Source organism: Pseudomonas sp. Pseusp49, assembly GCF_059491875.1.
Genome location: NZ_CP168514.1, coordinates 5795325 through 6708972, shown reverse-complemented (window position 1 = coordinate 6708972; position 913648 = coordinate 5795325). Strand labels below are relative to the sequence as shown.

Genomic DNA, 913648 nt, shown 5'->3' with positions numbered 1-913648 from the left:
AGCCATGGGCGCGGGCGGTGCAGACATCGCCCTGGCATCGGCCGACATCGTGCTGATCGGCAGTGACCTGCGTCGCCTGGGCACCTGCGTGCGCCTGAGTCGCCAATGCCGCCAGACATTGCAGGTCAATGTGATCATCGGGCTGGGCTGGACCCTGGCCATTGTGGCCTTCGCTGCGTTCGGCTGGCTCGGCGCTGCCGGGGCGATGATTGCAGCGTTGTTGCATAACCTCAGCACCTTGCTGGTCCTGGGCAATGCCGGTCGATTGCTGCGATTTCAGGAGCCATTGCTCAAACTCAAGGACGAAGTCTGAAGGCGAATGCTCTAGACCGGGTGATTACGCGTCTTCAAATTTTTAGAACTGTCAGCGTGGTGTGTAGTCATTGGAAGTGAGGGCACATCATTTTTTTGCGTTCGCGGCGGCAGGTTCAGGCGTCGCGAATCATTGAAAACGGCTATTAATTCGATAGCCAGCTATTTTTCAAGGATGGTCTACCCTCTGATCAGACGTCTGAAACAAGGGGGATTCTCCATGCTCGCGCAACTTCCACCGGCCTTACAGAATCTGCAGTTACCGCTTCGCCTGAGACTCTGGGACGGCCATGAATTCAATCTGGGGCCGACGCCCAGCGTCACGATTGTGGTCAAGGACCCGCAAATGGTCTCCCAGTTTACCCATCCAAGCCTGGATGCCCTCGGTGCTGCTTTTGTCGAAGGCAAACTGGAACTCGAAGGCTCCATCAGCGACGTGATCCGCGTCTGTGATGAATGGAGCCAGGCGCTGCTGGACGAAGACGATGACAATCAGCCTGTCCGTACGGTCCACGACAAAGAGACGGACGCCAAGGCGATTTCCTACCACTACGACCTTTCCAACGCGTTCTATCAGCTGTGGCTCGACAGCGACATGGCGTATTCCTGCGCTTACTTCGAGACCGGCAGCGAAAGCCTCGAGCAGGCCCAGCAAGCCAAGTTCCGTCATCTGTGCCGCAAGCTGCGCCTGCAGCCCGGCGAGTATCTGCTGGATGTGGGGTGCGGGTGGGGCGGGTTGGCGCGTTACGCGGCGCGGGAGTTTGGCGCGAAAGTGTTCGGTATCACCCTCAGCAAGGAGCAGTTGGCCCTGGCCCGGGAGCGCGTAAAAGCGGAGGGCCTGGAAGACCTGGTCGAACTGCAATTGCTCGACTATCGAGATCTGCCGCAGGATGGCCGATTCGACAAAGTGGTCAGCGTCGGCATGTTCGAACACGTCGGCCACGCCAATCTTGCCGAGTACTGCAATACCTTGTTCGGCGCGGTGAAAGAGGGCGGGTTGGTAATGAACCACGGGATCACCGCCAAGTACACCGATGGCCGTCCGGTGGGACGCGGTGCCGGTGAGTTCATCGAGAAGTACGTGTTCCCCAACGGCGAGCTGCCGCACCTGTCGATGATTTCTGCGGAAATCAGTGAGGCCGGGCTGGAAATCGTCGACGTCGAAAGCTTGCGCCTGCACTACGCCCGTACGCTCGATCACTGGAGCGAACGCCTCGAAGACAATCTCGAAGCGGCCTCCAAACTGGTACCGGAACAAGCCCTGCGTATCTGGCGGCTGTACCTGGCCGGTTGTGCCTACGCGTTCGCCCGCGGCTGGATCAACCTGCACCAGATTCTCGCCGTGAAGGCCCACGCCGATGGCAGTCATGAACTGCCATGGACCCGGGACGATATCTACCTTTAAAGAATCGGTGAAATCAGCCGGGCGACTCGCATGCCGAGCTGTTGAACGCGGCGGGTCTCCCGGCCTTCTTCCTTGGCGATTTCGTGGGCGATGGCAAAGTCATCGTTGAGCATCTGCTCCACCTCAGCAGCAAATGCGCGGTCGACGGTCAACAACATCACTTCGAAATTCAGCCGGAACGAACGGTTGTCCATGTTGGCGCTGCCGATGGCGCTGATTTCGCTGTCGATCAACACCACTTTCTGATGCAGGAACCCGGGTTCGTATCGGAACACCCGCACACCGGCGCGCACGGCTTCGAAGGCGTAGAGGCTGGAGGCAGCGTAGACGATTCGATGGTCCGGCCGCGACGGCAACAACAGACGCACATCCACTCCGCGCAGGACTGCCAGGCGCAATGCCGCGAACACGGCTTCGTCGGGGATGAAATACGGGCTGGTAATCCAGACTCGCTCGGTCGCGGCATGGATGGCCTCGACAAAGAACAACGAACAGGTTTCGTAGGCATCGGCCGGCCCGCTGGCGAGCAACTGGCAGAGCACGCCGTCTTCCGGATAAACCTCGGGCAGGATCAGCGGCGGCAGTGCACGAGCCACCCAGAACCAGTCTTCGGCGAAAGACTCCTGCATGCAGGCCACCACCGGCCCGCGTACTTGCACGTGGGTATCGCGCCAAGGGGCCAGGGGCGGTTTCTCGCCCATGTATTCGTCACCGACGTTATGCCCGCCGACGAAACCGAGTATGCCGTCCACCACCACAATCTTGCGGTGGTTGCGAAAATTCACCTGAAAGCGATTGAGCCAGCCACTGCGGGTGGCGAAGGCTTTGACCTCGACTCCGCCATCACGCAAGGCCTGCACGTAGCTATGGGGCAGGGAGTGGCTGCCGATCCGGTCATACAACAGGTAAATCGCCACGCCCTCGGCGGCTTTCTTCAACAGCAGGGTTTGCAGGCGTTGGCCGAGGCGGTCGTCGTGAACGATGAAAAACTGGATCAAGACGGCTGCTTTCGCCTGGCTGATCGCCTCGAAAATGGCCTCGAATGTCGACTGACCGTTGATCAACAGCCGCGTCTCGTTATTGGCCAGGCACGGCATGTGTCCCAGCTTCGGCATCGCTCTGAGTGAGGCGTACGCCGAGGAAGCGCGGGCGGTGAGGGCTTCTTCTACCCAAGGTCGCCAGTTTAGTTCGGAAACAGCCTTGCGCATTTGCTCGTTGGCCTGCCGCCGGGCCTTGATATAGCCGTCGAAGGTGCTACGGCCAAACACCAGGTACGGGATCAGCGTGAGGTAAGGGATGAAAAATAGCGAAAGGGCCCAGGCGATGGAGCCTTGGGCAGTACGGACGGTCAACACGGCGTGGATGGCCGCGATCATCCCCAGCGAGTGCAACAGGGCGATGGTATAACCGAAAATATGCGGTCCGAAATAATCCATGGGGCTGCCTTGCTCCTGAAGATTCAGTGCTTAACAGACCATGTTCCGTGCAGAATGTCGCTAATTAATTGGCCCATGAACCGAAGCCTGCGGCTGACGTCTAACGGCCACTACTGATCAGGAGTTACTCGATGAACGTTCGTCTGCTGGGTTTGGCCATGGCACTGGGTTTGGCACTTCCTGTGGCGGCTCACGCGCAAATGCTGCAACCGGGATTGTGGGAGCTGACCACGAGCAACATGAAGGTCGATGAGCAGAATATGCCGGACCTGCAATTGATCCTCGGTCAGCTCCAGAGCCAGATGACCCCTGAGCAGCGCGCGCAGCTGGAAAAACAGGGGATCACCATGGGAGGCAAAGGGATCCGGGCGTGCCTGACGCCAGAGCAGGTCAAGACCGATAACATTCCGCTGACCGATCCGCAGTCGGGCTGCAAGCAGGAAATCACCGACCGCTCAGGCAACCAGTGGAAATTCCGCTTCAGCTGCCCGAGAGCCCAAGGTGCCGGCGTGGCGACATTCCTCAGTGACCGCGAGTTCACCACCAAGGTCAATGGGACGTTCAACGCCACCGGCATTCAGCAGAAGGGCAGCCTTGAATCCCGCGCCGTCTGGTTGGGGCAGGATTGCGGTACGGTGAAGCCAAGAGCTTAAAAGCTTCGCGAGCAAGCCCGCTCCCACACTGGATTTGTGAACGACACAGATCCAGTGTGGGAGCGGGCTTGCTCCGGGCGGCGATCCGACGAAGGCGTCCATCCAGCCTCCCTATAACCCCGACTGACTCAACCACTCACACGCCGCCTCGACAGCCATCCGGCCAAAATCCTCCCCCGTTCGGCTGCGCACACTGACAAACCCTCCGGCCTGTTCTTTTTCGCCGACCACCACCAGGTACGGCACGGTCCGGCTGTGCTGGCGAATCTTGAAGTGGACTTTTTCGTTGCGCAGGTCAGCCCTTGCGCGCACCCCCCTTTGGCGCAAGGATTCGGTCACCGCCTGTGCATAAGTCGTCTGGCGGTCATCCATGCTGACGACGACCACATGGGGTGGAAGGCTCCAGTGCTGCAGTTCCTGATGGCTGGACCAGCATGTGCCATAGATCCGTTGTTGCAACGTGCCGCTGATGTGATCGAGGGCAAATGCCTGCAAGACTTTGGTGGTGGGGACGTGCGGTCCATGGCTCTGGTATTCGGTGTCCCCCAGACGGTACATCGACACCTCCTCGCGCGGTGGCCGACGGCGTATCGAGTGATTGGTCGCTGCCAGTGACTGCATGCGCGCTTCGATAAGGGGCAGGTCAGCCGGAGTCAGCGGACGCTCGACGACAAACTCGTAAAAGAAACCATCGCCCAACTCCCTTCCCGCACGCATTTGCGCATGCGGGTAGAGTTGCTTGACCGCCATGGCCAGCATCAAGGCACAGGAGCGGCGCAGGATCTCCAGTCCGTCCGGCTCGCGGGGGGTGACAATACTGACCCTGGCATCCGCCTCGATCATGTATTCGCAGTCCACCAGTACACCATCGACACGGCCCGCTACGGCCGCGCTGGCCAGTTCGGGGCCGATGCTGGCGGCCAACTCGTGCACGGAGAGCGGTTGGTCGTATTCACGCAATGAACCATCGGACAGAGTGATCTGGATCATGGTCGGCGTACTCGGGTGCTGCTAACGAGCGTTATCGGATAAACCTAGTGCTAATTGCTGGCCGTTGTCATTAAGACCTTTGTCTTGCCAGGCAATTTGTATCGGTGTGTTCACCCGTCGGGCATTGGCAATCAGCACGTTGCTCATGGTCAGAACTCGTTTTGCAGGGCTTTATAGCCGCGCACCAGATCGACGTTGGTGCGCGCCACGTCTTCGGAAAACTCCGAAGCACTGACGCTTACCGGCGGGTATTGTGAGAGGTCGGTGGTGGGGCCGATCCGAGTGGTGGAGGGCACGTAGAAGGCTTCAGGCAGGTCACGCCCGTCGACCACCGAGTTGTGCCGTACCACGCAACCGTCACCGACCACACAATTGAACAGCACACTGTTGAAGCCGATGAACACCCGATTACCCACGGTGCAGGGGCCATGCACGATCGAGCGGTGGGCGATGGAACTGAACTCGCCAATGGTCACCGCCGCACCGGATTTGGAGTGGATCACCACGCCATCCTGGATGTTCGAATTGGCGCCTATGGTGATCGGCTGCATGTCGCCCGACTCGTCGACTTCGTCAGCTCGGATCACTGCGTAGGGCCCGACGAACACGTTCTCGCCGATCACCACTTTGCCGCAAATGATTGCCGTCTTGTCGACGTAGGCCGACTCGGCAATCAGCGGTAAATCTCCGGAAGGATTCTTGCGGATCATGGCTTGCTCAACCCGTTGTACAGGGTGTTGAGGTTGTCCCAGTTGAAACGGCTCTCGGCAACGGCGTCGTGGGCGTGCAGGCTTTCGGTGTGGATCACACGAATGTGGAAGGCATTGATGCCTGTGGAGCGTTTCAGGGCCGCGTTCAAACGGCGTGCGGCGTCTTCGCAGAACATCAGGTTCTGACCATTGGCCAGGGCGAAGGCCTGTTCGTCGGCGCGTTTTACGGCTGTTTGAACGGCTGTGCCGAGTGCGGCTTCGGCGTCGTTGATGATGGCGATCAGAGGCAACTCATCCAGGAAGTCAGCCAGCCGTACGCGCAACTGTGCGCTGCTGCGTTGACTGTGCGGGGTGGCGACGATGCCGTTCGTGGAGCCGAGCCACGCTAAAACGTCAGCGTGTTGCAGTGACTTGTTGGCGAAATCATCGACGAATTGCTGCTGTATCAACTGCCGAGAAAGGGCTGCTGAGCACGGACAGGTTGAGGAATAAGGCACGTCGATTTTTAGTTCCACGTGGAACATCGCGTTTTTCAAACGCGCTTCGATACTCAGCGGATAGCTTTTCCAGCCTGCCAATGGACTGATCAGCGCCGGTCTTTTCAGCAGCACTTCGGCGTGAATGGTTAAGTGTGCACTGCTGGACAGACCTTCATGACTCTCAAGAAAACGCTGCAAAACCCGCCGCAATAAAGCCGGTGAAAGGCTTTCATGCTCCAGCAATTCAAGCGCCAGATAGAGCCGTGACATGTGAATGCCGCGCGCATTGCCATCGTCGAGGCTCACGCCCGCATCAGCCTTTGCATTCAAGCGTTGGCCATCAAACAAAACGGGAAGAGCAATACCGCACATGCCCACCCACTCCAGTGGCAGGGCTTGGCGTGAGGCCTGCGTGGCGATATCCGGCAGAGTCAGCGCATTCATGAGCAGGTCCATCGTGGAGGTTGTTTTGAGATGTTATAGTATATCAATCAAATCAACGATGCTTTTTTTCATGGGCAGGTCTTCGTCATACCCAGGCGCCTTGTGCTTAGCCTGTTTTTGGCCGGTGCGGGCCTAACAGCCAGTGATCCGGTTGCAGGTGAACTTCGCGCTGCTACCACCGGAACTCGAAAACCGGTTGATCGTGGTCCATCCGACGCGCTGGTTGTAGCCAACCCAGGCCTCGCCATCGGAAGCGATGCCGGTGAAAAACACCAGCTGACCGTAGCGGCTGTTGGTCTGCACCCAATGGCGCTTTCCAGTCATTTCGAAGCCCCGCAGATAGATTGTGTTTCCGGCGGTGTTGACGCTGTAGGCGTTGCCATCCGCGTCCACGCAGGCCAGCAGGTTGGCGCTGCGGGTGCACCTGGCCAGGCTCGGGACCTGGGCCATCGCGTCGGCAGCCACCAGCAGGGAAAGCATGAACAGTGCAGTTTTCAGGGCGTTGCGCATGGGCTTTCTCACGTCGGAAGCGACGTTCAGCATCCTGTCCTTTACCCGGCCGGGCAAGAGGGGATGGTTTATTTGCATTGTTACAGTATAACATTATGTAAGCCCGGCACAGCGACCGGGCATCCCTGTGAGGAATATGCAGATGTCCAATCGACTCCCCGTGACCGTTCTCTCCGGCTTTCTTGGTGCCGGAAAAAGTACACTTCTTAATTACATACTACGTAATCGCGATGGTTTGCGGGTTGCGGTCATCGTCAATGATATGAGCGAAATCAACGTAGATGGCACCGAAGTCCAGCGTGATGTCAGCCTTAATCGGGCTGAAGAACGGTTGGTGGAAATGAGCAACGGGTGTATTTGCTGTACGTTACGTGAAGACTTGCTCGAGGAGGTGAGCCAACTCGCCAGGGAGGGTCGCTTTGACTATCTGCTGATCGAATCAACCGGCATTTCCGAACCCCTGCCGGTGGCGGAAACCTTCACCTTTCGCGATGAAAACGGCCAGAGCCTCAACGACATCGCACGTCTCGACACCATGGTCACGGTGGTCGACGGCATGAACTTCCTGCTCGATTACCAGGCTGCCGAAAGCCTGGCTTCCCGGGGAGAAACACTTGGCGAAGAAGACGAACGTTCGATTACCGATCTGTTGATCGAGCAGGTCGAGTTTGCCGATGTGATTTTGCTCAGCAAGATCGACTTGATCAGCAGCCACGAACGCGAGGAACTGATCGCCATCCTCGAGCGGCTCAACGCCCGGGCGGACATCATTCCGATGACGATGGGCGAAATCCCCTTGGATAAAATCCTCAACACCGGTCGTTTTGACTTCGAAAAGGCTGCCCAGGCGCCGGGATGGTTGCAGGAGCTGCGCGGGGAGCACGTGCCGGAAACCGAAGAATACGGCATTGCTTCCAGCGCTTACCGGGCACGTCGGCCGTTCCATCCACAGCGTTTCTTCAACTTCATCGACGGCCCCTGGGACAATGGCAAGCTGTTGCGTTCAAAGGGCTTTTTCTGGCTGGCGAGCAAGCATATGGACGCCGGCAGCTGGTCCCAGGCCGGTGGATTGATGCGCTATGGTTTTGCCGGACGCTGGTGGCGTTTCGTACCGAAAAATCAATGGCCGCAGGACGAAGAAAGTACCACCGGGATCATGAAGAACTGGACCGCCGACAGCGGGGATTGTCGTCAGGAACTGGTGTTCATCGGTCAGCACATCGACTTCACGCAGCTCACCGCCGAACTGGACGCCTGCCTGCTGACCGATGAGGAAATGGCGTTAGGTGTAGAGGGCTGGCGTTTGCTGCCTGATCCGTTCGGCCCTTGGTACGAAGAAGCGGCCTGATCCTCTGATGGCGCTTCAAGGCTTGAGCCAGGTGCCCTGGCTCTGGGCCTCGCAGTACGGCTGCAAATATGCCGCGTCGGTGGCAACGCCGTAATAGTGAATATCCTGGCGGTAGGGCATATTGGCGACTTGGGCGTTGCTGCAGATGCCAAATGCGCCGCCGGGGCATTGATCGACATACTGCACATCGACTTTCTGCCCCGCCAGGTTCGGCTGGCAGAAGCCATCGGCGAAGAGTTTTGGCGGGATGTTGCGGTTCTGCTGGCAAACCTGGACATCAAGCCGCTCGGCCTGGCTGTGCACCACACAGGCCTGGGCAAGCGCCTCGCCTGAAACGAGTGCCAGGAGCAACGACAAGCCAATCAACCGCATCCATCACCTCCTCAGAAATCATCGACCATGCTGCAGAATATCCCCACTCATGTCATTGCCGGTCCGTTGGGCGCCGGCAAGACCAGCCTGATCAAGCACCTGTTGGCCCAGCGCCCGGCAGGCGAGCGGTGGGCGGTGTTGATCAACGAGTTTGGCCAGATCGGTCTCGATGCTGCGCTACTGACCCGGGACGCCGATGGTATCGCACTGGGTGAAGTGGCCGGAGGCTGCCTGTGTTGCGTCAACGGTGCACCCTTTCAGATTGGCCTTGGGCGTTTGTTGCGCAAGGCGCAACCGGATCGGCTGTTCATCGAACCCTCGGGCTTGGGGCATCCGGCGCAGTTGCTCAGGCAATTGAGCGAAGCGCCGTGGCAAGGTGTACTGGCTGTCCAGCCTTGTGTGCTGGTGCTGGACGCCCAGGCGCTCGCCGCGGGCAAACCGTTGCCGGATGCACAACAACAGGCGCTGAGCCATGCGGGACTGTTACTGCTGAACAAGTCTGAAGGTCTCGAGGACGACAGTCGCCAGCGAATCGCCGCGCTATTGCCGCCGACCCCTCTGTGCTGGACGCAACAGGCGGTATTACCCTTGAGCGAGTTGCCGGGGCTGAATGCCAAAGCGCGGGAAGGTGTGGATAACTTCGTCGTGCCCAAGGGATTGGCGCAGTTGCCGGCGGTCTGGAGCGATCCCGCGTTGCCCATTTGTTTGAGTCAGGAACAGGACGACGGCTGGAGCATCGGTTGGCGTTGGCACCCAAGCCAGGTATTTGATGCCGCGCTGGTTGGCCGGTGGCTTGAAGGCCTTGACTGGAGGCGGGCGAAGCTGGTTATCCACAGTACCCACGGATGGATCTCGGCGAACGCGGTGGATAACTCGGTGCTGGACTGGCAGCCCAGCGAGTGGCGGCAGGATTCACGCATCGAGCTGATTTTCAGTGAACCCCAGGATGCGCAGCGGTTGCAGCGTGAGCTGGCAACGTGCCGAGGCGAATCGGCTTAACGGCTCACGGCCGCCACTTGGTATGTTCCTGACGCCACTGGCTCAGCTCGATCACTTCTGCGCGAGGCTTTACCACATCGACCACCGGTTCGGTTTCGTCGAATGGGACCGGGTAGGGCGCCAGTTCAATCTGTGCGCTGTGCGCGCCGAACTGGGTGATGGTGCCGTTGTGGCGGGTTTCGCCGGTCACGGTGAATTCGAAGTTATACACACGGGCCAAGCGTCGCCGACCACTGGCATCCCTGATGAACGCGATTCTTTTCAACGCCACGTTGCCGTCCAGCAATTCGATCCCGAGCTTGGTGCAATGCTGCTTGACCCGCTCCAGCGCGCGCTCGCGCAAGCCATGGTTGTGCCATAGCCATGCGCCGGCAGTGGCGAACAGCATCAGCACGAATATATTTCCAAGGGTCAGCATCAACAGGGTGCTCCAACAAGATAGTGTCAGCTTAACTGCGTCGCTGGTCTGTCGTACAGGCTGCGTTTAGTCGCATACTGCGCGGCTAGAATTTCAATCGTTTTACGGAAATCCACCGCATGAAACGTACACCGCATTTGCTCGCTATCCAGTCCCACGTGGTATTCGGTCACGCCGGCAACAGTGCCGCGGTTTTCCCGATGCAACGGGTCGGGGTGAATGTCTGGCCGCTCAACACCGTGCAGTTCTCCAATCACACCCAGTACGGTCAGTGGGCCGGTGAAGTGCTGGCACCGCACCAGATACCTGAGCTGGTCGAAGGTATCGCGGCGATTGGCGAGCTGGGCAACTGCGATGCGGTGCTCTCCGGTTACCTCGGCAGTGCGGCCCAGGGCCGGGCGATCCTGACGGGTGTGGCGCGGATCAAGTCGATGAACCCCAAGGCACTGTACCTGTGTGACCCGGTCATGGGGCATCCGGAGAAAGGCTGCAGTGTTCCGGCGGAAGTCAGTGATTTTCTGCTGGAGGAGGCTGCCGCCGTAGCGGACTTCATGTGCCCGAACCAGCTGGAGCTGGACAGTTTCTCCGGGCGCAAGCCGCAATCGCTGTTCGATTGCCTGGCCATGGCGCGTGCATTGCTGGCGCGCGGCCCGAAAGCGGTGCTGGTCAAGCATCTGGACTACCCAGGCAAGTCGGCAGAGGTCTTCGAGATGCTGCTGGTGACAGCCGAAGGCAGCTGGCATTTGCAGCGCCCGTTGCTGGCGTTCCCGCGTCAGCCGGTGGGCGTGGGCGATCTGACGTCCGGGCTGTTTTTGGCGCGTGTGCTGTTGGGTGACAGCCTGGTGGCCGCGTTCGAGTTCGCGGCGTCGGCGGTGCATGAAGTGCTGCTGGAAACCCAGGCCTGTGCCAGCTACGAGTTGGAACTGGTTCGGGCTCAGGACCGGATTGCCCATCCGCGGGTGCGGTTCGAGGCGACCTCGATCAGCCTCTGATTGAGCGTTGAGCCCATTCGCGAGCAAGCCCGCTCCCACATTGGATCTATGCAACACCAATGATCAAATGTGGGAGCGGGCTTGCTCGCGAAGGCTCTCTACATAACAACATCAACCTGACTGAACAAACTCAGGCGTCGCCCTTGATCTCCTGATAACGCTTTTCCAGTTCCTGGCGAATCTGCCGGCGCTGCTGAGCCTGGATGAAGCGGCGCTTGCTCTCGCTATTGTCCGGTTGCAGCGGCGGTACCTGGGCAGGTTTACGCTGGTCATCCACCGCGACCATGGTGAAGAAGCAGCTGTTGGTGTGACGCACCGAACGCTCGCGAATGTTCTCGGTCACCACTTTGATGCCCACCTCCATGGAGGTGTTGCCGGTGTAGTTGACCGAGGCGAGAAAGGTCACCAGTTCGCCGACATGGATCGGCTCACGGAAAATGACCTGGTCCACCGACAGGGTCACCACATAACGGCCGGCATAACGGCTGGCGCAGGCGTAGGCCACTTCGTCGAGGTATTTGAGCAGGGTGCCGCCGTGAACATTGCCAGAGAAGTTGGCCATGTCAGGGGTCATCAATACCGTCATCGACAGCTGGGCGTTTCCGGGTTCCATAGCATTCTCACGGGTCAAGGCCAGGTTTGAGGGATGCACCTCTGCGGGTGCCTCGGCGGTTTTTTCAAACCAACAGTTATCGGGACGCCGGGCGCAGAGTCGCCGTCACGCCGGATCGATCTGTTTCCATATATTGCACCGCCTTTCTGCCAGAAGTCGCGGTGTTACCCTGCAAAAAGCCCGGACACAGGGACATTTCCTACGCGCAAAGCAGACTTTTTCTCGGCTCAATCAGACCATTCCTGCGTCTGTGAGTCGGGCAACTTCAATCAGGGAGCCGCTCGCCATGCATGCCATCAGTTTCATTCAGGATCTGGCAGTGATCATGTTGATCGCAGGTGTGGTGACAGTGGTTTTTCATCGCCTGAAACAACCGGTAGTGCTGGGCTATATCGTGGCCGGTTTCATCATTGGCCCGCACACCCCGCCATTCGGCCTGATCCATGACGAAGAAACCATCAAGACCCTGGCCGAACTCGGGGTGATATTCCTGATGTTCTGCCTGGGCCTGGAGTTCAGCCTGCGCAAGTTGTTCAAGGTCGGTGCCACGGCCTTCATCGCGGCATTCCTGGAAATCGTGCTGATGATCTGGATCGGCTACGAGATCGGTCGCTGGTTTGACTGGAACACCATGGATTCACTGTTCCTTGGCGCGATCCTGGCGATTTCCTCAACCACCATCATCGTCAAGGCACTCAATGATCTGAAGTTGAAGAACGAGCGGTTTGCGCAGTTGATATTCGGTGTGCTGATCGTCGAAGACATTCTGGGCATCGGCATCATCGCGCTTCTGTCCAGCATCGCTGTCAGTGGTACGGTCAGCTCCGGCGAAGTGTTTTCTACGGTGGGCAAGCTGTCGCTGTTCATGATCGTCGCATTGGTCATCGGCATTCTGATGGTGCCGCGGTTGCTGGCCTACGTGGCCAGGTTCGAGAGCAACGAAATGCTGCTGATTACCGTGCTGGGCTTGTGTTTCGGCTTCTGCCTGCTGGTGGTCAGGCTTGAATACAGCATGGTGCTCGGCGCGTTCCTGATCGGCGCGATCATGGCTGAATCCCGGCAACTGCTGAAAATCGAGCGCTTGATTGAACCGGTTCGAGATCTTTTCAGCGCGATTTTCTTTGTCGCCATCGGGCTGATGCTCGATCCGGCGATCCTGCTTCAGTACGCCTGGCCAATCGCCGTAATCACCGTAGCCGTGGTGCTTGGCAAGATGCTGTCTTGCGGTCTTGGTGCATTTATCGCCGGTAATGACGGACGCACCTCGCTGAGAGTCGGCATGGGTCTTTCACAGATTGGCGAATTCTCTTTCATCATTGCGGCACTGGGCATGACGTTGCAGGTCACCAGTAACTTTCTATACCCGGTGGCTGTGGCAGTGTCGGTGATCACGACCTTGCTGACGCCCTATCTGATTCGCGCGGCTGATCCATTGTCGATCAAGCTCGCGAGCGTCATGCCGGAACGCCTGGGACGGGTATTGGGGATGTACGGCGAATGGCTGCGCAGCATCCAGCCTCAGGGGGAGGGGGCGTTGCTGGCGTCGATGATCAGAAGGATTTTGCTGCAGGTCGGGGTCAACCTGGCTTTGGTAATCGCGATTTTCTTCTCGGGCGCGTACTTCGCCGAACGCATGTCGACTTACGTGCAAGGCTGGATCAACGACCCGAGCTGGCAGAAGGCATTGATCTGGGGTGGGGCGCTATTGTTGTCGCTGCCTTTTTTGATTGCGGCGTACCGCAAGCTCAAAGCCCTGTCGATGTTGCTGGCGGAAATGGGCGTCAAGCCAGAGATGGCCGGGCGCCACACGCAGCGAGTGCGCAGGGTGATTGCCGAAGTGATCCCGATCCTGTCGCTGCTGGTGATCTTTTTGCTGTTGGCAGCCTTGTCGGCCAGTATTCTGCCGACCAACAAGTTGCTGGTACTGATCGCCGTGGTCGCGGCCGCCGTGGCGGCGCTGTTGTGGCGCTGGTTCATTCGTGTGCATACGCGGATGCAGGTGGCGTTGCTGGAAACCCTCGACAATCACAAGGAGTCGTCCGGGCATTGACCACCCAGCGGCGTTGACTGGATCAGCTTTCCAGCCAGACGTCCCGTGCCCAGTGCCACACCGACTCCCAGGTTTCTTCGGCGATCAGCTCTTCTTCGGCCTGCCAAAGCACCACGGTGCCGTCCTCTTCGACGCAGTAGTAGTCGTCACCGTCCTGGCAGATCGGGATCAGGCTGCGATCGACGCCGGCGTCCCAGGCGTTGGCGGCAACGTCGGGCAGGTAGGTGTGGGATTGCGGATCGGTCACGGTGACCGGCTCCAGGCTACCGTAGACCACGTCGCTGACGGTCAGCAGAAACTCTCTGAAGACAAACGGAATGTCGATGAACAGTTGTTCTTCGATTTCGACCAGCAGGTCTTCGTCAGGCAATTCCAAGGGGACCGGTACCGGTTCGTTGGCTTCACGCAGTTGTTCGATGATTTCTTCCACGTCCGGGATCCTCTTGCTTGTATGGCGCGGTTTATATGGGGCGGTTTATACAGTAGCTTGCTATAGATGCAACCGCGAAATAGAAAACCCCGGCCGAGGCCGGGGTTTTCTTTTCAGCAAGTGAAGCGCGGCGCGGGATCAGCCGTTCTGGCGGATACCGGCCACCAGCCAAGGCTGGTTTTCGCCCTGTGCACGTTCCATGTTCCAGCTTTCGCTGAAGACTTCGCCCTGGTCGAAACGCGAGGTTTTCGACACGCCGGTGAAGGTCAGGGTGGCAATGGTCTTGTCGGCGCGATCATCCACACCGTCCAGTTGTACATTGAGGTTATCAATGTAGGTGGACTGGAAACCGTCGCCCAGGTCGGCACGCTCACGCTTGAGGAACTCCAGCATTTGCGGGGTCACGAACTCGGCGATCTTGTCCATTTCGTTGGCGTCCCAGTGCTGTTGCAGGGACTGGAAGTGATTGCGCGCCGCTTCGACGAAGTTTCTTTCGTTGAACCAGGCTGGAGCGTTGATCACTGGACGAGCGGCAACAGGCGCTGGCGAACCACCGAAGATCGAACCGCCGGCAGGCTTTTGTTCAAACGCTTCACGTTGCATCGGCGCGTGGCCGGCCGGCGCGTAATGCTCCTGCTGCTTGCGACGACGGGCGGCGATAAAGCGGAAGACCAGGAATGCAATGACAGCCATGATCAGGATGTCGAAGATCTGCATGCCCTGGAAGCCGTCGCCCATGAACATGGATGCCAGCAGGCCGCCGGCCGCGATACCGGCCAGAGGGCCGAGCCAGCGCGAAGCGCCACCGGCCTTGGCAGCGGCGCCAGCGGCACCGGCAGCACCAGCGGTCGCCGCAGCGCCGCCCATGCCTGGAGAAGAAGGAGCCATCTGGCTGGTCTGGTGCGTCGGCGCAGCGCCTGCGCTTTTGCCACCACCGAAGCGCTTGGCGGCATTGACGTCGAGACTCATCGTCAGGCCGATGCACAACGCCATGGCGATGCTAAGAAAACGTTTCATAAAGGGAATTCCCATTTGTGGAAGGCACGCGCGCCATGTTGCACAGCTGAAGTGTTACTGGCTAGCGGCAGAGTGTTTCGGGCTTTTGCCTGACAGGTTTCATTCAGCTTCAGTCAGTGCAATAGGGCCTTTTGACTTTGATCTGTCAGATGAGTGGATGAGTTCTGTAGGACGTTCGCCTAGCGACGTAATGCCAGCATGACGACTCCGGCCGTGATCAGACCGATTCCGCCCCATTGGCGCAGGTCGAGTTTTTCACCCAGCAGGACCACGCCAAGAACAGCCACCAGCACCACGCTGAGTTTGTCCACCGGGGCAACCAGTGACGCCGGGCCGACCTTGAGTGCGCGGAAATAGCAGATCCACGACGCACCGGTGGCCAGGCCCGACAACAGCAGGAACAGGTAGCTCTTGGCCGAGATCGATCCCAATGACTGATATTGGCCCGTGGCATACAAAATCAAGGCCAGGCTGACCAATACCACGATCGTCCGCAGCAGGGTGGCGAAGTCGGAATTGACGTTTTCGATGCCGACTTTCGCGAAAATGGCGGTCATCGCCGCGAATGCCGCCGATAACAGGGCCCAGAATGTCCAGGAGGAAAAGAAGCCTGAGCCCATATTTGTTCCCTTTCACATAGGCCAATGTCTAACCCAGTGGGAGCGGGCTTGCTCGCGAAGGCAGCACCGCGGTTCATCAGAAACACCGCGTGATCGTCCTTCGCGAGCAAGCCCGCTCCCACATTAGACCTCTGGCGGTCTTTTAAATCGCTTCCAGCTTGGCGTAACCCAGCATCAGCCACTTGCTGCCTTCGCTGAAGTTCACCTGCACCCGAGCTTGAGCACCGGCGCCCTCGAAGTTGAGGATCACGCCGTCACCGAAGATCGAATGGCGGACGGTCTGACCCAGACTGAAGCCGGTTTCCGGAATTTCGCTGCCGCTGAACAGGTTGCTGCCACTCATCGACTGGTTGCCACCGAACGGCCGGCTGACGCTGTTGGACAACCGCACTTCCTGAATCAGGCCTTTCGGCACTTCGCGTACGAAGCGCGACACCTTGTTGTAGGTCTCGCTGCCATAAAGGCGTCGGGTTTCAGCGTAGGTCATCACCAGGTTCTGCATCGCTCGAGTAATGCCGACGTAGGCCAGTCGACGCTCTTCCTCAAGGCGGCCGGGTTCTTCCAGGCTCATCTTGTGCGGAAACAGGCCTTCTTCCATGCCCACCAGGAACACGTAAGGGAATTCCAGGCCCTTGGCGCTGTGCAAGGTCATCAGTTGAATGCTGTCTTCGTGCTCGTCGGCCTGGGTATCGCCGGCCTCCAGCGACGCGTGACCGAGGAACGCGGCCAATGGCGTCAGGTCTTCGTCTTCTTCGCTGTTTTCGAAGTTGCGTGCGGCGCTGACGAGCTCCTCAAGGTTTTCCACCCGGGCCTGGCCTTTCTCGCCTTTTTCCGCTTCGTGATAGGCGATCAGCCCCGATTGCTCGATGACAGTCTGGGTCATCAGGTGCAGCGGCATTTCCATGCACTTGGCGGTGAGGTTCTCGATCAGCTCGATAAACGCGCCAAGGGCGCCGGCCGCACGACCGGTCAGGCCTTTGTTGGCCACCAGTTGGCGCATCGCTTCCCACATCGAAACATCGCTGTGGCGCGCATGGTCGCGGATCGCTTCGACGGTTTTCTCGCCGATGCCCCGGGCCGGCACGTTGATCACCCGTTCCAGCGCGGCGTCGTTGCCCCGCCCTTCGAGCAATCGCAGGTAAGCCATGGCGTTCTTGATTTCCGCGCGCTCGAAGAAGCGCTGGCCGCCATAGATGCGGTACGGAATGCGTTCACGCAGCAGCGCTTCTTCCAGAACCCGCGATTGGGCGTTGGAGCGGTACAGAATCGCGATATCGCTGCGAGACAGGCCGGTTTTCAGCGCGCTTTCTATGGTTTCGACAACGTAACGTGCTTCGTCGTGTTCGTTGAAGGCGGCATACAGATTGATTGCCTCGCCGTCGCCGCCGTCGGTCCACAGCTCTTTGCCCAGGCGCCCGGTGTTGTTGGCGATCAAGGCGTTGGCTGCCTTCAGGATGCCGGCGGTGGAGCGGTAGTTCTGCTCCAGGCGAATGGTTTCGGCGTCAGGGAAGTCTTCGGAATACTGGTAGATGTTCTCGATTTTCGCGCCACGCCAGCCGTAGATCGACTGGTCGTCATCGCCCACCACCATCAGGCTGTCGCCACCCTTGGCCAACAGGCGCAACCAGGCGTACTGCACGGCGTTGGTGTCCTGGAACTCGTCCACGAGGATGTGCCGGAAGCGCTTTTGATAGTGAGCGAGCAGGCCCGGGTGGTCGCGCCACAGATCGAGGGCGCGCAGCAACAGTTCGGAGAAGTCGATGACACCGGCGCGCAGGCACGCGGCCTCGTAGGCCTCATAGATGCCGCGCATGGTCGCCAGGAACAGATCGCCACTGGCTTGAATGTGTTGCGGGCGCAGACCTTCGTCTTTCTGCCCGTTGATGAACCATTGGGCCTGACGGGCCGGCCAGCGTTGCTCGTCCAGGCCGAGTTCGCGGATCACCCGCTTGACCAGCCGTTGCTGGTCATCGCTGTCGAGGATCTGGAAAGTCTGGCTCAAGCCCGCTTCCTGCCAGTGCGCCCGCAGCAAGCGGTGCGCCAGGCCGTGGAAGGTGCCGACCCACATGCCGGCGGGGTTGATACCCATCAGTTGCTCGATGCGCTGGCGCATCTCGGCAGCCGCCTTGTTGGTGAAGGTCACCGACAGGATGGAGTGGGGCGAGGCGTTTTCAACCTGGATCAGCCAGGCGATACGGTGCACCAGCACTCGGGTTTTACCGGAACCAGCACCGGCCAGGACCAACTGACGACCCACGGGGGCCGCTACGGCCTGGCGTTGGGCATCGTTGAGGGAGTTCAGCAGAAGGGAGAGATCATCGCGCATCGGGGCATTCTAGGGGGCCGCGACACACCGGGCAAACTCCGCTTTGCATTAACCGATGAAAGTTATGCGAGGGACGACCGGTCAGTCATCGGCTGCAGGCGTTGGCGGGGCGTGCCTTTAGCGTTTTCAGGGCGGGGCGGCAGCTGAAATATTTGGCGATTTATTGATCAGCAGCAGTTTGGTCCGGGCAATTGCTTGTGTATGCTCCGAGCAGTTTCGGGCCCATGCTCATCATTATAAGAACAAGAACATCGCCTATGACCCTCAGCTTCGACCTGTCGGGCCCCACTGTGGAGCCCCGGGTTATCAGAAAGCAATACGCCATGGAAATGGCGGTCGAACGCACGCGCCTGTTGTATCAGGGATCGCTGCTGCCCACGTTGTTCATGCTGATCAATGGCCTGGTCTGTGCCGGGTTGCTCTGGAGTCCGCAGCGCTATTTCCTGGTCAGTGTCTGGCTGGTGTGGCTGTTGTCGTTAGTGGCATTGCGGGTGATTCAGGTCGCAGCCTTCGATTCGGCCATCCCCAATCGTCAAGCCCAGCCCATTTGGCGACGGATGTTTTTGCTGGGTTCCGGCCTCACAGGTCTGACCCTGGCCGGTGCCGGCATTGCCCTGGTTCCCGCCGATAACTTCATTCAGCAAGCCTGGGTCTTCGGCCTCATCGGCGCCGCAGCGCTCTCGGCCAGCGTGGCTTATGCAGTCAGTTTGCCGGCCTTTCTGTCTTTCACCTTGCCCTGTCTGCTACCGGCCATCGCCTATATGTTTTGGGGCGGTGACGAGCAGCAACAGGGCTGGGGCTGGTTCGGGCTGATTCTGCTTGGTGCATTGAGCGTGGTGGCCTGGCAGGTCAATCGATTGATCGATCGGGGCTTGATGCGACGCTTTCAGAATCAGGCATTGATCGAACATCTACAGCAGGCGCAAAGCAGCAGTGATCAGCTCAATCAAAAGCTGGCCAAGGAGATCGAACAGCGTCGACGCGCCGAGAACGAATTGCGAGAAATCCAGGTCGACCTGGAAAACCGCGTCGCTCAGCGCAGCCTGGAGCTGGACGCCGCCAACCAGGCGCTGAGCAAGAGCGAAGCACGCCTGGCGCTGGCATTGAAGGCCAGCGAGTTGGGGTTGTGGGACTGGAATCTGCAAACCGACGAAGTCCATCACACGCAGATTCAGGAATTGTTCGGCCTGGAGCCGGATCAGGTCACGGCAATCCTGCGTCACCTCAAGCCGCGTCTTCACCCCGAGGACCTTCCAGCGCTGAAGAGGGCGCTGGTCGAGCATCTGAAGGGCCGCACCGAGGACTATCAAATCGAGTATCGCGTGCGCCATGGCGATGGCCACTGGGTCTGGATCGAGGACCGTGGGCGGGCGGTCGAGCGTACCGAGAACGGACGGGTTTTGCGCATGGTCGGCACTCGTCGCGACATCAGCGTCAGCAAAAACCTGGAAGAGCAGCGGCAACTGGCGGCGACCGTATTCGAGGCGGCCAGCGAAGGGATTGTGATTTTCGACCCGAACTACGTCCTTATCGCGATCAATCAAGCCTTCAGTCGGGTGACCGGCTATGCCATCGAAGACATGATCGGACGCAATGTCGTTGAGTTGCCCTGCAGTCGAGATGCGCGTCGGCATTACGCCACGATCCATCAGGCACTGGAGCAGCAAGGCAGCTGGCAGGGCGAATTGGTGGAAACCCGCAAGAACGGCGAGATGTATCCGCAGTGGCTGCAATTGAATGCCGTGCGCGACAGCCGGGGAAATGTCAGCCATATCGTAGGCTTCTTCGCGGATCTTTCTGCCCGCCGGGAATCCGAAGAGCGAATGCGCTACCTGACCCATTACGACGAACTTACCGGTCTGGCCAACCGCGCGATGTTCCGCGAACGCCTCAGCGAGGCTCATCAACGGGTACGACAGGGCGGTTATCGCAGCCTGGCCTTGTTGCACATCAATCTCGACCGCTTCAAGCAACTCAACGACAGCCTGGGGCATGAAGTCGCCGACCAGTTGTTGCAGAAAATAGCCCGGCGACTGGTGAATGCATTGCCTGAAGCAGACACCATCGCGCGTCTGTCCGGCGATGAGTTTGCCGTGCTGTTCAATGCCTACGGCAACCTTTCGAGCTTGGCGCGGGTGGCGACTCGTCTGGCGAGCAAGTTGCGTTTGCCCGTGACCATTGACGGGCATGAACTGGTGGTCAGTGCGTCGATGGGCATCAGTCTGTTGCCGGACAGCGCCCGGGAAATTTCCGCGTTGGTCAGTCAATCGAACATGGCCATGCAGCACGCAAAACATTTGGGCGGCAATAACTTCCAGTTCTATACCGACAGCCTGCAAGCCAGCACGCTGGAGCGTTTGCAGCTGGAAAACCAGTTGCGCAAAGCCATCGAAGAGAAGCAGTTGAAGGTGTTCTACCAACCCAAGCTGTGCCTCGCCACGGGCAAGCTGAATGCTGCCGAGGCGCTGGTGCGTTGGGATCATCCGACCATGGGCCGTGTACCGCCGGGGGATTTCATCGGTCTGGCTGAAGAAACCGGATTGATCGGCCCGATCGGTGAGTTCGTGCTGCGTCAGGCCTGTTGGCAAGCCTGTGAGTGGCAGCGGCAGGGGCTCGATGCGATTCGGGTGTCGGTCAATCTGTCGGTGCATCAATTGCGCCAGGGCAAGCTGGTCAGTCTGGTGCGCCAAGTGCTGGAGGAAACCGGGCTGGAGCCGCACTTCCTGGAGTTGGAGTTGACCGAAAGCCAGTTGCTGGACAGCGTCGAGCACATCATCGCGACCTTCCAGCAGTTGCGCGATCTAGGGGTGAAGCTGGCGATCGATGATTTTGGCACGGGGTATTCGTCTTTGAGTTATCTCAAACGCATTCCGGTGGATTACGTGAAAATCGACCAGGCGTTTATCCGCGGACTGGGCGAAGGCACCGAAGATGCGGCGATTACCCGGGCCATCATCGCCATGGCCCATGGCCTGTCGTTGAAGGTTGTCGCGGAAGGGGTGGAGCACCAGGAGCAGCTTGAGTTTCTCAAGGCTGAGCGCTGCGATGAGGTGCAAGGTTATCTGATCAGTCGGCCGGTCGAGGCGCAGGTCCTGGCCGTTCTGCTGCGAGAGAATGGTGTGGATTGACCGAAATGGCTTCCCGTCAGGCCCTTTGGCGGTCTGACGGGAAGTTTGCAGCGGGTAATTTTTTTAATCGGTGATCAGTACTTTATCAATATGGTGCAGTAACTTTCCTTCGAAAAAAATACTGACACTTGTGACGCTGGAAGGCCCCATTTTTTTATATTCGACGAACTTGTCGGTCAGGACTTGCAATGCAATTTCGTGGGTTGTTTCAAGTTCCAGGTCGAGTCGCAAATCAAAAGACTTGTCCTGAATCTCGCTCAGTACCAGCCTCGGCGTAATGCCAGAGTTTGTAACGGTTACCGTGCCAAAGGCACGGAAGGAAGCCGCGCCGGGCATGCGGTCAATTTGGGCAACCCAATTTTTAGTTGTAATGGTCATTGTGTGTAACTCCTGTAATTAAGATAATTGCGTCCTGCCTGTTTAATATATCCCTCTCTGTTTGATTGGTGGATGGCGATACTTAACTTGTTTGTAAGTTGATGTGGGCTATACGTTGTTGGTGAGAAAACCAGTTTTGATGTTTGCAAGAAAGGCTCATTTTTGCCGCAACGCGAATAGGCGGGCATTGATGAGCAACGGGAAAGCTCGCAATGAGCGCTACATGGAGCACGCGTGCCTGAATGCCGAGGGATGTGGTTACGCATTGAGGAGGCAAAAAGCCGATTCATGTAGTATAACTACAAGCGTGCTACATCCCCGGCACCTGCCAATAACAAAGAGTCCAGCCCTTTGAATCTGCTGCAACACATCGCCCAGTCTCGCCACCTGTTACGCAAGTCGGAGCTCAAGGTCGCCGACCATGTGCTGCTTGATCCTGCGGCCGTGATGCACAGCTCCATGGCCGACCTGGCCCACAGCGTGGGTATCAGTGAACCGACCATCGTGCGTTTTTGCCGTGCCATCGGTTGTTCCGGCTTTCAGGACTTGAAGCTGAAGTTGGCCCAGAGCCTGGCGGCCGGTGCGAGTTTTGGCCAGTTTGCGATCCACGAAGACGATTCGGTCGCGGACTACAGCCTGAAAATTTTCGACACCACCCTGCATACCCTGATGGAGGTTCGCGAGAAACTCGATCCGCTGGAGTTGCAGAGGGCCGTGACGCTGATGTCCCAGGCCCAGCGCGTCGAGTTCTATGGTTTTGGCGCCTCGGGTGCGGTCGCGGCGGATGCGCAGCACAAATTCTTCCGCTTGCTGCTCACCGCAGCGGCGTACTCCGATCCGCACATGCAGGCGATGTCGGCCGTGACATTGAAGCCGACTGACGTGGCCATCTGCATTTCCCAGTCGGGGCGTTCCAAGGACCTGCTGATCACCGCCAACCTGGTGCGCGAAAGCGGTGCTTCGTTGATCACCTTGTGCCCGAGCCAGACGCCATTGGCCGAGTTGTCGACGGTCAACCTGGCGATCGATGTGCACGAAGACACTGAAATCTATACGCCGCTGACTTCGCGCATTGCTCACCTTGTGGTGATCGACGTGTTGGCGATGGGCGTGGCCATGGCCCGTGGCCCGAGCCTGGTCAATCACCTCAAGAGCGTTAAACGCAGTTTGCGCAGTTTGCGGTTGTCGCCCAAGTCGGTGAAAGCGCTGGATGATTGAGCGTCAAAAGATCGCAGCCTTCGGCAGCTCCTACAGGTATTCGCGTTCCTGCGTAGGAGCTGCCGAAGGCTGCGATCTTTGCTTCTGAATGTTCATCTACCTGTAACGCCCGAGCCGCCAAACCGTCATCCCTCGCGCCTATCTTGAAACTCCCGTACTCGCCTTGGGAGACTCGAAATGGCCATGCCCTACGAAGAACGCAACAGCGCTGTCAAAACCCGTCGTCAACAGGAAGACCAGCGCCGTATGGAATTCCGTCGCGCCATCGAAGATCGCTGCGAACGCCGTCAGCTTCTGGCCGAAATTGGCGACTTTCCGGAGTTGGAACTCAACTTCTGGCAGGCATCTCCCTCGACTTCCCGTCGAAACGCTCAACCAGCGCGCTGATCTGGATCCGTTCGCTGCGGATAAACGCCAGGAAGGCGTGAGCCACCGGTGACAGGCGTTTCGCCTTGGCCTGCACCAGGCACCAGCTGCGAAACAGTGGCAGCTCTTCGATGGGTAGCTCGATCAACCCACCGGTTGCCAGCTCAAGGTTCAGGGCGTGGCGCGTCAACAGCGCAACGCCCAGGCCTGCCAGTACGCATTCACGCTGAGCTTCGGCAGACGAGACCTCCTGGGTCTGGTTGAAGTGCACGCGCTTCTCTTTGAAGTATTCTTCGCATGCCAACCGCGTCCCGGAGCCTGGCTCACGCAGCAACAGGGTGTAGGGCTCAAGATCCTGCAGACGCAGCGGCCCCATATGACACAGCGGGTGATCCGGTGGCGCCACGGCGACGATCGGGTTGTTCAGGAACGGCAGGAACTCCAGGCCCATGTCCTGGGGCACCATGGACATGATCACCAGGTCGTCGCGGTTGTCCGACAGACGCCGAATCACCTGGCCGCGATTGACCACCGTCAGTTGCAGGTTTACCTCCGGGTGCTGGCGTTTGAATGCGGCAAACAGATGCGGCACGAAGTATTTGGCGCTGGATTCCACCGCCAGTTTCAGTTGCCCCTGCAACGAGCCCTGCATGTCCGACAGCTGCATGTCGAGGTTTTCCAGGCGTCCGAAAATATCCCGGCTGGCTCGCTGTAACGCTTCAGCCGCTTCGGTCATGTAGAGCTTTTTGCCGACATAATCGAACAAAGGCTGGCCAATCAGCTCTTCGAGCTGCCGAATCTGCAGGCTGACGGCAGGTTGTGTGAGCGACATTTCGTCGGCCGCGCGGCTGTAAGAGCGCAAATCACAGACCTCATTGAAGATCTGCAATTGACGCAAAGTCATACGCATCAATGACTTACGCATTATTCGGTCACTCTCGTCGCTGGCTGGTGAATCAACTATAAGTCTTTACTTATGCACGACCCAATTTTTATTCATTTTTGTTAATCCCTTGTGGGCGCTAGTGTGGACCTGCGACCAAATTGAAACATTTGGTCACGCGTCGACCTGGGTCTAGCAGGTCGTGGGTACCACCGGCCTCAAGGGAAACTCCAAGTGATAACAAAGATCCTGATCGCCAACCGTGGTGAGATTGCCGTACGAATCGTACGTGCCTGTGCCGAAATGGGCATTCGCTCGGTCGCGATCTATTCCGACGCCGACCGCCATGCCCTGCATGTGAAGCGTGCAGACGAGGCCCACAGCATCGGTGCCGAACCGCTGGCCGGTTACCTGAACCCGCGCAAGCTGGTGAACCTGGCTGTGGAAACCGGTTGCGATGCGCTGCACCCCGGTTACGGATTCCTTTCGGAAAACGCCGAACTGGCGGAGATCTGCGCCGAGCGCGGGATCAAGTTCATCGGCCCATCGGCTGAAGTCATTCGCCGCATGGGCGACAAGACCGAAGCGCGCCGCAGCATGATCAAGGCCGGCGTGCCGGTCACCCCGGGCACCGAAGGTAACGTGTCGGGCATCGAAGAAGCCCTGACCGAAGGCGATCGCATTGGCTATCCGGTGATGCTCAAGGCCACATCCGGTGGTGGTGGTCGCGGTATTCGTCGCTGCAACAGCCGTGAAGAACTCGAACAGGCGTTCCCTCGCGTGATTTCCGAAGCCACCAAGGCATTCGGTTCCGCGGAAGTGTTCCTGGAAAAATGCATCGTCAATCCCAAGCACATCGAAGCGCAGATCCTTGGCGACAGCTTCGGCAACGTGGTGCACCTGTTCGAGCGTGACTGCTCGATCCAGCGCCGCAACCAGAAGCTGATCGAGATCGCCCCGAGCCCGCAACTGACCCCGGAACAGCGCGCCTACATCGGCGACCTGTCGGTGCGTGCAGCCAAGGCCGTGGGCTACGAGAACGCCGGCACCGTGGAGTTCCTGCTCGCCGAGGGCGAGGTGTACTTCATGGAGATGAACACCCGGGTGCAGGTGGAACACACCATCACCGAAGAAATCACTGGCATCGACATTGTCCGCGAGCAGATTCGCATTGCCTCCGGCCTGCCGCTGTCGGTGAAACAGGAAGACATCCAGCACCGTGGTTTCGCCCTGCAATTCCGGATCAACGCCGAAGACCCGAAGAACAACTTCCTGCCGAGCTTCGGCAAGATCACCCGTTACTACGCACCCGGCGGCCCCGGCGTGCGTACCGACACGGCGATCTACACCGGCTACACCATTCCGCCGTTCTACGACTCCATGTGTCTGAAACTGGTGGTGTGGGCGCTGACCTGGGAAGAGGCGATGGACCGTGGTCTGCGCGCCCTCGATGACATGCGTCTGCAAGGGGTCAAGACCACTGCCGCGTACTACCAGGAAATCCTGCGTAACCCGGAATTCCGTAGCGGCCAGTTCAATACCAGCTTCGTTGAAAGCCACCCTGAACTGACTAACTACTCGATCAAGCGCAAACCCGAAGAGCTGGCCCTGGCCATCGCCGCCGCCATCGCCGCCCACGCAGGCCTGTGAGGAATAGAACAATGAGCAAACAAATCCACGTTACCGACACGATCCTGCGCGACGCCCACCAATCGCTGCTCGCCACCCGCATGCGCACCGAAGACATGCTGCCGATCTGCGACAAGCTCGACAAAGTCGGCTACTGGTCGCTGGAATGCTGGGGCGGCGCGACCTTCGACGCCTGCGTACGTTTCCTGAAGGAAGACCCGTGGGAGCGTCTGCGCCAACTGCGCGCCGCGCTGCCTAACACCCGCCTGCAAATGCTCCTGCGTGGCCAGAACCTGCTGGGCTACCGCCACTACAGCGACGACGTGGTCAAAGCGTTCGTCGCCAAGGCCGCGGTCAACGGCATCGACGTGTTCCGCATCTTCGACGCCATGAACGACGTGCGTAACCTGCGCGTGGCCATCGAAGCGGTGAAAGCCGCTGGCAAACACGCCCAGGGCACCATCGCCTACACCACCAGCCCGGTGCACACCATCGAGGCCTTCGTGAACCAGGCCAAGCAAATGGAAGCCATGGGTTGCGACTCGGTGGCGATCAAGGACATGGCCGGTTTGCTGACCCCGTACGCCACCGGCGAACTGGTCAAGGCTCTGAAAGCCGAGCAATCGCTGCCCGTGTTCATCCACTCCCACGACACCGCTGGCCTGGCCGCGATGTGCCAGATGAAGGCCATCGAAAACGGCGCCGACCATATCGACACCGCGATCTCCAGCTTTGCCTGGGGCACCAGCCACCCGGGCACCGAGTCGATGGTCGCCGCCCTTAAAGGCAGCGAATTCGACACCGGCCTGAACCTGGAGCTGCTGCAAGAGATCGGCCTGTACTTCTACGCCGTGCGCAAGAAGTACCACCAGTTCGAAAGCGAATTCACCGCCGTCGACACCCGTGTGCAAGTCAACCAGGTACCGGGCGGGATGATTTCCAACCTGGCCAACCAGTTGAAAGAGCAGGGCGCGCTGAATCGCATGAGCGAAGTGCTGGCCGAAATCCCGCGCGTTCGCGAAGACCTCGGCTTCCCGCCGCTGGTGACCCCGACCTCGCAGATCGTCGGCACCCAGGCGTTCTTCAACGTGCTGGCCGGCGAGCGCTACAAGACCATCACCAACGAAGTGAAGCTGTACCTGCAAGGCGGCTACGGCAAGGCGCCGGGCACCGTCAACGAACAGCTGCGTCGCCAGGCCATCGGCAGCGAAGAAGTGATCGACGTGCGTCCAGCCGATCTGCTCAAGCCGGAAATGGCCAAGCTGCGCGCCGATATCGGTGCACTGGCCAAGTCTGAAGAAGACGTGCTGACCTTCGCCATGTTCCCGGACATCGGTCGCAAGTTCCTCGAAGAGCGCGCGGCCGGAACCCTGACACCTGAAGTGCTGTTGCCGATTCCGGAAGCGGGCACAGTGGCTTCGGCGGGCGGTGAAGGCGTGCCGACCGAGTTCGTCATCGACGTTCACGGCGAAACCTACCGCGTCGACATCACCGGTGTCGGCGTCAAGGCTGAAGGCAAGCGTCACTTCTACCTGTCCATCGACGGCATGCCGGAAGAAGTGGTGTTCGAGCCGCTCAACGAATTCGTCGGCGGCGGCAGCAGCAAGCGCAAGCAAGCCACCGCACCGGGCCATGTCAGCACCACCATGCCGGGCAACATCGTCGATGTGCTGGTCAAGGAGGGCGACACCGTCAAGGCGGGCCAGGCCGTGCTGATCACCGAAGCGATGAAGATGGAAACCGAAGTCCAGGCAGCCATCGCCGGCAAAGTCACCGCCATTCACGTGGCCAAGGGCGACCGGGTTAACCCGGGCGAGATCCTGATCGAGATCGAAGGCTGAGATAACAGTCTCGATACAACGCTTTAAACCTCGGGGGGGCATGTGCTCCCCTTTTTTTATCCATGGCAAAGCAAAGAGCTTGTGGGCGTCAACGCGCCTTGGAGGCTTTTGAAGATCAAAGGATCGCAGCCTTCGGCAGCTCCTACAGGAGCTGCCGAAGGCTGCGATCTTTTGCTTTTGATGCTTTTAGCCGCGGCACTCAACGAGGCTTTTCAACTGCCCCGACCCCGTCTGGTTCTCATCACTCAACCAACGCTCGAACCCGGCCCCAATCGCCGGCCATTCCGAATCCAGGATCGAGTACCACGCCGTATCGCGGTTCTGCCCCTTGACCACCATGTGCTGGCGAAACACACCCTCAAAACTGAAACCCAAACGCTCGGCCGCATATTTGGAGCGGGCGTTGGCGTTGTTGCATTTCCATTCCAGGCGACGGTAGCCGAGGGCGAAGGACTCCTTGGCCAGCAGGTAAACCGCCTCGGTGCTTTTCGGTGAGCGCTGCATTGGCGCGCCGAAGGTGACGTGGCCGATTTCGATGCGGCCCTGGGCCGGGACGATGGACATCAGGCTGAGGATGCCCTGGACCTCGCCGCTGGCGCGATCGATCACGCTGAAGAAATACGGGTCGCTATTGGCCGCGTGGTTGTTCAGCCAATCGTTGAAGGCGCTGCGCTCCGGGAAGGGACCGTAAGGCAGATAGTCCCAAAGCTTCGGGTCGGCGCCCGGGCCTTGCAGGGCTTTGAACAGGTCGTCGCCGTGGCGCGCCGGGTCGAGTTTTTCCAGGCGGATGAAGCGTCCTTCGATCAGTTGCGTCGTGGGGGCCGGGACGCCTTTCCAGTTGGCGAGTGAAGTCGACATATTGTTCTCCTTGAACCTTAAATGGCTTTGCGAAACTGGATGAAACCGGGGCGTTCGGCGATGCGCTCGTAGAGCTGGATCGCGGTGGCGTTGGTTTCGTGGGTCAGCCAGTGCACCTTGTTGCAGCCGTCGGCCTTGGCCGTGGCGTAGACGAACTCGATCAGTTGCCGGCCGACGCCGGTGCCTCGGGTTTCCGGGACCACCAGCAAGTCTTGCAGGTAGCAGGCGTTTTCGATGGCCCAGTTCGAACGATGGTAGATGAAATGCACCATGCCCACGGCTTTGTTGTCAGCCCAGGCGAGGGCGGCGTGGGTCGGTTCGTTCGGGTCGAGCATGCGCTGCCAGGTGCTGTGAGTGACAGCCTCCGGCAATTCGGTTTTATAGAAGCGCAGGTAGGCTTGCCACAGCGGCAACCAGGCCGCGTGATCACCGGAGGTGACTTGGCGAATGTCGATTTGACTCATGGTGATTTCCTTAGCGCATCAATTGGGCGAGGGTCTGGTCGTTGACGTCGGGGCTGGCGGCCAGGCCTTCGCGTACGCCGGCGATGTCGGCGGGGCTGCGGTTCTGGCTGAGCTTGCGCTTGCCTTCCAGACGCTCGATGGGAATGGCGAAACCGACGATGGCCTTGAGCATGCCGTCGATGTAATCGGCGGGGGCATCGGCCACGGACCACGGTTGGGCGCGGCCAGCTTCATGACGGTCGGTGAGGGTGCTGACGATGTCGAGCAGCCGCCCGCCATCGCTAAAGGTTTCGGCCCGGCCATAGGCGTGTACGGCGACGTAGTTCCAGGTTGGCACGACTTTGCCGTGTTCGGCCTTGCTCGGGTAGAAGCCAGGGCTGACGTAGGCGTCGGCACCGGCAAAAATCAGCAGGGCTTCGGCACCGTCGCGCAGGTCTTTCCACTGTGGATTGGCTTTGGCCAGATGCCCGTACAACGTGCCGTTCAAGCCTTGTTCGCAATGCAGCAGCACCGGCACATGACTGGCTTGCAGGCCGCTTTCGCCGTGGGTCACCAAGATGGCGAGACGGGTGGCGAGGATCAGTTCATGCAGTTGGGACAACTCGTCGATGGCAAAAGCGCGTGGCGTGTACATGGAGATATTTTCCTTGGCGAATGTCTTCATCCTAGGCAGGCTATTGGTCTGTTGTAAGAGCCATTAATGACCAATTTCATAGGTCCATTGTCATGACGGATGCGCCGCTTTCCCTGTCGTTCAACCCGGCCGGTATCGAACTCGACCGTCGCCAAGGGCTGAGTCGACAGCTCTATCAGGCCTTGCGCCTGCGCGTACTCGACGGACGATTGGCCAGTGGAACGCGTCTGCCGGCCAGTCGTGACCTGGCCGCAGCGCTGGCTATTTCCCGCAACAGCGTGGTGCGTGCCTACGATCAGTTGTACGCCGAAGGTTTCATTGAGGGGCGAGTCGGGGACGGCACTTATGTCGCGCAACTGCCTCAGGCGGCATTGCCGGCAAAAAAACTATCCACAAAAGTATCCACAGGCTTTTCAACAGGGTTATCAACAACCTTATCCACAAATTGGCTCGATTTACCTGTGGATCCATCCAGCAAAGTTATCCACAACGATCCGTTGGCACGGGTAAAAAACAACCATTTACCCAGTCCGCCGAGCGGCCCGCCCCGGGCATTTCGGGTCGGTGTTCCGGCTTTCGATCTGTTTCCATTCGAGGTCTGGGCCAAGCTGAATGCGGCTTTCTGGCGCAAACCGGATTTGCAGCAGCTGTGCTACGGCGACCCGGCTGGCGATGCGCGCTTGCGCGGGATGATTGCTGCGTATTTGCGCAGTTCACGTGGCATGCAGTGCACGGCTGAACAAATTGTGATCACCAGTGGCGCGCAGCAGGGGATCAGCCTTTGTGCACAGCTGCTGGTGGAGCCCGGTGACGGGGTGGCGCTTGAAAATCCCGGGTATCGGGCGGCCGGTCATGCGTTCGCCGTGGCAGGTGCGAAGTTGCATGGGGTGGCGGTGGATGGCGAGGGCATCGACTGCGCTGAACTGGCACAGCTGCGTGATTGCCGTTTGACCTACGTCACCCCGTCCCATCAGTACCCCACCGGGGTGGTGATGAGCCTGGCTCGTCGTCTGGAGTTGCTGGCCTGGGCCGAGCGCACCCAGGGCTGGATCGTCGAGGATGACTACGACGGCGAGTACCGCTACAGCGGTGCGCCACTGGCGCCTCTGGCGGCACTGGATCGGCAAGGCCGAGTGCTTTACGTCGGCACGTTCGGCAAAGTGGCATTTCCGGCGTTGCGCCTGGGTTACCTGGTGCTGCCGACGGGGCTGGTGCAGGCCTTTGCCCAACGCCGTGCCGTGGACGTACGCCATTCCGAGGTCAGTACCCAGGCGGTGATGGCGGAGTTCATGGCGGCCGGGCATTTCCAGCGGCATATCCGCCGCATGCGCCGTGCGGCGTTGAGTCGCCGTAATACATTGCTCAATGGCTGGCCGGCGGAGATTCCCGGCGTCGGACCATTACCCACCGTCGCCGCCGGGCTGCACATGACCGTGCCGGTCGAGAGCGTGGCGCGCGAACGTGAATTGATCGAGTTGGCGCAAAGTGTCGATGTCGAGATCAACGGCTTGAGCAGCTATTGGTTGCCCGACTCCAGGACGCCGATGGATCAGCGAGCGGGGCTGGTGCTGGGCTTCGCCGCCGTGCCCGAAAAAGCGATCGAGTCAGCGCTGGAGCGATTGCGCAGCGTGTGGAAGGTTTACTGACGCGGGAAATGCTGTTTACTTAAGGACGAACACTGTATCTGTGGCGAGGGAGCTTGTCGGATCGCCGCACCGTCCCGCTGGGGCGCGAAGCGGCCCTAAAAAAGGGACTGCTGCGCAGTCCAGCGGGAGCAAGCTCCCTCGCCACAGGTTGCTTATTGTTCGCGCCCGCCAGGCTGTCTCAGGGTTGAGCTTCGAGCTTGAAGAACAGCGTCGGGTCGCTGATGCGCCTCAACACGTAGTCGATCGGTGTCAGGGTGGTGAGTGCCTGACGGCGCTCGGCGCTGAATGTCTGCAAGTAAGGTTCGGTGATTTTAAGGTGTGCAGCGGTGAACTGCTCCAGCGGGGCATTCACTGAATCGTAGTGAAAGTGCGCCAGCCACAACGGCTGATCGTTGTTCGTGATGTCGAGAATCCGGTATTCCTGAAAATAGTCCTGGCGCTTCCTGGTCCTGATCCGTCCCTGGTCGTTTCTTTCGATCCGCACCTGATGGTTGTCCAGCAGCCATTGCAGATAGGCCTGTCGGGGTTGGCGCTCCTTGAGCAGGCTGGCACGGGTAGCGATGCCTTTGGCGCGTAACTGCACAGCGGCGCTGTTAAGTTCTGCGGCCAGGGCGGCTACCGGCGGGGGTGTTTGCCCTGCGGCGCGCAGACGCGCCATGGCCTGTGTGACATTGATGGCAGCCTGTTCCAGGCGTTGAGCCTGCAAATCGAACAAGTCCTGCATGTCTGCCGGTATGCGGTTGGGTTTGAGGGCATCTTTTTGTGTTCGCTTGATGAAGGCCTGAACATTCGCGTTGAGGTCCAGACCTTCGGCGATGATGTCGATATCGCCCAGGGCCGGCTGCGCTGCGGGTGGTGGTCGGACCGGCAGCATTTCCTTGAGGCTGGGCTCCTCGGGTGGCAGGGCCTTGGCCGGCATCGGGTCACGTGGTCGACTCTTGGTAATCTTGACGATTGGCCGCGAGGGCCCTGCAATGGCAGGTTCGGGCAAGGCCGGCGTAAGGCTTTTGCCGCTCTCGGGCAACAGCGTGCTCAGTTGCTCCCGGGCAAGTTGACGAAACTCGCCGATCAAGCCACGTACTCGCTCAAGTTCGCTGGGCTCCACTCGGCCAGGGTATTCACCGGGAAGGTCTTCAAGGCGCTGATCGGCATCGGCGTAGACATCGATCAGCCTGCTCAGATCATCGAGGCGAAGCGCTGCACCGTCAGCGCCTTGCGGGCTCCGGTTCAAGACCGCATGCCGGTGCGTGGCCGTCGCTGCCTCGATAATCAGCTCTCCTACCGCTGTGCGGGCCGCTTCATTGTCCAGGCCGGCGTCGTTGCGCATGCACAACTCATGGGACATGCCGATTTCGTTGGATTTCAAATCCCACTGGTTGAAGGTCGGCATCAGTTGGCGCAAGCGTTGTGCGGCGACCAGGCCGGCACTGCCAATGGCGTCGAGCGACTCCAGGGAACTGGCGGACACTTGCAGGCGGGCGATCATGTCCTGGCTCAGCGCCAGCGCCTGCCGGACGTCCTCGACGTGGGCCTGCAATAACGTGTTTGAATCAATGAGCGTGTTCTGCGCAAGCCTGTCCGTCAGTATTGCGTAGGCGTTGCGCTTGAGGACGAACCACAGGCTGAGGTTCTTTTGCAGGTGGGTGGTCATGCTCAGCAGATCATTGAGATAGCCTTCGCTTGCGCCTATGAGGCGTCTTTGCTGCAGATTTTCCAGGGCCTGGCTGTAATCGCCGATCAACGTTTCCAGCTGGCTGAGGTAGCGCTCGGTCGCCTGCTCATGGGCTGACCCGGTTGTGCCCATCATTTCGGCCTGGGCCTTATTCAGTGCGGCATTGCCGGCGGCTTCCTGACGTTTGAAGTTCTCCAGCGCAACGCTCAGCGCTTGCTTCTGCTGCGCCTTTTCCCTGCGCCGGGCCTTGAGTTGGCTTTGCAAGCTGCTACCACCGGCACCGCCGCGCAGGCGCAACCGCGTATCCACAAACCACTGGCCTTGTCTGTTGTGAATCAATAGCGGGCCGGTTTTCGAGGGCTCGTGCGGATACACGAGTTGTACCTGTTGATCGTCGTTTTCCACCACGCAAAACCAGCGTTCACCGACTGTTGCGTAGGTCTTGCCATCCAGGCGATACAGGGACGCGGAATCCCGCGGGAGTGTTTCCAGAGTCGGGGCCGTGAGATCAGCTGCTGATACGGTCAAAGTGTCCAGATACGTGGCCAATGCCGTGGGCGATCGACGGGGCACCGAGCCGCTGGCCTCCAGTGAGGAGTAATGGATGGAGGGCAGTTCACCGGTCAAACCGGTGGGAATGAGGGTCGCGGTGGGCCGTGCCGGCTCGGTCGTTGACGTCTCGGGCTTGAGCATCCCGCTGTCGATTCGTCGTGGCATCGATCGCGCGCCGGTCTTGCGGCGCACGGCGGCATGGTGAGCGAGAAGGATGCCCAGGCTCAGCAGCAGGTCTGCGACCGTACTCCACTCAGTGAGCTTGTCGCCATGCTGGTGGGCATCCAGCACCTGCTCGATGTCGCTGATGCTTTGCCAGACCCACACCGCAGCCCCTGCCGGACCGCTGAGAAAATTCGCGGCGACGTTGAACAGTGCCCAGCCGCTGTCTCGCAGCAAGGCCCATCGGCGTTGCGCATTGGACAGCGACTGTCGATCAGCGAGTTCGGCCATGGCCTGGGCGTGGGTCTTGAACAGGACGGGGAAAACATCGCCGGTCAGCTCATTGGCCGAGAGCGCGACCGGGCCGGCCCAGTCCACGGAAGTCCAGGGTTCGGAAAGGAGTTGGGCTTCCAGCCATGGGCTGGGAAGGCCGACCGGGAAGGTGTACTGGGCGTATTTGAAGCTGGTGGCCGAGTCGGGTAGCCAGGCCAGAACCGAGTCTCTTAATTCGCCCGGTTGATGCAAGGCGTACAGCAGGTTTTGCGCCGAGGGGAATTGCAATAACGGCTGTTCAAACAACGGGCGATACAGCAGGCACGGCCCGTTTTCCGCTTGGCGTGGAGCGATGATGAACATGTTCGCCACAATGTCTGCGTTGGTGTCCCCGGCATGGAGGAAGGCGAGTGGACGGATGGCGATCGGTTGCGGGTAACCTGGCGTTGGGTTGAGCCATTGGCGAACATAGCTGTAACCCCGTTGATCGATGCCGCCGATGCGACGGATCTTGCACTCCAATGCAATCAGCGGCAGCAAGGCACGCAGTTGACTGATGTAGAAGTGCTGCTGCAAGCCGGCCTGTACGGTGTCCTCTATCAACTTGTCCTTGATCAGTTTGGGGTAGTTCGCGCCGATATCGACGTTGCTCGCCATTTGCGTCAGATAGGCCACAGTCAGCCAATCAGGTACAGGCTGTGGTGGGTTGAATCGAACACTGGCCTGATACGGTGCCGTGTTTTGCAAGGCGTATTCGCCCAGGGTTTCGGTGTGGATGTCATGCGGGTTGGGCAGCGTCAGCCCGCCGGATTCGAAACTGTGGGTGATCGTGATTTCAAGTTTATCCAGGGGTAGCGTTGCCGCAGAGGGCGTGTCGGCAACGATCGCTTCACGCATGCGTTGCTGGGCGAACGTGCTGATGGGCTGAATCCGGAACAGGTTGTTGTCGGCCTGCTTGTACAGTTTGCCCAGCGCATTCACGGATTGGCTGTAGGCATCCAGGTCGGCGGCCGAAGCACCGAACAGCCAGTCGGGAATGGAATCGTCGAGGCCAATGAGGGTGTTTTTCTCCTGAGCGTTGGTGCTATCGGAGGGGAAAGCAGGCTCGGCAGGATCCTTCGTTTCGGCGGTGATTGCGGTGATGGTATCGAACTGGCTGGTGATCAGGGCCCAGGCCATGTGGTCGAAAAAATTTCCATCGGGCTCGAACAGCTGCCACTTCATGTTGCGGCCGGCCAGGCGCGACTCGATGCGCGCCGGTAATGAGTCACCCAGTTGCTTCAGGGAGTCGAACGATTCGTACCCGTCTTCCACGGTGTACATCATCACCAGGTCACGTTGTTCGTAGCGCCCCGTGAGCACGGCGGCGCCGCCCAATAACAGATGCCGGGTGCTGCCATTGGCATCGACAGTGTCGATGTCGATCAGGCAGACCTGGATGGCCGACAGTGCCGGATCACTCGATTGCCGTTGCGTTTTGTCAGGCTCAAGCGAGACGGCCCTGGCCACGCGACACTGGGCATCATCCCAGCCGGTGACGTGCTGCACGTCGAGGGCTTTGCGCAACGCATCGGACAGTTCCTGCCAGTGCGGTGCGTGTTTTCCGGGGCTGTTCCAGTAGGCCAACTGGCGCTCGCCAAATGCCACGAACAGCAGGGGTGCGTAGTCGTTGAGCATCTCGGCGATGGCTTCGATGCTGACGTCCAGATGCACCACGGGCGTGGCCTGCGGGTTCGACGTCAGGAAGTGTTCGCCTTCCAGGTAATTGGCGCTGGTGGAGGTAAAAAACTGTCGCACGAGTGCCTGGGTCAACGACTCGAACCGTGTCGGCAGCGCCACGAGCGCGCCCTCGAGCGTTTGCCATTGCGGCGTACCGATCAGCGTATGGTCGGGATCGAGATCCCGCTCGGGAAACTGCGTTTTCAGGGCCTTGCGCAGCATTTGAGCGGCGACTTCATCGACGGTCGGCCCTTGGCTCGTCTGGTGGATCACCAAGCTCTTGGTCAGCAGGGCCGGGGCCGTATTCTCGGGATGTGGGTTCATCGTCATTGTCCTTTTTGACGTTTCAGTGCTGCGAGAAGAACAGCGTACGCGCCAGTTGCGGGCTGATTTCGCTACGATAGATGGCAATCAGTTGCGGGTTGGTGGCAGCCGAGCGCAGGTCGAGGGCGCCGGCCAGCAGCCGTTGATCACGCAGCTTCAGGTGGGCAGCGGTAAAGGTGTCGAGGGCGGCGTTCTTGACGGGGTAGTGGAAGTGCGCGTACCACAGCACCTGCCTGGACTTGCGCTCGCGGATTTCGTATTCCTGCAGGAAATCCTTGCGCGGACCCTTGAGGCGACGTTGTTCACCGTTGCGCACAATGTCGACTTCACCTTTGCCGACAAGCCATTCGACGCGCGCTGCCGTGGGCGGTTGCTGCTTGATCATCTGGACCCGTAACCGATATCCCTCGGTGTACAACCGGTCGCGTGCTTCGTTGAGTTTCCGGGTCAGGGTTGTCGCGGCAACTTCCGGGATTTCGGTGGTGTTCGATTCGGTCAGGGACCGCTCCAGCGTTCGGGCCGCCTGGTCGAGCAGATCGGCTTTGTGTTGAAACAGCTCCTCGATTTCAACCGGGCTACGCCCCGGTTTTTTAGAGCTTGTTTCGGTTTGCCTGATGAAGGTTTCCACGCCATCGAGCAGCGCCTGCCCCTGGGTGATCTGCACATCGAGTGCGGGAGGTTGCGCAGTTGGCCGGGGTCGTTTTACGGGCACTCGCTCAACCCAGACGCCGGGAGTCTTTTCATGAAAGGTGGCGATGACCTTGCCGGTCACGGGAGCACGCACATCCAGCAACACCGGTTCCCCCGGTGCCGAGCGACGGACTTCACCCACGACCGTGCCCTTGAAGCGTGTCTTGATCACGCGTTTGCCGGGCGTCGGTGCCGGCCTTGAGGGACCGGGCTGAGGTTGCGGCGGCTGTTGCTCGCGCAGTAGCTGCCCGAGGTAACTTTCGGCGTGCTGTTGGAATTCGCTGACCCGCGCGCGCAAATGCTTGAGCGGTTGCTCCACCACGGCGTCCTTGTGGCTGACAGCGAAGTCTTCGAATGACTGGTCGATGGCGACAAACTGTTCAAGCATGCCGTTGAGTGCTTCAGTACGTTCACCGTCATTCCAGACACTGCCCTCGAGCATCAGCTCCTGTGAGGTCTGGATCACCAGGTTGGCGGAGTCGAGTAACCGGGCGAATTCGCTTCGGGCTTCGCTCAGCGCAACGCTGTCACCTTCCTTCAGGCAGGCCTCGCGCGCCAGCGAAACCTGCAGCGCCTTGAGATCGTTGAGGCTGTAGGCCGGCAGTTTGGCTTTGTAGGTGTTGGCGACCTCGGCGGCGCTTCTGCCCAGTCGGCTCAGTTCCTCGAACCGCGATCGGGCAAACTGGATTTTGTCGATCACACCCTCGGTCAGGTCGATCATTTTCTGGTATGTCGCACGATCGCCAGTCCCTCCCGCCGTTTCTTCCGCCTCAAGCAATGCCAGGGTTTCACGCAGGGTCTGGGCGAACACCGCGTTCTGCTGGTCAAGCCAGGTCTGGTTGAAGAACAACTGGGTGCCGAGCATCTCGACCATGGCGGTGCGGTAATTGGGGACCGAGTCCAGCAGGTTCAGTGATTTCAACTGTTCGATGGGGGCGGCATAGTCGTCGGTTCGCCGGTCGAGCTTGTCCAGAAACTGCTGTTTTATCCCGGCGCGTGCATCTTCGCTGGCCGCTTTCAATTGGTTGTAGGTGCCGATCAATTCATCCCGTGCGCGCTCGCGTTCGTTATCGAATTCGGCCAGTTGCCGTTTGAGTTCGGCAATGCGTTGGCGGTTTTGCTGTTTCAACGCTTTGCGCCGGGTCGACAAGCCGCCGCCACGCAAGCGCAGGCGGGTGTCGACAAACCACTGACCGCGCTGATTGCTGATCAGTGCAGGACCATTGGCCGGGGACTCAGGTTTTGAGTCGATGATCGACACTTCACCGGTTTCTTCAACGGCCACTTCGAACCAGCGCTCGCCGATGGGGGCGTAAAAGCGGTTTTCGAGCCGATAGAGGTGTTGATGGATGCCGGGGGTACTGATGGCTGACGTGAGACTTTCCGGTTTGGCGATCTTGAAGCGATCCAGGGTGCGGGTCAGGTTCAGAGCGGCATCGGTCGCGACTGAAATGCGGTGCTGTGTTTCGGTAGGTGCGCCGATGATGTCGGGCAGCTGAACGAAGGCTATGGGTGTGATTGTCGGTTTTTCCGCCGGTTCGACCGTTGGCTCTATCGTGGAATTTTTCTCGGCTCTGCGGGCCGTTGAGCGGCGCGTACTGGCGTGATGGGCCAGGACCATGGCCAGGGTCAGCAACAGGTCGGTGATGGCGGTTTTCTGTTGTTCGTCGTTGCCGGCCTCGTTCGCGTCAAGGGTCTGTTGCAGGTCATCGAGGACCTGGTAGATCCACGCGGCTGTGCCGACGGTCCGACCAAGAAAAGGCAGCGCCCCGTTGAGGATTTTCCAGGCTGCCTGCTTGAGCGTTGCCCAGCGACTCTGCGCGTTGGACACCGACTGCCGTTGTGCCAGCTCAACCAGCGCATTGACGTTGGCCTTGTACAGGTTGGCCAGGTAGTCGGTGGCCAGGACCCGCGAGCCTAACGTCAGCGGGCCGCTCATTTGCAGGGACGTCAGCGGGTCGGCCAGGAGTTGCGAGACACTCCAGACCGAAGGCAGCTCGCCGGTGAACACGTAGTTGGCGTAATTGGCGCGAACCCTGTCCGGCAGCCAGGCGAGCACGGATTGGCGCAGCTTCGGAGCGTGCCGGATGGCATAGATCAGGTTGGCCGGCGTCGGGTACTGGATCAGGGGAGGCTCGAGCAAGGGCCGATAGAGCAGGCATGGTCCCTTGTCCATCTGGCGCGGCCCGATCACGAACATGTTGCTCACTTCGTCCGTGGATGATCCCAGGCGCCAGGCGGGGCTGAACGCCAGCGGGCGAATGACGATCTCCTGGCTGTCGACCCAGCGATTGGCGTCGAGAACCTGAACCACGGCTGCGACGTAGCGGTAACCCCGTTCATCGATCCCGCCCTGGGTCCGGATTTTTTGCTGCAGGGCCAGCAGCGGTAACTCGACGCGCAGTCGGCTGGTGAACAGGTTCTGACGGCGCAGGCTTTCAAGGGGATCGTCGAGCAGTTTGCTTTTGATCAGCGTCGGATAGGTTTGACCGATGTTGACGCTGACGATCAACGCTTCCAGGTAGCTGACCGTCAGCCAGCCCGGCAGCTCCGTGGAGCCGGTACTGCGTACGGATTTGTTTCCCGGTGGCAGGGCGATCAGGTTTTGCAGTGCCAGCTCGACCAGGCTCAGCGTAGTGCGCTCAGGCTCCGCTGGCGGTACAAAGCTGCCCCAGACCACGACGCTGTCGACCACGATCTCGATGTCCGCCAGTTGCAAGCCTGTGGCCTCGGAATGCTCGGCGAGCATGGCATCACGCAGTTGAACGAGGGCGAATTCGCGGATCGGTTTGATACCGTCCTGGAAGGACTTCCCCGCATTCTGGTTCTGTACGGTTACCAGATCCATCAGGTGACGGCTGTACGCGGTGAGATCGCCGGATGACGCGTTGGCCATCCAGTCCGGCAGCGCCTGCTCGATCAGGTTGAAGCGCGAGGGCGCCTGCTTGTCCGATGGGTCTAGTTCGTTGGTGGTGCGGCTGATGTGCGGCGCAAGGTCGGGGTTTTCGTCTGCGGACTCGTTTGCCAGCGCGGCAATCGAGTCCGCTTGCAGGGCGATCAGGGTGCACGCCAAGTGGTCGAAAAAGTTGCCCTCTGGTTCGATCAGACGCCATTGAAAGGTATCACCGGGTACTTGCCCGTTGGTGTAAGTCAGCAGGGACTTGCCCAGCTCCTCTAGCGAATCGTAGGTCTGGAAGCCCTGGGTGATGGTGTGGCTGAGGATCAATGTGCGGTTGCCCAGCGTCCCGATCAATACGGCCATGTCCAGGGTGTTGAGGTGGGTCGAGGCACCCTCATTCCTGTAGTCCAGATCGATCAGGCAGGCGCGGGACCGGTAGGAGTCGTGGCTCATGCGCGTACTTTTGTCCGGATAGGCGAAAAGGTTGCGGGCCATCGCAGACTGGTCGTTCTGCCAGTTCGGCTGGGTCTGGATGTTCCACAGTTCGCGCAGCGAGTGGGACAGGCCTTGCCAGCGCGAGGTCGAGGGGGCGGTGAACTGGTTCCAGTAGTCGACCTGCTGCTCTTGAAACGCGTCGAACAGCAGTGGCGCCAACTCATTGAGCAGGCGCCCGATGGCTTCGATGCTGACAGGCAGTTGTGCCGGTGTCGGCTCCAGCGGTTGCAGGGTGAGGTAGTGCTCGCCATCCAGGTAAACCACCGGTGATTTCGTGACCCCGTGGCGTACAAGGGTGTCGGTCAGTGATTCGAAGTGTCGTGGCCCGGCGATGACGCGCTGCCCGTGCAGCGTCCAGGTCGGCGTCACCACTATCGCCAGTCGAGGGTCGATCGACAGCTGCGGATATAGCGTTTTCAACGCCGGTTGCAGTGCGTGAGTGGCAACCTCCCTGATTGTCGGCCCGGCCACCAATTGGGTGAGCAGGGCATCCTGATCGGCTGGGAGGCCGGGTAGGGTGGGAGGGTTGGAAACGTCGGTCATGGTCACATCCTTTGTGAGGCGGCAGGCACCGTCGAAGGTTCGGTGCGCAATCCGTTGCAAAGTAGTGACGGGCGACGCGCGGTTGGCGGTAAATAAATATCGCGGGCAAAAAAAGACCTGCGCGAGCGCAGGTCCTGGTGAGGGTGCAAACCAGACGGTTGTCAGGTGCCTGACTTGATCTTGGTCCAGGCCCGGGTCCGCGCACGTTCGGCATCGCGCGGCAACGGTTGCAGGGTGTAGAGCGTGCTCATTGCCGTGTCGGTCGGGTACAGGTTCGGGTTGTTGCGGATCGCCGGGTCGACCAGTTCCGTGGCGTCCTTGTTCGGGTTCGGGTAGCCGACGAAGTCACTGACCGGTGCAATCACCTGGGGTTGCAGCAGGTAGTTGATGAAGGTGTAGGCGTCTTCCGGATTCTTCGCGCCCTTGGGTATTGCGAGCATGTCGAACCAGATCGGCGCGCCTTCCTTCGGCAAGCGCATGTCGACGATCACACCGTTCTTGGCTTCCTTGGCGCGGTTGGCGGCTTGCGAGAAGCTGCCGGAATAACCGACCGCGACGCAGATGTCACCGTTGGCGATATCGGCCATGTACTTCGATGAGTGGAAGTAGGTGATGTACGGGCGGATCTTCATCAGCAGCGCTTCAGCCTTGTCGTAGTCCGCCGGCTTTTTGCTGTTGGGATCGAGGCCGAGGTGTTGCAGGGCCAGCGGCAAGATCTCCGAGGGCGAGTCGAGCAGGGCGACGCCGCACTGCTTGAGCTTGCTGATGTTCTCTTCTTTGAAGATCAGGTCCCAGCTGTCCACTGGCGCGTTGTCGCCGAGCACGGCCTTGACCTTGTCCGGGTTGAAGCCGATCAGGATGGTCCCGTACATGTACGGCACGGCGAATTTGTTGCCCGGGTCGTTGGCCTCGATCAGCTTCATCAGCTTGGGATCGAGGTGGTTCCAGTTCGGCAACTTGCTGCGGTCCAGTGGCTGGAACACGCCGGCTTCGATCTGCTTGGCGAGGAACACGTTGGACGGCACCACCACGTCGTAGCCGGAGTTGCCGGTCAGCAGTTTGGCTTCCAGTGCTTCGTTGGTGTCGAAAATGTCGTAGACCAGCTTGGTCTGGCTGTTCTGGGCCTTGAAGTCTTCCAGGGCCTTGGGGGTGATGTAGTCGAACCAGTTGTAGACACGCAACGTTCGTTCTTCAGCATGGGCAACGCCACTGAGCACCAGGGCGCCCAGGGCTGGAACGATCAAACGCTTGAGTCTTGTCATTGTTCTAATCCTCATTGGGCGCTTTCGAAACCTTCGAGAACGTTCACGGCGTTGATGCCGATTTCTTCTACCGCGTAGCCGCCTTCCATCACGAACAGCGTCGGTTTGCCGAGAGCCGCAATGCGCTTGCCCATGGCCAGGTAATCCGGGCTGTCGAGTTTGAATTGCGAGATGGGGTCGTCCTTGAACGTGTCGACCCCCAGGGAGACCACAACGATGTCGGCCCCGTAGCTTTCGATCTCTTTGCAGGCCTGTTCCAGCGCCGCGCTCCAGGTGTCCCAGCCCGAACCTGCGGCCAGAGGATAGTTGAAGTTGAAGCCCTCGCCGGGGCCTTCGCCCAATTCGTCTTCATAGCCGAGGAAGAACGGAAACTCGGCTTCCGGGTGACCATGGATCGAAGTGAACAGCACGTCGCTGCGTTCGTAGAAGATCGACTGGGTGCCGTTGCCATGGTGGTAATCGACGTCGAGGATCGCGACCTTCTTGTGGCCCTGATCGAGGAACGCCTGGGCGGCGATGGCGGCGTTGTTGAGGTAGCAATAACCCCCCATCAAATCGCTGGCGGCGTGGTGTCCCGGTGGACGGCACAGGGCGAAGGCCGAACGGGCGCCGCGCTGGATTTCCGCCTGGGCGGTGAGGGCGACTTGCGCTGCGCTATACGCCGCCTGCCAGGTACCGGCGGTGATCGGGGCGCCGCCATCGAAGCTGTAGTAACCGAGTTCGCCATGCAGGCTGGCGGGTTTGATCCGGCGCAGGGTGCGGGCCGGCCAGGTGTAGGGCAGCAAGTCACCCTCGGTGTTGAACTCGGTCCAGCGTGCCCAGGCGCCTTTGAAGAAGTCGAGGTAGTCGCGGCTGTGGATGCGTTCGATCGGTCCGAGGCCGAAATCCTTCGGCGCTTCGACAGGGCCGAGATTCTGATTTTGCACCCGTGCCAGCACGTGGTCGGCACGTGAAGGCATTTCGAAGCAGGGCTTGAGTTGCCCGTCTATCAATTCACAACGGCCGTGGTGCAGGTGGTGGTCGTTCGAGTAGATCGTCAGCATTTTGTTGTTCTCCGCAGGCTGATTCGGTTGAACACAGTCTTGCGGTGCAGACGGTTTAGGAGAACGGCAGGAAAGGCCAAAAGGGGATCGATATGGCCAAAACATTTGACCGAAATTCGCCCCCCTTTAAAGCGCAAAAGATCGCAGCCTGCGGCAGCTCCTACAGGGGAACGCATTCCTATGTAGGAGCTGCCGAAGGCTGCGATCTTTTGATTTTCAAGGCCGGAACTGGCTCGGCGCCACACCACTCCAGCGCACGAACGCATGGCGAAAACTCGCGGTCTCGCTGAAGCCCAGCGCCTCGGCAATCTGGTAGATCGGCAATTGATCCTCACACAGCATTTGCTTGGCCTGTTCGAAGCGCAGTTCGTCGAGCAATTCCTGATAGCTGCAGCCCATGTCCTTGAGATGCCGACGCAAGGTTCGCGCCGAGCAATTCATCTGTTCGGCCAGGCCCTCCAGCCCCGGCGCCGCATTCAATTGCGCGCTGAGCAATTGGCGGATCCGTCCGAGCCATGCCTGACGCCCGGTGAACTCGATGTTCTGTTTGCGGCAGCGCTCGGCCATGGCTTGATGGGTGATGACATCGGCCAGCGGCAACAGCTGGTCGAGCCAGCGTTTGTCGAAGGCGAAGGCATTGTTGCGCGCGCCGAAATCCAGCGGGCAGTTGAAGTGTTCGGCGTAGCTCGGCTCGTAGTCGGGCGCGGCATGTTCGAAGCGTGCGCCGAGCAAAGGCAGGGGATGGCCAAGCAGGTCGTCGCAGGTGACTTTCAGCGACACGAGGCAGAACTCGGCGTTGAACACCGCCATGGCCGGGCTTTCGCGGTAATCGGCGGCGGCGAACCAGATGCGCTCGCCGTCGTCCTCCAGGCTCAGCTCGAAAAGTGTTCCCAGCAGCGCCGGATAGCGTATCGCCAGGCGTAATGCGTCACCGAAGGTGGCACTGGTGAGCAGGGCGTAACCGAGCATGCCGTAGCAGGAAACGTGCATCCGCCGACCCAGTTCCAGGCCGATGTCGCGCTTGTGGGCAACGGCGTTGGCACAGACCTGCATCTCTTGATTGGTGGTGATGCGCGTGTCGGCACGGTTCAGATCCGCCGCACTGATGCCGCTGCCGGCCAGCAGCGCTTCGCTGGACAGGCCTTGTGCCCTGAAGGCATCGAGTACCAGGGAGACGGCATTGAGGGTGGTGAGGTGGGAGTGGAGCATGAGGACTTCCAGCCTTGGGATGCTGGAATGCGGAGCAAGTTGTGTGCCGACGCCCCCTGTGGGAGCGGGCTTGCTCGCGAATGCGGCGTGTCAGTCAACATTGATGTCATCTGACACACCACCTTCGCGAGCAAGCCCGCTCCCACAGGTTTTGTGTTTTGTCAGCTCAACTCGCCGCAAAGGTCGAGTTCGACAAGCCGACGGACTTCGTCCGTTTCAAGCCCTGCGCCCAGCAGTGCATGCAACTTGCCGAACGCCGCTTCACGGGTCATGCCGCCACCGGACAGCACACCGACACCGCGCAAGCGACTGCCGGCCTCATAGACGTCCAGTTCAACCCCGCCTTCGTGGCATTGCGTGACTGCCACCACCACCACGCCCTTGTCCCGCGCACGGCCGAGGCTGGCGAGGAACTCCCGGTTGTCGCTCGGCCCGGTGCCGCTCCCGTAGCACTCCAGCACCAGACCTTGAATGCCGCTGTCGAACAGGCCATCGAGGACCTCGGCAGTGATGCCAGGGAACAGCGGCAACACGGCAACCTTCGCCAGTTGTCTTGCCTGGTTGTAGTTCAACGCTGCTGGCAGCGAAGAGGCTTTCACACCACCGCCCTGACGCTCCAGGCGCTTGAACGGATGACGGCCAAAACTGCGAACCTTGGCGCAACGGGTCGGGTCCAGCCGTTCGCCGTGGAAGTACAGATGCACACCCGGCGCGAGGCCCTGACCCAGTGCAACCAGCGCGCCGCCGAGGTTCTCCCAGGCGTCGCTGTCGGTGACACCGGCCGGCAGCATGGAGCCGGTAAAACACACACGGGCATGCAGACCGAGCAACTGGAAGCTCATGGCGGCGGCACTGTAGGCCAGCGTGTCGGTGCCATGCAGGATCAGCACGCTGTCGCAGCCCTGAACATCCACCGCATCGACCACCGCTTCACGCAACTGCTGCCAGTACGTCGGGTTCATGTTGGCGCTGTCGATCAGCGGCGACATCTCGCGAAAACGCCACTGCGGCACGACAAGTTCCGGCTGGCTGTGCAGGTATTCGCGCATCCGCGCTTCAAAACCGGACGCCGGCGCCAGGCCGTGGGCGCTGGCCTGCATGCCAATGGTGCCGCCGGTGTAGAGCACCATGACGTGCTGGGCGGCAGGATAGGTCGACGAATTCATGGATGTTCTCCGAAACAATGACTGCCATTGTGGGAGCGGGCTTGCTCGCGAAGGTGGCGGCACATTCAACACAGGTGTTGGCTGAACGTCCGTCTTCGCGAGCAAGCCCGCTCCCACAATGGATTTGCGCACTCTAGCTGACGGGCGCAAGGGATGCGCCCGCTTTTTACCGATCAGCGTTGCGCTACAGGTAGACCTTGCGGCTCAACTTCAGCCTTGCCGACAGCGGCCGGCGGGTTGGCTGGCCATGCCTGGCGATCCAGATCCAGGTCCGGGAACTTCGCGGAGTCGAACACCGGAGTCTTGATGCCGGCGGCGCGCTGGTCATCGTAGTCACGCAGGATGCGCATACCGACCTTGAACAGCAGGAACAGCGCGATCAGGTTGACGAACGCGAGCATGGTCATGGTGATGTCGGCGAAGGCAAATACGGTACCGAGGTTTTCGATGGCGCCCCAGAAGATCAGCACCAGTACCAACGCGCGATAGCCCATCAGCGCCTTGCGGTTTTCACCGATCAGAAAACGCAGGTTGCTCTCGCCCAGGTAGTAGTTGTAGAGGATCGAGGTGAACACGAACAACGCCAGGGCCACGGAGATGAACATCCGGCCCCAGTCACCGACCACGGCGGCCAGGGAGTTCTGGGTCAGGGCAATGCCGTCGCCTTCGAAGCCTGGGGTGTAGAAGCCCGAAAGCAGGATCAGCAGCGCGGTGCAGGTGCAGATCACGAAGGTGTCGAGGAACACGCTGAACGCCTGCACCACACCCTGTGCCACCGGGTGCTCGACCGCCGCCACCGCCGCCACGTTAGGCGCGCTGCCCAGGCCTGCTTCGTTGGCGAACACGCCACGTTTCACGCCCATGACGATGGCGCTGCCGATCAGGCCACCGAAGGCCTGGTCCAGACCGAAGGCGCTCTTGACGATGGTCATCAGCATGCCCGGTACCTGGTCGAATTGCAGCACGATCACGTAGATGGTCACGCCGATATACACCAGGGTTTTCACCGGTACCAACAGGTCGGCAACCTTGGCGATGCGCTTGATCCCGCCGATGAATACCAGACCCAGCAACACGGCCAGACCGATGCCGGTGTAAGTGGTATCGAGGCCGAACGCGTTGTTCAGCGAATGGGTCACGGCGTGGGCTTGCAGGCCGTTGAAGGCGAAGCCGAACGTCACCAGCAACAGGAACGCCATGAGCATGCCCAGCCAGCGTTTCTGCAGACCGTGCTGGATGTAGTAGGACGGGCCGCCACGGAAGGTGCCGTCGGAGTCGGTGCGTTTGTACAGCTGACCGAGAGAGCATTCGAAGAAGCTGCTGGACATGCCGACCAGTGCGGTCACCCACATCCAGAACACCGCGCCAGGCCCACCGAGTGTCACGGCAATGCCGACACCGGCAATGTTGCCCGCACCGACGCGGCCGGCGAGGCTGAGCATCAGGGCCTGGAACGAACTGAGTTGCCCGGCGCTGCTTTTGAGGCTGTCGCGGAACACCGCGAACATGTGGAAGAAGTGACGCAGTTGAACGAAACGCGAGCGGATCGTGAAGTAGCTACCGAGCCCGACAATGAGCACGATCAGTACTTTCCCTGAGAGGAAGTCGTTAATGACTTCGAGCATGGATTATTCCTCGCTGTTTTTTGTGTTGGCAAATGCTTGCCGATCAGACACATCGAGTTACACCGGTGGGCGCACGGCACAACGGGCGGTTCGAAGTTCGTCCCGGTTTCATATCGCGGGTTTGTTATTAGTTCGGGTTTCGCATGGGTTGAGGTCTCGCTACCGACGACCGCTCACGCGAAGAGGGGCGGCACTATACCGATGACAGTGCCGTCCGTCTGCACGGTTGTGGTGCAAGATCAAAAGATCGCAGCCTGCGGCAGCTCCTACAGGGGGCCGCATTTCAAATGTAGGAGCTGCCGAAGGCTGCGATCTTTTCCGCCGGTTAAAAAAAAGGGCCTGGAGAATGATCTCCAAGCCCTCAAAAGGTGAGAGGTGTCTAGTCCCTCGACCTGGTGAGCGGTGCTACAAGTAACGCGTCGGGTTAGGCCTTCAGGGGCACCAGACGCGGAGCAATCATGTTTTCCGGGCGCAGGATGTCGGCGAGCATGGCTTCGTCGAGCAGACCTTCTTCGCGCACCAGTTCCAGCACGCCGCGGCCGCTTTCGAGGGCGATACGGGCGATGCGGGTGGCGTTTTTGTAGCCGATGTACGGGTTCAGTGCGGTAACCAGACCGATCGAGTGTTCGACCAGTTCACGGCAGCGGGCTTCGTTGGCGGTGATGCCGACGATGCAGTGCTCGCGCAGCATGTCCATGGCGCGTTGCAGCAGGCGGATCGAATCGAGGATCTTGAAAGCGATCAGCGGTTCCATCACGTTCAGTTGCAGCTGGCCGCCTTCGGCCGCCATGGTCAGCGCCAGATCGTTACCGATGACCTGGAAGGCCACCTGGTTAACGGCTTCCGGAATAACCGGGTTGACCTTGCCGGGCATGATCGAGCTGCCTGGCTGACGCGCTGGCAGGTTGATTTCGTTGATGCCGGTGCGTGGGCCGCTGGACAGCAGGCGCAGGTCGTTGCAGATCTTCGACAGCTTGACCGCAGTACGCTTGAGCATGCCGGAGAACAGCACGAAGGCGCCCATGTCGGAGGTGGCTTCGATCAGGTCGGCGGCCGGAACCAGCGGCTGACCGCTGATCAGGGCCAGGCGTTGTACTGCCAAGGCCTGATAGCGCGGATCGGCGTTGATACCGGTGCCGATCGCGGTGCCGCCCAGGTTCACTTCAGTCAGCAGTTCCGGGGCCAGCGTCTTCAGACGGGCCAGGTCTTCGCCCATGGTGGTGGCGAATGCACGAAACTCTTGACCCAGGGTCATCGGTACGGCGTCTTGCAGCTGGGTACGACCCATCTTCAGGACGTGGTTGAATTCTTCACCCTTGGCCGCGAACGCCTGAATCAGGCTGTCGAGGCTGGCGAGCAGGGCGTCGTGACCGAGCAACAGACCCAGGCGGATCGCCGTCGGGTAGGCGTCGTTGGTCGACTGCGCCATGTTCACGTCGTCGTTCGGGTGCAGGTACTGGTACTCGCCTTTCTGGTGCCCCATGGCCTCCAGCGCGATGTTGGCGATCACTTCGTTGGCATTCATGTTGGTCGAAGTGCCAGCGCCGCCTTGAATCATGTCCACCACGAACTCTTCGTGGAAGTCGCCGCGGATCAGACGTGCACAGGCTTCGCTGATGGCAGCGTGCTTGGCTTCGCTCAGGTGACCCAGCTCACGGTTGGCGTCAGCAGCGGCCTGTTTGACCATGGCCAGACCGACAACCAGTTTCGGGTAGTGCGAAATCGGAACGCCCGAAAGGCGGAAGTTGTTCACCGCTCGCAGGGTCTGGATACCGTAATACGCTTGAGCCGGTACTTCGAGGGCGCCAAGCAGGTCATTTTCTGTGCGGAATGATGCAGCGGAGGACATGATAGAAATCATCTCAATATGGACCCGGTCTGTGCCGGAACGCTGTGAATGCTAGGCCTGTGCAGAATTTTGGGCCAATGCTGTTAAACACTAGCCTATGCATATTCGGCATAATGCCCGTGTGACGCCGGCTTGACGGCGAGCGTGTGACCTAAATTGGTGCGTGTCCGGGAGGACGTGATGAATCTGGAAAGCAAATGGCTGGAGGACTTTAGTGCCCTGGCTGCCACCCGCAGCTTCTCCCAGGCAGCCGAACGGCGCTTCGTGACGCAACCGGCGTTCAGCCGGCGAATCCGCAGCCTGGAGGCGGCGCTGGGGCTGACCCTGGTCAACCGCTCGCGCACGCCGATCGAACTGACGGCGGCGGGACAACTGTTTTTGGTTACGGCACGCACCGTGGTCGAGCAGCTCGGCGAAGTATTGCGCCATCTGCATCATCTGGAAGGCGGGCAGGGTGAAGTGATGCAGGTAGCGGCCGCACACTCCCTGGCACTCGGTTTCTTTCCGCGGTGGATTGCGCAGTTGCGCAACGAAGGCTTGAACATCGCCACGCGACTGGTGGCGACCAACGTCGGCGACGCGGTGCATGCCTTGCGCGAAGGCGGATGCGATCTGATGCTGGCCTTCTACGATCCGGACGCCGCGATGCAGATGGACCCGGAAATCTTCCCCTCCCTGCACCTTGGTCATACCGAAATGCTGCCGGTTTGCGCGGCGGACGCCGACGGCAAGCCGTTGTTCGATCTGGAAGGCGAAGCCAGCGTACCGCTGCTGGCATATAGCGCCGGGGCATTTCTCGGCCGCTCGGTGAACATGCTGCTGCGCCAACGGGCGCTGCGCTTCACCACGATCTACGAAACCGCCATGGCCGACAGCCTGAAAAGCATGGCCCTGGAAGGCCTGGGCATTGCCTGGGTGCCCCAACTCAGCGTGCGCGCCGAACTGGCGCGCGGTGAACTGGTGGTCTGCGGCGGCCCGCAATGGCACGTGCCGCTGGAGATACGTCTGTATCGCTGCGCGTTGGTGCGCAAGGCCAACGTGCGTTTGCTCTGGCGCAAACTTGAAGGTGGTGCGGCGGGTTCTGCTTCTTGAAGGCAAAAAATGATCAAGGCCGACTGAGTCGGCCTTGATCCGCTGCTTACTGTCAGTCGTACTGATTGAGGTAGTTGCGAATACTCTCCTGGTTCTTACTGCTGAAGCTGAACGCAACGGCTCCCTCTGCAGTTGCATACATGATCGACTTGGCGGGACCCCAGTAAGTTATAACTTCGCCACTGTCTTGATGCTTTGCATTGAACATATGACCGAACTCGTGGGCTGGCGTGCCTTTCGGATCGACCGAGGCAATTCCCAAGTGGCCCGGGGTATAGGCAACGCCTAAAGTTTTTTTGTTGATATGGTCGCGTGTCAAGAGTAGGAACTTGTAAATACTATTGTCGTGGATGGCGGATTTATCGCTACTAATGTATTTCGACAGTCCGGCCTCTAGCGACTCAAACAAGTCGTCCAGATCATCGGTTTTATAGTCTAGGTTGCTCAAGGCCGGTGCATCTGAAGGTTGCACGAAGGTAACTTCGGTTATACGGCCTGAAATTCGTGCAATTGTATCTGCCAGCCAATCGAGGTGGTCTATGTAGAGCTGGTCTTCGTTACTTCCTTTCAAATCATTGTGTATGAATACGATCAGCATAATTGGGCGCTTTGACATAGGTGGTTCCTTTTGAAGTGTGTGGTTTTTAGTCGTGATCTAATTGTGTACGGATATACAAATTTTGCATCGCCGGTCGCTGGGAAAAAACATTACTTTAGTCCGGTAGGCTTTCAACTAGATGGTGTTGAGGGCTTATATATAATTGATATTTGTTTTGAATGCTGTGTAGTGTTTTAGAAGTTGTTGCTGTGCATTTTTCGAGATTGAATTTTTTAGATGGGTTTGGTGTTTGAGTAGCGCCATTGTTGCGGAAATTTTCTTGATCTTTAAGTCAATTAAATTGCCGGTTTGCATCAGATGACAGATGGTCGCCACGGGGGCTGTTTATTGGCTTCTTTGAGGTATACTGCGCGGCCTTCGGCCGGTTGCGACTGGCCATAATTCGTACAATCAAGCCACGCATCCTGCGTGGCTTGTTGTTTTTTGATGCGCCTGCGGGCGCCCAGAGAGAAGAGGCACGACGATGAGTGCACTGGTTGGCGTGATCATGGGCTCCAAGTCCGATTGGTCCACCCTTAGCCACACCGCCGATATGCTGGAAAAGCTCGGCATCCCTTACGAGGTGAAAGTGGTTTCTGCCCACCGCACCCCGGACCTGCTGTTCCAGTACGCCGAAGAGGCCGAAGCACGGGGCATCGAGGTGATCATCGCCGGTGCCGGCGGCGCGGCCCACTTGCCAGGCATGTGTGCAGCCAAGACCCACTTGCCGGTGCTGGGCGTACCCGTTCAGTCCGCAATGCTGTCGGGCGTTGATTCGCTGCTTTCCATTGTGCAGATGCCGGCAGGCATTCCGGTTGCCACCCTGGCCATCGGCAAGGCCGGTGCGATCAACGCAGCGCTGCTGTCGGCGAGTATCCTTGGCGCCAAGCACCCGCAGTTTCATGCGGTGCTGAAAACCTTCCGTGCTGAGCAGACAGACAGCGTCCTGGAAAATCCAGACCCACGCATCGCCTGAGGTTGTTGACGATGAAGATCGGTGTAATCGGTGGCGGCCAGTTGGGTCGCATGTTGGCGTTGGCGGGCACTCCGCTGGGCATGAACTTCGCTTTTCTGGACCCGGCGCCGGATGCTTGCGCAGCCGCATTGGGCGAACACCTGCGAGCCGACTACGGCGATCAGGATCACCTGCGCCAGCTGGCCGATGAAGTCGATCTGGTGACCTTCGAGTTCGAAAGCGTTCCGGCGGAAACCGTCGCGTTCCTCTCGCAATTCGTCCCGGTCTACCCGAGCGCCGAAGCCTTGCGCATCGCCCGCGACCGCTGGTTCGAGAAGAGCATGTTCAAGGACCTTGGGATTCCTACCCCGGCGTTCGCTGACATCCAGTCCCAGGCCGACCTGGACGCCGCTGTGGCCTCCATCGGCCTGCCGGCGGTGCTCAAGACCCGTACCCTGGGTTACGACGGCAAGGGCCAGAAAGTCCTGCGTACCCCTGAAGATGTGGTCGGCACCTTCGCCGAGCTGGGTAGCGTGGCCTGCCTGCTGGAAGGCTTCGTGCCGTTCACCGGTGAAGTCTCGCTGATCGCCGTGCGTGCCCGCGACGGTGAAACCCGCTTCTACCCGTTGGTGCACAACACCCACGAAAGCGGCATCCTCAAGCTGTCCGTGGCCAGCACCGATCACCCGTTGCAAGCCCTGGCCGAAGACTACTCCAGCCGTGTGCTCAAGCAGCTGGATTACGTCGGCGTGATGGCGTTCGAGTTCTTCGAAGTCGACGGTGGTCTCAAGGCCAACGAAATCGCCCCGCGCGTGCACAACTCCGGGCACTGGACCACCGACGGCGCCGAGTGCAGCCAGTTCGAAAACCACCTGCGGGCCGTTGCCGGTCTGCCGTTGGGTTCGACGGCCAAGGTCGGCGAAAGCGCGATGCTCAACTTCATCGGCACAGTGCCAGAGACCGAGAAGGTCCTGAACATCGCCGATTGCCATCTGCATCACTATGGCAAGGCGTTCAAGGTCGGCCGCAAGGTCGGTCACGCCAACCTTCGTTGTGCAGACCGCGAGACGCTGGCGGCCCAGATTCTCAAGGTTCAAGCACTGATCGCCGAATAGTTTTCTCTGGCAATGGCGGAACCTTCGGGTTGCGCCGTTCTCTCATGGCAGGTTGCGAAAGTCTGACTAGGCTTTCGGATAGCTACTTCATTGAGAGGAGAATGCCATGGGAATTATCGGAACCATCTTTATCGGCTTGATCGTCGGTCTGCTGGCTCGGTTCCTGAAACCGGGCGATGACAGCATGGGCTGGATCATGACGATCCTGCTCGGTATCGGCGGTTCGCTGGCGGCTACCTATGGCGGTCAGGCCCTGGGTATCTATCAGGCTGGCCAAGGTGCAGGCTTCATCGGGGCGCTGGTGGGCGCCGTGGTGTTGCTGGTGATCTACGGATTGATCAAAAAGAACTGATCCAGGCGACAAAGCCCTCTCCGCCAAGCCGGTCGGGAGGGCTAGAATGCTCGGCGTTTTCTGTTCTTCCCTTTGCCGAGCACTTTCATGCGCCGTCTTTTGCTGACTCTCGTTTTACTGGGTACGGGCTTTGCCCACGCCGGCGAACTGCCGGAGACCGACTGGCTCGAACTGATGCCCAAGTCGGACCAGAAGGCCCTCGAGGCCATGCCCGAAATCGACCACGACTCCCCTGAGGCCAGTGGCACCTTCACCGACAAGGGCGGGATGAAACAGGCCAAAGGCTTGCCGGCGGTGATGTACTCGACCAAGACCGTTGCGTCGATGAACGACAGAAACATCCGCATTGGCGGTTATCCAGTGCCGCTGGAGTCCGACGCCAAGGGCCGCAGTACGTTGTTCTTCCTCGTGCCGTACCCGGGTGCCTGCATCCACGTGCCGCCACCGCCACCCAATCAACTGGTGCTGGTGCGTTATCCCAAGGGCCTGAAGCTGGATGATATCTACACGCCGCTGTGGGTGACCGGCACGCTGAAGATCGAGAAGGTCAGCAATGACCTGGCGGATGCGGCGTATGCGCTGGATGCGCAGAAGGTGCGGGTGGTGCAGGAGTCGGACTTGTAGAGATGTAAATGTGGGAGCGGGCTTGCTCGCGAAGAGGGAGTGTCAGTCGCCATCAATGCTGACTGATACACCGCTTTCGCGAGCAAGCCCGCTCCCACATTGGTTTCAGGTGTAACTTAGAGCGGCGCGCTACCGAGGCTCACGCCCAGAGTATGGCTTGCCCCTGGTTTCAGGCTCACCACATCGCCCATCACGTTCGCCGTCTCGATGCACAGCATGCGCTGCCAGCCGTCGTCGGCCATGTCGCTGAACGCAGCGGCGCGGTCAGTCCACGGGTTCCAGATCACCGCCGTACGCGATCCGCTGCTGGTCAGTACGATGCGCCGTTCCCAGGCTGGATCGACGATGCTCAACTGTGGCGGGGCGTCGAGGTAGATGCGGTCGGTCTCGCCGGTAAAACGCAGATCCCCGGTCTGTGTGACAGTTTTCCAGTTGTCCAGGGTTTCGATGTAGTTGAGGCCGTCCACACCTTCGACGTGCACTTCGCGCACGTCGCTGACGGCAAAGTAACTGTGCAGCGCCTGGCTGATGCTGACGGTATCGGTGCCCCGGTTGTGGCTGGCCAGCTGGATGTGCAATTGCTCGTCGAGGCGAATGGTCAGGGTCAGATCCACCTGGTGCGGCCAGCCGGGAAAGCCGCCTTCGGGGTAGGGCAGGAGGAATTCGACCTTCAGGCTTTCGCCTTCGGCTTCGATGCCACCCAGTTCCCAATCCATCGCTCGCACGAAGCCGTGAGCCGATGGCGCTTCATTACTGATGCGCATCGCCTGCACGCTTTGCGGGTTGCGCGCAAAGTTGCCGAACCACGGCCAGCACACCGGCACGCCGGCACGGATGCTCTTGCCGGTCTTGAAGACGGCCTCGTCGTTGAGCCAGATCAGCGGCGGCTGGCCGGCCAGCTGATAGCTGAGGATGTGCGCACCTTGCTGGGCCACCAGTAATTCGGCCTGACCGTGGCGGATGCGCCAGCAGTTCAGTTCATCCAGTTTTACGGCTTCAACATTGGGCGTGCTCATGGGACAGCTCTCGATCAGTAACGTGGACGACTATCGACCGCAAAACGGCTTCCAGGTTTAGAAACTCTTTATCGAGCCCTGGGCGGAACCGAGCGGGTACGACCGCTGCCGTCGATGGCAACGAACACAAACACCGCTTCGGTTACTTTACGCCACTCGCTGGACAGTGGATCGTCGCTCCAGACCTCGACCATCATCTTGATCGAGCTGCGGCCGATTTCCAGGGCCTGGGTATAAAAGGAAAGCTGAGCGCCCACCGCCACCGGAACCAGAAATGCCATGCGGTCGATAGCAACGGTGGCAACGCGCCCGCCGGCGACCTTGCTGGCCATCGCAGTGCCCGCCAAATCCATTTGCGCCACCAGCCAGCCGCCGAATATGTCGCCAAAGCCGTTGGTTTCGCGAGGGAGTGCAGTGATTTGCAGGGCCAGGTCGCCTTGCGGGATCGGATCTTCTTGTTCGAGCTCTATCATGCCGGGGGTGCCTCTGACCCGTGACTCTTCGTTGGTATTGCTGGTGGTAGCCGTCTTCGGGAAAAACGATTCAGCACCGAACATACTACGTTCGTCACGTTTTCCATAAGGCGCCTAAAGGGAAACTCTGCGAAATCGCCTATGAACCTGACAGGCGCTTTCGCACAGCAACCCTCAAAAACCGGAGCAAGGCTGCGAGTATATCGGTCGGTAGACTCCGCGACGACCGTCCGGTTCTATTTTGACCGTCAAAAACGCACCTCTATGTGCTTTTTCGAACAATTTGCTATCGTGCCGGACCTGCCCAGGCCTCAACCAGCGTTGTTGAGGTTGCAGATCCGACTATAAGAGAAGCCCTTGCCATGACCACAGCGCCCTCGAGCATCGCGCAGCCAGAACAACCCGCACGTCCGCTGACCCGCAACGACTACAAGACTCTATCGCTGTCTGCCCTGGGCGGTGCGCTGGAGTTCTACGACTTCATCATCTTCGTGTTCTTCGCCACGGTGGTGGGCAAGCTGTTCTTCCCGGCGGACATGCCTGAGTGGCTACGCCTGATGCAGACCTTCGGCATTTTCGCCGCCGGCTATCTGGCACGGCCGCTGGGCGGCATCGTGATGGCGCATTTCGGCGACCTGCTGGGCCGCAAGAAAATGTTCACCCTGAGCATCTTCATGATGGCCGTGCCGACCCTGATCATGGGTTTGTTGCCAACCTATGCGCAGATCGGTATGTGGGCACCGATCCTGTTGCTGCTGATGCGGGTGATCCAGGGCGCGGCCATTGGCGGTGAGGTGCCGGGGGCGTGGGTCTTCGTTTCCGAACACGTGCCGCAGCGTCATATCGGCTACGCCTGTGGCACCCTGACCAGCGGTCTGACGGCGGGCATCCTGCTCGGCTCGCTGGTTGCCACGGCAATCAACAGCATTTATACCCCGGTGGAAGTGTCGGATTACGCCTGGCGGATTCCGTTCCTGCTGGGCGGCGTATTCGGACTGTTCTCGGTGTACCTGCGTCGCTGGCTGCACGAAACCCCGGTGTTCGCCGAGCTGCAACAGCGCAAGGCCCTGGCCGAAGAGGTGCCGCTGCGCGCGGTGCTGCGTGATCATCGCGGTGCCATCGCCATTTCGATGCTGCTGACCTGGCTGCTGTCGGCCGCCATCGTGGTGTTGATCCTGATGACCCCGACTGTGTTGCAGACGGTCTATCACTTCTCACCGACCACGGCTCTGCAATCCAACAGCGTGGCCATCGTCTTTTTGAGCTTTGGCTGCATTATCGCCGGCGCGCTGGCGGATCGCTTCGGTGCAGGGCGAGTCTTCGTCCTGGGCTGCGCCGCGTTGCTGGCCAGCTCCTGGACCTTCTACCACAGCCTGGCCGACCATCCGGACTGGCTGTTTCCGATGTACGCGGTGACTGGTCTGCTGGTCGGCACCATCGGTGCGGTGCCGTACGTGATGGTCAAGGCGTTCCCGCCGGTAGTGCGCTTCAGCGGCCTGTCGTTCTCCTATAACGTGGCCTACGCCATTTTCGGTGGTCTGACGCCGATGATCGTCAGTCTGCTGCTCAAGGAAAGCCCGATGGGGCCGGCCTACTACGTGGCGGTGCTGTGCGGGGTCGGGATTGTGGTGGGGGCGTATCTCTGGAAGAAAGGGCGTTGATCGACCTTTTGTATCGACTGTACTGACGCCTTCGCGAGCAAGCCCGCTCCCACATTGGTTCTGTGTTCGCCGCAGATCCCCCTGTGGGAGCGGGCTTGCTCGCGAAGAACGATAACGCGGTATTACCTGGAAACACTGAATACTGGCCTTTCATCCAATTGTCATATTTCAGCCATAGAGTGTTCACACGGCCTGCTGATACTTGGCCCCGACTTAACACACCCTATCTGCTAGGAGTAAGGCATGAAACTGAAGCGTTTGATGGCGGCAATGACTTTTGTCGCTGCTGGCGTTGCGACTGCCAACGCGGTTGCCGCTGTTGACCCTGCTATCCCGAGCTACACCAAGACCACTGGTGTGTCGGGCAACCTGTCCAGCGTCGGCTCCGATACCCTGGCCAACCTCATGACCCTCTGGGCTGAGAACTACAAGAAAGAATACCCGAACGTAAACATCCAGATTCAGGCCGCTGGTTCCGCCACCGCGCCACCTGCGCTGACTGAAGGCACCTCCAACCTGGGCCCGATGAGCCGCAAGATGAAGGACACCGAACTGGCTGCCTTCGAACAGAAGTACGGCTACAAGCCAACCGCAATCCCGGTTGCCGTGGACGCCCTGGCGGTATTCGTACACAAGGACAACCCGATCCAGCACCTGACCATGGAACAAGTCGACGCGATCTTCTCGTCCACTCGTCTGTGCGGCGCTAAAACCGACGTGAAAACCTGGGGCGACCTGGGCGTGACCGGCGACCTGGCCAACAAGCCGGTTCAGCTGTTCGGTCGTAACTCGGTATCCGGCACCTACGGCTACTTCAAGGAAGAAGCCCTGTGCAAAGGCGACTACAAGCCTAACGTGAACGAGCAGCCAGGTTCGGCTTCGGTCGTGCAGTCGATCAGCTCCTCGCTGAACGGTATCGGTTACTCGGGCATCGGTTACAAGACCGCTAGCGTGAAGACTGTGGCCCTGGCCAAGAAAGGCAGCCAGGACTTCATCGAAGACACCGAAGAAAACGCCCTGAACGGCAAGTACCCGCTGTCCCGCTTCCTCTACGTATACGTCAACAAAGCCCCGAACAAGCCTCTGGCCCCGCTGGAGGCCGAGTTCGTGAAACTGGTTCTGTCGAAACAGGGCCAGGAAGTTGTAGTGAAAGACGGTTACATCCCACTGCCGGCCAAGGTTGCTGCCAAAGCTCTGGCTGACCTGGGTCTCGCGGAAGGCGGCGCTGAAGTCGCAAAAAAGTAAAACCCTGAATCCGGGGTAATCCCGGATTCCTGTGCAGGAGCTGTCGAGCGGAGCGAGGCTGCGATCTTTTGATCTGGCTTTTCTCAACGGCAAGATCAAAAGATCGCAGCCTCGGTTCCCTCGACAGCTCCTACACAACCCCCAAATTCTCTATCCGCTGCCGGTTCCTCCGGGCGGCGGATTTGTTGCGTCACTGCACTGTCATCTTTCTGTCATACAGGATCGCTAGGGTGTGCGAATGAATGATCTGGCCAATTCCACAATGACTACTAATCCCCCCAAGCGAATTGACTTCAATACGCCTGAATTACAACGCAAGCGTCGCATCCGCGCGCTCAAGGATCGCTTCACCCGCTGGTACGTCCTCATCGGCGGTCTGGCGGTGCTGGCAGCCATCACACTGATCTTCTTCTTCCTCGCCTACGTGGTTGCGCCGTTGTTCCAGGGTGCCAGCCTGACTGCGAAAGATGCGATCGTTCCGGCCTGGATGCAGGATTCCGGCAAGCCGCTGATGATCTCCCTGGAAGAGCAGAATCAGGTGGCGATGCGGGTTTCCGACAAGGGCCAGGCATTGTTCTTCGACATCGACAGTGGCGCCGAACTCAAGCGCGTCGATTTGCCGATTCCGGCCGGCACCACCGTGACCTCCATCGGTGAAGACCAGCCAGGCCACCCTCTGGTGGCGGTGGGTCTGTCGAACGGTCAGGCACTGGTGTTCCGTCACACCTATAAAGTCAGCTACCCGGAAGGCAAGAAAACCATCACCCCGGCCGTCGAGTACCCGTATGGCGAAGCGCCAATCGCGGTGAACGAAGCCGGCGGTGCGCTGGAGCACGTCAGCCTCAACGCCAACGATTCGACCCTGATGCTGGTGGGCGCCACCGGTTCGCAACTGAATGTTCTGTCGCTGACCAGCGAAGAGAACATGATGACCGGTGAAGTCACCAACGAGCAGAAGCGTATCGACCTGCCGCAGATGAACGAGCCGGTGAAGAACATCTTCGTCGACCCGCGTCAGCAGTGGCTGTACGTGATCAACGGGCGTGCCCAGGCCGACGTGTTCAGCCTGCGCGACAAGAGCCTCAACGGTCGCTACAAACTGCTTGAAGACGGTGAAGCGCAAGTCACCGCCAGCACCCAGCTGGTAGGCGGCATCTCGCTGATCATCGGCGATTCCAAGGGTGGCCTGGCCCAGTGGTTCATGGCCCGTGACCCGGATGGCGAACAACGCCTGAAGCAGATCCGCACCTTCCAGATGGGCACCACGCCTATCGTTGAAATCACTGCTGAAGAGCGCCGCAAAGGCTTCATTGCCCTTGACGCTTCCGGCAAGCTCGGTGTGTTCCACAGCACTGCCCACCGCACCTTGCTGGTTGAGCCGGTTGCCGAAGGCCAGGGCATTTTCGGTCTGTCGCCTCGCGCCAACCGCGTGATCGTGGAAGCGGGCGGCAAGCTGCACCCGCTGCTGCTCGACAATCCGCACCCGGAAGTCTCGTGGAGCGCACTGTGGAGCAAGGTCTGGTACGAGAACTACGACGAGCCTAAATACGTCTGGCAATCGACCGCCGCCAACACCGACTTCGAACCCAAGCTGAGCCTGTCGCCGCTGACTTTCGGTACCCTGAAAGCCGCGTTCTACGCCATGCTGCTGGCCGCTCCACTGGCCGTTGCCGCTGCGATCTACACCGCGTACTTCATGGCTCCGGGCATGCGCCGCAAGGTCAAGCCGGTGATCGAATTGATGGAAGCGATGCCGACGGTGATCCTCGGCTTCTTCGCCGGTCTGTTCCTCGCGCCGTATGTGGAAGGGCACCTGCCGGGCATCTTCAGCCTGCTGATGCTGCTGCCGATCGGCATCCTGGTCGCTGGTTTCACCTTCAGTCGCCTGCCTGAGTCGATCCGCCTGAAAGTCCCGGACGGTTGGGAAAGTGCGCTGCTGATTCCGGTGATCCTGTTTGTGGGTTGGCTGTCGCTGTACATGAGTCCGTTCATGGAGAACTGGTTCTTCGGCGGCGACATGCGCATGTGGATCTCCCACGACCTGGGCATCACCTACGACCAGCGCAACGCCCTGGTAGTCGGCCTGGCCATGGGCTTCGCGGTCATCCCGAACATCTACTCCATCGCCGAAGACGCCGTGTTCAGCGTGCCGCGTGGCCTGACCCTGGGCTCCCTGGCCCTCGGTGCCACGCCGTGGCAGACCATGACTCGCGTGGTGATCCTTACCGCGAGCCCGGGCATCTTCTCGGCGCTGATGATCGGCATGGGCCGTGCGGTCGGTGAAACCATGATCGTGCTGATGGCCACCGGTAACACCCCGGTCATGGAAATGAACCTGTTCGAAGGCCTGCGCACCCTGGCGGCCAACGTTGCAGTGGAAATGCCCGAGTCGGAAGTCGGCGGCAGCCACTACCGCGTGCTGTTCCTCTCGGCGCTGGTGCTGCTGTTGTTCACCTTCGTCATGAACACCCTCGCAGAACTGATTCGTCAGCGTCTGCGCAAGAAATACTCGTCGCTTTAAGAAAGGTAGAAGTCTGTGAAACAGAACTCCCTGAAAGGATGGTTCAAGAGCGGCGCCCCCGGCGTCTGGATCAGCGGTGGCGCGGTGTCCATCGCGGTCATCATGACCATTGGCCTGCTGGCAGTGATTGCCGTGCGCGGCCTGGGTCACTTCTGGCCGGCGGATCTGATCCACGCCAGCTACGACGTACCGGGCCAGGGCCAGCATCTGGTCATTGGTGAAGTGGTACAGAAGGAAGAAGTACCCCGTGCCCGCTTGAAGAGCGCCGGCCTGCCGGTGCCTGAGCAGGGCCCGGAGTTCATGACCCGCGAGCTGATCAAGGTCGGCAACCGTGACCTGAACGGCAACGACTTCACCTGGGTCGTCGGCGAGTGGCTGACCAACCAGACGACGCCGCCGGAGCTGATGGCGATCGAGCGGCGTGAGTGGGGCAACTTCTACGGTTACCTGGTCAACGTCAAACAGGACGGCAAGATTGTCGCTGAAGGCGAAGCCGCATGGCCTGAGTTGCAAGCCCGTGTCGACCGCGTGAACAAGCTGGCCGCACAGCTCAAGAGCCTGGAAAAAACCGACATCGGCGCGATCAACGCCGGTCTCGAGCGCGTCCGCTTGCACGGTCGCAAGCTGGAGCTGGATGGCAAGCTCGACGCCACCGCACAAGCGGACATGGAATCGGAGCGCGCCGAACTCAATGCCCGCTATCAGGATGTTGAAGCGCGCCTGAACGATCTGCATGCGCAGTTCAACCGCGACAGCCTGACCGCCCGCGATGCGAACGGTAAGGAAATCGAAATCGGCATCGGCAAAGTGGTTCACGCCTACCAGCCGAACGCCATGAGCACGACCACCAAGATCGGTTTCTACTTCAGCAAGGTCTGGGAGTTCCTGAGCGACGACCCGCGTGAAGCGAACACCGAGGGCGGTATCTTCCCGGCCATTTTCGGCACCGTGATGATGACCCTGATCATGGCGATGATCGTGACCCCGTTCGGCGTGCTGGCGGCGGTGTACCTGCGTGAATACGCCAAGCAGAACGCGCTGACCCGGGTGATCCGCATCGCGGTGAACAACCTGGCAGGTGTTCCGGCCATCGTTTACGGGGTGTTCGGCCTGGGCTTCTTTGTCTATGTGCTGGGTGGCTCGCTCGACCGTCTGTTCTTCCCGGAAGCCTTGCCGGCGCCGACCTTCGGCACGCCGGGTCTGCTCTGGGCTTCGCTGACCCTGGCGCTGCTGGCAGTGCCGGTGGTGATCGTGGCCACTGAAGAAGGCCTGGCACGGATTCCTCGCACCGTGCGTGAAGGCTCGTTGGCCCTCGGCGCGACCAAGGCTGAAACCTTGTGGAAGATCGTATTGCCGATGGCCAGCCCGGCGATGATGACCGGCATGATCCTCGCCGTGGCTCGTGCCGCGGGGGAAGTGGCGCCGCTGATGCTGGTGGGTGTGGTGAAACTGGCGCCGTCGTTGCCGGTGGACGGTAACTACCCGTACCTGCACTTGGACCAGAAGATCATGCACCTGGGCTTCCACATTTATGACGTCGGCTTCCAGAGCCCGAACGTCGAAGCCGCACGACCGCTGGTGTACGCCACGGCGCTGCTGCTGGTGCTGGTGATCGCGACGCTGAACCTGTCGGCGGTGTACATCCGTAACCACCTGCGCGAGAAGTACAAAGCTTTGGACAGCTGATCTCCAATGTGGGAGCGGGCTTGCTCGCGAAAGCGGTGGGTCAGGCAACATTGATGTTGAATGTGCCGGCCTCTTCGCGAGCAAGCCCGCTTCCACACTGGACCGCGTCCACCAGAATATTGATGGGAACTGCAACAAGCAGCGTTCCGAACCGAATTTGTTAGCACAGGGAGCCTCCCATGCAGCACGAAGCACATACCCACGGCATCAACATGTCGGCACTGGGTCGCGACAAACAGAGCCTGAACCTCGAGCAGGAAACCGTAGCCATCGAAGTACCTGGCCTGAGCCTGTTCTACGGCGAAAAACAAGCGCTGTACGACGTCAGCATGAACATCCCGAAGCAGCGCGTGACCGCCTTCATCGGCCCGTCCGGCTGTGGCAAGTCAACACTGCTGCGAACTTTCAACCGCATGAACGACCTCGTGGATGGCTGCCGCGTCGAAGGCGAGATCAACCTGTACGGCAATAACATCTACCGCAAGGGCGAAGACGTGGCCGAACTGCGTCGTCGCGTCGGCATGGTGTTTCAGAAGCCCAACCCGTTTCCGAAAACCATCTACGAAAACGTGGTTTACGGCCTGCGCATCCAGGGCATCAACAAGAAGCGCGTGCTCGACGAAGCTGTCGAGTGGGCACTCAAGGGCGCGGCACTGTGGGATGAGGTCAAGGACCGCCTGCACGAGTCGGCACTGGGCCTGTCCGGTGGTCAGCAGCAGCGTCTGGTGATCGCCCGCACCATCGCCGTTGAACCGGAAGTGTTGCTGCTCGACGAACCCTGCTCGGCACTCGACCCAATCTCCACGCTGAAAGTCGAAGAGCTGATCTACGAACTGAAATCCAAGTTCACCATCGTCATCGTGACCCACAACATGCAGCAGGCGGCGCGGGTTTCCGACTACACCGCGTTTATGTACATGGGCAAACTGGTGGAATTTGGCGATACCGACACCCTGTTCACCAATCCGGCGAAGAAGCAGACCGAAGACTACATCACGGGCCGGTATGGCTAGGAACAGCTGCAAGCCGCAAGCTTCAAGCGGCAAGTAAGAGCGGTCCGAGTACGACACAACACAGCTTGCAGCTTGTAGCTTGCAGCTCACAGCTATCGCGGAGCAAAAGATGATTTCGAAGGAAGGCTTAACCCACCACATCTCTGCCCAGTTCAACGCCGAACTGGAGGAAGTGCGCAGCCACCTCCTGGCCATGGGCGGGCTGGTCGAGAAGCAGGTCAACGACGCGGTCACCGCGCTGATCGAGGCCGACTCCGGCCTGGCCCAGCAGGTGCGCGAGATCGACGACCAGATCAACCAGATGGAACGCAACATCGACGAAGAATGCCTGCGCATTCTCGCCCGTCGCCAGCCGGCAGCGTCCGACCTGCGACTGATCATTAGCATTTCCAAATCGGTGATCGACCTGGAGCGCATCGGTGACGAAGCGACCAAGATCGCCCGTCGCGCCATTCAGCTGTGCGAAGAAGGCGAGGCGCCGCGCGGTTACGTCGAAGTGCGCCACATCGGTGACCAGGTGCGCAACATGGTCCGTGATGCACTGGACGCCTTTGCTCGTTTCGATGCCGAGCTGGCCTTGTCGGTGGCGCAGTACGACAAGATCATCGACCGCGAATACAAGACCGCCCTGCGTGAGCTGGCGACCTACATGATGGAAGATCCGCGTTCTATCTCGCGGGTTCTGAGCATTATCTGGGTACTGCGTTCGCTGGAGCGTATCGGCGACCACGCGCGCAATATCTCGGAGCTGGTGATCTACCTGGTACGCGGCACCGACGTGCGGCACATGGGTCTCAAGCGCATGAAGGAAGAAGTCGAAGGAACAACCGGCGAAACCGCTAATGTTCCGGGCAAAACTGACGATAAGTAAGGTTGCCCAAGTAAAGCGCCCGGCCTGTTGGCCGGGCGTTTTTGTTTGTGGCCTACGCATTCGAAAAGCAGCACCCGTGAACGAAAAGTCCGGCGTGACTGAAGGTTTTTTGGCAATGTGCCATCAGCAAGGCGGTATGCTGGCCGGGATTTTTAAAAGGGGTGATGGATGAGTAAGGTCAGTGTGTTGGTCGTGGACGACGCGTCGTTCATTCGTGACTTGGTGAAAAAGTGCCTGCGCAATTATTTCCCGGGCATGCGGATCGAAGACGCGATCAACGGCAGAAAGGCCCAGGCCATGCTGGCCAAGGAAGCATTCGACCTGGTCCTGTGCGACTGGGAAATGCCGGAAATGTCCGGCCTGGAACTGCTGACCTGGTGCCGTGAGCAAGACAACCTCAAAGCCATGCCCTTCGTGATGGTGACCAGCCGTGGTGACAAGGAGAACGTCGTCCAGGCGATCCAGGCCGGGGTATCCGGTTATGTCAGCAAGCCGTTCACCAACGAACAGCTGATCACCAAGGTCAAGCAGGCGCTGCACAAGGTCGGCAAGCTCGATGCCTTGATCAACGTAGCCGCGACCAAAACCAGCCCTGCATTCGCCAACGACTCCCTCTCAGCCCTGACCGCTGGCAAGGCGCCTGTCACCACGCCAACGGCCCCGCCTGCACCGTCCAAAGGCTTGCTCAACAGCCCGCCGGTCAAGGCGCCTGCGGCCTCTTCAGCACCCGCCAGCGGCCGTGGCCAGGGTCAACTGCGTTTGCCGAACGGCATCCAGCAGTGCGTGATCAAGGCCCTGAGCCTCAAGGAAGCCCTGTTGGTGGTCAAGCGCACCGAGACCCTGCCGCAGATCCTCGACAGCGCCGTGCTGGACCTGGAGCAGGGCGACAATGCCGAAATCGCCCGCCTCAACGGCTATCTGCATGCCGTCGTGGCCCACGAACCGAAGCCTGATAGCGACTGGCTGCAACTGACCTTCCGCTTTGTCGATCAGGATGCGCAGAAGCTCGATTACATCTCGCGCCTGATTGCGCGGGGGACGGCGCAGAAGCACTTCATTCCTGGCGCCTGATCTTCGTCGCCTGTGAAAGACCGCAGCCTTCGGCAGCTCCTACAGGCTGGCGAAGGCTGCGATCTTTTGATTTTGTCTCTTGAAACATCTGCCGACTACCCGGGTCCATAGCAGCTGCTAGGCTCCATCTCAGTTCCCATTCGACAGAATCCTTGCCCATGTTCACGCGCCTGCTGTTTTTCTGTGGCCTGTTCATGGTCGCCACCTCGGCCGTGGCCATGACCATCTACAAGTCCAAAGACGCCAATGGCGTGGTTTCCTACAGCGACCGCCCCAGCAAAGGCGCCCATGTGTTCGTTTTCCGCGATGGCATGGTCGAGCACCTTGAGCGTCAGGTGCGCCTGATCATCATGAAGAAAAACGGCGTGCACAGCGTCTATGTGCGCAATGACCTGTATGCACCGGTAGAGGTCGAATTGAGTTTTGCCGGGGTGAAGAACGCCAGCGGTGTGCCGGGCAAGACGATTCGGCGCGTGATACCGATGCGCAGCAGCGTTCGCCTGGCGCAGCTCACGGCAGCCAAAGGTGGAATGCCTTTGGCGTACGTCCCGAAGTTCAAGTATTCCCTGGGCGACCCCTCGGGCCCCACGGTGGGCTATCGGTACCCGTTGCCCTGGCGTGGCGGTCCGTTCCGGATCAGTCAGGGTGCCAATGGGCCCTACAGCCACTTTGGCCCCAAGAGCCGTTACGCCATGGACATTGCGATGCCCGAGGGCACGCCGATCATTGCCGCGCGAGGCGGGGTGGTGGTGAAGACCGAGAACGGACAAAGCGGGCGCGGCACCGATGCCTCCGGCAATTTCGTGCGGGTGCTGCACGATGACGGGACCATGGGTGTCTACCTGCACCTGAAGAAAGGTTCGGTCTGCGTTCGGGAAGGTCAGCGGGTAACGGTAGGCAGTGCTTTGGCGTTATCCGGCAACACTGGCAACAGCACCGGGCCGCATTTGCACTTCGTGGTGCAGCGCAATACCGGGCTGGGGCTGGTGTCGATTCCGTATCAGTTCAACCAGCCGGTGGGTGCCTTGCCCAACTTTGCGTTGGGCAAGCAATAAAAAATCGCGGTGTTCACATAGCCCTGTAGGAGCTGCCGAAGGCTGCGATCTTTCAGGTCAATCGAGCATCAACACCTTGGCCAGGACGATCTTCGGCCCCTTCATCTTCTTGATGATGATCCGCAGGCCTTCGACTTCCAGCACTTCTTCCTCTTCCGGAACGCGCTTGAGGCTCTCATAAACCAGCCCGGCAAGGGTTTCAGCTTCGACGTGGTCGAGGTCGATGCCCAGCAGCCGTTCAACCTTGAACAGTGGCGTATCGCCCCGCACCAGCAACTTGCCCGGCTGGTACGCGAGGATCCCGCGCTCGGCCTTGCGGTGTTCGTCCTGGATGTCGCCTACCAGCACTTCCAGCACGTCTTCCATGGTCAGGTAGCCGATGATGTTGCCGTCGGCCTCTTCGACTACGGCGAAGTGCGAACCGCCCTTGCGGAACTGCTCCAGCAACTGCGACAGCGGCATGTGCCGCGACACGCGCTCCAGCGGACGGGTCAGTTCGGCGAGGTTGAACGACTCGGGAATGTGGTCCAGCGCCGCCAGTTCCAGCAGCAGATCCTTGATGTGCAGCAGGCCGACGAACTCCTGGCGTTCGCTGTCGTACACCGGATAGCGGCTGAACTTGTGGCGACGGAACATCGCCAGGATCTGCTTGAGCGGTGCGTTGAACTCCAGGGTCACCAGGTCTTCGCGGGAGTTGGCCCAGTCGACCACTTCCAGTTCGCCCATTTCCACCGCCGAGGCCAGCACGCGCATGCCTTGGTCGCTCGGGTCCTGGCCACGGCTGGAGTGCAGGATCAGTTTCAGTTCTTCACGGCTGTAGTGATGCTCGTGATGCGGGCCGGGTTCACCTTGCCCTGCAATGCGCAGGATGGTGTTGGCGCTGGCGTTGAGCAGGTAGATGGCCGGGTACATGGCCCAATAGAACAGGTACAGCGGCACGGCGGTCCACAGCGACAGCAATTCGGGTTTGCGGATCGCCCAGGATTTGGGGGCGAGCTCACCGACCACGATGTGCAGGTACGAAATGATGAAGAACGCGGTGAAGAACGAGATGCCTTTGACCACTTCGGCCGATTCAACGCCGACAGCGCTCAACACCGGCTCAAGAATGTGGGCAAACGCGGGCTCACCGACCCAACCCAGCCCGAGGGAGGCGAGGGTGATACCCAATTGGCAGGCCGACAGGTACGCATCGAGCTGACTGTGCACGGTGCGCAGGATGTGCCCGCGCCAGCCGTTTTTATCAGCGATGGCCTCGACCCGGGTCGAGCGCAGCTTGACCATGGCAAACTCCGCCGCAACGAAAAAGCCGTTGAGCAAAACCAGGATCAGAGCAAAAAGAATCATGCCGAAGTCGGCGAAAATTGTAGCGAGGGTCAAGCCAGGGGAAGGGTCCATGATGGAGTTTTGCGGGTTCCGTGTATTCGAAAGGGAAGTAAGAATCGCGCCTGAAAGGCAGACGCAAGTCAGCCAATGTAGCGGCTGACTGGGCGGTTGCCTAGTGGCGCGTGCTGGCCGGTATCAGTCGGCGGTGCTGATAACCCGTGATTGGGTGACCTGAGCCGGCGCAAAGTGGCAGGTAAAGGTACTGCCGTGGCCCGGTACGCTGCTGATTTCCATCCGTGCCCGATGACGTAACAAAACGTGTTTGACGATCGCCAGCCCCAGGCCGGTGCCTCCGGTGTTGGAGTTGCGGCTGGAGTCGACGCGATAGAAGCGTTCGGTCAGGCGCGGCAGGTGCTTGGCATCGATGCCGATCCCGGAATCCTGCACACTCAGGTGCGCCCCCTGGTCATCGCCCCACCAGCGAATGCGGATGTTGCCTTCGGCCGGGGTGTATTTCACGGCGTTGAACACCAGGTTGGAAAACGCGCTACGCAACTCCGCTTCGCTGCCCTTGAGCAGAATCGTCGGGTCGGCTTCCAGGGTGATTTTCTGGTTTTTCTGGCCGGACAACTGCTGCGCATCGCTCTTGATCGATTGCAGCAAGCTGTCGATCGGCACCGGCTGGTTGTCCGAGGGATAATCGGTGGCTTCCAGCTTGGCCAGCAACAACAGGTCGTTGAGCAGGGTCTGCATGCGACCGCCTTGTTGCTGCATCTGCTGCAAGGCACGGCCCCAGCGCGGGTTCACCTCGTCGACGTTATCGAGCAGGGTTTCCAGGTAGCCGCAGATCACCGTCAACGGCGTGCGCAGTTCATGGGAAACGTTGGCAATGAAGTCTTTGCGCATTTGCTCGAGCTGATGGATGCGCGTCACGTCACGCACCAGCATCAAGTGTTCGTTATTGCCGTAACGGGTGATGTACAGCTGAATGCGCACGCGGTCGTTGGTCGGCGAAGGAATTTCCAGCGGTTCGGCGTAGCTGTCTTGCTCGAAGTATTCCTTGAAGCGCGGATGGCGCACCAGGTTGGTCACCGGTTGGCCGCTGTCCTGTGGGGTCTTGAGGCCCAGCAGGGTTTCGGCGGCGCGGTTCCACCATTCCAGGTTGCCGTCGGTGTCGAGCATGATCACCGCGTCTTTCAGCGCGGCGGTGGATTCCTGAACCCGGTCGATCACCGCTTGCAGGCGCCCGCGTACCCTTTGGTCGCGGCGCTGCAGGTGGTAGATGCTGTCGAACACCTCGCCCCACAGGCCGTAGCCGTCGGGCGGCGCTTCATCAGGCTTGTGCAGGCGCAGCCACTCGTGCAGACGCAGCAATTGCTTGAGGGTCCAGGCCAGGTAAAGACCCAGGCCTGCGGCGAGGCTCCAGCCGTAATAGCCGGTGATCAGGCCGATCACCAGGCAGGCGGTGACCAGTAGCAGCATGTGGCGAATCAGGGTGCCATGCCAGTTTTGGTTCACGGAGCGTCCTTAACTCAGCTTCAAGTTTCAAGCCGCATGCTTCAAGCCACAGCGGCCTTAACTTGCCGCTTGTAGCTTAAAGCTTGCAGCTGCTGTTATCAGGCTTTGGTGGAAAAGCGGTAACCGGTGCCGCGCACGGTTTGTACCAGATTTTCGTAAGCATCGCCGAGGGCTTTGCGCAGGCGCCGAATGTGCACGTCGACGGTACGCTCTTCGACATAGACGTTGCCGCCCCAGACCTGATCCAGCAACTGGCCACGGGTGTAGGCGCGTTCCTGGTGGGTCATGAAGAACTGCAGCAGGCGGTATTCGGTCGGGCCCATCTCGGCGGGACGACCGTCGATGGTCACGCGGTGGCTGATCGGGTCCAGCAGCAGGCCGCCGACTTCGATGGGCGCCTCGCCATCGGTCGGGCCGGCACGGCGCAGTACGGCTTTCAGGCGCGCCACCAGCTCACGGGGGGAAAACGGTTTGGTGATGTAGTCGTCGGCGCCGACTTCCAGGCCCTGGATCTTGTTGTCCTCTTCACCCTTGGCGGTGAGCATGATGATCGGGATGTCCCCGGTCAGCTCATCACGCTTGAGGCGACGGGCCAGCTCGATGCCGGACGTGCCGGGCAGCATCCAGTCGAGCAGGATCAGGTCCGGTTTGCGGTCGACGATAATGGCGTGGGCCTGCTGGGAGTTTTCAGCCTCCAGGCAGTCATAGCCGGCCATTTCCAATGCAACGGCGATCATTTCGCGAATAGGCGCTTCGTCGTCGACGATCAGAATGCTCCTGCCAACCATGCCCTTAATCCTCTTGTCATTTAACTGTCTTGCGCCGCATTAGATAACGGAATTATTGCAGTCGTGTGACAGTATTTTAGTCGTCCAGCGATTGGCTGGATCCTGGGCTAAGCTCTAAGTCCGGATCCTGACAACCACAAGAGGAAGGTTTCCATGAACTACATTGCTCAATCCTGGAAGGTTTTGCTGGTCACTGCTGCGTTAACGCTGCCGACACTGGCCTTTGCCGCCGACCCGGCGATGATGAAAGACGGCATGATGGTCGATCACAAAGGCATGACGGTCTACACGTTCGACAAGGACGCGGGTGGCAAGTCGATGTGCAACGGCGACTGCGCCAAATACTGGCCGCCAATGATGGCGCCGGCGGGTGCCAAGGCCGAAGGTAAATGGACAGTCATCAAGCGTGACGATGGCAAGATGCAATGGGCCTATGACGGCAAGCCGCTGTACTACTACGAGGACGACAAAAAACCCGGAGATATGACGGGTGACAAGAAAAAAGATGTCTGGCACGTCGTTCGCGAGCATATGTAACACCGTCAAAAGATCGCAGCCTTCGGGTAGGAACTGCCGAAGGCTGCGATCCTTTCAACGGTCAACGCAGTGCGTAATCCAGCACAATCCCGACGAAAATCGCCAAGCCCGCCCAGTGATTGTGCAAAAACGCCTTGAAGCAACGCATCCGGTCCTTGTCGCGGGTGTACCAGAACTCCCACGCAAAGCAGCCCGCCGCCACCAGTAATCCGAGGTGGAACCAGCCACCCAGGTCGAACTTCGAACCCGCCAGCAACAGGCAACCGAGCGCCAGCCCTTGCAGGGTCAGGATGATCACCCGGTCTGCATCACCGAATAGGATTGCCGTGGACTTCACGCCGATCTTGAGGTCGTCATCGCGGTCGGTCATCGCGTAATACGTGTCGTAGCCCACGGTCCACATCAGGTTGGCGATCCACAGCAGCCATGCCGCAGCCGGCAATTCACCGGTTTCTGCGGTGAACGCCATCGGCATCCCCCACGAAAATGCGGCACCCAGCACCACTTGCGGGTAATAGGTGTAGCGTTTCATGAAGGGGTAACTGAACGCCAGCGCCAGACCGCCCAGCGACAGCCACACGGTCGCGGCGTTGGTGCACAGCACCAGCAGGAAACTGATGCCCATCAGCAATGCGAAGAACACCAGCGCCTCTTTCGAGCTGATCTTGCCGCTCACCAGTGGGCGCTGCTCGGTGCGTTTCACATGGCCATCGACCTTGCGGTCCGCCCAGTCGTTGATCACGCAGCCACCGGCGCGGGTCAGCACTACGCCCAGGACGAAAATCACAATGTTGGCCACGGACGGCGAACCCTTACCGGCAATCCACAGCGCCCACAGCGTTGGCCAGAGCAGCAGGTAAATGCCGATCGGCTTGTCCATCCGCGTCAGCTGAATGAAGTCCCAGGCCCGAGGGTTCAAGCGGTTCAAGGACTTGAGCAGGCTTTGGTACATCAGAGGTTCTCCGATTGGGCGCGTGCGGCATCCCACAGGGAAGGCAGGAAAATTTCGGCGACCAGGACACTCAACGCGCCGCGGTCAAAGCGTGAACGGCGACCCCATAGTTCCGGCGCCCGTACCTCGCTTGGCAACCATTCCTGAGGATAATGACAAACCTCGATGGCCCGACGCTGAAAGGCCTGATCGCAGAACAGCAACTCACCCAGGGAGCGGCTGCCCAATTCGTCCATGTGCAAACCGTCGCCTTGCAATGCACTGCGTGCGGCGACGCTGCGGGCGAACACCCAGGCTTCACCATGACCGCGCAGATACACCTCGCGCACCCAGCCTTCACTGCCGTCGGCCAGGTCCAGCGCTGCGCATTCGTCGGCGCGCAGGGTTTGCCAGCCTTCGAACATCGGCGAGACGCTGAAGGCATCATTCGACAGATGAATCAGGCGTCGAGTAAGTGAGCCTTCGTCGAACAGCCAGTCCAGGATGGAGGCATCGGGGAGGGGCGCCAGTTCGCTGCGCGAGAGCCAGAGGGGAGCTGGAGAGGGGGATTCTGTGTGTTGCACAATGAGTCATTATTGGCAGCAAATGAGGCGGCGAGCTTAACATGTCAGCCACCGATATCGATTGAATTGGCCTGCCGTTGCGCCGAACAGGCTTGCATCCGGCGGCATCGATCAGTACAAAACGCGCTGAGCTGGACGGCAGTGCTACAACCATCGACCGTCCGGCCGGCAAAACGCCTGAACCCTGAGGAAGTACCTGATGAAAAAGTGGCAATGTATCGTCTGCGGCCTGATCTACAACGAAGCCGACGGTTGGCCGGATGACGGCATTGCGCCGGGCACCCGTTGGGAAGACGTGCCGGAAGACTGGCTGTGCCCGGACTGCGGTGTGGGCAAAATGGATTTTGAAATGATCGAAATCGCTGCCTGAATAATTGAGGAGTAAGGAATGAACGCACCTGTCGTCATCATTGGCACCGGTCTGGCTGGCTACAACGTCGCCCGCGAGTTTCGCAAGCTCGACAGCGAAACCCCGCTGCTTTTGATTACCGCCGATGACGGGCGCTCCTACTCCAAGCCGATGCTCTCCACCGGCTTCGGCAAAAACAAGGACGCCGATGGCCTGAGCATGGCCGAACCCGGCGCCATGGCCGAACAACTCAAGGCCGAAATACGCACCCACACGCGCATCAGCGGCATTGACCCGGGCCACAAGCGCCTGTGGATCGGTGAAGAAGCGGTGATGTACCGCGACCTGATCCTGGCCTGGGGCGCCGAAACCGTGCGCGTGCCCATTGAAGGCGATGCGGCGGATTGCGTATTCCCGATCAACGACCTGGAAGATTACGCACGCTTCCGTGCGGCAGCCGCTGGCAAGCGCCGCGTGCTGCTGCTCGGCGCCGGCCTGATCGGCTGCGAGTTCGCCAACGACCTGACCCTGGGCGGCTACGAGGTGCAACTGGTTGCACCGTGCGAACAAGTCATGCCGACCCTGTTACACCCGGCGGCCGCGGCAGCGGTGCAGGCTGGCCTGGAAAGCCTCGGCGCACGTTTCCACCTCGGGCCGGTGCTCAATCGCCTGCAACGCGTGGCGGACGGTCTGGAAGCGCACCTGTCCGATGGCCAGGTGATCCCGTGCGACGTGGTGGTCTCGGCCATTGGCCTGCGCCCGCGCGTCGACCTCGCGGCTGCGGCCGGTTTGCAGATCAACCGCGGCATCATGGTCGACCGGCACCTGAAGACCTCCCACGCCAACATCTACGCCCTGGGCGATTGTGCCGAGGTCGATGGGTTGAACCTGCTGTACGTCATGCCCCTGATGAGCTGTGCACGAGCGCTGGCGCAAACCCTCTCCGGAAGCCCGACCGCCGTCACCTATGGCCCGATGCCGATCACCGTCAAAACACCGGTGTGCCCGCTGGTGGTGTCCCCGCCGCCACGGGGCGCGGAAGGCATCTGGACCGTCGAAGGGCAGGGCGCCGACATCAAGGTTCTATGCCGCGATGCCGCAGGCAAACTGCTCGGTTATGCCCTCACAGGCGCCGCCGTGATGGAAAAACTGGCCCTGAACAAAGAGCTTCCAGCCCTGTTGGCATAAATACCGGTCGTTCTGTCGGAATCACCCCCCTTTTGCCCTAACAATGGCCGCGCCGATACTGGCGCGGGGCCTCACTGCGTGCCATCCTCACTCCCGTCTGCCGCAGAGTAGAGCACCTGCGGCGCTTTTGGCGCTGCTCCGCAGAGAGCAGCACGGACATAACAACAACAAACCGTCAAAGGGGCTTCACTCACATGCGTAAACCAGACCTCGCTGCAGCCATTGCTGAAAAAGCAGACCTCACCAAAGAACAAGCCAACCGCGTTCTCAACGCCGTTCTTGAAGAAATCACCGGTGCCCTGCACCGCAAAGACAGCGTGACGCTGGTGGGCTTTGGCACCTTCCTGCAACGCCATCGCGGGGCCCGCACCGGCAAAAACCCGCAAACCGGTGAGCCCGTCAAAATCAAGGCCAGCAACACCGTTGCGTTCAAGCCAGGCAAGTCGTTGAAAGACAGCGTCAATCCGTAAGCCGTTTTCGCCTCTCGCGTAGCGGGGGGTGGAATAAAAAATGGGCACGCCAACCAGGGTTGGGTGCCCATTTTTTGTACCTGAAATACCGCACCCTGCAGGAGCCGACTTGCTGGCAATGGCGTCAGTGAGGGCGCTATCGCGAGCAAACATCGTCGGAGAGATGGCCAGGGTTGAGATCAAAAGATCGCAGCCTTCGGCAGCTCCTACAGATTGTGTTTCGTTTGAAGGTGGTGTGGATAATTGTGACTTGGTAGTCATCGTGAGGGTAATGGTTCTGATCTTCTTCTAACGCAAGTAGATAGTGGTGTTATCGCCTGAAGCCGTTAAACTGCCTAAGCCGTTCATTTACCTTCTGAGGCTGTGCGCATGAAATTTCGTTTTCTGCTGTGGATGCTGGGTTTTTTGATGGGTAAGGCCAGCCGGACCAATCCGGCGTTTCAGCAACAGTTGGGTGACAAGGACCTGGTGTTTCAGCTGCAGACCCTAGACGGGAAAGTGGCGCGGCAATTCCGCGTGAAGGACCAGCGCATCACCAGCCAATCGGGTGTGCATGCCGAGCCTGCGTTTGCGATTGCCTTCAAAGACGCCGCGTATGGCTTTGCCACGATGCAGGCGAAGAACAAGCAACTGGCGTTCATGACCGGGATTCAGGACAAGTCGATTCAGATAAAGGGCAACCCGGCGCTGGTGATCTGGTTTCAGGGGCTGACCAAGTATTTGAAGCCGAAAAAGGCATAGGAGCGAGCTTGCTCCGGGCGGCGTTCCGACGAGAAACTCAAGTACTCCGCGTTTATCCAGGATGCACGCGTCATCGTTGACGACCTTCGCGGACAAGCCCGCTCCTACAGGATTCAGGTGATCCAGGTGGGAGCGTGGCTTGCTCCGGGCGGCGCTCCGGCGACATCGTTGGTTTTTTCGCGGGTCAGCCAGGTACTGATATTGCTCGCTACTTATGAATACCCACCCAGCTTGGCCTGGTATGTCGTTGAATAGGCTTGCAAAGACACGTTTGGCTGTCATTTCTGACAGCTGCTATTTAGTTCTCTGAGGCGGTTAATTGGGGCGGAATGTTTTGCGGACATCCTCTCAAGCACTCAGGGAGCAAGTTGATGAATCAGCTACCAGAAACAAAAGCAACAGCGCGAGGCGCTCTTGATCCTTCCTTTGGCTTTGGCGGCTTGGTGCTGCTACCGAAGAACGTATTCGCTTGTGCCAGTCTGCCCAGCAATAAACTGCTTACGGCTTCGAAAGAAGACCACGGCCTGCCAATGAAGCTCACTCGATTGACCGAGTTCGGAAGACTTGATGATTCATTCGGGATTGGCGGCGTGGCTGAAATCCCTCATGGCACAGGCAATTTCTTTCCGCGACAATTACATGCGTTGAAAAAGGGTGGATACTTGGCCCTTGGCCCTTTCTCGGGACCGGCCGCTAGTGACTTGTATGTCATGCGGTTATTAGAGGGGGGGCAAGTGGATCTCTCTTTCGGGGCGGGAGGGAAAGTCAAACTTGAGGCCGCAAAATTATTCGGTGCTGATTTCGTTTTTTTTGGCAGTAGTAAACTTGCGGTTTCCGAGCTGGACGCAAAAATATATGTAAGCAGCAACATTTATTCCGACACCGCCCAGACAACAGTTGTGATTCGTCTTAATGAAGACGGCTCGCTGGACACAAGCTTTAATGGTGGTCATGTAACACTTGAGCAACCAATTGGTAATCGACGAGTACGCAATGAGTGTTTGGCTGTACACGGAGAAGGCGTGTTGATTGGTGGCGCATACCTCTCCGGTGTCGACTCCTATGGCGATGCATTTATCATCCGCTATGACCGCGATGGCAAAATCGATCGTTTGTTCGGCGATAGAGGAACAGTGATCATCGCTAACGGTACCGATGGGCGACAATCCTTGCTTACTTCAATAACAGTAAGAGCAAATGAGGGGATCGTGGCATCTGGACGATCGTTTAGGGGTAGCAACTTTGAAGGGGTGTTAATCGTTCTTAACGCCAGCGGCACTATAAATCCCGTCTTCAATAGCGGTAAGCCGCTGTATCCCGCTTTTTTGCAGAATTTGTTATTCAGTGAGTGTGCATTGCTGCATCAAGACAGAATCATCGTTATGGGGGTTGGTGAGTTTAATTTTCTGATGGTTGCCTGCTACAACTTCGATGGCTCTCTGGATCGAACATTTGGTGGAGGCTATGGTTGGGCCGTGCTTCGTGATGCGCAAACATCAGGATTCCGGGATAGCCTGTTAACGACAGATAACAAAATCGTTTCTCTTGGAACCAATGCTACGTTTGATTTTGCGGTGCGTTATCTCGGTTGACACTTAACTTGGGCCAAGTCTGGGTATGAGGAGAATCGGATGTTTGCTTTTTCTTGCGGCCCATCGCTTCTGGAAGAAGCGATGGGATTTTGATTTTTTATACCTGAGTGAATTGCGACGCCAGTTCACGCAGCAGCACTTCAGCTTCCAGCACTTTGCTGACCACGTCTTCGGCCTTGGCGCGGCTCAGGCCGAGGCGTTCCAATAGTGCGTCCGGGATGCCTTCGTCGGGACCGGAACCGATGCCTCGGCTGCGCAGCAGGCGCACCGACAGGCAGACAAGGTTCGGGTATTCGGCGTAGGTGCCGTCGTAGGCCGGGTCGTGCTGGAAGCGCAGGGCGGTGGACAGCTCTTCGGGCATGTCCCAGTAGCGCATAAGCCACGAGCCGATCTGCTCACGGCTGATGCCCAGCAGGTGTTGTTCCACGAAACTGTGGCACAGATGCGGGTTGACCTCCAGGTGGCGGCAGATCAGCGAGAAGTGTGGCGGGAACACGTGGGCCAGCAGCAGATAGCCGAAGTTGTGCAGCAGGCCGGCCAGGTAGGTCAGGCCGGCTTCCGGGCGCTGGGTGCGCGGCATGGCGCGGGTCAGGCCTTCGATGACGGCGGCGGTGTAGATGGATTGCTGCCAGTACGGCGTGGTTTGTTGCGGGTGGTCCTTGGGCAGGCTCAGGGTTTTACCCAGGGCCAGGCCCAGCGCCAGGTTGATCACCAGGTCGAAGCCCAGCACGCGCACGATGGCGTCTTCCACCGAACGGATCTTGCCCGGCGAGGCGTAGTACGGTGACGCCGCCCAGCTCACGACTTGCGCGGCCAGCGCCGGGTCGGTTTCGACCACGCCGGTGATGTCGTCGATGGTGGCGTTGGGGTCGACTCGCAGCTTGATGATCTTTTGCGCGGTTTCGGCCAGCGGCGGAATCTCGATGGTCTCTTCCAGGCGCTGCTGGATGCGCCGCGCGGTAAACGCCTGGACGGCCTGGGTGATTTCCTTGCGGTCGTCATCGGGGCGGTCGAGGTTCGGACGGATGCTGGTCAGGTTTTCGCCGAAGTTGGCGGCGCTGGCTTTGGTCAGCATGGTCTTGAAGTCTTCGCTGGAGACCTCCAGCAGCACGCCCGGCTCACCAGAGTTGACCAGCAACTTCGGCTCACGCAGCAGGCTTTCGTCGTACAGGCAGGGTGAACTGGTCAGCGCCGGCAGGCCCGGCAGCAAGCTGAGGTTGTGCTTGCCGAGCATTTTTTTCAGGCGCTCGGTGGATACGGCGGTGAGGCGGCGACCGGTGAGTTCGGTCAGGCGATTGAGGTCCAGCAACTGGCTCTGCGGGAACAGCACCATCAACGCGCCGACGCTGTCATCGAGCAGAACAGCCTGCACTTTGCGCGCGGCATTGAGGCCGTGATGGTCCAGCACTTCTTCGTAGGCAATGCCCAACTTGCCCAGCATCAGCCGAATAACCGACGGAGCGTGCGGGGTATCGGGTGCGAAGGCAACTTCGGTCATGGTCTGTATCCGTGATTAAACAATTGCAGAAGTATAACCAGCTTGCCTAACGCCACGCCTCAGAAACTGTGACGGTTGTCACACTTGGCCGTATTGTTGGCCATGACGCAGCCAACGGTCGAGTAGCGGGCTGACATGGGTCGGCCAGCGTTCGAGCAATGCCTGGGCCGCATCCCGCACGGCGGGCAGCAAATCGGCATCGCGCATCAGATCGGCGACCTTGAATTGAAGCAGCCCGGTTTGGCGGGTGCCGAGCATTTCGCCGGGGCCGCGCAATTCCAGGTCCTTTTCGGCGATGACAAAACCATCGTTGGTTTCGCGCATGATGCCCAGGCGCTGGCGGCCGATCTGCGACAGCGGCGGATGGTAGAGCAGCACGCAATGGCTGACGGCGCTGCCGCGGCCGACGCGGCCGCGCAACTGGTGCAGTTGCGCCAGGCCCAGGCGCTCGGGGTTTTCGATGATCATCAGGCTGGCGTTGGGTACGTCAACGCCCACTTCGATCACCGTGGTCGCGACCAGCAGTTGCAGGTTGCCGGCCTTGAACTCGGCCATCACTGCGGCTTTTTCCGCAGGTTTCATGCGGCCGTGAATCAGGCCGACCTTCAGCTCGCCGAGGGCGGCGGTCAGGTCTTCGTATGTGGTTTCGGCGGCCTGGCAGGTCAGCTCTTCCGACTCTTCGATCAGTGTGCATACCCAATAGGCTTGTCGCCCTTCGGCGCAAGCGCTGCGTACCCGCTCGATGACTTCGACCCGCCGGGTGTCGGTGATCAGCACGGTGTTGACCGGGGTTCGGCCTGGGGGCAGTTCGTCGAGGATCGAAGTGTCGAGATCGGCGTAGGCGCTCATGGCCAGCGTGCGCGGAATCGGCGTGGCGGTCATGATCAACTGATGCGGACACATGCGTCCGCCGACGCCTTTCTGGCGCAGGGCCAGACGCTGCTGCACGCCGAATCGGTGCTGTTCGTCGATGATCACCAGCGCCAGGTTCTTGAATTGCACTTCGTCCTGGAACAGCGCGTGAGTGCCGACCACCATGGGCGTGCCGCTGGCGATCTGCTCCAGCGCGGCGATGCGGTTCTTGCCCTTGAGCTTGCCGGCGAGCCACGCGACTTCGATGCCCAGCGGTTCGAGCCAGCGCTTGAAGGTGATGAAGTGCTGCTCGGCGAGAATCTCGGTGGGCGCCATCAGTGCGACCTGATAACCAGCCTCCAGCGCTTGCAGCGCGGCAAGGGCGGCGACCACGGTTTTGCCGGCGCCGACGTCGCCCTGGATCAGCCGTAGCATGGGCTCGTGCTGGCTGAGGTCGTAGGCGATTTCGTTACCGACCCGTTGCTGGGCGCCGGTCGGGCTGAAGCCGAGGTTGGCCAGGTATTTGGCCGGCAGTCGCGTGGCTTTGGGCATCGCGGGCGCACGCAGGGCGCGCATGCTTTCGCGCAGGCGCTGTTGCGACAGTTGATGGGTCAGCAGTTCTTCGAAAGCCAGGCGGTGCTGCGCCCAGTGATGGCCGAGGGCGAGTTCATCGACGTCGGCATCGGCGGGCGGGTTGTGCAGGTAGCGGATTGCATCGGCCAGCGGTGCCAGTTGGTAGTCGCGGGCCAGTTCGTTCGGCAGCCAGTCGGGCAGGCTGCTGGGGCCGAGCAGGGTGAGGGTCTGCATGCACAACTGGCGCAGGCGCTGTTGGGTCAGACCTTCGGTGAGGGGGTAGACCGGAGTCAGGGTTTCATCCACCGGCGGTGGTTCGTCGCCAGTGATGGCGCGATATTCCGGGTGGTAGATTTCCAGCCCCGAAGCACCGGGCCGAGCCTCGCCGTAGCAGCGAATCCGCGTGCCGCGTTTGAGGCCTTCCTTCTGCGCATTGCTGAAATGGTAGAAGCGCAGGCTGAGTCCGCCGGTGCCGTCCTGCAAGCGCACCACGAGGCTGCGCCGACGGCCCATGACCACATCGGCGCCGCTGACCGTGCCTTCGATAACTGCATCCTGCCCAGGTCGCAGCGCGCCGATCGGGACCACACGGGTGCGATCCTGATAGCGCAGGGGCAAGTGAAACAACACGTCCTGGAGGTTTTCCAGGCCGACCTTGGCCAGTTTCTCGGCCATGGCTTCACCGACACCCTTGAGCGCCGTCACCGACACTTGCGACAACTCGCTCATGACCGTCGCTTAGCCCGCAGCGACCTGCGCCGCTGGCTTGGCCACCGAGCACAGGCGAATGGAGTCGGCGAGGATTTCAATCGCCTTCGGACGCGGGAAACTGGCGCGCCAGGCAATGGCCACGGTGCGGAACGGCACGGGTGCCGACAACGGACGCACCTCGATCACGCCGGGGGCGTAGTGATGGCTGTCGACTGCCGACAACGGCAGGATCGAAATCCCCAGGCCGGATGCGACCATGTGGCGAATGGTTTCCAGGGAACTGGATTCCACCGTGGTGTGCTTGGCGCCGTCGTTGCCTTTGGTCAGGGTCGGGCAGGCTTCCAGTACCTGATCGCGGAAGCAGTGGCCTTCGCCGAGCAGCAGCAGGCTCTTGTCGTTGAGCAGGCTGGCGTCGATGGACTCTTTTTGCGTCCACGGGTGCTGGGCCGGCATCAGCACGTAGAACGGCTCGTCGTAGAGCTGCAGGGTCAGCACATCGGCTTCGCTGAACGGCAGGGCGATGATGATCGCGTCGAGTTCACCGTTGCGCAGTTTGTCGCGCAACACGTGGGTGAAGTTTTCTTCGATGTACAACGGCATCTGCGGGGCGACCCGGTGCAGTTGTGGAATCAGGTGCGGGAACAGGTACGGCCCGACGGTGTAGATCGCGCCGACTTTAAGCGGTGCGGTCAACTGGTTCTTGCCGGCCTGGGCCAGTTCGCGGATGCCCTGGGCCTGTTCCAGCACCTTTTGCGCCTGGGCCACTATGCCTTCGCCGACCGGCGTCAGGCGCACGGCGCTTTTGCTGCGCTCGAAAATCAGCACACCGAGTTCGTCTTCAAGCTTTTTCACGCCCACCGAAAGGGTCGGCTGGCTGACGTGGCAACGCTCGGCCGCGTGGCCGAAGTGCTGCTCTTGGGCGAGGGTAACGATGTAGCGTAATTCTGTGAGGGTCATAGCAAGCGTCCATGAATTTGCGTGCCAAGCATACCGGCTGCAATCGATAGACGCACGTTATCAGACTGAACGTGTCGGGTGACACCGGGCAATGCGAAAGGCAAAAAAGATCGCAGCCTGCGGCAGCTCCTACACAGGTCAATGTGATCCCTGTAGGAGCTGCCGCAGGCTGCGATCTTTTGATTGTTACCGGCGGCGTTTTTCCAGCGAGTACACAAAAGGTGCAACGATTTCGATGGAGCCATTGGTCAGCATGTCGGCCGGCGGCTTGGGCAGCGGTTGAGCGCGGCGGATCATTTCCAGGGTGGCCCGGTCCAGATCGGCGGTGCCCGAGGCACCTACCAGCTCAAACGACAACACATTGCCTTCGGCATCCACGACGAAACGCAGGCGGTTCATGCCTTCCTTGCCCCGTGCCTGTGCACTGGCCGGGTACTTTTTGTACTTCTGCAGGTGCGCCAGCAGCGTGCCTTGCCAACTGGCCTTGGCCGCCAGTTGAGCTGGCGAGGGACCCGGCGCAGGCTGAGCGGATTTCTCCGTGGGAGCCTGAGTCTGCTGCGGTTCGGCAGGTTTCTCTTCGGCCGGTTTTTCCTTCGGCGGTTCGGGTTTCTTCTCTACCGGCTTGGGCGGCTGTGGCTTCGGCTTTGGCTTGACGGGCTTGGGCACGGCAATTTCGGCTTTCGGCGCTTCGGCGAGCTTGGGGATCGGCAGTTCTTCAACCGGAGCCGGTGGCTGCGGTGGGGTGACGACCTTCGGCGGAGCAGGCGGTGGCGGGGCGGGAACCGGTGCCAGTTCGACCATCATTGCCTGGGGCGGCAATTCGATGGGCGGGCGGGCGGACCAGTTCAGCGCCAGCGCGATGGCCAGCGCGTGAACGCCCAGCACCACAGCCAGGCTACCGCTGTAACGCGTCAGCTTATGGCGCGTCGTGATCATTTCTTGGCTGCCGTCTCGAGTCCGACCAGACCGACCTTCAGGTAACCGGCCGATCGCAGGTTGTCCATCACGCTCATCAGGTCGCCGTAATCCACGCCTTTGTCGGCCTGGAAGAAGATCGTCGTGTCTTTTTTGCCCTGGGTCCTGGCGTCGAGGGTGGCGCCGAGTGCTTCGGCCTTCACTTCGTCTTCACCGAGGAACAGGCGCTGGTCAGCCTTGACGCTGAGGAACACCGGTTTCTCTGGCCGCGGCGCCGGTTTGGCGGTGGAAGCGGGCAGGTCGACCTTGATGTCCACGGTGGCCAGCGGGGCCGCCACCATGAAGATGATCAACAGCACCAGCATCACGTCGATGAACGGCGTGACGTTGATTTCGTGGTTTTCGGACAGATCGTCGTCTGCCCCTTCTTTCAAATGCAGGCCCATGGCCGATTACCCCACTTTCACCATGTGCGGTTGCGAGCTGCGCTCAGGCTGGTGGTCGAGGTCGCGGCTGACCAGCAGCAGGACCTGTGCCGACGCGTCGGACACCTGAGCTTTGTAACCGGCGATGGAGCGGGCGAAGACGTTGTAGATCACGACCGCAGGGATCGCTGCAACCAGGCCCAGTGCGGTGGCCAGCAGGGCTTCGGCGATGCCGGGAGCGACGACGGCGAGGTTGGTGGTCTGGGTTTTGGCGATGCCGATGAAGCTGTTCATGATGCCCCACACGGTACCGAACAGGCCGACGAAGGGCGCGGTGGAACCGATGGTTGCCAGCACGCCGGTGCCGCTGCTCATGTTGCGACCGCAGGCCGCGACCAGGCGCTCAAGGCGGAAGCTGACGCGTTCCTTGATGCCTTCTTTCTCACGGCTGTTGACCGACAGGCGCATCTCTTCGAGCGCATCGTGCACCAGCAGGTTGGCGAGTGTGCCTTCCTTCGCCGCCGTGGCGCTGGCTTCCTTGAGGGAGGCGGATTTTTTCAGTTGGGCGATTTCACCGCGCAGGCGACGCTTGGCGCCCATCAGCTCAAGACCCTTGGCGATCCAGATGGTCCAGGTGATGATCGAGGCGATGGCCAGGCCGATCATCACGATTTTCACGATGATGTCGGCATTCTTGTACATGCCCCACGGCGACAGGTCATGGGCCATGCCCAGAGTGTTGTCGGCTTCAAGGACTTCAGGAACGTCTTCACCCAGATTTTCTGTCGGCGCTGCCTGGGCAGGATCGGTCGCGACGGGAGCAACGGCCGGGGCGGCGTGATCAGCCGGTGCAGGGGCTGCGGCGGCGGCCGGAGTTGCTGGCGGCTGGACATCGGCGAAAGCCGCGACTGGCGCGAGCATCAGGCTGAGGAACAGGGCGGCCACCGCGCTCCAGGCGCGAGGTCGTTTGGTTGGCGAAGCGGAGAGTTGATTACGTGTCATGCTGGCCGGACCTGAGAGAAAAAACGGGTGATGTTCTTCCAGGCCTCGAAGGGCCGAGAACAAAAGTGGGGCGTATTATTGCAATTAATTCTTGTTAACAGAAGTAATAGCGTCTCTTTTTTTCCTGCGTTGCTAGCCGCCCGTCTGTTGCCGGCGCTAGTCTGTGGCTTTGCGATGGGAGTTTTCTGATGTCTGTGCCTACTGTTTTGATCGCCGGTTGCGGTGATGTTGGCAGCCGCCTGGCCACACAACTGCTGGCGGCGGGGTGGGAGGTTCATGGTTTGCGGCGGGATGTTTCACGCCTGCCCGCGGGCGTCATTGGCGTTGCCGGTGATTTGTTCAACAAGGACTGCCCGGCCACTTGGCCGATCGGTGCCGTGGATTACCTGGTGTATTGCGCGGCAGCCACCGATCATGACGAAGCCGGCTACCGTGCTGCCTATGTCCAGGGGCTGGAGCATGTGCTGGAGTGGCTGAACGACTACGGTCAGGTGCCCAATCGCCTGTTGTTTGTGTCCAGCAGCAGTGTTTACGGGCAGCAGGATGGCGAGTGGGTCGATGAGCGTTCGTCTACGGTGGCGTCCGGTTATTCTGGACGTGTGATGCTTGAGGCCGAGCAGATCGCGCTCAAGAGCGGTATCCCGGCCAGTGTCGTGCGACTGACCGGCATCTACGGCCCGGGGCGTGAGTGGTTGCTGACCCAGGTCCGCCGGGGTTATCGCGTGGCGGTTGAACCACCGTTGTATGCCAACCGGATCCATGCGGACGATGCCGCAGGATTGATGGCGTGCCTGCTTGAGGCAGACCGGCGTGGCGTGGCGCTGGAGGATGTCTACATCGGCGTCGATGACGAGCCGGCAGCGCTGGCCGATGTGGTGGGCTGGCTTCGCGAGTATCTGGGCGTGACCGAATGGGACGAGGATTCAAGCGTGCGGCGCACCGGTAGCAAGCGCTGCAGTAATGCGCGGGCCAAGGCTTTGGGCTGGACGCCGAAGTATCCGAGCTTCCGTGAGGGGTATGCGGCGATTCTTGAAGGGCGCTGAACAACAAAAAAGATCGCAGCCTTCGGCAGCTCCTACAGGTGTTTGCATGACCCTGTAGGAGCTGCCGAAGGCTGCGATCTTTTCAGATGGTTACTGTTTTTCCAGCAGCCACTTCCGATCTCCGGGCGTGTACTGAGGCATCTCGTCCGCCTGCGCCGTGTTCACGGTCTGGAAAATCTCCAGTTCCTTGCCCTTGCGCGCAAAGATCCAGGCGTTTCCTTGCCCATTGAGTTGCAGCCACATGTTGTCGTTGCCGCCACTCATCGAGGCGCAGTCGCCGGCCAGGCACAGCGCATAACGGTCAGTACCCGGCAGGCCGGTCACCTGGCCGTCGGCCTGGAATTGCACGGTGTCACCTTCGCCGGGGCCGCTGACGACTTTCCAGCTACCGCCCATGTAGGCCGAATACAGCGCGCGTTCGAAGCTGGCGCCCAGCGGTGCGCCATCCGGAACCGGGATCAATGCCCGGTCGAAGACCTGGGCCGATTCGTTTTCGGTCGCGGTCTGGCTCAATTGTTTGCCGTCGCGCTTCAGCTCACTACCGGAACTGCCATAAAAATCGACTTTCCAGAGGCCGGATTCTTCACCCTGCAGCTTGCCTTCGACGTTTTCAAAGCCGTTGGTGTAGCGGGCCTGGCCGGCCTTGGTGTTGATGTCCCATTCCAGGTTCGGGCCATAGGCCTGGAGCGCTTCACGCAGGGGGACGCCTTTGGCGGCGGCATCGATCGCCACCTGATTGATCCAGGTGCCGCTGATATCACGATCGGCAGGGTTGCTGGCACATCCGCCCAGGAGCAGGGCGAGCAGCGAGAGAACAAGCGCATTGCGCATGGTGGAATCCTTTCAAGCTTTCTTTACAGCAGAGCAGTCGGCGCAGCCCCAGGCTGCGCCGTGCACATTACTCGATGACCAGGATGGCATCCATTTCAACCTGCGAACCCTTTGGCAGGGCTGCAACGCCGATGGCGGCGCGGGCAGGGTAAGGCTGGTCGAAGTACTTGCCCATGATCTCGTTGACCTTGGCGAAGTGGCTCAGGTCGGTGAGGAAGATGTTCAGCTTGACGATGTCCTTGAACGAACCGCCGGCTGCTTCGGCTACAGCCTTGAGGTTCTCGAACACCTGGACGGTCTGGGCTTCGAAGCCTTCGACCAGTTCCATGGTTTTCGGGTCCAGGGGAATCTGACCCGACATGTAAACGGTGTTGCCAGCCTTGATCGCCTGGGAGTAAGTACCGATGGCGGCCGGGGCCTTGTCGCTGGTGATAACAGTCTTGGTCATGAATGACTCCTTGTAAGTGGGCTTAAGCGCGCATGCGGGTGATGCGGATCACCCCGGTCAAGGCGCGCAGTTTCTTGATCACGCGGGCCAGGTGCACGCGGTCGTGCACGCTGACCACCAACTGGACCACGCTGATGCGACCATCGCGTTCGTCCATGCTGATTTTCTCGATGTTGCCGTCGGCGGCGTTGACACTACTGGCCAGCAGGGCAATCAGGCCGCGCTGGTGTTCCAGTTCGACGCGCAGTTCGACGTTGAATTCGCCGGTGACATCCTTGGCCCACGAGAGCTGGATGCATTTTTCCGGGTTGTGGCGGATTTCGCTGATGTTGCGGCAGTTGTCCAGGTGCACGACCATGCCTTTGCCCGCGGACAGGTGGCCGACAATCGGGTCGCCCGGGATCGGCGTGCAGCACTTGGCGTAGCTGAGTACCAGGCCTTCGGTGCCGCGAATCGCCAGCGGGCCTTCCGGGCTTGGCAGCTGTTCGCCTTCGCCGAGCAGTCGGCGAGCCACCACATAGGCCATGCGATTGCCCAGGCCGATGTCTTCGAGCAAATCCTCGATCAGTTCGAGGCGGTACTCGGCGAGCATCGCCTTGACGCGTTCGGCCGGGATTTTCTCCAGCGCGCTGTCGAATCCGTTGAGGACCTTGTTCAGCAGGCGTTCGCCGAGGCTGATGGATTCGGAGCGGCGTTGCAGCTTCAGGGCATGGCGGATGTGCGTGCGCGCCTTGCCGGTGACCACGAAGTTGAGCCACGCCGGGTTCGGCCGTGCGCCAGGAGCGCTGACGATCTCGACCGTGGAGCCGCTTTGCAGCGGTTCGGACAGCGGTGCGAGGCGACGGTTGATCCGGCAGGCAATGCAGCTGTTGCCCACGTCGGTATGCACGGCGTAAGCGAAGTCGACCGCCGTGGAACCCTTGGGCAGCTCCATGATCCGGCCTTTGGGCGTGAACACGTAGACCTCGTCCGGGAACAGGTCGATCTTCACGCTTTCGATGAATTCCAGCGAGTTGCCGGCGCGTTGCTGCATTTCCAGCACGCCTTTGACCCACTGGCGGGCGCGGGCGTGAGTGCCTTTTGGCTGCTCGTCGCCGCTGGATTTGTACAGCCAATGGGCGGCGATGCCGTTGTTGGCCATCTCTTCCATTTCACGGGTACGGATCTGGATCTCGATCGGAACACCGTGCATGCCGAACAGCGTGGTGTGCAGCGACTGGTAGCCGTTGGCCTTGGGGATCGCAATGTAATCCTTGAAGCGCCCCGGCAGTGGTTTATATAAGTTATGTACAGCACCCAGCACGCGGTAGCAGGTATCGACCTTGTCGACGATGATCCGGAACGCGTAGACGTCCATGATCTCGTTGAAGGCCCGACGCTTGCCGCGCATTTTCTTGTAGATGCCGTAGAGGTGTTTCTGGCGACCGCTGACCTCGCCCTGGATGCCGTCGATGGCCAGGCAGTGGCTTAAGGATTCTTCGATCTTGTTGACGATTTCCTTGCGGTTGCCCCGGGCGCGCTTGACGGCCTGGTAGATCCGCGCGGAACGCATCGGGTGCATGGCCTTGAAGCCGAGGTCTTCGAATTCTATGCGGATGGCGTGCATGCCCAGCCGGTTGGCGATGGGTGCATAGATTTCCAGGGTTTCCTTGGCGATGCGCCGGCGTTTTTCACCGGACAGCACTTCCAGGGTGCGCATGTTGTGCAGGCGGTCGGCCAGCTTGACCAGGATCACGCGAATGTCGCGGGCCATGGCCATGGCCATCTTCTGGAAGTTTTCGGCTTGGGCCTCGGCCTTGGTCTCGAAGTTCATCTGGGTCAGTTTGCTGACCCCGTCGACCAGTTCGGCCACGGTTTCGCCGAACTGCGCTTGCAGCGCTTCCTTGGCAATACCGGTGTCTTCGATCACGTCATGCAGCATCGCGGCCATCAGGCTCTGATGGTCCATGTGCATGTCGGCAAGAATATTCGCCACCGCGAGTGGGTGCGTGACGTACGCCTCGCCGCTACGGCGGCGTTGGCCGTCGTGGGCTTGTTCGGCGTAGAAATACGCTCGGCGGACCAGGTTGACCTGGTCCTTGCCGAGGTAGGTCGATAAGCGATCGGCGAGGGCGTCTATGCTCGGCATGATGTCTCCTGCCGTAAGCTGTGATCCCGCGCCGTGCTACGTCGACCAGGCATAGGCTTAGACGGCCTCGTTGGACTCGTCCTCGAATGCAGCAAAAAGCGGTTCATCTTCAACGATTTCGGCTTCGGCGATAGCTGCGTAGTCGATCAGGCCTTCAGCGATTTCGCGCAGGGCGACAACGGTAGGCTTGTCGTTTTCCCATGCTACTTTCGGCTCTTTGCCGCCGGTGGCCAGTTGACGGGCACGCTTGGTAGAGAGCATGACCAGCTCAAAGCGGTTATCCACGTGTTCTAGGCAGTCTTCAACGGTTACGCGGGCCATGGTCTTCCTCGTAGCAAATGCAATATGCGCGCTGCCCGGATGGGCGAGCGGACTCAACAGTTTAAAAAATCACCAGCGATTAGGGAAGCGCTGATTTTTTGACCAAGCCCTTCAACGCGCTGCAAGTGCCAATGTAAAGCCCTTGCAGCGGTTTTGGGAAGAGCTGATTAACCGAGCAATTCAGCCAGCAATTTGCCGTGACGCTGCTGCTGACGCTTCTGAATCAGCTGATTGGCGCGGAAAATCGCCTTCAGGTCGTGCAGAGCGTGGGCGAAATCGTCGTTGATGATCAGGTAATCGTAGTCGACGTAATGGCTCATTTCGCTGACGGCTTCGCGCATCCGGCCGTCAATGATCTCGTCGCTGTCCTGGCCACGGTTGGTCAGGCGCTGGTGCAAGGCCTGCAGTGACGGCGGCAGGATGAAGATCGAGCGAGCCTGCGGCATCAGCTTGCGCACTTGCTCGGCACCTTGCCAGTCGATTTCCAGGATCAGGTCGTGGCCTTCGTCCAGGGTCTGCTGCAGGTGGCTTTGCGAGGTGCCATAGAGATTGCCGAACACTTCGGCGCGCTCGAGGAAGTCCCCGTGTTCGATCATCTTCACGAACTCTTCGCGCGAGACGAAGTTGTAGTTCACGCCGTCCACTTCGCCCGGGCGCATGGCACGGGTGGTGTGGGAGACCGACACGCGGATCTCCGGATTGGCGTCGGTCAAAGCCTTGACCAGGCTGCTCTTGCCCGCGCCCGAAGGGGCGGAAATGATGTAAAGGGTGCCAGTGCTGTGGGTCATGTCGGGGTAGCCTTACTCAATATTCTGCACTTGTTCGCGCATCTGCTCGATCAACACCTTGAGGTTGACCGCCGCCTGGGTGCTGCGCGGGTCGAAGGCTTTGGAGCCCAGTGTGTTGGCTTCGCGGTTGAGTTCCTGCATCAGGAAGTCCAGGCGCCGACCGGCAGCGCCGCCGGATTTGAGTACCCGGCGAACTTCGATGATGTGAGTGCTCAGGCGATCCAGTTCTTCGGCGACGTCGCTTTTTTGCGCGAGCATGACCATTTCCTGCTCCAGGCGCTGCGGGTCCATCTCGGCCTTCATGTCGGCGAAACGGTCGAGGACTTTCTGGCGCTGGGTGGCGAGCATCTGCGGGACCAGTTCGCGCAGGGTCACCACGTCTTCTTCGATGGAGGTCAGGCGCTCGTTGATCAACCGTGCCAGCTCCGCACCTTCGCGCTCGCGGCCGGCCTTGAGTTCCTTGAGGCCCTGGTTGAACAGTGCCAGCGCTTCGGCGTTCAAGGCTTGCGGGTCGGTGGCGTCGCCCACCAGTACGCCGGGCCAGGCCAGGACTTCCAGCGGGTTCAGCGCGGCCGGGTTCTTGATCAGGCCGGCGATGGTCTCGGCGGCGGCGACCAGTTGCGCGGCGCGCTCCTGATCGATCTGCAGCGCTTTGCCGGTGTTTTCTTCGGTGAAGCGCAGGGTGCATTCGAGCTTGCCCCGCGATACGCCTTGGCGCAGGGCTTCACGTACCGCGCCTTCGAGGTCGCGAAAGGACTCCGGCAGGCGCAGGTGGGGTTCCAGGTAGCGGCTGTTGACCGACCGCAGTTCCCAGCTCAGGGTGCCCTGGACGCCGGCTTTTTCGACGCGGGCGAAGGCGGTCATGCTGTGCACCATGGCGGTACCTCGCAAGGCAGATCGGCGCAGAACCTTGGTTCCGGGAATCCGATATCAATGAATTAAAGCCGACTGGCAGCAAAGGCGCAGGATTGTAGCGCAGTGGCGCGGATGCGCCCAAACACAGGGTGTGACAAAGAGCGGCAGGCCTGCGCCGGCGTGCAGTGCAGAGCCTTCGGTCGTCGGCGGATTTTTTTAGAAGTGCCCAGGGGCGGCCGTCGGCTCTATAATGCTCCGCAGTTTTCCGTCCCCAGTACAGGTATTCCCTATGATACGTCCAAGTGGTCGCGCTGCCGATCAGCTCCGCTCGATCCGCATCACCCGCAACTACACCAAACACGCCGAGGGTTCTGTGCTGGTCGAGTTCGGTGATACCAAGGTCATCTGCACCGTCAGCGTTGAACCGGGCGTACCGCGTTTCCTGAAAGGCCAGGGCCAGGGCTGGCTGACCGCCGAGTACGGCATGCTGCCACGCGCCACCGGTGAGCGTAACCAGCGTGAAGCCAGCCGTGGCAAGCAAGGCGGCCGTACCCTGGAAATCCAGCGTCTGATCGGCCGCTCGCTGCGCGCTGCGCTGGACATGACGAAGCTGGGCGACGTCACCCTGTACGTCGACTGCGACGTGATCCAGGCAGACGGTGGCACCCGTACGGCATCGATCACCGGCTCCATGGTCGCGCTGATCGATGCCTTGAAAGTGATCAAGAAGCGTGGCGGCCTGAAAGGCGGCGACCCGGTCAAGCAGATGATCGCTGCTGTTTCCGTGGGCATGTACAAGGGTGAGCCGGTGCTCGACCTCGACTACCTGGAAGACTCGGCGGCCGAAACCGACCTGAACGTGGTAATGACCAGTGCCGGCGGTTTCATCGAAGTCCAGGGTACTGCCGAAGGCGCGCCGTTCCAGCCTGAAGAGTTGAACGCCATGCTGGAGCTGGCGAAGAAAGGCATGAACGAGATCTTCGAACTGCAAAAGGCCGCATTGGCCGATTGACCGGACGCTCCAGGCAAGGAGGACACCATGAGTGACGAACAACTGCCGCTGCCCACGCCGAGCCAGGAGGTGCGCCAGTGGGCGATGTTCTGTCACCTGTCCGCCTTGCTGGGGATCTGGATTCCGTTCGGCACGCTGATCGGTCCGCTGATTCTCTGGCAAATGAAGCGCGAGATGGACCCGTTCATTGACGCTCAGGGCAAGGAGGCTTTGAACTTCCAGATCACCGTCGCCATTGCCTCGGCCATCTGCTTCCTGCTGATGGTGGTGATCATCGGGTTCTTCCTGTTCGGACTGGTGGCGATAGGTGCGCTGGTGCTGACGATTATTGCCGGGGTGAAAGCCAATGAAGGGTTTCCTTACCGGTACCCGTTTACCTGGCGACTGATCAAATAACGATCAATCTTCACGTGTAGGAGCGAGCCTGCTCGCACCCACAGAAGCAAGGCAGAAGCAGCATCAGCCAAGGTAATAAGCAAATGCCCCGATAAGTCGGGGCATTTTCGTTTGTCACATCAAATAAATGTTTCAAGTTGTAATTTATATTTACTAGCTGTAACAACTATTGTGGCAAGTACTGCTGAGTTAATACATTTTTAGTCACAACTGTAAAGTGTCGATATTGCCCTTATGCTTGGCAATAAGTCAGGGTGATTGATAAAGTTGCCCCCACGAAATATTTCAAGAAATATTTTGATATATTCAGACCATTGAAGGTCCTTGAATTCACCATCAATCAGTGTTGAGAAATTCAACCTGTTCAAGAGGCGTGTCCAGGTAAAAAGTTCGCCCCTGAATATATATCCAAGAATAAGTGCAAAATGATTCAGCTCGATTTTTATGGAACATTAGTCGCCGCCTCCCTGGTGCTGTTATTGGGTCGCGGGCTTGTCACACGTGTCGGTTTTTTACGCGCCTACAATATCCCCGAACCTGTAGCGGGTGGCCTGGTGGTTGCCCTGGTTCTCCTGGCCTTGCGCAGCTTCGATGTTCAAGTCCGGTTCGACACTTCGTTGCAGACCCCCTTGATGCTCGCGTTTTTCGCCACCATTGGCTTGAGCGCCGACTTCGCCAGCCTGAAGAGGGGCGGGCGAGTCGTGGGGATTTTCATTCTTGCGGTCACCGGGCTTCTGCTGGTCCAGAATGCCATGGGCATCGGTCTTGCCAGCCTGCTGGGGCTTGATCCTCTGATGGGTCTGCTGACAGGCTCGGTGACCCTGGCGGGCGGTCACGGCACAGGCGCTGCCTGGAGCGCGACATTCAGTGAGAAATACGGCCTGGCTTCGGCTTCCGAGCTTGCGATGGCCTCTGCGACCTTCGGCCTGGTGCTGGGCGGTCTGATTGGTGGGCCGGTCGCCCGCTTGCTGATCAAGCGAGTAGAGGTACCCGGTTGCGTTGAGCAAGCGAAGCCGCGCGCGCCAAAGGGCTTTGAGCAACCGAACAAGGAGCGCTCGATCACGCCTTTCTCGTTTATCGAGACACTCGCGCTGATCGCCGTCAGCTTGCTGGCAGGTAATCTTCTCAATGGGCTGTTGCTCGGCAGTGCATTCGAGTTGCCGACTTTCGTTTGTGTGTTGTTCGTCGGTGTTGTTCTGCGCAACGGGCTTTCGGCGCTTGGCTTGTATCAGGTGTTTGAGCGCGAAGTCTCGGTGCTGGGGAATGTAAGCTTGTCGCTGTTCCTGGCAATTGCCCTGATGTCCCTCAAGCTATGGGACCTGGCATCGCTGGCATTGCCGATCTTTATCATTCTGGCTGTGCAAACAATCGTCATGGCGCTGTTTGCGATATTCGTGACGTTCAGAATAATGGGGAGTAACTACGATGCGGCAGTACTGTCCGCAGGACATTGCGGTTTCGGGCTGGGTGCCACGCCAACAGCCATCGCTAATATGCAGGCCGTGACACAACGCTACGGACCTTCGCAGATTGCGTTTCTAGTGGTGCCAATGGTGGGCGCATTCTTCATCGATATCATTAACGTCATCGTGATCAAGTTGTTCCTGGCGCTGCCATTTTTCGTCGCTGTCTGAAGTTCAGTCGGCTTGCCCCATAAAAAATGCCCGTATCTTGCGATACGGGCATTTTTTTTGACCGGCCTGGGCGTCTGCGAAACGACGCCTCAGATGGTCAGCGTCCAGTCGTAGTCCACGATCAGCGGCGCGTGTTGCGAGAACCGCGGCTGGCGTGGCAGGCGTGCACTGCGTACGAAGCGGCGCAGGCCCGGGGTCAGCAGTTGATAGTCGAAGCGCCAACCGAGGTTGAGCATCTCCGCCTGTTCGTTATCCGGCCACCAGCTGTACTGGTCGCCTTCGCGGCTGACTTCGCGCAGGGCGTCGACATAGCCCATGTTGCCGACAATCTCGTCCATCCAGGCACGTTCAGGCGCCAGGAAACCCGGAGATTGCTGGCTGTCGCGCCAGTTCTTGATATCCAGCTTCTGTTGCGCCACGTACAGCGAGCCACAATAGATGTACTCGCGACGTTTGCGCCGCTGTTTATCAAGATAACGGGCGAAGTCGTCCATTAGCTTGAACTTCTGGTTCAAGTCTTCATCGCCGTTCTGCCCCGAAGGGAGCAGCAAGGTCGCGATGCTGACCTTGTCGAAATCGGCTTGCAGGTAGCGCCCGTAGCGGTCGGCCGTCTCGAAACCGAGACCGCTGATGACAGCCTTCGGTTGCAGCCGCGAATACAAAGCCACGCCACCTTGGGCGGGGACTTCGGCATCGCAGGCATAAAGGAAGTATCCATCCAGTTGGAAGGCTGGATCGTCCAGTTCAAAGGCGGAGGCGCGGGTGTCCTGCAGGCAGATGACGTCGGCATTCTGTGCCTGCAGCCAACTGAGCAAACCACGCTCGACTGCAGCCTGAATACCATTGACGTTCACACTGATGATCCGCATAAATGGCCCCAAAAATCGCGTGCGTGTATGATACACGGCGTCAAGCTAATTAGCTAAATCCGTGGTATTTGGGGTTTTTTCATGCAAGCGTATCAGCGCGATTTCATCCGTTTTGCCATCGATCGCGGCGTTTTGCGCTTCGGTGAGTTCACCCTGAAGTCCGGGCGCACCAGTCCCTACTTCTTCAATGCCGGGCTATTCAACTCGGGTTCGGCCCTGGCGCAGCTGGGTCGTTTCTACGCCGCTGCCATTGCCGAGAGCGGCATTCCGTTCGACGTGCTGTTTGGCCCTGCCTACAAGGGCATCCCGTTGGCGGCGACGACCGCCGTGGCCCTGGCCGAACATCACAATCGTGACCTGCCATGGTGCTTCAACCGCAAGGAAGCCAAGGCCCACGGCGAAGGTGGCAGCCTGGTTGGCGCACCCTTGACCGGCGAAGTGCTGATCATCGACGACGTGATCACCGCCGGTACAGCCATCCGTGAAGTGATGCAGATCATCGCCTCCCAGGACGGCGCCAAGGCCGCCGGCGTGCTGATCGCCCTCAACCGTCAGGAGCGCGGCAATGGCGAGTTGTCGGCGATCCAGGAGGTCGAGCGTGACTTCGGCATCCCGGTCATCAGCATCGTTTCGCTGAACCAGGTGCTGGAATTCCTGGCGGATGATCCGCAGCTCAAGCAGCACCTGCCAGCCGTCGAAGCCTACCGCGCCCAGTTCGGCGTGTAACGGCAAACCCCTGTAGGAGCTGCCGCAGGCTGCGATCTTTTGATCTTGTTTTTAAAAGCAAAATCAAAAGATCGCAGCCTGCGGCAGCTCCTACAGGGGGTGGATCGCAGGGATTGCAGGCAAAAAAAGACCCCGCTCAGCCAGGCCGAGCGGGGTCTTTTTGTTTGCGTTATCGCTTAAGGACGCTTGCGATTGCTGATCAGGGTGCCCACGCCGGTATCGGTGAAGATTTCCAGCAGGATCGCGTTCGGCACACGACCGTCGATGATCAGCGAGCTGCCCACGCCGCCCTGGACCGCTTCCAGTGCGCAGCGGATCTTCGGCAGCATGCCGCCGTAGATGGTGCCGTCGGCGATCAGTTCGTCGACCTGTTGAGTCGTCAGACCGGTCAGGACCTTGCCCGACTTGTCCATCAGGCCGGCGATGTTGGTCAGCAGCATCAGCTTCTCGGCCTTCAACGCCTCGGCGACTTTACCGGCCACCAGGTCAGCGTTGATGTTGTACGACTCACCGTTGGCGCCGACGCCGATTGGCGCGATCACCGGAATGAAATCGCCCTTGACCAGCAGGTTCAGCAGATCGGTATTGATCCCGACCACTTCGCCCACATGGCCGATGTCGATGATTTCCGGGGTGGTCATCTCCGGTGTCTGGCGGGTGACGGTGAGCTTCTTCGCACGAATCAGCTCGGCGTCTTTACCGGTCAGGCCGATGGCGCTGCCACCGTGGCGGTTGATCAGGTTGACGATGTCCTTGTTGACCTGGCCGCCGAGGACCATTTCCACCACGTCCATGGTCGCGGCATCGGTGACGCGCATGCCGTCGACGAAATGACTCTCGATCGACAGGCGCTTGAGCAGGTCACCGATTTGCGGGCCGCCGCCGTGAACCACCACCGGGTTGATGCCCACGGCCTTCATCAGCACGATGTCGCGGGCGAAGCCGGTTTTCAGCTCCTCGCTTTCCATCGCGTTGCCGCCGTATTTGATCACCAGTGTCTTGCCGACGTATCGGCGGATATAAGGCAACGCTTCGGACAGGACCTTGGCGGTGTTGGCGGCGGCTTCGCGTTCGAGGGTCATTCAGGGCTCCGGGTGAATCAGAACGGTAGTTGGAGATCAGGTGCAACGCGCTTCAACTGGACTTTGAAAACGTCCTTGATGCGCTGCAATTCAGCCTCGTCATCGGCCTCGAAACGCAGCACCAGCACCGGTGTGGTGTTGGATGCGCGTACCAGGCCCCAGCCTTTGGCGTAGTCGACTCGCACGCCGTCAATGGTGGTCAGGTCGGCGCCTGCGCCCCACTGTGCGTCGTGCAGTGCATCAATGATGCTGAATTTGCTCTCTTCGGTCACATGGATATTGATTTCCGGCGTAGAAATATCGTTCGGGAAGGTTGCGAACAGCTCTTGCGCCGAGGATTTTTCCTTGCTGAGGATCTCCAGCAACCGCGCGGCGCTGTAGATGCCGTCGTCGAAACCGAACCAGCGTTCCTTGAAGAAGATGTGCCCGCTCATTTCGCCGGCCAGCAAGGCGCCGGATTGTTTCATTTTCTTCTTGATCAACGAGTGACCGGTCTTCCACATTAACGACCGACCGCCGTACTCCTTGATCAGCGGGATCAGGCGCCGGGTGCATTTGACGTCGAAGATGATTTCGGCGCCCGGGTTGCGCGCCACGACGTCGCGGGCGAACAGCATCAGCAGGCGGTCCGGATAGACGATGCTGCCGGTGTTGGTCACCACGCCGACGCGGTCGCCGTCGCCGTCGAAGGCCAGGCCGATGTCGGCGTTGGTTTCCTTGACCTTGGCGATCAGGTCGACGAGGTTTTCAGGCTTGCCCGGGTCCGGGTGGTGGTTCGGGAAGTTGCCGTCGACTTCGCAGAACAGCGGGATGACTTCGCAGTTCAGCGCTTCGATCAGCTGCGGGGCAATCACGCCGGCCGCGCCGTTGCCGCAGTCGACAACCACTTTCAGGCGACGGGCCAGCTTGATGTCCTGGACGATTTCGGTGGTGTAGCGCTCGAGGATTTCGACCCGGGTGATGGTGCCCTGGCCGCTGCTCAGGTCATTGGTCTTGAGGCGGTCGTGCAGGGCCTGGATCTGTTCGTTGGCCAAGGTGTCGCCGGCAATGACGATCTTGAAGCCGTTGTAGTTCGACGGGTTGTGGCTGCCGGTGAGCATCACACCGGATTTGCCGGCCAGCACGTTGGCGGCGTAGTACAGCGCCGGCGTCGGGACCAGGCCGACATCGCTGACGTGGCAGCCGCTGTCGGCGATGCCTTTGATCAATTGCGCGACCAGATCCGGACCGGACAAGCGACCGTCGCGACCGACGGACACATTTGGCTCGCCCTGGGCCAGGCTTTGGGAGCCGACGGCGCGGCCAATCCAGTAAGCGGTCTCGGCGTTCAGAAATTCCGGGACGGTGCCGCGGATATCGTAGGCGCGGAAGATGCTGTCAGGGAACTTGGGTGCAATTTTGGCCGGGGTGTTCATCTGTGGAAATGCTCCATCTCGAAAGTGGCTGGACAGGCCGCCGAGTCATTCGGCGACAGGTTCAAACTGAAGGGTATGACGGCGTTTTCCACAGAGAGTTCGTGGTGTGAAAGGGCCATGACGCCCCTGATGGCAGGGGTTTGGCCGGGCAATGCCTTGATTTTCGGTGCTAAACGTTGCAGATGACAATTTGAATTTTGTGGCGAGGGAGCAAGCCCACCTCGCCACGATGAATGTCTATCAACGGGTACCGGTATGGCCGAAACCGCCAGTGCCGCGCTCGGTTTCAACAAACTCTTCAACCATCTCGAAGTGAGCCTGCACTACCGGCACCAGCACCAGTTGCGCCAGGCGCTCACCGACCGGCATGGTGAATTCGGTCTGGCCACGGTTCCAGCAGGAGACCATCAGCGGGCCCTGGTAGTCGGAGTCGATCAGGCCGACCAGGTTACCCAGCACGATGCCGTGCTTATGGCCCATCCCCGAGCGCGGCAGAATCAGCGCCGCCAGGTTCGGGTCACCGATGTAGACCGACAGGCCGGTAGGGATCAGCACGGTTTCACCCGGCTTGATCACGGTGTCCTGCTCCAGCATGGCGCGCAGGTCGAGGCCGGCGGAGCCCGGTGTGGCGTATTGCGGCAGCGGGAATTCGGTACCGATGCGGGGGTCAAGGATCTTGGCTTGCAAAGCGTGCATGTAAATTAAACCTGGTTCAGACGTTCGGCGATAAAAGTGATCAGCTGGCGAGCAATCTTGCTCTTGCTGGTCTGGGCGAAAAGTGTGGCGTGAAGCTCACGATCGATGACGCTGCAGGCGTTTTCTTCGCTGTTGAAGCCAATGCTCGGGTTGGCGACGTCGTTGGCGACGATCAAATCGAGGTTCTTGTCTTTCAACTTGCGCGCAGCGTAATCGAGCAGGTGTTCGGTCTCGGCGGCGAAGCCGACACTGAACGGGCGGTCGGGGCGGGTGGCGATGGTGGCCAGGATGTCCGGGTTACGCACCATCTGTAGCAACAAGCCGTCGCCGTTCGTAGGATCTTTCTTGAGTTTCTGTGGGGCGACGACTTCCGGCCGGTAGTCTGCGACAGCTGCCGAGGCGATGAACAGGTCGCAAGGGATGGCTGCTTCGCAGGCGGCGAGCATGTCGCGGGCACTGACCACGTCGATGCGGGTGACGCGATCCGGGGTCGGCAAGTGCACGGGGCCGGTGATCAGGGTCACGCGGGCACCGGCTTCCACGGCGGCTTCGGCCAGGGCAAAGCCCATTTTCCCGGAGCTGTGGTTGGTGATGTAGCGCACCGGGTCGATGTTTTCCTGGGTCGGGCCGGCGGTGATCAGTACGTGCTTGCCGGTCAGGGCCTGGCGCTGGAAGCAGTCAGCGGCGCACTGAGCCAGTTCAAGGGCTTCGAGCATGCGCCCCAGGCCGACGTCGCCGCAGGCCTGGCTGCCGGAGGCCGGGCCGAACACCTTGATGTCGCGGCTCTCGAGGGTTTGCAGGTTGGCCTGGGTCGCCGGATCGCGCCACATGGCCTGGTTCATGGCCGGGGCAACGGCGACCACCGCGTCGGTGGCCAGCACCAGCGTGGTCAGCAGGTCATCGGCAATGCCTTGGGCCAGGCGGGCAATCAGATCCGCCGTGGCGGGGGCGATCAGCACCAGGTCGGCCCATTTCGCCAGTTCGATGTGGCCCATGGCCGCTTCGGCCGCAGGGTCCAGCAGGTCCAGATGGACCGGGTGCCCGGACAGGGCCTGCATGGTCAACGGGGTGATGAACTCTGCGCCGCCACGGGTCATGACCACGCGCACTTCGGCGCCCTGGTCGATCAGGCGGCGAACCAGGTCGGCGCTCTTGTAGGCAGCGATACCGCCGCCGACGCCCAGAACAATGCGTTTCCGATACAGCCGCTGCATAGGCCTGCCTTTCAATTCGTTGGTGACATACGTGGCGAAACCCCCTCCCCAGGGTGAATTCGCCCGCAAAAAAGATGGGCTACGATATCACAGCGACCGCTACGGAACAGCGGCGCCCACAGACAGGGAGGTGTTATGAGTATTCGCGATTGGCCGGCGGCGGAACGGCCGCGGGAGAGGTTGCTTGAACAGGGCTCGGGAAGCCTTTCGGACGCCGAATTGCTGGCGATATTTTTACGGACAGGCGTGGTCGGTAAAAGCGCCGTGGATTTGGCACGACATCTGTTGAATCAGTTTGGCAGCCTGCGTTTGCTGCTTGAGGCCGATCAGGAAGCGTTCAGCAAGCAGTTGGGGCTGGGGCCGGCGAAATTCGCACAGTTGCAGGCTGCGCAAGAAATGAGCAGGCGCCACCTGGCCGAGCGGGCGCGTCAGAAACCGGCACTTGAGAGCCCGCAGGCGGTTCGCGACTACCTGAAATCAATGCTGCGCCACGAGCCACACGAGGTGTTTGGTTGCCTGTTTCTTGATTCCAGGCATCAGGTACTGGCGTTTGAGACGCTGTTTCGCGGCTCCATTGACAACACCAGCGTTCATCCGCGAGAGGTGGTCAGGCGCGCCTTGGCCAACAACGCAGCGGCATTGATCCTGTGTCATAACCATCCTTCGGGCAACAGTACCCCCAGTCAGTCCGACCGGGTGCTGACCAAGCGTCTGCAGGAGGCGCTGGAGTTGATTGATGTGCGGGTGCTCGACCATTTCATCATTGGCGATGGCGATCCGCTGTCGATGGCTGAGTATGGGTGGATGTAGGGACTGTGGAAGCGAAACCCATGTGGGAGCGGGCTTGCTCGCGAAAGCGGTGTATCAGTCAGTATTGATGGCGACTGACACTCCCTCTTCGCGAGCAAGCCCGCTCCCACAGGGTTTTGTAGTGGGGCGAATTACTTGAGATTGACCTTGGAGTAATCCTGGCGGCCGAACGGGCTGACCGAATACCCCTCGACATCCTTGCGCGCCAGCGCGAAGGCCGTCGGGTGGGCCAGGGGCAGCCACAGCGCCTGTTGCTGGATCTGCGTCTGCGCCTGTTCGTAAAGCTTGGTGCGCACGCCTTGCTCGCCGGTGGTCTTGCCGGCGCTGATCAGCTTGTCCAGGTCCGCATTGCAATAGCGGGCGAAGTTGGTGCCGGACTTGACCGCGGCGCAGGAAAACTGCGGCGTGAGGAAGTTGTCCGGGTCGCCGTTGTCACCGGCCCAGCCCATGAACAGCAAGTCGTGTTCACCGGCCTTGGCGCGGCGAATCAGTTCGCCCCATTCGATCACGCGGATTTCGGCCTGAATGCCGATTTCCGCCAGGTCGGACTGCAGCAGTTGAGCGCCGAGGCTCGGGTTGGGGTTGAGGAGGCTGCCGGATGGACGGGTCCAGATGGTGGTCTGGAAGCCTTCCTTGAGCCCGGCCTTGGCCATCAGCGCCTTGGCCTTCTCGACGTCATGCGGATACCCCGGAAGGCTTTTCGCATAGCTCCAGGTGTTCGGCGGATACGGACCATTGGCCGCTTCGGCGGTGTCTTCGAACACGGCTTTGATGTAATTGGCCTTGTCGAAGGCAAGGTTGATGGCCTGACGCACTTCTGGCTTGTCCAGTGGTGGATGCTGGCTGTTGATGCCGACGAATGCGGTCATGAACGCGTCAGTCTTTTCGACTTTCAGGGTCGGCTCTTTCAGCGCTTCCTGTACGTCCAGGGGCTTGGGCGACAGGGCGATCTGGCATTCATTGCGACGCAATTTCTGCAGGCGGACGTTGGCATCCGGGGTGATCGCGAAGATCAGCGGGTCCACCGAAGGCTTGCCGCGGAAGTAGTCCGGGTTGGCCTTGTAGCGAATCGAAGCGTCTTTCTGAAAGCGCGTGAACACGAACGGCCCGGTGCCGATGGGCTGGCTGTTGAGCTTCTCCGCGGCGCCGGCCTTCATCAGCTTGTCGGCGTACTCGGCGGAATAGATCGAGGCGAAGCCCATGCTCAGGGTGGCCAGGAATGTCGAGTCCGGGTGGTCGAGGGTGAAACGCACGGTCAGCGGGTCCAGCGCGTCGATCTTCTTGATCAGCGCCGGCAATTGCATAGATTGCGCGTGCGGGAAGCCGCTCTGGGCGACTTTGTGCCACGGATTGGCTGGGTCGAGCATGCGCTCAAAGCTGAAGATTACGTCTTCAGCTGTCAGTTCGCGCGTCGGGCTGAAGTATTCAGTATTGTGGAATTTTACGTCCGGACGCAGTTTGAACACGTACGTCAGGCCGTCGGGCGTAACTTCCCAGCTGTCCGCCAGGCTGGCGACCACTTTGCCGCTGGCCGTGTCGAAATCCACCAGGCGGTTCATCAGCACGTCGGCCGAGGCGTTGGTGGTGGTCAGCGAGTTGTATTGCACCACGTCGAACCCTTCGGGGCTGGCCTCGGTGCAGACGCTGAGCGCCGCGGCATGGGCCAGTGGGCTCAGCAAGAGAGGGGCGAGCAATAACGGTAGGGCAGCGAGGCGCATGGTCGGATTCCTTTACAGATCGAAGGCCCATCTGCAAGTGCAGTCTGGAAAAGCCTTACCCTAGTGGGCTCTTTTGCAAATGACTATCCCCTTTTTCATTTTGAGAGGACTATAGGCGACTGTTTTGCTGTGCAGCGGTTGAGAAACCCCCTTGATTGGCCCAATGCCCGATTCTCTGCGACGAGCGGTCGCCATCGGCGATAGCCTTTGTCCAAAGCGCTCGGAGCTCGGAAAACGGGGATTTTGTGAATTCAACGCACACTGAATGTTGTTGCTCTCCAGTCTTTCTGGTATAAAGCAGCGCTCTTTTCTAGGGGCCCGGTTCCTTCACTGTAGGTGTAGCCGGTAAGACCTCTAAAGAAACGCGGCGCCTGGCGCCAAATGACTGAGAGATTAAGCGGCCAACCCATGCCGGGTTGGGCATGTGGTTTTAGAGGGCTGAGGCATGTCTAGAGTATGTCAAGTTACCGGTAAGGGTCCGGTAACCGGGAATAACATTTCCCACGCAAACAACAAAACCCGTCGTCGTTTCCTGCCGAACCTGCAGCATCACCGCTTCTGGGTTGAAGAAGAGAAACGTTTTGTGCGTCTGCGCGTATCTGCCAAAGGCATGCGTATCATCGACAAGCGTGGCATCACTGTCGTGCTGGCCGAACTTCGCCGCGATGGCAAGGTTTAAGGGAGCTAATCATGCGTGAATTGATTCGTTTGATTTCGAGCGCCGGTACTGGTCACTTCTACACTACCGACAAGAACAAGCGTACTACCCCGGACAAAATCGAGATCAAGAAATATGATCCGGTTGTTCGCAAGCACGTGATCTACAAAGAAGGCAAAATCAAGTAATTGATTTTTCTCTCTTACGAAAAAGGCCCGTATCGCGAGATACGGGCCTTTTTTGTTGCGCGGGAATCGGGTGACTTGTCAGCGCCGAAATGGATCAGCCACAGTTGATGCTGACGATGATCCTGTCGGCATTGGTGTGCAGGTTGATGCGTTGCGGGCGCAGGTCCCAGCTCGAAGGGTACTTCGGTCCGGTGGCTCGCACTGGTGCGCCATTGGCCAGGGCGCGAACTTCTTCAAGCAGTTCCGGGGTGCATTTCTGGCCGATGGTGTATTGGGCGATGGCGAGATCGCATTGATCGGGTAAGACTGGCATGTTGCCTCCTTGCGTGACTGTTGGTTGGGTGCCCACGTCGTCGGAAGCTGCACGTCCTGTGCGTTACCGGCCCGACAAAATGAAATGCGGGACACCTGTCAGCAAGTCTTACCCGGTGCCGCTGCCCAGGGCCAGCGGCAGAATGTCAGCGACTGTTTCGAGGTGGGCTCAAGCCTTCTGTTCAAACGCTACGTAGATCTTGCGGCACGGCTCCAGCACTTCCCAGGTGCCGCGAAAACCTGCCGGGATCACAAAGCGATCGCCTGCGCGCAGGGTCTTGGCATTGCCGTCGCTGTCACGCAGCACCGAAACTCCCTGTTGGATCTCGCAGTACTCGTGCTCGGTGAAATTCACCGTCCACTGTCCGACTTCACCTTCCCACACGCCAGCATTCAACTGACCGCAAGGGCTGTTGTAGTGGTTGTACACCGCTTGTTCCGGGTCGCCCTTGAGCACTTTGGCCGGATCCGGGCGGTAGCGCTCGGCGGCGGTGGTGGCCTGGCTGAAGTCGACGACGTTCTGGATGTTCATTGTTGTTATCTCCCCGTGATTGCGGCGCGTTTGGTTGATGAGCCCAAAGTCTATGTTTATTAAAATGAACATCGCAAGGCCGTTTGCCGGCGTTATGTCAAATATATTGAAACTTCATGTGCGGCTGGTTTAGGGTGGTGGATGCCTTCGGCCGAAAAGCAGGCTGGCCGGGCAGAATTCCTGACAGCGCCCGCGAAGAACGCGGGTGTCGTATCAATAAGAGGAGGACACTCGCATGACCACCCTGACCCGTGCCGACTGGGAACAACGTGCCCGCGATCTGAAAATCGAAGGCCGCGCCTATATCAATGGCGAATACACCGATGCCGTTTCCGCCGAGACCTTCGAATGCATCAGCCCGGTCGATGGCCGTCTGCTGGGCAGGATTGCCAGCTGTGACGCCGCCGATGCCCAGCGCGCCGTGGAAAACGCCCGCGCCACCTTCAACTCCGGTGCCTGGTCGCGCCTGGCGCCGACCAAGCGCAAAGCCACCATGATCCGTTTCGCCGGCCTGCTCAAGCAGCACGCCGAAGAGCTGGCGCTGCTTGAAACCCTGGACATGGGCAAGCCGATCAGCGACTCCCTGTACATCGACGTCCCTGGCGCGGCGCAAGCCCTGAGCTGGAGCGGCGAAGCCATCGACAAGATCTACGACGAAGTCGCCGCCACCCCGCACGATCAGTTGGGTCTGGTGACCCGTGAGCCGGTCGGCGTGGTCGGGGCCATCGTGCCGTGGAACTTCCCGCTGATGATGGCGTGCTGGAAACTGGGTCCGGCGCTGTCCACCGGTAACTCGGTGGTCCTCAAGCCGTCGGAAAAATCGCCACTGACTGCCATCCGCATCGCTGCCCTGGCCGTCGAAGCCGGCATTCCGAAAGGCGTACTGAACGTGCTGCCAGGTTACGGCCACACCGTCGGCAAGGCTCTGGCCCTGCACAACGACGTCGACACCCTGGTGTTCACCGGTTCTACCAAAATCGCCAAGCAACTGCTGATCTACTCCGGCGAGTCGAACATGAAACGCGTCTGGCTTGAAGCCGGCGGCAAGAGCCCGAACATTGTCTTCGCCGATGCGCCGAACCTGCAGGAAGCTGCCGAAGCCGCTGCTGGCGCCATCGCCTTCAACCAGGGCGAAGTCTGCACCGCCGGTTCGCGTCTGCTGGTGGAGCGTTCGATCAAGGATAAATTCCTGCCGCTGGTGATCGAGGCGCTGAAAACCTGGAAGCCGGGTAACCCGCTGGATCCAGAGACCAATGTTGGCGCGCTGGTCGATACCCAGCAGATGAACACCGTGTTGTCCTACATCGAGTCCGGCCATGCCGACGGCGCCAAGCTGGTGGCCGGTGGCAAACGTACCCTCCAGGAAACTGGCGGCACTTACGTTGAGCCGACGATTTTCGACGGCGTGAGCAATGCGATGAAAATCGCTCAGGAAGAAATCTTCGGCCCGGTACTGTCGGTCATCGCATTCGACAGCGCCGAAGAGGCCATCGCGATCGCCAACGACACGCCGTACGGCCTGGCTGCTGCGGTCTGGACTGCCGACATTTCCAAGGCTCACCTCACCGCCCGTGCACTGCGTGCCGGTAGCGTGTGGGTCAACCAGTACGATGGCGGCGACATGACCGCTCCGTTCGGTGGCTTCAAGCAGTCCGGCAACGGTCGCGACAAGTCCCTGCACGCGTTCGACAAGTACACCGAGCTGAAGGCAACCTGGATCAAGCTGTAAGCTCGTGAGGGAGGCCTGCCGGATAGCAGGCCTCCCGAACGACGCAGATCCCTTGTGGGAGCGGGCTTGCTCGCGAAGGCGGTGTATCAGCCAACCTTGATGTTGGATGTGATGGCCTCTTCGCGAGCAAGCCCGCTCCCACATTTGTTTTGTGTGTCCTGAAGAAAAAATCAATCCACAGGAGCGTGGAACATGCGTTGGGCGACTTATTTCGCCGTATTGGCATCTGTCCTGAGTGTCGGCCTGGCCCTGGGCGTCAGCATGCCGCTGGTGTCGTTTCGCCTGGAGAGCTGGGGCTACGGCTCGTTTGCCATTGGTGTGATGGCCGCGATGCCGGCCATCGGCGTCCTGTTGGGGGCGAAAATCTCCAGCCATCTGGCGGCGCGATTCGGCACGGCCAATCTGATGCGCCTGTGCCTGTGGGCCGGGGCGGTTTCGATCGGATTGCTGGCGCTGTTGCCGAGTTATCCGGTCTGGTTGGTGCTGCGGTTGATGATCGGGGTGATCCTGACCCTCGTCTTCATCATCGGTGAAAGCTGGATCAATCAATTGGTGGTCGAGGAGTGGCGCGGGCGGCTGGTGGCGCTGTATGGCAGCAGCTATGCGCTGAGTCAGCTGGCAGGCCCGGTGTTGCTGGGCTTTATCGGTACCGAACACGATTATGGCTTTTGGGTGGGTGTTGGTTTGCTGATGGCGGCTCCGTTCCTGTTGCTGGGCCGCAGTGGTGCACCGAGCAGCGAAGCCAGCAGCGTGACCTTGCGTGATTTGCTCGCTTTCTGTCGTGGCCTGCCGGCGATTGCCTGGGCGGTGTCGCTGTTCGCCGCGTTCGAGGCGATGATTCTGACCCTGTTGCCGGTTTATTGCCTGCGCCAGGGCTTCACCACGGAGATTGCCCTGGCGATGGTCAGTACGGTGGTGGTCGGCGATGCGGTGCTGCAATTGCCGATTGGTGCGCTGGCTGATCGCTTGTCGCGCCGGGCGTTGTTTACCGGCTGCGCCGTCGTCTTGCTGGTGTCGAGCCTGGCGATTCCGATGCTGATCGATACGCTGCTGATCTGGCCGCTGTGGGTCTTGTTTGGCGCCAGTGCCGGGGGTTTGTTCACCTTGTCACTGATCCTGATCGGCGAGCGTTATCGCGACGATGCGCTGGTGCGGGCCAACGCGCACATCGCCCAGCTGTGGGGCATCGGTTGCCTGGTCGGGCCGCTGCTGGCGGGCGCCGGCAGCCAGTGGATCAGCGGGCATGCGTTGCCGTTGCTGATGGCGGTCGGGGCCTTGGGCGTGTTGATCGTGGTGTCGCGGCAGGGGGCGTTTGGTGTAGTGCAACCGGCATAGCTCAAAAGATCAAAAGATCGCAGCCTTCGGCAGCTCCTACAGGGTTGCGACCTTTTGAGGGGGCTATAACATCCGCTCCAGCCCAACCGTGTTGCTCAGCCACGCATTGAAACGACGCCACCAGCTCCCTGGCTCCTTGGTCAGGGTGTGCACTTTTCCGTCGTCTTCCGTGCTCCAGACAATCTGACCGTTTTCCAGCTCCACTTGATAGCTCAAGGCTGGCGCCATGCCCTGCAGTGCCAGTTCGCGGACCCGTGCAGCCAATTCCGGACTGTCCACCAGCACGCCGACTTCGGTGTTCCACAGCACTGAGCGCGGATCGAAATTGAACGAGCCGATAAAGGATTTTTGCTGGTCGAAGATCATCGCCTTGCTGTGCAGGCTGGAATCAGAGCCGCGATAAGAGCTGCCGGAAAACAGGTGCGGCCCGCTACCGCTGCCGCCTCCCTCGCCGGGTTGACGACGCAATTCGTACAGCTTCACGCCGTGTTCCAGCAATGCCCTGCGATAGGGCGCATAACCACCGTGAACCGCGGGAACGTCCGTGGCTTCCAGTGAATTGGTCAGCAAACTTACCGAAACGCCGGCATCGGCGCGCCCGGTCAGGTACACCAGCCCCGGTTGGCCAGGCACGAAGTAAGCCGAAATCATGATCAGCTCTTTGCGGACGCCGTCGAGTTCAGGTGCCAATTGCGTGGTCAGCAGCAACTGCGGATCGGGCTCGCCCTTGGCCAGTACCTTGCTCGGCGCATCCCACAATGCCTGGTTCCAGGCCCAGATCAGTTCGCGGCGCCAGATGTCCAGGCGCGGATGGGTGGTGAAGGTCATCAAGTGTTTGTAGAGCGCATGATTCTGTTTGCGCGTTTCCGCCAGGGACTCTTCCAGTCGGGTGCGGGTGTTTTCCAGGTCTCGGGGGGTGGGTTTGCTCGACAGGAATTCGTCGATCGGCTTGCTCAGGGCGCTGTTCCAGTATTGGTCGAAACTGTGCCCGAGTTGCTCGGCAACCGGACCGACACCGAGCAGGTCGATGTCAGTGAAATTCATGTTGGGCTCGGCATCGTAATACTCATCCCCCAGGTTTCGCCCGCCGACGATGGCCATGCTGTTGTCCGCCAGCCACAACTTGTTATGCATGCGTCGGTGCTGTTGCGACAGGTTGAGCAGTCGGCCTACGGTACGTGTCACCCCCGTACTGCGGCCCAGGTTCAGCGGATTGAACACGCGGATCTGAATCTGCGGGTGCGCGGCGAGGGTGGCAATGACGCGGTCCAGGCCGTCGCTGGTCGTGTCATCAAGCAGTACCCGCACCCGCACGCCCCGGTCGGCGGCCTTGAGCAATTCCTCGATCAACATGCGCGTGCTGATGCCGTCGTGCACGATGTAATACTGCAAGTCGAGGCTGCTTTGGGCGTTGCGGATCAGTTCGGCACGGGCGGTGAAGGCCTCGGTGCTGTCCGATAGCAGGCGAAAGCCCGACTGGCCCTTGTAAGGCGCGGCCTGCGCCTGGACCGAGCGGCCGAAGGCGGAGTCTGAAGCCGGCAGCGCCTGGCTCGGTACACGCTGTACATCGAGGCTGGCGCAACCGCCCAGGAACGCGGCGAGGAGCACAAGAGCAAGCAGGGGCTGTCTGACTCTCACGTAGGGTCGTTCCGTTTGGCGGCATAGTCAGGCATATGGACGCTGAATCCAGAATAAAAGTCAGTCGCTGAGCTGATCGGTTTCCGCCAGCAGTTTGATCGCTGTCGCACCGACCTTGCGCACCGCCTCTTCGATCTGCGGTGTTGGCTTGGCAGCGTAGTTCATGCGCAGGCAATTGCGGTATTTGCCGGAGGCGGAAAAAATACTGCCCACGGCAATCTGTACGCCCTGGTCGTGCAAGGCGCGATTCAGTTTCAGGGTGTCGAAGCCTTCCGGCAGTTCGACCCACAGCATGAAGCTGCCTTGTGGGCGACTGGCGCGGGTGCCGGCCGGGAAGTAGCGGGTTACCCAGTCGATCATCATGTCGCGATTGCGCTGGTATTGCGTGCGCATCCGCCGCAAATGCGGTTCGAAGTGGCCGCCCTTGAGAAATTCGGCGATGGCGATCTGCGGTTGTGGCGCGGTAGAGCCGGTGCTGATGTATTTCATATGCAGCACCCGCTCCAGATAGCGGCCGGGCGCGACCCAGCCGATGCGCAGACCCGGCGCCAGGGTCTTGGAAAACGAACTGCACATCAGGACGCGACCGTCCTCGTCGAAGGACTTGATCGTGCGCGGGCGCGGATAGGTGTAAGCCAGTTCGCCATACACATCGTCCTCGATGATCGCCACGTCAAACCGCTGCGCAAGCGTCAACAACGCGCGTTTGCGCGACTCGGGCATGATGTAGCCCAGCGGGTTGTTGCAGTTGGGGGTCAGCTGTATGACCTTGATCGGCCACTGTTCCAGGGCCAGTTCCAGCGCTTCGAGGCTGATGCCGGTCAGTGGATCGGTGGGGATTTCCAGTGCCTTCATGCCCAGGCCCTTGAGGGTCTGCATCGCACCGTGAAAGCTCGGCGAGTCCACCGCCACAATGTCTCCCGGTTCGCAGATCGCCCGAATGCTGGTGGACAGGGCTTCGTGGCAACCAGTGGTCACTACCAGGTCGCTGGCGCCCAATTGGCAGCCGGAATCGAGCATCAGGCGGGCGATCTGTTCGCGCAGTTCGAGGTTGCCGTGGATGTTGTCGTAATACAGACCGGGCATGTCCTGCCGCCGGCTGATCCGTGCCAGGTCGCGCAACAGTGGCTTCATGGTTGGACTGGTGATGTCCGGCATGCCGCGGCCCAGTTGCACCACGTCTTTGCGCGGCACGGCGCGAATCAACTCCAGCACCTGATCCCATTGGGAGATGTCCACCGGCCGTTGGGCCGGGCGGCCGACTGCCGGCAGATCCGGCAGTTCGCGGCTGGCCGGGACGAAGTACCCGGACTTGGGACGCGGCGTGGCCAGCCCGCTGTCTTCCAGCACCCGATAGGCCTGCTGCACCGTGCTCAGGCTGACGCCGTGCTCGACGCTCAGCGCCCGTACCGAGGGCAGCCGGTCACCGGGGCGATAAAAGCCCTGTTCGATACGCGTGCCGAGCAGTTCGGCCAGGTTGACGTAAAGGGTCATGGTGCAGCCTCGATAGGGGTGGTTCGGTCAACCAGTACAGATCAGACGAAAAATCGGGATTCAGTGGCGGAATCGGTAAAACTGTATGGAGTTAATACAGTTGCTTTGAATCTGTAATGCTTTTGTGCGCCCACGCATCATGGAACCTCTGGCTACCCAAGTAAACAGGAGCATCCAAGATGAACGGTTTGAGCGATGTGCGGCTGACATTACACAGTCAGGAACTGGCGACAGGGCAGAACAACGGCGCGCGGGAGGCGGGCATGCACAATGCGTCGTCCGGTCAGAGTCGTTGGGATCAGTTCTGGCGCCGGCTGCACACGCGCAAGGCGTTGCTGTCGCTGACCCCCGACCAGCTCAAGGATATCGGACTGACACGGGAGCAGGCGCGGGAGGAGGGACTAAAACCCTTCTGGAGACAGTAACCATCCCCTGTAGGAGCTGCCGCAGGCTGCGATCTTTTGATCTTGTTCTTTAAAAAGGCAAAGTCAAAAGATCGCAGCCTGCGGCAGCTCCTGCACAGTGCGATTAGACCAATTCTTTAAGCCGATGCCACAACATCCCCAGCGCCAGCAACGGCGAGCGCAAATGCTTGCCGCCGGGGAAGGTGATGTGCGGCACCCGGGCGAACAGATCGAAGCCGCCGCTGTGCTGGCCGCTGATGGCTTCGGCCAGCAGCTTGCCGGCCAGGTGCGTGGCATTCACGCCATGACCGGAATAGGCCTGGGCGTAATACACATTCGGCTGATCCTTGAGCCGCCCGATCTGCGGCAGGCGGTTGGCGCCGATGCCGATCATGCCGCCCCATTGGTACTCGATCTTCACTGCGCTCAACTGCGGGAAAACTTCGAGCATTTTCGGACGCATGTACGCGGCGATGTCTTTCGGGTCGCGGCCGGAGTAATGGCAGGCGCCGCCAAACAGCAGGCGCCGGTCCGCCGAAAGCCGGTAGTAGTCCAGCGCCACCCGTTGGTCACAGACCGCCATGTTCTGCGGCAGCAGGGCGTGGGCCTGCTCCTCGCTCAGTGGTTCGGTGGCGATGATGTAGCTTCCGGCGGGCAGGACCTTACCGCTGAGTTCCGGGTTGAGGTTGTTGAGGTAGGCGTTGCAGCCCAGCACCAGGGTCTTGGCGCGCACCGAGCCCTCGGCGGTATGGACCTTGACCTCGGGGCCATAGTCGATGCGGGTCACGGCCGACCGTTCGAACAGTCGGACCCCCAGTCGTTGCGCCGCCGCCGCTTCACCCAGGACCAGATTCAGTGGGTGCAGGTGCCCCGAGCCCATATCGATCAGGCCGCCGACGTACCGTGTGGAGCCGACCACGGTGTGCATCTCATTGGCTTGCAACAAACGGGTTTCGTAGCGATATCCGAGGCTGCGCAGTTCTTCGGCATCCTCGGCGAACCCTTCAAGGTCGCGTGGCTTGTTGGCGAGGTCGCAGTAACCCCAGGTCAGGTCGCAGGGGATCTGGAAGCGCTCGACCCGTTGCCGGACGATTTCCACGGCCTCCAGGCCCATGAGTTTAATTTGCCGCACGCCTTCGGCACCGATGACGTTGGTGAACTGATCAAGGCCGTGGCCGACGCCGCGAATCAGCTGCCCGCCATTGCGTCCACTGGCGCCCCAACCCATTCTGTGGGCCTCAAGCAACACCACGCTGAACCCGCGTTCGGCCAGCTCAAGAGCCGTGTTCAACCCCGAAAAACCGCCGCCCACTACACAGACATCGGCCAGCACTTCGCCTTTGAGCACCGGAAGTTCGGGCTGCGGCAGGCTGGTGGCAGCGTAGTAGGACGCGGTGTGGTTCAGAGCAGGCTGTTGAGCACGGGGGGCATGTGCGTGTTCCTGATTCTTGCGTTTAGAAAATTTGACGGAGCATAAGCCGGACCTTCCCGGACGGGCAACATTGGTCGGGTGGTGCTGTCTGGATCGCGGCTTTTGCGTCAGAATCGCGCTCTATTCCGCTTTGGGTCACCGCTGCAATGAGCTGCAACAGCCAGACAATCCGCACATTGCGCCAACAGATTCCCTCATTCGAGTGTGTGCCCGGCTGCCATGACTGCTGCGGGCCGGTGACCACCTCGCCGGAAGAAATGTCGCGCCTGCCGCGCAAGACGCGCGCCGAGCAGGATGCCGCGATGGAAGAGCTCAACTGTGTGCATCTGGGGCCGAATGGTTGCACGGTGTATGACGAGCGGCCGCTGATCTGCCGGTTGTTCGGTACCACCAAGACCTTGCCGTGCCCCAATGGGCGCGGGCCGGTGGAGTTGATTCATCCGCGGGTGGAGAAGCAGGTGTTCGAGTATATGGCCAGTACACGGCAGGTGTTGGTCTAGATAGATCGAGTCGCTGCCTTCGCGAGCAAGCCCGCTCCCACATTGGATCTTCAGTGAACACAAAGTTTATGTTCGACACGGATTAACTGTGGGAGCGGGCTTGCTCGCGAAAGCGGCTGAACAGACACCGCCAATCTCAATCGGGAATCGGCAACGTCAGGCTCTCTTTCACCTCTTCCATCACGATGTAACTCTTGGACTCGCGCACATGGGGCAGCTTGAGCAGGATGTCGCCCAGCAACTTGCGGTACGAGGCCATCTCGGAAATCCGCGCCTTCACCAGGTAGTCGAAATCCCCTGACACCAGATGACATTCCAGTACATGGGGCAATTTCAGCACCGCACGTCGGAACTCTTCGAACGTATCGCCGGATTTGTAATCCAGGCTGATCTCGACGAACACCAGCAGACTCCCCTTCAGGTGTTGCGGATTCAGCCTGGCGTTGTAGCCCATGATGATCCCCTCGCGCTCCAGACGCCGGACCCGCTCAGTACAGGGCGTGGTCGAGAGCCCGACCTTTTCCCCAAGCTCGGTAAAGGAAATCCGCCCGTCCGCTTGCAGGATCCGCAGGATGTTGCGGTCGATCTTGTCCAGCTCACGTTTGGTCTGAGTGTTGGTACGCATAGGGGATGCGCCTCCGTGAAAAGGGTTTTTGCCGAGAATTGTCGCCAAATATAGGCGCTTATATAGTGAAATGCACTGGCAAATCTTTTTTACACTGCGCGCATCTAAAGCTCTGAACAACAAACGTCAGCGGTTAGCCGCGATGAGGGATATGAAAATGCGCGTCATGGTCTTGGGCAGCGGCGTCATCGGTACCACCAGTGCTTATTATCTGGCCCGTGCCGGGTTTGAAGTGGTGGTCGTCGACCGGCAGCCGGCTGCTGCCATGGAGACCAGTTTCGCCAACGCCGGGCAGGTCTCGCCGGGTTATGCCTCGCCGTGGGCCGCACCGGGTGTGCCACTCAAGGCCATCAAGTGGCTGTTGCAGCGCCACGCGCCCCTGGCAATCAAGGCCACTGCCGACATCGACCAGTACCTGTGGATGGCACAGATGCTGCGCAACTGCACCGCCAGCCGTTATGCGGTGAACAAGGAGCGCATGGTCCGTCTGTCCGAGTACAGCCGTGACTGCCTCGATGAACTGCGTGCCGAAACCGGCATCGCCTACGAAGGCCGCAGCCTCGGCACCACCCAACTGTTCCGCACCCAGGCTCAACTGGACGGCGCCGCGAAAGACATCGCCGTGCTGAAAGAGTCCGGCGTGCCGTTCGAACTGCTCGACCGTGAAGGCATAGCTCGCGTCGAGCCAGCGCTGGCCAGCGTGACCGACATCCTCGCCGGTGCCCTGCGCCTGCCGAACGATCAGACTGGCGACTGCCAGATGTTCACCACCAAGCTCGCAGAAATGGCTGCGAACCTCGGTGTGCAATTCCGTTTCGGCCAGGACATTCAGCGCCTAGACTTCGCCGGTGACCGCATCAACGGCGTATGGATCGACGGCAAGCTGGAAACCGCCGACCGCTACGTGCTGGCCCTGGGCAGCTATTCGCCGCAACTGCTCAAGCCGCTGGGGATCAAGGCGCCGGTGTACCCGCTCAAGGGCTACTCCCTGACCGTGCCGATCACCAACTCGGCAATGGCCCCGACCTCGACCATTCTCGACGAGACCTACAAGGTCGCGATCACCCGTTTCGACAACCGCATCCGCGTCGGCGGCATGGCTGAAATCGCCGGTTTTGACCTGTCGCTGAACCCGCGTCGCCGGGAAACCCTGGAGATGATCGTCAACGATCTTTATCCTCAGGGCGGTGATCTGGCCCAGGCCAGCTTCTGGACCGGTCTACGTCCGACCACCCCGGACGGCACGCCGATTGTTGGTGCCACGCCGTTCAAGAACCTGTTCCTGAACACCGGTCACGGCACGCTCGGCTGGACCATGGCTTGCGGCTCCGGCCGTTTGCTGGCCGACCTGATGGCGAAGAAAAAGCCGCAGATCAGCGCCGAAGGCCTCGATATTTCCCGTTACGGCAACAAAACCCAGGAGTCTGCAAAGCATGTCAGTCCAGCGCCAGCTCACCAATGAGCGCATGAGTCAGATCGTCACCCATAACGGCACGGTTTACCTGGCCGGACAGGTAGGCGACGACATGAACGCCGGGATTGAACAGCAGACCCGTGAAGCCCTCGCCAACATCGAGCGTTTGCTCGATCTGGCCGGCACCGACAAGCACAACCTGCTGTCGGTGACGATTTACCTGAAAGACATCGATGCGCATTTCGAAGGCATGAACGCGGTGTGGGACAACTGGCTGCCAAAAGGCGTCGCCCCGGCCCGTGCCACCGTTGAAGCGAAATTGTGCGAACCGGAAATCCTGGTCGAGCTGTCGGTTGTAGCCGCTCTGCCATAAGCCTGTCAGAAAAGATCCCTCTCCCGGCGCTGTTGGTGGTTCACGCTGTCAGCCAGCGCCGGTTTTTCTTCCCGATAACCCGACCAGAAGTCTGCCGCCATGCGTCCTGCCCGTGCCCTGATCGATCTTCAAGCCCTGCGCAACAACTACCGAATCGCCCGTGAGCTCACGGGGGCCAAAGCCCTCGCGGTGATCAAGGCCGATGCCTATGGCCATGGCGCGGTGCGTTGCGCCCAGGCGCTGGAAACCGAGGCGGACGGGTTTGCCGTGGCCTGTATCGAAGAGGCGCTGGAACTGCGGGCGGCGGGCATTCGTGCACCGGTCCTGCTGCTGGAAGGTTTTTTCGAAGCCGATGAACTGGCGCTGATCGTCGAACATGATTTCTGGTGCGTGGTGCATTCGCTGTGGCAACTCGAAGCCATCGAAAAAGCGGCGTTGAGCAAGCCGATCACCGTGTGGCTGAAGCTCGATTCGGGCATGCACCGCGTGGGGCTGCATCCGGCGGATTATCAGGCGGCCTATCAACGGCTGCTGGCCAGCGGCAAGGTCGCGAAGGTCGTGCTGATGAGCCACTTTGCGCGTGCCGATGAACTGCACGAACAAGCCAGTGCCGATCAGGTGGCGGTATTTGAAGCAGCGCGCAAGGGCTTGACCGCCGAGGTCAGCCTGCGCAACTCGCCGGCGGTGCTCGGTTGGCCGCAGATTCCGAGCGATTGGGTACGTCCCGGCATCATGCTCTATGGCGCCACGCCGTTCGAAGAGGCCAATGAAGTTGCCTCACGCCTGCAACCCGTGATGACCCTTGAGTCGAAAGTCATCAGTGTCCGCGAACTGCCGGCTGGCGAGCCAGTCGGTTACGGCGCCAGATTCATCACGCCCAAACCGATGCGCATTGGTGTGGTGGCCTTGGGTTACGCCGACGGCTACCCGCGCCTGGCACCGACCGGCACCCCCGTGCTGGTTGCCGGGCAGCGCAGCCAGTTGATCGGCCGGGTGTCGATGGACATGCTCTGCATCGACCTGACCGACGTGCCGCAGGCCGGTCTCGGTTCGACCGTCGAGTTGTGGGGCAAAAACATCCTTGCCAGCGATGTAGCCATGGCAGCCGGGACGATTCCTTACCAGATTTTCTGCAACCTGCGCCGAGTGCCACTGCTCTATTCCGGGGCTTAGTGCGCAAGGCTCCAGACCGGAAGTCGCCTCGCTGAGCAGGATTCAGGTCAAGGTGTTGTAAATACTGAACGCTGTCGCCATGATAACGTCCACTATTCCAATAATCTTGAATCCTGGAGGCGCAAGCTTTGGACGTCGGTGAACGACTGCAATCCATCCGTAGGCTCAAAGGCCTTTCCCAGCGTGAGCTCGCCAAACGGGCGGGCGTCACCAACAGCACCATTTCGATGATCGAAAAGAACAGCGTGAGCCCTTCGATCAGTTCGTTGCGCAAGGTGTTGGGCGGGATTCCCATGTCCATGGTCGAGTTCTTTTCCGAAGAAATCCTGCAGGAAAAGCCGACCCAGATCGTCTACAAGGCCAACGAGCTGATCGATATTTCCGATGGCGCCGTGACCATGAAACTGGTCGGCCGGGCGCACCCGAGCCGGGCTATCGCATTCCTCAATGAAATCTATCCGCCAGGCGCCGACACCGGTGACGAGATGCTCACCCATGAGGGTGAGGAAACCGGCATCCTGGTCGAAGGAAAACTGGAACTGGTGGTCGGTCTCGAAACTTTTGTACTCGAAGCCGGTGATAGCTACTACTTTGAAAGTACCAAGCCACACCGTTTCCGGAATCCGTTCGATGCGCCTGCGCGACTAATCAGCGCAGCCACGCCGGCGAATTTCTAAGAAAAGAGGCGTCCTGCCAGCATCGCAGAGGCGCCCGGGCCGTTTTTCCGCCGCAGCCTAAGACCCTTGCGACTTTGGGGTTGTTTCAGTGCGACGGGCTTACCGCTATACTTGCGCCCGCCTGCGAACCGTGGCCGTAGGCGTGACTAGCCACCATTGAGGGTGAACGCGTGAACCTAATTATGAAAATGCTGGCTGCACCAGCAACCGTATTGGCCCTATGGGCTGTCAGTGTCAGCGCTCAGGCTGCGACCAACGACGATATCGCCAAACGCCTTGAGCCAGTCGGCCAGGTTTGTGTTCAGGGTAAAGAGTGCAAGGGCATGGAAGTGGCCGCTGCCTCCGGCGGCGGTGGCGGTGCAAAAACCCCGGATGAAGTAATTGCAAAACATTGCAACGCTTGCCACGGTACAGGCCTGATGGGCTCGCCGAAAATTGGTGATGCCGCCGCCTGGAAAGAACGTGCCGATCACCAGGGCGGCCTCGACGGCATCCTGGCCAAGGCCATTACCGGTATCAATTCGATGCCGCCTAAAGGCACCTGCGCCGACTGCTCCGATGCCGAACTCAAAGGCGCCATCCAGAAGATGTCCGGCCTGAAATAAGCCTTCATCTTGCTGCCGAAAAGCCGCTTTCGAGCGGCTTTTTTGTGCCTGTCGGTTCCCTGTAGGAGCTGCCGCAGGCTGCGATCTTTTTTATGATCAACATCTAAAGATCGCAGCCTGCGGCAGCTCCTACAGAGGTATTTGTGTCGGGCGGTTGGCCGGTACAGGCTGTTCATTGCAGCAAAGACCCGGCAATCTCGGTCCAAACCCAAGTCATGGAACGTGAGGGAGGATCCGATGGTTCAGCTGTGCTCTATCGAACAGGCAGTCGATGACGTCCTGGCAAGGTTGCCGACGCATATCCACATGGGCCTGCCTCTGGGGTTGGGCAAACCCAATCACTTCGTCAATGCGCTGTATCGACGAATCGCACAGTTGCCTGAGCGGCGGCTGACGATCTACACCGCGTTGTGCCTGGGCCGCCCGCCCTTGGGCGACGGATTGCAAAAGCGCTTCCTCGAACCCTTTGTCGAGCGGGTGTTCGGCGATTATCCGGAGCTGGATTTCCTCGCCGACCTGCGTCGCGATCAACTCCCGGGCAACATCCACATCCAGCAATTTTTCATGCAGCCCGGCAGCCTGCTCAATAGTGCCACGGCGCAGCAGGATTACGTCAGCAGCAACTACAGCCATGCGGCGCGGGACATCAACGCCGCCGGGTTGAACCTGGTGGCGCAACTGGTGGCCAGCCATGCCGAGCATCCCGACCGCTTGAGCCTGAGCTGCAACCCCGACATCACCCTCGACCTGTTGCCGATGATCGCCAAGCGTCGCGCCGCCGGAGCAACCATCCTGATGGTCGGCCAGGTGCACAACGATCTGCCTTACATGCCCGGCGATGCGGAACTCGGCATCGACACCTTCGACCTGCTGATCGATGAGAAAGACCACACCACACTGTTTTCCACGCCGAACATGCCGGTGGGGTGCCAGGACCATTTCATCGGCTTGCATGCCAGCACCCTGGTGCGTGACGGTGGCACCTTGCAGATCGGCATCGGTTCCATGGGCGATGCGCTGACGGCGGCGCTGCTGACGCGGCAAGCGGATAACGATGCTTACAAGGCGTTGCTGGCCGACGTAAACCTCAGCTACTGGGCGCAACTGATCGAACGCGAGGGCGGTATCGAACCGTTCGCCAAAGGCCTGTATGGCTGTAGCGAAATGTTCGTCAACGGCTTGTTGGTACTGGCCGATGCCGGAATCGTGCGGCGCAAGGTTTATCCGGACGTGGCGACCCAGCAGCAGGCGAATGCCGGCACCCTCGACGAGCCTGCGCAAACCGATGGCATCTCGGTGCACGGCGGTTTTTTCCTCGGTCCGCGCAGCTACTACGAACGCTTGCGTGAATTGCCACAAAACAAGCGGCACGAATTCAACATGACCCGCATCAGCTACATCAACGAGCTCTACGGCCAGGAAGAACTCAAGCGCTTGCAGCGCCTGGATGCGCGGTTCATCAACACTGCGTTCACCGTGACCTTGCTCGGTGCCGCGGTGGCGGATCAGCTCGAAGACGGACGTGTGCTCAGCGGCGTAGGCGGGCAGTACAACTTCGTGGTTCAGGGGCATGCGCTGCAGGGTGCGCGCTCGGTGCTGCTGCTGCGCAGCTGGCGTGAGTCCGGCGGCGACGTCAGCTCGAACATCGTCTGGGAGTATGGCCACTGCACGATTCCCCGGCATTTGCGGGACATGGTGGTGACCGAATATGGCATCGCCGATCTTCGTGGCAAAACCGATGCGGCGGTGATCGAAGCCTTGCTCAATATCAGCGACTCGCGTTTTCAGTCGGGGTTGATTGAACAGGCGCAGAAGGTCGGCAAATTGCCCAAGGACTTCTGTCTCGATCCACGCTTTGCCGATAACACTCCGCAGCGTTTGCAGGAGATCCAGGCGCGGCATTCGCGGCTTTTTCCGGAGTATCCGCTGGGCTGTGATTTCACCGAGGTCGAGCGAGATGTGTTGCGGGCGCTGAACTGGCTCAAGAGCAAGTTCAAGCTGAGCGAGGTGCTGGAGCTGGGCAAGGCAGCGCTGGATGCGCCGGAGGCAGCAGCGTTCCCGGAGCATCTGGAACGCATGCAGCTGGCCAACCCGGAGGGGCTGAAGGAGGAGTTGTATCAGCGGTTGCTGCTCACCGGCCTCAAGGCCACCGCGCAATTACAGCCAACATAAATCAAATGTGGGAGCGGGCTTGCTCGCGAAGGCGGTGTGTCAGTCGACTGATTTTTGACTGACACACCGCCTTCGCGAGCAAGCCCGCTCCCACAGAGGGAATTGCGGTGTGGCGGCTTACTCGATAAAGGTCACGACACCATCGGCCAGCGACTTCACGCGAGCCAACGACTCCACGCGATAACCCTGCGAATCCAGCTCCGCACGGCCGCCCTGGAACGACTTCTCGATCACGATGCCCAGGCCCGCCACGGTCGCGCCGGCCTGCTTGATGATCGAAATCAGCGCCTGGGACGCCTTACCGTTGGCCAAAAAGTCATCGATGATCAGCACGCGGTCGCTGCTGGTCAGGTGGCGCGGGGAGATGGCCACGGTGCTTTCGGTCTGCTTGGTGAACGAGTAAACGGTCGCCGACAGCAGGTTTTCGGTGAGGGTCAGGGACTGGTGCTTGCGGGCGAAGATCACCGGCACGCCGAGGTTCAGGCCGGTCATGATCGCCGGGGCGATGCCCGAGGCTTCGATGGTGACGATCTTGGTGATGCCCGAGTCCTTGAACAGCGTGGCGAATTCGTCGCCGATCAGCTTCATCAGGGCCGGGTCGATCTGGTGGTTCAGAAAGGCGTCGACCTTCAGGACCTGGTCGGAAAGCACAATGCCTTGTTCGCGAATTTTCTGGTGCAGGGCTTCCATGAAGCTGTCCTCTTTTGGCGCCTGTGCGCCGAAGGTCATATAAAAGTGGTCAATTCTAGCGCTTTAACATCGCGCGTATATCCGCCAATGCGTTGTTGCCCCGCACGGCTTTGACTTCGGTCGGTGTGTCGTCGTTGCCTTCCCAGGCCAGATCGTCCGGTGGCAACTCATCGAGGAAGCGGCTCGGCGCGCAATCGATGATCTCGCCGTACTGCTTGCGCTTGGCCGCGAAGGTGAAGGCCAGGGTCTGGCGCGCGCGGGTGATGCCCACGTAGGCCAGGCGACGCTCTTCTTCGATGGTGTCGGCTTCGATGCTGGAACGGTGCGGGAGGATTTCCTCCTCCATGCCCATGATGAACACGTAGGGGAATTCCAGGCCCTTGGACGCATGCAAGGTCATCATCTGCACGCCTTCGGCACCGTCTTCCTCTTCCTGCTGACGCTCGAGCATGTCACGCAGGACGAGTTTGCCGATGGCGTCCTCGACGGTCATTTCGCCTTCTTCGTCTTTTTCCAGGGTGTTCTTCAGCGCCTCGATCAGGAACCACACGTTACCCATGCGGTAGTCGGCGGCCTTGTCGCTGGAGCTGTTGGTGCGCAGCCAGTTCTCGTAGTCGATGTCCATGACCATGCTGCGCAGGGCGGAGATCGGGTCTTCGCCGGCGCACTGCTCGCGAACCCTGTCCATGAAGCGCTTGAAGCGCGACAGGCGATCGGTGAAGCGGCTGTCCAGATGCTCGCCCAGGCCGATTTCGTCGGTGGCGGCGTACATCGAGATCTTGCGCTCGGTGGCGTAGTTGCCGAGCTTCTCCAGCGTGGTCGAGCCGATCTCGCGGCGCGGCACGTTGATCACCCGCAGGAAGGCGTTGTCGTCATCCGGGTTCACGATCAGGCGGAAGTAGGCCATCAGGTCTTTCACTTCCTGACGGCCGAAAAAGCTGTTGCCGCCGGACAGGCGATACGGCACCTGGTGGTGCTGCAATTTCAGCTCGATCAGCTTGGCCTGGTAGTTGCCGCGATAGAGGATCGCGAAATCGCTGTACGGGCGGTCGGTGCGCAAGTGCAGGCTGAGGATTTCCATGGCCACACGCTCGGCCTCGGCGTCCTCGTTGCGGCAGCGGATCACGCGGATCTCGTCGCCGTGGCCCATTTCACTCCACAGCTGCTTTTCGAATTCGTGGGGGTTGTTCGAGATCAGCACGTTGGCGCAGCGCAGGATGCGGCTGGTGGAGCGGTAGTTCTGCTCCAGCATCACCACTTTCAAGGACGGGTAGTCTTCCTTGAGCAGCATCAGGTTTTCCGGTCGTGCGCCGCGCCAGGCGTAGATCGACTGGTCATCGTCGCCCACCACGGTGAACTGGTTGCGCTTGCCGATGAGCATTTTCACCAGCAAATACTGGCTGGCGTTGGTGTCCTGGTATTCGTCCACCAGCAGGTAACGCACCTTGTTCTGCCACTTTTCCAGGATGTCGGCGTGTTCTTCGAACAGCTTCACCGGCAGCAGGATCAGGTCGTCGAAGTCCACTGCGTTGAACGCCTTGAGCGTGCGCTGGTAGTGGGTGTAGACGATGGCGGCGGTCTGCTCCTTGGGATTGCGCGCGTTTTCCAGGGCCTGGGCCGGCAGGATCAGGTCGTTTTTCCAGGCGCCGATCATGTTCTTGATCTCGTCGACACCGTCGTCGCCCGAGTATTCCTTCTGCATGATGTCGGTCATCAGGGCTTTGACGTCGGTCTCGTCGAAGATCGAGAAGCCCGGTTTGTAGCCCAGCCGCACGTGTTCCTTGCGGATGATGTTCAGGCCCAGGTTGTGGAAGGTGCAGACCGTCAGCCCGCGACCTTCACCGGCACGCAGCAGGGTGCCGACCCGTTCCTTCATCTCGCGGGCGGCCTTGTTGGTAAAGGTCATGGCGACGATGTACTGGGCGCGGATGCCGCAGTTCTGGATCAGGTGCGCGATTTTGCGCGTGATCACACTGGTCTTGCCGGAGCCTGCACCGGCGAGCACCAAAAGAGGGCCGCCGACGTAGCTCACGGCTTCTTGCTGCCGGGGATTGAGTCGGGACATAGGTAAATTCAGGAGTCAGTCACGAAATGGGCCGGCATTTTAACAGGCTCAGCGAATTGTGCTGCTCTGTCCGACTTGTGACGTACCGCGCTATCTGTAATTGCCGGTTTTGTTACTTTCACGCAGGATGCGCAACGAATTTGCGGCTAATGTTCGTAATTCCGGATACAAAGGGCTCGTTTTGATAACTGATGTCATTGTCATTGGTCATCGGGACGGCATAATGCCCGTCGCCTACATCTTTGCAGAGTCTAGGGAGCTAGCTTGTCTACGCCTGTCGAACCCTTGCGTTTGCTGCTACTGGCCGAAGAGCCAGCGTGGGCAGCGTTGTTGCGCGAGTGTCTGGCTCCGATGGGGAGCTCGGCCGTGCTCATCAGCGCGCCGAGTTGGGAGTCGGTCAGCAGCCTGTTCGATGACAACCGCAGCGCGGTGTTATTGACCATCCCGCAACTTCAACCGGCGCCGGGCCGTTGCAGCCTGCCGACGGTGTTGCTGCTCGACCATGAGCCGCTGACCCCGCCCGACGGTGTAAGTGACTGGCTGGTGCGCGATCATCTCGATCCGGGCATGTTGCGCCGTTGCCTGCGCCATGTGCGCGAACGTGGCGTGCTGGAAAACACCCTGCAACGCCTGGCCGAGCAAGATCCGCTCACCGGCATCGCCAATCGCCAGGGCTTTCAGACCCTGTTGACGGCGCGGCTGGCGGAAAACGACGGTCGCGGCCTGGCCCTCGGTCATCTCGACCTCGACAACTTTCGTTATGCCAATGACGCCCTCGGCCATCAGGCCGGTGACCGCCTGATCCTGCAAGTGGTGGCGCGGCTCAAGAGCCAGCTTGAAGCCGGCGATCAACTGGCACGCCTGGGCAGCGATGAATTCGCGCTGTTGATCGACACCCGTCGCGCTCCCCAGCGTGCCGAGTGGATGGCCGAGCGCATCAGCGAAGCACTGGCCGAGCCCTATTGGATCGACGGCGAAAGCTTGTTGATCGGCTCCAGCCTGGGCATTGCCCACGCCCGGGCCCAGGCCGGCGCGGACCCGCTGATGTGGCACGCGCACATCGCCATGCAGCAGGCCAAAAGCACGCAAGGTTGCACCTTTCACATTTTCAACGAGCGCATCAATCGCAATGCCCGCAGCATCGCCGACCTCGAAACCGAACTGCGCCGGGCACTGCGCCGCGATGAGCTGGAATTGCACTACCAGCCACGCCTGAACCTTGAAGACGGACAGATCGTCGGCCTCGAAGCGTTGGTGCGCTGGCGCCATGCCGAGCGCGGCTTGCTGCCACCGAGCGAATTCGTGCCGCTGGCCGAGCAAAGCGGCCTGATCGTGCCGCTGGGCTACTGGGTGATTTCCCGGGCCCTGCGCGACATGCAGGCGCTGCTTGAGCTGGGTTTGCCGCCGTTGCACATGGCGATCAACCTGTCGTTCCGGCAGTTCCAGGACAGTCAGTTGCTCTCGACCCTGAGTCGCCTGATTGCCGAGCGCGGTGTCGAGGCGCAGTGGCTGGAGTTCGAACTGACCGAAACGGCGGTCATGCGCCGCAGCGACCTGGTCAAGCAGACCATGGACGCCCTCGGGCGCCTCGGTGTGCGCTTCTCTCTCGACGACTTTGGCACCGGGTTCTCGTCGTTCGTGCACCTCAACAGCCTGCCGATCACTTTGCTGAAGATCGACAAGAGCTTTGTCGGTGGTATGGAGCAGCGCGAGGAAAACCGCAAACTGGTTCACGCGATGATCAACCTGGCGCACAACCTCAACCTTGAGGTGGTCGCCGAAGGTGTGGAAACACCGGAGCAACTGGATCTGCTGCGTGGGTTCGAGTGCGATCAGGTGCAGGGGTATTTGATCAGCAAGCCATTGCCGCTGGCCGAGTTGGTGGAATATCTGATGTTTGGCTCTGACCAACAGAGCATCGTCGAGGCCATTTAAAAGATCGCAGCCCTGTAGGAGCTGCCGAAGGCTGCGATCTTTTGACCCTAATCCGATTGAATCACCTGAAAACTGCCTTGTACCGAAGGCTCGCGCTTGATCATCCGCTTCATCTTCCACTCAAACCCCAGCGTCAGGCTCACCGCCGCACACGCCAGGCCCAGCGCCAGGCCCCACCAGACACCCGTTGGCCCCCAGTCCAAATGGAACGCCATCCACCACGCCGCCGGAGCGCCAATCAGCCAATAGCAGCCCAGGCCCACCAGGAACGTGGTCTTGGCATCCTTGAGCCCGCGGATGCAGCCCATGGCAATGGTTTGCGTGCCGTCGAACAGCTCGAACCATGCCGCCACCGCCAGCAGGCTTACGGCGAGGTTGATGACATCGCGGAACGCCGGGTCGTTATGATCGAGGAACAGACCGACCAACTGATTCGGCAACAGCCAGAAGACCATGGCGAAACCCAGCATCGCCGCCGCCCCGAACGCAATGCCGACCCGCCCGGCCAGCCGCGCATCCAGCAGGTGCCCGGCGCCGTAGTGCTGACCGATGCGCATGGTGATCGCGTAGGAAATCCCCGCCGGCACCATGAACGCCACCGAGACGATTTGCAGGGCGATCTGGTGGGCACCCAGTTGCGTGCTGCCCATGGTGCCCATGCACAGCGCGGCGAAGGCAAACAGCCCGACTTCCACTGCGTAGGTGCCGCCAATCGGCAGGCCCAGACGCCACAACTCCTTCAGGTACTGGCGGTTCAGGCGTGACAGGCCCTGACGCAGCGGATAGGCCTCATAAGCCGGATGCCGACGAATGTGCCACGCCAGCGCCAGGGCCATCAGGTTGGCGACAATCGCCGTGACCAGCCCGATGCCCATCAGCCCCAGCTTCGGCAGGCCGAACATGCCGGTAATCAGCGCATAGTTGAGCAGGAAGTTGGCCACGGTCCCGCCCAGGCTGATGACCATCACCGGTGTCGCACGGCCAATGGCGCTGGTGAACCCGCGCAGGGCCATGAAGCTCAGGTAGCCGGGCAGGGCGAACGGCAGGAAGATCAAGAACTGCCCGGCCATCTGGACATTGCTTTCGGTCTGGCCGAACAGCAGCAACACCGGTTTGAGGTTCCACAGCAGCAAACCGGCGACCAGCGCCATCAGCCATGCCAGCCACAACCCGGCCTGGGTCAGCCGGGTCGCCCCGAGAATGTCACCGGCTCCCTGACGGATCGCCACCAGAGTGCCGACGGCAGCAATCACGCCGATGCAGAAGATCGACACGAACGAATAGGTCGCCGCGCCGAGCCCGCCACCGGCCAGCGCCTCGGGGCTCAGGCGCGCCATCATCAGGGTGTCGGTGAGGACCATCAGCATGTGCGCCAACTGCGAGGCAATCAGCGGCCCCGCCAGCCGCAGGATGGCCCAGAGTTCAGTACGTGCTGGATGCTGCATGGTCATCACGCTCGATTCTGGAAGTGGACAGGAAAGCGTCGATTCTCGGCGCTCTGCGGCGTTTGCACAAAGGGATAAAAAGGATGGGTAGCATGATTCAAACTCATGCAGGATAGTTTCTGCTAGGGTATCCAAAAACCGCTGTAGGAGCTTTCCTGATGTCGCGTCGTCTTCCTCCCTTATATGCCTTGCGCGCATTTGAAGCGGCGGCGCGACACACGTCGTTTACCCGGGCCGCGGAAGAACTGTCGATTACCCAAAGTGCGGTCAGCCGACATATTCGTACGCTCGAAGAGCATTTTGCCTGCCGCCTGTTTCACCGCAGTGGTCGCAACCTGCAACTGACCGAGTCGGCCCGCTTGCTGTTGCCGGGTATTCGCGAGGGTTTCACCGCCCTGGAGCGCGCCTGCAATACCTTGCGCGCCGAAGACGACATCCTGCGCATGAAAGCCCCGTCGACCCTGACCATGCGCTGGTTGCTGGCGCGCCTCAGTCGCTTCCGCCATCTGCAACCGGGCAACGAAGTGCAGCTGACCAGTGCGTGGATGGACGTCGATTCCGTGGATTTCAACGACGAGCCGTTCGACTGTGCGGTGCTGTTAAGCAACGGACATTTCCCTCCGGACTGGGAAGCGAGTTACCTGTTCCCCGAGGAGTTGATCCCGGTCGGCGCGCCCAACCTGCGGGGCGACCAGCCCTGGGATGTCGAGCGCCTGAGCAACACCGAGTTGCTGCACCCGACGCCGGACCGCCGCGACTGGCGCAACTGGCTGGAGCGCATGGGCCTGGCCGAACAGGTATCGCTCAAGGGTGGGCAGGTGTTCGACACCCTGGAACTGGGCATGATCGCCGCTGCGCGAGGCTATGGCGTGTCCATGGGCGATCTGCTGATGGTCGCGGAGGACGTGGCCCAGGGACGCTTGAGCCTGCCGTGGCCGACAGCGGTGGCCAGCGGCTTGTGTTACTACCTCGTGTGGCCGAAAACCCGTCCCGGCGGAGAACGCATGCGCCGGCTCAGCGACTTTCTGCAAAACGAAGTCCGGTCCATGGAGTTGCCGGATGTCGTGCACTTGAGCTGAAATGGTGAAGCCGCAGGAGAGGCTGGCGGCGGTTTTGCGCTCTGGGGTTGACCGCTTTCGTTGAGGTGCGGCTGAATTAGTCTTCGCGAGCAAGCCCGCTCCCACAGGAAACGACGCCGAACCTGTGGGAGCGGGCTTGCCCGCGAATGGAGCGACTCGGTTTCGATACTTACTGCGTGGCCAGCCGATACTGCAACGCCTCCGCCAGATGCTCACGACTGATCTCATCAACCTGTTCCAGATCCGCCAGCGTCCGAGCCACCTTGAGCAATCGGTGCGCCGAGCGCAGCGACAGCGTCAGCCGCTCACAGGCGGACTCCAGCCAACTCTCATCGGCTGTGGATAACTCGCAGTGCCGGCGCAGCCCCGGCAGATCGAGAAACGCATTGGCACAACCCTGGCGCTTCTGCTGGCGCTCACGAGCCTCGGCGACAAGCACCGCAGCACTGGCGCTGTTCTCGCCTGGCTTCACTTTGGGATTCAACGCCGTGGCTTCCCGGGCGACAGTCAGATGCAGGTCGATGCGATCGAGCAGCGGCCCCGACAGCTTGTTGCGATAACGCTGCACCATGTCCGGCGTGCAGGAGCAGCGCCCGCTTGGCTCGCCAAGATATCCACAGGGACACGGATTCATTGCCGCCACCAATTGAAAGCGTGCCGGAAAGCGCACGCGATCTTTCGCCCGCGAGATGACGATATGCCCGGATTCCATTGGCTCCCTCAAGACTTCCAATACTCTGCGCTCAAACTCGGGAAGCTCATCAAGAAACAGGACGCCGTGGTGGGCGAGGGTAATTTCACCCGGTTGCGGTTTCGAGCCACCACCCACTAAAGCGGGGCCGGAGGCGGAGTGATGGGGCTGGCGAAAGGGGCGCTGTGGCCAGTGACGCAAGGGCGCACAACTGGTGACCGATTGAATCGCCGCGACTTCCAGCGCCTCGCTTTCGGTCAGCGGCGGGAGCAGCCCAGGCAAGCGACTCGCCAGCAAGGTTTTTCCGGTCCCCGGGGGGCCACTGAGTAGCAGGTTGTGAGCGCCTGCCGCCGCAATCAGCAGTGCACGTTTGGCCGCCAGCTGCCCTTGCACTTCATTCAGGTCGGGATAAGGTTTGCTGGCGCAGAGCAGCCCATCGGAAGCATAAGGCTCGATCGGTGTATGCCCATTGAAGTGCGCGACGGCCTCCAGCAAATGGTCAACAGCAATCACTTTCAGTCCCGATGCCAGGCACGCTTCCTCAGCGTTCGCCCGTGGCACCATCAGCCAGCGCCCGGCCTTGCGCGCCGCCAACGCCGCCGGCAACACCCCTCGAACTGCCCGTACCGCACCGGACAGGGCCAACTCTCCCAAACATTCCACGTCATCCAGTGTCAGCGTCGGCACCTGCACGCTGGCCGAAAGAATCCCCAGGGCAATCGCCAGATCGAAGCGCCCGCCATCCTTGGGCAAATCCGCCGGCGCCAGATTCAGCGTGATCCGCCGCGCCGGAAATTGCAGCCCTGAATTGATGATCGCACTGCGCACCCGGTCCTTGCTTTCCTTCACCGCCGCCTCGGGCAGGCCGACCATGGTCAGGGATGGCAGGCCGTTGGCCAGATGAACTTCTACGGTGACGGCGGGTGCCTCCACGCCGACCTGGGCGCGGCTGTGGACGATGGAGAGGGACATGGGCGTTCCTTGAGCTGACGTTGGACCGCTTCCTGCGGTTGTGTGAAGGGTAGTCGGGCAGCGAAGTATTGGCGGTGCAGAGTGAGTAAGGAATGTTCGCAGGATGTTGCGAGAGTGCGACGGGCAAAGTATTTGCCTCTATGGCGAGGGGGGGTAAGCTCCCTCGCCGCAGCTATTGCAATGCTCGAGTGGATTGAAAAGTTGTTGATTAGTTTGAGCGGTTTATTTGGAATGTTTCGTGTTGACAAATAAACTGCTGCTGACCGTCAGCACTTTACTTACGAAATTTTCGATATCCAGCTTGTTTTTGCCTTCTGCAGTATGCGTGAAATAGTTGAAGTCCAAATCAATCCACTCCTGCAGTTTTGTTTCATAGTTGTCGGGATACTGTGCTTGCTCCACCAAGGGGAGCTCCTTGTAATGATCAAGGACGCTTTGGAAGAATTTGGTGAGTTTTCCGGTGCTGTTATATTCATATTCTGCTTCGGCCACCACTTTCTGTCGCCATACAAATTCTTGTTTGGCTGATTCTTCCAATGCTGCCCGTCTTTCATTGACAGTAAAGGTGCCGCTGTCATCGTAAGTAATTAAAGCAAGTTGATCCCTGGGCATGCCCGAAAATGGATTTTTGCCGAGCCCGTTTGTATACTTTGTCGCACTTTTGGCGCGCGCTAATAATTCGGTATTATCTGTGTTGGGAACTTCTGAGTCGTGATTTGCTTTGTTGGCAGTATAATGAGTGCCCTCCAATTCGTTGAATGTATTGTTAGCCATCGAACTCAGTTCCGTTCTGGTCAGGCGTGCATCCCGCGCCTGTGCTCGTACTGAGGCTTCGCTCAATTGGCTCGCTAGCGTGGAAACGGTACTGCTATCTCGTGCGTTGCCAAGTGGGCCTTGGGATGTGCTTTGGTACACACCTGGGTTTTTGCCGGGAGTCGCTGTCAATTTTTTTGTTCCAGCCGGTGCTTGGCTGCTGCTAGTTGCAAAGTTGTTTAGCGAATTAACCATTTTTTGCCACTCCCTGTTCGAGGACTAAAATATGATAGGCTGCCTAACGGCTGTTGATGCTTTAGCAAAATCTTACAAGCCAATTAAGGCTCGCTAAATGCTTTACTTCATTGTGATTACTACTGACCAGGCATAGGTGGACGGATTTGTTTTAGTTACCTTTATGGTGCAGGTCGCCCCGCCACTGGGCGTGGCCGTATTTCTCCACTTTGGAATTTTACTTGCGCCAAAGCCAGGAGTAGTCACAAATGTCGCTAAATAAACACATTCCTTATTGCCGATTTGATATCGTAAATTAGCATGGTTGTAATTAGGTGATATCTGGCTTTGTATGTCGTACGTATCCGAGCCATTTGCAGTCACGGACGTTTGTGGGGCAGGTGATGCGTTTGCTTTTGTTATAGCTTCGTTGTTAGTTATAGGGGTATAGGTAGCAATCTGTGTTCCAAGATTCTTGAATGTAACTGTTACAGGTGGCCCAGCTACAGCTGAACTTATGTGGGATATAGTCATCGCGAAAGCCGCAATTAAAGACCTGGAAATTTTCATGGGTGTTGCTCCTTGTGGTGTTGTAATAGCATTCCATTTAAGAAGTTGTGCTCATCACAAACTATGATCTAAGCCATGTAACATGGACTTAAATTTTTTCAAGCGGATTGGCGAACCGGAGCCTGCGGAAACACTGGCAGGTCCGAAGGTCTTCCATGCACGTCCATAATTCGAAAAAGGAATAAATCACTGGTTCGAACGTGGTCACGGTGCGTCGGGTGCTGTTCGAGTACCCAAACCCGATGCTGTCTAATCAGCTGGGAGTGAGCTTAGGAATCGGAGCTTTGCCGCGCAATCGGACGGCGAATGAGATCTTCGTAGGAAGTTGCCGGGATTCTTGCGGGCTTGAATACCGCAGCCTGCGGCAATTCCTACAGGTCAATCTGAAGGTCGTTTCGACTTTATCGCGAGCAGTCTCGCCCCCACGTAGATCTTCGAACTCCACCGGGTATTTGCCTGGAGGTGTTGAATGTGTCGACACCTACGGTGAACGACATCGTGCTCCAGCGTCGGGGTGTCAGTGCTGATATGGCTCAAAAGTTATCAATCTGTCTGGACACTACTCCGGAATTTTGGCTGACCCCCACGCCAAAGCGTGGGGTTTTACTCAAACTGCGTGAAGCATCTTCGCGGCTCTTTTCCACCAAGGCGCACTGATAGCAGGCTTTGAAGTCCCCTGATCAGGCAGCACCTGCGGCACATCTTGCAGTCGAATCCACGGCTGGTTATTCCAGTGCAGCAGGCTCAACGACATTTCCGGCCAATTGAGCAGGCTCAGTTGTGGGCGTTCGGTTGTGGCGGGGTGTTGGGTGTCTCGCAGGGCGGGGACGACTTCGTGGGTGAGCCATTCACGCAAGGCTCGGTATTCGGGGCAGTAGTGGTAGACGAGCATGGCGTAGACACCGGATTCGCTGATCAGCAGGGTGTTTTCGATGTGACCGTGGATGAGGGTTTTGGTGGTTTGGTATTGGTCGGGATCGAGTTTTCGGAGTTGGCGGTCGTTGAGGTGGATGCGTAGTAGTCGGCCTAGGTCGCGGGCGCTGAACCAGGGTTGGTTTTGCAGGAGGAGGGCGTGGAGGTGGTGTTTATGGCGGGTGAAGATGTGAGGGGTTAGGTAGTTTTCTTCCATCGTGCAGTTCTCGGGGTCGAGTGAAGAGAAACTGCCTCTGATCGTCGCCAAACGAAAAGGGTGGCAGCCATGCGCGGGTTGGCGAACCGGTGACGCCCGAAAAACCGGCAGACCTTAAGGTCTCCCACGCACAGCTGCCATAACTCAAGATGGGGAGAAACTCCCTATTTCGAATGTGGTCGTAGTGCGTCGGGGTTTTTCCAGGTCGCCAAACCCAGTGCTGAACATTCAGCGGGGATGAGCTTAGAGACCGGATACCTGGCGACGCAATCGGACGGCGGTGTGATGTTTGTAGGACGTTGCCGGGATTTTTGCGGGGCTTGGGATCAAAAGATCGCAGCCTTCGGCAGCTCCTACAGGGGGCTGTGTTTCAAAGCGGGATTGATGGGTTACTCGGTTGGCGGATTGAGCTTCGCTTCCATCTCCGCGACCTTCGTTTCAAGAGCCTCCAGCCGCGCCCGCGTGCGTGCCAGTACAACCATCTGGCTATCGAACTCTTCCCGGCTCACCAGATCCAGCTTGCTGAAGCCGCTCTGCAGCAACATTTTGAACTGGCTTTCGATTTCGGCTTTCGGCAGGGGGGTGTCACCGCTGAAGAGGCGGGAGGCGGTGCCGGTCAGGGCGTCGAGGAGGTCTTTTGGCGCGAGCATGGGCAATGTCCTGGAAACAATGACGGGCAGTGTATCACGCAGTGTCTATAGTCATTTGCGCGGGCAAGGGGTGCACGGTTTTCGCGCATCGGGACGGACGGCGTCGCACCGTTGTTGTGCGTAACGTGCCGGGTGTTGTCGCGAAGTATCCGCCATCCGCCGGTAAAGGCTTGAAAACAGTCAGTTTTGTGGAGATGGCAAGCTTTCTGCTTAGATGCTGGTGACCCATGCACTGATGCAGTCGCTGTGACGAATGCAGTGCGCCAGGCGAATCACGGGGAGTGCTTCGCAAGGAGCGGTTAGCTGGCGTCGGACGGGCAGGTAAGGCCGACGATGCGTTACAAAGCCAGGCACTGCGCTTAGACTTGAGTCGGGTTTGTTTTCCTGGGGCAAGTCCACCAATTCGGGAGAGAGTTTTCATGAAGCTAGTCACTGCCATCATCAAGCCGTTCAAGCTGGACGACGTACGCGAGTCGCTGTCCGAGATCGGCGTGCAGGGCATTACCGTCACTGAAGTCAAAGGCTTTGGCCGGCAGAAGGGGCACACCGAGCTGTATCGCGGCGCGGAATACGTGGTCGATTTCCTGCCCAAAGTGAAGATCGATGTCGCCATCGACGACAAGGATCTGGACCGGGTAATCGAGGCCATCACCAAGGCGGCCAACACCGGCAAGATCGGTGACGGCAAGATCTTCGTGGTCAATCTGGAACAGGCGATTCGCATCCGTACCGGCGAAACCGATACCGACGCTATCTAAGCCGCCACAAACCCAACGCCCCAGGAGAAAACAATATGACTCTGCGTAAATTCGCAGGGCTAGGAGCCCTGTTGTCCATCGTAATGCCCAGCCTTGCTTTGGCGGCAGACGAAGTGGCGGCCCCGGTCCTCAACTCCGGCGACACCGCCTGGATGTTGACCTCTACAGCCTTGGTGCTGTTCATGACCATTCCCGGCCTCGCGCTGTTCTACGGCGGCATGGTCCGGTCGAAAAACATTCTTTCCGTGATGATGCAGTGCTTCGCCATTACTGGTCTGATCAGCGTCCTGTGGGTCATTTATGGCTACAGCATCGCGTTCGACACCACCGGCATGGAGCAGGGCGTCGTCAACTTCAACTCGTTCTTCGGCGGCATGGGCAAGGCATTCCTTGCCGGTGTCACGCCAGCCAGCCTGACCGGTCCTGCGGCGCTGTTCCCTGAAGCGGTGTTCATTACCTTCCAGATGACCTTCGCCATCATCACGCCGGCGCTGATCGTCGGTGCCTTCGCCGAGCGGATGAAGTTCTCCGCGATGCTGGTCTTCATGGGCATCTGGTTCACCCTGGTTTACGCGCCGATTGCGCACATGGTCTGGTCCGGCAACGGCGGCCTGATGTGGGACTGGGGCGTTCTGGACTTCGCCGGCGGCACCGTGGTGCACATCAACGCCGGTGTGGCCGGTCTGATTGCCTGCCTGGTGCTGGGCAAGCGCAAAGGCTTCCCGACCACGCCGATGGCACCGCACAACCTCGGTTATACCCTGATGGGTGCGGCCATGCTGTGGGTCGGCTGGTTCGGTTTCAACGCCGGTTCTGCCGCTGCGGCCAACGGTACCGCCGGTATGGCGATGCTGGTCACTCAAATCGCGACTGCCGCTGCTGCGCTGGGCTGGATGTTTGCCGAGTGGGTCACCCATGGCAAACCTAGCGCACTGGGTATCGCTTCGGGCGTGGTTGCCGGCCTGGTGGCAATCACCCCGGCTGCCGGCACCGTTGGCCCGATGGGTGCGCTGGTCATCGGTCTGGCGGCTGGCGTGGTGTGCTTCTTCTGCGCCACCACCCTGAAGCGCAAGCTCGGCTATGACGACTCCCTGGACGCCTTCGGCGTACACGGTATCGGCGGTATCCTCGGTGCAATCCTGACCGGTGTGTTCGCAGCTCCCTCTCTGGGTGGCTTCGGCACCGTGACCGACATCGCCGCACAAGTGTGGATTCAGTGCAAAGGCGTAGGTTTCACGGTGATCTACACCGCGATCGCCACGTACATCATCCTCAAGGTGCTGGATGCGGTCATGGGTCTGCGCATCAATGAAGAAGAAGAGGCGGTCGGCATCGATCTGGCGCTTCACAACGAACGCGGCTACAACTTGTAAGCACGCGCATAAAAAACTTGCCCGGCTTGCCGGGCATTTTTTTGTCTGAAATTTGTCATTGAAGGGTGCGCTGAAAGGTTTTTTCCTACAGGTTTTAAGATGTTTACGTCGGGTGTTTTTGTGCGGTCGAAGGCTTACATGATTGAAGGAATATTAGGGCCTTTGTTTTTTCCCAGAGCGCGCTAGAATGCGCCCCGAACGTGCGGAGAACTGTATGTGGCAACAGACTCTGATTACCTTGCGGGCGAGGCCCCGGGGCTTTCACCTGGTAACGGACGAGTTACTCGCCGGCCTGCCTGAACTCAAGGCGTGTCGGGTCGGTCTGTTGCATTTGTGGCTGCAGCATACCTCGGCGTCGTTGACCATCAACGAGAACGCCGATCCGGCGGTACGTCGCGACTTCGAACGGTTTTTCAATCGTCTGATCCCACAAGGAGCAGACGGCTATGAGCATAACGACGAAGGCCAGGACGACCTCCCGGCGCACTTCAAGGCCAGCGTGCTTGGCTGTCAGCTCTGTTTGCCGATTTCGGCAGGCCGGCTGGCGTTGGGAACCTGGCAAGGCGTTTATCTGGGCGAGCACCGCGATCATGGCGGTGCCCGTAAAGTCCTCGCCACCGTGCACGGTGAAGAGGCATAACCGCTGGTCAGCAGCGGCTGTTGATTTTTTTCCGGCAGCCTTCGACAGAGGGCAAAGCTGGGCTATAACTAATCTGCTTTTCGCAAGTCATGAGGTAGAACATGAGCGACGATGATCTGGAAAACGACGACCTCGAAGTAGGCGACGACGACGAAACCGAAGAAGGTCTGGAAGCAGCGGCGGAAGACGTCGCTGAAGACGACGGCGGTGATGCGCCGGTTCCGACCGCCAAAGGCAAGGCCAAGGCAGCGGTATCGGTCGATGAGCTGCCGAGTGTCGAAGCCAAGAACAAGGAACGCGATGCCCTGGCCAAGGCCATGGAAGAGTTCCTTGCGCGTGGTGGCAAGGTGCAGGAAGTGGAGGCCAATGTGGTCGCCGATCCTCCCAAGAAGCCGGATAACAAGTACGGCAGCCGGCCTATCTGAGCCTGCTACCCGCTTGCTGAAAAAGCCCGCCGTCGCTGCGGGCTTTTTCATGGGTGATGGAAAAGCAAAAGATCGCAGCCTGCGGCAGCTCCTACAAGGTTATGTGTACCCCTGTAGGAGCTGCCGCAGGCTGCGATCTTTTCAACATCACCTCAAACTAAACGGTATTCCACCGCGCCAACAACCCCGGCAATTCGGTCAGGCTGCAAATTTCGGCATCCGGCAACCGATCCGCTTCCCAGGTCTTGCCCGCCGGGTTGAACCAGATCGCTCGCATCCCCGCTTGTTGCGCACCGGCAATGTCATCGCCCGGATGATCGCCAATATGCACCGCCGTATCAGCCGTCGCGCCGCCGCGTTGCAGGGCTTCATGGAACAGCCGCGCATCGGGTTTGGCGATGCCGATGTCTTCGGCGCACAACGCAAACTTGAAGTAGTCCGCCAGGCCCAGTCGACGCACATCGGCGTTGCCATTGGTGACCACGCCGAGGGCGTAATGGTTGGCCAGCAACTCCAGGGTCGGTTGCACCTCTGGAAATATTTCCAGCTGATGCCGGGCATGCAGGAACACTTCGAAACTCTGATCGGCCAGGTCCGACGCTTCGGCGTGGGGATATCCGGCTTCTTCCAGGGCCTGGAACAACACGCGCCGGCGCAAGGCGCTGATGCGGTGCTTGAGGTTCGGCTCGATGCTCAGGATGCGTTCGCGTATGGCCCACAAATGTTCCACCGGCACCGCCCCCAGGTTGGGCGCATGTTCGGTCAGCCATGCACGCAATATGGCTTCGGCGCTGACGATGACGGGTGCGGTGTCCCACAGGGTGTCGTCGAGGTCGAAGGTGATCAACTGAATGCTCATGAATCGTCGCCCTTAATGCGTTTGGCCCTTGGGTGGGCGCTGTCGTAGACCGTGGCCAGGTGCTGGAAGTCCAGGTGGGTGTAGATCTGCGTGGTCTTGATGTCCGAGTGCCCGAGCAGTTCCTGCACCGCGCGCAGGTCCTGGGAGGATTCCAGCAGATGGCTGGCGAAGGAGTGCCGCAGCATGTGCGGATGCAGGTTCTGCCCCAGTTCGCGCTCGCCGGCAGCCTTGACCCGCACCTGGATCGCTCGGGGGCCGAGACGTCGCCCCTGTTGGCTGACGAACACCGCATCGTCCGCCGGGTTGGCCATGGCCCGAAGTGGCAGCCACTGCTCCAGCGCTTCGCGGGCTTTTTTCCCCACAGGCAGCATGCGGGTCTTGCTACCTTTGCCGAGCACCTGGACCATGCCGTCGGCGAGGTCGAGTTGATCGAGATTGAGCCCTGTCAGCTCCGACAGCCGCAGCCCGGAAGAGTAGAACAACTCCAGAATCGCCTGGTCCCGACGTGCCAGAAAGTCATCCTCCACACCACCTTCCAGCAGTTGCAGGGCGCGGTCGGTGTCGAGGGTTTTCGGCAGGCGGCGTTCACCTTTCGGCGGCGCCAGGCCATTGGCCGGATCGTGGTCGCACAGGCCTTCGCGATTGAGGTAGTGATAGAGCCCGCGAACGGCCGACAGCAATCGCGCCAGGCTGCGGGATGATTGCCCTTGGGCGTGCAGGCGGGCAATCAGGCTGCGCAGGCGCTGGATGTCCAGCGCCGCCCAACTGCCGATGTTCTGTTTGACGCACCAGCCCAGCACTTTATCGAGATCGCGGCGGTAGGCCGACAGCGTGTGCGGCGACACCTGCCGCTCACTGCGCAGGTGTTCGCAGTAAGCGTCCAGTTGTCGTTCCATGTTCAGCGTACCGAGCGCAGGGAATTGTTGACCCGTGGCAGCACGCGACCCATGACTTCAGCGATGTAGCTCAGGAACAAGGTGCCCACCGAGCTTTTGTAGTGCTGCGGATCACGGCTGGCGATGGCCAGGATGCCGTGGATGCCCTGGTAGCTGATGGCGACGACCGCGGTGGAGCCGATCTGCTTGCGCTGTTCTTCGCCGAACAGGAAGTCCAGTTCATGCTCGCGCAGGCTGCCGCTGACGCTTTTGTCTTCCGAGAGCAAGCCGCCGATGGCCACTTGCGCTTCAGCGTGAGTGGCCCAGCGGCCCACCGGCATGGCGTTGTCGCCGAGCAGGATGAGGCTGACGAAGGGCACCTGGAATTCCTGGCGCAGGCTGTCTTCGACGCACATCACCACGTCTTCCAGGCTGGCGGCGTCCATCAGCGCGAGGATCAGGCGACGGGTCTTTTCGAACAGCCGGTCGTTGTCCCGGGCCACGTCCATCAAATGCGACAGGCGATGACGCAGTTCAATGTTGCGGTCGCGCAGAATGGTCATCTGACGCTCCACCAGCGACACCGTATCGCCGCGTCGATGGGGAATACGCAATGACGGGAGCAGTTCTTCGTGCTCGACGAAGAAGTCCGGATGAGCCTCCAGGTACGCGGCAACAGCCGCCGCCTCCAGGCTTTCGGACGGTGATTCGTCAGCTTGTCGTGCGGGTACCTGAGGCTTGTCTGTCATAGGTTTCGCTCACTCAAAGACGCACTTGTCCTTCGTATACGCGCACTGCCGGTCCGGTCATCATCACCGGCTGGCCAGGGCCTGCCCATTCGATGGACAAGCGCCCGCCAGGCAGGTCGATCAATAGCGGCGAATCCATCCACCCCTGGCTGATTGCGGCCACTGCGGCGGCACAGGCGCCGGTTCCGCAAGCCTGGGTTTCCCCGGCTCCACGTTCCCAGACGCGCAACTGCGCGCGGCTCCGGTCGATGACCTGGAGAAAACCGACATTGACCCGTGCCGGGAAGCGCGGGTGATGTTCGATTTTCGGCCCCAGCTCATGCACCGGCGCGTTGTTGATATCGCTGACCCGCAGCACGGCATGGGGGTTGCCCATGGACACGGCGGCCAGATCGACCGGGGTGCCGTCGACGTCGACCTGATAACTCTGGGCCTGCTCCGGTGCCTGGAACGGAATATCCGCCGGCACCAGGCGCGGGGCGCCCATGTTCACGCTGATCTGGCCGTCGTTACGCACGTCCAGTTCGATGATGCCGCTTTTGGTCTCGACGCGAATCAGCCGTTTTGCGGTCAGGCGCTTGTCGAGCACGAAACGGGCGAAGCAGCGCGCACCGTTGCCGCACTGTTCCACTTCGGAACCGTCGGCGTTGAAGATCCGGTAGCGGAAATCCACGTCCGGATTGCTCGGTGCCTCGACGATCAGCAACTGGTCGAAACCGATACCGGTGTGCCGGTCGCCCCATTGCTTGGCATGCTTGGGCAGGATGTGCGCGTGCTGGCTGACCAGGTCGAGGACCATGAAGTCATTGCCCAGGCCGTGCATCTTGGTAAAACGCAGCAGCATGGTTTTACTCCGGCAGCAGGCTTTCGCCAGCAAACAACTCGGCTACCGTTTCACGGCGACGCACTTCAAATGCCTGATCACCGTCCACCAACACTTCAGCGGTACGGCCGCGGGTGTTGTAGTTGGAACTCATGACAAACCCGTAGGCACCGGCCGAATGCACGGCCAGCAGGTCGCCTTCTTCCAGGGCCAGCTGACGATCCTTGGCCAGGAAGTCGCCGGTCTCGCAGATCGGGCCGACGATGTCGTAGGCGCGGGCCGACGATTGACGCGGGCGCACGGCCGTGACGTCCATCCAGGCCTGGTACAGCGCCGGGCGGATCAGGTCGTTCATGGCGGCGTCGACGATGGCGAAGTCTTTGTGCTCGGTGTGCTTGAGGTATTCGACCTGGGTCAGCAATACACCGGCGTTGGCGACGATGAAGCGGCCCGGCTCGAACACCAGCGCCAGGTCGCGACCGTCGAGGCGTTCACGCACGGCCTTGATGTAGTCGGCAGCCAGTGGCGGCTCCTCGTCCTTGTAGCGCACGCCCAGGCCACCACCGAGATCGATGTGGCGCAGGTAGATGCCGCAATCGCCGAGGCGGTCGACCAAGCCCAGCAGGCGGTCGAGAGCGTCGATGAACGGCGGCAGGGTGGTCAGTTGCGAACCGATGTGGCAATCGACGCCGACCACTTCCAGGTTCGGCAACTGCGCGGCGCGCACGTACACGTCTTCGGCGTCGGCGATGGCGATGCCGAACTTGTTCTCTTTCAGACCGGTGGAAATGTACGGGTGGGTGCCGGCATCGACGTCCGGGTTGACGCGCAACGAAATCGGCGCGCGAACGCCCAGTTCGGCAGCGACCACTTGCAGGCGTTCGAGCTCGTCGGTGGATTCGACGTTGAAGCAGTGCACGCCGACTTCCAGGGCGCGACGCATGTCGTCACGGGTCTTGCCGACGCCGGAGAACACGATCTTGTCGGCGCTGCCGCCAGCGGCCAGTACACGCTCCAGTTCACCACGGGAGACGATGTCGAAACCGGCGCCCAGACGCGCCAGGACATTCAGGACGCCCAGGTTGGAGTTGGCCTTGACTGCGAAGCACACCAGGTGCGGCGTGCCAGCCAGCGCATCGGCATAAGCCAGGTACTGGGCTTCGATGTGTGCGCGCGAGTAAACGTAGGTCGGTGTGCCAAAGCGCTCGGCGATGGCAGACAGGGCAACACCTTCCGCGAACAGTTCACCGTCACGGTAGTTAAAAGCGTCCATGAGGTTCCCTTATTATTGGTAGACGTCGTGCTTGTGTGCTTTGGAGGCAGGCTGCTGCTGCGACGACTTGGCTTGCTCGACAGGGTCCTGGTCTTCATCGGGCAGGTACAGCGGGCCTTTTTGACCGCAGGCCGACACAAGGCAGGCAACCGCGAGGAGCGCAGCAAGGGAAGAGATCAGGCGCTTCATGGCGAAATCCTTGAAAATGCATTAATTGCGCCGGAGTATACCGGCCACCCGGCAGCTTGCCTATGCAACGGGCCGCCCGTCCGGCGGGGGTTGGGCCGATACCGGTTGGTATCACGCAATCCCTGTGGGAGCGGGCTTGCCCGCGAAGGGGCCAGCACATTCAACCTCTTTGTTGACTGAACCACCGCTTTCGCGAGCAAGCCCGCTCCCACAGACGGCCGCTTGGTCATTATCCTTTGCAATCGACGGGGCTCGGTCGTATCTTGCGGCGCTTGAGCCTGATCAGACACTTTTTGAGGTTGCCGTAATGAGTTTGTCCGAAGCGCGTTTCCACGACCTGGTCGATGCCACCCAGCAAACCCTGGAGGACATCTTTGACGACAGCGACCTGGATATCGACCTCGAAAGCTCGGCCGGTGTGCTGACCGTCAAGTTCGAGAACGGCAGCCAGTTGATCTTCAGTCGCCAGGAGCCGCTGCGTCAGCTGTGGCTGGCGGCGGTGTCCGGTGGTTTCCACTTCGACTACGACGAAGAAAGCGAGCGCTGGATGTGCGACAAGAGTGAAGAGCAATTGGGTGAAATGCTCGAGCGTATCGTCCAGCAGCAGGCCGGTGTCGAGCTCGATTTCGAAGGCCTGTGAGATCGTGACCCAGCCTGCGTCTGTCCGTCCACCGAAGCCGCTCTACAGCAATGTCAGCCCGGCGGTGCCGTCGCCGTGCAGCGGTGTGTGCCGGCTGGACGAGCAGAAAGTCTGCCTGGGCTGCTTCCGCCATGTCGAAGACATCCGCGAATGGCGCTCGGCGGACGATGATCGTCGCCGTGTCATTTGCGCCCAGGCCTCTGAGCGCAAAGCCACCTCCCTGTAGGAGCTGTCGAGCGAAGCGAGGCTGCGATCTTTTGATCTTCAGCGTCTTCAGAGCCGCCAAAAATCCAGATCAAAAGATCGCAGCCTTCGGCAGCTCCTACAGGGGGCGGTGCTGGCATCCGGCCCCGGCTTGTATATTTTTTGAGCTGTGATAGTGTCCGGATACGCCTCAACCCATCGAGGCTTGTGAAAACCCCGCCTTTTTCTGGCGGGGTTTTGCTTTTTTCGTGCAGAAGAAAGGAGTCTGCCCAGATCATGACCGCACCTTCCATCACCCTTACCCGTCTGGACGTCCAGCGTCTGGAGCGTCTGATCGACAGCCTGGACGACACGCTGCCGGGCGTTATTGCGTTGCAAACCGAACTGGATCGCGCCGATACCGTGGTCGGCCACGATGAAGTGCCGGCAGATGTCGTGACCATGAATTCCCGTGTGCATTGCCGGGAAGAAGGCAGTGGCAAGGACTACCACCTGACCCTGGTGTACCCCAAGGATGCGAATGCCGACGAAGGCAAGGTCTCGATCCTGGCACCGGTGGGCAGCGCGCTGCTCGGCCTGAAGGTTGGCCAGCATATCGATTGGCCGGCTCCGGGTGGCAAGACCCTGAAGCTGACGTTGCTGGAAGTCGAATCGCAGCCGGCCAATGGCGGCGCGTTCCCGGAGTGACATCCCCTTCAGACCTGATCGAGCGCCTCGTTCAATGCCTGCTCCAGGTCTGCTTTGTAACGCAGGTACAAATGGGTGGAACTCTGCCCTTCGCCGAGCAGGCCTGACAGGTCGAGGTCGGTGATGTAGCAGCGGTAGCGTTCGGTTTCCCGGCGTTGCCCGACGATTTCCCGGGCGACCACGCTGAACAGCTGGTCGCCATGCTCCAGCTCGGAAAACTCCCGTTGATTGCAATACAACGTCACCTGCACCTGACCCGGTGCGGCTTTGCCAACGATCGCCTGCACGTCGTAAAACGGTTTGTTCACTGGCGTCTGCGGCGCCGGTCGGGCTTCAATGCGGCGCGCCCGGCCAGGGCCTGACGGCAACAACTGGCAATACCGGGTGTCGAGGTTCAAGGGGGGGACAGCGTCCATTGGCAACAGGGCATCGCGACGGTACTGGATCGATTGCAGGAAACGCTGCAGCGGCACCAGCAGGCTTTGCTCGTCGTGCCAGGGCAGGCGTTGTTGCCACAGGGCATTGAACTCATCGAGCACGTACAGATCGGCCTGACCTTCGTTGACCCGGTAGAACACCTGGATGCAGTCCGGCTGGCCCGTTGGCAGGAACAGCGCAAGGTCGTGCTCCTCCAGTGCGTTTGGGTCCAGGTGAAGCGGGCTGTAGCTCGCCATTTCTTCACCCAGGTAATCGATCAACGCCGGCAGGGTGTCCAGTGCGATGTGCTGGACCTGTCCCGGCACCAGCTCCAGCACGTGGTAGTGCTGCTGGACCTGGATCAGGTAGCGGTGATTGAGCCGGCTCAGCAGCAGGTTCTGCGCAGTGTCGAGGATGTCTTCCACCCGTTGGGCGATGAACTGCGCGCGGTTATGGCAGAAACAGCGCACCTTCAGCTTCGGCTGTTGCGGCCCGGCTGGCAGGTTGTTGAGGTAATCGCGAATGCAGTCGAGCAGGGCGTGGGGGCCGTCGTAGCGAGCCACCAGCACTTCGTTCCAGCTATTGAGCGTGACCTGGTCCAGCGTCAGCACCAGGTTTTCCCGAACCCCGGCGTAGCTCAGGGAATCGGTGCGCTCGGTGGTCATCAGGATGTTCAGGTCACGATGGTGCTTGAGCGGATCGATGCCGACATTCACCAGAATCAGCACTTCACTCGGCACGCTGGCGCGCAGCAGAGGCTCTTCGGCGACGGTGGGCAAGGGCAGGGCGATAGTCTGTTGCAGGCTGCCGAGCAGGTTGAACAGCTCGAACTCGCTCAAGTCGCTTGTGCCAGGGTGCAGGGCCAGGCGGGTGCTGCTGTCGATTACGCCATTGCGGTGGCACCAGGTCAGCAGCTCGAGCAAGTGACGGCTGCGTTTGATCGGCGCGAAATGTTCCCACTCCAGCGCCGTCAGGCTGCCGTTGTACAAACCCCATTGGCTTTGCCCCGGTTCTTTCCTGTTCGGCGCGTGTACCAGCGTCAGGGTGTCTTCGGCCAGGTCCGGGGCGATACCGGGGTTGATGAACTCGACTTTGCCGGCCTTGCGCTCGAACGCGGCGTATAGCCGACGCCCGAGCACGCTCAGGTCGCGCTTGTTGATGCGGCTGACCGTTTGCTCCTGTCGGGCAAACTGGGTGAGGAAGCGGTAGCTGTAGTTCAGTTCATTGACCAGCGCCCGCCGCTCGGAGCCGACCTGGCGGACTTTCCACTGGCTGCGGCTATCGAGCAGGGCCAGTTGGCGCTGGTCCCAGCGCCATTCATGGGCCAGGCGCTCGAGCAAAGAGCGTTGCCAGCTCTGGGTGCGGCTATTGCCGGTGAGTTTGCGATTGACCTTCAGGTACAACGCGCGGCGCACCAGTTCCAGCCGTTCCGGTTCGTTGCGGGCGATCAGGTATTCCTCGATGCGCCGGTACACCACGACGTACGGGTCCAGTTCGTCGAGGTCGAGCCGGTTGGCGAACACCGCTTGCTTGAAGCGCAGGCTCAGGCAATGGACCCAGGGGTGTTCGCTGGCATAGACCTCGGTCAGCAGCAGCTTGAGTACCGACTTGTAGGGCGACTCGATGCCCTTGAACAGCTGCCAGAGCCCGGCGCCGATAAATTCGCCGGGCGGGATAAAGGCCAGGTTGCCGAGGTCGAGGGTTTCATCGGCGCGGATAAAGCGTTTGGAGATCAAGGTATGGGTGTAGCGGTCGTAGTTCGATTCTTCGTAGACCGGCACCAGCCACCAGATCGGCGTACGCCCGGCCAGCCAGATCGCGGTGCGGTAAAACTCGTCCAGCAGCAGGTAGTGCTGGGTGGTGCCGCAATCCTCCGAACTCAGCTGGGTATCGCGCTCGCCACGGACGAAACGGGTCGGTTCGATCAGGAAAAAGTGCGCTTCGGCGCCTTGGCTGGCGGCCCAGGCTTCCAGCAGTTGGCATTTTTTGCGCAGTTCGGCGAGTTCGTTCTCGGTCAGGTCCGGCCCATGGCAGACCCACACATCCATGTCGCTCTGGTCGGCCTGGGCCAGGGTGCCGAGGCTGCCCATCAGGAACAGTCCGTGAATCGGCCTCGGCGGGTTGCTGCCGTGGCGAGGCTTGTAGGAAAACGAGCGGGTCAGGCGCTGGGCTTCTGCGAGGACATTGGCGTCCGGTTCGAAATTCGACAGCCCCGCCGGCGTACTGCCGGAAACGTAGCCGGGCAATAGCGGATGATTAACGTGGAAAAACAGCGGCAGCAAGGTCAGGACCCCTTGCTGGCGGGTCGACAAGCCTTCCATGGCGCGCGCCATGCGCCCTTCGTTGAGTTTCAGAAAGCGTGCGCGCAGCTGGCTGAGAACCTTGCGGTCGATTCCCTCGTCCAGATCGGGGCGGATTTCATGGGTGCGGGTCATGTCAGCTCAAACCGGCTCGCAGGGCACGGACGTGGGGGTCTCAGGTGGTGGCAGTTTAGCGCCTTGAGGCGAGGACTTTTAAGCTGAATTATTTTTCTGGCGTCAGATTTCTATCGGCGGGGACAGGAATCAGGGAGGGATGTGCCCGCGGAAATCCCTGGATCGGGGTCTCCGTGGGCGATGCGGCAGAATTCAGGCTGTTACTTCGGCGTTAAGAATAGTCAGCACGCTTTGCACATTTTGCGCGGCATCACGACCCAGGCTGGTCAGGTAGCCACCATCAGGCTGATCGGTCAGTTCTTTTTCAAAGAGGCGTTTGGCGGCGGCTATGTGTTTCGGGGCAGCGGTCTGATGAATTTTCAGACCTTCCTGGGAACTGTCCAGGTTGAAGAGTGCGAGGACTTCCAGTTCGGCAACCAGCTCAGGGGTAAGCGACATAAGGACTCCAGACTTTCTAGGAATTGGACGACAGCGCTCCTAAGGTGAACCCGCTTGTCCGGCATGTCCAGTGCTGGCGACAGAGATTTTTTGACCCGTATGAAAAAGATCGCAGCCTGCGGCAGCTCCTGCATGGATCGCATTCCAGGTAGGAGCTGCCGCAGGCTGCGATCTTTTGATCTTACTGCTTTTGCGGCGGCAACTCGGGCAATGCGCGCAGCGCGGCTTCGTACCATTCGGTATTGAACGCGCGGTCTTCTTCGAGGATCGCGTCGATTTCTACCGCCAAAACGTGAGCCATCAGGTTGAGAATCTCTTCCCGCTCGTAGCCCACCAGGGTCAACTTGTTGAAGGTCGCCTTGGCCGCTGGCGGGTTGTCGCTTTCGATCTGATTTTCGATAGCTTCGATCAAGGTATTTTCGGCGAATTCTTCTTCGTCGTCTTCGATGTCGATTGGCTCGCTCATGGCAGGCTCCTCAGGGAAAGGCGGCCAGTTTACCCGTATTCATTGGCGTGATGCTGCTGGCAAGAAACCCTCGAGCGTTCTATAAACAGGCACTGCCCACCCCGCACGGCCTGGAGGCTTTGTGATGATCAAGCTTTATGGATTCTCCGTCAGTAACTACTACAACATGGTCAAACTGGCGCTGCTGGAAAAAGGACTGCCTTTCGAAGAAGTGCCGTTTTACGGTGGAACCACCCCCGAAGCACTGGCCATCAGCCCGCGAGGAAAGGTCCCGGTGCTGCACGTAGAGCAGGGGTTCATCAATGAAACCAGCATAATCCTCGAGTACCTCGAGCAAAATCAAAACGGTACGCCGCTGCTGCCGAGCGACCCGTTCGAGCGCGCGCAGGTGCTGGCACTGGCCAGGGAAATCGAACTGTATATCGAGCTGCCGGCGCGCGCCTGCTACGCCGAAGCGTTTTTCGGCATGACCCTGCCGGATGCGATCAAGGAAAAAACCAAGGCCGAACTGTTGCTGGGGGTGGCTGCGTTGGGCCGGCACGGCAAATTCAGCCCTTACGTGGCTGGCGACAGCTTGAGCGTGGCGGATCTGTACTTTCTGTACAGCGTGCCGCTGGCGTGTGGCGTGGCGCACAAGTTGTTCGGCATTGATTTGTTGGCTGAAATGCCGAAGGCCAAGGCGTTGCTGGAGCGTCTGGAACAGAATCCGAATGTGAAGCGGATCGCGGCGGACAAGGAGGCGGCGATGCCGGCGTTCATGGCGATGATTGCTGCCAAGAGGTAGGTTTTGTAGCGTTCTGAAGTCAGTCATCGCGGGCAAGCCCGCTCCCACAGGATTCGTGTCGTGCCGCAGACTCGCGAACGACACACAACCCTGTGGGAGCGGGCTTGCCCGCGAAGCTTTTATCTAACGGCTGGCCAGCAGCGCCTGACCGCGAGCGACAGCAGCCTTCACCTGCGCCGGCGCGGTGCCGCCGATGTGGTTACGGGCATTGACCGAGCCTTCGAGGGTCAGCACGGCGAACACGTCCTGATCGATCTGGTCGCTGAACTTGCGCAGTTCTTCCAGGCTCATTTCCGCCAGGTCCTTGCCGCTGTCCACGCCGTACTTGACGGCATGGCCGACGATTTCGTGGCAATCACGGAATGGCAGGCCGCGACGCACCAGGTAGTCGGCCAGGTCGGTGGCGGTGGAGAAGCCGCGCAGGGCTGCTTCGCGCATCATCGCGTGCTTGGGCTTGATCGCCGGCACCATGTCGGCAAAGGCCCGCAGCGAGTCGCGCAGGGTATCGGCGGCGTCGAACAGCGGTTCCTTGTCTTCCTGGTTATCCTTGTTGTAGGCCAGGGGCTGGCCTTTCATCAGGGTCAGCAGGCCCATCAGCGCGCCGAATACGCGACCGGTCTTGCCGCGCACCAGCTCCGGCACGTCAGGGTTTTTCTTTTGCGGCATGATCGAGCTGCCGGTGCAGAAACGGTCGGGCAGGTCGATGAACTGGAATTGCGCGCTGGTCCACAGCACCAGCTCTTCGGAGAAGCGCGAAAGGTGCATCATCGCGATGCTGGCGGCCGAGCAGAATTCGATCGCGAAATCGCGATCGGAGACGTTATCCAGCGAATTGCCGCCAACCGCGTCGAAACCCAGCAGTTGGGCGGTGTATTCACGATCGATCGGGTAGGTGGTGCCGGCCAGTGCCGCGCTGCCCAGCGGCATGCGGTTGGTACGCTTGCGGCAGTCGACCAGGCGCTCGTAGTCGCGGCTGAGCATCTCGAACCAGGCCAGCATGTGGTGCCCGAAGGTCACTGGCTGGGCGGTCTGCAGGTGGGTGAACCCTGGCATGATGCTGGCGGCTTCGCGCTCGGCCTGCTCCAGCAAGCCTTTTTGCAGGCGAGTGATTTCGGCCAGGATCAGGTCGATTTCGTCACGCAACCACAGGCGGATATCGGTGGCGACCTGATCGTTACGGCTGCGGCCGGTGTGCAGTTTTTTACCGGTCACGCCGATGCGGTCGGTCAGCCGCGCCTCGATGTTCATGTGGACGTCTTCAAGGTCGATGCGCCAGTCGAACTGGCCGGCCTCGATTTCACCCTGGATGGTCTTCAGGCCATCGATGATGCTGTCGCGCTCGGCATCGGTCAGCACGCCGACCTTGGCCAGCATGGTGGCGTGGGCGATCGAACCCATGATGTCGTGGCGATACAGGCGCTGGTCGAAAGTGACGGAGGCGGTGAAGCGGGCGACGAAGGCGTCGACGGGTTCACTGAAGCGGCCGCCCCAGGACTGATTGGTCTTGTCAGTGCTCATGAATTCGCTCGTATCGGCTTGAAGAAAGAAGGCGTGGAACGCTGGCGCGGATAATAACAGGGTTGCCAACCCTGTCGCTGACACTGGTCGATACGTTTTTTGGTGTAGGAGCGAGCTTGCTCGCGATGGGCGTTAACGATAGCGCGTACTTCCTGGATAAACGCGTCGACGCCAGGTTCATCGCGAGCAAGCTCGCTCCCGCATTAGCGCAACGATATTTTTCAATTGAGCAATAACGTCCCGGCAACCGTCTACAGTTGGACAGTAGGATCAGCGCACTTCTCGGTGCAGCCGCTGACCCATAAGAAGAGGGGGGTGTTCATATTGCATATCAGCAAACCCTGTGGCGATGTGTCGCCAATGCGGGCCTGGGCCGCCAATCGCCCGGCAGATGAAAATTTAGCCGCCGGACCAGCGGCACTTTTTGACGCTCGGGCTAGTCTTAGCGTGGATCGCGGTGACGGACGTCACTTCACCTGTCTACGCTATCCTTGTGCGAGACTCACGCAGGAATCCAGCGCAATATGAATGTCCTGATCGTTGATGACGAACCCTTGGCCCGCGAGCGCCTGTGCCGAATGGTTGGCGAACTCGAGGGATACAGTGTCCTGGAGCCTAGTGCCACGAATGGCGAAGAGGCGTTGGCACTGATCGACAGCCACAAGCCGGATATCGTGCTGCTTGATATCCGCATGCCCGGCCTCGATGGCCTGCAAGTGGCTGCACGGTTATGCGAACGCGAAACTCCGCCCGCCGTGGTGTTCTGCGCCGGGCCCGATGAATTTGCCGTGGAAGCCTTACAGGCCAGCGCCGTAGGCTATCTGGTGAAACCTGTGAGAACTGAACAGTTACATGACGCATTAAAGAGAGCCGAGCGCCCAAATCGTGCCCAGCTCGCCGCCCTGACCCGTCCTGCTGCCGAAAGCGGCAGCGGACCGCGCAGCCATATCAGTGCCCGAACCCGTAAAGGGATCGAGCTGATCCCGCTGGATCAGGTGGTGTACTTCATTGCCGACCACAAATACGTAACCTTGCGTCACGAAAACGGTGAAGTACTGCTCGATGAGCCACTCAAGGCCCTCGAGGACGAATTCGGTGACCGTTTCGTGCGTATCCATCGCAACGCACTGGTCGCCCGTGAGCGTATCGAGCGACTGCAACGCACACCCCTGGGGCATTTCCAACTGTTCCTCAAAGGCCTCAATGGTGATGCGCTGATCGTCAGCCGGCGCCATGTGGCTGGCGTGCGCAAGATGATGCAACAGCTCTAAACAGCTGTGCGCAGGCGAATTTCACACCCGATTGCCGGACATCCGGGGCCAGGGAGGCCGAGTAGTATCTGATACAAGTCAAAGTGGATTTGGCTGAGCTGTTATTATCCGCCGTATCTATTCAGTACGGATTGATCCATGTCCTCTCGCGAAATCCGCATCGCCACCCGCAAAAGCGCACTCGCCCTGTGGCAGGCCGAATACGTCAAAGCCCGCCTTGAAGCGGCTCACCCGGGGCTGCTGGTGACTCTCGTCCCCATGGTCAGCCGTGGTGACAAGCTGCTTGACTCACCGCTGTCGAAAATCGGCGGCAAAGGCCTGTTCGTCAAGGAACTCGAAACCGCGCTGTTGGACAATGAAGCCGACATCGCCGTGCACTCCATGAAGGACGTGCCGATGGACTTCCCAGAAGGTCTCGGCCTGTACTGCATTTGCGAACGGGAAGACCCGCGCGACGCCTTCGTTTCCAACACCTTCACCAGCCTGGACGAGTTGCCTCAGGGCAGCATCGTCGGCACCTCCAGCCTGCGCCGGCAGGCGCAATTGCTGACCCGTCGCCCCGATCTGGAAATCCGCTTCCTGCGCGGCAACGTCAACACGCGCCTGGCCAAGCTCGATGCCGGTGAATACGACGCCATCATCCTTGCCGCTGCCGGCCTGATCCGGTTGGGCTTTGAAGATCGCATCACTTCGGCCATCAGTGTCGACGACAGCCTTCCGGCCGGTGGCCAGGGTGCGGTGGGTATCGAATGCCGCAGCGCCGACAGTGAAATCCATGCGCTGCTGGCGCCCCTGCATCACCAGGACACCGCCACCCGCGTGACCGCCGAACGTGCCCTCAACAAGCACCTCAATGGCGGTTGCCAGGTACCGATTGCCTGCTACGCCGTGCTGGAGGGTGAGCAGCTCTGGTTGCGCGGTCTGGTGGGCGATCCAGCGGGTGGCCTGCTGCTCAGCGCACAAGCCCGTGCCCCTCGCGGCGATGCCGAGGCACTGGGTGTGCGTGTCGCTGAAGACCTTCTGAGCCAGGGTGCCGACGCCATTCTCAAAGCGGTCTATGGCGAGGCAGGTCACGAGTGACCGGCTGGCGCTTGCTGCTGACGCGTCCCGCCGATGAGGCGGCGGCGCTGGGCAGTTTTTTGGCCGAACAGGGGATTTTCAGTAGCAGTCTGCCGCTTTTGGACATCGTGCCGATTGCGGCGACTGACACAATGCGCCAGGTGATTCAGACGCTGGAAAAGTTCTGCGCAATCATCGTGGTCAGCAAGCCGGCCGCCCGGATCGGCGTCGAACTGCTCGAGCGGTTTCGGCCAGCGCCGCCCGCTGTGAAGTGGTTCAGCGTCGGCGCGGCGACAGCGCAGATCCTCCAGTCTCACGGATTGGACGTGAGCTTCCCGGCAGAGGGTGATGACAGTGAGGCCTTGCTCGAACTTTCCCGCCTGCGCGAGGCTATCGCACCCCCCGATGCGCGAGTGCTGATTCTGCGCGGGGAGGGCGGGCGCGAGTTGCTGGCTGAGCGTTTGCGTGAGCTTGGTGCTAGTGTCGAGTATCTGGAGCTGTACCGCCGGGCAATGCCGGTTTACCCGCCGCAAGTGCTGCCGCAACGGATCCAGGCGGAACGCCTGAACGGGCTGGTGGTCAGCAGTGGACAAGGTTTTGAGCACCTGCATCAATTGGCCGGCGATGCCTGGCCGCAGTTGGCGCGGTTGCCGTTGTTTGTACCAAGCCCCAGGGTTGCCGAGCTGGCGCGTGCCGCCGGGGCCAAAACAGTTGTGGATTGTCGCGGCGCGAGTGCCGCGGCCTTGCTGACGGCGTTACGGGAGCAACCCGTACCCGTTTTCTGATGCAAAGGATGGATACGTGAGCGAAACAGCCTTGCCTAAAGATGACTCGCGACCGGTGCTTGATGCACCTGTTGATGCTCCTCTAGAAGAAATGCCGCCGCCGTCACCAGCTGCCGAGCAGCGTAGAGGCAATGGTCTGGCAATCCTCGCACTGTTGCTGGGCGCGGCTGGTGTCGCGGTGGGCGGCTGGGGTGTCTGGCAGGTGCGTCACCTGCAGGCCAACAATCAGCAGCAACTGAGTCAGGTGCAGGCGCTGAATGACCAGGCGCAGAACCTCAAGCTCAATGAGGAGCGTCTGAGCGCGCGCCTGGCACAATTGCCGCCTGCCGATGAGCTGGAAGCACGCAGTCGCCTGGTGATCCAGCTGCAAGGTGATCAGCAGCGTTTGAACCAGCGTCTGGAAACCGTACTCGGCGCCAGTCGCAAGGACTGGCGTCTGGCCGAGGCCGAGCACTTGCTGCGTCTGGCCAGTCTGCGACTGTCGGCCTTGCAGGACATCAGCAGCGCCCAGGCACTGGTCCAGGGTGCCGACGAGATACTGCGCGAGCAGAACGATCCGGGCTCCTTTGCCGCGCGCGAGCAGGTGGCCAAGACCCTGATTGCCTTGCGCAGTACCGAACAACCGGATCGCACCGGGCTGTTTCTGCGTCTGGGCGCGCTGCGCGATCAAGTGGCCAGCCTCACCGAGTTGGCACCGGAGTACAAGGATCGTGGCGATTCACTGCTGGGCCTGACCGCCGATGGCGACGGTGCCAGTCGCTGGGCGCAATGGTGGGATCAGATTTCGCGCTACATCCGTATCGATTTCAATGCCGATAAAAACGTTCGCCCATTGCTGGCCGGCCAGAGCCTGAGTCAGGTACGCCTGGCCCTGAGCCTGGCGCTGGAGCAGGCACAGTGGGCTGCACTCAATGGTCAGGCTGCGGTGTACTCCCAAGTGCTGGACGAAGCGCGGGACATCCTCAAGGGCAACTTCAACCCGGACAACTCGCAAAGCAAAGTCATGCTTGAGCAGGTCGCCGAGCTGAGCAGGCAACCTGTCACCGTAGTCACTCCAGACATGACCGGCACCCTTAGCGCGGTGCAGGGGTACCTGGAACGGCGCAACGTCAACGCCGAAGAGTCGGTCAAGCCAATGGCCAGGCCTGCCGCGAACAACGCGCTGGAGGCCACGCCATGAAGCGCCTCTATGTGATCGTGTTCCTCGCGATTGCCGCTACCGCTGCACTGGGGCTGGCGATTGCCGAACATTCCGGTTACGTGCTGATTGCCTACAAGACCTTCCGCTATGAGTCGAGCCTGTGGGCTACTTTGGCACTGGTGGCTGTGCTGTGGTTGGTGATCTGGGGTATCAAGGCGCTGGTCGAGCTGGTGATGGCTTCCAGCGGGGTGGTCAACCCGTGGTCCCGGCGTAACCGCAGCCGTCGGGTGCAGGTGGCGATCGAGCACGGTCAACTGGACCTGGCCGAGGGGCGCTGGGCCAGCGCGCAACGTCACTTGCATCGTGCTGCCGAGGCCGAGCGCCAACCGTTGCTTTACTACCTCGGTGCGGCCCGTGCCGCAAACGAACAAGGCAATTACGAAGAAAGCGACAACTTGCTGGAGCGCGCCCTGGAGCGTCAGCCTCAGGCCGAGTTGGCGATCGCCTTGAACCACGCCCAGTTGCAGACTGATCGCGGTGATACCGACGGCGCCCTCGCCACCCTGCAAGCCATGCGTGAGCGCCATCCTCATAACGCACAGACCTTGCGTCAGTTGCAGCGCCTGCTCCAACAACGTGGTGACTGGTCGGCCGTGATTCGCCTGCTGCCGGAGCTGCGCAAGGACAAAGTCCTGCCGGCGGCCGAACTCGCAGAACTGGAGCGTCGGGCCTGGGGGGCGAACCTGTCCCTGGCGGCGCAACGGGAAGAAAACGGAGCGGTGGGGCAACAAGCGCTCGAACGTGCCTGGCAGCAACTGACCTCGGCGCAACGCCAGGAGCCGCAACTGGTGCTCGCCTATGCCGAGCAACTGCGGCAACTGGGGGCTCAGGTCGAAGCAGAGGAAGTCCTGCGCACCGCGCTCAAACGCAGCTACGACAGTCATCTGGCTCGTCTCTACGGGCTGGTGCGCGGCAATGATCCGGCCCGCCAGTTGCAGGCTGCTGAAGGCTGGCTCAAGGACCATCCGGCCGATCCTGGCCTGCTGCTGACACTGGGTCGTCTGTGCCTGCAAAACAGTTTGTGGGGCAAGGCGCGGGACTATCTGGAAAGCAGCCTGCGTGTACAACGCAATCCGGAAGCCTGTGCGGAGCTGGCGCGGCTGCTGGCGCAAATGGGCGATACCGAGCGCAGCAACCAGCTGTTTCAGGAAGGCCTGGGATTGCTGGATGAGCGCTTGCTCGCGGCCCCTCTGCCAGTGGCAGTCCGCGCTTGACCCATTCGCTGGCGCCAGTCTCCGGCGCCTGTGTAATGGACTGCGGCGAGGCAGCAATCGCCCTCGTCGCAGTGAGATGATTCGCTGAAATACGGTTACGCATTCTCGTCGCAGGCAAAGTCCTACAGAGGACTACTTTTTATCCTCTCGTCTGCGTCGGGATTTCCCTACACTTCTGCTGAAGTCTCCGTGGGCGCCTGCCTTGAAAGGCCGCCGGGCTTTCCTCTACCGTAACGGCCTGTCACTACTTTTACGGATAAGCCATGTCTTTGGCCTGCTCACGCTCCTTGTTTTTCATGGCTTTCATTGCGGGTGCCCTGGCGTTGGGCGTTTCCTACTACCTGGAATATGCAGTTGGCCTGCGGCCTTGCGGCTTGTGTCTGGTGCAGCGGTTTTGTCTGGCGCTCCTGACCGGTGTCTGCCTGATGGCTTCGGTCCATGGTCCAGGTCGCATCGGAACCGTTCTGTATTGGCTGCTCAGTCTTGGTTGCAGCCTGGCCGGCACTGTCACGGCGTGGCGACAGGTTCTGCTGCAAAGCCTTCCGATGGAACAGGCAGCAGCGTGCTCGACCCATCTGGCGGATCTGTTCGCCGGTTCTGCGCTGCTCTCCGTCCTGCAGCAAGTGTTCAAGGGCGCTGTCGATTGTGTGGAAATTTCCTGGACGCTGTTCGACCTGAGTCTCACGGAGTGGAGCCTGCTGTTCTTCGTCGCGATGATGATTCTGGCCGTTTACCAGTCGTTGCGACTGGTCTGGATCAGCTATCAGCGACCGCTCAGCGACGAGTCGTCGCACCGGGCCTTTGCCGGCGATTAAACACTTGTATGAACTTTATCGCCTGCGTACCTTGAAGCCAGTGTCGTGCGGGCATAATCTGGCCCGCACGTGTCATTGGAATTATGTTGCTCGATGACGCTCTGCCTGACCGCCCACCGATGTTACAAGAGGCGAGCGGGCATAGAGCAGCTGACCCACAAGGGAAGAGAGATCACCATGCTCGAAAGTTGTCAGAATGCTCAGGAACGCTGGGGTGGAGTGCACCTGCTGATCGATCGCTGGTTGCAGGAACGACACGAACTGATCGGGGCCTATGACGCTCTTGGCGCAAAGCCTGAGGCGTTGGGTGAAAACCGCAAGCCTTTGCAGGAATTCTGCGGCGTGCTGGTCGATTATGTATCGGCCGGGCACTTCGAGATCTACGAGCAACTGACGGGGGAGGCCAAGGCCTTCAACGACAAGCGTGGCCTGGAGCTCGCCGAGACGATCTACCCGCGCATCGACGTCATCACCGAAAAGCTGCTCGCGTTCAATGACCTGTGTGATGCAGGAAAGTGTGTCGCCGAAGAGTTCAAAACACTCGGCGGACTGTTGCATGAACGCTTCGAGCTGGAAGACTGCCTGATCGAAGTGCTGCACACGGCTCACAAGGAAGCCGATTCGGTTCAGGCCTGAAGCGCTTTCTGCAAGATCCCGAAACGGCGTGCCAAGGCACGCCGTTTTTCGTTTGTGTCGTCAGCCATTGGCGCCGCGCAATTCGATTTCAAACACCAGTGGTGTGAACGGTGCGATCACGTCACCGGCACCCTCGGCGCCATAGGCCTGGGCCGAGGGAATCACCAGTCGCCATTTCGCCCCGACCGGCATGTTTTGCAAGGCGCTGCGCCATCCGGCGATCACGCTGTCGAGACTGAACCATTGAGGCTGACTGTTCTGATCGAACACCGTGCCGTCGGGCAAGCGACCGATGTACAGCACCTGCACCTTGCCGTTGGGTCCTGCCTTGGCGCCAGCGCCCGGCGTCAACTCGGTCAGCAGCACGCCGTCAGCCAGTTCGCGCACGCCGGGTCTGGCTTTCTCGGCGGCGAGAAAACGCTGTTCCTTTTCCAGTGCCAATTCGCTTTGCGGCTCGGCTGACTGCATGGCAATCCGCGCTTCATGCTCGGTCAATATCTGCTGGATCTGCTCATCTTTCAGCGCCAGCGGCTTGCCCTGAAAAGCTTGTTGCAATCCCTCGACCAGTGCCTGGAGTTGCAGGTCGGGAGCCTCCTGGCGCAAGCGTTCGCCAAGGCTCGCACCCAGGCTGTAAGCGAGATCGTGGGCTTCATTTTCCGGTGTTTTTTCGGCGGCATGAGCCACCGAAAAAAACACGCACAGCGATAAAAAAAGGCAGCGCGACATGGGCACTCTCCGACCTGAATTGCGGGCGATTATGCCAGCGAGAATGCGCGCAACGGTGAACTGCTTTCGCGTCGACGCAGAAGTTTTTCAGTCCTTTGCAACACAACGCTTTCGATAGTGTCAACATGCCCTAGCGGCGGTTGCTGCAGAGGTCTAGTATGAGCCGCACTCACTTCAGCCAGGAGGTAAACCATGTCGGCCACCAAGAAGCCAGTAAGCACTCCATTGCACCTGCTCCAACAACTCTCGGGCAGCCTGCTCGAGCATCTGGAAACCGCTTGTTCCGAAGCCTTGGCTGATGCTGAAAAACTGCTCGCCAAACTGGAAAAGCAGCGCGGAAAAGCGCAAGAAAAACTGCACAAGTCCCGCACCAAATTGCAGGACGCTGCGGCGGCCGGAAAAGCCAAGGCGCAAGCCAAGGCCAAGGGCGCAGTGACCGATCTTGAGGAGCTGCTCGATGCCCTCAAGGATCGTCAATCGGAAACCCGCGGCTACATTCTGCAACTCAAGCGCGATGCCCAGGAAAGCCTGAAACTGGCCCAGGGTGTCGGTCGTGTACAAGAGGCTGTCGGCAAGGTGTTGTCCCTGCGCGCGGCCAAGCCTGCTGCGGCACCTGCGAAGAAAGCCGCTGCCAAACCGGCTGCTGCAAAAGCACCGGCCAAGCCTGCTGCTGCAAAACCGGCCGCTGCCAAACCAGTAGCTAAAACCGCCGCAGCCAAATCTGCTGCAAAACCTGCAGCGAGAAAACCGGCCGCTGCCAGCGCCGCAAAACCGGCTGCTAAAACCACGGCTGCCAAACCTGCCGCTGCACGTCCTGCCGCTGCAAAAACCGCTGCTGCCAAACCAGCCGTGGCTAAAACCGCCGCTGCAAAACCAGCTGCAAAACCGGCCGCTAAACCAGCTGCCCGCACCGCTGCTGCGAAACCTGCTGCCAAGCCGGCTGCAAAACCTGTCGCTGCAAAACCGGCCGCTAAACCAGCAGCCAAGCCAGCGGCAAAACCTGCTGTAAAAGCGGCTGCCAAACCTGCTGCTAAACCAGCCGCAAAACCAGCTGCAGCAAAACCAGTCGTTGCCGCCAAGCCAGCAGCGGCCAAACCAGCAGCTAAACCAGCTGCGGCTAAACCAGCTGCGGCTAAACCAGCTGCCAAACCGGCTGCTGCAAAACCTGCTGCAAAACCCGCAGCCAAACCTGCAGTGAAGAAGCCGGTTGCCGCCAAGCCGGCCACCGCACCGGTTGCCAAGCCAGCCGCCGCACCAGTTGCCAAGCCAGCCAACCCGGCTCCGGTAGCAACGTCTACTTTGGCAGCAGCCACCTCGACAGCCACGCCAGCGCCAACGCCGGCCGCCGCATCGATCGCAGCAACCACCCCAACCAGCGCTTCCTAAGTGCCGGTTACCGCGACGCGCAGCTGATGCAGCGCGTCGCGGTGCAGGTGGGCGGCCTCGGCCGCCGCACCTTCCAGCCAGGCCGCCAGATCGGTCTCGGCATTTTGCGGCCAACTCTGCGCCGCTCTCTCCAGCCGCAACAACAGATGCCGTTCGGCTTCCAGCTCGAGTGCCTTCACTTGTTCGCGCAGGGTATGCAACCCGGCGTCTTGCGTGGCCGCGGCTTTCCATTGCGTGCGCAAGGCGCGTAACGGCTGCACGACATCGATGTCCCACGAGGTGGCCACACTGCGCAGTAGCTGCAAACGCTGCTCATCGCAGGCCACGCCTCGTTGTCCCAACCACGCACTACACAGCAGCAGACACACATTGACCCCCGCCGACTGCAATTGCAGGCATGCCTGCTCAACACCGGGACGGGCGTAAGTGGTCAGGGAAAAGCTCCACAGGTCAGAGGACATAGTGCTACTCGCGCCAGTTGCGAGCGAAGCTGGTAGACTCCGCCGCCATTATGATTCGACTTCAGAACCTGACTTTACAGCGTGGCCCGCAACGTCTGCTAGAAGACGCCGAGCTGACCCTGCACGCCGGCCAGAAAGCCGGCCTCATCGGTGCCAACGGCGCCGGCAAATCGAGCCTGTTCGCCTTGCTTCGGGGCGAACTGCACCCGGACTCGGGTGATTGCTTCCTGCCGGCCGACTGGCGTATCGCCCACATGCGCCAGGAGGTCGACACCCTCGAACGCCTGGCCGTCGACTACGTGCTCGATGGCGACCTGCGCCTGCGCCAGGTGCAACGCGACCTGGCGGCAGCTGAAGCGGCCCATGACGGTGCCGCACAGGCCCGCCTGCATTCGGAACTCGACAGCGCCGACGGTTACACCGCCGACGCCCGGGCACGCAAGCTGCTGGCCGGTCTGGGGTTCACCAACGAGCAGATGGATCGTCAGGTCGGGGATTTCTCCGGTGGCTGGCGGATGCGTCTGAACCTGGCGCAGGCCTTGATGTGCCCGTCGGACCTGCTGCTGCTCGACGAACCGACCAACCACCTGGACCTCGACGCCATCATCTGGCTTGAGGAATGGCTCAAGAGTTATCCGGGCACCCTGATGCTGATCTCCCACGATCGGGACTTCCTCGATGCCGTGGTCGACCACGTGGCCCACGTCGATCAGCGCAAGATCACCCTGTACCGCGGTGGCTACAGCGCCTTCGAGCGCGCCCGTGCCGAACGCCTGGCCCAGCAACAGCAAGCCTACGAGAAGCAGCAGGCGCAACGTGCGCACATGGAAAGCTACATCGCCCGCTTCAAGGCCCAGGCCACCAAGGCCCGTCAGGCCCAGAGCCGGATCAAGGCCCTGGAGCGGATGGAAGAGCTGACCGCTGCCCACGTCGATTCGCCGTTCGACTTCGTCTTCCGCGAATCGCAGAAAATTTCCAGCCCGCTGATCGACTTGTCCGATGCCCGCCTGGGTTACGGCGACAAAACCGTGCTGGAGAAGGTCAAGCTGCAACTGACCCCGGGTGCGCGCATCGGTCTGCTCGGCCCTAACGGTGCCGGTAAATCGACCCTGATCAAGAACCTCGCCGGTGAACTCTCGCCATTGGCCGGTCGCCTGACCCGTGGCGAGAACACCGTGGTCGGTTACTTCGCCCAGCATCAGCTCGACTCTCTGGACTCTAAAGCCAGCCCGTTGCTGCACTTGCAGCGCCTGGCACCGACCGAGCGCGAACAGACCCTGCGCGACTTCCTCGGCGGTTTCGACTTCCGTGGCGCGCGGATCGACGAGCCGGTGCTGAATTTTTCCGGTGGTGAAAAGGCGCGCCTGGCCCTGGCCTTGATTGCCTGGGACCGGCCGAACCTGTTGTTGCTCGACGAACCGACCAACCACCTGGACCTGGAAATGCGCCTGGCGCTGACCATGGCCCTGCAGGAGTTCAGTGGTGCGGTACTGGTGGTCTCTCACGATCGTCATTTGCTCAAAAGCACCACCGACAATTTTTATCTGGTGGCGGATGGCAAGGTCGAAGAGTTCGACGGCGACCTGGAGGACTACACCCGCTGGCTGGTGGAGTATCGCCAGCGCAATGCCCCGGTCAGCAGCACCCCGGTCAATCCGGACAAGACCGACAAGAAAGCTCAGCGTCAGGCCGCAGCGGCGTTGCGTCAGCAACTGGCCCCACACAAGCGTGAGGCTGACAAGCTCGAAGCCGAACTGGGCAAGCTCCACGAAAAACTGGCGAAGGTCGATACCAGCCTCGGCGACAGCGACATCTACGAGCCGGCGCGCAAGAACGAATTGCGTGACCTGCTGGCCGAGCAGGCCAGGCTGAAAGTGCGTGAAGCGGAGCTGGAAGAAGCGTGGATGGAAGCCCTGGAATTGCTGGAAAGCATGCAGGCGGAGCTGGAGGCGCTGTCCTGATGGACGCCTTCAAGCTGCCGTTGCCGGCGGTGTGGGTCGAGCCGATCTGGCTCGGCGTGCAAATCCTGCTGATCCTGCTCGCCGGCTACTTCACCCAGCGCTTCGTCGCCAAAGGCCTGACCCGCCTCGGTGAGCGTTACCCGTTTCCGCCGCAATTGATGATGCCGCTGCGGGGCGGCTTGCGTTGGCTGATCATGGGCAGCGCGCTGATTTTCGTCCTCGAGCGACTCGGTGTATCGGCCACGGTACTCTGGACCGCGTTGTCCGGGTTCGTCGCGGTCGCGGCGGTGGCGTTTTTTGCCATGTGGAGCGTGCTCTCGAACCTGTTGTGCGCGATCCTGATCTTTACCGTCGGCCCGTTCCGCATAGGTGACGTGGTCGAGTTGGTGGACACCACCGACAAGCCCGGCGTCAAAGGTCGGGTGGTGGCGATCAATCTTCTTTACACCACCTTGATAGAGGCTGAAGAAGCCGGCACCGGCAGCGCCATGGTGCAAGTGCCCAACAGCCTGTTCTTCCAGCGTTCGGTACGGCGTTGGCGCGGGACTGATATGTTCCCTTCGAGCGGGTTCGAAAAGTAAGCAGGCTTGCGAAAAAGATCGCAGCCTTCGACAGCTCCTACAGGGAAATGCATTCCAATGTAGGAGCTGCCGAAGGCTGCGATCTTTTGCTTTTGGCCGTCCTGCAAAAAATCGGTAGTCACCAACCCAAAGCCGCATTAGCTTAGACATCTGTCACGAGTCCGAGTCGAGGTGTGCAATGGAGCTTCAAACATGGCTGGCGTTTTTTGCCGCCTGCTGGGTGATCAGCCTTTCCCCCGGTGCCGGCGCCATTGCGTCGATGTCCAGTGGCCTGCAATACGGCTTCTGGCGCGGCTACTGGAATGCCCTGGGCCTGCAACTGGGCCTGGCTTTGCAGATCGCCATCGTCGGTGCCGGTGTCGGCGCCATTCTCACCGCGTCGGCCACGGCTTTCTACGCCATCAAATGGTTTGGCGTGGCATACCTGGTCTACCTCGCGATCAAGCAATGGCGTGCGCTGCCCAGCGACATGAGCGATGACGCGGCGGTGCGCCAGATCGGCAAGCCGATGGCCCTGGTGTTCCGCGGTTTTCTGGTGAACATCAGCAACCCCAAGGCGCTGGTGTTCATGCTGGCGGTGCTGCCGCAGTTCATCGACCCCCATGCTCCGCTCCTGATCCAGTACCTGGTGATCGGCGTGACCATGGTCTGCGTCGACCTGATCGTCATGGCCGGCTACACCGGTCTGGCGTCCAAAGTGCTGCGCCTGTTGCGCACACCGAAACAGCAAAAACGCATGAACCGGACCTTTGCCGGGCTGTTCATCGGGGCGGCGGCGTTTATGGCGACGTTGCGCAGGGCCGCCGTGTAAAACGGCGACTGACAAAAAAAGGCGACCTTGGTCGCCTTTTTCGTTTGGGGAGCCTTTCCCGACACCGATGCAATTACGAAGAAGTATCAACAAAGCTTGAGCGAAACCCGTTGGGCGATAACAATATGTAACTTCGTTTTTCAAATTGAGATTCATTCATGATTGCCCCCTCCCGTTTCCTGGCCTGGCTGTTGCTGCCGCTGTTGGCTGCGTGCAGCTTTCAACTGCTGGCCGCCTCCGCCGAAGGTACGCCGCAGGCGCTGCACTTGCTCGACTACATCGGCGCGGATTACCCAGGCACGGTGCAGGCGGGCAGCATCACGGACCCGTCCGGATTTCGCGCGCAGCAAGAGTCGGTCAGGACCCTGGGCAGTCTGATTGCAGCCATGCCGGCCAAGCCGGAAAAAGCCGCGCTGGAGCAAAGCCTGGCCGCACTGGGAAATTCCATCGACGCCCATCAGGACGGTGCCGACGTCGCGCGCCAGGCCCGGCAATTGGGGGCGAAGCTGGCCGTGGCCTATGAAGTCAGCCAGGCCCCGGTCATTACGCCGGACCCGGTACGGGGCGCGCCGTTGTTCGCTCAGCATTGCTCGGTTTGCCATGGCGATACAGGGGCCGGCGACGGCCCGGCGGGCGTCGGCATGACCCCAGCGCCGACCGATCTGCGTGATGCCTCACGGCTGGACCGTCTGAGCCTCTACGCGATCTACAGTACCCTTGGTCAAGGCATTGAAGGCACCGACATGCCGGCCTTCGCCGACCAGCTGGATGATCGTCAGCGTTGGGACCTGGCCACCTATATCGCCAGCTTCAGTGTTGACCCGGCGACGGCCAAGGCTGAAAAGACCTACAACATCGCCGACCTCGCCCGTCAGACCCCGGCCGAAGTACAGGCCGTCGAAGGCCCACAAGCCGCCGCGACGTTCCGTGCCCAGCGGGCGCAACCGCCCCAGGTCAAGCGTGGCCCGGCGCAACTGCTTGACTACACGGCGGCCACCCTGGACAAGAGCATCGTGGCGTATCGTGCCGGTGAGCATGATCAGGCTTATGACTTATCGGTAGCGGCGTATCTGGAAGGCTTCGAGCTGGTCGAGAGCTCGCTGGATAACATTGACGCCAACGTGCGTAAAGACACGGAAAAATCCCTGATGGCCTACCGTCAGTCGTTGCAGGACGGCTTGCCGGTGAGCGAGGTCGAGCAACGCCTGGACGTGGCCAAGGACAAGTTGAAGGCATCGGCCGGCTTGTTGGGCAGCGACGGTTTGAGCTGGTCGCTGAGTTACATTTCCGGCTTGCTGATTCTGCTGCGCGAAGGTCTGGAAGCGATCCTGGTGCTGGCGGCGATCCTGGCCTTCCTGCGTAACACGGGCCAACAGGCGGCGGTGCGCAGCGTCAACGTCGGTTGGGGCCTGGCATTTCTGGCCGGCTTGGGCACCTGGGCGCTGGCAGCTTATGTGATTGATGTCAGCGGTTCGCAGCGCGAGTTGCTGGAAGGCGCGACGGCGTTGTTTGCCAGTGTCATGGTGCTGTGGCTGGGCGTGTGGATGCATGACCGTCGTCACGCCGCGGCCTGGCAGGATTACATCAAGTCCAGCCTGGTGGGTGGCGGTGGGCGTTTCGGCTTTGCGACCCTGGCGTTTTTCTCGGTGTATCGCGAACTGTTCGAAGTGATTCTGTTCTACGAAACCCTGTGGCTGCAGGCAGGTCCCGCAGGGCACAACGCCGTGTTGGCCGGTGGGGCCACGGCGGTGGTGCTGCTGGTCGGCCTGGCCTGGGTGATTTTGCGCGGTTCGGCGAAGTTGCCGCTGGCGCTGTTCTTCAGCATCAACGCGGGTCTGCTGTGCGCCTTGTCGGTGGTGTTTGCCGGGCATGGCGTGAAAGCGCTGCAGGAAGCCGGGATTTTCGGCACGCGGCCGGTGCCGTTCTTTGACTTTGACTGGCTGGGGATCCACGCCGATGCCTACTCGCTGAGTGCTCAGGCCGTGGCGATCATTGCGATTGTCGTGTTGAATGGTCGTAGCCGGGTGGTTGAGAAGCAGCGGGTGCAGGCTTCTTAAACAACAGCATTCGCTGCGCTCACATTCGCGGGCAAGCCCGCTCCCACAGGTTTAGCGCTAACCTGTGGGAGCGGGCTTGCCCGCGATGCTTTTCAACAGAGGAATATACAATGCGTGTGTGGATCGACGCCGATGCCTGCCCACGGGCAGCCAAGGATCTGGTGGTGAAGTTCGCCCTCAAGCGCCAGTTCGAAGTGGTGCTGGTGGCCGGGCAGCCGCAGACCAAGCCGGGGCTGGCGCTGGTCAAGCTGATCGTGGTGCCGAGCGGCCCGGATGCGGCGGATGACTACCTGGTGGAACACGCGGTGCCTGGTGAACTGGTGATCTGCAGCGATGTGCCGCTGGCCGATCGTCTGGTGAAGAAGGGCGTGGCCGCGCTCGACCCACGGGGTAAGGAATTTGATGCACAGAACATGGGCGAGCGGCTGGCGGTGCGCAACCTGTTCACCGATTTGCGCGAACAGGGGCAGATGGGGGGTGGGCCAGCGCCGTTTGGCGAGCGTGAGAAGCAGGCGTTTGCCAATGCGCTGGACCGGATCTTGACCAGGTTATCCCGCAAGGCCTGAAAAGATCGCAGCCTGCGGCAGCTCCTACAGCTGCACACCGCCCCTTGTAGGAGCTGCCGCAGGCTGCGATCTTTTGATCTTGTTTTTACGCGTCGTTTTCGTGGGTCAGTTCCAGTACGCGGTCTACCAGCTTGTTGATCCCCGACGCCACTTCACTGATCGACTGCGCCAGCATATAGGCCGGGGTGCTCACCAGTTTGCGTGCCTTGTCCTCGACTATGTCACTGACCGCGCAATCGGTATGGGTCGCGCCCATCTTGTTCATCGCGGCAGCGGTGTCGGTGTCATTGCCAATGGTGCAGGTGACGCCGGGACCGTAGATCTTGGCCGCCAGGGCAGGGGAAATGCACATCAACCCCACCGGCTTGCCGGCTTCGGCAAAGGCTTCGGTCAGGGCCAGGACATCCGGTTGAACGGTGCAGCCGGCGCCTTCGATGGCGAAGTTGGACAGGTTCTTGGCTGAGCCGAAGCCGCCGGGCACGATCAATGCGTCGAAGTCATCGACGTTCGCGTCACGGATGTCCTGGACGTTGCCCCGGGCAATCCGCGCCGACTCGACCAGCACGTTGCGCGATTCGGGCATTTCTTCGCCGGTCAGGTGATTGATTACATGCAACTGCGCGATGTTCGGTGCGAAGCACTGCACCTGCGCCCCCCGTTGATCCAGGCGCAGCAGGGTGATGACGCTTTCGTGGAGTTCGGCGCCGTCGTACACGCCACAACCGGAAAGGATCACTGCAACTTTTTTGCTCATGGGCTTTTCTCCAGATTCATGGCGTTAAATGTCCACTAATTTGTCACTCGTTGCCATAGGGTTAATTCGCAGTTACACATAGCATTTGTCCTCAGGATTCCGACCAGGGCCCGTCATGGACTTCATTCTGTACGCGGTGCCGTTCTTCTTTGTGCTGATCGCCCTCGAACTGCTGGCCGACCGTCGGCGCGGGGTGAGCAACTATCGGGTGGCTGACGCGATCAACAGCATCAGCACCGGCGTGCTGTCGACCACCACGGGACTGTTGACCAAAGGCATTGGACTGGTGACCTACGCGTTCGCCTTCAAGCATCTGGCGCTGTTCGAGTTGTCGGCCGACAGCGTCTGGACCTGGGTGTTTGCCTTCGTCCTCTACGATTTCTGCTACTACTGGCTGCATCGCCTGGGCCACGAGCGCAACATTCTCTGGGCCGCGCATTCGGTGCATCACCAGAGCGAGGACTACAACCTGTCCACGGCGTTGCGCCAGACCAGTACCGGATTCCTCCTGGGCTGGATCTTCTATCTGCCGATGGCGGTGTTTGGTGTGCCGCTGCTGGTGTTCGTCAGTGTCGCGGCGCTGAACCTGCTGTATCAGTTCTGGGTGCATACGCGGCACATTCCCAAGCTTGGCTGGTTCGAATGGTTTTTTGTCACGCCATCCAATCATCGGGCTCACCATGCACAGAACGCTCTCTACATGGATCGCAACTACGGCGGCGTGTTCATTATTTGGGATCGTCTGTTCGGTTCGTTCCAGGAAGAAGACGACAACGAGCCGGTGGTCTTCGGCGTGACCACGCCGCTGGCGAGCTGGAATCCCGTGTGGGCGAACGTGCAGTTCTACGCGCAGTTGTGGGCCGATGCGCGGCGTGCCGAAAGCACCTGGGACAAGCTGCGGATCTGGTTCATGCGCACGGGCTGGCGCCCGGCGGACGTGGCGGCCAGATACCCGATGAACAAGCCGGACCTGAACCAGTTCCGCAAATTCGAGGTGCCGCTGGACGGACGACAGCAGCTCTACGTCGTGGTGCAGTTCTGCGTCTATATCGCACTGGGCAGCTACTTGATGAATCTCGAACCGAAGCTGTCAGTCGCCGCCCTGGTGCTGGGCTGGGGAGCGGTGGCGTTCGGTCTGTTTGTGCTGGGCGTGGCCCTGGAGAATCGCCCGTGGGCGTTGAAGCTGGAGCTGGTGCGGCTGGCGTCGAATCTGCCATTGGCATGGCTGGCCCCGATGGTGGGGCTGTGGCCGGCCAGCGCCATGGGCTGGGTCGGCCTGCTCAGTTACAGCCTGTTGAGCGGCATCGGTCTCTACTGTTGCAGAAACCGCATCACTCGGTTGGCGTCGTAGGGTCTTCGGTATTGGTCCGCGCAGCTTTCAGGGCCTGCTCGTCGGCATAGACCTGCTTGGCCAGGCGGGCATTCTTGAAGCGCCGGCGCAGCCACAGCACGAGGCCCAGGACCAGCAGGGCGCCGAGCACCCAAAGTTCGTACTTCTTCACACTGCCGAGCATGCCTTCGAGCACTGCGCCGAAATGGTACGCGGCCGCCGCCAGGGCTGCGGCCCAGATCGCCGCGCCAATGCCATTGAGCAGCAGGTAACGCCCCGGCGGATAGCCCGACAGCCCGATGGCCACCGGCATGACCGTACGCAAGCCGTAAACGAAGCGGAAGCTCAGTACCCAGATGTCCGGATGCTTGCGAATGTGTTCCAGCGCCCGGTCACCCATCATCTGCCAGCGCGGTTTGCGCGCCAGCAGTTTTCGACCGTGCTTGCGTCCCAGGAAATACCACAGTTGGTCGCCGGCATAGCTGCCGAAGAAGGCCACGACCACCACCAGGTTGATGTCCATGTATCCACGGAACGCGAGGAAGCCCGCGAGTACCAGGATGGTTTCGCCTTCGAAGAACGTGCCTAGAAAAAGGGCAAAGTAGCCGAAGTCATGCAGAAATTGTTGGAGCATTGTCTGGGTGCTGGCGAAATGAACGCGCAGCCTAACCCTTCGGACACATTCAGGAAAGTGTCCAAATGTGTCTCGACGTGAACATTTCCTACAACGACAATGGAATGCGGCTACACGTCGCAGGGTGCACATAACTGTCATACGTTCGTCATAATGGGCACTTATAACTGTCACGCTCGCCCGTCTGCGCGGGCTCAGGAGTCTGCCGTGAGCTTTACCCCCGCCAACCGTCTGTTCCCCGCAACCCGCCTGCGCCGCAACCGTCGTGACGACTTCTCGCGTCGATTGGTCCGCGAAAACGTCCTGACCGTCGATGACCTGATCCTGCCGGTATTCGTTCTGGACGGTGAAAACCGTCGCGAAGCGGTGGCTTCGATGCCGGGCGTCGAACGCCTGACCATCGACTTGTTGCTGGAGGAAGCGGCCAAGTGGGTCGAACTGGGGATTCCGGCGCTGGCGCTGTTCCCGGTGACGCCTTCGGAACTCAAGTCTCTGGATGCTGAGGAGGCCTGGAACCCGGAGGGCATCGCCCAGCGCGCCACCCGTGCGCTGCGTGCGCAATTCCCAGAGCTGGGCGTGATCACCGACGTGGCCCTGGATCCGTTCACCACCCACGGCCAGGACGGCATTCTTGATGAAGAAGGCTACGTGCAGAACGACATCACCGTCGACGCACTGGTCAGGCAAGCCCTGTCCCACGCCGAAGCCGGCGCTCAGGTCGTGGCGCCATCGGACATGATGGACGGTCGCATCCAGGCGATTCGCGAAGCCCTTGAAGTGGCCGGTCACGTCAACGTGCGGATCATGGCCTACTCGGCCAAGTACGCCAGTGCCTATTACGGCCCGTTCCGTGATGCAGTCGGTTCGGCGCTGAACCTGGGCAAGGCCAACAAGGCCTCCTATCAGATGGACCCGGCCAACAGCAACGAAGCCCTGCACGAAGTCGCGGCCGACTTGTCAGAAGGTGCGGACATGGTCATGGTCAAGCCAGGCATGCCGTACCTCGACATCCTGTGCCGGGTCAAAGAAGAATTCAAAGTGCCGACGTTTGTCTATCAAGTCAGCGGCGAATACGCCATGCACATGGCGGCGATCCAGAATGGCTGGTTGAGCGAAGGGGTTATCCTCGAGTCGCTGACCGCTTTCAAACGTGCAGGCGCCGATGGCATCCTGACGTACTTTGCCGTTCGTGCCGCTCAATTGTTACGAGAGCAGAAATAGCCCTCCCAGGAACATTCGATGAATACCGAAGTACTCACTGAAGTTGCCGTAAAAGACGCTCAACCTGTGGTGGAGCAAGTCGACGAGACCCCGCCGGAGCTGGAGCCAGCTCCGCCCGCGGCGGTCGTCGAACCCGCTGCGACAGCGCCGGCGGTGGCCATTCCCGGTCTGGATGACAGCAGCCTGTACATCCACCGCGAACTGTCGCAACTGCAGTTCAACATCCGCGTGCTGGAGCAGGCGCTGGACGAGTCCTACCCATTGCTGGAGCGGCTGAAGTTTCTGCTGATCTTCTCCAGCAACCTGGACGAGTTCTTCGAAATTCGCGTCGCCGGCCTGAAGAAGCAGATCACCTTCGCCCGTGAACAGGCGGGCGCCGATGGCCTGCAACCGCATCAGGCGCTGGCGCGCATCAGCGAACTGGTACACGGTCACGTCGACCGTCAGTACGCGATCCTCAACGACATTCTGTTGCCGGAACTGGAGAAACATCAGGTCCGTTTCATCCGTCGCCGCAATTGGACGACCAAGCTCAAGACCTGGGTGCGCCGCTATTTCCGCGACGAGATCGCACCGATCATCACCCCCATCGGCCTCGACCCTACGCACCCGTTCCCCTTGCTGGTGAACAAGAGCCTGAACTTCATCGTCGAGCTTGAAGGTATCGACGCCTTCGGTCGCGACTCCGGTCTGGCGATCATCCCGGCGCCACGTTTGCTGCCGCGCATCATCAAGGTGCCGGAAGAAGTCGGCGGCGCCGGCGACAACTATGTATTCCTGTCGTCGATGATCCACGCTCACGCCGATGACCTGTTCCAGGGCATGAAGGTCAAGGGTTGCTACCAGTTCCGCCTGACCCGCAACGCCGACCTCGCGCTGGACTCCGAAGACGTCGAAGACCTGGCCCGCGCCTTGCGCGGCGAGCTGTTCTCCCGTCGCTACGGTGACGCAGTACGCCTGGAAGTGGCCGACACTTGCCCGAAACACCTGTCCGACTACCTGCTCAAGCAGTTCAACCTGAGCGAGACCGAGTTGTACCAGGTCAACGGTCCGGTGAACCTGACGCGGCTGTTCAGCATCACCGGCCTGGACAGCCAGCGCGAGCTGCAATACCTGCCGTTCACCCCGCAGATCCCGAAACTGCTGCAGAACAGCGAGAACATTTTCAGTGTGATCAGCAAGCAGGACATCCTGCTGCTGCACCCGTTCGAGTCGTTCACCCCGGTGGTCGACCTGCTGCGCCAGGCCGCCAAGGATCCACACGTGCTGGCGGTGCGCCAGACCCTGTACCGCTCCGGCGCCAACTCGGAAATCGTCGATGCGCTGGTGGATGCAGCGCGTAACGGCAAGGAAGTCACGGCGGTGATCGAATTGCGTGCGCGGTTCGACGAAGAATCCAACCTGCAACTGGCCAGCCGACTGCAAGCGGCCGGTGCGGTGGTGATCTACGGCGTGGTCGGCTTCAAGACCCACGCCAAGATGATGCTGATCCTGCGTCGCGAAGCAGGCGAAATCGTGCGTTATGCGCACCTCGGCACGGGCAACTACCACGCCGGCAACGCCCGCTTGTACACCGACTACAGCCTGCTGACCTCCGACGACGCCTTGTGCGAAGACGTCGGCAAACTGTTCAGCCAGTTGATCGGCATGGGTAAGACGCTGCGCATGAAGAAGTTGTTGCACGCGCCGTTCACCCTGAAAAAGGGCATGCTGGACATGATTGCCCGGGAAACCCAGTTCGCCCTCGACGGCAAACCGGCGCACATCATCGCCAAGTTCAACTCGCTGACCGATCCGAAGATCATCCGCGCGCTGTACAAGGCCAGCCAGTCAGGCGTGCGCATCGATCTGGTGGTGCGTGGCATGTGCTGCCTGCGGCCGGGCATCGCCGGGGTTTCCCACAACATCCATGTGCGTTCGATCATTGGCCGTTTCCTGGAGCACACCCGGGTCTTCTACTTCCTCAACGGCGGTGATGAGCAGATGTTCCTCTCCAGTGCCGACTGGATGGAGCGCAACCTCGACAAGCGCGTCGAGACTTGCTTCCCGGTGGAAGGCAAGAAGCTGATCATGCGGGTCAAGAAAGAGCTGGAGCTGTATCTGACCGATAACACCCACAGCTGGAGCCTGCAGCCGGACGGTCGTTACATTCGCAACACACCGACCGGCAATCAGAACCCGCGCAGCGCCCAGGCGACATTGCTGGAGCGTTTGGGCAGTCCGATCCTCACGGTCCGCTGAGACAAAAAAATGGCGATCCCCAGGGATCGCCATTTTCATTTGCACCAGACCCATCCCCTGTAGGAGCTGCCGAAGGCTGCGATCTTTTGATTTTGCTTTTAAAAGATCAAGATCAAAAGATCGCAGCCTGCGGCAGCTCCTACAGGGGGGGGTGGTTTAGCGGGCGGTCAATACGATGTCGACCCGTGTCAGCCATTGCGCTTCAATTTCAAAGTCGGCCTGGGTCAGCTGGTTTTCGTCCAGCCAGTTCTCCGGGAACACCACTTCCAGGTGGTTGCCATGGGCGTTCAGTTCCACCTGGGGCATTTGCTGAGTGCCTCGGATGTGGTGGAACAGGATCGCAAAGCGCAGTAGCACGCACAGGCGGATCAGCTTGATACCGTCGTCGCCGAACTCGGCGAACTTGTCCTTGGGAATGTTGCGCCGGTGGCCGCGTACCAGCAGCGCGAGCATCAACTGGTCTTCGCGGGAGAACCCGGCGAGGTCCGAGTGCTCGATCAGGTAGGCGCCGTGCTTGTGGTACTGGTAGTGAGCAATGTCCAGGCCCACTTCATGGACCTTGGCCGCCCAGCCGAGCAGTTCGCGCCAGACGCCGTCTTCCAGGTCCCAGTCTTCGGCCACCTGGTCAAACGCGTGCAACGCCTTGCGCTCGACCCGTGCCGCCTGTTCCTGATCGACGTGGTAGCGCTCCATCAGCGAGGTGAGGGTACGTTCGCGCACGTCCTCGTGATGATGGCGGCCGAGCAAGTCATAGAGCACGCCTTCGCGCAGGGCGCCTTCGCAGTGATCCATGCGCTGCAGTTCGAGGGAGTCGAAGATCGCCTCGAGAATCGCCAGGCCCGCCGGGAAGATCGCCCGGCGATCGGGCTTGATACCTTCGAAGTCGATTTTTTCGACGTCGCCCAGCTTCATCAGTTTGCGCTTGAGCCAGGCCAGGCCTTCGGCGTTGACCTCGCCGGTGCCGTGGCCGCCAGCCTTCAGCGCCAGACCGATGGCGCGGATGGTGCCCGAGGAGCCGATGGCTTCATCCCAGGTCAGGCGGTGCAGGGCGTGCTCGATGCTCATGATCTCCAGCCGCGCCGCCGTGTACGCCTGGGCGTAACGGGCCGGGGTGATCTTGCCGTCCTTGAAATAGCGCTGGGTGTAGCTGACGCAACCCATCTGCAGGCTTTCGCGCAGCAGGGGTTCGAAGCGCTGGCCAATGATGAATTCGGTGCTGCCGCCGCCGATGTCGGCCACCAGACGCTTGCCCGGGGTGTCGGCGAGGGTGTGGGACACGCCGAGATAGATAAGGCGCGCCTCTTCTCGACCGGAAATGACTTCCACCGGGTGGCCGAGAATTTCTTCGGCGCGACGGATGAATTCGGCGCGGTTGCGCGCTTCACGCAAGGCGTTGGTGCCGACGATGCGCACGGCACCCGTGGGCATACCGTTGATCAGTTGGGCAAAGCGCTTGAGGCAATCGAGCCCGCGTTGCATGGATTCTTCGTTGAGATGGCGCTCTTCGTCGATGCCGGCGGCCAGCTGAACCTTCTCCCCGAGACGCTCGAGAATACGGATTTCGCCGTTCTGGGCCTTGGCCACGACCATGTGAAAGCTGTTGGAGCCCAGGTCGATTGCGGCGATCAGGGACAGATTCTTGGCTTGGGATTGCGGCATGGTCGGGGGTCTCGGTCGATAACCTCGACATCGTGCCACGATCAAAGGCTGCCGCCAACGCGCACGATCCAATGCATTGATCCGACTCACTGCTCGAGCTTGTGTAGGAGCTGCCGAAGGCTGCGATCTTTTGATCTTGATCTTTTAAAAGCAAGATCAAAAGATCGCAGCCTTCGGCAGCTCCTACAAGGGTTCAGGTGGTTGCTTCCACGGTCCCGATGAAATTCGCCAGCTCCGCCGTCTGCGGATTGGCGAACAATGCTTTCGGATCCCCCACCTCATGCACCTTGCCCTGGTGCATGAACACCAACTTGTCCCCAACCTCCCGGGCGAAGCGCATTTCGTGGGTGACCATGATCAGTGTCATGCCTTCCCTGGCCAGTTGCCGGACCACGCTCAGCACTTCGTTGACCAGCTCCGGGTCCAGGGCCGAGGTGATTTCATCGCACAGCAACACTTTCGGAGACATCGCCAGGGCACGGGCAATCGCCACCCGCTGTTGCTGGCCGCCGGACAGTCGATCCGGAAAGGCATCGAACTTTTCCCCCAGCCCGACCCGTTCCAGCATCTGTCGCGCCAGTTCGGCGGCCTTGGTCTTTGGCACCTTCTGCACCACTTGCGGCGCCAGCATGACGTTCTCACCCACGGTCAGGTGCGGAAACAGGTTGAACTGCTGGAACACCATGCCGACTTTCTGTCGCAGGCTGCGCAGGTCGGCGCGGGCGGCGTCGAGGTATTCGCCGTCGACTTCGATCACGCCGTCATTGATCGACTCCAGGCCGTTGAGGGTGCGCAGCAAGGTGGATTTTCCCGAGCCACTGCGGCCGATGATCGCCACCACCTGGCCTTCCTCGATGCTCAGGTCGATGCCTTTGAGCACATGATGGTCGCCGTAGTATTTATGCAGGGCGGAAATTCTAAGCAGAGGCATGCAGTCTCCTTTCCAGGTAGCGCGCACTGAGCGACAGGGGGTAGCAGAGCAGGAAATAGCCGAGGGCGACGAGGCCATAGACCATGAAGGGTTCGAAAGTCGCGTTGGCGAGCATGCCGCCGGTCTTGGTCAGCTCGGTGAAGCCGATGATCGAGGTGACGGCGGTGCCTTTGACCACTTGCACCGAGAAGCCCACGGTCGGCGCCACGGCGATGCGCAGCGCCTGGGGCAGGATCACATGGCGCAATTGTTCCAGCGGGTTCAGCGCCAGGCTCGCCGAGGCTTCCCACTGGCCGTTGGGGATCGACTCGACGCAGCCGCGCCAGATCTCCGCCAGGTAAGCGCTGGTGAACAGCGTCAGGGCAATCGCCGCCGCCATCCACGGCGAAATTTCCAGTCCGGCCAGGGCCACGCCGAAAAACACCAGGAACAGCTGCATCAGCAGCGGCGTACCCTGGAACAGTTCGATGTAGGTGCGGGCAAAGCTGCGCGGCAGGGATTTGCCCGAGATGCGCATGACCATGATCAGCAAGCCGATCAGCCCGCCGCCAACGAACGCCACCAGCGACAGCGCCAGCGTCCATTGCAGGCCGGTGAGCAGGTTGCGCACGATGTCCCAGAAAGTGAAATCGCTCATCGGCTGCTCCTTGCGATGAAGCGGTGGCCGATCCAGTTCAGCAACTGGCGGATCAGCAGCGCCATGCACAGATAGAGCAAGGTCGTCAGGGCGTAGGTTTCAAAGGCGCGGAAGTTGCGCGATTGAATGAAGTTGGCAGCGAAGCTCAACTCTTCGGTAGCGATCTGCGAACACACCGCCGAGCCGAGCATGACGATGATGATCTGGCTGCTCAGGGCCGGCCAGACTTTGCCCAGTGCCGGCAGCAGCACCACATGGCGGAACGCTTCGAAGCGCGTCATCGCCAACGCCGCCGCGGCCTCCAGTTGACCCCGGGGGATCGCCTGGATGCCGGCGCGGATGATCTCGGTCGAATAGGCGCCTAGGTTGATCACCATCGCCAGCACCGCCGCCTGCCATTCGGAAATCTGCGCGCCCAGGGACGGCAAGCCGAAGAAGATGAAAAACAGCTGCACCAGGAAGGGCGTGTTGCGGATCAACTCGACGTAGACCGCGAAAATCCCCGCGAAAGGCCGGATGTTCCACGCCCGCACCAGCGCCCCGACGATGCCCAGCCCCACGCCGAGCACCGCGCCGATGGCCGTCAGCTCAAGGGTGAACAACGCACCGCGCAGCAACAGATCGGTGTTGTTCACCACCGGCAAGAAGTCGAACTGATAAGCCATAACGTCTCTCCTGCGCGCGAGATCAGAGGTCGGCCGGCAGTGGTTCTTTCAGCCAGGTGAGGGCGTTTTTCTCCAGTGCGCCGTCGCTCTTGGCGGTCACGAGGATCTGGTTGACCTTGTCCAACAGCGCCGGCTCGTTCTTGTTCACACCGACGTAGACCGGCGAATCCTTGAGTTTCACTTTCAGCGCCGGTACGCGTTTCGGGCTTTTCTCGCTGATCGCGACCATCACCACGTTGCCGCTGGCGATCAGGTCGACCTGTCCTGCCAGGTACGCGGCGATGGTCGAGTTGTTGTCTTCGAAGCGCTTGATGGTCACGCCTTCGGGGGCGACCTTGGTCAGCTCGATGTCTTCGATGGCGCCGCGGGTGACGCTGATGGTCTTGCCCTTGAGGTCATCCAGGGTCTTGATGTCGGCGTCTGGCGGACCGAACACGGCGAGGTAGAACGGCGCATAGGCGCGGGAGAAGTCGATGACTTTTTCCCGCTCGGGGTTTTTGCCGAGGCTGGAGATCACCAGGTCGACCTTGCCGGTGGTCAGGAACGGGATGCGGTTGGTGCTGTTGACCGGGGTCAGTTCGAGTTTGACCTTGAGCTGGTCGGCCAGCAGTTTCGCGGTGTCGATATCGAGGCCACGGGGTTTCATGTCCGGACCGATCGAGCCGAAGGGCGGGAAGTCCTGGGGCACGGCGACCTTGAGGACGCCGCGCTTGACCACATCCTCCAGACCGTCGGCGTGGGCGGGTGCCTGGGTCAGCATCAGGCTGGCAAACAGGGCTGCGAGGAGGGCGCTGAAACGCTGGGTCATGGCAAATCTCCAAATCGGCAAGAAGTGATTTCTGCCGATCGACAGAGCATGGGCCATGCCAACATGGGGTCTCGGGGGCGCCAGAGCGCGGTTTTGCTGGCGTCGAACGGTCTTACTGGTCTGAACAGTCAGGTTGTGTTTCGCACCCCGATGGCGCAATCGTGAAAATCACCGAACCCCCATGGGGCACGACTTGCCGGGCGTCGCGAATAGCTTTACAACTGAGCGCACATTGGCCTGGTTCGTCTGGAAAACCATGAACTCGATCTCCCGCGCCGTACCCGAAGTGGCGCTGCAAGCCATCCGCAAACTGATTACCGAGCAGGGCTTCGGGCCGGGGGATGCCTTGCCCTCGCAACGGGACCTGGCGGTCCAGCTGGGCGTAAGCCGGGCTTCTTTGCGCGAGGCGTTGTCGTCCCTGAGTGCGCTGGGCGTCATAAGTATCCAGCCGGGCAAAGGCGTGTTCGTGCAGGCGCCGGTGGAGCTGCCGCGAGGCGAGGCCGCAGCGGGCTGGCCGTTTGCGGCGCAGGCTTCGCCGCTGGATATCTTCCAGTTGCGCTACGCGCTGGAGGGGTTTGCCGCGGGGCTGGCGGCCGTGACCTTGAGCACCGAGGAGCTCGATGCGCTGGAAGACAATGTCGCCGCCATGCGCAACGAACTCAAGGCCGCTGATTTCGAAGCGGCGGCGCGCCTGGACTTCGAATTCCACCGGCGCATCCTGCTGGCCAGCGGCAATCAGGCAATGTTGAGTATCCTCACCGCCAGCGCCGATATCTTCCTGGAAAGCCAGAAACTACCGTTCATCCGGGCCGAGCGGGCCATGGAAACCTGGCAGGAGCACCGCAAGATCCTTCGCGCGCTGGCTCGCCGAGCCTCTGGCGCCGCGCAAAAAGCCATGCACGAGCACGTGCGCAACGCGGCGTTGCGCACCGGAATTGCCTTCGTCGCTCCCGCCACGGTGTGACCCGGGCTATACCCAAACTCATGGAACACCATAGCGAGACTCAATCAACTGCACCTTCCTGAACGAGGGAAGGGCAGCTATGATGGGCCACGTTTTTTTGCTTACAACCCTGGAGAATTCCATGAGCAGCGATCTTATCAAACACGTTAGCGACGCTAGCTTCGAGGCCGACGTACTCAAGGCTGAAGGCGCTGTACTGGTCGATTACTGGGCTGAGTGGTGCGGCCCTTGCAAAATGATCGCTCCTGTTCTGGACGAAATTGCCGAGACCTACAAAGGCAAGCTGACCGTCGCCAAACTGAACATCGACGAAAACCAGGAAACCCCGGCCAAGCATGGCGTGCGTGGTATCCCGACCCTGATGCTGTTCAAGAACGGCAACGTTGAAGCGACCAAGGTCGGCGCACTGTCGAAGTCGCAACTGGCTGCTTTCCTCGACGCCAACATCTAAGCGTCGTTGCAAAGTGTCCTGAAAAAGCCCCGCAAATAGCGGGGCTTTTTGCGTATTCAGGGCTAGACGCTCCTAAACTCAGGTGGTACATTCGGCCCCGCACTGGTTTCTCCATTGCCCCCTGCTAGCCGTCGCCGACGCACTCCTTTTCGAATAAGTACGCGATCCTGTCGCCTTCTCTGCGGCGCGGCCTCATTAAGCCAAAAGCTTAATTTCCCCCCTCCATAAATGATTACGTCATTCCTATATGAATCTGACTGAACTCAAGCAAAAGCCGATTACCGAACTGCTCGAATTGGCCGAACAGATGGGCATAGAAAATATGGCCCGTTCGCGCAAGCAGGACGTGATTTTCTCCCTGCTCAAGAAGCACGCGAAAAGCGGTGAGGAAATCTCCGGTGATGGCGTGCTGGAGATTCTCCAGGACGGCTTCGGCTTCCTGCGCTCCGCTGACGCTTCCTATCTCGCCGGTCCAGACGATATCTACGTCTCGCCGAGCCAGATCCGTCGTTTCAACTTGCGCACCGGTGACACCATCGTTGGCAAGATCCGCCCTCCAAAGGAAGGCGAGCGTTATTTCGCGCTGCTCAAGGTCGACACGATCAACTTCGACCGTCCGGAAAACGCGAAAAACAAGATTCTCTTCGAGAACCTGACCCCGCTGTTCCCGACCGTGCGCATGAAGATGGAAGCCGGTAACGGTTCCACCGAAGACCTGACCGGTCGTGTCATCGACCTGTGCGCCCCGATCGGTAAAGGCCAGCGCGGTCTGATCGTTGCTCCGCCGAAAGCGGGCAAGACGATCATGCTGCAGAACATTGCCGCGAACATCGCGCGTAACAACCCTGAAGTTCATCTGATCGTGCTGCTGATCGACGAACGTCCGGAAGAAGTAACCGAAATGCAGCGCACCGTGCGCGGCGAAGTGGTTGCCTCGACATTCGACGAGCCGCCAACCCGCCACGTGCAGGTTGCCGAAATGGTGATCGAGAAGGCCAAGCGCCTGGTCGAACACAAGAAAGACGTGGTGATCCTGCTCGACTCCATCACCCGTCTGGCCCGTGCCTACAACACCGTGATCCCGAGCTCCGGCAAGGTACTGACCGGTGGTGTCGATGCTCACGCCCTGGAGAAACCGAAACGTTTCTTCGGCGCCGCGCGGAACATCGAAGAAGGCGGCTCGCTGACCATCATCGCCACCGCGCTGGTTGAGACCGGCTCGAAGATGGACGAAGTGATCTACGAGGAATTCAAAGGCACCGGCAACATGGAACTGCCTCTGGATCGCCGCATCGCTGAAAAGCGCGTATTCCCGGCCATCAACATCAACCGTTCCGGCACCCGCCGCGAAGAGTTGCTGACCGCCGACGACGAGCTGCAGCGCATGTGGATCCTGCGCAAGCTGCTGCATCCGATGGATGAAGTGGCTGCCATCGAGTTCCTGGTCGACAAGCTGAAAACGACCAAGACCAACGATGAGTTCTTCCTGTCGATGAAACGCAAGTAAGTCGAGCAGGCACAAAAAGCCGGGGAAACCCGGCTTTTTGCTATCCGATTTTTGATCAGGTGGCAGTTCGTGGTTCTGAACCGAAGGGTTCGGCGCTAAACTGCCTGCCCCGAACGCCACGGCCAAACACGAGGCTTACGCATGCAGTATCGCGACTTGCGCGACTTTATCAGCGGGCTGGAACAGCGCGGCGAACTCAAGCGCATTCAGGTTCCGGTGTCCCCAGTACTGGAAATGACCGAGGTCTGCGACCGCACCTTGCGCGCCAAAGGCCCGGCCCTGCTTTTCGAAAAGCCCACGGGTTTTGACATTCCGGTGCTCGGCAACCTGTTCGGTACGCCTGAGCGAGTAGCACTGGGCATGGGCGCCGAAGCGGTCAGCGAACTGCGCGAGATCGGCAAGCTGCTGGCGTTCCTCAAGGAGCCAGAGCCGCCGAAAGGCCTGAAGGACGCCTGGTCCAAGCTGCCGATCTTCCGCAAGATCATCTCGATGGCGCCCAAGGTGGTCAAAGACGCGATCTGCCAGGAAGTGGTCATCGAAGGCGACGATGTTGACCTCGCGAAGTTGCCGGTGCAGACCTGCTGGCCAGGCGACGTCGCGCCGCTGATCACCTGGGGCCTGACCGTCACCAAGGGGCCGAACAAGGACCGACAGAACCTCGGTATCTATCGTCAGCAGGTGATTGGCCGCAATAAAGTCATCATGCGCTGGCTGAGCCACCGTGGCGGTGCGCTGGATTATCGCGAGTGGTGCGAAAAGCATCCGGGCCAGCCCTTTCCTGTTGCCGTTGCATTGGGCGCAGACCCGGCAACCATCCTCGGCGCCGTGACCCCGGTGCCCGACAGCCTTTCCGAATACGCCTTCGCCGGCCTGTTGCGGGGTAACCGCACCGAGTTGGTGAAATGCCGCGGCAATGACCTGCAAGTGCCAGCCACCGCCGAAATCATCCTTGAAGGCGTGATCCATCCGGGCGAGATGGCCGATGAAGGCCCGTACGGCGACCACACCGGTTACTACAACGAAGTCGACAGCTTCCCGGTGTTCACCGTCGAGCGCATTACCCACCGGATCAAGCCGATCTACCACAGCACCTACACCGGCCGTCCGCCGGATGAGCCGGCGATTCTCGGCGTCGCGCTGAACGAAGTGTTCGTGCCGATCCTGCAGAAGCAGTTCCCGGAGATCACCGATTTCTACCTGCCACCCGAAGGTTGCTCGTACCGCATGGCCGTCGTGACCATGAAAAAGTCGTACCCGGGCCATGCCAAGCGGGTAATGCTGGGTGTCTGGTCGTTTTTGCGACAGTTCATGTACACCAAGTTCGTTATCGTCACCGACGACGATATCAACGCCCGGGACTGGAACGACGTGATCTGGGCCATCACCACGCGCATGGACCCCAAGCGCGATACGGTGATGATCGAGAACACGCCGATCGACTACCTGGACTTCGCTTCACCGGTGTCCGGCCTGGGGTCGAAAATGGGCCTTGATGCCACGCATAAATGGCCGGGCGAAACCACCCGTGAGTGGGGCCGTGTCATCGTCAAGGACGATGCGGTGACCCAGCGGATCGATGCCATCTGGAATCAGTTAGGAATAGATTGATGCGTGTAACCTTGCAGCCCTCCGGAGCAGTGCTTGAGATATTGCCCGGCGAGCGGATTCTCGATGGCGCGCGACGACTGGGCTACGAATGCCCGCAAAGTTGCCGCAACGGCAATTGCCACGTGTGCGCGGCGCTGCTGGTGGAAGGTCGGGTCGAGCAGGCCGGCAATGTGCGTGATCATGGCGAGTTCTACACTTGCATAGCGGAGCCGCTGGAAGACTGCATCGTGCTGTGGGATGGCGTGCTCGCCTTGGGAGAACTGCCAGTGCGCAGCGTGTCGTGTCAGGTCATTGAGTGCAAGGACGTGGGCGGCGACACCTGGCGCGTGCGTCTGCGGGCTCCGGCCGGCAAACCGCCGCGTTATCACGCCGGGCAGTACCTGATGATCGAACGCGAGAATGGCGAAAAATCCGCCTTCTCCCTCGCCTCGGCACCGCATGCGGGGCGCGACCTGGAAATCCACGTACTGGCGCGCGAATCCAGTGCGCTGAGCCTGATCGAGCAGCTCCAGCGCAACAGCATGGTGCGGGTCGAGTTGCCGTTTGGCGATACCCACCTGGAGGAGTTGCCGGACGGCCCTCTCGTGCTGATCGCCGCCGGCACCGGCATGGGCCAGATCCACGGCCTGATCGAACATTGCCGGGCCACGGGTTTCAAGCATCCGGTGCATTTGTATTGGGGCGTGCGTCGTCCAGAGGACTTTTATCAAGTCGAGCATTGGAACGAATGGCTGAAATTGCCCAACCTGTTCCTGCACAAGGTCGTCAGCGATCAATGCGGTTGGGAAGGGCGCTGCGGCATGTTGCATGAAGCGGTCTGTGAAGACTTTCCCGATCTCAAGGCCCTGCATGTCTACGCCAGTGGCTCGCCGGCCATGGTCTACGGCACGCTGGATGCGCTGGTGGAAGCGGGAATGGACGCTCACCAGATGCGCGCCGACGTATTTGCCTACGCCCCGCGCTCTTGAGCCTCGCTCCTGATCCTGCCCTTGTAGGAGCTGCCGCAGGCTGCGATCTTTTGACTTTGTCTTGAAAATCAAAAGATCGCAGCCTGCGGCAGCTCCTACGCTTTGTATCCTTATTCCTGCCTATATAGCCTATTGGTATTTATAAATTTATATAAATGCCGGTAGGTTATATTCCATTCAGGCACTTAATTAAGAACTGTGCCATGGCATTCAAATTGCCTTAAAACTTATGTGCCTTATTGTTACAGCCGTGCGTTCTATTAAGTAATTCTTCACCCGCGGGGAGCTGAACGCTATTCGCCATGAGCGCCATCGAATCTGCTTTTTTGAATCTGGCTTACCCTCCGCGGCTCGATCTGGGGCCGCAGCTCACCCACGAACAATTACTCAGCTCGATGCAGTCGACCATGGCCCGTCACAAGGGTGGGCCGGTGTGGCTGTTTGCCTACGGCTCGTTGATCTGGCGGCCTGAATGCACGGCGGTTGAGCGGGTTCGCGGCCGGGTGCATGGCTACCATCGCGGGTTGTACCTGTGGTCCCACGAACATCGCGGCACTCCGGAAATGCCCGGCCTGGTGTTTGGCCTGGATCGCGGTGGCTCTTGCAGCGGTTTCGCCTATCGCTTGCCCGAAGAGCAACTCGAAGCGTCGCTGTACGCACTTTGGCAGCGAGAGATGCCATTTCCTTCCTACCGCCCGCACTGGCTCAACTGCCGACTCGAAGATGGCAGCCAGGTTCAGGCCTTGGGGTTTGTGCTGGAGCGACATCTGCCCAGCTATGCCGGCAACCTGCCGGACCATGTGCTGAGCCATGTGTTCGAAAACGCTTGCGGGCGTTACGGCACTACTCGCGATTATGTCGAGCAGACCGCACACGCCCTGCGTAGCCACGCCATGCCAGACCGGAATCTGGAGGCGCGGCTCAAGCGCTGCAAATCAAAGGCCGATCAAGCGAGTGCTTCGCGGCCCTGACTGGCGACTTGTTTGTGGCGTAGCGTCGGGGCCAGGAAGGCCATCGCCAGCAGGCAGGCGCCCACCAGCAGCACGAAACCGCCGTCCCAACCGAAATGGTCCACGGTGTAGCCCATTGCTGCACTGGCTGCGACCGAACCGCCCAGGTAACCGAACAGGCCGGTGAAGCCCGCCGCCGTACCGGCCGCCTTCTTCGGGGCCAGCTCCAGCGCCTGAAGGCCGATCAGCATGACCGGGCCATAGATCAGGAAGCCGATGGAAAGCAGCGCGATCATGTCGATCATCGGGTTGCCGGCCGGGTTGAGCCAGTAAACCAGCGTCGCGACCGTCACCAGCGCCATGAACACCATGCCGGTCAGGCCGCGGTTGCCACGGAAGATCTTGTCCGACATCCAGCCGCACAGCAGCGTGCCCGGTATACCTGCCCACTCGTAGAAGAAATACGCCCACGAGGTTTTATCCACGGTGAAGCCCTTGGCTTCCTTGAGGTAGGTCGGTGCCCAGTCCAGCACGCCGTAGCGCAGCAGATAGACAAAGACGTTGGCCATGGCGATGTACCAGAGCATTTTGTTGCGCAGCACGTATTTGACGAAGATTTCCTTGGCGCTGAATTCCTCTTCGTGGCTGGCATCGTAGCCCTCTGGATAGTCGTTCTTGTACTGCTCGATCGGCGGCAGGCCAACCGATTGCGGGGTGTCGCGCATGGTCACAAAGGCAAACACCGCTACCGCCAGTGCCACCGCTGCCGGCACGTAGAACGCCGCATGCCAGTCATTGAACAGGCCCATGCCGATCAGGAACAGTGGGCCGATCAGGCCGCCGCCGACGTTGTGCGCCACGTTCCACACCGACACCACGCCGCCACGTTCCTTCTGCGACCACCAATGCACCATGGTCCGGCCACTCGGCGGCCAACCCATGCCCTGCGCCCAGCCGTTGAGGAACAGCAGAATGAACATCATGGTCACGCTGGATGTCGCCCAGGGCGCGAAACCGAAAATGAACATCACCCCGGCCGACACCAACAGTCCGAACGGCAGGAAGAAACGCGGGTTGGAACGGTCGGACACCAGGCCCATGAGGAACTTCGACAGGCCATAGGCAATCGCGATGGCGGACATCGCCAGCCCCAGTTGACCGCGGGAGTAACCCTCGTCGATCAGGTAGGGCATGGCCAGGGAGAAGTTCTTGCGCAGCAGGTAGTAACCGGCATAGCCAATGAAGATGCCGGCGAAGATCTGCCAGCGCAGGCGTCGATAGGTGCTGTCTATTTTTTCTTCAGGCAATGGAGCCTGATGTGCGGCAGGACGAAAGAAAGCAAACATTCAAGAGCTCCAAATTTCTTGTTTTGACTGCGGATGCGAATGTTACAGTTTCGTTACCGAAAATAGCACCGGTTCTCATCGGCAAAAAAGCGGAAATGTTGGATATCGCGTGTTCCTTTATGAACATGTCGCTCAGGTGTAAGTGAAGGGCGTTGTAGGAAGCGTTACTCACCCATGCTTTACGCGACTGATCCGTCCCGGGTAGGGCAATTCTTTGGGAAATGTCCTGCTCTGTTACCGGAAGCCGTGACCTTCAGTGCCGCACCCTTGAGCTTTAACCTTGGCCGTACAGCCAGTTATGGCGTTTCAGGTGCGGGGGAGAGGAGGATGCGGTGGCTTGTATTCGTGGTGCTGTTGTTTGTTGTGTCTGTTGAAAGCAGCGCAGGAGAGGTGTTCCTGATACCGGAAAACACCCCCAAGCCGATTTACCCACCGGCGCTGCACCGGGCTGGAATCACCGGTAATGTCCGGGTCAGGTTCGTGGCACATGCCAATGGCTCGGTCAGCAAGGTGAGCATTTTGCAAAGCGATCACCCCGATTTCGCCGAGGCGGCCCGGGTCGCCATAGCGAAGTGGCGCTTCAAGCCATGGACCGTTGAGGGTGGCAAGCCTGAGGAGCAGGAAGTCATTGCGCCGATGATATTTGGGTTCGATGTGTATCTACCGTTGCATCTCAACCAGCGGCTCAAGGCATTGAGATGTCGCGATCTCAATGCGGCGCTGGCGCGTGCCCCGGAGTACGAGTGGATCGATTCCGCCGCGTTCCATTACGTCCGGGCTTATCTGTCGAACGCGTTTTCCACGGCAACACTGCCGACCGAGCGGCGTCTGTCATTGATCGCTGATATGAACAGGCAGGTGCCGATCATTATCAGGCAATGTTCGAACAACCCGGGTTCCAGGTATGTAAGGTTTTTGCCGGAGGATATCCGCCAGTTACTGTAGGAAAAGAGCCTGGACCCAGAGGTCCGGGCCCTTTGCCGGGTTCAGCGAACCTGCACCACCACTTTCCCGACAGCTTTACGCTGGCCAAGGTCATTGATCGCCTGCGCCGCATTACCCAGCGGATACACCTGCGACACCAGCGGCTTCAGCTTGCCTTCGGCAAACCAGCCAAACAGCTGCTGGAAGTTCGCCGCGTTGTCCTGCGGCTGGCGTTGGGCGAAGGAACCCCAGAATACGCCGAGCACCGCCGCGCCTTTGAGCAGCGCCAGGTTGACCGGTAGTTCGGGGATGCGCCCGCTGGCGAAGCCGACCACCAGCAGGCGGCCGTTCCAGGCAATTGCGCGGATAGCCTGGTCGAACAGGTCGCCGCCCACCGGGTCGTAGATCACGTCGGCGCCTTGGCCGTCGGTCAGGCGCTTGATTTCGTCCTTGAGGCTGGTTTCGCTGTAGTTGATCAGTTCATCGGCGCCGGCGGCCTTGGCTACGGCGAGCTTTTCCGCGCTGCTGGCTGCGGCAATCACCCGGGCACCCATGGCTTTGCCGATTTCCACCGCCGCCAGGCCGACACCGCCGGAAGCCCCCAGCACCAGCAGGGTTTCGCCCGGTTGCAGGTTGCCGCGCTGCTTGAGGGCGTGCATCGAGGTGCCGTAGGTCATGCTGAAGGCGGCAGCGGTGTTGAAGTCCATGGAGGGCGGAATCGGCAACACGTTGTAGCCCGGAACGGCGACCTGTTCGGCAAAGCTGCCCCAGCCGGTCAGGGCCATGACCCGGTCACCGACTTTCAGGTGGCTGACCTTCTCGCCGACTTCGCGGACCACGCCGGCCGCTTCCCCACCCGGGGAAAACGGGAAGGGCGGCTTGAACTGGTACTTGCCCTCGATGATCAGCGTGTCGGGGAAATTGACCCCGGCGGCGTGCACGTCCAGCAGGATTTCATTCTTCTTCGCGACAGGACTGGCGACGTCTTCCAGCACCAGCGATTCGGCAGGGCCGAAGGCTTTGCACAGCACGGCTTTCATCAGGGCTATTCCTTTGGGAGTGATGGCCGATAAGTGTAGGTGTGTGGGTCGAAGGGTCAACGAGCATGCCCGGCCCTGATAGTCAGCCATAAGCTTGTGCTTGCATGGCGGGTCGTTATGCTAGGCCGCAAACCGGATAAGGAGTGAATTGTGAAAGCGTGGATCATGTTGTTGCTGGCCCTGTCCCTGCCTGTGGCAGCGATGGCCGAAGAAGCCAAAGAAGATACAGCTCCGAAGGTCAGTTACATCACACTGAGTCCACCGTTCGTGGGTAACTACGGCCTGGACGGCACGCCGAAACTGAAAGTCTACAAGGCCGATGTGGCGTTGCGGGTGACCGGTGACGAGGCTGCCAAGGCGGTGAAGGCCAATGAACCCCTGATCCGCAATCAATTGGTCGCGCTGTTCGCCCAGCAGACCACCGAGACGATGAACAATGTCGAGGCCAAGGAAAAGCTGCGTCAGGAAGCCCTGAAACAGACTCAGCAAGTGATGAACGACGAAACCGGCAAGCCGGTGGTTGAGGATCTTTTGTTCAACAACCTCATTATCCAGTAAAAACTCTGTTGCCTGGGCCGGCCCTATCGCGGGCAAGCCCGCTCCCACAAGGATTAGCGGTGAACACAAATTTTGTGAGCACCAGAAGCCACTGTGGGAGCGGGCTTGCTCGCGAAGAGGCCAGTCCAGGCGATGAACGACTCAAGGCTTTAAGGCAATCACCGCCGCCCACTGCTCCGGCGTCACCGGCATCACCGACAGCCGCGAACCTTTCTGCACCAGCGGCAATTCGGCCAGCGCCGTCTGCTGCTTCAGGTAATCCAGCTTCAGCACCCGGGCAAACGTCTCGACATGGGCGACATCGATCGCGCTCCAGGCGTTTTTCTCCGCCGTTGCCTTTGGGTCGTAGTAATGACTTTCAGGTTCCAGCGCCGTCGGGTCCGGATACGCGGATTCGACAATCTTGCCGATGCCGGCGATGCCCGGCTCCGGGCAGCTGGAATGATAGAAAAAAAACTCATCCCCCACGGCCATGGCCCGCAGGAAGTTGCGTGCCTGGTAGTTTCGAACCCCGTCCCAGCGCGCTTTGCCGAGCTTTTCCAACCCCTTGATCGAGAGTTCGTCGGGCTCGGATTTCATCAGCCAATAGGCCATGTCTTTTGCTCCTTGCGGGGTGATTGAGCCGCTTTTCGGCAATTTTATGACAAACCGACAGTCGGTTGACGTCAGCATTTGCGCAGCGGTTCACGTTGTCGCAAAATGCCGGCCTTTAAAGCTTGACGCTGCTGCACGGCCTACAAACGGAAACCGCTGCTGTCATCGTGTAGATCTGCCTTTGGGGGGCAATCGATGAAACGCAAACCGGATTTACTATGGATTTTGGTCATTTTGTTTGGCCTTGGCGTCGTGACCACCGGCTATGCCCAAAGCCTGTGGGCCAGCAAGACCGATGCGCCGGTCGAACTCGCCCAATTGCAGCAACAGTCGACAGCCTTCAAGCGCTGACCCGTTGTCCCGGCGTCGCTGATCGAAGTGACGCCTAGCCTGCGTAATACCAGGCCTTGTCCGTCACCGTTCCCTGCAGCGGCACATCCCAGCTCGCCTGAGCCAATCGCTCCACCTTTTGACACTCATGGGCCAGCCCCAACAGCGTCGGCTTGCGCCAGTCATTGCGGCGCGCCAGGTAAGCCAGGCTTCGATCATAGAAGCCGCCGCCCATCCCCAGGCGTCCGCCAACATCGTCAAACCCCACCAATGGCAACAACACCAGGTCCAGCGCCCAGATCCTGCGCTGCCGGGCGAGGTTGGCCCGTGGTTCGAGAATGCGGAAGCGGTTGGGTTTGAGTTTCTCCCCTGGCCGGATGCGCTGGAACACCATTTTGGTTCGCGGCCAGGCACTCAGCACCGGCAGATAGGTGGCCTTGCCCCGGCGCTGTGCGGCACGCAGCAACAGGCGCGGATCAATTTCACCGTCGGTGGGCAGATAGAGCGAGATGTGTCTGGCACGGCGGAACAGCGGTTGCTGGGCCAATTGCTTGTACAGCCCGCGAGCGGCCTGGCGCTGCTGACTGGGTGTCAGTGCGCGACGGGCCTTGCGCAGCATGCGTCGAAGTTGCGGGCGGGGAAGCAGCGCAGGTTCGGTCATGGATTTGGACTTCGGCAGGACGGATACACAAAGCGTACCCGCAAAAACGCCAATGCCGGTATTTAAACCGGCATTGGACTGGAATCAGGCTCCCCGAATGTGTCGCTGTCGACTTAGCCCTTGAACCCGAAAGTTCAAGGTGGAAGATGCAGTAGGCTTTAAGGCTTTCCGTCTAGCGGACATGCACACCAGCCCAACGTGCAACCTCCAGGGTATAGCAAATCGGCTCAGGGACATCGCCAACTGGCAAACACCCCAGGGAGTGATGGCAGTATACCGCAAGCGGCGACGCGAATCAGCCTTTGGTGACGTCCGGATCGGTCGCGAGGACCAGATCGACGCGATCGAGCAGGTCGCGAACCTGCTCACGGGTCGAGCCGCTGACCTGAACATCCGGGCGATCTTCCTTGTGCAGCAGGTCGTGGGTGATGTTCAGCGCAGCCATCACGGCGATACGGTCGGCGCCGATGACTTTGCCGCTGCTGCGGATCTCGCGCATCTTGCCGTCCAGATAACGGGCGGCGCTGACCAGGTTGCTGCGCTCTTCCTGAGGGCAGATGATCGAATACTCTTTGTCGAGAATCTGCACGGTGACGCTATTGCTTGAACTCATGAGTCTTGCTCCAGGGCCTTGAGGCGCGAAATCATCGACTCGACCTTACGCCGGGCGATTTCGTTTTTTTCAATGAGATGCGCGCGTTCCTCGCGCCAGGTCTTTTCCTGAGCTAGTAAGAGTCCGTTTTGACTCTTAAGTTGCTCGACTCGGGTAATCAGCAGTTCGAGTCTGGCCATCAGCGCTTGCAGGTCGGTGTCTTCCATTGTCTTCACTGTCTGATGGGTGATGGACTGTAGGAGCGAGCTTGCTCGCGATGGTCGCCAACGATAACACTGGGTCCCTGACAATCCACGGCGTTCTCGGGTTCATCGCGAGCAAGCTCGCTCCTACAGGGGTAGTCGATGTAGGATACAAGGCCTTCATTCTAGACATAGCGCCGTCTGGCGCCTAGCTGCCCATGACCATTCAGAATTCCCCGTACCAAGGCTTCGCCACCCTGCTGACTTCCAGCGGCCACAACGTCTCGCCTGCCGAACTGCACGGCCTGCTGCTCGGCCGCAGCTGCGCCGGTGCCGGTTTCGACGCCGAAGGCTGGCTGATCGATGCCGCCGAACTGCTCGAAAACGAGCCTCAGGATAACGTTCGCAGCGCCTTGATCGGCCTGCAGGAAATGGTCAAGGGCGAGCTCACCGGCGATGACGTGACCGTCGTTCTGCTGCTGCCGTCCGACGACGCTCCGCTCACCGAACGTGCCGCCGCACTGGGCCAATGGTGCCAGGGTTTCCTCAGCGGTTTCGGCCTGAACTGCCGTGACAGCAGTGCCCTGAGCACCGAGGCCACCGAAGTGCTGCAGGATCTGGCGGCCATTTCCCAGGTGCAAGACGCCCTGGAAGAGTCCGACGACGGCGAAAACGACTATATGGAAGTCATGGAGTACCTGCGCGTCGCGCCGCTGTTGCTGTTCTCCGAGACCAAGAAAGACGTGCCGGCCGCCGCCAAACCGTCGCTGCACTAATCGTTTGCCAGGGAACGCCATCTGCCCATGATCCACATCCCGAAATCGGAATACAGCCGTCGCCGCAAGGCCCTGATGGCGCAGATGGAACCCAACAGCATCGCCATCCTGCCCGCCGCCGCGGTGGCCATTCGTAACCGCGACGTCGAGCACGTCTACCGCCAGGACAGCGACTTCCAGTACCTCAGCGGTTTTCCCGAGCCCCAGGCCGTACTGGTGCTGATGCCGGGGCGCGTGCATGGCGAATACATCCTGTTCTGCCGCGAGCGCAACGCCGAGCGCGAATTGTGGGATGGCCTGCGTGCCGGGCAGGAAGGCGCGATTCGCGACTTCGGCGCCGACGACGCCTTCCCCATCACCGATATCGACGACATCCTGCCGGGCCTGATCGAAGGCCGTGACCGGGTGTACTCGGCCATGGGCAGCAACCCCGAATTCGATCGCCACCTGATGGAATGGATCAACGTGATCCGCTCCAAGGCCAACCTCGGTGCCCAGCCGCCGAACGAATTCGTTGCCCTGGATCATCTGCTGCACGACATGCGCCTGTATAAATCGGCGGCAGAAGTGAAAGTGATGCGCGAGGCGGCGCGGATTTCCGCCCAGGCGCACGTACGGGCGATGCAGGCCTGTCGCGCCGGGTTGCACGAATTCAGCCTGGAAGCCGAGCTCGATTACGAATTCCGCAAGGGCGGGGCGAAGATGCCGGCCTACGGGTCGATCGTCGCGGCGGGGCGCAACAGCTGCATCCTGCATTACCAGCAGAATGACGCGTTGCTCAAGGACGGGGACCTGGTGCTGATCGACGCCGGGTGCGAAATCGACTGCTACGCCAGCGACATCACCCGGACCTTTCCGGTCAGCGGCAAGTATTCAGCGGAACAGAAAGCGATTTACGAATTGGTGCTGGCCTCCCAGGAAGCCGCCTTTGCCGAAATCGCCCCGAACAAACACTGGAACCAGGCGCACGAGGCCACGGTCCGGGTCATCACGACCGGGCTGGTCAAGCTGGGGTTGCTCCAGGGTGAGGTTGACGAACTGATCGCCAGCGAAGCCTACAAGGCGTTCTACATGCACCGCGCCGGCCATTGGCTGGGCATGGATGTGCACGATGTCGGCGAATACAAGGTCGGCGGCGAGTGGCGCGTACTGGAGGTCGGCATGGCGTTGACCGTGGAGCCGGGGATCTACATTGCTCCGGACAACCAGAGCGTGGCGAAGAAATGGCGTGGCATTGGCGTGCGCATCGAGGACGACGTAGTGGTCACCAGAACCGGCTGTGAAATATTGACGGGCGGCGTGCCGAAAACCGTCAGCGAAATCGAGGCCCTGATGGCGCAAGCACGGACACAAGCGGCATGAGTCGAGTCAACCTGGCAATCATCGGTGGCGGGCTGGTCGGTGCGAGTCTGGCGCTGGCCTTGCAGGCCGGCGCCAAGGCCCGAGGCTGGAAGATCGTGCTGATCGAGCCGTTCGCCCCGGGGGATACGTATCAACCGAGTTACGATGCCCGTTCTTCGGCGCTGTCCTTTGGCTCGCGGCAGATTTATCAACGCCTGGGCGTCTGGCAGGAAGTTTCGCGCCGCGCCGAACCGATCAAGCAGATTCATGTTTCCGACCGTGGTCGATTCTCGACGGCGCGGTTGTCGGCGATGGAAGAGGGGGTTCCAGCGCTGGGTTATGTCGTTGAAAACGCCTGGCTCGGCCAATGCCTGTGGCAAGGCCTGGACAAGGACGTGATCAGCTGGCGCTGCCCGGCGGAAGTCACCCGCATGGAGCCGTTGACTGACGGCTATCGCCTGACCCTCAACGATGAAACCACCCTTGAGTGCGACCTCGCGGTGCTCGCCGATGGCGGCCGTTCCGGCCTGCGCGAGCAGTTGGGGATCGGCATCCGCAAGCGTCCTTACAACCAGAGTGCGCTGATCGCCAACATCACCCCGAGCGAGGCCCACAACGGCATGGCCTTCGAGCGTTTCACCGACGAAGGCCCGATGGCGTTGCTGCCGCTGCCGGAAAACCGTTGTGCACTGGTCTGGACTCGCCTGGGCATGGACGCACAGCGCCTGGCGGCCCTTGATGAGCGCAGTTTCCTCAGTGAATTGCAGGACGTCTTCGGTTATCGCCTCGGTACATTGAAACAGGTCGGTGCACGACACCTGTATCCGCTGACACTGGTCGAGGCCGAGGAACAGGTGCGCCCGCATCTGGCGATTCTCGGTAACGCGGCGCACAGCCTGCATCCGATTGCCGGCCAGGGGTTCAACCTGTCCCTGCGCGATGCCCAGGCCCTGGCCGATGCCTTGCTCGCCAGCGAAAAACCCTTGGGCGACTTTGCCACCTTGCAGGCCTATCGCGAACGTCAGCGTCTCGACCAGGACCTCACCGTGGGCTTCTCCGATCAGGTCACGCGCCTGTTCGGCAGTACCCAGCCGCTGGTGTCCCTGGGTCGCAACATCGGCTTGCTCGGCCTCGACCTGCTGCCACCGGCCAAACGCTGGTTTGCCCGACAGGCAATGGGGCTGGGGACACGACCGGATGCGTAGCAGGCTGATGCGCCGGTTTGACAAGGCACGATTGATAAAAACCCTTTACGTGCGGCTCAAGCCGCAAGAGAGACAGGCTTAAAGCATGGAAATGCGCGCAGATCTGCTGATTGTCGGGGCCGGAATGGTCGGCAGCGCCCTGGCGCTGGCGTTGCAGAACAGCGGGCTGGAAGTCCTGCTGCTGGACGGCAGCCCCATGAGTGTCAAACCCTTCAACGCTCAGGCCGCATTTGAGCCGCGCGTGAGCGCCTTGTCGGCTGCCAGCCAGCGGATTCTCGAACGCCTTGGCGTCTGGGACGGCATCGCCGGGCGGCGCAGCAGCCCCTACACCGACATGCAGGTCTGGGATGGCAGCGGCACCGGGCAAATCCACTTCTCGGCGACCAGCGTGCATGCCGAGGTGCTGGGGCACATCGTCGAAAACCGAGTGGTCCAGGATGCCTTGCTCGAGCGTCTGCACGACTGTGACCTGGGCTTGCTGGCCAATGCGCGACTGGAACAGATGCGCCGCTCCGGCGATGACTGGCTGCTGACCCTGGCCGATGGCCGCACCCTGCGCGCGCCGCTGGTGATCGCAGCGGATGGCGCCAACTCGGCCGTGCGGCGCCTGGCCGGGGTCGCGACCCGTGAATGGGATTATCTGCACCATGCCATCGTCACCAGCGTGCGTTGCGCCAAGCCGCACCAGATGACGGCCTGGCAGCGCTTCACCGACAACGGTCCGTTGGCGTTTCTGCCGCTGGAGCGCGACGGCGAACAGGATTGGTGCTCGATCGTCTGGTCGACCACACCCGGCGAAGCCGAACGCTTGATGGCGATGGATGAACAAGGCTTCTGCAAGGAGCTGGAACGGGCCTTCGAAGGTCGGCTCGGCGAAGTGCTGAGCGCCGACCCGCGCCTGTGTGTGCCCCTGCGCCAGCGGCATGCCAAGCGATATGTGGCTGAAGGCCTGGCATTGATCGGCGACGCCGCCCACACCATTCACCCGTTGGCCGGGCAGGGTGTGAACCTCGGATTCCTCGATGCCGCCGTGCTGGCCGAAGTGTTGCTGCAAGCGGCAACACGAGGCGAACGCCTGGCGGATGTGAAAGTCCTCAGCCGCTACGAGCGTCGGCGCATGCCGCACAACCTGGCACTGATGGCGGCGATGGAAGGCTTCGAGCGCTTGTTCCAGGCGGATCCGTTGCCGGTGCGCTGGTTGCGTAATACCGGGTTGAAAATGGTTGAGAAGATGCCGGAAGCCAAAGCCTTGTTCGTGCGTGAAGCGCTGGGGTTGACCGGGGATCTGCCGGCGCTGGCCAGGCCCTGAGTTCTGCATGGAGGCTACTGGCCTCTTCGCGGGCAAGCCCGCTCCCACAGGTATCGCTTTGGGCACAGGATTTGTGAACGACACCGGCCACTGTGGGGGCGGGCTTGCCCGCGAAGGCGTCAGCACAAGCACCAAAAATTCCAGGCGGCGCAACATCTGGTAACTCCTCCGCGAACGGGTTCGATTGAGAAGCTAAATGTGAGTCCTTATCATTTGGCCTCATTTTTCAATCGAGAGACCGCTCCCATGTTGGCACCGAAGCGTCTACTGACTGCACTGGCCCTGACCCTGATTGGCAGTACCGCCGCCCAGGCCGCTGACGAGGTGGTGGTCTACTCCTCGCGTATCGACGAGCTGATCAAGCCAGTATTCGATGCCTACACCGCCAAGACCGGCGTGAAAGTGAAGTTCATCACCGACAAGGAAGCGCCGCTGATGCAGCGGCTCAAGGCCGAGGGCGCGAATACGCCGGCCGACCTGCTGCTGACCGTCGATGCCGGCAACCTCTGGCAAGCCGAGCAGATGGGCATCCTCCAGCCGTTCACCTCGAAAACCATCGACGCCAACATTCCGCTGCAGTACCGGGCCGCCTCCCACGCCTGGACCGGCTTGAGCCTGCGGGCGCGGACCATTGCCTACTCCACTGATCGCGTGAAGCCGGGCGAACTGACCACCTACGAAGCACTGGCCGACAAGCAATGGGAAGGCCGCCTGTGCCTGCGTACGGCGAAGAAGGTCTACAACCAGTCCCTGACCGCGACCATGATCGAAGTGCACGGCGCCGACAAGACCGAGGAAATCCTCAAGGGCTGGGTCAAGAACCTGTCCACTGACGTGTTCTCCGACGACACCGCCGTGCTCGAAGCGATCAATGCCGGCCAGTGCGATGTCGGCATCGTCAACACCTACTACTACGGCCGCCTGCACAAGCAGAAGCCGGATCTGCCGGTGAAGCTGTTCTGGCCGAACCAGGCCGACCGTGGCGTACACATCAACCTGTCGGGTATCGGCCTGACCCAACACGCGCCACACCCGGAAGCGGCCAAGGCCCTGGTGGAGTGGATGACCACCCCTGAAGCGCAGAAGATCTTTGCCGACGTGAACCAGGAGTTCCCGGCCAACCCGGCCGTGCAGCCATCGGCTGAAGTCGCCGCATGGGGCAAGTTCATCGCTGATACCTTGCCTGTGGAAATTGCCGGCAAGCGCCAGGCTGAGGCGATTCGCCTGATGGACAAGGCTGGCTGGAACTGACACCTGCTGGTTTAAAGAGCAAAAGATCGCAGCCTTCGGCAGCTCCTACAGGGTGATCACCAACCTGTAGGAGCTGCCGAAGGCTGCGATCTTTTCGCGTTTCACGTACATTTCGTTGAATTATCCAGAGAGCTTTTCCTTGGCCCACCCCGCCCAACGCCGCTGGTATCCCGTCGTCTTCGCCATCGATGCGCTGGTCCTGTTGCCCCTGAGCGTCCTGCTGCTTTCCTGGCAAACCATCGACGTTCAAATCTGGTCCCACCTGTGGGACACGCAGATGCCGCGCTTGCTGGGCAATACCCTGACCCTGGTGCTCGGCGTTGGTGTGGGTGTCACCCTGCTGGGTGTCAGCCTTGCCTGGCTGACCTGCCTTTGCGAATTCCCCGGGCGGCGATGGCTGGACTGGGCGCTGATGCTGCCCTTCGCGATTCCGGCCTATGTGCTGGCCTTCGTCTTCGTCGGCCTGCTGGATTTTGCCGGGCCCGTGCAAACCCTGCTGCGCGAATGGTTCGGCAGCGGTCTGCGGCTGCCGCGCGTGCGCTCCACGGGCGGGGTGATTGTGGTGCTGGTGCTGGTTTTCTATCCCTATGTGTATCTGCTGGCCCGCACGGCCTTCCTCGCCCAGGGCAAAGGCCTGATGGAGGCGGCGCGGGTCCTGGGTCAATCGCCCTGGCAAGCGTTCTGGCGCGTGGCATTGCCCATGGCGCGACCGGCCATCGGTGCGGGCGTGGCGTTGGCGCTGATGGAAACCCTGGCGGATTTCGGCGCCGTGTCGGTGTTCAACTTCGATACCTTCACCACGGCCATCTACAAGACCTGGTACGGTTTTTTCAGCCTGTCTTCCGCCGCGCAACTGGCCAGCTTGTTGCTGTTGGTGGTGATGCTGGTGCTGTACGGCGAGCGACGTGCTCGCGGGGCCAACCGGGCGGGCAACGAGCGGCCACGGGTCAAGGCGCTGTATCACCTGCGGGGCTTCAAGGCACTGGCGGCCACGACGTGGTGCGGTCTGGTGTTTGCCTGCGCTTTTGTTATCCCGATGCTGCAATTGGCGGTGTGGTTCTGGCAGCGCGGGCGCTTCGATCTCGACGAGCGCTACACCGGGTTGATCGTCCATACCTTGTACCTGGGGGCGATGGCGGCGTTGATCACCGTTAGCGTCGCCTTGTTGCTGGCGTTTGCCCGACGCCTGGCGCCCACCCGGGTCATTCGTTCCGGGGTCAGTCTGGCTAACCTGGGTTACGCCTTGCCGGGTTCGGTGCTGGCGGTGTCGATCATGCTGGCGTTCAGTTACCTGGATCGCGAGCTGGTGATCCCGCTCTCGAGCTGGCTCGGTGGCACGGGCAAGCCGCTGCTGCTGGGCAGTCTGTCAGCGTTGTTGCTGGCCTATCTGGTGCGCTTCATTGCAGTGGCCTACGGACCACTGGAAAGCAGCCTGGCGCGTATACGGCCATCTTTGCCCGAAGCGGCACGTAGCCTTGGCGTCAGTGGGCCACGACTGTTTTTCAAAGTGTATCTACCGTTGTTGTTGCCCGGCACCTTGAGCGCGGCGCTGCTGGTGTTCGTCGACGTGCTCAAGGAAATGCCCGCGACCCTGCTGATGCGCCCGTTTGGCTGGGATACGCTGGCGGTGCGGATCTTTGAAATGACCAGCGAAGGAGAGTGGGCGAGGGCATCTTTGCCAGCGTTGACCCTGGTGCTGGTCGGGCTGCTGCCGGTCATCGGATTGATCCGACGCTCAGCGCATCGAAACAGCTAGGTGTCAGTCCTACACCTTGCGGCTACAATGCGCGGCATTCGGTGCGGTCCGTCTGACAGACCAGGTAGCTGAAATCGGCTAAAGGCCCTTTGTTTCAAGGCATTCAGTCCGTGCAGCACTTGCCCGCACCTTCGCCACGCCCGGAAGGAGAAACCCATGGGACAGCGTACGCCTCTGTATGACCTTCATCTCGCGCTCGGCGCAAAGATGGTCGATTTTGGCGGTTGGGACATGCCTCTGCATTATGGATCGCAGGTCGAGGAACACCATCAGGTGCGCCGCGATTGCGGTGTCTTCGATGTATCCCACATGACCGTTATCGACGTCGACGGCTCCCAGGCCAAAGCCTGGCTTCAGCATTTGCTGGCCAACGATGTCGAACGCCTGCACAGCCCCGGCCGTGCGTTGTACAGCACCATGCTCAACGAGCAGGGCGGTATCGTCGACGACATGATCGTCTACCGTCTCGACGAGGGCTATCGCCTGGTGGTCAACGCCTCCACCCGCGATCAGGACATGGCCTGGATGCAAGCGCATCTCGACGGTTTCGACGTGCAGCTTCGCGAGCGTTCCGAGTTGGCGATGCTGGCCATCCAGGGTCCTCACGCCCGACAAAAAATTGCCGAGCTGGTCAACCAGTCCCGCGGCAACCTGATCCAGCTCCTCAAGCCCTTCGAAGGCCTGCCCGATGGCGACTGGTTCATCGCGCGCACCGGGTATACCGGCGAAGATGGCCTGGAAATCATTCTGCCGGCGGATCAGGCGCCCGGGTTCTTCAACGATCTGGTCGGCGCCGGGATTTCCCCCATCGGTCTTGGCGCGCGGGATACCTTGCGGGTCGAAGCCGGCATGAACCTTTACGGCCAGGATATCCAGCAGGATGTTTCACCCTTGGCCTCCAATATGGCCTGGACCATCGCCTGGGAACCTGCCACCCGGCAGTTCATCGGGCGCAAGGCCCTGGAAGCCGAGCAAGCCGCTGGTGTACAGCACAAACTGGTCGGTCTGGTCCTTGAGGAACGCGGTGTTTTACGCGCTCATCAGGTGGTCCGCATCGCCGATGTTGGCGAAGGGGAGATCACCAGTGGTAGTTTCTCTCCTACGCTTAGCAAGTCGATAGCACTGGCGCGTGTGCCGATGGCAACTGCCGACCGCGCTGAAGTGGAAATTCGTGGCAAGTGGTACCCGGTCCGGGTGGTCAAACCGACCTTCGTACGCCACGGCAAAACCTTGATCTAATCTTTTCCAGCGGTTAACGACCGCTGACAATTTCCTGAGGACACAGAACATGAGCAATATCCCTGCCGACCTGCGTTTTGCCGAAAGTCACGAATGGGCACGTCTGGAAGCCGATGGCACCGTCACCGTGGGCATCAGCGATCACGCGCAGGAAGCGCTGGGTGATGTGGTGTTCGTCGAACTGACCGAAGTCGGCAACGTGTTTGCTGCCGGTGATCAGTCGGGTGTCGTTGAATCGGTTAAAGCCGCTTCCGATATCTACTCCCCGATTGCCGGTGAAGTGATCGCGGTCAACGAAGCGCTGAGTGCTGAGCCTGAGCTGCTCAACTCCGATCCGTACGGCGCTTGGATCTTCAAGCTCAAGCCAAGCAACCCGGCCGAGTTGGAAAAACTGCTGGATGCCGCCGGCTACAAGGCTGCCATCGGCGAGTAATGCTCGCCCCTGTAGGAGCTGCCGCAGGCTGCGATCTTTTGATGTTGTTTTTAAAAAATCAAAGTCAAAAGATCGCAGCCTGCGGCAGCTCCTACAAAGGCCGAGTCAAGACCGCAAGACTGCTTTCACCGCCGCCACCGAACGCTCGACATCGGCTTTGCTCATCGCGGTGAACATCGGCAGCGAGACAATCAGCCGACCGACCCGCTCGGCAACCGGGAACATGCCCTCCTTGAATCCGCGCTCGCGGTAAAGGCTCAACAGGTGAATCGGCGGGTAGTGATAGCCAATCCCGACACCCAAAGCCTGCATCTGCTCCATGAAAGTCGCCCGTGGCGGTTTGCCATCCGTACGTTCCGGCAATACCAGCTGGAACAAATGCCAGTTGCTGTGGGTGAAATCTGCCGGAGGCAGTTGCGCACCGTATTGCGCTTCGAAATCTTGGCCAAGGCAGGCAAAATAATGCCGGGCCAGCTCACGGCGATGAGCGGTGATGGCTTCGATATGAGCAAATTGCCCCAGGCCAATGGCCGCGGCGACGTCGGTCATGTTGAATTTGCCACCCAGCACGTCGACGTCCAGGCCGTCGAAGCCGTTGCGGGTAACGCCCTGCAGCCGGTATTTCTCTGCCAGTCGCACTTCTTCGGGCGTACTCAGCACCAGGCAACCGCCTTCTGAGGAGGTGACATTCTTGTTCGCCTGGAAACTGAAGGACACGAAATCACCGGTCGAGCCAATGCGCTGGCCGTTCCAGCTGGAGCCCAATGCCTGGGCCGCATCCTCGACGATCCGCAGGCTGTGCTTCTTCGCCAGTGCGTACAGGCGCGTCATGTCCACGGGCAGTCCGGCGAGGTACACCGGGATGATGGCCTTGGTGCGTGGAGTGATCGCCGCTTCCAGTTGATCCAGATCGATATTGCGCGTCACCGGGTCGATGTCGGCAAACACCGGGGTGGCGCCGACCTCCAGGATGACGTTGGCGGTGGCCACCCAGGAAATCGGCGTGGTGATCACTTCATCGCCCGGCCCGATCCCGGCAATACGCAAGGCGATTTCCATGGTGCAGGTGCCGGAATTGAAGGTGCGCACCGGGCGCCCGCCCAAATACTCCGAAAGTTGCGCTTCGAAGGCCTGGACCTTGGGGCCGCTGGTAATCCAGCCCGAGCGTAAAACGTCACCGACAGCGGCGATCGTGGCTTCATCGATGGTGGGTTTGGAAAACGGCAGGAACGGCAGTTGGCTCATGGATACGGTCACCCGATCAGCGGACATTAAAGAGGCGCCGGACATGATGAGCCGGATTGGCCGACGACGCCACGCCATCCACGCGGAGATCGACTGCTATGCTGGTTTGACCGTGTTGCATCGACGCTGAGCGCCAGTCAAGAGAGAGCCCGTCATGTCCCAGTTGCCGTCCCTGAGCCAGTTACACGACCCCAATGCCTTTCTGCGCCGCCACCTGGGACCCGATGCCGCCGAGCAACAGGCGATGCTCGACAGCCTCGGTCTGGGTAGCCGGGTCGAATTGATCGAGCAAACGGTGCCGCCGGGCATCCGCCTCAACCGGGCGCTGGACCTGCCCCCGGCGCTCGATGAAGAGGCTGCGCTGGCCAAGCTGCGTGGTTATGCCGAGCAGAACCAGGTCTGGACCAGCCTGATCGGCATGGGCTACCACGGAACCCTCACGCCAGCGGTCATTCTGCGTAACGTGCTGGAAAATCCCGGCTGGTACACCGCGTACACACCCTATCAACCGGAGATCGCCCAAGGGCGGCTCGAAGCGCTGTTGAACTTCCAGCAATTGACCATCGACCTGACCGGCCTGGAATTGGCCAACGCCTCGCTGCTCGATGAGGCCACCGCCGCGGCGGAAGCGATGGCCCTGGCCAAGCGGGTCGCCAAGTCGAAAAGCAATCTGTTCTTTGTCGACGAAAACTGCCACCCGCAAACCATTTCCGTGGTGCAGACCCGTGCCGAAGGTTTCGGCTTCGAGCTGATCGTCGATGCTGTGGATAACTTGAAGCAGCACCAGGTGTTCGGTGCGCTGCTGCAATACCCTGACACCCACGGCGAGATCCACGACCTGCGGCCACTGATCGATCACTTGCATGCCCAACAGGCCCTGGCCTGTGTCGCCACGGATTTGCTGAGCCTGTTGTTGCTGACCCCGCCGGGTGAGCTGGGCGCCGATGTGGTGTTCGGCTCGTCCCAGCGATTTGGCGTGCCCATGGGCTACGGCGGGCCGCATGCGGCATTTTTTGCCAGCCGTGATGAATACAAACGGGCGATTCCCGGGCGGATCATCGGTGTTTCCAAAGATGCGCGGGGCAACACCGCCCTGCGCATGGCCCTGCAAACCCGCGAGCAACACATCCGCCGGGAGAAGGCCAACTCCAACATCTGCACGGCACAGGTGCTGCTGGCCAATATCGCCAGCTTCTATGCGGTCTACCACGGCCCGGAAGGGCTCAAGCGGATCGCCCAGCGGGTTCACCGGCTGACCTGCATCCTGGCCGCCGGGCTTGAGCGCAAGGGCATCACCCGGGTCAACCGGCACTTCTTCGATACCCTGACGCTGGAAGTCGGCGGAACCCAGACCGCGATCATCGAAAGTGCCCGGGCCGCGCAGATCAACCTGCGCATTCTCGGGCGCGGCCAACTGGGCTTGAGCCTCGACGAGGCATGCGACGAAACCACCGTGGCGAAGCTGTTCGACGTGTTTCTGGGGGCCGATCACGGGCTCGGTATCGAGGACCTGGATGCCGAAGTCCTGCCTGGCGGAATTCCCCAAGGGTTGCTGCGAACTTCACCTTATCTGCGTCATCCGGTGTTCAGCGCCCATCACAGCGAAACCGAGATGCTGCGCTACCTCAAGCAACTGGAAAACAAGGACCTGGCGCTCAATCAATCGATGATCCCGCTGGGCTCCTGCACCATGAAGCTCAACGCCACCAGCGAGATGATCCCGATCACCTGGCCGCAGTTCGCCAACCTGCACCCGTTCGTGCCGAAAGAGCAGGCCGCCGGGTACGGGCTGATGATCGAGGAGCTGGAGCGCTGGCTGTGCGCGATCACCGGTTTCGATGCCATCTGCATGCAGCCCAACTCCGGTGCCCAAGGCGAGTACGCCGGGCTTCTGGCGATCCGCAAATACCATGAGAGCCGGCAACAGGGCGGCCGCGATATCTGCCTGATTCCTTCGTCGGCGCACGGCACCAATCCCGCGTCGGCGCAAATGGCCGGGATGCGCGTGGTGATCGTCGAGTGTGACGAGGCGGGCAACGTCGACCTGGATGACCTCAAGGAAAAAGCCGCACAGGCCGCCGACAAGCTCGCCTGCCTGATGGCGACCTATCCTTCGACCCATGGCGTGTATGAGGAAGGCATCAGCGAAATCTGTGAAGTGATCCACCATCACGGCGGTCAGGTGTACATGGATGGCGCCAACCTCAACGCCCAGGTCGGGCTGGCGCGGCCGGCGGATATTGGCGCCGATGTCTCGCACATGAACCTGCACAAGACCTTCTGCATTCCCCATGGCGGCGGCGGTCCGGGCATGGGGCCGATTGGTGTTCGGGCACATCTGGCGCCGTTCGTGGCCAACCATCCGGTGGTGCCGATCGACGGGCCGCAGCCGCAAAATGGCGCCGTCAGCGCGGCGCCCTGGGGCAGCGCAAGCATTCTGCCGATCAGTTGGATGTACATTGCCATGATGGGGCCGCAACTGGCGGACGCCAGCGAAGTGGCGATCCTGGCTGCGAATTACCTGGCGCGACATTTGTCCGGTGCCTTTCCGGTGCTGTACACCGGGCGCAACGAACGGGTGGCTCACGAATGCATCCTCGACCTGCGACCGCTCAAGGCATTGACCGGCATCACCGAAGAGGACGTCGCCAAGCGCCTGATGGACTACGGCTTCCATGCCCCGACCATGTCGTTCCCGGTGCCGGGGACGCTGATGGTCGAACCGACCGAAAGTGAATCGAAGGCGGAGCTGGACAGGTTTATTGGCGCAATGCTGAGCATCCGCGCGGAAATCAACGAGGTGCAGAACGGTAATTGGCCGGCAGAGGAAAACCCGTTGAAAGGTGCGCCGCATACGCTGGCCGATATCACCGGCGTGTGGGCGCGGCCGTACAGCATCGAGCAAGCCGTCACGCCGGACGCGCATACCAAGGCGCACAAATACTGGCCGGTGGTGAACCGGGTGGACAATGTGTATGGGGATCGGAACCTGTTTTGTGCGTGTGTGCCGGTCGACGACTACCGCTGACCTCCCAGGCAATACATAACCCCTGTGGGAGCGAGCAAGCCCGCTCCCACAGGGAGGCTCGGTGAACATGGGAAATGTGTTCGCCGGGCAAAAAAAATGCCGCTCATGTGAGCGGCATTTTTTCATTCGCAACGCTTATTCAGACGCCACGGCATTCTTCGCCAGGATCGCATTCGCCAACTCCATGTCCGTGGCTTGCAGGCCCGGGTTGTCGGCGCGGACTTTCTGCATGGCTGCTTCCAGGTACGGACCGCGGATGCTGCCGTCGCTGGCGACGAAGCTGCTGGCGTCGTCCTGGGCCGCGACGACCAGCTTGTGATCCTTGGATGTCAGATAGCTCGAACCGGTGGTTGCACCGGACGTAAGAACGTTACGCCAAAAAGTATCGGCCATCGCCGAACCGACAGGCAGGGACAACAGCGCGACGGTAGCGACAGCAAGTTTGAAACGCATGACAGGGTGACTCCACTGGGTTGACTACGCGGTTGGATTGCCAACCCCCAGTCGAGTTCCGTGGCCGCCTATTCCGTCGTTTCGACCAGCAGGATCGCGCCTTGCTGGCCGACCACCCGCACGCGGCTGCCAATGGCAGCGTCCGGCCCGCGGGCCATCCACACGCCGTCGGCCACCTTGATTTTGCCGCGACCGTCGACAATCGCTTCATGCACCACGAAGGTCTTGCCGATCAGTTCCTGACCACGCAGGTTCAGGTGCGGCTGATCGCTCAGGCGAGTCGCCGTGCGCTGACGCCGCCACCAGTACAACGCGGTGGCGATCGACAGCAGGCCGAACAACAGGAACTGCCATTCCCACGACAGGCCCGGCAGGAGGAAGGTCAGAACGCCCACGGCAGCCGCTGCCATACCGATCCACAGCAGGTAGCCGCCGGCGCCGAACACTTCAAGAATCAACAGCACCGTGCCCAGCGCCAACCAGTCCCAGAACGAAAGATGCTGCAGAAATGCCCACATGGCGGGCCTCAGGCTTTCTTGTTATCGAAAGTGGCTTTGACGATTTCGCCAATGCCGCCCACCGCGCCGATCATCGAACTGGCCTCCAGCGGCATCAGGATCACTTTGCTGTTGTTGGCCGAAGCCAACTTGCCCAGCGCATCGATGTACTTTTGCGCCACGAAGTAATTGACCGCTTGTACGTTGCCACTGGCGATGGCTTCGGACACCACTTTGGTCGCCTGGGCTTCCGCCTCGGCTTGCCGCTCCCGGGCTTCGGACTCCAGGAAGGCGGCCTGTCGGCTGCCTTCGGCTTCGAGGATCTGCGCCTGCTTCTTGCCTTCGGCGGTCAGGATCGCTGCGGCACGCAGGCCTTCGGCCTCGAGGATCTGTGCACGCTTGATCCGTTCGGCTTTCATCTGCCCACTCATCGCCGCCATCAGGTCGGCGGGTGGGCTGATGTCCTTGATCTCGATCCGGGTGATCTTGATGCCCCACGGCGCGGTCGCTTCATCGACGGTGCGCAGCAGTTTTTCGTTGATGCCGTCGCGCTGGCTGAGCATGGCGTCGAGCTCCATCGAGCCGAGCACCGTGCGGATGTTGGTTTGCAACAGGTTACGGATGGCGTGCTCGAGGTTGTTGACCTCGTAGGCGGCCTGGGCCGTGTTGACCACCTGGAAGAAGCACACGGCGTCAATTTGCACCGTGGCGTTGTCGGCGGTGATGACTTCCTGCGGCGGAATATCCAGTACGCTTTCCATCACATTCATCTTGCGCCCGATGCGGTCCATCACCGGAACGATGACGTTCAGTCCCGGCTTGAGCGTGTTGGTGTAGCGCCCGAAACGCTCGACGGTCCATTCAAAACCCTGGGGCACGACCTTGAAGCCCATGAACAGAATGGCGACCACCAGGCCGACAAAAAGCAAAAGCACACTACCGATCTGCATAACGATTCCTTGTTGATGTGTGGATCTGTGGAGTTGCAATCGCTGGAGTGTAGCGGTGACGATGGCGGATAAGAACAGCAGGGCTCAGTTCTGCTCGCTCTGGGGCGTCACGCGCAGAACCTCCTCGATGGTCGTCAGCCCGGCGGCGACCTTTTGCGCCCCCGACAGCCGCAGGCTGCGCATGCCCTCCTTGAATGCCTGGCGTCGCACGGCCAGCAGATCGGTATCGGGACTGATCAACGCCTTGATGCCATCGCTGAGTTGCATGATTTCGTAGACCCCGGCACGGCCGCGATAACCGGTGTCGCGACATTCCACGCAACCGACGGCACGCTGGGCATTGCCTGGCAGCGGGGCCTGCCAGGGGCGGGTCAGGGTTTGCCAGTCATCTTCGCCCAGCGTCAGCGGTGCCTTGCAGTGTGGGCACAGGGTTCGCACCAGTCGCTGGGCCATGACGCCAAGCACCGTGGCCTTGATCAGGTAATGCGGCACGCCGAGTTCCAGCAGGCGGCTGATGGCGCCGGGCGCATCGTTGGTGTGCAGGGTCGACAGCACCAGGTGCCCGGTGAGCGCCGCCTGGATCGCCATCTCCGCGGTTTCGAGGTCGCGGATCTCGCCGATCATGATGATGTCCGGGTCTTGTCGCATCAGCGCACGCACGCCAGCGGCGAAGGTCAGGTCGATGTTGTGCTGGACCTGCATCTGGTTGAAGGCCGGCTCGACCATTTCAATCGGGTCTTCGATGGTGCAGAGGTTGACCTCCGGCGTCGCCAGTTTTTTCAGGGTGGTGTAGAGGGTGGTGGTCTTGCCCGACCCCGTCGGCCCGGTGACGAGGATGATGCCGTGGGGCTGGCGGGTCATGTCCTGCCAGCGGCGCAGGTCGTCGCTGGAGAAACCGAGTTGGTCGAAGTCCTTGAGCAGGACGTCCGGGTCGAAGATCCGCATGACCATTTTTTCGCCGAAGGCGGTGGGCAGTGTCGACAAGCGCAGTTCAACTTCGCCGCCGTCCGGGGTCTTGGTTTTCACCCGGCCGTCCTGGGGTTTGCGTTTCTCCGCGACGTTCATGCGCCCCAGGGTTTTCAGGCGACTGACGATGGCCATGGTGACCTGGGGCGGGAATTGATAGACGTTGTGCAGCACGCCGTCGATGCGAAAGCGCACCGTGCCTTGCTCGCGACGGGGCTCGATGTGGATGTCGCTGGCGCGTTGCTGGAACGCGTACTGGAACAGCCAGTCGACGATGTTGACGATGTGTGCGTCGTTGGCGTCCGGCTCCTGGTCGCTGGCGCCGAGGTTGAGCAACTGTTCGAAATTGCCGAGGGTACTGACGTGCGGGTCGGCACTGTTGGCCCCGGTGACCGATTTGGCCAGGCGGAAAAATTCGACGCTGAAGCGCTGGATGTCCACCGGGTTGGCCACCACGCGCTTGATTGGCAATTTGAGCACGTGGGTCAGGTCAGCCTCCCAGCCGCTGACATAAGGCTGGGCGCTGGCCACGGTCACCGCATCACGGTCGATCGCTACCGCGAGAATCTTGTGACGCTGGGCGAAGGCGTAGGACATCAGCGGGGTCACGGCCGCGACGTTGATTTTCAACGGATCGATACGCAGATAAGGCTGTCCGGCCTGCCGGGACAGCCACAGGGTCAGGCTTTCCAGGTCCAGCAGTTTGCCGGGGCGGCTGAGGTCGCCCAACTGTTGGCTGGCGATGAACTCCAGCGGATGCATTTGGCCATGGGTGGCGTTGCGGCGGCGGGCATTGAGCGCGTGTTCGGCCGAATCCTGGCTGATAAAGCCCTGCGCGACCAGTTCGCGCAGCACATCATTGAGATCCAGCCAGCGGTCCTGAAAGGCGAGTTGTACGGACATGCGGGCTCCTTTTGAACGACAGTGCGCAAAGGATAGCCGTGGCCCGGCTGACCGCTGGGCCACTACCCGACGAAGCCGTTTCGGCGTTTTTCAGCCCGCCGCCTGTACCGTTTCGGCCCAGGCAGAGTCAGCTGCTTGCAGCTCTACCGAGCAGACGCAGATCAGGTTACGAAGTTTTTCCGCTATCACTTGCGCGCGGTGCCAGCTCAAACCGTCGATGACGATCTCGATGGTCAGCCAGTCTTCCTGGCGCTGCACGTTGACCTGTTCCGGTGTGAGCAATTGCAAGGCGAACAGATTGAGGGCGCGGCACAGCAGGTCCGGTTCGGCCTCGGCCAGCATTTGATAGTGAACACGGCAATGGGCATTGCTGACGTTCCAGACATCGGCGCGGGCAGGAGGGGTGTTCACGGCTTCGAGATACGGCATGGTCAGGCTCCAGAATTGCTGGAGAAATATTTACATCCTGTGCCGGGTATTTCTTCTCTATGATTGGCCAAATGGCAGGAAAGCAGACTTAATTAATTCACATATTTAGAGATCAAAGGTTTTTTTATGCAGAGCGAACTGGACAGCTACGACCGCAAGATCCTCGCCTTGCTGCAAGAGGACGCTTCGCTCTCCAGCGCGCAGATCGCCGAGCAGGTGGGGCTCTCGCAATCGCCTTGCTGGCGGCGGATTCAGCGCATGAAAGAGGAGGGCATCATTCGCGGCCAGGTGACCTTGCTCGACCGCAAGAAAATCGGCCTGAACACGCAGATCTTCGCGGAGGTGAAACTCAATGCCCACGGGCGTTCGAACTTCACCGAATTCACCGAGGCGATTCGCGGCTTTCCGGAGGTGCTGGAGTGTTACGTGCTGATGGGGGCGGTGGATTTTCTGCTGCGGATTGTCACGGCGGACATCGAGGCGTACGAGCGCTTCTTCTTCGAGAAGCTGTCGATGGTGCCGGGGATTCAGGAGGTCAACTCGATCGTGGCGTTGTCGGAGATCAAGTCGACGACGAGTTTGCCGGTAGTGCGTTAAAGCAAAAGATCGCAGCCTGCGGCAGCTCCTACAGGAACTGGCACAACCTGCGATCTTTTTGGCGGTATTACAGACGCAGCAACATTTTCCAGGCACGGTTCTGATACACCGCAATCGCCTGTTGCTTGCGCGCATCCAGGACTTCGTCGGTGATCGATTCGTTGGCCAGTTGCGCCAGTTTGTTCAGCTCGCCGTACAGGCGATCCATTTCCGGGATCTCCAGCACGTTACGCGCATGGTGCAGCCAGACCTGGATGCGTTCGATGCGCGGCAGTTGTTCGGCCAGGTCTTCCGGCTGTTGCTGGTAACGCTGCAGTTGCAACGAAGTGGCTTCTTCGCCCAGCAGGCGCGGCAACCAGCTGCCCAGTTGCGCAGCGCCCTGGCGATTGCCACGGGTGTTGCGGTCGGCAGCCCAGGTGCGGGCCAGCAGCCAGCGCGAGGTGGTCAGGGAGAACAGGCCCCAGCGCGGGTCTTCGAGCTCTTCAAGGAACTGCTCGGGCGCGGCTTTGCGCACGTCTTCATCGTCCAGGCCGGCCTGGACCAGCGGGCGCCAGTCTTCCAGCAAGGCATCAAGGGCGATGCGCAGATCGTGAGTGGATTGACGGGGTGCGGCTTGACCCAGGCTGCTGATCAGCGCGCGCATTTCGGCCAGGCACTCGACCCAGTCCTGCAGCAGGCGCCAGTGACCGTTGAAGCGATATTGCTCGGCCAGGCGCTGGCTGCTGCCGAGCAAGTGCCAGCTCAGCGCGGCGAACGCGTCGTCCAGCGGCGTTTCGGCCGTGATCTGCGGCGCCGGCAGGCTCAATGAGTAGCTGTGGGCGTCGTACAGGCGATAACCGCGCTCGGCCTTGCTGATATCGCAGGGCATCAGCGCCAGTTTCTCGGCCAGCTCGGCGGCCAGCTCCAGCAATGCGGCCGGCTCGCCTTCACGCAACTCCAGCTCCAGCTCGCAGATTTCTTCTTTCTGCTTGCCGACCACGACGTGGCCAAGGTCCAGGGCGGCTTCGATGACCACTTTGGTCTTGCCGCGGCCCCAGGCGATTTCCGCGCGCTCGCGGACGAAGTCGGTGGTGAAGATCGGCTTCAGGGTTTTCTTGTCCAGTTCGGCCAGTTCCTCGGGCCAGCATTCGCCGTCGAGTTTCTTCAGGTCGAGCTTGGCTTTGGGCAGGTTCCAGTCGTATTCGTTACGCACCGACAGGCCGGCGACGCTCTGGCCGCGGGTCTTGAGGGTCTGGATCACTTCTTCGCCATCCTTGCGCAGGCGCAGGGCGACTTTGGCCTGGGCCAGGTCGCGCTCTGGGGTGTCGAAGTATTGATTCATCAACTCACGGCGTTCCCAGCCACTTTTGTTGCGTTTTTTCAGTAAGGGGTGCTCGCGCAGGGCGGCGAGGGTTTCGCGGCTGACGCGGAGTTTGATTTCGGTTTCTTTCTGCATGGCCGGAAAATCCAGGATCGGGAGCGCAGCCGGGGGAATGTGTGGCTGCCAAGGTCGTGCAGTGTACAGGACTCAAGGTTAGTACGCGCCGAGACGGTTTATTCCTGTCATCGGTTGGTTCTATGATGAACCTCAATTCGGGTGCCGGGAGTCAGCGATGCCATTGCCGTCGATGAAAGAACAGTTCGCTGCGCTGATCGCCGCGCCGTCCGTCAGTTGCACCCAACCCAGACTCGATCAAAGCAACCGCCCGGTCATCGATCTGCTGGCGACGTGGCTCGGAGAGCTGGGTTTTACCTGCGAGATCCAGCAGGTCAACCCCGGCAAGTTCAACCTGCTGGCCAGTTTCGGTTCCGGCCCCGGCGGCCTGGTGCTGGCTGGGCACAGTGACACCGTGCCGTTCGATGGTGCGTTGTGGCAAACCGACCCGCTGAAACTGACGGAAGTCGACGGTCGTTGGGTCGGCCTGGGCAGTTGCGACATGAAGGGCTTTTTCGCCCTGGCGATCGAGGCGGTCATACCGCTGCTCGATCAGCCGTTCAAACAGCCGTTGCTGATTCTCGCCACCTGCGATGAAGAAAGCTCGATGTCCGGTGCCCGCGCGCTGGCCGAAGCGGGGCGGCCGCTGGGGCGGGCGGCGGTGATCGGCGAGCCGACCGGGCTCAAGCCGATCCGCATGCACAAAGGCATCATGATGGAGCGCATCGACATCCTCGGGCAGAGCGGTCACTCTTCCGACCCGCGCCTGGGCCACAGCGCCCTGGAGGCCATGCACGATGCCATCGGCGAACTGCGTGGCCTGCGCTTGTTATGGCAGCGTGAATTCCGCAATCCACAGTTTGGCGTGCCGACCCCAACGATGAACTTCGGCTGCATCCATGGCGGCGACAATCCCAATCGTATCTGCGGCCAGTGTTCGCTGGAATTCGATTTGCGACCGCTGCCCGGCATGGACCCCAAGGTCCTGCGTGCCGAGATCCTGCAGAAGCTCAAGCCGGTTGCCGAGCGGCATCAGGTCAAGATCGATTACGCGCCGTTGTTCCCCGACGTGCCGTCATTCGAGCAGGCCGAGGACGCCGAGCTGGTGCGCATTGCCGAAAAGCTTACCGGTCATAGCGCCGAAGCAGTGGCGTTCGGCACCGAAGCACCTTATCTTCAGCGCCTTGGCTGTGAAACGCTGGTGCTTGGCCCGGGTGATATCGCTTGTGCCCATCAGCCGGGGGAATACCTCGAAATGTCACGTTTGCAGCCTACGGTGCATCTATTAAGGCAGCTGATCGAACACTATTGCCTGACACCGGCCAAAACTGCGGTGCCAACCACTTGAACGCAACACTTGTAGGAGCTGCCGAAGGCTGCGATCTTTTGATCTTGATTCTAAAACCAAAGATCAAAAGATCGCCCGAGCGCGGACCGAGCCTTCGGCAGCTCCTACAGGGGGGCGCGATTAAATTGCCAGTTTCCAAACCCGTATTCATGAGGAGAGCGCGCGTGTCGCCAAGCCTGTTCCGACGATAACCATCAGCCCGCTGTGCGTTTTCAGTTTCGCCCTTTTTTCGGCTGCTATTTATTACAGGCCCAGGTTCATGCCCGAATACGTCAATTGGCTTCGTCACGCTTCGCCTTACATCAACGCTCACCGCGATTGCACCTTTGTCGTCATGCTGCCCGGCGACGGCGTTGAACACCCGAACTTCGGCAATATCGTCCACGACCTGGTGCTGTTGCACAGCCTGGGCGTGCGCCTGGTGCTGGTTCACGGTTCCCGACCGCAAATCGAGGCGCGCCTCGCGGCCCGTGGCCTGACCCCGCATTACCATCACGGCATGCGTATCACTGATGCCGCGACCCTGGAGTGCGTGATCGACGCGGTCGGCCAGTTGCGCATTGCCATTGAGGCTCGCCTGTCGATGGACATGGCTTCGTCGCCCATGCAGGGCTCGCGCCTGCGGGTGGCCAGCGGCAACCTGGTGACGGCACGGCCGATCGGCGTGCTTGAAGGCGTCGACTATCACCACACCGGCGAAGTGCGCCGGGTCGACCGCAAGGGCATCAACCGTTTGCTGGATGAGCGCTCCATCGTGCTGTTGTCGCCGCTGGGCTATTCACCGACCGGTGAAATTTTCAACCTGGCCTGCGAAGACGTCGCCACCCGCGCGGCCATCGACCTGGGCGCGGACAAGTTGCTGCTGTTTGGCGCCGACCTGGGCCTGATCGACGAACACGGGCGCCTGGTGCGCGAACTGCGTCCGCAGCAAGTGCCGGCGCATCTGCAACGGTTGGGCAGCAACTATCAGGCAGAATTGTTGGATGCCGCTGCCGAAGCTTGCCGTGGCGGCGTGGCCCGCAGCCATATCGTCAGTTACGCCGAAGACGGTGCTTTGCTGACCGAGCTGTTCACTCGCGACGGTGGCGGCACCCTTGTGGCCCAGGAACAGTTCGAAGTGGTACGCGAAGCGGCCATTGAAGACGTCGGTGGTTTGCTGGATTTGATCAGTCCGCTGGAAGAGCAGGGAATTCTGGTGCGCCGTTCCCGCGAGGTGCTGGAGCGCGAAATCGAGCAGTTCAGTGTGGTTGAGCGCGAAGGCATGATCATCGCCTGTGCTGCGCTGTATCAGATCGCCGATTCGGACGCGGGCGAACTCGCGTGTCTGGCGGTGAACCCGGAGTACCGCCATGGCGGTCGCGGTGATGAGCTGCTGGAGCGTATTGAAACCCGCGCGCGGGCTCAGGGATTGAAAACCTTGTTCGTCCTCACCACCCGCACCGCGCACTGGTTCCGCGAGCGTGGTTTCGAACCCAGCAGCGTCGACCGGCTGCCGTCGGCGCGGGCGTCGCTGTACAACTATCAGCGTAATTCGAAGATCTTCGAAAAGGCCCTTTGAGGTTGTAGGCGCTGCCGCAGGCTGCGATCTTTTGATCTTGAAAAGCAAAATCAAAAGATCGCAGCCTGCGGCAGCTCCTACAGGAACCTTGTTTACTCCTGGACAAACTTCGCGCTGACATACGGCGAATAGTCCGGTAGCACCGTCTCCACCTTCCCTTGCTCCTTCAGGAATTTCGCCGTCTCGCCAATGGCCTTGGCCGTGCCGCCATCCAGCAGCGCGCTGCCCTGTTGCGCCTTGGTATCCGGGAATGCGGAACCGGCCAGTAACTCCGGCACGTCGGCGGCGTTGGCACCGGTCAGTTTGGCGATTTTCTGGACGGGCGCCGAATCAACGGTCCATTGGTCCTTATGGGCGGCATAGTCGGCGAACGAATCCAGGGTGACCTTGGCGAATTTGGCTACCACCTCCGGGTGCTTCTCTGCGTAATCCTTGCGCGCTACCCAGACCTCAAAGGTTGGCGCGCCCCATTGGCCGACCTGCGCAGCGTCGGTCAGGGTCTTGCCGGTCTTGCGGATTTCCCCCAGGGCGGGCGACCAGACAAACGCGCCGTCAATATCGCCGCGCTTCCAGGCAGCGGCAATTTCTGCTGGCTGCAGGTTCACCACTTTGACTTTCGAGCCGTCCAGGCCCCAGTGCTTCAGCGCACCGAGCAGGCTGTAGTGGGAGGTTGAAACGAAAGGCGTGGCGATGGTCTTTCCGATCAGATCTTGCGGTTTTTCGATGCCGCTGCCGTTGCGCACCACCAGCGCTTCGGCGGCATTGATCTGGGCCGAGACGATGAACGCGACGATCGGCAGGTTGCGCGAAGCCGCAGCGGCCAGCGGACTGGAGCCGAGATTGCCGATTTGCACATCGCCCGACGCAATCGCCGTGACCACTTCCGGGCCGCTGTTGAAGCGCCGCCAGTCGATGGGCTGGCCGATGGTTTTTTCATAAAGACCATCAGCCTGGGGGACTTTGCTGGGGTCGATTCCGGTTTGATAACCGACGGTGAGGTTCGCCGCCTGAGCGGTGAAGGAAAATGCGAGCGATACACAAACTGTAACAATTGATCCGGATAGTGCGCGTTTGATCGTCATGGGGCCGCCTTTCGGTAAAGGATTTGTTTCCGAATTGCGTCAAAAACTAAACGATCTAAAAAAGTAAAAATAAATACCGATTAGGAATTAGCTTATGGTCCAAACCCTCTATTCTGGGGTAATTGGCGAGCGGGGGAGCTAAATTCCTAAACGGTATTAGAAAAGAATCGAGTAATTCTTTTCAGGTTCATGACGAATTCATGACCCTGCAGGGACCAAAAAACCGGGGGTTAGACTATGGTCGTAGACACATATGGTTACGATTGACTTATGGGTCACGGTCTGGCGCTAATCGCGCATCTTAGGATTTCGGGCGACGACTCGAGACCAGGAATACAAGAATTAGAATCGAGAGGAGCTTCACAATGAACAAGTCCACCTTGGCTTTGGCCGTGGCCGTAGGGGTAGTTGCGCAGCAGGCAGGCGCCGCAGGTTTCCTGGAAGACAGCAAGGCTTCCATCAGCTCTCGCACCATGTATTACGACGCCGATATGCGTGAAGGTCCGAGTACCGCTGCCAACCGTCAGCGCGAAACCGCCGAGGGTCTCAAGTTCGATTACCTGTCCGGTTTCACCCAGGGTACGGTAGGTTTTGGTATCGACGCCCAGGCTCTGGTGGGTATCCACCTGGATGGCGGCAAGGGGCATCACCCGACCGGTAACGCCAACTCGTTCTTCCCGAGCGATGGCGATAAGTCGGCCGACGAATGGAGCCGTCTGGATGGCAACGTCAAGGCTCGCTTCTCGAAGACTGAAGCCCACCTGGGTGGCGCTCTGGCACCTAACCTGCCAATCCTGATCGCGAACGACAGCCGTCTGCTGCCGCAGACCTTTGAAGGTGGCACCATCTCCTCCAAAGAAATCGACAACGTGACCTTCAACTTTGGTCAGCTGGAGCACGCGTCGGGTCGCGCCTCCTCGAACTCCACTGGCCTGTCTGTGGCTGGCGCTACTCAGGACAGCAACAAGTTCCTCTACGGCGGTGCTGACTGGAAGGTCACCAAAGACCTCACGCTGCAGTACTACTATGCGAACCTGGAAGACTTCTACAAGCAGAACTTCCTCGGCCTGGTGCACGTCTACCCGATCGCGGCCAATCAGTCGTTCAAGACCGATATCCGTTATTTCGACAGCAGCTCCGATGGCAAGAACGGCGACGCCGGCTATCAATTCAACAACAACAATGGCTTTGCCAAAGAAAAGGGCGTGGTCGATAACAAGACCTGGAGCGCCATGTTCACCTATACCCTGGGTGGCCACGCGTTCCTGCTCGGGCATCAGCGTGTCAACGATGACGGCGGCTTTGTGTTCTTGAACCAGGGCAGCCTTATCGATGATAAGGGTCGTCAGGAAGGTGCCGGCGGCGCCAGCTTCTACTCGTTTACCGATGCCACGGTTGGCAGCTTTATCCGTGCCGGTGAAAACACCACCTTCGGTCAGTACTCCTATGACTTCGCCTCCCTGGGTGTACCAGGGTTGAAAGCTTCGATTGGTTACTTGAATGGCCAGGACATCAAGGCTACCAACGGTGTTGGTAAAGACCTGAGCGAGCACGAGACTGACGCGCGTGTGGACTACGTGATTCAAACCGGTGCACTGAAAGGGTTTAGTACGACGCTGCGTCACGGTACCTACCGTGGCAACACCAGCACCCTTGATCAAGACCAGACCCGTCTGATCTTCAACTACACCTACAGCTTCATGTAAGGGCTGCAAGAAAAAGCCCCGTCTGTTGGCGGGGCTTTTTTTCGTGTCGAGCTTTATATTCCAAAAACAAAGATGCTATTTCTTTTTTATTCTTTTTAGTTTTTTAACGCGCACACTAAAGTGCGCCTGTCCGCCACTCATCCCTGAGATCGGATTTGGCAGTTTCGTCCCTCGACAATTGATCAGGTTCAGGAATCGGCCTTGCCGCCGATACCTCGGTTCTGCCGTGGAATTCCATATTCCACAATGCTATTAAAAAAGTTTAAAAAATTCTTTTTGGCTTTAAGGCCATGTATCCTGCGGCCCGCCAAACGACCGACCTAGACGGTTTGCCGCGAATTTATGCATTCAGGATCCCGGGCAATCGATTCGGGACCAGGAACATCAGAACTAGAAACGAGAGGAGCGAAACATGAACAAGTCCACCTTGGCCATGGCTGTGGCCGTCGGGGTATTGGCCCAGCAGGCAAACGCCGCGGGTTTCATCGAAGACAGCAAGGCAACGTTGGGGCTGCGTAACTTCTATATCAACACCGACTACCGCGACGGTACCGGTCCGAACAAAAACGAAGAGTGGGGCCAAGGCTTCGATCTGCGTTTCATCTCCGGTTACACCCAAGGCACCGTCGGTTTCGGTATCGATGCGATCGGCCTGTTGGGCGTCAAGCTGGATTCGGGCGGCGGCACCAACGGCGCCACGGCGACCTCTTACGGTGGCACGGTTTTCCCGAGCAAATCCAATGGCGAGGCGGTAGATGATTTCTCCAGCCTGGGCCTCACCGCCAAAGCCAAGGTTTCCCAGACTGAATTGAAGCTGGGCACCCTGCAGCCGAAAAACCCGGTAATCGTGACCAACGATGGTCGCCTGCTGCCGCAGACCTGGCAGGGTGGCCAGATCACTTCCGCCGAGATCAAGGACCTGTCGCTGGTCGGTGGTCAGATCGAAGCCGTTAAAGGCCGTAACTCCAGCAACAACGATCAAATGTCGATTTCCGGTGCGAACACTCGCGGTACCAAGTTCCGCGACAGCAACAAGTTCATCTATGCCGGCGGCGACTACAAGATCACCAAGGACCTGACGGCCCAGTACTACTACGGCAAGCTGGAAGAGTTCTACAAGCAGCACTTCCTGGGTCTGGTTCACAACTGGGCAATCGGCCCGGGCGTGTTGAAGTCGGATTTCCGTTATTTCAACAGCTCTGATGATGGTGCCAACGGTCACGACCCGCTGTACTACACCACTGGCAATTACAACGCGCCAAACGGTAAAGGCAAGGTCGACAACAACCTGTACAGCGGCCTGTTCCTGTATTCGGTTGCCGGTCATACCTTCGGTGGCGGTTACCAGGTCAGCAACGGCAGCAGCGACTTCCCTTGGCTGAACCAGGGTGACGGTTCGTCGAACTACACCATCACCGATTCGCAAATCCAGAAGTTCGGCCGTGCCGGCGAGAAAACCTGGCAAGTACGTTACTCGTTCGACTTCGCCAAGGTCGGCGTACCTGGCCTGACCGCGGGTCTGGTGTACCTGCACGGCGACAGCATCGATACCGTCAACGCCAAGGGTGGCCAGGCGGCCAACGGTGCTTCCGAGTGGGAGCGTGACCTGAGTGTTGCCTACGTGGTGCAGGAAGGTCCGTTGAAGAACCTGGGCCTGGCGTGGAAAAACGCTACCTGGCGCACCGACCTGCCGAACACCCGTTCGCAGGACGAAAACCGCTTGATCGTCAGCTACTCGATCCCGCTGTTGTAATAGCGCTCGCGTAACCGATGCAAAAAAGCCCCGCCCGGTATTGCACCGGGCGGGGCTTTTACATGTTCAGGACGGGTTCACCCCCGTAATCCCGTCCTGAAGTTCCCTCTTTGCAGCAACTCAAGGCCTTCTCGAACCTCGGGTCCGATGTTCGGCGGGTTGCGCGTGCACGTCCAGTGAACAGATCTTTAATATTTCTTAATGATCTAAATAAATCGATATTTATTCTTTTTAATAGATAAAAAACACAGGCACAGTTGAACCCATCAAGCACTCACAAGGAGCAGCACCATGGGTCTCAGACTTGGCGATATCGCCCCCGATTTCGAACAGAACTCCAGCGCCGGCATCATCCGTTTCCACCAGTGGCTGGGTGATAGCTGGGGCGTGCTGTTTTCCCATCCGGCGGATTTCACGCCGGTATGCACCACCGAACTGGGTTTTACCGCCAGGCTCAAGGATGAGTTCGCGGCACGCGGTGTCAAGGCTATCGCACTGTCCGTAGACCCTGTGGAGTCGCATCACAGATGGATCGAGGACATCAACGAGACGCAGAGTACCGTGGTCAACTTTCCGATCCTGGATGACGCCGACCGCAAGGTCTCGGACCTCTACGACCTGATCCATCCCAACGCCAACGACACCCTGACCGTGCGTTCGCTGTTCGTGATCGATCCGAACAAAAAGGTTCGGTTGACGATTACCTACCCGGCGAGCACCGGGCGCAATTTCAATGAAATCCTGCGGGTGATCGACTCGCTGCAACTTACCGACAACTACAAGGTGGCCACGCCGGCCAACTGGCAGGACGGTGATGAAGTGGTGATCGTGCCGTCGCTCAAGGATGAAGAGGAAATCAAACAGCGTTTTCCCAAAGGCTATCGGGCAGTCAAGCCTTACCTGCGCCTGACGCCACAGCCGAACCGTTGAAGATCAAAAGATCGCCGCCAATCCCTGTAGGAGCTGCCGCAGGCTGCGATCTTTCCAGGGCACCCACAGAGCAGGGGATTTCAGGCCGTTTCGACGGCCTTTTTTTTTGCCCGAATGAAGTCGATTTGTATATCTCTATAATGCATAACCAAATGAATAAATATGATTTATGGATATATGAATCAGCTGTTAAGGTCACTCCATCGAAGCGAGATCGCAAACCGCGAATCGCCAACACCGCTCAAGGAATCGTCTGAATGTTGGTCGTCTCACTCGGAGGCAGTCCCAGTCAGCGCTCCCGTTCCGGGGTGCTGCTGGACCGCTCCAGGAGTTGGTTGCAAGAACAGGGCGTGGAGGTGGTGAGTTATCAGGTACGGGACTTCCCGGCCGAAGACTTGCTGCATGCACGTTTCGACAGCCCGAAGGTCATTGACCTGCTGCAACAGATTGAAAACGCCGATGGCCTGCTGATCGCTACGCCGGTGTACAAGGCTTCGTTCTCCGGCGCATTGAAAACCGTGCTGGATCTGCTGCCCGAACGCGCCCTGAGCCACAAGGTGGTGTTGCCGATGGCAACCGGCGGCAGCATCGCCCACATGCTGGCGGTGGACTACGCGCTCAAGCCTGTGCTGTCGGCGTTGAAAGCCCAGGAAATGCTCCACGGGATTTTCGCCGTCGACAGCCAGATCGCTTACGGCGAAGGCAGCGCCCTGGCGCAGTTGGCGCCGGAGCTGGAGCAACGGCTGAATGAATCGCTGGAGCTGTTTCTCAGCGCCATGGCACGACGGCCCAAGCCGCTCGATCCGAACCTGTTGAATGAACGTTTGTTGAGTGCTCGCTGGAGCATATGAGCTCCACTGAACATTAGCCCCACCCGAAAATTGAAGTACTGGCCTTACTCGCCCGCCAACGGGCAAGCAGGTGCAGCCAAAACCCAACTGCAAAAAGGAGAGCGCCATGCGCCCTGTCATTTTGCGTCGTGGTCTGGTCGCTCTGTTTGCTGCGGCTGTCACCTTCGGCGCCATTACTCAAGCCCAGGCCGAGACGCTACGGATCGGTTATCAGAAATACGGCACCCTGGTGCTGCTCAAAGCCAAGGGCACCCTGGAAAAGCGCCTCGCCACCCAAGGCGTTGACGTGCAATGGACTGAATTCCCCGGTGGCCCGCAGCTGCTTGAAGGCTTGAACGTCGGCTCCATCGACTTCGGCGTTACCGGCGAAACCCCTCCCGTGTTCGCTCAAGCGGCCGGCGCCGATCTGCTTTACGTCGCCTACGAACCGCCAGCGCCGCACAGTGAGGCGATCCTGGTGCCGAAGGACTCGCCGATCAAGTCGGTGGCAGAGCTCAAGGGCAAGAAGGTCGTGCTCAACAAGGGCTCCAACGTGCACTACCTGCTGGTGCGTGCACTGGAAGACGCCGGCCTCAAATACACCGACATCCAGACCGTCTTCCTGCCGCCCGCCGATGCGCGCGCTGCGTTCGAGCGTGGCAGTGTCGACGCCTGGGTCATCTGGGACCCGTACCAGGCCGCCGCCGAACAACAGTTGCAAGCGCGCACCCTGCGCGATGGCCAGGGCATCGTCGACAACCATCAGTTCTACCTGGCGACCAAACCCTACGCGCAAAAAAATCCCGAGGTGATCAAGACTCTGGTGGAAGAAGTGCGCGCGGTCGGCGAGTGGTCCAGGGCCAATCCTGAAGACGTGACCCAGCAAGTCTCGCCACTGCTCGGCCTGTCGGCAGACATCACCCGCACTTCGGTGAAACGCCAGGGCTACGGCGCGTTGTTCCTGACCCCGGAAGTGGTCGCGGCGCAGCAGAAAATCGCCGACACCTTCTACCAGCTCAAGCTGATTCCAAAGCAATTGAGCATCAAGGACGTGATCTGGACGCCGCCGGCCGCCGTTGCGAAAGCCCAATAATTCGATCCCCCAAGGAGACCACTCCATGAGCCTCAATATCTTCTGGTTCCTGCCTACCCACGGCGACGGCCATTACCTTGGCACCGCCGAAGGCGCACGCGCCGTTGACCACGGCTACCTGCAACAAGTCGCGCAAGCGGCGGACCGACTGGGTTTCGGCGGCGTGCTGATTCCCACCGGCCGCTCCTGCGAAGATTCGTGGTTGGTGGCGGCGTCGCTGATTCCAGTGACCCAGCGCTTGAAGTTTCTGGTTGCCCTGCGCCCCGGGATCATTTCCCCGACGGTGGCGGCGCGTCAGGCCGCGACCCTGGATCGGCTGTCCGGCGGTCGTGCGCTGTTCAACCTGGTGACGGGCGGTGATCCGGAGGAGTTGGCCGGCGATGGTCTGTTCCTCAGCCACGAAGAACGCTACCAGGCTTCCGTGGAGTTCACCCGTATCTGGCGCCGCGTGCTGGAAGGCGAAACCGTTGATTACGACGGCCAGCACATCAGCGTGAAGGGCGCGAAACTGCTCTATCCACCGATCCAGCAGCCGCGCCCGCCGCTGTACTTCGGCGGCTCTTCGGATGCCGCGCAAGACCTGGCTGCCGAACAGGTGGAAATGGTTCTGACCTGGGGTGAGCCGCCGGCCGCCGTGGCGGAAAAAATCGAACAGGTCCGCGCCAAGGCCGCGAAGCTCGGGCGCACCGTGCGCTTCGGTATTCGCCTGCACGTGATTGTGCGTGAAACCAACGAAGAGGCCTGGAAAGCCGCGGATCGGCTGATCTCCCATCTCGACGACGACACCATCGCTCGGGCCCAGGCATCGCTGGCGCGCTTCGATTCGGTCGGTCAGCAGCGCATGGCCGCATTGCATGGCGGCAACCGCGACAACCTGGAAGTCAGCCCGAACCTGTGGGCCGGTGTCGGCCTGGTGCGTGGCGGTGCCGGTACGGCGCTGGTGGGCGATGGCCCGACTGTGGCCGCCCGCGTGAAGGAGTACGCGGACCTCGGCATCGACACTTTTATTTTCTCCGGCTATCCCCACCTGGAAGAGTCGTACCGAGTCGCCGAACTGCTGTTCCCGCACCTCGATGTCGAGCGGCCTGAACTGCCGAAAAGTGCGGGCTACGTGAGTCCGTTCGGCGAGATGGTCGCCAACGACATTCTGCCCAAAGCCGCGTCCCAGAGCTGAGGCGCGGTCATGAAGAAAATCATCCACAGTCTCGCGCCCTGGGCGTTGCCGGTGTTGTTGCTGGCGGTGTGGCAGTTGAGTGTGTCGGCGGGCTGGTTGTCGACACGGATTCTGCCGGCGCCGGTTGCAGTGATCGAAGCTGGCGTGAGCCTGGTGCGCAGCGGCGAAATCTGGACGCACCTGGCGATCAGTGGCTGGCGTGCCGCGCTGGGCTTCACCATCGGTGGCGGCATCGGTTTGACCTTGGGTTTCATTACTGGCCTGTCGAAGTGGGGTGAGCGACTGCTCGACAGTTCGGTGCAGATGATCCGCAACGTGCCACACCTGGCGCTGATTCCGCTGGTGATCCTGTGGTTCGGCATCGACGAGTCGGCAAAAATTTTCCTGGTGGCGCTGGGCACGCTGTTCCCGATTTACCTCAACACCTATCACGGCATCCGCAACGTCGACCCGGCGCTGGTGGAGATGGCGCGCAGCTATGGCCTGACCGGCTTCAGCCTGTTCTGGCAGGTGATCCTGCCGGGGGCACTGCCTTCGATTCTGGTTGGCGTGCGCTTCGCCCTGGGCTTCATGTGGCTGACGTTGATCGTCGCGGAAACCATCTCCGCCAGTTCCGGTATCGGTTATCTGGCGATGAATGCCCGGGAGTTCTTGCAGACCGACGTGGTGGTGCTGGCGATTCTGCTGTACGCGGTGCTCGGCAAACTGGCCGACTTCGCGGCCCGTGGACTTGAGCGTGTGTGGCTGCGCTGGCACCCGGCGTATCAGGTAGCCAAGGGAGGTGCGACATGATCGCGGAACAACCTCCACGCCTGCTGCGCGGCATTCCGCTGGCGGTGCGCAAGCTGCAAAAAACCTTTGGCGCGCGGCAGGTGCTGCGCGAGATCGACCTGCACATTCCGGCGGGCCAGTTTGTCGCCGTGGTGGGGCGTAGCGGTTGCGGCAAAAGCACCTTGCTGCGATTGCTCGCCGGCCTCGATCAGCCGACTGGCGGTGAATTGCTCGCTGGTGCCGCGCCATTGAGTGACGCGCGGGAAGACACGCGGCTGATGTTCCAGGAAGCGCGTTTGTTGCCGTGGAAAAAGATCATCGACAACGTCGGTCTGGGCCTCAAGGGTAACTGGCGGCCCCAAGCGCTTGAAGCCTTGGACGCGGTGGGCCTGGCCGACCGCGCCAACGAGTGGCCGGCAGCGTTGTCCGGTGGACAGAAGCAACGCGTGGCGTTGGCCCGTGCGTTGATTCATCAGCCGCGCCTGCTGTTGCTCGACGAACCCCTGGGTGCGCTGGATGCCCTGACCCGAATTGAAATGCAGCAACTGATCGAACGGCTCTGGCAGCAGCACGGCTTCACGGTGTTGTTGGTGACCCATGACGTCAGTGAAGCGGTGGCGATTGCCGATCGGGTGATCCTGATCGAAGACGGCGAAGTCGGCCTCGACCTGCACGTGGAACTGCCGCGCCCTCGAGTGCGCGGCTCCCATCGGCTGGCGGCGCTGGAAACCGAAGTCCTCAATCGCGTGCTGGCGCTGCCCGGCCAGCCACCGGAGCCGGAACCTGTTTCACCCTTGCCTACGCAATTGCGCTGGGCTCAATAACTCAAGTCTTACCCAACGACAGGAATCAACATCATGACTATCAAGGCCATCAACGTTCGCAACCAGTTCAAAGGCTCCATCAAGGAAATCGTCCTCGGCGACGTGCTGTCGGAAATCGACGTGCAGACCGCTTCCGGCATCGTCACCTCGGTGATCACCACGCGCTCGGTGAAAGAGCTGGAGCTGGCGGTGGGCAGTGAAGTGATCGCGTTTGTGAAATCCACCGAGGTGTCGATCGCCAAGTTGTGATCGCGTGCGGTACAAGCAACCCCGGAGGGTTTGAGCCCTTCGGGGTTTTTGTGCGTGTGTATCAGCGGTATTCGCGGCGCGGCTTTCGCGAGCAAGCCCGCTCCCACATCTGGAATGCATTCCCCTGTGGGAGCGGGCTTGCTCGCGAAGAGGTCGGCGTGACCAATAAAAATCTCAGGCTGGAACGCCGCGCTTGGGCAGATAGGGCGGCAGGTACAACCCCACATAAGCATCAAACACCCGCATCCCTTCCTCGGCCATGCGTGGCGTAATCTGCCCGTGCTGCTGCACCGAGCGCGCATACACCCGGTCGCCAAGCTCCATGGCCAGGGCGAACACGTCGACATCACTCGGCAGCGTCGGCAGTTCGAAGTGGTGATCGAACAACTTGTGCATCAACTCGCCCAGTTCGAGGTCGTGCTGGCGGTCGGCCTGGGTGACTTCGGTCAGGCCGTGCTGGGCCAGAATGAGTTGGCGGGCGGCGGCGTCCTCTGCGTAGATGTCGAGCATGCGTTGTTCCACCAGGCGCGACAGATCGCGCCAGCTGCCGAGGGCGTGATGATCGATGGGTGCTTGCAGGCACGCGCGGAAGGCCGCATGGACGTCGGCGGTCAAGGCTTCGAGCAACGCCGGCACGCTGGCGAAAAAATGGTAGACCGAGGAGGGCGGAATCTCCGCGCGCTCGGCGACACTGTAGATCGACAGACTGGCCACGCCCTCGGCGGCCAACAGCGTGCGGGCTGCATCGAGTATCGAATCGATCCGGGCCTGGCTGCGTGCGCGGGGTTTGCGGGGGGTGGCTACGCGTGTCATTGGAGTCTCCTGCGGGGCAGGGGGCATTGTACGAGTCGGGTTGTGTGTTGTCTGCCCGGACGCCATCGCGGGCAAGCCCGCTCCCACAGGGATTGGTTTCGTACACCCGATTTGTGGTCGACAAAGAACCCTGTGGGAGCTGGCTTGCCAGCGATCCGCCGCAGGCGGCCATAAAAAAACGCCGCAGGCTGTGAAGCCGGCGGCGTTTTTTCTCTACCGCAACTGCTTACACGGTATGCAGGTACCAGTTGTACTCGAGGTCGGAGATGGAGTGTTCGAACTCCTCCAGCTCGCTCTCTTTACAGGCCACGAAGATATCGATGTATTTCGGATCGATGTACTTGGCCATGACTTCGCTGTCGTCCAGCTCGCGCAGGGCATCACGCAGGTTGTTCGGCAGGCTTTGCTCGTTCTGCTCGTAGCTGTTGCCTTCGACCGGAGCGCCAGGCTCGATCTTGTTGACCAGACCGTGGTGCACGCCTGCCAGGACCGAAGCCATCAGCAGGTACGGGTTGGCATCGGCGCCGGCCACACGGTGTTCGATGCGCACGGCATCGGCGGAACCGGTCGGCACGCGAATCGCTACGGTACGGTTGTCCAGGCCCCAGCACGGCGAGTTCGGCACGTAGAACTGTGCGCCGAAACGACGGTAGGAGTTGACGTTCGGGCAGAGGAAAGCCATCTGCGCCGGTAGGGTCTCGAGCACACCGCCGATCGCGTGACGCAGTGCGGCGTTCTGCTCGGGATCCTCACTGGCAAAAATGTTCTTGCCGTCTTTGTCGAGAATCGAGATGTGGACGTGCAGACCATTACCCGCCTGGCCTGGGTAAGGCTTGGCCATGAAGGTGGTGTCCATTTCATGGTCGTAGGCGATGTTCTTGATCAGGCGCTTGAGCAGGACCGCGTAGTCGCAGGCCTTGATCGGGTCAGCCACGTGATGCAGGTTGACTTCGAACTGTGCCGGGGCACTTTCCTTGACGATGGCGTCAGCCGGAATGCCTTGCTCTTTGGCACCTTCCAGAATGTCCTGGAGGCAATCGACGTATTCGTCGAGGTCGTCGATCAGGTAGACCTGGGTCGAGTGCGGACGTTTGCCGGAAACCGGCGAGCGAGGTGGTTGCGGACGACCGTTCACGTTCTCCTGGTCGATCAGGTAGAACTCCAGTTCGAACGCGGCGCAGATGGTCAGGCCCATTTCGTCGAACTTGCGCACCACATTGGCCAGCACTTCACGCGGGTCGGCGAAGAAGGGCTCGCCTTCGAGTTCGTGCATGGTCATCAACAGTTGCGCGGTCGGGCGCTTCTGCCATGGCTCGTTGCACAGGGTATCGGGGATTGGATAGCAGATTCGGTCAGCATCACCGATGTCCAGGCCCAGGCCGGTGCTTTCCACCGTCGAGCCGTTGATATCCAGAGCAAATAGAGAGGCCGGCAGGTTGATGCCTTTCTCGTAAACCTTGTGGAGGCTGGTGCGTTCGATGCGCTTGCCGCGCACCACACCATTCATATCCGCAATCAGAAGGTCAACGTACAGAACCTCAGGATGTTCCTTAAGGAACGCGTTCGCTTCGTTAAGCTGAACGGCACGCGGGGGTACCGACATGATGCAACACCTTTGTTGTTAAAAATATCAATCATTGATCTTTTCTGGTTTCAGTCAACCCGAACGGCATGCCGAAGTCAAGCGAGGCCTTTTTTGCCCTAAAAAAGCACCCGTGTGGCTTTTTTGAGGCACTTTGGGGCGTTTTTATGCCCTTGGCCTCTATGGCGCCCGCAGGCTTGAGCGGGCCGTGTTGTATTTTTTACGGGGGTGTTGTGTAAAAAAATGAACAAGGCTAAGCTCGAATCAAACCCATAACAGCAATAATACCGGGGTGCTTCATGTCTCGCCTGCCGATAATCGGCGTCACCGACTGCTCAAGACAGGTCGGTCGACATGTTTATCACATCAGTGATGACACGTCCGTCCGTTCCGTGGTCCCGGCGCTTGCGGTGATCCTCCCATCCGCGACGGTTCAACCGTCCCCGTCCGATATTCTGGACGGTCGCGATGGCACCCCCATTACGGTTACTCCATTCAATATAGAACCGATTCACAATAGCGGCCTGACCATCGTTCGGGGCAACGCTCGTAATTCTGCACGCCCGGCCTCTGCGGCAGTGCTGGCAAACACGATAATCTGCCGCGCAAACGCTCTACAACGCGACGCCGATGCGTCAAACAACGCCTGACCTTAAAAGGGTCAGACAACTCAAGCCTAGAGGCATTTATGAGTAACAACCTCGACCAGCTCACCGATTGGTTGAAAAACCACAAGATCACAGAAGTCGAATGCATGATCGCCGACTTGACCGGGATTACCCGGGGCAAGATTTCGCCGACCAACAAATTCATCGCCGAAAAAGGCATGCGCCTGCCAGAAAGCGTTCTGCTGCAGACCGTGACCGGCGATTACGTCGAAGACGACATCTATTACGAACTGCTCGACCCGGCCGACATCGACATGATCTGCCGTCCCGACCAGAGTGCGGTGTACCTGGTGCCGTGGGCCATCGAGCCGACCGCCATCGTTATCCACGATACCTACGACAAGCAAGGCAACCCGATCGAGCTGTCACCGCGCAACGTGCTCAAGAAAGTCCTGAAACTCTATTCCGACAAAGGCTGGCAGCCCATCGTGGCGCCGGAAATGGAGTTTTACCTGACCAAGCGCAGTGACGACCCGGACTACCCGCTGCAGCCGCCGATCGGCCGCTCCGGTCGCCCGGAAATCGGTCGACAGTCGTTCTCCATTGAAGCTGCGAACGAATTCGATCCGCTGTTCGAAGACGTCTACGACTGGTGCGAACTGCAGGACCTGGACCTCGACACGCTGATCCACGAGGACGGCACGGCGCAGATGGAAATCAACTTCCGTCACGGCGATGCCCTGTCCCTGGCCGACCAGATCCTGGTGTTCAAGCGCACCATGCGCGAAGCCGCGCTCAAGCACGACGTGGCCGCGACCTTCATGGCCAAGCCGATGACCGGCGAGCCGGGCAGTGCCATGCACTTGCACCAGAGCATCATCGACATCGAGACCGGCAGGAACATTTTCTCCAATGAAGACGGGACCATGAGCCAGTTGTTCCTGCACCACATCGGTGGCTTGCAGAAACTCATTCCCGAGCTGTTGCCGCTGTTCGCCCCCAACGTCAACTCGTTCCGCCGCTTCCTGCCCGATACCTCGGCGCCGGTGAACGTGGAGTGGGGCGAAGAGAACCGCACCGTGGGCCTGCGGGTCCCGGATGCCGGGCCAAATAACCGTCGGGTGGAAAACCGCCTGCCGGGCGCCGATGCCAACCCGTACCTGGCGATTGCCGCGAGCCTGCTCTGCGGGTACATCGGCATGGTTGAAGGCCTGAATCCGAGTGCGCCGGTGGTAGGACGTGGCTATGAACGCCGCAACCTGCGCCTGCCGCTGACCATCGAAGACGCGCTGGAACGCATGGAAAACAGCGCGACCATCGAGCGCTACCTTGGCAAAAATTTCATCACTGGCTACGTCGCGGTCAAGCGGGCCGAGCATGAAAACTTCAAGCGCGTGATCAGTTCGTGGGAAAGGGAATTCCTGCTCTTTGCCGTCTGACACGCCGGGCGCCGCCGCTGTCTGGCGGCGCCTTCACCTGATTTTTTTAGGAGATTCACATGACCAGCAACAACCCGCAAACCCGTGAATGGCAAACCCTGAGCAACGATCACCACCTGGCCCCGTTCAGCGACTTCAAGCAGCTGAAAGAGAAAGGCCCGCGGATCATCACCAATGCCAAGGGCGTTTACCTCTGGGACAGCGAAGGCAACAAGATCCTCGACGGCATGGCCGGCCTGTGGTGTGTCGCGATTGGTTATGGTCGCGATGAACTGGCCGATGCCGCCAGCAAACAGATGCGCGAGCTGCCTTACTACAACCTGTTCTTCCAGACAGCGCACCCGCCGGTACTGGAACTGGCCAAGGCCATCGCCGACATCGCGCCGCAAGGCATGAACCATGTGTTCTTCACCGGTTCCGGCTCTGAAGGCAACGACACCATGCTGCGCATGGTTCGTCACTATTGGTCAATCAAGGGCCAGCCGAACAAGAAAGTCATCATCAGCCGCAAGAACGGCTATCACGGTTCCACCGTGGCCGGCGCGAGCCTGGGTGGCATGACGTACATGCATGAACAGGGCGACTTGCCGATCCCGGGCATCGTCCACATTGCCCAGCCGTACTGGTTCACCGAAGGCGGCGACATGACCCCGGAAGAATTCGGTGTGTGGGCGGCCAATCAGCTGGAAGAAAAGATTCTGGAAGTCGGTGTCGACAACGTCGGTGCCTTCATTGCCGAGCCGATCCAGGGCGCCGGTGGCGTGATCATTCCGCCAGACACCTACTGGCCGCGCATCAAGGAAATCCTCGCCAAGTACGACATCCTGTTCGTGGCTGACGAAGTGATTTGTGGTTTCGGTCGTACCGGCGAGTGGTTCGGCAGCGATTTCTACGGCCTCAAGCCGGACATGATGACCATCGCCAAGGGCCTGACCTCGGGCTACATCCCGATGGGCGGCCTGATCGTACGTGACGAAGTGGTGGAAGTCCTGAACGAAGGCGGTGATTTCAACCACGGCTTCACTTACTCCGGTCACCCGGTGGCGGCTGCGGTGGCGCTGGAAAACATCCGCATCATGCGCGACGAGAAAATTATCGAGCGCGTCCATGCAGAAACGGCACCGTATTTGCAAAAGCGTCTGCGGGAACTGAACGATCACCCGCTGGTGGGTGAAGTTCGCGGGGTCGGTTTGTTGGGGGCCATCGAACTGGTCCAGGACAAGGCCACGCGCAAGCGTTACGAGGGCAAGGGCGTCGGCATGATCTGCCGCCAGTTCTGCTTCGACAACGGCCTGATCATGCGCGCCGTCGGCGACACCATGATCATCGCTCCGCCACTGGTGATTACACCGGCGGAAATCGATGAGCTGGTGACCAAGGCTCGCAAGTGTCTTGACCTGACCCTGAGTGCATTGCAGGGCTAAGTGCTAGGCTCTGAGCGGAAGTCCGAAGTTCTGCATATGAAGTAGGAACTTTCGCTCAGAACAGTCAGAAAGCGTGGCCGTTTCCTTGAAAGACTGATGTGGATCTTGCCAGACTAGCCGCGGTTCCAGTTGCCCGGGTTCGGTCGCTGAACAAGTGGTTCAAAAAAGAAAAATTTGGAGCATTACGCATGAAGGCACTAGGTAAAAAGCTCGCTGGCAAGACTCTGCTTGCCATGTCCGTGATGGGGTTGATGGCGGGCGCGGTTCAGGCCGATGACAAAGTACTGCACGTGTACAACTGGTCCGACTACATCGCACCGGACACCGTCAAGAAGTTTGAAGACGAGTCGGGCATCAAGGTTGTCTATGACGTCTTCGACAGCAACGAAACCCTGGAAGCCAAGTTGCTGGCAGGCAAGTCCGGCTACGACATCGTCGTACCATCGAACAACTTCCTGGCCAAGCAGATCAAGGCTGGGGTCTACCAGAAGCTGGACAAGTCCAAGCTGCCTAACTGGAAGAACCTGAACACCGACCTGCTCAAGGCCGTTTCCGTGAGCGACCCGGGCAACGAGCACGCCTTCCCGTACATGTGGGGTTCGATCGGTATCGGCTTCAACGCCGAGAAGGTCAAGGCAGCACTGGGTGCCGACGCACCGGTCGATTCCTGGGACCTGATCTTCAAGCCTGAAAACGCCGCCAAGCTGAAAGCGTGCGGTATCAGCCTGCTGGACTCGCCAACCGAGATGATTCCGGTGGCGCTGCACTACCTGGGCCTGCCAACCGACAGCCAGAAGAAAGAAGACATCGACAAGGCTGAAGCGCTGATCATGAAGGTCCGTCCTTCGATCGCCTACTTCCACTCGTCCAAGTACATCTCGGACCTCGCCAACGGCAACATCTGCGTGGCCGTGGGTTACTCGGGTGACATTTACCAGGCCAAATCCCGCGCTGCCGAAGCCGGTGACAAGGTGAAAGTCAGCTACAACATTCCGAAAGAAGGTGCCGGCAGCTTCTACGACATGGTCGCCATCCCTAAAGATGCCGAAAACGTCGAAGGCGCCTACAAGTTCATGACCTTCCTGCAGAAGCCGGAAATCATGGCTGAAATCACCAACGCCGTGCGTTTCCCGAACGGTAACGCGGCTGCAACTCCGTTGGTCGACAAAGACATCACCAGCGACCCGGGCGTTTACCCGCCGGCGGACGTGCTGGCCAAGCTGTACGCGATTGCCGACTTGCCGGCCGCGACCCAGCGGATCATGACCCGCAGCTGGACCAAGATCAAATCGGGTAAATAAGTAAAACCCCTGTAGGAGCGAGCCCGCTCGCGATGGTCGTTAACGATAACGCTGGGTGCCTGGCACCCCGCGGTGCTCTCAGGTTCATCGCGAGCGGGCTCGCTCCTACAGGTATCTGTATAAAAGTTTTGCTGGAACGGTTTTTCGAGGGTAAGTTGCGCGCCGGTTTTGTTGCTGGGCAATCACGGTTGTCATGTAACGCGGGGCAACTTGGGCCCAACTAATTTCAGAGGACCTCCACGTGCCTATTTTTTCTTTGTTGCGCAATGCCATGCTGGTGGGCGCCGGGCTGACGATTGCCGTCAGTGTCCAGGCCGCCGGCACCGTGCATATTTATAACTGGTCGGATTATATCGGCGAGAGCACCCTGGCGGACTTCCAGAAAGAGACCGGGATCAAACCGGTCTACGACGTTTTTGATTCCAACGAAACCCTGGAAGGCAAGTTGCTGGCCGGGCATACGGGGTATGACGTGGTCGTGCCGTCCAATCACTTCCTCGGCAAGCAGATCAAGGCCGGCGCTTTCCAGAAGCTCGACAAGTCGCAGCTGCCGAACTATTCGAACCTCGACCCGGTGCTGCTCAAGCGCCTGGAGCAGAACGATCCGGGCAACCTGTACGCCGTGCCGTACCTGTGGGGTACCAACGGCATCGGTTACAACGTCGACAAGGTCAAGGCCGTGCTGGGTGTCGACAAGATTGACTCCTGGAGCGTGCTGTTCGAGCCAGAGAACATCAAGAAGCTGCACAAATGTGGCGTGGCGTTCCTCGATTCCGCTGATGAAATGATGCCGACGGTCCTTAACTACATGGGCCTGAACGCCAACAGCACCAACGAGGAAGACTACAAGAAGGCGACCGCCAAGTTGCTGGCCGTGCGGCCCTACGTCACCTACTTCAACTCGTCCAAGTACATCACCGACCTGGCCAACGGCGATATCTGCGTGGCGGTCGGGTTCTCCGGCGACATCTTCCAGGCCCGCAACCGTGCCCAGGAAGCCAAGAAAGGCATCAACATCGCCTACGCCATTCCGAAAGAAGGCGGCGCTCTCTGGTTCGACATGCTGGCGATTCCGAAGGATTCGGCCAACCCCAAGGAGGCCCACGCGTTCATCAATTACTTGCTGAAACCCGAGGTTATCGCCCAGGTCAGTGATTACGTCGGCTATGCCAACCCTAATCCGGGGTCGGACAAACTGATGGAACAGTCCATTCGCACCGACGAAGCGGTTTATCCACCGCAAGAGGTGCTCGACAAGACCTACGTGTCCGTCGAGTTGCCACCGAAGATTCAACGCTTGATGACCCGCAGCTGGACCATGGTCAAGTCGGGTAAATAGTTTCAAGGCTCAAATATCCAAGGTTGGCTCACCTTGAGCGAACTGCACTCTTTTTTTCTGGGAGTTTCGTAAATGGCAGTTGCCTCCGGCGCCTATAAGAAAGCCCTCGAGGGCGACCAGCAACCTAAACAGGTGCTGGTCAAAATCGACCGGGTCACGAAGAAGTTCGACGAGACGATTGCCGTGGACGACGTGTCCCTGGAAATCAAGAAAGGCGAGATCTTCGCCCTGCTCGGCGGCTCGGGATCGGGCAAGTCCACATTGCTGCGCATGCTCGCAGGTTTCGAACGGCCCACGGAGGGGCGCATTTTCCTCGATGGCGTAGACATCACCGACATGCCGCCCTACGAGCGGCCGATCAACATGATGTTCCAGTCCTACGCCCTGTTCCCGCACATGACCGTGGCCCAGAACATCGCCTTCGGCCTCAAGCAGGACAAGCTGCCGGCCGCCGAAGTCGATGCGCGGGTGGCCGACATGCTCAAGCTGGTGCAGATGAGCCAGTACGCCAAGCGCAAGCCGCACCAGTTGTCCGGTGGCCAGCGTCAGCGTGTGGCCCTGGCTCGTTCCCTGGCCAAGCGACCGAAGCTGCTGCTGCTCGACGAACCGATGGGCGCCCTGGACAAGAAGCTGCGCTCGCAGATGCAGCTGGAGCTGGTGGAGATCATCGAGCGCGTCGGCGTAACCTGCGTCATGGTGACCCACGATCAGGAAGAGGCCATGACCATGGCCGAGCGCATCGCGATCATGCACCTGGGCTGGATCGCCCAGATCGGCAGCCCGATCGACATCTACGAAACCCCGACCAGCCGCCTGGTCTGTGAATTCATCGGTAACGTCAACATCTTCGACGGTGAAGTGATTGACGACGCCGAGGGCCACGCGATCATCACCTGCAAGGACCTCGACCGGAAGATCTATGTGGGCCACGGCATCAGCACCTCGGTGCAAGACAAATCCGTGACCTACGCGATCCGTCCGGAAAAACTGCTCGTGACCCCGACCATGCCGACCTGCGAATACAACTGGTCCAGCGGCAAGGTGCACGACATCGCCTACCTCGGCGGCCACTCGGTGTTCTACGTCGAATTGCCGAGCGGCAAAATCGTCCAGTCTTTCGTCGCCAACGCCGAGCGCCGTGGCCAGCGGCCGACCTGGGGTGATCAGGTCTACGTGTATTGGGAAGACGATAGCGGCGTGGTGCTTCGCTCATGAACATGCGCAAATTCAAACGCCGACTCAATCGAATAATTCCCGGTGGCCGTCAGATGGTCATCGGGGTTCCCTTCATCTGGCTGTTCCTGTTCTTCATGCTGCCGTTCTTCATCGTACTGAAGATCAGCTTCGCCGAAGCGGACGTGGCCATTCCTCCCTACACCGAAATCTACAGCTACGCCGAGCAGAAGCTGCAGTTGCTGCTTAACCTGGGCAACTACGCGATGCTGGCCGGTGACGAGTTGTACATCGCCGCTTACCTCGGCTCGTTGAAGATGGCGTTTTTCAGCACCATCCTCTGCCTGCTGATCGGCTACCCGATGGCCTACGGCATCTCCGTTGCCCGCAAGGAAGTGCAGACGGTGCTGGTGCTGCTGATCATGATGCCGACCTGGACCGCGATCCTGATCCGCGTGTATGCGTGGATGGGCATCCTCAGCAACAACGGCCTGCTCAACGGTTTCCTGATGAGCATGGGCTGGATCAACGAGCCGCTGCAGATCCTGAACACCAACCTGGCGGTCTACATCGGTGTGGTTTATTCCTACCTGCCGTTCATGATCCTGCCGCTGTACGCCAACCTGGTGAAGCATGACCAGAGCCTGCTGGAAGCCGCGTCGGACCTGGGTTCGAGCACCTTCAACAGCTTCTGGAAAATCACCGTGCCGTTGTCGAAAAACGGCATCATCGCCGGCTGCATGCTGGTGTTCATCCCGGTGGTGGGTGAGTTCGTGATCCCGGAACTGCTCGGCGGCCCGGAAACCCTGATGATCGGTAAAGTGCTCTGGCAAGAGTTCTTCAACAACCGTGACTGGCCGGTGGCGTCTGCCCTGGCGGTGGTGATGCTGGCGATCCTGATTGTGCCGATCATCCTGTTCAACCGCAGTCAGGCCAAGGAAATGGAGGGTAAAGAATGAAGCGCTTCCGTTTCTCGAGCCTGATGCTGGTAGTGGGTCTGTTGTTCATCTACCTGCCGATGCTGATCCTGGTGATCTACTCGTTCAACGCCTCGAAACTGGTGACGGTGTGGGGCGGCTGGTCGATCAAGTGGTACGTCGGCCTGCTCGACAACTCGCAACTGATGGGTTCGGTGGTGCGCTCGCTGGAAATCGCCTGCTACACGGCGGTGGCGGCGGTGGCGCTGGGTACCCTGGCGGCGTTCGTCCTGACGCGTATTACGCGCTTCAAGGGCCGTACCCTGTTCGGTGGCCTGGTGACCGCGCCGCTGGTGATGCCTGAGGTGATCACCGGTCTGTCGCTGTTGCTGCTGTTCGTGGCCATGGCGCAGATGATCGGCTGGCCGCAGGAACGCGGCATCATCACCATCTGGATCGCCCACACCACGTTCTGTGCGGCCTATGTGGCGGTGGTGGTCTCGGCACGCTTGCGCGAGCTGGACCTGTCCATCGAAGAAGCGGCCATGGACCTGGGCGCGAAACCGTGGAAGGTGTTCTTCCTGATCACCATCCCGATGATCGCACCGTCGCTGGCAGCGGGCGGCATGATGTCGTTCGCCCTGTCGCTGGATGACCTGGTGCTGGCGAGCTTCGTGTCGGGCCCGGGGTCCACGACCCTGCCGATGGAAGTGTTCTCGGCGGTACGTCTTGGCGTGAAACCCGAGATCAACGCCGTGGCCAGCCTGATCCTGCTGGCGGTGTCGATCGTGACTTTCCTGGTCTGGTTCTTCAGCCGTCGCGCCGAAGAAGGTCGTCGTCGTGCCATCCAGCAAGCGATCGAAGAAGCGGCCGCCGACTCGTGGAAGCAACCGGACGTGCGTCGCGCGCAGGCACCGGAAGCGGCTTGACAGCAAAAGATCGCAGCCTGCGGTGGCGCTGTAGGAGCTGCCGCAGGCTGCGATCTTTTGATTTTTGGTCAGGTCGCCCAAGGAGATTGGCGAATGACCTCGACGAAATTCATCGGCTTGAATCCCGGCTCCCGATCCACCAGCACATCCGTCTTCACATTCCCGAACGTAGTCTGCGGACGATGACGCAAGCCATCGGCAAACGCGCAGATGATGCACTCCTTGAACCCCTCACCCCGTGGATGCGCATGCACCACCGCTTCACGCTGCACGCTGGAGAACGCCGCGTAGTCCATGCCCAGCACGTCCATCTCGACACCCGCCGTTACCAGTGCCACGGTGGGCCGCAAGTGTTGAGGAACGCCCGGTGTGGTGTGCAGGGCAATCGATAGCCAGACCTGTTCGATATCGTCGTCGCTCAGCCCGTAAGGCTTGAGGAATGCGGCTGCCGCATTGGCGCCATCGACTTCAAAACGCTCGTTGTCGCTGCGGTGCCCCTCCACCAGGCCCAGGTCATGGAACATCGCGCCGACATACAGCAACTCCGGGTTGTAGGCCAAGTGCTTGCGCTCACCGCTCAAGGCGCCGAACAGAAAGACCCGACGCGAGTGGTGGTAGAGCAGATCCGATTCGATGTCACGGATGTATTCGGTGGTGGCCTTGGCCAGCGCACTGTCGGGGATCCTGATGCCGGCGATGGTGGTGCTCATGGAGTTTTCCTTGTCGTGAACGCCTGGGTGGCGCTGAGGGTTTCAGTCTGTTCCGGCCCCTGAGTCCGGACAATCGCGCCATGGCTGCGATCCCGGCCAATGAGCATTCATATCGCGCCAACCTCGCTTGTTGCGCACGGATTGGCTAGGGTTGCTCGCACTAAGCCCGCTTTTGTGGCGAGGGGGCTTGCTGTGGCGAGGGGGCTTGCCCCCGTTGGGTCGCGAAGCGGCCCCAATGCTCATTCAGGTAAACCGCGTTCAAGCGGTTTACGACTGCTGCGCAGCCGAACGGGGGCAAGCCCCCTCGCCACAGGTACGCGTCAATCCTGATTCATTGAAGGCGTTTCGAACCATGAGTAAAACCATCGCCATCGTGGTCTTCGCAGGCGTCCAGTCGCTGGATGTCACTGGCCCCATGGATGTGTTTTCCGAGGCCAATCGATTCCTTGCCCCGCAGGATCACTATCGGCTGGAGGTGATCGGCGTCGAGCACGGGATGATGGCGTGCTCCAACGGCTTGTCACTCAATGCCCATCGGCATTTCAGCGAAGCGCTCGAGGCGTACGACTTGTTGTTGGTGGCTGGCGGGCCGCAATTGCCGTTCATGAGTTTCGGCCTGGCGTTCGACACCTGGCTGCGCGGGGCCTGCGGGCGGGCGCAGCGGTTCGGCTCGATCTGCAACGGTGCCTTCATGCTCGCCCGCGCCGGGTTGCTGGAGGGGCGCACGGTCACCACGCATTGGCAGGACGCATCGGATCTGGCGGCGCTGTGCCCCTCGTCCCGCGTGGAAGCGGATCGACTGTACGTTGAGGACGGAGACCTGTTCACCTCGGCCGGGGTTACAGCGGGGATCGATCTGTCGTTGTATCTATTGGGCCGGGATCACGGACCGGAAGTGGCGCTGAATGTCGCCAAGCGGCTGGTGGTGTTCACCCAGCGTTCAGGCGGGCAGTCGCAGTTCAGCCCGTTCCTCACGCCCCACGCCGAACCGGACTCGGCGGTGGCGATGGTCCAGCATTACGTGCTGGCCAACCTGACGGGCGATTTGGCCATCGCCGACCTGGCCAATGCGGCCAACATGAGCGCGCGCAATTTTTCCCGGGTGTTTGCCAGGGAAGCGAAAATCACCCCGGCCGAGTTCGTCGAACGCGCGCGGGTCGATGCGGCGCGGGTGATGCTCGAAAGCACTCGTGCGCCGCTCAAGACTGTGGCCTATCAATGTGGATTTCGCGATGCCCAGCACATGCGCAGTGTGTTCAATCGCAGGCTGGGGGTGACGCCGCAGCAGTTTCGGCTGAATTTTGCGGCGATGGTTTGAGCTGAAATCTTTGTTGCCTGTGAGGGCCTCTTCGCGAGAAAGCCCGCTCCCACAGGGGGAACGCATTTCAACTGTGGGAGCGGGCTTGCTCGCGAAGGGGCCGGTCCAGTCAGCAAAAGTTTATGGTGCGGCCCGCGCCGGCAACAGCTTCAACGTACTGCGCGTATTGGCCGTGACTTCTTCATCATTGAGATGCGCCTGGAAGTACATCCCCTCGATGTAGGCCTCGGCCTGATCATCATAGTGACTGTCGAACACTACGCCGCTCTGGCCAACCGGGTTGACGGTCAGGCTGTGGGCCGGGTCGGCGAAGTCGATCAGGCGCCGGGTCGAAGGGCCGTAGGTGACGGGCCAGGGTGCCGGGCCAATTTTCGCCGAGAGGTTGTTCGGCACTTCATGGCTGCCGGGTGCGGCGAAGGGGCCGACATTGAAGACCAGGTCCAGCGGCTTTTGCTGCCCCAGCGGATGACCATGGGTCAAGGTGTGCGCGCTACCCCACTGCCATTGCGAGGCGTCTGCGCCGAGGGTGCTCTTGAGGTGGGCGAGGCTGGCTTGCCAGGCGGCCTTCACCGTGTCGGCGCGGGTTTCCTTGCCGAGGGTGCTGCGGTTGTCCCACCACGGTGAATCGGCGCTGGCAGCCAGGCGGGGGAGCGCGGCGTCGATCACCCGGGTCGAGAGCAGTGTTTCGAAGAAGTCGTTACCCAGTTCGTCGTGCATCGTCGCGTCAGCCAGGTTGAACAGGAACTGGTTGAACAGCGTGGCGCTGGTGGAATCGAGCGGGTAGTCGCCTTTCCACTGGGCCAGTTGCTCCACCAGTTTGAGTTCGGCGGGGTCGCTCACCACTTCGCGCAACACCGGCAGCAGCGGCGCCAACAAGCGCGGGCCGTAGGCGGTGGTGGTGCCCAGCTGCAGTTTCTGGCTGTTTTCCAGGTCCCATTTGATGGCTTTGTCGCTGAGCTGGCGATTGAGCTGCTGGCCACGATCGGCAAGGTTGTAATAGCCGGGAATCTCCATGCCGGTCGGCGACACTGGCTGGAAGTTGGCCGAGACGATGTAACCCCGCGCCGGGTTTTCTTCCTGAGGGTTGGCGCTGAACGGGTAGAAGCCATCCTTGTCGGCCTCGGCGGTGCTGCCGTCGAGGATGAACCATGGGCGTACACCCGCCGGGCGTTTCGGCAGTTGCGCCGCCGCCCACCAGCCGATGTCACCCTTGGCATTGGCCCATACGACGTTCAGGCCCGGTGCCTGGATTTTTGCTGTGGCACCTCGGGCCTTGACCAGGGTGTCGGCGCGGTTGAGTTGGTAAAACCCGTCCAGAATCGGGTTCTGGCTTTCGAGAAACGCCCACCACATCGCAATCGGTGTCTTGCCGGCGCCGCTGCCCAAGGCATCGTTGACGATTGGGCCGTGGGGCGACTGGCGCAGCACCAGCGTCACCGGGTCCTGGCCCTTGACCGCAATCTTCTGTTCGCTGGTGACCATGTCCACCCACTTGCCGCGATACCAGACCTGATTGGGATTGTCCGGGTTGACCTTCTCGGCGATCAGGTCGAGGTCGTCGTTCTGGAACATGGTGATGCTCCAGCCGAAGTCGTTGTTCATGCCCAGGGAGGCGAACGGCATCAAGGCCTGGTAATGCCCGTAGAGTTCAAAGCCCGGCGCGGAGAGTTGTGCTTCGTACCACACCGATGGCGCGGAAAAACGGATATGCGGATCGCCCGCCAGCAGTGGCTTGCCGCTTTGGGTCCGGCTGCCCGCGACGACCCAGGCGTTACTGCCCTCGAACTGGGGCAGGCCGTTGTCAGCCAAGGCCTGTTCGCTCAGGCGGGCGAGGGCGTTGAGGTCTTTCCAGTCGGCCCTGGCCAGGGAAGGTGCGGTCCCGTCGAGCACACCTTTGGGCTGCCAGTCGAGATCGAAAACACTCAGGTAGTCGGGGCCCAGTTGATCGCGCACGAATGTCAGCAAGGGTTCGGTACGAAATGCCGCCGCAAAACTGTAGGCCATGTAACCGGCGATGCTGATGGTGTCCTGGGCGGTGAACGGGCGTTTTGGAATGCCCAGCACATCGAACTCCACGGGTTTGGCGTGGCTGTCCTGATACTGGTTGATGCCGTCCAGATAAGCCTGCATGGCGATGAAAGAGGGTGACTGTTTGTCGAGATTGGCGAAGTAGGTTTCAGCGCGTTCGCGAATGCGCAGGCTGCGCATCAGTTTGTCGGTGTCGAGCAGCTTCGGTCCGAGCACCTCGGCAAGTTCGCCACGGGCCAGACGACGCAGGACTTCCATCTGGAACAAGCGGTCCTGGGCATGCACGTAGCCGAGCGCGCGGTACAGGTCGGGTTCGTTGTCGGCGCGGATATGCGGAACGCCGCGCTCGTCGTAGCGCACGGTGACTGAGCCTTGCAGGTGTTGCAGTTCGACCATGCCCTGGCGTGACGGCTGCTTACTGTAGAGGTACCAGCTGGCTCCGGCGGCCAGCACGACGATCAACAGCGCGAGAGCGGTCAGGCTGCGTTTCATGGGGATTCCTTGTTGTTATTGTGATTCCAGGTGCCACTGTTTAACACGGCGCGCCGGCTTGGCGCATCGCCCGTAGGAGGGATTCGTATGGGCGTGTCTTTGCCTACTTCGCCGGATCGACAGGCCACGGGCAGTAACACCCCACCGCCAGTGTGTGCGTGGCACTCACCGCTCGGCCTTCATCGAGCGCTTGCAGGATGGGTTCGATAAAGCTGTTGCTGGAATTGCAGGTCAGGCCCTCGCTGTAGGGGCCGAAGTACGCCAGTTTGCCGCTGCGATCCCAGATTGCCACGACCGGGCTGGCGGGGATCTGTTCGGAACCGGGCAAGACGTCGATGGTTTTCAGGCGGCTCAAGGTGCCTGGTAACTGGCCATGGCTACCGGGTTTTTGCACGGTATAGAATTCCACGCCGTGGGGGACATAGCGCTCGACCAGTTCGGTCAGGTGTTGTTGATTGCCGACGTTGCATGGGCAGGCCGGGTCCCAGAAATGCACCAGGCGGATGGCGCCAGGGCCTGCGAGGTCATCGGGAAGGCGCAGCGGATCACCCGAAAACATTGCCGTGTGCTCGCTGAACGCCCGCAGGTAACGCCCCTGGAACCATTCGTAGGCCGCCCACAATACGCCGGCACACACCACGGCGAGCAGGCTGGCAAACAGGGTGGCGCGAAAGGGCGGGCGCATCGGTTCAATCCTCGAAGGTCGGCTAGCTTGCCATGCTTGCCGCGACAGAAGAATATCGCAGGCCTATAAAGTCCGTTTCACGCTCTGGAACTCGTCCATGCCGGCCACTTTCGACCCTGATCTTCTACGTGCAAGTCTGCTGCCACTGGCGGCCGGGCAGCCGTTGTCGGCGCAGGCGAAGGCCTACCAGCAGTTCTACGGACTGGATTTTTCATCGCGTCAGGTGCGCAGCGGTCTTGGGCGCTTCGAGGTCGATGGATATCAGCTGGTCAGCCAGTTCTGGTGGCCCGAGCGGGCGAAGGCGACGCTGTTTGTCATCCACGGTTTCTACGACCACACCGGGCTCTACCGGCATGTGATCGAATGGGCACTGGACCAAGGCTTTGCGGTGATTGCCTGCGACCTGCCGGGGCATGGCTTGTCCAGCGGCGAGCGGGCGAGCATCAAGGATTTCGCCGAGTACCAGGACACGTTGCAAGGGTTGTTCAGCGAGGCGCAATCCCTCGATTTACCGCAACCGTGGCACCTGTGCGGGCAAAGTACCGGTGGGGCGATCGTGATCGATCATGTGTTGAATGCGGGGGCGAGCAGCCCGGCCCAGGGGCAGGTGATCCTGTTGGCACCCTTGGTGCGGCCGCGCGCGTGGGGTTGGTCGCATCTGAGCTATTACGTGCTCAGGCCGTTCGTCAAAGCCATCGCCCGGCGCTTCAGCGAGAACTCCAACGACCCGGCCTTTCTGCCGTTCCTGCAAGCCGATCCGTTGCAGCCGCTACGTCTGCCGACGGCCTGGGTGGGCGCGCTGGCACGCTGGATCAAACGCGTTGAAGCGGCGCCTGTCAGCACCAGGCGGCCGCTGATCGTGCAGGGGCAGGCGGACATGACCGTGGATTGGGAGCATAACCTTGAAGTGTTGCGGGGCAAGTTTGATAGGCCGCAGGTCTTGATGTTGCCCGAGGCGCGGCATCATCTGGCGAATGAAACACTGGCGATGCGCACGGAGTATTTCGGGTTTTTGAGCAGGCGGATGAGTCGTCAGAATCGGTAAGCAAGATCAAAAGATCGCAGCCTTCGGCAGCTCCTACAGAGCGATCTTTTCACTGGGTCAGGTTCGAATTGCTCTGCCCCACCGCCAACCCCGCGCGAATCGCCGCCAGTGCCGCCTGATAGTAAGCCTGGCCTTGCGTCGATTCGGCAAAGGTCGCGAACTCTTCCAGCTCGTCGTCCGACAGGTCGCGATAGACATACAGCAGCGTGTTGTTCAGGTCGCTGCCAATCTGGTCCATCAGGCGCTGGCGCTGGCCGTTGAGCATGCCCTGGGCCTGACCGGCACCGAGCAATCCCGGGATCATCGAACTCAGGCTGTCGGCGGCCACACCGGCAATCGCCAGGCTGACTTCCGCGCCAGCCTCGCGAGCAGGCAGCGCTTGTGCCAGATGGCCGATGATCAAAAGGCGGCTGTCACTGGCCTGCATCTTTGGCAAGCCCTTGGCATTTTTCGCCAGTTGGTCGCGACGGGTCGCCAGCAACTCGGCAGCGACGATCTTCTTGCCCAGAGGCGACTGGAAAAACGTCAGTGCAGGTTTTGGATCGGCGAGGTTCTTGCGCAATTGCGCTTCGGCGCGCTGGTCCACGGCCTGGGCGGAAAATCGCTGATTGCTGTTATTGACCAGAGCCTGATACACCGCCGGAGGCAGGCTGCCCTGATAGCGTTGCTGGGCTGCCGAGAGGGCGTCGTTGAAATGCGCGCGTTGTTCCGGCCAGCCGGCGACCTTGTACAACTGGTCGTGGCCGTCTGCCCAGGCGGGCAAAACGCAGAACATCAGCAGTGATAAAAGCAAACGGCGCATAGGGACTCCTGTCAGCAGGCGACTATTCTCCGTGTGGTATCCGTACTTGTCGAGAATTCGTATCAACCCGCTGCGCGGCTCTGTCGGATTTTCGGGCACAGGAATACTATGCGCGGCATGCAAATATCCTCTGATCACCCGCTGCTGTTACGAATCGTCGACGACCTGGCCGAGCACGGCTGGTCGCAGCAGAATATTTTCCTGCCTCAGGACCTGACCCGAGCGCTGGCGGCCGAGTGTCGCAAGCGGGCTGCCGAGGGTGAACTGGCTCCGGCCGCCGTGGGGCGTGGGCCGTCGTCGGAGATTCGCGAAGGGATTCGTGGCGACCATATCCAATGGATCGACCCCGGCCAGGCCGAGGCTTGCGACAGCTATCTGAGTTTGATGGACAGCCTGCGCGAGGCGATCAACCGCGGTCTGTTTCTTGGCCTGGAGGATTTCGAAAGCCATTTTGCGATGTACCCTCCCGGGGCGTTCTACCTCAAGCATGTCGATCGCTTTCGCGATGACGACCGGCGCATGGTTTCGGCGGTGGTTTACCTCAATGACGGCTGGCTTCCCGAGCACGGCGGCTCGTTGCGCATGTACCTCGACAACGATCGCGTCCACGACGTGCAGCCTACCGGCGGCTGCCTGGTGGTGTTTCTCTCCGGAGAGGTTCCCCACGAAGTCCTGCCCGCGACCCGCGATCGCCTGTCGCTGACGGGCTGGTTCCGGCGGCGCGGCAACGAGCCGTTCTGATCATGCAGAAAATTCTCGTCAGCCGCTGCCTGTTGGGTCACCGCGTTCGTTACGACGGCGGGGCCAGCGGGCCGTTCGATCAGCTTCAGCAATGGCTCGACGAAGGTCGGATCGTGCCGTTGTGCCCGGAGGTCGCCGGTGGCTTGCCAACGCCTCGGGCGGCAGCGGAAATTCCAGGCGGGCAGGGCGCGCAAGTCCTCGATGGCCAGGCCTCGGTGATCACGACCGAGGGCGAGGACGTCAGTGCGCAGTTTTTGTCGGGGGCGTATCAGGCGCTGGAACTGGTGCAAAAACACGGCATCCGCGTTGCCGTCCTCAAGGCCAACAGCCCGTCCTGCGGCAATCTGCTGACCTATGACGGGACGTTCAGTGGTGTGAAGGTCAGTGGCGAGGGCGTGACGGCGGCGCTGCTCAAGCGTTATGGCGTGCAGGTGTTCAGTGAGCTGGAGTTGCCGCAAGCGGCGCAGGCCTTGGCAACACTGAGCTAACCACCTGCACACAACCTTGTAGGAGCTGGCTTGCCAGCGATGACGGTGTAACAGGCAACATAGTCGTTGAATGTCATGGCCTCATCGCTGGCAAGCCAGCTCCTACAGGTTATTGTTTCGGTACCACATCCGCCCCCGCCCCCAACCACTTCTGCTCCAGCGCGTGCAGTCGCCCATCATCCTTGATTCGCTGCAAGGCGTTTTCCAGGCTGGCATGGAACGCCGGATTCCCCTTCTGAAACGGAATCGCCAGGCTCACGGCCGGGTTGGTTTTGGGTTTCTCTTCAGTCAACGACTGCACCAGCAGAATGGAGCGCGGCTCTTCTTTCTGCGCGATCAATTGCGCATGGGCTTGGACGTAGGGTTCGCTGAAATCGAAACGATCACTGAGATCCGGGGTCACTGCTATGTGGTTGATAGCGATGTCGTATTTGCCGCTTTCGACGCCGGTCAGCAGATCGCTGCCGTCGGTGACGACAAAGTCGGCCCGGACATCGAGTTCACTTGCCAGCAGTTGGCCCAGTTCGACTTCGAAGCCGGTGAGCTTGTCGCCATCCTTGTAGTTGAAGGGGGGAGTGTTGGCTTCAACGGCTATGCGCAACTCGCCCCGGTCGTTGACGTCATCAATCAGTTCGGCATGAGCCAAAGGGCTCAGAAGGGGTAGCAGGCAGATCAGGCCAGGCAGAAAGCGCATGGTCACTCCTTTGAATTTATTATCGCGACCCTCTGATTCAGGCTCGCTTTGCTATGGTTGTCGAGTGCCTTCGACAACGAATGGCCATGAAGTTGTCATGGTCACGCGGATTTTACGAAAAAACTGGAGAAGAGAATGAAAACCTTTATGTCACGTGCTGCTTTGGCTGGCCTGTTGATGGGTGTTTCGGTGCTGGCCAGTGCTGCAACGCCGGCTCCGAAAGGCGCCGAAGTGTCCATCGTGTCTCCCAAGGACGGCGCGAATGTTCCACAGACTGTGGTCGTCAAGTTCGCTGTTGAGAATATTGCCTTGGCACCGGCGGGCGATACCACCAAGAACACCGGTCATCACCATTTGCTGATCGATGTCGATGAGTTGCCGGCCGCCGGAGCGCCGATCCCCAAAGATGCCAATCACCAGCATTTCGGCGCCGCGCAGACCCAGGCTGAAGTAACGCTCACGCCGGGCAAACACACCCTGCAGCTTGAACTGGGCGATAGCAACCACATGCCGTTCGATCCGCCGATCGTTTCCGAGAAGATCACCGTCAATGTGAAATAAAAAAGGGAGCCCGCTTCGCTGGGGCTCCCTTTTTTATAGTTGCAAGCTGCAAGCTATAAGCTTCAAGTCAAAGCGAAAACGAACTCAACTTGCCGCTTGAAGCTTGCCGCTTGTAGCTGCTTTTAGAACAACACCCGGCTACGGATGGTGCCTTTGACGTGTTGCAGCTTCTCTTGCGCCAGGTCCGAGTACTCGGCGTCGACGTCGATGACCACGTAGCCAACCTTCTCGTTGGTCTGCAGGAACTGACCGGAGATGTTGATACCGTTTTCGGCGAAGACTTTGTTGATCTCGCTGAGTACGCCCGGAATGTTTTCGTGGATGTGCAGCAGGCGGTGCTTGCCAGGGTGAGCCGGCAGGGCCACTTCCGGGAAGTTCACGGACGATACCGAGGTACCGTTGTCGCTGTACTTGACCAGTTTTTCCGCGACTTCCAGACCGATGTTGGCCTGGGCTTCAGCGGTAGAACCACCGATGTGCGGGGTCAGGATCACGTTGTCCAGGCCACGCAGCGGGCTTTCGAATTCTTCGTCGTTGGAGCGTGGCTCCACCGGGAATACGTCGATGGCCGCGCCGATCAGGTGCTTGTCCTTGATGGCGGCAGCCAGGTGGTCCAGTTCGACCACGGTGCCGCGGGCGGCGTTGATCAGGATGCCGCCTTTCTTGATGGCACGGATTTCTTTCTCGCCCATCATCCACTGGGTGGCGGCGGTTTCCGGTACGTGCAGCGAAACGATGTCGGACATCGCCAGCAGCTCGTGCAGGTTGCCTACCTGGGTGGCGTTACCCAATGGCAGCTTGGTGATGGTGTCGTAGAAGTACACCTGCATGCCCAGGCCTTCCGCCAGGACCGACAGTTGAGTACCGATCGAGCCGTAACCGACGATGCCCAGCTTCTTGCCACGGATCTCGAAGGAGTTGGCCGCGCTCTTGATCCAGCCGCCACGGTGGCAGGAAGCGTTCTTCTCAGGGATGCCGCGCAGCAGCAGGATCGCTTCGGCCAGCACCAGCTCCGCTACGGAACGGGTGTTGGAGTAGGGCGCGTTGAACACCGCGATACCGCGTTCGCGGGCAGCGTCCAGGTCGACCTGGTTGGTGCCGATGCAGAAACAGCCGACCGCAACCAGCTTCTTCGCGTGATCGAAGATCTCTTCGGTCAGTTGAGTGCGCGAGCGAATGCCGATGAAGTGAGCGTCAGCGATCTTTTCCTTGAGCTGGGCTTCCGGCAGAGAACCCGTGAGGTACTCGATGCTGGTGTAGCCCGCCGCCTTGAGGACGTCGACAGCCGATTGGTGGACGCCTTCGAGAAGAAGGAACTTGATCTTGCTCTTATCGAGAGAAGTCTTGCTCATCTGCGTAAACCTGTATCCCGGAGAAAATTGGCAGGGAAGGGAGCAGCCCAGAGCTGACCCGGACGGCAAGAAAGCCGTGCCGCAGAATAGCCGTTGGGCACTATGCTGCGGGGTCGGTATGCTAGCATATGCGCCCCGCTAAACACTCATTCCTGCGACGTGAAGCGTTCTCAGGATGACCATGAATTGTTCGAGAGTTCTGTCGATGACCAATCCTGCCTTGATTGAAGAGCTGAAGACCCTGGTTGAGCCTGGCAAGATGCTGACCGATGCCGACTCCCTGAATGCTTACGGTAAGGATTGGACCAAGCATTTCGCTCCGGCCCCGACCGCCATCGTGTTCCCCAAGACCACCGAACAGGTCCAGGCCATTGTCCTGTGGGCCAACAAGCACAAAGTGGCGCTGGTGCCGTCCGGCGGCCGTACGGGGCTGTCCGCTGCTGCCGTGGCGGCCAATGGCGAAGTAGTCGTGTCGTTCGACTACATGAACCAGATCCTCGACGTGAACCTCACTGACCGCACCGCCGTTTGTCAGCCGGGTGTGGTCACCGAGCACCTGCAGAACGTGGCCGAAGAAAACGGCCTGTACTACCCGGTGGACTTCGCTTCGGCAGGATCGAGCCAGATTGGCGGCAATATCGGCACCAATGCCGGCGGGATCAAGGTGATTCGCTACGGCATGACCCGTAACTGGGTCGCCGGCATGAAAGTCGTCACCGGCAAGGGCGACGTGCTGGAGCTGAACCGCGACCTGATCAAGAACGCCACCGGCTACGACATGCGCCAGCTGTTCATCGGGGCTGAAGGCACACTCGGGTTCGTGGTCGAAGCGACCATGCGCCTCGATCGCGCGCCGAAAAACCTGACGGCGATGGTCCTCGGCACCGCCGATTTCGACTCGATCATGCCGGTGCTGCACGCCTTCCAGAGCAAACTCGACCTGACCGCCTTCGAATTCTTCTCCGACAAGGCCCTGGCCAAGGTCATGGCCCGTGGTGACGTGCCGGCGCCGTTCGAGTCCGACTGCCCGTTCTACGCGCTGCTGGAATTCGAAGCGACCACCGAAGAAGTGGCTAACCACGCCCTGGAAACCTTCGAGCACTGCGTCGAGCAGGGCTGGGTGCTGGACGGCGTGATGAGCCAGAGCGAAACCCAGTTGCAAAACCTGTGGAAGCTGCGCGAATACATCTCCGAAACCATCTCCCACTGGACGCCGTACAAGAACGACATTTCGGTCACCGTATCGAAAGTCCCGGCGTTCCTGAAGGAAATCGACGCGATCGTCGGCGAACACTACCCGGATTTCGAAATCGTCTGGTTTGGCCACATCGGCGACGGCAACCTGCACTTGAACATCCTCAAGCCGGATAACCTGAGCAAGGACGAGTTCTTCGCCAAGTGCGCCACCGTCAACAAGTGGGTGTTCGAAACCGTCGAGAAGTACAACGGTTCGATTTCCGCCGAGCACGGCGTGGGCATGACCAAGCGGGATTACCTGACCTACAGCCGTTCGCCGGTCGAGATCGAGTACATGAAAGCGGTCAAGGCAGTGTTCGACCCGAACGGCATCATGAACCCAGGCAAGATCTTCGCGGTTTGAGCTGCAAACCTTACGCACCCTTGAAGGCAGGAGACGGTAAATGAGCTATCAGCACCAGTATGTCGACGGTACGCGTATTCATTTCCCGTTGGGGAAAGTGGTGTGCATCGGCCGCAACTACGCCGAACACGCCAAGGAACTGGATAACCCGGTGCCGACCGAGCCGCTGCTGTTCATCAAACCGGGCAGTTGCGTTGTGCCGCTGGAAGGTGGTTTCAGCATTCCCACCGAGCGCGGCTCGGTGCACTACGAAGCGGAGATCGCGGTGTTGATCGGCAAGCCGTTGTCGACCAGGCCGAGCCGTGAAGAAGTGCTCGACGCCATCTCCGGTTTCGCCCCGGCCCTGGACTTGACCCTGCGCGACAAGCAGGCCGAGCTGAAGTCCAAGGGTCTGCCGTGGGAAATCGCCAAGTCATTCGACGGTGCGGCGGTGATTGCTCCGTTCGTGTCAGGCAGCACCTTTGCCGACCTGACCGACATCGGCATCCGCCTGACCATCAACGGCGAAGTGCGCCAGGACGGCAACAGCAGCGCAATGCTCAACCCGATCGTGCCGATGATCCAGCACATGGCCGGTTGCTTCTCGTTGCAGGCCGGGGATGTGATCCTCACCGGCACGCCAGTGGGCGTCGGTCCGCTGAATGTCGGTGACGAGATCGTCCTGGAACTCCCGGGCGCCAGCCGCTTCACCAGCAGCGTTCGCTGATCTACCCCTGCTCCTGTGGGAGCTGGCTTGCCAGCGAAGAGGCCTGGACATTCAGCATCCATGTTGACTGTTACACCGCTTTCGCTGGCAAGCCAGCTCCTACAGCTATTACCCCTAGCCTGAATTTCTGGAACGCATTCCCCAATGGCCACTCCTCCGCTATCCACGCTTAAACCTGCACGTCGCTCTCGCTTCAGCCTGCGTTGGCACACCTGGCTGCTACTGGTGGCCGTTGTCGCCTACGGCGTTGCATTTGCCATGCACTGGGATGCGCGGGGCGTGCTCTGGGTGAAAGAGCAATTCAAAAGCCCGGCCGAGCGTCAGGCCAGTGTCTGGCTGCCGGACTATCGGGCGGTGATCGATGCCAAGCCGTTGCCGGGCATGGAGAAGGACGAAGCATCGGACGTGGCCTATGACCCTCAGACCAAGACCCTGTTTTCGGTCATGGGCAAGAACCCCTTCCTGGTCGAGTTGAACCTGCAGGGTGATGTGCTGCGCAAAATGCCATTGGTCGGCTGGAGCAACCCTGAGGGCGTCACCGTGCTGGGCGACGGCCGACTGGCCATTGTCGATGAGCGCGAGCATCTGATCGCTATCGTCAAGGTCGATGCCGACACCCGCGAACTGAACATCTCCGACTTCCCGAAATACGACCTCGGCCCTTCCAAAGATCAGAACAAAGCCTTTGAGGCTGTCACCTGGGATCCGGGCAATCAGCAACTGGTGTTGGGTGAAGAGCGTCCGCCGGCATTGTTTGCCTGGAAGGGTGACGGCAAGGTCCTGACCGGCGACAAGCTGAAACTGGCCAGTCATGCGCTGGACATGCGCAACCTGTCGGCGCTGGCCATCGACCCGCGGACCGGCCACATGCTGGCGCTGTCCGCCGACTCGCACCTGTTGCTGGAGCTGGACAAGAATGGCGAGCAGGTCAGTTTCATCACCCTGTTGGGCGGCTTCAACGGCCTGAAAAACACCATTCCGCGCGCCGAAGGCGTGACCATGGATGAAGCGGGTACGCTGTACATGGTGAGTGAGCCGAACCTGTTTTATCGCTTCGAAAAACAGAGGTAATGCCTCTGTAGGAGCTGCCGCAGGCTGCGATCTTTTGATCTTTAGCGATCTGGTGGACGCCAAAGTCAAAAGATCGCAGCCTGCGGCAGCTCCTACGTTGATTGCGTATGCGTAAAAGGCCCGCGGCCATTAAGCTTCAGTTCAGACGGGCGTGATATTTCATCCGCCTGTTTTGACCCTGAGCCCAGCCGAATGCGTCGATTTGCCCGCCCCAAATCCCTGATTCTGATCCTGTCGGTGATCTCGCTGATCGCCCTGGTTGCGCTCGGCCAATACCTGCGTCTGTTCGAGCGTGCCTGGTTCAATCTGCATACGCTGTGGCAGCCGGTGAGTTCCCAGGGCATGGGCCTTGATCAATACCGGGTCGTGACCGAGGCGCAGGTGATCGATGGCCTGGCGGACAATGTTTCAGCGTTGACCTACGATCCGGTGCGCAAAAGCCTGTTCACCGTCACCAACAAGCACAGCGAGCTGATCGAGTTGTCCCTCGATGGCAGGATTTTGCGCCGTGTGGCGCTGGTCGGTTTCGGCGATCCGGAGGCGGTGGAGTTCATCAGTGAGGATGTCTATGTGGTCACTGATGAAAGCCAGCAGCGGCTGATCAAGATTCGTCTGGAGCAGGACACCACTTTCGTCGATGCGGCAGACGCCGAGCAGATGACCATTGGCGTCCACATGGGCGGCAACAAGGGTTTCGAGGGCCTGGCTTACGATTCTGTGGGCAAGCGCCTGTTCGTCGCCAAGGAGCGCAACCCGATGCTGATCTACGAGGTGCACGGTTTCCCGCGCTTCAATCCTGAAGAATCCTACTCGATACATGTGATCAACGACCCCAAGCGTGATGCCGGGATGTTTGTGCGGGATCTTTCGAGCCTGCAATACGACGAGCGCAGCGGGCATTTGCTGGCGCTGTCGGATGAGTCGCGGTTGATCCTGGAGCTGGATGTGAGCGGGCGTCCGCTGAGCACAATGTCGTTGGGCAAGGGGCGTCAGGGCCTGCAAAACACCGTGCCGCAAGCGGAGGGGATCGCCGTGGACGACGACGGTACGCTGTACCTTGTCAGCGAGCCGAACCTGTTCTACGTCTTCAAGAAACCCACGCAACTCTAACCGACACCACAAAACAAATGTGGGAGCGGGCTTGCTCGCGAAGGGGCCGTGTCAGTTGACATCTCAATCGACTGACACGGCCCCTTCGCGAGCAAGCCCGCTCCCACAGGTATTTCATCTGTCCACAAATATGTGGAAGGCCTGACTCACTCGGCGCGCAGGGTCTTCACACCTTCGCTGGTACCCAGCAGCAACAGATCCGCCGGACGCGCCGCGAACAAACCATTGGTGACCACGCCGACGATCGCGTTGATCTGTGTCTCCAGCTCCACCGGGTTGGTGATCTGCATGTTGAACACATCGAGGATGATGTTGCCGTTGTCGGTCAGCACGCCTTCGCGGTAGACCGGGTCGCCACCGAGCTTCACCAGTTCGCGGGCCACATGGCTGCGGGCCATCGGGATGACTTCCACCGGCAGCGGGAAAGTACCGAGGACCGGCACCAGTTTGCTGGCATCGGCGATGCAGATGAAGGTCTTGGCCACGGCTGCGACGATCTTCTCGCGGGTCAGGGCGGCGCCGCCACCCTTGATCAGGTTCAGGTGCTCGTCGCTTTCATCGGCGCCGTCGACATAGAACTCCAGGTCGCTGACGGTGTTCAGTTCGTAAACCGGAATCCCGTGGCCCTTGAGGCGCGCGGCAGTGGCTTCGGAACTGGCGACGGCGCCATCGAATGCGCCCTTGTGCTGGGCCAGGGCATCGATGAAGCAGTTGGCGGTGGAGCCGGTGCCGACCCCGACGATGCTCTTGTCGTCGAGTTTCGGAAGGATGAAGTCGACGGCGGCCTGGGCCACTGCCTGTTTGAGTTGATCCTGGTTCATGCGGGCTCCGGAGTGCCGAGGAGGGAACGAAAGGCCGGCATTATAGGCTTCGGGGCAGGGAAGGTCATTGCCCGATTGGCAGGTCAAAACACTGAACCTGTAGGAGCTGCCGAAGGCTGCGATCTTTTCACTGGCTTAAAACCACCTGTTTAGTGTGGTCGCCCGCCCAAAATGCGGGTTAGACTCCTTGGTCCCGCCCAACCCGCTCAGTGATGCTTTCCGATGCTTGAACAGTACGTCAAAAAGATCCTCACCTCGCGCGTTTATGACGTTGCCGTAGAAACCCCGCTGCAGTCTGCCCGCCAGCTTTCCGAGCGGCTGGGCAACAGCATTTGGCTCAAGCGCGAAGACTTGCAGCCGGTGTTCTCCTTCAAGATTCGCGGCGCCTACAACAAGTTGACCCAGTTGAGCGACGAAGAGCGCGCCCGCGGCGTAGTGACGGCTTCGGCGGGCAACCATGCGCAAGGCCTGGCCCTGGCGGCGAAGGTGCTGGGTGTGAAGGCGACCATCGTCATGCCCAAGACCACCCCGGAGATCAAGGTCGAAGGCGTGCGCTCGCGCGGCGGTAAAGTGGTGCTGCACGGCGATTCGTTCCCGGAAGCCCTGGCCTACTCGCTGAAACTGGTCGATGAAAAAGGCTACGTCTACATTCACCCGTACGACGATCCTCACACCATTGCCGGGCAGGGCACCGTGGCGATGGAGATTCTGCGCCAGCACCCGCAGCCACTGGATGCGATTTTCGTCCCGGTGGGCGGTGGCGGCCTGATTGCCGGCATTGCGGCGTACGTGAAATACCTGCGCCCGGACATCAAGATCATCGGCGTCGAGCCGGATGACTCCAATTGCCTGCAAGCCGCCATGGCGGCGGGCGAGCGTGTGGTGTTGCCGACCGTGGGCATCTTCGCCGACGGTGTTGCGGTGGCTCAGATCGGTCAGCACACCTTTGACATCTGCAAGGATCATGTCGATGAAGTGATCACCGTCAGCACCGATGAAATCTGTGCTGCCATCAAGGATATCTACGACGATACCCGCTCGATCACCGAACCTGCCGGCGCCTTGGGCGTGGCCGGGATCAAGAAATATGTCGAGCAGCGTGGCGTCAGCGGTCAGACCTTCGTGGCCATCGACTCCGGGGCCAACGTCAACTTCGACCGCCTGCGCCATGTCGCCGAGCGTGCGGAGCTGGGCGAGGGCCGTGAAGCGATCATCGCCGTAACCATTCCCGAGAAGCCGGGCAGCTTCAAGGCGTTCTGCGAAGCCATCGGCAAGCGCCAGATCACCGAATTCAACTACCGCTACAACACCGGCAGCGAAGCGCACATCTTTGTCGGCGTGCAGACCCACCCGGAAAACGACCCGCGCAGCGCCCTGATCGCCAGTCTGAGCGAGCAGGGTTTCCCGGTACTGGACCTGACCGACAATGAACTGGCCAAGTTGCACATCCGCCACATGGTCGGCGGGCGTGCGGCGCATGTGGTCGACGAAGTGATCCTGCGTTTCGAATTCCCGGAGCGTCCGGGGGCGTTGTTCAACTTCCTCAACAAGCTCGGCGGGCGCTGGAACATCTCGATGTTCCATTACCGCAACCATGGCGCGGCGGATGGCCGTGTCGTCGCGGGCCTGCAAGTGCCCCACGACGAGCGCCACCTGGTGCCGGCGGCACTGGAAGAAATCGGTTACCCGTACTGGGACGAAAGCGACAACCCGGCCTATCAGCTGTTTCTTGGCTGAGGGGCTACGCTGTTGGGCAGGTCATAAGGAAATCGAACAATGGAAACGTTAACTGCCCTGAAAGCGGCGCACATGGTGGCAACCGTTGTACTGCTGGCGTGTGCGCTGGGTCTGGGCGTCTGGGTTTTGCTGGCGCGGCGCAAGGGTGATGCGACGGCGGGAAGCCGCACCCTGCAACGGCCGCGTGTATTTGTCTGGCTGTTGATGGGGCTGGCGCTGCTGAGCATGCCGTTTACCGGCTGGTGGATGGTGCACCTGGTGGGCTGGCCGCTGGGTCAGACCTGGTTGCTGGCCTCCAGTGTGCTCTACACCGTGGCGGCACTGGCGTGGTTCTGGCTGCTGGTGCGGCTGAACAAGCTGCGTAAAGCGCCGGGTGGCGTGGGGAAGTTCACCTTTGCCCTGGCGTTGTTCAGTTTTGTCTGTTTTGTTGCCATTGCGGGGTTGATGGGAGCGAAGCCGGTTTAGCCCGAAAAGATCGCAGCCTTCGGCAGCTCCTACAGGGGAAACCTGTAGGAGCCGCCGAAGGCTGCGATCTTCTGATCTTCAGTCGCGCAACGAAATTACCGGCCAGCCACGCTTCTCAGCCTCGGCCCGCAGATTCGGGTCGGGATCAACCGCCACCGGATTCGTCACCTGCTCCAGCAGCGGCAAATCATTCATCGAGTCGCTATAGAAGTAGCTGTCTTCCAGTGTAAACCCGGTTTCTTCCAGCCAGCGATTCAACCGCGTCACCTTGCCTTCGCGGAAGCACGGCACGTCGGTGCTGCGTCCGGTGTAGCGGCCTTCGAGCATTTCGCATTCGGTGGCGATCAGGGTTTCGACGCCCAGGCGCTCGGCAATCGGCCCGGTGACGAAGCGGTTGGTGGCGGTAATGATCACCAGTTTGTCGCCGGCGTCGCGGTGCTTGGCCAGCAGTTCAATGGCCTTGGGCAGCACGATCGGTTCAATGCAGTCGCGCATGTAGTCGCTGTGCCACTGATCCAGCGTAGCCATTTCGGTGCGCCCGAGGACTTCCAGGCAGAAGTTCAGGTAAGCAGCGTTATCCAGTTTGCCGGCCAGGTAATCCTGGTAGAACTCATCGTTGCGTGCCTTGTAGGCGACGGCGTCGAGAAAGCCGCGCTCGCACAGGTAATCGCCCCAGGCGTGATCGCTGTCACCGCCCAGAAGGGTGTTGTCCAAATCGAATAAAGCCAGGCGCATTGCAGTTACCCGCTGAAAAGTCAGTAAAAAGGCGACAAGAATACGGTCTTTTCACAAGAGTGCACATAAGGTAGGAACCTTCGTTGCCGCCTTAACAACCTTTGTGGAACAATGCGGCGACATGCGTTTGCGAGGTTGTTGCCGTGATCGACCCCGATGGTTTTCGCCCCAATGTCGGGATCATTCTGACGAATGACGCCGGCCAGGTGCTATGGGCTCGCCGAATCAATCAAGATGCCTGGCAGTTTCCACAGGGAGGAATCAACCCCGAAGAGACGCCGGAAGACGCCTTGTACCGCGAGCTGAACGAAGAAGTAGGCCTGGAGCGCGAAGATGTTGAAATTCTCGCCTGCACCCGGGGCTGGTTGCGCTATCGTTTGCCGCAACGTCTGGTACGTACCCACAGCCAACCGCTGTGCATCGGCCAGAAACAGAAATGGTTTCTCCTGCGCCTGATCTCCAACGAGCAGCGGGTGCGGATGGATTTGACCGGTAAACCGGAGTTCGATGGCTGGCGCTGGGTCAGCTATTGGTATCCGTTGGGCCAGGTGGTGACATTCAAGCGCGAGGTGTATCGACGCGCTCTCAAAGAGCTTGCCCCGCGCCTTTTAGCGCGCGACTGACGACGGAGTTCGACCCCGAGCCATGCTCAATACGCTGCGCAAGATCGTCCAGGAAGTTAACTCCGCCAAGGATCTCAAGGCGGCGTTGGGGATTATTGTGTTGCGCGTCAAAGAGGCCATGGGCAGCCAGGTCTGCTCGGTCTACCTGCTTGACCCCGAGACCAACCGCTTCGTGCTGATGGCCACCGAGGGCTTGAACAAGCGCTCGATCGGCAAAGTCAGCATGGCACCCAACGAAGGTCTGGTTGGCCTGGTCGGTACGCGCGAAGAACCCCTGAACCTCGAAAACGCTGCGGACCACCCGCGCTACCGCTACTTCGCTGAGACCGGTGAAGAGCGCTTCGCCTCATTCCTCGGGGCGCCGATCATTCACCACCGCCGCGTTGTCGGCGTGTTGGTCATTCAGCAAAAAGAACGGCGCCAGTTCGATGAAGGTGAGGAAGCCTTCCTCGTGACCATGAGCGCGCAACTCGCCGGCGTTATCGCCCACGCTGAAGCCACCGGCTCGATCCGTGGCCTCGGTCGTCAGGGCAAAGGCATCCAGGAAGCCAAGTTCGTCGGCGTGCCGGGTTCGCCGGGTGCGGCAGTGGGCACGGCGGTGGTCATGCTGCCGCCGGCCGACCTGGACGTGGTGCCGGACAAGACCATCACCGACATCGACGCCGAACTCGGGCTGTTCAAGACCGCCATCGAAGGTGTGCGCGCCGACATGCGCGCGTTGTCGGCCAAGCTTGCCACGCAGTTGCGCCCGGAAGAGCGCGCCTTGTTCGACGTCTATTTGATGATGCTCGACGATGCCGCGCTGGGCAGCGAAGTCACCACGGTGATCAAGACCGGTCAGTGGGCCCAGGGCGCGTTGCGCCAGGTGGTCACCGATCACGTCAACCGTTTCGAATTGATGGACGACGCCTACCTGCGTGAGCGCGCCTCGGACGTCAAGGACCTCGGCCGGCGCTTGCTGGCCTATTTGCAGGAAGAGCGCCAGCAAACCCTGGTCTACCCCGACAACACCATCCTGGTCAGCGAAGAACTGACGCCGGCGATGCTCGGCGAGGTGCCGGAAGGCAAGCTGGCCGGCCTGGTGTCGGTGCTCGGTTCCGGTAACTCCCACGTCGCCATCCTCGCCCGCGCCATGGGCATCCCGACCGTGATGGGCCTGGTCGACCTGCCGTACTCCAAGGTCGACGGCATCCAGATGATCGTCGACGGCTACCACGGCGAGGTCTACACCAACCCGAGTGACGTGCTGCGCAAGCAGTTCGCCGAAGTGGTCGAGGAAGAGAAGCAACTGGCCCTCGGGCTGGATGCGCTGCGCGATCTGCCGTGCATCACGGTCGACGGCCACCGCATGCCGCTGTGGGTCAACACCGGCCTGCTGGCGGACGTGGCGCGGGCGCAGAAGCGCGGTGCCGAAGGCGTGGGCCTGTACCGCACCGAAGTACCGTTCATGATCAACCAGCGTTTCCCGAGCGAAAAGGAACAACTGGCGATCTACCGCGAACAACTGGCCGCGTTCCACCCGCAACCGGTGACCATGCGCACCCTGGACATCGGTGGCGACAAGTCACTGTCGTACTTCCCGATCAAGGAAGACAACCCGTTCCTCGGCTGGCGCGGCATTCGCGTCACCCTCGACCACCCGGAAATCTTCCTGGTGCAGACCCGTGCCATGCTCAAGGCCAGCGAAGGCTTGAACAACCTGCGCATTCTGCTGCCGATGATCTCCGGTATTCATGAATTGGAAGAAGCGCTGCACCTGATCCACCGCGCCTGGGGCGAAGTGCGCGACGAAGGCAGTGACGTGCCGATGCCGCCGATTGGCGTGATGATCGAGATCCCCGCGGCGGTGTACCAGACCAAGGAACTGGCGCGGCAGGTGGACTTCCTGTCGGTCGGTTCCAACGACCTGACCCAATACCTGTTGGCCGTGGACCGCAACAACCCGCGGGTCGCCGATCTTTACGACTACCTGCACCCGGCGGTGCTTCAGGCCTTGCAGAACGTCGTGCGTGACGCCCATGCCGAAGGCAAGCCGGTGAGCATCTGCGGTGAAATGGCCGGTGACCCGGCGGCGGCGGTGCTGTTGATGGCGATGGGTTTCGACAGCCTGTCGATGAACGCCACCAACTTGCCGAAGGTGAAGTGGATGCTGCGCCAGATCAACCTGAGCAAGGCCAGGGAATTGCTGGCCGAGCTGATGACCATCGACAACCCGCAGGTTATCCACAGCTCGCTGCAACTGGCGCTGAAGAATCTCGGGTTGGCGCGGATGATCAATCCGGCGGCGATCAAGGCGCCGCTCTGAAAAGATCGCAGCCTGCGGCAGCTCCTACAGTGTGCATCAAACCCTGTAGGAGCTGCCGAAGGCTGCGATCTTTCAGATTTTGATCTCCACTTCCCCAAGATGCCCGCCATACGGCCCGAAACTGCGTTCGACGATATGCCGCGTGCCATCCGCCTGCACAACCAACGCCGTGCTCGCCCGCGTCCCATAACTCTGGCTGGCAATGAACACACTCGACAGCAACGTCTCGGTCGCCAGCCCCACGCCGGTATCCGGCAACTCGGCAAACGGCGCGGTCTGCGCATCGCTCAATAACGCCAGCAGTGCCTGAGGCTGCGGGTCATCCAGCACCTCGCTCAACGCCGCCCTGGCCTTGAGCAGCTTTGGCCAGGGCGTATCCAGCCCGGCATTGGATAACCCGTAGACCCCTGGGGCCAGCATGACGGCTTCCGACTCCCGTTGATTGAAGTGCCAGAGCTCATGGGGATTGCCGACCAGCAGGTTAAAGCCACCATACTCCAGCGAACGGTCGACAACGTCGGCTAAATAGTCGTCAATTGTCAGCTCCCCGGTGAGAAAGCGCGCGACCAGCTCCCCACGAGACTTGCGCCCTGGCGGTCGGTGGGGGTCGCGGATGTTGGTCAGCGCCGCAAAACGTCCGTTGGCACCGACACCGAGCCAGGTGCCGCCGGCCTCGAGGTCACGCCCCGCGTGCACGTGCGGCGCTTCGGGCCATGGCGCCAGAGGGAGGCTAGGGCGGGCGTAGAATTCATCGCGATTGGCCGCCACGACCAGCGGCTGGGCATGGCCCGGTCGCCAGGCAAAAACAATCAGGCACATAAGGCTGTCCTTGTGTGTTTTTTGCCCACTCTACGCAGACATCGCTCATCGATCCATCGCCTTGCACAGTGGAGCTTGAGGCCATGCATCCGTTACCATGCCGCTCCGGTTTTGGGGATGCGGGCGGGACAACCATGGAATTTCTGCTCTATCTGGCGCTCGGCGCCTGTGCAGGTGTGCTTGCCGGGCTGTTTGGCGTGGGTGGCGGGATCATCATCGTCCCGGTGCTGGTGTTCAGCTTCAAGGCCCAAGGGTTCGATCCGTCGATCCTCACGCACCTGGCGGTGGGGACGTCCCTGGCGACGATCATCTTTACCTCGGTCAACGCGGTACGCGAACATCACCGCCGTGGCGCCGTGCGTTGGCCGATCTTCATGTGGATGACCGTCGGCATTCTGATCGGTGCCGGGTTCGGCGCCTTGACGGCGGAAGCGATTTCCGGCCCCAACCTGCAGAAACTCATTGGTGTATTCGCCCTGGTGATCGCCGCTCAACTGGCACTGGACGTCAAGCCCAAGGCCAGCCGAACCGTGCCGGGCAAACTCGGTCTGACCGTGGCCGGCAGCGTAATTGGCTGGGCCTCGGCGATTTTCGGCATTGGCGGCGGTTCGTTGACCGTGCCATTCCTGACCTGGCGCAGCGTACCGATGCAGCAAGCCGTGGCCACTTCATCGGCCTGCGGTCTGCCGATTGCCCTGGCCAGTGCATTAAGTTTCATGATTCTGGGCTGGCACGATCCGTTGCTTCCGGCCCATAGTCTCGGTTTTGTTTATTTGCCTGCGCTGCTGGGCATTGCCCTGACCAGCATGGTGTTCGCCCGTTTGGGCGCGCGACTGGCCCACAGGTTGTCGCCGAAGTTGCTGAAAAGGCTGTTTGCCGCTTTGCTGTTCTGCGTCGGCCTGAACTTTCTAGTCTGAAGCATCTGCTCTGACGCACAGCGCAATCCTGGCTTAATCCTGAGGTGGCAGCGTCGCCCGGGAATTTTTAAGATTTGAACTCTAACGAGGAGTCGCAATGCTGCCTTACCCGCAGATCGACCCGGTGGCCCTGGCCATCGGTCCGCTGAAAATCCACTGGTACGGCCTGATGTACCTGATCGGCATCGGCGGCGCCTGGCTGCTGGCCTCCCGCCGGTTGAACCGCTTCGACCCGACCTGGACCAAGGAGAAGCTCTCCGACATGGTGTTCTGGATGTCGATGGGGGTGATCGTCGGCGGACGCCTGGGTTATGTGCTGTTCTACGACCTGAGCGCCTATCTCGCCAACCCGACGCTGATTTTCGAAGTGTGGAAGGGCGGCATGTCGTTTCACGGCGGTTTCATCGGCGTGATGCTGGCGGCGTTGTGGTTCGGTAAGAAGAACAACAAGTCGTTCTTCCAACTGATGGATTTCGTTGCGCCGATGGTGCCGATTGGCCTGGGGGCCGGGCGTATCGGCAACTTCATCAATGCCGAGCTGTGGGGCAAGCCGACCGACGTGCCGTGGGCGATGATCTTCCCGCCGTTCAGCGACCCGGCGCAGTTGCCGCGTCACCCCTCGCAGCTGTACCAGTTCGCCCTCGAAGGTGTGGCGCTGTTCCTGATCCTCTGGCTGTTCTCGCGCAAGCCGCGGCCGACCATGGCGGTATCGGGGATGTTCGCGCTGTTCTATGGCATCTTCCGTTTCATCGTCGAATTCGTCCGCGTACCGGACGCGCAGCTGGGCTATCTGGCCTGGAACTGGCTGACCATGGGCCAGGTGCTGTGCCTGCCGATGATCGTCGGCGGTCTGGTGCTGATCTGGCTGGCGTATCACCGCGCCCCGGCAACGCCAGCGGCAGCCGTATAAAATTCGAACCCCGCAGCGAAGGCTGCGGGTTCAAGGACACAGGTAACTCATGAAGCAATATCTCGAACTGGTCGCCCACGTCATCAAGAACGGCACCAAGCAGGCCAACCGTACCGGCGTGAACACCATCAGCTTTCCCGGTGCGATGCTGCGTTATGACCTGCAGGAAGGTTTCCCGGCGATCACCACGCGCAAGATGGCCTTCAAATCGGCCATCGGCGAAATGTGCGGATTCCTGCGTGGCGTGAACAACGCTGCCGAATTCCGTGCCCTGGGCTGCAAGGTCTGGGACCAGAACGCCAACGAAAACGCCCAGTGGCTGGCCAACCCGTTCCGCCAGGGCGAAGACGACCTTGGCGAAATCTACGGCGTGCAATGGCGCAAATGGCCGGCGTACAAGCAGATTCCGCTCAGCAACCCGGCCGCCATCGAGCAGACCCTGAAGCAAGGCTACCGCCAGATTGCCGAAGGCGAGGAAGACGGGCAGGCCTATGTGGTGCTGTACAAGGCCATCGACCAGGTGCGCCAGTGCGTCGACACCATCATCAAGGACCCGGGCAGCCGTCGCATCCTGTTCCACGGCTGGAACTGCGCCCAGCTTGATGAAATGGCCTTGCCGCCGTGCCACCTGCTGTACCAGTTCCATCCGAATGTCGAGACCAAAGAGATCTCCTTGACCCTCTACATCCGCTCCAACGACCTGGGCCTGGGCACGCCGTTCAACCTCACCGAAGGCGCCGCGCTGCTGAGCCTGATCGGTCGCCTGACCGGCTATACGCCACGCTGGTTCACCTATTTCATCGGTGATGCGCACGTCTACGAGAACCACCTGGACATGCTCAACGAGCAGCTCAAGCGCGAGCCGTTCCCGATGCCGAAACTGGTGATTTCCGACCGTGTGCCGGAGTTTGCCAAGACGGGTGTGTATCAGCCGGAATGGCTGGAACTGGTCGAGCCGGGCGACTTCTCGCTGGAAGGCTACGAGCACCACGCGCCAATGACCGCACCGATGGCGGTCTAACGCTTACGCATCCCCCTGTAGGAGCTGCCGCAGGCTGCGATCTTTTGATCTTTTACAATCAAGATCAAAAGATCGCAGCCTGCGGCAGCTCCTACAGGGGATCGTGTTAGTGGCCGTGGCTACGGCCGACATGGGAATGTTCAGCCTCTGTCGCCACAACCCCGCCGCTCACTTCCAACTGCTGCAAAATCCCGCATTGATCGATACCCGGCCCCTCGCCGCAGCGTTGGCGCAGGTCGAGCAGTTGTGCCTGCAAGGCCAGCAGGCCGTCGATCCGCGATTTGACGTGGTGGATGTGTTCGTCGATCAGTGCATTGACGCTTTCGCACTGGTCCTGTGGACTGTCGCGAAATGCCAGCAGGCTGCGGATTTCCTCGAGGGTCATGTCGAGGGTGCGACAGTTGCGGATGAAGGTCAGGCGCTCGGCGTGGGCCTGGGTGTAGACGCGATAGTTGCCGTCACTGCGGGCCGGTTCCGGCAGAAGGTTCTCGCGCTCGTAGTAACGGATCGTCTCTACGGCGCAGTCCGTGAGTTTCGCCAATTCTCCAATCTTCATGACGACAATCTCCAAAACTCCAAAATGGGTGCTTGACCCTGTAGTGGCTACAGGGTCTTTACTGGGCAACAGGCACTCTTATGGACGCAACCAATGAGCGATTCTCAGCATACCCACAAACCTGCGGCCGAACATGAAATCGGCGTTAAGCTCCGGCCCTTGCCCAAGCATGACCATGGCGGTCACGGCGACACTTGCTGTTCATCAAGAACGGCAGCGCCTGCGCGGGTCACGCTGAGCGAATCGCCGACGGCGGGTGCCCGTCTGAGCAGCTTTCGCATCGAGGCGATGGACTGCCCGACCGAGCAGACGCTGATCCAGAACAAGCTAAGCAAGCTGACAGGCGTGCAGCAGCTGGAGTTCAATCTGATCAACCGGGTGCTCGGCGTGACCCACGATTTGCCAGGCACCGAGCCAATCATCGAGGCGATCAAGTCCCTGGGCATGCACGCCGAACCGCTGGAGCAGGGGGGGACTGAAACACCGGCAGCAAAACCCGACAGGAAGCACTGGTGGCCGTTGGCGTTGTCCGGTGTGGGCGCATTGCTGGCGGAAGTCATCCACTTCACCGCGACCGCGCCTGATTGGGTGGTCGCGGTCATTGCGCTGGTGTCCATCCTCAGCGGCGGTCTCGGCACCTATAAAAAGGGCTGGATCGCGCTCAAGAACCTCAATCTGAACATCAACGCACTGATGAGCATTGCCGTCACCGGCGCCGTCCTGATCGGTCAATGGCCGGAAGCGGCGATGGTGATGTTCCTGTTCACCGTGGCCGAGCTGATCGAGGCTCGCTCTCTGGATCGTGCGCGCAATGCCATCGGTGGGCTGATGCAGATGGCGCCGGAGCAGGCGACGGTGTTGCAGGCCGACGGCAGTTGGGTCGAGCAGGATGTCAAAATCATCGAAATCGGCGCTCGGGTGCGTGTGCGTCCCGGCGAACGCATTGGTCTGGACGGCGAAGTGCTGTCCGGGCGTTCGACCATCGATCAGGCGCCCATTACCGGGGAAAGCCTGCCGGTAGAGAAAACCGTCGGCGACAAAGTGTTCGCCGGCACCATCAATCAGGCCGGTTCCCTTGAGTACGCGGTCACTGCCGCCGCGGATAATTCGACCCTGGCACGCATCATCCACGCCGTTGAACAGGCCCAGGGCGCGCGAGCGCCGACCCAGCGATTCGTCGATCAGTTTTCGAAAATCTACACCCCGGCAGTATTTGTCCTTGCGCTGGCCGTGGCGGTCATCCCACCGCTGTTCATGGGCGCGTTGTGGTTCGACTGGATTTACCGGGCGCTGGTGCTGCTGGTGGTGGCGTGCCCGTGCGCGCTGGTGATTTCCACGCCGGTGACCATCGTCAGCGGCCTCGCGGCGGCGGCGCGCAAAGGGATCCTGGTCAAGGGCGGCGTCTATCTGGAGGGCGGTTACAAGCTCGACTACCTGGCCCTGGACAAGACCGGCACCATCACCCACGGCAAGCCGGTGCAGACCGATTACCTGTCGCTGGACCCGACCGCCGATGCATCGGCGCCAGCCATTGCCGCCGCGCTGGCCGGGCGCTCGGATCACCCGGTTTCCCTGGCCATCGCCAAAGCGGCTGTGGATAACCAAAGCACGACGCTGATTGTGGATAACTTCGAAGCCCTGGGCGGGCGCGGTGTGCGCGGCGAGATCAACGGCCAGCTCTACCACTTGGGCAACCATCGTCTGGTGGAGGACCTGGGGCTGTGTTCGCCAGCACTGGAAGAGAAACTGTTTGCCCTGGAAAAGCAGGGCAAGTCGGTGGTGCTGCTGCTTGATTCGTCAGGTCCTTTGGCACTGTTCGCTGTCGCCGATACGGTAAAGGCGTCCAGTCGCGAAGCCATCGAGCAACTGCATGACCTGGGCATCAAAACCCTGATGCTCACCGGCGACAACGTTCACACCGCGCAGGCCATTGCCGCGCAGGTCGGCATCGACGAAGCCAGGGGCGACCTGTTGCCGGGGGACAAATTGCAGTCTATCGAGGCCCTTTATGCCCAGGGGCACCGGGTCGGCATGGTCGGCGACGGCATCAACGACGCGCCTGCACTGGCGCGTTCCGAGATCGGTTTCGCCATGGCCGCCGCAGGCACCGATACCGCGATAGAAACCGCCGATGTCGCCCTGATGGACGATGATCTGCGCAAAATCCCGGCATTCATTCGCCTGTCGCGGCAGACGTCGAGCATTCTCAAACAGAACATCGCCCTGGCGTTGGTCATCAAGGCGATCTTTCTTGGGGTAACCTTCGCCGGGGTCGCTACCATGTGGATGGCAGTGTTCGCCGACATGGGCGTGAGTTTGCTGGTGGTGTTCAACGGTTTGCGCCTGCTGCGCAAATAAAGGATGAGGGACGGTTGTGCTGAGTGCCGAGCTGAAGGCGTTTTACATGGTGGCCCGCCTGGGCAGCATTACCCAGGCTGCCAAAAAGCTTGGCCTGAGCCAGCCGACGGTGACGACGCAGATCCGCAACCTGGAGAGTCAGTATGCGGTCGAGCTGTTCTACCGTGGCGGTCGGCGTCTGAGCGTCAGCGAGGAGGGCGCGCGGCTGCTGCCGATGGTCAAGGTGCTGATGCAGCAGGAAGCCGACATCGAGTTTTTCCTGCGTAACTGCGGCCAGGTCCAGGGCACATTGCGCATTGCCGCCACGGCGCCGTATTACATCCTCGACCTGGTGAAAACCTTTCGCGAACGCTTGCCGCAGGTGGAGGTGTCGGTGGAAATCGGCAATTCCCAGCAAGTGCTCGAAGCGCTGGAAGAGTACCGGGTCGATGTTGCGGCGTCGTCGCAGTTGCTCGATGACACGCGGCTGATTCGCCGGGTGCTCGGTAGCGATCCGCTGGTGCTGGCGGTGCATCGCAATCATCCACTGGCGGTTCATGATCACGTACCACTTGGCGCCCTGGCCGGGCATACCCTGCTGATGCGCGAACCGGGCTCGACCACCCGACGCTTGACCGAAGAGTTGCTGGCCAGCGCCGGAGTGAGTTTCGGGCCGCTGCTGGAAATCGGCAGCCGCGAATCGATCCGCGAGGCGGTGCTGCGCAACATCGGCATCAGCATCATCGCCCGCCAGGAAGTACCCCATGACCCGCAACTGCGGGTGCTGACCATCGAGAATGCGCCGCAGATTCCCGAATACCTGTACTGCCTCAAGGAACGCAAGGGCGCGCGGTTGCCGGCGGCGTTTCTCGGGTTGGCACAGGAAATGGCGCCGGTCTAGATCAAGAGATCGCAGCCTTCGGCAGCTCCTACACAAAATACGTTCCCATGTAGGAGCTGCCGAAGGCTGCGATCTTTTGATTCCAACCAAAATCCTTGAATACCACTATCGGCAGTTTTTGCCTTACTGCCACATGACGGACTCATTACAACCCTAGGATGGCCTTCATCTGCTAGATGAGGTCCGTCCATGAACAACTCGATCGCTACTGCCCTGACCAACCCTGGCGCCCCGATGAAGGTGCGCGGCGTACAGAAACGTTTCGGCGCTTTCACCGCGCTGGATAACGTTTCACTCGACGTGGCGGCCGGTGAGCTGGTGTGTCTGCTGGGGCCGTCGGGCTGTGGCAAGACCACCTTGCTGCGCTGCATCGCCGGCCTGGAAAAGCAGGACAGCGGCGAGTTGTACCTGGGTGATCGCGACGTTTCCCACCTGGCTCCCCAGGCGCGGGACTACGGCATTCTGTTCCAGTCCTACGCGTTGTTCCCCAATCTCACCGTCGAAGCGAACATTGCCTACGGCCTCGCCGGCAATGGTCGCGACCCGATTCGCCAGCGTGTCGGTCAGATGCTGGAACTGGTAGGCCTGAGCGGCAGCGAGAAAAAATATCCCGGTCAGTTGTCCGGTGGCCAGCAGCAGCGGGTTGCACTGGCTCGCGCTCTGGCCCCGGCACCTTCGCTGTTGCTGCTCGACGAGCCGATGTCGGCTCTCGATGCCCGGGTGCGCGAGCATCTGTGCACCGAACTGCGCCAGCTGCAACGCAACCTCGGCATCACCACCCTGATGGTGACCCACAATCAGGACGAGGCCATGCTGATGGCCGACCGTATCGCCGTGATGAACAACGGCAAGGTCGAGCAGTACGCCACGCCCCAGGAAATCTATAACCGCCCGGCCACGCCGTTCGTGGCGGAGTTCGTCGGCCAGGGCAACTGGTTGCCGTTCCAGCGCAGCAGCGATAGCCACGCCCAGGTCGGCGGGATGAGCATGCGTCTGGCCGATGGCGGCGCCAAGACCGCGTCGGGCCGTTTGTTCTGCCGTCCGGAAGCGATCAACGTCAATCCGCTGGTGCACGAGGAAAACCTGTTCCCGGCCAAGGTTCGCGAGATCACCTTCCTCGGCAACCGCTGCCGCATGAGCTTCGAGCTCGATCATTTGCCGGGCCATGCGCTGTTGGCGGAGCTGGCACCGGAAGCCATGCCGCGCCTTGGCGCCCGGCAGATCATGGTCGCCTTGCCGCCGCGCAGCCTGCAGGTGTTTGCCTGATGAGCGCGAACATCGCGCTGCCGCTGCCACACAAGCAGGTTCGGCAGACTTCCCGTGCCGAGATCGGTGACCGGCTGTTCGTGGTCGGCGGCAAAGTGCTTCTGCTGGTGCTATTGGGCGTTGCCGTATTGATGCCGTTGCTGGCGATCTTCTGGCGTGGATTCAGCGCTGAAGCCGGGCAGGGTGGTGGTTGGGTTGCAGCGAAAGAACTGGTGACCAGCGAGAACTTCCACTGGTTGCTCGGCAACAGTCTGAAGGTTTCCCTCAGCGTCGCGGCGATTGTCGTACCCCTGGCTTACCTGTTTGCCTACGCGCTGCAACGCACCCTGATTGCGGGTAAAGGCATCTGGCGTGGCATTTCCCTGCTGCCATTGATGGCGCCGTCGATGCTGCCCGGGATTGCGCTGGTTTACCTGTTCGGCAACCAGGGCATGCTGCGTGGCCTGCTCTCGGACAACATCTACGGCTTCTGGGGCATTGTTCTGGGTGAGGTGATCTACACCTTCCCGCACGCCTTGATGATTCTTCTGTCGGCCTTGTCCCTGGCAGATGCGCGATTGTTCGATGCGGCTTCAAGCATGGGCGCCAGTCCGGCGAAAGCGTTCCGCAGCATCACCTGGCCGGCGACCCGTCAGGCGGTTTTCGCTGCGTTCTGCCTGGTGTTCACCCTGACCATCACTGATTTCGGGGTTCCGGTGGTGGTCGGCGGCGACTATCAAGTGCTGGCGCTGGAAGCCTATAAAGCTGTGGTCGGCCAACAGCAATTCGGCCGCGGTGCCCTGATCGGCATGGTGTTGTTGCTGCCGGCGCTGTTCAGCTTTGGCGTCGACGCCTGGTTGCGTCGCCGTCACGGCGACTCCATGAGCGGTCGTGCCCAGGTGTTCAAGCCTGCGCCATCGAAGCTGCGCGACGCTTGCTACCTGGCCATCGTCCTGTTGATCAGCGCGGCGTTGCTGCTGGTGTTCGGCATGGCGGTGTTCTCGTCCCTGGTGAAATTCTGGCCGTACAACCTGTCGCTGTCGCTCAATCACTACCAGTTCAATGAAACCGCCGGTGGTGGCTGGCTGGCCTATGGCAACAGCTTGAAGATGGCCTTGGGCACGGCGTTGATCGGCAGCCTGCTGATTTTCACCGGCGCCTACCTGATGGAAAAAACCAGGGGGCAGCGCGGCCTGAACCTGACCTTGCGCATGCTCAGTTTCGTACCGATGGCGGTACCGGGCCTGGTGTTGGGGTTGGGTTATGTCTTCTTCTTCAACCTCATCGGCAACCCGCTGCATGTGCTGTACGGGACCATGACCCTGCTGATCGTCTGCACCATTGCGCACTATTTGACCACGGCGCAAATGACCGCCACCACCGCATTGCGTCAACTCGATGCCGAGTTCGAAGCCGCCGCGCTGTCGCTCAAGGCGCCGCTGTACCGCCACTACTTGCGCGTCACCGTGCCGATCTGTCTGCCGGCTTTGCTGGACATCGTGCGCTACCTGTTCGTCTCGGCCATGACCACCGTCTCGGCGGCGATCTTCCTCTACAGCCCCGACACCATCCTCGCGGCGGTGGCGGTGCTGAACATGGACGACGCCGGCAACGTCGGCGGCGCGGCGGCGATGTCGACCCTGATTCTGTTCACCTCGGCGGGCGTGTCCCTGCTGCTGGCCTGGGCCTCGCGCGGATTGCTGCGCCGCTCCCAGGCCTGGCGGCAGACCGCGCCCGGTCACTGATTCACACCCTCAACTCAAATACAGGAAAAGATCATGTTCAAGCCTATGGCCCTGGCCGCCGCTGTCCTCACCGCTTTCAGCCTGAACGCCTTCGCTGCGAAAACCGAGTTGACGGTGTACACCGCCCTCGAAGCCGAACAGCTGAAAACCTATAAAGAAGCCTTCGAAAAGGCAAACCCGGACGTCGAAATCAAATGGGTACGTGATTCCACCGGCATCATCACCGCCAAACTGCTGGCCGAAAAAGAACGTCCGCAGGCGGACGCCGTGTGGGGCCTGGCGGCTTCCAGCCTGGCGATCCTCGACCAGCAGGGCATGCTGCAAAGCTATGCACCCAAGGACCTGGGCAAGATCGGCGCTAACTACCGTGACGCCGCCAACCCGCCAGCCTGGGTCGGCATGGATGTCTGGGCCGCGACCATTTGCTTCAACACCGTCGAAGCCGAAAAGCAGGGCCTGAGCAAACCCGTGAGCTGGCAGGACCTGACCAAGCCTGAGTACAAAGGCAAGATCGTCATGCCGAACCCGGCATCGTCCGGCACCGGCTTCCTCGACGTCAGCGCCTGGCTGCAAATCTTCGGCGAGAAGCAGGGCTGGGCCTACATGGACGGCCTGCACCAGAACATCGGCCAGTACGTTCACTCCGGTTCCAAGCCTTGCAAACTGGCGGCTGCGGGTGAGTTCCCGATCGGTATTTCCTTCGAGTACCCGGCCGTTCAACTGAAACGCCAGGGCGCACCGCTGGACATCATCCTGCCGAAGGAAGGCCTGGGCTGGGAAATCGAAGCGACTGCCGTGATCAAGGGCACGGCCCACGAAGAAGCCGCGAAGAAACTGGCTGACTTCTCCGCCAGCCCTGAGGCGATGGAGTTGTACAAAGAAAACTTCGCCGTGCTCGCCCAGCCTGGCATCGCCAAGCCGCAGACCGAACTGCCAGCTGACTACGAACAGCGCCTGATCAAGAACGACTTCGCCTGGGCCTCGAAGAACCGCGACGAGATCCTGACCGAATGGCGCAAGCGTTATGACGGCAAGTCCGAGAAAGTGGCGGCCAAGTAAGATCTTCATCGGCTGAAAGGGCCTCTTCGCGGGCAAGCCCGCTCCCACAGGGAAATGCGTTCCAATGTGGGAGCAGGCTTGCTCGCGAAATCGGTCTACCATTGACCACAAATCTCACTGATCGGGAGACTTCTGATGCACAGCCATGAACAAACCGTCGCCAAGGTCTTCGCCCTCTACGAACGCTTTGGCGACAGCGATTACATCGGCGAGCCGGTGTCGCAGATCGAGCACATGTCCCAGGCCGCCCAATGTGCGATGGCCGAAGGCTTCGACGACGAAGTCGTGCTGGCGGCGTTCTTCCACGATATCGGGCACATCTGCGCCGAGGGTGCGGAGAACATGGGCGGCTACGGCGTGGTCAGCCACGAACGGCTGGGAGCCGACTACCTGCGTCGCGCCGGCTTTAGCGAGCGTATGGCGCGGCTGGTCGAATACCACGTTCAGGCCAAGCGTTATCTGACACTCAGGGAACCTGGGTACTACGAACGCCTGAGCGAAGCCAGTCGCCGGACTCTGGAATATCAGGGTGGCGTGATGACCGAAGCCGAAGCCGATGCCTTCGAGCAGGACCCGTTGTGCAAAGTCAGTTTGCGCATGCGCCAGTGGGATGAACAGGCCAAGGAAATGCATGTGCCGGTGATTGATCTTGAGTTGTTAAAGCGCAAGGCGGCGTCACTGTTGACCGGCGACCCGATTCCTGCGGCTGGAACTGTTTAGGCTGAAGGTAGTTTGCGAAAAAGCCTACAGACTGTGGCGTCGGGTGCTATAGAGCCGGCGGCAACGCATCGCTAGTGTTCAAGGCCAACTTATGTGCCAAGGAATGCTAATGCGCTATTTAAAGATCATTGCCCAGGATCTAAGCCAGAACGAATCTGCCGACACTGTTCATTTTCATTTTTGTGAGGTCATGCCAGGAGCGAAGCCTGACAAGGTGCTGCTCCAGGCTTCGGTATTCGATATGAATGGCGACGGCCGTATTGATCATATGTGCAACGAAGACGTCAATGGGGACGGCAAGCCCAATGTGCGCGATGAACAGTTGCTCAACCGATTCGCCCAAATGTACTTGAAGCTGAATTGGTTTAATCCGGCAGACAGTTCGCGCCGATACCTGCAAATTTTCTCCGAGGACTTTACCACTGACGAAACGCCCGAGGCTGTACGACTGCATTTTCACGAAGGCACGGGAAGTCCGGTAGGTGCGTCGATCGCGTACAAGGCGACAGCCTATGACGTCGATAACAACGGCAGCCTGGAGTGGATATTGGCGTCGGACGTTGATAACGACGGTCATGCCAATAAAAAGGACGAACATTACGTCAAGTCGCTGGCAACCGAATTTCTCAAGTTCAACTGGAAGTAATGCCGATCAACTGATCCCGGTTTGTATTCGTTCCTGCATCATGCGGGAACGAATACTCTCAGAGTTGCTTGGCCAACACCTCAACCTGCTCCTGCCGCTCCGCCTGATTCAACTTCGGATGCGGATTAAGCGACGACCACTGCGGATGCGCCCGCGCCTTGTTCAAAGCCTCAGGCAGTTTGCCTTCGCGCCAACTCTTTTCCTGAGGCGTGGCCACCTGGATGCTGTCCATCGCCGCATGCCCACGGGCGTTCAGCGCTCGCAGCAATTGCCGCTGGCGCAGCGCCAACAGGCGCAGCACGTTGTCATCCACCGTCAGTTCGCGCTGGCCCTTGATCTTGCCCAGCAAGCGGCTGCCATAACTGCGCGCGGTTTGCAGGGCGCCACCGGCGATGGCGCCGGCCAGTGCAGCGGCGCCGAGGGTAATCCCGCCCACCAGTAAATCGACCCCGGCCCCGGCAGCGGCACCTGCGGCAATTCCACCACCGACGCGCACACCCAGTTGCTTGAGGGTTTCCGGGTTGAACAGGTCATCACCCCAACGGCCATCGAGCAGCGGTAAATCACTGGCGGCGGCATCCTGTGGGCGGAAGGCGTAGAGCTTGAGCAGGGCCTCGACGCAACGCTGCTCGCGCTGGCGTACGGACTTACGCAATTCGCTGATCGCCTGTTGTTCCTGCTCGGCTTCACTGACCACGCTGCGCCGGCAAGCCGCGCAATCGATCAGCAATTCGGCAATCAGTCGCTCCGCGCTTTGCTGGCGAGCCAGGCGCTGGGCCTGCTGATCGGCGATCAGGCGCTCGAGTTGCGGCCGGGCCGTTTCCAGCAGCAGGGCGAGACTTTCATAGAGTCGACGCTCGCCATCTTCCGGCGGCGCGACACTGTCGAAACGCACCAGGGCATGCAAGCCCAGCCGCGCCAGCGCTTCACGCCAGGCCGGTTCGCGGTGGTTGGCGCTGCTGACGAAATTCAGCACCGGCAGCAAGGGTTTGCCGCAACTGGCCAACACTTCCAGCTCGTCGCGATACTTGGCCAGCACCGGCTCACGGGCGTCGATCACATAAAGACCGGCATCCGACGCCAGCAACTGGCGCAGCACCTTGGCTTCCTGTTCGAAGCGTTGCCGGGCTTCGCTGCCCTCAAGGAAACGCGACAGGCGTGCCGGACCGTCGAGGCGTTCACCCGGGCGCTCCAGGCGTTCGAGGTAATCGAGCAGGGCGATGGCGTCTTCCAGGCCAGGGGTGTCGTAGAGGTCGAGCAGTGGCTCGCCGTCCACCGAAAGACGGGCGCCTTCGACGTGTCGCGTGGTACTGGGACGATGGGACACTTCACCGAAACCGACATCGCGGGTCAGGGTGCGCAACAACGAGGTTTTACCGACGTTGGTGTGACCGACCACGGCGAGTTTCAAAGGCTGCTTCCTGGTGTCAGTCATGACCCGTCTCCAGCCAGTTCATCGGTGCACAATCGGCAAACGGCAACTCAAGCTGTTGCAGCGCCACGTGCCAGTCGCCCAGGCGCTCGGCGTCCAGCGCTTCACCGGGCGGCGCCTGCAGCAACCACACGCGGGTGGCGCTGGCGCTGCGGGCCAGTTCGGCAATCAAGGCCAGGCTGCCGCGATCCGGCGAACGCCGTGGATCACAGGCGATGGCCAGGCGTGCCGGGGGAAAGCGGCTCAGTTGTTCGAGGAGTTTGTGCCGCGATTCGCGACTGTCGAGGATACCCGCGTTACTGACGTTTTTCGGCAACTGCGGTGGCCACGGGCGTTGGTCGTCCAGTTCGATGGCGACCAACAGCGCCCCGTCGCTTTGCTGCTCGGTGACACCGCTTTCCACGCGATGCAGTTGCGCCGGTGCCGCATCGCTGACGCCGAGGCGTTCGCTGGTGGGCATCAAGCGTTCGCGCAGTTGCGCGTAGCCGGGCAGGTTCAAATCCAGGCGCAGCGCCGTTTGCCCTGTCTTCCAGCGCCACAGGCAAAACAGCGCGAGCAGCAGACGCGGCAAAACGCCGTAGACCAGCAGTACGCCCACCAGCCAGGCGGCCCAGGCCTGGCGAGCGCTTTCGATGTTCAGTGCGGCATCGCCACTGGCGCGGATCATCTCCACGGTCGGCACACTGAAGCCAAGCAGGGCCGGCAACGCACCCAGCACCTGAGTGACGGCGATAAAGGTGTCGGCACTGAGGATCGTGGTTTCCCAGACGAAGCCGTAGCGCCGGGTCGCCATCAACATCAGCAGGATCACCAACGCGCTGAGCATCGCCAGCAGCCACAGGCTGTTGACCAGTACGCCGATGGCCCAGCGATTGAGTTTCTGCCGTTGCAGTAACAGGAGCAGGGCGGGGGCCAACTGCGCGGCCTTGGCGTCACGAGCGAGTTTTTCACTGAGCCATAGCCACAGGCGTCCGAGGCTGGCGCCGTGTTCGCCGGCAAATACCAGCCCCAGGGCCCAGCTCAGCAGCAGGACCAGATTGAGCCCGAGCAGGCTGCCCAAGGCCCAGAACACATTCACCGGGTGCAGGCCGTCGCCCATAGCCGCGAAGGCAAGGCCGGCGCCGCTGATCACGGCCAGTACCGCCAACACCAGCAGCGCCAGCCGCGAGCCTTGCAGCCAGTGATTGAGGGCTGTCGTCAGGCCATCGCGTTCAGCCAGCCACAGGGCGCGGCGTTGAATGCGCGCCGGCAAATCGCCGCCGGCGCTGCGGGCCAGTCGGTTGGCTTCCAGGTCTTCCAGTGGACCTGCGTGTTCTTCGCGCAGGCGGATGGTTTCTGTCAGCCAGAGGGTATTGAGTTCAGTCACGCGGCATCCCGTCGCTTAAATGAGCTGTGAGCATAACCGCTGTGGCGCTTATCGGCGAAAGCGAGGCTCTGGTATCCTCGCCGGCATGACTAAATCACTCCCCCTCAGCCTGATCGCAGCCCTCGGTGAAAACCGTGTGATCGGCGTCGATAACAGCATGCCCTGGCACTTGCCGGGGGACTTCAAATATTTCAAGGCCACCACCCTCGGCAAGCCGATCATCATGGGGCGCAAGACCTGGGATTCCCTCGGTCGTCCGCTGCCGGGCCGCCTGAACATCGTGGTCAGTCGTCAGGCGGATCTGCAGCTCGAAGGCGCGGAGGTTTATCCGTCGCTGGAAGCCGCCGTCGTTCGCGCCGAAGCATGGGCGAAGGAACAGGGCGTCGATGAGTTGATGCTGATTGGCGGCGCGCAGTTGTATGCGCAAGGGCTGGCGCAGGCTGACCGGTTGTACCTGACCCGCGTGGCGCTGAACCCGGAAGGGGATGCGTGGTTTCCGGAGTTTGATTTGAAGGAATGGAAACTGGTTTCCAACGTTGAAAACCCGGCATTAGACGGTAAGCCGGCGTACAGCTTCGAAGTGTGGGAAAAGGCTTAAAGATCGCAGCCTGCGGCAGCTCCTACAGGGTGAACGCAATTCCCCTGCAGGAGCTGGCGAAGCCTGCGATCTTTTGATCCTGGCTAAACAGTCAAGCGTGCGCCAACGCCGAATGCTCATCCGCATCCAGCAGTGCCTTGTCCGTCTGCTGCATCACCTGACTGGTGATCGCCCCGGCCGTCATCGAACCACTCACGTTCAGCGCCGTACGCCCCATATCAATCAGTGGCTCGACCGAAATCAGCAACGCCACCAGTGACACCGGCAAGCCCATCGCCGGCAGCACGATCAACGCGGCAAAGGTCGCGCCGCCACCGACACCGGCCACACCGGCCGAGCTCAGCGTCACAATCGCCACCAGCGTCGCAATCCACAGCGGATCCAGCGGGTTGATGCCCACGGTCGGCGCCACCATCACCGCCAACATCGCCGGGTACAGACCGGCACAGCCGTTCTGGCCAATGGTCGCGCCGAACGAGGCGGCGAAACTGGCGATGGATTGCGGGATGCCCAGGCGGCTGGTCTGCGCTTCGATGCTCAACGGAATCGTCGCTGCGCTGGAGCGGCTGGTGAAGGCAAACGTCAGTACCGGCCAAATCTTGCGGAAGAACCGCAGCGGGTTGATCCCGGCGGCCGACACCAGCACGCCATGCACCACGAACATCAAGCCCAGGCCGATGTAGGACACCACCACGAAACTGCCGAGCTTGATGATGTCTTGCAGGTTGGAACCGGCGACCACTTTGGTCATCAGCGCCAGCACACCGTACGGGGTCAGCTTCATCACCAGGCGCACCAGACGCATCACCCAGGCTTGCAGGGTGTCGATGGCGTTGATCACTTTCTGACCTTTCTCGGCATCATCCTTGAGCAGTTGCAGCGCCGCGACACCCAGGAACGCAGCGAAAATCACCACGCTGATGATCGACGTCGGCTTGGCCCGCGCCAGATCGGCGAAGGGGTTTTGCGGGATGAACGACAGCAGCAGCTGCGGCACATTCAGGTCGGCGACCTTGCCGGCGTAGTCGGTCTGGATGGTTTGCAGGCGCGCCATTTCCTGAGTGCCGGCCACCAGGCCTTCGGCGGTCAGGCCGAACAGGTTGGTCAGGCCGATGCCGATCAGCGCGGCGATGGCCGTGGTGAACAGCAGCGTGCCGATGGTCAGGATGCTGATCTTGCCCAACGACGAGGCGTTGTGCAGACGGGCCACGGCGCTGAGGATCGAGGCGAACACCAGCGGGATCACGATCATTTGCAGCAATTGCACATAGCCGTTGCCCACCAGATCGAACCAACCGATCGAGGCTTTCAGTACCGGGTTGCCGGCACCGTAGACCGTGTGCAACGCCACACCGAACGCCACGCCCAGCCCCAGCGCGAGCAGGACTTTTTTCGCCAGGCTCCATGTCGTGTGGCGGGTTTGCGCCAGGCCGAAGAGCAAAGCGAGGAACACCAGCAGGTTGAGGAACAGCGGCAGATTCATGAAGACTCCGATAAGACTTGTGCTGGTTGCACCCTTGGGCAACCGCGAACCGGAAAGCCTAACAGCTTGAAAACTAATGAATTAATATCAAAAACGTATGATATCCGTCGTTTTTGGAATAAGCGGGTGTCGCTGTCAGAAATGCAGCTGGCGCGAAAGGGACGCGGGCGGTCGCTGACAGACGAGGACTGTCACACTTATTTGTTAGCGTCGATCTCTTTCACATTCAGGGAGAAACGCCAATGAAGTTCGCACCGAAATTACTGGCTGCAGCACTTTGCCTGGGCCTTGCCGGCCAGGTTTTCGCAACGGATCTGAAACACTGGCCAGCCGATCAGGCCAAGGCGCTGGACGCGATGATCGCCGCCAACGCCAACAAGGGTAACTACGCGGTGTTCGACATGGACAACACCAGTTACCGCTACGACCTCGAAGAGTCGTTGCTGCCGTTCATGGAGAACAAGGGCCTGATCACCCGCGACAAGCTCGATCCCTCCCTGAAGCTGATGCCGTTCAAGGACACCGCCGACCACAAGGAAAGCCTGTTCAGCTACTACTACCGCCTCTGCGAAGTCGACGACATGGTTTGCTATCCATGGGTCGCTCAGGTCTTCTCCGGCTTTACCCTCAAGGAGCTCAAGGGCTATGTCGACGAGATGATGGCGTCCGGCAAGCCGGTGCCGGCGACTTATTACGAAGGCGACGTGGTCAAGAAACTCGACGTCAACCCGCCGAAAATCTTCACCGGCCAGCAGGAGCTGTACAACAAACTGATGGAGAACGGCATCGAGGTCTACGTGATGACCGCCGCCTCCGAAGAACTGGTGCGCATGGTCGCGGCCGATCCGAAGTACGGCTACAACGTCAAACCGCAAAACGTGATCGGCGTGTCGCTGCTGCTCAAGGACCCGAAGACGGGCGAACTGACCACCGCGCGCAAGCAGATCACTGACGGCAAATATGACGAGAAGGCCAACCTCGGCCTCGAACTGACCCCGTACCTGTGGACCCCGGCGACCTGGATGGCCGGCAAGCAGGCGGCGATCCTGACCTACATCGATCAGTGGAAAAAACCGGTGCTGGTGGGCGGCGATACCCCGAGCAGCGACGGCTACATGCTGTTCCACAGCGTTGACGTGGCCAAGGGCGGCATCCACCTGTGGGTCAACCGCAAGGACAAATACATGACCCAGATCCAGGGCATGATGGCCAAGAACGCCGCGGCCCAGGCGAAGGAAGGCTTGACGGTGACTGCCGACAAGAACTGGGTCATCGTCAAACCCGAAGAAATCCAATAACCCCGGTTTGAAAATCCCCTGTAGGAGCTGTGGAAACAAAATACCCCGCACTTGGCGGGGTATTTTTTGTTCAGCGATCAAGCATCAAAGCCCGTCAAGCATCGCCTTGTTACGCACAGCACCCTTGTCGGCACTGGTGGCCAGCAGGGCGTAGGCTTTCAGTGCGGTGGTCACTTTACGTGGACGCACCTCAACCGGTTTCCAGCCTTTCTTGTCCTGCTCGACCCGGCGAGTGGCCAGTTCTTCGTCGCTGACCAACAGGTTGATCGAGCGGTTCGGAATATCGATCAGCACCTTGTCGCCGTCCTGCACCAGGCCGATTGCGCCGCCGGCAGCCGCTTCAGGCGAAGCGTGGCCGATGGACAGGCCCGAGGTGCCGCCGGAGAAGCGGCCGTCGGTGAGCAGGGCGCAGGCTTTGCCCAGGCCTTTGGATTTCAGGTACGAGGTCGGGTAGAGCATTTCCTGCATGCCCGGGCCGCCTTTCGGACCTTCGTAGCGAATGATGACGATGTCACCTTCCTTCACTTCGTCGGCGAGGATGCCGCGCACGGCGCTGTCCTGGCTTTCGAAGATCTTCGCGTTGCCTTCGAAGACATGGATCGACTCGTCGACGCCAGCGGTTTTCACCACGCAGCCGTCCAGGGCGATGTTGCCGTAGAGCACGGCCAGGCCGCCCTCTTTCGAGTAAGCGTGCTCGACACTGCGGATGCAGCCGTTTTCACGGTCGTCGTCCAAGGTTTCCCAACGGGTCGACTGGCTGAACGCGGTTTGCGTCGGGATGCCCGCCGGACCGGCCTTGAAGAAGTGATGCACGGCTTCGTCGTTGGTCTGGGTGATGTCCCACTTGGCGATGGCTTCTTCCATGCTGCGGCTGTGCACGGTCGGCAGCTGGGTGTGCAGCAGGCCGCCACGGGCCAGCGAACCGAGGATGCTGAAGATGCCACCAGCGCGGTGCACGTCTTCCATGTGGTACTTCTGGATGTTCGGCGCGACCTTGCACAGTTGCGGTACGTGACGGGACAGACGGTCGATGTCGCGCAGGTCGAAATCGATCTCGGCTTCCTGGGCAGCGGCCAGCAAGTGCAGGATGGTGTTGGTGGAACCGCCCATGGCGATGTCCAGGGTCATGGCGTTTTCAAAGGCCTGGAAGTTGGCGATGTTGCGCGGCAACACCGACTCGTCGTTCTCGCCGTAGTAACGCTTGCACAGCTCGACGATGGTGCGGCCAGCCTGCAGGAACAGCTGCTCGCGGTCGCTGTGGGTGGCCAGGGTCGAACCGTTGCCCGGCAAGGCCAGGCCCAGCGCTTCAACCAGGCAGTTCATCGAGTTGGCGGTGAACATGCCGGAGCACGAACCGCAGGTCGGGCAGGCACTGCGCTCGTACTCAGCGACTTTCTCGTCAGAAGCGCTGGAGTCGGCGGCGATCACCATGGCGTCGACCAGGTCGAGGCCGTGGGAGGCGAGTTTGGTCTTGCCGGCTTCCATCGGGCCGCCGGAGACGAAGATCACCGGGATGTTCAGGCGCAGGGACGCCATCAGCATGCCAGGGGTGATCTTGTCGCAGTTGGAAATGCACACGATGGCGTCGGCGCAGTGGGCGTTGACCATGTACTCGACGGAGTCGGCGATGATCTCGCGGCTCGGCAGCGAATACAGCATGCCGTCGTGGCCCATGGCGATGCCGTCATCGACAGCGATGGTGTTGAACTCCTTGGCCACGCCGCCAGCGCGTTCGATCTCGCGGGCGACCAGTTGCCCCAGGTCCTTGAGGTGCACGTGGCCCGGTACGAACTGGGTGAACGAGTTGGCAATGGCGATGATCGGCTTCTTGAAGTCGTCATCTTTCATCCCCGTGGCGCGCCACAGTGCGCGGGCGCCGGCCATGTTGCGGCCGTGGGTGGATGTTTTCGAGCGGTAATCAGGCATGAAGCACTCCGGGCGGCTAATCAGGTATCAAAAGGGAAGTGAGCTTCTATTGACGTCTGGAACACTCAGAAATGGCCGCGTGTCCGGAAGTTGCCGATAACTTTGCGGGATCGCCGCGCGCTTCAGCTTGAGCTCATAAACCCGCCGGGGATGACTGGCGATGAATGTTCGCGATTCTACACGGCTGGCGGCTGGAGGGAATGCCTGCAAACCTGGAGGTAGCATTCACAAGACGTGCGGGCACTCCATTTCCTGTAGGAGCGAGCCTGCTCGCGATAAACCTGAGAGCGCCGCGGGGTACCGGGTTTCCCGCGTTATCGTTGACGACCATCGCGAGCAGGCTCGCTCCTACAGTGATTTGTGCGTCAGAGCCAGATGGCGTCCCAGAGTGGGTAGCCGCCGATATGGTCGACGAGGCCTGCGCGTAGGGGGTTGGCGATGATGTATCGGGCGATGGCTTTCAGATCTTCCTCGCGACGCAGGGCTCGGTCGAAGTAGCCCTTTTGCCATACAGGAGCATGTAGATCCCGTTGCTGATTGATGAGGCGTGTGCAGCGAGATTTGGTGGCTTGCACCAGTTTCGGTAAATCGCCGTTGTGCAATTCAATCAGCCAGTGGAAGTGATCCGGCATGACTACCCAGGCTATTGACGTGGCATGGCCGGCTTCCTGAGCCCTTCTGAACTCGTGCACCAAAAAGCGGCCAGTGCGCCAATCCTGGAAGAATGGTTGTCGTTCATGGGTGACAGCGGTCAGGTGATAGATGCGACCGGATTGCGAGTGCCGACCTGTGCGTAATAGATGGGCTTTTGGCGTATTGGACATTCCGTTGTCCTCTTCGGTGATGGGAAGAGAAAACGGTAGGCGTGGGGTGGGAGATTGTCGCTTCGGTAGTGGATCAGGATGTGTCCTGCACCTGTAGGAGCGAGCCTGCTCGCGATGAATTCAAAGACGCCGCGGGGTATCAGGTTCCCCGCGTTATCGTTGACGACCATCGCGAGCAAGCTCGCTCCTACAGGAAGGGCGGCGATTGATCAGGGTATTAAGGCCGAGCGCCACCGCGCTGAGCAGCAGGAACGCCAGTGCCAGGGTCGTTTGCAGATCTATACCACTTAGATTGATCAATGCGCTGGTCAAGCCGCCAAAAATGAAAACCAGTGTGTTCCCGGCCGACGCCGAAGTGCCGGCGTTGTCCTCAAACACGTCCATCGCTTTGGATGTGGCAATGGGGCGGGCAATGGTCGTGCCGGCGGTGCAGATGATCATCGGCACCAATACCGTCAGGATCGAAAGTCCAAGCCTGCTTGCGAGTAAAAGCATCACCACTCCCGAGAAGAAAATCAGGCCCAAGCCGACGATGATTTGAGTATTGGGTGTTATCCGGCTGGAAAGCATCCGGGCGGCGATGCCTCCAATGATATAAGCCGCGCCATAGAGCAGAAGGGTCAGGGAGAATGCATAGGGCGACATGCGTAGCTGATCCATGAAGATCAACGGCGAAACGACGATAAAGGAAAAATGGCAGGTAAAAGCGATGGCCGCGATCAACCAATAGCCCAAGAAGCTCGCATTGCCACACACCCGACGATAGGCGTGGAAAATGTTCTGGCGTGAGGTCACGGCAGGTCGCTGGTCTTCCAGCATGAAACACGCCTTCAGAAACACGACGACGGCCAAGGCTATAAACAGGAAAAAGCTACCGGGCCAATCAAGTGCTTGCTGCAAGACACTGCCCAACAACGGCGAGACGGAAATGAATACCCCGCTGGCAGTGACCATCAGAATCCGCAGCCGATCCCGCTCCTTGCCTTCAAACAGATCCTGGACCAGCGCCTGCGACAGCACGAAGCAACCGCAGCCGATGGCCTGCAGCATCCGAAAAAACAGAAACCAGACGTATTCGGAGGTCAGGATGCACCCAGTTGCACCGACAATCGATACCGCCATACCCGCCAGTAATAGCCCTTTTCGGCCGATAACATCGGATAGGGGGCCGATCAGTAGCTGAGACAGAGAGATGCCGACAGCGAAGAGGCTGATGGACAGGGAAATATCCGCAGTCGTGGTCCGAAAGTGTTTGGCCAGAGCGGGAAAGGAAGGGAGCAAAACATCAAGGGGAAAGACGCTCAGCAGCGTCATGGTCAGCAGCAGTAGAATGGCTGATGATTTTTTTGCAGTGTCTTCTGAGTGTGTCATCAGCCCATTTACTCGAACTTTGCGAGGAGTCGAGGATTGGTTTGATGGCGGGCGAAGTCAATCTGCTGGGCAGTGGGATCGTTCCTGATCAGCTGTAGGAATGTTCTTGTCTGTGTTGGGCGGGGCATCGCTCCCGCACTGGTTCAGCCCAGTACGGGAGCGCCAGCGTTTTAGCTGTTTGGCAGCAAGCGGCAAGTAATGCTCTTGATGTAACGGGTTTCCGCAATCGCCGGATGCACCGGATGATCCGGCCCCTGGCCGCCACGTTCCAGCATCTGGATATTGCGGTCCAGGTGGCGGGCGCTGGTCAACAGGATGTTCTGCAGGTCGTCTTCCGGCAGGTGCATCGAGCAGGATGCGCTGACCAGGATGCCGTCCTTGGTGAGCAGGCGCATGGCTTGCTCGTTCAGGCGGCGGTAGGCGCCTTCGCCGTTTTTCATGTCTTTCTTGCGTTTGATGAACGCCGGCGGGTCGGCCACGATCACGTCGAAGCGTTCTTCGCTGGCTTTCAGTTCTTTGAGGGCTTCGAACACGTCACCTTCGATGCAGGTCATTTTCTCGGCGAAGCCGTTCAGCGCGGCGTTGCGCTCGACGCCGTCAAGGGCGAAGGCCGAGGCGTCGACGCAGAACACTTCGCTGGCGCCGAACGCGGCAGCCTGTACGCCCCAGCCGCCGATGTAGCTGTACAGGTCCAGCACGCGTTTGCCTTTGGCGTACGGCGCCAGGCGTGCGCGGTTCATGCGGTGGTCGTAGAACCAGCCGGTTTTCTGACCCTGGATGACTGGCGCTTCGAATTTCACGCCGTTTTCTTCCAGCGCGACCCACTCCGGCACCAGGCCGAACACGGTTTCGACGTAGCGGGTGAGGCCTTCGGCGTCACGGGCGGCGGAGTCGTTCTTGAACAGGATGCCGCTTGGCTTGAGCACTTGGGTCAGTGCTGCAATCACGTCGTCTTTGTGGGCTTCCATGGTCGCCGAGGCGATCTGCACCACCAGGATGTCGCCGAAACGGTCGACCACCAGGCCTGGCAGCAGGTCGGAGTCGCCGTAGACCAGGCGATAGAACGGCTTGTCGAACAGGCGCTCGCGCAGGGACAGGGCCACGTTCAGGCGGTGCACCAGCAGCGATTTGTCTAGCGGCAGCTTGATGTCGCGCGACAGCACTCGGGCGCAGATCAGGTTGTTCGGGCTCATGGCAACGATGCCCAGCGGCTTGCCGCCGGCGGCTTCGAGGATCGCCTGGTCACCGGCCTTGAAACCGTGCAAAGGCGTAGCGGCTACATCGATTTCGTTGCTGTAGACCCACAAGTGACCGTTGCGCAGACGACGGTCGGCGTTGGCTTTGAGGCGCAGGCTAGGCAGGGACATGTCGTCGCTCCGGAAAAAAGAGCGGGAGTATAGCGTGTTGGGACCCCGGATTGGCCTGCAAGTGGACATGTGGCGAGGGGGCTTGCCCCCGTTGGGTCGCGAAGCGGCCCTGAAATCTGCAACTACGGTATATCAGACACATCCCATTCGCCTGCTTGGCGGCTGCTGCGCAACCGAACGGGGGCAAGCCCCCTCGCCACAGAGTGCGATTTGGTATGTCGGATCCAACTTCATAAAGGTTAGAATCGCCGTCTGACCCAGAGTGTGTACCTATGTCCCAAGAGCTGACTTCCGAACAGATCCAACAAGCCCTGCAGGGCATCAGCGTACCGGCCCAGCCGCAGATCATGGTGGATTTGCAGATGGAGCAGTACATGCCCGACCCGGATCTGGAAGTCATTGCCAAGCTGATATCCCAGGATCCGGGCCTTTCCGGTTCTCTGCTGAAGATCGTCAATTCGCCGTATTACGGGTTGAGCAACAAGATTGCCTCGATCCAGCGCGCGGTCAATCTGCTGGGTAGCCGCTCGGTCATCAACCTGATCAATGCACAGTCGATCAAGGGCGAGATGAATGACGACACCATTGTCACCCTGAACCGTTTCTGGGACACCGCTCAGGACGTGGCCATGACTTGCCTGACCCTGGCCAAGCGCATCGGCGTTGAAAGTGGCGACGAGGCCTATGCCCTGGGCCTGTTCCACGACTGTGGCGTGCCCTTGATGCTCCAGCGTTTCCCCGACTACATGGGGGTTCTGGAGCAGGCCTATGCCAACGCCAGTGCCGAATGCCGGGTGGTGGACACGGAGAATCAGGTGTTCAATACCAATCACTCGGTGGTCGGCTATTACACGGCCAAGTCCTGGCGTCTGCCGGAACATGTGAGCGCGGCGATCGCCAATCATCACAATGCGTTGGCGGTATTCAGCGATGAGACTTCGCGCAACAGTTCGTTGAAGAACCTGTTGGCGATCCTGAAAATGGCCGAGCACATTTGCGCGTCGCATCGGGTGCTGGGCAATCAGGCCGAAGATCACGAGTGGAACAGCATCGCGCCGCTGGTGCTCGATTATGTCGGCCTCTCGGATTACGACTTCGAGACGCTCAAGCAGACGATCCGCGACCTCGGCACTCATCGCTGAGTGTCGGACCTTTCCAGGCCATGCGCCTGATCCGAGAGCACCATGCCTGAATTGCCAGAAGTCGAAACCACCCGTCGCGGCATCGCGCCGTACCTGGAAGGCCAGCGCGTCAGCCGGGTGATCGTGCGAGATCGCCGTCTGCGCTGGCCGATCCCCGAGGACCTCGATGTGCGCCTGTCCGGCCAGCGCATCGTATTGGTGGAGCGGCGCGCCAAGTACCTGCTGATCAACGCCGAAGTCGGCACCTTGATCAGCCATTTGGGCATGTCAGGCAACTTGCGCCTGGTGGAGGCCGGGTTGCCGGCGGCCAAGCATGAGCATGTGGACATCGAGCTGGAGTCGGGCCTGGCCCTGCGTTACACCGATCCGCGGCGCTTTGGCGCCATGCTCTGGAGCCTCGACCCGCTCAATCACGAATTGCTGATTCGCCTGGGGCCGGAACCGCTGACCGACCTGTTCGACGGCGAGCGCCTGTTCCAGCAGTCCCGTGGCCGTTCGATGGCGGTCAAGCCGTTCATCATGGATAACGCGGTGGTGGTGGGCGTCGGCAATATCTACGCGACCGAAGCGTTGTTCGCCGCTGGAATCGACCCGCGTCGTGAAGCCAAGAGCATTTCCCGTGCGCGGTATTTGAAACTGTCCATCGAGATCAAGCGCATCCTGGCGGCTGCCATCGAGCGCGGCGGTACCACGCTGCGGGACTTTATCGGTGGTGACGGTCAGCCTGGTTATTTCCAGCAGGAACTGTTCGTGTACGGCCGTGGTGGCGAACACTGCAAGGTCTGTGGCACGGGGCTGCGGGAAGTGAAGCTGGGGCAGCGTGCCAGCGTTTTTTGCCCGCGTTGTCAGAGCTGAAAGTCAAAAGATCGCAGCCTTCGGCAGCTCCTACAGGGGAATTGTGTTTTCTGTAGGAGCTGCCGCAGGCTGCGATCTTTTGGTGCGTCAAGCCTTGCCGGTAATCTTGCGGTACTTCTCCATCAACTGTTCTTCAGTCTCCGGATGGGCTTCGTCCAGTGGAATGCAATCCACCGGGCAGACCTGCTGGCACTGCGGTTCGTCGTAGTGGCCGACACACTGGGTGCACAGGTTCGGGTCGATCACGTAGATCTCTTCGCCCTGGGAAATGGCGGCGTTCGGGCACTCGGGTTCGCAGACGTCGCAGTTGATGCAATCGTCGGTGATGATCAGGGACATGCTAACTCCAGCCGGGGCGGCAGGCCCGGGCGCAATAAACCAATGCGTACAATTGTGCCGCATTGGCGCCTGTGTTGCACGCAGGGGCGACGCACTGTAGGAGCCAGCTTGCTGGCGATGAAGCCGAGAACGCCGCGGGGTGTCAGGTTTCCCGCGTTATCGTTGACGTCCATCGCGAGCAGGCTCGCTCCTACAGTATTGCGGGGTTATTTCTTGAATCGCTCGGTCAGTGCGTCCGCCACCGCAGGGTGTACGAACTTGGTGATATCGCCACCCAGGGCCGCAATTTCACGGACCAGCGTCGAGGAAATGAACGAGTAACGCTCGGACGGGGTCAGGAACAGGCTTTCCACATCCGGCGCCAGTTGGCGGTTCATGTTGGCCAGCTGGAATTCGTATTCGAAGTCCGACACCGCACGCAAACCACGCAGGAACACGTTGGCATTCTGCTCTTTGGCGAAATGCGCCAGCAGCGTCGAGAAACCGACGACTTCAACGTTCGGCAGATGTTTAGTGACCTCGCGCGCCAGTTCCACCCGTTGTTCCAGAGGAAACAGCGGGTTTTTCTTCGGGCTGGCCGCGACGGCGATGATCACGTGATCGAACAGGCGCGAGGCGCGTTCGACCAGATCGCCATGGCCCTTGGTAATAGGGTCGAAGGTACCTGGGTACAACACTCGGTTCATCGCGTCGTCCTGGCGGGAATCCGTTGGGGAGTCGGATGGTATCGCAGCCTTCCCGGTCGGCCAAGTCGCCTGTTGGGTAAGAAAGCACTATAGACGATGGGAATAATCGTCATTTTCATGAGTTTTTTAAACGCTCGGCCAGGGAAGTCGCCAGTTGTGCCGTCAGTCCGTAGACCGACAATTGCGGATTGGCGCCAATGCTGGTGGGGAACAGCGAGCCGTCGTGGATCGACAGATTGCCCAACTGATGGTGTCGGCCGAGGCTGTCGGTCACTGCGTTTGTCGGGTCTTCACCCATGGCGCAGCCGCCCATCACATGGGCACTGCCCAGGCGTGTGCGGTACAACTCCAGGCTCAGGCCATCGATCAGCGTACGGGCTTCGGCGAGGGTCTTCACGTAACGGGCGTCGGCGTGCATCGGCATCACGGCCCTGGCGCCACCGGCAAACTGGATCTCGGCCATGGTATGAAAGGCCCGGCGCAAGCCGTCCCAAGCGTAAGGTGAGAGCTGGTAATCCAGCACCGGTGTGTCGTCGCTGCGCAATTCGACGCTGCCACCGGGGCTGTCCGGGTGAAAGCCGTCCCGTAGCAACGCCAGCATGGCGTGGGTGTGGGGCAGGTTAGCCATGTGTTGCGAATTCTCCTGGCCGAAACCGCCGAGCAAGGTGGCGGCCAGCGCCGGATGCAATGGCGGGACCTCCAGTTTGAAGGACATTTTGCCGGTTGTGCCGTCCTGCCACTGGAAATGGTCGGAATAGATCGACTGCGGCGCGCCGTAGAACGGGTTGACGACTTCGTCGAACAACGCGGCGGACATGTTCACCGGATGCAGGAACGTACGTTTGCCCAGGCGCTTGTGCGGGTCGGGTGCCCCGGAGCGCATCAGCAAGGCCGGGCTGTTGATGCCGCCACCGGCCAGCACGAAATGCCGCGCCTTGACCGTGATGGTGCGCCCGGTCGGTGCGACGCAGCGTTCATCCATCGCCGAACAGTGCAGGCCGGTGATCTTGTCGCCGCTGATCGTGAGTTTTTCGGCGCGGGCCAGGTAAAGCAGTTCGCCGCCTTTTTCCAGGGTCGCCGGAATGGTGGTGACCATCATCGATTGCTTGGCGTTGGTCGGGCAGCCCATGCCGCAGTAACCGAGGTTCCAGCAGCCGCGAACGTTGCGCGGGATGACGTGCCAGCTGTAACCCAGTTCCTGGCAGCCCTTGCGGATCACATCATTGTTGGCGTTGGGCGGCACCATCCAAGGCGCGACGCCCAGGCGCTGCTCCATTTTCTCGAACCACGGCGCCATGTCCGCCGGGCTGTGACCCTTGACGTTGTGCTCTTTGGCCCAGTGTTCCAGGGTCGGTTCCGGGGTGCGGAAACTGGAGGTCCAGTTGATCAGCGTGGTGCCGCCCACCGCCCGGCCCTGGAGGATGGTGATTGCGCCATCCTTGCTCATGCGGCCGATGCCTTCCTGATAGAGGCTGCTGTAGGCCTGGTCTTCGAGCAGCTTGAAGTCGCTGCTGGTCTTGAGCGGGCCTTCCTCGATCAGCAGCACTTTGTAACCGGCCGCGCTGAGGATTTCGGCGGTGGTGCCGCCGCCAGCACCGCTGCCGATGATCGCCACGTCTGCTTCGAGTGTCAGGTCCTGGGTCAGTTGTGAGCCGTTGTAGGTTTTCCAGCCTCGGGCCATGCCTTCGCGAAACGGATCGGGTACGGGCATCTTCGGGTTCTCTTTTTATTATGGTTCAGGTGCTGTGGTGATAAGACTGACGCCTTCGCGAGCAAGCCCGCTCCCACAGGGGCACGCGGTCAATGTGGGAGCGGGCTTGCCCGCGAAGGGGGCGACTCGATTTCAGACAGTAGGCGGCCCGGGATACCCGCAATGCGCCCACGATTCCTTGCGACCGTACCAGGCCATCATCACCAGTTGCAGCAAAGAGCTGTGGCCCATGCGCAACAGGCTCAACGAGCTGTTTTCCCAACGATCGAGGAATTGCCGGATATCGTCGGCGCTGGCGTTTGCCCAGCTGCCCCAGATCCCGGTCAACGGTCCGCGGGTGACGGCCATGCCCAGCACATCGAACAGTTGGCGGGTCAGTTTGAGCATTTCCGGCGACAGACGCGCGAGGTTGTAATCCAGGCTTTTGAGTGTGCCTTCGACAGCCTCGGGCATCCGTTCGGAGGTCACGGCGCCGTCGAGCATGACCGGAATCAACGCTCGCAAGAACAGCAGGTCGCCGCTGCGCAGTGTGACGAAGCCACTGGCCGGGGCGCTCGCCGAACAGCCGCTGAGGCTGGCGCCCAACCCGGCAGTGGCGAGAAAGGCGCTGGCGCCGAGGCTGAATTTAAGCAACCCGCGCCGTGACAGCGCGGGTGTATCGGACAGACTGGGATTCATTCTTGTTATTTCCCGGCGGTGATGATCGTTAGCGGATGAACAGCTTCTGGATCAGCTTCTGGATCGATTTGCCATACGGCGGGTAAATCAGTTTCGCCGCGTTGAACCGCTGCTTGATCAAGACACCCTTGGCCTTGCTGAAGGTCAGGAAGCCTTCATGGCCATGGTAGTGACCCATGCCCGAGGCACCGATGCCGCCGAACGGCATGTCGTCCTGGGCGACGTGCAGCAGCGTGTCGTTCAGGCACACGCCGCCGGAGTGGGTTTCGTGCAGCACGCGCTGTTGTTCGCGCTTGTCGTAGCCGAAGTAGTACAGCGCCAGTGGGCGCGGGCGTTGATTGATGTAGGCAAAGGCCTGGTCCAGATCCTTGTACGGCACGATCGGCAACAGCGGCCCGAAGATTTCGTCCTGCATCACCGTCATCTCGTCAGTGACATTGAGCAGCAGGCTATGGCTCATGCGGCGACCCTGGCCCTGGTCGAACAGCGGCATCAGCAGCGCACCCTTGCTGGTGGCGTCGCTGATATAGCCGTTGAGGCGCGCCAGTTGTCGCTCATTGATGATCGCGGTGTAGTCCGGATTGTCGGCCAGCGTCGGATAAAACCCGCGGACGGCAGAGCGGTAGGCTTCGACGAAACCGCCCACGCGATCCTCCGGCACCAGCACATAGTCCGGGGCCACGCAGGTCTGGCCGGCGTTCAGGGTTTTACCGAAGGCGATGCGCTCGGCGGCGTCCTTGAGCGGTACATCGCGGGAAACGATGGCCGGGGACTTGCCGCCCAGCTCAAGGGTCACCGGGGTCAGGTTTTCCGCAGCGGCGCGCATCACGTGTTTGCCGATGCTGGTGGCGCCGGTGAACAGCAGGTGATCGAACGGCAGACGTGAAAACGCCACGCCAATGTCTGCCTCGCCAAGGACCACGCACACCAGGTCTTCGGGGAAGATGCGCGCCAGCAGTTGCTTCATCAGCAGGCCGGTCGCGGGGGTCGACTCACTGAGCTTGAGCATCACCCGGTTGCCCGCCGACAGCGCGCCGACCAACGGACCGATGGCCAGGTACAGCGGGTAGTTCCACGGCACGATGACCCCGACCACGCCCAGCGGTTGGTAAACGACTTTGGCAGAGGCGGGCTGGAAAGCGACACCGACCTTGCGCCGCGAAGCTCGCATCCAGCCCTTGAGGCGTTTGCTGGCGTAATGGATACCGTGCAGGCTGGGCATCAGTTCGGCAACCAGGGTTTCATCGGCGCTGCGATGGCTGAAGTCCTGGCTGATCGCGTCGATCAAGGCCTGGCGTTCGCTGTTCAATAAATCCTTCAGGGCCTTGAGCCATTGCTGACGCTGCGCGGCGGGTGGCATCGGGTTGGCGGCGTAGGCAGCACGCTGGGCGTCAAACAGGGCCTGAAGCTCTTCCAGCGGCTGCTGTAGGTTTTGCAGGTAGGAAATGTCAGCAGTCATGGTCGGCTCCGGATTTATTGTAATGAAGTACTTTTTAGAGTCTATGCTCTAAAAAGTCAAATGACATCCTGGAACAGCTTTGTTTTATCCGCTCGCGGATAGATCTAAGATGCCCGTCAACGCACTCTGAATTTAAGCTCAAGCCATGGCCCCACGGATCAAAACCAGCGAGCGCATCGTGCAGAACAGCCTGGAGCTGTTCAACCAGCAGGGCGAGCGCAGCATCAGTACCAACCACATTGCTGCCCATATGGAAATTTCCCCGGGCAACCTGTACTACCACTTCCCTAACAAGCAGGCGATCATCGCCGTGCTGTTCAGCGAGTACGAAAGCCTGGTGGACAGCTTCCTGCGCCCGCCCCAAGGGCGCGCCGCCACGGTGGAAGACAAACGCTTCTACCTCAAGGAGCTGCTGTCGGCGATGTGGCGCTACCGCTTTCTGCATCGCGATCTCGAACATTTGCTCGACAGTGATCCGGACCTGGCCGACCGCTATCGACGTTTCTCCCAGCGTTGCCTGATCCAGGGGGCGGCGATCTACGAAGGTTTTGTCGCCGCCGGTATCCTGGAGATGGACAAAGTGCAGATCGAATCCCTGACGCTCAATGCCTGGATCATCCTCACGTCCTGGGTGCGCTTCCTGTGCACCACGCGGGAAAACTCCAGCCACTTGAGCGAACAGGCCATTAAACGCGGGGTTTATCAGGTGCTGGTGCTGGAAGCCGGGTTCGTCACGGATCAGTCCCGCGATGCGGTCAAGGCCTTGTTCGAAGAGTTTTACGTGCCCCTGGCCCAGGCGCTCGAGGAAGTGTCGTAGGATCGACGTCTGATAAAAATCACAGGAGCCCGTTATGCCCATTGCGCAACTGATCAGCCCGCAAGCACTGGACCTGAAAAAGGACCAGGCGGGGCTGGTGATTCTGGATTGTCGTTTTGCCCTTGAAGACCCGGATTACGGTCAGCGCAGCTATGCCGAGGGGCACATCGCCGGTGCGAGCTACGCCGACCTCGAGCGTGATCTGAGTGGCGTGGTGGTCAAGGGCGTGACCGGGCGCCATCCGCTGCCCGAGCCTGCGCAACTGATCGAGCGCCTGCAGGCCTGGGGCATCAACGCCGATAGCGAAGTGGTTCTGTACGACGACGGTCCGGGGGCCTATGCGGCGCGGGCCTGGTGGTTGCTGGCCTGGTTGGGCAAACGCGACGGTGTATTTATCCTCGATGGCGGTCTCAAAGCCTGGCACGCGGCCGGTTTGCCGCTGAGCCTGGATGCGCCGGCGATTACTCGTGGATCCTTCACCGGCAGTCCTGACACGGCATTGCTGATCAGTGCCGAACGGCTGCAAAAGCGCCTCTCCCGGCCGGAACTGACCCTGCTCGATGCCCGCGCACTGCCGCGTTTCAAGGGGGAAGTGGAACCGATCGATCCGATTGCCGGGCACATTCCTGGCGCTCAATGTGCGGCGTTTACCGACAATCTGGGCAGTGACGGGCGTTTTCTGCCGGCCGATCAGCTCAAGCAGCGCTTTGCCGCAAAACTGGGCGATCGTTCGCCGAAGGATCTGGTGGCGTACTGCGGTTCCGGCGTGACGGCGTGCCACAACCTTTTTGCGTTGTGTCTGGCCGGTTATCCGTTGGGTTCGTTGTATGCCGGGTCGTGGAGTGAGTGGATCAACGAGCCTGCGCGGGGCATAGCCACAGGCGAATGAGGCAAAAGCAGGATCAAAAGATCGCAGCCTTCGGCAGCTCCTACAGATGTACTCATACCATGTAGGAGCTGCCGAAGGCTGCGATCTTTTAGTTTTTTAAAGCCGAGCTGTGCGATACGCCCCCGGTCCAACCCCATACACCTGCTTGAACTGTCGACTCAGGTGGCTCTGGTCGGCAAACCCCAGCTGCATGGCGACGTCCAGCGGCAGACAGCCACTCTGCAGTAACGCCCGCGCCCGGGCGATGCGCTGTTGCATCAGCCAGGTGTGCGGCGGCATGCCGGTGGCCCGGCGGAACACCCGGGCGAAATGGAAGGGCGATAGGTTGACCGCCGCCGCCAGCGTCTCCAGTGAGGGCGGTGCTGCCAGTTGCGCGTGTAGCAATTCCTTGGCCAGGCTCACGGCCCGGTGTTCCTTGCCGGGTTTAGCGGCATCGGGTACCGCCGCATGACGCTGCAACAGCGACAGCACCAGTTCGCGCCAGACCGTTTGTTGCTGCAAGGCGGTGGCGGGGCTTTCCAGCAAGCGATGGAGTTGGCAGAAGCCGTTCACCAGATCCTGGTCGCGATACAGCGTGGCACCGAAAGCCGGCAGGTGGTGGGTCGGCAGTTCGAGTTCGGCCAACAGCGAGGTTATCTGCCCGCTGTCCGGATAAAACGCCCGGTAAAGCCAGCCATCCTCGGTGCCTTTGTGGCCGGTATGCAATTCGTCGGGGTTGATCAGCACCAGCGTGCCGCTGCCAGCCAGGTGTTCGGCACCGCGATAGCGATAACGCTGGGCACCGGCCATGATCATGCCGATCACATAGCCGTCATGCACATGCGGGGCAAAACGATGATCGATGTAGCGGGCGGACAACAACTCGACCCCGGCCAGGGGCGGGGTTTGCCAGAAGTGGATTGACTCGCCCTGGTCAGCGTCCATGACTCAGGCGCGCCCTGTGGCGGCCAGCCACTCGGGGATGCGCCGTTCAAGGTAGTAACCCGGTTGCCTGAGCGTGCCGTCGACGAAGCCGACATGCCCGCCCCTGGCTTGCAGCTCGAATTGCGTGGATGCGGACAACTCATCGGCGTGCGGCAGGCTGTGGGGAAACACGAAGGGATCGTCGGCGGCCTGAATCATCAAGGTCGGCGTACGAATCTCGCCGAGGAAGTAGCGGCTCGAGGCGCGGCGATAATAGTCCTCGGCATCGACAAAACCGTTCAGCGGTGCGGTAACCCGGCCATCGAAATCCCAGAACGTACGCATGTTTTCCAGCGAGCCGAGCGCAGCCAATGCGGCCAGTCCATCCTCGCGTCCGTCGTGCTGGAACTGTCGCTGTTTGTTCTTGATGTAGGCGACCATCTCGCGCATGAAATGTGCCTGGTAAACCTTGGAGAAACCCTGGCCGATGCGGTCGGCGCACTGGTCCAGGCGGAACGGCACCGATACCGCAACGGCGGCCGTCACGCCGCTGTCGCTGCCGGTTTCGCCCAGATGCTTGAGCAGAACATTACCCCCGAGGGAGTAACCCACCGCAAAGAGTGGTGCGAGAGGTCGTTTGGCCCGCAAGTGTTTGATCGCTTCGGCCAGGTCTTCACTGGCACCGGAATGGTAGCTGCGTGGCAGCAGATTGGGTTCGCCCGAGCAACCGCGCCAGTTCAGCGCGACGCTGGCCCAGCCCCGGTCACCCAGGGCTTTTTGCAGGCCGGCGACATAAGGTGAATTCGAGGACCCGGTGAGCCCATGCAGCACCAGCACCAAAGGCGCGTCGGCGCTGTGCGGACCGTGCCAGTCCAGATCGAGAAAGTCGCCATCTTCAAGCCACAGGCGTTCGCGTTCGCGGCCGATGTGCACGGTTTTACGCCACAGCGGCCCCCACAAGGTTTGCAAGTGCGGATTGCCGAGGCCGAAGGCTGGGGTGAACGGTGACTGGGCCATTGCGGGGTGCGGGTGCACAGCGATTCTCGGAGAAAGTGCTCATGGGTCTGCCCGAAGACGCGGCGGGACAGCGCCGCGACCGCGTCGTCGGGGGGTAACTAACTTGCCACAATCTCGTCAGGTGCGCGACACATGGCGTTGGTTGCGCTTTCGATTGGAGCGGGTAGCGGTTGTTGATCTGCCTTCGGCCCCAGGATGACAACGCGCCATTGGTCGGCGTGGTAATGCCGGTTGAGCGCGGTTTTGATGGATGCGAGGTTCAGCGTCAAGGCGGCTTGCGTGGAGAAGTCGAGGTCCAGCGGCAGATTGTGGGCACTGATGGCGTACAACAGGTCCAGAATCTGCGCATTGGTAGCGCTGTTCAACGGTGCGTTACCGGCCAGTTGCTGCTGGCTGTCGTCAAGTTCCTCTTGGGTCGGCCCTTGGGCCAGGAAGTCGCTGAACATCGTCTTGATATGGGCCAGCACGGCATCGACCTGCTCGGGTGGGGTCTGTAATTTAATGGTCAGCAACCCTTGTGCCTGAAGGGCTGAGAGGCCGGCTTCAACGTGGTAGGTCAGGCCACGGCGTTCACGGAGTTCATTGCTCAGTCGGTTGGTGAAAACCCGCATGGCCATCTGCAGCGCGTCGTAGTCCGGACTGCTGCGCAGGACACTTGGCTGGGCAAGGCGCAGGTAAGCCTGGGCCGATGGTCGCTCAACCCGCAACAGACTCGGGGCCGTTGGACTTGTCACTGACTGGATCGCGGCAGTGGCCTGCCCCAGGGGCAAGGCTGCGGATATCTGTGCACCGATGCGCTGGGCTTCTTCCTCGGTGAGGTCGCCGACCAGTGTGATCTGAGCATTGGCTGCGGCATAAGCCTCGCGATGAAAGTCTTGCGCCTGAGTGCGGGTGATGGAGGCAAGCCCGGCCCGGGTGCCGTAGAGGGACTGAGCATAACCGTGGTCGGGAAACAGTTGGCCGAGGTTCACTTGTCGGGCTTGAGTGGCAGGGGACTGATCCTCGAGGTCCAGAAAGTACTGCAGTTGGGATTTCACCGCAGGCAGGGATGCCTGCGGCAACAGCGGTTTGCCGAGTACCTGGGCAAACAGTTCCAAAGCTGGAGTACGCCGTGTTTCGTCACTCAGGCTGCGCAGGGAAAACCAGGCCTGGTCCTTGCCGATACCCATGTCCATCCTTGCACCCAGATTATCGAACGTCGCCTGTATGGCATTGACGTCCTTGCCTGCCACGCCCTCATTCAAAAGGCTGAGGGTCACCGCTGCCAGGCCGGGTTGATGGGGGGTATGGGCGCTGCCGGCGGCAAAGCTCACCAAGGCATCAAACATCGGCAGGCCCGGGGTGCGGATGAACAGGATCTTGGTCCCGCTGTGAGTTTTGTAGCCCTTGATCGACAGCGTGCGGTGGATAGCCGGAGTCTGTGGTTCATTGAGTGATTGCAGCCCTGGCTTCCGGTGTGCCGTGGTTGCAGCGGCATGGACCTGAGTACTCAACAGCATGCCCGCCATGATCAATCCATTGATGAGGCCTTTGAACTTATCCATTGTTTTTCTCCGGCAAGATTTTCGCGGTAGTCAGGCGCTCACGCGTCAGGTAAGTGATTGCGGCGTGTTGAATGTCCTTGGGGGTGACCTGGTTCAGCTCATCCGTATCCTGATCGGCCAACCGCCAGTCGAGGCCGATACTTTCCAGCAAGCCAAGGGCACTGGCCTGCGCTTCCAGATCGTCCTGTGCATAAACCGTGTTGGCGATCAGGATGTTTTTCGCGCGCTCCAGTTCTGCGGGTTCCGGTGCCTTGCTTTTCAGTGAATCGATCACTTGCCAGACACGGGCGAGGACTTCGTCAGGGTCGTTGAGCTTGTCCGGGTTGAGCTGTGTGCTGATAGTGAGCAACGAATCGCCACGATTGAAGGCGTCGTACTCTGCCTGGACTTCGGTAAATATCGCCTCGCTCAGTTGCAGTTGCTGTTTGATCCGCGCGCTGTTGGACCCGGCCAGTAACGTATTGAGCAGGCGCAAGGCATGAGCGCTCCGGCGATTTTCAGCCGTGGCCAGGCTGGGTGTGTTGAAACTCATGATCAGGCGCGGGGACGATATCGGTGCATGCAGGGTCAATGACCGCTCGCCGGCATCAGCCAACTCAATGGGGACGGGAGTCATGGGTGTTGCACGCCGCTGCAGGTGGCCGAAGTACTGCTGTGCCAGCGCCTTGATCCGCTCAGGTGAAACATCGCCAACGACCACCAGCGTCGCATTGTCCGGCGAGTACCAGGCCTGATACCACTGCTGCAATTGCACGGCGTTCATTCGTCGCAGGTCGTGCATCCAGCCAATTGTCGAGGTGCGGTAGCCGCTGGTCGGGTAGGCAATGCTGTTCAGTCGTTCGTGAGCCGAAGTGGTGATTTCATCATCAACACGCATCCGACGCTCTTCCTGAATGACCTTGAGTTCCGGCGTAAAGTCCTGTGCATCCAGCTCGGCCGTGCTCATCAGGTCGGCGAGTATTTCGAAAGCGACGCCGGCGCGTCCGGAAGACAGTGTCTGGTGAAAGACCGTGAAGTCGGTGCCGGTAAAGGCGTTTTGGCTGGCCCCCAGTTTGTCCAGTATCGCCGCGAACTCTCCGGCGCAGGCTTTGCTGCTGCCCTTGTACACCATGTGTTCGAGGGCGTGGGACAGGCCCGACTGACCGGGCAGTTCGTAGCTTGAGCCGACCTTGATCCAGAGTTGGGCGGTGACGATGGGGGACCGGTGGTCCTCGCGCACGACGACCTTGAGACCGTTATCCAGCAAGAAGTCTTGTGTTGCAGGGGGGGAAGCCGCGGCAGCCATGAGCGGCAACCAGGCAATAAAGGACAGCACCAGCGTGTTGCGGGAGATGTTCATCCGTGTACATCCTCAGTGGTTTGCAGGTATTTGCGCAAACCACTGTGGATCATCCGGAAAGGTGTCAGGCGGTAACTATGTAGTGCACTCCCCAAGCGGCTGCGGTTCGGCAGCCCCTTGGTTTTCTGTTCGTCTTTCAACAGCAGGATTTAAAAAATGAGCAACAGAATTATTCCGGTGAGCCCGCCATTGGAAAAATGTGGGCTGTTGTCATTCGCTGTTCCGTGAAGTATGTGTTGGCGAAATTCTGAATGTCCATGGGCGTGATATTCAGCAGCGCTTGGTATCGTTGCGCCCTACTATCCAGAGGCAGTTTTGCATAGTGATAGGTGGTGAGGAGGTAGGGCAAAGCCGAAGGGTTGTGCTCCCATCCGGCCCATCGCGTAAGTATGTTTTCACGAGCGTGCTCCAAACTTTTTACTTCGATTGGATTTCGCTTCAGCTTATTGAGATAAGTGCGCAGTCCGCTTTCCAATTGACATGGAGTTTGATCTGCCGATAGGGCCTTGACGCTTAAGAAAAAAATGCCCGCATTTTGGTTGAGATTTTTCCGCGCAGCGCCAGATCCGTCTGGCATAAGCCGGAAGTAGTTGTTCAGAAGCTCCTCGATGATATCCAGGGCGCCAAGAGCGTTAGGATCATTTTTGAAAAAATCGAAGTCAGGCAGGTTGAACGCCATGATCGCTAGAGGCTCATTAGTGTCTTTGCGCACTTCGATATGTCGCTTGCCCGGTTCGGCTGCTTCTTTGTCGTACTTGAAGACCTCAAGAGGTTTGTGTGGGATCGCGGAGAAATGCTGTTCCGCCAATGAGAGAATATTGTCGGTGTTTACATTTCCAACAACGACCAGTGTTGCATTGTTGGGCATGTACCAACGTTGATGCCATTGCTGTAACTGGTCGAGATCAAGGCGTGACAGGCTGGTTGGGGTGCCTTGTGGATTGTTGGAGTAGCCGCTGAAAGGGTAAAGTAGTTCGGTGACTTCCTGGGGTGTGAGGTAGTTGGATATAAAAATATCCCGCGCGGCCCGATGGCTATTGCTCTCTTGAATGACTGCCTGTAAAGAGGCTTCGGTCATTTTGGGTGCGGACATCATGGTTGCGAGTTGGCTGAAGGCTACGTCTAAATCGGCAAGGCGTACACGCTGTCTATAGATCGTGAAGTCTTCAAAGTGAAATGAAAGGTGCTCGTTTTCGTCAGAGCCTGATGTATGTTCGTTGTCAGAAAGTAATACGCTGGCAAGAGTGATGTTGATGCCTGCGTTTTCTGGTAATTCGTTACAGCTGCTGACTTTGTAAGCGAAATCGATGTAAGCATCGCTAGCTTGACTGATTTCAGCGGTAATGATTTTCAAGCCATTGTCGAGGGTGAGTTCTTTTATTGGCGTGGTGGGGTAATTTAGCTGCATGGGTTTGCAAGTCCATTTGCGGTTGTGCGAGTTATTTCGCCCACCTAAGATGGCTCGCAAGTCATAAATCTATCTAGCGTAAATATATGTCTAATTACGACGTTTGCGGAGTAATCGGGTGAGTGGATGCTCACCCGAAGTTGACTATGCGGACAGGACAGCGTTGCGCTGCCAAAGCGAGTAATAAACCCGCCCGGATTTTTGCTCGCGGTGCAGACGCCAATTGTCCGGCAGGCCCAGGGTCGACGGTGCGGATTCGCTTTCGGTGTACACCCAGGCATCTTCGGCCAGTCATTGACGCTCTTCGAGCAACTTGCAAACGGCGGGCAGCAGGTTCTGGTTGAACGGCGGGTCGAGGAACACCAGGTCATAGGCCGTTGCGGTCTGGGTTGCAAGATAGCGCAGGGCGTCGGCGGTCTGGACCTGGCCGTTGGTGCACCTCAGGGTGCCCAGGTGCTCCTTCAGGCTGGACACCGCGATGCTGCTGGCGTTCAGCGCCTGGCTCATGGCCGCGCCACGGGACAGGGCTTCGAGGAACAGCGCGCCGCTGCCGGTGAAGGGGTCGAGCACCTTGGCGCCCGGCACGTAAGGCGCGAGCCAGTTGAACAGGGTTTCACGTACGCGGTCCGGCGTCGGGCGCAGGCCCGGGGCGTCGGGGAAGCTCAGTTTGCGGCTGCGCCATTCGCCACCGATGATGCGCAACTGGTTCACACCGTTATGGACGTTTTTGGCGGGTTTCTTGGGACTGGCCATTAATGCTCCGGAACCCCGAGCGGCTGCTCGGAAGGTTTATCAGTAGGGGCCGGTAACGGCTTTTGCGGCACGGTCGGGCCAGCGCGGGGCTGCGGTTCGGCAGCCCCTTGGTTTGCTGTTCGCCTCTCAACAGCAGGATTTAAAAATGAGCAACAGAATTATTCCGGTGAACCGGCCATTGGAAAAATGTGGGCTGTTGTCATTCGCTGTTCCGTGAAGTATGTGTTGGCGAAATTTTGAATGTCCATGGGCGTGATGTTCAGCAACGCTTGGTATCTTTGCGCCCTACTATTCAGAGGCAGTTTTGCATAGTGATAGGTGGTGAGGAGGATAGGCAAAACCGATGGGTTGTGCTCCCATCCAGCCCATCGTGTAAGTATGTTTTCACGAGAGTGCTCCAAGCTTTGTGCTTCGATTGGATTTCGCTTCAGCTCATTGAGATAAGTGCGCAATCCGCTTTCCAATTGACTTGGAGTCTGATCTGCCGATTGAGCCTTGACGCTTAAGAAAAAAATACCCGAATTTTGGTTGAGGATTTTCCGCGCAGCGCCAGATCCGCCGGGCATAAGCCGGAAGTAGTTGTTCAGAAGCTCCACGATGATATCCAGGGCGCCGAGAGCGTTAGGATTATCTTTTAAAAAATCGAAGTCAGGCAGATTGAACGCCATGATCGCTAGAGGCTCTTTAGTGTCTTTGCGCAGTTCGATGTGTCGCTTGCCCGGCTCGGCAGCTTCTTTGTCGTACTTGAAGTCTTCAAGAGGTTTGTGTGGGATCGCGGAGAAATGTTGTTCTGCCAAAGAGAAAATATTGTCGGCGCTTACATTCCCAACAACGATCAGCGTTGCATTGTTGGGTATATACCATCGTTGATGCCATTGCTGTAACTGATCGAGATCAAGGCGTGACAGGCTGGTTGGAGTGCCGTCTGGATTGTTGGAGTAGCCGCTGAAAGGGTAAAGTAGTTCGGTGACTTCCTGGGGTGTGAGGTAGTTGGATATAAAAATATCCCGCGCGGCCCGATGGCTATTTTTCCGTTGAATGACTTTCTGTAAAGTTGCTTCGGTCATTTTTGGTGCGGACATCATGGTTGCGAGTTGGCTGAAGGCTACGTCTAAATCGGCAAGGCGTACACGCTGCCTGTAGCTTGTGAAGTCATCAAGGTGAAATGAAGTAGGCTCCTTTCCGTCGGGGCTTGGTATATATTCGTTGTCATTAAGTAATAAGCTGGCAAGAATGATGTTTATACCTGCGTTTTCCGGTAATTCGTTACAACGGCTGACTTTGTAAACGAGATCGATGTAAGCATCGGCAGCTTGACTGATTTCGCCGGTAATGATTTTCAACCCATTGTCGAGAGTGAGTTCTTTTGTTGGTGTGGTGGGGTATTTTAGTTGCATAGGTTTGCAAGTCCATTTGCGGTTGTGCGAGTTATTTCGCCCGCCTAAGATGGCTCGCAAGTAATAAATCTATCTAGCGTAAATATATTTCTAATTACAATGTTTGCGGAGTAATCGGGTGAGTGGATGCCCACCCGAAGTTGGCTATGCGGACAGGACAGCGTTGCGCTGCCAAAGCGAGTAATAAACCCGCCCGGATTTCTGCTCGCGGTGCAGGCGCCAGTTCTCCGGCAGGCCCAGGGTCGACGGTGCGGTTTCGCTTTCGGTGTACACCCAGGCATCTTCGGCCAGCCATTGACGCTCTTCGAGCAACTTGCAAACGGCGGGCAGCAGGTTCTGGTTGAACGGCGGGTCGAGGAACACCAGGTCATAGGCCGTTGCGGTCTGGGTTTCAAGATAGCGCAGGGCGTCGGCGGTCTGGACCTGGCCGTTGGTGCACCGCAGGGTGCCCAAGTGCTCCTTCAGGCTGGACACCGCGATGCTGCTGGCGTCCAGCGCCTGGCCCATGGCCGCGCCACGGGACAGGGCTTCGAGGAATAGCGCGCCGCTGCCGGTGAAGGGGTCGAGCACCTTGGCGCCCGGCACGTAAGGCGCGAGCCAGTTGAACAGGGTTTCACGTACGCGGTCCGGCGTCGGGCGCAGGCCCGGGGCGTCGGGGAAGCTCAGTTTGCGGCTGCGCCATTCGCCACCGATGATGCGCAGCTGGTTCACGCCGTTATGGACGTTTTTGGCGGGTTTCTTGGGACTGGCCATTAATGCTCCGGAACCCCGAGCGGCTGCTCGGAAGGTTTATCAGTAGGGGCCGGTAACGGCTTTTGCGGCACGGTCGGGCCAGCGCTGACGATGACCATTTTGTCCGTGCCCAGGTGTTTGTTCATGGCGGCTTTGACCTGTTCGACGGTCAAGGCCTGGGACTGCTGCATGAATTCTTCCAGGTGGCTCAACGGCAGGTTGTAGAAACCGATGGCGCCCAGTTGGCCGACGATATCGGCGTTGCTGGCGGTGGACAGCGGGAAACTGCCGGCCAGTTCGCGCTTGGCGTCGTCGAGTTCCTTTTCGGTCGGGCCGGTTTCAAGGTAGTCGGCCAGGACGTCCTGCACCAGTTTCAGGGTGCCTTCGCTCATCTCGGCGCGGGTCTGCAGGTTGATCATGAACGGGCCGCGCACCTGCATCGGGGTGAAGCCCGAATACACGCCGTAGGTCAGGCCACGCTTCTCGCGCACTTCGCTCATCAACCGGGTGCCGAAACCGCCACCACCGAGAATCTGGTTGCCCATGGACAACGCCGCGTAGTCCGGATCGTCGCGATCGATGCCCAATTGCGCGAGCAACAGGTTGGTCTGCTTGGACGGGAACTCTATGTGGCCGATGCTCGCCTTCGGCTCAGTCGGTTGCGCGATTTTTGGCAGCGCCGGACCTTTGGGCAAGGCAGCGGAAACCTGTGCGGCAATCGTTTCGGCTTCCACGCGGGACAGGTCGCCGACCAGCGCGATCACCACGTTGCCCGCTGCGTAGGCTTTCTCGTGGAAAGCACGCAGTTGTGCCTGAGTGATCGCCGGTACGCTTTTCGCGGTGCCGTCGCTGGAATGCGCGTATGGGTGATCACCGTACAAGCGGTTCATCAGTTCCAGGCTCGCCAGCTTGCCGGGGTTCTGTTTCTGGTATTCGAAACCGGCGAGCATCTGGTTCTTGATGCGCAGCAGTGAGTCAGCCGGGAAGGTCGGTTTGCCGATGACTTCGGCGAACAGCTTCAGGGCCGGCTCGCGCTTGTCCTTGGCACTCAGGCTGCGCAGTGAAGCGATTGCCATGTCTTTGTAAGCACCGTTGCCGAAATCGGCGCCCAGGCCTTCGAAGCCCTGGGCAATGGCGCCGACGTCCTTGCCGGCCACGCCTTCGTTGAGCATGGCATTGGTCAGCAGCGCCAGGCCCGGTGCATCGCCGTCCTGGCTGCTGCCGGCGGCGAAGATCAGGCGCATGTCGAACATCGGCAGCTCATGGGCTTCGACGAACAGCACCTTGGTGCCTTCGGCAGTGTTCCAGGTCTGCACGTCCAGCTTGCGGTGGTCCGGCGCCTTGCCGTTGAGCTCGGTCAGCGATTGCAGTTTCTGGCTGGCCTTGGCTTTGTCCAGGGCTTCACTGGCACTGGTTTCGCCGGAGCGCGACAGATAGAACGCGGCAGAGCCGATAACGGCGGCAGCGATCAGCCCGATCAGGGCCAGGCGGGAGGGTTTACGCTCACTCATGAGTCGTCTCCAGAGGCAGTACATGGGCGACGCTGAGACGTTCGCGGGTGAAATACAGCTTGGCGGCTTTCTGGATATCTTCCGGGGTCACGCTTTCCAGGTCGGCCAGTTCGGTGTCCATCAGCTGCCATGACAGGCCGACGGTTTCCAGTTGGCCGATGGCGGTGGCCTGGCTGGTGATCGAGTCGCGCTCGTAGACCAGGCCGGCGATGACTTGCGCGCGAACCCGTTCTAGCTCTTCGGCCGTCGGCGCAGTGGTTTTCAACTGATCGAGCAGCTTCCACAATCCGGCTTCGGCCTGGGCGATGGTCTTGTGTTTCTGTGTGTTTGGCGATGCAGACAGGGTGAACAGGCTGTCGCCACGGGTGTAGGCGTCGTAACTCGACGAGCCGCCGGACACCAATTCTTCTCCGCGCTCCAGTTGCGTCGGGATGCGTCCGCTGTAGCCGCCATCGAGCAGCGCCGAGATCAGGCGCAGGGCATTGACCAGGCGTTTGTCTTCGGCGGTGGCAATGCTTGGCACGTTGAAGGCGAGCATCAGGCTGGGCAGTTGAGTTTGCACATGCAGGGTGATCTGGCGCTCGCCCGGTTCGGCCAGTTCCAGCGGTTTCTTCGCGGCCGGCACATCACGCTTGGCGATCGGGCCGAAATAGCGTTGGGCCAGAGCCTTGACTTCGTCCGGCGTCACGTCGCCGACCACCACCAGCGTGGCGTTGTTCGGCACGTACCAGGTCTGGTACCAGTGGCGCAGTTCCTCGACCTTCATCCGCTCAAGATCGGCCATCCAGCCGATGGTCGGCGTGTGATAGCCGCTAGCCGGGTAAGCCATGGCCTTGAAGCGCTCATAGGCCTTGGACATAGGCTTGTCGTCGGTGCGCAGGCGACGTTCTTCCTTGATGACCTCGATTTCCTTGGCGAACTCGTCGGCCGGCAGGCGCAGGCTGGCCATGCGGTCGGCTTCCAGTTCGAAGGCTACGCCCAGGCGATCCCGGGCCAGCACCTGGTAGTACGCGGTGAAGTCGTCGCTGGTGAAAGCGTTCTCTTCGGCGCCGAGGTCGCGCAGGATCAGCGAGGCTTCACCGGGGCCGACCTTCTCGCTGCCCTTGAACATCATGTGTTCCAGAGCGTGGGACAGGCCGGTATTGCCCGGCGTCTCGTAGCTGGAGCCGACCTTGTACCAGACCTGGGAAACCACAACAGGTGCACGATGGTCTTCGCGCACGACCACCTTCAAGCCGTTGTCGAGAGTGAATTCGTGGGTGGGTTGCGGGTCGGCAGCCAGGGCCGAAAGGGGCAGGCAAACTGTGCTGAGCAGCAGGCCTGCGGCGCGGCGGGCAAGAGCATTCATTCGTTTTCAAACCTTTGGGGCTGCCCGCTTGTTCTTAGCGTCAGCGGGCGAGAGGGTGCTAGGATACTGATCCGTTTTAGCGGCGGCCACGCCTATCAGGCCTTTATGCTTGATCAGGTTGAATGGGTTTGCGACGGAAGGTGGATATTTATCAACTGAATTCCGCGTTTTCGCCGATTTTGCTGCTTTAGTCCAATGAGAATTCGATTCCGTGAGGCGCCATCGGGCACCTCGACAAAATGTTGCGCGTGAACAAGCTGGGTGAAACACAGTCTGTTCTGCATCGATTATTTATTTGCCGGGGCGCCATTGGCGCGTCGCTACCGTGAGATAGCCGTCCTCCATGTTTGGTTCCAACGACGACAAGAAGACCCCAGCTGCGGCTGGCGAGAAAAAAAGCCTGTTCGGATGGCTGCGCAAAAAGCCGCAGGAACCCGTCGTCGAACAGCCACAAGCCATTCCTGAGCCCGCGCAGACGCCGGTCCCGGTAATAGAAGAAGCGCCCGCGCCGGTTGTTCTGCCGGTTGCCGAGCCGTTGCTGCAACCCAAGGTTGAAGCCGCTCCCGAACCCGTCAGCGAAATCGTCGCCGAACAGCCGCTGGCCCCGACGGCCGAACCGTGGTTGACCCTGCCGGTGGCCGAAGAGCCCGTGGCGTTGGTCGAAAATGACCTGGCCCCCCATGTGACCCCGCCGATTCCGGCCCCGGCAGCGTTTGCGCCTGCACCGGTTCATGCGCCTGTGGTCGAAGCGATGGTTGAACCCGTCGTCGTGGCCGAGCCTGTTCCCGTTGTCAGTCAGCCAGAGGTTCCGGTATTCGTTGCTCCGGTTGCTCCGGTTGCTCCGGTTGCTCCGGTTGCTCAAGCACCGGCACCCGCTCCGACTCCTGCGCCGATCGCGACACCCGTCGAAACCCCGGTAGAACCCGTACGCACCGAAGAAACCAAGGCCGGTTTCTTCGCCCGCCTCAAGCAGGGCTTGTCCAAGACCAGCGCCAGTATCGGCGAAGGCATGGTCAGCCTGTTCCTGGGCAAAAAGGCTATTGACGACGAACTGCTCGAGGACCTCGAAACCCGTTTGCTGACTGCCGACGTCGGTGTCGAAGCCACCTCGGTGATCATTCAACGTCTGACGCAGAAGGTTGCGCGCAAGGAACTGGCCGACACCGACGCGCTATACAAATCCCTGCAAGCCGAGCTGGCCGCCATGCTCAAGCCCGTCGAGCAGCCGCTGAAAATCACCTCGCAGAACAAGCCGTTCGTGATTCTGGTCGTCGGCGTCAACGGTGCCGGCAAGACCACCACCATCGGCAAGTTGGCGAAGAAACTGCAGCTGGAAGGCAAGAAAGTCATGCTCGCCGCCGGCGACACCTTCCGCGCGGCGGCGGTAGAGCAGTTGCAGGTCTGGGGCGAGCGCAACAAGATCCCGGTGATCGCCCAGCATACCGGCGCCGACTCGGCTTCGGTGATCTTCGACGCCGTGCAGGCCGCCAAGGCTCGCGGCATCGATGTGCTGATCGCTGACACCGCCGGCCGCCTGCACACCAAAGACAACCTGATGGAAGAGCTGAAAAAGGTTCGCCGCGTAATCGGCAAGCTCGACGCCGACGCACCTCACGAAGTGCTCCTGGTGCTTGACGCCGGCACCGGCCAGAACGCCATCAACCAGGCCAAGCAATTCAACCAGACCGTCGAACTGACCGGCCTGGCGCTGACCAAGCTCGACGGCACCGCCAAAGGCGGGGTGATTTTCGCCCTGGCCAAGCAATTCGGCCTGCCGATCCGCTACATTGGCGTCGGCGAAGGCATCGACGATTTGCGTACCTTTGAAGCAGAACCCTTTGTCCAGGCATTGTTTGCCGAGCGGGAGCGTTCATGATTCGTTTCGAACAGGTCGGTAAGCGCTACCCGAACGGTCACGTCGGCTTGCATGAGCTGAGCTTTCGAGTCCGTCGTGGCGAGTTCTTGTTTGTTACCGGCCATTCCGGCGCCGGTAAATCCACGCTGTTGCGCCTGTTGCTGGCCATGGAGCGACCGACCAGCGGCAAGCTGCTGCTCGCCGGGCAAGACCTGAGCACCATCAGCAACGCGCAGATTCCTTTCTTGCGCCGGCAGATCGGCGTGGTGTTCCAGAATCACCAGTTACTGTTCGATCGCACGGTGTTCAATAACGTCGCGTTGCCTTTGCAGATCCTCGGGCTGTCCAAGGCCGAGATCGCCAAGCGTGTGGACTCGGCACTGGAGCGTGTGGCGCTGTCGGATAAAACCGATCTGTACCCGGGCGACCTGTCCACCGGTCAGCAGCAGCGCGTCGGCATCGCCCGCGCCATCGTCCATCGCCCGGCCTTGCTGCTGGCGGACGAACCGACCGGTAACCTCGACCCGCGTCTGGCCGCCGAGATCATGGGTGTGTTCGAAGATATCAATCGCCTGGGTACCAGCGTGCTGATCGCCAGTCACGACCTGGCCCTGATCGCCCGCATGCGCCACCGCATGCTGACGCTGCAACGCGGTCGATTGATCGGTGACGGGGAGGCCGCGGTATGAGTGCGACACGCAGCCCCAAGGTTTCCGAGCGCGTGGCCCCGAAAGCCGCCGATCCGCAGCCGCAAAAGAAAAAACACGACGATGACGACGGGCCGGACTTCGCCACGTTGTTCCGTGCCTGGATCGAAAGCCATCGCGCCAGCATGGTCGACAGCCTGCGTCGCCTGGGCAAGCAGCCGATCGGCAGTTTTTTCACCTGCATGGTGATGGCGGTGGCCCTGAGTTTGCCCATGGGGCTGTCACTTTTGCTAAGTAACGTCGAGCGTCTGGGTGGTTCCTGGCAACGCGCGGCGCAGATTTCCCTGTATCTGGACCTTGAGGCCAAGCCGGCCGAAGGCGAATCGCTGCGCGATCAGATCAAGGGCATGCCGGGCGTCGCCGACGCCGAATACGTTGGCCGGGATCAGGCGCTGGAGGAGTTCCAGCAACAGTCCGGTCTGGGCGAGGCGCTCAAGGAATTGCCGGAGAACCCGCTGCCGGGCGTGGTCCTGGTGACGCCGAACGAGGTCGACAAGCCGGCCCTTGAAGCATTAAGACAAAAACTATCCGAGCTGCCGAAGGTACAACAGGCGCAACTTGATTTAGTCTGGGTCGAGCGTCTGGCAGCCATCCTCAAGCTGGGTGACCGCTTTGTCTTCGGTCTGACGGTGCTTCTGGTTTCTGCATTACTTTTGGTGATAGGCAATACCATTCGTCTTCATATTGAAAACCGCCGCACAGAGATAGAAGTGATTAAACTGGTCGGCGGCACTGACAGCTATGTCCGCAGGCCCTTCCTGTACATGGGGGCGCTGTATGGCTTCGGTGCGGGGATTCTGTCCTGGGGCGTGCTTGCGTTCGGCCTTGATTGGCTGAACGACGCAGTGGTAGGGCTGGCCGGTTTGTACGGCAGTGATTTTGCGCTGGCTGGAGTGCCAGTTGCCGACGGTCTGTCTCTCTTGCTTGGCGCGGTGCTGTTGGGGTATATCGGTGCATGGATTGCAGTCGCACGCCACCTGAGGGAGCTTGCGCCTAAGTAGTATCATTTTGCTCGTATTGACCTTTCAGCGTTTATGGGTTTTAGGGAACTTGTCTTTCGGTTTCCGGTCAATTTTCGCAGTGCTGAACTGCACGAGTTTGTAAGTCGGAGGTTTTTTCGTATGACCAATTCTTTGCAACCTGCATATGCTCTGGTCCCGGGTGCGAACCTGGAGGCCTATGTGCACACCGTCAACAGCATTCCATTGCTGTCGCCGGAGCAGGAGCGTGAACTGGCCGAGAGTCTCTATTATGAGCAGGATTTGGGGGCGGCTCGGCAGATGGTGCTCGCCCACCTGCGTTTTGTCGTACATATCGCCCGTAGCTATTCCGGCTACGGCCTGGCCCAGGCTGACCTGATCCAGGAAGGCAACGTCGGCCTGATGAAGGCCGTGAAGCGCTTCAACCCGGAAATGGGCGTGCGCCTGGTGTCCTTTGCCGTGCACTGGATCAAGGCGGAAATCCACGAGTTCATCCTGCGCAACTGGCGCATCGTGAAAGTCGCGACCACCAAGGCCCAGCGCAAGCTGTTCTTCAACCTGCGCAGCCAGAAGAAACGTTTGGCCTGGTTGAATAACGAGGAAGTTCATCGCGTCGCTGAAAGCCTGGGCGTAGAGCCTCGGGAAGTGCGCGAGATGGAAAGCCGCCTGACCGGCCATGACATGGCCTTCGACCCGGCTGCCGAAGCGGACGACGACAGTGCATTCCAGTCGCCGGCCAACTACCTGGAAGACCACCGGTACGACCCGGCGCGTCAACTGGAAGACGCCGACTGGAGCGACAACTCCAACCACAACCTGCACGAAGCGCTGGAAGTGCTGGACGACCGTAGCCGTGACATTCTCTACCAGCGCTGGCTGGCGGAGGAAAAAGCCACGCTGCACGACCTGGCGCAGAAGTACAACGTGTCGGCCGAGCGTATTCGTCAGCTCGAGAAGAGCGCGATGAACAAGCTCAAGTTGTCGATCGCTGCGTAACTGGCGCCACCGGCAATAAAAAAACGCCCCGATCTTGGTCGGGGCGTTTTTATTTGAAGGTCAAAAGATCGCAGCCTTCGGCAGCTCCTACAGGGTTACGCGATCCCCTGTAGGAGCTGCCGAAGGCTGCGATCTTTTGATCTTGGGAATCACTGGGACCAAGGCGCCCGACGCGAATCGTTCAGCCCGACCAGATAGCTGTCGCCACCCAGTTGGCTCATCTGGCGCCGAATCCAGCCTGCACGTCGCGCCACGTAAGCGGTCGGGTGGCTCGCACTCCACACACGAGGGTTGGGCAGTACCGCAGCCAACAAGCTCGATTGCTGACGGCTGAGGTTCCTGGCGCTCACACCAAAATGATGCCGCGCCGCAGCCTCCGCGCCAAACACCCCGTCATCCCACTCAACGCTATTCAGGTACACCTCAAGAATCCGCTGCTTGGGCCAGAACACTTCGATCAGTCCGGTGAACCAGGCTTCCAGGCCTTTGCGCAGCCAGCTGCGGCCAGACCACAGGAACAGGTTTTTCGAGACTTGCTGGCTGAGGGTGCTGGCGCCACGGATCGAACCGCCGCGCTCGTTATGAGCAAACGCCGCCTGAATAGCGCCGATATCGAAGCCCCAGTGCTCCGGGAATTTCTGGTCTTCGCCGGCAATCACCGCGACTTTCAGGTCGTCGGAGATCTCGTCCCAGGGTTTCCAGCTCCGTTGCAGGTCGATGGGTTCGCCGTCAAACCAGGATTCGATCTTGCGCTCGACCATCAGTGCCGTCCCCGGAGGCGGCACCACGCGAAAGATCAGCACCAGCAATACGCTGCCGCCCATGAACCAGAGCACGGCCTTGGAGAAATGACGGAAATAGATACGCAGCATAGAGATGGCTTGGCCGAACCCGTTGAGCGGGCCATTATACAGACCCTTTGGATCGAAACTGACTGGAGTTCTGAATGCTGCGTGGCTTTCTGATGCTGGCCGCTTTTTTCGGTTTCACCGGTGTCGGTCTTGGCGCCTTTGCCGCCCATGGGCTGAAGAACCGCCTGAGCGCCGAGTACCTGGCGATCTTCCACACCGGCGTCACCTATCAACTGGTGCACGCCCTGGCGTTGCTCGGTATCGCGGCGCTGGCCACGCAGATTCCCGGTCGACTCGCCACCTGGGCCGGTGCGTCGTTTGCCATCGGGATCCTGCTGTTCTCCGGCAGTCTTTACATGCTGACGCTGACGGGCATCAGCAAGCTCGGCATCATCACGCCTTTCGGCGGTCTGGCATTCCTGGTTGGCTGGTTCTGCCTGGGCCTCGCCGCCTGGCGCCTGACCTGATCCGGAATATGACCTCATGTAGGAGCTGCCGCAGGCTGCGATCTTTTGCCTTTTGTTTTTCAAGATCAAAAGATCGCAGCCTGCGGCAGCTCCTACATGAATTACATGAATCGGATTTCAAGACGAATGGCTTGGGTCGGCCTGACTGATCGGGCTAGAATGCCTGCCCCAAAAAATGATGGCGGCATCCGGCATGCGCATTCAGTTGAACGGCGAATCCTTTGAACTGCCCGACGGTGAGACCGTTGCGGCCCTGCTGACCCGTCTGGACCTGACCGGACGCCGGGTGGCGGTCGAGCTCAATCTGGATATCGTCCCGCGCAGCCAGCATGCAGACACGACCTTGAACGACGGCGACAACGTCGAAGTGGTGCACGCCATCGGCGGCGGCTAGTAGTCTCGGCCGAGTGGCCACAGAATTCTGCAAGTACCTCACCCCTACAGAGGATTTCCCATGAGCATCGTTCGCAGCGACAAGCCTTTCGTCCTGGCCGGTCGTACTTACCAGTCGCGTTTGCTGGTCGGTACCGGCAAGTACCGTGACATGGAAGAAACCCGCCTGGCCATCGAAGCCTCGGGTGCCGAGATCGTCACCTTCGCCGTGCGCCGCACCAACCTCGGTCAGATCGAGGGCGAGCCGAACCTGCTCGAAGTGCTGTCGCCGGATCGCTACACCTTCCTGCCGAACACCGCCGGTTGCTACGACGCCATCGAAGCTGTGCGCACCTGTCGCCTGGCCCGTGAGCTGCTCGACGGCCACAACCTGGTGAAGCTGGAAGTGCTGGCCGATCAGAAAACCCTGTTCCCCAACGTGATCGAAACCCTCAAGGCCGCCGAAACGCTGGTCAAGGAAGGCTTCGACGTGATGGTCTACACCAGTGATGACCCGATCATCGCCCGGCAACTGGCGGAAATCGGTTGTATCGCGGTGATGCCACTGGCCGGTCTGATCGGTTCGGGTCTGGGGATCTGCAATCCGTACAACCTGCAGATCATTCTTGAAGAAGCCAAAATTCCGGTACTGGTGGATGCCGGCGTCGGTACCGCTTCCGACGCCACCATCGCCATGGAGCTGGGTTGTGATGCGGTGCTGATGAACTCGGCCATCGCCCACGCCCAGCAGCCGGTCATGATGGCTGAAGCCATGAAACATGCGATCGTCGCAGGCCGCCTGGCTTACCTCGCCGGCCGTATGCCGAAAAAACTCTATGCCAGCGCCTCTTCGCCGCTGGATGGTCTGATCAAGTAAGAGCCATTGATGACTGAATCGAACGACACGCCAATCCAGACGGAAGAAGGCGACGAGCGCCAACACCGCCGCATCAAGAGTTTCGTGATGCGCGCCGGGCGCATGACCGAAGGCCAGCAACGCGGCCTGGAGCAGGGCGCGCCGCTGTTCGTGCTGCCGCTGGCCGACGCGCCGGTTGATTTCGACCAGGTGTTCGGTCGCTCGGCACCGCGCTCGCTGGAAATCGGTTTTGGCATGGGCCATTCGTTGCTGGAAATGGCAGCGGCTGCGCCGGACCAGGACTTCATCGGTGTAGAAGTGCACCGTCCGGGTGTCGGGGCGCTGCTCAATGGCGTGCTGACCCAGGGCCTTACCAACCTGCGGGTCTATGATTGCGATGCGATCGAAGTGCTCAACCGCTGCGTGGCCGATAACAGCCTTGATCGCCTGATGCTGTTTTTCCCGGATCCGTGGCACAAGAGCCGTCACCACAAGCGCCGTATCGTCCAGGCGTCCTTCGCCGAGCTGGTACGCAGCAAGTTGAAGGTCGGCGGGATTCTGCACATGGCCACCGACTGGGAACCGTACGCCGAATACATGCTGGAAGTGATGAATGTCGCCCCGGGTTATCGCAACCTGGCCGAAGACGGCAAGTGCGTACCGCGCCCGGCCGAGCGCCCGATCACCAAGTTCGAACGCCGTGGCGAACGTCTTGGGCATGGCGTGTGGGATTTGAAGTTCGAGAAGCTGTCTTAAGCTGCAATACAAGGCAATGTGGGAGCGGGCTTGCTCGCGAAGGCGTCGTGTCAGTCGACATTAATGTTGTCTGATACACCGCTTTCGCGAGCAAGCCCGCTCCCACAGTCGTTTTGTGTGTGCTGCAGGATTAGCGGCGATCCGCGACCACGCCAATCAACACCAGCACCACCAACAACACCGGCGCCAGGCTGTAGTTGTTGAACTGGCTCAAGCCGCGTACGACCCACGGCGTGGCGTAGATCAGCGCCGCACCGCTGCCGATCATGCACAGCAGGGCCATCAGTGGCACGCGCAAGGCGCCGGCGATGCTGCCCAGGCGCTGCTCGACCCAGCCTTTGAAATCCGCACCAAACAGCACCAGCAGGCAGCCCACCAGGGCCAGGGCGATTTCCGAGAGGTTGCTGCGGCTCCAGCGGGACACGGTGGCAAGCAGGTCGAGTACCAAATCCATTCGATTTCCTTATGTCAGAAATTTCTGCAGCAAGTCGTTGAGGAAGAGTTGTCCGCGTTCGGTGGCTACCAGGCGTGACGGTTCGACCTGCAACAGGCCGCTTTGTTCGGCTTCACGGCGACCTTCAGCAAGGCTTTCCAGGAGCATGCCGGTACGTTCAGGGTACAGTCGCGATTCGACGCCTTCAGTCAGGCGCAGCGCGTTCATCAGGAACTCGAATGGCATTTCATCGTTGCCCAGCGCTTTCTCGCCGGCCCGGAAGCTTTTCGCCGGATTCAGGTAATCCTTCGGCAGGCGGGTTTTCCAGGTGCGGACAATGCGCCCGTCCGGGTGACTGAGCTTGCCGTGGGCACCGGCACCGATGCCGATGAAGTCGCCAAAACTCCAGTAATTGAGGTTGTGTCGCGCCGGGCGACCGGGCAGGGCATAGGCCGAGACTTCGTACTGGGCGTAACCGTGTTCGGCCAGCAGCGCTTGCCCGGCTTCCTGAATGTCCCACAACGTGTCGTCTTCCGGCAGCGTCGGCGGCTGGTTCCAGAACACCGTGTTCGGTTCCAGGGTCAGTTGATACCACGACAGGTGTGTCGGTTTCAGGGCGATGGCTGTGCGCAGGTCGGCCAAGGCATCTTCCAGGGACTGATTCGGCAAGCCATGCATCAAGTCCAGGTTGAAGTTATCGAAGCCGGCCTGCCGCGCCATGCCGGCGGCACGTACGGCTTCGTCGCCGTTGTGAATCCGGCCCAGGGCCTGGAGTTTTTCCTGCTGGAAGCTCTGGATGCCGATCGACAGGCGATTGATCCCGAGTTTCCGGTACGCCACGAACTTGTCTTGCTCGAACGTCCCCGGATTGGCCTCCAGCGTGATTTCGATGTCGCTGGCAAAGGGGATGCGTTGTTCGACGCCTTTGAGCAGGCGACCCAGGGAATCGGCACTGAACAGGCTCGGCGTGCCGCCACCAAAGAAGATCGAGCTCAGTTCACGGCCATAGACGGCGTGCAGGTCCTGGTCGAGATCGGCCAGCAACGCGTCGACATACTCTTCCTCCGGCAGCACAGGGCTGGCGGTGTGGGAGTTGAAGTCGCAATAAGGGCATTTGCGCACACACCACGGGATGTGGATGTACAGCGCCAGGGGCGGCAACACAGGCAGTGCCGCCCGGGGCGATGAAGCATCGCCGCCGAAGATCAGCGGCGATGCGGATGATTCACGGGTCATTTCAAGCCCAGACGCTGGCGCAGCAGATCCATTGCACGGGCGCGGTGGCTGATCTGGTTCTTGTCGGCAGGGCTCAGTTCGGCGCTGGAGCAGTCGCGCTCTGGCACCCAGAACAGCGGGTCGTAGCCAAAACCGTGTTCGCCGCTGGCCTGGGTCAGGATTCGCCCGTGCCACAAACCTTCGCAGAGGATTGGCAACGGATCGTCGGCGTGACGTACCAGTGCCAGCACGCAGACGAACTGCGCACCACGCTCGGCTTCAGGCACGTCTTTCAACACGTCGAGGAGCTTGGCGTTGTTCGCCGCATCGCCCTTGCCGTCGGCATAACGCGCCGAATAAATACCTGGCGCACCACCGAGGAAGTCCACCGCCAGCCCGGAATCGTCGGCCAGCGCCGGCAAACCGGAAATGCGTGCGGCATTACGGGCCTTGAGGATGGCGTTCTCGACGAACGACAGACCGGTTTCTTCAGGCTCGACGCTGCTGAACTCGCCGATCGAGCGCAGATGCACCGACTCGCCGAGCATGGCCTGGAGTTCCTTGAGTTTGCCGGCGTTATGGCTGGCCAATACGAGTTGCGTGAAGTTGATCATTGGCCAGGGAAAAGCTCTTGGTTGAAATTGATGGTGTTGATTTTGTCACCGGTCTGCACCTTGATGTCGAAGGTGCGGACTTCCTGCTGATCCACCGGATATTGCGCGATGTAGTAGATCGCGCCTTGTTCGGTGATCTGTTTGAACTGCAGTGGCACCGTCTGGCTGGTCAGGTCTTTGACCGAACCGCTCACCTGGGCCATCAGTGGCTTGCCTTCCTTGAGCACCGAGATGTTGATCACGCCCTGGTTCTTGCTGCGGATCAGTTCGGCGGACTTGGCAATGTCCGGGGTCAGGTAGGTGGAGTTGAAGGTGTTGTAGTGCACCGTCACGTCGCCGAAGGTTTCCTGGCGCTCGCCCTTTATGGCTTCGGCGCCCATGGCGGTGACGCTCAGGCAGGCAGTGAGTAGAAACAAAGCAAGACGACCCATGATCGTTCTCCTTGAAATAGGGTGGATCAGACCGCGACCTTGTGGTCGGAAAGTCCCGGACTGCTGACGCGGTAGATTCCGATCTCACCTAACAGATTAGGCCATAGCTTACTGGCCCACCCGTGCCGATGCTGTTGATCCACGGCAAGCCGATCAATGACCTTCGCTTCACGTTCGCGACACAAGGCTTCAAAGTCCGCGAAGGTGCAGAAGTGGATGTTCGGCGTGTTGTACCAGGTGTACGGCAGGAACTCGGATACCGGCATCCGACCCTTGCTCGCCAGGTACCAGCGGCAGCGCCAGTGACCGAAATTGGGGAAGGTGATGATGCACTGACGGCCCACGCGCAGCATTTCTTCGAGGATCTTGTCCGGGTAGTGCACTGCTTGCAGCGCCTGGGTCATGACCACGATGTCGAAACTGTTGCTGGCGAAGTTGCCCAGGCCCTTGTCCAGGTCCTGTTCGATGACGTTGATGCCCTTGGCCACGCACTCGGCGATGTTGTCGGCGTCGTTTTCCAGGCCATAACCGGTGACTTGCTTGTTGTCGCGCAGCCAGGTCAGCAGTTCGCCATCGCCGCACCCGAGGTCGAGCACGCGGCTGCCGGCGGGGATCCATTCCTGGATGATTTCCAGATCAGCTCTCATGGCTTTCTCACAGCGTAATGCGGTTCATGTAATTGCCGAATGCCTGCAGGTAGCGCGGGATCGGAATCAGGAAGGCGTCGTGGCCTTGCGGTGCGTCGATCTCCAGGTAGCAGACGTCCTTGCGCGCGGCCATCAGCGCGTCCACCAGCTCTCGCGAGCGGGCAGGGGAGAAGCGCCAGTCGGTGGTGAACGACATCACACAGAACTTGGCTTTGGCGCCTTCGAAGGTTTTCGCCAGGTTATCGTCGAAGTTCGCCGCCGGATCGAAGTAATCGAGTGCCTTGGTCATCAACAGGTACGTGTTGGCGTCGAAACGCCCGGAGAACTCTTCGCCCTGATAGCGCAGGTAGCTTTCGACCTGGAACTCGACACTGTGGAAGTCGTAGTTGAGCTTTTCGCTCTTCAGGCCACGGCCGAATTTCTCGCCCATGGAGTCGTCCGACAGGTAGGTGATGTGCCCGACCATCCGCGCCAGCATCAGGCCGCGCTTGGGGATCACGCCCTGTTCCTGGAACGAACCGCCGTGGAATTCAGGGTCGGTGAGGATCGCCTGGCGCGCCACTTCGTTGAACGCGATGTTCTGTGCCGACAGCTTGGGGGCCGAGGCGATGGCCAGGCAGTGACGGATGCGGTCGGGGTAGGTGATGCTCCATTGCATCGCCTGCATGCCGCCAAGGCTGCCGCCGATCACGGCCGCGAACTGGGCGATGCCGAGGCGATCGGCCAGGCGCGCCTGACTGTGCACCCAATCCTCGACGGTCAATACCGGGAAATCGGCGCCGAACGGCTTGCCGGTGTCCGGGTTGATGCTGCTCGGGCCAGTGGAGCCGTTGCAGCCGCCGAGGTTGTTCAGGCTGACCACGAAGAATTTGTTGGTGTCGATTGGCTTGCCGGGGCCGATGCAGCTGTCCCACCAACCGGGTTTGCGGTCGTCGGCGCTGTGATAGCCGGCAGCGTGGTGGTGCCCGGACAAGGCGTGGCAGATCAGCACGGCATTGCTCGCCGTGGCGTTGAGCGTGCCGTAGGTTTCGTAGATCAGGTCATAGGCCGGGAGCGAACGACCACAGGCCAAGGCCAGCGGCTCGCTGAAGTGCGCCACTTGCGGCGTCACCAGACCAACAGAATCGGGGGGAAAGGCAGCTGGCATCGACCCTGCTCTCATTGAAATGAGGCGTAAGTCTAAAGACCGCCGACCCTAGCAGCAAGCTAACCCTTGCCCTCTGTAGGAGCCGGCTTGCCGGCGAGGCGGCGGGCCTGACACACCGCGTTGCCTGGATCGCTGGCAAGCCAGCTCCTACAGTGGGTTCAGCGTTTCAGGTCGGGAAGGTCCGGCAACTTCTTCGGCGAACAGATCCGCACCCGCTTCTGCCGGTTCAACTCGCCACTGATCAAACTGACCTGGCTCTTGGACACGCCAAAGGCCTTGGCCAGAAACGCCATCAGATAAGCGTTGGCCTTGCCCTCGACCGGCGGCGCGGTCAGGCGGATCTTCAGGCGATCACCGTGCAGCCCGGCGAAGTCATCGCTACGGGCTGCCGGTTGCAGGTGACACTCCAGAATCAGGTCGTCACCGTCCCAGCGAAACCAGCTCACCGGGTCAGATCAACACGCGGAGGATTTGCGGCATCATGGTCAAGGCGGCGAGGTTGTTGATCACCAGCATGTCGATCAGTTTGATCGCCAGGAACGCAAAGATCGGCGACAGATCAAGCCCGCCCAGGTTCGGCAGGAACTTGCGGAACGGCGCCAGGGCCGGCTCGCAGACGTCGTTCACCAGTTCGGCGCCCGGGTTATGGCTGCCCGGTGCGACCCAGGACAGGATCACACTGATGATCAGGGCAAAGAAGAAGATGTTCAGGAACAGCGCGGTCACACCGATGATCGACCAGATCAGCAGTTGCAGTGGATTGCCGGTGGTGCCGTAGGTCAGCAAAAGGGTCAGGGCCATCAGGGCCAGTTGCACCAGGATCGCCAGCACCAGCGAGGACATGTCCAGGCCGAACACGCTCGGGATGATCCGGCGCAGTGGCTTGAGCAGAGGCTGGGTGGCCTTGACGATGAACTGGCAGATCGGGTTGTAGAAGTTCGCCCGCACCAGTTGCAGCACGAAGCGCATCAGCACGATCAGCAGGTACAGGCTGCCGAGGGTTTGCAGCACGTAGACCGCTGCGGTGTTCAATCCAATCATGAAAAGCTCCTTATTGACCCAGTTGTTCGGCCATCTCGGCCGAGCGATGCGCGGCAGCGCCGAGTGCTTTTTCGACCAGGGCTTCAAAACCATTGGCCTGGAACGACTTGATTGCTGCTTCCGTGGTGCCCGCAGGGGAGGTGACACGGCGGCGCAGCTCGGCCGCGTCGACGTCGCTGGAGACCGCCATGTGCGCGGCGCCCAGTGCGGTTTGCAGGGTCAATTGCGCGGCGATGTCCGCCGGCAGCCCAAGTTTCACGCCGGCGGCGGTCATGGCCTCGATCAGCAGGAAGAAATACGCCGGGCCCGAGCCGGAAACGGCGGTGACGGCATCCAGTTGCTGCTCTTCATTGAGCCATAAGGCGATGCCGACCGCAGACAGCAGCTCCTGGGCTTGCTGGCGCTGTTCGGCGGTCACTTGGGCTGTTGCGAACAAGCCGCTCACGCCCTGACGCAGAAGCGCCGCGGTGTTGGGCATGCAGCGCACGATCGGCTGGGCGCCAAGCCAGTTGTTCATGCTGGCGCAGGTGATGCCTGCTGCAATCGACACCACCAGTTGATGGGGCTTGAGGCTTGGGCGAATCGCTTCGCACACGGCTTTCATCGCCTGCGGCTTGACCGCAAGGACGACGACGTCGGCGCCTTCGATGGCCTGGGCGTTGTCGGCGAAGGTTTCGATGCCGTGTTCAGCACTCACGCGGGCGCGGGTTTCTTCGCCCGGATCGCTGGCGCGGATCTGCGCGGCTTCCAGACCCTTGGCCCGCAGGCCGCCGATCAGGCTGGCGGCCATGTTGCCGGCACCGATAAAGGCAATACGCGTCTTGCTCATGTCAGGTCCTTATAAAGAAGAGAGTCGGTCATGGGTTATGGCCGATCGTAATCACGGGCGCCAAACAGGGCCGTACCGATACGGACCCAAGTGGCGCCCTGGGCAATGGCCGACTCAAGGTCGTGGCTCATGCCCATGGAAAGTGTGTCGAGTGGCAGGTTCAGGCTGGCTTGCAGACTTTGCACGGCCGCAAACGCGGCGTCCTGGGCGGCGCGATCTTCGGTCGGCTCAGGGATGGCCATCAGCCCGCGCAACGTCAGGCGCGGCAGGGCGCTGATGGCACTGGCCAGGGTCGGCAGGTCGGCCGGGGTGCAGCCGGATTTGCTGGCTTCACCGCTGACGTTGACCTGAATGCAGATATTCAGGGGCGGCAAATCGGCAGGACGTTGTTCGGACAGGCGTTGCGCGATTTTCAGACGATCCACGGAATGCACCCAGTCGAAGTGCTCGGCGATAGCACGAGTCTTGTTCGATTGAATGGGGCCGATGAAGTGCCAGATCAAGGGCAGGTCGGCCAGTTCAAGCTGTTTGCCCAGCGCTTCCTGCAGGTAGTTCTCGCCAAAGTCGCGCAGGCCGGCGGCGTAGGCTTCACGCAGGTCCTGTGCGGGTTTGGTCTTGCTCACCGCCAGCAGATGGACGCTGTTTTCGGCGCGATTGGCGGCAAGTGTTGCGGCATGGATGCGCGAACTAACTTCGAGAATGTTGTCTGCTATGGTGGACATCAAGAGGCGCCAGCGGTCTGAAGGTTCGCGGCATTCTACTGGAATTGAGAGGCGCTATGGATATCACTGAGCTGCTGGCGTTCAGCGCCAAACAGGGGGCATCGGACCTGCATTTGTCTGCTGGCCTGCCACCGATGATTCGGGTGGATGGCGATGTGCGGCGCATCAACCTGCCGGCCCTGGACCACCAACAGGTGCAGGCGCTGATCGATGCCATCATGAACGACACCCAGCGGGCGGACTTTGAGAAGCATCTGGAAATCGACTTTTCCTTTGAAGTGCCCGGTGTGGCGCGTTTTCGGGCCAATGCGTTCAATCAGAGCCGTGGCGCGGGTGCGGTGTTTCGCACCATACCGGCGAAAGTGCAGAGCATGGACGAACTGGGCATGGGAGAGGTGTTTCGCAAAATGACCGACGCTCCCCGTGGCCTGGTGCTGGTGACCGGCCCGACCGGTTCCGGAAAATCCACCACGCTGGCGGCGATGATCGACTACCTCAATAACCATCGCCATCACCACATCCTCACCATTGAAGACCCTATCGAGTTTGTCCACGAGCCGCGCAAGTGCCTGATCAACCAGCGTGAGGTCCACCGCGATACCCGCAGCTTCGCCACGGCCCTGCGCTCGGCGTTGCGGGAGGACCCGGACGTGATTCTGGTGGGGGAGATGCGCGATCTGGAAACCATACGCCTGGCGTTGACCGCCGCCGAAACCGGCCATCTGGTGTTCGGCACGCTGCACACCACGTCGGCGGCGAAGACCATTGACCGGGTAGTGGACGTGTTTCCGGGGGACGAGAAGTCAATGGTGCGCTCGATGCTCTCCGAGTCGCTGCTGGCGGTGGTGTCCCAGACGCTGGTGAAGAAGGTCGGCGGTGGACGCATCGCGGCCCACGAGATCATGCTGGGGACGTCGGCGATCCGCAACCTGATCCGCGAGGACAAGGTCGCGCAGATGTACTCGGCGATTCAGTCGGGAGGGGCGTTGGGCATGCAGACGCTGGATATGAGCTTGAAGGACCTGGTGAACAGGGGGTTGATCAGTCGTGATCATGCGCGGGAGAAGGCGCGGTCGCCGGAGGGGTTTTGATAGCCCTGAAAAGCAAAAGATCGCAGCCTTCGGCAGCTCCTACACAGCTGCCGAAGGCTGCGATCCTTTGACCTTGCTTCAATCAGCGCTGAACAACCCGCATCTGATTCGGCTCTTTCGGCAGAACCCGCTTGGCAACCACGTAGTGGTTTTCCCAGTACGGTTTCTTCAAGGTGTCGATGCTCACCGACTTGCCGCGACGTGGCGCGTGGATGAAACGGTCGTTGCCCAGGTAAATGGCGACGTGATTGACCCGGCGGCTCTTGATGTTGAAGAAAATCAGGTCGCCCGGCTTCAGGTCGTTGCGATCGACTTTCTCCCCATGACCGCTGGCCATGGCGTTGGAGGTGCGTGGCAGGTCGAACGTGGCGTCGTTGAACGCGTATTTCACCAGGCCGCTGCAATCGAAGCCTTTGCTTGGGCTGCTGCCGCCCCAACGATAGGGAGTGCCAAGGACGTTCACGGCGCGGCTCAGCACGTCGCTGCTTTCCTTGGTGCCCATCGGTGGAACCAGGCCGCTTTTGCTGCTGGCCAGGCTTGGAGCATATTTGGCGGATTTCTTGTCTTTGCTCGAAGGAGCAGAGACATGGGATTTTGGGGTGTAACCATTAACGTTAGGAAGACGTTGCTCACGATTGGTGGCGTGGGCGGCCAGTGGCATCAAAAGGCAAATGGTTAGCCATGTCTTGAAAAATGAACGCATTAGGCAAGGCTCTTAATAAGTTAGCGCGCAACTTTATAACAGCTTTTTTGCCGCTTCCGAGGCCGTTGGTCGATTCAACCTGGGGGACAATGGTGGCAAAAAAGCGGCAAAATGGCGCAATTGTCGGACAGAAGTCCGGTGTTACAAGGCTTTGACGGGAGTGAAGGTAGCATTTGCCATACGTCGGGTGCCTGTAAAAAAGTCACAAAGAATTAAAGAATATTTATCTATCGCGTGAATCGAGGTCATTCATGAACCCCTATCAACAGACTTTTCCGCAGCAAGACACCCACAGCAAAGTGATCGGTTATTTGCTGTGGATTTTCGGATTTACCGGCGCTCACCGCTTCTATTACGGCAAGCCGGTGACCGGGACGATCTGGTTCTTCACCTTTGGTTTGCTGGGCATCGGTTGGCTGATCGATCTGTTCCTGATCCCGGCGATGGATCGCGAGGCTGACCTGCGGTTTACCGCCGGCCCCATCGAATACAACGTGGCGTGGATTCTGCTGACGTTTCTCGGGGTGTTCGGCGTGCACCGGATGTATCAGGGGAAATGGATCAGCGGGCTGCTGTACCTGCTGACGGGTGGGCTGTTCTTTATTGGCGTGCTGTATGACTTCTGGACGTTGAATGACCAGGTTTCCGTGCGTAACGCGCAGAGACGATAAGCGAAGAGCAAAAGATCGCAGCCTGCGGCAGCTCCTACACAGGAATATGCATTTCTCTGTAGGAGCTGCCGCAGGCTGCGATCTTTTGTTTTCAAGCCTGGTGGCTGATCCGCCCATCCACCAGGGTGTAACGCACCACACCCGGCAGGCTGTGGCCAATGAACGGGCAGTTCTCGCCCTTCGACAACCAGGTTTCGCCCGCGACGGTCGAGGCCGCCGGGTCGAACAGCACGATGTCCGCCGCGCCACCCACCGCCAGTTTGCCTGCCGGCAGGCGCAAGGCCTCGGCAGGGCCGGCGCTCAGGCGTTTCAGCAACGTCGGCAGGTCCAGCAGGCCGTCTTCGACCAGGGTCATCGCCAGTGGCAGCAGCAGTTCAACGCTGCTGATGCCCGGCTCGGTCGCGCCGAACGGTGCCAGCTTGGCGTCACGCTCATGGGGTTGGTGATGACTGGAGATGGCCGAGATCACGCCGGATTTCACTGCTGCGCGCAGGCCATCGCGGTCGGCGCGGGTGCGTAGCGGCGGCTGGACGTGATACAGGCTGCTGAAGTCGATCAGGGCTTCGTCGGTCAGGATCAGCTGATACAGGGCGACATCCGCGGTCACCTTCAGGCCTCGGGCCTGGGCCTGGGCGATCAGTTCCACACCGCGGGCACTGGTGAGCTGGCTGAAGTGCGCACGCACGCCGGTCTGTTCAACCAGCAGCAGGTCCCGGGCCAGGGCGACGGTCTCGGCGCTTTCCGGGATGCCTGGCAAACCAAGGAAGCTGGCGGTCGGGCCTTCGTGAGCCAGGCCACCTTCGGCCAGGTCGTAATCCTGGGAGTTGAAAATCACCGTCAGGTCGAACGTTGCCGCGTAGTCCAGTGCCCGGCACAGGGTGCGGGTGTTGCGGAAGCTCTCCAGACCGTTGCCGAAGGCCACGCAACCGGCGTCGCGCAAGGCAACCAGCTCGGCCAGCTGTTCACCGTCCAGGCCTTTGCTCAGGGCGCCAATCGGGAAGACTTTGGTGTTGCCGGCCTCACGGGCGCGGTCGAGGATCAGTTCGGCCACCGCCGAGGTGTCCAGCACCGGTTTGGTCTTCGGCGGGCAACACAGGCTGGTCACGCCGCCAGCCGCCGCCGCGCGGGTTTCGCTGACAATCGAGCCTTTGCGGCTGTAACCCGGCTCGCGCAGGGCAACGTTGAGGTCGACCAGGCCGGGAGCGGCCACCATGCCTTTGGCGTCGATCGTGTCGACGGCGACAAAACCGGCGGGCGCCGCGCCAAGGGCGACGACTTTGCAGGCTTCAATGTGGATATCGGTCACTTGATCCAGGCCGCTGGCCGGATCGATCACGCGGGCGCCGAGAATGCTGAGCTTCACTGTGCGTTCTCCTGTTCGAATTGGCCCTGCTCGAATTGACGCTGCGCAGTCTGCCCGCTCATGGCCATGGACAGCACGGCCATACGAATGGCGATCCCGTAGGTCACCTGGTTGAGGATCACCGAGTGCGGGCCGTCGGCCACAGCCGACTCGATTTCCACGCCGCGGTTGATCGGCCCCGGGTGCATCACGATGGCATCGGGTTTGGCGCCGGCCAGGCGCGCGGTGGTCAGGCCGAACAGGCGGTAGAACTCGCCCTCGCTCGGCAGCAGGCCGCCGGTCATGCGTTCACGCTGCAGACGCAACATGATCACCACGTCGACGTCTTTCAGGCCTTCGGTCATGTCGGTGTAGACCTTCACGCCGTATTGCTCGATGCCGATCGGCAGCAGGGTCTTCGGTGCGATCACGCGAATGTCCGGGCAGCCGAGGGTTTTCAGGGCCAGCATGTTCGAGCGCGCGACCCGCGAGTGCAGGATGTCGCCGACGATGGCCACCGAAAGGTTTTCGAAACCGCCCTTGTGCCGGCGAATGGTCAGCATGTCGAGCATGCCCTGGGTCGGGTGCGCGTGCCGGCCGTCACCACCGTTGATGATCGCCACTTGCGGGCAGACATGTTCGGCGATGAAGTGCGCGGCGCCGGAGTCGCCGTGGCGCACGACGAACATGTCGGCGGCCATGGCTTCCAGATTGCGCAGGGTGTCGAGCAGGGTCTCGCCCTTGCTCGCCGACGACGTGGACACGTTGAGGGTGATCACGTCCGCCGAGAGCCGCTGGGCCGCCAGTTCGAAGGTGGTGCGCGTGCGGGTCGAGTTCTCGAAGAACACGTTGCACACGGTCTTGCCGCGCAGCAACGGGACTTTCTTCACGGCCCGGGCGCCGACTTCGAGGAAGGAGTCGGCGGTGTCGAGGATTTCCGTCAACAGCTCACGGCGCAAACCGTCGAGCGAGAGGAAGTGGCGCAGCTGGCCCTGATCATTGAGCTGCAGCGGGCGCTTGGTGTCTAGAGGCGTCATCGCAAGGGGGACTCTCAATAGGGCGAATTAAAGGGCGAGGTCTTGCAGTTCGAGCGCGAGTTCCGGGCCGGACAGCTTCACCCGTTCGTGGGCGGCCAGCGACAGGGTCGCGCCCACCACGTTCGGGCGGATCGGCAGTTCGCCGGCGTCCAGGTCCAGCAGGCACACCAGCGTCACACTGGCCGGGCGGCCGTAGTCGAACAGTTCGTTCATGGCGGCTCGGATGGTCCGGCCGCTCATCAGCACGTCGTCGATCAGCACCAGGTGCTGGCCTTCGATCTCGAACGGCAGCGCCGAAGGGCGAACCTGCGGGTGCAGGCCGTTCTGGCTGAAGTCGTCGCGGTAGAAGGACACGTCGAGGGTGCCGAGGGGCTCATTACTGCCCAATTCCTTGAGCAGGGCCTGGGCCACCCAGACGCCGCCGGTACGAATGCCGATGAAGCGCGGGTCGCTGATGCCACGGTGTTCCAGGTGGGCCTTCAGGCGCGTGGCCATCTGGCTGATCAGTTCGGCGGGATTGGGCAGGCTCATGGTTGCTCCTTCTTGGGCCCGAGCCGGGTTTCACGCGAGGTGGCTCGGGTTGTAGCTAAGAGAGACGCATCGCGGCTCTTCAGGATTCGAACAGTGCGCCATTTTCGTCGAGCCAGCCTTGCAGCAGCAGGGCGGCGGCGATGGCGTCGACCGGGTTGTCGCGGTAACTGCCTTTCTGGCCGCCACGAGCCAGGCGTTCGCCCTTGGCCTCGAAGGTGGTCAGGCGTTCATCGTGGGTATAGAAGGGCAGGTTGAAGCGGCCGTTCAGGCGCCGGGCGAACTTTTCCGCGCGGGCGCACATGTCGCTGGGCGTGCCGTCCATATTCAGCGGCAGGCCGACCACCACGGCATCGGGTTTCCACTCTTTGATGAGGGCTTCGACCTGGTTCCAGTCAGGAATGCCGTTCTGCGCTTTTAGGGTGCACAGCTCACGGGCCTGGCCGGTAATCACCTGGCCGACCGCAACGCCGATCTGTTTGGTGCCGTAGTCAAAACCCAGAATCAGCTTCAGGGCCATCAGGCGTGCCCCGCCTGGCTGGTCAGCAGGCTGAGGTTGACACCCAGGTGTCTGGCGGCCGCTTCCAGGCGAAGTTCGCTGCTGGTGTTGAACAGGATGTCGGCGTCAAACGGGCAGTTCAGCCAGGCGTTCTGCGCCAGTTCGGCCTCCAGTTGCCCGGCTTCCCAGCCGGCATAACCGAGGGCGATCAGGCTTTTTGCCGGGCCGACGCCGTCAGCGATGGCGAACAGGACGTCCTGGGACGTCGACAGGGACAACTCATCTTCCAGATCAACGGTCGCCTGGAAACTCTGCCCCTTGGGGTGAAGGACGAAGCCGCGATCGGTTTGCACCGGGCCGCCGATGAAGATCGGCACATGCTGGCAGAGCGCTGGCGGTTCGATTTCCGGGCGTAATTGCTCAAGGATATCGGCCAGGTTCAGCTCTTGCGGACGGTTGACCACCAGCCCCATGGCACCATTGGCCGTGTGCTCGACGATGTAGGTCAAGGTGTGCGCAAAGTTCGGGTCGGCCATGTGCGGCATGGCGATCAGGAATTGATGCTTGAGGTAGCTGGGGCTGACGTTTTTCATGTGCGCTAGTGTGGCGTTCGAGGGGCGAACTGACAAGCTTGAGAGCGCCAAAAGATCGCAGCCTTCGGCAGCTCCTACAGGGTGAATGTGTACATCTGTAGGAGCTGCCGAAGGCTGCGATTTTTTAATTGCTGGAAAGTCGATCGCCGCGGGCAAACTTCCAGGTCCGGATGATCTCCAGTCGGTCAACATCCGACAGATCCCCGGTAAAGGGTGCGAACGGCGCCGCCAGCCGGACGATCCGTTGCGCCGCCTGGTCCAGCAGCGGCTGGCCTGAGGATTCCAGCACCAGCACCTCATACAGCGAACCGTCACGGTTGATCGACACCATCAGGCGCAAATTGCCGTAGATCTGTTTGCGCCGTGCTTCGTCGGGGTAATTGAGGTTGCCGATGCGCTCGACTTTCTTGCGCCATTCGTCCTTGTACCAGGCGCCCTTGTCGCGCATGGTCGAGGCCGCGCTCAAGCGGTGGATGCGCGGGCGCTTGGCGTACAGTTGTTGTTCGGCGGCCAGTTCCGCTTCGAGATTGGCGATGTCGCTGGACAGCCGCTCACTGTCGAACGTCGGCGCCTGGACCTGGGGTTTGACCTCGGTCTTGGGCTCCTCGGTCTTGGCGGGAGCTTTTTTCGGCTTCGGCGCCACTGTGGTCACGGCAGCTTTCGGCGGGGCTTCCTGCACTTCAGGCTTGGCGGCCGGCGGAGGCGTGACTTTCTGTACCTTGTTGTCCTGGAAGGGCGCGACCTCGGTGGTCTTGGGAATCGCCTTTTTATCCAGGGTGCCGCTGCCTTGCTGGTTCTCTTGCGCCAGGAAATCGGCCTTTTCAGGCTTCTTTTCGCTTTTGAAGGTGGCGAGAGTGATTTCCAGGGTTTTGCTGATCTGCTTGGGCTCGACCACGGCAAACCCGACACCCAGCAGCAAGGCCAGGTGGATCAGCGCCGCCAGGAACAGGGTAAAACCGAGGCGATCGGCCGGGCGCACGCCACGGTGGGCGAGTTCGGCAGGCAGATCGGACGGGAGGGTCATGGCAAAAAAACCAACATCGCGTTTTTACGGGCCCGGCATGATAACGCAATGTTGGTTTTTAGCTTCAAGCTTCAAGCTTCAAGCTGCAAGCGACAAGCTGTAAGAGGATCAGCTTCAAGCTTCAAGCTTCAAGCTTCAAGCTTCAAGCTTCAAGCGAAAAGCAAGTGCGCGTGCTTCAAGCTTGCCGCTTGAGGCTTGCCGCTTGTAGCTGCTTTTCTATGGCCTCCATCAGCAGGCCGCCGATATCGGTGCCAAAGGCATTGTCGATTTCGCGGATGCAGGTCGGGCTGGTGACGTTGATCTCGGTCAGGTGCTCGCCGATCACGTCCAGGCCAACGAACAACAGGCCTTTTTCACGCAGGGTCGGGCCGACTTGTGCGGCGATCCAGCGATCCTTGTCGGTCAGGGGACGGGCTTCGCCACGGCCGCCGGCGGCGAGGTTGCCACGGGTTTCACCCTGGGCCGGAATCCGGGCCAAGCAATAATCCACAGGCTCGCCGTCGATCATCAGGATGCGCTTGTCGCCGTCCTTGATGGCCGGCAGGTAGGCCTGGCCCATGATCTGCTGGGCGCCGAGGGCCGTGAGGGTTTCGAGGATCACCGACAGGTTCGGGTCGCCCGCGCGATGACGGAAGATCGACGTGCCGCCCATGCCGTCCAGCGGCTTGAGGATCACATCGCCGTGTTTGGCGGCGAATTCACGCAACACGTCGGCGCGGCGGCTGACCACGGTCGGCGGCGTGCATTGCGGGAACAGCGTGGCGAACAGCTTTTCGTTGCAGTCGCGCAGGCTCTGCGGCTTGTTGACCACCAGCACGCCGGCGCGCTCGGCCTGTTCCAGCAAGTAGGTGGAGTAGACGAACTCCATGTCGAACGGCGGATCCTTGCGCATCAGGATCACGTCCAGATCGCTCAGCAGTGCGTCGCTTTCGGCTCCCAGTTCGAACCATTTTTCCGGGTTGGCGAACACCTGCAGCGGACGCATCCGCGCCCGGGCCTCACCTTCGCCCTGATACAGGTCGCGCTGTTCCATATAGAACAGCTCCCAGCCACGCTTCTGCGCGGCCAGCAGCATGGCCAGCGAGCTATCCTTTTTATAGGAAATGCTGGCGATAGGGTCCATGACAATCCCGACGCGAACGCTCATTGGGTTTTCCTCGAAATTTGGGGGCTATGTTGATCTCTGTAGGAGCGAGCTTGCTCGCGATAAACCTGAGAACCCCACGGGGTGTCAGGCTTTGCGCGTCATCGTTGACGATCATCGCGAGCAAGCTCGCTCCTACAAATGACCCGTATAAAAGTGGCGTCAGAGTGGCGCTGAGTGTGTTTGCGGTCAAGGAAAAACCATCGCCCCGGTCGGCCGATAGATTGGTTCTGGAGACTGTGCTAAAAAGGCTGCCATGCCGTGCTGGCCCTTGAGTATCAAGGGTTTCGAGCCGCCAATTACCCGCAAACGGACAATTTGATTCGTAAAGGCGACGCAGAGCATCTTATGGAACAGCACCCCAGCGCCTTGAAGGTCATGGTGATCGACGATTCGAAGACGATCCGTCGTACCGCCGAAACGCTGCTCAAGAACGTGGGTTGTGAGGTCATCACGGCCATCGACGGCTTCGATGCCCTGGCCAAGATTGCCGATAACCACCCCGGCATCATCTTTGTCGACATCATGATGCCGCGCCTGGATGGCTATCAGACCTGCGCCCTGATCAAAAACAACAGTGCGTTCAAGTCCACCCCGGTGATTATGCTGTCATCCAAGGATGGCCTGTTCGATAAGGCCAAGGGGCGCATCGTCGGTTCCGACCAGTTTTTGACCAAGCCTTTCAGCAAGGAAGAATTGCTCGATGCGATCCAGGCCCATGTACCTGGTTTCGCCGCCGTTTTGCCGCAGTAGGACACGCACAGTGACGCTCGGCCACCGGGCCCTGCGTCGACAAGAATGGGGAAGACCATGGCACGTATTCTGATCGTCGATGATTCGCCGACCGAAATGTACAAACTGACCGGCATGCTGGAAAAGCACGGTCATGAAGTGTTGAAAGCCGAAAACGGCGCCGATGGCGTGGCCCTGGCCCGCCAGGAAAAGCCCGACGCCGTCCTGATGGACATCGTCATGCCCGGCCTCAATGGCTTCCAGGCAACACGCCAGTTGACCAAGGACCCGGAAACCGGACACATCCCGGTGATCATCATCACCACCAAGGACCAGGACACCGACAAGGTCTGGGGGACGCGCCAGGGCGCCAAGGACTACCTGACCAAGCCGGTCGATGAAGAGACCCTGATCAAGACCCTGAACAACGTGCTGGCCGGTTGATCGTCAGGCCATGAACGAGTCGCTGACGGCTTTCGAACTGCTGCTGCAGATCGACCAGCGCTGTCGTTTGCTGGCGGCGGACTTGCCGTCCCAGCCGACCCGTCGGGACAGCTGGAGCGGTATCGGTTTTCGCCTGGGCGAGCACTGGTATGTCGCGCCCATGAGTGAAGTCAGCGAAGTCTTGCATGAGCCGCGACTCACTCAGCTGCCGGGGGTCAAATCCTGGGTCAAGGGTGTCGCCAACCTGCGCGGGCGATTGCTGCCGGTCATGGATCTGAGCGGTTTCTTCGGGCACGAACTTTCGGCGGTGCGCCGCCAGCGCCGGGTGTTGGTGGTGGACCACGATGAGGTGTTTGCCGGGTTGCTGGTCGATGAAGTCTTCGGCCTCCAGCACTTTGCCCGGGACAGCCTGGAGCCGGTCCCAGCAGACGCGTTGAAGGGGCCGGTGGCGGCATTCGTCAAAGGCCGGTTTCAGCGCGGGCAGTGCTGGCAGGTGTTCAGCCCGTTTGCGTTGACGAGGTCTCAGGGGTTCATGAACGTCGCGGTGTAGCCGGTACAACGGAAACCCTGTGGGAGCGGGCTTGCTCCGGGCGGCGTTCCGACGAAGGCGGCAGTCCATTCAACATTGATTTTGGCTGATCTACCGCTTTCGCGAGCAAGCCCGCTCCCACAGTTTCTTCGGCGGGCATTACAGGGTGTTGGTTAACAGGCGAGGACCGATGACAAAAACAAAAGCAGGCAAGCCAATGGAAGGGTCGCGCAGCCGATCGCAGATCATCGTGCTGTTCATCGCGCTGATCGTCTTCATCATGCTGCTGTTCGCCAACTTCGCGTACCTCAACACCCAGGCTACCTACGACAAACAGTACATCGGCCACGCCGGCGAACTGCGCGTGTTGTCCCAGCGTATCGCCAAGAACGCCACCGAAGCGGCCGCCGGCAAGGCTGCCGCGTTCAAGTTGCTCAGCGATGCGCGCAACGATTTTGCCCGGCGCTGGGGCTATCTGAAGAAAGGCGACCCGGCCACCAGCCTGCCACCGGCCCCCGCCACCGTGCGTCCAGAGATGCGTGCGGTGCAACAGGACTGGGAACGCCTGCTGAAAAACACCGACGCGATTCTCTCCAGCGAGCAAACCGTACTGTCTCTGCATCAGGTCGCGGCGACGCTGGCCGAAACCGTGCCGCAATTGCAGGTCGAGTACGAAAAGGTCGTCGAGATCCTCCTGCAACGGGGCGCCCCGGCAGCCCAGGTGGCCATGGCCCAGCGCCAATCGCTGCTGGCCGAGCGGATCCTCGGTGCGGTCAATACGGTATTGGCCGGCGACGAAAACTCACAGCAAGCCGCCGATGCGTTCGGGCGTGACGCGACGCAGTTCGGCAAGGTGCTCAACGGCATGCTCCAGGGCGACCCGGCGCTCAAGGTCAGCCAGGTCGAAGACCACGACGCCCGTGCGCGACTGGCGGAAATCGCCGAGCTGTTCGAGTTCGTCTCGGGCTCGGTGGACGAGATCCTCGAAACCTCGCCTGAGCTGTTCAAGGTCCGTGAATCGGCCTCGAACATTTTCAGTCTGTCGCAAACCCTGCTCGACGAAGCCTCACACCTGGCCAGCGGTTTTGAAAACATGGTCGGCGGGCGCACCACCGACACCATAGGCGGTTATGTGCTGGGCTTGCTGGCGCTGGCTTCGATCATCCTGATCGGCCTGGTGATGGTGCGCGAAACCAATCGCCAGTTGCGCGAAACCGCCGAGAAAAACGAGCGTAACCAGAACGCGATCATGCGTTTGCTCGACGAGATCGAAGACCTGGCCGACGGCGACCTCACGGTGACGGCCTCGGTGACGGAAGACTTTACCGGCACCATTGCCGACTCGATCAATTACTCCGTCGACCAGTTGCGCGATCTGGTCGCGACCATCAACCTCACCGCCGGCCAGGTCGCCGCCGCCGTGCAGGAAACCCAGGCCACCGCCATGCACCTGGCCCAGGCCTCGGAACATCAGGCCCAGCAGATTTCCGAGGCCTCGATGGCGATCAACGACATGGCCGAGTCCATCGACCAGGTGTCGGCCAACGCCGCTGAATCTTCGGCGGTTGCCGAGCGCTCGGTGGAAATCGCCAACAAGGGCAACGAGGTGGTGCACAACACCATCCACGGCATGGACAACATTCGCGAGCAGATTCAGGACACCGCCAAACGGATCAAGCGCCTTGGCGAGTCGTCCCAGGAAATCGGCGACATTGTCAGCCTGATCGATGACATTGCCGACCAGACCAACATCCTCGCCCTCAACGCGGCTATCCAGGCGTCCATGGCCGGCGACGCCGGTCGCGGTTTCGCCGTGGTGGCCGATGAAGTGCAGCGGCTGGCCGAGCGCTCGTCCGCCGCCACCCGGCAGATCGAGACCCTGGTGCGGGCGATCCAGACCGACACCAACGAAGCGGTCATCTCCATGGAGCAGACGACGACTGAAGTGGTGCGCGGCGCCCGTCTGGCGCAGGATGCCGGTGTGGCCCTGGAAGAAATCGAGGGTGTGTCGAAGACGCTTGCGGCGCTGATCCAGAGCATCTCCAACGCCGCGCAGCAGCAGACGTCGTCGGCCGGCCAGATTTCCCTGACGATGAACGTGATCCAGCAGATCACCTCGCAGACGTCGTCGGGTTCCACCGCCACGGCCGACAGCATCGGCAACCTGGCTAAAATGGCCAGTCAGTTGCGTCGTTCGGTGTCCGGTTTCACCTTGCCGGAAGCCAAGGCGCAGGTTGTGGACAAAGCTTGAACCGCCCATGGGTATCTGAATTGTGATTGGAGTGGTTATGGGTGATCGGCACGACTATGTGGCCCTCGAGTGGGTCAAGGGCGAGATTGCCGAAACGCTGAAACAGGCTCATCACGCGATTGAAAACCTGCTCGATGACCCGCAGGCGACGCACGCGCTGGATGAATGCCTTGCGTGCATCCATCAGGTCCACGGCAGTTTGCAGATGGTCGAATTCTACGGTGCGGCATTGCTCGCCGAAGAAATGGAACAGCTGGCCATGGCCTTGCAGGGCAACCGTGTCAGTCATCGCGACGAGGCGTTGCACCTGTTGATGCAGGCCCTCGGGCAGTTGCCGATCTACCTGGACCGGGTGCAAGGTGCGCGCCGCGACTTGCCACTGGTGGTGTTGCCACTGATCAACGACCTGCGCAGCGCCCGTGGCGAAAGCCTGCTGTCGGAAACCAGCCTGTTCAGCCCGCAATTGCCCGAGTTGCCTGCGCTGGACGCAGAAACGCTGGCGCAGCTTGAGCCGGCCGAATTGCCCAATGTGCTGCGCAAGCTGCGGCAGATGCTGCAAATGGCGTTGGTCGGGTTCCTGCGTGAGCAGGACAACGAAACCAACCTCGATTACCTGGCCAAGGTCTTCGCCCGCCTCGAAGCACTGTGCGCCAATGCCCCCCTGAGCCCGCTATGGCAGGTGGCCTCGGCGCTGGTCGAAGGCATGCAGAGCGGTGCGATTGCCAACAGCCCGGCCTTGCGCAGCCTGTTCAAGGATGCCGACAAGGAGCTCAAGCGCCTGCTCGAAGAAGGCATGCGCGGCATCAACCAACCGGCGCCACCGGAGCTGCTCAAGAGTTTGCTGTTCTACATTGCCAAAGCCGAACATCCCACCGGGCAGATGCTGACCATGAAAGAACGCTACTCACTGGACGACGCACTGCCCGACAGCGCGATGGTCGATGAAGAACGCGCGCGGCTGGCCGGTCCCGACCGTGACGCCATGCGCTCGGTGCTGGCAGCGCTCTGCGAAGAGCTGGTGCGGGTCAAGGAGCGCCTGGATCTGTTCGTGCGCAGTGACCGCCAGCACACCGCCGACCTCGACAGCCTGCTGGCACCACTGCGGCAAATTGCCGATACCCTGGCGGTCCTGGGCTTCGGCCAGCCGCGCAAGGTGATCATCGATCAATTGGCAGTGGTGCTCAGCCTGGCCCAGGGCCAGCGCGAACCCAACGATGCGATCCTCATGGACGTTGCCGGGGCCCTGTTGTACGTCGAAGCGACGCTGGCCGGCATGGTCGGCACCGTGGAGCCGGAGAGTCAGGACGACAACCGCCTGCCGACCACCGACCTGACGCAGATCCATCAGATCGTGATCAAGGAGGCCCGCATCTGTTTGCAGCAGGCCAAGGACATGATCGTCGACTACATCGACGCCGATTGGGACCGCCAGCATTTGCAGGCGCTGCCGGCCTTGCTGACCCAGGTGCGCGGCGCGTTGGCGATGATTCCGTTGAGCCGGGCGGCGAGCCTGGTCGAAACCTGCAATCACTTCATTCGCGAGCACCTGTTGCTCGAGCCGGGTCAGCCGGGCTGGCAGGAGCTGGACAGCCTGGCCGACGTGATCACCAGCATCGAGTACTACCTCGAGCGCCTCGGCGATGACCCGCAGGCGCAGGGTGAAAACCTGCTCGATGTCGCGGAAAAGAGCCTGGCGAACCTCGGGTTTTTCCCCAGTGAGCAGCATGTGCCCGTGCTGGACGAAGTGCTCAACCCGAGCGAAGCGCAGGTCATGCAGATGATGCAGGAGCTGGATGACCCGCAGATCGTCCAGACCCTGGCCGATGTGCTCGCCAGCCCGGTTTCGAGCCTGAACCCGCCTGCCCTGGACACCCCGGGCAGCCTGCTGCCGCCACCCACGGGCGAAGAGCCGGTGGACGAGGAACTGCGCGAGGTGTTCCTTGAAGAGACCGACGAAGTCCTGGAAATCCTGCGCGAGTATTTGCCGCGCTGGTCGGTCAACCCTGACAACCGCTCGGCCTTGAGCGAACTGCGCCGCGCCTTTCATACCCTCAAGGGCAGTGGCCGCATGGTGCGCGCCCTGGTGCTGGGCGAGCTGGCCTGGGCCGTGGAAAACCTGCTCAACCGCGTACTGGAAAACAGCGTGGAGCCGGGCGCTACGGTGCAGCAACTGATCGGCGATGTGCTGCAACTGCTGCCGGAGCTGGTGGCTGAATACGCCGCCAATGCCCAGCGCCAGCGCAACGATGTCGACCAGTTGGCCGCCCGCGCCCATGCCTTGGCCAAGGGCGACGAACCGGTGTCCGATGAGGATACGCAGGATGTCGCGGCCCTCGATCCGCTGTTGCTGGAGATCTTCCGCAAAGAAGCGCAAACCCACTTGGGCAGCCTCAATCGCTTCCTTGATCAGGCTGCCGAGCACGTGCCGTTGCAGGCCAGCGACGAATTGCAGCGGGCCTTGCACACCCTCAAGGGCAGTGCCTCCATGGCCGGTGTCTTGCCGATTGCCGAGCTGGCCGCGCCACTGGATCAACTGGCCCGGGAATACAAGGCGCACCTGATCGCGCTGGACCTGGACGAAGTGGAATTGCTGCTGGAGGCAGAAGGGCTGTTCCGCCTCGGTTTGCGCCAGCTCAAGAGCGAGCCGCTGGCGGAAATTCCTGGCGCCCGGGATTTGACCGAGCGTGCCAAAGCGCTGCTGGCCGAGCGCCTGGAAAACCTGCTGAGCACACCGAACACCGGGTTGCGGGTCAAGCGCGATCCGCAACTGATCAACAACTTCCTCGCCCAGGGCATGGACATCCTGCTGGACGCCGAGAGCCTGCTGCAGCGTTGGCAACAACACCCCGGCGAACGCCAGGAGCTCAGCGCGCTGCTGGATGAATTGACCACCCTCGGCGAAGGCGCCCACCTGGCCGACCTGCACCCGGTGGATGAGCTGTGCGAGGCGTTGCTCGACCTCTACGGTGCCGTGGAAGAAAGCAGCCTGGCGGTCAGCGAGCGGTTTTTCCATGAGGCTCAGGGCGCCCACGAAGCGCTGATCAATATGCTCGACGAACTGGCCGCCGGTCAGGAAGTCAGCCCGCAGCCGCAACGGATCAGGGCCTTGCGCGAGTTGCTCGACGAGAGCCTTGACCCGTCGGCCATGGGCTTGATCCGCAGTGATGGCAGCCGCACCCTGAGCATCCGCGAACTGGGAGCGGCCACCGCCGATCTAGAGCACACGCTACCCCCTGCCCCTGTAGGAGCGAGCTCGCTCGCGATGGACGTTAACGATGACGCGTTATCATTGGATAAACGCGGCGCCGGTGAGACCATCGCGAGCGAGCTCGCTCCTACAGGAGAGGGGCGCGAACTGGACGATGAAATCGTCGCGATCTTCCTTGAAGAAGCGGTGGATATCCTCGAAAGCGCCGGTCAGGCCTTGCAGCGCTGGTTGCGCGACTCGGACAACGCCGCGCCGCTTTCGTCCCTGCAACGGGATTTGCACACCCTCAAAGGCGGCGCGCGCATGGCCGAGGTCGGGCCGGTCGGTGATCTGGCCCATGAACTGGAAAGCCTTTACGAAGGCCTGGTGGATCGTCGCTACGCCTACAGCGACTCATTGGCGGTGCTGTTGCAGCAGAGCCATGACCGCTTGGCGCAGTACCTTGACCAGTTACAGCACAACCAGCCCCTGGGCGATTGCGCTGAGCTGATCGAGGCCATTCGCGCCTACCGACAGGGCCACTCGGGCGCCGCCGAAGTCAGTGAACTGGCGGCCACTAATGACTCGGCCGCCCATGATCCGGAGTTGCTGGAGATCTTCCTCGAGGAAGGCTTCGACATCATCGAAAGCTCCGGTGCGGCGCTGGAGCGCTGGCAGGCCCAGCCTTCAAGTCGCCAGGAAGTGGAAACCCTGCTGCGCGACCTGCACACCCTCAAGGGCGGCGCGCGCATGGTGGAAATCGCCGCGATTGGCGACCTGGCCCATGAGCTGGAATTCCTCTACGAAGGCTTGTCCACCGGCGTGCTGCAACCGACGGCGCCATTGTTCGCGCTGTTGCAACGCAGCCATGACCGCCTGGCGCAGATGCTCGACGCGGCCCGCGCCGGTGAGCCGATGCCGCCCGCCGACCGCTTGATCGATGCGATCAAGAACTTCAGCCACCCGGCCGTGCCCGAAGCGCCCGCGCCGGTTGCGTCGCCGGCCACGCCCAAGGCCGAACCACTGACGCCGCCCTCCGATGCCGGCGCCGACATGGTCAAGGTCTCGGCGGAGCTGCTCGACGATCTGGTCAACCTGGCCGGTGAAACATCGATCTTTCGTGGCCGGATCGAACAGCAGGTCAACGATGCGCACATCGCCCTGAGCGAAATGGAGACCACCATCGAGCGCATGCGCGACCAGTTGCGCCGCCTCGATACCGAAACCCAGGGGCGGATCCTCAGCCGCCAGCAAGTCGACGCCGAACGCCTGGGCTATGAAGAGTTCGATCCGCTGGAAATGGACCGCCACTCGCAATTGCAGCAACTGTCCCGCGCGCTGTTCGAATCGGCCTCTGACTTGCTCGACCTCAAGGAAACCCTCGAACGACGCAATCACGACACGGAAAACCTCCTGCAACAGCAGGGCCGCATCAACACCGAGTTGCAGGAAGGCCTTATGCGCACGCGCATGGTGCCGTTCGAACGCATGCTCCCGCGGTTACAGCGCATTGTCCGCCAGGTGTCCAGCGAACTGGGCAAGGACGTGGATTTCATCGTCGAAAACGCCGAAGGCGAGATGGATCGCAACGTGCTTGAACGCATGGCCGCGCCGCTGGAACACATGCTGCGCAACGCCGTCGACCACGGCCTGGAGTCCGTCGAAGCGCGGCTGGCGGCGGGGAAACCGGCCAAGGGCAAGATCACCCTCGATCTGCTGCGTGAAGGCGGCGACATCATTTTCGACATCCGCGACGACGGCGCCGGTGTGCCGCTGGACGCGGTGCGGCGCAAGGCGATCAAGCGCGGCATGCTCGCCCCGGACAGCGTCATCAGTGATCACGACGTGTTGCAGTTCATCCTGCAACCGGGGTTTTCCACCGCCGAGAAAATCACCCAGATCTCCGGTCGCGGCGTCGGCATGGACGTGGTGCATGAAGAGGTGCGGCAACTGGGCGGCACCATGAGCATCGACTCGGTGCCCGGGCAGGGCGTGCATTTCCGCATTCGCCTGCCGTTTACCGTATCGGTCAACCGGGCGTTGATGGTGCAGTGCGGTGAGGACCAATACGCGATCCCGCTCAATACCATCGACGGCATCGTTCGTGTCCTGCCCAATGAGCTTGAAGGCTATTTCCGTTTCGATTCGCCCACCTACGAATACGCCGGGCAACGTTACGAGCTGTGCTACCTGGGTGAGCTGCTGAAAACCATCCCGCGCCCGAAACTGCTGGGCCAGAGCCTGCCATTGCCGGTGCTGCTGGTGCAATGCAACGAACGTCACATCGCGGTGCTGGTAGACGCCATGGCCGGCACTCGCGAGATCGTGGTCAAGAGCCTGGGGCCGCAATTTGCGGCACTGCAAGGGGTGACCGGGGCGACGATTCTCGGCGATGGCCGGGTGGTGCTGATTCTGGATCTGCTGGCGCCGATTCGCGCCATGCAGGCCCGCGTACCCCAACATCCCGCGGGGCAGGAGGTCGAGGTCGAACCGCATCGGCCGTTGCTGGTGATGGTAGTCGACGACTCGGTCACCGTGCGCAAGGTCACCAGCCGCTTGCTCGAACGCCACGGCATGAACGTACTGACCGCCAAGGACGGGGTCGATGCCATGCTGCTGCTGGAAGAGCACATGCCCGACCTGATGCTGCTGGACATCGAGATGCCGCGCATGGACGGCTTCGAGGTCGCGACCCAGGTGCGCAACGACGAACGCCTGCAGCACCTGCCGATCATCATGATCACCTCCCGCACCGGGCAGAAACACCGCGACCGCGCCATGGCCATCGGCGTCAACGACTACCTGGGCAAGCCGTACCAGGAATCGGTGCTGCTCGAAAGCATCGCCTTTTGGAGCAAGACCCATGCTTGAACATCGCACCAGCAACCTCACCGGCCTGCTGCTGCCGTTGGCCGACCGCAACCTGATCCTGCCCAACGTCGCCGTGGCCGAGCTGATCGATTACCAGCAACCGGGGACCTTCGATCTCGACACACCGCCGTGGTACCTGGGGCTGGTGACATGGCGCGAACGGCAGATACCGCTGCTGAGTTTCGAGTCGGCCTGCGGGCAGAAAGTCGTCATCGGTGAACGCGCGCGGATTGTCATTCTCAACGCCCTTGGCGGGCGCCCCGAGCTGAAGTTCATCGCGCTGTTGGTGCAGGGGATTCCGCGCTCGTGCAAGCTCGACAACCAGTTGAGTTATGTGGATGTGCCGTTGTGTGCGCTGGAGCAGGCGGCGGTGCAGGTGGGGGAACAGGTGGCGAAGGTGCCGGATTTGTTAGCGCTGGAGGCGTTGTTGGTGGATGCCGGGTTGGTCGACTGATTGCGGTTTTTGTATAGATTTTGCTGGCCTCTTCGCGAGCAAGCCCGCTCCCACACTGGATTTGTGTTCGCCGCCGACCCAGTGTGGGAGCGGGCTTGCTCGCGAAGGCGTCAGTCCAGACAACCATTACTCCAAGCGTAACGATCCGCCACTCTGCTTGATTGATGCCCCCACCCAACACTCCTAATGTGACCCCCACGACAGCGAACCCGTGGAGTGGTCATGACAACAACAATATCCCCCGACTCGCGATGGACGCGGCGGCGCAGCGAAAAGCAGCGGCGTCTCGAGCTAGTGCGAGGTCTTGCCGACGGTGTGGTGCTGCCCACCGAAAACATCGTCGCGGCGCTGGAGGCGTTGATCCTGCCGGGCGACCGCGTGGTGCTCGAAGGCAACAACCAGAAGCAGGCGGATTTCCTTTCACGTTCCCTGGCCAAGGCCGACCCCGCGAAGCTGCATGACCTGCACATGATCATGCCCAGTGTCGGGCGCGCCGAGCATCTGGACCTGTTCGAACGCGGCATCGCGCGCAAGCTCGACTTCTCTTTCGCCGGCACCCAAAGCCTGCGTATCAGCCAGTTGCTCGAAGACGGCCTGCTGGAAATCGGCGCGATCCACACCTACATCGAACTCTACGCGCGGCTGGTGGTGGACCTGATTCCCAACGTCGTGCTCTCGGCCGGCTTCATGGCCGACCGCGCCGGCAACATCTACACCGGGCCGAGCACCGAAGACACCCCGGCGCTGATCGAACCGGCGGCCTTCAGCGACGGCATCGTCATCGTCCAGGTCAACCAGTTGGTGGACGATGTCAGCGACCTGCCGCGCGTCGACATTCCCGCCTCCTGGGTCGACTTTGTGGTGGTGGCCGACAAACCGTTCTACATCGAACCGCTGTTCACCCGCGACCCACGGCACATTAAGCCCGTGCACGTGCTGATGGCGATGATGGCGATCCGCGGCATCTACGAAAAACACAACGTGCAGTCGCTCAACCACGGCATCGGTTTCAACACCGCGGCCATCGAGCTGATCCTGCCGACCTACGGCGAATCCCTCGGCCTCAAAGGCAAGATCTGCCGCAACTGGACGCTCAACCCGCACCCGACCCTGATTCCGGCGATTGAAAGCGGCTGGGTCGAAAGCGTGCATTGCTTCGGCACTGAACTGGGGATGGAGAACTACATTGCGGCGCGGCCGGATGTGTTCTTTACCGGGCGCGACGGCTCCCTGCGTTCCAACCGGATGTTCAGCCAACTGGCCGGGCAATACGCGGTGGACCTGTTCATCGGCGCGACTTTGCAGGTCGATGGCGACGGCCATTCCTCCACCGTGACTCGCGGGCGCCTGGCCGGCTTCGGCGGCGCGCCGAACATGGGCCACGACCCGCGCGGTCGTCGCCACGGCACACCCGCCTGGCTCGACATGCGCAACACCGACGTGGCCGAGCCGATGCTCGAGCGCGGCAAGAAACTCGTGGTGCAGATGGTCGAGACCTTCCAGGAGGGCGGCAAACCGACCTTCGTCGAAACCCTTGATGCCGTTGATGTGGCGAAGAAAAGCGGCATGCCGCTGGCGCCGATCATGGTCTACGGCGACGACGTCACCCATTTGTTGACCGAAGAAGGCATCGCCTACCTGTACAAGGCGCGCTCGCTGGAAGAACGCCAAGCGATGATCGCCGCCGTCGCCGGGGTGACCGCCATCGGCCTGCGTCACAACCCCAAAGACACCGCGCGCATGCGCCGCGAAGGCCTGATCGCCTTGCCCGAAGACCTCGGCATCCGTCGCACCGACGCCACCCGCGAACTGCTCGCGGCGAAGAGCGTGGCCGATCTGGTGGAGTGGTCCGGTGGCCTCTACAACCCGCCCGCCAAGTTCAGGAGCTGGTAATGCACGCACTCAACCTGCAACCCAAAACCCTGAGCCTGGCCGAGCGGCTGGCGGACCTGGCGGTGGACGCGCTGATCGACGAGGCTGATCTGTCGCCGAAACCGGCACTGGTCGACCGTCGCGGCAATGGCGCCCACACCGATTTGCACCTGGGGCTGATGCACGCTTCGGCGCTGTCCCTGTGGCCGGCCTTCAAGGCGATGGCCGATGCCGCGATTGAGTTCGGTGAGATCGGCATGCCCCTGCGTGAAGCCGTCGGCCGCATCGGTCGCGAAGGCGAGCAAGCGATGCTAGACACCACGGGCGGCGTGAATACTCATCGCGGGGCGATCTGGGCCTTGGGCCTGTTGGTCACTGCCGCTGCGCTGGACCCTGAATCCACGGCTGCAAGCAGCGTATCGATTCGTGCGGCGCGCCTGGCGCTGCTCGACGACCGTTACGCGCCGCGCCCACTCAGCCACGGTGCTCAAGTCGCTCAACGCTACGGCGCTCGCGGAGCCCGTGAGGAAGCGCAACTGGGCTTCCCGGCGGTGTTGCAACGCGCGTTGCCGCAACTCAAATGCAGCCGCGCCGCCGGCCATGGCGAACAGAACGCCCGGCTCGATGCGCTGCTGGCGATCATGACGAATCTGGACGACACCTGCGTGCTTTATCGCGCTGGAGAACAAGGTCTGCACACCATGCAACTCGGCGCCCAGGCCGTGCTCGATGCCGGGGGTAGCGCCAGCCTCGCCGGACGTCGCCGCCTGCATGAGCTGGACCAACAACTCATCGCGTTGAATGCCTCGCCCGGTGGTGCTGCGGACCTGCTCGCAGCCTGCCTGTTCATCGACCGTATCGAGTCGGGCGACAGCCTCAAACAGGGAGCTTTCTGATGGAAACCTTATCTTTTGAATTCCCCGCCGGGCAGCCGCCACGCGGTCGTACCCTGGTGGGCTGTGTCGGTTCGGGCGATCTGGAAGTGCTGATCGAACCGGGTCAGGCCGGCAAGCTGACGATCAACGTGCAGACCTCGGTCAATGGCAGCGAACAACGCTGGCAGCATCTGTTCGCACGGATGTTCGACGGCCAGACGCCGCCAGCGATGGACATCGACATCCACGATTTCGGCGCGACCCCCGGCGTGGTGCGCCTACGTCTGGAACAAGGTTTCGAGGAGATCGGCCATGACTGACAGCGCATCCCTGCTGAGCAAGCACAGCTTCGTCGAGCTCGGTGCGCGGCAACGGGCCAAGGCCCTGCTCGATGCCGGTACCTTCCGCGAACTGCTCGACCCTTTTCAACGGATCATGTCGCCGTGGCTGTCGCGCCAGGGCGTGGTGCCGCAAGCCGACGACGGCGTGGTGATCGCCAAGGGCAACCTCGAGGGTTTGCCGGTGGTGATCGCCGCCATTGAAGGCGCGTTCCAGGGCGGTAGCCTGGGCGAAGTCGGCGGGGCAAAAATTGCCGGTGCACTGGAACTGGCCGCCGAAGACAACCGCAACGGCATCCCGACCCGCGCCGTGCTGCTGCTGGAAACCGGCGGCGTGCGCTTGCAGGAAGCCAACCTCGGTCTGGCGGCGATTGCCGACATCCACGCGGCGATTGTCGATTTGCAGCAGTACCAGCCCGTGGTCGGCATCGTGGCGGGCAGCGTCGGTTGCTTTGGCGGCATGTCGATTGCTGCCGGGTTGTGCAGCTACCTGTTGGTGACCCAGGAAGCGCGACTCGGCCTGAACGGCCCACAGGTGATCGAGCAGGAAGCGGGGCTTGAAGAGTACGACTCCCGCGACCGCCCCTTCATCTGGAGCCTGACCGGTGGCGAGCAGCGCTTCGCCAGTGGCCTGGTGGATCGCTATGTGGCCGACGACCTGGCGCAGATTCGCCAGCAGGTGGGTGAGTTGCTCCAGCAGGGTTTGCCGGCGCAATCACGCAGTCGCCAGGCCGAACTCTTCCTGCAACGCCTGGCGCATCTGGATGCCGAACCGCAAATCGAGCCGTCCGTGGTTCGCGATCTGTACCAAGGAGAACGCCCATGAGCTCGTATTCCCTGCGTGGTTTGAACTGGTTCAACGCCTTGAGTGCCGGGGCGAAAGCGGTCGAGGGTTTGCCGGCTTCGCTGAAGGTCGCGGACGGTGCGCTGGGCGATCAGCCTGTGCGTTTCATCGCGGTGGTGGCCGACCCGGAAAACCGCTTCGTCCGTGCACGCAATGGCGAGGTGGGGTTGCTCGAAGGCTGGGGCCTGGCCAAGGCCGTGGATGAAGTCATCGCCGCCGATCAGAACAAGGCCCGCAAACGCGTCCTGATCGCCATCGTCGACGTGCCGAGCCAGGCCTACGGTCGCCGCGAAGAAGCGCTCGGCATTCATCAGGCGCTGGCCGCAGCGGCGGGCAGTTACGCCCGTGCCCGTCTGGCCGGCCATGCGGTGATCGGTTTGCTGGTGGGCAAGGCGATGTCCGGGGCGTTCCTGGCCCACGGCTATCAGGCCAATCGCTTGATCGCCCTGCGTGATCCGGGGGTGATGGTGCATGCCATGGGCAAGGCGTCGGCGGCGCGGGTGACCTTGCGCAGCGTCGAAGAACTCGAAGCCCTGGCGGCAAGCGTGCCGCCGATGGCCTATGACATCGACAGCTATGCCAGCCTCGGGCTGCTGTGGGAAACCTTGTCGGTGGAGCAGATCGAGCAGCCGACTGCGGCGGATCTGGCGCGGGTGACCGAGTGCCTGGGTCAGGCGATGGGCGATATCGCCGAGAAGGGTGCAGATCTCAGCGGTCGTCTCGGTGCGGCCAATCGTGCGGCGTCGAGCAAGGTTCGCCAATTGCTGAGAGCACAGTGGTGAGTGCGCTTCTGGCTCACGACCTGCTGTGGGGCATGACCCCGCGACAGTTGCCTGTGGATGCCCCGGCGTGGGTGATCGACTCGATCAGTGCCGGCCAGCCGGTGGTGGTCCGTCGCGCCTTGAGCGCGGCGGGGCAGGTGGCGGTGGGCGTGCGCGGGCCGTTGCGCGAGCAGCGGTTTGCTGCAGAGATGGAAGTTGCCGCCATCACGCGACGGGTGCGGCCGGAAGAACTTTGCCGTGTTCAAGGCCTGCGTGATTTCCCGGCGCTGCGTGCCTTGGCGCAACTGCGTTCGCACCTCGATGAGAGTGGCTGGGTCTGGGGTGTCAGCGGCAGCGCCGGGTTCGAATTGGCCAGCGGGTTTGCCGCATTGCACGAGGGCAGCGACCTCGACCTGATCCTGCGTACACCGCGGCCGTTGAGTCGTGCCGATGCGCAGGCGCTGGTGGCCGTTCTCGACACCGCCGTGTGCCGCGTGGACCTGCAACTGCAGACACCCTTGGGTGCCGTTGCCTTGCGCGAGTGGGCCGGCACTGCGTCGCGGGTCCTGCTGAAAAATGCCACTCAGGCCCGTCTGGTCACTGACCCGTGGCATCCACAGGAGCAGGCAGCGTGAGCAGCTTGCTGGTGTTCCCCGGCCAGGGTGCGCAGCAACCCGGCATGCTGGCGCGTTTGCCTCGGGAAACGTTGAACGAGGCGAGCGATTGGCTCGGTGAAGACGTGACGCAGCTGGATTCTGCCGAAGCACTGCGGTCGACGAGGGCAGTTCAGCTTTGCCTGCTGATCGCTGGCGTCGCCGCTTCACGCCAGTTGGCCATGGCCCCGGACTTCGTGGCCGGCTTGTCGATCGGCGCTTATCCGGCGGCAGTGGTGGCGGGTGCCTTGGGTTTCAGCGATGCACTGCATCTGGTCAGCCTGCGCGGTGAGCTGATGCAGCAAGCGTATCCACGGGGCTACGGCATGACCGCGATCATCGGTCTGGAGCTGGCCCTGGTGGAAGATTTGTTGGCGCAGGTTCACAGCGCCGATGCGCCGGTCTATCTGGCCAATATCAACGCCGATAACCAGGTGGTGATTGCCGGTAGCGATGCGGCGATGAAAGCGGTGGCCGAGTTGGCGAAAGGTCGCGGAGCTGGCCTGGCCAAGCGTCTGGTAGTGAGCGTGCCGTCCCACTGCCCATTGCTTGAAGCACCCGCGCAACGGTTGGCCGAAGCCTTCGCCAAAGTGCCGCTGCAAACCCCGAAGGTGGGCTACCTGAGCGGCAGCCGTGCGCGTCCGCTGATCAAGCCTGAAGCCTTGCGTGACGACCTGGCTTTCAACATGTGCCGCATCGTCGATTGGCGCGGCACGGTACAAAGCGCCTACGAGCGCGGCGTACGTCTACAGATCGAACTGCCGCCCGGGGCGGTGTTGACCGGGCTGGCGCGCCGGGTGTTCGAGCAGGGCAGCGTGATTGCCTTCGACGGTGCTCGGCTCGATACCCTGCAGGCGCTGATGCGTGAGGAGGGAAGCCGCCACTCCTAAAACTCAGGCTTCGAACAACAAAAACAACATTCGAAATGCACTTTGAGGACTACGACAATGATTATTTACGGTGTGGCGCTGTTGGCGATCTGTACGCTGGCAGGGGTGATCATGGGTGACATGCTCGGGGTGTTGCTGGGTGTGAAATCAAACGTCGGCGGCGTCGGGATCGCGATGATCCTGCTGATTTGCGCACGGTTGTGGATGCACAGGCGTGGCGGCATGACCCGGGAGTGCGAGATGGGCGTCGGCTTCTGGGGCGCGATGTACATCCCGGTGGTGGTGGCGATGGCGGCGCAACAAAACGTGGTCACGGCGCTGCACGGTGGTCCGGTGGCGGTGCTGGCGGCGATCGGTTCGGTGGTGGTTTGCGGTTGCACCATTGCCCTGATCAGCCGGACCCACAAAGGAGAACCCTTGCCCGATGAACCGGCGGATGTAACGCAGGTTGGCGCACCGGCAGGAGGTCGCTGATATGTGGGATCTGATCAAGAGCGGTCTGGAACACAACGGCCTGGTCACCGCATTCGCCTTCGTCGGCGTGATCATGTGGGTGTCAGTGGTGATCTCCAAACGCCTGACCTTCGGACGCATCCACGGTTCGGCGATTGCCATCGTCATCGGCCTGGTGCTGGCCTGGGTTGGCGGAACGATGACCGGCGGGCAAAAGGGCCTGGCGGATTTGACGCTGTTTTCCGGTATCGGGTTGATGGGCGGCGCCATGCTGCGGGACTTCGCCATCGTCGCCACGGCATTCGAGGTGCAGGCCACCGAAGCGAAAAAGGCCGGTTTGATCGGCGTGATCGCGCTGCTGTTGGGCACTGTGCTGCCGTTCATTGTCGGTGCGTGCATGGCCTGGGCATTCGGTTACCGCGATGCGGTGAGCATGACCACCATCGGCGCCGGTGCGGTGACCTACATCGTCGGCCCAGTGACCGGGGCTGCGATTGGCGCCAGTTCCGATGTGGTGGCGCTGTCGATTGCCACCGGCCTGATCAAGGCGATCCTGGTGATGGTGGGCACGCCGATGGCGGCGCGCTGGATGGGCCTGGACAACCCGCGTTCGGCGATGGTGTTCGGTGGGCTGGCCGGGACGGTCAGTGGCGTGACTGCCGGCTTGGCGGCGACGGACCGGCGCCTGGTGCCTTATGGCGCGTTGACCGCGACCTTCCACACCGGGCTTGGCTGCTTGCTGGGGCCTTCGCTGTTGTTCTTCATTGTTCGCGGGATTGTGGGCTAGGTTCAGGGGCTGAGTTGTCGGGTCTGACGCTTTCGCGAGCAAGCCCGCTCCCACATTTGGAATGCGGTCGAATGTGGGAGCGGGCTTGCTCGCGAAGGGTGCGACTCGGTTTCAGGCTTGGCGATTGGCATACATCCGACACTCCGCCAGCAACGCCAGCAGGTTCGGATCACGCTCCTTGGCCTTCAGGAACACCACGCCAATGTGTTGCTGCAAGCGGTACTTTTCCTGCAACGGGATCAGCTTCACCCGGTTCTCGTACACCGCCGCAATCCGCCCCGGCAGCAACGCATAACCCACGCCCGAACTGACCATGCTCAGCAGGGTGAAGATGTCGTTGACCTGCATCGCCACCTTCGGCTCGAACCCTGCCTGCTCGAATACCCGCTTGCCGTCCTGATGGGTGGCGAAGCCCTGGGTCAGGGTGATGAAGGTTTCGTCGCGGACTTCGGCCAGGTCGACTTCAGTCCGTTGGGCAAACTTCGAGTCGGCGGGGGTGGCGAGGAAGATGTCGTCGGAAAACAGCGGGATCTGTTCGCAATCCGGATCGTTGACACTCTCGTCCAGCGACACCAGGGCCGCATCGACTTCCATGTTCTTGAGCTTGTAGAGCAGGTCGATATTGGAGCCCAGAATCAGGTCTATGTTGAGCTCGCTGCGGCGGATTTTCAGGCCCATGATCAGTTGCGGCACGGTCTTCACCGTCAGCGAATACAGCGAGCCCAACTTGAAGCGCTCGGCCGAGAACCCGGCGGCCTCGCGGGTCAGGCGCACGCTTTCGACGACATCCTGAATCAGCTTCTGCGCCCGCTCCTCCAGCACGTAAGCGCTTTCCAGCGGTGTGAGATTGCGGCCTTCGTGCTTGAACAACGGGCAGCGCAGGGCACTTTCCAGGGAATGGATCGCCCGATGCACGCTGACATTGCTGGTCTGCAATTCGGCGGCGGCGCGTGCCAGGTTGCCGGTGCGCATGAAGGCCAGGAACACCTCGAGTTTTTTCAGGGTCAACTCTTCATCGATCAGCATGGGGCGGACTCTTTTTGGTATCGGTCAATTGTGCCCGTTAAACACGGAGCGTTGTAGGAGCTGCCGAAGGCTGCGATCTTTTGATCTTGATTTTCGCTGCCCTTGAAGCTGCTGAAGATCAAAAGATCGCAGCCTTCGGCAGCTCCTACAGGGATCGTGACGTACGGAAACATTGCGCTTTTAACCTTGAGGCCTGAGCCTTGCGCGTTGCGCTGATGAAATTTGAGGTGAGCACCACATGTATCACGGAGAAAGACTGAACGCCTGGACGCATCTGGCCGGGGCGGTGGCGGCGTTTATCGGCGGGGTGTGGCTGATTGTGCTGGCCAGTCTCGACGGCAGCCCGTGGAAGATTGTCAGCATGGCGATCTACGCCTTTACCTTGCTGGTGCTTTACAGCGCATCGACCGTGTACCACAGCGTGCGCGGGCGCAAGAAAGCGATCATGCAGAAGGTCGATCACTTCTCGATCTACCTGTTGATCGCCGGCAGCTACACACCGTTCTGCCTGGTGACCCTGCGCGGGCCGTGGGGCTGGACCTTGTTCGGGATTGTCTGGGGGCTGGCGCTGATCGGCATCCTGCAAGAGATCAAGCCGCGTTCGGAGGCGCGGATTCTGTCGATCGTGATTTATGCGGTGATGGGCTGGATCGTGCTGGTGGCGGTCAAGCCGCTGCTCGCGGCGCTGGGCGGCGCCGGCTTTGCGTGGTTGGCCTCGGGCGGGGTGTTGTATACCGTGGGGATTATCTTTTTTGCCCTTGATCATCGCCTGCGCCATGCCCACGGGATCTGGCACCTGTTCGTGATCGCCGGGAGCTTGCTGCACTTTGTGGCGATTTTCTTTTATGTCCTTTAAGGCTGTACCGGGGCCAGCCGATCCAGCTGCTCCCGGGCTCGGCGGCTGAATACCTGCAACAGGTCGTTCAAGGTATGGGGCGGCGGTTCGGCGGCGCGGGTCACTGCATACAGGGTGATGGGTAACGGCGGTGCCAGGGGGCGGATCATTGTGGTGGCGGGAGAGGCGCCAAGGGCGGTGAACGGATCGATCACCGCCAGACCCGCGCCGGATTCCACCATCGCCCGTGCCAGTGAGTAGGTTTGCACAGCGATGCGTACCCGGGGTGGCGGTTCGACCGCTTCCAGGTAACTGTCGAGCCGCGCGGCCAGTGGGTCGGCGCTGGACAAGCCGATCAGCGGCGCATCCGCCAGCGCCATCAGCGGCAAGGGTTTACCCACCTCTTCCTGAGGCCAGTAACCACTCGGCGCCAGCGCCACCAGCACGCCGGATGCCAGCGCCTGGGCCTTGAGCCCCGGGTGATCCGGGCATTGCAGGGTCAGGGCGACATCCACTTCGCGCATCAACAGGTTCTGCACCAGTTCGCGACTGTGGGCACTGGAGAGTTCGCAAGCGATGTCCGGGTAACGCCCGGTCCATTCGTGAATGGCCGGCGGCAGCAATGACAGGGCCAGCGCCGGGGTGGCACCGATGCGCAGGCTGTGGCCCGGTTCGCGGCGCAGGCTCTGCGCCAGGCGTCGCACGCCTTGCAGGCTTTCACTGACCTTGTCCACTTCACGCTCCAGCTCCAGCGCTTCCGGCGTCGCCTGCAACTTGCCGCGTACCCGCAGGAACAGCGGGAAACCCAATTGTTGCTCGGCGTGCTGCAACACCTTGCTCACCGCCGGCTGCGAGACGTGCAGCAATTGCGCGGCAGCGCTGATCGAACCGGTCTGACGGATGGCCTGGAAAATCTCGATATGGCGAAGGCGCATGGCAAGTCCATAACCTTTGTTTATGGGTTTGCCATCTTTATGCATTGTTCAACGTCTGTCACCTGGCTCTAACCTTGGACTCGTCTTCACAACGGTTTTAAGGACGGACATGGCTCAGCGTGTGTGCATCATCGGTGGCGGTGTGATTGGCCTGGCAACTGCCTATGCGCTGGTGCGCGACGGCTTCGAGGTGACAGTGGTCGAGGCACGGGGTTCGCTGGGCAGCGAAACCAGCTTCGCCAACGGCGGCCAGTTGTCCTATCGCTATGTCGCACCCCTGGCCGACGCCGGTGTGCCTTTGCAAGCCATTGGCTGGATGCTGCGCGGCGACTCACCATTGAAGCTGCGCCCACGCTTTGACCCGGCCCAGTGGCGCTGGATGGCATCGTTCCTCGGCGCCTGCCGCCGCTCGGTCAACCGCGAGAACGCCGCTCACTTGCTGCGCCTGGCGATGTTCAGCCAGGACACATTGAAGTCCTGGCGCGAGGGCGATGGGCTGACGGGATTCCAATGGCGGCGCAATGGCAAACTGGTGACTTTCCGCCAGAACGGCAGCTTCGAGCGTGCGCGCCAGAACCTGGCCGACCCGCAGCAACAGCAGGTGTTGTCGCCGGCCGAATGCGCGCAACTGGAACCGGCGCTGATCGATGCGCCCTTTGTCGGGGCGATCTACACCCCGGACGAAGAGGTGGGTGACTGCCACGGTTTTTGCCAGCAACTGGCCGCCCGGCTGCAAGCGTCCGGCCGTTGCGAGTTTCGTCTCGGGCAAGCGGTAACCGGCATCCGCCACAGCAACGGCAGCGTCAACGCCATCGAACTGGGCGAGCAAGTACTGCCGGTCAATCAACTGGTGATCGCCGCCGGTCACCGCAGTCCGCTGTTGGCGCTTCCCGGGCTGCAACTGCCGCTTTATCCACTCAAGGGCTACAGCCTGACCGTGCCGATCGGCGCCAGCCACCGGGCGCCGGACGTGAGCATCACCGACTACGACCGCAAGATCGTCTATGCGCGCATCGGTAAACAATTGCGAGTGGCGGCAATGGTCGACATTGTCGGCTTCGACCCTGCTTTGGACCCCAAACGCCTGGCACTGATCAAGCGTCAGGCCCATGACACCTTTCCAGATGCCGGCGCCTATGACGAGGCCGTCGAGTGGGCTGGCATGCGCCCGGCCACCCCTAGCGGCGTGCCGTTGCTGGGCGCGACGGCGTATCGCAACCTGTGGCTCAACCTCGGCCACGGCGCGCTGGGTTTCACCCTGGCATGCGGCAGCGGGCGCTTGCTCAGTGAGCTGATCGGCGAGCGCCAGCCGTCCATTGACCTTCAGGGTTTCAGCCACCAGGCCGCCTGAATACTGATTTCTGAAGAGGACACTGCAATGACCATTACCCGACTGCACAGCAACCCGCGCCTGTCTGGCGCCGTGACCTTTGGCGACCTGGTGTTTCTCTCCGGGCAGGTGCCGGGCGATGCCCGGGATGCCAGCGGCCAGACCCGCGAAGTGCTGGCGAAAATCGATACCTTGCTGGCCGAGGCGGGCAGCGACAAGGATCATCTGCTCAGTGCAACCATTTACCTGAAGAACATCACCGAGGATTTCGCCGCGATGAACGAGGCCTGGTCGGCCTGGCTATCGCCGGGGCAGGCACCGAGCCGCACCACCGTGCAGGCCGAACTGGCCCGCCCGCAGGTGCTGGTGGAAATCACCGTCATCGCTGCACGCGTCTGATCAACCAACACCCACAACGGAGAATAACAATGCAAAAAATCACGTTGCTCGCTTGTACGCTTGGCCTGTTGCTCGGCAGTCAGGTTCAGGCCAATGAAGCGCCCTTGACCGGCACCCTGAGCAAGATCGCCAGCGCCAACAGCATCACTCTGGGCTATCGCGATGCTTCGGTGCCGTTCTCGTACGTGGGTGATCACAGCGGCAAGCCGATGGGTTATTCGGTGGATCTGGCGGGCAAGATCGTCGAGCGCATCCAGCAGCAACTGGCGCTGCCGGACTTGAAGGTGAAGTACAACCTGGTGACCTCGCAGACCCGTATTCCACTGGTGCAAAACGGCACCGTGGACCTGGAGTGCGGCTCCACCGGTGTGACCGCCGAACGACAGAAACAGGTGGCGTTCTCTTATGGTTTCATCTACGTCAAAGGCCAGTTGCTGACCGCGAAGGACAGCGGGATCAAGAGCTTTGCTGACCTGCGCGGCAAGAACGTGGTGACCACCGCCGGCACCACCAACGAGCGCTTTCTGAAAAGCTACAACGTCGATCACAAGATCGACATGTTCGTGATCAGCGCCAAGGACCACGGCGAAGCCTTCCAGATGCTGCAGTCGGGCCGGGCGGTGGCGTTCTACATGGACGACGCGCTGCTCTATGGCGAGCGCGCAAAAGCTAACGACCCGCACAAATGGGTAGTGGTCGGGGAGGAGCAATCGAAGGAGATCTACAGCTGCATGGTGCGCAAGGACGATCCGCAGTTCCTGGCGCTGGTCAACGGTGCGTTGGCTGATCTGTACAGCTCGGGCGAGATCAATGGCATCTACAAACGCTGGTTCGAGCAGCCGATCCCGCCGAAGGGTTTGAACTTGGAGTTCCCGATGACCAGCGAACTCAAGGCGATCATTGCCAAACCGGTGAGTGATCCGGTGCAGTAAATGCAAAAGATCGCAGCCTGCGTACATCCTGTAGGAGCTGCCGCAGGCTGCGATCTTTTCAGAAGTCCCCCCAAAGTTGCTGGGCCACCGCCAACGCCACCACCGGCGCGGTTTCGGTACGCAACACCCGCGGACCCAGCCGTGCTGCATGGAATCCAGTCGACTTGGCCTGATCGACTTCGGCATCGGACAAACCACCCTCCGGACCGATCAGGAATGCCAGACTTGAAGGCTTGGCATGGCTCACCAGCGGCTCGGCCACCGGGTGCAGCACCAGCTTCAACTCGGCTTGCGTCTGCTTCAACCAGTCAGCCAGCAACAGTGGCGGATGAATCAGCGGTACCCGTGAACGGCCGCATTGCTCGCAAGCGCTGATCGCCACCTGACGCCAGTGCAGCAGGCGTTTGTCGGCGCGCTCGTCCTTGAGTCGGACTTCGCAGCGTTCGGTGAAGATCGGGGTAATTTCGCTGACGCCCAGTTCCGTGGCTTTCTGAATTGCCCAGTCCATGCGCTCGCCCCGGGACAGGCCCTGGCCGAGATGGATTTGCAGCGGCGATTCAATCTGCCCGGTGAAGCTTTCATCAATCTGCACCACCACGCGTTTTTTGCCGACTTCGACCAACCTGGCGCGAAACTCCTGGCCCGAGCCGTCGAACAATTGCAACGCATCGCCCTCGGCCATGCGCAGCACGCGGCTGATGTAATGGGCCTGGGCTTCGGGCAACTCGTGCTCGCCGGTGCTCAGGGGGGCGTCGATGAAGAAGCGGGACAGTCTCATGCGGGGTCTCTACTGAATCTAATGTTCGGCATCGTAAGTGTGTCGGAGTAGCTTTTTGTGGCGAGGGGGCTTGCCCCCGTTCGGCTGCGAAGCAGTCGCAAATCCTGCTGATGCGATTTATCTGGGGAAACCAGGTTGCCGAATCTGGGGTCGCTATGCGACCCAACGGGGGCAAGCCCCCTCGCCACAGGGTAATCAGTGACTGTCAGCCCGGATCACGGAACCCCGGATGGAAGTCCTTCGGCACCGCCACGCTGACGCTGTCACGGGTGGCAATGTCGATCCCTTCGCTGGCCACTTCGGCCAGGAAGTCGATCTGCTCCGGGGTGATCACGTACGGCGGCAGGAAATACACCACGCTGCCCAATGGACGCAGTAAAGCACCACGCTCCAGGGCGTGCTGGAACACCTTCAGGCCACGGCGCTCCTGCCACGGGTAAGCCTCTTTGCTGGCCTTGTCCTTGACCATCTCGATGGCCAGTACCATGCCAGTCTGGCGCACTTCGGACACATTCGGGTGATCCACCAGATGCGCCGTCGACGAAGCCATGCGCTGCGCCAGGGCCTTGTTGTTCTCGATGACGTTGTCTTCTTCGAAGATGTCCAGCGTCGCCAGGGCCGCCGCGCACGCCAGCGGGTTGCCGGTGTAGCTGTGGGAGTGCAGGAAGGCGCGCAGGGTCGGGTAGTCGTCGTAGAAGGCGCTGTAGACTTCGTCTGTGGTCATGCACGCCGCCAGTGGCAGATAGCCGCCGGTCAGGGCCTTGGACAGGCACAGGAAGTCCGGGCGGATGCCGGCCTGTTCGCAGGCGAACATCGTCCCGGTGCGGCCGAAACCGACGGCGATTTCGTCGTGGATCAGGTGCACGCCGTAGCGATCGCAGGCTTCGCGCAGCAGCTTGAGGTACACCGGGTGGTACATGCGCATGCCGCCGGCGCCCTGGATCAGCGGCTCGACAATGACTGCAGCCACGCTGTCATGGTTCTCGGCCAGGGTCTGTTCCATCGCGGCGAACATGTTGCGCGAGTGTTCTTCCCAGCTCATGCCCTCGGGACGCTGGTAGCAGTCCGGGCTCGGCACTTTGATGGTGTCCATCAACAGCGCCTTGTAGGTCTCGGTGAACAGCGGCACGTCGCCCACCGACATCGCCGCCATGGTTTCGCCGTGGTAGCTGTTGGTCAGGGTGACGAAGCGCTTCTTGTTCGGCTGACCGCGATTGAGCCAGTAGTGAAAGCTCATTTTCAACGCGACTTCGATGCAGGACGAACCGTTATCGGCGTAGAAGCACCGGGTCAGGCCTTCCGGCGTCATCTTCACCAGTCGTTCGGATAGTTCGATCACCGGTTGATGGCTGAAGCCGGCAAGGATCACATGTTCGAGCTGATCGACCTGGTCCTTGATGCGCTGATTGATCCGCGGGTTGGCGTGCCCGAACACATTGACCCACCAGGAGCTGACCGCATCGAGGTAGCGTTTGCCTTCGAAGTCTTCCAGCCACACGCCTTCCCCGCGTCTGATCGGGATCAGCGGCAGTTGTTCGTGATCTTTCATCTGGGTGCAGGGGTGCCACAACACGGCGAGATCGCGTTGCATCCACTGATTATTCAGGCCCATTTTCACTCTCCTGGAGGCGGTCCGTGACCTGCGCGGACAAACAATCGGGCAAGCCTATGCAATGCGTGCCACGGGGACAACCCATTGTGTCGAAAGAGCTACTTTGTCCTGACCGATAGACGTTGCTGGCAGGTGCCTGATAGCTGACGTATCCTTCGCGCTTCTTGAGCCGTCTGGCTCGCAAAAACTGCTGTTTTCCTCGTGTGATTCCGGAGTTCGCTGAATGTCTGTCGGTTGGCTGCGCGCCTGTGCGCTGGTGATGTTGGGGCTGTTCAGCGTGTCTGCGCTGGCCAAGGATAAAACCGCGATCGTGATCGGCGGCGGCCTGTCGGGCCTGACTGCCGCGTACGAGCTGCAGAGCAAGGGCTGGCAGGTCACGCTGCTGGAAGCCAGGTCGAGCCTGGGCGGCCGTTCCGGCATGGCCACCAGCGAGTGGATCGGCAACGACAAGACCCAGCCGGTGCTGAACAAGTACGTATCGAACTTCAAGCTGAGCACCACGCCGGCCCCTGAATTCGTGCGGACCCCAGGCTACCTGATCGATGGCGAGTATTTCTCTGCCGCCGATCTGGCGACCAAACAACCGGCCACCGCCGAGGCGCTCAAGCGCTTCGACAAGACCGTGGATGATCTGGCGCGCTCGATCGACGACCCGCTGAACCCGGCCGCCAACAACACGCTGCACGCGCTGGATCAGATCAACGTGTCCAGCTGGCTCGACAAGCAGAACCTGCCGGCCACCGCCCGCCAGTTGATCAACCAGCAGATCCGTACCCGCTACGACGAACCTTCGCGCTTGTCGCTGCTGTACTTCGCGCAGCAGAGCCGCGTCTACCGTGGTGTCTCCGATCGTGACCTGCGCGCTTCGCGCCTGGTCGGTGGCAGCCCGGTGCTGGCCCAGGCCCTGGTCAAGCAGCTGAAAACCATCAAGACCAATTCCCCGGTCTCGGCGATCATTCAGGACAAGGACGGCGTGACCGTCAAGGTCGACAACGTCGGCTACCAGGCTGACTACGTGGTGTTGGCCGTGCCATTGCGCGCCCTGAACAAGATCCAGATGACTCCGGCGCTGGACGCCCAGCACCTGGCAGCGATCAAGGGCACCAACTACGGCTGGCGCGACCAGATCATGCTGAAGTTCAAGACGCCGGTGTGGGAAAGCAAGGCGCGCATGTCCGGCGAGATCTACAGCAACACCGGCCTGGGCATGTTGTGGATCGAGCCTGCCCTGAAGGGCGGCGCCAACGTGGTGATCAACCTGTCCGGCGACAATGCGCGGGTGATGCAGGCGTTCGGCGACAAGCAGATGGTCGATCAGGTGTTGATCCGCCTGCACGCGTTCTATCCACAGGCTCGCGGCTCGTTCACCGGTTATGAAATCCGTCGCTACAGCACCGACCCGTCGACTGGCGGTGCCTACCTGGCCTTCGGTCCGGGCCAGATCAGCAAGTTCTGGCGCCTGTGGGAACGCCCGATTCAGCGCGTAACCTTCGCTGGCGAACACACCGATACCCTGTATCCGGGCACCCTGGAAGGCGCGCTGCGCACCGGTCAACGTGCGGCCAGCCAGGTTGAAGACCTGGCGGCGGGCAAGTCGTTCGAACCGGCGAAAGTGGTTCCGGCCGCCGCTGCGGCGGGCGCTGGTGCGGTGGCGGCGAAGAAGGGCAACTTCTTCAGCAACCTGTTCGGCGGCTCGGATGACGAGAAGAAGCCGGAACCGGTCAAGGCACCTGAGCCTGTTGCACCGCCAGCACCTGCTCCGGCGCCAGCACCGGCCGCCGCGCCAGCACCGGTGGAAGCACCGAAGCCTGCGGCACCGGTAAAAGCCGAGCCAGCCAAGAAGGCTCCGGCCAAAACACCAGCCAAGCCGGCCGCCAAGACCGAAGCGAAAAAAGCCCCGGTCAAGGCACCCGTCAAGAAAGCCGAGCCGGCCAAGAAGCCAGCGGCCAAACCGGCTGCGACGCCGGCAACGGATGCCAAGGCGCAGTAACGTTCAGGCGTAAAAAAGCGCGGCTCAAGGGCCGCGCTTTTTTTTTGCCTGGAAAAAGCCGGGACCAGAATCGAATAAATCTTTTGATACAGGTGTTAGCTGGTTTGTATTCACTTTTTCTCACAATTTCGACTTTAATCTTTCCTTAACTCGCAGGCTTCAGACTGTTGATCGTATTTTTCGATATTTCAAAGCAAATTTTTCCGCTTTAATTCGATAGATAACTCGATACTCTTGGGCCAGCACTTACAGGGATCCAGGCAATGCAGCTACGAAACTCTTCCTCCCGCTACGGCTGGGTCAGCATCTTCATGCACTGGGGCGTGGCGCTGGCCGTGTTCGGTTTGTTCGCCCTTGGCCTGTGGATGGTTGGGCTTGGCTATTACGACCCATGGCGCAAGGCAGGGCCGGATCTGCACAAGAGCATTGGATTGATCCTGCTGGGCGTCATGGTGCTGCGGGTGTTGTGGCGATTCGTCAGCCCGCCACCACCGACCTTGAGCAGCTACAGCCGCATGACGCGTCTGGGCGCGAAATTCGGCCATGGCTTTCTGTATCTCTGCCTGTTCGCTGTGATGATTGCCGGTTACCTGATTTCCACCGCAGAAGGTGTCGGGATTCCGGTGTTTGACTGGTTTGAAGTGCCTGCCCTGATCTCCGGACTGCCGGACCAGGCAGATAACGCCGGTGCCATTCACCTCTACCTGGCGTGGGTGCTGGTAATTTTTTCCGGCCTCCATGCGTTGGCAGCATTGAAGCATCACTTTATCGATCGTGATGTGACCCTCAAGCGCATGCTGGGTCGCAAAGCCTGAAGTTCAACCTCGACTCCCAAGGAAAACAAAGCATGTTGAAAAAGACTCTCGCCGCTCTGGCAATCGGTTCCGCGCTGCTGTCCGCCAACGTGATGGCGGCTGACTACACCGTCGACAAGCAAGGCCAGCACGCCTTCGTCGACTTCAAGATCAGCCACCTGGGCTACAGCTACATCACCGGTACCTTCAAGGACATCGATGGCACGTTCAGCTTCGACGCTGCCAAGCCTGAAGACAGCAAGATCGAGTTCAACGTGAACACCGCCAGCGTTTTCACCAACAACGCCGAGCGTGACAAGCACATCTCCAGCAAAGACTTCCTGAAGGTGGCTGATTTCCCCAAGGCTACTTTCAAGTCCACCAGCGTTAAGTCCACTGGCAAAAACGCCGCCGGCAAAGATACTGCCGACGTGACCGGCGACCTGACCATTGCTGGCGTAACCAAGCCAGTCGTGGTCAAGGCGACTTTCCTGGGCGAAGGCAAGGATCCATGGGGCGGCTACCGTGCTGGCTTCGAGGGCACTACCAGCATCAAGCGTTCCGATTTCGGCAAGATGATGGACCTGGGTCCACAGTCCGACGCCGTGGATCTGTACGTTACGTTTGAAGGTGTCAAAGCGAAGTAAATTTTCGCCCCTGACAAAAAAACGCCCGCTGCTCCCCTGAGCGCGGGCGTTTTTTATTGCCGTACACAATCCCTGTAGGAGCTGCCGCAGGCTGCGATCTTTTGATCCTGTTTATTTAAAAGCAAAATCAAAAGATCGCAGCCTGCGGCAGCTCCTACACAAAGCAGGTCAAAAAAAATGCCCCGGACCTTTCGGCGCGGGGCATTTTTTATTGCGGCGATAACTCAGCGATTGCGGGTCAGCAGCGCTGGTTTCTCACCACGAGGACGGCTTGGCAGTTGATCCAGCTGCTCAGGTGTCGGGAAGCGGTCGGCTTTCGATTCCTTGTGCATGATCTTCGGTGCCGGGCCACGCGGGTTCTGCACAGCCGGTTCCGAACGAGGCTGGTCGTCACGGGCCGGGCGGCGATTGCGTGAGTCTTCGCGGCGGGCCTGGCCATCGCGTGGTGCGCCACTGCGAGGACCGTTACGCTTGGCCGGCGGGGTGCCGGTGCTGGCGCCATCGCTGTTGCGCGGACCGTTCTGGCGACCTTGTGGCTTGCCGGAACGTGGAGTGCCTGCGGCGGTGCCCTGTGCCGGAGCACCCGGACGGCGACCACGGCCTTGCGCGGGTTTCTGCTGCGGCACGTAGTCGACGCGGTTACCGAAGTTATCGATATCGTCGTCCAGGAACTCGTCCGGGGCACGGTCAGCGGCGGCACGAGGAGGCTGCGACGGACGCTGTTCGCGAGCCGGAGTGCCTTCACGTGGCTTTTGCTGACGGGCAGGGCGCTCGCCGCGTTCGCCGGCCGGTTTTTCCTTGCCCTTGTCCTTGCCCTTGTCCTTGCGACCACCGCCGCCACCGCTGCCGTTCGGGCCGTCGCCACGCGGGCCACGCGGATTGCGCGGGTTACGCATGTCCGGACGCTCGCGCACTTCAGGCTTTTCCGCCTCGATGGTGCTTGCATCGAAGCCCATCAAGTCGCCGTCGGCGATTTTCTGCTTGGTCATGCGTTCGATGCTTTTCAGCAGTTTTTCTTCGTCCGGGGCGACCAGCGAAATCGCCTCGCCCGAACGACCGGCACGACCGGTGCGGCCGATACGGTGCACGTAGTCTTCATCGACATTCGGCAGTTCGAAGTTGACCACGTGTGGCAACTGGTCGATGTCCAGGCCGCGGGCGGCGATGTCGGTGGCCACCAGGATGCGCACGGTGCCGGCCTTGAAGTCGGCCAGGGCTTTGGTGCGGGCGTTCTGGCTCTTGTTGCCGTGGATCGCGACGGCGCTCAGGCCGTGCTTGTCCAGGTACTCGGCCAGGCGGTTGGCGCCGTGCTTGGTGCGGGTGAACACCAGCACCTGTTCCCAGGCGCCAGCGGTGATCAGGTGCGCCAGCAAGGCACGCTTGTGGCTGGCCGGCAGGCGGAATACGCGCTGTTCGATACGCTCGACCGTGGTGTTCGGCGGCGTGACTTCGATGCGCTCCGGGTTGTGCAGCAGCTTGCCGGCGAGGTCGGTGATGTCCTTGGAGAAGGTCGCCGAGAACAGCAGGTTCTGGCGTTTGGCCGGCAGGCGGGCCAGGACCTTTTTCACGTCATGGACAAAGCCCATGTCGAGCATGCGGTCGGCCTCGTCCAGCACGAGGATTTCCACGTGGGACAGATCGACGCTGCCTTGGCCGGCCAGGTCGAGCAGGCGGCCAGGGCAGGCCACCAGCACGTCTACGCCACGGGACATGGCCTGAACCTGCGGGTTCATGCCGACACCACCGAAGATGCAGGCGCTGACGAACTTCAGGTCACGGGCATAGACCTTGAAGCTTTCATGCACTTGCGCGGCGAGTTCGCGAGTCGGGGTCAGGACCAGCACGCGCGGCTGGCGCGGGCCGTGACGCTGGGATTTGTCCGGGTGACCGTTAGGGAACAACCGCTCCAGGATCGGAAGGGCGAAACCGCCGGTTTTACCAGTACCTGTCTGTGCCGCGACCATCAGGTCGCGACCTTGCAACACGGCGGGAATGGCCCGCTGTTGCACCGGAGTAGGCTCGGTATAGCCCGCTGCCTCGATGGCGCGGACTAAAGCCTCGGAGAGACCGAGGGAAGCAAAGGACATGAGTAATCCTGTTTTAGTTAGGGCTTGGCCCAATGGGAGTCTTGCCTGGCGCGAATGGCGTTTAAGAGGACGCAATCCCGTCCGGTCCTGCTGGGTCTCGAAGGCTCGTCTGCAAGCGCTCGCGCGGGCTGAAAGCTGCGCAGTAGCGGGGTTGAGATGCCTTTAACGATTCCGGGCGTCCGGGCGTGAGCCTGGCGGGAAGGCCGGAGTATAACAGAGCAATCACTGCGCGCCGCTTTCCTGCTGCTCAACGGTTTTTTCCGTGGCGGCCGTGGTCTTTTCAGTCTTCATGGTGACGGCCGGTTCCGCGCCATAGCGGGCACTCAGTTCGGCGTAGGCGGGCTCGCGCTTGAAGCGCTTGAGTTCGGCACCGAAACGTTGCACCAGCAGATCCATGCCCGCATTGCGCCGCACCGCGAGAAACTGGCTTTGCTGGCTGATGATCGTCGGGTTTTCGGTGATCTTGTCGCGGATGCCTAGTTCATCGAGCAAATGCTGGCCGACCCGGCGGTCGGTAATCAACAGGTCAATCCGCCCTCGCAGCAGTTTGCCGAAGTTGGCTTCGTGGGTGGGCGCCGGTTCGCGAGTGAACAGCGTGGAGTCGCTGAAGTCCTTGCTGTACAGGTAACCCGGCGAGGTGCCGATGGTCAGGCCGCGCAAGTCATCAAGGGTGCGAAACGGATGGGGCCGGTCATTGGCGTAGAACAACACGAATTGCACTTCAGACAGTGGTTCGCTGGGGTAGAGAAGGGTCGCATCACGCTCGTCGCTGTGAAAGATGTCCAGCGCGCCGTCGGCCTGGCCGGATTCAAGCATCGACAGGCAGCGTTTCCATGGCAGGAACTGCCACTCCACTTCGATGCCCAGGCGCTTGAAGACAATGGCGGTGGTTTCGTAGTCAAGGCCCAGTGATTTGCCGTTGTCATCGTACACATAAGGCGCCCACGGCTCCGTGACAATGCGCAACTTCTCGCCCCGGGCGGCGAAGCTCAGGCAAGTGAAGGCAAGTACGGCGATTAACTGCGTGATCAAAGGCATGGGCTTGAGATTACGACGAGAAACCGGAAAGAGCCAGAAACTCACCGCAGATGCTCTAACTCCGTGGGTTGCCGCACATTAATAGTGCGTTGAAAGCAAAAGATCGCAGCCTGCGGCAGCTCCTACAAGAGCTGCCGCAGGCTGCGATCTTTTGATCCTGCTTTGCTTAACGCGGCAACTTCAGGTTGTTCCACACTGCCAGGCTCGCTTCAGCCTGGTTCAGCGTGTAGAAGTGCAGCCCTGGAGCACCACCTTGCAGTAGTTGTTCGCACATCTCGGTGATGACCTGTTCGCCAAAGCGCTGAATGCTCTGGGTGTCGTCGCCGTAAGCTTCCAGTTGCTTGCGGATCCAGCGCGGGATTTCCGCACCGCAGGCATCGGAGAAGCGCGCCAGCTTGCTGTAGTTGGTGATCGGCATGATGCCCGGCACGATCGGGATGTCCACGCCCAACGCCCGCACACGTTCCACGAAGTAGAAGTAGCAGTCGGCGTTGAAGAAGTACTGGGTGATCGCGCTGTCGGCGCCGGCGTTGGCCTTTCGCACGAAGTTGGCGACATCGTCTTCGAAGTTGCGCGCTTGCGGATGCATTTCCGGGTAGGCGGCAACTTCGATGTGGAAATGGTCGCCGGTTTCTTCACGAATGAATTCAACCAGGTCATTGGCGTGGCGCATTTCGCCACTGGCCATGCCCATTCCCGAAGGCAGGTCACCGCGCAGGGCGACGATGCGCTTGATGCCGGCGGCCTTGTACTGGGCCAGCAGACCGCGCAGGTCGTCTTTGCTGTCGCCCACGCAGGACAGGTGTGGAGCGGCAGGGATTTTGACTTCGCTTTCCAGTTGCAACACGGTGTTCAGCGTGCGATCACGGGTCGAACCGCCGGCGCCATAGGTGCAGGAAAAGAAATCGGGGTTGTAGAGGGCCAGCTGACGAGCAGTGGCGAGCAGCTTTTCATGCCCAGCATCGGTCTTCGTAGGGAAGAACTCGAAGCTGTAGCGACGATCTTGGGACATGGTCATATCCTTGGAAACACGTAAGCCGGACGCAGGCTCTTGTAGGAGCTACCGCAGGCTGCGATCTTTTGATCCTGACAATCAAGGTCAAAAGATCGCAGCCTGCGGCAGCTCCTACAGAGAGCGATCAGTCAGATCCGATCAGTAGCGGTAAGCGTGCGGCTTGAACGGACCTTCGACGGTCACGCCGATGTAGTCGGCCTGGGTCTTGGTCAGTTGAGTCACAACGCCGCCGAAGCCACGGACCATTTCCAGGGCCACTTCTTCGTCGAGTTTCTTCGGCAGTACTTCAACGGTCAGGCGCTCGGCTTTCTGGGCTGGCGACAGGTCGGCGTACTTCTGGCCGAACAGGAAGATCTGCGCCAGAACCTGGTTGGCGAACGAACCGTCCATGATGCGGCTCGGGTGGCCGGTGGCGTTACCCAGGTTAACCAGGCGGCCTTCGGCCAGCAGGATCAGGTAGTCATCGTTCTGCGGGTCGAAATCGCCAGCGCCGGTACGGTGGATCTTGTGAACCTGTGGCTTCACTTCTTCCCATGCCCAGTTCTTGCGCATGAAAGCGGTGTCGATTTCGTTGTCGAAGTGGCCGATGTTGCAGACAACAGCGCGCTTCTTCAGGGCCTTGAGCATGTTCGCATCGCAAACATTGACGTTGCCGGTGGTGGTCACGATCAGGTCGATCTTGCCCAGCAGCGCCTTGTCGATGCTTGCTTCGGTACCGGTGTTGATACCGTCGATGAACGGCGATACCAGTTCGAAACCGTCCATGCAGGCTTGCATGGCGCAGATCGGGTCGACTTCGGAAACCTTGACGATCATGCCTTCCTGACGCAGGGACTGAGCGGAACCCTTGCCCACGTCACCGTAGCCGATCACCAGCGCTTGCTTGCCGGACAGCAGGTGGTCGGTGCCGCGCTTGATGGCATCGTTCAGGCTGTGACGGCAGCCGTACTTGTTGTCGTTCTTGCTCTTGGTCACCGAGTCGTTGACGTTGATGGCCGGGATTTTCAGCTCGCCCTTGGCCAGCATGTCCAGCAGGCGGTGAACGCCGGTGGTGGTCTCTTCGGTCACGCCGTGGACGCGATCCAGAACCTGTGGGTACTTCTTGTGCAGCAGCTCGGTCAGGTCGCCGCCGTCGTCGAGGATCATGTTGGCGTCCCATGGCTGGCCATCCTTGAGGATGGTCTGCTCCAGGCACCACTCGTACTCTTGTTCGGTTTCACCTTTCCAGGCGAAAACCGGGATACCGGCAGCGGCGATGGACGCGGCGGCCTGATCCTGAGTCGAGAAAATGTTGCAGGACGACCAGCGCACTTCGGCACCCAGGGCAACCAGGGTTTCGATCAGCACGGCCGTCTGAATGGTCATGTGGATGCAGCCGAGGATCTTCGCGCCCTTGAGCGGTTGCTCTTCGGAGTACTTGCGGCGCAGACCCATCAGGGCTGGCATTTCGGATTCGGCGATGATGGTTTCGCGACGGCCCCAGGCAGCCAGGGACATGTCGGCGACTTTGTAATCGGTAAAATCTGCAGGCGTGATAACAGCGCTCATGAAGAGCCTCCATTCGTAATGTATGCGAATGGGCGCCGTTGTGCGTTTAGTGTCTGGCTTATGGCCAGGCAACGCCCCATCCGAGCCTGACAGGTCGAACCTGCTGCAGCGCCCCTCGGACAGGTGGCGGGAAAACGGTACCAAGTGATGATGACCGTTTTGAAACGGTGGCGATTATAGCTTTCTTTGAGCGGCAAGTTGCAAGCTGCAAGCGACAAGCGAGAGCAGGACGGTTTTTACTTGCAGCTTGTGGCTTGAGACTTGAAGCTGGGGGCATCCACCACCATCGTTCAAACGCCTCGGAGCCCCCCATGAATTTCCACACCCGCAAATGGGTAAAACCCGAAGACCTCAATCCTAACGGCACGTTGTTCGGTGGCAGCCTGCTGCGCTGGATCGACGAAGAGGCGGCGATCTACGCCATCGTCCAGTTGGGCAACCAGCGTGTGGTGACCAAGTACATTTCCGAAATCAACTTCGTCAGCGCCTCGCGCCAGGGCGACATCATCGAACTGGGCATCACCGCCACCGAGTTCGGCCGTACCTCGATCACCCTGACCTGCGAAGTGCGCAACAAGATCACCCGCAAGAGCATCCTCACGGTCGAGAAAATGGTCTTCGTCAACCTCGGTGAAGACGGCTTGCCGACACCCCACGGCCGGACCGAGATCAAGTACGTCAAAGACCAGTTCCAGGACGATGACGCCGGCTCGTAATGCCAGCCCGTAGGAGCTGCCGCAGGCTGCGATCTTTTGATCCTGATTTTAAAAGATCAAAAGATCGCAGCCTGCGGCAGCTCCTACAGAACGGAATAGAACGCCCGCGTGTCGTAGCTAAATAGCCCGCCACTGGTTGCGCACATCATGAACTCGGCACAAGACGGCAAGACCCCGAACCTTTCGGCGCAAGAAGAGCACGAAGTCGAAAAGAGCCAGCCGCCCCGTGCCGCGGTGTTGCACGAGATCATCCGCACCCAGGGCGATCAGGAACTGGAGCGCAGCATTGCCGCTTTGTGGTGGTCGGCGCTGGCGGCGGGGTTGACCATGGGCCTGTCGCTGATGGGCATGGGTCTGCTCAATTCGCGCCTGCCGGACGGCGAGGGATTCAAGGTGATCGCCAGTTTCGGTTATTGCGCCGGTTTCCTCGCGGTGATCCTCGCTCGTCAGCAACTGTTCACCGAAAACACCCTGACTGCCGTGCTGCCGGTGATGACCAAGCCGACCCTGGCCAACTTCGGCCGTCTGCTGCGGCTGTGGACGGTGGTGCTGATCGGTAACCTCTGCGGCACCTTGCTGGTGGCGTACGTGATGCTGGAGCTGCCGATTTTCGACAGCAAGACCGACGTCGCCTTCCTCGATATCGGCCGCAAGGTCATGGAAAACCACGCCAGTCAGATGTTCGCCAAGGGCATCGTTTCCGGCTGGATGATCGCGACCATGGTCTGGATGATTCCGTCCATGGAGAGCGCGAAGATGTGGATCATCATCCTCATCACCTACCTCATGGCGCTGGGAGACTTCACCCACATCGTCGTCGGCTCGCTGGAGGTTTCGTATCTGGTGTTTGCCGGCGAGTTGCCGTGGAGGGACTTCTGGCTGGTGTTCGCCGGGCCGACGCTGGCGGGGAACATCATTGGTGGCAGCTTTATTTTCGCGCTGATCAGTCATGCTCAGATCCGCAGCGAAAGCGGACCACCGAAAGCGTCTGCGGATCAGAGCGAAGCTGCTGATCCGCAGACGATCAAAAAACCATCAAGGTGATGCTCAGCCCACTACATTCAGCGCAGCCGCACCGCGACGCTGGCGATAGATGAAGAACAGCGCGGTCAGCACGGTCAAGCCGCTGACCAGTGCGCCGGTCCACGGCAAGTCCGCCAGATTCGCGCCGCTGGCCACTACCAGGCCGCCAATCCATGCGCCAGCGGCGTTGCCGAGGTTGAAGGCACTCTGGTTCAACGTTGAACCGAGGTTCGGTGCTTCATGGGCCTGATCGATGATCAGCAGTTGCAGGATTGGGCATAGCGCGAAGGCGAACGTCCCCCACAGCACCAGTGTGATTGCCGCCGGGATCACCGATTGGCTGGTTTGTGTGAATGCCGCCAGTACCACCAGCACCGCCAATGCCATGCCCACCAGCGATGGCAGCAAGCGGCTGTCCGCCAGGCGACCGCCGAGCATGCTGCCGGCGGTCAGGCCAACGCCGAACAACAGCAGCATGATGGTGACGCCGTGGGGGCTGACGCCAGTGATGTCCTGCAGGATCGGCGCGATGTAAGTGAACACACTGAACAGGCTGGTCGAGGCCAGCACGCTCATGCCCAGGGCCAGCAGCACATTGGCCTTGCCCAGCACCTTGAACTCGCTGGCCAGGTTGGCTTTATCCATCGCGATGTTTTTCGGCAGCCAGACCCATTGCGCAATCGCGGCCAGCACGCCGATCACCGACACCGCCCAGAACGTCGAGCGCCAACCCGCGTATTGCCCGAGCGCGGTACCCAATGGCACGCCGAGCACGTTGGCCAGGGTCAGGCCGGTGAACATCATGGCAATCGCCTGGGCCCGTTTGTTGGGGGCAACCAGCCCTGCAGCCACCACCGAACCGATGCCGAAAAAGGCGCCGTGGCAGAGTGCCGTGATCACCCGCGCGGCCATCAGCGTGGCGTAGTTCGGTGCCAGCGCGCAGAGCATGTTGCCGAGGATGAACATCAGCGTCATGCCTAGCAGGGTGGCTTTGCGTGGCATGTTGGCGGTGCCGACGGCGAGGATCGGCGCGCCGAACACCACGCCCAGGGCGTAACCGGTGATCAGCAATCCGGCATCGGGAATGCTGACGCCGAGATCGCGGGCGACGTCGGGCAACAGGCCCATGATCACGAATTCGGTGGTGCCGATGCCGAAGGCGGCAACAGCGAGGGCAAGCAAAGCGAGTGGCATGCGCAAGGTCTCTGTCGGTAGTCTTGACGCTGTGATCAGGCATACGCAGGCCGACGACCGTTCTCGACGAGAGCGGGCGGGGCAGGATTTTTATTGGAATTGGTCTGTGCGCAACTGAGTGCGGCGTGGTCGTTTGCAGTATAAACAGCTGCTGACATATGGCGAATCAATTCTCTACCCGGCTTCCTGTAGGAGCTGCCGCAGGCTGCGATCTTTTGATGTTTTTTTTCAGGATCAAAAGATCGCAGCCTGCGGCAGCTCCTACAGGGACTTGGCGAAAACAAAAAAGGAGTGGGCCGTGCTTGCGACGGCGTTGGTGTTGGTGGCGGCGCTGTTGCACGCGGCGTGGAATACCCTGATCAAATTCAGTGCGGAGCGGCTGCTGGTGGTGGCCTGCATGGACAGCGTGGCGCTGCTCTTTGTCGCGCTGATGGTGCCGTTCCTGAACATGCCGCCGCTGGAGATCTGGCCGTGGATCCTGGCCTCGGCGGCGTTCGAACTGCTCTACCGCTACTTACTGATCCAGGCCTATCGGGTCGGCGACCTCGGGCTGGTTTATCCGCTGATGCGCGGTCTGTCACCGTTGGTGGTGCTGGCGCTGACGCTGATCTTTGCCGGGGAGGTGCTGACCCATCAGCAGATTTTCGGAATCCTGCTGATCCCGTTCGGCATGCTGTGCCTGCTCTGGCAGGGTGGCGGCGGTGCGCGTTTGCCGTGGTCGATGCTGCCGGTGGTGGCATTGATCGGCCTGTGCATCGGTTGTTACACCTACATCGACGGTCAGGCCTTGCGGCGCTGGTCCCATCCTCTGGATTACCTCGTCTGGGTCACCTTGCTCAGTGCCTGGCCGTTTCCATTGTTGGCATTGGTAAGCAAGCGCCCCGCGTTCATGCTGTTCTGGCGCGAGCAATGGCGCCTGGGTCTGGCGGTCGGGTTTTGCGTGTTGTTCAGCTACGCTCTGGTGCTGTGGGCGATGCAATTGGGTTCGATTGCAGAAGCGGCAGCGTTGCGCGAGATCAGCGTCATTCTGGTGGTGCTGTTTGGCATGCGTTACCTCAAAGAACCTTTTGGCGGGCCACGTCTCTTAGCTTGTGGGCTGGTGCTGATCGGCATACTGGTGATGAAGTTTTGATCGCCATTGATGGATTCGATTTTCTACAACATGAAGAAGGGACTGCGTAATGACGGTTGCTCTGTGGTGCATTTTGATAGCGATTTTCCTGCCGTATCTATGCACGGGTGTCGCAAAGATCAGTGGCGGGTTCCGACTGAAAGACAATCATGATCCACGAGGGTTTCTCGATTCCCTGGAGGGTTTGGGCAAGCGGGCAAATGCGGCGCAGCTGAACAGTTTTGAAGTGACGCCGGCGTTTGCAGCCGCGGTGATCGTGGCGCACCTGGCGGGCAACGCCGAATTGGTCACCATCAATGTGTTGTCGGTGTTGTTCATCACCAGCCGTCTGCTTTTCATCATTTTCTATCTGGCGGACCTGGCGGCGCTGCGGTCGTTGATGTGGTTCGTGGGGATGGCGTTGATCGTGAGTTTCTTTGTGGTGTCCGTCTGAGTCTCAGGCGCTAATAAAGGCCTCTTCGCGAGCAAGCCCGCTCCCACATTTGATCCTCAGTGGACACAGATTCTGTGTTCGACAGTGATCCGGTGTGGGAGCGGGCTTGCTCGCGAAAGCTATCTGTCAGGCGATGCGAGACTCAAGGATTGGTTTTAACCGCATCCGCCACCTGCGGCACTTGCGGCAACGCCGCACCTTTGGGCCAGAGCATCCAGATCTGCCCCTGCTGTTTCATGTCCCCGGCCAGTTGCCCGGCAGCATCGCCGGTGCCCCAGAACAGATCCGCCCGGACTTCGCCGGCAATTGCACCACCGGTGTCTTGAGCTGCCACAGGTCGAACCAGCGCGGTGCCGTCCGGTCTGGTGGTGGACAGCCACAGCAGGCTGCCCAGCGGAATCACTTTGCGATCAACGGCTGCGCTGTAACCGGCGGTCAAGGGTACGTTCAACGAGCCGCGCGGACCTTCGTTGCTGTCCGGATTACGGGTGAAGAACACATAGCTGGGGTTGCTGCCGAGCAGTTCGGGAATCCGCGACGGATTGGCCTTGGCCCAGGTGCTGATGGCGCCCATGGTCACGTCTTCTTTTTTCAGCTCGCCCTGTTCCACCAGCCAGCGGCCGATCGGTCGATAGGGATGGCCGTTCTGGTCGGCATAGGCGATGCGCAACTGGCGGCCATTGTCGAGCTGGATACGACCCGAACCCTGGATTTGCAGGAACTGCAGGTTCATCGGATCGGTCAGCCAGGCCACGACCGGTGCCTTGACCCCTTTGCTCTCGATGGTTGCCGCATCGTCGTACGGCTTGAGCACGCGACCTTCAAGTCGACCGCGCAGGCGTTTGCCCTTGAGTTCCGGGTAAATGCTGTCGAGGGCGACGATGATCATGTCTTCGGGGACGCCATAGACCGGGACATTGGCCACGCCGGTCTGGGTCAGGCTGCCCGGATAGACCGGCTCGTAGTAGCCGGTGATCAAGCCGTTGGGGTTGTCGTTGGCGGCGCGCAGGCCATACACATCGAGGTTCTGCTTGAGAAAGCCGCGAATGTCGCTGGCGGTTTGCGGCACGTTGGCCGCCGCCGCGCAGGTGCCACCCCAGACCGGGTCGGCCTTGAGTCGGGTGCAGGCGCTGCGCCAGGAGCCGAAACCGGCGACCAGATCGGCGTCGGACACCGCCGGCAGCGCTTCCCATGTAGCGCTGGAGTAAGTGGCCAGGGCATGGGTTTTCGGTTGTTGCTTGTCGCCACCGGTGCAGCCTGCGAGCAGGGCCATCATCGGCAGGGTCCAGGCCAGGCTGTGACGCCATGCCTTGAAACGGCTGTTCATGGAGTGATTCCTTTGCCGGTTGCCTGATCGCTCCATGCGCTCAAGCAACCCTTATTGATAATAGGGCTATTGGTCTTTGCCGATGACACGAGGATACTGGCCGCCGTTTCCCGTGACCTGAAGCCACCATGACTCTTAAAAGACTTTCTGTTGTATTGCTGGCCTGCCTGACATTGTCCGCTTGTGGCGGTGTTGACCCCAACTCGCCGCTTGGTCAGCGCAAGGCCATTTTCAAGCAGATGCTCAAGACCGGCGAAGACCTGGGCGGCATGTTGCGCGGGCGTATCCCGTTCGATGGCCCGAAATTCGCCGAGGGCGCGGTGAAGCTCGATGGGTTGTCCCGAGAGCCGTGGCAGCATTTTCCGCAGGTGCGCGAGGAGGATCACACCAGCGCCAAGAGCGATGTCTGGGAGCAGCAGGCACGCTTTCAGGGCATGGCTCGCGATCTTGAATCCGCCACCGGTGAGTTGGTGATCGCCAGCCAGATTCAACCCTACAAGGCCAGCAACCTGGGGCCGGCGGTGCAGAAAGTCGAAGATGCTTGCAGTGCGTGTCATAAGGCGTTTCGGGATCATTGATTGGCGTTGTTCGGTCTGACGCCTTCGCGAGCAAGCCCGCTCCCACATTTGATTTTCAGTGGACACAAAATCTGTGCTCGACGGTGATCCAGTGTGGGAGCGGGCTTGCTCGCGAAGGCTGCTTTAGTCGCACCAAAGATCCATGTTCGCTGCCAGTGCTTACTTATCCAGCTCATCCAAAGCGTCCTGCAATTCCTTGCGGGCGTCGGCGAGTTTGTCTTTGCGCTTGTTGATCTTCTCGGGGTCGCCTTTGCTCATGGCCTTGTCGAGGTCGGCCTGACGCTTGCTGACTTCGTGCCTGGCGTCGAGCACCTTGTTTTCCCGCTCCTTCTTCAGCGAGGCGTCGGTGCAGTTGGCTTCGACTTCGCTCAGGGCTTTTTCCAGGCCGGCCTGCTGGTCGGCGTTGCCGTGGACCTTGGCCAATTCGATCTGGTTGACGATACCTTGCTTCTTGGCGGCGCAACCGGACAGCCCCGGCGCTTCCTCGTCCGCCATCAATGGGGTGGCCAGCATGCTGCACAGGGCCAGGAGGGCGAGCGGTGAAAGAAATTTCATAAAAGCTCCATGTAGGAAGGCCAGCGGGCCGGTGTGGCAATGGCTTGTTGGAGCCCAGCGATCCCCAGGGGTTCCCGGTGGGCACGGGGCTGGCAGCTAAAAGCCGTCAATCCCCGTTTCACGTAACGTTTCACTCAAGGCCAGAACCTGCGGATCGCGGAAAAAAGCGTTCAGTTGCGCCGCGCGTCCCGGCCCGATACCGGCCTCGGCCCGCCATTGTTCGATGTCTCGCTGCGCCAGCGTCTGCCATGAGTTGCCGAGAGGCATCGGACCTGTCGGTGGCAATCCCAGGGCTTTCAGCCAGTGCGCGAACGGGCGTTGCCGGGCCTGGTTGAAGCTGGCTGCAAGGCGAGTCGCGCTGCGCTCGCCGAAACCGTCAATGGTAGCAAGCTCTTGGGCATCAAGGGTCAACCAATCCAGCAGACCGTTCAGGCGACCTGTTGCAAGAAGTTTTTCCCAAGTGCCCGGACCGACATTGGGCAGCGCCAGCCCCTGTTTGCCGCTGAGCCAGGCCAGGCGTGCGAGAAATTGGCCCTCACAACCCGGTGTCGGTTGCCAGCAACTCAATGAATGAAAGTCCGCTGCCTTCGGCACGCTTAATTCGACACGCTCGCTGCTGCGCAACACGACGTCATCGAGCCTGGGAATGGTCAGCCCGGCCAGGCTGATGGCGACCTGATCACCCGGACGTATGTCCATTGCCCGCCAGCGTTGCAGCGAGCTGACGCTGACGCGTTTGATCTGCCGGTCATCGAGCGTCACCGGGGTCAGTTCCAGTACCGGAGTGATTCGCCCGGTCCGGCCGATTTTGAAGTGAACCTGGCGGACTTCGGCCAGTGCCTGGGCGAACGGATATTTCCAGGCGATGGCCCAGTAGGGTGGCCGGGCTTGCCAGCGTTCGGGCGGCCGGGCGCTGGTTCTGGCGCAGGACGATGCCGTCGCTGGCAAAGGGCAGGGAGGCGCGATACCAGTGTTCGCGCCAGCGTTCGGCATCGCTGACGGAGGCGATTGGCTGGCTGTATGCCGTGGTACTGGGGAAGCCCAGCGCCTTCAGTGCTGCGGCCTGGGCGGGTGTGCTTGCCGACCCCTGGGGCCAGTCCCAGACAAACAGGTCAATGCCGGCGGCTTGTTCGGTGCTCAAGACCTTGCGTGCCATCAGGCCCGCCACCGTGGCGCGGGCGTTGAGGCTGCCGGCGCGGGCCTGCACATGATCGGTCAGGCGCCAAAACAGTTCACCTTGCACGAGCAGATCCCGAGGCTGGGATAGCTGCTTCGGGATGGCCGGAATCTGTCGTGCCGGAGTGGTCCAGTCCTGGCCGCTCTCGCCGTCGCCGCGGCTGATGGCCTGGGTCAGCAGACCATTACGGTAAACCAGGGTCACCGCCACCCCGTCGATTTTGGGCTGAGCCCAAACGTCCACCCGGTCACGCAGCCATTTTTCGACGGAAGGCCGATCATGCAGTTTGCCCAGGCCTGTGTGGGCGATGGGGTGGGGCACCGCGCCGCGCGCAGTGCGCAAGGGGTCTGCGGGCGGGTTCAGGTTGAAGCAGTGGCGCCAGTGGGTGAGTCGCGCGCGGGACTGATCGTAGAGTTCATCGGCGACCAGTGAATGTCCCTGACGGTGATAGCTGTCGTCCCATAAGTCGATTTGTTGTTGCAGTGTGCCGACTTCGTTCAGGGCGCGGTCGGGTGGCCAGTCCGGGCACTCGGTGGCGCTGGCATTCAGGCAGGCAAGGGTCAGCAGGGCGGCGAAAAACAGGCGCAGGTCGGGAAGCATCTTGAGCGTCCTTGCTCGGTGAGGTGCGTGAAGGCTAGGTCAGTATCTGTTGGTGCAGCGGTTGGGGTTTTTACCGAGTGTTTCTGGTGACTGGGCGGGCCTCTTCGCGGGCAAGCCCGCTCCCACAGGGATTTGCGTTTGCCCACAGATCTCGGGCACACCAAAGATCAACTGTGGGAGCGGGCTTGCTCGCGAAGGCTGCGACGCGGTGTAAAGCGAATCCCCAATAAAAAGCCCCGCAAGGCGCGAGCCGTGCGGGGCTTCGGGTGTTGCGGGGAAGTCTTACAGGCCGGCAGCAGAACGCAGGGCGTCGGCGCGGTCGGTTTTTTCCCAGGTGAACGTGGTGAAGGTGTCGTCACCAACGGTCTTGGTCGCCGGGGTGCGACCGAAGTGGCCGTACGCAGCGGTTTCCTGGTACATCGGGTGCAGCAGGTCGAGCATGGTGGTGATCGCGTATGGACGCAGGTCGAACACTTCGCGAACCAGTTTGACGATCTTGTCGTCGCTGATCTTGCCGGTGCCGAAGGTGTTCAACGAAATCGAAGTCGGTTGGGCAACGCCGATCGCGTAGGAAACCTGGATCTCGCAACGCTCGGCCAGGCCGGCGGCAACGATGTTCTTGGCCACGTAACGACCGGCGTAGGCCGCCGAACGGTCAACCTTCGATGGATCTTTGCCGGAGAACGCGCCACCGCCGTGACGGGCCATGCCGCCATAGCTGTCGACGATGATCTTGCGACCGGTCAGGCCGCAGTCACCCACCGGGCCGCCAATGATGAACTGGCCGGTCGGGTTGATGTGGAACTGGGTGTCCTTGCTCAGCAATTCGGCAGGCAGCACGTGCTTGACGATCAACTCCATCACGCCTTCGCGCAGGTCGTTGTACGACACTTCCGGGTTGTGCTGGGTCGACAGGACGACCGCGTCGATACCGACAACCTTGCCGTTTTCGTAGCGGCAGGTCACTTGCGACTTGGCATCCGGGCGCAGCCAAGGCAGCAGGCCGGATTTGCGGGCTTCGGCCTGGCGCTGCACCAGCTGGTGCGAGAAGGTGATCGGTGCTGGCATCAGCACGTCGGTTTCGTTGCTGGCGTAGCCGAACATCAGGCCCTGGTCGCCGGCACCCTGATCTTCAGGCTTGGCACGGTCGACACCCTGGTTGATGTCAGGGGACTGCTTGCCGATGATGTTCATCACGCCGCAGGTGGCGCCGTCGAAGCCGACGTCGGAGCTGGTGTAGCCGATGTCGGTGATCACGTCACGAACGATCTGCTCCAGGTCAACCCAGGCCGAAGTGGTGACTTCGCCGGCGATGATGGCCACGCCCGTTTTCACCAGAGTCTCGCACGCCACACGGGCGAACTTGTCTTCAGCAATGATGGCGTCCAGCACCGCATCAGAAATCTGGTCGGCGATTTTGTCCGGATGCCCTTCAGACACGGACTCGGAGGTGAAAAGGGAGTATTCGCTCATCTCGATGTTTTCCTGAAATTACCGATGGTGAGTGTCGCCAGCCGGTCGCTGAAAGTGGCGAACCTGGATCTGGAAACCATTACGTAAGCCTACATAGAGGCTTTCCCCGGGAACGAGTCCCGCAGCGGTGGCCCAACGGGCCAGATCGTCCTGTTCAAACCCCAGCCAGAGATCACCGCAGGCCTCCTTGGCCCAACTCTGGTTGTGGCTACATAACTCTGTCACCAACAGGCTACCGCCTGGTTGCAGCAAGTGGGCCATGTGCTTGAGCGCATCGGCCGGCGCGGCAAAATGATGCAGCACCATGTTCAGTACCACGCAATCGGCCTTGAGGCTGACGCCGTTCAATGCATCGGCCAGTTGCAGGCTGACGTTAGTCAGCTTGTCGCGTTCGCAGACCTGGCGCGCCAGTTCGAGCATCGCGGTGCTGTTGTCCAGCGCCGTGACCTGCGAGAAGCGGCGCGCCAGTTCCGGCAGGAATGCGCCATCGCCGGGGCCGACTTCAATGGCCGTGGCGTCTTTGCCAAGGCTCAACTTGTCGAGCAGCGCCACCACGCTGTCGCGGTACTGCGGCAGGCCGGCGATCAAGTCTTGCTGGGCGCGAAACTTCTCCGCTACCCGTGAGAAAAAGTCCTGGCTGGCGGCTGCTCGTTGCCCGTGGACCTGAGCGATGCGCGCCTGCACATCGGCCGGCAGCGTCAGGTTGTCCACTTCTTCGAGCAGGGCTGCGTGCAATTTGCCGCCCAACAGTTCGGTGTGGGGCAGGGCGCGCCGGTAAAAAATCGCATTGCCTTCGCGGCGCGTTGCCACCAGGCCGGCCTGGGCCAGCACCTTGAGGTGGTGGCTCATGCCTGACTGGCCGATGCCGAAGATCTGCGCCAGTTCCAGCACGCCAAACGAATCGTTGGCCAGTGCGCGCAAAACATTCAACCGCAGGGGATCGCCGCCAGCCTTGCACAAGGCTGCCAGCTCATCGCAATCGTCATGCTGAATGGAGGGCACGCGTAAATTCATAAGGCCGGCAGTCTAGTCACGGGTCGAAGGCATCGCAAGAGCAATATCAAAAAGTTTTGATATTGCTCGATAGATGGCACTTCTTGACGTTAGCTTCAGTCAACAAACGAACAGCGGAAAGGTTTCATCAGGCGAATACGTCGTTATCCATTGGAAAAACGCCTTCAGATGACTATCTGTCATTGCCCCGAGGCGGCCGGGTGAGGGAAAATGCTCGCCTTTTTTCCGTTTCGTTTTATTCAAGTCCCCCAGGAGAACAGCGATGCCTAGCCGTCGTGAGCGTGCCAACGCCATTCGTGCCCTCAGCATGGATGCCGTGCAAAAAGCCAACAGCGGCCATCCCGGTGCCCCAATGGGTATGGCGGATATCGCCGAGGTACTTTGGCGCGACTACCTCAAGCACAACCCGAGCAATCCATCGTTCGCCGACCGTGACCGCTTCGTGCTGTCCAACGGCCATGGCTCGATGCTGATCTACTCGCTGCTGCACCTGACCGGCTACGACCTGTCGATCGATGACCTCAAGCAGTTCCGTCAACTGCACAGCCGCACCCCGGGCCACCCGGAACTCGGCTACACCCCGGGCGTGGAAACCACCACCGGTCCACTGGGCCAGGGCCTGGCCAACGCAGTGGGTTTTGCCCTGGCTGAAAAAGTCATGGCGGCGCAGTTCAACCGTCCTGGCCACAACATCGTCGACCACCACACCTATGTGTTCCTGGGTGATGGCTGCATGATGGAAGGCATTTCCCACGAAGTCGCTTCCCTGGCCGGTACCCTGGGCCTGGGCAAGCTGATCGCCTTCTACGATGACAACGGCATCTCCATCGACGGTGAAGTCGAAGGCTGGTTCACCGACGACACGCCGAAGCGTTTCGAATCCTACAACTGGCAAGTGATCCGCAACGTTGACGGTCACGATCCGGAAGAGATCAAGACCGCGATCGACACTGCTCGCAAAAGCGCGCAGCCAACCCTGATCTGCTGCAAGACCACCATCGGCTTCGGTTCGCCGAACAAGCAAGGCAAGGAAGACTGCCACGGCGCCCCGCTGGGTGACGCGGAAATCGCCCTGACCCGTGCGGCGCTGAAGTGGAACCACGGTCCGTTCGAAATTCCGGCCGATATCTACGCCGAGTGGGACGCCAAGGAAGCAGGCAAGGCTGTCGAAGCCGAGTGGGACCAGCGTTTCGCTGCCTACTCCGCCGCCTTCCCGACTGAAGCCAACGAACTGGTGCGTCGCTTGAGCGGTGACCTGCCAGCTGACTTCAGCGAAAAAGCTGCGGCCTACATCGCCGAAGTGGCCGCCAAGGGCGAAACCATCGCCAGCCGTAAGGCCAGCCAGAATGCCCTGAACGCATTTGGCCCGCTGTTGCCCGAGTTCCTCGGCGGTTCGGCTGACCTGGCCGGTTCCAACCTGACCCTGTGGAAAGGTTGCAAAGGCGTTACCGCCGAAGATGCCAGCGGCAACTACATGTACTACGGCGTGCGCGAGTTCGGCATGACCGCGATCATGAACGGCGTTGCCCTGCACGGCGGCCTGGTGCCTTACGGCGCGACCTTCCTGATGTTCATGGAATACGCCCGTAACGCAGTACGCATGTCGGCCCTGATGAAGCAGCGTGTGATCCACGTCTACACCCACGACTCCATCGGTCTGGGCGAAGACGGCCCGACTCACCAGCCAATCGAGCAACTGGCCAGCCTGCGCTGCACGCCGAACCTCGACACCTGGCGTCCAGCCGACGCCGTTGAATCGGCGGTGTGCTGGAAGTACGCGCTGGAGCGCAAGGACGGTCCTTCGGCCCTGATTTTCTCCCGTCAGAACCTGCAGCACCAAACCCGTGATGCCGGCCAGATCGCCGACATCAGCCGTGGTGGTTATGTGCTCAAGGACTGCGCAGGCGAGCCTGAGCTGATCCTGATTGCTACCGGTTCGGAAGTCGGCCTGGCTGTTCAAGCCTTCGACAAACTGACCGAGCAGGGCCGCAAGGTGCGCGTGGTTTCCATGCCGTGCACCAGCGTGTTCGATGCCCAGGACGCCGGCTACAAGCAATCGGTCCTGCCGTTGCAGGTCAGCGCCCGTATCGCCATCGAGGCCGCTCACGCGGACTACTGGTACAAGTACGTCGGCCTGGAAGGCCGCGTGATCGGCATGACCACCTACGGCGAGTCGGCACCTGCGTCGGCCCTGTTCGAAGAGTTCGGCTTCACCCTGGAAAACATCCTGGGTCAGGCTGAAGAACTGCTGGAAGACTAAAACACGCCGCGGTGGCCCAGGCCACCGCGATCCCCTGTAGGAGCTGCCGCAGGCTGCGATCTTTTGATCTTGATCTTGATCTTGAAAGGATCAAAAGATCGCAGCCTGCGGCAGCTCCTACAGAGGGTGTGTTGTTAGCGAAAATTCGTCTGACTGCGTCTATCGAGAACCCCATGCCTCAACCGCGTCCCTACAAAGTTGCACTCAACGGCTACGGCCGGATTGGTCGTTGCGTCTTGCGTGCGTTGTTCGAGCGAGGCGACAAGGCCGGGTTTGAAATCGTCGCGATCAACGATCTGGCGGACATGGCCAGCATCGAATACCTGACACGCTTCGACTCCACCCATGGCCGGTTCCCCGGCGAAGTGAAGGTCGATGGCGATTGTCTGCATATTAATGGCGACTGCGTGAAGGTCCTGCGCAGTGCCACCCCCGAAGGCATCGATTGGGCATCTTTGGGCATCGATCTGGTGCTGGAGTGCTCCGGCGCTTATCACACTCGCGAAGACGGCCAGCGTTTCCTCGACGCCGGCGCCCCGCGTGTGCTGTTTTCCCAGCCGATGGCCAGCGAGACCGATGTCGACGCCACCATCGTCTACGGCGTGAACCAGGATTGCCTGACCGGCGATGAACTGCTGGTGTCCAACGCATCCTGCACCACCAACTGCGGCGTGCCGCTGTTGCGCTTGCTGAATCAGGCCATTGGCCTGGATTACGTATCGATCACCACCATTCACTCGGCGATGAACGATCAGCCGGTCATCGATGCCTATCACCACGAAGACCTGCGCCGCACCCGTTCGGCGTTCCAGTCGGTGATTCCGGTGTCCACCGGTCTGGCGCGTGGTATCGAACGCCTGTTGCCGGAACTTGCCGGACGAATTCAGGCCAAAGCCGTGCGGGTGCCGACGGTCAACGTGTCCTGCCTCGATATCACGATGCAGACCGCCACTACGACCGATGCCACCGAGGTCAACCGGATCCTGCGCGAAGCCGCCACCAGCGGCCCGCTCAAAGGCCTGCTGGCTTACACCGAGTTACCCCACGCAAGCTGTGATTTCAACCACGACCCACATTCGGCGATCGTCGATGCCAGTCAGACTCGCGTTTCCGGCCCACGGCTGGTGAACATCCTGGCCTGGTTCGACAACGAATGGGGTTTTGCCAACCGAATGCTGGACGTTGCAGAACACTATCTGCAAACAGCAACTTCAAAAAAACCGTAGGAAGTGCGACCCATGACCGTGTTGAAGATGTCCGACCTCGATCTGCAAGGTAAGCGCGTATTGATCCGCGAAGACCTCAACGTCCCAGTCAAGGACGGTGTTGTCACCAGCGATGCGCGTATCCTGGCCTCGCTGCCGACCATCAAGCTGGCCCTGGAAAAAGGCGCGGCCGTGATGGTCTGCTCGCACCTTGGCCGTCCGACCGAAGGCGAGTTCTCGGCCGAGAACAGCCTCAAGCCGGTTGCCGACTACCTGAGCCGTGCCCTGGGCCGTGAAGTGCCGCTGGTGGCCGATTACCTGGGCGGTATTGACGTCAAGGCCGGCGACATCGTGCTGTTCGAAAACGTGCGTTTCAACAAAGGCGAGAAAAAGAACGCCGACGAACTGGCCCAGCAATACGCCGCTCTGTGCGACGTGTTCGTGATGGACGCCTTCGGCACCGCTCACCGTGCCGAGGGCTCGACCCACGGCGTGGCCAAGTTCGCCAAAGTCGCCGCTGCCGGCCCGTTGCTGGCCGCTGAACTGGACGCACTGGGCAAGGCCCTGGGCGCCCCGGCCCAGCCGATGGCTGCCATCGTTGCCGGTTCCAAGGTGTCGACCAAACTCGACGTACTGAACAGCCTGAGCCAGATCTGCGACCAGTTGATCGTCGGCGGCGGCATTGCCAACACCTTCCTGGCCGCTGCCGGTCACCCGGTCGGCAAGTCGCTGTACGAGCCGGACCTGCTCGACACCGCTCGCGCCATCGCCGCCAAAGTCAGCGTGCCGCTGCCAGTGGACGTAGTGGTTGCCAAGGAATTCGCTGAAAGCGCCGCTGCGACCGTCAAGCTGATCGCTGACGTCGCTGCCGACGACATGATCCTGGACATCGGCCCGCAGACCGCGGCGAACTTCGCCGAACTGCTGAAATCGTCCAAGACTATCCTGTGGAATGGTCCGGTCGGCGTGTTCGAATTCGACCAGTTCGGCAATGGCACCAAAGTGCTGGCCCAGGCTATCGCTGACAGCGCGGCGTTTTCCATTGCTGGCGGTGGCGACACCCTGGCGGCCATCGACAAATATGGCGTGGCCGAGCAGATCTCCTACATTTCTACCGGTGGCGGCGCGTTCCTCGAATTCGTCGAAGGCAAGGTGCTGCCAGCCGTTGAAGTCCTGGAAAGCCGGGCCAAGGCCTGAGGGTCGCCCGTTTGACCAGGCAAGGGAGTGTTGACATGGTCAAGACGTTAGCGCTGTTGATCGTTGCAGGTTCGCTGGTGGCGTGCGGGAGTAACCCGAAGGCCACTGCGGAACCGGCGCCGTCCGAGTCGGACAAGGGCTGCTACCAGGCTGACTGGCAGGCGGAAACCAACCCGGTGCTCAACAAGCGTTCCGGGCCCGAAGGCCTGGACAAATACGAGACCCGGACGCCCGCCAAGGAACATGGTTGCCCTTGACGGGTCTGACTCATTACTCAGGGCTGGCAGCGTGCGCCGCCAGTCGAGGGACACGGATGAAAGGTTTTATCGCCGTTACGGCGCTGGCGCTGTTGGCCGGTTGTGCTCAGCTGAATCAGTTGAACCCGTTCCAGTCGTCCCCACCTGTGGATAACTGGACCACCTGGACCTGCGACAGCCAGGCCAAAGTGCTGTGGCGCTACACCGGCGACAGCCGCAAGGAAGTCGACGTGCGCCTTGGCGGTGCCGATCAGGTCTACCGCTTGAAGCAGGAACCGGGTGCATCGGGTTCGCTGTACAGCAATGACATGCTGGCGTTTCACATAAAAGGTGAGGAAGGCCTGGTTTACTGGGTCGCCACCAATGATTTGATCGGCCGTGGCTGTAAGGCTGGGTAACACGCTTGATTTGACGTACAGAGATCCAAATGTGGGAGCGGGCTTGCTCGCGAAAGCGGTGGATCAGCTTGCATAGATGTTGAATGTTGAGCCGAATTCGCGAGCAAGCCCGCTCCCACAAAGGTTCTGTGCAGTTGTTGAGATATTGGCAACACCCGAATTCGCAGTCCGGGCTCAACCCCCGATCTGCAATAACTTGAATAGCCGCCGCCGCTACGGCAGGCTGGCACGATTAACGACCCTCAACCGGGAGAGACACACACAATGGCACTTATCAGCATGCGCCAGATGTTGGACCACGCAGCCGAGTTCGGCTACGGCGTTCCAGCCTTCAACGTCAACAACCTTGAGCAGATGCGCGCCATCATGGAAGCCGCTGACAAGACTGACTCCCCGGTGATCGTCCAGGCTTCGGCCGGTGCTCGCAAATACGCCGGTGCACCGTTCCTGCGTCACCTGATCCTGGCGGCAATCGAAGAATTCCCGCACATTCCGGTGTGCATGCACCAGGACCACGGCACCAGCCCTGACGTCTGCCAGCGCTCCATCCAGTTGGGCTTCAGCTCGGTGATGATGGACGGTTCCCTGGGCGAAGACGGCAAGACCCCGACCGACTACGACTACAACGTGCGCGTTACCCAACAGACCGTGGCCATGGCTCACGCCTGCGGCGTTTCGGTAGAAGGCGAGCTGGGTTGCCTGGGTTCGCTGGAAACCGGCATGGCCGGTGAAGAAGACGGCATCGGCGCCGAAGGCGTTCTGGATCACAGCCAGATGCTGACCGACCCGGAAGAAGCCGCTGACTTCGTAAAACGCACTCAGGTTGATGCCCTGGCCATTGCCATCGGTACCAGCCACGGCGCCTACAAGTTCACCAAGCCGCCTACCGGCGACGTGCTGGCGATCGACCGCATCAAGGAAATCCACAAGCGCATTCCGAACACCCACCTGGTGATGCACGGTTCGTCTTCGGTTCCGCAAGAGTGGCTGGCGATCATCAACCAGTACGGCGGCGACATCAAGGAAACCTACGGCGTACCGGTTGAAGAAATCGTCGAAGGCATCAAGCACGGCGTGCGCAAGGTCAACATCGACACCGACCTGCGCCTGGCATCCACAGGCGCCATGCGTCGCCTTATGGCCACCAACCCGAGCGAATTCGACCCGCGTAAATTCTTCGGCGCCACCGTCACCGCCATGCGCGACGTGTGCATCGCTCGCTACGAAGCCTTCGGTACCGCGGGCAACGCTTCGAAGATCAAGCCGATCTCCCTGGAAGGCATGTATCAGCGTTACCTGAAAGGTGAGTTGAACGCCAAGGTCAACTAAGACTTCAGTGCGTTGATGTTGAGTTAAAAAACCCGCAGTGATGCGGGTTTTTTATTGTCTGTAATATTCATTGTTGTGAGAAATAAGACGTCTGAGAGTTCTTTATGGCTCGAACCCCTGTAGGGAAAATAGAGCGCGTGTGAAGTGTTGTTCTTTATTTTAGTGTCGTTGTTGACTGCTGTGCAGCTTTGCTATTTAAATTAATTCGTACGCAAATCGTGCATAAGATTTCATGGATGAAAGGAAATGCTGATGCCATTCAGAAAAATATCAAAGTGCTTCTGTTGTGTTGTTTTGCTGATTTTGCCGGGCCTGGGCTCCGCGGCATCGGAGGATGAAGTTTTTACTGCTTCGATCGACTCCCGGGGGAAGGTGCTGGCAAAATCATCAGAATGGATTTCTGCTGTAAAGGTAAATACTCGTTCAGGATATTACTCTACTTATACAATTGCTTTCAAAGCAGAGGTTTTTAAAAAAGATCCGGCTTTTTGTGCTGTGTCTGTAACAGATGTTGATACGTTTGATGACATTTTTTATGCTCATGCAAAATTGGCCGGCACGCCAACTTCCAGTAATGTTCAAGTTATTACTCATTTGGTTGGAAGTCTGGAGAAGGATTACGATTCTTCGAAGAGTTTTATGTTGATGTGTATCCAGTAGATTTGCGCGTTGCTAGAGGGGCAGGTTGACTCGGAAAACCGTCGCAGGACGGTTTTCCTTTTTGGAGGTCAAATGGAGCGGAGACGGTTCAGGACCTACTGGTTGTGATCGATATCCAGCTTGCTGAAGGTCACTTTCCCGCCTTCGGTGGTGTACCCGGTGTTGTCCTGCACATAGACCCCGGCCTTGAAGTACAGCGGCTTGTCGCGCCAGGTTGTGCTGATTTGCGTATCCCATTGATAGCCTGCCGCGCTGATGCCTAGGGCGCCACCGGGGCTGAGGTGAATGAGGTAGTTGAACTCCTGGTCGAGTTTCACCCCTGTCGCAACGATGATCACCCGGCCTGTATCGTCATCGGGATGCATCCGGACCTTGGCGACGATATTGCCGGTGGCCGTACTGGTTTTGTATTGGTACTCGACCTTCACCAGCGGTTTCTGGCTTTGATAGGCATGGATCTGGCCGATGACGACTTTCCCGGAACTCGGCACCTGGTTCACTGCCAGCGTGGCATACAACAAATTGTCGGCATCCGGGTAATACCAGTTTTTCAATGTGCCGTTGCTGTAGGTTTCACGTAATTCGGTGCGCGGATAAATCGCGTTTTCGGTACGGGAGCCGGTCACGGGCGACCAGAAAAACAACGTGCCGGTGTCGGAGTGGAAGTATTGATCCTTGAAACCATCCACCAGCTTGGAGGTTTCGACAGTGTACGGCGGGCTGCCGACGGGGACGCTGAGGTTCCAGGTTGCGAGGTCTATCATGTCGGTTCTTCCGCTTGATTCATGCTGCACGGGCGTGCCATAAGCTCTAGACCGCGCCTTTGGGGCGGCCTTTATAAGCGTAGCGAGATATTTTGTTAACGCTTGCCTGACGGGTGGTTGACGTCAACATCCTGTCGAAATGCCATCTTTCCCGGTTTTATGGGGCTGAACCATCGACCGTTAGTCGGCAAAAAGTCACAATGGTGAATGCTGGCTCACTGACACCTTCTGCTTTTGCAGAACCGGGTCTAGAGTGAAGGCACAGTATTTGTCCGGTTTTCACGAGAAACCGGCCTGACGCCCCGCAATTAGAGAAGCAGCATGGAATGCGCGCAACCCACGCCAGTAGACGGCGGCTCAACCCTTTTAGTCGTAGACGATTACCCTGAAAACCTGATCAGCATGCGTGCGTTGTTACAGCGCCAGGGCTGGCGGGTCATTACTGCCACCTCGGGATTCGAGGCCCTCGGCTTGTTGCTGGAACACGATATCGACCTGGTGCTGCTGGACGTGCAGATGCCGGGCATGGACGGTTATGAAGTGGCGCGCCTGATGCGCGGTAGCCAGCGGACCCGCCTCACGCCGATCATTTTCCTGACCGCCAATGAACAGTCCCAGGACGCGGTCATCAAGGGCTATGCCAGTGGTGCGGTGGATTACCTGTTCAAGCCGTTCGACCCGCAGATTTTCACGCCCAAGGTCCAGGCGTTGCTCGAACACCAGCGCAACCGCCGGGCCTTGCAGCGCTTGAGTCATGATCTGGAATCCGCCCGGGCCTTTAATGCATCGGTGCTGGATAACGCGGCCGAAGGCATTTTGGTGTTGGGGGAGGACGGCCTGATTCGTTTTGCCAATCCGGCGATGTCGCGGCTGCTCAATGCCCCGGTGCAGGAACTGCAAGGCAAGGAGTTTCTGGACTATCTGCAAAAGCCCCATATCCCGGTCTGGGCCGATTCCGAGTTTTTCACGGGCTACAAACGTGGCGAAACCTTGCGCCTGCACGATGCTTTGCTGCGTACGACGCGCGGCCAGCAGGTGCCGGTGGCCTTGTCCTGTGCGCCATTGCCTGCCGAGCAACATGCAATGGTAGTGACCGTGCTGGACATGTCGGTGGTGCGCCATCTGCATCAGCAGCTGGAGTTTCAGGCGGTCACCGATCCGCTGACCGGATTGCTCAACCGCCGCGGTTTCTACCAGACCGTAGAGAACCTGCTGTTGCGCGGTGAGCGTACCGACAGTTCCTGGGTCTTGATGTATCTGGACCTCGACGGCTTCAAGCGCGTCAATGATTCGCTCGGCCACGATGCCGGCGATCGGGTGCTGCGCTGGGTCTCCGAACAGTTGAAGGCGTGCTTGCGGCCTTTCGACATCCTGGCGCGGATGGGCGGCGATGAATTCACCGCGCTGCTGGATCTGGAGGTCCCCGAGCAAGCGGCGAAGATTGCCGAGAAACTCATCGAGCGCGTGTCGATCTGTCAGCAGGTCGACGGCCTCGATATCGCCCTGGGTGCCAGCATCGGCATTGCTACGTTCCCCGATTGTGGTGCCAATCTCGACGGGATGCTGCGGGCGGCCGACATCGCCATGTACGAAGCCAAGCGTGCCGGTCGTCAGCAATACCGCTTCTACGATCACGAAATGAACGGTCGGGCGCGCTCGCGGCTGATGCTCGAGGAAAGTGTGCGCACGGCCATCGAGAACCGGGATTTCAACCTGGTGTATCAGCCTCAGGTTGCGATTGCGGACGGGCGGATTCGTGGCTTCGAGGCCTTGCTGCGCTGGCAGCATCCGAGCGTTGGCGACGTGCCGCCGGGGCTGTTTTTGCCATTGCTGGAAGAGGCGCGGCTGATCAGTCGGCTGGGCAGCTGGATCTACCACCGCAGCGCCGGGCAGCGCAAAGCCTGGGAAACCCTGTTCACCGAGGACTTGGTGCTCGGCGTCAGCTTGAGCAGTACGCAGTTCGGCATGCCCAATCTGGTCACTGAACTGCGCCAGGTGCTGGAGCGCCATGGCTTGCAGCCGCGTCATCTGGAGGTCGAGGTCACGGAAGAGGCCTTGATGCATCACCCCGAGGAAACCCGCAAGCAGTTACGCCTGTTGCACAATCTGGGCGTACGAGTGGCGTTGGATGACTTCGGGGCCGGCCCGTGCTCCCTGTCGCACCTGCGCGACCTGGAGCTGGACACCCTCAAGCTCGACCGGCATTTGATAGCCCGGTTGCCGGACTCGGTACGGGATGCGGCGCTGGTGCGCAGTGTGATCGACTTGTGCAAACAGTTCGGGGTGCTGGTGATTGCCGAAGGGGTGGAAACCGTCGCGCAGTATGAATGGTTGCGGGCCAACGGCTGCGAATATGTGCAAGGCTTCCTAGTGGCCCGGCCGATGATGGCCGAGGACGCCGGGGTCTTTGTCCAGCCGTTTGACTGGAGCGCGCTGCCCCGCTGAATTCGCTACACTGGCGACCTTTCAGTGACCTGTATTGCCGCCCCGATGACCGTGTTGAAATATCTCCAGGCCTATCCCGCCACTTTGCAGGATCAGGTGCGCCAGCTGATCGCCGACGGTCGGCTGGGCGATTACCTGAGCCAGCGTTACCCGCAAAAGCACGCTGTGCAGAGCGACAAGGCGCTGTACACCTATGCCCTGGACCTCAAGCAGGAATACCTGCGCAATGCTCCGTCCATCGACAAGGTGCTGTTCGACAACCGCCTGGACCTCACTCACCGTGCCCTTGGCCTGCACACCACGATCTCCCGGGTGCAAGGCGGCAAGCTCAAGGCCAAGAAGGAAATCCGCATCGCTTCGCTGTTCAAGGAAGCGCCTTGCGAGTTCCTGAAAATGATCGTGGTGCATGAGCTGGCGCACTTCAGGGAATCGGATCACAACAAGGCGTTCTACAAGCTGTGCGAGCACATGCTGCCGGGGTATCACCAGGTGGAGTTCGATGTGCGGGTGTACCTGACTTGGCGGGATATGCAATAGAAGATCAAGATCAAGAGATCGCAGCCTGCGGCAGCTCCTACAGGTATTGGAGTAGGAGCTGCCGCAGGCTGCGATCTTTTAAGGAGCAATGGATGGACGTGAGCAAGACCAAGAGCAGCTTCTATCGCCGGTTGTACGTGGCGTACCTGATCGACAGCGGACTGGCCAGCAGCGTCCCGGCGCTCACCGAAGTGACCGGCATGCCCCGGCGCACGGCGCAGGACACCATCGCGGCGTTGGCGGATCTGGATATCGTCTGTGAATTCGAGCAGGAAGAAGGCGCGCGCAACCATGCGGGGCGCTATCGGATTCGCGAGTGGGGGGCGATTGATCGGGGGTGGATCGAGCGTAATCTGCGGCAGATCAAGGCGGTGCTGGAGTATCCCTGAGATTTGCGGTACCTGAGCTGACGCCATCGCTGGCAAGCCAGCTCCTACAGGTCTGCACCGTCCTTGTAGGAGCTGGCTTGCCAGCGATAGGGTCTTTAAGGGCGACGCATGCCAATGTGTGGAATGCCATCTTCCACATACTCCTCACCCGCCACGACAAACCCATAGCGCCCGTAATACCCCTGCAAATGCGCCTGGGCCGAAAGGTAGACCGGCAGGCCGGGCCAGTACTTCTCGATCTGTTTCAACGCCTGGTCCATCAGTTCATGCCCCAGGCCCATGCCGCGTGCCTGCGGGGCAATGATCACTCGCCCGATCACCACGTCGCCGCCCTGCGATTGCGGGTCAAGCAACCGCAGGTAGGCCACCAGCTGGTTACCGTCCCAGGCCATCACGTGGCAGGTGTCGCCATCCAGGTCCTGGCCATCGATATCCTGGTAAACGCATTTCTGCTCGACGACGAACACTTGCGCGCGCAGTTGCAAAATGGCGTACAGCTGCTCTTTGCCCAGGTCGCTGTGATGTTTGCAGATCCAATCGACTGTCATGTTTTGATTCCCTGAAAACGTCGTTCCGATACTAAGCGCACTCACGCCAGAAGTCTTTATGGCGGGAGAATCTGTGACAAAGGCCAAAATGCCATCATTCATTTCTCGCGTGGATGTCTTCTTTGTGTAATCTGGATCGAAGCGCTGTGCTGTGGCTTCGATGAGCTAATGTTGAGTACCCGGGTATCGCCGGATCAGGGGCCTTGGGGTTTTGGCTGAAAACACGTCGGGCAATCGCCCGCTAAGGATTTTCTAGCATGCCGCGATTGCATCGAGCTTTTGCTTTGATTGGATTGCTGTTGCTGGTTCAGGGAGCGGCGGCAGAAAAACTGCGGTTGGTTGCCGATGCCTGGCCACCCTTTACCGATGCCACGCTGGTCAACGGTGGTCTGGCCACGGACATTGTCAGTACCGCGCTCGCCAGGGCCGGCTATGCCAGTGAGTTTGAACAAGTGCCCTGGGCGCGGGCCTTGATGGGGGTGGGCGAGGGCCGATACGACGTGCTGGTCAACGCCTGGTACACCGAGGAGCGTACAAGAGTCGGCCAGTTTTCCGGCGAATACCTGCTCAACCGCGTACGTTTTCTCAAGCGTAAGGACGCGCCCATCGAATTCAATAACCTGCAGCAATTGCACACATATCCGATAGCCATCGTGCGTGGTTACGCCTATTCGCCCGGGTTCGACAACGATGACTCGTTGCAGAAAGTCCCCGTGCACAGCTTCGCCATGGCTGTGCGTATGGTCGCTGCCGACCGGGTCAAGCTGACGCTGGAAGATGAGTACGTCGCCCGCTATTACCTGGCCCGCGAGTCACCCAAGGTACGAAACGCCGTGGAATTCCTGCCCAAGGCCTTGAGCGAGAACAGCCTGCATATTCTGGTCAGCCTGAAGAACCCGCAGCATGAGCAGATCGTTGCCGGCTTCGACCGGGAGATCGCGGCGATGAAGGCGGACGGGAGTTATGAAAAGTTGATGAAGCAGCATGGGATGTGAGTGCATTGATCCGGATTCTGTACTGTTGCTGATGGCCTCTTCGCGGGCAAGCCCGCTCCCACAGTGGGCGAGGGTGAACACAAATCTTGTGACCATCAGATAACCCTGTGGGAGCGGGCTTGCCCGCGAAGAGGCCGGTACAGCCAGCCGGAATCTCAATCCTCACTGGTGTCCTTGATCAAATGCGCCGCCAACGTCCGCAACGGCCCGAGCTGCCGGCAGATCAATGCCAACTGCGTCTGCACCAGCCGCTGGCCTTCATCGATTTCATCCGGCATTTGTTCCAGCTCATTGGCCAGTGCTTCTTCTTCATCGCTCTGGATCGCAATCGAAGCCTTGCTCGCCAGCCCCTGGGCGATCTCGTCGATGCTGGCAGCCAGTTTCACCCCGGCCCCCTCGATCAACTGTTCACGCACGTCTGCCGGCAGTTGGGTTTCCCGGTGCGCACCTAGGCCCGACAGGTAACTGAGCAGCGTGTGTGACAGCACCAGGAAGCGGAAGCCCACGTCCGCCTCCTTTCGGAAATGCCCCGGCTCCATCAGCATATTGGCCAGCGTGGTCGACAGCGCCGCGTCGGCATTGTGTGCGTTGCGGCGGGCCAGGCGGTAGGCCAGGTCGTCGCTTTTGCCCGCCGCGTACTGCTGCATGATCTGGCGCAGGTAAATGCTGTTGCAGGCCAGGGTGTTGGCCAGCACTTTGTTCAGGCGCCGGCCCTGCCAGTCCGGCAGGAACAGGAACACCGCCAGCCCGGCGATCAGGCTGCCGAGCAAGGTATCCAACAGCCGCGGCAGGAACAGTCCGTAACCGTCGCCCACCTGGTTGAAGCAGAACAGCACCATCAGGGTGATTGCCGCCGTCGCCAGGGTGTAGCGGGTGGTGCGGTTGGTAAAGAACACCACCCCGGCAGCAATGGCGAAACACGACTGGATCAGCGGGTTCGGGAACAGGTCGAACAGCGCCCAGGCCAACGTCAGGCCGATGGCGGTGCCAATGATCCGTTGACCGAGTTTGCGACGGGTGGCGCCGTAGTTCGGTTGGCAGACGAACAGCGTCGTGAGGATGATCCAGTAGCCCTGGGACGGGTGAATCAAATGCACCATGGCGTAGCCGATACTCAACGCCAGGGGCAATCGCAGGGCATGACGGAACAGCAACGAGGTCGGCGTCAGCTGCGTGCGCAGGCGAACCCACACGTCCTTGAGGTTGCGTGGCGAACGGTCGAGCAAGCTGCTGTCGGTGGCGTCGGCCAGGGCGTCGGGGTTGCTGGCGTCGCTGAGCAAGCGGTCGAGGGTGCCGAGGTTGGCCGCCAGTGCCCGCAGCGAACGCAGCAGGCCGCGCCAGGCCGGGTTGCTCTGGATGCGCAGGTGTTCGAGAGAGGCATCCAGATCGCTGAGGGCCTCGGTGAAGCTGGCGTCATAGGTGAACGGTTGACGCATCTGGATCGATTCGGCCAGGGCGCGGCAGGCTTTGCCTTGCTGACGCAACAGGCGCTGGCAGCGGAACATGACGTCACTGTGGAAAAACGCTTCTGCGAGTGCGTTGTACGGATAGTGCGAAGAGCTGGCGCGTTCGTGGATGTCCTGGGCGAGGAAGTACAGTTTCAGGTAGCGGCTGACCTTCGACCCCGGGCGCCCGTTGCCGACCCGGTGCAGGATGATTTCCTTGGCGGCATTCAGTGCCGCCACCACTCGGCCGTTCTGCTGGGCCAGTTCCAGGCGCCGCGCTTCGACGTCCATCTGCCGGATTGGCTCGAACAGTGAAGATTTCAGCTTCAGGTAATAGCCCAGCTCGCGGAACAATCGCGCAAGGCTCTGTTGCACCGGCTGATTGGAAAACAGTGCCTGCCACAACACCGACAGCAAGCCATACCAGGCGGCGCCGGCCACCAGCAGCACAGGCTCGTGCCAGACGTCGGTCACCGCGCCGCCACGCTGGTCCACGCCGATCATGGTGTAGACCGACAGGATCAAGGTCGCCGAAGCAATCGCGCCATAGCGCTCGCCGAGGGCGCCGAGCATGGTCAGGCAGAACGCGGCCAGGGCGAAAGCGATGATAAACAGCGAGGGGTAGGGGAAGAGCAGTTCGACGGACAGGGCGGCTACCGCGAAACACACCAGTGTCACCGCCAGCGCGTTGAGACGGCCCTGCCAGCTGTCGTCGGTCTCGGCCAGGGCGCTGGCGATAATCCCCAGGAACAACGGGATCAGCAGGCCCATTTCGTCCTGATACCAACACAGCGCCATGGTGCCGGTCAGGGCAATGAATACCCGCACGCTGTAGCTGAATTTATCCAGCGCCCAAAGGCGCCGCAGAGACTGGCGGAACGAAGTCGATGACATGAAGTGCGAAGGCCTTCCGAGGCAATGACGCTAAATTGAGCCACTAATGACGCCGACGCAATGGCGCCGATCACATCAGACAGCAAAATCTGTTCCTTCCCTGACTGCAACACGATCCCCGTAGGAGCTGCCGTAGGCTGCGATCTTTTGACTTTGCTTTTCAAAAACAGGATCAAAAGATCGCAGCCTGCGGCAGCTCCTACAGATCATCTTCTGTGGATCAGACGTACTGCGCCGCCGCGTAGCCCGAAGCCCACGCCCACTGAAAGTTGAATCCGCCCAGATGCCCGGTGACATCCAGTACTTCGCCGATGAAATACAGGCCCGGGCTTTTCAGCGATTCCATGGTCTTGGACGACACTTCATTGGTGTTGACGCCGCCCAGGGTCACCTCGGCGGTGCGATAACCTTCGGTACCCGCCGGCACGACTTTCCAGCTCGCCAGTTTCTCGGCGATGTCAGCCAGTTCCGCGTGGGTGTACTGCTTCATCGGTTTGGAGACGAACCAGTTGTCCGCCAGCAGGTTGGCCATCTTCTTGGTGAAGATTTCACCGAGCAGGGTTTTCAGCTCGCTGTTGGGGCGTTCGGCCTGTTGCTGTTGCAGCCAGCCCGGCACGTCGTGATCCGGCATCAGGTTGATCTCGACGGTATCGCCGGACTCCCAGAACGACGAGATCTGCAAGATCGCCGGGCCGCTGAGGCCGCGGTGGGTAAACAGGATGTTCTCGCGGAAGCTCTGGTCGTTGCAGCTCACCAGGCAATCCACCGAGGTACCGGACAACTCGGTGCACAACACCTTGAGCTGATCGGTGATGGTGAACGGCACCAGGCCGGCGCGGGTCGGCAGCAGCTCGTGGCCGAACTGCCTGGCCACCTGGTAACCGAAGCCGGTGGCGCCCAGCGTCGGGATCGACAGGCCGCCAGTGGCGATCACCAGGGATTCGCAGGTGATCTGGTCGAGGGTTGTGTCCAGCAAATAGCCCTTCTCAAGCTTTTCGATGGTCTGGATAGAGGTGTCCAGGTGCAGGTTGACGCCGACCTGGTCGCACTCGTTCAGCAGCATTTCGAGGATGTCGCTGGATTTGTTATCGCAGAACAACTGGCCGAGTTTTTTCTCGTGATACGGCACGCCGTGCTTGGCCACCATGCCGATGAAATCCCACTGGGTGTAACGGGCCAGGGCGGATTTGCAGAAATGCGCGTTCTGCGAGAGAAAATTGCCTGGTTCCGTGTACATGTTGGTGAAATTGCAGCGACCGCCGCCGGACATCAGGATTTTCTTGCCAGCCTTGTTGGCATGGTCGAGCAGCAGCACCTTGCGCCCGCGCCCGGCGGCGGTCAGCGCACACATCAACCCTGCGGCGCCAGCGCCTATGATCACGACTTCGGTAGAGCGCAAAACGGTGTCCTCAAAAGAAACCTGTAGAAGCTGTGTAGGAGCTGCCGCAGGCTGCGATCTTTTGACTTTGCTTTTCAAAAACAAGATCAAAAGATCGCAGCCTGCGGCAGCTCCTACAGGGTAGGCGGTGTTTTTTACAGGATACGCACGCGCAACGAACGGCCCTTGATCTTGCCGTCGTTCAAACGCTGCAAGGCCTGCTTGGCGACGCCGCGTTCCACGGCCACATAGGCCTGGAAGTCGAAAATCGCGATCTTGCCGACCTGGGCGCCGGGGATGCCGGCGTCACCGGTCAGTGCGCCAAGAATGTCACCCGGACGGACCTTGTCCTTGCGGCCGCCAGCGATGCACAGGGTGCTCATCTGCGGCAACAGCGGACCACCGCCCTTGGAGGTGAGGTTGTCCACCTGATCCCAGGTCAGCGGTGTTTTCTGCAATTGCTCGATGGCTTGTGCACGCTGCGCTTCGGACGGCGCCACCAGGCTGATCGCCAGGCCTTTCTCACCGGCGCGGCCGGTGCGACCGACGCGGTGGATGTGGATTTCCGAATCGCGGGCCAGTTCGACGTTGATCACCATGTCCAGGGAATCGATGTCCAGGCCACGGGCAGCGACGTCGGTGGCGACCAGTACCGAAGTACTGCGGTTGGCGAACATCGCCAGCACCTGGTCGCGGTCACGCTGTTCCAGATCACCGTGCAGGCCAACGGCGGAGATGCCTTTGGCGGTCAGGTGATCGACGGTTTCCTGAACCTGCTGCTTGGTGAAGCAGAAGGCTACGCAGGACGCCGGGCGGAAGTGGCCAAGTACCTTGGTCACCGCACTCATGCGGTCATCCGGGGAGATCTCGTAGAAGCGCTGCTCGATCTGCGTGTCGTCGTGGAACGCTTCGGCCTTCACTTGCTGCGGGTTGCGCATGAACTTCGAGGCCAGCTGCTTGATGCCTACCGGGTAGGTCGCGGAGAACAGCAGGGTCTGGCGACGCTCCGGGGCCTGCATGATGATTTCTTCGATGGAGTCGTAGAAACCCATGTCGAGCATGCGGTCGGCTTCGTCGAGGATCAGGGTGTTGAGGCCGTGAAGGACCAGCGAGCCCTTGCGCAGGTGCTGCTGGATGCGCCCCGGAGTGCCGACGATGATGTGCGCGCCATGCTCCAGCGAAGCGATCTGCGGGCCGAGGGACACGCCGCCGCACAGGGTCAGGACCTTGATGTTGTCTTCGGCACGGGCCAGGCGACGGATTTCCTTGGCGACCTGGTCGGCCAGCTCGCGGGTCGGGCACAGGATCAGTGCCTGGCAACCGAAGTAACGCGGATTGATCGGGTTCAGCAGGCCGATACCGAAGGCCGCGGTCTTGCCGCTGCCGGTCTTGGCCTGGGCGATCAGGTCCATCCCTTTGAGGATCACCGGCAAGCTTTGCGCCTGGATCGGCGTCATCTGGGCATAACCGAGGGATTCGAGGTTAGCCAGCATGGCGGCAGACAGCGGCAAAGTATTAAATTCGGTGGCGATGGTGGTCACGGGACTGGCCTGCAAAACAAAATGTCGCGCAGTGTACCAGTCCGATGGCCATTCGCCCGTAGTTTCCGGACGAGAAGTAGCCGAGCGATGACCAGGCAAGGCGAAAACAGGCGAGAAAGCGGAGTTGGCTTTAGCCAATGAGCATTTCGAGGCTGTTTTCAACGCAGCATGGTCGAGCGCAGGCACTTCTCGTTCGGAAACTAAGGCTCTATGTGTTCTTCCGGACGCTTGACGCGCCGTCCGTCATTCTTTGACAGTTGCGAGAAGATTGTCGCGGCCAGCATCGCCATGATCCCGACAGTCACAAACGTCAGCTGGAATGCGCCCAGCACCGTCTCCACGCCATCATTGCCGATCTCCGCCGTGAAGCCGCCGAGCAACGCACCGGCGCAGGCAACGCCCAGGCTCAGGGACAATTGCGCGACCACCGACAGCAGGCTGTTGCCGCTGCTGGCGCTGGCGTCGTCGAGGTCGATCAGGGTCACGGTGTTCATCGCGGTGAACTGCAGGGAGTTGATCGCACCAAGGATCGCCAGCAGGCACAGCAGTAGCCAATACGGCGTCTGCTCGCTGACCAGGCCCATGCTCGCCAGCATGATGCCCAGTGCCAGGGTGTTGCCGGTCAGCACGATGCGGTAACCCAGACGCTCGATCAGCGGCCGTGCCACCCACTTGGCGATCATTGCCGCAGCGGCCAGCGGCAGCATGCTCATCCCGGCCTGGGACGGCGAGTAGCCCAGCGCCACTTGCAGCAGCAACGGCACCAGAAAGGGCAGGGCGCCGCTGCCGAGACGGGCGAACAGGTTTCCGAGAATGCCCACGGCAAAGGTCCGGGTCTTGAACAGCGACGGCGCGAACAACGGGTTCTCGATATGCCCGGCGCGCAGCCAGTACGCCGCCAGGCACGCCATGCCACCGAACAGCAGCAACATCACCCGCAGGTGCGGCAGGTGCAGTTCGCCCAGGCCTTCCATGGCGATGGTGATCAGAATCATTGCTGCGCCGAACAGCACGAAGCCCAGGCTGTCGAAACGGGTGCGTTCCGAGCCGCGCAGGTCCGGGATGAATTTCCACACGGCGTAGCAGCCCACCAGCCCCACCGGCAGGTTGATCAGGAAGATCCAGTGCCAGGTCAGGTATTGCACCATCCAGCCGCCCATGGTCGGGCCGATCAAGGGGCCTAGCAGCCCGGGAATGGTGATGAAGCCCATGATCCGCACCAGTTCCGAACGCGGGTAGGCACGCAGTACCACCAGCCGCCCGACCGGCAGCATCAACGCTCCGCCCAGGCCCTGGATCACCCGGGCGCCGATCAGCAGGCTCAGGCTGCTCGACAATGCGCAGAGCAACGAGCCGAGACTGAACAGCAGGATTGCGCTGAAGAAGATCTTTCTGGTGCCAAAACGGTCGGCGATCCAGCCCGAGGCCGGGATCAGCAAGGCGACCGTGAGCATGTAGGCGATGATCACCCCTTGCATGCGCAATGGGTCCTCGGCCAGGTCGCGGGCCATGGCCGGCAGGGCGGTGTTGAGGATCGTCCCGTCGAGGGACTGCATGAAGAAGGCAATGGCGACGACCCAGGGTATCCAGCGGGCGGTGACAGCGTCGAGAGGCGGGCGGTTGGGCATGGGACCTCTTGTGGGATGAGTCAGTTGTTTTTTGTGTGCCCTGAAAAGATCGCAGCCTCCGGCAGCTCCTACAGGAGGAGCGGCGCCCTCCGGAACATGTATTGAAATACGGTCCTGTAGGAGCTGCCGCAGGCTGCGATCTTTTGCGGTATTACAAGGTCAAGGTCAACCGGCTGACCAACGCTCCCGGCAACAACGCCGAAGCCGTCGCCCGCTGGCTGTACGTACTCGCCGACAGCAATAACTCCCGCTCCGCGGTCAACGCTTCGAGCCGCGAACCGAGCAGGCTGAAGGCGCTGTCATCAAAGCGCATGGTGTTGACCGGTGCTTGAATCTCGCCGTTCTCGACCCAGAACGTAGCAAAGCGGGTCATGCCGGTCAGGCGTGCGGCCGGTTGATCCGAAAAGTTCAGGTACCACAGGTTGCTGATGTACAGCCCCGTACCCAACTGCTTGAGAATGTCCGCGTCAGGCAATGCCCCGGCTTTCATGTTCAGCGCGCTCGGGGATTCACCGCCGCTGGCACCGTTGGCAGTCAAACCGTACTCCGCGGCGCTGCGCGAACTGACCAGTTGTGCCCCGGCCCTACCGTTGACGATCAACCCCAGGTCACTGCGCGGATAACCTTCATCGGAAAACGCCGGGCTCAGTGAACCACTGACCTTTTCATCCAGCGAGACCAGCGGGCTGAACGCGCTGTCGCCACCGTAGAGCCTTTGCAGCGGACTGCTTTTGCTGGCAATCGACTGTGCCGAGAAACCACCCCAGCACAGCATGCCCATGATCTCTTCCAGCGCCGCCGGCGCCAAGTAAGCGCGGTACTGGCCGGGCGCCAAAGTGCGTAGCGGCCGTCCCAGAAACTCAAGCTGCTCGCGGGCTTGCTCGAAGCGTTTGGCAAAGCCCTCGCTGTTCCAGTCCTGCCCGGCATAGCTGGCCTTTACCGCCTGGCCGTTCTCGTGGAACAGGCTGAAGTCGAAATTGAAACTGTTGGCCTGATGCCAGCCGAAGGCGCCCGAAGAACTGGCAAAACCACGACTGATCGGTCCGGCAGCGTAGAAACCGACAAGATCCAGGCCTTCGGCGGCCTGGGTGATTTGCGCGACCACCTGTTCGGTGTCCGGCAGCGGTTGGGCCTGCACGTTGTTGCTCTGCCAGCCATTGTGGTTGAGCAGCAGATACGGGTCCGGAGGTAGCAGCGGCAAGGTGTCGCGCAGCTGTTGCAGGCCTTCGTTCAAACGTTGCAGATCAACCTGGGGATCGCCGGCCAACGTGATTTGCAGGTCGGCATGGCGGCCTTCGTTGATCAGTTTCAGGCCGATGCTCGCCTGCTGCACCTGACCGGCCTGACGCACCTTGGCGTGGTTGAAACGTATGAAGGCCGAAGACTCGGCGGCGTAGCTGAGGGTGAACTGTTCGGGCTCGTGAAGCGCTGCACGCAGGCTGTTGACCAGCGCCTTGAACGATGCGGACTGGCTGATTGACGGATGCATCAGGCGTCTCCTCCGAATACATCAACGTTACTGAACACGCAGGCCGGTGACGCGTGGCCGACGCGGATCACCTGGTTCGGCTCGCCCTTGCCGCAATTCGGTGTGCCGAGGACCTTGAAAGTACTGGCATCGCCGACGGCGCTGAGGCTTTTCCAGAACTGCGCGGAGATGCCCCTGTAATTGGGATTCTTTACCACTCCCTTGAGTTCGCCGTTTTCGATCAGTTGGCCCCATTCGCAGCCGAACTGGAATTTATTGCGGGCATCGTCGATCGACCAGGAACGGTTGGTCGACATCAGCACGCCGTGTTCGATACCGCCGATCAACTGTTCGATGGACTGATCGCCCGGCTCGATGTTGAGGTTGGCCATGCGATCGATCGGCGGACGATTCCAGCCGCAGGCGCGGCTGTTGGCGACGCCGTCCATGCCGGCCCGGAATTGCGACAACGCACCGCCCAGCGGGCGCAGCAACAGGCCTTCGCGGATCAGGAACTGCTTGCTGGCGGGCGTGCCGTCGTCGTCATGGCCATAGCTGGCGAGTTCTTCGGGGATGTCCGGGTTGAAGGTCACGTTGAGCAGGCCGGAGCCGTATTGCAGTCGGCCGAAATCTTCGGTTTTGACGAAACTGGTGCCGGCGTAATTGCGCTCGTCACCCAGAATGCGGTCCAGCTCCAGCGGGTGGCCGATGGATTCGTGGATTTGCAGCATCATCTGGTCGGGCATCAGCAGCAGGTCGCGCTTGCCTTGCGGTGTGTTTGGCGCCAGCAGCAGTTGCAGCGCCTGATCAGCCACCTGGGCACCGGCACCGATCAGGCCGCAGCGGCTGATAACGTCCGCCGCGCCTTGCTGGCCGAAGTTCTCGCGACCCAGGCTGCGGGTCTGGCTGTCGTTGCCGTCGTAGGCCGTGACGTCCAGGCCTGGGTACACAAAGCGTTGTGCCTGGCGCAGTTCGGCACCGGCGCTGTTGAGGTAAATCTGTTCGACGTGAGTGATGCCGAGGCTGACCTGCCAGTTCACCAGACGCTCGTCCCTGGGCACGGCGGCCGACTCGGCACCGAGCAGTTGGTAGCAGTCGCTCAGGGACGGGAAAGGCTGGTCGAGGTTCGGCGAAAAATAATCGGCACGGTCGCTGGAAACAGCCTGTTCACGCAAGTCCAGCAAGGCGTGGGGCTTGAGTCGACGGGCCTGGTGTTCGGCGCGCTCGAGGGCGGCCTGCAGGCCTTGTTGCGACAGATCGTTGGTCGCCGCATAGGCCTCGACGCCATTGACCCGCACGGTCAGCATCGCCCCTTCGTCACGGCTCAGGCTCGGCGGTTCGGCGACATTCTTGCGCACCGACAGGTACTGCCCGGACTCGCGCACATAACGTAGGGAAAAGAATTCAGCACCCGTGCGCAAGGCAGCGAAGCGCTGCTTGAGCTGGGGGTAGAAGTCGAACATTCGTGAACCTCCTGGGTATGGAGTGGCGATGGCGCGGTGCTGCGAGGGGAAGGGGTGAAACGATTGCGTGGCGCTAGATTAGGCCTGCGAGGGGGGGAGGATCAAGTTTGTATCGGGCTTGCTAGTGATTGCCGGGAGAGAGGTGTTGCCTGGCCGGGCCTCTTCGCGAGCAAGCCCGCTCCCACAGTAGTCCTGGTTGGATCACAAATCTGCAATCCAACCCGAAACCTGTGGGAGCGGGCTTGCTCGCGAATAGCCGTGACGCGGTGTAACGCCTTACGCCGTCTGGCTCACTTCCCGCACCGGCTTGCCCTTCACCGGCGCTTCACCCGCCACATAGTAAGTGGCTGTGCTGCGCGGCAATGGCTTGCGGCCACGGATCTTGTCGGCGATTTTCTCGGCCATCATGATCGTGGGTGCGTTCAGGTTGCCGGTGGTGATGATCGGCATGATCGAGGCATCGACGACACGCAGGCCTTGCATGCCATGCACACGACCTTCGCCATCGACCACGGCCATGTCGTCGGTGCCCATCTTGCACGAGCAGGACGGGTGGAAAGCGGTTTCGGCATGTTCGCGGATGAACTTGTCCAGTTGCTCGTCGGTTTGCACCTCGATGCCCGGGCTGATCTCGCGACCACGGAAAGCGTCCAGCGCCGGCTGTTGCATGATTTCACGGGTCAGGCGGATGCCGTCGCGGAATTCCTGCCAATCCTGCTCGGTGGCCATGTAGTTGAACAGGATGCTCGGGTGCTGGCGTGGGTCCTTGGACTTGGCCTGGATGCGCCCACGGCTCGGCGAACGCATGGAGCCCATGTGCGCCTGGAAGCCGTGCTCTTTCACACCGTTGCTGCCGTTGTAGTTAATCGCTACCGGCAGGAAGTGGTACTGGATGTTCGGCCATTCGAATTCCGGACGCGTGCGGATGAAACCGCCGGCTTCGAACTGGTTGCTGGCGCCGATGCCGGTGCCATTGAACAGCCACTCGGCACCGATGGCCGGCTGGTTGTGCAACAGCAGCGACGGGTACAGCGAGACTGGCTGGGTGCAAGCGTATTGCAGATACAGTTCAAGGTGATCCTGCAGGTTTTCACCGACGCCCGGCAGGTCGTGGACCACCGGAATGTCGAGCTTGTTCAGCAGCTCGGCCGGGCCGACGCCGGAGCGTTGCAGGATCTGCGGCGAAGCGATGGCGCCGGAGCACAGCAGCACTTCCTTGCGCGCTTTGACCTCGACACGTTCTTCCGCCGCGCCCACCAGGTAACGCACGCCGACCGCACGCTTGCCTTCGAACAGGATCTTGTCGGTCAGGGCGTGGGTGACGATGGTCAGGGTCGAACGCTTCTTGGCGACGTCCAGGTAACCACGGGCGGTGGAGGCACGACGACCTTTCGGTGTCACGGTGCGATCCATCGGGCCGAAGCCTTCCTGCTGGTAGCCGTTGAGGTCTTCGGTGCGCGGGTAACCGGCCTGCACGCCGGCTTCAACCATGGCGTGGAACAGCGGGTTGTTGCCGGCTTTCGGCGTGGTCACGCTGACCGGGCCGTCGCCACCGTGGTAGTCGTTCGGGCCGATGTCGCGGGTTTCCGCTTTACGGAAATATGGCAGGCAGTCCAGGTACGACCAGTCTTCCAGGCCTGGCAGTTTCGCCCAGCCGTCGTAGTCCATGGCGTTGCCACGGATGTAGCACATGCCGTTGATCAGCGAGGAGCCGCCCAGGCCCTTGCCGCGACCGCACTCCATGCGACGACCGTCCATGTGTGGCTCAGGATCGGTTTCGTAGGCCCAGTTGTAGCGACGGCCTTGCAGCGGGAACGCCAGGGCGGCCGGCATTTGCGTGCGGAAGTCGAAACGGTAGTCCGGACCGCCGGCTTCCAGCAGCAGGACGGTGACGCCGGCGTCTTCGGTCAGACGGGTCGCCAGGGTGTTACCGGCCGAGCCGGCACCGATGATGATGTAGTCGAATTCTTGGGACATTGAATGCACCCTCTTTGATGGTGGTCAGGTCGGGCCTCGGCGAGTGCTGCGCACTCGATTCGCTGGCAAGCCAGCTCCCACAGGGATTGGGAGCTGCCACAGATTTGATGGACGACTCAAAACCTGTGGGAGCGGGCTTGCCCGCGAAGAGGCCCTCGCAGGCAATACAAGACTCGGGTCTTAGAACACCGAGACGTAATCGCCCAGCTCGACCTGTACCGATTTGATGCGGGTGAAGTTGTTCAGCGAGCTGATGCCGTTCTCACGGCCGACACCCGACTGCTTGTAGCCGCCAACCGGCATCTTCGCGTCGGACTCGCCCCAGGCGTTGATCCAGCAGATACCGGCTTCCAGTTGGTGAATCACGCGGTGCGCGCGGTTCAGGTCGCGGGTGACGATACCGGCGGCCAGGCCGAATTCGGTGTCGTTGGCTCGGCGGATCACTTCTTCTTCGGTTTCGTAGGTGAGGATCGCCATCACCGGGCCAAAGATTTCTTCACGGACGATGGTCATGTCGTCGGTGCAGTCGGTGAACACGGTCGGGGCCACGAAGGCGCCTTTGGCGAATTCGCCGTCGGTCAGGCGCTCGCCGCCGCACAGTACGCGGGCACCTTCTTCCTTGCCCTTGGCGATGTAGCCCAGCACGCTTTCCATGTGGGCGAAGCTGACCAATGGGCCGAAGTTGGTGTTTTCGTCTTCAGGGTTGCCGACGCGGATGCGCGCAACGCGCTCAACGATCTTGGCTTCGAAAGCGGCTTTCAGGTGGGCCGGTACGAACACGCGGGTGCCGTTGGTGCACACCTGGCCGGAGCTGTAGAAGTTGGCCATCATCGCGGTGTCAGCAGCACGATCGAGGTCGGCGTCGTCACAGATGATCAGCGGCGACTTGCCGCCCAGTTCCATGGTCACTTCCTTGAGCGAAGAGCTCGAAGCGCTGGCCATGACTTTCTTGCCGGTGTCGGTGCCGCCGGTGAACGAGACTTTCTCGATGCGCGGGTGCTCGGTCAGCCAGGTGCCGACTTCACGGCCGCTGCCGGTCAGGACGTTGAACACGCCGTTTGGCACGCCGGCTTCGGTGTAGATCTCGGCCAGTTTCAGGGTGGTCAGCGAGGTGACTTCGCTTGGCTTGAAGATCATCGCGTTACCGGCCGCCAGGGCTGGCGCGGATTTCCACAGGGCGATCTGGATCGGGTAGTTCCACGCGCCGATACCGGCCACGACGCCCAGCGGCTCGCGACGGGTGTAGACGAACGAGGTGGTGCGCAGCGGAATCTGCTCGCCTTCGATGGCCGGAACCAGGCCTGCGTAGTACTCCAGCACATCGGCGCCGGTGACGATGTCGACGTAGCGGGTTTCGGAGTACGACTTGCCGGTGTCCAGGGTTTCCAGGGCGGCCAGTTCGTCGTTGCGCTCACGCAGGATTTCCACGGCGCGACGCAGGATGCGCGAACGCTCCATGGCGGTCATGGCGGCCCAGATTTTCTGGCCCTTTTCGGCGCTGACTACGGCGCGCTCTACGTCTTCCTTGGTTGCGCGTTGTACTTTTGCGAGGACTTCACCGTTAGCCGGGTTGATGGCTTCGAAAGTGGCGTCGCTGCTGGCGTCAGAGTAAGCGCCATCGATGTAGAGTTTTTGCAATTCGAAACGGGCCATAAAGTCCTCGCAAGAGCATTAAGTGGCTGGCGCGGTTCGGTGGTTGAGCGTTTATGTGTGCTCTAACTCACCCGCTTGGCCAGTTGGGTATCCATGTATTCGTAAGCGATCTGTTGCGCCTGCTCGGTGTCGAAAGCATCTCCCGACAGCGCACCGCGCAACCATAAACCGTCGATCAACGCTGCCAAGCCCCGGGCGGCGCTGCGCGCATCATTGAGCGGCAGCACGCGACGGAACTGGCAGCACAGGTTGGAATACAGACGGTGATCGTTGATCCGCTGCAACCTGTGCAAAGACGGCTGGTGCATGCTGGTGGCCCAGAAGGCCAGCCAGGTTTTCATTGCCGGGCCATTGACCTGGCTGGCGTCGAAGTTGCCTTCGATGATCACCTGCAGATGCGCCCGCGGGCTGTCATCTTTCAGCGCCTGACGGCGCGCGGTGACGTTCTCGCTCAGGACTGTCATCAGGTACCCCATGGTGGCGGCGATCAGGCCGTTCTTGTCCTGAAAGTAATGACTGATGATGCCGTTCGAGACACCGGCCAAACGGGCGATCAGCGCAATGCTGGCGTCCCCCATTCCGACCTGGTCGACCGCCAGCAATGTGGCTTCGATCAACTGTTGGCGGCGGATGGGTTGCATACCGACCTTGGGCATCTTGCACATCTCCTTAGGCCTTCCGGCAGACGCAGAACGTCCATCGGCTTGAGGGCCAGTCTATTTTGTTTTGATTGAACGTTCAATCAACAAAGAATAAGATCTGCGACAAATCGTCGCTGCTTACAGATTTTTCCTACGTGTAAATGGCGGCAAACCGACATCCGAAACAGCTCGAAGCCTATACGCCACGGCGTCTCAAGGGCTTCGGGCTTTTTTCGGGCTGTCTTTATATCACCCGCCGGTCGGCTGCCCACTAACCGATTGGTCGGGTAACTCGTTTGTCTTGCGTTCTTCTCTCGCACTGCCCGGAGCATCTGTGCCATGAGTTCTGCCTCGCTAATAAAGACCCCACCCGAGAAGGTGACGGTCAACGGTTGGGTGTTCTACACCTCTACCGCGTTGATTCTGTTGTTGACCGCCATTCTGATCATCGCCCCGCAAGAGGCCGGCAGAATGCTGGGTATGGCGCAAGCCTGGTTGTCCCGCAGCTTCGGCTGGTACTACATGGTGGTGATTGCCGCCTACCTGATTTTCGTTGTCGGCCTGGCGTTTTCGTCCTACGGCAAACTGAAACTGGGTAGCAAGGACGACACCCCGGACTTCAGTTACGGCGCCTGGGCGGGGATGCTGTTCTCCTCGGGTATCGGCATCTCGTTGTTGTATTTCGGCGCGTCCGAACCGCTGGACCACTACTTCAACCCGCCGGAAGGCGTGGCCGGCAGCAACCTCGCGGCACGTCAGGCGGTACAACTGACGTTCCTGCATTGGGGCCTGCACGGCTGGGCGATTTACGCGCTGGTCGGTTTGGCGGTGGCGTACTTTGCCTACCGTCATAACCAGCCGCTGGCGTTGCGTTCGGCGCTGTATCCGCTGGTGGGTGAGCGCTGGGTCAAGGGTGCGGCCGGTCATGCGGTGGACGGCTTCGGCATGTTCGTGACCCTGCTGGGTCTGGTAACCAACCTGGGGATCGGTTCGCTGCAAGTGTCGTCGGGCCTTGAAAACCTGTTCGGCATGGAGCATAGCAACACCAACCTGCTGATCGTGATCATCGTGATGAGCACCGTGGCGACCATCGCTGCCGTGTCGGGCGTGGAAAACGGCATCCGTCGTCTGTCCAACCTGAACATCGTGCTGTTCAGCGGCCTGCTGATTTTCGTCCTGCTGTTCGGCCCGACCCTGCACCTGCTCAACGGCTTCGTGCAGAACGTCGGCGACTACCTGAACGGCGTGGTGCTGAAGACCTTTGACCTTTACGTGTATGAAGGCGACGCCGAGAAGTCCGACCGCTGGTTGGGCCTGTGGACCCTGTTCTACTGGGCCTGGTGGATTTCCTGGGCACCATTCGTGGGCATGTTCATCGCACGTATTTCCCGTGGTCGCACGGTGCGTGAACTGGTGGCCGGCGTACTGCTGATTCCGCTGGGCTTCACCCTGGCGTGGCTGTCGATCTTCGGTAACTCGGCCCTGGACCTGGTGATGAACCATGGGGCGGTGGAGCTTGGAAAAACGGCGCTGGAACAGCCGTCCATGGCGATCTACCAGTTGCTTGAGCATTACCCGGCGTCGAAGGTGGTGATCGGCGTGTCGATCTTTGTCGGTTTCGTGCTGTTCCTGACCCCGGCGGATTCCGGCGCGGTGATGATGGCCAACCTGTCGTGCAAGGGCGGTACCGTCGATGAAGACGCGCCGCACTGGCTGCGGATCTTCTGGTCGGTGGTGATCACCCTGGTGACCATCGGCCTGCTGTTCGCCGGTAACTTCGAAGCCATGCAGACCATGGTGGTACTGGCCGGTCTGCCGTTCTCGGTGGTGCTGGTGTTCTTCATGTTCGGCTTGCACAAGGCCATGCGCCAGGACGTGCAGATCGAACAGGAGCAAGCGGAACTGGCGGCACGCGGTCGTCGTGGTTTCAGCGAGCGTTTGACCCAGCTGGACCTGCAGCCGAGCCAGTCGGTGGTGCAGCGCTTCATGGACAAGCAAGTGAGCCCGGCGCTGGAAGATGCGACGGCGCAAATGCGTGCTCAGGGCCTGAAGGTTCAGACGCTGCTGGGCAAGTCCAAGCGTTGCATGGGCGTGCGCGTCGAGATGGAGGAGGGCAACCCCTTTGTCTACGAAGTCAGCCTGGACGGTTACCTGGCCACGCCGACTGAATCGGCACAGTCCGATGAGGCGCGTCAGCGTTTCTATCGCGCCGAGGTTTACCTGCATAACGGTAGCCAGGACTACGACTTGATGGGTTTCACCCAGGATCAGATCACCCGTGACGTGCTCGATCAGTTTGAAAGCCATCGGCAGCTGCTTGGCCGGGTTTACAGCTGAGTTGTGAGGGGCGCGGTGTTTCAGTGATACCGCGTCCAGCTTCAAAAGATCGCAGCCTTCGGCAGCGCCTACAGGGGGAGCGCATTCCAATGTAGGAGCTGCCGAAGGCTGCGATCTTTTGCTCTTCAAACAAAAACACCGCGATCCTCTCGCGGCGTTTTTGCATCTGGGTTTCACCCAGGATCAGATCACCCGTGACGTGCTCGATCAGTTTGAAAGCCATCGGCAGCTGCTTGGCCGGGTTTACAGCTGAGTTGTGAGGGGCGCGGTGTTTCAGTGATACCGCGTCCAGCTTCAAAAGATCGCAGCCTTCGGCAGCTCCTACAGGGGGAGCGCATTCCAATGTAGGAGCTGCCGAAGGCTGCGATCTTTTGATCTTCAAACAAAAACGCCGCGATTCTCTCGCGGCGTTTTTTGTCTGTTGCCTTACCCCAGGTTCTTGCCGAGCAGTGCGTGATACAGCTCGCTGTCGCCCAGAATCCCCACCACCTTGTTGTTGTCATGCAGCACCAGCTTGTTGCCGGTCTGATAACGAATCTGCAGCGCATCGCGCATGCCGATGTTCGAGTCCACCAGGGTTGGTCGACGACCCAGGCCTTCAACGGCCTGACCCGGTATCCAGTTCTGCAAGTCCAGCGCAGACCCGTTCTGGCGAGCGCCCTTGATGGTGTTGCCTTCGGCCAGGTCCAGCCACGAATCACCGCCTGGATCCAGGCACACCGAACCGTTGATGCGCTTGCAGTTGTCCAGGGTGCGCATCAGGCTGCGGCCGCACAGTACGTTCAGCGGGTTGGTGTGGGCCACGAAGGTCCGCACGTAATCGTCCGCCGGGTTGAGGACGATTTCTTCCGGCTTGCTGTACTGGATGATCCGGCCGTCTTTCATGATCGCGATGCGGCTGCCCAGTTTCAGGGCTTCGTCGAGGTCGTGGCTTACGAACACGATGGTCTTGCTCAGCTTGCGTTGCAGTTCCAGCAGTTCGTCCTGCAGACCCTGGCGGATCAGCGGGTCGAGTGCCGAGAACGGTTCGTCCATCAGCAGGATGTCGGCGTCCATCGCCAGGGCGCGGGCCAGGCCCACACGTTGCTGCATACCACCGGACAGCTCGTTGGGTTTCTTGTTGCGCCACTGGGTCAGGCCCACCAGCTCAAGCTTGTCGTCCACCAGTTTGCGTCGTTCTTTCTCGGGCCGACCCTGCATTTCCAGGCCAAAGCTGATGTTCTCGCGAACGGTCAGCCAAGGCATCAGGGCGAACTTCTGGAACACCATCGCGATGCGTTTGGTACGCATCATTTTCAGCTCGGCCGGGCTGCAGGAGGCGATGTCGATCTGCTTGCCTTCGTGCTCGACGAACAACTTGCCACGGCTGACAGTGTTCAGGCCGTTGATGCAGCGCAACAGGCTGGACTTACCGGAGCCGGACAGGCCCATCAGTACGCAGATTTCACCTTTTTCGATATCCAGGCTGGCTTTTTCAACACCGACGATCTGCCCGGTCTTTTTCAGGATCTCGTTGCGGGTCATGCCCTGATCCAGCAGCTTGAGCGCCTCGCGTGGATCTTTGGAGAAGATAACGTCAACGTTATCGAAGCGAATAATGCTCATGCGTCACCCCCTACCTTGGCGTCGGGTTGTTTGCAGATACGGTCGAGCATGATCGCCAGCAGTACGATCGCCAGGCCTGCTTCGAAGCCCAGGGCGATATCAGCAGTGTTCAGTGCGTTGACCACCGGTTTGCCCAAACCATCGGCGCCCACCAGTGCCGCGATCACCACCATCGAAAGAGACAGCATGATGCACTGGGTGATGCCTGCCGCGATGCTTGGCATGGCGTGGGGCAGTTCGATTCGCGAGAGCAGTTGACGCCGAGAGCAGCCAAAGGCCTTGCCGGCGTCCATCAATTCTTCCGGAACATCGCGGATACCCAGGTAGGTCAGGCGAATGGGCGCGGCAATCGCGAACACCACCGTCGAAATCAGGCCCGGGACCACACCCAGACCAAAGAGAGTCAGGGTAGGAATGAGGTACACGAAGGTCGGTACGGTCTGCATCAGATCGAGTACCGGACGCATTAGAGTATAGAACATCGGCTTGTGCGCGGCGACGATGCCCAGGGGCACGCCGATGACCACGCAGACCAGGGTGGCGAACATCACCTGGGCGAGGGTTTCCATGGTTTCCTGCCAGTACCCCAGATTGAGGATCAGCAGAAAGGAGGCAACGACAAACGCGGTCAGGCCCCATTTGCGTTGAATGAAGTGTGCCAGTAGCGCGATCAGGCCGATCAGTACCAGCGGGTTGAACCAGGTCAGCGCAAACGTCACGCCGTGGATCATCGTTTCCAGTGTCACGGCGATTGCGTCGAAGGTGCTGGCGCCGTGTTGCGTCAGCCATTCAACGAAGCCCGCGATGTACTGGCCTAAAGGGATTTTCTGATCAATCAGCATGGTAGTGAACGTCCGCATGCAAGGAAATAAACAGCCCGGACGGCTTGCGCCGTCCGGCATAAGCGATGCTCTCTAATTCAAGGCTGGTTGAGCTTGGCTTTCACGGCTTCCAGGCCAGGTTTACCGTCAGTGGTGGTCACGCCAGCGAGCCAGGTATCGAGCACCTGTGGATTCTTTTTCAGCCAGGCCTTGGCGGCCGCGTCAGGCTTCATCTTGTCGTCCAGGATGTTGCCCATCAGTTCGCTTTCCATGTCGACCGTGAACTCCAGGTTTTTCAGCAACTGACCGACGTTGCTGCATTCCTCGGCGTAGCCCTTGCGGGTGTTGGTCGCCACAGTGGCGGCGCCAAAGTCGGGGCCGAAGAAATCGTCGCCGCCGGTCAGGTATTGAATCTTGAAGCGCTTGTTCATCGGGTGCGGCGCCCAGCCCAGGAACACCACGGCGGTGTCGCGTTTCTGCGCACGGTCGACCTGCGACAGCATGCCGGCTTCGCTGGACTCGACGACCTTGAAGCCCGCGTCCTTGAGGCCGAAGGCGTTCTTGTCGATCATCGACTGGATCAGGCGGTTACCGTCGTTGCCAGGCTCGATGCCGTAGATCTTGCCATCGAGTTCTTTCTTGAATTTGGCGATGTCGGCGAAGTCATGCAGCCCCTTGTCGTACAGGGCTTGAGGGACGGCGAGGGTGTACTTGGCGCCCTTGAGGTTGGTACGCACGGTTTCCACGGTGCCGGCATCGCGGTAGGCCTTGATGTCGTTTTCCATGGTCGGCATCCAGTTCCCCAGGAACACGTCCATGTTCTTGCCGTCGGCCAGCGACTTGTAGGTCACGGGCACGGAAATCATGGTGGTCTTGGTCTTGTAGCCGAGGGCGTTGAGCACGACGCTGGTGGTCGCGGTGGTCGCGGTGATGTCGGTCCAGCCGACATCGGAGAAGTTTACGGTATTGCACTGCGCCGGTTCTGCGGCTTGCGCCAGAACCGGCAGACTAAGCATGGCGGCCAACAACAACGACGGGGAACCTTTCATGGATGGACTCCTTGGTGTTTTTTTTGGCAGTGTTCCGACTGGACCACCGCACTTATAGGTTGCGGTTGGATGGCGTTCTGGAGACAGCTCTACCACGGCGCCTTGCAATCGAGTCGATATGATCATGTACCAGTGAAAATCTGACGCCTACAGGGCGCGTCGTATCCAGTACAGGGATGGTCGCATCCAGTGTCGGTGACGTCGTTTACAGATTTTTTCAGCCCTTTTTTCCCCTCTGAACCGCAAAAAAACGGCGAAAACACGGCGTAAAAGACACGCGGCGTTGGTGGGCATGAGTGCGTCGGTTAGAGACGTCGAACAACAGGATAAAAGCTTGATGATGCGCTCATCTCGGCGGATTGCAGCTTCAGCGTAGCAGCTCCGTCACCGTGCGCTTTGGCGTGCGCAGTGGGCCCATTCAGGAGTTCGTCAGTCATGGCTATCAGTGTTTTCGACCTGTTCAAAATCGGCATCGGCCCTTCCAGTTCGCACACCGTGGGGCCCATGCGGGCAGCGGCGTTGTTTGTGCAGGGTTTGCGCGAGCGGGGTTTGCTGGAACAGGTGCGGCGTGTCGAAGTCCAGCTGTTTGGCTCGTTGTCGGCCACCGGCATCGGCCACGGCAGCGACAACGCGGTGATCATGGGCCTGATGGGCGAGTGGCCGGATGCGATCGATCCGTCGCAAATCGGCATCCGCATCCAGGCCCTGCGCGAAACCCATACGCTGTTGCTCGACGGTCGCCTGTCGGTGCCGTTCGTCTGGGCTCGGGACATGCGCCTGATCGACGAAAACCTGCCGTTCCACCCCAACGCCATGACCCTGGTTGTCGAAGGCGATGACGGCGAACTGCATCGCGACACCTACTATTCGGTCGGCGGCGGTTTTGTCGTCGATGAGGCGCAAGCCTCCAGCGGTGTCGTGGATCTGGATCGCACCGTACTTCCTTATGACTTTTCCAGCGCCGCCGAGCTGTTGCAGCTGTGCAAGAAGCACAACCTGCGCGTGGCGGAATTAATGATGGCCAACGAGAAAGTCTGGCGCAGCGAAGAGGAAATCCGCAGCGGCCTGATGAAGCTCTGGCGCGCCATGCAGGATTGCGTCGAGCAGGGCCTGAAACACGAAGGCATCCTGCCCGGCGGGCTGAACGTGCGCCGCCGCGCGGCCAAGCTGCATCGCAGCCTTCAGGAACTGAACAAACCCAACGTGATTGGCTCGACCTTGAGCGCCATGGAATGGGTCAACCTGTTCGCCTTGGCGGTCAACGAAGAAAACGCCGCCGGCGGGCGCATGGTCACGGCACCGACCAACGGCGCGGCGGGGATCATTCCGGCGGTGCTGCACTACTTCATGAAGTTCAGCGAGGCCGTGACCGACGCCAATGTCGTCGACTACTTCCTCGGTGCGGCGGCGGTGGGCATCCTGTGCAAGAAGAACGCCTCGATCTCCGGTGCCGAAGTCGGTTGCCAGGGCGAAGTCGGTTCGGCCTGCGCCATGGCGGCGGCGGGACTGGCGGAAATCCTTGGCGCCACGCCAGAGCAACTGTGCAACGCGGCGGAAATCGGTCTGGAACACAACCTCGGCCTGACCTGCGACCCGGTGGGTGGGCTGGTCCAGGTGCCGTGCATCGAGCGCAACGCGATTGCTGCGGTGAAGGCGATCAACGCCGCGCAGATGGCGTTGCGGGGCGATGGCCAGCACTTTATTTCGCTGGATCGGGTGATCCGCACCATGCGCGATACCGGTGCCGACATGCATGACAAATACAAGGAGACATCGCGGGGTGGGTTGGCGGTGAGTGCTGTTGAATGCTGAAACCGAGTTGACCCTGTGGCGAGGGGGCTTGCCCCCGTTGGGTCGCGAAGCGGCCCTAAAACTTTTACGACTGCTTCGCAGCCGAACGGGGGCAAGCCCCCTCGCCACAGCAGACCAGTCAAAATTGCGCGTTAAGTGAGCACCCGGATTAAAGCGCGCCACCTTTTAGCGCGTCGCTCACAGATAAATTGTCTTGCCACTTATCGAGGGCCAACCAGCCCTCGACCGCTCGTCACCTGTGCCTGCGGTGACACTCCTTTCCAGTGCGGCGCAACGCCGTTCCCACAAGTGCTACCGAATTGCTCACCGCTCGTGAGCCGGCGCGCTTGCCAGTCCTGATGGCCATTTAAATCCCCACGCCTTGCAAGACATATATAGACACATTCCGACGTCGTTTTTAGGAGTTATTGAACGCACATTCAAAAATAGGCATGGCAATTGCTCTGTCATTACAAAGCCCGTCTCCCACGCGAGAACGATGGCAATAAAAAGAGCCTCCGCCTGAGGCCATCACCCGCTTTGTGTGAGGAGATACCGCGATGACGACGTTCAACTCCGGGGCCCAACCCCAGAACCGTGCGCCTCAATCCATCGGCTTTCTGCTGCTGGACAATTTCACGCTGATTTCTCTGGCCTCCGCAGTGGAACCCCTGCGCATGGCCAACCAGTTGTCCGGTCGCGAACTGTATCGGTGGACTACTCTCACCGTCGATGGCGGCCAGGTCTGGGCCAGTGACGGCCTGCAGATCACCCCCGACGCCTCCATGCACAAAGCCCCGCCAATGGACACTGTCATCGTCTGCGGCGGTATCGGCATCCAGCGCACTGTGACCCGTGAACACGTGTCATGGCTGCAAAGCCAGGCTCGCCAGTCCCGCCGCCTCGGCGCGGTGTGCACCGGCAGCTGGGCCCTGGCCTGTGCCGGCCTGCTCGACGGCTTCGATTGCAGCGTGCACTGGGAATGCCTGGCAGCCATGCAGGAAGCTTTCCCGCGGGTGGCCATGAGTACCCGCCTGTTCACCCTCGACCGTAACCGTTTCACCAGCTCCGGCGGCACCGCGCCGCTGGACATGATGCTGCACCTGATCAGCCGCGATCACGGCCGTGAACTGTCGGCGGCCATTTCGGAAATGTTCGTCTACGAGCGCATCCGCAACGAGCAGGATCACCAGCGTGTGCCGCTCAAGCACATGCTCGGCACGAATCAGCCAAAACTGCAGGAAATCGTTGCGCTGATGGAAGCCAACCTAGAAGAGCCAATCGATCTCGACGAACTGGCAGTCTATGTCGCGGTATCCCGTCGTCAGCTCGAGCGCCTGTTCCAGAAATACCTGCACTGCTCGCCGTCGCGTTACTACCTCAAGCTGCGCCTGATCCGCGCCCGGCAACTGCTCAAGCAAACGCCGATGTCGATCATCGAAGTGGCGTCGGTGTGCGGTTTTGTGTCCACGCCGCACTTCTCCAAGTGCTACCGCGAATACTTCGGCATTCCGCCGCGTGACGAGCGTGTAGGCTCCAACACTACCCAGCAAGTGGCGATGATGCCGTTGCCGCAAGCCTTGGTGCTGTCGCCGTTGTCAGGGCCGTTGTCGGCGCTGAGCCAGGCGCGTAATGAGTCGACGTTTGCCAGCGTAAGGCTTTAAACCGAGGCGCCTTTAAAAGATCGCAGCCTTCGGCAGCTCCTACAGGGGAACGCATTGAACCTGTAGGAGCTGCCGAAGGCTGCGATCTTTTGCTTTCAGGTGCGATGGCTTTGCTGATACTCCGCCAACGCTGGCAACAACTGCTTGTCGATCGCCTGACGCACCGCCGGCAGGATCGTCGCGCTGCTGGTGTACATCTGCTTGACCATGGTGCGCAGCACTATCGCCCGTTCATTGTTCAAACCTCGTACCGCGCACTCGCAAGCCTGCTCGGCCGTGGCGCCGTTCGGCACTTGAAACCCCAATGACTTGAGCTGGCCCAACAGGTCTTCCTGGTCTATCAAATCGGCGTGCATCATGACGCAATCCTTCTTCAGGGAACGGTGTCGTGGCTCGATTCTGGTAGGGCCACGCAGTAGCAGCAAGGGCGAATTGTCGCAATGGCCGCAATGGCTATGAACAGGTCGTTTTCGACTAACTTGCCGTGGGCAGGAGTGGGCACACTGGGCTCAGCTCGCTTCACGAAGGTTTGGTCACCCTCGCACGGCGGCTCCTCAACAGTACCCTCTGCCTCGATCCTGTCACGGCTTGATCGGGGCTTTTTTTGGTTGGTTGAAAAGCAAAAGATCGCAGCCTTCGGCAGCTCCTACATGGATCGTGTTTCACCTGTAGGAGCTGCCGAAGGCTGCGATCTTTTAGAGGCTTAACGCTGCAACACCAGAATCCGCGACAACAACTCATCCCGGTCGACATAGCAACCCTGGAAGTGCCGCGCCCCGGTAGCGGGGTCGAAGGCGTTGCGGGCGTGCAGGGTGCGGCGGTTGTCGAAGCACCACAGCTCACCGGGATTGAGCCGCTGCATCAGGCGGAACCGGGGCTCGCGCGTCATCGCGATAAAGCGCCGGTAGGCGTGATAGAGCTTGGGCATCTGTTCCACCGAAGTGTCGAACGGCCCGCGCAGAAAGTTCGCCATGCGGATTTCCGATACCTGTCCCAGCGTATCCAGGGCGATGATCGGCGCGAGGCAGCGGTAGTCGCTGTGGCGGTCCTTGTTGCGAAACTCCACGGGGATTTCGCAAAGGCTTTTGAATGACTCCGGGTCTTCGCGACGCAGCGCATCGGCGATGGCAAAACCGTCGACAAAAATACTTTCGCCGCCCTCTGCGTCATTGACCAGGCAATGCAGGAATTGCAGCCCCGGTTGCAACTCTCGGGTCGGCAAATCGCTGTGCAGCGGCAGGTTGAAGGCGGTGTAGGCGTTGCTGTCGGCATCGGCCTTCGATTGCACGTTGAACAGCACGCCGAAATTGCTCTCGCGGATGAAGGAAATCCGTTGCGCGATCAGCTTTAGAGAGCCGGGCTCGGTGGGCACGCCACGAACCTGGGTCAGGCCGACATCGCGAACCGCCAGCAGCCATTGCAGCAACGCCTGCGGGTCGTTCATCAGGGCTTGATATTCGAACACCGGCAACTGCAAATCACTGTGCCAGAGCCTGGCTTTGGGCTTGCGCGCCAGGCGTTCGGCGCGGGATTCATCGTCATAGGCGTGGGCGCGCAGCCAGCCGGGATCGAAGCGGCTGGCGTGGCCATCCTGCCAATCCACCGACAGGCAACCTTCGGTGTCGATGTGTACGGCGTCAGGCATCAGGTCTTGAGCCACATCGACGATTTCCAGCACTTGCTCGCGGGTCACGGTGTAGACGCATTGTGGGCACGGACAGTTATCCCGCAGCCATTGATGATGGAAAGGGCTGACGCGATCGTCGGCCCACTTCACCAGAACCCGGTCCGCCAGTGTTTGCACGCCAGTCAGCGCGCTGATCAACGGATAGGTACGAAAGTCGGCAAATGCAGCGGCGGTGTTCATGGCGATCTCCTTGTTATTTTTTTGGGGGTAACGCGATCACTCGGCCAATGTACCCGGGCGTTGGCAGGTCCGCCTGTTCGGCGACGATGGCTTGCAGCCGATTCAAGGATTGTTCGCTGAACGGGGCCGAGCGCGGTCCGGCGAGATCCACGTGCAGCAGCATCTGCTCGTTGCCTGCAAGTTCCTGGGCATCACCGACCCGATGCAGGCTGTGATAGAGGTGCAGGCGTTTGCTGTCGTGGGCAATGATTTGGGTGTGCACTTCGACCTGGGCATCGAGTTTCACTTCGTGCAGGTAGTTGAGGTGCAACTCGAGAGTGAACAGCGAGTTGCCGCTGGCTTCCCGGCTGTTGCTGTCCAGGCCCAGGCGATCCATCAGGGCATCGGTGGCGTAGCTGAAAATCAGCAGGTAGAAGGCGTCGCGCAGGTGGCCGTTGTAGTCGACCCAGTCGGGGGTGATGGTGGTTTGGTAGGTGGTGAGGGTGGGCATGGTTCAGGTTCCGATAATAGTGGTGACTGGGCTACCGCTTTCGCGAGCAAGCCCGCTCCCACATTGGAATGCGTCCCCTGTGGGAGCGGGCTTGCTCGCGAAGGGGCCAGACCTGCTGGCCCATCAACTGACGGTCTACTCGCTGAAGGCCATCCCATGCTTCTCTTTGGTGGTCTTCACCGCCTCCAGCACTGCCAGCAGGCAGTCATCACGATAACGCTCCAGTGCCGAAATGCTGTGTTTACCCAGTTGATCGCTGGTGCCGTCGACCACGTCGTCGATCAGCTTGTCGGTCAGTTCCGGTGCCGGCAGGTAAGTCCACGGCAACTGCAACGCCGGGCCGAACTGCGCCATGAAGTGACGCATACCGGCATCACCACCGGCCAGGGTGTAGGTCAGGAAGGTGCCCATGAACGACCAGCGCAAGCCTGCGCCGAAACGGATCGCATCGTCGATTTCACCGGTAGTCGCCACGCCGTCGTTGACCAGGTGCAGCGCCTCACGCCACAGCGCTTCGAGCAGGCGATCAGCGATGAACCCCGGCACTTCCTTGCGCACGTGCAACGGGCGCATGCCTAGAGACTCATAGACTTTCATCGCCGCTTGCACGGCTTCGGGCGCGGTGTTTTTGCCGCCAACCACTTCGACCAGCGGCAGCAGGTAAACCGGGTTGAACGGGTGACCGACCACGCAGCGTTCCGGGTGCGTGGCGCTCTCGTAGAACTCGCTCGGCAGCAGGCCGGAGGTGCTGGAGCCGATCAATGCATTGGGCTTGGCCGCGGCGCTGATTTTACTGTGCAGTTCCAGTTTCAGCTCAAGGCGTTCCGGGGCGCTTTCCTGGATGAAGTCAGCGTCGCGAACGCATTCTTCGATGGTCGCGACAAAACGCAGGCGATCCTGCGATGCACCCGGCGCCAGTCCTTGTTTCTCCAGCGCGCCCCAGGCGTTGGCGACGCGTTTGCGCAGGGCTGCTTCAGCGCCTGGTGCCGGGTCCCAGGCCACGACGTCCAGACCATGGGCGAGGGCGCGGGACACCCAGCCGCTGCCGATGACACCGCTGCCCAGGGCGGCGAAGGTTTTGATTTCGGTAATAAAGCTCATGGCAATTTCCTGAAAGATTCGGTGACCCCTGTAGGAGCTGCCGAAGGCTGCGATCTTTTGATCTTGTTTTTGCGAGCAACATCAAAAGATCGCAGCCTTCGGCAGCTCCAACAGGGGGGGGTGTATGGAGTTAGCCGCGCTGGGTCAGGCCCATCTTTTTGCGGCCTTCAGCGGGGGTGAGCACGCGGGCACCGAGGCGGCTGAGGATTTCCGTGGCGCGTTCGACCAGTTGGCCGTTGGTCGCCAGCACGCCCTTGTCCAGCCACAGGTTGTCTTCCAGCCCGACCCGCACGTTGCCGCCGAGCAATACCGCTTGTGCCGCCATCGGCATCTGCATGCGACCGATACCGAAGCCGGCCCAGACTGCGTCGGCGGGCAGGTTGTCGACCATGGCTTTCATGGTGGTGGTGTCCGCCGGCGCGCCCCATGGGATGCCCAGGCACAGCTGGAACAATGGGTTGTCGAGCAGGCCTTCCTTGATCATCTGCTTGGCGAACCACAGGTGGCCGGTATCGAAGATTTCCAGCTCGGCCTTCACGCCCAGCTCTTGAATGCGTTTGGCGCCAGCGCGCAGCTGGGCCGGGGTGGAGACGTAGATGGTGTCGCCGTCACCGAAGTTCAGGGTGCCGCAATCGAGGGTGCAGATTTCCGGCAGCAGTTCTTCGACGTGGGCCAGGCGGGTCAGCGGGCCGACCAGATCGGTGTTCGGGCCGAATTCCATCGGATTTTCGCCGGCACCGATTTCCAGGTCGCCGCCCATGCCGGCAGTGAGGTTGACGATGATGTCCACGTCCGCCTCGCGGATACGCTCCATCACCTCGCGGTACAGCGCCACATCACGGCTGAACTTGCCGGTTTGCGGGTCGCGCACATGGCAGTGAACCACGGTGGCACCGGCCTTGGCGGCCTCCACGGCGGCAGCCGCGATCTGTTTTGGGGTGACCGGCACGTGTGGGCTCTTGCTGGTCGTGTCGCCAGCACCGGTGAGTGCGCAGGTGATGATGACGTCGTGGTTCATTTGGCGGTTCCTTACAGGCGAGTTTTTGGTTTTGGCCAGGCGTGCTGGTCCCGTTCGCAGCCCCTTGGGGCTGCGAGACGGTGGTGGGTTCGGGTTTATTTACTGGTCAGTTGCAGGTTTTCAGCGGCCGGCTTGCCATCGAAGGTGGTGACGCCTTCAAGCCAGCGTTTTTTGTCCTGCGGGTGATCCTTGAGCCATTGTTTGGCCGACTCGAAAGCGTCCTTGTGATCCAGCAGTGGCTGCATCATCCGGCTCTCGTCTTCGGCGGTGAACGTCAGGTTGCTCAGCAGGCGACCGATGTTCGGGCACTGCTGGGCGTAGGTCGGCGCGGTGACGGTCCACACGGTGGCCTTGCCTTCGTTCGGGCCGAGGGCGTCGTCGCTGCCGGTGAGATAGGTCATTTTCACGTTGACGTTCATCGGGTGCGGCGCCCAGCCGAAGAACACCACGGCTTCGTTGCGACGCACGGCGCGGTCCACCGCGGCGAGCATGCCGGCTTCGCTGGATTCGACCAGCTGGAACTTGCCGAGGCCGAACTGGTTCTTGGAGATCATCGCCTTGATCTGGGTGTTGGCGCCCGAGCCCGGCTCGATGCCGTAGATCTTGCCGCCCAGTTCTTTTTCGAACTTGGCGATGTCAGCGAAGGTTTTCAGGCCCTTGTCGGCGAGGTAGGTCGGCACGGCGAGGGTCGCGCGGGCGTCTTGCAGGCTTGGCGCTTCAAGCACCTTGACCTGCTTGGCATCGACGAAGGGGGTGATGGTCTGGGTCATCAGCGGGTTCCAGTAGCCGAGGAACAGGTCCAGACGCTGGTCGCGGATCCCGGCGAAGATGATTTGCTGGGAGGCGCTGGTTTGTTTGGTGCTGTAGCCGAGGCCATCGAGCAATACCTGGGTCATGGCACTGGTGGCGATCACATCGGTCCAGTTCACTACACCCATGCGCACGTTCTGGCATGCGGCGGGTTCGGCGGCCATGACACTGGCGCTCAGTAACGCGGTACCACTGAGTGCAAGAACACAGCTGCTGATCAGTCGTTTCATTCTCAGGTTCCTCGGCAGTTCGTTTATTGTGAGTTCCGGTGTCTGATGCGCCGGTGATGCCAAGTTACGCAGCAAAGCACCGATGAAAGCGCACTGCGGCGACCAGCTCTTGCACTGCAGCGACCTGCGCTCTTGAAAGCCGCTTGCAACTGGCGTATCAACATCCTCACGCTACCCGCCCTCTCGTTACCCGGCCTCTTGTTACCTGCTAAGCGAGTGCGCTCCATGTCCCAGGATTTCTACTTCTTGTTGATGCCGGGTTTCTCGGCCATCGGATTTATCTCGGCCATCGAGCCGTTGCGGGTCGCCAATCGCTTTCGTGGCGAACTCTATCGCTGGCATGTGTTGAGCGCGGACGGTGGGGCAGTGCTGGCCAGTAACGGTATGTCGGTCAACGCCGATGCGGCGCTGGAGCCGCTGAAGAAAGGCGCGACCTTGTTGGTGGTCGCCGGCTTCGAACCGCTGAAATTCGCCACCCCGGCGCTGGAACACTGGTTGCGCCGGCTGGACAACGAAGGCGTGCCCCTTGGCGCCATCGACACCGGGAGTTTCATCCTCGCCGAGGCGGGTTTGCTCGACGGCCATCGCCTTACCCTGCACTGGGAAGCCATCGACGCCTTCAAGGAGTCTTATCCACAGCTCAGCGTCACCCAGGAATTGTTCGAGATCGACCGCCGGCGCATCACCTCCGCGGGTGGCACCGCTTCCATTGATTTGATGCTGGATTTGATCGCCCAGGCCCATGGCCCGGAACTGGCGATCCAGGTCAGCGAACAATTCGTGCTCGGCCGCATCCGCCCGCGCAAAGACCACCAACGCATGGAAGTCGCCACGCGCTACGGCATCAGCAACAAGAAGCTGGTGCAGGTGATCGGTGAGATGGAACAGCACAGCGAACCGCCGCTGAGTACGCTGGAACTGGCGGAATCGATCAAGGTGACGCGGCGGCAACTGGAGCGCCTGTTTCGCCTGCACCTGAACGACACGCCGAGCAATTTCTATCTGCGGCTACGGTTGGAAAAAGCGCGGCAGTTGCTGCGGCAGACCGACATGAGCGTGCTGGAGGTGAGCATTGCCTGCGGGTTTGAATCGCCGTCGTACTTCACCCGCAGTTATCGGGCGAAATATGAGCGGTGCCCGCGGGAGGATCGGCGGGGTCTTGAGGGGCGACCAGATGTTGCAGAGAGTCCTTAGCGGCGATGCCCCTGCTGTCAATTCGTAGGCCGATGCCTGAATTGAAGGATCAGTGCGGACAAGCTATCCGCGTTGTTAGCGGTGGTTGCTATTTGGGCATTCCACTCCTGGTTTTGTGGCGAGGGGTCTGATTCATATGCCTCGACGAGGAGTTTCTGTAGCGCCCCCCGATTTTTTCCTTTGACTTTCGTTACATCGGGACCTTTTTTTGCAATCGATAAAGATTTCGCGAGTGCTTTATTGATGCTGGCGTCAATCGCCTCTTCTGTATCAGTGGGTGAAGTGTTGGAAAACAAGTACCAGAAATCGCGTGTTTCAGCATGAACATGGCTCAGCTCATGAAAGAGTGTCGCGGCGTTACGTGGGGGAGATTGTTGGCGACTCTTGAGAGTCAAATAGACGATGGTCCGGCCTTGAGACTTGGAATGCTTAGTAGATGCCCGTCGTTTCGGCTTGAGTGGATTGTTCTCGGTAAAGACAAAACGATCGCCACTCATGTAATCCGCCAACGCACCAGAAAGGACTTTTTCAAGTTTTGCCTTGGCTGCCTTCGCGGCGTTTTCCAGGTATTGAGCATTGTTTTTTTCACCGAAGATATTTCTTAGTTTTTCCTGTGTTTCTTTCGAAAGTGTGGGTTCGTTAAGAGACGAGATGGCATTTTTTGTAAAGTCGATCATGGCTGAGAAATCGCGTTCGAACTCCTGCAGCTGATCTTCAGGTAAATCATTAGCTCGTCGATAAAGTATCGCGCTCCCAGCGGCGACCATGTTTTTCTCGTACTCATCAAGGGGCTCAACCGGTGCAAGCCCCTGGCTGTCCTTGAAGCGCAACGGATTGTTCTGAACCATCCGGAAGCGGTTCAAACCATCAATGTCACCCGCCGGATCCGGGTTGATCCAGCGCTGTAGCCAGGGAGCGTAGTAACGAAGCCCGTAGTAGTAAAGCCCGGTGGCATCCCGCTCCTTTCCGGAGTATCGGAGTGTCTTGTAGCTGGCCTCGGTTTCACTTCGGGCGAGCCACCAGGCGGTGCCGCCAAAGGCGTAATAACCCTCCTGGCTTATCAACGCGGCATCTTCGTCCAGTTCCAGCGTGCAGGATCCAAGATGATCGCCCAGGCCGTAACGAATCTGGTCGTTGGCAATGCCTTCGGGCGGGTCTTCGTGCCAATGCAAAACCCGCGCGTTGCAACCGTCGGCATCAGCACTCACGACATACCGTACTTCTTCGCGGCCGTTGTAATGGATCTCCAACCCGGGCAGATAGCGTACTTCGCTGGTCAAGGTTGCAGATTTTGTCTTGCGGTGGAGTACCTTGCGCAGTCGCTGGCCGTGGCCGTCATATCGATAGAGTTCATCATCATTCGGTTCATCGTGTCGGGTGACCTGAATGACTTCGCTGAGTTGATTGCGACTGTCCCAGTGCATGACTTGTGCGCCAGGGGACAGGATCAACAAGTTGCCGTTGCTGTCGAAACTCTTGATGAAGTCTGGCTCGCCTGTCTGCGGTTTAGGCAGGCTTCGGTTACTTGAAGACTCGCTCACCATCTCACGGGTGTAACCTCGAAGGCCTTCATGGATGAGGGTTTGCAGGTTTCCTGCGGGATCATATGAGAATGTCTGTTTGTAGCTGCTAGTCACTGTCGATTGTGACAGGCGCGTTAAGCGGCCCTGGCTCGCGGCAACGGATTCTCGCCCGCTTGCCTCTATCAGTTGATAAAGCGTGTCATATCGATACTGGTTGGTGGGGTCAGTACGCTGGTTCCTGAAGTAGCGTGTCGCTGCGACCGAGTCCCGGATCCGAGTGACATTACCGACAGGATCGTAGGTGTAGGCAAGGTCCTGAAGAGCATGGCCTGAACGGCTTGAGGTGAGTTGCAACAGGCGATCGCTTTGAATGTCATAACGGCGGGTTGTCGTAACACCATTGCCGGCAGTTTCGTGCTCGATCTGACCACTGACGTTATAGCACCTGTTGCTCAGTAGCGTTTTGTCCGGCAAATGCCTGCGTTTGAGGGCTACCTGTATGAGCTGGCCTGCGATGTCGTAGCCCAATAGCCTTTGGTTGTCCCGAGCATCGGTTTGGCTCACCAGATTACCCAGGGCATTGAAACGCCATTGGGTGGTTTCACCTTCGGTTTCGAGCTTGCTGTCGCGGTCAGTCAAGCGTTCTGGCCAATTGACAGTGGACAGCTCGTTCATGAACTGTCGGGATTCGCTTAACCGAGTGCCCGCGAGGTTGTATTCCTCGAGATGCAGGCAGCCAGCCGTGTCGTCGTGGCGAATAAGGCGTCCGCACTGATTATGTGGACTGTACTCGGCGCCGCTGTCGGCATAGAACATCCGCTCAGTTGTGGCAGAAGCAGCGTTGACAGCTTGCTCTGAGATGGCGATCGGGCGTAACAGGTAGTCGTACTCGATCTGACGTTGATTGTTCCGACCATCCCACTCGAATCGAAGCTCGCCGCTGGCCCCCGGCAGTCTTGCTTTCCAGCCGGCGTCAACGCTGCTGTTCAGTAATGGTTCGCGGGAGAGCCCGTACACCATGCTCAGATTAGGCTGGCCTTGCGTTGCCCACAGACGTGGGTCCCACCCAGAGCTCAGGTGTCCGTTCGGGTTGTAAGCCTGGCGATTGATTCGCGGTTCAGGTGATTGTTCCAGGTGGGCACGGTAGTAGGTTACGGTACGAATCGAGTGGCGGCGCGGGTCCTGTGCCATCAGGGTTGGGGTGGCGTCGTGAATGTTGTTCGGCAGAAAGTTGGCCATGTGATAGTCGCGCGCTTATGGAAAGTTCCAATGTATGCGCCTGGCCTTGAGCTTTTTAACTATCAGAAATGACACGTTTATGTCTGTTTGTGAGCACCAGTGGGTGAGGGTGCAAAGCGGCGCCTGTGGGGGTTGGCGCCGGTTGGGTCTTTTGGAATCAGCTTACTTCTTAACCAACGCCGAACACGCTGCCTTATAGGCCTCGTGCTGATATTTGTTCAGCGTATCCGGCAGATCGACATTGAATTTCTTGCACTGCGCCGTGATGGTCTGCGGCGACAGCAGCGTCACTTCGCAATTCTCCAGTAACTGGAAAACCCCTTCGATCTTGAACGTAGTCGGACCACCGGCAAACTCACCTTTCTTGCTGCGCTTCTTGATCGCGATACGGTCGATGGAGTTCTCGCGCACAAACGAAGCGACCTGGGCTGCGAACACTTTGACGTTGGCGGCTTCGTCGTCATCGTCCAGGGCAATTTTCTTGGTGGCGAGCGCGACATGGCTCAGCGCCTGGCCGTCCAGCGTGGCCACGGCGATGATCGCTTCGCTGCCTTTGATTTCGATGCCGCAGACTTTCATGTTGAATCCCTTTACTGGCTGAAGCGTGCAGCTTACAGCTCAAGTTGAGTGGCGGTGATACCAAACGCCGCGGCGATTTTTTCGCGGGTGGCCTTGCGAGGCTTGGCGACCGTTTCCTGTTGGGCAAATGCCGGCTGGGATATGCCCATTCGTTTGGCCACTTCATCCTGGGTAAGGTTCAAGTGTTCGCGCCAGGCGCGGATTGGGGTAGCGCCATCGACAATGCGGCTCACCACCTCGTGGGGGATCAAGTCGGGCTCGATTTTCTGTGCCACGTATTGCGCATAGGGAATGACAACAAAGGCTGGATTGCCTTCGGCGTCGTTGATGATTTGGATGTCAGTAGGTGCGTTCATCGCGTTTTTTAACCTCTTGAATACTGACCACTTTGATCGCGCCATCCCAGTCGAACATAACCCGGTAATTACCGACACGTAGCCGATAAGCGTAGTCATGACCGACCAGTGCTTTGACATTGCCTACATCGGGCATGTCTGCCAGCGCCGTGATGGCATCACGAACCTGAATCTGGTGAGCGGAATGCAATCTCAAGAGTTGCTTAACGGCCTTTCGAGTCCAGTGGATGCTGTTCATTGAAGAATATAAGTCTTTTATAAGATTTGCGAATATTTACTTATATTTTTCAGGTGCACAATCAACAACGATTGTCAGCATGTTGCGTGAAAAGCCCACAGATTGGGGCTTCCAGGCAATACGTGTAGGCAGGGTCAGAACGTGTTGCAGGAAGAAGGGAAAGTGCTGTTGAAAGCTGGACGCAGTTCCAGCTTTCACCGGAATATTCAGGACTATTCCTGCCCAATCGACTCCAAAAACTCCGACCGCTCATCACTCATCCGCGCAATGCAGTCGTTCTGGGCAATGGTGAACGCCTTGCTGCCCCCGGTGGCCGGGAAGGCTTCGACGGCGCAGTCGGCATCCCGGGTCTTCAGCCACTGCTGTTGGGCAGCCTTGAGCTTGGCGGTGATGTCGGCCAGTTGCGACGGGTTTTTGCCGTATTGCGACTGCATGCGATCGCTAAGGCCCTGGAGGTTTTCCTTGAGCAGGTCTTCGGCGGTGGTTTTGCTGAAGGCCGAGCACTCGAGGGTCTGGACGTCGTTTTCGACTTTATCGCACGGGTTGTCGTCGGACTCCTGCGCTGCGTGTACGCCGGTCGCAATCAGTGCCAAAGCCAGAAGGATGGATTTCATTCAGGTCGCCGCTCTATTCCAGTGATGCAGCGAATTCTGGCCCAAGCCGAGGGCCTTGAACAGGTCGCTGATTGTGCCTGGCGACGACCCTTTGTCGCGGATTGACGCTTTCGGCAAACCCTCTGTCGTTTTTGCACCCGGTCGCCGAGGCACCGAGGCATATGCTGGCCCCAAAGCGCCGGCAGACGATTCGGCGCATGAATCGCTAATAAGGGGACAGCCTGATGAGCCCAGCCGAATTGCACGCCGACAGCATCGTTATCGACGGGCTGATTATTGCCAAGTGGAACCGTGAACTGTTCGAAGACATGCGCAAGGGCGGTTTGACCGCAGCCAACTGCACCGTGTCGGTGTGGGAGGGCTTTCAGGCCACCGTCAACAACATCGCCGCGAGCCAGAAGCTGATCCGCGAGAACAGCGACCTGGTGATGCCGGTGCGTACCACCGCCGACATCCGCAAGGCCAAGGAGCAGGGCAAGACCGGTATCCTCTTCGGCTTCCAGAACGCCCATGCCTATGAAGACCAGATCGGCTATGTCGAGGTGTTCAAGCAGCTCGGCGTGGGCATCGTGCAGATGTGCTACAACACCCAGAACCTGGTGGGCACCGGTTGCTACGAGCGTGATGGCGGCCTGTCGGGCTTCGGTCGCGAAATCGTCGCCGAGATGAACCGCGTTGGCGTGATGTGCGACCTGTCCCACGTTGGCTCCAAGACTTCCGAAGAAGTCATCCTCGAGTCGAAAAAGCCGGTTTGCTACTCCCACTGCCTGCCGTCGGGGCTCAAGGAGCACCCGCGCAACAAGTCCGATGAAGAACTCAAGTTCATCGCCGACCACGGCGGCTTTGTCGGCGTCACCATGTTCGCGCCATTCCTCGCCAAGGGTATCGACTCGACCATCGACGACTACGCCGAAGCCATCGAGTACGTGATGAACATCGTCGGCGAAGACGCCATCGGCATCGGCACCGACTTCACCCAGGGCCATGGCCAGGATTTCTTCGAATACCTGACCCACGACAAGGGCTACGCCCGCCGCCTGACCAGCTTCGGCAAGATCATCAACCCGCTGGGTATCCGCACCGTGGGCGAGTTCCCGAACCTGACCGAGACCCTGCTCAAGCGCGGCCACTCCGAGCGAGTGGTGCGCAAGATCATGGGCGAAAACTGGGTGAACGTCCTCAAGGACGTTTGGGGCGAATAAGCCACTGCACCTCTGAATCCTTTCCCCCGGCCGCCCGCGCCGGGGGCAACACCAAAATTTTTCTGGAGTTAAGTTTCCATGGCCAAGATCGCCCCGCAATTGCCAATCGAAGTCGACAGCGAGACCGGTGTCTGGACGTCCGACGCCCTGCCGATGCTGTACGTGCCACGGCATTTCTTCGTTAACAACCACATGGGCATCGAGGAAGTGCTGGGCGCTGAAGCTTATGCCGAAATCCTCTACAAGGCCGGCTACAAGTCCGCCTGGCACTGGTGTGAAAAGGAAGCCGAATGCCATGGCCTGGAAGGCGTCGCGGTGTTCGAGCACTACATGAAGCGCCTGTCGCAGCGCGGCTGGGGCCTGTTCAAGATCCAGGACATCGACCTCGATAAAGGCACCGCCAGTGTCAAGCTCGAGCACTCGGCGTTCGTCTATGTGTACGGCAAGGTCGGGCGCAAGGTCGACTACATGTTCACTGGCTGGTTTGCCGGCGCGATGGACCAGATCCTCGCCGCTCGCGGCAGCAAGATCCGCACCGTGGCCGAGCAAGTCTACGGTGGCTCCGAAGAGGGCCACGAAGACGGCTTGTTCATCGTCAAGCCGTTGTAAGTCGAGGAACCCGCCATGGCTTTCGAAGCAATGTTCCAGCCGATCCAGATCGGCAAACTGACCATCCGTAACCGCGTGCTCAGCACCGCGCACGCCGAGGTTTATGCCACCGACGGCGGCATGACCACCGATCGGTACGTCAAGTACTACGAAGAGAAAGCCAAGGGCGGGATCGGCCTGGCGATTTGTGGCGGTTCGTCCGTCGTGGCCATCGACAGCCCGCAGGAATGGTGGAGTTCGGTGAACCTGTCCACCGACCGCATCATTCCGCACTTCCAGAATCTGGCCGATGCCATGCATAAGCACGGCGCCAAGATCATGATCCAGATTACCCACATGGGTCGTCGCTCGCGTTGGGACGGCTTCAACTGGCCGACGCTGATGTCGCCGTCGGGTGTGCGCGAGCCAGTTCACCGTGCCACTTGTAAAACCATCGAGCCGGAAGAAATCTGGCGGGTAATCGGTAACTACGCTCAAGCGGCTCGCCGTGCCAAGGCCGGTGGCCTGGACGGTGTTGAACTGTCGGCGGTGCACCAGCACATGATCGACCAGTTCTGGAGCCCGCGGGTCAACAAGCGTACCGACGAATGGGGCGGCACCTTCGAAGGCCGGATGAAGTTCGGTCTGGAAGTCTTGAAAGCCGTACGCGCCGAGGTCGGTGACGATTTCTGCGTGGGCATGCGCATCTGTGGTGACGAGTTTCACCCGGACGGCCTGTCCCACGAAGACATGAAGCAGATCGCCAAGTATTACGACGATACCGGCATGCTCGACTTCATCGGCGTCGTGGGTTCGGGTTGCGACACCCACAACACCCTGGCCAACGTGATTCCGAACATGAGTTATCCGCCGGAGCCGTTCCTGCATCTGGCTGCCGGCATCAAGGAAGTGGTCAAGGTTCCAGTGCTGCACGCGCAGAACATCAAGGACCCGAACCAGGCCACGCGTATCCTGGAAGGCGGTTACGTCGACATGGTCGGCATGACCCGCGCGCACATCGCCGACCCGCACCTGATCGCCAAGATCAAGATGGGCCAGATCGACCAGATCAAACAATGCGTCGGTGCCAACTACTGTATCGACCGTCAGTACCAGGGTCTGGATGTGCTGTGCATTCAGAACGCCGCGACTTCTCGTGAATACATGGGCCTGCCGCACATCATCGAAAAAACCACTGGCGTGAAACGCAAGGTGGTGGTGGTCGGCGCCGGTCCTGCCGGGATGGAGGCCGCCCGCGTGGCTGCCGAGCGTGGCCACGACGTGACCCTGTTCGAGAAAAAGGAATTCATTGGCGGGCAGATCACCACCGCATCGAAAGCCCCGCAACGGGACCAGATCGCCGGTATCACCCGCTGGTATCAACTGGAACTGGCGCGGTTGAAAGTCGACCTGCGCCTGGGTACCGCGGCTGACGCGCCAACCATCATGGATCTGCGTCCGGACGTGGTGGTGCTGGCCGTCGGCGGTCATCCGTTCATCGAGCAGAACGAACACTGGGGCGCGGCTGAAGGCCTGGTGGTCAGCAGCTGGGACATCCTCGACGGCAAGGTTGCACCGGGCAAGAACGTGCTGGTCTACGACACCATTTGCGAATTCACCGGCATGTCGACCGCTGACTTCATCGCCGACAAGGGCAGCCAGGTCGAGATCGTCACCGACGACATCAAGCCGGGCGTGGCCATCGGGGGCACATCGTTCCCGACGTACTACCGCAGCATGTACCCGAAAGAAGTGATCATGACCGGCGATATGATGCTGGAGAAGGTCTACCGCGAAGGCGACAAGCTCGTAGCGGTACTGGAAAACGAATACACCGGTGCCAAAGAGGAGCGGGTGGTTGACCAGGTGGTCGTGGAAAACGGCGTGCGTCCGGACGAAGAAATCTACTACGCGCTGAAGGAAGGTTCGCGCAACAAAGGCCAGATCGACGTTGAAGCCTTGTTCGCGATCAAGCCGCAACCTTGCCTGGAACAGAGCAGCGACGGTTACCTGCTGTTCCGCATCGGCGACTGCGTGGCCCAGCGTAACGTGCACGCGGCGATCTATGATGCGCTGCGGTTGTGCAAGGATTTCTAAGCTTTTGACACCCCCTGTGTAGGAGCTGCCGCAGGCTGCGATCTTTTGATTTTGTTTTCAAGATCAAGATCAACAGATCGCAACCTGCGGCAGCTCCTACACACCGACCGCGTTTCTCCAAGATGTTCTGGTGGGAGCTTCACCATGTTGAACACCCTTCTTCCAATCCTGTTGTTCGCAGCCCTGGGCCTTGGTGTCCTGGGCGCGTTGCGGCGGGTGGCCATGTGGCGCCGAGGCCGGGCTTCGAAAGTCGACCTGATCGGCGGCCTGTTCGCCATGCCCAAGCGCTACATGGTCGACTTGCACCATGTGGTGGCGCGGGACAAATACATTGCCAACACCCACGTCGCCACGGCCGGCGGTGCGGTGGCGTCCATCGTGCTGGCGATTCTGGTGCATGGTTTCGGCCTGCATAACCGCTTCCTCGGCTATGCGCTGCTGCTGATGTCGGCGGTGATGTTCGTCGGCGCGATCTTCGTTTACCTGCGTCGGCGCAACCCGCCGGCGCGCCTGTCGAAAGGCCCGTGGATGCGCCTGCCGAAAAGCCTGCTGGCATTCTCGGTCTCGTTCTTCCTGGTGACCCTGCCGGTGGCGGGCATTCTGCCGGAGAATTTCGGCGGCTGGCTGTTGGCAGCGATTCTCGGGGTTGGCGTGTTGTGGGGCGTGTCGGAGCTGTTCCTCGGCATGACCTGGGGCGGACCGATGAAGCACGCCTTTGCCGGCGCCTTGCACCTGGCCTGGCACCGTCGCGCCGAGCGCTTCGGTGGCGGCCGTTCCACTGGTTTGAAGCCGCTGGATCTTAGCGACCTGACTGCGCCACTGGGTGTGGAAAAACCCAAGGATTTCACCTGGAACCAGTTGCTCGGTTTCGATGCCTGCGTGCAGTGCGGTAAATGCGAAGCCGCGTGCCCGGCGTTCGCCGCCGGCCAGCCGCTGAACCCGAAAAAACTGATTCAGGACATGGTCGTCGGCCTGGCTGGCGGTACCGATGCGAAGTTCGCCGGCAGTCCGTATCCGGGCAAGGCCATCGGTGAGCACGCCGGTAATCCGCATCAACCGATCGTCAACGGTCTGGTGGACGCTGAAACCCTGTGGTCGTGCACCACCTGCCGCGCCTGCGTCGAGGAGTGCCCGATGATGATCGAGCACGTCGATGCCATCGTCGACATGCGCCGTCACCTGACCCTGGAAAAGGGCGCCACCCCGAACAAGGGCGCCGAAGTCCTGGAAAACCTGATCGCCACCGACAACCCGGGCGGCTTTGCGCCGGGCGGGCGGATGAACTGGGCGGCGGACTTGAACCTCAACCTGCTCAGCGAAAAGAAATCCACCGACGTGCTGTTCTGGGTCGGCGACGGGGCCTTCGACATGCGCAACCAGCGCACCCTGCGCGCCTTCGTCAAAGTGCTCAAGGCGGCGAAAATCGACTTCGCCGTGCTCGGCCTGGAAGAACGCGATAGCGGTGACGTGGCCCGGCGCCTGGGCGATGAAGCAACGTTCCAGTTGCTGGCCAAGCGCAACATCCAGACCCTGGCCAAGTACAGCTTCAACCGCATCGTCACCTGCGATCCGCACAGCTTCCACGTGCTGAAAAACGAGTACGGCGCCTTCGACGGTAACTACCTGGTGCAGCACCACAGCACTTACATGGCGGAAATCATCGATGCTGGCGCGCTCAATCTTGGCCAGCACAAAGGCGACAGCGTGACCTACCACGACCCGTGCTACCTCGGCCGCTACAACGGCGAATACGAGGCGCCGCGCCAGGTGTTGCGTGCCCTCGGGATCGAAGTGAAAGAGATGCAACGCTCCGGTTTCCGCTCCCGCTGCTGCGGCGGTGGCGGCGGTGCGCCGATCACCGACATTCCGGGCAAGCAACGCATTCCTGACATGCGCATGGAAGACATCCGCGAAACCGGTGCCGAACTGGTGGCCGTGGGTTGTCCACAGTGCACCGCGATGCTCGAAGGCGTGGTCGAACCCCGGCCGCTGATCAAGGACATCGCCGAACTGGTGGCCGACGCGTTGCTCGACGACGCTGCGCCCGCCAAGACACCCGTCAAGCGCGAACCTGCGGAGGCCCACTGATGAGCGACATTATCCGCCGCGACCCGCGGGCCGAATGGATCGCCCGCAACCGTCTGCATCCACTGCACGCGGCCATGCAACCGGCGCAACACAGCTGGATGGGGCCTAACGGTGTCATCCGCAAGAATCCCCATGGCATTGGCTTTATCGGCCCCAATGGCATCAAGCGCATCGACCGCAGTGGCGCCCAGCAGGGCGGGACGACTAAGCGTTCAGTCGCGGTTGAAGTGCAATTGCCATTGCATCAGGTGGCCGCACCGGCGTTTTACATCAGCGTGGTGCCGGATATGGTCGGTGGCCGCTTGAGCAGTCACGACCGCGACCTGCTGGGCCTGGCCCATCAACTGGCCGGCAAGGACGGCGCGGTGCTGGCCGTGGTGTTCGGTGAGCACAAGGAAAGCGCTTTTGCCACGGCGGGCGTGGACCGCCTGCTGGTGTTGGAAGGCGAAGCATTCAACGGTTATGCACCGGAGCAACGGGTCCAGGGTCTGCGGGCTGTGGATAACCAGTTCAGCCCGCGTCATTGGTTGTTGCCGGACAGTCGCACCGGTGGCGGGGAACTGGGTCGGCGCTTTGCCGCCGCCCTGGGCGAACGCCCGGCCACACGGGTCTGGCAGGTCAAGGATCAGGAGTGCATCGGCCGCGCCGGTGCCGGTCTGCAAGACCTTGCCCGTCCGTTGGCGCGCTTGATTCTGGCGGCTGCCGAGTGCGCCGAACCGGTCAGTGAAACCCGTCATGAAGCATTGCCGGTGGAGTTATCCACAACCGTGGCGCGCAGCCTGTCGCGGATCGAAGATCTGGGCGCGGTGGCGGTGGACCCGGCGGCGATTCCGATGGCCGAGGCCGAGTTCATTTTCTCCGGCGGCAACGGGGTCAAGGACTGGGGACTTTTCCACAGGACCGCCGAAGCCCTCGGCGCGACCGAGGGCGCATCGCGGGTGGCGGTGGACGACGGCTTCATGGCCCGCGATCGTCAGGTCGGGGCGTCCGGTACCTGGGTGACTGCACGGGTCTATGTGGCCGTGGGGATTTCCGGGGCGATCCAGCACCTGCAGGGCATCGGTGCCTGCGACAAGGTGGTGGCGATCAACCTCGACCCTGGCTGCGACATGATCAAGCGTGCCGACCTCTCGGTGATCGGCGAGAGCGCGGAGATTCTTCAAGCCTTGATCGACGCCGTAGAGGCTTACCGCAACGACGCCAAGCGCGATGCGGCTTAAGGGAAGGAAAGGGTTATGAGCACGAAAATCATCAGCCTGGTGTCCATCGGCGCCCACCCGACGTCCGGTCGGCCGCGTCGTGCGGAACAGGATGCGCGGGCGGTGGAACTGGGCCTGCAACTGGCTGGGGATAACTTGCAGGTGCTGCATGCTGGCGATGTCGCCGAGCCTGCGCTGCGCGCTTACCTGGGCATGGGCCTGGAACAGTTGCATGTGCTTGAGCAGCCCGAGGGTGCCGATGCGCTGCCGGCATTGACCGAGTATCTGCGCGATGCCGGTGCTCAGGTGGTATTGACCGGCAGCCAGGCGGAAACCGGTGAAGGCTCGGGCATGCTGCCCTTCCTGCTGGCCGAAAGCCTGGGTTGGCCGCTGGTGGTGGGGCTGGCACAGGTCGAGTCCATCGATGGCGGTTCGGCGCTGGTGCTGCAAGCCTTGCCGCGCGGTCAACGTCGTCGGCTGAAGGTGCGCCTGCCGTTTCTGGCAACGGTGGACAACGCCGCGCCCAAGCCTCGCCAGAGCGCGTATGGCCCGGCCCGACGCGGCGTGCTGCAAGCGCAGGACGTTGAAGTCATCGATGATGAACTGCTTGCGGTTGCCAGCCTGCAACCGGCCAAGCCACGGCCCAAGCGCCTGAAAGTGATCAAGGCCAAGAGCGGCGCCGACCGCATGAAAGCCGCGACGGCCAAGGCCAGTGGTGGAGGCGGGCAGGTGCTCAAAGGCGTGACGGCCCAGGCCGGCGCCGAGGCGATTCTCAAGCTTCTGATTGAAGAAGGTGTAGTCCGCTAGGGCTTGTTGTAGGAGCTGCCGCAGGCTGCGATCTGTTGATCTTGTTTTTAAAAATGAAGGTCAAAAGATCGCAGCCTGCGGCAGCTCCTACATGTGAATCGTATAAATCTGACAGAGAAAACAATGGCAGTTGAATTTCGTTCGGCAGTGCGTGCAGACGCGCGTGAGATTGCGCGTCTGTTCCAGATTTCATCGGAAGGCGCTTCGGATTATATCTGGAGCCAACTGGCCGAACCTGGCCAGACATTGCTGGACGTCGGTGCCATTCGATATGCCCGGGACGACGTCGATTTCTCCTACCAGAACTGCCTGATTGCCGAGGCCGATGGTCAGGTCATTGGCATGATGCACAGTTACGCGATGCGCCACGATCCACTGGCGGTGCCGACGACCGACCCGGTGCTGGCGCCTTATGCCGACATGGAAGTGCCCGACACCCTGTATATCTCCAGCCTGGCCCTGCATGAAGGCTGGCGTAACCGGGGGCTGGGCCTGCAGTTTCTCGCCCATGCCCAAGAACGGGCCGACCGGCTGGGGCTCAATGGCCTGAGCCTGATCGACTATGCCGCCAACACTGGGGCCCGGCGTTTTTACGAGCGACACGGCTTCGGAATCATCAAGACCTGCCAAGTTACCCCTCACCCCATGATCCGCGTCACGGGTGATGCCTATCTTATGCACAGACCCTGAGCTGGATAGGGGGTTGTTCGAACCGCGACAGTTATCCACAGCGCCCCCCATCTTTTTTCTGGCTCCACGCTGACAAGGGCGGTGAGCTACAGTTTTCTATGCGCTGATCAAGGGTGTGGCACGCTTTCGGGAGTTTTCAGACATTCAGCGCTGACTCATAAAACCCGGTTTTATGACTGGCTTGAATATGAAGACTTTCGCTCTTTTGGCGCTCTTTTTTACAGCCATGTGGGTATCCACAGGGGTGGTGTCTGCTGTCGAGACAAAAGCACCCGTGGCCGATCAGGACTTTTATCAGTGGGTCGAGAGCGAACAGGGGCGCAACGCGTCCCTGGCTCAGTTGCGGCAACAGTGCGGCAAGGTGCCGGATGCCGATAAGCACCTCGACTGTTCGGTGACGGTCCTGGCCAGAATGCTCGAAGCCAAGGTCGCCAACCAACTCCCCGAATACTATCTGGCGATCAAGGGCGGGCATGCCCGGGCGATAGAGGCCAGCGCCGATCTGAAACCCCTGTTCTCCATGTTCGGCGACAAATCACTGGCCATCCTGGCGACGACGGGGAATTTCTCGGTCAGCGGTTCGGCGCGACATGAGGTACTGCCGCTGCATCCGTATGCCAACGACTTTTACATTGCGCAGGAAGTGCTGCCGTTTATCGATGTCGGTGCGGCCAACGGTGTCTCGGCGCGTTTTGTACTGGACACGGGGGCACCGCAAACCCGGGTCAACATCGATACTGCGAAGCAGATGGGCATCAGGTTGTTGCCCGATGCTCAGTATCGCTACAGCACGTTTTATGGCGAAAAGGGCCTGGCCGCCAGGCTGGGCATTCTCCGGTCACTCAAAGTCGGCACACGCGAGTTCAGGAATGTCCTGGTGTTTGTCAGCGACCGGGATAATTTGTTGGGGCTGGACCTGATCAGCAAACTGGGGCGCTTGAAAATCACCAGAAGCGCCCTGGAACTCAATCCTGCGCCTGTCAGTCGCTGTGATGCGTTCATTGCCTTTAGCCGCCAGGATCTCAACCAGCGGCTGGTGGTGGCCGCTCAGCTGGATCGCAGGACAACGCAGGCCATCATCGATACGGGAAATGTCGACTACCTGACGGCCGCGTCACCTGGCAGGCAGGTCAATGCCGTGCAGGCACTGACACCAGGAAGCTCGAACGGTTATACCGGCGACAACCGGCACTTTCAGCGCTTTGACGGCATATTGGTCTTGCAAGGCAACATCATGGCGGTCAGTTACAAGTACTACCCGGGCTTTACCATCCCGCCGTCGCTGTTGGGCGGGCAATACGTGCCGTCGATATTGCTCGGTTGGCGCGCCTTCAAGGACTTTGAATTGAACCTGGACCTGGACTCAGGTCGCTCATGCTTCAATAAAGTCTGAAGCGTTGGTGTTTACCCACAATCCCTGTTGGTGGTTCTGTGGATAACATGTTCGCCCCTCGCTACGCCCCATGTAAATCAAGCTCCGCAAGGCGTCGTTCAAAAAACAACCAGCCTGGTTCGTGGTTTTTCCAAGCTTTTTCAAGGGGATAAGTGCTGCTGTTAAGGCAGACTTGCCCCCAATCTCTGTTGGCGCTTCTGTGGATAAGATGTTTGCTATCGGCTGCAGGCCTTGTAAATAGCGGTGCGCAGGCGTCTGATCATAAAGTGATCAAAAGGTGGTTTTGCATTGGCGGCTTTCACTCAAACGCTGAATTTTTCAAGGTTTCTGCGGTTTTCCACAGAACCTTTCAAGTTAACCCCAAAGTCTGTTGGCGCTTCTGTGGATAAGGTGTTTGCCATCCTCTAAACGCCTTTAAGGACGTGGCTTTCAGGCTTTAGATCAAAAAACGACCAGTCCATCCGTAGAAGCAGGCTTCTGGATAAGTCGCGGTTTTTCTTTGGTTTTCGTGAAGAAAATTTCCAGCATATCCACAGTTGTCCCCAATAGCTGTGGGTGGAGATGTGGATAACTTGTTTGCGGAAGGCTGGGAGGTGCGGCGGGCATAGGCCTGAACGAGATAGGTCATATTTCGTACAGTTCCAGATGATTAGGGGAAAGTGAGGGGGCTTTCGCGAGCAAGCCCGCTCCCACATTGGTCCGTGTCGTTCACAAAAGTGTGTACGCCACCGATCCACTGTGGGAGCGGGCTTGCTCGCGAAGCTTTTGATCTTGATCAGCCGCTGACCGGAACGCCCTTGAGGTACGGCGCAGGCTCGGCCCCCAGGTTGCTCAGCAGACGCTCGCTGTACCAGTCCACGAAGTTCACCACACCGAACTCATAAGTCTTGGAGTACGGGCCAGGCTGGTACGCGGTGGAGTTGATGCCGCGCTGGTTCTCTTCGGCCAGACGACGGTCCTGGTCGTTGGTGGCGTCCCAGACCTGGCGCATGCGCTCCACGTCGTAGTCCACGCCTTCGACCGCGTCCTTGTGCACGATCCACTTGGTGGTGACCATGGTTTCCTGGGCGCTGATCGGCCACACGGTGAACACGATGATGTGGTCGCCCATGCAGTGGTTCCAGGAGTGCGGCAGGTGCAGGATGCGCATCGAGCCCAGGTCCGGGTTCTTGATGCGGCCCATCAGCTTGGCGCAGCCCTGTTTGCCGTCCATGGTCATCGACACGGTGCCCTTGAGCAGCGGCATGCGCACGATGCGGTTGCGAAGGCCGAAGCTGGCGTGGGCGTACGGGATCTTCTCGGCTTCCCAGGCAGCGGCGGAGGCGGCCACGTGGTCCTTGAACGCCTGGTCGGCGCGCGGGTCGGTGACGTCGTCCCATTCCAGCAGGGTTTTCAGCAGTTCAGGGTGCGATGCGTTGCAGTGGTAGCACTCGCGGTTGTTCTCTAGCACCAGCTTCCAGTTGGCCTTTTCCATCAAGGTGGTTTGCACCGCCACCTTGGTGTTTTCCATGTCGTACGGTTCCATGTAGTGGTTGAGCGTCGACAGGAAGTCATCGATGGCTGGCGGGTTCTCCGACAGACTGATGAAGATGTAGCCGCCGGCAGTCTTCACGTTCACCGGTTTGAGGCCGTACTGATTCATGTCGAAGTCGGCGCCCATCTCGGTGCCGGCGAACAGCAGGCGGCCGTCGAGTTCGTAGGTCCATTGGTGGTAGTGGCAAACCAGCTTGGCGACCTTGCCCTTGTCGCTGGTGCACAGGCGTGAGCCACGATGGCGGCAGACGTTATGGAACGCGTGCACCACGCCTTCGGCGCCACGGATCACGATGATCGGGTTCTTGCCGACCTGCAGGGTCAGGTAGTTGCCCTTGGTGGGGATCTCGCAGGTCATGCCGGCGATCAGCCACTCTTTCTGAAAGATTTCCTGCATGTCGATATCAAACAGGCGCTCGTCGGAGTAAAACGGCTGCGGCAGCGAGAACGTGCGCTCGCGCTCCTGCAGCATCTGCGCGGTGGCCTTGCGTGCGGGTTCCAGCGGATCGCCCAGGCTCAGGGTAGTAGTGACGTCCATCGTTTAATCCTCAAGGCCATCTGCGTGGCCGGCGAAAGTGGCTAATCAGGGGTTGCTACGCAAGGTGTAAAGAATGTGTCTTGGTATGGGGCGAGTGTGGGGCCGGCGCAGGCCAGAACCTTATCCATGGGCGACATGGTGCAATCTGTTCCCGACGCGCAAGCCCCGGTCGTTGGGGGCTGGTCGCGATAAGCATGTCAATGTCGCAGATAGGTAAATGGGTGATCCGCGCTATACGCAGAATCGCCAACATGAAGGCCGGCAGTCGGCCGTGGAGATCAGCATGTCCAACAGCTTCCTGAATCCGGTAACCACCCAGACCTGGGCCAATGGTCGGCACATCGTCCGTTGCGTCAAAGTCATCCAGGAAACCTGGGATGTGCGCACCTTTTGCTTCATGGCCGACCAGCCGATCCTGTTCTTCTTCAAGCCGGGGCAGTTTGTCACCCTGGAGCTGGAAATCGAAGGCCAGCCGATCATGCGTTCGTACACCATTTCCAGCTCGCCGTCGGTACCCTACAGCTTTTCGGTGACCATCAAGCGCGTGCCGGGCGGCAAGGTCTCGAACTGGCTGCACGACACCCTGCACGAAGGCCAGGAGCTGGCGGTGCACGGCCCGGTCGGGCTGTTCAATGCCATGGACTTCACCGCGCCGAAGGTGCTCTACCTCAGCGGCGGCGTGGGTATCACGCCGGTGATGTCCATGGCGCGCTGGTTCTACGACACCAACGGCAATGTAGACATGGTGTTTATCCACAGCGCCCGTTCGCCGAAGGACATCATTTACCACCGCGAGCTGGAGCACATGGCGTCGCGGATTGAGAACTTCAGCCTGCACCTGATCTGCGAGAAGCACGGCATGGGTGAGCCCTGGGCCGGTTATCGCGGTTACCTGAACCACAGAATGCTTGAATTGATGGCGCCTGACTTCCTCGAGCGCGAAGTATTCTGCTGCGGCCCGACACCCTATATGAATGCGGTCAAGCGCTTGCTCGAAGGCGCAGGTTTCGACATGTCGCGTTACCACGAAGAATCCTTCGGTGCGACCCCGCCAGAGGCGCGCGCCGATGCGGTAGAACATGCAGTACAAGCGGCCGAGGCACCGGAAGTCGATGCGGCGGACTTGCATCAGGTGGAGTTCACCGCCTCCGGAAAGAGCATCCGCGTGGCTCCGGGCGAGACCGTGCATGCGGCGGCGGCCAAGGTTGGCCTGATGATTCCGAAAGCGTGCGGCATGGGCATCTGCGGCACCTGCAAGGTGTTGAAGCTGGGTGGCGAAGTGGAGATGGAGCACAACGGCGGGATCACCGAGGAAGACGAAGCCGAAGGGTTCATCCTGTCGTGCTGCAGCGTGCCGAAGGGGGATGTGCGGATCGAGTTTTGAGGGGGATGGATAAAAGTAGCAGGTGTTAAATGAAGGACGACTTTCGTCGTCCTTCTCATGGATTGTGTTTGTGGCTGTTAGTTAATAGACGCGTGAGGGCTAGTTATTCACTCATCGGCGGGGCGATATCTGGTGCAGGTTGTGAGGGTTCAGTCCGTCCAGGTTGAGGGGATTTTAGGTTGTCTGCGTCTGCTTTGTTTATAACTTCGTAAGTGACATAAATATATTGCAAGGCGTGGATGACGATCGGCACGCTGCTGTCATAGGGGAGTATGCGATCGGTCGCCAATATTTGATGCCTTTCCACATACCGTGAGTTTTCGGGGCAACCCATTCTTGTCGAAGCAAAGCTAGGTCGATCTATAAGGTAATAGCCCGACGAGGTTTTTAAGAGTTTGCTTATTGGGGCAGTGTGCCAGTTGCAGTCGAAAATGACATTGTCATGAGCGCTGATAACCACTAGCAGATCATCCTCGTCACTGCGTTTTTCCAATCGGAATACATATTTGGAGTAGGCTCTTTCAACAGGAGCATTTTCCGGGAGTATGGTGTTTTTAGCATCCGTCAGTGCAGTTGGTGCGCTAGTGACGGCGTCGACGCTTGAAAGATTTTCCATATTTAGCCTTTATAGTGATTGACGCGTGATTGAGTGGCTATTGTTGTGAGTGTATTCATGAATGGTGCGATATATATGTATTGCATTTTTATTGTCTGTGACAAAGTGTTGAATAATAAGTTGGTGTGCGAGCAGAGTTTATAAGTGTCCGGCACAGCTGGACGCTGTGCGGTGTAAGTGCTCGCATCAAGAATAACTATCCAGGAGGGCGTTGTTTGTATTTGAGATGGGTTGAGGTCTGGCAGTCACTGCTCAGGCTAATGCTTGGAATATCTACGTCAGTTCCCTCACCGCTCTTTATAGAGACTTGGTGAGGGGCTGATTACACGGGTGTTCTGAATAACTTAGTCGACAAACAAGTCGGGCATCAGCGTGTCTGAGGTGTTTGGTGCAAACCGGTAGTGTTCGAATTCGGTAATGCCCTGTTCACGCAAGATCTCCTCATCGATCAACAACCGCCCGGTCAGGCTGCGGTTTGTGCTGCTCAGAATCACATGCGCCGCATCCGCCATGATTGCAGGCGTTCGCGCATGCTTGAACGATTCCTTCGACCCCAACTGAAACTCGATGGCCGCAGTGGCAATCATCGTTTGTGGCCACAGCGAGTTGACGCTGATGCCGTAATTCCTGAATTCCTCACTCATGCCCAGGGTCAGCATGCTCATGCCGTACTTGGTGACGGTATAGGGGCTGTATTGGGCGAACCACTTGGTGGCCAGGTTCAGCGGCGGAGACAGGTTGAGGATGTGGCCACCGGACTTCTTCAGGTACGGCAACGCAGCCTGGCTGCACAGCAATACGGCACGGGTGTTGATCTGGTGCATCAGGTCGAAGCGTTTCAGTTCAAGGTGCTGGACCCCGGTCAGCTTGATCGCCCCGGCGTTGTTGATCAGTGCGTCGATACCGCCGAAATGTTCGTTGGCCTGGGCCAGGGCCGCACGTACGGCATCCTCTTCCCGCACATCCACCTGCAAGGCCAGCGCCTGGCCGCCTGCGGCTTCCACTTCCCGGGCCACGCTGAAAATCGTGCCCGGCAGCTTGGCATGGGGTTCGGCGCTTTTGGCGGCAATCACAATGTTGGCCCCATCGCGTGCGGCTCGCAGGGCTATCTCGCGGCCGATGCCGCGGCTGGCGCCGGTGATGAACAGGGTTTTGCCTTGCAAGGACATGTTGACGCTCCTGATTGTTGTTATGTGAGCGGATCGGCTCGACAAACAATGTAGACGAAGTCGTTCAGGCGCTGCGGCAAGAGATGTGACTGAATGTGGGCAGGGAAGAGGTGAGCGAACCTGTGGCGAGGGGGCTCGCCCCCCCGTTGGCCTGCGTAGCAGGCCCATAGCCTGAGCACGCGACCTGGCAGGCAGATCGCATAAGTCGGTTTTACGACGGCTGCGCCGCCGAACGGGGGCAAGCCCCCTCGCCAAACGGGATCGCGGTTATGCCATGACTTCTCGGATGTCCTTCGCCAGCTCGCGCACGCGCGCTTCTTCGGTATCCCACGAGCACATGAAGCGTGCGCCGCCGTTGCCGATGAAGGTGTAGAAACGCCAGCCCCTGGTGGTCAGGGCAGCGATGGCCGGTTCCGAGAGTTGCAGGAATACGCCATTGGCCTGCACCGGGAACATCAGTTCCACGCCAGGAATGTCGCTGACCAGTTCGGCCAGCAATTGGGCGCAGCGGTTGGCGTGGTTGGCGTATTTGAGCCAGGCGTCGTTTTCCAGGATGCCGACCCAGGGTGCCGACAGGAAGCGCATCTTTGAAGCAAGCTGCCCGGCCTGTTTGCAGCGGTAATCGAAGTCTTCGGCGAGTTTGTGGTTGAAGAACAGAATCGCCTCGCCCACTGCCATGCCGTTCTTGGTGCCGCCGAAGCACAGCACGTCGACGCCGGCCTTCCAGGTCAGGTCGGCCGGGGAGCAGCCGAGGAATGCGCAAGCGTTGGAGAAGCGTGCGCCGTCCATGTGCAGGTTCAGGCCCAGCTCCTTGCAGGTGGCGCTGATGGCGCGGATTTCGTCCGGGGTGTAGACGCTGCCGACTTCGGTGGCCTGGGTCAGGGTCACCACGCGAGGTTTCGGGTAGTGGATATCCTGGCGCTTGAGCGCGACCTCGCGGATCGATTCCGGGGTCAACTTGCCGTTTTCAGTGCGGGCGATCAGCAGCTTGGAGCCGTTGGAGAAAAATTCCGGGGCGCCGCATTCGTCGGTTTCGACGTGAGCGGTTTCCGAGCAGATCACGCTGTGGTAACTCTGGCACAGCGAGGACAGCGCGAGCGAGTTGGCGGCGGTGCCGTTGAAGGCGAAAAACACTTCGCAGTCGGTTTCGAACAGTTTACGGAAATCGTCGGACGCGCGGGCGGTCCACTCGTCGTCGCCGTAGGCGCGCTGGTGGCCGTGGTTGGCCTGTTCCATGGCCGCCCAGGCTTCAGGGCAGATGCCGGAATAGTTGTCGCTGGCGAATTGTTGGCTCTTGTCGGTCATGGCCTGCTTCCGTGGTCGAGATGCCTATGGTGAAGCGTCCCGTGGTCAATGAGGGTGCGCACTGTACCCAAGATCGTCAGGTGGAGCGCACAGGATGTCGCTGTTTGGAAAATACAGTGTCGAAGGGCAATTATGCACGTGACAACGCAGGAGATCATGCACAAGACCATGCAGTTAAAGCAGCGCGACGGGGCACTGGATCTGCTCAAGTGGCTGGCGCTTTTGAGCATGCTGCTCGATCACCTGCGATATGTCGGTTATTCCGCCGATTGGTTGTATGTGCCGGGGCGCCTGGCGTTTCCGTGGTTCTGCCTGGCGATGGCGGCCAATCTGGCGCGCGAGCGGATTACGCCGACCGGTGGCCAGTGGCGCTATCTGGGGTGGTTGTTGCTGTTTAGCGCGGTGAGTGAAGTTCCCTACCGGATGTTCATTCCCCATCCCGACACCTTGAACGTGCTGCCCACCCTTGCCCTGGGCTTGCTGGTGGTTCGTGGCTGGCAGCAGCCGGCGCTTGTATCGCGACTGCTGGCAGCTGGCGCGGTCTTGCTGGCGGCGTTTTTCTCCCAGCGATTGATGTTCGGGTTCTTTGGTGTGTTGTTGCCGTGGGTGATGCTGCTGGTGTTCCGACGACCCTGGTATTTCGCTCTGGTGGCGGGGCTGGTCTGTCTGGCAGCCAATCAATGGCAGGTGCTGTATCACGCGGCACGGCTGGGCAATCACGCGGCCATTCCGGCTATCGCCGCTTGTCTGATTGGGCCATGGCTCGGACTGTTCTTGTTGCGACATGCCAAGGGCGTAAATCCACCACCGATGCGGCGTTGGGCGTATGCGCTCTATCCGGCGCATTTCCTCATTCTTCTGGCCCTGCGCGAATCTCTCGCATAACCCTGTAGGAGCTGCCGAAGGCTGCGATCTTTTGATCTTTTAGAACGGCAAGGTCAAAAGATCGCAGCCTTCGGCAGCTCCTACAGAGGCATACGTATCCCCGCTTGGCAGTCCATGTCGTAAACGCACCTTTGCGTGGCGCCCGTAGGCATTTGACGACTCCAAGCCAGTCATACCATCGCTACCAAAGGGCACTGCCGAAAAGCCAGTGCCTCACCGAGACGAATGGCGCACCGCCGCCGCTGGGAGAGACGCGATGTTCAGCAAGCAAGACCAGATCCAGGGTTACGACGATGCACTGCTGGCGGCGATGAATGCCGAGGAGCAACGTCAGGAAGATCACATCGAGCTGATCGCGTCGGAGAACTACACCAGCAAGCGCGTGATGCAGGCCCAGGGCAGCGGCCTGACCAACAAATACGCCGAAGGTTACCCGGGCAAGCGCTATTACGGCGGTTGCGAACACGTGGACAAGGTCGAGGCCCTGGCCATCGAGCGCGCCAAGCAACTATTCGGCGCCGATTACGCCAACGTCCAGCCGCACTCCGGTTCCTCGGCCAACAGCGCCGTGTACCTGGCCCTGCTGCAAGCCGGCGACACCATCCTCGGCATGAGCCTGGCCCACGGCGGTCACCTGACCCACGGCGCCAAAGTGTCGTCCTCGGGCAAGTTGTACAACGCGGTGCAGTACGGCATCGACACCAAGACCGGTCTGATCGACTACGACGAAGTCGAGCGCCTGGCCGTCGAGTGCAAGCCGAAGATGATCGTTGCCGGCTTCTCGGCCTACTCCAAGACCCTCGACTTCCCGCGCTTCCGCCAGATCGCCGACAAGGTCGGTGCGCTGCTGTTCGTCGACATGGCCCACGTTGCCGGTCTGGTCGCCGCCGGTCTGTACCCGAACCCGCTGCCTTATGCCGACGTGGTCACCACCACGACCCACAAGACCCTGCGCGGTCCGCGTGGCGGCCTGATCCTGTGCAAGGCCAACGAAGAAATCGAGAAGAAGCTCAACGCAGCAGTTTTCCCGGGTGCCCAGGGCGGCCCGCTGATGCACGTGATCGCCGGTAAGGCGGTGTGCTTCAAGGAAGCGCTGGAGCCTGGCTTCAAGGCTTACCAGCAACAAGTGATCGACAACGCCCAGGCCATGGCCGGCGTGTTTATCAAACGCGGCTACGATGTAGTGTCCGGCGGTACCGACAACCACCTGTTCCTGGTCAGCCTGATCCGTCAGGGCCTGACCGGCAAGGACGCGGATGCCGCCCTCGGTCGCGCCCATATCACTGTCAACAAGAACGCTGTGCCGAACGATCCGCAGTCGCCGTTCGTGACCTCCGGCCTGCGCATCGGCACCCCGGCGGTGACCACGCGCGGCTTCAAGGTGGCCCAGTGCGTCACGCTGGCCGGCTGGATCTGCGACATCCTCGACAACCTCGGCGATGCCGATGTCGAGGCCAATGTCGCCGAGCAAGTGGCAGCCTTGTGCGCGGACTTCCCGGTTTATCGCTGAGTGCGGTTTTGGAGTAAATGACTATGCAACGCTACTCGGGCTTCGGCCTCTTCAAACACTCTCTCAGCCACCATGAAAACTGGCAGCGCATGTGGCGCACGCCGACCCCGAAAAAGGTCTACGACGTGGTCATTGTCGGCGGTGGCGGGCATGGCCTGGCCACGGCTTACTACCTGGCCAAGGAGCACGGCATCACCAACGTGGCCGTGGTCGAGAAAGGCTGGCTGGGCGGCGGTAACACCGCGCGCAACACCACCATCGTGCGCTCCAACTACCTGTGGGACGAATCGGCCCACCTGTACGAACACGCGATGAAACTGTGGGAAGGCCTGTCCCAGGACCTGAACTACAACGTGATGTTCTCCCAGCGCGGCGTCTACAACCTGTGCCACACCCTGCAGGACATCCGTGATTCCGAGCGTCGGGTCAGCGCCAACCGCCTCAATGGCGTGGACGGCGAACTGCTGGATGCCAAACAGGTTGCCGACGAGATTCCGTACCTCGACTGCTCCAAGAACACCCGCTATCCGGTGATGGGCGCAACCGTCCAGCGTCGCGGCGGCGTGGCCCGTCACGATGCCGTGGCCTGGGGCTTTGCCCGGGCCGCCGACGCCCTCGGCGTGGACCTGATCCAGCAGACCGAAGTGATCGGCTTCCGCAAGGAAAACGGCGTGTGCATCGGCGTGGAAACCAACAAGGGTTTCATCGGCGCCAAGCGCGTCGGCGTGGTGACTGCCGGTAACTCCGGGCACATGGCCAAGCTCGCCGGTTTCCGCCTGCCGATCGAATCCCACCCGCTGCAAGCGCTGGTGTCCGAGCCGATCAAGCCGATTATCGACAGCGTGATCATGTCCAACGCCGTGCACGGCTACATCAGCCAGTCCGACAAGGGCGACCTGGTGATCGGCGCCGGTATCGACGGCTACAACGGCTACGGCCAGCGTGGTTCGTACCCGGTGATCGAACACACCATCCAGGCCATCGTCGAGATGTTCCCGGTACTGTCCCGCGTGCGCATGAACCGTCAGTGGGGCGGCATCGTCGACACCACCCCGGATGCCTGCCCGATCATTTCGAAAACCCCGGTACCGAACATGTTCTTCAACTGCGGTTGGGGCACCGGCGGCTTCAAGGCCACACCTGGCTCGGGCAACGTGTTTGCCGCAAGCCTGGCCAAGGGTGAAATGCACCCGTTGGCCGCACCTTTCTCCATCGACCGTTTCCACAACGGTGCGTTGATCGATGAACACGGCGCTGCTGCGGTTGCCCACTAACAGGAGAAATCCCCATGTTGCATATCTTCTGTCCTCACTGCGGCGAACTGCGCTCCGAAGAGGAATTCCATGCATCCGGCCAGGCGCACATCCCGCGCCCACTGGATCCGAACAGCTGCACCGACGAGGAGTGGGGCGACTACATGTTCTTCCGCGACAACCCGCGCGGTCTGCACCACGAGCTATGGGATCACGTCGCCGGTTGCCGTCAGTACTTCAACGTCACCCGCGACACCGTGACCTACGAGATTCTCGAAACCTACAAGATCGGCACCAAGCCACAATTCACCGACAAGACCGATAGCCCGAAAGCGGCCAGCACGGCTCTGGGAGAGAAGGTATGAGCCAGATCAATCGCCTGTCCAATGGCGGACGGATCGACCGCAACAAAGTCCTGAGCTTCACCTTCAACGGCCAGAACTACAAAGGCTTCGAAGGCGATTCCCTGGCCGCTGCACTGCTGGCCAACGGCGTCGACATCATCGGTCGCAGCTTCAAGTATTCCCGTCCGCGCGGCATCTTCGCCGCCGGTGCCGAAGAGCCGAACGCGGTGCTGCAGATCGGCGCCACCGAAGCCACGCAGATCCCGAACGTGCGTGCTACGCAACAGGCGCTGTATCAAGGCCTGGTCGCCACCAGCACCAACGGCTGGCCGAGCGTGAACAACGACATGATGGGGATTCTCGGCAAGGTCGGCGGCAAGCTGATGCCGCCGGGTTTCTACTACAAAACCTTCATGTACCCGCAATCGTTCTGGATGACTTACGAGAAGTACATCCGCAAGGCTGCCGGCCTGGGCCGCTCGCCGACCGAGAATGATCCGGACACCTACGACTACATGAACCAGCACTGCGACGTGCTGATCGTCGGTGCTGGCCCTGCCGGCCTGGCGGCTGCACTGGCGGCTGCGCGCAGCGGTGCCCGTGTGATTCTGGCTGACGAACAGGAAGAGTTCGGCGGCAGCCTGCTCGATTCCCGCGAAAGCCTCGACGGCAAGCCTGCGACCGAGTGGGTCGCCAGCGTCATCGACGAACTGAAGAACACCCCGGACGTGCTGCTGTTGCCGCGCGCCACCGTCAATGGCTACCACGACCACAACTTCCTGACTATCCACGAGCGCCTGACCGATCACCTCGGCGACCGCGCACCGATTGGCCAGGTGCGTCAGCGCATTCACCGGGTTCGTGCCAAGCGTGTGGTGCTGGCGACCGGCGCTCACGAGCGTCCACTGGTCTACGGCAACAACGATGTGCCGGGCAACATGCTCGCCGGCGCCATCTCGACCTACGTGCGTCGTTACGGTGTGGCACCGGGCAAGAAGCTTGTTCTGTCGACCAACAACGACCACGCCTACCGCGTTGCCCTGGATTGGCTCGATGCCAGCCTGCAAGTGGTGGCCATCGCCGACGCCCGCAGCAACCCGCGAGGTGCGCTGGTGGAAGAGGCGCGTGCCAAAGGCATCCGCATCCTCACCGGCAGCGCCGTGATCGAGGCTCGTGGCAGCAAGCGCGTGACCGCTGCCCGTGTGGCCGCCATCGACGTCAAGGCCCACGCCGTGACCAGTCCTGGCGAATGGCTTGAATGCGACGTGGTGGCCAGTTCCGGTGGTTACAGCCCGGTGGTTCACCTGGCTTCGCACCTGGGTGGCAAGCCGATCTGGCGTGAAGACATCCTCGGTTTCGTACCGGGTGAAGCACCGCAGAAGCGTGTATGCGTCGGTGGCATCAACGGTGTCTACGGCCTTGGCGATTCTCTGGCTGACGGTTTTGAAGGTGGCGCCCGCGCCGCTGCCGAAGCCGGGTTCCAGACGATTGAAGGTGTGTTGCCAAAAGCCCTGAGCCGTCTCGAAGAGCCGACCCTGGCGCTGTTCCAGGTACCCCATGAAAAGAACACCGCACGTGCGCCGAAGCAATTCGTCGACTTGCAAAACGACGTCACCGCCGCCGCCATCGAACTGGCGACCCGCGAAGGCTTCGAGTCGGTCGAGCACGTCAAGCGCTACACCGCACTGGGCTTCGGCACCGATCAGGGCAAGCTCGGCAACGTCAACGGCCTGGCCATCGCTGCCCGCTCGCTGAACGTGACCATCCCGCAGATGGGCACCACCATGTTCCGTCCGAACTACACTCCGGTGACTTTCGGCGCCGTGGCCGGTCGTCACTGTGGGCACATCTTCGAGCCGGTACGCTACACCGCGCTGCATCAATGGCACCTGAAAAACGGCGCCGAGTTCGAAGACGTCGGCCAGTGGAAACGTCCGTGGTACTTCCCGAAATCCGGTGAAGACCTGCATGCCGCGGTCAAGCGCGAATGCAAGGCCGTGCGCGACAGCGTCGGCCTGCTGGATGCTTCGACCCTGGGCAAGATCGATATCCAGGGCCCGGATGCGCGCGAGTTCCTCAACCGCGTCTACACCAACGCCTGGACCAAGCTCGACGTGGGCAAGGCGCGTTACGGCCTGATGTGCAAAGAAGACGGCATGGTGTTCGACGACGGTGTGACGGCCTGCCTGGCCGACAACCATTTCGTCATGACCACCACCACCGGCGGCGCGGCACGCGTGCTGCAGTGGCTGGAGCTGTACCACCAGACCGAATGGCCGGACATGAAGGTGTACTTCACCTCCGTCACCGACCACTGGGCAACCATGACCCTGTCCGGGCCGAACAGCCGCAAGCTGCTCAGCGAAGTCACCGACGTCGACTTGAGCAGCGAAGCCTTCCCGTTCATGACCTGGAAAGAAGGTTTGGTCGGCGGAGTGCCGGCGCGAGTGTTCCGGATTTCGTTTACCGGTGAACTGTCGTACGAAGTCAACGTGCAAGCCGACTACGCAATGGGCGTGCTGGAAAAAATCGTCGACGCCGGCAAGAAGTACAACCTGACGCCGTACGGCACTGAAACCATGCACGTACTGCGGGCCGAGAAGGGCTTCATCATCGTCGGTCAGGACACTGACAGCTCGATGACCCCGGACGACCTGAACATGGGCTGGTGTGTCGGTCGCACGAAACCGTTCTCGTGGATCGGCTGGCGCGGCATGAACCGTGAAGACTGCGTGCGTGATCAGCGCAAACAGCTGGTTGGCCTGAAGCCTATCGATCCGACCAAATGGCTGCCGGAAGGTGCGCAACTGGTGTTCAACACCAAGCAAGCCATCCCGATGACCATGGTGGGTCACGTGACTTCCAGTTACCTGCACAACTCCCTGGGCTATTCGTTTGCCATGGGCGTGGTCAAGGGCGGGTTGCAGCGGATGGGCGAGCGAGTGTTCGCACCGCTGGCCGACGGCAGCGTGATCGAGGCGGAAATCGTTTCTTCGGTGTTCTTCGATCCGAAAGGCGAACGCCAGAACATTTGATGGCTTCAAGACTTGTGAGTGGGCAATGACACCCAGTCGGCCCATTCGCGAGCAAGCCCGCTCCCACAGGGGAATGCGGTCGAATGTGGGAGCGAGCCTGCTCGCGAAGGCGGCGCAACAGCCACCACAAGGGCCGGAACCAACAGAATTCAGAACAGGTGCTTTATGACCGCAGCCAATGTTTACCAACAACGCCCAACCTCCGGGGCCAAGGCCGAGTCGTCGTTGCATCATGCCGACCTCGCCAGCCTGGTGGGCAAGGGTCGCAAGAACGCCGGCGTGACCGTGCGTGAGAAAAAACTCCTCGGCCACCTGACCATTCGTGGCGACGGCCACGATGCCGCGTTCGCCGCCGGTGTGCACAAGGCCCTGGGCATCGAATTGCCGGGCGCACTGAGCGTCATCGTCAAAGGCGAAACCAGCCTGCAGTGGATGGGGCCGGATGAATGGCTGCTGATCGTGCCGACCGGTGAAGAACTGGCCGCCGAGCAGAAACTGCGCGAAGCACTGGGCGATCTGCACATTGCAATCGTCAACGTCAGCGGCGGCCAGCAACTCCTCGAACTGAGCGGTCCGAACGTGCGCCAGGTGCTGATGAAGTCCACCAGCTACGACGTGCACCCGAACAACTTCCCGGTGGGTAAAGCGGTCGGCACGGTGTTCGCCAAGTCGCAACTGATGATCCGTCACACCGCCGAAGACACCTGGGAACTGCTGATTCGTCGCAGCTTCTCTGATTACTGGTGGCTGTGGTTGCAGGATGCTTCTGCCGAGTACGGGCTGAGCGTGCAGGCTTAAAACGACCTATGGCTGTGGCTGTTTTTTGTGGCGAGGGGGCTTGCCCCCGTTCGGCTGCAAAGCAGTCGTAAAACCAGTGAATGCGGTGTACCTGTTAGATCGCACACTCAGGACTTGGGGCTGCTGCGCAGCCCAACGGGGGCAAGCCCCCCTCGCCACAGGCAAGCTCAACACAGGATTCTCTGTGATCACCGATGTTGAAACAGGAGTCACCGCACCATGAGCCGCGCCCCAGACACATGGATTCTGACCGCCGACTGCCCCAGCGTCCTCGGCACCGTGGACGCGGTGACCCGCTTTCTGTTCGAGCAGGGCTGCTACGTCACCGAGCACCACTCTTTCGATGATCGGCTCTCGGGCCGTTTCTTCATTCGTGTGGAATTCCGTCAACCCGACGGTTTCGACGAGCAATCATTCCGCGCGGGGCTCGCTTCACGCGGTGAAGCCTTCGGCATGACCTTCGAACTGACTGAACCGAACTATCGGCCGAAAGTGGTGATCATGGTCTCCAAGGCCGATCACTGCCTCAACGATTTGCTTTATCGCCAGCGCATCGGCCAGTTGTCGATGGATGTGGCCGCAGTGGTCTCCAACCACCCGGACCTCAAGCCGCTGGCTGACTGGCACCAGATTCCGTACTACCACTTCCCGCTGGACCCGAACGACAAGCCGTCGCAAGAGCGTCAGGTGTGGCAGGTGATCGAAGAGTCCGGTGCCGAGCTGGTGATCCTTGCGCGCTACATGCAAGTGCTGTCGCCGGAGTTGTGCCGCAAGCTCGACGGCAAGGCGATCAACATCCACCACTCCCTGCTGCCGGGTTTCAAGGGCGCCAAGCCCTATCACCAGGCCTACAACAAGGGGGTGAAACTGGTGGGCGCCACGGCGCATTACATCAACAACGACCTTGATGAAGGCCCGATCATTGCCCAGGGCGTCGAGGCAGTGGACCACAGCCATTACCCGGAAGACTTGATCGCCAAGGGGCGGGATATCGAAGGGCTGACGCTGGCGCGGGCGGTGGGTTATCACATTGAGCGTCGCGTGTTTTTGAATGCGAACAGGACGGTGGTCCTGTAGCGATTTCGATATCGCCAAGATCGCAGCCTTCGGCAGCTCCTACAGGGGGATGCGGTCATTGTAGGAGCTGCCGAAGGCTGCGATCTTTTGATTTACCGAGCATTTAACGCGCTGCCTGCCTGGGCGACGCGGTTCCATAAAAACAACAGCGAGGTGAAAGCATGTCTGGCAATCGTGGTGTGGTGTATCTCGGCGCTGGCAAGGTCGAAGTACAGAAGATTGACTATCCGAAAATGCAGGACCCGCGCGGTCGCAAGATCGAGCACGGGGTCATTCTCAAAGTGGTTTCCACCAACATCTGTGGTTCCGACCAGCACATGGTGCGCGGGCGTACCACGGCGCAAACCGGCCTTGTTTTGGGCCATGAAATCACTGGCGAAGTGATCGAGAAGGGCAGCGACGTCGAGAACCTGAAAATCGGCGACCTGGTGTCTGTACCGTTCAACGTGGCTTGCGGGCGCTGCCGTTCCTGCAAGGAAATGCACACCGGCGTGTGCCTGAGCGTCAACCCGGCCCGCCCGGGCGGTGCTTACGGTTATGTCGACATGGGTGACTGGACCGGTGGCCAGGCGGAATACGCCATGGTGCCGTACGCCGACTTCAACCTGCTGAAACTGCCGGATCGCGACCGGGCCATGGAAAAAATCCGCGACCTGACCTGCCTCTCCGACATCCTGCCGACCGGCTATCACGGTGCCGTGACTGCCGGCGTTGGCCCAGGCAGCACTGTGTACATCGCCGGTGCCGGTCCGGTCGGTCTGGCGGCGGCCGCATCCGCTCGCCTGCTGGGCGCTGCGGTGGTGATCATCGGTGACGTCAACACCGTTCGACTGGCCCATGCCAAAGCCCAGGGCTTCGAGATTGCCGACCTGTCCCTGGACACGCCGCTGCACGAACAGATCGCCGCACTGTTGGGCGAACCGGAAGTGGATTGCGCCATCGACGCCGTCGGCTTCGAAGCCCGTGGCCATGGCCATGACGGCGTGAAACACGAAGCCCCGGCCACCGTGCTCAACTCGCTGATGGGCGTTGTGCGTGTGGCCGGCAAGATCGGCATTCCCGGCCTCTACGTGACCGAAGACCCGGGTGCTGTCGACGCTGCCGCGAAAATGGGCAGCCTGAGCATCCGCTTCGGCCTGGGCTGGGCCAAGTCCCACAGCTTCCACACCGGCCAGACCCCGGTCATGAAGTACAACCGCGCGCTCATGCAAGCGATCATGTGGGACCGTATCAACATCGCCGAAGTGGTGGGTGTTCAGGTGATCAGCCTGGATCAGGCTCCGCAGGGTTATGGCGAGTTTGATGCGGGCGTGCCGAAGAAGTTTGTGATCGATCCGCACAAGATGTTCAGCGCGGCGTAAGTCTTCAGGCAAAACAAAACGGCGACCTTCGGGTCGCCGTTTTTTTAGGGGCAAAAGATCGCAGCCTGCGGCAGCTCCTACAGGGGAACGTATTGACACTGTAGGAGCTGCCGCAGGCTGCGATCTTTTGATCTTCTGCTTTCACAGTGCCGCCAACGCCCCTTGGTACAGCACCGGCCCTGTCGGTTGCCCGGTCGGCGAGCCGCCCTTCGGTTCAAGGCTGACCGCCAGCGCAATCGGCTTGCCGATCAGCGCTTTCTGCGCCTCGCTCAATTCGACCTTGCCTTTGCCGTTCGGCGGAATCACTCCGAGGGAAATCGGTTTGCCGTCCGCCGGTATCGCCCACAATTCCAGGCTGCGATCCGGCCCGATTGCGGCCAACGCCAGTGGCTCGACCTGCAGGTAATCCTCGTGGGCCTGCACGCGCAACGCCGGCTGCGCGTCGGCGCTCACCAGCGTGGCGCTGTAGCGGGCGTCGTCGGGGAGGTAGAGCACACCGAGCGTCACTGCGATCAGTAGCGAGCAAACCGCCGCCGTCACTCGTAGCCAATTCCAGAACGGACGCTTCTCTGGCACGTGCAGCACTTGTGGTTCGATTCGCGCGGTAATGCCTTGCCAGACGCGATCCGGCACCGGCTGCTCCGGCAGGGCATCGGTCAGGCTGACCAGGCTTTCCTGCCACTGTGCCAGTTCTGCTCGCAAGGCCGCATCCTCCAATAGCAGCTGTTCGAAACGCCGGCGCGCGGTGGCAGGCATCAGGCCAATGGCATAGTCGGCGGCGAGGGCGCGGCGCAGGGTCGGGGTTCGATAGTTCATGATTCAAGGCACCTGCGCAGGCGTTCCATGCCGCGGCGGATCCAGGACTTCACCGAGCCCAGCGGCGCGGCCAGGTGTTCGGCCAGTTCGGAGCACGACAGTCCCTGGAAATAGGCGACGGTTATCGACTGGCGCTGCATGCCTTCGAGGCTGTCCAGGCAACGGTTCAAGGCGCTGGCTTCGCGAGCGCTGTCCAGTTGCTCGTGGGCCGATGGGCTTTCATCCACGAGACTCTGTTCTTCGAGATCGCTCAATGGCCGATCGCGGTGTTTGCGCAACTGGTCGATGGCCTGGTGACGGGTGATGTTGATCATCCAGGTCAGCGGCGCCGACAGATGCGCTTCGTAGCGCGATGCATTGTTCCAGATGCGCACGAAACTCTCTTGCAGCACCTCTTCGGCCAGGTCCGGACGACCCATGAAACGCAGTGCTACCCCGTGCAGGCGCGGGCCGACGCTGCGGTACAGCGTCTCGAAGGCGCGGCGGTCGCCCAGTGAACACTGGGCCAGCAATTGCCTGAGCTGATCGGCATCGGCGATGGGAATGGCGGTTCTCCCGGAAAGCGGGGCAGGTGGCCGGTTGCAGGCAGAGGTTAGTTCACGGCGTGCAGTTGTTCCATTCACGGCGAACACCTCGGGCGAACCGCCGCCCCCGATGTGCGGGAGCGGCGGCACGGCTCAGCTTTTCGGCATCAGCACTTTGTCGATGACCTGAATCACCCCGTTGGACTGGTACACGTCGTAGGTGGTGATGTCGGCGACGTCGCCTTTTTCATCCTTGATGGTGATGTTGTGCGGACCGTTCATCATGGCCCACAGTTTGCCGCCGGCCACCGTGGTCAGCTCGGCCTTGCCGCCACCTGCCCTGATTTTCTCGGACAGGGTCATCATGTCGAGTTTCCCGGCGACCACGTGGTAGGTGAGGATGTGGGCCAGTGTGGCCTTGTTGGCCGGTTTGAGCAGGGTGTCGACGGTGCCCGCGGGCAGGGCGGTGAAGGCCGAATTGACCGGGGCGAACACGGTGAACGGGCCTTTGCCCTTGAGGGTGTCAACCAGGCCGGCGGCTTTTACTGCGGCGACCAGGGTGGTGTGATCGGCGGAGTTCACTGCGTTATCGACGATGTCCTTGCTCGGCAGCATGCTCTGGCCGCCGACCGTGACGGTGCCGTGGCCCATGTCCGCCGCTTGCACGGTGTTCAGGAGGAGTCCGCCACCAAGGGCCAGGGTCAGCAGGCTGGCAATCAATGGCGTTTTGATCGAAGTGCGTTTCATGGTGATGATCCTTGTGATGAGAATCGGCCAGGAGTGTCTGTCCGTGCTTGATATACGCAGACAGGGTGGGATTGGATGCAGTGGATTGCTATTTGCCACGACACCGACCCTGTAGGAGCTGCCGGAGGCTGCGATCTTTTGATCCTGGCGATATTGAATTTGCCGAAGATCAAGATCAAAAGATCGCAGCCTCCGGCAGCTCCTACAGGGCCGGGAACAATCCTTGAGGGCGTCAGTCCAATGGGCAGTTTTTCGCCGCCCATTGCCGGGCGGTGTTCATCGAGGATGTCTGAATGAAGATTTCACGCGGTTTTGCACTGGCATCACTCCTGACCCTGGCTGCCAGCCCGGCCTTTGCACAGTTCAACTTGAGCGATGCAGCCAATGTCATTGCCGGCATGAAGGGCGATGACGCGACCGCGACCGCCGCACCGACGCCGCAGACCGCCGATTTGCTGAGCACCCTCAGTGAATTGGACATCACCCCGGAGCAAGCCATCGGCGGCGCCGGGGCGATGCTGGGCCTGGCGAAGAACCAGTTGAGTTCGACCGACTACGCGCAATTGGCCAAAAGCGTGCCGGGCATCGACATGCTCTCGGGCGGCGGTGAGTTGGGCGCGCTGGCGGGGCTGCTCGGCTCCAGCGGCAAGGCGGCAGGCCTGGATAACGCCTTGGGCAACGTCAAGGACACCAACGACCTGAACAACGCCTTCAGTGCCCTGGGTATGGACAGCGGCATGATCGGCCTGTTTACCCCGGTGCTCTTGCAGTACCTCGGTCAGCAGGGCGTCGGCGGTACATTGCTGAGCAGCCTGGGCAACATCTGGGGCGCCGGCGCCGGAAGCTGATTCAGTAGCGATCGGTGCGCAAGGCGTCGATGCGCAGGTCCTTCTCGATCCAGAGCTGGTTGACCCAGTTCTGGATCTTCTCGCGAAATACCGGATCGTTTTCGTAATCGCCCTGCCACAGCGCGGGATCGAGCTCGCGGGTCGTGATGTCGATGATGACCCTTGGCACATTGCCGCTGATCAGGTCCCAGAACCCCGGAATCTTCTGCTGCGGATAAACCACCGTCACATCGAGAACGGCGTCCAGCTGCTCGCCCATTGCCGCCAGCACGAATGCCACGCCGCCAGCCTTGGGCTTGAGCAGGTGAGTGAATGGCGACTGTTGTTGAGCGCTTTTCGCTGCGGTGAAACGCGTACCTTCCAGATAGTTGACCACCGTCACCGGCTGGCGCTTGAACAGCTCGCAGGCCTTTTTGGTGATCTCCAGATCCTTGCCCGCCAGCTCCGGGTGTTTGGCCAGGAACGCCTTGCTGTAGCGCTTCATGAACGGGTAATCCAGCGCCCACCACGCCAGGCCCAGGAAGGGCACCCAGATCAGCTCTTTCTTGAGGAAGAATTTGAAGAACGGCGTGCGCCGGTTCAGCGTCTGGATCAGCGCCGGGATGTCGACCCAGGATTGATGGTTGCTGATCACCAGATACGAGGTATCGCGGCGCAGATCTTCACCGCCACGAATGTCCCATTGGGTGGGGATGCAGACGCGGAAAATCAGCTTGTCGATTTCCGACCAGGTTTCGGCGATCCACATCACGGCCCAGGAAGCGAAATCGCGCAAGCGGCCGGGCAGGATCAGCTTGAGCAGGGCAAACACCAGCAATGGCCCGATCAGGACCAGGGTATTGAGCAGAAGCAGCAGGGTCACGAAACAGCCGGTGAGCAGGCGGCGCATAAGTCACTCGTGGAAGCGGTTGGGCGCGCCATGATAAGCAGCTTCGGGCGACAGGCCAAATCGCTATGACGAATGCTTCACCTGAGCGGCGGTAGGCTGGATACCCTCGTCCCTGTAGGAGCTGCCGAAGGCTGCGATCTTTTGACTTTGTCTTGATGATCAAAAGATCGCAGCCTTCGGCAGCTCCTACAGGGCTTTGATCTTCAAATATCTGCGAACGAATTCAACGGCCACGGTCTAAAATTCCGCCGCCCATCCTTCAAGGAAGCCCTACGTGAAATCGCTCCTCGCACTGCTTTCCCTCCTGGCCCTGCCGGTCTTGGCCGCCGAGCCGACCCTGTACGGCCGTTACGAATACATCGCCCTGCCGGAAATCGGCGGGCAGGTCCTCAAGGCGAAAATGGACACCGGCGCCCTGACCGCGTCGCTGTCGGCCAAGGACATCGAAACCTTCAAGCGTGACGGCGAAGACTGGGTGCGTTTCCGCCTGGGCACCAAGGATGCGGGCAACCAGGTCTATGAACACAAGATCGCGCGCATCAGCAAGATCAAGACCCGCTCCGAAGAGGACGAGGAGGACAGCGAAGTCGTCGCGCCGACCAAGCGTCCGGTGGTCGATCTGGAGCTGTGCCTGGGTCACATCAAGCGCACGGTCGAGGTCAACCTGACAGACCGCAGCAGCTTCAACTACCCGTTGCTGATCGGCGCCAAGGCGTTGCGCGAGTTCGGTGCGGCGGTGAATCCGGCTCGGCGATTTACGGCCGACAAGCCGGACTGCTGATTTTTCGAAGGCTTAAAGCCTGGGCATCGTCGCAATCATCGAAGGCCGCTGGCTCACCTCGAAGTACCACGCCGCCAGCTGTGGATTGGCTTCGCGCCAATCCAGATCCGGGTGGCGCAAGTCCAGGTAACCCAGTGCACAGGCCACGCTGATTGCGGCCACGTCGAAGTGGCTGGTCAGCTCCGCAATCGCGTCTTTTTCCAGCAGGGCCAGGGCGCGGCGGATCTTGTCGCGCTGGCCGTCGAGCCATTCGTCCCAGTGCTTCTCCGGGGCACGCAGGGCGACTTCGTAGCGCACCAGCACGGCCGCGTCCATGATCCCGTCGGCAAGGGAGGCGAGGGTCAGGCGCCGCCAGCGGGCCGAGCCTTCGCGGGGGATCAGCGGGTTGCCGACGTGCTGCTGATCGAGGTAGTCGAGGATGACCCGGCTGTCATGGATGACATTGCCGTCGGCCAGGCGCAATGCCGGGATTTTGCTCAGGGGGTTGTCGTCGATCAGGGCCGGGTCCGGGGTCACCGGGGTGAGGACGCTGGTCTGCAGCGCCACGCGGTCCTGTTGACCGGTTTCGTGCAGCAGCACCATGACTTTGCGAACGAAGGGAGAGAGCGGGTTGTGGTACAGGGTCATGCTCGGGGCGGACATGGCAGCGGCTCGATCGGTGGCAGTGTCGGGCAGCATAGCGTGTTGGGGCGATAGCTCAAGATGGCAAACACCCCTGTAGGAGCGAGCTTGCTCGCGATGGGCGTTAACGATAACGCGGAAAACCTGACACCCAGCGGCGTTCTCAAGTCCATCGCGAGCAAGCTCGCTCCTACAGGAGTCAGCGGCGTTGCAGGAGGCCGCGCAGGGCCAGCACAGCCGGAATGCCCAGCCCCACCCAGCTCAGTGAATCCCACACACCATCCCCGAGCAACGCGGCAAACAGCCCTGCCGCGCTGAGCACCGCGATGACGGTGGGAATGGCAAAGACCTTCCAGAAATTCGACTGCCGGGGCTTCATGCCACGTTCTCCGCTTTTTCCAGCACAGGCCTGGCAGCCTTGCGCCGCACCACCCACAGATAGACTCCGCTGCCGAGCACAATGATGGTCAGCACATCTAGGGTCGCCCAGAGGATTTGCATTGGCATGCCGCCGTAGTCGCCGAAGTGCAGCGGTTGCGACATGCCCATGGCATCCATGTACCAGGGCCGCTCGGCCACGGCGGTGACTTGCAGGGTGCTGGCGTCGATCAGCACCGGTGTCAGCAGGTGCGAGGTCAGGTGCGTGCTGCCTTTCATGAACACCGCGTAATGGTGCTCGCTGGAAAACCGCGTGCCGGGGAAGGCGATGAAGTCCGGCTGCATGCCCGGTGCGACGTCCTTGGCGATGTCGAGCAAACGGGTGGCCGGCGCCAGTTGCGTCAGCGGTGGCGCATCGCGGTACGGCGCGACCATCGCGCTCAGGCTGTCGTTGCGCCAGGCGGCAATGATCAGGTCGGCGCAGGCACTGATCACGCCGGTCACGCCGACCACCAGGGCCCAGGTCAAGGTCACGACGCCGATCAGGTTATGCAGGTCGAGCCAGCGTAGGCGGGTGGATTTGTCCTGGCGCACGGTGGCGAACTTCAGGCGGCGCATGAATGGCAGGTACAAGACGGTGCCGGAGACGATCGCCACCACGAACAGAATGCCCATGAACGCCAACAGCAGCTTGCCCGGTAAGCCGGCAAACATGTCCACGTGCAGGCGCAGCATGACCATCATGAAACCACCGTTTGCCGACGGCATCTCCAGGGCCTCGCCGGTACGGGCGTCGAGCATGAAGGTGTGGGACGAATTGGGCTCGGTGCCGGCGGTGGGGGCCATGATCGCAATCGCCGCATTGGGCTCGTCGTCCTCGAAGCCGAAATACTGCATGACTTCGCCAGGGCGATGCTTTTCAGCCGCCGCTACCAGCTGCTGCAGATCAAGGCGCGGGGTGTCTGCCGGCATCTGCTTCAGCTCGGCGGCATCACCGAGGAGATGGTCGATCTCGTGATGGAAGATCAGTGGCAGACCGGTCAGTGCCAGCAGCAACAGGAATACCGTGCAAATCAGGCTGGTCCAGGTATGAACAGCGGACCAGCGGCGAATTGTTTTACTTTTCATTTCATAGCCTTCAGAAAAACCAAAGCCGTCCTTCGGGGACGGCTTGGTCATAGGGCGTGTCGGGTCAAACTGTTACCACTTGTACGTTGCACTGGCGACGACACTGCGCTGGTCGCCGTAGTAGCAGTAGAAGCTGTCGCAAGTCGAGATGTAGTCCTTGTCGAACAGGTTGGTGGCGTTAACGGCCAGCGAAGCGCCCTTAAGGCTGTTGTCCAGGCGGCCGAGGTCGTAGTGTACCGCGGCGTCGAACACCGTGTAGGCACCGGCCTTGCCCAGCCAGGTGTTGGCCTCGTCGCCGTAAGTGTTGCCGGTGTAACGCGCGCCGGCGCCGATGCCGAAGCCGTCGAGCACGCCGTTGTGCCAGGTGTAGTCGCCCCACACCGATGCTTGCTGGTTAGGCATCAGTTGCAGGCGATTGCCCTTGAACGCGCCGTCTTGCACTTCGGACCTGGCCAGGGTGTAGGCGGCGGTGACCTTGAGATTTTCGGTCACGTCGGAAACGGCTTCCAGCTCCAGGCCTTTGACTCTCACTTCGCCGGTCTGGCTGGTGACCGTCACGTTGCCCACATTGTTGGTGACGGCAACGTTTTTCTGGGTCAGGTCATACACAGCGGCTGTCAGCAATGTGTTGCTGCCCGGTGGCTGGTACTTGATACCCAGTTCCCACTGCTTGCCTTCGGTTGGCTTGAACGAATCGGTCGGCGAGGCGACGGCATTGCTGGCCGGCTGGAACGATTCGGCGTAGGACAAGTAAGGCACGAAGCCCGAGTCGAACACATAGCTGATCGCCGCGTTGCCGCTGAAGTTCTTGTCACGCTGAGTGTTGGTGGCATCACCCTTGTTGAAGAATTTGGTGCCGGTATGGACCCAGTCTTCACGACCGCCGAGGGTCAGGCGCCATTGGTCGAGGGCCATTTGATCCTGGACGTACAGACCGGTCTGGTAGGTCTTCTGGTCATAGTCATAAAACGCCGAGGAGTGTGGTGGACGGGTGATCGGCAAGCCATAGACCGGATTGTTGACGTTGATGGCCGGTGCGGTGCCAAAGATCGAGGTGTAGTTGGTGTTGCTGCGCTGGTGGTCCAGGCCGATCAACAGCGTGTGATTAATGTCGCCGGTGGCGAAGTCGGCCTGGAGGTTGTTGTCCACGGCGAACTGGCTGATGTCTTCGTCGACATTGGTCGTGCCGCGCCCGGTGTTGCCTTCATCGTCCACGACAAATCCGATGGAGGGAAAGTAGCTGTTGACGGTGACCGTCTGGAACGACAGGTCCGACTTGGTGTAGCGCAGGTTCTGGCGGAACTGCCATACATCGTTCAAGCGATGCTCGAAGGCATAACCCAGTGCGTAATAGGTGCGGTCGTAGAAATCGTAGTCCGGATCACCCAGGTTCTTGTGGTGCGAGATCTTGCCGAACGGCATGTCGATCTTGGTGCCCTGAATCGGATAGAACTGGCTGGTAACGCCGGTATCGTCACGGGTGAACTGCGTCAGCAGGGTGAAACGGGTGTCTTCGTCGATGTTCCAGGTCAGGCTTGGCGCAATGTTGTAGCGCTTGTCGTCGATATGGTCGATCTGGGTGCCGCCGTCACGCACCACGCCGCTCACGCCATAGAGAAACCGGCCTTCGTCGTCGATCTTGCCGGTGCTGGCGAAGTTGATCTGGCGATGGTTGTCGCTGCCGTACTGCAGCTGGATTTCGCTGCTGGCTTCAGCGCTCGGGCGACGGCTGACCATGTCCAGCAGGCCGCCTGGCGGGGTCTGGCCGTACACGGACGAGGCCGGGCCGCGCAGCAAGGCCAGGCGGTCGAGGTTCCAGGTTTCCTGTTTCGGGTTGGCGTATACGCCTTTTGGCAGGGGCAGGCCGTCGAGGAATTGAGTCGGCTCGAAACCACGCACGCGCAGCCAGTCAGCGCGGGTGTCGCTGCCGTAGCTGCTGGCGGTGATGCCCGGCAGGTAGCGCACGGCGGCGTCAAGGGTATGCGCGTTGCGGTCGTCCATCTGCTCGCGAGTAACGACCGAAATCGAGCGCGGTACCTCGACCAGCGCGGTATCGGTCTTGGTGCCGGCGGCGGTGCGCTTGGCCACGTAGCCTTGCACGGGGCCCCAGGCGCTTTCAGCGTCTTCCACGCCAATCACGCTGGTTGCCGGCAGAGCCATCACGCCCTCGGGCACGGCCACCAGGCTGTAGGTGCCGGCACTGCTTTGCTCCAGTTGCAGCCCGGTGCCACGCAGGGCCTCGCGCAGGGCGCCGGCGGCGTCGAACTGGCCGTTGACGGGCGCCGAGGTTTTGCCTGCCGCCAGGGATGGGTTCAACGACAAGGCCAGGCCGGCCTGGCTAGCGATCTGGTTCAGGGTGCTGGCCAATGGTGCGGCTGGCAGGTTGTAGGCGCGAACGCTTGACGCCTGCTCAGCGGCGACCAGTTGGCTGCTCGCCAAAGGTGTGCAAAGGGCAACGGCGACCGCCAGCAAACTGGGGCGCAACAGGGTGTTCAGCGAACGGGACATACAGCGGCTCCTGAATGGAAACATTTCTCAATTGCCTGTGTGCCGAACGAGAATCAGAAAGTGATAGGGCTGGATGAAAATAATTTGTATTCAGTATTTGGCTTTTGTAGGAGCTGGCTTGCCAGCGATGCACTCAAAAGCACCGCGTTTATCCAGTGAGCGCGCGTTATCGTTAACGTCCATCGCTGGCAAGCCAGCTCCTACAATGGATGCCTTGATCAGGGCTTGGCGTCGGCTTTCGCTTTCACCGTCACCCACCATTGCGTGTGCTGTTCGATCTGCACCGGCAGGGTCGGCAGCAGGGCATTGAGCGCCAGGTCGGTGTCACGCAGCGGGAAGCTGCCGGTGATGCGCAGATCGGCCACTTCCGGCGCAACGCCTGTGTAACCGGTTCGATAGCGACCGATTTCATGCACCAGATCTTCCAGCCGCGTGTTGTCCACCACCAGCATGCCGCGGGTCCAGGCATCCGCGCCGAAGTTGACGGCCAGAACCGGGCCCAGGCCGTTATTGCGGATCAACACCTGCTGGCCTTCGCGCAGAATCTGTTCATCCGGGCTGGACTCTGGGTGAACCGCCACCGCCGACTGCAACACACTCAGGCGTGTGCCTTCTTCTTCACGCTTGACCAGAAACCGCGTACCCAGCGCGCGCATGCTGCCTTCACGGGTTTCGACGATGAACGGCCGGGGATCGCCGTGACCGGTTTCAACCAGAATCTCGCCTTCCTGAAGCACGATGCGCCGCTGCTGCTCATCGAAGCGCACATCCAGGGCGCTGTGGGTGTTGAGATTGACCAGCGTGCCATCCGCCAGGCGCAGGGTGCGCTGCTCGCCCACGGCGGTGCGCTGGTCGGCCAGCCAGTAATCGATCGGCAGGTAACGTGGCCCGGCAAACAGCGCCAGGCCGATCACGAGCACCACGCTCGCCACGCCTTTGCCGAGCTTGCGCACCCGTCGGCGGATACCTTCGCGCGATTGCAGCAGGGCAGTGCGGGCCGGGCCACTGGCTGCGCTGAAGCGTTGGTCGAGCATGCCCAACTGGCGCCAGGCGCGGGCGTGCTCTTCGTGGGCCGCGTGCCACTTGGCGAATTCTTCGCGCTCTACCGGGTTGGCGCCCTCCATGGACAACTGCCAGGCAATCGCCGCGTCCAGCACGTTGGCCGATACCGGTTTGGAATTGACCGGGTTCATGTCGGCTCACCATACAGTGCGATGTAGCATTGGCGAATGCCTTGGGCCAGGTACTGGCGCACCCGCGGCACCGATACCCCCAGGCGCTCGGCGATTTCTGCGTGGCCAAGACCGTCGAGACGGTTGTAGAGGAACGCCGCCCGGGCCTTGGTGGAAAGCTTGCCGAGCAAACGGTCAATGTTTTTCAGGTCTTCGAGGATCATCTGCTGCTCTTCCGCCGACGGTTGTTCGGCTTCGGGAATCAGCATCAGTTCGGTGAGGTAAGCCTGCTCCAGCGCGGCGCGACGGAAGTAATCGAACAGCAGGCCCTTGGCGATGGCCACCAGGAATGCCCGGGGTTCGCGTGGTTCCTTCAGTTCCTCGCGGCCCAGCAAGCGCACAAAAGTGTCCTGGCTCAGGTCTTCGGCCCGCTGTGGGCAGGCGACATTGCGTCGAAGCCAGGCCAATAGCCAACCGCGATGGTCGCGATATAACGCACCGACGAGCTCACTTTGAGGGCTTGGGACTGACGACACGCCGCATCACCGCTTGGGAAGTATTAACTAACGAGAATTGTTCGCGATTGTGGCAGAGGTGCGGGTGGTCCGCAATCGGCATTGGTCGGGTGGGGGGAGATGGGATGGCGCTCCAAACCTGTGGCGAGGGGGCTTGCCCCCGTTCGGCTGCGAAGCAGCCGTCAAACCAGCGGTCGCGATCTAGCGGGAGAAGTGTAGAGGGCCGCTTCGCGACCCAACGGGGCGGTGCGGCGATCCGACAAGCCCCCTCGCCACAGGATTACATACAGCTCTAGAAGGACGGCGCTTGTTGCCGACGCTTCCACTGACTCAAGCGCTGTTGCAAATTCAACGGGCTATGAATCTGCTGCTGCCGTGCGCGACTGAACAGGATCAGCGCCAGTTCAGCGGTGGCCAGGGCGTCGGCGCTGGCGTGGTGGCGTTCGAAGACTTCGAGCTTGAACCAGTCGATCCAATCGTCCAGCCCGGCCTCGCGAAAGTGCGCCTGGGGGCATAGCAGCGGTGCAATGTCCGCCACGTCCAGAAACGGATGCTGCAACTTGAAACCCAAGTGATCTTTCAGCGCACGGCCGAGCATGTGCTGGTCAAACGGCGCGTGGAAGGCCAGTACCGGGCTGTCACCGAGGTATTCCATCAGGTCCACCAGCGCTTCTGCGGGATCGCTGCCCGCCGCAATGGCGCTGGGACCAATGCCGTGGATCAGCACGCTGGGACCGAGTTTGACTTGCGGATATTGCAAGGTGCGTTCGAACTGCTGGCGAAAGTCGATGGCCCCGTCCTCGATCGCCACCGCACCAATCGACAACACATGGTCCTTGTTCAGGTTCAGCCCGGTGGTTTCCAGATCGAGCACGACCCAGCGCTGCTCACGCAGGCTGCATTCGCCCAGGGCTGCAGCGGCCGGCAAGCGTTCCAGGCGATGTTGCAGGTCGGCGGGCAGGGTGGGACTCGGCGGGCGCAGCCAGGAAAACAGGCTCATAACTGATACCGCAAGGTCAGGCTGCTCTGCAGGCGTTGGGCCTGACGCAGGGACTCACGCAGGATGCGTCGGTCCAGATGATTGAGGCTGTCGGGATCGACCCGATTCGAGTAGGGAAAATTTTCCCGGGTCTGTAATTGATGTTGCTGCATGCGGGTTTGCTGAATGAAGTGATAGGCCTCTTCGTACGCGGCGCCGTCCAGGGGTTCGATGACCTCTTTGGCGACCAATTGGCGAAAACGCTCCAGCGTGTTATTGGCCTCGATGCCATGGGCCAGGGCCAGCAGCCGGGCGCCGTCGACAAATGGGGTCAGCCCCTGAACTTTCAAATCCAGGGTGGCTTTCTCGCCATTCTTGCGCGTCAGCACGAACTCGCGCAAACGCCCTACGGGCGGGCGATTGCGCAACGCATTCTCGGCCATCATGCGCTGGAACAAACGGTTGTCACCGACCTGATCGAGAATGCCCCGACGCAACTGCTCGCAGCCTTGCTCGCTGCCCCAGACCACGCGCAAATCGAAATAGATGCTCGAACCCAGCAGGTTCTCCGGGGTGGCCTCGCGGATGAACGCCGCAAAGCGCCGCGCCCATTCGGCCCGGGACAGGCACAGCTCGGGGTTGCCGGCCATGATATTGCCCTTGCACAAGGTGAAGCCGCACAGCGCCAGGCTCTGATTGATCTGCTGGGCGATGGGCAACAACTTGCCGCGAATCTCGGCGGCATGGGCTGCGTCCCTGGCTTCGAACAGAATGCCGTTGTCCTGATCGGTGTGCAGGGTCTGCTCGCGACGGCCTTCACTGCCGAAGCACAGCCAACTGAATGGCACGCCGGGATCACCTTTTTCGGCGAGGGTCAGTTCGATCACCCGGCACACGGTGTGATCGTTGAGCAGGGTAATGATGTGGGTGATCTGCGTGGAAGACGCGCCATGGGCCAGCATGCGCTCGACCAGTTGGCCGATTTCGCCCCGCAGCGCCACCAGGTTTTCCACCTTCTGCGCGTTGCGGATGGTGCGCGCCAGGTGCACCAGGTCGACCCGTTGCAGGGAAAACAGATCGCGCTCGGAAACCACGCCGCACAAGCGTTGGTCCTTGACCAGGCAGACATGGGCGATGTGACGCTCGGTCATGGCAATTGCCGCGTCGAATGCACTGTGATCCGGCGACAGGAAAAACGGTGCCCGGGTCATGTGCCCTTCGATGGCTTCGTTGAAATCGCTGCTGCCGTTGGCCACGGTCTGACGCAGGTCGCGCAGGGTGAAAATCCCCAGGGGCGCCTTGAGTTCATCGACCACCACGATGCTGCCGACCTGCTGTTCGTGCATCAACGTCACGGCTTCGCGCAAGGGGGTCTGCGGGGCGCATGACACCGGATGGCGCATGGCCAATTCACCCAGTCGGGTATTGAGCGAATATTGGGTACCGAGGGTTTCCACGGCTTTTTGCTGCACTTGCTGGTTGACCTGATCCAGCAGGCTGCTGACGCAGCGCAGGGCGAAGTTGCGGAAGGTGTCCGATAGCGAAAACAGGCGGATGAACGCCGGCTTGTTCAGCTGCAGGCAAAAGGTGTCTTCGCCGGCGAGGTGCTCGGTACGGGTCGCCCGTTCACCCAGCAACGCCGCGAGGGGGAAACACTCGCCGGTGGTGATCTCGAAGACTGTTTCGGTGCCACCTTTTGCCGTATCCGGACGCTCGCCCACGACCCGGCCTTGCTTGACGATATAGAAGTGCTCGACCGGGCCGTCGACGGGTTTGATGATGCTCTCGCCGGGGGCGTAGAAACGCAGCTGACATTGCTCGACCAGATACGCCAGGTGCGCGTGTTCCATCTGATTGAAAGGCGGGAAGCGCTGAAGGAATTGCAACGTACCCTGGATGTTCTGCAACACCGCGGTTTTCCCTGCCTGTGTGAAGGCGTCCGCTTTACTCATAACCATTACCGCAGTCTTTTTTGAATTGTTGTAGTCGGATGACCCGGACATGGTCGACCCCTGTGGCCGGGGTGCCCATTGGACGTAAGTCTAGGTAGGCTTTTAGCATCCTGAAATGTCGGAAGAATCCTACGCAAGCGTACGAAAAACCTCTCTTGTGCCCTCTTGGAAAATTTTCCGACGAGGTGCACATTGATGGCCTGCTTAGCGATGTCTCACCACTGTGCTAGGGAATTGTATTGAATATGTAGAGAAAGCCATGTCCGACCACGATATTTTGAGCGACGCCGAGCGCGAAGCGCTGAGTGCAGTCATGCTGGAACCTGACCTGCCACCGCAACGGGTGCTGATCGTCGACGACGATAAAGACGCCCGGGAGCTGCTGTCAGAGATCCTGGCACTGGACGGTATTCGTTGCCTGACCGCGGCCAGTGGCGAAGCGGCACTCAAGATGCTGGAAGAGAAACCTTCGATCGGACTGGTGATTACCGACCTGCGCATGGGGCATGTCGACGGTCTGGACCTGATCCGACAGGTGCGCGAGTCGGTACGGGCGGCGTTGCCGGTCATCATCGTCTCGGGCGATGCCGACGTAAAAGATGCGATCGCCGCGATGCATTTGAATGTGGTGGACTTTCTGCTCAAGCCGATCGATGCCGGCAAGCTGCTGGAGTTGGTCAGGCATGAGCTTGGGATTGAGCCTTAGTCCAAGCCCGCGCCCACAAAGAGAAATAAATCATGCAAACAAAAAAGCCCTGATCTTTCGATCAGGGCTTTTTCATCTCCGGCGCAGACGCTCAGTTACAGGCCATTGGCGGCCTTGAACTCGCGACGACGACGGTGCAGGACCGGCTCGGTGTAGCCGTTCGGCTGTTTGGTACCTTCGACCACCAGTTCGACCGCTGCCTGGAAGGCGATGTTGCTGTCGAAGTTCGGGGCCAGCGGACGGTACAGCGCGTCGCCGGCGTTCTGACGGTCAACCACCGGCGCCATGCGCTTGAGGCTTTCCATGACCTGCTCTTCGGTGACGACGCCATGGCGCAGCCAGTTGGCGATGTGCTGGCTGGAAATACGCAGCGTGGCACGGTCTTCCATCAGGCCGACATCATTGATGTCCGGCACTTTCGAACAACCGACGCCCTGGTCGATCCAGCGCACCACGTAACCGAGAATGCCCTGGCTATTGTTGTCCAGTTCGTTCTTGATCTGTTCGGCGGTCCACTGCGGGTTCACCGCCAGCGGGATGGTCAGGATGTCGTCTACCGATGCATGGGCACGTTTGGCCAGTTCGGCCTGACGGGCGAACACGTCGACCTTGTGGTAGTGCAGCGCGTGCAGTGCAGCGGCGGTCGGCGAAGGTACCCAGGCGGTGTTGGCACCGGCCAGCGGGTGAGCGATTTTCTGTTCGAGCATCGCTGCCATCAGGTCCGGCATGGCCCACATGCCTTTACCGATCTGTGCGCGACCTTGCAGGCCGGTGCTCAGACCGATATCGACGTTGGAGTTCTCGTAGGCGCCGATCCACTTTTCCGCCTTCATGTCCGCCTTGCGCACCATCGGGCCGGCTTCCATGGAGGTGTGGATTTCATCGCCAGTGCGGTCGAGGAAACCGGTGTTGATGAACACCACACGCTCGCTCGCCGCCTTGATACAGGCCTTGAGGTTGATCGTGGTACGACGCTCCTCGTCCATGATCCCGACTTTCAAGGTGTTGCGTGGCAGGCCCAGCACGTCTTCGATACGACCGAACAGCTCGTTGGTGAACGCGGCTTCTTCAGGGCCGTGCATCTTCGGCTTCACGATATAGACCGAGCCGGTGCGGCTGTTCTTGCGCGAGCTGTTGCCGTTGAGGTTGTGGATCGCCGACAGGCAGGTCACCAGGCCATCGAGAATGCCTTCCGGCACTTCGTTGCCCTCTTTGTCGAGGATCGCGTCGATGGTCATCAGGTGGCCAACGTTGCGCACGAACAGCAACGAACGACCGTGCAGGCTCAGTTCACTGCCATCGACCGCGGTGTAGGTGCGGTCGGCGTTCATGGTGCGGGTAAAGGTCTGACCGCCCTTGGCGACGCTTTCCGACAGATCGCCCTTCATCAGGCCGAGCCAGTTGCGGTAGATCACCACTTTGTCATCGGCGTCGACGGCGGCAACCGAGTCTTCGCAGTCCATGATGGTGGTCAGTGCGGCTTCCATCAGGATGTCTTTGACGCCGGCCGCGTCGGTCTGGCCGACCGGGGTGCTGGCGTCGACCTGGATTTCGAAATGCAGGCCGTTGTTTTTCAGCAGGATCGCGGTCGGTGCAGCGGCATCGCCCTGGAAGCCGATCAACTGAGCGTCGTTGCGCAGGCCGGTGTTGCTGCCGCCTTTAAGGGCGACCACCAGTTTGCCGTCGACGATCTTGTAGCCGGTGGAATCGACGTGGGAGCCGGCCGCCAATGGCGCCGCTTCGTCGAGGAAGGCACGGGCGAAGGCGATGACCTTGTCACCGCGAACCTTGTTGTAGCCTTTGCCTTTTTCCGCACCGTTGGCTTCGCTGATGGCGTCGGTGCCGTAGAGCGCGTCGTACAGCGAGCCCCAGCGGGCGTTCGAGGCGTTGAGGGCAAAGCGGGCGTTCATCACCGGCACCACGAGCTGCGGGCCGGCCATGCGGGCGATTTCGTCATCGACGTTTTGCGTCGTTGCCTGGAAATCGGCCGCTTCTGGCAGCAGATAACCGATGTCTTGCAGGAAGGCTTTATAGGCCACGGCGTCGTGCGCCTGACCGGCGCGTTCCTGGTGCCAGGAATCAATACGAGCCTGGAAATCATCGCGTTTGGCGAGTAGGGCTTTGTTCTTCGGCGCCAGGTCATGGATGACCTTGTCGGCACCGGCCCAGAACTTATCGGCGGTGAGGCCGGTACCGGGAATGGCTTCGTTGTTCACGAAGTCGAACAGGACTTTGGCGACCTGCAGGCCACCGACTTGAACGTGTTCAGTCATTGCTTGCCTCACTCTGCTCAGCTATTTCGCTTTTCAGCTCTTCAAATTAACAATGAAGCCATTGGCCATTTAAACCACAAACCCCTCTGCCAGTACATGCCCATGACGGGCGGCTGGGTTGGGACCAATCAACGGCTTGGGGCCTTGCTGACAGGGCTTTCAGGGTTGCGAACGGGCCGGCGGCAGACATCGATCCAACGTTATGTAGTGCGCGCTGCGGCATACTACATGATGAATTGCGGATGTGAAAATTAGACTAATCACGTCGTTCTGCGACCCCATGACGCATTGCAGTCACGGCGCGGAACAGGATGTTCTCAAAAAACCAGTAGATTGTTCCAGTTAAATATCAAAAGTTGTACACTATTTGTTTGGTCGGTCAGATCGGCGGTGCATCCCTTCGCGAGCAAGCCCGCTCCCACAAGGACAGTGCATGACCCTGTGGGAGCGGGCTTGCCCGCGAAGGGGGCAGTCGATACACCTTTGATTCCGGATCTGCCCAGGCACCTTTCAACCCTTGCCTATACTTGGTTCTCTGTCACAAAAATCATGACCAGAGGGCTGCGCCATGGACCACCTCGTACTCACCGTTTTTGCACCGGACAAGCCCGGGCAAGTCGAGCGCATTGCCCAATGCATTGCCGAGCACGGCGGCAACTGGCTGGAAAGCCGCATGTCGCGCATGGCCGGACAATTCGCCGGCATTCTGCGGGTGGGGGTGCCGGCCGAGGCCTATGACGAATTGGTCGATGCCCTGCAAGGCTTGTCCACCCAGGGTATCCGCGTATTGATCGCCGAAAGCAGCATCGAACAATCCTGCACCTGGAAGCCGATCGCGATGGAACTGGTGGGCAATGATCGCCCGGGGATCGTGCGTGACATCACACGCTTGTTGAACGAGCAGGGGGTGAGTCTGGAACGGTTGGTTACCGAAGTGCGTCCGGCACCGATGAGCAGCGAGCCGTTGTTCCATGCCGAAGCGATTCTTGCCGTTCCGCTGACGCTGTCGCTGGACGTCCTGCAATCGCGCCTTGAAACCCTGGCCGACGATCTGATGGTCGAATTGGTGCTGCGCAGTGAGCCCTGATCAGGTTATCCAAGTTAAACGTGCACCGGCCTGTGGATAACCTGTAGAGACACCCCGCCAGGCCACGCCGACCGGGGTTCTTCAGGATCTGATCAAAAAACCAGCACTTTCAGCCACTTGCGCACAATCGGCGGGGATCACGCTGTGGATAACCTTGGGAAAGAATGATGCAGGCCACGGAACCCGTGGCCTGTAGAGGTTTGTATGTTTTTTGATCAGCTGCGGCGACGCAAACTGAGCCACGCATCCACGCTGTAAACCGCCAGACCGGCCCAGATGAACATGAACGCTACCAGGGTGCTTGACGACAGGTGCTCGCCAAACAGCAGGACCGCTTGCAGTAGTACCAATGTCGGCGCCAGGTACTGGAGAAAGCCCAGTGTCGTGTAGGGCAAATGCCGTGCAGCCGCGTTGAAGCAGACCAGCGGCACCAGTGTGACCGGCCCGGCGGCCACCAGCCACCAGGCTTCTGACGTGGTCCAGAACTCGGCCTGAGCGCTGTGGGCGGTCGGGTTGAACAGCAACCAGGCAATGGCGATCGGCACCAGCATCCAGGTTTCCACCACCAGCCCGGGCAGTGCCTTGACCGGTGCCTGCTTGCGAATCAGCCCGTAGAAACCGAAGGTCAGTGCCAGCACCAGCGACACCCACGGCAGGCTGCCGACTTGCCAGACCTGTTGTGCCACACCCACAGCCGCCAGACCGACGGCAATCCACTGCATGCGCCGTAGTCGTTCGCCAAGGATCAGCATGCCCAGCAACACGTTCACCAAGGGGTTGATGTAGTAACCGAGGCTGGCCTCCAGCATGCGGCCGTTGTTCACCGACCAGACGTAGGTCAGCCAGTTGGCCGCGATCAGCGCACCGCTCAGGGCCAGGATCGCCAGGCGTCGCGGGTTCTCCCGCAGCTCGCGCCACCAGCCGGGATGCTTCCATACCATCAGCAACAAGGCGCCGAACAATGCCGACCACAACACTCGGTGGATGATGATTTCCACGGCGGGCACGCTGGCGATGGCTTTGAAGTAAAGGGGGAAAAGTCCCCAAATGATGTAGGCACTCAGGCCCAGAATGTACCCGCGACGCGGGTTGGCGGCTTGCATGCAGAATCCTTGCTTAGGCAGCTAACAAAGAAGGGATTGTAAGGAGATTTGTCTGCGAATGTCCTGACTGAATAGGTAGGTCATTTGTGAACACAGTACCTGTGGGAGCGGGTTTGCTCGCGAAGGCGGCGTGTCATTCAACATTGATGTCGACTGACACGCCGCCTTCGCGAGCAAGCCCGCTCCCACATGGGGTCTGTGTTTGTCAGAAGAGTTTCAGTGGCTCTTCATTGAGCGCGGCCAACTGCTCACGCAATGCCAACACCTGATCACCCCAGTAACGCTCGGTGCCGAACCACGGAAAGCTGCGGGGGAACGCCGGATCGTCCCAGCGACGGGCGAGCCACGCGCTGTAGTGCAACAGACGCAGGGCGCGCAAGGGCTCGATCAGCGCCAGTTCACGCGGGTCGAAGTCGTGGAATTCGTTGTAGCCATCCATCAGTTCCGACAACTGGCTCAGGCAATCCTGGCGATCGCCGGCGAGCATCATCCAGATGTCCTGTACCGCCGGGCCCATGCGGCAGTCGTCGAGGTCGACGATATGGAACATCTCGTCGCGGCACATCATGTTGCCGGGGTGGCAGTCACCATGCATGCGGATGTTCTGGTGCGGCGTGTTGATGTAGGCATCTTCCACACGCTTTAGCAGGTCGCGGGCCACCGACTCGTAGGCCGGCAGCAGACTGCGGGGGATGAAGTTGCCGTCGAGCAACGTGGCCAGCGAGTCATGGCCGAAGTTTTTCACCGCCAGCGCTTCACGGTGTTCGAACGGCCGGGTCGAGCCGACCGCGTGCAGGCGTCCGAGCAACTGACCCAGGCGATACAGTTGATCGAGGTTGCCCGGCTCCGGTGCGCGGCCGCCGCGGCGGGGGAACAGGGTAAAACGGAAACCGCTGTGTTCGTGCAGGGTTTCACCGTTGTGAATCAACGGCGCCACGACCGGCACCTCGCAATCGGCGAGTTCGGCGGTGAATTGGTGTTCTTCCAGAATCGCTTCGTTGGACCAGCGTTGCGGCCGGTAGAACTTGGCGATCAGCGGCTCGGCGTCTTCGATACCGACCTGATAGACGCGGTTCTCGTAGCTGTTGAGCGCCAGGATGCGCGCGTCGCTGAGAAAGCCGATGCTTTCGACGGCATCGAGCACGAGGTCTGGCGTAAGGGTTTCAAACGGGTGGGCCATGCTGACTCCTGCGCGCAGCAGGCTGCTGCGTCCGGCCAGGCATGGTAGCGCAGACGGCAGGGCTTTAGGGGGTGGGCTTGAGATGTGTGGTGTCTGGGCTGACGCCTTCGTCGGAACGCCGCCCGGGGCAAGCCCGCTCCCACAAGGACCACATGAATCCCTGTGGGAGCGGGCTTGCCCGCGAAGAGGCCGGATCAGGCGCCGACGATCCCGCCATCTTCCCGCGAAATCGCCATCACCGATGAGCGCGGCTTGCCATTGGGCAAATGCTCGGGGAAGGTCGAGCCACCGTTTTCACCCGGGTGCTGGATCCCGACAAACAGTGTTTTCTGGTCCGGCGAGAAGCTGATCCCGGTCACCTCGCAGCCCACCGGCCCGACCATGAAGCGGCGAATCTCGCCGGTCGCCGGATCAGCGCAGAGCATCTGGTTATTGCCCATGCCGGCAAAGTCACCGGTGTTGCTCACATCACCGTCGGTCAGGATCCACAAGCGTCCGGCCTTGTCGAAGCCCAAGCCGTCCGGGCTGTTGAACATGTTCTGCGGCGTGATGTTCGACGAGCCGGCCTTGGGCGTCCCGGCATGTGCGGCCGGGTTGCCGGCCACCACAAACAGGTCCCAGGCAAAGGTGTGTGAAGCGTGATCGTCACGCTCGGTGCGCCAGCGCAGGATCTGGCCGTAGACGTTCTTCTCCCGCGGGTTCGGTCCGCCCACCGGTTGTCCGTCTTCGCCGCGCTTGGCGTTGTTGGTCAATGTGCAGTAGACCTGGCCATCCTTGGGGCTGACCACGATCCATTCCGGGCGATCCATGCGCGTGGCTTTCACCACACTGGCGGCGAGACGGGCGTGGATCAGCACTTCTGCCTGATCGGCAAAGCCGCTGCTGGCGTCGATGCCGTTTTTGCCGTGGGTCAACTCGATCCATTCACCCTGGCCTTTCGGGTGATCGGCGTTGCCGTCCCCGGCATCGAAACGCGCCACATAGAGGGTGCCGTGATCGAGAATGTCGCGGTTGGCCTTGGGGTTCTTGTGGTCGATCTTGTCGCGGCTGACGAATTTGTAGATGAACTCGCCGCGCTCGTCGTCGCCCATGTACACCACGGCATGGCCATCGCCGGTTTCGGCCAGGGCGGCGTTTTCGTGTTTGAAGCGGCCCAGGGCGGTGCGTTTGACCGGCGTCGACTGCGGATCGAACGGATCGATTTCCACCACCCAGCCATGACGGTTGAGCTCGTTGGGGTTCTTGGCCAGGTCGAAGCGCTCGTCGTGCTGGTGCCAGTTGATCTCTTTGCTGGTCACCACCGCGCCGTAGCGTTTTTGCGCCGGGTCGAACTTCTGCTCGGCGTTGCTGCTGCCGAAGCAGTCGGTGAAGTTTTCTTCACAGGTCAGATAGGTGCCCCACGGCGTCTTGCCGTTGGCGCAGTTCTGGAAGGTGCCGAGAACGTTCTTGCCCTGGGGATCTGCGCTGGTCTTCAGCAGGGCATGGCCGGCGGCCGGGCCGCTCAGGGTGATCGGCGCATTGCCGTGAATGCGGCGGTTGTAGCGCGAGCCCTGGACGAATTGCCATTGGCCGTTCTTGCGCTGCACTTCAATCACCGACACACCTTCACAGGCCAGCGCCTTGCGCACGTCTTGCGCCGATTGCGGCATGCCGCCGTGGGCGTAGAGGTAGCGGTAGTTGGTGTATTCGTTGTTGATCGCCATCAGCGCACGGTCTTTTTCGCCCGGAAACTCGAACAGGCTCATGCCGTCGTTGTTGTCGCCGAACTGGGCTTCCTGATGCTCGGCGCTGCCGTTGCCGCTCGGGTCGAACGCCGGGCCGTCCTTGTGCAGGGGCTGGCCCCAGCTGATCAGCACCGAGGACTTGTAGCCCGGGGGCAGGGTGATGGCGTCGCTGGTGGCGGCGGCAATGCTGTCAAAACCCAGCAACTGGCTGTTACCGGCGCTGACGCTGGCGGCCATCACGCTGCGGCTCAGCAGGTTGCCGCCGAGGAACATCGCCGCGCCGCACAGGGCACCTGCGCTGATGAAGCGGCGACGACTGAGGCCGACCATGGTTTCGAGGTCGGTGGACTGGTTTTCTTCTAATAGGCTCATTTCAGGCTCCCTGCGGTTTTGCAGACACCTTAATGATGAGTAATGAACCTTTTGTTGCAGTTTGCTTAAAGCGGTGTACCCAGCAGAACCCTGGAGGGCGAAAACTCCACGCGCACCGGTTTGCCGCAGGTCAGCCCCAATGCCCGCAGGTGCGTTGGTTCGTCCAGCGCGCACAGGGTCAGGCCGTTAGGCAGGGTGATGCGCACCTCGCTGGGGCCGTCGTCGGCGTCGAGAATTTTCTCGATGGTGCCTTTCAGGCAATTGTTTCCCGGCGTTTCGGCTGAATCGATCTCCAGCACATCGAGCCAGCCGGCCTTGATCAAGGCCACGACTTCGGTGCCGATCTGCAGTTCCAGGCGCTCGGTGCTGTCGTGGGTGATTTGCGCATCGACGATCAAGCCCTCGGCGACTTCGAGACGAATCAGGTCGTTGCGTCCCTGGGACTCGATCGCCATCACCTTGCCGTGCAACTGATTGCGCGCGCTGGTGCGCAGCATCAAGCGCCCGAGCAGGTCGAGGTCGCTGGCATCTTCAGCGGCTTCCAGCACCTGGGCCTGCAAGGCTTGCAGCTTCTGGTACAGCCGCAGCACCCGCTCGCCTTCTTTGGAGAGGCGGGCACCGCCACCGCCCTTGCCGCCGACAATCCGCTCCACCAACGGCTTCTGCGCCAGGTTATTCAACTCATCAATGGCATCCCAGGCAGCCTTGTAGCTCAGGCCCGCGCTTTTTGCCGCACGGGTGATCGAGCCTTGCTCGGCGATGTGCTGCAGCAGGGCGATGCGCTGCGGACGGCGGACAATGTGCTGGGACAACAAGGTGGGCAAAGACATGGCAAGTCGCTTTGGGTGGTGGCGATGGGGAGGACGTTGGCGGCTTGGGACGCGCGAGTCAAGTCAGGGTGTCTCGCCGGGTTTGGGCGTACGGGCCAGGCAATAGACGTCGACCCGCGCTGCACCGGCGTCGATCAACAGCCAGGCCAGGGCCTGGGCCGTGGCACCGGTGGTAAGGACGTCGTCGATCAGGGCCAGGTGCCGGCCTTTGACGGCGGCACCGGGTATCAGGGTGAAAGCGTTGCGCAAGTTCTTGCGGCGTGCTTGGGCATTCAAGGCCTGTTGGGCGTCGGTGTCCTGGGTTCGCAGCAGCAACCGTTCGTCGCATGGAATGTCCAGAGCGTCACTCAACCAGCGGGCCAGCATCGCCGCCTGGTTGAACCCGCGCTGGCGCAGGCGCCGGTTGGCCAGTGGTACCGGAATCAGCGCATGGGGTCGCTGCAGATCGTCTTCGAAGCGATGTTGCAGGTATTGAGCGAGAAGTTCGGCGAGCAAGCGGCCAAACGGCCACTTTGCATTGTGCTTGAAACGGGTAATCAGGCTGTCAACCGGAAAGCTGTAGGTCCATGGGGCAATCACCTGTTCGAAGGCCGGTGGCTGCTTCAGGCAATGGCCGCAGGTCAGGCCCGCGGCCGGGAGCGGCAGGGCGCAGGTTCGGCAGTGATCGCCCAGCCAGGGCAACTCGGTTTCGCAGGCCGTGCAGACAGGGGCGATGCCGTCGGCGGGTTCATCGCACAAAAGACACGGTTGTTTGTTTTTTGACCAGATGTAAACCAGTCCTTTGCTCAGTGGTTGACAGCGCATCGCTCTTCCTTAAATATGCCGAAACATCTGTGAGGCGGCTGTGACATTCCATGACCCTGCCGCATGCCAAAGCATAATTCAAAGGAAACACCCATGAGCGCCAGCACCACTGCAACCCTGCGTCATGACTGGTCTTTGGCCGAAGTCAAAGCACTCTTCGTTCAGCCATTCAATGACCTGTTATTCCAGGCGCAGACGGTGCACCGCGCACATTTCGACGCCAACCGCGTTCAGGTGTCGACCCTGTTGTCGATCAAGACCGGCGCCTGCCCGGAAGATTGCAAATATTGTCCGCAGTCCGGTCACTACAACACCGGCCTGGAAAAAGAAAAACTGATGGAAGTGCAGAAGGTCCTCGAAGAGGCTGCTCGCGCCAAGGCCATCGGGTCGACCCGCTTCTGCATGGGGGCGGCGTGGAAGCACCCGTCGGCCAAGGACATGCCATATGTTCTGAAGATGGTGGAAGGTGTGAAAGCCCTGGGTCTGGAAACCTGCATGACCCTCGGCCGCCTGGATCAGGAGCAGACCGAGGCGCTGGCCAAGGCCGGTCTCGACTACTACAACCACAACCTCGATACATCGCCGGAGTTCTACGGCAGCATCATCACCACCCGCACCTACAGCGAGCGCCTGCAAACCCTGGCCTATGTGCGTGAGTCGGGGATGAAGATCTGCTCCGGCGGCATCCTCGGCATGGGCGAGTCGCTGGACGACCGCGCCAACCTGCTGATCCAGCTGGCCAACCTGCCGGAGCATCCGGAGTCGGTGCCGATCAACATGCTGGTGAAAGTCGCCGGTACGCCGCTGGAAAATGCCGACGACGTCGACCCGTTCGATTTCATCCGCATGCTCGCGGTCGCGCGCATCCTGCTGCCGCAATCCCACGTGCGCCTTTCTGCGGGCCGCGAAGCCATGAACGAGCAGATGCAGGCTCTGGCGTTCTTCGCCGGTGCCAACTCGATTTTCTACGGCGAGAAACTGCTGACCACCGCCAACCCGCAGGCCGACAAGGACATGCAACTGTTCGGGCGCCTGGGGATCCTGCCGGAAGCCCGCGAAGAGCACGCCGATGAAGTGCATCAGGCGGCGATCGAGCAGGCGCTGGTGGAGCAGAAGAGCAGCGAGCAGTTCTATAACGCCGCCGTCTGATCGCTCTCTGTAGGAGCTGCCGCAGGCTGCGATCTTTTGATCTTAAAAAATCAAGATCAAAAGATCGCAGCCTGCGGCAGCTCCTACAGGAATTGATGTTTCTTTCTTTTTCGCGAGGCCTGCATGTCTTTCGATCTCGCCGCACGCCTTGCTGCCCGTCGTGCCGAAAATCTCTACCGCCAGCGTCCGCTGCTCGAAAGCCCGCAAGGGCCGCAAGTGGTGGTTGATGGCAAGCCGTTGCTGGCGTTCTGTAATAACGACTACCTGGGGCTGGCCAATCATCCACAAGTGATCGAAGCCTGGCGTGCCGGCGCTTCTAAGTGGGGGGTGGGTGGCGGCGCCTCACATCTGGTCATCGGCCATAGCGCCCCGCACCATGCCCTGGAAGAAGCCTTGGCCGACCTGACCGGTCGCCCGCGGGTGCTGCTGTTCACCACCGGTTATATGGCCAACCTCGGTGCGGTTACGGCGCTGGTGGGGCAGGGTGATACGGTGCTCGAAGACCGGCTCAATCATGCGTCGCTGCTCGACGCAGGGCTGCTGTCCGGCGCGCGGTTCAATCGCTACTTGCACAACGACCCGGTGAGCCTGGCCAAGCGCCTGGAAAAAGCCACCGGCAATACTCTGGTGGTCACCGACGGCGTGTTCAGCATGGACGGCGATATCGCCGACTTGCCGGCACTGGCCCGAGAGGCCAAGGCCAAAGGCGCCTGGTTGATGGTCGACGATGCCCATGGTTTCGGACCGCTGGGTGCCAACGGTGGCGGCGTCGTCGAGCATTTCGGTTTGAGCCAGGAAGAGGTTCCGGTGCTGGTCGGCACCCTCGGCAAAGCCTTCGGTACGGCGGGCGCCTTTGTGGCCGGCAGCGAAGAGCTGATTGAAAGTCTGATCCAGTTTGCCCGTCCCTACATCTACACCACCAGCCAGCCACCGGCGCTGGCCTGCGCCACGTTGAAAAGCCTGGAACTGCTGCGCAGCGAACACTGGCGCCGCGAGCATTTGCAGACGCTGATCCGCCAGTTCCGCCAGGGTGCCGAACAGATCGGCCTGGAACTCATGGACAGCTTCACACCGATTCAACCGATCATGGTCGGTGATGCCGGGCGCGCTGTGCGTCTTTCGCAAATGCTGCGCGAGCGCGGGTTGATGGTGACCGCGATTCGCCCGCCGACCGTACCCGCTGGCAGCGCCCGACTGCGGGTCACGCTGACGGCAGCCCACAGCGAGGCCCAGGTGCAGCTATTGTTAAACGGACTGGCCGATTGTTTTCAACAACTGCAGCCGGAGCCAAGCCATGCGTGATCGTTTGATTCTGCTGCCCGGCTGGGGCCTCGGCGTTTCACCGCTGGAGCCTTTGGCTGCGGCTTTACGCGGCCTGGACGAGCACCTGCGTGTCGAGATCGAGCCGTTGCCCGACCTGGAGTCGAGCGATCTTCAAGAGTGGCTCGATGAGCTTGATGCGACATTGCCGCAAGACGCCTGGCTGGGCGGCTGGTCATTGGGTGGCATGCTTGCCTGCGAACTGGCGGCCCGGCGTGGCGATCGCTGCTGCGGCGTGTTCACGCTGGCCAGCAACGCGTCTTTTGTCGCGCATGAACATTGGTCAGCCGCCATGCCTGGGGAAACCTTCGATGCGTTTCTGGCGGGATGTGCAGCCGATCCGCGCGCGACCTTGAAACGCTTTTCACTGCTCTGCGCCCAAGGCGCCGAAGACCCGCGCGGATTGTCGCGGCTTTTGCTCGCTGGCGCACCGAACACCGCCGCGCCAGTGCTGCTGAGCGGTCTGCAAGTACTTGCGCAACTGGATACACGGCAGGCAATGCAATCGTTCCGGGGTCCGCAACTGCATCTGTTCGCCGGCCTCGACGGGCTGGTACCGGCGGAGGCGGCGGGCGATTTACTGGCGTTGCTGCCGGATATAGAAGTCGGTCTGATTGAGCAGGCCGGCCACGCGTTTCTTCTGGAAGATCCCCACGGTGTGGCGGGGGCGATCCAGGCCTTTTTGCATGAGTCCGGCGATGACTGATTTATCCCTTCCCAACCTGCCCGGCGGCTTGCCCGACAAACGCCAGGTCGCTGCATCTTTCTCCCGTGCGGCGCAAAGCTACGACAGCGTGGCCGAGTTGCAGCGTGATGTCGGCAGCCAATTGCTCCGGCGTTTGCCGCAGGATTTTGTACCGCAGCGTTGGTTGGACCTGGGCTGCGGCACCGGGCATTTCAGTCGTGCCTTGGGTGAGCAATTTCCGAGCAGTCACGGTGTGGCGCTGGATATCGCCGAGGGCATGCTCAACCACGCCCGGCCGTTGGGCGGTGCCACGCATTTCGTGGCGGGCGATGCCGAGCGTTTGCCACTCCAGGACTCGACCTGCGACCTGATCTTCTCGAGCCTGGCGGTGCAATGGTGTGCGGACTTCGACTCGGTGCTTCGTGAAGCTTATCGAGTGCTGAAACCGGGTGGCATTTTTGCGTTTGCTAGTCTTTGTACAGGGACGTTGTTTGAACTGCGCGACAGCTGGCGACAGGTCGATGGCATGGTGCACGTCAACCGCTTTCGGGAATTTGGTGTTTATCAGCAGTTGTGTGCGGCCAGCGGCTTGAGGATGGTCAGTCTGCAAAACCTTGCGCATGTGCTGCATTACCCGGATGTGCGCAGCCTGACCCATGAGCTCAAGGCGCTGGGTGCGCACAATCTCAATCCCGGTCGACCGGGTGGCTTGACTGGCCGGGCGCGGATTCTGGGTTTGATCGAGGCTTATGAGCAGTTTCGTCAGGCCCGAGGCCTGCCGGCGACTTATCAAGTGGTGTACGCCGTTTTGGAGAAACCCTTATGAGCGCAGCCTATTTCATCACCGGTACGGATACGGATGTCGGTAAAACCACAGTCGCTGCGGGGCTGCTGCATGCGGCGCGTTCGGCGGGGCTGAGCACGGCGGCGGGCAAGCCGGTCGCGTCCGGGTGCGATGTGACGCCCAAAGGCTTGCGCAACGCCGATGCACTGGCCTTGCTGGCGGAGTGTTCGCTGCCGCTGACCTACGTACAGGTCAATCCGGTGGCCTTCGAACCGGCCATTGCTCCGCATCTGGCGGCACGGGAGGCGGGCGTGGCGTTGACGGTGCAGTCGTTGCTGGCGCCGATGCGGCAGATTCTCGGGCTGCAGGCGGACTTCACCCTGATCGAAGGCGCTGGCGGCTGGCGCGTACCCTTGGCGGATCAGGACAATCTGTCGGACCTGGCCATTGCATTGAAGCTGCCGGTGATCCTGGTGGTCGGCGTGCGCCTGGGGTGTATCAGCCATGCCTTGTTGACCGCCGAAGCGATCGCCCGGGACGGTTTGCAACTGGCGGGATGGGTGGCCAACATCATCGACCCGAAGACCTCGCGGCTGGAAGAAAACCTCGCCACCCTGGCCGAGCGCCTCCCGGCGCCGTGCCTGGGGCGTGTGCCCAAACTCAAGACCGTGACGGCAGAAGCCGTGGCCGAGCACTTGCAACTGGACCTGTTGGACTGAGGTTTGGGAATGCGGGCTTTGCCTATTGCAAGGCACTGTGCCATTAGTGTTTTTGACGGGTGTTTTGCCTGCCACTCTGCTTCAATGGCCGTTGTTGATCCTTTGAAAGGACGAGTTCTCCCATGGAAATCTCAGGAAACACCGCTTTTTATGCCGGTCTGAGCACTCTTCAGACAGGGCAGAACCGAGTCGATCAAGCCGCCGGGCAGATTGCCAACACCACCATCGAACGTTCGGTCACCAGCCAGTCTTCCGAGGCGCAGGTCGATCGTCTGCGATCGGTTGATCGTAGCCAGCAATCGGATCTGGCCAGCAACGTGGTCGAAATGGCCCAAGGCAAGATTCAGGCGGAGCTGGGCGTAAAAATCGCCAAGGCCTCCGATGAAGTGCTCGGAACGTTGATCGATACCTACGCTTGATTCTTCACTGATACCGCACCCTCGACGCCGCGCCTGTTCGCGGCGTTTTTCTGCGTAAGTCTTTCTTGCTCAACTAATCTTTTCAGTGTGGCGGGCTGCTTTGAAAGCGCGGCTGCGTTGCCGTGTGCCTGTGTGTCCAAAGCTGCGATGACGAATGGCAAAAGATCGACGCTTGACAAGATTTCGGCGTAAACGTATGTTTCAAACAACTGTTTGATCGCAACAACAAATCCATGCGGTCGTTCATTCCCGGTTACATCAGCAGAGGTTTATCGCTATGCCTGACTACAAGGCCCCCTTGCGTGATATTCGCTTCGTTCGTGACGAACTGCTCGGCTACGAAGCGCACTATCAGAGCCTTCCGGCTTGTGCCGACGCAACGCCGGACATGGTTGACGCCATTCTCGAGGAAGGCGCCAAGTTTTGTGAGCAGGTACTGGCTCCGCTGAACCGTGTGGGCGACCTCGAAGGCTGCACCTGGAGCGAGTCTGGCGTTAAGACGCCGACTGGCTTCAAGGAAGCCTACAAGCAATTCGTTGAAGGCGGCTGGCCGAGCCTGGCTCATGACGTCGAGCACGGCGGCCAAGGCTTGCCGGAATCCCTGGGCCTGGCCATCAGTGAAATGGTCGGCGAGTCCAACTGGTCGTGGGGCATGTACCCGGGGCTGTCGCACGGTGCGATGAACACCATCTCCGAGCACGGCACCCCTGAGCAGCAAGAGGCCTACCTGACCAAGCTGGTTTCCGGCGAATGGACCGGCACCATGTGCCTGACCGAGCCGCACTGCGGCACCGACCTGGGCATGCTGCGCACCAAGGCCGAGCCTCAGGCCGACGGTTCCTACAAAGTCTCCGGCACCAAGATCTTCATCTCGGCCGGTGAACACGACATGGCCGACAACATCGTCCACATCGTACTGGCCCGCCTGCCGGATGCACCGGCTGGCACCAAAGGCATCTCCCTGTTCATCGTGCCGAAGTTCCTGCCCAACGCCGATGGCTCGGTTGGCACGCGTAACGCTGTGTCTTGCGGTTCCCTGGAACACAAGATGGGCATCCACGGCAACGCCACCTGCGTGATGAACTTCGACGGCGCCACCGGTTTCCTGATCGGCCCGGCGAACAAAGGCCTGAACTGCATGTTCACCTTCATGAACACCGCTCGTCTGGGTACCGCGCTGCAAGGCCTGGCCCACGCTGAAGTCGGTTTCCAGGGCGGCCTGAAATACGCTCGCGACCGTCTGCAAATGCGCTCGCTGACTGGCCCGAAAGCGCCGGACAAAGCCGCTGACCCGATCATCGTGCACCCTGACGTACGTCGTATGCTGTTGACCATGAAGGCGTTCGCCGAAGGCAACCGCGCGATGGTTTACTTCACCGCCAAGCAAGTCGACATCGTCAAGTACGGCGTGGACGAAGAAGAGAAGAAGAAAGCCGACGCACTGCTGGCCTTCATGACGCCAATCGCCAAGGCCTTCATGACCGAAGTCGGTTTTGAAGCGGCCAACCACGGCGTGCAGATCTATGGCGGCCACGGCTTCATCGCCGAGTGGGGCATGGAGCAGAACGTTCGCGACAGCCGCATTTCGATGCTGTACGAAGGCACCACCGGTATCCAGGCACTCGACCTGCTGGGCCGTAAAGTGCTTATGACCCAGGGCGAGGCTCTCAAAGGCTTCACCAAGATCGTCCACAAGTTCTGCCAGACCAACGAAGGCAACGAAGCGGTTCAAGAGTTCGTCGCGCCGCTGGCTGCACTGAACAAGGAATGGGGCGAGCTGACTATGAAGGTCGGTATGGCCGCCATGAAGGATCGCGAAGAAGTCGGCGCGGCCTCCGTGGACTACCTGATGTACTCCGGTTACGCCTGCCTGGCCTACTTCTGGGCTGACATGGCGCGTCTGGCTGCCGAGAAACTGGCTGCCGGCACTTCCGAAGAGGCGTTCTACACCGCCAAGCTGCAGACTGCGCGCTTCTACTTCCAGCGCATTCTGCCGCGTACCCGCACTCACGTCGCAACCATGCTGTCGGGCGCCAACAACCTGATGGACATGAAAGAAGAGAACTTCGACCTGGGCTACTAAGCCTTAGGGGATGTTCAAAAGAACCGCCGCTTCCTCCCGGGAGCGGCGGTTTTTTTTTGCACTAGGGTCAGGCCTTGATCACCATGGCGTCGGATCCAGAGGGCCGACGCCAGTCGGGGAGGTCGCGCCTTCGCCGTTACGTATGAACGGCAGGTGCCAGAAGTCGTTAGGCACCACCGGATCGCCAGGCTTGACGCCTTCCGGAAAGATGAACTCGAACACCGGCGCCACATACTGTCCGGCAACCAGTCCATTGGCGACGGTCAGCCGGGCCGCATTCTGGATGCAACTGTCCACACCGGCCTGGGATAAGGCTTGCTGCGGAACGCAAAGTGACCGTGCAACGACGCGCAAGGTACGCGTCGGCTGGCTAAGCAGCCCAGCGGGCGCTTTGGTCGCACGCAATCTGGCGCGTTGTGGCTGAGGACCGGTGTTCTGTGTGGTAATACCGCCCGAGGCTCCCAGGCAACTGGTCGCAAGGCCCAGCGCAGGGTTGCATTCACCCGTCATCTCATAGGGTGTCACCCAGCGATTGGTTTGTACGCCCGTCGATGGATTGACATCTATCAGGTAAATGTCGACCGGGGTCTTGATGTCGGTGGTCGAGGCTTCAAGGAAAATCCGGTCCTGCGTCTCTTGGGCTACTCCGTTGATGGCCGTTGCGGCCGGATCGGCCGTACCGATGCCAAATTCCCCGATAGCCAGGTAGCTGGGCTGCGAACCCGGTTGAGTGTAGATCCCGACATTCGCCTCGATCGTGTGTGCAGAGACGAAGTCCGGGAGGCCCGTTGTTGCTGACTTGAACAGAGTGCCGGACCAACTGATGAAGTCGCCGACTTCGAAGGGTGCCTGTTGGGTCGGGTCGGGGTCCGTCGCCGTACGTGTCGCATCGCTGAATCTCTTCATGACGTACTGGCTGCAATAGGTTTGCCCCACCGCTGGACCCGAGAGCTCTCCGCTGGCCGGAGGCGTGACGCCAGCCTGGCTGAAGTTGCGGCAGTTGTTGGTCGTGGTCGGAGTGACCACTTTTGGCCGGTTTTTCTGCGGGCAGAGCGCATCGTCCCCGGAAATCGTGCGCGGCACGCACATCGGGTAGCCGGTGGCGGCATGGATGGTCGGGTTGGCATCATCGACGGAGAAGCGTGGGTCGGGGCTTTGGGCGCGGCCAAAACGTCCGTTCGGGTCGTTGATCTGAATAATCGTGGGTTGCGTCGGGTTCCCGCTGTCGACTTCGAGGTTGCCGTTGGTGTAGTCGATCCGGGTGATGACACCGCTCCCGGCGTTGACTGATTGCTGGGAGACAAAGACCAGCCCGGCAATCTGCTTGTTGGAGACGGTATTGCCTACTACATGGATCTCGAACGAGGGATAGACCGCCGGAGATTTTCCGAGCGCCAGGGTTCCACCCCTGACGAATTCAGCCCAGGTCAGGGTATTGGCCGGCATCTGCATAACGGTGTTGCAAGGGACAACAATCGTGACGCCGTTCAGCTGGACGGTCCCCCCGAAGCGACCCGGGTCGCTGGTTGTAGGGCAATTCGTATTGGTGGTGTCCAGGGTCATGTTTTGGATAAAACCGGTCACATCAAACCCATGAATCGCCGTCGGGTTTGTGAAAATCGGATCGGGCAGTGTGGGCGTCGTGAACGGCGAGGGCACTCCCGGGGGCTTGGCAGTCCCGCCTCCGCCCCCACCGCCACCGCCACCGCCAGCTCCGTTTTTGGCAAATGCATCTCCACCACCACCAATGACCAGTGCGATGGCAACAGCACTGGCGAGCAGAGCATGGCGACTGAAGATGCCGTTGAGTCGTTTGTGAGGCAGCAGCGGTATCGCGAGCGTTTTTTCGAATAAAGATAAGCTCATGGCTCACTCCAGAATCTTGCAGGACCAATTGCCGGCCAATCGGGATCACAGATCTGCTGATGCGCTTGATCCTGCGCAAGAGAAACGCAAAGCCGTGAATGTCGAATGGGGGCTCGATCCAGCGGATTCAGTGCCGGTGTAAGGTCGGCACTTGCCGTTCGGATGCTTTCACCTGCGTGCGTCGGCCGGTTACGGACGCAAACGCGAGAGACATTTCCTTGAGCCTGAGGGGCACATAGCAGTAGTCGTGCCTGATTGGCACAATTGCTTGTTAGCCAGCAAACATGCGGGCTGCGCTGAAGTTGGTGATATACACATAATTGTATGTTGTGTGGTTTACACCAAAGTAGGTGGGGATATACACCCAAGTTTGGAGATCTGTGAAAACTGTAGGTAAGTGTATCGACGGTAGTGGCAGATGAGAAGTGTTGCCTATTAAATACTACTAAGGTCTTAGGTGTGCAAGAGGGATGTTTAAGAAAGGGTGAGAAAGTAGTCTTGTGTGGGAGGTTTAAATAAAAAATAGCTAGCGCAGTGCAACTTGCGCGCGAATGGTTTGTTGTATGTCTGGTGGGTGTTTTTATTGGCTGGCGATGCGGAGTTGCGGGGTTTTTTAAAGTGCCGTTTACATCGCGGTGCTTGAAGGGGCAAATACTCTGCCAATTTCAAAAAAATGCGTCTGGTGTCGCTTTGCCCTTTAAAATATGGCTTTTTAGGTCGTTGTTGGCCGGCTGTTACTGGCTGTCCGGGGAATGTCACCCACTAATGGGTAAAGTTTAACCAGAACTGAGGGATAGTGCGCAGTTGCTGTAGTTAGTAGGGTTTCTTGATTCGATTAAATAAAAAAAATATTGAAATTTTCCTGATGAAATGTTTTGTTACGTCTAGAGTTTCGTGAAGCGCTACCCAGTGCTGCGAAATATCACTGTTTAAGAATGCCTGAGTCACGAGAGTGCTTTGCCAGTCAGGTCTCGCAATACCCATGTAACTTAAAGTTGGCGTGGTTGTTCGAGCGAACAGCAAGATTCATGGCGATGAGCTCATCTTGTAACAGGGTAACCGCGGAGGCTGACTACTCCGTACTGAATCGGGAACGTCGTCATGTTTAAGTATTTGAGCATCTTGCGAACCACCTGTTTGGCCAGGGCGATGGCGATGACTCTCTTCGTCACCGGCCTGCCTGTCATGAACGTTTGGGCCGCTGACCCGGTAGTGGTCGATCCGCCCGTGCCGGACGTGCCCACTCTGCAATCGCTGCGTGGGCTGCTCCCGCCCGACCCATCGGGAACCGAAGGCGGGCGCAAAGTCGACCTGATGACCGACTACGTGCTCAATCGCTCGGCGGCAGTGCTTCTGGGCAAGGCATTGTTCTGGGACATGGAGATCGGCAGTGACGGTTCCACGGCTTGCGCGTCATGTCACTTCCACGCGGGCGCCGATCACCGCACTACCAACCAGATCAACCCGGGTCAGGCGAACACTAACGCGAACGTCTCGTCGATCTTCAACAAACCGTTCACCGCCTCGGACATTCCGGGGGACGTGCCAAGCTACACCACCAAATCAGGAGGCAAGGGCGGTCCGAACTACCTGCTGAAGAAAGGCGACTTCCCGACCCATGTGCTGGCAGATCCCCTGGATCGCAATTCGGCGATTGTCTATTCGACTGACGATGTGATCGGTTCGCAAGGCGTGTTCGACGCCAACTTCGTCAAGCCTCGTCAGTCGCGTTTCGACAGGTGCATCCAGCAACCGGACGGCATCTTCCAGGTGGGCGGGATCAATGTTCGCCGCAGCACCGGACGCAACGCACCCACGGTGATCAACGCCGCGTTCAACGTGCGCAACTTCTGGGATGGCCGGGCCAATAACGTCTTCAACGGCTTCTCGCCGTTCGGCAATCGCGACCCTGACGCCGGGATTTTCGTGACTAGCGATCGCAGTGGCGTGGCGACCAAAGTCAGGCTGGCGCTCAAGGATGCTTCCGCCGCCTCGCAAGCGGTAGGTCCACCCGGCAGCCCGGTGGAAATGTCCTGCGGCGGGCGTACCTTCGCCGACATTGGCCGGCGCATGCTCGACACCTTGATGCTCAAGCAGCAGCGGATTTCATCCACTGATTCGGTGCTCGGGCCGGTATCCGGTGCCCGTCGGCCGACGTACCGTGAGCTGATCAAGAACGCGTTCCAGCCGCGCTTGTGGAATGCCACGCAGCAGGTCTCGCTGGGCGGCGCGCCATACACCCAGATGGAGGCGAACTTCCCGCTGTTCTTCGGACTGGCGATTCAGATGTATGAGTCCACGCTGATCTCGGACCAGGCACCGCTGGATGCCTATTTGCAAGGCGATCACACCGCCATGAACAGCCAGCAGGTCCAGGGCATGAACCTGTTCCTGGGCAAGGGCAAGTGCATCAGTTGCCACGGCGGCGCGGAATTGACCAACGCCGGCAGCCGCTTGCTGTTCCATCCTCGGGAACGTATCGAACGGATGATCATGGCCGACAACCTGACCACGCTCTATGACAACGGCTTCTACAACACCGGGGTGCGCCCGACCTCGGAAGACCTGGCACTCGGTGGCTCGGATGCGTGGGGTAATCCGTTGTCTTTCACCCGTCAGTACAACACCGTACTGAAGGGCGGCACGATCCCTGATCCACTGGACGTCGATGTGTGCACCTTCGAAGCGCGTTTGAGCCCGGCTATCCCCTGTGATGCGACGCTCAAGCCCAATGTCGATTTCCGCGACGCGGTCGATGGCGCCTTCAAGACGCCAACCCTGCGCAATATCGCGTTGACCGGCCCGTACTTCCACAACGGCAGTCGCGCAACGCTGCAGCAGGTCATGGAGTTCTACAACCGTGGTGGCGATCGGCGTGGCGAGGATGCCAGCAATACCAGTGGTTTCGAGCACCCGGCGGTCAATCAGCACAACGGTTCGAACCTCGACCCGGACATGACCCGGCTGAACCTCACCCCGGATGAAGTGGATGCGCTGGTCAAGTTCATGGAGGTCGGGTTGACCGATCCTCGGGTGGCGTGGGAACGGGCGCCGTTTGACCATCCTTCGCTGGTACTGCCGCAGGGCGAAAAGGGAGATGAAAACTCCGTCGGGCAAAAACCGGCCAGTCCGAAGATCACAACGAGGCAGGCGCAGGACGCCGACATCCAGCTCAGACCGGTCGGTGCCGAAGGTCGCACACGTCTGGAAGGTCCGCTGCAACCGTTCAACAACGACCTGTAACCGTATTTCCCCTCGCGCCACTGGCATCTGATGGATGCCAGTGGCGCCCTTTTACAATTACCTCAGTATTTCACTCAGCAATTCGGGGTTTCTGCCGTTACAGTAGTGGGCACATTGCCATCTATTGATCTGACGGGTCGGAGCTTTACCCTTGCCGCGCTCATCCGCTGTACGTTTCAGTCATTTCCTGCCGTCATTACTGCTGTTGCTGGCGGGGCTTGCGGCTGCTTACATCAAGGATCTGAACGTCTTTTTCACCTCGCTGTTCAACGTGCTGCCCACCCTGGTGTTGTTACTCGGCGGCGCCTATTGCGCGGTGTACCGACGCCAGCGTGAACTGTTTCTGATGGTCACGGTGTACATCGCCTACTTCCTGCTCGACACCCAGACCGACTATTACCGCGACAACGGCAAGGTGCGTGACGATGCCGCCGTGGTCTTTCACCTGTGTTGCCTGCTGCTGCCATTGTTGTTCGGGGTGTTCGCGGCGTGGCAGGAACGCACTCATCTGTTCCAGGACATGGTGGCGCGTTTCGCCGTATTGCTGGCGGTCGGCAGCGTGGCGCTGGGACTTGAGCAAAGTTATCCACACGCGCTGCTGATCTGGTTGTCGGAGATTCGCTGGCCCGCCTTGCATGGCGCCTGGATGAGTCTGATCCAGTTGTCCTATCCGGTGTTCATTGCGGTGTTTGTGCTGCTGACCTGGCAATACTGGCGCAACCCGCGACCGCTGCATGCCGCGCAACTGGTGGGATTGCTCGGGTTGTTCTGGATGCTGCCGAAGACCTTCATCCTGCCGTTCACGCTGAACATCATGTGCAGCCAGGTGATGCTGATGATCGCCGCCGCCGTTGCCCACGAAGCCTATCAAATGGCCTTCCGCGACGAACTGACCGGGCTGCCGGGCCGCCGTGCGCTGAATGAACGCATGCAACGGCTGGGGCGCAACTACGTGTTGGCCATGAGCGACGTCGACCACTTCAAGAAATTCAACGACACCCACGGCCACGATGTCGGTGACCAGGTACTGCGGCTGGTGGCCAGCAAACTGTCGAAAATCGGCGGTGGCGGTAAGGCGTATCGCTATGGCGGTGAGGAATTTGCCCTGGTGTTTGCAGGCAAGACCCTCGAAGAGTGCATGCCGCACCTGGAAGTCATCCGCGAGTCCATCGCCACTTACAACATTCAGCTGCGTAATCAGGAAAACCGCCCGCAGGACGACAATCAGGGGCGCCAGCGGCGAGCCGGTTCCGGCGCATCGAGTGTGTCGGTGACGGTCAGTATCGGCGTTGCCGAACGTATCGATCAACGCACCCCGGAAGAGGTGCTCAAGTCTGCTGACCAGGCGCTCTACAGTGCCAAGGGCGCCGGGCGCAACTGCGTGATGGCGTTCGGGCAGAACCGCCGTGGCGCCGTACGCATGGACGCCGCTACGGTTGAGTGATGATCGCGCATTCAGCGACTGGACATTGATTGTGGCGTAGTGTCGGCGGCAGTAGGTTGGAAAAAACTGCCGACGGAGAATGACCATGCCCGAGTACAAAGCTCCCTTGCGCGACATGCGCTTTCTGATCGACCACGTCTTCGACTTTCACAGTAGCTACGCCGAGCTGGGGGCCATCGATGCCAGCCCGGACATGGTCAATGCGATCCTCGAAGAAGGCGCGAAGTTCTGCGAAAACGTGCTGTCGCCGCTCAACCGCAGCGGTGATGAAGAAGGCTGCCATTTCGACAACGGCGTGGTCACTACGCCTGCGGGCTTCAAGCAGGCCTTCGCCCAATATGTCGAGGGCGGCTGGCATGGCCTGGCGGCGGACCCGGTCTACGGCGGCCAAGGGTTGCCGATCTCTCTGGGCCTGGTCATCAGCGAGATGGTGGGTTCCAGCAACACCTCGTGGGGCATGTACCCCGGCCTGACCCACGGTGCGATGTCGGCGATCCACGCCCATGGCACCGAGGAGCAGAAGCAGACCTATTTGAAGAAACTCACCGCTGGCCAATGGACCGGCACCATGTGCCTGACGGAAGCCCATTGCGGCACCGACCTGGGCATCATCAAGACCCGTGCCGTGCCAGCGGCCGATGGCAGCTATGCGATCTCCGGCAGCAAGATCTTCATTTCTGCGGGCGAGCACGACATGAGCGCCAACATCATTCACCTGGTGCTCGCCAAATTGCCGGACGCACCGGCCGGGACCAAGGGCATTTCGCTGTTTATCGTGCCCAAGTTCCTGCCCGACGCGATGGGCGAAGCGGGTGAGCGCAATGGCGTGTCCTGCGGCTCGATCGAACACAAGATGGGCATCAAGGCCTCCGCCACCTGCGTGCTGAACTTCGACGAGGCCAAGGGCTTTTTGATCGGCGAGCCGAACAAGGGCCTCAACTGCATGTTCACCATGATGAACCACGCGCGGTTGGGCACGGGCATGCAAGGTCTGTGTCTGGGCGAGGCGAGCTTCCAGGGCGCGATCAAATACGCCAACGACCGATTGCAGATGCGCTCGCTGACTGGCCCGAAAGCCCCGGAAAAAGCCGCCGACCCGATCATCGTGCACCCTGATGTGCGGCGGATGTTGCTGACCATGAAAGCCTTCAACGAAGGCAACCGCGCGCTGACTTACTTCACCGCGCAGTTACTCGATGTTGCACATCTGAGTCCGGATGAAACGGCGCGCCAGGATGCCGAAGACCTGCTGGCGTTCCTCACGCCGATCTGCAAAGCCTTCATGACCGACACCGGCCTGGAAGTGACCAACCATGGCATGCAGGTGTTTGGCGGCCACGGGTTCATTCGTGAGTGGGGAATGGAGCAACTGGTACGCGACTGCCGCATTGCGCCGATCTACGAAGGCACCAACGGCATTCAGGCACTGGACTTGCTCGGGCGCAAGGTACTCGGCAGCCAGGGCAAGCTGCTGCGCGGGTTCACCAAAATCGTCCACAAGTTCTGCGCGGCGAACGCCGGACATCCACAATTGGCCGGGTATGTGGCGCAGCTCAATCAACTGAATCAGCAGTGGGGTGAGCTGACCACCAGGGTCGGCATGGCGGCGATGAAAAACCCGGACGAAGTCGGTGCCGCGTCGGTGGATTACCTGATGTACAGCGGTTACATCATCCTTGGCTACCTGTGGTTGCGCATGGCGCTGGTGGCTCAGGCGCAGCTCGATGCTGGCAGCGGTGATACCGGCTTCTGCCGGGGTAAACTGGCGACCAGCGAGTTTTACTTCAAGCGTCTGTTGCCACGCACCACCGCTCATCGGGCGGCCATCGAAGCGGGGAGCGACTGTCTGATGCAACTGCCGGCCGAGATGTTTGCGCTCTGACACCTACCCTGTAGGAGCGAGCTTGCTCGCGATGGTCGTGAACGATAACGCGTAAACCAGATGTCCAGTGGCGCCTTGGGGTTTTTCGCGAGCGGGCTCGCTCCTACAGTTCTTATGTTTCGCCTCTCCATATCGCAATGACTAAAAATAACAAAATAGTCATGAGCTGACCCTATGTGTCACAAAAGTTGTTGAGGTACACTCCGACCCAACGAAACCACTCTTCCTGTGAATCACCTGTATAGATCTTGCGAGGTTTGCCATGGCTGACTACAAAGCGCCCCTGCGCGATATGCGCTTCGTCCTCAATGAAGTTTTCGAGGTCGCCAAACTCTGGGCCGAACTGCCTGCGCTGGCCGAGACCGTCGATGCGGAAACGGTCGAAGCCATCCTGGAAGAAGCCGGCAAAGTCACCAGCAAAAGCATTGCACCGCTGAGCCGTGCCGCGGACGAGGAAGGTTGCCACTGGGCAGACGGTGCCGTCACCACGCCGGCGGGCTTCCCGCAGGCCTATCAGACCTATGCCGAAGGCGGCTGGGTCGGTGTCGGTGGCGATCCGACCTACGGCGGCATGGGCATGCCCAAAGCCGTTTCGGCCCAGGTCGAAGAGATGGTCAACTCCGCCAGCCTGTCGTTCGGTCTGTATCCGATGCTGACTGCCGGTGCCTGCCTGTCGATCAACGCCCACGCCAGCGAAGAGCTGAAAGCCGCGTACCTGCCGAACATGTACGCCGGCATCTGGTCCGGTTCCATGTGTCTGACCGAGCCACACGCCGGTACTGACCTGGGGATCATTCGCACCAAAGCCGAGCCTCAGGCCGACGGTTCCTACAAGGTCAGCGGCACCAAGATCTTCATCACTGGTGGCGAACACGACCTCACCGAAAACATCATCCACCTGGTGCTGGCCAAGTTGCCGGATGCACCGGCGGGGCCGAAAGGCATTTCGCTGTTCCTGGTACCGAAGTTCATGGTCAATGCCGATGGCAGCCTGGGCGCGCGCAACCCGGCGAACTGCGGGTCGATCGAACACAAGATGGGCATCCAGGCGTCCGCGACCTGCGTGATGAACTTCGATGAGGCCGTGGGGTACCTGGTCGGCGAGCCGAACAAAGGCCTGGCGGCGATGTTCACCATGATGAACTACGAGCGTCTGGGTGTCGGAATCCAGGGCCTGGCCACGGGCGAGCGCTCGTACCAGAACGCCGTGGAATACGCCCGTGACCGTCTGCAAAGCCGTGCGCCGACGGGCGCGCAGAACAAGGACAAAGTGGCTGACCCGATCATCGTCCACCCGGACGTGCGGCGCATGCTGCTGACCATGAAAGCCTCGAACGAGGGTGGCCGTGCATTCTCCACCTACGTGGCCATGCAACTGGACACCGCCAAGTTCAGCGAAGATGCCGCCACCCGCAAGCGTGCGGAAGACCTGGTAGCCTTGCTGACCCCGGTGGCGAAGGCGTTCCTGACCGATCTCGGTCTGGAAACCACCGTTCACGGCCAGCAGGTGTTCGGCGGCCACGGTTACATCCGCGAGTGGGGCCAGGAGCAACTGGTGCGTGACGTGCGCATCACCCAGATCTACGAAGGCACCAACGGCATTCAGGCGCTGGACCTGGTCGGGCGCAAGATCGTCGGCAGCGGCGGGGCGTTCTACAACCTGTTCGCCGACGAGATTCGTCACTTCACCGCAACGGCCAGCGCTGATCTGGCGGAGTTCACCAAGCCGCTCAACGATGCCGTCACCACCCTCGACGAACTGACCGCGTGGTTGCTGGACCGGGCGAAGAGCAATCCGAACGAAATCGGCGCGGCATCGGTCGAGTATCTGCAGGTCTTCGGTTACGTGGCGTATGCCTACATGTGGGCCCTGATGGCCAAGGCCGCTTTGGGCAAGGAAGCGCAAGACGATTTCTACGCCAGCAAACTGGGCACCGCACGGTTCTATTTCGCCCGTCTGTTGCCGCGGATTCACTCGTTGAGCGCGTCGGTCAAGGCCGGTAGCGAATCGTTGTTCCTGCTGGATGCAGGACAATTCTGATGACGTAATGGTTTGTAAGCATTCTCTTACATAACGTGCTGCTGTTCTCCCATAGATGCAAATTGGATCCACAGCTAATCTACTTCTCATGGACGTAGCGCAGGAAGCGCAAAGCAACAACAGGGACACGTAGGATTCTGCCAGGATGGCGGAGTGAAATGGATGTCAGGGAAACAGTCTGCAAAGCCCCGCTTCGGCGGGGTTTTCTTTTGCCCGAAGAAAAGTTTCCTAGCTCAGCCCGTCCAGAGCCTGCGCGCTGTTCAAGCGTTCAGCGGGGCCATTGATTACTTCTTCCAGCAATGTCCGCAGCAAGGCCAGCGAGGCCTGCTGCCGTTGCACATCCCGACACACCAATCCGACTTTCAGTGGTACTCGTGGTTCGCTCAGGGGTTTCCACAGCAGTTCGTGGTTGCCATGGGTCTTTTGCGAGCGTCCGGGCAGCACCGTCGCCAGGCGTGTGTGCGGCAGGCTGTCGAGGATGCCGGCCATGTTGTTCAGTTCGGCTTGCACCTGCGGGCGACGTCCGAGGTTCGCCAGTTGGGTTTGCCAGATCTGCCGGATTTGAAACTCCTCGCCCAGCAGCAACATCGGCAGCTCGGCGGCCTGGCTCATGGACACTTTCTTGAATTCACGCAGCGGGTGCTCTGCCGGGATGACCAGGGTCAGTTCATCTTCGTACAGCATCACGCCATGCAGGCCAGGTTGGCGGGGCGGCAGGTAGCTGATGCCGATATCCAGAGAACCGTTGAGCAGTCGCCGCTCGATTTCCAGTCCGGTCAGTTCGTAGATCTGCACGACAAGATGCGGCTGCGCCTTGCGCACGCGTTCGAGCATCTGTGGAACGAGGCTGGTATGCACGGTCTGCAATACACCGATGGCCAGGGTGCGCAGCGCCTGCCCCTTGAAGTTGCCGAGCGCCTCCCGTGCCCGTTGCAAGCCATCGAGCAAAGGCAGGGCGTGGTTGTACAGCGTGTGGGCCGCGAGGGTCGGCAACAGGCGTTTGCTGTTGCGTTCGAACAGGCTCACATCGAGGTTTTGCTCGAGGTGACGGATTTGCTGGGACAGCGCCGGCTGGGAAATCGACAGGCGTTCGGCGGCCCGGCCCACATGGCCTTCTTCATAGACCGCGACGAAATAACGCAGTTGCTTGAAATCCATAAGTATTACTTATCGAAAATGCTGGGAAATCGAAATGGCTGTATGCCTTGCCTGAGCCTAGTCTAACCGCATTCACAGGGCTTACAGGGCCACAGAGCGCGATGAATACCCTTAGCTTCGATGGTGTTTACATAGGTAAGGCAAAAAACCTCAAAAGAGGTTGTATCAGATGAATCTGTTCAGTCTGCGCCGGAGTCCTCCCAGTCTTGATGATCTGGTCATGGACGCCTCCCTGCCTTCCAAAGACAACAGTCTTTCCAGCGAGTACTTGATGCCCGGTATCGAGCGGCCGAAACAGGTGTTTGTGCGCGGCCAGGGTTCATGGCTGTGGGACAGCGATGACCGTGCGTACCTGGATTTCTCCCAGGGCGGTGGGGCCAACAGCCTTGGTCATAGCCCTTCGGTACTGGTCAACGCCATCACTGCCCAGGCTCAATCGCTGATCAATCCGGGTTTCGGTCTGCATAACCGCGGCATGCTCAAACTTGCCGAACGCCTGTGTGCCAGCACCGGCAGTGATCAGGCCTACCTGCTCAATACCGGCAGCGAAGCCTGTGAGGCGGCGATAAAACTGGCGCGCAAATGGGGTCAACAGCATCGCGGTGGTGCGTCGCGAATCATTGTGGCCAACAACGGTAACCATGGCCGTAGCCTGGCGACGATGTCGGCGTCGGACAGTTCGACATTGGCCAACCGATTCGAGCCGCAACTGCCGGGCTTCAGCCATGTCCCGTTCAATGACCTTCCGGCTTTGCATGCGGCCGTGGATGAACGGACCGTCGCGATCATGCTCGAACCGATCCAGAGCGAAGCCGGCGTGATCCCGGCCACTGCGCATTACCTCAAGGGCGTCGAACGCCTGTGCCGTGAACTCGGCATTTTGCTGATCTTCGACGAAGTGCAAACCGGCATCGGCCGTTGTGGCACCTTGCTCGCGGAACAGTCCTGCGGGGTCACGGCGGATATCGTCGTGCTCGGCAAAGGCCTGGGCGGCGGCGTGCCATTGGCCGCGCTGCTGGCACGGGGCAAGGCCTGCTGCTTCGAACCCGGCGAGATGACCGGTACCCATCACGGCAATGCACTGATGACCGCAGCGGGACTTTCGGTGCTCGATACGATGCAGGACAAGGCTTTCCTCAAGCACGTCGCAGAAGCCGGTCAGCACCTGCGTGAAGGCTTGGGGCGTTTGGCTCATCGTTACGGTCACGGCGAGTTGCGCGGACAAGGGCTGCTGTGGGGGCTGACGCTGTCGGACGATTCCGCCGGCGCGGTCGTCAAGGCCGCGCTCTACGAAGGTTTATTGCTCAACGCCCCGCAACCCGACTGCCTGCGCTTTACCCCTGCGCTGAATGTCAGCAACGCCAACATCGATGAAATGCTCCTGCGCCTGGCGCGCGCCTTCTCCCGAGTACGCACCGCGCAATTGCAGTGCCGCAAAGGGATTGCCGTCTGATCCGACGCGCCCTGCACACATTCCCGAACCGTCTCGCGGTAATACGCACGCCTCACGCCTGACATTTTTGGTGTGGGGCGTTTTTTTGTGGCTGGTTTTTGCCAAAGGCAATTTCGGCTTGAGCGGTTAACCCATCAATGGCTTTCTAGCGTGCATCGGCAGGGAGTGCCGGTGCCAGCGATTGAACCTTGTTTCGTCGTTGGCTTTGAATTCCATACCACTGGGTGGTATGTTTTTGCGGAAGGGATACCTATGTCGCCGAGGCTGTTCAAGACAAAACGTTTTGCGATGCAGGCCGCCAAGGCCTGGATCGGTGATGACGAACTCCAGGAGGCATTCACCGAAATGCTCAATGGCCAGGCTGACAATCTGGGTGGCGGGGTCTGGAAGAAGCGTTTGAACGCCAATCGCCATCGCTCGATTATCCTGGCCAAGGGAGGTGCTTATTGGATCTATCAGTTCCTGTATGCGAAGAAAGATCAGAGCAATATCAGTCCCAGGCATTTGCTCGACTTGCGAGAGTTGGCCAAGACATATGGTGGGCTGACCGAAATGGAAATTCAGCGCCTGCTGGATGCAAAGGAGTTTGTGGAGATACCAAATGAGTAAAAAATTCAAAAGTGAGCTATCGGAATCGATCCACGAATCGGCCAGTGCCCTGTACGCCATCGGTGCAATCAGCAAGGCGACCATGCGTGAATTCGATGAGTCTTGTCTTGCAACGGTGCCGAATGCGATTCCCGCTGAGGAGATCAAGGCATTGCGCGAGCGCAACAATGTCAGCCAACCGGTGTTTGCGCGCTACCTGAACACCAGTGCTTCCACGGTCAAACAATGGGAAGCAGGGGATAAGCACCCCAGTGGCATGGCGTTGAAGTTGCTGAGTATCGTGCAGAAACACGGTCTGGAAATACTGGCCTGAGGAGTCGGGCTGAACCCTGACAAACGGCACAGGTCGATTAGCTGTAGGGCTCGAACGAGTCCACCCCAATCAGGAGCTGCCCCTATGGACTTTATTCGCATCATCATCGCCATCCTGTTGCCGCCGCTGGGTGTGTTTTTGCAAGTAGGATTCGGCGGAGCGTTCTGGCTGAATATTCTGCTGACGTTGTGCGGTTACATTCCGGGGATCGTGCATGCTGTTTACATCATCGCCAAGCGCTGAATTTTGCGGCGACAGGTCGGCCGCCTTCGCGAGCAAGCCCGCTCCCACAGGATTTGTGCAAACCACAGAACCTGTGGGAGCGGCTTCAGTCCACTGAATCCATCACCCGCCGATAAAACAACCACTCCTGCTCCAGCGCATGGGCCTGATTGCCGGCCTTGCGAAAGCCATGGCGTTCTTCCGCGTAGTAATGCGCTTCGACCGCAATGCCGTTGTCCCGCAGCGCCGCGACCATGTCGCGGGTCTGTTGCGGGACGACCACGGCATCCAGTTCTCCCTGAAAGAAGATCATCGGCACGCGGATGTTGCTGGCATGCAGCAGCGGAGTGCGGGCGGCGTAGCGTTCGGCGTCCAGCAGAGGATCGCCGATCAACCAGTCCAGATAGTCGCTTTCGAATTTGTGGGTCGCGCGCCCCAGCGCTACCGGGTCACTGACCCCATACAGACTGGCTCCGGCACAGAACACGTTGTGAAACGCCAGGGCGCAAAGCGTTGTGTAGCCGCCGGCGCTGCCGCCGCGAATGAAGGCCTTGTCGCCGTCGATCAGGCCCCGTTCGTTGAGGTAACTGACCACGGCGCAAGCGTCTTCGACATCCACATCCCCCCAGCTCAAATGAAGCGCCTGACGATAGGCTCGGCCATAACCGCTGCTGCCGCGATAGTTGAGGTCGGCCACGGCGAAGCCCCGCTGTGTCCAGAACTGGATGCGTGGATCGAGCATCGGGTAGCACGCCGACGTCGGGCCGCCATGGATGAACACCACCAGTGGCGGTTTCGCCTCACCGGTCATTGCCGGGTAGAAGAAGCCGTGTGCTTCGCCTGAGCCACTGGGGTAACGCAAGGTCTGCGGGCGGCTGATCCGCTCGGGAGGAAGCGGTGCGATGCCGCCTGCCAGCACCTTCACTTGCCGGTTTTGACGATCGATGGCGATGACGGCGGTCGAACTGACGGGCGACGCTGCAATGCAATAAATGAACTGCCCATCCATCGCGAGATGGCGGAAGCGGCTGTAGTCGCCGGTGAAGTCGGCGCAGGAGTTGCCGCCTATGCCTAAACGGCCAAACCCGCCTTCGGTCCAACTGGCCAGATAACTGTCGTCGCCCAGCGGCAACCAGGTACTGCCGCCGAGTTGCCAGGGTGCCGGGCCATGGTCGGCGTTGGCACTTGGCAATGGGCTCAGGTCTTTCCCGGATTCCACCCATGGTTGCCAGTAACCGCCGCGATCCGTCAGGCAATACAAGAGACCATCGGCATCAAACCGTGGCTGTTGCACAGACTCTTGAGCACCGTCGCCCGCCACACAACGCGCCTCGGCAAACCCGCCATGGGCGAGGCGTTCGGCAACCATCAAGCGGGTCGCTGTCCATGGCTGATCCGGGCGACTCCATTCGATCCAGGCCAGGCGTCGGGCATCAGGGCTCAGCGTCGGTGCCGCGTAAAAATCAGCACCTTCGGCCAGCAGATGGCGTGCGCCACCCAGCAGATCAATCGCCACCAGTCGGTGTTGGTCGCGATGCTCCTCGACCGCCAGCACTTGCCCGTTGGCGAACTGCAGATCGCCATAACGGCACGCACCGGACGTGAGCCTCGCGGGCGCATCGCCTTGCAGTGTTTGCCGATACAACTGCTGGTCGGCCTCGTTGACGAAAACGATGCCGTCGTCCGTCAGACAAAACGCGCCACCGCCATATTCGTACACCCGACTGCGCACGCTGAACCCCGGCGGCGTCAGGCATTTCGCTGTGCCTTCACGCCAATGCCAGATCCGGCACGCCGCGTCTTCGGGTCGGTACTCGTTCCAGAACAGGCCGTTTGGACCGACCTGCAGTTCGGCAAAATCGATACCGGCAGCCACGGCTTTGGCAGCGCTGAACGGTTCAGCTTTTGGCGATGAGGCGTGAGTTTCGTTCATTGCGAAAGGCCAGTTGGTCGATGGTCTGGGTCGCGTGTTCGGCTTCTTCGCGAGCCTTGAGGATCACGCCGTGTTGTGGCGACTTGCTGCACACCGGGTCGGCGTTGCTGGCATCACCGGTGAGCATGAACGCCTGGCAGCGGCAGCCGCCGAAGTCTTTTTCTTTCTCGTCACAGGAGCGGCACGGCTCGGGCATCCAGTCGTAACCGCGAAAGCGATTGAAGCCGAACGAGTCGTACCAGATGTGCTGCATGCTGTGGTCGCGTACGTTGGGAAACTGCACCGGCAGCTGTCGGGCGCCGTGACAGGGCAGGGCGGTTCCGTCCGGCGTGACTGTCAGAAAAATACTGCCCCAGCCGTTCATGCAGGCTTTCGGGCGTTCTTCGTAATAGTCCGGGGTGACGAAAATCAGCTTGCACGGATGCCCTTGGGCTTCCAGTTTGGCGCGGTATTCATTGGTGATGCGCTCGGCGCGCAGCAGTTGCTCCCGGGTCGGCAATAGCCCGACGCGATTGAGTTGCGCCCAACCGTAGAACTGGCAAGTGGCGAGCTCGACGAAGTCGGCTTCCAGCGCGATGCACAGCTCGATGATGCGGTCGATCTGGTCGATGTTGTGCCGATGGGTGACGAAGTTAAGCACCATCGGATAACCATGGGCCTTCACCGCCCGGGCCATTTCCAGTTTCTGCGCAAAGGCCTTTTTCGAGCCGGCCAGCAGATTGTTCACCTGCTCGTCGCTGGCCTGGAAACTGATCTGGATGTGATCGAGGCCGGCCTTCTTGAAGTCGCTGATTTTCTGCTCGGTGAGGCCGATGCCGGAGGTGATCAGGTTGGTGTAGAAACCCAGTTTGCGGGCTTCGGTAATCAGCTCGGCGAGGTCCTGGCGCACCAGCGGTTCACCGCCGGAAAAGCCTAGTTGCGCCGCGCCCATTTCCCGCGCTTCACGGAATACCTTGATCCACTGTTCGGTGCTCAGCTCTTTGCCCTGTTCGGCGAAATCCAGCGGATTGGAGCAGTAAGGGCATTGCAGCGGGCAGCGATAGGTCAGCTCAGCGAGCAGCCACAGCGGCAGGCCGACGTCCGGTTTGGGCGGCACTTGCACTGATGATTCAGGCAAGTTCGATCCAGTGCTGCGCACGGGCCACCTCCATGAATTGCTCGATGTCGTCACCGAGCTCGGGTACGCCGGGGAACTGTTGCTCGAGTTCGGCGATGATCGCCGCGACATCCCGTTCACCGTCAATCAAGCCGCCGATCAGTGCGGCACTTTCATTGAGCTTGATCATGCCTTCCGGGTACAGCAGCACGTGGCCTTTCTGCGCCGGTTCGTACTGGAAACGGTAGCCGGGACGCCAGGTCGGGGTCTTGCTGCGATCGAAACTCATAAGGTGATTCCTTTGTGCCAGACCCGTTCTCCGGTCACGCTGTGATACGGCGGGCGTTTCAGTTCGTAGGCCATGCTCATGGCATCGAGCATGCTCCAAAGAATGTCCAGTTTGAACTGGAGAATTTCCAGCATGCGCTCCTGGCCTTCACGGGTGGTGTAGTGCTGCAGCGTGATTGCCAGACCGTGCTCGACATCACGCCGTGCCTGACCCAGGCGCGTGCGGAAATACGCGTAGCCGGCCGGGTCGATCCATGGGTAATGCTGCGGCCAACTGTCCAGGCGCGATTGGTGGATTTGCGGGGCGAACAGTTCGGTCAGCGAGCTGCTGGCGGCCTCCTGCCAGCTGGCGCGGCGGGCGAAGTTGACGTAGGCGTCCACGGCGAAACGCACGCCGGGCAGCACCAGTTCCTGAGAGCGCAACTGATCCGGGTCGAGGCCGACGGCCTGGCCCAGACGCAGCCAGGCTTCGATGCCGCCGTCCTCACCGGGCGCGCCGTCGTGGTCGAGCAGGCGCTGAATCCACTCGCGGCGGATCTCGCGGTCGGGGCAATTTGCCAGAATGGCCGCGTCCTTCAGGGGGATGTTCACCTGATAGTAGAAACGGTTGGCGACCCAGCCCTGGATCTGCTCGCGGGTCGCCCGGCCTTCGTACATCGTCACGTGGTAGGGGTGATGGATGTGGTAGTAGGCGCCCTTGGCGCGCAGGGCCGCTTCGAATTCGGCGGGGGACATTGGGGTGTCGGTCATTGCGGTTCTCCGGTGCACAACCGTTGAAATCTTTGGTGTCTGGTCGGACGCCTTCGCGGGCAAGCCCGCTCCCACAGGGATTGTGTACACCACACATCCAATGTGGGAGCGGGCTTGCCCGCGAAGGGGCCCTCAGCTACAGCACAATACTCATGCCGTCATACGCCACTTCAACCTGGCGCCGATCCAGCTCCGCGCGCTCGGGCGAATCTTCATCGAGAATCGGATTGGTGTTGTTGATGTGGATAAGCACCTTGCGCTGCGTGGGCAGTTGCTCCAGCACTTCGAGCATGCCGCCGGGGCCGTTTTGCGCCAGGTGGCCCATCTCCCGACCGGTGCGGGTGCCTACGCCACGACGTTGCATTTCATCGTCATCCCACAGCGTGCCGTCGACCAGCAGGCAATCGCTGCCGGCCATGATCTCCAGCAGCGCTGCATCCACCTTGCCCAGACCCGGTGCGTAGAACAGTTTGCCACCCGTGTTGAGGTCCTCGACGATCAGACCGATGTTGTCGCCCGGATGCGGGTCGAAGCGGTGCGGCGAGTAGGGCGGTGCGGCACTGCGCAAAGGCAGCGGGGTGAAGCGCAGGTTCGGGCAGGCGGGAATGGTGAAGCTTTGATCGAGCTCGATGCGGTTCCAGTTCAGCCCACCGTTCCAGTGGGTCAGCATGGTGAACAACGGAAAACCGGTGCTCAGGTCTTCGTGGACCATGTCCGTACACCAGACCTGATGCGGGCAACCCTCGCGCAGCATGAGCAGGCCGGTGGTGTGGTCGATCTGGCTGTCCATCAGGATGATCGCGCCGATCCCGGTATCGCGCAGGGCCCGACCCGGCTGCATCGGGGCGAAGCCCTGGAGTTGGGCGCGGATGTCCGGGGAGGTGTTGCACAGCACCCAGTTCACGCCGTCATCGGAAATCGCGATGGACGACTGCGTCCGCGCCTTGGCCCGCAGGCTGCCGTCGCGAAAGCCTGCGCAGTTCGCGCAGTTGCAGTTCCACTGGGGGAAGCCGCCGCCGGCGGCGGAACCTAGAATCTGGACAAACATGGACGCTCCATCATTTCAACGCTGAAAATAAAACGCCTCGGATAACCGAGGCGTTGTGCTGCACATCTGCCAAAGCAGAGATTAGCGGCTTGCGAAGTACATAGTGACTTCAAAGCCGATACGCAGGTCGGTGTAGGCAGGTTTGGTCCAGGCCATCAATTGAACTCCTTCAGGTAGGTGGGACAGCGCTATCTATAGGTTTAGTCCACCTCAGGTCAGAGATGTTCCAAATAGTTAGGTTGCTATGTTACTCAAAATTTCAAAGAAATTGCCCGTGAAACTTTGAGAAAGCTCCTTACTGCCCCGGTAATGATCATTTTGCCGCTTGCCATGGCGCGCCTGGAGCTGAGCTGCTCGCTAGACAAAGCCAACCGCTCTCGGCCCGATTCAATCGCTGTGCTGCGACCAGCAGTTCGGAGCGCTCGATCAGCAGGATTGCCTCAGGCAATTGCGTCAGATAATCCGACGAGCGGCCGCCCAGCTTGCCCTGCCAAAGCAATTCCGCAGCCTGGGCAGTGGGCAAGGCAGCCTGGGAAAATTGCTCGGCCAAGGTCTGGCGCCCGGCGATGAATACGTTGTCGTCGAGGGCATTGATCAGTATTGGCAAACCGCTGAGGAACTGCTCGATGTGTTGCAGCAGATCTGCCGGCGCTACGTTCGGTGATTGCACACCGAACAGTAATCCGGTTGTCCCGTGAATCTGGCGCAGGGCGCTGAACACCGCATAGCCCAGTTGCAACTCTACTCGCAGGCGCTGATAGAACGGCGTCTGACAGAAGTGCGCAAGCAGACGCCACGCGGCTTCGTTGGCCAACTCCCCGGTTGCGGCAGGGCAAAACAGCAGCAGTGCGTGCTCGCTGGAATCGCTGTCGACGGCGTTCCACAGACGTTGTGACGGGAAGGTTGGCGCCGGGGTCAATTGATTGTCCGGCGTGCCGGGTATACGGCTCAAGGCCAAGCCCATGGCCGCTTGAGTCTGGGCGGACAGGCCAATCGCCAGACCATCCCAGCGTGCACTCGACCAGAGTTGCTGCGCATCGTCCGTGTTCGCGGTGTGCGCAAGGCAGTGATCGGGCAATGCCTTGAGCAATTGTCGAATGGGCATCAGTGCGACGCTTTCCGGCGCGGCTTGTGAGATTGCAGCGTCAGGTTGTGTCAGCTCTTTCAGCGCATGCTCCAGAACGCTGGGCATCGGCTCCTGCAGTCCGGTCATTTTCAGCAGCCATTCGTTGCCCGACGCGCCGAAGGAAACATCCACACCAGCCTGGCGCGCGTCTTCGCACAGCGCTTGCAGGTTATTTTCCAGGCGTGATTGAAGGGCGCTGGCGGGACTCGAGTCCAGGCGCCAGCGCAGATAAATCGCACCTTCCCCGCTGTTGTCCGGCAAGGCCTGGCTGAATTGCATCGGCGAACGTTCACGACGGCTGCGCGAGCGATCCTGGGCAAAGGTACGCAGGCCACGGTGGGCGCTGGTCTGGCCACGAATCAGTCCAGCGTTGGACGCGGGTGTTTCGGTGCGCAGGAACGGGTTGGGTGCGGGTAACTGCCATGGGCCGCTGAAGTTATCCACAGCGCCGATTTGATTGAGGATTTGCTTGAGCGCTGTAACGCCTTGGCCAGATAACCCGACTTCGCGTTGTTCGCTGTCCAGCCGGGCCAATTGCAAGGCACTGCTGACCTGTTGCTGGCGCTGGCTCAGGGTTGCGTATTCTTCGCGCAACGGGGTCCAGTCCTGCTGGGCAAAAAAGCTCAGCCAGTCCATAAGGCGTTCGTGAATCCCTGTTGCCGAGTCGGCGGCGGGCAGGGTGAATTCGATATGTAGCAAGGCTTGACCGGCGAACTGGTACAGCAACTGGGCTTTCAGGTGATCGGCCAGTCCGCGCTCTCGCAGGTCCGCCAACAAGCCACCGGGTTTTGCCGAATTCAGCCAGTGGCACAAGAATGCCAGCGCCTCGGCGCAAGACTCGGGCAGCGATTCGAGGGCGAACAGCCAATCCAGTCGCCGCGCTTCAGCCTGTTGATAACTTCTTTCTGAGCTTGACATCAGTGGTACAGGAGGGTGTTGCTCAATGCTTTCTCCCTTGGCGATGACGTTGCCAAACGCTTCAGCCAGCGTCCTTAGCTCTTCGAGGCTTTGCGGTCCGGCCAAGCTCAATGTCATCTGCCCGGTCTGGTAAAACCGCTGATAAAAATCCTGCAGGGCCTGCTGAAACTTGGGCTGCTCGACAGGCAGGGTGGCGCGATTGCCGGCATGAAAACCGCGAAGCGGATGTGCTTCTGCCAGTCCGTCGAACAGTGCAAATTGCTGTTGCGCCGCCGCATCCTGCGACCAGGCGACAAACTCCGCCTGCAACACTTCCCGTTCCCGCTGCTGATCGTCCGGATTCATACGCGGATGGGCGAGCATGTCTGACAGACGCTCCAGCCCACCGGCAAATGCCTGGGGTGGCAGTTCGAAAAAGTAGTCCGTGGTGCGCTCGCTGGTGCGCGCGTTCATCTGGCCGCCATGACTCTGGACGTAGGCCATCAACCCTTGCCCGGCAGGAAAACGCTCAGTCCCCAGAAACAGCAGATGCTCAAGAAAGTGCGCCAGGCCGGGCCACTCCAGCGGCACATCATGGCTGCCCGCGGCGACCCGCAACGCTGCTGCGCAACGCTTCAGATTCGGGGTATGACGCAGCGTCACCCGCAAGCCGTTGGCCAGGGTTTCAGTGTGGGGGCGAGGGTGATTCAGCGCGGGCATGGGCACTTCCAGAACAGTGAAGTGCCAATGCTAGCGGATTAGGACTTGTTCAGCTCGCCGTAAAGCTCGGGACGACGATCGATCAGGTAGCGATTGGCGGCACGGGAATCGACCATCAACTGTCGATCCAGCTCACCGACAATCAGCGATTCATCCAGTCCCGCCTGAGCGATACGGCTGCCATCCGGCGCAGCAATGCTGCTCTGGCCGCAATAGTGGATGTCGCCTTCATGGCCACAGTAGTTGGCGTAAGCCACATAGCATTGGTTTTCGAAGGCGCGGGAACGCACGGTGACATCGGCGACGAAATCGAACGGAATCATGTTCGCGGTCGGCACCAGAATCAGCTCGGCGCCGCCCAATGCCAGGCGTCGGGCGTTTTCCGGAAATTCCAGGTCGTAGCAGATCAGGAAACCGAGTTTCCAGCCGTTGAGCTCGACGATGGGAAACTCGTCGGAACCTGCACTGAACATCGAGTGATCGAGGTCGCCGAACAAGTGGGTCTTGCGGTAGTTGCACAGGCGCTCGCCATTGGCGTCGATCAACTGCACGGCGTTGTAGATCTGCCCGTCCTCGGTGCGCTCGGGATAGCCATACAAGATGGCAATCCCGGTTGCCTTGGCAATGCGTGCGATCTGCTGCGCCGACTCACCGTTGTACACCTCCGCCAACACGCTGACGGCATCGACGCCGATGTTGTAGCCGGTCAGGAACATCTCCGGCAGCACCAGCAGGTCCGCGCCTTTTGCCTCCAGCGCCAGTTGTTGCAGGCGTTGCAGGTTGCCGGCGACATCCAGCGGCAACGGTGGACATTGGTAAAGGGCTACGCGCATTTCGGATTCCTCTTACTCGGGCAGGGCGATCGGTCCGATCTCGTTGAATACATCTCCTGGACCCGGATTCTCGGCGTGAGTTGCACCGCCGAAGTGTTTCATGATGCCCCACACCGCGTTGAGCGAGGTCTGTACTGCGCCTTCAACCCAGGCTGGCGTCCACGACACGTCGTCACCGGCAATGAAGATCCCGCGCTGTTCTGCCGGCATGTCGTCCTGCATGAAGTGCGCATACATGCGCTGGTTGTAGCGGTAGTGACCGGGCAATGCGCCTTTGAACGCGCCGAGGAAATGCGGGTCGGCTTCCCAGGACACTGTGATCGGATCGCCAATGATCCGTGCGGCGATGTCGACTTTCGGGTAGATCTTCTTCAGTGCATCCAGCGCCAGTTTCACGCGTTTTTCCACCGGGTGCGGGAGCATTTTCAGCGCGTCGCTCATCCACGAGTACGACAGGCAAATCACCCCTGGCTTGTCGTCGCCGTTGTCGAACAGGTAGGTGCCACGGGTCAGGCGATCGGTGAGGGTCATGCTCATCAGGTCGCGGCCGGTTTCCGGATCCTTGTCCTTCCAGAACGGGCGGTCGACCATCACGAAGGTTTTCGACGATTGCATGTAGCGGGTGCGGTCCAGGGCCATCCACATCTTTTGCGAGAACAGGGTTTCGTCGCATTCGATCTGGGTGGTCAGCAGCCAGCTCTGGCAGGTGGTCAACACGGCGGCGTATTCGCGGGTGTCGCCCCAGTTGTCGGTGACGGCGAAACGGCCGCCCGGTGCGTGGGCAATCTTCTTCACGCCGGTGCGTGGTGCGCCGCTGTGCAGGGAGCTGAGGCTGGTGCCGGCCGGCCAGTGCGCGCAACGCTCCGGCACATGGCGCCAGATGCCTTGTGGCACCTGTTCCACGCCACCGACCACCAGGTGCTGGTGATCGTCGCAGTTGGTCATCACCACGCGGAAGATTTCCAGCATTGAGTTCGGGAAGTCCGAATCCCAGCCGCCGGTACCGAAACCGACCTGGCCGAACACTTCGCGGTGATGGAACGACAGCTTGGCGAACGCCTTGGAGGTGGCGACGAAGTCATAGAAGGTGCGGTCGTCCCACAGTGGCACCAGGGTGTTCCACAGTTCCTTGAGGCGCGGCACGTCGCGGTCGCGAATGGCTTGCTGGATATCCGAGAACTGGGAACCGGCTTCCAGGGCGTCGGCCCAGGCGTCAGCCACTTCCTGGAACAGCGCAGGAAGGTCCGACAGCTTCTGTGCGTAATGGGTCTGGCCTTCGAGGTCGATGACCGTGCTGCCCGACGCGGGCGTCAGCGGGTTGGGGAACGGTTTGGTTTCCAGGCCGAGCTTGTCGACGTAGTGATAGAACGCGGTGGACGACACCGGGAAGCGCATGCCACCCAGCTCGGCCACGATGCCTTCGGCACCGTTGAAGGCCTGGGAGCGCAGACGGCCACCCATTTTCGAGGCTTCGTAGACGACCGGTTTCAGCCCCAGTTTCATCAACTCATACGCGGCCACCAGACCGGCAATCCCGCCGCCGACAATCGCCACTTCGGCACCGTGATTGTGCTCGGGAATGCTGCCCAATCCGGCCGGGTGTTCGATCCAGTCGTCGAAGGCGAAGGGAAAGTCCGGGCCGAAAATGGTGATTGGTTTTTTACCGTCTGCAGGATGGCGATTGTTCTTGTTCATGGCTGACCTTGCTGGCGACCCGACGCGGAATGCGCATCTGAGTATAGGAAAAGATGCCAGCCATTCTAGAGAGCACAGAACACGTTAATAAGACGCAAAGTGTCGTCGTTTTGCCATTTTATTGGTCAATATGACGATATCGATGTACACACTGACCACTGTGGGAGCGGGCTTGCCCGCGAAGAGGCCCGCCTGGACACCTTAGAACTATGGGTGGAACCTCAAACCGGCTGCCCCCGATCAATCTTGCTGCTCAAGATGATCGACGTCGTGGTCTTCTCCACCCCATCCACACTGCCAATCTGATCCAGCAACTGATCCAGCTGTTCCGGCGAATCAGTGCGCAACCACGCCACATAATCAAATTCGCCACTCACCGCACACAACTGCTGTACCTGCGCCATCGCGCTCAGGCGGCGCAACACCTCCTTGCCGGAACGCGGTTGCACCGTGATCCCGACATACGCCTGCAACCCGCCATCCACTACCCGCTGTCCGAGGCGCACGCCGTAGCCGGTGATCACTTTGGCCTTTTCCAGCCGCGCCAGGCGCGAGGTGACGGTGGTGCGGGCGATGCCCAGTTGCCGGGCGAGCATGGCCACGCTCTCACGGGCGTTGATCTGCAGGGCTGCAATCAACTGGCGGTCGATTTCGTCGAGAACGGGCGGGCGAGTGTCAGGCAAAGGGTTTTCTCCAGCGGCATGGATCAGTGCGCAAGCATGTTACAGGCAGATTCTGTACGACGCTCGCGACGGATCCCTGATCTGGCCTCCGTACCGTTCATGACATTTCTGCCTGCGACAAATTGCCATAAGTAACCAGTTAGTACATTATTCCGCCCTTGTCACAAATGGGGAAAATGTCCGACATGAACAATTCTGGGGCTGCCGCCGGCAGCAAATGGTTGCTGGCGGGGCTGGGTGTGCTGATTGCACTGATCGGGCTCGGCCTGGCGGGTGGCGGCGGCTATCTGATTGCGCTGGGTGGCAGCTGGTATTTCCTGCTGATGGGCCTGGCGATGCTGGTGTCCGGCCTGTTGATTACCCGTCGCAAGCCGCTGGGCGCGTGGCTGTATGGTGTGGCGCTGGTCCTCACCGCGATCTGGGCCCTGTGGGATGCGGGCCTCGAATACTGGCCGTTGGTCTCGCGGGTGCTGACCTTCGCCGTGATCGGTCTGGTGGTGGCGCTGATCTATCCGACCCTGGTCCGCGCTTCGGGCGCGACCGGTGGGCGTGGCGCCTACGGTCTGGCCAGCATTCTGGGTGTGGGCGTTGTGGCGACGATGGCCTACATGTTCGTGCCGACCCACGTGGTCAAGGCCTCCGTTGAACCTGCGGTAACGCCGGTCCTGCCGGGCACCGAGCAGAAAGACTGGGCGCACTGGGGCAACACCACCGCCGGCAATCGCTTTGCGGCGCTGGACCAGATCAACAAGGGCAACATCGACAAGTTGCAGGTTGCCTGGACCTTCCGCACCGGCGATATCCCGCAAAGCACCGGTGCCGGCGCCGAAGACCAGAACACCCCGCTGCAAATCGGTGACACGGTCTACACCTGCACCGCCTATGGCAAAGTCTTCGCCCTGGATGCCGACACCGGCGCCCAGCGCTGGAAGTTCGACCCGCAAGGCACCGCGCCCAACTGGCAGCGCTGCCGTGGCCTGGGTTATTCCGAAACCCCGGCGTCTTCGGACAATCAGCCAGCCGCCTGTACGAAACGTCTGTTTCTGCCGACCGGCGATGCCCGCCTGATCGCCATCAACGCCGACACCGGCAAGCCCTGCGAAGAGTTCGGCAACCAGGGCACCGTCGACCTGACCACCGACATGGGCGAAGTGAAGCCCGGTTACTACCAGCAAACCTCGACCCCATTGGTCGCAGGGGACGTGGTGATCGTCGGTGGCCGCGTGGCCGACAATTACTCCACCGGCGAACCGCCGGGCGTGGTGCGTGCCTACGACGTACGCAGCGGTGAACTGGTGTGGGCGTGGGATCCGGGCAATCCGAACACCACTAAACGTCCGCCGGCCGGTGAGACTTACACCCGTGGCACGCCGAACGTGTGGTCGGCCATGTCCTACGACGCCAAGCTCGGTCTGGTCTACCTGCCGACCGGCAACGCGACACCAGACTTCTTCGGCGGGCAACGCACCGAGTTCGACGACAAGTGGAACTCGTCCATCGTCGCCATCGATGTGAAGACCGGTCAGGTGCGCTGGCACTTCCAGACCACTCACCACGACCTGTGGGACTTTGACCTGCCGGCGCAACCGCTGCTGTACGACGTGCCGGACGACAAGGGCGGCACCCAGCCAGCCCTGGCGCAAGTCACCAAGCAGGGCGAGATCTTCCTGCTCAACCGCGAAACCGGCGTGCCGATTGCCCGCGTCGAAGAGCACCCGGTGCCGCAAGGCAAGGTTCCCGGCGAGCGCTACTCGCCAACCCAGCCGTTCTCGGTCGACATGCCGTCAATCGGCAACAAGACCCTGACCGAGTCCGACATGTGGGGCGCCACGCCGTTTGACCAGTTGATGTGCCGCATCCAGTTCAAAGGCATGCGTCACGAAGGCGTCTACACCCCGCCGGGCATGGACCGCGCCCTGCAATTCCCGGGTTCGCTGGGCGGCATGAACTGGGGCAGTGTCTCGGTTGATCCGAACACCAACTACATGTTCGTCAACGACATGCGCCTGGGCCTGGCCAACTACATGATCCCGCGCGACAAGATCAAAGCCGGGGCCAGTGGCATCGAAATGGGCGTGGTGCCGCAGGAAGGCACACCGTTCGGCGCCATGCGCGAGCGCTTCCTCTCGGCGGTTGGCATTCCGTGCCAGAAACCACCGTTCGGCACCATGTCCGCCATCGACCTCAAGACCCACAAACTGATGTGGCAAGTCCCGGTCGGCACCGTACAGGACACCGGCCCGCTGGGCATCCGCATGCACCTGCCGATCCCGATCGGCATGCCCACCCTCGGCGCATCGCTCGCCACCCAGTCGGGCCTGCTGTTCTTCGCCGGCACCCAGGACTTCTACCTGCGCGCCTTCGACACCGGCAACGGCAATGAAATCTGGAAGTCGCGCTTGCCGGTGGGCAGCCAGTCCGGGCCGATGACCTACGTTTCACCGAAAACCGGCAGGCAGTACATCCTGCTGACGGTGGGCGGTGCGCGTCAGTCGACGGATCGTGGGGATTATGTGATTGCCTACGCTTTGCCCAAATAAGGTGGTGTAGGAGCGAGCTTGCTCGCGATGGACGTTAACGATAACGCGTACTGTCTGAATGGCCGCGGCGCGATCAAGTCCATCGCGAGCAAGCTCGCTCCTACATGATTGTGCGGGGCGACAGGATGGACAGCGACCGTCACTCGTAGTCGAATGCGAGTACGAAGGATCCGAGGCAATGGACATGACGACGAACCTGCCTGCCGCTGTACGCGACCGCGCATTGCAGATCGCCCATCACGAAATGGGGCACTACGTGGTGGCCCGGGCCTTGGGCTTTGAAACGGGCGGCGTGACCCTGACCGTGACCAAGGATTTACGACACCAGGGCGGGGCCTCCATTACCCTGGTGCGGCCAATTTCGTCGATAGATGCCATGAAGGAACATCTGGAAGCCCGGATGATGGTGCTCCTGGCTGGCGCCATGGCGCAGACACTCCCTTCAAAACCTTCAGCTGCCAAACGCGTCGATAAGCCCAAAGCCGCCGCCATCCTCAAAGGCGAGCAGGGGGCGGAACAGGACTACGCAAAAATCAGGGAGCTTCAGCATCTGCTGCGCAACATCGTCTACCCCGATACCGATCCGACGTCGGGTGAGCGAATAACGGCGGAGCTTAAGGCGATGACTGATCGGGTGTGGGTTCGGACGCAAAAAATCATCGAGGATCAGGCCGAGACGATTGCTGAGTTGGCAGGGGCGCTGGTGGACGGAATGGTTCTTGTGGAGCAATGGGGGCGGGCGGCGGATACGTATGAGGTGGTGTTCACCGGGCCGATGCTGGAGCGGCTGCGGGCCGTGCAGACCATACCTTCGTGATGTGTCTGGACTGAAGAACCGAAAAATCTGGCCCTATCAGTCCCAAAAAGGGAGCGCTCGGTCCCTTATTGGGAATTTTCAGGCTCTGTTTATTCTATTGATCTGCTTGTGCTCTCGTTTGAGCAGGTCTGCGCGTCAGCACCTTCACCACATCATCAATCACCGCTTTGCTCATCGACGTCAGGTAGTGCGCGGCCCAGGCGTGGCGGTCGGAGTCTCGGGCGTAGGCGGCGTCGACGGTCAGGGACTTGGCGAGGTAGAGCAGGTCGGAGGCTTGGTCCAGGGCGTCGGCGATGGGAACGTTGCGGCAGACGTGGAACAGTGGTTGGTCCGAGAGATACATGAAGGGGGTGAAGTCGATGGTTTTCAGTTCTGAATGATCAGATGGATTTGCTTTTGTCATGATTTAACTCCTTGGCTTAAATAGCTGCCTCGTTCGTTTCCAAGCGAATGGGTGGCAGCTGTGCGCAGGTTGGAAACCGGGAGCCAAGGAAACCGGCACGTCCGAAGACGTCCCACGCACAGCTGCCATAACTCTGAATCGCAGCCGTAAAAACGTCTGGAGTCGTGATGGGGCTGTTGCGCTTGACTTGACTAGACGGGTTTCCAAGCCCGATCGCTGAATGGTTAGCGACGTCCGGAGACTATCCCGTCGAAGAAAAGCACAACAAGGCGGCAAAGTGCCCAACAGAAAGATTCGGAGTTTGCCTACAAGGTCCTAAGGCGTCATCCGATATTTCGACACCCTCAGTAAACGAAGACTGGCGCGACGAGCGACTTTCCAGGCCGGTGCATCCTTTGAGTCGTCGAGCCAAACGCCTGGTGCCCGCGTTGTCATGAGGGCACTGAATCAATTGGCGAAACGGCAACCCCCCGCCAGTAACCGTCGTTAACAATTGACAGGGGAATCGGGGTGGTTGGGCACCGCTGAAGCTCATACATTTATTCCTTTGAGATTATATTCCTTTGGTGGCATATTTGTATGAAATGGGACGTCGAATACACGGATGAATTTGAGGCCTGGTGGGATCGCCTGAACGAGGCCGAACAGGACTCGGTTCAGGCCACGGTGATGTTGCTGGGCGAGGATGGTCCACACTTGGGTTTTCCACATACCAGCGATATCAAGGGTTCACGGCATGGCAACCTGCGTGAGTTAAGGGTACAGCATGCTGGCAGGCCGTACCGTGTGCTGTACGCGTTTGATCCACGGCGCAGCGCGATCCTGCTGATTGGCGGTGATAAAACCGGCCAGGAGCGTTGGTATGCGGAACACGTGCCACTGGCCGAGCGTCTCTACGACGAGCACTTGGAAACATTGATGAACGAGGGCTATGACAATGGCTAAAAAATTTGCTGATTTGGTGGCGCGTCGCTCTCCAGAGTCTCAAGCGCGTGTCGAGGCCTTGCATCAGAAGCTACGAGCTCAAATGCCGCTGCACGAGTTGCGCCAGGCGCAAGCGTTGAGTCAGGACACACTGGCCAGGACACTGCATGTCAACCAGGCGGCGATCTCCAAGATGGAGCGGCGAACGGACATGTACATCAGTACGTTGCGCAACTACATCCGCGCCATGGGGGGCGAGCTGGAAATCATCGCCACTTTCCCCGAGGGCCAGGTAAAGATCGAGAACTTTGCCAACTGAACGATTAAAAAATGGCTCTACTGTTTTGGTCTATCCAGACACGCAAAAGCCGCGCAATGCGCGGCTTTCTTGTTTGGTGGGCCCACACGGACTTGAACCGTGGACCAAAGGATTATGAGTCCTCTGCTCTAACCAACTGAGCTATAGGCCCTCAGTAGGTCGCGGATTATAGCGACGGTTTCGCGGCTGTGCTATCCGAAAAAGCCATTACGGTTGTACGAAGAAACCTCGCGGCGAATTCGTCGGGGGGCAAAGGCAGGCTGACGATGTAGCCCTGGATCTGTTCGCAGCCCTCGGCGGCGAGGAATTGCTGTTGCGCCTGGGTCTCGACGCCTTCGGCAATCACGGTGAATTGCATGCTGCGCCCGAGGGCGATGATGGCGCGTACGATCGCCGCATCGTGGGGGTCGTCCGGCAGGCCGCGGACGAAGGACTGGTCGATCTTGAGGATGTCCAGCGGCAGGCGCTTGAGGTAGCTCAGGGACGAGTAGCCGGTGCCGAAGTCATCGATGGCCAGTTGCACGCCCAGATGTTTGAGTTGATGCAGCACCGCCAGCGCTTCTTCGGCCTGGCTCATGATGAAGTTTTCGGTGATTTCCAGTTGCAGGAATCCGGGGTTGAGGCCGTTGTCCTTGAGTAACTGTTCAATGCGGCCCAGCAGGTTGGGCTGGCGCAATTGGGCGCCGGCAAGGTTGACCGACAGCGGGCCGGGGCTTTCGTACAGGCGGTGCCATTCGGCCATCTGCCGGCAGGCGGTTTCCAGGACCCAGTCACCGATTTGCAGGATCATGCCGTTTTCTTCAGCCAGCGGGATGAAGTGTTCTCGCGGCACGTCGCCAAAGGTCGGGTGGCGCCAGCGGATCAGGGCTTCGGCGCCGACCAGGCTGTAGTCGTCGAGGCTGATTTTCGGTTGGTAGCACAGGTGCAATTCGTTGCGCTCGATGGCGCGACGCAGTTCGTGCTCCAGCGCCACGCGCTCGCTGGCCTGGGCGGTGAGGTCGCGGGTGTAGCTTTCGACGCGGTTGCGGCCCTTGGCCTTGGAGCGGTACATCGCCGCGTCGGCGTTTTTGATCAGCGTGGCAACGTCACAGCCATCCTTGGGATAGAGGCTGGTGCCGATGCTGGAGCTGATGAAAAACTCGTGTTCGCCGGCCTGGAACGGCGCGGCGAAACAATTGAGCAATTTGGTGGCGATGTTGTCGGCATCACTGGATTGTTGCAGGCCCGGCAGCAGGATAATGAACTCGTCACCACCCAGGCGTGCCACGGTATCGATGTCCCGCAACTGCTCCTTGAGACGTACGGCAATGCCCTTGAGCAGCAGGTCGCCCACCGGGTGGCCGAGGCTGTCGTTGATGTGCTTGAAGCGGTCAAGGTCAAGGAACAGCACGGCGCCCTGGCCGCCGTTCTCCTGCTGGTTGTTGAGTGCCATCAGCAAGCGGTTTTCGAACAGCGTGCGGTTCGGCAGGCCGGTCAGCGGGTCGTGGTGCGCCTGGTAGTCGAGCTTGGCCTGGGCATGCTTGAGGCTGGAGATGTCGGCGAATACCGCGACAAAGTGGGTGATGAACTTGTCACGGTTGCGCACGGCGCTGATGGTCAGCCAGCTCGGGTACAGCTCGCCATTTTTGCGCCGATTGGAAATCTCGCCCTGCCAATGACCTTCGGCAGTCAATTGATGCCACATGGCCGCGTAGAACGCGCTGTCATGCAAGCCCGAAGCAAGCAGCCGTGGCGTGTGGCCCAGCGCTTCGCTTTCGCTGTAACCGGTGATTTCGGTGAAAGCACGGTTGACCGCACTGATGTGCTGTTGGGTATCGGTGATCAACACGCCTTCGGCGGTGCTTTCGAACACGGTCGCGGCCTGTTGCAGTTTTTCCTGCATCAGGTGCCGCTCGGTGATGTCCCGGGCGATGGTCAGCATGCAGTCGTCATCGCCGATCGGCAGCGGACGGCTGGACACTTCACAGAGGCGGATCTGCCCGTCGCTGCGGCGGATATGGCAACTGAAGTCGCGGACAAAACCGTCCCGATGCAGCAGGTCGAGCATTTGTTTGCGTTCATTGAGATTGACCCAGATCCCCAGGTCCAGCACCGAGCGATCCACCGACATGGCGCTGTTGAATCCGGTGATGCGACTGAAACCCTCGTTGACCTCGATCAGCAAGCCGTCACTTTGCCGCGACAGCAGCAGGCCGTCGGGGGACGCATGGAAAGCCTTGGCGAACTTCTCTTCGGACGTTTGCAGTTGTTGCTGGGTTTCCTTGAGCTGGGTGATGTCCCGCACCACGACCACCAGCGCCGGTGTCATGTCGAGGTCGAACGGTTCGGCGGAGATCAGCCCGGTGAACACCTGGCCGTTGCTGCGACGAAAGGGCATTTCCAGGTTGCGGATGCTGCCGGCCTGCAAGCGTTGCAACAGACCCGGACCAACGCCGGGAATCCCCCAGATGTTCAGGTCGGTGGCGGTCAGTCCAATGACGTCCTCGGCCTTGAGGCCGATCTGTTCTTCGAACGCTTCGTTGACCTCCAGCAGGCAACCGTCGCTCAGGCGGGCGATCACCAGAATGTCAGGGCATTGCTGGAACACGGAAGCGAATTTCTGTTCCGACAGGCGCAGCGCTTCTTCGGTGCGCTTGGCGTCGGTGATGTCGATCATCAACCCGCGCATCACTGGCTCATGCCCATGCTCGATCAGGCTGACGATGTCGCGCACCCACAGGCAGCGCCCGTCGGCGGTAATCACCCGGTAATCGAGGCGGTGATCGCGTCCGGCCAGCACTTCGTGATCGCAGAAAGTCTGGGCACGAATCAGGTCGGCGGGGTGAATGATGTTGCGCCAGAAGCCCGGAATCAGCCAATGGGAGAGGGGATAGCCAAGAAGATCTTCGGCGTGGGGCGATACATAGCTGTAGGTGTAGTCGGTGACCCTTGCCTCCCAGGCGATGGCCGACAGGCTCTCTACCAGGCCGCGATAGTGGTACTCGCTGCTGCGCAGTTCCTGTTCAAGATCGACCCGGCGGGCGATTTCCGAACTCAAGCGGCGGTTGATGCGAATAACCGCCGCCAGCACCAGGGTCAGCAGCAGCAACCCGGGCAGGCCATACACCAGCAGGTCATTCCAGAAAGTTCGATGATCAATGACGTTGCCGACCCAATGCTCCTGAATGGCGCTGATTTCGGCGGGGCTCATATCCGCCAGGACTTTGTCGAGAATGCCGACGAGGATTGCGTTGTCGCGGGGTACGGCCATGGCCAGTTGATAGCGATAGGGGGTTTCACCGCTGACATACAGCCCGTCGAGCTTGAGCTGACGCAAGCTCCAGACGCTGGACGCCAGATCGCCCACCACCGCATCCACTGCACCGGTGGCCAGCGCCTGTAACGTCGAACTGACATTGGGCATCGCCACCAGGTTCAGGTCGGGATTGTGGGTGCGCAGCAGTTCGTGGGGGGCGTAGTTTTCCACCACGGCGATTTTCAGGCCATACAGGTCTTGCAGGTTGTGTGGCTGGGCGCCCCTGACATGGGCCAGGATGACGATCGGAAAATCCAGATAGGGGCGGGTGAACGACAGGTATTTCTGGCGTTCAGGGGTCGACATGATGCCCGGCAGCAGGTCGATTTTGCTCTTTTTGGCTTGTTCCAGGACGGCGGTCCAGCTCACCGGCTCGATAGGCGTGAGCCGGGTTTTCAGCCTTTGGCGAATAACCTCGATGTAATCCGCGGCAAGGCCCTGGTAGCGGCCCTCATCGTCGCGAAACTCGAAGGGCGGCCACGATGCATCGACACCCAGGCGCAAGTCCGGGTGAGCCGCCAGCCAGCTACGTTCATCCTCAGTTAGAGTCAGCGCGCCAGCCGTTGCGGTCCAGGTCATGAGCGACAGCAAAAAAAGCACGGTCGGCAGTCTGGGCATAACGGTCTCGTTATGGCTCTGGGGAATGTTTCGAGTGTAGACGGGCTATAGGGCGGAGGGGAGGTGTGGAGATATTAATCTGCCATAAAACAAAACCCCCGGCCTGGGCCGGGGGTTTTGTGATTACTCGTCGAGGAAGGAGCGTAGATGCTCGCTTCTCGTCGGGTGGCGCAGCTTGCGCAACGCCTTGGCTTCGATCTGACGAATCCGCTCACGGGTCACGTCAAACTGCTTACCAACCTCTTCGAGGGTGTGGTCGGTATTCATGTCGATACCGAAACGCATGCGCAGTACCTTGGCTTCACGGGCAGTGAGGCCGGACAGCACTTCGCGAGTCGCTTCTTTCAGGCTCTCAACGGTTGCAACATCGATTGGCGACTGCATGGTCGAGTCTTCGATGAAGTCACCCAGATGGGAGTCTTCGTCATCACCGATCGGCGTTTCCATGGAGATCGGCTCTTTAGCGATCTTCAATACCTTGCGGATCTTGTCCTCAGGCATTTCCATGCGTTCGCCCAGCTCTTCCGGGGTCGGTTCGCGACCCATTTCCTGCAACATCTGCCGGGAAATGCGGTTGAGCTTGTTGATCGTCTCGATCATGTGCACCGGAATACGGATGGTGCGGGCCTGGTCGGCGATCGAGCGAGTGATCGCCTGACGGATCCACCAGGTGGCATAAGTCGAGAATTTGTAGCCGCGACGGTATTCGAACTTGTCTACCGCTTTCATCAAGCCGATGTTGCCTTCCTGGATCAGATCGAGGAATTGCAGGCCACGGTTGGTGTACTTCTTGGCGATCGAGATCACCAGACGCAAGTTGGCTTCAACCATCTCTTTCTTCGCGCGGCGGGCCTTGGCCTCACCGATCGACATGCGACGGTTGATGTCCTTGATCTCGGCGATGGTCAAACCGGTTTCGGTTTCCAGCGCGGTCAGCTTCTGCTGGCAACGGACAATGTCCGGCTGCAGACGACCAATGGCTTCAGCGTATTTGCTTTTGCCTTTGGCCAGGGCGTCACTCCAGCTTTCGTCGACTTCGTTGCCCGGGAACTGGCGCAGGAAGTCGGCACGCGGCATGCGCGCATCACGAACGCAGAGCTGCATGATTGCACGCTCTTGCTGACGCAGGCGATCCAGGGCACTGCGAACACGCTCGACCAGGGCTTCGAATTGCTTCGGTACCAGTTTGATCGGCATGAACAGGTCGGCCAGGGCCAGCAACTCGGCAATCGCTGCCTTGTTGTGACGACCGTGCTTTTTCAGCGCCTTGCGGGTGATTTCCATCTGATCGGCCACAGCGCCAAAACGCTGGGCGGCGATGATCGGATCCGGACCGCTTTCGGCTTCTTCCTCGTCATCCGAGGCTTCACCGTCTTCGTCGTCGGTGTCGTCATCCGCCTTGACGGCTTTCGCGTCAATCGGTGGCGGCACTTCTGCCGCAGGCGGCGCGATGCCGTCGTCCGGGTCGATATAACCGCTCAGGACGTCGGACAGGCGGCCACCTTCGGTGGTGACGCGGGTGTACTCGGAGAGAATATGATCAACCGTGCCAGGGAAGTGCGCGATGGCGCTCATCACCTCACGGATGCCCTCTTCAATACGCTTGGCGATTTCAATTTCGCCTTCACGCGTGAGGAGCTCCACCGTACCCATTTCGCGCATGTACATGCGCACCGGGTCGGTAGTGCGACCAATGTCGGTCTCGACCGCAGCCAACGCTGCAGCGGCCTCTTCGGCTGCGGCTTCGTCGGTATCGGCGTCGGCCAGCATAAGGGAATCCTTATCTGGCGCAACCTCGAATACGTTGATCCCCATGTCATTGATCATGCGGATGATGTCTTCCACCTGTTCCGGATCTGAAATATCCTCCGGCAGGTGGTCGTTGACCTCCGCGTAAGTCAGGTAGCCCTGCTCACGACCAAGTGTGATCAACTCTTTGATACGAGACTGCTGTTGCGCTTTTCCGGACATAACACCCTATCCACTGAAGGTCTTGGCGGGCAAAAAACAAGCCGAGGATTATACCTGAGCTATGACCTCACGCGCCAGTTGAGGTCGGGTTTGATGCGGAAACATTGCGACTTAAAAGGTCGCGCAGTTGGTTTTTCTCTTCGGTGCTCAATTCACTTTGACGTGCTTTTCGAAGAAGTTGTTCCAGGTTTCGCTCGCGTTGGCGGGCTGACAAGCTAGTAATGGTGTCGAAAAACTGTTGTTCAAGGTTGTCTCCATCAATCAGCCATTCCTTTTCCGCCAAGGCCTTGAGCAAGCGGCCCTGCTCTGTGCCGTGCCAGCGGGCAATCAACTGAATTGAGTTTAGCTTGGGATTCTTCTGCACGGCTTCGAGCAGCGCCACCAGCAATTGTGTGTTGGTGTGATCCTCGGCGGCGAAGTGCCCGGCATCCTCGACTTTCTCGGCCAGTTGCGGGTGATGCAGCAGCGTGCGCAAGGCGGCGAGGGTCGGCGGTTCTACGGCGGCGGGCACTCGTGGCGCGCGGGGTTGATCGCGATCACCGCCTCGTTTGCCATTCTTGTCCCACGGTTTCTTGTCCCATTTCTTGCCTCCTGCACCGGGTTTCTTTGGCGTCCATTCCTGCTGCGGCACATACATGTCCTGTGCCTGCGGCTGATGATAGTCGCTGTAGTCGGGCATCGCGTCGTAATCGATGCCGGGGTCATAGGCCGGCGGTGCTTCCTGCGGGGCGCTTTGTGCCAGCTGGCTCACCGCTTCGCCGCTCAGACCGGTGATTTCGCTCAGGCGCTGACGCATCAGGGTGCGCAGGTTGGCGCCCGGGACTTTGTCGATCAGCGGTGCGGCGAGGGTGGCCATGTGGGCCTTGCCCTCGAGCGAGCGCGGGTCGGCTTCTTCCGTCAATTGCTGGAAGAAGTAGTCGGCCAGAGGTTGTGCATGCTGGTTGATCCGTGCGCGGAAGGCGTCGGTGCCTTCGGAGCGGACCAGGGTGTCCGGGTCCTCGCCCTCGGGCAGGAACAGAAAACGTGCACGACGACCGTCCTGCAAGCTCGAAAGTGTCGCCTCCAGTGCCCGCCAGGCCGCATTGCGACCGGCCTGATCGCCGTCGAAGCAGAACAGCACGCTGGGCACGACGCGAAACAGCCGCTTGAGGTGCTCTTCGCTGGTGGCGGTACCCAGGGTCGCGACGGCATTGCGCAGGCCTTGCTGGGCCAGGGCGATGACGTCCATGTAGCCCTCGACGACGATGATCTCGTCGAGGTTGCGGTTGGTCTTGCGCGCTTCGTACAGGCCGTAGAGTTCCTGGCCCTTATGGAACACCGGGGTTTCCGGGGAGTTGAGGTACTTCGGCTTGTCGTCGCCCAATACCCGGCCGCCAAAGGCAATGACACGCCCGCGGCTGTCGCGGATCGGGAACATCACGCGGTCGCGGAAGCGGTCGTAACGTTTGCCGCTTTCGGCGTTTTCGATCAGCAGGCCGGCATCGATCATGGCTTTTTGTTGCAGGTTATCGCTGCTCAAGTGCTTGAACAGGTTGTCCCAGCCAGGCGGTGCAAAGCCCAGGCCGAAGTCCCGGGCGATTTCGCCGGTCAGCCCGCGACCTTTCAAGTAGTCCACGGCGGCCTTGCGCGATGGATGGCTTTTCAAGGCCTGACGATAAAAGTCCGCGGCGGCGCTGAGCAGCGGATACAGTGGCGAATCGGTCGGCTGCCGCGGCTTGTGCGGGCGGCCGCTTTCTTCGCGGGGGATTTCCATGCCGGCGGCTTTGGCCAGTTCTTCGACTGCCTGGACGAAATCCAGGTTGTCGTGGTCCATGATGAAGCCGAGGGCGTTGCCGCCAGCGCCGCAGCCGAAGCAGTAATAGAACTGCTTGTCGGGACTGACGCTGAACGAGGGGGTCTTTTCCTTGTGGAACGGGCAGCAGGCAGTGTGGTTCTTGCCGGCCTTTTTCAATTGCAGGCGCGAGCTGACCACGTCGACGATGTCGGTGCGGTTCAGAAGGTCGTCAATGAAGCTCTGGGGAATTAGCCCGGCCATGGCGTTCTCGTCATCTGCGCTGAAAGGAGCCCGAAACGTACGGCGACCGAACGCGGGCATTGATTGAAGCGCGCAAAGTGTGCGGCTCGACCAGTGTCGTCTGCGTAATCGCTGTCGGGAAGTGTATCTGCCGAAAATCCACTGACGTTAATGCCAATCAGTATTCGACTGTTTGAATGTGTTGCGCTGAATCCGCTGCGGCCATTCACGGGCCTCGGATAGCTCATCATTCGGCACGCAAGCAGGTGCCTTGGGCTGATCGTCGTGAGAGGAATCAGTGGGTGTGCTCGTCAGTAGCCTTGAAAGGCTCGTCAGAAAAGACGTGCACCGCTGGCAAAAGAGCCAGGTCTGACGCGGTGAAGCAGATTTGTCTCGGTCGCGTCTGCGGCTTCGACAGTGAAGCATCAAGCGTTTTACGCAAATGCCATAAGCCCGGCTGAAGGCCGGGCTTGGCAGAAGCTTGCTACGGTCGTCTGTGTATTAGTACAGACGAACGGCGCGGCGCTGTTCGCGCTGAACTTTCTTGGCGTGACGCTTAACAGCAGCAGCTGCTTTGCGCTTACGCTCAGAAGTTGGCTTCTCGTAAAATTCGCGGCTACGAACTTCAGCCAGTACACCGGCTTTTTCGCAGGAGCGCTTGAAACGACGCAGAGCTACGTCGAAGGGTTCGTTCTCTTTTACTTTGACGGCTGGCATCCAGAGCTACCTTCATTCATTACCGGGGTCAACATCCTCGCGGCAAAAGAGCACTTGAAGACGTCGGTTTTTAAGGGTTGCGGATGTTAACCCCTCATCGCTCGGAATGCAAAGCCTCTGATCGAAAACCGCTGGTCGGGGCATCCCGCGACGACTATTATGCGCGCCTTCGAATTCAGCCTAAACAAGGCGCAAACCCATGCTAGTACTGGGATTAGAAACCTCCTGCGACGAAACCGGCGTCGCATTATATGACAGTGAACGCGGGCTGTTGGCCGATGCGCTTTTCAGTCAGATCGACCTGCACCGCGCCTATGGTGGCGTGGTGCCGGAGCTGGCCTCGCGCGATCACGTCAAGCGCATGCTGCCCTTGATTCGTCAGGTGTTGGCCGAGGCCGACTGCGTGCCGACCGAGATCGACGCCATCGCCTATACCGCGGGTCCTGGCCTGGTCGGTGCCTTGCTGGTGGGGGCTTCCTGCGCCCAGGCGCTGGCCTTTGCCTGGGGCATTCCGGCCCTCGGCGTACACCACATGGAAGGCCACTTGCTGGCACCGATGCTGGAGTCGCAACCGCCGGAATTCCCGTTCGTCGCTTTGTTGGTCTCCGGTGGTCATACGCAGCTGGTTCAGGTCGACGGAATTGGTCAGTACACGCTCTTGGGCGAGACCCTGGATGATGCGGCCGGCGAAGCTTTCGACAAGACGGCCAAGATGATGGGCCTCAATTATCCGGGAGGACCGGAGATCGCTCGCCTAGCAGAGCAGGGTGTTGCAGGGCGTTTTGTCTTCCCGCGTCCGATGTGCGACCGCCCGGGTCTGGATTTCAGCTTCAGTGGCCTGAAAACCTTTGCGTTGAATACCTGGCAGCAGTGCGTCAGTGCCGGGGACGACGGCGAGCAAGCCCAATGCGACATCGCACTGGCGTTCCAGCAGGCCGTGGTGGAGACTTTGACCATCAAGTGCAAGCGTGCCCTTAAAGCCGCCGGCATGAAGCGCCTGGTGATCGCCGGGGGCGTCAGTGCCAACAAGGCGTTGCGCGTTTCTCTGGAGAAAATGCTCGGCGATATGAAGGGCGATGTGTTTTATGCCCGTCCGCAGTTCTGTACCGATAACGGTGCGATGATCGCCTTTGCCGGTTGCCAGCGCTTGCAGGCCGGTCAGCAGGAAAGCCTGGCGATCAGCGTGCAGGCACGCTGGCCGATGGAGCAGTTGTCGGCGTTGTGATGAGCGGCGTTCATGTCCGGCCGCTAGAAATGCCGTTCGCGCCCGGCAAACAGGTCGCGTAGATTGCCGCGGTGGCGCCAGACGATCAGCCCGGTGAGCGTGCTCATGGGCAGCAGGGCCGCCGGTTCTTGCCAGGCCAGCAAAGGCAGGGTCAGCGGCGTGGCGATCAGGGCGGCCAGGGAGCTGGTGCGGGTCAGGTAGAACGTCAGGAGCCAGGCGCAGACCGCCAGAAGGGCGGCGGGCGGGTACAGCCCCAGCAACATGCCGGCAGCGGTGGCGACACCCTTGCCGCCGCGAAAGCGGAAGTACAGCGGAAACAGGTGGCCGATGACGGCATAGACGCCGATCCAGGCTTGCTCCTGCTGCGAAAGGCCCGCAAGGCGCGCTATCAGTACCGGCAGCAGGCCTTTGCAAAGGTCGCCGAGCAGGGTCAGGATGGCGAGTTTCTTGCCGGCCAGGCGCAACATGTTGGTGGCGCCGGCATTGCCCGAGCCACTCATTCGCGGATCGGGGTTACCGGTCAGGCGGCTGAGCAAAATGGCAAAGGACAGAGAGCCGAGCAGGTAGGCGAGGATCGCCAATAACCAAAACATGCTAACTATTCCGGGCGAGGAAGCCCTGATTCTAACGGCGCATTGCGCCCTTGTCGTGTAGCGGAGAGAAGTGCTTGGACAGAGTGTTTATCGAGGGCCTGGAAGTCGACACGGTGATTGGTGCCTACGACTGGGAGCGAGGCATCCGACAGTGCTTGCGTCTTGACCTGAGCTTCGCCTGGGACAATCGCCCGGCCGCAGCCGGTGATGACCTGACCCTGGCGCTCGACTACGCCAGTGTTTCTTCGCGCATCCAGGCGTTTGCCGAGCAGGCGCAATACCAACTGGTCGAGACCTTTGCCGAGCGTCTGGTTGAAGTGCTGATGAGCGAATTCAAGATCACCTGGGTGCGTCTGAAGTTGACCAAGCCCGGCGCGGTCCCGGCTGCCACCGGTGGTGTGGGCGTGGAGATCGAGCGCGGATGTCGCTGACTCAGGTGTACCTCGGGCTCGGTAGCAATATCGAGCGTGAAACCCATTTGCGGGCGGGGCTCGATGCATTGGCGGCGTTCCTTGTCGATATCCGCTGTTCGGCAGTGTTCGAAAGCCAGCCGGTGGGTATCAAGAGCGGTCCGTTCTTCAATTTCGTGGTATCGGCGTATACCGATCTGCCGCTGATGGAGCTTGATCGTCGCCTGAAGTTCATCGAGGCGGATAACGGTCGTTACGCACCGGATCGCCGAGGTTTGCCGCTGGATATCGACGTGTTGTTGTTCGGCGACCTAGTGGGCAACTTCGATGGCCTGATCTTGCCGCGGGCAGAAATCCTGAAAAATGCGTTCGTTCTGTGGCCGTTGTCGCTGATCGCGCCAGACAGAGTGCATCCAGGTGTAGGCAAAAGTTTTGCGACTTTGTGGGGGGAGGCTCAGATCGATCAGGTCTTGGCGCCGGTGGCATTCGAGTGGCGCGGCGAACAGCTGACCCCTTCGAATTTGTTGTAAGGCAAAAGATCGCAGCCTTCGGCAGCTCCTACAGAGGATTGATGTGCACCCTGTAGGAGCTGCCGAAGGCTGCGATCTTTTGCTCTTCAGGCATTGTCTTTGTAGGCCTTCAGCGCCTTGAGCCGCTCACGCTTGATCGCCTCGCCCAACTCTGGTCCCTTGAAACCCTTCTCCAGCAGCGGCTGCACCGCAATACTGCGTGCCGCAGTCGCCGCCCCACGCAGATAATCCGCCTGTGGATAACTTCTCTGCTCCAGCCCTTCGCGTCCGCGCGCATCCATCTCGCATGCCGCGATGAACTCCTCGAACCGCTGTGGCCGACGGTAAACGTCGAAGCTTTGCAACAGTTCCAGCAATGTCGATGGCTTCAGCTCAAGGGCGCGATGCCCGTGGGTGTGGTACTCGCCCACCAGCATTGCCAGTTCCTGGCAGTCTCTCGGCGCCTTGACGCGTTCGTTGACCGCTTTGATCAGCTTCAGGCCTTTGAACTCGTGGGCAATGTGTCGCGGCCACTCCTCCTCTGGCGTCAGGCCCTTGCCCAGGTCGTGCAGCAGGCAGGCCCAGCGCACGGTCAGCGGCTGTTTGTGCAGTGCTGCTTGCTGCAACACGCTCAGGATATGTGCGCCGGTATCGATTTCCGGGTGATGGGCCGGGGGCTGCGGGACGCCGAACAGTGCGTCGACTTCCGGCATCAGCACCTTGAGTGCGCCGCATGCGCGCAACACTTCGATAAACACCTGTGGCTGATCTTCCATCAGGGCGCGGGAGATTTCCTTCCAGCTGCGCTCGGGCGTCAGCGCCTCAAGCTCACCTGACTCGCTGAGTTGACGCATCAGTTCCAGGGTTTGCGGGGCGACGGTAAAGCCCAGCGCGGCATATCGCGCGGCAAAGCGGGCAACGCGCAGGACCCTGAGTGGATCCTCGGCAAACGCCGGGGAAACGTGGCGCAGCAGGCGCGCTTCGAGATCGCGCTGGCCGTGGTAGGGGTCGGTCAGGTTCTGTTGATCGTCTTCGGCCATGGCGTTGATGGTCAGGTCGCGACGGATCAGGTCTTCTTCGAGGGTGACTTCAGGGCTGGCGTGAAACGTGAATCCGCCGTAACCGCGCCCGCTTTTGCGCTCGGTGCGGGCGAGGGCGTATTCCTCGCCGCTTTTTGGATGAAGGAACACCGGGAAATCCGCACCCACCGGGCGAAAGCCCTTGGCGAGCATTTCTTCGGTGGTGGCGCCGACCACGACCCAGTCGATATCGGTGACCGGTATACCCAGCAGGCGATCACGTACCGCGCCGCCGACTTTATAAATACGCATAAAAAACCTCCGTTAGCTCGACAGGATAACCCTTGCATCGAGCTTTCGGAGGCACAAAGCGGATCAAAGATGGATGACAGCCAGGTCCAGTCGACCGTAATCACCTTCACTGTGCTCGTTTCGGGGCGGCACATGGTGGGTTTTCATCACGGTGTCCCCTTGCAGGGTTTCCAGATGAATGTCGAAACCCCAGAGACGGTGCAGGTGTTTGAGCACTTCTTCGGTCGAGTCGCCCAGCGGTTTGCGGTCGTGTTGCTGGTGACGCAGGGTCAGGGAACGGTCGCCACGCCGGTCGATGCTGTAGATCTGCACGTTGGGCTCGCGATTGCCCAGGTTGTACTGTGCGGCCAAGGTTTCGCGGATGATGCGGTAGCCACCTTCGTCGTGAATGGCGGGCACCAGCAGGTCGTCCTTCTGGTCGTCATCGAGAATGCTGAACAGCTTCAGGTCGCGAATCACCTTGGGCGACAGGTACTGCAGGATGAAGCTCTCATCCTTGAAGCTGCTCATGGCGAACTTGATGGCTGCCAGCCAGTCGGTACCGGCGATGTCAGGGAACCAGCGGCGATCTTCTTCCGTGGGTTCTTCGCACATGCGACGGATGTCACGGTACATGGCAAACCCCAGGGCGTAAGGGTTGATGCCGCTGTAGTAGGGGCTGTCGAAGCCAGGCTGGAACACCACGCTGGTGTGGGACGTCAGGAACTCCATCATGAAGCCGTCGGTGACCAGGCCCTCGTCGTACAGATCGTTCATCAGGGTGTAGTGCCAGAAGGTGGCCCAACCTTCGTTCATCACCTGGGTCTGACGCTGTGGATAAAAATACTGGGCGATCTTGCGCACGATGCGCACGATTTCCCGCTGCCATGGCTCCAGCAGTGGCGCGTGTTTTTCGATGAAGTACAGGATGTTTTCCTGAGGTTCGGCGGGGAAGCGCGCGTTGTCCTTGTCGCTGTACTTGTCCGCGCCTTTGGGAATGGTGCGCCACAGATCGTTGATCTGTTTCTGCAAATGCTCCTCCCGGTCCTTTTGCCGGCGGCGCTCTTCTTCCGCGGAAATCGGATAGGGGCGTTTGTAGCGGTCGACGCCATAGTTCATCAGCGCATGGCAGGAGTCGAGCAGGTCCTCGACTGCGTCGATGCCGTGGCGCTCCTCGCATTGCATGATGTACTGCTTGGCAAACACCAGGTAATCGATGATCGAGCTGGCATCAGTCCAGGTGCGGAACAGGTAATTGCCTTTGAAAAAGCTGTTGTGCCCGTAGCAGGCATGGGCCACCACCAGCGCCTGCATGCAGATGGTGTTTTCTTCCATCAGGTAGGCGATGCACGGGTCTGAGTTGATCACGATCTCGTACGCCAGACCCATCTGGCCGCGAGTGTAGGATTTTTCAGTGCTGAGGAAGTGCTTGCCGTAGGACCAGTGGTGATAACCCAGAGGCATGCCGACGGAGGCGTAGGCATCCATCATCTGCTCGGCGGTGATTACTTCGATCTGGTTCGGGTACGTATCGAGGGCGTAACCCGCCGCAATGCGGCTGATTTCGCGGTCGTAGGCCTGGATCAGCTCGAACGTCCATTCGGAGCCGGTGGAAATGGGTTGGCGCTTCTGCTCTTTGGCGGTCATGTCACTAACCTGCGCTGGAAGAGTTCACGGAAGACCGGATAGATATCCCCGGCCGAGACCAGTTGTTGCTGGGCAAACGTGTCGGAAAAGGCTTCGGCGATGCGCTCGTATTCGAACCAAAGGGCCTGGTGTTCGCGCGGGGTGATCTCAACGTAAGTGTAGTACTGCACGAATGGCATGATCTGGTTGATCAGGATGTCGCGGCAGATCGGGGAGTCGTCGTTCCAGTTGTCGCCATCGGAGGCCTGGGCGGCGTAGATGTTCCACTCGTTGCTCGGGTAGCGCTCGGCCATGATCTCCTGCATCAGTTTCAGGGCGCTGGAGACGATGGTGCCGCCGGTTTCCCGGGAGTAGAAAAACTCTTCTTCGTCCACTTCGCGGGCACTGGTGTGGTGGCGAATGAACACGACGTCGATCTTGTCGTAGTTACGTTTGAGAAACAGGTACAGCAGGATAAAGAAGCGTTTGGCGATGTCCTTGGTCGCCTGGGTCATCGAGCCGGACACGTCCATCAGGCAGAACATCACGGCCTTGGAGCTGGGGTTGGGTTGCTTTATGAGCAGGTTGTACTTGAGGTCGAACGTGTCGAGAAACGGCACGCGGTGAATGCGCGCGCTGAGTTTTTCGATTTCAGCTTCGATTTCCTGAATATCACCGAAGTTGTCCGGTTCTTCCTGCTTGAGTCGCAGAAGTTCTTCCTTGGCTTCGCGCAGTTTTGCCCGGCTGCTGCCGGACAGGGCGATGCGTCGGGCGTGGGCTGAGCGCAGGGTGCGGATGATGTTGATCCGCGACGGGTTGCCCTCGTTGCTGATCCCGGCCCGCACGGTCTTGAAGGTGTCGGTGCCGGTCAGGTTGCGTTTGACCAGGTTGGGCAGTTCCAGATCCTCGAACATGAATTCGAGGAACTCTTCCTGGGTGATCTGGAAGACGAATTCGTCCATCCCTTCACCGGAATTGCCAGCCTTGCCGGGGCCTCGGCCACCACCGCCTCCCGGTGGGCGGGCGATATGTTCGCCACTGGTGAACTCCTTGTTGCCCGGGTGCACGACCGTCTGCTTGCCACCGCGACCGTGGTGAAGCACCGGCTCGTCGATGTCGCGGCCGGGAATGCTGATTTGTTCGCCGTGTTCCATATCGGTAATGGAGCGCCGGCTGACCGCCTCTTCGACAGCCTTTTTAATGTGATCACGGTAGCGCCGCAGAAACCGCTGGCGGTTCACCGTGCTCTTGTTCTTGCCATTGAGACGTCGGTCGATCACATAGCTCATAGGGAGCCCTCCGGGCAGCTACAAGTTACAAGCTTCAAGCTACAAGCTCGAAGCTTTCAAAGCAAACAGGAGCCACCAACAGCCTCAAGCGCTCGTACGGTGTGCTTGAGGCTTGTAGCTTGCCGCTTGCAGCTGCCTTACTGTGATTTTCTGACCCGCAGGTACCACTCGGACAGCAGTCGTACCTGTTTGTCGGTGTAGCCCCGCTCGACCATCCGTGTGACGAAGTCGTTGTGTTTTTGCTGGTCCTCCTTGCTGGCCTTGGCGTTGAAGCTGATGACCGGTAGCAGGTCCTCGGTGTTGGAGAACATTTTCTTCTCGATGACCACCCGCAGTTTTTCGTAGCTGAGCCAGGTCGGGTTCTTGCCGTTGTTGTTGGCCCGGGCACGCAGGACGAAGTTGACGATTTCGTTGCGGAAATCCTTCGGATTGCTGATGCCGGCCGGTTTTTCGATTTTCTCCAGTTCTTCGTTCAGGGCTACGCGGTTGAGGATTTCGCCGGTTTCCGGGTCGCGGTATTCCTGGTCCTGGATCCAGAAGTCGGCGTACAGCACGTAGCGATCGAAAATGTTCTGGCCGTACTCGCTGTAGGATTCGAGGTAGGCAGTCTGGATCTCCTTGCCGATGAATTCGATGTAGCGCGGTGCCAGGTACTCCTTGAGGAAGCGCAGATAGCGTTCGCGGGTCTCGGCCTGGAACTGTTCCTGTTCGATCTGTTGTTCCAGCACATAGAGCAGATGTACCGGGTTGGCGGCAATTTCGTGCGGATCGAAGTTGAACACCTTCGACAGGATCTTGAACGCGAAGCGGGTCGACAGACCGTTCATGCCTTCGTCGACACCGGCGTTGTCACGGTACTCCTGGATCGACTTGGCTTTCGGATCGGTGTCCTTGAGGTTCTCGCCGTCGTACACGCGCATCTTCGAATAGATGTTGGAGTTTTCCGGCTCTTTGAGGCGTGAGAGCACGGTGAACTGGGCCAGCATCTTCAGGGTGTCCGGCGCGCAATGCGCCTTGGCCAGCGAACTGTTGAACAGCAACTTGTCGTAGATCTTCACTTCGTCACTGACCCGCAGGCAGTACGGCACTTTGACGATGTAGATCCGGTCGATGAAGGCTTCGTTGTTCTTGTTGTTGCGGAAGGTGTGCCACTCCGATTCGTTGGAGTGCGCCAGCAGGATCCCGGTGAACGGAATCGCACCAAGGCCTTCGGTACTGTTGTAGTTGCCTTCCTGGGTGGCGGTCAGCAACGGGTGCAGCACCTTGATCGGTGCCTTGAACATTTCGACGAATTCCATCAGGCCCTGGTTGGCCCGGCAGAGGGCGCCCGAATAGCTGTAGGCGTCGGCGTCGTTTTGTGGGAACTCCTCCAGTTTGCGGATATCGACCTTGCCCACCAGTGCCGAAATGTCCTGGTTGTTTTCGTCACCAGGCTCGGTCTTGGCCACGGCGATCTGGTTGAGGATCGACGGGTAGAGTTTCACCACGCGGAACTGGCTGATGTCGCCACCGAATTCGGCCAGGCGCTTGGTCGCCCATGGCGACATGATGGTGTTGAGGTAGCGCCGTGGAATGCCGAAGTCTTCCTCGAGGATCGCTCCATCTTCAGTGGAGTTGAACAGACCCAGGGGCGACTCGAAAACCGGCGAGCCCTTGATTGCGTAGAAGGGCACTTTTTCCATCAGTTGCTTGAGCTTCTCGGCCAGGGACGATTTACCGCCACCGACAGGGCCGAGCAGGTACAGGATCTGTTTCTTCTCTTCCAGGCCCTGAGCGGCGTGGCGGAAATACGACACGATCTGGTCGATGCATTCTTCCATCCCGTGGAAGTCTTCAAAGGCCGGATAGCGGCGGATGACCTTGTTGGAGAAGATGCGCGAAAGCCTCGAGTTGGTCGAGGTGTCGAGCAGTTCCGGTTCACCGATGGCCAGCAGTAGACGCTCGGCGGCGGAAACGTAGGCGCTGCGGTCTTTTTTGCACAGCTCAAGATACTCTTGCAGTGAGAGTTCTTCCTGGCGTGTGGACTCGAAGCGTTGTTGGAAGTGGCTAAAGATACTCATGACGTCACCTCGCTCGATACGTGGAGCCGACGCCGGATCACTCAGTCGATGCTGGCAGCAACCGAACAGGCGATTGCTGTTTACCCCCCAGAACTCTCCCGGAGCTGACGACTCCGAAAGCTACTCCCGATGACCCGTGCGCCGGTGTACCGGCTCTCCCCTGTTTTGGATGGCCTGGGCTTAAGGATAGTTGGGAATTCGAGAGGTAAAGGCGAGATACGTAATTAGTTGTGGCAGACCGTTCGTCTGCCACCGCGCTAGCCCGCGGGAGCCGGGGCCTGCAAGGTTACAAAAAAATTATTCGGCAGTGCCTTGCGCCGTTTCCGTCGGATAGGTCGTACGCCACAACTCGAATCCGCCATCCATGCTGTAGACGTCGGAGAAGCCCTGGCTGATCAGGTAGGCGGCCGCACCCTGGCTGGAATTGCCGTGATAACAGACCACCACGGTCGGCGCGTCGAGGTCGGCGCCCTGGATGAAAGCGTGCAGGGAATGATTGTCCAGATGCTTCGAGCCTGCGATATGCAGGGCGGCAAAAGTGGCCGGGTCGCGGACATCGACCACCACCGCGCCTTGCTCGCGCAGGGCCTGGGCCTGTTCCGGGGGGATACGTTTGAATTCGCTCATGGCGGGCTCCTGTGGCTCGGCAGAATGGGCAGTCTAGCGCGGTGCGCTGGCTGGCGATGTTTGGGGAATGGATGAGGCGACTGGCGGTACGGCATGGCCGTGTTCGTCGCATTTGCAGGACAGGCGCTCAAAGCTGTCGACGTTCATCAGGGTCAGGGCGCCGCCCCAGACGCAACCGGTGTCGAGGGCCGAGATGCCAGGCTCATTGATATTGCCTTCCAGTGCTGCCCAGTGACCGAAGATGATCTTCAGGCCCCTGGTCTTGCGCTCCTTGTGTTGGAACCAGGGTTTGTAGCCGGGTGGTGCGGTATCGAGGCCTTCCTTGCTCTTGAGGTCGAGTTTGCCTTCGGCGGTGCAAAAACGCATGCGGGTGAAATAGTTTGTGATCACCCGCAGGCGCGTCACGCCCTTGAGGTCATTGTCCCATTTCGCCGGATCGTTGCCGTACATGCCATCGAGGTAGGGTGGCAGCAGGTTGTCGTCACGCAAGGCGGTCTCGACTTCGGCGGCACACTTCAAGGCTTTGCGCAGCGACCACTGGGGTGGAATGCCGGCATGGACCAGTGCCATGTTGCGCTGTTCGTCGTAGTGCATGAGCTTTTGCTGGCGCAGCCATTCGAGCAGTTCCGCGCTATCCGGCGCTTCAATGATCTCGTGCAGGGTATCGGCCTTCTTCAGGCGTTCGATGTTGCGCCCGGCCGCCAGCAGGTGCAGGTCGTGGTTGCCGAGCACGCACACCAGCGATTCGCGGATGCTATAGAGGAAGCGCAGGGTTTCCAGCGACTGTGGGCCGCGGTTGACCAGGTCGCCCACCAGCCACAGGCGATCGCGTTGAGGGTCGAAAGCCACTTGTTTGAGCAGGCATTGCAAGGCCTGAAGGCAGCCTTGCAGGTCGCCGACAGCGTAGGTTGCCATCAGTGCAGGGCTCCCGGCACCGCCAGGCGGAAGGGTGCGATGATGGCATCGAAATGTTTGCCGTCGTCGGAAAGCATCTGATAGGTACCTTGCATGGTGCCGACCTTGGTGGTCATCACCGTGCCACTGCTGTAGGTGTGGCTCTTGCCGGGGTCGATCAGCGGTTGCTGGCCGACCACGCCTGCGCCGCGGACTTCTTCGACATGCCCGTCACCATCGGTGATGACCCAGTGCCGTGAAAGCAGTTTGGCGGGCATTTCGCCATTGTTTTGCACGGTAATGGTGTACGCGAAGGCAAAGCGGTCGTGCTCGGGTTGCGATTGTTCTGCCAGATAGCGGGTGACGACGCTGACGTCGACCTGATAACGAGGATCGGACATGCAAGGGGCCTTAAAAACGAAGCGGGACGCGGGGCGTAGCTGATGGGTTTCAGTCTAGGCCAAGTATCGGGTAGTAGACCAGAGTGGCGTCCTACCCGATAGCGCTCATCGCCTGTCAGTTCGCGGCAGGCTTTTGTGGCGCTTGCTCGCTGAGCTTGTCAGCCAGGCGCACGAAGGCGGCCAGGTCGAGCTGCTCGGGACGCAGGCTGCCATCGACGCCGGCGGCTTCGATTTCGGCATTGCTCAGCAGCAGCTTGAGGGTGTTGCGCAGGGTCTTGCGGCGCTGGTTGAACGCTTCGCGCACGACGCGCTCCAGCAGGCGGTGATCCTTGGCCGGGTGCGGCAGTACCGCGTGGGGCACCAGGCGCACGATGGCTGAATCGACTTTCGGTGGCGGGTTGAACGCGCCCGGGCCGACGTTGAACAGGTGCTCGACCCGGCAATGGTACTGAACCATGATCGACAGACGGCCCCAGTCACCACCACCCGGACCGGCAGCCAGGCGCTCGACCACTTCCTTTTGCAGCATGAAGTGCATGTCGCGGATCAGGTGCGAGTTGTGCAGCAGGTGAAAAATCAGCGGCGTGGAGATGTTGTACGGCAGGTTGCCGACCACTCGCAGGCTGCCTGGCGCGGCATTCAGGCTGTTGAAGTCGAACTTCAGCGCATCACCCTGATGCAGGTTGAAGTTGTTCTTGCCGGCAAACTGCTGGTTGAGGATCGGGATCAGGTCCTTGTCCAGTTCCACCACGTCGAGTTGCGCGCCGCTGCTGAGCAAACCTTGGGTCAGTGCGCCCTGGCCCGGGCCGATCTCCAGCAGGCGGTCTTCTGCCTTGGCATGGATGGAGCGCAGGATGCGGTCGATAACGCCGGCATCGTGCAGGAAGTTCTGGCCAAAGCGTTTGCGCGCCTTGTGTTGGTATTGCTCGGTCATAAACGGGTCTCGGCCATCTGGTAGGCGGTTTCCAGGGCGACTTGCAGGCTGCCGGTGTCGATCTTGCCGCTGCCGGCCAGATCCAGGGCGGTGCCGTGGTCGACCGAGGTACGGATGATCGGCAAGCCGAGGGTCACGTTGACTGCCGCGCCGAAGCCTTTGTACTTCAGCACCGGCAGGCCCTGGTCGTGGTACATCGCCAGCACCGCATCGCAGTGCTCCAGATATTTGGGGGTAAACAGAGTGTCGGCGGGCAGGGGGCCGCGAAGGTCCATGCCCTCACCACGCAGGCGCTCTAATGTGGGTTCGATGATATCGATTTCTTCATGGCCCAAGTGCCCGCCTTCACCGGCATGCGGGTTGAGCCCGCAGACCAGGATGCGCGGCCGGGCGATGCCGAATTTGTTTTGCAGGTCGGCGTGCAGGATTCGCGTGACGCGCTCCAGCCGCTCCGGCGTGATGGCATCGGCAATCTCGCGAAGGGGCAGGTGAGTGGTCACCAGGGCTACGCGTAAGCCACGAGTGGCCAGCATCATCACCACTTGCGCGGTGTGGGTCAGGTCGGCAAGGAATTCCGTGTGCCCGGAAAAGGCGATGCCGGATTCGTTGATGACGCCTTTGTGCACCGGCGCGGTAATCATCCCGGCAAAATCCCCGCTCAGGCAGCCTTGGCCGGCGCGGGTCAGGGTTTCCAGGACGAACGCAGCGTTGGCCTTGTCCAGTTGTCCGGCGGTGACCTTGGCGCTGAGCGGTGTGTCCCAGACATACAGGCTGTTGGCTGGCGCGGGTACATCCGGCCAGTTGTCCGGGGTGACCGGCAGCAAGTCGACCGCCACGCCCAGTTGCGCGGCCCGCTCGATGAGCAGGTCGCGGCTGGTAATGGCAATCAGGGGATGGGGCTGGGCTTGCGAGGCGAGCAGCAGGCACAGGTCGGGACCTATGCCGGCTGGTTCACCGGGTGTCAGCGCGAAACGTTGGAGTTTCACTGCGCTGCCTGGTCGGCGCCAGGGAGTTTGATTTCCACGTACGCTTCGTCACGGATCTGACGCAGCCAGGTTTGCAGCTCTTCGTCGTATTTGCGGTTACGCAAAACGGTCATGGCTTGCTGCTCGCGAGCCTGGCTGGTGCTGTCGGTGGCGCGACGGCCCAGAACTTCCAGCACATGCCAGCCGTATTGAGTCTGGAATGGCTTGGACAGCTGACCTTGCGGGGTCTTGGCCATCACTTCGCGGAACTCGGGCACCAGCGCGTTCGGGTCGATCCAGTTCAGGTCGCCGCCGTTGAGGGCGGAACCCGGGTCTTCCGAGTAGTTTTTCGCCAGCTCACCGAAGTCTTCGCCAGCCTCGATACGACTGTAGAGCGATTCGGCCAGGGCCTTGGTTTTCGCTGCGTCGCGGATCGGGCTCGGCTTGACCAGGATGTGACGTACATGCACTTCGTCGCGCATCTGCGTCTCGCCGCCACGCTTGTCGAGGATCTTCAGGATGATGAAGCCGCCCGGGGTACGCATTGGCTGGGTGACATCACCCACCGGCATGGTGCTCAGCAGGCGATCGAACGGCGGAGGCAATTGAGCGGCTTTACGCCAGCCCATGTCACCACCTTCCAGAGCGGTTTCGCTGGCGGATTTGGCGATTGCCAACTGACTGAAGTCAGCGCCTTGCTTGAGCTGCTGGTAAATCGCATCGGCCTGTTTGGCGGCACTCTGAATCGCTTCGGAGTTGGCGCTTTCCGGCGTAGGAATCAGGATGTTGGCAAGGTGGAACTCTTCGGACAGCTGCATTTTGCCCAGGTCGGACGCCAGGAAATTCTTCACTTCCTGCTCGGAGACCTGAATGCGTTCGGCGACCCGACGCTGGCGCACGCGGCTGATGACCATTTCGCGACGGATCTGCTCACGTGCGTCGTCGTAGGACAGACCGTCGCGAGTCAGGGCGGCGCGGAACTGCTCGATCGACATGTTGTTGCGCTGGGCAATGGTGCCGACGGCCTGGTTCAATTCTTCATCGGTAATGCGGATGCCGGAACGCTCGCCGATCTGCAATTGCAGGTTTTCGACGATCAGGCGCTCAAGTACCTGCTGCTCCAGCACGCTGGACGGCGGTACGGCAGAACCACGCTTGGCAATGGTTTGCTGAACTTCATGGACGCGTCGGTCCAGTTGGCTCTGCATGACCACGTCGTTGTCGACGATGGCCACCACTTTATCGATGGACTGCACGGCGGCACTGGCCGCAGTACTCAGGAACAGCGCGCCCAGCATCAGCGGGCGCAGACAATCAGAAAGCTTGGTCTTCACGTTCACGATAACCTTGAATGCCTTTGTCGAGGAAGCTCTCTGCCTTGGCGCCGGTGAGGCCGCCGAGTCCCTTCAGAACAATTTGGAGGAAGACGCCATGGTCGCCTTTTTCGTTTTCCGGTGCCTGCTGGCTGAACTCGTCGTAATCAACGAAGTAACGGTTGATCAGGCGCAGTTTCCAGCAGCAGCTGTCGTACTCGAAGCCACCGAAGGCTTCCAGGGTACGGTTGCGGTTGTAGTCATACTGCCAGCGGCTGATAGCGCTCCATTGCGGCACGATCGGCCAGATCACCGAGAAGTCGTGCTGTTCGATCTTGTAGTAGTCCTTCACGAAGCCTGGTTGGCCAGGGGTGCCGTAGTCGCCGCCGAACTGCCATTGACCGGTGTTCTGGTTGTAGATCACCTGGTCGTTACGATAGCGATAGCCAAGGTTGACGATCTTGTTCGGGTTGTCTTCAGGCTGGTAGTGGAACATCGCGCTACCCGAGCGAGGGCTGCGGCTGTCCGGGTCCCAGTTGTAGTCGGCCGTGGTGCGCCAGTCGCGGTTCCAGCGATATTCGTATTCCAGCGCATAAGGCGAAACATTCGAATGTGCATCGGCGCGGGTTTTTGGATTGATACCTGGCAACTGAACTTCGCGGTCCTTGAAGTACAGGGCCTGGCCAACACTGATGCGTTGGCGCTCGAAACCGCTGTCTTCGATCCAGCGGCTGGTCAGGCCCAGGGACAGTTTGTTCTCGTCGCCGACACGGTCGGAGCCGGAGAAACGGTTGTCACGGAACAGCGACGCAAAGTTGAAGGTGTATTCGCTGGTGTCGAACACCGGAATGTCTTCCTGGTCGACCTCAGGCACGTACAGGTAGAACAGGCGCGGCTCCAGGGTCTGGCGGTAGTTCTTGCCGAAATACTGGGTATTGCGATCGAAGTACAGGCCGCTGTCGATGCTGGCAATCGGCACGCCGCGGTTCTGGTTGCTGTCGAAATTGCCGTTGAAATTTTTAGTCCCGGCGGCAGCTGCGGCCTGATTTTGCTGCGCGATCTGACTTTTGCCGGTACCGTCCAGATCCAGTTGGTACTGGGTGTACTGGTACTTGAGCTTCGGTGTCAGGAAGCCGTACGTCGTGTTCATCGGCAGGCTCATGGCGGGCGCAAGATTCAGACGGTCGCCATTGGCGCGAGCCAGACCTTGAATGTTGTTATCGATACGGGGAGAGCCGACGCCATCTTCGTCAAAGTAGGTCCCGCTCTGCAGATCCCGGTCAAACCGCACGAGCTCGGTGTTGTACGTGAAATCCAGGCCTTCCGGATGGTAAGGCAGCATACCGTCGAGGGTGAGCTGCGGCAGGCGGTCGTACGGGGTAATGTTCGATACGCTCGCCAGTTCGTATGCCTGGGCGTTCGCGCGAGCGGTATAGCCCTCGCCGCGATAGGTCACGGAACCCTGCTGGTTCACGTAGTCGTTGCTTTTTATGCCAATCTGGTCGGTCTGCAGATCCTGGAAGTAATACGGATCGCTGATCTTGGTGTAGTCGACTTGCGTGAGTACTCGCGAGTCGAGGCCACCCTTGTGCTGCCAGTTGTACATGTAGCGGGTTTTTTCGGAGTCGGACTGTTTGTCGCGCTCGTTGCTTTCGTCGTTGAGGTACGCCGCACCGAACTGGCCTTCGCTGGACTTGGTCAGGTAGCGGAACTCGCCTTCCATCAACAAACCGTGCTTTTCCATGTAGCGCGGGTACAACGTGGCATCGTAGTTCGGCGCCAGGTTGAAGTAGTACGGGGTGACCAGCATGAAGCCGGTATCGCTGCCGGTGCCGATGGTCGGCGGCAGGAAGCCGGACTGGCGACGGTCATCGATCGGGAAATAGATGTACGGCGTGTACAGGACCGGAATGTCCTTGACCCGCAGCGTCACGTTGGTCGCCGTACCGAAACCGGTGGCCGGGTTCAGGGTGATGTTGTTGCCCTTGAGCTGCCAGGCGTTGCTGTTCGGTTCGCACGTGGTGTACGTACCATCCTTGAGGCGGATGATCGCGTTCTCGGCGCGTTTGGCGTACAGCGCATTACCGCGGATGCGTGATTTGTGCATCACGTATTCGGCGTTGTCGACCTTGGCTTCACCGGTGTCGAGTTGCACGTCGGCGTGGTCGCCCACGATCAGCGCGCCATTGTCGCGAATGCGCACGTTGCCATTCAGGTCGCCACGGCTCTCGGCCTGGTACAGGTTGGCTTCGTCGGCTTCGACCTGCATGCTGCCCTGGCGCATGACGACGTCGCCGGCCAGGGTCGCGACTTGCTCATCCTGCTTATAGCGGGAGGCTTTTGCGCCGATAAAGGTAGGCGCGTCACTTTTATCCGTCTTGTCATTCATGCCAGGACGAATCGGTTCGATATAGGAACCAGAGCAATAAGGACCGGTTTCAGCCAATTGTGCGGCGGTGAGCTGCTCGCGGGGAACCCAGTCGAGGTGACTGTAGTCTTCGCTACGCGACTTCAGGCCACGGCCTTTGGATTCGGTGACCAGCACCGGCTTGGCGCCAGTGTCTTCACTGGAGCCGTTCTCGGCCGGGGCTTCGCCGGTGGCGGAAACTGCGCTGCCGTCATGGACGGGACGCGGTGGCAATGCAGCCGCCGGCGTCTTTGGCGCGCAGTCCCAGGAGCCCGAAGCAGAGACTGAGCAGTCAAACTGTTCCGCGGCGACCACGTAGGAAGTGGCAAGGGGTTGCAGCGCCAGCAAACTGCCGGTAACCAACAACGGAAATTTTTTACGAAACGCGGGGGATTTCAATGCCATCTTATTAGTCCGGGCTTCCTGCGTGCCATCTGCCCGCGGTGTGGGCCGCACGCCTCTCGATGGTCTGAAAAAGATGCTGGATAATAAAGCATGACCCGCTTGACGGCTAGCGCCGTCGGAGACCCTTGCAATGCCTGATCAAGATGTACGCTTGCAACACCTGAAAGTTTGGCTCGATGAACAATTGGCGACCCTTTTTGCCGAGCAGGGTTGGGGCGTCGTACCCCCGGCCACGTTGACCGCGGCCAGCAGCGACGCGAGTTTCCGGCGGTATTTCCGCTGGGAAGGCGATGGCAGAAGTTTCATCGTGATGGACGCGCCACCGCCCCAGGAGAACTGCAAACCCTTCGTGGATATCGCCTTTTTGCTGGCGAAATCCGGAATAAACGTGCCGAAAATTTATGCCGAAGACCTGGAGCGCGGTTTTCTTTTGCTCAATGACCTGGGCAACAAGACCTATCTGGACGTCATCGACAGCGAAAACGCCGACGATTTGTTCAAGGATGCCTTGCAGGCGTTGCTGGCTTTCCAGCAGTTGCCGATGGTTGCGCCGCTGCCGAGCTATGACGTGGCATTACTGCGTCGCGAACTGGAACTGTTCCCCGAGTGGTACGTGAAGCGCGAATTGGGCATCGAATTCGACGCGGCGCAGCAAGTGCTCTGGCAGCAGGTCAGCGATCTGTTGATCGACAGCGCCCTGGCGCAGCCAAAAGTCCTGGTGCATCGCGACTACATGCCGCGCAACCTGATGCTCAGCGAGCCCAATCCCGGCGTGCTGGATTTCCAGGATGCGGTATATGGCCCGGTGACCTACGACGTGACCTGCCTGTTCAAGGACGCCTTCCTCAGTTGGCCCGAGGAGCGTGTACACGGCTGGCTGGAAAGCTACTGGCAACAGGCGGGCGCCCTCGGTATTCCGGTTCAGCCCGAGTTCGAGGACTTTCTGCGTGCCAGCGACTTGATGGGGGTGCAACGTCACCTGAAAGTCATCGGTATTTTCGCGCGCATCTGCCATCGCGACGGCAAACCGCGTTATCTGGGCGATGTGCCGCGTTTCTTTGCCTATATAGAGGCCGTGATCGCTCGCCGCCCCGAACTGGCCGAACTGGATGTGCTGCTGGCCAGTCTGCGTGCCGGAGTGAAAGCATGAAGGCAATGATTCTGGCCGCGGGCAAAGGCGAGCGCATGCGCCCGCTGACCCTGACCACGCCAAAACCGCTGGTGCGTGCCGGCGGCGTGCCGCTGATCGAGTATCACCTGCGGGCGCTGGCTGCGGCGGGGTTCACCGACATCGTGATCAATCACGCCTGGCTCGGTCAGCAGATCGAAGACTATCTGGGCGATGGTTCGCGTTATGGCGTGAGCATCCGTTACTCGGCGGAGGGTGAACCCCTGGAAACCGGCGGCGGGATTTTCCGTGCCTTGCCGTTGTTGGGAGATGAAGCCTTTGTGGTAGTCAACGGCGATATCTGGACCGATTACGACTTCAGTGTGCTGCACCAACCCATCAATGGCCTGGCGCACCTGGTGCTGGCCAGCAACCCGCCGCATCATCCGACCGGGGACTTCAGCCTGGTCGGGAATCAGGTGCACGACGGTCAACCGCAGGCTCCCACCCTGACCTACAGCGGCATCGCCGTGTTGCACCCGCAGTTGTTCGACGGTTGCACCGCCGGGGCCTTCAAGCTCGCGCCGCTGCTGCGCAAAGCCATGGCTGACGGGCAGGTGACCGGCGAGCAGTTGCGGGGGCACTGGGTCGATGTCGGTACTCACGAGCGTCTGGCCGAAGTTGAAACATTAATAGAAGCGAGCCGCTGACATGCTGTGGCCAGGGACTCTGATAGGAGCCGGAGCGGGCTTTGCCATAGCCAGCATTCCGGGGGCCATGCTCGGCGCATTGTTGGGGCAGGCGCTGGATCGGCGCTTGCAACTGCAGAGCTGGGGGCATTTGCGGGAGAAACTGGGCGGCCGCCCGGTGCTGCGCAACGATGAATTGCTGTTTGTCCTGCTGGGACGCCTGGCCAAGTGCGACGGCCAGGTGATGGCCGGGCATATCGAACAGGCCCGTGCGGAAATGCGCTCGCTGGATATGTCCGGGCCAGCTCAGCGCCGTGCAATTGCCGCGTTCAACCGTGGCAAGTCGGGTCGCGATCGGCTACGCGGTCATCTGCGTCGCCTGAGTACCCAGCCCCATGCGGCGGAAGGCGTGTTACGCGCCTGCTGGCGAATGGTCTGGGCCGATGGTCGTGCCGGCAGCAGTGAACGTGAGTTGATCCGCCAGTGGGGTCAGTGGCTGGGCTGGACGCCGCATCAGGTACAGGCGTTGGCCCACGATTATGAGCCGCAGAAGCGGCCATTGGGCAACAGCGTGCCAAGCTATCAGGACGCCTTGAAGCTGTTGGGGGTGTCGGCCACCACTGAACCGGCGCAGATCAAGCGTGCTTACCGGCGCCTGCTCAGTCGCCATCATCCGGACAAGATTGCCGGCAGTGGCGCGACGGCGATGCAGGTGCGTGAGGCCACCGAGCGAACGCGTGAACTGCATAGTGCCTATACGCTGATTCGGGAGCGGCGGGATTTTCGCTAGCTGAACCGCTTTGTGTTGCCTGTAATGGCCCCTTCGCGAGCAAGCCCGCTCCCACAGGTTTGATGTCGTCCGCCATTTCGTGACCGGCATAAAACCTGTGGGAGCGGGCTTGCTCGCGAATGAAGCGCCTCGGTCTGTCAGTCCGCCGGGTTCTGCGGATTCAACCAACCCCGCACCCGCCGGAACAATTGCTCCTGTTCGGCCTTGTTATCGGGCAAGGCCTTGAGTGCGACCTGGCTGAATGTCGAGGACTTCAAGCGTTTGCTGGCCTGCAGGCGTTCCAGCGCGGCGTTGCGGTCCAGCGCTTTGTCTTTGTAGTAGATATCGGCGGTCGGCAGTTTCAGGGTCGGGGTCAGTTCCGCCAGCTCGGGCTTCGCTGCCACCGGTGTGCGAGTGGCGACCATGACCAGTTTCTCGACTTGCGATGGCTGCTTCTCGCTCAGGTAGCGCGCCGCCCAATAGGCACCCGTGCCATGCCCCAGCACTACGATGCTGCGGGCGCTTTGTTGTTCGGCAAACGCAATCGCGGCATCGATCCGGGCGAAGATGCGCTCGGCATCTGCCCTGGATTGTTCTTCGGTGGTGTCAGCGACGGCCTTGTCGGCCACATCGGCCTCGCCACCGGCCACCTGTTCGATCGGGGCCGCGGTGGTCGAGTCCTTGCTGCCGGCTTCGGGGGGCTTGGGTGCCGGCGTTGCCTCCACGATTCGTGGCGCAATGGCATCGCTTTGCAGGTCCGGCAAGGTGATACTCAGGCTGCTCCACTCGGCGTCCGGCAATTTGCGCCGCAAAGGACCGACCGCTTGCGGCCAGTCAACAGTTTCGCCGGCGCCCGGGATGATAATCACCGCGCCTTTGGGTTCGGCGGTATTGGCCGGTTTCCACAAGGCCAGAAAAGTGTCGGTGCCCGCTTGCAGTTGTTGCTGTTCCTGAGCCGGGATTTTTCGCTCAAGTGCAGTCGCTTCTTCCTGACTGCGCTCAGGCAGCGGCTGACGTTCGAGTGGTTTTTCTTCGGCGGGCTTTTCTGTTGCGGCAGGCGCCGGTTCGGCCGCCTCCACGGAAAAAACGCAAGGCAGGATCAGCGACATGCACAATGCTGGCAGTGCCAGGCGGTAGACAGGGGGCATTGGATATTCCAGGCCAGAAGATGTTCCGGCAGCCTAATGGGTTGGTCAGTATTTGTCAGTGTGTGAGAGTTCAATGATGCGTTTTCGCTGCCTGTGGGTTATCGGCTGTTTGTGGTTTCCCTTGATGGGTTGGGCGGCAGTCGTGCCCCCGGCGCACGTTGCCCAACTGACCCCGAAACAACAGCACTGGCTGACGCAGCAGGGCGAGTTACGGGTCGGACTGGTGTTGCAGGCACCCTATGCGCAATACGATCGCCGCTTGCAGCGCCTGTCCGGGGTGAATGTCGACTTGATGAAGCGGTTGGCAAAGACCCTCGACGTCGAGTTGAGCTGGCGCAATTTTCCCGACCTTGAACAACTGGAAGCTGCCGCACGCGAAGGCGAAATCGACATCGCCCCGGGACTGACCCAGACACCCGGCGGGCTGCGCCTCTGGCAATTCTCCGACCCCTACATGCGGGTGCCGCAACTGGTGGTCAGCGACCAGAAAAGCGCCGGGGCGATCGAACTGGAAAAACTCGACAGCCAGACCCGCGTCGCCGTGCGCATGCCCAGCGCCATCGCCGATTACCTGCACGGCAACTATCCACACCTGAATCTGCAGGGCGTCCCGATGGAGCGCCAGGCATTGCAGTTAGTGACGGGCCAGCAGGCGGCTTATGCGGTGGTCGATGAAGCGCAATTGGGGCGCCTCTCCGTCGAGCCGGAGTTTGCCGGGTTGGTGGTGGTCGGGGATGTCGGCCTGCCGCAGCTGTTGCGGGTAGCCACGCGTCGCGACAAGCCGGAACTGGCGGGTATTGTCGAAAGCGCATTGCGGGCGATCCCGGCCAAGGATCTGGAGCAACTGCACAATCAATGGCTGCAGCCCAAGTATCCACGCCTCACCGAGTCGCGGGGGTTCTGGCAAAACCTCTGCCTGTTGCTGGCCGTGCTGGCGTCGAGTTGCATGGCCATCGTGTTCTGGCAGCGTCGCCAGCAGCACAGCCTGGAACAACGCCTGATGGCTGCGCAGGAAGACATTGCCTTGCGTGCCGCCAGCGAAGAGGCGTTGCGGCTGACCCAGTTTTCCATCGATCAAAGCACCGTCGGCATCCTCTGGGTCAACTGGGACAGTCACGTGCGCTACGCCAATCGTGCGGCGGAAAGCATGCTCGGCTATCCATCCGGCGCGATCATCGATCGGCCGCTGATCGATTTCGAACCCGGCCTGCACATGGATCGTTGGCTCAATCTGTGGAAGCGCGCCCGGGCCAGTGAAGAGGGCCCGCAAAGCTTCGAAACCAACTGCGTGCGCGCCGACGGCAGCATACTGCCGGCCGATGTTTCATTGAGTTTTCTGCGTTTTCGCGATGGCGAATACCTGGTGGTTTACCTCAACGACGTCACCGAGCGGCGCCGCGCCCTGGCGGCCTTGCAGGAAAGCGAGGCGCGGCTGCAGGGCATCGCCGCCAACGTTCCGGGGCTGGTTTTCCGCCTGGAGCGGGCACCGGTGACTGGCCAGATCGACTTTGCCTATATCAGCGAAGGCAGCGAAAGCCTGGTGGGTTATTCACCGGCCACCCTGGCGCATCGTGACAAAGGCCTGCGCAGCCTGGTACACCCGGATGACAAGGCCAGCTATCACCAGACCCAGGACCATGCGCTGGATACTGACAGCGACTGGTCGTGGCAAGGGCGAATCCTCACGCGTCAGGGCGAGCAGCGCTGGGCGGAAATCAAGGCCATCACCCGCCGGCTGGAGGACGGCGCCTATGTCTGGGACGGCATCGTCTGGGACATCAGCGAGAGCAAGCGCATCGAGCTTGAACTGGCCAGCTCCCGGGAACAACTGCGTGAGTTGTCCGCGCACCTGGAGAGTGTGCGCGAAGAAGAAAAAGCGCGCATTGCCCGGGAAGTTCACGATGAACTGGGGCAGATGCTGACCGTGCTCAAGCTGGAAACCTCCATGTGCGAACTGGCTTACGCGCAACTTGATCCGGGCCTTAACGAGCGCCTGGGCAGCATGAAACGCCTGATCGCTCAGCTCTTTCAGTTGGTTCGCGACGTGGCGACTGCCTTGCGCCCGCCGATTCTCGATGCCGGCATTGCCTCGGCCATCGAATGGCAGGCCCGACGATTCGAGGCGCGTACGCAGATTCCGTGTCTGGTGCAGGTACCGGACAATCTGCCGGTGCTCAGCGATGCCAAGGCCATCGGCCTGTTCCGGATCCTTCAGGAAGCACTGACCAATGTCATGCGCCATGCCCAGGCGCATACTGTTGAACTGACACTGGCGCTGGAAGGCGATGTGTTGTGTCTGACGGTCGCCGATGATGGCGTAGGATTTGTTGCTGCGCCTGGCAGGCCAACGTCCTTCGGGATCGTCGGAATGCGTGAGCGGGTGTTGATCATGGGAGGGGAGTTGTCCCTTGAGAGTGAGCCGGGTGAGGGTACGACGCTGAGTGTGCGCGTTCCACTGGATGCAGCCTGATTGTTTAATGTTGTCTGTACTGACGCCTTCGCGGGCAAGCCCGCTCCCACAGGGGATCTAGGGTGGTCACAAAATCCCTTGTGGGAGCGGGCTTGCTCGCGAATGATCTTGAATCTGGAGAAGAACGTGATCCGTGTACTGGTAGCCGAAGACCACACCATTGTCCGCGAAGGCATCAAGCAGCTGATTGGCCTGGCCAAGGACTTGCTGGTGGTGGGGGAGGCAAGCAATGGCGAGCAGTTGCTCGACACCTTGCGTCATGTGCCCTGCGAAGTGGTGCTGCTGGACATCTCCATGCCGGGCGTCAATGGCCTGGAGGCCATTCCGCGGATTCGCGCCCTGAGCAATCCGCCGGCGATCCTGGTGTTGTCGATGCACGACGAAGCACAAATGGCCGCCCGGGCGCTGAAGGTCGGGGCCGCCGGTTATGCAACCAAGGACAGCGACCCGGCACTGTTGCTGACCGCCATTCGCAAAGTGGCGTCAGGCGGGCGCTATATCGACCCGGAACTGGCCGACCGCATGGTCTTCGAGGTCGGCCTGACCGACTCGCGTCCATTGCATTCGTTGCTCTCCGAGCGCGAGTTTTCCGTGTTCGAACGCCTGGCTCAGGGCGCGAACGTCAACGACATTGCCCAGCAACTGGCACTGAGCAGCAAGACCATCAGCACCCACAAGGCGCGGCTGATGCAGAAGCTCAACATCACCTCGCTGGCGGAACTGGTGAAGTACGCGATGGAGCACAAGCTGCTCTGACTCTGCACGCGATCTCCCGTAGGAGCTGCCGCAGGCTGCGATCTTTTAGCGGCCCCGAGATCGCCGAAGATCAAAAGATCGCAGCCTGCGGCAGCTCCTACAGGGGGCGTATCCATTTGCGACACTGCCCGACAGCGCTTTTGCCTTTGCTGGCGGCTTGCAGCTGACCGCTGGTCACTGCGTTTGCCAAAACGCGCCATCCTTGTAGGGCAATCCCTACCCCCAGCCTTCCATCCGGCTGAGGCGAATCTCTCTTGCCCCCCGATTTGCGTGGTCCCCAGCGTCCACTAGGCTTAACCCCACAGCAGTCATCAATAACAAAGGTGTGGGTATGAGCCAGGTCGATTCAAGCGCAGGGGCCAATGATGTTCTGGTCAGCTTTCGTGGAGTGCAGAAGAGCTACGACGGCGAGAACCTGATCGTCAAAGACCTCAACCTGGACATTCGCAAAGGCGAATTCCTCACGTTGCTCGGGCCGTCCGGCTCCGGCAAGACCACCAGCCTGATGATGCTCGCCGGCTTCGAAACGCCGACCGCAGGCGAAATCCTGTTGGCCGGGCGCGCCATCAACAACGTGCCACCGCACAAGCGCGACATCGGCATGGTGTTTCAGAACTACGCCTTGTTCCCGCACATGACGGTGGCGGAGAACCTGGCGTTCCCGCTGACCGTGCGCGGGATGAACAAGAGCGACGTCAGTGCCCGGGTCAAGCGCGTGCTGAGCATGGTCCAGCTCGACAGCTTCGCCCAACGCTACCCCGCGCAGCTTTCCGGCGGTCAGCAACAGCGTGTGGCCTTGGCCCGGGCGCTGGTGTTCGAGCCGCAACTGGTGCTGATGGACGAACCTCTCGGCGCACTCGACAAACAACTGCGTGAACACATGCAGATGGAAATCAAGCACCTGCACCAGCGCCTGGGCGTCACCGTGGTCTACGTGACCCACGATCAGGGCGAAGCCCTGACCATGTCCGACCGTGTAGCGGTGTTCCATCAGGGCGAAATCCAGCAGATCGCACCGCCGCGCACCCTCTACGAAGAGCCGAAAAACACCTTCGTCGCCAACTTCATCGGCGAGAACAACCGCCTCAATGGCCGCCTGCACAGCCAAACCGGCGACCGTTGCATTGTGGAGCTCGGGCGCGGTGAGAAGGTGGAAGCCCTGGCGGTCAACGTTGGCCAGACCGGCGAGCCGGTGACCCTGTCCATTCGTCCGGAGCGAGTGAGCCTCAACGGCTCCAGCGACCAATGCGTCAACCGCTTCTCCGGGCGGGTCGAGGAATTCATCTATCTGGGCGACCACGTCCGGGTGCGCATGGAAGTCTGCGGCAAGAGCGACTTCTTCGTGAAACAACCGATTGCCGAGCTTGATCCCTCGCTCGCCGTCGGCGACGTGGTACCGCTTGGCTGGCAGGTCGAGCACGTGCGCGCGCTTGATCCCCTTCTAGAGGCGAACTGATCGCCCCGGCAATACCAACACCAACCCTGCACGTGGAGAGAACAATAAATGTTGAGATCCCTGAAATTCACCGCTTTGGCACTGGGCATGATGGGCGCGGCACACGCAATGGCGGCCGGCCCTGACCTGACCGTGGTGTCCTTTGGCGGGGCGAACAAGGCGGCTCAGGTCAAAGCCTTCTACGCACCGTGGGAAGCGGCAGGCAACGGCAAGATCGTGGCCGGCGAGTACAACGGCGAAATGGCCAAGGTCAAGGCCATGGTCGACACCAAGAGCGTGTCCTGGGATCTGGTAGAGGTTGAGTCGCCGGAACTGTCCCGTGGTTGCGACGAAGACATGTTCGAACAGCTTGATCCGAAGTTGTTCGGCAAGACCGAAGACTACGTCAAGGGCGCCATCCAGCCGTGCGGCGTGGGTTTCTTCGTGTGGTCGACCGTGCTGGCCTACAACGCCGACAAGCTGAAAACCGCACCGACCAGTTGGGTGGACTTCTGGGATACCAAGCAGTTCCCGGGCAAGCGCGGCCTGCGTAAAGGCGCCAAGTACACCCTGGAATTCGCACTGATGGCCGACGGCGTAGCGCCGAAAGACGTCTACAAAGTGCTGGCCGGCAAAGACGGTCAGGACCGCGCGTTCAAGAAGCTCGATGAACTCAAGCCGAACATCCAGTGGTGGGAAGCCGGTGCACAACCACCGCAATACCTTGCTTCCGGTGACGTGGTCATGAGTTCGGCCTACAACGGCCGGATCGCTGCCGTGCAGAAAGAAAGCAACCTGAAAGTCGTGTGGAACGGTGGCATCTACGACTTCGACGCATGGGCCATTCCAAAAGGTCTGGACGCCAAGCGTGCTGAAGCAGCGAAGAAGTTCATCGCCTTCTCGGTGATGCCACAGCAGCAGAAGACCTACTCGGAAAACATTGCCTACGGCCCGGCCAACACTCAAGCCGTACCCTTGCTGGCCAAGGATGTCCTGAAGGACATGCCGACCACCCCGGAAAACATCGCCAACCAGGTGCAGATCGACGTCAGCTTCTGGGCTGACAACGGCGAGCAACTGGAACAGCGCTTCAACGCCTGGGCGGCGAAGTAATCCTTCGCCCGTAGGAGCTGCCGAAGGCTGCGATCTTTTGATCTTCAGCGGTCTCAAGGACGCCAAAAGATCGCAGGCTGCGCCAGCTCCTACAGGAGCGGCGTAATTGATGAATGTTGATGTAATGCGGCATCACCATGGGTGATGCCGCCCATCCAAAGATTTCCGGAGTACGTCATGGCTATCGCCGTTCCCCTGAACGAGGGCACCAGCCCCACCTTGAAGCAGCGGCTCAAGCACGCCGAGCGGGTCAACCGCTGGAAGGCCCAGGCGTTGATCGCGCCGCTGGTGCTGTTTCTGTTGCTGGTGTTCCTGGTGCCGATCGTGGCGCTGCTCTACAAAAGTGTTGGCAACCCGGAAGTGGTCGGCGGCATGCCGCGCACCGTGACCGCCATCGCCAGCTGGGACGGCCGTGGCCTGCCCGCTGAACCGGTTTACAAAGCGGCGGCCGAAGACCTCGCCGAGGCCCGCAAGAACCAGACCCTGGGCGATCTGTCCAAGCGCCTGAACATGGAGCTGGCCGGCTATCGCAGCCTGCTGACCAAAACCGCCCGCGCCTTGCCGCTCGCCACCGAGCCGGCCTCTTATAAAGAAGCGCTGGAAGGCCTCGATGAGCGCTGGGGCGACCCGGCCTACTGGCAAGCGGTGCGCCGCAACACCAGCAGCATCACCCCGTATTACCTGCTGGCGGCTGTCGATCATCGCATCGACGACCTCGGCGAAATCGCCCCGGCCACCCCGGACCAGGCGATCTACCTCGACATCTTTGCCCGCACTTTCTGGATGGGCCTGATCATCACCGTGATCTGCCTGGTGCTGGCGTATCCACTGGCTTACCTGCTGGCCAATCTGCCGTCGCGCCAGAGCAACCTGCTGATGATTCTGGTGCTGTTGCCGTTCTGGACCTCGATCCTGGTACGGGTCGCGGCGTGGATCGTATTGCTGCAGTCGGGCGGCCTGATCAACAGCGGCCTGATGGCCATGGGCATCATCGACAAGCCGATCGAACTGGTGTTCAACCGCGTCGGTGTCTACATCTCCATGGTGCACATCCTGCTGCCGTTCATGATCCTGCCGATCTACAGCGTGATGAAAGGCATCTCGCCGACTTACATGCGCGCCGCGATTTCCCTCGGCTGCCATCCGTTCGCCAGTTTCTGGCGGGTGTACTTCCCGCAGACCTATGCCGGTGTCGGCGCCGGTTGCCTGTTGGTGTTCATCCTCGCCATCGGCTACTACATCACCCCGGCATTGCTGGGCAGCCCGAACGATCAGATGGTCAGCTACTTTGTCGCCTTCTACACCAACACCAGCATCAACTGGGGCATGGCGACCGCACTCGGTGGGCTGCTGTTGCTCGCAACGGTCGTGCTTTATCTGATTTACAGCTGGCTGGTGGGCGCGAGCCGCCTGCGCCTGAGCTAAGGGGAGAACGAAATGCTGAGTCCTTACATGTCGCCCATCGAACGGGTGTGGTTCTACAGCTTGCGGATTCTCTGCGGCTTGATTCTGTTGTTCCTGATCCTGCCGGTGCTGGTGATCATTCCGCTGTCGTTCAACTCCGGCAGTTTCCTGGTGTACCCGCTGCAAGGTTTCTCACTGCAGTGGTACCACGATTTCTTCGCCTCGGCGGAGTGGATGCGCGCCCTGAAGAACAGCATCATCGTCGCCCCGGCGGCCACGGTGCTGGCCATGGTCTTCGGTACATTGGCGGCGATCGGCCTGACCCGCGGCGACTTCCCCGGCAAGGCGCTGGTGATGGCGCTGGTGATTTCGCCGATGGTGGTGCCGGTGGTGATCATCGGTGTGGCCAGTTACCTGTTCTTCGCTCCGCTGGGGCTGGGTAACAGTTTCTTCTCGCTGATCGTGGTGCATGCGGTGTTGGGTGTGCCGTTTGTGATCATTACCGTGTCGGCGACCTTGCAGGGGTTCAACCACAATCTGGTGCGGGCAGCTGCGAGCCTGGGTGCTTCGCCGCTGACCACGTTCCGCCGGGTGACCTTGCCGCTGATCGCGCCGGGCGTGATCTCCGGGGCGCTGTTCGCCTTCGCGACGTCGTTCGATGAGGTGGTGGTGACGCTGTTCCTCGCCGGCCCTGAACAAGCGACCCTGCCACGGCAGATGTTCAGCGGCATTCGCGAAAACCTCAGCCCGACCATCGCCGCCGCGGCGACGCTGCTGATTGCCTTCTCGGTGATCCTGTTGCTGACCCTGGAATGGCTGCGTGGGCGTAGCGAGAAACTGCGTACTGCGCAGGTCTGACCCGATCCCTGTAGGAGCTGCCGAAGGCTGCGATCTCTTGATCTTGAAAAGCAAAGTCAAAAGATCGCAGCCTGCGGCAGCTCCTACAAAGGGCGATCTTCATTCATGGCTTGAATGGCAGACAAACCCCAATCCCCAGCTACTATTGTGCCCAGCTCCCCTACCTATAAGAGGCTGCGCACATGAGTCTTTCCTCTTTCAAGATCGCTCACAAACTGATCACCGGCGCAGGTGCCATCGAGCAGCTGTCCGCCGAGCTGGCGCGTCTGGACATTGATAATCCGCTGATCGTCACCGATGCCGCCCTGGTCAAGTCCGGCACTGTAGAGCTGGCGCTGGCGCAGTTGGGCGAACGCAGCTACGAAATTTTCGACCGGGTACTGCCGGACCCGGAAATCGCCATCGTCGAAGATTGCATGCAGGTGTATCGCGAGGGCGGGCATGACGGCCTGATCGGCCTGGGCGGCGGCAGTGCCATCGACATTGCCAAGAGCGTAGCGGCCTATGCCGGATACCACGGTGCGCTGGAGGATCTGTTCGGTATCGATCAGGTCCCGCGCAAAGGCCCGCCGCTGATCGCCATCCCGACCACGGCCGGCACCGGTTCGGAAGTGACCAACGTCGCCATCCTTTCCGACAAGGTCGCGCAACTGAAAAAGGGCATCGTCAGCGACTACCTGTTGCCGGACGTGGCGCTGGTCAGTCCGCAAATGACCCTGACCTGTCCGCGCAGCGTCACGGCGGCCAGCGGCGTCGATGCGCTGGTGCATGCCATCGAATCCTATCTGTCGGTCAATGCATCGCCGATTACCGATGCCCTGGCCATCGGCGCCATCAAGTTGATCGCCAAGGCCTTGCCCAAGGCCTACGCCAACCCGTCGAACCTGCAAGCCCGGGAAGACATGGCCACCGCCAGCCTGATGGCCGGCATGGCGTTCGGCAACGCCGGGGTCGGCGCGGTGCATGCGCTGGCGTATCCGCTAGGCGGACGTTTCAACATTGCCCATGGCGTGAGCAATGCCTTGTTACTCCCCTATGTCATGACCTGGAACAAGATGGCCTGCATCGAACGGATGCAGGATATCGCCGAGGCCATGGGCGTGAAGACCGCTCATCTGAGTGTCAACGAAGCGGCTGACAAAGCCGTACAAGCCATGACCGAGCTGTGTGCCGCCGTGGAAATTCCCCAGGGCCTGCGCAGTTTCGGTGTACCCGAGGACGCCATCGCGTCCATGGCCGTGGAAGCGGCGGGGATCGAGCGCCTGATGCGCAATAACCCGCGCAAGTTGAGTGCCGTCGATATCGAAAAGATCTATCGCGCGGCGTACTAGAGGCTTTGCCGTTGATGGATGATGGCAAGGTCCAATCATCGCGCTCACGGTGCGCGCGTCAAAGCATGAGGTATACAATGCGCGCCATCGTGATTCTGCTCAGAAAAGGTGCGTCATGCAGCCCTTCGTAATTGCTCCGTCGATTCTCTCCGCCGACTTCGCCCGCCTGGGTGAAGAAGTGGACAACGTCCTGGCCGCCGGCGCCGACTTCGTGCACTTCGATGTCATGGACAATCACTACGTACCGAACCTGACCATCGGCCCGATGGTCTGCTCGGCACTGCGCAAGTACGGCGTGACCGCGCCGATCGACGCGCACCTGATGGTCAGCCCGGTGGACCGCATCGTCGGCGACTTCATCGAAGCCGGTGCGACCTACATCACCTTCCACCCGGAAGCCACCCAGCACGTCGACCGCTCCCTGCAACTGATCCGTGAAGGCGGCTGCAAGTCGGGCCTGGTGTTCAACCCGGCGACCCCGCTGGACGTACTCAAGTACGTGATGGACAAGGTCGACATGATCCTGCTGATGAGCGTCAACCCGGGCTTCGGCGGGCAGAAGTTCATCCCCGGCACCCTCGACAAACTGCGTGAAGCGCGGGCCTTGATCGATGCTTCGGGCCGTGACATTCGCCTGGAAATCGACGGCGGCGTGAACGTGAGCAACATTCGCGAAATCGCTGCTGCCGGTGCTGACACCTTCGTCGCCGGTTCGGCCATCTTCAATGCGCCGAACTATCAGGAAGTCATCGACAAGATGCGCTCCGAACTGGCGCTGGCTCGCCCATGAGTGGCTTTGAGCAGCTGTTCCCGGGGCAATTGCCACGGCTGGTGATGTTCGATCTGGACGGCACGTTGATCGATTCGGTCCCGGACCTGGCAGTGGCTGTGGACAAGATGCTGCTCAATCTCGGTCGCCAACCCGCCGGCCTGGAAGCGGTACGCGAATGGGTCGGTAATGGCGCGCCGGTACTGGTGCGTCGCGCGCTGGCCGGCGGCATCGATCATTCGGCGGTCGATAACGCCGAGGCCGAACGGGCGCTGGAGTATTTCATGCAGGCCTATGGCGAGAGCCATGAGCTGACGGTGGTTTACCCCGGCGTGCGCGATACCCTCAAATGGCTGCAAAAGCAGGGTGTCGAGATGGCGCTGATCACCAACAAGCCGGAGCGATTCGTCGCGCCGCTGCTGGACCAGATGAAGATCGGCCGTTATTTCCGCTGGATCATCGGCGGCGACACCCTGCCACAGAAAAAGCCCGATCCGGCCGCGCTGTTTTTTGTGATGAAAATGGCCAACATTCCGGCTTCGCAGTCGTTGTTCGTCGGCGATTCACGCAGCGATGTGCTGGCGGCGAAAGCGGCGGGGGTCAAGTGTGTGGCCCTGAGCTACGGCTATAACCATGGGCGGCCGATCGCCGAAGAATCGCCGGCGCTGGTGATCGACGACCTGCGCAAACTAATTCCCGGTTGCCTGGATCCGGCCGCTGAGATAACGTTGGCCGACGCTGTCAAACCCCCTTCTGGAAACGCCATCGTGGTGGTCACTCGCAAACTCTGGATGAAAGTCATCAAGGCCCTGGCCCGCTGGCGTTGGCGCGCCTGACTTGATCCTGGCCGGTTTCCGGCGCGTTTGCATACCTGACCGTTCGACCCTCAATCCACGAGGCACCTCATGATCCGCGAAGAATTCCTGCGTTTGGCCGCTGCCGGCTACAACCGCATTCCGCTTGCCTGCGAAACCCTGGCCGACTTCGACACGCCGCTGTCGATCTACCTGAAGCTGGCCGACGAGCCCAATTCCTACTTGCTGGAGTCCGTGCAGGGCGGCGAGAAGTGGGGCCGTTACTCGATCATCGGCCTGCCGTGCCGCACCGTGCTGCGGGTTCACGACCATCACGTCAGCGTGACCGTCGACGGCGTCGAGACCGAAAGCCACGACGTGGAAGACCCGCTGGCCTTCGTCGAAACCTTCAAGGCCCGCTACAACGTGCCGACCATTGCCGGCCTGCCGCGTTTCAACGGCGGCCTGGTGGGCTACTTCGGTTATGACTGCGTGCGTTATGTGGAGAAGCGTCTGGGCAAGTGCCCGAACCCGGATCCGCTGGGCGTGCCGGACATTCTGCTGATGGTCTCCGACGCCGTCGTGGTGTTCGACAACCTTGCTGGCAAGATGCACGCCATCGTGCTGGCCGACCCGGCGCAGGAAGATGCCTTCGAGCAAGGCCGCGCGCGCCTGGAAGAGCTGCTGGAAAAGCTGCGCCAGCCGATCACCCCGCGCCGTGGCCTGGACTTCAGCCAGCAACAATCGGCTGACCCGGTATTCCGCTCCAGCTTCACCCAGGACGATTACGAAAAAGCGGTCGATACCATCAAGGAATACATCCTGGCCGGTGACTGCATGCAGGTCGTGCCGTCCCAGCGCATGTCGATCGACTTCAAGGCCGCGCCGATCGATCTGTACCGCGCGCTGCGCTGCTTCAACCCGACGCCTTACATGTACTTCTTCAACTTTGGCGACTTCCACGTCGTCGGCAGTTCGCCGGAAGTGCTGGTGCGGGTCGAAGACAACCTGATTACCGTGCGCCCGATCGCCGGCACCCGTCCACGCGGGGCCAATGAAGAAGCTGATCTGGCGCTGGAAAAAGACCTGCTGTCGGACGACAAGGAAATCGCCGAACACTTGATGCTGATCGACCTCGGTCGCAACGACACCGGTCGCGTCTCGGAAATCGGCTCGGTGAAGCTCACCGAGAAAATGGTCATCGAGCGTTACTCCAACGTGATGCACATCGTGTCCAACGTGACCGGGCAACTAAAGGCCGGGTTGACGGCAATGGACGCACTGCGGGCGATTCTGCCGGCGGGCACCTTGTCTGGCGCACCGAAGATTCGCGCGATGGAAATCATCGACGAACTGGAGCCGGTCAAGCGTGGCGTCTACGGCGGTGCGGTCGGTTACTTCGCCTGGAACGGCAACATGGACACCGCGATTGCGATCCGCACGGCGGTGATCAAGAACGGCGAGCTGCACGTGCAGGCCGGTGGCGGCATCGTCGCCGACTCGGTGCCGGCATTGGAATGGGAAGAAACCCTGAACAAGCGCCGCGCAATGTTCCGCGCCGTGGCCCTGGCCGAACAAACCCCGAACACCTGAGTTCACCGCTAGCCCTGTGGCGAGGGAGCTTTTGTGGCGAGGGGGCTTGCCCCCGTTGGGTCGCAAAGCGGCCCCTGCATTCGTTCGGGCGACAGCGTTTACGACTGCTTCGCAGCCGAACGGGGGCAAGCCCCCTCACCACAATAAGTGTTCCACATAAAAAAACGCGGCGCCTGTAAGGGCGCCGCGTTTTTTATTGCCGGCACATCAGAAGTCCAGCGCAACACCTACGTTGATGCCTTGTTGGGTGAAGTCGTCGTCCCTGCGAATGTTGTAGCTGGCGCGCAATGCCAGGTCGCGGGTGAGGTTGTGGCTCACCCCCAGGTTCACGCGCTGCAAGTGGCTTTGCGGGGTGTAGCCTTCCAGCGTGAACTGGTTGTTCGGCAGGCTGTTGAGGTTGATGCCCACGTCCTGGGTATCGTCGTTGTACTCACGCTCGATTGCCGCCTCGCCGAACACCTGGGTTTGCGGGGTGATCTGGTATTTGCCCTGCAGGCCAGCACCCAGGCGTCGGGAAATCACTTCCTGATCGGCAAAGGTCAGCGCCGTGGAATCGTTGCCGTCCTCCGAGTAGCCGTCGACTTTCGCCTTGGAGAAATCAGCGCTGATAAACGGCGACACGTGCCAGGGGCTGCTGGCTTGCTGTGCAATGTCGTAACCCAGGCGAGCGCTGAAGGCTTCGATGTAGCCGCTGGTATCGCCTTTTTCACTGCGTTCGTTGGCTCCCAACTGGAACTTGCGCTTGAGGCTGTCGTAATCCAGGTGGCCGGCCGTCAACGCCACGTCAGCCCAGACACGGTTTTGCTGGTATTGGGCGAAGGCCGTGCCCAGGTAAGAGTTGAGCTTGTAGTCGGAGTCGTTGCTGCCGCCTTCGAGTTTCTGGTTATAGAAACCCGCCGCCAGGCCAACGCGCCAGGCATCGTCGATGCGGTAGCTGCCCCCGATGTTCAGGTTGGCTCCATTACCGTCGGCACTGACCGCGCTGTCCTGGCTGTCAAAGTCCTGATGCTGTCCGCCGCCAGAAACAATGGCTCGCCATTGGCCGACGCCCTGCCAGTTTTGCCAATCGGCCAGCCACTGGTTGCGCAATTCATCCTGATGCGCACGCAGGGTGCCTTGGGCCATTTCCGGCAGCAATGTCAGCTCCCACGGTGCTGCCAACAGGGAGTACGCGTAGTCGGCAATCAGGCGCTGCCCGGCTTCTGTGGGGTGCACGGAGTCGTTGTAGATCAGTTTGGTCGGGTCAGGCGTGGCGCTGTTGATGCCGTAACGGGCGTTCTCGGTACAACCGTTGCCGCTGAAGCAGGTGGCGATGAGGTTCTGGTCGGTGGCCAGACCAAATTGCGCCGGATTGGCGAACGTCTCTTTGAGCAGTACCGGAATGTTGAGCGGGATGACTTCGGCATTGATGTTCTGCAGTCGGCTTACCAGTTCATTATTGAACTGGGCGCTGAGTTGGGACGTGAACGCTTGCAGCGGGGTACCGTTGAACGCCGGGGTGAAGCCGATATCGGGCAGCAACCAGACCATGACGTATTTGGCGCCGGCGGTTTGCAGTGTCTGCACGCTGTCGGCCAGTCGATCGGCTGCAGCGCTGGCCTGGGGCAAGCTGGTGACGCGACCTTGCAGGAAGTCGTTACCACCACCCGACAGGTAATACAGTGCGTTCGGGTCGGCACGGAAGTTGTTCGACGGCAGGTAGCCGGCGCGGGTGCGTTCGCCGGTGGCGGAAACGCTGGTGATCGAATCCAGGATCTGATCCGTGCGGTAGCCGCCGACGGCCCAGTTGTTGCCGTCGGGCTGGCCGTTGCTGGCGCGCACGGCCGAATTGGATGACGCAGTCTGGTCCGCCGAGAACCCGAGTTTTCCACCCAGTATCTGCGTGGAGTTGAGCGAGCGGACTTCGCCGCTGCCATCCAGATACACCGGCCCCGTCCGGTTGGTAAAGCGCTGCGTCGCCCCGGCAGGTCCGCCGGTGTCGGCAAAGGTCCCGGCGTCGTTGAGGCTGTCCCCGAAGACCACGAAATTTGTATAAGGATTGGGTGCGGCGTTCGCCTGGGCGCATGCCATCGCGAGCAAGCATCCTGCGAGCGGTACAGACAACGACTGTTTGATCATGAGCAAGTCCGTTTATTTATTGTTGTAGTGAACGAAACGACAGTACCAAAAACTTTCGGCCTTTTGCCATCTGTCGCGAAGCCTTTGATAGTTTCGCGGGCAGTACCCCCGGCGATATTGCACGCTCTGCCCAGCTAAGTTACTGTGCCGGGACGTACGAATGAGACCTTCCCCGTGTTGATCATCAGCAAACTCCTGGATCAAGTCATCAAGGCACACGCCCGCTGGCGTTGGCGCGCCTGAATTCTTTTGCCGGCCTCGCCGGACCTGTACCGCTTTGCCTTCTTTACCTGTTTGAAATGCCGCTTTGCTGGCGCTACTCCAGCACCTGACAAAGCGCAGCGCTCTGCGGGTCAATCATTCGAAGGCCATCTTTAAAGTCAGTGAATTCAAGAGGTTCTTAACGCCATGTTGCTGATGATCGATAACTACGACTCCTTTACCTACAACGTTGTGCAGTACCTGGGCGAGCTCGGCTCCCAGGTCAAAGTCGTGCGCAACGATGAACTGACCATCGCTGAAATCGAAGCCCTCAATCCTGAGCGCATCGTTGTGTCCCCCGGTCCTTGCACCCCGACCGAAGCCGGCATTTCGATTGAAGCGATCAAGCATTTCGCCGGCAAACTGCCGATTCTTGGCGTCTGCCTGGGTCACCAATCCATCGGCCAGGCCTTTGGCGGCGATGTGGTGCGCGCCCGCCAAGTGATGCACGGTAAGACTAGCCCGGTATTTCACGAGGACAAGGGTGTATTCGCAGGCCTGAACCGTCCGCTGACGGTGACCCGCTATCATTCATTGATCGTCAAGCGCGAAACCCTGCCCGATTGCCTGGAGCTGACGGCCTGGACCCAGCTTGAAGACGGCTCGGTCGACGAGATCATGGGCCTGCGTCACAAGACCCTGAACATCGAGGGCGTGCAGTTCCACCCTGAGTCGATTCTCACCGAGCAGGGCCACGAACTGTTCGCCAACTTCCTCAAACAAACCGGCGGCACGCGCTAAGGACTCATCATGAATATCAAGACAGCCCTGAGCCGTGTCGTCGATCACCTCGACCTCAGCACCGATGAAATGCGCGATGTGATGCGCGAAATCATGACCGGGCAATGCACGGACGCACAGATCGGTGCGTTCATGATGGCCATGCGCATGAAGAGCGAAAGCATCGACGAAATCGTCGGCGCGGTGTCGGTGATGCGCGAACTGGCGGACAAGGTCGAACTCAAGACCCTCGACGGTGTAGTCGATGTGGTGGGCACCGGCGGCGACGGCGCCAATATCTTCAACGTGTCGACCGCTTCCGCTTTTGTGGTTGCCGCTGCTGGTTGCACCGTGGCCAAGCATGGCAACCGTGCGGTGTCGGGCAAGAGTGGTAGCGCCGATCTGCTGGAGGCGGCCGGCATCTACCTGAACCTGACGCCGGTGCAAGTGGCGCGCTGCATTGACAACGTTGGTATTGGTTTCATGTTTGCCCAGACTCATCACTCTGCGATGAAATACGCCGCCAGCCCGCGTCGTGATCTTGGCTTGCGCACATTGTTCAACATGCTCGGCCCGCTTACGAATCCGGCCGGTGTGAAGCATCAGGTGGTGGGCGTATTCACCCAGGCCTTGTGCCGGCCGCTGGCGGAAGTGTTGCAGCGCTTGGGCAGCAAGCATGTGCTAGTGGTGCATTCGAAGGATGGCCTGGACGAATTCAGCCTGGCCGCACCGACGTTTGTCGCTGAGCTGAAGGATGATCAGATCACCGAGTATTGGGTCGAGCCGGAAGACCTGGGCATGAAGAGCCAGAGCCTGCATGGTCTGGCCGTGGAAAGCCCGGCGGCGTCCTTGGAGCTGATTCGCGATGCCCTGGGCAAGCGCAAGACCGAGAACGGTCAGAAAGCGGCCGAGATGATCATGCTCAATGCCGGTGCCGCCCTGTATGCGGCCGACCATGCCAGCAGTTTGAAAGAGGGAGTTGCACTTGCGCACGATGCGCTGCACACCGGCCTCGCTCGAGAAAAGCTAGAGGAATTGGGTGCATTTACCGCGGTATTCAAAGTGGAGAATGAAGGATGAGTGTACCGACGGTTCTGGAAAAGATTCTGGCGCGCAAAGTTGAGGAAGTGGCCGAGCGCAGCGCTCGCGTCAGCCTCGCCGAGCTGGAAAACCTGGCCAGGATGGCCGATGCACCTCGTGGTTTTGCCAAGGCATTGCTGGCTCAGGCCAAGCTGAAGCAACCGGCAGTCATTGCTGAAATCAAGAAGGCTTCGCCGAGCAAAGGCGTGATCCGCGAGAACTTCGTTCCCGCCGATATCGCCAGAAGCTACGAGAAGGGCGGCGCGACCTGCCTGTCGGTACTCACCGACATCGACTACTTCCAGGGCGCCGATGCGTATCTGCAGCAGGCCCGCGCGGCGTGCCAGCTGCCGGTGATCCGCAAGGACTTCATGATCGATCCCTACCAGATCGTCGAAGCCCGTGCCTTGGGTGCCGATTGCGTGCTGTTGATCGTGTCGGCGCTGGATGACGTGAAAATGGCCGAGCTGGCGGCCGTGGCCAAAAGCGTCAACCTTGATGTGCTGGTGGAAGTCCACGACGGCGATGAGTTGGAACGGGCCTTGAAAACCCTCGATACTCCGCTGGTTGGCGTGAACAACCGCAACCTGCACACCTTCGATGTCAGCCTGGAAACCACCCTCGACCTGTTGCCGCGTATTCCGCGCGATCGACTGGTCATCACCGAGAGCGGCATTCTCAACCGCGCCGATGTCGAACTGATGGAAATCAGCGACGTCTACGCGTTCCTGGTCGGCGAAGCGTTCATGCGCGCCGAAAGCCCGGGTACCGAATTGCAGCGACTGTTCTTCCCCGAGCGCGGCATTCCAGTCAGCGGTTCTACACTCGACTGATTACTCACAGACCGAGTCGCCCCTTTCGCGAGCAAGCCCGCTCCCACATTCGACCGCGATCAAATGTGGGAGCGGCGGTGCGACGATTCGACTTGCTCGCGAAGGGGCATTCGAATTCCCCGAAGATTTCAGCGTTGCGGAGCAGCTTATGACCCAACCGACCCATCTGACCATCGAAGCCGGCCTGCAAGCCGAACAAGATCTGTTGGCCTCGGTTTGCGCCGGCGACGCGGAGTTCGGCCTGCTGTTCTGGCAACCGAGTGATCAGGCATTGGTCATGCCGCGCCGCTTGAATCGCTTGCCGGGTTTCGAGGCTGCCTGTGAAGTATCGGCGGCGGCCGGTTGGCCGGTGCTGCTGCGCGATACCGGCGGCGAACCGGTTCCACAATCCGCCACCACGATCAATATCGCCTTGGTTTACGCGCCACCGCGCAGCGAAGGTGATTTGAACCGCATCGAAACCGGTTACCGGCGCCTCTGCGACCCCATCTGCCAGTTGCTGGATGAATTGGGTGGCTCGTCGTCCCTTGGCGAAATCGACGGTGCGTTCTGCGATGGCCGCTTCAATGTCAATCTCGACGGGCGCAAAATGGTTGGCACCGCCCAGCGCTGGCGCCAGAGTCAGGGTGGTCAGCGTCCGGTGGGCCTGGTGCACGGTGCGATGCTGATGGATAACGACCGGGCGTCAATGGTCGCCGCGGTCAATCGTTTCAACGAGGCCTGTGGTCTGGAACAGCGAGTACGCGCCGAAAGCCACATTGCATTGCATGAGAAGTTCGCGGCGCCCGATGCACTGGCGCGCCTCGACGAACTCTATCGGTTGATGCTGGCACAGATGTTCAGCGGCTAGGTTTTCGAGCTTAGCGCGTGCCGAAGACCACCATGGTCTTGCCTTTGACATCGACCAGGTTGCGTTCTTCCAGATCCTTGAGCACGCGACCGACCATCTCCCGGGAACAACCGACAATCCGCCCGATTTCCTGACGGGTCACCTTGATTTGCATGCCGTCGGGGTGGGTCATGGCGTCTGGCTGTTTGCACAGCTCCAGCAGGCAGCGGGCAACGCGGCCGGTCACGTCAAAAAATGCCAGGTCACCGACCTTGCGCGTGGTGTTGCGCAGGCGTTGTGCGATTTGTCCGCTGAGGACGTAAAGAATGTCCGGGTCCTGCTGGGACAACTCGCGGAATTTTGCGTAGCTGATTTCCGCAACTTCGCATTCGACCTTGGCCCGCACCCAGGCACTGCGCTCCTGCTCCAGGCCGGCTTGCTCAAACAGGCCCAACTCACCGAAAAAGTCCCCGGCGTTCAGGTAGGAAATGATCATTTCCCGCCCGTCGTCATCCTCGATCAGGATGGTAACTGAGCCTTTGATGATGAAGAACAGCGTTTCCGAGCGGTCACCGGCACAAATGATGTTGCTCTTGGCCTGATAGCGGCGGCGCTGGCAATGCATCAACAGCTTGTCGAGGTTCTTGATCTTGGGGTTGGGGGCAATAGCAACCATGGTTGTATCCCGAAAAGACTGCACGGTATGGTTTTTATAAATAGCGAACGCTGGAGTGAGGCTGGCCATGCGCCATTGAATTGGCGTCAGCTTACCAGACACCTCCTGAAATATTCGAGCATTTACCTACAAGGCAGTGGGATATGTCCTAGGACGGCGGGCGCTGTCAATCTCGGGGGCTGTGCTAAGCTGGCGACCCTTTTTTATACAGTGGAGTCTTGGCGATGAAGGCACGCATCCAATGGGCTGGCGAAGCCATGTTCCTCGGCGAATCCGGTAGCGGTCATGTCGTGGTCATGGACGGTCCGCCCGAGGCCGGCGGACGTAACCTGGGTGTCCGGCCGATGGAAATGCTGCTGCTGGGTGTCGGCGGTTGCAGCAATTTCGACGTGGTCAGCATCCTCAAGAAGTCCCGCCAGGCCGTCGAGAGCTGCGAAGCCTTCCTCGAAGCCGAGCGCGCGACCGAAGATCCAAAGGTTTTCACCAAGATCCACATGCACTTCGTGGTCAAGGGCCGCGGGCTGAAAGAGGCCCAGGTCAAACGCGCCATTGAATTGTCTGCCGAGAAGTATTGCTCGGCCTCGATCATGCTCGGCGCGGCTGGCGTGGCAATTACTCACGACTACGAGATCATCGAGCTCGGTTGAATCGACATTCAACTATCATAAAAGCAGTGCAGACTCTGGCGAACACAAGCTGACGTCTGCATAATGCGCCACTTTTTTCAGGGTAGTGGCCCGTCAGCCGACAGGCCTCGCACCCGAACAGACAACCAAAATCGCCATCGCGAAGAGGTGTTAACCGTCCTACGCAGGTGCGTTGTTCGCATCTGACGGGCATGCTTGATCACGCGGCCGGGCCGCAAACACATAGAGAGTTTTTAACGGTGAAAAGCAAACTCAAGCTCCACGGGTTCAATAACCTGACAAAGACCTTGAGCTTCAACATCTATGACATCTGCTACGCGGAAACCCCGCAAGACCAGCAGGCTTACGTCGAGTACATCAATAAAGAGTACAACGCGAAACGCCTGACGCAGATCCTCACGGAAGTTGTCGATATCATTGGTGCCAACATCCTGAACATTGCCAGTCAGGACTATGAGCCGCAGGGCGCCAGCGTCACGATCCTGATCTCCGAAGAGCCGGTAACCCCGACCGACAGTCAGATCGAAGAGTCCCCGGGCCCGCTGCCCGAAATCATTCTGGCCCACCTCGACAAGAGCCACATCACGGTGCACACCTACCCGGAAATTCATCCGGTCAGCGGTATTGCAACCTTCCGTGTGGACATCGACGTGTCGACTTGCGGGGTCATTTCACCGCTTAAAGCGCTCAACTTCCTGATTCACCAGTTCGATTCGGACATCGTGACCGTGGACTACCGTGTGCGCGGCTTCACCCGTGACGTTGAAGGCAAAAAGCACTTCATCGACCACGAGATCAACTCGATCCAGAACTACCTCTCCGATGACACTCGCGACGCGTACCAGATGACCGACGTGAACGTGTACCAGGAAAACCTGTTCCACACCAAAATGCTGCTGAAGAACTTCGAACTGGATAACTACCTGTTCGGTGACGCCACCAGCAACCTGTCCTCTGAGCAACGCGCCCAGGTGACCGAGCGGGTGAAACACGAAATGCTCGAAATCTTCTACGCGCGCAACATGGCGTAAGATTCTCGAACACAAAAAAGGCGACTCCCTCACGGCAGTCGCCTTTTTTATTGCCGAAACGCGGCCCCTGTGGGAGCGGGCTTACCCGCGAAGAGGCCCTCACAGGCAACCGGGATATCAGATCCGATAAGTACTCTTGGTCATCACCTTGGCCATCAGACTCATCCCGAACTTCACCGGCGCCGGAAAGCGGAACCCGCCAGCCTCCAGCGCGCTTTCGGCGTGCTGTTCTTCGTCGATACGCATCTGCTCAAGAATCGCCCGGGATTTCTCATCCTCGGCCGGCAATTGCTCCAGGTGTTCGTTCAGGTGCTTGCACACCTGGTCTTCCGTTGCCGCCACGAAGCCCAGGCTGACTTTGTCGCTGATCAGGCCGGCCACGGCGCCAATTCCGAACGACATGCCATAAAACAGCGGATTGAGGATGCTGGTGTGGCTGCCCAGTTGATGGAGGCGTTGTTCGCACCAGACCAGATGATCGATTTCTTCTTCGGCGGCATGTTCCATGGCGGCACGCACCTGCGGCAGTCTGGCGGTCAGCGCCTGCCCCTGATACAGCGCCTGGGCGCAGACTTCGCCGGTATGGTTGATGCGCATCAGGCCGGCAACGTGGCGCGTGTCTTCGTCGCTCATTTTTGCATCGGGCTGCACGATGGCCGGCGACGGACGGTACGGCTGGCCGCTGAAGGGCAGCAGGGTGCGCATCGCGGCATCGGCTTGCAGCAGAAGGCGGTCAATGGGCGAGTAGTGACGTTGGGTAGTCATGCTGACCTCCGGGGGAATTTCGGCGGCCAGTTTAACCCAATCGGCCGGGGATGGTTTGCGCTGGGTCATTGTGATGCAGAGGCTGTGACAGTGTTGTGATGCCCTTGTGGGAGCGGGCTTGCTCGCGAAGTCGGAGTGTCAGTCAACAAGGATGTTGAAAGTGAGGCCCTCTTCGCGAGCAAGCCCGCTCCCACAGGGGGGGAGGCAGCAATCAGCCCGGCGGCCAGTGCATCTGGCGCTGACCCAGCACGTGCATATGAATGTGGTAGACGGTTTGCCCACCTTCTTCATTGCAGTTCATGACGACGCGGAAGCCTTTTTCGCAACCCAGTTCCAGGGCCAGGCGCTGGGCGGTGAACAGAATGTGTCCGGCCAGTGCCTTGTCGTCTTCCGTCAGGTCGTTGAGGGTGCGAACCGGCTTCTTCGGGATCACCAGGAAATGTACCGGTGCCTGTGGGGAAATGTCGTGGAAGGCCAGTACCTGGTCGTCCTCGTAAATGATCTTCGCCGGGATTTCCCGGTTGATGATCTTGGTGAACAGAGTATCCACAGCTGTTTTCTCCGTTGTTTGGGCTGGCCTGAGTGTACTCATGGCGTATGCCAGCGCCCAGCCTTTTACCTTGAGTTGGATCAGCGCGGGCAGTAAGCCTTGTTGACCATGCCGGCGATTGTGCGCGTCAGCCAGCGTGAGCCGAGCCTTGGCAGGAAGGCGAACCAGCGGTTGCGCCGCCCCGGAATAATGATCGCTTGGTTCTTTTCCAGTGCGCGCACGGTGTAGAGCGCCACTTCCTCGGGGCTCATCAACAGTTTGCTGTTGGTCAGTTTGTCGCTGTCGAGTTGCGCGGTACGGAAGAACGCTGTGCGGGTCGGCCCGGGGCAGAGCACCGAAACCTTGATCGCGCACTTTTTCAGCTCGACACGCAATCCCTCGGAAAAGTGCAGCACATAGGCCTTGCTGGCGTAATAGGTGCTCATCCACGGTCCCGGTTGAAACGCGGCCACCGAGGCCACATTCAGAATCTGCCCGCCACCTTGCAGCGCCATGCTGTTGCCGATGGCATGGCACAGGCGGGTGAGGGCGAGGATGTTCACTTCGATCAGGTCTTGCTCGGTCATCCAGTCCTGGGCCAGAAACGGGCCGCATGTACCGATGCCGGCGCAATTGACCAACAGATCGATCTGCCGGTCGCCTTCTTCCAGCTCCAGCAGGAATCCGGACAGACGCAACGGTTCGCCCAGGTCGCAGGCACGGAACAGCACTTCCACGCCGAACCTTTGGGTCAATTCAATCGCAATGCTTTCCAGCTGATCACGTTGTCGGGCCACCAGAATCAGGCTTCGGCCACGCCGGGCCAGCGCTTCGGCCATTGCCAGGCCGATGCCGCTGGAGGCGCCAGTGATCAGAGCGTAACGGGTCATGCAGTTCTCCATCGCAACAGCTCCGCGCCGCGACGCAGGTGTCACGGGCCAGGAGCGCTGTTCATTCTTTCGCAGAGTCTACAGGGGGCTGGGCCTCTTCGGCTGCATCGTCGGCGGAATTTGGCACCGGTTCGACCTCGATGTCGATTTCATCGGTGGTGACCGAACTGCTGTCGTAGCTGCTCTGGGCGGCGTTTTCGTATTCTTCCTGTATCGCCGAGAGTCCACCGGCCAGGGAGCCGACCAGGATCAGTGCGATGACGACCAGCCACAGCGAAGACAATACTTTGACCGCGGTAGTGTTCGGCGGAGGCGGTGGACCGTAGCGGTTGGCCAGTTCGTTGCCCGGTACAACCATGGTCACGAACGGAAAGAAAGTACCCACAAACGGCACCAGGTTCAGCAACCACAGCCAGCCGGACCAGCCGACATCGTGCAATCGTTGAACGGTGATCTGGATGCTGGCGAAGGCAAATCCGACAAACAGGATCAGGGCCAGCAAGCCGCCCAGGATCAGGCCGGCGGTTGAGTCCGCACCGATGAGGGCCAGAGCGACCAATGCAAACACCCCGCAAACAGCCATCAGCACCAGTGTCAGCACCAGCGTCCAGGCGAGGTAACGCAAGCGACCGATACGGCCATCGAAACTGAATGGCTTGAGCGTGGCGAATTGCGCCACGGCTTCGCCGACGGGTGCGCGAGGCGGAGCGTAGGGAGACTGCGGTTCTGCCAATGCCGCCTGGCTGCTGGCCGGGGTATGGTCATGCACGTCGGCGAGGTTCAACTCGATCGGTGTTTCGGCTTCGATGCGCGCGTCGATACCGGTCTTGCTCAGCGCTTGGAGATAAGTTTGGGCATCGGCCTGCGACAGGTTGCGTTTGAGCGCTACCGGGCGCCCGGTGAACAAACGCTCGATGGCCGTGACATCGCTTTTGAACAATTCGGCGAGATTGAGCTTTGCCGTGGTGATGTCGACACCAGGCAGCAAGGCGCCTTCGAAGATGATCTTGAAACGATTTTCGCCCATGTGCGAGGCATCCTTGTCGCGAGAGGTTGAAAGAAGAAGGTTATGCCAGGGTGAGTGTAAGGCCAGCCGGGCGGGGCTGGCCAAGATTTACTGTCAGCGCGGCCAGCGTTTTGGCAGCTGGGCGGCATGCTCCAGGGCCTGGCGGTACTCGGCGTCGAGGCGTGCAATCAACTGCTCGACACTCGGCAAGTCCTCGATTTCTCCCACGCCCTGGCCTGCAGACCAAACGGTTTTCCAGGCTTTGGCCTCATCGCTGACGGGTTTGAGCTTGGAACCGAAGTTGATCTCGCCCTTGCCCTGCAACGCGGCCATGTCGAAACCGGCGGCTTCCAGGCTCTGGCGCATGAAACTCGCGGGGACACCTGACACGGCTGGCGTATGGATGATGTCTGCGGCTTTGGATGTCAGCAGCATTTCTTTGTAGGCTTCGGGTGCGTGACTTTCGGTCGTGCCGATAAACCGAGTGCCAAAGTAGGCCAGATCCGCGCCGAGCAATTGCGCGGCAAGAATTTCATGCCCGTGATTCAGGCAGCCGGCCAGCAACAGGGTCTTGTCGAAGAACTGGCGGATTTCGGCAATCAGCGAGAACGGGCTCCAGGTCCCGGCGTGTCCGCCGGCCCCGGCCGCCACGGCGATCAATCCATCCACGCCGGCTTCGGCCGCTTTCTCGGCATGGCGACGTGTCGTCACATCATGGAACACCAGGCCGCCGTAGCTGTGCACCGCATCGACCAGTTCTTTCACGGCGCCGAGGCTGGTGATCACGATCGGCACTTTGTGCTCTACACAGATCTCCAGGTCCGCCTGCAAGCGTGGATTGCTGTTATGCACGATCAGGTTCACGGCATAAGGCGCGGGGTTTTCCATTGCCGCCAGTCCGGCTTCGATCTCTTCCAGCCAGGCCTTGAAGCCGCTGCTTTCGCGCTGGTTCAGCGCCGGGAAGCTGCCGACCACGCCCTGACGACAACAGGCGAGTACCAATTGCGGATTGGAAATCAGGAACATCGGCGCAGCCACCACAGGCAGGCGCAAACGTTGTTCGAGCAGAGCGGGCAGCGACATTGGAAGTACCCCGGTGAGTTGTGTCTATTGGGTTTAGAACGGCCGAACGACGACCAGAATTACGATTGCCAGCAATATCAGAACCGGAACCTCATTGAACCAGCGATAAAAGACATGGCTGCGGGTGTTTTCGCCACGGGCAAAACGTTTTACCTGGGCGCCGCACATGTGGTGATAGCCGATCAGCAACACGACCAGGGTCAGTTTGGCGTGTATCCAGCCACCCTGGCTGAAGATGCCTGGATTGAGGTAGATGAGCCAGCCGCCAAAGATCAGCGTGGCGATCATCGCCGGGCCCATGATGCCCCGGTACAGCTTGCGCTCCATGACGCTGAAGCGTTCCTTGCTGATCGTGTCTTCGCTTTGTGCGTGATAAACGAACAGTCTTGGCAGGTAGAACAGGCCAGCAAACCAGCACACGACGCTGACGATGTGAAACGCTTTGAGCCACAGATAGAGCATTTTTAGTTATTCCAGGTTCACGGTAGTCTGAATAGTAGAGGCTTGAGCGTCCGCACGTCACCTTGACGGTTGTCGCAGGGGCGCGCGGCCCCTATTATCGACGGCTTTCCAGTGGGTTCGTTGAGGGCAGGTTTATGGTCAAGGTCGGTATCGTCGGCGGCACGGGTTACACCGGTGTCGAACTGCTGCGTCTGTTGGCGCAACATCCGCAAGCTGAGGTGGTTGTCATCACCTCCCGATCCGAGGCTGGCCTGGCCGTAGCCGACATGTACCCGAACCTGCGAGGCCATTACGACGGCCTGGCGTTCAGCGTTCCGGACATCAAGACCCTGGGTGCCTGCGATGTGGTGTTCTTCGCCACGCCGCACGGTGTTGCCCATGCCCTGGCGGGCGAACTGCTGACGGCCGGGACCAAGGTCATCGACCTGTCGGCCGACTTCCGTCTGCAAGACGCCGATGAATGGGCCAAGTGGTACGGCCAGCCGCACGGTGCACCGGAGTTGTTGGACGAAGCGGTCTACGGCTTGCCGGAAGTCAATCGCGAGCAGATCAAGAAAGCACGCCTGATTGCCGTCCCGGGCTGCTACCCAACTGCCACGCAATTGGGTTTCCTGCCATTGCTCGAAGCCGGCCTGGCCGATGCTGCGCATCTGATTGCTGACTGCAAATCCGGTGTCAGCGGTGCCGGTCGTGGCGCTTCCGTAGGTTCGCTGTACTCCGAGACGTCGGAAAGCATGAAGGCCTATGCCGTCAAAGGTCACCGTCATTTGCCGGAAATCCGCCAGGGATTGCGTCGTGCAGCGGGCAAGGACGTCGGCCTGACCTTCGTTCCGCACCTGACGCCGATGATTCGCGGCATTCACTCGACGCTCTACGCCACTGTTGTCGATCGCTCGGTGGATCTGCAGGCGTTGTTTGAAAAGCGTTATGCCAACGAACCGTTCGTCGATGTCATGCCGGCCGGCAGCCATCCGGAGACGCGTAGCGTGCGGGGTGCCAATGTCTGCCGTATTGCCGTGCATCGCCCTCAGGACGGTGATCTGGTGGTGGTGCTGTCGGTGATCGACAACCTGGTCAAGGGGGCGTCGGGTCAGGCCGTGCAGAACATGAACATTCTGTTCGGGCTGGATGAGCGTCTGGGTCTCTCCCACGCCGGCATGCTGCCTTGAGAGCAGCGACAAGCTTCAAGTTGTAAGCCGCAAGCTTGAAGCTCACAGCTTGAAGCTTGTCGCTGCTCCTAGAATAGTTGACCGCTTTTCTAGGAGAAGCGGATAATGCGCGTCATCACGCAATATGACGGCGTAACGCCGGGAGATAGTCAGCATGAGCGTCGAATCCTTCACCCCCACGGCTTTGCAATTCACCCACGGTGCCGCGCACAAGGTGAAGAGCCTGGTCGATGAAGAGGGGAATGATCGCTTGAAGCTGCGCGTATTCGTTACGGGCGGCGGTTGTTCAGGTTTTCAGTACGGTTTCACTTTCGATGAGGAAGTGGCCGATGACGACACCATCGTCGAACGCGAAGGCGTGAGCCTGGTGGTCGATCCGATGAGCTTCCAGTATCTGGCCGGTGCCGAGGTGGACTACCAGGAAGGTCTGGAAGGTTCGCGTTTCGTCATCAAGAACCCGAATGCGACCACCACCTGTGGCTGCGGGTCTTCGTTCTCGATCTGATCAGCGCGCCTGTTTCACAGAACGCCGCACGGCCTCAGGGTCTTGCGGCGTTTTGCTGTGTGGAGGATTTATGCGGGGTAGATGGCGCCGAGTACGCGCAATCCACGGGCACCGGTAACGCTCGGACGGTTGGCCGCGATGCCTTCGAGGCAACAATGAGCCAGCCACGCGAAGGCCATGGCTTCGACCCAGTCGGGGTCTACACCGTATGTCGCGGTGCTGCTGACACTGGCGTTTGGCAGCAGGCTGGCCAGGCGGTTCATCAAGGCCGTGTTGTGGGCGCCGCCGCCGCAGACCAGCAGTTCCTGCGTGTTTGCCTGGGCGCTTTGCAGTGATTCGATGATGGTCAGTGCAGTCAGTTCAAGCAGCGTCGCCTGAACATCCTCGGCGCGGAAGGTTGGCAGCTGGGCCAGATGTCGCGTCAGCCATGGCAGGTTGAACACTTCCCGCCCGGTACTCTTCGGGCCTTTGGTCACAAAGAACGGGTCACTCAGTAGCGCATTCAACAGCACCGGTTGAATGTTGCCGCTGGCAGCCCATTGGCCGTCACGGTCAAAGTGGTCGCCGCGTTGCTGGTGAATCCAGGCGTCCAGCAGCACATTGCCCGGGCCGCAGTCGAAACCGGCGACCGGCTTGCCGGGCTCGATCAGGCTGAGATTGCTGAAGCCGCCTACGTTCAGGACTGCACGATTCCCGCCCTGCTCTTCAAACAGGGCTTCGTGAAAGGCGGGAACCAGCGGTGCACCTTGTCCCCCGGCAGCGACATCGCGGCTGCGGAAGTCGCTGACCACGGTGATGCCGGTCAGCTCCGTCAGCAGGGCCGGGTTGCCGATCTGCACGGTGAAGCCGCGTGCCGGTTCATGGCGGATGGTCTGGCCATGGCTGCCAATGGCGCGAATGTCGTCAGGCTTCAGTTGCTGTTGAGCGAGGAGGGTGTGAATTCCTTGCGCTGCCAGTTTCACCCAGTTCTGCTGGGCGATGGCGGAGCGGGCGATCTCGTCCGGGCCGCTGGCGCACAAGCCGAGCAGCTCGGCGCGCAGGGAGTCGGGCATCGGGATGTAGTGGGAGGCGATCAGCCTGATCGCCGGGGCTTGCTCGATCAGCGCGATATCCAGGCCATCAAGGCTGGTCCCGGACATCACGCCTATATAGAGCGCCATGACTTAACGCTTGCTCGAAGCCAGCATCGTGGCTTTTTCCTGATCCATGCGCGCCATCAGAGGCTGGCTTTGGGCGAGGAAGCGTGCGCGTTCGGCCTTGGCAATCGGATCGGCCATCGGCAGCTTCTGGCCCAACGGGTCGACGTGCACACCATTGACCTGGAACTCGTAGTGCAGGTGCGGGCCGGTGGAGAGGCCAGTGGTGCCGATATAGCCAATCACCTGGCCCTGCTTCACCGTGCCGCCAGTTTTCACGCCTTTGGCGAAGCCTTGCATGTGGCCGTAGAGCGTGGTGTAGGTATTGCCGTGCTGGAGAACGACGGTATTGCCGTAGCCACCACGACGACCGGCCAGCAAGACCTTGCCATCACCGGCTGCCTTGATCGGCGTACCGCGCGGTGCTGCGTAGTCGACGCCTTTGTGGGCGCGGATCTTGTTCAGGATCGGGTGTTTGCGGCCCATGGAAAATTTCGAGCTGATGCGGGCGAAGTCCACTGGCGTGCGGATGAACGCCTTGCGCATGCTGTTGCCGTCAGCGGTGTAGTAGCTGCTGTTGCCTTGTTTGTTGGTGTAGCGAACGGCGGTGTAGGTCTTGCCGCGGTTGGTAAAGCGTGCCGACAGGATCGGGCCATTGCCGACGGCCTTGCCGTTGACCACTTTTTGCTCGTAGATCACGTCGAATTCGTCGCCCTGGCGAATGTCCTGGGCGAAGTCCACGTCGTAGCCGAACACACTGGCCATGTCCATGGTCAGGCTGTGGGACAGGCCTGCTCGGGCCGCGGACTGCGACAGCGAGCTGTTGATCACGCCGTGAACATAGGCGGAGCGCACGGTCGGTTTCGCTGTGATGCGATTGAACGTGTAGCCCTTGTCGTTCCTGGTCAGGCTGATGCTTTCGACGTCGTTGAGCTTGCTGTGCAAGTTGGTCAACTGGCCGTCAGGGCTCAGTTCGAATTCAAGTTTTTGGCCACGCTTGAGCTGGCTGAACTGCTTGGCCTGCTTGTCGCTGGCCAGTATTTCATGCACCGAAGTGGCTGGAAGCCCGACTTTCTCGAACAGCGTGGAGAGGGTATCGCCTTTGGCGACGATCACTTCCCTGTGGCTTGCCGGCTTCTTTTCTTCAACTTCAACGACCGGCGCCGGTTCGGCTTGAGCGGCTTCCTGGGTGTCCTCGGCGCTGTTGTCGATCTGCGCGAAGGGGGATGTTGCGGGTTCATTTGTGGCTTGAACGACTTCTGCAGCGTCTTGATCTTGTGTCAGTTGTTCAGCAGGACTTTCCAGTTCAAGACTCAGGGTCGTTTTTTTGGCTTCAACATCGCTGGAAGGGAATACCAGGAGCGCCAGGCTGAGAAGGGCGGCGATTCCACTTGCGGCGAGCAGGTGGGTCTTCGGGTAAAGCGGCGGCGCTTTAGACGATTCGTTGGTCATAAGTGATTTTGACTTTGAAAAAGATGAATTGGAAAAGATGAATGACATGATGAAGATGAAATAACTGTATAAAATATAACCAAATCATCTCTGAAGCAAGTCCGTAGGTGCCCTGCCTGCGGATTGGCGTCCGTGCGCCGGGCAAACCTTGTATTTGACGCGCGATCTTGTATGGTTGGTTCCCTTTGAATCTGAGCCTTGCGGGTCTGTTATGAAGTCGGTTGAAGAGCAGCTAGCGCTGATCAAACGTGGTGCGGAAGAACTGTTGGTCGAGTCCGAGCTGATTGAAAAGCTCAAGCGTGGCCAGCCGCTGCGTATTAAGGCAGGCTTCGATCCAACGGCTCCGGACCTGCACCTGGGTCACACCGTGCTTATTAATAAGCTGCGTCAGTTCCAGGAACTGGGGCATCAGGTGATCTTCCTGATTGGTGACTTCACCGGGATGATCGGTGATCCGAGCGGCAAGAGTGCTACACGTCCGCCGCTCACTCGCGAGCAGGTCCTCGAGAACGCCGAGACCTACAAGACTCAGGTCTTCAAGATTCTGGACCCGGCAAAAACCGAAGTGGCCTTCAACTCCACCTGGATGGATCAGATGGGGCCGGCCGACTTCATTCGCCTGACTTCGCAGTACACCGTGGCTCGCATGCTCGAGCGCGATGACTTCGACAAGCGCTACACGACCAATCAGCCAATCGCCATTCACGAGTTCCTGTATCCGCTGGTTCAGGGTTACGACTCGGTAGCTTTGCGCGCAGACGTCGAGCTCGGAGGCACCGATCAGAAGTTCAACCTGCTGATGGGGCGTGAGCTGCAGCGTGGTTATGGTCAGGAAGCTCAGTGCATCTTGACCATGCCGCTGCTTGAGGGGCTGGATGGCGTGAAGAAAATGTCCAAGTCCTTGGGCAACTACGTCGGCATCCAGGAAGCGCCGGGTGTGATGTACAGCAAGCTGGTTTCCATTCCGGATGCGCTGATGTGGCGCTACTTCGAATTGCTCAGCTTCCGCTCCATGGATGAGATCAATGCGTTCCGCGTTGATGTGGAGGCGGGTGCCAACCCGCGCGACATCAAGATCAAGCTGGCTGAAGAGATCGTTGCGCGTTTCCATGGTGAAGAGGCTGCTGCCAACGCTCATCGTGCTGCCGGTAACCGAATGAAGGATGGCGAGCTGCCGGACGATCTGCCAGAGATCGAGTTGACTGCTGCCGAGGATATGCCGATTGCTGCGGTCCTTAATAAGGCGGGCCTGGTGAAGAACTCGGCAATGGCGCGCGATCTTCTCGGTTCGGGTGGCGTGCGTATAGATGGTGAGGTGGTTGATCGCACCTTTATATACGCAGTGGGTGCGACCCATGTTTGCCAGGCCGGCAAGAAGGCATTTGCGCGTATTACGCTCAAAGCTGAATAAGGTTGAAATTAAGTGTTGACGGCGAATTCTAGAAGCCTATAATTCGCCCCACTTCCGGCGCAGTCGAAACGGAAAACTCCTTGGTAAACAAAGAGTTACGCAGTTTTCGACAGCAGGTTGCTTCAGGTCATCGAAGCGCCAAGGAAGTTGAAAAAGAGGTGTTGACAGCAGCGTGTAACGCTGTAGAATTCGCCTCCCGCTGACGAGAGATCGAAGGCGCAAGTGGTTGAAGTTGTTAAGGATTCCTTGAAAGCTTCTGAAAAAAATCACTTGACAGTAAATGAGGCTGCTGTAGAATGCGCGCCTCTGTTGAGATGAAAGATCTTAACCAACCGCTCTTTAACAACTGAATCAAGCAATTCGTGTGGGTGCTTGTGGAGTCAGACTGCTAGTCAACAGATTATCAGCATCACAAGTTACTCCGCGAGAAATCAAAGATGTAACCAACGATTGCTGAGCCAAGTTTAGGGTTTTCTCAAAACCCAAAGATGTTTGAACTGAAGAGTTTGATCATGGCTCAGATTGAACGCTGGCGGCAGGCCTAACACATGCAAGTCGAGCGGATGAAGAGAGCTTGCTCTCTGATTCAGCGGCGGACGGGTGAGTAATGCCTAGGAATCTGCCTGGTAGTGGGGGACAACGTTTCGAAAGGAACGCTAATACCGCATACGTCCTACGGGAGAAAGCAGGGGACCTTCGGGCCTTGCGCTATCAGATGAGCCTAGGTCGGATTAGCTAGTTGGTGAGGTAATGGCTCACCAAGGCGACGATCCGTAACTGGTCTGAGAGGATGATCAGTCACACTGGAACTGAGACACGGTCCAGACTCCTACGGGAGGCAGCAGTGGGGAATATTGGACAATGGGCGAAAGCCTGATCCAGCCATGCCGCGTGTGTGAAGAAGGTCTTCGGATTGTAAAGCACTTTAAGTTGGGAGGAAGGGCATGTAGACCTAATACGTTAGTGTTTTGACGTTACCGACAGAATAAGCACCGGCTAACTCTGTGCCAGCAGCCGCGGTAATACAGAGGGTGCAAGCGTTAATCGGAATTACTGGGCGTAAAGCGCGCGTAGGTGGTTCGTTAAGTTGGATGTGAAAGCCCCGGGCTCAACCTGGGAACTGCATTCAAAACTGACGAGCTAGAGTATGGTAGAGGGTGGTGGAATTTCCTGTGTAGCGGTGAAATGCGTAGATATAGGAAGGAACACCAGTGGCGAAGGCGACCACCTGGACTGATACTGACACTGAGGTGCGAAAGCGTGGGGAGCAAACAGGATTAGATACCCTGGTAGTCCACGCCGTAAACGATGTCAACTAGCCGTTGGGAGCCTTGAGCTCTTAGTGGCGCAGCTAACGCATTAAGTTGACCGCCTGGGGAGTACGGCCGCAAGGTTAAAACTCAAATGAATTGACGGGGGCCCGCACAAGCGGTGGAGCATGTGGTTTAATTCGAAGCAACGCGAAGAACCTTACCAGGCCTTGACATCCAATGAACTTTCCAGAGATGGATTGGTGCCTTCGGGAGCATTGAGACAGGTGCTGCATGGCTGTCGTCAGCTCGTGTCGTGAGATGTTGGGTTAAGTCCCGTAACGAGCGCAACCCTTGTCCTTAGTTACCAGCACGTTATGGTGGGCACTCTAAGGAGACTGCCGGTGACAAACCGGAGGAAGGTGGGGATGACGTCAAGTCATCATGGCCCTTACGGCCTGGGCTACACACGTGCTACAATGGTCGGTACAGAGGGTTGCCAAGCCGCGAGGTGGAGCTAATCCCACAAAACCGATCGTAGTCCGGATCGCAGTCTGCAACTCGACTGCGTGAAGTCGGAATCGCTAGTAATCGCGAATCAGAATGTCGCGGTGAATACGTTCCCGGGCCTTGTACACACCGCCCGTCACACCATGGGAGTGGGTTGCACCAGAAGTAGCTAGTCTAACCTTCGGGAGGACGGTTACCACGGTGTGATTCATGACTGGGGTGAAGTCGTAACAAGGTAGCCGTAGGGGAACCTGCGGCTGGATCACCTCCTTAATCGACGACTCAGCTGCTCCATAAGTTCCCACACGAATTGCTTGATTCATTGAAGAAGACGATAGAAGCAGCTTTAAGCTCCAAGCTGATAGCTCAACGCTAACAGTTACGCGCTCGAAATTGGGTCTGTAGCTCAGTTGGTTAGAGCGCACCCCTGATAAGGGTGAGGTCGGCAGTTCGAATCTGCCCAGACCCACCAATTTTGTATGGGGCCATAGCTCAGCTGGGAGAGCGCCTGCCTTGCACGCAGGAGGTCAACGGTTCGATCCCGTTTGGCTCCACCATTAACTGCTTCGAAAGTTTGAGAGTTTAGAAATGAATATTCTGCAATGAATATTGATTTCTAGTCTTTTGATTAGATCGTTCTTTAAAAATTTGGGTATGTGATAGAAAGATAGACTGAACGTTACTTTCACTGGTAACGGATCAGGCTAAGGTAAAATTTGTGAGTTGCTCTTTATGAGCAAGAATCGAATTTTCGGCGAATGTCGTCTTCACAGTATAACCAGATTGCTTGGGGTTATATGGTCAAGTGAAGAAGCGCATACGGTGGATGCCTTGGCAGTCAGAGGCGATGAAAGACGTGGTAGCCTGCGAAAAGCTTCGGGGAGTCGGCAAACAGACTTTGATCCGGAGATGTCTGAATGGGGGAACCCAGCCATCATAAGATGGTTATCTTGTACTGAATACATAGGTGCAAGAGGCGAACCAGGGGAACTGAAACATCTAAGTACCCTGAGGAAAAGAAATCAACCGAGATTCCCTTAGTAGTGGCGAGCGAACGGGGACTAGCCCTTAAGTGGCTTTGAGATTAGCGGAACGCTCTGGAAAGTGCGGCCATAGTGGGTGATAGCCCTGTACGCGAAAATCTCTTGGTCATGAAATCGAGTAGGACGGAGCACGAGAAACTTTGTCTGAATATGGGGGGACCATCCTCCAAGGCTAAATACTACTGACTGACCGATAGTGAACTAGTACCGTGAGGGAAAGGCGAAAAGAACCCCGGAGAGGGGAGTGAAATAGATCCTGAAACCGTATGCGTACAAGCAGTGGGAGCCCACTTTGTTGGGTGACTGCGTACCTTTTGTATAATGGGTCAGCGACTTATTTTCAGTGGCGAGCTTAACCGAATAGGGAGGCGTAGCGAAAGCGAGTCTTAATAGGGCGTCTAGTCGCTGGGAATAGACCCGAAACCGGGCGATCTATCCATGGGCAGGTTGAAGGTTAGGTAACACTGACTGGAGGACCGAACCGACTACCGTTGAAAAGTTAGCGGATGACCTGTGGATCGGAGTGAAAGGCTAATCAAGCTCGGAGATAGCTGGTTCTCCTCGAAAGCTATTTAGGTAGCGCCTCATGTATCACTGTAGGGGGTAGAGCACTGTTTCGGCTAGGGGTCATCCCGACTTACCAAACCGATGCAAACTCCGAATACCTACAAGTGCCGAGCATGGGAGACACACGGCGGGTGCTAACGTCCGTCGTGAAAAGGGAAACAACCCAGACCGTCAGCTAAGGTCCCAAAGTTATGGTTAAGTGGGAAACGATGTGGGAAGGCTTAGACAGCTAGGAGGTTGGCTTAGAAGCAGCCACCCTTTAAAGAAAGCGTAATAGCTCACTAGTCGAGTCGGCCTGCGCGGAAGATGTAACGGGGCTCAAACCATACACCGAAGCTACGGGTATCATCTTCGGATGATGCGGTAGAGGAGCGTTCTGTAAGCCTGTGAAGGTGAGTTGAGAAGCTTGCTGGAGGTATCAGAAGTGCGAATGCTGACATGAGTAACGACAATGGGTGTGAAAAACACCCACGCCGAAAGACCAAGGTTTCCTGCGCAACGTTAATCGACGCAGGGTTAGTCGGTCCCTAAGGCGAGGCTGAAAAGCGTAGTCGATGGAAAACAGGTTAATATTCCTGTACTTCTGGTTATTGCGATGGAGGGACGGAGAAGGCTAGGCCAGCTTGGCGTTGGTTGTCCAAGTTTAAGGTGGTAGGCTGAGATCTTAGGTAAATCCGGGATCTTAAGGCCGAGAGCTGATGACGAGTTACCCTTTGGGTGACGAAGTGGTTGATGCCATGCTTCCAAGAAAAGCTTCTAAGCTTCAGATAACCAGGAACCGTACCCCAAACCGACACAGGTGGTTGGGTAGAGAATACCAAGGCGCTTGAGAGAACTCGGGTGAAGGAACTAGGCAAAATGGCACCGTAACTTCGGGAGAAGGTGCGCCGGTGAGGGTGAAGGACTTGCTCCGTAAGCCCACGCCGGTCGAAGATACCAGGCCGCTGCGACTGTTTATTAAAAACACAGCACTCTGCAAACACGAAAGTGGACGTATAGGGTGTGACGCCTGCCCGGTGCCGGAAGGTTAATTGATGGGGTTAGCTAACGCGAAGCTCTTGATCGAAGCCCCGGTAAACGGCGGCCGTAACTATAACGGTCCTAAGGTAGCGAAATTCCTTGTCGGGTAAGTTCCGACCTGCACGAATGGCGTAACGATGGCGGCGCTGTCTCCACCCGAGACTCAGTGAAATTGAAATCGCTGTGAAGATGCAGTGTATCCGCGGCTAGACGGAAAGACCCCGTGAACCTTTACTATAGCTTTGCACTGGACTTTGAATTTGCTTGTGTAGGATAGGTGGGAGGCTTTGAAGCGTGGACGCCAGTTCGCGTGGAGCCATCCTTGAAATACCACCCTGGCAACTTTGAGGTTCTAACTCAGGTCCGTTATCCGGATCGAGGACAGTGTATGGTGGGTAGTTTGACTGGGGCGGTCTCCTCCTAAAGAGTAACGGAGGAGTACGAAGGTGCGCTCAGACCGGTCGGAAATCGGTCGTAGAGTATAAAGGCAAAAGCGCGCTTGACTGCGAGACAGACACGTCGAGCAGGTACGAAAGTAGGTCTTAGTGATCCGGTGGTTCTGTATGGAAGGGCCATCGCTCAACGGATAAAAGGTACTCCGGGGATAACAGGCTGATACCGCCCAAGAGTTCATATCGACGGCGGTGTTTGGCACCTCGATGTCGGCTCATCACATCCTGGGGCTGAAGCCGGTCCCAAGGGTATGGCTGTTCGCCATTTAAAGTGGTACGCGAGCTGGGTTTAGAACGTCGTGAGACAGTTCGGTCCCTATCTGCCGTGGACGTTTGAGATTTGAGAGGGGCTGCTCCTAGTACGAGAGGACCGGAGTGGACGAACCTCTGGTGTTCCGGTTGTCACGCCAGTGGCATTGCCGGGTAGCTATGTTCGGAAAAGATAACCGCTGAAAGCATCTAAGCGGGAAACTTGCCTCAAGATGAGATCTCACTGGAACCTTGAGTTCCCTGAAGGGCCGTCGAAGACTACGACGTTGATAGGTTGGGTGTGTAAGCGCTGTGAGGCGTTGAGCTAACCAATACTAATTGCCCGTGAGGCTTGACCATATAACACCCAAGCAATTTGCGAACTCGAGAGAGGCCAGATTGCGGTGTGTGAAGACGAAACGAACCGAAAGTTCGAGAGACTCGCAAAACACCAGCTGTCACATACCCAATTTGCTGAAGCGAGGCCAACTGGTCACGACTCAGTACCCGAATTTCTTGACGACCATAGAGCGTTGGAACCACCTGATCCCATCCCGAACTCAGAAGTGAAACGATGCATCGCCGATGGTAGTGTGGGGTTTCCCCATGTGAGAGTAGGTCATCGTCAAGATTAAATTCCGAAACCCCAATTGCGAAAGCAGTTGGGGTTTTGTTTTTGCCCGCAGAAAAGTCACGGCTACTGGATTTCTATGCAATAGCTCGGCGCGTGGCTATCATGCGGGCCTCATTGTGAGGCGAGACCTGCATGCTGACGTTGTTAAAGCTTCTTAAAGATGGCCGATTCCATTCGGGTGAAGCATTGGGTGCTGCCCTGGGCGTCAGTCGTAGTGCCGTGTGGAAGCAGCTTCAGCATTTGGAAGCTGAGCTGGGACTGTCCATTCATAAAGTTCGTGGGCGCGGCTATCAATTGTCCGCGCCATTGGCGCTGCTCGATCCTTCCGAGATCAGCGCCCGGACGATTTCCTGCGACTGGCCCGTCCAGGTTTACGACTCAATCGACTCTACGAACGCCGAGGCGCTGCGAGCCATAGAACGGGGGCAGGCTGCGCCCTTTGTTGTGCTCTCGGAGCGGCAGACGGCCGGGCGCGGGCGACGGGGTCGCAAATGGGTCAGTCCCTTCGCTGAAAACGTCTATTACAGCCTGGTACTGCGCATTGATGGTGGCATGCGCCAGTTGGAGGGCTTGAGTCTCGTCGTCGGGCTCGCTGTTTTGCAGACGTTACGTGAGCTGGGTATTGCAGCCGCTGGATTGAAGTGGCCCAACGATGTTTTGGTGGGTCAGAAAAAGATCGCTGGAATATTGCTCGAGCTGGTCGGTGACCCTGCTGATGTGTGTCACGTGGTTCTGGGGGTGGGAATCAATGTGAACATGCAGTCCGCTGACGAGGTGGACCAGCAATGGACATCCATGCGGCTCGAATCAGGCAAGTTGTTTGATCGCAACCAATTGGTCGCCATGTTGGGGGAGATGCTGCAGCGATACCTGGCTCGTCACCAGGCGGGTGGTTTTTTGGCCATACAGTCGGAGTGGGAGCAAAATCACCTGTGGCAAGGGCGAAGCGTGTCGTTGATTGCCGGTGTCAATCAAATTGATGGTGAGGTGCTTGGTATCGATGGCCAGGGTGCCCTGCGCCTGAAGGTGGATGGTGTGGAGAAAGTCTTCAGTGGTGGTGAATTGAGCCTGAGGTTGCGCGATGATTCTTGAGCTCGATTGTGGGAATAGTTTCATCAAGTGGCGCGTGCTTGAGGCGAATGCCGGGCAGGTGCTTGGTGAGGGGGTGGTCGATTCCAATCTCGCATTGCTTGAGGGGTTGGGGGGGCTCAAAGGGCTTGCCCTCACGTTTTGTCGGCTAGTGAGCGTCAGGACGGCGGAAGAGACCGGTGCGCTGACGTCATTGCTGAAGGATACCTTTGATGTGCCGATAGTTTGCGCGGCGCCTGCTCGCGAAATGTCAGGCGTGCGCAACGGTTATGAAGAGTTTGAGCGGCTGGGTCTGGATCGCTGGCTTGCAATGCTTGGAGGCTTTCATCTGGCTTCAGGTGCGTGCCTGGTGCTCGACTTCGGTACGGCCGTGACTGCGGACTTTATCGCTTCTGATGGAGAGCACCTGGGTGGTTTCATCTGTCCGGGCATGCCGTTGATGCGCAACCAGTTGCGTACCCATACGCGCAAAATTCGTTACGGAGATCTGGCGGCGGAGCAGGCTCTGGAGAGTCTTGTCCCGGGTCGTGCGACTGTCGAGGCTGTCGAGCGTGGTTGTTTGCTGATGTTGCGCGGCTTCGTAATGACTCAGCTCGAGTTGGCGCGCAGCTACTGGGGTGAGAACTTTGTCGTATTCCTCACTGGGGGGGATGCGAGCCTGGTTTCTGAGGTCGTGCCTCGGGCCAGGGTGGTTCCGGACTTGGTGTTTGTCGGATTGGCCATGGCCTGTCCCTTGTCCTGAGGTTTTTATGCGTTGGTTGTTTCTGCTGCTGCTTGTCCTCAATGGCTTTTACTACATCTGGCATCAACAAGAGGCTCCACTGCGCGCGAAGGATGTCACGCCTTTGAGTCTGTATCGCGGGTCTCAGCAGGATATACGCCTGTTGAGCGAGGCGGGTGACGCCTCCAAAGACAAGGCTAAAGCTGTCTCGCCAGACAATGGCTGCCTTTATCTGGGGGGATATACGCGCCAGGACGCCGCGCAGGCGGTTGAGCGGCGGTTGAGCGGGATGGAGGTCAAATACCAATCCCTGCCCAGAGGCTCGGAAAGCGCAGGGTATTGGGTGCGTATTGCGCCGGAAAGCCGGCGTTGGCTGGACGATCTGCAGCTGCAAAACCTTTCTAAAGAATTCAATGAGTTAAAACATAAAATAATGCCGTGCGAGGGGGTTGCGCCCACTGAGTAGTTTGCATAGAATGGCGCCCGCTCCACAGCGAACACCGGAAACGGTTAGCGATGTGAAGCGAGGTCAACGCAGCTAACCTCAAGATTTAATTGAGAAAATGCTTGACAGAAGGCTGGCATGATGTAGAATGCCGGCTCGCTTAGGAGGGGTTCCCGAGCGGCCAAAGGGATCAGACTGTAAATCTGACGTCTACGACTTCGAAGGTTCGAATCCTTCCCCCTCCACCATTTTTAGCGAGAGCTGTAAGCCTCGCGGGTATAGTTTAGTGGTAGAACCTCAGCCTTCCAAGCTGATGATGCGGGTTCGATTCCCGCTACCCGCTCCAAGTTTACGGGTTTTGCACAGTGTTACGCTCTTGTAGCTCAGTTGGTAGAGCACACCCTTGGTAAGGGTGAGGTCAGCGGTTCAAATCCGCTCAAGAGCTCCATATAACAAGGCAGATATGAAAATATCTGCCTTTGTTTTAGGTGGTTGTGGTTGCGCCTCGTTGTGTTTTCGGGGTTGCCGGTGTCGCAGATACTGGTGTTGCAGTCGGGATTGCCTGGTAAGTGTTGTAAAGTCTTTTTCGGGTCGGCATAATGGTCGGCCTGATTTTGTTTTAGGTCAGTAGCTCAATTGGCAGAGCGACGGTCTCCAAAACCGTAGGTTGGGGGTTCGATTCCCTCCTGACCTGCCAGATTCACCTGGTGTGTCTGGCTTTCTTTTCACAGGATCTTCATAGATGACTCCTAAAGCTGAAGCTCAAGGCTCTCGTTTCGACCTCCTCAAGTGGCTTGTAGTAGTCGCTCTGGTGGTTGTTGGCGTTGTTGGCAATCAGTACTTTTCTGCTTCGCCGATCCTGTACCGTGTGCTCGCATTGCTTGCCATTGCTGCTGTAGCTGCCTTTGTAGGCCTGCAGACGGCCAAGGGCAAGTCTTTCTTTGTACTGGTTAAGGAAGCACGCACCGAGATTCGTAAAGTCGTTTGGCCAACTCGCCAAGAAACCACGCAGACCACCCTGATTGTGGTGGCTGTTGTTCTGGTTATGGCGTTGCTGTTGTGGGGTCTTGATTCCCTGCTCGGCTGGCTTGTTTCCTTGATTGTCGGCTAAGGGTGTCCCGTGGCTAAGCGTTGGTATGTTGTGCATGCTTACTCCGGTTACGAGAAGCATGTAATGCGCTCGCTGATCGAGCGCGTAAAGCTGGCCGGTATGGAAGACGGCTTCGGCGAAATTCTGGTTCCCACTGAAGAAGTGGTTGAAATGCGTAATGGCCAGAAACGCAAAAGCGAACGCAAATTCTTCCCTGGCTACGTGCTGGTGCAGATGGATATGAACGAGGGTACTTGGCACTTGGTCAAGGATACTCCTCGGGTGATGGGTTTCATCGGCGGTACCGCCGACAAGCCTGCACCGATCACCGATAAGGAAGCAGAAGCGATTCTGCGCCGCGTTGCTGACGGTAGCGACAAGCCGAAACCGAAGACGTTGTTCGAGCCGGGCGAGTCGGTACGTGTCAATGACGGTCCATTCGCGGACTTTACCGGTGTTGTTGAAGAAGTTAACTACGAAAAGAGCCGGATTCAGGTCGCAGTGCTCATTTTCGGTCGCTCTACTCCGGTGGAGCTCGAGTTCAGCCAGGTCGAAAAGGTCTAGCTGAGCAACAATCCCAACCCCGCAGCCGTAGGCTGTGGGGTTTTGTCGTCACTGGGATAAACGCGCAAGTAACCGGGGAGCCTCTCGAGGCGTTCGAACCCGTAATTGGAGTGCCTCATGGCCAAGAAGATTACCGCTTACATCAAGCTGCAAGTGAAGGCCGCTCAGGCTAACCCAAGCCCGCCTGTTGGTCCTGCTCTGGGTCAGCACGGCGTGAACATCATGGAATTCTGCAAGGCTTTCAACGCCCGTACCCAGGGTCTTGAACCAGGTCTGCCGACTCCAGTGATCATCACTGTCTACAGCGACCGTAGCTTCACTTTCGAAACCAAATCCACCCCTGCTTCGGTTCTGCTGAAGAAGGCGGCCGGTCTGACCAGCGGTTCCGCTCGTCCGAACACCGTTAAGGTTGGCACCGTAACTCGTGCTCAGCTGGAAGAAATCGCGAAAACCAAAAACGCGGATCTGACTGCAGCTGATATGGAAGCAGCCGTGCGTACCATCGCCGGTTCTGCTCGTAGCATGGGCCTTAACGTGGAGGGTGTGTAATGGCTAAGCTGACCAAGCGTCAAAAGGCTATCGCCGGCAAAATCGAAGCAGGCAAGGCCTACAACTTTGTAGACGCTGCTGCCCTGCTGGCCGAGCTGTCGACTGTCAAGTTCAGCGAGTCGTTCGACGTAGCTGTAAACCTGGGTGTTGACCCGCGTAAATCCGACCAGGTCGTTCGTAGCGCTACCGTGCTGCCACACGGCACTGGCAAGACCGTTCGCGTTGCTGTGTTCACCCAGGGTCCAGCTGCTGAAGCCGCTCTGGCTGCCGGCGCTGACCGTGTAGGCATGGACGACCTGGCTGCCGAAATGAAAGGCGGCGACCTGAACTATGACGTAGTGATCGCATCCCCGGATGCAATGCGCGTTGTAGGTCAGTTGGGTCAGATCCTCGGTCCACGTGGCCTGATGCCTAACCCTAAAGTCGGCACCGTAACTCCAGACGTAGCTACCGCGGTTAAAAACGCCAAGGCTGGTCAGGTTCGTTATCGCACCGACAAAAACGGCATCATCCACACTTCCGTTGGCAAGATCGGCTTCGACGCCGTGAAGCTGAAGGAAAACGTTGAAGCCCTGATCGCTGATCTGAAGCGTATCAAGCCAGCTTCCTCGAAAGGCATCTACGTCAAGCGCGTTACCCTGAGCACCACTATGGGCCCAGGTCTGGTCATCGACCAGAGCTCGCTCGACGCGTAAGACACAGATTGGCGCAAGCGATTGCGCCAATTGAAAAATTGGGGTCCCTGCCTGGCGGGGGCTATCCAAGACCGTAGGCGACGCAAGTCTTAAACCACAAGCCTACGCAGATGGTGCTCCCGGTTCCTTACCGAATCAGACACCAAAACGACATCCGGTTTCGACCAGATGAAACGGTAACAAGCAGGAGTTAAACCCGTGGCAATTAAACTCGAAGACAAGAAGGCCATCGTCGCTGAAGTCAACGAGGCTGCCAAAGTCGCTCTGTCCGCTGTCGTGGCTGATGCCCGTGGCGTAACAGTAGGCGCGATGACCGGACTCCGTAAAGAGGCTCGTGAAGCTGGCGTTTACGTACGTGTTGTACGTAACACCCTGCTCAAGCGCGCTGTTGCTGACACTGAATTCAGTGTCCTCAACGACGTGTTCACCGGCCCTACCCTGATTGCATTCTCCAAGGAACATCCAGGCGCTGCTGCCCGGATCTTCAAGGAATTCGCAAAGGGTCAGGACAAGTTCGAGATCAAGGCAGCTGCGTTCGAGGGCAAGTTCCTCGCAGCTAACCAAATCGACGTACTGGCAACTCTGCCGACCCGTGACGAAGCAATTTCTCAGCTGATGAGCGTGATTCAAGGCGCTACCAGCAAGTTGGCTCGTACTCTGGCGGCAATTCGCGACCAGAAAGAAGCTGCTGCAGCCTAAGGCTCGTCAACTTCTCGCGTTTTTTGTTTTTTTCGATGGTCGCGTAGGCCGTCCCCAATATCAGGAATTAGATTCATGTCTATCTCTCAGAACGATATCCTTGAAGCAGTTGGCAACATGTCCGTAATGGAAGTTGTTGAGCTGATCAAAGCTTTCGAAGAAAAATTCGGTGTTACCGCTGCTGCTGCATCGGCTGGTCCAGCTGTTGCTGCTGCCGTTGCTGAAGAGCAAACCGAATTCAACGTCATGCTGACCGAAGCTGGCGAGAAGAAAGTTAACGTGATCAAGGCTGTACGTGAACTGACCGGTCTGGGCTTGAAAGAAGCCAAGGCTGTAGTTGACGGCGCACCTGCCATGGTTCTGGAAGCTGTTGCCAAAGACGCAGCTGACAAAGCCAAAGCAGCTCTGGAAGAAGCAGGCGCTAAAGTCGAGCTGAAGTAAGCATCGACTTTGCTCCTCCAGCCCGAGCGTTAAGCGACAGGCTGATGGCTGGTGGCTCTTGCCACCGGCCTTTTTCCGTTATTGGCAGCCGACTGGGTCGGTGCCGATAACGTGCTGTAACCACCCGATGCGGTGGCGCAAACCATGGGGTTTGCACGATTTTCTGGCTGCTCCCGTCGGGAGGGGCCAAACAAGCAGGTGACCAAGCTGGGGAACGCTGATGGCTTACTCATATACTGAGAAAAAACGTATCCGCAAGGACTTTAGCAAGTTGCCGGACGTCATGGATGTGCCGTACCTCCTGGCCATCCAGCTGGATTCGTATCGTGAATTCTTGCAAGCGGGAGCGACTAAAGATCAGTTCCGCGACGTGGGCCTGCATGCGGCCTTCAAATCCGTTTTCCCGATCATCAGCTACTCCGGCAATGCTGCGCTGGAGTACGTCGGATATCGTCTGGGCGAACCGGCATTTGATGTCAAAGAATGCGTATTGCGCGGTGTAACTTACGCCGTACCTTTGCGGGTAAAAGTGCGCCTGATCATTTTCGACAAAGAATCGTCGAACAAAGCGATCAAGGACATCAAAGAGCAAGAAGTCTACATGGGTGAAATCCCCCTGATGACTGAAAACGGTACCTTCGTAATCAACGGTACCGAGCGTGTAATCGTTTCCCAGCTGCACCGTTCCCCGGGCGTGTTCTTCGACCACGACCGTGGCAAGACGCACAGCTCCGGTAAACTGCTGTACTCCGCGCGCATCATTCCTTACCGCGGTTCGTGGCTGGACTTCGAGTTCGACCCGAAAGACTGCGTATTCGTGCGTATCGACCGTCGTCGCAAGCTGCCTGCATCGGTACTGCTGCGCGCGCTCGGCTATACCACCGAAGAAGTGCTGGACGCGTTCTACACCACCAACGTATTCCACGTGAAGGGCGAGACCCTGAGCCTGGAGCTGGTGCCTCAGCGCCTGCGCGGTGAAATCGCTGTCCTCGATATTCAGGATGACAAAGGCAAGGTTATTGTCGAGCAGGGTCGTCGTATCACCGCTCGCCACATCAACCAGCTGGAAAAAGCCGGTATCAAAGAGCTGGATGTGCCTCTGGACTACGTCCTGGGTCGCACAACCGCCAAGGTCATCGTGCATCCGGCAACCGGCGAAATCCTGGCAGAGTGCAACACCGAGCTGAACACCGAGATCCTGGCAAAAATCGCCAAGGCCGGCGTTGTTCGCATCGAAACTCTGTACACCAACGATATCGACTGCGGTCCGTTCGTCTCCGACACCTTGAAGATCGACTCCACCAGCAACCAACTGGAAGCCCTGGTCGAGATCTATCGCATGATGCGTCCTGGCGAGCCGCCAACCAAGGACGCTGCCGAGACCCTGTTCAACAACCTGTTCTTCAGTCCTGAGCGCTATGACCTGTCTGCGGTCGGCCGGATGAAGTTCAACCGTCGTATCGGTCGAACCGAAATCGAAGGTTCGGGCGTGCTGTGCAAGGAAGACATCGTCGCGGTACTGAAGACCCTGGTCGACATCCGTAACGGTAAAGGCATCGTCGATGACATCGACCACCTGGGTAACCGTCGTGTTCGCTGCGTAGGCGAAATGGCCGAGAACCAGTTCCGCGTTGGCCTGGTACGTGTTGAGCGTGCGGTCAAAGAGCGTCTGTCGATGGCTGAAAGCGAAGGCCTGATGCCGCAAGACCTGATCAACGCCAAGCCAGTGGCTGCGGCGGTGAAAGAGTTCTTCGGTTCCAGCCAGCTGTCCCAGTTCATGGACCAGAACAACCCGCTGTCCGAGATCACCCACAAGCGCCGTGTTTCTGCACTCGGCCCTGGCGGTCTGACTCGTGAGCGTGCCGGCTTTGAAGTGCGTGACGTACACCCGACTCACTACGGTCGTGTATGCCCGATTGAAACGCCGGAAGGTCCGAACATCGGTCTGATCAACTCCCTGGCCGCTTATGCGCGCACCAACCAGTACGGCTTCCTCGAGAGCCCGTACCGCGTGGTGAAAGACGCTCTGGTCACCGACGAGATCGTATTCCTGTCCGCCATCGAAGAAGCTGATCACGTGATCGCTCAGGCTTCGGCCACGATGAACGACAAGAAAGTCCTGATCGACGAGCTGGTAGCTGTTCGTCACTTGAACGAATTCACCGTCAAGGCGCCGGAAGACGTCACCTTGATGGACGTATCGCCGAAGCAGGTAGTTTCGGTTGCTGCGTCGCTGATTCCGTTCCTCGAGCACGACGACGCCAACCGTGCGTTGATGGGTTCGAACATGCAGCGTCAAGCTGTACCGACCCTGCGCGCTGACAAGCCGCTGGTAGGTACCGGCATGGAGCGTAACGTAGCCCGTGACTCCGGCGTTTGCGTCGTGGCTCGTCGTGGCGGCGTGATCGACTCCGTCGACGCCAGCCGTATCGTGGTTCGTGTTGCCGATGACGAAGTTGAAACCGGTGAAGCCGGTGTCGACATCTACAACCTGACCAAGTACACCCGCTCCAACCAGAACACCTGCATCAACCAGCGTCCGCTGGTGCGTAAAGGTGATCGGGTTCAGCGTAGCGACATCATGGCCGACGGTCCGTCCACCGACATGGGTGAACTGGCTCTGGGTCAGAACATGCGCATCGCGTTCATGGCATGGAACGGCTTCAACTTCGAAGACTCCATCTGCCTGTCCGAGCGTGTTGTTCAGGAAGACCGCTTCACCACGATCCACATCCAGGAACTGACCTGTGTGGCCCGTGACACCAAGCTTGGCCCAGAGGAAATCACTGCCGACATCCCGAACGTGGGTGAAGCGGCTCTGAACAAACTGGACGAAGCCGGTATCGTTTACGTAGGTGCTGAAGTTGGCGCAGGCGACATCCTGGTGGGTAAGGTCACTCCGAAAGGCGAGACCCAGCTGACTCCGGAAGAAAAACTGCTGCGTGCGATCTTCGGTGAAAAAGCCAGCGACGTTAAAGACACTTCCCTGCGTGTACCTACCGGTACCAAAGGTACTGTCATCGACGTACAGGTCTTCACTCGCGACGGCGTTGAGCGTGATGCTCGTGCCCTGTCGATCGAGAAGTCCCAGCTGGACGAGATCCGCAAGGACCTGAACGAAGAGTTCCGTATCGTTGAAGGTGCTACTTTCGAACGTCTGCGTTCCGCTCTGGTCGGCCACAAAGCCGAAGGCGGCGCCGGTCTGAAGAAAGGCCAGGACATCACCGATGAAGTTCTCGACGGTCTTGAGCACGGCCAGTGGTTCAAACTGCGCATGGCTGAAGATGCTCTGAACGAGCAACTCGAGAAGGCTCAGGCCTACATCGTTGATCGTCGCCGTCTGCTGGACGACAAGTTCGAAGACAAGAAGCGCAAACTGCAGCAAGGCGATGACCTGGCTCCGGGCGTGCTGAAAATCGTCAAGGTCTACCTGGCAATCCGTCGTCGCATCCAGCCGGGCGACAAGATGGCCGGTCGTCACGGTAACAAGGGTGTGGTCTCCGTGATCATGCCGGTTGAAGACATGCCGCACGATGCCAATGGCACCCCGGTCGACGTCGTCCTCAACCCGTTGGGCGTACCTTCGCGTATGAACGTTGGTCAGATCCTTGAAACCCACCTGGGCCTCGCGGCCAAAGGTCTGGGCGAGAAGATCAACCGCATGATCGAAGAGCAGCGCAAGGTTGCCGAGCTGCGTAAGTTCCTGCACGAGATCTACAACGAGATCGGCGGTCGTCAGGAAAGCCTCGATGACTTCTCGGATCAGGAAATCCTGGACCTGGCTCAAAACCTGCGTGGCGGCGTTCCAATGGCCACTCCAGTGTTCGACGGTGCCAAGGAAAGCGAAATCAAGGCCATGCTGAAACTGGCGGACCTGCCAGAAAGCGGCCAGATGCAGCTGACCGACGGCCGTACCGGCAACAAGTTCGAGCGCCCGGTTACCGTTGGCTACATGTACATGCTGAAGCTGAACCACTTGGTAGACGACAAGATGCACGCGCGTTCTACCGGTTCGTACAGCCTGGTTACCCAGCAGCCGCTGGGTGGTAAGGCGCAGTTCGGTGGTCAGCGTTTCGGGGAGATGGAGGTCTGGGCACTGGAAGCATACGGTGCCGCTTACACTCTGCAAGAAATGCTCACAGTGAAGTCGGACGATGTGAACGGCCGTACCAAGATGTACAAAAACATCGTGGATGGCGATCACCGTATGGAGCCGGGCATGCCCGAGTCCTTCAACGTGTTGATCAAGGAAATTCGTTCCCTCGGCATCGATATCGATCTGGAAACCGAATAACACGTGACGCGAATCGAGAGCGGGGCAGGATTGCCCGCTCTCTGCTCCGCCAGGAGGAAAGGCCTTGAAAGACCTACTGAATTTGCTGAAAAACCAGGGTCAAGTCGAAGAGTTCGACGCCATCCGTATCGGATTGGCATCGCCTGAGATGATCCGTTCGTGGTCGTTCGGTGAAGTTAAAAAGCCGGAAACCATCAACTACCGTACGTTCAAACCTGAGCGTGACGGCCTGTTCTGCGCCAAGATCTTTGGCCCGGTAAAGGATTACGAGTGCCTGTGCGGTAAGTACAAGCGCTTGAAGCACCGCGGTGTGATCTGCGAGAAGTGCGGCGTTGAAGTCGCGCTGGCAAAAGTTCGTCGTGAGCGCATGGCGCACATCGAACTGGCCTCGCCGGTTGCCCACATCTGGTTCCTGAAATCGCTGCCGTCCCGTATCGGCTTGCTGATGGACATGACCCTGCGTGATATCGAACGCGTTCTCTACTTCGAGAGCTACGTCGTTATCGATCCAGGCATGACCACCCTTGAAAAGGGTCAGCTGCTGAACGACGAGCAGTACTTCGAAGCGCTGGAAGAGTTCGGCGATGATTTCGATGCCCGCATGGGTGCCGAAGCTGTCCGCGAACTGCTGCACGCTATCGACCTGGAACACGAGATTGGCCGTCTGCGCGAAGAAATTCCGCAAACCAACTCGGAAACCAAGATCAAGAAGCTGTCCAAGCGTCTGAAGTTGATGGAAGCCTTCCAGGGTTCCGGCAACCTGCCAGAGTGGATGGTGCTGACCGTTCTGCCGGTTCTGCCGCCAGACCTGCGTCCACTGGTCCCGCTGGATGGCGGTCGTTTCGCGACTTCCGACCTCAACGATCTGTATCGTCGAGTGATCAACCGTAACAACCGTTTGAAGCGCCTGCTGGATCTGTCCGCTCCGGACATCATCGTGCGCAACGAAAAGCGTATGTTGCAGGAAGCCGTCGACGCACTGCTCGACAACGGTCGTCGTGGCCGCGCTATCACAGGTTCCAACAAGCGTCCTCTGAAATCCCTGGCTGACATGATCAAGGGTAAGCAGGGTCGTTTCCGTCAGAACTTGCTCGGTAAGCGTGTTGACTACTCCGGCCGTTCGGTAATTACCGTAGGTCCGACCCTGCGTCTGCACCAGTGCGGTCTGCCGAAGAAGATGGCTCTCGAGCTGTTCAAGCCGTTCATTTTCGGCAAGCTGGAAATGCGTGGTCTCGCGACCACCATCAAGGCTGCCAAGAAGATGGTCGAGCGCGAGCTGCCGGAAGTTTGGGACGTTCTTGCTGAAGTGATTCGCGAACACCCGGTTCTTCTCAACCGTGCACCGACCCTTCACCGTCTGGGCATCCAGGCGTTTGAACCGGTACTGATCGAAGGTAAGGCTATCCAGCTGCACCCTCTGGTCTGCGCCGCGTACAACGCCGACTTCGACGGCGACCAAATGGCCGTGCACGTACCGCTGACGCTGGAAGCCCAGCTGGAAGCGCGTGCGTTGATGATGTCGACCAACAACATTCTGTCGCCAGCCAACGGTGAGCCAATCATCGTTCCGTCGCAGGACGTTGTATTGGGTCTGTACTACATGACGCGTGAAGCGATCAACGCCAAGGGCGAAGGTCGTGTATTCGCGGATCTGCAGGAAGTTGACCGTGTGTTCCGTGCCGGCGAAGCCGCACTGCACGCCAAGGTTAAAGTGCGGATCAACGAAACCGTCAACGACCGTGACGGCGGCAGCGTGACCAACACCCGTATCGTCGACACCACTGTCGGCCGTGCGCTGTTGTTCCAGGTTGTGCCAAAAGGTCTGTCGTACGACGTCGTCAACCTGCCGATGAAGAAAAAGGCGATCTCCAAGCTGATCAACCAGTGCTACCGCGTGGTTGGTCTGAAAGAGACCGTTATCTTCGCTGACCAGCTGATGTACACCGGTTTTGCCTATTCGACCATCTCCGGCGTTTCCATCGGTGTTAACGACTTCGTTATCCCGGATGAAAAGGCCCGCATCATCGGTGCTGCCACCGACGAAGTGAAAGAGATCGAGAGCCAGTACGCCTCCGGCCTGGTAACCCAGGGCGAGAAGTACAACAAAGTGATCGACCTTTGGTCCAAGGCGAACGACGAAGTTTCCAAGGCGATGATGGCCAACCTCTCGAAAGAGAAAGTCATCGACCGTCATGGCGTCGAAGTCGATCAGGAATCGTTCAACTCGATGTACATGATGGCCGACTCGGGTGCGCGGGGTTCCGCAGCACAGATTCGTCAGCTGGCCGGTATGCGTGGCCTGATGGCCAAGCCGGACGGCTCCATCATTGAAACGCCGATTACTGCGAACTTCCGTGAAGGTTTGAGCGTACTTCAGTACTTCATCTCCACTCACGGTGCTCGTAAAGGTCTGGCGGATACCGCGTTGAAAACGGCGAACTCGGGTTACCTGACTCGTCGTCTGGTAGACGTGGCGCAGGATCTGGTTGTAACCGAGATCGATTGCGGCACCGAACACGGTCTGCTGATGACTCCGCACATTGAAGGCGGTGACGTTGTAGAGCCGTTGGGTGAGCGCGTATTGGGTCGTGTTATTGCCCGCGACGTATTCAAGCCGGGTACCGAGGACGTCATCGTTCCTGCTGGCACCCTGGTAGACGAGAAGTGGGTCGAGTTCATCGAGCTGAACAGCATCGACGAAGTGATCGTGCGTTCGCCGATCAGCTGCGAAACCCGCTATGGCATTTGCGCCAAGTGCTACGGCCGTGACCTGGCTCGTGGTCACCAGGTGAACATCGGTGAAGCGGTCGGCGTTATCGCTGCCCAGTCCATCGGTGAGCCGGGTACCCAGCTGACGATGCGTACGTTCCACATCGGTGGTGCGGCAAGCCGGACCTCCGCAGCCGACAGCGTTCAGGTGAAGAATGGCGGTACCGTCCGTCTGCATAACCTGAAGCACGTTGAGCGAGTGGATGGTCACCTGGTAGCTGTGTCCCGTTCCGGTGAGCTGGCTATCGCTGATGACTTCGGTCGTGAGCGTGAGCGTTACAAGCTGCCGTACGGTGCCGTGATTTCGGTTAAAGAAGGTGACAAGGTCGACGCTGGCGCCATCGTGGCCAAGTGGGATCCGCACACTCACCCGATCGTTACCGAAATGAAAGGTACCGTGACCTACGTGGGCATGGAAGAAGGCATCACGATCAAGCGTCAGACTGACGAATTGACCGGTATGACCAACATTGAAGTACTCGACGCCAAAGACCGTCCAGCTGCCGGTAAGGACATCCGTCCAGCCGTCAAGATGGTCGACGACAACGGCAAGGATCTGTTGCTGCCAGGCACTGACGTTATCGCTCAGTACTTCCTGCCAGCCAACGCCCTGGTCGGTGTGGCGGACGGTGCGAAGATTGCGATCGGTGATGTTATCGCTCGTATTCCGCAAGAAACTTCGAAGACCCGTGACATCACCGGTGGTCTGCCGCGTGTTGCCGACCTGTTCGAAGCCCGTCGTCCGAAAGAAGCGTCGATTCTGGCTGAAGTCAGCGGCACCATCGCGTTCGGTAAAGAGACCAAGGGCAAGCGCCGTCTGGTCATTACCCCGAACGACGGTAGCGATCCGTACGAAGAGCTGATTCCGAAGTGGCGTCACCTGAACGTGTTCGAAGGCGAACAGGTAAACCGCGGCGAAGTTATCTCCGACGGTCCGAGCGATCCACACGACATCCTGCGTCTGCTGGGTGTGAGTGCGCTGGCCAAGTACATCGTCAACGAGATCCAGGACGTTTACCGTCTGCAAGGCGTGAAGATCAACGACAAGCACATCGAGACCATCCTGCGTCAGATGCTGCGTAAAGTTGAGATCGCTGAATCCGGCGATTCCAGTTTCATCAAGGGCGACCAGATGGAACTGACTCACGTACTGGTAGAGAACGAGCGCCTGGCGACTGAAGACAAGTTTGTCTCCAAGTTCACTCGTGTGCTGCTGGGTATCACCAAGGCGTCGTTGTCCACCGAATCGTTCATCTCGGCGGCTTCCTTCCAGGAAACCACTCGCGTACTGACCGAAGCGGCGGTAACCGGCAAGCGCGATTACCTGCGCGGCCTGAAAGAAAACGTGGTCGTGGGTCGTCTGATCCCGGCCGGTACCGGTCTGGCTTATCACAGCGAGCGTAAGCGTCGCCGTGATGCAGACAAACCGTTGCGCGTAAGCGCCAGTGAAGTGGAAGCTGCACTGACCGAAGCGCTGAACTCGAGCGGTAACTGAGTTCTGCGGTAAATGAGTGTGAGGCCCTGGTCACTCCGTTCATCGAATCGAGACAAATTGTCGAGATTGGATGAGCGGGGAGGGCGGGGCCTTGCCTTGACTGGGGACAAGATCCTCTTTAGACTCTTGTACCCCTAAATTTGGCGGGAACTCGTTCCTGCCATTTTGCTTTTCTTGCAAGACAATAGCGTCGCAAGACAACAGTGGAGCTAGTAGATGGCAACTATCAACCAGCTGGTACGTCAGCCGCGTAAGCGTATCGTCGAGAAATCCGACGTGCCTGCGCTGCAGAACTGCCCGCAACGCCGTGGCGTGTGCACCCGTGTGTACACCACCACGCCGAAAAAACCTAACTCGGCACTGCGTAAAGTATGCCGTGTGCGTCTGACCAACGGTTTCGAGGTTTCCTCGTATATCGGTGGTGAAGGCCACAACCTGCAAGAGCACAGCGTGGTACTGATCCGCGGCGGTCGTGTAAAAGACTTGCCAGGTGTTCGTTACCACACCGTTCGCGGTTCGTTGGATACTTCCGGTGTTAAAGGTCGTAACCAGGGTCGTTCGAAGTACGGTACCAAGCGTCCGAAGTAATCGGTCGTTTTGCAGTTATTCATTTTATTGAGTCGATAAGAGTAAGGTCGGGCACGTATCCACTGGATCTGTCCCGGGCTAACCTGAAGACCGTTTGAGGGCTTATCAATGCCAAGACGTCGCGTAGCAGCCAAGCGTGAGATTCTGGACGATCCGAAATACGGAAGCCAAATCCTCGCCAAATTCATGAACCACGTAATGGAAAGCGGCAAGAAAGCCGTTGCCGAGCGTATCGTTTATGGTGCCCTGGATACCGTGAAGGCTCGTAAGGCCGGCACCGATCCCCTGGAACTCTTCGAAAAAGCACTCGACGCCATCGCTCCGCTGGTCGAAGTGAAGTCGCGCCGCGTTGGTGGTGCTACTTACCAGGTTCCGGTCGAGGTTCGTCCTTCCCGTCGTAACGCTCTGGCAATGCGCTGGTTGGTAGACTTCGCCCGCAAGCGCGGCGAGAAGTCTATGGCTCTGCGTTTGGCTGGCGAACTGTTGGACGCCGCCGAAGGTAAAGGTGCTGCAGTTAAGAAGCGTGAAGACGTGCACCGTATGGCTGAAGCCAACAAGGCTTTCTCGCACTACCGCTTCTAATTCTAGCGTCACTCATTTTGCGAGGGCTTTATGGCTCGTACTACACCGATTAATCGCTACCGTAACATCGGTATCGTTGCTCACGTGGATGCTGGTAAAACCACCACCACCGAGCGCGTCCTTTTTTACACCGGCAAAAGCCACAAGATGGGCGAAGTGCATGACGGCGCTGCGACCACTGACTGGATGGTTCAGGAGCAGGAGCGTGGTATTACCATTACTTCTGCTGCCATTACCGCCTTCTGGCAGGGTTCGGCCAAGCAGCACAAAGACCAATACCGCTTCAACGTCATCGATACCCCGGGCCACGTAGACTTCACTATTGAAGTTGAGCGTTCCCTGCGTGTACTCGACGGCGCGGTCGTTGTGTTCTGCGGCACCTCCGGCGTTGAGCCTCAGTCCGAAACCGTATGGCGTCAAGCCAACAAGTACGGCGTTCCACGTATTGTTTACGTGAACAAGATGGACCGTGCCGGTGCAAACTTCCTGCGCGTGATCGCTCAGATCAAGCAGCGTCTGGGTCACACTCCGGTGCCGATCCAGTTGGCTATCGGTTCCGAAGACAATTTCCAGGGTCAGATCGATCTGATGACCATGGAAGCGGTTTACTGGAACGATGCCGACAAGGGCATGACTCCACGTCGCGAAGCTATCCCTGCTGAACTGCAGGAGCTGGCTGAAGAGTGGCGCAACAACATGGTTGAGGCTGCGGCCGAAGCCAGCGAAGAGCTGATGAACAAGTACCTCGAAGGGGAAGAGCTCTCCATCGAGGAAATCAAGGGCGCTCTGCGTCAGCGTACTATCGCTGGTGAGATCGTTCTGGCTGTTTGCGGTTCTTCCTTCAAGAACAAGGGTGTTCCCCTGGTTCTCGACGCCGTTATCGACTACCTGCCGGCTCCGACCGACATTCCTGCCATCAAGGGTACCGACCCGGATGACGAGGAAGTTCAAATGGAGCGTCATGCAGACGACAACGAGCCGTTCTCGGCTCTGGCGTTCAAGATCGCTACCGACCCATTCGTGGGTACCTTGACCTTCGTCCGCGTTTACTCGGGCGTGTTGGCCTCCGGCGACGGCGTGATCAACTCGGTCAAAGGCAAGAAAGAGCGTGTGGGTCGTATGGTGCAGATGCACGCAAACGCCCGTGAAGAGATCAAGGAAGTACGCGCTGGCGACATCGCGGCCTTGATCGGCATGAAGGACGTCACCACTGGTGAAACCTTGTGCAACGCTGACAAGCCAATCATCCTGGTTCGCATGGACTTCCCGGAGCCGGTTATTTCGGTTGCCGTTGAGCCTAAGACCAAGGATGACCAGGAAAAAATGGGTATCGCTCTGGGCAAACTTGCTCAGGAAGACCCGTCTTTCCGCGTCAAGACTGATGAAGAGACTGGTCAAACGATCATCTCTGGCATGGGCGAGCTGCACCTGGACATCCTGGTTGACCGGATGCGCCGTGAGTTCAACGTCGAAGCCAACATCGGTAAGCCTCAGGTTTCCTATCGTGAGCGCATCACGAAGAACTGCGAAATCGAAGGCAAGTTCGTTCGTCAATCCGGTGGTCGTGGCCAGTTCGGTCATTGCTGGATCCGTTTTGCTCCTGCTGACGAAGGTCAGGAAGGTCTGCAATTCTTGAACGAAGTAGTGGGTGGTGTGGTTCCTAAGGAATACATCCCGGCTATCCAGAAGGGCATCGAAGAGCAGATGAAGAACGGCGTAGTTGCCGGCTATCCGCTGATCGGCCTGAAGGCTACCGTGTTTGATGGTTCTTACCACGACGTCGACTCCAACGAGATGGCGTTTAAGGTGGCTGCTTCCATGGCGACCAAGCAACTGGCCCAGAAGGGCGGTGGTGAGTTGCTCGAGCCGATCATGGCGGTAGAGGTTGTTACGCCTGAAGACTATATGGGTGACGTGATGGGCGACCTCAATCGTCGTCGCGGCATGATTCTGGGTATGGAAGACACGGTTTCCGGTAAGGTGATCCGTGCTGAAGTTCCGTTGGGCGAGATGTTCGGTTATGCGACCGACGTTCGTTCGATGTCCCAGGGTCGCGCAAGCTACTCTATGGAATTCAAAAAATACAATACGGCTCCGTCGCACATCGTCGAAACCGTTACCAAAAAACAAGGCTGATTCAGTCCTTTAGGCAAGGAGTTAATTGTCGTGGCTAAAGAAAAATTTGATCGTTCCCTACCGCACGTCAACGTTGGCACCATCGGTCACGTTGACCACGGTAAAACCACTCTGACCGCAGCTCTGACTCGCGTTTGCTCCGAAGTTTTCGGTTCCGCAATCGTTGAATTCGACAAGATCGACAGCGCGCCAGAAGAAAAAGCTCGTGGTATCACCATCAACACCGCGCACGTCGAGTACAACTCGAACATTCGTCACTACGCTCACGTTGACTGCCCAGGTCACGCTGACTACGTGAAGAACATGATCACCGGTGCTGCCCAGATGGACGGCGCGATCCTGGTTTGCTCGGCCGCTGATGGTCCGATGCCACAAACCCGTGAGCACATCCTGCTGTCCCGTCAGGTAGGTGTTCCGTACATCGTGGTTTTCCTGAACAAGGCTGACCTGGTAGACGACGCTGAGCTGCTGGAACTGGTAGAGATGGAAGTGCGCGATCTGCTGAGCACTTACGACTTCCCAGGCGACGACACTCCAATCATCATTGGTTCGGCCCGTATGGCGCTGGAAGGCAAAGATGACAACGAGATGGGCACCACTGCCGTCAAGAAGCTGGTAGAAACTCTGGACACCTACATCCCAGAGCCAGAGCGTGCTATCGACAAGCCGTTCCTGATGCCAATCGAAGACGTATTCTCGATCTCCGGTCGCGGTACTGTTGTGACTGGTCGTATCGAGCGCGGTATCGTTCGCGTGCAGGATCCACTGGAAATCGTTGGTCTGCGTGACACCACCGTCACCACCTGCACCGGTGTTGAAATGTTCCGTAAGCTGCTCGACGAAGGTCGTGCTGGCGAGAACTGCGGCGTTCTGCTGCGTGGCACCAAGCGTGACGACGTTGAGCGTGGTCAGGTTCTGGTTAAGCCGGGTTCGGTTAAGCCGCACACCAAGTTCACCGCAGAAGTTTACGTTCTGAGCAAGGAAGAAGGCGGTCGTCACACTCCGTTCTTCAAAGGCTACCGTCCACAGTTCTACTTCCGTACTACTGACGTGACTGGTAACTGCGAGCTGCCAGAAGGCGTTGAAATGGTAATGCCAGGTGACAACATTCAGATGACTGTTACCCTGATCAAAACCATCGCGATGGAAGACGGTCTGCGTTTCGCTATCCGTGAAGGCGGTCGTACCGTCGGCGCTGGCGTCGTAGCCAAAATCATCGAGTAAGCATCTCTTTTGAGATAGCTTCGATGCTTTGAAAAGCCCCCGCTCAGCGGGGGCTTTTTTATTGGGTTGACACCTATCTGGGGCGTCTATAGAATTGCGCCTCCTTTTAACGGGCGTATTGCGCCCGGTGGGAATAGCAGCCGGAGTCTGAAATCCAATGCAAAATCAGCAAATCCGTATCAGGTTGAAGGCTTTCGACCATCGCCTGATCGACCAATCAACCCAGGAAATCGTGGAAACCGCGAAACGTACTGGTGCTCAAGTGCGTGGTCCAATTCCACTGCCTACCCGTAAAGAGCGGTTCACCGTTCTGGTCTCCCCGCACGTCAACAAAGACGCGCGTGACCAGTACGAGATCCGTACTCATAAGCGCGTTCTGGACATCGTCCAGCCAACGGATAAAACCGTTGATGCTCTTATGAAGCTTGATCTTGCGGCCGGTGTGGAAGTGCAGATCAGCCTCGGCTAAGACTCGGTCTTAGTCGTGTAACGCTCTGAAATGGGCGGCCATAGCGGGTGAAAGCCCCGTACACTCATGAGGTTTACAACATGACTATTGGTGTAGTCGGTCGTAAATGCGGTATGACCCGTATTTTCACCGAAGAAGGTGTCTCCATTCCGGTCACGGTCATTGAGATCGAGCCGAATCGCGTCACCCAGTTCAAAACTGAAGAGACCGATGGCTATCGTGCAGTGCAAGTCACTGTCGGCGAGCGTCGTGCTTCGCGTGTAACAGCAGCTCAGGCTGGCCACTTCGCTAAGGCGAACGTTGCCGCTGGTCGTACCGTAATGGAATTCCGCCTTGAAGAAGGCGAGTACCAGGCTGGCGATCTGATCAACGCTGAAATCTTCGCCGCTGGTCAACTGGTTGATGTAACCGGCCAGTCCAAGGGTAAAGGCTTCCAGGGTACGATCAAGCGTTGGAATTTCCGCGGGCAAGATAACACCCACGGTAACTCCGTATCCCACCGCGTTCCAGGCTCTATCGGCCAGTGCCAGACTCCTGGTCGTGTATTCAAGGGCAAAAAAATGTCCGGTCATATGGGCGCTGAGCGCGTGACCGTGCAGTCCCTCGAAGTAGTGCGCGTGGACGCTGAACGCAATCTGTTGTTGGTCAAGGGCGCTGTTCCTGGCGCTACTGGCGGCAACTTGGTTGTACGTCCAGCAGCCAAGGCTCGCGGTTAAGGGGAAGCTGACATGCAATTAAATGTAAATGACGCTCAAGCGATCGAAGTTTCCGAACTGACATTTGGCGGCGAATTCAACGAGACGCTGGTTCACCAAGCAGTCGTGGCCTACATGGCCGGCGGCCGTCAGGGTTCCAAGCAGCAAAAGACCCGTTCCGACGTTCGTGGTGGCGGCAAGCGCCCATGGCGTCAGAAAGGTACTGGCCGTGCTCGTGCCGGTACTATCCGTAGCCCAATCTGGCGTGGCGGCGGTACCACTTTCGCAGCTCGTCCTCAGGATCACTCCCAGAAGCTGAACAAGAAGATGTACCGCGCAGCAATGCGCTCCATCCTTGCTGAGCTGGTGCGTACTGATCGTCTGGTCGTGGTTCAGGATTTCGCCGTTGAAACGCCGAAAACCAAAGACCTGCTGGGCAAGCTGAACAACATGAGCCTGACCGACGTTCTGATCGTGTCGGACGCTGTTGATCAGAACCTGTACCTGGCTGCTCGTAACCTGCCACACGTAGATGTACGTGACGTGCAAGGTTCCGATCCAGTTAGTCTGATCGCATACGACAAGGTGTTGATCACCGTGTCGGCCGTGAAGAAATTCGAGGAGCTGCTGGGATGAACCAGGAACGCGTATTTAAAGTTCTGCTTGGCCCGCACGTTTCCGAGAAGGCTACGGTTCTGGCAGACAAGAAAGGCCAGTTCGTTTTCAAGGTTGCTACTGACGCAACCAAGCTGGAAATCAAGAAGGCCGTCGAAAGCCTGTTCAGCGTGAAAGTAGAGCGTGTAACTACCCTGAATGTTCTGGGTAAGAGCAAGCGCACTGCTCGCGGTCTGGGCAAGCGTAATGACTGGAAGAAGGCAGTTATCTCCCTTCAGCCAGGCCAAGATCTCGATTTCAGCAGCAGTGCTGAGTAAGGAAGGGGTGCATCATGGCAATCGTTAAATGCAAACCGACTTCCCCTGGCCGCCGTTTTGTGGTCAAGGTGGTCAACCAGGAGCTGCATAAAGGCGCTCCTCACGCACCGCTGCTCGAGAAGAAATCGAAGACTGGTGGTCGTAACAACAATGGCCGTATTACCACTCGTCACATCGGTGGTGGTCATAAGCAGCATTACCGTATGGTCGATTTCCGTCGCAACGACAAAGATGGCATCGTCGCCACTGTCGAGCGTATCGAATACGATCCAAACCGTACTGCTCACATCGCACTGCTCTGCTACGCAGACGGCGAGCGCCGCTACATCATCGCCCCTAAAGGCGTGAGTGCTGGCGACCAGCTGATCGCAGGCGCTCTGGCTCCAATCAAGCCAGGCAACGCTCTGCAACTGCGCAACATTCCAGTCGGTTCTACCGTACACGGCATCGAACTGAAGCCAGGTAAAGGCGCACAGATCGCTCGTTCCGCTGGTGCTTCGGCTCAGCTGATCGCTCGTGAAGGCGTGTACGTTACCCTGCGTCTGCGTTCCGGTGAAATGCGTAAAGTCCTGGCTGAATGCCGTGCGACCCTGGGCGAAGTCTCGAACTCCGAGCACAGCCTGCGTTCGCTGGGTAAAGCCGGTGCCAAACGCTGGCGTGGCGTTCGCCCAACCGTTCGTGGTGTTGCCATGAACCCGGTTGACCACCCACATGGTGGTGGTGAAGGTCGTACCTCTGGTGGTCGTCATCCGGTATCGCCATGGGGCTTCCCGACTAAGGGCGCGAAGACTCGTGGTAATAAGCGTACCGACAAAATGATCGTCCGTCGTCGCAAGTAAATAGAGGGATACGACAGTGCCACGTTCTCTGAAAAAAGGTCCTTTTATCGATCTTCACCTACTGAAGAAGATCGAAGTGGCGGCGGAAAAGAACGATCGCAAACCGGTGAAAACCTGGTCGCGTCGTTCGATGATCCTGCCACAAATGGTCGGTCTGACCATCGCAGTACACAACGGTCGTCAGCACGTCCCAGTTCTCGTGAACGAAGACATGGTCGGCCACAAACTGGGCGAGTTCGCCGGTACCCGCACTTATCGCGGGCACGTGGCAGACAAGAAAGCCAAGCGTTAAGGGGTTAGGAAATGGAAGTAGCCGCTAAGTTGTCGGGCGCTCGAATCTCCGCCCAGAAAGCCCGCTTGGTCGCCGACCAGATCCGCGGGAAGAAGGTGGGCGAAGCGCTCAACCTGTTGGCTTTCAGCAGTAAGAAAGCCGCCGAGATCATGAAGAAAGTGCTGGAGTCGGCCGTAGCCAACGCCGAGCATAACGAAGGCGCAGACGTTGATGACCTGAAGGTCAGCACCGTTTTCGTCAACGAAGGGCGTTCGCTGAAGCGCATCATGCCACGTGCCAAAGGCCGTGCTGATCGCATCGTCAAGCGGTCTTGCCATATCACTGTCAAGGTTGCTGACAAGTAACGGAGTCGAAGAGATGGGTCAGAAAGTACATCCCATTGGCATTCGCCTGGGAATCGTCAAGGAGCACACCTCCGTCTGGTACGCAGACGGTCGGACTTATGCGGACTATTTGCTCGCAGATCTGAATGTGCGTGAGTACCTCCAAGACAAACTAAAAAGCGCGTCCGTAAGCCGTATCGATATCCATCGTCCGGCCCAAACTGCACGCATCACCATCCACACCGCTCGTCCAGGTATCGTTATCGGGAAGAAAGGTGAAGATGTTGAGAAACTGCGTCAGGACCTGACCAAGCAAATGGGTGTGCCTGTGCACATCAATATCGAAGAGATCCGCAAGCCGGAGCTCGACGGTATGCTGGTTGCGCAGAGCGTAGCTCAGCAGCTGGAGCGTCGCGTAATGTTCCGTCGTGCTATGAAGCGCGCCGTACAGAACGCCATGCGCATTGGTGCCAAAGGCATCAAAATCCAAGTGAGCGGTCGTCTCGGCGGTGCTGAAATCGCACGTACTGAATGGTATCGCGAAGGTCGTGTGCCATTGCACACCCTGCGTGCCGACATCGACTATGCCAACTACGAAGCTCACACCACTTACGGTGTGATCGGTGTAAAGGTTTGGATCTTCAAAGGCGAAGTAATTGGTGGTCGCCAAGAAGAACTGAAACCACAAGCACCAGCGCCTCGTAAAAAAGCTGCTAAGTAAGGGGTACGCCAAATGTTGCAACCAAAGCGTACGAAGTTCCGCAAGCAAATGACTGGTCACAACCGTGGCCTGGCATTGCGCGGTAGCAAAGTCAGCTTCGGCGAGTTCGCGCTGAAGTCTGTTGCTCGTGGTCGTCTCACCGCTCGTCAGATCGAGTCAGCGCGTCGTGCTCTGACCCGTCACGTAAAACGTGGCGGCAAGATCTGGATCCGTGTATTCCCGGACAAGCCGATCTCCAAGAAGCCTCTCGAGGTTCGTATGGGTAAAGGTAAGGGTAACGTGGAATACTGGGTTGCCCAGATTCAGCCAGGCAAAGTCCTGTATGAAATCGAGGGTGTTTCTGAAGAGCTGGCGCGTGAGGCTTTCGCCCTGGCTGCTGCAAAGCTGCCGCTCGCCACCTCCTTTGTTAAACGGACGGTGATGTGATGAAAGCGAATGAACTTCGTGAAAAATCCGCACAGCAGCTGAACGAGCAACTGCTCGGCCTGCTGCGCGACCAGTTCAATCTGCGTATGCAGAAAGCAACTGGCCAGTTGGGGCAGTCTCATCTGCTCTCGCAAGTTAAGCGTGACATCGCTCGCGTGAAGACTGTGCTCAACCAGCAGGCAGGTAAGTAATCATGGCTGAAGCCGAAAAAACTGTCCGTACGCTGACTGGCCGTGTTGTCAGCGACAAGATGGACAAAACCATCACCGTTCTGATCGAGCGTCGCGTTAAGCACCCGATCTACGGTAAATACGTTAAGCGTTCGACTAAGCTGCACGCGCACGACGAAACCAATCAGTGCCACATCGGCGACAAAGTCACTATTCGTGAAACTCGTCCTTTGGCCAAGACCAAGTCTTGGGCGCTGGTTGATGTTCTCGAACGCGCTGTGGAAGTCTAAGGACTAGGGGTCGGAGAAATTATATGATTCAGACTCAATCCATGCTCGATGTGGCCGATAACAGCGGCGCTCGCCGCGTTATGTGCATCAAGGTGCTGGGTGGCTCCCATCGTCGTTACGCTGGTATCGGTGACATCATCAAAGTTACCGTGAAGGAAGCAATTCCTCGCGGTAAAGTGAAAAAAGGCCAAGTGATGACTGCTGTTGTAGTCCGCACTCGTCACGGCGTACGTCGTGCTGATGGCTCCATTATCCGCTTTGATGGCAACGCTGCTGTTCTGTTGAACAACAAGCAAGAGCCGATCGGCACCCGTATCTTTGGGCCAGTGACCCGTGAACTTCGTACTGAGAAGTTCATGAAGATCGTCTCGCTCGCCCCAGAAGTGCTGTAAGGAGATCCGACATGCAAAAGATTCGTCGTGACGACGAGATCATCGTGATCGCCGGCAAAGACAAAGGTAAGCGCGGTAAGGTGCTGAAGGTTCTTGCTGACAACCGTCTGGTTGTTGGTGGTCTGAACCTGGTCAAGCGTCATACCAAGCCTAACCCGATGTCGGGCGTACAGGGCGGTATCGTCGAGAAAGAAGCGCCACTGCACGCTTCCAACGTCGCCATCTTCAACGGCGAAACCAACAAGGCTGACCGCGTTGGTTTCAAAGTAGAAGACGGTAAGAAAATTCGTGTCTTCAAGTCGACCCAAAAAGCGGTTGATGCTTGAACACTGCTAGGTAGAAGACCATGGCACGACTAAAAGAGATTTACCGGAAGGAAATCGCTCCGAAACTTAAGGAAGAACTTAAGCTTTCGAACGTGATGGAAGTTCCGCGCGTTACCAAAATCACCCTGAACATGGGTCTGGGCGAAGCGATCGGCGACAAAAAAGTCATCGAGCACGCTGTTGCTGACCTGGAAAAGATCACCGGCCAGAAAGTCGTTGTGACCTACGCTCGCAAATCCATCGCAGGCTTTAAAGTCCGTGAAGGTTGGCCGATCGGCGTCAAAGTGACCCTGCGCCGTGAGCGTATGTACGAGTTCCTGGATCGTCTGCTGTCGATCTCCCTGCCTCGGGTTCGCGACTTCCGCGGCCTGAATGCCAAGTCCTTCGATGGTCGTGGTAACTACAGCATGGGCGTGAAAGAGCAGATCATCTTCCCGGAAATCGACTACGACAAGATCGATGCTCTCCGCGGTCTGGACATCACCCTGACCACCACTGCCAAGAACGATGATGAAGGCCGCGCTCTGCTGCGTGCGTTCAAATTCCCGTTCCGCAACTGATTGGAGTAGGACCATGGCCAAGATGAGCATGAAAAACCGCGAGCTGAAGCGTCAGCTCACGGTTGCCAAGTACGCCAAGAAGCGTGCAGCACTGAAAGCTATCATCGTTGATCTGAACGCAAGTCCAGAAGCGCGTTGGGAAGCTACAGTAGCCCTGCAGAAGCAGCCACGTGACGCAAGCGCTTCGCGCATGCGTAACCGCTGCCGCCTGACCGGTCGTCCACACGGCGTTTACCGCAAGTTCGGCCTCGGCCGTAACAAGCTGCGTGAAGCTGCCATGCGTGGTGACGTACCGGGTCTGGTTAAAGCCAGCTGGTAAGTACTGTCAAAGTCTCGGTGTCCAGGATCGCAAGATCCTGACCACCGGTGGCCTTGAATCTGGATCAAGCCCCTTTTGGGGCTTGATTCATTTCTGGGGTGTGTCTAGAATACCCGGCTCGCCTGAGCCCGTGTTTTTCATGCCCGGAGATTCTCGGCGACACGTAATAGCCGCAAGGCTAATTTTTTTGTATTAGGAGCGTCTAGCCCATGAGTATGCAGGACCCGTTAGCGGACATGCTAACTCGTATCCGTAATGCCCAGATGGCTGAAAAGTCCGTCGTAAGCATGCCATCTTCCACGTTGAAGGTAGCTGTTGCCAAAGTCCTGAAGGACGAAGGTTACATTGCGGGTTATCAGATCAGCAGCGAAATCAAACCACTGCTGTCCATCGAGCTGAAGTACTTCGAAGGCCGTCCGGTTATCGAAGAAGTGAAGCGCGTTAGCCGTCCAGGCCTGCGTCAGTACAAGTCCGTCGATGATCTGCCAAAAGTTCGTGGCGGTCTCGGTGTGTCTATCGTCTCCACCAACAAGGGTGTGATGACTGATCGTGCTGCGCGCGCTGCCGGTGTCGGCGGCGAAGTTCTTTGCACTGTGTTCTAAGGGGGGATAAGCATGTCTCGCGTCGCTAAGAACCCCGTTAAGCTGCCAGCCGGTGTCGAAGTAAAATTCGCAGGCCAACAGCTTTCGGTGAAGGGTGCCAAGGGCACTCTCGAACTGAACATCCATTCGTCCGTTGAGATCGTTGAAGAAGCTGGTGAGCTGCGTTTCGCTGCTCGCAATGGCGATCAACAGACTCGCGCAATGGCTGGTACCACTCGTGCGTTGGTAAACAACATGGTCCAAGGCGTAAGCCAAGGCTTCGAGCGCAAGCTCCAGCTGGTCGGTGTTGGTTACAAAGCGCAAGCAAAAGGCACAGTGCTGAACCTGGCTCTTGGCTTCTCGCACCCAGTGGATTACGAACTGCCGGAAGGCATCACCGCTGAGACTCCTAGCCAGACCGATATCCTGATCAAGGGCATCGACAAGCAGCTGGTAGGTCAAGTGGCCGCCGAGATCCGCGACTTCCGTCCACCAGAGCCGTACAAAGGCAAAGGTGTGCGCTACGCGGACGAAGTCGTCCGTCGTAAAGAAGCCAAGAAGAAGTAGGGCATAGCAAATGACCGACAAAAAAGTTACTCGACTGCGTCGCGCTCGCAAAGCACGCCTGAAAATGCACGAACTCGAAGTCGTGCGTCTCTGCGTGTTCCGCTCTTCGCAGCACATCTACGCCCAGGTCATTTCGGCCGACGGCAACAAAGTCCTGGCAAGCGCCTCGACTTTGGATAAAGAACTGCGTGATGGTGCCACCGGCAACATCGACGCGGCCACTAAGGTTGGCCAGCTGGTCGCTACGCGTGCTAAGGCCGCTGGCGTCTCGCAGGTGGCTTTCGACCGCTCTGGCTTCAAGTACCACGGCCGCGTTAAAGCGCTGGCTGATGCTGCTCGTGAAGCTGGGCTGGAGTTCTAAGTTATGTCAAATAACGACCAAAAGCGCGACGAAGGCTACATCGAGAAGCTGGTTCAAGTTAACCGCGTAGCCAAAACCGTTAAAGGCGGCCGTATCTTCACTTTCACCGCGTTGACCGTGGTTGGTGATGGTAAGGGCCGTGTTGGCTTCGGCCGTGGCAAGTCGCGTGAAGTGCCTGCTGCGATCCAGAAGGCAATGGAAGCTGCTCGCCGCAACATGATCCAGGTTGATCTGAACGGCACCACCCTGCAGTACGCCATGAAGTCCGCTCACGGCGCTTCGAAGGTGTACATGCAGCCTGCTTCTGAAGGTACCGGTATCATCGCTGGCGGCGCTATGCGTGCTGTCCTCGAAGTTGCTGGCGTTCAGAACGTTCTGGCCAAGTGCTACGGCTCGACTAACCCGGTAAACGTGGTTCACGCCACTTTCAAGGGTTTGAAAGCAATGCAGTCTCCTGAATCCATTGCCGCCAAGCGTGGCAAAAGCGTCAAGGAGATCTTCTGATCATGGCTACCGTTAAAGTTACGCTGATCAAAAGCATGACCGGCCGCATCCCTAACCACAAACTGTGCGTTAAGGGTCTGGGTCTGCGTCGCATCGGTCACACTGTAGAAGTCCAGGATACTCCCGAGAATCGCGGGATGATCAACAAGGCTTACTACATGCTGCGTGTCGAGGGTTAATCGATGAAACTCAATGATCTGAGTCCAGCGCCGGGTTCCCGTCGCGAAAAGCATCGTCCGGGCCGTGGTATCGGTAGCGGTTTGGGTAAGACTGGTGGCCGTGGTCACAAAGGTCAGACCTCTCGCTCCGGTGGCACCATTGCTCCAGGCTTTGAAGGCGGTCAACAGCCGCTGCATCGTCGCCTGCCGAAGTTCGGTTTCGTTTCCCTGAAAGCCATGGACCGCGCAGAAGTGCGTCTGTCCGAGCTGGCCAAAGTGGAAGGCGACATCGTCACCGTGCAGTCCCTGAAAGATGCCAACGTGATCAACGTCAACGTACAGCGTGTGAAAATCATGCTGTCCGGTGAAGTGACTCGCGCTGTCACTATCGGCAAGGGAATCGGCGCCACCAAAGGTGCGCGTGCGGCTATCGAAGCAGCTGGCGGCAAGTTCGAGGAATAAATGGCTAAGCAAGGTGCTCTCTCTGCGCTCGGCAAAGGCGGTATGTCTGAACTCTGGGCTCGTCTGCGTTTTCTGTTCCTGGCGATTATCGTCTACCGAATAGGCGCACACATCCCGGTTCCAGGTATCAACCCGGACCGACTCGCGGACCTGTTTCGACAGAATGAGGGGACCATTCTTAGCTTGTTCAACATGTTTTCCGGCGGCGCGCTGGAGCGGATGAGTATCTTTGCACTGGGGATCATGCCGTACATCTCGGCATCGATCATCATGCAACTGATGACCGCCGTCAGCCCGCAGCTGGAGCAGTTGAAGAAGGAAGGTGAAGCTGGCCGTCGCAAGATCAGCCAGTACACCCGCTACGGCACTGTCGTCCTCGCTCTCGTCCAGGCCATTGGCATGTCCATTGGTCTGGCGGGGCAGGGCGTTGCGTTCACTGGTGACTTTGGCTTCCATTTCGTCGCGGTATCCACGTTTGTGGCTGGTGCGATGTTCATGATGTGGCTGGGTGAGCAGATTACTGAGCGTGGTGTTGGCAACGGTATCTCGATGTTGATTTTTTCGGGTATCGTCGCCGGTCTTCCGAGAGCGATCGGGCAGTCTTTCGAGTCTGCACGTCAGGGTGATATCAACATCTTCGCCCTGGTTGCCATCGGTTTGCTGGCAGTAGCGATTATCGGTTTCGTGGTGTTCATTGAGCGTGGTCAGCGTCGTATTGCTGTTCACTACGCCAAGCGTCAGCAGGGCCGCAAGGTCTTCGCTGCGCAGACCAGCCACTTGCCGCTGAAGGTGAACATGGCCGGTGTTATTCCGGCTATTTTCGCGAGCAGCATTTTGCTGTTCCCGGCTTCGTTGGGTGCCTGGTTCGGTCAGTCTGAAGGTATGGGCTGGTTGCAGGACATCTCGCAGTCGATCGCTCCTGGTCAGCCGTTGAATATTCTGCTGTTTAGTGCAGGGATTATTTTCTTCTGCTTCTTCTATACGGCGTTGATGTTCAATCCGAAAGACGTAGCGGAAAACCTGAAGAAGTCCGGTGCCTTTATTCCGGGCATCCGTCCAGGTGAGCAGTCTGCGCGCTACATTGATGGCGTTCTGACTCGCTTGACCATGTTCGGTGCTCTTTACATGACGGCCGTCTGCCTGTTGCCCCAGTTCCTGGTGGTTGCAGCCAACGTACCGTTCTACCTTGGCGGGACCTCGTTGCTGATCGTCGTCGTGGTTGTGATGGACTTCATGTCCCAAGTACAATCGCACCTCGTTTCGCACCAGTACGAATCCCTGATGAAGAAAGCCAACCTGAAGGGTTACGGCAGCGGCATGCTGCGCTGACCCATAAGGTTCGAGGAGTTGGTGATGAAAGTTCGTGCATCGGTGAAAAAGCTGTGCCGTAACTGCAAGATTATTCGCCGCGAAGGTGTTGTTCGAGTAATTTGCAGCGCGGAACCGCGTCACAAACAGCGCCAAGGCTGAGTGTGATTGTGCTTCAAGCCCGGCAGCTAGTGCGCTGCCGGGTTGATTATTTGTTATTACAGCGATATTATCTCGCGCCCTATTTCTTGGCTTCCGGGGCGTAGGTAGCTGTCAATTGGAGTCCCACTGAATGGCCCGTATTGCAGGCGTTAACATTCCAGATAACAAGCATACTGTTATCTCGCTGACCTACATCTATGGTGTTGGTCGCACTACTGCACAGAAAATTTGTGCAGAGACTGGGGTAAACCCAGCAGCAAAGATCAAAGATCTGAGCGACGAGCAGATTGAACAGCTGCGTGGCGAAGTGGCGAAGTTCACCACTGAAGGTGACCTGCGTCGCGAAATCAACATGAAAATCAAGCGCTTGATGGACCTCGGTTGCTATCGCGGTCTGCGTCATCGTCGCGGTCTTCCAGTGCGCGGTCAGCGTACCAAGACCAACGCGCGTACCCGTAAAGGTCCGCGTAAGCCGATCCGCAAGTAATCGCCCCAGCGAATCGACAGGAATTTAATCATGGCAAAACCTGCTGCTCGTCCTCGTAAAAAAGTTAAAAAGACAGTGGTTGATGGCATCGCCCACATCCATGCATCTTTTAACAACACCATCGTGACCATCACCGACCGTCAAGGTAACGCTCTTTCCTGGGCTACCTCCGGTGGTTCGGGTTTCCGCGGTTCCCGCAAGTCCACCCCGTTTGCTGCTCAAGTAGCTGCTGAACGTGCTGGTCAAGCTGCGCTGGAATACGGCCTGAAAAACCTCGACGTCAACGTCAAAGGTCCAGGTCCAGGTCGTGAATCCGCAGTCCGCGCTTTGAACGGCTGTGGCTACAAGATCGCCAGCATCACCGACGTGACGCCAATCCCGCACAACGGGTGCCGTCCGCCGAAGAAGCGCCGCGTGTAATCCAGGAGATTGTAAAGAATGGCTCGTTACATTGGTCCAAAATGCAAACTCGCTCGTCGCGAAGGCACCGATCTCTTCCTGAAGAGCGGCGTGCGCGCGATCGAATCGAAGTGCAACATTGAAGCAGCACCTGGTATCCACGGCCAACGCCGCGGTCGCCAGTCCGACTACGGCACCCAACTGCGTGAAAAGCAGAAGGTCCGTCGTATCTACGGCGTTCTCGAGCGTCAATTCAGCGGCTACTACAAAGAAGCTGCTGGCAAGAAAGGTGCAACCGGTGAGAACCTGCTGCAACTGCTCGAATGCCGTCTGGACAACGTTGTATACCGTATGGGCTTTGGTTCGACTCGTGCCGAATCCCGTCAGCTGGTATCGCACAAGTCGATCAGCGTAAACGGTCAGACCGTTAACGTTCCGTCCTACCAGGTTCGTGCTGGTGACGTGGTCGCTGTTCGCGAGAAAGCAAAAAATCAACTTCGCATTGTCCAAGCTCTCGATCTGTGTGCCCAACGTGGCCGCGTAGAATGGGTAGAAGTAGACACTGAGAAGAAGTCGGGCGTTTTCAAGAACGTTCCAGCTCGCAGTGATCTGTCCGCCGACATCAACGAAAGCCTGATTGTCGAGCTCTACTCCAAGTAAGGGCTAGAAAATAGGTGCATCCATGCAGATTTCGGTAAATGAGTTCCTGACACCCCGCCACATTGATGTGCAGGTTGTCAGTCCAACCCGCGCCAAGATCACTCTCGAGCCTCTCGAGCGTGGTTTCGGCCATACCCTGGGCAACGCGCTGCGCCGCATCCTGTTGTCCTCAATGCCCGGCTGTGCAGTAGTCGAGGCCGAGATTGACGGTGTGCTCCACGAGTACAGCGCCATCGAAGGTGTACAGGAAGACGTAATTGAAATCCTGTTGAACCTTAAAGGTCTGGCTATCAAGCTGCACGGTCGTGACGAAGTTACGCTGACCTTGTCGAAGAAGGGTTCGGGGGTGGTTACCGCTGCCGATATTCAGCTGGATCATGATGTCGAGATCGTTAATCCCGATCACGTAATCGCTAACCTGGCGTCTAACGGCGCCCTGAACATGAAGCTCGTAGTAGCTCGTGGTCGTGGTTATGAACCGGCAGACTCGCGTCAGAGCGATGAAGACGAAAGCCGCAGCATCGGTCGCTTGCAGCTTGACTCTTCGTTCAGCCCGGTTCGCCGTATCGCATACGTGGTGGAAAACGCCCGTGTCGAGCAGCGTACTAACCTGGACAAGCTGGTTATTGATCTGGAAACCAACGGTACTCTGGATCCTGAAGAGGCTATTCGCCGCGCTGCAACCATCCTGCAACAGCAGTTGGCTGCGTTCGTCGACCTCAAGGGTGACAGTGAGCCAGTGGTTGTCGAGCAGGAAGACGAGATCGATCCGATCCTGCTTCGCCCGGTTGACGATCTGGAACTGACTGTACGTTCGGCTAACTGCCTTAAGGCGGAAAACATTTACTACATCGGTGACCTGATTCAGCGTACCGAAGTGGAACTGTTGAAGACTCCGAACCTGGGCAAGAAATCCTTGACTGAAATCAAGGACGTTCTGGCCTCCCGCGGTCTGTCCCTCGGCATGCGCCTCGACAACTGGCCGCCTGCAAGTCTTAAGAAGGACGACAAGGCGACTGCCTGATCGTCGTAATCACCGAACGTAGTGTTTGGTAAGGAATGAACCATGCGTCATCGTAAAAGTGGTCGTCACCTGAGCCGCACCAGCTCGCACCGCAAGGCCATGTTCCAAAACATGGCGGTGTCGCTGTTCGAGCACGAGCTGATCAAAACGACTCTGCCAAAAGCCAAAGAACTGCGCCGCGTTGCCGAGCCGCTGATCACTCTGGCCAAGACAGACAGCGTTGCTAACCGTCGTCTGGCTTTCGACCGTACTCGTTCGAAAGCTATCGTTGGTAAGCTCTTCAACGACCTGGGCAAGCGTTACGCTACCCGTGAGGGTGGCTACCTGCGCATCCTCAAGTGCGGTTTCCGCGCTGGCGACAACGCGCCTATGGCGTACGTCGAGTTGGTTGATCGTGCTACTGCTGGCGAAGCTGTATCCGCCGAGTAAGACGTCAGTCTGAAACAAAGAACCGGGCCTAGTGCCCGGTTTTTTGTGCCTGTAAGAAATGTACCTTCGTATAATCCTTGAATCCTTCCCCTTGTCATATTATCGGTTTGGGGGCTGATCATTAGTTTTTATCTATCGATGTCTGCAAGTTAATGAATTTGTAGGTGTAACATTGATGATCAATACTCCTTCTCAGCCGATAGCCGGCAGTTCAAGACCGACAGAGGAAGGAAGATCGCATGAGCCAAAACAAAACGCTTACCACCGCCAGTGGCGCTCCTGTTGCCGATAACCAGAATTCCCGTTCCGCCGGCCCTCGTGGCCCGCTGCTGCTCGACGATTTTCATCTGATCGAGAAGCTTGCCCACTTCAACCGTGAAAATATCCCTGAGCGCCGTGTGCACGCCAAAGGCTCGGGTGCCTACGGTACGTTCACCGTGACGCGCGATATCACTCAATACACCAGCGCGAAGCTGTTTGAGTCAGTCGGCAAGCAAACCCCGACTTTCCTGCGGTTTTCCACCGTGGGCGGTGAGCGTGGGTCGGCCGATACCGAGCGTGATCCGCGTGGCTTTGCCTTGAAGTTTTACACCGAGGAAGGCAACTGGGACATCGTCGGCAACAACACGCCTGTGTTCTTCATTCGCGATCCACTGAAGTTTCCGGACTTTATCCACACCCAGAAGCGTTTGCCACAAAGCAACCTGAAGAGTGCCCAGGCGATGTGGGACTTCTGGTCGCATTCGCCCGAGGCGTTGCACCAGGTCACCATCCTGTTCTCCGACCGGGGTATCCCTGACGGATACCGTCACATGCACGGCTTCGGCAGCCACACGTACAGCCTCATCAACGCTCAAGGCGAGCGCCACTGGGTGAAGTGGCACTACAAGACCCAACAGGGGATCAAGAACCTTGCTCCTGCCGAGGCTGCGCGCCTGGCGGGTACTGATCCGGATTACGCCCAGCGCGACTTGTTCAATGCCATTGAGCAGGGTGATTTCCCGAAATGGCGCGTGTGCATTCAGATCATGAGCGAGGCTCAGGCGGCGGCGCATTACGAGAATCCGTTTGATGTGACCAAAACCTGGTCGCAAAAAGAGTTTCCACTGATTGAAGTCGGAGAGCTGGAGCTCAATCGCAATCCGCAGAACTACTTCGCGGAAGTCGAACAGGCGGCGTTCGGTCCCAGCAATATGGTGCCAGGTGTTGGTCTGTCGCCGGATCGCATGCTGCAAGGTCGGGTCTTCGCCTACGCGGATGCTCACCGCTACCGTGTCGGCACCAACCACCAACAGTTGCCGGTGAACGCTCCGCGCAGTCCGGTCAACACCTATCAGCGCGATGGTTCGATGGCCTTTGGCAGCAATGGCGGTGCGGCGCCGAACTACGAGCCAAACAGCTACGTAGAATCGCCGAAGCAGGCACCTCGTTACGCAGAGCCCGCATTGGCCCTGAATGGTGCCGCCGATCGTTACGACCACCGCGAAGACACTGATTACTACAGTCACGCCGGCGCGTTGTTCCGCTTGATGTCTGAACAGCAGAAATCGCTGCTGGTCAGCAACATCGCCGGTGCGATGGCGGGGGTGTCGAGTGATGTGGTTGATCGCCAGCTGCAACATTTCTACAAGGCTGACCCGGCGTATGGAGAAGCAATCGCAAAGCTGCTCAACGTACAGCTTAACGAAGTCTAAATGAGAAGCAGAACCGCCCTTGTTTGGGCGGTTTTTGCGTTATTTCAGCTGGTTTTCTCAGAATATCTTCGCTTTTATTGCGTCTTGCGAGTGACGATACGGGCATGTTGGTTCAAACTACAACTTTCAAGCAGGGAGATGTAGGGCAATGCAAGGCCACCCAGATGTGATCGATTACCTCAACACGTTGCTGACCGGCGAACTGGCCGCGCGTGATCAATATTTCGTCCACTCGCGGATGTATGAGGACTGGGGTTTCACCAAGCTCTACGAACGAATCAACCACGAGATGGAAGAAGAAGCAGGGCACGCTGACGCCTTGATGCGCCGGATTCTGATGCTCGAGGGCACCCCGCGCATGCGTCCGGACGATCTCGATGTCGGCACCACGGTGACCGAGATGCTCGAAGCGGATTTGCGCCTGGAATACAAGGTGCGGGCTGCGCTGTGCAAGGGCATCAAGCTCTGTGAGCAGCACAAGGACTACGTCAGCCGCGAAATGCTGCGGGTTCAACTGCATGACACCGAAGAAGATCATACCTACTGGCTTGAGAAGCAGCTGGGTCTGATCAAGTTGATCGGGCTTGAGAACTACCTGCAATCCCACGCCTGATTCAGCGAATACAAAAAAGCCCCTGTCACCGATGAAGTGACAGGGGCTTTTTCATGGCGCCCGGTTAAGCCCGGTCACGCTCCAGCAGCGGTTTGAGGTAGTAGCCGGTGTGAGACTGCTTCATCTCGGCCACTTCCTCCGGTGTACCGACGGCGATAATCTGCCCGCCCTTGGAACCACCCTCCGGACCGAGGTCCACCAGCCAGTCGGCGGTCTTGATCACGTCCAGGTTGTGCTCGATGACCACCACGGTGTTGCCGTGGTCACGCAGGCGATGCAGCACGTCCAGCAGTTGCTGGATATCCGCGAAGTGCAGCCCGGTGGTCGGTTCATCAAGGATGTACAGGGTCTTGCCGGTATCACGCTTGGACAATTCGCGGGACAGTTTCACCCGCTGCGCTTCACCTCCGGAGAGCGTGGTCGCCGATTGCCCCAGCTTGATGTACGACAAGCCGACGTCCATCAACGTTTGCAGCTTGCGCGCCAGGGCCGGCACGGCATCGAAGAACTCCCGCGCTTCCTCGATGGTCATCTCGAGGGTTTCGTGGATGCTCTTGCCCTTGTACTTGATCTCCAGGGTTTCACGGTTGTAGCGCTTGCTCTTGCACACGTCGCACGGCACGTAGATGTCCGGCAGGAAGTGCATCTCGACCTTGATCAGGCCGTCGCCCTGGCAGGCTTCGCAACGCCCGCCCTTGACGTTGAAGGAGAAGCGCCCCGGGCCATAGCCCCGGGAGCGGGACTCCGGCACGCCGGCGAACAACTCGCGGATCGGCGTGAACAGTCCGGTATAGGTCGCCGGGTTGGAGCGTGGTGTACGGCCGATCGGGCTCTGGTCGATGTCGACGACCTTGTCCAGGTGCTCCAGGCCCTTGATGCTGTCGTGGGCGGCCGCCTCAAGCGTCGTTGCGCCGTTCAGCGCGGTGGCGCTCAACGGGAACAGCGTGTTGTTGATCAGCGTCGATTTACCCGAGCCGGACACGCCGGTGACACAGGTCAGCAGGCCGATCGGAATCTCCAGGTCGACATTGCGCAGGTTGTTGCCACGCGCGCCCTTGAGCGCCAGCGTCAGCTTCTTGTTGCGCGGCGTACGTTTGGCCGGGACTTCGATTTTCACCCGGCCCGACAGGTATTTGCCCGTCAGCGAGTCCGGGTGCGCCATGACCTCGGCCGGTGTGCCTTCGGCGACGATATGCCCGCCGTGCACGCCGGCGCCCGGGCCGATGTCCACCACGTAGTCGGCCAGGCGAATGGCGTCTTCGTCGTGCTCGACCACGATCACCGTGTTACCGATGTCGCGCAGGTGCTTTAGGGTGCCCAGCAGCCGGTCGTTATCGCGCTGATGCAGGCCGATGGAGGGTTCGTCGAGGATGTACAGGACGCCCACCAGGCCGGCACCAATCTGGCTGGCCAGACGAATGCGCTGGGCCTCGCCGCCGGACAAGGTGTCGGCACTGCGGTCCAGCGACAGATAGTCGAGGCCGACGTTGACCAGGAACTGCAGGCGTTCGCGGATTTCCTTGAGGATCTTGTCGGCAATTTCGCCACGCCGACCGGTGAGCTTGAGCCCGCCAAAATAATCGGACGCATCGCCGATCGGCAGGTTGGTCACCGCCGGCAGGGTTTTCTCGCCGACCCATACGTGCCGCGCCTCACGGCGCAGGCGGGTGCCGCGGCAGTCCGGGCATGACTGGGTACTGAGGAACTTGGCCAGCTCCTCGCGCACCGATGCCGATTCGGTTTCGCGGTAACGGCGCTCCAGGTTCGGCACGATGCCTTCGAACGGGTGCGAGCGTTTGACGATGTCGCCACGGTCGTTCAGGTATTTGAAGTCGACGTTTTGCGAACCGCTGCCGTGCAGGATGAATTTCTGTTGGTCGGCGGGCAGTTCGTTGAACGGTACTTCCAGACTGAACTTGTAGTGCGAGGCCAGCGAACCGAGCATCTGGAAGTAATAGACGTTACGCCGGTCCCAGCCACGAATCGCCCCTTCGGCCAGGGTCAGTTCGCCATTGACCAGGCGCTTGATGTCGAAGAACTGCTTTACCCCCAAACCATCACAGGTCGGGCAGGCGCCGGCCGGGTTGTTGAAGGAGAACAGCTTGGGTTCCAGCTCACTGATCGCGTGGCCGCAGATCGGGCAGGCGAAGCGTGCGGAGAAGATCATCTCCTCACCCGGCTCGTCGTCCATCGGCGCTACCAGGGCGATGCCGTCCGCCAGTTTCAGCGCGGTTTCGAAGGATTCGGCCAGGCGTTGTTGCAGGTCGGCGCGAACCTTGAAGCGGTCGACCACGACATCAATGGTGTGTTTTTTCTGCTTGTCGAGCTTGGGTGCTTCGTCCAGCTCGTAAAGCTTGCCGTTGATTCGGGCGCGGACAAAACCCTGTGCGCGCAGTTCTTCGAAAACCGACAGGTGCTCGCCCTTGCGCTCGCGGATGACCGGGGCCAACAGCATCAGTTTGCTGCCCTCCGGTTCGGCGAGGACCAGGTCGACCATCTGGCTGACGGTCTGCGCTTCCAGCGGAATGTCGTGGTCCGGGCAACGGGGAATGCCCACGCGAGCATACAGCAGGCGCAGGTAGTCGTAGATTTCGGTAATGGTGCCGACCGTCGAACGCGGGTTGTGCGAGGTGGATTTCTGTTCGATGGAGATCGCCGGCGACAGGCCTTCGATGGTGTCGACGTCGGGTTTTTCCATCATCGACAGGAACTGCCGGGCATAAGCCGACAGCGATTCGACGTAGCGGCGCTGGCCTTCGGCGTACAAGGTGTCGAAAGCCAGCGACGACTTGCCGGAGCCGGACAGGCCGGTGATGACGATCAGCTTGTCCCGTGGCAGGGTCAGGTCGATGTTCTTCAGGTTGTGGGTTCGAGCCCCACGAATCAGGATCTTGTCCAAGGTGGCCTCGCTCGGCGGGCGTCGAAAACGTAGGAGTATACGGCCAAATACTGGATGGATGCACACTATCAAACGAGAGGGTTACTGTCTTACATGAAGAGTGTGTCAGCAATGCGCGTCAAAGCGTCGCGATATACCCCGCCAATCGATGGGACTGGTAGAATCGCCGCCGGTTCACATGAGGTTTTTCCATGCACGATCCCCACAGCGAGCGCATGAGTGGTAGCGAGACCCGCGCGGCAAGCGGTCTGGCCCTGGTGTTCGCCTTCCGTATGCTTGGCATGTTCATGGTGTTGCCGGTACTGGCGACCTATGGGATGGATCTGGCCGGCGCCACACCGGCCCTGATCGGCCTGGCGATTGGCGCTTATGGCCTGACCCAGGCGGTCTTCCAGATTCCGTTCGGTTTCATTTCCGACCGCATCGGCCGTCGCCCGGTGATTTACCTGGGTTTGATCGTCTTTGCCCTCGGCAGCCTGCTGGCCGCCAATGCCGATTCGATCTGGGGCGTGATCGCCGGGCGAATCCTGCAGGGTGCCGGGGCGATTTCCGCTGCGGTCATGGCCTTGCTGTCCGACCTGACCCGCGAGCAGCACAGGACCAAGGCCATGGCCATGATCGGCATGACCATCGGCCTGTCGTTTGCGGTGGCCATGGTCGTCGGCCCGCTGCTGACCCGCGCGTTCGGGTTGTCCGGGTTGTTCCTGGCCACCGGCGGCATGGCGCTGTTCGGCATCGTGATCGTAATGTTCATGGTGCCGCGCTCCACCGGCCCGTTGCAGCACCGTGAGTCCGGAGTCGCGCGCCAGGCATTGATGCCGACCCTCAAGCATCCCGACCTGTTGCGCCTGGACCTGGGCATTTTTGTCTTGCACGCAATGTTGATGTCCAGCTTCGTCGCCTTGCCCCTGGCGCTGGTCGAGAAAGCCGGGCTGCCCAAAGAGCAGCACTGGTGGGTGTACCTGACCGCGCTGCTGATTTCTTTCTTCGCCATGATCCCGTTCATTATCTACGGCGAGAAGAAACGCAAAATGAAACGAGTTTTACTCGGTGCCGTCGTGACGCTGATGCTCACTGAGCTATTCTTCTGGCAGTTCGGCGACAGCTTGCGGTCTCTGGTGATCGGTACGGTGGTGTTCTTCACCGCGTTCAATCTTCTGGAGGCTTCACTGCCGTCGCTGATCAGCAAGGTTTCACCGGCAGGCGGCAAGGGCACGGCGATGGGGGTTTATTCCACCAGTCAGTTCCTCGGCTCGGCACTGGGGGGAATCCTCGGTGGCTGGCTGTTCCAGCATGGCGGTCTGTCGGTTGTGTTCCTCGGATGCGCCGCTCTGGCTGCCCTCTGGCTGGCCTTTGCTGTTACCATGCGCGAACCTCCCTACGTCACAAGCCTGCGCTTGCCGTTGTCGCCCGAGGCGATCCGCGAAGCGGGTCTGGTCGAGCGCCTGAAGGCGGTCGTAGGGGTAACAGATGCAGTCATCGTCGCGGAAGAGGCGGCGATTTACATCAAACTGGACACCGAACTATTGGATCGCACCACCCTTGAGCGCCTGGTGAACAACCCGGCCGGGGCAGCGTGCGTAGCCTAGGAGAACGTTATGGCCCGTGGGGTTAACAAAGTCATATTGGTCGGCACTTGCGGCCAGGATCCCGAAGTTCGCTACTTGCCTAACGGTAACGCCGTGACCAACCTGAGTCTGGCGACCAGCGAACAGTGGACCGACAAGCAAACCGGTCAGAAAGTCGAAAAGACCGAATGGCACCGTGTATCGATGTTCGGCAAGGTTGCAGAAATCGCCGGCGAGTACCTGCGTAAAGGTTCGCAGGTGTACATCGAAGGCAAGCTGCAGACCCGCGAGTGGGAAAAAGACGGTATCAAGCGTTACACCACCGAAATCGTGGTCGACATGCAAGGCACCATGCAACTGCTGGGTGGCCGTCCACAGGGCGACCAGCAGGGCCAGGGCGGCGGTAACAACTACCAGCAATCCGCTCCGCGTCAGCAGGCTCCACGTCCTGCTCCGCAACAGCAGCCACAGCGTCCGGCCCCTCAACAGGCCGCACCGCAACCGGCTCCGGATTTCGACAGCTTTGATGACGATATTCCGTTCTAAAGCAGCTGCAAGCCTCAAGCTACAAGCAGCAAGCTGACAAAACAAAACCCGCACTTCGGTCTGAAGTGCGGGTTTTTTTATGGGCGGTGAAAGTTAACTGCAGACTCAGGCCGCGAGGAACTCGTCGGCCGACACCACACTGGCATAGGCAAATGCCAAGGCCGCCATGAACGCCGCATGAACCTGCGCCGCCGGGACCGACACGCCATTGAATTCCAGGTCACGGGTGGCGCAGGCGTCGTGGATCACGGTCACCGTGTAGCCGAAGTCCGCCGCCGCACGGGTGATGCCGTCGACGCACATGTGGCTCATGCTGCCCACGATCACCAGTTCCTTGATGCCTTGCTCGTCGAGGATCGATTTCAGCTCGGTTTCGCGGAACGAGTTGACGAAGTGCTTGAGCACCACCGGTTCGTCAGCGCGGTTGATCACTTTGGGGTGCAGCTTCGCGCCTTCGGAGTTCGGGGTGAAGAACGGCGCCTCTGCGGAGGTGAATTCGTGGCGGATGTGCACCACCGGATCACCGGCGTCACGGAAGGCCTTGATCAGGCGGACGGCATTGTCGGCGGCGGCATCGGCGCCGACCAGTGGCCACTTGCCTTGGGGGAAGTAGTCGTTCTGGATATCGACTACGATGAGCGCTTGCTTGGCCATGACTGTTTCCTCGATGTGTGTTTGGTGTGGAATGAAGTATTGGCGCTGGCAGGCGGTCCCGGGATTGGCCGCACCGACAATAAGAGGGGGAAAACTGACAATGGACGCAGAAAGGGCAATTGCCGAACTTGGTGTGCTGATCTATCCCGGCGCGCAGATGGCGGCGGTGCATGGCTTGACGGACTTGTTCGGGGTGGCGAACCGGATCGCTGCTGAACATCAGTCTGCACAGTTGCCGCTGCTGCGGGTCAGCCATTGGCAGGTCGAGGGTGATCAGCCGCCGGTCCGGGTCTTCGACAGCCTTCCCGGCCCGCAGCGTGCCCTGGTGGCCGTGTTGATCCCGCCGTCGATTGCCGGTTTTTCCGAGGGCCAGGCGCCACAGGGCTTGATCCGCTGGTTGCGCGAGCAACATGCCAGCGGCGCGACACTGGGCGGGGTTTGCGTGGGCTCGATCCTGTTGGCTGAAAGCGGTCTGCTCGACGGTCGCAGCGCCACCACCCACTGGACCTCGGCCAAGAGTTTTGCCGAACGTTATCCGGCGATACGACTCAAGGCCGATACACCGATTGTCGATGACGGCGACCTGATCACCACCGCCGGACTGATGGCGTGGTCGGAACTGGGTTTGCGCCTGGTCAACCGGTTGCTGGGACCGAGCATTGCCACCGGTACCGCGCGTTTTCTGGTGGTGGAACACAGCGACAGCGCCAGCGAGTGCGGCAGCAATTTTGCGCCGATCCTCAGTCATGGCGATGCGGCGATCCTCAAGGTGCAACACTGGCTGCAAAGCACCGGGGCGACCGATGTATCGCTGACGGCGATGGCCGAAAAGGCAGGGCTGGAAGAGCGCACCTTCCTGCGACGTTTCCGTTCGGCCACCGGCCTCAAACCCACCGAATACTGTCAGCATCTGCGAGTCGGCAAGGCCCGGGAAATGCTCGAGTTCACCAACGGCACCATTGACCATATTGCCTGGACCGTGGGTTATCAGGACCCCGGCGCGTTTCGCGCGACATTCAAGAAAATCACCGGGCTGGCGCCGAGTGATTATCGGATGCGGTTTGGGGTGACGCCTGGGGCAGTAGCGCGGTAGGCCTATCACCACAAATCCCCATGTGGGAGCGGGCTTGCTCGCGAATGCGGACTTTCAGTCAACATTTGCGGTGAATGACACTCTGCCTTCACGAGCAAGCCCGCTCCCACATGGGTTCTGTGCCAGTATTGAGTCGTGCAAAATGCCGGCATATCAAAGAGCATCGTGCAGAATAAAACAGGCCTCATGCCATCACTTGCGCCACAACCGGCTGATTTGAAAACCGTTTCGCTGCACTGCGCCTTGGCCTGATCCCTGCACCCCTTCAACTACATTCATCAAGCGTCGATTGAAGGGGGATGCATGACCCCAACAAACCGCAAGAAACTGGTGGTTGCCCATTCGGTACGAGCCGACGCGCCGCTGCACGAAGTCGAGACCAACCGCGCGCTGGCGCGCTGGCTGGCGCAGATAATGGGACTCAAGTACGGCGGCAGCTACGATCCGCAATTGCACGACGGTCGCGACCTCTACCTGTTGCCGACCCAGACGCTGGTGGGCGCTGAGGCTGCCCGGCAACTGGGGGTCAAGGGACCGGAGGATTTGTGGGGGGGATATGTCGACCATGATTTCATCTGCACCAAAGCCATCAGTCATGGGCTGCTCAACCACCATGCCCATGCGCCGCCAGGCTGGGCTCCCTTGTTTTCCCAGCGGGTACGCAGCGTTGTACTCGACGGTCTCAGCGTGTTCTGCCTGAAGGATGCTCGCCCGGCGGCGGAGCATCTGCTGTACACCGGGCCGATCCGCCTGAAGCCTATACACGCTTGCGCCGGACGTGGTCAGGAAGTGATCCAGAGCCTCGACGAGTTCGATGAAATTCTGGCCAGGCCCGAGGCTGACGCGACCTTCACCGAAGGCGTGGTGCTGGAACAGGACCTTGATCAGGTGATTACCCACAGCGTCGGCCAGAGTTTCATCGGCGACAAGGTGCTGAGTTACTGCGGCGATCAATACTTGACCACGGACGCCGAGGGCGAGGAAGTATATGGCGGCTCGAACCTGTTAGTGGTGCAGGGCAGCTATGACGATTTACTGAAGCTGGACCTGGCCGATGACGTGCGCATGGCTATCCAGCAGGCGCAGGTGTTCGACAGCGCCGCGGATGAAGCCTATCCGCGTTTCTATGCGTCACGGCGCAACTACGACATCGCTCAGGGCATTGATAGCGGCGGCAAACAGCGCAGCGGCGTGCTCGAACAATCCTGGCGCATGGGCGGTGCGAGCAGTGCCGAGGTGGCGGCTTTGCAGAGTTTCGTCAACCATCCGGGGATGCGCGCGATTCGTGTGTCTTCGGTGGAAACCTACATCGATCAGCCGCTGCCGGCAGATGCCATCGAGGTGTATCGCGGGCCGGCGCAAAGCAGTGACTTTCTTCTCAAGTACGTAACGGTTAAATCCTATGACGGCTAGAAGCGAATCCATTCAGATCGACATCGATAACGAACAGATGAGCGGGACTTTTCTGAGCCCCAAATCGAAAGTGCCCGGCGTACTTTTTGTGCACGGTTGGGGCGGCAGTCAGGAGCGGGACCTGGAACGCGCCAAAGGCATCGCCGGCTTGGGTTGTGTATGCCTGACCTTCGACCTGCGTGGACACACCGGCGGCACCGGCATTCCCTTGTCCCGGGTGACCCGGGAGGACAATCTGCGCGACCTGCTGGCAGCCTATGACCGCTTGCTCGCGCACCCGGCCCTCGATACATCGGCTATTGCGGTGGTCGGCACCAGTTATGGAGGTTATCTGGCCTCGATTCTGACTTCGCTGCGGCCGGTGCGCTGGCTGGCGCTGCGGGTGCCGGCGCTGTACCGCGACGAACAATGGCACACGCCGAAACGCGACCTGGACAAGCTGGATCTGCGTGATTACCGAGGCACCCTGGTGCGGGCCGACAGCAACCGGGCTTTGCACGCCTGCTCGCAATTTCGCGGAGATGTCCTGCTGGTGCAGTCCGAGACCGACGACTACGTGCCCCACGCGACGATCATGAGCTACCGGGCGGCCTGCCAGCAGACGCACTCAATGACCCACCGCATCATCGACGGCGCCGACCACGCCTTGAGCGACCCGGTTTCCCAGCAGGCCTACACCTCGATCCTTGTCGACTGGATTACCGAGATGGTGGTCGGGGAGCGGTTGAGCATTATTCAATCCCAGTGATTTGCGGTGTGCATGCGGACGCCTTCGCGGGCAAGCCCGCTCCCACAGGAATCGAGGGTGTACATAGAATCTGCATCCACCAGCAGACCCTGTGGGAGCGGGCTTGCCCGCGATGGCGGACTAGCAGACACCACAGATCACTTGGGTTTCCTTGAGATCCGCAACGACTTGGCCTTGGCCTCCACCAACAGGTACATCACCAGGGCAATCAACAATGGCAGGATGAAATAAATCGCCCGATAGGCCAGCAGCCCTGCCACCAGGCTGCCCCGCGACACTTCATGCTGCAGCAGCGCCACGAACACCGCCTCGAGCACGCCGAGCCCGGCCGGGATGTGGGTGATGACCCCGGCGATGGCGCTGATCAACAGCACGCCCAGCACCAGTGGATAGTCCAGTTTGCTCGGCAGCAAGGTGAAGATCACCGCCGCCATCAGCGACCAGTTCAGCGCCCCGAGGGCCAGTTGCAGCACTGCCATGCGCAGGGACGGGAGGTCGATTTCGATGCCGCGAATCGCCCACTCCCGACGTTTGGCAAACTGGCACGCCGCCAGGTAGCCGGCGCTCAATAGCAACAACAAGACCCCCACGCCTTGCAGCGCACTGCTGCTGAGCTTCCAGCCCGGCGGCATGCGCACCAGCCCGCTGCTGAACACGGCGCCGGCAATGACCATGTAGCCGAACCAATTGGTCGCCAGGCTCAGGCCAAGGATCTTCGCGATGTTGCTCTTGCTGACCCCGAGCCGCGAATACAACCGGTAGCGCATGGCGATGCCGCCGACCCAGGCGCTCAGGTTCAGGTTGAAGGCATAGCTGATGATCCCCACGGGCAGTATCTGCTTCCACGTCAGGTTCTGGCGGATGTAGGTGCGGCCGATCAGGTCGAAGCAGGCGTATACCAGAAAGCTCACCAGGGTCAGCCCCGACGCAATGATCAGTGTGCGCACCTTGAAATCGGCCAGGTTATCGAACACCTCGTTCCACTCGAGGCGCTGGGCGAGCATCGTGAACAACACGATCAGCATCAGGAAAAACAGCATCGTCAGCGGTCGTTTCCAGCGGCTCCAGTGCGACTTGCCCAGGCTTTTGGCGTCAGTTGCCATGTGAGGCTCAGCGCGGTTCATGGTCAGCGCTCCCGGTCGGAGGGGGGATGGGTTTCAGGCGAGGTTTGTGCGCCGGCAACCAACCGGCCCAAGCCGGGAAATGCCGCAGGAAGTGAAACACCAGAAAACCTATGGTCATGTGCCAGACACGCCCGCGCGGCGCGATGTCGTGAGACATGGCCTTGCAATGGTTGTCGCTGAGGTCTTCCAGGCGATCGAACAGAACTCGATTGAAGCCACGGTCGCGGATCAGCACGTTGGCTTCCAGATTCATCGACAGGCTCAACGGGTCGAGGTTGCTGGAGCCGACGGTGCTCCAGTCTTCATCCACCAATGCGACCTTGCCATGCAGCGGGCGGTCGCAATATTCGTAGATCTTCACTCCGGACCTGAGCAGGTAATCGTAGGTCATGCGTGCGGCGAGTTTGGCCACCAGCATGTCCGGTTGCCCTTGCAGGATCAGCCGCACATCCACACCCCGGCGGGCCGCATTGCGGATATCGCGCAGCAGGCGGAAGCCGGGAAAGAAGTAGGCATTGGCGATCACCACCCGACGCTTGGCCTGGCGCAACACCTGGCGGTAAACCTCTTCAATGTCGCTCGGGTGTTCGCCGTTGTCGCGGTACACCAGACGTACCTGGCCATCGTGATCGCTGAAGGCTAGCTCCGAACGCCGCTGCCGACGGCGTTGCCACCAGTATTTGGCGTGCGCCGGGCGACCGCATTGCAGCAGAGCGAAGTGATGGATGTCAGCCACTGCCGGGCCTTGCACCTCCACGGAATAGTCCTGCTTGGCCTCGGGGCCGAAGTCGGCAAGGTGATCGGCAGAAAAGTTGATCCCGCCGATGAAGGCAATGCTGCCGTCCACTACCACTATCTTGCGGTGCAGGCGCCGGAACCAGTTGGTACGGATGCCCAGGCGTTTCGGCGCAGGATCGAACATTTGCAGGTGCACGCCGGCGGCGGTCAGTGCGGTGAGGAACCCGGTACTCAGTTCGCCACAGCCAAAGCCGTCGAGGCTGACGGTGGTGCGCACGCCGCGTTGAGCGGCTTCGATCAGGATCTGTTGCAGTTCATTGCCAACCTTGTCCTCGAACAGAATGAAGGTTTCCAGCAGGATTTCACGTTGAGCCTGGCGCAGGGCGTCAAATACCCGGGGAAAATACGCCTCGCCGTTTTCCAGCAACTCGACGCGATTGCTACCTTGCCAGCCGTATTCGACGTCGACCGCTGTCGGCTCGCGGATCGGTGGAGCGGGGATGTGATCCAGCGTGGTTTTTTCCATCGACTGGCTGCTCATAACTCGATCTCCACCGACAGCGGGACGTGGTCGGACAGGTGCGACCAGGGGCGACTGGTCAGCACTTGCGGATGGCTGGCCTTGAGGTTGCGCAGGTAGATGCGGTCCAGGCGCAGTGCCGGCAGGCGCGCGGGGAAACTGCGCGCAGGTTTGCCGTGGTGCGCAGCGAAGGCTTCGCGCAGGCCGCAGGGTTTGAGCAACGCATCGGCGCGCTGACGCCAGTCGTTGAAGTCCCCGGCGACGATCACCGGGGCATCGGCGGGCAGGGCGTCCAGGCGCTGGGCGAGCAGCTTCAGTTGCGCCGTGCGGTGACTTTCGCGCAGCCCCAGGTGCACGCAAATGGCATGCACTTCCTGGCCGTCGCCGGGCAGGCGCAACACACAATGCAGGATCCCGCGGTTTTCGTGACCGCTGATGGACACGTCGAGATTGTCGTGGCGGATGATCTGGAATTTCGACAACAGCGCGTTGCCGTGATCACCTGCCGGATACACCGCATTGCGGCCATAGGCGAACTGCGGCCACAGGGTGTCGGCGAGGAACTCGTATTGAGGCATCGCCGGCCAGTTGGTGTAGCGCTTGGGGTGGTGCTCGTGGGTGCCGTGGACTTCCTGCAAAAACACCACATCGGCAGACACGCTGCGCACCGCTTCACGCAGTTCCGGCAGGATGAAGCGCCGGTTGAGCGCGGTGAAACCTTTATGGGTGTTGACCGTCAGCACCGTGAAACGGCTAACGGTCGTATTGATGGGTGTCTGTTCGTCGGTGACACCGACCGGCTCGGGAATGCTCATGGCAACACACCCTCGGCGGCAGGCTCGCCGGGGACGGTGGCGAGGTTTTTATCCAGATGCAGACGCTCCAGCAAATGGCGTGCGTCGAAGGGGGCACGGACTTTGATGTCGTTATCGAAATAACAGAACACTTCCCGGGATGTGCGCGCCTTTGGCTTCTGCCGGGGCGCGATCAATTGTGGATCAGCCGGTTGTTGGCCGTGATGCCAGGCTTCGATTCGTTCGCCCCAGCGTTTCAGTGCCTGTGGGGTGTAGCCGCTGGCGTAGAGCGCCTCGGCACCATGCAGGCGCAGGTAGACGAAGTCGCTGGTGATGTCTTCGCGGTACGGCCATTTACCTGCGGTGTCGGCGATGACCAGGGCCGTGTTGTAGCGCTTGAGCAAGCGCACGAACAGCGGATCGACAAAGCTTTCATGGCGGATTTCCACGGCATGACGCAAGGGCTGCTTTTTGTAGGCCTTGAGGCTGGCGTGGCCGTTGACGTGAGCATCGTGCTGGCGGGCGAGGGCGGCAGCCTGTTGGGTATCGTGGGGCAGTTGGTCGAGAAAGGATTCGAACAACTCGGCATCGAACTTGAAACTGGGCGGGAATTGCCAGAGGATCGGGCCGAGCTTTTCCTTCAGCTCCAGAACCCCGGAAGCAAAAAAGTTCGCCAGCGGCTTGTGGATATCCCGCAGACGCTTGATATGGGTGATGAAGCGTGGGGCCTTGACGCTGAAAACGAAGTCGAACGGGGTTTCGCCGTACCATTGAGCGTAACGTTCGGGCCGCTGCAGGGCATAGAACGATCCATTGATTTCGATGCTGTTGACCGCCCGCGAGGCGAACTGCAGTTCGCGTTTCTGGGTCAGCCCCGGGGGGTAGAAATCTCCCCGCCAGGGCGTGTAGCGCCAGCCTGAAATACCGATATGAATCGCCGCCATGTCGCCTCCGGTCTGCCTGCCCTGTCTTAGGGGGACTGCGCGGTGGCGGTGAAAGTTTCGGCGTCGCTACGGACGGTAGAGGTCTTGAGCACACCTCTACCCAGGGTTTATCAGTGGCCAGCGATAACTCGCGCGGATCCCTCAGCCGGCTCGGCGTACACCGGGCCAAGGCGATCAAGACGTCCGCTCCACGCCGTCAATGCCAGCGCCACCAGCACCACCAGGCCACCGATCCACGCGGTGTGGATCAACCCCATGTGGGCGACGATCAGGCCACCGCCCCAGGCGCCACCGGCAATGCCGAGGTTGAACGCGGCGATGTTCAGGCCGGATGCCACGTCCACGGCATGAGGCGTGTGATGTTCGGCCTGGCGCACCACGTACACCTGTAATCCCGGTACGTTGCCGAATGCCACGGCACCCCAGACCAGAACGGTGGCCAGCGCCAGCCAGGGATTGCCGGCCGTGAAGGTCAGCGCGAACAACACGGCGGCGAGCAGGGCAAAAATGATTTTCAGGGCGCTGATCGGACCGCGTTTGTCCGCCAGTTTGCCGCCCCAGATGTTGCCGACGGCCACGGAGATGCCGTAGACCAGCAACACCAGGCTGACGGCGCTGGCGCTGAAGCCGGAGAGATCCTGAAGTATTGGCGCGAGGAAAGTAAAGGCGGTGAACGTGCCGCCGTAGCCGATGGCCGTCATCGCATACACCAGCAACAGGCGGGGTTGCTTGAGCACCTGCAATTGCTGCAAGAACGACGCGGGCTTGCTGTGGGGGATATTTTTCGGCACGTAGATCAGGCTGCCGATGAAGGCGATGACGCCCAGGGTCGAAACGGCGAGGAAGGTTTCACGCCAGCCGAAATGCTGGCCGATGAAGGTTCCCAGCGGCACGCCAGTCACCAGTGCTACGGTCAGGCCGGTGAACATGATGGCAATCGCGCTGGCGGCTTTTTCCTTCGGCACTAGACTGGTGGCGATGGTCGAACCGATCGAGAAAAACACCCCGTGGGCCAGGCCGGTGACGATCCGTGCGAGGATCAGCGACTCGTAGCTCGGCGCTTGCCATGCCAGCAGGTTGCCGAGGGTGAACAGCACCATCAACGACAACAGCAGTAACTTGCGCGGAACCTTGCCGGTGAGGGCGGTCAGTACCGGGGCGCCGACGGCAACGCCAAGGGCATACAGGCTGACCAGCAGGCCGGCGGATGGCAGACTGACACCGAGGTCGGCGCCAATGGTGGGTAACAGGCCAACGATGACGAACTCGGTCGTCCCGATGGCAAAGGCGCTGAGGGTCAGCGCGAGCAAGGCAATGGGCATGGCTGCAACTCCGGAAGATGATTCGATGGAGCGCAGTGTCGGGATTTTGCTCGTGAGGAAAAATATAGGGATGGACATTTGATATTTGCCTTGGGCGCAAAGATCATAAGTGCGGGTGTTAGTCTGTGGCGAGGGAGCTCGCCCCCGCTCGGCTGCGCAGCAGTCGTAAATCCCTGGAATGCGGTGTGTCAGATGAATCCGAACGGTAGGTTTTGGGGGCGCTTCGCACCCCAACGGGGGCGAGCCCCCTCGCCACAAATGGCGTCGCTGTCCTGCTATCCACTAGCAATGCCCGAACTTGCCCGGCATTTTTCGATCAGTTCCTTACCGACACAGCCAAAGGAGCGGGTGTTTTGATCAGGCTCAAGACCGCGATACTGCTGGGGGCGTTGCTGTTTGTGGGCAGCGAGCAACTGGAAGCCGCCGCGATACCGGGGCTGCCGGCCGCCGCGACCGCTGCGACGCCGCCGGCGCACCCCGAACCGCTCGTGCAAGGCGGATTACTGGGGGCCATCAGTTCAAGCATCGACGAGGTCCAGGCCAAGCTTGACCTCAACGAAAACCTGCTCGACGCCTGGCGCCTGCGTGCCGACCGCGCGGCCGATGAAGTGGATCAGCTGGTCAATCAGCCTTCGGCCCGCTCGCCCTGGAGCGTCGCTGGCGATTTCCTGATACTGACCTGCGTGTGGGCCGCCGTGTTTGCCTGTCTTTGGCTGCTTGGGCGACTGTTGGCCAAACGCCTGTGCAAACATCGCCTGCTGCTCAGCCGCGAACGCGGCCAGGCCCTGCTCGGTTATGTCTTGCCCTATACCCTTCCGGCGGTAGCCAGCCTGCCCCTGACGATTTATGCCAGCCAGTTTTTGCCGATATCCGCCGGTCGAGCGCTTGCGTTGTGCCTGGCTTATGCCACAAGCGCGGGGATATTTTCCGCGTCCTTGGTGCTGTCGCTGGTGGTGGTGTTCAATGCCGGCCACAAGCGCCGGGCGGTGCAGATTCTCCGCGAGAAGAGTGCCCGGCCATTGTTCGGCATCGGTTTTCTGGTGGCCTTGAGCGATGCCCTGACCAGTCCGCAAATCGCCCATCAACTGGGCAGCAATCTCACCAGCAGCATCGCCGTTTTCACTGGCTTGGCGGCATCGATTTCCTTCGGCTTGCTGGTGATCCGCACGCGCCGCCCGGTCGCTCAGGTGATCCGCATCCTGCCGCTGGCCCAGCGCCAAAGTCAGCCGGCATTGCGTGAGACCCTGCGGATATTTTCCGGGCTCTGGTATTGGCCGATCCTGTTGATGGTGCTGGTCTCGATCATCAACCTGATCGGCGTTGGCGCGGACAACCAGAGGGTGCTGCGCAGCGCCTTGTTCACCACGGTATTGCTGATCGCCACGGTGTTTCTCAGCACTACGCTGCACCATCTGTTCAAGGCGCGCAGCGAAGCGGACCTGCGCCGCAGCAGCGCCTACAAGGAGCGTTTTCTCAACTTGTCCCACGCCTTGCTGCGCATCGGCATGGCCATCGTGTTCATCGATATCCTCGGGCGGATCTGGGGCGTGTCACTGTTCGAGTTCGCGGTGAGCAATGCCGTGGGCCGGGCGATCAGTGATTCACTGAGCCACATCGGTTTGATCCTGCTGGTGACCTGGATGGTCTGGGTGGTGCTCGACACGGCGATTCAGGAGGCCCTGAAACCGCCGACCAACAAGCGCTCGGCACGCCAGCCGAGTACGCGGGTGAAAACCATCCTGCCGCTGCTGCGCAACGCGATCAAAATCATCCTGGTGGTGATCTGCGCGATCACCACCATGGCCAACCTGGGGATCAACGTCGCGCCATTCCTGGCCGGTGCCGGGGTCATCGGCCTGGCAATCGGTTTCGGCTCCCAGCAACTGGTGCAGGATGTGATCACCGGGCTGTTCATCATCATCGAGGACACCCTGTCCATCGGTGATTGGGTGGTGCTTGATTCCGGGCATGCCGGCACGGTCGAAGGCCTGACCATCCGCACCTTGCGCCTGCGCGACGGCAAGGGTTTCGTGCACTCGGTACCGTTCGGGCAGATCAAGGCCGTGACCAACCAGTCGCGGCAATTCGCCTATGCGTTTTTTTCGGTGCAATTCACCTACGACACCGACGTCGACAAGGCCATCGAACTGATCCGCGAGGCTGGGCACTCCATCAGCAACGACCCGTTCCTGCGCTACAACCTGCAAGGGCCGCTGGATGTGTTTGGCGTCGACAGGATGGACCTCAACGGGGTGGTGCTGACGGCGCAATTTCGCACGGTGTCCGGTGGCCAATATGCGGTGAGCCGGGCCTTTAACCAGCGGTTGAAAAAGCTTGTGGATAACTGCCCGTGGGTGAACTTCGCGCAGACTTATCCACAGCAGGCGCTGGTGCCGCGGCATCCGGTCGAAGCGCCACCAGAGGCTGAGCCGGAGCATGCGGCGGTGTTGATGCCGGATCGGCCGCGGTCTCAGTAGAAGGTTTTGTCCTGAGGTTCTTTGTTGGCTGTGATGGCCCCTTCGCGAGCAAGCCCGCTCCCACAGTTGAACTGTGTCGTTCACAAATCCCCCTGTGGGAGCGGGCTTGCCCGCGAAGGGGCCGGTAGAGACAACCTCAATGCCGGATCAGCTTGCTGCGCACCTCGGCACTCGCCTGCTGATCCAGCTCCATCCAGAAAAGCGGTTTGCCGGCAATCTCGGCAGCAACCGGCAAACCGTCGCGATACACCAGCCGATTGCTCGCCAGCGCCGGGACTTTCGCACCAGGTAATAGTGTGCCGGCGAGGTTCAGCGGATCGACCCCACACACCGCGACCAAACTCCCGTCATGGGGCCGACGTCGCATCTCCCGCAGCAATGGAATCGCCTCGGGCAGGGCGAATTGCTCGCCCGCCAGGCCGCTGACAAACCGGCCCCCACGAATCTCGCCGCGTGCCTCCAGGCGATGGAAGGTGCGCAGCAGTTCGCGCCAGCTCGGCAGCCAGTCCGCCTCACGTTCCAGCAAGCGCCAGAACACCACGCCGTAACGACGCAGCAAGGTCATGGCGATGTGTTCCAGGGTATCGGCCGGCGTCGGCATAGGACGCTGGTTTTCCACCACAGGGGCCGTTGGCGCGCGTCGCAACAAGGCCCAGCGCCCGGCATCGTCCATGCCACCGATGAATGCGCCGCGTCCACGCCGACTGTTGCGCGGCTGGCGCTTGCTGGCCGGGGTGATCAGCGCGCGCAAACCGGCAAAGCTGTCGGCATTCACCAACCCCGCGCCCACCAGTTCCTGCAGGGCAATTTCCAGTTCCGAACGCAGCAGGTGCGCCTCATGGATCAGCTCGTCGAAAAACAGCGCGCCGTGCTGGCTGAGGGCGGCGTGGACCTTTTGCGTTTTCGGCGACAGCTCGCTCACCGGTGTCTGTTCGGTCAAGCCGCTCCAGAGACCGACCCGGTTGCGCGGCAGCAAGACAATCGGTGTGCTGCGCAATGCGGTGCCGGTGTTTTTGTTGTGCGCAGTCAGGCGCGTCCACACCAGCCTGCCGCTGCGGCACAACTCATCCAGCCAGGTCGCCGAGTAGTCCTTGATCCGTGCGGGCAGGATGTCGCTGTCCCAGGCGGAAGCGGCGGCGGGGTAACCCTCGAATTGCCCGACGATGGCTGGCAACACCGCCGCGCCCAGGCCCTGGCTGGCAGTCGACACATGCTGCCAATCGAACAGGAATCGCATGAAATCCTGTAACGCCACCGGTTCGATTTCCCGGCGCAGGCGCTTGACCGTATAGCGGTGAATCCGCGCCAGCAAATGCCGCTCGCACCATTCTTCTTCAGCGATGCCCGGGGTGAAACGGCCGCGCAGCACGTAGCCCTCGCGTTCCAGTTGCGCCAGGGCCTGGGTCACTTGTGCTGCGGGCAAGCCGAGTGGTTCGGCAATGCGCTCGAGGGCAAGTGGGCCGAAGGCGCTGAGCCGTGCGCGGATCAGTTCGAGGACGGCTTCGTCGGGTGCCCAGGTTTCATCGAAGTCCGGCAGCGCTTGCAGCGGTGGCGTCAATTCGGCCTGTGGATAAATGGCCCGCAGGCAGGTCAGGCGCTCTAGCGCCAGCCACAACGATTGGCCGGCATTTATCTGTAAACGACTCGCGCGTCCGCTGTCGGCCAGGGTCTTGAGCCAGCCGAGCCATTGCGGATTGGCGCCGGCCTCGGCATTGGTGATGCACGCCAGGCTCATCAAGGCCTCGTGCATTTCATCGATACTGGAGGGCGCCGGCCAGGCTTCGTCGCGCACGGCGGCAATCGCCTCGGCGTCCAGTGCACCGAGGTCGTCGGTGGATTGCGGATCACTCCAGCGTCGATTGAGTACCGCTTGGGTGCGGCGCTCTTCCAGCGGTGCATCGTCGAGAAAGGTGTAGGGGCGGGCGCTGAGAATCTCTGCCGCCAGCGGCGAGGGCGCCGGCAAGTCGCGGCTGATCAGGCGAATGTCACCGCGCTCCATGCGCCGCAACAAGGCCAGCCAGCCTTCAGTGTCGATGGCTTCGTGCAGGCAATCGTCGAGGGTCTGTTCCACCAGCGGATGGTCGGGAATCTCCCGTTCGCCGGCGAGGTTTTCCACGCAGGCAATCTGATCGGGAAACACGCTGGCGATCAGGTCTTCGCTTTTCATCCGCTGGATCTGCGGCGGGACTTTGCGCCCGCCGCTGTAGCGCGGCAGCGCCAGTGCCACGCCAGCATTCCAGCGCCAGCGCACGCCGAACAGCGGCGCGTCGAGCACGGCCTGGATCAGAATGTGTTCGGCGCTGTTGCTGTGCAGGTAGCGCCAGACATCGTCCAGTTCAAAACTGTGGCTGGTGGACAGCGACAGCACGATGGCGTCTTCGCTGGCGGCGGCTTGCAGTTCGAAGTTGAAGGTGCGACAGAAACGCTTGCGCAGGGCCAGGCCCCAGGCGCGGTTGATGCGGCTGCCGAACGGCGTATGAATGACCAGTTGGGTGCCGCCGGACTCGTCGAAAAAACGCTCCATCAGCAGCGTGTCTTGGGATGGCAGGGCACCGAGCGCCTGTCGTGCGCGGGCCAGGTAGTCCACCAGTTGTTCGGCGCTGGCGAGGTTCAGGCCCAGGGTTTCGGTCAGCCAGTCGAGCGCTGGTTGCAAGTTGCCTGGTTCGGTACCCAACAGGTCGTCGAGTTTTGCCTGCAAGCGTGCCACCGCCGAGGACAATTCGGCACTGCGCCCCGGCGCTTCACCGAGCCAGAACGGAATGGTCGGCGGTTGACCCTGGGCATCCTCGACCCGCACCTTGCCGGTTTCCACGCGCAGGATTCGATAGGAGGTATTGCCCAACTGGAAGATATCCCCGGCGATGCTTTCCACCGCGAAGTCTTCGTTGATGGTGCCGATGTTCAGCCCTTGAGGCTCCAGCAGCACGGCGTAGTCGGCGTTGTCCGGAATGGTCCCGCCACTGGTCACTGCGGTCAGTTTTGCGCCACGACGACCACGCAGGGTGCGGCTCACGGCGTCGCGGTGCAGGTAGGCGCTACGCAGGCCCTGACGCCCGTTGTAACCCTCGGCGAGCATGTGCAGCAGCGCCTGATAGTGTTTGTCGTCGAGTCCGGCGTAGGGCGAGGCGCGGCGCAGCATCTCCAGCAGCGCTTGCTCCGGCCACTCCTGGCAACTGACTTCGGCGATGATCTGCTGCGCCAGCACGTCCAGCGGCGCTTGCGGGATCAGCAAGGTGTCGAGTTCACCCCGGCGCACGCAGTCGAGCAGCGCGGCGCATTCGATCAGGTCGTCGCGGGTGGTGGCGAACAAGCGGCCCTTGGGCGTGCCGCCGACCTGGTGCCCGGAGCGGCCGACCCGTTGCAGAAACCCGGCAATCGAACGCGGCGAGGCGATCTGGCACACCAGGTCGACGTCGCCGATGTCGATCCCCAGTTCCAGTGACGCCGTGGCGATCAGCACTTGCAGGTCGCCGCGCTTGAGCCGCTGCTCGGCGTCCAGGCGAAACTCCTTGGCCAGGCTGCCGTGGTGGGCCGCTACAGAGTCCTTGCCCAGGCGTTCGCTCAGATGGCGGCTCAGGCGTTCGGCCAAGCGCCGGGTGTTGACGAAAATCAGCGTGGTCCGGTGTTCCCGGGCGAGGGCGGCGAGGCGGTCGTAGACCAGTTCCCAGACATCGTTGGCCATCACGGCCGACAGCGGCACGGGCGGCACTTCGATGTCCAGGTCGCGGGGGCGGGCGTGGCCGATGTCGACGATCTCGCACGGGCGGTCGCGACCGACCAGGAAACGCGACACGGCCTCGATGGGTTTTTGCGTGGCCGACAGACCGATGCGCAGCAGCGGCTCGGGGCAGAGTGCCTGCAGGCGTTCAAGGCTCAGGGCCAGATGGCTGCCGCGCTTGCTGGCGGCCATGGCATGGATTTCGTCGATGATCACCGTTCGTGTGGTGCCGAGCATCTGCCGACCGGAGTCGGAACCGAGCAGCACGTACAGGGATTCCGGTGTGGTCACCAGAATGTGCGGCGCTGTCTTGCGCATCGCCGAGCGGTCTTTCTGCGGTGTATCGCCGGTGCGCACGGCGGTGCTGATCTGCAATTCGGGCAGGCCCATCACACGCAATTGTTCGGTAATGCCGGCCAACGGGGTTTGCAGGTTGATCCGGATGTCGTTGGACAGCGCCTTGAGCGGCGAAACGTAGACCACCAGCGTTGCGTCGGGCAAGCCTTCGGGGCTTTCCAGGCCGCGGTGCACCAGGTCGTCGATGACCGCGAGAAACGCGGTGAGGGTCTTGCCGGAGCCGGTGGGCGCGGCGACCAGGGTCGAGCGGTGCTGGCGGATCAACGGCCACGCCCGGGCTTGGGCGGCGGTGACCGCTGCGAACGTGTGGCTGAACCAGGCACTGACGGCGGGGTGGAAGCCGCTCAGGGCGCTGTCTGCGGGGATGGGCAGGTTCATGCAGCAAGTTATGCGGGTGGGGGGCGCAAGATGCAAGTCTCGCTGGCTGGCCGGTAAACCTGTGGCGAGGGGGCTTGCCCCCGTTGGGTCGCGAAACGGCCCAAAAATCCGCAAACGCGGTGTCACAGGCAAACCGCCTTCAACAATTTTGCGACTGCTACGCAGCCGTACGGGGGCAAGCCCCCTCGCCACAGGGGCCAGTAGCAGCACCGCAAAAGTCGGACATCTACACTTTACGGATGACGGTTGCGCACTAAACCCGCAAAATGCAACGATTCCGGCAATTACCAACGACATCGCCTGGGGGCGATGTCGATATAGCCATCGTTCCAATCAGACTGGGCCTGCTGACTCTATGCGAATGCGCCTTATGTTACTGGGCGGCGGAAATGCCCTTGGGCAGGCGCTGATTCGCCTCGGTGCGGAGGAAGACATCGGTTTCCTCGCCCCCCGCCCGCCGCAAGACGGCTGGGATGCCGCGAGCCTGACGCAACTGCTCGACGACACCCGTCCCGATGCATTGATCAACCTTGCCTACTACTTCGACTGGTTTCAGGCCGAAGCGGTCAGCGAACAGCGTCTGGCCGGCCAGGAGCGCGCGATCGAGCGTCTGGCGGAACTGTGCCAGCACCACAACATCGTTTTGCTGCAACCTTCCAGCTATCGCGTGTTCGACGGTTCCCGCGCAACGGCCTACAGCGAAAAAGACGAACCCGTGCCCTTGGGCTTGCGGGGGCAGGCGTTGTGGCGGATCGAGCAAAGCGTTCGCGCCACTTGCCCGCAACACGTGCTCCTGCGTTTCGGCTGGCTGCTGGACGACAGCCCGGATGGCGCCCTTGGCCGCTTCCTCGCTCGTGCCGAACAACCCGAAGAACTGCTGATGGCCGACGACCGGCGCGGCAATCCGACGCCGGTCGACGATGCCGCCCGCGTGATCATTTCAGTGCTCAAGCAACTCGATTGCGCAGCGCCGCTGTGGGGCACCTACCACTACGCCGGGCATGAGGCGACCACGCCGCTGGCGCTGGGGCAGGCGATTCTGACCGAAGCCCGCAGCCTGCATCCGCTGGCCATCGAAGCCCCGACCGCCCAGGCCCACGCCGCGCGCCCGGATGCTGCGGAAGAGCCGCAACATGCGGTATTGGCCTGCAAGAAAATTCTGCACACCTTCGGGATCAAGCCACGCGCCTGGCGTGCGGCGCTTCCCGGTCTACTGGACAGGTTCTATCGCCATGGCTGACGGTCCCGTTTTGATCACCGGTGGTGCCGGTTTCATTGGTTCGCACTTGACTGACGCCCTGCTCGCCAAGGGCCATGCGGTGCGGATCCTCGATGACCTGTCCACCGGCAAGCGCAGCAATCTGCCGCTGGATAATCCCAAGGTCGAACTGATCGTCGGCGACGTGGCCGATGCGGCTTTGGTCGCCCAGGCAATGGCCGGTTGCAGCGCCGTGGCGCACCTGGCCGCCGTGGCGTCGGTGCAGGCCTCGGTGGACGATCCGGTGCGCACGCACCAGAGCAACTTCATCGGCACGCTGAACGTCTGCGAAGCCATGCGCCAGGCCGGGGTCAAGCGCGTGCTGTTCGCCTCCAGCGCGGCGGTGTATGGCAACAATGGCGAGGGCGAGTCGATCGACGAAGACACCCCAAAGGCGCCGCTGACGCCGTATGCGGTGGACAAACTGGCCAGCGAGCAGTACTTCGATTTCTACCGTCGCCAGCATGGGCTGGAGCCGGTGATTTTCCGCTTCTTCAACATCTTCGGACCGCGCCAGGATCCGTCCTCGCCGTACTCCGGGGTGATCAGCATTTTCAGCGAGCGCGCACTGAAGGGCTTGCCGATCACCGTGTTCGGCGATGGTGAGCAGACCCGGGATTTTGTCTACGTCGAAGACCTGGTCGACTTGCTGGTGCAGGCCATCGAGAAGCCCCGGGCCGAAGTCGGTGCGGTCAACGTTGGCTGGAACCAGGCGACGACCCTCAAGCAAATGCTCGAAGCGCTTGAAGCCGTGGTCGGCCAGCTGCCGCCGGTAAGCTACGGGCCGGCGCGTTCCGGTGACATCCGTCATTCCCGGGCGAATAACCGGCGTCTGCTGGAGCGCTTCACTACCACGGAGCAGACACCGATGCGTGTGGGGCTGGCGCGGTTGCTGGGGCGATAGATCGCTTTCCTCGCAGACGTGAAAAAGGCGCCTTTTGACAGGCGCCTTTTTCACGGCCGGAATTTACTTACAGCGTGTGCAAGTTCTATGGCGAGGGAGCTTGCTCCAGATCGACTCCGTCACGGTCGTCATCAGTATTGAGTTTGCTCGCCACGGCCTCATCCACCACCACGTGAACGTTACTTAGAACTTGTAGCCCAGACCGATCATGTAGACGAACGGATCCACATCCACATCGACCTTGGCCCGGGTGCCCGGTGCAATGGCGTTGTTTTCCACAGTGGCGGTGGTATCGATGTCGATGTAGCGCACCTGGGCGTTAATCATCACGTTGTCGGTCAGCATGTAGTCGGCACCGACCTGCCAGGCCAGACCCCATGAGTTATCCGCCTTGAAATTGCTGAAACCGGCGGACTGGGCTCGGCTGCCGACATGTTCGTCGTAGATATAGGTGTAGTTGATGCCACCGCCGATGTACGGCTGGAACGCCGACTTGGGATCCAGCGGGTAATACACCAGGCTCAAGGTTGGCGGCAGCTGTTTGATGCTACCGAGCTTGCCATTGGCAGGGGCCAGCGCGGTGCCCTTGATTTTCACATCATGTTCGAAGGGGGTTGCCGCGAGCAGCTCGATACCGAGGTGGTTTGTGAGCATGTAGGCGAAGTTCAGACCAAGCTGTGTGTCGCTGCTCAGAGTCGCTTTGCCACCCAGGTCGGCACCCGCCAGCGGGCCTTGATCAACCTTGACGCTGGAGCTGTCGGCTTCCGGGTCGACGGTGATGGCGCCGGCACGGAGGATAATGTCACCGGCTTCGAAAGCATTGGCGAGCGGGGCTGCGAGCGCAAGGGCAACCAGCGAAGCGCTGAGCAAGGACTTGTTCATGGGGGCTCCAGAGGACGTTAAAAATGTTCGATGTCCAATGGTAAGGCGCCTAACGATTCGGTCTTTTGATGCAGCTCAATGAAAGTGGGAAGGATTGGATTTCGTAGCGATTTCGATGGCCCCTTCGCGAGCAAGCCCGCTCCCACATTGGAATGCGTTCCCCCTGTGGGAGCGGGCTTGCTCGCGAAGACGGCACTTCTAACAACACAAAACGACCGGCTTCACTCCGGCAATTCATACAGATAAATCTTGTCCGCCTCCATCTGATACCCGGCATCCGCCAGTTCGCTGGTGGACGCCTTGACCTGCAATGCGCCCTCGATCCAGTACGGCTGATACAACTCGTCGAGCTTTACGCCGACTTCGCTTTTGACGTGCACGATCTGGTTCGACGGCGGTGGCGGTACGTGGATGCAGGCGCCGAAATAGGGCACCAGCAGAAACTCCGTGGTGCGTCCTTCTTCGCTCACTTCCAGCGGCACGATGTAGCCCGGCAGGCGAATGTTCTGGCCATCGAGGGTCTTGACCACCGGTGCGTTGGGCAAGTCTTGTTTGGCGGCGGGCGCCGACTCGGCCGTCAGCGCATTGCTCATCTGCGACAGGTCATGCAGCGGCGTCATGTTCGGCACTTCTTTCGGCGCGTCCGGTGGAATCATCTCCGACCAGGTCAAATCTCGCGGCTGGGCTGCCCACAGCGGCAGGGCGACCAGCATCAACAGCGCAAGTACTGCGCGGGGCATGTTCAACGTCCTCATAAACGGATCGACAGGCCATCGGCCAGGGATTGGCGATAGGCGCGCCAGGCTGGCACGCTGCCCATCAGCAACGCGGCGATCAGGATGCCACCGAGCAGCGTCCATTCATACTCGCTCGGCCAGGACAGCGGCAGATACAGGCCATAGTTGGCCTGCACATAACCCTGGGCCGCAGCGATGCACACGTACAGCAACGCCACGCCGGTGATCACGCCCGACAGCGCCAGGGCAAAGGCTTCGAGCACCAGCAGCGTCGCGATGTGCCAGGGTCGCGCACCTACCGAACGCAGGATCGCCATTTCCCGGCGGCGTTCGTTGAGGCTGGTGAGAATCGCCGTGAGCATGCCGATCAACCCGGTCAGCACCACAAACAGCGAGACCACGAACAAGGCTTTTTCCGCGGTGCCCATCAGGCTCCACAGCTCCTGCAGCGCCACGCCCGGCAGGATCGCCAGCATCGGCTCACCACGAAATTCATTGATTTCCCGTTGCAGGGCAAAGGTCGAAATCTTGTTGTTCAGGCCAAGCATGAACGCGGTGATCGCTTGCGGCGTGAGGTCCATGTTGCGCGCCTGATCGGCGGTGATACGACCCTCGCCCCGGGCCGGCACGCCGTTATGCCAGTCGATGTGAATCGCTTCCATACCGCCAAGGCTGATGTGCAGCGTGCGGTCCACCGGCGTGCCGGTGCGTTTGAGAATGCCGACCACGGTGAACGGCTTGTCGTCGTGCTTGACCAGGCTGATCGCCGCCACGCCGTGGGCCAGCACCAGTTTGTCACCGAGTTTGTAGTGCAGTGCCTCGGCCACTTCGGCACCGAGCACCACTTCGAACGGGTCGGTCGCAAACGCCCGGCCATCGGCCAGCTCCAGGTGTTGCTGGCGACCGTACTGGTAATGCTCGAAGTAGGCTTCGGTGGTGCCCATCACCCGATAGCCGCGATGGGAATCGCCGAGGGACATCGGGATCGCCCATTTCACTTTCGGGTTGTTGGCGAAGTGCTCGAAGCTGTCCCAGCGGATGTTGTTGGTGGCGTTGCCGATGCGGAACACCGAGTACAGCAACAGGTTCACCGAGCCGGAGCGGGCGCCGACGATCAGGTCGGTACCGCTGATGGTGCTGGCGAAACTGGCCTTGGCTTCGGTGCGCACGCGCTCCACGGCCAGCAGCAGGCACACCGACAAGGCGATGGCGAACGCCGTGAGGATTGCGGTGAAGCGGCGGTTAGCCAGGCTGGCCATGGCTAGACGAAACAGATACATCTCAGACCTCGGACGGGGTGGCGGCGCGATTGAGTTCGGCCAGCGACAGGTTGTGGTCGAACAGCGGCGCCAGGCTCTGGTCGTGGCTGACGAACAACAGGCTCGAGCCGGCCTCGCGGCACTCGGCGAACAGCAGGCGAATGAAGTTCTCACGGGCATCGTAATCGAGGGCCGAGGTCGGCTCGTCGGCGATCACCAATTCCGGTTGCCCGATCAGTGCACGGGCGGCGGCGACCCGTTGCTGCTGGCCGATGGATAACGAATCGGCGCGGCGACCGAGGATGTTTGCATCCTTCAGACCCAAGTGAGCGAGCAGCGTCGCGGTCGCTTTGTCGACGCTGCCGTGACGCTGTTTCGCCCGTTCGGCACGCAGCTTCGAGAAGTGGCAGGGCAGTTCGACGTTTTCACGCACCGACAGAAACGGCAGCAGGTTGAACTGCTGGAAGATGTAGCCGGTGTGATCGACGCGGAAGTGGTCACGGGCGCCGGCCGACAGCTGCGTCAGCTCCTGGCCGAGCAGGCGAATGCTGCCGCGATCGGGCTTTTGCACGCCGCCGAGCAGGCCGAGCAGGGTGGTCTTGCCACTGCCGCTGGGGCCTTTGAGAAAGAGGGTTTCACCGCGCTCCAGGCGAAACGCCGGGATGTCCAGCAGTGGCGGGTGACCGGGCCAGCTGAAGCCCAGGTCGGACAGTTCGATGAGTGCTTGGGTCATTTAGCCGACTTCATGAATGTTGATGACCTGTGTAGGAGCTGCCGCAGGAAATCTATGGTGAATTCAGAATTTGAGGGCGGCAGCCTTGGCCGTCACATCAACGCCTTGCTGCCCGCTCGGGCCGATCAGTTGTACCTGAATCGTCCGAGTGGCCGGGAACGAATTGAAAATGTTCGTCAGGTCCAGGGTCTTCAATGCGTCCGGTGTGGCACAGGTGAACTGATAGTGAGCGTGGATTTCGCTGTGGTCGTGATGATGTTCGTCCTTGGCGTCCTCATCATCGTCGGCATCTAGCGTGTCCCCGAACAACGGGCTTTCCAGTTCCTGGTTTTCCACCACGCAACCGGCAGCTTTCGGCAGGTTGAACAGGGCCAGCGGTTGCTCAAGCTGAGCCCGGGCCGCGGCGACTTTGGCTTTGTCGGCATCGCTGGTGGCGACGTGTTCGAAACCCACCAGGTTCATGGCCGGGCTTTGCAGTTCCAGCGCCAGGGTCTTGCCGTCCAGCGCCACGTTCAGGCGTCCAACGCCATGTTCGTGGGCTCCCAGGCTGCCATGCTCATGATCGTGTTCGTCGGCGGCATGGGCGACAGCCAGCGGCAGCATGGCAAACGGCAGAGCGAGAAGCAGACGACGCATGGCGAGTCTCCGAAAAGTAAAATGAAGAAAATGTTATGTAATCTTATAACATCAGTGCGGAGAGTTTGACTGCCTGCTTGGCGTTGCACAAGTCCCATGGGAGCATGCAGGGAAGAAAATTGCGGGAGCAGACTGATGTTGCGAATTCGCGGAAGCATCGGCGACTGGCCGGTGGATTTGACCCTGGAGATGGACGATGCGGACTGGGCGCGACTAGGGGCGCAGTTGCAGGTAGAAAAATCCCCGGTCAGCGCCCCGGTGGCGAAGCCGCTGAATCAGGATGATGCGCTGTGGCAGATCGCCCGGGATTTGCTGCGTAAGGCCGGACAGTTGAGTGGACCGGACTTGCTCGATCAATTGGAGGGCCTGACCGGCAGTGCGGCGGCGGGCAAGCGCCTGCTGGTGCGTTTGCGCCATAGCTCGGATGTGAAAGTAGTGAGCGGCGGGGATACGCCGCTCTACAGCTGGATCGAGTAGGCCGTAAAAAGATCGCAGCCTGCGGCAGCTCCTACAGGTTGAATACAAGTCCTCTGTAGGAGCTGCCGCAGGCTGCGATCTTTTGATTTTTAGTAAAGCGCAGCAAACAGTTTACGACGGTACGTGCTCACCAGCGGGTGATCGTTACCCAGCAACTCGAACACCTGCAGCAAGGTTTTGTGCGGCAAGCCTTCGCTGTAGCTGCGGTTGCGGATGAACAACTTCAGCAGACCATCCAGTGCGGCGTCGTACTGCTGACGGGCCAATTGCTGGATCGCCAGTTGATAAACCGCTTCATCGTCCAGCGGGTCTTTCGCCAGCCGTGCCTTCAGGTCGGCGGCATCCGGCAAGTCCTTGGCCAAGCCGAGAAACTTGATCTGCGCCTTGGCGCCGGCCAGCGCGGCCTTGTGCTCGTCGCTCTTGACCGCATCCAGCACGGCTTGCGCCTCGCCCAGTTCACCGCGCTCGGTCAGGCAGCGGGCGTACAGGATCAGCGCCTTGGCGTTGGTATTGTCTTCACCCAGGATCACTTTGAGCAGCGCTTCGGCATCAGCAAAGCGGCTGTCGTCGAACAACGCCTGGGCCTGCTCGAACGGATCCGCGGCGGCCGGTGGCGGCATCTGCACATGAGGTTCGAGCAGGGCGCGCACGGCGGATTCCGGCTGGGCACCGGCAAAACCGTCGACAGGCTGGCCATCCTTGAACAGCACCACGGTCGGCAGGCTGCGGATGCCGAAGCGGGCGACGATGTCTTGCTCGAGGTCACAGTTGACCTTGGCCAGCAGCAATTCACCCTGGTAGCTCTCGGCAATGCTCTGCAACATCGGCATCAGCACTTTGCAGGGCGCGCACCATTCGGCCCAGAAATCCACCAGCACCGGCTTGTGGAAAGAGTTCTCGATCACCGACTGGTCGAAATCGGCAGTCGTGGCGTCGAAGATGTACGGCGTTTCCTGACTCATGGGCAATCTCTTGGAAGCGTGAATTTGCACACTATAAGGGCTGGCGCGAAAGATCGCAGCCTGCGGCAGCTCCTACATGGGAATGCGTAACCAATGTAGGAGCTGCCGCAGGCTGCGATCTTTTAACGGCGTCAATCACGCTGCGCGTGGTACAGGCTCACATGCCGAAACTCGTGGGGCTCGGCCAGATCCGGCAGCGTCATGGCTTCAAGCATTTCGATGCGCCGGTACAACGGATGGCGAAAATCCCGTACCCGGGAATCCGCCACCAGCGCTTCTCGGCCGCGACTGAGGAACTGGTCGAGCAGCGGCAGGTTCGCCCGGTCGTACAGTACATCCGCCACAAGGATCAGATCGAAGCGATCAGCCTCGGCGAAAAAATCCGTCGAGTAATTGAGCTGCACGTCATTGAGCTCGGCATTCGCCCGACACGCGGCAATCGCCAGTGGATCGAGGTCGCAGGCCAGCACTTCCAGTGCGCCGGCCCTGGCGGCGGCAATCCCCGCCACCCCGGAACCGGCGCCGAAATCCAGCACCCGCTTGCCTTCGACCCAGTGCGGGTTTGCGGCCAGATAGCGGGCCACGGCCAGGCCGCTGGCCCAGCAGAAACTCCAGTACGGTGGCTCATGCAGGATGCGCCGGGTTTCTTCGGGGCTGAAGGCGCGGTCCATGTTGTCGCCGTCGATCAGCCACAGCTTCAAATCGGTTGCCGGCAACGGGCAGGCCACCAGTTGTGCATCACCGAGCAATTCAGCCAGGGCCTGTTGCAGGTCGAGCGGTGCACTCATGGGGCTTTGACGAATTGCAATTGGCCCAGGGCCTGGGTGGTCGGCTGAGTAATGAGTTGCGACGGCAAGTGCAGGATCAACTGGCCGGACTGACTGGCACGGCCTCGCAGTTCAACGCGGGCGCCGGACGGGAAGGACTCCGGATTGAAGCGCAAGTGAAACGGCAGCACCTGGTTATTGCCGATCAGGCTGGAACTGGCGATCAATTGTTGCGGGCGGTCTTTTTCGTCGATCACCAGCAATGCCAGTTCGACTTCGGCGCCTGCCGGCACGCCTTGCAGGGTGCCGCTCAGCTCACGCTGATAGGCAGGCAGGGGGCCGAGGTCGGCGGCCTCCCTGGCTTTCTTCTGCGCTTGCTGCGGCGCCGGGCCAGGTGTTGGCGGCTGAGGCTTGGGTGCATCGCTGCCGCAAGCCACCAGCAGGCTGAAAACACTGAGCAAAATGAGCGGACGTAACGACATTGGTGGCTCCATAAAGCTGAATTCCATGGATCAAGTGATCATCCCGTCTGTATACCGCAAACCCTATGGCTTGTCTTGCCACCGGGATGCGCTACCATGGCCCTCCCTTTTTTTGTTGCCTGCCACCATGCACTGTCCCTTCTGCGGTGCCAACGACACCAAGGTCATCGACTCGCGTCTGGTCGCCGAGGGCGAACAGGTGCGCCGCCGGCGTGAATGCCTGGCCTGCGGCGAGCGTTTCACGACGTTCGAGACGGCTGAACTGGTGTTGCCGCGCCTGATCAAAACCGACGGCAGCCGCCAGCCGTTCGACGAAGAAAAACTCCGCGCCGGCATGCAGCGTGCGCTGGAGAAGCGCCCGGTGAGTGTCGAGCGCCTCGAATCGTCGCTGGTGCACATCAAACACAAACTGCGTGCCACCGGCGAGCGCGAGGTCAAATCCCTCGTGGTCGGCGAACTGGTGATGGCCGAGCTGCAGAAGCTCGACGAAGTCGCCTACATCCGCTTTGCCTCGGTGTATCGCCGCTTCCAGGACCTCAACGAGTTCCGCGAAGAGATCGATCGCCTGGCCCGTGAACCGGTGAAAGAATGACCACGCCCGCAGAACTTGCCATCCTCGATGCCCATTTCATGGCCCGTGCCCTGGAACTGGCGCGCAAGGGGCATTACACAACGCACCCCAACCCGCGTGTAGGTTGCGTGATCGTGCAGGGTGGACAGATTGTCGGCGAAGGCTGGCACGAGCGCGCCGGCGAGCCTCACGCCGAGGTCCATGCTTTGCGCGCGGCCGGTGAGCAGGCGCGTGGCGCAACCGCTTATGTGACGCTTGAGCCTTGCAGCCACCACGGCCGCACGCCGCCCTGTGCCGATGCGCTGGTGAATGCCGGCGTGGCCCGCGTGGTCGCGGCGATGCAGGACCCGAACCCGGAAGTCGCCGGTCGCGGTTTGCAACGCCTGGCTCAGGCCGGTATCGCCACCGAAAGTGGTGTGCTGGAGGGCGAAGCGCGAAAGCTCAACCAAGGCTTCCTCAAGCGCATGGAGCACGGCTTGCCGTTCGTGCGGGTCAAGCTGGCCATGAGTCTGGACGGTCGCACGGCGATGGAAAGCGGCGAAAGTCAGTGGATTACCGGTCCGGCTGCACGCTCGGCGGTGCAACGCCTGCGCGCCCAGGCCAGCGTGGTGCTGACTGGCGCCGACACGGTGCTGGCGGACAACGCGCGGTTGACCGTGCGTGCCGATGAGCTCGGACTGGACGCCGAGCAAACAGCACTGGCCATGAGCCGGCCGCCGCTGCGTGTGCTGGTCGATGGCCGCCTGCGCGTTCCGCTGGATGCGCCGTTCTTCAAGGCCGGCCCGGCGCTGGTCGCCACCTGTGTGGCGGTGGAAGAACAGTACGCCAACGGCCCGGAATGCCTGATCGTGCCCGGCTACGACGGCCAGGTCGACTTGCGTCAGCTGCTGGTCGAGCTCGCCAACCGTGGCGTCAACGAGGTGTTGGTCGAGGCCGGTCCACGGCTGGCGGGTGCTTTCGCTCAGCTTGGGCTGGTGGACGAATTCCAGATATTCATCGCCGGCAAGTTCATGGGTTCTTCGGCGCGGCCGCTGCTGGACTGGCCGCTCGCGCAAATGAAGGATGCGCCGGCACTCAAAATCACCGAAATTCGTGCAGTTGGCGATGACTGGCGAGTCATCGCCATCCCTGTGCCAGCGGCGAGCGTATAATTTCCGGCCATCGCTATAGCGCTGGCTTTGTTCTCGAGGAGAACCTCATGTTTACCGGCATCATCGAATCCATCGGCAGTATTCGTGCATTGACCCCAAAGGGCGGTGATGTGCGGGTACACGTCGAAACCGGCAAGCTCGACCTGAGCGATGTCAAACTGGGCGACAGCATCGCGGTCAACGGCGTGTGCCTGACTGCCGTTGAATTACCGGGCAATGGTTTTGCGGCGGACGTCAGTCGCGAAACCCTCGACTGCACTGCCATGAACGACCTGAAAAGCGGCAGCCCGGTCAATCTGGAAAAAGCCCTGACCCCGACCACTCGCCTTGGCGGGCATCTGGTCAGCGGTCACGTCGATGGCGTGGGTGAAGTGGTTGCCCGTACCGAAAACGCGCGCGCCGTGGAATTCCGCATTCGCGCGCCCAAGGACCTGGCCAAGTACATCGCCCATAAGGGCTCGATCACCGTCGACGGCACCAGCCTGACCGTGAACGCAGTCGATGGCGCCGAGTTCCTGCTGACCATCATTCCGCACACCCTGAGCGAAACCATCATGGCATCGTACCAGCCAGGGCGCCGGGTGAACCTGGAAGTGGACTTGCTGGCCCGTTACCTGGAGCGCCTGCTGTTAGGCGACAAGGCCGCAGAGCCGACTGCCGGCAGCACCATTACCGAAAGCTTTCTGGCCGCCAACGGCTACCTCAAATCCTGACTCAAGGGGGTGCCTTGTGGCGCTCAATAGCATCGAAGAACTGGTTGAAGACATCCGCCAAGGCAAGATGGTCATCCTCATGGATGACGAAGACCGCGAGAACGAAGGCGACCTGATCATGGCCGCCGAGTGCTGCAAGCCCGAGCACATCAACTTCATGGCCAAACACGCCCGTGGCCTGATCTGCATGCCGATGAGCCGCGAGCGCTGCGAACTGCTCAAGCTGCCGCTGATGGCGCCGCGCAACGGTTCCGGTTTCGGCACCAAGTTCACCGTCTCCATCGAAGCGGCCACCGGCGTGACCACCGGCATCTCCGCCGCCGACCGCGCGCGTACCGTGCAAGCGGCTGCCGCCCGTGATGCCAAGGCTGAAGACATCGTCAGCCCGGGCCACATCTTCCCGCTGATGGCCCAGGCCGGCGGCACCCTGGCCCGTGCCGGCCACACTGAAGCTGCCTGCGACCTGGCGCGCATGGCCGGTTTCGAGCCGAGTGGCGTGATCTGCGAAGTGATGAACGACGACGGCACCATGTCCCGTCGCGCCGAACTGGAAGCTTTTGCTGCCGAACACGACATCAAGATCGGCACCATCGCCGACCTGATTCACTACCGGATGATCCACGAACGTACCGTTCAGCGGATTGCCGAGCAGCCGCTGGACAGCGAACTGGGCCAATTCAACCTGGTGACCTATCGTGATTCGGTGGAAGGCGACGTGCACATGGCACTGACCCTGGGCAACGTGTGTGCCGAAGAACCGACCCTGGTTCGCGTGCACAACATGGACCCGCTGCGCGACCTGCTGATGGTCAAGCAACCAGGTCGCTGGAGCCTGCGCGCCGCCATGTCAGCGGTTGCCGAGGCCGGCAGCGGCGTGGTGCTGTTGCTCGGTCACCCGCTTGATGGCGATGTATTGCTGGCGCATATTCGTGAAACCGCCGATCACGCCGCGGTGAAAAAACCGACCACCTACAGCACTGTCGGTGCCGGCTCGCAGATCCTGCGCGACCTGGGCGTACGCAAAATGCGCCTGATGTCGGCGCCAATGAAATTTAATGCGATATCCGGTTTCGATCTGGAAGTTGTAGAATACGTGCCCTCCGAATAATGACCGGTTGTTCCCGGCCTTGAATTCGCAGTTCAAATATCACCGAGGGACGCGTACGAGACGCGTCCCGGCTCTTTAAGAGATCTAACGAATGACCCTGAAGACCATCGAAGGTACCTTCATCGCCCCTAAAGGCCGCTACGCTCTGGTAGTGGGCCGTTTCAACAGCTTCGTCGTTGAAAGCCTGGTCAGCGGTGCCGTTGATGCCCTGGTTCGCCACGGCGTGAGCGAAAGCGACATCACCATCATCCGCGCTCCTGGCGCCTTCGAAATTCCGCTGGTTGCACAGAAAGTCGCTCAAAAGGGCGAGTTCGCGGCAATCATCGCCCTGGGCGCAGTCATTCGTGGCGGCACTCCGCATTTCGAATACGTGGCTGGCGAATGCACCAAGGGCCTGGCCCAGGTGTCCATGGAGTTCGGCGTACCGGTTGCATTCGGCGTGCTGACCGTTGACTCCATCGAGCAAGCCATCGAGCGTTCCGGCACCAAGGCCGGCAACAAAGGTGCTGAAGCTGCCCTGTCCGCTCTGGAAATGGTCAGCCTGCTGGCGCAGTTGGAGGCCAAGTGATTAGCGACGATAGCGATCGTTTCAACCCGCGCGATCCAAAGCCTGCGGATGCCGGCAAGCCATCGAAAAGCGCCAAGCGCCGCGAAGCCCGTCAGCTCGCGACTCAGGCGCTGTACCAATGGCACATGGCCAAGCAGTCGCTGAACGAGATCGAAGCGCAGTTCCGGGTCGACAACGATTTCAGCGATGTCGACGGCGCGTACTTCCGCGAAATCCTGCACGGGGTTCCGCAGTTCAAGACCGAAATCGACACCGCACTCAAGCCTTGCCTCGATCTGACCATCGAAGAGCTGGACCCGGTTGAGCTGGCGGTTCTGCGCCTGTCCACCTGGGAACTGCTCAAGCGCGTCGACGTGCCGTACCGCGTTGTGATCAACGAAGGTATCGAACTGGCCAAGGTCTTCGGTTCCACCGACGGCCACAAGTTCGTCAACGGTGTGCTCGACAAGCTGGCCCCGCGTCTGCGTGAAGCTGAAGTGAAGGCGTTCAAGCGCTGATTGGCGCTTGGAATGTCGACACGAAGCCATGGGCGAGTTTGAGCTGATCCGCAATTTCTTCGCCGCCGCGCCTTGTGCGCAGGGCGGCGAAGGCGTTGCCCTCGGGATCGGCGATGACTGCGCCTTGCTGGCTGTTCCTCCCGGGGAGCAGTTGGCGATTTCTACCGATACGCTGGTGGCCGGTGTGCATTTCGCCGATCCCTGCGATCCCTTTCTGCTCGGTCAGCGCTCGCTGGCCGTGGCCGTCAGCGACCTGGCCGCCATGGGCGCCACTCCAATCGCCTTTACCCTTGCCCTGACCTTGCCGACGGTGACCGCCGATTGGCTGCAAGCCTATGCCCGTGGTTTGAACCAGATGGCGCAAAGCTGCGGCGTGGCGCTGGTAGGCGGTGACACGACGCGTGGGCCGCTCAGCCTGACCATGACCGTGTTCGGGCGCGTGCCGGTTGGCCAGGCGCTGACCCGCAGCGGTGCGCAACCGGGCGATCTGCTGTGTGTCGGTGGCGACCTGGGCAATGCCGCCGGTGCCTTGCCATTGGTGCTCGGCCAGCGCACGGCCGACGCGAGCATTGCCGAGCCGTTGTTGGCCCACTACTGGTCGCCGCAACCGCAGCTTGGCCTGGGGCAGGCGCTGCGGGGCAAGGCCACTTCGGCGATGGACATCTCCGACGGTTTGCTCGCTGATTGCGGGCATATCGCGCTGGCCTCGAAGGTCGGTATCGAAGTCGAGCGGGAGCGTTTACCGCTGTCGCAGAACCTGGTCGACTTTCTTGGCCGATCGGACGCCCAGGTGGCGGCCCTGAGTGGTGGCGACGATTACGTGCTGGCGTTCACCCTACCGTCCGTCGAGTTGCCGCTATTGCTGGCCGACGGCTGGCCGATCCATGTGATTGGGCAAGTGGTGACGGGACAGGGCGTAACGTTGCTGGACGCCGATGGCCAGGACATCACCCCGCAAACCCGGGGTTATCAACATTTTCGGGAGTCACCGTGACAGATCATCCCAAACAGGTCCCGGCGGAATTCGTACCGCCGTCGGTCTGGCGTAATCCATGGCATTTCCTGGCGTTTGGTTTCGGCTCGGGCACCTTGCCAAAGGCGCCCGGCACTTGGGGATCGTTAGTTGCGCTGCCCTTTATTCCGTTGTGGCAGATGTTGCCCGACTGGGGTTACTGGCTGATGCTTGGCATCACCATGCTGTTCGGCTTCTGGCTGTGCGGCAAAGTGGCCGATGATTTGCGGGTTCACGACCATGAAGGCATCGTCTGGGACGAAATGGTCGGGATGTGGATTACCCTGTGGCTGGTGCCGGAAGGTTGGCAATGGTTGCTCGCGGGCTTCTTGATGTTCCGCTTTTTCGACATCCTCAAGCCATGGCCGATTCGCTGGATAGACCGGCACGTGCATGGCGGCGTTGGTATCATGCTTGATGATGTGCTGGCCGGGGTGTTCGCCTGGTTGGCGATGCAGGGACTGGTGTGGTTTTTCGCCTGATCAAGGGTGACCAGGCGTTAATCGGGGGAGCAGGGATGGTTCTACGTGGATTGATGGTGTTGGTGCTCGCGATATTTTGCTCTTTCGCCCAAGCAGGAGGAGGGGGAGCTACACCGCCGTCGGTGATTCATCTGGCCAGCGAAGACTGGGAAGACTACACCGCCGCTGACGGTCATGGCCTGGGCTGGGACGTGCTGCGACAAGTGTTCGAGCCGGCAGGTGTCAAAGTGGACATCCGCACCGAGCCCTACGTGCGTTCGCTGGGCCTGGCGGAGCGGGGTGAAGTCGATGCCTGCGTCGGTTCCTATCGCGACGAATCCGAGGCTGTGCTCTATCCCCACTGGAGCTTCGACACCGATCACATCTATGCCCTGGGCCTGGCGAGCAGTCCGGTGCCAACCCCCGAAACCCTGGGCAATTATCGACTGGCCTGGGTCCGTGGCTACGATTACCAGGATTACCTGCCCAACGTGCAGCACTTTGCTGAAGTGCAGCGACGCGACGGCATTGTGTCGATGCTGACCCACAACCGTGCCGACTATTACATCGATGCGCAGACCGAAGTCGATTACGTGCGCAATCGTGCCAAAGACCCCTCCCAGTTGCGCAGTACCCATATCGCCGAGTTGCCGCTGTACCTGTGCTTTGCCAAGACCGCAAAGGCGCGTAGCCTGATGGCGCTGTTCGATCAGCGCATGGAGCAGTTGGTCAAAAGCGGTGAGCTGAAACCTATCTTCGAGCGCTGGAAACAGCCATACCCATTCGAAGACAATTGAACGGGCCCAATGTAGGCGCTGCCGAAGGCTGCGATCTTTTGATTTTGAAGATCAAAAGATCGCAGCCTTCGGCAGCTCCTACAGAGATTGATCGGCCCGCATATCAAACTTTTTGATAGTTATCGCCGATAATTCAGCCTAAGCGTCGCTCGGAACCTGCTGTTACAATGCCGGCTCTGCGAATCTTCAGAACTTTTAGATCAGGAGCACACCGGTGCCTGTCGTTTTTGTCGCCGCTTCCAAGCTGCCAACGCCTTTTGCGCAATTCACCATGCATGGCTTTCTCGATGAAGGCACTGGCCGCGAGCACGTTGTGCTGAGCCTGGGTGAGTTCGACGACGGTGCCCCGGTACTCGGCCGGTTGCACTCCGAATGCCTGACTGGCGATGCCCTGTTCAGCCAGCGTTGCGACTGCGGCTCGCAACTGGAGGCCGCTTTGCAGGCCATCGCCCGTGAAGGTCGTGGCGTGTTGCTGTACTTGCGCCAGGAAGGGCGTGGCATTGGCTTGCTGAACAAGATCCGCGCCTATGAGCTGCAGGACGGTGGCGCCGATACCGTGGAAGCCAACGAGCGTCTGGGCTTTGCCGCCGACCAGCGTGACTACGCCATGTGCCTGCCGATGCTGGAGCACCTGGGTGTGAAGTCATTGCGCCTGATGACCAACAACCCGCGCAAGGTCAAAGCCTTGACCGACATGGGGATCGCGGTCGCCGAGCGCGTGCCGTTGCACACTGGCCACAACCCGCATAACCGACTCTACCTGGCGACCAAGGCCAGCAAGCTCGACCACATGATGGGCAATGAACATCAGGGCGAGGTAGACCGGGCGTGACCCGGGGTCAGGTTCGGCGGCGACTGTCCGTCAACTGGTGGCAATACCTGGCATTGGCCCTGTTGCCGCTGTTCGTGATCAACGCGGTGTTCGGCCAGAGCGAAGCCATTCTGCCGGTGCTGGCGATGCCGTTGTTCATCGCCGGTGTCGCTTCGATGTTTGTCAGCCTGAAGTTTTTCGGCGCCTACAAGCACGCGCTGATCGCCACCCAGAAAGCCCTCGATACCCCTGAAGAACCTGGCGCGTGGATCAACCTGGCGGCGAAGCGCCGTACAGCGTTCCTTGCCGCCGGCCTGCCAGCGTGGATCGGTGCCCTGGCGGTGTTCGTCGGGCTCGAAGCGGTGCCGTTGATGTTGCTGGCGCTGTCGACTGCCGTGCTGTTCTACCTCTACCGTATTCCGCGTCAGCTCGGTTGATGCGCGCGCTCTGGCTGGCGGTTTTGCTGCTGGCCGCCAGCCGCTCGGCCATCGCGGTCGAGCGGGTCGTCAGCCTTGCACCGTCACTCTCTGAAATCGTCGTGGAACTGGGTTCTGCCGACCTCCTGGTCGGAGTGCTGGACGCCGGTGAGCGACCGGCTGAACTCAAGAACCTGCCCTCCGTTGGCCGCTATGGCCAGTTGGACATGGAGCGGCTGCTCAGCCTGCAGCCCGATCTGTTGCTGCTATGGCCCGGTAGCGTCGGCCCGGCCCAGCGGGTCCAGCTCAAGCGCCTGAGCATTCCCACCTACGTCGCCGAACCCCACAGCCTGGAGCAGCTTGCCGCGCAGATCGAGGCCATTGCCGCTCAGCTCGGTCGGCCTGACCGCGGCGTTTCATTGGCCGGCGACTTGCGCCAGCGGTTGGATGCACTGCGTCAACGCTATCGACGGGATCAGCCGTTGCGGGTGTTCTATCAGATATGGGATCGGCCGTTGTACACCGTCGGCGGCGAGCAGATCATCAGCGATGCGCTGGAGGTCTGTGGAGCCCAAAACGTGTTTGCTGACCTGAAACTGCCGGCACCGCAAGTCAGCGTGGAAGCCGTGTTGCAGCGTAATCCCGAGGTAATTCTGGCCAGCGATCAGGCGCAGCTCGATGCGTGGAAAGCCTGGCCCGTGGCGCAAGGACAGTTGCGATTGGTCACGGACAAGGGCCTGGAGCGACCGAGTGGGCAGATGATCGAGGCAACTGCCAAGCTGTGCCGGTTGATCGCACCCGACCGCTGAAATGTACTGCTACTGACACTCTAGCCACGCCTTTGTAGGAGCTGCCGAAGGCTGCGATCTTTTGATCTTGTCTTTAAAAAGAAAAATCAAAAGATCGCAGCCTTCGGCAGCTCCTACAGGTGATCTCAGTGGATGTCGGGGGTCCAGGTCACGCCAAACATCCACGCCCGACCTTCCTCGCGATACCCGTACTGGCTGCCTTGGTAGCTGTACAACGCCCGGCTGTAACCCTTGTCCAGCAGGTTGTCGACCTTCAGCTCCAGCCGGACTTCACGATTGAGCTCCCAACTGCTGCGCAGCCCCAGCAAGGCATAGCCGCCAAGAGGCTGTTGATTGTTCAGGTCGTCATAGCTGCTGCTGACCGCTTGCCAACTGGCGCCGAGGCCCAGGCGATCGAACTGTCGGTCCAGATCCCAGCTCAAAGTGCGGCGCGCGCGGCGGGCCAGGGTATGGCCCGTGTCACGGTCGCGCGGGTCGATGATCGCCACGCCGAGATTGCTTTGCCAGTCGAACAATTCCTGTTTCAGCGCTGCTTCGAAGCCGTTGATCCGCGCCGAGGCGACGTTCTCGGGGCGTGAGTTGCTGCCGAAGATGATCGCGTCTTCAAGGTCGGTGCGATACAGCGACGTTTCCAGACGACTGCTCTCGGTCAATTGGCTGCGCCATTGCAGCTCATAGCTTTTCGAGGTTTCAGGCTTGAGGTCCGGGTTGCTGAAGTCGGGGTAGTACAGGTCGTTGAACGTCGGTGCGCGGAAGCCTTCGCTGTAGGTGAACAGCACTTCGTTGTCCGGGTTCAGTGGCAGTGTGAAGGTACCGCTCCAGGTGTTCTGGCTGCCAAATTGCTGGTTGTCGTCGTGACGCAGACCCAGCTCCGTGGAGAAACGGTCAGCCCGATAGCGGTGCTGGATGTACGCCGCACGGTTCCAGCGACTGTCTTCATCGAACGGGGTGCTGCTGTTGATCCGGTCTTCATACCAGTCACCTCCGAGCAGCAGACTGTTGCGCTCGTCGAGCGTCATGTCGTTCTGCCAGTTCACCGAATCCCGGTAGGTGTTGAACACGCTGCGTTCGTCACTGAGTTTATCGAGGGTCTTCTCGCGGTTTTCGCTGTGGCCGAACTCGATGCGGGTTTGCCACAGATCATTGATGCGCGCGTCGATGTAGCTGCTGACACTGCTCACATCAAATTCGTTGTCGGGCTGCTGTTGGACCGACTCGAACGTATTCATGTCGAAGCGCCCGAACGGGTTGTCGAATTCGCTTTTGCCGCGATTATCGAGCGCGTTGGCGCCGATCTCGATGTCATCGCTGAGTGTGTGGCTAACGCTCAGGCTGAACGACTGGTTTCGGTACTCATCATGGTCGCCGTCGCTGGGGTAAGACTCGTGGGTGCGATTGATCCCGGCGCTTTCGTCGAGGCTGGCGCCGAGGTTGAAGCGGGTTCGCTCATCGCCGCCGGACAAGCCAAGGCTGCGCTCCCAGGTCTGGTTGCTGCCAAATGCCGTGTGCAGGCGCGGTTGCAGGCCCTGTTCGCCGCCACGGCGGGTGAAGATCTGGACCACCCCGCCAATCGCATCGCTGCCATAAATCACCGAGCGGGAGCCGCGCAGCACTTCCACGCGCTCGACCTGTTCGATGTTGAGGTGCTGCAGGTTGCTGTCACCGGAGGTCGAGCTGCCGATGCGCTGGCCGTCCACCAGCACCAGGCTCTGGGCTGACTGGGTGCCGCGGATGTACACCCCCGGCAGACTGCCGCGCCCGCCGGTCTGCACGATTTGCACGCCCGGTACACGGCGCAGCAGGTCGGTGACGCTATCGGGTTGCAGGCGATCGATGTCGTCGCGGGTGAACACGGTGTTGGCGGCGCTGCTGTCGTTGCGCGCTTCGACCTGGCGGTTGGCGCTGATCAGCACGTCGGGCAGCTTCAGCGCTTGATCGCGCTCGAAGGTGTCGGCCAGCAGTTGACCAGCCGGCAGCAGGGTCAGCGTCAGGGCGAGGGGAGAGAGTTTCATCGGAATCCGGGCTTTCACAAACAACACATGCTCCCCGTAGGAGCTGCCGAAGGCTGCGATCTTTTGATCTTGATCTTTTAAAAGCAAGATCAAAAGATCGCAGCCTTCGGCAGCTCCTGCACAGGGATGTTTACAGGTCGAGCAGTTGCAGGCGCTCGCGGATCGAAGCCTCGATCCCGGCTTCATCCAGCCCGCACTCGGCCAGCATTTGCGCAGGCTTGGCGTGCTCGACGTAGATGTCCGGCAAGCCCAGGTGCAGCATCGACTTGAGGATGTTTTCCCGGGCGAGGAATTCGCTGACCGCGCCACCGGCGCCGCCCATGATCGCGTTTTCTTCGACAGTGACCAGCAGCTCGTGACTGCCGGCGATTTCGCGCACCAGCGCTTCATCCAGCGGCTTGACGAAACGCATGTCGACCACGGTCGCATCCAGCGTCTCGGCGACTTTCAGGGCTTCGGCCAGTTGCACGCCGAACACCAGCAGGGCGACTTTGCTGCCCTGGCGGCGGACGACGCCCTTGCCGATCTCGATCGGCTCGAGGTCTTTCTCGATGGTCGCGTTCGGGCCATTACCGCGTGGATAACGCACAGCCGCCGGGCCTTCGTACAGGTGACCGGTGGTGAGCATCTTGCGCAGCTCGTTTTCATCGCTCGGGGTCATTACCAGCATGCCGGGGATGCAGCGCAGGAACGACAAATCGAAGCTGCCGGCGTGGGTCGGACCGTCTTCGCCCACCAGACCTGCACGGTCGATGGCGAACAGTACGTCGAGATTCTGCACGGCGACGTCATGCACCAGCTGGTCGTAGCCACGCTGCAGGAAGGTCGAATAGATGGCCACTACGGGTTTGGCGCCTTCGCAGGCCATGCCGGCCGCGAGGGTCACGGCGTGTTGCTCGGCAATGGCCACGTCGAAGTAGCGCAGCGGGAAACGTTCGCTGAACGCGACCAGGTCCGAGCCTTCCTTCATCGCCGGGGTAATCCCGACCAGGCGCGGATCGGCAGCCGCCATGTCGCACAGCCATTCACCAAACACACCGGAATATTTCGGCCCGCTGGCCTTTTTCGGCGCGGCGGCCGGGGCGTCCAGCGGTTCGAGTTTGGTGATGGCGTGGTAACCGATCGGGTCGACTTCCGCCGGGGCGAAACCTTTACCTTTCTTGGTGACGACGTGCAGGAACTGCGGACCTTTCAGGTCGCGCATGTTGCGCAGGGTGGCGATCAGGGTCGGCAGGTCGTGGCCATCGATCGGGCCGATGTAGTTCCAGCCCAGCTCTTCGAACAGCGTGCCGGGAACCAGCATGCCCTTGGCATATTCTTCGGTCCGGCGAGCGATTTCCCAGGCGCCGGGCAGGCGCGACAGCACTTTCTTGCTGCCTTCGCGCATGCTCGCGTAGGTGCGGCTGGAAAGGATCTTCGCCAGATAGTTCGACAAGCCACCGACGTTGCGCGAGATCGACATGTCGTTGTCGTTGAGGATCACCAGCATGTTGGCGTCCACTTCCGGCGCATGGTTCAGCGCCTCGAACGCCATGCCCGCGGTCAACGCGCCATCGCCGATCACCGCGATCGCCTTGCGCTCGCTGTTCTGCAGGCGGGCGGCAATCGCCATGCCCAGTGCGGCACTGATCGAGGTGCTGGAGTGGCCGACACCAAAGGTGTCGTACTCGCTCTCGGAGCGGCGCGGGAAGGCAGCGACGCCGTCCTTCTGGCGCAGGGTGCCCATGCGCTCGCGACGACCGGTGAGGATTTTGTGCGGGTAAGCCTGATGACCCACGTCCCACACCAGCCGGTCGTCCGGGGTGTCGAAGACGTAATGCAGCGCGATGGTCAGCTCGATCACGCCCAGGCCTGCACCGAAATGCCCACCGGTCTGGCCGACCGTGTAGAGCAATTCCAGGCGCAACTCATCGGCCAGGGTTTCCAGCTCGGCTTCGCCTAACCGGCGCAGGCCGTCCGGCGTGTTCGCGCGGTCGAGCAGGGGCGTGGTCGGGCGCTTGCGGGGAATCTCATGAAACGTCGTGGGCATCAGGCGAATCGTTATAGGTATAAAAGATGCGGCAGTTTACCTGATGCATCGTCCCCTGCCCACGCGTTGGTCTTTTTTGGCGGATTCGCCTTCAACTGCGGCGATCGACGATATACCGGGCCAGATCCCGCAACGGCTCGGCCGCCGCGTCAAACGGTCGCAGGGCGTGCAGGGCCTGGTCGCGTAGCTCCAGGGCATAGGCCTTGGCGGCTTCGAGGCCGAGCAGGGCCGGGTAGGTCGGCTTGTCCCGGGCAATGTCGGCGCCCTGGCGTTTGCCGAGGGTGGCGGTATCGCTTTCGACGTCGAGAATGTCGTCCTGGACCTGGAATGCCAGGCCGATGGCCTGTGCATAAGTCTGCAGGGACTTGAGTTCGTCTTTCTCGGCACGGCCGCTGGCCAGGGCGCCGAGTTTGACGCTGACTTCGATCAGCGCACCGGTCTTGTGCCGGTGCATGTATTCCAGGGCTTTCTGGTCGAGCTTCAGGCCGACCGAACCGAGGTCGATGGCCTGACCGCCGACCATGCCCGCAGGGCCTGCCGCCAGTGCCAGGGCGCTGACCATCTGCAGGCGGATGTCGGCATCCGACGTGCTCAGGCGCGGGTCAAGCAGGGCGCTGAAGGCCAGGCTCTGCAAGCCGTCGCCGGCGAGGATCGCGCAGGCTTCATCGAATTTCTTGTGGGTGGTGGGCTGACCGCGACGCAGATCGTCATCGTCCATCGCCGGCAAATCGTCATGCACCAGTGAATAGGCGTGGATCAGCTCCACCGCACAAGCGGCACCGTTGGCTTGCTCAGGCTTGCCGCCCAATGCTTCACAGGCGGCGTAGGCCAGCAGTGGACGCACGCGTTTGCCGCCATTCATCACGCTGTAGCGCATGGCTTCGTACAGCCGTGCCAACTCGGGGCCTGGTGCCGTGAACAGGGTTTCCAGCGCCGCATTGACGCGGGCCTGGCTGGTGGCCGAGTAGGCTGCAATCATTCTGGCTGATCCGCGTCGAAGGGTTCCTCGGCCAACTCGCCATCACGCTCGAGCAGTACCTGAACCTTTTGCTCGGCCTGGGCCAGCGCCGCCTGGCAATCGCGGGTCAGACCGATGCCTTGCTCGAAAGCGGCCAGCGAGTCCTCCAGCGACAATTCGCCATTCTCCAGACGCTCCACCAGCGTTTGCAGGTCGGCGAGGGACTGTTCGAAATCCAGTGCAGCTTTTTTGCGGGCCATGGCGGCGATTTCCGGTTGACGTTAAACCGGCGCGACACTAGCAGATAGGGGGTTTATGGGCAAACTCACAGACGACGGACACCCGTGTAGGAGCTGCCGAAGGCTGCGATCTTTTGACTTTGTTTTTTGGAAGCAGGATCAAAAGATCGCAGCCTCCGGCAGCTCCTACAGTACCGGGTTATCAGGATAGTGGATTCGGTAGCGGGTGCTGCGCCCGCCACCGGGCAGGCGTTGCAGACAGCCCTTATCCAGCAGTTCGGCCAGATGACGGGTTGCGGTCGCTTTGGATACTTTGGCGACGGCCTGGTATTGAGCCGCTCTAAGTGGGGTGAGTCGATTGGATCGGTTATTCGGCTCACATAATGAGCCGAATATGGCGCGTATTCGGCTCACCGTCCACCCGTTATCGTGATTCCCGCCGCAATTTCGGAGCCATCCGATTGTTAAAAAACACCCGAATGGCTAACCTTCGAGCCCTATACGACCTGGCAGTCACGGGTCTTTCAGACGAAGCGCAGTATTCCCATCTGTAACGCGCCCAGGATCAGGCGCAAGGTTTCGTCATGCATGGCAGGAGGCGTCGCATGCGCTCATTTCTTTTGCTGCTGATCGGGCTGGCTATCGCGCCCTCGATTCTGGCCGCGCCGAATGCCGGGTTGTCGGAACCGGTGGGCGGCTGGCGCTACAACGGTTTGCTGGATCGCACGGAAAACCCGCAAGTCGCTTATCCCACGCCGCCCATCGACCGGGGCGTGCAGCGCAATCGCACGATGATCGAAGGCCAACTCAAGGCCCTCGGCACTCAGCGTGGGCCGCACACGCTGGCGGTCAACGGCAATCCCCTGAATCTGTACACCGACGACCAGGGCCGTTTCGCCCGGCCCTATGCGTTCGGCGCCGGTTCCAACAGCGTCGAAGTGCGTAGCGTTGAAGGCCAGTCGCTCAAGCGCGTTCAATTCTATGAAGCCAACAATCTGCGCACCCCGGCGCGGATTCGTGTGGTGCTGGGCTGGGACGACCCGAAGGCCGAACTCGATCTGCACATCATTACCCCCGACGGCCAGCACGCTTTCTGGGCGCACTCGGCGCTGACCAATGGCGGCGGCCTCGACCCGGATGGCGTCGATGGGCCCGGCCCGGAAATGTTCACCATGACCGCTCCGCTGCACGGCACCTATCTGGTTTACGTGAACTATTGGGGCAACTTCGGCAGTGAAGGCTATAACTTCGATGAGACCGGCAACCAGAACGAGGTGATCACCTCGCAGATCAACCTGGTACTCAACGAAAACACCGTCGATGAAAAACGCGAGACCTTTATCGTGCCCCTGCGCGCAATCGGCGACCTGCTGCTGGTCAAGACTTTCAACTATTAAGCATCCCGTTCCACGGATGAACATCGGGTTTTGTGAACATGAGTGATAGCACTGTTACTCCGGCCGCTGGCGCACCCGCGGCCAAACCTTCCCTGCATTGGCCGACGCTGCTGATCGGCATATGCCTGGTCGCTGGCGTGGCCGGTGGGTTGGGGTGGCTCATGCACAAACCCAAGGCGCCGGCGCCTGCGTTGGCCAGTGACAAACTGGGTATGGGCCGGCCGGATGGTTTGCTGGAAACCTACTCCTTGAGCCAATTGCCCAAGGACCTGCTCGCGGTGCCCTTCCTCAAGGAAACCCTGACCGAAGATTTCGTCTTCTACTACGAAACCCACGCTGATCGTCTCGGCTTGATCGGCAGTCTGCGGCGGATCATCTACGAACATGACCTGAAGTTGCAGGACACCCTGATCGAGCAACTGTTCGATCAGCCTGCCGACGTGGCGCTGTGGCGCGGGGCGGACGGGCGGCTCAAGGATTTCCTGCTGGTGATGGATCGCGGCGGCCTGGCCAAGGTGCTGGAACCGCTGGCCAAAGTCGCGCTGGACGACTCACAGTTGAGCAAGGTCGCTGACGTGAAGGTCGGCAGCGAAGACGTGCCGCTCTATCAGCTCAACTACAACGCCAGCAAGGCGCTGTTGTTCGCGTCCCATGGCGACAAACTGGTGGTGCTGTCCAATCCGGCGAAACTCTACGATCCGCAAAACGGTGCAACGGAGGAACCGGGCAGCGTATCGACCACGGCCGTTGCCGCGCTGCTCAATGGCGAAAAACTGTTTCCCGAAGCCTTCGGCCTGCCGCCTCGTGCGCCGCAGGTGAAACAACGCCTGTCGGTGAATGCCAGCGTGCTAGCCATGGGTTACCAGCGTTTCATTCCGAACTTCGCCGGCCTGCGTTTCGACATGGACGACAAGGGCTGGCACAGCTTCCTGGCCATGGATGAACTGGAAAATCAGCCGGACTTTGATTTCAAACCGATCTGGCAAGCCATGCCCATGGGCGCAAGCGCTTGCGTGGCGTTGCCCCTGGCTGCCGAACAACAGAAGCCGCTGCTGGTGAAACTCGGTGCCGAGGAGAAGGTGGCCCAGGCACTGACCGAGCACATGGCCGGCGCGGCGGGGCTTTGCTGGTATGCCGATTCGCGGTTGTACACGCCTCTGCTGGTGGCCAGCCTCAACGCTGACGACGGCGGCAAGCTCGATGGGGATCTGGGCAAACTGTTCGGCTCGATGGTCGGTGCGCACGAGAGCAATGTCGAGGACGGTGCCTTCCCGGTGGTGGAAAAGCAGGAAGGCCAGAGCCATCAGTGGCAACGTCAGGTCAGCTCCAGTTTCGGTCCCTATTCGGCCAAGGAAGCTCAAGATCCCGATGCCATCACCGGCAAGGCGTTCATGAAAGTCAGCCTGGCGCGGCATGGCTCGACGTTGCTGTTTTCCCTCGACGACAAGCTGGTGGACAAGGCCCTCGGCACCCTCGACAAACGTTTCCCGCCGATGGCCGACGTGGTGCCCAAGGACTTGCTGATGCCCGTCTATTTCGGCCCCGATTCCATGGCGCAACTGATGCAGCAGGAAACTCTCGACAGCCTGCCGCAGGACATGGAGCCGGTGTTCTACAACGCCGCGCAAACCTTCCTGATGCCGAAGCTGCGTACGCTAGGTGGCTACGGCAAATACGCCCTGACCTTGCCCGAAGGCAGCGAGCCAGACGGCCATTGGCAATGGCTGCCGCTGGAGTGGAAAGCGCTGTGACGGCATTGATCCGAAGTCTCGGCCTGCTGGCGTTGTTGCTGAGCGCAGGTGCCCACGCCGTCGAGACGCCGTCACTCGACCCACAGCAATCCCAGGTGTTCCGCGCCTGGTTCGTGCGCATCGCCCAAGAGCAACTGAGCCAGGGTCCGAGCCCGCGCTGGTTCCAGCAGGATTGCGCCGGGCTGGTGCGCTTTGCCGCCAATGAAGCGCTGAAAGTCCATGACGACAAATGGCTGCGCAGCAATGGCCTGTCCAATCGTTACCTGCCGCCGGAGCTGCCATTGAGCGATGCCCAGCGCGGTCTCGCCCAACAGTGGCAGCAGGGCGGCGGCAAGGTCGGGCCGTACGTCAACGCGATCAAATTGATCCAGTTCAACAGCCATCTGGTCAGCCGCGATGTGTCACAGGCACGCCCCGGCGACCTGATGTTTTTCGATCAGGGCGACGACCAGCACCTGATGATCTGGATGGGCCGCTACATCGCCTATCACACCGGTACCACCACCCCCACCGACAACGGCATGCGTTCGGCAAGCCTGCAGCAACTCATGACATGGAAGGACACCCGATGGATACCCGACGCAGCCAACCCCAACTTCATCGGCGTCTATCGACTGAATTTTCTCTCCCAATGACCGGTGCCCGCATGCTGCGTTTTCTGTCTCTGATGTTGGTGTGGATGCTGCCACTCTCGGTGGTTAACGCCGATGACTCGGTCCCGGCCAGCGGCTATGCGCCGGTGGCCGGCGAGAGCTTCTTCCTGCTGGCGGACAGCAGTTTCGCCAGCGATGAACCAGCGATGGTGCGCCTCGAAGCGCCGGGCCGCGACTATCGCCGGTTTCGCATGGAACCTTATGGCGGCGCGGACATTCGGGTGTATCGCATCGACAAGCCGCTGGACTTCCTCAAGCGCCAGAAGAATCTGCATCGGGTGGTCAGCGATGGCCAGTTCAAGGGTGAAGGCCTGTCCAACACCCTCGCGTACCTGTGGGACAACTGGTATCGCAAATCCCGTCGGGTGATGCAGCGGGCGTTTTCCTACGAGTCGCGTAAACAAGTCACCGAGGAAGTGCCGGAACTGAAGATGGGCAATGCGATGGCCGCGCCGACGCCCTACGATGCGCAGCCGCAATTCGCGTTGATACCGGGTTTGCCGGTGGTCAGCCAGTTCCGTTACCCGTTGTGGCAGGCCAAGCCGATCCAGCCACCGGCGGGGGTGAACCTGGCCGGGTCTTCCAGCGAATTTGTCAGTGTCGCGCCGGGCAATGTGTACATCCCGCTGGGCAATCTCAAACCGGGTCTTTATCTGGTGGAAGCGCTGATCGGCAAGTACCGCGCGACCACCATGGTGTTCGTCTCCAACACCGTGGCGGTGAGCAAGATTGCCGGTGATGAATTGCTGGTGTGGGCTGCGCGCAAACACGAAGGCAGCTCGGTGCCGAAGGTCAATGTGCTGTGGACCGACGGTCTGGGTGTGATGAGCAGCGGCGCCACGGATGACGACGGCTTGCTGCGCCTGAAGCACGTCAGCCCCGAGCGTTCCTTCTTGATCGGCGAGGACGAAGAGGGTGGGGTGTTCGTCTCAGAGAATTTCTACTACGACAGCGAAATCTACGACACCAAACTCTATGCCTTCACCGACCGGCCGCTGTATCGACCGGGGGATTGGGTGTCGCTGAAAATCGTCGGACGTGAATTCAAGAACGCGCGGGACTCGGTGCAGCCAAGCGCTGCCGACGTCAATGTGAGCGTGCTCGATGCCACCGGCACGGCGCTGCAATCCCTTGATCTGAAGCTCGATTCCAGGGCCGGCACCCAGGGCCGCTTCCAGTTGCCGGACAATGCCGTGGCCGGTGGTTATGAACTGCGTTTCACCTACAAGGACCAGACCTACAGCAGCGCCTTCCGCGTCGCTGAATACATCAAGCCGCACTTCGAGATTTCGCTCAATCTGGCCAAGCAGGATTACCGCACCGGCGAGCCGGTCAAGGGCAACCTGGTGCTGCTGTATCCGGACGGCAAACCGGTGGCCAATGCGAAATTGAGCCTGAGCCTGCGCGCCCAACAGCTGTCGATGGTCGACAACGAGCTGCAATACCTCGGGCAATTTCCGGTGGAGCTGACCAGTACCGAACTGACCACCGACGCCAAGGGCAACGCAACGCTCGACCTGCCCGCCGCCGACAAGCCGAGTCGCTACATGTTGACCGTGTTTGCCAGCGACGGCGCGGCGTATCGGGTCAAGACCACCAAGGAAATCCTCATCGACCGTGGCGCGGCGACCTTCCGCTTGAGCGCGCCCCGACGCTTCAGCGCGGTGGGCGACAAGGTTGCGTTCAGCTACGCCCGCGAAGGCGAGCAGGCGCAGGCCGTTACACCGGGCAGCTACGGCTGGGTACGTCTGGAAGACCAGAGCACCGGCGAAGGTAAACTCGCGGCAACCGACAAAGGTTTCACCCTGGCCTTTGACCGACCGGGCACCTACAACCTGACGCTCAAGGATGACCACGGTCGCGTGGTCGGCGCCACCGGGCATTCGGTAACCGGTGAAGGTGTCAAAGCCGTGCCCGGCACCGTGGAAATCGTCCTCGACAAGCCCGAGTACATCACGGGCGATGAAGCGCTGGCGCTGATCACTTTCCCGGAACCGGTCAACGATGCCTTGCTGTCGCTGGAGCGGGACAAGGTCGAGGCGACCGCGCTGCTGTCCAGAGGCGGTGACTGGCTGAAGACGGAAAAGCTCAGCGATACCCAATACCGTGCGCGCATCCCGGTGAAGGACGGCTTCGCGCCGAACCTGACCTTCTCGGTGCTGTACACCAAGGGCGGCCAGTACAGTTTCCAGAACGCCGGCATCAAGGTGGTAACGCCACAAATCGAGGTGGCCATCGCCACCGATAAAGACACCTACCAGCCGGGCGAAACCGTCTCGGTGGACCTGACGACTCAATTTGCCGGTAAGCCGATCCCGGCACACCTGACGGTCAGCGTGGTCGATGAAATGGTCTACGCGCTGCAACCGGAAGTGGCGCCGAGCATCGACCAGTTCTTCTATCACCCTCGACGCAACAACGTGCGCACCAGCGCCAGTTTGTCGTTCATCAGTTATGACGTCGCCTTGCCGGGCAGCCCCGGTGCACCAGGCAAAGCCAATCGCAGTGAGCGCGGCGTGAAGGTGCTGGAACGGCCGCGTCGCGAGGACGTCGACACGGCAGCGTGGCAGCCAGAATTGCTGACCGATGCCAACGGAAAGACCCGTTTCACCTTCAAGATGCCCGACTCCCTGACCCGCTGGCGTATTACCGCCAGGGCCATCGCCGATGACGGTCAGGTCGGGCAGAAGAAGCAATTCGTACGCTCGGAAAAACCGCTGTACCTGAAGTGGAGCGGGCCGATTCGATTCCGTACCGGCGACAAACCGGACCTCGGTGTGTTCGCCTTCAGTCAAGCCGAGAAACCGGTCAAGGCCGAACTGGTGACCCGTTACGCCAGCAACGAACAGCGCGTGCCTGTGACCCTGAACAGCGGCATCAACTACATCCCGTTGCCGGCATTTGAACTGGCCAATGGCGAGTGGAGCGCCGAGTTGGTGCAGGACGGCAAATCTGCTGACGCGTTGACGGTGAACCTGAGCGCGACCGGTGAAGGCTGGCGGGTGACGCAATCCCAGAGTCTCGATGTGAGCAGCGGCGATACACCGCTGACTCTGCCGGCAGACGCGACCGATATTCGCCTGCGCCTGGATGACAGTCCGCAAGCGTTGTTCCGTTCGGCCCTCGACGATCTGTTGAGCTACCCCTATGGTGGTGTCGAGCAGACCGCCAGTCGCCTGTTGCCGTTGAGCATTGCCTACCCGACGCTGGCGGCGAATCCGCAGATCCGCGATCGCTTGCGCCTGATCATGCAAAACAGTCGCCTGCGCCTGGTACAAATGGCCGGTCCTTCGGCGAGCTTCACCTGGTGGGGCATGGACGGCGAGCCGGACGCGTTCCTCACCGCCTACGCCTATTACGCTGACTGGCACGCCAGCCGGGTGCTGGACCTGAGCCTGCCGTCGGAGCACTGGCAGCGGGTGCTGGAGGTCTACGCCAAACAGGCGAACAACACGCCGCTGCTGCAGCGGGCGCTGATCCTGTCGTTCGCCAAACAGATGCAGTTGCCTGTCAACACCTTGCTCAGTGGCCTGATGGATGATCTGGCGAAAGCGGGCGAGGGCAGTGCTGCGAATCTGATGGAAGGCGGTGAAGACAGCCTCGTCATGAGCGATCCTGACTCAGCCCTGGGACTGGCTGCCGCGCGAGTGCTGACGGCCTCGCTGGCCAGGCAGGCGAAGGTCGCCTTGCCGGATGCGTTCAATCGGCAACTGGCCGACGCGCAGCAACGTCTGGCGATCAGTTCCCAGCCGTTTGCCGAAGCGCTGAACCTGTCGCTGCAACCCTTCGATCAGGTTCGCGCTCAGGCATTACTGCAACGCCTGTTGCCACAACAATCGACCCTGGAACGGGCATTGTCGCTCACCTGGCTGCAACGCAGCATCGAGCAGGCATCGCCCACCATTGCATTGGCCCCGGGTGAAGGCTGGAAGAAACAGTACGGGGTTTCTGGTGAGATGTTTTGGACGTGGCAGGGGCCTGCGCCAGTGCCGGCGGTATTGACGCTGAGCGGGGTGCAGGAGCGTCCGCTGCGCGCTGCATTGAGCTATCGCAGCCAGCAGCCGGCGGTGGATCTGATGGCCGTGACCATCACCCGTCGCCTGTCGCGGCTGGTGCCGGGGGATGAGGCTTTCACTTTCAAACTCGAAGCGGTCGGCAACGCGCCGCTGTCCAGCGACAACCTCTATCTCGATGAAGTGATCATCACCAGCAAAGCCGCCAAACCGCTGCGCTACGGCCTGCTGGAAGTGCCGCTGCCACCGGGCGCCGATGTCGAGCGCACGACCTGGGGCATCAAGCTCATGGGCAAGGCTGGCACCGAACCGACATCGCTGGAGAAGGCGCGTTTCGAGCCGGGGCAAATGGCCTATGCCGTTCCGGTCGATGCCTTGAGTGGCGAATTACGCCTGCGGCATCTGGTGCGTTTCTCGCAGAAGGGGCAGTTCAACTTGCCGCCGGTGCGATTCACTCAGGTGTATGCGCCGCAGCATCAGGCGATGGAACAAAAGGCAGCCCTTGGCCAGGTCACGGTTCACTGACGTGCACAGGCTGCTGATGGGTGGGTTGCTGTGTTTGATCACTGCGCTGGCGACGGCGCAGGACGAACCGCTGCGCCTGGCCTTCAAGGGCGATTTATTGTCGTTGGGCCGAACTCAGGTGGTCGCCCACGAGCCACTGCCGCAGACCTTGCAGACGCCACTGGGCAGTGTGTGGAAGTTGTTCGTCTACGCCTGGCTGGTGGACACCGGTGCGCGTGAGCCGGCTTATGAATGTCGCGGCCAGTCGAAGGAAGAAGTCTATTGCTGCACGGCGGGTGGCAGGATCGAACGCGATCAGGCGCTGGTGAAGTCATGCGGTCTGTATTTCGAACCTGCGCGACTAGGCATCCGCGAGGCCGACTGGCGAGCCTATTGGCAGGCACGGCAGGCGCCGCCATGGTTGCTGGATTTGCCTTCGTTGCAACCGGCTACCCGGGTTTCGGTGGCGCAGCTGTTGAAGGTGTTGGCCGTGCTGCCGGCGCAGGATCAGGCCCGACGTGTGTTGCTCGATGTGGTGCTCAATGCCGCCGATGGCCATGTCGTCGGCGAACTCGGAAGCCGCCTGCGGGTGAAGACCTGGAGCTGGTTGGCGGATCAGGATGGCACGTCACGCCAGGGCGGATTTGCCGGTTGGACGGCGGATGGTGCGCCGGTCTGGGCCGGGGGGCGGGGCACCAGTCAGCGGGTACTGCGTGATTACGCGCAGGCATTGTCCGCGGTGATTCCTGTTGCCTGGCCTGCGGATGCAGGGAAGTGTGTAGAGGTCGACCTGTTCTCCCGCTATCCACTTCGGCGCGTGCTGTCACAGGGCAGTGTGGTGTCTTCCGGGGCGTTACAGGGTGACTACCGCGTCGAGTTCGCCAACGGCAATGCGCTGGATATCCACAGTGACGGCGAACTTTTTCTGCTGGACGACAAGCTCGTCGCCCGGCTGGATCGCGAAGAGTACGTCGCCCGTGTGCTCCAGCGCGAAGCCACTGCCGAGCCGGTCGAGGCCGCCAAAGCCCTCGCGGTGGCCATCCGCACGTACCTGCTGCAAAACGCCACGCGCAGCGGCGATTGCCTGAGCATCGACGACAGCAGCAGCCGTCAGCGGGTCGCGCCGCGTCCGGCATCCTCCGAGTCCCGCGGCATCGCTGCGTGGACCAGCGACCTGGTCCTGGCCGGCAGTACCGTCACCTATCATTCCGATCAACCCGGCCCGGACAAGTTGTCCTGGCAGCAAGCCGTCGAACAGGCCCGTGCCGGCCAGCGCTACGACGCCATCCTGCTGCACGCCTACCCACGCGCCAGTCTCAGTCGCTGGGACAACCCGGTCGCGTCCTGCGAAGCATTGCCTGCCGCGCAAGACTGGCTGCAGAAACAACGACGCGGCTGGCGTGCGCAGCTTGAAAGCGAAACCGGCTACAACGAAGTCGGCACCTTCGCCGTATGCCGCCTGGCCTTCGGACGCCCCTATGTCGACCGCGAACGTCAGCGTATCTACGTGCGTGGCGTGCTGACGCTGCAAGACCGCCTCGACCTGACCCACGAATACCTGCACCTGGCCTTCGAGGCACACCCCAACGGCCAGGATGAAACCTACATCGAAGGGCTCGCCCGCCACCTCTTGCTGGAATAGACCATGAAACTCCGTTATCCACAGGTCTTGCTGTGTCTCTGCTCGCTGCTGGCGTTGCCATCAGTGATGGCGGCGGACAGCGTCAAACTCGACACCCCCGCAGGCGGCTGGCGCACCGGCGCGCCCGAGGGCGAGGGGGAAGGCTTCCGGCAGGTTGTCAACTACCCGGCCTCATCGGTCAACACACCGGCAGGGCAGGCCAGCACCGCACGCATCAGCGGCCAGATCAAAGCCACAGCGAAATCCACAGAGCCCGGCCGGCTGATCGTCAACGGGGTAAGCATGCCGCTGAAAATCGACCCGGCCGGCCGCTTCGATCGCCCGTTCTCATTCCCCAACGGCAGCAACAGCGTCGAAGTTCGCAACCCCGATGGCCAGCAACGCCACCGCACGCAATTCCTCAACAGCAGCGGCGGTGCGACTCCGGCCAAGTTACGTGTACTACTGGCATGGGACAGCGACAACACCGACCTCGACCTGCACCTCATCACCCCCGACGGCGCGCACATCTGGTACGGCGACCGCATCGCCCCCAACGGCGCAGCGCTCGACGTCGACGTCACTACCGGCTACGGCCCGGAAATCTTCGCCATGCCTGCACCGATCAAGGGCCAGTACCTGGTGTATGTGAACTACTTCGGTGGCGGCTACAGCAGTGATGAGGAGGGGCAGGAAGACGCGGTACAAGCGCTGACCACCGCGCAGGTGACGGTGATTACCGAGGAAGGCACGCCGAGCGAGAAGATGGAGACCTTCCTGGTGCCGATGCGGGCGGTCGGGGAATTGACGTTGGTGAAATCGTTCAGCTATCCGTGAGGTTGAGGTACAACTTGCGCAGGGTTTGCACACGATTGCGCCCGTGATCCTTGGCGCCATACAGGGCTTCATCGTTGAGCTTGAAAGCGAAGTCCGACCGGCTGAGCCTCTTCCGGGCTAAGGGTAGCGGTCTATGGACTGGGTGGATTTAGCATCGGCCATTTTGGCTTGGCAAGTGTTCTCTGGGCGGGATGAATGCTTGTTAGCGTTGTTTCATGCAGAAATACATTGTGAATGTTCCTGCGTCGGTTTCAGGAGTAATTGAGAAAGCCCTCCAGCTGACATGGAAATGCCCTGACGTGAATGATCTTCCTGGCAATACCCCTCTCGATTCTGCTTTCAGTGAAATTACCCAACTGATTGTGACTGCTCGACAACGCGCCATGCAGGCGGTCAACACCGAGCTGATAGAGCTGCACTGGCAGGTTGGGGCCTACATCAGCCGCAAGATTGAAGCGGCGGAGTGGGGTGATGGAGTGGTGGCACAACTGGCCGCTCATCTCGCTCGTACCCAGCCGGGATTGCGAGGTTTTACCCGGCCTAACCTGTTTCGTATGCGTCAATTTTTCGAAGCGTACAGGCATGACGTAAAAGTCTCAGCACTGCTGAGACAATTACCATGGACTCAAAATCTGATCATCCTCAACCAGAGCAAACACCCGGAGGAGCGCGAGTTTTACCTGCGCATGGCAATCCAGGAAAAGTGGTCGAGCCGCGAACTGGAACGGCAGTTCAAGGCCGCTCTGTTTGAACGTTCAGTGGTCAGCCCGGCAAAAGTCTCAGCACCGCTGCGACAAATTCATCCCCAGGCCCTGGACGTGTTCAAGGATGCCTATGTGGTCGAGTTTCTGGCTCTGGAGCGTGGTCATGCAGAGACGGACTTGCATGGAGGTCTGCTGCACAAGCTCAGGGATTTTCTGATCGAACTGGGCAGGGACTTCTGCTTTGTGGGTTCGCAATATCCGTTGCAGGTAGGCGGGCGGGACTTTGCGCTGGATCTATTGTTTTTCCACCGCGGGCTGAACTGCCTGGTGGCGATCGAACTCAAGGTCGGGCGCTTTGAGCCGGAATACTTGGGGAAAATGGATTTTTATCTTGAAGCGTTGGACCGCAATGTCCGCAAACCACACGAAAACCCGGCGCTCGGCGTATTGCTGTGCGCGAGCAAAGAGGACGAAATCGTCGAGTACGCCTTGAACCGCTCACTGTCGCCAGCCTTGATTGCGGAGTACCGCACTCAATTGCCAGACAAGAAACTGTTGCAAGCCAAACTGCAGGAGTTTTATGCGCAGAATACTGAAGGGGCTGAGTGATTTTTGTTGTGAATCGCCTTCTTTCAGGCATTAAAAAGCCGGCTTGTGGCCGGCTTCTCGGGGACTGGCTTGGATCATTTTTGGTAAACCGCGCCAGCCTTCAAAACGTACACCCGGATCTTGCGTCCGGCTGTGGGACCTGGTGAGAAAATCATCTGTCAGGTCAGCGCATCTGAGCCGCAGGGCGGGTCGATGCGTAAATGTGGGGCGCAGCATACGCAGGTTTGACGGAAATTCCCAGCGGGAAGTGCCGTGCAGAGCTGTTCGGCCACCTGGCTGGATGGCCGATGGGCGTTGTGGAGCGTTTAAAGAAACGGCACCGCAGGCCGCCGTTTGTTCAGGGTCGACCACCAGAACACCCAGCCCAGTACCCGGATGTTCTGTTCCTCGATTTGTGCCGCCCGGAAGATTTCATCCGGGTACTCGGCGCGGTTGTGGCTGCGCAATCGCAGGGAGTTGCCCGGTAGTCGGTGCAGGTACTTGATGCGCAGCATGCCGTCATGTTCGATGGCGTAGATCTCGCCATCGATAATCTGGGTCAGGCCACGATCAATCGCCAGGGTCGAACCGTCTTCAATTTTCTCCCCCATGCTGTTGCCGCTCATGAAGGCGCAGATAGCATCGGCGTGGTTGATTTCCAGTGAGTCGAGATGGCTGCGGGGCAGGCGGATGGACGTCTCGGGATCTTCTATGACGTGGGTTTTGTTGGATCCCGGGGCGATGACAGCTTCTTTATAGAAAGGCAGTTCGACGTCGACAGGCTCGATGACCGTGTAGATACCGCGGATGGTTTGGGCGTCGAAGATGTTGCCGGACTCCTCGATCAGGCGCAGATGCCGGGCGTCTTTCGAGCCTTCGCCGGTTTTCAGCCAGTCACTGTTGACGGAGAGTTTTCTGGCGACTTCTTCCATGCAATGGGCAGGCACGCCGCGGGTGTACCAGTTATGGACATTTTGCGGAGCCGTATCCAGAAAGTCGGCAAATCCGGTGGTTGTGATGTTCGCTGCTTCGAGGAGCGCTTTAAAGCGTGGGCCGCTAGTGTTCTTTTTCATGAACGCGAGTCTACTGACGGCGGGTAAGGGTTTGAATAAACGCCTCGTTCAAATTTCGTGGGTAATTTACGACCGGATGTAAGACGTTCTTGAGGAATTTTAAACAGATAAAAACCAAGATCGAACAAGGTTAAACATCATGTTTAACGCGCTTATCAAGCGCCCACAAAAAACCCCGGATAAACCGGGGTTTTCTCGCAGCCTGTCGCTGGAAGCTCGCGGCTTCTCTTAACCTTTATAGGCTGCAACCGACTTGGTGATCGCGTCGCGGGCGGCGTCTGCACCGGCCCAGCCTTCGATCTTCACCCATTTGCCTTTTTCGAGATCTTTGTAGTTCGCGAAGAAGTGCTCGATCTGCTGGATCAGCAGTGCTGGCAGGTCGGTGTATTCCTTGACGTCGACGTATAGCTGGGACAGCTTGTCGTGCGGAACTGCGATGACTTTGGCATCGCCGCCGCCGTCGTCGGTCATGTTCAGGATGCCGACCGGGCGAGCGCGGATCACCGAACCAGGAGCAACCGGGTAAGGGGTCACGACCAGCACGTCGAGGGGATCACCGTCGTCAGCCAGGGTGTTCGGGATGTAACCGTAGTTGGCCGGGTAGAACATTGGGGTGGCCATGAAACGGTCAACGAACAGGCAATCGCTGTCTTTGTCGATTTCGTATTTGATCGGCGCGTGGTTGGCCGGAATCTCGATCGCGACGTAGATGTCGTTCGGCAGGTCTTTGCCAGCCGGAATCTTGCTGTAGCTCATTGGGCGTTGCCCCCGTTAGTTGACCAGAAACACTTGGCCGGATTGACCAAAAAGTGGCGGCGATTATAGGCATATTCCTGTGTCGACGCCATGTACCAGAAGTCGTATGGCGCTCACTGGTGTGCCTGATAGACAGGGTCATGCGCCTGAAGTTGCTTCAACCTTGCCAGCGGGTCCTGGCGATAGAACAGCTTCAGCTGTTGGTACACCTGTGGATAAGCCTCGTGTAGCAAATCCGGAGCGCTGAAGAAGTATTCGCTGGTGACGGCGAAGAACTCGGCAGGGTTTTCGGCGGCGTACGGGTCGATGGCGGTTTCAGCGTCGGGATTGCGTTCCAGTTGCCGGTCGAGGTCGTCGTAGGCCTCTTGCATGACCTTGGCCCAGTCGCTGACCCGCATGTCGGGATGCAGTGGCGGCAGGCCGTTGGCGTCACCGTTGAGCATGTCGAGTTTGTGCGCCAGTTCGTGGATCACCAGGTTGTAGCCTTCCCAGCCTCCGCTGGCCATGACGCCGGGCCAGGCGAGGATGATCGGGCCTTGCTGCCAGGCTTCACCGCTGTGCTCACCATCCCATTCGTGCTCGACGCCGCTGGCGTCGCGATGGCGCTGGGGGCTGAGGAAGTCATCGGGGTAGAGAATGATTTCGTGGAAGCCCTGATACCAGTTCAGGTCGCCGAGGTGAAGCAGCGGCAGTTGCGCCTGGGCAGCGAGCAGCAGGCGTTGCTCCTGATGCAGTTCGACGCCGGGCAGGGCGCTCAGGTGCTTGTCTTCGAGGAACAGCACGCAGGCTTCGCGCAGCCATTGGTCTTCGACGGCGCTGATGCCATCGAGAAAGCTCAGGTGATGGCGCACCCGTTGCCACATGTCATCGGCAATCGGGTGCCTGGCCAGGGTGCGCCGGCGACGCCAGGCGCTCAGGGACCACATCGTGTCAGCGCGATTCGGCTTTTGAACTCGAACCGGCAAGGCGGCTACGCACCATGCCGATGATCATCGGCACCAGCGACAACAGGATGATGCCCACAATCAGCAGCGACAGGTTTTTCTTGATGAACGGTACGTTGCCGAAGAAATAACCGAGGGTCACCAGGCCACCGACCCACAGTATGGTGCCCAGCACGCTGAAGGCGAAGAAGCGCGGATAGGGCATTTTCCCCACGCCGGCGACGAAAGGTGCAAAGGTCCGGATGATGGGCAGGAAGCGCGCCAGGGTCACGGTTTTGCCGCCATGCTTGTCGTAGAAGTCGTGAGTTTGTTGCAGATAGTCGCGGCGGAAGATCTTCGAGTTCGGATTGCTGAACAGTTTTTCACCTGCCGTTCGTCCGATGATGTAGTTGGTGCTGTCGCCCAGGATCGCTGCCAGCATCAGCAGGCCGCCGAGCAGTACCGGGTCCATGCCGCCACCGGCCGCCACGGCGCCGGCGATGAACAGCAGGGAGTCGCCCGGCAGGAAGGGCATGACCACCAGGCCGGTTTCACAAAAGATCACCATGAACAGAATGGCGTAGATCCATGCCCCGTAGTTGGCTACAAGCATGTCGAGGTAGACGTCGAGATGCAGGACAATGTCGATCGGGTTGAAATCCATGGATAGCACCTGTGGTATTGGCCCGACTCTGCAGGCCTGTGCGGATGACTTCGCGTAAGACTACGGATAGGGGTAGTTTTTCTTACAAGCCGGGAATATCGGGATTATACGAGGCGATTGGTGAAAATCGCGTCGAGATTGTAGCGGGGAATGTCATGACAGGGCTGATGTTTGATAACGAACAGGTCGAAGCGAGCCTGCTCGCGATGCCATCGCGAGCAGGGTGCGGTTGGTTTAGAGTTCGTCGCTGATCGGCAGCACATAGTTCTTGAATTCGGTGTCTACCTTGAATCCGATGGACTCGTAGGTTTTCTGCGCGATTTCGTTGTTGCTGCTGGTGGAAACGCGCATGCGTACGGCATTGGTTTCCTTGGCCATTTTTTTCGCGGTACGGATCAGGTTGTCGGCCACCAACTGGCGGCGGGCGTCCTCGGCGACATAGATGTCGTTGAGGATCCACACGCGTTTGAGTGACAGCGAGGAGAAGCTCGGATACAGCTGACAGAAGCCCATCAGCTTGTGGCTGTCGTCATCGGACAGCGCCAGGTAGATCACCGACTCCTTGCGACGCAGGCGTTTTTCGAGGAACGCCCGGGACGAGTCCGGATACGGCAGGGAGCCATAAAACTCGCGATATTTGACGAACAACGGGGTCAGCAGGTCCAGGTGTTCGAGGGTCGCTTGAATAATCCGCATGGTAGGTCTCGTCTTCAAGTGGCTGTCTTACGTCTCTGACGGCGATGGGAAACCCTTGGCGGCCGTGCAACGATCCTGCCTTAAACTGGTACGAATGTGCAATGCGGAAGCGGTTCAGGCATTCGGCGGCCCAAGCAGGAAATTATCTTTCATGTCGGCTCCCGCGTCCGATTCCAGTGTCTGAACCTGTGCTTCATCCTTCAGATTGACCCCTGACAGCTGCCGTCGGCAGGCTTCGCGCATCAAGTACAGCAAACGGTGTGCCGCCATGCCGTAACTCAGGCCCTCGAGCCGCACGTTGGAGATGCAATTGCGGTAGGCATCGGTAAGGCCGACTTTGGGATTGTAGGTGAAATATAACCCCAGGCTGTCCGGGGAGCTGAGGCCAGGGCGTTCACCGATGAGGATGACGGTCATTTTCGCACCCAGCAGCTCACCGATTTCGTCAGCGACCGCCACGCGCCCCTGTTCCACCAATATCACCGGCGCAACAGTCCAGCCTTCGGCTGCAATCTGTTCTTCGAGGCGTGCCAGAAAGGGCAGGGTATGGCGATGAACGGCCAGTGCCGACAGGCCGTCGGCAATCACAATCACCAGATCGACTCCGCCAGGATGCGCCGCAGCGTAGTCACGCAGGGTCTTTGCCGACGCGTCACTCAGCTTTCGTCCCAGGTCCGGGCGTTGCAGGTAACTGTTGCGGTCGATTGCGGCGCTGTGCAGCAAAAGGCTTTGGTGTCCGCGTTCGGCCAGTTGTGAGTTGAGTGCCGCGTGATCGAACGGCAAGTGCACCGCATCCCGTGCCTGGGCGTGGGCGTACTGGAAGTCCAATTGCGCGCGGGTGGGAATACTGGTGCCGGTTCGGCCCAGGGCTATTCGCGCCGGTGTCAGGCGTCGCAGTTCCAGCCATGGGTTGTGGGGGTCGAAGGGTAGTTTATCCATATCATTGCTCATCCCAATTGCGCCAAGGCCTGCCGAAAGGCCGGCGGAAGGCTGTCACCGAAGAGAATCCTGCCGTCCGATTGAGTGAAGATGCCCATTTTCGCCAGCCATTGCTCGAACTCCGGCGCGGGCTTCAACCCCAGGGTCTGCCTTGCGTAGAGCGCATCGTGGAACGAGGTGGTCTGGTAGTTGAGCATGATGTCGTCGGAACCCGGGATACCCATGATGAAGTTGATCCCGGCGACACCCAGCAGGGTCAGCAGGGTGTCCATGTCGTCCTGGTCGGCTTCGGCATGGTTGGTGTAGCAGATGTCGCAACCCATGGGCACACCGAGCAATTTGCCGCAGAAGTGGTCCTCCAGGCCGGCGCGGATGATTTGTTTGCCGTTGTACAGGTATTCCGGGCCGATAAAGCCGACAACGGTGTTGACCAGAAACGGGTTGAAGTGACGCGCGACGGCATAGGCGCGGGTTTCGCAGGTTTGTTGATCGACGCCATGGTGAGCGTTGGCCGACAGAGCGCTGCCCTGGCCGGTTTCGAAGTACATCAGGTTCTGGCCCAGGGTGCCGCGATTCAGACTCAATCCGGCGTCATAGCCTTCCTTCAACACGCTCAGGTTGATGCCGAAACTGGCATTGGCCGCTTCGGTGCCGGCGATCGACTGGAACACCAGATCCAACGGGACGCCGCGATTGACCGCCTCGATCGATGTGGTGACATGGGTCAGCACACACGCCTGGGTCGGGATTTCGTAGCGCTGGATGATTGCGTCGAGCATCTCCAGCATCGCGCAAATCGAGGCAATGCTGTCGGTGGCCGGGTTGATCCCGATCATCGCGTCGCCATTGCCGTGCAGCAGGCCGTCGAGAATGCTCGCGGCGATGCCGGCCGGTTCGTCGGTGGGGTGGTTCGGTTGCAGTCGCGTGGACAGGCGTCCGCGAAGACCCAGGGTGCCGCGAAACTGCGTGACCACGCGGATTTTTTGCGCCACCAGCACCAGATCCTGCACACGCATGATCTTTGATACGGCGGCGGCCATTTCCGGCGTCAGACCGGGTGCCAGGGCGCGCAGGACCTGTTCATCGGCGGCATCACTGAGCAGCCAGTCGCGGAAACCGCCGACGGTGAGGTGGCTGACGACCGCGAAGGCATTTTTGTCGTGGGTGTCGATGATCAGACGCGTCACTTCATCGGATTCGTAGGGGATCAATGCTTCCTGCAGAAAGTGACTTAGCGGCGTGTCGGCCAAAGCCATCTGTGCGGCCACTCGCTCGCCATCGTTGAGCGCGGCGACGCCGGCCAGAAAATCTCCGGAGCGGGCCGGGCTGGCCTTGGCCATCACTTCCTTGAGGCTGTCAAAGCGGTAAGTCTGGGCGCCGACGGTATGGGCGAATGTGGCCATGGGGCGGTGTCCTCCAATAATTACTGCAATCTGCTCTTCCTGTGGGAGCGGGCTTGCTCGCGAATGCGGTGTGGCTTTCAAAATAGATGCCGACTGACACGACGCCTTCGCGAGCAAGCCCGCTCCCACAGGGGAACTGCGTGCACTTCAATCATGCAGGCGCCGGGCAGCGGGCCCGGCACCGGTGCATTTAGATACCTTCGAGCATAGCGTCCGCCGGTGCTTCGGAGCGCTGCCGGGCGGTCAACTGGAAGTACAGGTAACCGGCGATCATGAACCCGAGGAAGATCAGGCCGATCAAGGTGTTGAACCACGCCATCGCCACCAGGCACACCACCGCCAGGAACAGCGCGATCCCCGGTACGATCGGATAGCCCGGTGCGCGGAAGGTGCGTTCCAGATTCGGTTCGGTTTTACGCAGTTTGAACAGGCTCAGCATACTGATGATGTACATCACGATGGCGCCGAATACCGACATGGTGATCATCGCCGCCGTCAGCGTCATGCCTTGCAGGTTCACCAGGCCATCGCTGTAGATGGCCGCAATGCCGATCACGCCACCGGCCAGAATAGCCCGGTGCGGCGTCTGGAAGCGCGAGAGTTTGGCCAGGCCTTTGGGCAAGTAGCCGGCGCGAGCCAGGGCGAAGAATTGGCGAGAATAGCCAAGAATGATCCCGTGGAAACTCGCCACCAGGCCGAACAGACCGATCCATACCAGCATGTGCATCCAGGTCGAATTATTGCCGACCACGGCTTTCATCGCCTGGGGCAGCGGATCGTTGATGTTCGACAGTTGGCGCCAGTCGCCGACGCCGCCGGCCATCACCATCACGCCGATGGCCAGGAATACCAGGGTCAGAATGCCGCTGACGTAGGCCTTGGGGATGGTGCGTTTCGGGTCCTTGGCTTCCTCGGCGGCCATGGCTGCGCCTTCAATGGCGAGAAAGAACCAGATCGCGAAGGGAATGGCGGCGAAAATGCCAGGAATCGAGCCCATCGTGAACTCATTGGCACCCGACCAGCCGTTCAGTACGAAGTTGCTGAAACTGAAGCCCGGGGCGACCACGCCCATGAACACCAGCAGTTCAGCGACGGCCAGCACGGTGACCACAAGTTCAAAGGTGGCCGCGATGCTGACGCCGAGGATATTCAGGCCCATGAACACGAAATAGGCGCCAACGGCGGCGATCTTCGGGTCCAGTTCCGGGTATTGCACGTTGAGGTAGGCGCCGATGGCCATGGCAATGGCCGGTGGGGCGAAGACGAATTCGATCAGGGTGGCGATGCCGGCGATCAACCCGCCTTTCTCACCAAAGGCCCGACGACTATAGGCAAATGGCCCGCCGGCGTGGGGAATCGCCGTCGTCAGTTCGGTGAAGCTGAAAATGAAGCAGGTGTACATCGTCGCCACCATCAAGGCGGTGACGAGAAAACCCAGGGTGCCTGCGGTGCCCCAGCCGTAACTCCAGCCGAAGTACTCGCCGGAGATCACCAGGCCGACGGCAATGCCCCATAGATGCAGGGTGCCGAGTGTGGGTTTGAGCTGTGTGGAAGAAGTAGTCATAAGTCCTCTCTATTTTTTATTGTTCGATCTTTTGGACTTTCGGGTGTGACGGGTTGGGTGAAACGCTGAATGACGGGTACGCAAGGCCCGTGCCAGAGCGGCCAGGCCTTGGGTGTTGTGTCATTTAGGGCGCCTTCGCGAGCAAGCCCGCTCCCACATTGGACTTGTGTTCACACCCCCCCCCCTGTGGGAGCGGGCTTGCTCGCGAAGGCGGAAGAAAGGGCGACACGGAGATCAGTGTCGCCCTCGGTTTTAGAAGAAGCCCAACGGATTGATGTCGTAGCTCACCAGCAGGTTTTTGGTCTGCTGATAGTGGTCGAGCATCATCTTGTGGGTTTCACGGCCGACGCCGGACTTCTTGTAGCCGCCGAACGCGGCGTGCGCCGGGTACAGGTGGTAGCAGTTGGTCCATACACGACCGGCCTTGATCGCCCGGCCCATGCGGTAGGCGCGGTTGATGTCGCGGGTCCAGAGGCCGGCGCCGAGGCCGAACTCGGTGTCGTTGGCGATGGCCAGGGCTTCGGCTTCGTCCTTGAAGGTGGTGATGCTCACCACCGGGCCAAAAATTTCTTCCTGGAACACGCGCATCTTGTTGGTGCCCTTGAGCAGCGTTGGCTGGATGTAATACCCGCTCGCCAGGTTGCCCTCGAGTTTTTCCACCTTGCCGCCGGTCAGCAACTCGGCACCTTCGCCCTTGGCGATTTCCAGGTACGAAAGGATCTTGTCGAACTGCTGCTCGGACGCCTGGGCGCCGACCATGGTGTCGGTGTCCAGCGGGTCGCCGCGTTTGATTTGCAGGACTTTCTTCATCACGACGGCCATGAATTCGTCGTAGATCGACTCCTGCACCAGCGCACGGGACGGGCAGGTGCAGACTTCGCCCTGGTTGAAGAACGCCAGCACCAGGCCTTCGGCGGCTTTCTCGATGAAGGACGGTTCGGCCTTCATGATGTCTTCGAAGAAGATGTTCGGTGATTTGCCACCCAGCTCCACGGTGGACGGAATGATGTTTTCGGCGGCGCATTTCATGATGTGCGAGCCGACCGGGGTCGAGCCGGTGAAGGCGATCTTGGCGATGCGTTTGCTGGTGGCCAGCGCTTCGCCGGCTTCTTTGCCGAAGCCTTGCACGATGTTCAGCACGCCCGGTGGCAGCAGGTCGCCGATCAGTTCGACCAGCACGGTGATGCCCAGCGGGGTTTGCTCGGCGGGTTTGAGCACCACGCAGTTGCCGGCAGCCAGGGCCGGGGCGAGTTTCCAGGCGGCCATCAGGATCGGGAAGTTCCACGGAATGATCTGGCCGACCACGCCGAGGGGTTCATGGATGTGATAGGCCACGGTGTTGCCGTCGATTTCGGCAGCGCTGCCTTCCTGCGCACGGATGCAGCCGGCGAAGTAGCGGAAATGGTCGGCGGCCAGCGGGATGTCGGCGTTGAGGGTTTCGCGCACGGCCTTGCCGTTGTCCCAGGATTCAGTGATTGCCAGCAGTTCCAGGTTCTGTTCGATGCGGTCGGCGATTTTCAGCAGCACCAGCGAGCGCGCCTGGGCGGACGTGGCGCCCCAGGCATCGGCAGCGGCGTGGGCAGCGTCCAGGGCCTTGTCGATGTCTTCGGCCGTGGAGCGGGGGAATTCGGCAATCGGTTGGCCATTCACTGGCGAGGTATTGGTGAAGTACTGACCTTTGACAGGCGCGACGAACTCGCCGCCGATGTAGTTACCGTATTTGGCTTTGAACGAAACGATAGCGCCTTCAGTACCGGGGTGAGCGTAACGCATGGTGGTCTCTCCTTGCTTTTGTGCTTATAGGGAGTCGCGCATGTGCGCTTGCTATAAGCGTAGAGCAAGGGGCGGGCCAGTGCGTTGCAGCTCAGGCAAATCAAGGCCTTGCGCGTTTTTTGTCGGACGGATGGAGTGCGCCTGTGACGCTTTCGGTACAGCTGGCGTGACACTTTGTACCGTTTCTGGCGCAGCGTGTGACCGAGCGGTCTTGCCAGCATTGCAATACAGGCCCGGCTGGAGGATGCTCGGGCAATCACAAGGACTGACGCTGCATCACCCCTGTAGGAGCTGCCGCAGGCTGCGATCTTTTGACTTTGATTTTTTCAAGATCAAAAGATCGCAGCCTGCGGCAGCTCCTACAGGGAGCGTGTAAACCTTTCGGGGGGAGAACAATAAGAAATGCACGACAACCATTTGAGTCGCCATGCCCAGCAGGTTCTGACCGTCACTCAGGGCAAGTCCCACCTGCAAGGCCCAGGCAGTGATCCGTCCATCGCCCGCTCCTGGCTGCGCTGCCTTGAGGACTATCACCTCGACCCGGCCCTGAGCATCGCACCGACGGTGCTGGAACACGGTCGTGTCCTCGAAAGCCGCGAACGCTTGCAGCAAGTGCTGCACATCGCTGGCAATGAAATGACCAGCCTGCACCAGCAACTCTCCGGTGCCGGCCATGCAGTGCTGCTGACCGACGCCCGCGGCGTGATCCTCAATTGCGTCACCGCACCTGCCGAACGACAGATTTTCGAGCGTGCCGGGCTCTGGCTCGGTGCCGACTGGAGCGAGGCCTGTGAAGGCACAAACGGTATCGGCACCTGCCTGGTGGAGCGTCAGTCGCTGACCATCCATCAGGACGAACACTTTCGCGGCCGCCACACCGGCCTGACCTGCTCGGCGAGCCCGGTCTTCGATCCTCATGGCGAATTGCTGGCGGTGCTCGACGTGTCGTCGGCGCGGCGCGATGTGTCGCGGCAAAGCCAGTTCCACACCATGGCGCTGGTCAATCTGTCGGCGAAGATGATCGAGAGCTGCTATTTCTTGCGCTGCTTCGACAATCAATGGTTGCTGCGTTTTCACTTGCAGGCCGAGTCCGTTGGTTTGTTCAGCGAAGGGCTGCTGGCGTTCGACGGAGAAGGACGCATCTGCGCGGTCAATCAGAGTGCGCTGAACCTGCTGGGGCATATTCGCGGCGGCTTGCTGGGTAAACCGGTAGAGGCGTTTTTCGATTGCTCGCTCGATGAGTTGCTGGGACGGGCGAGTATCAATGCCGCAGCCAGTTGGCCATTGCGTACCCGTGATGGTCGCAAGCTGTTCGCGGTGTTGCGCGGCGAGGCGCGGCGGTCACTGCCGACTCCGATGGAGCCTGCTCCCAAGGCTGCACCGGCACCGCGCCTGTCGGGTATTTGCCTGGATGATGTGACCTTGCAGGCGGACTTTCGCAAAGCCTTGCGTGTGTACGAGCGCGACGTGCCGCTGCTGATCAACGGCGAAACCGGGTCTGGCAAGGAGGCCTTCGCCAAAGCGGTGCACCACGCCAGCCAGCGGGCGGAAAAAGCCTTCGTCGCCCTCAATTGCGCGGCCATTCCCGAGAGCCTGATCGAAAGCGAGCTGTTCGGTTACCGTGGCGGCAGCTTCACCGGCGCACGCAAGGAAGGCATGCGTGGCAAGTTGCAACAGGCCGACGGCGGCACCTTGTTCCTTGATGAAATCGGTGACATGCCACTGGCCCTGCAGACGCGATTGCTGAGGGTGCTTGAGGACCGGCAGGTGGTGCCGATCGGTGGCGAGCCGGAAGCGGTTAACGTGCGGATCATCAGTGCCACCCACCGTAATTTACTGGATCGCGTGCAGGACGGCAGCTTCCGCGAGGATTTGTATTACCGCCTCAACGGGCTGGAAGTCGCGCTGCCGGCTTTGCGTGATCGCAGTGACAAATCGCAGTTGCTCGATTTTTTACTGGCCGAAGAGGCGCACGGAGAAGCGGTGTTGATTGACGGGCCGGCACGCGCGGCCTTGTTGGGATTTGCCTGGCCAGGCAACGTGCGCCAGCTGCGAAATGTGCTGCGTACGCTGGCAGCCCTGTGTGAGGACGGACGGATCGGTCTGGAAGATTTGCCGGCCATGATTCGTTCGGCCAGGCCGGCGATGGCGCCGGCTGTCGAGGAGCCATCGGAGCATCCGCTGGAGGATGCTGAGCGGTTGGCGTTGCTCAGTGCGCTGGAGCAGACGCGCTGGCATATGACGCATACGGCGGAGCAGCTTGGGGTCAGTCGCAATACCCTGTATCGCAAGCTGCGTAAACACGGTATTGCCCGGTAAACCGTGTCGCGGCCATTCGCGAGCAAGCCCGCTCCCACCTTGGTTCTATAGTGAACACAACTGTGTGAACACCTCCGAGCAAAATGTGGGAGCGGGCTTGCTCGCGAAGGCGTCTTCGGATCTGAAACATCAGGTGCGATTTTCACCTCCCTAAGCTAACCTGCGACCAAGTTTTACGAGGTCGACTAATGCACATTCATATTCTGGGTATCTGCGGGACTTTCATGGGCTCGATGGCGGTTCTGGCCAAAGAGCTGGGCCATCACGTGACCGGCTCCGATGCCAACGTCTATCCGCCGATGAGTACTCAACTGCAAGCCCAGGGCATCGAGCTGACCCAAGGCTACGACCCGGCGCAACTTGATCCGGCCCCCGATCTGGTGGTGATCGGCAACGCCATGTCGCGGGGCAACCCAGCCGTGGAGTATGTGCTGAACAAAGGCCTGCCTTATGTGTCCGGCCCGCAATGGCTGGCCGATCACGTGCTGCAAGGTCGTTGGGTGCTGGCCGTTGCCGGTACGCACGGCAAGACCACCACCAGCAGCATGCTGGCCTGGGTGCTGGAGCATGCAGGCATGGCCCCGGGCTTCCTGATCGGCGGCGTACCGCAAAACTTCTCGGTGTCCGCGCGCCTGGGTGATACCCCCTTCTTCGTCATCGAAGCCGACGAGTACGACAGTGCGTTCTTCGACAAGCGCTCCAAGTTCGTACATTACCGCCCGCGCACCGCAATCCTGAACAACCTTGAGTTCGATCACGCGGACATCTTCCCGGACCTGCCGGCCATCGAGCGGCAGTTCCATCACCTGGTGCGGACCATCCCGAGCGAAGGGCTGGTGATTCATCCGACCACTGAGCCAGCCTTGCAGCGAGTCATTGAAATGGGTTGCTGGACCCCGGTGCAAACTACCGGTGCCGGCGGTCAGTGGCAGGTCAAACTGCTCAGTGAAGATGGTTCGAGGTTCGAAGTGATGTTCGAAGGCGTCACCCAGGGTGTGGTCGAATGGGACATGACTGGTCAGCACAACGTCGCCAATGCATTGGCCACTTTGGCCGCTGCACGCCACGTCGGTGTGGTGCCATCCATGGGCATCGCCGCGTTGAGCGCCTTCAAGAGCGTGAAACGCCGGATGGAGAAAGTCGCGGAAGTCCGTGGCATCACCATCTATGACGACTTCGCTCACCACCCAACCGCCATCGCCACCACGCTGGACGGCCTGCGCAAGCGCATCGCCGATGCACCGTTGATCGCGATCATCGAGCCACGCTCCAACTCCATGAAGCTTGGCGCGCACCGTGACGGATTGCCGGAAAGCGTGGTCGATGCCGATCAGGTGATCTGGTACGCACCCGCCAACCTCGGCTGGGACCTGGCGGGCACAGCGGCACTGTGCACTGTACCGTCGATTGTCAGCGATTCCCTTGAGGGCATCATCGATCGTGTGAAGAGCCAGGCCCAACCCGGCACTCACGTGGTCATCATGAGCAACGGCGGCTTCGGCGGCCTTCACGGCAAGTTGGCCGAGGCACTCAAATGAACAACGGCCCGGACCGCATCACCCTGGCGATGACCGGCGCTTCAGGCGCCCAATACGGTTTACGCCTGCTCGACTGCCTGGTGCGGGAAGATCGTGAAGTGCACTTCCTGATTTCCAGGGCCGCGCAGTTGGTGATGGCGACCGAAACTGACGTCACGCTGCCCTCCAAACCGCAGATGATGCAGGCGTTTCTCACTGAATACACTGGGGCCGTCGCCGGGCAGATTCGTGTGTACGGCAGGGAAGACTGGATGTCGCCGGTGGCCTCGGGTTCCGGCGCGCCAGCGGCGATGGTGGTGGTGCCGTGCTCCACTGGCACCTTGTCGGCCATCGCTAGCGGCGCCTGCAACAACCTGATCGAGCGTGCCGCCGATGTGACGCTCAAAGAGCGTCGCCAGCTGATTATCGTGCCTCGCGAGGCGCCGTATTCGAGCATTCACCTGGAGCACATGCTCAAGTTGTCGAACATGGGCGTGACAATCCTGCCGGCATCACCGGGCTTTTATCATCAGCCCCAAACCATCGACGACCTGATCGATTTCGTCGTGGCACGGATCCTTAACCTGCTGAATATTCCTCAGGACATGCTGCCGCGTTGGGGCGAGCATCATCTGACCAGCGATGAATAAGCTGCTGGTGATGGTGCTGGCGCTGCAATTGGCCGGATGCGCCACGGTGCGCACCCTCGATGCGGCCAAGCCGGGGGCGCCGGTGGTGTACGCCGGGACGCGGTTGGATTTGTATGCGATGAATGGCGGTTGTTGCGCGATGGACCGCTTCGGCGCGCAAGCGCCGAGCTATCCGGGCGTTGATCTGCCGGCCAGTGCGTTGCTCGACACACTGCTGTTGCCGTTGTCGGTGTTGACGGTGATCGGGGTGAGTTTTCAGGCAACGGGTGGGTTGTAAGGGCGTGGCGAGGGGGCTTGCCCCCGTTGGGCTGCGGAGCAGCCCCAAAACCGGCCATCTCCATTTTTCTGATTCACCGCAAGTACCCTTTTTACGACTGCTACTCAGTCGAACGGGGGGCAAGCCCCCTCGCCACAGGTCCGCGGATTATTTGCCGAGTTTGCGCAACTCATCCGACTCGACAATCCGCACGCCATTCTGCTCTTCGAGCGCAAGACGCCACATGGCGCGGGCCAGTTGGCAGGCTTCGATGCCGTGGTATTTACCGGGGATCAGGCGTGACAAGGGGCCGGCGACTTTCTCGGCCAGGCGCGGCTCAATGCGATCACCCAGCAACAGCGAAGGGCGGCAAATAGTCAGCTGCGGCCAGTCTTGCGCGCGCAACGCGTACTCCATCTCGCCTTTGACCCGGTTGTAGAAAATCGAGGATCGGCGATCGGCTCCCAGGGCACTGATCACGATCAGGTGCCGTGCGCCCATCTCCCGTGCGCGTTTGGCGAATGCCACCACCATGTCCAGGTCCACTGCGCGAAACGCCTGCTCCGAGCCGGCTTGCTTGATCGTGGTGCCCAGGCAGCAATAGGCGATATCGACCCGCCCGTTCAGTTGTGGCAGGAACGCCGTCGGGTCGCCGACCGGGTTTTCCAGGTGCGGGTGTTTGGCCAGTGGCCGGCGCGAGGGGGCCAATACCCGAGTAATCGTTGGCTCGCTGAGCAAGCGATCGAGCAGGTGTTCACCCGTCAAACCGGTGGCTCCGGCGAGCAGCACATGCTGAGGCGTCAAGTACATAGTGTTTCTCCCTTGATACTGTTCAGCTTAGTTGCTGTTTGCATCCTTGCTTTGCATGGATGCACTTTGCAACGCTTTTCGTGCCTGTTGTTTGCGCAATAGTTGCCAGTGCGAGAGGACGGTTTTCGGTGCCCAGATCTGTGGTTCGGATGCTTCGAAGCCGTCTGCCAGCTCACGCTCGGCGACGGTGGCCTTGGCCCGTTTGAAGGCCTGTTCCAGATCATCGGTCTGGTTCAGGGCCTGGACGAACAGGGCATCGCCGAAGTAGGTGAAGTTGGCTTCCTCCGAGCAGCCGAAGGAGACGCGGTCAGCCCGCGAGGCCGTCATGATCAGGGTCCGTTCATCCTTGAGTGCGGGAATGAAACCGCCGGAGTAGCAGGACGAAATCACGATGACCTTGTCGCGGTTTTTCAGCGGGGCGAGAACGGCGGCCAATTCGTCGGCTGGCAGATCGGCCAGTTCCATGCGCGGCTGGTCCAGTACCAGCTCGTGTTCGCTGGTGCCGTGGCTGGTCAGGTAAATGAAAATGAGGTCTTCCGGACCACTGCGTTCAGCCAGCGTCAGGGCCGCGCGGCGCAGGTTCTCCCGGGTGGCCATCGGGCGGTCGGCGAGGTGGTCACGATGGTTCACCAGGCGGATCTGGCCGAAGGCGCCGAAGCGGGTGGAGAGCATATTGGCGACGTAGTCGGATTCGCGCAGAAACACGCTTTGCTTGCCATCGCCGCCCAGGGTCAACGAATACAGCTCCACTGCCGGGGTGGAGGGCGGAATGTTGGCCAGCGCAGCGTCTAGCAAGTGCCCCTGTGCCAGCAGGCCGAGCTCGAGTGTGTCAGGCAACAGTTTGCCCTCGGCGTCGCGCACGCGCTGGCCATTGATCCAGGTGCCGCTGAGCACGGTGCCGTCGGTCAGCACCAGCGTGCCACGCCCTTGGTAACTGTCGTTGTCGAACTGGCCGGTATAAAAGCTGCCGTCGGCGAGATTCAGCCGGCCCTGGCCGGAAAAGCGCCAGTCGTTGAAGTGGCCGATGTAGTGGCTGCCGTCAGTGCCGATCAACTCGCCCTTGCCGTTCAGCGAACCTTCCTTGAACTGGCCCAGCCACACATCGCCGTCGGCATTTTCGTAGCGGCCTTTGCCGTGCAGTTGATTGTTCTTGAAGCTGCCGACATAGATGTCGCCATCGGCGCTGTTGAACGTGCCGTTGCCTTCCAGCTGGCCGTCGACAAAGTGCCCGGTGAACTGATTGCCGTTGCCGTCACCGCGCTGGCCCTCGCCGTTGGGTTTGCCGTGGGCGAATTGGCCCTGATAGGAGCTGCCGTCTTCGAGTTCGAGGCGACCCAGCCCAGCGTATTGATCGGCCTTGAATTCACCGCGGTAACTCATGCCGTTTTCTTTGAGCGTGCCTTCGCCGTCGCGGCGGCCAGCCTTGAAGCCGCCACTGTAGCTGTTGGCGTTGGTGGTCAGTGCTCCCTGGCCGTCGAACAGTCCCTGATTGAACTGCCCGCGATAGACTTCGCCATTGCTGCCGTGCCATTCACCCTGGCCCTGCCACTGGCCTTTGTCGAATTCGCCGGCGTACCAGCTGCCGTTCGGGTAGTCGATGCGACCCTTGCCTTGCAGCAAGCCATTGACCAGGTCACCGCGATAGCGTCCGCCGTCCGGCAGGCGTGCGTCGGGGGGCAAAGGAGATTCGCCGTCGCCGCAAGCGGTGAGCATCAGGGTCAAGGCAAGGAGTGCAAGTGGGCGCATAGCGGATTCCAGGCAATTAGGCGAAGGAGTATGCCGCAGCCATGTGTCCTTATATAGGGCGAGGTACCGCAAGAGGGCGCGAAACAGCAGGAGCTGCTTCGCATCCCGGAAGGTTTACACGAAGCACAGGGACAGGGGTTCGGCGATATACGCCGGTTTGTCCGAACCTTCGATTTCCAGGGTGGTAGTGGCCTTGAGCAGCCATTGGCCGGGTTTCTTCTCGATGACTTCAGTCAGGTCGACCTTCAGCCGTACCCGTGAATTGACCTTGACCGGCTGGATGAAGCGCACGCTGTCGAGGCCGTAGTTGACCACCATCTTCAAGCCTTCGGGCATGACGAGGATGTCTTCCATCAACTTCGGAATCAGCGACAACGACAGAAAGCCGTGAGCGATAGTGCTGCCAAATGGCGTTTGCGCGGCCTTGACCGGGTCGACGTGGATGAACTGAAAATCCCCTGTGGCTTCGGCGAACAGGTTGATACGGTCCTGATCGATGGTGAGCCATTCGGAACGTCCAAGTTCCTTGCCGACATAATCTTTGAGCTCTGCAACTGGAACATAGGGCATTGAGACTCTCCTTGGGTTCATCGGTTTTATAGTTTTGAGTTGGGGGGATTTGACCTCCCGGCTTACCACTTTAGATCAACATGGCTGAACGTCGCGGTCAACTGGCCATGCTTTTGGCGAATGCCGGTCTATAGCGTGGGCATGCTTATAATGCCAAGCCAATGCGGGTGACGGATTTTGCGGGAGATCTTTGATGTTGTTACGGGGCCTGACGTGGCTGGTGCTGTTCCAATTGCTCGGCACGGCGATCAATCATTTGTTTCTGCCTGTGCTGCCGGGGCCGATTGTGGGGTTGCTGCTGTTGCTGGTGTACCTCATCTGCCGCGGACAGGTCGGCGAGCCACTGAACCTGGCGGCCGGCAGCCTGTTGCGCTACCTGCCGCTGTTGCTGGTGCCACCGGCCGTGGGCGTGATGGTGTATGCCGCTGACATCGCGGCGGACTTCTGGGCCATCGTCGGTGCGCTGGTGTTGTCGCTGTTGTTTTCGATGGCCTTCGCCGGGGTGCTGATGCAGCGCATGGTCAAGCGTCACGCGCACTCCGAGGACAACCCATGATCTTCGACTGGCACGGCGCCTGGGCCTCGGTGATTCACCATCCATTATTCGGCATCGGTATCACCCTCGGCGCCTATCAACTCGTCCTTGCGGCATTCGAGAAAACCCGTTGGATCTTTTTGCAGCCGGTGCTGGTCTCCATGTTGCTGGTGATCGGTGTGCTGGTGGGTTGTGGCCTGACTTACGCCGAGTACCGCAAGAGCACCGAGATCCTGAGCATCCTGCTCGGTCCGGCCACTGTTGCGCTGGCGGTGCCGCTTTATCTGAACCTGCGACGGATTCGGCAGTTGTTCTGGCCGATATTTACTACGCTGGTGATAGGCGGGGTGGTGGCCACGGGTATGGGCGTGTTGTTGGGCTGGTGGTTCGGTGCCGAGCACATGATCCTGATGACCATGGCACCGAAGTCGGTGACGTCGCCGATTGCGATGCTGGTGGCCGAACAGATCGGTGGGGTCGCGGCGCTGGCAGCGGTGTTCGTCCTGATTACCGGGGTGATCGGGGCGATTTTCGGCCCGGCCCTGTTGACTCGCCTCGGTGTGCACAGCCCGGAAGCCAGGGGTATGGCACTGGGCATGACGGCCCACGCGGTCGGTACGTCGGTGGCACTGCAGGAAAGTGAAGAGTGCGGCGCCTTCGCGGCGCTGGCGATGAGCCTGATGGGTGTGGCCACGGCGGTTTTCCTGCCGCTGGCGGTGTCGATGGTCGTGTAAGGAAATGTTTATGAGTCTGCCGCTTTTTCCGTTGAACACAGTGCTGTTCCCAGGTTGCATCCTCGACTTGCAGATCTTCGAAGCGCGCTATCTGGACATGATCGGCCGCTGCATGAAGCAGGGTGGCGGGTTCGGCGTGGTTTGCATCCTCGACGGTGAGGAAGTCGGAATTGCCCCGGCCGGCTACGCGTTGGTGGGCTGTGAAGCGCTGATCACCGATTTCAAACAGCAGGACAACGGCCTGCTGGGGATTCGGGTCCAGGGCGGTCGGCGCTTTCACGTTTTGCGTACCGAAGTGCAGCGGGATCAGTTGACCGTCGCCGAGGTCGAGTGGCTGGAGGACGAGCCGGAGCAACCGCTGCAGGATGAGGACGCCGACCTGGTGGCGTTGCTCAAGGCCCTGGCGGAGCACCCGATGGTCGAAGCCTTGAACATGGGCACGGAAGCGACCGGGCAACAGTCACTGGCCAATCAGTTGGCGTACCTGTTGCCTTTCGCCGAACTGGACAAGATTGACCTGTTGCAACTTGATGATCCGCAACAACGATTGGATGCGATTCAGGCATTGTTGGACGAATTGCAGGGTGAGTTGTTTGCCTGATTAATCATGGAAAGTCGGCGGTTGTTCGGTTTGGTGCTGTTATTTGGTTTGTTCTTAAATTTGTTAGTCGGTTGTTTTTGCGGTGGTCGGTTTGTTTTTTGGGTCTTTGTATTGATTTATAATAAGTTATGGGTGGGGTTTGTGTTGATTGATAAAGTTGAGGTGGTTATATTTGCTTCGCCTGCATGAGGCAGGTATTGCATATATAAGGGAATATTTGATGAAAGATTTAACTGACGATGAGCGTGCGTTGTGGGGTTTTTGCTTCACTCGGTCCATGTTGCGGTATATTAACGGAAGCACACCGGGTGGCGAAGTTGAGTTTGCGGCGGATTCGGCGGTGAGTGTGGCGACTGCGCTGATCCTGGCGCGACGTTCGCCTTCGAATGTTGCACGCGATAGTTTTGAGCAGCGGCTCTGGGATGATTATGCCGGGGAGGCAATGGTCAAGTTTACTGAGATTCGTTGGAAGCTTGAAAACAATATTGCCCTTGCTGGCAAAATTGCAAAGCAAATCGAAGTGGGTCTAATGACGTATCGTGCTGTTGATGGCGAGAACTTGCCAAGTTTCCCGATCGGCGGCTAAGACTCAATGTAATCTGTCAGGTTGGGCTGTTACTTGATGTCGGTGCGCTTCCTGATATCACTGCTGTGATAGGGTTGTCCGCCCAGAAGTTGTTTGCCTGGCATTATTGAAAAGATCGCAGCCTTTGGTCGCTTCTACAGAGTGAATGCTCATACAGGTGCGACTGAGGGCTGGGATCTTTTGCTTTATCTAGTACGCATATCGCAACATCGTATGCGGCAAATGCCGCAGCACGAAGAACCCGAACAATGCTACCAAGGCTGGGAGCACCAGCCACCAGACCTTGGGCGGCAAGGCGTTGAGCGGTTCCTTGCGCTGGATCAGCCACAGGCTGGCCGCACAGACACACGCCGCCAGCATTGCGCCAGCCAATACATCTGTCGGCCAATGCGCACCGAGGTATACCCGCGACAGCGCAATAGCCGTCGCTGGCAGGCATCCCACTAATAACCAGGTCAGGCGCATCCGGGGCGGTTGCCCGCGGCCGGCCAGAACGGCGAGGGTGAGGAACAGCGCGAAAGACCCTGACGCGTGGCCGCTGGGCATGCTGTAGCTGGTGAGCGGGTCGCTCAACACTTCGGGGCGCAAGCGGGCGAAAAAGTACTTGGTCGCGGTATTGGCCAGTGCCGTGAAGAGCAGTGTGCTGCCCGCGAAAATAGCGTGCCGCCATTGACGCGTCAGCAACAGCAAACCGGTCAGCAGCGCACTGAACAACAACATGTTGCGGAATTCGCCGATCAGCGTGAAGACCACCGCCACTTCATCCAGCAACGGTTTACGATGCTCCTGCACCAGCGTCATCACGCCTTGATCGAGTGCGGACAGGTGCGAATATCCGATAAACAACCCCGCCAGAATCAAAAGACTCATCCCGGTAATGAACAGCGTCGCGCGACGATGCCGGCGCAGGCTGCTGGTCGCGCTCAAGCCGATCATCAGAGCAATGCTGCCGACAACAACCCCGGCCTGGAACCAGAAGCCTTCGGGCAATGGCAAGCGGATTGCTGCGCCCGTGGCCCAGCCGGGCATCAGATAAGCCACCGACCACCCCGCACCGGCCAACAGGCTGACGGCGATGAAGCGTGGGAAGGGCATGTCACACATGCCAGCAACCATGGGTAACATCGGCCGTAATGGCCCGATAAAACGCCCGACCAGCAGGCTGGCGATGCCATAGCGCTGGAAATAGGCCTCTGCCCCGGCAATCCACTCCGGGTGATGGCGCAAACCGGGCAGGCGCCGGATATTCTGATGAAAGTGCCGTCCAAGGAAGTACGAAACGACATCGCCTAACACGCCGGCGAGAAAGCCCAGCAGCAAGGTTTCACTCAGTGGCAACGCTCCGCTGCCGGCCAGTACGGCGACGGTGAACAGTAAAACCGTGCCGGGGACGATCAGGCCGGCAATTGCCAGGCATTCCACAAAGGCCACCAGAAATATTGCTGCCGCCAGCCATTGCGGGTTGACCGTCAACCAACCGGTCACGCTATCGAGCCATTGGCCCATATAAACCACTCCATTGAATTCAATTGGCCCTTGGTGGGCAAACGCAAATTTTCGTAACGGCGCCGAACCCTGTGGGAGCGGGCTTGCCCGCGAATAGGCCCATTCAGTCGATATTGATGTCGCCTGACACTCCGCCTTCGCGGGCAAGCCCGCTCCCACAGAAACTCACTTTTACTTCAAGTTCGGGTAAGTCAGGACAGCACAAAATAATCGCGACCTTCGACTTGCCCCCGACGCAGCGGGTTGCGCGTGCAGTAAGCCGCGTAGGCTCCGTCGACGAAACGGTACATCAGGTGTTCATCGCGTCCGTGGGGGATGCCCAGGCGCGTGGTCTGGATGATGTGGGCGGGCGTCTGGCCGACGTGCTCTACCAGCAGTACTTCATGGTCGAAGCGTTTGGCGTCCCACACCGGCACTTTCAGGCCCAGCGCCTTGCAGAGCAGGGTTTGCCCGGCGCAGAGCTTTTGCGATGGGCGAGCGTGGCCCTGGGCATCGGGATTGTTCAACAGCATCTGTGCCAGGCTGGCCGGCCCGCTCAGTTCATCGACCCACGGATAGGCGGACTTGATCAGCACGGCGTTGCCGGGCCCTTGGGCGCTGAAATTGAGTGAATCGCCACCCCGGGCGTAATACATATAGATGTGGCCGCCATCCAGAAACAAAGCCTTACGCTTTTCTGTGTAGCCGAGGGACGCGTGGCTGCCTTTTTCCGCGCAGTAATAGGCTTCGGTCTCGATGATCCGGGCGCTGAGCCACAGGTCGCCCACTCGATGGCGAATGACTTTGCCCAGTAGGTCCCGGGCCAGAATTTGCGCGTCACGGTCGAAAAACGCGTCCGGGAGGCCCGCGGGCAGGCTCATGGCGGACGCTCGAACAGTCAGATTGGACATGATGGCCGGCATTTGTCAGGGCTGAATGAGTCGTGATGATAACAATTTGCAGCTTAATCCCGGCTGAACGTCGGCAAATACCCCTCCATTTCGACCATCCGCCCGTCACCGCTGTTAGTCCCGGGACGCGACAGCTATAATCTGCCGCTTTACTCTTTACCAAGACCTTATCAAAGACCACGCCAGACCATGACTGAGTCCGTTCTTGACTACATGACCCGCTTGGGTCGCGCTGCCCGCGAAGCTTCCCGCGTGATCGGTCGTGCCAGCACCGCGCAGAAAAACCGCGCCCTGCAGGCCGCCGCCAATGCGCTGGACGCTGCCCGCGCCGAGCTGACGGCGGCCAATGAGCTGGATCTGGCCGCCGGTCGCGCCAATGGTCTGGAGGCGGCCCTCCTTGAGCGTCTGGCACTGACCCCGGCGCGTATCGACGGCATGATCGTCGGCCTGCGCCAGGTGGCGGCCCTGCCGGACCCGGTCGGCGCGATCCGCGACATGAGTTTCCGTCCGTCCGGTATTCAGGTCGGCAAGATGCGCGTGCCACTGGGCGTGATCGGAATCATCTACGAGTCGCGGCCGAACGTGACCATCGATGCCGCCAGCCTGTGCCTGAAGTCCGGCAACGCGACCATCCTGCGTGGCGGTTCCGAGGCCATTCATTCCAATCGTGCCATCGCCGCCTGCATCCAGCGCGGCCTGGCCGAGGCCGATCTGCCGGCCGCGGTGGTGCAAGTGGTCGAAACCACGGATCGCGCGGCCGTCGGCGCGCTGATCACCATGCCTGAATACGTCGATGTCATCGTGCCCCGTGGCGGCCGTGGCCTGATCGAGCGCGTCAGCCGTGACGCCCGCGTACCGGTGATCAAGCATCTGGACGGTATCTGCCACGTTTACGTGAGTGAGCACGCCGACCTGGTCAAGGCCCAGCGCATCGCGTTCAACGCCAAGACTTACCGTTATGGCATCTGCGGTGCCATGGAAACGCTGCTGGTGGATCAAACCGTCGCCAAGGATTTCCTGCCGGCGATGGCCGTCCAGTTCCGCGAAAAAGGCGTCGAGCTGCGCGGTTGCGAGCGCACCCGGGCGATCATCGATGCTGTGCCGGCCACCGAGGAAGACTGGAGCACCGAGTACCTGGCGCCGATTCTGTCGATCCGCGTGGTCGACGGCCTGGAGCAGGCCATCGAGCACATCAACCGTTACGGCTCTCACCATACCGATTCGATTGTCAGCGAACACCAGGGCGACACCCGGCGTTTCGTGGCTGAAGTCGACTCGTCGTCGGTGATGATCAACACCCCGACATGCTTCGCCGATGGCTTCGAATACGGATTGGGTGCCGAGATCGGCATTTCTACTGATAAGCTGCACGCCCGTGGCCCGGTGGGCCTCGAAGGGCTGACCTGCGAGAAGTACATCGTGGTCGGCGACGGGCAGCTGCGCGGACAGGAGCCGGTCTGACTTGGGCGACTTCGACCCGTCAGCCCCGGTCACCGTCAGCGAGCCAGTGCCTCGCCGCATTGGCGTGCTGGGCGGAACGTTCGACCCGGTGCACATCGGCCATTTGCGCGGTGCACTGGAGGTCGCCGAAACCCTGGCACTCGATGAGCTGCGCCTGACACCCAGTGCCAGGCCGCCCCATCGGGACACGCCGCAGGTGTCGGCAAAAGACCGTCTGGCGATGGTCGAGTGCGCGGTGGCCGGTGTGGCGCCGTTGGTGGTGGACGCCCGCGAATTGCAGCGGGACAAACCGTCCTACACCATTGATACCCTGGAACTGATGCGCGCCGAACTGGCCGTGTCCGACCAGGTTTTTCTGCTTTTGGGCTGGGACGCTTTTTGCGGCCTGCCCACTTGGCACCGCTGGGAAGAGTTGCTCCAGCATTGCCATATCCTGGTGTTGCAACGCCCGGATGCCGACAGCGAACCGCCGGATGCCTTGCGCAACCTGCTGGCAGCGCGCTCGGTGAGCGACCCGCTGGCCCTCAAAGGGCCGAGCGGACAGATTGCATTCGTCTGGCAGACACCGCTCGCGGTATCCGCCACCCAGATCCGTCAACTGCTGGCCAGCGGTAAGTCGGTACGTTACCTGGTGCCCGACGCGGTCCTGGCCTACATCGATGCGCACGGACTCTACCGTGCGTCGAACTGAATAGGAGTGCCTCAAGGCACGTGGCAACAACGTGTATTGAAGCGCCCGAACAAACGAGCAAAACGAGTTTTATATGACGAGCAACAACGAAAGCAAAGTAAAACGCAAAGGCACATTCAAGAGCGCCCCGCTGCCGGAAAAGGTCCTCGCCGCCGAGCCGCCTAAAGGCGACGAGCTGGTCAAGATCGCCGTAGCCGCCCTGGAAGACGTCAAGGCCCAGGACGTGCTGGTGATTGATGTTCGCGACAAGCAGAGCATCACTGACTACATGATCATCGCCACCGGTACCTCCAACCGCCAGATCGGCGCGATGCTGGATAAGGTTCGCGAGGCCGTCAAAGCCCTGGGCATCAAGCCGCTGGGTGAAGAAGGCAAGGGCGACAGCGACTGGGTGCTGCTGGACATGGACGACGTGATCGTTCACATGATGACCTCCAACGCCCGTCAGTTCTACGACCTGGAACGCCTGTGGAAAGGTGCCGAGCAGAGCCGTGCGGCCGATGGCAAGCACCACAGCCCTGAAGTTGGTCACGAGCACTTCAACAAGCTCAATAAAGACCAGGAATAAGGGACCGCTGTGCGACTGCGACTGATCGCCGTCGGTTCACGCATGCCCAAGTGGGTGGAAGAAGGCTGGCATGAATATGCCAAGCGTCTTCCGTCCGAGCTGGCGCTGGAACTGGTGGAAATACCGCTCAATACCCGTGGCAAGAACGCCGACGTGGCCCGTTTCATCCGTCAGGAAGGCGAAGCCATGCTGGCCAAGGTCGGGCCGAACGAGCGCGTTGTCACCCTCGAAGTCCACGGCAAGCCCTGGAGCACCGAGCAACTGGCGGTCGAGCTCGATCGCTGGCGGCTGGACTCGCGCACCGTCAACTTCATGGTCGGCGGCCCCGAAGGGCTGGCGCCGGAAGTCTGTGCCCGGGCGGACCAGCGCTGGTCGTTGTCGCCGCTGACCTTGCCGCACCCGCTGGTGCGGATTCTGATCGGCGAACAGTTGTACCGTGCCTGGACCGTGCTGTCCGGTCACCCTTACCACAAGTAGTTCTGCGCCCTCATGACCCAGCCGATCCGCATCAAGGACCACGAAAAAGACGCCCGTCTGGTGCGTGGCCGCGTCGTGTTCGGGGCCATTGCAGTGGTGGCGCTGATCGGCGTGCTGATTGCGCGCCTGTATTTCCTGCAGGTGATCCAGTACGAGTATCACTCGACCCTGTCGGAAAACAACCGCGTCCATGTGCAGCCGATTCCGCCGACCCGTGGCTTGATTTTCGACCGCAATGGCGTGGTGATCGCCGATAACCGGCCCAGCTTCAGCCTGAGCATGACCCGCGAGCGGTCCGGCGACTGGCAGCAAGTGCTCGACGTGATCGTCGAAGTGCTGGAACTGACGCCCGAGGACCGGGTGGTCTTCGAGAAACGCATGCGCCAGGGACGTCGGCCGTTCGAGCCGGTGCCGATCCTGTTCGAGCTGACTGAAGAGCAGATCGCGCGGATCGCCGTGAACCAGTTCCGCCTGCCCGGGGTAGAAGTGGTCGCGCAATTGGTTCGCCACTATCCCCAGGGCGCGCACTTTGCGCACTCCGTGGGTTACATGGGGCGGATCAACGAGAAAGAGCTCAAGACGCTGGACCCGGTCAGCTACAGCGGCACCCATCAGATCGGCAAAACCGGCATCGAGCGTTTCTACGAGCCGGAACTGCACGGTCAGGTGGGTTACGAGGAAGTCGAGACCAATGCCCGGGGCCGCGTATTGCGGGTGCTCAAGCGTACCGAACCGGTTTCCGGCAAGGACATCGTCCTGAGCCTGGACATCAAATTGCAGGAAGCCGCCGAAGCCGCGCTCGGCGGTCGTCGTGGTGCGGTGGTGGCCCTGAACCCGAAAACCGGCGAGGTGCTGGCAATGGTCAGCCAGCCGAGTTTCGATCCGAACCTGTTCGTCACCGGCATCAGCTCCAAGGCCTATTCCGAGCTGCGCGATTCCATCGACCGGCCGCTGTTCAACCGCGTACTGCGTGGTCTGTATCCGCCGGGTTCGACCATCAAGCCAGCGGTGGCGATTGCCGGACTGGATTCCGGCGTGGTGACGGCGTCGACCCGTGTGTTCGACCCGGGTTACTACATGTTGCCCAACTACGACCACAAGTACCGTAACTGGAACCGTACGGGCGACGGCTTTGTCGATCTCGACACGGCGATCATGCGTTCCAACGACACCTACTTCTACGACCTGGCCCACAAGCTGGGAATCGATCGGTTGTCGTCGTACCTGAGCAAATTCGGCATCGGCCAGAAGGTCTCTCTGGACATGTTCGAGGAATCGCCAGGCCTGATGCCGACCCGCGAATGGAAGCGTGCGACCCGCCGCCAGGCGTGGTTCCCGGGGGAAACGCTGATCCTCGGGATCGGCCAGGGCTACATGCAGTCGACCCCGCTGCAATTGGCCCAGGCCACGGCGCTGGTCGCCAACAAAGGCATCTGGAACCGTCCGCACCTGGCCAAGACCATCGAAGGCGAGAAGCCGGTGGATGAGAACCCGATGCCGGACATCATCCTGCGCGATCCTTCCGACTGGACCAAGGTCAACCACGGCATGCAGCAGGTCATGCACGGCGCCCGCGGTACGGCGCGCAAGGCTTCGATCGGTGCGCAATACCGGATTGCCGGCAAGAGTGGTACGGCCCAGGTGGTCGCGATCAAACAGGGCGAGAAATACGACCGCTCCAAGGTTCAGGAACGCCATCGAGACCACGCCTTGTTCGTTGGCTTCGCGCCGGCGGACGACCCGCAAATCGTGGTGTCGGTGATGGTCGAGAACGGTGAGTCCGGCTCCGGCGTCGCAGCTCCCGTGGTGCGTCAGGTGATGGACGCCTGGCTGCTGGACCAGGACGGTCGCCTCAAAGCCGAATACGCCAGCCCTACCAGCGCGGAGGCTACGGCCCGTGATGAATAATTTTGATCGCATGCTCTCCAGTGAGGATGTGATGCGTCGTCGCGCGACGCTGCTGCAACGCATGCACATCGATGGCGTGTTGCTGATTTTGCTGCTGACCCTGGCTGCCGGCAGTCTGTTCGTGCTGTATTCGGCCAGTGGCAAGAGCTGGGACCTGCTGGCCAAACAGGCCACTTCGTTCGGTATCGGCCTGGTGTCGATGATCGTCATCGCTCAGTTCGAGCCGCGCTTCATGGCCCGCTGGGTGCCGGTCGGCTATGTGATCGGCGTGCTCTTGCTGGTCGTGGTGGATGTCATGGGGCACAACGCCATGGGCGCCACGCGCTGGATCAATATTCCCGGCGTGATTCGCTTCCAGCCTTCGGAGTTCATGAAGATCCTGATGCCGGCAACCATCGCCTGGTACCTGTCCAAGCGCACCTTGCCGCCGCAGCTCAAGCATGTCGGCATCAGTCTGATGCTGATCGGCATCCCGTTCATTCTCATCGTGCGGCAACCGGACCTCGGCACTTCGCTGCTGATCCTGGCCGGCGGCGCTTTCGTGCTGTTCATGGGGGGCTTGCGCTGGCGCTGGATCCTCAGCGTGCTGGCCGCCGCCGTGCCCGTGGCGGTTGCCATGTGGTTCTTCATCATGCACGACTACCAGAAGCAGCGAATCCTGACATTCCTCGACCCGGAGAGCGATCCGCTCGGTACGGGCTGGAACATCATCCAGTCCAAAGCCGCCATCGGCTCCGGTGGTGTGTTCGGCAAGGGTTGGTTGCTGGGCACCCAGTCGCACCTGGACTTCCTGCCGGAAAGCCATACCGACTTCATCATTGCCGTACTGGGTGAAGAGTTCGGCCTGGTAGGGATCTGTGCGCTGCTGCTGATCTACCTGCTGTTGATCGGGCGTGGCCTGGTGATTACCGCCCAGGCGCAGACATTGTTCGGCAAGTTGCTCGCGGGCAGCCTGACCATGACGTTTTTTGTTTATGTTTTCGTCAACATCGGTATGGTCAGTGGCCTGTTGCCGGTGGTGGGGGTGCCGTTGCCGTTCATTAGCTACGGAGGAACTTCGCTGGTGACGCTGCTGTCAGCGTTTGGGGTTTTGATGTCGATCCATACCCATCGCAAGTGGATCGCACAGGTTTGAATAAGGTGAAATTTTCAATGCAAGTAATGCGTGGCTGGGCGACTCGATTTGCGCCATGGGTCGGCCTGGTAAGCATCCTTGGCAGCGTGCAGGAAGCGTTGGCCGGCGACTACGAAGGCTCACCCCAGGTGGCCGAATTCGTCGGTGAAATGACCCGTGACTACGGTTTCGCCGGCGAACAATTGATGGGCGTGTTCCGCGAAGCCGAGCGCAAGCAGTCGATTCTGGACGCCATCTCGAAACCCGCCGAACGGGTCAAGCAGTGGAGCGAGTATCGCCCGATGTTCATCACCGACGCGCGCATAGCCCGTGGGGTGGACTTCTGGCGTCAGCACGAAGCGGTGCTGGCCCGTGCCGAGCAGGAATACGGCGTGCCGGCCCAGGTGATTGTCTCGATCATCGGCGTTGAAACCTTTTTCGGCCGAAATACCGGAAATTTCCGGGTGATCGATGCCTTGTCGACGCTGGGTTTCGACTATCCTCCCCGTGCCGAGTTTTTCCGCAAGGAATTGCGTGAGTTCCTGCTGCTGGCCCGCGAAGAGCAGGTCGATCCGTTGACGCTCAAAGGCTCCTACGCTGGCGCAATGGGCTTGCCGCAATTCATGCCGAGCAGTTTCCGCGCCTACGCGGTGGATTTCGACGGTGATGGGCATATCAACATCTGGACCAACCCGGACGATGCCATTGGCAGTGTCGCCAGTTACTTCAAGCGTCATGGCTGGGTCGCCGGCGAACCGGTGGTGAGTCGCGCCGATGTCCGTGGCGATCAGGTTGACGAAGGTTTGACCGCAGGCATCGAACCGACGAAAACCGTCGGGGAGTTGCGAGCCCTGGGGTGGTCAAGTCATGATGCGCTGCGCGATGATATGCCGGTTACTGCTTTCCGCCTCGAAGGCGACAATGGCCCCGAGTACTGGATGGGCCTGAAGAATTTTTACGCAATCACGCGATATAACCGCAGCGTGATGTACGCCATGGCCGTACATCAACTGTCTGAACAGCTGGTCCAAGCACGGGGCGTCAAGTAATGCGGGCATTGCCTATCAATAAACCCCTGAAGCTGATGGCATTCGCCGCGCTGGCAGTGCTGGTCGCCAGTTGTTCGACCAGCCGCGCGCCGGCCCAGAAGTCCACCACTGCCGTACGCGCGACGCCGGGGCTGGACATCAACCGTGCCCACAAGGATGGCGCACCATGGTGGGACGTCGATGTGTCGCGCATCCCGGACGCCACGCCGACCCTGCACACCGGCCCCTACAAGGCCAACCCATACACCGTGCTGGGGAAGACTTACTTCCCGTTGCAGGAATCCAAGACCTACGTGCAGTCGGGTACGGCGTCCTGGTACGGCACCAAGTTCCACGGTCAGAACACCGCCAACGGCGAAGTGTATGACCTGTACGGCATGAGTGCCGCGCACAAGACATTGCCACTGCCGAGTTACGTCCGGGTGACCAACCTGGACAACAACAAGAGCGTGATCCTGCGAGTCAACGACCGCGGTCCGTTCTACTCGGACCGGATCATCGACTTGTCCTACGCTGCCGCGAAGAAACTCGGTTACGCCGAAACCGGCACGGCGCGGGTCAAGGTCGAAGGCATCGATCCACAGGCGTATTGGGCGGCCAAAGGCCGTCCGGCACCATTAATGCTCAACGAACCGAAAGTCGCGCAGAATAGCGCCCCGGTGATCACGGCCTCGGCCGGCACTGTCGAGCAATGGACACCACCGCCGCAGCAACACGCCGCTGCGGTCGTGCCGGTTCAGATCGATGCAAAAAAAAACGCTTCTGTACCAGCCTCTGGCCAGTATCTGCAGGTGGGCGCGTTCGCCAACCCGGACGCTGCAGAACTCCTGAGATCGAAGCTCAGCGGGATGGTGAGCGCTCCGGTGTTCATCAGCTCGATCGTGCGCAATCAGCAGACCCTGCACCGGGTTCGCCTGGGCCCGATCGGATCGCCGGGTGAAATCCAGCAGGTGCAGAACAGTGTGCGCCTGGCCAACCTTGGTTCGCCAAGTGTGGTCACGGAGTAAGCAATACGTAGAACTTGATTGACGATTCACCAGCGATTGGGGGGTGAATCAGGTTGTTGGCTCGTTGAAGAACAAAAGCCCGGCAAGGGTTACAGAGTGAGCAACTGAACACGCGATGACTCGTTAGAAAGTCATCTGATTAGTTTTGCCCTTGGGCAGTTTCCATTAGCGATTTCGAGAGACGGATGAACATCACCACCTTTGCCAAACGCCTGTTCCTGTTAGTCCCGCTGCTCCTCTCACCTGCCGCTTTCGCGGCTGAGATGATGCCGTCGCCACCACAATTGGCCGCCAAGGCCTACGTGCTCATGGATGCCAGCAGCGGCAACGTGCTGGTCGAGAACAACGGTGACCAGCGTCTGCCACCGGCCAGCCTGACCAAGCTGATGACCGCGTACATTGCGACCCTGGAAATCCGTCGTGGCCAGATCGGTGAAAACGACCCGGTGACCGTCAGCGAGAACGCCTGGCGCACCGGTGGTTCGCGGATGTTCATCAAGGTGGGTTCGCAAGTCACTGTCAGCGACCTGCTGCACGGCATCATCATCCAGTCGGGCAACGACGCCAGCGTCGCGCTCTCCGAGCACATCGCCGGCAGCGAAGACGCCTTCGCCGACCTGATGAACAAGACCGTCGCCGATCTGGGCATGACCAATACTCATTTCATGAACCCGACCGGCCTGCCGAACCCTGAGCACTATTCGTCGGCTCACGACATGGCTGTGCTGGCCCGTGCGATCATCCACGAAGACCCGGCTCACTACGCGATCTACTCGCAGAAAGAGTTCTTCTGGAACGGCATCAAGCAACCCAACCGTAACCTGCTGCTGTGGCGCGACAAGACTGTCGATGGCCTGAAGACCGGCCACACCGACGAAGCCGGCTACTGCATGGTGTCTTCGGCAGTACGTGATGGCATGCGCCTGATCGCCGTGGTGTTCGGCACCAACAGCGAAGTGGCCCGTGCCGCCGAAACCCAGAAGCTGCTGACCTACGGTTTCCGTTTCTTCGAAACCCAGACTTTCTACCAGAAGGGTACCGAGCTGGCTCAGGCTCCGGTCTGGAAAGGCGCCACCAACCAGGTCAAGGCCGGTCTGGCTGAAGACCTGACCATGACCCTGCCAAAAGGCCAGCTGAAAAAGCTTGCCGCCAGCATGACCATGAACCCGCAACTGGTTGCGCCAATTGCCAAGGGTGACGTGATTGGTAAAGTCGAAGTCAAACTGGAAGACAAGGTGGTGCACAGCGCCGACCTGATCGCTCTGGATGGCGTCGAAGAGGGTGGTATCTTCCGTCGCATGTGGGATAGCATCCGTCTATTCTTCTACGGCTTGTTCAACTGATAGTGTGCTCCTGCAAGGCCCCGTGCTGATCCGGCGCGGGGCTTTGCCGTCGCCACGGCTTACGCTTACGAGGCCGTTACGCCATGACCGATACCGAAGTAAAGGCGCCAAAGATCGAATTCCCTGCCACTGATTATCCAGTCAAGGTGATCAGCGACACGGGTGTGGGCAACAAGGACAGAATCATCGACATCGTCAGCAAGCACGCCAAGATCAACGACGAGCGTATTGACGAGCGCCAGAGCAGCAACGGCAAATACACCACCATTCAGTTGCACATCGTCGCGACCGACCAGGACCAGCTGTACAACATCAACAGCGAACTGCGGGCCACCGGTTTCGTGCACATGGTGTTGTGATGTCCGGCACGCTGGGCTTTCGCGAGCTCGGCCAGATGGCTTACGAGCCGGTCTGGCATGCCATGCAACGCTTTACCAACGAACGCGGCACCGATGTCGCCGACGAGGTCTGGCTGGTGGAACACCCTGCGGTGTTCACCCAGGGCCAGGCCGGCAAGGCCGAGCACTTGCTGCTTCCCGGTGATATTCCGGTGGTGCAGGTCGACCGTGGGGGGCAGGTGACCTACCACGGCCCGGGCCAGTTGGTGGCTTATCTGCTGCTGGACGTGCGCAGGTTGGGGTTTGGCGTGCGCGATCTGGTCAGCCGGATGGAGCAATGCCTGATCGAGCTGCTGGCCAGTTACGGTGTCACCGCCGCGGCCAAGCCCGATGCACCGGGTGTCTACGTCGACGGGGCGAAAATCGCCTCCCTGGGTCTGCGGATCCGCCACGGCTGTTCCTTTCATGGCCTGGCCTTGAACGTGGACATGAACCTGGAACCGTTTCGACGGATTAATCCCTGCGGCTACGCCGGGCTGGCGATGACCCAGCTGAGCGATCACGCAGGATCGATTGAATTTGCCGAGGTAAGTGCCCGGCTGCGCGCGCAGCTCGTCAAACACCTCGACTATGCTGAGCAGACGACCCTTACGGGCGGAATCGACTGATATGACTACTGATGCAGTGCAAACCATGATCCCGACGCTCGATGTCACCGAGCGCCCGGCCCCGCGTCCCAAGGTTGAAGCCGGCGTCAAGCTGCGCGGCGCCGAGAAGGTTGCACGCATCCCGGTGAAGATCATTCCGACCACCGAACTGCCGAAGAAGCCGGACTGGATTCGCGTGCGCATCCCGGTTTCGCCGGAAGTCGACCGCATCAAGGCCCTGCTGCGCAAGCACAAGCTGCACAGCGTGTGCGAAGAAGCGTCCTGCCCGAACCTGGGCGAGTGCTTCTCCGGCGGCACCGCGACCTTCATGATCATGGGTGACATCTGCACCCGTCGTTGCCCGTTCTGCGACGTCGGCCACGGCCGTCCGAAGCCACTGGACGTCAACGAACCGGAAAGCCTGGCCATCGCCATTGCCGATCTGCGCCTGAAGTACGTGGTGATCACTTCGGTGGACCGCGACGACCTGCGCGACGGCGGTGCCCAGCACTTTGCCGATTGCATCCGCGAAATCCGCAAACTGTCGCCGAACGTGCAGCTCGAAACCCTGGTTCCGGACTACCGTGGCCGCATGGACATCGCCCTGGAAATCACTGCCGCCGAGCCGCCGGATGTGTTCAACCACAACCTGGAAACCGTGCCGCGCCTGTACAAGGCTGCGCGTCCGGGTTCGGACTACCAGTGGTCGCTGACCCTGCTGCAACGCTTCAAGCAAATGATGCCGCACATTCCGACCAAGTCCGGGCTGATGCTGGGCCTGGGCGAGACCGACGAAGAAGTCATCGAAGTCATGAAGCGCATGCGCGAGCACGACATCGACATGCTGACCCTCGGCCAGTACCTGCAACCGTCCCGCAGCCACCTGCCGGTGCAACGCTTCGTGCACCCGGACACCTTTGCCTGGTTCGCCGAGGAAGGCTACAAGATGGGCTTCAAGAACGTTGCCTCGGGTCCGTTGGTGCGTTCCTCGTATCACGCCGACGAGCAGGCCAAGCTGGTCAAGGCCGAGCTGATGTCGTCCTGATCTGCGCACGGAAATGAAAAACGCCCGCACGGTATTAGCCTTGCGGGCGTTTTTTTGCCTGGCCTACGGCGCTGGCCGCTTTTTCCTGCAACCTGCGGGGAGACTGACCCTCTTCAGTTTGTCCCCGTTCCTGACTACTGTGTGCTGACGTGTTTACGCAGGGAGATTCACGAATGACCGCTCGACCGACCCACACCCTTTGCCCCCATGCTCCCGTCCCGGCACTGCCGTCGGAAGGCATGATCGGCGTTATCGCACCCGCCGGTCCCGCGACACTGGACACCGACAAGGCGCTGCAATGGATGTGTGCGCGAGGTTACTCACTGAAAGTGTTTCCCGGGGTCTACGAGAAAGACGGCTACCTGGCCGGCAGCGACGACGTGCGGCTCAATGACCTGCACGCTGCATTCGCGGATCGTGAGGTCGATGCCATCATCTGCCTGCGCGGAGGTTACGGCACGCCCCGGCTGCTTGATCGCATCGATTTCCAATTGCTACGGGACAACGCCAAGCCGTTCATCGGCTACAGCGACATCACTGCCCTGCATTTGGCGATCAGTCGCTATGCCGGCTTTGTGACATTTCATGGTCCATTGCTCAATGCCGACCTGTTGGGTGGCAAGCAAATACCAACGGAGTCTTCCTTTTTCAACATGCTGCGCGGGCAGGTGAGGGCGGGCTCGGTGCTGGCGCATCCGGTGGCCTACCCGCTGACCACGATCGAGCCGGGCGTCGCTCATGGGCGTTTGCTCGGAGGCAATCTGGCCATGATCGCAGCGACCATGGGCACGCCCTACGAGATCGATGCCGAGGGTGTCATTCTGCTGATCGAGGACATCAACGAGCCGCTGTATCGCATCGACCGGTTGCTGACCCATCTGCGGCTGGCGGGTACGTTGCACAAGCTGCGCGGCGTATTGGTCGGGGATGTGGCGGGGGTGGAGGTGGCCGCGCTGGACAGGTTGCTCAAGCAGACCTTCGCGCCATTGAAGATTCCGGTGTTGTCCGGATGGCGCAGCGGGCATTGCGACCCGAATCTGACGCTGCCCATGGGGGCGTTGGTCAGGCTGGATGCGGGGAATCAGGAGTTGATGTTGGAGCAGGATGTGGTAATCCGGTAAGCGGTGAAAATATCGCAGCCTTCGGCACCTGTAGGAGCTGCCGAAGGCTGCGATCTTTTGCTTTTAGCGGTTACGCAACCCTTCCAGCAACTTGTGCGTCGGATACCCATCCGCTGGCCAGCCAAACGACTGCTGGGCGCTGCGGATCGCCTTGCGAGTGTTGGCGCCGATGATCCCGTCGGCGGTGCCGGCGTCGTAGTTTTGTGCGCTCAGCAGGTTTTGCAGCTCGATCCGCTCGGTGCGGCTCAGTGGCAGGTCATCCTTTGGCCACGTGCCACTGATCAAGCCCGCACCATTGAAGCGTTCCGACAACAGGCTCACACCCAGGGCGTAGGACGACGAGTTGTTGTACTTGAGGATCGCCCGGAAGTTATCGAGCACCAGGAACGCCGGGCCACGGTAACCGGCCGGCAGTAGCAGTGCCGCGGACAATTGCTCGGAGCCGGCCGGGACCTGGCCACCGTTGGGCAGGGTAATGCCCAATTGCCGCCATTCAGCGACGCTCTTGCGAATCGTGCCGTCGGCCAGCAGGTAGTTGAACCCGCTCGGCAGCTGGACTTCAAAGCCCCATGGCTGGCCTCTCTGCCAGCCAGAACTCTGCAGGTAGTGCGCGGTAGACGCCAGGGCATCGGCCGAGCTGCTCCAGATATCGCGACGCCCGTCACCATCGAAGTCCACGGCATGGGTGTTGTAGGTGGTCGGGATGAACTGGGTCTGGCCCATGGCGCCGGCCCAGGATCCCAGCATCTTCTCGGGCTCGATATCGCCTTGTTGCAGGATTTGCAGGGCGGCAATCAATTGCGCGTGGGCGAAACCGGGGCGACGGCCTTCGTAGGCCAGGGTCGCCAGCGAGTTGATTACCGACTTGTTGCCCTGGAACTGGCCAAAGTTGCTTTCCATGCCCCACACGGCCACCAGTGCCTGACGATCAACGCCGTAACGCTGCTCGATGCTTTGCAGGGTGTCCGCGTACTGGTTGATCAACGACTGGCCTTTACGTACCCGCAGCGGTGACAAGGCGCCATCAAGGTATTCCCACACCGGCTTTGCGAATTCCGGTTGGCTGCGGTCGGCACTAATCACACTGGGGTCGAAGCTGACATTGGCGAAAGCGCGATCAAACAGATCGGCGCGGATACCCGCGGCCAGGGCATCCTTGCGGAAACCCGCCTGCCATTCGGCGAAGGTCTGGGTTGGCTGGATGTCGAGGTTCTCACCCGTAGGAACCACAGGCGGAACAACCGCCGGGGCGGTGGCGACAGGAAGCGTCTGAAGCGGCTGAGCGTCGGCTGCGGTCGGTTTTTCCGCACAGGCGACAAGCAAAACAAGGCTGGAGGCAGCGATCAATTGGCGTAGGTGCCAACGACGGGGAAGACAAAAGGGCATGCACGGGTCCAGGGAGTACGAATCAGGTACAGACCTTAACATGTTGAAGGGGTGTTCTGCTTTACGCAGCCAGAAAGTAAGAAGCCTCCCAGTTGTCAGACTGGAAGGCTTCGCGGCGGTAACTACCCTTGCCCTTGGCTGGACGTTCCTGGCGACTGCGGAACAATGGCTGGGCGATGATGGATTTGGCCTTGTTGGGGCCATGCTTCGATGGCTTTTTGCTCATGATCGGGTCTCACGGATGGGTGGGTGTTGCGGGGGAAATAATCTGCCGAAGTCGGGGTTATGTCTATAGGGCAGATGGAAGCGGGGTTTGTAGGACGGAAGATCAAAAGATCGCAGCCTGCGGCAGCTCCTACATGAGAATGCGATCCCTTGTAGGAGCTGCCGCAGGCTGCGATCTTTTGATTTATTCGGCGGGCAACGACAATCTCTGACCGGCCATCAACAACGTCAACCGGCTCAAGCTCATCCACGGCGAACCCGCCGCCTGGCCCTTGATCTGCGCGTCGATGCGTTGCGCTTCCAGCAGCAGTTGCGCCCAGCGTTGTGCCGAGTAACGTTGCAGGGCTTTGCTCATCAACGGTTTACGTTTGTCCCAGACCGGAGGTTTGGCCTGGCTGAAGGCCTTGTCCAGCGGCGTCCCCTGGCTGTATTGCAGGGAAATATTGGCCAGCAGGCGCAGCTCCCGGGCCAGGGCCCAGAGAATCACCGGTGGCTCGACACCTTCGCCGCGCAAGCCTTCGAGCATGCGCAACGCATGGGCCGCTTCACCATTGAGCACCGCATCGGTCAGGCCGAAGACGTCGAAGCGCGCACTGTCGGCCACTGCCGCCTGCACGGTTTCGACGGTGATCTGACCCCCTTCGGCCATCAGTTTGAGCTTTTCGATTTCCTGGGCGGCGGCCAGCAGGTTGCCCTCGACCCGTGCTGCAATCAGCTCAACAGCGTCCTGGCTGGCGGATAGCCCGGCCTGGGACAGGCGTTGGCGGATCCAGCTGGGCAACTGGGCGACATCGACTGGCCAGATCTGCACGAACTGGGTCTGCTGTCCTTCGACCAGCGCTTTGCCCCACTTGGTTTTCTGTGCACTGCCATCGAGTTTCGGCAAGCTGATCAGCAGCACGGTGTCGTCGGCCGGGCGCGAGCAATACTCGATAAGTGCGGCGGCGCCTTTGTCGCCAGGCTTGCCGGAAGGCAGGCGCAGCTCCAGCAGGCGCTTTTCGGCGAACAACGACATGCTGGCACCGGCTTGCAGCAAGGTCCCCCAGTCGAAATTGGCGTCGGCGGCAAACACCTGGCGTTCATCGAATCCCTGCTGACGGGCAGCAGTACGGATGGCGTCGGCCGCTTCCTGACACAGCAGCGGATCATCGCCGCTGATGATGTAGACGGGCGCAAGGGCGCCTTGCAGGTGTTTGGCGAGTTGGGCGGGGGCGAGCTTCATAAGAGAGGGCGAACGGGGCGCCTGAGCGCCCCGTAAGTCTTACTGCTGCGGCAGTTCGACAGGCGACTGACGCGGGGTTTCCGCTTCAGCCTTTTTTGCCGCTTCCAGTGCCGCGGCGTCAGCCTTGGCCTTGGCTTCGGCAGTTTGCTGCAATTTGTCCAGTTGGTCCGGGCTCAGTTGTTCCAGACGCAGCATCATGCGTTGAACCAGTTCCCGGCGGCCTTCTGCACGGGCTGTTTGGGCTTCCTGGTCGGACCCCACCAGGTTGCTGCCGTCGTGCATAAAGACTTTCTGCACTTCAAGCTTGTCGCTCAACAATGGCAGATCACCGCGACCACGGATGTCGTAGCTCAGCACGGTGGTGATCTGGTACTCGCCGGTACTGCTGGCGCCTGCGTAGCTGAGGATGCGCTGGCTTTCCTGCTCATTGGTCAGCACCAGTTTGTACGGTGCGCCGGTATAGACTTTGACGCCGCTGCCTTCCAGTACCCGACGCAACTGGGTCACGGTTTCGCCATAAGCGTTACGGGCGCTCAGGTCGAGCTCCTTGATCGCCAGTTGGTTGGTGCCGGTGCCGCGCAGCTGGAAACCGCAGGCGCTCAGCAGAACCGCGAGGCCCATCACCAGCAGATTGCGTTTGATCATCTTGTTGCTCCCCTTGAAACCATGTGGGCCGATCAAGCGGCCCGAAAGGTTTTACTCGGCGCCAGGCTCACCTGGCGCCTGATCCAATTAGCTGGCGACGATATTGACCAGTTTCCCGGGCACTACGATCACTTTACGAATGGTCAGACCGTCGACGAAGCGCAGGACGTTCTCGTTGGCACGGGCGGCGGCTTCGACTTCTTCACGGCTGGCACTGGCCGGCATGTCGATGTGACCACGCAGCTTGCCATTGACCTGAATCACCAGTTGCAGGCTGTCCTGTACCAAAGCGCTGTCATCCACCACCGGCCAACCGGCGTCGATCACAGGATCAGCGTGGCCCAGTCGATGCCACAGCTCGTGGCTGATGTGCGGCGTGATCGGGGCGAGCAGCAGGGTCACGGTTTCCAGGCCTTCCTGAACCAGCGCGCGATCCTGTTCGGTGCCTTGTGCGGCTTTCTCCAGCACGTTCATCAGCGTCATCACCTGGGCGATGGCGGTGTTGAATTTGTGGTTCTGGCCGACGTCCTGGCTGGCCTGCTTGATGGCCAGGTGGATCGAGCGACGAACGGCTTTCTGCTCGTCATTCAGGCTGGCGACGTCCAGTTTGCCCGGCAGGCCCTGAGTGACGTGCGCTTGAGCCAGGCGCCAGACGCGCTTGAGGAAACGGTGCGAGCCCTCTACGCCGGAGTCGGACCATTCCGCGCTCATGTCAGGTGGCGAGGCGAACATCATGAACAGGCGGCAGGTGTCTGCACCGAACTGGTCAATCATCGACTGTGGGTCGACGCCGTTGTTCTTCGACTTGGCCATCTTCTCGGTGCCGCCGATTTCCACCGGCAGTCCGTCAGCTTTCAATTTGGCGCTGATAACCTTGGCCTTGCTGTCGCGCTCGAGCTCGACGTCCGCCGGGTTGAACCAGGTGTAGGCGCCATTGGCTTCGCGGCGATAGTAAGTCTCGGCGATCACCATGCCCTGGGTCAGCAGGTTCTTGAACGGCTCGTTGGAGCTCACCAGGCCTTCGTCGCGCATCAGCTTGTGGAAGAAGCGCGCGTACAGCAGGTGAAGAATCGCGTGTTCGATACCGCCGATGTACTGGTCAACCGGCAGCCAGTGGTCGGCCGCCGATTTTTCCACCAGGCCGCCTTCAAAGTGTGGCGAGGCGTAGCGGGCGTAGTACCACGAGGACTCGACGAAGGTGTCCATGGTGTCGGTTTCGCGCTTGGCCGGCGCGCCGCATTTAGGGCAGGTGCACTCGTAGAACTCGGGCATGCGCGCCAGTGGCGAACCGGCGCCATCCGGCACCACGTCTTCGGGCAGCACGACCGGCAGTTGATCTTCCGGTACCGGCACGTCACCGCAGGTGGTGCAGTGGATGATCGGGATCGGGCAGCCCCAGTAGCGCTGACGGCTGATGCCCCAGTCGCGCAGGCGGAACTGGGTACGCGAGGCGCCCAGTTCTTTCTTGATCAGCGCGACTTCGATGGCGTCGAAGGCGCCCGCGAAGTCGAGGCCGTCGAACTCGCCGGAATTGATCAGGGTGCCGTGCTCGCCGTAGGCATCTTGCCATGGCGCGGGGTTGGTCTCACCGGAACTGGTGCGCACGACCGATTTGACCGGCAGGTTGTATTTGTGGGCGAATTCGAAATCGCGCTCGTCGTGGGCCGGAACCGCCATCACCGCGCCATCGCCGTAATGCATCAGCACATAGTTGGCGACCCAGACCGGCAGCTTTTCGCCGGTCAGCGGGTGTTCGACGAACAGACCGGTCGGCAGGCCTTTTTTCTCCTGAGTGGCGACGTCGGCTTCAGCCACGCTGCCGCCCTTGCATTCAGCGATGAACGCTTGCAGCTCGGGATTGTTCCGGGCGGCCAGGGTGGCCAGGTGGTGCTCGGCGGCCACGGCGACGTAAGTCGCGCCCATCAGGGTGTCCGGACGGGTGGTGAAGACTTTCAGTGCACCGGTTTCGCCGATGGAGTCGACGTTGTACGGGAACTGCACTTCCATGCCGCGAGATTTGCCGATCCAGTTGCGCTGCATGGTCTTGACCTGTTCAGGCCAGCCAGTCAGTTCGTCGAGGCTCTCCAGCAGTTCATCCGCGTAGGCGGTGATCTTGAAGTAGTACATCGGGATTTCGCGCTTCTCGATCAGCGCGCCCGAACGCCAGCCGCGACCGTCGATCACCTGTTCGTTGGCCAGGACGGTCTGGTCGACCGGGTCCCAGTTCACGGTGCCGCTTTTCTTGTAGATCACACCTTTTTCGAACAGGCGAGTGAACAGCCATTGTTCCCAGCGGTAGTAATCGGGCTTGCAGGTGGTCACTTCGCGCGACCAGTCCACCGCCAGGCCCAGGCTGCGCAGCTGGCTTTTCATGTAGGCGATGTTTTCGTAGGTCCATTTGGCGGGCGCTACGTTGTTCTTCATCGCGGCGTTTTCCGCCGGCATGCCGAAGGCGTCCCAACCCATCGGTTGCAGAACGTTCTTGCCCTGCATGCGCTGGTAGCGGGAGATCACGTCGCCGATGGTGTAGTTGCGCACGTGCCCCATGTGTAGCTTGCCGCTGGGGTAAGGGAACATCGACAGGCAGTAGTAAGTCTCCTTGCCTGGCTGTTCACTGACTTCAAAGGACTTTTGCTCGTCCCAGAACGACTGGGCGGCGGCTTCGATTTCACGGGGCTGATATTGTTCGTGCATGGCTACTTTTGAACTGAATAGGGGTGGCCTAATCCTCTTCAATGCAACGCTGGACGTTGAAGTCGCCTCATTGGCGTTTTCGGTGTCCAGCCGAGCTGGAAGTGGAGTTACAGGAAGCGCCGTAGCATACATGACCGCGCTCTACCGAGGGAAACCCTGATTGCTGCCACACGTCCTGCGAAAACCGCTGCGAGGGCCGTTGGTCGCGGCGTTCAGCCGGTTTGTTCATGGAAGCTAAGCTCTAACTGGGGAGTAGGTCATATCTTCCAATGAGGTGAGGGATGGTTGAGTCACAGCAAAAAGCTACAAAACCGGAGCTGTACGAAAGGCTGATCGATCGGTTGGCCTTGGCCCTGGAAGCGGCAAGGACCGCTGGCCGGTTGCGCGACGAACGCCCTCTGGAGCTGGAACTGCGTGGCCTGAGCCCCGCAGAGTTTGCACTGGTCAAGGCGTATCTGGATCGCAGTGAACGTGAGACGCACGGATGCTTGTCAGAAGCGGTAAAGCAACTCGACGCACCACGTTCAGCCAAGATCATCTGGCTCAAGGACAAGGTTCCCGGCAGAGACGCGGTAAAGGTCCGGTCTTTGCAGTTCAAATAGGGCACGGTGCCATGCTCCTTGAATTTTTGAAGCATAGTCCTTCCATATTGATTGTCGCATTGCGCCAACCCACTTAGGCTTCGGGCATCTCCAGGAGATGCTCGATGCCGTTCCGTTATTTCGTAAAACAACTTCTTTTGCCGCCCGGCATTCTATTGCTGCTGCTTTTGCTTGCCTGGTGGTTGCGCCGCTCAAGGCCGAGGCTTGCCGGTGCGTGCTTTGCTCTGGGCCTGGGTGGTTTCTGGCTGATGAGCCTGCCGGTGGTTGTGCAATGGAGTGCCAGTCTGCTCGAGCGGGAGCCGCCGCTTGCCCGCAGTGAGTGGGCAGTCCTGGGGCAGCGTGCGGACGCGATCGTGGTCCTCGGTTCGGGGCGCGAGCGCGGTGACGTGGCCTGGGGCGCCGACCAGCCCACGGGTGTCGGTCTGGAACGTCAGCGCTTTGCCGCGCGGTTGGCCAAGGCTTCCGGGTTGCCGGTACTGACCAGCGGCGGCTTGCATTACGGCACGCCGCCCAGCGAGGCGCAGATGATGGCTGACGCCTTGCGTGACGATTTTGGCTTGAGCGTGCGCTGGCAGGAAGGGCGCAGCCGCACGACCTGGGAAAATGCGCAGTTCAGCGCCGAGGTGCTGCTTCCGCAGGGCATCAAGCGTGTGGTGCTCGTGACTCAGGCCTGGCATATGCCACGGGCGGTCTGGAGTTTCCGCAAGGCCGGTTTTGAGGTGGTGCCGGCGCCGGTAGGGTTTCTGGGCGGCGACAACGCGCGGCCGCTGGGTGGCTGGATGCCGGAGTTCAAGGCGATCTGGCAGAACGGGCAGTTGATGAACGAGGCGGTGGGGCAGGTCGGTTATTCGTTGTTTTATCGATGAAGTTCAAAAGATCGCAGCCTGCGGCAGCTCCTACAGGCATTCCAAATGTAGGAGCTGCCGCAGGCTGCGATCTTTTCTAGACGGTCTTGGCCATCCGGCTGGCAATCAGCGCCCAGCCAAACAACAACACGCAGACTATGAGCAATGGCCATGAGCGCCATTCCAGGTACGGCGTCAGGTTGTGCATCGGCACCACTTCGCCATACAGGATGCCGCGTTCGAACTGCGGGATCTGATCGGTAATCTGGCCGAATGGGTTGATCAGGCCGGACACGCCGTTGTTGGTGGCGCGGATCATCCAGCGGCCGGCTTCCAGCGCGCGCATCTGTGCCATCTGCAGGTGTTGCAGTGGGCCAATGGAGGTGCCGAACCAGGTGTCGTTGCTGATGGTCAGCAACAGGTCGCTGCGGGCGGCAAGGCTGGCGGCGAACTCCGGATAAACCACCTCATAGCAGATGAACGGCGCGATCTGATAACCCTTGGCTTGCAGCAGCGGCTGGTCAGCCGGGCCGCGAGCGAAGTCCGACATTGGCAGGTCGAAGAAGGCGATCAGCCCGCGCAGGATATCCTGCAAGGGAACATATTCACCAAAGGGCACCAGTTTTTGCTTCAGATAAGTGCCGTCGCCTTCACCGGTCACGGTGATGCCATTGAAGAAACGCTTCTCGTGGCGTACTTCCATGCGGACCGGGACACCGGTGATCAACGCCGATTTACGTTCAGCCGCGAAGTTGCCCATCATGTTCAGGTAGCCCTCGGCGGACTCCTTGAGCACCGGGATCGCCGTTTCCGGCCAGATGAGCAAGTCGACGCGTTTGGAGCTGAAGCTCATGTCGCGGTACAGCGCCAACTGCGCGTTGAGCTGCGCCGGATCCCACTTCATGCTTTGTTCGATGTTGCCCTGAATGGCGGCGACGCTCAGTGGCGGGCCCGAAGGGCTGGTCCAGGCGTGGTGCTTGAGCGCCATGCCGACCAGCCATGGGCCGACCAGCAGCAATACACCGGCAGCGATGAAGCCCTTGCGTCCCGTGCGAACCAGGCGCAAGCCGTTGTAGATCAACGCCGCTGTCAGTGCCAGGGTAAAGGAAATCAGCCACATCCCGCCGAGGGGTGCGAGCCCGGCCAGCGGGCCGTCGAGCTGGCTGTAACCGGAATACAGCCACGGAAAACCGGTCAGGAACCAGCCGCGGAAGGCTTCCTGGGCGACCCACAGCGCAGCGAAGGCCAGGGCGTCGGCCAGCGGCGCCTCATTGCGGCGCAGCCAGCGCGCCCAAATCCAGGCGGGCAGGGCAAAGAACCAGGCAATCGCCGCCGTGAACAGCAGCATCAGGAAACCGGCGAGCAACACCGAGGCGCCGCCGAAATGGTGAATGCTGTAGTAGATCCAGCTGGTGCCGGCACCGAACAGGCCGAAACCGAAACACCAGCCGCGCCCCAAGGCTTGACGTGGGCTCAGTTCGCGCAGGCCGGCATAGAACAGGCCGACGGCGAGCAATGCCAGTGGCCAGATATCGAACGGCGCCAGGGCCAGGGTGGTGATTGCACCGGCCGCCACGGCCAGCAGGTTACCGGGCCAGCCGGGGCGGGTTGTCCAGCGCATTTCAATCCTTAGCGAGCAATGGGCGTCAGGCGAAGCAAGTGAATCCGACGGCTGTCGGCGTTCAGGATGCGGAAGCGGTATGGGCCGATTTCAGTGATTTCGTTACGTTTTGGCAGATGCCCGAACGCACTCATCACCAGACCGCCAACGGTGTCGAATTCATCGTCGGAGAACTCGCTGTCGAAAAACTCGTTGAAGTTCTCGATCGGCGTCAGGGCCTTGATCAGGAAATCACCGCTCGGCAGCGGCTTGATGTAGCTGTCTTCTTCGACATCGTGTTCGTCTTCGATGTCGCCGACGATTTGTTCCAGCACGTCTTCGATGGTAACCAGGCCTGCCACACCACCATACTCGTCGATGACGATGGCCATGTGGTTGTGGTTGGCGCGAAATTCGCGCAGCAGCACGTTAAGACGCTTGGATTCCGGCACGAAGGTGGCCGGACGCAGCAGATCCTTGATGTTGAAGCTGTCGCCGTTCTCCTTGAGGATCAACGGCAGCAGGTCCTTGGCCAGCAACACGCCCATCACGTCATCGTGGCTTTCGCCGATGACCGGGTAGCGCGAGTGGGCCGAGTCGACCACGGCAGGCAGGAACTCGCGGGGTGTCTGGTTCGCCTTGATGCTGACCATTTGCGAGCGCGGGACCATGATGTCCCGCACCTGCAAGTCAGCCACCTGGATGGCGCCTTCGACAATGGCCAGCGCTTCGCTGTCCAACAGTTTGTTCTGGTGTGCATCGCGCAGCAGCTCCAAAAGCTCCTGGCGATTTTTCGGCTCGTGGGCAAAAGCCTGGGTGAGCTTACCCAGCCATGACTTCTGCCCGTTGCTCGATCGATCTTCGCTCATAGCGATTACTCTGAATCCTTTGTTGTTTCTGTGGGGGATAAATCGGTCTCGTCGTCCGCGTACGGATCGGGAAAGCCCAGTTCTGCAAGCAACGTTCGTTCCAGTGCTTCCATCTCTTCGGCTTCGTCGTCATCAATATGGTCGTAACCGAGCAGATGCAAGCAGCCGTGAATCACCAGGTGTGCCCAATGGGCCTTGAGTTCCTTGCCTTGATCCAGGGCCTCACGCTCGACCACCGCCACGCAGATCACCAGATCGCCCAGCAGTGGGATGTCGAGGAATTCATCCGGCACATCGGCCGGGAATGACAAGACGTTAGTTGCGTAATCCTTTTGCCGCCAGGTGTGGTTCAGCTCGCGTCCTTCGGCTTCGTCGACCAGGCGAATGGTCATCTCCGAGTCGGCGCTGCGCTGGCGCAAAGCCAGTTCGCACCACTGGCGGAATTCGGCTTCGCTGGGGGCGGGGGCTTGGGTAGCGATTTGCAGGTCAAGCTCAAGCATCGCGGCGGCTATCCTTGGCGGCTGCATCATCGGCCGCACGGGTTTCGAAGCGCTCGTAGGCCTCAACGATGCGCTGTACCAGCGGATGGCGCACGACGTCCTTGGGCTGGAAATGGGTGAAGCTGATCCCCGGCACTTCCTTGAGCACTTCAATCACATGGTGCAGGCCGGACTTGGTGCCGCGTGGCAGGTCGACCTGGGTGATGTCCCCGGTGATGACGGCCGTGGAGCCGAAGCCGATCCGGGTCAGGAACATCTTCATTTGCTCGACCGTGGTGTTCTGGCTTTCGTCAAGAATGATGAAGCTGTTGTTCAGCGTACGGCCGCGCATGTAAGCCAGCGGCGCGACTTCGATCACCTGGCGCTCGATCAGCTTGGCGACGTATTCGAAACCGAGCATTTCGTAGAGCGCGTCGTAGAGCGGGCGCAGATACGGGTCAATTTTTTGCGACAGGTCGCCAGGCAGGAAGCCGAGTTTTTCACCCGCTTCGACCGCCGGGCGCACCAACAGGATGCGGCGAATCTGCTCGCGCTCCAGTGCATCCACCGCGCAGGCGACGGCCAGGTAGGTTTTGCCGGTACCGGCCGGGCCGATGCCGAAGTTGATGTCGTTACCGAGGATCTCCTTCACATAGCGCAGCTGATTCAAGCCGCGGGGGCGAATCATGCCTTTCTTGGTGCGCAGCGCCACGGACGGTTCGGCGGGGGAGTGGTTGTCCAGCTGTTCCACGGCAGATTCCTGCAGGAACAGGTGCACCATGTCCGGCGACAGCTCGGTACCCTTGGTTTCCCGGTACAGGCGGCGCAGGAGGTTTTCCGCGGAGGTGGTGTGTTTGGGCTCGCCGATCAGCTCGAACTGGTTGCCGCGATTGCGGATCTCGATGGTCAGGCGTTGTTCGATCAAGCGCAAATGCTCGTCGAATTGCCCGCACAGATTGGCGAAGCGGCGAGCTTCAAAAGGCTCGAGGATGAAACGATGTGGTTCTATGGGTGCGTTCAAGGTCGTATTTAGCCGCCCTGGGGCAATTGAGATGAAATCAAGGATAACGCCAGTGGGCTGGGTGCGAAAGCTCTTAAATGAGGCAACCCGATTCCCGCCTCTGGCGCTGTACCTGTGGGAGCGGGCTTGCTCGCGAAGGCGGAGTGTCAGTCGACATTATTGGTGCTGACAGACCGCCTTCGCGAGCAAGCCCGCTCCCACAGGGATATTCGGTGTTATTGGATCAGCGAACCCCGCAGCGAATGCGGCTGCGCGGCATCAATGTGCACGTCCGCGAACTGGCCGATCAGGGTCGGATTGTCGCAGCGGAAGTTGACGATACGGTTATTCTCGGTCCGGCCTTGCAGCTCGCCCGGGTCTTTTTTCGAGTAATCGGTCACCAGGATCCGCTGGATCGAACCGACCATTTGTCGGCTGATCTCGAAACCTTGCTGGTTCAAGCGATGCTGCAGGGCATTCAGACGCTCTTTTTTCAGCTCTTCCGGCGTGTCGTCGGCCAGGTCGGCGGCCGGAGTGCCCGGGCGTTGGCTATAGACGAACGAGTAGGAAAAGTCGAAGCCGACGTCGGCAATCAACTTCATGGTTTGCTCGAAGTCTTTCTCGGTCTCGCCCGGGAAACCGACGATGAAGTCCGAGCTGATGCAGATCCCCGGCACGGCGGCGCGCAGCTTGCGCAGTTTGGATTTGTATTCCAGCGCGGTGTGGTTGCGCTTCATCGCGGCGAGGATGCGGTCCGAGCCGGACTGCACTGGCAAGTGCAGGTGCTTGACCAGTTCCGGCACATCGGCGTGGGCCTGGATCAGGCTGTCGGAGAACTCCAGCGGATGCGACGTGGTGTAGCGGATGCGGTCGATGCCATCGACGGCGGCAACCACGCGGATCAGCTCGGCCAGATCCGCCAGGCGCCCGTCATGGGTGAGGCCGCGATAACCGTTGACGTTCTGCCCCAGCAGTGTCACTTCGCGCACGCCGTTTTCGGCAAGGTGAATGATCTCGGCAATCACGTCGTCGAACGGCCGGCTGACTTCTTCGCCGCGGGTGTAGGGCACCACGCAGAACGTGCAGTACTTGCTGCAGCCTTCCATCACCGACACGTAAGCGCTCGGGCCGTCGATGCGCGGCTCGGGCAAATGGTCGAACTTTTCGATTTCCGGGAACGAGACGTCGACTTGCGGCAGTCTGGTGATGCGCGCGGCGTCGATCATTTCCGGCAGGCGGTGCAGGGTTTGCGGGCCGAACACCACGTCGACGTACGGCGCGCGATCGCGGATGGCCGCGCCTTCCTGGCTGGCCACGCAACCGCCGACGGCGATCACCATCTCCGGGTTGGCCAGCTTCAGTTCGCGCCAGCGCCCGAGCTGGGAGTAGACGCGGTCCTGCGCGCGTTCGCGGATCGAGCAGGTGTTGAGCAGGATGACGTCGGCGTCTTCAGCGCGCGCGGTGACTTCCAGGGCCTGGTGTTCGCCCAGCAGATCGACCATGCGCGAGCTGTCGTACTCGTTCATCTGGCAACCGTGGGTTTCGATGTAAAGCTTCTTGGCCATGGATAGAGTCATCACGTGATTCAAAGAACCGCGCATTATAGGGAACATGAACCCAGGTTCCTACCGCTGCGCGTCCGGCGGCTATGCTATAGTTTGCGCCCTCTTTTTTATCCCTCGATGTGTTACCCGCCCACCATGACCAAACGTGAAGCTCCAATCTACAAGGTGATTTTCCTCAATCAGGGCCAGGTGTTCGAAATGTACGCCAAGCAGATCTATCAAAGTGATCTGTGGGGCTTTCTGGAAGTGGAAGAGTTCGTCTTTGGCGAGCGCACGCAAGTGGTCGTCGATCCGAGCGAAGAAAAGCTCAAGGCTCAGTTCGAAGGCGTGGTGCGCAGTTTTGTGCCGATGCATTCGATCGTGCGTATCGACGAAGTCGAGCGTCTGGGGACACCGAAAATCAGCGAAGCCCGCGGCGCGGTCGGCAATGTCATGCCGTTTCCGATGCCGATGCCTGAGAAGTAAGGCACGAAACCGGGTTGCTTCATTCGCGAGCAAGCCCGCTCCCACAGGGTACTGCATTCCAATGTGGGAGCGGGCTTGCTCGCGAAGAGGCCGGAAAAAGCGCCGCAGAATTTAAGGTAGAGGCGCGAAAGGCGTACGCCCGTCAGCGCTCTGCAGTTCCATCAAATATTTACGGAAAATTTGCCCGAGCACCTGGGTGGCAAGCTCCAGTTCTTCGCGGGGCATTTTTTCGGTGACTTCGTCAGCGGTGTCCAGTGCATCTTCGGCACCGTTGACCGCCGCCATCTTCAGCAGGATATACGCCTGAACGTTATTGGCCGGTACGCCTTCGCCGTGGAAGAACATGGTGCCGAGCTTGAATTGCGCCTGGGCGTGGCCTTGCAGCGAGGCCTTTTCGAAATAGCTCAGGGCTTGATTGAGATCGCGCGGTGCGTTTTTGCCTTCGTAGTAGAACTCACCCAACTCGTATTGCGCTTGCGCATCCCCTTCATCCGACGCTTTCTGGCAGGCGGCGATCGCCTGTTCCAGGTCTTGCGGCTGGGTATTGAGGGTGCAGCGACCCATCGCTGGGATCAACAACGAGTTGCCGCCTGCTTGTGCGTGCGCGAGCAGGGGCTGAAGAAGCAACAGGCAGCCCAGTGCAAGGGTGCGGCCGGTGCGGTTCATGGGAATCGACTTACCTCTGAAGGGCGCGCGGACCCATCGAGGGATCCAATAAGCGCGCATTATGAAATAAGCAGGGCCAACCTTACAAAGTCTTTACTCGTTTTTCTGCTGCGCGGGAAATATATCTCCCGTTTTGCGGAGGATTTTTGCTGAAAGTGTAGGAATGAAGGTGGGCGTGTAGGTGAAAGCTGACGCTGGCAATGGCCAACGTCAGCGCTACAGCGTTATTTCAAGGCTGCGAAGGCACGCTCGGCGGCGTCCAGGGTCAGTTTCAGTTCGGCTTCGCCGTGGGCGATCGAAGTAAAACCGGCTTCGAAGGCACTCGGTGCCAGGTACACGCCACCTTCGAGCATCAGGTGGAAGAAGCGGCCGAACAGGGCGGCGTCACTGGCCATCACGTCATCAAAAGTCACGATGTCGTCGGCGCCGCTGAAGTACAGGCCGAACATGCCGCCGGCTTGTGTGGTCACGAACGGAATGCCCGCCGCATCGGCGCGCTGTTGCAGGCCGTCGAGCAGGCGAGTGGTGTAGTCGGTCAGCTCGGCGTGGAAGCCCGGACGGCTGATCAGGCGCAGGGTGGTCAGGCCGGCGGCCATCGCCAGCGGGTTGCCGGACAGCGTGCCGGCCTGGTAGACCGGGCCCAGCGGGGCGATGCGCTGCATGATTTCACGCTTGCCGCCGAAGCAGCCGACCGGCATGCCGCCACCGATGATCTTGCCGAAGGTGGTCAGGTCCGGCGTCACGCCGTAGTACGCCTGGGCACCGCCGAGGGCGACACGGAAACCGGTCATCACTTCGTCGAAAATCAGCACCACGCCGTGCTTGTCGCACAGGGTCCGCAGGCCTTCGAGGAAACCCGGTGCCGGCGGCACGCAGTTCATGTTGCCGGCCACTGGCTCGACGATGATGCAGGCCACGTCCTGGCCGACTTCGGCGAGCATGGTTTCAACGGCGTCGATGTCGTTGAACGGCAGGGTCAGGGTGTGTTTGGCGAACGCTGCCGGTACGCCGGCCGAACTCGGTACGCCCTGGGTCAGTGCGCCCGAGCCGGCCTTGACCAGCAGGCTGTCGGAGTGACCGTGGTAGCAGCCTTCGAACTTGATGATGCTGTCGCGGCCAGTGAAGCCTCGGGCCAGGCGAATGGCGCTCATGGTCGCTTCGGTGCCGGAGCTGACCATGCGCACCATTTCCATCGACGGCACGAGAGAGCAGACCAGGTCGGCCATCTGCGTTTCCATCTCGGTCGGCGCGCCGTAGGACAGGCCGTGCTCCAGCTGCTTGCGCACCGCCTCCAGCACATCCGGGTGGCTGTGGCCGAGGATCATCGGGCCCCAGGAACCGACGTAATCCACATAGCGCTTGTTGTCTTCGTCGGTGACGTAGGCGCCTTCGGCGTGCTTGAAGAACAACGGCGTGCCGCCGACGCTCTTGAACGCGCGAACCGGAGAGTTCACGCCACCGGGAATGTGTTTCTGGGCATTGGCAAACAGCGTTTCGGAACGAGACATGATCGGGTTCTCAGATTTTAAGTAATTCGTTAAAGGCGCGGGCGCGGCGGGTGACTTCAGCCGTGCTCTCGGCGCCGAACAGGCCATGCACCACGGCCAGCAGATCGACCCCATGGGCCACCAGCGGGGCGGCGTTGTCCAGGGTGATGCCGCCGATCGCGCAGATCGGCAGGTGCAGTTGCTTGCGCGCCTGGTCGAGCAGTTCGAGGCTGCAAGTCGGTGCGCCGGGCTTGGTGTTGGAATTGAAGAAGCGGCCGAAGGCGACATAGCTGGCACCTTCTTTGGCCGCCTGTTCGGCGAGTTCGAGCTGCGCGTGGCAGGTTGAACCGATGATCGCCTGACGCCCGAGCAGTGCACGAGCCGGAGTCAGCGGGCCATCGGTCTGGCCCAGGTGCACGCCCACATTGAGGCGCGCGGCCAGTTCGGCATCATCGTTGATTATCAGCTGGGTCTTGTAGCGTTCGCACAGCTCGCGCAAGGCTTCGGCCTCACGCAGGCGACGGGCCTCGTCGCTGCTTTTGTCGCGGTACTGCAGCAAGGTGACGCCGCCTTCCAGCGCCGCCTCCACGTACTTGAGCAACTTACCGTCCAGCAAATGGCTGTCGGTAATGGCGTACAGGCCACGTAGTTTCATCGGTCAAGCCTCACCGCATTACAAATGGAAGTTACGAACAGAAATCCAGCGGCAGGCGGCGCGGCACAAACTGGCCTTTGCCCAGCTGCTCGGCGTCACGCAGGGTGCGCCATGTGTAGTTAAGCGCGGTCTGCACGGCGCTGGCGAGGTTTTCACCCTGGGCCAGACGACCGGCCAGCGCGCTCGCCAGGGTGCAGCCGGAACCGTGATAACTGCCGGGCAGGCGCTGGCAGGTAAAGGTTTCGCGCAGGCCGTCGCGGCTATACAGGCGATTGTGGATTTCGGTTTCGTCGCCATGGCCGCCGGTGATCAGCAGGTGTTTGACGAACGGCAAGAGTTTTTCAGCGCACTCGTCCGCGGTGCCTTCGGGCAGTTCGGCGAGGATCCGGGCTTCGGGAAGGTTGGGGGTGGCAATGATCGACAAGGGCAGCAGGCGTTCGCGCATGGCGTAGCCGACTTCGTCCTTGCCCAGGCGTCCGCCGCCGCCGGCGCGCAGCACCGGGTCGCAGACCACTGGCAAATGCGGGTGCGCTGAAAGCAGTTCGACCACGGTGTCGACCATTTCCAGGGAACCGAGCATGCCCAGTTTGACCGCCGCGACTTCGGAATCGTTGAGCACGGCATTGGCCTGGGCCAGTACCCACTCACGGTCGAGGACGCGGAAGTCAGTGACATTGACGGTGTCTTGCACGGTCAGGGCGGTGACGGCCGGAGCCGCATGGCAACCCTGAGCGAGCAGGGCTTCGATATCTGCCTGCAAGCCGGCGCCACCACTTGGGTCGTGGCCGGAGAGACAGAGGACAACGGGGCGAGAGCTGTAGATATTCATGGTGCGCGAGCTTACCACCAAACAACGTTTTTCGGGTGTGCGTGCACTTCGGTGTGAGGCGCAGAAAAAGGCAAAAGATCGCAGCCTTCGGCAGCTCCTGCAAGAAGGGCGGATCGACGCAAACCTGTAGGAGCTGCCGAAGGCTGCGATCTTTTGATTTTTTGCCCAAAACAAACAGCTCTATCTCAAAAAAGCCTTCGCCGGAACGCCCGTCCTAGAGCCTTTTCATGAAAGATTTCAATGGTGTTTAATGGCCATCAACGGCTATGCTAGAGTGGATCCAAACCAATAACAGGTGATACCGGTTTTACGTCTGCTCAAAAGGAATGGGGGGCTTCCTGACAGAACCGGACAGGCCACGCTGGGGCTTCAATGCGCTATTTGCTGATGTTGCTGTTGTGTTTGCCCCTCCTGGCAGGCGCCGTCGAGTTCGATGAGTTTACTCAAAGCCTCCCCTTGGGCCGAACCCTGCAGGTCTATGAGGACGCGGGTGGTCAGGCGACCATCGCGGATATCCGCGCGCAAGCGGCGGCCGGCAACTTCAAGGCGCACAACAAAGACACGCTCAACGCCGGGTACTCGCGCTCGGTGTTCTGGCTGAAAATCGACCTGCATTACCGACCGACCGATCCGGCGGCGCAACGGACCTGGCTGCTGGAACTGGCCTATCCACCCCTCGATCATCTCGATCTCTATTTGCCCGATGCGGCCGGCAACTATCAGTTGGTCAGGCAGACCGGCGATGCCTTGCCCTTCGCCAGCCGCGAGATTCGTCAGAACAACTATCTGTTTGACCTGACGTTCAAAGCCGACCAGGCCGAAACACTATTCCTGCGCTTGCAAAGCGAAGGCTCGATCCAGGCACCGGTAACCTTGTGGTCGAGCACCGCCTACCTCGAAGAGCAGCCCGTGCGCCTCTACGTACTGGGGCTGATCTACGGCGTGTTGCTGGGGATGCTGGTCTATAACCTGTTCATCTACCTCAGCGTGCGCGATACCAGCTACCTCTACTACATCTTCTATATCGCCTCGTTCGGCTTGTACCAGCTGTCGGTCAACGGCGCGGCAGTGCAGTATTTCTGGCCGGACAACCCTTGGTGGGCCAACGCCGCGACGCCGTTTTTCATCGGCTGCGCGGGGTTGTTCGGCAGTCAGTTCGCCCGCAGTTTCCTGCAAATGGCTACCCACAGTCGCTGGCTCGACCGCTTGCTGCTGGCGTTGGTTGCCTTCGGTGCGCTGGTGGTCGGCCTGTCTTTGATGACCAGCTACGCCCTGGCGTTGCGCCTGGCCACGGCCCTGGCGCTGACGTTCACGGTGGTGATTTTTGCCGCCGGGATCTTTGCCTGGCTGCGGGGGCTGCGCGTCGCGCGGTATTTCATCATTGCCTGGTCGGCGTTTTTGCTCGGCGGTATCGTCAATACGTTGATGGTGCTGGGATACCTGCCGAATGTGTTCCTGACCATGTACTCCAGCCAGATCGGCTCGGCCATCGAAGTGGCGTTGTTGTCCCTGGCACTGGCCGACCGCATTAACGACATGCGCGAGCAGCAGGCGCAGACGCTATTCGACGCCGGCCAGAAGCTTGAAATCCTCAACCAGCAACTGGCTCGCAGTAACAAGCTCAAGGACGAATTCCTGGCCACCCTGACCCACGAACTGCGCACGCCCATGAACGGTGTGATCGGATCACTGGAATTGATGCAGACGGTCGAAATGGACCCGGAGCTTGAGCAGTATCAGCAGACGGCTTCGGGGTCGGCGCGGGACATGATGCGCATGGTCAACGGTATCCTGACCCTCACCGAACTGCAGGCCGGCAAACTCCAGACCTCGGCCGACAGTTTCAGCTTGCGCCGCATGGTCGAGGCACTGCGCACGCAGTTCGAGGGCAACGCTTCGAGCAAGTCGCTGGACTTCAAGGTCGACGTCGCATCCGGCGTGCCGGATCGCTTGCACGGCGACAACACCAAGATCGCGCAATGCCTGGAGTGTCTGCTGGACAACGCCATCAAGTTCACCCGGGTCGGCGGCCTGGCCTTGCGGGTGACCGGCAAGGCCGTTGAGCCCGACCGGTTGGCGTTGACCTTCGCGGTGATCGATACGGGCATTGGCTTCACCGATCTGGGAGAGGCCACGATGTATCAACGGTTCTTCCAGCTCGACGGCTCGATGACCCGTGAATACGGTGGCCTGGGTGTTGGCCTGGCGATTTGCCGGCAGTTGGTCGAATTGCTCGGTGGACGCCTGACGCATCGCTCCGAGCCAGGACGCGGCAGCCGGTTTCAGCTGGATGTGGAAGTCGGGCTGTCGGTGGCCGAACGCCCCCTGGCACCCTTGATGCCCCGGGATTTTCCGCGTCTACGCCTGCCGCAGGATTGTGCGGTGCTGTTGGTGGATGACAACAGCATCAGCCAGTTGGTGATGCGCGGCATGTTGCTCAAGCTGGGTTTTCGCGTGCGTACGGCCGACGGAGCCGATGTCGCGCTCGATCTCCTGCAACGCGAAGTGTTTGACGCGGTGCTGGTCGATTGTCAGTTGCCGCGTCAGGACGGTGAGTCGCTGTGCTGCCAGATCCGCGCGTTGCCGGGCTATGCCGAGCTGCCGTTGTTCATGATCGCCCTGGGGGGGGACCGTCAACGCTGCCCGACCGGCGCATTGATCGATTACTTGAGCAAACCGGTAAAATTCGAAGACTTGCAGGCCGCGCTCTACCGTCGGGTGCTCTGCTCGCAACAGGGCGAAAGCGCCGACAGTTAGGCGGATATGACACTTTGTTCGACTGAGGGGCGGTGCTTAACTGAAGTCCCTTGGCCGACCAAAGGAGCCCAGTCATGAACCTGCATCAGTTTGCCGAAACCCACGAAGTTACCAACCAGCCACCGTCACTGGACGGCGCCAACCTCTACCGCATCGACTTGCCGTTACAGGAATGGTCGCGGCGGTTCGGGGCCGGTTGGGCCGAATCGCGGATCGACGCTTACGGCGCGCTGGCCGGTGGTCCGTTGATGGAAGCCGGGTTCCTCGCCAATCAGAACAAGCCGGTGTTCAACAGTCATGACCGCTTTGGTCATCGCATCGATCTGGTGGAATTTCATCCGGCCTATCACCAACTGATGCGCACGGCAGTCGAGCACGGCTTGACCTCGCTGCCTTGGGCGCACCCGCAGGACGGCGCTCATGTGGCCCGCGCCAGCATGTCGTATCTGCACAGCCAGGCCGAAGCCGGCAGTGGCTGCCCGTTGACCATGACCTTCGCCAGCGTTCCGGCCATGCGTCTGCAACCGGACCTGGCGCAAAAGTGGTTGCCGAAAATCCTCGCTACCGAATACGACCCGCGCAACGTCGGCATGGCCCACAAGGCCGGGGTCACCATCGGCATGGCCATGACCGAGAAACAGGGTGGCACCGATGTGCGGGCCAATACCACCAAGGCGTATCCGGTTGGAGCCAGCGGTCCGGGCCAGGCCTATGAGTTGGTGGGGCACAAATGGTTTTGCTCGGCGCCGATGTGCGACGCCTTCCTGACACTGGCGCAGACCGACAAGGGCCTGACCTGTTTCCTGCTGCCGCGCCATCGCCCGGACGACACACGCAATCAGTTCTACATCCAGCGCCTGAAGAACAAGCTCGGCAATTGCTCCAACGCTTCGAGCGAAGTGGAGTTTCGCGGCGCACTGGCGTGGATGATCGGTGAAGAGGGGCGTGGCGTTCCGACGATCATCGAGATGGTCGCCATGACCCGCTTCGATTGCATGGTCGGTTCCAGTTCGCTGATGCGTCAGGCGTTGACCCAGACCAGCCACCATTGTGCTCATCGTTCGGTCGGCGGCAAATTGCTCCGCGAGCAACCGTTGATGCAGAACGTGCTGGCGGACCTGGCGCTGGAAAGCGAGGCCGCCCTGGCCTTGAGCCTGCGCATGGGCCGGGCGCTGGATCATCTGGACGACTCGCAGGAAGCCAGGTTCGCCCGGCTGGTAACGGCGGTGGGCAAGTACTGGATCTGCAAGCGGGCACCGGCGATGATCAATGAAGCCGCCGAATGCATGGGCGGCGCGGGTTATGTCGAAGACAGCATTCTGCCGCGGCTTTACCGCGAGGCGCCGGTGAACTCGACGTGGGAAGGTTCCGGCAACGTGCAGTGCCTGGACGTGCTGCGTGCCCTGTCAAAAGAACCGGGCGTGCTCGATGCGCTGTTCAGCGAGTTGGGCGATGGTCATGGCGACAAGCGCCTTGCCGCGCACATCCAGCAATTGCAGGCAGCCTTCAAGGACACCAGCGACATTCAGTACCGCGCCCGGCAACTGACTGAAGACATCGCCTTGGGATTGCAGGCCAAGTTGCTGCTGGAAGCCGGGAATTCGGTGGTCAGTGATGCCTTCATCGCCAGTCGCCTGGGCGGTGGCGGCCGAGTGTACGGCGCGTTGCCACGCGGCCTGGACGTGGAAGCGATTGTCGCCCGATCGACCCCGCAGGGTTTCTGATCCCAGGTGCAAGGACGCCACTGGACCAATGTGGGAGCGGGCTTGCTCGCGAATGCGGTTTCACATTCAACGTTGATGTGACTGACAGACCGCTTTCGCGAGCAAGCCCGCTCCCACATTTGATCCGCGGTGCGCCCCGGGGTTTGTGTAGCAATCACTGTTCCCGTGAAGCGACGATGCAGGCAAGATGAAGGTCTGCAAGTCAGAACACAGGATGCTGATCGTGACCGAAGCTTTTATTGTCGTTCAAACCGCCGAGCAAGCCGTGGATCGGCTCGCACTCTTGCACAACCGTGCAACTACCGCGCTGAGTCAGGCGCTCAAGCGTTACCTCAAGGACCGCGTCGAGCCTGATGCCGAGCAGCGGGCGTTGTTCCGTTATCCCGAGCTGCGCCTGACCTACCACTGTCAGGGCGAAGTCCCGCAGACCACCCGTGCCTATGCCAAGGTCCAACTGCCGGGCACCTACAGTGTCACCGTCACCCATCCGTCGGCTTTCCGTAAGTACCTGCTGGAACAACTGGTTCCGTTGATGCACGACTTCACCGTGACGGTGGAAGTCGGTGTCAGCCAGCAGAACATCCCATATCCGTATGTGGTCGAGCAGGGCGATGAACTGGGAGGCTCCGGCGTCACCGCCGCCGTGCTGGCGCGGGTATTCCCGAGTACCGACCTGTCGGCCGCGACCGACGGCATTGCCGACGGTTTGTACGATTGGGAAAACACCGATCCGCTGCCGCTGGCCCTCTTCGATGCCGCACGGGTGGATTTCTCCCTGCGCCGACTGGTGCATTACACCGGCAGCGACTGGCGCCATGTGCAGCCGTGGATTCTGCTGACCAACTACCACCGCTATGTCGACCAGTTCATCGTCCACGGCCTGGAACAATTGCGCCAGGACCCGCGCTTCGTGCGCATGGTGCTGCCGGGTAACGTGATCATCGAAAAGAGCATGGATCACGGCGAAGCGTCGGCGATTGCCGCCGGCGTGGTCTGGCACCGTTACCAGATGCCGGCCTATCACCTGATCGCCAGTGACGGCCATGGCGTGACCCTGGTCAACATCGGTGTCGGTCCCTCCAACGCCAAGAACATCACCGACCACCTCGCCGTTCTGCGCCCGCATTGCTGGCTGATGATCGGCCACTGCGGCGGCCTGCGTCAGTCGCAGACAATTGGCGACTACGTGCTGGCCCACGCCTACATGCGCCGCGACGGCATTCTCGACCGGGTCGTGCCGCCGAACATTCCGATTCCGGCCCTGGCCGAAGTGCAACTCGCGCTTCAGCAGGCGGCGGCCAACATCACCGGTGAGAAGGGCGACGAACTGAAAAAACGCCTGCGTACCGGCACCGTGCTGACTTACGACGACCGTAACTGGGAGCTGCGCTGGGCGCAGGAACGGCCGCTGATCAACCTGTCCCGCGCCGTGGCGGTGGACATGGAAAGTGGCACCATCGCCGCCCAGGGTTATCGTTTGCGGGTGCCGTACGGCACGTTGCTTTGCGTCTCGGACAAACCGCTGCACAGCGAAATCAAGTTGCCGGGCTCGGCCAACGCCTTCTATGAGCGCGCGGTCAGCCAGCACTTGAAGATCGGTATCGAGGCGGTGGATCTGTTGCGCACCGAACTCAACTCACTGCACTCGCGCAAACTGCGCAGCTTCGACGAGCCGCCGTTCCGCTAACGGTTGTCATGGTCATTTGACGGTTGGGGCACTAGCATTGGCAGCCCTGACCGTTAGATGTTTCCTTTCTCATGTCTCGTCCTCCTCAACGTCCCGTTTCCCGCCGCCCTGGCACGAAACCCTCGCCTGCAGCCCCGCGCCGTGTCGCCAAGGCTCCGCCGGCCGAGCCGAAGCTGATCCTGTTCAACAAACCTTTCGATGTGCTGACGCAATTCAGTGACGGCGAAGGGCGCGCGACGCTCAAGGACTACATCGATGTACCGGGGATCTATCCGGCCGGACGGCTGGATCGCGACAGCGAAGGCTTGTTGCTGCTGACCAACGACGGCCAGCTTCAGGCGCGAATCGCCGATCCGAAGCACAAACTGGCCAAGACCTATTGGGTGCAGGTCGAAGGCGAGCCGAGCGCCGAGCAATTGCAGCGCCTGCGTGACGGCGTCGAATTGAATGACGGCATGACCTTGCCCGCCGAGGCGCGGCAACTGGACGAGCCGGAGCTATGGCCGCGCAATCCGCCGGTGCGCTTTCGCAAAAGCGTGCCGACCAGTTGGCTGGAGTTGGTGATTCGCGAAGGGCGCAACCGGCAGGTGCGGCGCATGACCGCTGCGGTCGGTTTGCCGACCTTGCGCCTGGTGCGCGTCAGAATCGGTGACTGGACGATCGAAGGGCTCGATCAGGGCCAGTGGAAAGAAGTACCGGCGCGCTTATAAGGCGCCGGATTCGATCAGGCCGATCACCACGCTCTTGATGATGAACGCGGCCACGCCCAGGCCCAGCACGAAGAACAGGATGAACGAGCCAAAGCGCCCGGCCTTGGACTTCTTCGCCAGATCCCAGACGATGAAACCCATGAAAATGATCAGGATCGTGACCAGACCGGTCATCATCCACTCTTCAAAGACTGCAGGATCCATCGAACATCTCCAGCGCGGGCGAGGCTAAAAGGGCGCGAAGATTATACGCCTCGCTGGCTGTGTGCAGTATTGACCTGCGTCGGTGTGTCGCAGTCATCCGTCGCCCGGTTCGCCCTGTAGGAGCTGCCGCAGGCTGCGATCTTTTGATCTTAAAAAAATCAAGATCAAAAGATCGCAGCCTGCGGCAGCTCCTACAGGGTGGGGGGGTCTTAACTGCGCAGGTGAGTCAAAGGCAGTTCGGTGCTGTTGAGCACCTGATTCAACACAAAACTCGAACGCACGCTGGTCACGCCTTCAATCCGGGTCAGATGCCCGAGCAGCAGTTTCTGGTAGTGATCCATGTCCGGCACCACGACCTTGAGTTGATAGTCGGCATCCATCCCGGTCACCAGGCTGCATTCGAGCACTTGGGGCAAGGTGCGAATGGCCGCTTCGAAGTTCTCGAAACGTTCCGGCGTATGACGGTCCATACCGATCAGCACGTAGGCCGTCAGGCTCAGGCCGAGCATTTTTCGGTCGAGCAGGGCGACCTGACGGGAAATGTAGCCGTCGTCTTCCAGTTGTTTGACCCGCCGCGAGCACGGCGAAGGCGACAGACCGATGCGCTCGGCCAACTCCTGGTTGGAGATGCGTGCGTCGCGCTGCAATTCCGCCAAAATACTCAGGTCGTAACGATCGAGCTTGCTCATCAATCAGTCCTTTGTCGTAACTATTGCGGCAGATTATGTATCCGGGGTTAAAAATTGCGCAAGTGATGTTTAATTGAGCAATCTTCGCAATCCTCTGTCGGCGCTCTCGGCCTATTCTTATCACCAGAATCACTGCTCGGACAAACAGTCCAGTGCGGCTCGCCCAATCAGGCCCGCCGCGGTCGCCACCCCCACCGGGGATGTGCCGGCCCCCGAGCTACACACTGTCCAGAAGACGGCGTGAGGTGAGCCGGCGCCACAAGCGTTGAGCCAGGACGAAGTTCTCCAAGGGGAGGCCGACGGGTCTCCCCTTTTTCTTGCGTGGAATTTGACCCTTCTGGCCTCAATAAATAAGTTGCGTGACTGATAACCTGTCGCAGAACCGGCCACTGCTTTCCCAGTCTTACGTACAGGCCCTAATCCGCAATGAGGATAAGCATGAAATCGCGCATCTGGCGTTTGGCCGGTGTTGGTTTGTTGTGTTTCAGTGTCACTGCGCAATCGCTGGCCGATGAGCAGCAAAACCGTGGCCATGATGGCGGGCAGCATGGTCAGGGTGGTAACCAGGGGGGTGGTCAGGGCCATGGCAACAACCAGCCACGCCCGCAGAACGGCCCGCCACAGAACCCGCCGCGTGCGCAGAGCAACGACAGCCGCCAGTACGAGCACAACGGCCAGAATCAACATCAGAACAATAGCCAGAGGCAGCCCCCTCCAGCGCCGGATTTCAACAGCCCGGTTCGCTCACCGCCGCCACCACCGCAGGCACCGGCCACTGACATGCCGATTCAGCCGCGCCCCGACACCGTGCGCCAGACCCAGCCGCCGCGGCGCGGTGACTATCAGGATCAACCGCATCGCAACGATTACAATCAGCGCTGGAAGGGCTATATCGGTGCGCCGACCAATGACAATCACTGGGACGGACGCCCGAGCGGACACGGTAACGGCTGGGGCCCAGGTCCCAGGTATCGCCCCGGCCAGGTGATCGACCGCTTCCCCGAACGTAACTTCCGCGTGCCTTACCGTGGCATGGATTACTACTATTCCGGTGGCTACTGGTATCGCCCGCTGGGTCCGCGTTATGAGGTGGTAGAGCCACCACGCGGGATTCGCGTCAGCTACCTTCCAGATTATGCCGAGCAGGTGTGGATCGGCGGGGCGCTGCTGTTCCTCGCGGCCGGTTCGTATTACGCCTATGAGGAGAGCACCCGGGATTATGTCGTGGTCGAGCCGCCGGTTGGCCAGCCGCAGTCGCCACCCCCGGCCGCCAGCAATGGATATGACGTGGAGGCGTACCCGGCCAACGGCCAGTCGCCGGAGCAGGTCAGTCGCGATGGTTACGAGTGTTATCAATACGCGGTGCAGCAGAGTGGTTTCGATCCACGCACTGCCACCTACCAGCCAGACCCGTCGGTGGTGCAAGCCTACCGACAGGCCCAGGGCAGTTGCCTGAGCAGTCGTGGTTATCAGGTGAACTACTGAGCCCGAGCGGTTTTCACCACTTCCTGCGGGTCTGCGTGCACCAGCACTTCAGCTCTCGGGTAGGCGGTGTGAATGGCGGCGGCCGCCTGATCGCTGATGCCGTGGGCGACTGACAGCGTCAGTTCCCCCGGCAGCTCCAGATGCAACTGTACAAACCACTGGTTGCCGGAGATTCGCGTGCGCAGGTCATGGGCACCCAGCACGCCGGGCACGCTGCACGCCAATTCCAGCATGTGCTGGCTGACCTCCGGCGGCAGTTCTTCATCCATCAATACCGCAAAGCTCTCCCGGGCGATCTGCACTGCGCTCCACAGAATGTAGGCGGCGATTCCCAGACCGAACCAGGGGTCGACCTGATGCAGGCCAAACCCGGCCAACACCAGCGCGATCAGAATGCTGCCGTTGAGCAGCAGGTCCGAGCGATAGTGCAGGGAGTCGGCGCGCACCGCGTTGGAGCCGGTGGCCTTGACCACCCGATGTTGAAACATCAACAACGCCAGGGTCAGTACGAGGGACAACACAATCACACCGATACTGATCCACGGCGCGCCGACCGGTTCGGGATGTTTGAGCCGATCATAGGCCTGCAGCGCAATCAGTATTGCACTGCCGCCAATGAACAACGCCTGGGCCATGCCCGCCAATGATTCGGCCTTGCCGTGCCCGTAGCGATGATCATTGTCGGCTGGGCGCAGGGCGTAATGCACCGCCAGCAGGTTGAGCAATGACGTGACGCCGTCGAGTGTCGAGTCGGTGAGCCCGGCGAGCATGCTCACCGAGCCGCTCAGCCACCAGGCGATGGCTTTGGCGACAATCAATGTGCACGCCACCGCCACCGAGGCACGGGTCGCCAGCCGCAGCAGGCGGGCGTGTTCGGAGCTGGAGGTCATAGTGGCCATCGTTCCTTGAAGAGTCCTTTCGCGTGTAGGGGTTACGCAGCCGGTTGCAGGCCGAACATCGCCAGTTGCTGGGCGCTGCCTTTGCTCTGGATCAGGCGTGGATCGTCCAGCGGGAAGCTGCGGCCCAGCTCGCTTTCCAGAATAGTCTGCAACTTGCGGTTATCGACCTGGCCGTCGGGGCCGATGGCGTCCTTGAGTTTTTGCGGATCGACCTGGGCGGTCTTGCCCGGTTCGAAATAAATCGCGCCGGTGGCGAAGTCCACGGCAAACGCGATCAGGCCGGGGATGATGTAGAACAGCAGGCCCACGGCATCGAGCGCGGCGATGGCCGGGTCGATTTTGCCTTCGATCTGGCCACGGCGATCGGGGTAGAAAATCGACCCGCAGGCGGTCACTTGGGTCAGCAAGGTTGCGACCAGAACACCGCCAATCAGGCGAAAGGGAGCACGCATATGAAATCTCCTGGGTAATCTCGAAACGAAACGTCGTCGGTATGAATTAGGACCGTGATTAACGCCACGCAGTTCGCCGTTATACTCGCCGCTCTGTTTGGGAGCCAGCATGATTTCTTTGCCAATCGATGAAGTTTTACCCGCCCTGCGTGAAGCCCTCGCTACACGCCACGAAGCCGTGCTCGAAGCACCGCCCGGCGCCGGTAAAACCACCCGCGTACCTTTGGCCCTGCTCAACGAGCCGTGGCTCGCCGGGCAGACCATCCTGATGCTCGAACCCCGCCGCTTGGCCGCACGCGCAGCTGCGGAGCGGCTGGCCAGTGAGCTGGGGGAAAAGGTCGGTGAAACCGTGGGCTATCGCATTCGCCTCGACAGCAAGGTCGGCCCCAATACCCGCATCGAAGTGGTCACCGAAGGCATCCTTACCCGGCGTCTGCAGGATGACCCGGCGCTGGAAGGTGTGGGCCTGCTGATCTTCGACGAATTTCACGAGCGCAGCCTCGACGCTGAACTGGCCTTGGCCCTGAGCCTAAATGGCCGCGAACTGTTCCGTGACGATCAGCCGCTGAAAATCCTCTTGATGTCCGCCACGCTTGAAGGCGAACGTTTGGCCGGGTTACTCGACGACGCACCGATCCTGCGCAGCGAAGGGCGCATGTACCCGGTGACGATGCGCTGGGGCCGGCCGTTCCAGGCCGGTGAATTCATCGAGCCGCGCCTGGTGCAGACCCTCCTCGAAGCCTTGAACGACGAGACCGGCAGCGTGCTGGTGTTCCTGCCGGGGCAAGCAGAGATCCGCCGCGTGCATCAGCAATTGGCCGATGCCTTGGGTGACAACCCACAGGTTCTGTTGTGTCCGTTGCACGGTGAACTGGACCTGACAGCACAACGGGCGGCGATCGATCCGGCGCCGCCGGGCAAGCGCAAAGTGGTGCTGGCCACCAACATCGCCGAAACCAGTTTGACCATCGACGGCGTGCGCGTGGTGATCGATGCCGGGCTGGCGCGAGTACCGCGTTTCGACCCGGGCAGCGGCATGACCCGTCTCGACACCCAGCGCATTTCCAAGGCCAGTGCGACCCAGCGCGCGGGCCGGGCCGGGCGTCTGGAGCCCGGTGTTTGTTATCGCCTGTGGTCCCAGGACCAGCACGAGCAACTGGCGGCTTATGGCAGTGCGGAAATCCTTTCGGCGGACCTTGCCGGGCTGGCCCTGCAATTGGGGCGCTGGGGCGTTACGCCCGGGCAACTGGTGTGGCTTGACGTGCCACCGGCCGCCGCTTATGCACAGGCTCAGGATCTGCTCGAACGCCTGGGCGCACTGGACGGTGAAGCACTGACCCGTCACGGCCAGGCCATGGCCGAACTGCCGGCCCATCCGCGTATCGCGCATTTGCTGTTGCGCGGACAGGCGCTGGGGCTGGCGGAAATGGCTTGCGACGTCGCCGCACTGCTCGGTGAACGCGATATCCTGCGTGGCGCCGGGGCGGACTTGCACAGCCGACTGGTATTGCTGTCTGGCGAAGAACGCGCGGCACGTGGCGCGCAGGGGGGCGTGCAACGCGCACGGCAACTGGCGCGGCAATACCGTGGCTACTTGCGCGGCAAAGCCTCGGAGCCGGTCAGCGATCCTGATCATCCGCGCTGGCTCGGTGCGTTGCTGGCGCTGGCCTATCCCGACCGCGTCGCCCAACAACGGCGCGCCGGTGGCGCGGAATATCGCTTGGCCAACGGACGTGCGGCGCTGTTCGCCGAGGCCGACAGCCTGATGAAGCAACCGTGGCTGGTGATCGCCGATCTGGGCAGTCGCCAGGGGCAACGCGAAGAGCGGATTTATCTGGCGACGGATTTCGATCCGGCGCTGTTCGATTCAGTGCTGGCCGAGCAGGTGCGTTGCGTCGATCAACTGGATTGGGATGAACGCGAAGGTGTGCTGCGGGCCGAGCGTCAGCGCAAGGTTGGCGAATTGATCCTCAGCCGTGAACCGCTCACCGGTCTCGACGAAAGCGCCCGCAGCCAGGCGCTGGTGAATCTGGTGCGGCGCAAAGGCCTGGAGCTGTTGCCATGGACCCCGGAGCTGCGTCAGTGGCAGGCACGAGTGGCGTTGTTGCGGCAACTGGACCTCGCCGGCAAAGGCGAGAGCGAATGGCCGGACGTCAGCGATGCAGCGTTGCTCAAAGGTCTGGAACACTGGCTGATGCCATATCTGGGCAAGGTTTCGCGGCTCAGTCACTTCGCCAATCTGGACCTGTTGAGCATCGTCCACAACCTGCTGCCGTGGCCGCTGCCGCAGCGGCTGGACGAGTTGGCGCCGCATCATTTGAGCGTGCCGTCGGGCTCGTCGATTCGCCTGGACTACAGCGAGCAGCCGCCGATTCTGGCGGTGCGTCTGCAGGAGTTGTTCGGCCTGGCCGAAACCCCGCGCATTGCCGGCGGGCGGCAAGTGGTCAAGCTGCACCTGCTGTCCCCGGCTCGGCGGCCGGTGCAGGTGACGCAGGACCTGGCGAACTTCTGGCGCAGCACCTACGCCGAAGTGAAGAAGGATTTGAAGGGACGTTATCCGAAGCATTACTGGCCAGATGATCCGCTGGTGGCCGAAGCGACTGCGCGGATCAAGCCGAGGAAATAATCGCATCGCGATTACGTAGGAGCTGCCGCAGGCTGCGATCTTTTGCTCTTGAAAAAATCAAAAGATCGCAGCCTGCGGCAGCTCCTACAGAGGGCGGTGTGATTGTTCGGATTTCGCAGTCAGTTGTTCGCGGCAATAGTCGGCGAACAACTGCGCCGGTTTGGTCAGTTGCCCGCGCTTGAGCCAGGCCGCCACCAGCCCGGAGCCGGTGACGTCTTCGGCGATGTCCACGCACACCACTTTCTGCCCGTCGTAGGTGCACTCCGAATGTGGTTTGGTCACCAGGATCGAGAAACCAAAGCCTTGTCCGACCATGCCGCGCACCATCTCGATCGATGGCGAGCTGAAGGCAATGCGCGGGGTCAGGTCCAGCTCTTCGAACAGGCTGACGAAATAGGTCCGGCTCGGCTGCACGTCCAAAAGAATCATCGGCTCCAGGCACAGGTCCCGCAGCGAGACTTGTGCCTGCTGGGCAAAACGGTGATCGGCCGGCAGCAGCGCGTAAGGCCGTTGCGCCGGCATCAAGGGTTCGGTTGCGATGGTGCCGTCGAGATCGTGCTCATAGAGGATCGCCAGATCGAAGGCGCCGGAGGTCAGGCCCTGCACCAGTTCTTGCTGCTCGCCGTCGCGGATGCGGATTTCCACCCCCGGGTACAACGCCGAAAACCCGGCAATCAATTGCGGCAGGTACAGCGGTGCGACGGTTTCGAAGCAGCCGATATCGATCTGCCCGGACACCACATCGTTGTCGGCCAGGGCGTTCTGCTCGAACTCCTTGGCCATGCGCAGCAGTTCCTGGGCCTTGCGGTAGAAGCGTGCACCGCTGGGCGTCAATGACACGCCCTGGGCGTGATGGCGAATCAGCAGTTGCACACCGAAGCTGTCTTCCAGCCCTTTGATGGCCGTGGAGATCGACGGCTGGGCGATGTACAGCTTGCGCGAGGCCTCGGCGACGCTGCCGCACTCGACGGTGGTGATGAAGTATTTCAGTTGACGCAGATTGTAGGCAGCCACAGCAAACCTCGGGGGAGAACGAATCAGGCATCCAGGCAATTTGCGCGCCACCCCTATCCGCTCGGGTAGCGATTTGTTGTGGTTGAACAATAACCACATGCTGCGCCAGAAGGGAGATTGGCTACGTAGTTTTTTCTTGGCCTGCGAAGACATTTTTACTGGTTTTCCACCGCTCGGGCCTGAGCGACTATCCAATACACAAGAATGTCCTCTGGAGCATCCGAACGTGTTCGAGCTTGAGTATTGGCAACGCAAAGCCGCTTCCCTGCGGTTTCCCGACCGGGCCGTGATCGATGGCCAGCGCCGAGCTGCGCAATCGGGGCAGACTTTCGCCGCGATCAACCCCGCCACCGGGCAATGCCTGGCCAATGTCGCGGCCTGTGGCGAGGACGATGTGAACGCGGCGGTACGCAATGCGCGGCAAGTGTTTGAAGCCGGCACCTGGTCGGCACGTTCGCCGACCGAACGTAAACAAGTGCTGCTGCGTCTGGCCGACCTGATCATCGAAAACCGTGAAGAACTGGCGCTGCTCGATTCGCTGAACATGGGCAAGCCCGTCACGGACGCCTACAACATCGATGTGCCGGGTGCCGCCGGGGTGTTCCGCTGGTACGCCGAGAGCCTCGACAAACTCTACGATCAGGTCGCACCGAGTGCGCAGAACGTGCTGGCGACCATCACCCGCGAAGCCCTCGGCGTGGTCGCTGCCGTGGTGCCGTGGAATTTTCCGCTGGACATGGCCGCGTGGAAACTCGCCCCGGCCCTGGCCGCGGGTAACTCGGTGATTCTCAAGCCGGCCGAGCAGTCGCCGTTTTCGGCCTTGCGTCTGGCGGAGCTGGCGCTTGAGGCTGGTGTGCCTGCGGGTGTGTTGAACGTACTGCCGGGCCTGGGCGAGCAAACCGGCAAGGCCCTCGGCCTGCACCCGGACGTCGATTGCCTGGTGTTCACCGGCTCCACTGAGGTCGGCAAATATTTCATGCAGTACTCAGCCCAGTCGAACCTGAAACAGGTGTGGCTGGAGTGCGGCGGCAAGAGCGCGAACCTGGTGTTCGCCGATTGTCAGGACCTGGATCTGGCTGCCGAAAAAGCCGCGTTCGGCATCTTTTTCAATCAGGGTGAAGTCTGCTCGGCCAATTCGCGATTGCTGGTACAGCGCTCGATACATGACGCGTTCGTCGAACGCCTCAAGGCCCAGGCTGAACGCTGGTTGCCGGGCGATCCGCTGGACCCGTCGAGCGCCGCCGGTGCCATTGTCGACAGCCGTCAGACCGCGCACATCATGAAGTTCATCCAACAGGCCGAGCAGCAAGGTGCGACCAAGGTTTGTGGTGGTCGGCAGTCGATCTTCAATGGCTCCGACAACTTCATCCAGCCGACGATCTTTACCGGCGTGACGCCGGACATGCCGCTGTTTCGCGACGAAGTATTCGGCCCGGTTCTGGCTGTCACGGCGTTCGACGACGAAGCCCATGCATTGCAATTGGCCAACGACAGCGTCTACGGTCTGGCGGCTTCGCTGTGGACCGACGATCTTAACCGCGCCCACCGCGTGGCGCGACAATTGCGAGCGGGCACGGTGTCGGTCAACAGCGTCGATGCACTGGACGTGACCGTACCTTTTGGCGGCGGCAAGCAGTCCGGTTTCGGCCGCGACCTGTCCCTGCATTCATTCGATAAATACACCCAGTTGAAGACCACCTGGTTTCAATTGCGCTGATAACAAAACGGAGAACAGGCGATGACCACACCACGTGAAACCCGCGACTACCAGGCCGCCGACGCTGCGCACCACATCCATGCGTTCGTCGATCAGAAAGCCCTCAATGACGAGGGACCACGGGTGATGGTCCGTGGCGAGCGCCTGCACCTGTGGGACAACGATGGCCGCCGTTACCTCGACGGCATGTCCGGGCTGTGGTGCACCAACCTCGGTTACGGGCGCAAGGACCTGGCGGCTGCGGCGAGCCAGCAACTGGAGCAGCTGCCGTACTACAACATGTTTTTCCACACCACCCACCCGCAGGTGATCGAGCTGTCCGAGCTGCTGTTCAGCCTGCTGCCGGGTCACTACAGCCACGCGATCTACACCAACTCCGGCTCCGAGGCTAACGAGGTGTTGATCCGTACGGTGCGGCGTTACTGGCAGGTGCTCGGCAAACCCGAGAAGAAGATCATGATCGGCCGCTGGAATGGCTACCACGGTTCGACCCTGGCCGCGACGGCGCTGGGTGGCATGAAATTCATGCACGAAATGGGCGGCATGATTCCGGACATCGAGCACATCGACGAGCCGTACTTCTTCGCTCACGAAGGCAACCTGACGCCGGCCGAATTCGGTCTGCGCGCGGCCCAGCAACTGGAAGCGAAGATTCTCGAACTGGGTGCGGACAAGGTCGCAGGCTTCATCGCCGAACCCTTCCAGGGCGCTGGCGGGATGATCTTTCCGCCGGAAAGCTACTGGCCGGAAATCCAGCGCATCTGCCGCAAGTACGATGTGCTGCTGTGCGCCGATGAAGTGATCGGCGGCTTTGGTCGTACCGGCGAATGGTTCGCCCACGAGTACTTCGGTTTCGAGCCGGACACCCTGTCCATCGCCAAGGGCCTGACCTCGGGCTACATCCCCATGGGCGGCTTGATCCTGTCGAAGAAAATGGCCTCGGTGCTGGTGGAGCAGGGCGGCGTGTTTGCCCACGGCCTGACCTATTCCGGGCACCCGGTGGCGGCGGCGGTGGCGATTGCCAACCTCAAGGCCCTGCGCGATGAAGGCGTGGTGACGCGGGTCAAGGACGACATCGGCCCGTACCTGCAACAGTGCCTGCGCGAAGTGTTCGGCAAGCACCCGTTGGTGGGCGATATCCAGGGCACCGGCATGGTCGCGGCGCTGCAACTGGCCGAAGACAAATCCACGCGCAAGCGCTTCGCCAATGAGAACGACATCGCCTGGCGCTGCCGGACGATTGGCTTTGAAGAAGGGGTGATCATTCGTTCGACATTGGGCCGGATGATCATGGCGCCGGCGTTGATTGCCAGCCGTGAAGAGATTGACGAGTTGATTGCCAAGACCTTGAAGGCGGTAGATCGAACCGCGCAGGAATACGGCCGGCTCTGACATTCTCGCAAGGGCAATAAGCATAAAAGATCGCAGCCTTCGGCAGCTCCTACAGGGGATCGCATTCCAATGTAGGAGCTGCCGAAGGCTGCGATCTTTTTGCTGTTCTCAAGCTTTGCACCGACCTCGGGCATCCCCGCCCACAGCGCCCTTTCGCGGTGCGCGTTAACGAGTTTTTTCATCGTTCGCATCCACATATTTCCTCATTTTCCTAATCCCGCCCTTGGGCCAACATCGATCTCGCCAGCCCGCCGAATGCTGCCCGCCGAAGGGTCCCTCAGAGACCACAGGTTGCAGCCGATTCAGGGCTCGCCGTACTGCCCATGACAAAACTAAATCAACAGCTTTGGGAGTGCTCCATGATCAAGTCCTTGCTTACCCGCGTTGTCCATCCACTGGCGGTCACCGCCATCGCCGCGACGGTCGCCACCAGCGCCCAGGCCGGCACCCTGTCCATCGGCCATACCACCTGGGTCGGCTACGGCACCCTGTATCTGGCCCAGGACCTGGGCTACTTCAAGGAAAACGGTTTGACCGTCGAATTGCCGGTGGTCGAAGAAGCGGCGATGTACATGGCCGCACAAGCGTCCGGCGAGTTGTCCGGCTCGGCGTCGACCATCGACGAGGTGCTCAAGTACCGTCCGCAATTCTGTTTCAAGGCCGTGGCCGCACTGGACGACAGCCATGGTGGCGACGGCGTGCTGGTGGGCAAGGACGTCAAGAGCCTGCAGGAGCTCAAAGGCAAGGCCGTGGCGGTCAACGAAGGGTCGACCTCGCAGTTCTGGTTGTCGTATCTGCTGAAAAAGAACGGCATGAAAATGAGCGACATCACCGTGCAGAACATGACGGCCGACGATGCCGCCACCGCGTTCATCGCCGGTCGCGTACCCGCCGCCGTGACCTGGGAACCGCACCTGTCGATGGTGCGCGACAAGCAGCAGGGCAAGGTGCTGATCGACAGCAGCAGTACACCGGGGGTGATCGTCGACGTGGTGGCGCTGAACTGCACCGTCATCGAGAAACAGCCGGAGGACGTCAAGGCGCTGGTGGCCGGTTTGTACAAAGCCGTGCAGTACACCAAGGATCATCCGCAGGAAGCCTACAAGATCATGGCCAAGGGTGTCGGCGGGTATCTGGCCGATCCGAAGGAGCTCGAAGCGGCCGCCCAGGGCGTGCGTTTCTACGATCAGGCCATGAGCGAAAAACTGTTGGGCGCTCCGGGCAAGCCGGGTGACAGCGCACCACTGATCAAACTGGCCAACGAGACCGCCAGCGAGCTGCAAGGCAAGCCCTACAACGTCAGCAATGACGACCTGATCGACAACCGTTTCGTCACCCCGCTCTAGGAGGCTGCATGTTCAAGCGCAATTCGTGGCTGAGCCGCTGCATCACGCCCAAGACCGGGTTGCCGGTCTCGGTGATCTGGAGCGCGAGCGGCCTGGCCTGGGTGCTGTTGGTCGGCCTGTGGGCCGGGTTGTCCTACGGCGGTGTGGTGCCGGGCATGTTCCTGCCGACGCCGGGCGCGGTGGTCGAGGCCGCTGTGCGCCTCGGTCGCGACGGCACCCTCGGCCAGCACGTGTGGGCCAGTGTCGAAGTGGTGATGGTCGGTTTCATCGTGTCGTCCCTGGTGGCTGTGCCGCTGGGACTGTTGATGGGCAGTTTCCGTATCGTCCAGGCGTTCCTGGAACCGATGGTCAACTTCATTCGCTACCTGCCGGTGACTTCGTTCGTACCGCTGTTCATCCTGTGGATCGGCATCGGCCTGGAGCAGCGGGTCTCGGTGATCATTTTCGGGGTGTTCTTCCAGCAACTGGTGATGATCGCGGACGTGTCCAAAGGCATCTCCAAGGACCTGATCAACGCCTCCTACACCCTCGGCTCGAACCGTCGTGACGCGGTGCTGCATGTGATCGCCCCGGCTTCGCTGCCAGGCGTGCTCGACACCCTGCGGGTGACCATGGGCTGGGCCTGGACTTACCTGGTGGTGGCTGAACTGGTCGCCGCCTCCAGTGGCCTGGGCTACCTGAGCCTCAAGGCCATGCGCGGCTTCCAGGTGGATGTGATTTTCCTCGCCATCGCGATCATCGGCCTGCTGGGCCTGGTCACCGATCAACTGTTCCGTTTCCTACGTCTGAGGATTACCGCATGGGCTCAGTAACCGCCGCCACTCATCGTTTTGTCGCCCCTCAGGCTGCCCCGGTGAACGCGCCTCGGCTGCAGGTGGACAAGGTCAGCCTGCGTTACAAGAAGCCGGATGGCGGGACCTTTACCGCGTTGGAAGAAGTGTCGTTCGAGGTGCCGGACCAGCAATTTGCCGTACTGGTGGGACCCTCGGGTTGCGGTAAATCGAGCCTGCTGTACCTCACCGCCGGCCTGGCGGAACCGACGTCGGGGGAGATCTACGTCGGCGGCCAACAGGTGGAAGGCCCCGGCGCGGATCGCGGCATGGTGTTCCAGAGCTACACGCTGTTCCCGTGGCTGACCGTGCGGCAGAACGTCGAGTTCGGCCTCAAGCGGCGTGGCATGCCGGCGGCGCAGCGCAAGGATATTGTCGACTACTACGTCAATGAAGTGGGCCTGAGCGGCTTTGCCGACAACTACGCCAAGCAGTTGTCCGGCGGGATGATGCAGCGCGTCGCCATCGCCCGCGCCTTGGCCAACGACCCGCAGATCCTGCTGATGGACGAACCCTTCGGCGCCCTCGACAGCCAGACGCGTCTGCAAATGCAGCAGTTGTTGCTGCGGGTGTGGGGCAACAGCAAGAAGACCGTGTTGTTCGTGACCCACGACATCGACGAGGCGATTCTGCTCGGCGACCGGGTCTACGTCATGGGGGCCAGGCCGGGGCGGATCAAGCAGATCCTCGATGTGCCGATCGAACGTCCGCGCAACCTGGACATGGTCATGGAGCGCTCCTTCATCGAGATGAAGCGCGAGATCTTCGGGCTGCTGCATGATGATCTGGAGGAGGTGCACTAAGTCAGGTTTGCACAGACCCTGTGGGAGCGGGCTTTTGTGGCGAGGGGGCTTGCCCCCGTTCGGCTGCGCAGCAGTCGTAAATACTGTGTTCGAAAATCTTGGGGTCGCTACGCGACCCAACGGGGGCAAGCCCCCTCGCCACACAAGCCCAGCGCCTACAGATTTATGTATCAGGGCGCAACCGGCAACAGGAACCGCGCAATCACCGGCAAGTGATCGGAGATACGCAACGTATCGTCCTGCCGCACCATGGCCTCCACCCGTTTGATCCGCGGACTGTAGAACAGGTAGTCGACGGTCCGGTCCGGGCCGTTCAGCCCGGGGTCGTTCGGGTAGTGGGTCAGCCAGCGCTCGCGGTCGATCCCGCTGGCTTCGTTGTTGGTCGGGATCATCGGGTACTTGTCCCACAGCAGGTGCAATGGGCTGTCGGCGGAGTAGGGTGCGCGTTGCGCATCGGACAGGCGTCGATACTGACCCAGGGGCAACAGGTTGAAATCCCCACCGATCAACCACGGCGGGCCACGGCTTTCGAGTTTATCGAGGGTCCTGGCCACGGCGTTCACCTGGTTTTGCAAGGTGTTGTCGACTTGGGTCGCACGCTCCAGGTGGGTATTGAGCACCGCCATCTGCCCACCGTCACTCAACGGCAAGTAACTCACCAGCAAGGCGTTTCTGGGTTTGAACTGGCGGCTGAGCGGATTGCCCGAGACAACGGGCAGTTGCAGGCGCTGGGCATGTTCGATCCGGTAACGGCTCAGGGTTGCCAGTTGCCGGCCGACGCTGCCGAAGATATGCGGGTCTGGTACGAAGTCGGCCTTCCAGTCGAAAGCGCTGACGTTGCAGGGGTACAAATCGGCGAGCCGTTCCTGCAGCAGTTTGAGCTGGTGCTGGTAATCGCTGGCCTTGGCGCCGTCGTCCAGCTCCTGCAACAGCACGATGTCCGGTTGTTCGTCGCGAATCACCCGCGCCACTTCGTCGAGGCTGAAGGCCATGTCTTCCGCTGTGGGGCGTTCGTCGGTACCGGCGGCCAGGTCATTCCAGAACACGTAACGCTTGCCGGCCAGGAACTGGACGTTCCAGGTCATCACTTTCAGTGCCTGCCCGGGAACCAGGGTGGGTGCCTGGGGACTGCAACTGACGGGCAACTCTTCTTTGGCGTCGGGGCGCCAGGTCAGGCTGTAGATCATCACCGCAATCAGGCCGATCACGATCAGCAGGCCCAGCAGGGTGTGGCGCAGTAGACGGGTCATGGCTCGGCTTATTGGCGTTGCAAAATTGTTCCCGAGCATACCCGAGAGCGATGGGCGCGCCTAACGTCAGAGCGAGTTGTCATTGCTCTCAGGCAACGGGTTGATCAGCATGAACAAACGGAACAGCACCACGCTGGTAAACAGCTGCAGGAAACTGTGGGCGCTGTCGATCAGCAACGAGATCACCGGGTTCTGCGGTTCAGGGTACACCGCCAGTGTCGCCCCCTTGAGCAGCCACAGCGGGCCCATCACACACAGAATGCACAGCAGGATGCGCAGGAAGTGACCTTGGGTCATGCGCAGGCTTTCCTTCATGGCCGCCAGCGGCGCCATGCCGCGCAACACCAGCAGATATTCGCCAAACGCCAGGGTCACCATCAGATAGATACCCGGCAGGAAATACAGCGACAGGCCCAGCAGAATCAGTACGGTATTAAGCGCCGTCAGCAGGGCGAAACGCGGCCACAGGCTCGCCGCCATCGCCAGCAGGTCGCGGTTGCGCGGCGATTCGCCCCGGCTGCGGGCGTCGAGAAACAGAATCAGCGCGGCGGTGTACAGCGGGTACACCAGCAAGCCGACAATTACGCTGATGCCGGGGAAACTGTCCGGCTCCGTGGAGTGGTCGACCACTTGTTGCAGCAGCGCCTCAAAAATGACCAGCGGCAGGCACAGCTGCACGATCTGGCCCAGATTGCGCTTGAAGAAATACAGGGAGTCACGCAGCACATCTAACGGATTCATCGGTTGGTATCGCAGGTTGAAAGCAGTGGTCCACTTTAACCGATCAAGTGCCGGGAGACGCAAACGTAAACGTTCAGTAAAGGTCATTGAAACAGTTTGTTTCAGCCTCCATTAAGGTCGGGCACCTTATCCTCATTGGATAAAGGCAACGATTTTCCCGGCAATCTACGAGGTCGCCATGAACAACGAAGAACAAACCCTGATCGATGGACTGTTTTCCCGGCTGCAACAGGCCGAAACGGACTCAGCCCCGCGCGACGCCCAGGCCGAGGCGCGGATCAAGGAACACCTGACGCGCCAGCCTGCGGCAGGATATTTCATGACCCAGGCGATTCTGGTGCAAGAGGCAGCGATCAAGAGCCTCGATGAGCAGAACCAGCAACTGACCCGGCAAGTCCAGCAATTGCAGGCCGAACTGCAACAGGCCAAGGCCCAGGCGACCCCGGCTGCAGCGTCGAGCAGCGGTGGCTTTTTGTCGAGTATCTTTGGCGGTGCTTCCCGTGATCCACAACCGGCACCGACCCAGAGCTCGGCGCCATCGAGCGGTGGCTGGCGTGAACCGGGACGCTCGTCGTTCGGTTCGCAAGCGCCACAGCAGAACTTCGGTGCTGCGCAACAGGCATTTCCACAACAGGGCTATGCCCCGCAGCAGCAAGCACCGGCAGCGGCCGGCAGCAGTTTCCTCGGTGGTGCGCTGAAAACCGCCGCTGGCGTGGCGGGTGGCGTGATGCTGGCACAAGGCATCAGCAGCCTGTTCCATCACAATCAACAACCGGAAGTCGTCGAAGTCATCAAGGAAGAGCCGGCCCAGGTCAACGATCAGGGCAACAATGGCTGGGGCGATGACCAGCGCATGGCCGGCAATGATTCCTGGAGCAATGATCAGGGCGGCTTCAGCGACGCTGACTACAGCGATGACTCGTTGTTCGGCGGCGACGACGATTCCTTCGTCTGACACCCAGTGGTGAGGGAGCAAGCTCCCTCGCCACATAGCCGATTATTCGCGGAACCATCCACTGGGCTGGCATACTGGGCGACCTTTCGGGCCTGGTGCCTGATTCAGCCTTGAGGAAAGCCGGTGAAAAAAATCGCAGTGTTCGCCGATGTCCAGAACCTCTACTACACCGTGCGTCAGGCTTATGGTTGCCACTTCAACTATGCCGCGCTGTGGGCTGACATCAGCCAGCAGGGCGAGATCGTCGAAGCCTATGCCTACGCCATCGACCGTGGCGACAGCAAACAGCAGCAGTTCCAGCAGATCCTGCGTAACCTCGGTTTCACCGTGAAACTCAAGCCGTTCATCCAGCGCAGCGATGGTTCGGCCAAGGGTGACTGGGACGTGGGCATCACGCTCGACATCATGGATGCCGCCGACCATGTCGATGAAATTGTCCTGGCCTCTGGCGATGGCGACTTCGACATGCTGCTCGAACGCATCATCAGCAAGCATGGCGTGCAAGCCGTGGCCTATGGCGTGCCGGGCTTGACGGCCAATTCGCTGATCCGCGCCGCCAGCCGCTACGTGCCGATCGAAGGCGCGTTGTTGCTCAAGAATTGATTTTTACGGAGTTGAACCAGGTTTGGAACGCATCGCAGTCATCGACTTTGAAACCACCGGGATCTCCCCGAGCAGCAGCTGCCGGGCCACGGAAATTGCCGTGGTGATCCTTGAACAGGGGCGCATCGTCGAGCGTTACCAAAGCCTGATGAACGCCGGCGTGCGCGTCCCGGCTTTCATCGAGCAGCTCACCGGTATCAGCAACGCCATGCTGCGCACCGCACCGTCGGCGGAGCAGGTGATGAACGAAGTGAATGAGTTCGTCGGCACCACACCCTTGCTCGCGCATAACGCGGCGTTCGACCAGAAATTCTGGGACTTCGAACTCGGGCGAATCAAGCGCACCCGCTTGCAGAACTTTGCCTGTTCGCTGCTGTTGGCCCGCCGCCTGATGCCCGCCGCGCCGAACCACAAACTCGGCACCCTCACCACGTTTGCCAACCTGCCGCACACCGGCAAGGCCCACCGGGCCATGGCCGATGCCGAGATGGCGGCCAACCTGACGGCGCACCTGGAGGAAGAGTTGCTCCAGAAGCATGGCCTGCGCGAGCTGTCCCATGAATTGTTGTGCAAGTTGCAGAAGGTCCCGGCGGCGAAGGTGGGTGAGCATCTCAAGCGCTATCGCTGATCCCGAATTCACCACAAACCCCCTGTAGGAGCGAGCCTGCTCGCGATGGTCGCCAACGATAACGCGGGAAACCTGACACCCCGCACTGTTCTCGGGTTCATCGCGAGCAGGCTCGCTCCTACAGGTTCCGCGTTCGATCAAAGCTTGCCATTACCCTCGATATGCCCCAACGGCACTCGCTTCTCTATCGCACTGGACAACACGATCGACGTCTTGCTGAACCCGAACGTGGCGATCCGGTTGATCAGTTCTTCCAGCTCCGGCATCGAGCCCACCGCGGCTTGCATGATCACGCACGGATCGCCAGTCACCCGATGGCATTCGGTCAATTGCGGGATTTTGATCAGGTCGTCGTAGGCCTTCTGGTTGCCGTGCTGGTTCAGGCGCAGTTCGATCACGCACTGGATCGGCAGGCCGAGCTTGGCCATGTCGACCTTCGCTTGATAGCCGGTGATCACGCCGCTGGCTTCGAGCTTGGCCACGCGCTCGGCCACCGCCGGGGCGGACAGGTTGACCTTGCGCGCCAGGTCGGCGTAGGACGCGCGACCGTTTTCCAGCAGGGCGCTGAGCAGCATGCGGTCGTATTTGTCCATGGTGCGACTCCTGAAAGTGGTCGACTTTCGAAAACATGGTTTATAGCGCTGAACTCCGTGTTTTGAAAAGTGTACTGGCGCTTTAAACAGGTTTTGTAACTTATTTTCCGTCACCAGCCTTTCTAGAATAGCCGTTCACTTGTCCTTGCCTGTGAGCTGCCCCCATGTCCGGCCTTCGTCGCTTTCCCTTACCTTTGATCGCTGCCTTTTTCGCCTTGTACGTGATTTGGGGCTCGACTTACCTGGTGATCCGTATCGGCGTGGAGTATTGGCCACCGCTGCTGCTCGCCGGCATCCGCTTCGTCATTGCCGGGACCTTGATGTACGCCTTCCTGCGCTGGCGCGGGGCGCCGGCACCGACCTGGGCACAGTGGAAAGCCGCCGGGGTCATCGGGATTTTGCTGCTGGCGTGTGGCAACGGCGCGGTCAGTGTGGCCGAGCACACGGGCGTGGCCTCCGGGGTGGCGGCTTTGGCGGTGGCGACGGTGCCGCTGTTTACCTTGCTGTGCGGATATTTCTGGGGCGCACGTAATACCCGTCTCGAATGGGCCGGGATTGTGCTCGGGCTGATCGGCATTGCCATGCTCAACCTGGGCTCGAACCTGCAATCGAGCCCGTTGGGCGCGGCGTTGCTGATCTTTGCGGCGGCGACCTGGGCGTTTGGCTCTGTTTGGAGCAAACACCTGCCGTTGCCTCAGGGCGCGATGGCCAGCGCTGTGGAAATGCTGGTGGGTGGCGTAGTGCTGCTGATCGCCAGTGCGGTCAGCGGTGAACACCTGGAAAAGGTGCCGCCCATCGAAGGTTGGGCAGCCCTGGCGTACTTGACCGTGTTCGGCTCGATCATCGCCTTCAACGCCTACATGTACCTGTTGAAACACGTGCGTCCGGCGGCGGCTACCAGTTATGCCTACGTCAATCCTGCGGTGGCGGTGTTGCTGGGGATCGTGTTTGTTGGCGAGACCATCGGCATCGAAGAAGCACTGGCGATGGCTGTGATCATCAGCGCCGTGGTGCTGATCGGATTGCCGCAGTGGCGTCGGACGCCGGTTAAGCCTGTGGTGACGGTGGTACCGACAGAATCCCGAGTGAATTAGGGTAAACTGCGCGGCATTGCATCTTGTTTTGCACACTTGTTTTGAACAACCCGCGCTGAATTTTCCTACGGTATTCCCATGACTTTCGCCACCCTTGGCCTGATCGAACCCTTGCTGCGCTCCCTCGAGACGCTCGGCTACCAGACTCCGACGCCGGTTCAGGCGCAAGCCATTCCGGCGGTGCTGGCCGGTCGCGACCTGATGGCCGCCGCCCAGACCGGCACCGGCAAGACGGCCGGTTTCGCCCTGCCGCTGTTGCAACTGCTGGCCATGGAAGGGCCGAAAGTCACCGCCAACTCGGTCCGCGCGTTGATCCTGGTACCGACCCGCGAGCTGGCCGAGCAGGTTCACGAGGCCGTGCGCCAGTACGCCGAAAACCTGCCGTTGCGCACTTACGCGGTGTACGGCGGCGTCAGCATCAACCCGCAAATGATGAAGCTGCGCAGCGGTGTCGACCTGCTGGTGGCAACCCCGGGCCGCTTGCTCGACCTGTTCCGCCAGAACGCGCTGAAGTTCAACCAGCTGCAAACCCTGGTGCTGGACGAAGCCGACCGCATGCTCGACCTGGGTTTTTCCGAGGAGCTGGCGAACATTTACCGCGCGCTGCCGAAGAAGCGTCAGACGCTGCTGTTCTCCGCGACCTTCTCCGATGACATCCGCCTGCTGGCCGGGCAGATGCTCAATGACCCGCTGAGCATCGAAGTCAGCCCGCGCAACGTGGCGGCCAATACGGTCAAGCAATGGATCGTGACGGTGGACAAGAAGCGCAAGCCGGAACTGTTCGTGCACCTGATGCGCAAGGGCAAGTGGAAGCAGGTGCTGGTGTTCGCCAAGACCCGCAACGGCGTGGATGCGCTGGTGGAAAAACTCCAGGGCCTGGGCATCAACGCCGACGGCATCCACGGCGACAAACCCCAGGCGACCCGCCAACGCGCGCTCGACCGCTTCAAGGCGAGTGAAGTGCAGATCCTGGTCGCCACCGACGTGGCCGCCCGTGGCCTGGACATCGAAGACTTGCCGCTGGTGGTCAACTTCGACCTGCCAATCGTGGCCGAAGACTACATCCACCGCATCGGTCGTACCGGCCGCGCAGGCTCGACCGGCGAGGCGATTTCCCTGGTGTGCGCCGATGAAGTGAATCTGCTGTCGGCGATCGAGATGCTGACCCGCCAGACACTGAAGCGGCAGAACGAGCCGGACTTTGAGCCGGAGCACCGCGTACCGGACACCGATGCCAGTGGCCAGGTCGTCAAGAAGCCGAAGAAACCGAAGAAGCCCAAGGCTTCCGGCGGTGGCGGTGGTAAGCGCAATCTTGGCAAGTGGGTGGATAGCGGAGAGGTGGCACCGGCGGAGCCTTCGATCAAGCCAGTGCGCAAGGTGCCGGTGTTCAATACCGGGCCGCGTAAGCGCAAGCCTTAAGATACGCAGCGTTAATTAAGCCGCCTTCGCGAGCAAGCCCGCTCCCACAGGGGATTTGTGTATGACACAGATCCCCTGTGGGAGCGGGCTTGCTCGCGAAGGGCGCGCCTCGGTCTTCAGCCCTTGCGCCGCAACCACTCCACCATCCCCAACCCCGCCGCTCGCCCACTGGCAAAACACGCGGTCAGCAGATAACCGCCCGTCGGCGCTTCCCAGTCAAGCATTTCCCCGGCGCAAAACACGCCCGGCATTTGCTTGAGCATCAAGCGCTCATCCATCGCCTCGAACAACACACCGCCCGCGCTGCTGATGGCCTCGTCCAACGGACGGGTTTTCACCAGTGTCAGTGGCAATGCCTTGATCGCCTTGGCCAGCAAGGCCATATCGGCAAAGCAATCGGCGCTGGCCAGTTCACGCAACAGCGCCGCTTTTACCCCATCGATGCCCAACTGACTGTGCAGATGCTTGGCCATCGAGCGTGAACCTCGTGGTTTGCTCAACGCCGCCAGAACTTTATCCACAGGCCGGCCCGGCAGCAGGTCCAGATGAATCGTTGCCGAACCTTGCTGGTTGATTGCCTCGCGGATCGGTGCCGACAGGGCGTAGATCAAACTGCCCTCGATCCCGGTGGCAGTGATCACACATTCGCCGAGCCGGGGCACATCATCATTGAGACCGATGGCGATATTTTTCAGCGGCGCGCCGGCGAATTTGCTGACCATCAATTCGCTCCAGGCCTGCACCTCGAAGCCGCAATTGCTCGGTTGCAACGGCGCCAGTCCTACGCCGTGCTGCTCCAGTGGCAGCATCCATGCACCGTCCGAGCCCAGGCGCGACCAACTGCCGCCACCGAGGGCGAGCAGGGTGGTATCGGCCTGAACGGTTTTTTCGCCGTCCGGGCTGTCGATGCGCAAACCGCCATGCTCGTCCCAGCCGAGCCAGCGGTGGCGGGTGTGGATAACTACGCCGCTGTCGCGCAGGCGCTTGAGCCAGGCGCGCAGAAGCGGAGCGGCTTTCATGTCGGTGGGGAACACCCGGCCGGAGCTGCCGATAAAGGTTTCGATGCCCAGGTTGTGAATCCACTGGCACAGCGCTTCGGCGCCGAAGCTGCGCAACAGTGGGGCGATGTGCGGGGCGCGTTCGGCGTAACGCGAGAGAAACGCCGGGTAGGCTTCGGAGTGAGTGATGTTCATGCCGCCGACGCCGGCCAGGAGGAATTTTCGTCCAACCGAAGGCATGCCGTCGTACAGGTCGACCTTGATCCCGGCCTGGCTCAGCACTTCAGCGGCCATCAAACCGGCAGGACCGCCGCCGATGATGGCGACGTGAGGGAGGAGGGCTGGTGAAGGTTGAGTCATGGGATGCACTGCGGTCTGGCGGGATAAGCCGGGCATTCTACCAGCCAGAATCCCTGTGGGAGCGGGCTTGCTCGCGAAAGCGGAGTGTCAGTCGAAATCCATGAATCTGATGCACCGCCTTCGCGGGCAAGCCCGCTCCCACAGGGTTCGGTGGTGTTTGCCAGTGCTGGTTAAAAAACAACCACCGCTCTGTAGCCTTTACACCGTGTGGGCTGCAGGCCCTTTCACTCAGGTTATCCACAGGCAGCTCCACAGGCATTGTGGGTAAAGCATCCACAACTCAGTGACAGCCTGATGACTGCCAGACGCGCTGCGCGCTGTGATGGAGGATGCCGTGGCGGCGGGCCAGGGCCTGGCGGTCCTTGCTGTAGCCGCCGCCGATCACCCCGACCACAGGGATGTCGCGGCCCAGGCAATGGCGCATCACGCTTTCATCGCGGGCGGCGACGCCTTCGTCTGTCAGCTTCAGATAACCCAGGGCGTCGTCCTTGTGCACATCGACCCCGGCGTCATACAGCACCAGGTCCGGTTGGTAGAGCGGCAGCAGGTAGTTGAGCGCATCGTCCACCACCTTCAGGTAGTCGGCATCGCCCATGCCGTTGGGCAGCGGAATGTCCCAGTCACTTTCGGCTTTGCGTGCAGGAAAGTTCTTTTCGCAGTGCAGGGAAACAGTTACCGCTTCTGGAGTGTGGTGCAGGATTCGTGCGGTCCCGTCGCCTTGATGCACATCGCAATCGAAGATCAGCACCCGGTTCACCCGACCACTTTCCAGCAGGTAGTGGCTGATCACCGCCAGGTCATTGAAGATGCAGAACCCGGCCGGGTAATCGTAGTGCGCATGATGGGTGCCGCCCGCCAGGTGACAGGCCAGGCCATGCTCCAGCGCCTGCTCGGCGGCGAGCAGCGAGCCGCCGACTGCGCGCACTGTGCGCCGGGCCAGAGCTTCGCTCCAGGGCAGACCAAGGCGGCGCTGGTCTTCGCGGGACAATTCGCCACTCATATAGCGTTGGATATACGAAGGGTCATGGGCGAGGGCGAGAATGTCTGCCGGACACAGATCCGGGCGCAGCAAGTCGACGTCACGGGTCAGGCCGCTGTCCACCAGGTGATCGCGCAGCAGGCGAAACTTGTCCATGGGGAAGCGGTGATCCGCCGGAAACTCGGGACTGTAGTCTTCGTGATAAATCAGCGGCAGTGGCATGGTCATTTCATGTAGGAATGAGAGAAGGATCCTACCAGCGTTGTAGACTGGCGACATTGAAATGGAGGGGCGGGGCACGATGGAGCCAATACTGGAGATTGAAAGCGCTCGGCTGCTGTTGCGCCAGTGGCGCGATGAAGATCTGGCGGACTTTGCGGCGATGTGTGCCGATCCGCAGGTGATGCGCTATTTTCCAGGCACCCTGAGCCGACTGGAAAGCGCATCATTGATCGGGCGAATCCGTGGTCATTTCGCCGAGCATGGTTATGGACTCTGGGCCCTGCAGCGAAAGGACTCTGGCCAGTTCATCGGGTTTACCGGGCTCAATGTGGTCGGATTCGACGCGCCATTCACCCCCGCTACGGAAATCGGCTGGCGCCTGGCCCGCGAGCACTGGGGCCTCGGTTACGCCAGTGAAGCGGCGTGGACCGCTCTGCGCTGCGGGTTCGACCGCCTGCCGCTGAAAGAGGTGGTGGCCTTCACGACGCAAACCAACTTGCCGTCGGAGAAAGTCATGCAGGCCATCGGCATGCACCATGACCCGGCGGATGACTTCGATCATCCGCGACTCGAGGCCGATCATCCGTTGCGTCGGCATGTTCTGTATCGCATCAGCCGCGAACAATGGCTGCAAACCTTGCATGGATAAGCTGGCACGGACGTTTACAATGGCCCCATGCTGGCCCGGGCCGGAAACTGAATCGACCGCTGCAGCCAAGACTGCGCGGCAATGTTTTGCGTGAGGAGAGTCTGAATGAGCCAAGTGTTGGAAGATCTGGTCGACTTGCTGACCCTGGAACCGATCGAAGAAAACCTGTTCCGCGGCCGTAGCCAGGACCTGGGTTTTCGTCAGCTGTTCGGTGGCCAGGTACTCGGCCAGTCGCTGTCGGCGGCGAGTCAGACGGTAGAAGAGGCGCGCCATGTGCATTCGATGCACGGCTATTTCCTGCGTCCGGGTGATGCCGGGTTGCCGGTGGTGTATCAGGTTGACCGGGTGCGTGACGGCGGCAGTTTCAGCACGCGCCGGGTGACGGCGATCCAGAAGGGCCACCCGATCTTCACGTGCAGTGCGTCATTCCAGTACGACGAGGAAGGCTTTGAGCACCAGAGCAAAATGCCGGTTGTGGTTGGCCCGGAAAACCTGCCCTCGGAGCTGGAACTGACCCAGCAGCGCGCGCACTTGATTCCCGAGAAAATGCGCGAAAAGCTGTTGTGCCCCAAGCCGATCGAATTCCGCCCGGTGACTGAAAAAGATCCCTACAACCCGCTGCCGTCCGATCCGGTCAAGTACGTCTGGTTCCGCGCCGACGGGGCCTTGGCCGATTCGCCGGCGCTGCATAAATACCTGCTGGCCTATGCATCGGATTTCGGTCTGCTGGTCACTTCGATGCAGCCCCACGGCAAATCGGTCTGGCACAAGGACATGCAAGTCGCCAGCCTCGATCACGCACTGTGGTTCCACCAGAATCTGCGTGCCGATGACTGGCTGCTCTACGCGATGGACAGCCCGTGGGCCGGTAACTCGCGCGGATTCTCCCGAGGCAGCGTGTTCAATCGCGCCGGGCAACTGGTGGCCTCGGTCACCCAGGAAGGCTTGATCCGTCACCGCAAGGATTGGGCGTGAGCCTGGCCGACGTGCGTCACTGGGTGTTCGACATGGACGGCACCCTGACCGTGGCCGTGCACGACTTTGCGGCGATTCGCGTAGCCTTGGCGATTCCTGCCGAAGCCGACATCCTGACCCACCTCGCCGCACTGCCGGCCGATGAAGCCGCAGCCAAGCATGCGTGGCTGCTGGAGCACGAACGGGACCTGGCCCTCGGTTCGAAACCGGCGCCCGGCGCGGTGGAGTTGGTGCGTGAGCTGGCCGGGCGCGGGTATCGCCTGGGCATTCTCACGCGCAATGCCCGGGAGCTGGCGCATGTCACGCTGGAGGCCATTGGCCTGGCCGACTGCTTTGCGGTCGAGGACGTGCTGGGGCGTGATGAAGCACCGCCGAAGCCGCATCCGGGCGGGCTGCTGAAACTGGCCGAAGCGTGGAAGGTGCCGGCAAGCGAGATGGTGATGGTCGGTGATTACCGCTTTGATCTGGATTGCGGACGGGCGGCGGGGGCGCGCACGGTGCTGGTGAACCTGCCGGATAACCCGTGGCCGGAATTGACCGATTGGCATGCGGCGGATTGTGTCGAGTTGCGGCAGATGCTGTCGGCTTGAGGAAATGGTTGGCTGATCTGACGCCTTCGTCGGAACGCCGCCCGGAGCAAGCCCGCTCCCACAAGGGATTAGTGAACGACACAGATCCAGTGTGGGAGCGGGCTTGCTCGCGAAGAGGCAGGCCCAGGCACTACAAGAGTCACTCCCCAAACAATGCCTTCTGCCCCTCCGGCGAGGTAAACATCCCGTCCCCGTTATGCCCGACTCCGGGCACTTCTATCAGTTGCTGCTTCAACCCTTGCGGTTGCAGCCGCTTCAGATAATCAAAGTAAAAACGCCCCCGCGCCAACCGATACGGTCCTTGCGCCCTGGCCTCACAGCTCTTGTCCAGTGCCGGATGATTCGGGTCGGTGTCCTGCTGGCCCAGTAGGTAAACGATGTCACGCTTAAGGTACTTTTCCTGCAGTTGTGTGGGCGTTTGTCCTTCGGCGTAGGCGGGCAAATCCGCTAGTCCATACTTCCAGCGATTGAATTGCGGGCAACCGGCGTGGCTGAACGCCACGGGCCGGCGCTCATCGAAATAGGCGTAGGACGACGGGTTGGCAATCACGTATCGAACCTGTACGCCGGCCGCCTCGAGGGCCGGCTGATCATGACCGAGCACTGCATAGCGCTGAACCACCTGCGCGCCACCGGAGTGACCGGCGATGACGATTTGCTTCACATCCGGAAACTGCTGGCGGTCACCCAAGCGGGCGATGATTTCGTCAAGCGCCGCATAGGAACTCAGCCGAAACGGCGCCGTGGATTCGCCGCCGGACATCCATTCATTGCCTTGCCAGCGCAAAACGGTGTCGGCCACCGGATGAGCCGCAACATCGGTTTCATTGAGGAATTGCGGGGCGATCACCAGGGTCGTTGCGCTTTGCCCGGCCAGTTCGGCCGAGTGCTCACCGCTCTGCAGATAGGTTTGCGCGTTGCGCAAGCGACCGTGGAGGATGATCAGCACCCGTTCGATTTTTGCCGGGGCGGGGCTGATGCCCACCGCGATTTCACCTGATTTCAACAGCAGGCGTCCGGGACTGAGCTCCTTGACTTCATGCTCGGCGGCCTGGGACGTTGCGCAAGTAAACAGAACAACCAACAACCACTTCTTCATTTACAGATTTTTCGTCGCAAAGGTATCGCACTGGCTTACCTGGCCTTGGGCGAAACCGGTTTTGAACCAGCGCACCCGTTGCGCCGACGTACCGTGGGTGAACGAGTCCGGGACCACGCGGCCCTGACCCTGTTGCTGCAAACGATCGTCACCGATGGCGTTCGCTGCGTTCAGTGCTTCTTCGATGTCACCCGGCTCCAGCCAGTTCAGGCGCTTCTGCGCATTGTTGGCCCAGACACCGGCCAGGCAATCGGCCTGCAGTTCCTGACGAACCAGTAAACCGCCGTCGCCTTCCATCTGCCGGCCTTGTTGGCGGGCTGCCTGGATTTTTGCGGACACTCCAAGCAGGGTCTGCACATGGTGTCCGACTTCGTGAGCGATGACGTAGGCCTGGGCGAAGTCGCCCGCGGCGGAAAAACGTTGGGACATTTCCTGGAAGAACGCCATGTCCAGATAGACCTTCTGGTCCGCCGGGCAATAGAACGGCCCGGTGGCGGAGGTGGCCAGACCGCAGGCCGAATTCACGCGATTGCTGAACAACACCAGGGTCGGTTCTTTGTACTGACGGCCGGCCTGCTGGAATATCGCGCCCCAGGTGTCTTCGGTGTCGCCGAGGATCGAGCGCACGAACTCCGCGCCTTCGTCATTGGCCGGTGGTGCCTTGCGGCTCTGGTTGGTGGCGGGTGCCGATTGCTGGCCCATCTGCCCGGTCAGTTGTCCGAGGATTTGCAGCGGATCCTGGCCGGTGATCCAGCCGATGCCGACGATCAGCAGGATCGCCGTCAGGCTCAGGCCCTTGCCACCGCCGAAGCGCATTCCGCCGCCGCCACTGCCGACATCATCACCACGGGCATCGACCACGTTGTCGCTGCGTCGGCCTTTTTTCCATAGCATGTGGGAATCCTCTTCTGTTCCGGGTCACGAGCCGTGCGATGAGTGTTGCTGCCAAGTGGGAGCCGCGCCAGTCCGGTCGTCAGACTGCCGGTTGCGCGACTGGTTCCACATTTTGCTTCGTGGGGCTTCTCTTCTAGAATCAGCCAAATTTTGTTTGGGACATACCATGGCTGGCAGTCAGATCGAACGTGTCTTCAGCGTGCTGGAAAGCCTGACCGGTGAACCGCAGGGTTTGCCGATGCAGACGTTGGCCGAGCAACTGGAAATCCCTAAAAGCGCGACTCATCGTTTGCTCGCTGAACTGATTCGCCTGGGGTACGTGCGGCAGAATCCGGACAACCTGCGCTATCACCTGTCGACCAAGCTGGTGGCCATGGGCTTTCGATACTTGTCCGGCAGCGGTGCGGATATCATCCAGCCGGTGCTCGATCGTCTGGCCGGGGAAACCGGTGAGCTGGTGCGTCTGGGGGTGATCCAGGGGGAGCGCCAGGTGTGGATCGCCAAGTCCCAGGGGGCCCGTTCCGGTCTGCGCTACGACCCGGACATGGGGCGCGATGCGCCTTTGTTCTACACGGCTTCCGGGCACGCGTGGCTGGCGTGCATGAGCGATGCCGAGGCGCTGTTGCTGGTCGAGCGGCAAGGGACCGAGTTGCCTCAAGACGTCGGGCCTAATGCACCGCGTTCGAATATTGAACTGCTGGAGCGCTTGCGTCTGGCGCGGGAGCAGGGTTATGCCTGGGTCGAGGAAAGTTCGGCGGTGGGCACCTCGGCGATTGCCTCCGTGGTGCGTCATCCACTGGATGGCCGGGTCATCGGCGTGCTCAGTATTGCCGGGCCAAGTGCGCGAATGCCCGGCGCGCGATTGCATGAATTGGCGCCGACCTTGTTGGAATATGCCGATGAGCTTTCACTGGCGAGCCAGGCATCAGAGTTGTTCAGTTGAACCTGAAGTCTGCTTGAATAAACAGTGTGCGGTATTCGCCCACTTTCTTGAGTCGTAGATTTCATAAAATGGAACCAGGTTCTAAATTATTCATGTCTCGCCTCAACCCATAAAAGGACTTTGTCTTGACGTCGCCCAGCAGTACCCCGCTTTCCGGCGTCAATCAGCCCTTCAAAGGGATCCTGCTGATCGTTGTCGCGACTTTCCTGTTTTCCAGCCACGACGCCTTTTCCAAATACCTCTCCGGTTTCTATCCCATTGTCATGGTGGTCTGGGCGCGTTACGTGGTTCACACCTTGTTGATGGCCGGGATTTTCCTGCCGCAGTCCGGGCTGCGAGTGCTGCGTACCAAGCGGCCATTTCTGCAATTGATCCGGGCATTGTGCCTGCTGGGCACCAGTCTGTTTTTCACCACGGGGCTGATGTACATCCCGTTGGCGGAGGCCACGTCGGTCAACTTCCTGGCGCCGGTGTTGGTGACCGCGCTGTCGGTGCCGCTGCTTGGCGAGCGGGTGACGCGTGGGCAATGGTTGGCGGTGATTTTCGGTTTCAGCGGGGTACTGATCATTGTTCACCCCGGTGGTGATCTGTTTACCCCGGCGGTGTTGCTGCCGTTCTGCTCGGCGTTGTTTTTCTGCTTCTATCAACTGCTGACGCGCAAGCTCAGCGAGATCGACAGCCCGACCACCAGCAACTTCTTCGCAGGCTTGTGCAACACGCTGGTGATGAGTGCGCTGGTGCCGTTCTTCTGGCAGACGCCGAACCTGGTGCATGGCGCGATGATGCTGGCGCTGGGGGCCTGCGGGATGACGGCGCACCTGTTCCTGACCCAGGCGTTCCGACTCGCGGCACCGGCACTGCTGGCGCCGTTCAGCTATTGCCAGATCATCTTCGCCGGCCTGCTGGGCTGGCTGCTGTTTTCCCATACGCCGACACTGACCACCGTGCTCGGCATTGCCGTGATCTGCTGCAGCGGGTTGGCAGCGGCCTGGCAGCAAAGCCGCCGCTAAGCTGCGGTAAAACGCAGGCAAAAAAAAGCGCAGACCCGAGATCGGGCCTGCGCCGAGGGAACATCAGTCTTCTACTTTCGGAATCTTGCGCGGTGCCATGAAGTACATCCAGGTCAGCGCAATGAAGTACATCGCCGGAATCAGTGTGAACAGCACGGTGTAGTTGTTGTTGGTGACGGTCAGGATATGGCCGACCAACTGGGTCATGAACATCCCGCCAATCGCCGCACACATGCCGCCGAAACCGAACACCGTACTCATCATGTGCTTGGGCGTGTAGTCCATCACCAGGCTCCAGATGTTTGCGGTCCAGGCCTGGTGCGCGCCGATGGCCAAGGAGATGGCAGCTACGGCGACCCACAGATTGCTGGAGCCGGCAGCCATGATGACGCCGATGATGCAGCAGGCGAACAGGAACATGGACATCAGCCGCGCCTTGATCGGATTGACGCCGCGACCGATCAGGAACGAGGAGAGGATACCGCCGCCGACGCTGCCGAAGTCGGCAGTGAGGTAGATGATGATCAGCGGGATACCCATCTGGGTGACGTTGATGCCCAGGTTGTATTGCTGATTGAGGAACGGCGGCAGCCAGTACAGGTAGAACCAGAACACCGGCGCGGTCATCGAGTAGGCGAGGGCGAAGGCCCAGGTGCCGCGCATGCGCAGGATCTTCGAGAACGGCACACGGGTTTGTTCCGGCTCGACTTCGTTCTGGATGTAGTCCAGTTCCGATTGTTTGACGCTCGGATGCTCTTCCGGGTTGAAGTACTTCAAGGCCCAGCACACCAGCCAGATCCCGCCCAGTGCCGACATGCACAGGAACGCGGCCTGCCAGCCCCATGCGTGGAGGATCAGTGGCAGCAACATCGGGGTGAACATCGCACCGACGTTGGTCCCGGCATTGAATATCCCGGTGGCCACGGCGCGCTCGCCGGCCGGGAACCACAGGCGGGTGGTTTTCACGCAGGCCGGGTAGTTGGCGGCTTCGGTCAGGCCGAGGATGAAACGGCAGACCATGAAGCCGGCCGCCGAAGTGGCCAGGCCATGGGCGCCGGTCGCCAGGCTCCAGAGCAACACGGCGCAGAAAAACACGCGCTTGACGCCGACCCGGTCGATCAGCCGGCCCTGCAGCACGAAACCAATGGCATAGCCGACCTGGAACCAGAAGTTGATGTTGGCGTAATCCATCGCCGTCCAGCTCATTTCCTTGGCCAGGATGGGCTGCATCACACCCAGTGCGGCGCGGTCGATGTAGTTCAGGGTAGTGGCGAAAAACACCAGCGCCAGCATGCCCCAACGGGTTTTACCGACCGCCATGGCGCCGCGGATCTTGTCGCCGATACCACCGGCAGTGACGCTCATGGCCGGAGCCATGCGTGAGCTTTGGGAAGGAAGCATATGTACCACCCGTTTTTTGAATTTGTTATTTGGTGTTTTGGACATCGCGGCCGGTGCTGCGAGTCCGGACTCAATGTGGGGTCGATGTTGGGCAGTGGACAAAAAATCGTCAATTCGCCAACCACCATTTTGTTCGATAATCGAACACAAAACTAACCGGATAGTACGCTTTGAATTGCTGTGCGGGATCGCCAGGCCAATAATTTACCCAGGACAAACGCTACCCCTGTAGGAGCTGCCGGAGGCTGCGATCTTTTGATTTTGCTTTTCAAGATCAAAAGATCGCAGCCTCCGGCAGCTCCTACAGGATCCGTGCGTGCGATGCCCCCTAACAAGATGGTCCCCATTACCGGGAGTCGAAATATGCAGCGTTCCATTGCCACCGTATCCTTGAGCGGTACCCTGCCGGAAAAACTCGAAGCCATTGCCGCCGCCGGGTTCGACGGTGTGGAAATCTTCGAGAACGACCTTCTCTACTACGACGGCAGCCCACGGGAAATCAAACAGATGTGCGCCGATCTCGGGATCGCCATCACCCTGTTTCAACCTTTTCGTGATTTCGAAGGCTGCCGGCGTGATCGGCTGTCGCGCAACCTGGAACGCGCCGAGCGTAAATTCGACCTGATGCAGGAACTGGGCACCGACCTGGTGCTGGTGTGCAGCAACGCCTCGGTCGACTCCATCGGTGATGAACAGATTCTGGTCGACGATTTGCGCCTGCTGGCTGAACATGCCGGGGCCCGTGGTCTACGCATCGGTTACGAAGCGCTGGCTTGGGGCAGGCACGTGAACACGTATCAACAGGTGTGGAACATCGTGCGTCAGGCCGATCATCCAAGCCTCGGCGTGTTGCTGGACAGCTTTCACACCCTGTCGCTCAAAGGCGATCCGAGCGCTATCGCCGAGATTCCCGGCGACAAGATCTTCTTCGTGCAAATGGCCGACGCGCCAATCCTGGCCATGGACGTGCTGGAGTGGAGCCGGCATTTTCGATGCTTCCCGGGGCAGGGGGAGTTCGACTTGCCGGGGTTCCTCGCGCCGATCATCCAGAGCGGCTACACCGGGCCATTGTCGCTGGAGATCTTCAACGACGGCTTCCGCGCCGCGCCGCCACGGGCCAATGCCGCCGACGGCTTGCGCTCGTTGTTGTACCTGGAAGAGAAAACCCGCGAGCGTCTGGCTCAGGAAGCCAAGCCAATGGCCAGCCCTGAGATACTGTTCGAAACACCCAAGGCCAGCGAGTACAACGGCATCGAGTTTCTCGAATTCGCCGTGGATGAAAGCCTCGGCGCCAAGCTCTCCCATTGGCTGGAGCGACTGGGTTTCGTCAAGGCCGGGCAACATCGCTCCAAGAGCGTCAGCCTGCTGCGCCAGGGCGATATCAACCTGATCCTGAACTCGGAGCCTTACTCATTCGGCCACAGCTTTTTCGAAGCCCACGGCCCTTCGCTGTGCGCTACGGCGGTGCGTGTCAAGGACAGCACCAGTGCACTGGCTCGTGCCGTGGCCTACAAGGGCCAGCCCTATCGCGGACTGGTCGGTCCCAACGAACTGGAGTTGGCGGCGGTGCGTGCGCCGGATGGCAGCCTGATCTACCTGGTGGATCAACACGCCGATGTATATGGCACGGACTTCAATCTGTACCCGCAAGCGCCGGTCAGCGGCGGCCTCAAGCGCATTGACCACATGGCCATGGCGCTGCCGGCCGACAGCCTCGACAGTTGGGTGCTGTTCTACAAGAGCCTGCTGGATTTCGAGGCGGACGATGAAGTGGTGCTGCCGGATCCTTATGGTCTGGTGAAGAGCCGTGCCTTGCGTAGCCGCGACAGTTCGATCCGCCTGCCGCTGAACATTTCCGAGAACCGCAACACCGCGATCTCACACGCGCTGTCGAGTTATCGCGGCTCCGGAGTGCATCACATCGCCTTTGATTGTGATGACATCTTTGCCCAGGTCAGCCGTGCAAAAGAGGCGGGCGTGCCGCTGCTGGATATCCCCCTCAACTACTACGATGATCTGGCGGCGCGCTTCGATTTCGACGATGAGTTCCTCAGCGAACTGGCCTACTACAACGTGTTGTACGACCGCGACGCCCAGGGCGGGGAGCTGTTTCACGTGTATACCGAGCCGTTCGAGGGGCGGTTCTTCTTTGAAATCATCCAGCGTAAAAACGGATATGCCGGCTACGGCGCGGCCAACGTGGCGGTGCGGCTGGCGGCCATGGCCAAATCCCGAAGCGGATCCACCCGTCAGGCCAAGTTGTAGGAAATTCGTAAACGCGGGATTAAACGTGGGCCGCGCGACTTCCTTCACCGTGCCGCGCAGCCCATAATCGCCAGCCTGTGCAGTGATGGCCGTGAGCCCGCAATGACAATGACTTCAGAACTCCCCGCAGTCTCCGTAGAACCCGGTACCGAGCCGCGCAAGAGTCGCAAGAACAACCCGGAAAAGACCCGCGAAAACATCCTGCAGGAGGCGATTGTCGAATTCGTCCAGCAGGGGCTTTCCGGGGCCCGCGTCGATGCCATCGCCGAGCGCATCCACACCTCCAAGCGCATGATCTACTACTACTTCGGCAGTAAGGAGCAGCTCTACGTCGAGGTCCTGGAAAAACTCTACGGCGATATCCGCAGCACTGAAAGCCGTTTACACCTGACCGAACTGGCACCGGTGGAAGCGATTCGGCGGATGGTTGAGTTCACATTCGATCACCACGATCGCAACGTCGATTTCGTGCGCATCGTCAGCATCGAGAACATTCACAACGCCGAGTACGTGAAGCGCTCCGATGCGATCAGGGCGATGAACAACACCGTTCTTGATTCCCTCGATGTGATCCTGCGTCGGGGCGTTGAAGAGGGCGTATTCCGCGCGGGCCTGGTGCCGCTGGATGTGCATCTGCTGATCAGTTCGTTCTGCTTTTATCGCGTCTCGAACCGCCATACCGTGGGTGAGATTTTCCAGATCGACTTGCCGGATGAGCGCATCAAGCAGCGTCATCGGGAGATGATTTGCGAGTCGGTGCTGCGCTATTTGCAGGCTTGAAAAGATCGCAGCCTTCGGCAACTCCTACGTCATCGCATTGATCTGTAGGCGCTGCCGAAGGCTGCGATCTGTTGATCTTCAGTCCTTCATGCCCTGGAAATGCTCAAGCATTCTCTGAGCATCCGGCACCACGCCGCTGAACAACTCGAATGCCTTCACCGCCTGAAACACGGCCATGTTGCCGCCGTCCAGCGTCCGGCAACCGAGGGCGCGGGCGTTGCGCAGCAGTTCGGTTTCCAGTGGGAAGTAGACGATCTCCGCCACCCACAACTCGGCTCGAAGCAACTCGACCGGCACCGGCATGCCCGGCAGTTTTTTCATGCCCATCGGCGTGGTGTTCACCAGGCCGTCAGCCTGGGCCAAGGCGCTTGGCAGGTCATACCCGGCCACCGCCAGAGCGACACCGAAATGCTGGTTGAGGTTGTCGGCCAGATCCTGGGCGCGGCGGATGTCCACGTCAAAAATGCTCAGTTGCTGTACGCCTTCGCTCAACAGGGCGTGGGCCACCGCCGCCCCTGCGCCGCCGGCGCCCATCTGGACGACACGTTCAACGGCAACGCCTTTCAGACCCCGTCGGAAGCCTTCGGCAAAGCCCAGGCAATCGGTGTTGTGGCCGATGCGTTTGCCATCCTTGAGCACCACCGTGTTGACCGCACCGATACCGCGGGCCTCCGGTGAGAGTTCGTCCAGCAGCGGGATGATTGCCTGCTTGCAGGGAAAGGTGATGTTCAAGCCGGTGAAGTTCATGCGCTCGGCAGCCATCAGCAGGTCGGGCAGGGCGTTGCTGTCGAGTTTCAACTGATCAAGGTCAATCAGACGATAGAGGTAGCGCAGCCCTTGGGCATCGCCTTCATGTTCGTGCAAGGCCGGTGTGCGGGAAGCCTGGATGCCGGCGCCGATCAGCCCGGCCAGTACCACGTTGTTCTGAGTCACGGCGATCACCCCTTCAAACGATGACTGAAGTGTTCCAGCGCCAGGCGATAGCCGTGACTGCCGAAGCCGGCCATCACCGCCGTTGCAATAGCGGATACGAACGAGTGGTGGCGGAAGGGCTCACGGGCGTGCACGTTGGACAGGTGGACTTCGATGACTGGCAGTTCGCTGGCGACCAGGGCGTCGCGGATGGCGACCGAGGTGTGAGTCCATGCGGCGGGATTGATGATGATCCCGGCGCAGCGACCGCGGGCCGCGTGAATCCAGTCGAGCAATTCGCCTTCATGGTTGGTCTGGCGAAACTCCACCGCCAGGCCGAACTCATCGGCGGCGCGTCCGCACAGGGCCGAAATGTCTGCCAGGGTTTCGTGGCCGTAAGTCGCCGGTTCACGGGTGCCGAGCAGGTTCAGGTTCGGGCCGTTGAGCACCAGAACGATAGGGGACATCGGAATCTCTCCACTTATTATTGTTGGAATCGGCCAAGTTTCAGCCTGTGGAGATAAATTGTACTAACTAGTTAATTCGGTCAATTGAAGAGAGGGCACACTGGCAGTTTGTGGGCGATGATCGGACACTTTCTGTGTTCAGCGCGGCAAATGCTCCACCAGAAAATCAATGAACGCCCTCAAGCGCAGCGGCACATGCCGACTTTGCGGGTACAGCAGGGTGAAGGGGCGCGAGCGCCCGCCATAGGGCTTGAGCACTTCCACCAGTGAACCGTCGGCCAGCTCCTTTTCCACGATAAAACGATAGGTCTGAAACAACCCCGCCCCGTGTTTGGCTAGCGTCACCCCGCCCAGTACATCATCGGAACAACTGAGGTTGCCCTCGGCCAGAATCTCACGGGGCACGCCTTCATCGTTGAACAACCAGGCAATGCGCCGGCCGCTGCTGGGCAATTCATACTGAATGCATTCGTGGTGTTCGAGGTCGTCGAGGGTTTGCGGAATGCCGGCCTGTTTCAGGTAATCAGGGCTGGCGATCAGCACAAGGGCGGCATCCTCCAACTGTCGGGCGATCAGACCGGAATCCGGGATGGCTCGCACGCGAATCGCCATGTCGTAGCCTTCGCCGACGAAATCGATGTTGCGATTGCTGATATGCGATTCGACTTTCACCGCGGGATAGCGCGCCCGAAATTCAGGCAGCAGCGGCAGGATTCGATGATGCGCGTAGGTGGTCGGAATACTGATGCGCAAAGTACCGGACGGCACTTGCTGCTGGCCCATGACCTCACGCTGGGCCTCGACCAGTTGCGCAAGGGCCTGGCGACATTCTTCGTAATAACGGCGACCACTGTCAGTGAGCTTCACGCTACGCGTGGTGCGCGCGAACAGGCGCACGCCCAGGCGTTCCTCCATGCGCGACACCGATCGGCTCACGGCAGCGGGCGTGACACCTGCCACCAGCGCCGCGGCAGTAAAACTGCCAGCCTCGGCGGCCAGGCAAAAAAGCTCGATGCTGCCCAACTGAAGATCGTCGAATTGTCGCTGCATGATTGATTACACCAAGGATCAGATGAAGAAGCTGAATCAGTATTTATCAGGTGACAGCGCTGTAAAGAAAGGATTTCTTACCAATTCGCGTGGTGTTCCGCAGGTCCGGGAATTGCCGGGACGCTAGCCTGAGGAAAGAAGAAATGATTCGGCTGCCAAGGCCAGCGGTCGGATTTTCCAGGGAATGTCGGATTCTCGGATTTAAAAACCTAACGGATGGGTTAGTATGAAGGTATGCAGTTTCAAAGGACTGTCGGTAGTGATCATGTTGCGAGACGAGCATTGTCCGCCTCATGCGCATGTGGAAGCGGGTACGTGGAGTGCAAGATTCAGGTTCAGCTTTTGGCACAACGGTGTCGAACTCTGGGATGTCGTTCCGCTATCGCGTCGGCCACCATTGGCGATGCTTGAGGGTTTGCGCCAATCGCTCAAGCAACCTGCCCATCTGCGACGCGCCCGCGGCATCTGGTGGCGAAAACTACAAACGGCCTGTCTTGATAATCAACTCTGGGACTGGCAAAGCAACGAAGTCGTTGTGGTGAAAAGGGTTGTCAGCACGACCAATATGATTGGATCGGCTTGCTACGTACCTGAATCGAACAAGACATTGCTGTCCCTGATCGGTGCACAGGAAGGTGTGGAGATCGAGTTATGAAAACGATAAAAGCCAAGGTTCAGGCCGATAATCCCGTAACGGAAAGTAGCCTGGACAAGGCCATCGAACTTGGTGAGTTACGTAGGAAAAATAGCCTGCAAGCGACAGCGGTTGCCTACCTGGCTCCCTGTCTGGCAGTGCTCTTCGAAGATGGCAGCGGCGTACTGTTGCCCGTGGCCAACTATCCGGAGTTCGATGATTTTGAGCTGGAGGACTACGCCAGCCTGACTGTCGGCTATGCGGGGACTGCACTGTGCCACGAAGGCAAGGACCTGCATGTGTCCATCGCCGGGATGATTTCTGCGAGCAAGCCGCTGATGGCCATGGCGACCTCGGTCGTCGCTTCGCGCAATGGTCGCCAGAGCAGCGCCGCAAAGTCTGAAGCCGCGCGGGCCAACGGCAGGAAAGGCGGGCGCCCGCGCAAGGTCGATGTTGTCGTGTAAGTGCCCACAAAAAAGCCGTCGTGAAGACGGCTTTTTTTTATGCCTGGCAGATGCCATCAACGCCGGGTCAGCATCACCCCGGATTCCATGTGATGGGTCCACGGGAACTGGTCGAACATCGCGCACCGGCTGATGCGGTGGGTGTCGTGCAGTTGGGCGATGTTGGCTGCCAGGGTCTCCGGATTGCAGGAGATGTACAGGATGTTGTCGAAGCGCCGGGTCAACTCGCAGGTGTCCGGGTCCATGCCGGCGCGGGGCGGGTCGACGAACACGCTGCCGAACTCGTAGCTCTTGAGGTCGATGCCGTGCAGGCGGCGGAACGGACGCACTTCGTTCAGGGCTTCGGTCAGCTCTTCGGCGGACAAGCGCACCAGGGTGACATTATCCACCGCGTTTTCGCTGAGATTGCTCAGCGCCGCGTTGACCGAGGTCTTGCTGATTTCGGTGGCCAGCACTTTGCGCACGCGGGTGGCGAGCGGCAGGGTGAAGTTGCCGTTGCCGCAATACAGCTCCAGCAAATCATCGGAGCGATCCCCGAGCGCATCGTATGCCCAGTTGAGCATCTTCTGGTTCACCGTACCGTTGGGCTGGGTGAACGCGCCTTCCGGTTGGCGGTAACTGAAGGTGCGACCGCCGACGTCCAGTCGCTCGACCACGTAATCGTGACCGATGACTTCGCGCTTGCCCTTGGAGCGCCCGATGATGCTGACGTTCAGGTCCGTCGCCAGTTTCGAAGCCGCCGCATGCCAGTGCTCGTCCAGCGGGCGGTGATAGCAGAGGGTGATCATTGCGTCGCCGGCCAGCGTGGTCAGGAATTCCACCTGGAACAGCTTGTGGCTCAGAGGCGCACTGGCTTGCCACGCTGCCTTGAGCTGCGGCATCAACTGGTTGATGCGCAGGCTGGCGATCGGGAACTCTTCGATCAGGATCGGCGTGCGTTTGTCTTCCTGGGAAAACATCGCGTAATGCCGCTCGCCGGCCTCGCGCCACAGGCGGAACTCGGCGCGCAGGCGGAAGTTTTTCAGCGGCGAATCGAAAACGGCCGGCTCGGGTGCATCGAACGGGGCCAGCAGGTCACGCAAGCGCGTGACCTTTTCTTCGAGTTGAACGGCATAGGCCTGGAAATCAAAAGTCATGCGTTGAACCAACCCAGCTTGATCACGAACAGAATCGACAGGATCACCAGCGCCGGGTTCAGCTCACGGCCACGACCGGACATCAGCTTGATGGCGGTCCAGGAAATGAAACCGAAGGCGATGCCATTGGCGATGGAATAGGTGAACGGCATCGCCAGCGCGGTGATCACCACAGGCGCGGCAACGGTGATGTCGTCCCAGTCTATTTCGGCCAGGCCGGATGTCATCAGCACGGCGACGAACAGCAGGGCCGGCGCGGTGGCAAAGGCTGGAACACTGGCGGCCAGTGGCGAGAAGAACAGCGCCAGCAGGAACAGGATCGCGACCACGACGGCGGTCAGGCCGGTGCGGCCACCGGCACTCACGCCAGCGGCGGATTCGATGTAGCTGGTGGTGGTCGAGGTGCCCAGCAGGGAACCGGCCATGGCAGCGGTGCTGTCGGCGATCAGCGCCCGGCCCATTTTCGGCATGTGGCCGTCCTTGCCCATCAGACCGGCGCGCTTGGCAACGCCGATGAGGGTGCCGGAGTTGTCGAACAGGTCGACGAACAGGAACGCAAAAATCACGCTGACCAGACCGATGTCCAGTGCGCCCTTGATGTCCAGTTGCAGGAAGGTCGGGGCCAGGGACGGCGGCATCGACATCACGCCGCCGAACGGGGTGAAGCCCATCACGATCGAAACGATGGTCACCACCAGAATGCCGATCAGCACCGCGCCGCGCACGGCGAGGGCTTCAAGCGCGACAATCAGGGCAAAACCGAGGGTGGCGAGGATCGGAGCCGGTTGTTTCAGGTCACCGAGGCCGACCATGGTCGCCGGGTTGCTGACCACGATACCGGCGTTGTGCAGGGCGATCAGCGCCAGGAACAGGCCGATACCGGCAGCAATGGCCGAACGCAGTGGCAACGGGATGCTGTTGATGATCCATTCACGGATGCGGAAGATCGACAGCAGGAAGAAACACACTGCCGAGATGAACACCGCGCCGAGCGCCACTTGCCAGGTATGGCCCATGTGCAGGACCACGGTGTAGGTAAAGAAGGCGTTCAGGCCCATGCCCGGTGCGAGGGCGATCGGGTAGTTGGCGATCAGGCCCATGACGGTCGAGCCGATGGCAGCGGCCAGGCAGGTGGCGACAAACACCGCGCCCTTGTCCATGCCGGTCTCGCCGAGGATGCTCGGGTTGACGAACAGAATGTAGGCCATGGCCAAAAAGGTCGTGACGCCCGCCAGAATCTCGGTCCGCACGTTGGTGTTGTGTGCCTTGAGTTGAAACAGCCTTTCCAGCATGTCTGCTCCCCGTGGCGCGCCGGGCGCCGTGAATGTATCGACCTCAACAGCAAAGCACAGGCAGCAGAACGCGCCTGAAAATTACTGTGGGCCGGAAAAAGCCGCGCATCATACCAGTAGCTTGGGCATATGGCTGCTTATGGCGGTGATCGTCGTCGATGTTTTGCGACAAAGCCAAGTGCGCCATACTGCGCGCTGGTTTTTCGGGGTGGAAAGTACTGCATGAAAAGGCGTCTGGTTAGCGTGTTCGGCGTATTGATGGCGTTGCTTCTCGGGGCCCAAACGGCCACGGCGGCATCGGCCCCGCCATTGACTCAATTGAAAGTGCTCAAAGTCGCGTCGCCGTCCTGTGGCGTTGAAAATATCGACGAAGGGCAAACCCGGACGCGCTGCGATCACAATGGCCCGAACATCACGGTGTACGTGCTGGAAGTGGGTTATGGACGCGAGGCCCATGTCGCCATCGACGGTTTTGAGGTGAACGGCACGCGTACGCCGGTCTGCGCGTTCAAGAACGGCAACCTGACCAGTTGCACCCCCGGGGAAAAAACCGTCGGCTATTTGTATGCACTCGACCTGGCGGGTAAGCAAGAAGGCACATTGACCTTCAGCAATACCTCCATCAATGCGCCCGGCAATACGATGTCGACGCAGCTTTACATCCAGTAGCCACATGTCTCGAACAAGGCGCGGGAAAGCTGACTACGCTTAAAAGATCATTCCGTGGACAGTACCCGATGACCTTTAGAGCCTTGATTGCCCTCGCCGAGGGTACCGATGACCTGCAAACCGTGACCCTGATCGACGTACTGCGCCGCGCCAAGGTAGAAGTGGTGGTGGCCAGTATCGAAGGGCGGCGCATGCTCACTTGCGCCCGCGGCACTCGGCTGACGTCCGATGCCATGCTGGTGGACTTGCTGGCGCAGCCTTTCGACCTGATTGCCTTGCCGGGTGGCGCGGTGGGGGCGCAGCACTTGGCAGCCCACCAACCCCTGCAACAATTGATCAAGGATCAGGCGGCAGCCGGTCGCCTGTTCGCCGGCATCGCCGAAGCGCCCGCCGTGGCGCTGCAAGCCTTTGGCGTTTTGCGTCAAAGGCGCATGACCTGCCTGCCATCGGCCAGCCATCAACTGTTGGGCTGTAACTTCGTCGATCAACCGGTAGTGGTCGATGGCAACTGCATCACCGCACAGGGCTCGTCTGGCGCATTGGCATTTGCCCTGGCGCTGGTGGAGCAACTCTGCGGTAAAGCCACACGTGCGGCGGTGGCGGGGGAGTTGTTGGTTTAGCCTGCTTGGACTTTTGCCTCTTCCTTCTCTTCATCTTTAGCCACGTGCATGCGATCGCGGCTGGCCAGGGTCGGGAACAGTTTGACCCATACCCCGGTCACCACCAGCGTGCCGATCCCGCCCATGACCACGGCTGGCACGGTGCCGAACCAGTGGGCCGTCAGGCCCGATTCGAATTCGCCCAACTGGTTCGAGGCCCCGATGAACAGACCGTTCACGGCGCTGACCCGGCCGCGCATCTCGTCCGGGGTTTCCAGTTGTACGAACGAGGCGCGGATCACCATGCTGATCATGTCTGCCGCGCCCAGCACCACCAACACTGCCAGGGAAAACCAGAACGAGGTCGACAGGCCGAAGGCGATGGTCGCCACGCCGAAGATGCCCACGGCGGTGAACATCACCCGCCCGACATTGCGCTCCACGGCAAACCGCGCCAGGAACAGCGACATCAGCAGCGCACCCACTGCCGGTGCCGAGCGCAACAGGCCCAGCCCCCACGGGCCGGTCAGCAAAATGTCCTTGGCGAACACCGGCAGAAGTGCCGTCGCTCCACCCAATAGCACCGCGAACAGATCGAGGGAGATCGCCCCGAGAATGTCCGGACGACTACGGATGAAGCGGATGCCCGCGAGCAGTGAATCCAGCGTGGCCTTGCCCTTGTTGAGCGGCGTCTGCCGGGCCGGCAGGTTGAGCATCAGCGAACAGGCGATGACATACAGCAGCACCGTCGGGCCATACACCCAGACGCTGCCGAAGGCGTAGAGCAAACCGCCGAGGGCCGGGGCGACGATGGTGGCTGATTGCTGGGCCGATTGTGCGGCGGCCACCGCCCGGGGAAACAGTGAGCTGGGCACGATGCTTGGCAGCAGGGCCTGGGTGGTCGGCATTTCAAAGGAGCGCGCGGCGCCGAGCAGGAAGGCCAGGATAAAGATCATTTCCCGAGTGACATGGTCGGTTGCGCTGCCGATGGCCAGCGACAGGGCAATCAATGCCTGCAGGGACTGGCAGATCGCCGCGACCTTGCGCCGGTCATAGCGGTCGGCAACGTGCCCTGTATGCAGCATGAACAGCACGCGCGGGGCGAATTCGACCAGGCCGACCAGACCCAGGTCGAGCACGTTGCCGGTCAATTGATACAGGTTCCAGCCGATGGCCACGGTGAGCATCTGGAAGCCGCTGGCGGTAAAAATCCGGGCCAGCCAGAACGCGAGAAAAGGGCGATGGTGACGTAACAGCAAGGGCTCTTGGCTGGGCATCTGCGGGGAAATCTGGGGAGAGGGGAACAGCGAGATTATCACCTACCTGTAACAAGAAGTTGCCATGACAAAAAATTTAGTTAGCCAGACATCGATTTCTGCAGCGCGATAAATCCTGTGGGAGCGGGCTTGCTCGCGAAGAGGGTGGCACATCCGGTATTGACGTCGACTGACACTCCGCCTTCGCGAGCAAGTCGAATCGTCGCACCGCCGCTCCCACAGGAAATGTATTTCAGCTCGTGACCAAGGCCATGAGGCAACTTGTCACGCGGCAATAGACCACGCGGTTCATCCCCGAAATTGGGACTACTCTTTCAACGTTGATTGATCCAGATCAAAACCCGCAAAAGGAATTGATCCGGCCGGCCGCAAGGCCAGACTCCCTGCGTTGTGATGCGTGCAAAAAAAAGAACAAACAGAGATTCGCCACACTCCATATCCGTGGGGGCCGTGGGTGCAGGCTTCCAGCCAGCAGCCGTACTACCTGACAGAGGAAGACTTATGTTCGGTTTAGAGGCACTTGATCTCGCCCGAATCCAGTTCGCGTTCACCATCTCGTTCCACATTCTGTTTCCGGCCATCACCATCGGCCTGGCGAGTTACCTGGCGGTACTCGAAGGCCTGTGGTTGAAAACCCATAACGACACCTACCGTGACCTCTACCATTTCTGGTCGAAGATCTTTGCCGTCAACTTCGGCATGGGCGTGGTTTCCGGCCTGGTCATGGCCTATCAGTTCGGTACCAACTGGAGCCGCTTCTCGGACTTCGCCGGATCGGTTACCGGGCCGTTGCTGACCTATGAAGTACTCACGGCGTTCTTCCTCGAGGCCGGGTTCCTGGGGGTCATGCTGTTTGGCTGGAACAAGGTCGGGCGTGGCCTGCACTTCTTCGCCACCGTGATGGTCGCCATCGGTACGTTGATCTCGACCTTCTGGATTCTCGCCTCCAACAGCTGGATGCAGACTCCGCAGGGCTTCGAGATCGTCAACGGGCAGGTCATCCCCACCGACTGGCTGGCAGTTATCTTCAACCCGTCGTTCCCGTATCGCCTGATGCACATGGCCACGGCGGCGTTCGTAGCCACGGCCTTCTTCGTGGGGGCCTCCGCGGCCTGGCATTTGCTGCGCGGCAAGGACAACCCGGCGATCCGCAAAATGCTCTCGATGGCCATGTGGATGGCGTTGATCGTCGCGCCGATCCAGGCGGTCATCGGCGACTTCCACGGCCTCAATACACTGGAGCATCAGCCAGCGAAAATCGCTGCGATCGAGGGGCACTGGGAAAACAAGGGTAACGAGGCGACTCCGCTGATCCTGTTCGGCTGGCCGGACATGAAAGAGGAGAAAACCAAATTCGCCGTCGAGATTCCGTACTTGGGCAGCCTGATCCTGACCCACTCGCTGGACAAGCAAGTCCCGGCGCTCAAGGAGTTCCCGCCTGAAGACCGGCCAAATTCGACCATTGTGTTCTGGTCGTTCCGGATCATGGTGGGCCTGGGCATGCTGATGATCTTCACCGGGTTGTGGAGCCTGTGGCTGCGCAAGCGCGACACCCTCTACACCTCGCGGCCGTTCCTGTACCTGGCGCTGTGGATGGGGCCGTCCGGCCTGATTGCGATCCTCGCCGGCTGGTTCACCACCGAAATCGGCCGTCAGCCGTGGGTGGTCTACGGCCTGATGCGCACGGCGGATGCGTCGTCCAACCATAGTGTCATGCAGATGAGCATCACCCTGATCCTGTTCGTCGTGGTGTATTTCGCCCTGTTTGGCGCCGGTCTTGGCTACATGATGCGCCTGGTGCGCAAGGGGCCGAAGATCGACGAAGGCAAGGAAACCAACGACGGAGGCCCCGGGCAGAAACGCACACCGGCCCGTCCGCTGTCCGCCGCCGACGACGATCACGCCGATGCCGGCCACGGCCTGACCAAGGAGATTTGAATCATGGGTATTGATCTTCCGCTGATCTGGGCCGTGATCATCATCTTCGGCATCATGATGTACGTGGTCATGGACGGCTTCGACCTGGGCATCGGCATTCTCTTCCCGTTCATTCCGGGCAAGACCGATCGCGATGTGATGATGAACACCGTCGCCCCGGTCTGGGACGGCAACGAGACCTGGCTGGTGTTGGGGGGCGCGGCGTTGTTCGGCGCGTTTCCGCTGGCCTATTCGGTGGTGCTTTCCGCGTTATACCTGCCGCTGATCCTGATGTTGATCGGGCTGATCTTTCGCGGCGTAGCCTTCGAGTTCCGCTTCAAGGCCAGGGATGACAAGCGCCACCTGTGGGACAAGGCGTTCATCGGTGGCTCGCTTACTGCGACCTTCTTCCAGGGCGTTGCGCTCGGTGCGTTCATCGATGGCTTGCCGGTGGTCAACCGGCAATTCGCCGGTGGTTCACTGGACTGGCTGACACCGTTCACGATGTTCTGTGGCGCGGCGCTGGTGGTGGCCTATGCGTTGCTCGGTTGCACCTGGCTGATCATGAAGACCGAAGGCAAGTTGCAGGAGCAGATGCATGACCTGGCACGGCCATTGGCCTTCGTACTGCTGGCGGTGATCGGCATCGTCAGCATCTGGACTCCGTTGGCCCACGCGGAAATTGCCGCACGCTGGTTCACCATGCCGAATCTGTTCTGGTTCATGCCGGTGCCGATTCTGGTGCTGGTGACGATGTACGGATTGATCCGTGCCGTGGCCCGCAATGCGCACTACACGCCGTTCCTGTTGACCCTGGTGCTGATCTTCCTCGGTTACAGCGGCTTGGGCATCAGCCTGTGGCCGAACATCATCCCGCCGTCGATCTCGATCTGGGATGCCGCCGCACCGCCGCAAAGCCAGGGCTTCATGCTGGTGGGCACGCTGTTCATCATCCCGTTCATCCTGGGCTACACCTTCTGGAGCTACTACGTGTTCCGCGGCAAGGTCACCCATGAAGACGGTTACCACTAGCCCTGTGAACCACGAACCTGTGGGAGCGAGCTTGCTCGCGATGGCGTCATGACGGACGCCACCCACCTTCATGGGAGGATTAAGCAATGAGCGGAAAACACACCCTGCACGACATTGAAGAAGCCGAAAAAAAACCGCTGTGGCAGCGGCTAGGCTGGTTGGCCCTGATCTGGGTCGGCAGCGTGGGCGCCTTGTTCTTCGTCGCCAGCCTGATGCGTCTGTTCATGAACGCGGCCGGACTGACGACGCACTGACATCTCCCCCGCAGCCTCAAGGCGCGGATTTACAACCCTCCGACCGGAGGGTTTTTTTTGCCTGTTACTTACGCGCCTTGAGGATCACGAATTTCGGATTGGCTGCCACTTGCTCGACGCCACGGAACAATCGCGCCAGCTTGCTGTGGTAACCCAGGTGACGATTGCCGACGATGTACAGCGCGCCGCCCACAACCAGCGCTTCGCGTGCTTGCTGGAACATCCGCCAGGCCAGGAAGTCGCCCACGACCTGTTGCTGGTGAAATGGCGGATTGCACAGCACCACGTCAAGCGATTGCGGTTCCTGGCCGGCCAGGCCATCGCCGGCACGCACGATCACTTCCCGTTCACCCAACGCTGCGTGCCAGTTTTCGGCGGCCGATTGCACGGCCATGAACGATTCGTCCACCAGCGTGTAGTGGGCCTCGGGGTTTTGCAGGGCGCTGGCGATGGCCAGGACACCGTTGCCGCAACCGAGATCGGCGACCCGCGCCGAGCCAAGGTTTTTCGGCAGGTGTGGCAAAAACGCCCGGGTACCGATGTCCAGGCCTTCGCGGCAAAACACATTGGCGTGGTTGAGCAGTTCGATAGCCGGCTCGTCGAGTCTGTACCGCGTCGGGTAAGGCGACACAATCGGGGTTTTGTCTTCTGCCGTGGCAATCAATAACCGCGCCTTCTTCACCGCCAGCGAGGCTTGTACGGGGCCGATGTAGCGCTCCAGCAAGTCGCCCGCCGCCCGGGGCAGGTGCTTGATCATGGCCGCGGCGATCACTTGGGCGCCAGGTGCCAGTTGCCCTTGCAGACGGATCAGTTGCTCTTCCAGCAATGCCAGGGTTTTCGGTACGCGGATCAGTACGCAGTCGAATGGCCCGACAGGGGCCTCGCTGGCGGGGACGCTCGGTACCGCATCAAACGCCAGGCCGTTGCGCACCAGGTTCTTTTCCAGGCCCTGCAAGGCCAGGAACGAATCACCGCTGCTGACCACCCGCACCTTGCCCGCCAGGCTGGCCGCTAACGCGCCGAAACTGTCGTTGAGCACCAATACCCGCATCTCGGCCGTTGGCTGCTGCTCGGCAAGATAATTGAGCAGGTATTCATCAGCCGCATCGAAAGCTTGCAACGGTTCATTCTGCTGTTCTGGCTGGCGGATCAGGTCGAGGCTGGCGAAGGGTGTTTCGAGCAAAGGCATGGGGCGGGGCTCTGGGTAATCAACGGATGTCCCGCTGCCCTAAGGCGTTGGTGCGGGCGGAGCCGTCCGAGTGTACTGCGTCGTGAAGGTCTACACGCCATCACTCAGGAGGGACCGCAAATGGTACGTTTTTTTTGATCGGATTACCCGCAGGTTTTCCCGCTGTCGGGCGCTTTCAGATGGCTCCGGAGCGGTTCGCGGCCATGACTGCCGCCATCTTGTTGTTGACGCCGAGCTTTTCGATAGCCCTGTGCACATGAAAGTTGATCGTGCGTTCACTCAAGTTGAGGATCCTGGCAATTTCATAAGCCGTCTTGCCATCGGCCGACAGTTTCAATACTTCGATTTCCCGCCGTGACAAGGAGGGGGCGTTAGTATGAACCGGTTTTTTTGGTTGCATCCCGATCGCCAGGGCGTGCAGGTGGCGACTGATGAACACCGAGAATCCAAGATTTTCGTACAGCTCATAGGCTGAAATCGGGCAATGGCTTCGGGCCAGGCTGAGAATGCTGCGCAGGCCGCTTTCTTCATCGTGGATTGCTTGCGACCAGCCATGCGCCAAGCCTTGCTGTTGCAGCAGTTGCCATAACCACGGGGTTGCGCAGAAGAGCTCTTTGCTCCAGAGCACGGGTAGCATGGAGTGATTGCAATAGGCCGCTACGGGGTCAATCTCGCTGGCGTTGCTTTGTTCATACTGTGTATTCCAGTCGCGTGGATAGTTGTTCAGGTTGACGGGGCAGCAATCAGTGCGACTGTTCGCTGAAATGGTTGAAAAGGCACAAAATTTATATCCAAGGTTCCTGACAAAATTCAGTGATATTCGATAGGCCGTATTAATGTCCTGTGTTTGAGAAAGCAGTTGAAGCTGTGACTCCTTCCAGATTTCCATATACGGGGTCTCCAACAGTATGTTTCCGGAGGGTGCTTGTTTTGGATCCGAGATCCGGCACGTGACGGAGTGTAGGACATATCCGACAATTGTAGTTCGACGATTTTGCTCTTTTAACGGCTGAAAAAGTGTGTGCCAGGTTCTTAAGCCGTGTGTTAAATATTAAATGCCATTTGTCATTTTATATTGTCTGGTGTTTCTCGCATCGAATAATCAATAAGTTGCACACTCAATAACACTACAAAATGTCTGTGTTTATGCTGCCGTCTTTGCGGGACACTGAGGTATCTATTGATTGGAGCCTTCCATGTCCGTCAGCGAAGAAAAATTTACCCGTCAGACCTTGCTCGAGGTTCATCCGTTGACCCCGAACCTGTTTACCCTGCGTGCCACGCGGGATGCGGGGTTTCGTTTTCGGGCGGGGCAGTTTGCCCGGTTGGGCGTCACCAGGGCTGATGGCAGCACGGTATGGCGCGCCTACTCGATGGTGTCCTCACCCTTTGACGAGTTCCTCGAGTTCTTTTCCATTGTCGTGCCGGGTGGTGAGTTCACCAGCGAGCTCAGCCGGCTGGTCGTTGGCGACAAATTGCTGGTCGACCGCCAGGCCTTTGGTTACCTGACGCTGGACCGTTTTGTCGATGGGCGCGATCTCTGGCTGTTATCCACCGGAACCGGCGTGGCGCCGTTCCTGTCGATACTGCAGGACTTTGAAGTCTGGGAGCGATTCGAGCGGATCATCCTGGTGTATAGCGTTCGTGAAGCCCGGGAACTGGCTTATCAGGAACTGATCGCGAGGCTGACGCAACGTGACTATCTGGCCGAGTACGCACACAAACTGCAATTCATCACCACGGTCACTCGTGAACAGCATCCGGGCTCATTGAACGGGCGGATCACCACATTGATTGAAAGCGGCGAACTGGAGCGCGCCGCAGGTGTTGCGCTGACGCCTGAACACTCACGGGTCATGCTGTGCGGCAATCCGCAGATGATCGATGACACGCGCAAGCTGCTTAAACAGCGGGACATGCACTTGAGCCTCAGCCGGCGACCCGGTCAGGTGGCGGTGGAAAACTTCTGGTAAAAAAAACGGCGCCTCGAAGGCGCCGTTTGATGCGGGGGCGGTCAAGGCCGGTTGTTCTGGGCCTTGAGCAAGTCGCGGATCTCTCCCAGCAACTCTTCTTCCTTGGTTGGAACCGGCGGCAGGCTCGGAGCCACGGCCTCTTCGCGCTTCAGGCGGTTGATGGCCTTGACGCCGACGAAGATCGCGAGGGCGACGATGATGAAGTCGATGATGGTCTGGATGAATTTGCCATAAGCCAGCACCACCGCCGGAGTCGCACCCTCTGCTGCCTTGAGCGTTATGGCCAGGTCACTGAAGTCCACACCACCGATCAGCATCCCGATTGGCGGCATGACCAGGTCACCGACAAACGATGTGACGATCTTGCCGAAGGCTGCGCCGATGATGATGCCGACGGCCATGTCGACCACGTTGCCTTTGACCGCGAAGGCCTTGAACTCGTTTAGCACGCCCATAGGTTATTTCCTTGTTACAGATGAGGTTGATGAACGCAGTGTAAATCAGCCAATCGCATTCTGCTCGAATCAACGGTCTGCCGAGCTTGCCAGCAATCGATCCGGGTGGTCATGGAGAACTCGTCGATTGATCTCATTTGTGGGCCGGCCAGCCCTTCTGCGGCGGTTCGCTTACGGCTTTTTTCAGCGATATGACTTCGCTGTGTGAGCGAACCAGGTTGAAGTACCCTCCTTGAGTTGGGATGTTGAAATTGTTCGGGTAATTGTTAAACAAAAAAGTCGGTGTTGAAAATTAATTGCAGTTGCAATGCTGTTAACTGTTTCGTTAGTTTGGGGTTCTCTTTATGTGAGCGTTTTTGAAGTTGTGCATCAGGTGTATAAATGAATAAAGCTTGTATAGGTTTTTAAAGGGGTAGTAAGGCATGTCTCAAGTGTTTGTTGAGTATGTTGGGTAAAAACTTATACAAGGATTTATCGCGGTCTTATTTCAAAAAAGTACGAATAGATTATGGCTATTTGAAATCATCCAGAAGATTGCAAATATCTGGCCGCACTCGCGTGCCTCAGCTGAGCTATCATCGCGTTTTTTTCCGGGAGTTCCGATGGCCAAGGCCAAGCGCATGTACGGCTGCACCGAGTGCGGCTCAACCTTCCCCAAATGGGCCGGGCAGTGCGGTGAATGCGGGGCCTGGAACACGCTCACCGAAACCATGGTGGAAAGCGGCGGGGCAGCCGCCCCCAGCGGTCGTACCGGCTGGGCCGGCCAGCAGGCGCAGATCAAGACGCTGGCTGAAGTCAGTGTCGAAGAAGTTCCGCGCTTCTCCACTGCTTCCAGCGAGCTCGACAGGGTTCTGGGTGGTGGTCTGGTGGATGGCTCGGTGGTGCTGATCGGTGGCGATCCGGGCATCGGCAAGTCGACCATTCTGCTGCAAACGTTGTGCAACCTCGCCAAGAGCATGCCGGCTTTGTACGTCACCGGTGAAGAGTCCCAGCAGCAAGTGGCCATGCGTGCGCGACGCCTGGGGTTGCCTCAGGATCAACTGCGGGTCATGACCGAAACCTGCATCGAAGCCATCATTGCCACGGCCCGCCAGGAAAAGCCCAGGGTGATGGTGATCGACTCGATCCAGACTATCTTTACCGAGCAACTGCAATCGGCACCGGGTGGTGTATCCCAGGTGCGTGAAAGCGCGGCGTTGCTGGTGCGTTATGCCAAGCAGAGCGGTACGGCGATTTTCCTGGTGGGCCACGTCACCAAGGAAGGCGCGCTGGCGGGGCCTCGGGTTCTGGAGCACATGGTCGACACTGTGCTGTATTTCGAAGGTGAGTCCGACGGGCGCCTGCGTTTGCTGCGGGCGGTGAAGAACCGTTTCGGTGCCGTCAATGAACTGGGCGTGTTCGGCATGACCGACAAGGGCCTGAAAGAAGTCTCCAACCCTTCGGCGATTTTTCTGACCCGTGCCCAGGAGGAAGTCCCGGGCAGTGTGGTCATGGCGACGTGGGAAGGCACGCGGCCGATGTTGGTGGAGGTACAGGCGCTGGTGGACGATAGCCATTTGGCCAACCCGCGGCGGGTCACGCTGGGGCTGGATCAAAACCGGCTGGCGATGTTGCTGGCGGTGCTGCACCGTCATGGTGGCATTCCGACCCACGATCAGGACGTGTTTCTCAACGTGGTCGGCGGGGTCAAGGTGCTCGAAACGGCGTCCGACCTGGCATTGATGGCAGCGGTGATGTCCAGTTTACGCAACCGGCCGCTGCCTCACGATCTGCTGGTGTTCGGCGAAGTGGGGCTTTCCGGTGAGGTGCGACCTGTGCCGAGCGGTCAGGAGCGTTTGAAAGAGGCTGCCAAGCACGGCTTCAAGCGGGCCATCGTGCCCAAGGGCAATGCGCCGAAGGAGGCGCCACCGGGGTTGCAGATTATTGCCGTAACCCGTCTGGAACAGGCCCTCGACGCACTCTTCGAATAACGCCTGTCTCCCTGTGTAGGAGCTGCCGAAGGCTGCGATCTTTTGATCTTGCATTTTCAAGATCAAAAGATCGCAGCCTTCGGCAGCTCCTACAGGGGGGTAGGTTCAGATTTCGATCAGTGCACCCAACTCTCGCTCGAGTTCGACCTCGTCGGCCAGGTTGAGCTCGATCAGTCGGCGCAGCCGTTCTATGGATTCCAGGCCGATGTGCAGGCAGACAAAGCCGAGTTGGCCATGGTCATCGTGGGCCAGTTGCGCATCCATGATGATGTCGACGTCTTCGCTCAGATGAATGTCGACCAGAAAATCCTGCTCCGGATTGCCCAACCACGGATCGGGTCGCTCGATCAGCACCCCCTTTAGCGATAGATCAATCAACTTCACCGGCCAGGTGAACTCACCCTGACTCAAGTCAGTTCGGGCATCGAACGCAATACGTTTGAAGCGGCGACGGTCGGCAGGGTGCTCGCTCATGGCACGATCCTCGTAGATGTACGCTGACTATAGACCGGCATTCTTCAAGGCTGCCAGCGCTGGCCGGTGTCCAGACCTATGTCGGGGTATGGTCTTTGCCGTCAGGAGCGCTAAACTCGGGGTGGCTGTCTTTCTTGTCCACTCTGGCTGGAATAATAAAATGAAAAATAATAATAGCCCGCTACGCCATCTGCCCTGGCTGGTGCTGGCAATCGTAGGTGCGTGCGCCCTGGGTGTCGTGGCATTGCGCCGAGGCGAGGCAATCAATGCCTTGTGGATCGTGGTCGCTGCCGTCGCCATCTATCTGGTCGCCTACCGCTACTACAGTCTGTTCATCGCCAACAGCGTCATGCAACTCGATGCGCGACGGGCCACTCCCGCCGTGATCAACAATGACGGTCTGGATTACGTTCCGACCAATAAACACATTCTCTTCGGTCACCACTTCGCCGCCATTGCCGGTGCGGGGCCGTTGGTCGGCCCGGTGCTGGCCGCGCAGATGGGCTACCTGCCCGGCACGCTGTGGCTGATCGCCGGCGTGGTGCTGGCCGGTTCGGTGCAGGACTTCATGGTCCTGTTCATGTCCACCCGCCGCAACGGCCGCTCCCTGGGCGACATGGTCCGTGAAGAAATGGGCCGCATCCCCGGCACCATCGCGCTGTTCGGTTGCTTCCTGATCATGATCATCATCCTCGCGGTGCTGGCGCTGATCGTGGTGAAAGCCTTGGCCGAGAGCCCTTGGGGTATTTTCACGGTGATGGCGACCATCCCGATCGCGATGTTCATGGGCATCTACATGCGCTACATCCGCCCGGGCCGCATCGGCGAGATCTCGGTGATCGGCGTGCTGTTGCTGCTCGGCTCGATCTGGCTCGGTGGGCAGATTGCCGCGGATCCGGTGTGGGCCAAGGCCTTTACCTTTACCGGTATCCAGATCACCTGGATGCTGATCGGCTACGGTTTTGTCGCGGCGGTGTTGCCGGTGTGGCTGATCCTGGCACCCCGTGACTACCTGTCGACCTTCCTGAAAATCGGCACCATCGTCGCCCTGGCCATCGGCATCCTGGTGACCATGCCCGAGCTGAAAATGCCGGCCCTGACCCAGTTCATCGACGGCACCGGCCCGGTCTGGAAGGGCGGTCTGTTCCCGTTCCTGTTCATTACCATCGCCTGTGGCGCGGTCTCGGGTTTCCATGCGCTGATTTCTTCCGGGACCACACCGAAACTGCTGGATAACGAAACCAATGCCCGCTACATCGGTTACGGCGGCATGCTGATGGAATCGTTCGTGGCCATCATGGCAATAGTCGCCGCGTCGGTGATCGAGCCGGGTGTGTACTTCGCCATGAACAGCCCGGCGGCCATGGTCGGCGGTGATGTGGTGGCCGTTGCGACTGCCGTCAGTAACTGGGGCTTCGCCATTACCCCGGAAGCCCTGCAGGCGGTGGCCCATGACATTGGTGAAACCACCATCCTGGCCCGTGCCGGTGGTGCGCCGACCCTGGCGGTGGGGATCGCACAGATCCTGCACAGTGTTCTGCCGGGCGAGAACACCATGGCGTTCTGGTACCACTTCGCGATCCTGTTCGAAGCGCTGTTCATCCTGACCGCAGTCGACGCCGGTACCCGTGCCGGGCGCTTCATGCTTCAGGATTTGCTCGGTTCGTTCGTGCCGGCCCTGCGCCGCACCGAGTCCTGGACCGCCAACCTGATCGCCACTGCCGGTTGCGTGGCCATGTGGGGTTATCTGCTGTACCAGGGCGTGATCGATCCGCTGGGCGGCATCAACACCTTGTGGCCTCTGTTCGGTATCTCCAACCAGATGCTGGCCGGTATTGCGCTGATGCTCGGCACCGTGGTGCTGATCAAGATGAAGCGCCAGCGCTACATTTGGGTGACCCTGGTGCCAGCCATGTGGTTGCTGATTTGCACCACCACCGCCGGCTTCATCAAGCTGTTCGACGCCAATCCGGCGATCGGCTTCCTGTCCCTGGCAAAAAAATACAGCGACGCATTGGCGAGCGGCCAGATCCTCGCCCCGGCCAAGGACATTACGCAGATGCAGCACGTAATCTTCAATGCCTACACCAACGCCACGCTGACCGCGCTGTTCCTGTGCGTGGTGTTCAGCATCCTGTTCTTCGCGCTCAAGGTCGGTATTTCCGCCTGGGGCAGCAAAGAGCGTACGGATAAAGAAGCGCCATTCCAGGCGCTGCCGGAAGCGTGATCGAGGATTTGCATCATGTTCAATGACCTGAGTCGCCTGGGCAAATACCTCGGTCAGGCCGCGCGACTGATGGTCGGCATGCCCGACTACGACAACTATGTCGAGCACATGCAGACCAAGCACCCGGACAAACCGGTAATGAGCTACGAGATGTTCTTTCGCGAGCGTCAGGAAGCCCGTTACGGTGGCAAGGGTGGGCCGAAGTGCTGTTGATCCGGCTTTCGGATTAACGGCAATCCCTGTGGGAGCGGGCTTGCTCGCGAAAGCGGTGTGTCATTCAACATTCATGTCGACTGACACGACCCCTTCGCGAGCAAGCCCGCTCCCACATTTGTTCTGTGTTGTGTTTTCATCTTGTGAAAAAGGAGATCCAGTTTGTCCTCCCCCATCCCGGTCACGATCCTCAGCGGCTTCCTCGGCGCCGGCAAGACCACCCTGTTGCGTCACCTGCTCAAGGCCGAGCACGGCCTGAAAATCGCCGTGATCGAGAATGAATTCAGCGACGCCGGAATCGATACCCAGTTGTTGGGCGATGAGCCGGTACAAGTAATGACGCTCTCCAACGGCTGCGTCTGCTGCACCATCCATACCGACCTGACCAAAGCGCTTTATCTGTTGCTCGAACGTCTGGATCAGGGCGACATTGCCTTCGACCGCCTGGTGATCGAATGCACCGGCCTGGCCGACCCGGCACCCGTGGCGCAAACCTTCTTCATCGATGAAGAACTGCGCGAACGCTACATCCTCGACGGCATCATCACGCTGGTCGACGCGGCACATGCCGACTCGCACCTGACCCAGACCATCGCCCAGGCACAGATCGGTTTCGCCGACCGCTTGCTGGTGAGCAAGCGCGATCTGGTAGACGAGCCGACCTTCAGCGCGTTGAGCGAGCGCCTGACCCGCATCAACCGTCGCGCCCCGATCCGCGTGGTCGACCACGGCAAGATCGACCTGGCTGAATTGCTGGATGTGCGCGGTTTCAATCTCAATGCCGACCTCGGTGGCGGTGTGAGTTTGCGACCGGTCAGCCAGGCACCGTCCATCGATCGTATTTCCAGTCTGGTCCTGCGCACTGAAAAGCCGCTGGATATCGACAAGCTCAGCGAGTTCATGAACGAACTCCTGGAAGAGCATGGCAAGCAGTTGCTGCGCTACAAAGGCGTATTGAACATCCTTGGCGAACCACGGCGCATGGTGTTTCAGGGGGTACTGAAGCTTTATGGGTTCGACTGGGATACCGAGTGGGCTGAAGACGAAGTGCGCGAGAGCGTGATCGTGTTCATTGCTGACGATTTGCCGGAAGAGAAAATTCGTGAGGGGTTTGCACGGGTGGCGGCGGACTGAGGTTTTTGAGGACGCCATCGCGGGCTTGCCCGCGATGCAATCTAGCCGGCAACACAATGTTCACGGGTTGTATTGAGCAGTGTCTGTTCCAGATGATCCAGATGCCGGTTAATCAGCATGGTCGCTGCCGCAGTATTTCCACATTCAACAGCATCAACAATCGCCAAATGATCCTGCCAGGCACAACAACTGTGCATCTGCTCCTCACACTGCGCAATCGCCAACGAAGTCAGTGGGACAAGGCTCTCAAGAAAATGCGCTAGCGGTGCATTTCCCGCCATTTGTGCCAACTGCAAATGAAACTCTCCCGACAAACGAATCGCCCGGCCACGCTCGGCGCATTGACGCTCGTTTTCCACCAGTGTCCGCAGGCGCTTCAAGTCTTGCGCGCACGCTCGCTGAGCGGCCAGCCGCAACAGCATGATCTCGGCCAGTCGACGGGCATGCAGTGTCTGCCGGGTCTGCTCGACATCAGGCTCGGTGACGCGGGGGCGATGGTTGGCGCGAAGGAGGATGATGTGCTGATGGGACAGTCGCGTCAGCACCTCACGCATGTCGCTGCGCCTTGCACCGAACATCTGCGCAAGGCTTTCTTCCGTAAAGCGACTGGCCGAATGGATGCGCTGTTCGAAAATGGCTTCGAGGACCCGGGAATACAGATCATCCACTGAAGGGCGGACGGGCAGGGTGGCGAGTGTTTGTGGCGAGGCAAAGCTGTTCATGGCCGATCTCCAGTTCGAAGAGGTTTCAACTGCCGAGGTTGTCTTCCGGGATGTTCAGTTCGATACCCATGCGTTGGCCTTCGCGCAGAATGTGCCGGCGCATCTCGGCGCTGGCCTGGGCGCTGTTCTTGCTGCGGATGGCCCGCACCACGGCTTCGTTTTCTTCAAGTCGCTCGGCCAGATGCTCCGGGGAGTTGCGCAGCACTTCGGCGCTTTGCTTGAGGGCATTGCTGGTTTGCTGCACCACACTCTGGAAGATCGGGTTCGATGTCAGCGTGAACAATTCTTCGTGGAACGCGATGTAGGCGTTTACGCCGGCTTCACTGTCATGGGCCTCCAGGGCTTCGCGCATGTCCATCAGGGTCAGGCGCAGTTGCCCGACTTCCTTGCTGCTGATGGATTGCGCGACGAGGCCGACGATGAATGGCTCAAGGGTGTAGCGCAGTTGCAGCACGTCTTCCAGGCTCGCTGCGACCACCGCGTTGTCATGGGCCTGGCTGTCGGCGAGATTGGCTTCGAGCACCACCACGCCTTTGCCCGGCATCGAGCGCACCAGCCCGAGGGTTTCCAGAACGATGACGGCTTCACGCAGGCTCGGACGGCTGATACCCAGTTGTTCGGCCAGTTCACGTTGCCCCGGCAGCATTTCGCCGGAGCGCCACTGACCTCGGGCCAAAGCGGCCCGAAGTTTTTCTACCACTGAGTTGACGACGGTTGATGAGGTAATCACGTGTTCGCTCCATGAGCCGTGCCTGCAGTCGGCAGGCACGGCGATCATTCAGAATTCTTTGGCTGCCGCTTGAGCAACCGGTTTTCTCGGCTGAAAGGTGTAACCGGCCTGGCCCGAAAGTACCTTGTTCGCCCGCTGCACATCGATGTCCTTTTCCCAGCGCGCGATGGCCACGGTCGCCACACAGTTACCAATCAGGTTGGTCAGCGCCCGGCCGATGCCCATGAACCAGTCCACGGCCAGCACCAATACCAGACCCACCACCGGAATTGCCGGAATGGCTGTCAGGGTGGCCGCCAGAATCACCAGCGCCGAGCCGGGAATACCGTGGGCGCCTTTGGACGTGATCAGTGATACCAGCAGTATGGTCAGCAGGTCAGTCATGGCCAGCGGCGTGCCGGTGGCGTTGGCGATGAACACGATGGCCAGGGTCAGGTAGATCGAGAAACCGTCGAGGTTGAACGAGTAACCCGTTGGAATCACCAACCCGACCGTCGAACTGCCGATGCCCAGGTGCTCAAGCTTGCGCATGATTTGTGGCAGCACCGCGTCGGACGAAGCGGTGCCCATGACGATCAGCAGTTCTTCACGCAGGTACTTGAGCAACGGCCACATCTTCAAGCCGGAAAGTCGCATCACCAGGCCGAGAATCAGGGCCACGAAGGCAACACAGGTCAGGTAGAAGAGACCGACCAGGCTGCCCAGGTGCTGCAGCGAATCCAGGCCATATTTGCTGGTGGTGAAGGCGATCGCACCGAATACACCGATCGGTGCCAGTCGCACGATCATGCCCATGATGCGGAAGATTACGTGGCTGAGTTCATTGATCAGCCGCGAAATCCCCGATGCCGCCTCGCCCACCAGGTTCAGGGCACTGCCGAACAACACTGAAAAAAGCAGGACCTGCAGGATGTTGTTATCGGCAAAGGCACCGATCACCGACGTCGGAATCAGGTCCATCAAGAACTGCGTAGTGGTGTGCATGTGCTGACTGCGCTGGGCAATATCGCCCATGTCGGCTGCAGAAAGCTGCTCCAGGTGAATGTTCGCGCCGCTGCCGATACCAGTGCTGAAGGCGAACACCAGGCCAATCACCAGGGCGATGGTGGTCAGCACTTCGAAGTAGATCACCGATTTCAGACCGATGCGCCCGACCTTTTTCAGGTCGCCGGCACCGCTGATGCCGCTGACCACCACGCAGAACACGATCAAGCCGATGAGCATCTTGATCAGCTTGATGAAGCCGTCGCCGAGGGGTTTGAGTTGGGCGGAGTATTCGGGAAGGGTCAGCCCGCAGACGATGCCGAGCACCAGTCCGAGAACCACTTGGAGGAAGATTGAACGCGAGCACCATCTGAGCATGGGAGGAATCCTGGTCGGTGTCCTGGCTGCCGACGCTGTAGCGCATCAGATTCAGGACTTAATTATTGTGGTCTTACCGGTATGTCCAGTGCAGGCGCAGTCTAGGCGCTGTTTTGTGGGATTCGCAAGGGGAAATTGCACAATTGGCATGACCGGTCTTACCAGTTGTGTGGAAAGCCCCGACCTTGAGCCTTTTCATATGAAAAAATGCCAGTCGGCTGGGCTGACTGGCATCGGGTGTCACTGCTGGACCCTTGAGCGATGGTTCACAGCGGGAGGTTTATTGCCCTGATTTATTGCCGTTTGCTCAACCTACACCGGGGACGTTGCGCTCAATAATCTGCAGTCTGAAAGCTACAAGACTGCCGCCGCGGTTTTGGTCATCAGTGAAAACTGGAAAGGTGGGTGGTCCGCCATAGGTGTGAACCATTCGGCGTTGCGGCCCGGTTGCAAGATAGATGTCACTGACGTCGTTTGGTATTTCATCCAGTTTCACAACAACGCTGTCACTGTTAAGGATGCGGAAGTAAGTTGGGTCATCTCCAGTGAACATGCTCAAGTTGCGAGGCGATCCTTCCATGCTGGCAGTTTTAGTGAACTGTCCGACTCCGTCTCTCTCTTTAATCCTGATGGTGTACACGTCGTCGTGATAGGTGAACAAGAAGATTTCGGGGGTGACACCTTCCCCGTAGCTCAATTCTTGGGGGTTGTCGTTAAGTATGAGTTGATGAAATTCGCGCCATTCATTTGCAAGTTCGGGATCTTCGAGCAGCTTGGATATGACCTTGCGGGCTTCTGCCACTGGTTTGTCACCGACAAAAAGTTTGGCAGTGAATGATTGACTGTCTGTATTTTGCATGATGTATACCTCTTCCGTGAGATCGGGTGTTTGTTTTTTGGTTGTTTTAAATTGCTGTGTGTTCAGCGTGTTGATGAAACATGGCGTTGGAGGATTTTCAGTTCAAGGAACAAAGTTCGACCGCGATTCTTCAGGTCGGTTAGCACCGGGAAACTAGGTTGATCGCCATAGGTTAGAACCTCCCTGTGTTGCGGTCCGGATCGTAAACGAATTCTATTGAGTTCGTTTGGCATATCATCCAGCTTCGCATATTCGCCCTGATGAATGATCCGAAAATAAGTAGGATCATCGCCATCGAAGACGGTTAAGTTACGGAGTTCGCCCTCCATGCTGGCAGTATTTATGAACTGACCGTTTTCGTCTGCAATCTTGATGGTATAGACATCGTCGTGATAAGCGAAAAGGAAGGTTTCGGGGACTACTTCTTCGCCGTAACTCAGGAGGTTGCTGGAATAGATGAGTTGTTTTCGGAAGACTCCAGCCCAATACTCTGAGACTTCAGGGGCTGCGAGCTTCTTTTCAAGTATCTTGCGGGATATGGCTAAGGGTGTGTTATTGACAAAAAGTTGCGCGGTGAACGATTGATTTACATCCATGTCTTGCATGATATATTTCTCTTTCGTGACGTGTGAATAACACTCGTTGTCGTGTTGTAAGTAACTCGGATTGTGCGTTGTTTGTAGTGACTTTGATGGAGGTTATCATGGGGTTTTAAAGTTGGGATCCTGGTTGTGTTTCAAGATGATAGATGTTGGTCGGTAATGTTAAGGGCTGCTGTTTAGAGTAAGTGTGTAATTGGTGGTGCAGTTTTTTTGAAGCTATCAGTATCGATTCGCAAGGGGATTGATATAGGTAGTTAGAAATCCCAGGCGTAAAAAAACCGGCACAAGTGCCGGTTTTTTAACTGCGATTGAACGGGGCTGATTAAGCGCCGTACACCGGCAGCTTCTTGCAGATGGCCTTGACCTTCTCACGAACGGCGTCGATCACCGCTTCGTTGTTCAGGTCAGCCAGGATGTCGCAGATCCAGCCAGCCAGTTCCTTGCACTCTGCTTCCTTGAAGCCACGAGTGGTCACAGCCGGAGTGCCGAAGCGCAGGCCGGAGGTCACGAACGGGGAGCGTGGATCGTTTGGCACGGAGTTCTTGTTCACGGTGATGAACGCTTTGCCCAGAGCGGCGTCGGCGTCTTTACCGGAGATTTCCTGCTTGATCAGCGACAGCAGGAAAAGGTGGTTCTGAGTACCGCCGGAAACCACGTCGAAACCGCGCTCGATGAATACGCTGGCCATGGCCTGGGCGTTTTTCACCACTTGTTGCTGGTAAGCCTTGAACTCAGGCTGCAGCGCTTCCTTGAAGCAGATCGCCTTGGCTGCGATCACGTGCTCCAGTGGGCCGCCCTGGGCGCCCGGGAATACTGCGGAGTTCAGCTTCTTCTCGATGTCGGCGTTGGCGCGAGCCAGGATCAGGCCACCACGTGGACCGCGCAGGGTCTTGTGGGTGGTGGTGGTCACGACGTCAGCGAATGGAACCGGGTTCGGGTAGACGCCAGCGGCGACCAGACCGGCCACGTGGGCCATGTCGACGAACAGGTACGCGCCAACCTTGTCGGCGATTGCACGGAAACGCGGGAAGTCGAGGATCTGCGAGTAGGCAGAGAAACCGGCCACGATCATTTTCGGCTTGTGCTCAACGGCCAGGCGCTCGACTTCGTCGTAGTCGATCAGGCCATTGGCGTCGATGCCGTACTGGATGGCGTTGTACAGCTTGCCCGAGGACGAAACGCTGGCACCGTGGGTCAGGTGACCGCCGTGGGCCAGGCTCATGCCCAGGATGGTGTCGCCAGCCGACAGCAGGGCCAGGTAAACGGCGCTGTTGGCTTGCGAGCCGGCGTGCGGCTGAACGTTGGCGTAGTCGGCACCGAACAGCTCTTTGGCTCGATCAATAGCAAGCTGCTCGACGATGTCGACGTACTCGCAACCACCGTAGTAGCGCTTGCCCGGGTAGCCTTCGGCATACTTGTTGGTCAGTACCGAGCCTTGAGCTTCCATCACCGCAGGGCTGGTGTAGTTTTCCGAAGCGATCAGCTCAATGTGCTCTTCCTGGCGCTGAGCTTCTTGCTCCATGGCGGCAAAGAGATCGGCGTCGTACTTGGCAATAGTCAAATCACGGCTGAACATGGCGGTCCTCAGGGATCGGGGGCGGAAAAGGGGGGCATTCTAACCCAATGGGTTTTAGATGGCATATGAAACGGCATCATGTCGCAGACGAATGGGATTCAGCTTCAAGCTGCAAGCCACAAGCTGCAAGTCAAAAGCGGAGTGGCCTTCGCTTGTAGCTTGCCGCTTGAAGCTGCTCTTTATGTTCGATTGATTGGAACTGTCAGCTCCAATCAATCGAACATGAAGAGGGCATCATTGCTGAACTGCCCTTCGAACCGCCCCGCCGGCATCGGCCGCCCGAACAGATAACCCTGCACCTCGTCGCAACCGTGTTCCCTCAGAAAATCAAGCTGCTCGTGGGTCTCGACACCCTCGGCGATCACCGCCAGGTTAAGGCTGTGAGCCATGGCGATGATCGCCCGGGCGATCTGCGCATCCTGTTCGCCCGACGGCAATCCGTCGACGAAGGTGCGGTCGATTTTCAGCACGTCGATCGGGAACTGCTTGAGGTAGTTGAGCGATGAGTAACCGGTACCGAAATCGTCGACTGCGATGCTCAGGCCGAGGTTCTTCAGGCCGTCGAGGATCTGCATCGCCTCGCTGACTTCGCGCATCAGGATACTTTCGGTGAGTTCCAGTTCCAGGCACGCCGGCGGCAGGCCTGTTTCCTTGAGGATGGTGGCGATTCGCGTACCGAGCTGGCCGTCGGAGAACTGCCGCGCCGAGATGTTCACCGACACCTTCGGCACCCGTACCCTGGCCTGATGCCAGGCCTTGAGTTGACGGCAGGCTTTGCTGATCACCCAGTCGCCGACATCCACCACCAGCCCGAGCTCTTCGAGCACCGGAATGAAATCCCCCGGCGGCACCAGCCCGCGGCGGGGATGGCGCCAGCGCAGCAGCGCCTCGGCACCTGTCAGGCGCTTGCCGTCGCCGCTGAACTGCGGCTGGTAATACAGCACGAATTCGTTCTGTTCCAGGGCATGGCGCAAATCGCTTTCCAGTTCCAGTCGCTCCAGGGCGCTGGCGTTCATGTCCGCCTGATAGAACTGGAAGTTGTTCTTGCCGCGCTCCTTGGCGTGGTACATCGCCGTGTCGGCGTTCTTCATCAACTGGCTGAGTTCGTTGCCGTCCTGCGGACTCAAGGCGATGCCGATACTGGCCGTGACGAAAAACTCGCGGCCCTCGAGCACGAAGGGTTTCACCAGGCTGGCGAGAATCTGTTCGGCCACGTGGATGGCCCGGTTCAGGGCGATCTCCCGGTTGGCTCGCGGTTGCAGGAGCAAGGTGAACTCGTCACCGCCCATGCGCGCCACCGTGTCGTCATCGTCTACGCAACCGAGCAGGCGCGTGGCCATCTCCTTGAGCATGCGGTCGCCGGCGGCGTGGCCCAGGGAATCGTTGATCGGCTTGAAGCGATCGAGATCGAGGAACATCAGCACCACCCACGACTTCTGCCGTTCGGCCGATTGCAGTGCCGTGTGCAGGCGATCCTGGAACAGCGTGCGGTTGGGCAAGTGGGTCAGGGCGTCGTAGTAGGCGAGGCGATGAATCCGCTGCTCGCTGGCCTTGCGCTCGCTGATGTCACTGAAGAAACAGACATAACTGGCCAGGTCGCCTTCGTCGTCGAGTACGGCGGTAATCCCGACCCAGGCCGGGTAATGCTCGCCGTTGCGGCGCTTGAGCCAGACTTCGCCTTCCCAGGTACTGTGCTGGCCCAATTGCTTGAGCACATAACGCAGGTGGGCTTCCTGCTGATCGTCGACGGTCAGCATGTTCGGCAACTGATCGAGCACCTGCTCCACGGCATAGCCGCTGACACGGCTGAAAGCTTCGTTGGCCTGGACGATGTAGCCGGCCGGGTCGGTGATCAGGATCGCCGAGGTCGAGTGCTCGAATACCGTGGCGGCCATGCGCAAATCTTTTTCGGCCCGGCGTTGCTGGCTGATGTCGCGGCCGACGCCTAGTACGCCTTCGAACGTCCCGTGTTCGTCCCAGACCAGCACCAGGCGCAGTTCGATGGGGATCTTGCGCCCGTCGGCCCGCAGGCAATCGAACAGGAACAGTTGGGTTTGTACCTGGCTGCGTAACACCGCCAGTTGGTCCGGCTGGTCCAGCGCCTTGCTGACCCGGTCCATCAGGTGGTAGATGCCGGTCAGTTGTTGCGGGTTGGCGATGGTCGACTGCCAGCCGTTCTGGAAAATCCACTCGGCGTCATAGCCCAGCACGGCTTGCACCGAAGGGCTGACGTAATTGAGGTTAAGGCGGCTGTCAGTGGAGAAAATCACGTCGCTGATGCTTTCGGCGAGCATGCGATAGCGCTGCTCGCTGTCGCGCAGGGATTCGCTGGCTTCGATCTGGTCGGTGATGTCCTTGGCCACGCCGATGATCCGTGTGACCTGATCCTCGTTGTCCCGCGCCAGTGCCTGCTCGCGAATCTCGAAGCGTCGCCACAGGCCGTCCCGATGGCGGAAACGCAACTGACACTGCATCAACTGGCGATAACCGGCCTGGCGCTGGACCTGGCGGGAGCGGTGGTAATAGTCGGCGTCTTCGGGGTGCAGGAGGATTTCCCAGAAGTATTCGCCCATCTGGTGCAGTTCGGTGCGGTTGTAACCCAGCGTCTGGCCCAGATGGTGGTTGCTGTAGATCATGCGCTGGCTGATCACATCCTGCACATAAAGATGATCCGGTACGGTGCGCACCACGTCCGACCAAAACCCTTCGCGCTCTTGCAACGACAACTCGATGAGCTTGCGGCTGGTGATGTCGGTGATGCTCAAAATCACCGATTTATAATCGTCCTGGGTTTGCGGCAGGCGCAGTACCAGCCACAGGTGTTGGTCGCGACCGCCGGCATCCTGCAATTTGATTTCCAGCTCAAGCTGTTGCTGCTGATTGAGCACTGCATCGAGCACCTGGTTGCCGATGGCGGTGCCGTCCAGCGGATGGCCGTCGATTAGCAGCTTCCAGGCTTTATTGGCGTTATCGACATTGAGCAACTGCAGTGCGACCTGGTTGACCTCGGTGATCCGCAGTTCCTGCACCAGTTGTCGGCGTTTTTCCGGGATCGCCAGCCACGCTTGCAGTTGTTCGCTGTCCTGCAGGTGTGCCTTGTCGAAAAAGCTCTTCAGCCCGGACATGTCGAGGACACACAAGGCCACACCGGTGCCTTCGAAAATGTCCTGATAACGCCGGCGGCCTTCATTCAATTGGCGTTGACGCCGGCGCATGTTCAGCAAAGCGATGAACGGCAGCATGGAAAACGCCAGGCCCAGCAGGCATTTGCCGATGAACGCCGGCAGCAGTTCTTCCAGTACGCGCTGACGGTCAAACAAGCCGCGCAATTGCCAATCGCTGCTGCTCAGCGGAACCGTCAGCACACTGTTGGCGACATCGTCCTCGGTCAGCGTGCCCGGATTGACCGAGGGCAGCCCTTCGTCACGGCTGATGATCTGATGATTGATGCGGTTTTCCACCAGCCACAACGGACGGCTGCCGGTCTCGCTTTGCTTGGTCAAGGACGCAAAGAAGGTTGGTGTCAGGCGCAAGGCCCAGTAGCCCCGGGAACTGCCGCTGGCCTGATGCAGCAATAAATGCACCACAGAACCATCGGTGGCGTTGCTGAAGTAGTGCGCCTGGGCGTGGCTGCGGCGTACCAGTTCACCCAGGTAGTCGCTGTCTTCGCTGTCGGGAGCGCTGTCACTGATGACTTTCCCCGAGGGGCTGAGCAGGGCCAGGCTGCGCAGTTCCGGCAGCGACTGTTGCAGCTTGCGCAGCAGGGCCTGCAGTTCATCGGCATCCTGCGGTTGCTCGACGATGGGCAACAGGTTGAGGGCGATCTGCGCGTTGAGTGCCATGTTCAGGCTGACCTGAGCGGCCAGATCGGCGGTGTAGTCGATGGTGTATTGACGCTGGTTTTTCTGGGTTTCGCGCAACTGATCGAACAACTGCCAGAACAGCAATGCCAGCAACAACAACGCAAGTGTCGCCAAGGTGCCCTTCAAGGTCCCGCGCAGGGGGGAGCCGGGCGCTGTGGTCGGCGCACTGGAAGTCAGGGGCGGAGGGACATTGGACAAGCTGTAATCCTGCGGTTTGGCTGGACTGGCGCGACGTGCACTATAAGCCGGACGCCCGAAGGGCGGCTAGCATGCCTTGAGTTGTGGCGAAGTGCCAGCCCCAGCCCGTCGGCTGGACTGCCATCGGTCATTAAGGTAGCTTTGCCGGTTACGCGGGAGCGTTCCAGCTCCGGGGGGGCGTTCTCAATTAGTTTCCGCACCGCGCCGGGTCTGCTGTTGTGCAGGGCAAGGCGCGAGAAGCGTGGTTTGGTCATTCCAAATAAGCTTCGAGCAACGCAGCCCTGCACAACAGCAGACCCGGCCCTTCGGGTTGTGCCTTAAAGCGGGCCAGGCTGCGTTGCAGGCCTTGGAAAGGGAGCGACCATTTCCAGCGGCCTGCGCCTTGCCTGGCCCGCTTTAAGGCGACAACGCGGCGTGGAAACTAATTGAGAACGCCCCCATAATCAGGCTTTTTCAGCGCGCCTATATTGAATGCTCTCAATCGGGCGACGCGCACAGCCTGGCCAGGCTTCGCCTGTGCCCTAATCATTCATCAGTCACTGACCCTAGGTTCTCCATGGCTCAATACGTATTCACCATGCATCGGCTGGGCAAAGTTGTTCCGCCGAAGCGGGAAATCCTGAAAAACATTTCTCTGTCGTTCTTCCCCGGCGCCAAGATCGGTGTACTCGGCCTCAACGGTTCGGGTAAGTCCACGCTGCTGAAAATCATGGCTGGCGTTGACACCGAGTTCGAGGGCGAAGCCCGTCCGATGCCGGAGCTGAACATCGGCTACCTGCCGCAGGAACCACAGCTGGATCCGACCAAGACCGTGCGTGAAGTGGTCGAGGAAGCGGTCAGCGTGATCAAGGACGCCCAGGCACGTCTGGACGAGGTCTACGCGGCCTACGCCGATCCGGATGCCGATTTCGACAAACTGGCCGCCGAACAGGCCAAGCTCGAAGCCATCCTGCAAGCCAGCGACGGCCACAATCTGGAACGCCAGCTGGAAGTCGCCGCCGATGCGTTGCGTCTGCCGGCCTGGGATGCCAAGGTCGAACACCTGTCCGGTGGTGAAAAGCGTCGTGTGGCCCTGTGCCGTCTGCTGCTGTCCGCACCGGACATGCTGCTGCTCGACGAACCGACCAACCACCTGGACGCCGACTCCGTTGCGTGGCTCGAGCATTTCCTGCACGACTTCCCGGGCACTGTGGTCGCGATCACGCACGACCGTTACTTCCTGGACAACGTCGCCGGCTGGATTCTGGAACTCGACCGCGGCGCAGGCATTCCGTACGAGGGCAACTATTCGGGTTGGCTGGAAGCCAAGTCCGATCGTCTGGCTGCCGAATCCAAGCAGCAGTCGGCTCATGAAAAGGCCATGAAGGAAGAACTGGAGTGGGTGCGCAAAGGCGCCAAGGCCCGCCAGTCGAAATCCAAGGCTCGTCTGCAACGCTTCGAAGAAATGCAATCGCAGGAATTCCAGAAGCGCAGCGAAACCAACGAGATCTACATCCCGGCCGGTCCGCGCCTGGGCGACAAGGTCATCGAATTCAAGAACGTCACCAAGGGCTACGGCGACCGCGTGCTGATCGACAACCTGTCGTTCTCCATGCCTAAAGGCGCCATCGTCGGCGTGATCGGCGGTAACGGTGCCGGTAAGTCGACCCTGTTCCGCATGCTGATGGGCAAGGAAACGCCGGATTCTGGCAGCATCGAAGTCGGCGAAACCGTGCAACTGGCTTGCGTGGACCAGAGCCGCGAAGACCTCGACGGCAGCAAGACCGTGTTCCAGCAGATTTCCGACGGTTCCGACCAGATCCGCATCGGCAACTACGAGATCCCGTCGCGCACCTACGTCGGTCGCTTCAACTTCAAGGGGGGCGATCAGCAGAAGTTCGTCAAGGACCTGTCCGGTGGTGAGCGTGGTCGCTTGCACCTGGCCCTGACCCTGAAAGAGGGCGGCAACGTCCTGCTGCTCGACGAACCGTCCAACGACCTCGACGTTGAAACCCTGCGTTCCCTGGAAGAAGCTCTGCTGGACTTCCCGGGCGCCGCCATTGTGATCTCCCACGACCGGTGGTTCCTTGACCGCGTCGCGACGCACATCCTGGCGTACGAAGACGACTCGCAAGCAGTGTTCTTCGAAGGCAACTACACCGAGTACGAAGCCGACCGTAAAAAGCGCCTCGGTGAAGCGGCTGCCCAGCCGCATCGTGTACGGCACAAGAAACTGGCCTGATATCGGGTTGGTTGCATAAAAAACGGAGCCTTCGGGCTCCGTTTTTTTTTTGCGTTTTTTTCAGTGAGACCGAGTAGCGGCCTTCGCGAGCAAGCCCGCTCCCACAAGGTTTTGTGAAAGGCACGGTTCTCGATTCAACATCAATTCCCTGTGGGAGCGGGCTTGCTCGCGAAGGCGGTATTCCTGATGGTGCAGGAATTGAATGGTGAATCCCCATTCGGGTGCAATATCAGGCCGAAAAGCACTCTGTTTTATATCCTGTGCACCATTTAATTTCATTAATGCGACATCTTGCTCTGTTCTTGTGCGCGAATCGTTTGTTACAGTCCGGCTCAATCTCCTCCAACGACAATAAATTTGCCGAGACTTTTCCATGATCGAATCTGTCGAATCCTTCCTTGCGCGCCTGAAAAAACGCGATCCGGATCAACCCGAATTTCACCAGGCTGTCGAAGAAGTCCTGCGTACCCTGTGGCCCTTTCTGGAAGCCAATCCGCATTACCTGACCTCCGGCATCCTGGAGCGCATCTGCGAGCCGGAGCGGGCGGTGGTGTTTCGCGTGTCATGGGTCGACGACCAGGGCAAGGTCCAGGTCAATCGCGGGTTCCGCATCCAGATGAACAGCGCGATCGGCCCGTACAAGGGTGGCCTGCGTTTTCATCCGTCGGTGAACATGGGCGTCCTGAAATTCCTCGCCTTCGAACAGACCTTCAAAAACTCCCTGACTTCATTGCCCATGGGCGGTGGCAAGGGTGGTTCCGACTTCGATCCCAAAGGCAAAAGCGACGCGGAAGTCATGCGCTTCTGCCAGGCTTTCATGAGCGAACTGTACCGCCACATTGGCGCGGACGTTGACGTGCCGGCCGGGGACATCGGTGTCGGCGCGCGGGAAATCGGCTTCCTATTCGGACAGTACAAGCGCCTGAGCAATCAGTTCACCAGCGTGCTGACCGGCAAAGGTCCAAGCTACGGCGGCAGCCTGATTCGTCCGGAAGCCACCGGTTTCGGTTGCGTGTACTTCGCCGAGGAAATGCTCAAGCGCCGTGGCCTGGCCGTGGAAGGTAAACGCGTAGCGATCTCCGGCTCCGGCAACGTCGCGCAATACGCGGCGCGCAAGGTCATGGACCTGGGCGGCAAAGTGATTTCGCTGTCCGACTCCGAAGGCACGTTGTATTGCGAAAGCGGTTTGACCGAGGAGCAATGGCTGGCGGTGCTGGAACTGAAAAACGTACAGCGCGGACGCATCCGTGAACTGGCCGGCCGTTTTGGCCTGGAGTTCCGCGCCGGTGAGCTTCCGTGGAACCTGAGCTGCGATATCGCGCTGCCGTGCGCGACGCAAAACGAACTGGATGCCGAAGCCGCTCGAACCTTGCTGCGCAATGGCTGCATCTGTGTGGCCGAGGGCGCGAACATGCCGACCACCCTGGAGGCGGTAGACCTGTTTATCGAGGCCGACATTCTGTTCGCGCCGGGCAAGGCGTCCAATGCCGGTGGCGTGGCGGTGAGCGGGTTGGAGATGTCGCAGAACGCCATGCGCCTGGCGTGGACCGGAGGTGAAGTGGACAGCAAGCTGCACGCGATCATGCAGTCGATCCACCACGCCTGCGTGCATTACGGCGAAGAGAATGGTCGGGTCAACTACGTCAAGGGCGCGAACATCGCCGGCTTCGTCAAAGTTGCCGATGCCATGCTGGCCCAGGGCGTGGTCTAAGTCGGCTCGATACGGATCACTTCAATCAGTTGATCCCCGGCAGGCCGCTGCCACAGCACTTCATCGTTGAGTCGTGCACCGAGCAGTGCCCGGCCCAGCGGTGAACCCCAATTGATCAGGCCATGGGCGGCATCGGCCTGATCTTCGCCCACCAGTTGTACCCGGCGTTCGGTGGCGTGTTCATCGGCGTAGGTCACCCAACTGCCGATCTGCACTTTCTCGGTCGACGTCGCGGCGGGTACCACCTGAGCGCTGCCCAGACGCTGCTTGAAGTAACGCAGATCGCGTTCGAGATCCGCCAGGCGCTGCTTGTCGGCCTGCTCGCCTTTTGCCGATTGTTCGGCGTGCAGGCTTTGCAGTTCGGCGACTTTACCCTGCAACAGGCTCAGGCCTTGCGGCGTGACGTAATTGGGCTGCGCGCTAACCTGCCGTTCGACTGGCTGATCGGCTTGCGCGGCGGCGTTATCTTCATTGACGAAGGCACGACTCATGAAAATCTCCCGATATAGGATTTGGGCCATGGTCGCAGGCATTTGGTTTCACTGGATGTCTGAAAGCGACTTACGGCGAGTGATAGGCCCGGGCAGCGTCCTGGTCTTTCTGCTGCTGCCAGGCTTTGTCGCGCTCTTGCAGATGACTGTTGCGCCCATCCCCGCTGTCCTGGTTATCCCGCATGGCCTGGCACTGGCGAAAACCATCACTCCAGCCTTCGGCGTACAACGGATCCTTGAGGTAGCGCGGGACATTCTTGCGGAACTCGCCGGTGATCGCCCCGGCGGCCTGCCGGCCACTGCTGCAACCGTCATCGAAGCCATCGGCGAAGGCGGGCGGGTAACCTTTGGCGAGCAGGTCATCGTGGGTTGACTGGCAACCTGCGATCAGCAACAACACAGCCAACCATCCTGCACACCGCCACATTTCACTCTCCCAGGCCGATACGTGACCCATAGAGAAAGTCTAGAGGTGGATTCGTCGGGTGTATGTGAAAGCTGTGTACGCTTTTTGTCGAACGCCACATAACCCCCTGTGGGAGCGGGCTTGCTCGCGAATGCGATTTGTCATTCAAAATTAATGCTGACTGACACACCGCTTTCGCGAGCAAGCCCGTTCCCACAAGGGTACGTGGCGTTGGGGTCAGTAGTGGTACCACTTCAGCTCAAGCATCACTTCGTTCTCGGCCGACGCCAGATGGCTGAACTCTCGCTGGGCGCTCAAGCGCAGTCCGAGGTTGCGGGAGATTTCCCATTGCTGATTCAGGCTCAGGCTGCGGCGCACTTCACCATTGGTGAAGTAATCGCCCTTGGCTTCGAGGCTTAGATTGCCCAGCGGGTTTTTCCACAGCACCCCACTGTTGAAACCGGCGGCCGGCGCGATGAATTCGGCGAAGTCGTTGTTGTGCTCGACACGCACAGTGCCCAGGACAAATCCGAGCATGTCCTCGCTCAGTTGCCAGGTTCCACCACCACCGCCGTTGACATGGCTGACCAGGGTTTGGTCATCGTGCTTGCCCGGCACTCGTTCCAGGCCCCCGGTGACTTGCCATGACAGCGGTTGAAGCAATTCGTTACGCGGAGTCAGGGAGCGAATGGTTGCCAGGTCCAGTTGCTGCACCTGCCAGTCGTTGCCTTCGTACTGGCGAAGTTTCAATTGCAGGATTTCGATCTGCGCGCCAAGGGGAAAGCTTTCGCTGTTGTCGTTGAGGTCGTGATAAGCCATGCGCAAGCCGTACTCGCCAAAGGCCTTGTCTCCACGGGTGCCGAGACCGAGCTGCCAGGTGCGCGACTCGTGACCGTCTTCAGGCAAGCCGGGTTGCGGGATATTCAGCTCCGGCGCCGGATTCTGGTTGATCGCCCGCAGCAGTTCGAAGCTGCGCTGGGCGCGCGCCGGATCGCGCTCCTGGCCGTTGGCGCGATAGCGCTCCAGGCGGTAGGCGGCATCGATGATCAGCGCCTGGCGGTCGCGGGGCTGAGCCTTGAATGTCGGATCCTGCAATTGATTCTGGTCGGCGCTGACTTTCAGCACCCATTGCTGTTCTTCAGGGTTCAACGGCTCGGCGCGACTGAGCAACTCGCGCTCTCGGGACGGGCGATACTGGATCGATTCCACCAGCCCGGCCGCTTTCACGGCCTTGACGGTGTCGGTGGGGATGGCCGTGAGCGGGAATTGCTCGGTCAGGCGCAGGCCCGGGCGAGCCACTTGCAGCAGTTCCAGCAAGCGGTATGAGCAGTTTTCGTCGAAGAAGAAATAGTCGAATTTGATCTGTTTCAGCTCCCAGACGTGCTCGACCATGCGCGCGGTTTCCTGTGGGGTCAGGTTAAGGCGGTACTCCCACAGGTCGCGGTTTTCCAGGCTGCGGTATTCCGAGAGTTTTTCCTGATAGGGCACCATCGCGAACAGGCCGGGATAACCGCCCATCAGGCCTTTCCAGGCATAGATGATGCTGTTGTCCGAGCCCTCGATGTAGGCGCCGAAGTTGATCGCGTAACTGAGCAGCGAAGTCTTGTCGCTCTTCACTTCGGCCTGGTCGATGCGCAGCAGGGTATGGCCGAACATCGAGGAAGGGCTGTTCAGGTAAGCCGCCGGGAAGATCATCACCGCGCTGTCGGGCGAGACGTCCTTGAACCATTGTTTGAACGCTGCGCAGTCCGGCGTTGGCAGACCGCTCAGGTCGAGTTGTTCCTTGAGCCAGCGGGTGCGGGCCGGGTAGACGCATTGCGCGTGTTGTTCACCGGCACTGGCCGGGGCGTACAGGGCTTGTACAGTCGCCGCCAGTTCATGGTCCGGATGTTCATTGCCATCGGCGGCGAGGAAGAACTTCCGGTCGCTGACATAGCTGCGCCAGCCGCCGAGCTTGGCGGTTTCGTAATGGCCCAGGGATATCCAGAAAGGGTCGTTGGCCAGTTGCTGCAAGCGTTGTGGGTCGATGTGAGGCGCGGCGGACAGTGGGGCGCAGACACACAGCGCCAGCCAGGCAAGGCGTTTGAACATAGATGGCAACTTAAACAGGAAAAAACCAGGACCAGCGCAATTGATGTCCTTCACCTGTAGGAGCTGTCGAGTGAAACGAGGCTGCGATCTTTGTTTTTAAAAGATCAAAAGATCGCAGCCTCGTTTCACTCGACAGCTCCTACAGAGGGTTGGCATTACCCGAAAAGGGGGCAGGTCCAAAAAATAAAAACCCGCTCCCCCAATGAGAAGCGGGCGGGTCGAGCTTAAGCTTGAGTTGCGTACTTGGCCAGACGAGGGTCGGCCTTGAGCACGGCCAGGGTGTTGGTATGCACATCTTCGGCCGTCACGTCAGCCTTGCTGAAGATCTGCTGGAAGTGCTCGTGAGTGACGGCGGCGAAGTGCGCACGGTCTTCCGGCGCTACGCCCAGTACCACGGCATAGGTGGTCAGCGCTTCGCCCTGACCCTTGGCCATGTCTTCGGACAGCTCGTTCATCATGCCGTTCATGGCAAACCAGGATTTGCCGCCGTAGGTCAGCGACGCATTGGTTGCGCAACCGTTGGTGCCGGATGTCATGCCGAAGGTTGCGTTGCCGGAAGTGCCGTTGGTGGTGGATGCCAGGAAGTGAGCCGGAGTACCACGCTGGCCTTCGAACAGCATGTTGCCCCAACCGCAATCCGGGCCGCCTGGCGCCTGAGCCATGGCGTTGATGGATACAGCGGTGAAGAGAGTACCAAGAAGAATCCGTTTCATAGCTTTGTTCTCTTTATGTGCATACCAATTTGACAGGGGGTTCTGGCCCGTCTGGTGCCAGTGGGCCGGTCATTAGTCCAGCCGCGCAGTTTGGAGTTTAGGCACGATCGCGGGGTTCCGTGATTTTTTGCAAAAACAATCGTCGCAAACAGTGATTTGGCGCGGCTCTACGTCGGGGTTTCGGCTTGTCTATGCTTTGGCCTGCGGCGCTCCTTGCCAGTCGGGCATGGGCAGCGCCAGAATGCTGCCATCTGCCCCGCCTGATTGTTAAGGAAGCCCGATGCCTGATCCTGTTGCTGCCAGCTTGCGTCTAGCGCCCGAAGCGCTGACCCGTCCGTTTTCCGCTGAACAGTTCAGCTTCTCTACCACCAATGATCTGGAGCCCTTTCGCGGTGTGCTTGGCCAGGAACGTGCGGTCGAAGCCTTGCAGTTCGGCGTGGCCATGCCACGCCCCGGTTACAACGTATTTGTCATGGGCGAACCCGGGACTGGCCGGTTCTCGTTCGTCAAACGCTACCTCAAGGCCGAAGGCAAGCGCCTGCAGACTCCGGCGGACTGGGTCTACGTCAACAATTTCGATGAGCCGCGCGAGCCGCGCGCACTGGAACTGCCGTCGGGCACCGCCGGTGCATTCATCGGTGACATCAACGGCTTGATCGACAACCTGCTGGCGACGTTTCCGGCTGTCTTCGAGCATCCGTCCTACCAACAGAAAAAAAGTGGCATCGACCGCGCCTTCAACCAGCGCTACGACAAGGCCCTGGACGTCATCGAGCGTCTGGCGCTGGAGAAAGACGTCGCGCTCTACCGCGACGCCAGCAATATCGCCTTCACCCCGATGGGCGATGGCAAGGCGTTGGACGAAGCTGAATTCGCCCAGTTGCCGGAAGCCGAACGCGAGCGCTTTCACGAGGATATTTCGGCACTGGAAGAGCGCCTCAACGAAGAGCTCGCCAGCCTGCCGCAATGGAAGCGTGAGTCGAGCAACCAGTTGCGTCATCTGAACGAAGAAACCATCACTCTGGCCTTGCAACCCTTGTTGTCGCCATTGTCGGAGAAGTACGCCGAGAACGCGGCGGTTTGCGGTTATCTGCAAGCCATGCAGGTGTATTTGCTCAAGACCGTGGTCGAGCAACTGGTGGACGACAGCAAGACCGACGCTGTCGCCCGCAAGTTGCTGGAAGAACAATACGCGCCGAGCCTGGTGGTCGGTCACTCGGCCAGCGGCGGTGCGCCGGTGGTGTTCGAGCCGCACCCGACTTACGAAAATCTCTTCGGTCGTATCGAATACAGCACCGACCAGGGCGCGCTGTACACCACCTACCGCCAACTGCGGCCGGGGGCCTTGCACCGGGCCAACGGTGGTTTCCTGATCCTTGAAGCGGACAAGATGCTCAGCGAGCCATTCGTGTGGGACGCGCTGAAACGCGCCCTGCAATCGCGCAAGCTGAAAATGGAATCACCGCTGGGCGAGCTGGGCCGTCTGGCCACTGTGACCCTGACACCGCAACACATTCCGCTGCAGGTCAAAGTCGTCATCATCGGTGCCCGTCAGCTGTATTACACGCTGCAAGACCTCGACCCGGACTTCCAGGAGATGTTCCGCGTCCTGGTGGATTTCGACGAGGACATCCCGATGGTCGACGAGAGCCTGGAGCAGTTCGCCCAGTTGCTCAAAACCCGTACTTCCGAAGAAGGCATGGCACCGCTGACCGCCGATGCGGTGGCGCGTCTGGCGACTTACAGCGCCCGCCTGGCCGAGCACCAGGGGCGCTTGTCGGCGCGTATCGGTGACTTGTTCCAGCTGGTCAGCGAGGCCGATTTCATCCGCCACCTGGCCGGTGATGAAATGACCGACGCCGGGCACATCGAACGGGCACTCAAGGCCAAGGCCACGCGAACCGGGCGGGTTTCGGCGCGGATTCTCGACGACATGCTGGCCGGGATCATACTGATCGACACCGATGGCGCAGCAGTCGGCAAGTGCAACGGCTTGACCGTGCTAGAGGTCGGCGACTCGGCTTTCGGTGTGCCGGCGCGGATTTCCGCCACGGTGTACCCGGGTGGCAGCGGTATTGTCGACATCGAGCGCGAGGTCAACCTCGGCCAGCCGATCCACTCCAAGGGCGTAATGATCCTCACGGGGTATCTGGGCAGCCGCTACGCCCAGGAATTCCCGCTGGCGATTTCCGCAAGCATCGCCCTGGAGCAATCCTACGGTTATGTCGATGGCGACAGCGCGTCCCTGGGCGAGGCCTGCACCCTGATCTCGGCCTTGTCGAAAACTCCACTCAAACAGTGCTTTGCCATCACCGGTTCGATCAACCAGTTCGGCGAAGTGCAGGCGGTGGGCGGGGTCAACGAGAAGATCGAGGGCTTCTTCCGTCTGTGCGAAGCCCGCGGGTTGACTGGCGAGCAGGGGGCAATCATTCCTCACGCCAACGTTGCCACGCTGATGCTCGACGAGAAGGTGCTGGCGGCGGTGCGTGCGGGGCAGTTCCATGTCTATGCGGTCCGTCAGGCCGACGAAGCCTTGAGTTTGCTGGTCGGCGAGCCGGCCGGTGAGCCGGACGAAAATGGCGAGTTCCCTGAAGGCAGCGTGAATGCGCGGGTCGTGGAACGCTTGCGGGTTATCGCGGAAATGATCAGCGAGGATGATCTGAAGGAAGCCGAGAAGGAGTTGGCGCAGGAGGCACTGGCGGAAACCAAGCCTGCGTGATGCAGTAACCCATGTGGGAGCGGGCTTGCTCGCGAAAGCGGCCTATCAGCCAACATAAATGTTGAATGAAAAGACGCCTTCGCGAGCAAGCCCGCTCCCACATTTGTTTGTGTGAACATCGGAGAGCGTCGTCGAAATGACGTCAATATTCACACTATGACCATTCGGCGCCTTTCGGTCTTGCCTCGGCCTGCAAGCCAGACTTTTCTTCTATTCTCTGCTCAGGGATATCGACAGTAATCACAGGATCGAAACAGCCTTCACATGGGGGCTGAATACCGGATCTACCGAGGGTCGCCGCCATGTCGCGCAACCTCTGCCTCACCCGTCAATGCCTGGGCCTTGTGACCCGTATCGAGTGTGCCATCCGTCCGCTGGCAGGAGACACGGGCATGTGGACTCTGTTGTTCGCCGCCGGAATGGCCGGTGAACAACCTTCGGCCATCAAGGCCCAAGGCCCGTTCCATGGCCCGATCGCCGCTGAATCAATCCTCGACACCATCGTTGAAAGCCTGACCTTGCACGGCTACGAGTTGGCCGACGATCCGCAAATCTGGTGCCTGCACCTGCAAGCCCAATTGCGGGAAATCAACGGTGGTCGCTGCCGTAACCTGGGCGGCTTCGAGTTTCACCCTGAGCACTGAGTCGCACTATTGATCAAGGCGTGTCATGTCGGCCTTGTCGAGTTTGACCTCGAAACCATATTGCACGGTGGCGAGGTCAGTGCGCTGATAGGTTTCCAGGCGCGTAGGCTGCCCGTAGAAGTAATGCACGGCAAATTGCGCCCGGCCTTGTGCGCTCGCGCCATGGCTGACCGATAGAATTTCCTTCAAGTAATTGCCGCTGTCGTCCTTGGCGAAAAAGCGCCAGTCCTGGGCGGGAAATGCCTTCAGATTCACCACCAGCGCATTGTCCTTGAGTTCAAGGCCTTTGGGCAGTTGACGGGCATCGACGGTTTTTTGCTCGATCGTGGCCAGGAACAGTGGCATCGAGCCTACTGCATAGGCTGGCGTTTCCGGAAACAGATTCAGATCGTAGGTGATGGTGCCGCGCAGTGGATCGATCTGGTAGGCCTCGGGTGGCAGCTCGATCGGTTCGTCGCGTTTGCCACGCGTGTCTTCGGTAAAGAAACTCACCGGGCTTTCACCGGGGTTGAGCGATGTGCCCAGCAGTTCATCGTTGAAGCTGCGCAAATGGGTGAATTCGATTCGAGCAGCGCTGGGGTCGTCGACCGACTGACTGATGCTGACGTTCTTTTTCAGTTGATCCTCGCTCAGCGTTGCCCCTTTCAGCCAGGTGGCCGCCTGGTCGTCATAGACCACCACGGGCAGGTTCAAGGGCTGAATGCCCTTGTCCGGGGTCTCGGCATCGAAGCGCCGGACTGGCAGATCGAGGTCCTTGCGGGTGACCGTGGCGGCGGAAAAATCCAGCATGCTGACTTCGAGGGTTTCGATCGTCCCGTTGAAATACACCTTCGAATAGCGTCGGGTCTGCCGTTTCTCAAAGGCGCGTTGTTCTTCGTCGAGTTGCTTTTCCAGCGTCTCGCTCCAGCTCTTTTGTTGCTGCATCTTGGCCAGTTGCTGCCGATAGAAGGCAATTTGTGCCGCGGTTTCGTTGATCGAGCCTGCGCGCGTGATGTATTGCCCGGTGCTGTCCCTGGCCTGGACGATCAACGGGTTCAGTGGTGTTTCACTGACTTCAGGCGCCAGCGGCGCACTGTTGTTGTATTCGATTTCCGCGTAGTTGTTCGTCAGTGTGAGCAAGGTGACGCTCAGGTTGTCATTGGTGCGGGTCTGGCCGATGTCCTTTTTTGTCAGGTCGAAACTGTAGAGCCGGCGGGGCGCGATGACTTCGACCTTACCCTGCAGGCTCACCGGCTGCGGCTGCTTTTTTTTGTCGATGTCGAGGCCTTCGATGAAGGGGTAGGCCACGGTCAGGTCATCGGGGTTGGTCAGGTTGGAACTCGATGGACTGAGTTGAATGCCGGGGTCGGTTTCCGACCATTCCGGCTGGAAGGCAATGACCCGTTTATTGCTCAGGGTGACGGACTGCCATTCCAGGCCGTGGGGAAACAAAAACGCGGCAGGAACGCTGAACGTGAAGGGAAACACCGGTTGCAGATCGGTCAGGTAGTCGGAACTCGAATCCTTTTGCAGCACAAACAACCCGTTGATGTAGGTGTCGACCAGGGCTTGCGGGGTCGGGTAGTGCTTGAGCATGGCAAGGGCGTCTTCGCCGTATTCGGTTTCCACCGGTTTGCTGTCGAGCTTGAGTTGCGCGCGCTCGAGCAGCAGCAGTGAACCGCCCAGCTCCGAAACGGCGTCCTTGAGCTTCGGATCCTGGATGGCGTCCAGCGACTTTTCGAACTGCGCGGTTTTTTCTTCGAGGCTGACCTGGCGTTTTTCATCGCTGGGTGAGCAGCCACTTAGCAGCAGTGCCAGGCAAATTCCGGCACTGGTCAAAGGCAATCGCACATCCATTTCCAGTCTTCCTGTCCAATATCACTGAGCGTTCAATGATTTGGACACTAGCAGAAAAACCTTGATACACAGGCGCAGGTGGCGGATTTTTCGACGTTTTCTGGCAGCTTCTGGATAGGGGCAGGCGACTGATATACTCGCCGCCATTTCCAGTCCACATGTGAGTTTCAATGGAACGCTTTATCGAAAATGCAATGTACGCCTCGCGCTGGCTGCTGGCGCCGATCTATTTCGGCCTGTCCCTCGGGCTGTTGGCGCTGGCACTGAAATTCTTCCAGGAAGTCTTCCACGTCATCCCGAACGTGTTCTCGATGGCCGAATCGGACTTGATCCTGGTGCTGCTGTCGTTGATCGACATGGCGCTGGTGGGCGGTTTGCTGGTGATGGTGATGATTTCCGGCTACGAGAACTTCGTCTCGCAACTGGACATCGACGACAGCAAGGAAAAGCTCAACTGGCTCGGCACCATGGACTCTTCGTCGCTGAAGATGAAGGTGGCCGCGTCGATCGTGGCAATCTCGTCCATTCACCTGCTGCGCATCTTCATGGACGCCAAGAACGTCGACCCCGAGCATCTGCAGTGGTATGTGATCATCCACATGACTTTCGTGGTCTCGGCATTCGCCATGGGTTACCTGGATAAAGTCACCAAGCACTGATTTCAACTTCCATTGTGGGAGCGTGGCTTGCCCGCGATGGCATCACCTCGGTCTAACGACGAACCGCAGTGATGCCATCGCGGGCAAGCCACGCTCCCACAGGGTTGCAAAACAGACGGGCGGCGCCGTTTGTGGCTTGTGCTTTGATGCACCGAAGCCTATCCCTGTAAGTATGTTGGCTCGCCATTGCGTGAGGTGCGTACATGAACCTGCAAGAGTTGAATGCCTATGCCGTCGCCGGGAAGGTCGATGAGCTGAACCTGATCTCCATGGAAGGTGGCATCTACCTGCTGGAAGCACGGATGCATGGCGCGGCGTATCCCTTGAACGATATGCACGGGCACACGATGAGCCTGCGTTCGGTGGAGCATGCCCGTGATGTGCTGCGCTCCTTTCCCAAGTTGCACTTCAACCTTGTGCACACTGTCGTGCATGACGAAATGTGCGGGCTGGTTGCCGATGTGCAGGATACCCTGAAGGTGCCGATCGCCTGACGTCCCTCATCAATGGCATGTCATCTGTGCTAGTCTGCTGGCCCTTTTGGTTCCGGGCGCTCCGGGACGCGCTGTGCACGCACGGCAAGTTCCAGGCCGTCCGCACAGCGGAGCAGTGTCATGTCCGAAGTAAATCTGTCCACCGACGAAACCCGCGTCAGCTACGGTATTGGCCGTCAGCTGGGCGACCAACTGCGTGACAACCCGCCACCGGGCGTCAGCCTGGACGCGATCCTGGCAGGTCTGACCGATGCATTCGCCGGCAAGCCAAGCCGTGTGGGTCAGGAAGAAATGTCCGCCAGCTTCAAGGTCATCCGTGAAATCATGCAGGCCGAAGCTGCAGCCAAGGCTGAAGCGGCCGCTGGCGAGGGCCTGGCTTTCCTGGCTGAAAACGCCAAGCGTGAAGGCATCACCACTCTGGCTTCCGGCCTGCAGTTCGAAGTTCTGACCGCTGGCGAAGGCGCCAAGCCATCCCGTGAAGACACCGTGCGTACTCATTACCACGGCACCCTGATCGACGGCACTGTGTTCGACAGCTCCTACGAGCGCGGCCAGCCTGCAGAATTCCCGGTTGGTGGCGTGATCGCCGGCTGGACCGAAGCCCTGCAACTGATGAACGCCGGCAGCAAATGGCGCCTGTACGTGCCGAGCGAACTGGCTTACGGCGCTCAAGGCGTTGGCGGCATCCCGCCGCACAGCGTACTGGTGTTCGACGTCGAGCTGCTTGACGTACTGTAAGACCTGGCCCGATATGGCGTCGGGCTAATGTGGGAGCGAGCTTGCTCGCGATGGCGGTGTGTCAGTCAATGTATCTGTGATGGAACATCCGCTATCGCGAGCAAGCTCGCTCCCACAGTTTTTTACGGTGATTCATAGTTCGATCTTGTGGTGCAGTTCACTGTGCGGGCGCAACGCCCGGGCATAGCAGAACAGAAACAGATTGCGCACCAGTTCCTTGAGCACCACCGGCTCGCTTGAGCTCAGGCCGCTGACGTCCAGGTCACCCTGGTCCTGCAGCTCGTTCAAGGCTTCTTCTTCCAGTACGGCACAGACTTCCCCGGTTTCCCGATGCAGGATCCTGAGGTAAGGGTGCGGGCGGTCCAGCCAGGCATCGATCAAATAAGTCATATTCTCATCTCCATTAAGGGTTTTATGAGAATAATTCCTATTCAATAAATAGCAAGGTCCTATTGGCGGTTTGCGCTTTTTCCTGGGTAAAGATTGCTTCAGGTCAAAAGGACTGGCGTCTGGCTATTGCGAGGATTTACCGGGTGAAGCGGGGGAGGGAGTTCCATCCCGTGCCGGGCGCGGGATGGATAACAGCAGGATCAGACTTTTCTGACGAATTCGGACTTGAGTTTCATCGGGCCGATGCCGTCGATTTTGCAATCGATGTCGTGATCGCCATCGCACAGGCGGATGTTCTTGACCTTGGTGCCGACCTTGACCACCAGGGACGTACCCTTGACCTTGAGGTCCTTGATCACGGTGATGGTATCGCCGTCCTGCAGGACATTGCCGACCGAATCCTTTTTCACTGTGTCATCGGACGCCGCTTCGGCTTCACCGCTGGCGGACCATTCGTGGGCGCACTCGGGGCAGATCAGTTGGGTGCCGTCTTCGTAGGTGTATTCGGAATTGCATTTGGGGCAGGGTGGCAGCGTGCTCACTAAGGCTCCTTGGATTCAGGATCGCTAAAAAGCGCACATTATATAGGGTTTTTCAGGCGGGGGGAGTTGAAAGCAAAAGATCGCAGCCTTCGGCAGCTCCTACAGGGATGGTGCAGGAGCTGCCGAAGGCTGCGATCTTTTGATCTTAATGCGTACGGGCGACCGCGAACTCACTCAGTTCAACCAGCGCATCGCGGTATTCGCTGGCGGGCAGCGCTTCGAGGCACTTGATCGCGCGGGCCACATAATCGCGGGCCAGTTGCGCGGTGTACTCCAGCGACCCCGAGGCTTCCACGGCTTCACGGATGCTTTCCAGATCTTCGATTCCGCCTTTCTGGATCGCCTTGCGCACCAGGGCGGCCTGTTCCGGCGTACCTTCGCGCATGGTGTAGATCAGCGGCAGGGTCGGCTTGCCTTCGGCCAGATCGTCACCGACGTTCTTGCCCAGGGTCTCGGCGTCGCCTTTGTAGTCAAGCAGGTCGTCGACCAGCTGGAAGGCCACCCCCAGGTGATCGCCGAATGTACGCAGGGCTTCGGCCTGTTCCGGCGTGGCTTCGCAGAGGGCGGCGGCACTGTGGGTCGAGGCTTCGAAGAGCATCGCGGTCTTGCCGCGGATGACTTCCATGTAGGTTTCTTCGGTGGTGCTGGCGTCACGCACCTTCGACAGCTGCAACACTTCGCCTTCGGCGATGATGCGCGTGGCTTGCGAAAGGATCTTCATCACTGGCATGGAACCCAGTTCGACCATCATTTCGAAGGAGCGCGAATACAGGAAGTCGCCGACCAGCACGCTTGGCGCGTTGCCCCACATGGCGTTGGCGGTCGAGCGGCCACGACGCATGCCGGACATGTCGACCACATCGTCATGCAGCAGGGTGGCGGTGTGCAGGAACTCGATGGTGGCGGCCAACAGGCGCAGTTCGTCGCCTTCACGGCCCAAGGCCTTGCCGCACAGCAGCACTAATAAAGGACGCAGGCGTTTGCCGCCGGCCGAGGTGATGTAATCGCCGATTTTCGATACAAGCGGCACGCGCGAAGTCAGCTGCTTCTTGATGATGCCGTCGACGGCGCTAAAATCGTCCGCCACCGCGCGGTAGAAAGCTTGGGGTTGCATCAGCGACAGTCGCTCCAGAAGGGTTGCGCGGCATGCTAGGACCCACGCCAGCAGGTGTCAAGGCGCGATGGACGGCCCCTTGCAAGGCTGGCGTGGCTTGCGTACAATCGCGCACCCTGAACTTCCTGGGCAGCACCTGCCTTACGCAATTGCAAGCGGGCCTTCCAGCCCCATGCAGCCATGCCAGCCAATACCTCTTCTTATAAAGAGCTGGGTGAGCAGGATTATCGGAGAAATACCATGTCTTATGCAGTAATCGTTACTGGCGGCAAGCAGTACAAAGTCGCCCCAGGTGAATACCTGAAGATCGAAAAACTGGAAATCGCTACCGGCGAATCCGTTACCTTTGATCGCGTTCTGTTGGTTGCCAACGGTGACGACGTGAATATCGGCGCTCCAGTTGTTGCTGGCGCTACCGTTGTGGCTGAAGTGATCTCCCAAGGTCGTCACGATAAAGTCCGCATCATCAAGTTCCGTCGCCGTAAGCACCACATGAAGCGTATGGGCCACCGCCAGTGGTACACCGAGATCAAAATCACCGGTATTCAGGCTTAATTTCAGCCTAATTCCTCACTAGGAGAATTGAACTCATGGCACACAAAAAAGCTGGTGGTAGTACCCGTAACGGTCGCGACTCAGAAGCCAAACGCCTTGGCGTGAAGATGTATGGCGGCCAGGCTATCAAAGCAGGCAACATCATCGTGCGTCAGCGCGGTACCCAATTCCACGCTGGCTACGGCGTTGGCATGGGTAAGGATCACACCCTCTTCGCTAAAGTCGAAGGCGTGATCAAGTTCGAAGTAAAAGGCGCCTTCGGTCGTCGTTACGTGAGCGTAGTCGCAGCTTAATTGCGCGATCGCTGGAAAAGCCCTGTCTCGCGACGGGGCTTTTTCGTTTGTGGGGTGAGTCTCTTGCAAAGCTGTTTGTATGGGCTGTCGGCGTACGATGTAGGTGTCGTGGTTTGGGGTCGCTGCGCTCATTTTTGCAAGAGTCTTATGTCTTGATTGTTTTTCGGCTCGTCCGTATGGCGAGAGGCGTTTGTTATGAAGTTTGTTGATGAAGTATCGATTCGAGTAAAGGCCGGTGACGGCGGCAATGGCTGCATGAGTTTCCGTCGCGAAAAATTCATCGAAAACGGTGGTCCGAACGGTGGTGATGGTGGTGATGGCGGTTCCATCTACATGATGGCCGACGAAAACCTCAACACCCTGGTGGACTACCGTTACACCCGGCACTTCGATGCCGAGCGTGGTTCCAACGGCGGCAGCACCGACTGCACCGGCAAGAAGGGCGAAGATCTGATCCTGCGTGTACCGGTGGGTACCACGGTGATTGACTCTGCCACTCAGGAAGTGATCGGCGACCTGACCAAGGCCGGCCAGAAACTGCTGGTTGCACACGGCGGCTGGCACGGCCTGGGCAACACCCGTTTCAAATCCAGTACCAATCGTGCGCCACGCCAGACTACGCCAGGCAAGCCGGGCGAGCAGCGTGACCTGAAGCTGGAAATGAAAGTGCTGGCGGACGTGGGGCTGCTGGGCTTGCCGAATGCCGGTAAAAGTACCTTTATCCGTTCGGTATCGGCCGCCAAGCCGAAAGTGGCCGACTACCCGTTCACCACGCTGGTGCCGAACCTGGGTGTGGTCAGCGTCGATCGCTGGAAAAGCTTCGTGGTCGCGGACATTCCGGGTCTGATCGAAGGTGCTTCCGATGGCGCGGGCCTGGGGATTCGCTTCCTCAAGCACTTGTCGCGTACTCGCTTGCTGTTGCACCTCGTCGACATGGCGCCGCTGGATGAAACCAGTGCTCCGGACGCCGCCGAAGTCATTGTCAGCGAGCTGACCAAGTTCAGTCCGTCTCTGGCCGAGCGTGATCGCTGGTTGATCCTGAACAAGTGCGATCAGATTCTTGATGAGGAGCACGATGCTCGCGTCAAGGAGATCGTCGATCGCCTGGAGTGGACCGGTCCGGTCTACGTGATCTCGGCAATTGCCAAGCAGAACACCGAGCGCCTGTGTCATGACATCATGCGTTACCTGGAGGATCGTGCCGATCGCCTGGCCAACGATCCTGCCTACAAGGAAGAGCTGGCCGAGCTCGATCAGCGCATCGAAGATGAAGCCCGTGCCCAGTTGCAGGCGCTGGACGATCAGCGTGCACTGCGTCGCAGCGGCGTGAAGTCGGTCCACGACATCGGCGACGATGATTGGGACGAAGAAGATGTGGATGACGAAGACGGTCCGGAAATCATTTACGTGCGTGACTGATTCGTTGCGATAAACTTAAGCGCCGCTCAATCGAGCGGCGTTTTAGTATCTGTAAATCGTTGGTCGCAAATAGCCACGAATAACGTCACGGGCAGCGCTGGGTCGCGCTGTCCTCAAGCTAAGGTTGAAGATGATGCGGAGCAAGGTGACAGGTGCGCAGCGTTGGGTCGTGAAGATCGGCAGCGCTTTGCTGACGGCGGACGGCAAAGGCCTGGATCGCGCGGCAATGGGTGTCTGGGTTGAGCAGATGGTGGCCTTGCATGAGGCGGGTGTCGAGCTGGTGCTGGTGTCCTCCGGGGCGGTGGCGGCCGGTATGAGCCGCCTGGGCTGGACTTCGCGACCCAGTGCGATGCACGAGCTTCAGGCCGCTGCTGCAATCGGCCAGATGGGGCTGGTGCAGGCCTGGGAGTCGAGCTTTGCCGAGCATGGTCGGCATACCGCGCAGATTCTCCTGACCCACGACGACCTGTCCGACCGCAAGCGCTACCTGAACGCCCGCAGTACCTTGCGCGCATTGGTCGAGCTCAAGGTCATTCCGGTCATCAACGAGAATGACACCGTGGTCACCGACGAAATCCGTTTCGGCGACAACGACACCCTGGCGGCGCTGGTGGCGAACCTGGTCGAGGCTGACTTGCTGGTGATCCTGACGGATCGCGATGGCATGTTCGACGCCGATCCGCGCAACAATCCAGATGCCCAGCTGATTTACGAAGCGCGTGCCGATGATCCGGCGCTCGATGCGGTGGCGGGCGGTACGGGCGGGGCGCTGGGGCGTGGCGGCATGCAGACCAAGCTGCGCGCGGCGCGCCTGGCGGCCCGTTCCGGTGCTCACACCATCATCGTCGGTGGGCGGCTTGAGCGTGTGCTGGATCGCCTCAAGGCGGGCGAGCGCATCGGCACCTTGCTCTCGCCGGAGCGCGGCATGCTGGCGGCACGCAAGCAGTGGCTGGCCGGTCATCTGCAAACCCGTGGCACCCTGGTGCTGGATGCCGGTGCGGTGACCGCGTTGTCCCAGGGCAACAAGAGCTTGCTGCCGGTCGGGGTCAAATTGGTGCAGGGCAGCTTCCGTCGCGGCGAGATGGTGGTTTGCGTGGCGCCGGACGGTCGTGAGATTGCCCGCGGCCTGGCCAACTACAGTGCGCTGGAAGCGCAAAAAATCATCGGTCAGTCGTCCGAGGCGATTGTCGGTCTGCTGGGTTACATGGCGGAGCCGGAGTTGGTTCACCGCGATAACCTGATTCTGGTCTGAAGGAATACCTGAATGCGCGTGGCAAAAGGATTGTTGGGATTGCTGTTGGCGATGCCGCTGCTGGCTTCGGCCGAGGAAATCGGTCAGGTGTCGACGGTGTTCAAGTTCGTCGGGCCAAATGACCGGATCGTGGTCGAGGCTTTTGATGATCCCAAGGTCGAGGGTGTGACCTGCTACCTGTCGCGCGCCAAGACGGGCGGGGTCAAGGGTGGTCTTGGATTGGCCGAAGACCGTGCCGAGGCGTCCATCGCCTGCCGGCAGGTCGGGCCGATCAGCTTCAAGGGTGAGCTCAAGGATGGCGACGAGGTATTCAAGGAGCGCACGTCCCTGGTGTTCAAGACCATGCAGGTGGTGCGCTTCCTCGACAAGAAGCGCAATACGCTGGTGTACCTGGTGTACAGCGATCGCTTGATCGAGGGCAGTCCGCAGAATGCGGTGACGGCGATTCCGATTCTGCCGTGGGCGCACGCCCAATAATCTGACGCAAAACAAGCTGTGGGAGCGGGCTTGCTCGCGAATGCGGACTGTCAGTCAACGATGATGTTGAATGTGATGGCCCCTTCGCGAGCAAGCCCGCTCCCACATTTTTTTGTGTGCTTCACCAAATCACAGGCAATAAAAAACCGACCCTGAGGTCGGTTTTTTAATGAGCGTGTCGCTTAGGCAGCAGCGGCAACGTTCAGGGCCTTGACGTGGCCATTCAGGCGGCTCTTATGACGAGCGGCCTTGTTCTTGTGGATGATGCCTTTATCGGCCATACGGTCGATAACTGGCACAGCCAGAACGTAAGCGGCTTGAGCTTTGGCAGCGTCTTTTGCGTCGATGGCCTTAACTACATTCTTGATGTAGGTACGAACCATGGAACGCAGGCTGGCGTTGTGGCTGCGACGCTTCTCAGCCTGTTTTGCACGTTTTTTGGCGGAAGGTGAGTTGGCCACCGTCGAGCTCCTCGAAAGACTTTTTAGGAAATAGCAAACAAAATAGGCCGCGAATCATGCCGATGAGTTGAAGTCTTGTCAAGGGCGCTTGAAACGTTCCGCTAAGTGGTAGGCGTGGTGCGACGGGATATTTCTTTCCGGCGTGTGACCTGTAAACTCGCGAGCTTTGGCTCTGTGCTGTTGCGGCGCGGAGTATCGCACAAGTAGGCGCGTAGTTCGCCTGCTGTTTATCGACAGGCACAAACTCTTTCCATGAATCTGCTCAAATCGTTGGCCGCCGTCAGCTCTATCACGATGCTTTCCCGGATTCTGGGATTTGTCCGAGACACCCTCATCGCCCGCACATTTGGCGCAGGAATGGCGACTGACGCCTTCTTTATCGCCTTCAAATTGCCCAATCTGCTGCGACGGATCTTTGCCGAAGGAGCGTTTTCCCAGGCGTTCGTGCCGATTCTTGCCGAATATAAAAGCCAGAAGGGCGAAGAGGCGACGCGTACCTTCATCGCCTACGTCTCGGGCCTGCTGACACTGGTGCTCGCGCTGGTCACAGCGTTGGGCATGATCGCCGCACCGTGGGTCATCTGGGTCACGGCGCCGGGGTTCACCGATACGCCGGAAAAATTCGAACTGACCTCCAGTCTGTTGCGGGTGACCTTTCCCTACATCCTGCTGATTTCCCTGTCGTCGTTGACCGGTGCGATCCTCAATACCTGGAACCGCTTTTCGGTGCCGGCCTTCGTGCCGACCCTGTTGAACGTCAGCATGATCATCTTTTCGGTGTTTTTGACGCCGTACTTCGATCCGCCCGTCATGGCGCTCGGCTGGGCGGTACTGGTCGGCGGCCTGGCGCAGTTGCTCTATCAGCTACCGCACCTGAAAAAGATCGGCATGCTCGTACTGCCGCGCCTGAACTTGCGTGACAGCGGTGTGTGGCGCGTCATGAAGCAAATGTTGCCGGCCATTCTCGGTGTCTCGGTGAGCCAGATTTCGCTGATCATCAACACGATCTTCGCGTCTTTCCTGGTTGCCGGTTCCGTGTCGTGGATGTATTACGCCGACCGTTTGATGGAGCTGCCGTCCGGGGTGTTGGGCGTGGCGCTGGGGACGATTCTGCTGCCGACCCTGGCCAAGACCTACGCCAGCAAGGATCGCCACGAATACTCGCGCATCCTCGATTGGGGCCTGCGTCTATGCTTCGTGCTGGTATTGCCTTGCGCCCTGGCGCTGGGGATTCTGGCCGAGCCGCTGACGGTTTCCCTGTTCCAGTATGGTCAGTTCGATGCCCATGATGCGGCCATGACCCAGCGTGCGTTGATCGCCTATTCCGTCGGATTGCTCGGGATTATCGTGATCAAAGTGCTGGCGCCTGGCTTTTATGCGCAACAAAACATCCGCACGCCGGTGAAAATCGCAATTTTCACGCTGGTCGTCACTCAGTTGTTTAACCTGTTGCTGATTGGTCCTCTGGCTCACGCCGGTCTGGCGCTCGCCATCAGCGCCGGCGCCTGCCTCAATGCGGGGTTGCTCTTCTATCAGTTGCGTAAACAGCAGATGTACCAGCCGCAACCGGGCTGGGCAAAGTTCGGCTTCAAGCTGGTGATTGCGGTGGCGGTGATGTCTGGCGTGTTGCTGGCAGGGATGCATTTCATGCCGGCCTGGGGTGAGGGGCAGATGCTTGAGCGTTTCCTGCGTCTGGGTGCTTTGGTAGTTGCCGGTGTGGTGGCTTATTTCGGCATGTTAGTGTTGATGGGCTTCCGTTTGCGCGACTTCAATCGCAAGACGCTGGGCTGAGGTTCCGGCCTCGATAAACACGGGCGGGCCGGCGGTTTTGTCGGTTCGATCACTTTGGGTTACGGTGTTGCCTGTCGTCGGCCGCCGGGTGTGGTTATAATCGACCACTTTATGAGCAAGAAGCGCGTTATGCAGCTGGTTCGAGGCCTCCACAATCTGCGCCCCCAGCATCGGGGCTGTGTCGCCACTATTGGCAACTTTGACGGTGTACACCGTGGCCACCAGGCTATCCTGGCGCGGCTGCGCGAGCGTGCGCTCGAGTTGGGCGTGCCCAGTTGCGTGGTGATTTTCGAGCCGCAACCGCGCGAGTTCTTCGCTCCGGAGACCGCACCGGCCCGTCTGGCCCGTCTGCGGGACAAGCTGCAATTGTTGGCCGCCGAAGGCGTCGACCGCGTTCTGTGCCTGGCTTTCAACCAGCGCCTGAGCAAACTCAGCGCCAGCGAGTTCGTCGATACCATTCTGGTCGATGGCCTGGGTGTCCAGCACCTGGAGGTCGGTGATGACTTCCGTTTCGGTTGTGACCGCGCGGGAGATTTCGATTTCCTGCTACAAGCCGGCATCCTTCAGGGATTTACCGTCGAAGCGGCGCAAACCGTCGAGCTGGATGGCATCCGTGTCAGCAGCACGCAGGTTCGCAATGCCCTGGCCGCCGCGGATTTCGCCTTGGCCGAACGCCTCCTCGGGCGGCCGTACCGGATCGCCGGTCGCGTATTGCATGGCCAGAAGCTTGCTCGGCAATTGGGTACGCCCACGGCCAACATACAACTCAAGCGCCGTCGCGTACCGTTCACCGGGGTTTACCTGGTGGACGTCGAGATCGATGGCAAGACCTGGCCCGGCGTCGCCAATATCGGCGTGCGGCCCACGGTTCAAGGTGATGGCAAAGCCCACCTGGAAGTGCATCTTTTAGATTTTGCCGGCGATCTGTATGACCGGCGTTTAACGGTGGTTTTCCACCACAAGCTGCGTGAAGAGCAGCGTTTCGCCTCTCTGGAGGCACTGAAAACGGCGATCAGCGCGGATGTCGCCGCCGCCCGTGCACTAGCCGCACCTAGCGCCCATCGCTAATGAAGAGCCTTAAATGACCGACTATAAAGCCACGCTAAACCTTCCGGACACCGCCTTCCCAATGAAGGCCGGCCTGCCACAGCGCGAACCGCAGATCCTGCAGCGCTGGGACAGTATTGGCCTGTACGGAAAGTTGCGCGAAATTGGCAAGGATCGTCCGAAGTTCGTATTGCACGACGGCCCTCCGTACGCCAACGGCACGATTCACATCGGTCATGCGCTGAACAAGATTCTCAAGGACATGATCATCCGCTCGAAGACCCTGTCGGGCTTCGACGCGCCTTATGTCCCGGGCTGGGACTGCCACGGCCTGCCGATCGAGCACAAGGTCGAAGTGACCCACGGCAAGAACCTGGGCGCGGACAAGACCCGCGAACTGTGCCGCGCCTATGCCACCGAGCAGATCGAAGGGCAGAAATCCGAGTTCATCCGTCTGGGCGTGCTGGGCGACTTCGCCAACCCGTACAAGACCATGGACTTCAAGAACGAGGCCGGGGAAATCCGTGCCCTGGCTGAAATCGTCAAGGGCGGTTTCGTGTTCAAGGGCTTGAAGCCCGTTAACTGGTGCTTCGACTGCGGTTCGGCCCTGGCTGAAGCGGAAGTCGAGTACGAGAACAAAAAGTCCTCGACCATCGACGTGGCTTTCCCGATTGCCGACGAAGCCAAGCTGGCTGCCGCCTTCGGTCTGCCTGCCCTGGGCAAGCCGGCCTCGATCGTGATCTGGACCACCACCCCGTGGACCATCCCGGCCAACCAGGCGTTGAACGTCCACCCGGAATTCAACTACGCCCTGGTCGACGTCGGCGACAAGCTGCTGGTGCTGGCTGAAGAGCTGGTCGAGTCGTGCCTGGCGCGCTACTCGCTGGAAGGTTCGGTAATCGCTACCGCCGCTGGTTCGGCGCTGGAACTGATCAACTTCCGTCACCCGTTCTACGACCGCCTGTCGCCGGTATACCTGGCCGACTACGTCGAACTGGGCGCCGGTACTGGCGTGGTTCACTCCGCACCGGCTTACGGCGTGGATGACTTCGTGACCTGCAAGAAGTACGGCATGGTCAACGATGACATCCTCAACCCGGTACAAAGCAACGGCGTATATGTGCCTTCGCTGGAATTCTTCGGCGGCCAGTTCATCTGGAAGGCCAACCCGGCCATCGTCGACAAATTGACCGAAGTCGGTGCGTTGCTGCACACCACCGTCATCGAACACAGCTACATGCACTGCTGGCGCCACAAGACCCCGCTGATCTACCGCGCCACCGCGCAGTGGTTCATCGGCATGGACAAGCAGCCGACCACTGGCGACACCCTGCGCCAGCGCTCGCTCAAGGCCATTGAAGATACTCAGTTCGTCCCGGCCTGGGGCCAGGCGCGCCTGCACTCGATGATCGCGAACCGTCCGGACTGGTGCATCTCCCGTCAGCGCAACTGGGGTGTGCCGATCCCGTTCTTCCTGAACAAGGAAAGCGGCGAGCTGCACCCACGTACCGTCGAACTGATGGAAGAAGTTGCCAAGCGCGTCGAAGTCGAAGGCATCGAAGCCTGGTTCAAGCTGGACGCCGCCGAGCTGCTGGGCGCCGAAGCGCCGCAGTACGACAAGATCAGCGATACCCTGGACGTCTGGTTCGATTCGGGCACCACGCACTGGCACGTCCTGCGCGGTTCGCACCCGATGGGCCACGAAACCGGCCCGCGCGCCGACCTGTACCTGGAAGGCTCGGACCAACACCGCGGCTGGTTCCACTCGTCGCTGCTGACCGGTTGTGCCATCGACAACCACGCGCCGTACCGCGAACTGCTGACCCACGGCTTCACCGTCGACGAGTCCGGCCGCAAGATGTCCAAGTCCCTGGGCAACGTGATCGCGCCGCAGAAAGTCAACGACACCCTGGGCGCCGACATCATGCGTCTGTGGGTTGCCTCGACCGATTACTCGGGTGAAATGGCCGTTTCCGAGCAGATCCTGCAACGCAGTGCGGACGCCTACCGGCGTATCCGTAACACCGCGCGCTTCCTGCTGTCGAACCTGACCGGTTTCAACCCGGCCACCGACCTGCTGCCGGCCGAAGAAATGCTGGCACTGGACCGTTGGGCCGTGGATCGCACCCTGCTGCTGCAGCGTGAGCTGCAAGAGCACTACAGCGAATACCGCTTCTGGAACGTGTACTCGAAGATCCACAACTTCTGCGTGCAGGAGCTGGGTGGCTTCTATCTCGACATCATCAAGGACCGCCAGTACACCACCGGCGCCGACAGCAAGGCCCGCCGTTCGTGCCAGACCGCGCTGTTCCACATCTCCGAGGCGCTGGTGCGCTGGATCGCGCCGATCCTGGCGTTCACCGCCGACGAACTGTGGCAGTACCTGCCGGGCGAGCGTAACGAGTCCGTCATGCTCAACACCTGGTACGAAGGCCTGAGCGAACTGCCGGAAGGCTTCGAGCTGGGTCGCGCCTACTGGGACCGCATCATGGAAGTGAAGGTCGCGGTCAACAAAGAGATGGAAATCCAGCGTGCAGCCAAGGCTGTCGGTGGCAACCTGCAAGCCGAAGTGACCCTGTTCGCCGAAGACGCGCTGACTGCCGACCTGGCCAAGCTGAGCAACGAACTGCGTTTCGTGCTGATCACCTCGACTGCCAGCGTTGCACCGTTTGTGAAGGCACCAGAGGACGCGGTCGTCACTGAAGTCAGCGGCCTGAAGCTGAAGATCGTCAAGTCGGCCCACGCCAAATGCGCCCGTTGCTGGCACTGCCGCGAAGACGTCGGCGTGAACCCGGAGCATCCGGAAATCTGCGGTCGTTGCGTGGACAACATCAGCGGCGCTGGCGAGGTCCGTCACTATGCCTAATGCCGTTGGCCGTTTCGGACGGCTGAGCTGGCTCTGGTTGAGTTTGCTGGTCCTGGTCATCGACCAGGCCAGCAAGTTCTACTTCGAAGGCAAGCTCCAGATGTACCAGCAGATCGTGATCATCCCCGATTACTTCAGCTGGACCCTGGCCTACAACACTGGTGCGGCGTTCAGCTTCCTGGCTGACAGCTCCGGCTGGCAGCGCTGGCTGTTTGCCTTGATCGCAGTCGTGGTCAGTGCGGTGCTGGTGGTGTGGCTCAAGCGTCTGGGGCGCAACGAGACCTGGCTGGCGGTTGCGCTGGCGCTGGTGCTCGGTGGCGCGCTGGGCAATCTGTATGACCGCATTGCCCTGGGCCATGTGATCGATTTCATTCTGGTGCATTGGCAGAACCGCTGGTATTTCCCGGCGTTCAACTTTGCCGACAGTGCAATCACGGTAGGTGCAGTCATGCTGGCACTGGATATGTTCAAAAGTAAAAAGACCGGAGAAACCGTTCATGACTGAACAGGTATTGGCTGAGCAACGCATCGGCCAGAACACGGAAGTCACCTTGCATTTCGCATTGCGCCTGGAGAATGGCGACACGGTGGACAGCACCTTCGACAAAGCCCCGGCGACCTTCAAGGTCGGTGACGGCAACCTGTTGCCAGGTTTCGAAGCAGCCCTGTTCGGTTTCAAGGCCGGTGACAAGCGTACACTGAGCATCGAGCCGGAAAACGCGTTCGGCCAGCCGAACCCGCAAAACGTGCAGATCATTCCGCGCTCGCAGTTTGCAGACATGGAGCTGTCGCCGGGTTTGCTGGTGATCTTCAACGATGCGGCCAATACTGAATTGCCGGGCGTGGTGAAAGAGTTCGATGACGCGCAAGTGACCATCGACTTCAATCACCCGCTGGCGGGCAAGACGCTGACCTTTGACGTCGAGATCATCAGCGTCAAAGCACTGTAAAAGTGTGGGAGCGGGCTTGCTCGCGAAAGCGGTGTGTCAGACGACATAAATGTTGAATGCCAGTCAGCATTCGCGAGCAAGCCCGCTCCCACACTGAACCCTCGCTGTTCTTGAACACGGTGTTCGACGAACGGCAGGGTATTACCATTTTTCGAGCGCAAGACACGAGGCACAGCATGCAAATCAAACTCGCCAACCCCCGTGGCTTCTGCGCCGGTGTGGACCGGGCGATCGAAATCGTCAACCGCGCCCTGGAAGTCTTCGGGCCGCCGATCTATGTGCGCCACGAAGTGGTCCACAACAAATTTGTCGTCGAAGACCTGCGCTCCCGTGGTGCGATTTTCGTCGAAGAGCTGGATCAGGTGCCGGACGACGTCATTGTGATCTTCAGTGCACACGGCGTTTCCCAGGCCGTGCGCAGCGAAGCGGCTGGCCGCGGGCTGAAAGTGTTCGATGCCACGTGCCCGCTGGTGACCAAAGTCCACATCGAAGTGGCGCGCTACAGCCGTGACGGCCGAGAGTGCATTCTCATCGGCCACGCCGGTCACCCGGAAGTCGAAGGCACCATGGGCCAGTACGATGCCAGCAATGGTGGCGCGATCTACCTGGTCGAAGACGAGAAAGATGTCGCGGCGTTGCAGGTGAACAACCCTGAAAAGCTCGCCTTCGTGACTCAGACCACCTTGTCGATGGACGATACCAGTCGCGTTATCGACGCTCTGCGTTCGCGCTTCCCGGCCATCGGTGGACCGCGCAAGGATGACATTTGCTACGCCACGCAAAACCGTCAGGATGCGGTCAAACAACTGGCCGACGAGTGCGACGTGGTGCTGGTGGTTGGCAGCCCGAACAGTTCCAACTCCAATCGCTTGCGCGAACTGGCAGAGCGCATGTCCACTCCGGCTTACCTGATCGATGGTGCCGAAGACCTGCAAAAGAACTGGTTCGACGGCGTCGAACGTATTGGCATCACCGCTGGCGCATCCGCCCCGGAAGTCCTGGTGCGCGGCGTGATCCAGCAGTTGCAGGCCTGGGGTGCCACCGGTGCCGATGAGCTGGCCGGTCGCGAGGAGAACATCACGTTCTCGATGCCTAAAGAACTGCGCGTTCGCTCGTTGCTCTGAATTCAGTCCTTTTTTCGCATAACGGCTGCTCAGCCTTGTCGTTGCGCAGGCTGACGCGACCGGTCCGTGCCAACACCACTTGATGTTGGCTTACCGGTTCGCGAACGGCGCAAATGTGTAACGTTCCTCCAATCAGTGCTTCGCCCTGACCTCTGAATCGTATTGAGCTTTCGACCGATCCGTTCCCTACAATCGACATGCGTGCGCCGCTCTGGCGTTCGGCCAACAGTGGATTGTCGCTGTCCATCTCCCCCTTGCCGCTGATATCCAGGATCATCCGCCAGCCTTGGCTCCAATCGCCGTTGATGCCGTGAATCACCACGGCCTGGTTGCGGACGATGGCTTCGCTCCGGGCGGTGCGAATACCACTGAAAAGAGCCTGCGCCGCTTGCTGTCTTTGGTTCGACTCGATCAGCGTTGCGAACGCCGGAGTCACCAGAAGCAGAACAATTCCTGTAATTGCCAGTCCCATGAGCAGTTCGATCAGGCTGAAGCCGTATTGCCGCATGACATATCCCTCCGTGGCGTGCTGTGGCTCGCGCAATCCGTGCGCGAGAAATGGCAACGCACAGCATCATTCGAGCGTTGTGCTGCGCAACAGCAGGTATAGCTGAAGGAAACAGAAGGGCCCGATGGAGCATCGTACAAAAGGTTTCACGCTGATCGAGTTGCTGATCGCGCTCGCGATTCTTCTGATCCTGCTGACTATGGCCGTCCCGGCGTTTACCCGCTCGACGCAAACAACCAGGGCAGATACCGAAGTCGCGGACCTGCAGCGAGCATTGAATGTTGCCCGGCTCGAAGCCATCGAGAGGGGCAATACCACGCGGGTGCGGCCGATAGCTGGCGGGAATGCCTGGAGTGGAGAGCTGGCGATTTACGACGGTGCTGGCGCTTTGGCCAATGTATTGCGGGTTGTTCCGGCAATGAGCAGCGGCGCAACTCTGGCGCTAACCTCTGGCGTCACTGCCATCGATTTCAACAGTCTGGGCGGATTGTCATCACCGTCCTCGGAGGTGGTGATCAACTATGGGCGGGGAGCACAAAGCAGGACGCTGACAGTGTGTTTGAACGGACGAATTCTATTGGGGGGACGTTGCGGATGAAGGCAGGGATGCAAGGCTCGCAGGAGGGCATGACGCTGGTCGAAGTCCTGGTGGCGTTAGTCATTCTGGGGGTGGGGTTGCTGGGCGCAGCGGCGTTTCAGCTCAATGCGCTGAAGTACACGGACAGCGCGCGCATGACCAGTCAGGCCAGTTTTATCGCCTACGACATGCTGGACCGCATTCGCGCCAATGCCGCTGCGGACTACACCATTGCGCCTCCGGCTTCGGGCAATCCGGACGTTGCCCGGGATCAGGACCTGTTTGACTTCAACGCCAACATTGTCAGCTCACTCGGCGCCACCGCGACCGGCAGGGTCACCGTCAACCAGCAGCTGTACACCATCACGATCAACTGGGACGACTCACGGGCCGCGAATACTGCCGACTCGCGGCGCAGCTTCGTCCTGACCAGCCGCACAGCCGTCGATCCGGGGGCGACCCCATGACTCGTTGCAGCAAAGGCTTCGGCCTGGTCGAGTTGCTGATCGCCCTGGCATTGAGCCTGATCGTGGTGCTCGGCGTGGTGCAGGTTTTCATTGCGGCCAAGAACACCTATCTCAGTCAGAATGCGGCCGCGAATATGCAGGAGGATGCACGTTTTGTGTTGAGCAAAATGATTAAGGAAATCCGCATGGTCGGGATGTTCGGTTGTCTGGAAACGATCACTGATTCAAGTGAGAAAGGTGATTTCCATGCCAGTCGTACAACGCCGATTCGTTGGGAAAACGGCGGCCGCCAGTTGACGCTGGTGATGTCGGATGTCGGCAGCAGTGGCGACAAGCCGGACTGGACCGTGCTTTCCGATTGTAAAACCCATTCGACGGCCTACAGTGAAGGCCGGACGCCAGCGGCAGGGCAGCAGGCATTTCCGATCCGGCGGCTGAGTTACAGGTTCAGCAACAACCAATTGCTCATGAAGGGCGGGGCCGCAGCAGACCAGGTACTGGTGGATAACGTCAGCGCTTTCGACGTGAGCTTCGGCTTGGCCAGCACGGCCACTGATCTGGCTGCATCCCGCTACAGCAGCAACCCGCCGGACCCCGCGCTGATTCGTAGCGTACGCCTGAGCCTGACCCTCACCGACCCGAGCCGCCGGGTGAGCGATCAAACCTTCAACGTGGTTGCCGCTCTGCGCAACCGCTTGCCATGAGGGAATGCCATTGAATCGTTCTCCCGTGACATATCACACCCAGCGCGGCATGGCGCTGCTGGTCAGTCTGGTCTTCTTGCTCTTGCTGACGCTGATTGGTCTCTCCTCGATGCAGAGCGCGACCCTGCAGGAAAAAATGGCCGGTAGCGTCGCCTTGCACAACCAGTCGTTTCAGAGTGCCGAGGCAGCATTGCGGGTGGGCGAGAGTGGAGTGCAACGGGACAGTTATGCGCTACCTGTTTGCAGCGGCATCGTTCAATGTGCACCACCGTCCGAGTCCTCGACTATTACCGCCGCCGGCTTCAACGCCACTTCCGGAGTGACCTGGATTGCATCGGGCAAGGGTTTTTATGGCGTGCAAAACATCGGTGTCAGCAAGAATGCGGTGAATGTGCCAATCAATACCCAGGCGACCTTGTATCGGGTAACGGCAGTCGGCATCGCGGGGCATTCGCGCAGTGTGGTGGAGAGTATCTATGCGAAGTACTGAGCGATCTGTCAGGTTATGGTCACACTTGCTCGGCGTCGTTGTCGCGCTTGACCTGTCGATGTCGGCGCATGCAGCCACGCCAGCGGATTCGCCAGCGCTGAACCGGCCAACCTGTCTGGCGAATGGCAACTGGTACGGTTTCTATCATGGCAATCAGGGCTTGAAAGCCGTCTGCCTGAAGCTGCCCGAAGCGATCAGCGTTAAGATGCTCGACAGCAACGCCGATGGCGTGGTCGACAACCTCGACACGCTGTCCGAGGGTGTGATCTTCGTCGGAGAACATTCGCCCCAGGATACCGGCGACAATGGCGGGGTCGTAAACGATTCCACTGGCGACGACACGTCGGGGATGGAAAAATCCGGCGGCAGCCGTCGCATCATGTGGCGACAAATACAGTAAGTGAGAGTTGAGGCATGCGTAGTTCCAACCGCGGTTTTACCCTGATCGAAATCATGATCGTGATTGCGATCATCGGGATTGTCATGACCATTGCCGCCCCGAGTTTCACCGAGTACCTGAACAAGGGCCGTCGCGCGGAAGTGGCGGGTCTGCTTTCGGAGCAGGCGCAGCTCCTGGAACGCTTCTACTCGCAGAAAAATGTCTACACCGATGCGACGGGCCTCAGCGCCGGCAATGACTACTACAGCATCACTCCAGCCCTGACCGACCAGACCTTTCTGCTGACGGCGGTACGCAAGGCCGGCTCAAGCATGGCCACTGACAAATGCGGTGATCTGACCATCACCAACACCGGTGTACTGGGTATGGTCAATGCGAAGTCCGGCCTGACCAGCAAAGATTGCTGGGGGCGCTGAGTTTCTTTTTCAGGTGCTTTTTGCACCCTCTGTCTATTTAACGATTGGATCAGAACATGACCAGGCAACAGCAAGTGGTGATTGTCGGCGGTGGGGTGATTGGCTTGCTGACGGCCTTCAATCTCGCCTCCGAAGTGCAAAGCGTTGTGCTGCTGGATCGCTCGAACGTCGGTCAGGAGTCGTCCTGGGCCGGTGGCGGCATCGTTTCGCCGCTTTACCCGTGGCGCTATAGCCCGGCGGTCACTGCGTTGGCTCACTGGTCCCAGGACTTTTATCCACAACTGGGCGAGCGCTTGTTCGCCGCCACCGGTGTTGATCCTGAAGTGCATACCACCGGTCTGTATTGGCTGGATCTGGATGACGAGGCCCAAGCGCTGGCCTGGGCCGCGCGGGAGCATCGTCCGCTAAGTGCCGTGGATATCTCGGCGGCACACGACGCCGTGCCAGTGCTGGGCAGCGGTTTTTCCCGGGCTATCTACATGGCCGATGTCGCCAACGTGCGTAACCCGCGTCTGGTGAAGTCGCTCAAGGCCGCGTTGCTGGCGCTGCCGAACGTGACGATCCATGAGCAGTGCGAAGTCAGCGGATTTGTTCGTGACGGCAACAAAGTGGTCGGCGTGCAGACCGCCACCGGTGTTGTTCTCGGCGATCAAGTCGTTCTGACGGCGGGAGCCTGGAGCGGTGAATTGCTCAAGTGTCTTGATCTGACGCTGCCGGTCGAGCCGGTGAAAGGGCAGATGATTCTCTACAAGTGCGCGGCGGATTTCCTGCCAAGCATGGTCCTGGCCAAGGGCCGTTATGCGATTCCCCGGCGCGACGGACACATACTGATCGGCAGTACGCTGGAGCATGAAGGTTTTGACAAGACGCCGACCGGGTCTGCGCTGGAAAGCCTGAAGGCGTCGGCGGTGGAATTGATCCCGGCACTGGCCGATGCCGAAGTGGTGGGGCACTGGGCCGGATTGCGCCCGGGATCACCCGAGGGCATTCCCTATATCGGCCCGGTGCCGGGGTTTGAGGGGCTCTGGCTCAACTGTGGGCATTACCGTAACGGACTGGTGTTGGCGCCGGCGTCGTGTCAGTTGTTTGCCGATGTGATGCTGGGTCGTACGCCGATTATCGATCCGGCGCCTTATGCGCCTGCCGGGAGACTTTGAAACAAGCGAAAAAGATCGCAGCCTGCGGCAGCTCCTACATGATTGGAGCGCACCTCCTGTAGGAGCTGCCGCAGGCTGCGATCTTTTTAAAGCCTCAATCCAGCCCTAATTTCTTGAGCCTGTAACGCATCGACCTGAATGACAGATTCAACCGCTGAGCCGCCGCCGTGCGGTTCCAGCGGGTTTCCTCCAGGGCCTGGAGCAGCAGTTGGCGTTCGATGTTTTCCAGATAGGTGTCCAGATTGTCGATCCGGGTCAGGTCCGGTATTCCTCCTTCAGCTGCGCAATTGCCCTCGGCCAGGCGCAGGTCGCCTGCTTCGATCTGATTGTCCTCGCACAAGGTATGAGCCCGTTCGAGCATATTTTCCAGTTCCCGCACATTGCCCGGGAAGCGATAGCTTTTCAGTGCATCGAGGGCTTGGGGGTGGAGTCTGGCTGCCGGTTGACCCGTATCGGCGGCCAGGCGCTTGAGTATGTGACTGGCCAGCACCTCGATGTCATCGCGACGCTCGCGCAAGGGCGGCACCCGGAGTTCGATCACATTCAAACGGTAGTAAAGATCATGCCGAAATCGCCCGGCGGCGACTTCGGCGCCAAGGTCCTTGTGTGTGGCGCAGAGAATGCGCACATCCACCGCCACTTCCTGCTGCCCGCCGACGCTGCGTACGGCTTTCTCCTGAATGGCGCGTAGCAGTTTGACTTGCATGGCCAGCGGCAGGTCGGCCACCTCGTCGAGGAGCAGGGTACCGCCGTGAGCGGTCTGGAACAGACCGGGTTTGTCTTCGATGGCGCCGCTGAAGCTGCCTCTGCGATGGCCGAAAAACTCACTCTCCAACAGCTCAGAGGGAATCGCCGCGCAGTTGATCGCAATGAACGGCTGCTTGGCGCGAGGGCTTTGATCATGGATCAGGCGCGCAACCAATTCCTTGCCACTGCCCGATTCTCCGCTGATGTATACCGTCGCATGACTGTTGGCCAGTTTGGTGATGTGCTTGCGCAAGTTGCGCATGGGTAATGAGTCGCCCAGCAAACGGCGATCGATGTCGACCCCGCGGGCAGGAAGCAGCAAGGCGCTGGTGACCAGTTCACGCAGGCGCGGAAGGTCCACCGGTTTGGTGAGGAAGTCGAATGCACCGGCCTTGAGCACATTGATTGCGGTTTCGAGACTGGCATAGGCGGTGATCATCGCCACCTGGACCTGAGGGTGACGTTGCTGGATGTGCTGCACCAACTCCAGGCCGGTGCCATCCGGCAACTGCATGTCGGTCAGGCAGAGATCGAAAGTTTCGCTTTTCAGCAGTGATTGCGCTTCTCCGACATTGCGAGCGTTGAACGTCTCCAGTTTCATCCTTCCCAGGGTGATTTCCAGGAGTTCGCGTATGTCTGGTTCGTCATCGACGATCAAGACTTTTTGTCGTGGTCTCGTATTCAAACTAGGTTCCGTCCGTGAGCAAAGGTCATGCAAAAGCAGCCGCTTTCCTGGCGTGCCTTGAAGTCTAGGCGGGACAGAATGCTTTCGCCCGGCTGGCCGGACAGATAAAGCCTCGGGCCCTTGAAATACGGGGCGGGGGCTTCGTGATCGAGTATTTCCAGTGATTTCAGGTCAAGCCATGGCGGCGACATTTGCGCGCGGCCCTGCAGGTACAGGACGTTTTCGATTACCCGGTTCATTCGCAGAGAGAGGTCTTGAATAATCTGCGTCAGACGTCACTCGGTGCCCTTCAGTTCCTTGGGTGTCAGCGATAGTCCTCGATTGGCCGCCATTTCGGGAGAGTGTCAGCGGCCGCTGGAGTTCTTGTCCTGCTCGAGATGAGCCTGGCTGCAATACCACCGTTGGTCGAGACTCAGCGCGCGGTCACGGGGCAGGTGAACGCCGCAATGGGCGCAACGGACCATGGGCGCCGCGTCCCGTTCGGCAGGGGACCGGGGGGTGGAAGCCTGACCCTTGAATTTGCGCCAGAACCATACGGCAGCGGCAATCAGGACAATCCAGAACAATAAACGAAGCATGGTGAGCTGCTTTTCGACTGATGATCCGGCAGTTTAGCCAAGGACCTGACAGGCGCACAGTGTAATAAAGCACTGAAATAAAAAAGGGAGACCCGAGAGTCTCCCTTTTTCACAGCCCAAGGTGTCAGTCGAACACGCCGAAGGTCATGTAGCTGAACCACGAGCGGTCGCTGTTGTTGCCTTCCGCTTCGTGATTTTCTTCTTCGACCGCGTCGCCATTGTCGTCTTTAGGCTTGAGCTCGGCCGGGATGGCGTCCTTGGCGTCCTGGAACTGCTTCTGCACGTCCTGGTTGGCGCGGGTTTCGCCCGGCGGCAGCGGCGGACGGGATTCGATCAGGCCCAGGGTCGCCTTGCTCAGCCACGAACGGTTGTCGGCTTCGGCCACGGTCGGCACGAACTGGCCGTCTACCAGCGTCGGGTGGTTCGGGTAGTTGAGCTTCAGGGTTTCCAGGCTGGTGGCAGCCAGTTCGTCCAGGTGCAGGCGCTGATAGGCCTCGGTCATCACCGCCAGGCCGTCGCCGACCGAAGGGGTTTCCTGGAAGTTTTCCACCACGTAACGACCGCGGTTTGCCGCTGCGACATAGGCCTGACGGGTCAGGTAGTAGTCGGCCACGTGAATTTCGTAGGCCGCCAGCAGGTTGCGCAGGTAAATCATGCGCTGCTTGGCGTCCGGCGCGTAACGGCTGTTCGGGAAGCGGCTGGTCAACTGGGCGAACTCGTTATAGGAGTCGCGGGCGGCGCCAGGGTCACGCTTGGTCATGTCCAGCGGCAGGAAACGCGCCAGCAGGCCGACGTCCTGGTCGAAAGAAGTCAGGCCCTTGAGGTAGTAGGCATAATCGACGTTCGGATGCTGTGGGTGCAGACGAATGAAGCGCTCAGCCGCGGACTTGGCCGCTTCTGGCTCGGTGTTCTTGTAGTTGGCGTAGATGAGTTCGAGTTGCGCCTGGTCGGCATAGCGACCGAACGGATAACGCGACTCCAGAGCCTTCAGCTTGGCGATGGCGGAGGTGTAGCTACTGTTGTCCAGGTCATTTTGAGCCTGTTGGTACAGCTCGACTTCACTGAGGTTTTCGTCTACGACTTCCTTCGATGAGCAAGCAGCGGTCAATGCGAGGATGGCGATCAGCAGCAGGTGTTTCACTTGCATGGCGGCTTGCGTCCCTATGACGGCCGCTGTCTTGGGCGTGGCCGTCCTGTTATGATGAGCGCCCCGTTGAAAAGCCTCGGGGCAAAAGACGCCGTATTTAACCACAAGCGCGCAGCCGAAACCAAAGGCTGTGCCGACGCCTAGTCTGAGCATGTCCGATAAAATTGAACTTCGCGCAGAGGTGCCGTCCGAATTGGGCGGCCAACGCCTCGATCAAGTCGCCGCACAATTATTCGCTGAGCACTCGCGCTCGCGCCTTTCCGCCTGGATCAAAGACGGCCGCCTGACTGTGGATGGGGCGGTTATCCGCCCGCGAGACATCGTCCATGGTGGCGCCATCCTTGAGTTGACTGCCGAGCAGGAAGCTCAGGGCGAATGGGTCGCTCAAGACATAGCCCTGGACATCGTCTACGAAGACGACGACATCCTGGTGATCAACAAGCCTGCGGGCCTGGTGGTGCACCCGGCTGCCGGTCATGCCGACGGCACCTTGCTCAACGCCTTGCTGCACCACGTGCCGGACATCATCAATGTGCCCCGCGCCGGTATTGTGCATCGCCTGGACAAGGACACCACCGGTCTGATGGTGGTGGCCAAGACCATTCAGGCGCAGACGCAGCTGGTGACACAGTTGCAGAGTCGCAGCGTCAGCCGGATCTACGAGTGCATCGTGATCGGTGTGGTGACAGCTGGCGGCAAGATCAATGCGCCGATCGGTCGTCACGGCCAGCAACGCCAGCGCATGGCCGTGATGGAAGGTGGCAAGCAAGCCGTCAGCCATTACCGCGTGCTCGAGCGCTTCCGCTCCCACACTCACGTGCGGGTGAAGCTGGAAACCGGTCGTACGCACCAGATTCGCGTGCACATGGCGCACATCAACTACCCGTTGGTCGGAGATCCCGCCTACGGCGGTCGTTTCCGTATTCCGCCGGCCGCCAACCCGACCATGGTCGAGTCGCTGAAGAACTTCCCGCGTCAGGCGCTGCATGCGCGTTTCCTGGAGCTGGATCATCCGACCACCGGTAAGCGCATGAGCTGGGAATCGCCGTTGCCGGAAGACTTCGTCTGGCTACTGACCCTGCTCAAGCAAGACCGCGAGGCGTTCATCGGATGAGTGACTGGCTGATTCCTGACTGGCCCGCGCCGGCCGGGGTCAAAGCCTGTGTGACCACCCGTGCGGGCGGCGTCAGTGTGGCGCCGTTCGACAGCCTCAACCTCGGCGATCACGTCGACGACAGCCCCGAAGCGGTTGCCGAGAATCGCCGTCGTTTGACCGATCATTTCTCCATTCAACCGGCCTGGCTGCAGCAGGTCCACGGCATTGTCGTGGCTCATGCCGATCCAGATCGGGTGGTCACTGCCGACGCCAGTTGGACGGCGACGCCCGGCATCGCCTGTGCGGCAATGACTGCCGATTGCCTGCCTGCGCTGTTCTGCGACCGCGCCGGCACTCGTGTCGCGGCGGCCCATGCCGGTTGGCGCGGGTTGGCGGCAGGCGTGCTGGAAGCGACGCTCGATACGCTGGACGTTGCGCCCGAAGACGTATTGGTCTGGCTCGGCCCGGCCATAGGCCCGCAGGCCTTTGAAGTCGGCCCGGAAGTGCGCGAGACCTTCGTCGAGCAATTGCCGCAAGCGGCTGAGGCTTTTGTGCCGAGCCAAAACCCCGGCAAGTTCATGGCCGACATCTATAGGCTGGCGCGCTTGCGTCTGGCCGCTCGCGGTGTCACCGCCGTTTATGGTGGCGGGTTCTGCACCGTGAGCGATCCGCGCTTCTTTTCTTACCGCCGTGCGCCTCGCACTGGTCGGTTTGCCTCCCTGGTTTGGCTCGAACGCTAGACTTGTCTGATCTGCATCAACGTCACGACGCTTGAAACTCCCAGAATCGACCGCATCTATTGTGGTATCTGGCAGGTTTCTTCATTCAGGATGTTTTATAGGTCCGGCCTGCTCAAAAGGAAGGTGACCCATGCGTATAGACCGTTTAACCAGCAAATTGCAGTTAGCGTTGTCCGATGCCCAATCCCTGGCTGTCGGCCACGATCATCCGGCCATTGAGCCGGCGCACTTGATGCAAGCCTTGCTCGAGCAGCAGGGTGGTTCGATCAAGCCTCTGCTGATGCAGGTGGGCTTCGACGTCAACAGCCTGCGTAAAGAGCTGACCAAAGAGCTCGACCAGCTACCGAAAATCCAGAACCCGACCGGCGATGTGAATATGTCGCAGGATCTGGCGCGCCTGCTCAACCAGGCTGACCGTCTGGCCCAGCAGAAGGGCGACCAGTTCATCTCCAGCGAACTGGTGCTGCTCGCCGCCATGGACGAGAACAGCAAGCTCGGCAAGTTGCTGCTCGGCCAGGGTGTGAGCAAGAAAGCCCTGGAAAACGCGATCAACAACCTGCGTGGTGGCGAGGCCGTCAACGACCCGAACCACGAGGAAGCACGCCAGGCCCTGGACAAGTACACCGTCGACCTGACCAAGCGCGCCGAAGACGGCAAACTCGATCCGGTGATCGGCCGTGACGATGAAATTCGCCGGACCATCCAGGTGCTGCAACGTCGTACCAAGAACAACCCGGTGCTGATCGGTGAACCTGGCGTGGGTAAAACCGCCATCGCCGAAGGCCTGGCCCAGCGCATCATCAATGGCGAAGTGCCGGATGGCCTCAAGGGCAAGCGTCTGTTGTCCCTGGACATGGGGGCGCTGATTGCTGGTGCCAAGTATCGCGGTGAATTCGAAGAGCGCCTGAAATCCCTGCTCAATGAGCTGTCGAAGCAGGAAGGGCAGATCATCCTGTTCATCGACGAACTGCACACCATGGTCGGCGCCGGTAAAGGCGAAGGCTCGATGGATGCGGGCAACATGCTCAAGCCGGCCCTGGCCCGCGGTGAGCTGCACTGCGTGGGTGCCACCACGCTGAACGAATACCGCCAGTACATCGAGAAGGACGCCGCTCTCGAGCGCCGTTTCCAGAAAGTGCTGGTGGACGAGCCGAGTGAAGAAGACACCATCGCCATCCTGCGTGGCCTCAAAGAGCGTTATGAGGTTCACCACAAGGTGGCCATCACTGACGGCGCGATCATTGCGGCGGCCAAGCTCAGCCATCGCTACATCACTGACCGGCAGTTGCCGGACAAGGCCATCGACCTGATCGACGAGGCCGCCAGCCGCATCCGCATGGAGATCGACTCCAAGCCTGAAGTGCTGGATCGTCTGGAACGTCGCCTGATTCAGCTGAAGGTGGAATCCCAGGCGCTGAAGAAAGAAAGCGACGACGCGGCGAAGAAGCGTCTGGAAAAACTGCAGGAAGAAATCGCTCGTCATGAGCGTGAGTATTCGGATCTCGAAGAAATCTGGAACTCGGAAAAAGCCGAAGTCCAGGGTTCTGCGCAGATCCAGCAGAAAATCGAGCAGTCCCGTCAGGAACTGGAAGCGGCCCGCCGCAAAGGCGACCTGAACCGCATGGCCGAGTTGCAGTACGGGGTGATCCCGGACCTGGAGCGCAGCCTGCAAATGGTCGATCAGCATGGCAAAGCCGAAAACCAGTTGCTGCGCAGCAAGGTGACTGAAGAAGAGATCGCCGAAGTCGTGTCGAAGTGGACCGGTATTCCGGTGTCGAAAATGCTCGAAGGCGAGCGCGACAAGCTGATGAAGATGGAAAGCCTGTTGCACCAGCGTGTGATCGGCCAGGATGAAGCGGTGGTGGCCGTTTCCAACGCGGTGCGGCGTTCGCGCGCCGGGTTGTCCGACCCGAATCGCCCGAGTGGTTCGTTCATGTTCCTCGGCCCGACCGGTGTCGGTAAAACCGAGCTGTGCAAGGCGTTGGCCGAATTCCTCTTTGATACCGAAGAGGCGATGGTACGGATCGACATGTCCGAGTTCATGGAGAAACATTCCGTGGCTCGCCTGATCGGTGCGCCACCGGGCTACGTGGGATATGAAGAGGGCGGTTACCTGACCGAGGCCGTACGTCGCAAGCCGTATTCGGTGATCCTCATGGACGAAGTCGAGAAGGCGCACCCGGATGTGTTCAACATCTTGCTGCAAGTACTCGAAGACGGCCGTCTGACCGACAGCCATGGCCGCACGGTGGATTTCAAGAACACCGTGATTGTCATGACCTCCAACCTGGGTTCGGTACAGATCCAGGAACTGGTCGGTGATCGTGAGGCGCAGCGCGCGGCGGTGATGGATGCGATTTCCAGCCACTTCCGGCCGGAGTTCATCAACCGGGTCGACGAAGTGGTGATCTTCGAGCCGTTGGCGCGGGATCAGATCGCTGGCATTACCGAGATCCAGTTGGGTCGTCTGCGTAGCCGCCTGACCGAGCGCGAGCTGAAGCTTGAGCTCAGCCCCGAGGCCATGGACAAGCTGATCGCGGTCGGTTACGACCCGGTGTACGGCGCACGGCCGCTCAAGCGCGCTATCCAGCGCTGGATCGAGAACCCGCTGGCGCAGCTGATTCTGTCCGGTCGATTCATGCCGGGCGATACCGCTCACGGTGTGGTGGAACACGACGAAATCGTCTTCGTCTGATCCATAACGGCAACAAAATCGAAAAGGCCTCGCATAACGAGGCCTTTTTTTCGTTAGGCTGTTGAACTCAAAGGAAAAGGCTTGTAAAGTGCGCCCCGCAGTCAGTCACCCACCAGGGTTTCCGCTCCCCAAGCTGGAATCCAAAATAAGTTGCAAATCATTAACTTGAAAGCAATTTAGGGGGTTGACAGAGGTGCTGAAGATTGTAGAATAGCGCGCCTCAGACACACGAACGCAGCGATGCGAACGGGTCGAAGAGAACGCAGTAAAGCTTCAAAGTTGTAAATTGAAATGTGTAGTTCCGTGATAGCTCAGTCGGTAGAGCAAATGACTGTTAATCATTGGGTCCCAGGTTCGAGTCCTGGTCACGGAGCCAATTTCAAACCGGGGTATAGCGCAGTCCGGTAGCGCGCCTGCTTTGGGAGCAGGATGTCAGGAGTTCGAATCCCCTTACCCCGACCATATTTGGGTCGTTAGCTCAGTTGGTAGAGCAGTTGGCTTTTAACCAATTGGTCGTAGGTTCGAATCCCACACGACCCACCATTTTTGAAACCAGCTAGCGCTGGAATCGAATCTTAAGATCAGACGCCAAAAGCTCTGTTCGCAGAAGGCGCCTTTCGAAGGTGCCTTTTTTTTACCGGGGTATAGCGCAGTCCGGTAGCGCGCCTGCTTTGGGAGCAGGATGTCAGGAGTTCGAATCCCCTTACCCCGACCATATTAAAAATCCTCGTATCGAAAGATACGGGGATTTTTTTTGGCTTTTTTTCTGGTGTGAGCACTGCGGCCGCAATGGTTCCGCCCAGTCGGTGTACACGTACCTCTGTAGGAGCTGCCGCAGGCTGTGATCTTTTGATCTTGCCCTTCAAAAAGCAAAGTCAAAAGATCGCAGCCTGCGGCAGCTCCTACAGTGGGCAGTTATCAGTGCAGCTTCAGGCGAGGCTCTGTGCCGCGCCCGATCTTGCTGCCCAACATCAGCATCGCCGTGCGGAACGGGCCGTACAGCGCCATCTGGTGCATGCGGTACAGCGACACGTAGAACATCCGCGCTTAAAAATCCTCGTATCGAAAGATACGGGGATTTTTTTGGGCTTTTTTTCTGGTGTGAGCACTGCGGCCGCAATGGTTCCGCCCGGTCGGTGTACACGTACCTCTGTAGGAGCTGCCGAAGGCTGCGATCTTTTGATCTTGCCCTTCAAAAAGCAAAGTCAAAAGATCGCAGTCTGCGGCAGCTCCTACAGTGGGCAGTTATCAGTGCAGCTTCAGGCGAGGCTCTGTGCCGCGTCCGATCTTGCTGCCCAACATCAGCATCGCCGTGCGGAACGGGCCGTACAGTGCCATCTGGTGCATGCGGTATAGCGACACGTAGAACATCCGCGCTTAAAAATCCTCGTATCGAAAGATACGGGGATTTTTTTTGGCTTTTTTTCTGGTGTGAGCACTGCGGCCGCAATGGTTCCGCCCGGTCGGTGTGCACGTACCTCTGTAGGAGCTGCCGAAGGCTGCGATCTTTTGATCTTGCCCTTCAAAAAGCAAAGTCAAAAGATCGCAGCCTGCGGCAGCTCCTACAGTGGGCAGTTATCAGTGCAGCTTCAGCCGTGGCTCGGTACCGCGTCCGATCTTGCTGCCCAACATCAGCATCGCCGTGCGGAACGGGCCATACAGCGCCATCTGGTGCATGCGGTACAGCGACACGTAGAACATCCGCGCCAGCCAGCCCTCGAGCATCACGCTGCCGGTGAGGTTGCCCATCAGGTTACCCACAGCGGAAAAACGCGACAGTGAGATCAGCGAGCCGTAGTCGGTGTACTTGTACTCCGGCAGGGGCTTGCCTTCGATGCGCAGTTTCAGCGATTTGGCCAGCAACGAAGCCTGTTGGTGAGCGGCCTGGGCGCGTGGTGGCACATTGCGGTCGCTGCCTGGTTGCGGGCAGGCGGCGCAGTCGCCGAAGGCAAAGATGTTCTCGTCGCGGGTGGTTTGCAGGGTCGGCAGCACCTGCAGCTGATTGATGCGGTTGGTTTCCAGGCCATCGATGTCCTTGAGGAAACCCGGCGCGCGAATCCCCGCGGCCCAGACTTTCAGGCTGGCCTTGATTTCGTTGCCGTCTGCGGTGATCAGGCTGTCGGCCGTTACTTCGCTCACCGCGGCATTGGTCATGACGTTGACCCCGAGTTTCTCCAGGGTTTTATGCACAGGTCCGCCAATCCGCTCCGGCAGCGCCGGCAGCACCCGTGGACCGGCTTCGATCAGGGTGATGTGCATGTTTTCCGGTTTGATCCGGTCCAGGCCATAGGCCGCCAGTTCATGGGCGGCGTTGTGCAGCTCGGCGGCCAGTTCGACCCCGGTGGCACCGGCACCGACGATGGCCACGCTGATTTGTTCGACTGCGTCGGTCTGGCCGGCGTGTGCGCGCAAATAGTGATTGAGCAGTTGCTGGTGGAAACGCTCGGCCTGTTTGCGGGTGTCGAGGAACAGGCAGTGTTGCGCTGCGCCCTGGGTGCCGAAATCGTTGGTGGTGCTGCCGACGGAGATCACCAGCGAGTCGTAAGGCACTTCGCGGGCCGGGACCAGTTCCAGACCGGCCTCGTCGTAGGTGGCGGCCAGCTGGATTTTCTTATTCGCGCGATCGAGCCCACTCATGCGCCCCAGCTGGAACTCGAAGTGGTTCCATTTGGCCTGGGCGACATAGTTGAGTTCGTCTTCGGAAGAGTTCAGGGAACCGGCTGCCACTTCGTGCAACAACGGTTTCCAGATGTGGGTCAGGTTGGCGTCGACCAGCATCACGCTGGCCGTACCGCGCTTGCCCAGAGTCTTACCCAGACGGGTAGCCAACTCCAGACCGCCGGCGCCGCCGCCGACAATGACAATACGATGGGACATGGGGATAACTCGCAAGGCTAAAAGAAATCGGTGCAATTACCCAAGCGAGCGCAAGGCAGCTCATAGCGTCAGGTAACTGATAAGTCGGCTCAACAGGCCCAGGCCAATGGTCACTGCCAATACCAGAACAAGGAGCATCCACGGCCGGAAAGGCCGGCGCTCGACTTGGTGCTGGGACAACTGCAGGTACTCTTCGACATGCTTTTGGTCGTCGGGGTTCAGGCGGCTGGTCATATCGGGCCTCGTCAAAGGTAGACGTTGCTGAATGTGTAGAAGCTACAGTGTTTTTACCCAGGGTTGAACGCAGCATAGCCGCTGTCTGGAACGGGTTCGACGCTGACGATATCGTCCAGGCGAATGATTCCACTTTGTAACACCCGGGCAGTGATTCCGCCATGTCCTCGAACGACCTGAAAGGTGCCGATGCCCAGGTTGCTTTCAAGGCGCGCGCAGGGTTGGCACCAGCCGGTGGTTTCGAACGTTGCCTGGCCAATCCGGAAGCGGCGGCCCTTGAGGCTGAACAGATTGATGCCGCTGATAACGAGATTGCGCCGCAGATCTTCAGGCCGGACCGGATGATCCTGTGCACGCCCCATCAGCGAACTGATCACCGCCAGGTGCTCCCACTGAATCAGTGTGACCTGCCGCGCATTGCGCACGCCGGGGCGGGCGTGGTCACCGGTCAGGCCGGCCTCCAGGCGCGCTTCCACGGCATCGAGTTCAAGCATTGCCGAACGTGATTGCGGGCGCACGCCGATCCAGCGTACACGGCCTTGTTGCGGCACCTCGGCGATCAGCGCCTGCAGCGGGCTCACAGGCTGATCCCGACGTCAAAGACAATGCTGCGCCCCAGGTTGCTGCGCAAGAAGTCCGGCGCATCCGGGTGGGCGAACAGCACGCGGGCGAATGTCGGCCCAACCAGGGACAGCGAACGCCAGCCCTGGCGCAGGTACTCGGTCGGCGGTGGGAAATGGCTGTTGAGGTCCAGTACTTCGCGTTTGAGGCTGGCGAAGGCAATGATGTCCAGTTCACCCAGATCCATGCCGCGCTCTTTGTAGTTGTGCGCTTTTTTGCGCAAGGTCGGCGCCAATCGCAGCAAGAACTCGTTGGCGGGGATGCGTCGTGGCTTGGCCTCGCGGCGCACCAGTTGGCTCAGGGAAAACGCGCTGCGTCGGCGCTGCAGTTCGTCGCGCCATTCATCGTTGAGGCGTCGGCCCTCGTCGAGCACGAAGAACACCTCGAAACTGGCATCGCGAAACAAAACGTCCGGCGGCTCCCCGGCGGGGGCGAATTCGTCGGCGCGATAGGGAATGTTCAATCCTTGCAACAGGCGCTGGCACACCCAACGCTCACGCTCCCATTTGCGGGCATTGGACAAAAACGCGTTGGCTTGCTCGGCCGCGATGGTCAGCAGGCGTAAATAATCTGAGTCATCCATAGGCCCAAGCTTAGCGTTCAATTGCGACAAGCAGAAAGCGTTAAGCATCAATCAGCATCGCTGGGCACATGGAACAGGCGGTGTAGACTGATGGCCATTACGCGCCTGCGAAAGAACGAGGGGGTCAAGGTGAAATATTGGTCGCTATTAATACTCAGTTTGCTGCCGCTGTGGGCCAATGCGCTGGAGGTTGGCGAGCGGCTGGCGCCATGGACATTGCTTGACCAGTTCGATCAGGCCTTCACCCTCGACAGTCGCACTCAGACGCTGCTGGTGGCGCGCAGCATGGAGGCGGCGAAACTGGTCGATGCGGCGCTGCAAGGTCAGCCCAAAGGCTATCTGGAGGCCCGGCACGCGGTCTTTCTCGCGGACATCCAGCGAATGCCACGCTTGATCGCGAAAATGTTCGCAGTACCGGCCATGCGCGATTACTCCTATCGGGTGATGCTGGATCGTGAAGGTCGTGTCGCACCGCGTTACCCCGGCGCTGTGGATAAAGTGTTGTGGTTGCAGCTCAAGGATGGTCGATTGATGGACCAGCACGAATACGCCACGGCTGCGCAATTGCGTGAAGCGCTGGAGACGTCTGGTCCATGATAGGCGCTGAGCTGCTGTCACCGCAGAGCCTGACAGTCGGCTGGATGATCTATGTGCTGGTGCTGCTTTGGGCGATGTGGCGTGCGCCCTGGGTTGAACTGTTCACCGACAGCCGTCGCCAGCATTTATTGTTCGGCACGGTGTTCGCGTTGTTCATGCTGTGGCTGGTGCGGCGGGATTTCGATACCGGCGTGTCGTACCACTTCATTGGAATGACGGCGGTGACATTGCTGCTGGACTGGCCGCTGGCGATCGTTGGCGGGCTGGTCGCGCAGTTGGGGCTGGTGTTGCTCGGGCGTCAGGATCTGGTTGCGGTCGGGGTCAACGGTGCGTTGTTGATTGCACTGCCGGTGCTGGTCACCGAGTGCTGCGCGATCCTGGTGGAGCGGGCGCAGCCACGAAATCCCTTCGTGTATATCTTCGTTTCCGGATTTTTCGCCGCCGCGCTGTCGGCGCTGCTGTGCCTGCTGCTGGCGCTTTGGTTGTTATGGTTCGACGAGCGTTTTGCCATGCCGTACTGGCTGGAAGATTTTGTCGGATATCTATGGCTGATCATTTTTCCCGAAGCCTTTATCAACGGCATGATCGTCAGTGCGCTGGTCGTGTTTTGTCCGGAGTGGCTTGAGACGTTCAACCGCACCCGCTACCTCTCGGCCCCCTGGAAGGACGACGATCCCAAGCCCTGAAATCGTCGACCCGGTGGATCAGTGGCGCGGGTCGAAGTCACCGCTGAACATCTCGTCCTCGGCATCGGGAGCCACTGGAATCTTGTGTTCTTCGGACGCCCAGGCGCCCAGGTCGATCAGTTTGCAGCGATCGGAGCAGAATGGCCGGAATTTGCTTTCGGCGGTCCATTCCACGGGGGCGCCACAGGTTGGGCATTCGACGGTTGTTGGTTGGCTCATGACTGGCCTCCACGCAAAGTAAGATAAAAGTGATGCAGGCGTTCGACCTCGCTATGTAGCCAGGCAAGGTCGCGGTCGTTGACCACGACGTCGTCGGCATGGCTCACGCGATCCTGGCGGCTGGATTGGGCCTTGAGGATCGCCTGGACTTGCTGCTCGCTGGTCTGGTCACGTTGCAGGGTGCGTTCGATCTGCAATTGTTCCGGGGCATCGATCACCAGCACCCGTTGGGTCATGGCGTACTGGCCGGACTCGATCAGCAGCGGCGATACCAGAATCGCATAAGGTGATTTTGCCAGCGCCAGGTGATGAGCGATTTCCTCGCCGATCAGTGGATGCAGGAGGGCCTCCAGCCAGCGGCGCTCTTCAGGCACTTCGAAGATCAGTTTGCGTAGCGCAGCGCGGTCCAGTTGTCCGTCGGCCTGCAACACGCCGGGGCCGAAGTGCTCGGCGATTTGTGCCAGTGCCGGACGGCCGGGTTCAACGACCCAGCGAGCGGCATGATCGGCGTCGACCACATGCACGCCCAGATCGATGAAGTGTTGGGCGGCCGCGCTTTTACCGCTGCCGATGCCGCCGGTCAGGCCGAGAATCCAGGGTTTTTCCACAGGGGTATTCATTTCAAACCGACATACTGCCAATAGAGGTCGGTTATTTGACCACCCCAGAGCAAGGCAATCCAGCCAGCAATGGCCAGATAGGGACCGAAAGGGATAGGCGTCGAGGTTTTTGCATGGCGCAAGCGCAGGGTGATCAGCCCGATGATTGCTCCCACCAGCGAGGACAGGAGGATGGTGAGCGGCAAAATCTGCCAGCCACCCCAGGCGCCCAGCATCGCCAGCAGTTTGAAATCACCGTGACCCATGCCGTCCTTGCCGGTGATCAGTTTGAACAGCCAGAAAACCGACCACAGCAGGCCGTAGCCGGCTATTGCCCCCCACAGTGCCTCGTGCAGCGACACGAACAGGCCGAAACTGTTGACGACCAACCCCAGCCACATCAATGGCAGCACCAGCACATCCGGCAATATCTGATGTTCGGCGTCGATCAGGCTCATCGCCAGCAATCCCCAGCTCATGACCAGCACCAGGCAGGCCGGCCAGCCGAAGCCGAAGTGCCAGGCAACAAACGCCGACAACAGGCCGCAGGCCAGTTCGGTCAACGGATAGCGCGGGCTGATCGCCGCGGCGCAGGCTGAACAACGGCCGCGCAAAAACACATAACTGAGCAGCGGGATGTTTTCCCAGGCGCGGATTCGGTGATCGCAGTGCGGGCACTGGGAGTGGGGCAGCAACAGGTTGTAGGTCGGCAGCGGCGTTTCGCCAGGCAGCCCGAGAATGTCATGGGCCTGCTCACGCCAGTCGCGTTCGAGCATTTTCGGCAGGCGCCAGATCACGACATTGAGGAAGCTGCCGACCAACAGGCCGGTGATGCCTGCGAGAAGGACAAAGGCCAGCGGAGAGTGAATCAGGATTTCATTCAAGGGCATGTCAGATCGCTGAGCCAAGTTGGAAGATGGGCAGGTACATGGCAACTACCAGTCCACCGACGATAACACCCAGCACCACCATGATGAACGGCTCCATCAGGCTTGTGAGGTTATCGACCATGTTATCGACGCTGTCTTCGTAGAATCCCGCGACTTTGTCGAGCATGGCATCCAGGGTGCCTGACTCTTCACCGATGGCCGTCATCTGTATCGCCATGTTCGGAAAGACGCCGGAGGTACGCATGGCGAAATTCAATTGCATGCCGGTCGAAATGTCTTGCCGGATGCGCAACACAGCGCGCTTGAACACGCTATTGCCGGTCGCGCCGGCCACTGATTGCAGGGCCTCCATCAGCGGCACGCCGGCAGCGAAAGTGGTCGACAGTGTGCGGGCGAACCGGGCCACGGCGGACTTGTGCATCAGGGTGCCCACCAGCGGCAGTTTCAGCAGCCCGGTGTCCATCCGGTCACGCAAGGCCGGGGACTTCTCGAGGGCGTGGCGCACGCCGAAGGCCATCGTGAGCAGCGCGCCAAGGACCACCCACCACCAGGCCTGCATGAATTGCGACAGGCCAATGACCATCACGGTAAAGGCCGGCAGTTCCGCGCCGAAGCCTTTGAACACCGACTCGAACTGCGGCACGACATTGACCAGCAGAATCCCGGTGACAATCGCCGCGACGAATACCACCACCAGCGGGTAGGTCATGGCTTTTCGGATCCTGGCCTTGAGGGATTCGCTTTTTTCCTTGTAGGTCGCGACCCGCTCCAAAAGGGTGTCGAGGGCACCGGCCTGTTCGCCGGCATCCACCAGGTTGCAATACAGTTCATCGAAATACCGGGGCTTCTTGCGCAGGGCGGCGGCGAAGCTGCTGCCTGCCGCAACTTCCTGTTTCAATTCGTCCACCAGCGTGCGCATGGCCGGATTGTCGAAGCCCTCGCCTATGATGTCGAAGGACTGCAACAACGGCACACCGGCCTTCATCATCGTCGCCATTTGCCGGGTGAACAGGGCAATGTCCTGGGCCTTGATACGTTTGCCCATGCTGAAAATTGATGGGTTTTTTTTACGAACCTTGCCCGGACTGATGCCTTGTTTGCGCAGTTTCGCCTTGATCAGCGCCGGGTTTTGAGCGCTGAGTTCGCCGGTCACTTTTGTGCCTTTGCGGTCGATGCCTTCCCATGCATACACGCTGATTTTCGCTGCCTTGACCGCCATGTTCAGTCCTGGGGATTCCGATTGAATTGCTCTTATAGCCTAGTCAAAGGATGAGGCCAAACCCGCCAGGGTGAGGTGACAAAAAACGTCAGATAGTGCTGGTCCTGGTAGGAGGAAAAGGCCTGACGGCTACCAGATCCCTTGCCAACAGGGGCTTCCGGCCTTGGCACAGGCTGTGCTGCCGTGGGGCAGGTCATGAGCCTTCGACTCATGCATGGAGCTTGTACATGAACAATCAGAAAGGTTTTACCCTGATCGAGTTGCTCGTCGTGGTGGCGATCATCGGGATCCTGGCAACGCTGGGCCTGCCGATGTATTCCAAGTACCAGGCCCGGGCCAAGGTCACGGCGGCGCTGGCCGAGCTGACTGCGATGAAAGTACCGTTCGAGGATGTGCTCAATCAGGGGGAAACGCCGACAATTGCCAACGTGGCGCCCGCCGGTACGGCAACGACCACCCATTGCGCCCTGTCTGTGACGGCTACAACGCCGGAAGGAGCGGGATCAATCGTCTGTACGTTGCACAATGCCCCGGGGGTGGTCCAGGGCAAAACCGTCACCCTGACACGGGACGAAACCAAAGGCTGGTCATGCAAGAGCAGTGTTTCCCCGGATTACTTGCCTAAAGGGTGTTCCGGTTCTGCGGCATGAGTTGTTGAATCAATTCCCCGCTTTTGCGTAATGCTGTTCATCTGTGGCGAGGGAGCTTGCTCCCGCTGGACTGCGCCAGCAGTCCCATTTTCAGGGCCGCTTCGCGCCCCAGCGGGAGCAAGCTCCCTCGCCACAGATAGTGAGCATTACCGCTTTTGCGGGGTTTTTCCTGTTTGTCGAGTGGTCGTCAAAAGCCGCTCATAAAGCTCAGAAATTTCAGCATCTTAGGAACTTTCCACAAACCCGCAACTTGCATGCAGTGTTTGTGCATCTCGTGCATTTTGCATGATTCCGAAAATTGTCTTATTTTATAACTTGTTGATTTATAAGGCTTTATCCTTGTTTTCAAAGTTGGCACAGCGTTCGCAATATCCTTGGTAACCCTGCCGACAAGACACCCGGCAGACTTTCCGAAAAACAGGAGTTACTCGTATGAAGAAGTTCGCTATCACTGCCGCTGCTGCTACCGCGCTGACCCTGACCATGGCAAACGCGGCATTCGCCCAGACCACTCAAGCCACCCAGGCTCCAATGACCCTGGCGGCGGGTGAAATGACCAAGGCTACAGAAGCTACTTCCGATACCTGGATCACCACCAAAGTCAAAGCTGACCTGATGACCGAAAAAGGCATTCCAGGTAGCGACATCAAAGTTGAAACCAACAAAGGCGTGGTATCGCTGTCGTCGACCACCGCCGTGACCGATTCGCAAAAGGAAATGGCTGTGGCCATCACCAAGAAAATCAAAGGCGTCAAGGCGGTCTCCGCTGACGGCCTGAAAGCCGAGTAAGGCAAGACTTCTCGCCTGGACCGGGAGAAGGCGCGACAGACGGGCCGAGTCATACGTCTGTTGCAACCTGAGTGTTCATGCGAAGGGCCAAACGGATGTTGGCCGCCACAGGCCCCGTGCATTTTTGCCGGGGCCTGTTTTATGTGTAGCGCTGAAAATCCAATGTGGGAGCGGGCTTGCTCGCGAAGGCTGACTGACATTCAACACATGCGTTGAATGAAAAACTGCCTTCGCGAGCAAGCCCGCTCCCACTTTGAATCGTGGTTAATCAGTTGCCACGTTTGCTGGTGATCTGCTTCAGCCGATTACCTTCGAACCGCAAGTATTGATACATGCCGCCATTCGGTCCGTAGGTCCATTCCTCGACCTGAAACTCCTCGCGCCGGTCTGCACTGCGCTTGTAGCCCAGCAGGTCGCGACTCACCGGTTCACCGCATTTCTGCACCACCTCACTCGAACGATCACCGACGCTGATCAATTGGCTGCCGCAGCGCAGGGTATCGGCCGCCCAGGCCTGGCTGGCAGATAGCGCCAGGACCAGGCCTGCCAGCCGCCGCATCATCACTCGGCATCCAGATGCATCGGTGTCACCACGCGGCCGTCACTTTCCGCTTCGCCCAGGTTGGCGTCGATGAAGTACACCCGCTCATCTTCCAGTTTGGCCTTGTCGACCAGGTAATCCTTGATGCTGCTGGCGCGCTCCTGGCCCAGTTGACGCAACAGTACGTCACTGGAGCTCCAGAACTTGATCACCTCGGCGCGCATTTTCGCGGTGCGCTCTTCCTTGCCCAGGTCCTTCCATTCGGCAGGGGGCTGGGTTTTCAGGCGGGTGCGGTAGATACCTTCGAGCAAGGGGCCTTTTTCCCCGTCCGGCACTTCCAGCAACGAAGCCTGGGCCGGGACCTTGTCACCGCGGCGCTGGAGCATTTTGTAGTAGTTGTACTGGTATTCCCGTTCCAGGCGTTGCTCGGCGATCAGCGGGCCATCGCTGCTCTGGGCGGCGGTGCCTTCGATTTCCAGGCGCAGGGCCGGGCGTTCCTTGAGCGCATTGGAGAGCTTGTCCAGGGCGCTTTCGGCGTCCTTGCCCAATTCGCTGGAACCCGCCGCGAACGAAACGCTGCCCAGGTCCTCCGAGCCGCCACCGCTGACCAGCCCGCCAATGAGCTTGAACGGTGCCGCCGCGGCTTTGACGATCAGGTTGCGCAGGGTCTGCCAGATAATCGGCATGACGCTGAACTGAGGGTTGTTCAGATCGCCGGTGACCGGCAGCTCGATGGAGATCTTGCCGTCGACGTCCTTGAGCAAGGCAATCGCCAGTTTCAGCGGCAGGCTCACGGCATCCGGGCTGTCGACTTTTTCCCCCAGCTGCAGTTGCTCGACCACCACTTTGTTTTCGGCTTTGAGTTGCCCCTTGGTGATCTGGTAATGCAGGTCGAGATTGAGCCGGCCCTTGCGGATACGGTAGCCGGCGAACTTGCCGGAGTAGGGGGTCAGCGTGGTCAGTTCCACGCGTTTGAAGCTGGTGGCGATGTCGAGGCTGGCCATCGGGTCGAACGGATTGACCGAGCCCTTGATGGTCACCGGCGCGTAGCGGTCGACCTTGCCCTTGACGTCGACACTGGCCGGTTTCGGCTGGCGGCTGTCGATGGTGCCGATCTGCCCGTTGAGTTGCTGGATGGCGGTGGCGAAGTTCGGGGTGAGGCTGAAGTCGGCGAAGTTGGCCGAACCGTCATTGATGAAGATGCCGCCGATGTGGATGCCCAGCGGTTTTTCGTTGCTGGCCGGTTTGCTCGCTGCCGGTTTTGCCCCGGAGTCCGCCGGTTGCGGGATCAGCAGATCGTCGATGTTGGTGGTGCGATCATCGTTGATCATGAAACGCGCATAGGGCTGGAACAGATTGACCTTATCGATCGACAGGCTGTCCCCATGCTGATAGTTCAGGCCTTCGACCACGACCTGTTGCCACTTGAGGAAGTCGCGGGTTTTCAGGGTGTCGAGGGTATGCAACTGATCGACCTGGGCGCGGCCGGTGACGTTGAAGGCCAGGGGCTCGGTGCTTTTGAGGTTGACCGCCAGATCGCTGCCGAGCATGCCGCTGCGCAGTTCCAGGCGAATGAATGGCGTGATGTAGGACTGGGCAACCCGCAGGTCGATGTCCCTGGTCTGGACCTTCAGCCTGGCGCTGATCGGGGCCAGGTTGACCTCGCCGTCGGCCATGATCTTGCCTTGCTTGCCCACGCCGGTATCGAGCTTGAGGGTAAAGGGCGAGCCGTTGAGGCTGTCGAAGTTTTGCAGGTCGAGGTTCAGCGGAGCCAGGTCCAGGGCGACGGCAGGCTGTGCCTTGCGGTCAGCCAGATGCACCTTGTAGTCGCGCAGCTGCACATCCTTGATCAACACCTGCCAGGGTTTGTCGGGGGCGGCCGGTTCGGGTTTCGGTGAGTCTGCCGCCGCCGGAGTGCTGGCCGGTTCGGCATCCGCCTTGGCTTTGGCGGTGGCTTTTGACGGCTGGCTGGCGAACAGTTTCTGCCAGTCGAGTTGGCCGTCCGGTTCCAGCGCGGCCCAGGTTTCCAGTTTGTGGCTGCGGATCTTGCCGACCACCACCTGCTGTTTGGCCAGGTCCACCGTGGTTTCGCTGACGTCCAGTCGCTCAAGCTTTACCAGCGGCCGGCCATCCGGCGCCTTGATCGCGAAGGGGGCGACAGTGACCGCGACATTGCTCAACAGCAGCTCGGTTTCCTTGGACAGACTGAGTTTGTAGTCGGTGCTGATGCTCATGACGCCGTTTTCGAGATCCAGTGGAACGGAATCGCGCACATAGGGCCAAAAGGCTTTCATCTTGCCATCAGTGATTTTCAGCTTACCTTCGGAGGCGATCGGGATCAGGCTGAAATTGCCTGTCCAGTCGATCTGTCCGCCATTGGGGCCGACGGCCACCAGGGTCATGTCGGCACTGTCATCGGGCAGGGTGCTGAGGTTCTTCAGCTCGAAATCGAGGGAGTCGTAGAGAAACTCGATGGGCTCGCTGGGCCGGGCGTCTTCAAAGTGCACGGCGCCGCCGGCCAGCTTGATGCGCTCGATGCGCAGCGGAAACGGCTGGGCGTTCGGATCGGCAGGCGTGGGTTCGCTTTCTGGCAGTTTGAACAGACCAAGCAGATTGAGTTTGCCGTCCTTGCCGAAGAGGATTTCGGTCTTGGGCTTGTCCAGTTCGACATCGGACAGGTGCACTGCCTTGGTCCACAGGCTGTCGAGTTGCAGATTGGCGTACAAGCGTTCGAAAGCGACCTGCTCCTTGCCGGGCTCGCCGATGTTCAAGCCCCAGAGGGTCAGTTCAAGGCTGAACGGATTGAACTCGATCCGCTGGATCGTGGCGGGCGTGGTGGCGTAGTTGGCCAGTTGCTGGTTGGCAACGCGCAACGCCACACCCGGTAAAATCAGAAAACCCAGCAAGCTGTAGAGGGCCAGAGCAGTCAACAAGGCGCCGATGGCGCGAATCAATCCTTTGTACATGTGCGGCTTCATCTGTCTGAATCGGAGTGCCTTGGAGTATGGCACGCGTTTCCGGTTCCGAAGTGATTGACCTGTCTAGGAAGTTTCAGATTTCTCCCACAGCTGTCAGAGCTGCAGAATCAGGGTTTTCAGCGGTGGTTGCTGATCCATCGACGGAAAGTCGGCGCCTGGTTTCATCACGCTCCACTCACGCACTGGCCGCCCGGCCTTCTCCGCACAACGCAAAACCTGCTCGCGCCAGTCGTCCATGCTGACTTTCGCCAGGTTGTTGCAGCAGATCAGCACACCGTTGTCGGCGGTGGTCAGCAGGGCCGGTTTGAGCAGACTCTGATAGTCGCGCAGCAGATCGACTGTGCCGAATGCGCTCTTGGCCCAGGCCGGAGGGTCGAGCAGCACCAGGTCGTACTGGCGCTGTTCCAGGCGCTGATAGCTCGGCAGTTTTTGCCCGCGACGCTGGCTGATCGGCAGGCCAGCCAGTTGGCGAATGGCCGGGAAGTAGTCGGACTGGATAAATTCCATGGGCGGCAACTTCGGGTTGAGTTGGCCGTTCTCGCGACCGACCGCCAGGTTGCCTTCGGCGAAGTCCAGGTTGCACACCTCGCGCGCGCCGCCGGCGGCGGCACTGAGGCCGACGCCACAGGTGTAGGCGAACAGGTTCAGCACGCTTTTGTTTTTGCTGTGATCCTTGACCCAGCCACGGGTGTTGCGCAGGTCGAGGAACAGCAGCGGGTCTTGTCCGGCATGGCGGCCGCGCACCCGATAGTTCAGGCCCCATTCGTGGCCGACCAGGTCTTGCAGGGCGGCTTCGTCGGCGCGGTAGACGATGTCTTCGCGATCGATGCGCGAGTTGCCGCGGGAGCGGTCGTTGTAGACCAGCAGGGTTTCAAAGCCCAGGTATTGGTTGATCGCGTCGTGCAGTTGCAGCAGCGCCTCGCGCTCCAGCGGCTGGTGGAAGCTCTGTACCAGCAATTGCGGGCCGTAGCGGTCGATGGTCAGGCCACCGGCACCTTCCTGGCTGCCGTGGAACAGGCGATAGCAGTCGGTACCCTGCTGGTGCAGTTCGGCGAGCAGGTCCTGGCGTTGATCGAGGGCGGCGCGCAGCGCCTGATTCAAGGAAGACATGCTGGGCGCCTTGCAGGAGAGAATTGGGCGCGGGAGTTTAACAGTTACTGAGCTTCAAGCTTCAAGCTTCAAGCTTCAAGCTTCAAGCTTCAAGCTTTGAACTTGGAGCTTGCGGCTCTGAGCGTCAGCTCAGCAACCCCATCCGTCGCTTGGCCCGATGCACCGATCCATTACGCACCGCCCAGCGCAGCATTGGCGCGCTGCGATTGACGCTGGCGCGGATCAGCTTGCGTTGCAGCGAGTTCTGGCTGACGCCGAGCATGTCACTGGCCCAGTCCGGCAACAGATCGATCCCCGCCTGCATCATCAACCCGCCGAACGGCTTGGCCAAACGACTGGGAGAGGGTGCGCTCAACAACAGGCGCAGCACCTCGCGGCTGCGCTCGTCGCACAGCAGTTGCGGGCGCATGCGCTCAAGGTAGTCGGCAATTGCCTGCCGCGAACGGGGCACATCGCGGGCCCCGAGACGCTCGGCGACCAAGGCGATCTCTGCGTAATAGCGATCCTGATCGACTGGAGACAGATGCGGGTTGCGATAGCGCAAATGCGCAGCGAGGAAGTTGCTGACCTCGGCGACGTGCACCCAGGTCAGCAGATCGGGATCGCTGGCGGCATAGGGGCGTCCATCCGGCGCCGTGCCGGTCACCTGCAAGTGAATGGTGCGAACCTTCTCGATCAACCAGTCGGCGTCTTGCCGCGAACCGAAGGTGGTGCCGGAGATGAACTGCCCGGTGCGGCGCAAGCGACCGAGCATGTCCTCACGAAAGTTCGAATGGTCCCAGACCCCGGCCAATGCCAGCGGGTGCAGGGCCTGCAGCATCAGGGCGCTGATGCCACCGATCAGCATGCTGCTGAAATCGCCATGGACTTGCCAGCTCACCGAGTCCGGTCCGAACAGCCCGGGGTCGCCCTTGGGGTTTTCCAGGTCGAGCTTGCCCAGGGACAAACCGGTCAGGCTCATGATCTGGGTTTCGATGCGGGTGCGGATGAATTCCATGGTGTCCCGGTAATTTCCTGTAGGAGCTGCCGCAGGCTGCGATCTTTTGATCCTGCAGAGCAAAGTCAAAAGATCGCAGCCTGCGGCAGCTCCTACAAAGAGCGAGCATTATTGATTCAGGCGTTTATCGATCAGCCCTTGCACCACGCTCGGGTCGGCCAGGGTCGACGTATCACCCAGGCTGTCCAGTTCGTTGCAGGCGATCTTGCGCAGAATGCGCCGCATGATCTTGCCTGAGCGGGTTTTCGGCAAGGCCGGTGCCCACTGGATCAAGTCCGGTTTGGCGAAACTGCCGATTTCCTTGCCGACCAGGGCCAACAATTCCTTCTTCAGTTCATCGTTGGTTTCGACGCCGTTCATGGGCGTGACGAAAACATAGATGCCCTGGCCCTTGATGTCGTGGGGGTAACCGACCGCAGCGGCCTCGGCGATGCTGTCGTGCAGCACCAGGGCGCTTTCCACTTCGGCGGTGCCAATACGGTGGCCGGACACGTTGATCACATCGTCGATGCGCCCGGTGATCCAGTAATCGCCATCTTCATCGCGCCGCGCGCCATCGCCAGTGAAGTAGTAGCCGGGATACGGCTTGAAATAGGTGTCGACCATGCGCTGCGGGTCGCCATAGACGCTGCGGATCTGCGCCGGCCAGCTGGATTTTATGGCCAGTACGCCGCTGCCGGCGCCTTGGATTTCCTTGCCTTGCTCGTCGAGCAGCACCGGCTGCACGCCGAACATTGGTTGTGTGGCACAACCGGGCTTGATTCGCTGGGCGCTGACCAAAGGGCTGAGCATGATGCCGCCGGTTTCGGTCTGCCACCAGGTATCGACGATCGGGCAACGCTCTTCGCCCACTTCATGGAAGTACCACTCCCACGCTTCCGGATTGATCGGTTCGCCGACCGTACCGAGCAGCCTGACGCTGGCGCGGTAGGTTCCCTTCAACGCGGCGGGCCCTTCGCGCATCAACGAACGCAGAGCCGTCGGGGCGGTGTAGAAAATATTCACCTTGTGTTTGTCGATCACCTGCCAGAAGCGCGAGGTCGTCGGGTAGCTCGGCACGCCCTCGAAGATCAGCGTGGTTGCGCCGTTGGCCAGCGGACCGTAGACGATGTAGCTGTGGCCAGTGACCCAACCGACGTCGGCGGTGCACCAGAAGACCTCGCCATCGCGGTAATCCAGCACGTACCTGAAGGTCATCGCCGCTTGCAGCAGGTAGCCGCCGGTGGTGTGCAGCACGCCTTTGGGTTTACCGGTACTACCGGAGGTGTAGAGGATGAACAGCGGGTCTTCGGCGTCCATCGGCTCGGGCGGGCAATCGGGGCTGGCTTCGCGCAGGGCCTGCTGGTACTTGATGTCCCGTCCTTCGACCCAGTTCACTTGTACATTTCTGCGCTCGACCACCAGCACGGTGCTCACGTTCGGGCAGCTTTGCAGCGCCTTGTCGACGTTCTGCTTGAGTGGTACGGGCCGGCCGCCGCGCACGCCTTCGTCGGCGGTGATCACGGTGCGACAGTCGGCGTCGAGAATGCGGTCGCGCAAGGAGTCCGGGGAGAAGCCGCCGAACACCACCGAGTGCACCGCGCCGATGCGGGTACAGGCGAGCATGGCGTAGGCCGCCTCGGGAATCATCGGCATGTAGATGCACACGCGGTCGCCTTTTTTCACGCCACGGCTTTTCAGCACGTTGGCCAGGCGGCAGACGTTTTCATGCAGTTGTCTGTAGGTGATCGATGTCGAGTCGGCAGGATCGTCACCTTCCCAGATGATGGCGACCTGATCGCCACGTTTCTCCAGGTGCCGGTCGATGCAGTTGTAACTGACATTCAATTGCGCACCGGCAAACCAGCTCGCCTCACCGGTCTTCAGGTTGTAGCGCTGGACGGTTTCCCAGGGCGCACTCCAGTCGAGAAAACGCGTGGCCTGTTCGGCCCAGAAGGTGCTGGGGTGTTCAATGGATTCGCGGTACAGGCGCTGATAGTCGTCTTGACTCAGTTGTGCAGCCCGGCGGACGGCATCGGCTTTGGGGAACTTGCTGATATCGAACATGACGGTTCCTTATTCTTGTTTTGCGACAAGAGGGGAGCTGCGCGACCCTCGTAGGAGCTGCCGCAGGCTGCGATCTTTTGATCCTGTTTTTATGAAGGTCAAAAGATCGCAGCCTGCGGCAGCTCCTACACAGTGATAGCGCACGCCACCGATTTTGCGATCAACCCGGTGCCGTAGTAACTGTCGGAATCTGCAATCTGAAGGGGCGGGAAAACCGCCCCTTCAGCCTATCACCCGCGGTGACGACCGCGGAAGTAGTTGATCAGCCCTTGAGTCGAGGCGTCCTCGGCCGGGGTTTCTTCGCTGCCGACCAGGCGGTTGTAGACGCCTTTGCCCAGCTCCTTGCCCAGCTCCACGCCCCACTGATCGAAGGCGTTGATGCCCCAGATCACGCTTTGCACGAAGACTTTGTGTTCGTACATCGCCACCAGTGCGCCGAGGCGACGCGGGCTGATGCGCTCGACCACCAGGGTGTTGCTCGGACGATTGCCCGGGATCACCTTGTGCGGCGCGAGTTTGTGTACGTCGGCTTCGCTCATGCCTTTGTCGCGCAGCTCGGTTTCGGCCTCGGCCAAGGTCTTGCCGAGCATCAGCGCCTGGCTTTGCGACAGGCAGTTGGCGTACAGCCACTGGTGGTGGTCGGACACCGGGTTGAAGCTGACGATCGGCACGATGAAGTCGGCCGGAATCAGTTGGGTGCCCTGGTGCAGCAACTGGTGGTAGGCGTGTTGACCGTTGCAGCCGACGCCGCCCCAGATCACCGGCCCGGTGTCGGTGGACACGGGTTTGCCGTCCTGGCGCACGCTCTTGCCGTTGGATTCCATGTCCAGCTGTTGCAGGTGCTTGGTGATGTTACGCAGGTAGTGATCGTACGGCAGGATCGCGTGGCTTTGCGCACCCCAGAAGTTGCCGTACCACACGCCGAGCAAGGCCAGCAGCACCGGCATGTTCTGTTCGAACGGTGCGCTCTGGAAGTGCTGGTCCATGGTGTAGGCACCGGACAGCAGTTCCTTGAAGTTGGACATGCCGATGGCCAGGGCAATCGGCAAACCGATGGCCGACCACAGCGAGTAACGGCCGCCGACCCAGTCCCACATCGGGAAGATGTTTTCTTCGCGAATGCCGAACGCCACTGCGGCGGCGTTGTTGCTCGATACCGCGATGAAATGGCGATACAGCTCTGCTTCCGAACCACCCTGGGCCAGGTACCAGGCACGGGCGGCCTGGGCATTTTTCAGGGTTTCGAGGGTGTTGAAGGATTTCGACGAGACGATGAACAGCGTGGTTTCGGCACGCAGCTTCATGGTCAGTTCGTGGAATTCGCTGCCGTCGATGTTCGCCAGGTAATGGCAACGTACGCCTTTCTGGGCGTAGGACAGCAAGGCTTCGGACACCAGTTCCGGGCCGAGGAAGGAGCCACCGATGCCGATGTTCACCACGTCGGTGATCGGCTTCTCGGTGTAACCGCGCCACAGACCATCGTGGATGCGGCCGACGAGGTCGGTGATCTGGTTCAGCACCTTGTGCACTTCGGGCATCACGTTGACGCCATTGACCGACAGCTTGTCGCCGACCGGGCGGCGAAGCGCGGTGTGCAGGGCTGGACGGCCTTCGGAAGCATTGACGATTTCGCCATCGAACAGCGATTTGATCGCGCCCTTGAGGTCGACTTCGTTGGCCAGGCCCACCAGCAGATTGCGGGTCTCGGCGTTGATCAGGTTTTTCGAATAGTCGAGAAACAGGCCGCAGCTGCTGAGGGTGAATTGAGTAAAGCGCTGCGGATCGGCATTGAAGGCTTCGCGCATGCTGAAATCCTGCATGGCTTGGCGGTGGTCATTCAACGCTTGCCAGGCGGGCAGAGCGGTAACGTCGTGAGGAGTGCGGTAATACGCCATCGCTGCGGGTTTCCTTATTACTTGAACGGCCTTTAGAACACTAAAAATCCCGGAGCGCTGTGGGTGGGCGTTCCGGTCAACTGCGTCGACACGATTTCATGGCGCAGGGCGAATACAGTAAACCCCGCGCAATGATCTGTCTTGACTTTGTCTGACCTGTTTCCGGTACTTTTTTAACATCGAAGTTAGGAATGGTCCGACAAACGGAAGAGACAGGGCTCGGATCAGGCGACCTGGACCGGAATGGCGTTGCTGGTGTGGCTCAGTTCATTGCCCGGTGCCATGTAGAGCATGCGCGGCTTGAAGTTGAGCAGTTCGGCTTCGCTGTAATGAGCGTAAGCGCAGATGATTACGCGATCACCGACCTTGGCCTTGTGCGCCGCGGCGCCGTTGACCGAGATCATGCGCGAACCTTCTTCGCCACGGATGGCATAGGTGGTGAAGCGCTCGCCGTTGTCGACGTTGTAGATCTGGATCTGTTCGTACTCGCGGATGCCGGACAGGTCCAGCCATTCACCGTCGATGGCGCAGGAGCCTTCGTAATCGAGTACAGCGTGGGTGACTTCGGCGCGATGCAGCTTGGCTTTGAGCATGATGGCGTGCATGAATTTTCCCCAGGTCGGAATCAAACGGCGGGCAGCCCCCACAGGCGCGTAGGAGCTGCCGCAGGCTGCGATCTTTTGATCTCGCCGTTGATTTTGGTTTTGTTGTTTGATTTTTGATCGTGCTGTTTAAACCGCAGCGTCGAGGTTCAGGTGCAGGTTGTCGATCAACCGCGTCGTACCGAGGAACGCCGCCACCAGAATCACCAGGTCACGATCCTGAGCCGTCGCCGGGCGCAGGGTCAGGGCATGGCGAATTTCCAGATAGTCAGGGCGCAGGCCAGCCGTTTCGAGCTGCTTGATCTGCGTTTCGATCAGCGTCGGGTAATCGCGTTCGCCCTGTTTGATCGCCTCGCTGATCGCATTCAGCGTGCGGTAGACCACTGGTGCCACAGCGCGTTGCTCTTCGTTGAGGAACCCGTTGCGCGACGAGAGCGCCAGGCCATCGGCCGCCCGTACGGTCGGCTCACCGATTATCTGGATCGGCATGTTCAGGTCATGTACCAGCGCGCGAATCACCGCCAGTTGCTGGAAGTCCTTCTCGCCAAAGATTGCCAGGTCCGGCTGGACCATGTTGAACAGCTTGCTGACCACCGTCGCCACGCCTTCGAAATGCCCCGGCCGGCTTGCGCCGCACAGGCCTTCGGACAATTGCGGGACACTGACGCGGGTCTGGCCGGCCATGCCGTCGGGATACATCTCCTCGACGGTCGGCGCGAACAGCAGATGGCAACCGGCCTGGAGCAGTTTTTCCTGGTCGGCGGCGAGGGTGCGCGGGTACTTGTCGAGGTCTTCGCCGGCACCGAATTGCAGCGGGTTGACGAAAACGCTCGCCACCACGAAGTCCGCCCGTTGGGAGGCCTTGGTCACCAGTGCAACGTGGCCGCTGTGCAGGTTGCCCATGGTCGGCACAAAGGCAATGCGCTTGCCTTCGCTACGGGCACGGGCCACGGCGGCCCGCAGTTCGCGTACGGTTTTTACGGTGTTCATGCAGAGAATCCGTGTTCGATACCAGGGAAAGTCGCTGCCTTGACTTCAGTCACGTAGGCATTCAACGCAGCTTCAATGCTGGTCTGGCCAGTCATGAAGTTTTTCACGAATTTTGGCACGCGGCCGGTAATGGACAGCCCCAGCATGTCGTGCAGAACCAGCACCTGGCCATCGGTGCGATTGCCGGCGCCAATCCCGATCACCGGAATCTTCACCGCCTGGGTGATTTCTTCAGCCAGCTCGCTCGGGACGCACTCGAGCAGCAGCATGGCCGCGCCAGCCTGTTCCAGAGCGATCGCGTCGGCACGCATCTGCCGCGCCTGGTTTTCATTGCGACCCTGGACCTTGTAGCCGCCAAGGATGTTCACCGACTGCGGGGTCAGGCCCATGTGCGCGCAGACAGGGATGCCGCGCTCGGCCAGCAGGCGGATCGAATCGGCCAGCCACAACGCTCCTTCGACCTTGACCATGTGCGCGCCGGCCTGCATCAACAGGGCGCTGTTGGTCATGGCTTGTTCGGTGGTGGCATAGGCCATGAAAGGCAGGTCGGCGAGGATCAGGGCATCGCTGTTACCGCGCTTGACGGCAGCCACGTGGTAAGCCATTTCTGCGCTGGTGACAGGCAAGGTGCTGTCGTGGCCCTGTAAAACCATGCCGAGGGAGTCGCCCACCAGCAGCACTTCGACGCCGGCCTGGTTGCAGGCGTGGGCGAAGGTTGCGTCGTAGCAGGTCAGCATGGTGATCTTTTCACCTTTTTGCTTCAGACCTTGCAGGGTGGTCAGGGTGATGGCTGGCATGAAAAGTTCCTCATTCAGGCGCTGTGGAAACTACTGCGAGTAACGCGCGTGATTCTTCGTTGAACAAAGGCGCACGCTCTTTCGTCGTGCTTTTAAGGCCTGGATTGCGCCCTTGAACGCCGTGTTGGCGGCAGCGGGACGCCTATAGTCGTGAGGAGAACGAGGGAAGTCAATTGCGTGTGTTACCGCATTGTTACGGGTGGGGTGTTACCGGCGTAACTGATGCGATTCAGCAGCAGATCTTGTGCCCGACACAAAACCAATGTGGGAGCGGGCTTGCTCGCGAAGGCGGAGTTTCAGTCAACATTGATTCTGGATGACACACCGCTTTCGCGAGCAAGCCCGCTCCCACAGGTGATTTGTGTCACGTCGGGAGCAGGCGTTCCAGGCCGACGAACGGGCATGCCTTGAGCAGTTCGGCCAAGGTCCGGCCATCGGCCAGCTGCAGATCGGCAGGTGCCAGTTCGGCCAATGGATATAGCACAAAGGCCCGTTCCTGCATGTGGTAGTGGGGAACCTTGAGGCGCGGTTCGTCGATCAGGCGATCACCGAACAGCAAGATGTCGAGGTCCAGCGTACGCGGTCCCCAGCGTTCAAGGCGCTTGCGACCCTGGCCGTTTTCGATGGCCTGCAAGGCATCCAGCAATTGCAGTGGCGCCAGCGTGCTGTCCAGAGCGGCCACTGCATTGGTGTAGCGCGGTTGTCCGGGAAGCAGCGAGTCGCTTTGATAAAACGCCGAAACCCCAACCAGTCGGGATTGCGGCAAGGACGCCAGCGCCTCGACGGCGCTTCGCAATTGTTCGGCGGGGTCAGCCAGATTGCTGCCCATGCCGATGTAGATGCGTTCCATGGATTACTCGCCCGTGGTGCTCGAAGCGCCGGCGGCGCGCTTGCGCTTGGAACCACCGCTGCGGCGACGCTTGCGCGGGGCGCCGGTGCCTTCTTCCTTGCCGCTGAGGTCGCGGATCATGTCGCGGCGCTCGCTTTCATTGGCGTCCTGATAGTCGGTCCACCATTCGCCGAGGCCGTCAGTCTGCTCGCCCGCACTCTCGCGCAACAGCAGGAAGTCATAGCCGGCGCGGAAGCGCGGGTTGTCCAGCAACAGATCGGCACGCTTGCCGCTGCGACGCGGCAGGCGTTCCTGCATGTCCCAGATCTCGCGGATCGGCATGGTGAAGCGTTTCGGAATCGCGATTCGCTGGCACTGTTCGGCAATCAGCTCATGCGCCGCTTCCTGCATCGCCGGAATCGGCGGCATGCCACGTTCCTGCAGGCGCAGGACGCGCGCCGGCAGGGCAGGCCAGAGCAGGGCCGCAAACAGGAACGCCGGGGTGACCGGTTTGTTCTGCTTGATCCGCAGGTCGGTATTGATCAGGGCTTCGCTGATCAGGGTGTGGGTGTAGGTCGGGTTGTATTCCAGTGCTTCGGCGCTGGCCGGGAACAGTGGATCGAACAACTGCAAGTCGACCAGCATTTCAAACGTATCGGCGGCGTGGCCGGAGAGGAACAGCTTGAGCACTTCTTCGAACAGGCGAGCCGACGGGATCTCGCGCAGCATCGGCGCCAGGTCGCGAATGGGCAGGGCGCTGTGTTTTTCGATACCGAAATTCAGCTTGGCGGCGAAGCGCACGGCCCGCAGCATGCGTACCGGGTCTTCCTGGTAGCGTTGCTTCGGATCGCCGATCAGGCGGATCAGGTGATTGCGGATGTCGTGTACGCCGTTGGCGTAGTCGAGGATGCGCTCGCTGACCGGATCGTAATACAGGGCATTGATGGTGAAGTCGCGACGTTGCGCGTCTTCTTCCAGGGTGCCATAGACGTTATCGCGCAGGATGCGCCCGCTTTCGTTGCGCGAAGACTGGTTGCTGTCTTCCTCGTCTTCGTTTTGCGGGTGATTGGCGCGGAAGGTCGCGACTTCGATGATTTCGCGCCCAAAGTGGATGTGCACCAGTTTGAACCGACGCCCGATGATTCGCGCGTTACGGAATTCGGCCCGTACCTGCTCGGGGGTGGCGCTGGTGGCAACGTCGAAATCTTTCGGTGTAATGCCCAGCAACATGTCGCGCACGCAGCCGCCCACCAGGTAAGCCTGATAACCGGCGCTCTGCAGGCGTTCAACGATATTCACCGCGTAGCGGCTGAATTGCGCCTTTTGCAGCGAGTGTTGGCCGCTGTTGAGCACTTCAGGCGTGCTGCGAATGTGTTGCGTAGGACGCTTGGGAGAACGGAATGACTGGAACAGCTTCTTCAGCATGGGATGCACTGTTTGAAGGAATATTCGGCCATAACAGAAGAATGACCGCATGATGGGCGGGGATTCTAGCATTTAGTCGGGGGATGGTGTAGGACACAGCAGATATGAGCTGTAAGGCGCAGGATGTAGGAGCGAGCTTGCTCGCGATGGGCGTGAACGATTACGCGTAAAATCAGATGCCCCGATGTGCCTGTGGGATTTTCGCGAGCAGGCTCGCTCCTGCAGTGATACGCGGGTTTTTCTGAATCGCAGAAACTACAAGGGGAGCCGAAGCTCCCCAAGAAGTAGTTGCATGCTCTATTTTTATTTTTGGTTTCGGGCTTTTTGTTTTTGTTAAGTGCCCTTGCCATGAAGCTTTCCTTCATGACCCTCCCAATCGGGAGCCAAGAGCAAACGGATTGCTTTGGTCGCTGAATTGCAGTGATCTTTCGATCCAACCAGTACAGGCTCTGTCTTAGGACAGTTTTTGTTGTTCTCGGCCTGGTCGTGGGGCAAGCCCCAAATACAACGCCTCTCCAAAAGAATCAGTTAGCTGCGCCTCTCGCCGTCTTGTTTTTATTGTGCGTGAGTCGATTCGTCTTATTTTTATTGTCTTGTGCATTGCTTGTTATTGTTCTTGTACCAAACATATAGCAGGGTGCGTGCCAACTTTTGCGAAACCCAATAAAACAAGGGGTTAGGTCGGCTGTCGGGCATTTCGAAGGCGAAAAAAAGCCGGGGCTTCGTTACCGTAAGCCCCGGCTTCTGTTACGTGAAAAAGCTGAGGTAACAGTTTTTTCACAATGTCACGTGTTACCCGCACATGAGACAGGTGGGGTTCAGCTTTCGCTGGCCACCCCGGTCTTGCGCCGCGGGATGCCCAGGCGCTGACGGCGTTCCCACAGGCATTTGCGGCTGACCCCGAGTTTGCGGGCCAGTTCGGTTTCAGTCATGTGGTCCTGATGCTCGAGGACGAAATGCTGGAAGTAGTCTTCCAGGGAGAGGTCTTCGGTTGGCTCGTGGTTGCTGTTACCGGCGTTGCCGTTGCCCTGTTGGGGCGGCAGGCCGATGAATTCGTCATCTTCCAGGTCGCCCAGTTCGATGTCGATGCCCAGCAGCTCGGCGGAGATTTCCGGGCTTTCGCACAGGATAACCGCGCGCTCGACGGCGTTTTCCAGTTCACGAACGTTGCCCGGCCAGGAGTAATGACGAATGGCTTGCTCGGCATCCGCGGCGAACTTCAGGTCGGTGCGGTTGATTCGCGCACTTTGCCGCGCCAGGAAGGCGTTGGCGATTTCGTTGACGTCCGCACCGCGTTCGCGCAGGGCTGGCAGCTTCAGCGCAATAACGTGGAGGCGGTAATACAAGTCTTCGCGGAACTGGCCGATCTTCGCCAGGCTCTTGAGGTCGCGGTGGGTCGCGGCGATCAGGCGCACATCGACTTTTTGCGACTGCACCGAACCTACGCGACGAATTTCGCCTTCCTGCAATACGCGCAGCAGGCGAGCCTGGGCTTCCAGTGGCAGTTCGCCAATTTCGTCGAGGAACAAGGTACCGCCGTCCGCCGCTTCCACCAGGCCGGCACGCCCGGCGCTGGCGCCGGTGAATGCGCCTTTTTCGTGGCCGAACAGTTCGGACTCGATCAGGCTTTCCGGAATGGCAGCGCAGTTCACCGAAATCATCGGTGCCTTGGCGCGTCTGGACAGGTTGTGCAGGGCGCGGGCCACCAGCTCTTTACCGGTGCCCGACTCGCCCTGGATCAGCACGTTGGAATCGGTCGGCGCGACTTTGCGGATCTTGCCATACAGGTCCTGCATCGGCGGGCATGAGCCGATAATACCGATTTCGCCATTGCTGTTGTCGGCACCGGATTTCGCCGCACCATTGGCGGCTTTGCCGGGAACCGCTTCACCACCGGCCTGTGCCGTTTGTCGGTCACGCAGGATGCGTGCGGCGGCTTGCAGCATTTCGTCGTGGTCGAATGGCTTGGCAATGTAATCCACCGCACCCATTTTCATCGAGTCGACGGCCGAGCGCAGGCTCGCGTAGCTGGTCATGATCAGCACCGGCGTACCTTGGGCGAGCTTGATCAACTCTGTGCCAGGCGCGCCCGGCAAGCGCAGGTCGCTGACGATCAGATCGAACGAGGGAATGGTGAAGCGTTCTTGTGCTTCCTGCACTGAACCGGCTTCGCTGACCTGGTACTGGTTGCGTTCCAGCAGGCGGCGCAAGGCGGAGCGGATAATGGTTTCGTCTTCGACGATCAAAATGTGCGGCATTGATTCGATACTCTCGACGGTCTCAGTTCACAGCGGACGTCGCTTCGACATGACGCGGCAAGGTAACCCTGATTCGGGTGCCGCGTTGGCTTTGAACATCAGCCGGGCTGTCGATGGTGATTTGTCCATAATGCTCTTCAACGATGGAATAGACCAGTGCAAGGCCCAGACCGGTGCCTTCGCCAGGGTCCTTGGTGGTGAAGAAAGGTTCGAACAATCGGTCCATGATGCTCGACGGAATACCGCTGCCTTCGTCCTCGACGATCAGGTCGACCGTGTGTTCGCCGGCTTCGCTCTTGACCCGCACCGCACTGCCGGGAGGCGATGCGTCACGGGCGTTTGAGAGCAGGTTGATCAACACCTGGGCCAGCCGTTGCGGGTCGCCTTCGACCCAGTGCTCGGGGTCGCACAGGTTGTAGAACTGCACTTCGAAATTGCGTCGGTTCAGCGCCAGCAGGCCGATGGCATCCTGAGCCACTTCGGCCAGACAGACGGGCTCGTCGCTGTGCTGATGACTGCCGGCATGGGCAAAGCTCATCAGCGACTGGACAATGCGCGACACGCGCTTGGTCTGCTCGAGGATCTGGCCACTGATCTCCTTCAACTCGCCGTCTTCCTCGCGTTCTTCGCGCAGGTTCTGCGCCAGGCACGCGATACCGGTGATCGGGTTACCGATTTCATGGGCCACGCCGGCCGCCAGGCGACCGATGCTCGCCAGGCGCTCGGAGTGCACCAGTTTGTCCTCGAGCATCTGGGTTTCAGTCAGGTCTTCCACCAGCAACACCAGGCCGCTGTTGCCTGGCGCCAGGGGTTCGTCGATTGCCGCTTTGTGCAGGTTCAGCCAGCGTGTCTGGCCGTCGAGGGCCAGGTGCTGCTTGTGCAAGTGCTCGTCGGGCAGATTGATGAAGCCTTGCAGCAGTTCTTTCCACGGATCGGCAATGGTGCTCAGGCGCGAACCGACCACGCGCTGCGCAGCGATGCCGGTCAGTTCCTCCATGGCCTTGTTCCACATGAGGATTTCCTGATCTTTCGCCAGCGAGCACACGCCCATCGGCAATTCCTGCAGGGTCTGGCGGTGATAGCGACGCAGGGCATCGAGTTCGGCGGCCAGACCGGTCAGGCGCGAGTGGTAGTCTTCGAGTCTGCTTTCGATGAAGTGAATGTCTTCGGTCACGTAGTTTTCGCCACCTGCCTTGTAAGGCAGGAACGTCTCGACCATGTCCTGGGCTACGCTCGGCCCCATTAGGCCGGAGAGGTTGGCTTCGATGCGGTCACGCAAGCGACGCAGGGCATAGGGTCGGCGTTCGTCGAATGGCAGATAAAGGTCGCGCAGCGCCTGTTCCACTTCTTTCTGTGCCGCTTTTGCACCCAATGGTTTTGCAAGCTGCGTGGCGAACTCCTGGGGTGAGGCCGCGTGCAGTTCGCGGCGTTGCGGGCGGCGCACGTTATCCACGGCACAGGCTTCGGCAGCGCTGGCCTCTTCGGTGCTGGCGTTGGTGAACAGCGAGATCAGGGTGAACATCAGTACGTTGGCCGCCAGCGAGGCAATCGCCGCCATGTGCCAACTGGTGTCGTCCAGCACGTAGATCATGTTCAGCAGCGGAATGTAGAAGCCCTGCAGGTTGCCGACCAGCGGTAACAACATGGTCACCAGCCACACCAGTATCCCCGCCAGCAAGCCGGCGATGAAGCCGCGACGGTTGGCGGTCGGCCAGTACAGGACCGAGAGTACGCCCGGCAGGAACTGCAACGTGGCGACGAACGCGACGATGCCGAGGTTGGCCAGGTCCTGTTCGGCGCCGAGCATCAGGTAGAAGCCGTAGCCAGCCATGATGATCGCGACAATCAGCGCCCGGCGGGTCCACTTCAGCCAGCGGTAGATGTTGCCTTCGGCCGGTGGCTGATAAAGCGGCAGCACCAGGTGGTTCAAGGCCATCCCGGACAGCGCCAGGGTGGTGACGATGATCAGGCCGCTGGCGGCGGACAGCCCGCCGACATAGGCCAGCAGCGCCAGCGCCTTGCTGTTGGCGGCGATGCCGATGCCCAGGGTGAAGTATTCCGGGTTGGTGGTGGCGCCCAGTTTCAGTCCGGCCCAGAGAATCAGCGGCACCGCCAGGCTCATCAGCAGCAGGAACAGCGGCAGGCCCCAGCTCGCGCTGACCAGCGAACGCGGGTTGAGGTTCTCGGTGAAGGTCATGTGATACATGTGCGGCATCACGATCGCCGAGGCGAAGAACACCAGCAACAGGGTACGCCACGGGCCTTCCTGCAAAGGCGTGTGCAGGGCCGCGAGCGCGGTCTGGTTTTGCAGCAGCCACAATTCAAGCTGTTGCGGGCCGTCGAACACGCCGTAAAGCGCATACAACCCGACACCGCCGAGGGCGATCAGCTTGATCACCGACTCGAAGGCAATCGCGAACACCAGGCCTTCATGCTTTTCCCGGGTGGCGATGTGGCGGGAGCCGAAGAAAATCGTGAACAGCGTAATCAGTGCGCAGAAGCTCAGGGCCACGCGATTCTGTACGGGTTCGCGGGTAAGGATGCCGATGGAGTCGGCGACCGCCTGAATCTGCAGGGCCAGCAACGGCAATACGCCGACCAGCATGAAAATCGTGGTCAGCGCTCCGGCCCAGGTGCTGCGGAAGCGGAAGGCAAACAGGTCCGCCAGGGACGACAGTTGATAAGTGCGGGTGATCTTCAGGATCGGATAAAGCAACACCGGCGCCAGCAGAAAGGCCCCGGAAACGCCCAGGTAGCTGGACAGAAAGCCGTAGCCGTACTGATAGGCCAGGCCCACGGTGCCGTAAAACGCCCAGGCACTGGCATAGACGCCCAGCGACAGGGTGTAGGTCAGCGGGTGGCGAATGATCGCCCGGGGAATCATGCCCCGTTCACTGATCCAGGCCACACCGAACAGCACCGCCAGGTACGCGGCGCTGATCAGGATCATCTGGGTCAGGCTAAAGCTCATCGGCATCTTTTTGGCTCTGCAGGATGAAGGTCACGACGATCAGAATCAGCCAGAGCAGATAAGGGCGATACCAGGCGCCAGTGGCGTCGATCCACCAATCCATGATGGCCGGGGAAAACAGGTAAATGCCCACTACCAAAAGCAGGACCAAGCGATAGATGTACATCCCGGCCTCTCTTTTTTATGTGCGTGCCCGAAAACGTGCGGCGATGGTAACGGATGGGCGCGCCACTGCAAGCGCGATCACAGCAGCTGTGCCTCGGGCAGGCTCAGTGTGCGCGGGATCAGCGAGGCATCCCAGTGGGCAATGCCCCAGTTCAGCACTTCCCTTGGCGTGGCGTAAACCAGTTCGGTTCCCGGGTTCTGTCCCAGCGCGCGCAGCGCCCGCAATAACAGGGGCATTGCCTGATCCTCGGTCAACGGCGGCGAACGGTAGGATTTACCGAGTTTATGGCCATCGGGCTGAGTAATCAGCGGGATATGCAGATAACGCGGTTGCGGCAGGCCGAGCAGTTCTTGCAGGTACAACTGACGGGGCGTGGAGTCCAGCAGGTCGGCACCCCGAACGATATCGGTGATGCCCTGCCAGGCATCGTCCAGGACCACGGCCAGTTGATAGGCGTAGAGCCCGTCGCGGCGGCGGATCACGAAATCGCCGACTTCCCGGCCCAGGTGCTGGCGGTACTCGCCCTGCACCCGGTCGAGGAAGTGGTACTCCAACTCCGGTACGCGCAGGCGGATGGCGGCCTCATCGGCGCCATGGCCGGCATTGCGGCACAGCCCCGGATAAATCCCGTGATACGGCTCAAGTTGTTTGCGCGAACAGGTGCAGGCGTAGGCCAGGCCGTGATTGAACAGGCGATTGAGCACCTCGGCGTAGGCATCGTGCCGCTCGCTTTGGCGAACCAGATCGCCATCCCACTCGAAGCCATAGCTTTCCAGGGCCTTGAGAATGGCCGCCTGGGCGCCGGGTTCCTCGCGGGGCGGATCAAGGTCTTCCATGCGCATCAGCCAGCGTCCGCCCACCGAGCGCGCATCGAGGTAAGAGGCCAGCGCTGCGACCAGAGAACCGAAATGCAGATGGCCACTGGGCGTGGGGGCGAAGCGCCCGATGTAGGTGGATGAGGCGATGGCAGTCATAAGGGCAGTGTTACTTTTTCCAGGCTTGCGCTAACCACCTTGTGGGAGCGGACTTGCTCGCGAAGAGGCCATCAGCCTCAACATCAATATAGGCTGGTGCACCGCTTTCGCGAGCAAGCCCGCTCCCACAGGTTTGCTGCTGAGGCGAATTTTAGAAACAAAAACGGAGCGTTCGCACGCTCCGTTTTTCGTTCAAGTCGCAATTATTTGCCGACTTGCTTTTCCTTGATTTCCGCCAGGGTCTTGCAGTCGATGCACAGGTCGGCGGTAGGGCGCGCTTCGAGGCGCTTGACGCCGATCTCGATGCCGCAGGATTCACACCAGCCGTACTCTTCGTCTTCGATCAGCTGAAGTGTCTTGTCGATCTTCTTGATCAACTTGCGTTCACGATCGCGGGCACGCAGTTCGAGGGCGAATTCCTCTTCCTGGCTGGCACGGTCGGCCGGGTCAGGAAAGTTGGCCGCTTCGTCCTTCATGTGGTCCACGGTCTTGTCGACACCTTCCATCAGCTCTTTTTTCCACTGATTCAGAACCTTGGTGAAGTGCTTGCGCATGGGCTCGCCCATGTACTCTTCGCCAGCTTTCTGAACATAGGGCTCGAAACCGCTGATTGCCTGGTTTTGCTGCTTTGCTTGGGTGGACATGAAATAGACCGCCTCTACTCTTGTAATCCATCTGCGCAGGATTGCTCCATCACCGACACCTGCCGGCCCTGCGGCTGCAAGCGGGCGAACTTACCAGATCAACTCGGGCCGCGCTACTCCCGGATGTCGAGCTTGCGGCTGATGGTGCTTGCCAATGATGACAAACCGTTGTCTGGCGGCTCCGGAACCCTGCTCAACTATTGATTTTAGTCAAACCTTGCGCACTCGCTTGAATCGTTTGTGGTCAAGGTTATAAGCCCTCTGACCGCTTTAGGTTCTCGCTCGTTCCTGCGCTTGGGTAGAATCGGTTTTTTTTCCCCGTTGAAGGAAGGCCAATGGCTCAGCCCTACAGTGCCCGCAGTCGCGCGATCGAACCCTTTCATGTCATGGCGCTGTTGGCGCGGGCCAATGAATTGCAGGCGGCCGGCCACGATGTGATCCACCTGGAAATCGGTGAGCCGGACTTCACCACCGCCGAACCGATCATCCAGGCCGGCCAGGCTGCGCTGACAGCGGGGAAGACCCGTTACACCGCCGCGCGCGGCATTCCGGAGCTGCGTGAGGCCATTTCGGGCTTTTATCAGCAGCGTTATGGCTTGAACATCGACCCTCGGCGCATCCTCATCACCCCCGGCGGCTCCGGTGCGTTGCTGCTGGCCAGTGCTTTGCTGGTAGACCCCGGCAAGCACTGGCTGCTGGCGGACCCGGGCTACCCCTGTAACCGGCACTTCCTGCGACTGGTCGAAGGCGCGGCGCAATTGGTCCCGGTCGGTCCGGAGGTGCGTTATCAATTGACGCCCGGCCTGATCGAGCGTCATTGGGATCACGACAGTGTAGGCGCATTGGTGGCGTCGCCGGCCAATCCGACCGGCACGATCCTGACCCGCGACGAGTTGGCGAAGCTGTCTGTCGCGATCAAGGAGCGCCACGGTCATCTGGTGGTCGACGAGATCTATCATGGCCTGACCTACGGCACCGATGCGGCCAGCGTGCTGGAAGTCGACGACAGTGCCTTCGTGCTGAACAGTTTTTCGAAGTATTTCGGGATGACCGGTTGGCGGTTGGGGTGGCTGGTGGCCCCGGACGCTGCCGTCGGTGAGCTGGAAAAGCTCGCCCAGAATCTCTACATCAGTGCTCCAAGCATGGCGCAGCACGCCGCGCTGGCCTGCTTCGAGCCGGCAACCATCAGTATTCTCGAAGAGCGTCGCGCCGAATTTGGCCGGCGTCGGGATTACCTGCTGCCGGCCCTGCGTGAATTGGGCTTCGGCATTGCCGTGGAGCCGGAAGGGGCATTCTACTTGTACGCCGATATCAGCAAGTTCGGCGGCGATGCCTTCGCGTTCTGTAAACATTTTCTCGAGACCGAACATGTGGCCTTCACCCCGGGGCTGGATTTCGGGCGTTATCAGGCCGGACATCATGTACGGTTCGCCTATACGCAAAATCTCGAGCGTTTGCAGGAAGCGGTCGAGCGCATTGCCCGTGGGTTGCGGAGCTGGCAAGGCTGATGCGATTTCATCCCCCCCTCGAAGAAGGTCGCCTGATTCGACGCTACAAGCGTTTTCTCGCCGATATCGAAACCGTTGACGGCGAGTTGCTGACCATTCACTGCCCGAATACGGGTTCGATGCTCAATTGTCAGGTCGAGGGCGGACAGGTCTGGTTCAGCCGCTCCAACGACCCGAAACGCAAGTTGCCCGGCACCTGGGAGATCGGCGAAACCCCGCAAGGGCGGTTGTTTTGTGTGAACACCGCCCGCGCCAATGGTTTGGTCGAAGAGGCGCTGCGAGCGGGCGTCATCACGGAATTGAACGGCTTTACCGGGCTCAAGCGCGAAGTGGCTTATGGTCAGGAAAACAGTCGTATCGATTTCCGGCTCGATTACCCCGAAGGGCCTGCCTACGTCGAGGTCAAAAGCGTGACCCTGGGTTTCGACGGTACGGCGGTGGCGGCGTTTCCCGATGCGGTCACCCAGCGTGGCGCCAAGCATCTGCGGGAGCTGGCCCACTTGGCCAGGGACGGTATTCGCGCGGTGCAGTTGTACTGTGTTTGCCTGACCGGCATCGAGGCCGTGCGTCCGGCGCAGGAAATCGATGCGGCTTATGCGCAGGCCTTGCGTGAGGCTATTGAATGTGGGGTCGAGGTGTTGGCTTACGGTGTGCGGTTGAGCCATGAAGAAATGCTGGTCGACCGGCGTCTGGACGTGTTGCCGGGCGGCTAAAGGCTGATCCAGATCCCTTGTTCATCCTCGCGGCAGGCCACACTGGTCAAGGCTTGCCCCGCGCAGGGGCCGGCGACGCATTCACCGTCTTCGATCAGGAACAGTGCGCCATGGGTGGCGCACTGGATCAGGCTGTTGCTGGGGTCGAGAAACTGGTCGGGATGCCACTCCAAAGCGACGCCCCGGTGCGGGCAGCGATTGATGTAGACATGGACCTGGCCGCTGCGGCGCACCGCAAAAAGCTTTTGGCCGTCAATGTCGAAACCGCGACTGCTGTCATTGACCAGTTCGGCACCTGCGCAAAGCAACTTCATCTCTATCCTCAGTCCCGCAGCTCGTGACCGGATAGGTCCGGGCTTGACGGTTAAATGCGATCAATTGGCCGTCTTGCCCGCCGGGGACAAGTGCCTATCGTCGAGGATACTTGGCCTGACCATTCGATGCCCGGGAAACTCTCATGCGTCTGACCACCCGCGTTGTGGTGATCGGCATGACGCATCCATCGGCGGATCCCGTCAGTACTTTTCCACAGGCAAAAAAGACCCGGCAAGAGCCGGGTCAAATAACCGTGATTAGCCTGATGAGGAGATAATCTGAGAGTCCGAACCAAGGGCTTTTCAGAATATCGACCAGTCTCGCGACCAGTTGTGATAATCATATCGATTCTCATTACCAAGTCAACCGCTGTTTTTTGATTTCATTGCGATTCGCCGAATTTACCTCTGCAGACCCCGTAATCATTGGGTTTCAGGTTGCAAAGCTTCTGAAATATTTGTCGGATCAGTTCTTGTGGCGTGAAGAAATGGCTTCCAGTTGTTTGTTCAACGCTTCCTTGCGCTCGGCAGGGATGTCATTCCAGTGAACGTCCATCAGGGCGCCTTCAATTGCGTACAACAACACCTTGGACGCCCGAAAACCGCGCGTACGCACGGCCCGATAAGCATCCACCGCCCCGAGGCGACGCAAGTCCGATGCGCTATGGATGCCCACGGCATGCAGCCATTGCGCTGACGTCTTGCCAAGATTCTTCAGGTGTTGCAGTTCATCATTCATCAAGCCTCCTTGCGATGGCCGAATGGAGAGCGTGGGCAATCTTCTGAGGAGTGTAGCCATCAGTAGGAAAAGCGTGATTGTTTGCTCGTTTTCGACGCAAAAGCTTCTAAGAGACAAGCGTTGGCAGGGTGTAGAAGGTCGGCGAACGTGCAAGGAAGAGTCAGGGGGGAGCAATCAGCGATGGCAAGTGAATATCCCTGCAGTCCAGCGCAATGGGGCGCTGGACGTGTCAGCCGGCAACGGTGATCAGCGGGTGCGGTAGCGCAAACGCGTGCCGAAGTTCATCGACATGAGGATTTCGTCGGCACTCAGTTCCACTGGAAAGTAGGTGCCGGAGATTTGTGCGTGGGCCAGGCTCGCGCCTTCCAGGTTCGCTTTGCGAAAATCGATGCCGCGCAAGTCGGCGGAGCGGAAGTAGGCGTCGCTGAAGTCCACACCGTCGGCATTCAGTTCGCGCAGGTCCAGCCCCCGGAAGTCGCCACCCACCATGTCGATAGGGCCATCCTTGGGGCGCTCACTGTTGAAGCCTCTGATGTCGTCTTTGTGCAGCAGGGCATAAAGCGGAGTGTCGAGAAGTTTTGGCTGGCTCATGTCGCATCACCTGATGGTTTTATGACGCCAGTATAGTGCCACTGTTTAACAGCCGTGAGGCCGGCGAGGGCCTCACGACTGAAATAGTTTTTACAGGCCCGGCAGACGCTGGCGAATCTGTTCCACAACGGTATCCAGGGTCCCGCTTTCATTGGTCTGTACGCGCTTGCTGCAGAGGATTTCTGCGGGAGTCAGCGCCTCACGGCTGGCTTGTTGGGCTTCGATCACCGCCAGAGTGGCGTCGGACGGGTCCTTCTTGTCGGCCTGGCGTACGGCCAGCCAGCTTTCGATCACGGCCTGTGGTGCATTGCAGTCGAGGATCAGGAAGGGGGCACCCGTGGCCTCGGCCACCTTCGCCGCACTGTCACGCTGCTCACGCTTGAGGTAAGTGGCGTCGACCACCACCGGGAAGCCCGCCCGCAGAATGACGTCGGCGATTTCGTGCAGGCGGGCATAGGTCGCCGCGCTGGCGTCGGCACTATAGATGCCGGCCTGTACATCATTCTCGACGGTCTGCTCGCCGAACAGGCGCTTGCGCTCGACATCGGAGCGCAGGCGAATCGCGCCCAGTGCTTCGACCAGGCGCATGGCGACATGGCTCTTGCCGACAGCGGAAACGCCGTGGGTAATGGCCATGAAGCGCGAAGGAATGGTGCTGTAGCTTTCCGCGAGGTTGGCGTAGTTGCGGTACTGGCGCAGGGTCGTGGCGCGCTGCACCGCAGTGGCGTCGGCCGGCATGCTGAACAGGGCGACCTTGGCGCGAACCAGGGCGCGGTAGGCTTTATAGAAGTTCAGCAGCTCGAGGCCGCGATAGTCGCCGGTCAACTCCAGGTACTGGCTGACGAAACGGCGCGCCAGGCACTTCAGGCCGCGATCTTCCAGGTCCATCGCCAGGAAGCCGGTGTCGGCATAAACGTCGGTAAAACGGAACGGCTCGTTGAATTCGATGCAGTCGAAGATCACGACCTTGCCGTCGATCACGGTGGCGTTACCCAAGTGGATGTCACCGTGGCATTCACGAATGAAGCCTTCGGCCTTGCGCTGGGCGAGCAGTGGTTTGAGGCGCTCGAAGCTGCTTTCGGCCCAGGCTTGCAGGGCGTCGAGTTGCAACAGGTCGGCTTTGTCGCTGAGGAACGGGCGGATCTGTTCGAAGTTCTGCCGTACCGGCGCCATGACGCTGTCCGGGGTGCCCGCTTCATGCCCGGCCGGCACTTTGGGGGCGCTTAAGTGGAAGCGGGCGATTTGCTCGGCCATCTCGTCGATGTGCGCGGTGGTCAATTCGCCATTGGCTTGCAGGGTGCTCAACAGTCCGCTTTGCGGGAACTGGCGCATCTTCAGCAGATACTCGATGGCTGGCCCTTCGCCGCCCAATTGCGGAGCCTCGGCGCTGCCGGTGACGGGCAACACTTCCAGGTACAAATCGTCGGTCAGGCGCTGGTTTAGGCGCAGCTCTTCAGTACAAAAATGTTCGCGAGCCTCAAGGCCGGTAAAGTCGAGAAAACCGAAGTTGACCGGTTTCTTCACTTTATAAGCGAAGGGGCCGGTGAGAATGACCCAGGAGATATGGGTTTCGATGACCTGGAATCCTTCTACCGGGTGCGGGTAGAGGGCAGGGTTTTGCAGGGCAGCGATCAAGGTCTGGCTCACAGGCGATCCTTCAGAGTCTGGAAAATCAAGGCCGTCATTATGGCTGCAAGTCCGCTTGACGCAAACCTCGGAGCGCTCCTGTTGAGTATGAATAAAGTGCGTATAATCCGCCGCCATGACTCGTACTCGAACTCCCCGTACCCCCAAAAAACCACCCTCCAGGGGCCTGCGCCCGTGGCTGGGCTGGGCCATTAAACTCAGTCTGGTCGGCCTGGTAGTGCTGGCTGGATTCGCCGTTTACCTTGATGCGATCGTTCAGGAGAAGTTCTCCGGCAAGCGCTGGACCATTCCGGCCAAGGTTTACGCACGTCCGCTCGAGCTGTTCGTCGGACAAAAGCTGAGCCGGGATGATTTCCTGACCGAGCTCGATGCCCTGGGTTATCGCCGTGAAAGCGTGGCCAACGGTCCGGGCGCGGCGTCGGTCAACGGCAATACCGTTGACCTGAACACCCGTGGCTTCCAGTTCTATGAAGGCATGGAGCAGGCGCAACCGGTGCGGGTGCGTTTCTCTGGCGATTACGTGGCCGAGTTGGCGGGGGCAAAAGGCTCGAAACTGTCGGTGGTGCGCCTGGAGCCGCTGTTGATCGGTGGCCTGTACCCGAAAAACCTCGAAGACCGGATTCTGATCAAGATCGATCAGGTGCCGCCGTATCTGCTGGAAACGCTGGTGGCTGTCGAGGACCGCGATTTTTATCATCACTTCGGTGTTTCGCCGAAGTCGATCGCCCGAGCGGTCTGGGTCAACGGTTCATCCGGCCGCATGCGTCAGGGCGGCAGTACCCTGACTCAGCAGTTGGTCAAGAACTTCTATCTGACCAACGAGCGCAGCCTGAGCCGCAAGCTCACCGAAGCGATGATGGCGCTGCTGCTTGAACTGCATTACGACAAACGCGAAATCCTTGAGGCTTACCTCAACGAAGTATTTATCGGGCAGGACGGTCAGCGCGCGGTGCATGGTTTCGGGCTGGCCAGCCAGTTCTTCTTCAGTCAGCCGCTGGCCGAGCTCAAGCTGCATCAGGTCGCGCTGCTGGTGGGCATGGTCAAGGGACCTTCTTCCTATAACCCCCGTCGTTATCCGGAGCGTGCCCTTGAGCGGCGCAACCTGGTACTCGATGTGCTGCAAGAGCAGGGCGTTGCGACTGCCGAGCAGGTTGAGGCGGCGAAGAAAATGCCGCTGGGCGTGACCAAGCGCGGCAGTCTGGCGGACAGCTCGTTCCCCGGCTTCCTCGATCTGGTCAAGCGTCAGTTGCGCGAAGACTATCGCGACGAAGACTTGACCGAGGAAGGCCTGCGCATCTTCACCAGTTTCGACCCGATCCTGCAGATGAAGGCTGAGGCCTCGGTCAACGACACCTTCAAGCGCCTGGCCGGGCGTAAGGGTTCCGATGACGTCGAGGCGGCCATGGTCGTGACCAACCCGGAGACCGGCGAAGTACAGGCCATGATCGGCAGTCGCCAGGCCAGTTTTGCCGGGTTCAACCGGGCGCTGGATGCTGTGCGGCCGATCGGCTCGTTGATCAAGCCGGCGGTGTACCTGACCGCGCTGGAGAAGCCGAGCCAGTACACGTTGACCAGCTGGCTGTCGGACGAGTCCTTCTCGGTCAAGGGCGCCGACGGCCAGGTCTGGAAGCCGCAAAACTATGATCGTCGTTCTCACGGTACCGTCTTCCTCTATCAGGGGTTGGCGCATTCCTACAACCTGTCCACCGCGCGCCTCGGCCTGGCGGTCGGTGTGCCGAACGTCCTGAAGACGGTGGAACGCCTGGGGGTGTCTCGTGAATTCCCGGCCTTCCCGTCGATGTTGCTCGGCGCTGGCGGGATGACGCCCATCGAAGTGGCGACCATGTACCAGACCCTCGCCAACGGTGGCTTCAATACGCCGATGCGCGGGATTCGCAGCGTGCTGACTGCCGAAGGCGAGCCGCTCAAGCGTTATCCGTTCCAGATTCAGCAGCGTTTCGATCCGGCCTCCATTTACCTGATTCAGAGCGCCATGCAGCGCGTGATGCGAGAAGGTACCGGCAGCTCGGTTTACAACGTGTTGCCAAGAACGCTGAACCTCGCGGGTAAAACCGGCACCAGTAACGACTCGCGAGACAGTTGGTTTGCCGGTTTCAGCCAGGACTTGCTGGCGGTGGTCTGGCTGGGGCGCGATGACAACGGCAAGACGCCATTCACGGGTGCCACCGGTGCCTTGCAGGTCTGGACCAGCTTCATGCGCAAGGCCGACCCGTTGCCGCTGGACATGCCGCAGCCGGATAATATCGTCCAGGCCTGGGTGGATTCGCGAACCGGACAAGGTTCCGACGCCGGTTGCCCCGGTGCCGTGCAGATGCCGTATATTCGCGGCAGCGAACCGCCTCCCGGTGCCGCTTGCGGTGGTGAAACCCCTGTCGAGTCGGTGATGGATTGGGTCAAGGGCTGGATGAATTAAGCAAAGAGGGTTTCAAGTGAACAAGTGGTTGATTCCAGCGGTTGCCGCCGTAGCTTTGCTCAGCGGTTGTTCTACCGTCCAACGTGGTTCGATTCCGGTTGTGGATTCTGGTACCGCGGTGTCCAACAGTGAGCGGATCTCGGCCAATGGCGGCTTCCGCCAGACGACCGTCAAGCGCCCTGTACAAGGTCAGTCGCAGACCCAGGCGATTCCTCAAGGTGACAGCGGCGTCGTGGTGATGGTGCCAGGCGCTGCAACGACTTCCACGCCAATCAGCACTACGCCTATTACCCCGGGGCCGATCACGCCGGGGCCGATTGACACGTCGCCGGTACAGTCGGCGCCGATCAATCAGGGCAGCTACAGCATGCCGTCGTCGCCAAGCGGAATTCCGTCGGCCAGTTCGGGCGGGCTCTCTGCCGACGAGCAACTGGACGGCCCGGTACTGGCTTTGCTGACCACCGCTCAGCAGCAACAGGCGAGCGGTGATCTCAACGGTGCCTCTTCCAGCCTTGAGCGCGCCCAGCGCGTTGCTCCGCGTGAACCGCAGGTGCTGTACCGTCTGGCGCAGGTGCGGATGGCTCAAGGCGATGCAGCCCAGGCCGAGCAGTTCGCTCGCCGTGGGCTGACGTTGGCCAATGGGCGTCCGGCCCTTCAGGCCAACTTGTGGGAGCTGATCGCCCAGGCACGTGAAAAGCAGGGTGACTCCCAGGGCGCGGCACTGGCGCGCCAGAAGGCCAAGGTAACGCTGTGATGGATGCGCGCTTTCTGAAAATCGCCGATCAACTGCTGTTGATCGAGCGCGAGTTGCGGGTGCAAGGCTGGTGGGACGAGGTCTCGCCATCGGCCGAAGCGCTTTCCAGTGTCGAGCCGTTTTCGGTCGATACACTGGATTTCGAGCAATGGCTGCAATGGATCTTCCTGCCGCGCATGAAGATGATCCTCGAGCAGGATTTGCCGTTACCCAATGCTTCGGGCATTCAGGAGATGGCTGAAATGGTCTTTTCCGGACGCAATGTCCAGGGCAAGGATCGGCAGTTGCAGGTATTGCTCAAGCAGTTTGATCAGTTGATCACCGCCTCTCGCTGAGCCAGAAGCTGCCAGCGTCTGCTGGCAGTTGTTCACAATCCCTCTCTATTTTGTCGGCCGTTGCAGGGTAAGTGCATGCGCGTGCCAATTTTTTGCCAAAAGTTGCGCAATCGAAGCTAACACAGGGCGGATTTACGGGTTTTTTCTTGCGTTCTCATGTGCTTAGTAGAATAAAGCTCATAGACGACTTGACTTGCGAAGGGCGAAACAGAAGAATCCAAAGTCCGCTGTACAGGGACTGCCAGAAGCAGACCCTCTCAGCAGATCATGAGGCGCATATCCGCGTCGACCTGTTACACCCGCAACGCGTTACCTCGCGCTGGGTGGGAAAGCCCCGCAACACTTGGGACGATCCCAATACTTGCTCAGTCAGTGCTGACGTAGTCGGCGACCACCGTCGCTCATGCTCTGCTGAGAAGTAAACCTATTAAGACCCGTCCCATTTTTCGTGGGCGGTATTCTGGCGTTTTAGAGGTGAGCAACGTGGAGCTTTTATCTGGCGGTGAGATGCTCGTCCGCTTTTTGCGCGACGAAGGCGTCAAATATATCTACGGGTACCCGGGTGGTGCTCTTCTTCATGTCTACGATGCCCTGTTCAAAGAACCGGAAGTGACCCACATCCTGGTTCGTCACGAGCAAGCGGCTACCCATATGGCTGACGGCTACGCCCGTGCCACCGGTAAAGCCGGTGTGGTACTGGTGACTTCCGGGCCGGGCGCGACAAACGCCATCACCGGTATTGCCACGGCCTATATGGACTCCATTCCGATGGTGGTCATTTCCGGCCAGGTGCCGAGCACCATGGTTGGCACCGACGCATTCCAGGAAACCGACATGATCGGTATCTCCCGGCCGATCGTGAAACACAGCTTCATGATCAAGCACGCGTCGGAAATCCCGGAAGTCATGAAGAAAGCCTTCTACCTGGCGCAATCCGGTCGCCCTGGTCCGGTCGTTGTCGATATTCCGAAAGACATGACCAACCCGGCCGAGAAGTTCGAATACGTCTTCCCGAAAAAAGCCAAGCTGCGTTCCTACAGCCCGGCTGTTCGCGGTCACTCCGGTCAAATCCGCAAGGCGGCAGAAATGCTCCTGGCGGCCAAGCGTCCTGTGTTGTATTCGGGCGGCGGCGTGATCCTCGGCGGTGGTTCCGCACCACTGACCGAACTGGCCAAGATGCTCAACCTGCCAGTGACCAATACTCTGATGGGCCTCGGTGGCTTCCCTGGCACCGACCGTCAGTTCATCGGCATGCTTGGCATGCACGGCAGCTACACCGCCAACCTGGCGATGCACCATGCTGACGTGATCCTCGCTGTCGGCGCGCGTTTCGACGACCGTGTCATCAACGGCGCGTCGAAGTTCTGCCCGAACGCCAAGATCATTCACATCGACATCGACCCGGCTTCGATCTCCAAGACCATCAAGGCCGACGTGCCGATCGTGGGTCCGGTCGAGAGTGTCCTGACCGAAATGGTCGCGATCCTCAAGGAAATCGGCGAGACCCCGAACAAGGAGTCCGTTGCCAGCTGGTGGAAGCAAGTCGATGAGTGGCGCGGTGATCGTGGCCTGTTCCCTTATGACAAGGGCGACGGCAGCGTCATCAAGCCGCAGGCCGTGATCGAAACCCTGTGCGAAGTGACCAAGGGCGATGCCTTTGTAGCCTCCGACGTGGGTCAGCACCAGATGTTCGCGGCGCAGTACTACACGTTCAACAAGCCGAACCGCTGGATCAACTCCGGTGGTCTGGGCACCATGGGCTTCGGTTTTCCGGCGGCCATGGGCATCAAGTTGAGCTTCCCGGATGACGACGTCGTTTGCGTCACTGGGGAGGGCAGTATCCAGATGAACATTCAGGAGCTGTCGACCTGCCTGCAATACGGTTTGCCGGTCAAGATCGTCATCCTGAACAATGGTGTGCTGGGCATGGTTCGCCAGTGGCAGGACATGAGCTACGGCAGCCGCCACTCTCATTCCTATATGGAATCGTTGCCTGACTTCGTCAAACTGGCAGAGGCCTACGGTCACGTTGGCGTGCGTATCACCGATTCGAAGGACTTGAAGTCGAAGATGGAAGAGGCGTTCGCCATGAAAGATCGCCTGGTGGTGATCGACATTTCGGTCGACACCAGCGAGCACGTCTATCCGATGCAGATCAAAGACGGCTCCATGCGCGATATGTGGCTGAGCAAGACGGAGCGTACTTAATCATGCGGCACATTATTTCCTTGCTTCTGGAAAACGAACCCGGCGCTCTGTCTCGTGTGGTTGGCCTGTTCTCGCAGCGCAACTACAACATCGAAAGCCTGACCGTGGCCCCAACCGAAGACCCGACCCTGTCGCGTCTGACGCTGACCACTGTCGGTCACGATGAAGTCATTGAGCAGATCACCAAGAACCTGAACAAACTGATCGAAGTGGTAAAACTGGTCGACCTGTCGGAAAGTGCTCACATCGAGCGCGAACTGATGTTGGTCAAGGTCAAGGCCACCGGCGCCCAGCGCGCCGAGATCAAGCGCACCACCGATATTTACCGTGGGCAGATCGTCGATGTCAGCGCCAGCGTGTATACCGTTCAACTGACCGGTACCAGCGACAAGCTCGACAGCTTCATTCAGTCCATCGGCACCGCCTCGATTCTGGAAACCGTCCGTAGTGGCGTGACCGGCATTGCCCGCGGCGACAAAGTACTCAGCATCTAAACCAAATTAGCGAACGGCCTGAACGGCCTGATATAGGGGAAATTCATGAAAGTTTTCTACGATAAAGACTGCGACCTGTCGATCATCCAGGGCAAGAAAGTTGCCATCATCGGTTACGGTTCCCAGGGCCACGCTCAGGCGTGCAACCTGAAAGATTCCGGTGTTGACGTGACTGTTGGCCTGCGTAAAGGTTCGGCTACCGTTGCCAAGGCAGAAGCCCACGGCCTGAAAGTGACCGACGTTGCTTCCGCTGTTGCAGCGGCCGACCTGGTCATGATCCTGACCCCGGACGAGTTCCAGTCCTCCCTGTACAAGAACGAAATCGAGCCGAACATCAAGAAAGGCGCCACCCTGGCCTTCTCCCACGGTTTCGCGATCCACTACAACCAGGTTGTGCCGCGCGCTGACCTCGACGTGATCATGATCGCGCCGAAGGCTCCAGGCCACACCGTACGTTCCGAATTCGTGAAAGGCGGCGGTATCCCTGACCTGATCGCTATCTACCAGGACGCCTCGGGCAACGCCAAGAACGTTGCACTGTCCTACGCTGCCGGCGTTGGCGGCGGTCGTACCGGCATCATCGAAACCACTTTCAAGGACGAGACCGAAACCGACCTGTTCGGCGAGCAAGCCGTTCTGTGTGGCGGTACCGTTGAGCTGGTAAAAGCCGGTTTCGAAACCCTGGTTGAAGCTGGCTACGCGCCGGAAATGGCCTACTTCGAGTGCCTGCACGAACTGAAGCTGATCGTTGACCTCATGTACGAAGGCGGTATCGCCAACATGAACTACTCGATCTCCAACAACGCCGAATACGGCGAGTACGTGACCGGCCCGGAAGTCATCAACGCCGAGTCCCGTCAGGCCATGCGCAACGCCCTGAAACGTATTCAGGACGGCGAATACGCCAAGATGTTCATCAGCGAAGGCGCTACCGGCTATCCTTCGATGACCGCCAAGCGTCGTAACAACGCCGCTCACGGTATCGAAATCATCGGCGAGCAACTGCGCTCCATGATGCCGTGGATCGGTGCCAACAAGATCGTCGACAAAGCCAAAAACTAAGTCACGCCCTTGTACGAAAAACGCGGCTTAGGCCGCGTTTTTTCGTTTGGGAGAGCGGTTCTGGTATAAAGCTGCATCGTTTGCGGCCGAACCGTCGTCCCAGACACCTGTCCAAACTTTCCACCCCGTTGCAAGGTAATGTCCATGAGCGAACGCCCCGAAGAGCCAAACCAGGCTTCTGACGCCGAAAGCCTGCTGCCCATCGATGAACATGTCGAGGAGGGCCATGACGCTGAAGGTCGTAAAGTCCGGCATCGTGGTATCTATCTTCTGCCGAACCTGTTTACCACTGCGAACCTGTTCGCAGGGTTTTACTCCATCATCAACTCGATGAGCGCCCAGGCGGCCCTGAGTGCGGGTGACTCGGCCAATGCGAGCAAGTATTTCGCGTTTGCGGCCATCGCGATCTTCGTTGCGATGGTGCTCGATGGCCTTGATGGCCGCGTGGCCCGTATGACCAATACCCAGAGCGCCTTTGGTGCCGAGTACGACTCGCTGTCGGACATGGTTGCCTTTGGTGTCGCACCGGCATTGCTGGCCTTTGGTTGGGCGCTGGGTGACATGGGCAAGGTTGGCTGGATGGTCGCCTTCATTTATGTCGCGGGTGCGGCGCTGCGTCTCGCACGTTTCAACACTCAGGTCGGTACGGCGGACAAGCGCTACTTTATCGGGCTGGCCAGCCCGGCGGCGGCGGGTGTTGTTGCAGGCATCGTCTGGGCATTCAGCGATTACGGCATTCAGGGCTCGAAGATGTCCTTCCTGGTTGCGCTGATGGTGGCGGCGGCCGGCATGCTGATGGTCAGCAACATCAAGTACAACAGCTTCAAGGAGCTGGACTTGAAAGGGCGCGTGCCGTTCGTGGCGATTCTCGCTGTGGTACTGGTGTTTGCGGTGGTGTTCAGTGATCCGCCGCGTATCCTGTTGCTGGTGTTTCTCGCCTATGCAGCCTCCGGCCCGGTTCAATACCTGTTACGTCTTCGCCGTAACAAGAGCGCGTAATTTCCCTCATACTCCGCAGTCTATGGGTGCATCTGTCCTCCAGAGCTGCGGAGTAACCATGCTGATCAAAGTCACCAGAACGTCCGACTGCCATGAGTCGGACGTCACGCCTGAATCCCTCTATCTGTCTCGACGCAAAGTGCTCGGTGCCACGGTTGCCGGCTTCGCTTTGGGCAGCCTGCCGCAATGGGCCAGCGCTGGCGATGCTGCGCGTTACCCGGATGTCGAACCCGGCAAGGCGCCTTCCTGGTTCAGCGAAAAACTTCCTGCTACCCAGTGGGGTGCGGTCAACGTCAAGGATGAGGCGATCACGCCGTTCAAGGATGCGACCCACTACAACAACTTCTACGAGTTCGGCACCGACAAGGGGGATCCGGCCGCCAATGCCGGCGCGCTGAAGACTGAGCCGTGGTCGGTGGTCGTGGACGGGGAGGTGGGCAAGCCAGGGCGGTATGCGCTGGAGGACTTCATGAAACCGTACCGGCTTGAGGAGCGAATCTACCGACTGCGTTGCGTGGAAGCCTGGTCGATGGTCATTCCCTGGATCGGCTTTCCCCTCTCGGCGTTACTCAAGGAAGTAGAGCCGAACTCGAAAGCCAGATTCATCCGCTTCGAAACCCTGCAGGATTCCAAAAGCATGCCGGGGCAACGCTCCGGTTTTGCCTTGATCGACTGGCCCTATATAGAAGGGCTGCGTCTGGATGAGGCGATGAACCCGTTGGCGATTCTTGCGGTAGGCATGTACGGGCGTGAGTTGCCTAATCAAAACGGCGCGCCGTTGCGTTTGGTGGTGCCCTGGAAATATGGCTTCAAGAGCATCAAGTCCATTGTGCGCATCAGTCTGGTCAGCGAGCAGCCGAAAACCACCTGGCAAAGTATTGCTCCGGATGAGTATGGCTTTTATGCGAACGTGAATCCCACGGTTGATCATCCTCGCTGGACTCAGGCTCGTGAACGCCGCCTGCCGAGCGGTTTGTTCAAGCCCAATGTGCGCGATACGCAAATGTTCAACGGCTATTCAGAGGAAGTTGCCTCTCTATATACGGGGCTCGACCTGAGGAAGAACTACTGATGCGCTATCCGTTGTGGCGTATCGGTGTCTTTGTCGTGGTACTGGTGTGGCCGCTGCTGTGGTTGTATCAGGCCTGGGAGGATGTCCTCGGGCCGGATCCGGGCAAGGTGCTGGTCGATCGATTGGGGTTGGGGGCGCTTGTTCTGCTGCTCGTGACTTTGGGTATGACGCCTTTGCACAAGCTCACCGGTTGGTCGGGGTGGATTGTTGTGCGGCGCCAGTTGGGGTTGTGGTGTTTTACCTATGTAGTGCTCCACCTCAGTAGCTATGCCGCATTCATTCTTGGTTTTGACTGGTCGCAGCTGGGTGTCGAGTTGCGCAAGCGGCCTTACATTATTGTCGGGGCGCTGGGCTTTCTTGGTTTGCTGGCATTGGCGGTGACGTCCAATCGATACAGTCAGCGGCGATTGCGGGCGAGTTGGAAGAAGTTGCATCGCCTGGCTTATGTCATTCTCGGGCTTGGATTGCTGCATATGCTCTGGATTGTGCGTGCCGACCTCAAGGAGTGGGCGATCTATGCTTCTATAGGTGCGTTGTTATTAGTATTGCGGCTACCGCCCGTAGCTCGTCGAATCCCGCGTTTAACGGCTAAAAAGGCCTCTTCTGCCAAATAGGCGTAAAAAGGTGTTGACGGCAGATTTCAGATGTCTATAATTCGCCCCACTTCCGGCGCAGTTGAAACGGAAAACTCCTTGATAAACAAAGAGTTACGCAGTTTTCGGCAGCAAGTTGCTTCAGTTCATCGAAGTCGAAAGGAAGTTGAAAAAGAGGTGTTGACAGCAGCGGGTAACGCTGTAGAATTCGCCTCCCGCTGACGAGAGATCGAAAGCGCAAGTGGTTGAAGTTGTTAAGGATTCCTTGAAAACTTCTGAAAAAAATCACTTGACAGCAAATGAGGCTGCTGTAGAATGCGCGCCTCGGTTGAGATGAAAGATCTTAACCAACCGCTCTTTAACAACTGAATCAAGCAATTCGTGTGGGTGCTTGTGGAGTCAGACTGCTAGTCAACAGATTATCAGCATCACAAGTTACTCCGCGAGAAATCAAAGATGTAACCAACGATTGCTGAGCCAAGTTTAGGGTTTTCTCAAAACCCAAAGATGTTTGAACTGAAGAGTTTGATCATGGCTCAGATTGAACGCTGGCGGCAGGCCTAACACATGCAAGTCGAGCGGATGACAGGAGCTTGCTCCTGAATTCAGCGGCGGACGGGTGAGTAATGCCTAGGAATCTGCCTGGTAGTGGGGGACAACGTTTCGAAAGGAACGCTAATACCGCATACGTCCTACGGGAGAAAGCAGGGGACCTTCGGGCCTTGCGCTATCAGATGAGCCTAGGTCGGATTAGCTAGTTGGTGAGGTAATGGCTCACCAAGGCGACGATCCGTAACTGGTCTGAGAGGATGATCAGTCACACTGGAACTGAGACACGGTCCAGACTCCTACGGGAGGCAGCAGTGGGGAATATTGGACAATGGGCGAAAGCCTGATCCAGCCATGCCGCGTGTGTGAAGAAGGTCTTCGGATTGTAAAGCACTTTAAGTTGGGAGGAAGGGTTGTAGATTAATACTCTGCAATTTTGACGTTACCGACAGAATAAGCACCGGCTAACTCTGTGCCAGCAGCCGCGGTAATACAGAGGGTGCAAGCGTTAATCGGAATTACTGGGCGTAAAGCGCGCGTAGGTGGTTCGTTAAGTTGGATGTGAAAGCCCCGGGCTCAACCTGGGAACTGCATTCAAAACTGACGAGCTAGAGTATGGTAGAGGGTGGTGGAATTTCCTGTGTAGCGGTGAAATGCGTAGATATAGGAAGGAACACCAGTGGCGAAGGCGACCACCTGGACTGATACTGACACTGAGGTGCGAAAGCGTGGGGAGCAAACAGGATTAGATACCCTGGTAGTCCACGCCGTAAACGATGTCAACTAGCCGTTGGGAGCCTTGAGCTCTTAGTGGCGCAGCTAACGCATTAAGTTGACCGCCTGGGGAGTACGGCCGCAAGGTTAAAACTCAAATGAATTGACGGGGGCCCGCACAAGCGGTGGAGCATGTGGTTTAATTCGAAGCAACGCGAAGAACCTTACCAGGCCTTGACATCCAATGAACTTTCCAGAGATGGATTGGTGCCTTCGGGAACATTGAGACAGGTGCTGCATGGCTGTCGTCAGCTCGTGTCGTGAGATGTTGGGTTAAGTCCCGTAACGAGCGCAACCCTTGTCCTTAGTTACCAGCACGTTATGGTGGGCACTCTAAGGAGACTGCCGGTGACAAACCGGAGGAAGGTGGGGATGACGTCAAGTCATCATGGCCCTTACGGCCTGGGCTACACACGTGCTACAATGGTCGGTACAGAGGGTTGCCAAGCCGCGAGGTGGAGCTAATCCCACAAAACCGATCGTAGTCCGGATCGCAGTCTGCAACTCGACTGCGTGAAGTCGGAATCGCTAGTAATCGCGAATCAGAATGTCGCGGTGAATACGTTCCCGGGCCTTGTACACACCGCCCGTCACACCATGGGAGTGGGTTGCACCAGAAGTAGCTAGTCTAACCTTCGGGAGGACGGTTACCACGGTGTGATTCATGACTGGGGTGAAGTCGTAACAAGGTAGCCGTAGGGGAACCTGCGGCTGGATCACCTCCTTAATCGACGACTCAGCTGCTCCATAAGTTCCCACACGAATTGCTTGATTCATTGAAGAAGACGATAGAAGCAGCTTTAAGCTCCAAGCTGATAGCTCAACGCTAACAGTTACGCGCTCGAAATTGGGTCTGTAGCTCAGTTGGTTAGAGCGCACCCCTGATAAGGGTGAGGTCGGCAGTTCGAATCTGCCCAGACCCACCAATTTTGTATGGGGCCATAGCTCAGCTGGGAGAGCGCCTGCCTTGCACGCAGGAGGTCAACGGTTCGATCCCGTTTGGCTCCACCATTAACTGCTTCGAAAGTTTGAGAGTTTAGAAATGAATATTCTGCAATGAATATTGATTTCTAGTCTTTTGATTAGATCGTTCTTTAAAAATTTGGGTATGTGATAGAAAGATAGACTGGATAGCACTTTCACTGGTGTTTATTCAGGCTAAGGTAAAATTTGTGAGTTTAATCGCGAATTTTCGGCGAATGTCGTCTTCATAGTATAACCAGATTGCTTGGGGTTATATGGTCAAGTGAAGAAGCGCATACGGTGGATGCCTTGGCAGTCAGAGGCGATGAAAGACGTGGTAGCCTGCGAAAAGCTTCGGGGAGTCGGCAAACAGACTTTGATCCGGAGATGTCTGAATGGGGGAACCCAGCCATCATAAGATGGTTATCTTGTACTGAATACATAGGTGCAAGAGGCGAACCAGGGGAACTGAAACATCTAAGTACCCTGAGGAAAAGAAATCAACCGAGATTCCCTTAGTAGTGGCGAGCGAACGGGGACTAGCCCTTAAGTGGCTTTGAGATTAGCGGAACGCTCTGGAAAGTGCGGCCATAGTGGGTGATAGCCCTGTACGCGAAAATCTCTTAGTCATGAAATCGAGTAGGACGGAGCACGAGAAACTTTGTCTGAATATGGGGGGACCATCCTCCAAGGCTAAATACTACTGACTGACCGATAGTGAACTAGTACCGTGAGGGAAAGGCGAAAAGAACCCCGGAGAGGGAGTGAAATAGATCCTGAAACCGTATGCGTACAAGCAGTGGGAGCCCACTTTGTTGGGTGACTGCGTACCTTTTGTATAATGGGTCAGCGACTTATTTTCAGTGGCGAGCTTAACCGAATAGGGGAGGCGTAGCGAAAGCGAGTCTTAATAGGGCGTCTAGTCGCTGGGAATAGACCCGAAACCGGGCGATCTATCCATGGGCAGGTTGAAGGTTAGGTAACACTGACTGGAGGACCGAACCGACTACCGTTGAAAAGTTAGCGGATGACCTGTGGATCGGAGTGAAAGGCTAATCAAGCTCGGAGATAGCTGGTTCTCCTCGAAAGCTATTTAGGTAGCGCCTCATGTATCACTGTAGGGGGTAGAGCACTGTTTCGGCTAGGGGGTCATCCCGACTTACCAAACCGATGCAAACTCCGAATACCTACAAGTGCCGAGCATGGGAGACACACGGCGGGTGCTAACGTCCGTCGTGAAAAGGGAAACAACCCAGACCGTCAGCTAAGGTCCCAAAGTTATGGTTAAGTGGGAAACGATGTGGGAAGGCTTAGACAGCTAGGAGGTTGGCTTAGAAGCAGCCACCCTTTAAAGAAAGCGTAATAGCTCACTAGTCGAGTCGGCCTGCGCGGAAGATGTAACGGGGCTCAAACCATACACCGAAGCTACGGGTATCACCTTCGGGTGATGCGGTAGAGGAGCGTTCTGTAAGCCTGTGAAGGTGAGTTGAGAAGCTTGCTGGAGGTATCAGAAGTGCGAATGCTGACATGAGTAACGACAATGGGTGTGAAAAACACCCACGCCGAAAGACCAAGGTTTCCTGCGCAACGTTAATCGACGCAGGGTTAGTCGGTCCCTAAGGCGAGGCTGAAAAGCGTAGTCGATGGAAAACAGGTTAATATTCCTGTACTTCTGGTTATTGCGATGGAGGGACGGAGAAGGCTAGGCCAGCTTGGCGTTGGTTGTCCAAGTTTAAGGTGGTAGGCTGGAATCTTAGGTAAATCCGGGATTCTAAGGCCGAGAGCTGATGACGAGTTACCCTTTGGGTGACGAAGTGGTTGATGCCATGCTTCCAAGAAAAGCTTCTAAGCTTCAGATAACCAGGAACCGTACCCCAAACCGACACAGGTGGTTGGGTAGAGAATACCAAGGCGCTTGAGAGAACTCGGGTGAAGGAACTAGGCAAAATGGCACCGTAACTTCGGGAGAAGGTGCGCCGGTGAGGGTGAAGGACTTGCTCCGTAAGCCCACGCCGGTCGAAGATACCAGGCCGCTGCGACTGTTTATTAAAAACACAGCACTCTGCAAACACGAAAGTGGACGTATAGGGTGTGACGCCTGCCCGGTGCCGGAAGGTTAATTGATGGGGTTAGCTAACGCGAAGCTCTTGATCGAAGCCCCGGTAAACGGCGGCCGTAACTATAACGGTCCTAAGGTAGCGAAATTCCTTGTCGGGTAAGTTCCGACCTGCACGAATGGCGTAACGATGGCGGCGCTGTCTCCACCCGAGACTCAGTGAAATTGAAATCGCTGTGAAGATGCAGTGTATCCGCGGCTAGACGGAAAGACCCCGTGAACCTTTACTATAGCTTTGCACTGGACTTTGAATTTGCTTGTGTAGGATAGGTGGGAGGCTTTGAAGCGTGGACGCCAGTTCGCGTGGAGCCATCCTTGAAATACCACCCTGGCAACTTTGAGGTTCTAACTCAGGTCCGTTATCCGGATCGAGGACAGTGTATGGTGGGTAGTTTGACTGGGGCGGTCTCCTCCTAAAGAGTAACGGAGGAGTACGAAGGTGCGCTCAGACCGGTCGGAAATCGGTCGTAGAGTATAAAGGCAAAAGCGCGCTTGACTGCGAGACAGACACGTCGAGCAGGTACGAAAGTAGGTCTTAGTGATCCGGTGGTTCTGTATGGAAGGGCCATCGCTCAACGGATAAAAGGTACTCCGGGGATAACAGGCTGATACCGCCCAAGAGTTCATATCGACGGCGGTGTTTGGCACCTCGATGTCGGCTCATCACATCCTGGGGCTGAAGCCGGTCCCAAGGGTATGGCTGTTCGCCATTTAAAGTGGTACGCGAGCTGGGTTTAGAACGTCGTGAGACAGTTCGGTCCCTATCTGCCGTGGACGTTTGAGATTTGAGAGGGGCTGCTCCTAGTACGAGAGGACCGGAGTGGACGAACCTCTGGTGTTCCGGTTGTCACGCCAGTGGCATTGCCGGGTAGCTATGTTCGGAAAAGATAACCGCTGAAAGCATCTAAGCGGGAAACTTGCCTCAAGATGAGATCTCACTGGAACCTTGAGTTCCCTGAAGGGCCGTCGAAGACTACGACGTTGATAGGTTGGGTGTGTAAGCGCTGTGAGGCGTTGAGCTAACCAATACTAATTGCCCGTGAGGCTTGACCATATAACACCCAAGCAATTTGACTACTCGAAAGAGCATCAGATTGCGGTGTGTGAAGACGAAACGAACCGAAAGTTCGAGAGACTCACAAAACACCAGCTGTCACATACCCAATTTGCTGAAGCGAGGCCGACTGGCCACGACTCAGTACCCGAATTTCTTGACGACCATAGAGCGTTGGAACCACCTGATCCCATCCCGAACTCAGAAGTGAAACGATGCATCGCCGATGGTAGTGTGGGGTTTCCCCATGTGAGAGTAGGTCATCGTCAAGATTAAATTCCGAAACCCCAATTGCGAAAGCAGTTGGGGTTTTGTTTTTTGGCTTAGAAAAAGCACGCTCAATCGAGCACAAATTGGCGCAGTTATTTTTGTCCCAGGACACTAGAATAGGTCCAACTTTTTCAGAGTCAGAGCGCTTATGCCGGATTCGGTTGACGCCAACGAGCTGTCAGAATTACCACTGGAAGATCTGGTTGCCTGCCATGAGTGCGACTTGCTCATGCGCAAACCAGAGCTCGCCCATGGCGAAAAGGCCCTGTGCCCGCGCTGTGGCTACGAGCTTTATGCCAATCGGTACAACGTCGTACAGCGCAGTCTCGCCCTGGTCATAGCCGCCTTGTTGTTGTTTATTCCGGCGAACTTTTTACCCATCATGCAGCTCAATCTACTCGGGCAGTCTTCGCAAGACACTGTCTGGAGCGGCGTTGTCGCCCTTTTTGATACGGGCATGCAAAGCGTTTCAGTGATTGTATTCCTGTGCAGCATGGGGATCCCGCTGCTCAAGCTGCTGTGCCAACTGGCCGTATTGTTGAGTATTCGTTTTGATGTCGGGCGCAGCTACGGTTTGTTGCTCTATCGCATTTATCACCATATTCGCGAATGGGGGATGCTCGAGGTTTACTTCATGGGCGTGCTGGTGGCGATCGTCAAACTGGCAGATATGGCAGCCATCACCGTCGGCCTCGGCCTAGCGTGCTTCATTGGTTTATTGCTGATTCAAGTCTGGTTGGAGGTCGTAATGTCGCCTCACCAGATCTGGCAAGCGTTATCAGGAGAGGATGCCCATGCGGGCGATTGATGCAGGCATTCTGATTTGCAAGGAATGTCATGAATTGAACAGGCAGGAAGCTGATACCGACGAGCAGGTCTGTACACGCTGCGGAGCGTTGGTGCATGCACGCAGCCCGAATAGCCTGGTGCGCACCTGGGCATTGCTGATTACCGCCGCCATTCTTTACATACCGGCCAATTTGTTGCCGATCATGACCGTGAACTCCCTCGGCAAAGGATCGCCCAGCACGATCATGGCGGGTGTGGTCGAGTTGGTGCACTACGGCATGTTCCCCATTGCGGCCGTGGTGTTTATCGCCAGTATCGTGGTGCCCACGTTCAAGCTGGTGGGCATTGCTCTGCTGCTGTTTTCCGTGCAGCGCCGTCAGCCCCTTTCGGCTCGCCAGCGTATCTGGATGTACCGTTTCATTGAATTCATCGGCCGCTGGTCGATGCTCGATATCTTTGTGATTGCCATCCTCGTGGCGGTCGTGAATTTTGGGCGGCTTGCCAGCATCGAAGCCAATCTTGGCGCCATCGCCTTCGCCTCGGTGGTGATCCTGACGATGCTTGCCGCAGTAACTTTTGATCCCCGACTGATTTGGGACAACACGGAGTCGGACGACGACCATGACTGATTTGCCTGTAGCGAAAACCCGACCGGCTTCGAACTGGTCTGCCATTTGGGTGTTGCCCCTGATCGCCCTGATCATCGGCGGCTGGCTCGGCTGGCGTGCCTATAACGAGACCGGTATCGAGATTCAGGTACGCTTTGAAAGCGGCGAAGGCATTCAGGCCAACAAGACCGAAGTTGTCTATAAAGGCATGCCGGTCGGCAAGGTAAAAAGCCTCAAGCTCGATGACGAAGGCAGTTCCAAAGGCGTAATCGCCAGCATCGAAATGAACAAGGACGTGGAGCAATACCTGCGCACCAGCACGCGTTTCTGGCTGGTCAAGCCGAGCGTGACGTTGGCTGGTATTACCGGTCTTGAGACGCTGGTTTCGGGCAACTACGTTGCGATCAGTCCGGGCGAGGGTGAACCGGTTCGCAAGTTCAAGGCCCTGGCCCAGGAACCGCCGCTATCCGATGCCCAGCCCGGTCTGCACCTGACCATCAAGGCTGACCGCCTGGGCTCGCTGAACCGTGGCAGTCCGGTGTTTTACAAACAGATCAAAGTGGGCCAGATCAAAAGCTATGTGTTGTCCGAGGACCAGAGCACCGTCGAGCTCAAGGTCTTCATCGAGCCGACCTATGCCAAACTGGTGCGCAAACACACCCGTTTCTGGAATGCCAGCGGCATCAGCATCGACGCCAATCTGTCGGGGGTGAAGATTCGCAGTGAATCCCTGGCCAGCATTGTCGCCGGTGGTATTGCGTTCGCTACACCCGAAAACCGTAAGGAAAGCCCGCCTACCGACCCAAGCCTGCCGTTCAGACTCTATGAAGACTTCGATGCGGCGGCGGCCGGTATCCGGATCAAGGTCAAGCTCAGCGACTTCGAAGGCTTGCAGGCCGGTCGTACGCCGGTGATGTACAAAGGCATTCAGGTCGGCAATCTCAAGGCGCTGAAGGTCGATCCTGACCTGTCTGGAGCCACCGCCGAGTTGACGATGGACCCGTTGGCCGAAGATTACCTGGTCGACGGTACGCAGTTCTGGGTGGTCAAACCGTCGATTTCTCTCGCCGGGATTACCGGTCTCGAGGCGCTGGTCAAAGGTAACTACATCGCTGTGCGTCCTGGCGACAAGGGGGCCGCGCCGCAACGCGAATTCGTCGCGCGGCCCAAGGCGCCACCCCTGGATCTGCGTGCGCCGGGCCTGCACCTGGTGTTGTTCACCGAAAACCTTGGCTCGCTGGAAGTCGGCAGCCCGGTTCTCTACAAGCAGGTCAAGGTCGGTTCGGTACAGAGCTATCAGTTCTCGCGCAAAAAAAAGCAATTGATTATCGGCGTGCATATCGAGAAGGAATACGAGGATCTGGTCAACGCCTCGACACGCTTCTGGAATGCCAGCGGTATCACGCTCTCGGGTGGCCTGACCGGTGGCATTCAAGTCAAGAGTGAATCGCTGCAAAGCCTGATGGCCGGCGGTATCGCGTTTGAAACCCCGGAAGCCAAGGCGCCGCTACAAAAGCGCATTCCACGTTTCCGCTTGTTCGCCAGCCATGACGACGCCACGCAAAAGGGCGAGGTGATTACCATCAAGGTCGATCGCGCCGATGGATTGCGTACGGGCACGCCGATTCGCTTCAAGGGCCTGGATGTCGGCAAGATCGAGGACGTTGACCTGAGTGACGACCTGCAATCGGTGCTGCTGACCGCGCGGATTACCGAAGTGCCGGAGCGCATCGCCCGGGTCGGCAGTCAGTTCTGGGTGGTCAAGCCTGAACTGGGGCTGATCAAGACATCAAACCTTGAAACCCTGGTGACCGGGCAATACATCGAAGTGCTGCCGGCTGCCAAGAATCTGGGGCCGCAGAAAAGCTTCATGGCCCTGGCCAGCCCGCCTGAAGCTGTAAAGCGTGAAGACGGTTTGAGTCTGGTGTTGAGCGCCGCTCGTCGCGGTTCGCTGAAGGCCGGTGTGCCGGTGACGTATCGCGAAATCACGGTGGGCAAGGTAACGGGTTATGAACTGGGGCAGACCGCTGATCGTGTGCTGATCCATATCCTGATCGAGCCGAAGTACGCGCCACTGGTGCGTAGCGGCACGCGGTTCTGGAACACCAGCGGTTTCGACTTCGATGTCGGACTGTTCAGGGGGGCAACGGTGCGCACTGAATCCCTGGAGACGATGATTCAGGGCGGTGTTGCCTTCGCCACGCCGGACGGCGAGCGCATGGGCAGCCCGGCGCGACCGGAGCAGACGTTTGCGTTGTTCGACAAGTTCGAAGAGGAATGGCTGACTTGGGCGCCGAAGATTAGCCTTGGTAAATAACAGGGATTTGATTGGGCGCCAGTGATGACGCCTTCGCGGGCAAGCCCGCTCCCACAGGGGACTGGGTTGTTCCTGAAGAAATGCAATCAAATGTGGGAGCGGGCTTGCCCGCGAAGAGGCCCTGAAGTTCACTGCAAAGCTAATTGACACACCTATGAAAAAGGCCGCGATCCATTGGACCGCGGCCTTTTTTATTGCCTTCGATTCAAGCCTCAGACCGCATCCAGCTCCGGTTCATCCGCTTGTTCGTTGACCGTCGCCTTCACCTGATCGTGACGACGGATGTACTTCCAGTCCGCCTCGTCGATGTAGATGCCGGCCGGGCCGCTGCCGCCTTCCAGGTCGATGGCGACACTGGCGCAGACCTGCGGCTTCACGCTCGCCAGGATCGGCACGAAGCCCAGTTGCAGGCTGGTTTCCAGCAACGCGGCCTGGTTCTTCTCATCGATGTCCGCCGCTTCATCGAGGTAGTACGGCAGGCGTACACGACCGGCCTGGTCACGGTCCATCAAGTGCAGCAACAAGTACATGTTGGTCAGCGCCTTGATGGTCATGGTGGTGCCGTTGGACGCGGCGCCGTCGATGTCGGTGTGGATCACCGGTTGGCCGTTGACCTTGGTGATCTCGAACGCCAACTCGAACAAATCCTTGAGGCCGAGCTGGTTGTGGTTCGCCGCCACCAGTCGCGCCAGGTATTCCTTGGCCTCTTCGTTCTTGTTGTCCTGCTCGGCACTTTGGCTGAGGTCGAAGACCGACAGGGTTTCGCCTTCCTCATACTGACCGGCGCTGTGGATGATCTGGTCGATGTGCTTGAGCGCTTCCTTGTTCGGCGCGAGCACGATGCGGAAGCTTTGCAGGTTGGAGACCTGGCGTTTGTTGATTTCGCGGTTGAACAGAGCCAACTGGTGTTCGAGGCTGTCGTAGTCGCTGCGGATGTTGCGCAGGGTCCGGGCGATGTCCGTCACGGCGGCACGGCGAGCCTTGCCCAGGGTCAGGGCTTCGTCGGTGCGGTGCGCATAGGCGTTGATCAACAGTTGCAGGCGACGTTCCATATCGTCTTCGCTGTCGAACTTGGCCACGCCCTTGAGGCGCACCTGAGCGTACAGCGCCTCGATCTGGCCGTCGGCGCGCAGCAGGCCTTGCCAGCTGTCCTGGTAGTCGTTGAGCAGTGGCAGCAGGTTGTCCATGGAGTCGTCGATCGGGTCCATGAACGGCGTGCCGAACGGCAGGTCCGCCGGCAGCAACTGACGGCGGCGCAGGGCGTCGTCGAGGGTGCGTTGCTTGGCTTCCATGTCGCCGATTTGCCGGCCGACCAATTGCAGCTTGGCCGACAGTTGCTGGACGCGCTCGGTAAAGGCATCGCTGGAACGCTTCAATTCGTCCTGTGCGGCTTCCATCTGAGCCATCTGTTCCAGCTTGTCGCCTTCCTCGGCGCTCAGGGTTTGCGCGCGACGGAAATCTTCCAGGGCTTTCTGCGCATCCAGCACTTGCTGGTACAGCACTTCGGTCTGGGTCTTGCTCGCGGCACGGTCGGCAGCCACGGCTTGCTGGGTTTTCAGTTGCTTGAGTTCTTTTTCCAGGCGTTCTTTCTGGTCGCGCAGGGCCGCACGGTCAGCCAGGGCCTGCAAGGCCGGTGGTTCGATGTGCGAGATGTCGATGGACAGGCCCGGCACTTCGAAGCGTTCACCTTTGAAGCCGTCGAGGATCAGCTCCACGGATTTCACCCAGTCGCCGTTTTCGTCGAGGGTGATGCCATGTTCGCCCAGCGGCAGGCTGAACAGCGCGCTGTTGAACAGGCGCATCAGGCGCTCGACGTCTTGCTGCGAGAACTCTTCGCGCAGTCGGGCGTAGCTGTTGTTGTCGGCGTGATCGAGCTGCTGCTTGACCGACTTCAGGCGTTTTTCCAGGTCGCGCAAACGCTCATCGAGGTCTTCGGCGCTGAACTGACGAGACTGCGCCAAGGCGCCGGCCAGTTCATCGTGGGCGTCCTTGGCGGCCAGCAGTTGCTGCTCCAGCACCTTGACGTCATCGACCAGGGCAAAGCGATGCTTGAGCACCGACAATTCGCCGAGCCAGCGCTGGATGCCGGTGATTTCCCGCTCCAGGCGCATCAGTTCCTGAGTGCCACCGCGCTGGTCGTTTTGCAGGGCGTCCTGCTCGTTGCGGTAGTGCTCGGCCTGAATGGTCAGCTCTTCCTTGCGCGCACTGGCGTAGTCCGACCAGGTGCCCAGCAGTGAATCGAGCAGAGGCGAGATGCGGTGCAGCTTGCCGCGCAGAATGTCGCGTTGCTTCACGCCGTTGGCCAGCGCTTCGACCAATGGGCCGGCGGCGACCAGCGAGTTGTAGTCCTGCTCCATGCGTCGTACATCACGGAAGGCTTCTTCGCACGCGGCAATGTAATCGACGCTGCCGGAACGCAGGCTGTGTTCGAAGGCATCGAGGAACAGTTGCTTGAGTTTGGCCGCAGTGATTTCGCGCATGTGCAGCAGGTTGATGAACAGTGCGCGGAAGGTCTTCAGGCTCTGCTCGCTGGTGGAGCGCAGCGGGATCAGCGTCAGGTCCAGCGGGATCGAGGTGTGACCACCGACCAGCAAGCGGCGCAGTTCGTCCGGCTTGAGTTCGTAGGCTTTCAGGCCTTCGCGCTCAAGGTTGGTGAACAGCTCTTTCTGACGCAGGCAGGTGTCGTTTTTCTGGTAGTGGGCCAGGTCCAGCTTGCCCGCGTAGGCAAAGAACTGGTGACCGAAACCGCCACCGGGGCCGCGACCGACCACGCCGATCACATGCGGACCGTGGGGCAGGTTGACTTCGACCAGGATGTAGCTGGTGTCCGAGGCAAAGTAAAAGCGCCGGGATTGTTCCAGGCTGTACTTGCCGAAGCTCATGTCCGACATGCGCGCCAGGATCGGGAACTGCAAGGCGTTGATCGAGGCGGATTTACCGAGGTTGTTCGCGCCGTAGACCGACAGCGGCTCTTCCAGCGGGAACAGGCCTAGGCTGTAGCCGGCGGTGTTCAAAAGGGCAAAGCGGCGGATGCCGTAACGTTCCTTGCTCATGCGTCGAGCTCCTGTTCTTCGGCAATGGCCCGGGCCAGGGCGTCTTCTTCGCTTTCACTTTCGAACTCGCTCAAGTCGAGCGGGTCGTCGGTCTGCAGCAGTTTTTCGTCGCTGTCTTCGTCGATCAGCACCGGCACCGGCAACGGCAGGACGCTGTGCAGGCTGGCGGCCAGATCGCGGTCCTGCTGTACCGACAGGCACACATCGAGGAAACGGTGCATCGGCGGCAGGAAACGGTAGACGCCGTTTTCTTCACTGGCGAAACCGAGCTGGGTCATGCGGCGCATGATCTTTTCTTCCAGCTCGTCCTGGGTCTGCACTTCGGCCTGGATGAACAGGTCGCGGTACTTTTCCAGCAGCGACGGCAGCTCATCGCGGCCTAGGCTGCCACCGTCGAGCACGGAGATCGGGTCGCGGCCCTGGTCGGCCAGGTGCTCGACGAGGATGAAGGTGAACAGCGCCAGGCGCTGGGCGGTCTTGTTCACCGCCGCTGCCGCGAGGTCCGGCACGAAGTAGTAGAAGCCGCGGGTGTCGCAGACCAGTTCAAAACCCAGTGCCTTGAACAGCGTGCGGTATTGGTCCTGAAAGTTCGACAACTGTGCGTACAGCTCCGGATCGCGGCGGCTGACGTGGTAACCCTTGAACAGCTCGCGAAAGATCGGCGCCAGATGGGACAGTTCGGATAGATCAAGATGCATAAGGAGTGCTCGCAGAATTCTCGGCGGCGTCATCGCTGACCGAGAGCAGGGCGAAGGAGCGCAGGCTGACCTGGTGCTCGTGAGTATGGTATTCGCGACGATCCAGACGCTCGCGCTTGAAGCGTTTTTCCCGCGACAGGCGCGAGAACCAGTACAGCAATTCGTCGGTGGCGCCGTCCGGTTCCTGCTCCAGCAGCCAGGTCATCAGGTCCGGCATCGGCAGGGCGTCTTCGCAGCGCTCGAGCATTTCCCGAACCGTACGAGGCGCGCGTGGTGCATCGCCGCCCTTGTGGGTCTTGTGCGCCTTGGGGAAACGCGCCGGTTTCGGTTCGAAACGCGCCAGCGCGTAGACGTAGGCTTCAACCTGACTGGCGCTGCCGAGGAACGTGCTTTGCGGCCGTGTGAACAGCGGCATCGCCGCTTGTGGTACGGCGTCGATGCCCTTGCGCCGGATGGCGGCCAGGGCCAGCGCGGCGCCACGAGTCACGGCGTTGTGCCGGCGGGCCTCTTCACGTAACGGCAAGAGCAGCTCGCGGGCATGACGCAGGGTCAGCTGGGCGCTGGTCTGCATTTCGAGGATGCGCGCGTGGGTGCGCAGCAGCATGTCGTCGTCGACCAGGTGGCCGAGGCGTTGCTGTTCACTGAGCATCTTCAGCAGCACGGTTTCGACCTTGCGCACGCCCTGTTCGAAGGCGCCGTCGGCGTTCACCAGATCAATCATCGGCTCGACGTATTCGTCCCAGGTCGCCAGTACTTCCGCGTAACGCTGGCGCAGCGGAATCTGTCGGTCGCTGGTTTTCGCCCGTTCGGCGACGGCCACCAGTGCCTGTTCGTCGTTATCGAGTTTTTTCAGCACGTCACGCACGCGCATGTCGAGCAGGCGCAACTGGCGGGCCAGGTCATTACCGTCGCGGATGTCGAACGCGTCCTGGATATAGCCGGCCAGACGCTCAAGGTGGCGCAGGTAGGCCTCGATCTCCAGGCACAGGCCCAGGCGGTGTTCACGGCGCAGATAGGCGAGGAAGTCGTGAATCTGCGCATTGAGCTCGAAACGGTTCGGGCTTTTGGCCACGGGAACCAGGATGTCGAGGCGAATCCACACGTCGAGCAGGCTGGTAATGTCCTGCGGCGTGCTGTCGAGTTGCTGGGCGGCCAGTTGCGTGCGCAGTTCGTTGAGGCTCAGTGTGCCTTGGTCGAAGTGCTCGCACAGTGGCTCCAGTAGTGCCCAGTGTTCAGCGAGGGCGCGCAAGACGCGCTTGGGTTCGATCATCGGAATGGCCGGCTGGTTGGCGATTAAAAGCAGCGATTGTACTGCATCGGGGGCAATGCGATTCACTCTCGGGACGGGCTGTTGTTTTTTCTGTCCGTGAAGTCTATCGATCAACAGCGCGCGATCTTGTGCGAACGGCGGTAGAATCAGCGCACTTTAGTTATCCACAAGTGGCCGACCTTTGCTTATCGAGTCCCGTCGTCGCGCTTATTTGAACGCCATGCAGGTGGTCAACTGGCTGCCGCGCACCGAATTGCCCTTTGCTGCGCCGTCGCGGCCCGAACTGCTGGAGATGCCCGAGCCGGCTGTGGTGGCGCCTGTCGTGCCGGCTGTCGTGGCTGAGACGCCCGTGGCGCCTGTGGTCAAACCGGCCGAGCGGGTGAAGATCGAGGTGCCGCGACCATCGCTGGCGAGCACCCGCACCGGTGCCAAACCGGTGGAGGAGGCCGAAGAGGCCCCCGTCGTGGTCAAGGCACCGGTCGTGCCTCCGCCGCGTTTCGCCCTGCAGTTGCTGCGGGCCGGGCGTTGCTTGCTGCTGGTGGAGTTACCCACAGGCGAATCTTTCCAGACCCGCGACCCTGCTTATCTGCTGCTCAAGGACATGCTGCGCGCCGCCGGTCTGCCGGACAGCCCGCAGATCGTCGGCGAGCCGGTGCGCTGGCCGCTGCTGGTGCGTGGCACGATGGACCAGGGCCCGGAAGCGGCCCGCGACTTCGTGCAAGGTTTTCTCTCGGTGCGCATGGAAGAAACACCCTGCGCCTGCCTGTGGCTGATCGGCCTGCCCGCCGTGCGTTTTGCCGGCGAAGCGGATGCCGAGGCGTTCAATCGCGAGTTGCAGATCGAAGGCCTGGGTTCGGCCTGGGCGGTACCGGGCCTGGAATTATTAATGGAAGAGCCACAGCGTAAGGCTGATGTCTGGCAAGCCATGCGTCGGCTGATGGCGCGCTGGAAAGAATCGAATGAGTGACGCTGTATCGTTTCGCCCGATGACCGAGGCGGACCTGGAAACCGTGCTGAAAATCGAGTACGCGGCCTATAGCCATCCCTGGACCCGCGGGATTTTCCTCGACGGCCTGGGCAAGTACCAGATCTGGCTGATGTTCGAAGGCCAGCAACAGGTGGGCCACGGTGTGGTGCAGATCATCCTCGACGAAGCTCACCTGCTGAACATCACGGTCAAGCCGGAAAACCAGGGCCGCGGCCTGGGGCTGACATTGCTGGAGCATTTGATGTCGATTGCCTACAAGGCCGACGCCCGGGAGTGTTTCCTGGAAGTGCGCGACAGCAATACCGCGGCGTTCAAACTGTATGAGCGTTATGGTTTCAACGAAATTGGCCGGCGCCGGGATTACTACCCGGCGGTGGGCGGTCGCGAAGATGCGGTGGTCATGGCCTGCACATTGGTCGATTGAACCCTTCATGGCCTGCACGTTGGTCGATTGAACCCTGTAGGAGCTGCCGAAGGCTGCGATCTTTTGATCTTTCTTTTGATCTTTTAGTCGTATTACACAAGGATCAAAAGATCGCAGCCTTCGGCAGCTCCTACAGGTGTCCGTAAGGCTCAGCGTTTTTGGTCGAGAGGATCGCGCCGTGCCAGTTCCGCTTCATCCAGGCCAGTGCCACCGCCAATATCGTCCTCATCGACGATGCTCAGGTCCCAATCCGCGCGATTATCATTGCCCGCCTCCTGGGCATCCCGGGCGCCGTCTTCACGGATCAGGGTTTCCGGGCTCAGGTCGTCGTCGGTAGGTTGATGGTCGCCGGTGGAGGCGCCCGTCAGGCCAGCTTCACGTCCGCGGCGGGGTGGCATCAGTTGTTCGCGCTCGTTTTCCGGCAGTTCGTCACCGATCCTGGCGCTGGGTTCTTCGGTGTCGAAATCCAGCTCACGCACCGAACCCATGCGGTCTTCGTTATCATCGACGGGTTCCGGTTGCACCGCATCGTACGGACGTCGTGAATCATTCATGGCAATTCCTCATACTGTAGGCCTTACTACGGGTTGACCCACGTGGCTACCGAGAATTCCACCGGCATGGAACCCCGAGTACCGGATCAGGAGAGCATCCGCATTTCGCGCGTGACCCCGACGGACGGTTGTCAGTCAAAGCTGCGCATCATTCTTGAGGCTTCAAAGCATGAACGAATTACAAGATCTGATTGATAACAACGAGCGTTGGGCCGCTGCGATCAAGGAGGAAGATCCTGACTTCTTCGCCAAGCTGGCCCGTCAACAGACCCCGGAGTTCCTGTGGATCGGTTGTTCCGATGCCCGGGTGCCGGCCAACGAGATCGTTGGCATGCTGCCGGGCGATCTGTTCGTACACCGTAATGTGGCCAACGTCGTGCTGCACACCGACCTCAACTGCCTGTCGGTGATTCAGTACGCGGTCGACGTACTCAAGGTCAAGCATATCCTCGTCACCGGCCACTATGGCTGCGGCGGCGTGCGCGCCTCGATGCAGGATCGCCAGTTCGGCCTGATCGACGGCTGGCTGCGCTCGATTCGCGACCTGTATTACGAAAAGCGCGAAGAACTTGCCAAACTGGCCACCGAAGAAGAGCGGGTCGACCGTCTCTGCGAACTCAACGTGATCCAGCAAGTGGCCAACGTCGGGCACACCAGCATTGTGCAAAACGCCTGGCACCGTGGGCAGAGCCTGTCGATCCATGGCTGCATCTACGGTATCAAGGACGGTCGCTGGAAGAGCCTGAACGCTACCATCAGCGGCTTCGAGCAATTGCCGCCGCAGTACCGCCTGCGTCCGTTCGAACCCCTGTAAAACCCTTCAACGCGGACTTTGCCGACGCCACTGTTGCAAAAACAGCTGGCCGTCGGCGTTCGGCGCTTCATCGAAGCCGGTAATCCAGCCCCGGCAGTTGTACGAACCGCAGAGGCAGGCGAACTGGTGCAGCAGTTGGTCTTCCGTGGCAGCGTAATCCATCGACAGCCAGTCACCTTTCTGAATGTCTTTGAGCGCCCACAACCACAGCTCACTCATGTCGAGAAATACGTTCGGGTCGCAAGAGTGGCGCAGCAGCCCACAGAAATGCGGGTCATGGACATGAATATCTCGGGCCAGTTGTCGGGTATGCCGGCCACGACAGGGCAGCAAATGCCCCGATACCCGGCAGATCCGGCTTATGCGGGGAAACTCGCGCAACGCTGCCGCGGCCATGGGCGTGCCCTGGTCGTTCGAAAGAATCTCGAAATCGGCCTGGGATGGATATCCGAGGTGCAGGGGTAGCTCCACAAATGGGTAAATACCCTGCGGCGGTGACGCGAGAGACTTGCGCAGTGCATCGGCTTTCATAACGATCCCTGTCGGCTGGGTGCTGCGACATCCATCGGCTGACGGTCCAGTCAGCGCTGCAGCACATGGGTACAGCCCAAGCCTCTCGCAGATATCGCGGGCGGTCTACTGTCATAACTGACAGGTTGACTGCCGATAGTCGGTTTACAGCGGTGGCGCGGGCAGGGCGGTGGCCGGTGCGGGTGCCTTGAGCTGTTTGAGCTGCAACTGGATCGCTGCTGTCGAGCATTTGGCCGCCGCCTGTCCCGGTGTCAGGTTGCGAATCGAGGTGTAGAACAGCGCGCAGGTTTTATCCTTCTCGGCCACTTGCCAGGTTTGAGTGCAGGTTTTCAGCTCGATATCGGCATTGCTGTCCGGTTGGCGGCCCATGACGGCCTGCCAGCAGGCGGCACTCAAATCCTGGCCCATGACTTTCAGCCCCGCCGCATCGGCCTTGGCCTTGGCGTCGTTGCCGGTATAGCTTGCCGGATCGGCGGCATACCAGATGTAGCTTGGGTGGTTGGAACCCAGCACCCGCACTTTCACCCCGTCACTCGGGCTGATCGTGGCCAGCCCCAGCACATTCACGGTCGGCCCGTATTGTTGCTTGATCCAGTCACGCACCGGTGCGCCGAAGGCGACCATCGGCAATGTTTCACCGCTGGCGTGCAGGCTGACGTTCCTGACCATGGTGGTCTGGTAGTCGTTGAAGTAGCTGTAGACGCCCTCCAGGTCCTTGCCGGCGTTGGAGGGGGCGGCGATAGGGGCGATGTCGATGATGGTTTGAAAGGCCGGCGTCTGCTCGGTCGGGATGCCATTGACGGTGAGCAGCGAGGCCCAGCGATCCGTGGTTGCGGACTTCAGGTAATCCTGGGCCTGGGTCAACGAATAGTCGGGCGGGAAGTGCAGCAGCTCGACACTTTTGCGGTTCTCCAGGGCCATGCCCAGCGGCAGGAACAAGTACCAGCTGTACGCCCACTTGCCGTCGGCATTCAGTTTGCTGGCGCCGTTATAGGCCAGGTCACCGGCATCGAGCAGTGCTGCCAAAGGTTTTTCATAGCTATTGGGCACGCCGATGATTTGCGCGTGGAGCTGACCGTTATCGGTTTTGACCAGAACCTTCGCGTCGCCGTAGCCATCGCGCTGCACGCTCTGGGTCAGGTAATGCTCGACGGTTTGCTCGAGCGTCCAGTTGCGAAAGCAGATCACGTTGCAATTGTTGGGGTAGGCGAAGAGGCGGGTAACGCGTTCGGTCGTGCCCAGCTTCAAATTGACATCGGCATGGGCGGTGGTGCTCAGGGTGAGGGCTGCGAGGGTGAGTGCCGCAAGTTTGAACATGCTCAGATCCTTTTCAGCGTATTAGACCAGCAGATACTGAAACCGACGGGCGGAATAACAAGGGGCCGATCAATACCGGCCCCTTTCTTTCAGGTTACGGCATGACTGGCGGCAAATACGCCAGCGTCGTCCCCAGTGCCCATAACAACACTAGCACCAGTGGCGTGTGTACCAGCAACTGCACGAACGAGAAACCGATCAGGTCCCGCGCCTTCAGCCCCAGCACGCCCAGCAATGGCAGCATGTAGAAGGGGTTGATCAGGTTCGGCAAGGCTTCGGCGGCGTTGTAGATCTGTACCGCCCATCCCAGGTGATAGTTCAGGTCATTGGCCACCTGCATCACGTACGGCGCTTCGATGATCCACTTGCCGCCACCGGACGGAATGAAGAAACCGAGGATCGCCGAGTACACGCCCATCAGCAGGGCATAGGTGTCGTGGGAGGCAATGCTGACGAAGAAGGTCGAGATGTGATGCGCCAGGGTCTGCGCATCGGCGCCCTTGACCGTGGTCATCAGTGCCGCGATCGAGCCATACAGCGGGAACTGGATCAACACCCCGGTGGTGGTCGGCACCGCACGGGACACGGCATCCAGAAAGCTGCGAGGGCGCCAGTGCAGCAGGGCACCGAGCATGATGAACAGGAAGTTGTAGGTGTTCAGCCCGGAAATCGCACTGATGGCCGGTTTGGTCGAAAACTCATGGAACAACCACCCGGCAGCCAGCAACACCAGCAGAATTGTCAGCAGCGGGCTGTGCTCCAGCCATTCGCCTGGGCGGGTGCGCGGTTGCAGCGGTGGCAGGTTGAAACTCGGGTCGACACCACAGGCCTTGGCGTCCCGCGCCGAATTCGGGCCGGGGGCGGTGGCGTAGGCGATGATCAGCGAAATCACGATCAGGGCCAGCAACATCACGCCGGACTGCCAGAGAAAGATCGTCTGGGTGAATGGAATCACCCCGGTGATCGACAGAATCGAGGGTGGCAGGCTGGCCGGGTTGGCCTGCAATTGAGCGGCCGATGACGACAGGCCCAAGGCCCACACGGCACCGAGGCCCAGGTAGGCGGCGGCACCGGCGGCACGGTAATCCATTTTCAGATCGGTGCGGCGGGCGAGGGCGCGCACCAGCAGTCCGCCGAACACCAGGGACAAGCCCCAGTTGAGCAGCGAGGCGACCATCGAGATCAGCGCGACCCAGGCCACGGCAGAGCGGCCGTTTTTCGGGATTTTCGCCAGGCGGTCGATCAGTTTCACCGCCGGCGGTGAACTGGCGACCACATAACCGCCGATCACCACGAAGGCCATCTGCATGGTGAAGGGGATCAGGCTCCAGAAGCCATCACCGAAGGCCATGGCGGCGTCGGTGGGCTTGGCGCCCATGGCCATGGTGGCCACCGCCACGATAATCACCGCCAGGGCAGCAAACACCCAGGAGTCGGGGAACCAGCGTTCGGCAAAACTTGAACAGCGCAGGGCAAAGCGGGCGGAGCGGCTATCTTCGATATCAGCGGCCACGGGAGTACCTCGGATTTTTATGTTTGTTGTGGTCTTCGGGGCAGTAACCGCCCGTCTGGACAGACGCCAACATTAATTCAAGCCGTGGATTTTTGCGGGGCTGATTTGTGGCTATGGGACTTTGGTCTAACGGGTTGTCCGCCAGCGCGTTTGCGTAGACCATGGGCGCCTTGGTTTTTGCCTGTGCCAGAGTTCTTTACATGACTGCCAACACCGATTCGCGCCCGGCGCGGTTCAGCCGCTCGGACTACAAGACCCTGGGGCTCGCCGCCCTCGGCGGGGCGCTGGAAATCTACGACTTCATCATTTTCGTGTTTTTCGCCCTGACCCTCAGCCAGTTGTTCTTCCCGCCGGAAATGCCCGAGTGGCTGCGCCTGCTGCAAAGCTTCGGGATTTTCGTCACCGGTTACCTGGCGCGACCGTTGGGCGGCATCCTGATGGCGCACTTCGCCGATCGCCTGGGGCGCAAGAAAGTCTTCAGCCTGAGCATCCTGATGATGGCGTTGCCCTGCCTGCTGATCGGGATCATGCCGACCTACGCGCAAATCGGTTATTTCGCCCCCTTGTTGCTACTGGTCCTGCGCGTTCTCCAGGGCGCGGCGGTGGGCGGCGAAGTGCCGAGTGCCTGGGTTTTCGTCGCCGAGCATGCGCCGATCGGTCACCGGGGGTATGCCCTGGGTTTCCTGCAGGCGGGGCTGACGTTCGGCTATCTGATCGGCGCCTTGACCGCGACCTTCCTGGCGCAGGCCTTCACCCCGACGGAAATCCTCGATTTTGCCTGGCGTTACCCCTTCCTGCTCGGCGGCGTGTTTGGTGTGATCGGCGTATGGCTGCGTCGCTGGCTCAGCGAAACCCCGGTGTTCATGGCCATGCAGGCGCAGCGCGAGGCGGCCGGCGAACTGCCGCTGCGTACGGTCCTGCGCGAGCATCGACTGGCCATTTTGCCGGCGATGATTCTCACCTGTGTACTGACCTCGGCCGTGGTGGTTTTCGTGGTCATTACCCCGACCATGATGCAGAAAACCTTTGGCATGACCGCCAGCCATACCTTCGCCTTGAGCGCACTGGGCATCGTGTTCCTGAACATCGGCTGCGTGCTCGCCGGGCTGCTGGTCGACCGCATTGGCGCCTGGCGCACGGTGATGCTCTATAGCCTGCTGCTGCCGCTGGGCATCGGTGTGCTTTACAGCTGCCTGATCATGGGCGGCGACTGGATCGGCCTGGCCTACGCCGTGGCAGGGCTGGCCTGCGGGGTGGTCGGTGCGGTGCCATCGGTGATGGTCGGCCTGTTCCCGGCGCGGATTCGCGTCTCGGGTATCTCGTTCACCTACAACATTGCCTACGCCGCCTGGGCGAGCATCACACCGTTGTTGCTGATCGGCCTGATGCCGTGGAGTCCGTGGATCTGCGTGATGTTCAGTGCGGTAATGGGCGCGGTGGGCGTGGGCAGTGCGGCGTACTTCGGTGTGCGGATGCCAAGAATTGCTGGCTGTTCTGCCGCTGGCGCGCACTGATCGGGCGCGTCATCACTATTTTTGTAGGACAAACCTGAAACACGCTTAAGAAAATGTTTCCAAGGCCGATGGTTAGGCTGCATATCGCTTTCCATCCCTGTCCATCGGTGCTTTCCCATGTTCAATAAACGCTTGAAGCAGGAGCTGTTGGCTCTTCGTGAAGAACTCTCCAGCCTCCAGCAAGTGAAGGAAAGTCTGGAAAGCGAGATGCTGGTGCTGACCCTCGACAGTGATGGACGTGTTCAGTCGGTCAATCAGAACTTCCTTGCTGAAATGCATTACAAGAGCGCCGACCTGATCGGCCGGCACATAGACGACCTCGTCCCGGAACACGTGAAATTCGACGAATTCCAGCAGCGCTTCAAGAACGCGCTGACCCGTGGCGAGCACTTCGCCGGTGCGGTACGCCTGTTGCGCGGCACGGGGCAGGAAGCCTGGTTGCGTTCGATCCTGCAGCCAGTGCGCTCGGCGGACGGTCGGATCAAGTGTTTCTCGATCTTCTCCAGCGACCTGACCCGCACCATCGAGGCCTCCCGCGAACACGAGAACCTGATCGGTGCGCTGGTGCGCTCCACGGCGGTGATCGAATTCGACCTCAACGGCAACGTGCTGACCGCCAACGACCGCTTCCTCAGTGGCATGGGTTACAGCCTGGCGCAGATCAAAGGTAAACATCACCGCACCTTCTGCCAGCCGGAGGATTACAACAGTGCCGAGTACCAGAACTTCTGGCGTCGGCTGAACGCGGGTGAGTACGTGGCCGGCCGTTTCAAGCGTGTCGACAGCCATGGTCGTACCGTCTGGCTTGAGGCGTCCTACAACCCGGTGACCGATGCCAACAATAATCTCTACAAAGTGGTGAAGTTCGCCACGGTGATTACCGATCAGGTCAATCAGGAGCACGCCGTCGCCGAAGCCGCCAACATTGCCTACAGCACCTCGCAGCAAACCGACCAAAGTGCCCAGCGCGGCAACGCCGTGGTGACCCAGGCCGTGGACGTGATGCGTGACCTGGCCAAACACATGCAAACCGCCGGCGACGGCATCGAAGCCTTGAACGAGCAGTCGCTGGTGATCGGTACCATCGTCAAAACCATCAGCGGCATTGCCGAACAGACCAACCTGCTGGCGCTCAACGCGGCCATCGAAGCGGCGCGTGCGGGCGAGCAGGGTCGCGGCTTCGCCGTGGTGGCGGATGAAGTCCGGCAACTGGCGTCGCGCACCAGTCAGGCCACCGACGAAATCGTCCTCGTGGTGCGGCAGAACCAGGACATGGCGCGCAACGCCGTGGCCTTGATGACCGATGGCAAACTCCAGGCCGAACAGGGCCTGGCACTGGCGGCGGAAGCGGGCACGGTGATTGTCGAGATTCAGGACGGCGCCCAGAAAGTGGTCAATGCGGTGGGGCAGTTTGCCAATCAACTCACTTACTGACCTGCGATCAGCTTTTGGTGGGAGCGGGCTTGCTCGCGAAGGCGGTGTGTCATTTAACGCAACTGTGACTGAACTGACGCCTTCGCGAGCAAGCCCGCTCCCACCGGGTTAAGTGGGCGCTACAATCGGCTCTTTCCCCCTGGAGCAGACTTCCATGAGCGCTTCCCACCGCCGTCCGGTTCCCTTGTCCAAGGCTTATCGTCTGCTCAATCATGGCCCGACCGTGCTGGTCAGCGCCGCCCACGATGGTCGGCGCAATATCATGGCGGCAGCCTGGGCCATGCCGCTGGATTTCGAACCGCCGAAAATTGCCGTGGTGCTGGACAAGTCCACCTGGACTCGCCAATTGCTGGAAGCCTCGGGCACGTTTGTGTTGAACGTTCCTTGCGCTGCCCAGGCCGACATTGTGCAGACCGTCGGTTCGACCTCTGGCCTGGAATTGACCCGGGGTCAGGGCCGCGACAAGTTCGAGACCTACGACTTGCAGACCTTCACCGGTGAATCGCTCGAAGCGCCGATGCTCGAGGGCTGCGTGGCCTGGCTGGAATGTCGCCTGTTGCCAGAACCGAACAACCACCAGCAATACGATCTGTTCCTGGCCGAAGTGATTGCCGCCCAGGCCGACGAGCGCGTGTTCAGTGAAGGGCGTTGGCACTTCGAAGGGCAAGACGCCTTGCGCACCTTGCACCACGTGGCGGGCGGGCACTTCCTGACCATTGGTGAGCCGGTGGACGGCAAGACCTTGCAGCCGTAAGGTTTCGACTATTCAGGTTGTAAGCACATTCACCAGGAGGCCAGGCGATGAGAAAGCTGCGTGTAGGGATAATCTTTGGCGGGCGCTCGGCAGAGCACGAAGTGTCGTTGCAATCGGCGAAGAATATCGTCGACGCCCTCGATCGCTCTCGCTTCGAACCGGTACTGATCGGCATCGACAAACAAGGTCATTGGCATCTCAACGACCCATCCAACTTTTTGCTGAATCAGGAAAACCCAGCGCTGATCGCCCTCAATCAGTCCAATCGCGAGCTGGCCGTGGTGCCTGGAAAAGCCAGCCAGCAACTGGTGGAAACCAGCAGTCAGGAAATGCTCGGTCATGTCGATGTGATCTTCCCGATCGTCCACGGCACCCTGGGTGAAGACGGCTGCCTGCAAGGTTTGCTGCGCATGGCCGATCTACCGTTTGTCGGCTCCGATGTGCTCGGCTCGGCCGTGTGCATGGACAAGGACATCAGCAAGCGCCTGCTGCGTGATGCCGGCCTGGCCGTGACGCCGTTCGTGACATTGACCCGCGCCTCGGCGGCGCGCACCGGGTTTGCCGAGGTTCAGTCCCGGCTCGGTTTGCCGCTATTCGTCAAGCCAGCGAACCAGGGCTCTTCCGTGGGCGTGAGCAAGGTCACCGACGAGGCCGAATACAGTGCAGCGGTGGAGCTGGCGTTGAGTTTCGATACCAAGGTGTTGATCGAATCCGCCGTCAGTGGCCGCGAGATTGAATGCGCAGTGCTCGGCAATGAAGAGGCGATCGCCAGTGGTTGCGGTGAGATAGTGGTGCGCAGCGGGTTCTATTCCTACGACAGCAAATACATCGACGACACGGCCGCAGAAGTCGTGGTGCCGGCCAATATCAGCGTCGAGGCCAGCGAGCGTATTCGTGCCCTGGCCGTCGAGGCGTTCCAGGTGCTGGGCTGCTCCGGCCTGGCCCGTGTCGATGTGTTCCTGACCGACAGTGGCGAAGTGCTGATCAACGAAATCAACTCGCTGCCCGGTTTCACCCGCATCAGCATGTACCCGAAGTTGTGGCAGGCCACCGGCATGACCTACAGCGAGCTGGTGACGCGGTTGATTGAACTGGCGCTGGAAAAACATCAGGTTCGGCAGGGGTTGAAGATCAGTCGTTGAGTGCGCTGCTGAAGGGCGCTGCGTTTATCCGGTTTACACGCGTTATCGTTAACCACCATCGCTGGCAAGCCAGCTCCTACAAGGGACCGTGCCCACGCGGGGAAACTGTAGGAGCCAGCTTGCTGGCGATGGACTCAAGTGCGCCGCGTTTATCCGGTTTACACGCGTTATCGTTAACCACCATCGCTGGCAAGCCAGCTCCCACAGGGACCGTGCCCACGTGGGGAAACTGTAGGAGCCAGCTTGCTGGCGATGGACTCCAGTGCGCCGCGTTTATCCGATTCACACGCGTTATCGTTAACGACCATCGCTGGCAGGCCTTTCATCATTCCAGCGGGTGACTCAATCCCCCAGCGCTTGCCCCTCACGCCGTGGATCTGCACCTCCCGTCAGCGACGCTTTGCCTTGGGCGTCCTTGATCCGAACAATCGCCTGGGTGCCGCTGGTCATGTCGATTTCGCTCACGTTGTGCCCTTGGTCTTTCAGCGCTTGAATCAGCGCTGGGCTGAACTGGCCCTGTTCCAGTTCTGTCGGGCCGTTGCGGCTGCCGAAGTTGGGCAGGTTGATGGCCGCTTGCGCATCGAGATTCCAGTCGAGCAGGCCGATGGTGGATTTGGCCACGTATTCGATGATTTGCGAGCCGCCGGGGGAGCCGACAGTGGCGAGGAATTCGCCGCTCTGGCGGTCGAAGATCAGGGTCGGCGCCATGGATGAGCGCGGGCGTTTGCCGGGTTCGACGCGGTTGGCGACTTTCTGCCCGTTTTCCTCGGGGATGAACGAGAAGTCGGTCATCTCGTTATTGAGCATGAAACCCTGAACCATGATGTGCGAGCCAAACGCCGATTCGATGGTGGTGGTCATCGACACGGCGCCGCCTGCGTCATCGACGGCCACCACTTGCGAGGTGGAAATCCGCAGCGGCGAACGGTCCGGCGCATAGGCCACCCGGATGCCCGGCGGCGTGCCGGGTTTGGCTGTGCCCATGCTGCGTTCGCCGATCAGGGCGGCACGGCTGGCAAGGTAGGCCGGGTCGACCAGGCCCTTGACCGGCACGGGCACGAAGTCGGTATCGGCCAGGTACTGCGCGCGGTCAGCATAGGCCAGGCGTTCGGCTTCCGAGATCAGGTGCACGGCTTGCGGGTCGGGTTCGCTGCCGGCCGGGGCTGTGGTCTTGACCGGCGTCAGCGGTGCCAGCGCCAGGCGCTTGTCGCGAGCCTCCAGGGCTTGCAGCGTGCCGAGGATCTGCGCCACGGCGATCCCGCCCGAGGACGGCGGTGGCATGCCGCAGACCTGCCAGCGCTTGTAGTCGGTACACAGCGGTGCGCGTTCCTTGGCCTGATAGTTGGCGAGATCGGCCAGGGACAGGCTGCCGGGGTTGGCGTGACCCTGGACCTTGGCAGCGATTTCCTCGGCGACCGGGCCTTTGTACAGGGCGTCCGGGCCTTCGTGGGCGATGCGTTTGAACACGGCCGCCAGTGCCGGGTTCTTCAGGTTGGTGCCAACGGCTTTCGGGCTGCCATCGGCATTGCGGAAATAAGCCATCATTTCCGGGGAGCGCTGCATGGATGAATCTGCAGCGATCAACTGGTGCAGGCGCGGTGAAATGGCAAAGCCTTGCTCGGCGAGCCGGATGGCCGGTTCGAACAATTGCGCCCAGGGCAGGCGTCCGTGTTTTCCATGGGCCAGTTCCAGGGCGCGCAGTACGCCGGGCGTGCCTACCGAGCGGCCGCCTATCTGCGCCTGGGTAAAGCCCATTGGTTGTCCGTCGGCCTGCAGGAAAAGCTTCTCGGTGGCACCGGCCGGGGCGGTTTCACGGCCGTCGTAGGTGCGCACGGCCTTGCCATCCCAGAGTACGATCAATGCACCGCCACCGATGCCCGACGACTGTGGCTCGACCAGCGTCAACACCGCTTGCATCGCAATCGCGGCATCGATGGCCGAACCGCCCCGGCGCAGCATCTCTCGACCGGCTTCGGCCGCCAGCGGGTTGGCCGCCGCAGCCATGTATTTCTCGGCGTGTTGAGTTTTCAGGTCGGTGCGGAAACCGGAAGCGCTTTCCGGGGCGAGCGGCAGCGTCGGCACCGAGGCGTTATTGCACGCAGCCAGGGTCAAGGCACTGACGATCAGCGCCAGGCCAGGCAAGCGATAGCGGCGCAAAGCGAAGGTTGAAAACACGTGGGGTACTCCGTCCGTTGGATCTACGATCAGTGGACTTTATCGGCCGACCGGGAGGGACGCAAACCGGGTCCCACGGCACTGACGTTTTTGTCCTTCATCAATGGCAGGAATTTCTGTAGGGTCGTTGCCAACAGACAGGCCAGAAAATCAACAAGAGGCAGACATGCACACCGAGTTCCCAACCCAGCCCGGCTATCGCACCCAGCGAGAACAGTTCCTGGCCGCAGCGGCTGCCGCAGGCGCAACCTTGACTGAGTATCCACACCCGCTCAAAGGTCCGTTCGGTGAGTCACTGATTACCGATGTGGCGGTGTTGGGTGATCCGGGCGCCAAGCGTCTGTTGGTTGCGCTGAGCGGCACTCACGGAGTTGAAGGCTTCTATGGCTCGGGCTGCCAGATCAAATGGCTGCAGGAGTTGGGCAAGCGCTCCCTGCCAACGGATGTGGCCGTGGTCATGATCCATGCCATCAACCCCTGGGGCATGGCGTGGTTGCGTCGGGTCAACGAAGACAACATCGACCTGAACCGCAATCACCTGGATTTCCAGCGCCCGCTGCCGGACAACCAGGCCTACAACGCCCTGCATGAAATCTATGCCTGCCCGCAGTTGCACGGCCCCGAGCGTGAGCGTGCCGATGCCTTGCTCGACGAGCAGATCCGCCTGCATGGCTGGCCGGCGGTGATGTCGATTGTCGAGGGCGGTCAGCATGCTCACCCCGATGGCCTGTTCTACGGCGGGCTGGCACCGAGCTGGTCGAACCGCACGCTGCACCGGATCGTGCAACAACACGTGGCCCATGCCGAAGTGGCCATGTGTTTCGACTTGCACACCGGTGCGGGTGAATACGGTCATCCGATGTTGCTGACCATCACCGAGTCCGCCTATCCGGCGCTGCCGGATGCGCAGGCGATCTACGGGCCGTGGCTCTACAGCCTGCAAACCGGCGCCGACACTGTCAGCGAAACCGGTGTGGCGGCAACGGCCACTGGCTACACCTCGCAGGCATTGATCGATGCACTGCCGCAGGTGCGCTTGATGCCTTTTGTCATCGAGTGCGGGACGTATCCGGGGCCGGACGTTCACCGCCATTTGCGCGATGACCACTGGTTGCATCTGTATGGCAATCCGGGTGACGCAACAGGGCGCGGGATCAAGTTGAATCTGCTGGAGCAGTTCTATCCGGCCGATAGCGATTGGCAGTCGATGGTCTGGTTGCGCACGTGGCAGATCTGGGAGCGGGCGTTGTCGGTATTGCCGACCGTGTAGGAGCGAGCTTGCTCCGGGCGGCGTTCCGACGATGGACACAAGCGCGCCGCGTTTAACCAATAAGCACGCGTTATCGTTAACGACCATCGCGAGCAAGCTCGCTCCTACATACAGGCATAAAAAACGCAGGCATAAAAAAACGGCCTACCTTTCGGTAAGCCGTTTTTAGTACTTGGTGGCTACACAGGGACTTGAACCCCGGACCCCAGCATTATGAATGCTATGCTCTAACCAACTGAGCTATGTAGCCAAGTGGCGCGCATTATTCACCGGTAACGGGGATGCGTCAAGCATAAATCTAAAATATTTCTCTGCGCTTTCAACCGTTTATCAAAATCTACCTTCCAAGCAGGGGTGAAGGGCAGCGCTGGAACCAGCGACTGGCCTGTTCGTACGCGTGCGCCAATTGCAGCACAGCGAAGTCGGCCTGGTGTCTGCCGATGATTTGCAGGCCCATGGGCAGGCCGCTGGCGTTGAAGCCGACCTGTACGTTGGCCACGGGGCAGCCGGACAAGGTGCCGGGAATCACCACCTCCATCCAGCGGTGATAGGTGTCCATGCTCACGCCTTCAATGGAAGCGGGCCACGCTTGGTTCTTGTCGAACGGGAAGACCTGGGCGCTGGGCAACAGCAGGTAGTCATATTTTTCGAACAGCCTGGAGATCGCCCGATACCAGTCACTGCGCGTCACTGAAGCGGCAAACACGTCGCTGGCCGAGAGTTTCAGGCCGTTTTCCACTTCCCAGCAGGCTTCCGGTTTCAACAACGCACGCTTTTGCGGGTCGGCATAGGTAGCACCCAACGAACCGGCGACCATCCAGTGGCGCAAGGTTCGCCAACTGCTCCACAGCTTCTCTGGCGCGAATTCGGATTGAACCGGTTCAATGTGGCAACCCAGGCTTTCGAAGTCGCCAAAGGCTTTTTCGCACAGCGAGAGGACGCCTTTCTCCATCGGCAGGTAGCCGTTGAAGTCGCCGAGCCAGCCCAGGCGAGTGCCTTTGAAATCGCGATCCAGCGGCGCCGCAAAGGCACTGCCGGATTCGGCAATCGACAGTGGCGCCCGCGCATCGGCCCCGGCCTGCACCGACAACAGCAACGCGGCATCGCGCACGCTGCGCGCCATGGGGCCTTCGTAACCGAGTTGGTCGATAAACAGGTCGGCACTGTCATCGAAGGGCACGCGGCCCTGGGACGGACGGAAACCGAAGATGTTGTTGAACGCGGCCGGATTGCGCAGCGAACCCATCATGTCGCTGCCATCGGCCACCGGCACCAGGTGCATGGCCAGTGCCGCCGCCGCACCGCCGCTGCTGCCGCCAGCGGTCTTGCTCGGGTCGTAGGCGCAACCGGTCGCACCGAACAGCGGGTTATAGCTTTGCGAGCCAAGGCCGAATTCCGGGGTGTTGCTCTTGCCAATGATGATCGCGCCGGCGCCCTTGATCCGCTCGACCATGATGCCGTCGCGTTCGGGGATGAAGTCCTTGTACAGCGGCGACCCCAGGGTGGTGCGGATGCCGCGCGTCAGGGACAGATCCTTGATGGCATGGGGCAGGCCGTGCATCCAGCCACGGTATTGACCGCGGGCCAGCTCGGCATCACGGACATCCGCCTGGGCCAGCAGGTCCTCAGGCGCTTGCAGGCTCACCAGCGCATTGACCTGCGGATTGAAGCGTTCGATATGGGCAAGATAAGTCTGCATCACTTCCCGGCAGGAAACCTGGCGCAGGCGGATGCGTTCGGCGAGCTCATGGGCCTGCAACAGGACCAGTTCGCTGATGTTATTGGAGTTCATTGCAAGCGGCCTTTCAGACGGCTGGAAAAACGCCCCGCCTTTGCGTCGGGGCGGTGGAGATCAACGCATCAGGTTGGTCCAGAGACGGTCGGCCAGGCGGATCGCGCCTTCGCCGCAGGTCTTGCTGAACACCACCTGGGTGCCTTCGGGAATGTGCAGTTCCGGCGCGTCCTTGAGGCCAGTGTCGAGGAACGGCTCCACACCCTTGATCGGGCTCTGGTGCTTGAGGAAGTTCTGGGTCATCGCCGCGTTTTCAGGCTGGCTGAGGAATGCGATGAACGCCTTGGCATTCGCCGGGTTCTTGCTGCCGGTCGGGATGACCATGTTGTCGACCCAGGCCAGTACGCCTTCTTTCGGGTACAGGTATTTCAAGCTCGGTTTCATTTCCCGGGCGCGCATCGACGAACCGCCCCAGAAGGTCGACATGTCGATTTCACCGGATGCCAGGTTTTCGCGAATCGAGCCCGCCTTGGAACTGTAGGTTTTGACGAAGGGTTTCTGCGCCTTGAGCAGGGTCAGGATCTGCTGCATCTGCTTCGGATCTTCACTGCACAGCGGAATGTTCAGGTACAGGCTGGCCATGTCCACCACGTCACTGACCGAGTCGAACATGTTGATTCGCCCTTGCAACTCGGCCGGTGGCTCGTAAAGCACCTTGAGGCTGTCGGCAGGGCCTTTGTAGCGCTCGGTATTGATCACCACGCTGGTGGTGCCCCAGATGAACGGTACGGAATAGGCGCCTTCCGGGTCCCAGGTCGGCTTTTTCAGATTGTCGACGACGCCGGCGTAGTAAGGCTCGTTGACCGGATCGAAACGCTCCAGCAGTTTTTCCTTGATCAGGATCGGAATGAACTGGTGGGAAGGGATCGCCACGTCATAACCGGCGCCGCCCTGTTTCAATTTGGCCAGCAGGGTTTCGTTGGAGTCGTAGGAGTCGACGGTGACTTCAATGCCGGTCTGCTTCTGGAATTTGGCGAGAATTTCCGGCGAAAAGTAACCGCTCCAGCTCACCACGTTGAGTTTTTCCGCGGCCTGAACACTGCCGGCCATGGTCAGCGGCAAGGTCAGGAACAACGAAGTGCCGATGCTTTTAATCCACTTGCTCATGCTATTTCCCCACAGTACGTAGAAGGTTCAGGATTTCTTTTTGCCCAGCAGATAGGAAAGGGTCACGAACAGCACCGAGACGCCCAGGATCAGGGTCGACACGGCGTTGACGTCGGGTGTCACGCCCATGCGCAACAGGCCGAAGATGAAGATCGGCAAGGTCGTGGTGCCAGCCTGGGAGACCATCATCGAGATCACGAAGTTATCCAGCGAGACGATGAAGGCCAGCATCAGCCCGGAGAAAATCCCCGGCATCAGCAGCGGCAACGTGACCTTGCGAAAGGTCCGCCACGGGCCGGCGTAGAGGTCGGCCGAGGCCTGTTCCAGGGACAGGTCCATGTCGTTCAGGCGGGCGCGGATCGGCAGAAAGGCAAACGGAATACAGAACACCGTGTGCGCAATGATCAGGTTGCCGTAGCCCAGGGACAGGCCGATGGTGGAAAACAGCGCCAGGGTGGCGACGCCGACCACGATTTCCGGCAGTACCAGAGGCAACATGATTGCGCCCATGGACAATTGCAGGCCTTTGAACTTGGCACCCCGAGATGTGCCTAGGGCGGCGAGGGTGGCGATGGCCGTGGCGACCATGCTGGCGCAGACCGCGATCAACAGGCTGTTGCCGGCCGCCTGGCGCAGGGCCTGGTTGGCGAAGGCCGCGCGATACCAATCGAGGCTGAAGCCGGTCCACACCGTGGCCGATTGGTTGGCGTTGAACGAGAACACCACCAGCACCACGATCGGCGCGTAGAGGTACAGGTAGAACAGGAAACTGAATCCGCCGAAGCCGGGGAAGTCCTGCACACCCAGCGTATTGCGTTTGAACAGGCCGATCATCACGCACCTCCCTTGGCGATGCGCTGGCGTTCGGCACGCAAGGCATAAACCGTCAGTACCAACATCACTGCGGCCATCAGCACCAGCGAAAGCGCCGCGCCGAACGGCCAGTTACGGGCATCGCTGAACTGCCGGAAGATCAGGTTGCCGAGCATCATCCGCGTGCCGCCGCCGAGCAGTTCCGGGGCGATCATCGCGCCCAGGCAAGGCACGAAGGTGAGGATGGCGCCGGCGATGATGCCCGGCTTGGCGATCGGCAACACCACTTTGCGCAAGGTCCGGACGCGTCCTGCATAGAGGTCCTGAGCGGCCTCGAGCAGGCGGATATCCATCTTCTCCAGCGTGGCGTAGATCGGCAGCACGACGAAGGGCGCATAGGTGTAGACCAGCCCCAGCAGCACCGCGCCGTCGGTGTAGAGCAGTTGCAACGGCTGGTCGATGACCCCGAGGCCCATCAGGCTGTTGTTGATCACCCCGGTGTTGCGCAGCAGCAGAATCCAGGCGTAGGTGCGGATCAACAGGTTGGCCCAGAACGGCACGGTGATCAGGAAGATCAGCAAGCCACGGCGATGGGCTGGTTGCATGGCCAGCCACACGGCCACCGGAAAACCGATCAGCAGGGTGATGACGGTGGTCAGTCCGGCGATGCCGATGGAGCGTAGGGCGATGATCAGATAGGAGTCGGCAAACGCCAGGCTGTCATCCAGTTGTCGCTCGAACAGCAGCGAGGTGTAGGCGTCGCTGCTGAACACTTTGTTCACCCCGCCGTAGGGGTTGGCTTCCATCAGCGAGTATCCGATGACGATCAGGATCGGCACGATCAGAAACAGGCCGATGGCAATCAGCGCGGGGCTGACACCGAGAAAACTCTGGAAGGCCCGCCGACGTTCCAGCGTGTTGGCAATCGGTAATGCGTGCATGGCAATTCCTCGTGCTCAATCGTGCAGGACGCTGGCGCTGCCCTGGTCGAACAACAGTCCGGCCTGGCTGCCGACGGCGAAGCGTTTGCTCTGGTCGACGCAGTTGGGGGTGCGCACGGTGAGGCGCGAACCGTCGCTCAGGCTCACTTGATATTGCAGGTCGGTGCCGAGGTAGATCTGCGCTTCGATCCGACATGGCAGAGCGTTTTCAGTGGTGGCTGGCACCAGATGCAAACGCTCGGGGCGCACGGACAGTGCGACGTTGGTGCCGACTCGCACATCGCTGCACGGCTGTGCAGGCAGCGGATGACCGGCCGGGCCGGCGAACCAGGCCAGTCCGTCTTCGACGCGGGTGACCGTGCCTTCGATGAAGTTGGTTTCACCGATGAAGTCGGCGACAAAGCGGTTGCGCGGGCGTTCGTAGATGTCTTCCGGACGACCGACCTGCTGCACTTCGCCTTCGGACAACACGGCGATGCGGTCGGACATGGTCAGCGCTTCTTCCTGGTCGTGGGTGACGAAGATGAAGGTGATGCCGGTGCGCGCTTGAATGGTTTTCAGCTCTTCGCGCATGGCCTGGCGCAGCTTGAGATCGAGGGCCGAGAGCGGTTCGTCGAGCAGCAAGACTTTGGGATGCGGCGCCAAGGCACGAGCGAGGGCGACGCGCTGCTGCTGACCACCGGACAGTTGCGCCGGCTTGCGGTTGGCAAAGCGCTCCATCTGCACCAGGGCGAGCATTTCGCGCACCCGTTCGGCCATCTGCGTTTTGTTCAGGATCTTGCCCATCGGGTGGGATTCAAGACCGAAGGCCAGGTTCTCGGCGATGGTCATGTGCGGGAACAGCGCGTAATGCTGGAACACCGTGTTGACCGGGCGCTGGAACGGCGGGCGGTCGGCGATGTTTTCGCCGTAGAGCAGAATCTCGCCTTCGGTAGGGAATTCGAACCCGGCGATCATCCGCAGGAGCGTGGTCTTGCCGCAGCCCGAAGGGCCGAGGAGGGTGAAGAACTCGTTGTCGCGAATGTCCAGGTCGATGCTTTTGAGTGCCACCGGGCCACTCTTTGGATCGCCGTAGACCTTACGCACTGAGCGGATGGACACCGCCAGCGTTTGCAGCGAATGCAGGGCATTCATGCGTTACCTCCGATTCCCCCATCGTCCGCGAGTGCTGTAGTCAGCCGGGCCGTCGGACCATGGATATTATTTTTCTGGGCAGGATCGAGATTGCGTTCGAGTGTTGTAACCAGCTGTTTTTTTGTTTTGCTGTGGCTGGATTATCAGTGAGGGGTTGCGGGGGCGAAACTTCAATTTTAACATAGGGGCTGTTAAAAAATTTAACAGCAGAAGGCGTTCAGAACCATGCCTGACCAGCGTTTGCCACCCCTCAACGCGGTGCGTGCCTTTGATGCAGCGGCGCGCTTGGGCAGCTATGTCGAAGCCTCCAAAGCCCTGCACGTGACCCAGCCGGCCATCGGCCGCCACGTGAAGTTGCTGGAAGACTGGCTGGGCATCCAACTGTTCGAGCGCACCTCTCGCGGGGTCAATCTGACGGCGGCGGGGCAGAAGTACCACCGCAAGATCACCGCCGCCTTGCAGTTGATCATCGAAGCCGGAAAAGAGGTGCAGCCCAAACACGCCGAGCGCTGGCTGCGCATCATGGTGGTGCCGGGGTTCGCCAAGCGCTGGCTGATGCCGCGCATCGAGGCCATGCGTCACCTGCGCCCAGGTTTGAAGTTCGCCATCGAACCCAATTCGACCTTCACCGAAGTGGATGGCAAAAGCGCTGACCTGGGCATCGTCTACGGGGTGGACGGCCAATATGCCCACTCCCGCACCAGCCTGATTTGTCCTCGGGTGTTTCCGATCTGTTCCCCCGAATATCTGGCCAGCGTCGAGCCCATCGGCAGCCCCGCGGACCTGGTGAAACACAACCTGATCCACGTCGATGACGGCGAGTGGTGGAACCTGTGGTTCGCCGCCAACGACCTCGACATCCACCTCAATTCGGACATGCTCTACGTCAACAACGACCACGCGCTGTCGGTGGCCGAGAGCGGGCAGGGCATTGCGCTGGCCAACGAAGTGCTGGTGCGTGAAGAACTCCGTACCGGCAAGCTGGTGCGGGTGGTGGACGCGCAAGTGAAGCTGGAAAGCTATCGGGTACTCACGCCGTCCGCCGAGCTCTCGGCGGATGTGGCGTGGTTTATCGACTGGCTCAAGACCGAACTTGAACAGGACTTCCCGCAAGCGGTGATCCGTGCCTGAGCAGGGCTGCCGGATTCAACTCAAGCGGAAACGCCCCGTGTTGTCGCTTAACGCTTTGCTGCCCTGACTCAGGGTGTCCGCTGCCTGGTTCACCGCACGGGCACCTTCGAGCAAACGTAGCGCCGCCTGATCGACCTGCTGGATATTGCCGCTGACCTCGTCGGCGGTACTGGCCTGCTCTTCCACCGCCGTGGCGATGTGCGCCAGGGTATCGGTGACACTCTGCACCGCACTGGCGATTTCCCCGAGCCGTTCGCCAAGGCCGGTGACCGCTTGTGCATCACTCTCTGCCTGAGTGCACGCGGCCTCCATCAGGTTGACGGCCTCGTTCACGGTGTGACGCAGGCTGTCGACCGTGCCGGCAATCTGTGCGGTCGACGATTGAGTGCGCTGCGACAGGCTGCGTACTTCATCGGCCACCACCGCAAAGCCACGCCCTTGTTCGCCCGCCCGCGCCGCCTCGATGGCGGCGTTGAGTGCCAACAGGTTGGTCTGCTCGGCGACGCCGCGAATGGTGTCGACCACCAGTTGAATCTGCTGTCCTTGCTCGCTGACCCGGCCCAGTGCCGCAGCGGTTTCGTTCAGGCGTTGGTTGAGCTGCTGGATGCTCGCGGTGGTGCGCTGGCTGTCGCGGCTGCTGTCGGCGGCAATGCGCCGGGTGTGCTGGGCGCTGCCGGACGCCTGTTCGCAACTGTGGGCGACCCCTTGTGAGGTGGCGGCCAGTTGCGTCGCCGCCGCAGCAATCTGGCTGATCTGCAACTGCTGGGCTTCGACTTCGCCCAAGGCGTCACTGGAATGATGGTTGAGGGATTGCACCGCGTGGCTCAGTTGCAGGGTTTCGTGATCCACGCCTTGCAGGCTGGTGCGCAGTTGCACCACGGCGACGTTCAGCGCGGTGCTGATGACCGCCAGTTCGTCCCGTCCCTGAACCGGTACTTGCAGGCTCAGATTGCCATCGCGCAGGGCCTCGGCCAGTACCGTGATGCCGCTGGCGCTGCGGCGGATCGAAGCCTGCAAGCAGATGAACAGATACAGCGCAGCCAACAGCAGGCAGCCGAACACGGCGGCCACCACGATGAACTGGCGGATCGCCGAGCCGTGGTAGTAATCCAGGCGTTGATCCAGTGACACCAGCGACTGCTGGCGCAACGAGGCGAGGTCGGAGAGCAGGGCGTCGAGACTGCGTTCGAAGTCCTCTGGCTTTAGATTGATGCTGCCGCCGAACACGCCGTCGTCCAGCACCTTAAGGCCTGAGTCCAGGCGCTTGAGGCTGTCATGGTATTGCCCGGCCCAGGTTTGCAGGGCGCTGGGCAAGCGCGCTTCGAGCAGACCAGCGGTTTTAACAAGCTGCTCTCGTGCATCGCCGATGCGGCTGCGCAGGTCGCGCAGTTGCAGGCGGCTTTGCAGGGTGAACTGCCCGGACACGACCGACGCCTGGCCCACCGCCGCCAGGCGACCGACTCGTTCGATCAGGTCGGGTGCGTGTTGGGTGGAGATCTGCGTCAGCAGATAAGTCTCCAGCCACGGTGCCAGTGTCAGGCGATTGTCCATGGCGATCTGCTCGCGCAAGGCTTGCAGGGCGCTCAGGGCGTTGGTGAAGCGATCGTAACCATCCGGCCACCAGCCGACGCTGCTCAGGCTTTTCGAGTCGAGGCCATCGAGGGCGGCTTGCAGGGCTTGATAACGGCTCAGTGTCTCGCTCTCGGCAGCTTCTTTTTGCAGGGCATTGCCCAGTTCGGCAGTGGCCTGGCTGACGGCGGGTTGGACCGCGTCGAAGGCGGCCATCGCAGCGAGGGTGGCCGGTGTCGGCTGGCGATTGGTTTCCGTGGCGCGCCAGCGGGCGGCGCGATCGCGCTGGGCGGCGAGCAGGTCATCCAGTGCATCAAGGGCCAGCAGTTGCCGCACCCCGGCACGTTCGCCGGAAATCAGGCTGAGTTTGTCGCGATAGTCCTGGCCGATCATCCACAGGCTGCCGGCCAGCGGCAGGATAAACAGTAGAAACAACAGCTGGAATTTGCGCGCAAAGCCAAAACGCCCCAGCAACCCGATCCCGGGTGATAAAAAAGCCTGCATGCCCCAAGACTCCTCTGGACACCACGCACCATTGGCGTGCGTCGGAGGTTGTTGCACCGCCGACTCGTGCCCTCTAAAAAGGCCTCGAAAGTTCACCCTTGTCCGCTCTGTAGGCCGACTCTGTGGCGAAACTTCCCATTGTCGGTCTCCTTTGTAAGGAAGCCGCGTTCAAGCCGACAAAGAAGGCAAGATTCAGACCATGGCGTTGCGCCATCAATGTTGTGGCGATGAAAAACGAGGTCGTTAGCAGGCTAAGGGGATGGCGTTGCCGCACTGAAAAATGGCACATTGGCGCATCTGCCCGTTTGTACCTCCTGTTGTCTGGAAATTCCCATGGCTATCAGCAACGCCCAGACCGGCTCAGTGCCGGCGTCCGCTACGCCCCAAAGCAGTCCCCTGGTGATGCGCATCATCGGCGCGGTGGCGCTGGCGCATTTGATCAACGACTTGATCCAGTCGGTGCTGCCGTCGATCTACCCGATGCTCAAGGCCAGCTATGGCCTGAGCTTCACTCAGGTCGGCCTGATCACCCTGACATTCCAGTTGACGGCCTCGCTGTTGCAGCCGTGGGTGGGTTACTACACCGATCGCCACCCCAAGCCGTGGCTGCTGCCGGCGGGTACGGTCTGCACCCTGGTCGGCATTCTGATGATGTCGGTGGTCGGCAGCTTCCCGCTGATTTTGCTGGCGGCGGGCTTGATCGGCATCGGTTCTTCGACCTTCCACCCCGAAGCGTCCCGGGTGGCGCGACTGGCTTCGGGCGGGCGCTTCGGGCTGGCGCAATCGACCTTCCAGGTCGGCGGTAACGCAGGCTCGGCGTTCGGCCCCTTGCTGGCGGCGGCGATCATCATTCCCTATGGTCAAGGGCACGTGGCCTGGTTCGGCCTGTTCGCGGTGTTTGCGTTGTTCGTGCTGTACCGGATCAGCCGCTGGTACGCCAACCACTTGAACCTGTTCAAGCTCAAGCAGGGTCAGGCAGCGACTCACGGCCTGTCCAAGGGGCGAGTGACCAGCGCGCTGGTGGTGCTCGGGTTGCTGGTGTTCTCCAAGTATTTCTACATGGCCAGCCTCACCAGCTATTTCACCTTCTACCTGATCGAGAAGTTCGACCTGTCGGTCGCCAGTTCGCAGTTACACCTGTTCCTGTTCCTTGGTGCGGTAGCGGCGGGGACGTTCTTTGGCGGGCCGATCGGCGACAGGATCGGGCGTAAGGCCGTGATCTGGTTCTCGATCCTCGGCGTTGCACCGTTCACCTTGTTGCTGCCCCATGTCGACCTGTTCTGGACCAGCATCCTGAGCGTGGTCATCGGCTTCATCCTCGCCTCGGCATTCTCGGCCATCGTCGTGTACGCCCAGGAACTGGTGCCGGGCAATGTCGGGATGATCGCCGGGGTGTTCTTCGGTTTGATGTTCGGTTTCGGCGGGATTGGCGCGGCGTTGCTGGGGCACCTGGCGGATATTCACGGCATCGAGTACGTGTATTACCTGTGTTCATTCCTGCCGTTGTTCGGGGTGTTGGCGATCTTCCTGCCACGGACCAAAAAGGCCTGACTCGACACAAATCCCCCTGTGGGAGCGGGCTTGCTCGCGAATGCGGTTCGTCAGCCACATGTACTTCGACTGACACACCCTCTTCGCGAGCAAGCCCGCTCCCACAATGGGGCGCAGGTGTGGCGGATGATTATTTCAGGCACAAAAAAGCCGCGTATCAAACGCGGCTTTTTCTTGGGCGTGTGGCTTACACGTTGAAGCGGAAGTGCATCACGTCGCCGTCCTTGACGATGTAATCCTTGCCTTCCAGACGCCATTTACCGGCTTCCTTGGTACCGGCTTCGCCCTTGTACTGGATGAAGTCGTTGTAGGCGATCACTTCGGCGCGGATGAAGCCTTTCTCGAAGTCGGTGTGGATCACACCAGCGGCTTGTGGTGCGGTGGCACCGACGCGCACGGTCCAGGCGCGGACTTCTTCGACACCGGCGGTGAAGTAGGTCTGCAGGTGCAGCATTTCGTAGCCGGCGCGGATCACGCGGTTCAGGCCAGGCTCTTCGAGGCCCAGGGCTTCGAGGAACATGTCTTTCTCTTCACCGTCATCGAGCTCGGCGATTTCCGCTTCGATCTTGTTGCACACCGGTACAACCACGGCGCCTTCTTCTTCGGCGATGGCCTTGACCACGTCCAGGTGCGGGTTGTTCTCGAAACCGTCTTCAGCGACGTTGGCGATGTACATCACAGGCTTGGTGGTCAGCAGGTGGAAGCCCTTGATCACCGCTTTTTCGTCGGTGCCCATGTTCTTCATCAGGCTGCGCGCCGGCTTGCCTTCGGTGAAGTGAGCGATCAATTGCTCCAGCAGGCCTTTCTGGACCACGGCGTCCTTGTCACCACCCTTGGCATTGCGCGCGACTTTCTGCAGTTGCTTCTCGCAACTGTCGAGGTCGGCG

General features: G+C 60.2%; 833 protein-coding genes, 14 tRNA genes, 6 rRNA genes, 1 other RNA gene, 8 pseudogenes and 1 riboswitch (2 of these 863 only partly in view). Of the genes and pseudogenes, 468 read left to right on the top strand and 394 right to left on the bottom strand.

What is annotated here, in order from left to right; genetic code table 11:
• Both ACEN83_RS30075 and cfaB read left to right on the top strand, forming a co-directional pair.
• Positions 1-313: the final stretch of a cation-translocating P-type ATPase gene (locus ACEN83_RS30075; protein WP_495579117.1), read on the top strand. It extends 1598 nt beyond the left edge of the window; 313 of the gene's 1911 nt are visible here — the last part of the coding sequence; its start codon lies off the left edge, out of view; its stop codon occupies positions 311-313.
• Positions 314-532: 219 nt separating this feature from the next.
• Positions 533-1717, top strand: a complete 1185-nt coding sequence (cfaB, locus tag ACEN83_RS30070; RefSeq protein WP_495579116.1) for a C17 cyclopropane fatty acid synthase CfaB — start codon at positions 533-535, stop codon at positions 1715-1717.
• Here cfaB and cls read toward each other — a convergent pair.
• On the bottom strand, positions 1714-3153 hold the full coding sequence (gene cls / locus ACEN83_RS30065; protein ID WP_116579810.1) for a cardiolipin synthase: 1440 nt from the start codon (positions 3151-3153) through the stop codon (positions 1714-1716). The two genes, cfaB and cls, sit on opposite strands and share 4 nt — an antisense overlap.
• A 131-nt stretch (positions 3154-3284) precedes the next feature.
• Here cls and ACEN83_RS30060 point away from each other — a divergent pair, with 131 nt between their 5' ends.
• The gene (locus tag ACEN83_RS30060) at positions 3285-3806 is read left to right on the top strand and encodes a DUF3617 domain-containing protein (RefSeq protein ID WP_007971671.1); all 522 of its coding nucleotides are present in this window, start codon (positions 3285-3287) and stop codon (positions 3804-3806) included.
• A gap of 111 nt (positions 3807-3917) precedes the next feature.
• Here ACEN83_RS30060 and ACEN83_RS30055 read toward each other — a convergent pair whose 3' ends face one another.
• The 5 genes from ACEN83_RS30055 to ACEN83_RS30035 form a co-directional block, all read right to left on the bottom strand.
• Positions 3918-4796, bottom strand: a complete 879-nt coding sequence (locus tag ACEN83_RS30055) for a His/Gly/Thr/Pro-type tRNA ligase C-terminal domain-containing protein (RefSeq protein ID WP_495579115.1) — start codon at positions 4794-4796, stop codon at positions 3918-3920.
• Between the two features lie 21 nt (positions 4797-4817).
• Positions 4818-4943: a hypothetical protein gene (locus tag ACEN83_RS30050; RefSeq protein ID WP_495579114.1), complete on the bottom strand. Its 126-nt coding sequence runs from the start codon at positions 4941-4943 to the stop codon at positions 4818-4820.
• 2 nt (positions 4944-4945) lie between these two features.
• On the bottom strand, positions 4946-5506 hold the full coding sequence (locus ACEN83_RS30045; protein ID WP_495579113.1) for a gamma carbonic anhydrase family protein: 561 nt from the start codon (positions 5504-5506) through the stop codon (positions 4946-4948).
• The gene (folE2, locus tag ACEN83_RS30040) at positions 5503-6429 is read right to left on the bottom strand and encodes a GTP cyclohydrolase FolE2 (protein ID WP_495579112.1); all 927 of its coding nucleotides are present in this window, start codon (positions 6427-6429) and stop codon (positions 5503-5505) included. Before folE2 ends, ACEN83_RS30045 begins: the two co-directional genes overlap by 4 nt.
• A 132-nt stretch (positions 6430-6561) precedes the next feature.
• Positions 6562-6939, bottom strand: coding sequence for a glutamine synthetase (locus ACEN83_RS30035; RefSeq protein WP_495579111.1), 378 nt, complete (start codon positions 6937-6939; stop codon positions 6562-6564).
• Positions 6940-7081: 142 nt separating this feature from the next.
• Here ACEN83_RS30035 and zigA point away from each other — a divergent pair, with 142 nt between their 5' ends.
• Entirely contained in the window at positions 7082-8287 is a 1206-nt protein-coding gene (gene zigA, locus ACEN83_RS30030) for a zinc metallochaperone GTPase ZigA (protein ID WP_495579110.1), read from the top strand.
• A gap of 15 nt (positions 8288-8302) precedes the next feature.
• On the opposite strand, the gene ACEN83_RS30025 is transcribed toward zigA, so the two are convergent.
• Positions 8303-8659 carry a hypothetical protein gene (locus ACEN83_RS30025; RefSeq protein ID WP_041474970.1) on the bottom strand — a complete coding sequence of 119 codons (357 nt, stop codon included), beginning with the start codon at positions 8657-8659 and terminating at the stop codon, positions 8303-8305.
• A gap of 27 nt (positions 8660-8686) precedes the next feature.
• On the opposite strand from ACEN83_RS30025, the gene ACEN83_RS30020 reads away from it, so the two are divergent.
• Entirely contained in the window at positions 8687-9658 is a 972-nt protein-coding gene (locus ACEN83_RS30020) for a CobW family GTP-binding protein (RefSeq protein WP_495579109.1), read from the top strand.
• 4 nt (positions 9659-9662) lie between these two features.
• Here the strand turns inward: ACEN83_RS30020 and ACEN83_RS30015 are convergent, their stop codons facing one another.
• The gene (locus tag ACEN83_RS30015) at positions 9663-10076 is read right to left on the bottom strand and encodes a DUF3301 domain-containing protein (protein ID WP_007971681.1); all 414 of its coding nucleotides are present in this window, start codon (positions 10074-10076) and stop codon (positions 9663-9665) included.
• A gap of 119 nt (positions 10077-10195) precedes the next feature.
• Here ACEN83_RS30015 and pdxY point away from each other — a divergent pair, with 119 nt between their 5' ends.
• Entirely contained in the window at positions 10196-11068 is an 873-nt protein-coding gene (pdxY, locus tag ACEN83_RS30010) for a pyridoxal kinase PdxY (RefSeq protein ID WP_015097416.1), read from the top strand.
• Positions 11069-11198: 130 nt separating this feature from the next.
• On the opposite strand, the gene ACEN83_RS30005 is transcribed toward pdxY, so the two are convergent.
• Entirely contained in the window at positions 11199-11681 is a 483-nt protein-coding gene (locus ACEN83_RS30005; protein ID WP_007971685.1) for an acyl-CoA thioesterase, read from the bottom strand.
• 286 nt (positions 11682-11967) lie between these two features.
• Between ACEN83_RS30005 and ACEN83_RS30000 the strand changes: the two genes are divergently transcribed.
• Complete coding sequence (locus ACEN83_RS30000; protein ID WP_495579108.1) at positions 11968-13731, top strand: cation:proton antiporter; 1764 nt, start codon at positions 11968-11970, stop codon at positions 13729-13731.
• A gap of 22 nt (positions 13732-13753) precedes the next feature.
• On the opposite strand, the gene ACEN83_RS29995 is transcribed toward ACEN83_RS30000, so the two are convergent.
• The 4 genes from ACEN83_RS29995 to uvrD all read right to left on the bottom strand — a co-directional run bounded on the left by ACEN83_RS29995 (position 13754) and on the right by uvrD (position 18124).
• Complete coding sequence (locus tag ACEN83_RS29995) at positions 13754-14161, bottom strand: SMI1/KNR4 family protein (RefSeq protein ID WP_003187120.1); 408 nt, start codon at positions 14159-14161, stop codon at positions 13754-13756.
• Positions 14162-14299: 138 nt separating this feature from the next.
• Entirely contained in the window at positions 14300-15178 is an 879-nt protein-coding gene (locus ACEN83_RS29990) for a Tim44 domain-containing protein (protein WP_095964377.1), read from the bottom strand.
• 179 nt (positions 15179-15357) lie between these two features.
• The gene (locus ACEN83_RS29985; protein ID WP_007971691.1) at positions 15358-15798 is read right to left on the bottom strand and encodes an EamA family transporter; all 441 of its coding nucleotides are present in this window, start codon (positions 15796-15798) and stop codon (positions 15358-15360) included.
• Between the two features lie 142 nt (positions 15799-15940).
• The gene (uvrD, locus tag ACEN83_RS29980; RefSeq protein ID WP_495579107.1) at positions 15941-18124 is read right to left on the bottom strand and encodes a DNA helicase II; all 2184 of its coding nucleotides are present in this window, start codon (positions 18122-18124) and stop codon (positions 15941-15943) included.
• Between the two features lie 257 nt (positions 18125-18381).
• Between uvrD and ACEN83_RS29975 the strand changes: the two genes are divergently transcribed.
• The gene (locus tag ACEN83_RS29975; RefSeq protein ID WP_495579106.1) at positions 18382-21252 is read left to right on the top strand and encodes an EAL domain-containing protein; all 2871 of its coding nucleotides are present in this window, start codon (positions 18382-18384) and stop codon (positions 21250-21252) included.
• Between the two features lie 63 nt (positions 21253-21315).
• On the opposite strand, the gene ACEN83_RS29970 is transcribed toward ACEN83_RS29975, so the two are convergent.
• Positions 21316-21630 (bottom strand): hypothetical protein, encoded by a 315-nt coding sequence (locus ACEN83_RS29970; protein ID WP_495579105.1) that lies wholly within the window; start codon positions 21628-21630, stop codon positions 21316-21318.
• A 351-nt stretch (positions 21631-21981) separates the two neighbouring features.
• Between ACEN83_RS29970 and hexR the strand changes: the two genes are divergently transcribed.
• Together hexR and ACEN83_RS29960 are read left to right on the top strand one after the other, a co-directional pair.
• Complete coding sequence (gene hexR / locus ACEN83_RS29965) at positions 21982-22848, top strand: transcriptional regulator HexR (protein WP_007954250.1); 867 nt, start codon at positions 21982-21984, stop codon at positions 22846-22848.
• A 177-nt stretch (positions 22849-23025) separates the two neighbouring features.
• The gene (locus ACEN83_RS29960) at positions 23026-23235 is read left to right on the top strand and encodes a PA3496 family putative envelope integrity protein (protein WP_007971698.1); all 210 of its coding nucleotides are present in this window, start codon (positions 23026-23028) and stop codon (positions 23233-23235) included.
• On the opposite strand, the gene ACEN83_RS29955 is transcribed toward ACEN83_RS29960, so the two are convergent.
• Positions 23177-24139: a LysR family transcriptional regulator gene (locus ACEN83_RS29955; RefSeq protein WP_007971700.1), complete on the bottom strand. Its 963-nt coding sequence runs from the start codon at positions 24137-24139 to the stop codon at positions 23177-23179. The two genes, ACEN83_RS29960 and ACEN83_RS29955, sit on opposite strands and share 59 nt — an antisense overlap.
• 192 nt (positions 24140-24331) lie before the next feature.
• Between ACEN83_RS29955 and ACEN83_RS29950 the strand changes: the two genes are divergently transcribed.
• Together ACEN83_RS29950 and oadA are read left to right on the top strand one after the other, a co-directional pair.
• On the top strand, positions 24332-25747 hold the full coding sequence (locus ACEN83_RS29950; protein WP_007971702.1) for an acetyl-CoA carboxylase biotin carboxylase subunit: 1416 nt from the start codon (positions 24332-24334) through the stop codon (positions 25745-25747).
• 11 nt (positions 25748-25758) lie between these two features.
• The gene (gene oadA / locus ACEN83_RS29945; protein WP_116579795.1) at positions 25759-27567 is read left to right on the top strand and encodes a sodium-extruding oxaloacetate decarboxylase subunit alpha; all 1809 of its coding nucleotides are present in this window, start codon (positions 25759-25761) and stop codon (positions 27565-27567) included.
• Positions 27568-27753: 186 nt separating this feature from the next.
• On the opposite strand, the gene ACEN83_RS29940 is transcribed toward oadA, so the two are convergent.
• From ACEN83_RS29940 to ACEN83_RS29930, 3 genes are read right to left on the bottom strand one after another with little or no spacing between them, the layout of a single operon-like run.
• Positions 27754-28425 carry a GNAT family N-acetyltransferase gene (locus ACEN83_RS29940; RefSeq protein ID WP_458549795.1) on the bottom strand — a complete coding sequence of 224 codons (672 nt, stop codon included), beginning with the start codon at positions 28423-28425 and terminating at the stop codon, positions 27754-27756.
• Positions 28426-28442: 17 nt separating this feature from the next.
• A complete protein-coding gene (locus ACEN83_RS29935; RefSeq protein ID WP_495579104.1) occupies positions 28443-28889 on the bottom strand; it encodes a GNAT family N-acetyltransferase in 447 nt (148 codons plus the stop codon).
• Between the two features lie 10 nt (positions 28890-28899).
• Positions 28900-29523, bottom strand: a complete 624-nt coding sequence (locus ACEN83_RS29930) for an FMN-binding negative transcriptional regulator (RefSeq protein ID WP_495579103.1) — start codon at positions 29521-29523, stop codon at positions 28900-28902.
• Between the two features lie 92 nt (positions 29524-29615).
• Between ACEN83_RS29930 and pdxR the strand changes: the two genes are divergently transcribed.
• Entirely contained in the window at positions 29616-31169 is a 1554-nt protein-coding gene (gene pdxR / locus ACEN83_RS29925; RefSeq protein WP_495579102.1) for a MocR-like pyridoxine biosynthesis transcription factor PdxR, read from the top strand.
• 178 nt (positions 31170-31347) lie between these two features.
• Here pdxR and ACEN83_RS29920 read toward each other — a convergent pair whose 3' ends face one another.
• The 8 genes from ACEN83_RS29920 to aspA all read right to left on the bottom strand — a co-directional run bounded on the left by ACEN83_RS29920 (position 31348) and on the right by aspA (position 48652).
• A complete protein-coding gene (locus ACEN83_RS29920; protein WP_495579101.1) occupies positions 31348-35871 on the bottom strand; it encodes a hypothetical protein in 4524 nt (1507 codons plus the stop codon).
• A 22-nt stretch (positions 35872-35893) separates the two neighbouring features.
• Positions 35894-40498, bottom strand: coding sequence for a hypothetical protein (locus ACEN83_RS29915; protein WP_495579100.1), 4605 nt, complete (start codon positions 40496-40498; stop codon positions 35894-35896).
• Between the two features lie 161 nt (positions 40499-40659).
• A complete protein-coding gene (locus tag ACEN83_RS29910) occupies positions 40660-41760 on the bottom strand; it encodes a polyamine ABC transporter substrate-binding protein (protein ID WP_102701928.1) in 1101 nt (366 codons plus the stop codon).
• Positions 41761-41771: 11 nt separating this feature from the next.
• Positions 41772-42803 (bottom strand): histone deacetylase family protein, encoded by a 1032-nt coding sequence (locus tag ACEN83_RS29905; RefSeq protein ID WP_495579099.1) that lies wholly within the window; start codon positions 42801-42803, stop codon positions 41772-41774.
• Positions 42804-43019: 216 nt separating this feature from the next.
• Entirely contained in the window at positions 43020-44012 is a 993-nt protein-coding gene (locus ACEN83_RS29900; protein ID WP_495579098.1) for an AraC family transcriptional regulator, read from the bottom strand.
• A 161-nt stretch (positions 44013-44173) separates the two neighbouring features.
• On the bottom strand, positions 44174-45178 hold the full coding sequence (locus tag ACEN83_RS29895) for an asparaginase (protein WP_495579097.1): 1005 nt from the start codon (positions 45176-45178) through the stop codon (positions 44174-44176).
• A gap of 173 nt (positions 45179-45351) precedes the next feature.
• Entirely contained in the window at positions 45352-46803 is a 1452-nt protein-coding gene (locus ACEN83_RS29890) for an alanine/glycine:cation symporter family protein (RefSeq protein WP_495579096.1), read from the bottom strand.
• A 424-nt stretch (positions 46804-47227) separates the two neighbouring features.
• A complete protein-coding gene (gene aspA, locus ACEN83_RS29885) occupies positions 47228-48652 on the bottom strand; it encodes an aspartate ammonia-lyase (RefSeq protein WP_003229645.1) in 1425 nt (474 codons plus the stop codon).
• Between the two features lie 180 nt (positions 48653-48832).
• Between aspA and ACEN83_RS29880 the strand changes: the two genes are divergently transcribed.
• Positions 48833-49744, top strand: coding sequence for a LysR substrate-binding domain-containing protein (locus tag ACEN83_RS29880; protein ID WP_429367602.1), 912 nt, complete (start codon positions 48833-48835; stop codon positions 49742-49744).
• 52 nt (positions 49745-49796) lie between these two features.
• Here ACEN83_RS29880 and ACEN83_RS29875 read toward each other — a convergent pair whose 3' ends face one another.
• Positions 49797-50360 (bottom strand): zinc metalloprotease, encoded by a 564-nt coding sequence (locus tag ACEN83_RS29875; protein ID WP_495579095.1) that lies wholly within the window; start codon positions 50358-50360, stop codon positions 49797-49799.
• 466 nt (positions 50361-50826) lie between these two features.
• Between ACEN83_RS29875 and purE the strand changes: the two genes are divergently transcribed.
• The 4 genes from purE to ACEN83_RS29855 all read left to right on the top strand — a co-directional run bounded on the left by purE (position 50827) and on the right by ACEN83_RS29855 (position 53388).
• Positions 50827-51318: a 5-(carboxyamino)imidazole ribonucleotide mutase gene (gene purE, locus ACEN83_RS29870; protein ID WP_007971731.1), complete on the top strand. Its 492-nt coding sequence runs from the start codon at positions 50827-50829 to the stop codon at positions 51316-51318.
• A gap of 11 nt (positions 51319-51329) precedes the next feature.
• The gene (locus ACEN83_RS29865; protein WP_495579094.1) at positions 51330-52412 is read left to right on the top strand and encodes a 5-(carboxyamino)imidazole ribonucleotide synthase; all 1083 of its coding nucleotides are present in this window, start codon (positions 51330-51332) and stop codon (positions 52410-52412) included.
• A gap of 106 nt (positions 52413-52518) precedes the next feature.
• The gene (locus ACEN83_RS29860; RefSeq protein ID WP_008030708.1) at positions 52519-52764 is read left to right on the top strand and encodes a GlsB/YeaQ/YmgE family stress response membrane protein; all 246 of its coding nucleotides are present in this window, start codon (positions 52519-52521) and stop codon (positions 52762-52764) included.
• Positions 52765-52851: 87 nt separating this feature from the next.
• Positions 52852-53388, top strand: coding sequence for a DUF3299 domain-containing protein (locus ACEN83_RS29855; RefSeq protein WP_495579093.1), 537 nt, complete (start codon positions 52852-52854; stop codon positions 53386-53388).
• 116 nt (positions 53389-53504) lie between these two features.
• On the opposite strand, the gene ACEN83_RS29850 is transcribed toward ACEN83_RS29855, so the two are convergent.
• Both ACEN83_RS29850 and ACEN83_RS29845 read right to left on the bottom strand, forming a co-directional pair.
• Positions 53505-54404, bottom strand: a complete 900-nt coding sequence (locus tag ACEN83_RS29850; protein ID WP_495579092.1) for a D-hexose-6-phosphate mutarotase — start codon at positions 54402-54404, stop codon at positions 53505-53507.
• A gap of 68 nt (positions 54405-54472) precedes the next feature.
• A complete protein-coding gene (locus ACEN83_RS29845; RefSeq protein ID WP_007942704.1) occupies positions 54473-54877 on the bottom strand; it encodes an acyl-CoA thioesterase in 405 nt (134 codons plus the stop codon).
• A 362-nt stretch (positions 54878-55239) separates the two neighbouring features.
• Between ACEN83_RS29845 and ACEN83_RS29840 the strand changes: the two genes are divergently transcribed.
• From ACEN83_RS29840 to ACEN83_RS29805, 8 genes are all read left to right on the top strand, one after another.
• A complete protein-coding gene (locus tag ACEN83_RS29840) occupies positions 55240-56538 on the top strand; it encodes an MFS transporter (RefSeq protein WP_495579091.1) in 1299 nt (432 codons plus the stop codon).
• 243 nt (positions 56539-56781) lie between these two features.
• Positions 56782-57783 (top strand): phosphate ABC transporter substrate-binding protein PstS, encoded by a 1002-nt coding sequence (locus tag ACEN83_RS29835; RefSeq protein WP_116579776.1) that lies wholly within the window; start codon positions 56782-56784, stop codon positions 57781-57783.
• A gap of 238 nt (positions 57784-58021) precedes the next feature.
• Positions 58022-60304 carry an ABC transporter permease subunit gene (locus ACEN83_RS29830; RefSeq protein ID WP_495579090.1) on the top strand — a complete coding sequence of 761 codons (2283 nt, stop codon included), beginning with the start codon at positions 58022-58024 and terminating at the stop codon, positions 60302-60304.
• Between the two features lie 15 nt (positions 60305-60319).
• Complete coding sequence (gene pstA, locus ACEN83_RS29825; RefSeq protein WP_495579089.1) at positions 60320-61990, top strand: phosphate ABC transporter permease PstA; 1671 nt, start codon at positions 60320-60322, stop codon at positions 61988-61990.
• A 179-nt stretch (positions 61991-62169) separates the two neighbouring features.
• Positions 62170-63003 (top strand): phosphate ABC transporter ATP-binding protein PstB, encoded by an 834-nt coding sequence (pstB, locus tag ACEN83_RS29820; RefSeq protein WP_007971742.1) that lies wholly within the window; start codon positions 62170-62172, stop codon positions 63001-63003.
• A 109-nt stretch (positions 63004-63112) separates the two neighbouring features.
• Positions 63113-63874 carry a phosphate signaling complex protein PhoU gene (phoU, locus tag ACEN83_RS29815; RefSeq protein WP_116579774.1) on the top strand — a complete coding sequence of 254 codons (762 nt, stop codon included), beginning with the start codon at positions 63113-63115 and terminating at the stop codon, positions 63872-63874.
• 168 nt (positions 63875-64042) lie between these two features.
• Positions 64043-64945: a response regulator gene (locus tag ACEN83_RS29810; protein WP_495579088.1), complete on the top strand. Its 903-nt coding sequence runs from the start codon at positions 64043-64045 to the stop codon at positions 64943-64945.
• A 158-nt stretch (positions 64946-65103) separates the two neighbouring features.
• Positions 65104-66000: a peptidoglycan DD-metalloendopeptidase family protein gene (locus tag ACEN83_RS29805; protein ID WP_495579087.1), complete on the top strand. Its 897-nt coding sequence runs from the start codon at positions 65104-65106 to the stop codon at positions 65998-66000.
• Positions 66001-66057: 57 nt separating this feature from the next.
• Here the strand turns inward: ACEN83_RS29805 and ACEN83_RS29800 are convergent, their stop codons facing one another.
• The 3 genes from ACEN83_RS29800 to phoB form a co-directional block, all read right to left on the bottom strand.
• A complete protein-coding gene (locus ACEN83_RS29800; RefSeq protein WP_007975205.1) occupies positions 66058-67398 on the bottom strand; it encodes a hemolysin family protein in 1341 nt (446 codons plus the stop codon).
• Between the two features lie 123 nt (positions 67399-67521).
• Positions 67522-68808, bottom strand: coding sequence for a phosphate regulon sensor histidine kinase PhoR (gene phoR / locus ACEN83_RS29795; protein WP_495580922.1), 1287 nt, complete (start codon positions 68806-68808; stop codon positions 67522-67524).
• Between the two features lie 134 nt (positions 68809-68942).
• Complete coding sequence (gene phoB / locus ACEN83_RS29790) at positions 68943-69632, bottom strand: phosphate regulon transcriptional regulator PhoB (RefSeq protein ID WP_003229608.1); 690 nt, start codon at positions 69630-69632, stop codon at positions 68943-68945.
• A 153-nt stretch (positions 69633-69785) separates the two neighbouring features.
• On the opposite strand from phoB, the gene ACEN83_RS29785 reads away from it, so the two are divergent.
• Positions 69786-70169, top strand: a complete 384-nt coding sequence (locus ACEN83_RS29785; protein WP_116579771.1) for a COG4315 family predicted lipoprotein — start codon at positions 69786-69788, stop codon at positions 70167-70169.
• A 61-nt stretch (positions 70170-70230) separates the two neighbouring features.
• On the opposite strand, the gene ubiA is transcribed toward ACEN83_RS29785, so the two are convergent.
• Together ubiA and ACEN83_RS29775 are read right to left on the bottom strand one after the other, a co-directional pair.
• Positions 70231-71121 carry a 4-hydroxybenzoate octaprenyltransferase gene (ubiA, locus tag ACEN83_RS29780; protein ID WP_495579086.1) on the bottom strand — a complete coding sequence of 297 codons (891 nt, stop codon included), beginning with the start codon at positions 71119-71121 and terminating at the stop codon, positions 70231-70233.
• Positions 71121-71684, bottom strand: coding sequence for a chorismate--pyruvate lyase family protein (locus ACEN83_RS29775; RefSeq protein WP_495579085.1), 564 nt, complete (start codon positions 71682-71684; stop codon positions 71121-71123). Before ACEN83_RS29775 ends, ubiA begins: the two co-directional genes overlap by 1 nt.
• Positions 71685-71883: 199 nt before the next feature.
• Between ACEN83_RS29775 and ACEN83_RS29770 the strand changes: the two genes are divergently transcribed.
• The 5 genes from ACEN83_RS29770 (at position 71884) to ACEN83_RS29750 (ending at position 76024) form a co-directional block, all read left to right on the top strand.
• Positions 71884-72054: a rubredoxin gene (locus ACEN83_RS29770; RefSeq protein WP_007975200.1), complete on the top strand. Its 171-nt coding sequence runs from the start codon at positions 71884-71886 to the stop codon at positions 72052-72054.
• 18 nt (positions 72055-72072) lie between these two features.
• Positions 72073-73221 carry an NAD(P)/FAD-dependent oxidoreductase gene (locus ACEN83_RS29765; protein ID WP_495579084.1) on the top strand — a complete coding sequence of 383 codons (1149 nt, stop codon included), beginning with the start codon at positions 72073-72075 and terminating at the stop codon, positions 73219-73221.
• A gap of 194 nt (positions 73222-73415) precedes the next feature.
• Complete coding sequence (locus ACEN83_RS29760) at positions 73416-73691, top strand: HU family DNA-binding protein (RefSeq protein ID WP_003195589.1); 276 nt, start codon at positions 73416-73418, stop codon at positions 73689-73691.
• A 369-nt stretch (positions 73692-74060) separates the two neighbouring features.
• Entirely contained in the window at positions 74061-74432 is a 372-nt protein-coding gene (locus ACEN83_RS29755; protein ID WP_218473084.1) for a helicase, read from the top strand.
• 371 nt (positions 74433-74803) lie between these two features.
• Positions 74804-76024, top strand: a complete 1221-nt coding sequence (locus tag ACEN83_RS29750; RefSeq protein ID WP_495579083.1) for an NHL repeat-containing protein — start codon at positions 74804-74806, stop codon at positions 76022-76024.
• Positions 76025-76121: 97 nt separating this feature from the next.
• On the opposite strand, the gene ACEN83_RS29745 is transcribed toward ACEN83_RS29750, so the two are convergent.
• From ACEN83_RS29745 to exbB, 6 genes are all read right to left on the bottom strand, one after another.
• Positions 76122-77522 carry an aminoacyl-tRNA deacylase and HDOD domain-containing protein gene (locus ACEN83_RS29745; protein WP_495579082.1) on the bottom strand — a complete coding sequence of 467 codons (1401 nt, stop codon included), beginning with the start codon at positions 77520-77522 and terminating at the stop codon, positions 76122-76124.
• 78 nt (positions 77523-77600) lie between these two features.
• A complete protein-coding gene (gene recG / locus ACEN83_RS29740; RefSeq protein WP_495579081.1) occupies positions 77601-79676 on the bottom strand; it encodes an ATP-dependent DNA helicase RecG in 2076 nt (691 codons plus the stop codon).
• Positions 79677-79685: 9 nt separating this feature from the next.
• On the bottom strand, positions 79686-80615 hold the full coding sequence (locus ACEN83_RS29735) for a hydrogen peroxide-inducible genes activator (protein ID WP_007975189.1): 930 nt from the start codon (positions 80613-80615) through the stop codon (positions 79686-79688).
• Positions 80616-80801: 186 nt separating this feature from the next.
• A complete protein-coding gene (locus tag ACEN83_RS29730; protein WP_258682940.1) occupies positions 80802-81551 on the bottom strand; it encodes an energy transducer TonB family protein in 750 nt (249 codons plus the stop codon).
• A complete protein-coding gene (gene exbD / locus ACEN83_RS29725) occupies positions 81548-81976 on the bottom strand; it encodes a TonB system transport protein ExbD (RefSeq protein WP_007975187.1) in 429 nt (142 codons plus the stop codon). Before exbD ends, ACEN83_RS29730 begins: the two co-directional genes overlap by 4 nt.
• A gap of 6 nt (positions 81977-81982) precedes the next feature.
• The gene (gene exbB, locus ACEN83_RS29720; protein ID WP_495579080.1) at positions 81983-82957 is read right to left on the bottom strand and encodes a tonB-system energizer ExbB; all 975 of its coding nucleotides are present in this window, start codon (positions 82955-82957) and stop codon (positions 81983-81985) included.
• A gap of 188 nt (positions 82958-83145) precedes the next feature.
• On the opposite strand from exbB, the gene ACEN83_RS29715 reads away from it, so the two are divergent.
• A complete protein-coding gene (locus tag ACEN83_RS29715; protein WP_495579079.1) occupies positions 83146-84000 on the top strand; it encodes an SDR family oxidoreductase in 855 nt (284 codons plus the stop codon).
• Between the two features lie 90 nt (positions 84001-84090).
• Here the strand turns inward: ACEN83_RS29715 and ACEN83_RS29710 are convergent, their stop codons facing one another.
• From ACEN83_RS29710 to ACEN83_RS29685, 6 genes are all read right to left on the bottom strand, one after another.
• On the bottom strand, positions 84091-84831 hold the full coding sequence (locus ACEN83_RS29710) for a hypothetical protein (RefSeq protein ID WP_116579758.1): 741 nt from the start codon (positions 84829-84831) through the stop codon (positions 84091-84093).
• 67 nt (positions 84832-84898) lie between these two features.
• Positions 84899-85279, bottom strand: a complete 381-nt coding sequence (locus ACEN83_RS29705; RefSeq protein ID WP_003229509.1) for a RidA family protein — start codon at positions 85277-85279, stop codon at positions 84899-84901.
• 22 nt (positions 85280-85301) lie between these two features.
• Positions 85302-87407, bottom strand: coding sequence for a bifunctional GTP diphosphokinase/guanosine-3',5'-bis pyrophosphate 3'-pyrophosphohydrolase (spoT, locus tag ACEN83_RS29700; RefSeq protein ID WP_007975182.1), 2106 nt, complete (start codon positions 87405-87407; stop codon positions 85302-85304).
• Between the two features lie 57 nt (positions 87408-87464).
• Positions 87465-87728, bottom strand: coding sequence for a DNA-directed RNA polymerase subunit omega (gene rpoZ, locus ACEN83_RS29695; RefSeq protein ID WP_007921129.1), 264 nt, complete (start codon positions 87726-87728; stop codon positions 87465-87467).
• A 167-nt stretch (positions 87729-87895) separates the two neighbouring features.
• Positions 87896-88516, bottom strand: coding sequence for a guanylate kinase (gene gmk / locus ACEN83_RS29690; protein ID WP_116579757.1), 621 nt, complete (start codon positions 88514-88516; stop codon positions 87896-87898).
• Between the two features lie 12 nt (positions 88517-88528).
• Positions 88529-89392: a YicC/YloC family endoribonuclease gene (locus tag ACEN83_RS29685; RefSeq protein WP_007975180.1), complete on the bottom strand. Its 864-nt coding sequence runs from the start codon at positions 89390-89392 to the stop codon at positions 88529-88531.
• Positions 89393-89660: 268 nt separating this feature from the next.
• Between ACEN83_RS29685 and rph the strand changes: the two genes are divergently transcribed.
• The 3 genes from rph to gltS all read left to right on the top strand — a co-directional run bounded on the left by rph (position 89661) and on the right by gltS (position 92413).
• Positions 89661-90383 (top strand): ribonuclease PH, encoded by a 723-nt coding sequence (gene rph, locus ACEN83_RS29680; RefSeq protein WP_007975179.1) that lies wholly within the window; start codon positions 89661-89663, stop codon positions 90381-90383.
• A 27-nt stretch (positions 90384-90410) separates the two neighbouring features.
• Complete coding sequence (locus tag ACEN83_RS29675; RefSeq protein WP_007975177.1) at positions 90411-90779, top strand: DUF4870 domain-containing protein; 369 nt, start codon at positions 90411-90413, stop codon at positions 90777-90779.
• A 425-nt stretch (positions 90780-91204) separates the two neighbouring features.
• Positions 91205-92413: a sodium/glutamate symporter gene (gene gltS, locus ACEN83_RS29670; protein WP_495579078.1), complete on the top strand. Its 1209-nt coding sequence runs from the start codon at positions 91205-91207 to the stop codon at positions 92411-92413.
• 89 nt (positions 92414-92502) lie between these two features.
• Here the strand turns inward: gltS and crc are convergent, their stop codons facing one another.
• On the bottom strand, positions 92503-93282 hold the full coding sequence (gene crc, locus ACEN83_RS29665; protein WP_003176915.1) for a catabolite repression control protein Crc: 780 nt from the start codon (positions 93280-93282) through the stop codon (positions 92503-92505).
• A gap of 81 nt (positions 93283-93363) precedes the next feature.
• On the opposite strand from crc, the gene pyrE reads away from it, so the two are divergent.
• Positions 93364-94008, top strand: coding sequence for an orotate phosphoribosyltransferase (gene pyrE / locus ACEN83_RS29660; protein WP_007954442.1), 645 nt, complete (start codon positions 93364-93366; stop codon positions 94006-94008).
• A 176-nt stretch (positions 94009-94184) separates the two neighbouring features.
• Here the strand turns inward: pyrE and argB are convergent, their stop codons facing one another.
• The 4 genes and pseudogenes from argB to coaBC all read right to left on the bottom strand — a co-directional run bounded on the left by argB (position 94185) and on the right by coaBC (position 98415).
• Positions 94185-95090 (bottom strand): acetylglutamate kinase, encoded by a 906-nt coding sequence (gene argB, locus ACEN83_RS29655; protein WP_015097366.1) that lies wholly within the window; start codon positions 95088-95090, stop codon positions 94185-94187.
• A 17-nt stretch (positions 95091-95107) separates the two neighbouring features.
• Positions 95108-96484: pseudogene (locus ACEN83_RS29650) on the bottom strand (phosphomannomutase/phosphoglucomutase); the annotation flags it as partial.
• Between the two features lie 261 nt (positions 96485-96745).
• Positions 96746-97201 carry a dUTP diphosphatase gene (gene dut, locus ACEN83_RS29645; protein ID WP_007975171.1) on the bottom strand — a complete coding sequence of 152 codons (456 nt, stop codon included), beginning with the start codon at positions 97199-97201 and terminating at the stop codon, positions 96746-96748.
• Positions 97202-97206: 5 nt separating this feature from the next.
• Entirely contained in the window at positions 97207-98415 is a 1209-nt protein-coding gene (coaBC, locus tag ACEN83_RS29640; protein ID WP_102700099.1) for a bifunctional phosphopantothenoylcysteine decarboxylase/phosphopantothenate--cysteine ligase CoaBC, read from the bottom strand.
• A 135-nt stretch (positions 98416-98550) separates the two neighbouring features.
• On the opposite strand from coaBC, the gene radC reads away from it, so the two are divergent.
• On the top strand, positions 98551-99225 hold the full coding sequence (gene radC, locus ACEN83_RS29635) for a RadC family protein (protein ID WP_116579753.1): 675 nt from the start codon (positions 98551-98553) through the stop codon (positions 99223-99225).
• Positions 99226-99356: 131 nt separating this feature from the next.
• On the opposite strand, the gene ACEN83_RS29630 is transcribed toward radC, so the two are convergent.
• Positions 99357-100943, bottom strand: a complete 1587-nt coding sequence (locus ACEN83_RS29630) for an ABC transporter substrate-binding protein (RefSeq protein WP_495579077.1) — start codon at positions 100941-100943, stop codon at positions 99357-99359.
• 445 nt (positions 100944-101388) lie between these two features.
• On the opposite strand from ACEN83_RS29630, the gene rpmB reads away from it, so the two are divergent.
• Together rpmB and rpmG are read left to right on the top strand one after the other, a co-directional pair.
• Complete coding sequence (rpmB, locus tag ACEN83_RS29625) at positions 101389-101622, top strand: 50S ribosomal protein L28 (RefSeq protein WP_007975166.1); 234 nt, start codon at positions 101389-101391, stop codon at positions 101620-101622.
• A gap of 11 nt (positions 101623-101633) precedes the next feature.
• The gene (gene rpmG, locus ACEN83_RS29620) at positions 101634-101789 is read left to right on the top strand and encodes a 50S ribosomal protein L33 (RefSeq protein ID WP_003177274.1); all 156 of its coding nucleotides are present in this window, start codon (positions 101634-101636) and stop codon (positions 101787-101789) included.
• Positions 101790-101883: 94 nt separating this feature from the next.
• On the opposite strand, the gene ACEN83_RS29615 is transcribed toward rpmG, so the two are convergent.
• Together ACEN83_RS29615 and ACEN83_RS29610 are read right to left on the bottom strand one after the other, a co-directional pair.
• Positions 101884-102102 (bottom strand): peptidase inhibitor, encoded by a 219-nt coding sequence (locus ACEN83_RS29615; RefSeq protein WP_116579751.1) that lies wholly within the window; start codon positions 102100-102102, stop codon positions 101884-101886.
• Positions 102103-102270: 168 nt separating this feature from the next.
• Complete coding sequence (locus ACEN83_RS29610) at positions 102271-102633, bottom strand: cupin domain-containing protein (RefSeq protein ID WP_116579750.1); 363 nt, start codon at positions 102631-102633, stop codon at positions 102271-102273.
• 235 nt (positions 102634-102868) lie between these two features.
• Between ACEN83_RS29610 and ACEN83_RS29605 the strand changes: the two genes are divergently transcribed.
• Both ACEN83_RS29605 and ACEN83_RS29600 read left to right on the top strand, forming a co-directional pair.
• A complete protein-coding gene (locus ACEN83_RS29605; RefSeq protein WP_495579076.1) occupies positions 102869-104362 on the top strand; it encodes an aldehyde dehydrogenase in 1494 nt (497 codons plus the stop codon).
• 192 nt (positions 104363-104554) lie between these two features.
• On the top strand, positions 104555-105697 hold the full coding sequence (locus ACEN83_RS29600) for an MFS transporter (RefSeq protein WP_495579075.1): 1143 nt from the start codon (positions 104555-104557) through the stop codon (positions 105695-105697).
• 63 nt (positions 105698-105760) lie between these two features.
• Here the strand turns inward: ACEN83_RS29600 and ACEN83_RS29595 are convergent, their stop codons facing one another.
• Both ACEN83_RS29595 and ACEN83_RS29590 read right to left on the bottom strand, forming a co-directional pair.
• Positions 105761-107335, bottom strand: a complete 1575-nt coding sequence (locus ACEN83_RS29595; RefSeq protein WP_495579074.1) for a phospholipase D family protein — start codon at positions 107333-107335, stop codon at positions 105761-105763.
• Positions 107336-107395: 60 nt separating this feature from the next.
• The gene (locus ACEN83_RS29590) at positions 107396-108829 is read right to left on the bottom strand and encodes an aminotransferase-like domain-containing protein (protein ID WP_495579073.1); all 1434 of its coding nucleotides are present in this window, start codon (positions 108827-108829) and stop codon (positions 107396-107398) included.
• A 179-nt stretch (positions 108830-109008) separates the two neighbouring features.
• Between ACEN83_RS29590 and ACEN83_RS29585 the strand changes: the two genes are divergently transcribed.
• Positions 109009-109254 carry a DUF1127 domain-containing protein gene (locus ACEN83_RS29585; RefSeq protein ID WP_116579745.1) on the top strand — a complete coding sequence of 82 codons (246 nt, stop codon included), beginning with the start codon at positions 109009-109011 and terminating at the stop codon, positions 109252-109254.
• 103 nt (positions 109255-109357) lie between these two features.
• On the opposite strand, the gene ACEN83_RS29580 is transcribed toward ACEN83_RS29585, so the two are convergent.
• Positions 109358-110638: an NAD(P)/FAD-dependent oxidoreductase gene (locus tag ACEN83_RS29580; RefSeq protein ID WP_495580921.1), complete on the bottom strand. Its 1281-nt coding sequence runs from the start codon at positions 110636-110638 to the stop codon at positions 109358-109360.
• Between the two features lie 173 nt (positions 110639-110811).
• Here ACEN83_RS29580 and ACEN83_RS29575 point away from each other — a divergent pair, with 173 nt between their 5' ends.
• Entirely contained in the window at positions 110812-111165 is a 354-nt protein-coding gene (locus ACEN83_RS29575) for a YkgJ family cysteine cluster protein (protein ID WP_007975156.1), read from the top strand.
• A gap of 136 nt (positions 111166-111301) precedes the next feature.
• On the opposite strand, the gene ACEN83_RS29570 is transcribed toward ACEN83_RS29575, so the two are convergent.
• Complete coding sequence (locus ACEN83_RS29570; RefSeq protein ID WP_007975155.1) at positions 111302-111790, bottom strand: Lrp/AsnC ligand binding domain-containing protein; 489 nt, start codon at positions 111788-111790, stop codon at positions 111302-111304.
• 157 nt (positions 111791-111947) lie between these two features.
• On the opposite strand from ACEN83_RS29570, the gene dadA reads away from it, so the two are divergent.
• From dadA to ACEN83_RS29540, 6 genes are all read left to right on the top strand, one after another.
• A complete protein-coding gene (gene dadA / locus ACEN83_RS29565; protein ID WP_007975154.1) occupies positions 111948-113252 on the top strand; it encodes a D-amino acid dehydrogenase in 1305 nt (434 codons plus the stop codon).
• A complete protein-coding gene (locus tag ACEN83_RS29560) occupies positions 113224-113577 on the top strand; it encodes a RidA family protein (protein ID WP_495579072.1) in 354 nt (117 codons plus the stop codon). The genes dadA and ACEN83_RS29560 overlap by 29 nt, the downstream gene beginning before the upstream one ends.
• 99 nt (positions 113578-113676) lie before the next feature.
• On the top strand, positions 113677-114750 hold the full coding sequence (gene alr / locus ACEN83_RS29555; RefSeq protein ID WP_495579071.1) for an alanine racemase: 1074 nt from the start codon (positions 113677-113679) through the stop codon (positions 114748-114750).
• A gap of 128 nt (positions 114751-114878) precedes the next feature.
• Positions 114879-115427, top strand: a complete 549-nt coding sequence (locus ACEN83_RS29550; RefSeq protein WP_007975150.1) for a cupin domain-containing protein — start codon at positions 114879-114881, stop codon at positions 115425-115427.
• Positions 115428-115609: 182 nt separating this feature from the next.
• Positions 115610-116032, top strand: a complete 423-nt coding sequence (locus ACEN83_RS29545) for a c-type cytochrome (RefSeq protein ID WP_116579742.1) — start codon at positions 115610-115612, stop codon at positions 116030-116032.
• A gap of 237 nt (positions 116033-116269) precedes the next feature.
• Positions 116270-118204, top strand: coding sequence for an acetyl-CoA hydrolase/transferase C-terminal domain-containing protein (locus ACEN83_RS29540; RefSeq protein WP_495579070.1), 1935 nt, complete (start codon positions 116270-116272; stop codon positions 118202-118204).
• Positions 118205-118321: 117 nt separating this feature from the next.
• Here the strand turns inward: ACEN83_RS29540 and ACEN83_RS29535 are convergent, their stop codons facing one another.
• Positions 118322-118894, bottom strand: coding sequence for a xanthine phosphoribosyltransferase (locus tag ACEN83_RS29535; RefSeq protein WP_007975145.1), 573 nt, complete (start codon positions 118892-118894; stop codon positions 118322-118324).
• A 55-nt stretch (positions 118895-118949) separates the two neighbouring features.
• Complete coding sequence (gene rep, locus ACEN83_RS29530) at positions 118950-120959, bottom strand: DNA helicase Rep (protein WP_007975144.1); 2010 nt, start codon at positions 120957-120959, stop codon at positions 118950-118952.
• A 264-nt stretch (positions 120960-121223) separates the two neighbouring features.
• Between rep and ACEN83_RS29525 the strand changes: the two genes are divergently transcribed.
• Positions 121224-122894 (top strand): putative bifunctional diguanylate cyclase/phosphodiesterase, encoded by a 1671-nt coding sequence (locus tag ACEN83_RS29525; RefSeq protein WP_116579740.1) that lies wholly within the window; start codon positions 121224-121226, stop codon positions 122892-122894.
• Between the two features lie 47 nt (positions 122895-122941).
• Here ACEN83_RS29525 and ACEN83_RS29520 read toward each other — a convergent pair whose 3' ends face one another.
• On the bottom strand, positions 122942-124339 hold the full coding sequence (locus tag ACEN83_RS29520; RefSeq protein WP_495579069.1) for a NorM family multidrug efflux MATE transporter: 1398 nt from the start codon (positions 124337-124339) through the stop codon (positions 122942-122944).
• A gap of 158 nt (positions 124340-124497) precedes the next feature.
• Between ACEN83_RS29520 and ACEN83_RS29515 the strand changes: the two genes are divergently transcribed.
• Entirely contained in the window at positions 124498-125418 is a 921-nt protein-coding gene (locus tag ACEN83_RS29515) for a LysR substrate-binding domain-containing protein (protein WP_015097348.1), read from the top strand.
• A 169-nt stretch (positions 125419-125587) separates the two neighbouring features.
• On the opposite strand, the gene ACEN83_RS29510 is transcribed toward ACEN83_RS29515, so the two are convergent.
• The 3 genes from ACEN83_RS29510 to ACEN83_RS29500 form a co-directional block, all read right to left on the bottom strand.
• Positions 125588-127081, bottom strand: coding sequence for a YifB family Mg chelatase-like AAA ATPase (locus ACEN83_RS29510; protein ID WP_495579068.1), 1494 nt, complete (start codon positions 127079-127081; stop codon positions 125588-125590).
• Positions 127082-127303: 222 nt separating this feature from the next.
• Complete coding sequence (locus tag ACEN83_RS29505) at positions 127304-128089, bottom strand: hypothetical protein (RefSeq protein WP_495579067.1); 786 nt, start codon at positions 128087-128089, stop codon at positions 127304-127306.
• A 102-nt stretch (positions 128090-128191) separates the two neighbouring features.
• The gene (locus tag ACEN83_RS29500; RefSeq protein WP_495579066.1) at positions 128192-128638 is read right to left on the bottom strand and encodes a hypothetical protein; all 447 of its coding nucleotides are present in this window, start codon (positions 128636-128638) and stop codon (positions 128192-128194) included.
• A gap of 465 nt (positions 128639-129103) precedes the next feature.
• On the opposite strand from ACEN83_RS29500, the pseudogene ACEN83_RS29495 reads away from it, so the two are divergent.
• Positions 129104-129217, top strand: a pseudogene (locus ACEN83_RS29495) (helix-turn-helix domain-containing protein); the annotation flags it as partial.
• Positions 129218-129245: 28 nt separating this feature from the next.
• Here ACEN83_RS29495 and ACEN83_RS29490 read toward each other — a convergent pair.
• Together ACEN83_RS29490 and ACEN83_RS29485 are read right to left on the bottom strand one after the other, a co-directional pair.
• Positions 129246-129767, bottom strand: coding sequence for a BRO-N domain-containing protein (locus ACEN83_RS29490; protein ID WP_495579065.1), 522 nt, complete (start codon positions 129765-129767; stop codon positions 129246-129248).
• Positions 129768-130156: 389 nt separating this feature from the next.
• Positions 130157-130417 carry an accessory factor UbiK family protein gene (locus ACEN83_RS29485; protein WP_258682922.1) on the bottom strand — a complete coding sequence of 87 codons (261 nt, stop codon included), beginning with the start codon at positions 130415-130417 and terminating at the stop codon, positions 130157-130159.
• Positions 130418-130836: 419 nt separating this feature from the next.
• On the opposite strand from ACEN83_RS29485, the gene glnK reads away from it, so the two are divergent.
• The 4 genes from glnK (at position 130837) to sutA (ending at position 133613) form a co-directional block, all read left to right on the top strand.
• Positions 130837-131175, top strand: coding sequence for a P-II family nitrogen regulator (gene glnK / locus ACEN83_RS29480; RefSeq protein WP_002555808.1), 339 nt, complete (start codon positions 130837-130839; stop codon positions 131173-131175).
• Between the two features lie 35 nt (positions 131176-131210).
• On the top strand, positions 131211-132548 hold the full coding sequence (locus tag ACEN83_RS29475; protein ID WP_102699675.1) for an ammonium transporter: 1338 nt from the start codon (positions 131211-131213) through the stop codon (positions 132546-132548).
• A gap of 214 nt (positions 132549-132762) precedes the next feature.
• Positions 132763-133188: a secondary thiamine-phosphate synthase enzyme YjbQ gene (locus tag ACEN83_RS29470; protein ID WP_015097344.1), complete on the top strand. Its 426-nt coding sequence runs from the start codon at positions 132763-132765 to the stop codon at positions 133186-133188.
• 101 nt (positions 133189-133289) lie between these two features.
• A complete protein-coding gene (gene sutA, locus ACEN83_RS29465; RefSeq protein WP_007980816.1) occupies positions 133290-133613 on the top strand; it encodes a dormancy-specific transcriptional regulator SutA in 324 nt (107 codons plus the stop codon).
• 157 nt (positions 133614-133770) lie between these two features.
• Here the strand turns inward: sutA and ACEN83_RS29460 are convergent, their stop codons facing one another.
• From ACEN83_RS29460 to lptM, 6 genes are read right to left on the bottom strand one after another with little or no spacing between them, the layout of a single operon-like run.
• Positions 133771-134472, bottom strand: coding sequence for an HAD family hydrolase (locus tag ACEN83_RS29460; protein ID WP_495579064.1), 702 nt, complete (start codon positions 134470-134472; stop codon positions 133771-133773).
• Complete coding sequence (xerC, locus tag ACEN83_RS29455) at positions 134469-135368, bottom strand: tyrosine recombinase XerC (protein ID WP_495579063.1); 900 nt, start codon at positions 135366-135368, stop codon at positions 134469-134471. Before xerC ends, ACEN83_RS29460 begins: the two co-directional genes overlap by 4 nt.
• Before the next feature lie 2 nt (positions 135369-135370).
• Positions 135371-136096: a DUF484 family protein gene (locus ACEN83_RS29450; protein ID WP_218481085.1), complete on the bottom strand. Its 726-nt coding sequence runs from the start codon at positions 136094-136096 to the stop codon at positions 135371-135373.
• Between the two features lie 13 nt (positions 136097-136109).
• Positions 136110-136940 carry a diaminopimelate epimerase gene (dapF, locus tag ACEN83_RS29445; protein WP_007980808.1) on the bottom strand — a complete coding sequence of 277 codons (831 nt, stop codon included), beginning with the start codon at positions 136938-136940 and terminating at the stop codon, positions 136110-136112.
• 4 nt (positions 136941-136944) lie between these two features.
• Positions 136945-138192, bottom strand: a complete 1248-nt coding sequence (lysA, locus tag ACEN83_RS29440) for a diaminopimelate decarboxylase (protein WP_495579062.1) — start codon at positions 138190-138192, stop codon at positions 136945-136947.
• 12 nt (positions 138193-138204) lie between these two features.
• Positions 138205-138381, bottom strand: a complete 177-nt coding sequence (lptM, locus tag ACEN83_RS29435; RefSeq protein WP_007980804.1) for an LPS translocon maturation chaperone LptM — start codon at positions 138379-138381, stop codon at positions 138205-138207.
• Positions 138382-138688: 307 nt separating this feature from the next.
• On the opposite strand from lptM, the gene cyaY reads away from it, so the two are divergent.
• From cyaY to rnk, 3 genes are all read left to right on the top strand, one after another.
• Positions 138689-139021, top strand: coding sequence for an iron donor protein CyaY (gene cyaY, locus ACEN83_RS29430; RefSeq protein WP_007980802.1), 333 nt, complete (start codon positions 138689-138691; stop codon positions 139019-139021).
• Positions 139022-139025: 4 nt separating this feature from the next.
• Positions 139026-139247, top strand: a complete 222-nt coding sequence (locus ACEN83_RS29425; protein ID WP_493725635.1) for a DUF1289 domain-containing protein — start codon at positions 139026-139028, stop codon at positions 139245-139247.
• Between the two features lie 254 nt (positions 139248-139501).
• Positions 139502-139912, top strand: a complete 411-nt coding sequence (rnk, locus tag ACEN83_RS29420) for a nucleoside diphosphate kinase regulator (protein ID WP_007980800.1) — start codon at positions 139502-139504, stop codon at positions 139910-139912.
• 8 nt (positions 139913-139920) lie between these two features.
• Here rnk and ACEN83_RS29415 read toward each other — a convergent pair whose 3' ends face one another.
• The 3 genes from ACEN83_RS29415 to ACEN83_RS29405 form a co-directional block, all read right to left on the bottom strand.
• Entirely contained in the window at positions 139921-142764 is a 2844-nt protein-coding gene (locus tag ACEN83_RS29415; RefSeq protein ID WP_495579061.1) for a class I adenylate cyclase, read from the bottom strand.
• A 192-nt stretch (positions 142765-142956) separates the two neighbouring features.
• Complete coding sequence (locus ACEN83_RS29410) at positions 142957-143202, bottom strand: TIGR02647 family protein (protein ID WP_007980796.1); 246 nt, start codon at positions 143200-143202, stop codon at positions 142957-142959.
• 181 nt (positions 143203-143383) lie between these two features.
• Entirely contained in the window at positions 143384-143668 is a 285-nt protein-coding gene (locus ACEN83_RS29405) for a hypothetical protein (protein WP_007978820.1), read from the bottom strand.
• Positions 143669-143792: 124 nt separating this feature from the next.
• Here ACEN83_RS29405 and ACEN83_RS29400 point away from each other — a divergent pair, with 124 nt between their 5' ends.
• Positions 143793-144452 (top strand): glutathione S-transferase family protein, encoded by a 660-nt coding sequence (locus tag ACEN83_RS29400; protein ID WP_495579060.1) that lies wholly within the window; start codon positions 143793-143795, stop codon positions 144450-144452.
• Between the two features lie 123 nt (positions 144453-144575).
• Here ACEN83_RS29400 and argH read toward each other — a convergent pair whose 3' ends face one another.
• Positions 144576-145970 (bottom strand): argininosuccinate lyase, encoded by a 1395-nt coding sequence (gene argH, locus ACEN83_RS29395; RefSeq protein WP_007978825.1) that lies wholly within the window; start codon positions 145968-145970, stop codon positions 144576-144578.
• A gap of 524 nt (positions 145971-146494) precedes the next feature.
• On the opposite strand from argH, the gene ACEN83_RS29390 reads away from it, so the two are divergent.
• The 7 genes from ACEN83_RS29390 to ACEN83_RS29360 all read left to right on the top strand — a co-directional run bounded on the left by ACEN83_RS29390 (position 146495) and on the right by ACEN83_RS29360 (position 152951).
• Positions 146495-147241 carry a LytR/AlgR family response regulator transcription factor gene (locus ACEN83_RS29390; protein WP_007978827.1) on the top strand — a complete coding sequence of 249 codons (747 nt, stop codon included), beginning with the start codon at positions 146495-146497 and terminating at the stop codon, positions 147239-147241.
• Positions 147242-147379: 138 nt separating this feature from the next.
• Positions 147380-148321: a hydroxymethylbilane synthase gene (gene hemC / locus ACEN83_RS29385; RefSeq protein ID WP_104450254.1), complete on the top strand. Its 942-nt coding sequence runs from the start codon at positions 147380-147382 to the stop codon at positions 148319-148321.
• Complete coding sequence (locus tag ACEN83_RS29380; RefSeq protein ID WP_495579059.1) at positions 148318-149085, top strand: uroporphyrinogen-III synthase; 768 nt, start codon at positions 148318-148320, stop codon at positions 149083-149085. The genes hemC and ACEN83_RS29380 overlap by 4 nt, the downstream gene beginning before the upstream one ends.
• 16 nt (positions 149086-149101) lie before the next feature.
• Positions 149102-150265 carry a uroporphyrinogen-III C-methyltransferase gene (locus tag ACEN83_RS29375; RefSeq protein WP_495579058.1) on the top strand — a complete coding sequence of 388 codons (1164 nt, stop codon included), beginning with the start codon at positions 149102-149104 and terminating at the stop codon, positions 150263-150265.
• A complete protein-coding gene (locus ACEN83_RS29370) occupies positions 150262-151500 on the top strand; it encodes a heme biosynthesis protein HemY (protein ID WP_116579723.1) in 1239 nt (412 codons plus the stop codon). Before ACEN83_RS29375 ends, ACEN83_RS29370 begins: the two co-directional genes overlap by 4 nt.
• 263 nt (positions 151501-151763) lie before the next feature.
• A complete protein-coding gene (locus tag ACEN83_RS29365) occupies positions 151764-152315 on the top strand; it encodes a disulfide bond formation protein B (RefSeq protein WP_495579057.1) in 552 nt (183 codons plus the stop codon).
• Between the two features lie 177 nt (positions 152316-152492).
• Positions 152493-152951, top strand: coding sequence for an Rsd/AlgQ family anti-sigma factor (locus tag ACEN83_RS29360; protein ID WP_057712794.1), 459 nt, complete (start codon positions 152493-152495; stop codon positions 152949-152951).
• 60 nt (positions 152952-153011) lie between these two features.
• Here ACEN83_RS29360 and ACEN83_RS29355 read toward each other — a convergent pair whose 3' ends face one another.
• Positions 153012-153677, bottom strand: a complete 666-nt coding sequence (locus ACEN83_RS29355) for an FKBP-type peptidyl-prolyl cis-trans isomerase (RefSeq protein WP_495579056.1) — start codon at positions 153675-153677, stop codon at positions 153012-153014.
• A gap of 192 nt (positions 153678-153869) precedes the next feature.
• Between ACEN83_RS29355 and ACEN83_RS29350 the strand changes: the two genes are divergently transcribed.
• A complete protein-coding gene (locus ACEN83_RS29350; RefSeq protein ID WP_495579055.1) occupies positions 153870-155063 on the top strand; it encodes an AlgP family protein in 1194 nt (397 codons plus the stop codon).
• Here the strand turns inward: ACEN83_RS29350 and ACEN83_RS29345 are convergent.
• Positions 155060-155524, bottom strand: a complete 465-nt coding sequence (locus tag ACEN83_RS29345; RefSeq protein WP_495579054.1) for a TIGR02444 family protein — start codon at positions 155522-155524, stop codon at positions 155060-155062. The two genes, ACEN83_RS29350 and ACEN83_RS29345, sit on opposite strands and share 4 nt — an antisense overlap.
• Before the next feature lie 50 nt (positions 155525-155574).
• On the opposite strand from ACEN83_RS29345, the gene ACEN83_RS29340 reads away from it, so the two are divergent.
• The 5 genes from ACEN83_RS29340 (at position 155575) to ACEN83_RS29320 (ending at position 161500) form a co-directional block, all read left to right on the top strand.
• The gene (locus tag ACEN83_RS29340; protein WP_429387112.1) at positions 155575-157485 is read left to right on the top strand and encodes an ATP-binding cassette domain-containing protein; all 1911 of its coding nucleotides are present in this window, start codon (positions 155575-155577) and stop codon (positions 157483-157485) included.
• Complete coding sequence (locus ACEN83_RS29335; RefSeq protein ID WP_218481100.1) at positions 157485-158066, top strand: mechanosensitive ion channel family protein; 582 nt, start codon at positions 157485-157487, stop codon at positions 158064-158066. Before ACEN83_RS29340 ends, ACEN83_RS29335 begins: the two co-directional genes overlap by 1 nt.
• Positions 158067-158244: 178 nt before the next feature.
• Positions 158245-158877 (top strand): homoserine/homoserine lactone efflux protein, encoded by a 633-nt coding sequence (rhtB, locus tag ACEN83_RS29330; protein ID WP_007998964.1) that lies wholly within the window; start codon positions 158245-158247, stop codon positions 158875-158877.
• 158 nt (positions 158878-159035) lie between these two features.
• Positions 159036-160934: an FTR1 family protein gene (locus ACEN83_RS29325; protein ID WP_495579053.1), complete on the top strand. Its 1899-nt coding sequence runs from the start codon at positions 159036-159038 to the stop codon at positions 160932-160934.
• A gap of 110 nt (positions 160935-161044) precedes the next feature.
• Positions 161045-161500 carry a YaiI/YqxD family protein gene (locus ACEN83_RS29320; RefSeq protein ID WP_116579716.1) on the top strand — a complete coding sequence of 152 codons (456 nt, stop codon included), beginning with the start codon at positions 161045-161047 and terminating at the stop codon, positions 161498-161500.
• Positions 161501-161585: 85 nt separating this feature from the next.
• Here ACEN83_RS29320 and elbB read toward each other — a convergent pair whose 3' ends face one another.
• Positions 161586-162254 carry an isoprenoid biosynthesis glyoxalase ElbB gene (gene elbB / locus ACEN83_RS29315; RefSeq protein WP_429394991.1) on the bottom strand — a complete coding sequence of 223 codons (669 nt, stop codon included), beginning with the start codon at positions 162252-162254 and terminating at the stop codon, positions 161586-161588.
• A 115-nt stretch (positions 162255-162369) separates the two neighbouring features.
• Between elbB and ACEN83_RS29310 the strand changes: the two genes are divergently transcribed.
• Positions 162370-163605, top strand: coding sequence for a sterol desaturase family protein (locus ACEN83_RS29310; protein WP_495579052.1), 1236 nt, complete (start codon positions 162370-162372; stop codon positions 163603-163605).
• On the opposite strand, the gene ACEN83_RS29305 is transcribed toward ACEN83_RS29310, so the two are convergent.
• Positions 163586-164218 (bottom strand): DedA family protein, encoded by a 633-nt coding sequence (locus tag ACEN83_RS29305; RefSeq protein ID WP_104450239.1) that lies wholly within the window; start codon positions 164216-164218, stop codon positions 163586-163588. The two genes, ACEN83_RS29310 and ACEN83_RS29305, sit on opposite strands and share 20 nt — an antisense overlap.
• Positions 164219-164425: 207 nt before the next feature.
• Here ACEN83_RS29305 and hemB point away from each other — a divergent pair, with 207 nt between their 5' ends.
• Both hemB and ppk1 read left to right on the top strand, forming a co-directional pair.
• Complete coding sequence (hemB, locus tag ACEN83_RS29300; RefSeq protein ID WP_007978864.1) at positions 164426-165439, top strand: porphobilinogen synthase; 1014 nt, start codon at positions 164426-164428, stop codon at positions 165437-165439.
• An 18-nt stretch (positions 165440-165457) separates the two neighbouring features.
• Positions 165458-167680, top strand: coding sequence for a polyphosphate kinase 1 (gene ppk1, locus ACEN83_RS29295; RefSeq protein WP_116579714.1), 2223 nt, complete (start codon positions 165458-165460; stop codon positions 167678-167680).
• A 156-nt stretch (positions 167681-167836) separates the two neighbouring features.
• On the opposite strand, the gene ppx is transcribed toward ppk1, so the two are convergent.
• The 5 genes from ppx to ACEN83_RS29270 all read right to left on the bottom strand — a co-directional run bounded on the left by ppx (position 167837) and on the right by ACEN83_RS29270 (position 172380).
• Positions 167837-169339, bottom strand: a complete 1503-nt coding sequence (ppx, locus tag ACEN83_RS29290) for an exopolyphosphatase (RefSeq protein WP_007978868.1) — start codon at positions 169337-169339, stop codon at positions 167837-167839.
• A 193-nt stretch (positions 169340-169532) separates the two neighbouring features.
• The gene (locus ACEN83_RS29285; RefSeq protein WP_495579051.1) at positions 169533-170270 is read right to left on the bottom strand and encodes an amino acid ABC transporter ATP-binding protein; all 738 of its coding nucleotides are present in this window, start codon (positions 170268-170270) and stop codon (positions 169533-169535) included.
• Positions 170257-170907, bottom strand: coding sequence for an amino acid ABC transporter permease (locus ACEN83_RS29280; protein WP_116579711.1), 651 nt, complete (start codon positions 170905-170907; stop codon positions 170257-170259). Before ACEN83_RS29280 ends, ACEN83_RS29285 begins: the two co-directional genes overlap by 14 nt.
• Positions 170904-171572, bottom strand: a complete 669-nt coding sequence (locus tag ACEN83_RS29275) for an amino acid ABC transporter permease (RefSeq protein WP_223456506.1) — start codon at positions 171570-171572, stop codon at positions 170904-170906. Before ACEN83_RS29275 ends, ACEN83_RS29280 begins: the two co-directional genes overlap by 4 nt.
• A 22-nt stretch (positions 171573-171594) precedes the next feature.
• A complete protein-coding gene (locus ACEN83_RS29270; protein ID WP_495579050.1) occupies positions 171595-172380 on the bottom strand; it encodes a transporter substrate-binding domain-containing protein in 786 nt (261 codons plus the stop codon).
• Positions 172381-172636: 256 nt separating this feature from the next.
• Between ACEN83_RS29270 and ACEN83_RS29265 the strand changes: the two genes are divergently transcribed.
• From ACEN83_RS29265 to ACEN83_RS29240, 6 genes are all read left to right on the top strand, one after another.
• Positions 172637-173344 carry a FadR/GntR family transcriptional regulator gene (locus tag ACEN83_RS29265; RefSeq protein WP_495579049.1) on the top strand — a complete coding sequence of 236 codons (708 nt, stop codon included), beginning with the start codon at positions 172637-172639 and terminating at the stop codon, positions 173342-173344.
• Between the two features lie 121 nt (positions 173345-173465).
• Positions 173466-173795 carry a thioredoxin TrxA gene (gene trxA, locus ACEN83_RS29260; RefSeq protein ID WP_003206727.1) on the top strand — a complete coding sequence of 110 codons (330 nt, stop codon included), beginning with the start codon at positions 173466-173468 and terminating at the stop codon, positions 173793-173795.
• A 247-nt stretch (positions 173796-174042) separates the two neighbouring features.
• Positions 174043-175302, top strand: a complete 1260-nt coding sequence (rho, locus tag ACEN83_RS29255; protein ID WP_003206716.1) for a transcription termination factor Rho — start codon at positions 174043-174045, stop codon at positions 175300-175302.
• 141 nt (positions 175303-175443) lie between these two features.
• Positions 175444-176910: a 4-hydroxy-3-polyprenylbenzoate decarboxylase gene (gene ubiD / locus ACEN83_RS29250; RefSeq protein ID WP_116579709.1), complete on the top strand. Its 1467-nt coding sequence runs from the start codon at positions 175444-175446 to the stop codon at positions 176908-176910.
• Positions 176910-177878: a CDP-6-deoxy-delta-3,4-glucoseen reductase gene (locus tag ACEN83_RS29245; protein WP_095964290.1), complete on the top strand. Its 969-nt coding sequence runs from the start codon at positions 176910-176912 to the stop codon at positions 177876-177878. Before ubiD ends, ACEN83_RS29245 begins: the two co-directional genes overlap by 1 nt.
• A 302-nt stretch (positions 177879-178180) precedes the next feature.
• Entirely contained in the window at positions 178181-178849 is a 669-nt protein-coding gene (locus tag ACEN83_RS29240; RefSeq protein ID WP_007978886.1) for a gamma-glutamylcyclotransferase, read from the top strand.
• On the opposite strand, the gene glpT is transcribed toward ACEN83_RS29240, so the two are convergent.
• The gene (gene glpT / locus ACEN83_RS29235; RefSeq protein WP_495579048.1) at positions 178825-180174 is read right to left on the bottom strand and encodes a glycerol-3-phosphate transporter; all 1350 of its coding nucleotides are present in this window, start codon (positions 180172-180174) and stop codon (positions 178825-178827) included. The two genes, ACEN83_RS29240 and glpT, sit on opposite strands and share 25 nt — an antisense overlap.
• A 327-nt stretch (positions 180175-180501) precedes the next feature.
• On the opposite strand from glpT, the gene ACEN83_RS29230 reads away from it, so the two are divergent.
• Entirely contained in the window at positions 180502-181119 is a 618-nt protein-coding gene (locus ACEN83_RS29230) for an energy transducer TonB (protein ID WP_495579047.1), read from the top strand.
• Positions 181120-181160: 41 nt separating this feature from the next.
• Here the strand turns inward: ACEN83_RS29230 and ACEN83_RS29225 are convergent, their stop codons facing one another.
• Positions 181161-182138: an NADPH:quinone oxidoreductase family protein gene (locus ACEN83_RS29225; protein ID WP_007978892.1), complete on the bottom strand. Its 978-nt coding sequence runs from the start codon at positions 182136-182138 to the stop codon at positions 181161-181163.
• Between the two features lie 150 nt (positions 182139-182288).
• Between ACEN83_RS29225 and ACEN83_RS29220 the strand changes: the two genes are divergently transcribed.
• The gene (locus ACEN83_RS29220; protein ID WP_116579704.1) at positions 182289-182696 is read left to right on the top strand and encodes a flagellar basal body-associated protein FliL; all 408 of its coding nucleotides are present in this window, start codon (positions 182289-182291) and stop codon (positions 182694-182696) included.
• 141 nt (positions 182697-182837) lie between these two features.
• Here ACEN83_RS29220 and ACEN83_RS29215 read toward each other — a convergent pair whose 3' ends face one another.
• Positions 182838-183290 carry an EVE domain-containing protein gene (locus tag ACEN83_RS29215; RefSeq protein WP_495579046.1) on the bottom strand — a complete coding sequence of 151 codons (453 nt, stop codon included), beginning with the start codon at positions 183288-183290 and terminating at the stop codon, positions 182838-182840.
• Positions 183291-183485: 195 nt separating this feature from the next.
• On the opposite strand from ACEN83_RS29215, the gene ACEN83_RS29210 reads away from it, so the two are divergent.
• The gene (locus tag ACEN83_RS29210; protein WP_007978897.1) at positions 183486-183641 is read left to right on the top strand and encodes a hypothetical protein; all 156 of its coding nucleotides are present in this window, start codon (positions 183486-183488) and stop codon (positions 183639-183641) included.
• 34 nt (positions 183642-183675) lie between these two features.
• On the opposite strand, the gene ACEN83_RS29205 is transcribed toward ACEN83_RS29210, so the two are convergent.
• The 4 genes from ACEN83_RS29205 to ACEN83_RS29190 form a co-directional block, all read right to left on the bottom strand.
• On the bottom strand, positions 183676-184281 hold the full coding sequence (locus ACEN83_RS29205) for a 5-formyltetrahydrofolate cyclo-ligase (RefSeq protein WP_007978899.1): 606 nt from the start codon (positions 184279-184281) through the stop codon (positions 183676-183678).
• A gap of 86 nt (positions 184282-184367) precedes the next feature.
• Positions 184368-184546: non-coding RNA, 6S RNA (ssrS, locus tag ACEN83_RS29200), on the bottom strand.
• 30 nt (positions 184547-184576) lie between these two features.
• Positions 184577-184894: a cell division protein ZapA gene (locus ACEN83_RS29195; RefSeq protein ID WP_007978902.1), complete on the bottom strand. Its 318-nt coding sequence runs from the start codon at positions 184892-184894 to the stop codon at positions 184577-184579.
• Positions 184891-185100 (bottom strand): TIGR02449 family protein, encoded by a 210-nt coding sequence (locus tag ACEN83_RS29190; protein ID WP_007982902.1) that lies wholly within the window; start codon positions 185098-185100, stop codon positions 184891-184893. The genes ACEN83_RS29195 and ACEN83_RS29190 overlap by 4 nt, the downstream gene beginning before the upstream one ends.
• A 194-nt stretch (positions 185101-185294) precedes the next feature.
• Here ACEN83_RS29190 and ACEN83_RS29185 point away from each other — a divergent pair, with 194 nt between their 5' ends.
• From ACEN83_RS29185 to gcvH, 8 genes are all read left to right on the top strand, one after another.
• Positions 185295-185852, top strand: a complete 558-nt coding sequence (locus ACEN83_RS29185; RefSeq protein ID WP_495579045.1) for a YecA/YgfB family protein — start codon at positions 185295-185297, stop codon at positions 185850-185852.
• A gap of 27 nt (positions 185853-185879) precedes the next feature.
• Positions 185880-187214, top strand: a complete 1335-nt coding sequence (gene pepP, locus ACEN83_RS29180) for a Xaa-Pro aminopeptidase (RefSeq protein WP_095964284.1) — start codon at positions 185880-185882, stop codon at positions 187212-187214.
• A complete protein-coding gene (gene ubiH / locus ACEN83_RS29175; protein WP_495579044.1) occupies positions 187211-188398 on the top strand; it encodes a 2-octaprenyl-6-methoxyphenyl hydroxylase in 1188 nt (395 codons plus the stop codon). The genes pepP and ubiH overlap by 4 nt, the downstream gene beginning before the upstream one ends.
• A gap of 91 nt (positions 188399-188489) precedes the next feature.
• On the top strand, positions 188490-189707 hold the full coding sequence (locus tag ACEN83_RS29170) for a 2-octaprenyl-3-methyl-6-methoxy-1,4-benzoquinol hydroxylase (RefSeq protein ID WP_495580920.1): 1218 nt from the start codon (positions 188490-188492) through the stop codon (positions 189705-189707).
• Positions 189708-189953: 246 nt separating this feature from the next.
• Positions 189954-190958, top strand: a complete 1005-nt coding sequence (locus ACEN83_RS29165) for an extracellular solute-binding protein (RefSeq protein ID WP_218473187.1) — start codon at positions 189954-189956, stop codon at positions 190956-190958.
• 139 nt (positions 190959-191097) lie between these two features.
• Positions 191098-192714, top strand: coding sequence for an ABC transporter permease (locus ACEN83_RS29160; RefSeq protein WP_495579043.1), 1617 nt, complete (start codon positions 191098-191100; stop codon positions 192712-192714).
• Between the two features lie 156 nt (positions 192715-192870).
• Positions 192871-193953 carry a glycine cleavage system aminomethyltransferase GcvT gene (gene gcvT / locus ACEN83_RS29155; protein ID WP_116579698.1) on the top strand — a complete coding sequence of 361 codons (1083 nt, stop codon included), beginning with the start codon at positions 192871-192873 and terminating at the stop codon, positions 193951-193953.
• A gap of 49 nt (positions 193954-194002) precedes the next feature.
• Positions 194003-194386 (top strand): glycine cleavage system protein GcvH, encoded by a 384-nt coding sequence (gene gcvH, locus ACEN83_RS29150; RefSeq protein WP_429395034.1) that lies wholly within the window; start codon positions 194003-194005, stop codon positions 194384-194386.
• Between the two features lie 105 nt (positions 194387-194491).
• Here gcvH and ACEN83_RS29145 read toward each other — a convergent pair whose 3' ends face one another.
• The gene (locus tag ACEN83_RS29145; RefSeq protein ID WP_495579042.1) at positions 194492-195631 is read right to left on the bottom strand and encodes a DegT/DnrJ/EryC1/StrS family aminotransferase; all 1140 of its coding nucleotides are present in this window, start codon (positions 195629-195631) and stop codon (positions 194492-194494) included.
• Positions 195632-195785: 154 nt separating this feature from the next.
• Between ACEN83_RS29145 and gcvP the strand changes: the two genes are divergently transcribed.
• Positions 195786-198659 (top strand): aminomethyl-transferring glycine dehydrogenase, encoded by a 2874-nt coding sequence (gcvP, locus tag ACEN83_RS29140; RefSeq protein WP_495579041.1) that lies wholly within the window; start codon positions 195786-195788, stop codon positions 198657-198659.
• Positions 198660-198794: 135 nt separating this feature from the next.
• Here the strand turns inward: gcvP and ACEN83_RS29135 are convergent, their stop codons facing one another.
• From ACEN83_RS29135 to ACEN83_RS29115, 5 genes are all read right to left on the bottom strand, one after another.
• A complete protein-coding gene (locus tag ACEN83_RS29135; RefSeq protein WP_007978921.1) occupies positions 198795-199112 on the bottom strand; it encodes a DUF2388 domain-containing protein in 318 nt (105 codons plus the stop codon).
• A gap of 68 nt (positions 199113-199180) precedes the next feature.
• Complete coding sequence (locus tag ACEN83_RS29130) at positions 199181-199630, bottom strand: NfeD family protein (protein WP_116579694.1); 450 nt, start codon at positions 199628-199630, stop codon at positions 199181-199183.
• 8 nt (positions 199631-199638) lie between these two features.
• Positions 199639-200559, bottom strand: a complete 921-nt coding sequence (locus ACEN83_RS29125; RefSeq protein ID WP_116579693.1) for an SPFH domain-containing protein — start codon at positions 200557-200559, stop codon at positions 199639-199641.
• Between the two features lie 84 nt (positions 200560-200643).
• The gene (tfpB, locus tag ACEN83_RS29120; RefSeq protein ID WP_495579040.1) at positions 200644-202428 is read right to left on the bottom strand and encodes a type IV pilus assembly ATPase TfpB; all 1785 of its coding nucleotides are present in this window, start codon (positions 202426-202428) and stop codon (positions 200644-200646) included.
• Positions 202429-202518: 90 nt separating this feature from the next.
• Complete coding sequence (locus ACEN83_RS29115; RefSeq protein WP_495579039.1) at positions 202519-202857, bottom strand: ACT-like domain-containing protein; 339 nt, start codon at positions 202855-202857, stop codon at positions 202519-202521.
• Positions 202858-202983: 126 nt separating this feature from the next.
• Between ACEN83_RS29115 and ACEN83_RS29110 the strand changes: the two genes are divergently transcribed.
• Positions 202984-203454, top strand: a complete 471-nt coding sequence (locus ACEN83_RS29110) for an Lrp/AsnC family transcriptional regulator (RefSeq protein ID WP_007993158.1) — start codon at positions 202984-202986, stop codon at positions 203452-203454.
• A 67-nt stretch (positions 203455-203521) separates the two neighbouring features.
• Here the strand turns inward: ACEN83_RS29110 and ACEN83_RS29105 are convergent, their stop codons facing one another.
• The gene (locus ACEN83_RS29105) at positions 203522-204889 is read right to left on the bottom strand and encodes a CYTH domain-containing protein (protein ID WP_090452052.1); all 1368 of its coding nucleotides are present in this window, start codon (positions 204887-204889) and stop codon (positions 203522-203524) included.
• 157 nt (positions 204890-205046) lie between these two features.
• Here ACEN83_RS29105 and argE point away from each other — a divergent pair, with 157 nt between their 5' ends.
• Entirely contained in the window at positions 205047-206216 is a 1170-nt protein-coding gene (gene argE, locus ACEN83_RS29100) for an acetylornithine deacetylase (RefSeq protein ID WP_495579038.1), read from the top strand.
• A 259-nt stretch (positions 206217-206475) separates the two neighbouring features.
• Positions 206476-207774, top strand: a complete 1299-nt coding sequence (gene argA, locus ACEN83_RS29095; RefSeq protein ID WP_007978929.1) for an amino-acid N-acetyltransferase — start codon at positions 206476-206478, stop codon at positions 207772-207774.
• A 92-nt stretch (positions 207775-207866) separates the two neighbouring features.
• Here argA and tauA read toward each other — a convergent pair whose 3' ends face one another.
• Positions 207867-208850, bottom strand: a complete 984-nt coding sequence (tauA, locus tag ACEN83_RS29090) for a taurine ABC transporter substrate-binding protein (protein WP_495580919.1) — start codon at positions 208848-208850, stop codon at positions 207867-207869.
• 371 nt (positions 208851-209221) lie between these two features.
• On the opposite strand from tauA, the gene ACEN83_RS29085 reads away from it, so the two are divergent.
• From ACEN83_RS29085 to ACEN83_RS29045, 9 genes are all read left to right on the top strand, one after another.
• A complete protein-coding gene (locus ACEN83_RS29085; protein ID WP_495579037.1) occupies positions 209222-210562 on the top strand; it encodes an OprD family outer membrane porin in 1341 nt (446 codons plus the stop codon).
• Positions 210563-210974: 412 nt separating this feature from the next.
• Complete coding sequence (locus ACEN83_RS29080; protein ID WP_495579036.1) at positions 210975-212315, top strand: OprD family porin; 1341 nt, start codon at positions 210975-210977, stop codon at positions 212313-212315.
• A 291-nt stretch (positions 212316-212606) separates the two neighbouring features.
• A complete protein-coding gene (locus ACEN83_RS29075) occupies positions 212607-213245 on the top strand; it encodes a peroxiredoxin (RefSeq protein WP_015097285.1) in 639 nt (212 codons plus the stop codon).
• A 257-nt stretch (positions 213246-213502) separates the two neighbouring features.
• Positions 213503-214096, top strand: coding sequence for an NADPH-dependent FMN reductase (gene ssuE, locus ACEN83_RS29070; RefSeq protein WP_007976342.1), 594 nt, complete (start codon positions 213503-213505; stop codon positions 214094-214096).
• A gap of 106 nt (positions 214097-214202) precedes the next feature.
• Positions 214203-215168 carry a sulfonate ABC transporter substrate-binding protein gene (locus ACEN83_RS29065; RefSeq protein WP_495579035.1) on the top strand — a complete coding sequence of 322 codons (966 nt, stop codon included), beginning with the start codon at positions 214203-214205 and terminating at the stop codon, positions 215166-215168.
• A gap of 25 nt (positions 215169-215193) precedes the next feature.
• The gene (gene ssuD / locus ACEN83_RS29060; protein ID WP_007976345.1) at positions 215194-216342 is read left to right on the top strand and encodes an FMNH2-dependent alkanesulfonate monooxygenase; all 1149 of its coding nucleotides are present in this window, start codon (positions 215194-215196) and stop codon (positions 216340-216342) included.
• A gap of 9 nt (positions 216343-216351) precedes the next feature.
• Positions 216352-217134 (top strand): aliphatic sulfonate ABC transporter permease SsuC, encoded by a 783-nt coding sequence (gene ssuC / locus ACEN83_RS29055; RefSeq protein ID WP_495579034.1) that lies wholly within the window; start codon positions 216352-216354, stop codon positions 217132-217134.
• Positions 217131-217937: an aliphatic sulfonates ABC transporter ATP-binding protein gene (gene ssuB / locus ACEN83_RS29050; protein WP_495579033.1), complete on the top strand. Its 807-nt coding sequence runs from the start codon at positions 217131-217133 to the stop codon at positions 217935-217937. The genes ssuC and ssuB overlap by 4 nt, the downstream gene beginning before the upstream one ends.
• Positions 217938-217970: 33 nt before the next feature.
• Positions 217971-218186 (top strand): TOBE domain-containing protein, encoded by a 216-nt coding sequence (locus tag ACEN83_RS29045; protein ID WP_007967989.1) that lies wholly within the window; start codon positions 217971-217973, stop codon positions 218184-218186.
• A 174-nt stretch (positions 218187-218360) separates the two neighbouring features.
• Here the strand turns inward: ACEN83_RS29045 and ACEN83_RS29040 are convergent, their stop codons facing one another.
• Positions 218361-218999 (bottom strand): TetR/AcrR family transcriptional regulator, encoded by a 639-nt coding sequence (locus tag ACEN83_RS29040; RefSeq protein ID WP_495579032.1) that lies wholly within the window; start codon positions 218997-218999, stop codon positions 218361-218363.
• Between the two features lie 226 nt (positions 219000-219225).
• Positions 219226-220602 (bottom strand): glutamine synthetase family protein, encoded by a 1377-nt coding sequence (locus tag ACEN83_RS29035; RefSeq protein WP_015097275.1) that lies wholly within the window; start codon positions 220600-220602, stop codon positions 219226-219228.
• A 667-nt stretch (positions 220603-221269) separates the two neighbouring features.
• Here ACEN83_RS29035 and ACEN83_RS29030 point away from each other — a divergent pair.
• From ACEN83_RS29030 to ACEN83_RS29000, 7 genes are all read left to right on the top strand, one after another.
• Positions 221270-222628 carry a glutamine synthetase family protein gene (locus ACEN83_RS29030; protein WP_204929557.1) on the top strand — a complete coding sequence of 453 codons (1359 nt, stop codon included), beginning with the start codon at positions 221270-221272 and terminating at the stop codon, positions 222626-222628.
• Positions 222629-222687: 59 nt separating this feature from the next.
• Complete coding sequence (locus ACEN83_RS29025; protein WP_495579031.1) at positions 222688-224052, top strand: aspartate aminotransferase family protein; 1365 nt, start codon at positions 222688-222690, stop codon at positions 224050-224052.
• 188 nt (positions 224053-224240) lie between these two features.
• Positions 224241-225353, top strand: a complete 1113-nt coding sequence (locus ACEN83_RS29020; protein ID WP_104450197.1) for a polyamine ABC transporter substrate-binding protein — start codon at positions 224241-224243, stop codon at positions 225351-225353.
• A 241-nt stretch (positions 225354-225594) separates the two neighbouring features.
• Positions 225595-226692: a polyamine ABC transporter substrate-binding protein gene (locus ACEN83_RS29015; protein ID WP_007976363.1), complete on the top strand. Its 1098-nt coding sequence runs from the start codon at positions 225595-225597 to the stop codon at positions 226690-226692.
• A 72-nt stretch (positions 226693-226764) separates the two neighbouring features.
• Positions 226765-227907: an ABC transporter ATP-binding protein gene (locus ACEN83_RS29010; RefSeq protein ID WP_007976366.1), complete on the top strand. Its 1143-nt coding sequence runs from the start codon at positions 226765-226767 to the stop codon at positions 227905-227907.
• Positions 227908-227942: 35 nt separating this feature from the next.
• Positions 227943-228824 (top strand): ABC transporter permease subunit, encoded by an 882-nt coding sequence (locus ACEN83_RS29005; RefSeq protein WP_177323535.1) that lies wholly within the window; start codon positions 227943-227945, stop codon positions 228822-228824.
• Positions 228821-229711 carry an ABC transporter permease subunit gene (locus tag ACEN83_RS29000; RefSeq protein WP_007976370.1) on the top strand — a complete coding sequence of 297 codons (891 nt, stop codon included), beginning with the start codon at positions 228821-228823 and terminating at the stop codon, positions 229709-229711. The genes ACEN83_RS29005 and ACEN83_RS29000 overlap by 4 nt, the downstream gene beginning before the upstream one ends.
• Before the next feature lie 68 nt (positions 229712-229779).
• Here the strand turns inward: ACEN83_RS29000 and ACEN83_RS28995 are convergent, their stop codons facing one another.
• Complete coding sequence (locus ACEN83_RS28995; protein WP_495579030.1) at positions 229780-230421, bottom strand: HD domain-containing protein; 642 nt, start codon at positions 230419-230421, stop codon at positions 229780-229782.
• 352 nt (positions 230422-230773) lie between these two features.
• On the opposite strand from ACEN83_RS28995, the gene ACEN83_RS28990 reads away from it, so the two are divergent.
• Positions 230774-231739: a GlxA family transcriptional regulator gene (locus tag ACEN83_RS28990; protein ID WP_495579029.1), complete on the top strand. Its 966-nt coding sequence runs from the start codon at positions 230774-230776 to the stop codon at positions 231737-231739.
• A gap of 120 nt (positions 231740-231859) precedes the next feature.
• Here the strand turns inward: ACEN83_RS28990 and ACEN83_RS28985 are convergent, their stop codons facing one another.
• Complete coding sequence (locus ACEN83_RS28985) at positions 231860-234259, bottom strand: penicillin acylase family protein (RefSeq protein ID WP_495579028.1); 2400 nt, start codon at positions 234257-234259, stop codon at positions 231860-231862.
• Positions 234260-234362: 103 nt separating this feature from the next.
• Positions 234363-234944 (bottom strand): DUF6436 domain-containing protein, encoded by a 582-nt coding sequence (locus tag ACEN83_RS28980; RefSeq protein ID WP_495579027.1) that lies wholly within the window; start codon positions 234942-234944, stop codon positions 234363-234365.
• A 97-nt stretch (positions 234945-235041) separates the two neighbouring features.
• Between ACEN83_RS28980 and bipL the strand changes: the two genes are divergently transcribed.
• Entirely contained in the window at positions 235042-235989 is a 948-nt protein-coding gene (bipL, locus tag ACEN83_RS28975; RefSeq protein ID WP_495579026.1) for a phospholipase BipL, read from the top strand.
• Between the two features lie 49 nt (positions 235990-236038).
• Here bipL and ACEN83_RS28970 read toward each other — a convergent pair whose 3' ends face one another.
• The gene (locus tag ACEN83_RS28970) at positions 236039-236791 is read right to left on the bottom strand and encodes a DUF2059 domain-containing protein (RefSeq protein ID WP_102699611.1); all 753 of its coding nucleotides are present in this window, start codon (positions 236789-236791) and stop codon (positions 236039-236041) included.
• 108 nt (positions 236792-236899) lie between these two features.
• Between ACEN83_RS28970 and ACEN83_RS28965 the strand changes: the two genes are divergently transcribed.
• Together ACEN83_RS28965 and ACEN83_RS28960 are read left to right on the top strand one after the other, a co-directional pair.
• Positions 236900-237532 carry a 2OG-Fe(II) oxygenase gene (locus ACEN83_RS28965; RefSeq protein ID WP_007976386.1) on the top strand — a complete coding sequence of 211 codons (633 nt, stop codon included), beginning with the start codon at positions 236900-236902 and terminating at the stop codon, positions 237530-237532.
• A 2-nt stretch (positions 237533-237534) separates the two neighbouring features.
• Complete coding sequence (locus ACEN83_RS28960) at positions 237535-238020, top strand: 2-thiouracil desulfurase family protein (protein WP_495579025.1); 486 nt, start codon at positions 237535-237537, stop codon at positions 238018-238020.
• 109 nt (positions 238021-238129) lie between these two features.
• Here the strand turns inward: ACEN83_RS28960 and ACEN83_RS28955 are convergent, their stop codons facing one another.
• Positions 238130-238714 carry a transporter substrate-binding domain-containing protein gene (locus tag ACEN83_RS28955; RefSeq protein WP_495579024.1) on the bottom strand — a complete coding sequence of 195 codons (585 nt, stop codon included), beginning with the start codon at positions 238712-238714 and terminating at the stop codon, positions 238130-238132.
• A gap of 135 nt (positions 238715-238849) precedes the next feature.
• Here ACEN83_RS28955 and ACEN83_RS28950 point away from each other — a divergent pair, with 135 nt between their 5' ends.
• Entirely contained in the window at positions 238850-239275 is a 426-nt protein-coding gene (locus ACEN83_RS28950) for a DUF4399 domain-containing protein (protein ID WP_102673493.1), read from the top strand.
• Between the two features lie 122 nt (positions 239276-239397).
• Here ACEN83_RS28950 and serA read toward each other — a convergent pair whose 3' ends face one another.
• On the bottom strand, positions 239398-240627 hold the full coding sequence (serA, locus tag ACEN83_RS28945; protein WP_007976393.1) for a phosphoglycerate dehydrogenase: 1230 nt from the start codon (positions 240625-240627) through the stop codon (positions 239398-239400).
• 205 nt (positions 240628-240832) lie between these two features.
• Between serA and ACEN83_RS28940 the strand changes: the two genes are divergently transcribed.
• The 4 genes from ACEN83_RS28940 to ACEN83_RS28925 all read left to right on the top strand — a co-directional run bounded on the left by ACEN83_RS28940 (position 240833) and on the right by ACEN83_RS28925 (position 245114).
• Complete coding sequence (locus tag ACEN83_RS28940; protein ID WP_495579023.1) at positions 240833-242227, top strand: FAD-binding oxidoreductase; 1395 nt, start codon at positions 240833-240835, stop codon at positions 242225-242227.
• 40 nt (positions 242228-242267) lie between these two features.
• Positions 242268-242933: a fumarylacetoacetate hydrolase family protein gene (locus ACEN83_RS28935; RefSeq protein ID WP_015097256.1), complete on the top strand. Its 666-nt coding sequence runs from the start codon at positions 242268-242270 to the stop codon at positions 242931-242933.
• Between the two features lie 144 nt (positions 242934-243077).
• The gene (locus ACEN83_RS28930; protein ID WP_495579022.1) at positions 243078-244004 is read left to right on the top strand and encodes an SdiA-regulated domain-containing protein; all 927 of its coding nucleotides are present in this window, start codon (positions 243078-243080) and stop codon (positions 244002-244004) included.
• A gap of 192 nt (positions 244005-244196) precedes the next feature.
• Positions 244197-245114: an SdiA-regulated domain-containing protein gene (locus ACEN83_RS28925; RefSeq protein ID WP_495579021.1), complete on the top strand. Its 918-nt coding sequence runs from the start codon at positions 244197-244199 to the stop codon at positions 245112-245114.
• Between the two features lie 146 nt (positions 245115-245260).
• Here ACEN83_RS28925 and rpiA read toward each other — a convergent pair whose 3' ends face one another.
• Complete coding sequence (rpiA, locus tag ACEN83_RS28920; protein WP_015097253.1) at positions 245261-245935, bottom strand: ribose-5-phosphate isomerase RpiA; 675 nt, start codon at positions 245933-245935, stop codon at positions 245261-245263.
• Positions 245936-246157: 222 nt separating this feature from the next.
• Here rpiA and ilvA point away from each other — a divergent pair, with 222 nt between their 5' ends.
• Entirely contained in the window at positions 246158-247672 is a 1515-nt protein-coding gene (gene ilvA / locus ACEN83_RS28915; protein ID WP_007976404.1) for a threonine ammonia-lyase, biosynthetic, read from the top strand.
• Positions 247673-247711: 39 nt separating this feature from the next.
• A complete protein-coding gene (locus tag ACEN83_RS28910) occupies positions 247712-248137 on the top strand; it encodes a DUF2269 domain-containing protein (RefSeq protein WP_104450181.1) in 426 nt (141 codons plus the stop codon).
• A 78-nt stretch (positions 248138-248215) separates the two neighbouring features.
• Here the strand turns inward: ACEN83_RS28910 and ACEN83_RS28905 are convergent, their stop codons facing one another.
• Positions 248216-248872, bottom strand: a complete 657-nt coding sequence (locus ACEN83_RS28905) for a histidinol-phosphatase (protein ID WP_495579020.1) — start codon at positions 248870-248872, stop codon at positions 248216-248218.
• Between the two features lie 143 nt (positions 248873-249015).
• Here ACEN83_RS28905 and ACEN83_RS28900 point away from each other — a divergent pair, with 143 nt between their 5' ends.
• A complete protein-coding gene (locus ACEN83_RS28900; protein ID WP_003229203.1) occupies positions 249016-249495 on the top strand; it encodes an RNA pyrophosphohydrolase in 480 nt (159 codons plus the stop codon).
• A 22-nt stretch (positions 249496-249517) separates the two neighbouring features.
• Entirely contained in the window at positions 249518-251800 is a 2283-nt protein-coding gene (gene ptsP, locus ACEN83_RS28895) for a phosphoenolpyruvate--protein phosphotransferase (protein WP_495579019.1), read from the top strand.
• A gap of 72 nt (positions 251801-251872) precedes the next feature.
• Here ptsP and ACEN83_RS28890 read toward each other — a convergent pair whose 3' ends face one another.
• Positions 251873-252619, bottom strand: a complete 747-nt coding sequence (locus ACEN83_RS28890; RefSeq protein WP_495579018.1) for an NRDE family protein — start codon at positions 252617-252619, stop codon at positions 251873-251875.
• A gap of 134 nt (positions 252620-252753) precedes the next feature.
• Between ACEN83_RS28890 and ACEN83_RS28885 the strand changes: the two genes are divergently transcribed.
• From ACEN83_RS28885 to ACEN83_RS28875, 3 genes are all read left to right on the top strand, one after another.
• Positions 252754-253536, top strand: coding sequence for a sulfite exporter TauE/SafE family protein (locus ACEN83_RS28885; protein WP_104450179.1), 783 nt, complete (start codon positions 252754-252756; stop codon positions 253534-253536).
• Between the two features lie 97 nt (positions 253537-253633).
• Positions 253634-254446 carry a prolipoprotein diacylglyceryl transferase gene (gene lgt / locus ACEN83_RS28880; protein ID WP_007976415.1) on the top strand — a complete coding sequence of 271 codons (813 nt, stop codon included), beginning with the start codon at positions 253634-253636 and terminating at the stop codon, positions 254444-254446.
• A gap of 49 nt (positions 254447-254495) precedes the next feature.
• Positions 254496-255467 (top strand): thymidylate synthase, encoded by a 972-nt coding sequence (locus ACEN83_RS28875; RefSeq protein ID WP_154909952.1) that lies wholly within the window; start codon positions 254496-254498, stop codon positions 255465-255467.
• Positions 255468-255573: 106 nt separating this feature from the next.
• Here the strand turns inward: ACEN83_RS28875 and cadR are convergent, their stop codons facing one another.
• A complete protein-coding gene (gene cadR, locus ACEN83_RS28870; protein ID WP_495579017.1) occupies positions 255574-256023 on the bottom strand; it encodes a Cd(II)/Pb(II)-responsive transcriptional regulator in 450 nt (149 codons plus the stop codon).
• A gap of 93 nt (positions 256024-256116) precedes the next feature.
• Here cadR and ACEN83_RS28865 point away from each other — a divergent pair, with 93 nt between their 5' ends.
• From ACEN83_RS28865 to ACEN83_RS28835, 7 genes are all read left to right on the top strand, one after another.
• Positions 256117-258381, top strand: a complete 2265-nt coding sequence (locus ACEN83_RS28865) for a heavy metal translocating P-type ATPase (RefSeq protein WP_495579016.1) — start codon at positions 256117-256119, stop codon at positions 258379-258381.
• A 16-nt stretch (positions 258382-258397) separates the two neighbouring features.
• The gene (locus ACEN83_RS28860; protein WP_495579015.1) at positions 258398-259261 is read left to right on the top strand and encodes a LysR family transcriptional regulator; all 864 of its coding nucleotides are present in this window, start codon (positions 258398-258400) and stop codon (positions 259259-259261) included.
• A 189-nt stretch (positions 259262-259450) separates the two neighbouring features.
• Positions 259451-260527, top strand: coding sequence for a putative 2-aminoethylphosphonate ABC transporter ATP-binding protein (locus ACEN83_RS28855; RefSeq protein ID WP_218481139.1), 1077 nt, complete (start codon positions 259451-259453; stop codon positions 260525-260527).
• Positions 260527-262251, top strand: a complete 1725-nt coding sequence (locus ACEN83_RS28850; protein ID WP_495579014.1) for a putative 2-aminoethylphosphonate ABC transporter permease subunit — start codon at positions 260527-260529, stop codon at positions 262249-262251. Before ACEN83_RS28855 ends, ACEN83_RS28850 begins: the two co-directional genes overlap by 1 nt.
• A 33-nt stretch (positions 262252-262284) precedes the next feature.
• Complete coding sequence (locus tag ACEN83_RS28845; protein WP_495579013.1) at positions 262285-263310, top strand: putative 2-aminoethylphosphonate ABC transporter substrate-binding protein; 1026 nt, start codon at positions 262285-262287, stop codon at positions 263308-263310.
• 135 nt (positions 263311-263445) lie between these two features.
• Positions 263446-264030 carry a phosphonate degradation HD-domain oxygenase gene (locus tag ACEN83_RS28840; RefSeq protein ID WP_495579012.1) on the top strand — a complete coding sequence of 195 codons (585 nt, stop codon included), beginning with the start codon at positions 263446-263448 and terminating at the stop codon, positions 264028-264030.
• A 109-nt stretch (positions 264031-264139) separates the two neighbouring features.
• Positions 264140-264676 carry a hypothetical protein gene (locus tag ACEN83_RS28835; protein WP_495579011.1) on the top strand — a complete coding sequence of 179 codons (537 nt, stop codon included), beginning with the start codon at positions 264140-264142 and terminating at the stop codon, positions 264674-264676.
• A 58-nt stretch (positions 264677-264734) separates the two neighbouring features.
• On the opposite strand, the gene ACEN83_RS28830 is transcribed toward ACEN83_RS28835, so the two are convergent.
• Positions 264735-266111, bottom strand: a complete 1377-nt coding sequence (locus ACEN83_RS28830; RefSeq protein WP_495579010.1) for a GTPase/DUF3482 domain-containing protein — start codon at positions 266109-266111, stop codon at positions 264735-264737.
• A complete protein-coding gene (locus ACEN83_RS28825; RefSeq protein WP_495579009.1) occupies positions 266104-267474 on the bottom strand; it encodes a DUF2868 domain-containing protein in 1371 nt (456 codons plus the stop codon). Before ACEN83_RS28825 ends, ACEN83_RS28830 begins: the two co-directional genes overlap by 8 nt.
• A gap of 85 nt (positions 267475-267559) precedes the next feature.
• On the opposite strand from ACEN83_RS28825, the gene ACEN83_RS28820 reads away from it, so the two are divergent.
• Positions 267560-268072: a dihydrofolate reductase gene (locus tag ACEN83_RS28820; RefSeq protein WP_495579008.1), complete on the top strand. Its 513-nt coding sequence runs from the start codon at positions 267560-267562 to the stop codon at positions 268070-268072.
• Between the two features lie 91 nt (positions 268073-268163).
• On the opposite strand, the gene ACEN83_RS28815 is transcribed toward ACEN83_RS28820, so the two are convergent.
• A complete protein-coding gene (locus ACEN83_RS28815) occupies positions 268164-269555 on the bottom strand; it encodes an L-cystine transporter (protein WP_495579007.1) in 1392 nt (463 codons plus the stop codon).
• A 242-nt stretch (positions 269556-269797) separates the two neighbouring features.
• Here ACEN83_RS28815 and ACEN83_RS28810 point away from each other — a divergent pair, with 242 nt between their 5' ends.
• Positions 269798-270853, top strand: a complete 1056-nt coding sequence (locus tag ACEN83_RS28810) for an HAD family hydrolase (protein WP_218481148.1) — start codon at positions 269798-269800, stop codon at positions 270851-270853.
• Between the two features lie 84 nt (positions 270854-270937).
• On the opposite strand, the gene ilvD is transcribed toward ACEN83_RS28810, so the two are convergent.
• From ilvD to ACEN83_RS28790, 4 genes are all read right to left on the bottom strand, one after another.
• A complete protein-coding gene (ilvD, locus tag ACEN83_RS28805; RefSeq protein WP_495579006.1) occupies positions 270938-272779 on the bottom strand; it encodes a dihydroxy-acid dehydratase in 1842 nt (613 codons plus the stop codon).
• A gap of 365 nt (positions 272780-273144) precedes the next feature.
• Positions 273145-273603: an REP-associated tyrosine transposase gene (locus tag ACEN83_RS28800; protein ID WP_495579005.1), complete on the bottom strand. Its 459-nt coding sequence runs from the start codon at positions 273601-273603 to the stop codon at positions 273145-273147.
• A 153-nt stretch (positions 273604-273756) separates the two neighbouring features.
• The gene (locus ACEN83_RS28795) at positions 273757-274974 is read right to left on the bottom strand and encodes an MFS transporter (protein WP_495579004.1); all 1218 of its coding nucleotides are present in this window, start codon (positions 274972-274974) and stop codon (positions 273757-273759) included.
• 170 nt (positions 274975-275144) lie between these two features.
• On the bottom strand, positions 275145-276341 hold the full coding sequence (locus tag ACEN83_RS28790; RefSeq protein ID WP_007978942.1) for a class I SAM-dependent rRNA methyltransferase: 1197 nt from the start codon (positions 276339-276341) through the stop codon (positions 275145-275147).
• Positions 276342-276613: 272 nt separating this feature from the next.
• Here ACEN83_RS28790 and ACEN83_RS28785 point away from each other — a divergent pair, with 272 nt between their 5' ends.
• A complete protein-coding gene (locus ACEN83_RS28785) occupies positions 276614-277483 on the top strand; it encodes an HDOD domain-containing protein (RefSeq protein WP_495579003.1) in 870 nt (289 codons plus the stop codon).
• Positions 277484-277525: 42 nt separating this feature from the next.
• Positions 277526-278338, top strand: a complete 813-nt coding sequence (gene mutM / locus ACEN83_RS28780; protein WP_495579002.1) for a bifunctional DNA-formamidopyrimidine glycosylase/DNA-(apurinic or apyrimidinic site) lyase — start codon at positions 277526-277528, stop codon at positions 278336-278338.
• 87 nt (positions 278339-278425) lie between these two features.
• Here mutM and ACEN83_RS28775 read toward each other — a convergent pair whose 3' ends face one another.
• The 5 genes from ACEN83_RS28775 to ACEN83_RS28755 all read right to left on the bottom strand — a co-directional run bounded on the left by ACEN83_RS28775 (position 278426) and on the right by ACEN83_RS28755 (position 283211).
• Positions 278426-278677 (bottom strand): YfhL family 4Fe-4S dicluster ferredoxin, encoded by a 252-nt coding sequence (locus ACEN83_RS28775; protein ID WP_003195146.1) that lies wholly within the window; start codon positions 278675-278677, stop codon positions 278426-278428.
• A 206-nt stretch (positions 278678-278883) separates the two neighbouring features.
• A complete protein-coding gene (coaD, locus tag ACEN83_RS28770) occupies positions 278884-279363 on the bottom strand; it encodes a pantetheine-phosphate adenylyltransferase (RefSeq protein WP_007975368.1) in 480 nt (159 codons plus the stop codon).
• 115 nt (positions 279364-279478) lie between these two features.
• Positions 279479-281074: a GMC family oxidoreductase gene (locus ACEN83_RS28765; protein ID WP_495579001.1), complete on the bottom strand. Its 1596-nt coding sequence runs from the start codon at positions 281072-281074 to the stop codon at positions 279479-279481.
• A gap of 132 nt (positions 281075-281206) precedes the next feature.
• On the bottom strand, positions 281207-281752 hold the full coding sequence (locus ACEN83_RS28760; RefSeq protein ID WP_495579000.1) for a twin-arginine translocation pathway signal protein: 546 nt from the start codon (positions 281750-281752) through the stop codon (positions 281207-281209).
• 28 nt (positions 281753-281780) lie between these two features.
• Positions 281781-283211 (bottom strand): coniferyl aldehyde dehydrogenase, encoded by a 1431-nt coding sequence (locus ACEN83_RS28755; RefSeq protein ID WP_007975371.1) that lies wholly within the window; start codon positions 283209-283211, stop codon positions 281781-281783.
• Positions 283212-283356: 145 nt separating this feature from the next.
• On the opposite strand from ACEN83_RS28755, the gene ACEN83_RS28750 reads away from it, so the two are divergent.
• Both ACEN83_RS28750 and ACEN83_RS28745 read left to right on the top strand, forming a co-directional pair.
• Positions 283357-284028, top strand: coding sequence for a TetR/AcrR family transcriptional regulator (locus ACEN83_RS28750; protein WP_007975372.1), 672 nt, complete (start codon positions 283357-283359; stop codon positions 284026-284028).
• A 34-nt stretch (positions 284029-284062) separates the two neighbouring features.
• Positions 284063-284917, top strand: coding sequence for a sulfurtransferase (locus ACEN83_RS28745; protein ID WP_218481154.1), 855 nt, complete (start codon positions 284063-284065; stop codon positions 284915-284917).
• A gap of 96 nt (positions 284918-285013) precedes the next feature.
• On the opposite strand, the gene ACEN83_RS28740 is transcribed toward ACEN83_RS28745, so the two are convergent.
• The 10 genes and pseudogenes from ACEN83_RS28740 to ACEN83_RS28695 all read right to left on the bottom strand — a co-directional run bounded on the left by ACEN83_RS28740 (position 285014) and on the right by ACEN83_RS28695 (position 296869).
• Positions 285014-285841: an AraC family ligand binding domain-containing protein gene (locus ACEN83_RS28740; RefSeq protein ID WP_495578999.1), complete on the bottom strand. Its 828-nt coding sequence runs from the start codon at positions 285839-285841 to the stop codon at positions 285014-285016.
• Between the two features lie 3 nt (positions 285842-285844).
• On the bottom strand, positions 285845-286837 hold the full coding sequence (locus ACEN83_RS28735; RefSeq protein WP_495578998.1) for a hydrolase: 993 nt from the start codon (positions 286835-286837) through the stop codon (positions 285845-285847).
• Between the two features lie 98 nt (positions 286838-286935).
• The gene (locus ACEN83_RS28730) at positions 286936-288381 is read right to left on the bottom strand and encodes a M16 family metallopeptidase (RefSeq protein WP_495578997.1); all 1446 of its coding nucleotides are present in this window, start codon (positions 288379-288381) and stop codon (positions 286936-286938) included.
• Entirely contained in the window at positions 288374-289720 is a 1347-nt protein-coding gene (locus tag ACEN83_RS28725) for a M16 family metallopeptidase (RefSeq protein WP_495578996.1), read from the bottom strand. The genes ACEN83_RS28730 and ACEN83_RS28725 overlap by 8 nt, the downstream gene beginning before the upstream one ends.
• A gap of 169 nt (positions 289721-289889) precedes the next feature.
• Entirely contained in the window at positions 289890-291128 is a 1239-nt protein-coding gene (locus tag ACEN83_RS28720; RefSeq protein ID WP_495578995.1) for a M16 family metallopeptidase, read from the bottom strand.
• Between the two features lie 144 nt (positions 291129-291272).
• Positions 291273-291881, bottom strand: a pseudogene (gene rsmD, locus ACEN83_RS28715) (16S rRNA (guanine(966)-N(2))-methyltransferase RsmD).
• Between the two features lie 158 nt (positions 291882-292039).
• Positions 292040-293278, bottom strand: a complete 1239-nt coding sequence (locus ACEN83_RS28710) for a M16 family metallopeptidase (protein ID WP_495578994.1) — start codon at positions 293276-293278, stop codon at positions 292040-292042.
• A 144-nt stretch (positions 293279-293422) separates the two neighbouring features.
• The gene (rsmD, locus tag ACEN83_RS28705) at positions 293423-294031 is read right to left on the bottom strand and encodes a 16S rRNA (guanine(966)-N(2))-methyltransferase RsmD (RefSeq protein ID WP_495578993.1); all 609 of its coding nucleotides are present in this window, start codon (positions 294029-294031) and stop codon (positions 293423-293425) included.
• A complete protein-coding gene (locus ACEN83_RS28700; RefSeq protein ID WP_495578992.1) occupies positions 294031-295521 on the bottom strand; it encodes a M16 family metallopeptidase in 1491 nt (496 codons plus the stop codon). The genes rsmD (ACEN83_RS28705) and ACEN83_RS28700 overlap by 1 nt, the downstream gene beginning before the upstream one ends.
• A complete protein-coding gene (locus ACEN83_RS28695) occupies positions 295514-296869 on the bottom strand; it encodes a M16 family metallopeptidase (protein WP_126048098.1) in 1356 nt (451 codons plus the stop codon). The genes ACEN83_RS28700 and ACEN83_RS28695 overlap by 8 nt, the downstream gene beginning before the upstream one ends.
• Positions 296870-297212: 343 nt before the next feature.
• Here ACEN83_RS28695 and ftsY point away from each other — a divergent pair, with 343 nt between their 5' ends.
• From ftsY to rpoH, 4 genes are all read left to right on the top strand, one after another.
• Positions 297213-298745 carry a signal recognition particle-docking protein FtsY gene (ftsY, locus tag ACEN83_RS28690; protein ID WP_495578991.1) on the top strand — a complete coding sequence of 511 codons (1533 nt, stop codon included), beginning with the start codon at positions 297213-297215 and terminating at the stop codon, positions 298743-298745.
• Entirely contained in the window at positions 298742-299413 is a 672-nt protein-coding gene (ftsE, locus tag ACEN83_RS28685) for a cell division ATP-binding protein FtsE (protein WP_007975383.1), read from the top strand. The genes ftsY and ftsE overlap by 4 nt, the downstream gene beginning before the upstream one ends.
• A complete protein-coding gene (gene ftsX / locus ACEN83_RS28680) occupies positions 299410-300432 on the top strand; it encodes a permease-like cell division protein FtsX (RefSeq protein WP_007975385.1) in 1023 nt (340 codons plus the stop codon). The genes ftsE and ftsX overlap by 4 nt, the downstream gene beginning before the upstream one ends.
• A 120-nt stretch (positions 300433-300552) precedes the next feature.
• Positions 300553-301407, top strand: a complete 855-nt coding sequence (gene rpoH, locus ACEN83_RS28675) for an RNA polymerase sigma factor RpoH (RefSeq protein WP_007975386.1) — start codon at positions 300553-300555, stop codon at positions 301405-301407.
• A 149-nt stretch (positions 301408-301556) separates the two neighbouring features.
• On the opposite strand, the gene mtgA is transcribed toward rpoH, so the two are convergent.
• Entirely contained in the window at positions 301557-302279 is a 723-nt protein-coding gene (mtgA, locus tag ACEN83_RS28670; RefSeq protein ID WP_116579634.1) for a monofunctional biosynthetic peptidoglycan transglycosylase, read from the bottom strand.
• A 74-nt stretch (positions 302280-302353) separates the two neighbouring features.
• Between mtgA and ACEN83_RS28665 the strand changes: the two genes are divergently transcribed.
• The 4 genes from ACEN83_RS28665 (at position 302354) to trmB (ending at position 304709) form a co-directional block, all read left to right on the top strand.
• Positions 302354-302725, top strand: coding sequence for a DUF423 domain-containing protein (locus tag ACEN83_RS28665; RefSeq protein ID WP_495578990.1), 372 nt, complete (start codon positions 302354-302356; stop codon positions 302723-302725).
• Positions 302726-302918: 193 nt separating this feature from the next.
• Positions 302919-303119, top strand: coding sequence for a sulfur carrier protein ThiS (thiS, locus tag ACEN83_RS28660; RefSeq protein ID WP_007953386.1), 201 nt, complete (start codon positions 302919-302921; stop codon positions 303117-303119).
• A gap of 60 nt (positions 303120-303179) precedes the next feature.
• On the top strand, positions 303180-303974 hold the full coding sequence (locus ACEN83_RS28655; protein ID WP_007975390.1) for a thiazole synthase: 795 nt from the start codon (positions 303180-303182) through the stop codon (positions 303972-303974).
• 9 nt (positions 303975-303983) lie between these two features.
• Complete coding sequence (trmB, locus tag ACEN83_RS28650; protein ID WP_495578989.1) at positions 303984-304709, top strand: tRNA (guanosine(46)-N7)-methyltransferase TrmB; 726 nt, start codon at positions 303984-303986, stop codon at positions 304707-304709.
• Between the two features lie 130 nt (positions 304710-304839).
• Here the strand turns inward: trmB and ACEN83_RS28645 are convergent, their stop codons facing one another.
• The 10 genes from ACEN83_RS28645 to ACEN83_RS28600 form a co-directional block, all read right to left on the bottom strand.
• Entirely contained in the window at positions 304840-305163 is a 324-nt protein-coding gene (locus tag ACEN83_RS28645) for a DUF3392 domain-containing protein (RefSeq protein ID WP_007975393.1), read from the bottom strand.
• A gap of 9 nt (positions 305164-305172) precedes the next feature.
• Entirely contained in the window at positions 305173-306378 is a 1206-nt protein-coding gene (gene hemW / locus ACEN83_RS28640; protein ID WP_495578988.1) for a radical SAM family heme chaperone HemW, read from the bottom strand.
• Positions 306375-306971, bottom strand: a complete 597-nt coding sequence (gene rdgB, locus ACEN83_RS28635; protein ID WP_007975395.1) for an RdgB/HAM1 family non-canonical purine NTP pyrophosphatase — start codon at positions 306969-306971, stop codon at positions 306375-306377. Before rdgB ends, hemW begins: the two co-directional genes overlap by 4 nt.
• Complete coding sequence (locus ACEN83_RS28630) at positions 306968-307402, bottom strand: DUF4426 domain-containing protein (RefSeq protein WP_007975397.1); 435 nt, start codon at positions 307400-307402, stop codon at positions 306968-306970. Before ACEN83_RS28630 ends, rdgB begins: the two co-directional genes overlap by 4 nt.
• A 26-nt stretch (positions 307403-307428) precedes the next feature.
• Positions 307429-308049, bottom strand: coding sequence for a methionine biosynthesis protein MetW (gene metW / locus ACEN83_RS28625; RefSeq protein WP_007975398.1), 621 nt, complete (start codon positions 308047-308049; stop codon positions 307429-307431).
• A gap of 7 nt (positions 308050-308056) precedes the next feature.
• Positions 308057-309196 (bottom strand): homoserine O-succinyltransferase MetX, encoded by a 1140-nt coding sequence (metX, locus tag ACEN83_RS28620; protein ID WP_015097209.1) that lies wholly within the window; start codon positions 309194-309196, stop codon positions 308057-308059.
• Between the two features lie 158 nt (positions 309197-309354).
• Entirely contained in the window at positions 309355-309642 is a 288-nt protein-coding gene (locus ACEN83_RS28615; RefSeq protein ID WP_429388386.1) for a DUF167 domain-containing protein, read from the bottom strand.
• 4 nt (positions 309643-309646) lie between these two features.
• Positions 309647-310237 carry a YggT family protein gene (locus ACEN83_RS28610; RefSeq protein ID WP_007975402.1) on the bottom strand — a complete coding sequence of 197 codons (591 nt, stop codon included), beginning with the start codon at positions 310235-310237 and terminating at the stop codon, positions 309647-309649.
• 10 nt (positions 310238-310247) lie between these two features.
• Positions 310248-311066 carry a pyrroline-5-carboxylate reductase gene (proC, locus tag ACEN83_RS28605; RefSeq protein WP_495578987.1) on the bottom strand — a complete coding sequence of 273 codons (819 nt, stop codon included), beginning with the start codon at positions 311064-311066 and terminating at the stop codon, positions 310248-310250.
• A gap of 35 nt (positions 311067-311101) precedes the next feature.
• Complete coding sequence (locus ACEN83_RS28600) at positions 311102-311788, bottom strand: YggS family pyridoxal phosphate-dependent enzyme (protein WP_495578986.1); 687 nt, start codon at positions 311786-311788, stop codon at positions 311102-311104.
• A gap of 56 nt (positions 311789-311844) precedes the next feature.
• Here ACEN83_RS28600 and ACEN83_RS28595 point away from each other — a divergent pair, with 56 nt between their 5' ends.
• The gene (locus ACEN83_RS28595) at positions 311845-312879 is read left to right on the top strand and encodes a type IV pilus twitching motility protein PilT (protein ID WP_495578985.1); all 1035 of its coding nucleotides are present in this window, start codon (positions 311845-311847) and stop codon (positions 312877-312879) included.
• 82 nt (positions 312880-312961) lie between these two features.
• Here ACEN83_RS28595 and ACEN83_RS28590 read toward each other — a convergent pair whose 3' ends face one another.
• Positions 312962-313582: a C40 family peptidase gene (locus ACEN83_RS28590; protein ID WP_007975406.1), complete on the bottom strand. Its 621-nt coding sequence runs from the start codon at positions 313580-313582 to the stop codon at positions 312962-312964.
• A 251-nt stretch (positions 313583-313833) separates the two neighbouring features.
• Between ACEN83_RS28590 and ACEN83_RS28585 the strand changes: the two genes are divergently transcribed.
• Complete coding sequence (locus ACEN83_RS28585; RefSeq protein ID WP_007975407.1) at positions 313834-314253, top strand: NINE protein; 420 nt, start codon at positions 313834-313836, stop codon at positions 314251-314253.
• 91 nt (positions 314254-314344) lie between these two features.
• Here the strand turns inward: ACEN83_RS28585 and ACEN83_RS28580 are convergent, their stop codons facing one another.
• From ACEN83_RS28580 to gshB, 7 genes are all read right to left on the bottom strand, one after another.
• Positions 314345-315616 (bottom strand): dihydroorotase, encoded by a 1272-nt coding sequence (locus tag ACEN83_RS28580; protein ID WP_495578984.1) that lies wholly within the window; start codon positions 315614-315616, stop codon positions 314345-314347.
• Positions 315613-316632 (bottom strand): aspartate carbamoyltransferase catalytic subunit, encoded by a 1020-nt coding sequence (locus ACEN83_RS28575; RefSeq protein WP_104450136.1) that lies wholly within the window; start codon positions 316630-316632, stop codon positions 315613-315615. Before ACEN83_RS28575 ends, ACEN83_RS28580 begins: the two co-directional genes overlap by 4 nt.
• A gap of 27 nt (positions 316633-316659) precedes the next feature.
• On the bottom strand, positions 316660-317163 hold the full coding sequence (pyrR, locus tag ACEN83_RS28570; protein WP_015097201.1) for a bifunctional pyr operon transcriptional regulator/uracil phosphoribosyltransferase PyrR: 504 nt from the start codon (positions 317161-317163) through the stop codon (positions 316660-316662).
• A gap of 79 nt (positions 317164-317242) precedes the next feature.
• Positions 317243-317680: a Holliday junction resolvase RuvX gene (gene ruvX, locus ACEN83_RS28565; RefSeq protein WP_007975412.1), complete on the bottom strand. Its 438-nt coding sequence runs from the start codon at positions 317678-317680 to the stop codon at positions 317243-317245.
• Positions 317680-318252 (bottom strand): YqgE/AlgH family protein, encoded by a 573-nt coding sequence (locus tag ACEN83_RS28560; RefSeq protein WP_015097200.1) that lies wholly within the window; start codon positions 318250-318252, stop codon positions 317680-317682. Before ACEN83_RS28560 ends, ruvX begins: the two co-directional genes overlap by 1 nt.
• 124 nt (positions 318253-318376) lie before the next feature.
• Positions 318377-319276, bottom strand: coding sequence for an energy transducer TonB (locus tag ACEN83_RS28555; RefSeq protein WP_495578983.1), 900 nt, complete (start codon positions 319274-319276; stop codon positions 318377-318379).
• 175 nt (positions 319277-319451) lie between these two features.
• Positions 319452-320423: a glutathione synthase gene (gene gshB, locus ACEN83_RS28550; protein ID WP_495578982.1), complete on the bottom strand. Its 972-nt coding sequence runs from the start codon at positions 320421-320423 to the stop codon at positions 319452-319454.
• Positions 320424-320768: 345 nt separating this feature from the next.
• Here gshB and pilG point away from each other — a divergent pair, with 345 nt between their 5' ends.
• The 15 genes from pilG to madM all read left to right on the top strand — a co-directional run bounded on the left by pilG (position 320769) and on the right by madM (position 338361).
• Entirely contained in the window at positions 320769-321173 is a 405-nt protein-coding gene (pilG, locus tag ACEN83_RS28545; RefSeq protein WP_007987791.1) for a twitching motility response regulator PilG, read from the top strand.
• A gap of 57 nt (positions 321174-321230) precedes the next feature.
• A complete protein-coding gene (gene pilH / locus ACEN83_RS28540; protein WP_007975417.1) occupies positions 321231-321596 on the top strand; it encodes a twitching motility response regulator PilH in 366 nt (121 codons plus the stop codon).
• Positions 321597-321606: 10 nt separating this feature from the next.
• A complete protein-coding gene (locus ACEN83_RS28535) occupies positions 321607-322146 on the top strand; it encodes a chemotaxis protein CheW (RefSeq protein ID WP_116579625.1) in 540 nt (179 codons plus the stop codon).
• Positions 322147-322315: 169 nt separating this feature from the next.
• On the top strand, positions 322316-324376 hold the full coding sequence (locus ACEN83_RS28530) for a methyl-accepting chemotaxis protein (RefSeq protein WP_218481174.1): 2061 nt from the start codon (positions 322316-322318) through the stop codon (positions 324374-324376).
• Between the two features lie 37 nt (positions 324377-324413).
• Positions 324414-330434, top strand: a complete 6021-nt coding sequence (locus ACEN83_RS28525; protein WP_495578981.1) for an Hpt domain-containing protein — start codon at positions 324414-324416, stop codon at positions 330432-330434.
• Positions 330427-330888 carry a chemotaxis protein CheW gene (locus ACEN83_RS28520; protein WP_495578980.1) on the top strand — a complete coding sequence of 154 codons (462 nt, stop codon included), beginning with the start codon at positions 330427-330429 and terminating at the stop codon, positions 330886-330888. Before ACEN83_RS28525 ends, ACEN83_RS28520 begins: the two co-directional genes overlap by 8 nt.
• A gap of 222 nt (positions 330889-331110) precedes the next feature.
• A complete protein-coding gene (gene mdcA / locus ACEN83_RS28515; protein WP_495578979.1) occupies positions 331111-332781 on the top strand; it encodes a malonate decarboxylase subunit alpha in 1671 nt (556 codons plus the stop codon).
• A complete protein-coding gene (locus tag ACEN83_RS28510; protein ID WP_495578978.1) occupies positions 332781-333656 on the top strand; it encodes a triphosphoribosyl-dephospho-CoA synthase in 876 nt (291 codons plus the stop codon). Before mdcA ends, ACEN83_RS28510 begins: the two co-directional genes overlap by 1 nt.
• Positions 333656-333955, top strand: a complete 300-nt coding sequence (locus tag ACEN83_RS28505; RefSeq protein ID WP_007975424.1) for a malonate decarboxylase subunit delta — start codon at positions 333656-333658, stop codon at positions 333953-333955. The genes ACEN83_RS28510 and ACEN83_RS28505 overlap by 1 nt, the downstream gene beginning before the upstream one ends.
• A complete protein-coding gene (locus ACEN83_RS28500) occupies positions 333948-334799 on the top strand; it encodes a biotin-independent malonate decarboxylase subunit beta (RefSeq protein WP_495578977.1) in 852 nt (283 codons plus the stop codon). The genes ACEN83_RS28505 and ACEN83_RS28500 overlap by 8 nt, the downstream gene beginning before the upstream one ends.
• Positions 334796-335599: a biotin-independent malonate decarboxylase subunit gamma gene (gene mdcE / locus ACEN83_RS28495; protein ID WP_495578976.1), complete on the top strand. Its 804-nt coding sequence runs from the start codon at positions 334796-334798 to the stop codon at positions 335597-335599. The genes ACEN83_RS28500 and mdcE overlap by 4 nt, the downstream gene beginning before the upstream one ends.
• Positions 335593-336213, top strand: coding sequence for a malonate decarboxylase holo-ACP synthase (locus ACEN83_RS28490; protein ID WP_495578975.1), 621 nt, complete (start codon positions 335593-335595; stop codon positions 336211-336213). Before mdcE ends, ACEN83_RS28490 begins: the two co-directional genes overlap by 7 nt.
• Positions 336210-337121: a malonate decarboxylase subunit epsilon gene (mdcH, locus tag ACEN83_RS28485; RefSeq protein ID WP_495578974.1), complete on the top strand. Its 912-nt coding sequence runs from the start codon at positions 336210-336212 to the stop codon at positions 337119-337121. The genes ACEN83_RS28490 and mdcH overlap by 4 nt, the downstream gene beginning before the upstream one ends.
• Before the next feature lie 57 nt (positions 337122-337178).
• Positions 337179-337595: a malonate transporter subunit MadL gene (gene madL, locus ACEN83_RS28480; RefSeq protein WP_008050285.1), complete on the top strand. Its 417-nt coding sequence runs from the start codon at positions 337179-337181 to the stop codon at positions 337593-337595.
• 1 nt (position 337596) lies between these two features.
• On the top strand, positions 337597-338361 hold the full coding sequence (madM, locus tag ACEN83_RS28475; RefSeq protein ID WP_429391493.1) for a malonate transporter subunit MadM: 765 nt from the start codon (positions 337597-337599) through the stop codon (positions 338359-338361).
• 111 nt (positions 338362-338472) lie between these two features.
• Here the strand turns inward: madM and ACEN83_RS28470 are convergent, their stop codons facing one another.
• On the bottom strand, positions 338473-339387 hold the full coding sequence (locus ACEN83_RS28470; RefSeq protein ID WP_007975432.1) for a LysR family transcriptional regulator: 915 nt from the start codon (positions 339385-339387) through the stop codon (positions 338473-338475).
• A gap of 238 nt (positions 339388-339625) precedes the next feature.
• On the opposite strand from ACEN83_RS28470, the gene trhA reads away from it, so the two are divergent.
• Positions 339626-340243, top strand: a complete 618-nt coding sequence (gene trhA / locus ACEN83_RS28465) for a PAQR family membrane homeostasis protein TrhA (protein ID WP_007975433.1) — start codon at positions 339626-339628, stop codon at positions 340241-340243.
• Here the strand turns inward: trhA and ACEN83_RS28460 are convergent.
• Positions 340240-341157, bottom strand: coding sequence for a LysR family transcriptional regulator (locus tag ACEN83_RS28460; RefSeq protein WP_495578973.1), 918 nt, complete (start codon positions 341155-341157; stop codon positions 340240-340242). The two genes, trhA and ACEN83_RS28460, sit on opposite strands and share 4 nt — an antisense overlap.
• 109 nt (positions 341158-341266) lie before the next feature.
• On the opposite strand from ACEN83_RS28460, the gene ACEN83_RS28455 reads away from it, so the two are divergent.
• Genes ACEN83_RS28455 through ACEN83_RS28445 form a run of 3 tightly spaced genes read left to right on the top strand, consistent with a single transcriptional unit; the run spans position 341267 to position 343818 of the window.
• Positions 341267-342508 carry a D-amino acid dehydrogenase gene (locus ACEN83_RS28455; RefSeq protein WP_495578972.1) on the top strand — a complete coding sequence of 414 codons (1242 nt, stop codon included), beginning with the start codon at positions 341267-341269 and terminating at the stop codon, positions 342506-342508.
• 27 nt (positions 342509-342535) lie between these two features.
• Positions 342536-342886, top strand: a complete 351-nt coding sequence (locus tag ACEN83_RS28450) for a RidA family protein (RefSeq protein ID WP_218473315.1) — start codon at positions 342536-342538, stop codon at positions 342884-342886.
• A gap of 29 nt (positions 342887-342915) precedes the next feature.
• The gene (locus ACEN83_RS28445; protein WP_218481185.1) at positions 342916-343818 is read left to right on the top strand and encodes a transporter substrate-binding domain-containing protein; all 903 of its coding nucleotides are present in this window, start codon (positions 342916-342918) and stop codon (positions 343816-343818) included.
• A 58-nt stretch (positions 343819-343876) separates the two neighbouring features.
• Here the strand turns inward: ACEN83_RS28445 and ACEN83_RS28440 are convergent, their stop codons facing one another.
• Entirely contained in the window at positions 343877-344596 is a 720-nt protein-coding gene (locus ACEN83_RS28440; RefSeq protein WP_495578971.1) for a 16S rRNA (uracil(1498)-N(3))-methyltransferase, read from the bottom strand.
• Between the two features lie 205 nt (positions 344597-344801).
• Entirely contained in the window at positions 344802-346208 is a 1407-nt protein-coding gene (locus tag ACEN83_RS28435; RefSeq protein WP_495578970.1) for an adenosylmethionine--8-amino-7-oxononanoate transaminase, read from the bottom strand.
• 223 nt (positions 346209-346431) lie between these two features.
• Between ACEN83_RS28435 and ACEN83_RS28430 the strand changes: the two genes are divergently transcribed.
• The 3 genes from ACEN83_RS28430 to ACEN83_RS28420 all read left to right on the top strand — a co-directional run bounded on the left by ACEN83_RS28430 (position 346432) and on the right by ACEN83_RS28420 (position 349639).
• Positions 346432-348198, top strand: coding sequence for a flavin monoamine oxidase family protein (locus ACEN83_RS28430; protein WP_495578969.1), 1767 nt, complete (start codon positions 346432-346434; stop codon positions 348196-348198).
• A 263-nt stretch (positions 348199-348461) separates the two neighbouring features.
• Positions 348462-349013 (top strand): cytochrome b, encoded by a 552-nt coding sequence (locus tag ACEN83_RS28425; protein WP_116579608.1) that lies wholly within the window; start codon positions 348462-348464, stop codon positions 349011-349013.
• Positions 349014-349045: 32 nt separating this feature from the next.
• On the top strand, positions 349046-349639 hold the full coding sequence (locus tag ACEN83_RS28420) for a YceI family protein (RefSeq protein WP_116579607.1): 594 nt from the start codon (positions 349046-349048) through the stop codon (positions 349637-349639).
• Between the two features lie 224 nt (positions 349640-349863).
• Here ACEN83_RS28420 and rhlE2 read toward each other — a convergent pair whose 3' ends face one another.
• The 4 genes from rhlE2 to ahcY form a co-directional block, all read right to left on the bottom strand.
• Positions 349864-351726 (bottom strand): RNA helicase RhlE2, encoded by a 1863-nt coding sequence (gene rhlE2, locus ACEN83_RS28415; RefSeq protein WP_007975446.1) that lies wholly within the window; start codon positions 351724-351726, stop codon positions 349864-349866.
• A gap of 222 nt (positions 351727-351948) precedes the next feature.
• Positions 351949-352764 (bottom strand): substrate-binding periplasmic protein, encoded by an 816-nt coding sequence (locus ACEN83_RS28410; protein ID WP_495578968.1) that lies wholly within the window; start codon positions 352762-352764, stop codon positions 351949-351951.
• A gap of 166 nt (positions 352765-352930) precedes the next feature.
• The gene (gene metF / locus ACEN83_RS28405; protein ID WP_007975449.1) at positions 352931-353776 is read right to left on the bottom strand and encodes a methylenetetrahydrofolate reductase [NAD(P)H]; all 846 of its coding nucleotides are present in this window, start codon (positions 353774-353776) and stop codon (positions 352931-352933) included.
• Between the two features lie 141 nt (positions 353777-353917).
• Positions 353918-355327: an adenosylhomocysteinase gene (gene ahcY / locus ACEN83_RS28400; protein WP_218473323.1), complete on the bottom strand. Its 1410-nt coding sequence runs from the start codon at positions 355325-355327 to the stop codon at positions 353918-353920.
• A 23-nt stretch (positions 355328-355350) separates the two neighbouring features.
• Positions 355351-355450, bottom strand: a riboswitch (S-adenosyl-L-homocysteine riboswitch).
• 188 nt (positions 355451-355638) lie between these two features.
• Between ahcY and ACEN83_RS28395 the strand changes: the two genes are divergently transcribed.
• Together ACEN83_RS28395 and ACEN83_RS28390 are read left to right on the top strand one after the other, a co-directional pair.
• Complete coding sequence (locus ACEN83_RS28395) at positions 355639-356043, top strand: acyl-CoA thioesterase (protein ID WP_495578967.1); 405 nt, start codon at positions 355639-355641, stop codon at positions 356041-356043.
• Between the two features lie 147 nt (positions 356044-356190).
• Positions 356191-357087: a formate/nitrite transporter family protein gene (locus ACEN83_RS28390; RefSeq protein ID WP_495578966.1), complete on the top strand. Its 897-nt coding sequence runs from the start codon at positions 356191-356193 to the stop codon at positions 357085-357087.
• 3 nt (positions 357088-357090) lie between these two features.
• Here ACEN83_RS28390 and ACEN83_RS28385 read toward each other — a convergent pair whose 3' ends face one another.
• The gene (locus tag ACEN83_RS28385; protein ID WP_116579603.1) at positions 357091-358260 is read right to left on the bottom strand and encodes an MFS transporter; all 1170 of its coding nucleotides are present in this window, start codon (positions 358258-358260) and stop codon (positions 357091-357093) included.
• A 298-nt stretch (positions 358261-358558) separates the two neighbouring features.
• Between ACEN83_RS28385 and ACEN83_RS28380 the strand changes: the two genes are divergently transcribed.
• Both ACEN83_RS28380 and ACEN83_RS28375 read left to right on the top strand, forming a co-directional pair.
• On the top strand, positions 358559-359392 hold the full coding sequence (locus tag ACEN83_RS28380) for an EamA family transporter (protein ID WP_495578965.1): 834 nt from the start codon (positions 358559-358561) through the stop codon (positions 359390-359392).
• A gap of 49 nt (positions 359393-359441) precedes the next feature.
• Complete coding sequence (locus ACEN83_RS28375; RefSeq protein ID WP_007975455.1) at positions 359442-359825, top strand: MAPEG family protein; 384 nt, start codon at positions 359442-359444, stop codon at positions 359823-359825.
• Positions 359826-359967: 142 nt separating this feature from the next.
• Here ACEN83_RS28375 and mltA read toward each other — a convergent pair whose 3' ends face one another.
• Positions 359968-361152, bottom strand: coding sequence for a murein transglycosylase A (gene mltA / locus ACEN83_RS28370; protein WP_495578964.1), 1185 nt, complete (start codon positions 361150-361152; stop codon positions 359968-359970).
• A 128-nt stretch (positions 361153-361280) separates the two neighbouring features.
• Between mltA and ACEN83_RS28365 the strand changes: the two genes are divergently transcribed.
• Positions 361281-361730 carry a c-type cytochrome gene (locus ACEN83_RS28365; protein ID WP_116579600.1) on the top strand — a complete coding sequence of 150 codons (450 nt, stop codon included), beginning with the start codon at positions 361281-361283 and terminating at the stop codon, positions 361728-361730.
• A gap of 159 nt (positions 361731-361889) precedes the next feature.
• On the opposite strand, the gene ACEN83_RS28360 is transcribed toward ACEN83_RS28365, so the two are convergent.
• From ACEN83_RS28360 to ACEN83_RS28345, 4 genes and pseudogenes are all read right to left on the bottom strand, one after another.
• Complete coding sequence (locus ACEN83_RS28360) at positions 361890-362285, bottom strand: DUF1090 domain-containing protein (protein ID WP_104450103.1); 396 nt, start codon at positions 362283-362285, stop codon at positions 361890-361892.
• Between the two features lie 96 nt (positions 362286-362381).
• Positions 362382-364062, bottom strand: a pseudogene (gene ligB, locus ACEN83_RS28355) (NAD-dependent DNA ligase LigB).
• A 282-nt stretch (positions 364063-364344) separates the two neighbouring features.
• Positions 364345-365535 (bottom strand): methionine adenosyltransferase, encoded by a 1191-nt coding sequence (gene metK / locus ACEN83_RS28350; protein ID WP_007975460.1) that lies wholly within the window; start codon positions 365533-365535, stop codon positions 364345-364347.
• Between the two features lie 18 nt (positions 365536-365553).
• Positions 365554-366549, bottom strand: a complete 996-nt coding sequence (locus ACEN83_RS28345; protein WP_495578963.1) for an ArsR/SmtB family transcription factor — start codon at positions 366547-366549, stop codon at positions 365554-365556.
• A 262-nt stretch (positions 366550-366811) separates the two neighbouring features.
• On the opposite strand from ACEN83_RS28345, the gene tkt reads away from it, so the two are divergent.
• The 7 genes from tkt to ACEN83_RS28310 all read left to right on the top strand — a co-directional run bounded on the left by tkt (position 366812) and on the right by ACEN83_RS28310 (position 373855).
• Positions 366812-368809, top strand: a complete 1998-nt coding sequence (gene tkt / locus ACEN83_RS28340; protein ID WP_116579597.1) for a transketolase — start codon at positions 366812-366814, stop codon at positions 368807-368809.
• Between the two features lie 173 nt (positions 368810-368982).
• A complete protein-coding gene (gene epd, locus ACEN83_RS28335; RefSeq protein ID WP_495578962.1) occupies positions 368983-370035 on the top strand; it encodes an erythrose-4-phosphate dehydrogenase in 1053 nt (350 codons plus the stop codon).
• 12 nt (positions 370036-370047) lie between these two features.
• Entirely contained in the window at positions 370048-371211 is a 1164-nt protein-coding gene (locus ACEN83_RS28330) for a phosphoglycerate kinase (protein WP_495578961.1), read from the top strand.
• A gap of 35 nt (positions 371212-371246) precedes the next feature.
• Complete coding sequence (locus tag ACEN83_RS28325; RefSeq protein WP_007975465.1) at positions 371247-371468, top strand: hypothetical protein; 222 nt, start codon at positions 371247-371249, stop codon at positions 371466-371468.
• 56 nt (positions 371469-371524) lie between these two features.
• Positions 371525-371866 carry an MliC family protein gene (locus tag ACEN83_RS28320; protein WP_495578960.1) on the top strand — a complete coding sequence of 114 codons (342 nt, stop codon included), beginning with the start codon at positions 371525-371527 and terminating at the stop codon, positions 371864-371866.
• Positions 371867-372130: 264 nt separating this feature from the next.
• Positions 372131-373195 carry a class II fructose-bisphosphate aldolase gene (gene fba, locus ACEN83_RS28315; RefSeq protein ID WP_007975467.1) on the top strand — a complete coding sequence of 355 codons (1065 nt, stop codon included), beginning with the start codon at positions 372131-372133 and terminating at the stop codon, positions 373193-373195.
• A 252-nt stretch (positions 373196-373447) separates the two neighbouring features.
• Positions 373448-373855, top strand: coding sequence for a hypothetical protein (locus ACEN83_RS28310; protein ID WP_495578959.1), 408 nt, complete (start codon positions 373448-373450; stop codon positions 373853-373855).
• 95 nt (positions 373856-373950) lie between these two features.
• Here the strand turns inward: ACEN83_RS28310 and ACEN83_RS28305 are convergent, their stop codons facing one another.
• Positions 373951-374619, bottom strand: a complete 669-nt coding sequence (locus ACEN83_RS28305; RefSeq protein WP_116579594.1) for a polysaccharide lyase family 7 protein — start codon at positions 374617-374619, stop codon at positions 373951-373953.
• Between the two features lie 321 nt (positions 374620-374940).
• Between ACEN83_RS28305 and ACEN83_RS28300 the strand changes: the two genes are divergently transcribed.
• From ACEN83_RS28300 to ACEN83_RS28290, 3 genes are all read left to right on the top strand, one after another.
• Positions 374941-377064 carry a putative bifunctional diguanylate cyclase/phosphodiesterase gene (locus ACEN83_RS28300; protein ID WP_218481200.1) on the top strand — a complete coding sequence of 708 codons (2124 nt, stop codon included), beginning with the start codon at positions 374941-374943 and terminating at the stop codon, positions 377062-377064.
• Between the two features lie 45 nt (positions 377065-377109).
• On the top strand, positions 377110-377601 hold the full coding sequence (locus ACEN83_RS28295) for a YgjP-like metallopeptidase domain-containing protein (RefSeq protein WP_495578958.1): 492 nt from the start codon (positions 377110-377112) through the stop codon (positions 377599-377601).
• A gap of 92 nt (positions 377602-377693) precedes the next feature.
• A complete protein-coding gene (locus ACEN83_RS28290; RefSeq protein ID WP_007894945.1) occupies positions 377694-377990 on the top strand; it encodes a winged helix-turn-helix domain-containing protein in 297 nt (98 codons plus the stop codon).
• Positions 377991-378085: 95 nt separating this feature from the next.
• Here ACEN83_RS28290 and ACEN83_RS28285 read toward each other — a convergent pair whose 3' ends face one another.
• On the bottom strand, positions 378086-378538 hold the full coding sequence (locus ACEN83_RS28285) for a GNAT family N-acetyltransferase (protein WP_007975472.1): 453 nt from the start codon (positions 378536-378538) through the stop codon (positions 378086-378088).
• Between the two features lie 257 nt (positions 378539-378795).
• On the opposite strand from ACEN83_RS28285, the gene ACEN83_RS28280 reads away from it, so the two are divergent.
• Positions 378796-379533 carry a substrate-binding periplasmic protein gene (locus ACEN83_RS28280; RefSeq protein ID WP_495578957.1) on the top strand — a complete coding sequence of 246 codons (738 nt, stop codon included), beginning with the start codon at positions 378796-378798 and terminating at the stop codon, positions 379531-379533.
• A gap of 155 nt (positions 379534-379688) precedes the next feature.
• Here ACEN83_RS28280 and yccS read toward each other — a convergent pair whose 3' ends face one another.
• From yccS to betI, 9 genes are all read right to left on the bottom strand, one after another.
• The gene (gene yccS / locus ACEN83_RS28275) at positions 379689-381872 is read right to left on the bottom strand and encodes a YccS family putative transporter (RefSeq protein ID WP_495578956.1); all 2184 of its coding nucleotides are present in this window, start codon (positions 381870-381872) and stop codon (positions 379689-379691) included.
• Between the two features lie 220 nt (positions 381873-382092).
• The gene (locus ACEN83_RS28270; RefSeq protein WP_493725762.1) at positions 382093-383271 is read right to left on the bottom strand and encodes a BaiN/RdsA family NAD(P)/FAD-dependent oxidoreductase; all 1179 of its coding nucleotides are present in this window, start codon (positions 383269-383271) and stop codon (positions 382093-382095) included.
• Positions 383272-383405: 134 nt separating this feature from the next.
• Entirely contained in the window at positions 383406-384743 is a 1338-nt protein-coding gene (gene dbpA, locus ACEN83_RS28265) for an ATP-dependent RNA helicase DbpA (RefSeq protein WP_238540823.1), read from the bottom strand.
• Positions 384744-384991: 248 nt separating this feature from the next.
• Positions 384992-386419, bottom strand: a complete 1428-nt coding sequence (gene mdtD / locus ACEN83_RS28260) for a multidrug transporter subunit MdtD (RefSeq protein WP_007975478.1) — start codon at positions 386417-386419, stop codon at positions 384992-384994.
• Between the two features lie 151 nt (positions 386420-386570).
• Entirely contained in the window at positions 386571-387908 is a 1338-nt protein-coding gene (locus tag ACEN83_RS28255; protein WP_116579587.1) for a TldD/PmbA family protein, read from the bottom strand.
• Entirely contained in the window at positions 387908-389350 is a 1443-nt protein-coding gene (locus tag ACEN83_RS28250; protein WP_495578955.1) for a TldD/PmbA family protein, read from the bottom strand. Before ACEN83_RS28250 ends, ACEN83_RS28255 begins: the two co-directional genes overlap by 1 nt.
• Before the next feature lie 276 nt (positions 389351-389626).
• Positions 389627-391327: a choline dehydrogenase gene (gene betA / locus ACEN83_RS28245; protein WP_495578954.1), complete on the bottom strand. Its 1701-nt coding sequence runs from the start codon at positions 391325-391327 to the stop codon at positions 389627-389629.
• Positions 391328-391507: 180 nt separating this feature from the next.
• A complete protein-coding gene (gene betB, locus ACEN83_RS28240) occupies positions 391508-392980 on the bottom strand; it encodes a betaine-aldehyde dehydrogenase (protein ID WP_495578953.1) in 1473 nt (490 codons plus the stop codon).
• 62 nt (positions 392981-393042) lie between these two features.
• On the bottom strand, positions 393043-393636 hold the full coding sequence (gene betI / locus ACEN83_RS28235) for a transcriptional regulator BetI (protein ID WP_495578952.1): 594 nt from the start codon (positions 393634-393636) through the stop codon (positions 393043-393045).
• Between the two features lie 381 nt (positions 393637-394017).
• Here betI and ACEN83_RS28230 point away from each other — a divergent pair, with 381 nt between their 5' ends.
• A complete protein-coding gene (locus ACEN83_RS28230) occupies positions 394018-395958 on the top strand; it encodes a BCCT family transporter (RefSeq protein WP_495580918.1) in 1941 nt (646 codons plus the stop codon).
• A 426-nt stretch (positions 395959-396384) separates the two neighbouring features.
• Here ACEN83_RS28230 and choV read toward each other — a convergent pair whose 3' ends face one another.
• From choV to ACEN83_RS28215, 3 genes are all read right to left on the bottom strand, one after another.
• The gene (choV, locus tag ACEN83_RS28225; RefSeq protein WP_015097151.1) at positions 396385-397563 is read right to left on the bottom strand and encodes a choline ABC transporter ATP-binding protein; all 1179 of its coding nucleotides are present in this window, start codon (positions 397561-397563) and stop codon (positions 396385-396387) included.
• Positions 397560-398405, bottom strand: coding sequence for a choline ABC transporter permease subunit (gene choW / locus ACEN83_RS28220; RefSeq protein WP_104450084.1), 846 nt, complete (start codon positions 398403-398405; stop codon positions 397560-397562). The genes choV and choW overlap by 4 nt, the downstream gene beginning before the upstream one ends.
• Before the next feature lie 77 nt (positions 398406-398482).
• Complete coding sequence (locus ACEN83_RS28215; protein ID WP_116582308.1) at positions 398483-399433, bottom strand: choline ABC transporter substrate-binding protein; 951 nt, start codon at positions 399431-399433, stop codon at positions 398483-398485.
• A gap of 435 nt (positions 399434-399868) precedes the next feature.
• Between ACEN83_RS28215 and ACEN83_RS28210 the strand changes: the two genes are divergently transcribed.
• Positions 399869-401245: an L-serine ammonia-lyase gene (locus ACEN83_RS28210; RefSeq protein ID WP_007975491.1), complete on the top strand. Its 1377-nt coding sequence runs from the start codon at positions 399869-399871 to the stop codon at positions 401243-401245.
• A gap of 539 nt (positions 401246-401784) precedes the next feature.
• A complete protein-coding gene (gbdR, locus tag ACEN83_RS28205; protein WP_007975492.1) occupies positions 401785-402888 on the top strand; it encodes a choline metabolism transcriptional regulator GbdR in 1104 nt (367 codons plus the stop codon).
• A 95-nt stretch (positions 402889-402983) separates the two neighbouring features.
• On the opposite strand, the gene ACEN83_RS28200 is transcribed toward gbdR, so the two are convergent.
• The 6 genes from ACEN83_RS28200 to ACEN83_RS28175 form a co-directional block, all read right to left on the bottom strand.
• Complete coding sequence (locus ACEN83_RS28200; RefSeq protein WP_103396701.1) at positions 402984-403247, bottom strand: hypothetical protein; 264 nt, start codon at positions 403245-403247, stop codon at positions 402984-402986.
• A gap of 344 nt (positions 403248-403591) precedes the next feature.
• On the bottom strand, positions 403592-404755 hold the full coding sequence (locus ACEN83_RS28195; RefSeq protein WP_495578951.1) for a gamma-butyrobetaine dioxygenase: 1164 nt from the start codon (positions 404753-404755) through the stop codon (positions 403592-403594).
• Between the two features lie 13 nt (positions 404756-404768).
• The gene (locus ACEN83_RS28190; protein WP_495578950.1) at positions 404769-405245 is read right to left on the bottom strand and encodes a thioesterase family protein; all 477 of its coding nucleotides are present in this window, start codon (positions 405243-405245) and stop codon (positions 404769-404771) included.
• Between the two features lie 135 nt (positions 405246-405380).
• On the bottom strand, positions 405381-406346 hold the full coding sequence (locus tag ACEN83_RS28185) for an L-carnitine dehydrogenase (protein WP_007975496.1): 966 nt from the start codon (positions 406344-406346) through the stop codon (positions 405381-405383).
• A gap of 130 nt (positions 406347-406476) precedes the next feature.
• Positions 406477-407364, bottom strand: a complete 888-nt coding sequence (cdhC, locus tag ACEN83_RS28180; protein WP_007975497.1) for a 3-dehydrocarnitine:acetyl-CoA trimethylamine transferase CdhC — start codon at positions 407362-407364, stop codon at positions 406477-406479.
• Positions 407365-407459: 95 nt separating this feature from the next.
• Positions 407460-408404 (bottom strand): choline ABC transporter substrate-binding protein, encoded by a 945-nt coding sequence (locus tag ACEN83_RS28175; RefSeq protein ID WP_217836572.1) that lies wholly within the window; start codon positions 408402-408404, stop codon positions 407460-407462.
• A gap of 225 nt (positions 408405-408629) precedes the next feature.
• Here ACEN83_RS28175 and ACEN83_RS28170 point away from each other — a divergent pair, with 225 nt between their 5' ends.
• Positions 408630-409598 carry a GlxA family transcriptional regulator gene (locus tag ACEN83_RS28170; protein ID WP_495578949.1) on the top strand — a complete coding sequence of 323 codons (969 nt, stop codon included), beginning with the start codon at positions 408630-408632 and terminating at the stop codon, positions 409596-409598.
• Positions 409599-409615: 17 nt separating this feature from the next.
• On the opposite strand, the gene ACEN83_RS28165 is transcribed toward ACEN83_RS28170, so the two are convergent.
• From ACEN83_RS28165 to ACEN83_RS28145, 5 genes are all read right to left on the bottom strand, one after another.
• Entirely contained in the window at positions 409616-412360 is a 2745-nt protein-coding gene (locus ACEN83_RS28165) for an RHS repeat domain-containing protein (protein ID WP_495578948.1), read from the bottom strand.
• Between the two features lie 162 nt (positions 412361-412522).
• Complete coding sequence (locus ACEN83_RS28160) at positions 412523-412939, bottom strand: DUF3010 family protein (RefSeq protein WP_495578947.1); 417 nt, start codon at positions 412937-412939, stop codon at positions 412523-412525.
• 32 nt (positions 412940-412971) lie between these two features.
• Positions 412972-413295, bottom strand: a complete 324-nt coding sequence (locus tag ACEN83_RS28155) for a helix-turn-helix domain-containing protein (RefSeq protein ID WP_007975501.1) — start codon at positions 413293-413295, stop codon at positions 412972-412974.
• Positions 413279-413533, bottom strand: coding sequence for a type II toxin-antitoxin system RelE family toxin (locus ACEN83_RS28150; protein ID WP_104450073.1), 255 nt, complete (start codon positions 413531-413533; stop codon positions 413279-413281). The genes ACEN83_RS28155 and ACEN83_RS28150 overlap by 17 nt, the downstream gene beginning before the upstream one ends.
• A gap of 212 nt (positions 413534-413745) precedes the next feature.
• Positions 413746-414147 (bottom strand): lysozyme inhibitor LprI family protein, encoded by a 402-nt coding sequence (locus tag ACEN83_RS28145; RefSeq protein WP_495578946.1) that lies wholly within the window; start codon positions 414145-414147, stop codon positions 413746-413748.
• A gap of 224 nt (positions 414148-414371) precedes the next feature.
• On the opposite strand from ACEN83_RS28145, the gene ACEN83_RS28140 reads away from it, so the two are divergent.
• From ACEN83_RS28140 to ACEN83_RS28105, 8 genes are all read left to right on the top strand, one after another.
• Positions 414372-415349, top strand: a complete 978-nt coding sequence (locus ACEN83_RS28140) for a dipeptidase (protein ID WP_015097138.1) — start codon at positions 414372-414374, stop codon at positions 415347-415349.
• Between the two features lie 78 nt (positions 415350-415427).
• A complete protein-coding gene (locus ACEN83_RS28135; protein ID WP_007975505.1) occupies positions 415428-415958 on the top strand; it encodes a DUF5943 domain-containing protein in 531 nt (176 codons plus the stop codon).
• A 15-nt stretch (positions 415959-415973) separates the two neighbouring features.
• Positions 415974-418034, top strand: a complete 2061-nt coding sequence (dgcA, locus tag ACEN83_RS28130) for a dimethylglycine demethylation protein DgcA (RefSeq protein WP_495578945.1) — start codon at positions 415974-415976, stop codon at positions 418032-418034.
• A gap of 144 nt (positions 418035-418178) precedes the next feature.
• Complete coding sequence (gene dgcB, locus ACEN83_RS28125) at positions 418179-420122, top strand: dimethylglycine demethylation protein DgcB (RefSeq protein WP_495578944.1); 1944 nt, start codon at positions 418179-418181, stop codon at positions 420120-420122.
• Entirely contained in the window at positions 420122-421342 is a 1221-nt protein-coding gene (etfA, locus tag ACEN83_RS28120) for an electron transfer flavoprotein subunit alpha (protein WP_495578943.1), read from the top strand. Before dgcB ends, etfA begins: the two co-directional genes overlap by 1 nt.
• A 15-nt stretch (positions 421343-421357) precedes the next feature.
• On the top strand, positions 421358-422128 hold the full coding sequence (gene etfB, locus ACEN83_RS28115) for an electron transfer flavoprotein subunit beta (protein WP_007975510.1): 771 nt from the start codon (positions 421358-421360) through the stop codon (positions 422126-422128).
• Positions 422129-422251: 123 nt separating this feature from the next.
• A complete protein-coding gene (locus tag ACEN83_RS28110; RefSeq protein ID WP_495578942.1) occupies positions 422252-422818 on the top strand; it encodes a GNAT family N-acetyltransferase in 567 nt (188 codons plus the stop codon).
• Positions 422819-423044: 226 nt separating this feature from the next.
• Positions 423045-424211: a retropepsin-like aspartic protease gene (locus ACEN83_RS28105; protein ID WP_495578941.1), complete on the top strand. Its 1167-nt coding sequence runs from the start codon at positions 423045-423047 to the stop codon at positions 424209-424211.
• Between the two features lie 775 nt (positions 424212-424986).
• Here the strand turns inward: ACEN83_RS28105 and gbca are convergent.
• Positions 424987-426282 (bottom strand): glycine betaine monooxygenase oxygenase subunit, encoded by a 1296-nt coding sequence (gene gbca, locus ACEN83_RS28100; protein ID WP_492584902.1) that lies wholly within the window; start codon positions 426280-426282, stop codon positions 424987-424989.
• 283 nt (positions 426283-426565) lie between these two features.
• Between gbca and gbcB the strand changes: the two genes are divergently transcribed.
• Positions 426566-427666: a glycine betaine monooxygenase reductase subunit gene (gene gbcB, locus ACEN83_RS28095; protein WP_015097131.1), complete on the top strand. Its 1101-nt coding sequence runs from the start codon at positions 426566-426568 to the stop codon at positions 427664-427666.
• A 103-nt stretch (positions 427667-427769) separates the two neighbouring features.
• On the opposite strand, the gene ACEN83_RS28090 is transcribed toward gbcB, so the two are convergent.
• The 3 genes from ACEN83_RS28090 to ACEN83_RS28080 all read right to left on the bottom strand — a co-directional run bounded on the left by ACEN83_RS28090 (position 427770) and on the right by ACEN83_RS28080 (position 430756).
• Entirely contained in the window at positions 427770-428282 is a 513-nt protein-coding gene (locus ACEN83_RS28090; protein WP_495578940.1) for an ecotin family protein, read from the bottom strand.
• Positions 428283-428626: 344 nt separating this feature from the next.
• Entirely contained in the window at positions 428627-429451 is an 825-nt protein-coding gene (locus tag ACEN83_RS28085; RefSeq protein WP_495578939.1) for an SDR family oxidoreductase, read from the bottom strand.
• A 267-nt stretch (positions 429452-429718) separates the two neighbouring features.
• Entirely contained in the window at positions 429719-430756 is a 1038-nt protein-coding gene (locus ACEN83_RS28080; protein WP_495578938.1) for a threonine aldolase family protein, read from the bottom strand.
• Positions 430757-430888: 132 nt separating this feature from the next.
• On the opposite strand from ACEN83_RS28080, the gene ACEN83_RS28075 reads away from it, so the two are divergent.
• From ACEN83_RS28075 to fdhA, 8 genes are all read left to right on the top strand, one after another.
• Positions 430889-431641 carry a TraX family protein gene (locus ACEN83_RS28075; RefSeq protein WP_495578937.1) on the top strand — a complete coding sequence of 251 codons (753 nt, stop codon included), beginning with the start codon at positions 430889-430891 and terminating at the stop codon, positions 431639-431641.
• Positions 431642-431897: 256 nt separating this feature from the next.
• Positions 431898-433151, top strand: coding sequence for a serine hydroxymethyltransferase (gene glyA / locus ACEN83_RS28070; protein WP_007980421.1), 1254 nt, complete (start codon positions 431898-431900; stop codon positions 433149-433151).
• Between the two features lie 23 nt (positions 433152-433174).
• Entirely contained in the window at positions 433175-434425 is a 1251-nt protein-coding gene (locus ACEN83_RS28065) for a sarcosine oxidase subunit beta (RefSeq protein WP_007980419.1), read from the top strand.
• Positions 434426-434439: 14 nt separating this feature from the next.
• Complete coding sequence (locus ACEN83_RS28060; RefSeq protein WP_007980417.1) at positions 434440-434769, top strand: sarcosine oxidase subunit delta; 330 nt, start codon at positions 434440-434442, stop codon at positions 434767-434769.
• Positions 434766-437783, top strand: a complete 3018-nt coding sequence (locus ACEN83_RS28055; protein ID WP_495578936.1) for a sarcosine oxidase subunit alpha — start codon at positions 434766-434768, stop codon at positions 437781-437783. The genes ACEN83_RS28060 and ACEN83_RS28055 overlap by 4 nt, the downstream gene beginning before the upstream one ends.
• Before the next feature lie 165 nt (positions 437784-437948).
• The gene (locus tag ACEN83_RS28050) at positions 437949-438581 is read left to right on the top strand and encodes a sarcosine oxidase subunit gamma (protein WP_116582295.1); all 633 of its coding nucleotides are present in this window, start codon (positions 437949-437951) and stop codon (positions 438579-438581) included.
• 219 nt (positions 438582-438800) lie between these two features.
• A complete protein-coding gene (gene purU / locus ACEN83_RS28045; protein ID WP_116582294.1) occupies positions 438801-439658 on the top strand; it encodes a formyltetrahydrofolate deformylase in 858 nt (285 codons plus the stop codon).
• A 161-nt stretch (positions 439659-439819) separates the two neighbouring features.
• Complete coding sequence (fdhA, locus tag ACEN83_RS28040) at positions 439820-441019, top strand: formaldehyde dehydrogenase, glutathione-independent (RefSeq protein WP_007980407.1); 1200 nt, start codon at positions 439820-439822, stop codon at positions 441017-441019.
• Between the two features lie 141 nt (positions 441020-441160).
• Here the strand turns inward: fdhA and ACEN83_RS28035 are convergent, their stop codons facing one another.
• From ACEN83_RS28035 to ACEN83_RS28025, 3 genes are read right to left on the bottom strand one after another with little or no spacing between them, the layout of a single operon-like run.
• Positions 441161-441835, bottom strand: a complete 675-nt coding sequence (locus ACEN83_RS28035) for an anti-sigma factor (RefSeq protein ID WP_495578935.1) — start codon at positions 441833-441835, stop codon at positions 441161-441163.
• On the bottom strand, positions 441832-442458 hold the full coding sequence (locus tag ACEN83_RS28030; protein ID WP_116582314.1) for an RNA polymerase sigma factor: 627 nt from the start codon (positions 442456-442458) through the stop codon (positions 441832-441834). The genes ACEN83_RS28035 and ACEN83_RS28030 overlap by 4 nt, the downstream gene beginning before the upstream one ends.
• A gap of 54 nt (positions 442459-442512) precedes the next feature.
• Positions 442513-443106, bottom strand: a complete 594-nt coding sequence (locus tag ACEN83_RS28025; protein WP_495578934.1) for a fasciclin domain-containing protein — start codon at positions 443104-443106, stop codon at positions 442513-442515.
• Positions 443107-443399: 293 nt separating this feature from the next.
• On the opposite strand from ACEN83_RS28025, the gene ACEN83_RS28020 reads away from it, so the two are divergent.
• The gene (locus tag ACEN83_RS28020; RefSeq protein WP_495578933.1) at positions 443400-443954 is read left to right on the top strand and encodes a DUF2780 domain-containing protein; all 555 of its coding nucleotides are present in this window, start codon (positions 443400-443402) and stop codon (positions 443952-443954) included.
• A gap of 1 nt (position 443955) precedes the next feature.
• Here the strand turns inward: ACEN83_RS28020 and yihG are convergent, their stop codons facing one another.
• Positions 443956-444843, bottom strand: coding sequence for a 1-acylglycerol-3-phosphate O-acyltransferase, YihG family (yihG, locus tag ACEN83_RS28015; RefSeq protein ID WP_495578932.1), 888 nt, complete (start codon positions 444841-444843; stop codon positions 443956-443958).
• A gap of 274 nt (positions 444844-445117) precedes the next feature.
• On the opposite strand from yihG, the gene rloA2 reads away from it, so the two are divergent.
• Positions 445118-445624, top strand: a complete 507-nt coding sequence (gene rloA2 / locus ACEN83_RS28010; protein WP_495578931.1) for a retropepsin-like aspartic peptidase RloA2 — start codon at positions 445118-445120, stop codon at positions 445622-445624.
• A 12-nt stretch (positions 445625-445636) separates the two neighbouring features.
• Here the strand turns inward: rloA2 and ACEN83_RS28005 are convergent, their stop codons facing one another.
• From ACEN83_RS28005 to ACEN83_RS27970, 8 genes are all read right to left on the bottom strand, one after another.
• Positions 445637-446266: a glutathione S-transferase gene (locus ACEN83_RS28005; protein WP_007980378.1), complete on the bottom strand. Its 630-nt coding sequence runs from the start codon at positions 446264-446266 to the stop codon at positions 445637-445639.
• 178 nt (positions 446267-446444) lie between these two features.
• Positions 446445-446624 carry a hypothetical protein gene (locus tag ACEN83_RS28000; protein WP_056726593.1) on the bottom strand — a complete coding sequence of 60 codons (180 nt, stop codon included), beginning with the start codon at positions 446622-446624 and terminating at the stop codon, positions 446445-446447.
• Positions 446621-447751, bottom strand: a complete 1131-nt coding sequence (locus ACEN83_RS27995) for a PepSY-associated TM helix domain-containing protein (protein WP_218481239.1) — start codon at positions 447749-447751, stop codon at positions 446621-446623. Before ACEN83_RS27995 ends, ACEN83_RS28000 begins: the two co-directional genes overlap by 4 nt.
• Before the next feature lie 72 nt (positions 447752-447823).
• The gene (locus tag ACEN83_RS27990) at positions 447824-450259 is read right to left on the bottom strand and encodes a TonB-dependent siderophore receptor (protein ID WP_495578930.1); all 2436 of its coding nucleotides are present in this window, start codon (positions 450257-450259) and stop codon (positions 447824-447826) included.
• A 218-nt stretch (positions 450260-450477) separates the two neighbouring features.
• The gene (locus tag ACEN83_RS27985; protein WP_495578929.1) at positions 450478-451452 is read right to left on the bottom strand and encodes a FecR domain-containing protein; all 975 of its coding nucleotides are present in this window, start codon (positions 451450-451452) and stop codon (positions 450478-450480) included.
• Positions 451449-451967, bottom strand: a complete 519-nt coding sequence (locus ACEN83_RS27980; RefSeq protein WP_102700728.1) for an RNA polymerase sigma factor — start codon at positions 451965-451967, stop codon at positions 451449-451451. The genes ACEN83_RS27985 and ACEN83_RS27980 overlap by 4 nt, the downstream gene beginning before the upstream one ends.
• A gap of 271 nt (positions 451968-452238) precedes the next feature.
• The gene (locus tag ACEN83_RS27975; RefSeq protein WP_007980367.1) at positions 452239-452946 is read right to left on the bottom strand and encodes a 3'-5' exonuclease; all 708 of its coding nucleotides are present in this window, start codon (positions 452944-452946) and stop codon (positions 452239-452241) included.
• Positions 452943-454883, bottom strand: coding sequence for a putative nucleotidyltransferase substrate binding domain-containing protein (locus ACEN83_RS27970; RefSeq protein WP_033048462.1), 1941 nt, complete (start codon positions 454881-454883; stop codon positions 452943-452945). Before ACEN83_RS27970 ends, ACEN83_RS27975 begins: the two co-directional genes overlap by 4 nt.
• 253 nt (positions 454884-455136) lie before the next feature.
• Between ACEN83_RS27970 and ACEN83_RS27965 the strand changes: the two genes are divergently transcribed.
• Positions 455137-455583 (top strand): response regulator, encoded by a 447-nt coding sequence (locus tag ACEN83_RS27965; RefSeq protein WP_495578928.1) that lies wholly within the window; start codon positions 455137-455139, stop codon positions 455581-455583.
• Positions 455584-455678: 95 nt separating this feature from the next.
• Here the strand turns inward: ACEN83_RS27965 and ACEN83_RS27960 are convergent, their stop codons facing one another.
• Positions 455679-457856 (bottom strand): malate synthase G, encoded by a 2178-nt coding sequence (locus ACEN83_RS27960; protein WP_495578927.1) that lies wholly within the window; start codon positions 457854-457856, stop codon positions 455679-455681.
• A gap of 568 nt (positions 457857-458424) precedes the next feature.
• Here ACEN83_RS27960 and ACEN83_RS27955 point away from each other — a divergent pair.
• Positions 458425-458943: a glycine cleavage system transcriptional repressor gene (locus ACEN83_RS27955; protein ID WP_102700735.1), complete on the top strand. Its 519-nt coding sequence runs from the start codon at positions 458425-458427 to the stop codon at positions 458941-458943.
• A gap of 215 nt (positions 458944-459158) precedes the next feature.
• Here the strand turns inward: ACEN83_RS27955 and rarD are convergent, their stop codons facing one another.
• The 5 genes from rarD to ACEN83_RS27930 form a co-directional block, all read right to left on the bottom strand.
• Positions 459159-460046 (bottom strand): EamA family transporter RarD, encoded by an 888-nt coding sequence (gene rarD, locus ACEN83_RS27950; RefSeq protein WP_095964118.1) that lies wholly within the window; start codon positions 460044-460046, stop codon positions 459159-459161.
• A gap of 205 nt (positions 460047-460251) precedes the next feature.
• Positions 460252-461226 (bottom strand): serine/threonine protein kinase, encoded by a 975-nt coding sequence (locus tag ACEN83_RS27945; protein WP_495578926.1) that lies wholly within the window; start codon positions 461224-461226, stop codon positions 460252-460254.
• A gap of 194 nt (positions 461227-461420) precedes the next feature.
• A complete protein-coding gene (locus ACEN83_RS27940) occupies positions 461421-463322 on the bottom strand; it encodes a PhoX family protein (RefSeq protein ID WP_495578925.1) in 1902 nt (633 codons plus the stop codon).
• A 65-nt stretch (positions 463323-463387) separates the two neighbouring features.
• Positions 463388-464152, bottom strand: a complete 765-nt coding sequence (locus ACEN83_RS27935) for a TOBE domain-containing protein (RefSeq protein WP_495578924.1) — start codon at positions 464150-464152, stop codon at positions 463388-463390.
• A gap of 63 nt (positions 464153-464215) precedes the next feature.
• Positions 464216-464956, bottom strand: coding sequence for a ComFC family protein (locus ACEN83_RS27930; RefSeq protein WP_495578923.1), 741 nt, complete (start codon positions 464954-464956; stop codon positions 464216-464218).
• A 93-nt stretch (positions 464957-465049) separates the two neighbouring features.
• On the opposite strand from ACEN83_RS27930, the gene bioB reads away from it, so the two are divergent.
• The 7 genes from bioB to ACEN83_RS27895 all read left to right on the top strand — a co-directional run bounded on the left by bioB (position 465050) and on the right by ACEN83_RS27895 (position 472115).
• Positions 465050-466105, top strand: a complete 1056-nt coding sequence (gene bioB / locus ACEN83_RS27925) for a biotin synthase BioB (protein WP_495578922.1) — start codon at positions 465050-465052, stop codon at positions 466103-466105.
• A 123-nt stretch (positions 466106-466228) separates the two neighbouring features.
• Positions 466229-467407, top strand: a complete 1179-nt coding sequence (gene bioF, locus ACEN83_RS27920) for an 8-amino-7-oxononanoate synthase (RefSeq protein ID WP_495578921.1) — start codon at positions 466229-466231, stop codon at positions 467405-467407.
• Positions 467400-468131, top strand: a complete 732-nt coding sequence (locus tag ACEN83_RS27915) for an alpha/beta fold hydrolase (protein ID WP_116582277.1) — start codon at positions 467400-467402, stop codon at positions 468129-468131. Before bioF ends, ACEN83_RS27915 begins: the two co-directional genes overlap by 8 nt.
• Positions 468124-468936: a malonyl-ACP O-methyltransferase BioC gene (gene bioC / locus ACEN83_RS27910; protein ID WP_495578920.1), complete on the top strand. Its 813-nt coding sequence runs from the start codon at positions 468124-468126 to the stop codon at positions 468934-468936. The genes ACEN83_RS27915 and bioC overlap by 8 nt, the downstream gene beginning before the upstream one ends.
• Positions 468933-469613: a dethiobiotin synthase gene (gene bioD, locus ACEN83_RS27905; protein ID WP_495578919.1), complete on the top strand. Its 681-nt coding sequence runs from the start codon at positions 468933-468935 to the stop codon at positions 469611-469613. The genes bioC and bioD overlap by 4 nt, the downstream gene beginning before the upstream one ends.
• Positions 469614-469735: 122 nt before the next feature.
• Positions 469736-470032, top strand: coding sequence for a pyrroloquinoline quinone biosynthesis protein PqqE (locus ACEN83_RS27900; protein ID WP_116582274.1), 297 nt, complete (start codon positions 469736-469738; stop codon positions 470030-470032).
• Positions 470033-470309: 277 nt separating this feature from the next.
• Positions 470310-472115: a phenylacyl-CoA dehydrogenase gene (locus ACEN83_RS27895; RefSeq protein ID WP_007980335.1), complete on the top strand. Its 1806-nt coding sequence runs from the start codon at positions 470310-470312 to the stop codon at positions 472113-472115.
• A gap of 78 nt (positions 472116-472193) precedes the next feature.
• Here ACEN83_RS27895 and ACEN83_RS27890 read toward each other — a convergent pair whose 3' ends face one another.
• Complete coding sequence (locus ACEN83_RS27890) at positions 472194-473981, bottom strand: hypothetical protein (protein WP_495578918.1); 1788 nt, start codon at positions 473979-473981, stop codon at positions 472194-472196.
• Positions 473982-475136: 1155 nt separating this feature from the next.
• On the opposite strand from ACEN83_RS27890, the gene ACEN83_RS27885 reads away from it, so the two are divergent.
• The 4 genes from ACEN83_RS27885 (at position 475137) to ACEN83_RS27870 (ending at position 482591) form a co-directional block, all read left to right on the top strand.
• Positions 475137-477224 carry a cytochrome-c peroxidase gene (locus tag ACEN83_RS27885; protein WP_256590019.1) on the top strand — a complete coding sequence of 696 codons (2088 nt, stop codon included), beginning with the start codon at positions 475137-475139 and terminating at the stop codon, positions 477222-477224.
• 151 nt (positions 477225-477375) lie between these two features.
• Positions 477376-478668, top strand: coding sequence for a GGDEF domain-containing protein (locus tag ACEN83_RS27880; RefSeq protein WP_116582270.1), 1293 nt, complete (start codon positions 477376-477378; stop codon positions 478666-478668).
• Between the two features lie 85 nt (positions 478669-478753).
• Positions 478754-480550: an acyl-CoA dehydrogenase C-terminal domain-containing protein gene (locus ACEN83_RS27875; RefSeq protein ID WP_495578917.1), complete on the top strand. Its 1797-nt coding sequence runs from the start codon at positions 478754-478756 to the stop codon at positions 480548-480550.
• Between the two features lie 262 nt (positions 480551-480812).
• On the top strand, positions 480813-482591 hold the full coding sequence (locus ACEN83_RS27870) for an acyl-CoA dehydrogenase C-terminal domain-containing protein (protein ID WP_495578916.1): 1779 nt from the start codon (positions 480813-480815) through the stop codon (positions 482589-482591).
• A 228-nt stretch (positions 482592-482819) separates the two neighbouring features.
• Here the strand turns inward: ACEN83_RS27870 and ACEN83_RS27865 are convergent, their stop codons facing one another.
• Positions 482820-483749, bottom strand: a complete 930-nt coding sequence (locus ACEN83_RS27865; RefSeq protein WP_116582267.1) for a LysR family transcriptional regulator — start codon at positions 483747-483749, stop codon at positions 482820-482822.
• Positions 483750-483918: 169 nt separating this feature from the next.
• On the opposite strand from ACEN83_RS27865, the gene ACEN83_RS27860 reads away from it, so the two are divergent.
• The 4 genes from ACEN83_RS27860 (at position 483919) to ACEN83_RS27845 (ending at position 486367) form a co-directional block, all read left to right on the top strand.
• Positions 483919-485202 (top strand): aspartate aminotransferase family protein, encoded by a 1284-nt coding sequence (locus ACEN83_RS27860; protein WP_495578915.1) that lies wholly within the window; start codon positions 483919-483921, stop codon positions 485200-485202.
• A gap of 252 nt (positions 485203-485454) precedes the next feature.
• Positions 485455-485811 (top strand): type II toxin-antitoxin system RelE/ParE family toxin, encoded by a 357-nt coding sequence (locus ACEN83_RS27855; protein WP_495580917.1) that lies wholly within the window; start codon positions 485455-485457, stop codon positions 485809-485811.
• Positions 485804-486124 (top strand): helix-turn-helix domain-containing protein, encoded by a 321-nt coding sequence (locus tag ACEN83_RS27850; RefSeq protein WP_007980317.1) that lies wholly within the window; start codon positions 485804-485806, stop codon positions 486122-486124. Before ACEN83_RS27855 ends, ACEN83_RS27850 begins: the two co-directional genes overlap by 8 nt.
• 84 nt (positions 486125-486208) lie before the next feature.
• On the top strand, positions 486209-486367 hold the full coding sequence (locus ACEN83_RS27845) for a YqaE/Pmp3 family membrane protein (protein ID WP_003228885.1): 159 nt from the start codon (positions 486209-486211) through the stop codon (positions 486365-486367).
• An 85-nt stretch (positions 486368-486452) separates the two neighbouring features.
• Here ACEN83_RS27845 and ACEN83_RS27840 read toward each other — a convergent pair whose 3' ends face one another.
• The 10 genes from ACEN83_RS27840 to ACEN83_RS27795 form a co-directional block, all read right to left on the bottom strand.
• Positions 486453-488279 (bottom strand): S9 family peptidase, encoded by a 1827-nt coding sequence (locus tag ACEN83_RS27840; RefSeq protein ID WP_495578914.1) that lies wholly within the window; start codon positions 488277-488279, stop codon positions 486453-486455.
• Positions 488245-489417 (bottom strand): pyrroloquinoline quinone biosynthesis protein PqqE, encoded by a 1173-nt coding sequence (gene pqqE / locus ACEN83_RS27835; RefSeq protein ID WP_495578913.1) that lies wholly within the window; start codon positions 489415-489417, stop codon positions 488245-488247. Before pqqE ends, ACEN83_RS27840 begins: the two co-directional genes overlap by 35 nt.
• On the bottom strand, positions 489389-489664 hold the full coding sequence (gene pqqD / locus ACEN83_RS27830; RefSeq protein WP_007980311.1) for a pyrroloquinoline quinone biosynthesis peptide chaperone PqqD: 276 nt from the start codon (positions 489662-489664) through the stop codon (positions 489389-489391). Before pqqD ends, pqqE begins: the two co-directional genes overlap by 29 nt.
• Positions 489661-490413, bottom strand: coding sequence for a pyrroloquinoline-quinone synthase PqqC (pqqC, locus tag ACEN83_RS27825; RefSeq protein WP_495578912.1), 753 nt, complete (start codon positions 490411-490413; stop codon positions 489661-489663). The genes pqqD and pqqC overlap by 4 nt, the downstream gene beginning before the upstream one ends.
• A 136-nt stretch (positions 490414-490549) precedes the next feature.
• The gene (gene pqqB / locus ACEN83_RS27820) at positions 490550-491461 is read right to left on the bottom strand and encodes a pyrroloquinoline quinone biosynthesis protein PqqB (RefSeq protein WP_495578911.1); all 912 of its coding nucleotides are present in this window, start codon (positions 491459-491461) and stop codon (positions 490550-490552) included.
• 81 nt (positions 491462-491542) lie between these two features.
• The gene (gene pqqA, locus ACEN83_RS27815) at positions 491543-491617 is read right to left on the bottom strand and encodes a pyrroloquinoline quinone precursor peptide PqqA (protein ID WP_003444522.1); all 75 of its coding nucleotides are present in this window, start codon (positions 491615-491617) and stop codon (positions 491543-491545) included.
• Positions 491618-491774: 157 nt separating this feature from the next.
• Positions 491775-494204, bottom strand: coding sequence for a pyrroloquinoline quinone biosynthesis protein PqqF (pqqF, locus tag ACEN83_RS27810; protein WP_495578910.1), 2430 nt, complete (start codon positions 494202-494204; stop codon positions 491775-491777).
• 38 nt (positions 494205-494242) lie between these two features.
• A complete protein-coding gene (locus tag ACEN83_RS27805; protein WP_495578909.1) occupies positions 494243-495037 on the bottom strand; it encodes a carbon-nitrogen hydrolase family protein in 795 nt (264 codons plus the stop codon).
• 12 nt (positions 495038-495049) lie between these two features.
• Positions 495050-496732, bottom strand: a complete 1683-nt coding sequence (locus ACEN83_RS27800) for a flavin monoamine oxidase family protein (protein ID WP_007980300.1) — start codon at positions 496730-496732, stop codon at positions 495050-495052.
• Between the two features lie 221 nt (positions 496733-496953).
• Positions 496954-497415 (bottom strand): Lrp/AsnC family transcriptional regulator, encoded by a 462-nt coding sequence (locus ACEN83_RS27795; RefSeq protein ID WP_007980298.1) that lies wholly within the window; start codon positions 497413-497415, stop codon positions 496954-496956.
• Between the two features lie 185 nt (positions 497416-497600).
• Here ACEN83_RS27795 and ACEN83_RS27790 point away from each other — a divergent pair, with 185 nt between their 5' ends.
• Together ACEN83_RS27790 and ACEN83_RS27785 are read left to right on the top strand one after the other, a co-directional pair.
• Entirely contained in the window at positions 497601-499955 is a 2355-nt protein-coding gene (locus ACEN83_RS27790) for a glucose/quinate/shikimate family membrane-bound PQQ-dependent dehydrogenase (protein WP_495578908.1), read from the top strand.
• 184 nt (positions 499956-500139) lie between these two features.
• Positions 500140-500772 carry a zinc metalloprotease gene (locus tag ACEN83_RS27785; protein WP_495580916.1) on the top strand — a complete coding sequence of 211 codons (633 nt, stop codon included), beginning with the start codon at positions 500140-500142 and terminating at the stop codon, positions 500770-500772.
• Between the two features lie 94 nt (positions 500773-500866).
• Here ACEN83_RS27785 and ACEN83_RS27780 read toward each other — a convergent pair whose 3' ends face one another.
• The gene (locus tag ACEN83_RS27780; protein ID WP_495578907.1) at positions 500867-501175 is read right to left on the bottom strand and encodes a DUF3077 domain-containing protein; all 309 of its coding nucleotides are present in this window, start codon (positions 501173-501175) and stop codon (positions 500867-500869) included.
• A 579-nt stretch (positions 501176-501754) separates the two neighbouring features.
• Between ACEN83_RS27780 and ACEN83_RS27775 the strand changes: the two genes are divergently transcribed.
• Entirely contained in the window at positions 501755-502120 is a 366-nt protein-coding gene (locus ACEN83_RS27775) for a type II toxin-antitoxin system RelE/ParE family toxin (RefSeq protein WP_495578906.1), read from the top strand.
• A complete protein-coding gene (locus ACEN83_RS27770; protein ID WP_008051594.1) occupies positions 502113-502418 on the top strand; it encodes an XRE family transcriptional regulator in 306 nt (101 codons plus the stop codon). The genes ACEN83_RS27775 and ACEN83_RS27770 overlap by 8 nt, the downstream gene beginning before the upstream one ends.
• A 74-nt stretch (positions 502419-502492) precedes the next feature.
• On the opposite strand, the gene ACEN83_RS27765 is transcribed toward ACEN83_RS27770, so the two are convergent.
• The 5 genes from ACEN83_RS27765 to rpsU all read right to left on the bottom strand — a co-directional run bounded on the left by ACEN83_RS27765 (position 502493) and on the right by rpsU (position 511033).
• A tRNA-Ile gene (locus ACEN83_RS27765) sits at positions 502493-502569 on the bottom strand.
• A gap of 15 nt (positions 502570-502584) precedes the next feature.
• Positions 502585-506331, bottom strand: a complete 3747-nt coding sequence (locus tag ACEN83_RS27760; protein ID WP_495578905.1) for an EAL domain-containing protein — start codon at positions 506329-506331, stop codon at positions 502585-502587.
• A gap of 123 nt (positions 506332-506454) precedes the next feature.
• Complete coding sequence (rpoD, locus tag ACEN83_RS27755) at positions 506455-508302, bottom strand: RNA polymerase sigma factor RpoD (RefSeq protein ID WP_007980239.1); 1848 nt, start codon at positions 508300-508302, stop codon at positions 506455-506457.
• Positions 508303-508369: 67 nt separating this feature from the next.
• Complete coding sequence (gene dnaG / locus ACEN83_RS27750; protein ID WP_495578904.1) at positions 508370-510337, bottom strand: DNA primase; 1968 nt, start codon at positions 510335-510337, stop codon at positions 508370-508372.
• 480 nt (positions 510338-510817) lie between these two features.
• Complete coding sequence (gene rpsU, locus ACEN83_RS27745) at positions 510818-511033, bottom strand: 30S ribosomal protein S21 (RefSeq protein WP_002551877.1); 216 nt, start codon at positions 511031-511033, stop codon at positions 510818-510820.
• Between the two features lie 199 nt (positions 511034-511232).
• Here rpsU and tsaD point away from each other — a divergent pair, with 199 nt between their 5' ends.
• A complete protein-coding gene (gene tsaD, locus ACEN83_RS27740; RefSeq protein WP_116582253.1) occupies positions 511233-512258 on the top strand; it encodes a tRNA (adenosine(37)-N6)-threonylcarbamoyltransferase complex transferase subunit TsaD in 1026 nt (341 codons plus the stop codon).
• A gap of 23 nt (positions 512259-512281) precedes the next feature.
• Here the strand turns inward: tsaD and plsY are convergent, their stop codons facing one another.
• Entirely contained in the window at positions 512282-512851 is a 570-nt protein-coding gene (plsY, locus tag ACEN83_RS27735; protein WP_007993197.1) for a glycerol-3-phosphate 1-O-acyltransferase PlsY, read from the bottom strand.
• A 74-nt stretch (positions 512852-512925) separates the two neighbouring features.
• Between plsY and folB the strand changes: the two genes are divergently transcribed.
• A complete protein-coding gene (folB, locus tag ACEN83_RS27730) occupies positions 512926-513282 on the top strand; it encodes a dihydroneopterin aldolase (protein WP_007980224.1) in 357 nt (118 codons plus the stop codon).
• Positions 513273-513791 carry a 2-amino-4-hydroxy-6-hydroxymethyldihydropteridine diphosphokinase gene (gene folK / locus ACEN83_RS27725; RefSeq protein ID WP_429391702.1) on the top strand — a complete coding sequence of 173 codons (519 nt, stop codon included), beginning with the start codon at positions 513273-513275 and terminating at the stop codon, positions 513789-513791. Before folB ends, folK (ACEN83_RS27725) begins: the two co-directional genes overlap by 10 nt.
• 86 nt (positions 513792-513877) lie before the next feature.
• On the opposite strand, the gene ACEN83_RS27720 is transcribed toward folK (ACEN83_RS27725), so the two are convergent.
• From ACEN83_RS27720 to ACEN83_RS27670, 11 genes are all read right to left on the bottom strand, one after another.
• On the bottom strand, positions 513878-515101 hold the full coding sequence (locus ACEN83_RS27720) for a multifunctional CCA addition/repair protein (protein ID WP_495578903.1): 1224 nt from the start codon (positions 515099-515101) through the stop codon (positions 513878-513880).
• A gap of 63 nt (positions 515102-515164) precedes the next feature.
• Entirely contained in the window at positions 515165-516727 is a 1563-nt protein-coding gene (locus ACEN83_RS27715; protein ID WP_007980219.1) for a SpoVR family protein, read from the bottom strand.
• On the bottom strand, positions 516724-517995 hold the full coding sequence (locus ACEN83_RS27710; RefSeq protein ID WP_007980218.1) for a YeaH/YhbH family protein: 1272 nt from the start codon (positions 517993-517995) through the stop codon (positions 516724-516726). Before ACEN83_RS27710 ends, ACEN83_RS27715 begins: the two co-directional genes overlap by 4 nt.
• Positions 517996-518132: 137 nt before the next feature.
• The gene (locus ACEN83_RS27705; RefSeq protein WP_007980217.1) at positions 518133-520055 is read right to left on the bottom strand and encodes a PrkA family serine protein kinase; all 1923 of its coding nucleotides are present in this window, start codon (positions 520053-520055) and stop codon (positions 518133-518135) included.
• Positions 520056-520352: 297 nt separating this feature from the next.
• Complete coding sequence (gene glpE, locus ACEN83_RS27700) at positions 520353-520682, bottom strand: thiosulfate sulfurtransferase GlpE (RefSeq protein WP_116582250.1); 330 nt, start codon at positions 520680-520682, stop codon at positions 520353-520355.
• A 33-nt stretch (positions 520683-520715) separates the two neighbouring features.
• On the bottom strand, positions 520716-521597 hold the full coding sequence (locus ACEN83_RS27695; RefSeq protein ID WP_116582249.1) for a symmetrical bis(5'-nucleosyl)-tetraphosphatase: 882 nt from the start codon (positions 521595-521597) through the stop codon (positions 520716-520718).
• Positions 521597-521977, bottom strand: a complete 381-nt coding sequence (gene apaG / locus ACEN83_RS27690) for a Co2+/Mg2+ efflux facilitator ApaG/CorD (RefSeq protein ID WP_007980214.1) — start codon at positions 521975-521977, stop codon at positions 521597-521599. The genes ACEN83_RS27695 and apaG overlap by 1 nt, the downstream gene beginning before the upstream one ends.
• A 115-nt stretch (positions 521978-522092) precedes the next feature.
• Entirely contained in the window at positions 522093-522911 is an 819-nt protein-coding gene (gene rsmA / locus ACEN83_RS27685) for a 16S rRNA (adenine(1518)-N(6)/adenine(1519)-N(6))-dimethyltransferase RsmA (protein ID WP_495578902.1), read from the bottom strand.
• Entirely contained in the window at positions 522908-523897 is a 990-nt protein-coding gene (pdxA, locus tag ACEN83_RS27680; RefSeq protein WP_116582248.1) for a 4-hydroxythreonine-4-phosphate dehydrogenase PdxA, read from the bottom strand. Before pdxA ends, rsmA begins: the two co-directional genes overlap by 4 nt.
• Positions 523894-525216: a peptidylprolyl isomerase SurA gene (gene surA / locus ACEN83_RS27675; protein WP_495578901.1), complete on the bottom strand. Its 1323-nt coding sequence runs from the start codon at positions 525214-525216 to the stop codon at positions 523894-523896. The genes pdxA and surA overlap by 4 nt, the downstream gene beginning before the upstream one ends.
• Positions 525191-528001, bottom strand: coding sequence for an LPS-assembly protein LptD (locus ACEN83_RS27670; protein WP_495578900.1), 2811 nt, complete (start codon positions 527999-528001; stop codon positions 525191-525193). The genes surA and ACEN83_RS27670 overlap by 26 nt, the downstream gene beginning before the upstream one ends.
• A 130-nt stretch (positions 528002-528131) precedes the next feature.
• Between ACEN83_RS27670 and ACEN83_RS27665 the strand changes: the two genes are divergently transcribed.
• From ACEN83_RS27665 to ACEN83_RS27655, 3 genes are read left to right on the top strand one after another with little or no spacing between them, the layout of a single operon-like run.
• Positions 528132-529151, top strand: coding sequence for an aminoglycoside phosphotransferase family protein (locus tag ACEN83_RS27665; RefSeq protein ID WP_495578899.1), 1020 nt, complete (start codon positions 528132-528134; stop codon positions 529149-529151).
• Positions 529148-529819, top strand: a complete 672-nt coding sequence (murU, locus tag ACEN83_RS27660) for an N-acetylmuramate alpha-1-phosphate uridylyltransferase MurU (RefSeq protein WP_495578898.1) — start codon at positions 529148-529150, stop codon at positions 529817-529819. The genes ACEN83_RS27665 and murU overlap by 4 nt, the downstream gene beginning before the upstream one ends.
• Before the next feature lies 1 nt (position 529820).
• The gene (locus ACEN83_RS27655) at positions 529821-530588 is read left to right on the top strand and encodes a TerB family tellurite resistance protein (protein ID WP_495578897.1); all 768 of its coding nucleotides are present in this window, start codon (positions 529821-529823) and stop codon (positions 530586-530588) included.
• Between the two features lie 137 nt (positions 530589-530725).
• Here ACEN83_RS27655 and ACEN83_RS27650 read toward each other — a convergent pair whose 3' ends face one another.
• A complete protein-coding gene (locus ACEN83_RS27650) occupies positions 530726-531715 on the bottom strand; it encodes an alpha/beta hydrolase family protein (RefSeq protein WP_495578896.1) in 990 nt (329 codons plus the stop codon).
• Between the two features lie 73 nt (positions 531716-531788).
• Between ACEN83_RS27650 and ACEN83_RS27645 the strand changes: the two genes are divergently transcribed.
• The 10 genes from ACEN83_RS27645 (at position 531789) to trpE (ending at position 544238) form a co-directional block, all read left to right on the top strand.
• Positions 531789-534185: a PAS domain-containing sensor histidine kinase gene (locus tag ACEN83_RS27645; RefSeq protein ID WP_116582242.1), complete on the top strand. Its 2397-nt coding sequence runs from the start codon at positions 531789-531791 to the stop codon at positions 534183-534185.
• A gap of 102 nt (positions 534186-534287) precedes the next feature.
• Complete coding sequence (locus tag ACEN83_RS27640; protein WP_495578895.1) at positions 534288-534941, top strand: response regulator; 654 nt, start codon at positions 534288-534290, stop codon at positions 534939-534941.
• A 331-nt stretch (positions 534942-535272) separates the two neighbouring features.
• The gene (locus ACEN83_RS27635; protein WP_007980203.1) at positions 535273-536397 is read left to right on the top strand and encodes an ABC transporter ATP-binding protein; all 1125 of its coding nucleotides are present in this window, start codon (positions 535273-535275) and stop codon (positions 536395-536397) included.
• A gap of 48 nt (positions 536398-536445) precedes the next feature.
• Positions 536446-537489, top strand: a complete 1044-nt coding sequence (locus ACEN83_RS27630) for an ABC transporter substrate-binding protein (RefSeq protein WP_056726652.1) — start codon at positions 536446-536448, stop codon at positions 537487-537489.
• A gap of 177 nt (positions 537490-537666) precedes the next feature.
• Positions 537667-538914, top strand: coding sequence for an ABC transporter permease (locus ACEN83_RS27625; RefSeq protein WP_007980201.1), 1248 nt, complete (start codon positions 537667-537669; stop codon positions 538912-538914).
• 12 nt (positions 538915-538926) lie between these two features.
• Positions 538927-539751, top strand: a complete 825-nt coding sequence (locus tag ACEN83_RS27620) for an ABC transporter permease (RefSeq protein WP_007980200.1) — start codon at positions 538927-538929, stop codon at positions 539749-539751.
• Positions 539752-539933: 182 nt separating this feature from the next.
• Positions 539934-541082, top strand: coding sequence for an iron-containing alcohol dehydrogenase (locus ACEN83_RS27615; RefSeq protein ID WP_015097054.1), 1149 nt, complete (start codon positions 539934-539936; stop codon positions 541080-541082).
• Between the two features lie 115 nt (positions 541083-541197).
• On the top strand, positions 541198-541872 hold the full coding sequence (gene rpe / locus ACEN83_RS27610; RefSeq protein ID WP_116582240.1) for a ribulose-phosphate 3-epimerase: 675 nt from the start codon (positions 541198-541200) through the stop codon (positions 541870-541872).
• Positions 541869-542687, top strand: a complete 819-nt coding sequence (locus ACEN83_RS27605) for a phosphoglycolate phosphatase (RefSeq protein WP_015097053.1) — start codon at positions 541869-541871, stop codon at positions 542685-542687. The genes rpe and ACEN83_RS27605 overlap by 4 nt, the downstream gene beginning before the upstream one ends.
• A gap of 69 nt (positions 542688-542756) precedes the next feature.
• A complete protein-coding gene (gene trpE / locus ACEN83_RS27600; protein ID WP_095964072.1) occupies positions 542757-544238 on the top strand; it encodes an anthranilate synthase component I in 1482 nt (493 codons plus the stop codon).
• A gap of 207 nt (positions 544239-544445) precedes the next feature.
• Here the strand turns inward: trpE and estP are convergent, their stop codons facing one another.
• Positions 544446-546356 carry an esterase EstP gene (gene estP / locus ACEN83_RS27595; protein ID WP_495578894.1) on the bottom strand — a complete coding sequence of 637 codons (1911 nt, stop codon included), beginning with the start codon at positions 546354-546356 and terminating at the stop codon, positions 544446-544448.
• A gap of 408 nt (positions 546357-546764) precedes the next feature.
• Here estP and ACEN83_RS27590 point away from each other — a divergent pair, with 408 nt between their 5' ends.
• From ACEN83_RS27590 to ACEN83_RS27575, 4 genes are all read left to right on the top strand, one after another.
• Entirely contained in the window at positions 546765-547358 is a 594-nt protein-coding gene (locus ACEN83_RS27590; RefSeq protein ID WP_007980194.1) for an aminodeoxychorismate/anthranilate synthase component II, read from the top strand.
• Positions 547359-547367: 9 nt separating this feature from the next.
• Positions 547368-548417 carry an anthranilate phosphoribosyltransferase gene (trpD, locus tag ACEN83_RS27585; protein WP_116582238.1) on the top strand — a complete coding sequence of 350 codons (1050 nt, stop codon included), beginning with the start codon at positions 547368-547370 and terminating at the stop codon, positions 548415-548417.
• A complete protein-coding gene (gene trpC / locus ACEN83_RS27580; protein WP_495578893.1) occupies positions 548414-549250 on the top strand; it encodes an indole-3-glycerol phosphate synthase TrpC in 837 nt (278 codons plus the stop codon). The genes trpD and trpC overlap by 4 nt, the downstream gene beginning before the upstream one ends.
• A gap of 148 nt (positions 549251-549398) precedes the next feature.
• Positions 549399-550100, top strand: coding sequence for a lipoate--protein ligase family protein (locus ACEN83_RS27575; RefSeq protein WP_495578892.1), 702 nt, complete (start codon positions 549399-549401; stop codon positions 550098-550100).
• Between the two features lie 10 nt (positions 550101-550110).
• Here the strand turns inward: ACEN83_RS27575 and crp are convergent, their stop codons facing one another.
• Positions 550111-550755, bottom strand: coding sequence for a cAMP-activated global transcriptional regulator CRP (gene crp / locus ACEN83_RS27570; RefSeq protein WP_102700203.1), 645 nt, complete (start codon positions 550753-550755; stop codon positions 550111-550113).
• Between the two features lie 224 nt (positions 550756-550979).
• Here crp and ACEN83_RS27565 point away from each other — a divergent pair, with 224 nt between their 5' ends.
• Together ACEN83_RS27565 and speD are read left to right on the top strand one after the other, a co-directional pair.
• Complete coding sequence (locus tag ACEN83_RS27565; protein ID WP_003176451.1) at positions 550980-551402, top strand: OsmC family protein; 423 nt, start codon at positions 550980-550982, stop codon at positions 551400-551402.
• A gap of 239 nt (positions 551403-551641) precedes the next feature.
• Positions 551642-552433, top strand: a complete 792-nt coding sequence (speD, locus tag ACEN83_RS27560; protein WP_007980189.1) for an adenosylmethionine decarboxylase — start codon at positions 551642-551644, stop codon at positions 552431-552433.
• 117 nt (positions 552434-552550) lie between these two features.
• Here speD and coq7 read toward each other — a convergent pair whose 3' ends face one another.
• From coq7 to hemJ, 6 genes are all read right to left on the bottom strand, one after another.
• Positions 552551-553198 (bottom strand): 2-polyprenyl-3-methyl-6-methoxy-1,4-benzoquinone monooxygenase, encoded by a 648-nt coding sequence (gene coq7, locus ACEN83_RS27555; protein WP_116582236.1) that lies wholly within the window; start codon positions 553196-553198, stop codon positions 552551-552553.
• A 211-nt stretch (positions 553199-553409) separates the two neighbouring features.
• Positions 553410-553748, bottom strand: coding sequence for a histidine triad nucleotide-binding protein (locus ACEN83_RS27550; protein WP_007980184.1), 339 nt, complete (start codon positions 553746-553748; stop codon positions 553410-553412).
• Positions 553749-553828: 80 nt separating this feature from the next.
• Positions 553829-554617 carry an SDR family NAD(P)-dependent oxidoreductase gene (locus tag ACEN83_RS27545; protein ID WP_033048446.1) on the bottom strand — a complete coding sequence of 263 codons (789 nt, stop codon included), beginning with the start codon at positions 554615-554617 and terminating at the stop codon, positions 553829-553831.
• A gap of 61 nt (positions 554618-554678) precedes the next feature.
• Complete coding sequence (locus ACEN83_RS27540) at positions 554679-555644, bottom strand: DUF805 domain-containing protein (protein ID WP_495578891.1); 966 nt, start codon at positions 555642-555644, stop codon at positions 554679-554681.
• Between the two features lie 93 nt (positions 555645-555737).
• On the bottom strand, positions 555738-556706 hold the full coding sequence (locus tag ACEN83_RS27535; RefSeq protein ID WP_495578890.1) for an NAD(P)H-dependent flavin oxidoreductase: 969 nt from the start codon (positions 556704-556706) through the stop codon (positions 555738-555740).
• 33 nt (positions 556707-556739) lie between these two features.
• Positions 556740-557168 (bottom strand): protoporphyrinogen oxidase HemJ, encoded by a 429-nt coding sequence (gene hemJ, locus ACEN83_RS27530; RefSeq protein WP_046039521.1) that lies wholly within the window; start codon positions 557166-557168, stop codon positions 556740-556742.
• 134 nt (positions 557169-557302) lie between these two features.
• Here hemJ and argC point away from each other — a divergent pair, with 134 nt between their 5' ends.
• Positions 557303-558337, top strand: a complete 1035-nt coding sequence (argC, locus tag ACEN83_RS27525; RefSeq protein WP_495578889.1) for an N-acetyl-gamma-glutamyl-phosphate reductase — start codon at positions 557303-557305, stop codon at positions 558335-558337.
• A 154-nt stretch (positions 558338-558491) separates the two neighbouring features.
• Positions 558492-558842, top strand: coding sequence for an iron-sulfur cluster insertion protein ErpA (gene erpA, locus ACEN83_RS27520; RefSeq protein WP_007906865.1), 351 nt, complete (start codon positions 558492-558494; stop codon positions 558840-558842).
• Positions 558843-558910: 68 nt separating this feature from the next.
• Here the strand turns inward: erpA and ACEN83_RS27515 are convergent, their stop codons facing one another.
• Entirely contained in the window at positions 558911-560002 is a 1092-nt protein-coding gene (locus ACEN83_RS27515) for an anhydro-N-acetylmuramic acid kinase (RefSeq protein ID WP_495578888.1), read from the bottom strand.
• A 3-nt stretch (positions 560003-560005) separates the two neighbouring features.
• Positions 560006-561430 (bottom strand): peptidoglycan DD-metalloendopeptidase family protein, encoded by a 1425-nt coding sequence (locus ACEN83_RS27510; protein ID WP_116582232.1) that lies wholly within the window; start codon positions 561428-561430, stop codon positions 560006-560008.
• Between the two features lie 211 nt (positions 561431-561641).
• Here ACEN83_RS27510 and tyrS point away from each other — a divergent pair, with 211 nt between their 5' ends.
• The 55 genes from tyrS to bfr all read left to right on the top strand — a co-directional run bounded on the left by tyrS (position 561642) and on the right by bfr (position 604110).
• Positions 561642-562841 carry a tyrosine--tRNA ligase gene (tyrS, locus tag ACEN83_RS27505; RefSeq protein WP_495580915.1) on the top strand — a complete coding sequence of 400 codons (1200 nt, stop codon included), beginning with the start codon at positions 561642-561644 and terminating at the stop codon, positions 562839-562841.
• A gap of 494 nt (positions 562842-563335) precedes the next feature.
• Positions 563336-564874 (top strand): 16S ribosomal RNA (locus ACEN83_RS27500).
• 122 nt (positions 564875-564996) lie between these two features.
• Positions 564997-565073, top strand: a tRNA-Ile gene (locus ACEN83_RS27495).
• A 9-nt stretch (positions 565074-565082) separates the two neighbouring features.
• Positions 565083-565158 (top strand) — tRNA-Ala (locus tag ACEN83_RS27490).
• A gap of 242 nt (positions 565159-565400) precedes the next feature.
• Positions 565401-568292: ribosomal RNA gene (locus ACEN83_RS27485) — 23S ribosomal RNA — on the top strand.
• 155 nt (positions 568293-568447) lie between these two features.
• Positions 568448-568563: ribosomal RNA gene (rrf, locus tag ACEN83_RS27480) — 5S ribosomal RNA — on the top strand.
• The 16S, 23S and 5S rRNA genes sit together here with 2 tRNA genes alongside, the layout of an rRNA operon.
• A 135-nt stretch (positions 568564-568698) precedes the next feature.
• A complete protein-coding gene (birA, locus tag ACEN83_RS27475) occupies positions 568699-569658 on the top strand; it encodes a bifunctional biotin--[acetyl-CoA-carboxylase] ligase/biotin operon repressor BirA (RefSeq protein ID WP_495578887.1) in 960 nt (319 codons plus the stop codon).
• A complete protein-coding gene (locus ACEN83_RS27470) occupies positions 569648-570397 on the top strand; it encodes a pantothenate kinase (RefSeq protein ID WP_495578886.1) in 750 nt (249 codons plus the stop codon). The genes birA and ACEN83_RS27470 overlap by 11 nt, the downstream gene beginning before the upstream one ends.
• Before the next feature lie 7 nt (positions 570398-570404).
• Positions 570405-570842, top strand: coding sequence for a hypothetical protein (locus tag ACEN83_RS27465; RefSeq protein WP_116582923.1), 438 nt, complete (start codon positions 570405-570407; stop codon positions 570840-570842).
• Between the two features lie 142 nt (positions 570843-570984).
• A tRNA-Tyr gene (locus ACEN83_RS27460) sits at positions 570985-571069 on the top strand.
• 24 nt (positions 571070-571093) lie between these two features.
• A tRNA-Gly gene (locus ACEN83_RS27455) sits at positions 571094-571167 on the top strand.
• A gap of 26 nt (positions 571168-571193) precedes the next feature.
• A tRNA-Thr gene (locus ACEN83_RS27450) sits at positions 571194-571269 on the top strand.
• Positions 571270-571442: 173 nt separating this feature from the next.
• Positions 571443-571518: transfer RNA gene (locus ACEN83_RS27445), tRNA-Trp, on the top strand.
• 45 nt (positions 571519-571563) lie between these two features.
• Entirely contained in the window at positions 571564-571932 is a 369-nt protein-coding gene (gene secE / locus ACEN83_RS27440; protein ID WP_102673697.1) for a preprotein translocase subunit SecE, read from the top strand.
• 9 nt (positions 571933-571941) lie between these two features.
• Positions 571942-572475: a transcription termination/antitermination protein NusG gene (gene nusG, locus ACEN83_RS27435; protein WP_007984405.1), complete on the top strand. Its 534-nt coding sequence runs from the start codon at positions 571942-571944 to the stop codon at positions 572473-572475.
• A gap of 117 nt (positions 572476-572592) precedes the next feature.
• The gene (rplK, locus tag ACEN83_RS27430) at positions 572593-573024 is read left to right on the top strand and encodes a 50S ribosomal protein L11 (RefSeq protein WP_007933726.1); all 432 of its coding nucleotides are present in this window, start codon (positions 572593-572595) and stop codon (positions 573022-573024) included.
• Positions 573024-573719, top strand: a complete 696-nt coding sequence (rplA, locus tag ACEN83_RS27425; RefSeq protein WP_003186095.1) for a 50S ribosomal protein L1 — start codon at positions 573024-573026, stop codon at positions 573717-573719. Before rplK ends, rplA begins: the two co-directional genes overlap by 1 nt.
• 198 nt (positions 573720-573917) lie before the next feature.
• The gene (rplJ, locus tag ACEN83_RS27420) at positions 573918-574418 is read left to right on the top strand and encodes a 50S ribosomal protein L10 (protein WP_007970413.1); all 501 of its coding nucleotides are present in this window, start codon (positions 573918-573920) and stop codon (positions 574416-574418) included.
• Positions 574419-574493: 75 nt separating this feature from the next.
• Positions 574494-574859, top strand: a complete 366-nt coding sequence (gene rplL / locus ACEN83_RS27415) for a 50S ribosomal protein L7/L12 (RefSeq protein WP_007970414.1) — start codon at positions 574494-574496, stop codon at positions 574857-574859.
• 220 nt (positions 574860-575079) lie between these two features.
• Positions 575080-579153 carry a DNA-directed RNA polymerase subunit beta gene (rpoB, locus tag ACEN83_RS27410; RefSeq protein ID WP_007970415.1) on the top strand — a complete coding sequence of 1358 codons (4074 nt, stop codon included), beginning with the start codon at positions 575080-575082 and terminating at the stop codon, positions 579151-579153.
• Between the two features lie 64 nt (positions 579154-579217).
• The gene (gene rpoC / locus ACEN83_RS27405) at positions 579218-583417 is read left to right on the top strand and encodes a DNA-directed RNA polymerase subunit beta' (RefSeq protein WP_007970416.1); all 4200 of its coding nucleotides are present in this window, start codon (positions 579218-579220) and stop codon (positions 583415-583417) included.
• 216 nt (positions 583418-583633) lie between these two features.
• Positions 583634-584005: a 30S ribosomal protein S12 gene (gene rpsL / locus ACEN83_RS27400; RefSeq protein ID WP_003186084.1), complete on the top strand. Its 372-nt coding sequence runs from the start codon at positions 583634-583636 to the stop codon at positions 584003-584005.
• A 108-nt stretch (positions 584006-584113) separates the two neighbouring features.
• Positions 584114-584587: a 30S ribosomal protein S7 gene (rpsG, locus tag ACEN83_RS27395; RefSeq protein WP_007970418.1), complete on the top strand. Its 474-nt coding sequence runs from the start codon at positions 584114-584116 to the stop codon at positions 584585-584587.
• Positions 584588-584617: 30 nt separating this feature from the next.
• On the top strand, positions 584618-586723 hold the full coding sequence (gene fusA / locus ACEN83_RS27390) for an elongation factor G (protein WP_116582922.1): 2106 nt from the start codon (positions 584618-584620) through the stop codon (positions 586721-586723).
• Positions 586724-586753: 30 nt separating this feature from the next.
• A complete protein-coding gene (gene tuf, locus ACEN83_RS27385; RefSeq protein ID WP_007970421.1) occupies positions 586754-587947 on the top strand; it encodes an elongation factor Tu in 1194 nt (397 codons plus the stop codon).
• A 157-nt stretch (positions 587948-588104) separates the two neighbouring features.
• Positions 588105-588416 carry a 30S ribosomal protein S10 gene (rpsJ, locus tag ACEN83_RS27380; protein ID WP_003186070.1) on the top strand — a complete coding sequence of 104 codons (312 nt, stop codon included), beginning with the start codon at positions 588105-588107 and terminating at the stop codon, positions 588414-588416.
• Between the two features lie 80 nt (positions 588417-588496).
• Complete coding sequence (rplC, locus tag ACEN83_RS27375) at positions 588497-589132, top strand: 50S ribosomal protein L3 (RefSeq protein WP_003186059.1); 636 nt, start codon at positions 588497-588499, stop codon at positions 589130-589132.
• Between the two features lie 12 nt (positions 589133-589144).
• On the top strand, positions 589145-589747 hold the full coding sequence (gene rplD, locus ACEN83_RS27370) for a 50S ribosomal protein L4 (protein ID WP_003228735.1): 603 nt from the start codon (positions 589145-589147) through the stop codon (positions 589745-589747).
• Positions 589744-590043, top strand: coding sequence for a 50S ribosomal protein L23 (gene rplW / locus ACEN83_RS27365; protein ID WP_002555488.1), 300 nt, complete (start codon positions 589744-589746; stop codon positions 590041-590043). Before rplD ends, rplW begins: the two co-directional genes overlap by 4 nt.
• A gap of 14 nt (positions 590044-590057) precedes the next feature.
• Positions 590058-590882, top strand: coding sequence for a 50S ribosomal protein L2 (rplB, locus tag ACEN83_RS27360; RefSeq protein ID WP_003228734.1), 825 nt, complete (start codon positions 590058-590060; stop codon positions 590880-590882).
• 16 nt (positions 590883-590898) lie between these two features.
• Positions 590899-591174 (top strand): 30S ribosomal protein S19, encoded by a 276-nt coding sequence (gene rpsS, locus ACEN83_RS27355; RefSeq protein ID WP_002555486.1) that lies wholly within the window; start codon positions 590899-590901, stop codon positions 591172-591174.
• Positions 591175-591185: 11 nt separating this feature from the next.
• Positions 591186-591518: a 50S ribosomal protein L22 gene (rplV, locus tag ACEN83_RS27350; RefSeq protein WP_003103908.1), complete on the top strand. Its 333-nt coding sequence runs from the start codon at positions 591186-591188 to the stop codon at positions 591516-591518.
• A 13-nt stretch (positions 591519-591531) separates the two neighbouring features.
• Positions 591532-592218, top strand: a complete 687-nt coding sequence (rpsC, locus tag ACEN83_RS27345; protein ID WP_007970424.1) for a 30S ribosomal protein S3 — start codon at positions 591532-591534, stop codon at positions 592216-592218.
• Positions 592219-592230: 12 nt separating this feature from the next.
• Positions 592231-592644: a 50S ribosomal protein L16 gene (gene rplP / locus ACEN83_RS27340; protein WP_003228729.1), complete on the top strand. Its 414-nt coding sequence runs from the start codon at positions 592231-592233 to the stop codon at positions 592642-592644.
• The gene (rpmC, locus tag ACEN83_RS27335) at positions 592644-592835 is read left to right on the top strand and encodes a 50S ribosomal protein L29 (protein WP_002555481.1); all 192 of its coding nucleotides are present in this window, start codon (positions 592644-592646) and stop codon (positions 592833-592835) included. Before rplP ends, rpmC begins: the two co-directional genes overlap by 1 nt.
• A gap of 2 nt (positions 592836-592837) precedes the next feature.
• Positions 592838-593104, top strand: coding sequence for a 30S ribosomal protein S17 (gene rpsQ / locus ACEN83_RS27330; RefSeq protein ID WP_003176419.1), 267 nt, complete (start codon positions 592838-592840; stop codon positions 593102-593104).
• 23 nt (positions 593105-593127) lie between these two features.
• Complete coding sequence (rplN, locus tag ACEN83_RS27325) at positions 593128-593496, top strand: 50S ribosomal protein L14 (RefSeq protein ID WP_002555479.1); 369 nt, start codon at positions 593128-593130, stop codon at positions 593494-593496.
• 11 nt (positions 593497-593507) lie between these two features.
• Positions 593508-593822, top strand: coding sequence for a 50S ribosomal protein L24 (rplX, locus tag ACEN83_RS27320; RefSeq protein WP_003186046.1), 315 nt, complete (start codon positions 593508-593510; stop codon positions 593820-593822).
• 20 nt (positions 593823-593842) lie between these two features.
• Positions 593843-594382 (top strand): 50S ribosomal protein L5, encoded by a 540-nt coding sequence (rplE, locus tag ACEN83_RS27315; protein ID WP_003210069.1) that lies wholly within the window; start codon positions 593843-593845, stop codon positions 594380-594382.
• 13 nt (positions 594383-594395) lie between these two features.
• Positions 594396-594701 (top strand): 30S ribosomal protein S14, encoded by a 306-nt coding sequence (rpsN, locus tag ACEN83_RS27310; protein ID WP_003176414.1) that lies wholly within the window; start codon positions 594396-594398, stop codon positions 594699-594701.
• Between the two features lie 209 nt (positions 594702-594910).
• Positions 594911-595303: a 30S ribosomal protein S8 gene (gene rpsH, locus ACEN83_RS27305; RefSeq protein ID WP_003186040.1), complete on the top strand. Its 393-nt coding sequence runs from the start codon at positions 594911-594913 to the stop codon at positions 595301-595303.
• A 12-nt stretch (positions 595304-595315) separates the two neighbouring features.
• Positions 595316-595849 carry a 50S ribosomal protein L6 gene (gene rplF / locus ACEN83_RS27300; RefSeq protein WP_003176412.1) on the top strand — a complete coding sequence of 178 codons (534 nt, stop codon included), beginning with the start codon at positions 595316-595318 and terminating at the stop codon, positions 595847-595849.
• 10 nt (positions 595850-595859) lie between these two features.
• Positions 595860-596210 carry a 50S ribosomal protein L18 gene (gene rplR / locus ACEN83_RS27295; protein ID WP_003186037.1) on the top strand — a complete coding sequence of 117 codons (351 nt, stop codon included), beginning with the start codon at positions 595860-595862 and terminating at the stop codon, positions 596208-596210.
• Between the two features lie 3 nt (positions 596211-596213).
• Positions 596214-596714: a 30S ribosomal protein S5 gene (rpsE, locus tag ACEN83_RS27290; RefSeq protein WP_003186035.1), complete on the top strand. Its 501-nt coding sequence runs from the start codon at positions 596214-596216 to the stop codon at positions 596712-596714.
• 2 nt (positions 596715-596716) lie between these two features.
• Complete coding sequence (gene rpmD, locus ACEN83_RS27285) at positions 596717-596893, top strand: 50S ribosomal protein L30 (protein ID WP_003176408.1); 177 nt, start codon at positions 596717-596719, stop codon at positions 596891-596893.
• A 3-nt stretch (positions 596894-596896) separates the two neighbouring features.
• Complete coding sequence (gene rplO / locus ACEN83_RS27280) at positions 596897-597334, top strand: 50S ribosomal protein L15 (protein ID WP_003228720.1); 438 nt, start codon at positions 596897-596899, stop codon at positions 597332-597334.
• Positions 597335-598663: a preprotein translocase subunit SecY gene (gene secY, locus ACEN83_RS27275; RefSeq protein WP_003228718.1), complete on the top strand. Its 1329-nt coding sequence runs from the start codon at positions 597335-597337 to the stop codon at positions 598661-598663.
• Positions 598664-598687: 24 nt separating this feature from the next.
• Positions 598688-598804, top strand: a complete 117-nt coding sequence (gene rpmJ, locus ACEN83_RS27270; RefSeq protein ID WP_002555468.1) for a 50S ribosomal protein L36 — start codon at positions 598688-598690, stop codon at positions 598802-598804.
• Positions 598805-598934: 130 nt separating this feature from the next.
• Positions 598935-599291, top strand: a complete 357-nt coding sequence (gene rpsM / locus ACEN83_RS27265) for a 30S ribosomal protein S13 (protein ID WP_009045849.1) — start codon at positions 598935-598937, stop codon at positions 599289-599291.
• A 30-nt stretch (positions 599292-599321) separates the two neighbouring features.
• Positions 599322-599711: a 30S ribosomal protein S11 gene (gene rpsK, locus ACEN83_RS27260; protein WP_002555466.1), complete on the top strand. Its 390-nt coding sequence runs from the start codon at positions 599322-599324 to the stop codon at positions 599709-599711.
• Between the two features lie 18 nt (positions 599712-599729).
• A complete protein-coding gene (gene rpsD / locus ACEN83_RS27255; protein WP_003176404.1) occupies positions 599730-600350 on the top strand; it encodes a 30S ribosomal protein S4 in 621 nt (206 codons plus the stop codon).
• Positions 600351-600372: 22 nt separating this feature from the next.
• Entirely contained in the window at positions 600373-601374 is a 1002-nt protein-coding gene (locus tag ACEN83_RS27250) for a DNA-directed RNA polymerase subunit alpha (protein ID WP_007970428.1), read from the top strand.
• A gap of 42 nt (positions 601375-601416) precedes the next feature.
• Positions 601417-601803: a 50S ribosomal protein L17 gene (rplQ, locus tag ACEN83_RS27245; protein WP_007970429.1), complete on the top strand. Its 387-nt coding sequence runs from the start codon at positions 601417-601419 to the stop codon at positions 601801-601803.
• Positions 601804-602042: 239 nt separating this feature from the next.
• Positions 602043-603497 carry a catalase gene (locus ACEN83_RS27240; protein ID WP_495578885.1) on the top strand — a complete coding sequence of 485 codons (1455 nt, stop codon included), beginning with the start codon at positions 602043-602045 and terminating at the stop codon, positions 603495-603497.
• A 148-nt stretch (positions 603498-603645) separates the two neighbouring features.
• Positions 603646-604110, top strand: coding sequence for a bacterioferritin (gene bfr, locus ACEN83_RS27235; protein WP_007970123.1), 465 nt, complete (start codon positions 603646-603648; stop codon positions 604108-604110).
• A 64-nt stretch (positions 604111-604174) separates the two neighbouring features.
• Here bfr and uvrA read toward each other — a convergent pair whose 3' ends face one another.
• The gene (gene uvrA / locus ACEN83_RS27230; protein ID WP_495578884.1) at positions 604175-607009 is read right to left on the bottom strand and encodes an excinuclease ABC subunit UvrA; all 2835 of its coding nucleotides are present in this window, start codon (positions 607007-607009) and stop codon (positions 604175-604177) included.
• Between the two features lie 191 nt (positions 607010-607200).
• Between uvrA and ACEN83_RS27225 the strand changes: the two genes are divergently transcribed.
• Both ACEN83_RS27225 and ACEN83_RS27220 read left to right on the top strand, forming a co-directional pair.
• Complete coding sequence (locus ACEN83_RS27225; protein WP_116582919.1) at positions 607201-608598, top strand: MFS transporter; 1398 nt, start codon at positions 607201-607203, stop codon at positions 608596-608598.
• 9 nt (positions 608599-608607) lie between these two features.
• Complete coding sequence (locus tag ACEN83_RS27220; protein WP_007970128.1) at positions 608608-609123, top strand: single-stranded DNA-binding protein; 516 nt, start codon at positions 608608-608610, stop codon at positions 609121-609123.
• 105 nt (positions 609124-609228) lie between these two features.
• Here the strand turns inward: ACEN83_RS27220 and ACEN83_RS27215 are convergent, their stop codons facing one another.
• A complete protein-coding gene (locus ACEN83_RS27215) occupies positions 609229-609777 on the bottom strand; it encodes a cysteine hydrolase family protein (protein ID WP_007970130.1) in 549 nt (182 codons plus the stop codon).
• Positions 609778-609877: 100 nt separating this feature from the next.
• Here ACEN83_RS27215 and ACEN83_RS27210 point away from each other — a divergent pair, with 100 nt between their 5' ends.
• The 3 genes from ACEN83_RS27210 to ACEN83_RS27200 all read left to right on the top strand — a co-directional run bounded on the left by ACEN83_RS27210 (position 609878) and on the right by ACEN83_RS27200 (position 613031).
• Complete coding sequence (locus ACEN83_RS27210; RefSeq protein WP_495578883.1) at positions 609878-610870, top strand: GlxA family transcriptional regulator; 993 nt, start codon at positions 609878-609880, stop codon at positions 610868-610870.
• Positions 610871-611173: 303 nt separating this feature from the next.
• Positions 611174-612283 (top strand): DUF3182 family protein, encoded by a 1110-nt coding sequence (locus ACEN83_RS27205; protein WP_495578882.1) that lies wholly within the window; start codon positions 611174-611176, stop codon positions 612281-612283.
• Positions 612273-613031, top strand: a complete 759-nt coding sequence (locus tag ACEN83_RS27200; RefSeq protein ID WP_007970134.1) for an alpha/beta hydrolase family protein — start codon at positions 612273-612275, stop codon at positions 613029-613031. Before ACEN83_RS27205 ends, ACEN83_RS27200 begins: the two co-directional genes overlap by 11 nt.
• A gap of 137 nt (positions 613032-613168) precedes the next feature.
• On the opposite strand, the gene ACEN83_RS27195 is transcribed toward ACEN83_RS27200, so the two are convergent.
• The 5 genes from ACEN83_RS27195 to ACEN83_RS27175 form a co-directional block, all read right to left on the bottom strand.
• Positions 613169-614155 (bottom strand): lysylphosphatidylglycerol synthase domain-containing protein, encoded by a 987-nt coding sequence (locus tag ACEN83_RS27195; protein WP_495578881.1) that lies wholly within the window; start codon positions 614153-614155, stop codon positions 613169-613171.
• Entirely contained in the window at positions 614142-615434 is a 1293-nt protein-coding gene (clsB, locus tag ACEN83_RS27190; protein ID WP_495578880.1) for a cardiolipin synthase ClsB, read from the bottom strand. Before clsB ends, ACEN83_RS27195 begins: the two co-directional genes overlap by 14 nt.
• Positions 615431-616228: an endonuclease/exonuclease/phosphatase family protein gene (locus ACEN83_RS27185; protein WP_116582913.1), complete on the bottom strand. Its 798-nt coding sequence runs from the start codon at positions 616226-616228 to the stop codon at positions 615431-615433. Before ACEN83_RS27185 ends, clsB begins: the two co-directional genes overlap by 4 nt.
• Positions 616225-617151 carry a DUF72 domain-containing protein gene (locus ACEN83_RS27180; RefSeq protein ID WP_429391801.1) on the bottom strand — a complete coding sequence of 309 codons (927 nt, stop codon included), beginning with the start codon at positions 617149-617151 and terminating at the stop codon, positions 616225-616227. The genes ACEN83_RS27185 and ACEN83_RS27180 overlap by 4 nt, the downstream gene beginning before the upstream one ends.
• A 110-nt stretch (positions 617152-617261) precedes the next feature.
• Positions 617262-618473 (bottom strand): MFS transporter, encoded by a 1212-nt coding sequence (locus ACEN83_RS27175; protein WP_495578879.1) that lies wholly within the window; start codon positions 618471-618473, stop codon positions 617262-617264.
• Between the two features lie 353 nt (positions 618474-618826).
• Between ACEN83_RS27175 and ACEN83_RS27170 the strand changes: the two genes are divergently transcribed.
• Complete coding sequence (locus tag ACEN83_RS27170) at positions 618827-620950, top strand: mechanosensitive ion channel family protein (protein WP_495578878.1); 2124 nt, start codon at positions 618827-618829, stop codon at positions 620948-620950.
• A gap of 136 nt (positions 620951-621086) precedes the next feature.
• On the opposite strand, the gene ACEN83_RS27165 is transcribed toward ACEN83_RS27170, so the two are convergent.
• Positions 621087-625403: a DNA glycosylase AlkZ-like family protein gene (locus ACEN83_RS27165; protein ID WP_495578877.1), complete on the bottom strand. Its 4317-nt coding sequence runs from the start codon at positions 625401-625403 to the stop codon at positions 621087-621089.
• Positions 625404-625758: 355 nt separating this feature from the next.
• On the opposite strand from ACEN83_RS27165, the gene ACEN83_RS27160 reads away from it, so the two are divergent.
• Complete coding sequence (locus tag ACEN83_RS27160) at positions 625759-626643, top strand: sugar nucleotide-binding protein (protein ID WP_007970144.1); 885 nt, start codon at positions 625759-625761, stop codon at positions 626641-626643.
• The gene (locus tag ACEN83_RS27155; RefSeq protein WP_258682736.1) at positions 626636-627565 is read left to right on the top strand and encodes an NAD-dependent epimerase/dehydratase family protein; all 930 of its coding nucleotides are present in this window, start codon (positions 626636-626638) and stop codon (positions 627563-627565) included. Before ACEN83_RS27160 ends, ACEN83_RS27155 begins: the two co-directional genes overlap by 8 nt.
• 183 nt (positions 627566-627748) lie before the next feature.
• Here the strand turns inward: ACEN83_RS27155 and ACEN83_RS27150 are convergent, their stop codons facing one another.
• The 5 genes from ACEN83_RS27150 to ACEN83_RS27130 form a co-directional block, all read right to left on the bottom strand.
• Positions 627749-628447 carry an OmpW/AlkL family protein gene (locus tag ACEN83_RS27150; protein WP_126047801.1) on the bottom strand — a complete coding sequence of 233 codons (699 nt, stop codon included), beginning with the start codon at positions 628445-628447 and terminating at the stop codon, positions 627749-627751.
• A gap of 221 nt (positions 628448-628668) precedes the next feature.
• Positions 628669-629187, bottom strand: coding sequence for a DUF3299 domain-containing protein (locus ACEN83_RS27145; RefSeq protein WP_495578876.1), 519 nt, complete (start codon positions 629185-629187; stop codon positions 628669-628671).
• Between the two features lie 11 nt (positions 629188-629198).
• Positions 629199-630464 carry an ABC transporter permease gene (locus ACEN83_RS27140; RefSeq protein ID WP_495578875.1) on the bottom strand — a complete coding sequence of 422 codons (1266 nt, stop codon included), beginning with the start codon at positions 630462-630464 and terminating at the stop codon, positions 629199-629201.
• A 1-nt stretch (position 630465) separates the two neighbouring features.
• Positions 630466-631176, bottom strand: a complete 711-nt coding sequence (locus tag ACEN83_RS27135) for an ABC transporter ATP-binding protein (RefSeq protein ID WP_495578874.1) — start codon at positions 631174-631176, stop codon at positions 630466-630468.
• Positions 631177-631239: 63 nt separating this feature from the next.
• Entirely contained in the window at positions 631240-631812 is a 573-nt protein-coding gene (locus ACEN83_RS27130; protein WP_495578873.1) for a DUF2796 domain-containing protein, read from the bottom strand.
• Positions 631813-631947: 135 nt separating this feature from the next.
• On the opposite strand from ACEN83_RS27130, the gene ACEN83_RS27125 reads away from it, so the two are divergent.
• On the top strand, positions 631948-632289 hold the full coding sequence (locus tag ACEN83_RS27125) for a hypothetical protein (protein WP_495578872.1): 342 nt from the start codon (positions 631948-631950) through the stop codon (positions 632287-632289).
• Between the two features lie 89 nt (positions 632290-632378).
• Here the strand turns inward: ACEN83_RS27125 and trxA (ACEN83_RS27120) are convergent, their stop codons facing one another.
• From trxA (ACEN83_RS27120) to ACEN83_RS27110, 3 genes are all read right to left on the bottom strand, one after another.
• The gene (trxA, locus tag ACEN83_RS27120) at positions 632379-633251 is read right to left on the bottom strand and encodes a thioredoxin (RefSeq protein ID WP_495578871.1); all 873 of its coding nucleotides are present in this window, start codon (positions 633249-633251) and stop codon (positions 632379-632381) included.
• Positions 633252-633382: 131 nt separating this feature from the next.
• Entirely contained in the window at positions 633383-634039 is a 657-nt protein-coding gene (locus ACEN83_RS27115; protein WP_495578870.1) for a class I SAM-dependent methyltransferase, read from the bottom strand.
• Positions 634036-634500, bottom strand: coding sequence for a YbaY family lipoprotein (locus ACEN83_RS27110; protein ID WP_007970161.1), 465 nt, complete (start codon positions 634498-634500; stop codon positions 634036-634038). The genes ACEN83_RS27115 and ACEN83_RS27110 overlap by 4 nt, the downstream gene beginning before the upstream one ends.
• Before the next feature lie 127 nt (positions 634501-634627).
• Here ACEN83_RS27110 and nrdR point away from each other — a divergent pair, with 127 nt between their 5' ends.
• The 12 genes from nrdR (at position 634628) to ACEN83_RS27050 (ending at position 643414) form a co-directional block, all read left to right on the top strand.
• A complete protein-coding gene (gene nrdR, locus ACEN83_RS27105; RefSeq protein WP_003228656.1) occupies positions 634628-635092 on the top strand; it encodes a transcriptional regulator NrdR in 465 nt (154 codons plus the stop codon).
• Positions 635089-636222, top strand: coding sequence for a bifunctional diaminohydroxyphosphoribosylaminopyrimidine deaminase/5-amino-6-(5-phosphoribosylamino)uracil reductase RibD (gene ribD / locus ACEN83_RS27100; protein ID WP_102673681.1), 1134 nt, complete (start codon positions 635089-635091; stop codon positions 636220-636222). The genes nrdR and ribD overlap by 4 nt, the downstream gene beginning before the upstream one ends.
• 47 nt (positions 636223-636269) lie before the next feature.
• A complete protein-coding gene (locus ACEN83_RS27095) occupies positions 636270-636935 on the top strand; it encodes a riboflavin synthase (protein WP_008018158.1) in 666 nt (221 codons plus the stop codon).
• A 16-nt stretch (positions 636936-636951) separates the two neighbouring features.
• Positions 636952-638043 (top strand): bifunctional 3,4-dihydroxy-2-butanone-4-phosphate synthase/GTP cyclohydrolase II, encoded by a 1092-nt coding sequence (gene ribBA / locus ACEN83_RS27090; protein WP_007970163.1) that lies wholly within the window; start codon positions 636952-636954, stop codon positions 638041-638043.
• Between the two features lie 91 nt (positions 638044-638134).
• Positions 638135-638611, top strand: a complete 477-nt coding sequence (gene ribH, locus ACEN83_RS27085; RefSeq protein WP_003228649.1) for a 6,7-dimethyl-8-ribityllumazine synthase — start codon at positions 638135-638137, stop codon at positions 638609-638611.
• Positions 638608-639108, top strand: a complete 501-nt coding sequence (nusB, locus tag ACEN83_RS27080) for a transcription antitermination factor NusB (protein WP_007970164.1) — start codon at positions 638608-638610, stop codon at positions 639106-639108. The genes ribH and nusB overlap by 4 nt, the downstream gene beginning before the upstream one ends.
• 28 nt (positions 639109-639136) lie before the next feature.
• Entirely contained in the window at positions 639137-640102 is a 966-nt protein-coding gene (thiL, locus tag ACEN83_RS27075; RefSeq protein ID WP_495578869.1) for a thiamine-phosphate kinase, read from the top strand.
• Positions 640099-640602, top strand: a complete 504-nt coding sequence (locus tag ACEN83_RS27070; protein WP_007970166.1) for a phosphatidylglycerophosphatase A family protein — start codon at positions 640099-640101, stop codon at positions 640600-640602. Before thiL ends, ACEN83_RS27070 begins: the two co-directional genes overlap by 4 nt.
• A 35-nt stretch (positions 640603-640637) precedes the next feature.
• A complete protein-coding gene (locus ACEN83_RS27065) occupies positions 640638-641378 on the top strand; it encodes a substrate-binding periplasmic protein (protein ID WP_495578868.1) in 741 nt (246 codons plus the stop codon).
• Between the two features lie 214 nt (positions 641379-641592).
• Positions 641593-642210, top strand: coding sequence for a GTP cyclohydrolase II (gene ribA / locus ACEN83_RS27060; RefSeq protein ID WP_007970170.1), 618 nt, complete (start codon positions 641593-641595; stop codon positions 642208-642210).
• The gene (locus ACEN83_RS27055; RefSeq protein ID WP_102702040.1) at positions 642207-642626 is read left to right on the top strand and encodes an MFS transporter; all 420 of its coding nucleotides are present in this window, start codon (positions 642207-642209) and stop codon (positions 642624-642626) included. The genes ribA and ACEN83_RS27055 overlap by 4 nt, the downstream gene beginning before the upstream one ends.
• A complete protein-coding gene (locus tag ACEN83_RS27050) occupies positions 642626-643414 on the top strand; it encodes a cobalamin-binding protein (protein ID WP_495578867.1) in 789 nt (262 codons plus the stop codon). The genes ACEN83_RS27055 and ACEN83_RS27050 overlap by 1 nt, the downstream gene beginning before the upstream one ends.
• A 125-nt stretch (positions 643415-643539) precedes the next feature.
• Here the strand turns inward: ACEN83_RS27050 and ACEN83_RS27045 are convergent, their stop codons facing one another.
• The 5 genes and pseudogenes from ACEN83_RS27045 to ACEN83_RS27025 all read right to left on the bottom strand — a co-directional run.
• Positions 643540-645426 carry a TonB-dependent receptor domain-containing protein gene (locus ACEN83_RS27045; protein ID WP_495578866.1) on the bottom strand — a complete coding sequence of 629 codons (1887 nt, stop codon included), beginning with the start codon at positions 645424-645426 and terminating at the stop codon, positions 643540-643542.
• Positions 645427-645556: 130 nt separating this feature from the next.
• The gene (gene dxs, locus ACEN83_RS27040) at positions 645557-647455 is read right to left on the bottom strand and encodes a 1-deoxy-D-xylulose-5-phosphate synthase (RefSeq protein ID WP_493726703.1); all 1899 of its coding nucleotides are present in this window, start codon (positions 647453-647455) and stop codon (positions 645557-645559) included.
• Between the two features lie 91 nt (positions 647456-647546).
• Positions 647547-648434, bottom strand: coding sequence for a (2E,6E)-farnesyl diphosphate synthase (gene ispA / locus ACEN83_RS27035; protein WP_495578865.1), 888 nt, complete (start codon positions 648432-648434; stop codon positions 647547-647549).
• Positions 648431-648673, bottom strand: a complete 243-nt coding sequence (locus ACEN83_RS27030; RefSeq protein ID WP_007970180.1) for an exodeoxyribonuclease VII small subunit — start codon at positions 648671-648673, stop codon at positions 648431-648433. Before ACEN83_RS27030 ends, ispA begins: the two co-directional genes overlap by 4 nt.
• A 165-nt stretch (positions 648674-648838) precedes the next feature.
• Positions 648839-648997 (bottom strand): annotated as a pseudogene (locus ACEN83_RS27025) (DUF4172 domain-containing protein); the annotation flags it as partial.
• A 260-nt stretch (positions 648998-649257) separates the two neighbouring features.
• Here ACEN83_RS27025 and ACEN83_RS27020 point away from each other — a divergent pair.
• The 7 genes from ACEN83_RS27020 (at position 649258) to ACEN83_RS26990 (ending at position 660741) form a co-directional block, all read left to right on the top strand.
• Positions 649258-650049 (top strand): YfaP family protein, encoded by a 792-nt coding sequence (locus ACEN83_RS27020; RefSeq protein ID WP_495578864.1) that lies wholly within the window; start codon positions 649258-649260, stop codon positions 650047-650049.
• A gap of 38 nt (positions 650050-650087) precedes the next feature.
• On the top strand, positions 650088-651800 hold the full coding sequence (locus ACEN83_RS27015) for a DUF2138 domain-containing protein (RefSeq protein WP_495578863.1): 1713 nt from the start codon (positions 650088-650090) through the stop codon (positions 651798-651800).
• Positions 651770-652435, top strand: coding sequence for a DUF1175 domain-containing protein (locus tag ACEN83_RS27010; protein WP_495578862.1), 666 nt, complete (start codon positions 651770-651772; stop codon positions 652433-652435). The genes ACEN83_RS27015 and ACEN83_RS27010 overlap by 31 nt, the downstream gene beginning before the upstream one ends.
• Positions 652432-656991, top strand: coding sequence for an alpha-2-macroglobulin family protein (locus tag ACEN83_RS27005; RefSeq protein ID WP_495578861.1), 4560 nt, complete (start codon positions 652432-652434; stop codon positions 656989-656991). The genes ACEN83_RS27010 and ACEN83_RS27005 overlap by 4 nt, the downstream gene beginning before the upstream one ends.
• A 16-nt stretch (positions 656992-657007) precedes the next feature.
• Positions 657008-658612: a DUF2300 domain-containing protein gene (locus ACEN83_RS27000; RefSeq protein WP_495580914.1), complete on the top strand. Its 1605-nt coding sequence runs from the start codon at positions 657008-657010 to the stop codon at positions 658610-658612.
• Between the two features lie 3 nt (positions 658613-658615).
• Positions 658616-659428: a YfaP family protein gene (locus ACEN83_RS26995; RefSeq protein WP_495578860.1), complete on the top strand. Its 813-nt coding sequence runs from the start codon at positions 658616-658618 to the stop codon at positions 659426-659428.
• Positions 659429-659727: 299 nt separating this feature from the next.
• Positions 659728-660741: a PDDEXK nuclease domain-containing protein gene (locus ACEN83_RS26990; protein WP_495578859.1), complete on the top strand. Its 1014-nt coding sequence runs from the start codon at positions 659728-659730 to the stop codon at positions 660739-660741.
• Positions 660742-661046: 305 nt separating this feature from the next.
• Here the strand turns inward: ACEN83_RS26990 and ACEN83_RS26985 are convergent, their stop codons facing one another.
• The 9 genes from ACEN83_RS26985 to exaC all read right to left on the bottom strand — a co-directional run bounded on the left by ACEN83_RS26985 (position 661047) and on the right by exaC (position 670511).
• Positions 661047-661793: a LexA family transcriptional regulator gene (locus ACEN83_RS26985; RefSeq protein WP_007970191.1), complete on the bottom strand. Its 747-nt coding sequence runs from the start codon at positions 661791-661793 to the stop codon at positions 661047-661049.
• A 228-nt stretch (positions 661794-662021) separates the two neighbouring features.
• A complete protein-coding gene (gene ppa / locus ACEN83_RS26980; RefSeq protein ID WP_007894323.1) occupies positions 662022-662549 on the bottom strand; it encodes an inorganic diphosphatase in 528 nt (175 codons plus the stop codon).
• Between the two features lie 113 nt (positions 662550-662662).
• Positions 662663-663475: a M90 family metallopeptidase gene (locus ACEN83_RS26975; RefSeq protein ID WP_495578858.1), complete on the bottom strand. Its 813-nt coding sequence runs from the start codon at positions 663473-663475 to the stop codon at positions 662663-662665.
• Between the two features lie 4 nt (positions 663476-663479).
• The gene (locus ACEN83_RS26970) at positions 663480-664136 is read right to left on the bottom strand and encodes a DedA family protein (RefSeq protein ID WP_095965734.1); all 657 of its coding nucleotides are present in this window, start codon (positions 664134-664136) and stop codon (positions 663480-663482) included.
• 234 nt (positions 664137-664370) lie between these two features.
• Positions 664371-664832: a GNAT family N-acetyltransferase gene (locus ACEN83_RS26965; protein WP_007970197.1), complete on the bottom strand. Its 462-nt coding sequence runs from the start codon at positions 664830-664832 to the stop codon at positions 664371-664373.
• Positions 664833-664946: 114 nt separating this feature from the next.
• Positions 664947-665783: an ethanolamine ammonia-lyase subunit EutC gene (gene eutC, locus ACEN83_RS26960; RefSeq protein ID WP_371319543.1), complete on the bottom strand. Its 837-nt coding sequence runs from the start codon at positions 665781-665783 to the stop codon at positions 664947-664949.
• Complete coding sequence (locus ACEN83_RS26955) at positions 665780-667174, bottom strand: ethanolamine ammonia-lyase subunit EutB (RefSeq protein WP_218480230.1); 1395 nt, start codon at positions 667172-667174, stop codon at positions 665780-665782. Before ACEN83_RS26955 ends, eutC begins: the two co-directional genes overlap by 4 nt.
• Before the next feature lie 190 nt (positions 667175-667364).
• The gene (gene eat / locus ACEN83_RS26950; protein ID WP_104451318.1) at positions 667365-668738 is read right to left on the bottom strand and encodes an ethanolamine permease; all 1374 of its coding nucleotides are present in this window, start codon (positions 668736-668738) and stop codon (positions 667365-667367) included.
• 252 nt (positions 668739-668990) lie between these two features.
• On the bottom strand, positions 668991-670511 hold the full coding sequence (exaC, locus tag ACEN83_RS26945; RefSeq protein WP_034148108.1) for an acetaldehyde dehydrogenase ExaC: 1521 nt from the start codon (positions 670509-670511) through the stop codon (positions 668991-668993).
• A gap of 402 nt (positions 670512-670913) precedes the next feature.
• Here exaC and ACEN83_RS26940 point away from each other — a divergent pair, with 402 nt between their 5' ends.
• The 4 genes from ACEN83_RS26940 (at position 670914) to ACEN83_RS26925 (ending at position 675274) form a co-directional block, all read left to right on the top strand.
• The gene (locus ACEN83_RS26940) at positions 670914-672830 is read left to right on the top strand and encodes a sigma-54-dependent Fis family transcriptional regulator (RefSeq protein ID WP_495578857.1); all 1917 of its coding nucleotides are present in this window, start codon (positions 670914-670916) and stop codon (positions 672828-672830) included.
• A gap of 188 nt (positions 672831-673018) precedes the next feature.
• Complete coding sequence (gene mpl / locus ACEN83_RS26935) at positions 673019-674368, top strand: UDP-N-acetylmuramate:L-alanyl-gamma-D-glutamyl-meso-diaminopimelate ligase (protein ID WP_102700922.1); 1350 nt, start codon at positions 673019-673021, stop codon at positions 674366-674368.
• Positions 674365-674997, top strand: coding sequence for a flavin prenyltransferase UbiX (gene ubiX / locus ACEN83_RS26930; protein ID WP_007979725.1), 633 nt, complete (start codon positions 674365-674367; stop codon positions 674995-674997). The genes mpl and ubiX overlap by 4 nt, the downstream gene beginning before the upstream one ends.
• Positions 674990-675274, top strand: coding sequence for a YceK/YidQ family lipoprotein (locus tag ACEN83_RS26925; protein WP_218480234.1), 285 nt, complete (start codon positions 674990-674992; stop codon positions 675272-675274). The genes ubiX and ACEN83_RS26925 overlap by 8 nt, the downstream gene beginning before the upstream one ends.
• A gap of 147 nt (positions 675275-675421) precedes the next feature.
• On the opposite strand, the gene ACEN83_RS26920 is transcribed toward ACEN83_RS26925, so the two are convergent.
• The 3 genes from ACEN83_RS26920 to ACEN83_RS26910 form a co-directional block, all read right to left on the bottom strand.
• Complete coding sequence (locus tag ACEN83_RS26920; protein ID WP_495578856.1) at positions 675422-676063, bottom strand: oxidoreductase; 642 nt, start codon at positions 676061-676063, stop codon at positions 675422-675424.
• Positions 676064-676090: 27 nt separating this feature from the next.
• A complete protein-coding gene (locus ACEN83_RS26915) occupies positions 676091-677809 on the bottom strand; it encodes a C13 family peptidase (protein ID WP_495578855.1) in 1719 nt (572 codons plus the stop codon).
• Between the two features lie 114 nt (positions 677810-677923).
• Positions 677924-678379 (bottom strand): MaoC family dehydratase, encoded by a 456-nt coding sequence (locus tag ACEN83_RS26910; protein WP_008001099.1) that lies wholly within the window; start codon positions 678377-678379, stop codon positions 677924-677926.
• Positions 678380-678572: 193 nt separating this feature from the next.
• On the opposite strand from ACEN83_RS26910, the gene ACEN83_RS26905 reads away from it, so the two are divergent.
• The 4 genes from ACEN83_RS26905 to ACEN83_RS26890 all read left to right on the top strand — a co-directional run bounded on the left by ACEN83_RS26905 (position 678573) and on the right by ACEN83_RS26890 (position 680835).
• The gene (locus ACEN83_RS26905; RefSeq protein ID WP_495578854.1) at positions 678573-678935 is read left to right on the top strand and encodes a CidA/LrgA family protein; all 363 of its coding nucleotides are present in this window, start codon (positions 678573-678575) and stop codon (positions 678933-678935) included.
• Positions 678932-679648 (top strand): LrgB family protein, encoded by a 717-nt coding sequence (locus tag ACEN83_RS26900; RefSeq protein ID WP_007975911.1) that lies wholly within the window; start codon positions 678932-678934, stop codon positions 679646-679648. The genes ACEN83_RS26905 and ACEN83_RS26900 overlap by 4 nt, the downstream gene beginning before the upstream one ends.
• Before the next feature lie 10 nt (positions 679649-679658).
• Entirely contained in the window at positions 679659-680249 is a 591-nt protein-coding gene (locus ACEN83_RS26895) for an LON peptidase substrate-binding domain-containing protein (protein ID WP_007998442.1), read from the top strand.
• 220 nt (positions 680250-680469) lie between these two features.
• Entirely contained in the window at positions 680470-680835 is a 366-nt protein-coding gene (locus ACEN83_RS26890; protein WP_116581877.1) for a hypothetical protein, read from the top strand.
• Between the two features lie 189 nt (positions 680836-681024).
• Here the strand turns inward: ACEN83_RS26890 and ACEN83_RS26885 are convergent, their stop codons facing one another.
• Complete coding sequence (locus ACEN83_RS26885; protein ID WP_007975904.1) at positions 681025-682341, bottom strand: bifunctional DedA family/phosphatase PAP2 family protein; 1317 nt, start codon at positions 682339-682341, stop codon at positions 681025-681027.
• Positions 682342-682532: 191 nt separating this feature from the next.
• Positions 682533-683231: a DNA-3-methyladenine glycosylase gene (locus ACEN83_RS26880; RefSeq protein ID WP_495578853.1), complete on the bottom strand. Its 699-nt coding sequence runs from the start codon at positions 683229-683231 to the stop codon at positions 682533-682535.
• 189 nt (positions 683232-683420) lie between these two features.
• On the opposite strand from ACEN83_RS26880, the gene ACEN83_RS26875 reads away from it, so the two are divergent.
• The 13 genes from ACEN83_RS26875 to ACEN83_RS26815 all read left to right on the top strand — a co-directional run bounded on the left by ACEN83_RS26875 (position 683421) and on the right by ACEN83_RS26815 (position 696000).
• Positions 683421-684692 (top strand): glutamate-5-semialdehyde dehydrogenase, encoded by a 1272-nt coding sequence (locus ACEN83_RS26875; protein ID WP_495578852.1) that lies wholly within the window; start codon positions 683421-683423, stop codon positions 684690-684692.
• Between the two features lie 46 nt (positions 684693-684738).
• Positions 684739-685383, top strand: coding sequence for a nicotinate-nucleotide adenylyltransferase (nadD, locus tag ACEN83_RS26870; RefSeq protein ID WP_218486080.1), 645 nt, complete (start codon positions 684739-684741; stop codon positions 685381-685383).
• A gap of 73 nt (positions 685384-685456) precedes the next feature.
• Positions 685457-685951 carry a ribosome silencing factor gene (gene rsfS / locus ACEN83_RS26865; protein ID WP_007975896.1) on the top strand — a complete coding sequence of 165 codons (495 nt, stop codon included), beginning with the start codon at positions 685457-685459 and terminating at the stop codon, positions 685949-685951.
• A 9-nt stretch (positions 685952-685960) separates the two neighbouring features.
• Complete coding sequence (gene rlmH, locus ACEN83_RS26860; RefSeq protein ID WP_007937439.1) at positions 685961-686428, top strand: 23S rRNA (pseudouridine(1915)-N(3))-methyltransferase RlmH; 468 nt, start codon at positions 685961-685963, stop codon at positions 686426-686428.
• A 12-nt stretch (positions 686429-686440) separates the two neighbouring features.
• Positions 686441-688336, top strand: coding sequence for a penicillin-binding protein 2 (mrdA, locus tag ACEN83_RS26855; RefSeq protein WP_007975894.1), 1896 nt, complete (start codon positions 686441-686443; stop codon positions 688334-688336).
• Positions 688337-688367: 31 nt separating this feature from the next.
• Positions 688368-689471 (top strand): rod shape-determining protein RodA, encoded by a 1104-nt coding sequence (rodA, locus tag ACEN83_RS26850; protein ID WP_050549215.1) that lies wholly within the window; start codon positions 688368-688370, stop codon positions 689469-689471.
• Positions 689472-689488: 17 nt separating this feature from the next.
• Positions 689489-690499: a lytic murein transglycosylase B gene (gene mltB / locus ACEN83_RS26845; RefSeq protein ID WP_104451328.1), complete on the top strand. Its 1011-nt coding sequence runs from the start codon at positions 689489-689491 to the stop codon at positions 690497-690499.
• Positions 690499-691506 (top strand): septal ring lytic transglycosylase RlpA family protein, encoded by a 1008-nt coding sequence (locus ACEN83_RS26840; protein WP_495578851.1) that lies wholly within the window; start codon positions 690499-690501, stop codon positions 691504-691506. Before mltB ends, ACEN83_RS26840 begins: the two co-directional genes overlap by 1 nt.
• Positions 691507-691691: 185 nt before the next feature.
• A complete protein-coding gene (locus tag ACEN83_RS26835) occupies positions 691692-692849 on the top strand; it encodes a D-alanyl-D-alanine carboxypeptidase family protein (RefSeq protein WP_007975884.1) in 1158 nt (385 codons plus the stop codon).
• An 83-nt stretch (positions 692850-692932) separates the two neighbouring features.
• Entirely contained in the window at positions 692933-693208 is a 276-nt protein-coding gene (locus ACEN83_RS26830; RefSeq protein ID WP_007975882.1) for a DUF493 domain-containing protein, read from the top strand.
• Positions 693208-693855, top strand: coding sequence for a lipoyl(octanoyl) transferase LipB (gene lipB / locus ACEN83_RS26825; RefSeq protein ID WP_007975880.1), 648 nt, complete (start codon positions 693208-693210; stop codon positions 693853-693855). Before ACEN83_RS26830 ends, lipB begins: the two co-directional genes overlap by 1 nt.
• 25 nt (positions 693856-693880) lie before the next feature.
• Entirely contained in the window at positions 693881-694879 is a 999-nt protein-coding gene (gene lipA / locus ACEN83_RS26820; protein WP_162130289.1) for a lipoyl synthase, read from the top strand.
• A gap of 173 nt (positions 694880-695052) precedes the next feature.
• The gene (locus tag ACEN83_RS26815; RefSeq protein WP_495578850.1) at positions 695053-696000 is read left to right on the top strand and encodes a S66 peptidase family protein; all 948 of its coding nucleotides are present in this window, start codon (positions 695053-695055) and stop codon (positions 695998-696000) included.
• A gap of 63 nt (positions 696001-696063) precedes the next feature.
• Here ACEN83_RS26815 and ACEN83_RS26810 read toward each other — a convergent pair whose 3' ends face one another.
• The 5 genes from ACEN83_RS26810 to leuS form a co-directional block, all read right to left on the bottom strand.
• Complete coding sequence (locus ACEN83_RS26810; RefSeq protein WP_429391926.1) at positions 696064-697386, bottom strand: lytic murein transglycosylase; 1323 nt, start codon at positions 697384-697386, stop codon at positions 696064-696066.
• Positions 697387-697447: 61 nt separating this feature from the next.
• A complete protein-coding gene (arfA, locus tag ACEN83_RS26805; protein WP_007975872.1) occupies positions 697448-697612 on the bottom strand; it encodes an alternative ribosome rescue factor ArfA in 165 nt (54 codons plus the stop codon).
• A 183-nt stretch (positions 697613-697795) separates the two neighbouring features.
• Positions 697796-698833: a DNA polymerase III subunit delta gene (gene holA, locus ACEN83_RS26800; RefSeq protein WP_007975871.1), complete on the bottom strand. Its 1038-nt coding sequence runs from the start codon at positions 698831-698833 to the stop codon at positions 697796-697798.
• A gap of 39 nt (positions 698834-698872) precedes the next feature.
• Positions 698873-699478 carry an LPS-assembly lipoprotein LptE gene (locus ACEN83_RS26795; RefSeq protein WP_116581889.1) on the bottom strand — a complete coding sequence of 202 codons (606 nt, stop codon included), beginning with the start codon at positions 699476-699478 and terminating at the stop codon, positions 698873-698875.
• Between the two features lie 87 nt (positions 699479-699565).
• Positions 699566-702172 carry a leucine--tRNA ligase gene (gene leuS / locus ACEN83_RS26790; protein WP_116581872.1) on the bottom strand — a complete coding sequence of 869 codons (2607 nt, stop codon included), beginning with the start codon at positions 702170-702172 and terminating at the stop codon, positions 699566-699568.
• A gap of 281 nt (positions 702173-702453) precedes the next feature.
• On the opposite strand from leuS, the gene ACEN83_RS26785 reads away from it, so the two are divergent.
• Both ACEN83_RS26785 and ACEN83_RS26780 read left to right on the top strand, forming a co-directional pair.
• Complete coding sequence (locus tag ACEN83_RS26785) at positions 702454-702774, top strand: hypothetical protein (protein ID WP_015096967.1); 321 nt, start codon at positions 702454-702456, stop codon at positions 702772-702774.
• Between the two features lie 104 nt (positions 702775-702878).
• Positions 702879-703640, top strand: a complete 762-nt coding sequence (locus ACEN83_RS26780; RefSeq protein ID WP_495578849.1) for a YdcF family protein — start codon at positions 702879-702881, stop codon at positions 703638-703640.
• 76 nt (positions 703641-703716) lie between these two features.
• Here the strand turns inward: ACEN83_RS26780 and lnt are convergent, their stop codons facing one another.
• From lnt to miaB, 5 genes are all read right to left on the bottom strand, one after another.
• Positions 703717-705240: an apolipoprotein N-acyltransferase gene (gene lnt / locus ACEN83_RS26775; RefSeq protein ID WP_218486009.1), complete on the bottom strand. Its 1524-nt coding sequence runs from the start codon at positions 705238-705240 to the stop codon at positions 703717-703719.
• Between the two features lie 8 nt (positions 705241-705248).
• Positions 705249-706088 (bottom strand): CorC family transporter, encoded by an 840-nt coding sequence (locus ACEN83_RS26770; protein WP_007975860.1) that lies wholly within the window; start codon positions 706086-706088, stop codon positions 705249-705251.
• Between the two features lie 5 nt (positions 706089-706093).
• Complete coding sequence (ybeY, locus tag ACEN83_RS26765; RefSeq protein ID WP_116581870.1) at positions 706094-706588, bottom strand: rRNA maturation RNase YbeY; 495 nt, start codon at positions 706586-706588, stop codon at positions 706094-706096.
• Positions 706581-707588: a PhoH family protein gene (locus ACEN83_RS26760; RefSeq protein WP_015096962.1), complete on the bottom strand. Its 1008-nt coding sequence runs from the start codon at positions 707586-707588 to the stop codon at positions 706581-706583. The genes ybeY and ACEN83_RS26760 overlap by 8 nt, the downstream gene beginning before the upstream one ends.
• 215 nt (positions 707589-707803) lie before the next feature.
• Positions 707804-709132, bottom strand: coding sequence for a tRNA (N6-isopentenyl adenosine(37)-C2)-methylthiotransferase MiaB (gene miaB, locus ACEN83_RS26755; RefSeq protein WP_218486011.1), 1329 nt, complete (start codon positions 709130-709132; stop codon positions 707804-707806).
• A gap of 135 nt (positions 709133-709267) precedes the next feature.
• Here miaB and ACEN83_RS26750 point away from each other — a divergent pair, with 135 nt between their 5' ends.
• Entirely contained in the window at positions 709268-709597 is a 330-nt protein-coding gene (locus tag ACEN83_RS26750) for a DUF1820 family protein (RefSeq protein WP_003185742.1), read from the top strand.
• A 111-nt stretch (positions 709598-709708) separates the two neighbouring features.
• On the opposite strand, the gene ACEN83_RS26745 is transcribed toward ACEN83_RS26750, so the two are convergent.
• The 4 genes from ACEN83_RS26745 to ACEN83_RS26730 all read right to left on the bottom strand — a co-directional run bounded on the left by ACEN83_RS26745 (position 709709) and on the right by ACEN83_RS26730 (position 713234).
• Entirely contained in the window at positions 709709-710263 is a 555-nt protein-coding gene (locus ACEN83_RS26745; protein WP_095965710.1) for a tetratricopeptide repeat protein, read from the bottom strand.
• Between the two features lie 224 nt (positions 710264-710487).
• Positions 710488-711771, bottom strand: a complete 1284-nt coding sequence (hemL, locus tag ACEN83_RS26740; protein ID WP_495578848.1) for a glutamate-1-semialdehyde 2,1-aminomutase — start codon at positions 711769-711771, stop codon at positions 710488-710490.
• A 10-nt stretch (positions 711772-711781) separates the two neighbouring features.
• On the bottom strand, positions 711782-712405 hold the full coding sequence (thiE, locus tag ACEN83_RS26735) for a thiamine phosphate synthase (protein WP_095965708.1): 624 nt from the start codon (positions 712403-712405) through the stop codon (positions 711782-711784).
• 31 nt (positions 712406-712436) lie between these two features.
• Entirely contained in the window at positions 712437-713234 is a 798-nt protein-coding gene (locus tag ACEN83_RS26730; RefSeq protein ID WP_057713171.1) for a hydroxymethylpyrimidine/phosphomethylpyrimidine kinase, read from the bottom strand.
• A gap of 372 nt (positions 713235-713606) precedes the next feature.
• On the opposite strand from ACEN83_RS26730, the gene ACEN83_RS26725 reads away from it, so the two are divergent.
• From ACEN83_RS26725 to ACEN83_RS26710, 4 genes are all read left to right on the top strand, one after another.
• Positions 713607-715991 carry a 7TM diverse intracellular signaling domain-containing protein gene (locus ACEN83_RS26725; RefSeq protein WP_495578847.1) on the top strand — a complete coding sequence of 795 codons (2385 nt, stop codon included), beginning with the start codon at positions 713607-713609 and terminating at the stop codon, positions 715989-715991.
• 74 nt (positions 715992-716065) lie between these two features.
• A complete protein-coding gene (locus ACEN83_RS26720) occupies positions 716066-717715 on the top strand; it encodes an acyl-CoA dehydrogenase family protein (protein ID WP_495578846.1) in 1650 nt (549 codons plus the stop codon).
• 187 nt (positions 717716-717902) lie between these two features.
• Positions 717903-719402: an AMP nucleosidase gene (gene amn / locus ACEN83_RS26715; protein ID WP_172435715.1), complete on the top strand. Its 1500-nt coding sequence runs from the start codon at positions 717903-717905 to the stop codon at positions 719400-719402.
• Positions 719403-719473: 71 nt separating this feature from the next.
• Positions 719474-720112, top strand: a complete 639-nt coding sequence (locus ACEN83_RS26710; protein WP_095965705.1) for a pseudouridine synthase — start codon at positions 719474-719476, stop codon at positions 720110-720112.
• Here ACEN83_RS26710 and ACEN83_RS26705 read toward each other — a convergent pair.
• Positions 720107-720316, bottom strand: coding sequence for a DUF2788 domain-containing protein (locus tag ACEN83_RS26705; protein ID WP_007975837.1), 210 nt, complete (start codon positions 720314-720316; stop codon positions 720107-720109). The genes ACEN83_RS26710 and ACEN83_RS26705 overlap by 6 nt on opposite strands.
• Before the next feature lie 209 nt (positions 720317-720525).
• Entirely contained in the window at positions 720526-721005 is a 480-nt protein-coding gene (locus tag ACEN83_RS26700) for an Lrp/AsnC family transcriptional regulator (protein ID WP_007937367.1), read from the bottom strand.
• A 438-nt stretch (positions 721006-721443) separates the two neighbouring features.
• On the opposite strand from ACEN83_RS26700, the gene ACEN83_RS26695 reads away from it, so the two are divergent.
• Positions 721444-722490, top strand: a complete 1047-nt coding sequence (locus tag ACEN83_RS26695) for a DUF6515 family protein (RefSeq protein WP_495578845.1) — start codon at positions 721444-721446, stop codon at positions 722488-722490.
• Here ACEN83_RS26695 and ACEN83_RS26690 read toward each other — a convergent pair.
• Positions 722484-723380 (bottom strand): cation diffusion facilitator family transporter, encoded by an 897-nt coding sequence (locus tag ACEN83_RS26690; protein ID WP_495578844.1) that lies wholly within the window; start codon positions 723378-723380, stop codon positions 722484-722486. The two genes, ACEN83_RS26695 and ACEN83_RS26690, sit on opposite strands and share 7 nt — an antisense overlap.
• Before the next feature lie 41 nt (positions 723381-723421).
• Positions 723422-723841, bottom strand: a complete 420-nt coding sequence (gene pmcY, locus ACEN83_RS26685) for a periplasmic Zn2+ metallochaperone PmcY (protein ID WP_007975830.1) — start codon at positions 723839-723841, stop codon at positions 723422-723424.
• A gap of 109 nt (positions 723842-723950) precedes the next feature.
• Here pmcY and hrpB point away from each other — a divergent pair, with 109 nt between their 5' ends.
• Complete coding sequence (gene hrpB / locus ACEN83_RS26680) at positions 723951-726467, top strand: ATP-dependent helicase HrpB (protein ID WP_495578843.1); 2517 nt, start codon at positions 723951-723953, stop codon at positions 726465-726467.
• A gap of 84 nt (positions 726468-726551) precedes the next feature.
• Here the strand turns inward: hrpB and ACEN83_RS26675 are convergent, their stop codons facing one another.
• Positions 726552-727481 carry a LysR substrate-binding domain-containing protein gene (locus ACEN83_RS26675; RefSeq protein ID WP_116581859.1) on the bottom strand — a complete coding sequence of 310 codons (930 nt, stop codon included), beginning with the start codon at positions 727479-727481 and terminating at the stop codon, positions 726552-726554.
• 226 nt (positions 727482-727707) lie between these two features.
• On the opposite strand from ACEN83_RS26675, the gene ACEN83_RS26670 reads away from it, so the two are divergent.
• The 5 genes from ACEN83_RS26670 (at position 727708) to ACEN83_RS26650 (ending at position 733569) form a co-directional block, all read left to right on the top strand.
• Positions 727708-729198, top strand: a complete 1491-nt coding sequence (locus ACEN83_RS26670; RefSeq protein ID WP_495578842.1) for an aldehyde dehydrogenase — start codon at positions 727708-727710, stop codon at positions 729196-729198.
• A 21-nt stretch (positions 729199-729219) separates the two neighbouring features.
• The gene (locus ACEN83_RS26665; RefSeq protein WP_007975821.1) at positions 729220-730590 is read left to right on the top strand and encodes an aspartate aminotransferase family protein; all 1371 of its coding nucleotides are present in this window, start codon (positions 729220-729222) and stop codon (positions 730588-730590) included.
• Positions 730591-730949: 359 nt separating this feature from the next.
• A complete protein-coding gene (locus tag ACEN83_RS26660) occupies positions 730950-731936 on the top strand; it encodes an ABC transporter substrate-binding protein (protein ID WP_429518507.1) in 987 nt (328 codons plus the stop codon).
• An 8-nt stretch (positions 731937-731944) separates the two neighbouring features.
• Complete coding sequence (locus ACEN83_RS26655; RefSeq protein WP_007975817.1) at positions 731945-732748, top strand: ABC transporter permease; 804 nt, start codon at positions 731945-731947, stop codon at positions 732746-732748.
• Positions 732736-733569: an ABC transporter ATP-binding protein gene (locus ACEN83_RS26650; protein WP_007975815.1), complete on the top strand. Its 834-nt coding sequence runs from the start codon at positions 732736-732738 to the stop codon at positions 733567-733569. The genes ACEN83_RS26655 and ACEN83_RS26650 overlap by 13 nt, the downstream gene beginning before the upstream one ends.
• A gap of 170 nt (positions 733570-733739) precedes the next feature.
• Here the strand turns inward: ACEN83_RS26650 and ACEN83_RS26645 are convergent, their stop codons facing one another.
• Together ACEN83_RS26645 and ACEN83_RS26640 are read right to left on the bottom strand one after the other, a co-directional pair.
• Positions 733740-734819, bottom strand: coding sequence for an endonuclease/exonuclease/phosphatase family protein (locus ACEN83_RS26645; protein ID WP_495578841.1), 1080 nt, complete (start codon positions 734817-734819; stop codon positions 733740-733742).
• Positions 734820-734885: 66 nt separating this feature from the next.
• Positions 734886-735560, bottom strand: a complete 675-nt coding sequence (locus tag ACEN83_RS26640; protein WP_007975811.1) for a YciC family protein — start codon at positions 735558-735560, stop codon at positions 734886-734888.
• Positions 735561-735738: 178 nt separating this feature from the next.
• Here ACEN83_RS26640 and ACEN83_RS26635 point away from each other — a divergent pair, with 178 nt between their 5' ends.
• The 3 genes from ACEN83_RS26635 to ACEN83_RS26625 all read left to right on the top strand — a co-directional run bounded on the left by ACEN83_RS26635 (position 735739) and on the right by ACEN83_RS26625 (position 737746).
• The gene (locus tag ACEN83_RS26635; RefSeq protein WP_495578840.1) at positions 735739-736515 is read left to right on the top strand and encodes a DUF2076 domain-containing protein; all 777 of its coding nucleotides are present in this window, start codon (positions 735739-735741) and stop codon (positions 736513-736515) included.
• Positions 736516-736638: 123 nt separating this feature from the next.
• Positions 736639-737118 (top strand): NYN domain-containing protein, encoded by a 480-nt coding sequence (locus tag ACEN83_RS26630; RefSeq protein WP_007975807.1) that lies wholly within the window; start codon positions 736639-736641, stop codon positions 737116-737118.
• A 22-nt stretch (positions 737119-737140) separates the two neighbouring features.
• Positions 737141-737746 (top strand): 3'-5' exonuclease, encoded by a 606-nt coding sequence (locus ACEN83_RS26625; protein ID WP_495578839.1) that lies wholly within the window; start codon positions 737141-737143, stop codon positions 737744-737746.
• A gap of 137 nt (positions 737747-737883) precedes the next feature.
• Here the strand turns inward: ACEN83_RS26625 and ACEN83_RS26620 are convergent, their stop codons facing one another.
• Positions 737884-738339: an Lrp/AsnC family transcriptional regulator gene (locus tag ACEN83_RS26620; RefSeq protein ID WP_007994028.1), complete on the bottom strand. Its 456-nt coding sequence runs from the start codon at positions 738337-738339 to the stop codon at positions 737884-737886.
• Between the two features lie 164 nt (positions 738340-738503).
• On the opposite strand from ACEN83_RS26620, the gene yedA reads away from it, so the two are divergent.
• Entirely contained in the window at positions 738504-739433 is a 930-nt protein-coding gene (gene yedA, locus ACEN83_RS26615) for a drug/metabolite exporter YedA (protein ID WP_495578838.1), read from the top strand.
• A 78-nt stretch (positions 739434-739511) separates the two neighbouring features.
• A complete protein-coding gene (rhlE1, locus tag ACEN83_RS26610; RefSeq protein WP_015096940.1) occupies positions 739512-740852 on the top strand; it encodes an RNA helicase RhlE1 in 1341 nt (446 codons plus the stop codon).
• A gap of 116 nt (positions 740853-740968) precedes the next feature.
• On the opposite strand, the gene ACEN83_RS26605 is transcribed toward rhlE1, so the two are convergent.
• Both ACEN83_RS26605 and ACEN83_RS26600 read right to left on the bottom strand, forming a co-directional pair.
• Positions 740969-742210, bottom strand: a complete 1242-nt coding sequence (locus tag ACEN83_RS26605) for a TIGR03862 family flavoprotein (protein ID WP_495578837.1) — start codon at positions 742208-742210, stop codon at positions 740969-740971.
• Between the two features lie 280 nt (positions 742211-742490).
• The gene (locus tag ACEN83_RS26600) at positions 742491-743411 is read right to left on the bottom strand and encodes a histone deacetylase family protein (RefSeq protein ID WP_495578836.1); all 921 of its coding nucleotides are present in this window, start codon (positions 743409-743411) and stop codon (positions 742491-742493) included.
• 79 nt (positions 743412-743490) lie between these two features.
• Here ACEN83_RS26600 and ACEN83_RS26595 point away from each other — a divergent pair, with 79 nt between their 5' ends.
• The 3 genes from ACEN83_RS26595 (at position 743491) to ACEN83_RS26585 (ending at position 745625) form a co-directional block, all read left to right on the top strand.
• Positions 743491-744060 (top strand): GNAT family N-acetyltransferase, encoded by a 570-nt coding sequence (locus ACEN83_RS26595; protein ID WP_495578835.1) that lies wholly within the window; start codon positions 743491-743493, stop codon positions 744058-744060.
• Positions 744061-744165: 105 nt separating this feature from the next.
• Positions 744166-745035, top strand: coding sequence for an acyl-CoA thioesterase II (gene tesB, locus ACEN83_RS26590; RefSeq protein WP_007975794.1), 870 nt, complete (start codon positions 744166-744168; stop codon positions 745033-745035).
• Positions 745032-745625, top strand: a complete 594-nt coding sequence (locus ACEN83_RS26585) for an HAD family hydrolase (protein ID WP_495578834.1) — start codon at positions 745032-745034, stop codon at positions 745623-745625. Before tesB ends, ACEN83_RS26585 begins: the two co-directional genes overlap by 4 nt.
• 139 nt (positions 745626-745764) lie before the next feature.
• On the opposite strand, the gene ACEN83_RS26580 is transcribed toward ACEN83_RS26585, so the two are convergent.
• Together ACEN83_RS26580 and ypfJ are read right to left on the bottom strand one after the other, a co-directional pair.
• Entirely contained in the window at positions 745765-746724 is a 960-nt protein-coding gene (locus tag ACEN83_RS26580) for an alpha/beta hydrolase (RefSeq protein WP_495578833.1), read from the bottom strand.
• Positions 746725-747618: a KPN_02809 family neutral zinc metallopeptidase gene (gene ypfJ, locus ACEN83_RS26575; protein ID WP_007975791.1), complete on the bottom strand. Its 894-nt coding sequence runs from the start codon at positions 747616-747618 to the stop codon at positions 746725-746727.
• Positions 747619-747784: 166 nt separating this feature from the next.
• Between ypfJ and ACEN83_RS26570 the strand changes: the two genes are divergently transcribed.
• Complete coding sequence (locus tag ACEN83_RS26570) at positions 747785-748561, top strand: IclR family transcriptional regulator (protein ID WP_116581845.1); 777 nt, start codon at positions 747785-747787, stop codon at positions 748559-748561.
• Positions 748562-748686: 125 nt separating this feature from the next.
• Complete coding sequence (locus ACEN83_RS26565) at positions 748687-749571, top strand: DMT family transporter (RefSeq protein WP_116581844.1); 885 nt, start codon at positions 748687-748689, stop codon at positions 749569-749571.
• Positions 749572-749634: 63 nt separating this feature from the next.
• Here the strand turns inward: ACEN83_RS26565 and ACEN83_RS26560 are convergent, their stop codons facing one another.
• Entirely contained in the window at positions 749635-750972 is a 1338-nt protein-coding gene (locus ACEN83_RS26560; RefSeq protein WP_116581888.1) for an MFS transporter, read from the bottom strand.
• 363 nt (positions 750973-751335) lie between these two features.
• Here ACEN83_RS26560 and quiC point away from each other — a divergent pair, with 363 nt between their 5' ends.
• Both quiC and ACEN83_RS26550 read left to right on the top strand, forming a co-directional pair.
• Entirely contained in the window at positions 751336-753237 is a 1902-nt protein-coding gene (gene quiC / locus ACEN83_RS26555; RefSeq protein WP_495578832.1) for a 3-dehydroshikimate dehydratase QuiC, read from the top strand.
• A 102-nt stretch (positions 753238-753339) separates the two neighbouring features.
• A complete protein-coding gene (locus ACEN83_RS26550; protein WP_495578831.1) occupies positions 753340-754017 on the top strand; it encodes a TetR/AcrR family transcriptional regulator in 678 nt (225 codons plus the stop codon).
• A 78-nt stretch (positions 754018-754095) separates the two neighbouring features.
• Here the strand turns inward: ACEN83_RS26550 and ACEN83_RS26545 are convergent, their stop codons facing one another.
• The 3 genes from ACEN83_RS26545 to ACEN83_RS26535 all read right to left on the bottom strand — a co-directional run bounded on the left by ACEN83_RS26545 (position 754096) and on the right by ACEN83_RS26535 (position 756446).
• The gene (locus ACEN83_RS26545; protein WP_495578830.1) at positions 754096-754950 is read right to left on the bottom strand and encodes a shikimate dehydrogenase; all 855 of its coding nucleotides are present in this window, start codon (positions 754948-754950) and stop codon (positions 754096-754098) included.
• 5 nt (positions 754951-754955) lie between these two features.
• Positions 754956-755396 (bottom strand): type II 3-dehydroquinate dehydratase, encoded by a 441-nt coding sequence (aroQ, locus tag ACEN83_RS26540; RefSeq protein WP_218486034.1) that lies wholly within the window; start codon positions 755394-755396, stop codon positions 754956-754958.
• Between the two features lie 138 nt (positions 755397-755534).
• A complete protein-coding gene (locus tag ACEN83_RS26535; RefSeq protein WP_095965678.1) occupies positions 755535-756446 on the bottom strand; it encodes a LysR family transcriptional regulator in 912 nt (303 codons plus the stop codon).
• 226 nt (positions 756447-756672) lie between these two features.
• On the opposite strand from ACEN83_RS26535, the gene ACEN83_RS26530 reads away from it, so the two are divergent.
• Positions 756673-757101 carry a DUF4160 domain-containing protein gene (locus tag ACEN83_RS26530; protein WP_116581840.1) on the top strand — a complete coding sequence of 143 codons (429 nt, stop codon included), beginning with the start codon at positions 756673-756675 and terminating at the stop codon, positions 757099-757101.
• Positions 757098-757544 (top strand): DUF2442 domain-containing protein, encoded by a 447-nt coding sequence (locus ACEN83_RS26525; protein WP_116581839.1) that lies wholly within the window; start codon positions 757098-757100, stop codon positions 757542-757544. The genes ACEN83_RS26530 and ACEN83_RS26525 overlap by 4 nt, the downstream gene beginning before the upstream one ends.
• 56 nt (positions 757545-757600) lie before the next feature.
• Here the strand turns inward: ACEN83_RS26525 and trmA are convergent, their stop codons facing one another.
• Together trmA and ACEN83_RS26515 are read right to left on the bottom strand one after the other, a co-directional pair.
• A complete protein-coding gene (gene trmA / locus ACEN83_RS26520) occupies positions 757601-758680 on the bottom strand; it encodes a tRNA (uridine(54)-C5)-methyltransferase TrmA (protein WP_495578829.1) in 1080 nt (359 codons plus the stop codon).
• A complete protein-coding gene (locus ACEN83_RS26515; protein WP_116581837.1) occupies positions 758677-759972 on the bottom strand; it encodes an NCS2 family permease in 1296 nt (431 codons plus the stop codon). The genes trmA and ACEN83_RS26515 overlap by 4 nt, the downstream gene beginning before the upstream one ends.
• Before the next feature lie 222 nt (positions 759973-760194).
• Here ACEN83_RS26515 and ACEN83_RS26510 point away from each other — a divergent pair, with 222 nt between their 5' ends.
• Both ACEN83_RS26510 and ACEN83_RS26505 read left to right on the top strand, forming a co-directional pair.
• Entirely contained in the window at positions 760195-760641 is a 447-nt protein-coding gene (locus tag ACEN83_RS26510; RefSeq protein ID WP_495578828.1) for a DUF4879 domain-containing protein, read from the top strand.
• A gap of 68 nt (positions 760642-760709) precedes the next feature.
• Positions 760710-761261, top strand: coding sequence for a DJ-1 family glyoxalase III (locus tag ACEN83_RS26505; RefSeq protein WP_218486038.1), 552 nt, complete (start codon positions 760710-760712; stop codon positions 761259-761261).
• Here the strand turns inward: ACEN83_RS26505 and ACEN83_RS26500 are convergent.
• Entirely contained in the window at positions 761258-762517 is a 1260-nt protein-coding gene (locus tag ACEN83_RS26500; protein WP_495578827.1) for an MFS transporter, read from the bottom strand. The genes ACEN83_RS26505 and ACEN83_RS26500 overlap by 4 nt on opposite strands.
• Before the next feature lie 501 nt (positions 762518-763018).
• Between ACEN83_RS26500 and ACEN83_RS26495 the strand changes: the two genes are divergently transcribed.
• The 3 genes from ACEN83_RS26495 (at position 763019) to ACEN83_RS26485 (ending at position 765720) form a co-directional block, all read left to right on the top strand.
• Complete coding sequence (locus ACEN83_RS26495; RefSeq protein ID WP_495578826.1) at positions 763019-764455, top strand: cytochrome ubiquinol oxidase subunit I; 1437 nt, start codon at positions 763019-763021, stop codon at positions 764453-764455.
• A 3-nt stretch (positions 764456-764458) separates the two neighbouring features.
• Complete coding sequence (cydB, locus tag ACEN83_RS26490) at positions 764459-765466, top strand: cytochrome d ubiquinol oxidase subunit II (RefSeq protein ID WP_007990892.1); 1008 nt, start codon at positions 764459-764461, stop codon at positions 765464-765466.
• A gap of 86 nt (positions 765467-765552) precedes the next feature.
• On the top strand, positions 765553-765720 hold the full coding sequence (locus ACEN83_RS26485; RefSeq protein ID WP_495578825.1) for a DUF2474 domain-containing protein: 168 nt from the start codon (positions 765553-765555) through the stop codon (positions 765718-765720).
• A gap of 64 nt (positions 765721-765784) precedes the next feature.
• Here the strand turns inward: ACEN83_RS26485 and ACEN83_RS26480 are convergent, their stop codons facing one another.
• A complete protein-coding gene (locus tag ACEN83_RS26480) occupies positions 765785-766909 on the bottom strand; it encodes a methyltransferase (RefSeq protein WP_116581835.1) in 1125 nt (374 codons plus the stop codon).
• 175 nt (positions 766910-767084) lie between these two features.
• Complete coding sequence (locus tag ACEN83_RS26475) at positions 767085-767798, bottom strand: helix-turn-helix transcriptional regulator (RefSeq protein WP_495578824.1); 714 nt, start codon at positions 767796-767798, stop codon at positions 767085-767087.
• 307 nt (positions 767799-768105) lie between these two features.
• On the opposite strand from ACEN83_RS26475, the gene ACEN83_RS26470 reads away from it, so the two are divergent.
• Positions 768106-768882 carry a ferredoxin--NADP reductase gene (locus tag ACEN83_RS26470; protein ID WP_495578823.1) on the top strand — a complete coding sequence of 259 codons (777 nt, stop codon included), beginning with the start codon at positions 768106-768108 and terminating at the stop codon, positions 768880-768882.
• Between the two features lie 41 nt (positions 768883-768923).
• Here the strand turns inward: ACEN83_RS26470 and mscL are convergent, their stop codons facing one another.
• Entirely contained in the window at positions 768924-769337 is a 414-nt protein-coding gene (gene mscL / locus ACEN83_RS26465; RefSeq protein ID WP_007981043.1) for a large-conductance mechanosensitive channel protein MscL, read from the bottom strand.
• A 602-nt stretch (positions 769338-769939) separates the two neighbouring features.
• Between mscL and radA the strand changes: the two genes are divergently transcribed.
• Entirely contained in the window at positions 769940-771307 is a 1368-nt protein-coding gene (gene radA, locus ACEN83_RS26460) for a DNA repair protein RadA (protein ID WP_007981045.1), read from the top strand.
• A 105-nt stretch (positions 771308-771412) separates the two neighbouring features.
• Here the strand turns inward: radA and ACEN83_RS26455 are convergent, their stop codons facing one another.
• Positions 771413-771781 carry a PilZ domain-containing protein gene (locus tag ACEN83_RS26455; RefSeq protein ID WP_495578822.1) on the bottom strand — a complete coding sequence of 123 codons (369 nt, stop codon included), beginning with the start codon at positions 771779-771781 and terminating at the stop codon, positions 771413-771415.
• Positions 771782-771941: 160 nt separating this feature from the next.
• On the opposite strand from ACEN83_RS26455, the gene ACEN83_RS26450 reads away from it, so the two are divergent.
• The 3 genes from ACEN83_RS26450 to yjiA all read left to right on the top strand — a co-directional run bounded on the left by ACEN83_RS26450 (position 771942) and on the right by yjiA (position 775355).
• On the top strand, positions 771942-774008 hold the full coding sequence (locus tag ACEN83_RS26450; RefSeq protein ID WP_495578821.1) for a carbon starvation CstA family protein: 2067 nt from the start codon (positions 771942-771944) through the stop codon (positions 774006-774008).
• 15 nt (positions 774009-774023) lie between these two features.
• Positions 774024-774221, top strand: a complete 198-nt coding sequence (locus tag ACEN83_RS26445; protein WP_007895266.1) for a YbdD/YjiX family protein — start codon at positions 774024-774026, stop codon at positions 774219-774221.
• A 162-nt stretch (positions 774222-774383) separates the two neighbouring features.
• The gene (gene yjiA / locus ACEN83_RS26440) at positions 774384-775355 is read left to right on the top strand and encodes a GTPase (protein ID WP_007970879.1); all 972 of its coding nucleotides are present in this window, start codon (positions 774384-774386) and stop codon (positions 775353-775355) included.
• Positions 775356-775396: 41 nt separating this feature from the next.
• Here the strand turns inward: yjiA and ACEN83_RS26435 are convergent, their stop codons facing one another.
• The 7 genes from ACEN83_RS26435 to ACEN83_RS26405 form a co-directional block, all read right to left on the bottom strand.
• A complete protein-coding gene (locus ACEN83_RS26435; protein WP_495578820.1) occupies positions 775397-776077 on the bottom strand; it encodes a GntR family transcriptional regulator in 681 nt (226 codons plus the stop codon).
• A 25-nt stretch (positions 776078-776102) separates the two neighbouring features.
• A complete protein-coding gene (locus tag ACEN83_RS26430; RefSeq protein ID WP_495578819.1) occupies positions 776103-776807 on the bottom strand; it encodes a FadR/GntR family transcriptional regulator in 705 nt (234 codons plus the stop codon).
• 48 nt (positions 776808-776855) lie between these two features.
• Positions 776856-778169: a C4-dicarboxylate transporter DctA gene (locus tag ACEN83_RS26425; protein WP_102702058.1), complete on the bottom strand. Its 1314-nt coding sequence runs from the start codon at positions 778167-778169 to the stop codon at positions 776856-776858.
• 307 nt (positions 778170-778476) lie between these two features.
• Positions 778477-779028 carry a hypothetical protein gene (locus tag ACEN83_RS26420; RefSeq protein WP_495578818.1) on the bottom strand — a complete coding sequence of 184 codons (552 nt, stop codon included), beginning with the start codon at positions 779026-779028 and terminating at the stop codon, positions 778477-778479.
• 62 nt (positions 779029-779090) lie between these two features.
• Positions 779091-779633 (bottom strand): hypothetical protein, encoded by a 543-nt coding sequence (locus ACEN83_RS26415; RefSeq protein WP_495578817.1) that lies wholly within the window; start codon positions 779631-779633, stop codon positions 779091-779093.
• Positions 779634-779952: 319 nt separating this feature from the next.
• A complete protein-coding gene (gene glyA / locus ACEN83_RS26410) occupies positions 779953-781206 on the bottom strand; it encodes a serine hydroxymethyltransferase (RefSeq protein WP_007970889.1) in 1254 nt (417 codons plus the stop codon).
• Between the two features lie 212 nt (positions 781207-781418).
• Complete coding sequence (locus tag ACEN83_RS26405) at positions 781419-785267, bottom strand: bifunctional diguanylate cyclase/phosphodiesterase (RefSeq protein ID WP_495578816.1); 3849 nt, start codon at positions 785265-785267, stop codon at positions 781419-781421.
• A gap of 556 nt (positions 785268-785823) precedes the next feature.
• Here ACEN83_RS26405 and ettA point away from each other — a divergent pair.
• Positions 785824-787488 carry an energy-dependent translational throttle protein EttA gene (gene ettA / locus ACEN83_RS26400; protein WP_007970893.1) on the top strand — a complete coding sequence of 555 codons (1665 nt, stop codon included), beginning with the start codon at positions 785824-785826 and terminating at the stop codon, positions 787486-787488.
• A gap of 373 nt (positions 787489-787861) precedes the next feature.
• Entirely contained in the window at positions 787862-789199 is a 1338-nt protein-coding gene (gene gdhA / locus ACEN83_RS26395) for an NADP-specific glutamate dehydrogenase (protein ID WP_116581822.1), read from the top strand.
• Here gdhA and ACEN83_RS26390 read toward each other — a convergent pair.
• From ACEN83_RS26390 to ACEN83_RS26375, 4 genes are all read right to left on the bottom strand, one after another.
• Positions 789196-789690 carry a GreA/GreB family elongation factor gene (locus ACEN83_RS26390; RefSeq protein WP_007970897.1) on the bottom strand — a complete coding sequence of 165 codons (495 nt, stop codon included), beginning with the start codon at positions 789688-789690 and terminating at the stop codon, positions 789196-789198. The genes gdhA and ACEN83_RS26390 overlap by 4 nt on opposite strands.
• A gap of 70 nt (positions 789691-789760) precedes the next feature.
• Positions 789761-790117, bottom strand: coding sequence for a hypothetical protein (locus tag ACEN83_RS26385; protein ID WP_116581820.1), 357 nt, complete (start codon positions 790115-790117; stop codon positions 789761-789763).
• 216 nt (positions 790118-790333) lie between these two features.
• Complete coding sequence (locus tag ACEN83_RS26380; protein WP_495578815.1) at positions 790334-792187, bottom strand: Lnb N-terminal periplasmic domain-containing protein; 1854 nt, start codon at positions 792185-792187, stop codon at positions 790334-790336.
• A gap of 224 nt (positions 792188-792411) precedes the next feature.
• On the bottom strand, positions 792412-792900 hold the full coding sequence (locus ACEN83_RS26375; RefSeq protein WP_007970900.1) for a DUF3015 domain-containing protein: 489 nt from the start codon (positions 792898-792900) through the stop codon (positions 792412-792414).
• A 280-nt stretch (positions 792901-793180) separates the two neighbouring features.
• On the opposite strand from ACEN83_RS26375, the gene ACEN83_RS26370 reads away from it, so the two are divergent.
• Together ACEN83_RS26370 and ACEN83_RS26365 are read left to right on the top strand one after the other, a co-directional pair.
• Positions 793181-795619: a Lon protease family protein gene (locus tag ACEN83_RS26370; protein ID WP_007970901.1), complete on the top strand. Its 2439-nt coding sequence runs from the start codon at positions 793181-793183 to the stop codon at positions 795617-795619.
• 302 nt (positions 795620-795921) lie between these two features.
• Entirely contained in the window at positions 795922-796263 is a 342-nt protein-coding gene (locus ACEN83_RS26365; protein ID WP_007970902.1) for a PA4575 family protein, read from the top strand.
• 6 nt (positions 796264-796269) lie between these two features.
• Here the strand turns inward: ACEN83_RS26365 and ACEN83_RS26360 are convergent, their stop codons facing one another.
• Complete coding sequence (locus tag ACEN83_RS26360) at positions 796270-798099, bottom strand: hypothetical protein (RefSeq protein ID WP_495578814.1); 1830 nt, start codon at positions 798097-798099, stop codon at positions 796270-796272.
• 170 nt (positions 798100-798269) lie between these two features.
• Here ACEN83_RS26360 and ACEN83_RS26355 point away from each other — a divergent pair, with 170 nt between their 5' ends.
• From ACEN83_RS26355 to bamJ, 3 genes are all read left to right on the top strand, one after another.
• Positions 798270-798758 carry a TIGR00645 family protein gene (locus tag ACEN83_RS26355; protein ID WP_007970904.1) on the top strand — a complete coding sequence of 163 codons (489 nt, stop codon included), beginning with the start codon at positions 798270-798272 and terminating at the stop codon, positions 798756-798758.
• 203 nt (positions 798759-798961) lie between these two features.
• A complete protein-coding gene (locus ACEN83_RS26350; protein WP_007970906.1) occupies positions 798962-799252 on the top strand; it encodes a DUF6482 family protein in 291 nt (96 codons plus the stop codon).
• 120 nt (positions 799253-799372) lie between these two features.
• Positions 799373-799990: a BamJ family beta-barrel-assembly machinery protein gene (gene bamJ / locus ACEN83_RS26345; protein WP_007970907.1), complete on the top strand. Its 618-nt coding sequence runs from the start codon at positions 799373-799375 to the stop codon at positions 799988-799990.
• 132 nt (positions 799991-800122) lie between these two features.
• Here the strand turns inward: bamJ and ACEN83_RS26340 are convergent, their stop codons facing one another.
• The 3 genes from ACEN83_RS26340 to ACEN83_RS26330 form a co-directional block, all read right to left on the bottom strand.
• A complete protein-coding gene (locus ACEN83_RS26340) occupies positions 800123-800380 on the bottom strand; it encodes a PA4570 family protein (protein ID WP_007970910.1) in 258 nt (85 codons plus the stop codon).
• 200 nt (positions 800381-800580) lie between these two features.
• On the bottom strand, positions 800581-800922 hold the full coding sequence (locus ACEN83_RS26335) for a zinc ribbon domain-containing protein YjdM (protein ID WP_007970912.1): 342 nt from the start codon (positions 800920-800922) through the stop codon (positions 800581-800583).
• Between the two features lie 145 nt (positions 800923-801067).
• Positions 801068-802036 carry a polyprenyl synthetase family protein gene (locus ACEN83_RS26330; RefSeq protein WP_007970914.1) on the bottom strand — a complete coding sequence of 323 codons (969 nt, stop codon included), beginning with the start codon at positions 802034-802036 and terminating at the stop codon, positions 801068-801070.
• A gap of 240 nt (positions 802037-802276) precedes the next feature.
• Here ACEN83_RS26330 and rplU point away from each other — a divergent pair, with 240 nt between their 5' ends.
• The 5 genes from rplU (at position 802277) to ACEN83_RS26305 (ending at position 806032) form a co-directional block, all read left to right on the top strand.
• Complete coding sequence (gene rplU, locus ACEN83_RS26325; protein WP_003176051.1) at positions 802277-802591, top strand: 50S ribosomal protein L21; 315 nt, start codon at positions 802277-802279, stop codon at positions 802589-802591.
• A gap of 35 nt (positions 802592-802626) precedes the next feature.
• Positions 802627-802884 (top strand): 50S ribosomal protein L27, encoded by a 258-nt coding sequence (gene rpmA / locus ACEN83_RS26320; RefSeq protein WP_003281574.1) that lies wholly within the window; start codon positions 802627-802629, stop codon positions 802882-802884.
• A 195-nt stretch (positions 802885-803079) separates the two neighbouring features.
• A complete protein-coding gene (cgtA, locus tag ACEN83_RS26315) occupies positions 803080-804303 on the top strand; it encodes an Obg family GTPase CgtA (protein WP_007970919.1) in 1224 nt (407 codons plus the stop codon).
• A gap of 133 nt (positions 804304-804436) precedes the next feature.
• Positions 804437-805555, top strand: a complete 1119-nt coding sequence (gene proB, locus ACEN83_RS26310; protein WP_033047437.1) for a glutamate 5-kinase — start codon at positions 804437-804439, stop codon at positions 805553-805555.
• A gap of 12 nt (positions 805556-805567) precedes the next feature.
• The gene (locus ACEN83_RS26305) at positions 805568-806032 is read left to right on the top strand and encodes a CreA family protein (protein WP_015096894.1); all 465 of its coding nucleotides are present in this window, start codon (positions 805568-805570) and stop codon (positions 806030-806032) included.
• Positions 806033-806214: 182 nt separating this feature from the next.
• Here ACEN83_RS26305 and rpsT read toward each other — a convergent pair whose 3' ends face one another.
• The gene (gene rpsT / locus ACEN83_RS26300) at positions 806215-806493 is read right to left on the bottom strand and encodes a 30S ribosomal protein S20 (RefSeq protein WP_007970922.1); all 279 of its coding nucleotides are present in this window, start codon (positions 806491-806493) and stop codon (positions 806215-806217) included.
• A 252-nt stretch (positions 806494-806745) separates the two neighbouring features.
• Here rpsT and murJ point away from each other — a divergent pair, with 252 nt between their 5' ends.
• The 6 genes from murJ (at position 806746) to ispH (ending at position 814271) form a co-directional block, all read left to right on the top strand.
• A complete protein-coding gene (murJ, locus tag ACEN83_RS26295) occupies positions 806746-808284 on the top strand; it encodes a murein biosynthesis integral membrane protein MurJ (RefSeq protein ID WP_495578813.1) in 1539 nt (512 codons plus the stop codon).
• 129 nt (positions 808285-808413) lie between these two features.
• Positions 808414-809352, top strand: a complete 939-nt coding sequence (ribF, locus tag ACEN83_RS26290) for a bifunctional riboflavin kinase/FAD synthetase (protein ID WP_007970925.1) — start codon at positions 808414-808416, stop codon at positions 809350-809352.
• A gap of 13 nt (positions 809353-809365) precedes the next feature.
• Entirely contained in the window at positions 809366-812197 is a 2832-nt protein-coding gene (gene ileS / locus ACEN83_RS26285; protein WP_007970927.1) for an isoleucine--tRNA ligase, read from the top strand.
• A complete protein-coding gene (lspA, locus tag ACEN83_RS26280) occupies positions 812190-812702 on the top strand; it encodes a signal peptidase II (RefSeq protein WP_007970932.1) in 513 nt (170 codons plus the stop codon). Before ileS ends, lspA begins: the two co-directional genes overlap by 8 nt.
• A 7-nt stretch (positions 812703-812709) precedes the next feature.
• The gene (gene fkpB / locus ACEN83_RS26275) at positions 812710-813147 is read left to right on the top strand and encodes an FKBP-type peptidyl-prolyl cis-trans isomerase (protein ID WP_172435717.1); all 438 of its coding nucleotides are present in this window, start codon (positions 812710-812712) and stop codon (positions 813145-813147) included.
• 176 nt (positions 813148-813323) lie between these two features.
• Positions 813324-814271, top strand: coding sequence for a 4-hydroxy-3-methylbut-2-enyl diphosphate reductase (ispH, locus tag ACEN83_RS26270; RefSeq protein WP_495578812.1), 948 nt, complete (start codon positions 813324-813326; stop codon positions 814269-814271).
• On the opposite strand, the gene ACEN83_RS26265 is transcribed toward ispH, so the two are convergent.
• Positions 814240-814779: a GspH/FimT family pseudopilin gene (locus ACEN83_RS26265; protein ID WP_495578811.1), complete on the bottom strand. Its 540-nt coding sequence runs from the start codon at positions 814777-814779 to the stop codon at positions 814240-814242. The two genes, ispH and ACEN83_RS26265, sit on opposite strands and share 32 nt — an antisense overlap.
• A gap of 124 nt (positions 814780-814903) precedes the next feature.
• Here ACEN83_RS26265 and ACEN83_RS26260 point away from each other — a divergent pair, with 124 nt between their 5' ends.
• Genes ACEN83_RS26260 through thiO form a run of 7 tightly spaced genes read left to right on the top strand, consistent with a single transcriptional unit; the run spans position 814904 to position 818990 of the window.
• Positions 814904-815377, top strand: a complete 474-nt coding sequence (locus ACEN83_RS26260) for a GspH/FimT family pseudopilin (protein ID WP_495578810.1) — start codon at positions 814904-814906, stop codon at positions 815375-815377.
• Positions 815374-815823, top strand: a complete 450-nt coding sequence (gene pilV, locus ACEN83_RS26255) for a type IV pilus modification protein PilV (protein ID WP_495578809.1) — start codon at positions 815374-815376, stop codon at positions 815821-815823. The genes ACEN83_RS26260 and pilV overlap by 4 nt, the downstream gene beginning before the upstream one ends.
• Positions 815820-816527, top strand: coding sequence for a PilW family protein (locus ACEN83_RS26250; RefSeq protein ID WP_495578808.1), 708 nt, complete (start codon positions 815820-815822; stop codon positions 816525-816527). Before pilV ends, ACEN83_RS26250 begins: the two co-directional genes overlap by 4 nt.
• Positions 816528-816576: 49 nt before the next feature.
• On the top strand, positions 816577-817017 hold the full coding sequence (locus ACEN83_RS26245; RefSeq protein WP_495580913.1) for a pilus assembly PilX family protein: 441 nt from the start codon (positions 816577-816579) through the stop codon (positions 817015-817017).
• A 25-nt stretch (positions 817018-817042) separates the two neighbouring features.
• Entirely contained in the window at positions 817043-817417 is a 375-nt protein-coding gene (locus ACEN83_RS26240) for a hypothetical protein (RefSeq protein WP_495578807.1), read from the top strand.
• Between the two features lie 14 nt (positions 817418-817431).
• Positions 817432-817833 carry a type IV pilin protein gene (locus ACEN83_RS26235; RefSeq protein WP_007970514.1) on the top strand — a complete coding sequence of 134 codons (402 nt, stop codon included), beginning with the start codon at positions 817432-817434 and terminating at the stop codon, positions 817831-817833.
• A 56-nt stretch (positions 817834-817889) separates the two neighbouring features.
• Positions 817890-818990 carry a glycine oxidase ThiO gene (gene thiO, locus ACEN83_RS26230; RefSeq protein WP_116581807.1) on the top strand — a complete coding sequence of 367 codons (1101 nt, stop codon included), beginning with the start codon at positions 817890-817892 and terminating at the stop codon, positions 818988-818990.
• Positions 818991-819084: 94 nt separating this feature from the next.
• On the opposite strand, the gene ACEN83_RS26225 is transcribed toward thiO, so the two are convergent.
• The 4 genes from ACEN83_RS26225 to ACEN83_RS26210 all read right to left on the bottom strand — a co-directional run bounded on the left by ACEN83_RS26225 (position 819085) and on the right by ACEN83_RS26210 (position 822147).
• A complete protein-coding gene (locus ACEN83_RS26225; RefSeq protein ID WP_495578806.1) occupies positions 819085-820422 on the bottom strand; it encodes a sigma-54-dependent transcriptional regulator in 1338 nt (445 codons plus the stop codon).
• Positions 820419-820661 carry a hypothetical protein gene (locus ACEN83_RS26220; RefSeq protein ID WP_495578805.1) on the bottom strand — a complete coding sequence of 81 codons (243 nt, stop codon included), beginning with the start codon at positions 820659-820661 and terminating at the stop codon, positions 820419-820421. Before ACEN83_RS26220 ends, ACEN83_RS26225 begins: the two co-directional genes overlap by 4 nt.
• Before the next feature lie 105 nt (positions 820662-820766).
• Positions 820767-821000 (bottom strand): PP0621 family protein, encoded by a 234-nt coding sequence (locus ACEN83_RS26215; RefSeq protein WP_007970520.1) that lies wholly within the window; start codon positions 820998-821000, stop codon positions 820767-820769.
• Positions 821001-821124: 124 nt separating this feature from the next.
• Complete coding sequence (locus ACEN83_RS26210) at positions 821125-822147, bottom strand: outer membrane protein assembly factor BamD (protein WP_116581804.1); 1023 nt, start codon at positions 822145-822147, stop codon at positions 821125-821127.
• A 151-nt stretch (positions 822148-822298) separates the two neighbouring features.
• Between ACEN83_RS26210 and rluD the strand changes: the two genes are divergently transcribed.
• From rluD to ACEN83_RS26175, 7 genes are all read left to right on the top strand, one after another.
• The gene (gene rluD, locus ACEN83_RS26205) at positions 822299-823261 is read left to right on the top strand and encodes a 23S rRNA pseudouridine(1911/1915/1917) synthase RluD (protein ID WP_007990414.1); all 963 of its coding nucleotides are present in this window, start codon (positions 822299-822301) and stop codon (positions 823259-823261) included.
• Positions 823258-823983, top strand: a complete 726-nt coding sequence (gene pgeF, locus ACEN83_RS26200) for a peptidoglycan editing factor PgeF (RefSeq protein WP_495578804.1) — start codon at positions 823258-823260, stop codon at positions 823981-823983. The genes rluD and pgeF overlap by 4 nt, the downstream gene beginning before the upstream one ends.
• A gap of 130 nt (positions 823984-824113) precedes the next feature.
• Positions 824114-826678, top strand: a complete 2565-nt coding sequence (clpB, locus tag ACEN83_RS26195) for an ATP-dependent chaperone ClpB (RefSeq protein ID WP_007970527.1) — start codon at positions 824114-824116, stop codon at positions 826676-826678.
• Between the two features lie 300 nt (positions 826679-826978).
• A tRNA-Asn gene (locus ACEN83_RS26190) sits at positions 826979-827054 on the top strand.
• 9 nt (positions 827055-827063) lie between these two features.
• A tRNA-Pro gene (locus ACEN83_RS26185) sits at positions 827064-827140 on the top strand.
• Between the two features lie 5 nt (positions 827141-827145).
• A tRNA-Lys gene (locus ACEN83_RS26180) sits at positions 827146-827221 on the top strand.
• A 95-nt stretch (positions 827222-827316) separates the two neighbouring features.
• Positions 827317-827393 (top strand) — tRNA-Pro (locus tag ACEN83_RS26175).
• A gap of 203 nt (positions 827394-827596) precedes the next feature.
• Here the strand turns inward: ACEN83_RS26175 and ACEN83_RS26170 are convergent.
• From ACEN83_RS26170 to ACEN83_RS26145, 6 genes and pseudogenes are all read right to left on the bottom strand, one after another.
• A pseudogene (locus ACEN83_RS26170) lies at positions 827597-827725 on the bottom strand (hypothetical protein); the annotation flags it as partial.
• Positions 827726-827926: 201 nt separating this feature from the next.
• A pseudogene (locus ACEN83_RS26165) lies at positions 827927-828055 on the bottom strand (hypothetical protein); the annotation flags it as partial.
• Between the two features lie 201 nt (positions 828056-828256).
• A complete protein-coding gene (locus ACEN83_RS26160; protein WP_007970529.1) occupies positions 828257-829555 on the bottom strand; it encodes an NAD(P)/FAD-dependent oxidoreductase in 1299 nt (432 codons plus the stop codon).
• A 60-nt stretch (positions 829556-829615) separates the two neighbouring features.
• Entirely contained in the window at positions 829616-829789 is a 174-nt protein-coding gene (locus ACEN83_RS26155) for a DUF3094 domain-containing protein (RefSeq protein WP_007970531.1), read from the bottom strand.
• A 53-nt stretch (positions 829790-829842) separates the two neighbouring features.
• On the bottom strand, positions 829843-830370 hold the full coding sequence (locus ACEN83_RS26150) for an MOSC domain-containing protein (RefSeq protein WP_495578803.1): 528 nt from the start codon (positions 830368-830370) through the stop codon (positions 829843-829845).
• Positions 830367-830993 (bottom strand): DUF1780 domain-containing protein, encoded by a 627-nt coding sequence (locus ACEN83_RS26145; RefSeq protein ID WP_007970534.1) that lies wholly within the window; start codon positions 830991-830993, stop codon positions 830367-830369. The genes ACEN83_RS26150 and ACEN83_RS26145 overlap by 4 nt, the downstream gene beginning before the upstream one ends.
• A gap of 129 nt (positions 830994-831122) precedes the next feature.
• On the opposite strand from ACEN83_RS26145, the gene ACEN83_RS26140 reads away from it, so the two are divergent.
• A complete protein-coding gene (locus ACEN83_RS26140) occupies positions 831123-831590 on the top strand; it encodes an FAD/FMN-containing dehydrogenase (protein WP_495580912.1) in 468 nt (155 codons plus the stop codon).
• Positions 831587-832276, top strand: a complete 690-nt coding sequence (locus tag ACEN83_RS26135; RefSeq protein ID WP_104451416.1) for an energy-coupling factor ABC transporter permease — start codon at positions 831587-831589, stop codon at positions 832274-832276. The genes ACEN83_RS26140 and ACEN83_RS26135 overlap by 4 nt, the downstream gene beginning before the upstream one ends.
• Positions 832277-832294: 18 nt before the next feature.
• Here ACEN83_RS26135 and yacG read toward each other — a convergent pair whose 3' ends face one another.
• Genes yacG through ACEN83_RS26115 form a run of 4 tightly spaced genes read right to left on the bottom strand, consistent with a single transcriptional unit; the run spans position 832295 to position 835203 of the window.
• Entirely contained in the window at positions 832295-832495 is a 201-nt protein-coding gene (yacG, locus tag ACEN83_RS26130) for a DNA gyrase inhibitor YacG (RefSeq protein WP_007970539.1), read from the bottom strand.
• Positions 832492-833115, bottom strand: a complete 624-nt coding sequence (gene coaE, locus ACEN83_RS26125; protein ID WP_095965632.1) for a dephospho-CoA kinase — start codon at positions 833113-833115, stop codon at positions 832492-832494. Before coaE ends, yacG begins: the two co-directional genes overlap by 4 nt.
• Positions 833112-833984, bottom strand: coding sequence for a prepilin peptidase (locus tag ACEN83_RS26120; RefSeq protein WP_495578802.1), 873 nt, complete (start codon positions 833982-833984; stop codon positions 833112-833114). Before ACEN83_RS26120 ends, coaE begins: the two co-directional genes overlap by 4 nt.
• Position 833985: 1 nt before the next feature.
• Complete coding sequence (locus tag ACEN83_RS26115) at positions 833986-835203, bottom strand: type II secretion system F family protein (RefSeq protein WP_495578801.1); 1218 nt, start codon at positions 835201-835203, stop codon at positions 833986-833988.
• Between the two features lie 227 nt (positions 835204-835430).
• Here ACEN83_RS26115 and ACEN83_RS26110 point away from each other — a divergent pair, with 227 nt between their 5' ends.
• Positions 835431-835853 (top strand): pilin, encoded by a 423-nt coding sequence (locus tag ACEN83_RS26110; protein ID WP_495578800.1) that lies wholly within the window; start codon positions 835431-835433, stop codon positions 835851-835853.
• A 432-nt stretch (positions 835854-836285) separates the two neighbouring features.
• A complete protein-coding gene (locus tag ACEN83_RS26105; RefSeq protein WP_007970546.1) occupies positions 836286-836642 on the top strand; it encodes a BON domain-containing protein in 357 nt (118 codons plus the stop codon).
• 268 nt (positions 836643-836910) lie between these two features.
• Here the strand turns inward: ACEN83_RS26105 and ACEN83_RS26100 are convergent, their stop codons facing one another.
• The 16 genes from ACEN83_RS26100 to dksA form a co-directional block, all read right to left on the bottom strand.
• Positions 836911-837204, bottom strand: coding sequence for a DUF2845 domain-containing protein (locus ACEN83_RS26100; protein ID WP_218502371.1), 294 nt, complete (start codon positions 837202-837204; stop codon positions 836911-836913).
• A complete protein-coding gene (locus tag ACEN83_RS26095) occupies positions 837204-840161 on the bottom strand; it encodes a DUF748 domain-containing protein (protein WP_495578799.1) in 2958 nt (985 codons plus the stop codon). The genes ACEN83_RS26100 and ACEN83_RS26095 overlap by 1 nt, the downstream gene beginning before the upstream one ends.
• A gap of 93 nt (positions 840162-840254) precedes the next feature.
• Positions 840255-841271 carry a class I SAM-dependent rRNA methyltransferase gene (locus tag ACEN83_RS26090; protein ID WP_495578798.1) on the bottom strand — a complete coding sequence of 339 codons (1017 nt, stop codon included), beginning with the start codon at positions 841269-841271 and terminating at the stop codon, positions 840255-840257.
• A gap of 124 nt (positions 841272-841395) precedes the next feature.
• Complete coding sequence (locus ACEN83_RS26085) at positions 841396-842268, bottom strand: oxygenase MpaB family protein (protein WP_495578797.1); 873 nt, start codon at positions 842266-842268, stop codon at positions 841396-841398.
• A 108-nt stretch (positions 842269-842376) separates the two neighbouring features.
• The gene (gene acs / locus ACEN83_RS26080) at positions 842377-844314 is read right to left on the bottom strand and encodes an acetate--CoA ligase (protein WP_495578796.1); all 1938 of its coding nucleotides are present in this window, start codon (positions 844312-844314) and stop codon (positions 842377-842379) included.
• Between the two features lie 230 nt (positions 844315-844544).
• Positions 844545-846209, bottom strand: coding sequence for a glucose-6-phosphate isomerase (pgi, locus tag ACEN83_RS26075; protein ID WP_116581789.1), 1665 nt, complete (start codon positions 846207-846209; stop codon positions 844545-844547).
• A 224-nt stretch (positions 846210-846433) separates the two neighbouring features.
• Complete coding sequence (gene panD, locus ACEN83_RS26070) at positions 846434-846814, bottom strand: aspartate 1-decarboxylase (RefSeq protein WP_003228271.1); 381 nt, start codon at positions 846812-846814, stop codon at positions 846434-846436.
• A gap of 126 nt (positions 846815-846940) precedes the next feature.
• Complete coding sequence (panC, locus tag ACEN83_RS26065) at positions 846941-847801, bottom strand: pantoate--beta-alanine ligase (protein ID WP_495578795.1); 861 nt, start codon at positions 847799-847801, stop codon at positions 846941-846943.
• A complete protein-coding gene (gene panB / locus ACEN83_RS26060; RefSeq protein ID WP_116581787.1) occupies positions 847798-848598 on the bottom strand; it encodes a 3-methyl-2-oxobutanoate hydroxymethyltransferase in 801 nt (266 codons plus the stop codon). Before panB ends, panC begins: the two co-directional genes overlap by 4 nt.
• A 364-nt stretch (positions 848599-848962) precedes the next feature.
• On the bottom strand, positions 848963-849448 hold the full coding sequence (folK, locus tag ACEN83_RS26055) for a 2-amino-4-hydroxy-6-hydroxymethyldihydropteridine diphosphokinase (protein ID WP_495578794.1): 486 nt from the start codon (positions 849446-849448) through the stop codon (positions 848963-848965).
• A 3-nt stretch (positions 849449-849451) separates the two neighbouring features.
• Positions 849452-850852, bottom strand: coding sequence for a polynucleotide adenylyltransferase PcnB (locus tag ACEN83_RS26050; RefSeq protein WP_007971107.1), 1401 nt, complete (start codon positions 850850-850852; stop codon positions 849452-849454).
• 818 nt (positions 850853-851670) lie between these two features.
• Positions 851671-853110, bottom strand: coding sequence for a sigma-54-dependent transcriptional regulator (locus tag ACEN83_RS26045; RefSeq protein ID WP_495578793.1), 1440 nt, complete (start codon positions 853108-853110; stop codon positions 851671-851673).
• A 22-nt stretch (positions 853111-853132) separates the two neighbouring features.
• Entirely contained in the window at positions 853133-856087 is a 2955-nt protein-coding gene (locus ACEN83_RS26040; protein WP_007971103.1) for a sensor histidine kinase, read from the bottom strand.
• Positions 856071-856247 (bottom strand): hypothetical protein, encoded by a 177-nt coding sequence (locus ACEN83_RS26035; RefSeq protein WP_003176118.1) that lies wholly within the window; start codon positions 856245-856247, stop codon positions 856071-856073. The genes ACEN83_RS26040 and ACEN83_RS26035 overlap by 17 nt, the downstream gene beginning before the upstream one ends.
• Before the next feature lie 77 nt (positions 856248-856324).
• Positions 856325-857221, bottom strand: coding sequence for a tRNA glutamyl-Q(34) synthetase GluQRS (gluQRS, locus tag ACEN83_RS26030; protein WP_495578792.1), 897 nt, complete (start codon positions 857219-857221; stop codon positions 856325-856327).
• 203 nt (positions 857222-857424) lie between these two features.
• Positions 857425-857865: an RNA polymerase-binding protein DksA gene (gene dksA, locus ACEN83_RS26025; RefSeq protein WP_007971100.1), complete on the bottom strand. Its 441-nt coding sequence runs from the start codon at positions 857863-857865 to the stop codon at positions 857425-857427.
• Positions 857866-858200: 335 nt separating this feature from the next.
• Here dksA and ACEN83_RS26020 point away from each other — a divergent pair, with 335 nt between their 5' ends.
• Both ACEN83_RS26020 and sfsA read left to right on the top strand, forming a co-directional pair.
• Positions 858201-859373 carry a pyridoxal phosphate-dependent aminotransferase gene (locus ACEN83_RS26020; RefSeq protein WP_007971098.1) on the top strand — a complete coding sequence of 391 codons (1173 nt, stop codon included), beginning with the start codon at positions 858201-858203 and terminating at the stop codon, positions 859371-859373.
• Positions 859373-860086: a DNA/RNA nuclease SfsA gene (gene sfsA, locus ACEN83_RS26015; protein ID WP_495578791.1), complete on the top strand. Its 714-nt coding sequence runs from the start codon at positions 859373-859375 to the stop codon at positions 860084-860086. Before ACEN83_RS26020 ends, sfsA begins: the two co-directional genes overlap by 1 nt.
• On the opposite strand, the gene ACEN83_RS26010 is transcribed toward sfsA, so the two are convergent.
• Positions 860083-860400: a Rieske (2Fe-2S) protein gene (locus ACEN83_RS26010; protein ID WP_493726808.1), complete on the bottom strand. Its 318-nt coding sequence runs from the start codon at positions 860398-860400 to the stop codon at positions 860083-860085. The genes sfsA and ACEN83_RS26010 overlap by 4 nt on opposite strands.
• Positions 860401-860543: 143 nt before the next feature.
• Here ACEN83_RS26010 and ACEN83_RS26005 point away from each other — a divergent pair, with 143 nt between their 5' ends.
• On the top strand, positions 860544-860678 hold the full coding sequence (locus ACEN83_RS26005) for a hypothetical protein (protein WP_495578790.1): 135 nt from the start codon (positions 860544-860546) through the stop codon (positions 860676-860678).
• A gap of 188 nt (positions 860679-860866) precedes the next feature.
• On the opposite strand, the gene ACEN83_RS26000 is transcribed toward ACEN83_RS26005, so the two are convergent.
• The 3 genes from ACEN83_RS26000 to ACEN83_RS25990 all read right to left on the bottom strand — a co-directional run bounded on the left by ACEN83_RS26000 (position 860867) and on the right by ACEN83_RS25990 (position 863377).
• Positions 860867-861139 carry a TfoX/Sxy family protein gene (locus tag ACEN83_RS26000; protein WP_007971093.1) on the bottom strand — a complete coding sequence of 91 codons (273 nt, stop codon included), beginning with the start codon at positions 861137-861139 and terminating at the stop codon, positions 860867-860869.
• Between the two features lie 246 nt (positions 861140-861385).
• Positions 861386-861730: a pentapeptide repeat-containing protein gene (locus ACEN83_RS25995; RefSeq protein ID WP_102701635.1), complete on the bottom strand. Its 345-nt coding sequence runs from the start codon at positions 861728-861730 to the stop codon at positions 861386-861388.
• Positions 861731-861820: 90 nt separating this feature from the next.
• Positions 861821-863377, bottom strand: a complete 1557-nt coding sequence (locus tag ACEN83_RS25990; protein WP_495578789.1) for a bifunctional aminoglycoside phosphotransferase/ATP-binding protein — start codon at positions 863375-863377, stop codon at positions 861821-861823.
• A 115-nt stretch (positions 863378-863492) separates the two neighbouring features.
• Here ACEN83_RS25990 and mrcB point away from each other — a divergent pair, with 115 nt between their 5' ends.
• The 17 genes from mrcB to ACEN83_RS25905 all read left to right on the top strand — a co-directional run bounded on the left by mrcB (position 863493) and on the right by ACEN83_RS25905 (position 882768).
• Positions 863493-865811 carry a penicillin-binding protein 1B gene (gene mrcB, locus ACEN83_RS25985; RefSeq protein ID WP_218486426.1) on the top strand — a complete coding sequence of 773 codons (2319 nt, stop codon included), beginning with the start codon at positions 863493-863495 and terminating at the stop codon, positions 865809-865811.
• 16 nt (positions 865812-865827) lie between these two features.
• The gene (locus tag ACEN83_RS25980; RefSeq protein WP_102701638.1) at positions 865828-866565 is read left to right on the top strand and encodes a tetratricopeptide repeat protein; all 738 of its coding nucleotides are present in this window, start codon (positions 865828-865830) and stop codon (positions 866563-866565) included.
• Positions 866565-866900 carry a YqcC family protein gene (locus tag ACEN83_RS25975; RefSeq protein ID WP_495578788.1) on the top strand — a complete coding sequence of 112 codons (336 nt, stop codon included), beginning with the start codon at positions 866565-866567 and terminating at the stop codon, positions 866898-866900. Before ACEN83_RS25980 ends, ACEN83_RS25975 begins: the two co-directional genes overlap by 1 nt.
• Positions 866901-867383: 483 nt before the next feature.
• Positions 867384-869108 (top strand): acetolactate synthase 3 large subunit, encoded by a 1725-nt coding sequence (locus ACEN83_RS25970; RefSeq protein ID WP_103396591.1) that lies wholly within the window; start codon positions 867384-867386, stop codon positions 869106-869108.
• 2 nt (positions 869109-869110) lie between these two features.
• Positions 869111-869602: an acetolactate synthase small subunit gene (gene ilvN, locus ACEN83_RS25965; protein WP_003176102.1), complete on the top strand. Its 492-nt coding sequence runs from the start codon at positions 869111-869113 to the stop codon at positions 869600-869602.
• 45 nt (positions 869603-869647) lie between these two features.
• Entirely contained in the window at positions 869648-870664 is a 1017-nt protein-coding gene (gene ilvC, locus ACEN83_RS25960; RefSeq protein WP_003228216.1) for a ketol-acid reductoisomerase, read from the top strand.
• Positions 870665-870808: 144 nt separating this feature from the next.
• Positions 870809-871663, top strand: coding sequence for a CDP-diacylglycerol--serine O-phosphatidyltransferase (gene pssA, locus ACEN83_RS25955; RefSeq protein ID WP_007971084.1), 855 nt, complete (start codon positions 870809-870811; stop codon positions 871661-871663).
• A 58-nt stretch (positions 871664-871721) separates the two neighbouring features.
• The gene (gene msrP / locus ACEN83_RS25950) at positions 871722-872735 is read left to right on the top strand and encodes a protein-methionine-sulfoxide reductase catalytic subunit MsrP (protein WP_495578787.1); all 1014 of its coding nucleotides are present in this window, start codon (positions 871722-871724) and stop codon (positions 872733-872735) included.
• On the top strand, positions 872735-873349 hold the full coding sequence (gene msrQ, locus ACEN83_RS25945) for a protein-methionine-sulfoxide reductase heme-binding subunit MsrQ (RefSeq protein ID WP_495578786.1): 615 nt from the start codon (positions 872735-872737) through the stop codon (positions 873347-873349). The genes msrP and msrQ overlap by 1 nt, the downstream gene beginning before the upstream one ends.
• Positions 873350-873841: 492 nt before the next feature.
• Positions 873842-875378 (top strand): 16S ribosomal RNA (locus ACEN83_RS25940).
• Between the two features lie 122 nt (positions 875379-875500).
• Positions 875501-875577 (top strand) — tRNA-Ile (locus ACEN83_RS25935).
• A 9-nt stretch (positions 875578-875586) separates the two neighbouring features.
• Positions 875587-875662: transfer RNA gene (locus ACEN83_RS25930), tRNA-Ala, on the top strand.
• Positions 875663-875891: 229 nt separating this feature from the next.
• A 23S ribosomal RNA gene (locus ACEN83_RS25925) occupies positions 875892-878784 on the top strand.
• Positions 878785-878940: 156 nt separating this feature from the next.
• Positions 878941-879056 (top strand): 5S ribosomal RNA (rrf, locus tag ACEN83_RS25920).
• A 146-nt stretch (positions 879057-879202) separates the two neighbouring features.
• Positions 879203-879862, top strand: coding sequence for a paraquat-inducible protein A (locus tag ACEN83_RS25915; RefSeq protein WP_495578785.1), 660 nt, complete (start codon positions 879203-879205; stop codon positions 879860-879862).
• A complete protein-coding gene (locus ACEN83_RS25910; RefSeq protein WP_007978040.1) occupies positions 879849-880472 on the top strand; it encodes a paraquat-inducible protein A in 624 nt (207 codons plus the stop codon). The genes ACEN83_RS25915 and ACEN83_RS25910 overlap by 14 nt, the downstream gene beginning before the upstream one ends.
• Complete coding sequence (locus ACEN83_RS25905) at positions 880465-882768, top strand: PqiB family protein (protein WP_495578784.1); 2304 nt, start codon at positions 880465-880467, stop codon at positions 882766-882768. Before ACEN83_RS25910 ends, ACEN83_RS25905 begins: the two co-directional genes overlap by 8 nt.
• Positions 882769-882980: 212 nt before the next feature.
• Here ACEN83_RS25905 and mksF read toward each other — a convergent pair whose 3' ends face one another.
• Genes mksF through mksB form a run of 3 tightly spaced genes read right to left on the bottom strand, consistent with a single transcriptional unit; the run spans position 882981 to position 887789 of the window.
• Positions 882981-885821, bottom strand: coding sequence for an Mks condensin complex protein MksF (gene mksF, locus ACEN83_RS25900; protein WP_102701500.1), 2841 nt, complete (start codon positions 885819-885821; stop codon positions 882981-882983).
• Positions 885818-886519, bottom strand: coding sequence for an Mks condensin complex protein MksE (mksE, locus tag ACEN83_RS25895; RefSeq protein ID WP_007978043.1), 702 nt, complete (start codon positions 886517-886519; stop codon positions 885818-885820). The genes mksF and mksE overlap by 4 nt, the downstream gene beginning before the upstream one ends.
• On the bottom strand, positions 886509-887789 hold the full coding sequence (gene mksB / locus ACEN83_RS25890; RefSeq protein WP_495578783.1) for an Mks condensin complex protein MksB: 1281 nt from the start codon (positions 887787-887789) through the stop codon (positions 886509-886511). The genes mksE and mksB overlap by 11 nt, the downstream gene beginning before the upstream one ends.
• A 220-nt stretch (positions 887790-888009) precedes the next feature.
• Between mksB and ACEN83_RS25885 the strand changes: the two genes are divergently transcribed.
• A complete protein-coding gene (locus tag ACEN83_RS25885) occupies positions 888010-888756 on the top strand; it encodes an energy transducer TonB (protein WP_495580911.1) in 747 nt (248 codons plus the stop codon).
• A complete protein-coding gene (gene rimI, locus ACEN83_RS25880) occupies positions 888749-889201 on the top strand; it encodes a ribosomal protein S18-alanine N-acetyltransferase (protein WP_007978046.1) in 453 nt (150 codons plus the stop codon). The genes ACEN83_RS25885 and rimI overlap by 8 nt, the downstream gene beginning before the upstream one ends.
• A gap of 149 nt (positions 889202-889350) precedes the next feature.
• Here the strand turns inward: rimI and ACEN83_RS25875 are convergent, their stop codons facing one another.
• Positions 889351-889755 (bottom strand): serine kinase/phosphatase, encoded by a 405-nt coding sequence (locus tag ACEN83_RS25875; protein WP_495578782.1) that lies wholly within the window; start codon positions 889753-889755, stop codon positions 889351-889353.
• A 169-nt stretch (positions 889756-889924) separates the two neighbouring features.
• Between ACEN83_RS25875 and can the strand changes: the two genes are divergently transcribed.
• Positions 889925-890569: a carbonate dehydratase gene (gene can / locus ACEN83_RS25870; RefSeq protein WP_007978048.1), complete on the top strand. Its 645-nt coding sequence runs from the start codon at positions 889925-889927 to the stop codon at positions 890567-890569.
• Between the two features lie 6 nt (positions 890570-890575).
• Here the strand turns inward: can and ACEN83_RS25865 are convergent, their stop codons facing one another.
• From ACEN83_RS25865 to ACEN83_RS25855, 3 genes are all read right to left on the bottom strand, one after another.
• Entirely contained in the window at positions 890576-891100 is a 525-nt protein-coding gene (locus ACEN83_RS25865; protein WP_116581236.1) for an SET domain-containing protein-lysine N-methyltransferase, read from the bottom strand.
• Positions 891101-891244: 144 nt separating this feature from the next.
• On the bottom strand, positions 891245-892417 hold the full coding sequence (locus ACEN83_RS25860; protein WP_495578781.1) for a hypothetical protein: 1173 nt from the start codon (positions 892415-892417) through the stop codon (positions 891245-891247).
• Positions 892418-892511: 94 nt separating this feature from the next.
• The gene (locus tag ACEN83_RS25855) at positions 892512-893930 is read right to left on the bottom strand and encodes a short-chain fatty acid transporter (protein ID WP_007978051.1); all 1419 of its coding nucleotides are present in this window, start codon (positions 893928-893930) and stop codon (positions 892512-892514) included.
• A gap of 200 nt (positions 893931-894130) precedes the next feature.
• Here ACEN83_RS25855 and ACEN83_RS25850 point away from each other — a divergent pair, with 200 nt between their 5' ends.
• From ACEN83_RS25850 to ddlA, 5 genes and pseudogenes are all read left to right on the top strand, one after another.
• Positions 894131-895444, top strand: a complete 1314-nt coding sequence (locus tag ACEN83_RS25850; RefSeq protein ID WP_495578780.1) for an MFS transporter — start codon at positions 894131-894133, stop codon at positions 895442-895444.
• A gap of 117 nt (positions 895445-895561) precedes the next feature.
• Positions 895562-896287, top strand: a pseudogene (locus tag ACEN83_RS25845) (PAS domain-containing protein); the annotation flags it as partial.
• A complete protein-coding gene (locus ACEN83_RS25840) occupies positions 896270-896878 on the top strand; it encodes a methyl-accepting chemotaxis protein (RefSeq protein ID WP_495580910.1) in 609 nt (202 codons plus the stop codon). The pseudogene ACEN83_RS25845 and the gene ACEN83_RS25840, both read left to right, overlap by 18 nt.
• A gap of 154 nt (positions 896879-897032) precedes the next feature.
• Complete coding sequence (locus ACEN83_RS25835; protein WP_495578779.1) at positions 897033-897632, top strand: flavin reductase family protein; 600 nt, start codon at positions 897033-897035, stop codon at positions 897630-897632.
• A 47-nt stretch (positions 897633-897679) separates the two neighbouring features.
• Complete coding sequence (gene ddlA / locus ACEN83_RS25830) at positions 897680-898774, top strand: D-alanine--D-alanine ligase (RefSeq protein ID WP_429389602.1); 1095 nt, start codon at positions 897680-897682, stop codon at positions 898772-898774.
• A gap of 342 nt (positions 898775-899116) precedes the next feature.
• Here ddlA and ggt read toward each other — a convergent pair whose 3' ends face one another.
• Entirely contained in the window at positions 899117-900949 is a 1833-nt protein-coding gene (gene ggt / locus ACEN83_RS25825; RefSeq protein WP_495578778.1) for a gamma-glutamyltransferase, read from the bottom strand.
• A gap of 166 nt (positions 900950-901115) precedes the next feature.
• On the opposite strand from ggt, the gene ACEN83_RS25820 reads away from it, so the two are divergent.
• Positions 901116-902219 (top strand): DUF2817 domain-containing protein, encoded by a 1104-nt coding sequence (locus ACEN83_RS25820; RefSeq protein ID WP_495578777.1) that lies wholly within the window; start codon positions 901116-901118, stop codon positions 902217-902219.
• Between the two features lie 173 nt (positions 902220-902392).
• On the opposite strand, the gene ACEN83_RS25815 is transcribed toward ACEN83_RS25820, so the two are convergent.
• From ACEN83_RS25815 to ACEN83_RS25790, 6 genes are all read right to left on the bottom strand, one after another.
• A tRNA-Met gene (locus ACEN83_RS25815) sits at positions 902393-902469 on the bottom strand.
• A gap of 87 nt (positions 902470-902556) precedes the next feature.
• Entirely contained in the window at positions 902557-904011 is a 1455-nt protein-coding gene (locus ACEN83_RS25810) for an amidase (RefSeq protein WP_495578776.1), read from the bottom strand.
• A gap of 60 nt (positions 904012-904071) precedes the next feature.
• Entirely contained in the window at positions 904072-905118 is a 1047-nt protein-coding gene (locus ACEN83_RS25805; RefSeq protein WP_495578775.1) for an ABC transporter substrate-binding protein, read from the bottom strand.
• A 27-nt stretch (positions 905119-905145) separates the two neighbouring features.
• Positions 905146-905952, bottom strand: a complete 807-nt coding sequence (locus ACEN83_RS25800) for an ABC transporter permease (protein WP_007981818.1) — start codon at positions 905950-905952, stop codon at positions 905146-905148.
• Positions 905952-906872 carry an ABC transporter permease gene (locus tag ACEN83_RS25795; RefSeq protein WP_495578774.1) on the bottom strand — a complete coding sequence of 307 codons (921 nt, stop codon included), beginning with the start codon at positions 906870-906872 and terminating at the stop codon, positions 905952-905954. The genes ACEN83_RS25800 and ACEN83_RS25795 overlap by 1 nt, the downstream gene beginning before the upstream one ends.
• 15 nt (positions 906873-906887) lie before the next feature.
• Entirely contained in the window at positions 906888-908006 is a 1119-nt protein-coding gene (locus ACEN83_RS25790; RefSeq protein WP_495578773.1) for an ABC transporter ATP-binding protein, read from the bottom strand.
• A gap of 225 nt (positions 908007-908231) precedes the next feature.
• Between ACEN83_RS25790 and ACEN83_RS25785 the strand changes: the two genes are divergently transcribed.
• Complete coding sequence (locus ACEN83_RS25785; protein ID WP_495578772.1) at positions 908232-909137, top strand: LysR substrate-binding domain-containing protein; 906 nt, start codon at positions 908232-908234, stop codon at positions 909135-909137.
• A 15-nt stretch (positions 909138-909152) separates the two neighbouring features.
• On the opposite strand, the gene ACEN83_RS25780 is transcribed toward ACEN83_RS25785, so the two are convergent.
• The gene (locus ACEN83_RS25780; RefSeq protein ID WP_371317822.1) at positions 909153-910688 is read right to left on the bottom strand and encodes a methyl-accepting chemotaxis protein; all 1536 of its coding nucleotides are present in this window, start codon (positions 910686-910688) and stop codon (positions 909153-909155) included.
• 855 nt (positions 910689-911543) lie between these two features.
• Here ACEN83_RS25780 and ACEN83_RS25775 point away from each other — a divergent pair.
• Positions 911544-912761: an MFS transporter gene (locus ACEN83_RS25775; protein WP_495578771.1), complete on the top strand. Its 1218-nt coding sequence runs from the start codon at positions 911544-911546 to the stop codon at positions 912759-912761.
• Positions 912762-912948: 187 nt separating this feature from the next.
• Here the strand turns inward: ACEN83_RS25775 and ychF are convergent, their stop codons facing one another.
• Positions 912949-913648: the 3' portion of a redox-regulated ATPase YchF gene (ychF, locus tag ACEN83_RS25770; RefSeq protein ID WP_096509090.1), read on the bottom strand. 401 nt of this gene lie beyond the right edge of the window; the window shows 700 of its 1101 coding nt (coding positions 402-1101); the start codon falls outside the window, past its right edge; it ends in the stop codon at positions 912949-912951.

Bases quoted from the DNA above. Each gene is read 5' to 3' on its own strand.
- cfaB (WP_495579116.1), top strand. From the start codon at position 533: ATGCTCGCGCAACTTCCACCGGCCTTACAGAATCTGCAGTTACCGCTT.
- cls (WP_116579810.1), bottom strand. From the start codon at position 3,153: ATGGATTATTTCGGACCGCATATTTTCGGTTATACCATCGCCCTGTTG.
- ACEN83_RS30060 (WP_007971671.1), top strand. From the start codon at position 3,285: ATGAACGTTCGTCTGCTGGGTTTGGCCATGGCACTGGGTTTGGCACTT.
- ACEN83_RS30055 (WP_495579115.1), bottom strand. From the start codon at position 4,796: ATGATCCAGATCACTCTGTCCGATGGTTCATTGCGTGAATACGACCAA.
- ACEN83_RS30050 (WP_495579114.1), bottom strand. From the start codon at position 4,943: ATGAGCAACGTGCTGATTGCCAATGCCCGACGGGTGAACACACCGATA.
- ACEN83_RS30045 (WP_495579113.1), bottom strand. From the start codon at position 5,506: ATGATCCGCAAGAATCCTTCCGGAGATTTACCGCTGATTGCCGAGTCG.
- folE2 (WP_495579112.1), bottom strand. From the start codon at position 6,429: ATGAATGCGCTGACTCTGCCGGATATCGCCACGCAGGCCTCACGCCAA.
- ACEN83_RS30035 (WP_495579111.1), bottom strand. From the start codon at position 6,939: ATGCGCAACGCCCTGAAAACTGCACTGTTCATGCTTTCCCTGCTGGTG.
- zigA (WP_495579110.1), top strand. From the start codon at position 7,082: ATGTCCAATCGACTCCCCGTGACCGTTCTCTCCGGCTTTCTTGGTGCC.
- ACEN83_RS30025 (WP_041474970.1), bottom strand. From the start codon at position 8,659: ATGCGGTTGATTGGCTTGTCGTTGCTCCTGGCACTCGTTTCAGGCGAG.
- ACEN83_RS30020 (WP_495579109.1), top strand. From the start codon at position 8,687: ATGCTGCAGAATATCCCCACTCATGTCATTGCCGGTCCGTTGGGCGCC.
- ACEN83_RS30015 (WP_007971681.1), bottom strand. From the start codon at position 10,076: ATGCTGACCCTTGGAAATATATTCGTGCTGATGCTGTTCGCCACTGCC.
- pdxY (WP_015097416.1), top strand. From the start codon at position 10,196: ATGAAACGTACACCGCATTTGCTCGCTATCCAGTCCCACGTGGTATTC.
- ACEN83_RS30005 (WP_007971685.1), bottom strand. From the start codon at position 11,681: ATGGAACCCGGAAACGCCCAGCTGTCGATGACGGTATTGATGACCCCT.
- ACEN83_RS30000 (WP_495579108.1), top strand. From the start codon at position 11,968: ATGCATGCCATCAGTTTCATTCAGGATCTGGCAGTGATCATGTTGATC.
- ACEN83_RS29990 (WP_095964377.1), bottom strand. From the start codon at position 15,178: ATGAAACGTTTTCTTAGCATCGCCATGGCGTTGTGCATCGGCCTGACG.
- ACEN83_RS29985 (WP_007971691.1), bottom strand. From the start codon at position 15,798: ATGGGCTCAGGCTTCTTTTCCTCCTGGACATTCTGGGCCCTGTTATCG.
- uvrD (WP_495579107.1), bottom strand. From the start codon at position 18,124: ATGCGCGATGATCTCTCCCTTCTGCTGAACTCCCTCAACGATGCCCAA.
- ACEN83_RS29975 (WP_495579106.1), top strand. From the start codon at position 18,382: ATGACCCTCAGCTTCGACCTGTCGGGCCCCACTGTGGAGCCCCGGGTT.
- ACEN83_RS29970 (WP_495579105.1), bottom strand. From the start codon at position 21,630: ATGACCATTACAACTAAAAATTGGGTTGCCCAAATTGACCGCATGCCC.
- ACEN83_RS29960 (WP_007971698.1), top strand. From the start codon at position 23,026: ATGGCCATGCCCTACGAAGAACGCAACAGCGCTGTCAAAACCCGTCGT.
- ACEN83_RS29955 (WP_007971700.1), bottom strand. From the start codon at position 24,139: ATGCGTAAGTCATTGATGCGTATGACTTTGCGTCAATTGCAGATCTTC.
- oadA (WP_116579795.1), top strand. From the start codon at position 25,759: ATGAGCAAACAAATCCACGTTACCGACACGATCCTGCGCGACGCCCAC.
- ACEN83_RS29940 (WP_458549795.1), bottom strand. From the start codon at position 28,425: ATGTCGACTTCACTCGCCAACTGGAAAGGCGTCCCGGCCCCCACGACG.
- ACEN83_RS29935 (WP_495579104.1), bottom strand. From the start codon at position 28,889: ATGAGTCAAATCGACATTCGCCAAGTCACCTCCGGTGATCACGCGGCC.
- ACEN83_RS29930 (WP_495579103.1), bottom strand. From the start codon at position 29,523: ATGTACACGCCACGCGCTTTTGCCATCGACGAGTTGTCCCAACTGCAT.
- pdxR (WP_495579102.1), top strand. From the start codon at position 29,616: ATGACGGATGCGCCGCTTTCCCTGTCGTTCAACCCGGCCGGTATCGAA.
- ACEN83_RS29920 (WP_495579101.1), bottom strand. From the start codon at position 35,871: ATGAACCCACATCCCGAGAATACGGCCCCGGCCCTGCTGACCAAGAGC.
- ACEN83_RS29915 (WP_495579100.1), bottom strand. From the start codon at position 40,498: ATGACCGACGTTTCCAACCCTCCCACCCTACCCGGCCTCCCAGCCGAT.
- ACEN83_RS29910 (WP_102701928.1), bottom strand. From the start codon at position 41,760: ATGACAAGACTCAAGCGTTTGATCGTTCCAGCCCTGGGCGCCCTGGTG.
- ACEN83_RS29905 (WP_495579099.1), bottom strand. From the start codon at position 42,803: ATGCTGACGATCTACTCGAACGACCACCACCTGCACCACGGCCGTTGT.
- ACEN83_RS29900 (WP_495579098.1), bottom strand. From the start codon at position 44,012: ATGCTCCACTCCCACCTCACCACCCTCAATGCCGTCTCCCTGGTACTC.
- ACEN83_RS29895 (WP_495579097.1), bottom strand. From the start codon at position 45,178: ATGAATTCGTCGACCTATCCTGCCGCCCAGCACGTCATGGTGCTCTAC.
- ACEN83_RS29890 (WP_495579096.1), bottom strand. From the start codon at position 46,803: ATGCTCGAAGTCATTAACGACTTCCTCTCAGGGAAAGTACTGATCGTG.
- aspA (WP_003229645.1), bottom strand. From the start codon at position 48,652: ATGTCCTCCGCTGCATCATTCCGCACAGAAAATGACCTGCTTGGCGCC.
- ACEN83_RS29880 (WP_429367602.1), top strand. From the start codon at position 48,833: ATGAATCTGGAAAGCAAATGGCTGGAGGACTTTAGTGCCCTGGCTGCC.
- ACEN83_RS29875 (WP_495579095.1), bottom strand. From the start codon at position 50,360: ATGTCAAAGCGCCCAATTATGCTGATCGTATTCATACACAATGATTTG.
- purE (WP_007971731.1), top strand. From the start codon at position 50,827: ATGAGTGCACTGGTTGGCGTGATCATGGGCTCCAAGTCCGATTGGTCC.
- ACEN83_RS29865 (WP_495579094.1), top strand. From the start codon at position 51,330: ATGAAGATCGGTGTAATCGGTGGCGGCCAGTTGGGTCGCATGTTGGCG.
- ACEN83_RS29860 (WP_008030708.1), top strand. From the start codon at position 52,519: ATGGGAATTATCGGAACCATCTTTATCGGCTTGATCGTCGGTCTGCTG.
- ACEN83_RS29855 (WP_495579093.1), top strand. From the start codon at position 52,852: ATGCGCCGTCTTTTGCTGACTCTCGTTTTACTGGGTACGGGCTTTGCC.
- ACEN83_RS29850 (WP_495579092.1), bottom strand. From the start codon at position 54,404: ATGAGCACGCCCAATGTTGAAGCCGTAAAACTGGATGAACTGAACTGC.
- ACEN83_RS29845 (WP_007942704.1), bottom strand. From the start codon at position 54,877: ATGATAGAGCTCGAACAAGAAGATCCGATCCCGCAAGGCGACCTGGCC.
- ACEN83_RS29840 (WP_495579091.1), top strand. From the start codon at position 55,240: ATGACCACAGCGCCCTCGAGCATCGCGCAGCCAGAACAACCCGCACGT.
- ACEN83_RS29835 (WP_116579776.1), top strand. From the start codon at position 56,782: ATGAAACTGAAGCGTTTGATGGCGGCAATGACTTTTGTCGCTGCTGGC.
- ACEN83_RS29830 (WP_495579090.1), top strand. From the start codon at position 58,022: ATGAATGATCTGGCCAATTCCACAATGACTACTAATCCCCCCAAGCGA.
- pstB (WP_007971742.1), top strand. From the start codon at position 62,170: ATGCAGCACGAAGCACATACCCACGGCATCAACATGTCGGCACTGGGT.
- phoU (WP_116579774.1), top strand. From the start codon at position 63,113: ATGATTTCGAAGGAAGGCTTAACCCACCACATCTCTGCCCAGTTCAAC.
- ACEN83_RS29810 (WP_495579088.1), top strand. From the start codon at position 64,043: ATGAGTAAGGTCAGTGTGTTGGTCGTGGACGACGCGTCGTTCATTCGT.
- ACEN83_RS29805 (WP_495579087.1), top strand. From the start codon at position 65,104: ATGTTCACGCGCCTGCTGTTTTTCTGTGGCCTGTTCATGGTCGCCACC.
- ACEN83_RS29800 (WP_007975205.1), bottom strand. From the start codon at position 67,398: ATGGACCCTTCCCCTGGCTTGACCCTCGCTACAATTTTCGCCGACTTC.
- phoR (WP_495580922.1), bottom strand. From the start codon at position 68,808: ATGCTGCTACTGGTCACCGCCTGCCTGGTGATCGGCCTGATCACCGGC.
- phoB (WP_003229608.1), bottom strand. From the start codon at position 69,632: ATGGTTGGCAGGAGCATTCTGATCGTCGACGACGAAGCGCCTATTCGC.
- ACEN83_RS29785 (WP_116579771.1), top strand. From the start codon at position 69,786: ATGAACTACATTGCTCAATCCTGGAAGGTTTTGCTGGTCACTGCTGCG.
- ubiA (WP_495579086.1), bottom strand. From the start codon at position 71,121: ATGTACCAAAGCCTGCTCAAGTCCTTGAACCGCTTGAACCCTCGGGCC.
- ACEN83_RS29770 (WP_007975200.1), top strand. From the start codon at position 71,884: ATGAAAAAGTGGCAATGTATCGTCTGCGGCCTGATCTACAACGAAGCC.
- ACEN83_RS29765 (WP_495579084.1), top strand. From the start codon at position 72,073: ATGAACGCACCTGTCGTCATCATTGGCACCGGTCTGGCTGGCTACAAC.
- ACEN83_RS29760 (WP_003195589.1), top strand. From the start codon at position 73,416: ATGCGTAAACCAGACCTCGCTGCAGCCATTGCTGAAAAAGCAGACCTC.
- ACEN83_RS29755 (WP_218473084.1), top strand. From the start codon at position 74,061: ATGAAATTTCGTTTTCTGCTGTGGATGCTGGGTTTTTTGATGGGTAAG.
- ACEN83_RS29750 (WP_495579083.1), top strand. From the start codon at position 74,804: ATGAATCAGCTACCAGAAACAAAAGCAACAGCGCGAGGCGCTCTTGAT.
- ACEN83_RS29745 (WP_495579082.1), bottom strand. From the start codon at position 77,522: ATGACCGAAGTTGCCTTCGCACCCGATACCCCGCACGCTCCGTCGGTT.
- recG (WP_495579081.1), bottom strand. From the start codon at position 79,676: ATGAGCGAGTTGTCGCAAGTGTCGGTGACGGCGCTCAAGGGTGTCGGT.
- ACEN83_RS29735 (WP_007975189.1), bottom strand. From the start codon at position 80,615: ATGACCCTCACAGAATTACGCTACATCGTTACCCTCGCCCAAGAGCAG.
- ACEN83_RS29730 (WP_258682940.1), bottom strand. From the start codon at position 81,551: ATGATCACGACGCGCCATAAGCTGACGCGTTACAGCGGTAGCCTGGCT.
- exbD (WP_007975187.1), bottom strand. From the start codon at position 81,976: ATGGGCCTGCATTTGAAAGAAGGGGCAGACGACGATCTGTCCGAAAAC.
- exbB (WP_495579080.1), bottom strand. From the start codon at position 82,957: ATGACACGTAATCAACTCTCCGCTTCGCCAACCAAACGACCTCGCGCC.
- ACEN83_RS29715 (WP_495579079.1), top strand. From the start codon at position 83,146: ATGTCTGTGCCTACTGTTTTGATCGCCGGTTGCGGTGATGTTGGCAGC.
- ACEN83_RS29710 (WP_116579758.1), bottom strand. From the start codon at position 84,831: ATGCGCAATGCGCTTGTTCTCTCGCTGCTCGCCCTGCTCCTGGGCGGA.
- ACEN83_RS29705 (WP_003229509.1), bottom strand. From the start codon at position 85,279: ATGACCAAGACTGTTATCACCAGCGACAAGGCCCCGGCCGCCATCGGT.
- spoT (WP_007975182.1), bottom strand. From the start codon at position 87,407: ATGCCGAGCATAGACGCCCTCGCCGATCGCTTATCGACCTACCTCGGC.
- rpoZ (WP_007921129.1), bottom strand. From the start codon at position 87,728: ATGGCCCGCGTAACCGTTGAAGACTGCCTAGAACACGTGGATAACCGC.
- gmk (WP_116579757.1), bottom strand. From the start codon at position 88,516: ATGACCCACAGCACTGGCACCCTTTACATCATTTCCGCCCCTTCGGGC.
- ACEN83_RS29685 (WP_007975180.1), bottom strand. From the start codon at position 89,392: ATGGTGCACAGCATGACCGCCTTCGCCCGCGTCGAAAAAGCCGGCGTC.
- rph (WP_007975179.1), top strand. From the start codon at position 89,661: ATGATACGTCCAAGTGGTCGCGCTGCCGATCAGCTCCGCTCGATCCGC.
- ACEN83_RS29675 (WP_007975177.1), top strand. From the start codon at position 90,411: ATGAGTGACGAACAACTGCCGCTGCCCACGCCGAGCCAGGAGGTGCGC.
- gltS (WP_495579078.1), top strand. From the start codon at position 91,205: ATGATTCAGCTCGATTTTTATGGAACATTAGTCGCCGCCTCCCTGGTG.
- crc (WP_003176915.1), bottom strand. From the start codon at position 93,282: ATGCGGATCATCAGTGTGAACGTCAATGGTATTCAGGCTGCAGTCGAG.
- pyrE (WP_007954442.1), top strand. From the start codon at position 93,364: ATGCAAGCGTATCAGCGCGATTTCATCCGTTTTGCCATCGATCGCGGC.
- argB (WP_015097366.1), bottom strand. From the start codon at position 95,090: ATGACCCTCGAACGCGAAGCCGCCGCCAACACCGCCAAGGTCCTGTCC.
- dut (WP_007975171.1), bottom strand. From the start codon at position 97,201: ATGCACGCTTTGCAAGCCAAGATCCTTGACCCCCGCATCGGTACCGAA.
- coaBC (WP_102700099.1), bottom strand. From the start codon at position 98,415: ATGCAGCGGCTGTATCGGAAACGCATTGTTCTGGGCGTCGGCGGCGGT.
- radC (WP_116579753.1), top strand. From the start codon at position 98,551: ATGAGTATTCGCGATTGGCCGGCGGCGGAACGGCCGCGGGAGAGGTTG.
- ACEN83_RS29630 (WP_495579077.1), bottom strand. From the start codon at position 100,943: ATGCGCCTCGCTGCCCTACCGTTATTGCTCGCCCCTCTCTTGCTGAGC.
- rpmB (WP_007975166.1), top strand. From the start codon at position 101,389: ATGTCTAGAGTATGTCAAGTTACCGGTAAGGGTCCGGTAACCGGGAAT.
- rpmG (WP_003177274.1), top strand. From the start codon at position 101,634: ATGCGTGAATTGATTCGTTTGATTTCGAGCGCCGGTACTGGTCACTTC.
- ACEN83_RS29615 (WP_116579751.1), bottom strand. From the start codon at position 102,102: ATGCCAGTCTTACCCGATCAATGCGATCTCGCCATCGCCCAATACACC.
- ACEN83_RS29610 (WP_116579750.1), bottom strand. From the start codon at position 102,633: ATGAACATCCAGAACGTCGTCGACTTCAGCCAGGCCACCACCGCCGCC.
- ACEN83_RS29605 (WP_495579076.1), top strand. From the start codon at position 102,869: ATGACCACCCTGACCCGTGCCGACTGGGAACAACGTGCCCGCGATCTG.
- ACEN83_RS29600 (WP_495579075.1), top strand. From the start codon at position 104,555: ATGCGTTGGGCGACTTATTTCGCCGTATTGGCATCTGTCCTGAGTGTC.
- ACEN83_RS29590 (WP_495579073.1), bottom strand. From the start codon at position 108,829: ATGACCCTTTACGTCAACCTGGCCGAACTGCTCGGCACGCGTATCGAA.
- ACEN83_RS29585 (WP_116579745.1), top strand. From the start codon at position 109,009: ATGAACGGTTTGAGCGATGTGCGGCTGACATTACACAGTCAGGAACTG.
- ACEN83_RS29575 (WP_007975156.1), top strand. From the start codon at position 110,812: ATGAGCTGCAACAGCCAGACAATCCGCACATTGCGCCAACAGATTCCC.
- ACEN83_RS29570 (WP_007975155.1), bottom strand. From the start codon at position 111,790: ATGCGTACCAACACTCAGACCAAACGTGAGCTGGACAAGATCGACCGC.
- dadA (WP_007975154.1), top strand. From the start codon at position 111,948: ATGCGCGTCATGGTCTTGGGCAGCGGCGTCATCGGTACCACCAGTGCT.
- ACEN83_RS29560 (WP_495579072.1), top strand. From the start codon at position 113,224: ATGTCAGTCCAGCGCCAGCTCACCAATGAGCGCATGAGTCAGATCGTC.
- alr (WP_495579071.1), top strand. From the start codon at position 113,677: ATGCGTCCTGCCCGTGCCCTGATCGATCTTCAAGCCCTGCGCAACAAC.
- ACEN83_RS29545 (WP_116579742.1), top strand. From the start codon at position 115,610: ATGAAAATGCTGGCTGCACCAGCAACCGTATTGGCCCTATGGGCTGTC.
- ACEN83_RS29540 (WP_495579070.1), top strand. From the start codon at position 116,270: ATGGTTCAGCTGTGCTCTATCGAACAGGCAGTCGATGACGTCCTGGCA.
- ACEN83_RS29535 (WP_007975145.1), bottom strand. From the start codon at position 118,894: ATGGAAGCCCTGCACCAGAAAATTCGCGAACAAGGCATTGTGCTTTCC.
- rep (WP_007975144.1), bottom strand. From the start codon at position 120,959: ATGTCCCGACTCAATCCCCGGCAGCAAGAAGCCGTGAGCTACGTCGGC.
- ACEN83_RS29520 (WP_495579069.1), bottom strand. From the start codon at position 124,339: ATGCAGCATCCAGCACGTACTGAACTCTGGGCCATCCTGCGGCTGGCG.
- ACEN83_RS29515 (WP_015097348.1), top strand. From the start codon at position 124,498: ATGTCGCGTCGTCTTCCTCCCTTATATGCCTTGCGCGCATTTGAAGCG.
- ACEN83_RS29510 (WP_495579068.1), bottom strand. From the start codon at position 127,081: ATGTCCCTCTCCATCGTCCACAGCCGCGCCCAGGTCGGCGTGGAGGCA.
- ACEN83_RS29505 (WP_495579067.1), bottom strand. From the start codon at position 128,089: ATGGTTAATTCGCTAAACAACTTTGCAACTAGCAGCAGCCAAGCACCG.
- ACEN83_RS29500 (WP_495579066.1), bottom strand. From the start codon at position 128,638: ATGAAAATTTCCAGGTCTTTAATTGCGGCTTTCGCGATGACTATATCC.
- ACEN83_RS29490 (WP_495579065.1), bottom strand. From the start codon at position 129,767: ATGGAAGAAAACTACCTAACCCCTCACATCTTCACCCGCCATAAACAC.
- ACEN83_RS29485 (WP_258682922.1), bottom strand. From the start codon at position 130,417: ATGCTCGCGCCAAAAGACCTCCTCGACGCCCTGACCGGCACCGCCTCC.
- glnK (WP_002555808.1), top strand. From the start codon at position 130,837: ATGAAGCTAGTCACTGCCATCATCAAGCCGTTCAAGCTGGACGACGTA.
- ACEN83_RS29475 (WP_102699675.1), top strand. From the start codon at position 131,211: ATGACTCTGCGTAAATTCGCAGGGCTAGGAGCCCTGTTGTCCATCGTA.
- ACEN83_RS29470 (WP_015097344.1), top strand. From the start codon at position 132,763: ATGTGGCAACAGACTCTGATTACCTTGCGGGCGAGGCCCCGGGGCTTT.
- sutA (WP_007980816.1), top strand. From the start codon at position 133,290: ATGAGCGACGATGATCTGGAAAACGACGACCTCGAAGTAGGCGACGAC.
- ACEN83_RS29460 (WP_495579064.1), bottom strand. From the start codon at position 134,472: ATGAGCATTCAGTTGATCACCTTCGACCTCGACGACACCCTGTGGGAC.
- xerC (WP_495579063.1), bottom strand. From the start codon at position 135,368: ATGGAACGACAACTGGACGCTTACTGCGAACACCTGCGCAGTGAGCGG.
- ACEN83_RS29450 (WP_218481085.1), bottom strand. From the start codon at position 136,096: ATGACAGACAAGCCTCAGGTACCCGCACGACAAGCTGACGAATCACCG.
- dapF (WP_007980808.1), bottom strand. From the start codon at position 136,940: ATGCTGCTGCGTTTTACCAAGATGCACGGCCTGGGCAATGACTTCATG.
- lysA (WP_495579062.1), bottom strand. From the start codon at position 138,192: ATGGACGCTTTTAACTACCGTGACGGTGAACTGTTCGCGGAAGGTGTT.
- lptM (WP_007980804.1), bottom strand. From the start codon at position 138,381: ATGAAGCGCCTGATCTCTTCCCTTGCTGCGCTCCTCGCGGTTGCCTGC.
- cyaY (WP_007980802.1), top strand. From the start codon at position 138,689: ATGAGTTTGTCCGAAGCGCGTTTCCACGACCTGGTCGATGCCACCCAG.
- rnk (WP_007980800.1), top strand. From the start codon at position 139,502: ATGACCGCACCTTCCATCACCCTTACCCGTCTGGACGTCCAGCGTCTG.
- ACEN83_RS29415 (WP_495579061.1), bottom strand. From the start codon at position 142,764: ATGACCCGCACCCATGAAATCCGCCCCGATCTGGACGAGGGAATCGAC.
- ACEN83_RS29410 (WP_007980796.1), bottom strand. From the start codon at position 143,202: ATGTCGCTTACCCCTGAGCTGGTTGCCGAACTGGAAGTCCTCGCACTC.
- ACEN83_RS29405 (WP_007978820.1), bottom strand. From the start codon at position 143,668: ATGAGCGAGCCAATCGACATCGAAGACGACGAAGAAGAATTCGCCGAA.
- ACEN83_RS29400 (WP_495579060.1), top strand. From the start codon at position 143,793: ATGATCAAGCTTTATGGATTCTCCGTCAGTAACTACTACAACATGGTC.
- argH (WP_007978825.1), bottom strand. From the start codon at position 145,970: ATGAGCACTGACAAGACCAATCAGTCCTGGGGCGGCCGCTTCAGTGAA.
- ACEN83_RS29390 (WP_007978827.1), top strand. From the start codon at position 146,495: ATGAATGTCCTGATCGTTGATGACGAACCCTTGGCCCGCGAGCGCCTG.
- hemC (WP_104450254.1), top strand. From the start codon at position 147,380: ATGTCCTCTCGCGAAATCCGCATCGCCACCCGCAAAAGCGCACTCGCC.
- ACEN83_RS29370 (WP_116579723.1), top strand. From the start codon at position 150,262: ATGAAGCGCCTCTATGTGATCGTGTTCCTCGCGATTGCCGCTACCGCT.
- ACEN83_RS29365 (WP_495579057.1), top strand. From the start codon at position 151,764: ATGTCTTTGGCCTGCTCACGCTCCTTGTTTTTCATGGCTTTCATTGCG.
- ACEN83_RS29360 (WP_057712794.1), top strand. From the start codon at position 152,493: ATGCTCGAAAGTTGTCAGAATGCTCAGGAACGCTGGGGTGGAGTGCAC.
- ACEN83_RS29355 (WP_495579056.1), bottom strand. From the start codon at position 153,677: ATGTCGCGCTGCCTTTTTTTATCGCTGTGCGTGTTTTTTTCGGTGGCT.
- ACEN83_RS29350 (WP_495579055.1), top strand. From the start codon at position 153,870: ATGTCGGCCACCAAGAAGCCAGTAAGCACTCCATTGCACCTGCTCCAA.
- ACEN83_RS29345 (WP_495579054.1), bottom strand. From the start codon at position 155,524: ATGTCCTCTGACCTGTGGAGCTTTTCCCTGACCACTTACGCCCGTCCC.
- ACEN83_RS29340 (WP_429387112.1), top strand. From the start codon at position 155,575: ATGATTCGACTTCAGAACCTGACTTTACAGCGTGGCCCGCAACGTCTG.
- ACEN83_RS29335 (WP_218481100.1), top strand. From the start codon at position 157,485: ATGGACGCCTTCAAGCTGCCGTTGCCGGCGGTGTGGGTCGAGCCGATC.
- rhtB (WP_007998964.1), top strand. From the start codon at position 158,245: ATGGAGCTTCAAACATGGCTGGCGTTTTTTGCCGCCTGCTGGGTGATC.
- ACEN83_RS29325 (WP_495579053.1), top strand. From the start codon at position 159,036: ATGATTGCCCCCTCCCGTTTCCTGGCCTGGCTGTTGCTGCCGCTGTTG.
- ACEN83_RS29320 (WP_116579716.1), top strand. From the start codon at position 161,045: ATGCGTGTGTGGATCGACGCCGATGCCTGCCCACGGGCAGCCAAGGAT.
- elbB (WP_429394991.1), bottom strand. From the start codon at position 162,254: ATGAGCAAAAAAGTTGCAGTGATCCTTTCCGGTTGTGGCGTGTACGAC.
- ACEN83_RS29310 (WP_495579052.1), top strand. From the start codon at position 162,370: ATGGACTTCATTCTGTACGCGGTGCCGTTCTTCTTTGTGCTGATCGCC.
- ACEN83_RS29305 (WP_104450239.1), bottom strand. From the start codon at position 164,218: ATGCTCCAACAATTTCTGCATGACTTCGGCTACTTTGCCCTTTTTCTA.
- ppk1 (WP_116579714.1), top strand. From the start codon at position 165,458: ATGAATACCGAAGTACTCACTGAAGTTGCCGTAAAAGACGCTCAACCT.
- ppx (WP_007978868.1), bottom strand. From the start codon at position 169,339: ATGCCGCAATCCCAAGCCAAGAATCTGTCCCTGATCGCCGCAATCGAC.
- ACEN83_RS29285 (WP_495579051.1), bottom strand. From the start codon at position 170,270: ATGCCTCTGCTTAGAATTTCCGCCCTGCATAAATACTACGGCGACCAT.
- ACEN83_RS29280 (WP_116579711.1), bottom strand. From the start codon at position 170,907: ATGAGCGATTTCACTTTCTGGGACATCGTGCGCAACCTGCTCACCGGC.
- ACEN83_RS29275 (WP_223456506.1), bottom strand. From the start codon at position 171,572: ATGGCTTATCAGTTCGACTTCTTGCCGGTGGTGAACAACACCGATCTG.
- ACEN83_RS29270 (WP_495579050.1), bottom strand. From the start codon at position 172,380: ATGACCCAGCGTTTCAGCGCCCTCCTCGCAGCCCTGTTTGCCAGCCTG.
- ACEN83_RS29265 (WP_495579049.1), top strand. From the start codon at position 172,637: ATGAACTCGATCTCCCGCGCCGTACCCGAAGTGGCGCTGCAAGCCATC.
- trxA (WP_003206727.1), top strand. From the start codon at position 173,466: ATGAGCAGCGATCTTATCAAACACGTTAGCGACGCTAGCTTCGAGGCC.
- rho (WP_003206716.1), top strand. From the start codon at position 174,043: ATGAATCTGACTGAACTCAAGCAAAAGCCGATTACCGAACTGCTCGAA.
- ubiD (WP_116579709.1), top strand. From the start codon at position 175,444: ATGCAGTATCGCGACTTGCGCGACTTTATCAGCGGGCTGGAACAGCGC.
- ACEN83_RS29245 (WP_095964290.1), top strand. From the start codon at position 176,910: ATGCGTGTAACCTTGCAGCCCTCCGGAGCAGTGCTTGAGATATTGCCC.
- ACEN83_RS29240 (WP_007978886.1), top strand. From the start codon at position 178,181: ATGAGCGCCATCGAATCTGCTTTTTTGAATCTGGCTTACCCTCCGCGG.
- glpT (WP_495579048.1), bottom strand. From the start codon at position 180,174: ATGTTTGCTTTCTTTCGTCCTGCCGCACATCAGGCTCCATTGCCTGAA.
- ACEN83_RS29230 (WP_495579047.1), top strand. From the start codon at position 180,502: ATGCGGTGGCTTGTATTCGTGGTGCTGTTGTTTGTTGTGTCTGTTGAA.
- ACEN83_RS29225 (WP_007978892.1), bottom strand. From the start codon at position 182,138: ATGAAAGCCGTGCTGTGCAAAGCCTTCGGCCCTGCCGAATCGCTGGTG.
- ACEN83_RS29215 (WP_495579046.1), bottom strand. From the start codon at position 183,290: ATGGCCTATTGGCTGATGAAATCCGAGCCCGACGAACTCTCGATCAAG.
- ACEN83_RS29210 (WP_007978897.1), top strand. From the start codon at position 183,486: ATGAAACGCAAACCGGATTTACTATGGATTTTGGTCATTTTGTTTGGC.
- ACEN83_RS29205 (WP_007978899.1), bottom strand. From the start codon at position 184,281: ATGACCGAACCTGCGCTGCTTCCCCGCCCGCAACTTCGACGCATGCTG.
- ACEN83_RS29195 (WP_007978902.1), bottom strand. From the start codon at position 184,894: ATGAGTTCAAGCAATAGCGTCACCGTGCAGATTCTCGACAAAGAGTAT.
- ACEN83_RS29190 (WP_007982902.1), bottom strand. From the start codon at position 185,100: ATGGAAGACACCGACCTGCAAGCGCTGATGGCCAGACTCGAACTGCTG.
- ACEN83_RS29185 (WP_495579045.1), top strand. From the start codon at position 185,295: ATGACCATTCAGAATTCCCCGTACCAAGGCTTCGCCACCCTGCTGACT.
- pepP (WP_095964284.1), top strand. From the start codon at position 185,880: ATGATCCACATCCCGAAATCGGAATACAGCCGTCGCCGCAAGGCCCTG.
- ubiH (WP_495579044.1), top strand. From the start codon at position 187,211: ATGAGTCGAGTCAACCTGGCAATCATCGGTGGCGGGCTGGTCGGTGCG.
- ACEN83_RS29170 (WP_495580920.1), top strand. From the start codon at position 188,490: ATGCGCGCAGATCTGCTGATTGTCGGGGCCGGAATGGTCGGCAGCGCC.
- ACEN83_RS29165 (WP_218473187.1), top strand. From the start codon at position 189,954: ATGTTGGCACCGAAGCGTCTACTGACTGCACTGGCCCTGACCCTGATT.
- gcvT (WP_116579698.1), top strand. From the start codon at position 192,871: ATGGGACAGCGTACGCCTCTGTATGACCTTCATCTCGCGCTCGGCGCA.
- gcvH (WP_429395034.1), top strand. From the start codon at position 194,003: ATGAGCAATATCCCTGCCGACCTGCGTTTTGCCGAAAGTCACGAATGG.
- ACEN83_RS29145 (WP_495579042.1), bottom strand. From the start codon at position 195,631: ATGAGCCAACTGCCGTTCCTGCCGTTTTCCAAACCCACCATCGATGAA.
- gcvP (WP_495579041.1), top strand. From the start codon at position 195,786: ATGTCCCAGTTGCCGTCCCTGAGCCAGTTACACGACCCCAATGCCTTT.
- ACEN83_RS29135 (WP_007978921.1), bottom strand. From the start codon at position 199,112: ATGCGTTTCAAACTTGCTGTCGCTACCGTCGCGCTGTTGTCCCTGCCT.
- ACEN83_RS29130 (WP_116579694.1), bottom strand. From the start codon at position 199,630: ATGTGGGCATTTCTGCAGCATCTTTCGTTCTGGGACTGGTTGGCGCTG.
- ACEN83_RS29125 (WP_116579693.1), bottom strand. From the start codon at position 200,559: ATGCAGATCGGTAGTGTGCTTTTGCTTTTTGTCGGCCTGGTGGTCGCC.
- tfpB (WP_495579040.1), bottom strand. From the start codon at position 202,428: ATGTCCGTACAACTCGCCTTTCAGGACCGCTGGCTGGATCTCAATGAT.
- ACEN83_RS29115 (WP_495579039.1), bottom strand. From the start codon at position 202,857: ATGCCGTATCTCGAAGCCGTGAACACCCCTCCTGCCCGCGCCGATGTC.
- ACEN83_RS29110 (WP_007993158.1), top strand. From the start codon at position 202,984: ATGCAGAGCGAACTGGACAGCTACGACCGCAAGATCCTCGCCTTGCTG.
- ACEN83_RS29105 (WP_090452052.1), bottom strand. From the start codon at position 204,889: ATGCAGAAAGAAACCGAAATCAAACTCCGCGTCAGCCGCGAAACCCTC.
- argE (WP_495579038.1), top strand. From the start codon at position 205,047: ATGCCATTGCCGTCGATGAAAGAACAGTTCGCTGCGCTGATCGCCGCG.
- argA (WP_007978929.1), top strand. From the start codon at position 206,476: ATGCCCGAATACGTCAATTGGCTTCGTCACGCTTCGCCTTACATCAAC.
- ACEN83_RS29085 (WP_495579037.1), top strand. From the start codon at position 209,222: ATGAACAAGTCCACCTTGGCTTTGGCCGTGGCCGTAGGGGTAGTTGCG.
- ACEN83_RS29080 (WP_495579036.1), top strand. From the start codon at position 210,975: ATGAACAAGTCCACCTTGGCCATGGCTGTGGCCGTCGGGGTATTGGCC.
- ACEN83_RS29075 (WP_015097285.1), top strand. From the start codon at position 212,607: ATGGGTCTCAGACTTGGCGATATCGCCCCCGATTTCGAACAGAACTCC.
- ssuE (WP_007976342.1), top strand. From the start codon at position 213,503: ATGTTGGTCGTCTCACTCGGAGGCAGTCCCAGTCAGCGCTCCCGTTCC.
- ACEN83_RS29065 (WP_495579035.1), top strand. From the start codon at position 214,203: ATGCGCCCTGTCATTTTGCGTCGTGGTCTGGTCGCTCTGTTTGCTGCG.
- ssuD (WP_007976345.1), top strand. From the start codon at position 215,194: ATGAGCCTCAATATCTTCTGGTTCCTGCCTACCCACGGCGACGGCCAT.
- ssuC (WP_495579034.1), top strand. From the start codon at position 216,352: ATGAAGAAAATCATCCACAGTCTCGCGCCCTGGGCGTTGCCGGTGTTG.
- ssuB (WP_495579033.1), top strand. From the start codon at position 217,131: ATGATCGCGGAACAACCTCCACGCCTGCTGCGCGGCATTCCGCTGGCG.
- ACEN83_RS29045 (WP_007967989.1), top strand. From the start codon at position 217,971: ATGACTATCAAGGCCATCAACGTTCGCAACCAGTTCAAAGGCTCCATC.
- ACEN83_RS29040 (WP_495579032.1), bottom strand. From the start codon at position 218,999: ATGACACGCGTAGCCACCCCCCGCAAACCCCGCGCACGCAGCCAGGCC.
- ACEN83_RS29035 (WP_015097275.1), bottom strand. From the start codon at position 220,602: ATGTCGGTACCCCCGCGTGCCGTTCAGCTTAACGAAGCGAACGCGTTC.
- ACEN83_RS29030 (WP_204929557.1), top strand. From the start codon at position 221,270: ATGAGTAACAACCTCGACCAGCTCACCGATTGGTTGAAAAACCACAAG.
- ACEN83_RS29025 (WP_495579031.1), top strand. From the start codon at position 222,688: ATGACCAGCAACAACCCGCAAACCCGTGAATGGCAAACCCTGAGCAAC.
- ACEN83_RS29020 (WP_104450197.1), top strand. From the start codon at position 224,241: ATGAAGGCACTAGGTAAAAAGCTCGCTGGCAAGACTCTGCTTGCCATG.
- ACEN83_RS29010 (WP_007976366.1), top strand. From the start codon at position 226,765: ATGGCAGTTGCCTCCGGCGCCTATAAGAAAGCCCTCGAGGGCGACCAG.
- ACEN83_RS29000 (WP_007976370.1), top strand. From the start codon at position 228,821: ATGAAGCGCTTCCGTTTCTCGAGCCTGATGCTGGTAGTGGGTCTGTTG.
- ACEN83_RS28995 (WP_495579030.1), bottom strand. From the start codon at position 230,421: ATGAGCACCACCATCGCCGGCATCAGGATCCCCGACAGTGCGCTGGCC.
- ACEN83_RS28990 (WP_495579029.1), top strand. From the start codon at position 230,774: ATGAGTAAAACCATCGCCATCGTGGTCTTCGCAGGCGTCCAGTCGCTG.
- ACEN83_RS28985 (WP_495579028.1), bottom strand. From the start codon at position 234,259: ATGAAACGCAGCCTGACCGCTCTCGCGCTGTTGATCGTCGTGCTGGCC.
- ACEN83_RS28980 (WP_495579027.1), bottom strand. From the start codon at position 234,944: ATGCGCCCGCCCTTTCGCGCCACCCTGTTTGCCAGCCTGCTCGCCGTG.
- bipL (WP_495579026.1), top strand. From the start codon at position 235,042: ATGCCGGCCACTTTCGACCCTGATCTTCTACGTGCAAGTCTGCTGCCA.
- ACEN83_RS28970 (WP_102699611.1), bottom strand. From the start codon at position 236,791: ATGCGCCGTTTGCTTTTATCACTGCTGATGTTCTGCGTTTTGCCCGCC.
- ACEN83_RS28965 (WP_007976386.1), top strand. From the start codon at position 236,900: ATGCGCGGCATGCAAATATCCTCTGATCACCCGCTGCTGTTACGAATC.
- ACEN83_RS28960 (WP_495579025.1), top strand. From the start codon at position 237,535: ATGCAGAAAATTCTCGTCAGCCGCTGCCTGTTGGGTCACCGCGTTCGT.
- ACEN83_RS28955 (WP_495579024.1), bottom strand. From the start codon at position 238,714: ATGCGCTTTCTGCCTGGCCTGATCTGCCTGCTACCCCTTCTGAGCCCT.
- ACEN83_RS28950 (WP_102673493.1), top strand. From the start codon at position 238,850: ATGAAAACCTTTATGTCACGTGCTGCTTTGGCTGGCCTGTTGATGGGT.
- serA (WP_007976393.1), bottom strand. From the start codon at position 240,627: ATGAGCAAGACTTCTCTCGATAAGAGCAAGATCAAGTTCCTTCTTCTC.
- ACEN83_RS28940 (WP_495579023.1), top strand. From the start codon at position 240,833: ATGACCAATCCTGCCTTGATTGAAGAGCTGAAGACCCTGGTTGAGCCT.
- ACEN83_RS28935 (WP_015097256.1), top strand. From the start codon at position 242,268: ATGAGCTATCAGCACCAGTATGTCGACGGTACGCGTATTCATTTCCCG.
- ACEN83_RS28930 (WP_495579022.1), top strand. From the start codon at position 243,078: ATGGCCACTCCTCCGCTATCCACGCTTAAACCTGCACGTCGCTCTCGC.
- ACEN83_RS28925 (WP_495579021.1), top strand. From the start codon at position 244,197: ATGCGTCGATTTGCCCGCCCCAAATCCCTGATTCTGATCCTGTCGGTG.
- rpiA (WP_015097253.1), bottom strand. From the start codon at position 245,935: ATGAACCAGGATCAACTCAAACAGGCAGTGGCCCAGGCCGCCGTCGAC.
- ilvA (WP_007976404.1), top strand. From the start codon at position 246,158: ATGCTTGAACAGTACGTCAAAAAGATCCTCACCTCGCGCGTTTATGAC.
- ACEN83_RS28910 (WP_104450181.1), top strand. From the start codon at position 247,712: ATGGAAACGTTAACTGCCCTGAAAGCGGCGCACATGGTGGCAACCGTT.
- ACEN83_RS28905 (WP_495579020.1), bottom strand. From the start codon at position 248,872: ATGCGCCTGGCTTTATTCGATTTGGACAACACCCTTCTGGGCGGTGAC.
- ptsP (WP_495579019.1), top strand. From the start codon at position 249,518: ATGCTCAATACGCTGCGCAAGATCGTCCAGGAAGTTAACTCCGCCAAG.
- ACEN83_RS28890 (WP_495579018.1), bottom strand. From the start codon at position 252,619: ATGTGCCTGATTGTTTTTGCCTGGCGACCGGGCCATGCCCAGCCGCTG.
- ACEN83_RS28885 (WP_104450179.1), top strand. From the start codon at position 252,754: ATGGAATTTCTGCTCTATCTGGCGCTCGGCGCCTGTGCAGGTGTGCTT.
- lgt (WP_007976415.1), top strand. From the start codon at position 253,634: ATGCTGCCTTACCCGCAGATCGACCCGGTGGCCCTGGCCATCGGTCCG.
- ACEN83_RS28875 (WP_154909952.1), top strand. From the start codon at position 254,496: ATGAAGCAATATCTCGAACTGGTCGCCCACGTCATCAAGAACGGCACC.
- cadR (WP_495579017.1), bottom strand. From the start codon at position 256,023: ATGAAGATTGGAGAATTGGCGAAACTCACGGACTGCGCCGTAGAGACG.
- ACEN83_RS28865 (WP_495579016.1), top strand. From the start codon at position 256,117: ATGAGCGATTCTCAGCATACCCACAAACCTGCGGCCGAACATGAAATC.
- ACEN83_RS28855 (WP_218481139.1), top strand. From the start codon at position 259,451: ATGAACAACTCGATCGCTACTGCCCTGACCAACCCTGGCGCCCCGATG.
- ACEN83_RS28850 (WP_495579014.1), top strand. From the start codon at position 260,527: ATGAGCGCGAACATCGCGCTGCCGCTGCCACACAAGCAGGTTCGGCAG.
- ACEN83_RS28845 (WP_495579013.1), top strand. From the start codon at position 262,285: ATGTTCAAGCCTATGGCCCTGGCCGCCGCTGTCCTCACCGCTTTCAGC.
- ACEN83_RS28840 (WP_495579012.1), top strand. From the start codon at position 263,446: ATGCACAGCCATGAACAAACCGTCGCCAAGGTCTTCGCCCTCTACGAA.
- ACEN83_RS28835 (WP_495579011.1), top strand. From the start codon at position 264,140: ATGCGCTATTTAAAGATCATTGCCCAGGATCTAAGCCAGAACGAATCT.
- ACEN83_RS28830 (WP_495579010.1), bottom strand. From the start codon at position 266,111: ATGACTGACACCAGGAAGCAGCCTTTGAAACTCGCCGTGGTCGGTCAC.
- ACEN83_RS28820 (WP_495579008.1), top strand. From the start codon at position 267,560: ATGACTAAATCACTCCCCCTCAGCCTGATCGCAGCCCTCGGTGAAAAC.
- ACEN83_RS28815 (WP_495579007.1), bottom strand. From the start codon at position 269,555: ATGAATCTGCCGCTGTTCCTCAACCTGCTGGTGTTCCTCGCTTTGCTC.
- ACEN83_RS28810 (WP_218481148.1), top strand. From the start codon at position 269,798: ATGAAGTTCGCACCGAAATTACTGGCTGCAGCACTTTGCCTGGGCCTT.
- ilvD (WP_495579006.1), bottom strand. From the start codon at position 272,779: ATGCCTGATTACCGCTCGAAAACATCCACCCACGGCCGCAACATGGCC.
- ACEN83_RS28800 (WP_495579005.1), bottom strand. From the start codon at position 273,603: ATGTCCAATACGCCAAAAGCCCATCTATTACGCACAGGTCGGCACTCG.
- ACEN83_RS28795 (WP_495579004.1), bottom strand. From the start codon at position 274,974: ATGACACACTCAGAAGACACTGCAAAAAAATCATCAGCCATTCTACTG.
- ACEN83_RS28790 (WP_007978942.1), bottom strand. From the start codon at position 276,341: ATGTCCCTGCCTAGCCTGCGCCTCAAAGCCAACGCCGACCGTCGTCTG.
- ACEN83_RS28785 (WP_495579003.1), top strand. From the start codon at position 276,614: ATGTCCCAAGAGCTGACTTCCGAACAGATCCAACAAGCCCTGCAGGGC.
- mutM (WP_495579002.1), top strand. From the start codon at position 277,526: ATGCCTGAATTGCCAGAAGTCGAAACCACCCGTCGCGGCATCGCGCCG.
- ACEN83_RS28775 (WP_003195146.1), bottom strand. From the start codon at position 278,677: ATGTCCCTGATCATCACCGACGATTGCATCAACTGCGACGTCTGCGAA.
- coaD (WP_007975368.1), bottom strand. From the start codon at position 279,363: ATGAACCGAGTGTTGTACCCAGGTACCTTCGACCCTATTACCAAGGGC.
- ACEN83_RS28765 (WP_495579001.1), bottom strand. From the start codon at position 281,074: ATGCCCGTACCCGATCCGTTTCGCGAAGGCATGGCCCGAGGCTGGAAA.
- ACEN83_RS28760 (WP_495579000.1), bottom strand. From the start codon at position 281,752: ATGAATCCCAGTCTGTCCGATACACCCGCGCTGTCACGGCGCGGGTTG.
- ACEN83_RS28755 (WP_007975371.1), bottom strand. From the start codon at position 283,211: ATGACTGCTGACATTTCCTACCTGCAAAACCTACAGCAGCCGCTGGAA.
- ACEN83_RS28750 (WP_007975372.1), top strand. From the start codon at position 283,357: ATGGCCCCACGGATCAAAACCAGCGAGCGCATCGTGCAGAACAGCCTG.
- ACEN83_RS28745 (WP_218481154.1), top strand. From the start codon at position 284,063: ATGCCCATTGCGCAACTGATCAGCCCGCAAGCACTGGACCTGAAAAAG.
- ACEN83_RS28740 (WP_495578999.1), bottom strand. From the start codon at position 285,841: ATGGACGCTGACCAGGGCGAGTCAATCCACTTCTGGCAAACCCCGCCC.
- ACEN83_RS28735 (WP_495578998.1), bottom strand. From the start codon at position 286,837: ATGGCCCAGTCACCGTTCACCCCAGCCTTCGGCCTCGGCAATCCGCAC.
- ACEN83_RS28730 (WP_495578997.1), bottom strand. From the start codon at position 288,381: ATGGATAAGTTCAAAGGCCTCATCAATGGATTGATCATGGCGGGCATG.
- ACEN83_RS28725 (WP_495578996.1), bottom strand. From the start codon at position 289,720: ATGAACATCTCCCGCAACACGCTGGTGCTGTCCTTTATTGCCTGGTTG.
- ACEN83_RS28720 (WP_495578995.1), bottom strand. From the start codon at position 291,128: ATGCAGCTAAATTACCCCACCACGCCAATAAAAGAACTCACCCTCGAC.
- ACEN83_RS28710 (WP_495578994.1), bottom strand. From the start codon at position 293,278: ATGCAACTAAAATACCCCACCACACCAACAAAAGAACTCACTCTCGAC.
- rsmD (WP_495578993.1), bottom strand. From the start codon at position 294,031: ATGGCCAGTCCCAAGAAACCCGCCAAAAACGTCCATAACGGCGTGAAC.
- ACEN83_RS28700 (WP_495578992.1), bottom strand. From the start codon at position 295,521: ATGAGTGAGCGTAAACCCTCCCGCCTGGCCCTGATCGGGCTGATCGCT.
- ACEN83_RS28695 (WP_126048098.1), bottom strand. From the start codon at position 296,869: ATGAATGCTCTTGCCCGCCGCGCCGCAGGCCTGCTGCTCAGCACAGTT.
- ftsY (WP_495578991.1), top strand. From the start codon at position 297,213: ATGTTTGGTTCCAACGACGACAAGAAGACCCCAGCTGCGGCTGGCGAG.
- ftsE (WP_007975383.1), top strand. From the start codon at position 298,742: ATGATTCGTTTCGAACAGGTCGGTAAGCGCTACCCGAACGGTCACGTC.
- ftsX (WP_007975385.1), top strand. From the start codon at position 299,410: ATGAGTGCGACACGCAGCCCCAAGGTTTCCGAGCGCGTGGCCCCGAAA.
- rpoH (WP_007975386.1), top strand. From the start codon at position 300,553: ATGACCAATTCTTTGCAACCTGCATATGCTCTGGTCCCGGGTGCGAAC.
- mtgA (WP_116579634.1), bottom strand. From the start codon at position 302,279: ATGCTGCGTATCTATTTCCGTCATTTCTCCAAGGCCGTGCTCTGGTTC.
- ACEN83_RS28665 (WP_495578990.1), top strand. From the start codon at position 302,354: ATGCTGCGTGGCTTTCTGATGCTGGCCGCTTTTTTCGGTTTCACCGGT.
- thiS (WP_007953386.1), top strand. From the start codon at position 302,919: ATGCGCATTCAGTTGAACGGCGAATCCTTTGAACTGCCCGACGGTGAG.
- ACEN83_RS28655 (WP_007975390.1), top strand. From the start codon at position 303,180: ATGAGCATCGTTCGCAGCGACAAGCCTTTCGTCCTGGCCGGTCGTACT.
- trmB (WP_495578989.1), top strand. From the start codon at position 303,984: ATGACTGAATCGAACGACACGCCAATCCAGACGGAAGAAGGCGACGAG.
- ACEN83_RS28645 (WP_007975393.1), bottom strand. From the start codon at position 305,163: ATGGATTTGGTACTCGACCTGCTTGCCACCGTGTCCCGCTGGAGCCGC.
- hemW (WP_495578988.1), bottom strand. From the start codon at position 306,378: ATGACCCGTGAATCATCCGCATCGCCGCTGATCTTCGGCGGCGATGCT.
- rdgB (WP_007975395.1), bottom strand. From the start codon at position 306,971: ATGATCAACTTCACGCAACTCGTATTGGCCAGCCATAACGCCGGCAAA.
- ACEN83_RS28630 (WP_007975397.1), bottom strand. From the start codon at position 307,402: ATGGGTCGTCTTGCTTTGTTTCTACTCACTGCCTGCCTGAGCGTCACC.
- metW (WP_007975398.1), bottom strand. From the start codon at position 308,049: ATGAGAGCTGATCTGGAAATCATCCAGGAATGGATCCCCGCCGGCAGC.
- metX (WP_015097209.1), bottom strand. From the start codon at position 309,196: ATGCCAGCTGCCTTTCCCCCCGATTCTGTTGGTCTGGTGACGCCGCAA.
- ACEN83_RS28610 (WP_007975402.1), bottom strand. From the start codon at position 310,237: ATGATTGGATTGAACACCGCAGCGGTCTACGTGCTGCAAACCCTCGGC.
- proC (WP_495578987.1), bottom strand. From the start codon at position 311,066: ATGAGCAAGACGCGTATTGCCTTTATCGGTGCCGGCAACATGGCCGCC.
- ACEN83_RS28600 (WP_495578986.1), bottom strand. From the start codon at position 311,788: ATGTCCACCATAGCAGACAACATTCTCGAAGTTAGTTCGCGCATCCAT.
- ACEN83_RS28595 (WP_495578985.1), top strand. From the start codon at position 311,845: ATGGATATCACTGAGCTGCTGGCGTTCAGCGCCAAACAGGGGGCATCG.
- ACEN83_RS28590 (WP_007975406.1), bottom strand. From the start codon at position 313,582: ATGCGTTCATTTTTCAAGACATGGCTAACCATTTGCCTTTTGATGCCA.
- ACEN83_RS28585 (WP_007975407.1), top strand. From the start codon at position 313,834: ATGAACCCCTATCAACAGACTTTTCCGCAGCAAGACACCCACAGCAAA.
- ACEN83_RS28575 (WP_104450136.1), bottom strand. From the start codon at position 316,632: ATGACGCCTCTAGACACCAAGCGCCCGCTGCAGCTCAATGATCAGGGC.
- pyrR (WP_015097201.1), bottom strand. From the start codon at position 317,163: ATGAGCCTGCCCAATCCCGCCGAACTGATCAGCCAGATGGCCACGCGC.
- ruvX (WP_007975412.1), bottom strand. From the start codon at position 317,680: ATGGCCCTGAAGCTGATTCTGGGTTTTGACTACGGCACCAAACAGATC.
- ACEN83_RS28560 (WP_015097200.1), bottom strand. From the start codon at position 318,252: ATGAAAAACGTCAGCCCCAGCTACCTCAAGCATCAATTCCTGATCGCC.
- ACEN83_RS28555 (WP_495578983.1), bottom strand. From the start codon at position 319,276: ATGACCCTCCCGTCCGATCTGCCTGCCGAACTCGCCCACCGTGGCGTG.
- gshB (WP_495578982.1), bottom strand. From the start codon at position 320,423: ATGAGCGTTCGCGTCGGGATTGTCATGGACCCTATCGCCAGCATTTCC.
- pilG (WP_007987791.1), top strand. From the start codon at position 320,769: ATGGAACAGCACCCCAGCGCCTTGAAGGTCATGGTGATCGACGATTCG.
- pilH (WP_007975417.1), top strand. From the start codon at position 321,231: ATGGCACGTATTCTGATCGTCGATGATTCGCCGACCGAAATGTACAAA.
- ACEN83_RS28535 (WP_116579625.1), top strand. From the start codon at position 321,607: ATGAACGAGTCGCTGACGGCTTTCGAACTGCTGCTGCAGATCGACCAG.
- ACEN83_RS28530 (WP_218481174.1), top strand. From the start codon at position 322,316: ATGACAAAAACAAAAGCAGGCAAGCCAATGGAAGGGTCGCGCAGCCGA.
- ACEN83_RS28525 (WP_495578981.1), top strand. From the start codon at position 324,414: ATGGGTGATCGGCACGACTATGTGGCCCTCGAGTGGGTCAAGGGCGAG.
- ACEN83_RS28520 (WP_495578980.1), top strand. From the start codon at position 330,427: ATGCTTGAACATCGCACCAGCAACCTCACCGGCCTGCTGCTGCCGTTG.
- mdcA (WP_495578979.1), top strand. From the start codon at position 331,111: ATGACAACAACAATATCCCCCGACTCGCGATGGACGCGGCGGCGCAGC.
- ACEN83_RS28510 (WP_495578978.1), top strand. From the start codon at position 332,781: ATGCACGCACTCAACCTGCAACCCAAAACCCTGAGCCTGGCCGAGCGG.
- ACEN83_RS28505 (WP_007975424.1), top strand. From the start codon at position 333,656: ATGGAAACCTTATCTTTTGAATTCCCCGCCGGGCAGCCGCCACGCGGT.
- ACEN83_RS28500 (WP_495578977.1), top strand. From the start codon at position 333,948: ATGACTGACAGCGCATCCCTGCTGAGCAAGCACAGCTTCGTCGAGCTC.
- mdcE (WP_495578976.1), top strand. From the start codon at position 334,796: ATGAGCTCGTATTCCCTGCGTGGTTTGAACTGGTTCAACGCCTTGAGT.
- madL (WP_008050285.1), top strand. From the start codon at position 337,179: ATGATTATTTACGGTGTGGCGCTGTTGGCGATCTGTACGCTGGCAGGG.
- madM (WP_429391493.1), top strand. From the start codon at position 337,597: ATGTGGGATCTGATCAAGAGCGGTCTGGAACACAACGGCCTGGTCACC.
- ACEN83_RS28470 (WP_007975432.1), bottom strand. From the start codon at position 339,387: ATGCTGATCGATGAAGAGTTGACCCTGAAAAAACTCGAGGTGTTCCTG.
- trhA (WP_007975433.1), top strand. From the start codon at position 339,626: ATGTATCACGGAGAAAGACTGAACGCCTGGACGCATCTGGCCGGGGCG.
- ACEN83_RS28460 (WP_495578973.1), bottom strand. From the start codon at position 341,157: ATGCGCCTTCGCCATATCGAGATTTTCCAGGCCATCCGTCAGACCGGT.
- ACEN83_RS28455 (WP_495578972.1), top strand. From the start codon at position 341,267: ATGGCTCAGCGTGTGTGCATCATCGGTGGCGGTGTGATTGGCCTGGCA.
- ACEN83_RS28450 (WP_218473315.1), top strand. From the start codon at position 342,536: ATGACCATTACCCGACTGCACAGCAACCCGCGCCTGTCTGGCGCCGTG.
- ACEN83_RS28445 (WP_218481185.1), top strand. From the start codon at position 342,916: ATGCAAAAAATCACGTTGCTCGCTTGTACGCTTGGCCTGTTGCTCGGC.
- ACEN83_RS28440 (WP_495578971.1), bottom strand. From the start codon at position 344,596: ATGAGACTGTCCCGCTTCTTCATCGACGCCCCCCTGAGCACCGGCGAG.
- ACEN83_RS28435 (WP_495578970.1), bottom strand. From the start codon at position 346,208: ATGGGCCTGAATAATCAGTGGATGCAACGCGATCTCGCCGTGTTGTGG.
- ACEN83_RS28430 (WP_495578969.1), top strand. From the start codon at position 346,432: ATGTCTGTCGGTTGGCTGCGCGCCTGTGCGCTGGTGATGTTGGGGCTG.
- ACEN83_RS28425 (WP_116579608.1), top strand. From the start codon at position 348,462: ATGCAGCTACGAAACTCTTCCTCCCGCTACGGCTGGGTCAGCATCTTC.
- ACEN83_RS28420 (WP_116579607.1), top strand. From the start codon at position 349,046: ATGTTGAAAAAGACTCTCGCCGCTCTGGCAATCGGTTCCGCGCTGCTG.
- rhlE2 (WP_007975446.1), bottom strand. From the start codon at position 351,726: ATGTCCTTTGCTTCCCTCGGTCTCTCCGAGGCTTTAGTCCGCGCCATC.
- ACEN83_RS28410 (WP_495578968.1), bottom strand. From the start codon at position 352,764: ATGCCTTTGATCACGCAGTTAATCGCCGTACTTGCCTTCACTTGCCTG.
- metF (WP_007975449.1), bottom strand. From the start codon at position 353,776: ATGTCCCAAGATCGTCGCTACAGCTTCGAGTTCTTCCCTACGAAGACC.
- ahcY (WP_218473323.1), bottom strand. From the start codon at position 355,327: ATGAGCGCTGTTATCACGCCTGCAGATTTTACCGATTACAAAGTCGCC.
- ACEN83_RS28395 (WP_495578967.1), top strand. From the start codon at position 355,639: ATGAATTTCCACACCCGCAAATGGGTAAAACCCGAAGACCTCAATCCT.
- ACEN83_RS28390 (WP_495578966.1), top strand. From the start codon at position 356,191: ATGAACTCGGCACAAGACGGCAAGACCCCGAACCTTTCGGCGCAAGAA.
- ACEN83_RS28385 (WP_116579603.1), bottom strand. From the start codon at position 358,260: ATGCCACTCGCTTTGCTTGCCCTCGCTGTTGCCGCCTTCGGCATCGGC.
- ACEN83_RS28375 (WP_007975455.1), top strand. From the start codon at position 359,442: ATGACGGTTGCTCTGTGGTGCATTTTGATAGCGATTTTCCTGCCGTAT.
- mltA (WP_495578964.1), bottom strand. From the start codon at position 361,152: ATGAACAGCCGTTTCAAGGCATGGCGTCACAGCCTGGCCTGGACCCTG.
- ACEN83_RS28365 (WP_116579600.1), top strand. From the start codon at position 361,281: ATGACTCTTAAAAGACTTTCTGTTGTATTGCTGGCCTGCCTGACATTG.
- ACEN83_RS28360 (WP_104450103.1), bottom strand. From the start codon at position 362,285: ATGAAATTTCTTTCACCGCTCGCCCTCCTGGCCCTGTGCAGCATGCTG.
- metK (WP_007975460.1), bottom strand. From the start codon at position 365,535: ATGAGCGAATACTCCCTTTTCACCTCCGAGTCCGTGTCTGAAGGGCAT.
- ACEN83_RS28345 (WP_495578963.1), bottom strand. From the start codon at position 366,549: ATGAATTTACGCGTGCCCTCCATTCAGCATGACGATTGCGATGAGCTG.
- tkt (WP_116579597.1), top strand. From the start codon at position 366,812: ATGCCTAGCCGTCGTGAGCGTGCCAACGCCATTCGTGCCCTCAGCATG.
- epd (WP_495578962.1), top strand. From the start codon at position 368,983: ATGCCTCAACCGCGTCCCTACAAAGTTGCACTCAACGGCTACGGCCGG.
- ACEN83_RS28330 (WP_495578961.1), top strand. From the start codon at position 370,048: ATGACCGTGTTGAAGATGTCCGACCTCGATCTGCAAGGTAAGCGCGTA.
- ACEN83_RS28325 (WP_007975465.1), top strand. From the start codon at position 371,247: ATGGTCAAGACGTTAGCGCTGTTGATCGTTGCAGGTTCGCTGGTGGCG.
- ACEN83_RS28320 (WP_495578960.1), top strand. From the start codon at position 371,525: ATGAAAGGTTTTATCGCCGTTACGGCGCTGGCGCTGTTGGCCGGTTGT.
- fba (WP_007975467.1), top strand. From the start codon at position 372,131: ATGGCACTTATCAGCATGCGCCAGATGTTGGACCACGCAGCCGAGTTC.
- ACEN83_RS28310 (WP_495578959.1), top strand. From the start codon at position 373,448: ATGCCATTCAGAAAAATATCAAAGTGCTTCTGTTGTGTTGTTTTGCTG.
- ACEN83_RS28305 (WP_116579594.1), bottom strand. From the start codon at position 374,619: ATGATAGACCTCGCAACCTGGAACCTCAGCGTCCCCGTCGGCAGCCCG.
- ACEN83_RS28300 (WP_218481200.1), top strand. From the start codon at position 374,941: ATGGAATGCGCGCAACCCACGCCAGTAGACGGCGGCTCAACCCTTTTA.
- ACEN83_RS28295 (WP_495578958.1), top strand. From the start codon at position 377,110: ATGACCGTGTTGAAATATCTCCAGGCCTATCCCGCCACTTTGCAGGAT.
- ACEN83_RS28290 (WP_007894945.1), top strand. From the start codon at position 377,694: ATGGACGTGAGCAAGACCAAGAGCAGCTTCTATCGCCGGTTGTACGTG.
- ACEN83_RS28285 (WP_007975472.1), bottom strand. From the start codon at position 378,538: ATGACAGTCGATTGGATCTGCAAACATCACAGCGACCTGGGCAAAGAG.
- ACEN83_RS28280 (WP_495578957.1), top strand. From the start codon at position 378,796: ATGCCGCGATTGCATCGAGCTTTTGCTTTGATTGGATTGCTGTTGCTG.
- yccS (WP_495578956.1), bottom strand. From the start codon at position 381,872: ATGTCATCGACTTCGTTCCGCCAGTCTCTGCGGCGCCTTTGGGCGCTG.
- dbpA (WP_238540823.1), bottom strand. From the start codon at position 384,743: ATGCTGGCTAACCTCGAATCCCTCGGTTATGCCCAGATGACGCCGATC.
- mdtD (WP_007975478.1), bottom strand. From the start codon at position 386,419: ATGCCCAACCGCCCGCCTCTCGACGCTGTCACCGCCCGCTGGATACCC.
- ACEN83_RS28255 (WP_116579587.1), bottom strand. From the start codon at position 387,908: ATGCATCCGTCAATCAGCCAGTCCGCATCGTTCAAGGCGCTGGTCAAC.
- ACEN83_RS28250 (WP_495578955.1), bottom strand. From the start codon at position 389,350: ATGTTCGACTTCTACCCCCAGCTCAAGCAGCGCTTCGCTGCCTTGCGC.
- betA (WP_495578954.1), bottom strand. From the start codon at position 391,327: ATGTCCCAAGAATTCGACTACATCATCATCGGTGCCGGCTCGGCCGGT.
- betB (WP_495578953.1), bottom strand. From the start codon at position 392,980: ATGGCCCGTTTCGAATTGCAAAAACTCTACATCGATGGCGCTTACTCT.
- betI (WP_495578952.1), bottom strand. From the start codon at position 393,636: ATGCCCAAGGTCGGTATGCAACCCATCCGCCGCCAACAGTTGATCGAA.
- choV (WP_015097151.1), bottom strand. From the start codon at position 397,563: ATGAGCATTATTCGCTTCGATAACGTTGACGTTATCTTCTCCAAAGAT.
- choW (WP_104450084.1), bottom strand. From the start codon at position 398,405: ATGCTGATTGATCAGAAAATCCCTTTAGGCCAGTACATCGCGGGCTTC.
- ACEN83_RS28215 (WP_116582308.1), bottom strand. From the start codon at position 399,433: ATGAAAGGTTCCCCGTCGTTGTTGTTGGCCGCCATGCTTAGTCTGCCG.
- ACEN83_RS28210 (WP_007975491.1), top strand. From the start codon at position 399,869: ATGGCTATCAGTGTTTTCGACCTGTTCAAAATCGGCATCGGCCCTTCC.
- gbdR (WP_007975492.1), top strand. From the start codon at position 401,785: ATGACGACGTTCAACTCCGGGGCCCAACCCCAGAACCGTGCGCCTCAA.
- ACEN83_RS28200 (WP_103396701.1), bottom strand. From the start codon at position 403,247: ATGATGCACGCCGATTTGATAGACCAGGAAGACCTGTTGGGCCAGCTC.
- ACEN83_RS28195 (WP_495578951.1), bottom strand. From the start codon at position 404,755: ATGAACACCGCCGCTGCATTTGCCGACTTTCGTACCTATCCGTTGATC.
- ACEN83_RS28190 (WP_495578950.1), bottom strand. From the start codon at position 405,245: ATGCCCACCCTCACCACCTACCAAACCACCATCACCCCCGACTGGGTC.
- ACEN83_RS28185 (WP_007975496.1), bottom strand. From the start codon at position 406,346: ATGAGCTTTATTACCGAAATCAAAACCTTCGCCGCCCTGGGCAGCGGT.
- cdhC (WP_007975497.1), bottom strand. From the start codon at position 407,364: ATGAACCACGACGTCATCATCACCTGCGCACTCACCGGTGCTGGCGAC.
- ACEN83_RS28175 (WP_217836572.1), bottom strand. From the start codon at position 408,404: ATGAAACGACTGATCAGCAGCTGTGTTCTTGCACTCAGTGGTACCGCG.
- ACEN83_RS28170 (WP_495578949.1), top strand. From the start codon at position 408,630: ATGTCCCAGGATTTCTACTTCTTGTTGATGCCGGGTTTCTCGGCCATC.
- ACEN83_RS28165 (WP_495578948.1), bottom strand. From the start codon at position 412,360: ATGGCCAACTTTCTGCCGAACAACATTCACGACGCCACCCCAACCCTG.
- ACEN83_RS28160 (WP_495578947.1), bottom strand. From the start codon at position 412,939: ATGAAAGTCTGCGGCATCGAAATCAAAGGCAGCGAAGCGATCATCGCC.
- ACEN83_RS28155 (WP_007975501.1), bottom strand. From the start codon at position 413,295: ATGAACGCACCTACTGACATCCAAATCATCAACGACGCCGAAGGCAAT.
- ACEN83_RS28150 (WP_104450073.1), bottom strand. From the start codon at position 413,533: ATGAACAGCATCCACTGGACTCGAAAGGCCGTTAAGCAACTCTTGAGA.
- ACEN83_RS28145 (WP_495578946.1), bottom strand. From the start codon at position 414,147: ATGAAATCCATCCTTCTGGCTTTGGCACTGATTGCGACCGGCGTACAC.
- ACEN83_RS28140 (WP_015097138.1), top strand. From the start codon at position 414,372: ATGAGCCCAGCCGAATTGCACGCCGACAGCATCGTTATCGACGGGCTG.
- ACEN83_RS28135 (WP_007975505.1), top strand. From the start codon at position 415,428: ATGGCCAAGATCGCCCCGCAATTGCCAATCGAAGTCGACAGCGAGACC.
- dgcA (WP_495578945.1), top strand. From the start codon at position 415,974: ATGGCTTTCGAAGCAATGTTCCAGCCGATCCAGATCGGCAAACTGACC.
- dgcB (WP_495578944.1), top strand. From the start codon at position 418,179: ATGTTGAACACCCTTCTTCCAATCCTGTTGTTCGCAGCCCTGGGCCTT.
- etfA (WP_495578943.1), top strand. From the start codon at position 420,122: ATGAGCGACATTATCCGCCGCGACCCGCGGGCCGAATGGATCGCCCGC.
- etfB (WP_007975510.1), top strand. From the start codon at position 421,358: ATGAGCACGAAAATCATCAGCCTGGTGTCCATCGGCGCCCACCCGACG.
- ACEN83_RS28110 (WP_495578942.1), top strand. From the start codon at position 422,252: ATGGCAGTTGAATTTCGTTCGGCAGTGCGTGCAGACGCGCGTGAGATT.
- ACEN83_RS28105 (WP_495578941.1), top strand. From the start codon at position 423,045: ATGTGGGTATCCACAGGGGTGGTGTCTGCTGTCGAGACAAAAGCACCC.
- gbca (WP_492584902.1), bottom strand. From the start codon at position 426,282: ATGGACGTCACTACTACCCTGAGCCTGGGCGATCCGCTGGAACCCGCA.
- gbcB (WP_015097131.1), top strand. From the start codon at position 426,566: ATGTCCAACAGCTTCCTGAATCCGGTAACCACCCAGACCTGGGCCAAT.
- ACEN83_RS28090 (WP_495578940.1), bottom strand. From the start codon at position 428,282: ATGGAAAATCTTTCAAGCGTCGACGCCGTCACTAGCGCACCAACTGCA.
- ACEN83_RS28085 (WP_495578939.1), bottom strand. From the start codon at position 429,451: ATGTCCTTGCAAGGCAAAACCCTGTTCATCACCGGCGCCAGCCGCGGC.
- ACEN83_RS28080 (WP_495578938.1), bottom strand. From the start codon at position 430,756: ATGACCGACAAGAGCCAACAATTCGCCAGCGACAACTATTCCGGCATC.
- ACEN83_RS28075 (WP_495578937.1), top strand. From the start codon at position 430,889: ATGCACGTGACAACGCAGGAGATCATGCACAAGACCATGCAGTTAAAG.
- glyA (WP_007980421.1), top strand. From the start codon at position 431,898: ATGTTCAGCAAGCAAGACCAGATCCAGGGTTACGACGATGCACTGCTG.
- ACEN83_RS28065 (WP_007980419.1), top strand. From the start codon at position 433,175: ATGCAACGCTACTCGGGCTTCGGCCTCTTCAAACACTCTCTCAGCCAC.
- ACEN83_RS28060 (WP_007980417.1), top strand. From the start codon at position 434,440: ATGTTGCATATCTTCTGTCCTCACTGCGGCGAACTGCGCTCCGAAGAG.
- ACEN83_RS28055 (WP_495578936.1), top strand. From the start codon at position 434,766: ATGAGCCAGATCAATCGCCTGTCCAATGGCGGACGGATCGACCGCAAC.
- ACEN83_RS28050 (WP_116582295.1), top strand. From the start codon at position 437,949: ATGACCGCAGCCAATGTTTACCAACAACGCCCAACCTCCGGGGCCAAG.
- purU (WP_116582294.1), top strand. From the start codon at position 438,801: ATGAGCCGCGCCCCAGACACATGGATTCTGACCGCCGACTGCCCCAGC.
- fdhA (WP_007980407.1), top strand. From the start codon at position 439,820: ATGTCTGGCAATCGTGGTGTGGTGTATCTCGGCGCTGGCAAGGTCGAA.
- ACEN83_RS28035 (WP_495578935.1), bottom strand. From the start codon at position 441,835: ATGAACTATCGAACCCCGACCCTGCGCCGCGCCCTCGCCGCCGACTAT.
- ACEN83_RS28025 (WP_495578934.1), bottom strand. From the start codon at position 443,106: ATGAAACGCACTTCGATCAAAACGCCATTGATTGCCAGCCTGCTGACC.
- ACEN83_RS28020 (WP_495578933.1), top strand. From the start codon at position 443,400: ATGAAGATTTCACGCGGTTTTGCACTGGCATCACTCCTGACCCTGGCT.
- yihG (WP_495578932.1), bottom strand. From the start codon at position 444,843: ATGCGCCGCCTGCTCACCGGCTGTTTCGTGACCCTGCTGCTTCTGCTC.
- ACEN83_RS28005 (WP_007980378.1), bottom strand. From the start codon at position 446,266: ATGTCCGCCCCGAGCATGACCCTGTACCACAACCCGCTCTCTCCCTTC.
- ACEN83_RS28000 (WP_056726593.1), bottom strand. From the start codon at position 446,624: ATGAAGCCCCGGCAGTCGAATTTCTGGAAGGTCTTTGCCATTCCCACC.
- ACEN83_RS27995 (WP_218481239.1), bottom strand. From the start codon at position 447,751: ATGAAAAGTAAAACAATTCGCCGCTGGTCCGCTGTTCATACCTGGACC.
- ACEN83_RS27990 (WP_495578930.1), bottom strand. From the start codon at position 450,259: ATGTCCCGTTCGCTGAACACCCTGTTGCGCCCCAGTTTGCTGGCGGTC.
- ACEN83_RS27985 (WP_495578929.1), bottom strand. From the start codon at position 451,452: ATGAACCCGGTCAATTCCAAACCGGTATCGGCCAACGTGCTGGACGCG.
- ACEN83_RS27975 (WP_007980367.1), bottom strand. From the start codon at position 452,946: ATGAGCCTGTTTTCCTGGCTGCGCCCGCCGAGTCCCACCCTGCCCGCC.
- ACEN83_RS27970 (WP_033048462.1), bottom strand. From the start codon at position 454,883: ATGGTTATGAGTAAAGCGGACGCCTTCACACAGGCAGGGAAAACCGCG.
- ACEN83_RS27965 (WP_495578928.1), top strand. From the start codon at position 455,137: ATGTCCGACCACGATATTTTGAGCGACGCCGAGCGCGAAGCGCTGAGT.
- ACEN83_RS27960 (WP_495578927.1), bottom strand. From the start codon at position 457,856: ATGACTGAACACGTTCAAGTCGGTGGCCTGCAGGTCGCCAAAGTCCTG.
- ACEN83_RS27955 (WP_102700735.1), top strand. From the start codon at position 458,425: ATGGACCACCTCGTACTCACCGTTTTTGCACCGGACAAGCCCGGGCAA.
- rarD (WP_095964118.1), bottom strand. From the start codon at position 460,046: ATGCAAGCCGCCAACCCGCGTCGCGGGTACATTCTGGGCCTGAGTGCC.
- ACEN83_RS27945 (WP_495578926.1), bottom strand. From the start codon at position 461,226: ATGGCCCACCCGTTTGAAACCCTTACGCCAGACCTCGTGCTCGATGCC.
- ACEN83_RS27940 (WP_495578925.1), bottom strand. From the start codon at position 463,322: ATGAGCCTATTAGAAGAAAACCAGTCCACCGACCTCGAAACCATGGTC.
- ACEN83_RS27935 (WP_495578924.1), bottom strand. From the start codon at position 464,152: ATGTCTTTGCCCACCTTGTTGTCCCAGCACATTGTCCGCCGTCCGCAG.
- ACEN83_RS27930 (WP_495578923.1), bottom strand. From the start codon at position 464,956: ATGCGCTGTCAACCACTGAGCAAAGGACTGGTTTACATCTGGTCAAAA.
- bioB (WP_495578922.1), top strand. From the start codon at position 465,050: ATGAGCGCCAGCACCACTGCAACCCTGCGTCATGACTGGTCTTTGGCC.
- bioF (WP_495578921.1), top strand. From the start codon at position 466,229: ATGTCTTTCGATCTCGCCGCACGCCTTGCTGCCCGTCGTGCCGAAAAT.
- ACEN83_RS27915 (WP_116582277.1), top strand. From the start codon at position 467,400: ATGCGTGATCGTTTGATTCTGCTGCCCGGCTGGGGCCTCGGCGTTTCA.
- bioC (WP_495578920.1), top strand. From the start codon at position 468,124: ATGACTGATTTATCCCTTCCCAACCTGCCCGGCGGCTTGCCCGACAAA.
- bioD (WP_495578919.1), top strand. From the start codon at position 468,933: ATGAGCGCAGCCTATTTCATCACCGGTACGGATACGGATGTCGGTAAA.
- ACEN83_RS27900 (WP_116582274.1), top strand. From the start codon at position 469,736: ATGGAAATCTCAGGAAACACCGCTTTTTATGCCGGTCTGAGCACTCTT.
- ACEN83_RS27895 (WP_007980335.1), top strand. From the start codon at position 470,310: ATGCCTGACTACAAGGCCCCCTTGCGTGATATTCGCTTCGTTCGTGAC.
- ACEN83_RS27890 (WP_495578918.1), bottom strand. From the start codon at position 473,981: ATGAGCTTATCTTTATTCGAAAAAACGCTCGCGATACCGCTGCTGCCT.
- ACEN83_RS27885 (WP_256590019.1), top strand. From the start codon at position 475,137: ATGACTCTCTTCGTCACCGGCCTGCCTGTCATGAACGTTTGGGCCGCT.
- ACEN83_RS27875 (WP_495578917.1), top strand. From the start codon at position 478,754: ATGCCCGAGTACAAAGCTCCCTTGCGCGACATGCGCTTTCTGATCGAC.
- ACEN83_RS27870 (WP_495578916.1), top strand. From the start codon at position 480,813: ATGGCTGACTACAAAGCGCCCCTGCGCGATATGCGCTTCGTCCTCAAT.
- ACEN83_RS27865 (WP_116582267.1), bottom strand. From the start codon at position 483,749: ATGGATTTCAAGCAACTGCGTTATTTCGTCGCGGTCTATGAAGAAGGC.
- ACEN83_RS27860 (WP_495578915.1), top strand. From the start codon at position 483,919: ATGAATCTGTTCAGTCTGCGCCGGAGTCCTCCCAGTCTTGATGATCTG.
- ACEN83_RS27855 (WP_495580917.1), top strand. From the start codon at position 485,455: ATGTCGCCGAGGCTGTTCAAGACAAAACGTTTTGCGATGCAGGCCGCC.
- ACEN83_RS27850 (WP_007980317.1), top strand. From the start codon at position 485,804: ATGAGTAAAAAATTCAAAAGTGAGCTATCGGAATCGATCCACGAATCG.
- ACEN83_RS27845 (WP_003228885.1), top strand. From the start codon at position 486,209: ATGGACTTTATTCGCATCATCATCGCCATCCTGTTGCCGCCGCTGGGT.
- ACEN83_RS27840 (WP_495578914.1), bottom strand. From the start codon at position 488,279: ATGAACGAAACTCACGCCTCATCGCCAAAAGCTGAACCGTTCAGCGCT.
- pqqD (WP_007980311.1), bottom strand. From the start codon at position 489,664: ATGAGTTTCGATCGCAGCAAGACCCCGACCTGGCGTCCCGGCTACCGT.
- pqqC (WP_495578912.1), bottom strand. From the start codon at position 490,413: ATGACCGACACCCCAATGTCCCCCGCCGAATTCGAAGCGGCCCTGCGC.
- pqqB (WP_495578911.1), bottom strand. From the start codon at position 491,461: ATGTTTGTCCAGATTCTAGGTTCCGCCGCCGGCGGCGGCTTCCCCCAG.
- pqqF (WP_495578910.1), bottom strand. From the start codon at position 494,204: ATGCCCGCGCTGAATCACCCTCGCCCCCACACTGAAACCCTGGCCAAC.
- ACEN83_RS27805 (WP_495578909.1), bottom strand. From the start codon at position 495,037: ATGCGCGTAGCCCTTTACCAATGTCCACCGTTGCCGCTGGATGTCGCC.
- ACEN83_RS27800 (WP_007980300.1), bottom strand. From the start codon at position 496,732: ATGAACAAGAACAATCGCCATCCTGCAGACGGTAAAAAACCAATCACC.
- ACEN83_RS27790 (WP_495578908.1), top strand. From the start codon at position 497,601: ATGAACAATTCTGGGGCTGCCGCCGGCAGCAAATGGTTGCTGGCGGGG.
- ACEN83_RS27785 (WP_495580916.1), top strand. From the start codon at position 500,140: ATGACGACGAACCTGCCTGCCGCTGTACGCGACCGCGCATTGCAGATC.
- ACEN83_RS27780 (WP_495578907.1), bottom strand. From the start codon at position 501,175: ATGACAAAAGCAAATCCATCTGATCATTCAGAACTGAAAACCATCGAC.
- ACEN83_RS27775 (WP_495578906.1), top strand. From the start codon at position 501,755: ATGAAATGGGACGTCGAATACACGGATGAATTTGAGGCCTGGTGGGAT.
- ACEN83_RS27770 (WP_008051594.1), top strand. From the start codon at position 502,113: ATGGCTAAAAAATTTGCTGATTTGGTGGCGCGTCGCTCTCCAGAGTCT.
- ACEN83_RS27760 (WP_495578905.1), bottom strand. From the start codon at position 506,331: ATGCCCAGACTGCCGACCGTGCTTTTTTTGCTGTCGCTCATGACCTGG.
- rpoD (WP_007980239.1), bottom strand. From the start codon at position 508,302: ATGTCCGGAAAAGCGCAACAGCAGTCTCGTATCAAAGAGTTGATCACA.
- dnaG (WP_495578904.1), bottom strand. From the start codon at position 510,337: ATGGCCGGGCTAATTCCCCAGAGCTTCATTGACGACCTTCTGAACCGC.
- rpsU (WP_002551877.1), bottom strand. From the start codon at position 511,033: ATGCCAGCCGTCAAAGTAAAAGAGAACGAACCCTTCGACGTAGCTCTG.
- tsaD (WP_116582253.1), top strand. From the start codon at position 511,233: ATGCTAGTACTGGGATTAGAAACCTCCTGCGACGAAACCGGCGTCGCA.
- plsY (WP_007993197.1), bottom strand. From the start codon at position 512,851: ATGTTTTGGTTATTGGCGATCCTCGCCTACCTGCTCGGCTCTCTGTCC.
- folK (WP_429391702.1), top strand. From the start codon at position 513,273: ATGTCGCTGACTCAGGTGTACCTCGGGCTCGGTAGCAATATCGAGCGT.
- ACEN83_RS27720 (WP_495578903.1), bottom strand. From the start codon at position 515,101: ATGCGTATTTATAAAGTCGGCGGCGCGGTACGTGATCGCCTGCTGGGT.
- ACEN83_RS27715 (WP_007980219.1), bottom strand. From the start codon at position 516,727: ATGACCGCCAAAGAGCAGAAGCGCCAACCCATTTCCACCGGCTCCGAA.
- ACEN83_RS27710 (WP_007980218.1), bottom strand. From the start codon at position 517,995: ATGAGCTATGTGATCGACCGACGTCTCAATGGCAAGAACAAGAGCACG.
- ACEN83_RS27705 (WP_007980217.1), bottom strand. From the start codon at position 520,055: ATGAGTATCTTTAGCCACTTCCAACAACGCTTCGAGTCCACACGCCAG.
- glpE (WP_116582250.1), bottom strand. From the start codon at position 520,682: ATGAGCGAATTCAAACGTATCCCCCCGGAACAGGCCCAGGCCCTGCGC.
- ACEN83_RS27695 (WP_116582249.1), bottom strand. From the start codon at position 521,597: ATGGCAACCTACGCTGTCGGCGACCTGCAAGGCTGCCTTCAGGCCTTG.
- apaG (WP_007980214.1), bottom strand. From the start codon at position 521,977: ATGTCCGATCCTCGTTATCAGGTCGACGTCAGCGTCGTCACCCGCTAT.
- rsmA (WP_495578902.1), bottom strand. From the start codon at position 522,911: ATGACCGAGCAATACCAACACAAGGCGCGCAAACGCTTTGGCCAGAAC.
- ACEN83_RS27670 (WP_495578900.1), bottom strand. From the start codon at position 528,001: ATGGCATTGAAATCCCCCGCGTTTCGTAAAAAATTTCCGTTGTTGGTT.
- ACEN83_RS27665 (WP_495578899.1), top strand. From the start codon at position 528,132: ATGCCTGATCAAGATGTACGCTTGCAACACCTGAAAGTTTGGCTCGAT.
- murU (WP_495578898.1), top strand. From the start codon at position 529,148: ATGAAGGCAATGATTCTGGCCGCGGGCAAAGGCGAGCGCATGCGCCCG.
- ACEN83_RS27655 (WP_495578897.1), top strand. From the start codon at position 529,821: ATGCTGTGGCCAGGGACTCTGATAGGAGCCGGAGCGGGCTTTGCCATA.
- ACEN83_RS27650 (WP_495578896.1), bottom strand. From the start codon at position 531,715: ATGCCCCCTGTCTACCGCCTGGCACTGCCAGCATTGTGCATGTCGCTG.
- ACEN83_RS27645 (WP_116582242.1), top strand. From the start codon at position 531,789: ATGATGCGTTTTCGCTGCCTGTGGGTTATCGGCTGTTTGTGGTTTCCC.
- ACEN83_RS27640 (WP_495578895.1), top strand. From the start codon at position 534,288: ATGATCTTGAATCTGGAGAAGAACGTGATCCGTGTACTGGTAGCCGAA.
- ACEN83_RS27635 (WP_007980203.1), top strand. From the start codon at position 535,273: ATGAGCCAGGTCGATTCAAGCGCAGGGGCCAATGATGTTCTGGTCAGC.
- ACEN83_RS27630 (WP_056726652.1), top strand. From the start codon at position 536,446: ATGTTGAGATCCCTGAAATTCACCGCTTTGGCACTGGGCATGATGGGC.
- ACEN83_RS27625 (WP_007980201.1), top strand. From the start codon at position 537,667: ATGGCTATCGCCGTTCCCCTGAACGAGGGCACCAGCCCCACCTTGAAG.
- ACEN83_RS27620 (WP_007980200.1), top strand. From the start codon at position 538,927: ATGCTGAGTCCTTACATGTCGCCCATCGAACGGGTGTGGTTCTACAGC.
- ACEN83_RS27615 (WP_015097054.1), top strand. From the start codon at position 539,934: ATGAGTCTTTCCTCTTTCAAGATCGCTCACAAACTGATCACCGGCGCA.
- rpe (WP_116582240.1), top strand. From the start codon at position 541,198: ATGCAGCCCTTCGTAATTGCTCCGTCGATTCTCTCCGCCGACTTCGCC.
- ACEN83_RS27605 (WP_015097053.1), top strand. From the start codon at position 541,869: ATGAGTGGCTTTGAGCAGCTGTTCCCGGGGCAATTGCCACGGCTGGTG.
- trpE (WP_095964072.1), top strand. From the start codon at position 542,757: ATGATCCGCGAAGAATTCCTGCGTTTGGCCGCTGCCGGCTACAACCGC.
- estP (WP_495578894.1), bottom strand. From the start codon at position 546,356: ATGATCAAACAGTCGTTGTCTGTACCGCTCGCAGGATGCTTGCTCGCG.
- ACEN83_RS27590 (WP_007980194.1), top strand. From the start codon at position 546,765: ATGTTGCTGATGATCGATAACTACGACTCCTTTACCTACAACGTTGTG.
- trpD (WP_116582238.1), top strand. From the start codon at position 547,368: ATGAATATCAAGACAGCCCTGAGCCGTGTCGTCGATCACCTCGACCTC.
- trpC (WP_495578893.1), top strand. From the start codon at position 548,414: ATGAGTGTACCGACGGTTCTGGAAAAGATTCTGGCGCGCAAAGTTGAG.
- ACEN83_RS27575 (WP_495578892.1), top strand. From the start codon at position 549,399: ATGACCCAACCGACCCATCTGACCATCGAAGCCGGCCTGCAAGCCGAA.
- crp (WP_102700203.1), bottom strand. From the start codon at position 550,755: ATGGTTGCTATTGCCCCCAACCCCAAGATCAAGAACCTCGACAAGCTG.
- ACEN83_RS27565 (WP_003176451.1), top strand. From the start codon at position 550,980: ATGAAGGCACGCATCCAATGGGCTGGCGAAGCCATGTTCCTCGGCGAA.
- coq7 (WP_116582236.1), bottom strand. From the start codon at position 553,198: ATGACTACCCAACGTCACTACTCGCCCATTGACCGCCTTCTGCTGCAA.
- ACEN83_RS27545 (WP_033048446.1), bottom strand. From the start codon at position 554,617: ATGACCCGTTACGCTCTGATCACTGGCGCCTCCAGCGGCATCGGCCTG.
- ACEN83_RS27540 (WP_495578891.1), bottom strand. From the start codon at position 555,644: ATGGGCGAAAATCGTTTCAAGATCATCTTCGAAGGCGCCTTGCTGCCT.
- ACEN83_RS27535 (WP_495578890.1), bottom strand. From the start codon at position 556,706: ATGTCGCTGCCCGCTCTGCTCGAACAACGTTTGCGCCTGCCTGTGGTG.
- hemJ (WP_046039521.1), bottom strand. From the start codon at position 557,168: ATGCTCTATCTGTGGCTCAAAGCGTTTCACATCGTCAGCGTCGTGTGC.
- argC (WP_495578889.1), top strand. From the start codon at position 557,303: ATGGTCAAGGTCGGTATCGTCGGCGGCACGGGTTACACCGGTGTCGAA.
- erpA (WP_007906865.1), top strand. From the start codon at position 558,492: ATGAGCGTCGAATCCTTCACCCCCACGGCTTTGCAATTCACCCACGGT.
- ACEN83_RS27515 (WP_495578888.1), bottom strand. From the start codon at position 560,002: ATGGCGCTCTATATAGGCGTGATGTCCGGGACCAGCCTTGATGGCCTG.
- ACEN83_RS27510 (WP_116582232.1), bottom strand. From the start codon at position 561,430: ATGACCAACGAATCGTCTAAAGCGCCGCCGCTTTACCCGAAGACCCAC.
- tyrS (WP_495580915.1), top strand. From the start codon at position 561,642: ATGAAGTCGGTTGAAGAGCAGCTAGCGCTGATCAAACGTGGTGCGGAA.
- birA (WP_495578887.1), top strand. From the start codon at position 568,699: ATGCTGACGTTGTTAAAGCTTCTTAAAGATGGCCGATTCCATTCGGGT.
- ACEN83_RS27470 (WP_495578886.1), top strand. From the start codon at position 569,648: ATGATTCTTGAGCTCGATTGTGGGAATAGTTTCATCAAGTGGCGCGTG.
- ACEN83_RS27465 (WP_116582923.1), top strand. From the start codon at position 570,405: ATGCGTTGGTTGTTTCTGCTGCTGCTTGTCCTCAATGGCTTTTACTAC.
- secE (WP_102673697.1), top strand. From the start codon at position 571,564: ATGACTCCTAAAGCTGAAGCTCAAGGCTCTCGTTTCGACCTCCTCAAG.
- rplK (WP_007933726.1), top strand. From the start codon at position 572,593: ATGGCCAAGAAGATTACCGCTTACATCAAGCTGCAAGTGAAGGCCGCT.
- rplA (WP_003186095.1), top strand. From the start codon at position 573,024: ATGGCTAAGCTGACCAAGCGTCAAAAGGCTATCGCCGGCAAAATCGAA.
- rplL (WP_007970414.1), top strand. From the start codon at position 574,494: ATGTCTATCTCTCAGAACGATATCCTTGAAGCAGTTGGCAACATGTCC.
- rpoB (WP_007970415.1), top strand. From the start codon at position 575,080: ATGGCTTACTCATATACTGAGAAAAAACGTATCCGCAAGGACTTTAGC.
- rpsL (WP_003186084.1), top strand. From the start codon at position 583,634: ATGGCAACTATCAACCAGCTGGTACGTCAGCCGCGTAAGCGTATCGTC.
- rpsG (WP_007970418.1), top strand. From the start codon at position 584,114: ATGCCAAGACGTCGCGTAGCAGCCAAGCGTGAGATTCTGGACGATCCG.
- fusA (WP_116582922.1), top strand. From the start codon at position 584,618: ATGGCTCGTACTACACCGATTAATCGCTACCGTAACATCGGTATCGTT.
- rpsJ (WP_003186070.1), top strand. From the start codon at position 588,105: ATGCAAAATCAGCAAATCCGTATCAGGTTGAAGGCTTTCGACCATCGC.
- rplC (WP_003186059.1), top strand. From the start codon at position 588,497: ATGACTATTGGTGTAGTCGGTCGTAAATGCGGTATGACCCGTATTTTC.
- rplD (WP_003228735.1), top strand. From the start codon at position 589,145: ATGCAATTAAATGTAAATGACGCTCAAGCGATCGAAGTTTCCGAACTG.
- rplW (WP_002555488.1), top strand. From the start codon at position 589,744: ATGAACCAGGAACGCGTATTTAAAGTTCTGCTTGGCCCGCACGTTTCC.
- rplB (WP_003228734.1), top strand. From the start codon at position 590,058: ATGGCAATCGTTAAATGCAAACCGACTTCCCCTGGCCGCCGTTTTGTG.
- rplV (WP_003103908.1), top strand. From the start codon at position 591,186: ATGGAAGTAGCCGCTAAGTTGTCGGGCGCTCGAATCTCCGCCCAGAAA.
- rpsC (WP_007970424.1), top strand. From the start codon at position 591,532: ATGGGTCAGAAAGTACATCCCATTGGCATTCGCCTGGGAATCGTCAAG.
- rplP (WP_003228729.1), top strand. From the start codon at position 592,231: ATGTTGCAACCAAAGCGTACGAAGTTCCGCAAGCAAATGACTGGTCAC.
- rpmC (WP_002555481.1), top strand. From the start codon at position 592,644: ATGAAAGCGAATGAACTTCGTGAAAAATCCGCACAGCAGCTGAACGAG.
- rpsQ (WP_003176419.1), top strand. From the start codon at position 592,838: ATGGCTGAAGCCGAAAAAACTGTCCGTACGCTGACTGGCCGTGTTGTC.
- rplN (WP_002555479.1), top strand. From the start codon at position 593,128: ATGATTCAGACTCAATCCATGCTCGATGTGGCCGATAACAGCGGCGCT.
- rplX (WP_003186046.1), top strand. From the start codon at position 593,508: ATGCAAAAGATTCGTCGTGACGACGAGATCATCGTGATCGCCGGCAAA.
- rplE (WP_003210069.1), top strand. From the start codon at position 593,843: ATGGCACGACTAAAAGAGATTTACCGGAAGGAAATCGCTCCGAAACTT.
- rpsN (WP_003176414.1), top strand. From the start codon at position 594,396: ATGGCCAAGATGAGCATGAAAAACCGCGAGCTGAAGCGTCAGCTCACG.
- rpsH (WP_003186040.1), top strand. From the start codon at position 594,911: ATGAGTATGCAGGACCCGTTAGCGGACATGCTAACTCGTATCCGTAAT.
- rplF (WP_003176412.1), top strand. From the start codon at position 595,316: ATGTCTCGCGTCGCTAAGAACCCCGTTAAGCTGCCAGCCGGTGTCGAA.
- rplR (WP_003186037.1), top strand. From the start codon at position 595,860: ATGACCGACAAAAAAGTTACTCGACTGCGTCGCGCTCGCAAAGCACGC.
- rpsE (WP_003186035.1), top strand. From the start codon at position 596,214: ATGTCAAATAACGACCAAAAGCGCGACGAAGGCTACATCGAGAAGCTG.
- rpmD (WP_003176408.1), top strand. From the start codon at position 596,717: ATGGCTACCGTTAAAGTTACGCTGATCAAAAGCATGACCGGCCGCATC.
- rplO (WP_003228720.1), top strand. From the start codon at position 596,897: ATGAAACTCAATGATCTGAGTCCAGCGCCGGGTTCCCGTCGCGAAAAG.
- secY (WP_003228718.1), top strand. From the start codon at position 597,335: ATGGCTAAGCAAGGTGCTCTCTCTGCGCTCGGCAAAGGCGGTATGTCT.
- rpmJ (WP_002555468.1), top strand. From the start codon at position 598,688: ATGAAAGTTCGTGCATCGGTGAAAAAGCTGTGCCGTAACTGCAAGATT.
- rpsM (WP_009045849.1), top strand. From the start codon at position 598,935: ATGGCCCGTATTGCAGGCGTTAACATTCCAGATAACAAGCATACTGTT.
- rpsK (WP_002555466.1), top strand. From the start codon at position 599,322: ATGGCAAAACCTGCTGCTCGTCCTCGTAAAAAAGTTAAAAAGACAGTG.
- rpsD (WP_003176404.1), top strand. From the start codon at position 599,730: ATGGCTCGTTACATTGGTCCAAAATGCAAACTCGCTCGTCGCGAAGGC.
- ACEN83_RS27250 (WP_007970428.1), top strand. From the start codon at position 600,373: ATGCAGATTTCGGTAAATGAGTTCCTGACACCCCGCCACATTGATGTG.
- rplQ (WP_007970429.1), top strand. From the start codon at position 601,417: ATGCGTCATCGTAAAAGTGGTCGTCACCTGAGCCGCACCAGCTCGCAC.
- ACEN83_RS27240 (WP_495578885.1), top strand. From the start codon at position 602,043: ATGAGCCAAAACAAAACGCTTACCACCGCCAGTGGCGCTCCTGTTGCC.
- bfr (WP_007970123.1), top strand. From the start codon at position 603,646: ATGCAAGGCCACCCAGATGTGATCGATTACCTCAACACGTTGCTGACC.
- ACEN83_RS27225 (WP_116582919.1), top strand. From the start codon at position 607,201: ATGCACGATCCCCACAGCGAGCGCATGAGTGGTAGCGAGACCCGCGCG.
- ACEN83_RS27220 (WP_007970128.1), top strand. From the start codon at position 608,608: ATGGCCCGTGGGGTTAACAAAGTCATATTGGTCGGCACTTGCGGCCAG.
- ACEN83_RS27215 (WP_007970130.1), bottom strand. From the start codon at position 609,777: ATGGCCAAGCAAGCGCTCATCGTAGTCGATATCCAGAACGACTACTTC.
- ACEN83_RS27210 (WP_495578883.1), top strand. From the start codon at position 609,878: ATGGACGCAGAAAGGGCAATTGCCGAACTTGGTGTGCTGATCTATCCC.
- ACEN83_RS27205 (WP_495578882.1), top strand. From the start codon at position 611,174: ATGACCCCAACAAACCGCAAGAAACTGGTGGTTGCCCATTCGGTACGA.
- ACEN83_RS27200 (WP_007970134.1), top strand. From the start codon at position 612,273: ATGACGGCTAGAAGCGAATCCATTCAGATCGACATCGATAACGAACAG.
- ACEN83_RS27195 (WP_495578881.1), bottom strand. From the start codon at position 614,155: ATGAACCGCGCTGAGCCTCACATGGCAACTGACGCCAAAAGCCTGGGC.
- clsB (WP_495578880.1), bottom strand. From the start codon at position 615,434: ATGAGCAGCCAGTCGATGGAAAAAACCACGCTGGATCACATCCCCGCT.
- ACEN83_RS27185 (WP_116582913.1), bottom strand. From the start codon at position 616,228: ATGAGCATTCCCGAGCCGGTCGGTGTCACCGACGAACAGACACCCATC.
- ACEN83_RS27180 (WP_429391801.1), bottom strand. From the start codon at position 617,151: ATGGCGGCGATTCATATCGGTATTTCAGGCTGGCGCTACACGCCCTGG.
- ACEN83_RS27175 (WP_495578879.1), bottom strand. From the start codon at position 618,473: ATGCCCATTGCCTTGCTCGCGCTGACCCTCAGCGCCTTTGCCATCGGG.
- ACEN83_RS27165 (WP_495578877.1), bottom strand. From the start codon at position 625,403: ATGAACCTGCCCATCCCCGCAGACAGCGCCCTGAGCGGCTTCCACCCC.
- ACEN83_RS27160 (WP_007970144.1), top strand. From the start codon at position 625,759: ATGCGAATGCGCCTTATGTTACTGGGCGGCGGAAATGCCCTTGGGCAG.
- ACEN83_RS27155 (WP_258682736.1), top strand. From the start codon at position 626,636: ATGGCTGACGGTCCCGTTTTGATCACCGGTGGTGCCGGTTTCATTGGT.
- ACEN83_RS27150 (WP_126047801.1), bottom strand. From the start codon at position 628,447: ATGAACAAGTCCTTGCTCAGCGCTTCGCTGGTTGCCCTTGCGCTCGCA.
- ACEN83_RS27145 (WP_495578876.1), bottom strand. From the start codon at position 629,187: ATGCCCCGCGCAGTACTTGCGCTGTTGATGCTGGTCGCCCTGCCGCTG.
- ACEN83_RS27140 (WP_495578875.1), bottom strand. From the start codon at position 630,464: ATGTATCTGTTTCGTCTAGCCATGGCCAGCCTGGCTAACCGCCGCTTC.
- ACEN83_RS27135 (WP_495578874.1), bottom strand. From the start codon at position 631,176: ATGACCCAAGCACTCATCGAACTGTCCGACCTGGGCTTCAGCTGGCCC.
- ACEN83_RS27130 (WP_495578873.1), bottom strand. From the start codon at position 631,812: ATGCGTCGTCTGCTTCTCGCTCTGCCGTTTGCCATGCTGCCGCTGGCT.
- ACEN83_RS27125 (WP_495578872.1), top strand. From the start codon at position 631,948: ATGTTGCGAATTCGCGGAAGCATCGGCGACTGGCCGGTGGATTTGACC.
- trxA (WP_495578871.1), bottom strand. From the start codon at position 633,251: ATGAGTCAGGAAACGCCGTACATCTTCGACGCCACGACTGCCGATTTC.
- ACEN83_RS27115 (WP_495578870.1), bottom strand. From the start codon at position 634,039: ATGAGTGCACCGCTCGACCTGCAACAGGCCCTGGCTGAATTGCTCGGT.
- ACEN83_RS27110 (WP_007970161.1), bottom strand. From the start codon at position 634,500: ATGTCGTTACGTCCGCTCATTTTGCTCAGTGTTTTCAGCCTGCTGGTG.
- nrdR (WP_003228656.1), top strand. From the start codon at position 634,628: ATGCACTGTCCCTTCTGCGGTGCCAACGACACCAAGGTCATCGACTCG.
- ribD (WP_102673681.1), top strand. From the start codon at position 635,089: ATGACCACGCCCGCAGAACTTGCCATCCTCGATGCCCATTTCATGGCC.
- ACEN83_RS27095 (WP_008018158.1), top strand. From the start codon at position 636,270: ATGTTTACCGGCATCATCGAATCCATCGGCAGTATTCGTGCATTGACC.
- ribH (WP_003228649.1), top strand. From the start codon at position 638,135: ATGACCCTGAAGACCATCGAAGGTACCTTCATCGCCCCTAAAGGCCGC.
- thiL (WP_495578869.1), top strand. From the start codon at position 639,137: ATGGGCGAGTTTGAGCTGATCCGCAATTTCTTCGCCGCCGCGCCTTGT.
- ACEN83_RS27065 (WP_495578868.1), top strand. From the start codon at position 640,638: ATGGTTCTACGTGGATTGATGGTGTTGGTGCTCGCGATATTTTGCTCT.
- ACEN83_RS27050 (WP_495578867.1), top strand. From the start codon at position 642,626: ATGCGCGCGCTCTGGCTGGCGGTTTTGCTGCTGGCCGCCAGCCGCTCG.
- ACEN83_RS27045 (WP_495578866.1), bottom strand. From the start codon at position 645,426: ATGAAACTCTCTCCCCTCGCCCTGACGCTGACCCTGCTGCCGGCTGGT.
- dxs (WP_493726703.1), bottom strand. From the start codon at position 647,455: ATGCCCACGACGTTTCATGAGATTCCCCGCAAGCGCCCGACCACGCCC.
- ispA (WP_495578865.1), bottom strand. From the start codon at position 648,434: ATGATTGCAGCCTACTCGGCCACCAGCCAGGCCCGCGTCAATGCGGCG.
- ACEN83_RS27030 (WP_007970180.1), bottom strand. From the start codon at position 648,673: ATGGCCCGCAAAAAAGCTGCACTGGATTTCGAACAGTCCCTCGCCGAC.
- ACEN83_RS27020 (WP_495578864.1), top strand. From the start codon at position 649,258: ATGCGCTCATTTCTTTTGCTGCTGATCGGGCTGGCTATCGCGCCCTCG.
- ACEN83_RS27015 (WP_495578863.1), top strand. From the start codon at position 650,088: ATGAGTGATAGCACTGTTACTCCGGCCGCTGGCGCACCCGCGGCCAAA.
- ACEN83_RS27010 (WP_495578862.1), top strand. From the start codon at position 651,770: ATGGCTGCCGCTGGAGTGGAAAGCGCTGTGACGGCATTGATCCGAAGT.
- ACEN83_RS27005 (WP_495578861.1), top strand. From the start codon at position 652,432: ATGACCGGTGCCCGCATGCTGCGTTTTCTGTCTCTGATGTTGGTGTGG.
- ACEN83_RS27000 (WP_495580914.1), top strand. From the start codon at position 657,008: ATGGGTGGGTTGCTGTGTTTGATCACTGCGCTGGCGACGGCGCAGGAC.
- ACEN83_RS26995 (WP_495578860.1), top strand. From the start codon at position 658,616: ATGAAACTCCGTTATCCACAGGTCTTGCTGTGTCTCTGCTCGCTGCTG.
- ACEN83_RS26985 (WP_007970191.1), bottom strand. From the start codon at position 661,793: ATGAAAAAGAACACTAGCGGCCCACGCTTTAAAGCGCTCCTCGAAGCA.
- ppa (WP_007894323.1), bottom strand. From the start codon at position 662,549: ATGAGCTACAGCAAGATTCCGGCTGGCAAAGACCTGCCGAACGACATC.
- ACEN83_RS26975 (WP_495578858.1), bottom strand. From the start codon at position 663,475: ATGTGGTCCCTGAGCGCCTGGCGTCGCCGGCGCACCCTGGCCAGGCAC.
- ACEN83_RS26970 (WP_095965734.1), bottom strand. From the start codon at position 664,136: ATGGATTTCAACCCGATCGACATTGTCCTGCATCTCGACGTCTACCTC.
- ACEN83_RS26965 (WP_007970197.1), bottom strand. From the start codon at position 664,832: ATGCGGATTATTCAAGCGACCCTCGAACACCTGGACCTGCTGACCCCG.
- eutC (WP_371319543.1), bottom strand. From the start codon at position 665,783: ATGAGCAATGATATGGATAAACTACCCTTCGACCCCCACAACCCATGG.
- ACEN83_RS26955 (WP_218480230.1), bottom strand. From the start codon at position 667,174: ATGGCCACATTCGCCCATACCGTCGGCGCCCAGACTTACCGCTTTGAC.
- eat (WP_104451318.1), bottom strand. From the start codon at position 668,738: ATGACTACTTCTTCCACACAGCTCAAACCCACACTCGGCACCCTGCAT.
- exaC (WP_034148108.1), bottom strand. From the start codon at position 670,511: ATGCGTTACGCTCACCCCGGTACTGAAGGCGCTATCGTTTCGTTCAAA.
- ACEN83_RS26940 (WP_495578857.1), top strand. From the start codon at position 670,914: ATGCACGACAACCATTTGAGTCGCCATGCCCAGCAGGTTCTGACCGTC.
- mpl (WP_102700922.1), top strand. From the start codon at position 673,019: ATGCACATTCATATTCTGGGTATCTGCGGGACTTTCATGGGCTCGATG.
- ubiX (WP_007979725.1), top strand. From the start codon at position 674,365: ATGAACAACGGCCCGGACCGCATCACCCTGGCGATGACCGGCGCTTCA.
- ACEN83_RS26925 (WP_218480234.1), top strand. From the start codon at position 674,990: ATGAATAAGCTGCTGGTGATGGTGCTGGCGCTGCAATTGGCCGGATGC.
- ACEN83_RS26920 (WP_495578856.1), bottom strand. From the start codon at position 676,063: ATGTACTTGACGCCTCAGCATGTGCTGCTCGCCGGAGCCACCGGTTTG.
- ACEN83_RS26915 (WP_495578855.1), bottom strand. From the start codon at position 677,809: ATGCGCCCACTTGCACTCCTTGCCTTGACCCTGATGCTCACCGCTTGC.
- ACEN83_RS26910 (WP_008001099.1), bottom strand. From the start codon at position 678,379: ATGCCCTATGTTCCAGTTGCAGAGCTCAAAGATTATGTCGGCAAGGAA.
- ACEN83_RS26905 (WP_495578854.1), top strand. From the start codon at position 678,573: ATGTTGTTACGGGGCCTGACGTGGCTGGTGCTGTTCCAATTGCTCGGC.
- ACEN83_RS26900 (WP_007975911.1), top strand. From the start codon at position 678,932: ATGATCTTCGACTGGCACGGCGCCTGGGCCTCGGTGATTCACCATCCA.
- ACEN83_RS26895 (WP_007998442.1), top strand. From the start codon at position 679,659: ATGAGTCTGCCGCTTTTTCCGTTGAACACAGTGCTGTTCCCAGGTTGC.
- ACEN83_RS26890 (WP_116581877.1), top strand. From the start codon at position 680,470: ATGAAAGATTTAACTGACGATGAGCGTGCGTTGTGGGGTTTTTGCTTC.
- ACEN83_RS26885 (WP_007975904.1), bottom strand. From the start codon at position 682,341: ATGGGCCAATGGCTCGATAGCGTGACCGGTTGGTTGACGGTCAACCCG.
- ACEN83_RS26880 (WP_495578853.1), bottom strand. From the start codon at position 683,231: ATGTCCAATCTGACTGTTCGAGCGTCCGCCATGAGCCTGCCCGCGGGC.
- ACEN83_RS26875 (WP_495578852.1), top strand. From the start codon at position 683,421: ATGACTGAGTCCGTTCTTGACTACATGACCCGCTTGGGTCGCGCTGCC.
- rsfS (WP_007975896.1), top strand. From the start codon at position 685,457: ATGACGAGCAACAACGAAAGCAAAGTAAAACGCAAAGGCACATTCAAG.
- mrdA (WP_007975894.1), top strand. From the start codon at position 686,441: ATGACCCAGCCGATCCGCATCAAGGACCACGAAAAAGACGCCCGTCTG.
- rodA (WP_050549215.1), top strand. From the start codon at position 688,368: ATGCGTCGTCGCGCGACGCTGCTGCAACGCATGCACATCGATGGCGTG.
- mltB (WP_104451328.1), top strand. From the start codon at position 689,489: ATGCAAGTAATGCGTGGCTGGGCGACTCGATTTGCGCCATGGGTCGGC.
- ACEN83_RS26840 (WP_495578851.1), top strand. From the start codon at position 690,499: ATGCGGGCATTGCCTATCAATAAACCCCTGAAGCTGATGGCATTCGCC.
- ACEN83_RS26835 (WP_007975884.1), top strand. From the start codon at position 691,692: ATGAACATCACCACCTTTGCCAAACGCCTGTTCCTGTTAGTCCCGCTG.
- ACEN83_RS26830 (WP_007975882.1), top strand. From the start codon at position 692,933: ATGACCGATACCGAAGTAAAGGCGCCAAAGATCGAATTCCCTGCCACT.
- lipB (WP_007975880.1), top strand. From the start codon at position 693,208: ATGTCCGGCACGCTGGGCTTTCGCGAGCTCGGCCAGATGGCTTACGAG.
- lipA (WP_162130289.1), top strand. From the start codon at position 693,881: ATGATCCCGACGCTCGATGTCACCGAGCGCCCGGCCCCGCGTCCCAAG.
- ACEN83_RS26815 (WP_495578850.1), top strand. From the start codon at position 695,053: ATGACCGCTCGACCGACCCACACCCTTTGCCCCCATGCTCCCGTCCCG.
- ACEN83_RS26810 (WP_429391926.1), bottom strand. From the start codon at position 697,386: ATGCCCTTTTGTCTTCCCCGTCGTTGGCACCTACGCCAATTGATCGCT.
- arfA (WP_007975872.1), bottom strand. From the start codon at position 697,612: ATGAGCAAAAAGCCATCGAAGCATGGCCCCAACAAGGCCAAATCCATC.
- holA (WP_007975871.1), bottom strand. From the start codon at position 698,833: ATGAAGCTCGCCCCCGCCCAACTCGCCAAACACCTGCAAGGCGCCCTT.
- ACEN83_RS26795 (WP_116581889.1), bottom strand. From the start codon at position 699,478: ATGATCAAACGCAATCTGCTGGTGATGGGCCTCGCGGTTCTGCTGAGC.
- leuS (WP_116581872.1), bottom strand. From the start codon at position 702,172: ATGCACGAACAATATCAGCCCCGTGAAATCGAAGCCGCCGCCCAGTCG.
- ACEN83_RS26785 (WP_015096967.1), top strand. From the start codon at position 702,454: ATGGTTGAGTCACAGCAAAAAGCTACAAAACCGGAGCTGTACGAAAGG.
- ACEN83_RS26780 (WP_495578849.1), top strand. From the start codon at position 702,879: ATGCCGTTCCGTTATTTCGTAAAACAACTTCTTTTGCCGCCCGGCATT.
- lnt (WP_218486009.1), bottom strand. From the start codon at position 705,240: ATGCGCTGGACAACCCGCCCCGGCTGGCCCGGTAACCTGCTGGCCGTG.
- ACEN83_RS26770 (WP_007975860.1), bottom strand. From the start codon at position 706,088: ATGAGCGAAGATCGATCGAGCAACGGGCAGAAGTCATGGCTGGGTAAG.
- ybeY (WP_116581870.1), bottom strand. From the start codon at position 706,588: ATGCTTGAGCTTGACCTGCAAATCGCTACCCAAGCCCCCGCCCCCAGC.
- miaB (WP_218486011.1), bottom strand. From the start codon at position 709,132: ATGGCCAAGAAGCTTTACATCGAAACCCACGGTTGCCAGATGAACGAG.
- ACEN83_RS26750 (WP_003185742.1), top strand. From the start codon at position 709,268: ATGACCAAACGTGAAGCTCCAATCTACAAGGTGATTTTCCTCAATCAG.
- ACEN83_RS26745 (WP_095965710.1), bottom strand. From the start codon at position 710,263: ATGAACCGCACCGGCCGCACCCTTGCACTGGGCTGCCTGTTGCTTCTT.
- hemL (WP_495578848.1), bottom strand. From the start codon at position 711,771: ATGTCTCGTTCCGAAACGCTGTTTGCCAATGCCCAGAAACACATTCCC.
- thiE (WP_095965708.1), bottom strand. From the start codon at position 712,405: ATGAAACTACGTGGCCTGTACGCCATTACCGACAGCCATTTGCTGGAC.
- ACEN83_RS26730 (WP_057713171.1), bottom strand. From the start codon at position 713,234: ATGAATATCTACAGCTCTCGCCCCGTTGTCCTCTGTCTCTCCGGCCAC.
- ACEN83_RS26725 (WP_495578847.1), top strand. From the start codon at position 713,607: ATGCGCTATTTGCTGATGTTGCTGTTGTGTTTGCCCCTCCTGGCAGGC.
- ACEN83_RS26720 (WP_495578846.1), top strand. From the start codon at position 716,066: ATGAACCTGCATCAGTTTGCCGAAACCCACGAAGTTACCAACCAGCCA.
- amn (WP_172435715.1), top strand. From the start codon at position 717,903: ATGAAGGTCTGCAAGTCAGAACACAGGATGCTGATCGTGACCGAAGCT.
- ACEN83_RS26710 (WP_095965705.1), top strand. From the start codon at position 719,474: ATGTCTCGTCCTCCTCAACGTCCCGTTTCCCGCCGCCCTGGCACGAAA.
- ACEN83_RS26705 (WP_007975837.1), bottom strand. From the start codon at position 720,316: ATGGATCCTGCAGTCTTTGAAGAGTGGATGATGACCGGTCTGGTCACG.
- ACEN83_RS26700 (WP_007937367.1), bottom strand. From the start codon at position 721,005: ATGAGCAAGCTCGATCGTTACGACCTGAGTATTTTGGCGGAATTGCAG.
- ACEN83_RS26695 (WP_495578845.1), top strand. From the start codon at position 721,444: ATGAAATCGCGCATCTGGCGTTTGGCCGGTGTTGGTTTGTTGTGTTTC.
- ACEN83_RS26690 (WP_495578844.1), bottom strand. From the start codon at position 723,380: ATGACCTCCAGCTCCGAACACGCCCGCCTGCTGCGGCTGGCGACCCGT.
- pmcY (WP_007975830.1), bottom strand. From the start codon at position 723,841: ATGCGTGCTCCCTTTCGCCTGATTGGCGGTGTTCTGGTCGCAACCTTG.
- hrpB (WP_495578843.1), top strand. From the start codon at position 723,951: ATGATTTCTTTGCCAATCGATGAAGTTTTACCCGCCCTGCGTGAAGCC.
- ACEN83_RS26665 (WP_007975821.1), top strand. From the start codon at position 729,220: ATGACCACACCACGTGAAACCCGCGACTACCAGGCCGCCGACGCTGCG.
- ACEN83_RS26660 (WP_429518507.1), top strand. From the start codon at position 730,950: ATGATCAAGTCCTTGCTTACCCGCGTTGTCCATCCACTGGCGGTCACC.
- ACEN83_RS26655 (WP_007975817.1), top strand. From the start codon at position 731,945: ATGTTCAAGCGCAATTCGTGGCTGAGCCGCTGCATCACGCCCAAGACC.
- ACEN83_RS26650 (WP_007975815.1), top strand. From the start codon at position 732,736: ATGGGCTCAGTAACCGCCGCCACTCATCGTTTTGTCGCCCCTCAGGCT.
- ACEN83_RS26645 (WP_495578841.1), bottom strand. From the start codon at position 734,819: ATGACCCGTCTACTGCGCCACACCCTGCTGGGCCTGCTGATCGTGATC.
- ACEN83_RS26640 (WP_007975811.1), bottom strand. From the start codon at position 735,560: ATGAATCCGTTAGATGTGCTGCGTGACTCCCTGTATTTCTTCAAGCGC.
- ACEN83_RS26635 (WP_495578840.1), top strand. From the start codon at position 735,739: ATGAACAACGAAGAACAAACCCTGATCGATGGACTGTTTTCCCGGCTG.
- ACEN83_RS26620 (WP_007994028.1), bottom strand. From the start codon at position 738,339: ATGGACAAATACGACCGCATGCTGCTCAGCGCCCTGCTGGAAAACGGT.
- yedA (WP_495578838.1), top strand. From the start codon at position 738,504: ATGTCCGGCCTTCGTCGCTTTCCCTTACCTTTGATCGCTGCCTTTTTC.
- rhlE1 (WP_015096940.1), top strand. From the start codon at position 739,512: ATGACTTTCGCCACCCTTGGCCTGATCGAACCCTTGCTGCGCTCCCTC.
- ACEN83_RS26605 (WP_495578837.1), bottom strand. From the start codon at position 742,210: ATGACTCAACCTTCACCAGCCCTCCTCCCTCACGTCGCCATCATCGGC.
- ACEN83_RS26600 (WP_495578836.1), bottom strand. From the start codon at position 743,411: ATGCCACTGCCGCTGATTTATCACGAAGACTACAGTCCCGAGTTTCCG.
- ACEN83_RS26595 (WP_495578835.1), top strand. From the start codon at position 743,491: ATGGAGCCAATACTGGAGATTGAAAGCGCTCGGCTGCTGTTGCGCCAG.
- tesB (WP_007975794.1), top strand. From the start codon at position 744,166: ATGAGCCAAGTGTTGGAAGATCTGGTCGACTTGCTGACCCTGGAACCG.
- ACEN83_RS26580 (WP_495578833.1), bottom strand. From the start codon at position 746,724: ATGAAGAAGTGGTTGTTGGTTGTTCTGTTTACTTGCGCAACGTCCCAG.
- ypfJ (WP_007975791.1), bottom strand. From the start codon at position 747,618: ATGCTATGGAAAAAAGGCCGACGCAGCGACAACGTGGTCGATGCCCGT.
- ACEN83_RS26570 (WP_116581845.1), top strand. From the start codon at position 747,785: ATGGCTGGCAGTCAGATCGAACGTGTCTTCAGCGTGCTGGAAAGCCTG.
- ACEN83_RS26560 (WP_116581888.1), bottom strand. From the start codon at position 750,972: ATGCTTCCTTCCCAAAGCTCACGCATGGCTCCGGCCATGAGCGTCACT.
- quiC (WP_495578832.1), top strand. From the start codon at position 751,336: ATGCAGCGTTCCATTGCCACCGTATCCTTGAGCGGTACCCTGCCGGAA.
- ACEN83_RS26550 (WP_495578831.1), top strand. From the start codon at position 753,340: ATGACAATGACTTCAGAACTCCCCGCAGTCTCCGTAGAACCCGGTACC.
- aroQ (WP_218486034.1), bottom strand. From the start codon at position 755,396: ATGTCCCCTATCGTTCTGGTGCTCAACGGCCCGAACCTGAACCTGCTC.
- ACEN83_RS26535 (WP_095965678.1), bottom strand. From the start codon at position 756,446: ATGCAGCGACAATTCGACGATCTTCAGTTGGGCAGCATCGAGCTTTTT.
- ACEN83_RS26530 (WP_116581840.1), top strand. From the start codon at position 756,673: ATGAAGGTATGCAGTTTCAAAGGACTGTCGGTAGTGATCATGTTGCGA.
- ACEN83_RS26525 (WP_116581839.1), top strand. From the start codon at position 757,098: ATGAAAACGATAAAAGCCAAGGTTCAGGCCGATAATCCCGTAACGGAA.
- trmA (WP_495578829.1), bottom strand. From the start codon at position 758,680: ATGACTTTTGATTTCCAGGCCTATGCCGTTCAACTCGAAGAAAAGGTC.
- ACEN83_RS26515 (WP_116581837.1), bottom strand. From the start codon at position 759,972: ATGCTGGAAAGGCTGTTTCAACTCAAGGCACACAACACCAACGTGCGG.
- ACEN83_RS26510 (WP_495578828.1), top strand. From the start codon at position 760,195: ATGAAAAGGCGTCTGGTTAGCGTGTTCGGCGTATTGATGGCGTTGCTT.
- ACEN83_RS26505 (WP_218486038.1), top strand. From the start codon at position 760,710: ATGACCTTTAGAGCCTTGATTGCCCTCGCCGAGGGTACCGATGACCTG.
- ACEN83_RS26500 (WP_495578827.1), bottom strand. From the start codon at position 762,517: ATGCCCAGCCAAGAGCCCTTGCTGTTACGTCACCATCGCCCTTTTCTC.
- ACEN83_RS26495 (WP_495578826.1), top strand. From the start codon at position 763,019: ATGTTCGGTTTAGAGGCACTTGATCTCGCCCGAATCCAGTTCGCGTTC.
- cydB (WP_007990892.1), top strand. From the start codon at position 764,459: ATGGGTATTGATCTTCCGCTGATCTGGGCCGTGATCATCATCTTCGGC.
- ACEN83_RS26485 (WP_495578825.1), top strand. From the start codon at position 765,553: ATGAGCGGAAAACACACCCTGCACGACATTGAAGAAGCCGAAAAAAAA.
- ACEN83_RS26480 (WP_116581835.1), bottom strand. From the start codon at position 766,909: ATGCCTTTGCTCGAAACACCCTTCGCCAGCCTCGACCTGATCCGCCAG.
- ACEN83_RS26475 (WP_495578824.1), bottom strand. From the start codon at position 767,798: ATGGAAATCTGGAAGGAGTCACAGCTTCAACTGCTTTCTCAAACACAG.
- ACEN83_RS26470 (WP_495578823.1), top strand. From the start codon at position 768,106: ATGTCCGTCAGCGAAGAAAAATTTACCCGTCAGACCTTGCTCGAGGTT.
- mscL (WP_007981043.1), bottom strand. From the start codon at position 769,337: ATGGGCGTGCTAAACGAGTTCAAGGCCTTCGCGGTCAAAGGCAACGTG.
- radA (WP_007981045.1), top strand. From the start codon at position 769,940: ATGGCCAAGGCCAAGCGCATGTACGGCTGCACCGAGTGCGGCTCAACC.
- ACEN83_RS26455 (WP_495578822.1), bottom strand. From the start codon at position 771,781: ATGAGCGAGCACCCTGCCGACCGTCGCCGCTTCAAACGTATTGCGTTC.
- ACEN83_RS26450 (WP_495578821.1), top strand. From the start codon at position 771,942: ATGAAAAATAATAATAGCCCGCTACGCCATCTGCCCTGGCTGGTGCTG.
- ACEN83_RS26445 (WP_007895266.1), top strand. From the start codon at position 774,024: ATGTTCAATGACCTGAGTCGCCTGGGCAAATACCTCGGTCAGGCCGCG.
- ACEN83_RS26435 (WP_495578820.1), bottom strand. From the start codon at position 776,077: ATGAACAGCTTTGCCTCGCCACAAACACTCGCCACCCTGCCCGTCCGC.
- ACEN83_RS26425 (WP_102702058.1), bottom strand. From the start codon at position 778,169: ATGCTCAGATGGTGCTCGCGTTCAATCTTCCTCCAAGTGGTTCTCGGA.
- ACEN83_RS26420 (WP_495578818.1), bottom strand. From the start codon at position 779,028: ATGCAAAATACAGACAGTCAATCATTCACTGCCAAACTTTTTGTCGGT.
- ACEN83_RS26415 (WP_495578817.1), bottom strand. From the start codon at position 779,633: ATGCAAGACATGGATGTAAATCAATCGTTCACCGCGCAACTTTTTGTC.
- glyA (WP_007970889.1), bottom strand. From the start codon at position 781,206: ATGTTCAGCCGTGATTTGACTATTGCCAAGTACGACGCCGATCTCTTT.
- ettA (WP_007970893.1), top strand. From the start codon at position 785,824: ATGGCTCAATACGTATTCACCATGCATCGGCTGGGCAAAGTTGTTCCG.
- gdhA (WP_116581822.1), top strand. From the start codon at position 787,862: ATGATCGAATCTGTCGAATCCTTCCTTGCGCGCCTGAAAAAACGCGAT.
- ACEN83_RS26390 (WP_007970897.1), bottom strand. From the start codon at position 789,690: ATGAGTCGTGCCTTCGTCAATGAAGATAACGCCGCCGCGCAAGCCGAT.
- ACEN83_RS26385 (WP_116581820.1), bottom strand. From the start codon at position 790,117: ATGTGGCGGTGTGCAGGATGGTTGGCTGTGTTGTTGCTGATCGCAGGT.
- ACEN83_RS26380 (WP_495578815.1), bottom strand. From the start codon at position 792,187: ATGTTCAAACGCCTTGCCTGGCTGGCGCTGTGTGTCTGCGCCCCACTG.
- ACEN83_RS26375 (WP_007970900.1), bottom strand. From the start codon at position 792,900: ATGAAACGGATTCTTCTTGGTACTCTCTTCACCGCTGTATCCATCAAC.
- ACEN83_RS26370 (WP_007970901.1), top strand. From the start codon at position 793,181: ATGCCTGATCCTGTTGCTGCCAGCTTGCGTCTAGCGCCCGAAGCGCTG.
- ACEN83_RS26365 (WP_007970902.1), top strand. From the start codon at position 795,922: ATGTCGCGCAACCTCTGCCTCACCCGTCAATGCCTGGGCCTTGTGACC.
- ACEN83_RS26360 (WP_495578814.1), bottom strand. From the start codon at position 798,099: ATGGATGTGCGATTGCCTTTGACCAGTGCCGGAATTTGCCTGGCACTG.
- ACEN83_RS26355 (WP_007970904.1), top strand. From the start codon at position 798,270: ATGGAACGCTTTATCGAAAATGCAATGTACGCCTCGCGCTGGCTGCTG.
- ACEN83_RS26350 (WP_007970906.1), top strand. From the start codon at position 798,962: ATGAACCTGCAAGAGTTGAATGCCTATGCCGTCGCCGGGAAGGTCGAT.
- bamJ (WP_007970907.1), top strand. From the start codon at position 799,373: ATGTCCGAAGTAAATCTGTCCACCGACGAAACCCGCGTCAGCTACGGT.
- ACEN83_RS26340 (WP_007970910.1), bottom strand. From the start codon at position 800,380: ATGACTTATTTGATCGATGCCTGGCTGGACCGCCCGCACCCTTACCTC.
- ACEN83_RS26330 (WP_007970914.1), bottom strand. From the start codon at position 802,036: ATGCAACCCCAAGCTTTCTACCGCGCGGTGGCGGACGATTTTAGCGCC.
- rplU (WP_003176051.1), top strand. From the start codon at position 802,277: ATGTCTTATGCAGTAATCGTTACTGGCGGCAAGCAGTACAAAGTCGCC.
- rpmA (WP_003281574.1), top strand. From the start codon at position 802,627: ATGGCACACAAAAAAGCTGGTGGTAGTACCCGTAACGGTCGCGACTCA.
- cgtA (WP_007970919.1), top strand. From the start codon at position 803,080: ATGAAGTTTGTTGATGAAGTATCGATTCGAGTAAAGGCCGGTGACGGC.
- proB (WP_033047437.1), top strand. From the start codon at position 804,437: ATGCGGAGCAAGGTGACAGGTGCGCAGCGTTGGGTCGTGAAGATCGGC.
- ACEN83_RS26305 (WP_015096894.1), top strand. From the start codon at position 805,568: ATGCGCGTGGCAAAAGGATTGTTGGGATTGCTGTTGGCGATGCCGCTG.
- murJ (WP_495578813.1), top strand. From the start codon at position 806,746: ATGAATCTGCTCAAATCGTTGGCCGCCGTCAGCTCTATCACGATGCTT.
- ribF (WP_007970925.1), top strand. From the start codon at position 808,414: ATGCAGCTGGTTCGAGGCCTCCACAATCTGCGCCCCCAGCATCGGGGC.
- ileS (WP_007970927.1), top strand. From the start codon at position 809,366: ATGACCGACTATAAAGCCACGCTAAACCTTCCGGACACCGCCTTCCCA.
- lspA (WP_007970932.1), top strand. From the start codon at position 812,190: ATGCCTAATGCCGTTGGCCGTTTCGGACGGCTGAGCTGGCTCTGGTTG.
- ispH (WP_495578812.1), top strand. From the start codon at position 813,324: ATGCAAATCAAACTCGCCAACCCCCGTGGCTTCTGCGCCGGTGTGGAC.
- ACEN83_RS26265 (WP_495578811.1), bottom strand. From the start codon at position 814,779: ATGCGGCAATACGGCTTCAGCCTGATCGAACTGCTCATGGGACTGGCA.
- ACEN83_RS26260 (WP_495578810.1), top strand. From the start codon at position 814,904: ATGGAGCATCGTACAAAAGGTTTCACGCTGATCGAGTTGCTGATCGCG.
- pilV (WP_495578809.1), top strand. From the start codon at position 815,374: ATGAAGGCAGGGATGCAAGGCTCGCAGGAGGGCATGACGCTGGTCGAA.
- ACEN83_RS26250 (WP_495578808.1), top strand. From the start codon at position 815,820: ATGACTCGTTGCAGCAAAGGCTTCGGCCTGGTCGAGTTGCTGATCGCC.
- ACEN83_RS26245 (WP_495580913.1), top strand. From the start codon at position 816,577: ATGGCGCTGCTGGTCAGTCTGGTCTTCTTGCTCTTGCTGACGCTGATT.
- ACEN83_RS26235 (WP_007970514.1), top strand. From the start codon at position 817,432: ATGCGTAGTTCCAACCGCGGTTTTACCCTGATCGAAATCATGATCGTG.
- thiO (WP_116581807.1), top strand. From the start codon at position 817,890: ATGACCAGGCAACAGCAAGTGGTGATTGTCGGCGGTGGGGTGATTGGC.
- ACEN83_RS26220 (WP_495578805.1), bottom strand. From the start codon at position 820,661: ATGAACCGGGTAATCGAAAACGTCCTGTACCTGCAGGGCCGCGCGCAA.
- ACEN83_RS26215 (WP_007970520.1), bottom strand. From the start codon at position 821,000: ATGCTTCGTTTATTGTTCTGGATTGTCCTGATTGCCGCTGCCGTATGG.
- ACEN83_RS26210 (WP_116581804.1), bottom strand. From the start codon at position 822,147: ATGCAAGTGAAACACCTGCTGCTGATCGCCATCCTCGCATTGACCGCT.
- rluD (WP_007990414.1), top strand. From the start codon at position 822,299: ATGTCCGATAAAATTGAACTTCGCGCAGAGGTGCCGTCCGAATTGGGC.
- pgeF (WP_495578804.1), top strand. From the start codon at position 823,258: ATGAGTGACTGGCTGATTCCTGACTGGCCCGCGCCGGCCGGGGTCAAA.
- clpB (WP_007970527.1), top strand. From the start codon at position 824,114: ATGCGTATAGACCGTTTAACCAGCAAATTGCAGTTAGCGTTGTCCGAT.
- ACEN83_RS26160 (WP_007970529.1), bottom strand. From the start codon at position 829,555: ATGTCCCATCGTATTGTCATTGTCGGCGGCGGCGCCGGCGGTCTGGAG.
- ACEN83_RS26155 (WP_007970531.1), bottom strand. From the start codon at position 829,789: ATGACCAGCCGCCTGAACCCCGACGACCAAAAGCATGTCGAAGAGTAC.
- ACEN83_RS26145 (WP_007970534.1), bottom strand. From the start codon at position 830,993: ATGGATGACTCAGATTATTTACGCCTGCTGACCATCGCGGCCGAGCAA.
- ACEN83_RS26135 (WP_104451416.1), top strand. From the start codon at position 831,587: ATGATAGGCGCTGAGCTGCTGTCACCGCAGAGCCTGACAGTCGGCTGG.
- yacG (WP_007970539.1), bottom strand. From the start codon at position 832,495: ATGAGCCAACCAACAACCGTCGAATGCCCAACCTGTGGCGCCCCCGTG.
- coaE (WP_095965632.1), bottom strand. From the start codon at position 833,115: ATGAATACCCCTGTGGAAAAACCCTGGATTCTCGGCCTGACCGGCGGC.
- ACEN83_RS26120 (WP_495578802.1), bottom strand. From the start codon at position 833,984: ATGCCCTTGAATGAAATCCTGATTCACTCTCCGCTGGCCTTTGTCCTT.
- ACEN83_RS26115 (WP_495578801.1), bottom strand. From the start codon at position 835,203: ATGGCGGTCAAGGCAGCGAAAATCAGCGTGTATGCATGGGAAGGCATC.
- ACEN83_RS26110 (WP_495578800.1), top strand. From the start codon at position 835,431: ATGAACAATCAGAAAGGTTTTACCCTGATCGAGTTGCTCGTCGTGGTG.
- ACEN83_RS26105 (WP_007970546.1), top strand. From the start codon at position 836,286: ATGAAGAAGTTCGCTATCACTGCCGCTGCTGCTACCGCGCTGACCCTG.
- ACEN83_RS26100 (WP_218502371.1), bottom strand. From the start codon at position 837,204: ATGATGCGGCGGCTGGCAGGCCTGGTCCTGGCGCTATCTGCCAGCCAG.
- ACEN83_RS26095 (WP_495578799.1), bottom strand. From the start codon at position 840,161: ATGAAGCCGCACATGTACAAAGGATTGATTCGCGCCATCGGCGCCTTG.
- ACEN83_RS26090 (WP_495578798.1), bottom strand. From the start codon at position 841,271: ATGTCTTCCTTGAATCAGGCGCTGCGCGCCGCCCTCGATCAACGCCAG.
- ACEN83_RS26085 (WP_495578797.1), bottom strand. From the start codon at position 842,268: ATGGAATTCATCCGCACCCGCATCGAAACCCAGATCATGAGCCTGACC.
- acs (WP_495578796.1), bottom strand. From the start codon at position 844,314: ATGTTCGATATCAGCAAGTTCCCCAAAGCCGATGCCGTCCGCCGGGCT.
- pgi (WP_116581789.1), bottom strand. From the start codon at position 846,209: ATGGCGTATTACCGCACTCCTCACGACGTTACCGCTCTGCCCGCCTGG.
- panD (WP_003228271.1), bottom strand. From the start codon at position 846,814: ATGCACGCCATCATGCTCAAAGCCAAGCTGCATCGCGCCGAAGTCACC.
- panC (WP_495578795.1), bottom strand. From the start codon at position 847,801: ATGAACACCGTAAAAACCGTACGCGAACTGCGGGCCGCCGTGGCCCGT.
- panB (WP_116581787.1), bottom strand. From the start codon at position 848,598: ATGCCAGCCATCACCCTGACCACCCTGCAAGGTCTGAAGCAAAAAGGT.
- folK (WP_495578794.1), bottom strand. From the start codon at position 849,448: ATGGAACGCATCTACATCGGCATGGGCAGCAATCTGGCTGACCCCGCC.
- ACEN83_RS26050 (WP_007971107.1), bottom strand. From the start codon at position 850,852: ATGCTGAAGAAGCTGTTCCAGTCATTCCGTTCTCCCAAGCGTCCTACG.
- ACEN83_RS26045 (WP_495578793.1), bottom strand. From the start codon at position 853,110: ATGCCGCACATTTTGATCGTCGAAGACGAAACCATTATCCGCTCCGCC.
- ACEN83_RS26040 (WP_007971103.1), bottom strand. From the start codon at position 856,087: ATGCCGATGAGCTTTAGCCTGACCCAGATGATCCTGATCAGCGCCGCG.
- ACEN83_RS26035 (WP_003176118.1), bottom strand. From the start codon at position 856,247: ATGTACATCTATCGCTTGGTCCTGCTTTTGGTAGTGGGCATTTACCTG.
- gluQRS (WP_495578792.1), bottom strand. From the start codon at position 857,221: ATGACTGCCATCGCCTCATCCACCTACATCGGGCGCTTCGCCCCCACG.
- dksA (WP_007971100.1), bottom strand. From the start codon at position 857,865: ATGTCCACCCAAGCAAAGCAGCAAAACCAGGCAATCAGCGGTTTCGAG.
- ACEN83_RS26020 (WP_007971098.1), top strand. From the start codon at position 858,201: ATGGCTCAGCCCTACAGTGCCCGCAGTCGCGCGATCGAACCCTTTCAT.
- sfsA (WP_495578791.1), top strand. From the start codon at position 859,373: ATGCGATTTCATCCCCCCCTCGAAGAAGGTCGCCTGATTCGACGCTAC.
- ACEN83_RS26010 (WP_493726808.1), bottom strand. From the start codon at position 860,400: ATGAAGTTGCTTTGCGCAGGTGCCGAACTGGTCAATGACAGCAGTCGC.
- ACEN83_RS26005 (WP_495578790.1), top strand. From the start codon at position 860,544: ATGCGTCTGACCACCCGCGTTGTGGTGATCGGCATGACGCATCCATCG.
- ACEN83_RS26000 (WP_007971093.1), bottom strand. From the start codon at position 861,139: ATGAATGATGAACTGCAACACCTGAAGAATCTTGGCAAGACGTCAGCG.
- ACEN83_RS25995 (WP_102701635.1), bottom strand. From the start codon at position 861,730: ATGAGCCAGCCAAAACTTCTCGACACTCCGCTTTATGCCCTGCTGCAC.
- mrcB (WP_218486426.1), top strand. From the start codon at position 863,493: ATGACTCGTACTCGAACTCCCCGTACCCCCAAAAAACCACCCTCCAGG.
- ACEN83_RS25975 (WP_495578788.1), top strand. From the start codon at position 866,565: ATGGATGCGCGCTTTCTGAAAATCGCCGATCAACTGCTGTTGATCGAG.
- ilvN (WP_003176102.1), top strand. From the start codon at position 869,111: ATGCGGCACATTATTTCCTTGCTTCTGGAAAACGAACCCGGCGCTCTG.
- ilvC (WP_003228216.1), top strand. From the start codon at position 869,648: ATGAAAGTTTTCTACGATAAAGACTGCGACCTGTCGATCATCCAGGGC.
- pssA (WP_007971084.1), top strand. From the start codon at position 870,809: ATGAGCGAACGCCCCGAAGAGCCAAACCAGGCTTCTGACGCCGAAAGC.
- msrP (WP_495578787.1), top strand. From the start codon at position 871,722: ATGCTGATCAAAGTCACCAGAACGTCCGACTGCCATGAGTCGGACGTC.
- msrQ (WP_495578786.1), top strand. From the start codon at position 872,735: ATGCGCTATCCGTTGTGGCGTATCGGTGTCTTTGTCGTGGTACTGGTG.
- ACEN83_RS25915 (WP_495578785.1), top strand. From the start codon at position 879,203: ATGCCGGATTCGGTTGACGCCAACGAGCTGTCAGAATTACCACTGGAA.
- ACEN83_RS25910 (WP_007978040.1), top strand. From the start codon at position 879,849: ATGCGGGCGATTGATGCAGGCATTCTGATTTGCAAGGAATGTCATGAA.
- ACEN83_RS25905 (WP_495578784.1), top strand. From the start codon at position 880,465: ATGACTGATTTGCCTGTAGCGAAAACCCGACCGGCTTCGAACTGGTCT.
- mksF (WP_102701500.1), bottom strand. From the start codon at position 885,821: ATGAGCAAGGAACGTTACGGCATCCGCCGCTTTGCCCTTTTGAACACC.
- mksE (WP_007978043.1), bottom strand. From the start codon at position 886,519: ATGCATCTTGATCTATCCGAACTGTCCCATCTGGCGCCGATCTTTCGC.
- mksB (WP_495578783.1), bottom strand. From the start codon at position 887,789: ATGATCGAACCCAAGCGCGTCTTGCGCGCCCTCGCTGAACACTGGGCA.
- ACEN83_RS25885 (WP_495580911.1), top strand. From the start codon at position 888,010: ATGCAGGTGGTCAACTGGCTGCCGCGCACCGAATTGCCCTTTGCTGCG.
- rimI (WP_007978046.1), top strand. From the start codon at position 888,749: ATGAGTGACGCTGTATCGTTTCGCCCGATGACCGAGGCGGACCTGGAA.
- ACEN83_RS25875 (WP_495578782.1), bottom strand. From the start codon at position 889,755: ATGAATGATTCACGACGTCCGTACGATGCGGTGCAACCGGAACCCGTC.
- can (WP_007978048.1), top strand. From the start codon at position 889,925: ATGAACGAATTACAAGATCTGATTGATAACAACGAGCGTTGGGCCGCT.
- ACEN83_RS25865 (WP_116581236.1), bottom strand. From the start codon at position 891,100: ATGAAAGCCGATGCACTGCGCAAGTCTCTCGCGTCACCGCCGCAGGGT.
- ACEN83_RS25860 (WP_495578781.1), bottom strand. From the start codon at position 892,417: ATGTTCAAACTTGCGGCACTCACCCTCGCAGCCCTCACCCTGAGCACC.
- ACEN83_RS25850 (WP_495578780.1), top strand. From the start codon at position 894,131: ATGACTGCCAACACCGATTCGCGCCCGGCGCGGTTCAGCCGCTCGGAC.
- ACEN83_RS25835 (WP_495578779.1), top strand. From the start codon at position 897,033: ATGAGCGCTTCCCACCGCCGTCCGGTTCCCTTGTCCAAGGCTTATCGT.
- ddlA (WP_429389602.1), top strand. From the start codon at position 897,680: ATGAGAAAGCTGCGTGTAGGGATAATCTTTGGCGGGCGCTCGGCAGAG.
- ACEN83_RS25820 (WP_495578777.1), top strand. From the start codon at position 901,116: ATGCACACCGAGTTCCCAACCCAGCCCGGCTATCGCACCCAGCGAGAA.
- ACEN83_RS25810 (WP_495578776.1), bottom strand. From the start codon at position 904,011: ATGAACTCCAATAACATCAGCGAACTGGTCCTGTTGCAGGCCCATGAG.
- ACEN83_RS25805 (WP_495578775.1), bottom strand. From the start codon at position 905,118: ATGAGCAAGTGGATTAAAAGCATCGGCACTTCGTTGTTCCTGACCTTG.
- ACEN83_RS25800 (WP_007981818.1), bottom strand. From the start codon at position 905,952: ATGATCGGCCTGTTCAAACGCAATACGCTGGGTGTGCAGGACTTCCCC.
- ACEN83_RS25795 (WP_495578774.1), bottom strand. From the start codon at position 906,872: ATGCACGCATTACCGATTGCCAACACGCTGGAACGTCGGCGGGCCTTC.
- ACEN83_RS25790 (WP_495578773.1), bottom strand. From the start codon at position 908,006: ATGAATGCCCTGCATTCGCTGCAAACGCTGGCGGTGTCCATCCGCTCA.
- ACEN83_RS25785 (WP_495578772.1), top strand. From the start codon at position 908,232: ATGCCTGACCAGCGTTTGCCACCCCTCAACGCGGTGCGTGCCTTTGAT.
- ACEN83_RS25780 (WP_371317822.1), bottom strand. From the start codon at position 910,688: ATGGACAATCGCCTGACACTGGCACCGTGGCTGGAGACTTATCTGCTG.
- ACEN83_RS25775 (WP_495578771.1), top strand. From the start codon at position 911,544: ATGGCTATCAGCAACGCCCAGACCGGCTCAGTGCCGGCGTCCGCTACG.